At 63.3% G+C, this 909,024-nt stretch carries 808 protein-coding genes, 28 tRNA genes, 3 rRNA genes, 13 pseudogenes and 1 riboswitch (2 of these 853 cut by a window edge); of the genes and pseudogenes, 300 read left to right on the top strand and 552 right to left on the bottom strand.

Annotation, left to right across the window (positions count from 1 at the left end; genetic code table 11):
• Both ACJA3S_RS09510 and ACJA3S_RS09505 read right to left on the bottom strand, forming a co-directional pair.
• Nucleotides 1-560: the 5' portion of a hypothetical protein gene (locus tag ACJA3S_RS09510; RefSeq protein ID WP_406821611.1), read on the bottom strand. It extends 58 nt beyond the left edge of the window; 560 of the gene's 618 nt are visible here — the first part of the coding sequence; its start codon is at nt 558-560; its stop codon lies off the left edge, out of view.
• Nucleotides 561-633: 73 nt separating this feature from the next.
• The gene (locus ACJA3S_RS09505) at nt 634-1,101 is read right to left on the bottom strand and encodes a DUF1289 domain-containing protein (RefSeq protein WP_406822228.1); all 468 of its coding nucleotides are present in this window, start codon (nt 1,099-1,101) and stop codon (nt 634-636) included.
• 406 nt (nt 1,102-1,507) lie between these two features.
• On the opposite strand from ACJA3S_RS09505, the gene acnB reads away from it, so the two are divergent.
• The gene (gene acnB / locus ACJA3S_RS09500) at nt 1,508-4,117 is read left to right on the top strand and encodes a bifunctional aconitate hydratase 2/2-methylisocitrate dehydratase (RefSeq protein WP_406822227.1); all 2,610 of its coding nucleotides are present in this window, start codon (nt 1,508-1,510) and stop codon (nt 4,115-4,117) included.
• A 171-nt stretch (nt 4,118-4,288) separates the two neighbouring features.
• Here the strand turns inward: acnB and prpD are convergent, their stop codons facing one another.
• The 6 genes from prpD to ACJA3S_RS09470 all read right to left on the bottom strand — a co-directional run bounded on the left by prpD (nt 4,289) and on the right by ACJA3S_RS09470 (nt 12,935).
• Complete coding sequence (prpD, locus tag ACJA3S_RS09495) at nt 4,289-5,773, bottom strand: 2-methylcitrate dehydratase (RefSeq protein WP_406821610.1); 1,485 nt, start codon at nt 5,771-5,773, stop codon at nt 4,289-4,291.
• A gap of 165 nt (nt 5,774-5,938) precedes the next feature.
• The gene (gene prpF, locus ACJA3S_RS09490; protein WP_406821609.1) at nt 5,939-7,129 is read right to left on the bottom strand and encodes a 2-methylaconitate cis-trans isomerase PrpF; all 1,191 of its coding nucleotides are present in this window, start codon (nt 7,127-7,129) and stop codon (nt 5,939-5,941) included.
• 144 nt (nt 7,130-7,273) lie between these two features.
• A complete protein-coding gene (gene acnD / locus ACJA3S_RS09485) occupies nt 7,274-9,862 on the bottom strand; it encodes a Fe/S-dependent 2-methylisocitrate dehydratase AcnD (RefSeq protein ID WP_406822226.1) in 2,589 nt (862 codons plus the stop codon).
• A gap of 162 nt (nt 9,863-10,024) precedes the next feature.
• A complete protein-coding gene (gene prpC, locus ACJA3S_RS09480; RefSeq protein WP_186675845.1) occupies nt 10,025-11,152 on the bottom strand; it encodes a 2-methylcitrate synthase in 1,128 nt (375 codons plus the stop codon).
• Nucleotides 11,153-11,331: 179 nt separating this feature from the next.
• Nucleotides 11,332-12,222 carry a methylisocitrate lyase gene (prpB, locus tag ACJA3S_RS09475; RefSeq protein WP_406821608.1) on the bottom strand — a complete coding sequence of 297 codons (891 nt, stop codon included), beginning with the start codon at nt 12,220-12,222 and terminating at the stop codon, nt 11,332-11,334.
• The gene (locus tag ACJA3S_RS09470; RefSeq protein WP_406821607.1) at nt 12,219-12,935 is read right to left on the bottom strand and encodes a GntR family transcriptional regulator; all 717 of its coding nucleotides are present in this window, start codon (nt 12,933-12,935) and stop codon (nt 12,219-12,221) included. The genes prpB and ACJA3S_RS09470 overlap by 4 nt, the downstream gene beginning before the upstream one ends.
• 353 nt (nt 12,936-13,288) lie before the next feature.
• Between ACJA3S_RS09470 and ACJA3S_RS09465 the strand changes: the two genes are divergently transcribed.
• From ACJA3S_RS09465 to ACJA3S_RS09445, 5 genes are all read left to right on the top strand, one after another.
• Nucleotides 13,289-13,825, top strand: coding sequence for an ATP-dependent zinc protease (locus tag ACJA3S_RS09465; RefSeq protein WP_170029229.1), 537 nt, complete (start codon nt 13,289-13,291; stop codon nt 13,823-13,825).
• 5 nt (nt 13,826-13,830) lie between these two features.
• The gene (locus ACJA3S_RS09460) at nt 13,831-15,366 is read left to right on the top strand and encodes an inactive transglutaminase family protein (RefSeq protein WP_170029228.1); all 1,536 of its coding nucleotides are present in this window, start codon (nt 13,831-13,833) and stop codon (nt 15,364-15,366) included.
• On the top strand, nt 15,366-16,346 hold the full coding sequence (locus ACJA3S_RS09455; RefSeq protein WP_170029227.1) for an alpha-L-glutamate ligase-like protein: 981 nt from the start codon (nt 15,366-15,368) through the stop codon (nt 16,344-16,346). Before ACJA3S_RS09460 ends, ACJA3S_RS09455 begins: the two co-directional genes overlap by 1 nt.
• Before the next feature lie 226 nt (nt 16,347-16,572).
• Nucleotides 16,573-17,916 (top strand): aminodeoxychorismate synthase component I, encoded by a 1,344-nt coding sequence (pabB, locus tag ACJA3S_RS09450; protein WP_406821606.1) that lies wholly within the window; start codon nt 16,573-16,575, stop codon nt 17,914-17,916.
• Nucleotides 17,917-17,996: 80 nt separating this feature from the next.
• Nucleotides 17,997-18,731, top strand: a complete 735-nt coding sequence (locus tag ACJA3S_RS09445) for a phosphoadenylyl-sulfate reductase (RefSeq protein WP_189665487.1) — start codon at nt 17,997-17,999, stop codon at nt 18,729-18,731.
• Between the two features lie 114 nt (nt 18,732-18,845).
• Here the strand turns inward: ACJA3S_RS09445 and cysB are convergent, their stop codons facing one another.
• From cysB to ACJA3S_RS09430, 3 genes are all read right to left on the bottom strand, one after another.
• The gene (gene cysB, locus ACJA3S_RS09440; protein WP_170029225.1) at nt 18,846-19,820 is read right to left on the bottom strand and encodes an HTH-type transcriptional regulator CysB; all 975 of its coding nucleotides are present in this window, start codon (nt 19,818-19,820) and stop codon (nt 18,846-18,848) included.
• A gap of 128 nt (nt 19,821-19,948) precedes the next feature.
• Nucleotides 19,949-20,446 (bottom strand): universal stress protein, encoded by a 498-nt coding sequence (locus ACJA3S_RS09435; protein WP_170029224.1) that lies wholly within the window; start codon nt 20,444-20,446, stop codon nt 19,949-19,951.
• Between the two features lie 103 nt (nt 20,447-20,549).
• Nucleotides 20,550-21,497, bottom strand: coding sequence for a putative 2-dehydropantoate 2-reductase (locus ACJA3S_RS09430; RefSeq protein ID WP_406821605.1), 948 nt, complete (start codon nt 21,495-21,497; stop codon nt 20,550-20,552).
• Between the two features lie 230 nt (nt 21,498-21,727).
• On the opposite strand from ACJA3S_RS09430, the gene ACJA3S_RS09425 reads away from it, so the two are divergent.
• Complete coding sequence (locus ACJA3S_RS09425; protein ID WP_013971901.1) at nt 21,728-22,804, top strand: 3-deoxy-7-phosphoheptulonate synthase; 1,077 nt, start codon at nt 21,728-21,730, stop codon at nt 22,802-22,804.
• A 117-nt stretch (nt 22,805-22,921) separates the two neighbouring features.
• Here the strand turns inward: ACJA3S_RS09425 and ACJA3S_RS09420 are convergent, their stop codons facing one another.
• Nucleotides 22,922-23,203, bottom strand: a complete 282-nt coding sequence (locus tag ACJA3S_RS09420) for a GNAT family N-acetyltransferase (RefSeq protein WP_025338432.1) — start codon at nt 23,201-23,203, stop codon at nt 22,922-22,924.
• A gap of 508 nt (nt 23,204-23,711) precedes the next feature.
• Between ACJA3S_RS09420 and oprI the strand changes: the two genes are divergently transcribed.
• Nucleotides 23,712-23,963: an outer membrane lipoprotei OprI gene (oprI, locus tag ACJA3S_RS09415; protein WP_003259780.1), complete on the top strand. Its 252-nt coding sequence runs from the start codon at nt 23,712-23,714 to the stop codon at nt 23,961-23,963.
• A 133-nt stretch (nt 23,964-24,096) separates the two neighbouring features.
• On the opposite strand, the gene ACJA3S_RS09410 is transcribed toward oprI, so the two are convergent.
• The 3 genes from ACJA3S_RS09410 to ACJA3S_RS09400 all read right to left on the bottom strand — a co-directional run bounded on the left by ACJA3S_RS09410 (nt 24,097) and on the right by ACJA3S_RS09400 (nt 26,140).
• Nucleotides 24,097-25,074, bottom strand: a complete 978-nt coding sequence (locus tag ACJA3S_RS09410; RefSeq protein ID WP_170029221.1) for a L,D-transpeptidase family protein — start codon at nt 25,072-25,074, stop codon at nt 24,097-24,099.
• Nucleotides 25,075-25,185: 111 nt separating this feature from the next.
• Nucleotides 25,186-25,476, bottom strand: coding sequence for a hypothetical protein (locus ACJA3S_RS09405; RefSeq protein WP_170029220.1), 291 nt, complete (start codon nt 25,474-25,476; stop codon nt 25,186-25,188).
• A gap of 58 nt (nt 25,477-25,534) precedes the next feature.
• On the bottom strand, nt 25,535-26,140 hold the full coding sequence (locus ACJA3S_RS09400; RefSeq protein WP_170029219.1) for an arylesterase: 606 nt from the start codon (nt 26,138-26,140) through the stop codon (nt 25,535-25,537).
• 10 nt (nt 26,141-26,150) lie between these two features.
• On the opposite strand from ACJA3S_RS09400, the gene ACJA3S_RS09395 reads away from it, so the two are divergent.
• On the top strand, nt 26,151-26,834 hold the full coding sequence (locus ACJA3S_RS09395; protein WP_170029218.1) for an ABC transporter ATP-binding protein: 684 nt from the start codon (nt 26,151-26,153) through the stop codon (nt 26,832-26,834).
• Complete coding sequence (locus tag ACJA3S_RS09390; RefSeq protein WP_406821604.1) at nt 26,834-29,341, top strand: ABC transporter permease; 2,508 nt, start codon at nt 26,834-26,836, stop codon at nt 29,339-29,341. The genes ACJA3S_RS09395 and ACJA3S_RS09390 overlap by 1 nt, the downstream gene beginning before the upstream one ends.
• 113 nt (nt 29,342-29,454) lie before the next feature.
• Here ACJA3S_RS09390 and greB read toward each other — a convergent pair whose 3' ends face one another.
• From greB to ACJA3S_RS09370, 4 genes are all read right to left on the bottom strand, one after another.
• Complete coding sequence (greB, locus tag ACJA3S_RS09385; protein WP_289132577.1) at nt 29,455-29,928, bottom strand: transcription elongation factor GreB; 474 nt, start codon at nt 29,926-29,928, stop codon at nt 29,455-29,457.
• An 11-nt stretch (nt 29,929-29,939) separates the two neighbouring features.
• Nucleotides 29,940-30,248 carry a hypothetical protein gene (locus ACJA3S_RS09380; RefSeq protein ID WP_170029215.1) on the bottom strand — a complete coding sequence of 103 codons (309 nt, stop codon included), beginning with the start codon at nt 30,246-30,248 and terminating at the stop codon, nt 29,940-29,942.
• A 231-nt stretch (nt 30,249-30,479) separates the two neighbouring features.
• Nucleotides 30,480-30,917 (bottom strand): DoxX family protein, encoded by a 438-nt coding sequence (locus tag ACJA3S_RS09375; RefSeq protein WP_406821603.1) that lies wholly within the window; start codon nt 30,915-30,917, stop codon nt 30,480-30,482.
• A gap of 111 nt (nt 30,918-31,028) precedes the next feature.
• Nucleotides 31,029-32,435, bottom strand: coding sequence for a transglycosylase SLT domain-containing protein (locus ACJA3S_RS09370; protein ID WP_406821602.1), 1,407 nt, complete (start codon nt 32,433-32,435; stop codon nt 31,029-31,031).
• A gap of 156 nt (nt 32,436-32,591) precedes the next feature.
• Here ACJA3S_RS09370 and ACJA3S_RS09365 point away from each other — a divergent pair, with 156 nt between their 5' ends.
• From ACJA3S_RS09365 to ACJA3S_RS09355, 3 genes are all read left to right on the top strand, one after another.
• Entirely contained in the window at nt 32,592-33,392 is an 801-nt protein-coding gene (locus tag ACJA3S_RS09365) for a TatD family hydrolase (RefSeq protein ID WP_406821601.1), read from the top strand.
• 116 nt (nt 33,393-33,508) lie between these two features.
• Nucleotides 33,509-34,987, top strand: a complete 1,479-nt coding sequence (locus ACJA3S_RS09360) for a methyl-accepting chemotaxis protein (RefSeq protein WP_406821600.1) — start codon at nt 33,509-33,511, stop codon at nt 34,985-34,987.
• Nucleotides 34,988-35,061: 74 nt separating this feature from the next.
• Complete coding sequence (locus ACJA3S_RS09355) at nt 35,062-35,430, top strand: Mpo1-like protein (RefSeq protein ID WP_170029210.1); 369 nt, start codon at nt 35,062-35,064, stop codon at nt 35,428-35,430.
• A 42-nt stretch (nt 35,431-35,472) separates the two neighbouring features.
• Here ACJA3S_RS09355 and ACJA3S_RS09350 read toward each other — a convergent pair whose 3' ends face one another.
• The 3 genes from ACJA3S_RS09350 to ACJA3S_RS09340 all read right to left on the bottom strand — a co-directional run bounded on the left by ACJA3S_RS09350 (nt 35,473) and on the right by ACJA3S_RS09340 (nt 37,422).
• Nucleotides 35,473-36,270: an acyl-CoA thioesterase gene (locus tag ACJA3S_RS09350; RefSeq protein ID WP_406821599.1), complete on the bottom strand. Its 798-nt coding sequence runs from the start codon at nt 36,268-36,270 to the stop codon at nt 35,473-35,475.
• Between the two features lie 76 nt (nt 36,271-36,346).
• Nucleotides 36,347-37,126 carry a CHAD domain-containing protein gene (locus ACJA3S_RS09345; protein ID WP_406821598.1) on the bottom strand — a complete coding sequence of 260 codons (780 nt, stop codon included), beginning with the start codon at nt 37,124-37,126 and terminating at the stop codon, nt 36,347-36,349.
• A 17-nt stretch (nt 37,127-37,143) separates the two neighbouring features.
• Complete coding sequence (locus ACJA3S_RS09340; RefSeq protein WP_003259403.1) at nt 37,144-37,422, bottom strand: hypothetical protein; 279 nt, start codon at nt 37,420-37,422, stop codon at nt 37,144-37,146.
• Between the two features lie 180 nt (nt 37,423-37,602).
• On the opposite strand from ACJA3S_RS09340, the gene ACJA3S_RS09335 reads away from it, so the two are divergent.
• Complete coding sequence (locus tag ACJA3S_RS09335; protein ID WP_170029207.1) at nt 37,603-38,643, top strand: patatin-like phospholipase family protein; 1,041 nt, start codon at nt 37,603-37,605, stop codon at nt 38,641-38,643.
• Between the two features lie 236 nt (nt 38,644-38,879).
• Here the strand turns inward: ACJA3S_RS09335 and ACJA3S_RS09330 are convergent, their stop codons facing one another.
• The 11 genes from ACJA3S_RS09330 to ACJA3S_RS09280 all read right to left on the bottom strand — a co-directional run bounded on the left by ACJA3S_RS09330 (nt 38,880) and on the right by ACJA3S_RS09280 (nt 48,583).
• Nucleotides 38,880-40,751: a SurA N-terminal domain-containing protein gene (locus ACJA3S_RS09330; protein WP_406821597.1), complete on the bottom strand. Its 1,872-nt coding sequence runs from the start codon at nt 40,749-40,751 to the stop codon at nt 38,880-38,882.
• A gap of 184 nt (nt 40,752-40,935) precedes the next feature.
• Entirely contained in the window at nt 40,936-41,208 is a 273-nt protein-coding gene (gene hupB, locus ACJA3S_RS09325) for a nucleoid-associated protein HU-beta (RefSeq protein WP_003250246.1), read from the bottom strand.
• 152 nt (nt 41,209-41,360) lie between these two features.
• Entirely contained in the window at nt 41,361-43,757 is a 2,397-nt protein-coding gene (lon, locus tag ACJA3S_RS09320; RefSeq protein ID WP_170029205.1) for an endopeptidase La, read from the bottom strand.
• A 163-nt stretch (nt 43,758-43,920) separates the two neighbouring features.
• On the bottom strand, nt 43,921-45,204 hold the full coding sequence (clpX, locus tag ACJA3S_RS09315; protein ID WP_003250242.1) for an ATP-dependent Clp protease ATP-binding subunit ClpX: 1,284 nt from the start codon (nt 45,202-45,204) through the stop codon (nt 43,921-43,923).
• 108 nt (nt 45,205-45,312) lie between these two features.
• Nucleotides 45,313-45,954 (bottom strand): ATP-dependent Clp endopeptidase proteolytic subunit ClpP, encoded by a 642-nt coding sequence (gene clpP, locus ACJA3S_RS09310; protein ID WP_003259400.1) that lies wholly within the window; start codon nt 45,952-45,954, stop codon nt 45,313-45,315.
• A gap of 91 nt (nt 45,955-46,045) precedes the next feature.
• A complete protein-coding gene (tig, locus tag ACJA3S_RS09305) occupies nt 46,046-47,359 on the bottom strand; it encodes a trigger factor (protein ID WP_170029204.1) in 1,314 nt (437 codons plus the stop codon).
• Nucleotides 47,360-47,605: 246 nt separating this feature from the next.
• Nucleotides 47,606-47,905, bottom strand: coding sequence for a DUF6388 family protein (locus tag ACJA3S_RS09300; protein WP_025338418.1), 300 nt, complete (start codon nt 47,903-47,905; stop codon nt 47,606-47,608).
• Between the two features lie 227 nt (nt 47,906-48,132).
• Nucleotides 48,133-48,208: transfer RNA gene (locus ACJA3S_RS09295), tRNA-His, on the bottom strand.
• A 44-nt stretch (nt 48,209-48,252) separates the two neighbouring features.
• A tRNA-Leu gene (locus ACJA3S_RS09290) sits at nt 48,253-48,337 on the bottom strand.
• Between the two features lie 52 nt (nt 48,338-48,389).
• A tRNA-His gene (locus tag ACJA3S_RS09285) sits at nt 48,390-48,465 on the bottom strand.
• 41 nt (nt 48,466-48,506) lie between these two features.
• Nucleotides 48,507-48,583, bottom strand: a tRNA-Arg gene (locus tag ACJA3S_RS09280).
• Nucleotides 48,584-48,854: 271 nt separating this feature from the next.
• Here ACJA3S_RS09280 and folD point away from each other — a divergent pair.
• On the top strand, nt 48,855-49,709 hold the full coding sequence (gene folD, locus ACJA3S_RS09275; RefSeq protein WP_406821596.1) for a bifunctional methylenetetrahydrofolate dehydrogenase/methenyltetrahydrofolate cyclohydrolase FolD: 855 nt from the start codon (nt 48,855-48,857) through the stop codon (nt 49,707-49,709).
• A 132-nt stretch (nt 49,710-49,841) separates the two neighbouring features.
• Here the strand turns inward: folD and ACJA3S_RS09270 are convergent, their stop codons facing one another.
• The 6 genes from ACJA3S_RS09270 to ACJA3S_RS09245 are packed head-to-tail and all read right to left on the bottom strand — an operon-like array spanning nt 49,842 to nt 55,761.
• A complete protein-coding gene (locus ACJA3S_RS09270; RefSeq protein WP_406821595.1) occupies nt 49,842-51,581 on the bottom strand; it encodes a carbohydrate ABC transporter substrate-binding protein in 1,740 nt (579 codons plus the stop codon).
• 39 nt (nt 51,582-51,620) lie between these two features.
• Nucleotides 51,621-51,893: a DUF2160 domain-containing protein gene (locus ACJA3S_RS09265; protein ID WP_170029201.1), complete on the bottom strand. Its 273-nt coding sequence runs from the start codon at nt 51,891-51,893 to the stop codon at nt 51,621-51,623.
• 12 nt (nt 51,894-51,905) lie between these two features.
• Nucleotides 51,906-52,706 (bottom strand): carbohydrate ABC transporter permease, encoded by an 801-nt coding sequence (locus ACJA3S_RS09260; RefSeq protein ID WP_186690265.1) that lies wholly within the window; start codon nt 52,704-52,706, stop codon nt 51,906-51,908.
• 3 nt (nt 52,707-52,709) lie between these two features.
• On the bottom strand, nt 52,710-53,573 hold the full coding sequence (locus ACJA3S_RS09255; RefSeq protein ID WP_406821594.1) for a carbohydrate ABC transporter permease: 864 nt from the start codon (nt 53,571-53,573) through the stop codon (nt 52,710-52,712).
• Nucleotides 53,570-54,667, bottom strand: a complete 1,098-nt coding sequence (locus tag ACJA3S_RS09250; protein ID WP_406821593.1) for an ABC transporter ATP-binding protein — start codon at nt 54,665-54,667, stop codon at nt 53,570-53,572. The genes ACJA3S_RS09255 and ACJA3S_RS09250 overlap by 4 nt, the downstream gene beginning before the upstream one ends.
• A complete protein-coding gene (locus ACJA3S_RS09245) occupies nt 54,667-55,761 on the bottom strand; it encodes an ABC transporter ATP-binding protein (protein ID WP_186690271.1) in 1,095 nt (364 codons plus the stop codon). The genes ACJA3S_RS09250 and ACJA3S_RS09245 overlap by 1 nt, the downstream gene beginning before the upstream one ends.
• 224 nt (nt 55,762-55,985) lie before the next feature.
• Here ACJA3S_RS09245 and ACJA3S_RS09240 point away from each other — a divergent pair, with 224 nt between their 5' ends.
• The gene (locus ACJA3S_RS09240; protein ID WP_406821592.1) at nt 55,986-57,740 is read left to right on the top strand and encodes a sigma-54-dependent Fis family transcriptional regulator; all 1,755 of its coding nucleotides are present in this window, start codon (nt 55,986-55,988) and stop codon (nt 57,738-57,740) included.
• An 88-nt stretch (nt 57,741-57,828) separates the two neighbouring features.
• Here the strand turns inward: ACJA3S_RS09240 and ACJA3S_RS09235 are convergent, their stop codons facing one another.
• The 3 genes and pseudogenes from ACJA3S_RS09235 to ACJA3S_RS09225 form a co-directional block, all read right to left on the bottom strand.
• The gene (locus tag ACJA3S_RS09235) at nt 57,829-59,517 is read right to left on the bottom strand and encodes a putative bifunctional diguanylate cyclase/phosphodiesterase (protein ID WP_406821591.1); all 1,689 of its coding nucleotides are present in this window, start codon (nt 59,515-59,517) and stop codon (nt 57,829-57,831) included.
• A gap of 13 nt (nt 59,518-59,530) precedes the next feature.
• Nucleotides 59,531-60,655 (bottom strand): methyl-accepting chemotaxis protein, encoded by a 1,125-nt coding sequence (locus tag ACJA3S_RS09230; RefSeq protein WP_406822225.1) that lies wholly within the window; start codon nt 60,653-60,655, stop codon nt 59,531-59,533.
• Between the two features lie 159 nt (nt 60,656-60,814).
• A pseudogene (locus ACJA3S_RS09225) lies at nt 60,815-61,096 on the bottom strand (PAS domain-containing protein); the annotation flags it as partial.
• 455 nt (nt 61,097-61,551) lie between these two features.
• Here ACJA3S_RS09225 and ACJA3S_RS09220 point away from each other — a divergent pair.
• From ACJA3S_RS09220 to ACJA3S_RS09205, 4 genes are all read left to right on the top strand, one after another.
• Nucleotides 61,552-62,862 carry a C4-dicarboxylate transporter DctA gene (locus ACJA3S_RS09220; RefSeq protein ID WP_406821590.1) on the top strand — a complete coding sequence of 437 codons (1,311 nt, stop codon included), beginning with the start codon at nt 61,552-61,554 and terminating at the stop codon, nt 62,860-62,862.
• 44 nt (nt 62,863-62,906) lie between these two features.
• Nucleotides 62,907-63,611, top strand: coding sequence for a FadR/GntR family transcriptional regulator (locus tag ACJA3S_RS09215; protein ID WP_170029192.1), 705 nt, complete (start codon nt 62,907-62,909; stop codon nt 63,609-63,611).
• A gap of 15 nt (nt 63,612-63,626) precedes the next feature.
• A complete protein-coding gene (locus ACJA3S_RS09210; RefSeq protein WP_186690281.1) occupies nt 63,627-64,295 on the top strand; it encodes a GntR family transcriptional regulator in 669 nt (222 codons plus the stop codon).
• Between the two features lie 177 nt (nt 64,296-64,472).
• Nucleotides 64,473-65,534 carry a hypothetical protein gene (locus ACJA3S_RS09205; protein ID WP_406821589.1) on the top strand — a complete coding sequence of 354 codons (1,062 nt, stop codon included), beginning with the start codon at nt 64,473-64,475 and terminating at the stop codon, nt 65,532-65,534.
• Between the two features lie 27 nt (nt 65,535-65,561).
• Here ACJA3S_RS09205 and ACJA3S_RS09200 read toward each other — a convergent pair whose 3' ends face one another.
• Nucleotides 65,562-65,990: a PACE efflux transporter gene (locus ACJA3S_RS09200; RefSeq protein ID WP_406821588.1), complete on the bottom strand. Its 429-nt coding sequence runs from the start codon at nt 65,988-65,990 to the stop codon at nt 65,562-65,564.
• A 103-nt stretch (nt 65,991-66,093) separates the two neighbouring features.
• Between ACJA3S_RS09200 and ACJA3S_RS09195 the strand changes: the two genes are divergently transcribed.
• The 3 genes and pseudogenes from ACJA3S_RS09195 to ACJA3S_RS09185 all read left to right on the top strand — a co-directional run bounded on the left by ACJA3S_RS09195 (nt 66,094) and on the right by ACJA3S_RS09185 (nt 69,001).
• Entirely contained in the window at nt 66,094-66,972 is an 879-nt protein-coding gene (locus ACJA3S_RS09195; RefSeq protein ID WP_406821587.1) for a LysR family transcriptional regulator, read from the top strand.
• 97 nt (nt 66,973-67,069) lie between these two features.
• A pseudogene (mcpA, locus tag ACJA3S_RS09190) lies at nt 67,070-68,098 on the top strand (methyl-accepting chemotaxis protein McpA); the annotation flags it as partial.
• A gap of 162 nt (nt 68,099-68,260) precedes the next feature.
• On the top strand, nt 68,261-69,001 hold the full coding sequence (locus ACJA3S_RS09185; RefSeq protein WP_372241569.1) for a methyl-accepting chemotaxis protein: 741 nt from the start codon (nt 68,261-68,263) through the stop codon (nt 68,999-69,001).
• 142 nt (nt 69,002-69,143) lie between these two features.
• Here ACJA3S_RS09185 and ACJA3S_RS09180 read toward each other — a convergent pair whose 3' ends face one another.
• The 3 genes from ACJA3S_RS09180 to ACJA3S_RS09170 all read right to left on the bottom strand — a co-directional run bounded on the left by ACJA3S_RS09180 (nt 69,144) and on the right by ACJA3S_RS09170 (nt 71,906).
• Nucleotides 69,144-70,208, bottom strand: a complete 1,065-nt coding sequence (locus ACJA3S_RS09180) for a hypothetical protein (RefSeq protein ID WP_406821586.1) — start codon at nt 70,206-70,208, stop codon at nt 69,144-69,146.
• Between the two features lie 171 nt (nt 70,209-70,379).
• Nucleotides 70,380-70,757, bottom strand: coding sequence for a RidA family protein (locus tag ACJA3S_RS09175; protein WP_406821585.1), 378 nt, complete (start codon nt 70,755-70,757; stop codon nt 70,380-70,382).
• A 12-nt stretch (nt 70,758-70,769) separates the two neighbouring features.
• Entirely contained in the window at nt 70,770-71,906 is a 1,137-nt protein-coding gene (locus ACJA3S_RS09170; protein WP_406821584.1) for an NAD(P)/FAD-dependent oxidoreductase, read from the bottom strand.
• Nucleotides 71,907-72,018: 112 nt separating this feature from the next.
• Between ACJA3S_RS09170 and ACJA3S_RS09165 the strand changes: the two genes are divergently transcribed.
• Together ACJA3S_RS09165 and ACJA3S_RS09160 are read left to right on the top strand one after the other, a co-directional pair.
• The gene (locus tag ACJA3S_RS09165) at nt 72,019-72,612 is read left to right on the top strand and encodes a helix-turn-helix domain-containing protein (RefSeq protein WP_406821583.1); all 594 of its coding nucleotides are present in this window, start codon (nt 72,019-72,021) and stop codon (nt 72,610-72,612) included.
• Between the two features lie 162 nt (nt 72,613-72,774).
• Nucleotides 72,775-73,560 carry a sulfite exporter TauE/SafE family protein gene (locus ACJA3S_RS09160; protein ID WP_186690296.1) on the top strand — a complete coding sequence of 262 codons (786 nt, stop codon included), beginning with the start codon at nt 72,775-72,777 and terminating at the stop codon, nt 73,558-73,560.
• A gap of 3 nt (nt 73,561-73,563) precedes the next feature.
• On the opposite strand, the gene ACJA3S_RS09155 is transcribed toward ACJA3S_RS09160, so the two are convergent.
• On the bottom strand, nt 73,564-74,103 hold the full coding sequence (locus tag ACJA3S_RS09155; protein ID WP_406821582.1) for a histidine phosphatase family protein: 540 nt from the start codon (nt 74,101-74,103) through the stop codon (nt 73,564-73,566).
• A 180-nt stretch (nt 74,104-74,283) separates the two neighbouring features.
• Here ACJA3S_RS09155 and ACJA3S_RS09150 point away from each other — a divergent pair, with 180 nt between their 5' ends.
• Nucleotides 74,284-75,486 carry an MFS transporter gene (locus ACJA3S_RS09150; protein WP_406821581.1) on the top strand — a complete coding sequence of 401 codons (1,203 nt, stop codon included), beginning with the start codon at nt 74,284-74,286 and terminating at the stop codon, nt 75,484-75,486.
• A gap of 43 nt (nt 75,487-75,529) precedes the next feature.
• On the opposite strand, the gene ACJA3S_RS09145 is transcribed toward ACJA3S_RS09150, so the two are convergent.
• The 6 genes from ACJA3S_RS09145 to ACJA3S_RS09120 form a co-directional block, all read right to left on the bottom strand.
• Nucleotides 75,530-77,338, bottom strand: a complete 1,809-nt coding sequence (locus tag ACJA3S_RS09145) for an ABC transporter ATP-binding protein/permease (protein ID WP_406821580.1) — start codon at nt 77,336-77,338, stop codon at nt 75,530-75,532.
• A 347-nt stretch (nt 77,339-77,685) separates the two neighbouring features.
• A 5S ribosomal RNA gene (gene rrf, locus ACJA3S_RS09140) occupies nt 77,686-77,801 on the bottom strand.
• A 134-nt stretch (nt 77,802-77,935) separates the two neighbouring features.
• Nucleotides 77,936-80,827: ribosomal RNA gene (locus tag ACJA3S_RS09135) — 23S ribosomal RNA — on the bottom strand.
• Nucleotides 80,828-81,076: 249 nt separating this feature from the next.
• Nucleotides 81,077-81,152, bottom strand: a tRNA-Ala gene (locus ACJA3S_RS09130).
• 6 nt (nt 81,153-81,158) lie between these two features.
• Nucleotides 81,159-81,235, bottom strand: a tRNA-Ile gene (locus tag ACJA3S_RS09125).
• Between the two features lie 77 nt (nt 81,236-81,312).
• Nucleotides 81,313-82,849, bottom strand: a 16S ribosomal RNA gene (locus ACJA3S_RS09120).
• Together the 16S, 23S and 5S rRNA genes with 2 tRNA genes alongside form the textbook arrangement of a ribosomal RNA operon.
• 597 nt (nt 82,850-83,446) lie before the next feature.
• Between ACJA3S_RS09120 and rhtA the strand changes: the two genes are divergently transcribed.
• Both rhtA and ACJA3S_RS09110 read left to right on the top strand, forming a co-directional pair.
• Nucleotides 83,447-84,334: a threonine/homoserine exporter RhtA gene (rhtA, locus tag ACJA3S_RS09115; RefSeq protein ID WP_406821579.1), complete on the top strand. Its 888-nt coding sequence runs from the start codon at nt 83,447-83,449 to the stop codon at nt 84,332-84,334.
• Nucleotides 84,335-84,524: 190 nt separating this feature from the next.
• Nucleotides 84,525-84,806, top strand: a complete 282-nt coding sequence (locus ACJA3S_RS09110; protein ID WP_170029178.1) for a hypothetical protein — start codon at nt 84,525-84,527, stop codon at nt 84,804-84,806.
• Between the two features lie 40 nt (nt 84,807-84,846).
• On the opposite strand, the gene ACJA3S_RS09105 is transcribed toward ACJA3S_RS09110, so the two are convergent.
• Entirely contained in the window at nt 84,847-86,655 is a 1,809-nt protein-coding gene (locus ACJA3S_RS09105; protein WP_406821578.1) for an aminopeptidase P family protein, read from the bottom strand.
• Nucleotides 86,656-86,880: 225 nt separating this feature from the next.
• Between ACJA3S_RS09105 and ACJA3S_RS09100 the strand changes: the two genes are divergently transcribed.
• The gene (locus ACJA3S_RS09100) at nt 86,881-87,993 is read left to right on the top strand and encodes a DUF3182 family protein (protein ID WP_406821577.1); all 1,113 of its coding nucleotides are present in this window, start codon (nt 86,881-86,883) and stop codon (nt 87,991-87,993) included.
• Nucleotides 87,977-88,747 (top strand): S9 family peptidase, encoded by a 771-nt coding sequence (locus ACJA3S_RS09095; RefSeq protein ID WP_170029175.1) that lies wholly within the window; start codon nt 87,977-87,979, stop codon nt 88,745-88,747. Before ACJA3S_RS09100 ends, ACJA3S_RS09095 begins: the two co-directional genes overlap by 17 nt.
• On the opposite strand, the gene ACJA3S_RS09090 is transcribed toward ACJA3S_RS09095, so the two are convergent.
• Complete coding sequence (locus ACJA3S_RS09090; protein ID WP_406821576.1) at nt 88,726-89,106, bottom strand: antibiotic biosynthesis monooxygenase; 381 nt, start codon at nt 89,104-89,106, stop codon at nt 88,726-88,728. The genes ACJA3S_RS09095 and ACJA3S_RS09090 overlap by 22 nt on opposite strands.
• A 59-nt stretch (nt 89,107-89,165) precedes the next feature.
• Nucleotides 89,166-90,197, bottom strand: coding sequence for a GlxA family transcriptional regulator (locus tag ACJA3S_RS09085; RefSeq protein WP_406821575.1), 1,032 nt, complete (start codon nt 90,195-90,197; stop codon nt 89,166-89,168).
• Nucleotides 90,198-90,279: 82 nt separating this feature from the next.
• Between ACJA3S_RS09085 and ACJA3S_RS09080 the strand changes: the two genes are divergently transcribed.
• Nucleotides 90,280-90,828, top strand: coding sequence for a cysteine hydrolase family protein (locus ACJA3S_RS09080; protein WP_406821574.1), 549 nt, complete (start codon nt 90,280-90,282; stop codon nt 90,826-90,828).
• Between the two features lie 140 nt (nt 90,829-90,968).
• On the opposite strand, the gene ACJA3S_RS09075 is transcribed toward ACJA3S_RS09080, so the two are convergent.
• The gene (locus ACJA3S_RS09075; RefSeq protein ID WP_406821573.1) at nt 90,969-91,532 is read right to left on the bottom strand and encodes a helix-turn-helix domain-containing protein; all 564 of its coding nucleotides are present in this window, start codon (nt 91,530-91,532) and stop codon (nt 90,969-90,971) included.
• Nucleotides 91,533-91,615: 83 nt separating this feature from the next.
• Here ACJA3S_RS09075 and ACJA3S_RS09070 point away from each other — a divergent pair, with 83 nt between their 5' ends.
• The 7 genes from ACJA3S_RS09070 to ACJA3S_RS09040 all read left to right on the top strand — a co-directional run bounded on the left by ACJA3S_RS09070 (nt 91,616) and on the right by ACJA3S_RS09040 (nt 98,768).
• On the top strand, nt 91,616-92,548 hold the full coding sequence (locus ACJA3S_RS09070; protein ID WP_406821572.1) for a DMT family transporter: 933 nt from the start codon (nt 91,616-91,618) through the stop codon (nt 92,546-92,548).
• Between the two features lie 162 nt (nt 92,549-92,710).
• Nucleotides 92,711-95,626, top strand: a complete 2,916-nt coding sequence (locus tag ACJA3S_RS09065) for a monovalent cation/H+ antiporter subunit A (protein ID WP_406821571.1) — start codon at nt 92,711-92,713, stop codon at nt 95,624-95,626.
• The gene (locus ACJA3S_RS09060) at nt 95,626-95,970 is read left to right on the top strand and encodes a Na+/H+ antiporter subunit C (protein ID WP_170029168.1); all 345 of its coding nucleotides are present in this window, start codon (nt 95,626-95,628) and stop codon (nt 95,968-95,970) included. The genes ACJA3S_RS09065 and ACJA3S_RS09060 overlap by 1 nt, the downstream gene beginning before the upstream one ends.
• Nucleotides 95,967-97,646, top strand: a complete 1,680-nt coding sequence (locus ACJA3S_RS09055; RefSeq protein ID WP_406821570.1) for a monovalent cation/H+ antiporter subunit D — start codon at nt 95,967-95,969, stop codon at nt 97,644-97,646. The genes ACJA3S_RS09060 and ACJA3S_RS09055 overlap by 4 nt, the downstream gene beginning before the upstream one ends.
• Nucleotides 97,643-98,131 (top strand): Na+/H+ antiporter subunit E, encoded by a 489-nt coding sequence (locus ACJA3S_RS09050; RefSeq protein WP_170029166.1) that lies wholly within the window; start codon nt 97,643-97,645, stop codon nt 98,129-98,131. The genes ACJA3S_RS09055 and ACJA3S_RS09050 overlap by 4 nt, the downstream gene beginning before the upstream one ends.
• The gene (locus ACJA3S_RS09045) at nt 98,128-98,406 is read left to right on the top strand and encodes a K+/H+ antiporter subunit F (RefSeq protein ID WP_170029165.1); all 279 of its coding nucleotides are present in this window, start codon (nt 98,128-98,130) and stop codon (nt 98,404-98,406) included. Before ACJA3S_RS09050 ends, ACJA3S_RS09045 begins: the two co-directional genes overlap by 4 nt.
• Nucleotides 98,403-98,768, top strand: a complete 366-nt coding sequence (locus tag ACJA3S_RS09040; RefSeq protein WP_406821569.1) for a Na+/H+ antiporter subunit G — start codon at nt 98,403-98,405, stop codon at nt 98,766-98,768. Before ACJA3S_RS09045 ends, ACJA3S_RS09040 begins: the two co-directional genes overlap by 4 nt.
• 9 nt (nt 98,769-98,777) lie before the next feature.
• On the opposite strand, the gene ACJA3S_RS09035 is transcribed toward ACJA3S_RS09040, so the two are convergent.
• The 14 genes from ACJA3S_RS09035 to ACJA3S_RS08970 all read right to left on the bottom strand — a co-directional run bounded on the left by ACJA3S_RS09035 (nt 98,778) and on the right by ACJA3S_RS08970 (nt 114,850).
• Nucleotides 98,778-98,987 (bottom strand): hypothetical protein, encoded by a 210-nt coding sequence (locus ACJA3S_RS09035; protein ID WP_406821568.1) that lies wholly within the window; start codon nt 98,985-98,987, stop codon nt 98,778-98,780.
• Complete coding sequence (locus tag ACJA3S_RS09030; protein ID WP_170029162.1) at nt 98,984-99,454, bottom strand: hypothetical protein; 471 nt, start codon at nt 99,452-99,454, stop codon at nt 98,984-98,986. The genes ACJA3S_RS09035 and ACJA3S_RS09030 overlap by 4 nt, the downstream gene beginning before the upstream one ends.
• Nucleotides 99,455-99,858: 404 nt before the next feature.
• The gene (locus ACJA3S_RS09025) at nt 99,859-100,053 is read right to left on the bottom strand and encodes a hypothetical protein (protein ID WP_170029161.1); all 195 of its coding nucleotides are present in this window, start codon (nt 100,051-100,053) and stop codon (nt 99,859-99,861) included.
• 179 nt (nt 100,054-100,232) lie between these two features.
• The gene (locus tag ACJA3S_RS09020; RefSeq protein WP_003259022.1) at nt 100,233-100,637 is read right to left on the bottom strand and encodes a TraR/DksA C4-type zinc finger protein; all 405 of its coding nucleotides are present in this window, start codon (nt 100,635-100,637) and stop codon (nt 100,233-100,235) included.
• Nucleotides 100,638-101,190: 553 nt separating this feature from the next.
• Nucleotides 101,191-102,054, bottom strand: coding sequence for an IS3 family transposase (locus ACJA3S_RS09015; protein WP_406821567.1), 864 nt, complete (start codon nt 102,052-102,054; stop codon nt 101,191-101,193).
• Nucleotides 102,051-102,344, bottom strand: coding sequence for a transposase (locus ACJA3S_RS09010; protein WP_253094440.1), 294 nt, complete (start codon nt 102,342-102,344; stop codon nt 102,051-102,053). The genes ACJA3S_RS09015 and ACJA3S_RS09010 overlap by 4 nt, the downstream gene beginning before the upstream one ends.
• A gap of 338 nt (nt 102,345-102,682) precedes the next feature.
• Entirely contained in the window at nt 102,683-103,456 is a 774-nt protein-coding gene (locus tag ACJA3S_RS09005) for an enoyl-CoA hydratase (protein ID WP_170029160.1), read from the bottom strand.
• A 13-nt stretch (nt 103,457-103,469) separates the two neighbouring features.
• Nucleotides 103,470-104,597 carry an acyl-CoA dehydrogenase gene (locus ACJA3S_RS09000; RefSeq protein ID WP_406821566.1) on the bottom strand — a complete coding sequence of 376 codons (1,128 nt, stop codon included), beginning with the start codon at nt 104,595-104,597 and terminating at the stop codon, nt 103,470-103,472.
• Nucleotides 104,598-104,605: 8 nt separating this feature from the next.
• On the bottom strand, nt 104,606-105,799 hold the full coding sequence (locus tag ACJA3S_RS08995; RefSeq protein ID WP_406821565.1) for an acetyl-CoA C-acyltransferase: 1,194 nt from the start codon (nt 105,797-105,799) through the stop codon (nt 104,606-104,608).
• Between the two features lie 11 nt (nt 105,800-105,810).
• Complete coding sequence (locus tag ACJA3S_RS08990; RefSeq protein WP_406821564.1) at nt 105,811-106,578, bottom strand: SDR family NAD(P)-dependent oxidoreductase; 768 nt, start codon at nt 106,576-106,578, stop codon at nt 105,811-105,813.
• 13 nt (nt 106,579-106,591) lie between these two features.
• Nucleotides 106,592-108,238 (bottom strand): AMP-binding protein, encoded by a 1,647-nt coding sequence (locus ACJA3S_RS08985; RefSeq protein ID WP_406821563.1) that lies wholly within the window; start codon nt 108,236-108,238, stop codon nt 106,592-106,594.
• A gap of 122 nt (nt 108,239-108,360) precedes the next feature.
• On the bottom strand, nt 108,361-112,791 hold the full coding sequence (locus tag ACJA3S_RS08980) for an NEL-type E3 ubiquitin ligase domain-containing protein (protein ID WP_406821562.1): 4,431 nt from the start codon (nt 112,789-112,791) through the stop codon (nt 108,361-108,363).
• A gap of 115 nt (nt 112,792-112,906) precedes the next feature.
• Complete coding sequence (locus tag ACJA3S_RS08975) at nt 112,907-113,929, bottom strand: AraC family transcriptional regulator (protein WP_406821561.1); 1,023 nt, start codon at nt 113,927-113,929, stop codon at nt 112,907-112,909.
• A gap of 57 nt (nt 113,930-113,986) precedes the next feature.
• Complete coding sequence (locus tag ACJA3S_RS08970; RefSeq protein WP_170029153.1) at nt 113,987-114,850, bottom strand: LysR substrate-binding domain-containing protein; 864 nt, start codon at nt 114,848-114,850, stop codon at nt 113,987-113,989.
• A 112-nt stretch (nt 114,851-114,962) separates the two neighbouring features.
• Here ACJA3S_RS08970 and ACJA3S_RS08965 point away from each other — a divergent pair, with 112 nt between their 5' ends.
• Both ACJA3S_RS08965 and phnX read left to right on the top strand, forming a co-directional pair.
• Nucleotides 114,963-116,069, top strand: coding sequence for a 2-aminoethylphosphonate--pyruvate transaminase (locus ACJA3S_RS08965; protein ID WP_406821560.1), 1,107 nt, complete (start codon nt 114,963-114,965; stop codon nt 116,067-116,069).
• 32 nt (nt 116,070-116,101) lie between these two features.
• Nucleotides 116,102-116,929: a phosphonoacetaldehyde hydrolase gene (gene phnX, locus ACJA3S_RS08960; protein WP_406821559.1), complete on the top strand. Its 828-nt coding sequence runs from the start codon at nt 116,102-116,104 to the stop codon at nt 116,927-116,929.
• A gap of 155 nt (nt 116,930-117,084) precedes the next feature.
• Here the strand turns inward: phnX and ACJA3S_RS08955 are convergent, their stop codons facing one another.
• Nucleotides 117,085-118,149 carry an AI-2E family transporter gene (locus ACJA3S_RS08955; RefSeq protein ID WP_406821558.1) on the bottom strand — a complete coding sequence of 355 codons (1,065 nt, stop codon included), beginning with the start codon at nt 118,147-118,149 and terminating at the stop codon, nt 117,085-117,087.
• A gap of 133 nt (nt 118,150-118,282) precedes the next feature.
• Here ACJA3S_RS08955 and yegQ point away from each other — a divergent pair, with 133 nt between their 5' ends.
• The 3 genes from yegQ (at nt 118,283) to ACJA3S_RS08940 (ending at nt 121,294) form a co-directional block, all read left to right on the top strand.
• On the top strand, nt 118,283-119,617 hold the full coding sequence (yegQ, locus tag ACJA3S_RS08950) for a tRNA 5-hydroxyuridine modification protein YegQ (protein ID WP_170029149.1): 1,335 nt from the start codon (nt 118,283-118,285) through the stop codon (nt 119,615-119,617).
• A gap of 106 nt (nt 119,618-119,723) precedes the next feature.
• Nucleotides 119,724-120,152 (top strand): DUF411 domain-containing protein, encoded by a 429-nt coding sequence (locus ACJA3S_RS08945; RefSeq protein ID WP_406821557.1) that lies wholly within the window; start codon nt 119,724-119,726, stop codon nt 120,150-120,152.
• A gap of 143 nt (nt 120,153-120,295) precedes the next feature.
• Nucleotides 120,296-121,294, top strand: coding sequence for an alpha/beta fold hydrolase (locus ACJA3S_RS08940; RefSeq protein WP_406821556.1), 999 nt, complete (start codon nt 120,296-120,298; stop codon nt 121,292-121,294).
• 54 nt (nt 121,295-121,348) lie between these two features.
• Here the strand turns inward: ACJA3S_RS08940 and ACJA3S_RS08935 are convergent, their stop codons facing one another.
• The 6 genes from ACJA3S_RS08935 to ACJA3S_RS08910 all read right to left on the bottom strand — a co-directional run bounded on the left by ACJA3S_RS08935 (nt 121,349) and on the right by ACJA3S_RS08910 (nt 126,961).
• On the bottom strand, nt 121,349-121,930 hold the full coding sequence (locus ACJA3S_RS08935; protein ID WP_406821555.1) for a DinB family protein: 582 nt from the start codon (nt 121,928-121,930) through the stop codon (nt 121,349-121,351).
• A gap of 14 nt (nt 121,931-121,944) precedes the next feature.
• Nucleotides 121,945-123,051 carry a cell division protein ZapE gene (zapE, locus tag ACJA3S_RS08930; protein WP_406821554.1) on the bottom strand — a complete coding sequence of 369 codons (1,107 nt, stop codon included), beginning with the start codon at nt 123,049-123,051 and terminating at the stop codon, nt 121,945-121,947.
• A 171-nt stretch (nt 123,052-123,222) separates the two neighbouring features.
• Complete coding sequence (locus ACJA3S_RS08925; protein ID WP_406821553.1) at nt 123,223-124,371, bottom strand: PQQ-dependent sugar dehydrogenase; 1,149 nt, start codon at nt 124,369-124,371, stop codon at nt 123,223-123,225.
• A gap of 24 nt (nt 124,372-124,395) precedes the next feature.
• On the bottom strand, nt 124,396-124,710 hold the full coding sequence (locus ACJA3S_RS08920) for a hypothetical protein (RefSeq protein ID WP_406821552.1): 315 nt from the start codon (nt 124,708-124,710) through the stop codon (nt 124,396-124,398).
• A gap of 184 nt (nt 124,711-124,894) precedes the next feature.
• Nucleotides 124,895-125,857: an agmatinase gene (speB, locus tag ACJA3S_RS08915; RefSeq protein ID WP_406821551.1), complete on the bottom strand. Its 963-nt coding sequence runs from the start codon at nt 125,855-125,857 to the stop codon at nt 124,895-124,897.
• Nucleotides 125,858-125,881: 24 nt separating this feature from the next.
• A complete protein-coding gene (locus ACJA3S_RS08910) occupies nt 125,882-126,961 on the bottom strand; it encodes a polyamine ABC transporter substrate-binding protein (protein WP_406821550.1) in 1,080 nt (359 codons plus the stop codon).
• Between the two features lie 102 nt (nt 126,962-127,063).
• On the opposite strand from ACJA3S_RS08910, the gene ACJA3S_RS08905 reads away from it, so the two are divergent.
• On the top strand, nt 127,064-127,954 hold the full coding sequence (locus ACJA3S_RS08905; protein WP_406821549.1) for a LysR family transcriptional regulator: 891 nt from the start codon (nt 127,064-127,066) through the stop codon (nt 127,952-127,954).
• Nucleotides 127,955-128,380: 426 nt separating this feature from the next.
• On the opposite strand, the gene ACJA3S_RS08900 is transcribed toward ACJA3S_RS08905, so the two are convergent.
• Together ACJA3S_RS08900 and ACJA3S_RS08895 are read right to left on the bottom strand one after the other, a co-directional pair.
• Nucleotides 128,381-130,807, bottom strand: a complete 2,427-nt coding sequence (locus ACJA3S_RS08900) for a TonB-dependent siderophore receptor (RefSeq protein ID WP_406822224.1) — start codon at nt 130,805-130,807, stop codon at nt 128,381-128,383.
• Nucleotides 130,808-131,039: 232 nt separating this feature from the next.
• A complete protein-coding gene (locus ACJA3S_RS08895) occupies nt 131,040-132,161 on the bottom strand; it encodes a sigma-70 family RNA polymerase sigma factor (protein WP_406821548.1) in 1,122 nt (373 codons plus the stop codon).
• 136 nt (nt 132,162-132,297) lie between these two features.
• Here ACJA3S_RS08895 and ACJA3S_RS08890 point away from each other — a divergent pair, with 136 nt between their 5' ends.
• Complete coding sequence (locus ACJA3S_RS08890; RefSeq protein WP_406821547.1) at nt 132,298-132,780, top strand: LEA type 2 family protein; 483 nt, start codon at nt 132,298-132,300, stop codon at nt 132,778-132,780.
• Between the two features lie 18 nt (nt 132,781-132,798).
• On the opposite strand, the gene ACJA3S_RS08885 is transcribed toward ACJA3S_RS08890, so the two are convergent.
• Complete coding sequence (locus tag ACJA3S_RS08885) at nt 132,799-133,062, bottom strand: hypothetical protein (protein ID WP_025338356.1); 264 nt, start codon at nt 133,060-133,062, stop codon at nt 132,799-132,801.
• Between the two features lie 121 nt (nt 133,063-133,183).
• Here ACJA3S_RS08885 and ACJA3S_RS08880 point away from each other — a divergent pair, with 121 nt between their 5' ends.
• Nucleotides 133,184-133,504, top strand: coding sequence for a YqjD family protein (locus ACJA3S_RS08880; RefSeq protein WP_406821546.1), 321 nt, complete (start codon nt 133,184-133,186; stop codon nt 133,502-133,504).
• A gap of 21 nt (nt 133,505-133,525) precedes the next feature.
• Here the strand turns inward: ACJA3S_RS08880 and ACJA3S_RS08875 are convergent, their stop codons facing one another.
• Nucleotides 133,526-134,143 carry a tRNA-(ms[2]io[6]A)-hydroxylase gene (locus ACJA3S_RS08875; protein WP_406821545.1) on the bottom strand — a complete coding sequence of 206 codons (618 nt, stop codon included), beginning with the start codon at nt 134,141-134,143 and terminating at the stop codon, nt 133,526-133,528.
• Nucleotides 134,144-134,296: 153 nt separating this feature from the next.
• Between ACJA3S_RS08875 and ACJA3S_RS08870 the strand changes: the two genes are divergently transcribed.
• A complete protein-coding gene (locus tag ACJA3S_RS08870; protein ID WP_406821544.1) occupies nt 134,297-135,160 on the top strand; it encodes a universal stress protein in 864 nt (287 codons plus the stop codon).
• Between the two features lie 308 nt (nt 135,161-135,468).
• On the opposite strand, the gene ACJA3S_RS08865 is transcribed toward ACJA3S_RS08870, so the two are convergent.
• The 12 genes from ACJA3S_RS08865 to ACJA3S_RS08810 all read right to left on the bottom strand — a co-directional run bounded on the left by ACJA3S_RS08865 (nt 135,469) and on the right by ACJA3S_RS08810 (nt 148,084).
• The gene (locus ACJA3S_RS08865) at nt 135,469-135,672 is read right to left on the bottom strand and encodes a formate dehydrogenase subunit delta (RefSeq protein ID WP_406821543.1); all 204 of its coding nucleotides are present in this window, start codon (nt 135,670-135,672) and stop codon (nt 135,469-135,471) included.
• Nucleotides 135,669-138,551: a formate dehydrogenase subunit alpha gene (gene fdhF / locus ACJA3S_RS08860; RefSeq protein WP_406821542.1), complete on the bottom strand. Its 2,883-nt coding sequence runs from the start codon at nt 138,549-138,551 to the stop codon at nt 135,669-135,671. The genes ACJA3S_RS08865 and fdhF overlap by 4 nt, the downstream gene beginning before the upstream one ends.
• Entirely contained in the window at nt 138,548-140,107 is a 1,560-nt protein-coding gene (locus tag ACJA3S_RS08855; RefSeq protein WP_406821541.1) for a formate dehydrogenase beta subunit, read from the bottom strand. Before ACJA3S_RS08855 ends, fdhF begins: the two co-directional genes overlap by 4 nt.
• Nucleotides 140,101-140,583 carry a formate dehydrogenase subunit gamma gene (locus ACJA3S_RS08850; RefSeq protein ID WP_406821540.1) on the bottom strand — a complete coding sequence of 161 codons (483 nt, stop codon included), beginning with the start codon at nt 140,581-140,583 and terminating at the stop codon, nt 140,101-140,103. The genes ACJA3S_RS08855 and ACJA3S_RS08850 overlap by 7 nt, the downstream gene beginning before the upstream one ends.
• Before the next feature lie 393 nt (nt 140,584-140,976).
• Nucleotides 140,977-141,552: a hypothetical protein gene (locus ACJA3S_RS08845; RefSeq protein ID WP_406821539.1), complete on the bottom strand. Its 576-nt coding sequence runs from the start codon at nt 141,550-141,552 to the stop codon at nt 140,977-140,979.
• A 117-nt stretch (nt 141,553-141,669) separates the two neighbouring features.
• Nucleotides 141,670-142,326, bottom strand: coding sequence for a DUF998 domain-containing protein (locus ACJA3S_RS08840; RefSeq protein WP_406821538.1), 657 nt, complete (start codon nt 142,324-142,326; stop codon nt 141,670-141,672).
• Between the two features lie 109 nt (nt 142,327-142,435).
• The gene (locus ACJA3S_RS08835; protein WP_406821537.1) at nt 142,436-143,095 is read right to left on the bottom strand and encodes an HAD hydrolase-like protein; all 660 of its coding nucleotides are present in this window, start codon (nt 143,093-143,095) and stop codon (nt 142,436-142,438) included.
• 106 nt (nt 143,096-143,201) lie between these two features.
• Entirely contained in the window at nt 143,202-143,756 is a 555-nt protein-coding gene (locus ACJA3S_RS08830) for a helix-turn-helix domain-containing protein (RefSeq protein ID WP_406821536.1), read from the bottom strand.
• A 125-nt stretch (nt 143,757-143,881) separates the two neighbouring features.
• Nucleotides 143,882-145,240: an aspartate aminotransferase family protein gene (locus tag ACJA3S_RS08825; protein WP_406821535.1), complete on the bottom strand. Its 1,359-nt coding sequence runs from the start codon at nt 145,238-145,240 to the stop codon at nt 143,882-143,884.
• A 67-nt stretch (nt 145,241-145,307) separates the two neighbouring features.
• Nucleotides 145,308-146,081 (bottom strand): gamma-glutamyl-gamma-aminobutyrate hydrolase family protein, encoded by a 774-nt coding sequence (locus ACJA3S_RS08820; protein ID WP_406821534.1) that lies wholly within the window; start codon nt 146,079-146,081, stop codon nt 145,308-145,310.
• 74 nt (nt 146,082-146,155) lie between these two features.
• Nucleotides 146,156-147,502 carry a glutamine synthetase family protein gene (locus ACJA3S_RS08815; RefSeq protein ID WP_406821533.1) on the bottom strand — a complete coding sequence of 449 codons (1,347 nt, stop codon included), beginning with the start codon at nt 147,500-147,502 and terminating at the stop codon, nt 146,156-146,158.
• A gap of 27 nt (nt 147,503-147,529) precedes the next feature.
• Nucleotides 147,530-148,084 carry a helix-turn-helix domain-containing protein gene (locus tag ACJA3S_RS08810; RefSeq protein ID WP_406821532.1) on the bottom strand — a complete coding sequence of 185 codons (555 nt, stop codon included), beginning with the start codon at nt 148,082-148,084 and terminating at the stop codon, nt 147,530-147,532.
• Between the two features lie 195 nt (nt 148,085-148,279).
• Here ACJA3S_RS08810 and ACJA3S_RS08805 point away from each other — a divergent pair, with 195 nt between their 5' ends.
• From ACJA3S_RS08805 to ACJA3S_RS08775, 7 genes are all read left to right on the top strand, one after another.
• A complete protein-coding gene (locus tag ACJA3S_RS08805) occupies nt 148,280-148,627 on the top strand; it encodes a metalloregulator ArsR/SmtB family transcription factor (protein WP_170029123.1) in 348 nt (115 codons plus the stop codon).
• A gap of 21 nt (nt 148,628-148,648) precedes the next feature.
• Entirely contained in the window at nt 148,649-149,932 is a 1,284-nt protein-coding gene (locus tag ACJA3S_RS08800) for an arsenic transporter (RefSeq protein WP_406821531.1), read from the top strand.
• Nucleotides 149,933-149,959: 27 nt separating this feature from the next.
• Nucleotides 149,960-150,430: an arsenate reductase ArsC gene (locus ACJA3S_RS08795; protein WP_406821530.1), complete on the top strand. Its 471-nt coding sequence runs from the start codon at nt 149,960-149,962 to the stop codon at nt 150,428-150,430.
• A 98-nt stretch (nt 150,431-150,528) separates the two neighbouring features.
• A complete protein-coding gene (locus ACJA3S_RS08790) occupies nt 150,529-151,398 on the top strand; it encodes a GyrI-like domain-containing protein (RefSeq protein WP_406821529.1) in 870 nt (289 codons plus the stop codon).
• Nucleotides 151,399-151,800: 402 nt separating this feature from the next.
• The gene (locus tag ACJA3S_RS08785; protein WP_406821528.1) at nt 151,801-152,766 is read left to right on the top strand and encodes a hypothetical protein; all 966 of its coding nucleotides are present in this window, start codon (nt 151,801-151,803) and stop codon (nt 152,764-152,766) included.
• Between the two features lie 416 nt (nt 152,767-153,182).
• Nucleotides 153,183-153,638 (top strand): hypothetical protein, encoded by a 456-nt coding sequence (locus ACJA3S_RS08780; RefSeq protein WP_406821527.1) that lies wholly within the window; start codon nt 153,183-153,185, stop codon nt 153,636-153,638.
• Between the two features lie 9 nt (nt 153,639-153,647).
• Entirely contained in the window at nt 153,648-154,145 is a 498-nt protein-coding gene (locus tag ACJA3S_RS08775; RefSeq protein ID WP_406821526.1) for a hypothetical protein, read from the top strand.
• An 82-nt stretch (nt 154,146-154,227) separates the two neighbouring features.
• On the opposite strand, the pseudogene ACJA3S_RS08770 reads toward ACJA3S_RS08775, so the two are convergent.
• Nucleotides 154,228-154,538 (bottom strand): annotated as a pseudogene (locus tag ACJA3S_RS08770) (lysis protein); the annotation flags it as partial.
• A 13-nt stretch (nt 154,539-154,551) separates the two neighbouring features.
• On the opposite strand from ACJA3S_RS08770, the gene ACJA3S_RS08765 reads away from it, so the two are divergent.
• Entirely contained in the window at nt 154,552-154,797 is a 246-nt protein-coding gene (locus tag ACJA3S_RS08765; RefSeq protein WP_406821525.1) for a portal protein, read from the top strand.
• Between the two features lie 150 nt (nt 154,798-154,947).
• Here ACJA3S_RS08765 and ACJA3S_RS08760 read toward each other — a convergent pair whose 3' ends face one another.
• The 36 genes and pseudogenes from ACJA3S_RS08760 to ACJA3S_RS08585 all read right to left on the bottom strand — a co-directional run bounded on the left by ACJA3S_RS08760 (nt 154,948) and on the right by ACJA3S_RS08585 (nt 184,229).
• The gene (locus ACJA3S_RS08760; protein ID WP_406821524.1) at nt 154,948-155,196 is read right to left on the bottom strand and encodes a hypothetical protein; all 249 of its coding nucleotides are present in this window, start codon (nt 155,194-155,196) and stop codon (nt 154,948-154,950) included.
• A gap of 10 nt (nt 155,197-155,206) precedes the next feature.
• Complete coding sequence (locus ACJA3S_RS08755; RefSeq protein WP_406821523.1) at nt 155,207-155,410, bottom strand: hypothetical protein; 204 nt, start codon at nt 155,408-155,410, stop codon at nt 155,207-155,209.
• A 259-nt stretch (nt 155,411-155,669) separates the two neighbouring features.
• A complete protein-coding gene (locus ACJA3S_RS08750; protein ID WP_406821522.1) occupies nt 155,670-155,909 on the bottom strand; it encodes a hypothetical protein in 240 nt (79 codons plus the stop codon).
• A 447-nt stretch (nt 155,910-156,356) separates the two neighbouring features.
• A complete protein-coding gene (locus ACJA3S_RS08745; RefSeq protein WP_406821521.1) occupies nt 156,357-157,151 on the bottom strand; it encodes a DNA adenine methylase in 795 nt (264 codons plus the stop codon).
• A 151-nt stretch (nt 157,152-157,302) separates the two neighbouring features.
• Nucleotides 157,303-157,842, bottom strand: coding sequence for a lysis protein (locus ACJA3S_RS08740; protein WP_406821520.1), 540 nt, complete (start codon nt 157,840-157,842; stop codon nt 157,303-157,305).
• 17 nt (nt 157,843-157,859) lie between these two features.
• Nucleotides 157,860-158,411, bottom strand: a complete 552-nt coding sequence (locus ACJA3S_RS08735; RefSeq protein WP_406821519.1) for a glycoside hydrolase family 19 protein — start codon at nt 158,409-158,411, stop codon at nt 157,860-157,862.
• Between the two features lie 19 nt (nt 158,412-158,430).
• Entirely contained in the window at nt 158,431-159,483 is a 1,053-nt protein-coding gene (locus ACJA3S_RS08730) for a phage late control D family protein (RefSeq protein ID WP_406821518.1), read from the bottom strand.
• Between the two features lie 56 nt (nt 159,484-159,539).
• Nucleotides 159,540-159,746, bottom strand: coding sequence for a tail protein X (locus ACJA3S_RS08725; RefSeq protein WP_406821517.1), 207 nt, complete (start codon nt 159,744-159,746; stop codon nt 159,540-159,542).
• On the bottom strand, nt 159,721-160,566 hold the full coding sequence (locus ACJA3S_RS08720; RefSeq protein ID WP_406821516.1) for a phage tail protein: 846 nt from the start codon (nt 160,564-160,566) through the stop codon (nt 159,721-159,723). The genes ACJA3S_RS08725 and ACJA3S_RS08720 overlap by 26 nt, the downstream gene beginning before the upstream one ends.
• A 9-nt stretch (nt 160,567-160,575) precedes the next feature.
• On the bottom strand, nt 160,576-163,683 hold the full coding sequence (locus tag ACJA3S_RS08715) for a phage tail tape measure protein (protein WP_406821515.1): 3,108 nt from the start codon (nt 163,681-163,683) through the stop codon (nt 160,576-160,578).
• Between the two features lie 131 nt (nt 163,684-163,814).
• Nucleotides 163,815-164,111: a phage tail assembly protein gene (locus ACJA3S_RS08710; protein WP_406821514.1), complete on the bottom strand. Its 297-nt coding sequence runs from the start codon at nt 164,109-164,111 to the stop codon at nt 163,815-163,817.
• Between the two features lie 30 nt (nt 164,112-164,141).
• Nucleotides 164,142-164,651 (bottom strand): phage major tail tube protein, encoded by a 510-nt coding sequence (locus tag ACJA3S_RS08705; RefSeq protein ID WP_406821513.1) that lies wholly within the window; start codon nt 164,649-164,651, stop codon nt 164,142-164,144.
• A 12-nt stretch (nt 164,652-164,663) separates the two neighbouring features.
• Nucleotides 164,664-165,830 carry a phage tail sheath subtilisin-like domain-containing protein gene (locus ACJA3S_RS08700; RefSeq protein WP_406821512.1) on the bottom strand — a complete coding sequence of 389 codons (1,167 nt, stop codon included), beginning with the start codon at nt 165,828-165,830 and terminating at the stop codon, nt 164,664-164,666.
• Between the two features lie 82 nt (nt 165,831-165,912).
• Nucleotides 165,913-166,311, bottom strand: a complete 399-nt coding sequence (locus ACJA3S_RS08695; RefSeq protein WP_406821511.1) for a phage tail assembly chaperone — start codon at nt 166,309-166,311, stop codon at nt 165,913-165,915.
• 5 nt (nt 166,312-166,316) lie between these two features.
• A complete protein-coding gene (locus ACJA3S_RS08690; protein ID WP_406822223.1) occupies nt 166,317-166,946 on the bottom strand; it encodes a glycine-rich domain-containing protein in 630 nt (209 codons plus the stop codon).
• An 822-nt stretch (nt 166,947-167,768) separates the two neighbouring features.
• A pseudogene (locus tag ACJA3S_RS08685) lies at nt 167,769-168,860 on the bottom strand (phage tail protein); the annotation flags it as partial.
• Complete coding sequence (locus tag ACJA3S_RS08680) at nt 168,853-169,461, bottom strand: phage tail protein I (protein WP_406821510.1); 609 nt, start codon at nt 169,459-169,461, stop codon at nt 168,853-168,855. The pseudogene ACJA3S_RS08685 and the gene ACJA3S_RS08680, both read right to left, overlap by 8 nt.
• Complete coding sequence (locus ACJA3S_RS08675; RefSeq protein ID WP_406821509.1) at nt 169,461-170,342, bottom strand: baseplate J/gp47 family protein; 882 nt, start codon at nt 170,340-170,342, stop codon at nt 169,461-169,463. The genes ACJA3S_RS08680 and ACJA3S_RS08675 overlap by 1 nt, the downstream gene beginning before the upstream one ends.
• Nucleotides 170,339-170,665 (bottom strand): GPW/gp25 family protein, encoded by a 327-nt coding sequence (locus ACJA3S_RS08670; protein ID WP_406821508.1) that lies wholly within the window; start codon nt 170,663-170,665, stop codon nt 170,339-170,341. Before ACJA3S_RS08670 ends, ACJA3S_RS08675 begins: the two co-directional genes overlap by 4 nt.
• A 4-nt stretch (nt 170,666-170,669) precedes the next feature.
• Nucleotides 170,670-170,903, bottom strand: a complete 234-nt coding sequence (locus ACJA3S_RS08665; protein ID WP_406821507.1) for a hypothetical protein — start codon at nt 170,901-170,903, stop codon at nt 170,670-170,672.
• 42 nt (nt 170,904-170,945) lie between these two features.
• Nucleotides 170,946-171,506, bottom strand: a complete 561-nt coding sequence (locus ACJA3S_RS08660; protein ID WP_406821506.1) for a phage baseplate assembly protein V — start codon at nt 171,504-171,506, stop codon at nt 170,946-170,948.
• Nucleotides 171,503-172,036, bottom strand: a complete 534-nt coding sequence (locus ACJA3S_RS08655; RefSeq protein ID WP_406821505.1) for a hypothetical protein — start codon at nt 172,034-172,036, stop codon at nt 171,503-171,505. The genes ACJA3S_RS08660 and ACJA3S_RS08655 overlap by 4 nt, the downstream gene beginning before the upstream one ends.
• Entirely contained in the window at nt 172,029-172,691 is a 663-nt protein-coding gene (locus ACJA3S_RS08650) for a hypothetical protein (protein ID WP_406821504.1), read from the bottom strand. Before ACJA3S_RS08650 ends, ACJA3S_RS08655 begins: the two co-directional genes overlap by 8 nt.
• Nucleotides 172,688-173,002, bottom strand: coding sequence for a hypothetical protein (locus ACJA3S_RS08645; protein ID WP_406821503.1), 315 nt, complete (start codon nt 173,000-173,002; stop codon nt 172,688-172,690). Before ACJA3S_RS08645 ends, ACJA3S_RS08650 begins: the two co-directional genes overlap by 4 nt.
• Before the next feature lie 2 nt (nt 173,003-173,004).
• Entirely contained in the window at nt 173,005-174,000 is a 996-nt protein-coding gene (locus ACJA3S_RS08640; RefSeq protein WP_406821502.1) for a major capsid protein, read from the bottom strand.
• 63 nt (nt 174,001-174,063) lie between these two features.
• Complete coding sequence (locus ACJA3S_RS08635; protein WP_186678573.1) at nt 174,064-174,411, bottom strand: head decoration protein; 348 nt, start codon at nt 174,409-174,411, stop codon at nt 174,064-174,066.
• Between the two features lie 2 nt (nt 174,412-174,413).
• Nucleotides 174,414-175,571, bottom strand: a complete 1,158-nt coding sequence (locus ACJA3S_RS08630; RefSeq protein ID WP_406821501.1) for a head maturation protease, ClpP-related — start codon at nt 175,569-175,571, stop codon at nt 174,414-174,416.
• On the bottom strand, nt 175,568-177,061 hold the full coding sequence (locus tag ACJA3S_RS08625) for a phage portal protein (RefSeq protein WP_406821500.1): 1,494 nt from the start codon (nt 177,059-177,061) through the stop codon (nt 175,568-175,570). Before ACJA3S_RS08625 ends, ACJA3S_RS08630 begins: the two co-directional genes overlap by 4 nt.
• Nucleotides 177,058-177,264, bottom strand: a complete 207-nt coding sequence (locus ACJA3S_RS08620) for a phage head-tail joining protein (RefSeq protein ID WP_021785548.1) — start codon at nt 177,262-177,264, stop codon at nt 177,058-177,060. Before ACJA3S_RS08620 ends, ACJA3S_RS08625 begins: the two co-directional genes overlap by 4 nt.
• Nucleotide 177,265: 1 nt before the next feature.
• Nucleotides 177,266-179,299 (bottom strand): phage terminase large subunit family protein, encoded by a 2,034-nt coding sequence (locus ACJA3S_RS08615; RefSeq protein WP_406821499.1) that lies wholly within the window; start codon nt 179,297-179,299, stop codon nt 177,266-177,268.
• 4 nt (nt 179,300-179,303) lie between these two features.
• Entirely contained in the window at nt 179,304-179,915 is a 612-nt protein-coding gene (locus tag ACJA3S_RS08610; protein WP_406821498.1) for a terminase small subunit, read from the bottom strand.
• 163 nt (nt 179,916-180,078) lie between these two features.
• On the bottom strand, nt 180,079-180,426 hold the full coding sequence (locus tag ACJA3S_RS08605) for a phage holin family protein (protein ID WP_021782200.1): 348 nt from the start codon (nt 180,424-180,426) through the stop codon (nt 180,079-180,081).
• Nucleotides 180,427-180,934: 508 nt separating this feature from the next.
• Nucleotides 180,935-181,297, bottom strand: coding sequence for a hypothetical protein (locus ACJA3S_RS08600; protein ID WP_406821497.1), 363 nt, complete (start codon nt 181,295-181,297; stop codon nt 180,935-180,937).
• Complete coding sequence (locus tag ACJA3S_RS08595; protein WP_406821496.1) at nt 181,294-183,510, bottom strand: VapE domain-containing protein; 2,217 nt, start codon at nt 183,508-183,510, stop codon at nt 181,294-181,296. The genes ACJA3S_RS08600 and ACJA3S_RS08595 overlap by 4 nt, the downstream gene beginning before the upstream one ends.
• On the bottom strand, nt 183,500-183,700 hold the full coding sequence (locus tag ACJA3S_RS08590; protein WP_406821495.1) for a TraR/DksA C4-type zinc finger protein: 201 nt from the start codon (nt 183,698-183,700) through the stop codon (nt 183,500-183,502). The genes ACJA3S_RS08595 and ACJA3S_RS08590 overlap by 11 nt, the downstream gene beginning before the upstream one ends.
• A 10-nt stretch (nt 183,701-183,710) precedes the next feature.
• The gene (locus tag ACJA3S_RS08585; protein WP_406821494.1) at nt 183,711-184,229 is read right to left on the bottom strand and encodes a phage regulatory CII family protein; all 519 of its coding nucleotides are present in this window, start codon (nt 184,227-184,229) and stop codon (nt 183,711-183,713) included.
• Nucleotides 184,230-184,887: 658 nt separating this feature from the next.
• Here ACJA3S_RS08585 and ACJA3S_RS08580 point away from each other — a divergent pair.
• Entirely contained in the window at nt 184,888-185,595 is a 708-nt protein-coding gene (locus tag ACJA3S_RS08580) for a LexA family protein (protein WP_406821493.1), read from the top strand.
• A gap of 2 nt (nt 185,596-185,597) precedes the next feature.
• Here ACJA3S_RS08580 and ACJA3S_RS08575 read toward each other — a convergent pair whose 3' ends face one another.
• Nucleotides 185,598-186,806, bottom strand: a complete 1,209-nt coding sequence (locus ACJA3S_RS08575; protein WP_406821492.1) for a hypothetical protein — start codon at nt 186,804-186,806, stop codon at nt 185,598-185,600.
• Between the two features lie 315 nt (nt 186,807-187,121).
• Here ACJA3S_RS08575 and ACJA3S_RS08570 point away from each other — a divergent pair, with 315 nt between their 5' ends.
• The 7 genes from ACJA3S_RS08570 to ACJA3S_RS08540 all read left to right on the top strand — a co-directional run bounded on the left by ACJA3S_RS08570 (nt 187,122) and on the right by ACJA3S_RS08540 (nt 191,795).
• Nucleotides 187,122-187,433: a hypothetical protein gene (locus ACJA3S_RS08570; protein ID WP_406821491.1), complete on the top strand. Its 312-nt coding sequence runs from the start codon at nt 187,122-187,124 to the stop codon at nt 187,431-187,433.
• Between the two features lie 9 nt (nt 187,434-187,442).
• Entirely contained in the window at nt 187,443-187,727 is a 285-nt protein-coding gene (locus tag ACJA3S_RS08565; protein ID WP_406821490.1) for a phage antirepressor KilAC domain-containing protein, read from the top strand.
• 158 nt (nt 187,728-187,885) lie between these two features.
• Nucleotides 187,886-188,200 (top strand): pyocin activator PrtN family protein, encoded by a 315-nt coding sequence (locus ACJA3S_RS08560; protein ID WP_406821489.1) that lies wholly within the window; start codon nt 187,886-187,888, stop codon nt 188,198-188,200.
• A 57-nt stretch (nt 188,201-188,257) separates the two neighbouring features.
• On the top strand, nt 188,258-189,181 hold the full coding sequence (locus ACJA3S_RS08555) for a hypothetical protein (RefSeq protein WP_406821488.1): 924 nt from the start codon (nt 188,258-188,260) through the stop codon (nt 189,179-189,181).
• Nucleotides 189,178-191,049: a DNA cytosine methyltransferase gene (locus ACJA3S_RS08550; protein WP_406821487.1), complete on the top strand. Its 1,872-nt coding sequence runs from the start codon at nt 189,178-189,180 to the stop codon at nt 191,047-191,049. Before ACJA3S_RS08555 ends, ACJA3S_RS08550 begins: the two co-directional genes overlap by 4 nt.
• A complete protein-coding gene (locus ACJA3S_RS08545; RefSeq protein WP_232858842.1) occupies nt 191,046-191,336 on the top strand; it encodes a hypothetical protein in 291 nt (96 codons plus the stop codon). The genes ACJA3S_RS08550 and ACJA3S_RS08545 overlap by 4 nt, the downstream gene beginning before the upstream one ends.
• 183 nt (nt 191,337-191,519) lie before the next feature.
• Entirely contained in the window at nt 191,520-191,795 is a 276-nt protein-coding gene (locus tag ACJA3S_RS08540; RefSeq protein WP_084858161.1) for a pyocin activator PrtN family protein, read from the top strand.
• On the opposite strand, the gene ACJA3S_RS08535 is transcribed toward ACJA3S_RS08540, so the two are convergent.
• Nucleotides 191,796-192,917, bottom strand: a complete 1,122-nt coding sequence (locus ACJA3S_RS08535; protein WP_406821486.1) for a tyrosine-type recombinase/integrase — start codon at nt 192,915-192,917, stop codon at nt 191,796-191,798.
• Between the two features lie 104 nt (nt 192,918-193,021).
• On the opposite strand from ACJA3S_RS08535, the gene dusA reads away from it, so the two are divergent.
• The 3 genes from dusA (at nt 193,022) to ACJA3S_RS08520 (ending at nt 197,399) form a co-directional block, all read left to right on the top strand.
• Nucleotides 193,022-194,032 carry a tRNA dihydrouridine(20/20a) synthase DusA gene (gene dusA / locus ACJA3S_RS08530; protein WP_406821485.1) on the top strand — a complete coding sequence of 337 codons (1,011 nt, stop codon included), beginning with the start codon at nt 193,022-193,024 and terminating at the stop codon, nt 194,030-194,032.
• 383 nt (nt 194,033-194,415) lie between these two features.
• Nucleotides 194,416-195,342 carry a transaldolase gene (tal, locus tag ACJA3S_RS08525; protein WP_406821484.1) on the top strand — a complete coding sequence of 309 codons (927 nt, stop codon included), beginning with the start codon at nt 194,416-194,418 and terminating at the stop codon, nt 195,340-195,342.
• A gap of 206 nt (nt 195,343-195,548) precedes the next feature.
• Nucleotides 195,549-197,399, top strand: a complete 1,851-nt coding sequence (locus tag ACJA3S_RS08520) for an alkaline phosphatase D family protein (RefSeq protein ID WP_406821483.1) — start codon at nt 195,549-195,551, stop codon at nt 197,397-197,399.
• 139 nt (nt 197,400-197,538) lie between these two features.
• On the opposite strand, the gene rssC is transcribed toward ACJA3S_RS08520, so the two are convergent.
• Together rssC and rssB are read right to left on the bottom strand one after the other, a co-directional pair.
• Complete coding sequence (gene rssC / locus ACJA3S_RS08515) at nt 197,539-198,021, bottom strand: anti-sigma factor antagonist RssC (protein WP_019096598.1); 483 nt, start codon at nt 198,019-198,021, stop codon at nt 197,539-197,541.
• Nucleotides 198,018-199,202: a two-component system response regulator RssB gene (gene rssB, locus ACJA3S_RS08510; RefSeq protein WP_170029115.1), complete on the bottom strand. Its 1,185-nt coding sequence runs from the start codon at nt 199,200-199,202 to the stop codon at nt 198,018-198,020. The genes rssC and rssB overlap by 4 nt, the downstream gene beginning before the upstream one ends.
• Nucleotides 199,203-199,483: 281 nt before the next feature.
• Here rssB and ACJA3S_RS08505 point away from each other — a divergent pair, with 281 nt between their 5' ends.
• Nucleotides 199,484-199,783, top strand: a complete 300-nt coding sequence (locus ACJA3S_RS08505; RefSeq protein WP_406821482.1) for a PilZ domain-containing protein — start codon at nt 199,484-199,486, stop codon at nt 199,781-199,783.
• Nucleotides 199,784-199,967: 184 nt separating this feature from the next.
• On the opposite strand, the gene ACJA3S_RS08500 is transcribed toward ACJA3S_RS08505, so the two are convergent.
• Nucleotides 199,968-200,675 carry a VacJ family lipoprotein gene (locus ACJA3S_RS08500; RefSeq protein WP_406821481.1) on the bottom strand — a complete coding sequence of 236 codons (708 nt, stop codon included), beginning with the start codon at nt 200,673-200,675 and terminating at the stop codon, nt 199,968-199,970.
• A 198-nt stretch (nt 200,676-200,873) separates the two neighbouring features.
• On the opposite strand from ACJA3S_RS08500, the gene ACJA3S_RS08495 reads away from it, so the two are divergent.
• Together ACJA3S_RS08495 and ACJA3S_RS08490 are read left to right on the top strand one after the other, a co-directional pair.
• Entirely contained in the window at nt 200,874-201,437 is a 564-nt protein-coding gene (locus tag ACJA3S_RS08495; RefSeq protein ID WP_406821480.1) for a phosphonoacetaldehyde phosphonohydrolase-related protein, read from the top strand.
• A 122-nt stretch (nt 201,438-201,559) separates the two neighbouring features.
• A complete protein-coding gene (locus ACJA3S_RS08490; RefSeq protein ID WP_015269548.1) occupies nt 201,560-201,823 on the top strand; it encodes a DUF4404 family protein in 264 nt (87 codons plus the stop codon).
• 133 nt (nt 201,824-201,956) lie between these two features.
• On the opposite strand, the gene queF is transcribed toward ACJA3S_RS08490, so the two are convergent.
• On the bottom strand, nt 201,957-202,787 hold the full coding sequence (gene queF, locus ACJA3S_RS08485; RefSeq protein ID WP_406821479.1) for an NADPH-dependent 7-cyano-7-deazaguanine reductase QueF: 831 nt from the start codon (nt 202,785-202,787) through the stop codon (nt 201,957-201,959).
• A gap of 176 nt (nt 202,788-202,963) precedes the next feature.
• Here queF and cinR point away from each other — a divergent pair, with 176 nt between their 5' ends.
• A complete protein-coding gene (gene cinR / locus ACJA3S_RS08480; RefSeq protein ID WP_406821478.1) occupies nt 202,964-203,644 on the top strand; it encodes a two-component system response regulator CinR in 681 nt (226 codons plus the stop codon).
• Entirely contained in the window at nt 203,641-204,993 is a 1,353-nt protein-coding gene (locus ACJA3S_RS08475) for a heavy metal sensor histidine kinase (protein WP_406821477.1), read from the top strand. The genes cinR and ACJA3S_RS08475 overlap by 4 nt, the downstream gene beginning before the upstream one ends.
• A gap of 137 nt (nt 204,994-205,130) precedes the next feature.
• Here ACJA3S_RS08475 and ACJA3S_RS08470 read toward each other — a convergent pair whose 3' ends face one another.
• Genes ACJA3S_RS08470 through ACJA3S_RS08460 form a run of 3 tightly spaced genes read right to left on the bottom strand, consistent with a single transcriptional unit; the run spans nt 205,131 to nt 208,374 of the window.
• Complete coding sequence (locus tag ACJA3S_RS08470) at nt 205,131-206,372, bottom strand: lipoprotein-releasing ABC transporter permease subunit (protein ID WP_406821476.1); 1,242 nt, start codon at nt 206,370-206,372, stop codon at nt 205,131-205,133.
• A 60-nt stretch (nt 206,373-206,432) separates the two neighbouring features.
• Nucleotides 206,433-207,116, bottom strand: coding sequence for a lipoprotein-releasing ABC transporter ATP-binding protein LolD (gene lolD, locus ACJA3S_RS08465; RefSeq protein ID WP_170029107.1), 684 nt, complete (start codon nt 207,114-207,116; stop codon nt 206,433-206,435).
• 7 nt (nt 207,117-207,123) lie between these two features.
• The gene (locus ACJA3S_RS08460) at nt 207,124-208,374 is read right to left on the bottom strand and encodes a lipoprotein-releasing ABC transporter permease subunit (RefSeq protein ID WP_406821475.1); all 1,251 of its coding nucleotides are present in this window, start codon (nt 208,372-208,374) and stop codon (nt 207,124-207,126) included.
• 93 nt (nt 208,375-208,467) lie between these two features.
• Here ACJA3S_RS08460 and ACJA3S_RS08455 point away from each other — a divergent pair, with 93 nt between their 5' ends.
• Both ACJA3S_RS08455 and ACJA3S_RS08450 read left to right on the top strand, forming a co-directional pair.
• Nucleotides 208,468-209,052 carry a PilZ domain-containing protein gene (locus tag ACJA3S_RS08455; RefSeq protein ID WP_406821474.1) on the top strand — a complete coding sequence of 195 codons (585 nt, stop codon included), beginning with the start codon at nt 208,468-208,470 and terminating at the stop codon, nt 209,050-209,052.
• A gap of 31 nt (nt 209,053-209,083) precedes the next feature.
• Entirely contained in the window at nt 209,084-209,806 is a 723-nt protein-coding gene (locus tag ACJA3S_RS08450; protein WP_225777043.1) for a glycerophosphodiester phosphodiesterase, read from the top strand.
• 42 nt (nt 209,807-209,848) lie between these two features.
• Here the strand turns inward: ACJA3S_RS08450 and sthA are convergent, their stop codons facing one another.
• The 3 genes from sthA to ACJA3S_RS08435 form a co-directional block, all read right to left on the bottom strand.
• Nucleotides 209,849-211,243: a Si-specific NAD(P)(+) transhydrogenase gene (sthA, locus tag ACJA3S_RS08445; RefSeq protein ID WP_170029103.1), complete on the bottom strand. Its 1,395-nt coding sequence runs from the start codon at nt 211,241-211,243 to the stop codon at nt 209,849-209,851.
• 203 nt (nt 211,244-211,446) lie between these two features.
• Nucleotides 211,447-212,445 carry an FAD:protein FMN transferase gene (locus ACJA3S_RS08440; RefSeq protein ID WP_406821473.1) on the bottom strand — a complete coding sequence of 333 codons (999 nt, stop codon included), beginning with the start codon at nt 212,443-212,445 and terminating at the stop codon, nt 211,447-211,449.
• A 180-nt stretch (nt 212,446-212,625) separates the two neighbouring features.
• Complete coding sequence (locus tag ACJA3S_RS08435) at nt 212,626-214,089, bottom strand: glyceraldehyde-3-phosphate dehydrogenase (RefSeq protein ID WP_406821472.1); 1,464 nt, start codon at nt 214,087-214,089, stop codon at nt 212,626-212,628.
• Between the two features lie 166 nt (nt 214,090-214,255).
• Here ACJA3S_RS08435 and mfd point away from each other — a divergent pair, with 166 nt between their 5' ends.
• From mfd to ACJA3S_RS08420, 3 genes are read left to right on the top strand one after another with little or no spacing between them, the layout of a single operon-like run.
• The gene (gene mfd / locus ACJA3S_RS08430) at nt 214,256-217,705 is read left to right on the top strand and encodes a transcription-repair coupling factor (RefSeq protein WP_406821471.1); all 3,450 of its coding nucleotides are present in this window, start codon (nt 214,256-214,258) and stop codon (nt 217,703-217,705) included.
• 9 nt (nt 217,706-217,714) lie between these two features.
• Nucleotides 217,715-218,287, top strand: a complete 573-nt coding sequence (locus tag ACJA3S_RS08425; protein ID WP_406821470.1) for a CsiV family protein — start codon at nt 217,715-217,717, stop codon at nt 218,285-218,287.
• 4 nt (nt 218,288-218,291) lie between these two features.
• Nucleotides 218,292-221,600, top strand: coding sequence for an SNF2-related protein (locus ACJA3S_RS08420; RefSeq protein WP_406821469.1), 3,309 nt, complete (start codon nt 218,292-218,294; stop codon nt 221,598-221,600).
• 126 nt (nt 221,601-221,726) lie between these two features.
• Here ACJA3S_RS08420 and nagZ read toward each other — a convergent pair whose 3' ends face one another.
• The 3 genes from nagZ to ACJA3S_RS08405 are packed head-to-tail and all read right to left on the bottom strand — an operon-like array spanning nt 221,727 to nt 224,020.
• A complete protein-coding gene (gene nagZ, locus ACJA3S_RS08415) occupies nt 221,727-222,725 on the bottom strand; it encodes a beta-N-acetylhexosaminidase (RefSeq protein WP_406822222.1) in 999 nt (332 codons plus the stop codon).
• A 22-nt stretch (nt 222,726-222,747) separates the two neighbouring features.
• The gene (locus ACJA3S_RS08410) at nt 222,748-223,272 is read right to left on the bottom strand and encodes a L,D-transpeptidase family protein (RefSeq protein ID WP_406821468.1); all 525 of its coding nucleotides are present in this window, start codon (nt 223,270-223,272) and stop codon (nt 222,748-222,750) included.
• Between the two features lie 40 nt (nt 223,273-223,312).
• Nucleotides 223,313-224,020: a TetR/AcrR family transcriptional regulator gene (locus ACJA3S_RS08405; protein WP_406821467.1), complete on the bottom strand. Its 708-nt coding sequence runs from the start codon at nt 224,018-224,020 to the stop codon at nt 223,313-223,315.
• 250 nt (nt 224,021-224,270) lie between these two features.
• On the opposite strand from ACJA3S_RS08405, the gene lexA reads away from it, so the two are divergent.
• Nucleotides 224,271-224,879: a transcriptional repressor LexA gene (gene lexA, locus ACJA3S_RS08400; RefSeq protein ID WP_406821466.1), complete on the top strand. Its 609-nt coding sequence runs from the start codon at nt 224,271-224,273 to the stop codon at nt 224,877-224,879.
• Nucleotides 224,880-224,892: 13 nt separating this feature from the next.
• Nucleotides 224,893-225,369, top strand: coding sequence for an SOS-induced cell division inhibitor SulA (gene sulA / locus ACJA3S_RS08395; protein ID WP_406821465.1), 477 nt, complete (start codon nt 224,893-224,895; stop codon nt 225,367-225,369).
• Nucleotides 225,370-225,418: 49 nt separating this feature from the next.
• Here the strand turns inward: sulA and ACJA3S_RS08390 are convergent, their stop codons facing one another.
• The 7 genes from ACJA3S_RS08390 to ACJA3S_RS08360 all read right to left on the bottom strand — a co-directional run bounded on the left by ACJA3S_RS08390 (nt 225,419) and on the right by ACJA3S_RS08360 (nt 233,780).
• Complete coding sequence (locus ACJA3S_RS08390; RefSeq protein WP_133970879.1) at nt 225,419-225,652, bottom strand: hypothetical protein; 234 nt, start codon at nt 225,650-225,652, stop codon at nt 225,419-225,421.
• 50 nt (nt 225,653-225,702) lie between these two features.
• Entirely contained in the window at nt 225,703-226,218 is a 516-nt protein-coding gene (locus tag ACJA3S_RS08385; protein ID WP_031324481.1) for a DUF6586 family protein, read from the bottom strand.
• Nucleotides 226,219-226,307: 89 nt separating this feature from the next.
• A complete protein-coding gene (topA, locus tag ACJA3S_RS08380; protein ID WP_289130125.1) occupies nt 226,308-228,917 on the bottom strand; it encodes a type I DNA topoisomerase in 2,610 nt (869 codons plus the stop codon).
• A 100-nt stretch (nt 228,918-229,017) separates the two neighbouring features.
• Nucleotides 229,018-229,269: a DUF1653 domain-containing protein gene (locus ACJA3S_RS08375; protein ID WP_406821464.1), complete on the bottom strand. Its 252-nt coding sequence runs from the start codon at nt 229,267-229,269 to the stop codon at nt 229,018-229,020.
• Between the two features lie 77 nt (nt 229,270-229,346).
• Entirely contained in the window at nt 229,347-230,522 is a 1,176-nt protein-coding gene (fadA, locus tag ACJA3S_RS08370; RefSeq protein ID WP_200626909.1) for an acetyl-CoA C-acyltransferase FadA, read from the bottom strand.
• A 31-nt stretch (nt 230,523-230,553) separates the two neighbouring features.
• The gene (fadB, locus tag ACJA3S_RS08365) at nt 230,554-232,701 is read right to left on the bottom strand and encodes a fatty acid oxidation complex subunit alpha FadB (protein WP_406821463.1); all 2,148 of its coding nucleotides are present in this window, start codon (nt 232,699-232,701) and stop codon (nt 230,554-230,556) included.
• Nucleotides 232,702-233,342: 641 nt separating this feature from the next.
• Entirely contained in the window at nt 233,343-233,780 is a 438-nt protein-coding gene (locus ACJA3S_RS08360) for a hypothetical protein (protein WP_170029089.1), read from the bottom strand.
• A 110-nt stretch (nt 233,781-233,890) separates the two neighbouring features.
• Between ACJA3S_RS08360 and ACJA3S_RS08355 the strand changes: the two genes are divergently transcribed.
• Complete coding sequence (locus ACJA3S_RS08355) at nt 233,891-234,331, top strand: universal stress protein (protein WP_406821462.1); 441 nt, start codon at nt 233,891-233,893, stop codon at nt 234,329-234,331.
• Between the two features lie 125 nt (nt 234,332-234,456).
• Here the strand turns inward: ACJA3S_RS08355 and ACJA3S_RS08350 are convergent, their stop codons facing one another.
• Nucleotides 234,457-236,385 carry an ATP-binding cassette domain-containing protein gene (locus ACJA3S_RS08350; protein WP_406821461.1) on the bottom strand — a complete coding sequence of 643 codons (1,929 nt, stop codon included), beginning with the start codon at nt 236,383-236,385 and terminating at the stop codon, nt 234,457-234,459.
• Nucleotides 236,386-236,606: 221 nt separating this feature from the next.
• Here ACJA3S_RS08350 and ACJA3S_RS08345 point away from each other — a divergent pair, with 221 nt between their 5' ends.
• Entirely contained in the window at nt 236,607-238,532 is a 1,926-nt protein-coding gene (locus ACJA3S_RS08345) for a transglycosylase SLT domain-containing protein (protein ID WP_406821460.1), read from the top strand.
• A gap of 66 nt (nt 238,533-238,598) precedes the next feature.
• Here the strand turns inward: ACJA3S_RS08345 and ACJA3S_RS08340 are convergent, their stop codons facing one another.
• Both ACJA3S_RS08340 and ACJA3S_RS08335 read right to left on the bottom strand, forming a co-directional pair.
• A complete protein-coding gene (locus ACJA3S_RS08340) occupies nt 238,599-239,402 on the bottom strand; it encodes an MOSC domain-containing protein (RefSeq protein ID WP_406821459.1) in 804 nt (267 codons plus the stop codon).
• A gap of 55 nt (nt 239,403-239,457) precedes the next feature.
• Nucleotides 239,458-240,393: a chemotaxis protein CheV gene (locus ACJA3S_RS08335; RefSeq protein WP_170029084.1), complete on the bottom strand. Its 936-nt coding sequence runs from the start codon at nt 240,391-240,393 to the stop codon at nt 239,458-239,460.
• Between the two features lie 348 nt (nt 240,394-240,741).
• Here ACJA3S_RS08335 and ACJA3S_RS08330 point away from each other — a divergent pair, with 348 nt between their 5' ends.
• The 3 genes from ACJA3S_RS08330 to ACJA3S_RS08320 all read left to right on the top strand — a co-directional run bounded on the left by ACJA3S_RS08330 (nt 240,742) and on the right by ACJA3S_RS08320 (nt 243,154).
• Nucleotides 240,742-241,254: a histidine kinase gene (locus ACJA3S_RS08330; RefSeq protein ID WP_406821458.1), complete on the top strand. Its 513-nt coding sequence runs from the start codon at nt 240,742-240,744 to the stop codon at nt 241,252-241,254.
• Nucleotides 241,255-241,608: 354 nt separating this feature from the next.
• Nucleotides 241,609-242,505 carry a sensor histidine kinase gene (locus tag ACJA3S_RS08325; protein ID WP_406821457.1) on the top strand — a complete coding sequence of 299 codons (897 nt, stop codon included), beginning with the start codon at nt 241,609-241,611 and terminating at the stop codon, nt 242,503-242,505.
• Nucleotides 242,495-243,154, top strand: a complete 660-nt coding sequence (locus tag ACJA3S_RS08320; RefSeq protein WP_170029081.1) for a response regulator transcription factor — start codon at nt 242,495-242,497, stop codon at nt 243,152-243,154. Before ACJA3S_RS08325 ends, ACJA3S_RS08320 begins: the two co-directional genes overlap by 11 nt.
• Here the strand turns inward: ACJA3S_RS08320 and yegS are convergent.
• On the bottom strand, nt 243,138-244,025 hold the full coding sequence (yegS, locus tag ACJA3S_RS08315; RefSeq protein WP_406821456.1) for a lipid kinase YegS: 888 nt from the start codon (nt 244,023-244,025) through the stop codon (nt 243,138-243,140). The two genes, ACJA3S_RS08320 and yegS, sit on opposite strands and share 17 nt — an antisense overlap.
• Nucleotides 244,026-244,337: 312 nt before the next feature.
• Here yegS and ACJA3S_RS08310 point away from each other — a divergent pair, with 312 nt between their 5' ends.
• Nucleotides 244,338-245,585, top strand: coding sequence for a glycosyltransferase family 4 protein (locus ACJA3S_RS08310; RefSeq protein ID WP_406821455.1), 1,248 nt, complete (start codon nt 244,338-244,340; stop codon nt 245,583-245,585).
• Here ACJA3S_RS08310 and glp read toward each other — a convergent pair.
• Both glp and moaB read right to left on the bottom strand, forming a co-directional pair.
• On the bottom strand, nt 245,574-246,800 hold the full coding sequence (gene glp, locus ACJA3S_RS08305) for a gephyrin-like molybdotransferase Glp (protein ID WP_406821454.1): 1,227 nt from the start codon (nt 246,798-246,800) through the stop codon (nt 245,574-245,576). The genes ACJA3S_RS08310 and glp overlap by 12 nt on opposite strands.
• Nucleotides 246,784-247,323: a molybdenum cofactor biosynthesis protein B gene (gene moaB, locus ACJA3S_RS08300; protein WP_170029077.1), complete on the bottom strand. Its 540-nt coding sequence runs from the start codon at nt 247,321-247,323 to the stop codon at nt 246,784-246,786. The genes glp and moaB overlap by 17 nt, the downstream gene beginning before the upstream one ends.
• Before the next feature lie 188 nt (nt 247,324-247,511).
• On the opposite strand from moaB, the gene ACJA3S_RS08295 reads away from it, so the two are divergent.
• Together ACJA3S_RS08295 and ACJA3S_RS08290 are read left to right on the top strand one after the other, a co-directional pair.
• Nucleotides 247,512-247,733 (top strand): YgdI/YgdR family lipoprotein, encoded by a 222-nt coding sequence (locus tag ACJA3S_RS08295; protein ID WP_025338312.1) that lies wholly within the window; start codon nt 247,512-247,514, stop codon nt 247,731-247,733.
• 81 nt (nt 247,734-247,814) lie between these two features.
• Nucleotides 247,815-247,891, top strand: a tRNA-Pro gene (locus tag ACJA3S_RS08290).
• Between the two features lie 95 nt (nt 247,892-247,986).
• On the opposite strand, the gene ACJA3S_RS08285 is transcribed toward ACJA3S_RS08290, so the two are convergent.
• The 3 genes and pseudogenes from ACJA3S_RS08285 to ACJA3S_RS08275 form a co-directional block, all read right to left on the bottom strand.
• Entirely contained in the window at nt 247,987-248,700 is a 714-nt protein-coding gene (locus tag ACJA3S_RS08285) for a methyl-accepting chemotaxis protein (RefSeq protein WP_406822221.1), read from the bottom strand.
• 171 nt (nt 248,701-248,871) lie between these two features.
• Nucleotides 248,872-249,030, bottom strand: a pseudogene (locus ACJA3S_RS08280) (HAMP domain-containing protein); the annotation flags it as partial.
• Between the two features lie 741 nt (nt 249,031-249,771).
• A complete protein-coding gene (locus ACJA3S_RS08275; RefSeq protein ID WP_406821453.1) occupies nt 249,772-251,535 on the bottom strand; it encodes an ABC transporter transmembrane domain-containing protein in 1,764 nt (587 codons plus the stop codon).
• Nucleotides 251,536-251,747: 212 nt separating this feature from the next.
• Between ACJA3S_RS08275 and ACJA3S_RS08270 the strand changes: the two genes are divergently transcribed.
• Nucleotides 251,748-251,921 (top strand): PA1571 family protein, encoded by a 174-nt coding sequence (locus tag ACJA3S_RS08270; protein WP_406821452.1) that lies wholly within the window; start codon nt 251,748-251,750, stop codon nt 251,919-251,921.
• A gap of 104 nt (nt 251,922-252,025) precedes the next feature.
• On the opposite strand, the gene pdxB is transcribed toward ACJA3S_RS08270, so the two are convergent.
• From pdxB to rlmM, 4 genes are all read right to left on the bottom strand, one after another.
• Nucleotides 252,026-253,168: a 4-phosphoerythronate dehydrogenase PdxB gene (pdxB, locus tag ACJA3S_RS08265; RefSeq protein ID WP_406821451.1), complete on the bottom strand. Its 1,143-nt coding sequence runs from the start codon at nt 253,166-253,168 to the stop codon at nt 252,026-252,028.
• Between the two features lie 60 nt (nt 253,169-253,228).
• The gene (gene tusA / locus ACJA3S_RS08260) at nt 253,229-253,471 is read right to left on the bottom strand and encodes a sulfurtransferase TusA (protein ID WP_170029072.1); all 243 of its coding nucleotides are present in this window, start codon (nt 253,469-253,471) and stop codon (nt 253,229-253,231) included.
• Nucleotides 253,468-253,677 (bottom strand): hypothetical protein, encoded by a 210-nt coding sequence (locus tag ACJA3S_RS08255; protein ID WP_406821450.1) that lies wholly within the window; start codon nt 253,675-253,677, stop codon nt 253,468-253,470. Before ACJA3S_RS08255 ends, tusA begins: the two co-directional genes overlap by 4 nt.
• A gap of 164 nt (nt 253,678-253,841) precedes the next feature.
• The gene (rlmM, locus tag ACJA3S_RS08250) at nt 253,842-254,906 is read right to left on the bottom strand and encodes a 23S rRNA (cytidine(2498)-2'-O)-methyltransferase RlmM (RefSeq protein ID WP_406821449.1); all 1,065 of its coding nucleotides are present in this window, start codon (nt 254,904-254,906) and stop codon (nt 253,842-253,844) included.
• A 222-nt stretch (nt 254,907-255,128) separates the two neighbouring features.
• On the opposite strand from rlmM, the gene acnA reads away from it, so the two are divergent.
• From acnA to ACJA3S_RS08235, 3 genes are all read left to right on the top strand, one after another.
• Nucleotides 255,129-257,870, top strand: coding sequence for an aconitate hydratase AcnA (acnA, locus tag ACJA3S_RS08245; protein WP_406821448.1), 2,742 nt, complete (start codon nt 255,129-255,131; stop codon nt 257,868-257,870).
• Nucleotides 257,871-258,048: 178 nt separating this feature from the next.
• Nucleotides 258,049-258,825 (top strand): lysostaphin resistance A-like protein, encoded by a 777-nt coding sequence (locus ACJA3S_RS08240; protein ID WP_406821447.1) that lies wholly within the window; start codon nt 258,049-258,051, stop codon nt 258,823-258,825.
• A 198-nt stretch (nt 258,826-259,023) separates the two neighbouring features.
• A complete protein-coding gene (locus ACJA3S_RS08235; RefSeq protein WP_186690641.1) occupies nt 259,024-260,589 on the top strand; it encodes a PAS domain-containing methyl-accepting chemotaxis protein in 1,566 nt (521 codons plus the stop codon).
• A gap of 180 nt (nt 260,590-260,769) precedes the next feature.
• On the opposite strand, the gene ACJA3S_RS08230 is transcribed toward ACJA3S_RS08235, so the two are convergent.
• From ACJA3S_RS08230 to ACJA3S_RS08210, 5 genes are all read right to left on the bottom strand, one after another.
• On the bottom strand, nt 260,770-261,654 hold the full coding sequence (locus ACJA3S_RS08230; RefSeq protein WP_406821446.1) for a pseudouridine synthase: 885 nt from the start codon (nt 261,652-261,654) through the stop codon (nt 260,770-260,772).
• A gap of 51 nt (nt 261,655-261,705) precedes the next feature.
• On the bottom strand, nt 261,706-262,014 hold the full coding sequence (locus ACJA3S_RS08225; protein ID WP_170029066.1) for a transcriptional regulator: 309 nt from the start codon (nt 262,012-262,014) through the stop codon (nt 261,706-261,708).
• A 65-nt stretch (nt 262,015-262,079) separates the two neighbouring features.
• Entirely contained in the window at nt 262,080-262,511 is a 432-nt protein-coding gene (locus ACJA3S_RS08220) for a D-Ala-D-Ala carboxypeptidase family metallohydrolase (RefSeq protein WP_406821445.1), read from the bottom strand.
• A 107-nt stretch (nt 262,512-262,618) separates the two neighbouring features.
• Entirely contained in the window at nt 262,619-262,858 is a 240-nt protein-coding gene (locus ACJA3S_RS08215; protein WP_186679305.1) for a glutaredoxin family protein, read from the bottom strand.
• 72 nt (nt 262,859-262,930) lie between these two features.
• Nucleotides 262,931-264,139, bottom strand: a complete 1,209-nt coding sequence (locus ACJA3S_RS08210; protein ID WP_406821444.1) for an ammonium transporter — start codon at nt 264,137-264,139, stop codon at nt 262,931-262,933.
• 311 nt (nt 264,140-264,450) lie between these two features.
• On the opposite strand from ACJA3S_RS08210, the gene ACJA3S_RS08205 reads away from it, so the two are divergent.
• From ACJA3S_RS08205 to dacB, 8 genes are all read left to right on the top strand, one after another.
• Entirely contained in the window at nt 264,451-264,765 is a 315-nt protein-coding gene (locus ACJA3S_RS08205; protein ID WP_170029062.1) for a YqjD family protein, read from the top strand.
• Nucleotides 264,766-264,774: 9 nt separating this feature from the next.
• The gene (locus ACJA3S_RS08200) at nt 264,775-265,149 is read left to right on the top strand and encodes a phage holin family protein (protein WP_225777001.1); all 375 of its coding nucleotides are present in this window, start codon (nt 264,775-264,777) and stop codon (nt 265,147-265,149) included.
• Entirely contained in the window at nt 265,146-265,475 is a 330-nt protein-coding gene (locus ACJA3S_RS08195) for a hypothetical protein (protein ID WP_406821443.1), read from the top strand. Before ACJA3S_RS08200 ends, ACJA3S_RS08195 begins: the two co-directional genes overlap by 4 nt.
• A gap of 102 nt (nt 265,476-265,577) precedes the next feature.
• A complete protein-coding gene (locus ACJA3S_RS08190; protein ID WP_170029060.1) occupies nt 265,578-266,909 on the top strand; it encodes a deoxyguanosinetriphosphate triphosphohydrolase in 1,332 nt (443 codons plus the stop codon).
• Between the two features lie 282 nt (nt 266,910-267,191).
• Complete coding sequence (locus ACJA3S_RS08185; protein WP_406821442.1) at nt 267,192-267,809, top strand: response regulator; 618 nt, start codon at nt 267,192-267,194, stop codon at nt 267,807-267,809.
• Nucleotides 267,810-267,817: 8 nt separating this feature from the next.
• On the top strand, nt 267,818-271,444 hold the full coding sequence (locus ACJA3S_RS08180) for an ATP-binding protein (protein WP_406821441.1): 3,627 nt from the start codon (nt 267,818-267,820) through the stop codon (nt 271,442-271,444).
• 41 nt (nt 271,445-271,485) lie between these two features.
• Nucleotides 271,486-271,830 carry a YggL family protein gene (locus ACJA3S_RS08175; RefSeq protein WP_004376110.1) on the top strand — a complete coding sequence of 115 codons (345 nt, stop codon included), beginning with the start codon at nt 271,486-271,488 and terminating at the stop codon, nt 271,828-271,830.
• 198 nt (nt 271,831-272,028) lie between these two features.
• The gene (dacB, locus tag ACJA3S_RS08170) at nt 272,029-273,486 is read left to right on the top strand and encodes a D-alanyl-D-alanine carboxypeptidase/D-alanyl-D-alanine-endopeptidase (protein ID WP_406821440.1); all 1,458 of its coding nucleotides are present in this window, start codon (nt 272,029-272,031) and stop codon (nt 273,484-273,486) included.
• A 179-nt stretch (nt 273,487-273,665) separates the two neighbouring features.
• On the opposite strand, the gene ACJA3S_RS08165 is transcribed toward dacB, so the two are convergent.
• Both ACJA3S_RS08165 and rlmKL read right to left on the bottom strand, forming a co-directional pair.
• Nucleotides 273,666-276,056, bottom strand: a complete 2,391-nt coding sequence (locus tag ACJA3S_RS08165; protein ID WP_406821439.1) for a diguanylate cyclase — start codon at nt 276,054-276,056, stop codon at nt 273,666-273,668.
• 94 nt (nt 276,057-276,150) lie between these two features.
• Nucleotides 276,151-278,343: a bifunctional 23S rRNA (guanine(2069)-N(7))-methyltransferase RlmK/23S rRNA (guanine(2445)-N(2))-methyltransferase RlmL gene (rlmKL, locus tag ACJA3S_RS08160; RefSeq protein WP_406821438.1), complete on the bottom strand. Its 2,193-nt coding sequence runs from the start codon at nt 278,341-278,343 to the stop codon at nt 276,151-276,153.
• A gap of 560 nt (nt 278,344-278,903) precedes the next feature.
• Between rlmKL and rmf the strand changes: the two genes are divergently transcribed.
• Nucleotides 278,904-279,119: a ribosome modulation factor gene (gene rmf / locus ACJA3S_RS08155; protein WP_003248687.1), complete on the top strand. Its 216-nt coding sequence runs from the start codon at nt 278,904-278,906 to the stop codon at nt 279,117-279,119.
• Nucleotides 279,120-279,265: 146 nt separating this feature from the next.
• Here the strand turns inward: rmf and ACJA3S_RS08150 are convergent, their stop codons facing one another.
• Nucleotides 279,266-280,288, bottom strand: a complete 1,023-nt coding sequence (locus ACJA3S_RS08150) for a quinone-dependent dihydroorotate dehydrogenase (RefSeq protein WP_406821437.1) — start codon at nt 280,286-280,288, stop codon at nt 279,266-279,268.
• 157 nt (nt 280,289-280,445) lie between these two features.
• Here ACJA3S_RS08150 and ACJA3S_RS08145 point away from each other — a divergent pair, with 157 nt between their 5' ends.
• The 5 genes from ACJA3S_RS08145 (at nt 280,446) to cobA (ending at nt 286,212) form a co-directional block, all read left to right on the top strand.
• The gene (locus tag ACJA3S_RS08145) at nt 280,446-281,660 is read left to right on the top strand and encodes a CmpA/NrtA family ABC transporter substrate-binding protein (RefSeq protein WP_406821436.1); all 1,215 of its coding nucleotides are present in this window, start codon (nt 280,446-280,448) and stop codon (nt 281,658-281,660) included.
• 11 nt (nt 281,661-281,671) lie between these two features.
• Complete coding sequence (locus ACJA3S_RS08140) at nt 281,672-282,247, top strand: ANTAR domain-containing response regulator (protein ID WP_406821435.1); 576 nt, start codon at nt 281,672-281,674, stop codon at nt 282,245-282,247.
• Between the two features lie 305 nt (nt 282,248-282,552).
• Entirely contained in the window at nt 282,553-283,764 is a 1,212-nt protein-coding gene (locus tag ACJA3S_RS08135) for a nitrate/nitrite transporter (RefSeq protein ID WP_406821434.1), read from the top strand.
• Nucleotides 283,765-283,773: 9 nt separating this feature from the next.
• On the top strand, nt 283,774-285,444 hold the full coding sequence (locus tag ACJA3S_RS08130) for a protein kinase domain-containing protein (RefSeq protein WP_406821433.1): 1,671 nt from the start codon (nt 283,774-283,776) through the stop codon (nt 285,442-285,444).
• 27 nt (nt 285,445-285,471) lie between these two features.
• On the top strand, nt 285,472-286,212 hold the full coding sequence (gene cobA / locus ACJA3S_RS08125; protein ID WP_406821432.1) for a uroporphyrinogen-III C-methyltransferase: 741 nt from the start codon (nt 285,472-285,474) through the stop codon (nt 286,210-286,212).
• Nucleotides 286,213-286,394: 182 nt separating this feature from the next.
• On the opposite strand, the gene ACJA3S_RS08120 is transcribed toward cobA, so the two are convergent.
• The 8 genes from ACJA3S_RS08120 to ppsA all read right to left on the bottom strand — a co-directional run bounded on the left by ACJA3S_RS08120 (nt 286,395) and on the right by ppsA (nt 294,613).
• Entirely contained in the window at nt 286,395-287,429 is a 1,035-nt protein-coding gene (locus tag ACJA3S_RS08120) for an OmpA family protein (RefSeq protein WP_170029049.1), read from the bottom strand.
• Between the two features lie 111 nt (nt 287,430-287,540).
• On the bottom strand, nt 287,541-288,107 hold the full coding sequence (sigX, locus tag ACJA3S_RS08115; RefSeq protein WP_033696348.1) for an RNA polymerase sigma factor SigX: 567 nt from the start codon (nt 288,105-288,107) through the stop codon (nt 287,541-287,543).
• A 113-nt stretch (nt 288,108-288,220) separates the two neighbouring features.
• Nucleotides 288,221-289,045 carry a mechanosensitive ion channel family protein gene (locus ACJA3S_RS08110; protein ID WP_170029048.1) on the bottom strand — a complete coding sequence of 275 codons (825 nt, stop codon included), beginning with the start codon at nt 289,043-289,045 and terminating at the stop codon, nt 288,221-288,223.
• A 2-nt stretch (nt 289,046-289,047) separates the two neighbouring features.
• Entirely contained in the window at nt 289,048-289,320 is a 273-nt protein-coding gene (locus tag ACJA3S_RS08105) for a hypothetical protein (RefSeq protein WP_010953087.1), read from the bottom strand.
• A 214-nt stretch (nt 289,321-289,534) separates the two neighbouring features.
• Nucleotides 289,535-290,530, bottom strand: coding sequence for a zinc transporter ZntB (locus ACJA3S_RS08100; protein WP_170029047.1), 996 nt, complete (start codon nt 290,528-290,530; stop codon nt 289,535-289,537).
• Between the two features lie 27 nt (nt 290,531-290,557).
• Entirely contained in the window at nt 290,558-291,049 is a 492-nt protein-coding gene (rraA, locus tag ACJA3S_RS08095) for a ribonuclease E activity regulator RraA (RefSeq protein ID WP_186687468.1), read from the bottom strand.
• Nucleotides 291,050-291,143: 94 nt separating this feature from the next.
• The gene (locus tag ACJA3S_RS08090) at nt 291,144-292,136 is read right to left on the bottom strand and encodes an alpha/beta fold hydrolase (protein WP_406821431.1); all 993 of its coding nucleotides are present in this window, start codon (nt 292,134-292,136) and stop codon (nt 291,144-291,146) included.
• 101 nt (nt 292,137-292,237) lie between these two features.
• Complete coding sequence (gene ppsA / locus ACJA3S_RS08085) at nt 292,238-294,613, bottom strand: phosphoenolpyruvate synthase (RefSeq protein WP_406821430.1); 2,376 nt, start codon at nt 294,611-294,613, stop codon at nt 292,238-292,240.
• Nucleotides 294,614-294,790: 177 nt separating this feature from the next.
• Between ppsA and ACJA3S_RS08080 the strand changes: the two genes are divergently transcribed.
• Complete coding sequence (locus ACJA3S_RS08080; RefSeq protein WP_170029043.1) at nt 294,791-295,609, top strand: pyruvate, water dikinase regulatory protein; 819 nt, start codon at nt 294,791-294,793, stop codon at nt 295,607-295,609.
• Nucleotides 295,610-295,831: 222 nt separating this feature from the next.
• On the opposite strand, the gene ACJA3S_RS08075 is transcribed toward ACJA3S_RS08080, so the two are convergent.
• A complete protein-coding gene (locus tag ACJA3S_RS08075) occupies nt 295,832-300,697 on the bottom strand; it encodes an NAD-glutamate dehydrogenase (RefSeq protein WP_406821429.1) in 4,866 nt (1,621 codons plus the stop codon).
• A gap of 274 nt (nt 300,698-300,971) precedes the next feature.
• On the opposite strand from ACJA3S_RS08075, the gene ACJA3S_RS08070 reads away from it, so the two are divergent.
• On the top strand, nt 300,972-301,325 hold the full coding sequence (locus tag ACJA3S_RS08070) for a hypothetical protein (protein WP_406821428.1): 354 nt from the start codon (nt 300,972-300,974) through the stop codon (nt 301,323-301,325).
• Nucleotides 301,326-301,478: 153 nt separating this feature from the next.
• Here the strand turns inward: ACJA3S_RS08070 and ACJA3S_RS08065 are convergent, their stop codons facing one another.
• Nucleotides 301,479-302,384 carry a LysR family transcriptional regulator gene (locus tag ACJA3S_RS08065; protein WP_406821427.1) on the bottom strand — a complete coding sequence of 302 codons (906 nt, stop codon included), beginning with the start codon at nt 302,382-302,384 and terminating at the stop codon, nt 301,479-301,481.
• Nucleotides 302,385-302,506: 122 nt separating this feature from the next.
• Between ACJA3S_RS08065 and lysA the strand changes: the two genes are divergently transcribed.
• The 3 genes from lysA to soxR all read left to right on the top strand — a co-directional run bounded on the left by lysA (nt 302,507) and on the right by soxR (nt 305,064).
• A complete protein-coding gene (gene lysA, locus ACJA3S_RS08060; RefSeq protein WP_406821426.1) occupies nt 302,507-303,730 on the top strand; it encodes a diaminopimelate decarboxylase in 1,224 nt (407 codons plus the stop codon).
• A 73-nt stretch (nt 303,731-303,803) separates the two neighbouring features.
• On the top strand, nt 303,804-304,541 hold the full coding sequence (locus ACJA3S_RS08055; protein ID WP_406821425.1) for a GntR family transcriptional regulator: 738 nt from the start codon (nt 303,804-303,806) through the stop codon (nt 304,539-304,541).
• Between the two features lie 67 nt (nt 304,542-304,608).
• The gene (gene soxR / locus ACJA3S_RS08050; protein ID WP_186687444.1) at nt 304,609-305,064 is read left to right on the top strand and encodes a redox-sensitive transcriptional activator SoxR; all 456 of its coding nucleotides are present in this window, start codon (nt 304,609-304,611) and stop codon (nt 305,062-305,064) included.
• A 324-nt stretch (nt 305,065-305,388) separates the two neighbouring features.
• Here the strand turns inward: soxR and ACJA3S_RS08045 are convergent, their stop codons facing one another.
• The 4 genes from ACJA3S_RS08045 to ACJA3S_RS08030 all read right to left on the bottom strand — a co-directional run bounded on the left by ACJA3S_RS08045 (nt 305,389) and on the right by ACJA3S_RS08030 (nt 310,590).
• On the bottom strand, nt 305,389-306,642 hold the full coding sequence (locus ACJA3S_RS08045; RefSeq protein ID WP_406821424.1) for an OprD family porin: 1,254 nt from the start codon (nt 306,640-306,642) through the stop codon (nt 305,389-305,391).
• Nucleotides 306,643-306,707: 65 nt separating this feature from the next.
• Nucleotides 306,708-308,012: a CitMHS family transporter gene (locus tag ACJA3S_RS08040; protein ID WP_406821423.1), complete on the bottom strand. Its 1,305-nt coding sequence runs from the start codon at nt 308,010-308,012 to the stop codon at nt 306,708-306,710.
• Nucleotides 308,013-308,130: 118 nt separating this feature from the next.
• Nucleotides 308,131-309,438 (bottom strand): dicarboxylate/amino acid:cation symporter, encoded by a 1,308-nt coding sequence (locus tag ACJA3S_RS08035; protein ID WP_406821422.1) that lies wholly within the window; start codon nt 309,436-309,438, stop codon nt 308,131-308,133.
• 72 nt (nt 309,439-309,510) lie between these two features.
• Nucleotides 309,511-310,590 carry a 4-oxalomesaconate tautomerase gene (locus tag ACJA3S_RS08030; RefSeq protein ID WP_186687438.1) on the bottom strand — a complete coding sequence of 360 codons (1,080 nt, stop codon included), beginning with the start codon at nt 310,588-310,590 and terminating at the stop codon, nt 309,511-309,513.
• Nucleotides 310,591-310,736: 146 nt separating this feature from the next.
• Here ACJA3S_RS08030 and ACJA3S_RS08025 point away from each other — a divergent pair, with 146 nt between their 5' ends.
• Complete coding sequence (locus tag ACJA3S_RS08025; RefSeq protein ID WP_170029032.1) at nt 310,737-311,630, top strand: LysR family transcriptional regulator; 894 nt, start codon at nt 310,737-310,739, stop codon at nt 311,628-311,630.
• Between the two features lie 60 nt (nt 311,631-311,690).
• Here ACJA3S_RS08025 and tcuB read toward each other — a convergent pair whose 3' ends face one another.
• From tcuB to ACJA3S_RS08000, 5 genes are all read right to left on the bottom strand, one after another.
• Complete coding sequence (gene tcuB / locus ACJA3S_RS08020) at nt 311,691-312,872, bottom strand: tricarballylate utilization 4Fe-4S protein TcuB (protein WP_406821421.1); 1,182 nt, start codon at nt 312,870-312,872, stop codon at nt 311,691-311,693.
• Nucleotides 312,853-314,307 (bottom strand): FAD-dependent tricarballylate dehydrogenase TcuA, encoded by a 1,455-nt coding sequence (gene tcuA / locus ACJA3S_RS08015; protein ID WP_406821420.1) that lies wholly within the window; start codon nt 314,305-314,307, stop codon nt 312,853-312,855. The genes tcuB and tcuA overlap by 20 nt, the downstream gene beginning before the upstream one ends.
• A 145-nt stretch (nt 314,308-314,452) precedes the next feature.
• Nucleotides 314,453-315,373, bottom strand: coding sequence for a LysR family transcriptional regulator (locus ACJA3S_RS08010; protein WP_406821419.1), 921 nt, complete (start codon nt 315,371-315,373; stop codon nt 314,453-314,455).
• 62 nt (nt 315,374-315,435) lie between these two features.
• Entirely contained in the window at nt 315,436-315,849 is a 414-nt protein-coding gene (locus tag ACJA3S_RS08005) for a cupin domain-containing protein (RefSeq protein WP_170029028.1), read from the bottom strand.
• Nucleotides 315,850-315,888: 39 nt separating this feature from the next.
• Nucleotides 315,889-316,632 carry an SDR family oxidoreductase gene (locus tag ACJA3S_RS08000; protein ID WP_186687421.1) on the bottom strand — a complete coding sequence of 248 codons (744 nt, stop codon included), beginning with the start codon at nt 316,630-316,632 and terminating at the stop codon, nt 315,889-315,891.
• Nucleotides 316,633-316,873: 241 nt separating this feature from the next.
• Between ACJA3S_RS08000 and ACJA3S_RS07995 the strand changes: the two genes are divergently transcribed.
• Nucleotides 316,874-318,439: a winged helix-turn-helix domain-containing tetratricopeptide repeat protein gene (locus tag ACJA3S_RS07995; RefSeq protein WP_406821418.1), complete on the top strand. Its 1,566-nt coding sequence runs from the start codon at nt 316,874-316,876 to the stop codon at nt 318,437-318,439.
• 29 nt (nt 318,440-318,468) lie between these two features.
• On the opposite strand, the gene ACJA3S_RS07990 is transcribed toward ACJA3S_RS07995, so the two are convergent.
• Both ACJA3S_RS07990 and ACJA3S_RS07985 read right to left on the bottom strand, forming a co-directional pair.
• A complete protein-coding gene (locus tag ACJA3S_RS07990) occupies nt 318,469-319,026 on the bottom strand; it encodes a GNAT family N-acetyltransferase (RefSeq protein ID WP_186687417.1) in 558 nt (185 codons plus the stop codon).
• A gap of 31 nt (nt 319,027-319,057) precedes the next feature.
• On the bottom strand, nt 319,058-319,981 hold the full coding sequence (locus tag ACJA3S_RS07985) for a carbon-nitrogen hydrolase family protein (RefSeq protein WP_406821417.1): 924 nt from the start codon (nt 319,979-319,981) through the stop codon (nt 319,058-319,060).
• Nucleotides 319,982-320,134: 153 nt separating this feature from the next.
• On the opposite strand from ACJA3S_RS07985, the gene ACJA3S_RS07980 reads away from it, so the two are divergent.
• Entirely contained in the window at nt 320,135-321,073 is a 939-nt protein-coding gene (locus ACJA3S_RS07980; RefSeq protein WP_406821416.1) for a LysR substrate-binding domain-containing protein, read from the top strand.
• A 192-nt stretch (nt 321,074-321,265) separates the two neighbouring features.
• On the opposite strand, the gene ACJA3S_RS07975 is transcribed toward ACJA3S_RS07980, so the two are convergent.
• The gene (locus tag ACJA3S_RS07975) at nt 321,266-322,411 is read right to left on the bottom strand and encodes a sensor histidine kinase (protein WP_406821415.1); all 1,146 of its coding nucleotides are present in this window, start codon (nt 322,409-322,411) and stop codon (nt 321,266-321,268) included.
• Nucleotides 322,412-322,642: 231 nt separating this feature from the next.
• Here ACJA3S_RS07975 and ACJA3S_RS07970 point away from each other — a divergent pair, with 231 nt between their 5' ends.
• The 3 genes from ACJA3S_RS07970 to ACJA3S_RS07960 all read left to right on the top strand — a co-directional run bounded on the left by ACJA3S_RS07970 (nt 322,643) and on the right by ACJA3S_RS07960 (nt 325,399).
• Entirely contained in the window at nt 322,643-323,503 is an 861-nt protein-coding gene (locus ACJA3S_RS07970) for a CAP domain-containing protein (protein WP_406821414.1), read from the top strand.
• Between the two features lie 172 nt (nt 323,504-323,675).
• The gene (locus tag ACJA3S_RS07965; RefSeq protein WP_170029019.1) at nt 323,676-324,458 is read left to right on the top strand and encodes an aldolase; all 783 of its coding nucleotides are present in this window, start codon (nt 323,676-323,678) and stop codon (nt 324,456-324,458) included.
• A 47-nt stretch (nt 324,459-324,505) separates the two neighbouring features.
• A complete protein-coding gene (locus ACJA3S_RS07960; protein ID WP_406821413.1) occupies nt 324,506-325,399 on the top strand; it encodes a dihydrodipicolinate synthase family protein in 894 nt (297 codons plus the stop codon).
• A 118-nt stretch (nt 325,400-325,517) separates the two neighbouring features.
• On the opposite strand, the gene ACJA3S_RS07955 is transcribed toward ACJA3S_RS07960, so the two are convergent.
• A complete protein-coding gene (locus ACJA3S_RS07955; RefSeq protein ID WP_406821412.1) occupies nt 325,518-326,816 on the bottom strand; it encodes a T6SS phospholipase effector Tle1-like catalytic domain-containing protein in 1,299 nt (432 codons plus the stop codon).
• Nucleotides 326,817-327,047: 231 nt separating this feature from the next.
• On the opposite strand from ACJA3S_RS07955, the gene ACJA3S_RS07950 reads away from it, so the two are divergent.
• The 9 genes from ACJA3S_RS07950 to ACJA3S_RS07910 all read left to right on the top strand — a co-directional run bounded on the left by ACJA3S_RS07950 (nt 327,048) and on the right by ACJA3S_RS07910 (nt 339,652).
• Complete coding sequence (locus ACJA3S_RS07950) at nt 327,048-328,007, top strand: MoxR family ATPase (RefSeq protein WP_186679428.1); 960 nt, start codon at nt 327,048-327,050, stop codon at nt 328,005-328,007.
• Between the two features lie 4 nt (nt 328,008-328,011).
• Nucleotides 328,012-328,956 (top strand): DUF58 domain-containing protein, encoded by a 945-nt coding sequence (locus tag ACJA3S_RS07945; RefSeq protein ID WP_406821411.1) that lies wholly within the window; start codon nt 328,012-328,014, stop codon nt 328,954-328,956.
• A gap of 13 nt (nt 328,957-328,969) precedes the next feature.
• Nucleotides 328,970-329,464 (top strand): DUF4381 domain-containing protein, encoded by a 495-nt coding sequence (locus ACJA3S_RS07940; protein WP_406821410.1) that lies wholly within the window; start codon nt 328,970-328,972, stop codon nt 329,462-329,464.
• A complete protein-coding gene (locus tag ACJA3S_RS07935; protein ID WP_170029012.1) occupies nt 329,457-330,533 on the top strand; it encodes a VWA domain-containing protein in 1,077 nt (358 codons plus the stop codon). The genes ACJA3S_RS07940 and ACJA3S_RS07935 overlap by 8 nt, the downstream gene beginning before the upstream one ends.
• Nucleotides 330,530-332,248: a tetratricopeptide repeat protein gene (locus ACJA3S_RS07930; protein ID WP_406821409.1), complete on the top strand. Its 1,719-nt coding sequence runs from the start codon at nt 330,530-330,532 to the stop codon at nt 332,246-332,248. Before ACJA3S_RS07935 ends, ACJA3S_RS07930 begins: the two co-directional genes overlap by 4 nt.
• Entirely contained in the window at nt 332,245-333,879 is a 1,635-nt protein-coding gene (locus ACJA3S_RS07925; protein WP_406821408.1) for a BatD family protein, read from the top strand. Before ACJA3S_RS07930 ends, ACJA3S_RS07925 begins: the two co-directional genes overlap by 4 nt.
• A 303-nt stretch (nt 333,880-334,182) precedes the next feature.
• Entirely contained in the window at nt 334,183-335,421 is a 1,239-nt protein-coding gene (locus ACJA3S_RS07920) for an exonuclease SbcCD subunit D C-terminal domain-containing protein (RefSeq protein ID WP_406821407.1), read from the top strand.
• Nucleotides 335,418-339,062: an AAA family ATPase gene (locus ACJA3S_RS07915; RefSeq protein WP_406821406.1), complete on the top strand. Its 3,645-nt coding sequence runs from the start codon at nt 335,418-335,420 to the stop codon at nt 339,060-339,062. The genes ACJA3S_RS07920 and ACJA3S_RS07915 overlap by 4 nt, the downstream gene beginning before the upstream one ends.
• Nucleotides 339,059-339,652 (top strand): glutathione S-transferase, encoded by a 594-nt coding sequence (locus ACJA3S_RS07910; protein WP_406821405.1) that lies wholly within the window; start codon nt 339,059-339,061, stop codon nt 339,650-339,652. The genes ACJA3S_RS07915 and ACJA3S_RS07910 overlap by 4 nt, the downstream gene beginning before the upstream one ends.
• 33 nt (nt 339,653-339,685) lie before the next feature.
• Here the strand turns inward: ACJA3S_RS07910 and ACJA3S_RS07905 are convergent, their stop codons facing one another.
• From ACJA3S_RS07905 to ACJA3S_RS07855, 11 genes are all read right to left on the bottom strand, one after another.
• On the bottom strand, nt 339,686-339,865 hold the full coding sequence (locus ACJA3S_RS07905; RefSeq protein ID WP_406821404.1) for a hypothetical protein: 180 nt from the start codon (nt 339,863-339,865) through the stop codon (nt 339,686-339,688).
• Between the two features lie 122 nt (nt 339,866-339,987).
• Nucleotides 339,988-341,118 carry a lactonase family protein gene (locus tag ACJA3S_RS07900; RefSeq protein ID WP_406821403.1) on the bottom strand — a complete coding sequence of 377 codons (1,131 nt, stop codon included), beginning with the start codon at nt 341,116-341,118 and terminating at the stop codon, nt 339,988-339,990.
• Entirely contained in the window at nt 341,084-341,374 is a 291-nt protein-coding gene (locus ACJA3S_RS07895) for a DUF5629 family protein (protein ID WP_406821402.1), read from the bottom strand. The genes ACJA3S_RS07900 and ACJA3S_RS07895 overlap by 35 nt, the downstream gene beginning before the upstream one ends.
• A 131-nt stretch (nt 341,375-341,505) precedes the next feature.
• Entirely contained in the window at nt 341,506-343,881 is a 2,376-nt protein-coding gene (locus ACJA3S_RS07890) for an RND family transporter (protein ID WP_406822220.1), read from the bottom strand.
• A 20-nt stretch (nt 343,882-343,901) separates the two neighbouring features.
• Nucleotides 343,902-344,921, bottom strand: a complete 1,020-nt coding sequence (locus ACJA3S_RS07885; RefSeq protein WP_406821401.1) for a WD40/YVTN/BNR-like repeat-containing protein — start codon at nt 344,919-344,921, stop codon at nt 343,902-343,904.
• Nucleotides 344,922-345,283: 362 nt separating this feature from the next.
• Nucleotides 345,284-347,941, bottom strand: a complete 2,658-nt coding sequence (gene pepN / locus ACJA3S_RS07880) for an aminopeptidase N (protein WP_406821400.1) — start codon at nt 347,939-347,941, stop codon at nt 345,284-345,286.
• 13 nt (nt 347,942-347,954) lie between these two features.
• Complete coding sequence (locus ACJA3S_RS07875) at nt 347,955-348,785, bottom strand: DUF2797 domain-containing protein (protein ID WP_170029000.1); 831 nt, start codon at nt 348,783-348,785, stop codon at nt 347,955-347,957.
• A complete protein-coding gene (locus ACJA3S_RS07870) occupies nt 348,782-349,042 on the bottom strand; it encodes a YeaC family protein (RefSeq protein WP_161774617.1) in 261 nt (86 codons plus the stop codon). Before ACJA3S_RS07870 ends, ACJA3S_RS07875 begins: the two co-directional genes overlap by 4 nt.
• A 13-nt stretch (nt 349,043-349,055) precedes the next feature.
• A complete protein-coding gene (locus tag ACJA3S_RS07865; protein ID WP_406821399.1) occupies nt 349,056-349,943 on the bottom strand; it encodes a rhomboid family intramembrane serine protease in 888 nt (295 codons plus the stop codon).
• Nucleotides 349,940-350,911 carry a metallophosphoesterase gene (locus tag ACJA3S_RS07860; RefSeq protein ID WP_170028998.1) on the bottom strand — a complete coding sequence of 324 codons (972 nt, stop codon included), beginning with the start codon at nt 350,909-350,911 and terminating at the stop codon, nt 349,940-349,942. The genes ACJA3S_RS07865 and ACJA3S_RS07860 overlap by 4 nt, the downstream gene beginning before the upstream one ends.
• Nucleotides 350,911-351,801, bottom strand: coding sequence for an NAD(+) kinase (locus ACJA3S_RS07855; protein WP_011532967.1), 891 nt, complete (start codon nt 351,799-351,801; stop codon nt 350,911-350,913). The genes ACJA3S_RS07860 and ACJA3S_RS07855 overlap by 1 nt, the downstream gene beginning before the upstream one ends.
• 43 nt (nt 351,802-351,844) lie before the next feature.
• Between ACJA3S_RS07855 and ACJA3S_RS07850 the strand changes: the two genes are divergently transcribed.
• Entirely contained in the window at nt 351,845-352,822 is a 978-nt protein-coding gene (locus tag ACJA3S_RS07850) for a DUF1853 family protein (RefSeq protein WP_406821398.1), read from the top strand.
• A 226-nt stretch (nt 352,823-353,048) separates the two neighbouring features.
• Nucleotides 353,049-353,594: a cytochrome b gene (locus ACJA3S_RS07845; protein WP_406821397.1), complete on the top strand. Its 546-nt coding sequence runs from the start codon at nt 353,049-353,051 to the stop codon at nt 353,592-353,594.
• On the opposite strand, the gene ACJA3S_RS07840 is transcribed toward ACJA3S_RS07845, so the two are convergent.
• From ACJA3S_RS07840 to ACJA3S_RS07830, 3 genes are all read right to left on the bottom strand, one after another.
• On the bottom strand, nt 353,585-354,475 hold the full coding sequence (locus ACJA3S_RS07840) for a 1-aminocyclopropane-1-carboxylate deaminase/D-cysteine desulfhydrase (protein ID WP_406821396.1): 891 nt from the start codon (nt 354,473-354,475) through the stop codon (nt 353,585-353,587). The genes ACJA3S_RS07845 and ACJA3S_RS07840 overlap by 10 nt on opposite strands.
• Before the next feature lie 145 nt (nt 354,476-354,620).
• Nucleotides 354,621-356,657, bottom strand: coding sequence for an FAD-dependent oxidoreductase (locus tag ACJA3S_RS07835; protein ID WP_406821395.1), 2,037 nt, complete (start codon nt 356,655-356,657; stop codon nt 354,621-354,623).
• 175 nt (nt 356,658-356,832) lie between these two features.
• Entirely contained in the window at nt 356,833-357,294 is a 462-nt protein-coding gene (locus tag ACJA3S_RS07830) for a DUF6196 family protein (protein WP_406821394.1), read from the bottom strand.
• A 122-nt stretch (nt 357,295-357,416) separates the two neighbouring features.
• Here ACJA3S_RS07830 and ACJA3S_RS07825 point away from each other — a divergent pair, with 122 nt between their 5' ends.
• The 3 genes from ACJA3S_RS07825 (at nt 357,417) to ACJA3S_RS07815 (ending at nt 359,268) form a co-directional block, all read left to right on the top strand.
• Entirely contained in the window at nt 357,417-358,325 is a 909-nt protein-coding gene (locus ACJA3S_RS07825; RefSeq protein ID WP_406821393.1) for a LysR substrate-binding domain-containing protein, read from the top strand.
• A gap of 146 nt (nt 358,326-358,471) precedes the next feature.
• Nucleotides 358,472-358,759, top strand: a complete 288-nt coding sequence (locus ACJA3S_RS07820) for a hypothetical protein (RefSeq protein WP_406821392.1) — start codon at nt 358,472-358,474, stop codon at nt 358,757-358,759.
• 59 nt (nt 358,760-358,818) lie between these two features.
• The gene (locus tag ACJA3S_RS07815) at nt 358,819-359,268 is read left to right on the top strand and encodes a hypothetical protein (protein ID WP_406821391.1); all 450 of its coding nucleotides are present in this window, start codon (nt 358,819-358,821) and stop codon (nt 359,266-359,268) included.
• Nucleotides 359,269-359,362: 94 nt separating this feature from the next.
• On the opposite strand, the gene ACJA3S_RS07810 is transcribed toward ACJA3S_RS07815, so the two are convergent.
• The 3 genes from ACJA3S_RS07810 to ACJA3S_RS07800 form a co-directional block, all read right to left on the bottom strand.
• The gene (locus ACJA3S_RS07810) at nt 359,363-359,830 is read right to left on the bottom strand and encodes a hypothetical protein (protein WP_406821390.1); all 468 of its coding nucleotides are present in this window, start codon (nt 359,828-359,830) and stop codon (nt 359,363-359,365) included.
• A gap of 242 nt (nt 359,831-360,072) precedes the next feature.
• Nucleotides 360,073-360,696, bottom strand: coding sequence for a DsbA family protein (locus tag ACJA3S_RS07805; protein WP_406821389.1), 624 nt, complete (start codon nt 360,694-360,696; stop codon nt 360,073-360,075).
• 96 nt (nt 360,697-360,792) lie between these two features.
• A complete protein-coding gene (locus ACJA3S_RS07800) occupies nt 360,793-361,695 on the bottom strand; it encodes a LysR family transcriptional regulator (protein ID WP_406821388.1) in 903 nt (300 codons plus the stop codon).
• A 274-nt stretch (nt 361,696-361,969) separates the two neighbouring features.
• On the opposite strand from ACJA3S_RS07800, the gene ACJA3S_RS07795 reads away from it, so the two are divergent.
• The 5 genes from ACJA3S_RS07795 to ACJA3S_RS07775 all read left to right on the top strand — a co-directional run bounded on the left by ACJA3S_RS07795 (nt 361,970) and on the right by ACJA3S_RS07775 (nt 368,199).
• Entirely contained in the window at nt 361,970-363,238 is a 1,269-nt protein-coding gene (locus ACJA3S_RS07795) for a c-type cytochrome (RefSeq protein ID WP_406821387.1), read from the top strand.
• Nucleotides 363,235-363,717 (top strand): (2Fe-2S)-binding protein, encoded by a 483-nt coding sequence (locus ACJA3S_RS07790; RefSeq protein ID WP_406821386.1) that lies wholly within the window; start codon nt 363,235-363,237, stop codon nt 363,715-363,717. Before ACJA3S_RS07795 ends, ACJA3S_RS07790 begins: the two co-directional genes overlap by 4 nt.
• On the top strand, nt 363,701-365,923 hold the full coding sequence (locus tag ACJA3S_RS07785) for a molybdopterin cofactor-binding domain-containing protein (RefSeq protein ID WP_406821385.1): 2,223 nt from the start codon (nt 363,701-363,703) through the stop codon (nt 365,921-365,923). The genes ACJA3S_RS07790 and ACJA3S_RS07785 overlap by 17 nt, the downstream gene beginning before the upstream one ends.
• A 42-nt stretch (nt 365,924-365,965) precedes the next feature.
• A complete protein-coding gene (locus ACJA3S_RS07780) occupies nt 365,966-366,934 on the top strand; it encodes an XdhC family protein (protein ID WP_406821384.1) in 969 nt (322 codons plus the stop codon).
• 152 nt (nt 366,935-367,086) lie between these two features.
• Nucleotides 367,087-368,199 (top strand): alkene reductase, encoded by a 1,113-nt coding sequence (locus ACJA3S_RS07775; protein WP_406821383.1) that lies wholly within the window; start codon nt 367,087-367,089, stop codon nt 368,197-368,199.
• A gap of 80 nt (nt 368,200-368,279) precedes the next feature.
• On the opposite strand, the gene ACJA3S_RS07770 is transcribed toward ACJA3S_RS07775, so the two are convergent.
• The gene (locus ACJA3S_RS07770; RefSeq protein WP_406821382.1) at nt 368,280-368,738 is read right to left on the bottom strand and encodes a 4-oxalocrotonate tautomerase family protein; all 459 of its coding nucleotides are present in this window, start codon (nt 368,736-368,738) and stop codon (nt 368,280-368,282) included.
• Nucleotides 368,739-368,834: 96 nt separating this feature from the next.
• Here ACJA3S_RS07770 and ACJA3S_RS07765 point away from each other — a divergent pair, with 96 nt between their 5' ends.
• Nucleotides 368,835-369,800, top strand: coding sequence for a GlxA family transcriptional regulator (locus ACJA3S_RS07765; RefSeq protein ID WP_406821381.1), 966 nt, complete (start codon nt 368,835-368,837; stop codon nt 369,798-369,800).
• Between the two features lie 24 nt (nt 369,801-369,824).
• Here the strand turns inward: ACJA3S_RS07765 and ACJA3S_RS07760 are convergent, their stop codons facing one another.
• Nucleotides 369,825-370,169 (bottom strand): hypothetical protein, encoded by a 345-nt coding sequence (locus tag ACJA3S_RS07760; RefSeq protein ID WP_406821380.1) that lies wholly within the window; start codon nt 370,167-370,169, stop codon nt 369,825-369,827.
• A gap of 197 nt (nt 370,170-370,366) precedes the next feature.
• On the opposite strand from ACJA3S_RS07760, the gene ACJA3S_RS07755 reads away from it, so the two are divergent.
• From ACJA3S_RS07755 to ACJA3S_RS07705, 11 genes are all read left to right on the top strand, one after another.
• Nucleotides 370,367-371,071 (top strand): molecular chaperone, encoded by a 705-nt coding sequence (locus ACJA3S_RS07755; protein WP_406821379.1) that lies wholly within the window; start codon nt 370,367-370,369, stop codon nt 371,069-371,071.
• 26 nt (nt 371,072-371,097) lie between these two features.
• Entirely contained in the window at nt 371,098-372,087 is a 990-nt protein-coding gene (locus tag ACJA3S_RS07750) for a fimbrial protein (protein WP_406821378.1), read from the top strand.
• Nucleotides 372,088-372,156: 69 nt separating this feature from the next.
• A complete protein-coding gene (locus tag ACJA3S_RS07745) occupies nt 372,157-374,976 on the top strand; it encodes an ATP-binding protein (protein WP_406822219.1) in 2,820 nt (939 codons plus the stop codon).
• Nucleotides 374,963-376,156 carry an EAL domain-containing protein gene (locus tag ACJA3S_RS07740; RefSeq protein ID WP_406821377.1) on the top strand — a complete coding sequence of 398 codons (1,194 nt, stop codon included), beginning with the start codon at nt 374,963-374,965 and terminating at the stop codon, nt 376,154-376,156. The genes ACJA3S_RS07745 and ACJA3S_RS07740 overlap by 14 nt, the downstream gene beginning before the upstream one ends.
• 83 nt (nt 376,157-376,239) lie before the next feature.
• Complete coding sequence (locus ACJA3S_RS07735) at nt 376,240-379,458, top strand: response regulator (protein WP_406821376.1); 3,219 nt, start codon at nt 376,240-376,242, stop codon at nt 379,456-379,458.
• A 69-nt stretch (nt 379,459-379,527) separates the two neighbouring features.
• Nucleotides 379,528-380,175 carry a response regulator gene (locus ACJA3S_RS07730; RefSeq protein WP_063913809.1) on the top strand — a complete coding sequence of 216 codons (648 nt, stop codon included), beginning with the start codon at nt 379,528-379,530 and terminating at the stop codon, nt 380,173-380,175.
• Between the two features lie 114 nt (nt 380,176-380,289).
• Nucleotides 380,290-380,889 (top strand): fimbrial protein, encoded by a 600-nt coding sequence (locus ACJA3S_RS07725; RefSeq protein ID WP_170028959.1) that lies wholly within the window; start codon nt 380,290-380,292, stop codon nt 380,887-380,889.
• A gap of 73 nt (nt 380,890-380,962) precedes the next feature.
• Complete coding sequence (locus tag ACJA3S_RS07720) at nt 380,963-381,709, top strand: molecular chaperone (RefSeq protein ID WP_170028958.1); 747 nt, start codon at nt 380,963-380,965, stop codon at nt 381,707-381,709.
• An 84-nt stretch (nt 381,710-381,793) separates the two neighbouring features.
• On the top strand, nt 381,794-384,349 hold the full coding sequence (locus ACJA3S_RS07715) for a fimbria/pilus outer membrane usher protein (RefSeq protein ID WP_406821375.1): 2,556 nt from the start codon (nt 381,794-381,796) through the stop codon (nt 384,347-384,349).
• 174 nt (nt 384,350-384,523) lie between these two features.
• Nucleotides 384,524-385,642 (top strand): nitrilase-related carbon-nitrogen hydrolase, encoded by a 1,119-nt coding sequence (locus tag ACJA3S_RS07710; protein ID WP_406821374.1) that lies wholly within the window; start codon nt 384,524-384,526, stop codon nt 385,640-385,642.
• Nucleotides 385,643-385,646: 4 nt separating this feature from the next.
• Nucleotides 385,647-386,687: an AraC family transcriptional regulator gene (locus ACJA3S_RS07705; RefSeq protein WP_406821373.1), complete on the top strand. Its 1,041-nt coding sequence runs from the start codon at nt 385,647-385,649 to the stop codon at nt 386,685-386,687.
• A gap of 485 nt (nt 386,688-387,172) precedes the next feature.
• On the opposite strand, the gene ACJA3S_RS07700 is transcribed toward ACJA3S_RS07705, so the two are convergent.
• From ACJA3S_RS07700 to leuC, 21 genes are all read right to left on the bottom strand, one after another.
• A complete protein-coding gene (locus ACJA3S_RS07700; protein WP_406821372.1) occupies nt 387,173-388,003 on the bottom strand; it encodes a DUF2242 domain-containing protein in 831 nt (276 codons plus the stop codon).
• Nucleotides 388,004-388,202: 199 nt separating this feature from the next.
• Nucleotides 388,203-388,279: transfer RNA gene (locus ACJA3S_RS07695), tRNA-Asp, on the bottom strand.
• Nucleotides 388,280-388,420: 141 nt separating this feature from the next.
• Nucleotides 388,421-388,497 (bottom strand) — tRNA-Asp (locus ACJA3S_RS07690).
• A 99-nt stretch (nt 388,498-388,596) separates the two neighbouring features.
• A tRNA-Asp gene (locus ACJA3S_RS07685) sits at nt 388,597-388,673 on the bottom strand.
• Nucleotides 388,674-388,739: 66 nt separating this feature from the next.
• Nucleotides 388,740-388,815 (bottom strand) — tRNA-Val (locus ACJA3S_RS07680).
• 229 nt (nt 388,816-389,044) lie between these two features.
• The gene (locus ACJA3S_RS07675) at nt 389,045-389,818 is read right to left on the bottom strand and encodes an SDR family oxidoreductase (protein ID WP_170028953.1); all 774 of its coding nucleotides are present in this window, start codon (nt 389,816-389,818) and stop codon (nt 389,045-389,047) included.
• The gene (locus ACJA3S_RS07670; protein ID WP_406821371.1) at nt 389,815-391,026 is read right to left on the bottom strand and encodes an O-succinylhomoserine sulfhydrylase; all 1,212 of its coding nucleotides are present in this window, start codon (nt 391,024-391,026) and stop codon (nt 389,815-389,817) included. The genes ACJA3S_RS07675 and ACJA3S_RS07670 overlap by 4 nt, the downstream gene beginning before the upstream one ends.
• Before the next feature lie 15 nt (nt 391,027-391,041).
• Nucleotides 391,042-392,547 (bottom strand): amidophosphoribosyltransferase, encoded by a 1,506-nt coding sequence (gene purF / locus ACJA3S_RS07665; RefSeq protein WP_170028951.1) that lies wholly within the window; start codon nt 392,545-392,547, stop codon nt 391,042-391,044.
• Between the two features lie 42 nt (nt 392,548-392,589).
• Nucleotides 392,590-393,147, bottom strand: coding sequence for a CvpA family protein (locus ACJA3S_RS07660; protein ID WP_170028950.1), 558 nt, complete (start codon nt 393,145-393,147; stop codon nt 392,590-392,592).
• A gap of 280 nt (nt 393,148-393,427) precedes the next feature.
• Nucleotides 393,428-394,123, bottom strand: a complete 696-nt coding sequence (locus ACJA3S_RS07655; protein ID WP_406821370.1) for an SPOR domain-containing protein — start codon at nt 394,121-394,123, stop codon at nt 393,428-393,430.
• Nucleotides 394,107-395,414 carry a bifunctional tetrahydrofolate synthase/dihydrofolate synthase gene (gene folC, locus ACJA3S_RS07650; RefSeq protein WP_406821369.1) on the bottom strand — a complete coding sequence of 436 codons (1,308 nt, stop codon included), beginning with the start codon at nt 395,412-395,414 and terminating at the stop codon, nt 394,107-394,109. The genes ACJA3S_RS07655 and folC overlap by 17 nt, the downstream gene beginning before the upstream one ends.
• A complete protein-coding gene (gene accD / locus ACJA3S_RS07645; RefSeq protein WP_170028947.1) occupies nt 395,414-396,307 on the bottom strand; it encodes an acetyl-CoA carboxylase, carboxyltransferase subunit beta in 894 nt (297 codons plus the stop codon). The genes folC and accD overlap by 1 nt, the downstream gene beginning before the upstream one ends.
• A 217-nt stretch (nt 396,308-396,524) precedes the next feature.
• On the bottom strand, nt 396,525-397,145 hold the full coding sequence (locus tag ACJA3S_RS07640) for a phosphoribosylanthranilate isomerase (RefSeq protein ID WP_406821368.1): 621 nt from the start codon (nt 397,143-397,145) through the stop codon (nt 396,525-396,527).
• 61 nt (nt 397,146-397,206) lie between these two features.
• The gene (gene truA / locus ACJA3S_RS07635; protein ID WP_406821367.1) at nt 397,207-398,067 is read right to left on the bottom strand and encodes a tRNA pseudouridine(38-40) synthase TruA; all 861 of its coding nucleotides are present in this window, start codon (nt 398,065-398,067) and stop codon (nt 397,207-397,209) included.
• Nucleotides 398,068-398,259: 192 nt separating this feature from the next.
• The gene (locus tag ACJA3S_RS07630) at nt 398,260-400,959 is read right to left on the bottom strand and encodes a FimV/HubP family polar landmark protein (RefSeq protein WP_406821366.1); all 2,700 of its coding nucleotides are present in this window, start codon (nt 400,957-400,959) and stop codon (nt 398,260-398,262) included.
• Between the two features lie 71 nt (nt 400,960-401,030).
• Nucleotides 401,031-402,035 (bottom strand): aspartate-semialdehyde dehydrogenase, encoded by a 1,005-nt coding sequence (locus ACJA3S_RS07625; protein ID WP_406821365.1) that lies wholly within the window; start codon nt 402,033-402,035, stop codon nt 401,031-401,033.
• A gap of 386 nt (nt 402,036-402,421) precedes the next feature.
• The gene (asd, locus tag ACJA3S_RS07620) at nt 402,422-403,534 is read right to left on the bottom strand and encodes an aspartate-semialdehyde dehydrogenase (RefSeq protein ID WP_023660790.1); all 1,113 of its coding nucleotides are present in this window, start codon (nt 403,532-403,534) and stop codon (nt 402,422-402,424) included.
• 63 nt (nt 403,535-403,597) lie between these two features.
• Complete coding sequence (gene leuB, locus ACJA3S_RS07615) at nt 403,598-404,680, bottom strand: 3-isopropylmalate dehydrogenase (protein WP_406821364.1); 1,083 nt, start codon at nt 404,678-404,680, stop codon at nt 403,598-403,600.
• A 54-nt stretch (nt 404,681-404,734) separates the two neighbouring features.
• Nucleotides 404,735-405,499: a class I SAM-dependent methyltransferase gene (locus tag ACJA3S_RS07610; RefSeq protein ID WP_406821363.1), complete on the bottom strand. Its 765-nt coding sequence runs from the start codon at nt 405,497-405,499 to the stop codon at nt 404,735-404,737.
• A gap of 132 nt (nt 405,500-405,631) precedes the next feature.
• A complete protein-coding gene (gene leuD / locus ACJA3S_RS07605; protein ID WP_114170365.1) occupies nt 405,632-406,276 on the bottom strand; it encodes a 3-isopropylmalate dehydratase small subunit in 645 nt (214 codons plus the stop codon).
• On the bottom strand, nt 406,273-407,706 hold the full coding sequence (gene leuC, locus ACJA3S_RS07600; RefSeq protein ID WP_406821362.1) for a 3-isopropylmalate dehydratase large subunit: 1,434 nt from the start codon (nt 407,704-407,706) through the stop codon (nt 406,273-406,275). Before leuC ends, leuD begins: the two co-directional genes overlap by 4 nt.
• 130 nt (nt 407,707-407,836) lie before the next feature.
• Between leuC and ACJA3S_RS07595 the strand changes: the two genes are divergently transcribed.
• Both ACJA3S_RS07595 and ACJA3S_RS07590 read left to right on the top strand, forming a co-directional pair.
• On the top strand, nt 407,837-408,715 hold the full coding sequence (locus ACJA3S_RS07595; RefSeq protein ID WP_406821361.1) for a LysR family transcriptional regulator: 879 nt from the start codon (nt 407,837-407,839) through the stop codon (nt 408,713-408,715).
• A gap of 61 nt (nt 408,716-408,776) precedes the next feature.
• Complete coding sequence (locus ACJA3S_RS07590) at nt 408,777-412,079, top strand: PAS domain S-box protein (protein ID WP_406821360.1); 3,303 nt, start codon at nt 408,777-408,779, stop codon at nt 412,077-412,079.
• Nucleotides 412,080-412,284: 205 nt separating this feature from the next.
• Here ACJA3S_RS07590 and ACJA3S_RS07585 read toward each other — a convergent pair whose 3' ends face one another.
• From ACJA3S_RS07585 to gltX, 12 genes are all read right to left on the bottom strand, one after another.
• A complete protein-coding gene (locus tag ACJA3S_RS07585; protein ID WP_406821359.1) occupies nt 412,285-412,728 on the bottom strand; it encodes an Hsp20 family protein in 444 nt (147 codons plus the stop codon).
• A gap of 165 nt (nt 412,729-412,893) precedes the next feature.
• Nucleotides 412,894-413,865 carry a tRNA dihydrouridine synthase gene (locus ACJA3S_RS07580; protein ID WP_406821358.1) on the bottom strand — a complete coding sequence of 324 codons (972 nt, stop codon included), beginning with the start codon at nt 413,863-413,865 and terminating at the stop codon, nt 412,894-412,896.
• A 52-nt stretch (nt 413,866-413,917) separates the two neighbouring features.
• On the bottom strand, nt 413,918-414,352 hold the full coding sequence (locus ACJA3S_RS07575) for a thioesterase family protein (protein ID WP_170028935.1): 435 nt from the start codon (nt 414,350-414,352) through the stop codon (nt 413,918-413,920).
• Nucleotides 414,353-414,491: 139 nt separating this feature from the next.
• Entirely contained in the window at nt 414,492-415,373 is an 882-nt protein-coding gene (locus tag ACJA3S_RS07570; protein WP_406821357.1) for an alpha/beta fold hydrolase, read from the bottom strand.
• Nucleotides 415,374-415,386: 13 nt separating this feature from the next.
• Nucleotides 415,387-415,926, bottom strand: a complete 540-nt coding sequence (locus ACJA3S_RS07565; RefSeq protein ID WP_406821356.1) for a TetR/AcrR family transcriptional regulator — start codon at nt 415,924-415,926, stop codon at nt 415,387-415,389.
• 167 nt (nt 415,927-416,093) lie between these two features.
• Nucleotides 416,094-416,169: transfer RNA gene (locus ACJA3S_RS07560), tRNA-Glu, on the bottom strand.
• Nucleotides 416,170-416,212: 43 nt separating this feature from the next.
• A tRNA-Ala gene (locus tag ACJA3S_RS07555) sits at nt 416,213-416,288 on the bottom strand.
• Between the two features lie 61 nt (nt 416,289-416,349).
• Nucleotides 416,350-416,425, bottom strand: a tRNA-Glu gene (locus ACJA3S_RS07550).
• Nucleotides 416,426-416,468: 43 nt separating this feature from the next.
• Nucleotides 416,469-416,544, bottom strand: a tRNA-Ala gene (locus ACJA3S_RS07545).
• A 53-nt stretch (nt 416,545-416,597) separates the two neighbouring features.
• Nucleotides 416,598-416,673, bottom strand: a tRNA-Glu gene (locus tag ACJA3S_RS07540).
• Between the two features lie 72 nt (nt 416,674-416,745).
• A tRNA-Ala gene (locus tag ACJA3S_RS07535) sits at nt 416,746-416,821 on the bottom strand.
• Between the two features lie 334 nt (nt 416,822-417,155).
• Nucleotides 417,156-418,637, bottom strand: coding sequence for a glutamate--tRNA ligase (gene gltX / locus ACJA3S_RS07530; RefSeq protein ID WP_170028932.1), 1,482 nt, complete (start codon nt 418,635-418,637; stop codon nt 417,156-417,158).
• Nucleotides 418,638-418,779: 142 nt separating this feature from the next.
• On the opposite strand from gltX, the gene ACJA3S_RS07525 reads away from it, so the two are divergent.
• Nucleotides 418,780-419,835, top strand: a complete 1,056-nt coding sequence (locus ACJA3S_RS07525) for an HlyD family secretion protein (protein WP_406821355.1) — start codon at nt 418,780-418,782, stop codon at nt 419,833-419,835.
• Nucleotides 419,825-421,375, top strand: a complete 1,551-nt coding sequence (locus ACJA3S_RS07520; RefSeq protein WP_406821354.1) for an MDR family MFS transporter — start codon at nt 419,825-419,827, stop codon at nt 421,373-421,375. Before ACJA3S_RS07525 ends, ACJA3S_RS07520 begins: the two co-directional genes overlap by 11 nt.
• Nucleotides 421,376-421,524: 149 nt before the next feature.
• Here the strand turns inward: ACJA3S_RS07520 and uvrB are convergent, their stop codons facing one another.
• The gene (gene uvrB / locus ACJA3S_RS07515; protein WP_406821353.1) at nt 421,525-423,540 is read right to left on the bottom strand and encodes an excinuclease ABC subunit UvrB; all 2,016 of its coding nucleotides are present in this window, start codon (nt 423,538-423,540) and stop codon (nt 421,525-421,527) included.
• Nucleotides 423,541-423,827: 287 nt separating this feature from the next.
• Here uvrB and ACJA3S_RS07510 point away from each other — a divergent pair, with 287 nt between their 5' ends.
• Both ACJA3S_RS07510 and ACJA3S_RS07505 read left to right on the top strand, forming a co-directional pair.
• On the top strand, nt 423,828-425,024 hold the full coding sequence (locus ACJA3S_RS07510) for an amino acid aminotransferase (protein WP_225776885.1): 1,197 nt from the start codon (nt 423,828-423,830) through the stop codon (nt 425,022-425,024).
• A gap of 62 nt (nt 425,025-425,086) precedes the next feature.
• Nucleotides 425,087-425,162: transfer RNA gene (locus tag ACJA3S_RS07505), tRNA-Asn, on the top strand.
• 94 nt (nt 425,163-425,256) lie between these two features.
• Here ACJA3S_RS07505 and ACJA3S_RS07500 read toward each other — a convergent pair.
• The 6 genes from ACJA3S_RS07500 to ACJA3S_RS07475 all read right to left on the bottom strand — a co-directional run bounded on the left by ACJA3S_RS07500 (nt 425,257) and on the right by ACJA3S_RS07475 (nt 430,477).
• Nucleotides 425,257-425,817, bottom strand: a complete 561-nt coding sequence (locus ACJA3S_RS07500; protein ID WP_406821352.1) for a DUF1285 domain-containing protein — start codon at nt 425,815-425,817, stop codon at nt 425,257-425,259.
• Nucleotides 425,818-425,827: 10 nt separating this feature from the next.
• Nucleotides 425,828-426,433 (bottom strand): DUF4823 domain-containing protein, encoded by a 606-nt coding sequence (locus tag ACJA3S_RS07495; RefSeq protein WP_170028926.1) that lies wholly within the window; start codon nt 426,431-426,433, stop codon nt 425,828-425,830.
• A 66-nt stretch (nt 426,434-426,499) separates the two neighbouring features.
• Nucleotides 426,500-427,468 (bottom strand): GTP 3',8-cyclase MoaA, encoded by a 969-nt coding sequence (locus ACJA3S_RS07490; RefSeq protein WP_406821351.1) that lies wholly within the window; start codon nt 427,466-427,468, stop codon nt 426,500-426,502.
• Nucleotides 427,469-427,572: 104 nt separating this feature from the next.
• Complete coding sequence (locus ACJA3S_RS07485) at nt 427,573-428,208, bottom strand: TetR/AcrR family transcriptional regulator (RefSeq protein ID WP_406821350.1); 636 nt, start codon at nt 428,206-428,208, stop codon at nt 427,573-427,575.
• 469 nt (nt 428,209-428,677) lie between these two features.
• Nucleotides 428,678-429,460 carry a TatD family hydrolase gene (locus ACJA3S_RS07480; RefSeq protein ID WP_406821349.1) on the bottom strand — a complete coding sequence of 261 codons (783 nt, stop codon included), beginning with the start codon at nt 429,458-429,460 and terminating at the stop codon, nt 428,678-428,680.
• A 30-nt stretch (nt 429,461-429,490) separates the two neighbouring features.
• Nucleotides 429,491-430,477, bottom strand: coding sequence for a DNA polymerase III subunit delta' (locus ACJA3S_RS07475; RefSeq protein ID WP_406822218.1), 987 nt, complete (start codon nt 430,475-430,477; stop codon nt 429,491-429,493).
• 177 nt (nt 430,478-430,654) lie between these two features.
• On the opposite strand from ACJA3S_RS07475, the gene ACJA3S_RS07470 reads away from it, so the two are divergent.
• Complete coding sequence (locus ACJA3S_RS07470) at nt 430,655-431,491, top strand: deoxynucleotide monophosphate kinase (RefSeq protein WP_406821348.1); 837 nt, start codon at nt 430,655-430,657, stop codon at nt 431,489-431,491.
• A 114-nt stretch (nt 431,492-431,605) separates the two neighbouring features.
• Here ACJA3S_RS07470 and ACJA3S_RS07465 read toward each other — a convergent pair whose 3' ends face one another.
• Together ACJA3S_RS07465 and ACJA3S_RS07460 are read right to left on the bottom strand one after the other, a co-directional pair.
• On the bottom strand, nt 431,606-433,393 hold the full coding sequence (locus ACJA3S_RS07465; RefSeq protein WP_406821347.1) for an IlvD/Edd family dehydratase: 1,788 nt from the start codon (nt 433,391-433,393) through the stop codon (nt 431,606-431,608).
• 98 nt (nt 433,394-433,491) lie between these two features.
• The gene (locus ACJA3S_RS07460) at nt 433,492-434,694 is read right to left on the bottom strand and encodes a fumarylacetoacetate hydrolase family protein (protein WP_406821346.1); all 1,203 of its coding nucleotides are present in this window, start codon (nt 434,692-434,694) and stop codon (nt 433,492-433,494) included.
• Nucleotides 434,695-434,808: 114 nt separating this feature from the next.
• Between ACJA3S_RS07460 and ACJA3S_RS07455 the strand changes: the two genes are divergently transcribed.
• The 3 genes from ACJA3S_RS07455 to ACJA3S_RS07445 all read left to right on the top strand — a co-directional run bounded on the left by ACJA3S_RS07455 (nt 434,809) and on the right by ACJA3S_RS07445 (nt 438,902).
• On the top strand, nt 434,809-435,753 hold the full coding sequence (locus ACJA3S_RS07455; RefSeq protein WP_406821345.1) for a LysR family transcriptional regulator: 945 nt from the start codon (nt 434,809-434,811) through the stop codon (nt 435,751-435,753).
• 101 nt (nt 435,754-435,854) lie between these two features.
• Complete coding sequence (locus ACJA3S_RS07450; protein WP_406821344.1) at nt 435,855-437,438, top strand: aldehyde dehydrogenase (NADP(+)); 1,584 nt, start codon at nt 435,855-435,857, stop codon at nt 437,436-437,438.
• 99 nt (nt 437,439-437,537) lie between these two features.
• Nucleotides 437,538-438,902 (top strand): MFS transporter, encoded by a 1,365-nt coding sequence (locus ACJA3S_RS07445; protein ID WP_406821343.1) that lies wholly within the window; start codon nt 437,538-437,540, stop codon nt 438,900-438,902.
• Nucleotides 438,903-438,986: 84 nt separating this feature from the next.
• Here ACJA3S_RS07445 and mltG read toward each other — a convergent pair whose 3' ends face one another.
• The 9 genes from mltG to ACJA3S_RS07400 form a co-directional block, all read right to left on the bottom strand.
• Nucleotides 438,987-440,174: an endolytic transglycosylase MltG gene (gene mltG, locus ACJA3S_RS07440; protein WP_406821342.1), complete on the bottom strand. Its 1,188-nt coding sequence runs from the start codon at nt 440,172-440,174 to the stop codon at nt 438,987-438,989.
• Between the two features lie 4 nt (nt 440,175-440,178).
• The gene (gene pabC / locus ACJA3S_RS07435) at nt 440,179-440,994 is read right to left on the bottom strand and encodes an aminodeoxychorismate lyase (RefSeq protein ID WP_406821341.1); all 816 of its coding nucleotides are present in this window, start codon (nt 440,992-440,994) and stop codon (nt 440,179-440,181) included.
• The gene (gene fabF / locus ACJA3S_RS07430) at nt 440,994-442,238 is read right to left on the bottom strand and encodes a beta-ketoacyl-ACP synthase II (protein WP_170028915.1); all 1,245 of its coding nucleotides are present in this window, start codon (nt 442,236-442,238) and stop codon (nt 440,994-440,996) included. Before fabF ends, pabC begins: the two co-directional genes overlap by 1 nt.
• A 186-nt stretch (nt 442,239-442,424) precedes the next feature.
• Nucleotides 442,425-442,661, bottom strand: a complete 237-nt coding sequence (gene acpP / locus ACJA3S_RS07425) for an acyl carrier protein (RefSeq protein ID WP_016715141.1) — start codon at nt 442,659-442,661, stop codon at nt 442,425-442,427.
• Nucleotides 442,662-442,863: 202 nt separating this feature from the next.
• Nucleotides 442,864-443,604 carry a 3-oxoacyl-ACP reductase FabG gene (fabG, locus tag ACJA3S_RS07420; protein ID WP_003247160.1) on the bottom strand — a complete coding sequence of 247 codons (741 nt, stop codon included), beginning with the start codon at nt 443,602-443,604 and terminating at the stop codon, nt 442,864-442,866.
• Nucleotides 443,605-443,619: 15 nt separating this feature from the next.
• Nucleotides 443,620-444,558 (bottom strand): ACP S-malonyltransferase, encoded by a 939-nt coding sequence (fabD, locus tag ACJA3S_RS07415; RefSeq protein WP_406821340.1) that lies wholly within the window; start codon nt 444,556-444,558, stop codon nt 443,620-443,622.
• A gap of 251 nt (nt 444,559-444,809) precedes the next feature.
• The gene (gene plsX / locus ACJA3S_RS07410) at nt 444,810-445,820 is read right to left on the bottom strand and encodes a phosphate acyltransferase PlsX (protein ID WP_406821339.1); all 1,011 of its coding nucleotides are present in this window, start codon (nt 445,818-445,820) and stop codon (nt 444,810-444,812) included.
• A 3-nt stretch (nt 445,821-445,823) separates the two neighbouring features.
• A complete protein-coding gene (rpmF, locus tag ACJA3S_RS07405) occupies nt 445,824-446,006 on the bottom strand; it encodes a 50S ribosomal protein L32 (protein ID WP_010223221.1) in 183 nt (60 codons plus the stop codon).
• Between the two features lie 13 nt (nt 446,007-446,019).
• Nucleotides 446,020-446,547: a YceD family protein gene (locus tag ACJA3S_RS07400; RefSeq protein ID WP_170028912.1), complete on the bottom strand. Its 528-nt coding sequence runs from the start codon at nt 446,545-446,547 to the stop codon at nt 446,020-446,022.
• Between the two features lie 97 nt (nt 446,548-446,644).
• Between ACJA3S_RS07400 and ACJA3S_RS07395 the strand changes: the two genes are divergently transcribed.
• A complete protein-coding gene (locus ACJA3S_RS07395) occupies nt 446,645-447,223 on the top strand; it encodes a Maf family protein (RefSeq protein ID WP_406821338.1) in 579 nt (192 codons plus the stop codon).
• A gap of 37 nt (nt 447,224-447,260) precedes the next feature.
• On the opposite strand, the gene ACJA3S_RS07390 is transcribed toward ACJA3S_RS07395, so the two are convergent.
• The 3 genes from ACJA3S_RS07390 to rluC are packed head-to-tail and all read right to left on the bottom strand — an operon-like array spanning nt 447,261 to nt 449,891.
• On the bottom strand, nt 447,261-448,250 hold the full coding sequence (locus ACJA3S_RS07390) for a S49 family peptidase (RefSeq protein ID WP_406821337.1): 990 nt from the start codon (nt 448,248-448,250) through the stop codon (nt 447,261-447,263).
• 6 nt (nt 448,251-448,256) lie between these two features.
• Nucleotides 448,257-448,931: an HAD family hydrolase gene (locus tag ACJA3S_RS07385; protein WP_406821336.1), complete on the bottom strand. Its 675-nt coding sequence runs from the start codon at nt 448,929-448,931 to the stop codon at nt 448,257-448,259.
• Between the two features lie 3 nt (nt 448,932-448,934).
• Complete coding sequence (gene rluC, locus ACJA3S_RS07380; protein ID WP_406821335.1) at nt 448,935-449,891, bottom strand: 23S rRNA pseudouridine(955/2504/2580) synthase RluC; 957 nt, start codon at nt 449,889-449,891, stop codon at nt 448,935-448,937.
• Between the two features lie 795 nt (nt 449,892-450,686).
• Here rluC and rne point away from each other — a divergent pair.
• The gene (gene rne / locus ACJA3S_RS07375) at nt 450,687-453,971 is read left to right on the top strand and encodes a ribonuclease E (protein ID WP_406821334.1); all 3,285 of its coding nucleotides are present in this window, start codon (nt 450,687-450,689) and stop codon (nt 453,969-453,971) included.
• A gap of 59 nt (nt 453,972-454,030) precedes the next feature.
• Here rne and ACJA3S_RS07370 read toward each other — a convergent pair.
• From ACJA3S_RS07370 to ACJA3S_RS07330, 9 genes are all read right to left on the bottom strand, one after another.
• Nucleotides 454,031-455,250, bottom strand: a protein-coding gene (locus ACJA3S_RS07370; RefSeq protein ID WP_264311055.1) for an IS3 family transposase whose coding sequence is annotated in 2 segments (ribosomal slippage) — nt 454,031-454,902 and nt 454,902-455,250 — 1,221 coding nt in all. Because the reading frame shifts where the segments join, the coding sequence is not laid out codon by codon here.
• Nucleotides 455,251-455,470: 220 nt separating this feature from the next.
• On the bottom strand, nt 455,471-456,490 hold the full coding sequence (gene murB / locus ACJA3S_RS07365) for a UDP-N-acetylmuramate dehydrogenase (RefSeq protein ID WP_406821333.1): 1,020 nt from the start codon (nt 456,488-456,490) through the stop codon (nt 455,471-455,473).
• The gene (locus ACJA3S_RS07360; RefSeq protein WP_186680300.1) at nt 456,487-456,951 is read right to left on the bottom strand and encodes a low molecular weight protein-tyrosine-phosphatase; all 465 of its coding nucleotides are present in this window, start codon (nt 456,949-456,951) and stop codon (nt 456,487-456,489) included. The genes murB and ACJA3S_RS07360 overlap by 4 nt, the downstream gene beginning before the upstream one ends.
• On the bottom strand, nt 456,951-457,715 hold the full coding sequence (gene kdsB, locus ACJA3S_RS07355; RefSeq protein WP_406821332.1) for a 3-deoxy-manno-octulosonate cytidylyltransferase: 765 nt from the start codon (nt 457,713-457,715) through the stop codon (nt 456,951-456,953). Before kdsB ends, ACJA3S_RS07360 begins: the two co-directional genes overlap by 1 nt.
• Complete coding sequence (locus ACJA3S_RS07350; protein WP_003247142.1) at nt 457,712-457,897, bottom strand: Trm112 family protein; 186 nt, start codon at nt 457,895-457,897, stop codon at nt 457,712-457,714. Before ACJA3S_RS07350 ends, kdsB begins: the two co-directional genes overlap by 4 nt.
• 43 nt (nt 457,898-457,940) lie before the next feature.
• Nucleotides 457,941-458,942: a tetraacyldisaccharide 4'-kinase gene (lpxK, locus tag ACJA3S_RS07345; protein ID WP_406821331.1), complete on the bottom strand. Its 1,002-nt coding sequence runs from the start codon at nt 458,940-458,942 to the stop codon at nt 457,941-457,943.
• Nucleotides 458,942-459,376 carry a biopolymer transporter ExbD gene (locus tag ACJA3S_RS07340; RefSeq protein ID WP_170028902.1) on the bottom strand — a complete coding sequence of 145 codons (435 nt, stop codon included), beginning with the start codon at nt 459,374-459,376 and terminating at the stop codon, nt 458,942-458,944. Before ACJA3S_RS07340 ends, lpxK begins: the two co-directional genes overlap by 1 nt.
• Nucleotides 459,373-460,008 carry a MotA/TolQ/ExbB proton channel family protein gene (locus tag ACJA3S_RS07335; protein WP_170028901.1) on the bottom strand — a complete coding sequence of 212 codons (636 nt, stop codon included), beginning with the start codon at nt 460,006-460,008 and terminating at the stop codon, nt 459,373-459,375. Before ACJA3S_RS07335 ends, ACJA3S_RS07340 begins: the two co-directional genes overlap by 4 nt.
• A 186-nt stretch (nt 460,009-460,194) precedes the next feature.
• Complete coding sequence (locus ACJA3S_RS07330; protein ID WP_406821330.1) at nt 460,195-462,408, bottom strand: DNA internalization-related competence protein ComEC/Rec2; 2,214 nt, start codon at nt 462,406-462,408, stop codon at nt 460,195-460,197.
• A 142-nt stretch (nt 462,409-462,550) separates the two neighbouring features.
• Between ACJA3S_RS07330 and ACJA3S_RS07325 the strand changes: the two genes are divergently transcribed.
• The gene (locus tag ACJA3S_RS07325; protein ID WP_406821329.1) at nt 462,551-463,177 is read left to right on the top strand and encodes a DUF2062 domain-containing protein; all 627 of its coding nucleotides are present in this window, start codon (nt 462,551-462,553) and stop codon (nt 463,175-463,177) included.
• On the opposite strand, the gene ACJA3S_RS07320 is transcribed toward ACJA3S_RS07325, so the two are convergent.
• The 3 genes from ACJA3S_RS07320 to ACJA3S_RS07310 form a co-directional block, all read right to left on the bottom strand.
• Nucleotides 463,061-463,840, bottom strand: coding sequence for an ABC transporter permease (locus ACJA3S_RS07320; RefSeq protein ID WP_406821328.1), 780 nt, complete (start codon nt 463,838-463,840; stop codon nt 463,061-463,063). The genes ACJA3S_RS07325 and ACJA3S_RS07320 overlap by 117 nt on opposite strands.
• The gene (locus ACJA3S_RS07315) at nt 463,837-464,769 is read right to left on the bottom strand and encodes an ABC transporter ATP-binding protein (RefSeq protein WP_170028897.1); all 933 of its coding nucleotides are present in this window, start codon (nt 464,767-464,769) and stop codon (nt 463,837-463,839) included. Before ACJA3S_RS07315 ends, ACJA3S_RS07320 begins: the two co-directional genes overlap by 4 nt.
• Before the next feature lie 144 nt (nt 464,770-464,913).
• Nucleotides 464,914-465,537: a glutathione S-transferase gene (locus ACJA3S_RS07310; RefSeq protein WP_170028896.1), complete on the bottom strand. Its 624-nt coding sequence runs from the start codon at nt 465,535-465,537 to the stop codon at nt 464,914-464,916.
• Between the two features lie 222 nt (nt 465,538-465,759).
• Here ACJA3S_RS07310 and ACJA3S_RS07305 point away from each other — a divergent pair, with 222 nt between their 5' ends.
• A complete protein-coding gene (locus ACJA3S_RS07305) occupies nt 465,760-468,207 on the top strand; it encodes an acyl-CoA dehydrogenase (RefSeq protein ID WP_406821327.1) in 2,448 nt (815 codons plus the stop codon).
• Between the two features lie 90 nt (nt 468,208-468,297).
• Complete coding sequence (locus ACJA3S_RS07300; RefSeq protein WP_170028894.1) at nt 468,298-468,711, top strand: PA2817 family protein; 414 nt, start codon at nt 468,298-468,300, stop codon at nt 468,709-468,711.
• A gap of 102 nt (nt 468,712-468,813) precedes the next feature.
• On the opposite strand, the gene ACJA3S_RS07295 is transcribed toward ACJA3S_RS07300, so the two are convergent.
• From ACJA3S_RS07295 to ACJA3S_RS07275, 5 genes are all read right to left on the bottom strand, one after another.
• A tRNA-Gly gene (locus ACJA3S_RS07295) sits at nt 468,814-468,889 on the bottom strand.
• 87 nt (nt 468,890-468,976) lie between these two features.
• Nucleotides 468,977-469,052 (bottom strand) — tRNA-Gly (locus ACJA3S_RS07290).
• Between the two features lie 3 nt (nt 469,053-469,055).
• Nucleotides 469,056-469,131 (bottom strand) — tRNA-Glu (locus ACJA3S_RS07285).
• 91 nt (nt 469,132-469,222) lie between these two features.
• A tRNA-Gly gene (locus tag ACJA3S_RS07280) sits at nt 469,223-469,298 on the bottom strand.
• A 4-nt stretch (nt 469,299-469,302) separates the two neighbouring features.
• Nucleotides 469,303-469,378 (bottom strand) — tRNA-Glu (locus tag ACJA3S_RS07275).
• A 285-nt stretch (nt 469,379-469,663) separates the two neighbouring features.
• On the opposite strand from ACJA3S_RS07275, the gene ACJA3S_RS07270 reads away from it, so the two are divergent.
• Entirely contained in the window at nt 469,664-470,431 is a 768-nt protein-coding gene (locus ACJA3S_RS07270; RefSeq protein ID WP_406821326.1) for a hypothetical protein, read from the top strand.
• Nucleotides 470,432-470,533: 102 nt separating this feature from the next.
• On the opposite strand, the gene ACJA3S_RS07265 is transcribed toward ACJA3S_RS07270, so the two are convergent.
• The 4 genes from ACJA3S_RS07265 to ACJA3S_RS07250 form a co-directional block, all read right to left on the bottom strand.
• The gene (locus ACJA3S_RS07265) at nt 470,534-475,189 is read right to left on the bottom strand and encodes an RCC1 domain-containing protein (RefSeq protein ID WP_406821325.1); all 4,656 of its coding nucleotides are present in this window, start codon (nt 475,187-475,189) and stop codon (nt 470,534-470,536) included.
• Nucleotides 475,190-475,415: 226 nt separating this feature from the next.
• Nucleotides 475,416-479,756: a hypothetical protein gene (locus tag ACJA3S_RS07260; RefSeq protein WP_406821324.1), complete on the bottom strand. Its 4,341-nt coding sequence runs from the start codon at nt 479,754-479,756 to the stop codon at nt 475,416-475,418.
• Between the two features lie 554 nt (nt 479,757-480,310).
• Nucleotides 480,311-480,802: a GAF domain-containing protein gene (locus ACJA3S_RS07255; protein WP_406821323.1), complete on the bottom strand. Its 492-nt coding sequence runs from the start codon at nt 480,800-480,802 to the stop codon at nt 480,311-480,313.
• The gene (locus tag ACJA3S_RS07250; protein ID WP_170028885.1) at nt 480,803-481,690 is read right to left on the bottom strand and encodes an ATP-binding protein; all 888 of its coding nucleotides are present in this window, start codon (nt 481,688-481,690) and stop codon (nt 480,803-480,805) included.
• Nucleotides 481,691-482,033: 343 nt separating this feature from the next.
• On the opposite strand from ACJA3S_RS07250, the gene ACJA3S_RS07245 reads away from it, so the two are divergent.
• A complete protein-coding gene (locus tag ACJA3S_RS07245; protein WP_406821322.1) occupies nt 482,034-484,391 on the top strand; it encodes a response regulator in 2,358 nt (785 codons plus the stop codon).
• On the opposite strand, the gene ACJA3S_RS07240 is transcribed toward ACJA3S_RS07245, so the two are convergent.
• Both ACJA3S_RS07240 and msrB read right to left on the bottom strand, forming a co-directional pair.
• Entirely contained in the window at nt 484,381-484,869 is a 489-nt protein-coding gene (locus ACJA3S_RS07240; protein ID WP_406821321.1) for a glutathione peroxidase, read from the bottom strand. The genes ACJA3S_RS07245 and ACJA3S_RS07240 overlap by 11 nt on opposite strands.
• Nucleotides 484,870-484,883: 14 nt before the next feature.
• Entirely contained in the window at nt 484,884-485,279 is a 396-nt protein-coding gene (msrB, locus tag ACJA3S_RS07235) for a peptide-methionine (R)-S-oxide reductase MsrB (protein ID WP_112251862.1), read from the bottom strand.
• A 167-nt stretch (nt 485,280-485,446) separates the two neighbouring features.
• Here msrB and ACJA3S_RS07230 point away from each other — a divergent pair, with 167 nt between their 5' ends.
• Both ACJA3S_RS07230 and htpX read left to right on the top strand, forming a co-directional pair.
• Nucleotides 485,447-486,658 (top strand): pyridoxal phosphate-dependent aminotransferase, encoded by a 1,212-nt coding sequence (locus ACJA3S_RS07230; protein ID WP_170028882.1) that lies wholly within the window; start codon nt 485,447-485,449, stop codon nt 486,656-486,658.
• A gap of 334 nt (nt 486,659-486,992) precedes the next feature.
• Nucleotides 486,993-487,880 carry a protease HtpX gene (gene htpX / locus ACJA3S_RS07225; protein ID WP_186689067.1) on the top strand — a complete coding sequence of 296 codons (888 nt, stop codon included), beginning with the start codon at nt 486,993-486,995 and terminating at the stop codon, nt 487,878-487,880.
• A gap of 69 nt (nt 487,881-487,949) precedes the next feature.
• Here htpX and ACJA3S_RS07220 read toward each other — a convergent pair whose 3' ends face one another.
• Nucleotides 487,950-488,600, bottom strand: coding sequence for a thiopurine S-methyltransferase (locus ACJA3S_RS07220; protein WP_406821320.1), 651 nt, complete (start codon nt 488,598-488,600; stop codon nt 487,950-487,952).
• Nucleotides 488,601-488,701: 101 nt separating this feature from the next.
• Here ACJA3S_RS07220 and ACJA3S_RS07215 point away from each other — a divergent pair, with 101 nt between their 5' ends.
• On the top strand, nt 488,702-489,469 hold the full coding sequence (locus ACJA3S_RS07215; RefSeq protein ID WP_406821319.1) for a DODA-type extradiol aromatic ring-opening family dioxygenase: 768 nt from the start codon (nt 488,702-488,704) through the stop codon (nt 489,467-489,469).
• Between the two features lie 224 nt (nt 489,470-489,693).
• Here ACJA3S_RS07215 and ACJA3S_RS07210 read toward each other — a convergent pair.
• Both ACJA3S_RS07210 and ACJA3S_RS07205 read right to left on the bottom strand, forming a co-directional pair.
• Nucleotides 489,694-491,407, bottom strand: a pseudogene (locus tag ACJA3S_RS07210) (DEAD/DEAH box helicase).
• Nucleotides 491,408-491,715: 308 nt separating this feature from the next.
• Nucleotides 491,716-492,471: a spermidine synthase gene (locus tag ACJA3S_RS07205; protein WP_406821318.1), complete on the bottom strand. Its 756-nt coding sequence runs from the start codon at nt 492,469-492,471 to the stop codon at nt 491,716-491,718.
• Nucleotides 492,472-492,588: 117 nt separating this feature from the next.
• Here ACJA3S_RS07205 and ACJA3S_RS07200 point away from each other — a divergent pair, with 117 nt between their 5' ends.
• Entirely contained in the window at nt 492,589-493,935 is a 1,347-nt protein-coding gene (locus ACJA3S_RS07200; RefSeq protein ID WP_114169918.1) for a class II 3-deoxy-7-phosphoheptulonate synthase, read from the top strand.
• A 106-nt stretch (nt 493,936-494,041) separates the two neighbouring features.
• Here the strand turns inward: ACJA3S_RS07200 and ACJA3S_RS07195 are convergent, their stop codons facing one another.
• Complete coding sequence (locus ACJA3S_RS07195; RefSeq protein WP_186689046.1) at nt 494,042-494,260, bottom strand: DUF1127 domain-containing protein; 219 nt, start codon at nt 494,258-494,260, stop codon at nt 494,042-494,044.
• A gap of 96 nt (nt 494,261-494,356) precedes the next feature.
• Between ACJA3S_RS07195 and ACJA3S_RS07190 the strand changes: the two genes are divergently transcribed.
• On the top strand, nt 494,357-495,208 hold the full coding sequence (locus tag ACJA3S_RS07190; RefSeq protein WP_406821317.1) for a LysR substrate-binding domain-containing protein: 852 nt from the start codon (nt 494,357-494,359) through the stop codon (nt 495,206-495,208).
• Nucleotides 495,209-495,259: 51 nt separating this feature from the next.
• Here the strand turns inward: ACJA3S_RS07190 and ACJA3S_RS07185 are convergent, their stop codons facing one another.
• On the bottom strand, nt 495,260-496,009 hold the full coding sequence (locus tag ACJA3S_RS07185; protein ID WP_406821316.1) for a sulfite exporter TauE/SafE family protein: 750 nt from the start codon (nt 496,007-496,009) through the stop codon (nt 495,260-495,262).
• A gap of 112 nt (nt 496,010-496,121) precedes the next feature.
• Between ACJA3S_RS07185 and ACJA3S_RS07180 the strand changes: the two genes are divergently transcribed.
• The 3 genes from ACJA3S_RS07180 (at nt 496,122) to ACJA3S_RS07170 (ending at nt 498,158) form a co-directional block, all read left to right on the top strand.
• Nucleotides 496,122-497,075: a LysR family transcriptional regulator gene (locus ACJA3S_RS07180; RefSeq protein WP_406821315.1), complete on the top strand. Its 954-nt coding sequence runs from the start codon at nt 496,122-496,124 to the stop codon at nt 497,073-497,075.
• A gap of 59 nt (nt 497,076-497,134) precedes the next feature.
• A complete protein-coding gene (locus ACJA3S_RS07175; protein ID WP_406821314.1) occupies nt 497,135-497,590 on the top strand; it encodes a MarR family winged helix-turn-helix transcriptional regulator in 456 nt (151 codons plus the stop codon).
• Between the two features lie 139 nt (nt 497,591-497,729).
• Nucleotides 497,730-498,158, top strand: coding sequence for an organic hydroperoxide resistance protein (locus ACJA3S_RS07170; RefSeq protein WP_170028871.1), 429 nt, complete (start codon nt 497,730-497,732; stop codon nt 498,156-498,158).
• 126 nt (nt 498,159-498,284) lie between these two features.
• Here the strand turns inward: ACJA3S_RS07170 and efp are convergent, their stop codons facing one another.
• Both efp and earP read right to left on the bottom strand, forming a co-directional pair.
• Nucleotides 498,285-498,854 (bottom strand): elongation factor P, encoded by a 570-nt coding sequence (gene efp, locus ACJA3S_RS07165; protein ID WP_170028870.1) that lies wholly within the window; start codon nt 498,852-498,854, stop codon nt 498,285-498,287.
• Between the two features lie 48 nt (nt 498,855-498,902).
• Nucleotides 498,903-500,048 (bottom strand): elongation factor P maturation arginine rhamnosyltransferase EarP, encoded by a 1,146-nt coding sequence (earP, locus tag ACJA3S_RS07160; protein ID WP_406821313.1) that lies wholly within the window; start codon nt 500,046-500,048, stop codon nt 498,903-498,905.
• Nucleotides 500,049-500,179: 131 nt separating this feature from the next.
• On the opposite strand from earP, the gene ACJA3S_RS07155 reads away from it, so the two are divergent.
• Both ACJA3S_RS07155 and ACJA3S_RS07150 read left to right on the top strand, forming a co-directional pair.
• A complete protein-coding gene (locus ACJA3S_RS07155; protein WP_406821312.1) occupies nt 500,180-500,572 on the top strand; it encodes a hypothetical protein in 393 nt (130 codons plus the stop codon).
• A 2-nt stretch (nt 500,573-500,574) separates the two neighbouring features.
• A complete protein-coding gene (locus ACJA3S_RS07150; protein WP_406821311.1) occupies nt 500,575-501,045 on the top strand; it encodes a transcription elongation factor GreAB in 471 nt (156 codons plus the stop codon).
• 179 nt (nt 501,046-501,224) lie between these two features.
• On the opposite strand, the gene ACJA3S_RS07145 is transcribed toward ACJA3S_RS07150, so the two are convergent.
• Nucleotides 501,225-502,163, bottom strand: coding sequence for a LysR family transcriptional regulator (locus ACJA3S_RS07145; RefSeq protein ID WP_406821310.1), 939 nt, complete (start codon nt 502,161-502,163; stop codon nt 501,225-501,227).
• A 118-nt stretch (nt 502,164-502,281) separates the two neighbouring features.
• Between ACJA3S_RS07145 and ACJA3S_RS07140 the strand changes: the two genes are divergently transcribed.
• The 4 genes from ACJA3S_RS07140 to ACJA3S_RS07125 all read left to right on the top strand — a co-directional run bounded on the left by ACJA3S_RS07140 (nt 502,282) and on the right by ACJA3S_RS07125 (nt 507,271).
• Nucleotides 502,282-503,031 carry a 3-oxoacyl-ACP reductase family protein gene (locus ACJA3S_RS07140; RefSeq protein ID WP_170028865.1) on the top strand — a complete coding sequence of 250 codons (750 nt, stop codon included), beginning with the start codon at nt 502,282-502,284 and terminating at the stop codon, nt 503,029-503,031.
• Between the two features lie 127 nt (nt 503,032-503,158).
• The gene (locus ACJA3S_RS07135; RefSeq protein WP_406821309.1) at nt 503,159-504,346 is read left to right on the top strand and encodes an MFS transporter; all 1,188 of its coding nucleotides are present in this window, start codon (nt 503,159-503,161) and stop codon (nt 504,344-504,346) included.
• Between the two features lie 210 nt (nt 504,347-504,556).
• Nucleotides 504,557-504,937 (top strand): hypothetical protein, encoded by a 381-nt coding sequence (locus ACJA3S_RS07130; protein ID WP_170028863.1) that lies wholly within the window; start codon nt 504,557-504,559, stop codon nt 504,935-504,937.
• A gap of 201 nt (nt 504,938-505,138) precedes the next feature.
• Nucleotides 505,139-507,271, top strand: a complete 2,133-nt coding sequence (locus ACJA3S_RS07125; protein WP_406821308.1) for a TonB-dependent siderophore receptor — start codon at nt 505,139-505,141, stop codon at nt 507,269-507,271.
• Between the two features lie 170 nt (nt 507,272-507,441).
• Here the strand turns inward: ACJA3S_RS07125 and ACJA3S_RS07120 are convergent.
• A tRNA-Ser gene (locus ACJA3S_RS07120) sits at nt 507,442-507,531 on the bottom strand.
• A gap of 199 nt (nt 507,532-507,730) precedes the next feature.
• Between ACJA3S_RS07120 and ACJA3S_RS07115 the strand changes: the two genes are divergently transcribed.
• The 3 genes from ACJA3S_RS07115 (at nt 507,731) to ACJA3S_RS07105 (ending at nt 510,399) form a co-directional block, all read left to right on the top strand.
• The gene (locus ACJA3S_RS07115) at nt 507,731-508,420 is read left to right on the top strand and encodes a crotonase/enoyl-CoA hydratase family protein (protein WP_406821307.1); all 690 of its coding nucleotides are present in this window, start codon (nt 507,731-507,733) and stop codon (nt 508,418-508,420) included.
• Nucleotides 508,421-508,576: 156 nt separating this feature from the next.
• Nucleotides 508,577-509,296, top strand: coding sequence for a lysophospholipid acyltransferase family protein (locus ACJA3S_RS07110; protein ID WP_406821306.1), 720 nt, complete (start codon nt 508,577-508,579; stop codon nt 509,294-509,296).
• Between the two features lie 131 nt (nt 509,297-509,427).
• Nucleotides 509,428-510,399 (top strand): magnesium and cobalt transport protein CorA, encoded by a 972-nt coding sequence (locus ACJA3S_RS07105; RefSeq protein WP_186689003.1) that lies wholly within the window; start codon nt 509,428-509,430, stop codon nt 510,397-510,399.
• A 174-nt stretch (nt 510,400-510,573) separates the two neighbouring features.
• Here the strand turns inward: ACJA3S_RS07105 and ACJA3S_RS07100 are convergent, their stop codons facing one another.
• On the bottom strand, nt 510,574-511,305 hold the full coding sequence (locus ACJA3S_RS07100; RefSeq protein WP_170028858.1) for an amidotransferase: 732 nt from the start codon (nt 511,303-511,305) through the stop codon (nt 510,574-510,576).
• Nucleotides 511,306-511,832: 527 nt separating this feature from the next.
• Between ACJA3S_RS07100 and ACJA3S_RS07095 the strand changes: the two genes are divergently transcribed.
• Complete coding sequence (locus tag ACJA3S_RS07095; RefSeq protein WP_406821305.1) at nt 511,833-512,633, top strand: c-type cytochrome; 801 nt, start codon at nt 511,833-511,835, stop codon at nt 512,631-512,633.
• Nucleotides 512,634-512,687: 54 nt separating this feature from the next.
• Here ACJA3S_RS07095 and ACJA3S_RS07090 read toward each other — a convergent pair whose 3' ends face one another.
• The 4 genes from ACJA3S_RS07090 to ACJA3S_RS07075 form a co-directional block, all read right to left on the bottom strand.
• Nucleotides 512,688-513,020, bottom strand: a complete 333-nt coding sequence (locus ACJA3S_RS07090; protein ID WP_406821304.1) for a ribonuclease E inhibitor RraB — start codon at nt 513,018-513,020, stop codon at nt 512,688-512,690.
• 175 nt (nt 513,021-513,195) lie between these two features.
• Nucleotides 513,196-513,432, bottom strand: a complete 237-nt coding sequence (locus ACJA3S_RS07085; protein WP_406821303.1) for a hypothetical protein — start codon at nt 513,430-513,432, stop codon at nt 513,196-513,198.
• A gap of 203 nt (nt 513,433-513,635) precedes the next feature.
• Entirely contained in the window at nt 513,636-515,711 is a 2,076-nt protein-coding gene (locus ACJA3S_RS07080) for an LTA synthase family protein (protein ID WP_406821302.1), read from the bottom strand.
• A gap of 140 nt (nt 515,712-515,851) precedes the next feature.
• On the bottom strand, nt 515,852-516,043 hold the full coding sequence (locus ACJA3S_RS07075; RefSeq protein WP_170028853.1) for a PLDc N-terminal domain-containing protein: 192 nt from the start codon (nt 516,041-516,043) through the stop codon (nt 515,852-515,854).
• Between the two features lie 125 nt (nt 516,044-516,168).
• Between ACJA3S_RS07075 and ACJA3S_RS07070 the strand changes: the two genes are divergently transcribed.
• Nucleotides 516,169-517,107, top strand: coding sequence for a ZIP family metal transporter (locus ACJA3S_RS07070; protein WP_406821301.1), 939 nt, complete (start codon nt 516,169-516,171; stop codon nt 517,105-517,107).
• Between the two features lie 106 nt (nt 517,108-517,213).
• Here the strand turns inward: ACJA3S_RS07070 and ACJA3S_RS07065 are convergent, their stop codons facing one another.
• Together ACJA3S_RS07065 and ACJA3S_RS07060 are read right to left on the bottom strand one after the other, a co-directional pair.
• Complete coding sequence (locus ACJA3S_RS07065) at nt 517,214-517,744, bottom strand: hypothetical protein (RefSeq protein ID WP_186688992.1); 531 nt, start codon at nt 517,742-517,744, stop codon at nt 517,214-517,216.
• 59 nt (nt 517,745-517,803) lie between these two features.
• On the bottom strand, nt 517,804-518,328 hold the full coding sequence (locus ACJA3S_RS07060) for an ankyrin repeat domain-containing protein (protein WP_406821300.1): 525 nt from the start codon (nt 518,326-518,328) through the stop codon (nt 517,804-517,806).
• A gap of 268 nt (nt 518,329-518,596) precedes the next feature.
• On the opposite strand from ACJA3S_RS07060, the gene ACJA3S_RS07055 reads away from it, so the two are divergent.
• Nucleotides 518,597-518,869 carry a DUF3509 domain-containing protein gene (locus tag ACJA3S_RS07055; RefSeq protein WP_170028849.1) on the top strand — a complete coding sequence of 91 codons (273 nt, stop codon included), beginning with the start codon at nt 518,597-518,599 and terminating at the stop codon, nt 518,867-518,869.
• Between the two features lie 60 nt (nt 518,870-518,929).
• Here the strand turns inward: ACJA3S_RS07055 and ACJA3S_RS07050 are convergent, their stop codons facing one another.
• The 3 genes from ACJA3S_RS07050 to aroC form a co-directional block, all read right to left on the bottom strand.
• Nucleotides 518,930-519,466: an oxidase gene (locus tag ACJA3S_RS07050; RefSeq protein WP_406821299.1), complete on the bottom strand. Its 537-nt coding sequence runs from the start codon at nt 519,464-519,466 to the stop codon at nt 518,930-518,932.
• A complete protein-coding gene (locus ACJA3S_RS07045) occupies nt 519,466-520,623 on the bottom strand; it encodes an MFS transporter (protein WP_406821298.1) in 1,158 nt (385 codons plus the stop codon). Before ACJA3S_RS07045 ends, ACJA3S_RS07050 begins: the two co-directional genes overlap by 1 nt.
• 132 nt (nt 520,624-520,755) lie before the next feature.
• Complete coding sequence (gene aroC, locus ACJA3S_RS07040) at nt 520,756-521,847, bottom strand: chorismate synthase (RefSeq protein WP_406821297.1); 1,092 nt, start codon at nt 521,845-521,847, stop codon at nt 520,756-520,758.
• Nucleotides 521,848-522,035: 188 nt separating this feature from the next.
• On the opposite strand from aroC, the gene ACJA3S_RS07035 reads away from it, so the two are divergent.
• Together ACJA3S_RS07035 and ACJA3S_RS07030 are read left to right on the top strand one after the other, a co-directional pair.
• Entirely contained in the window at nt 522,036-522,995 is a 960-nt protein-coding gene (locus ACJA3S_RS07035) for an alpha/beta hydrolase (protein ID WP_406821296.1), read from the top strand.
• Between the two features lie 65 nt (nt 522,996-523,060).
• Entirely contained in the window at nt 523,061-523,843 is a 783-nt protein-coding gene (locus tag ACJA3S_RS07030) for a hypothetical protein (protein WP_406821295.1), read from the top strand.
• A gap of 159 nt (nt 523,844-524,002) precedes the next feature.
• Here ACJA3S_RS07030 and prmB read toward each other — a convergent pair whose 3' ends face one another.
• Nucleotides 524,003-524,911, bottom strand: a complete 909-nt coding sequence (gene prmB / locus ACJA3S_RS07025; RefSeq protein ID WP_170028843.1) for a 50S ribosomal protein L3 N(5)-glutamine methyltransferase — start codon at nt 524,909-524,911, stop codon at nt 524,003-524,005.
• 180 nt (nt 524,912-525,091) lie between these two features.
• Here prmB and ACJA3S_RS07020 point away from each other — a divergent pair, with 180 nt between their 5' ends.
• The 5 genes from ACJA3S_RS07020 to ACJA3S_RS07000 all read left to right on the top strand — a co-directional run bounded on the left by ACJA3S_RS07020 (nt 525,092) and on the right by ACJA3S_RS07000 (nt 527,879).
• Nucleotides 525,092-525,682 carry a cysteine hydrolase family protein gene (locus ACJA3S_RS07020; RefSeq protein ID WP_063911663.1) on the top strand — a complete coding sequence of 197 codons (591 nt, stop codon included), beginning with the start codon at nt 525,092-525,094 and terminating at the stop codon, nt 525,680-525,682.
• Between the two features lie 52 nt (nt 525,683-525,734).
• Nucleotides 525,735-526,055 (top strand): hypothetical protein, encoded by a 321-nt coding sequence (locus ACJA3S_RS07015; RefSeq protein ID WP_406821294.1) that lies wholly within the window; start codon nt 525,735-525,737, stop codon nt 526,053-526,055.
• 216 nt (nt 526,056-526,271) lie between these two features.
• The gene (locus ACJA3S_RS07010) at nt 526,272-526,832 is read left to right on the top strand and encodes a Smr/MutS family protein (RefSeq protein WP_406821293.1); all 561 of its coding nucleotides are present in this window, start codon (nt 526,272-526,274) and stop codon (nt 526,830-526,832) included.
• A 70-nt stretch (nt 526,833-526,902) separates the two neighbouring features.
• On the top strand, nt 526,903-527,448 hold the full coding sequence (folE, locus tag ACJA3S_RS07005) for a GTP cyclohydrolase I FolE (RefSeq protein WP_170028840.1): 546 nt from the start codon (nt 526,903-526,905) through the stop codon (nt 527,446-527,448).
• Nucleotides 527,449-527,507: 59 nt separating this feature from the next.
• Nucleotides 527,508-527,879, top strand: coding sequence for a glutaredoxin family protein (locus ACJA3S_RS07000; protein ID WP_406821292.1), 372 nt, complete (start codon nt 527,508-527,510; stop codon nt 527,877-527,879).
• 134 nt (nt 527,880-528,013) lie between these two features.
• On the opposite strand, the gene ACJA3S_RS06995 is transcribed toward ACJA3S_RS07000, so the two are convergent.
• Entirely contained in the window at nt 528,014-528,616 is a 603-nt protein-coding gene (locus ACJA3S_RS06995; protein WP_406821291.1) for a glutathione S-transferase family protein, read from the bottom strand.
• Between the two features lie 145 nt (nt 528,617-528,761).
• On the opposite strand from ACJA3S_RS06995, the gene ACJA3S_RS06990 reads away from it, so the two are divergent.
• Nucleotides 528,762-529,952, top strand: a complete 1,191-nt coding sequence (locus ACJA3S_RS06990; RefSeq protein WP_406821290.1) for a benzoate/H(+) symporter BenE family transporter — start codon at nt 528,762-528,764, stop codon at nt 529,950-529,952.
• A gap of 135 nt (nt 529,953-530,087) precedes the next feature.
• On the opposite strand, the gene ACJA3S_RS06985 is transcribed toward ACJA3S_RS06990, so the two are convergent.
• From ACJA3S_RS06985 to ACJA3S_RS06975, 3 genes and pseudogenes are all read right to left on the bottom strand, one after another.
• A complete protein-coding gene (locus ACJA3S_RS06985) occupies nt 530,088-530,792 on the bottom strand; it encodes a methyl-accepting chemotaxis protein (protein ID WP_372241565.1) in 705 nt (234 codons plus the stop codon).
• Nucleotides 530,793-530,993: 201 nt separating this feature from the next.
• Nucleotides 530,994-531,476 (bottom strand): annotated as a pseudogene (locus ACJA3S_RS06980) (methyl-accepting chemotaxis protein); the annotation flags it as partial.
• A gap of 668 nt (nt 531,477-532,144) precedes the next feature.
• Entirely contained in the window at nt 532,145-533,542 is a 1,398-nt protein-coding gene (locus tag ACJA3S_RS06975) for a PLP-dependent aminotransferase family protein (protein WP_406821289.1), read from the bottom strand.
• Nucleotides 533,543-533,754: 212 nt separating this feature from the next.
• Between ACJA3S_RS06975 and ACJA3S_RS06970 the strand changes: the two genes are divergently transcribed.
• Nucleotides 533,755-534,912 (top strand): MFS transporter, encoded by a 1,158-nt coding sequence (locus ACJA3S_RS06970; RefSeq protein WP_406821288.1) that lies wholly within the window; start codon nt 533,755-533,757, stop codon nt 534,910-534,912.
• Between the two features lie 154 nt (nt 534,913-535,066).
• Here ACJA3S_RS06970 and ACJA3S_RS06965 read toward each other — a convergent pair whose 3' ends face one another.
• On the bottom strand, nt 535,067-535,828 hold the full coding sequence (locus tag ACJA3S_RS06965; protein WP_186688943.1) for an SDR family oxidoreductase: 762 nt from the start codon (nt 535,826-535,828) through the stop codon (nt 535,067-535,069).
• 175 nt (nt 535,829-536,003) lie between these two features.
• On the opposite strand from ACJA3S_RS06965, the gene ACJA3S_RS06960 reads away from it, so the two are divergent.
• A complete protein-coding gene (locus tag ACJA3S_RS06960) occupies nt 536,004-537,005 on the top strand; it encodes an NADP-dependent oxidoreductase (protein ID WP_406821287.1) in 1,002 nt (333 codons plus the stop codon).
• A 126-nt stretch (nt 537,006-537,131) separates the two neighbouring features.
• Here ACJA3S_RS06960 and pyrF read toward each other — a convergent pair whose 3' ends face one another.
• Nucleotides 537,132-537,833 (bottom strand): orotidine-5'-phosphate decarboxylase, encoded by a 702-nt coding sequence (gene pyrF / locus ACJA3S_RS06955; protein WP_170028831.1) that lies wholly within the window; start codon nt 537,831-537,833, stop codon nt 537,132-537,134.
• Between the two features lie 181 nt (nt 537,834-538,014).
• Here pyrF and ACJA3S_RS06950 point away from each other — a divergent pair, with 181 nt between their 5' ends.
• A complete protein-coding gene (locus ACJA3S_RS06950; protein WP_010952850.1) occupies nt 538,015-538,182 on the top strand; it encodes a DUF2897 family protein in 168 nt (55 codons plus the stop codon).
• 102 nt (nt 538,183-538,284) lie between these two features.
• Here ACJA3S_RS06950 and ACJA3S_RS06945 read toward each other — a convergent pair whose 3' ends face one another.
• Nucleotides 538,285-538,620, bottom strand: coding sequence for a ComEA family DNA-binding protein (locus ACJA3S_RS06945; RefSeq protein WP_406821286.1), 336 nt, complete (start codon nt 538,618-538,620; stop codon nt 538,285-538,287).
• A 528-nt stretch (nt 538,621-539,148) separates the two neighbouring features.
• On the opposite strand from ACJA3S_RS06945, the gene wecB (ACJA3S_RS06940) reads away from it, so the two are divergent.
• Nucleotides 539,149-540,282 (top strand): non-hydrolyzing UDP-N-acetylglucosamine 2-epimerase, encoded by a 1,134-nt coding sequence (gene wecB, locus ACJA3S_RS06940; protein WP_406821285.1) that lies wholly within the window; start codon nt 539,149-539,151, stop codon nt 540,280-540,282.
• Between the two features lie 102 nt (nt 540,283-540,384).
• Here wecB (ACJA3S_RS06940) and rfbC read toward each other — a convergent pair whose 3' ends face one another.
• From rfbC to rfbB, 4 genes are read right to left on the bottom strand one after another with little or no spacing between them, the layout of a single operon-like run.
• Nucleotides 540,385-540,933, bottom strand: coding sequence for a dTDP-4-dehydrorhamnose 3,5-epimerase (gene rfbC / locus ACJA3S_RS06935; RefSeq protein ID WP_406821284.1), 549 nt, complete (start codon nt 540,931-540,933; stop codon nt 540,385-540,387).
• Nucleotides 540,933-541,814, bottom strand: a complete 882-nt coding sequence (gene rfbA / locus ACJA3S_RS06930; RefSeq protein ID WP_170028827.1) for a glucose-1-phosphate thymidylyltransferase RfbA — start codon at nt 541,812-541,814, stop codon at nt 540,933-540,935. Before rfbA ends, rfbC begins: the two co-directional genes overlap by 1 nt.
• 8 nt (nt 541,815-541,822) lie before the next feature.
• Nucleotides 541,823-542,728, bottom strand: coding sequence for a dTDP-4-dehydrorhamnose reductase (rfbD, locus tag ACJA3S_RS06925; protein WP_406821283.1), 906 nt, complete (start codon nt 542,726-542,728; stop codon nt 541,823-541,825).
• On the bottom strand, nt 542,725-543,795 hold the full coding sequence (gene rfbB / locus ACJA3S_RS06920; RefSeq protein ID WP_406821282.1) for a dTDP-glucose 4,6-dehydratase: 1,071 nt from the start codon (nt 543,793-543,795) through the stop codon (nt 542,725-542,727). The genes rfbD and rfbB overlap by 4 nt, the downstream gene beginning before the upstream one ends.
• A gap of 180 nt (nt 543,796-543,975) precedes the next feature.
• Between rfbB and ACJA3S_RS06915 the strand changes: the two genes are divergently transcribed.
• Together ACJA3S_RS06915 and ACJA3S_RS06910 are read left to right on the top strand one after the other, a co-directional pair.
• Nucleotides 543,976-544,557, top strand: a complete 582-nt coding sequence (locus tag ACJA3S_RS06915) for a hypothetical protein (RefSeq protein WP_406821281.1) — start codon at nt 543,976-543,978, stop codon at nt 544,555-544,557.
• 626 nt (nt 544,558-545,183) lie between these two features.
• On the top strand, nt 545,184-545,921 hold the full coding sequence (locus tag ACJA3S_RS06910) for a metallophosphoesterase (RefSeq protein WP_406821280.1): 738 nt from the start codon (nt 545,184-545,186) through the stop codon (nt 545,919-545,921).
• A gap of 743 nt (nt 545,922-546,664) precedes the next feature.
• On the opposite strand, the gene ACJA3S_RS06905 is transcribed toward ACJA3S_RS06910, so the two are convergent.
• From ACJA3S_RS06905 to mtnA, 34 genes are all read right to left on the bottom strand, one after another.
• The gene (locus tag ACJA3S_RS06905) at nt 546,665-548,665 is read right to left on the bottom strand and encodes a polysaccharide biosynthesis protein (protein ID WP_406822217.1); all 2,001 of its coding nucleotides are present in this window, start codon (nt 548,663-548,665) and stop codon (nt 546,665-546,667) included.
• 88 nt (nt 548,666-548,753) lie between these two features.
• On the bottom strand, nt 548,754-549,764 hold the full coding sequence (locus ACJA3S_RS06900) for an MraY family glycosyltransferase (RefSeq protein WP_406821279.1): 1,011 nt from the start codon (nt 549,762-549,764) through the stop codon (nt 548,754-548,756).
• A complete protein-coding gene (locus ACJA3S_RS06895; protein ID WP_406821278.1) occupies nt 549,761-550,726 on the bottom strand; it encodes a UDP-glucose 4-epimerase family protein in 966 nt (321 codons plus the stop codon). The genes ACJA3S_RS06900 and ACJA3S_RS06895 overlap by 4 nt, the downstream gene beginning before the upstream one ends.
• Nucleotides 550,726-551,979, bottom strand: coding sequence for a glycosyltransferase family 4 protein (locus ACJA3S_RS06890; RefSeq protein WP_406821277.1), 1,254 nt, complete (start codon nt 551,977-551,979; stop codon nt 550,726-550,728). Before ACJA3S_RS06890 ends, ACJA3S_RS06895 begins: the two co-directional genes overlap by 1 nt.
• A 13-nt stretch (nt 551,980-551,992) precedes the next feature.
• Nucleotides 551,993-553,123, bottom strand: coding sequence for a non-hydrolyzing UDP-N-acetylglucosamine 2-epimerase (wecB, locus tag ACJA3S_RS06885; RefSeq protein WP_406821276.1), 1,131 nt, complete (start codon nt 553,121-553,123; stop codon nt 551,993-551,995).
• Between the two features lie 28 nt (nt 553,124-553,151).
• Nucleotides 553,152-554,258: an NAD-dependent epimerase/dehydratase family protein gene (locus ACJA3S_RS06880; protein ID WP_406821275.1), complete on the bottom strand. Its 1,107-nt coding sequence runs from the start codon at nt 554,256-554,258 to the stop codon at nt 553,152-553,154.
• A 3-nt stretch (nt 554,259-554,261) separates the two neighbouring features.
• Nucleotides 554,262-555,296 carry a polysaccharide biosynthesis protein gene (locus ACJA3S_RS06875; protein ID WP_406821274.1) on the bottom strand — a complete coding sequence of 345 codons (1,035 nt, stop codon included), beginning with the start codon at nt 555,294-555,296 and terminating at the stop codon, nt 554,262-554,264.
• Between the two features lie 188 nt (nt 555,297-555,484).
• A complete protein-coding gene (locus ACJA3S_RS06870) occupies nt 555,485-556,639 on the bottom strand; it encodes a hypothetical protein (protein WP_406821273.1) in 1,155 nt (384 codons plus the stop codon).
• Nucleotides 556,629-557,861, bottom strand: coding sequence for a hypothetical protein (locus ACJA3S_RS06865; protein ID WP_406821272.1), 1,233 nt, complete (start codon nt 557,859-557,861; stop codon nt 556,629-556,631). The genes ACJA3S_RS06870 and ACJA3S_RS06865 overlap by 11 nt, the downstream gene beginning before the upstream one ends.
• 39 nt (nt 557,862-557,900) lie before the next feature.
• Entirely contained in the window at nt 557,901-558,596 is a 696-nt protein-coding gene (locus ACJA3S_RS06860; protein ID WP_406821271.1) for an SGNH/GDSL hydrolase family protein, read from the bottom strand.
• Nucleotides 558,556-559,770 carry a hypothetical protein gene (locus ACJA3S_RS06855; RefSeq protein WP_406821270.1) on the bottom strand — a complete coding sequence of 405 codons (1,215 nt, stop codon included), beginning with the start codon at nt 559,768-559,770 and terminating at the stop codon, nt 558,556-558,558. Before ACJA3S_RS06855 ends, ACJA3S_RS06860 begins: the two co-directional genes overlap by 41 nt.
• Nucleotides 559,771-559,839: 69 nt before the next feature.
• Nucleotides 559,840-560,781 carry a Gfo/Idh/MocA family oxidoreductase gene (locus ACJA3S_RS06850; RefSeq protein ID WP_406821269.1) on the bottom strand — a complete coding sequence of 314 codons (942 nt, stop codon included), beginning with the start codon at nt 560,779-560,781 and terminating at the stop codon, nt 559,840-559,842.
• Between the two features lie 11 nt (nt 560,782-560,792).
• Nucleotides 560,793-561,770 (bottom strand): Gfo/Idh/MocA family oxidoreductase, encoded by a 978-nt coding sequence (locus tag ACJA3S_RS06845; RefSeq protein ID WP_406821268.1) that lies wholly within the window; start codon nt 561,768-561,770, stop codon nt 560,793-560,795.
• A 26-nt stretch (nt 561,771-561,796) separates the two neighbouring features.
• Entirely contained in the window at nt 561,797-562,555 is a 759-nt protein-coding gene (locus ACJA3S_RS06840; RefSeq protein ID WP_406821267.1) for an oxidoreductase, read from the bottom strand.
• On the bottom strand, nt 562,542-563,243 hold the full coding sequence (locus tag ACJA3S_RS06835) for a cytidylyltransferase domain-containing protein (protein ID WP_406821266.1): 702 nt from the start codon (nt 563,241-563,243) through the stop codon (nt 562,542-562,544). Before ACJA3S_RS06835 ends, ACJA3S_RS06840 begins: the two co-directional genes overlap by 14 nt.
• Entirely contained in the window at nt 563,240-564,256 is a 1,017-nt protein-coding gene (locus ACJA3S_RS06830; RefSeq protein WP_406821265.1) for a Gfo/Idh/MocA family protein, read from the bottom strand. Before ACJA3S_RS06830 ends, ACJA3S_RS06835 begins: the two co-directional genes overlap by 4 nt.
• Nucleotides 564,253-565,299, bottom strand: coding sequence for a nucleotidyltransferase family protein (locus tag ACJA3S_RS06825; RefSeq protein WP_406821264.1), 1,047 nt, complete (start codon nt 565,297-565,299; stop codon nt 564,253-564,255). Before ACJA3S_RS06825 ends, ACJA3S_RS06830 begins: the two co-directional genes overlap by 4 nt.
• A gap of 18 nt (nt 565,300-565,317) precedes the next feature.
• Entirely contained in the window at nt 565,318-565,986 is a 669-nt protein-coding gene (locus ACJA3S_RS06820) for an acetyltransferase (RefSeq protein WP_406821263.1), read from the bottom strand.
• Entirely contained in the window at nt 565,983-567,068 is a 1,086-nt protein-coding gene (gene neuB / locus ACJA3S_RS06815; RefSeq protein ID WP_406821262.1) for an N-acetylneuraminate synthase, read from the bottom strand. Before neuB ends, ACJA3S_RS06820 begins: the two co-directional genes overlap by 4 nt.
• 3 nt (nt 567,069-567,071) lie before the next feature.
• Nucleotides 567,072-568,226, bottom strand: a complete 1,155-nt coding sequence (gene neuC, locus ACJA3S_RS06810; RefSeq protein ID WP_406821261.1) for a UDP-N-acetylglucosamine 2-epimerase — start codon at nt 568,224-568,226, stop codon at nt 567,072-567,074.
• Nucleotides 568,223-569,374 carry a LegC family aminotransferase gene (locus ACJA3S_RS06805; protein ID WP_406821260.1) on the bottom strand — a complete coding sequence of 384 codons (1,152 nt, stop codon included), beginning with the start codon at nt 569,372-569,374 and terminating at the stop codon, nt 568,223-568,225. The genes neuC and ACJA3S_RS06805 overlap by 4 nt, the downstream gene beginning before the upstream one ends.
• Nucleotides 569,375-569,383: 9 nt before the next feature.
• Nucleotides 569,384-570,364, bottom strand: coding sequence for an NAD-dependent 4,6-dehydratase LegB (locus ACJA3S_RS06800; RefSeq protein WP_406821259.1), 981 nt, complete (start codon nt 570,362-570,364; stop codon nt 569,384-569,386).
• 606 nt (nt 570,365-570,970) lie between these two features.
• Nucleotides 570,971-572,389 (bottom strand): Wzz/FepE/Etk N-terminal domain-containing protein, encoded by a 1,419-nt coding sequence (locus tag ACJA3S_RS06795; RefSeq protein WP_406821258.1) that lies wholly within the window; start codon nt 572,387-572,389, stop codon nt 570,971-570,973.
• Between the two features lie 97 nt (nt 572,390-572,486).
• Complete coding sequence (locus ACJA3S_RS06790; protein ID WP_406821257.1) at nt 572,487-573,545, bottom strand: LPS O-antigen chain length determinant protein WzzB; 1,059 nt, start codon at nt 573,543-573,545, stop codon at nt 572,487-572,489.
• 207 nt (nt 573,546-573,752) lie between these two features.
• Nucleotides 573,753-575,180 carry an MBL fold metallo-hydrolase RNA specificity domain-containing protein gene (locus ACJA3S_RS06785; protein WP_406821256.1) on the bottom strand — a complete coding sequence of 476 codons (1,428 nt, stop codon included), beginning with the start codon at nt 575,178-575,180 and terminating at the stop codon, nt 573,753-573,755.
• A 101-nt stretch (nt 575,181-575,281) separates the two neighbouring features.
• The gene (locus ACJA3S_RS06780) at nt 575,282-575,545 is read right to left on the bottom strand and encodes a lipopolysaccharide assembly protein LapA domain-containing protein (protein WP_170028807.1); all 264 of its coding nucleotides are present in this window, start codon (nt 575,543-575,545) and stop codon (nt 575,282-575,284) included.
• 19 nt (nt 575,546-575,564) lie between these two features.
• Complete coding sequence (ihfB, locus tag ACJA3S_RS06775; protein WP_013971456.1) at nt 575,565-575,864, bottom strand: integration host factor subunit beta; 300 nt, start codon at nt 575,862-575,864, stop codon at nt 575,565-575,567.
• Nucleotides 575,865-576,200: 336 nt separating this feature from the next.
• Complete coding sequence (rpsA, locus tag ACJA3S_RS06770) at nt 576,201-577,877, bottom strand: 30S ribosomal protein S1 (RefSeq protein WP_003252673.1); 1,677 nt, start codon at nt 577,875-577,877, stop codon at nt 576,201-576,203.
• Nucleotides 577,878-578,001: 124 nt separating this feature from the next.
• Entirely contained in the window at nt 578,002-578,688 is a 687-nt protein-coding gene (gene cmk, locus ACJA3S_RS06765) for a (d)CMP kinase (protein WP_406821255.1), read from the bottom strand.
• Nucleotides 578,685-580,904: a bifunctional prephenate dehydrogenase/3-phosphoshikimate 1-carboxyvinyltransferase gene (locus ACJA3S_RS06760; RefSeq protein ID WP_406822216.1), complete on the bottom strand. Its 2,220-nt coding sequence runs from the start codon at nt 580,902-580,904 to the stop codon at nt 578,685-578,687. The genes cmk and ACJA3S_RS06760 overlap by 4 nt, the downstream gene beginning before the upstream one ends.
• Before the next feature lie 209 nt (nt 580,905-581,113).
• Nucleotides 581,114-582,208: a prephenate dehydratase gene (gene pheA / locus ACJA3S_RS06755; RefSeq protein WP_013971453.1), complete on the bottom strand. Its 1,095-nt coding sequence runs from the start codon at nt 582,206-582,208 to the stop codon at nt 581,114-581,116.
• Nucleotides 582,208-583,293: a 3-phosphoserine/phosphohydroxythreonine transaminase gene (gene serC, locus ACJA3S_RS06750; RefSeq protein WP_406821254.1), complete on the bottom strand. Its 1,086-nt coding sequence runs from the start codon at nt 583,291-583,293 to the stop codon at nt 582,208-582,210. The genes pheA and serC overlap by 1 nt, the downstream gene beginning before the upstream one ends.
• Nucleotides 583,294-583,558: 265 nt before the next feature.
• Nucleotides 583,559-586,324, bottom strand: a complete 2,766-nt coding sequence (gene gyrA / locus ACJA3S_RS06745) for a DNA gyrase subunit A (protein ID WP_406821253.1) — start codon at nt 586,322-586,324, stop codon at nt 583,559-583,561.
• A 365-nt stretch (nt 586,325-586,689) separates the two neighbouring features.
• Complete coding sequence (gene mtnA / locus ACJA3S_RS06740; RefSeq protein ID WP_406821252.1) at nt 586,690-587,766, bottom strand: S-methyl-5-thioribose-1-phosphate isomerase; 1,077 nt, start codon at nt 587,764-587,766, stop codon at nt 586,690-586,692.
• Nucleotides 587,767-587,876: 110 nt separating this feature from the next.
• On the opposite strand from mtnA, the gene ubiG reads away from it, so the two are divergent.
• The 3 genes from ubiG to ACJA3S_RS06725 all read left to right on the top strand — a co-directional run bounded on the left by ubiG (nt 587,877) and on the right by ACJA3S_RS06725 (nt 590,131).
• A complete protein-coding gene (ubiG, locus tag ACJA3S_RS06735) occupies nt 587,877-588,575 on the top strand; it encodes a bifunctional 2-polyprenyl-6-hydroxyphenol methylase/3-demethylubiquinol 3-O-methyltransferase UbiG (RefSeq protein ID WP_025338098.1) in 699 nt (232 codons plus the stop codon).
• Between the two features lie 2 nt (nt 588,576-588,577).
• On the top strand, nt 588,578-589,249 hold the full coding sequence (gene mupP, locus ACJA3S_RS06730; protein WP_170028801.1) for an N-acetylmuramic acid 6-phosphate phosphatase MupP: 672 nt from the start codon (nt 588,578-588,580) through the stop codon (nt 589,247-589,249).
• 141 nt (nt 589,250-589,390) lie between these two features.
• Nucleotides 589,391-590,131 carry a YciK family oxidoreductase gene (locus ACJA3S_RS06725; protein ID WP_170028800.1) on the top strand — a complete coding sequence of 247 codons (741 nt, stop codon included), beginning with the start codon at nt 589,391-589,393 and terminating at the stop codon, nt 590,129-590,131.
• Nucleotides 590,132-590,244: 113 nt separating this feature from the next.
• On the opposite strand, the gene ACJA3S_RS06720 is transcribed toward ACJA3S_RS06725, so the two are convergent.
• From ACJA3S_RS06720 to ACJA3S_RS06690, 7 genes are all read right to left on the bottom strand, one after another.
• On the bottom strand, nt 590,245-591,030 hold the full coding sequence (locus ACJA3S_RS06720; RefSeq protein WP_406821251.1) for a TenA family transcriptional regulator: 786 nt from the start codon (nt 591,028-591,030) through the stop codon (nt 590,245-590,247).
• A 30-nt stretch (nt 591,031-591,060) separates the two neighbouring features.
• Nucleotides 591,061-593,517, bottom strand: coding sequence for an EAL domain-containing protein (locus tag ACJA3S_RS06715; protein ID WP_406821250.1), 2,457 nt, complete (start codon nt 593,515-593,517; stop codon nt 591,061-591,063).
• 118 nt (nt 593,518-593,635) lie between these two features.
• Nucleotides 593,636-595,468, bottom strand: coding sequence for an ABC transporter ATP-binding protein (locus tag ACJA3S_RS06710; protein ID WP_406821249.1), 1,833 nt, complete (start codon nt 595,466-595,468; stop codon nt 593,636-593,638).
• On the bottom strand, nt 595,461-596,093 hold the full coding sequence (locus tag ACJA3S_RS06705) for a DsbA family protein (RefSeq protein WP_406821248.1): 633 nt from the start codon (nt 596,091-596,093) through the stop codon (nt 595,461-595,463). The genes ACJA3S_RS06710 and ACJA3S_RS06705 overlap by 8 nt, the downstream gene beginning before the upstream one ends.
• A 3-nt stretch (nt 596,094-596,096) precedes the next feature.
• Nucleotides 596,097-597,029: a rhodanese-related sulfurtransferase gene (locus ACJA3S_RS06700; protein WP_406821247.1), complete on the bottom strand. Its 933-nt coding sequence runs from the start codon at nt 597,027-597,029 to the stop codon at nt 596,097-596,099.
• A 211-nt stretch (nt 597,030-597,240) separates the two neighbouring features.
• On the bottom strand, nt 597,241-597,537 hold the full coding sequence (locus tag ACJA3S_RS06695) for a BolA family transcriptional regulator (protein WP_170028794.1): 297 nt from the start codon (nt 597,535-597,537) through the stop codon (nt 597,241-597,243).
• 10 nt (nt 597,538-597,547) lie between these two features.
• A complete protein-coding gene (locus ACJA3S_RS06690) occupies nt 597,548-598,072 on the bottom strand; it encodes a DUF2059 domain-containing protein (RefSeq protein ID WP_406821246.1) in 525 nt (174 codons plus the stop codon).
• Nucleotides 598,073-598,227: 155 nt separating this feature from the next.
• On the opposite strand from ACJA3S_RS06690, the gene ACJA3S_RS06685 reads away from it, so the two are divergent.
• The gene (locus ACJA3S_RS06685) at nt 598,228-599,622 is read left to right on the top strand and encodes a class II fumarate hydratase (RefSeq protein WP_170028792.1); all 1,395 of its coding nucleotides are present in this window, start codon (nt 598,228-598,230) and stop codon (nt 599,620-599,622) included.
• A gap of 128 nt (nt 599,623-599,750) precedes the next feature.
• Here ACJA3S_RS06685 and ACJA3S_RS06680 read toward each other — a convergent pair whose 3' ends face one another.
• On the bottom strand, nt 599,751-600,716 hold the full coding sequence (locus tag ACJA3S_RS06680; protein WP_406821245.1) for a DMT family transporter: 966 nt from the start codon (nt 600,714-600,716) through the stop codon (nt 599,751-599,753).
• Between the two features lie 248 nt (nt 600,717-600,964).
• Nucleotides 600,965-602,458: a polyphosphate:AMP phosphotransferase gene (gene pap, locus ACJA3S_RS06675; protein WP_406821244.1), complete on the bottom strand. Its 1,494-nt coding sequence runs from the start codon at nt 602,456-602,458 to the stop codon at nt 600,965-600,967.
• A 246-nt stretch (nt 602,459-602,704) separates the two neighbouring features.
• On the opposite strand from pap, the gene mnmC reads away from it, so the two are divergent.
• The 5 genes from mnmC to ACJA3S_RS06650 all read left to right on the top strand — a co-directional run bounded on the left by mnmC (nt 602,705) and on the right by ACJA3S_RS06650 (nt 610,042).
• Complete coding sequence (mnmC, locus tag ACJA3S_RS06670) at nt 602,705-604,669, top strand: bifunctional tRNA (5-methylaminomethyl-2-thiouridine)(34)-methyltransferase MnmD/FAD-dependent 5-carboxymethylaminomethyl-2-thiouridine(34) oxidoreductase MnmC (RefSeq protein ID WP_406821243.1); 1,965 nt, start codon at nt 602,705-602,707, stop codon at nt 604,667-604,669.
• Between the two features lie 218 nt (nt 604,670-604,887).
• Nucleotides 604,888-606,675: an N-acetylglutaminylglutamine amidotransferase gene (locus ACJA3S_RS06665; protein WP_406821242.1), complete on the top strand. Its 1,788-nt coding sequence runs from the start codon at nt 604,888-604,890 to the stop codon at nt 606,673-606,675.
• A gap of 3 nt (nt 606,676-606,678) precedes the next feature.
• Nucleotides 606,679-608,424, top strand: a complete 1,746-nt coding sequence (gene ngg, locus ACJA3S_RS06660; protein WP_406821241.1) for an N-acetylglutaminylglutamine synthetase — start codon at nt 606,679-606,681, stop codon at nt 608,422-608,424.
• Nucleotides 608,425-608,548: 124 nt separating this feature from the next.
• Entirely contained in the window at nt 608,549-609,733 is a 1,185-nt protein-coding gene (locus ACJA3S_RS06655) for an osmoprotectant NAGGN system M42 family peptidase (protein ID WP_406821240.1), read from the top strand.
• Nucleotides 609,734-609,814: 81 nt separating this feature from the next.
• Nucleotides 609,815-610,042 carry a YheU family protein gene (locus tag ACJA3S_RS06650; RefSeq protein WP_051099660.1) on the top strand — a complete coding sequence of 76 codons (228 nt, stop codon included), beginning with the start codon at nt 609,815-609,817 and terminating at the stop codon, nt 610,040-610,042.
• A 19-nt stretch (nt 610,043-610,061) separates the two neighbouring features.
• Here ACJA3S_RS06650 and csrA read toward each other — a convergent pair whose 3' ends face one another.
• Nucleotides 610,062-610,241 (bottom strand): carbon storage regulator CsrA, encoded by a 180-nt coding sequence (gene csrA, locus ACJA3S_RS06645; protein ID WP_406821239.1) that lies wholly within the window; start codon nt 610,239-610,241, stop codon nt 610,062-610,064.
• A gap of 120 nt (nt 610,242-610,361) precedes the next feature.
• On the bottom strand, nt 610,362-611,171 hold the full coding sequence (locus ACJA3S_RS06640; protein WP_406821238.1) for an SDR family oxidoreductase: 810 nt from the start codon (nt 611,169-611,171) through the stop codon (nt 610,362-610,364).
• A gap of 212 nt (nt 611,172-611,383) precedes the next feature.
• On the opposite strand from ACJA3S_RS06640, the gene ACJA3S_RS06635 reads away from it, so the two are divergent.
• Entirely contained in the window at nt 611,384-611,536 is a 153-nt protein-coding gene (locus tag ACJA3S_RS06635; protein ID WP_003252624.1) for a DUF3309 family protein, read from the top strand.
• Nucleotides 611,537-611,591: 55 nt separating this feature from the next.
• On the opposite strand, the gene ACJA3S_RS06630 is transcribed toward ACJA3S_RS06635, so the two are convergent.
• The 3 genes from ACJA3S_RS06630 to ACJA3S_RS06620 form a co-directional block, all read right to left on the bottom strand.
• On the bottom strand, nt 611,592-613,256 hold the full coding sequence (locus ACJA3S_RS06630) for a cation acetate symporter (RefSeq protein ID WP_406821237.1): 1,665 nt from the start codon (nt 613,254-613,256) through the stop codon (nt 611,592-611,594).
• On the bottom strand, nt 613,253-613,564 hold the full coding sequence (locus ACJA3S_RS06625) for a DUF485 domain-containing protein (RefSeq protein WP_406821236.1): 312 nt from the start codon (nt 613,562-613,564) through the stop codon (nt 613,253-613,255). The genes ACJA3S_RS06630 and ACJA3S_RS06625 overlap by 4 nt, the downstream gene beginning before the upstream one ends.
• Before the next feature lie 242 nt (nt 613,565-613,806).
• Entirely contained in the window at nt 613,807-614,667 is an 861-nt protein-coding gene (locus tag ACJA3S_RS06620) for a glycine betaine ABC transporter substrate-binding protein (RefSeq protein WP_406821235.1), read from the bottom strand.
• 196 nt (nt 614,668-614,863) lie between these two features.
• Between ACJA3S_RS06620 and ACJA3S_RS06615 the strand changes: the two genes are divergently transcribed.
• The gene (locus ACJA3S_RS06615) at nt 614,864-616,432 is read left to right on the top strand and encodes a beta (1-6) glucans synthase (RefSeq protein WP_406821234.1); all 1,569 of its coding nucleotides are present in this window, start codon (nt 614,864-614,866) and stop codon (nt 616,430-616,432) included.
• A 123-nt stretch (nt 616,433-616,555) separates the two neighbouring features.
• Here ACJA3S_RS06615 and ACJA3S_RS06610 read toward each other — a convergent pair whose 3' ends face one another.
• Nucleotides 616,556-616,933 carry a hypothetical protein gene (locus tag ACJA3S_RS06610; RefSeq protein ID WP_406821233.1) on the bottom strand — a complete coding sequence of 126 codons (378 nt, stop codon included), beginning with the start codon at nt 616,931-616,933 and terminating at the stop codon, nt 616,556-616,558.
• A 190-nt stretch (nt 616,934-617,123) separates the two neighbouring features.
• Between ACJA3S_RS06610 and ACJA3S_RS06605 the strand changes: the two genes are divergently transcribed.
• Both ACJA3S_RS06605 and ACJA3S_RS06600 read left to right on the top strand, forming a co-directional pair.
• Complete coding sequence (locus tag ACJA3S_RS06605) at nt 617,124-618,422, top strand: serine/threonine protein kinase (RefSeq protein WP_406821232.1); 1,299 nt, start codon at nt 617,124-617,126, stop codon at nt 618,420-618,422.
• A gap of 73 nt (nt 618,423-618,495) precedes the next feature.
• Entirely contained in the window at nt 618,496-619,239 is a 744-nt protein-coding gene (locus ACJA3S_RS06600) for a VacJ family lipoprotein (protein ID WP_406822215.1), read from the top strand.
• A 55-nt stretch (nt 619,240-619,294) separates the two neighbouring features.
• Here the strand turns inward: ACJA3S_RS06600 and ACJA3S_RS06595 are convergent, their stop codons facing one another.
• Nucleotides 619,295-620,443, bottom strand: coding sequence for a patatin-like phospholipase family protein (locus ACJA3S_RS06595; protein WP_406821231.1), 1,149 nt, complete (start codon nt 620,441-620,443; stop codon nt 619,295-619,297).
• Nucleotides 620,444-620,591: 148 nt separating this feature from the next.
• A complete protein-coding gene (locus tag ACJA3S_RS06590) occupies nt 620,592-621,527 on the bottom strand; it encodes a lipid A biosynthesis lauroyl acyltransferase (protein WP_170028775.1) in 936 nt (311 codons plus the stop codon).
• A 111-nt stretch (nt 621,528-621,638) separates the two neighbouring features.
• Between ACJA3S_RS06590 and minC the strand changes: the two genes are divergently transcribed.
• The 5 genes from minC (at nt 621,639) to ACJA3S_RS06565 (ending at nt 625,949) form a co-directional block, all read left to right on the top strand.
• Complete coding sequence (minC, locus tag ACJA3S_RS06585; protein ID WP_406821230.1) at nt 621,639-622,397, top strand: septum site-determining protein MinC; 759 nt, start codon at nt 621,639-621,641, stop codon at nt 622,395-622,397.
• 101 nt (nt 622,398-622,498) lie between these two features.
• Complete coding sequence (gene minD, locus ACJA3S_RS06580) at nt 622,499-623,311, top strand: septum site-determining protein MinD (protein ID WP_019097102.1); 813 nt, start codon at nt 622,499-622,501, stop codon at nt 623,309-623,311.
• A 3-nt stretch (nt 623,312-623,314) separates the two neighbouring features.
• Entirely contained in the window at nt 623,315-623,569 is a 255-nt protein-coding gene (gene minE / locus ACJA3S_RS06575) for a cell division topological specificity factor MinE (protein WP_003252572.1), read from the top strand.
• Nucleotides 623,570-623,723: 154 nt separating this feature from the next.
• A complete protein-coding gene (locus ACJA3S_RS06570; RefSeq protein WP_406821229.1) occupies nt 623,724-624,359 on the top strand; it encodes an RluA family pseudouridine synthase in 636 nt (211 codons plus the stop codon).
• Between the two features lie 300 nt (nt 624,360-624,659).
• On the top strand, nt 624,660-625,949 hold the full coding sequence (locus ACJA3S_RS06565) for a M18 family aminopeptidase (protein ID WP_170028772.1): 1,290 nt from the start codon (nt 624,660-624,662) through the stop codon (nt 625,947-625,949).
• On the opposite strand, the gene ACJA3S_RS06560 is transcribed toward ACJA3S_RS06565, so the two are convergent.
• Both ACJA3S_RS06560 and ACJA3S_RS06555 read right to left on the bottom strand, forming a co-directional pair.
• Nucleotides 625,925-626,707 (bottom strand): hypothetical protein, encoded by a 783-nt coding sequence (locus tag ACJA3S_RS06560; RefSeq protein ID WP_406821228.1) that lies wholly within the window; start codon nt 626,705-626,707, stop codon nt 625,925-625,927. The two genes, ACJA3S_RS06565 and ACJA3S_RS06560, sit on opposite strands and share 25 nt — an antisense overlap.
• 114 nt (nt 626,708-626,821) lie before the next feature.
• A complete protein-coding gene (locus ACJA3S_RS06555; protein ID WP_406821227.1) occupies nt 626,822-627,181 on the bottom strand; it encodes a hypothetical protein in 360 nt (119 codons plus the stop codon).
• A 213-nt stretch (nt 627,182-627,394) separates the two neighbouring features.
• Between ACJA3S_RS06555 and ACJA3S_RS06550 the strand changes: the two genes are divergently transcribed.
• Nucleotides 627,395-627,562, top strand: coding sequence for a hypothetical protein (locus ACJA3S_RS06550; RefSeq protein ID WP_170028769.1), 168 nt, complete (start codon nt 627,395-627,397; stop codon nt 627,560-627,562).
• Nucleotides 627,563-627,606: 44 nt separating this feature from the next.
• A complete protein-coding gene (locus tag ACJA3S_RS06545) occupies nt 627,607-629,763 on the top strand; it encodes a mechanosensitive ion channel family protein (protein ID WP_406821226.1) in 2,157 nt (718 codons plus the stop codon).
• Nucleotides 629,764-629,966: 203 nt separating this feature from the next.
• Here ACJA3S_RS06545 and ACJA3S_RS06540 read toward each other — a convergent pair whose 3' ends face one another.
• A complete protein-coding gene (locus ACJA3S_RS06540; protein ID WP_406821225.1) occupies nt 629,967-630,680 on the bottom strand; it encodes a UTRA domain-containing protein in 714 nt (237 codons plus the stop codon).
• A gap of 327 nt (nt 630,681-631,007) precedes the next feature.
• Here ACJA3S_RS06540 and ACJA3S_RS06535 point away from each other — a divergent pair, with 327 nt between their 5' ends.
• From ACJA3S_RS06535 to ACJA3S_RS06510, 6 genes are all read left to right on the top strand, one after another.
• Nucleotides 631,008-632,072, top strand: a complete 1,065-nt coding sequence (locus tag ACJA3S_RS06535) for an ABC transporter substrate-binding protein (RefSeq protein ID WP_406821224.1) — start codon at nt 631,008-631,010, stop codon at nt 632,070-632,072.
• Nucleotides 632,073-632,216: 144 nt separating this feature from the next.
• Nucleotides 632,217-633,023: an alkaline phosphatase family protein gene (locus ACJA3S_RS06530; protein WP_406821223.1), complete on the top strand. Its 807-nt coding sequence runs from the start codon at nt 632,217-632,219 to the stop codon at nt 633,021-633,023.
• On the top strand, nt 633,020-633,871 hold the full coding sequence (locus ACJA3S_RS06525; protein ID WP_170028764.1) for an ABC transporter permease subunit: 852 nt from the start codon (nt 633,020-633,022) through the stop codon (nt 633,869-633,871). Before ACJA3S_RS06530 ends, ACJA3S_RS06525 begins: the two co-directional genes overlap by 4 nt.
• Nucleotides 633,861-634,655 (top strand): ABC transporter permease, encoded by a 795-nt coding sequence (locus ACJA3S_RS06520; protein ID WP_406821222.1) that lies wholly within the window; start codon nt 633,861-633,863, stop codon nt 634,653-634,655. Before ACJA3S_RS06525 ends, ACJA3S_RS06520 begins: the two co-directional genes overlap by 11 nt.
• Before the next feature lies 1 nt (nt 634,656).
• Nucleotides 634,657-635,646, top strand: coding sequence for an ABC transporter ATP-binding protein (locus tag ACJA3S_RS06515; protein ID WP_406821221.1), 990 nt, complete (start codon nt 634,657-634,659; stop codon nt 635,644-635,646).
• 13 nt (nt 635,647-635,659) lie between these two features.
• Nucleotides 635,660-636,313 carry an HAD family hydrolase gene (locus ACJA3S_RS06510; RefSeq protein ID WP_406821220.1) on the top strand — a complete coding sequence of 218 codons (654 nt, stop codon included), beginning with the start codon at nt 635,660-635,662 and terminating at the stop codon, nt 636,311-636,313.
• A gap of 65 nt (nt 636,314-636,378) precedes the next feature.
• On the opposite strand, the gene ACJA3S_RS06505 is transcribed toward ACJA3S_RS06510, so the two are convergent.
• The 5 genes from ACJA3S_RS06505 to ACJA3S_RS06485 form a co-directional block, all read right to left on the bottom strand.
• Nucleotides 636,379-638,604, bottom strand: coding sequence for an autotransporter outer membrane beta-barrel domain-containing protein (locus ACJA3S_RS06505; RefSeq protein WP_406821219.1), 2,226 nt, complete (start codon nt 638,602-638,604; stop codon nt 636,379-636,381).
• Nucleotides 638,605-638,843: 239 nt separating this feature from the next.
• On the bottom strand, nt 638,844-640,766 hold the full coding sequence (locus ACJA3S_RS06500; RefSeq protein ID WP_406821218.1) for a hypothetical protein: 1,923 nt from the start codon (nt 640,764-640,766) through the stop codon (nt 638,844-638,846).
• Nucleotides 640,767-640,796: 30 nt separating this feature from the next.
• Complete coding sequence (locus tag ACJA3S_RS06495) at nt 640,797-641,708, bottom strand: hypothetical protein (protein ID WP_406821217.1); 912 nt, start codon at nt 641,706-641,708, stop codon at nt 640,797-640,799.
• A gap of 33 nt (nt 641,709-641,741) precedes the next feature.
• Nucleotides 641,742-642,737, bottom strand: a complete 996-nt coding sequence (locus tag ACJA3S_RS06490; protein WP_406821216.1) for a hypothetical protein — start codon at nt 642,735-642,737, stop codon at nt 641,742-641,744.
• 99 nt (nt 642,738-642,836) lie between these two features.
• Nucleotides 642,837-643,811 (bottom strand): NAD(P)H-quinone oxidoreductase, encoded by a 975-nt coding sequence (locus ACJA3S_RS06485; RefSeq protein ID WP_406821215.1) that lies wholly within the window; start codon nt 643,809-643,811, stop codon nt 642,837-642,839.
• Between the two features lie 143 nt (nt 643,812-643,954).
• Between ACJA3S_RS06485 and ACJA3S_RS06480 the strand changes: the two genes are divergently transcribed.
• Nucleotides 643,955-646,036 (top strand): carboxy terminal-processing peptidase, encoded by a 2,082-nt coding sequence (locus ACJA3S_RS06480; protein WP_406821214.1) that lies wholly within the window; start codon nt 643,955-643,957, stop codon nt 646,034-646,036.
• A 118-nt stretch (nt 646,037-646,154) separates the two neighbouring features.
• On the top strand, nt 646,155-647,120 hold the full coding sequence (locus ACJA3S_RS06475; RefSeq protein ID WP_406821213.1) for an EAL domain-containing protein: 966 nt from the start codon (nt 646,155-646,157) through the stop codon (nt 647,118-647,120).
• On the opposite strand, the gene ACJA3S_RS06470 is transcribed toward ACJA3S_RS06475, so the two are convergent.
• On the bottom strand, nt 647,102-647,470 hold the full coding sequence (locus tag ACJA3S_RS06470) for a hypothetical protein (protein ID WP_013971408.1): 369 nt from the start codon (nt 647,468-647,470) through the stop codon (nt 647,102-647,104). The genes ACJA3S_RS06475 and ACJA3S_RS06470 overlap by 19 nt on opposite strands.
• Entirely contained in the window at nt 647,467-647,805 is a 339-nt protein-coding gene (locus ACJA3S_RS06465; RefSeq protein WP_406821212.1) for a multiprotein-bridging factor 1 family protein, read from the bottom strand. Before ACJA3S_RS06465 ends, ACJA3S_RS06470 begins: the two co-directional genes overlap by 4 nt.
• Before the next feature lie 290 nt (nt 647,806-648,095).
• On the opposite strand from ACJA3S_RS06465, the gene ACJA3S_RS06460 reads away from it, so the two are divergent.
• Entirely contained in the window at nt 648,096-648,266 is a 171-nt protein-coding gene (locus ACJA3S_RS06460) for a YhfG family protein (RefSeq protein WP_406821211.1), read from the top strand.
• Between the two features lie 312 nt (nt 648,267-648,578).
• Here ACJA3S_RS06460 and ACJA3S_RS06455 read toward each other — a convergent pair whose 3' ends face one another.
• Entirely contained in the window at nt 648,579-649,019 is a 441-nt protein-coding gene (locus ACJA3S_RS06455; RefSeq protein ID WP_406821210.1) for a YkvA family protein, read from the bottom strand.
• 296 nt (nt 649,020-649,315) lie between these two features.
• Entirely contained in the window at nt 649,316-650,068 is a 753-nt protein-coding gene (locus ACJA3S_RS06450; RefSeq protein ID WP_170028755.1) for an FKBP-type peptidyl-prolyl cis-trans isomerase, read from the bottom strand.
• A 271-nt stretch (nt 650,069-650,339) separates the two neighbouring features.
• Here ACJA3S_RS06450 and ACJA3S_RS06445 point away from each other — a divergent pair, with 271 nt between their 5' ends.
• Nucleotides 650,340-651,077 carry a helix-turn-helix domain-containing protein gene (locus tag ACJA3S_RS06445; RefSeq protein WP_406821209.1) on the top strand — a complete coding sequence of 246 codons (738 nt, stop codon included), beginning with the start codon at nt 650,340-650,342 and terminating at the stop codon, nt 651,075-651,077.
• Between the two features lie 142 nt (nt 651,078-651,219).
• On the opposite strand, the gene pcaQ is transcribed toward ACJA3S_RS06445, so the two are convergent.
• The 4 genes from pcaQ to ACJA3S_RS06425 form a co-directional block, all read right to left on the bottom strand.
• A complete protein-coding gene (pcaQ, locus tag ACJA3S_RS06440; protein WP_406821208.1) occupies nt 651,220-652,152 on the bottom strand; it encodes a pca operon transcription factor PcaQ in 933 nt (310 codons plus the stop codon).
• A 103-nt stretch (nt 652,153-652,255) separates the two neighbouring features.
• Nucleotides 652,256-652,618 carry a nitrite reductase small subunit NirD gene (nirD, locus tag ACJA3S_RS06435; RefSeq protein ID WP_406821207.1) on the bottom strand — a complete coding sequence of 121 codons (363 nt, stop codon included), beginning with the start codon at nt 652,616-652,618 and terminating at the stop codon, nt 652,256-652,258.
• Nucleotides 652,618-655,170, bottom strand: a complete 2,553-nt coding sequence (gene nirB, locus ACJA3S_RS06430) for a nitrite reductase large subunit NirB (protein WP_406821206.1) — start codon at nt 655,168-655,170, stop codon at nt 652,618-652,620. The genes nirD and nirB overlap by 1 nt, the downstream gene beginning before the upstream one ends.
• A 303-nt stretch (nt 655,171-655,473) precedes the next feature.
• Nucleotides 655,474-659,499 carry a molybdopterin-dependent oxidoreductase gene (locus tag ACJA3S_RS06425; RefSeq protein ID WP_406821205.1) on the bottom strand — a complete coding sequence of 1,342 codons (4,026 nt, stop codon included), beginning with the start codon at nt 659,497-659,499 and terminating at the stop codon, nt 655,474-655,476.
• A 309-nt stretch (nt 659,500-659,808) separates the two neighbouring features.
• Between ACJA3S_RS06425 and ACJA3S_RS06420 the strand changes: the two genes are divergently transcribed.
• A complete protein-coding gene (locus tag ACJA3S_RS06420) occupies nt 659,809-660,894 on the top strand; it encodes a GyrI-like domain-containing protein (protein ID WP_406821204.1) in 1,086 nt (361 codons plus the stop codon).
• An 82-nt stretch (nt 660,895-660,976) separates the two neighbouring features.
• On the opposite strand, the gene ACJA3S_RS06415 is transcribed toward ACJA3S_RS06420, so the two are convergent.
• The 4 genes from ACJA3S_RS06415 to ACJA3S_RS06400 all read right to left on the bottom strand — a co-directional run bounded on the left by ACJA3S_RS06415 (nt 660,977) and on the right by ACJA3S_RS06400 (nt 661,477).
• Nucleotides 660,977-661,053: transfer RNA gene (locus ACJA3S_RS06415), tRNA-Asp, on the bottom strand.
• 13 nt (nt 661,054-661,066) lie between these two features.
• Nucleotides 661,067-661,142 (bottom strand) — tRNA-Val (locus ACJA3S_RS06410).
• A gap of 169 nt (nt 661,143-661,311) precedes the next feature.
• A tRNA-Asp gene (locus ACJA3S_RS06405) sits at nt 661,312-661,388 on the bottom strand.
• 13 nt (nt 661,389-661,401) lie between these two features.
• A tRNA-Val gene (locus tag ACJA3S_RS06400) sits at nt 661,402-661,477 on the bottom strand.
• A gap of 216 nt (nt 661,478-661,693) precedes the next feature.
• Here ACJA3S_RS06400 and rdgC point away from each other — a divergent pair.
• The 4 genes from rdgC to sugE all read left to right on the top strand — a co-directional run bounded on the left by rdgC (nt 661,694) and on the right by sugE (nt 664,732).
• Entirely contained in the window at nt 661,694-662,614 is a 921-nt protein-coding gene (gene rdgC, locus ACJA3S_RS06395; RefSeq protein ID WP_170028750.1) for a recombination-associated protein RdgC, read from the top strand.
• A 99-nt stretch (nt 662,615-662,713) separates the two neighbouring features.
• Nucleotides 662,714-663,673, top strand: coding sequence for a bile acid:sodium symporter family protein (locus ACJA3S_RS06390; RefSeq protein WP_406821203.1), 960 nt, complete (start codon nt 662,714-662,716; stop codon nt 663,671-663,673).
• A 142-nt stretch (nt 663,674-663,815) separates the two neighbouring features.
• The gene (locus ACJA3S_RS06385; protein WP_406821202.1) at nt 663,816-664,277 is read left to right on the top strand and encodes a hypothetical protein; all 462 of its coding nucleotides are present in this window, start codon (nt 663,816-663,818) and stop codon (nt 664,275-664,277) included.
• A gap of 137 nt (nt 664,278-664,414) precedes the next feature.
• On the top strand, nt 664,415-664,732 hold the full coding sequence (gene sugE / locus ACJA3S_RS06380) for a quaternary ammonium compound efflux SMR transporter SugE (protein WP_170028748.1): 318 nt from the start codon (nt 664,415-664,417) through the stop codon (nt 664,730-664,732).
• A gap of 152 nt (nt 664,733-664,884) precedes the next feature.
• On the opposite strand, the gene ACJA3S_RS06375 is transcribed toward sugE, so the two are convergent.
• A complete protein-coding gene (locus tag ACJA3S_RS06375; RefSeq protein ID WP_406821201.1) occupies nt 664,885-666,762 on the bottom strand; it encodes an MFS transporter in 1,878 nt (625 codons plus the stop codon).
• A 137-nt stretch (nt 666,763-666,899) separates the two neighbouring features.
• On the opposite strand from ACJA3S_RS06375, the gene ACJA3S_RS06370 reads away from it, so the two are divergent.
• Together ACJA3S_RS06370 and ACJA3S_RS06365 are read left to right on the top strand one after the other, a co-directional pair.
• The gene (locus ACJA3S_RS06370) at nt 666,900-668,078 is read left to right on the top strand and encodes an MFS transporter (protein ID WP_406821200.1); all 1,179 of its coding nucleotides are present in this window, start codon (nt 666,900-666,902) and stop codon (nt 668,076-668,078) included.
• A gap of 171 nt (nt 668,079-668,249) precedes the next feature.
• The gene (locus tag ACJA3S_RS06365; protein ID WP_406821199.1) at nt 668,250-671,726 is read left to right on the top strand and encodes a NahK/ErcS family hybrid sensor histidine kinase/response regulator; all 3,477 of its coding nucleotides are present in this window, start codon (nt 668,250-668,252) and stop codon (nt 671,724-671,726) included.
• Here ACJA3S_RS06365 and rmuC read toward each other — a convergent pair.
• Complete coding sequence (gene rmuC / locus ACJA3S_RS06360) at nt 671,698-673,071, bottom strand: DNA recombination protein RmuC (RefSeq protein WP_406822214.1); 1,374 nt, start codon at nt 673,069-673,071, stop codon at nt 671,698-671,700. The two genes, ACJA3S_RS06365 and rmuC, sit on opposite strands and share 29 nt — an antisense overlap.
• A gap of 1,102 nt (nt 673,072-674,173) precedes the next feature.
• On the opposite strand from rmuC, the gene ACJA3S_RS06355 reads away from it, so the two are divergent.
• From ACJA3S_RS06355 to ACJA3S_RS06345, 3 genes are all read left to right on the top strand, one after another.
• On the top strand, nt 674,174-674,398 hold the full coding sequence (locus ACJA3S_RS06355; protein WP_003257337.1) for a hypothetical protein: 225 nt from the start codon (nt 674,174-674,176) through the stop codon (nt 674,396-674,398).
• A 249-nt stretch (nt 674,399-674,647) separates the two neighbouring features.
• Complete coding sequence (locus ACJA3S_RS06350; RefSeq protein WP_186689593.1) at nt 674,648-675,130, top strand: hypothetical protein; 483 nt, start codon at nt 674,648-674,650, stop codon at nt 675,128-675,130.
• 146 nt (nt 675,131-675,276) lie between these two features.
• A complete protein-coding gene (locus ACJA3S_RS06345) occupies nt 675,277-676,563 on the top strand; it encodes an OmpP1/FadL family transporter (protein WP_406821198.1) in 1,287 nt (428 codons plus the stop codon).
• Nucleotides 676,564-676,605: 42 nt separating this feature from the next.
• On the opposite strand, the gene ACJA3S_RS06340 is transcribed toward ACJA3S_RS06345, so the two are convergent.
• Nucleotides 676,606-677,535 carry a LysR family transcriptional regulator gene (locus ACJA3S_RS06340; RefSeq protein WP_406821197.1) on the bottom strand — a complete coding sequence of 310 codons (930 nt, stop codon included), beginning with the start codon at nt 677,533-677,535 and terminating at the stop codon, nt 676,606-676,608.
• A 115-nt stretch (nt 677,536-677,650) separates the two neighbouring features.
• Here ACJA3S_RS06340 and ACJA3S_RS06335 point away from each other — a divergent pair.
• Nucleotides 677,651-677,910 (top strand): annotated as a pseudogene (locus ACJA3S_RS06335) (DUF2798 domain-containing protein).
• Nucleotides 677,911-678,265: 355 nt separating this feature from the next.
• Here ACJA3S_RS06335 and ACJA3S_RS06330 read toward each other — a convergent pair.
• The 15 genes from ACJA3S_RS06330 to cobO all read right to left on the bottom strand — a co-directional run bounded on the left by ACJA3S_RS06330 (nt 678,266) and on the right by cobO (nt 690,785).
• The gene (locus ACJA3S_RS06330; RefSeq protein ID WP_406821196.1) at nt 678,266-678,817 is read right to left on the bottom strand and encodes a glutathione peroxidase; all 552 of its coding nucleotides are present in this window, start codon (nt 678,815-678,817) and stop codon (nt 678,266-678,268) included.
• A gap of 46 nt (nt 678,818-678,863) precedes the next feature.
• Nucleotides 678,864-678,986, bottom strand: coding sequence for a hypothetical protein (locus ACJA3S_RS06325; protein ID WP_406821195.1), 123 nt, complete (start codon nt 678,984-678,986; stop codon nt 678,864-678,866).
• On the bottom strand, nt 678,983-680,185 hold the full coding sequence (locus ACJA3S_RS06320; protein ID WP_406821194.1) for an MFS transporter: 1,203 nt from the start codon (nt 680,183-680,185) through the stop codon (nt 678,983-678,985). Before ACJA3S_RS06320 ends, ACJA3S_RS06325 begins: the two co-directional genes overlap by 4 nt.
• Nucleotides 680,186-680,249: 64 nt before the next feature.
• Complete coding sequence (locus ACJA3S_RS06315) at nt 680,250-680,654, bottom strand: MarR family winged helix-turn-helix transcriptional regulator (RefSeq protein WP_406821193.1); 405 nt, start codon at nt 680,652-680,654, stop codon at nt 680,250-680,252.
• 62 nt (nt 680,655-680,716) lie between these two features.
• Entirely contained in the window at nt 680,717-681,832 is a 1,116-nt protein-coding gene (locus ACJA3S_RS06310; protein WP_406822213.1) for a glycoside hydrolase family 5 protein, read from the bottom strand.
• A gap of 199 nt (nt 681,833-682,031) precedes the next feature.
• Nucleotides 682,032-682,754 carry an adenosylcobinamide-GDP ribazoletransferase gene (locus ACJA3S_RS06305; protein WP_406821192.1) on the bottom strand — a complete coding sequence of 241 codons (723 nt, stop codon included), beginning with the start codon at nt 682,752-682,754 and terminating at the stop codon, nt 682,032-682,034.
• Between the two features lies 1 nt (nt 682,755).
• A complete protein-coding gene (gene cobC, locus ACJA3S_RS06300; protein WP_406821191.1) occupies nt 682,756-683,322 on the bottom strand; it encodes an alpha-ribazole phosphatase family protein in 567 nt (188 codons plus the stop codon).
• Nucleotides 683,319-684,374, bottom strand: coding sequence for a nicotinate-nucleotide--dimethylbenzimidazole phosphoribosyltransferase (gene cobT, locus ACJA3S_RS06295; protein ID WP_406821190.1), 1,056 nt, complete (start codon nt 684,372-684,374; stop codon nt 683,319-683,321). The genes cobC and cobT overlap by 4 nt, the downstream gene beginning before the upstream one ends.
• Nucleotides 684,371-684,892 (bottom strand): bifunctional adenosylcobinamide kinase/adenosylcobinamide-phosphate guanylyltransferase, encoded by a 522-nt coding sequence (cobU, locus tag ACJA3S_RS06290; RefSeq protein WP_406821189.1) that lies wholly within the window; start codon nt 684,890-684,892, stop codon nt 684,371-684,373. Before cobU ends, cobT begins: the two co-directional genes overlap by 4 nt.
• Nucleotide 684,893: 1 nt before the next feature.
• Nucleotides 684,894-686,348, bottom strand: a complete 1,455-nt coding sequence (locus tag ACJA3S_RS06285; protein ID WP_406821188.1) for a cobyric acid synthase — start codon at nt 686,346-686,348, stop codon at nt 684,894-684,896.
• On the bottom strand, nt 686,345-687,337 hold the full coding sequence (gene cobD, locus ACJA3S_RS06280) for a threonine-phosphate decarboxylase CobD (protein ID WP_406821187.1): 993 nt from the start codon (nt 687,335-687,337) through the stop codon (nt 686,345-686,347). Before cobD ends, ACJA3S_RS06285 begins: the two co-directional genes overlap by 4 nt.
• Nucleotides 687,330-688,238, bottom strand: coding sequence for an adenosylcobinamide-phosphate synthase CbiB (cbiB, locus tag ACJA3S_RS06275; RefSeq protein ID WP_406821186.1), 909 nt, complete (start codon nt 688,236-688,238; stop codon nt 687,330-687,332). Before cbiB ends, cobD begins: the two co-directional genes overlap by 8 nt.
• Nucleotides 688,235-688,885 (bottom strand): 5,6-dimethylbenzimidazole synthase, encoded by a 651-nt coding sequence (gene bluB, locus ACJA3S_RS06270; protein ID WP_170028727.1) that lies wholly within the window; start codon nt 688,883-688,885, stop codon nt 688,235-688,237. Before bluB ends, cbiB begins: the two co-directional genes overlap by 4 nt.
• Nucleotides 688,882-690,177 (bottom strand): cobyrinate a,c-diamide synthase, encoded by a 1,296-nt coding sequence (locus tag ACJA3S_RS06265; RefSeq protein ID WP_406821185.1) that lies wholly within the window; start codon nt 690,175-690,177, stop codon nt 688,882-688,884. Before ACJA3S_RS06265 ends, bluB begins: the two co-directional genes overlap by 4 nt.
• On the bottom strand, nt 690,174-690,785 hold the full coding sequence (cobO, locus tag ACJA3S_RS06260; RefSeq protein WP_406821184.1) for a cob(I)yrinic acid a,c-diamide adenosyltransferase: 612 nt from the start codon (nt 690,783-690,785) through the stop codon (nt 690,174-690,176). The genes ACJA3S_RS06265 and cobO overlap by 4 nt, the downstream gene beginning before the upstream one ends.
• A gap of 119 nt (nt 690,786-690,904) precedes the next feature.
• A riboswitch (cobalamin riboswitch) is annotated at nt 690,905-691,125 on the bottom strand.
• 167 nt (nt 691,126-691,292) lie between these two features.
• On the opposite strand from cobO, the gene ACJA3S_RS06255 reads away from it, so the two are divergent.
• The 3 genes from ACJA3S_RS06255 to ACJA3S_RS06245 all read left to right on the top strand — a co-directional run bounded on the left by ACJA3S_RS06255 (nt 691,293) and on the right by ACJA3S_RS06245 (nt 693,738).
• Entirely contained in the window at nt 691,293-691,871 is a 579-nt protein-coding gene (locus ACJA3S_RS06255) for a hypothetical protein (RefSeq protein ID WP_406821183.1), read from the top strand.
• 47 nt (nt 691,872-691,918) lie between these two features.
• Nucleotides 691,919-692,230 (top strand): hypothetical protein, encoded by a 312-nt coding sequence (locus ACJA3S_RS06250; protein ID WP_406821182.1) that lies wholly within the window; start codon nt 691,919-691,921, stop codon nt 692,228-692,230.
• Nucleotides 692,231-692,430: 200 nt separating this feature from the next.
• On the top strand, nt 692,431-693,738 hold the full coding sequence (locus ACJA3S_RS06245; RefSeq protein ID WP_406821181.1) for a PQQ-dependent sugar dehydrogenase: 1,308 nt from the start codon (nt 692,431-692,433) through the stop codon (nt 693,736-693,738).
• Nucleotides 693,739-693,805: 67 nt separating this feature from the next.
• Here ACJA3S_RS06245 and ACJA3S_RS06240 read toward each other — a convergent pair whose 3' ends face one another.
• The 5 genes from ACJA3S_RS06240 to ACJA3S_RS06220 all read right to left on the bottom strand — a co-directional run bounded on the left by ACJA3S_RS06240 (nt 693,806) and on the right by ACJA3S_RS06220 (nt 698,381).
• Nucleotides 693,806-694,339 carry a C40 family peptidase gene (locus ACJA3S_RS06240; protein WP_289134491.1) on the bottom strand — a complete coding sequence of 178 codons (534 nt, stop codon included), beginning with the start codon at nt 694,337-694,339 and terminating at the stop codon, nt 693,806-693,808.
• Between the two features lie 139 nt (nt 694,340-694,478).
• On the bottom strand, nt 694,479-695,129 hold the full coding sequence (locus ACJA3S_RS06235) for a C40 family peptidase (RefSeq protein WP_406821180.1): 651 nt from the start codon (nt 695,127-695,129) through the stop codon (nt 694,479-694,481).
• A gap of 126 nt (nt 695,130-695,255) precedes the next feature.
• Complete coding sequence (gene hda, locus ACJA3S_RS06230) at nt 695,256-695,963, bottom strand: DnaA regulatory inactivator Hda (RefSeq protein ID WP_003252443.1); 708 nt, start codon at nt 695,961-695,963, stop codon at nt 695,256-695,258.
• A gap of 267 nt (nt 695,964-696,230) precedes the next feature.
• A complete protein-coding gene (locus ACJA3S_RS06225; protein WP_406821179.1) occupies nt 696,231-697,304 on the bottom strand; it encodes an AI-2E family transporter in 1,074 nt (357 codons plus the stop codon).
• Nucleotides 697,305-697,319: 15 nt separating this feature from the next.
• Nucleotides 697,320-698,381, bottom strand: a complete 1,062-nt coding sequence (locus tag ACJA3S_RS06220) for a DUF2066 domain-containing protein (RefSeq protein WP_406821178.1) — start codon at nt 698,379-698,381, stop codon at nt 697,320-697,322.
• Nucleotides 698,382-698,702: 321 nt separating this feature from the next.
• On the opposite strand from ACJA3S_RS06220, the gene purM reads away from it, so the two are divergent.
• The 4 genes from purM to ACJA3S_RS06200 all read left to right on the top strand — a co-directional run bounded on the left by purM (nt 698,703) and on the right by ACJA3S_RS06200 (nt 701,637).
• Nucleotides 698,703-699,761 carry a phosphoribosylformylglycinamidine cyclo-ligase gene (purM, locus tag ACJA3S_RS06215; protein WP_406821177.1) on the top strand — a complete coding sequence of 353 codons (1,059 nt, stop codon included), beginning with the start codon at nt 698,703-698,705 and terminating at the stop codon, nt 699,759-699,761.
• Nucleotides 699,761-700,414, top strand: coding sequence for a phosphoribosylglycinamide formyltransferase (gene purN, locus ACJA3S_RS06210; protein WP_170028716.1), 654 nt, complete (start codon nt 699,761-699,763; stop codon nt 700,412-700,414). The genes purM and purN overlap by 1 nt, the downstream gene beginning before the upstream one ends.
• 8 nt (nt 700,415-700,422) lie before the next feature.
• Nucleotides 700,423-701,133, top strand: coding sequence for a DUF3108 domain-containing protein (locus ACJA3S_RS06205; RefSeq protein WP_170028715.1), 711 nt, complete (start codon nt 700,423-700,425; stop codon nt 701,131-701,133).
• A 321-nt stretch (nt 701,134-701,454) separates the two neighbouring features.
• Nucleotides 701,455-701,637 (top strand): hypothetical protein, encoded by a 183-nt coding sequence (locus ACJA3S_RS06200; protein WP_060483692.1) that lies wholly within the window; start codon nt 701,455-701,457, stop codon nt 701,635-701,637.
• Nucleotides 701,638-701,682: 45 nt separating this feature from the next.
• Here the strand turns inward: ACJA3S_RS06200 and ACJA3S_RS06195 are convergent, their stop codons facing one another.
• From ACJA3S_RS06195 to ACJA3S_RS06165, 7 genes are all read right to left on the bottom strand, one after another.
• Complete coding sequence (locus ACJA3S_RS06195; RefSeq protein WP_406821176.1) at nt 701,683-702,222, bottom strand: DUF2058 domain-containing protein; 540 nt, start codon at nt 702,220-702,222, stop codon at nt 701,683-701,685.
• A gap of 26 nt (nt 702,223-702,248) precedes the next feature.
• On the bottom strand, nt 702,249-703,082 hold the full coding sequence (gene mazG / locus ACJA3S_RS06190) for a nucleoside triphosphate pyrophosphohydrolase (RefSeq protein ID WP_406821175.1): 834 nt from the start codon (nt 703,080-703,082) through the stop codon (nt 702,249-702,251).
• Nucleotides 703,083-703,149: 67 nt separating this feature from the next.
• Entirely contained in the window at nt 703,150-705,390 is a 2,241-nt protein-coding gene (relA, locus tag ACJA3S_RS06185; RefSeq protein ID WP_085626475.1) for a GTP diphosphokinase, read from the bottom strand.
• Nucleotides 705,391-705,486: 96 nt separating this feature from the next.
• Complete coding sequence (gene rlmD / locus ACJA3S_RS06180) at nt 705,487-706,845, bottom strand: 23S rRNA (uracil(1939)-C(5))-methyltransferase RlmD (protein WP_406821174.1); 1,359 nt, start codon at nt 706,843-706,845, stop codon at nt 705,487-705,489.
• Nucleotides 706,846-707,745, bottom strand: coding sequence for a cysteine synthase CysM (gene cysM, locus ACJA3S_RS06175; RefSeq protein ID WP_406821173.1), 900 nt, complete (start codon nt 707,743-707,745; stop codon nt 706,846-706,848). It abuts the gene before it with no gap.
• 226 nt (nt 707,746-707,971) lie between these two features.
• The gene (locus ACJA3S_RS06170; RefSeq protein ID WP_406821172.1) at nt 707,972-709,345 is read right to left on the bottom strand and encodes a histidine kinase sensor domain-containing protein; all 1,374 of its coding nucleotides are present in this window, start codon (nt 709,343-709,345) and stop codon (nt 707,972-707,974) included.
• A 3-nt stretch (nt 709,346-709,348) separates the two neighbouring features.
• Nucleotides 709,349-710,068, bottom strand: a complete 720-nt coding sequence (locus ACJA3S_RS06165) for a response regulator transcription factor (protein WP_406821171.1) — start codon at nt 710,066-710,068, stop codon at nt 709,349-709,351.
• Between the two features lie 193 nt (nt 710,069-710,261).
• On the opposite strand from ACJA3S_RS06165, the gene ACJA3S_RS06160 reads away from it, so the two are divergent.
• From ACJA3S_RS06160 to ACJA3S_RS06145, 4 genes are all read left to right on the top strand, one after another.
• Nucleotides 710,262-713,018 carry a response regulator gene (locus tag ACJA3S_RS06160; RefSeq protein WP_406821170.1) on the top strand — a complete coding sequence of 919 codons (2,757 nt, stop codon included), beginning with the start codon at nt 710,262-710,264 and terminating at the stop codon, nt 713,016-713,018.
• A 115-nt stretch (nt 713,019-713,133) separates the two neighbouring features.
• Nucleotides 713,134-714,123: a 2-hydroxyacid dehydrogenase gene (locus tag ACJA3S_RS06155; protein ID WP_406821169.1), complete on the top strand. Its 990-nt coding sequence runs from the start codon at nt 713,134-713,136 to the stop codon at nt 714,121-714,123.
• Nucleotides 714,124-714,154: 31 nt separating this feature from the next.
• Entirely contained in the window at nt 714,155-714,592 is a 438-nt protein-coding gene (locus ACJA3S_RS06150) for a hypothetical protein (protein ID WP_013971353.1), read from the top strand.
• The gene (locus tag ACJA3S_RS06145) at nt 714,589-714,993 is read left to right on the top strand and encodes an META domain-containing protein (RefSeq protein WP_406821168.1); all 405 of its coding nucleotides are present in this window, start codon (nt 714,589-714,591) and stop codon (nt 714,991-714,993) included. The genes ACJA3S_RS06150 and ACJA3S_RS06145 overlap by 4 nt, the downstream gene beginning before the upstream one ends.
• Nucleotides 714,994-715,162: 169 nt before the next feature.
• Here the strand turns inward: ACJA3S_RS06145 and ACJA3S_RS06140 are convergent, their stop codons facing one another.
• The gene (locus ACJA3S_RS06140; RefSeq protein ID WP_406821167.1) at nt 715,163-715,627 is read right to left on the bottom strand and encodes a TlpA disulfide reductase family protein; all 465 of its coding nucleotides are present in this window, start codon (nt 715,625-715,627) and stop codon (nt 715,163-715,165) included.
• Nucleotides 715,628-715,712: 85 nt separating this feature from the next.
• On the opposite strand from ACJA3S_RS06140, the gene arsC reads away from it, so the two are divergent.
• From arsC to ACJA3S_RS06125, 3 genes are read left to right on the top strand one after another with little or no spacing between them, the layout of a single operon-like run.
• Nucleotides 715,713-716,066 (top strand): arsenate reductase (glutaredoxin), encoded by a 354-nt coding sequence (arsC, locus tag ACJA3S_RS06135; RefSeq protein ID WP_406821166.1) that lies wholly within the window; start codon nt 715,713-715,715, stop codon nt 716,064-716,066.
• A complete protein-coding gene (wrbA, locus tag ACJA3S_RS06130; protein WP_170028701.1) occupies nt 716,063-716,668 on the top strand; it encodes an NAD(P)H:quinone oxidoreductase in 606 nt (201 codons plus the stop codon). The genes arsC and wrbA overlap by 4 nt, the downstream gene beginning before the upstream one ends.
• Nucleotides 716,661-717,074, top strand: a complete 414-nt coding sequence (locus ACJA3S_RS06125; RefSeq protein WP_406821165.1) for a DUF2069 domain-containing protein — start codon at nt 716,661-716,663, stop codon at nt 717,072-717,074. The genes wrbA and ACJA3S_RS06125 overlap by 8 nt, the downstream gene beginning before the upstream one ends.
• Nucleotides 717,075-717,187: 113 nt before the next feature.
• Here ACJA3S_RS06125 and ACJA3S_RS06120 read toward each other — a convergent pair whose 3' ends face one another.
• Nucleotides 717,188-717,859 carry a DNA-3-methyladenine glycosylase I gene (locus ACJA3S_RS06120; RefSeq protein WP_406821164.1) on the bottom strand — a complete coding sequence of 224 codons (672 nt, stop codon included), beginning with the start codon at nt 717,857-717,859 and terminating at the stop codon, nt 717,188-717,190.
• Nucleotides 717,860-717,863: 4 nt separating this feature from the next.
• Nucleotides 717,864-718,688 carry a tRNA 2-thiocytidine(32) synthetase TtcA gene (gene ttcA / locus ACJA3S_RS06115; RefSeq protein ID WP_170028698.1) on the bottom strand — a complete coding sequence of 275 codons (825 nt, stop codon included), beginning with the start codon at nt 718,686-718,688 and terminating at the stop codon, nt 717,864-717,866.
• Between the two features lie 262 nt (nt 718,689-718,950).
• Between ttcA and ACJA3S_RS06110 the strand changes: the two genes are divergently transcribed.
• Together ACJA3S_RS06110 and ACJA3S_RS06105 are read left to right on the top strand one after the other, a co-directional pair.
• The gene (locus ACJA3S_RS06110) at nt 718,951-719,550 is read left to right on the top strand and encodes a Yip1 family protein (protein WP_003252385.1); all 600 of its coding nucleotides are present in this window, start codon (nt 718,951-718,953) and stop codon (nt 719,548-719,550) included.
• A 125-nt stretch (nt 719,551-719,675) separates the two neighbouring features.
• Nucleotides 719,676-720,170, top strand: coding sequence for a SprT family zinc-dependent metalloprotease (locus ACJA3S_RS06105; RefSeq protein ID WP_406821163.1), 495 nt, complete (start codon nt 719,676-719,678; stop codon nt 720,168-720,170).
• Between the two features lie 87 nt (nt 720,171-720,257).
• Here ACJA3S_RS06105 and fpr read toward each other — a convergent pair whose 3' ends face one another.
• Nucleotides 720,258-721,037, bottom strand: a complete 780-nt coding sequence (gene fpr, locus ACJA3S_RS06100) for a ferredoxin-NADP reductase (protein WP_023381933.1) — start codon at nt 721,035-721,037, stop codon at nt 720,258-720,260.
• 120 nt (nt 721,038-721,157) lie between these two features.
• On the opposite strand from fpr, the gene finR reads away from it, so the two are divergent.
• Nucleotides 721,158-722,084 carry a LysR family transcriptional regulator FinR gene (gene finR / locus ACJA3S_RS06095; RefSeq protein ID WP_170028696.1) on the top strand — a complete coding sequence of 309 codons (927 nt, stop codon included), beginning with the start codon at nt 721,158-721,160 and terminating at the stop codon, nt 722,082-722,084.
• Here finR and ACJA3S_RS06090 read toward each other — a convergent pair.
• The 3 genes from ACJA3S_RS06090 to ACJA3S_RS06080 form a co-directional block, all read right to left on the bottom strand.
• Complete coding sequence (locus tag ACJA3S_RS06090; RefSeq protein ID WP_004375479.1) at nt 722,081-722,446, bottom strand: diacylglycerol kinase; 366 nt, start codon at nt 722,444-722,446, stop codon at nt 722,081-722,083. The two genes, finR and ACJA3S_RS06090, sit on opposite strands and share 4 nt — an antisense overlap.
• A gap of 73 nt (nt 722,447-722,519) precedes the next feature.
• Nucleotides 722,520-723,170, bottom strand: coding sequence for a response regulator transcription factor ErdR (erdR, locus tag ACJA3S_RS06085; RefSeq protein WP_016715442.1), 651 nt, complete (start codon nt 723,168-723,170; stop codon nt 722,520-722,522).
• 77 nt (nt 723,171-723,247) lie between these two features.
• Entirely contained in the window at nt 723,248-723,958 is a 711-nt protein-coding gene (locus ACJA3S_RS06080; RefSeq protein ID WP_406821162.1) for a tRNA-uridine aminocarboxypropyltransferase, read from the bottom strand.
• A gap of 219 nt (nt 723,959-724,177) precedes the next feature.
• On the opposite strand from ACJA3S_RS06080, the gene ACJA3S_RS06075 reads away from it, so the two are divergent.
• Nucleotides 724,178-724,597 (top strand): quorum-sensing-regulated virulence factor family protein, encoded by a 420-nt coding sequence (locus ACJA3S_RS06075; protein WP_170028694.1) that lies wholly within the window; start codon nt 724,178-724,180, stop codon nt 724,595-724,597.
• Between the two features lie 16 nt (nt 724,598-724,613).
• On the opposite strand, the gene ACJA3S_RS06070 is transcribed toward ACJA3S_RS06075, so the two are convergent.
• On the bottom strand, nt 724,614-724,823 hold the full coding sequence (locus tag ACJA3S_RS06070; protein WP_186689793.1) for a hypothetical protein: 210 nt from the start codon (nt 724,821-724,823) through the stop codon (nt 724,614-724,616).
• A gap of 160 nt (nt 724,824-724,983) precedes the next feature.
• Between ACJA3S_RS06070 and ACJA3S_RS06065 the strand changes: the two genes are divergently transcribed.
• Nucleotides 724,984-726,102: an LOG family protein gene (locus ACJA3S_RS06065; RefSeq protein WP_406821161.1), complete on the top strand. Its 1,119-nt coding sequence runs from the start codon at nt 724,984-724,986 to the stop codon at nt 726,100-726,102.
• 120 nt (nt 726,103-726,222) lie between these two features.
• On the opposite strand, the gene recX is transcribed toward ACJA3S_RS06065, so the two are convergent.
• The 21 genes from recX to ACJA3S_RS05960 form a co-directional block, all read right to left on the bottom strand.
• Nucleotides 726,223-726,693, bottom strand: a complete 471-nt coding sequence (gene recX / locus ACJA3S_RS06060) for a recombination regulator RecX (protein ID WP_406821160.1) — start codon at nt 726,691-726,693, stop codon at nt 726,223-726,225.
• A gap of 18 nt (nt 726,694-726,711) precedes the next feature.
• Entirely contained in the window at nt 726,712-727,779 is a 1,068-nt protein-coding gene (gene recA / locus ACJA3S_RS06055; RefSeq protein WP_170028690.1) for a recombinase RecA, read from the bottom strand.
• A gap of 103 nt (nt 727,780-727,882) precedes the next feature.
• Nucleotides 727,883-728,365: a CinA family protein gene (locus ACJA3S_RS06050; protein ID WP_406821159.1), complete on the bottom strand. Its 483-nt coding sequence runs from the start codon at nt 728,363-728,365 to the stop codon at nt 727,883-727,885.
• A gap of 91 nt (nt 728,366-728,456) precedes the next feature.
• Nucleotides 728,457-728,945 (bottom strand): lysis system i-spanin subunit Rz, encoded by a 489-nt coding sequence (locus ACJA3S_RS06045; RefSeq protein WP_406821158.1) that lies wholly within the window; start codon nt 728,943-728,945, stop codon nt 728,457-728,459.
• Nucleotides 728,939-729,487, bottom strand: a complete 549-nt coding sequence (locus tag ACJA3S_RS06040) for a glycoside hydrolase family 19 protein (RefSeq protein ID WP_170028688.1) — start codon at nt 729,485-729,487, stop codon at nt 728,939-728,941. Before ACJA3S_RS06040 ends, ACJA3S_RS06045 begins: the two co-directional genes overlap by 7 nt.
• A gap of 27 nt (nt 729,488-729,514) precedes the next feature.
• Complete coding sequence (locus ACJA3S_RS06035; protein WP_406821157.1) at nt 729,515-730,549, bottom strand: phage late control D family protein; 1,035 nt, start codon at nt 730,547-730,549, stop codon at nt 729,515-729,517.
• Between the two features lie 4 nt (nt 730,550-730,553).
• Nucleotides 730,554-730,760 carry a tail protein X gene (locus ACJA3S_RS06030; protein WP_406821156.1) on the bottom strand — a complete coding sequence of 69 codons (207 nt, stop codon included), beginning with the start codon at nt 730,758-730,760 and terminating at the stop codon, nt 730,554-730,556.
• Entirely contained in the window at nt 730,735-731,580 is an 846-nt protein-coding gene (locus ACJA3S_RS06025) for a phage tail protein (protein ID WP_406821155.1), read from the bottom strand. Before ACJA3S_RS06025 ends, ACJA3S_RS06030 begins: the two co-directional genes overlap by 26 nt.
• Before the next feature lie 9 nt (nt 731,581-731,589).
• A complete protein-coding gene (locus ACJA3S_RS06020) occupies nt 731,590-733,656 on the bottom strand; it encodes a hypothetical protein (RefSeq protein ID WP_406821154.1) in 2,067 nt (688 codons plus the stop codon).
• Between the two features lie 125 nt (nt 733,657-733,781).
• Complete coding sequence (locus ACJA3S_RS06015; RefSeq protein WP_406821153.1) at nt 733,782-734,084, bottom strand: phage tail assembly protein; 303 nt, start codon at nt 734,082-734,084, stop codon at nt 733,782-733,784.
• A gap of 10 nt (nt 734,085-734,094) precedes the next feature.
• On the bottom strand, nt 734,095-734,604 hold the full coding sequence (locus ACJA3S_RS06010; protein ID WP_406821152.1) for a phage major tail tube protein: 510 nt from the start codon (nt 734,602-734,604) through the stop codon (nt 734,095-734,097).
• Between the two features lie 13 nt (nt 734,605-734,617).
• A complete protein-coding gene (locus ACJA3S_RS06005; RefSeq protein WP_406821151.1) occupies nt 734,618-735,784 on the bottom strand; it encodes a phage tail sheath subtilisin-like domain-containing protein in 1,167 nt (388 codons plus the stop codon).
• A 95-nt stretch (nt 735,785-735,879) separates the two neighbouring features.
• Entirely contained in the window at nt 735,880-736,320 is a 441-nt protein-coding gene (locus ACJA3S_RS06000; protein ID WP_406821150.1) for a phage tail assembly chaperone, read from the bottom strand.
• A gap of 3 nt (nt 736,321-736,323) precedes the next feature.
• Nucleotides 736,324-738,465, bottom strand: coding sequence for a phage tail protein (locus ACJA3S_RS05995; protein WP_406821149.1), 2,142 nt, complete (start codon nt 738,463-738,465; stop codon nt 736,324-736,326).
• Nucleotides 738,458-739,066 carry a phage tail protein I gene (locus ACJA3S_RS05990; RefSeq protein WP_406821148.1) on the bottom strand — a complete coding sequence of 203 codons (609 nt, stop codon included), beginning with the start codon at nt 739,064-739,066 and terminating at the stop codon, nt 738,458-738,460. The genes ACJA3S_RS05995 and ACJA3S_RS05990 overlap by 8 nt, the downstream gene beginning before the upstream one ends.
• Before the next feature lies 1 nt (nt 739,067).
• A complete protein-coding gene (locus ACJA3S_RS05985; protein ID WP_406821147.1) occupies nt 739,068-739,949 on the bottom strand; it encodes a baseplate J/gp47 family protein in 882 nt (293 codons plus the stop codon).
• The gene (locus ACJA3S_RS05980; RefSeq protein WP_170028676.1) at nt 739,946-740,272 is read right to left on the bottom strand and encodes a GPW/gp25 family protein; all 327 of its coding nucleotides are present in this window, start codon (nt 740,270-740,272) and stop codon (nt 739,946-739,948) included. The genes ACJA3S_RS05985 and ACJA3S_RS05980 overlap by 4 nt, the downstream gene beginning before the upstream one ends.
• Nucleotides 740,273-740,344: 72 nt before the next feature.
• Complete coding sequence (locus ACJA3S_RS05975) at nt 740,345-740,905, bottom strand: phage baseplate assembly protein V (RefSeq protein ID WP_170028675.1); 561 nt, start codon at nt 740,903-740,905, stop codon at nt 740,345-740,347.
• A complete protein-coding gene (locus ACJA3S_RS05970; RefSeq protein ID WP_186679167.1) occupies nt 740,902-741,399 on the bottom strand; it encodes a hypothetical protein in 498 nt (165 codons plus the stop codon). The genes ACJA3S_RS05975 and ACJA3S_RS05970 overlap by 4 nt, the downstream gene beginning before the upstream one ends.
• 12 nt (nt 741,400-741,411) lie before the next feature.
• Nucleotides 741,412-741,750, bottom strand: coding sequence for a phage holin family protein (locus ACJA3S_RS05965; protein WP_170028673.1), 339 nt, complete (start codon nt 741,748-741,750; stop codon nt 741,412-741,414).
• Between the two features lie 475 nt (nt 741,751-742,225).
• Nucleotides 742,226-742,963 carry a S24 family peptidase gene (locus ACJA3S_RS05960; protein WP_406821146.1) on the bottom strand — a complete coding sequence of 246 codons (738 nt, stop codon included), beginning with the start codon at nt 742,961-742,963 and terminating at the stop codon, nt 742,226-742,228.
• Nucleotides 742,964-743,112: 149 nt separating this feature from the next.
• On the opposite strand from ACJA3S_RS05960, the gene mutS reads away from it, so the two are divergent.
• Nucleotides 743,113-745,686, top strand: a complete 2,574-nt coding sequence (gene mutS, locus ACJA3S_RS05955) for a DNA mismatch repair protein MutS (RefSeq protein ID WP_406821145.1) — start codon at nt 743,113-743,115, stop codon at nt 745,684-745,686.
• Nucleotides 745,687-745,826: 140 nt separating this feature from the next.
• On the top strand, nt 745,827-746,150 hold the full coding sequence (gene fdxA / locus ACJA3S_RS05950) for a ferredoxin FdxA (RefSeq protein ID WP_406821144.1): 324 nt from the start codon (nt 745,827-745,829) through the stop codon (nt 746,148-746,150).
• Nucleotides 746,151-746,648: 498 nt separating this feature from the next.
• On the opposite strand, the gene rpoS is transcribed toward fdxA, so the two are convergent.
• The 8 genes from rpoS to ACJA3S_RS05910 form a co-directional block, all read right to left on the bottom strand.
• Nucleotides 746,649-747,656, bottom strand: coding sequence for an RNA polymerase sigma factor RpoS (gene rpoS / locus ACJA3S_RS05945; protein ID WP_170028669.1), 1,008 nt, complete (start codon nt 747,654-747,656; stop codon nt 746,649-746,651).
• A 108-nt stretch (nt 747,657-747,764) separates the two neighbouring features.
• The gene (locus ACJA3S_RS05940) at nt 747,765-748,622 is read right to left on the bottom strand and encodes a peptidoglycan DD-metalloendopeptidase family protein (protein WP_406822212.1); all 858 of its coding nucleotides are present in this window, start codon (nt 748,620-748,622) and stop codon (nt 747,765-747,767) included.
• A gap of 219 nt (nt 748,623-748,841) precedes the next feature.
• Entirely contained in the window at nt 748,842-749,480 is a 639-nt protein-coding gene (locus tag ACJA3S_RS05935; protein ID WP_170034070.1) for a protein-L-isoaspartate(D-aspartate) O-methyltransferase, read from the bottom strand.
• 35 nt (nt 749,481-749,515) lie between these two features.
• Entirely contained in the window at nt 749,516-750,265 is a 750-nt protein-coding gene (gene surE, locus ACJA3S_RS05930; RefSeq protein WP_170028668.1) for a 5'/3'-nucleotidase SurE, read from the bottom strand.
• Nucleotides 750,253-751,311: a tRNA pseudouridine(13) synthase TruD gene (gene truD, locus ACJA3S_RS05925; RefSeq protein WP_406821143.1), complete on the bottom strand. Its 1,059-nt coding sequence runs from the start codon at nt 751,309-751,311 to the stop codon at nt 750,253-750,255. The genes surE and truD overlap by 13 nt, the downstream gene beginning before the upstream one ends.
• Nucleotides 751,308-751,781 (bottom strand): 2-C-methyl-D-erythritol 2,4-cyclodiphosphate synthase, encoded by a 474-nt coding sequence (gene ispF / locus ACJA3S_RS05920; RefSeq protein ID WP_170028666.1) that lies wholly within the window; start codon nt 751,779-751,781, stop codon nt 751,308-751,310. The genes truD and ispF overlap by 4 nt, the downstream gene beginning before the upstream one ends.
• 87 nt (nt 751,782-751,868) lie before the next feature.
• Entirely contained in the window at nt 751,869-752,723 is an 855-nt protein-coding gene (gene fghA / locus ACJA3S_RS05915; RefSeq protein WP_406821142.1) for an S-formylglutathione hydrolase, read from the bottom strand.
• Between the two features lie 8 nt (nt 752,724-752,731).
• Nucleotides 752,732-753,844: an S-(hydroxymethyl)glutathione dehydrogenase/class III alcohol dehydrogenase gene (locus ACJA3S_RS05910; RefSeq protein ID WP_016712915.1), complete on the bottom strand. Its 1,113-nt coding sequence runs from the start codon at nt 753,842-753,844 to the stop codon at nt 752,732-752,734.
• 107 nt (nt 753,845-753,951) lie between these two features.
• On the opposite strand from ACJA3S_RS05910, the gene ACJA3S_RS05905 reads away from it, so the two are divergent.
• Entirely contained in the window at nt 753,952-754,848 is an 897-nt protein-coding gene (locus ACJA3S_RS05905) for a LysR substrate-binding domain-containing protein (protein WP_170028664.1), read from the top strand.
• 130 nt (nt 754,849-754,978) lie between these two features.
• On the opposite strand, the gene ispD is transcribed toward ACJA3S_RS05905, so the two are convergent.
• The 23 genes from ispD to rpsB form a co-directional block, all read right to left on the bottom strand.
• Nucleotides 754,979-755,686 (bottom strand): 2-C-methyl-D-erythritol 4-phosphate cytidylyltransferase, encoded by a 708-nt coding sequence (ispD, locus tag ACJA3S_RS05900; RefSeq protein WP_406821141.1) that lies wholly within the window; start codon nt 755,684-755,686, stop codon nt 754,979-754,981.
• Nucleotides 755,683-755,964: a cell division protein FtsB gene (ftsB, locus tag ACJA3S_RS05895; RefSeq protein WP_004375443.1), complete on the bottom strand. Its 282-nt coding sequence runs from the start codon at nt 755,962-755,964 to the stop codon at nt 755,683-755,685. The genes ispD and ftsB overlap by 4 nt, the downstream gene beginning before the upstream one ends.
• A 168-nt stretch (nt 755,965-756,132) precedes the next feature.
• Nucleotides 756,133-757,422 (bottom strand): phosphopyruvate hydratase, encoded by a 1,290-nt coding sequence (eno, locus tag ACJA3S_RS05890; protein WP_170028662.1) that lies wholly within the window; start codon nt 757,420-757,422, stop codon nt 756,133-756,135.
• A gap of 152 nt (nt 757,423-757,574) precedes the next feature.
• Nucleotides 757,575-758,420, bottom strand: coding sequence for a 3-deoxy-8-phosphooctulonate synthase (gene kdsA, locus ACJA3S_RS05885; RefSeq protein ID WP_170028661.1), 846 nt, complete (start codon nt 758,418-758,420; stop codon nt 757,575-757,577).
• A gap of 3 nt (nt 758,421-758,423) precedes the next feature.
• The gene (locus ACJA3S_RS05880) at nt 758,424-760,052 is read right to left on the bottom strand and encodes a CTP synthase (protein WP_170028660.1); all 1,629 of its coding nucleotides are present in this window, start codon (nt 760,050-760,052) and stop codon (nt 758,424-758,426) included.
• 269 nt (nt 760,053-760,321) lie between these two features.
• Entirely contained in the window at nt 760,322-761,605 is a 1,284-nt protein-coding gene (gene tilS, locus ACJA3S_RS05875) for a tRNA lysidine(34) synthetase TilS (RefSeq protein ID WP_406821140.1), read from the bottom strand.
• A 148-nt stretch (nt 761,606-761,753) separates the two neighbouring features.
• A complete protein-coding gene (locus tag ACJA3S_RS05870; RefSeq protein WP_170028658.1) occupies nt 761,754-762,701 on the bottom strand; it encodes an acetyl-CoA carboxylase carboxyl transferase subunit alpha in 948 nt (315 codons plus the stop codon).
• Nucleotides 762,702-762,807: 106 nt separating this feature from the next.
• Nucleotides 762,808-766,332, bottom strand: coding sequence for a DNA polymerase III subunit alpha (gene dnaE / locus ACJA3S_RS05865; protein ID WP_406821139.1), 3,525 nt, complete (start codon nt 766,330-766,332; stop codon nt 762,808-762,810).
• A 255-nt stretch (nt 766,333-766,587) separates the two neighbouring features.
• On the bottom strand, nt 766,588-767,211 hold the full coding sequence (gene rnhB, locus ACJA3S_RS05860) for a ribonuclease HII (RefSeq protein WP_170028656.1): 624 nt from the start codon (nt 767,209-767,211) through the stop codon (nt 766,588-766,590).
• A 1-nt stretch (nt 767,212) separates the two neighbouring features.
• Nucleotides 767,213-768,340, bottom strand: a complete 1,128-nt coding sequence (lpxB, locus tag ACJA3S_RS05855) for a lipid-A-disaccharide synthase (RefSeq protein WP_406821138.1) — start codon at nt 768,338-768,340, stop codon at nt 767,213-767,215.
• Between the two features lies 1 nt (nt 768,341).
• Complete coding sequence (gene lpxA / locus ACJA3S_RS05850) at nt 768,342-769,118, bottom strand: acyl-ACP--UDP-N-acetylglucosamine O-acyltransferase (protein ID WP_406821137.1); 777 nt, start codon at nt 769,116-769,118, stop codon at nt 768,342-768,344.
• Nucleotides 769,115-769,555 carry a 3-hydroxyacyl-ACP dehydratase FabZ gene (fabZ, locus tag ACJA3S_RS05845; protein WP_028634990.1) on the bottom strand — a complete coding sequence of 147 codons (441 nt, stop codon included), beginning with the start codon at nt 769,553-769,555 and terminating at the stop codon, nt 769,115-769,117. Before fabZ ends, lpxA begins: the two co-directional genes overlap by 4 nt.
• A 114-nt stretch (nt 769,556-769,669) precedes the next feature.
• Complete coding sequence (gene lpxD, locus ACJA3S_RS05840; protein WP_170028653.1) at nt 769,670-770,725, bottom strand: UDP-3-O-(3-hydroxymyristoyl)glucosamine N-acyltransferase; 1,056 nt, start codon at nt 770,723-770,725, stop codon at nt 769,670-769,672.
• Between the two features lies 1 nt (nt 770,726).
• Nucleotides 770,727-771,230 carry an OmpH family outer membrane protein gene (locus ACJA3S_RS05835; RefSeq protein ID WP_015269197.1) on the bottom strand — a complete coding sequence of 168 codons (504 nt, stop codon included), beginning with the start codon at nt 771,228-771,230 and terminating at the stop codon, nt 770,727-770,729.
• Between the two features lie 44 nt (nt 771,231-771,274).
• Nucleotides 771,275-773,623, bottom strand: coding sequence for an outer membrane protein assembly factor BamA (gene bamA / locus ACJA3S_RS05830; protein ID WP_406821136.1), 2,349 nt, complete (start codon nt 773,621-773,623; stop codon nt 771,275-771,277).
• A gap of 73 nt (nt 773,624-773,696) precedes the next feature.
• A complete protein-coding gene (gene rseP / locus ACJA3S_RS05825) occupies nt 773,697-775,049 on the bottom strand; it encodes an RIP metalloprotease RseP (protein ID WP_406821135.1) in 1,353 nt (450 codons plus the stop codon).
• 71 nt (nt 775,050-775,120) lie between these two features.
• A complete protein-coding gene (gene ispC / locus ACJA3S_RS05820; RefSeq protein ID WP_406821134.1) occupies nt 775,121-776,311 on the bottom strand; it encodes a 1-deoxy-D-xylulose-5-phosphate reductoisomerase in 1,191 nt (396 codons plus the stop codon).
• Complete coding sequence (locus ACJA3S_RS05815) at nt 776,308-777,123, bottom strand: phosphatidate cytidylyltransferase (RefSeq protein ID WP_170028649.1); 816 nt, start codon at nt 777,121-777,123, stop codon at nt 776,308-776,310. The genes ispC and ACJA3S_RS05815 overlap by 4 nt, the downstream gene beginning before the upstream one ends.
• Nucleotides 777,123-777,878: a polyprenyl diphosphate synthase gene (uppS, locus tag ACJA3S_RS05810; RefSeq protein WP_170028648.1), complete on the bottom strand. Its 756-nt coding sequence runs from the start codon at nt 777,876-777,878 to the stop codon at nt 777,123-777,125. The genes ACJA3S_RS05815 and uppS overlap by 1 nt, the downstream gene beginning before the upstream one ends.
• A 15-nt stretch (nt 777,879-777,893) precedes the next feature.
• Complete coding sequence (frr, locus tag ACJA3S_RS05805) at nt 777,894-778,451, bottom strand: ribosome recycling factor (RefSeq protein WP_170028647.1); 558 nt, start codon at nt 778,449-778,451, stop codon at nt 777,894-777,896.
• Entirely contained in the window at nt 778,448-779,191 is a 744-nt protein-coding gene (gene pyrH / locus ACJA3S_RS05800) for a UMP kinase (RefSeq protein WP_003252294.1), read from the bottom strand. Before pyrH ends, frr begins: the two co-directional genes overlap by 4 nt.
• Nucleotides 779,192-779,372: 181 nt before the next feature.
• Entirely contained in the window at nt 779,373-780,236 is an 864-nt protein-coding gene (gene tsf / locus ACJA3S_RS05795) for a translation elongation factor Ts (RefSeq protein ID WP_406821133.1), read from the bottom strand.
• A 187-nt stretch (nt 780,237-780,423) separates the two neighbouring features.
• Entirely contained in the window at nt 780,424-781,161 is a 738-nt protein-coding gene (gene rpsB, locus ACJA3S_RS05790; RefSeq protein WP_046616139.1) for a 30S ribosomal protein S2, read from the bottom strand.
• Nucleotides 781,162-781,576: 415 nt separating this feature from the next.
• On the opposite strand from rpsB, the gene map reads away from it, so the two are divergent.
• Genes map through dapC form a run of 3 tightly spaced genes read left to right on the top strand, consistent with a single transcriptional unit; the run spans nt 781,577 to nt 786,332 of the window.
• Complete coding sequence (gene map / locus ACJA3S_RS05785; protein WP_170028645.1) at nt 781,577-782,359, top strand: type I methionyl aminopeptidase; 783 nt, start codon at nt 781,577-781,579, stop codon at nt 782,357-782,359.
• 43 nt (nt 782,360-782,402) lie between these two features.
• Entirely contained in the window at nt 782,403-785,105 is a 2,703-nt protein-coding gene (locus ACJA3S_RS05780) for a [protein-PII] uridylyltransferase (protein WP_406821132.1), read from the top strand.
• A 30-nt stretch (nt 785,106-785,135) separates the two neighbouring features.
• On the top strand, nt 785,136-786,332 hold the full coding sequence (gene dapC / locus ACJA3S_RS05775; protein WP_406821131.1) for a succinyldiaminopimelate transaminase: 1,197 nt from the start codon (nt 785,136-785,138) through the stop codon (nt 786,330-786,332).
• Nucleotides 786,333-786,442: 110 nt separating this feature from the next.
• On the opposite strand, the gene ACJA3S_RS05770 is transcribed toward dapC, so the two are convergent.
• Nucleotides 786,443-788,089 carry a Na+/H+ antiporter gene (locus ACJA3S_RS05770; protein ID WP_186689834.1) on the bottom strand — a complete coding sequence of 549 codons (1,647 nt, stop codon included), beginning with the start codon at nt 788,087-788,089 and terminating at the stop codon, nt 786,443-786,445.
• A gap of 287 nt (nt 788,090-788,376) precedes the next feature.
• On the opposite strand from ACJA3S_RS05770, the gene ACJA3S_RS05765 reads away from it, so the two are divergent.
• From ACJA3S_RS05765 to ACJA3S_RS05750, 4 genes are all read left to right on the top strand, one after another.
• Nucleotides 788,377-788,724, top strand: a complete 348-nt coding sequence (locus ACJA3S_RS05765) for an ArsC family reductase (protein ID WP_406822211.1) — start codon at nt 788,377-788,379, stop codon at nt 788,722-788,724.
• Between the two features lie 31 nt (nt 788,725-788,755).
• A complete protein-coding gene (dapD, locus tag ACJA3S_RS05760) occupies nt 788,756-789,790 on the top strand; it encodes a 2,3,4,5-tetrahydropyridine-2,6-dicarboxylate N-succinyltransferase (RefSeq protein WP_186689835.1) in 1,035 nt (344 codons plus the stop codon).
• A gap of 92 nt (nt 789,791-789,882) precedes the next feature.
• Nucleotides 789,883-791,088, top strand: coding sequence for a cysteine desulfurase (locus tag ACJA3S_RS05755; RefSeq protein ID WP_406821130.1), 1,206 nt, complete (start codon nt 789,883-789,885; stop codon nt 791,086-791,088).
• A complete protein-coding gene (locus ACJA3S_RS05750; protein ID WP_406821129.1) occupies nt 791,085-791,495 on the top strand; it encodes a SufE family protein in 411 nt (136 codons plus the stop codon). The genes ACJA3S_RS05755 and ACJA3S_RS05750 overlap by 4 nt, the downstream gene beginning before the upstream one ends.
• 111 nt (nt 791,496-791,606) lie before the next feature.
• Here the strand turns inward: ACJA3S_RS05750 and tcdA are convergent, their stop codons facing one another.
• Nucleotides 791,607-792,416, bottom strand: coding sequence for a tRNA cyclic N6-threonylcarbamoyladenosine(37) synthase TcdA (gene tcdA / locus ACJA3S_RS05745; RefSeq protein ID WP_406821128.1), 810 nt, complete (start codon nt 792,414-792,416; stop codon nt 791,607-791,609).
• Nucleotides 792,417-792,535: 119 nt separating this feature from the next.
• Here tcdA and ACJA3S_RS05740 point away from each other — a divergent pair, with 119 nt between their 5' ends.
• The 4 genes from ACJA3S_RS05740 to ACJA3S_RS05725 all read left to right on the top strand — a co-directional run bounded on the left by ACJA3S_RS05740 (nt 792,536) and on the right by ACJA3S_RS05725 (nt 797,683).
• On the top strand, nt 792,536-795,127 hold the full coding sequence (locus ACJA3S_RS05740) for a glycosyltransferase (RefSeq protein WP_406821127.1): 2,592 nt from the start codon (nt 792,536-792,538) through the stop codon (nt 795,125-795,127).
• A gap of 201 nt (nt 795,128-795,328) precedes the next feature.
• Nucleotides 795,329-796,480, top strand: coding sequence for a succinyl-diaminopimelate desuccinylase (gene dapE / locus ACJA3S_RS05735; RefSeq protein WP_406821126.1), 1,152 nt, complete (start codon nt 795,329-795,331; stop codon nt 796,478-796,480).
• Complete coding sequence (locus tag ACJA3S_RS05730) at nt 796,480-797,292, top strand: putative RNA methyltransferase (protein WP_406821125.1); 813 nt, start codon at nt 796,480-796,482, stop codon at nt 797,290-797,292. Before dapE ends, ACJA3S_RS05730 begins: the two co-directional genes overlap by 1 nt.
• Before the next feature lie 16 nt (nt 797,293-797,308).
• Nucleotides 797,309-797,683 carry a hypothetical protein gene (locus ACJA3S_RS05725; protein WP_170028623.1) on the top strand — a complete coding sequence of 125 codons (375 nt, stop codon included), beginning with the start codon at nt 797,309-797,311 and terminating at the stop codon, nt 797,681-797,683.
• A 167-nt stretch (nt 797,684-797,850) separates the two neighbouring features.
• On the opposite strand, the gene ACJA3S_RS05720 is transcribed toward ACJA3S_RS05725, so the two are convergent.
• Nucleotides 797,851-798,060, bottom strand: a complete 210-nt coding sequence (locus tag ACJA3S_RS05720) for a cold-shock protein (protein WP_003252255.1) — start codon at nt 798,058-798,060, stop codon at nt 797,851-797,853.
• Nucleotides 798,061-798,291: 231 nt separating this feature from the next.
• On the opposite strand from ACJA3S_RS05720, the gene plsB reads away from it, so the two are divergent.
• From plsB to ACJA3S_RS05705, 3 genes are all read left to right on the top strand, one after another.
• Complete coding sequence (gene plsB / locus ACJA3S_RS05715; protein ID WP_406821124.1) at nt 798,292-800,778, top strand: glycerol-3-phosphate 1-O-acyltransferase PlsB; 2,487 nt, start codon at nt 798,292-798,294, stop codon at nt 800,776-800,778.
• Nucleotides 800,779-800,855: 77 nt separating this feature from the next.
• Complete coding sequence (locus ACJA3S_RS05710; RefSeq protein ID WP_186689847.1) at nt 800,856-801,254, top strand: YbaY family lipoprotein; 399 nt, start codon at nt 800,856-800,858, stop codon at nt 801,252-801,254.
• 33 nt (nt 801,255-801,287) lie between these two features.
• Nucleotides 801,288-801,974: a DUF4197 domain-containing protein gene (locus tag ACJA3S_RS05705; RefSeq protein ID WP_170028617.1), complete on the top strand. Its 687-nt coding sequence runs from the start codon at nt 801,288-801,290 to the stop codon at nt 801,972-801,974.
• Between the two features lie 118 nt (nt 801,975-802,092).
• Here ACJA3S_RS05705 and ACJA3S_RS05700 read toward each other — a convergent pair whose 3' ends face one another.
• Nucleotides 802,093-805,158, bottom strand: a complete 3,066-nt coding sequence (locus tag ACJA3S_RS05700) for an efflux RND transporter permease subunit (RefSeq protein ID WP_406821123.1) — start codon at nt 805,156-805,158, stop codon at nt 802,093-802,095.
• A gap of 6 nt (nt 805,159-805,164) precedes the next feature.
• The gene (locus ACJA3S_RS05695; RefSeq protein ID WP_406821122.1) at nt 805,165-806,265 is read right to left on the bottom strand and encodes an efflux RND transporter periplasmic adaptor subunit; all 1,101 of its coding nucleotides are present in this window, start codon (nt 806,263-806,265) and stop codon (nt 805,165-805,167) included.
• Between the two features lie 393 nt (nt 806,266-806,658).
• On the opposite strand from ACJA3S_RS05695, the gene ACJA3S_RS05690 reads away from it, so the two are divergent.
• Nucleotides 806,659-813,075 carry a DUF5801 repeats-in-toxin domain-containing protein gene (locus tag ACJA3S_RS05690; protein ID WP_406821121.1) on the top strand — a complete coding sequence of 2,139 codons (6,417 nt, stop codon included), beginning with the start codon at nt 806,659-806,661 and terminating at the stop codon, nt 813,073-813,075.
• Nucleotides 813,076-813,234: 159 nt separating this feature from the next.
• Here ACJA3S_RS05690 and ACJA3S_RS05685 read toward each other — a convergent pair whose 3' ends face one another.
• The 4 genes and pseudogenes from ACJA3S_RS05685 to ACJA3S_RS05670 all read right to left on the bottom strand — a co-directional run bounded on the left by ACJA3S_RS05685 (nt 813,235) and on the right by ACJA3S_RS05670 (nt 816,509).
• On the bottom strand, nt 813,235-813,951 hold the full coding sequence (locus tag ACJA3S_RS05685) for a response regulator transcription factor (protein WP_406821120.1): 717 nt from the start codon (nt 813,949-813,951) through the stop codon (nt 813,235-813,237).
• Nucleotides 813,952-814,586: 635 nt separating this feature from the next.
• Nucleotides 814,587-815,353: pseudogene (locus tag ACJA3S_RS05680) on the bottom strand (IS5 family transposase); the annotation flags it as partial.
• Nucleotides 815,354-815,779, bottom strand: coding sequence for a hypothetical protein (locus ACJA3S_RS05675; protein ID WP_406821119.1), 426 nt, complete (start codon nt 815,777-815,779; stop codon nt 815,354-815,356).
• Nucleotides 815,780-816,209: 430 nt separating this feature from the next.
• Entirely contained in the window at nt 816,210-816,509 is a 300-nt protein-coding gene (locus ACJA3S_RS05670) for a hypothetical protein (protein WP_406822210.1), read from the bottom strand.
• A gap of 267 nt (nt 816,510-816,776) precedes the next feature.
• On the opposite strand from ACJA3S_RS05670, the pseudogene ACJA3S_RS05665 reads away from it, so the two are divergent.
• Nucleotides 816,777-817,490: pseudogene (locus tag ACJA3S_RS05665) on the top strand (transposase); the annotation flags it as partial.
• A 40-nt stretch (nt 817,491-817,530) separates the two neighbouring features.
• Here ACJA3S_RS05665 and cdiI read toward each other — a convergent pair.
• From cdiI to ACJA3S_RS05610, 11 genes and pseudogenes are all read right to left on the bottom strand, one after another.
• The gene (cdiI, locus tag ACJA3S_RS05660) at nt 817,531-817,893 is read right to left on the bottom strand and encodes a ribonuclease toxin immunity protein CdiI (RefSeq protein ID WP_406821118.1); all 363 of its coding nucleotides are present in this window, start codon (nt 817,891-817,893) and stop codon (nt 817,531-817,533) included.
• A 384-nt stretch (nt 817,894-818,277) separates the two neighbouring features.
• Entirely contained in the window at nt 818,278-818,625 is a 348-nt protein-coding gene (locus ACJA3S_RS05655; RefSeq protein ID WP_406821117.1) for an immunity 8 family protein, read from the bottom strand.
• 8 nt (nt 818,626-818,633) lie between these two features.
• Entirely contained in the window at nt 818,634-819,392 is a 759-nt protein-coding gene (locus ACJA3S_RS05650; RefSeq protein WP_406821116.1) for a hypothetical protein, read from the bottom strand.
• Between the two features lie 660 nt (nt 819,393-820,052).
• Nucleotides 820,053-820,295: a hypothetical protein gene (locus tag ACJA3S_RS05645; protein WP_406821115.1), complete on the bottom strand. Its 243-nt coding sequence runs from the start codon at nt 820,293-820,295 to the stop codon at nt 820,053-820,055.
• 23 nt (nt 820,296-820,318) lie between these two features.
• Nucleotides 820,319-820,792, bottom strand: coding sequence for a hypothetical protein (locus ACJA3S_RS05640; RefSeq protein WP_406821114.1), 474 nt, complete (start codon nt 820,790-820,792; stop codon nt 820,319-820,321).
• A gap of 156 nt (nt 820,793-820,948) precedes the next feature.
• Nucleotides 820,949-821,338, bottom strand: a pseudogene (locus ACJA3S_RS05635) (transposase); the annotation flags it as partial.
• Nucleotides 821,323-821,706, bottom strand: a complete 384-nt coding sequence (locus ACJA3S_RS05630; RefSeq protein ID WP_200626769.1) for a hypothetical protein — start codon at nt 821,704-821,706, stop codon at nt 821,323-821,325. The pseudogene ACJA3S_RS05635 and the gene ACJA3S_RS05630, both read right to left, overlap by 16 nt.
• Entirely contained in the window at nt 821,690-823,093 is a 1,404-nt protein-coding gene (locus ACJA3S_RS05625) for a VENN motif pre-toxin domain-containing protein (RefSeq protein ID WP_406821113.1), read from the bottom strand. The genes ACJA3S_RS05630 and ACJA3S_RS05625 overlap by 17 nt, the downstream gene beginning before the upstream one ends.
• Before the next feature lie 106 nt (nt 823,094-823,199).
• Nucleotides 823,200-823,679 (bottom strand): DUF2247 family protein, encoded by a 480-nt coding sequence (locus ACJA3S_RS05620; protein WP_406821112.1) that lies wholly within the window; start codon nt 823,677-823,679, stop codon nt 823,200-823,202.
• A gap of 11 nt (nt 823,680-823,690) precedes the next feature.
• Nucleotides 823,691-836,533, bottom strand: coding sequence for a hemagglutinin repeat-containing protein (locus tag ACJA3S_RS05615; protein WP_406821111.1), 12,843 nt, complete (start codon nt 836,531-836,533; stop codon nt 823,691-823,693).
• 23 nt (nt 836,534-836,556) lie between these two features.
• Nucleotides 836,557-838,287 (bottom strand): ShlB/FhaC/HecB family hemolysin secretion/activation protein, encoded by a 1,731-nt coding sequence (locus tag ACJA3S_RS05610; protein ID WP_406821110.1) that lies wholly within the window; start codon nt 838,285-838,287, stop codon nt 836,557-836,559.
• A 169-nt stretch (nt 838,288-838,456) separates the two neighbouring features.
• Between ACJA3S_RS05610 and ACJA3S_RS05605 the strand changes: the two genes are divergently transcribed.
• On the top strand, nt 838,457-839,098 hold the full coding sequence (locus tag ACJA3S_RS05605) for a TetR/AcrR family transcriptional regulator (protein WP_170028593.1): 642 nt from the start codon (nt 838,457-838,459) through the stop codon (nt 839,096-839,098).
• A 138-nt stretch (nt 839,099-839,236) separates the two neighbouring features.
• On the opposite strand, the gene ACJA3S_RS05600 is transcribed toward ACJA3S_RS05605, so the two are convergent.
• The gene (locus tag ACJA3S_RS05600; protein WP_200626752.1) at nt 839,237-840,013 is read right to left on the bottom strand and encodes a class I SAM-dependent methyltransferase; all 777 of its coding nucleotides are present in this window, start codon (nt 840,011-840,013) and stop codon (nt 839,237-839,239) included.
• Between the two features lie 103 nt (nt 840,014-840,116).
• On the opposite strand from ACJA3S_RS05600, the gene ACJA3S_RS05595 reads away from it, so the two are divergent.
• Nucleotides 840,117-840,737: an energy transducer TonB gene (locus ACJA3S_RS05595; protein WP_406821109.1), complete on the top strand. Its 621-nt coding sequence runs from the start codon at nt 840,117-840,119 to the stop codon at nt 840,735-840,737.
• 10 nt (nt 840,738-840,747) lie between these two features.
• Here the strand turns inward: ACJA3S_RS05595 and ACJA3S_RS05590 are convergent, their stop codons facing one another.
• The 7 genes from ACJA3S_RS05590 to ppc all read right to left on the bottom strand — a co-directional run bounded on the left by ACJA3S_RS05590 (nt 840,748) and on the right by ppc (nt 847,943).
• Nucleotides 840,748-841,437, bottom strand: a complete 690-nt coding sequence (locus tag ACJA3S_RS05590; RefSeq protein ID WP_406821108.1) for an extensin family protein — start codon at nt 841,435-841,437, stop codon at nt 840,748-840,750.
• The gene (locus tag ACJA3S_RS05585; RefSeq protein ID WP_406821107.1) at nt 841,437-842,267 is read right to left on the bottom strand and encodes an oxaloacetate decarboxylase; all 831 of its coding nucleotides are present in this window, start codon (nt 842,265-842,267) and stop codon (nt 841,437-841,439) included. The genes ACJA3S_RS05590 and ACJA3S_RS05585 overlap by 1 nt, the downstream gene beginning before the upstream one ends.
• Nucleotides 842,268-842,295: 28 nt before the next feature.
• A complete protein-coding gene (locus ACJA3S_RS05580; protein ID WP_406821106.1) occupies nt 842,296-843,165 on the bottom strand; it encodes a DUF72 domain-containing protein in 870 nt (289 codons plus the stop codon).
• Between the two features lie 3 nt (nt 843,166-843,168).
• The gene (locus ACJA3S_RS05575; protein ID WP_406821105.1) at nt 843,169-843,459 is read right to left on the bottom strand and encodes a hypothetical protein; all 291 of its coding nucleotides are present in this window, start codon (nt 843,457-843,459) and stop codon (nt 843,169-843,171) included.
• 130 nt (nt 843,460-843,589) lie between these two features.
• Nucleotides 843,590-844,264 (bottom strand): tRNA (adenosine(37)-N6)-threonylcarbamoyltransferase complex dimerization subunit type 1 TsaB, encoded by a 675-nt coding sequence (gene tsaB / locus ACJA3S_RS05570; RefSeq protein WP_406821104.1) that lies wholly within the window; start codon nt 844,262-844,264, stop codon nt 843,590-843,592.
• A gap of 143 nt (nt 844,265-844,407) precedes the next feature.
• Nucleotides 844,408-845,058 (bottom strand): adenylate kinase, encoded by a 651-nt coding sequence (adk, locus tag ACJA3S_RS05565; RefSeq protein WP_170028579.1) that lies wholly within the window; start codon nt 845,056-845,058, stop codon nt 844,408-844,410.
• 257 nt (nt 845,059-845,315) lie between these two features.
• Nucleotides 845,316-847,943, bottom strand: a complete 2,628-nt coding sequence (ppc, locus tag ACJA3S_RS05560; RefSeq protein ID WP_406821103.1) for a phosphoenolpyruvate carboxylase — start codon at nt 847,941-847,943, stop codon at nt 845,316-845,318.
• Nucleotides 847,944-848,093: 150 nt separating this feature from the next.
• Between ppc and ACJA3S_RS05555 the strand changes: the two genes are divergently transcribed.
• The 3 genes from ACJA3S_RS05555 to ACJA3S_RS05545 all read left to right on the top strand — a co-directional run bounded on the left by ACJA3S_RS05555 (nt 848,094) and on the right by ACJA3S_RS05545 (nt 849,965).
• On the top strand, nt 848,094-848,438 hold the full coding sequence (locus ACJA3S_RS05555) for a pilin assembly protein (protein ID WP_406821102.1): 345 nt from the start codon (nt 848,094-848,096) through the stop codon (nt 848,436-848,438).
• Nucleotides 848,439-848,709: 271 nt separating this feature from the next.
• Nucleotides 848,710-849,123 carry a DUF4398 domain-containing protein gene (locus ACJA3S_RS05550; RefSeq protein ID WP_406821101.1) on the top strand — a complete coding sequence of 138 codons (414 nt, stop codon included), beginning with the start codon at nt 848,710-848,712 and terminating at the stop codon, nt 849,121-849,123.
• A 50-nt stretch (nt 849,124-849,173) separates the two neighbouring features.
• Nucleotides 849,174-849,965 (top strand): OmpA family protein, encoded by a 792-nt coding sequence (locus ACJA3S_RS05545; RefSeq protein ID WP_170028571.1) that lies wholly within the window; start codon nt 849,174-849,176, stop codon nt 849,963-849,965.
• A 178-nt stretch (nt 849,966-850,143) separates the two neighbouring features.
• Here ACJA3S_RS05545 and ACJA3S_RS05540 read toward each other — a convergent pair whose 3' ends face one another.
• The 7 genes from ACJA3S_RS05540 to prfB (ACJA3S_RS05510) form a co-directional block, all read right to left on the bottom strand.
• A complete protein-coding gene (locus ACJA3S_RS05540; RefSeq protein ID WP_170028569.1) occupies nt 850,144-850,470 on the bottom strand; it encodes a hypothetical protein in 327 nt (108 codons plus the stop codon).
• Nucleotides 850,467-851,390, bottom strand: a complete 924-nt coding sequence (locus ACJA3S_RS05535; RefSeq protein WP_406821100.1) for an alpha/beta hydrolase — start codon at nt 851,388-851,390, stop codon at nt 850,467-850,469. Before ACJA3S_RS05535 ends, ACJA3S_RS05540 begins: the two co-directional genes overlap by 4 nt.
• The gene (locus tag ACJA3S_RS05530; protein ID WP_406821099.1) at nt 851,362-852,639 is read right to left on the bottom strand and encodes a flavohemoglobin expression-modulating QEGLA motif protein; all 1,278 of its coding nucleotides are present in this window, start codon (nt 852,637-852,639) and stop codon (nt 851,362-851,364) included. The genes ACJA3S_RS05535 and ACJA3S_RS05530 overlap by 29 nt, the downstream gene beginning before the upstream one ends.
• Before the next feature lie 139 nt (nt 852,640-852,778).
• The gene (locus ACJA3S_RS05525; protein WP_406821098.1) at nt 852,779-853,327 is read right to left on the bottom strand and encodes a hypothetical protein; all 549 of its coding nucleotides are present in this window, start codon (nt 853,325-853,327) and stop codon (nt 852,779-852,781) included.
• Nucleotides 853,328-853,356: 29 nt separating this feature from the next.
• Nucleotides 853,357-854,061 carry a TetR/AcrR family transcriptional regulator gene (locus tag ACJA3S_RS05520; RefSeq protein WP_170034060.1) on the bottom strand — a complete coding sequence of 235 codons (705 nt, stop codon included), beginning with the start codon at nt 854,059-854,061 and terminating at the stop codon, nt 853,357-853,359.
• A 194-nt stretch (nt 854,062-854,255) separates the two neighbouring features.
• On the bottom strand, nt 854,256-855,758 hold the full coding sequence (gene lysS / locus ACJA3S_RS05515) for a lysine--tRNA ligase (protein ID WP_406821097.1): 1,503 nt from the start codon (nt 855,756-855,758) through the stop codon (nt 854,256-854,258).
• 93 nt (nt 855,759-855,851) lie between these two features.
• Nucleotides 855,852-856,947, bottom strand: a protein-coding gene (gene prfB, locus ACJA3S_RS05510; protein ID WP_108480361.1) for a peptide chain release factor 2 whose coding sequence is annotated in 2 segments (ribosomal slippage) — nt 855,852-856,874 and nt 856,876-856,947 — 1,095 coding nt in all. Because the reading frame shifts where the segments join, the coding sequence is not laid out codon by codon here.
• A gap of 386 nt (nt 856,948-857,333) precedes the next feature.
• Here prfB (ACJA3S_RS05510) and ACJA3S_RS05505 point away from each other — a divergent pair.
• Nucleotides 857,334-857,831: a hypothetical protein gene (locus ACJA3S_RS05505; protein ID WP_406821096.1), complete on the top strand. Its 498-nt coding sequence runs from the start codon at nt 857,334-857,336 to the stop codon at nt 857,829-857,831.
• A 58-nt stretch (nt 857,832-857,889) separates the two neighbouring features.
• Here the strand turns inward: ACJA3S_RS05505 and ACJA3S_RS05500 are convergent.
• From ACJA3S_RS05500 to ACJA3S_RS05455, 10 genes and pseudogenes are all read right to left on the bottom strand, one after another.
• Nucleotides 857,890-858,030, bottom strand: a pseudogene (locus ACJA3S_RS05500) (diguanylate cyclase response regulator); the annotation flags it as partial.
• 13 nt (nt 858,031-858,043) lie between these two features.
• Nucleotides 858,044-858,709, bottom strand: a pseudogene (gene prfB / locus ACJA3S_RS05495) (peptide chain release factor 2); the annotation flags it as partial.
• A 664-nt stretch (nt 858,710-859,373) separates the two neighbouring features.
• Nucleotides 859,374-860,378 carry a Wsp signal transduction system regulator diguanylate cyclase WspR gene (wspR, locus tag ACJA3S_RS05490; RefSeq protein ID WP_406821095.1) on the bottom strand — a complete coding sequence of 335 codons (1,005 nt, stop codon included), beginning with the start codon at nt 860,376-860,378 and terminating at the stop codon, nt 859,374-859,376.
• Between the two features lie 51 nt (nt 860,379-860,429).
• Entirely contained in the window at nt 860,430-861,443 is a 1,014-nt protein-coding gene (locus ACJA3S_RS05485) for a chemotaxis response regulator protein-glutamate methylesterase (RefSeq protein WP_406821094.1), read from the bottom strand.
• Nucleotides 861,440-863,749, bottom strand: coding sequence for a hybrid sensor histidine kinase/response regulator (locus ACJA3S_RS05480; protein WP_406821093.1), 2,310 nt, complete (start codon nt 863,747-863,749; stop codon nt 861,440-861,442). Before ACJA3S_RS05480 ends, ACJA3S_RS05485 begins: the two co-directional genes overlap by 4 nt.
• Nucleotides 863,746-864,411, bottom strand: coding sequence for a chemotaxis protein CheW (locus tag ACJA3S_RS05475; RefSeq protein ID WP_406821092.1), 666 nt, complete (start codon nt 864,409-864,411; stop codon nt 863,746-863,748). The genes ACJA3S_RS05480 and ACJA3S_RS05475 overlap by 4 nt, the downstream gene beginning before the upstream one ends.
• The gene (locus tag ACJA3S_RS05470) at nt 864,408-865,682 is read right to left on the bottom strand and encodes a CheR family methyltransferase (protein WP_406821091.1); all 1,275 of its coding nucleotides are present in this window, start codon (nt 865,680-865,682) and stop codon (nt 864,408-864,410) included. Before ACJA3S_RS05470 ends, ACJA3S_RS05475 begins: the two co-directional genes overlap by 4 nt.
• A complete protein-coding gene (locus tag ACJA3S_RS05465) occupies nt 865,679-866,185 on the bottom strand; it encodes a chemotaxis protein CheW (protein ID WP_406821090.1) in 507 nt (168 codons plus the stop codon). The genes ACJA3S_RS05470 and ACJA3S_RS05465 overlap by 4 nt, the downstream gene beginning before the upstream one ends.
• Nucleotides 866,186-866,190: 5 nt before the next feature.
• Nucleotides 866,191-867,813 (bottom strand): methyl-accepting chemotaxis protein, encoded by a 1,623-nt coding sequence (locus tag ACJA3S_RS05460; RefSeq protein ID WP_406821089.1) that lies wholly within the window; start codon nt 867,811-867,813, stop codon nt 866,191-866,193.
• A 139-nt stretch (nt 867,814-867,952) separates the two neighbouring features.
• Nucleotides 867,953-868,633 carry a tellurite resistance TerB family protein gene (locus ACJA3S_RS05455; protein ID WP_170028547.1) on the bottom strand — a complete coding sequence of 227 codons (681 nt, stop codon included), beginning with the start codon at nt 868,631-868,633 and terminating at the stop codon, nt 867,953-867,955.
• Nucleotides 868,634-868,849: 216 nt separating this feature from the next.
• On the opposite strand from ACJA3S_RS05455, the gene ydcS reads away from it, so the two are divergent.
• The 5 genes from ydcS to ACJA3S_RS05430 all read left to right on the top strand — a co-directional run bounded on the left by ydcS (nt 868,850) and on the right by ACJA3S_RS05430 (nt 874,333).
• Nucleotides 868,850-870,001, top strand: a complete 1,152-nt coding sequence (gene ydcS, locus ACJA3S_RS05450; RefSeq protein ID WP_406821088.1) for a putative ABC transporter substrate-binding protein YdcS — start codon at nt 868,850-868,852, stop codon at nt 869,999-870,001.
• A 149-nt stretch (nt 870,002-870,150) separates the two neighbouring features.
• Nucleotides 870,151-871,182: an ABC transporter ATP-binding protein gene (locus ACJA3S_RS05445; RefSeq protein WP_406821087.1), complete on the top strand. Its 1,032-nt coding sequence runs from the start codon at nt 870,151-870,153 to the stop codon at nt 871,180-871,182.
• Nucleotide 871,183: 1 nt separating this feature from the next.
• Nucleotides 871,184-872,095: an ABC transporter permease gene (locus tag ACJA3S_RS05440; RefSeq protein WP_406821086.1), complete on the top strand. Its 912-nt coding sequence runs from the start codon at nt 871,184-871,186 to the stop codon at nt 872,093-872,095.
• Nucleotides 872,085-872,891 (top strand): ABC transporter permease, encoded by an 807-nt coding sequence (locus tag ACJA3S_RS05435; RefSeq protein ID WP_289134173.1) that lies wholly within the window; start codon nt 872,085-872,087, stop codon nt 872,889-872,891. The genes ACJA3S_RS05440 and ACJA3S_RS05435 overlap by 11 nt, the downstream gene beginning before the upstream one ends.
• Before the next feature lie 17 nt (nt 872,892-872,908).
• The gene (locus ACJA3S_RS05430) at nt 872,909-874,333 is read left to right on the top strand and encodes a gamma-aminobutyraldehyde dehydrogenase (protein ID WP_406821085.1); all 1,425 of its coding nucleotides are present in this window, start codon (nt 872,909-872,911) and stop codon (nt 874,331-874,333) included.
• A 113-nt stretch (nt 874,334-874,446) separates the two neighbouring features.
• Here the strand turns inward: ACJA3S_RS05430 and ACJA3S_RS05425 are convergent, their stop codons facing one another.
• The 3 genes from ACJA3S_RS05425 to ACJA3S_RS05415 all read right to left on the bottom strand — a co-directional run bounded on the left by ACJA3S_RS05425 (nt 874,447) and on the right by ACJA3S_RS05415 (nt 878,218).
• Nucleotides 874,447-875,553 (bottom strand): NADH:flavin oxidoreductase/NADH oxidase, encoded by a 1,107-nt coding sequence (locus ACJA3S_RS05425; protein WP_406821084.1) that lies wholly within the window; start codon nt 875,551-875,553, stop codon nt 874,447-874,449.
• A 404-nt stretch (nt 875,554-875,957) separates the two neighbouring features.
• The gene (gene recJ, locus ACJA3S_RS05420) at nt 875,958-877,667 is read right to left on the bottom strand and encodes a single-stranded-DNA-specific exonuclease RecJ (RefSeq protein ID WP_406821083.1); all 1,710 of its coding nucleotides are present in this window, start codon (nt 877,665-877,667) and stop codon (nt 875,958-875,960) included.
• An 8-nt stretch (nt 877,668-877,675) separates the two neighbouring features.
• Nucleotides 877,676-878,218, bottom strand: coding sequence for a YaeQ family protein (locus ACJA3S_RS05415; protein WP_170028531.1), 543 nt, complete (start codon nt 878,216-878,218; stop codon nt 877,676-877,678).
• A gap of 131 nt (nt 878,219-878,349) precedes the next feature.
• Here ACJA3S_RS05415 and ACJA3S_RS05410 point away from each other — a divergent pair, with 131 nt between their 5' ends.
• The 8 genes from ACJA3S_RS05410 to ACJA3S_RS05375 all read left to right on the top strand — a co-directional run bounded on the left by ACJA3S_RS05410 (nt 878,350) and on the right by ACJA3S_RS05375 (nt 889,665).
• Nucleotides 878,350-879,549, top strand: a complete 1,200-nt coding sequence (locus ACJA3S_RS05410) for a CaiB/BaiF CoA transferase family protein (RefSeq protein WP_406821082.1) — start codon at nt 878,350-878,352, stop codon at nt 879,547-879,549.
• Nucleotides 879,550-879,565: 16 nt separating this feature from the next.
• The gene (locus ACJA3S_RS05405) at nt 879,566-880,441 is read left to right on the top strand and encodes a TIGR02285 family protein (RefSeq protein ID WP_406821081.1); all 876 of its coding nucleotides are present in this window, start codon (nt 879,566-879,568) and stop codon (nt 880,439-880,441) included.
• 271 nt (nt 880,442-880,712) lie between these two features.
• Nucleotides 880,713-881,564 carry a type IVB secretion system protein IcmH/DotU gene (icmH, locus tag ACJA3S_RS05400; protein ID WP_406821080.1) on the top strand — a complete coding sequence of 284 codons (852 nt, stop codon included), beginning with the start codon at nt 880,713-880,715 and terminating at the stop codon, nt 881,562-881,564.
• Nucleotides 881,565-881,579: 15 nt separating this feature from the next.
• On the top strand, nt 881,580-883,760 hold the full coding sequence (locus tag ACJA3S_RS05395) for a type VI secretion system Vgr family protein (protein ID WP_406821079.1): 2,181 nt from the start codon (nt 881,580-881,582) through the stop codon (nt 883,758-883,760).
• Nucleotides 883,760-884,638 (top strand): DUF4123 domain-containing protein, encoded by an 879-nt coding sequence (locus tag ACJA3S_RS05390; RefSeq protein ID WP_406822209.1) that lies wholly within the window; start codon nt 883,760-883,762, stop codon nt 884,636-884,638. The genes ACJA3S_RS05395 and ACJA3S_RS05390 overlap by 1 nt, the downstream gene beginning before the upstream one ends.
• A 10-nt stretch (nt 884,639-884,648) precedes the next feature.
• Nucleotides 884,649-887,312, top strand: a complete 2,664-nt coding sequence (locus tag ACJA3S_RS05385; RefSeq protein ID WP_406821078.1) for a T6SS effector BTH_I2691 family protein — start codon at nt 884,649-884,651, stop codon at nt 887,310-887,312.
• Nucleotides 887,312-888,442 carry a DUF6708 domain-containing protein gene (locus tag ACJA3S_RS05380; protein WP_406821077.1) on the top strand — a complete coding sequence of 377 codons (1,131 nt, stop codon included), beginning with the start codon at nt 887,312-887,314 and terminating at the stop codon, nt 888,440-888,442. The genes ACJA3S_RS05385 and ACJA3S_RS05380 overlap by 1 nt, the downstream gene beginning before the upstream one ends.
• A gap of 98 nt (nt 888,443-888,540) precedes the next feature.
• Nucleotides 888,541-889,665, top strand: a complete 1,125-nt coding sequence (locus tag ACJA3S_RS05375) for a DUF6708 domain-containing protein (protein WP_406821076.1) — start codon at nt 888,541-888,543, stop codon at nt 889,663-889,665.
• Between the two features lie 145 nt (nt 889,666-889,810).
• Here the strand turns inward: ACJA3S_RS05375 and ACJA3S_RS05370 are convergent, their stop codons facing one another.
• From ACJA3S_RS05370 to ffh, 12 genes are all read right to left on the bottom strand, one after another.
• The gene (locus ACJA3S_RS05370) at nt 889,811-890,092 is read right to left on the bottom strand and encodes a DUF3509 domain-containing protein (protein WP_406821075.1); all 282 of its coding nucleotides are present in this window, start codon (nt 890,090-890,092) and stop codon (nt 889,811-889,813) included.
• 79 nt (nt 890,093-890,171) lie between these two features.
• Entirely contained in the window at nt 890,172-890,588 is a 417-nt protein-coding gene (locus tag ACJA3S_RS05365) for a histidine kinase (protein WP_406821074.1), read from the bottom strand.
• A gap of 130 nt (nt 890,589-890,718) precedes the next feature.
• A complete protein-coding gene (gene thrC, locus ACJA3S_RS05360) occupies nt 890,719-892,128 on the bottom strand; it encodes a threonine synthase (protein ID WP_186687233.1) in 1,410 nt (469 codons plus the stop codon).
• A gap of 54 nt (nt 892,129-892,182) precedes the next feature.
• Nucleotides 892,183-893,487, bottom strand: a complete 1,305-nt coding sequence (locus ACJA3S_RS05355; protein ID WP_170028519.1) for a homoserine dehydrogenase — start codon at nt 893,485-893,487, stop codon at nt 892,183-892,185.
• Between the two features lie 83 nt (nt 893,488-893,570).
• Entirely contained in the window at nt 893,571-894,314 is a 744-nt protein-coding gene (locus ACJA3S_RS05350) for a thioredoxin fold domain-containing protein (RefSeq protein ID WP_406821073.1), read from the bottom strand.
• A gap of 153 nt (nt 894,315-894,467) precedes the next feature.
• Complete coding sequence (gene xerD, locus ACJA3S_RS05345; protein ID WP_186687238.1) at nt 894,468-895,364, bottom strand: site-specific tyrosine recombinase XerD; 897 nt, start codon at nt 895,362-895,364, stop codon at nt 894,468-894,470.
• A 208-nt stretch (nt 895,365-895,572) separates the two neighbouring features.
• Nucleotides 895,573-895,980, bottom strand: coding sequence for an acyl-CoA thioesterase (locus tag ACJA3S_RS05340; RefSeq protein WP_170028512.1), 408 nt, complete (start codon nt 895,978-895,980; stop codon nt 895,573-895,575).
• A 93-nt stretch (nt 895,981-896,073) separates the two neighbouring features.
• Nucleotides 896,074-896,424, bottom strand: coding sequence for a 50S ribosomal protein L19 (rplS, locus tag ACJA3S_RS05335; RefSeq protein WP_003252148.1), 351 nt, complete (start codon nt 896,422-896,424; stop codon nt 896,074-896,076).
• 42 nt (nt 896,425-896,466) lie between these two features.
• The gene (gene trmD, locus ACJA3S_RS05330; RefSeq protein ID WP_003252146.1) at nt 896,467-897,219 is read right to left on the bottom strand and encodes a tRNA (guanosine(37)-N1)-methyltransferase TrmD; all 753 of its coding nucleotides are present in this window, start codon (nt 897,217-897,219) and stop codon (nt 896,467-896,469) included.
• Between the two features lie 3 nt (nt 897,220-897,222).
• A complete protein-coding gene (rimM, locus tag ACJA3S_RS05325) occupies nt 897,223-897,759 on the bottom strand; it encodes a ribosome maturation factor RimM (protein WP_170028510.1) in 537 nt (178 codons plus the stop codon).
• A 5-nt stretch (nt 897,760-897,764) separates the two neighbouring features.
• Nucleotides 897,765-898,016: a 30S ribosomal protein S16 gene (gene rpsP / locus ACJA3S_RS05320; protein WP_003259424.1), complete on the bottom strand. Its 252-nt coding sequence runs from the start codon at nt 898,014-898,016 to the stop codon at nt 897,765-897,767.
• 259 nt (nt 898,017-898,275) lie between these two features.
• The gene (gene ffh, locus ACJA3S_RS05315) at nt 898,276-899,652 is read right to left on the bottom strand and encodes a signal recognition particle protein (RefSeq protein ID WP_170028509.1); all 1,377 of its coding nucleotides are present in this window, start codon (nt 899,650-899,652) and stop codon (nt 898,276-898,278) included.
• A gap of 325 nt (nt 899,653-899,977) precedes the next feature.
• Between ffh and ACJA3S_RS05310 the strand changes: the two genes are divergently transcribed.
• The 3 genes from ACJA3S_RS05310 to ACJA3S_RS05300 all read left to right on the top strand — a co-directional run bounded on the left by ACJA3S_RS05310 (nt 899,978) and on the right by ACJA3S_RS05300 (nt 903,574).
• Nucleotides 899,978-900,787: an inner membrane protein YpjD gene (locus ACJA3S_RS05310; RefSeq protein WP_406821072.1), complete on the top strand. Its 810-nt coding sequence runs from the start codon at nt 899,978-899,980 to the stop codon at nt 900,785-900,787.
• 9 nt (nt 900,788-900,796) lie between these two features.
• A complete protein-coding gene (locus ACJA3S_RS05305; RefSeq protein WP_406821071.1) occupies nt 900,797-901,996 on the top strand; it encodes a transporter associated domain-containing protein in 1,200 nt (399 codons plus the stop codon).
• A 276-nt stretch (nt 901,997-902,272) separates the two neighbouring features.
• On the top strand, nt 902,273-903,574 hold the full coding sequence (locus ACJA3S_RS05300) for an MFS transporter (protein ID WP_406821070.1): 1,302 nt from the start codon (nt 902,273-902,275) through the stop codon (nt 903,572-903,574).
• 137 nt (nt 903,575-903,711) lie between these two features.
• On the opposite strand, the gene purT is transcribed toward ACJA3S_RS05300, so the two are convergent.
• The 5 genes from purT to ACJA3S_RS05275 all read right to left on the bottom strand — a co-directional run bounded on the left by purT (nt 903,712) and on the right by ACJA3S_RS05275 (nt 907,001).
• Complete coding sequence (gene purT / locus ACJA3S_RS05295) at nt 903,712-904,893, bottom strand: formate-dependent phosphoribosylglycinamide formyltransferase (protein WP_406821069.1); 1,182 nt, start codon at nt 904,891-904,893, stop codon at nt 903,712-903,714.
• Between the two features lie 76 nt (nt 904,894-904,969).
• Nucleotides 904,970-905,437 (bottom strand): VUT family protein, encoded by a 468-nt coding sequence (locus ACJA3S_RS05290; RefSeq protein ID WP_170028502.1) that lies wholly within the window; start codon nt 905,435-905,437, stop codon nt 904,970-904,972.
• Nucleotides 905,438-905,640: 203 nt separating this feature from the next.
• Nucleotides 905,641-905,841 carry a DUF1289 domain-containing protein gene (locus tag ACJA3S_RS05285; protein WP_186686049.1) on the bottom strand — a complete coding sequence of 67 codons (201 nt, stop codon included), beginning with the start codon at nt 905,839-905,841 and terminating at the stop codon, nt 905,641-905,643.
• Nucleotides 905,834-906,358 (bottom strand): gamma carbonic anhydrase family protein, encoded by a 525-nt coding sequence (locus ACJA3S_RS05280; RefSeq protein ID WP_406821068.1) that lies wholly within the window; start codon nt 906,356-906,358, stop codon nt 905,834-905,836. The genes ACJA3S_RS05285 and ACJA3S_RS05280 overlap by 8 nt, the downstream gene beginning before the upstream one ends.
• A gap of 43 nt (nt 906,359-906,401) precedes the next feature.
• Nucleotides 906,402-907,001, bottom strand: a complete 600-nt coding sequence (locus ACJA3S_RS05275) for a CoA pyrophosphatase (protein WP_406821067.1) — start codon at nt 906,999-907,001, stop codon at nt 906,402-906,404.
• 125 nt (nt 907,002-907,126) lie between these two features.
• Between ACJA3S_RS05275 and ACJA3S_RS05270 the strand changes: the two genes are divergently transcribed.
• Entirely contained in the window at nt 907,127-907,678 is a 552-nt protein-coding gene (locus ACJA3S_RS05270; protein WP_186686053.1) for an NUDIX hydrolase, read from the top strand.
• A 22-nt stretch (nt 907,679-907,700) separates the two neighbouring features.
• Nucleotides 907,701-908,255 (top strand): murein L,D-transpeptidase family protein, encoded by a 555-nt coding sequence (locus ACJA3S_RS05265; protein WP_406821066.1) that lies wholly within the window; start codon nt 907,701-907,703, stop codon nt 908,253-908,255.
• 64 nt (nt 908,256-908,319) lie between these two features.
• Here ACJA3S_RS05265 and ACJA3S_RS05260 read toward each other — a convergent pair whose 3' ends face one another.
• On the bottom strand, nt 908,320-908,979 hold the full coding sequence (locus ACJA3S_RS05260) for a hypothetical protein (protein WP_406821065.1): 660 nt from the start codon (nt 908,977-908,979) through the stop codon (nt 908,320-908,322).
• Nucleotides 908,976-909,024, bottom strand: partial view of a type II secretion system protein GspM gene (gspM, locus tag ACJA3S_RS05255; RefSeq protein WP_406821064.1) — the final stretch only. 338 nt of this gene lie beyond the right edge of the window; the window shows 49 of its 387 coding nt (coding positions 339-387); the start codon falls outside the window, past its right edge — the gene reads right to left on this strand; it ends in the stop codon at nt 908,976-908,978. Before gspM ends, ACJA3S_RS05260 begins: the two co-directional genes overlap by 4 nt.

Below are 909,024 nucleotides of genomic sequence, written 5' to 3'. Positions count from 1 at the left end.
CCGGTGTACAAGTAAGGCTGCCCGGCCTGTAGACGCCGGGTAACGGGATTGCCATCGACATCCGACATCTTCAAATTGACGCAGCTCTGCCCTTCGAACAGATCTTCCGGGTCCAGCCCCTCGAGCTGCCACATGTCTTCCCCCACGTAGACCACCCACTCCGGCACGTTGGATAAACCCTGGTACATGCCCATGTAGCCGACGGTGTCTGTATCCAGATACTGGTTGACGATCTGCGGCTTGCCATTGGCCTTGTAGCTCACGGGCCGGATCTGATAGTGATAACGCCCATTTCTTTCATACACACCGAACCAGAACCGATCGTGCAGTTCGCCCCCGCCATGGGATTTCAATGGCGACCAAGGTATCAGCGTGCCTTCCCGGCTCTCGGTGCGCAGGTAGCCATCTTCGCCATCTCCCCGCTCGATACCGACCCAGATGGGTTTAAGCAGGTGACTGGAAGCCCGCCATTCGAAGGGATTGATGTGCACACCGTCCAATTGCCACCACCACCTGGCAATGAAAGACAGCTTCGGTTGGAAACGAAAATAGAATGCCATGCGCCTGCTCCAGATCTGGATGAAGGCACCGAGGCTAATCCTGATCTGGGCGGCCAAGGTACAGGGAAATGGCTTACTGCATTGCCGAGTCGAGAAACGCCGGGGCGATATAACGCTGATAATGCGCCTCGGACAACAGGAAGAACTCGCGGTCGATCGCATCGCGCAATTGCAGCAGCTCCCAGCCGCGGAATTCTGGCAACAACACCATGCCGTAGGCCTCGAGATCCCGGATCATCCGGGCCCCACGGGCGATCAGCTGGTACGCCCAGCAGTACTCCGACTGTTGCTCGACGAAACGGATGGCGCGCTGCTGCAGCTGTTGGCGCAGCAGGTTCTTGTCGAACACTTCCAGCTTGGCCATCATCACCTGCACCAGCAGCTGTTCCAGACGCAACCACACGGCGCGCTTCTGCTCGTCGTCGTAACCGTTCCAGTGGATCACTTCGTGGTGAAAACGCTTGCAGCCTCGGCAAACGGTGTCTCCATAGACAGTGGAGCAGAGGCCGACACACGGGGTCTTGATGGACTGGTTGGACATTGGAAACAACGGCTTGGCGGTGGAACACAGGCCCATGTTAGCCCTTTGTCTAACCAGGGTCACTCGTTAAAGTGGTCTCCGCCGCCTTACCTTCGGGCTTTTTTTACCGTAGAATCATCCCGCCTTTTCAAAGGCAACAATGTCCGTTGGAAGCTGTTTTCAAAGCGTCACGAGCACAGTTCATCCGGTAGAACGGCGTTGGCCCGGGCCATGCATCCCTCGCATGCCCGTGCCAGCCCTCATCAGCTTTCCGTTCTGCAGGCGTAAAACTTTGAAAGCAGCTTCTGTAAGGATTCCTTGCGACTCTGGCTGGGCGGCCCACAAAGCCGTGGCAGCGCATGGGTGCATTGAATGCTGGATGAGCGTCCCGGACCCCCTTTAGGGACCACTGATGAGGGAAATAACTGTGCTTGAAGCCTACCGCAAACACATCGAAGAGCGTGCCGCCCTGGGTATCGTGCCCCAGCCGCTGAACGCCGAACAAACTGCAGGCCTGGTCGAGCTGCTGAAAAACCCGCCGGCCGGCGAAGAAGCCTTCCTCGTAGACCTGATCACCCACCGCGTACCACCAGGGGTCGACGAAGCCGCCTACGTCAAGGCCGCTTTCCTGTCCGCCATCGCCAAGGGCGAAGCCAAGTCGCCGCTGATCGACCGCAAGCACGCCACCGAACTGCTGGGCACCATGCAGGGCGGCTACAACATCGAAACGCTGGTTGCGCTGCTGGATGACGCCGAGCTGGGCGCCGTCGCGGGCGAGCAGCTCAAGCACACCCTGCTGATGTTCGACGCCTTCCACGACGTGGCCGAAAAGGCCAAGGCAGGCAACGTTCACGCCAAGGCCGTGCTGGAATCCTGGGCTGCCGGCGAGTGGTTCACCTCGCGTCCGGCGATCGCCGACAAGTACACCCTGACCGTGTTCAAGGTGCCTGGCGAAACCAACACCGACGACCTGTCGCCTGCCCCGGACGCCTGGTCGCGCCCTGATATCCCGCTGCACGCCCTGGCCATGCTGAAAATGGCCCGCGACGGCATCGAGCCGCAGCAGCCTGGTTCGGTCGGCCCGCTGGCGCAGATCGAAGCGGTCAAGGCCAAGGGCTTCCCGGTTGCCTACGTCGGTGACGTGGTCGGTACCGGCTCCTCGCGCAAATCGGCTACCAACTCGGTGCTGTGGTTCTTCGGCGACGACATCCCGTACGTACCGAACAAGCGTGCCGGTGGCTTCTGCTTCGGCACCAAGATCGCCCCGATCTTCTACAACACCATGGAAGACGCCGGTGCCCTGCCGATCGAATTCGACTGCACCAACCTGGCCATGGGCGACGTCATCGACGTTTACCCGTTCAAAGGCGAAGTGCGCCGTCACGGCAGCGACGAACTGGTCACCACCTTCCAGCTGAAGACCGAAGTGCTGCTGGATGAAGTCCGCGCTGGCGGCCGTATCCCGCTGATCGTCGGCCGTGGCCTGACCGAGAAGGCTCGCGCCGAACTGGGCCTGGGCGCTTCCGACCTGTTCAAGAAGCCGGAGCAGCCTGCCGATTCGGGCAAGGGCTACACCCTGGCGCAGAAGATGGTCGGCCGTGCCTGCGGCCTGCCGGAAGGCAAGGGCGTGCGCCCAGGTACCTACTGCGAGCCGAAGATGACCACCGTCGGTTCCCAGGACACCACTGGCCCGATGACCCGCGACGAGCTGAAGGACCTGGCGTGCCTGGGCTTCTCCGCTGACCTGGTGATGCAGTCGTTCTGCCACACCGCGGCCTATCCGAAGCCGATCGACGTCACCACCCACCACACCCTGCCAGACTTCATCCGCACCCGTGGCGGCGTGTCGCTGCGCCCGGGCGACGGCATCATCCACAGCTGGCTGAACCGCATGCTGATGCCAGACACCGTGGGTACCGGCGGCGACTCGCACACCCGCTTCCCGATCGGCATCTCGTTCCCGGCCGGTTCCGGCCTGGTGGCCTTCGCTGCCGCCACCGGCGTCATGCCGCTGGACATGCCGGAATCGGTACTGGTGCGCTTCAAGGGCAAACTGCAGCCAGGCATCACCCTGCGTGACCTGGTGCATGCCATCCCTTACTACGCCATCCAGAAGGGCCTGCTGACCGTCGAGAAGAAAGGCAAGAAGAACATCTTCTCCGGCCGCATCCTCGAGATCGAAGGCCTGAACGAGCTGACCGTCGAGCAAGCCTTCGAGCTGTCCGACGCCTCGGCCGAGCGTTCCGCTGCCGGTTGCACCATCAAGCTGCCGGAAAAGGCCATTGCCGAGTACCTGCAGTCCAACATCACCCTGCTGCGCTGGATGATCGGCGAAGGCTACGGCGATGCCCGCACCCTGGAGCGCCGTGCCCAGGCCATGGAAGCCTGGCTGGCCAAGCCTGAGCTGCTGTCGGCCGACGCCGATGCCGAATACGCTGAAATCATCGAAATCGACCTGGCCGACGTCAAGGAGCCTGTGCTCTGCGCGCCGAACGACCCGGACGATGCCCGCCTGCTGTCCTCGGTACAGGGCGAGAAGATCGACGAAGTGTTCATCGGTTCGTGCATGACCAACATCGGTCACTTCCGCGCCGCCGGCAAGCTGCTGGACAAGGTCAAGGGCGGTATCCCGACCCGTCTGTGGCTGGCTCCGCCAACCAAGATGGACGCCCACCAGCTGACCGAAGAAGGCTACTACGGCATCTACGGCAAGGCCGGTGCACGCATGGAAATGCCAGGCTGCTCGCTGTGCATGGGTAACCAGGCACGCGTACAGACCGGCTCGACCGTGGTGTCCACCTCGACCCGTAACTTCCCGAACCGCCTGGGCGACGCTACCAACGTGTACCTGGCATCGGCCGAACTGGCTGCTGTCGCTTCGATCCTCGGCAAGCTGCCGACCGTCGAAGAGTACATGCAGTACGCGAAAGACATCGACAGCATGGCTGCCGACGTCTACCGCTACCTGAGCTTCGACCAGATCGCCGAGTTCCGCGAAGCGGCAGCCAACGCCAAGATCCCGGTGGTTCAGGCGTAAGCTGAGTTACACGTTGTAAACAGAGCCCCGGCAGCGATGCCGGGGCTTTTTTGTTTCACCTGAGGCGGCCTGGTCGCGGCGCAACCCGCCCCACAGGCCCTTCAAAGGCGTGAACGCCAAAGGCTTCGTGCAGGACCGGCGTTAGCCGCGAAGAGGCCAGCACCGGCCAGCTCAAGCCACGAACAGATCCACGAACCGGTGCACCGTCATTTCTTCCAGCGCCTGCTGGTTCTTGCACACCGCCAGAATCTGCTCACAGCGCTGCCGCGCGAAGCGCGTCGCCAGGTTGGCCCTGAATTTGGCCTCCAGCAACGGTATGCCCTCCGCCCGCCGGCGCCGGTGACCGATCGGGTACTCCACCACCACCTGCTCGGTACTGCTGCCATCCTTGAAGAACACCTGTAGCGCGTTGGCAATCGAGCGCTTGTCCGGTTCCAGGTATTCGCGGCTGAAACGCGGGTCTTCCACCACCTCCATTTTCTCGCGCAGGCGGTCGATGCTCGGGTGGTTGGCGTGGAAGGCGTCTTCATAATGCTCGGCCACCAGGTGCCCGAAAATCAGAGGCACCGCCACCATGTACTGCAGGCAATGGTCACGATCGGCGGCATTGGCCAGCGGGCCGCTCTTGGAGATGATGCGGATCGCCGACTCCTGGGTGGTGATGACGATGCGATCGACCTCATGCAGGCGATTACGAACCAGCGGATGCAAGGTGACTGCTGCCTCGCAAGCAGTCTGGGCATGGAACTCGGCGGGGAAACTGACCTTGAACAGCACGTTTTCCATCACGTAGCTACCCAGGGCCTGCGGCAGGTGCAACGCCTGCTGTTCGGCAGGCTTGAGCGCCAGGTCCTTGTTGGTGTGGCTGAACAGTACGTCATAGAAACCCCACTGGGGCGCAGTGAGCACGCCCGGCACGCCCATCTCGCCACGCAGGGCGATATCGGCCAGGCGCACGCCACGGCTCGACGCATCACCGGCAGCCCAGGATTTGCGCGAACCGGCGTTGGGCGCATGGCGGTAGGTACGCAGCGCCTGGCCGTCGACGAAGGCGTGCGACAAGGCACTGAGCATCTGCTCACGGTTGGCTCCCATCAACCTTGCACACACTGCAGTGGAGGCCACCTTGACCAGGATCACGTGGTCGAGGCCAACGCGGTTGAAGGCGTTTTCCAGCGCCAGCACCCCCTGGATCTCGTGGGCCATGACCATGGCCTCCAGCACGTCACGCATCAACAGCGGTGCTTCACCGGCAGCCACGCGCTTTTGCGACAGGTGGTCGGCAACCGCCAGGATGCCACCGAGATTGTCCGAGGGATGGGCCCATTCGGCCGCCAGCCAGGTGTCGTTATAGTCCAGCCAGCGCACGCTACAGCCGATGTCCCAGGCGGCCTTGACCGGGTCGAGGCGGTAGGCGGTGCCGGGAACTCGGGCGCCATGGGGCACCACGGTGCCCTCCACCAGCGGGCCGAGCAGCTTGGTGCATTCCGGGAAGCGCAGGGCCAGCAGGCCGCAGCCGAGGGTATCCATCAGGCAGTTGCGCGCGGTGTCCAGGGCTTCGGCGGATGCCACCCGGTAGCCGAGGGCATAGTCGGCGAGGGTTTGCAGTACCTGGTCGTAATCCGGGCGGTCATTGAGGTCTACGTTGGCGCTCATATGCAGCTCCCTTCAAAAGTGCCGGAGCGGCTGTGCCGCCCATCGCCAGCAAGCCAGCTGCCACAGGTGCACCAGCCCCAACAGCGGTGCGATGCCTGTGGCAGCCGGCCTGCCGGCGATGAGCCGCGCAGCGGCCCCGCTTGAAGCCGAGCGCCAGTGGGTGCGTTAGAAGCTATCGCCAGGCACGCGAACCCAGCCCTCCATCAGCACCCGAGCACTGCGGCTCATGATTGCCTTGGTCACTGTCCACTCACCATTCACCTGGCGCGCCTCGGCCCCCACCCGCAGGGTGCCCGAGGGGTGGCCGAAACGCACGGCGCTGCGCTCGCCCCCGCCTGCGGCGAGGTTCACCAGCGTCCCCGGAATGGCCGCCGCAGTGCCGATGGCCACTGCGGCCGTACCCATCATGGCATGGTGCAGCTTGCCCATGGACAGGGCCCGTACCAGCAGATCGATATCACCTGCCTGCACCGCCTTGCCACTGGACGCAGTGTAGGTGCTCGGTGGCGCGACGAAAGCCACTTTCGGCGTGTGCTGACGCCCGGCAGCCTGGTCAACGTTGTCGATCAGGCCCATGCGAACGGCGCCATGGGCGCGGATCGTCTCGAAACGCAGCAGCGCCTGCGGGTCAGCGTTGATGGCATCCTGCAGTTCGGTGCCGGTGTAGCCGATGTCTGCCGCGTTGAGAAAGATGGTCGGGATACCGGCATTGATCAGGGTCGCCTTGAAGGTGCCCACGCCCGGTACCACCAGGTCATCGACCAGGTTACCGGTGGGGAACATCGCGCCACCGTCGCCGTCTTCGTCGGCCGCTGGGTCGAGGAACTCCAGCTGCACCTCGGCGGCCGGGAACGTTACCCCGTCCAGCTCGAAGTCGCCGGTTTCCTGCACCTGACCTTCGCTGATCGGCACGTGGGCGATGATGGTCTTGCCGATATTGGCCTGCCAGATGCGAACGGTGGCGATGCCGTTGCGGGGGATGCGTGCAGGGTCGACCAGGCCGCTGCTGATGGCGAACGAACCGACTGCGGCAGAGAGGTTGCCACAGTTACCGCTCCAGTCGACGAAGGCCTTGTCGATGCTGACCTGGCCGAACAGATAGTCGACGTCGTGATCGGGCTTGATGCTTTGCGACAGGATCACGGTCTTGCTGGTGCTCGAGGTGGCGCCGCCCATGCCGTCGATCTGCTTGCCATAGGGGTCAGGGCTGCCGATCACCCGCAGCAGCAGGGCATCGCGCGCCGGGCCAGGAATCTGCGCCTGCTCGGGCAGGTCTTGCAGGCGGAAGAACACGCCTTTGCTGGTACCGCCACGGATGTAGGTGGCGGGGATTTTTACTTGCGGTACATGAGCCATGGATGTGCTGTCCTGTCTGAGATGCATATGGCCTCTGGGGCTGCCTTGCAGCCCATCGCGACACAAGGCCGCTCCTACAGGGACCGCGTGACGCTTGTAGGAGCGGCCTTGTGTCGCGATGGGCCGCCAAGCGGCCCCCTGCTATTACACGGTCGCTTCGAGGAAGTCCTGGGCAAAGCGCTGCAGCACCCCACCGGCCTCGTAGATCGACACTTCCTCGGCGGTGTCCAGGCGGCAGGTCACCGGCACCTCCAGGCGCTCGCCGTTGGCCCGGGTCACCACCAGGGTCAGGGTCGCCCGTGGTGTACGCGCACCCAGTACGTCGTAGGTCTCGCTGCCGTCCAGGCCCAGGGTCTTGCGGTCGGTACCCGGCTTGAACTCCAGCGGCAGTACGCCCATGCCCACCAGGTTGGTGCGGTGGATGCGCTCGAAGCCTTCGGCGACGATCGCCTCGACCCCGGCCAGGCGCACCCCCTTGGCCGCCCAGTCACGCGACGAGCCCTGGCCGTAGTCGGCGCCGGCAACGATGATCAGCGGCTGCTTGCGCTGCATGTAGGTCTCGATCGCCTCCCACATGCGGGTCACCTTGCCTTCCGGCTCGATCCGCGCCAGCGAACCCTGCTTCACGCTGCCGTCTTCGTTACGCACCATTTCGTTGAACAGCTTGGGGTTGGCGAAGGTGGCACGCTGGGCTGTCAGGTGGTCGCCACGGTGGGTGGCGTAGGAGTTGAAGTCCTCTTCCGGCAGGCCCATCCTGGCCAGGTACTCACCGGCGGCGCTGTCGAGCATGATGGCGTTGGACGGCGACAGGTGGTCGGTGGTGATGTTGTCCGGCAGCAGCGCCAGCGGGCGCATGCCGCGCAGGGTACGTTCGCCGGCCAGCGCCCCTTCCCAATAGGGCGGGCGGCGGATGTAGGTGCTCATCGGACGCCAGTCGTACAGCGGCGCCACCTTCGGCCCACGGTCTTCCTCGATGGCGAACATCGGGATGTACACCTTGCGGAACTGCTCCGGCTTGACCGCCGCACGGACAACGGCGTCGATCTCCTCGTCGCTGGGCCAGATATCCTTGAGACGGATTTCCTTGCCATCGACCACGCCCAGCACATCCTTCTCGATGTCGAAGCGGATGGTACCGGCGATGGCGTAGGCCACCACCAGCGGTGGCGAGGCAAGGAACGCCTGCTTGGCATAGGGGTGGATCCGCCCGTCGAAGTTGCGGTTGCCCGACAGCACGGCGGTGGCGTACAGGTCACGGTCGATGATTTCCTGCTGGATCGCCGGGTCCAGCGCGCCGGACATACCGTTGCAGGTGGTGCAGGCGAAGGCGACGATACCAAAGCCGAGCTGCTCCAGTTCCTTTTCCAGCCCCGCCTCCTCCAGGTACAGCTGCACAGCCTTGGAGCCCGGTGCCAGCGACGACTTGACCCATGGCTTGCGGGCCAGGCCCAGCTTGTTGGCGTTGCGCGCCAGCAGGCCTGCGGCAATCACGTTGCGCGGGTTGCTGGTGTTGGTGCAGCTGGTAATGGCCGCGATGATGACTGCGCCGTCCGGCATCTGCCCGGGCACTTCTTCCCACTTGCCGGCGATACCCTTGGCCGCCAGGTCGCTGGTGGCGACCCGGGCATGCGGGTTGGACGGGCCAGCCATGTTACGCACCACGCTGGCCAGGTCGAAGCTCAGGGTGCGCTCGTACACCGCGCCGCCCAGGCTGTCGGCCCACAGCCCGGTGGCCTTGGCATAGGTTTCCACCAGCTTGACCTGTTGCTCTTCGCGGCCGGTCAGGCGCAGGTAGTCGATGGTCTGCTGGTCGATGGCGAACATCGCGGCAGTGGCGCCGTACTCCGGGGCCATGTTGGAAATGGTGGCACGGTCGCCCAGGGTCAGGGCGCGAGCGCCTTCGCCGTGGAACTCCAGGTAGGCGCCGACGACCTTCTGCTTGCGCAGGAATTCGGTGAGGGCCAGCACCAGGTCGGTGGCGGTGATGTTCGGCGCCAGCTTGCCGGTCAGCTCGACGCCGATGATTTCCGGCAGGCGCATCCACGAGGCGCGGCCAAGCATCACGTTTTCCGCTTCCAGGCCACCCACGCCGATGGCGATCACGCCCAGGGCGTCGACGTGCGGGGTATGGCTGTCGGTGCCGACGCAGGTGTCCGGGTAGGCCACGCCACGGTCGTTGTGGATGACCGGCGACATCTTCTCCAGGTTGATCTGGTGCATGATGCCGTTGCCCGGCTGGATCACGTCGACGTTCTTGAAGGCCTTCTTGGTCCAGTTGATGAAGTGGAAGCGGTCTTCGTTACGGCGGTCTTCGATGGCCCGGTTCTTTTCGAACGCCTGCGGGTCGAAGCCACCGCATTCGACGGCCAGCGAGTGGTCGACGATCAGCTGCACCGGCACCACCGGGTTGACCTGGGCCGGGTCGCCACCCTTGTCGGCAATGGCGTCACGCAGGCCGGCGAGGTCGACCAGCGCGGTCTGGCCGAGGATATCGTGGCACACCACCCGCGCCGGGAACCATGGGAAGTCGAGATCGCGCTTGCGCTCGACCAGCTGGCCCAGCGAGGCGTCGAGGGTGGCCGGGTCGCAGCGGCGCACCAGGTTTTCGGCGAGCACGCGAGAAGTGTAAGGCAGCCCATCGTAGGCGCCGGGCTTGATCGCCTCGACCGCCGCGCGGGCATCGAAATAGTCCAGGTCGGTGCCTGGCAGGTGCTTGCGGAATGCAGTATTCATCATGGAATCAGGCTCGGTCACAGGGTTCGGAAGGTTTCACCGCCCCCGTGGGAGCGGGCGTGCCCGCAAATGCGTCAGCAGGTGCAATACGGTTGCCAGTACGGACGCATTCGCGGGCAAGCCCGCTCCCACAAGGGGAACGGGTTGCCTCTCTCTATCTAATCAGCGCTGCTCGATCGGCACGAACTGGCGCTGCTCGACACCGACATACTCGGCGCTCGGGCGGATGATGCGGTTGTTGGCGCGCTGCTCGAAGACGTGCGCCGCCCAGCCGGTGAGGCGCGAGCAGACGAAGATCGGGGTGAACAGCTTGGTCGGAATACCCATGAAGTGATACGCCGAGGCATGGTAGAAGTCGGCATTGGGGAACAGGCGCTTCTGCTCCCACATGGTCTTGTCGATGGCTTCGGAAACCGGGTACAGGACCTTGTCGCCCACTTCGTCGGCCAGCTGTTTCGACCAGCCCTTGATCACCTCGTTGCGCGGGTCGGACTCTTTGTAGATGGCATGGCCAAAGCCCATGATCTTGTCCTTGCGCTCAAGCATGCGCAGCAGCTCGGCAGTGGCTTCCTGCGGGCTCTGGAAACGCTCGATCAGCTCCATCGCCGCCTCGTTGGCGCCACCGTGCAGCGGGCCGCGCAGCGAGCCGATGGCAGCGGTGATGCAGGAATACAGGTCGGACAAGGTCGAGGCACACACGCGGGCGGTGAAGGTGGAAGCGTTGAATTCGTGCTCGGCGTAAAGGATCAGCGAAACGTTCATCACCTTGACGTGCAGGTCGCTGGGTTTCTTGCCGTGCAGCAGGTGCAGGAAATGCCCGCCGAGGGTGTCTTCGTCGCTGGTGCAGTCGATGCGCACGCCGTGGTGGGTGAAGCGGTACCAGTAGCACATCACCGCCGGGAACAGCGCCAGCAGGCGGTCGGTCTTCTCGCGCTGGGCTTCGAAGGTCAGCTCCGGCTCCAGGGTACCGAGCACCGAGCAACCGGTGCGCATCACGTCCATCGGGTGGGCGTCGCGCGGGATGCGCTCGAGCACTTCCTTCAGCGCCTGCGGCAGGTCACGCAAACCCTTGAGCTTGCGCTTGTAGTCGGCCAGTTCGGCCTTGCTCGGCAGCTCGCCGTACAGCAGCAGGTAGGCGACTTCTTCGAATTCGGCACCGGCGGCCAGGTCACGCACGTCGTAACCTCGGTAGGTCAGCCCGGCCCCGGCCTGGCCCACGGTGGACAATGCGGTCTGGCCGGCCACCTGGCCGCGCAGGCCTGCGCCACTGAGTACTTTTGCTTCGGCCATGGTGTTTCTCCTTTCTTGAACTTGTTTTGGAAATCTGGCTAATCGTTGAAGGCTGTGCCGGCCCCTTCGCGGGTAAACCCGCTCCCACAGGGCTCCACAGGCATCGAGCATCACGCCGTACTTGTGGGAGCGGGTTCACCCGCGAAGAGGCCAGCCGCTCCAACGCAAATCCTTGACCTTCAGCCCTTCTTCTGGGCAAACAACGCATCCAGGCTCTGCTCGAAGGCGTGGTAGCCAATGGCATCGTAGAGCTCCATGCGGGTCTGCATGGTGTCGATCACGTTCTTCTGCGTGCCGTCACGGCGCAGCGCGGTATAGACATTCTCGGCGGCCTTGTTCATGGCGCGGAAGGCCGACAGCGGGTACAGCACCAGCGACACGTCGACCGAGGCCAGCTCTTCGGTGGTGTACAGCGGCGTGGCGCCGAACTCGGTGATGTTGGCCAGGATCGGTGCCTTCACCCGGTCGGCGAAGGTCTTGTACATCTGCAGCTCGGTGATGGCTTCCGGGAAGATCATGTCGGCGCCGGCCTCGACGCAGGCGGCGGCGCGGTCCAGCGCAGCGTTCAGGCCCTCGACGGCCAGGGCATCGGTACGCGCCATGATCACGAAGCTGTCATCACTACGGGCATCGACTGCGGCCTTGATGCGGTCGACCATTTCCTGCTGGCTGACAATTTCCTTGTTGGGGCGGTGGCCGCAACGCTTGGCGCCTACCTGGTCTTCGATATGGATGGCAGCCGCGCCGAACTTGCTCATCGAACGCACGGTACGGGCGACGTTGAAGGCCGAGGCACCGAAGCCGGTGTCGACATCCACCAGCAGCGGCAGGTCGCACACATCGGTGATGCGGCGCACGTCGGTGAGCACGTCGTCGAGGTTGCTGATACCCAGGTCCGGCAGGCCCAGCGAGCCGGCGGCCACGCCACCACCCGAGAGGTAGATGGCCTTGAAGCCGGCGCGCTTGGCCAGCAGCGCATGGTTGGCGTTGATGGTGCCTACCACCTGCAACGGATGTTCAGCGGCAACGGCGTCGCGGAAACGCTGACCGGGGGTGCTCTTCACAGTCATTTCTCACCTCGTGGGCTGTTGTTCTGGGCGTCCAGATAGTGACGCTCGATATTGCGCTTGGACGCACCGATGTGGCGGCGCATCAGGAGTTCGGCCAGCTCGCCGTCACGGTCGGCGATGGCGTCGAGAATACGGTGGTGTTCGGCAAAGGCCTGGCGTGGCCGGTTCGGCGTGGCCGAAAACTGGATGCGGTACATGCGCACCAGCTGGTACAGCTCGCCGCACAGCATCTTGACCAGCGTCTGGTTGCCACTGCCCTGGATGATCCGGTAGTGGAAATCGTAGTCGCCTTCCTGCTGGTAGTAGCCCAGCCCAGCCTGGAACGCGGCATCGCGCTCGTGGGTATCGAGGACCCGGCGCAGCTCGTCGATGTCGGCCTGGCTCATGCGCTCGGCGGCCAGGCGGCAGGCCATGCCTTCCAGCGACTCGCGAATTTCATACAGTTCGATCAGTTCGGCGTGGTTGAGCGACACCACCCGCGCCCCCACATGCGGCACCCGCACCAGCAGGCGCTGCCCTTCGAGGCGGTGGATGGCCTCGCGCAGCGGCCCGCGGCTGATGCCATAGGTGCGCGCCAGTTCCGGCTCGGAAATCTTGCTGCCGGGGGCGATCTCACCCTTGACGATGGCCGCCTGGATGCGCCGGAAGACGTTTTCGGACAAGGTTTCCGTTTCGTCTGTCAGCACCGGGCTGGGGGTGGAGAGGTCGTGCATATTGTCGACACCTTGTAAATCTCTTGACCAGAAACTAGCGAATCCCAGCGCGGCAGTCAAAGACAAAATGAATATTGTCGACAATCGTCTAAGAACGAACTAACAGCGCCGCACCGCTGTCAGATCGCGCACCGCTGGCGTCAAGACGTCGGCGTGATAGAATGCCGCGCCTCCGTTGGAGTATGGATAGCCCGCCTGTCATCCGTTTCATGTTGTTGACAGATGAACGAGGAAGCTTGCGCAGTCGTTGCCAGTCGCCTTGCTCTGAACACGGCTTGAAGATTGCTCTGAAGATCGCGCTCGACAGAGCTCCGAAGAAAGCCCCGAACCTTGCACTGCACCGCGCCAGGAATATGAGACCTACACCCGTTCTATTGCTGCTCTGCCTCACCCTGCTGCCGGCCCTTGGCCAGGCCGCAGGCAAGACCGTCTACGGTCTCAACGAATACGCACGCCTGGGCGACCTGGACCTGGAAGTGGCGGCCAAGCTCGACACTGGTGCCAAGACCGCCTCGCTCAGTGCCCGCGATATCAAGCGTTTCAAGCGCAACGGCGAAAGCTGGGTGCGTTTCTACCTGGCCATCGACGCCGCGCATTCGCATCCCATCGAACGCCCGCTGGCGCGCGTAAGCAAGATCAAGCGCCGGGCCGGTGACTATGATGCCGAATCGGGCAAGGCCTACACGGCCCGCCCGGTCATCGAACTAGAAATCTGCATGGGCCAGGCCGTGCGCACCATCGAAGTCAACCTCACCGACCGCAGCGCGTTCCAGTTCCCGCTGCTGATCGGCTCCGAGGCGCTCAAGCACTTCGACGCGCTGGTCGACCCAAGCCTTAAATACGCGGCCGGCAAACCTGCCTGTGCCACCGACGCTCCCAAAGCAGAGTAATCCCGATGCGCTCTCTTACCCTCCATCTGAAAGTCCTGATCACCGTGCTGGTGCTGTTGGGCGTGGCGGTCACCGCTTATCAGATCTTCGTACTCGGCATCCCGGTCACCGAGGATGAAACCGACGACCTGTGGAACATCGACGCCAAGGTCGAGTTCGTGGCCAGCACCAAGGACCCGGTCAAGGTGCAGATGTTCGTGCCACCGCTGAACCGCGACTACGTCAGCCTCAACGAGAGCTTCATCTCCAACAACTACGGGGTGAGCGTCAACCGTGCCGACGGCAACCGCAAGGTCACCTGGTCGGCACGCCGCGCCAGCGGCAACCAGACCCTCTACTACCGCCTGGTGCTGACCAAGCGCTACAGCAAGGAAAAGGCCACGGTCAAAGGCCCTACCTTCCGTGACAGCCTGGCCGTCGAGGGCCCCGAGAAGATCGCCGCCGAGGCCCTGATGGCGCCGATCCGCCAGCACTCGGCCGATGTCGAGACCTTCGTCAGCGAGACCATCAAGCGGGTCAACAACCTCAACGACGACAACGTCAAGCTGCTGCTGGCCGGCGACACCACGGCCATGAAGAAGGCCCAGGTGATCGACCTGTTGCTGTCGATCGCCCACGTCCCGATGGAGAAAGTGCATACCATCCGCCTGGTGGCCGACACGCCGCAAACCCCGGAACTGTGGCTGCGCAGCTTCAACGGTACCGACTGGCTGTACTTCAACCCGGACACCGGCGAACAGGGCCTGCCCAGCGACCGCCTGCTGTGGTGGACCGGTGACGACAACCTGATCACCGTCGATGGCGGCAAGAAGGCCAACGTCACCTTCAGCATGAACAACAGCGAGATGAACGCCATCCGCCTGGCCAAGCTGACCGACGAAAATACCGACGCCGACTTCCTCGAGTACTCGCTGTACGGCCTGCCGCTGCAAACCCAGCAAACCTTCATGATCATGGTGATGATCCCGATCGGCGTGCTGGTGATCCTGGTGCTGCGCAACCTGGTCGGCCTGCAGACCCTGGGTACCTTCACCCCGGTACTGATCGCCCTGGCCTTCCGCGAAACCCAGCTGGGCTTTGGCATCGTGCTGTTCACGGTGATCACTGCCCTGGGCCTGTCGCTACGCTCGTACCTTGAGCACCTCAAGCTGCAGATGCTGCCACGCCTGTCGGTGGTGCTGACCTTCGTCGTGGTGCTGATTGCCGCCATCAGCCTGTTCAGCCACAAGCTGGGCCTGGAGCGCGGGTTGTCGGTGGCGCTGTTCCCGATGGTGATCCTGACCATGACCATCGAACGCCTGTCCATCACCTGGGAAGAGCGTGGCGGTGGCCATGCCATGAAAGTGGCCATTGGCACCCTGTTCGCCGCGTCCCTGGCGCACCTGCTGATGATGGTGCCGGAGCTGGTGTACTTCGTGTTCACCTTCCCGGCCGTACTGCTGATCCTGGTGGGCTTCATGTTGGCAATGGGTCGCTACCGCGGCTACCGCCTGACCGAGCTCGTGCGCTTCAAGGCATTCCTGAAGAAGGCTGACGCCTGATGTTTGGCCTGATCAAGACGTGGAAAGCCCTGGAGGCCCGGGGCATCATGGGTATCAACCGGCGCAACGCGGACTACGTGTTGAAGTACAACAAGCGCCACCTGTACCCGATCGTCGACGACAAGATCATCACCAAGGAGCGTGCCCTGGCGGCCGGCATCCATGTGCCGGAGATGTACGGCATCATCGAAACCGAAAAGGAAATCGACAAGCTCGACCAGATCATTGGCGGGCGCAGCGATTTCGTCATCAAGCCGGCGCAGGGCGCCGGCGGTGACGGCATCCTGGTGATCGCCGACCGCTTCGAGGACCGCTACCGCACGGTGTCGGGCAAGATCATCAGCCATGAGGAAATCGAGCACCAGATTTCCAGCATCCTCACCGGCCTGTACTCGCTGGGTGGCCACCGTGACCGCGCGCTGATCGAATACCGGGTAACCCCCGACCAGATCTTCAAGAGCATCAGCTACGAAGGTGTACCGGACATCCGCATCATCGTGCTGATGGGCTACCCGGTAATGGCCATGCTGCGCCTGCCGACCCGCCAGTCCGGGGGCAAGGCCAACCTGCACCAGGGCGCCATCGGCGTGGGGGTCGACCTGGCTACCGGCGTGACCCTGCGCGGCACCTGGCTGAACAACATCATCAGCAAGCACCCGGACACCACCAACGCGGTCGACGGCGTGCAGCTGCCGAACTGGGACGGCTTCATGAAGCTGGCCGCCGGCTGCTACGAGCTGTGTGGCCTGGGCTACATCGGTGTCGACATGGTTCTGGACCAGGACAAGGGGCCGCTGATTCTGGAACTCAACGCCCGCCCGGGCCTGAACATCCAGATTGCCAACGACTGCGGGCTGACCCAGCGCACCCACGCCATCGAGGCCCACCTGGAAGCGCTGGCCAAGGATGGCATTACCGAGGATGCCGAACAGCGGGTGCGGGTGTCGCAAGGGCTGTTCGGCCACGTGCACCCGCGCTGAACTCGTCGGGGCTGCTGCGCAGCCCATCGCGACATAAGGCCGCTTTACAGGAGATATCGCCCCATGCAGCTGGCGCGCTCCCTTGTGGAGCGGCCTTGTGTCGCGATAGGGCCGCAAAGCGGCCCCAAGGGCGAAACCTGGTGTTTGAATGTCGCCACAAAGCTAGGCGCATTTCCTACACAGGACTACAATCGCCCTCCTCGCTTTTACATCGCCGTCCACACTGATGCCGACCTGTACGCTCCATCCCCTGCCCTACCAGCCTGATCCTGCCGCCTATTTCGCCCGCCTGCGCCAGGCCCCCGGTGCGATCCTGCTCGACAGTGCCCGCCCCGGCGCCGAGCGCGGCCGCTTCGACCTGCTCAGCGCCTGGCCGGTGCAACAGCTGCAGGCGCAACCTGGCGAGGATGGCCGCGCCTTCCTCCAGCGCTTGCGCGCGGGCCTGGCGCAACTGGGCCATGCCCAACTGCCCGACGGTAGCGAGCTGCCGTTCGCTGGCGGCCTGATCGGCTACCTCAGCTATGACTTTGGTCGGCGCCTGGAACAGCTGCCCAGCCTGGCCGTTGACGACCTCGGCCTGCCAGATGCGCAACTGGGCTTGTATGCCTGGGCGTTGGTCAGCGACCACCGGTGCGCGACCAGCCAGCTGGTCTTTCATCCGAGCCTGGCCAGCCAGGAACGCGAACGCCTGATCAGCCTGTTCGAAGGGGTCGAGAACAGTACAGCCGGCCGCTTCGAGCTGCTGGCACCGATGGCCGGCGACCTTCAGCCCGCACAGTACAAGGCGGCTTTCGACCAGGTGCAGCGCTACATCCAGGCGGGTGACTGCTACCAGATCAACCTCACCCAGCGCTTCCGCGCGCCCTGCCAGGGCGACCCGTGGTATGCCTACCAGGCCCTGCGCAAAGCCTGCCCGACGCCGTTCTCCGGCTACCAGCAGCTGGCCGACGGCAGCGCCTTGCTGAGTTTTTCGCCGGAGCGCTTCATCCGCGTCAGCCAGCGCCAGGTGGAAACCCGACCGATCAAGGGCACCCGCCCGCGCGCCAGCAACCCCGTCGAAGATGCGCACAATGCCGAGCAGCTGCGGCACAGCGCCAAGGACCGCTCGGAAAACCTGATGATCGTCGACCTGCTGCGCAATGACCTGGGGCGCACCTGCGAAATCGGCTCGGTGAAAGTGCCGGAACTGTTCAGCCTGGAGAGCTACCCCAACGTGCATCATCTGGTCAGCAGCGTCATCGGTCGGCTGGCCCGCAACAAGGACGCCCTGGACCTGATCGGCGACAGCTTCCCCGGTGGCTCGATCACCGGCGCCCCGAAGATCCGCGCCATGCAGATCATCGACGAGCTGGAGCCGACGCGCCGCACGCTGTACTGCGGGTCACTGCTTTACCTGGACGTGCGCGGCGAGATGGACAGCTCGATCGCCATTCGCAGCCTGCTGGTCAAGCGTGGCCAGGTCTGCTGCTGGGGCGGTGGCGCCGTGGTGGCCGATTCCGAGTGGCAGGCAGAATATGAAGAATCGATTGCCAAGGTGCGGGTGTTGATGGAGACGCTGCACGGCTTGTGACCGGCGTCTATCCCGCCATTTTTTGTTACCATCAGCCTACTACGAGCGCACAGCGCCACAGCCAAGATGGAAACCGCCTGATGAGCCAACCCTTCGACGTCGCCGCCCTGGCCGCGACCTACGCCAACAAGTCCCCGCAGGACATCCTCAAGCTCGCCTTCGAGCACTTCGGCGATGACCTGTGGATTTCCTTCAGCGGCGCCGAGGACGTGGTGCTGGTCGACATGGCCTGGAAGTTGAACAAGCAGGTCAAGGTATTCAGCCTCGACACCGGTCGCCTGCATCCGGAGACCTACCGGTTCATCGACCAGGTGCGCGAGCAGTACAACCTGCCGATCGAAATCCTCAGCCCCGACCGCGCCAAGCTCGACCCGTTCGTCAAGGAAAAGGGCCTGTTCAGCTTCTACAAGGACGGCCATGGCGAGTGCTGTGGCATCCGCAAGATCGAGCCGCTGCGGCGCAAGCTGGCGACCGTGAGCGCCTGGGCCACCGGCCAGCGGCGCGATCAGAGCCCGGGCACCCGCAGCCAGGTAGCGGCACTGGAAATCGACAGCGCCTTCTCCACCCCCGAGCGCACCTTGTACAAGTTCAACCCGCTGGCGCAGATGACCAGCGAAGAGGTGTGGGGTTATATCCGCATGCTTGAACTGCCTTACAACAGCCTGCATGAGCGCGGCTTCATCAGCATCGGCTGCGAACCCTGCACCCGGCCGGTATTGCCAAACCAGCATGAGCGCGAGGGGCGCTGGTGGTGGGAGGAGTCGACCCAGAAGGAATGCGGGTTGCACGCAGGCAACCTGATTACCAAGGCGTGAAATAACCGGGGCCGCTTCGCGCCCCATCACCACACAAGGCCGCCTACAGGTTATACCCCTGTAGGAGCGGCCTCGTGTCGCGATGTGGCGCGAAGCGGCCCCGACAGCCTCGAATCAGTGCACCGGCAGTTCGACACCTTCGAACAGCTCTTCCAGCTCCTGCTTGTTATGGCACTGGATAGCCTTGGCCATCACTTCCCGTGTCAGGTGCGGGGCGAACTTCTCGATGAAGTCGCACATGAAGCCACGCAGGAAGGTGCCTCGACGGAAGCCGATCTTGGTGACGCTGGCTTCGAACAGCTCGCTGGCATCGAGCGCCACCAGGTCACTGTCCAGCTTGGCGTCCACCGCCATGCCGGCGACGATACCCACGCCCAGCCCCAGGCGCACATAAGTTTTGATAACGTCGGCGTCCGCCGCAGTGAACACCACTTTCGGCGTCAGGCCACGGTGGTTGAAAGCCTCGTCCAGCTTCGAACGCCCGGTGAAACCGAACACATAGGTGACGATCGGGTATTCGGCGACGGCTTCCAGGGTGAGCTTGGGCAGCTTCGCCAGCGGGTGACCTTGCGGCACCACCACGCAACGGTTCCATTTGTAGCACGGCATCATGATCAGGTCGCCGAACAGCTCCAGCGCCTCGGTGGCGATGGCGAAGTCAACCGTGCCGTCGGCAGCCATCTCGGCAATCTGCATGGGCGAACCCTGGTGCATGTGCAGGGACACTTCCGGGTACTGCTTGATGAAGCTGCTGATCACCGGCGGCAAGGCATAACGCGCCTGGGTATGGGTGGTGGCGATGGACAGCGTGCCCTTCTTCTCGTTGGAGAATTCCTGGGCTATCTGCTTGATGCTTTCGACCTTGCGCAGGATCTCGCCGGCGGTATTGATGATGCGCTCACCGGCCGGGGTGACACGGGTCAGGTGCTTGCCGCTGCGGGCAAAGACTTCAACACCCAGCTCATCCTCGAGCAGGCGGATCTGCTTGCTGATACCTGGCTGGGAGGTATACAGGCTCTGCGCCGTCGCGGAGACGTTGAGGTCATGGTGCGCCACTTCCCAGATGTAGCGCAATTGTTGAAGCTTCATAGGTTCCCCTCGGTTCAGCAATGAGTCCGCGGCAGCAGGCAGCGTCGATATATAACTATATTAGTGGTTCTGGAAATAAATCTAGAACTATTTTGTTACATACCCCGGGAAATGGCCTACGGCCACCTTCATGCTTTCCTACGCCCCAAATGCTGCGCCAATGGCACCATGTACACCGGCACCGGCGACAGTTGCAGCAGCCGCACCGCCGTACGCCCCAAGGGCACGTCCACGCCCGCACCGGCACTGTGGCTACCAAAAATCAGCAGGTCGACACTCAGCCGCTGCGCCTGGTCGAGGATCACCTGCGCCGGGTCGCCCTGGCGTACCCGCACCGCCTTGATCAGCGCCAGGTCGGCCTCTTCGCCCAGCTCGTCGCGAAAATTCTCCAGCACACGCTGCTCGATGTTGGCCATTACCGTGTTCACCCCCTGGCTGTGCAGCTGGTCGAGCGTCTGCTCATCGAGGTAGCTTTGCAGCAGAGATTCGGCGAACTGCCCCATCGGTTCCACCGCATGGATCACATACAACTCGGCACCAAAGGTACGCGCCAGCGCCAGTGCGTGCTGCATGACAAAAGGGGCGTAGACACCGAGGTCAGTGGCGTACAGCATGGCGCGGATCATTCGACCTCCTCGACTGCCGCTACGGCAGAGCAAGCTTCAGCTTAGCAGCGCCCTGCAGGCATGCCTTGCCGTCCGGCGCACTGCCAGCCCGGCCCGCAGCGCCTTAGCCGGGCTGCCCGCTGCGGTCGATGAAGGCCAGCGCCTGGTACAGCATTTCCATGCGCGGCAAGCGGCAGCCTGCGGCACGGGCCTGGGCCAATGGCTCGGCATAGATGGCCTGCAACTCCAGCCGGCGCTTGTGCACGTGGTCGTGGTACATGCTGGGCCAGTAATCGGGCATACGCTCGGTCACCTGGAACAGGTGCTCGGCATAGCCTGCGGGCAACTCATGGCCACACGCCGCCGCCCCCTGCACCACCTCGCCCATCAACGCCTGGATCAGGGCACGGCTGTGGCTGTCGCTCATCAACGCCGCAGTGCTGGCAGCAAGCAACACCGACAGGCCGTTATACGGCACGTTCCAGACCAGCTTCTGCCAGCGCGCCTGGGCCAGGTCGGGCATGGCCTGCGAATCGATGCCCGCAGCGCGGAACAGCGCCGCGCCTTCCTCGACCAGCGCGGCACCGCCATCACTGACCGGGCCACTGTGATAGCCAAGGTTGACCGCGCCAAGCGCCTGGTGACGGATCACCCCGGGCGCCTGGCGGTTGACGCAGATGAAACACAGGCCACCCAGCAAGTGCATGTCAGCGCGCAAGGCCGGACGCAGCTGCGCCTCCACGCCGAGCCCGTTCTGCAGCAGCACCACCTTGGCGCCAGGGGCTGCCGCCTGCACGATCAGCGGCGCCAGCTGGTCATTGCTGGTGGCCTTGGCCGCTACCAGCAGCCAGTCGCAAGGTGGCATGTCGGCGGCACTGGCATAGGCCTGCACATTCACCTGCAGGGTGCCGTGCACGTCACTGTCCACGGTCAACCCGCGCTCACGCACAACCTCGTACTCGCTGCGCAACAGAAAATGCACATCGCAGCCGGCCCGGGCCAGCATCAACCCATAGAAGCCACCGATGGCGCCACTGCCGATAATGCCGATACGTGGGGTATACGAATGCATGCCGATCTCCCGATAAAAGTCAGGCTTCTTTTTACACAGGTTGCGCAGCGCTGGGCAGCCTGTTTGCGGCAAACACCCGCCATCTCGGAAAAACCCCACACGGACGGGGCCCAGCCCATTGTCGCGCCACCTGTAACGCGCTAAGGTTCGGCTCCCCGCTGCGATTATTCTTGCTGCTGGGCCGCACGGGGATAGTTGGCGGCCGGCACCGTGACCTGACGAGTAACACGATGGCTGATTTACCGATCGATGACTTGAACGTTGCCTCCAACGAGACGCTGATCACCCCCGATCAGCTGAAGAAGGAAATCCCCCTCAGCGCCAAGGCCCTGCAGACCGTGACTGCCGGCCGTGAAGTGGTGCGCAATATTCTCGACGGCAAGGACCATCGCCTGTTCGTCGTGGTCGGCCCTTGCTCCATCCACGACATCAAGGCGGCCCACGAGTACGCCGAACGCCTCAAGGTACTGGCCGAGGAAGTGTCCGACACCCTGTACCTGGTGATGCGCGTGTACTTCGAAAAACCGCGCACCACCGTCGGCTGGAAAGGCCTGATCAACGACCCCTACCTGGATGACTCGTTCAAGATCCAGGATGGCCTGCACATCGGCCGCAAGCTGCTGCTGGACCTGGCCGAAATGGGCCTGCCGACCGCCACCGAAGCGCTCGACCCGATCTCCCCGCAGTACCTGCAGGACCTGATCAGCTGGTCTGCGATCGGTGCCCGCACCACCGAATCGCAGACCCACCGCGAGATGGCCTCGGGCCTGTCTTCGGCGGTCGGCTTCAAGAACGGCACCGATGGCGGCCTGACCGTTGCCATCAATGCCTTGCAGTCGGTGTCCAAGCCACACCGCTTCCTTGGCATCAACCAGGAAGGCGGCGTGTCGATCGTCACCACCAAGGGCAACCCGTACGGTCACGTGGTGCTGCGCGGCGGCAACGGCAAGCCGAACTACGACTCGGTCAGCGTGGCCCTGTGTGAGCAGGACCTGGCCAAGGCCAAGATCAAGGCCAACATCATGGTCGACTGCAGCCACGCCAACTCCAACAAGGACCCGGCCCTGCAACCGCTGGTGATGGAAAACGTTGCCAACCAGATCCTCGAAGGCAACCAGTCGATCATCGGCCTGATGGTCGAGAGCCACCTGAACTGGGGTTGCCAGTCGATTCCGAAGAACCTGGACGAGCTGCAGTATGGTGTATCGATCACCGATGCCTGCATCGACTGGTCGGCGACCGAGAAGACCCTGCGCAGCATGCGCGCCAAGCTGAAGGATGTGCTGCCGCAGCGTAAGCGCGGCTGATACACAAAGGCGGGGCCGCTTCCGCCCCATTGCCGGCAAGCCGGCTCCCACAGCTTGAAATGTGGGAGCCGGCCTGCCGGCAATGGGGCGGAAGCGGCCCCGCCCTTTTCTACCGGTTCAGACCTTGCTGGAATGCCGCTGCTGGCGCTCCATGTAGCGTTCCACATACGAGCAGGACGGAATCACCGTGTAGCCCATCTGCTCGGCATATTCCAGGGCCCGTTCGGTGAGCGCGGCTGCAATGCCGCGACCGCGCAGGGCGTTGGGCACGAAGGTGCGATAGATGTCCAGCGTCTGCTTGCCCAGATCCATGTACGTCAGATAGGCACGATGACCGTCCACGTTGGTCTCGAACTGATGACCGGCCTGGTCATGGTGGATGGTCAGCGCTTCGCTCATCACTACTCCTCGCAGGTCTTCTCGGCAGACCCATACCTTAACCGATGGTGGTTTATCCGGCACAGAATGCTCTACGCCACCTGTTGCCCCTTCGACCACTGGACGATTGCAATCGTTCGGATCCTCTGGCGCTCACAAGATAGTAGGCGCCGCGAGCGGGATTGCTCAAGGTGGTGGCGGTTAAAAATGGCGAAATTTCAGCCGAAGCGACTCTTGGCCGCATGCCGGCAAGCCACCGGATGTACTAGGGCTTAAGACGCTGAAGGACAGTTAAAGTCACCGTTAGTTCAGCAAAAAAGTTACCGCAGTACAAACGCTTGCGCGGCCTGCGCGTTTTTTACTCAGTACCTGCCGCGATTCTTGTCAGGGCGGCGTCAAGCAACATTTTTTTTGCAGTTCTTGCGCTTAGTCAGTTTACTTACTACAAGTAATGGGTACTATGTACGCCGGCCAGTTTCTCTTTTCCGAGAGATGGCTATTTAATAGAAAGTCCTTGAAGGGGAACACGATGAACAACGTTCTGAAATTCTCTGCTCTGGCTCTGGCCGCAGTTCTGGCTACCGGTTGCAGCAGCGTATCCAAAGAAACCGAAGCTCGTCTGACTGCGACTGAAGACGCAGCAGCTCGCGCTCAAGCTCGTGCTGACGAAGCCTACCGTAAGGCTGACGACGCACTGGCAGCCGCTCAGAAGGCTCAGCAGACCGCTGACGAAGCCAACGAGCGCGCTCTGCGTATGCTGGACAAAGCCAGCCGCAAGTAATAATCCTCACGGATTGTTATGGAGCCGACCCACTTGTGGGTCGGCTTTTTTATTGCCTGCGCACCAGGCAAACGTACCAGGCGGAAACGAAAAGGCCTGCACTAAGGCAGGCCCGGGTGTGTCGCAATTTACCCTATTGCAGTTCGGCGGGAATGCTCGAGACCATCGGCGCGCCAGCCTGGCCCTGGGTGGGCACGGCAATTTCCACCGGCATGCCATCTTCGGCAGCCACCACGTCGCGCACCATATCCCAGTTCATGCGCAGGTTGTTGGCCAAGTCTTCACGCTTGAGCAAGGCATTGATCACCGCAGTGTGTTTGTCGACCACCGACGGATTACCCTGGTCGTCCAGCGGCGTGTGCGCCTCCAGATAGACCTTGCCGCCACTGATACCGAACTTGTAAGGCTCATTGATGATGCGTACCGGTGTACCCACCGGCACCATCTTCGACAGTTCCAGCACATTGTTGTTGAGCATGCGGAAGCAACCATGGCTGGTACGCATGCCGATGCCGAACTTCTTGTTCGAACCATGAATCAGGTAACCCGGCACGCCCAGGGTGAACTTGAACGGCCCCAGCGGGTTGTCCGGGCCAGCCGGTACCACGCTCGGCAGGATGTCGCCGTCAGCGGCGTGCTCGGCGCGGATCGACGCTGGTGGTGTCCAGGTCGGGTTCGGCGTCTTGGCGGTGATCTTGGTGTTGGCGATCGGCGAACCCCAGCCCTCGCGACCGATGCCCAGCGGGAAGGTATGCACCACGTTCTGCCCTTTCGGGAAGTAGTACATGCGGTACTCGGCGAGGTTGATGACGATGCCCTCGCGCGGGCCAGGCGGCAGGATGTAGCGGGTCGGCAGGATGATTTCGGTGCCGGCGCCCGGCAACCACGGGTCCACGCCCGGGTTGGCAGCGATCATTTCCAGGTAGCCGAGGTCGTTGGCGGTACCTATGTCGGCGAACGTGTCCTCGTACTTCGCCTTGATCACATGCACCTGGCCGACGATGTCTTCACCGGGCGGTGGCAGTGGCAGCTCCAGCGCAGCAGCAGGGCCCGCTACCAGCAGGGCGGCCAGGGACAGGCTACGGGTGACGGCAGGAAAGCGCGGCAACATCCGGTAAATCCTTCGAAAGATGGGTCAAGAGAATCGATTGTACACCTGTGCTGGTGCAAGCGGGAGGCGTAGGCAGCAAGCAAGCGTTTCAGATGATGAAAGGCGCCACGCTCAGCTGCTCTGCAGCTCCGGCCACACCGGGCGCATGCCGCGCCGCTGGGCATCCAGGATGGCGCGGCACAGGTCGCACAGGCGGCCGTCGCGGTAGATCGAGCGCGGCACCCCCGACCAACGCGGTTGCGCCGGCAGCAGGCCACCGCACAGGGTACGGTCGACCGGCACGCCCAGTTCCAGCTGGCGGGCTACCAGATGGACGCGGATTTCCTGGCAGGCGAACAGGTCGAGCTGCTCATCGGGCTCGATCAGTTGGTAGGCATACAAGGACCAAGCAGGGCGTGGCATCGGGGGCACTCGAAACGGGGGGCGCAACATTAGCCGAAAGCCGGCGCCGTTTAAAGCATCACAGCAAGGGTTTTATCGCCGGCCAGGCATTTTCCAGCAGGCGCTGCTGGGCGGCCTGGGCCGGGTGGATACCATCGGCCTGCATCAAGCCCGGCACGCCGCCCACCCCTTCGAGGAAAAACGGCACCAACGGGACCTGTTTTTCCGCCGCCAGCTGTTCATACACCTGGGCGAAGGCCGTGGTATAGCGCACGCCGTAATTGGGTGGCAGGCGCATGCCCAGCAACACCACCTTGGCCCCGGCCTGGCGTGCGCTTTCGATCATCGAGGCAAGATTTTGTTGCAATTGCGCGGTCGGCTGCCCGCGCAGGCCATCATTGCCGCCAAGCTCCAGCACCACCAGGCTCGGCTTGTGCGCTGCAAGCAGCGCCGGCAGCCGCGCCTGGCCACCTGCACTGGTGTCGCCACTGATCGAGGCGTTGACCACCTGGTCATCGAAACCTTCGTCCCTGAGGCGGGTCTGCAACAAGGAGACCCAGCCCTGGCGGGTATCCAGGCCGAAACCGGCGCTGATACTATCGCCGACAACCAGCAACGTTCCCGCCGCCGCGCTCTGGGCCAGGCAATACAGGGCCAGACCGGCACTCAACCACCACACTCGCATCGGATTCTCCATGGGCCCCAGCATTCTCGTTGCGCAGAACCTTAGCAAAGTGGTCCCCAGCGCGGAAGGTGACCTGACCATCCTGCAGGCGCTGTCCCTCGACCTGGCCCAGGGCGACAGCCTGGCCATCGTCGGCGCCTCGGGTTCGGGCAAGTCGACCCTGCTCGGCCTGCTCGCCGGGCTCGACCAGCCCAGCGCCGGCAAGGTCATCCTCGCCGGCCACGACCTGGGGCCGCTGGATGAAGACCAGCGCGCGCGAGTGCGCGCCGAACATGTGGGGTTCGTGTTCCAGTCGTTCCAGCTGCTCGACAGCCTCAACGCCCTGGAAAACGTCATGCTGCCGCTGGAGCTGGACGGCCGCCGTGATGCCCGCGAACAAGCCCGCACGCTGCTCGAACGGGTCGGCCTGGGCAAGCGCCTCAGCCACACCCCGCGCCAGCTTTCGGGCGGCGAACAACAACGGGTGGCCATTGCCCGTGCCTTTGCCGCCCACCCGGCGGTGCTGTTCGCCGACGAGCCAACCGGCAACCTCGACAGCCATACCGGCGAGCGTATCAGCGACCTGCTGTTCGAGCTGAACAAAGAGCGCGGTACCACCTTGGTGCTGGTCACCCATGACGAACGCCTGGCCCGGCGCTGCCGCCGCCAGATCCGCCTGGACGCGGGCCGCCTGGTGGCGCCGGTGGAGGCCTGATGACCCACATGCCGCTGTCCCGCCTGTGCGGCCTGGCCCTGCGCCAGTTGCTGCGCGACATTCGTGCCAGTGAAGTGCGCGTGCTGTTCTTCGCCCTGCTGGTGGCCGTCGCGGCCAGCACCGCCATCGGCTATTTTGGCGCGCGCCTCAACGGCGCCATGCAACTGCGCGCCAGTGAATTCCTTGGCGCCGACCTGGTGCTGCAGGGCAGTTCCCCGGCCCGCGAACAACAGCTTGCCGCCGGCCAGGCGCTTGGCTTGCAGCATGCCCAGGTGGTCGAGTTCACCAGCGTGGTGGGTGGCGACAACGGCATTCAGTTGTCCAGCGTCAAGGCCGCCGACGCTGCCTACCCGTTGCGCGGGCAAGTGCGCAGCGCCGCACAACCCTATGCGACGGAAACCCCTGGCGGCGGGCCGGCGCCGGGCGAGGCATGGGTCGAACCGCGCCTGCTGGCGGCGTTGGGGCTGCCGGTAGGCGCCAGCATCGATGTCGGCATGAAAACCCTGCGCATCAGCCGTGTGCTGACCTACGAGCCGGACCGCGCCAATAACTTCTACAGCCTGACCCCGCGGGTGATGATGAACCTCGCCGACCTGCAAGCCACCGGGGTGATTCAGCCGGGCAGCCGGGTGACCTACCGTGACCTGTGGCGCGGCGCACCTGACGCACTGGGGCGTTACCGCCAGGCCGTGGAAAAAGACCTGGCCGCCAACCAGCGCTTGCGCGATACCCGCGATGGCAACCAGCAGATCGGCGGTGCCCTGGGCAAAGCCGAGCGTTACCTGAACATGGCCAGCCTGGTGGCGGTGCTGCTGGCCGGCGTGGCCGTCGCCCTGTCGGCCAGCCGCTACGCAGCACGCCGCCTGGACGCCAGCGCCCTGCTACGCTGCCTGGGCCTCTCGCAACGCCAGGCACTGGGCCTGTATTGCCTGCAGCTGGCCATGCTCGGCCTGGTCGCCGCCGTGGTCGGCGCCCTGTTCGGCTGGCTGGCCCAACTCGGCCTGTTCCGTCTGCTGCATGGCTTGCTGCCAAGCGTGGTCCCCCCTGGCGGCATCGTCCCGGCGTTGGCCGGCATCGCTACCGGGCTGGTGGCCCTGGCAGGCTTCGCCCTGCCGCCCATCGCTGCACTGGGCAAGGTACCGCCGCTGCGCGTGCTGCGCAGCGACCTGCTGCCAATACCGACCAGCAGTTGGCTGGTGTATGGCACCGCCCTGCTCGCCCTCGGCCTGATCATGTGGCGCCTGAGCCTCGACCTGCTGCTCACCTTCGCGCTGCTCGGGGGTGGCCTGGTCGCCGCGCTGCTGCTTGGCAGCCTGCTGTTGCTCGGCCTGCGCAGCTTGCGTCAATTACTGGCCGGGGCACCGCTGACCTGGCGCCTGGGTTTGGGCCAATTATTGCGCCATCCCATGGCCGCCGCCGGCCAGGCCCTGGCTTTCGGCCTGATCCTGCTGGCCATGGCACTGGTCGCCCTGCTTCGTGCCGAGCTGCTCGACACCTGGCAAGCGCAGTTGCCCAAGGATGCGCCCAACCACTTCGCCCTGAACATCCTGCCAGATGACCGCGAACCTTTCGCCCGCCAGCTGCACCAGGTCAACGCGACCTCGGCGCCACTGTACCCGGTGACGCCGGGTCGCCTGGTACAGATCAATGCGCAGCCGGTGCAGCAGGTGGTGAGCAAGGATTCGGCCGGCGAGCGCGCCGTGCAACGTGACCTCAGCCTGACCTGGGCCGCCAACCTGCCGGAAGGTAATGAACTGACTGCAGGCAGCTGGTGGCAGGCCCTACCCGCTGCCGAGGAAGTCCCCGGTGTATCGGTGGAAGCGGAACTGGCCAGCAGCCTGAAGCTGCACGTGGGCGACCTGCTGACCTTCGACATCGGCGGCCAGCAGCACCAGGCCAGGGTCAGCAGCCTGCGCAGCGTGCATTGGGACAGCTTCCAGCCGAACTTCTACATGATCTTCCAGCCCGGCACGCTGCAAGGGCTGCCCACCACCTACCTGACCAGCTTCTACCTGGCACCGGGCCATGATCTTGACGTAGTGGCGTTGTCACGGGCGTTTCCGGCAGTGACCATCCTGCAGGTCGACGCCCTGCTCGATCAGTTGCGCAGCATCCTCGCCCAGGTCACCCTGGCGGTGGAGTACGTGTTGCTGTTCGTCCTGGCGGCGGGGCTGGCGGTGTTGTTCGCTGGCTTGCAGGCGACCCTGGACGAACGCATCCGCCAGGGCGCCTTGCTGCGCGCACTGGGCGCGGCACGGCCATTGCTGGTCAGGGCACGGCGGATCGAGTTCGGCTTGCTGGGGGCCGCCAGCGGGCTGTTGGCGGCGATAGGCTGCGAACTGATAACGCTGGTGCTGTACCGCTATGCGTTCGATCTGCACTGGAGCCCGCATCCGTGGCTGCTGGCGTTGCCCCTGGCGGGCGCGCTACTGGTCGGCGGTGCCGGGGTACTGGGGACGCGGCGGGCGTTGAATGCCAGCCCGCTCGCGGTCCTGCGGGAAAGTTGAGGGTTGCCTGGGGCGGCCCCTCTGCGGGTAAACCCGCTCCCGCAAAGCGCACACATTGCTCAATGACCAGGCTGTACCCGTGGGCGGGCTTTCCCTCCAGGAGGCCAGCCCAATCACTGGCCGTAGCTGATGCTGTTGACATACCAGGTGGCTTCACCAGCAGGGGTCTGCACCACCACCTCGTCGCCCTCTTGCTTCTTCAACAAGGCACGAGCCATGGGTGAGTCGATCGAGATGTAGTCGTTGCGCCCGTAGATTTCGTCGTAGCCGACAATGCGAAACTTCATGGCCTCGCCCTCGTCGTTCTCGATCTCCACCCAGGCACCAAAAAACACCTTGCCCTCCTGCTGCGGCGAGTAAGCCACCACCTTCACATCTTCAAGGCGCTTGCGCAGGTAACGCACCCGACGGTCAATCTCGCGCAGCAGCTTCTTGTTGTACTGGTAGTCGGCGTTCTCGCTGCGGTCGCCAAGCGACGCGGCCCAGGCAACCTTCTGGGTAATCTCCGGGCGATAAACCCGCCACAGGTGGTCCAGCTCTTTCTTCAGCGCCTCATGGCCTTCCGTGGTGATGATGTTGGTACTCAACAGCGCACTCCTCAGCGGCGGGTAATCAGGCCTTGGCGCGCGATGCGGGTGAGATGACCGATGACTTCGGCGGCTTCGTCCGGCACCGGGGCCTGGATGACGGCCAGGTCGAATCGGTCATCGCCATACTGCGCGAGGTGGCAACCGGTGTCGGCGAACTGGATCAGGAAGGCGCGCGCTTGCCCCTTGCGCCGGGACAGGCCTTCGAGGTGACGTAAAAGGGTGGGTTGATGCTGGCCGCCGAGCAGGATGCGCGGTGTGCGGGACGCCTGGCTGGCTGGCAAAGGGCTCAAACAGACACTGGTACGTGGGCAACTCATGGAGCTTCTCTCCGCCTCGCGAATCCCGCTGGGCAGCGGTGGGAGGCGTCACCGAACCAGCGCTTTAGCGGTATTTCGGATGACCCGGAGGGGCTGTCCCGCGCCCCGCAAGTAGCTGTTTAAATCGGCGCAGGCGGTATGCTAGAGCGACGAGCCGCAAGTTGCAAGCCGCAAGCAACAGCAGGCCGATCCCCGGCCTGTTGTTGCTTGCGGCTTGCGCTGCTGCTGCGGTTAGCGGGCGATCAGGCGGTCCAGCGAGAAGCGACCAGCGCCTTCGATCAGCACCGCGACGGTGCCGGCCAGCAATGTCAGGGCAAACTCATAGCCGTTGTTGGACATGAACAGGCCATTACCGATGTGCACCGAGAAGATCGCCACCACCAGGGTCACGCTCAGCGCCAGCGCTGCCGGGCGGGCCAGCAGGCCAATCACCAGGGCCAGGCCGCCGAAGAACTCGGCACTACCGGAGAGCAAGGCCATCAGGTAACCCGGGGCCAGACCAATGCTTTCCATCCACTGGCCGGTACCCTCCAGGCCATAGCCACCGAACAGGCCAAACAGTTTCTGCGCACCATGCGCCATGAAGATGATGCCGACCAGGATGCGGACGATGCTGAGGCCAGCACCGGCACGGGTGGAAAACAGAGCGTTGAGGGTGGTGTTGTTCATGTCGAAGCGTCCTTGAAAAGGGAAGTTGTGTTGGATGGGCGCCATCATAATCAGTTCTACTGATATGAAAACCGCAAAAAACCCAACATAACAATCGACAAAATCGATTTGTCAGCGCTTCGCCACAGGCTCCAGGCCGGCACGCTCCCGATTGAAGGCCACAAAGTACTTGTTGACGCTATTGACGAAATTGACTGGCCCCATGCCCACCTGCTCCATGGCAATGCGTTCAGTCTGGAAGAACCACTGGTTGCCGTTCAGCCCGCGCCGCCGCGCTTCGGCGCGCATGGCCTGGACCCGTTCCGGGCCGAGGTTGTAGGCCGCCAGCACGAACGCCATGCGCTCACGCTCGTTGATCCTGGTGCTGGCAAAGAACTTGCGCCGGATCAGCGCCAGGTAACGGGCGCTGGCCTGGACATTGCCATCCACCGTGGCGGTGTTGCTCACCCCCACACGCTGCGCTGCCGAAGGCGTGATCTGCATCAAGCCATGGGCGCCGCCAGTGCCACGCGCCGTCGGGTTGAGCGTCGACTCCTTGAAAGCCAGCGCGGCCAGGTTGAGCCAGTCGATCTGCTGCGCCTCAGCGTGTTTCTGCAGCACCGGCCGCAGCGCGTTCAGGCGCTGGCGGTCTTTGCTGGCCAGCGGGTTGTGCACCCGGTACTGGCGCCGGTAGATGCGCTCGAATGCGGCGTCCTGGTTGTCCGGCGCGCGGTAGCCTTGCAAGAAGCGGTCGACCGTGGCCAGCAACTGTGGCGCATCGCGCCCGACATACCAGCGCATGGCTTGCGGCGTGCCCAGCTGTACACGGCTGTCCAGGCGCAGGCGCGGCATCACCCGGGCCCAACGCCGGGCAATGGGCTGCTCGATCACGGTGAGGTGATAGATGCCAGCCTGGACCATCTCCAGCACGTCCTCCACCGCCAAGGTCGCATCGACCCATTCCACCTTGATCGGCGCACGTTTGCGCAGTGCCAGCTGTTGGTTCAACTGCTGGATCAGCGGGCCGGCGGCACTGGCGCTGGTCAACGCCACCGTACGCCCGGACAGTTGCTCGACATGGCTGAAGCTGCGTTCGCCCTTGCGCCCCACCAGCACCAATGGCACCTGGTCGAGCACCGGCGCGCTGCTGCTGACCCCGCGAACCGCGCTGGGGTCAAGCAGTTCGCCCGGCACCGCCAGGTCGCCCTCGCCACGCGCCAGGGCGCCCAGCAGTTGTTCCTTGGCCCGGGGGATCAACTTCAGCTGGATCTCCTGGCCGTCGGCGGCACGGGCATTGAGATAATGCTCCAGGGCCCGCAGGCGATAGTATTCGATGCCGACCGGTTCGCCCTTGACCTCACCGGAACTGTTGCGGCTCTGGTTGACCAGCACCCGCAGCACCTGGCTGCTGCGGATCTGTTGCAAGTCACGGACCTTGGCCGGCGGGGTGGTCTGCTGCGGCCCCGGCAGGCGCGCGTGGGCTGGCCCCGTCAGGGCCAGGCCGAACGTCACCAGTAGAATGAGCCAGCTTCGCGGCATGCAACACGTCCGTGGTCGGTGGGCGGCACCCATGGGCTGCACCGCCAAGAGAGAGAAATGACGGCAAAAGACCATGGCAACAGCATGAAGTTCTTGGTTTTTTCGCAAAAACACGGTTTTTGCTATGCTGGCCGCCCCGCGGCACGAGGTAGCACCATGCAACTGATCGATATCGGCGTCAACCTGACCAACAGCAGTTTTCATGACCAGCAGGCAGCCATCGTCGAGCGCGCCATTGAAGCCGGCGTTACGCAGATGGTGCTGACAGGTACCAGCCTGGCGGTCAGCGAGCAGGCGCTGGAGCTCTGCCAGCAGCTGGATTCGAGCGGTGCCCACCTGTTCGCCACGGCGGGTGTCCACCCGCATGATGCCAAGGGCTGGGATGTCGGCAGCGAGCAGCGCTTGCGGCGACTGCTGGCCGAACCGCGCGTACGCGCGGTGGGTGAATGTGGCCTGGATTTCAACCGCGACTTCTCCCCTCGCCCGCTGCAGGAAAAGGCCCTGGAAGCGCAACTGGCCCTGGCCGCCGAGCTGCGCCTGCCGGTGTTCCTGCATGAGCGCGATGCCAGCGAACGGCTGCTGGCGATTCTCAAGGACTACCGTGACCACCTGCCTGGCGCGGTAGTGCACTGTTTCACTGGCGAACGCGAGGCGCTGTTCGCCTACCTTGACATGGACCTGCACATCGGCATCACCGGCTGGATCTGCGACGAGCGCCGCGGAACCCACCTGCACCCGCTGGTGGGCAACATTGCCGCGGGGCGCTTGATGCTCGAGAGCGACGCGCCTTACCTGTTGCCGCGCAGCCTGCGGCCCAAGCCGAAGCATGGGCGCAACGAGCCGGCGTTCCTGCCAGAGGTGCTGCGCGAGGTCGCCTTGCATCGTGGGGAAGCAGCCGAACATACGGCAGCACATACCACGGCGACGGCGCGGGCGTTTCTCCAGATTCACAGCTGACGCAACCCGGGCGCCTGAAGTTTTTTGATACACATCAACAATGGGCCTGACGGATGCGGGCACAATGATGGCACCTTGCCAATATTGTTTCCGCTCAACTCAGAGAAGACCTGCCCATGGGTGCCTGGCTTAGCAATGTTTCCTTGAAATACAAGTTCTGGGCCGTCAATGCGGTGGCCTTTGTCACGACCCTGCTGCTGGTGCTCTATGCCGTGCACCTCGAGCAGCGTGCCCGCGCCGAAGCAGCGCAGGCCCAGGCCGCTGCCCAGGCGCAACTGCTGGCCAGCTGGCCAGCGGGGCAGCCGTTGCCGCGCCCGGCCAACGTCATCAGCTGGTCGGCGGGGCAAACGCCCAGCTTCGCCGGCGAGCCCCTCGATGGCCTGCGCAACGCCCAGGGCTGGGTCGAACTGCCAAGCGCCTGGCTTGTTGGCGACAACCCGTTGCGCGGCGCGCAGGTGTTGCGTCGTGGCGATCAACAAGTGGCGGTTCTGGCCCAGTCGCCAAGCCTGCGCCAGGTATTCTTCGACCGCTTCAGCAATTACGCGGTGTGCGTGCTGATCCTGATGCTGGCCATGCTGGGCGCTTCGCAACTGCTGATTCGCTTCCTGCTCAGCCAGCTCAACACCCTCAAGGACGTCATGCTGCACGTGGAGAAAACCGGCGACCTGGCGGCCCGCGTACCCTTGGCCTGTGGCGACGAGGTCGGCCAGATGGCCGGGGCGTTCAATGCCATGCAGGCAACCTACCACCGGGTGGTCAGCACCGTCGCCCATACCGCCGCCCAGCTGGACTCCGGCGCCGCGCGCCTGGCAGCGAGCATGAGCGATGTGCGCCACGGCATGCTCGGCCAGCAGAGCGAGACCGACCAGGCGGCTACCGCCATCAACGAAATGTCGGCGACGGTGCACCATATTGCCCAGCATGCCGGCGCCACCCGCGACCTGTCACAAACAGCCGACACCCTTGCCGGCAGCGGCCAGGAGGTGGTCAGCCGGGTGCAAGATTCGATTTCCGGGCTGTCCAGCGGCGTGCAGCAGACAGCCGAGATGATCCGTCAGCTCGCCGAGGACAGCCAGAAGATCAACGGTGTGGTCAATGTGATCCACAGCATCGCCGAGCAAACCAACCTGCTGGCACTCAACGCTGCGATCGAAGCGGCGCGCGCCGGCGACCTCGGGCGTGGTTTTGCCGTGGTGGCCGATGAAGTGCGCAACCTGGCCAAGCGCGTGCAAACCTCGACCGACGAGATCACCACCATGGTCTCGGCCCTGCAGTCAGGCACCCGCGATGCGGTGGAGTTCATGCAGGAAAGCTCGTACAAGGCCGATGACTGTGTCAAGCAGGCCCGTGAGGCTGGTGAAGCACTGGCCGAAATCACCGGTGCCGTGGCACAGATGCGGGAAAGCAACACCCAGATTGCCGTGGCCGCCGAGCAGCAAAGCCAGGTGGCAGAAGAAATGAACCGTGCGGTGGTGAGCATCCGCGATGTCACCGAGCAGACCGTGCAGCAGACCGTCGGCTCGGCGACCACCAGCAGCGAACTGGCGACACTGGCCGGCGAACTGAACAAGGCCATTGGCCAGCTCAAGCTATAGTCACCATAGCCAGCCTCGATTGGCCCCCGTCCGGGGGCCGCACTAAGCTTTGGGCATAGCGAGAGGAAATGCCCATGAGCAAACGTCTGCCCAACCTACCCGCCTGGCAATGGCGCGGCTACCACCACAACCACCGCCACCCGACCAACCTGGTGCTGCACCTGATCGCCGTGCCGTTGTTCATTCTTGGCGCGCTGCTGATCCTGTCCGGGCTGTTCAGCCTGGACTTGGGGCAGATCGCCGTTGGTATCATCGCCTTGATCGCCGGCCTCGGCCTGCAGCGCCAGGGCCATCGCCTGGAGGCAGAACAGCCGGAACCGTTCGCCAACCGCAAGGACGCCGTGCAACGCCTGCTCACCGAGCAGTTCATCACCTTTCCGCGCTTCGTGCTGAGCGGCGCCTGGTGGAAGGCCTGGCGGCAACGCCACAAGCACCGCCAGTGATCGGTTGCCCTCAGGCTGCGGGCATGAGCCGGCGGTAGCAGCCTAGGCGAATACCGTCACCGTCTGCCGGCTCAAGGCCAGCAACTCGCCCTGTGCCGTCCACAAGGCAGCGGCGGCGTGCCCGTAGCCATCACGCGCATATTCGGTTTCCACGCAATAGCGGCACCAGTCGAGGGTCGACAACTGCGGCGTGGGCTGGACGAATTCAATGGTCCAGGTCAGGGTACTGCCCGCAGCGGGCTGCTTGAGGAACGGCATCAGGCTTGGCGGCCAGGCATCGACCAAGGCCAGCAGGTGCGCCTCGCTGACCGGCTCTTCAGCCACCCCACGCAAACGCACCCAGCCCCCCATATGGCGCGACGGGTTGCCACTGAACGGAAGGCCACCGATCGCCCAGCGCAAGGCCACGTGCTGCATGAAGTCCGGGGTCACGCCCTTGATATGCGGCAACTCGGGGGCCGCCTGTTCGAGCGCCTTCATGTCCATGGCCGGCAACGCTGGCACATTCACCACAGACGGCCGCCCTGCACCGAAGTTGCCCTGCACCAAGGTCACCACCTGGCCGTCCTGAACGGCACGGCCCAGCAAGGTGCTGACCGCCTTGCCTTCGCGCAGCACCTCGACCTCGAAGCGAATGGGCACATCCGCCGCCGCCGGTGCAACGAAGCTGATAGCCAATGAACGCACCGGGCGGCCATCGGTGATCTGCTGGCGCATGCTTTCGTACACCAACGCTGCCATCAGCCCGCCAAAGACAGCGCGGCCCTGCGCCCAACTGGGCGGGACACTGAGCGCATCGGGGCTGGCCCGCACGGCGTCGAGCAATTGCTTGAAATTCATTGGTGGGCTCCTGCAGGCCGCGAAAGGTTGTGCTCATCCTAGCCAGCAACCCCTTGGCGTTCAGCCCGCAAATCGGTCATTTTTCGGGCTTTCGCCGCGCCAGCGCCTGTTGCAGGGCTTGCAGGGTGCTATCCGACTGGCGCTCGGCCTCGTGCAGCTCCTGTTCCCAGGCGGCCTTGCACGGTGCCAGATCGGCTTGGTCGCGTGCCTGCAACAGCCATTGCAGGCGATCGTGCCAGTCACCCAGGTCGCCCTGGGCCTGCTTCAACAGGCGCTGCAGTTTCTTGCCCGCATGGTCGAGCTGGGGATAGGCCTCGTCGCCGTAGCGCGCCCGCTTGATCAGCAAGCGCAGGCGGTGGCGGTCGTGTGCCGGGTCCTGCAGGGCCTGGCGCAACTTGCGCCACTGTTTGACCAGGCGCTTGTCGATACGCTTGTCCAAGGTCTTGACCAAGCCTTCGCGAGCGGCCGCTCGCAAGAACAGTGGAAACGCATCGACAATCGCCAGCACCCGCGTCAGCTGCGGGCTGTCAGCGACACTGGCGAAAGTCCGCTCACGGCCCTCGATGCGGCGCTGCCCTTCCTCGGCAAAGCCACGCCCGATCAGTTCGGCCGCCAGTACCTCGCGGTCACGCAGCGGTGTCGTCAGGGCACCCAGGGCCCTGGCGGCGTCCTCCAGCTGCTCCACCCCCGGCAAACCACGCAGTGGCCGCAGCAGGCTGCGCAGGCGCCGCAGGGTGGTGCGCAAGTCGTGCAAGGCCTCGCTGTCGGTGTTGGCAGCCAGGCGTTCGCGACAGGCCAGCAAACGCACCTGCAAGCTCAGTAACCGGGCTACTACATGATCGAGCATGGCAGACATTCAATGACGCTCCCTGATCAGCGCCCGGCGCGGGACTCACGGATGTAGAAGCGCGCCTTCTCGGCTTTGCGGGTACAGCTTTCATAGCCTTCGAATTGCTGCTGGGTCTTGGCCCCGGTCAACAGCGACAAGGCCTTGGAATAGCTCACGGCACCAGCAAAGCCTTCCGCCTTGGCCAGGTCCAGCTCTTTCCAGGCAGCGTCCAGCTGGGTTGCGCAACTCTCACGGTAGGCCGTCTTGCCCGCACAGCCGGCAAGGGCCAAGGCAATCAGTGGAAGGCAGATCCAGGCTTTCATCAGTAATGACCTCAATGGGAAAAAACAGTCGCCGTTCGACGCTCTTGCTGCTCAAAAGTGCCGCTCCCGGACAGCTTTGTCTTGCCAGTTTTATTACAGTAGCTCAGCGCGGTCTACATTGAAGCACAGGCAGCGATGGGTGCATTGTAGAAGCAGGGTTGCACTGGCCGGGGAACATTCATGAGCAAACGCGTGGCGCTGGTACTGGGATCGGGTGGAGCCCGGGGGTATGCACACATCGGTGTGATCGAGGAAATCGAGCGTCGCGGCTACGACATTGCCTGTATCGCCGGCTGCTCCATGGGCGCCGTGATCGGGGGGATCTACGCTGCCGGCAAGCTGGAGGAGTACCGCAACTGGATCGAGAGCCTCGACTACCTGGATGTGCTGCGCCTGGTCGACGTCAGCTTTCGCCTCGGCGCGATTCGCGGCGACAAGGTGTTCGGGCAGATTCGCAAGATTGTCGGCGAGATCAACATCGAGCAATTGCGCATCCCTTACACGGCGGTTGCAGCCGACCTCACCAACCAGCAGGAGATCTGGTTCCAGGAAGGCTGCCTGCACCAGGCCATGCGCGCCTCGGCGGCCATCCCCAGCCTGTTCACGCCGGTAATGCAAGGCAACCGCATGTTGGTCGACGGCGGCATCCTCAACCCGTTGCCGATCGTTCCGGTGGTGTCCAGCCACTGCGACCTGATCATTGCCGTCAACCTCAACGCCACCAACCAGAAGCAGTACCAGTTGCCGGTGATCGAACGCCCCGCCGCATTCAAGATGCGTTTCGATGCGCTGCTCAGCTCGCTGGGGTCGCGCCTGCCGTTCCGGCGCAAGCCGGCCGAAGAGTTGATCCGCATCGAACAGGAAATCGTCGCCGAAGGGCTTGCACCGCCAAACCCGTGGCTGGCCGATGCCGCCGACCCGGAAGCCCAGCAACCGGCAGCGGCACCGGAGCGCGAGGGTGCGCCGAAGTCGGCGACCGGCTCGTTCATCATCGACAACGTGGGGCCCGCTTCGCTGCTGGACTTGATCAACCAGAGCTTCGAGGTGATGCAGACGTCGTTGGCACAGTACAAGATCGCCGGCTATCCACCGGATGTGCTGATCAACGTGCCCAAGCGGGTGTGCCGGTTTTTCGAGTTCTACAAGGCGCCCGAGCTGATTGCCCTGGGGCGGGAGATTGCGCGGGATACGCTGGACAATCATGAAGGCGTGAAGCGCTAGGCTCTGTATGAAAAGTCTTGAGACGCAGGTCAGGCAAGGCGAAAACAGCCGAGGAAGCGGAGTGTACTGGAGTACATGAGCATTCCGAGGCTGTTTTCAACGCAGCATGAACAAGTATCAAGGCTTTTCGTACAGAGCCTAGGCCTCCCAGTGCCCGTCCTGACTGATCAGCGGGACACGTGGCAGAAATAGAACAGGCCGCACCAGGCGGCCTGTTCGTTCATGCTTCCATCACCTTAGTAGCGGGTGATGTCTGCCTTGGCTTCCAGCTGCTTGCGGTAGGCCGCGAAGTCCTGCTGGCCAGCACGCGAGGCGAGGTAGCGGCGGATCTGCTGCTTCTCTTCGTCGGTAGCGGTAGCACCTTCGTTGACACCCTTGAGCTGCAGTACCACCAGGCTGCCGTCACGCAGCACCACGCTGCCGTACACCGGCTTGTCCTTGGACGCCGGCTTGGCCAGGCGGAACAGCGCCTGCAGCTCGGCTGGGTCGATACCGTCCTCGCCGCGGGTGACCGCCTCGTAAGCCTTCCAGCCCTGCCCTTCGTGCACGCTGCCGGCAGTGACCGAACCGTCACGCAGGCCGGCAATCAGCTTGTCGGCCTTGGCCTTGAGCTCGGCAGTGGCCTTCTCCTTGGCCAGGTGCTCGCGGATGTTGTTGGCCACCGCCTCCAGTGGCAGTTGCTCCGGCTTGTGGTGCTCCTTGACGCGCAGCACCACGGTGGTTTCCGGGTCGAGTTCGATGGCCGTGCTGTTGGCACCTTCTTCCAGCACTTCCTCGGAGAACGCTGCCTGCACCACCGCACGGTTGGCGGTGATACCTTCGCCACCCTCACGACCGAAGGCTGCCGAAGTGTGCACCTTCAGGTTCAGGTCCTGGGCCGGCTGGGTCAGGTCGGAAGCCTCGTAGGCAGCATCCTGCAACTGCTTGCTGGCGTCAACGTAACGCTGCTCGACCAGCGGAACCTTCAAGTCGCGGGTCAGCTTGTCCTTCAGGCTGGCGAAGCTCGGCACTTCCGGTGCCTGCACGCCCAGCAGCTTGATCAGGTGGTAGCCGAACTCGCTACGCACCGGTGCCGAGACCTGGCCGACCTGCAGCTTGTACAGGGCATCCTCGAACGCCGGGTCGTAGACGCCCGGGCCAGCGAAGCCAAGGTCACCACCGCTGTTGGCCGAACCCGGGTCCTGCGAGAACTCCTTGGCCAGTGCGGCAAAATCCTCACCCTTGGCCAGGCGCTGCGCGACTTCTTCGGCGCGGGCCTTGGCCTGGGCGTCGGTAACCTTGTCGTTGACCTCGATCAGGATGTGCGCTGCGTGACGCTGCTCGGCGAGGTTGGCGATTTCCTTCTCGTACTGGGCCTTGAGCTCTTCGTCGGTCACCTTGACCTGGTCGAAGAACGCCGACTTCTTCAGCTCGACGTAGTCGATCACCACCTGGTCAGGCGACATGAACTCCTTGGCGTGCTGGTCGTAGTGCGCCTTGACTTCTTCGTCGCTGACCTTGACCGCGGCCGGGTCGGCCTTGAAGGTCAGCGAGGCGAAATCGCGGGTCTGCTTCTCGAGGCGGGCAAAGGCGTCGACCTGCTGGTCGGTGACGAAGCTGCTGCCAGCCAGGCCGGTACGCAGCTGACCGATGAGCATTTCCTCAGCGAGCATGTCGCGGAACTGCATGCGACCATAGCCCATCTGGCGGATGACCTGGTCGAAGCGGTCGGCGCTGAACTTGCCGTCCACCTGGAATTCCGGCGTCTGCAGGATGACCTGGTCGAGCGCGGCCTCGGAGAAGGCGAACTTGGCGTCTTCGGCGCCTTGCAGCAGCAGCTTGCGGCTGATCAGGCCCTTGAGCGCCTCTTCACGCAGCAACTTGTCATCCAGCAACGCCGGGTCGAAATCCTTGCCCAACTGTTGCATCAGCTGGCGGCGTTGCATGTCGGCCGCCTGGCTCAACTCGTTCTGGCTGATGGTCTGGCCATTCACCTTGGCGGCGTCCTGGCTATGAGTGGCGGCCTGGAAAATGGCTTCGAAGCCGGTCAACGCCATCAACACGACGATAAGGCCGATGATGGTCTTGGCAATCCAACCTTGTGAATTGTCCCTGATATTTTGCAGCATGCGTCCCCCAGAAACGGCTGTACCACTGCGTCGACAACCGCGGAGCGTGGGTAGAAACCTGATAAAAGAAAGGCGCATCCGAGGATGCGCCTTTTCTTAGCAAACGTGTCAGGCGGGAACGTTTGCGCCCCCGCCATCAGCGTGCTCGGACCTGGCCAGGCCGGGTCCGGCTGAAAGAGACGACTTAGTTGACGGCGTCTTTCAGGCCTTTGCCAGCCTTGAAACCTGGAACCTTGGCGGCTTCGATCTTGATTGCCTTACCGGTTTGCGGGTTGCGGCCAGTGCGCTCTGCACGCTCCTTGACCGAGAAGGTACCGAAGCCAACCAGTACCACATCGTCACCTTGCTTCAGGGCGCCGGTGACGGATTCGATGACTGCGTCCAGCGCACGGCCGGCTACAGCTTTCGGGATGTCAGCAGATGCGGCGATAGCGTCAATCAGTTCCGACTTGTTCACTCTAAGTCCCCTTATTTCTCTATTGAGTTTGTTTCTAAGTATGTAATGAAAAGCTTATGAAACGTTCGCTGGGTGGCCTGATGACACTAGCGTGCCGCTTTATAGCAAGGCCCCGAAAAAACTGTCAAGGAACGCCCCCCAGCCAGAAACTACTAGTGCGTGCTGATTCTTTCCTTAGCATCGCCGTCGCGCTTTTCATCTTTCGCGACAATCTCCGGAGCCACATCTGGCAAGGGCTCCGGGGCGTATTGCAGCGCAATTTGCAGGACTTCGTCAATCCATTTGACCGGTTTGATCTGCAGATCCTGTTTGATATTTTCCGGAATCTCCTTCAGATCGCGAACATTCTCCTCGGGAATGATCACCGTCTTGATACCACCACGGTGTGCCGCCAGCAGTTTTTCCTTCAGCCCGCCAATCGCCAGCACCTGGCCACGCAGGGTAATTTCACCGGTCATGGCGACATCGGCACGCACCGGAATCTGCGTCAGTGCCGAGACCAGTGCGGTGCACATGCCGATACCGGCGCTCGGGCCGTCCTTCGGCGTGGCGCCTTCAGGCATGTGGATGTGCACGTCGTGCTTCTCGTGGAAGTCGGCTGCAATCCCCAGGCTGCGGGCGCGGCTGCGTACCACGGTCTGGGCGGCGGTGATCGATTCGACCATGACATCGCCGAGCGAACCGGTCTTGATCAACTGGCCCTTGCCGGGGATGACCACGGCTTCGATGGTCAGCAGTTCGCCACCCACCTGGGTCCAGGCCAGGCCAGTGACCTGGCCGATCTGGTCCTGCTGCTCGGCCAGGCCATAGCGGAACTTGCGCACGCCCAGCAGGTGCTCCAGCTGTTCGCTGGACACCTTGACCTTGACCTGCTTCTGCCCGGTATGTTCCTTGACCACCTTGCGGCAGACCTTGGCAATTTGCCGCTCCAGCCCACGCACACCCGCTTCGCGAGTGTAGTAGCGGATGATGTCGCGGATCGCCGAAACGTCGACCTCCAGCTCTTCCTTCTTCAGGCCGTTGGCCTTGACCTGCTTGGGCACCAGGTACTTGACCGCGATGTTGATCTTCTCGTCCTCGGTGTAGCCCGGCAGGCGGATGACTTCCATGCGGTCGAGCAGCGCCGGCGGGATGTTCATCGAGTTCGAGGTGCACAGGAACATCACGTCCGAAAGGTCGTAGTCGACTTCCAGGTAATGGTCGTTGAAATTGTGGTTCTGCTCGGGATCGAGCACTTCGAGCAGCGCCGAGGCCGGATCGCCACGCATGTCACTGCCCATCTTGTCGATTTCGTCCAGCAGGAACAGCGGGTTGCGTACCCCCACCTTGGTCATCTTCTGGATCAGGCGCCCAGGCATGGAACCGATGTAGGTACGGCGGTGGCCACGGATCTCGGCCTCGTCACGCACCCCACCGAGGGCCATGCGCACGAACTTGCGATTGGTGGCAGCGGCAATCGACTCGGCCAGCGAGGTCTTGCCGACGCCAGGCGGGCCGACCAGGCACAGTACCGGGCCACGGATCTTCTTGACGCGCTTCTGCACGGCAAGGTACTCGAGAATGCGTTCCTTGACCTCTTCCAGGCCATAGTGGTCGGCGTCGAGGATTTCCTCGGCCTTGGCCAGGTCCAGGCGCACCTTGCTCTGGGCCTTCCACGGCACCTGGACGAGCCAGTCGAGGTAGGAGCGGACCACGGTGGCCTCGGCCGACATCGGCGACATCTGCTTGAGCTTGTTCAGCTCGGCCTGGGCCTTGGCCAGGGCGTCCTTGGGCAGGCCAGCGGCTTCGATGCGCTTTTTCAGCTCTTCGACTTCATTGTGGCCTTCGTCGCCATCGCCGAGCTCTTTCTGAATGGCCTTCATCTGCTCATTCAGGTAGTACTCGCGCTGGCTGCGCTCCATCTGCTTCTTGACCCGACCGCGAATGCGCTTCTCGACCTGCAGCAGGTCGATTTCCGCATCCAGCAGCGCCAGCACGTGCTCGACGCGGGTCGGCAGGTCGACGATTTCGAGAATTTCCTGCTTCTGCTCGATCTTCAGCGCCATGTGCGCGGCCATGGTGTCGACCAGGCGCCCCGGCTCTTCGATGCTGTTCAGCGACGACAGCACCTCGGCGGGTACTTTCTTGCCCAGCTGCACGTACTGTTCGAACTGCGACAGCAGCGTGCGCACGAAGACTTCCGACTCGCGCTCGGCGGCGTCGACTTCGTCGATCAGGGAAACCTCGGCACGAATGTGCCCTTCCACTTCGCTGAAGCGCTCGACGGCGCCACGCTGCTCGCCCTCGACCAGCACCTTGACGGTGCCATCGGGCAGTTTCAGCAGCTGCAGCACGGTGGCAACCGTACCGACGCGATACAGCGCGTCTTCGCCCGGGTCATCGTCGGCCGGGTTTTTCTGGGCCAGCAGGAGGATCTGCTTTTCGCCCGTCATCGCCGCCTCAAGGGCCTCGATGGACTTTTCGCGCCCCACGAACAGCGGGATGACCATGTGCGGGTAAACAACGACATCGCGCAATGGCAAAAGAGGCAAGTCGAGGGTGGTCTTCATGATTTCGCCTCTACAGCGGCCTTATGGCCGGAAAACAGTGGAAATGATGCTTGGACCTAATGTGGGGGCATGCCTGGGAAATTACAAGCGCTAGCGCAGGAAAAGCAGAAAGGGGCCCGTAGGCCCCCTTCTTGCTTGCAACCATCAGTGGCCAGCGCCTGGATCAGGCATCCGGCGCAGCCTTGGCTTGCGGCTCGCTGTTTTCGTAGATCATCAGCGGCTGCGAAGTACCCTCGATGACGCTCTCGTCGATCACCACCTTGCTGACATCCTTCTTCGAAGGAATCTCGTACATGGTGTCGAGCAGCACGCCTTCGAGGATCGAACGCAGGCCACGGGCGCCAGTCTTGCGCTCCAGGGCCTTGCGCGCAACGGCCTTGAGCGCATCGCTGCGGAACTCGAGGTCGACGCTTTCCATCTCGAACAGCTTGGCATACTGCTTGGTCAGGGCGTTCTTCGGCTCGGTGAGGATCTGCATCAGTGCAGCCTCGTCCAGCTCGTCGAGGGTTGCCAGCACCGGCAGACGGCCGACGAATTCCGGAATCAGGCCAAACTTGACCAGATCGTCCGGCTCGACCTCACGCAGCGACTCGCCAACCTTCTTGCCTTCTTCCTTGCTGCGCACTTCGGCGCCAAAACCGATGCCACCCTTGGTGGAACGGTTCTGGATGACCTTTTCCAGGCCCGAGAAGGCGCCACCGCAGATGAACAGGATGTTGCGGGTATCAACCTGCAGGAATTCCTGTTGCGGGTGCTTGCGGCCGCCCTGCGGCGGTACCGAGGCCACGGTGCCTTCGATCAGCTTCAGCAGTGCCTGCTGCACGCCCTCGCCCGAAACGTCACGGGTGATGGACGGGTTGTCCGACTTGCGCGAGATCTTGTCGATCTCGTCGATGTAGACGATGCCCATCTGGGCCTTTTCCACGTCGTAGTCGCACTTCTGCAACAGCTTCTGGATGATGTTCTCGACGTCCTCACCCACGTAACCGGCTTCGGTCAGGGTGGTGGCGTCAGCAATGGTGAACGGTACGTTCAACAGGCGTGCAAGGGTTTCGGCGAGCAGGGTCTTGCCCGAGCCGGTCGGCCCGATCAGCAGGATGTTGCTCTTGCCGAGTTCGACTTCGTCACCCTTCTTGTCACGCTGGTTCAGGCGCTTGTAGTGGTTGTACACCGCTACGGCCAGCACCTTTTTCGCGCGCTCCTGACCAATCACATACTGGTCCAGGATGCCGCTGATTTCTTTCGGCGAAGGTAATTTGTGCGCGCTGCTCTCGGCCTGGGCTTCCTGCACCTCCTCACGGATGATGTCATTGCACAGGTCGACGCACTCGTCGCAGATAAATACCGAGGGCCCGGCAATCAATTTGCGCACTTCGTGCTGGCTTTTGCCGCAGAAGGAGCAATAGAGCAATTTGCCGCTGTCCTCGCCGTTACGGGTGTCAGTCATTCGATCGATCCAATCCGGTAGGCTTGCAACACAAGATGAAGGCAATTGCGGGCTTTTTCAAGTCCGCAGGTAGGCGCTTTCCGCGCCTACCTGCTCTGGCACCCCGGTTCAGGAGGCCAGTTGCCGCTTGTCGTAGACCGAGTCGATCAGGCCGTACTCGGCCGCGCGCGAGGCGCTCATGAAGTTGTCACGCTCGGTGTCACGCTTGATGGTCTCGAGGTCCTGGCCGGTGTGATAGGCCAGCAGCTCGTTCAGACGGGCCTTGATATTGAGGATTTCCTGGGCGTGGATCTCGATATCGGTGGCCTGACCCTGGAAGCCGCCCAGCGGCTGGTGGATCATCACGCGCGAGTTCGGCAGGCAGTGACGCTTGCCCTTGGCACCGGCAGCCAGCAGGAAGGCGCCCATGCTGCAGGCCTGGCCGATGCAGATGGTCGAGACGTCCGGCTTGATGAACTGCATGGTGTCGTAGATCGACATGCCGGCGGTGACGGAACCGCCCGGCGAGTTGATGTACAGATGGATATCCTTGTCCGGGTTTTCTGCTTCCAGGAACAGCAGTTGCGCCACGACGAGGTTGGCCATGTAGTCCTCTACCGGGCCAACCAGGAAGATCACACGCTCCTTCAACAGGCGCGAGTAGATGTCGTAAGCGCGTTCGCCACGGGCGGACTGCTCGATAACCATCGGGACCAGGCCGCCTGCGGCCTGGATGTCAGAGCTCTGCTGAATATAAGAATTGCGGGACATGTCCTGCGCTCACTCCCAAATAGTCATGGCTTGAATACGCACAAGCCAGCTCGAAGGCTGGCTTGTGGGGGTTTCCTACGAGAGAAGCCGGTTATTCAGCGGCGGCAGGAGCCTGTGCTGGTTTAACGGCGTCTTCGTACGAGACCGACTTGTCGGTCACAGTCGCTTTCTGCAGAACAGTATCTACAACTTGTTCTTCCAGCACAACCGAACGGACTTCGTTCAGTTGCTGGTCGTTCTTGTAGTACCAGGCGATGACCTGCTCAGGCTCCTGGTAGGCCGAAGCCATTTCCTCGATCATTTCGCGAACCTTGCCTTCGTCCGGCTTCAGTTCGAACTGCTTGACCACTTCGGCGACGATCAGGCCCAGCACCACGCGGCGCTTGGCTTGCTCTTCGAACAGCTCGGCCGGCAGTTGCTCAGGCTTGATGTTGCCACCGAACTGCTGAACAGCCTGCACGCGCAGACGGTTGACTTCGTTTTCCAGCAGCGCTTTCGGCACTTCGATCGGGTTGGCGGCCAGCAGACCGTCCATGACCTGGTTCTTCACCTTGGCCTTGATGGCCTGGCGCAGTTCACGCTCCATGTTCTTGCGAACCTCGGCGCGGAAGCCTTCCAGGGTGGTTTCCTTGATGCCGAACTGGGCGAAGAACTCTTCGTTCAGCTCTGGCAGCACCGGGGCAGCAACGCTGTTGACGGTGATGGTGAACTCGGCGGCCTTGCCAGCCAGGTCCAGGTTCTGGTAGTCCTCGGGGAAGGTCACGTTGACGACGCGCTCTTCACCTGCCTTGGCGCCAACCAGGCCGTCTTCGAAGCCCGGGATCATGCGGCCGGAGCCCAGTACCAGCTGGGTGCCCTTGGCCGAACCGCCAGCGAACACTTCACCGTCGACCTTGCCGACGAAGTCGATGTTGACCTGGTCGTCTTTCTGCGCAGCGCGCTCGACGGCCTCGAAGCGGGTGTTCTGCTTGCGCAGCACTTCCAGCATGTTGTCCAGGTCGGCGTCAGCCACTTCGGCGCTCAGGCGCTCGACGCTGATCGACTCGAGGCCGGCAACGGTGAACTCGGGGAACACTTCGAAGATGGCGACGAATTCCAGGTCCTTGCCCTTCTCGAAGGACTTCGGCTCTACCGCAGGGGCGCCAGCCGGGTTCAGCTTCTGCTCGACGATGGCTTCGTAGAAGGAAGCCTGAACCAGGTCACCGAACGCCTCTTGACGGGCATCGGCCTCGAAGCGCTGACGGATCACGCTCATCGGCACCTTGCCTGGGCGGAAGCCTGCAACCTTGGCGCGCTTGGCAGTCTGTTGCAGACGCTTGTTGACTTCGTTCTCGACGCGCTCGGCCGGAACGGCGATGGTCATGCGGCGCTCGAGAGCGGAAGTGTTTTCAACAGAAACTTGCATGGATATTCCTCGTTGCACAGACGTTAGCCGGCGTTAGCCCGACTCCAGAATCAAGGGCAAGCATTCTAGTGAGTCGCGCAGCAGAAGTCACCCCACCCGGGACGACGGGAAGCCACGCCGGTCGATTAACTTTCAAGGCCCGTACGGCGTGCCGCAGGGCCTGATTCAAAAAGGGCTGCGCGGCGCCATGGGCGCCCAACAGCCGAAATACCTTGTCAAACAACTGCCGCGACGAATTCGCTTCCTTTATTCAGGGTCGATCTCGTTGAACTGGCAGTACTCTTCCCATTCCATTCCCAGCGCTTCAGCCACCTCGCGGTGCGTCTCCAGGCGCATGGCCTGCAGTTGCTCCGGGGTTTCGGCGATCAGTTGCAGGGCCAGCTCCCAGGGCTGGATGCCCTGCTCCTCGGCTGCATCTTCGAAGGCCCATTCGATCTGCTGGGCCTGCTCACGTGCATCCAGTTCGCGGATCTCTTCGAGCAGTTGCGGGTTGGCCTCGGCAAAACGCTGCAGCGCCAGTGCCTGACGGGCTTCTTTTGCGATCATCGGGTTGTTCCTCTGCCGGCCAGCTGGGCCGATGTTTCAACCGGCTGAAATCTAACAGCTTTTATTGGGGTGCCACCAGAGGATTGCAAGGGGGATCGAGTTATGGCTGCGAAGTTCATGGCTTGAGCCTTGTGGCGCTCGATCTCACAGGCGCCACAACCCCAAGGCCAACGCCCCAAAAACAACAAAGGCGCCCAGTCTCACGACCAAGGCGCCTTCGAAAAATATGGGGTGGACGATGGGAATCGAACCCACGACAACTGGAATCACAATCCAGCGCTCTACCAACTGAGCTACGCCCACCATATTGCGGTCTTGCGATGTTGCGATACAACCTTACAGAAACATGGTGCGGACGAAGAGACTCGAACTCTTACAGCTTGCGCCGCTGGAACCTAAATCCAGTGTGTCTACCAATTTCACCACGTCCGCGTAACGCTTAAAACAAAGGCGCCAGATGCTATCGCGGCGCCTTTGAAGAATATGGGGTGGACGATGGGAATCGAACCCACGACAACTGGAATCACAATCCAGCGCTCTACCAACTGAGCTACGCCCACCATATCGCATTACAACTTACTTGCTTGCCAAAGCTGCCTAATGGCGCACCCGGCAGGACTCGAACCTGCGACCATCCGCTTAGAAGGCGGATGCTCTATCCAGCTGAGCTACGGGCGCTTAAGCTTGAAGCCTAACCGAACGAGACCTTAACAGATAGCTGCTAAACCACTCATTCTGCCCGACTTCGCCAACCAGTGCTAGGCTGTGCCCGACAAGTGCGGCGAATCTTATAGGCGAGCCTGAATGTCGTCAACACCTTTCTCAAAAAAATTTAAATTATTTAAGGGCTTAGGGGATTTGCCCGACCACCCGCCTTTGCCCTTGGCCCGTGTCGTGCGAGAATGCGCCCTCTTTAATTGTTTCCTTCTCGATGGTTAATCACGCGTCTATGACTGCACACCTAATCGATGGCAAGGCGATCGCCGCCAGCCTGCGCCAGCAGATCGCTCAACGTGTCGTGGAGCGTCGCCAGCAAGGCCTGCGTACACCCGGCCTGGCAGTGATCCTGGTCGGCACCGACCCCGCCTCCCAAGTCTATGTCTCGCACAAGCGCAAGGACTGCGAAGAGGTCGGCTTCATTTCCCAGGCGTTCGACCTGCCCAGCGACACCACGCAGCAGGCCCTGACCGAGCTGATCGATCGCCTCAATGACGATCCGGCCGTCGACGGCATCCTGCTGCAACTGCCGCTGCCGGCGCACCTGGATGCCTCGCTGCTGCTCGAGCGCATTCGCCCGGACAAGGACGTGGACGGTTTCCACCCGTACAACATCGGCCGCCTGGCCCAGCGCATCCCGCTGCTGCGCCCGTGCACGCCGAAGGGCATCATGACCCTGCTGGAAAGCACCGGCCAGGACCTGTACGGCATGAACGCGGTCATCGTCGGCGCCTCCAACATCGTCGGCCGCCCGATGGCCATGGAACTGCTGCTGGCCGGCTGCACCGTGACCGTCTGCCACCGCTTCACCAAGGACCTGGCCGGCCATGTCGGGCGTGCCGACCTGGTGGTCGTGGCTGCCGGCAAGCCGGGCCTGGTCAAGGGCGAATGGATCAAGCAAGGTGCCATCGTCATCGACGTCGGCATCAACCGCCAGGAAGACGGCAAGCTGGTCGGCGACGTGGTCTACGAGACCGCCCTGCCGCGCGCGGGCTGGATCACCCCGGTGCCGGGTGGCGTCGGGCCGATGACCCGGGCATGCCTGCTGGAGAACACGCTGTATGCGGCGGAAGAGCTGCACAAGTAACATTGCGTGACAGGAAAACGGCACCTCTGGCAGGTGCCGTTTTTTTTGCCTGGCGTGGGAGTTTAGCGCCTAGGAGATCGAGCGCCGCCCGCGCGGCGCTCGATTCATGCATCAACCCAAATCCTCAGCCGATCACTTCCTGGCCGCCTCCCACGACTTCAGCAGCTCGCTGTAGCTGACGGTCTCGCCCTTGGGCTTCTCGTTGGCCAGTTTCGGTTTCGGTGCGCCAGGCTGATCGAACCAGTACTGGGCATCCCGCTCCGGGTTCAGCTTCGGCGCGCAGGTGGCCTGGGCATTGGACCGCTGCAAGCGCTCCATCATCCGGTCCTGGTCGCGAGCCAGCCCATCCAGGGCTTCCTGCGGGGTTTTCTCGCCGCTGGCCACCTCGGCAATGTGGCTCCACCACAACTGCGCCAGGCGTGGATAGTCCGGTACGTTGGTCCCGGTGGGTGTCCATTGCACCCGCGCCGGGCTGCGGTAGAACTCCACCAAACCTCCAAGCTTGGGCGCCAAGTCGGTCATGGCCTGGGAGTTGATGTCCGATTCACGAATCGGCGTGAGGCCGACGATGGTCTTTTTCAGCGATACGGTCTTGGAGGTGACGAACTGGGCGTACAGCCAGGCCGCCAGCCGTTGCTTCTCCGGGGTGGACTTGAAGAAGGTCCATGAACCGGTGTCCTGGTAGCCCAGCTTCATCCCCTCCTCCCAGTACGGCCCCTTTGGCGATGGCGCCATGCGCCACTTCGGCGTGCCATCGGCATTCACCACCGGCAGGCCGGGCTTGGTCATGTCGGCGGTGAACGCGGTGTACCAGAAGATCTGCTGGGCGATGTTGCCCTGGGCCGGCACCGGGCCGGCCTCGGAGAAGGTCATGCCCTGGGCTTCCTTGGGCGCATAGGCGCGCATCCAGTCCACGTACTTCTGCGTGGCGTAGACCGCCGCCGGGCCGTTGGTGTCGCCGCCGCGGGTCACGCTGGAGCCCACCGGGTGGCAGTCCTCCACGCGAATGCCCCATTCGTCCACCGGCAGGCCGTTGGGCAGGCCCTTGTCGCCGCCACCGGCCATGGAGAACCAGGCGTCGGTGAAGCGCCAGCCCAGCGATGGGTCTTTCTTGCCATAGTCCATGTGGCCATAGACGCGCTTGCCGTCGATTTCCTTGACGTCTTCGGTGAAGAACCGGGCAATGTCCTCGTAGGCCGACCAGTTCACCGGTACGCCCAGCTCGTAACCGTACTTTTCCTTGAACCTGGCCTTCAGCTCGGGCCGCTCGAACCAGTCGGCACGGAACCAGTACAGGTTGGCGAACTGCTGGTCGGGCAACTGGTAGACCTTGCCATCAGGCGCGGTGGTGAAGGAAATGCCGATGAAGTCCTTCAGGTCGAGGGTCGGCGAGGTGTAGTCCTTGCCCTCGTTGGCCATCAGGTCGGTGATCGACTCCACCTTGCCATAGCGAAAGTGCGTACCGATCAGGTCGGAATCGTTGACCCAGCCATCATAGATGTTCTTGTCCGACTGCATCTGGGTCTGCAGCTTTTCCACCACGTCGCCTTCCTGCAGCAGGTCGTGGGTCAGCTGGATACCGGTGATTTCACTGAAGGCCTTGGCCAGCACCTTGGATTCGTACTCATGGGTAGTAATGGTTTCGGACACCACATTGATCTTCATCCCACGGAACGGCTCGGCTGCCTTGATGAACCACTTGAGTTCAGCCAGCTGCTGTTCCGGGGTAAGGGTCGACGGCTTGAACTCGCTGCCGATCCATTTCTTCGCCGCGTCCTCGTACTGGTCGGCCCAGGCTGTGCCTTGCGCGCTGGCCAGCACCAGCAACGCGGCCAGGGTCAAATGTCGCCTGTTGTACTTGTTGTCGAACATTGTGATCTCCCGTTTCAGTTATCCCACAGGGCCGCTCGCTCAGCCCCAGCGCAGCACCACCAACAGCCACGCCAGAGACAGCAGCGAGGCTACCCACAATGGCCACTCGCTGACGCCAACCACCAACAGATGCAGGTAGGCGCTGGCCAGCAGGCCGATGAACAAGCGATCGCCACGGCTGGTGACCAGCGGTAGAAAGCCGCGTCGCTCCACGCAAGGTCGGCGCAGCTCGAGCAAGGTCATGCCCAGCAGCAGTACACCCACGGCGGCGAAGAACAGCGCCGTGGGCAAGGTCCAGGCCATCCACTCCATGCCCTACCCTCCTCAGACCCGGCCCAGGGCAAAGCCCTTGGCCACATGGTTGCGCACGAACCAGATCACCAGCATGCCGGGCAGGATGGTCAGAACACCCGCTGCTGCCAGTACCCCCCAATCGATGCCCGATGCCGACACGGTACGGGTCATCACCGCGGCGATCGGCTTGGCATTCACCGAGGTCAGCGTGCGCGCCAGCAGCAGTTCGACCCAGGAAAACATGAAGCAGAAAAACGCTGTGACGCCGATGCCGGAGCCGATCAACGGAATGAAAATCTTCACAAAGAAGCGCGGGAAGCTGTACCCGTCGATGTAGGCCGTTTCGTCGATTTCCTTCGGCACACCCGACATGAAGCCTTCCAGGATCCACACTGCCAGCGGCACGTTGAACAGGCAGTGGGCCAGGGCCACGGCGATGTGGGTGTCGAACAGGCCGATCGACGAATACAGCTGGAAGAACGGCAGGAGGAACACCGCCGGCGGCGCCATGCGGTTGGTCAGCAGCCAGAAGAACAGGTGCCGGTCGCCGAGGAAACGGTAACGCGAGAAAGCATAGGCCGCCGGTAGCGCCACCAGCAGCGAAATCAGCGTGTTCAGGCATACGTAGTACAGCGAGTTGATATAACCGCTGTACCAGCTGGCATCGGTGAAGATCACCCGGTAGTTGTCGAGGGTGAATGCCTGCGGCCACAGGGTCAGGCTACCGAGGATCTCGGTGTTGCTCTTGAACGACATGTTCAGCAGCCAGTAGATCGGCACCAGCAGGAAGAAGAAGTACAGCAGCAGTGCCAGCGATTTGCGTGTGCTCATGGCCTAGTCCTTGTCGGCATGGGTCATGGCTGTGTAGAACAGCCACGACACCAGCAGGATGATCAGGAAGTACACCAGTGAAAACGCCGCCGCCGGCCCCAGGTCGAACTGGCCCACGGCCATGCGCGTGAGGGTCTGGCTGAGGAAGGTGGTCGCATTGCCGGGCCCGCCGCCGGTCAGCACGAAGGGCTCGGTGTAGATCATGAAGCTGTCCATGAAGCGCAGCATCACCGCAATCAGCAACACGTTCTTCAGCTTCGGCAACTGGATATGGCGGAACACCGCCCAGCCCGAGGCGCGGTCGATGCGCGCAGCCTGGTAATACACGTCGGGGATGGCGCGCAGCCCGGAATAGCACAGCAGCGCCACCAGCGAGGTCCAGTGCCAGACGTCCATCACCAGCACGGTAAGCCAGGCGTCGAACGGGTCGCCGGCGTAGTTGTAGCTGACCCCCAGCCTGGCCAGGGTGGCGCCGAGCAGGCCGATGTCGGCACGGCCGAAGATCTGCCAGATGGTGCCGACCACGTTCCACGGGATCAGCAACGGGATGGCCATGATGATCAGGCACACCGACGCCATGCGGCCCTTGGTCGGCATGGTCAGGGCGATGGCGATGCCCAGCGGGATCTCGATCAGCAGCACGCAGGCGGAATAGATGAACTGGCGCAGCAGCGCGTCATGCAGCGCCGGGTCGCGCAGCACCTGGCGGTACCAGTCGGCACCGACGAAGTAGCGGTTGGACTGGTCGAAAATGTCCTGCACCGAGTAGTTGACCACGGTCATCATCGGCACCACGGCGCTGAATGCCACCAGCAGGAACACCGGCAGCACCAGCCACCAGGCCTTGTTGTTGGGCACCTTGTTCATGGCGCCACCTCCAGCAGCACATCGTCGAGGTACAGCATCAGCCACTGCGCCGGCAGGCTGACCCAGGCCTGGGTTACAGGCACTGGGCGGTCCTCGCCCTGGCGTGCCTTGAGCGCGACGCCACCCAGCTCGAGGGTGACGATGCGGTAGGTGCCCAGGTCCTCGACGTCCAGTACCCGTGCCGGGTAGGCATCCTCGAACGGGCTGTCCCACAGCTGCACGAACTCGGGGCGGATGCCGACCTGCAAGCGCCCGCCTGCCGTCGCCGCCAGGCGCTCGCGCAAGCCATCTGGCAGGGGCAGGTGGATATCACCGAAGCTCACCCCGTCCGCCTCGGCGCGCACCTCGATCAGGTTCATTCCCGGGCTGCCGATGAAATAGCCGACGAAGGTGTGCCGTGGCCGCTCGAACAGCTCGCGCGGGGTGCCGAACTGGACGATGCGCCCGCCGTGCATCACTGCGATCTTGTCGGCAAAGGTCGAGGCTTCCAGCTGGTCGTGGGTGACGTAGATCATGGTGATGTTGAACTGCTCGTGGATCTGCTTGAGCTTGCGCCGCAGCTTCCACTTCAGGTGCGGGTCGATCACCGTCAGTGGCTCGTCGAACAGGATCGCCGACACGTCGTCACGCACCAGGCCGCGGCCCATGGAGACTTTCTGCTTTTCGTCGGCACTGAGGTTGCGTGCCTTCTTGCGCAACACCGCGCTCAGGTCGAGCACCTCGGCAATCTCCTCCACCCGGGCGCGCACGCGGGCTTCGTCGAGCCCCTGGTTGCGCAGGGGAAACGCCAGGTTGTCGTACACCGAGAGGGTGTCGTACACCACCGGAAACTGGAACACCTGGGCGATGTTGCGCGCCTGCGGCGGCAACTGGTTGACCGGCTTGCCATCGAACAGCACCTCGCCATGGGACGGCGTCAGCAGCCCGGAAATGATATTCAGCAAAGTCGATTTGCCACAGCCCGACGGCCCCAGCAAGGCATAGGCACCGCCCTGCTCCCACACATGTTCCAGTGCGTGCAGGGCATAGTCCGCCTCGCTGGCGGGCTGGCGGCTGTAGCTGTGCGCCAGTTGGCGCAGACGGATTTCGGCCATCACCCTCTCCTTGCCTGGCGTAGCCCGGGGGCCTGCACCAGCGCCCCGGCACTGTCGAACACGAACAGCTTGTGGGTGGGAATGAACACGCGGATCGGCGTGTCCACCTGGTATTCGTGCACCCCGGGCAAATGCAGGGTCATGCGCCAGTGGTCATTGCGCACATGCAGGAAAGTCTCCGAGCCACTGATTTCGGCAAGCTCGACCAGCACGGCCAGCTCCAGGTCATCGTCGTGGGCTGGCACCAGGCTGATGTGGCTGGGCCGCACGCCAAAGCGGTAGTCGCCTTCGGCCAGCGGCTGCAGGTCGGCATTGCGGGCAAAGTGCACGGCCTGGGCCAGGCTCACCTCGTTACCGCTGATACGGCCAGGCACCAGGTTGATCGGCGGCTCGGAAAACAGCTCGGCGGCCAGCACGCTGCCGGGGCGCTGGTAGACCTCGGCGGTAGGGCCACTCTGGACGATCCGGCCTTCGTGCACCAGCGTCGTGGTGCCGCCCAGCGCCAACGCCTCGTTGGGTTCGGTGGTGGCATACACAGCGATGCAGTGGCGCGCCGCGAACAGCTCGCGCAGTTCCTGGCGCAGGCCCTCGCGCAGCTTGTAATCGAGGTTGACCAGCGGCTCGTCGAACAGGATCAGCGAGGCATCCTTGACCAGCGCCCGGGCCATCGCCGTGCGCTGTTGCTGGCCACCGGACAGCTCCAGCGGCAGGCGCTGCAGGTAGGCTTCGATGCGCAGCATCTCGGCGGTTTCCTGTACCCGTCGGCGAATCTCCGGCTCGGCCATGCGTGCCTGGCGCAGCGGCGAGGCGATGTTCTCGTACACGCTGAGGGTGGGGTAGTTGATGAACTGCTGATACACCATCGACACGTTGCGCAGGCGCACCGGCACGCCGGTCACGTCCTGGCCATCCATCAGCACGCGCCCACGGTCCGGGCGGTCGAGCCCGGCCATCAGGCGCATCAGGCTGGTCTTGCCGGCCAGGGTACGGCCCAGCAATACATTGAACGAGCCGGGTTCGAAGCGCAGCGAGGCATCGACGATCCAGGCCTGGTTGTCGACGCTGCGACTGACCTGTTCCAGCACCAGGGACATGGCGTGGCCTTCTTGTGATTGTTGTCTGCCGGGTACAGCCAGTTTCGTGCCAGTTTGCACCGACCCCGTCTGGCCCGCGCCCTGCCCGGCAGCCCGGTCAAGGCGCGGGTTCACAAATGAACACAAGCGCTGAACAACTGAACACTCGCAGGTTTGACATTGAACAACTGTGAACAACACTGAACAGCGGTCGGTTCCATACAACAATCACACAGGACAGGCCCATGGCCGCTTCCGCTTCGACCCATGCCCAACTGATCCAGGCCTCCTGGACCCGCTGCCGCGACCACGGCCTGCAACCCCAGCACGCCCCGGACTTCGACTGCCTGACCCGCGCCGAACTGAGCGCCCTGCTGGAGCGGCGCCAGGCCCTGCTGCGCCTGACCCGCGAGGCGGTACTGCCGCATTATGCGCACCTGCTGGGCAATGCCAGCTACCTGGTGATGCTGGCCGATGCCAGCGGCTGCGTGCTTGACAGCTGGGGCTCGCGGCGCTTCATCGAACCGCGCCAGCAGCACGGCTTCAGCGCCGGCGCCCACTGGCACGAGCGCGGCGTCGGCACCAATGCCCTGGGCACCGCGCTGGTCTGCGCCGAGGCGATTCACGTCGGCCAGGACGAGCACTTCCTGCGGCAGAACCGCTACATGTCCAGCGCCGCCGCGCCACTGTTCGACGCGGCGCGGCAACTGGTCGGGGTGCTCGACGTGGCCAGCGATGGCTACCTGCCGGCCAGCCAGACGCTGGGGCTGGTGCGCATGATGAGCCAGAGCCTGGAAAACCGCCTGATCCTTGCCGAACATGGCGAGCGGCATGCCCAGCTGATGTTCAACAGCGCTTCCGACAACCTGGACAGCCCCTGGGCCGGCCTGCTGGTGTTCGATGAACAGGGCCAGGTGCTGGCGGCCAATCACCGGGCCGACAGCCTGCTCGGCGGCAACCCGCTGCGGCAGAATATCGAGCAGCTGTTCCAGTTGCCGCTGCAGCAGCTGTTCAGCCACCCCCGGCAACAGCCCTTCGCCTTGCAGGCCACCGGGCGCAATCGCTTCCATTGCCAATGGCAGCCGGCGCGCGAGGCCACTTGCCGCACAGCCAGCAACAGCAGCAGCACCGACCCGCGCCTGGACAAGGCCCTGGCGCAGGCCAGCCTGCTGCTGGAGAAGGACATCCCGGTGCTGGTGCAGGGGGAAACCGGCGTCGGCAAGGAAGTGTTCGTCGACACCTTGCACCGCGCCAGCAGCCGCGCCGGCCAGCCGCTGGTCGCGGTCAACTGCGCGGCAATCCCCGCCGAGCTGGTGGAGTCGGAGCTGTTCGGCTACGACAAAGGCGCGTTCACCGGTGCCCACCACAAGGGCAACCCGGGGCTGATCCGCAAGGCCGACCACGGCATCCTGTTCCTCGATGAAATCGGCGACATGCCGCTGCCGACCCAGGCCCGCCTGCTGCGCGTCCTGCAGTCACGCAGCATCCAGCCGCTGGGCAGCGGCGAGCCGGTAGCGGTGGACATTCGCGTGGTGTCGGCGAGCAATCGTGACCTGGCCGAAGAGGTGCGTGCCGGGCGCTTTCGCCAGGACCTGTACTACCGCATCGCCGGGCTGGCAGTGCTGTTGCCGCCGTTGCGCGAACGCAGCGACCGGCGCCAGCTGATCGAGCAGGTGCACGCTCGCTACCGCGAACCCGGGCAGCCTGCGCGGCTGCCGGCAGCGATTGTCGAGCTGTTCGATCAGCACCCTTGGCCAGGCAACATGCGTGAACTGGTGAGTGTGCTGCAGGTGGCGCTGGCCTTGGCCGGCAACGGCCCGGTCGGCCTGGAACACCTGCCTGCGGGCTTTCTCGCCGAGGCGCAGGAGCCTGTGCCCCAGGCGCCCGAAGCGGCAGACCTGGCAACGCTGATGCAGCAAGCCAACGGCAACCTGTCCGCGGTGGCCCGCGCACTGGGGATCAGCCGTACCACCCTGTACAAGCGGTTGCGCCAGCGCTAGCGGCCGCGAACGCTGGCTTCGCCGCAGCCATCCAGCGCCCCGCCCGATTCCGAGCGGGCCCAGGCCTGGCTCATGGCCGGCTGGCCTGTCAAGGGTCGCGCCACTGCTTCGGCTGCCGGTAGGCCTGGGCCCAGCGTTGTACCTCACTGGCCGGCATCGGCCGGGCAATGCAATACCCCTGGGCCAGTTCACAGCCCAGGCCCATCAGCACCCGGCCGTGCTCGACGCTCTCCAGCCCTTCGGCAATCACCTCGCGGCCAAATGCTCGCGCCAGGCCGATCACCGCCCGGGTCAGTGCGAGGTCGTCCTGGTCATGCAGGATGTCGCGCACGAACGACTGGTCGATCTTGATCGTCTGGGTCGGCAAACGCTTCAGGTAACTCAGCGACGAGTAGCCCGTGCCGAAGTCATCCAGGGAAAAGCGCACGCCCAGCGCGCGGCAAGCGTCGAGGCAGCGGCTGACGTGTTGCAGGTTGTCGATGGCCACCGATTCGACGATTTCCAGGTCCAAGCGTGCCGGGTCCACCTCCGGGTATTCGCTCAGCAACTGGCGCAGGCGCTCGGCGAAGTCACTGCGCTGCAAATGCCGCGCCGCGATATTCACGCTCAACGACCAGGGCCGCCCTTCGCGCTGCCAGGCCTGCAATTGGCTCAGTGCCTTGTCGAGCACCCATTCGCCAATCTCGACGATCAGGTCGGTCTGTTCGACCCAGGGCAGGAAGTCGCCAGGCGGCACCAACCCTCGGCCCGGCCGCTGCCAGCGCAGCAACCCTTCGAAGCCCAGCACCTGGCCGCTGCGCAGGTTGACCTTGGGTTGGTAATACAGGCACAGCTCGTCGTTGTGCAGGGCCCGGCGCACCCGCGCCACGGTCTGGTGGGTGGCCTTGAGTTCCTGCTCCTGGGTCACGTCGAACAGGTGGTAGCGGTTGCGCCCACGCTGCTTGGCCACGTACATGGCCTGGTCGGCATGGCGCACCAGGGTGTCGGCGTCCTCGTCGTCCTGCGGGTACAGGGTGACGCCGATACTGGCGCTGAGCGACAGGCGCTGATCGCGTACCACATACGGCGCCGCCAATGCCTGCAGCACACGGCGCAGCGCGGCATGCAACTGGCGACCTTCGTCGACATCCCGCAGGATCAGCACGAATTCGTCGCCCGACAGCCGGGCCACGGCATCACCCTCGCGCAGGATGTGCTTCAGGCGCTGCGCCACTTCAACCAGCAACAGGTCACCCATGGCATGGCCGTAGCCGTCGTTGACCGCCTTGAAGCCATCCAGGTCGAGCATGCACACCGCCAGCGCAATGCCTTCACGGCGCGAACAGGCCAAGGCCTGGTTCAGCAGGTCGGACAGGTAGGCGCGGTTGGGCAAGCCGGTGAGCACATCGTGGCCGACCCGCCATTGCAGGGTATGCAGCAACTGGCGCTTCTCGGTGACATCGAAGCGGATCGACACGTACTTGCGTACCTGCCCGTTGAGCGGATCGACCAGCGGCACCATGGTGCTGTCGACCCAGTACAACGTGCCATCCTTGGCGCGGTTGCAGATCTCGCCTTTCCATACCCGGCCGGCGGCCAGGGCCCGCCACATGCCGACGAAGAACGCCGGCTCGTGCAGGCCGGAATTGAGGATGCGGTGGTTGGCACCGAGCAGTTCCTCGCGGCTGTAACCCGAGATGGTGCAGAACTGCTGGTTGACGTAGGTGATGTTCCCTTGCAGGTCGGTTTCGGAAAAGATCGCGGCCGCGTCCACGGCCGCGCGATAGTTGTCATCCATAAAGCATCCTGCCTTAACGGTTGAAACGCTCCACAAGGGCACGCAATCCGGCGCACACCTCTTCCAGTTCGGCGCCGCGCGAGGCGGCGGCGTTGGCGCTGTGGGCGCTGTGCTGGGCGATGCCGGCCACGCCATTGATCTGCCTCGAGACCTCTGCGGCCACCGCCGACTGCTGCTGCGAGGCCGTGGCCATCTGCTGGCTCATGGCACTGATGCGCTGCACTGCTTCACGGATGCCATGCAGCGCCTGGCGGGCTTCCTGCACCTGGGCGACGCCCTGCTCGGCACCGTCGATGCCCTGGCTGGCGATCGCCACGGCCTGCTCGGCACCACTGCGCAAAGCATCGATAATAGCCTGGATGTGCAGGGTCGACTGCCGGGTCTTGTCGGCCAGCGCCCGCACTTCATCGGCGACCACGGCAAAGCCGCGGCCCTGCTCGCCGGCACGGGCCGCCTCGATGGCGGCATTGAGCGCCAGCAGGTTGGTCTGCTCGGCGATGCCGCGGATCATGCCGGTGGCCTCGGCGATGGCACCGGTCTGGCCAGCCAGCTGGGTGACCGCCTGGTTGATCTGCGTCACGGTACCCGCCAGGGTGCGAATCGCCGCACCGCTGGCATCGGCCACCTGGCTGCCCTGCTCGGCCAGCAGGTGTGCGGTATGGGCTTCGGCAGCCGTCAGTTGCACATGGTTGGCCACCTCACCGATGGAAGCGGCCATCTGGTTCATGGCAGTGGCGCTCTGGTCGGTTTCCGCACGCTGCTCCAGCAACGCCGCTTCGGTGCTGCGTGACAACGCCCCGGCGTCATGGGCAGCCACGGCCATCTGTGCCGCCAGGTCACTCAGCCGGGTCAGTGCGGTCTTCAGCCGCGCCTCTTCGCTGATCAGCATCAGTTGCAGTTGGCCGCTAGCACCGGGCAGGTCGCTGTAGGTCAAGGCGGCGATCGGGTCGGCGAAGGTGCCGTCGGCGCCCTGTACCACGCGCTGCATCTGCCGCCCCACGGCATTGCGTGCCAACAGGCCATAGGCCAGGAACAGCCCCAGGGTCAGCCCCTGCGCCAGCAGGCCTGGCCATAGCTGGTTGGCCCCCAGTGCCAGCCCCCCGCCAGCCAGCGGTACGCCCAGGTCGCGCGCCAGCATGCTCGCGCGGCGTGACCAGGGCAGCACCGCCTGGCCGTTGCGCATGCGTGCATACAGGGCCTCGGCACGGGCCACCTGCTCACGCGTGGGGCACACCCGTACCGACTCATAGCCCACCACCCGCCCGGCTTCGAGGATCGGCGTGACGTAGGCGTTGACCCAGTAGTAATCGCCGTTGCGGCAGCGGTTCTTGACGATGCCCATCCAGCTCTTGCCAGCCTTCAGGTAGCGCCACATCAGCTCGTACACCGCCGGCGGCATGTCCGGGTGGCGCACCAGGTTGTGCGGGCTGCCGATCAGTTCGGCCTCGCTGTAGCCGCTGATTGCAGCGAATTCAGGGTTGCAGTAGGTGATCAGGCTGGCCGTGTCGGTTGCGGAAATCAGCCGCTGATCAGAAGGAAAACGTTGCTCGACCGGGGTAACCGGGAGATTGAGACGCACTATGAGACTCCATTCATTTAAACGCCAGACGCCTGCTCGCGGACGATTATCGGGATAACACCCACACAATCGGCCTCTTAGTGACTGCCCGGTCGCGCGCGGATTCTACGAGGTCAGCCGCATAAAGCAAATAAACCTTATGAATCATGGCGTTATCGAAAAAATGGAAGTCGGGCTGATGCCTGGCAAGCCGATTGCTAGCGGTACCAGGTACCCGGCGAAACTGGGCCTGACTCGCATAAGTGCCCTGTACGGCATGCACCGAACTAGAGCCTGGCGAGCTGAAATGCCCCAAACTGGTCAGACCGGTAAGGCCAAAAATCCTTGCAATGTGGGTTTTTTCGCGCTTTTATGGCTTCGCGCTGAACAAACCGGTAAGACCACAATAATTAAGTCCTGCGCTCTTTCGCCCCGTGCGGCTACCGAAGCAAGGACACCGATCAGAGATCCCTCCCATGCTCAAATGGTGCTCGCGTTCGATCTTCCTTCAAGTCGTGCTTGGCCTTGCCCTCGGCATCGCCTGCGGCCTCAGCTTCCCCGAGCTGTCGTTGCAACTGAAACCGCTTGGCGACGGTTTCATCAAACTGATCAAGATGCTCATCGGCCTGATCGTGTTCTGTGTGGTAGTCAGCGGCATCTCGGGCGCCGGCGACCTGAAGAAGGTCGGGCGCATCGGCCTGAAGTCGGTGATCTACTTCGAGGTGCTGACCACCCTGGCACTGGTGATCGGCCTGGTGTTCGCCTTCAGCAGCGGTATCGGCAGCGGCGCCAATATCCACCTGGACCAGCTGTCCAGTGCCGACGCCAGCAGCCTGGCCGAGCGCGGCCAGCACATTCACGGGGCCACGGCGTTCTTCCTGGAGCTGATCCCAACCTCGGTGATCGGGGCCTTTGCTGACAACAACATCCTCCAGGTGCTGCTGTTCTCGGTTCTGTTCGGCAGCGCGCTGAACCTGGTCGGCGATTCGGCCGCCGGCATCTCGCGGCTGATCAACGAACTGAGCCACGTGATCTTCCGCATCATGGGCATGATCGTGCGCCTGGCGCCGCTTGGCGTGTTCGGCGCCATCGCCTTCACTACCAGCAAGTACGGCCTGGAATCGCTGCAACACCTGGGCGGGCTGGTGGCACTGTTCTACCTGACCTGTGCCGGCTTCGTGCTGATCGTGCTGGGCACGGTCATGCGCCTGTCGGGCCTGAGGCTGCTGCCGCTGATCAAGTACCTGCGCGAAGAACTGACCATCGTCCTCGGCACGGCCTCTTCCGACGCCGTGCTGCCACAGGTGATGCGCAAGCTCGAGCACCTGGGCATCGGCACCTCTACCGTTGGCCTGGTGATCCCCACCGGCTATTCGTTCAACCTCGATGGCTTTTCCATCTACCTGACCCTGGCCATCGTGTTCATCGCCAATGCCACTGGCACGCCACTGGCCATGACCGACCTGCTGACCATCCTGCTGGTGTCGCTGGTGACTTCCAAGGGCGCTCACGGCATCCCAGGCTCGGCGCTGGTGATCCTCGCTGCCACGCTTACCGCCGTGCCGGCGATCCCGGTGGTCGGCCTGGTGCTGGTGTTGGCGGTGGATTGGTTCATGGGCATCGGCCGGGCGCTGACCAACCTGATCGGCAACTGCGTGGCTACCGTGGCCATCGCCCGCTGGGAGAGGGACATCGACCTGGAGCGGGCGCACAACGTGCTGGACGGCAAACCTGGCTTCGCAGCCACGCCACGCAAGCAGCCCAACAATCATCAACAGGAATTCTGAGCGAACGTGGCCGGCACTGATGCCGGCCCTTCCAGGAGCAAACCGTGATCAGCTCATCGACCGTCGTCAACTCAGTGGTGGAAAAACTGCGCCAGGCCCTCGCCCGTGGCCAATGGCGCAGCGGCGACATGCTGCCGGGCCAGCGCGAGCTGGCCGAACAACTGGGCATCAGCCGCCCCAGCCTGCGCGAAGCGGTGACCGTGCTGGAAACCCTGGGCCTGGTGCGCTCGCTGCCGGGCAAGGGCGTGCTGGTGCTGGACGCCGAGGCCGCCGCCCAGGAGCCCGCCCTGGACACCAGCGCCGCAGCCAGCCTGGCCGACGTGCTGGAGCTGCGCTACACCCTGGAACCATTCATCGTCGGCCTGGTGGCGCAATCGGCCAACAGCCAGGACATCGGCCAGCTGCGCCTGACCCTGATGGACATGCGCGAAGCATTGGAAGCCGCAGACAGCGAAGCCGGGGTCAGCGCCTACATTGCCTTCCACGAAGCGCTGTTCGCCCTGACCACCAACCCGATCTTCCAGAGCGTGGTGCAGCAGACCGGCAATGCCCTCAAGCAGAGCGCCGACATGCTGCGCAAATCGCCCGAGCACCTGGCTGCACGGCTACAGGAAAACGAAGCAGTGGTGCGTGCCATCCGCGAACGCAACAGCGCCCAGGCCAGTGCCCAGATGCGCCAGCACATCCTCGCCGAAGGCCTGCGCATGGGCATCGCCCTGAACATTCCGGACGAACACCCGCATCCATGACCCAGGAGAGCGACCATGAACGCCGCCCCTCACTTGCCGGCCCTGCTCGCGGCTGGCGAAACCCGCCTGTCGGCCGAGCAGATCTACCCGCGCCTGTTCGACGCCATTCTCGAACAGCGCCTGCCACCTGGCAGCCTTTTGCCCGAGCAGGCGCTGGGGCATGCGTTTGGTGTCAGCCGTACCGTGATCCGCCGCGTGCTCGGACGCCTGTCCGACCAGCAGGTGGTCGTGCAACGCCCCAGCCACACTGCGCACCTGGCCACGCCCGACCCGGAGCAGGCACGCCAGGTACTGAGTGCCCGGCGCCTGGCCGAAACCACGTTGATCACCCTGGCCGCCCAACGCGCCCGACCGCTGCAGATTCGCCAGCTGCGGCAACTGGTGGAGCGCGAGCGCCAGCATCATGAGAGCGGCGAGCGCTGCGCGGCGATCCGCCTGGGCGGGGAGTTTCACCTGAAACTGGCGCAGGTGGCCGCCAATGCGCCCCTGGCCCGGTTTCTCAATGGCCTGGTGCCGATGACCTCGCTGATCATCGCCCGCTATGAGTCGCCGTGCTGTGACCACTGCGCGTGGCAAGAGCACGCGGCGATCATCGACGCCGTGGCCCAGGGCGATGCCGAGGCGGCCTTGACCCTGATGCACCAGCACCTCGACCGCCTGGAAGAAAAACTCGACCTGGAATGACCGGGCCGCTGTGCGGCTCATCGCTGGCAAGCCAGCGCCTACCGCTGTTGCGCTGCGCTTGCAGTGACCGCCAAGCGTGTGGGCACTGGCGTGCCGGCGATGGGCTGCACGGCAGCCCCTGGCCCCCCACCCTATACTCCAGGAATCACCCCCAGCCTCTACCAGGGAAGCGTTTGCGTGAGCGCTCGAGTTTTCCTGATGCTGTGCCTGTTGCTGGCCCTCGCCGGTTGCGCGGGCAAGCGCCCGCCTGTCCCGCCGCCACCGGTGGTACTCACCACCGCCACCTGGCAACGTATCGACCAGGAACTGATCGACGCCTCGGTCGGTGCCGCCGGCTCGGCCAACGACTATGCGCGGCGCTCCATGCGGGTGTGGAAGGAGCAGGTCCAGCAACGCACCGAAAGCGACTTCATCCCGTGGTTCACCGGCTACTGGACCCAGCAATGGCTGACGCTCAAGGTGGCCTGGTACAAGCTTGACAGCGGCGAAGGACGGGAGCCGGCAGAAAAGCGCCTGGCGCTGTACCTGCAGGAGCAATACCACGAACGGGTGATCGAACCCGTGGCAGAGCAGATCAACCCCGAAGGCATCCGCGACCGTGCCTGCGAGCTGTACCTGCAACTGCTCGGCCAGCAATTGCCGGCCATCATCGCCCGCTACAACGCCCCACCCGAGCAGTTCAGCCAGCGCCTCAACCGTATTCCCGCGATCGCCCTGGGGCCGCCGGATGCGCGCAATGCCAGCTTGTACCAACTGCTGCGGGCCAAGTCACTGGCCGAGCAACCGGCCTGGCAAGCCATGCGCCAGCACTTGCACCAGCAAGCCAGCAAAGGCCCTGGCAAGACCGATGTCGGGCTGAACTCGGTGGCAACCCAGGCCAGCGAAAAACTCGGCGCCACCTTGGCCCCACGCGGCATCGCCAGTGCCGTGGCGTCGGCGGTAGGCAAGGTAGCTGGGGCGATGATCTCGATTGCCGCGGCCGGCTACGGGATCATGACCCATGACCGGGAACACCCGCAGATGGTCGAGCAGCTACGGGTCATCCTCAACGTGGCGTTGAACCAGGAATGGCAAGAGCTGATGGAGAACCGCCAGAGTGGTGCCATGGCGGGCGTGTACTACCTGTCGGGGCAAATCGAGGACAGCCTGCTGGCCAGTGCGCCGCAGCCGATCGACCAGCCGGTCGAACAGCAAGTGAAGCAGCAGCAGGAGCCGGTGATCATACCCCTGTCGCCCTAGCGGCTGCCGGTACCGGCGCAAGCCACATCAGGCTGGCGCCATCGCCGACCTGGGCAAACCGAAGATCCGGTCGAACGCCCAGTTGTAGGCAAAGGTGTAGCACGGCACCAGCACAATGAACGCCATGTCCACCAGCAATGCCTGCAGCAATGTCATGTCCAGCCACCAGGCAATCAGCGGAATCAGGTAGACCACCAGCGTCAGCTGGAAGCCGACGGCATGTGCCAGCCGTCGCGCCACACTGCGCCCGCGCGTGACCTGGCGGCTTTCCCACCATTCGAACAAGGTGTTGTAGATCAGGTTCCAGAGCATGGCGATGGTGGTGATCATCAGAGCCAGAGGCCCGGTATGCGTAGCCTCGGTGTCCGACAGGTAGGCCAGCCCGAGGGTCGACATGCACAGCCCGATCAGTTCATAGAAGGTCACGTAGACCAGTTTGCGCCTGAGTCCTTGCACCCGAATTACCTCATGTTGTTGGAAAGCGATGGGGGCGATGATGCTTCATCGTGCTTGACAGCAAAAGTCAGCAGCTGTCAGATCTGCTGACAGGAGTGCTGCCATGAACTTTTCCAGCGACAACATCCAGCTGTTTCTTGCCGTGCTCGACCGCGGTTCGTTTTCTGCCGCCGCGCGGGCGCTGCAGCGCGTGCCGTCGGCGGTCAGCATGGCCATCGCCAACCTCGAGGCCGAACTGGGCTACACCTTGTTCGAACGCGGCCCGCGCGAGGTCCGCCCGACACCAAGGGCCCTGGCCCTGGAGCCGCACGCCCGGCTGATCGCCGAGCAACTGGGGCTGCTCCAGGTGCACGCGCTGGAGCTGTCCCAAGGGCTGGAAAGCAGCCTGACCCTGGCCGTGGTACCGGATATCGACCACCGCCCGGTGCTGGCCGCCATCGCTTGCCTGGGTGAACGCTACCCACTGCTGGACATTGCCCTGCTCAGTGCCCCCCAGGAAGAAGCCGTGCAGTTGCTGGACAGCGGCCGTGCCGACCTCTGCGTGGCCTTTGCCGGGCTGCAGGTCGATGCCCGCCGCGGCTTCCAACACATTGGCATGGAGTCGCTGGTGGCCACCCTGTCCCCTGCCCACCCGGCCTTGCGTGACGGGCGCATCCACTACCTCGAAGACCTGACCCGGGTGCGCCAGATCCTGGTGCGCAGCCGCGACTTGCCGCTGACCGACCCACGACCACTGATCGGCGCCACACACTGGTCCACCGACAGCTTCGACCTCGCCCTGCAGATGGTCGAGGCCGGCCTGGGCTGGGGCGACCTGCCGCTGTCGCGGGTAGCGCCATTGCTGGCCAGCGGGCGCCTGGTACGGCTGGATTTCCACAACACGCGCAACGAGTTGCAGTTGCCGGTGCACATCCTGTGGCGCAAGCAACACCCCCTGCAGCAGGCCGCACGCCTGTTGATCGAGCAGTTGTGTAGCCAGTGACTACCGTCTGTCGAAACCACCGTCAGAAATTTCTGTAGGCGCTTCAACCTTTTACCCCGTGAGCCGATATCCCTATCGATAGGTTCCGCAGTGTGTCATGAGCGCGCTGCGCCCTCCCCTCAATGGCCCAAGGTCTCGAAACATGAACCTGAAATTTCGCCACAAGATCCTGCTCAGTGCCTGCGGTGTCGTGGTCCTGGCATTCGCCCTGTTCACGCTCTACAACGACTACCTGCAGCGCAACACCATCCGCCAGAACATCGAGGCCTCGGTACAGCAGTCCGGTGCACTGACCGCCAGCAGCGTGCAGAACTGGATGAGCGGGCGCATCCTGGTGCTGGAAAACCTGGCCCAGGACATTGCCGAGCAAGGTGCCGGTGACAACCTGGCCGGGCTGATCGAGCAGCCGTCCTATACGCGAAATTTCCTGTTCACCTACCTGGGCCAGGCCAACGGTGCATTCACCCAGCGCCCCAACGCACAGATGCCGGCCGGTTACGACCCACGCCAACGTCCGTGGTATGGCGCCGCAGCCAGCGCCGGGCAGACCGTCCTGACCGCCCCGTACCAAGGCGCCGTCGGCGGCCTGATGGTCACCATCGCCACGCCGGTGAAAAGCAAGGCCAATGGCGAGCTGACGGGTGTGGTCGGCGGTGACGTCACCCTCGACACCCTGGTCGAGATCATCAACTCGGTCGATTTCGGTGGCATCGGCCACGCTTTCCTAGCCGACAGCAATGGCCAGGTGATCGTCAGCCCGGACAAAGACCAGGTGATGAAGAATCTCAAGGACATCTACCCTGGCAGCAACCTGCGGGTGGCCGCCGGCATGCAGGATGTCACCCTCAATGGCCAGGACCGCATCATCTCCTTTGCCCCGGTGACCGGCCTGCCTTCGGCGCAGTGGTACATCGGCCTGTCGATCGACAAGGACAAGGCCTATGCCGCGCTCGGCCAGTTCCGCACTTCGGCGATCATCGCCATGCTGATCGCGGTGGCCGCCATCGGTGGCCTGCTCGGCTTGCTGATCCCGGTGCTGATGCGCCCGCTGACCACCATGGGCCGCGCCATGCGCGACATCGCCGAGGGCGAAGGTGACCTCACCCGCCGCCTGGCTGTACAGAACAAGGACGAATTCGGCGAACTGGCCAGCTCGTTCAACCGCTTCGTCGAACGTATTCACGCCTCGATCAGCGAAGTGTCCTCGGCCACCCGCCTGGTCCACGACTTGTCGGAGAAAGTGATCAACGCCTCGAACGCTTCGATCATCGGCTCTGAAGAGCAGAGCATGCGCACCAACAGCGTGGCAGCGGCAATCAACCAGCTGGGGGCCGCCACCCAGGAAATCGCCCGCAATGCCGCCGATGCTTCGCAGCATGCCAGCGGTGCCAGCGAGCAGGCCCATGGCGGCCGGGAAGTGGTCGAAGAAGCGATCAACGCCATGACCGCCCTGTCGCAGCGCATCAGCGAATCCTGCGCGCAGATCGAAACACTCAATGCCAGCACCGACGAAATCGGCAAGATCCTCGACGTGATCAAGGGCATCTCGCAACAGACCAACCTGCTGGCGTTGAACGCTGCCATCGAGGCGGCCCGCGCCGGTGAAGCCGGGCGTGGCTTTGCCGTGGTGGCCGACGAGGTGCGCAACCTGGCGCACCGCACCCAGGAGTCGGCGGAAGAGATCCACCGCATGATCACCAGCCTGCAGGTCGGCTCGCGCGAAGCGGTGCACACCATGAACACCAGCCAGGTCTCCAGCGAGCAGACCGTGCAAGTGGCCAACCAGGCCGGCGAGCGCCTGGCCAGCGTGACCCAGCGCATTGGCGAGATCGATGGCATGAACCAGTCGGTGGCGACCGCTACCGAGGAGCAGACCGCCGTGGTCGAGAGCCTCAACCTGGACATCACCCAGATCAACGCGCTGAACCAGCAAGGGGTGGAAAACCTCAACGAAACCCTGCGCCATTGCGACCAACTGGCCCAGCAGGCAGGGCGCCTGAAGCAGTTGGTGGGCAGTTTCAGGATCTGACCCGGCGGATCAGGCGGCACGGGCTGCTGCCGCCCGTACCGCCCCTATCGCCGGCAAGCCAGCGCCCACAGTGACTGCAAATGACCTGCAGCCACTGCAACCGAGGTGGCTGGCTGGCCGGCGACAGGGCTGCCCAGCAGCCCTACACCACCGCTGCTTTCACAGCCCTGCCCCGCCGCACCCAGGCCAGCAACACCGCCGCCATCAGCACGAAGCCCAAATAGCCGAACAGCGGATACACTTCGCCGACCAGGCTGATGAACCCCACCAGGCTGCAGCCGAACGCCACCAACCCGGTCGCCAGCGAAGCCCAGCGGAACTTCGTCGTGCCCGCCGGCAACAGCCGCGAAAGGAACGAAAACAGCGTACCCACAGCGGTGTTGACGATCATGCCGAAGATGATCAGACACATCACCAGCCCCAGCAGCGGCGACACTTCACTGGCAATCGACAGCATCGGCATCGGCAGGTTGGCCACGCTGTCCAGGCGCGACAACAGCCCCGCACTCATCACCAGCATCAGGCCACCCAATGCCGCACCACCGAGCAAGCCGCCCCACATGGCGATTTTCTCGCCCTTGGCCGAGCCACCCAGAATGGCCAGGATCGGCGCACCGGCAACCACGTTGTAAGACACATAGAGGCATGCGCCCAGCAGCCAGTGGCGAGCACCGGCCTGTTGCTGGCTGGCCAGCTGGTCGAGCTGGGCAAAGCTTTGCTCCCGGGTGAACACGGCATACAGCGCAATCGCCGACGCCACCAGGATCAGCAGCGGCGTGATGGCACCGATTGCCAGTATCACCCTGCGCACGTCCAGGCACACGATGCCCACCACTACCAGCGTCACCAGCATGCTGCCGCTCAGTGCCGGGATGCCGAACTGCTGCTCCAGCAAGGCGCCGCCACCCGCCAGCATGACCACGGTGACGGCGAACATGAAGAAGGTGATCAGCCAGTCGACGAACAGGCCCAGGTGACGGCCACAGATGGCCTGGATCACATCCTTGTGCGAAGTGGCCTGCTGGCGGTGGCCCAGCCCTGCCAAGGCCATGCCGAGCAACGTGAACAGGGCCGCACTGACCAGTGCTCCAAGCAAACCCCAGACACCGAAATCGACGAAGAACAACAACAGTTCCCGCCCCGAGGCGAACCCCGCCCCCACGATCACGCCAACGAACGCGCCGGCAATCTTCAGCTGTTCTTGCATGTGCACCTCTGAATTTTATTGTTGTTGTGTCACTGGCAGCGCATTGCCTTGTAGCAGCGGGCTTGCGTCGCGATCAGCTGCAGAGCAGCCCCGGCACTTTGCGCTGCAAAGCTGGAATTCTGGGGCCGCTTCGCGCGCCATCGCGCCGCAAGGCCGCGCCTACACCCCAGGTCAGCCCTCGCCGACGAATGCCTGCACTTCAATCTCCACATCCACCCCCAGCGCCAATGCCGAAGCCACGGTCGAACGCACTGGCAGCGCCGCGCCGAAAAATTCCTTGTAGACCTCGTTGAATCCGGCGAAGTGGCTCATGTCCGACAGCCACACCGTGGCCTTGACCACCTGGTCGAAACGCGCGCCGCAGGCCGCCAGGCTTTCGCCGATACGCTCACAGGCCGCACGGGTCTGCGTCTGGATGTCACCACGCACCACTTCGCCGGCAGCGCTCATCGGCACCTGACCGGAGAGGAACAGAAAGCCGCCAGCCTTCACCGCACGGGAAAACGGGAATGGCAGGCTGCTGGGAAAACGCTGGATGTCATTACTCATGTGATGCTCCTTTCAGGGTTGCTGGAAACGGGCCGGGGACAGGCGCTCGGGCGCCACGCCCTGGCTGACAAGTTCGGCGCACAGCGGTTGGCCAAGCAGCAGGTCGGCGGCCAGGCGCGAGGCGCCCGCAGCGGACTGGATGCCATAGCCACCTTGTGCCGCCAGCCAGAAAAACGCTGGCGCGTGCACATCGAAGCCGATCACCAGGTCACCGTCGGCGACGAACGAGCGCAGCCCGGCCCAGGTGTGGCTTGGCCGACGGATCGCCAGGGTGGTCATGCTTTCGATGTTGAAGATACCCAACGCCACGTCGAGTTCTTCGGGCGCGGCGTCCTGGGGTTCGACCGGGTCGGCATTGGCTGGCGAGCCCAGCAGTTGGCCGGCGTCGGGCTTGAAGTAGAAGCTTTCATCGACGCCGATCACCGCCGGCCAACGGGCGAAGTCCTGGTCTGCCGGGCCGGGGAAGGTGAACGCGCTGCGCCGGCACGGTTGCAGGCCGATCCGCGCCACGCCGCACTGCTCGGCGACGCGGTCGGCCCAGGCACCTGCGGCATTGACCAGCTGGCGCGCCTGCACCGAGCTGCCATCGCCCAGCTCAACCTGCCACAACTCATCCTGGTAGCAGGCCCGGATCAGCTCGGCGTTGCAGCGCAACGCCCCGCCGGCTCCGCGATAGCCGCGCAGGAACCCCTGGTGCAGGGCGTGCACGTCCAGATCCATCGCCCCCGGCTCCAGCACCGCACCGGCCAGCGTCTCGCCACGCAGGCATGGCACCAGGGCCAAGGCGGCATCGCGGTCGAGCAGGCTGACTTCGGTGCCGTTGGCCAGGTTCTGCGCATGGGCCTGCTCGAGCAGCCCGCGCTGTTCCAGGCTGGCCACATACAGGCAGCCACGCGGCTCCAGCAATGGGTGCTCGCAGAAGCCAGGCGGTGGCGCTGCGTAGAAGGCCCGGCTGGCGCGGGTCAGTGCCTGGATCTGCGGGGTGCCGTAAGCCTCCATGAACATCGCTGCCGAACGCCCGGTGGAATGGTAGCCAGGCTGCGCCTCACGCTCGAGCAGCAGCACCTTCTGCTGACCCGCCAGGCGATAGCCCAGCGATGCTCCGGCGATACCGGCGCCAATGATCAGGGTGTCGTAGATAGGGTTCATGCACGCTCCGGTCGGCAATTATCATTTATGAGAATTCTAATATATGAGAATTTAGCCGCGTGCAAGTGCGCAAGGTAAGATAGCCGACCAACGACGCATGCCGAGAACCCGAATGCCCGCTGCCCTACCCCTGCTGGACCGTGCCGTTGTCGGCCAGCGCCTGCGCCAGGTGCGCAAGACACGCCAGCTGACCCTCAAGCAATTGTCCGAGGCCAGTGGCGTACCTGTGTCCACCTTGTCGAAAATGGAACTGGCCCAGGTTTCGGTGAGCTACGAAAAACTCGCCGCCGCCGCCCGCGCGCTGAATGTCGACATTGCCCTGCTGCTGCGTGCCGGTGGCACGGTCGCCGCTCCGGCACCGGTGACCGTAGTGGTCGACTCGCTGCCGACGGCGGCGGGCTATTCGACCGGCACCTATGACTATCACCCGATCGCTGGCGACTTTCCCGAGCGCCGCATGACGCCGGCCTATGCCCGCATCATTGCGCGCGAACGTGGGCAGTTCGACGATTTCATCCGTCACCCCGGGCAAGAGTTCGCCGTGGTACTGAGCGGGCGCGTGCGCATCGAGTTCGAAACCGGCGAAGCGGTGAGCATCGGGCCACAGGAAACTGCGTATTTCGACAGCCAGGTCGGGCACATCTACCTGTCGGAGAGTGACGACGGCGGCGATGCGCATGTGATGGTGGTGATGACCGATCGCTGAGTTGCCCTGGTCCGCATGACTGGCCTGTTGAAACTGCCCTGGCCGCCTGGGCGAGGCCAACCGCGGTTATAACCTAATAACGAACAAGTCTATTTGGCTATAAAAAAATCTATATGCTGGCTGCATCCGATAACGGGCAAAAGTTGGGCGGTCGAGTAGCGTATGGATGTAGGTTCTTTCGGTTTCACCATTGCGGGCCTGATCGTGGGTTTCATCGTCGGCATGACCGGCGTCGGCGGCGGCTCGCTGATGACCCCGATCCTGTTGTGGTTTGGCATCAGCCCGGCAACGGCGGTCGGTACCGACCTGCTGTATGCCGCCGTCACCAAGGCCAGTGGCGTCTGGGTGCATGCGCGTAACCACAACGTCGACTGGAAGATCACCGGCCTGCTGAGCCTCGGCAGCGTGCCCGCAGCGGCGCTGACGTTGTGGTTCCTCAGTACCTTGCATACCGACACTTCGGCGCTCAACGCGATCATCAAGCAAGGCCTGGCGGTGGTGCTGATCCTCACCGCGTTGGCCATCCTGTTCAAATCGCGCCTGCAAGCCTTCGCCAGCCGTCATGCCGGCGACCACTATCACCTCAGCGACCGCAGCCTGAACATCCTCACCGTACTCACCGGCGTGGTGCTGGGGGTGATGGTTACCCTCACCTCCATCGGTGCCGGTGCACTGGGTACCGTGGCGCTGTTCCTGCTGTACCCGTTCCTGGTCACCCGCCGCCTGGTCGGTACCGAAATCGCCCACGCCGTGCCACTGACCCTGGTGGCGGGCCTGGGCCATGCGGGCATGGGCAACATGGACTGGTCGCTGCTGGGTTACCTGCTGCTGGGCTCGCTGCCGGGCATCTACCTGGGCAGTCATCTCACCGGGCGGATTTCCGACCGCGTGCTGCGCCCGTGCCTGGCGGCGATGCTGCTGCTGATCGGCTACAAGCTGGCGTTCTGAGCCTCATCCCAGGCGCAGGCGCCACTGCCCGGTAAAGCTCAGGTCCAGGCGCGACAGCGGTAACACATCGATCCGCTGGCCAGCACCCGGCGGGCAGCCGAGCACCTGCACCAGCACTGCGCGCATGTTCATCGGGTGGGTGATTGCCATCCATTCACCTGGCCTGTCGAAGGCCGCCAGCCAGGCGGCCATGCGCTGGCAAAGCGCGACAAACGACTCGCCACCGTGCACATCACTGGCCGGATCCTGCAGCCATTCGGCCAGAGCCTGCGGTTGCTCGGCCTGCAACTGCTTCAACGGCAACCCGCGCCAACGCCCCAGGTTGCAATCGGCCAGCGCTGGCTCGACCTCTACCGCCCCTGGCAACAATGCCGCGGTTTGGTACGCTCGCCGCTCTGGCGCGGTCAGCACCGACACCCCGCTAAGGTCAGCGAAAGGCGGTGCAACCAACGGCAGGATAGCGTCGTCGGTGTGGTGGAGACGCCCGCTCTTCTGGGCCTGGGTCAGGGCATGGCAGATCAGGGTCAGGCGGACGGCTTTCACCGGGCATCTCTCGTTGGTGGCAGGGGCGCATGGTTTAGCATGCCGAGACAATTCTTGCCGCAACAATCGTGGCCGGCAACCACCGGTGTGGCGTGCAGCACGTCGTGTGCGCCAATCGCAATTTGCATCCTGCCCGCCGCCTCCTACAGTTGGGAGCGTAGCGACCCTGCAGAGCCCACCATGCATAGCCACCAACCAAGCCGCCCCCGGGGCGCCGGCAAACACCTGCTGAAAATCCCCCGTAGCGTCTGGGCGCTGGGCTTCGTTTCGATGTTCATGGATATTTCTTCGGAGATGATCCACGCCCTGCTGCCGTTGTACATGGTCACGGTGCTCGGCACTTCGGTGGTCGCCGTGGGCGTTATCGAGGGCATCGCCGAGGCGACCGCCGCGATCACCAAAGTGTTTTCTGGAGCCCTGAGCGACCGCCTGGGCAAACGCAAGCTGCTGACAGTGCTGGGCTATGGACTGGGGGCGCTGACCAAGCCGGTGTTTCCCTTGGCTGCGGGTTTGGGGTGGCTGGTCGCGGCGCGCTTTGTCGACCGCGTGGGCAAAGGGATTCGCGGGGCGCCGCGGGATGCGCTGGTGGCTGATGTCACCCCGGCGGAACTGCGCGGTGCGGCCTTCGGCCTGCGCCAGGCGCTCGACACGGTGGGTGCCTTCCTGGGGCCATTGCTCGCCATCGCATTGATGTGGATGACGGCGAGCCATTTCCAGACCGTGTTCTGGGTGGCGGTGCTCCCGGCGTTCGCGGCGGTGTACATCCTCATCGCCTACGTCCACGAGCCTGAAACGCCGGCCACCCCCAGGCCGCTGCGTTCACCGCTGACACTGCATGCACTGGTTCGCCTGGGGCCGGCCTATTGGCGGCTGATCGGCCTGGCCACGCTGTTCACCCTCGCCCGCTTCAGCGAGGCGTTCCTGCTGTTGCGCGCACAGGACATGGGCCTGGCGCCGCTGTGGGCACCGGCGGTGCTGGTACTGATGGCGCTGGCCTACTCGCTTTCGGCCTATCCCGCCGGGGCCCTGTCGGACCACATGGGCCGGCGTGCCGTATTGATGATGGGGCTGGGCCTGCTGATCGCCGCCGACCTGCTGCTGGCCCTGCTGCCCGGCTGGAGCGGGCTGGCCCTGGGAGTTGCCGCCTGGGGCCTGCACCTGGGTTTCAGCCAAGGCATCTTTGCCGCGATGATTGCCGACAGCGCCCCGGCCGACCTGCGCGGTACAGCCTTCGGGCTGTTCAACCTGCTGACCGGGGTGGCGCTGCTGGCGGCCAGCGTGGTGGCCGGGCTGCTATGGGACGGTGCCGGGTTCCAGGCAACCTTCCTGGCCGGCGCGGGCTTTGCCAGCGCCACCCTGCTGGGCGTGGCGTTGTTACGCTGAGCCCAGCAGGCGGCCAGATCATGGCTATGCGCGCTGAAAGGCCCTACACCAGCGCCGGGTGCTGCTCCAGTAACGACCAACCACCCTGCCCGTCCACTTCCAGGCGATGGGTATGGAACCCCGCCAACGTGCTTCGATGCCCGACACTGACCAGCAAGGTGCTGGGCATTTCCGTACGCAACAGCGCGTACAAGGCATGCTCGAGCCCTTCGTCCATTGCCGAAGTGGACTCGTCGAGGAACACCACTTGGGGCCGGTTGAACAGGACCCGCGCAAACGCCAGGCGCTGCTGTTCCCCGACCGACAGAATGTGTGACCAGTCACAATTGATCTCCAACCGCTCGGCCAGGTGGGCAAGGTTGACCTGGCGCAACACCTGCTGCATCCGTGGTGCGTCTTCCGGGTTGCCAGCCTCCGGGTAGGCGATGACGGTGCGCAGATCGCCCAGCGGCAGGTACGGGCGCTGCGACAGGAACAGGGCCTGATGGCCCAGCGGCCGCCTGACCGCGCCTTCGGCATACGGCCACAGGCCGGCCAGGGCACGCAGCAGCGTGGTCTTGCCGCTACCCGACGGGCCCTTGATCAGCAGCGCCTGGCCGGCACGCAGGTCAAGCTCCAGGTCGGCGATAAGGGTATGCCCGTCCGGGCGCAGCACCTGCAGGCCGGCAATCTCCAGGGCCTGTGCCTGGTCCTGGGTGGTGACACGCGGCAAGGCGCTTGCCTGCGCGTTGGCATCGAGGAAGCCGGTAAGACGGTCAAGGGTCGCCCGGTACTGGGCGAACGCATCATACGATTCGCGGAAGAACGACAGTGAATCCTGCACCTGGCCAAAGGCCTGGGAGGTCTGCATGACATCGCCCAGCTTGATCGCACCGCTGAAGAAGCGCGGGGCCTGGAGAATGAACGGGAAGACCACCGCCACCTGGCTGACCCCCAGGTTGAAACCACTGAACTTGAGGTTTCGGTAAACCAGCGCCCAGGCATTCAGGATCAAGGCGCCAAAGCGGCCCAGCAATGTGCGTCGCTCGACCTGCGCGCCCTGATAGAAGGCGATGTTCTCGGCATTTTCGCGCAAGCGCATCAATGCATAACGGAAGTTCGCGGTGAGCTTCTCGTTGAGGAAGTTCAGGCGAATCAGTGGGCGGCCGAGGCGGAAGGCAATCCAGGTGGCGACGATGACATACAGGTACACGGCAAACACCATTGCCCGGGGGATCTCCATGCCGGCGACCGCCAGCGGGGCGGACAGCCCCCAGAGAATCCCGGTGAAAGCCACCAGCGACACCAGCGCGCTGACCGCGCCCAGTGCCAGGGTCACCGAGTTGCTGACGAAGGCGTTGACGTCCAGCTCGATACGCTGGTCGGGGTTGTCTACTGGCTCAGCGAGGAACTGGCCGCGGTAGTAGGCATCGCCCTGCATCCAGTCGTGGGTCAGACGCTCGGTCAGCCACACCCGCCATTTGATGCTGAACGCCTGGCTTACATAAAAGTTGAACAGCGAGCGCAGCACATGGATGGTGGCCAACACAGCGAAGACGCCGAGCAGGTACCAGAAGGCCGCTTGGTCAAGGCCCTGCAAGGCGCTGTAGAAGCCGTTGTACCAGAACGAGAACAGCACGTTCAGGCGCACCGAGAATAGCGTCAGCACGAGGAGCAGTGCGAACACCAGCAGCGGCCGCCAGCTGCGCCTGAAATTGAAATAGGGCCCGGCAAGCTGCCAGAACTGGCTGCCCCAGCGCGTGAAGCGCACGGCCAGTGTGGCGGCTGCAGCAAAGCAGACAAGGGTGGTGAACGAGGCGATTGCCAGCCAGCTCAGGCTCTCTTGCAGGGCCTGGTGCCAGTTCATTTCCATGGTGGGTTTCCGTGCTGAGTGTTTCCGCGAGCGTAACATTGTGCGCGGATTCATCAGACCAAAATGACGCACTTTTCATGATTGCGGTTGAGCGCTGTGCGTGCTTGGTGTGGGTACGCGAGTGTTGTCCAGCGCTGTAGGAGTAGTCTTGCGTCGCGATCGGTGCAGGAGCGGCTTCAGCCGCGAAACAGGCGACGCGGTTTGCCAGGTCGATTGGGGGTGCAGGGTGGCGGCCGCTGTGCGGCCGATCGCGACGCAAGGCCGCGCCTACAGGGAGCGCGCTTTTTTTGCCGGCGCAAAGACAAAACCCCTACCTGCATGTGCAGATAGGGGTTTTGCGAAATGAATCTTGACGATGACCTACTCTCACATGGGGAAGCCCCACACTACCATCGGCGATGCATCGTTTCACTGCTGAGTTCGGGATGGGATCAGGTGGTTCCAATGCTCTATGGTCGTCAAGAAATTCTGTTGCCAGAAGGTCTTGGTAGACACTCCAGCGAATTCGGATATGTGATGTTCGTGGTTCGTTGCGAACTTTCGGTTCGTATCATCTTCACCACCGCAATCTGCGTCAGCAAATTGCTTGGGTGTTATATGGTCAAGCCTCACGGGCAATTAGTATTGGTTAGCTCAACGCCTCACAGCGCTTACACACCCAACCTATCAACGTCGTAGTCTTCGACGGCCCTTCAGGGAACTCAAGGTTCCAGTGAGATCTCATCTTGAGGCAAGTTTCCCGCTTAGATGCTTTCAGCGGTTATCTCTTCCGAACATAGCTACCCGGCAATGCCACTGGCGTGACAACCGGAACACCAGAGGTTCGTCCACTCCGGTCCTCTCGTACTAGGAGCAGCCCCTCTCAAATCTCAAACGTCCACGGCAGATAGGGACCGAACTGTCTCACGACGTTCTAAACCCAGCTCGCGTACCACTTTAAATGGCGAACAGCCATACCCTTGGGACCGGCTTCAGCCCCAGGATGTGATGAGCCGACATCGAGGTGCCAAACACCGCCGTCGATATGAACTCTTGGGCGGTATCAGCCTGTTATCCCCGGAGTACCTTTTATCCGTTGAGCGATGGCCCTTCCATACAGAACCACCGGATCACTAAGACCTACTTTCGTACCTGCTCGACGTGTTTGTCTCGCAGTCAAGCGCGCTTTTGCCTTTATACTCTACGACCGATTTCCGACCGGTCTGAGCGCACCTTCGTACTCCTCCGTTACTCTTTGGGAGGAGACCGCCCCAGTCAAACTACCCACCATACACTGTCCTCGATCCGGATAACGGACCTGAGTTAGAACCTCAAAGTTGCCAGGGTGGTATTTCAAGGATGGCTCCATGAGAACTGGCGTCCCCACTTCAAAGCCTCCCACCTATCCTACACAAGCAAATTCAAAGTCCAGTGCAAAGCTATAGTAAAGGTTCACGGGGTCTTTCCGTCTAGCCGCGGATACACTGCATCTTCACAGCGATTTCAATTTCACTGAGTCTCGGGTGGAGACAGCGCCGCCATCGTTACGCCATTCGTGCAGGTCGGAACTTACCCGACAAGGAATTTCGCTACCTTAGGACCGTTATAGTTACGGCCGCCGTTTACCGGGGCTTCGATCAAGAGCTTCGCTTGCGCTAACCCCATCAATTAACCTTCCGGCACCGGGCAGGCGTCACACCCTATACGTCCACTTTCGTGTTTGCAGAGTGCTGTGTTTTTAATAAACAGTCGCAGCGGCCTGGTATCTTCGACCGGCATGGGCTTACGGAGCAAGTCCTTCACCCTCGCCGGCGCACCTTCTCCCGAAGTTACGGTGCCATTTTGCCTAGTTCCTTCACCCGAGTTCTCTCAAGCGCCTTGGTATTCTCTACCTAACCACCTGTGTCGGTTTGGGGTACGGTTCCCAGTTATCTGAAGCTTAGGAGCTTTTCTTGGAAGCATGGTATCAACCACTTCGTCGCCTAAAGGCAACTCGTCATCAGCTCTCGGCCTTGAAATCCCGGATTTGCCTAAGATTCCAGCCTACCACCTTAAACCTGGACAACCAACGCCAGGCTGGCCTAACCTTCTCCGTCCCTCCATCGCAATAACTGGAAGTACAGGAATATTAACCTGTTTTCCATCGACTACGCTTTTCAGCCTCGCCTTAGGGACCGACTAACCCTGCGTCGATTAACGTTGCGCAGGAAACCTTGGTCTTTCGGCGTGCGAGTTTTTCACTCGCATTGTCGTTACTCATGTCAGCATTCGCACTTCTGATACCTCCAGCAAGCTTCTCAACTCACCTTCACAGGCTTACAGAACGCTCCTCTACCGCGTCATCAAAGATGACACCCGTAGCTTCGGTGCATGGTTTGAGCCCCGTTACATCTTCCGCGCAGGCCGACTCGACTAGTGAGCTATTACGCTTTCTTTAAAGGGTGGCTGCTTCTAAGCCAACCTCCTAGCTGTCTAAGCCTTCCCACATCGTTTCCCACTTAACCATGACTTTGGGACCTTAGCTGACGGTCTGGGTTGTTTCCCTTTTCACGACGGACGTTAGCACCCGCCGTGTGTCTCCCATGCTCGGCACTTCCAGGTATTCGGAGTTTGCATCGGTTTGGTAAGTCGGGATGACCCCCTAGCCGAAACAGTGCTCTACCCCCTGGAGTGATACATGAGGCGCTACCTAAATAGCTTTCGAGGAGAACCAGCTATCTCCGAGCTTGATTAGCCTTTCACTCCGATCCACAGGTCATCCGCTAACTTTTCAACGGTAGTCGGTTCGGTCCTCCAGTCAGTGTTACCTAACCTTCAACCTGCCCATGGATAGATCGCCCGGTTTCGGGTCTATACCCAGCGACTAAACGCCCTATTAAGACTCGCTTTCGCTACGCCTCCCCTATTCGGTTAAGCTCGCCACTGAATATAAGTCGCTGACCCATTATACAAAAGGTACGCAGTCACCTAACAAAGTAGGCTCCCACTGCTTGTACGCATACGGTTTCAGGTTCTATTTCACTCCCCTCTCCGGGGTTCTTTTCGCCTTTCCCTCACGGTACTGGTTCACTATCGGTCAGTCAGTAGTATTTAGCCTTGGAGGATGGTCCCCCCATGTTCAGACAAAGTTTCTCGTGCTCCGTCCTACTCGATTTCATTGACAAGAGATTTTCGTGTACGGGGCTATCACCCACTATGGCCGCACTTTCCAGAGCGTTCCACTAATCTCAAATCAACTTAAGGGCTGGTCCCCGTTCGCTCGCCACTACTAAGGGAATCTCGGTTGATTTCTTTTCCTCAGGGTACTTAGATGTTTCAGTTCCCCTGGTTCGCCTCTTGCACCTATGTATTCAGTACAAGATACTCAGCTTGTGCTGAGTGGGTTCCCCCATTCAGAGATCTCTGGATCACAGTCTGTTTGCCGACTCCCCAAAGCTTATCGCAGGCTACCACGTCTTTCATCGCCTCTGACTGCCAAGGCATCCACCGTATGCGCTTCTTCACTTGACCATATAACCCCAAGCAATCTGGTTATACTGTGAAGACGACATTCGCCGAAAATTCGCATGTTGCTCTTTCGAGCAGAACTCACAAATTTTACCTTAGCCTGATTAACCAGCAGTGAAACTGGTCATCAGTCTATATCTATCACATATCCGAATTTTTAAAGAACGATCTGACAAAAGCCAGAAATCAACATTCGAAACGAATGCTCATTTCTGAGTTTGATCAAGTGCAACACCTCACAACAGCAGAAAGTGGTGGAGCCAAGCGGGATCGAACCGCTGACCTCCTGCGTGCAAGGCAGGCGCTCTCCCAGCTGAGCTATGGCCCCGCATATTGGTAGGTCTGGGCAGATTTGAACTGCCGACCTCACCCTTATCAGGGGTGCGCTCTAACCAACTGAGCTACAGACCTATATAGGGTCTTGATCGTCTTCAACCATGAATCAAGCAATTCGTGTGGGAGCTCATCAGCAGGCTGATGTCGTCGATTAAGGAGGTGATCCAGCCGCAGGTTCCCCTACGGCTACCTTGTTACGACTTCACCCCAGTCATGAATCACACCGTGGTAACCGTCCCCCCGAAGGTTAGACTAGCTACTTCTGGTGCAACCCACTCCCATGGTGTGACGGGCGGTGTGTACAAGGCCCGGGAACGTATTCACCGCGACATTCTGATTCGCGATTACTAGCGATTCCGACTTCACGCAGTCGAGTTGCAGACTGCGATCCGGACTACGATCGGTTTTGTGAGATTAGCTCCACCTCGCGGCTTGGCAACCCTCTGTACCGACCATTGTAGCACGTGTGTAGCCCAGGCCGTAAGGGCCATGATGACTTGACGTCATCCCCACCTTCCTCCGGTTTGTCACCGGCAGTCTCCTTAGAGTGCCCACCATAACGTGCTGGTAACTAAGGACAAGGGTTGCGCTCGTTACGGGACTTAACCCAACATCTCACGACACGAGCTGACGACAGCCATGCAGCACCTGTGTCAGAGTTCCCGAAGGCACCAATCCATCTCTGGAAAGTTCTCTGCATGTCAAGGCCTGGTAAGGTTCTTCGCGTTGCTTCGAATTAAACCACATGCTCCACCGCTTGTGCGGGCCCCCGTCAATTCATTTGAGTTTTAACCTTGCGGCCGTACTCCCCAGGCGGTCAACTTAATGCGTTAGCTGCGCCACTAAAATCTCAAGGATTCCAACGGCTAGTTGACATCGTTTACGGCGTGGACTACCAGGGTATCTAATCCTGTTTGCTCCCCACGCTTTCGCACCTCAGTGTCAGTATCAGTCCAGGTGGTCGCCTTCGCCACTGGTGTTCCTTCCTATATCTACGCATTTCACCGCTACACAGGAAATTCCACCACCCTCTACCGTACTCTAGCTCGCCAGTTTTGGATGCAGTTCCCAGGTTGAGCCCGGGGCTTTCACATCCAACTTAACGAACCACCTACGCGCGCTTTACGCCCAGTAATTCCGATTAACGCTTGCACCCTCTGTATTACCGCGGCTGCTGGCACAGAGTTAGCCGGTGCTTATTCTGTCGGTAACGTCAAAACAGCAAGGTATTAACTTACTGCCCTTCCTCCCAACTTAAAGTGCTTTACAATCCGAAGACCTTCTTCACACACGCGGCATGGCTGGATCAGGCTTTCGCCCATTGTCCAATATTCCCCACTGCTGCCTCCCGTAGGAGTCTGGACCGTGTCTCAGTTCCAGTGTGACTGATCATCCTCTCAGACCAGTTACGGATCGTCGCCTTGGTGAGCCATTACCTCACCAACTAGCTAATCCGACCTAGGCTCATCTGATAGCGTGAGGTCCGAAGATCCCCCACTTTCTCCCGTAGGACGTATGCGGTATTAGCGTTCCTTTCGAAACGTTGTCCCCCACTACCAGGCAGATTCCTAGGCATTACTCACCCGTCCGCCGCTGAATCAAGGAGCAAGCTCCCGTCATCCGCTCGACTTGCATGTGTTAGGCCTGCCGCCAGCGTTCAATCTGAGCCATGATCAAACTCTTCAGTTCAATACTGCTTGGGTTTTTAAGAAACCCTAAACTTGGCTCAGCAATCTCAAATGACTATGTGATTTCTCGCATGGCCACTTGTGATGCTGATAATCTTTGTGACTATCAGTCCGTACTCACAAGCACCCACACGAATTGCTTGATTCGATTTGTTAAAGAGCGTTTGGCTAAGAGCGTTTCGTCCCAACCGAGGCGCGCATTCTACGCTTTCCTCATTTGCTGTCAAGCGTTTATTTTGAAGTTTTTTGCGAGAAACTCGTTTAGCTTCAAACACTTGACTCAACGCGGTGGCTTGCCTTGCTTCGCTACCGCGCTGGAGTGGGGCGCATTATAGGGTGATATTCGAGGCGGTCAACCTTTAATTTCAATAATCTGCAATCTTTCCAAAATGACTCTGCAGGGCCACCCGGTGCTCGCCACAGCCCTTGCAGTGCCGGTGATATCGAGCGCTCCGCACAGCGCATGGCTGGCAGCGCCTGCATCTGTCTCGGCCAATCCATCCTCTGCGTTCGCCGCTATCTGCCTTGGCTGTTCCCTTTCAGCCCGGTTGCGCACTATAGTGCGCATTCTCAACCTGCCAAGGATCGCCGTACAGAAATGAACACCCAGCCTCGCAGCCTGGCCGCCACCCTCTTTCCGATCGGCCTGCTGCTCATTGCCATGGCATCGATACAGTCCGGCGCTTCCCTGGCGAAAAGCATGTTTCCCATCGTCGGCGCCCAAGGCACCACCACCCTGCGCCTGATCTTCGCCAGCATCATCATGCTGCTGATATTGCGCCCTTGGCGTGTGCGCCTGACTGCCCACACCCTGCGTAACGTGATCATCTATGGCATGGCCCTGGGCGGCATGAACTTCCTCTTCTATATGGCGCTGCGCACGGTACCGATCGGCATCGCCGTGGCCCTGGAATTCACCGGGCCACTGGCCGTGGCGATCTTGTCCTCGCGTCGGCCAATCGATTTCCTGTGGATTGCCCTGGCCATCGCCGGCCTGCTGCTGTTGCTACCGGCTGGTGATGGCGGGCAGGCTCTGGACCCGGTCGGTGCCGCCTATGCCCTCGGTGCCGGAGTGTGCTGGGCGCTGTACATCCTGTTCGGGCAACGTGCCGGGGCCGAGCATGGCATTCAGAGTGCCGCGCTGGGGGTTGTGGTGGCTGCCCTGTTCGTCGCGCCCATCGGTATCGCCCACGCTGGCAGCACATTGCTCACACCCGCCGTGATCCCCCTGGCCCTGGGCGTTGCGATTCTGTCCACCGCCCTGCCCTACAGCCTGGAAATGGTCGCGCTCACACGTATCCCGGCGCGCACCTTCGGTACCCTGATGAGCATCGAACCGGCATTCGGCGCACTGTCCGGGCTGCTGTTTCTCGGCGAAGTGCTGACGCTCACCCAATGGCTGGCGACTCTGGCGATCATCATTGCCTCGGTCGGCACCACCTTGTCCATGCGCAAGGAGCCCAGCCCGACGGTCGCCGCAGACTGACATGAGAAATATTTTCATTTGAGACAGGAATAGTGATTGTGGCGGCCCGCCGCGCTGATTAAGCTGTCACAAAATCATCATCTCTACGCTATCTACTGGACAGAACACGGACGCTGGGGAATTTTCAGGAAGAATCAAAGCGATAACGACGGGGCCAGACGGCTGATCCGCCCTGCATTTAAGGACAGGAATGAAACGTATTTTTCTCATCCTGGCCATCTTGGCCATTGCTGGTTGTGCCGCCACTGCCAAGACCGAGGTCAAAAGGGGCAAGAAGGGCCTGCATATCAATTGCTCCGGCCTTTCCTCCTCGTGGGACAACTGCTACAGCAAAGCTGCGAGCGCCTGCAGCACGCGAGGCTATCGCGTCATCGCGCGCTCGGGCGATAGCGATGAAGAACCGGGTGACTACCTGTTCGGCATCAACCCGGCGGGTTACACCAGCCGCAGCATGATCGTCATCTGCAAATAAAAAAAGGGCAGCTCGCAAGCTGCCCTTTTTATTTGCAGCCTCATAACGGCGCGGTGCGCGCCTCAAGCCAGGCCAGCGCCTCGCCCTTGAGCAAGGGTGCCAGGCGCTCGCGCACCTGGGCGTGATAGTGGTTCAACCAGTCCAGTTCGTCCTTGGCCAGCAGCTCGGGCAACAGGCAACGGGTGTCGATCGGGCACAGCGTCAGGGTTTCGAAGTTGAGGAACTCGCCGAAGGCGCTCGTGCCGGCCTCACGGGTGACGACCAGGTTCTCGATGCGCACGCCCCACTGCCCCGGGCGGTAGGTGCCTGGCTCGATCGAGCTGATCATGCCCGGCTGCATCGCGGTCTGCGGTGTCGGCGCGGCCTGATAGGCAATCACCTGCGGCCCTTCGTGCACGTTCATGAAATAACCCACCCCATGCCCGGTGCCATGGCCGTAATCCACCTGGTCAGCCCAGATCGGTGCCCGCGCAATGGCATCGAGCAACGGCGACAGCACGCCACGTGGGAAGCTTGCGCGCGACAAGGCAATCATGCCCTTGAGCACGCGTGTGCAATCTTGCTTCTGCAGCGGGCTGGGGTTGCCCACCGGCACCATGCGGGTGATGTCGGTGGTACCGCCCAGGTATTGCCCACCCGAATCGATCAGCAGCAGGCCGTCGCCCTCGATGACCGCGTGCGACTGTTCGGTGGCGCGGTAATGCGGCATGGCGCCGTTGCCGTTGAAGGCGGCAATGGTCGCGAAACTCAACGAAACGAAGCCCGGGCGACGAGCTCGCGCAGCGCTCAGGCGCTCGTCGATGGTGAGTTCGGTGATGGTTTCCTGACCGAGGTTGGCCTCGAACCAGGCGAAGAATTCGCACAGGGCCGCGCCGTCCTGCTCCATCGCCTGGCGAATGTGCATCAGGTCGTCTTCGCCTTTGCACGCCTTGCTCAGGGTGGTGGGGTTGATTCCCTCGACCAGCTCAACCCCGCCGGGCAGGTTATCCAGCAGGCCACAGGTTACCCGGGCGGGATCGATCTGCAACCGGCTGCCGGCTGGCAGGGTGCCGAGGGCGCTACCGGCTTCGGTGTAGTCACGCACCTCGATGCCATCCACTGCCAGCACCTGGCGCAGATGGTCATCGAGCTTGTCCTGGCCGACGAACAGGATGGCTTGCTCCTGGCTGATCAGGGCGAACGCCATGAACACCGGGTTGTAGGACACGTCGCTGCCGCGCAGGTTGAAGAGCCAGGCGATGTCGTCCAAGGTGGCGATGAAGTGCCAGTCGGCGCCCTTGGCCTGCAGGCTCTGGCGCAACTGCTTGAGTTTTTCCGCCCGGCTGACCGTAGCCTGGGGCGGCAAATGCTGGTAAACCGGGTTGCCCGGCAACGCCGGACGCCCATCCCAGACCTGCTCCAGCAGGTCCTTGTCTGTCACCAGTCGTGCCCCGCGCAGCTTCAGCCGCTCGCCCAGCTGGCGTGCCGATGCCAGGGCCATGACCGCACCATCCACGGCCACGCTACCATTGGGCTCGACGTTGTCGCCCAGCCATTCCAGCGCGCCAGGCTTGCCCGACAGCAGCTTCATCAACTTGATGCCAGTGCCTGCCAGCTCGTGCTCCGCCTGTTCCCAATAGCGGCTATCGACCCATAACCCGGCAAAGTCGGCCGTGACCACCAGGGTGCCAACCGAGCCATGGAAGCCAGACAGCCACCGGCGCCCCTGCCAGTAGGCCGGCAGGTATTCGGAAAGATGGGGGTCGGCCGAGGGTACCAGCAAGGCATCGATGCCCTCTTCGGCCATGACCTGGCGCACGCGCGCCAGGCGCTGCGACACGCTTTGCCCAAGGGTGGTCTGAACGTTCATGCGCTCTCCTGCGGCTACATCACGGTTGATCCAGTGTGCCGATAATGGAACAGCCGTCGAAGCCCTGCAATCGTGGCGACCGACACACGGCATGCATTGCCCGCCACGCCCTGCGCAAACAGGACACTTCCTACAGCGCGGCCGGGACCATCGATCAAGTTCCGCTGAACTTCGCCAAAGTAACGGCTTCACACAGATATATTCACTGCATACAGGCAAACGACCATGCCCAATGCCAGCGCCCCTAAAAGCGGCGTGGTGCTGCTCGATACGCGGGTGCGCACTCCTGACCACGAGCATGCCGTGCATCTCAAGCTCGCCGAAGGCCTGGCGCGCCTGCTGGGTTGCCCGCACGTGCAGCCCAGCCAACCGCCGAGCGCCGCCGATGGCTACTACTATCTACCCACCGAAACCTTGGTCGACCCCAAGCGCCAGGCCAGCCTGGGCATCCGCAGCGAGCACGACCTGTTCGGTGGCTTGGTCGCCTATCCATACATGGCGACCAAGGCAATCTCCCACCCGTTACCGGCGGGGGCCAGTTTCCCTCCAGGCTGGACCGATGCCTTCGCCCGGCAAGCCAGCGACGCCCTGTTGCGCGGCTACACGGTGTTCAGCAAGGCCGACGCCCGCACCGCCGCACAGCTGCTGCTGCTGGACGGCCCATTGCGGATCAAGCCCGTGCTGGCTTGTGCAGGCCGCGGGCAGCAGGTCATCACCACGCTGGATGCGCTGGAGCCACTGCTGGCCGGCATGGATGACCAGGAACTGGCAGTGTGGGGGCTGGTGCTGGAAGAAGACCTGAGCGAGGTGCAGACCTTCAGCGTCGGCCAGGTGCGCGTCGCCGGCCAGACCTGCAGCTACCACGGCATCCAGTACCTGACCCGCGATCACCAGGGCGTCGAAGTCTATGGCGGCTCCGATCTGGTGGTGGTGCGCGGCGGCTACGACGCGCTGCTGCAGCTACCACTGGAAGATCACCTGCGCCTGGCCATCAACCAGGCAATCGTCTACGAGCAGGCAGCCGAGCGCCACCTGCCGGGCTTCATCGCCTCGCGGCGCAACTATGACATCGCCCGCGGCTTCACCGCCGAGGGCCACTTGCGCAGCGGCGTACTCGAACAATCCTGGCGGCTGGGCGGCGCCAGCAGTGCCGAACTGCTGGCCTTGCAAGCCTTTGCCGGCGACCCGGCATTGCAACGGGTGCGGGCTTCCACCCATGAAGTATTCGGCACCCCCGAATTGCCCACTGACGCCACCCTCTTCTATCAAGGAAACGACAGTGAACTCGGACAACTCAGCAAATTTGCGGGGATTCGCGACTATGACCATTCAGAGTGAAACCGTTGAACTGCAGGTCGAGGATGACAGCATCGTCGGCACCCTGGTCAGCCCTGGCAGCAAGATGCCGGGCATTCTCTTCGTGCATGGCTGGGGCGGCAGTCAGCAACGCGACCTCGCACGTGCCCGGCATATCACCGGGCTGGGCTGCGTCTGCATGACCTTCGACCTGCGCGGCCACGAAAAGACCGAAAGCCAACGTCTGACCGTTACCCGCGAACAGAACCTGATGGACCTGGTGGTGGCCTACGACCGCCTGGTCAGCCACCCCGCTGTCGACAGCAGTGCCATCGCCATCATCGGCAGCAGCTATGGCGGCTACCTGGCCACGCTGTTGACCCGCGAGCGGCCAGTCAAATGGCTGGCCCTGCGCGTCCCTGCCATGTATTGGGACGAGGAATGGGACATTCCCAAGCAGACCCTGGACCGGCAGCGCCTCAACGCTTACCGCCAGCGCCCGCTCGGGCCGGCGGACAACCGTGCACTGGCAGCCTGCGCCGAGTTCGCTGGCGATGTGCTGCTGGTGGAGTCCGAACAGGACGACTATGTGCCGCACAGTACGCTGATGAGCTACCGCTCGGCATTCGTCAGCGCCCATTCGCTCACGCACCGCATCGTCGACGGTGCCGACCACGCGTTGTCCAGTGAAGCTTGTCAGAAGGCCTACAGCTCGATCCTGGCGTCGTGGATCAGCGAAATGGTCATCGGCGCCCGGCTGGACCGTTACCCGCACTATGCGCCCTGGTATGCCTGAGCTTCACTCAGCTGGCAGTGCAGGCCGCCATCGGCGCCACGGACCAGGCTGCGCAGGGTCTGGTAGGCGGCAAACCTGACGCCACGTGCCTGATGCTCGGCGAGCAGTTCGAGAAACGGCTCCTCGACGAAACAGGCAGCGGCCGCCGCCCACGCCTGGCGCGACTGCCATTGCAGGTACTGCAACACTCGGCTGCCATCGTCACTGGCCTGGATGCTGACCCCCTGCAACCCCTCACAGCGTGTGGCCAGCTCTTCGCTGCGCGCCACCAGCGCCTGGGCCAATGCCTGCTGGCGGACGCCGGGCACTTCATATTCGATCATCTGGGTAAACCACAGGGCCTGGGGTGTTGCCATCATGAGCAGTCTCCTTGCTACGGACGCATGCAGCGCGATGCCGGGCAGGGTAAAACCTCAAGTTAAGTCAAGGTCAAGCGTTTTTCCGCTGCGGATGCGCCGCACTCGCCCTGGCCGGAGACTGCAAAGCGCCGACGATAATCACTCGGGGTCAGGCCGGTTATGCGCTGAAACACCTTGCGAAACGCGCCCGGGTCCTGGTAACCGACACCCCAGGCGATCTGATCGACAGTGCGCCGGGTAAACTCCAGCAAGCGGCACGCCCGCCCTACCCTCACTTGCTGGCAGTATTCGGTCGGCCGCAGCCCCGTGGCAGCACGAAAACGGCGCAGGAAAGTGCGGGCCTCCAGCCCCGCGCAAGCAGCCATGCTGGCCAGGTCGGCATCCTGCCCGCCATTGCCCTGCAACCAGTGCTGGACTTTCAGCACCGCCTCGTCGCCATGCTCCAGACGCGGGCGGAACACGGCACCAGGCAGCGGCGTCGCCACCGGCTGCACTGCCAGGTAGCGGGCGGTTTCGCCTGCCAGGGTCGCGCCCATGAAGCGCTCCAGCAAACGCAGGCCCAGGTCGGTCCAGGCCATCAAGCCGGCCGAGGTGATCAGGTCGCCATCATCGAGCAAGGGCTGCTGGGCCTCGACCCGTATCCTGGGAAAACGCTGGGCCAGCGCTTGCACGTAGTTCCAGTGGGTACAGGCCGGGCGCCCGTCGAGCAGGCCGCTGGCAGCGATGAAGAACACACCGATGCACACCGAGGCCAGCACCGTGCCGCGCCCATGCAGCTCGCGCAGCGGCGCACCGTGGCGCTCCAGCAACTGAGCTTGCGGTGCCGACTCCAGGCTCGGCGGTATGATCAGCACGCGCAGATCAGGCAAGGCGGCACCTGGGCTCTCGGGCGCAGGTTGCAGTTGCCCCAGGTCGTCGACCTGCCAGAAGCTGACGCGTAGCCGCGGCAACTCGACGGCTCCCAGCTCGGCGGCTACCCGGTTGGCTACCAGAAACAGGTCGGCCAGGCCATGCACAGCAGCACGCTGCGCGCCCGGGTACAGCAGCAGGCCGATATCCAGGCTGGTGGCATTGTCAGTTTTTGCCCGCATAGTGTCGTTTGCGCCAATCCTCAGGTCAGTGGCCACAGCCTATAACTAACGTCATCCAACGACTACTGCCACAGGAGGCAGCATGAGCAAGCAGGCGCTGATCATCATCGACATCCAGAACGATTACTTCCCCGGCGGCAGATGGACACTCGATGGCGCCGAGCAGGCAGCCGACAATGCCGCACGCCTGCTGGCGGCGGCACGCCAACGGGGCGACCTGGTGGTGCATGTGCGGCATGAGTTCGAGAGTGCCGATGCGCCGTTCTTCGCGCCGGGCTCGCAAGGGGCGGCCATCCACGCCAAGGTCCGGCCCGCAGCGGGCGAGCCGGTGGTGCTCAAGCACAAGGTCAATGCCTTCCTCGGCACCGACCTGAAGCATACGCTGGACCAGCACGGTGTCGAAGCCTTGACCATCGTCGGCAGCATGAGCCACATGTGCATCGACGCTGCCACCCGCGCTGCGGCCGACCTGGGCTACGCCGTGACCGTGGCGCACGATGCCTGTGCAACCTTGCCCCTGGAGTTCGATGGCAAGCAGGTGCCGGCGGCGGACGTGCATGGCGCGGCAATGGCGGCGCTGGCGTTTGCCTATGCCAAGGTAGTCAGGACCGATGAACTGATAGGAAACTGACCGCGAGCCTCGGGATGTACCTCCGGGCCTCATCGCTGGCAAGCCGGCTACCACAGGTGCTCCACTGGCGCTGAGCTGAAGGTGGACCGGTGGGCACTGGCCTGCCGGCGATGAGGCCGGGAACCCGCAAGACTTCTCGATCAGATCACCACATTGCGCACAAAGCGCACCGCCACGGCCCCGTCATTGCGGTAGGCATAGCGACAATTGCTGGCGAACACATGGAACTGGCCTTGCTGCAGGCAGTGCTCGCGCCCTTCGATGATCAGTGTCAGTTGCCCTTCGGCGACATAGATCTGCTCGCTCCAGCCTTCGGCATCGGCTTCGCTGCGATAGCACTCGCCGGGTGCCAGGGTCCACTCCCACAGCTCCACCTCGCGCCTTGCCGGGCTGCTGCCCAGCAGCACCGCCCTGCTCTGTGGATGCTCACCCGCCCAGGCCAGCTCTTCGATACGGCCCGGGTCCCGCTGGTCCGGAGCCTGGATCAGGGTGCTGAAGGCCACGCCGAGGGCTTCGGCAATCAGGTCGAGGGTCGTCAGGCTGACATTCTTTTCGCCCGCCTCGATCGCCACCAGCATGCGCCGGCTGACCCCGGAACGCTCGGCAAGTGCCGTCTGGCTGATGCCTGCGGCGTTGCGCAGGCTGCGTACATTGAGGCTTACATGTTGCAGCACCGATGCCCGGTGCGAAGATTCTTTGTGCACTATAGTGCTCACTGGTCGGAATTGCGCAGTATACTGCCCACTTTGCGGCGATTGTGCGCCGCCCCTTCCGAGTGTGCAAGACCATGAACCAGCCCAGCAGCAAGCCGACCTCCGCCGTTACCTTTCGCCTGAGCAAGGCCGAACTGGTGCTGGTATTCATCACCATGTTGTGGGGCGGCACCTTTTTGCTGGTGCATAACGTGATGGCCGTCAGCGGGCCGATGTTCTTCGTCGGCCTGCGCTTCGCAGCCGCCGCACTGTTCGTGGGCGTGGTATCGGCGCGGGCACTGCCTGGGCTGACCTTCACCGAACTCAAGGCCGGCATGCTGATCGGCGTGTCGATCATGCTTGGCTACGGCCTGCAGACCATGGGCCTGCAAACCATCAGCAGCAGCCAATCGGCATTCATCACCGCGCTGTATGTGCCGTTCGTGCCGCTGCTGCAATGGCTGGTGCTGGGCCGCCGGCCAGGCCTGATGCCGAGCATCGGTATCGGCCTGGCGTTCATCGGCCTGATGCTGTTGGCCGGCCCGGAAGGCGGCCGCCTGCATTTCAGCGAGGGCGAGCTGGTGACCCTGGTCAGCGCGGTGGCCATCGCCGGCGAAATCATCCTGATCAGCCGCTATGCCGGCCAGGTCGACGTGCGCCGGGTCACCGTGGTGCAACTGGCGACCGCCTCGCTGCTGGCATTTCTGATGATCGTGCCGACCCAGGAGCGCATTGCCGATTTCTCCTGGCTGCTGCTGGCCAGTGCGCTGGGCCTGGGCGCGATGAGCGCGGTGATCCAGGTGGCGATGAACTGGGCCCAGAAATCGGTCTCGCCCACCCGCGCCACGTTGATCTATGCCGGCGAACCCGTGTGGGCCGGGATCGTCGGGCGCATCGCCGGCGAACGCTTGCCAGGCGTGGCACTGCTCGGCGGCCTGCTGATCGTGATCGCGGTGGTGGTCAGCGAACTCAAGGTGCGTCGCGCGGGCGAAACCGAGCCAGCGCTGAAAGCACAGAGTGAACGCTAGCGGCACCCCTCTTCTCTAAAGCTGCGGCTATGCTTTGTAAGAAACTGTTATAAAAAATCAGCTGGTCACAGCCTGTTTGTAGGATTCTGCGACAGCTTGCGTGTTGGTGATCACCCCCCTGACACGTATGATTCCTGGCAAACTTCTCCAGAATAGGCCGCTATGTCATTGATAGTGCTATTGCTCCTGCCGTTCGTGGGCAGTTGCCTGGCAGCCGTGCTGCCGCACAACGCACGTAACGCGGAGTCCATTCTCGCCGGGCTGGTCGCCCTGGTCGGCACTGTCCAGGTAGCACTGCTGTACCCTCAGGTTGCCCACGGCGGTGTGATCCGCGAAGAGTTCCTCTGGCTGCCCAGCCTGGGCTTGAACCTGGTGCTGCGCATGGACGGCTTCGCCTGGCTGTTCGCCTTGCTGGTGCTGGGTATCGGCGCGCTGGTGTCGCTGTATGCCCGCTACTACATGTCGCCACAAGACCCGGTACCGCGCTTCTTCGCCTTTTTCCTCGCCTTCATGGGCGCCATGCTCGGCCTGGTGATCTCCGGCAACCTGATCCAGCTGGTGTTCTTCTGGGAACTCACCAGCCTGTTCTCCTTCCTGCTGATCGGCTACTGGCACCACCGTGCCGACGCTCGTCGCGGTGCCTACATGGCGCTGATGGTCACGGGTGCGGGCGGCCTATGCCTGCTGGCAGGGGCACTGCTGCTCGGCCATGTGGTGGGCAGCTATGACCTGGACAAGGTCCTGGCTGCCGGCGACATCATCCGCCAGCATGCACTGTATCCGGTGCTGCTGCCGCTGATCCTTATCGGCGCCCTGAGCAAGAGCGCCCAGTTTCCCTTCCAGTTCTGGCTGCCCCATGCCATGGCCGCACCAACCCCGGTGTCGGCCTATCTGCATTCGGCGACCATGGTCAAGGCCGGGGTGTTCCTGCTGGCCCGCCTGTGGCCGGTGCTGTCGGGCAGCGAAGAGTGGTTCTGGATCGTCGGCGGTGCAGGCGCCCTCACCCTGCTGCTCGGCGCCTTTGCGGCGATGTTCCAGAACGACCTCAAGGGCCTGCTGGCCTATTCGACCATCAGCCACCTGGGCCTGATCACCCTGCTGCTGGGGCTCAACAGCCCCTTGGCCGCCGTTGCCGCCGTGTTCCACATTCTCAACCATGCCACCTTCAAGGCCTCGCTGTTCATGGCCGCCGGCATCATCGACCATGAAAGCGGCACCCGTGACATTCGCCGCCTGAGCGGCCTGGTGCGGCTGGTGCCGTACACCGCCACCCTGGCCATGGTGGCCAGCGCCTCGATGGCCGGCGTGCCGTTGATGAACGGCTTCCTGTCCAAGGAAATGTTCTTTGCCGAAACGGTGTTCATCAGCGCCACCGCCTGGGTCGAAGCCACGCTGCCGGTGATCGCCACCCTGGCTGGCACCTTCAGCGTGGCCTATGCCCTGCGCTTTACCGTCGACGTGTTCTTCGGCCCCAGCGCCGAAGACCTGCCGCACACCCCGCATGAACCGCCACGCTGGATGCGTGCGCCAGTCGAGTTGCTGGTGCTGACCTGCCTGGTGGTGGGCATCTTCCCCGCCCAGTCGGTCGGCCCGCTGCTGGCAGCCGCCGCCCTGCCGGTGGTGGGCGGTACCCTGCCGGAATACAGCCTGGCCATCTGGCACGGCTGGAACGCACCGCTGATCATGAGCCTGATAGCCATGAGCGGCGGCATCGTGCTGTACCTGGTGCTGCGCAAACAGCTGCGCCTGGGCCGCTTCCCCTACCCGCCGCTGATCGAGCGCTTCAACGGCAAGCGCCTGTTCGAGCAAGGCCAGGTGCAACTGATGCTGCTGGCGCGACGCATCGAGCGCCTGCTTACCAGCCGCCGCCTGCAATCGCAGCTGTTCATGCTGGTTCTCGCCGCCTTCTTCGCCGGCCTCATCCCCATGCTGTACAGCGGCCTGAGCTGGGGCGACCGGCCGAAGATTCCCGGCTCGGGCGTGTTTGTCGCGCTGTGGCTGATTGCGATTGCCTGCGCTATCGGCGCCGCCTACCAGGCCAAGTACCACCGCCTGGCGGCCTTGATCATGGTCAGCGTCTGCGGCCTGATGACCTGCATCACCTTCGTCTGGTTCTCGGCACCCGACCTGGCCCTGACCCAGCTGGTGGTGGAAGTGGTCACCACCGTGCTGATCCTGCTCGGCCTGCGCTGGCTGCCACGGCGGATCGAGGGTGTGTCGCCACTGCCGGGCAGCCTGGACCGTGCACGCATGCGCCGCTTGCGCGACCTGTTGCTGGCGCTGCTGGTAGGTGGCGGCATGGCGGTGCTGTCCTACGCCATGCTGACCCGCCCGACACCCAACGACATCTCCTCGTTCTACCTGAGCCGCGCGCTGCCCCAGGGTGGTGGCACCAACGTGGTCAATGTCATGCTGGTCGACTTCCGTGGCTTCGACACCCTTGGTGAAATCACCGTGCTGGTGGCCGTTGCGCTGACCGTGTTCGCGTTGCTGCGGCGCTTCCGCCCACCGAAGGAAAGCATGCAATTGCCGTCGCAGCAGCGCCAGCTGGCCCCCGATGTGGTCACCGACCTGATCAACCCGCGGCATGCCACCGACACTGCCCTGGGCTTCATGATGGTGCCTGCGGTGCTGGTGCGCCTGCTGCTGCCGATCGCCCTGCTGGTATCGATGTACCTGTTCATGCGGGGCCATAACCAGCCAGGGGGTGGCTTCGTCGCCGGCCTGGTGATGTCGGTGGCGTTCATCCTGCAGTACATGGTGGCCGGCACCCAGTGGGTCGAAGCGCAGATGAGCCTGCGCCCGCTGCGCTGGATGGGCACCGGGCTGCTGTGCGCAACCCTGACCGGGGCGGGCGCCATGCTGCTGGGCTACCCGTTCCTCACCACCCATACCGCCCACCTGCACCTGCCGGTGCTCGGCGATGTGCACGTGGCCAGTGCGCTGTTCTTCGATGTCGGCGTGTTCACCGTGGTGGTCGGCTCGACCCTGCTGATCCTCACGGCCCTGGCGCACCAGTCGGTGCGCGCCTACCGCCCGGGCAACCCGGCGAAAACCAGCCAAGCGGGAGCCGCCTGATGGAAGAAGTGATTGCAATCGCCATCGGCGTCCTGGCCGCCTCGGGGGTATGGCTGATCCTGCGCCCGCGGACCTACCAGGTGATCATGGGGCTGTGCCTGCTGTCGTACGGGGTCAACCTGTTCATCTTCAGCATGGGCAGCCTGTTCATCGGCAAGGAACCGATCATCAAGGACGGCCTGCCGCAGGACCTGCTGCATTACACCGACCCGCTGCCGCAGGCGCTGGTGCTCACCGCCATCGTCATCAGCTTCGCCATGACCGCCCTGTTCCTGGTGGTGTTGCTGGCCTCGCGTGGCCTGACCGGTACCGACCACGTCGATGGCCGGGAGCGTGACGAATGAGCGGCATGAGTCAACTGATCATCGCGCCCATCCTGCTGCCACTGGTAACGGCGGCGGTGATGTTGCTGCTGGGCGAGAAACACCGGCAGCTGAAGGCCCGGTTGAACCTGCTGTCGACCTTCACTGGCCTGGCCATCGCGGTCAGCCTGCTGTTGTGGGTGCGCATCCAGGGCCAGGCGGAATCGATCGGCGTCTACCTGCCAGGCAACTGGCCGGCGCCGTTCGGCATCGTGCTGGTGGTCGACCACTTGTCGGCGCTGCTGCTGGCCCTCACCGGCACCATCGGTTTCAGTGCCCTGCTGTTTGCCCGAGCCCGCTGGGATGGCGCCGGGGCCAGTTTCCATGCGCTGTTCCAGATCCAGTTGATGGGCCTGTACGGCGCCTTCCTGACCGCCGACCTGTTCAACCTGTTCGTATTCTTCGAGGTGCTGCTGGCTGCCTCCTATGGCCTTCTGCTGCACGGCTCGGGGCGTGCCCGGGTGCGTGCCGGCCTGCACTACATCGCCATCAACCTGTTCGCCTCGTCACTGTTCCTGGTTGGCGCGGCGATGCTGTATGGCGTGACTGGCACCCTGAACATGGCAGACCTGGCCGTGAAGATCCCGCTGGTGCCGGAGGCCGACCGTGGCCTGCTGCATGCCGGTGCAGCCATCCTGGCCATCGCCTTCCTGGCCAAGGCCGGCATCTGGCCATTGAACTTCTGGCTGGTGCCGGCCTATGCCTCGGCCAGCGCGCCGGTGGCGGCGCTGTTCGCGATCATGACCAAGGTTGGTCTGTATGCCGTGCTGCGCCTGTGGACACTGCTGTTCTCGGGGCAGGCCGGGGCTTCGGCGCAGTTCGGTGGCGAATGGCTGGTATCAGGTGGCCTGGTCACCCTGGCAGTGGCGGCGGTGTCGATCCTGGCCGCGCAACGCCTGGAGCGGATGGCCGCCCTCAGCATCCTGGTCTCGGCCGGTACCCTGCTCGCCGCCATCGGCTTCGCCCAGCCGGCGCTGACCGGTGCAGCGTTGTTCTATCTGGTCAACTCGACCCTGGCGCTGTGCGCGCTGTTCCTGCTCGCCGAGCTGGTCGAACGCTCGCGTTCGGCCAATGAAGCGCCACTGGACGAAGAAGAAGACGCCATGCCGCCGCCGCTGGAGTCACTGCACCCGCCCAAGGGCATCAACCTAGATGATGAGCAACAGGTGGTGATCGGCCAGATCATCCCCTGGACCATGGCGTTTCTCGGCCTCAGCTTCATCGCCTGTGCCCTGCTGATCATCGGCATGCCGCCGTTGTCGGGGTTTATCGGCAAGCTCAACCTGATCAGCGCGCTGTTCAACCCGCAGGGGCTGGGCGTGCCGCCTGAACAACCACTGGGTATGTCCGGCTGGGGCCTGTTGATCTTGCTGATCCTGTCAGGCATGGCCTCGCTGATTGCCTTTGGCCGCGTCGGCATCCAGCGTTTCTGGAAGCCCGAAGAGCGCCCGTCGCCGCTGCTGCGCCGCTATGAATGCCTGCCCATCGTCATCCTGCTGGGCCTGTGCATGGTCCTCAGCCTCAGGGCCGAGCCGTTGTTGCGCTATACCCAGGATACCGCCGCCAGCCTGCAGGCTCCCGAGCTTTACATACAAGCCGTAATGGCCGCCCGACCCGTCCCCGGCCCGACCTCGCTCGACGTACAGGTGCAGCCATGAAGCGACTGTTTCCCGCCCCGCTGTTATCGGTGTCGCTGTTCGCGTTGTGGCTGCTGCTGAACCTTTCGCTCAGCCCCGGCAACCTGCTGCTGGGTGCCGCACTCGGCGTGCTGGCGCCGTTGCTGATGGCACCGCTGCGCCCCCAGCATGCCCATGTACGGCGGCCACTGGTCATCGCCCGGTTGATCGGCCGGGTCGGCATCGATGTGATCATTTCCAACCTGCTGGTGGCCCGCGGCGTGCTGCGTGCCGGCAAGCAGCCACCACGCTCGGCGTTCGTGCACATCCCGCTGAGCCTGCGCGATGCGCACGGCCTGGCGGCGCTGTCGATGATTACCACGGTAGTACCAGGCACGGTCTGGTCCGAGCTGGCGCTGGACCGCAGCGTCTTGCTGCTGCATGTGTTCGACCTGGACGATGAGGCGGCCTTCATCCAGCACTTCAAGGACACCTACGAACGCCCGCTGATGGAGATTTTCCAATGACAGGTCTGCTTGCCAATGCTGTCCTCGCCAGCCTGTTCATCTTCGCCCTGGCCATGGCCCTGGCACTGATCCGGCTATTCCGCGGCCCGTCCGCCCAGGACCGGGTGCTGGCGCTGGACTACCTGTACATCCTGGCCATGCTGAGCATGCTGGTGCTGGGCATCCGTTATGCCAGTGACACCTACTTCGAAGGTGCACTGCTGATTGCGCTGTTCGGCTTCGTCGGCTCGTTTGCCCTGGCCAAGTTCCTGCTGCGTGGCGAGGTGATCGAATGACTGAACCCCTGCAACTGCCGTTCTGGGTAGAACTGGTGACCGCCGTGCTGCTGCTGGCCGGCAGCCTGTTTGCGCTGGTCGGTGCCGTGGGCCTGGTACGCTTGAAGGACTATTTCCAGCGCATGCACCCGCCGGCACTGGCCTCGACCATCGGTGCCTGGTGCGTGGCGCTGGCCTCGATCATCTACTTTTCCTGGCTCAAGCAAGCGCCGGTGCTGCACGCCTGGCTGATTCCGGTCCTGCTGTCCATTACCGTGCCGGTCACCACCCTGCTGCTGGCCCGGGCAGCGCTGTTCCGCAAGCGCATGGCCAACGAGCCGGTACCGGAAGAAGTCAGCAGCGGTCGCGATCGCGGCAACTGACCCATCGCCTCACGCCTGGCTGAGGCGCTGCAATTCGCGGCGGACCATGGCCACATAGGGCGGCGGGCCAAGGCGGTACAATTCGCTTGCTACCCAGGTCAACCAGGCGCCTTGCAGTTCCGCGCGCCTGGCCAGCAAACGCTGGGCCTCGGCCACGGCATCCGCCTGGTGTTGGCGATGAAACTCGGCACGCGTGGCGGGTGTGTCGTCACGGGTCATTCACTGGCCTTGAAGGTGGTCAGTTCACCTTTGCGCCATTTGGCGACCTTGCCGGTCACCGCCTTGAGCAACTTGCCCAGGCCTTCCTGAATCTGCTGCTGTGCGGCGAATACCAGCATCACGCCGTGGCCCTCGCGGAACACGATGCCCTCGCCTTCAGGTACCGAGACGAAGGCGTAATCGCCCACGCCATAGACGTTCAGCTTGATTTCACGAAAGCGCATTTCCAGCTTGCCACCTTCCCGGCTGGGCAGCACGGCGGCGCGGAAGTGGTCGCCGACCTTCAGTTCGAGGCGCTGCTTGTCGTCGACCACCAATGCGCTTTCGGTGTCGATTTCGGCCATGTACAGGCCTTCGGGATTCTGTTCGGTGACATAGACAAAGCGGCCCTGGAACAGCTGGGCCAATTTACCGCGCAAGTCGCCCAGGGCGAACAACGCATGGGTATCAAGAGTGCTGACTGCCAATGAAGTAATCCTCAACCGGTTACAACCCGCGCTCACCCAAGCTCGGTGAAGCACGGCCATTTCTTGTCGATAGACGAAAAGAGTAATGAAGCGATATGCGAAATGTCTGCGCCCGCTGGCGATGCAGCGTGCGGGATTCTTTACTCTGGCTTGCCAGATCTGGCCTCAATACAGGCTTTCGGCATATTCCCGATCCGGGAAGTGTAATGTCTGACAGCAAACCCGCCAGAAAGATGCGACAGGCAATGCCGGAGCGCACGTGAAAACGGGCCCTGCAATCCATCAGTGCATTACTGAGGGCAGAATATGCACGAAAACACCGAAATCCGTCGAGAGGCAAAGCGCATTTCTTGCCGTTGATACAGCCTGCCCTCGTTTTACCAGGCCCGGCGCAATCTGAGTGTTCAGGCGGCCAAGCCTTTCTTCAACTGCTGCAACCAGGCGGCCTGGCACTCCAGCGCCTCTTCGCGCGTGGCGAAGGCGGTACCACGCCGCTCGCCATTGACCAGCACCACCCAGCAGATGCGTTTACCCAGCGCTCGCAGCGTGGCCGGCACACCCGAGCCAATCATCACGGCTACATCGACCCGGCTATTCATCATTCCCTCCGGAATTTAATTAGCACCCTAACGATAAAGCCATGATACGCCCGCTCGCCACGCGGAAACAGCGCATCCCGGTACAGCAGTTTTACGCGCGGGGCAACAAAACTGCCGACGGCGAAGAAATGCAAAAAGCCCCAGGGATCGCTCCGTGGGGCTTGGCACACCGCGCGGGGTTATACCTGGCGCTGGTGGCGATCGAGCTGCTCGTGGCGCTCCTGGGCTTCGATGCAGTACTTGGTGGTCGGGCTGATCAGCAGGCGCTTCAGGCCGATCGGCTCACCGCTGTCATCGCACCAGCCGAAGCTTTCGTCGGCAATACGGTCCAGGGCCATTTCCAGCTGGGGCAACAGGCGCTGGTCGCGGTCGATGGCATTTACCAGCCAGCTACGCTCCTCTTCGACCGAAGCCACGTCGGCAGGGTCCGACGGGGTGTCCAGGCCTTCGATGGTGGCACGGCTCAGCTCGATGCGTTCATGGGTTTCGACTTTCATCGCCTGCAGCAGGCCAGCGAAGAAAGCCAGCTGGTCAGCGTTCATGTAGTCATCGGCCGACATGGCCAGCAACTGTTCCTTGGTCATCGATTTCTCTATGAAAAAATGTGCATTTGGGCGATTCATATGCTGCCGACGCCTTGGCATCGGTGGCGGAATTCTTCAAGCGCCAACCGGCACTCTTTTACAGGGGGCGGAAGTCTAAGGCGCCGCGTCGCGTGGAGCAACTGCAATCGGGTGGGAATTTGCTTCCATTGTCTACATTCCGCTGGTCGGTGCCTTCAGCTCAATGCTGTCGCCACCCTCATACTAGGAGTCTGGCCCTGCCCTGCGCGGCGCTGGCGCTTGCTCTTGCTTTTGCTCTTGCTCTTGCTCTTGCTCTTGCTTTTGCTCTTGCTCTGCTTTTGATCTTGATCTTGATCTTCGCGACTTCAGGAGGCCGAACGCAGGCCTTGCGGAGGGAGGTGACGGGCATGGATGCCCGTCAAGCGCTGAGGCCCCATGGATGGGGCCTGCAGCGCGTCCTCCCGGGAGCAAGGCCGGAGTGAGGGAACCCCGGAGCGAAGCGTAGGGGCCGGATGATGGGAGCGCAGCGTTTTTTGGTGGGCCTGTCCCGTGGCAGCGGACGCCAAGAAGCTGGCTAATGAGCCAACTGCCTCAAGCCTTTTGCATATTCGTTCGGTGAACGATAGCCCAGTGCCGAATGCAGCCGACTGCTGTTGTAAAACCCATGGATATAGCTAGCAATTGCCAGGTGAGCGTGTTTTTTGGTGGGGTAGACCGTGCAGGCTTCCTCTCTCTTCAATGTAGCGAAGAAGCTTTCAGCTACGGCGTTATCCCAACAGTTTCCTCTCCGGCTCATGCTCTGCACGAAGCCCTTCTTGGCTAAAGCGAAACGAAATTTACTGCTCGCGTACTGGCGCCCTTGGTCGGAATGGAAAATCACTCCGCAGACGCCCAAACAGGCGTTCCAGGCGTTCATGAAAGCGCGCTCGACCAAGTCGTCAGGCATCCTGTCCGCCAGGCTATAACCCAGCACCTGGCGCGTTTGGATGCTCAGTACGACTGCCAGATAAAGCCAGCCCTCTTTCGTAGCGATGTAAGTGATATCGCTGACCCAGGCTAGGGCGGGGTTTTGAACGGAGAACTGACGATCCAATATATTGCTCGCCACTGGCAGCGCATGGTGACTGTCGGTGGTGCACGGTCTGAAACCGCCCTTGGATCGGCCCTGTATGTGTTCTTCATGCATCAGCCGGTCAATGCGCTTATGGCCTACAGCGTGGGCCTGTTGCCGTAGCGCCTCGACCAGCCGCGGTCGACCGTAGGTCTTGCGGCTAGCCGCATAAGCCTTGTGCAGATCGATGCGGATCTGCGCATCCGGATCCGGGCGCCCCTGGCGGTGCTGATAGTCGTAAAATCCTGAAACCGAAACACCCATTACCCGGCACAACAGACGCACCGGGAACTGAGCCCGTTCTTCAGCGACGAAGGCGTATCTCACCTGGACTCTTTGGCAAAGAATACCGCCGCCTTTTTTAGGATTTCACGCTCCAGTTTCAGCTCAGCGTTCTCGGCTCGCAATCGCGCTAACTCGCTGTCTTCTCTGGTAATGGCTCGACGGTCAGGAGAGCTCAGCGGTAGACCACTGCGAGAAGCGTTGACCCAGTTATCCAACGTTTTCACAGACATTTCCAGCTGGCGAGCAGCTTCCGTCCTGCCGAGCGTTTCGGCGAGCGCAACGGCCTGAATCTTGAACTCATCGGTGTAGTTGCGGCGAGTGGTTGGGTACATGGCAACCTCCAAGATAGCGATGTAAGTATCGCTTCTTGGCGTCCGTTGTCACGGGACAGGCCCACCAAAAAACGCTGGCTCCCATCATCCGGCCCCTACGCTGCGCTCCGGGGTCCCCTCGCTACGGGCTTGCTCCCGGGAGGACGCGCTGCAGGCCCCATCCATGGGGCCTCAGCGCTTGACGGGCATCCATGCCCGTCACCTCCCTCCGCAAGCCCTTCGCTCGGCCTCCTGAAGTCGCATTCGGCGGCGCCTGAACTATCGCGCGCTTAAAAGCAAAAGCAAAAGCAACGGCAACGGCAACGGCAACGGCAACGGCAACGGTAACGATGCTGCTATCAACGATCCTTGAACTGCGCCTCACGCTTGCCAATGAACGCAGCCATGCCCTCTTTCTGGTCCTCGGTAGCAAATGCCGCATGGAACACCCGCCGTTCAAAGCGCACGCCTTCGCTGAGGGTCACTTCAAACGCCCGATTGACGCTCTCCTTCACCATCATGCTCACCGGTATCGACTTGCTGGCAATGGTCGCCGCCACCTTCAGCGCCTCTTCCACCAGCTCTGCCTGCGGCACGATACGCGCCACCAAGCCAGCGCGCTCGGCTTCTTCAGCGCCCATCAGGCGGCCAGTCAGGCACAGTTCCATGGCCTTGGCCTTGCCGACCGCACGGGTCAGGCGCTGGGTGCCGCCCATGCCCGGCAGCACGCCGAGGTTGATTTCCGGCTGGCCGAACTTGGCGTTGTCCGCCGCCAGGATGAAATCACACATCATCGCCAACTCGCAGCCACCGCCCAGGGCAAAGCCGGACACCGCGGCGATGATCGGCTTGCGCCGGTTGGCAATACGGTCGGCATCGCTGAACAGGTCGTCGACGTAGATTTGCGGGTATTGCAGCTCGGCCATTTCCTTGATGTCGGCGCCGGCGGCGAAAGCCTTGGCGGAACCGGTCAGCACCACGCAGCCAATGTTCGGGTCACGCTCGAGCTGGTCCAGGGCCTGGTTGATCTCGCCGACGATCTGCGCGTTCAGCGCGTTCAGCGCCTGCGGGCGGTTGAGGGTGATCAGGCCGACCTTGCCGTGGATGTCCAACAGGATGGTTTCGAATGCCATGCAGTCTGCTCCTTCAAAGATTGCGCGCAATGACCATGCGCTGAATGTCGCTGGTGCCTTCGTAGATCTGGCAAACCCGAACGTCGCGGTAGATACGCTCCAGCGGGAAGTCGCTCAGATAGCCATAACCGCCCAGGGTCTGCAAGGCATCCGAACAGACCTTTTCGGCCATTTCCGAGGCAAAAAGCTTGGCCATCGATGCTTCCACCAGCGCCGGGCGCCCGGCATCGCGCAAGGCCGCGGCGTGCAGCACCATCTGCCGGGCCACGGCAATTTTCGTTGCCATGTCGGCCAGGCGGAACGCTACCGCCTGGTGTTCGATCAGCGCCTTGCCGAAACTCTGCCGCTCGTTGGCATAGTCGCGCGCCACTTCGAACGCCGCGCGGGCCATGCCCACCGCTTGCGCGGCAATACCGATACGGCCGCCTTCAAGGTTGGCCAGGGCAATCTTGTAGCCCTCACCCTCCGCGCCCAGGCGGTTAACCAGCGGCACGCGCACATTGTCGAAAACGATCTGACAGGTGTCGGAAGCGTGCTGACCAAGCTTGTCCTCGACCCGCGCCACCTGGTAGCCCGGCGAATCGGTGGGCACGATGAAGGCGCTGATGCCGCGCTTGCCGGCGTCCGGGTCAGTGACAGCGAATACGATCACCACCCCGGCGTTCTGCCCGGAGGTGATGAATTGCTTGCTGCCGTTGAGCACATAGTGGTCGCCATCCAGGCGCGCACGGGTCTTCAGGCTGCTGGCATCGGAGCCAGCCTGCGGTTCGGTCAGGGCGAAGGCGCCGAGCATCGCGCCGCTGGCCAGCGGGGCAAGGAACTGGGCTTTCTGCTGCTCGCTGCCAAAGCGCAGGATCGGCACGCAGCCCACCGAGTTGTGCACGCTCATGATCGTCGAGCAGGCACCATCACCGGCGGCGATTTCCTCCAGGGCCATGGCATAGGCCACATAGCCGGTGTCGCTACCGCCCCACTGCTCCGGCACCAGCATGCCGAACAGGCCCAGCTCGGCCATCTCGGCGATGGCCTCCTTGGGGAAGCGATGTTCCTTGTCCCATTGCTCGGCAAACGGCTTCAGGCGCTCCTGGGCGAAGGCGCGCACCGCGTCGGCGATCTGTTGTTGCTCGTCAGTTACCAGCATGGTTCACCTCAGTACAGGCATTCGACAGCCATGGCCGTGGCTTCGCCACCGCCGATGCAAATGGCCGCCACCCCGCGGCGCAGGTTGTTCTGGCGCAGGGCCGAGAGCAGGGTCACCAGGATGCGTGCGCCAGAGGCGCCGATCGGGTGGCCAAGGGCGCAGGCACCGCCATGGATGTTGACCTTGTCGTGTGGCAGGTCGAGGTGCTTCATGGCCGCCAGGGTGACCACGGCGAAGGCCTCGTTGATCTCGAACAGGTCGACCTCGGCCAGGTTCCAGCCGGTGCGCTTCATCAGCTTGTCGATGGCACCGATCGGGGCGGTCGGGAACAGCGCCGGGGTGTCGGCGAAGGCGGCATGGCCATGGATCAGCGCCAGCGGCTTGAGGCCGCGCTTGTCGGCTTCGGAACGGCGCATCAGCAGCAGCGCCGCGGCACCGTCGGAAATCGAACTGGAGTTGGCCGCAGTCACCGTACCGCCTTCGCGGAACGCCGGCTTGAGCTGCGGGATCTTGTCCAGGCGGGCCTTGGGCGGTTGCTCGTCATCCTTGACCAGGCGCTTTTCCTTGCCCTCGGTGACTTCCACCGGGACGATCTCGGCGGCAAAACGGCCATTGCTGATCGCCGCTTGGGCACGGGTCAGCGAGGCAATCGCGAACTGGTCCTGGGCCTCGCGGCTGAAGGCGTTGGCCTGGGCGCAGTCTTCGGCGAAGGTGCCCATCAGCCGGCCCTTGTCGTAGGCATCTTCCAGGCCGTCCATGAACATATGGTCGATGATCCGGCCGTGGCCCATGCGATAGCCACCACGGGCCTTGTCCAGCAGATAGGGGGCATTGGTCATGCTTTCCATGCCACCGGCCACTACCACGTCAGCGGTGCCGGCCAGCAGCAGGTCATGGGCCATGATCGCCGCCTGCATGCCCGAGCCACACATCTTGTTCAGGGTGGTGCAGGTGGTGTGCTTGTCCAGCCCGGCCCCCAGCGCAGCCTGGCGGGCCGGCGCCTGGCCCTGGCCAGCCGGCAGCACACAGCCGAACAGGACCTGCTCGACACTGGCGGCATCGATGCCGGCACGCTCGACGGCAGCACGAATGGCCGCGCTGCCCAGTTGTGGCGCCGTCAGGCTCCTGAGGTCGCCCTGCAGGCCGCCCATGGGCGTACGCACAGCGCTGACGATTACGATCGGGTCGTTGGCGAGGGTCATGTTGGTTCTCCTTACTTGGCAGCCATGCGCAGTGCACCGTCGAGGCGGATCACCTCGCCGTTGAGCATGCTGTTCTCGATGATGTGGCGGGCCAGCGCGGCATATTCCTGCGGGCGCCCCAGGCGTGGCGGGAACGGCACGCCGGCCGCCAGCGATGCCCGTACTTCCTCGCTCATGCCGGCCATCATCGGCGTTTCGAAGATGCCTGGGGCGATGGTCATCACCCGGATGCCGAAGCGCGCCAGTTCGCGGGCAGCCGGCAGGGTCAGGCTGGCGATGGCGCCCTTGGAGGCCGCATAGGCGGCCTGGCCGATCTGCCCGTCGTAGGCGGCGATGGAAGCGGTGTTGATGATCACACCGCGCTCGCCGCCCTCATCGGCAGGCCCTTCGGCCATGGCCGCCGCGGCCAGGCGCAGCAGGTTGAAGCTGCCGATGAGGTTGACGTTGACCACCTTGGCGAAGCTGGCCAGGCCGTGCGGGCCCTGCTTGCCGAGCACTTTTTCGGCCCCGACGATACCCGCACAGTTGACCAGCCCGTGCAGGCTGCCGAAGGCACTGACAGCCGCGTCGACCGCCGCCTGGGCAGCCTGCTCGTCGCTGATGTCGGCCACTGCGAAGCGGGCGTTGTCGCCCAGTTCGCGGGCCTTGGCTTCGACAGCCTGGGCATTGAGGTCGACCAGCATGACCTTGGCGCCGGCCGCGACCAGCATCTGCGCGGTGGCCGCCCCCAGCCCGGAGGCGGCACCGCTGACGATGAAGTGTTTGTTGGCTATTTGCATGATCGGTTTCCTTTCAGGCGCTGGCAGGGGTGGCCTGTTGCTCTTGTTGTTTGGCGACTTCCTGGTTACGCAGGATGAAGCGTTGCAGCTTGCCGCTCGGGGTCTTGGGCAGCTCGCTGACGAATTCGATTTCCCTGGGGTAGGCATGTGCATACAGGCGCTGGCGCACGTGCTGGCGCAGGGTTTCTTCCAGCTCGGCGCTGGCGACGTGGCCGCTGGCCAGGACCACGAAGGCCTTGATCAGCTCGGTACGCTCGGGGTCCGGTTTACCGATTACGGCGGCCTCGACCACCGCCGGGTGTTCGATCAGCGCGCTTTCCACATCGAACGGGCCAACCCGGTAGCCCGAGGTGGTGATCACGTCGTCGCTGCGGCCGACGAAGCTGATGCTGCCATCCGGGTTCAGCTCGACGGTATCGCCGCTGAGGTAGTACTTGCCGACGAAGGCCTTGGTTGGCAGGCCGTGGTAGCCGGCGAACCAGCACAGCGGCGACTGTTCGCGGTCGACGGCGAGGATGCCCGGCTGGCCGGCGGGCAGTTCGTTGCCCTGCTCGTCCAGCACCACGATGCGGTGGCCAGGTATGGCGAAGCCGGCCGAGCCCAGGTGCACTGGGTGCTGCAGGCCATGGTGGTTGCACAGCACCATGCCCAGTTCGGTCTGGCCATAGTGGTCGTGGATGGTCACACCGAGCTCGTCGGCAAACCAGCGGATCACTTCCGGGTTGAGCGGTTCGCCGGCGCTGCTGACCACCCGCAGCCGGCCCTTGACCGGCTTGGCGAATGTGTCGCCGGCGGCTATCAGCAGGCGGTAAGCGGTGGGCGAGCCGGCCAGGTTGGTGATGCCCAGCGTATCGATTATCCGGGCGCAGCTGTCGACGCTGAACGGGCCATCGTAGAAGGTGGTGGCGTGGCCCAGCGACAGCGGCCCGGTAACGGCGTAGTACAGGCCATAGGCCCAGCCCGGGTCGGCCAGGTTCCAGAAGTTGTCTTGCGGGCGCAGGTCGATGGCATCGCGCATGTAACCCTGGAACGCGACGATCGCGCGCAGCGGCACCTCCAGCGGCTTGGCCGGGCCGGTGGTTCCGGAGGTGAACATCAGCAGGAACGGGTCATTGCCCGAACGCATCAGCGGTTCGCAGCGCTCCGTCGTGCTGGCCAGGCTCTGCTGGAAATCCAGCTCGCCGCTGCGGGCGTTGACCGTGATGATGGTCGGGCAGCCGTGCACATCGTCCAGCTTGGCGCGGTTGTTGCCGTCGGTAACCACGACACGGGCGTGGGATTGTTCCAGGCGGTGCTCGATGGCCTTGGGGCCGAAGGCGGTGAACAGCGGCTGGTACACAGCCCCCAGGCGCCAGGTGGCAAGAATCGTGATCAACAGTTCGGGCGTACGTGGCATCAAGCCGGCGACGCGGTCTCCCGCTTGCACCCCTTGGGCCTTGAGCACTGTAGCGAAACGGGCGGCCTGGTCGCTGAGCTGGTCGAAACTGTACCGCGCAATGTTGCCGTCGCGGTCCATCCAGGTCAGTGCCAGCTTGCCGGCCCCGACATGGCGGTCGCAGCATTCGACACAGGCATTGAGGGCCGTGAGGTCACCCTGCAGCGCCGCCGCAGCAGCCTGGGCATGGTCGAACGCACGAACGGCCTCGGCGTAATCACGCATCGTCGGACTCCTGGTTTGTTGTTTTTGGAGTTAACCATCGGTCCGACGATGTTCGCGCCGCTCAGGCACGGCGACAATGGCCAAAGCTGTCAATCTGGATGACCGGTTTGGCCGCCTCGGGTTCAACCCTCGCCACGCTCGGCAGCGCGCAGATAGGACTGGGTCAGCCCGCTGATCAGGCGCTCGATGTCCGCGGTCTCCTGTTCGCGCAGCTGACCTAGCTGTGCCTGGTATTCGGCCTGGGACAAGGCGGGCCTCTGGGCTTGAAGCTGGATCGAGCGCAGGTTGTAGTCAGCCGTGATGGCCTCGAACATCCGTACATGTTGCTGGCGCAGGTATCGGCGCCAGAATTCGCGTGGGCTCAGGCTATCGGCCAGGGCGCTGGTCGTTTGCGCGTGGCTCACCCGCTGGAATGCATCCTCGACCTGAAAATCTGCCAGCTCCGCCGCTTCAGGGTAATTCATGGCGTGCGGCTGGCAGGGCAACTCCAGGCGAGCGCGCAGGCGTACACGGTAGGCCAGTTGCAGGGCCAACTCGTCGACATGCTGGCCGGCAGCGAGGCGTTGTCGACAATCCTGATAAGCAATGCCCTCCAACTGTTCCAGGCGGAACAGCTGTCGGCCCAGCGCCAGCAAACTACTTCTGTTCTGCGGGTCGAACGCCTGGGTGGCCGCCTGCTCCTGGGTGACGTCCAGTCGCAGTGCACTGAACAGGCTGGCGACCGCATCGGAGCAGGACAGTGGCAAGTCGGCAGCCTCGAAAACCCGTGTGCAGAGCACCGGATCAGCGTCCAGCGCACCTAGCAGGTTCCACACGCCCTCGACCAGCTCTGCGCGTGGCGCCCCCGCCTGACGGTAATCTGCGGTGCCTTCCAGGCGGGCCAACAGCCTGAACAAGCGGTTACTGGCTGGCTGCTGCAGCATACGCTGCCACAGCGCCTGCCGGCGCAGCTGCTCGGCTGCGTCTGCATCGGCAAGCAGCAGCGTAAGCGCCCGCGGCAGATCGACGGGCCATGACGTCTCGGGCAAGTGCCCGTGCTCGTTGATGACGTCAAGGGCATGAAACCGCTGCAAGGCCATGCCCGACAGCGGATTGCGATCTAGCAGGATGACGCGGCGGAATGCGTAGGGCATTTGCTGGATCTCGTCCGGGATTGTGTGCAGCTGGTTGTCACGCAGGTCGGCACGCTCGAGCAAATCACACAGCTCCAGGGACTGTGGCCAAGTGCCAAGCCGACAATGGCGCAGGTTCAGGTGGCTCAACCGGGAAAGGTGCTGAAGCCTCAGGCCCAGCGTTTCCAAGCGGTTGTAGCTAAGGTCGAGATGGACCAGATTGGGCAGGCCATGGAGGATCTCGACTGCCTGGGCATCGAGGCGGATCTGGTTGTGTGCCAGGCGCAACACCTGGACGTCCGGTAGATACGCGATGCCCGAAGGCAGGCGCAGCAACTGGTTACTGCTCAGGTTCAGCTCCGTCACGGCAGTGAACGGGCGCAGAAAATCGGCAGGGATATCGTTGACCAGCGTATCGTGCAGGCGCAGCACCGTAACGCGATGAAACTCGATCTGCGGCGGCAACGATGGCAACGTGCGCAATTGCGAGCCCGCCAATGACAGGCACTGCCCCGCCGCCCGGCCGTCGTCAGCCGCGACCACCGCACCTTGTAATCGCCATGCCCGAATGATGCTGTCGGCGGTCAACCTGCGCGCGGCCTGGCGAGTTTCCTGCAACTCGCTGGCAACCCAACGATTGAGGTGCTGGACCAGCTGGTCGTGGTCGTCCTGCAGGTCCACCAGCCGTTCGAATATCGGCCGCTCGCCCTGCTGCAGGCGCGCCAGTTCTTCATCCAGCGCGGGTTCGTCCAGGCCTGGATAAAGCGCGCGCAGGCGGTCGCGGATGATCGCCTGTTCGTCCCTGGGGTTGGCGGCAGGGTGATCGCTGAGAGGGTACCCCACACGTCCATCTTGCAGCCGACGGCCCGGGTTGAACCAGCTGCGCTGCTCGGGCCAGCCAAGCATGCGGGTCACGCCCCAATGCGAAGCGGGCAACTGTGCCAGCAGCCGCTCGCGCAACTGCTCCGCCGAGTCGATGCCTGGCCGCTGCGCGGGCGTCAGCGCAGCGAAGATGGCCTCGAAGATGCAGCCGGGGTCGGCCAAGCTAACGGCTTGTTCCTCACCCAGGCCATTGTAAAGCTGGAACCGGCCATGGCTGCGCACCAGTATCCGGTCGGCCTGACCTTGCCCACCGCTACCAAGGAGCTTGATCGAACGTCCATCCACCTGGTCCTCACGCAGATCGATAGCGAGGTCGTCGAGTTCAAGGCTATCGAGCAACGCCAGCGCAAGCTCCCCCGTTTCGTCGCTGTAGCCGCTACTCAGGTACAAGCCCGCCAACGCCCGGTTCAGCCGCGCCATACGCAACAGTGCACGCGCCTGCTCTGCACAGGGCAACGGCAAGCGTTGTTCGAGCCGCGCCATGTCACGTTCGAGTTTGCTGGCCTGGGCAACCACTTCCTGCACATAGGCCGAAGGCAGGCCTGGAAAGTCACGCCTGATCAACAGCGTCAGTGGGTCTTCGGCAAACGGTTGCTCGGTGAGGTGGGCAAACAGCTGCGGGCGTAGCTCAGCCTCATGCGCCAGTACCTGCGCCAGCCCTTTGCCGACTTGCGGACGGCCCTCACTCCAGGCCAGCAACTCACTGTCGGGCGGCATCAGGGTGTTCAGGCGCATGCGGGTAAAGAACGTTTCGATGCGCGCCTGCGCCTGGAACGCCCGCAGGGTTTGCCCAAGGCTCACCGGAGCGGGGCGGTTCTCCACCAGCACACCGCGCAGCTCATCCACGTCGATACCTGCCACCTGCAACACCTGCTCTGCCTGCTCGGGCTCAATGAGTAGATGCTGCGGCCACAGCACATCGAGCATGCACCCGGGCGCCTGCCAGGTCAGCGGCTGCTCTTGCAGCAAACGCCAGCTGCGCTCGCCGTTGTGCACCACCACCGGGCCGTAACCACCATCCACCGATGCATGGCGCAACCGGTAGGGCCCATCGGCAACAGGCTTGTGCACTTCGAGATAATGCCCATCGATACGCACCCAGCGGCGTTCGGCCGCAGCAAAGCGCCCGTCCTCATGCAAATCGATGGTGTCTGGCATGGACTGGTACTGGGCAGGGTCATAGCGCCACAAACGGCCCTCCCCGCTCCCCAGGCTGACCGGTTCCAGTTCGTCGACGAAAGTGCTGCGCAGGAAGCCGGCGCCCGCCACGGTAGCCGCTGTGGCCGCCAGCGTCTCGGCGACCCAGAGTAGATGATTCAGCGCTTCGTGCTGATGCCCCCTGGCCCAATCCCTCACCCCTTCGAACACTCCCGAGCAGACCTGGACAACCAATTGCCCCATCAGCAAGGCGCCTACCACCGGAATGAAAAAGCCGGCCAGGTTGGCAAGCTCCAGCCCTACGGTTTTCCACTCGGCGTGCCTGGCCGCTACAGCGAGGCTGTCGGCATCGGCGCTCGATACCAGCAACAGCCGCGCATCGTCCTTGACCCGCTGCACCTGCAGGGCCGCCAGTTGGGTGAAGATGCTGCCCTCCTGTGGCACGCTGGCAAGCTGCAGGTCAGGCTGCTCGTCACTGAGGCGCTGGCCGAGCAGGGTGACGAAACTTGCACGCTGCTCAAGGCTTATCAGCTGAATGAAGTACTGTCGGTAGGCCGTGTTCTGCAGCTGCTGCGCGATGGCGTTGTCCATGGCCGCCGCCGTTTCGAAGTGGCGCAAGGCCTGCTGGGGGTCGCTGGGCAGGTAGAGCACGGTCCCCCGGTCCACGCCGGTATTGTCGCGTAACTCGATCCGCAGGCCGTCAGCCACGGGTTGCCCCAGTATCGTCAGCAGCCTGGAGGTACCCTTGAGCCCTTGCGGGCGATGCACCTGGCTGTCGTCGACTACCTCACGCAGGGCAATCTGGACCTCGGCGCTGATGTCGCCCTGTAACGCGGCCACTTCGATCGCAAGCTTCAGCCCCGAGCGTTTGTCCTCGGCCAGGATCGCCTGGGTAGCCGGGCTGAACACCCGGCGCAGCTCATCCTGATAACAGCGTCCCAGATCCAGTTTGCGGCACGCAGCGATGAACGCGTCCAGCGATGCGTTCAATGGCTGGTCCCGTCCTGGCATCACCAACCCCGTGCCCTGGAAGTAGCTGGTACCCGTGGCGAAGTTGCGCATCAGCCGTTGCAAGCCGTTTTCACGGCTTTCGCTGTATTCGTAGACCTGTTGCAGCGTGCCCGGGAGGGTGCCGAAGCGCGGTGCCACCTGCAGCCATTCGAGCTGGTCGAAGGCCACCCCATCCGGCAAAGGCGCATCCAGCAGCGCCTCCAGGTGCTTTTTCGCAAACTGCGGCGGCGGCAGCAGATCGTGCATCAGCCCGCGCAGGCGGGCCTGGCTCGCATGATGGGCGTTCAGGCTGTTACGCAGGGTATTGATCTGCCCACGTGAGGCGCGCTTGAGCCAGGCCGGTAACCTGGCTGCGATGAATTGATCGTGACTAGCGGTAACAGCGGGCATGAGTGGCTCCTGAGTGTTGAGCAGAGCCGCTCATGCTGACCAAGTACCGCGGCACAACGCAGAGGGAAGTGTGCCGAGCCTCCCTGGGCTACCGCCTGGCAGCGCTGCACGCGCCTCAGCGCCCCGGGGCGCGGGCCTGGATCAGTGCGCGATAGTGCCCGGGGTTGCAGCCGAACCACTTGCGAAATGCCTTGTAGAACGAACTGTTGTCTGCAAAACCCAGACGCTCGGCAATCTCGCCCAGCCCAGCCTCCTCCCCGCTCAGCCAGGCAATCGCCAGTTCCCGCCGCACGCTGTCCTTGAGGCCCTGGTAGGTCTGCCCCTCTTCGGCAAGCCGCCGGCGCAGCGTCGACGGCGACAGACACAGTTGCCGGGCCAGGCTGTCGCTATCCGGCCACTGCCCGGGCGCCTGGTGCAGCAAGTCATGGCGCAGGCGCCGAGCGAAGCTGGCCGGGTCGCGGTACTTGACCAGAATGTTGCCCGGGGCCTCGGCGAGAAAGCGTTGCAGCTCTTCGGGCGTGCGCCTGATCGGCAGTTCCAGGCTGTCAGCGGCAATGATCATGCGCGTGCGCGGGCGCTGGAACTGCAGGTTTTCCGAGAACATCACCCGGTAATCATCACAAAAGGGCGGCTCGCTGCAACGCAGGTCGATGGCCAGGATCGGAATGCGCCGCCCGGCCAGCCAGCAGGCCAGGCCATGCACGATCATCCAGAAGGTGAAATAGGTGAAGGCCCGGCGCGGCGCGTCACGCGGTTCGTTGATGACGATCTCGGCCAGGCTCTGCTGGCGCACCAGGCTGGGTTGCAGGTCTTCGAGCATCAGCGAGAGGAACGCCAGCGCCGTTTCCAGGCCGGCCCCCAGCGTCGGCTGGGCCATGCTGGCCCGGCACATGAAGGCCAGGCTGCCGCTGCGCAGGCCACGTGGGTCCATGGCGAAGAATTCGTCGTTGCAACGCCGCGTCAGCAAGCGCCAGAGCCGGGCATAGGCTTCGGCGCTGACCCGCGCTTCGGGCAGGTGCAATTGCTCCACGGCGATGCCGGCCCTGGCCAGCAGGCCGCTGTCGGGCTCGCCAGCGGGGCAGGTCTGCAGCAGCGCTTCGCGCACCAGCTGCATGGAAATGGTGTCTTTTTCGCTCATCGACGATGGTGTCCGCTCAATTCCGGCCATCTTAGGCCGCCCCTTTCAAAACAGCCATCACAGCCCCGCAGCCAGGCCCAGGAAGGCCTGGATCAGGCGCAGCTCACGGCGGCGCTCCAGGCAACCGACCAGGTGCTGGTTGACCAGCCCGCGACCAGCCAGGGGCCGGGCCACTACCCGTGGGTCATTGGCCACTTCGGTCGACGACACCACGCCGATACCCAATTCGCAGGCCACGGCCTCGGTCACTGCCTCGCGGCTGTCCAGCTCCAGCAATACCCGCGGCTGCACAGCGGCCTGGCTGCACGCCTTGTCGAAGGTGCGACGGGTGGTGGAGTTCGGCTCGCGCAGCACCATGATCTGCTGGTGCAGCGCCGCCAGCGGCAGGTCGTCCTCGCCGCTGGCCCAGGCATGCCCGGCCGGCAGCAAGGCACACAGCCGCGACTCGCACAGGTTCTGCAAATGCAGGCCCTTGCGCGGCTCGATCTCGGTCAGCACCGCCACATCGGCGTGTTCGCCAAGCAGTGCCGCGAGGGTTTCCTGGGCGTTGCCCAGACGCAGGTTGACCGTGATGCCCGGATAGCGCTCGCGCAACAGTGCCAACATCGGCATGACCCGGTGCGGGCCGTCGGCCGCCACTTCCAGGCGCCCGGTCAGCAGCTGGCGGTTGGCCTCGAGCATGACCTGCGCCTCTTCGGCCAGGCCGAACATGGCGCGGGTGATAGCCGCCAGGCGGGTGCCCTCTTCGGTCAATTCCACCCGCCGCGCAGTACGCCGCAGCAAGGTGATCTGGTAGTGCTCCTCCAGCGCTTTCACGTGCCCGGTCACCGCCGGCTGGCTGATGAACAGGCGCGCCGCAGCACGGGTGAAACTGCCCTCGCGGGCGACCGCATCGAAAGCGCGCAACTGGAACAGGTTCATGTATATCGGCCTGACTTATAGCTCGGATAACAACAAACAATTTGATTGATAGAAGCCTGAATTGCAACCTAGGTACACCAGTTTCAGCCCACCGCTTGCGAGGAATAACGGCATGAGCAACGCCCCGATTCTGCTGACTCCCGGCCCCCTGACCACATCGATGCGCACCCGCCAAGCCATGCTGGTGGACTGGGGTTCATGGGACCGCGACTTCAACCAGCTGACCGCCAGCGTGTGCGAGCAGCTGCTGGCGATCATCGATGGCAGCGCCAGCCATCACTGTGTGCCCCTGCAGGGCAGCGGCACCTTCGCCGTGGAAGCCGCCATCGGTACCCTGGTGCCACGTGACGGCAAGGTCCTGGTATTGATCAACGGCGCTTATGGCCAACGCCTGGCGAAGATCTGCAAGGTCCTCGGCCGCGCCTTCAGCACCTTCGAAACCGCAGAAGACCAACCGACCACCGCTGCCGATGTCGAGCGCCGGCTGGCCGCCGACCCCGCGATCAGCCATGTCGCGCTGATTCACTGCGAAACCAGCACCGGTATCCTCAACCCGCTGCGCGAGATCGCCGAGGTGGTCAAAGGCCACGGCAAACGCCTGATCATCGACGCCATGAGCTCGTTCGGCGCACTGCCGATCGATGCCCGCGAAATCCCCTTCGAGGCGCTGATCGCCGCCTCCGGCAAATGCCTGGAAGGCGTACCCGGCATGGGCTTCGTGTTTGCCGAAAAAGCCGCCCTGGCCGCCGCCGAAGGCAATGCCCACTCGCTGGCCATGGACCTGCACGACCAACATGCGTACATGGCCAGGACCGGCCAATGGCGCTTCACCCCGCCAACCCATGTGGTGGCCGCGCTGCATGAAGCGCTGCAGCAGTACCAGGAGGAAGGTGGCCTGCCAGCGCGTCATCGGCGCTACGCCGACAACTGCAAGACCCTGCTCGCCGGCATGGCCGCGATCGGCCTGCGCAGCTTCCTGCCGGCCGAGATTCAGGCACCGATCATCGTCACCTTCCATGCGCCGAACGATGCCCGCTATCAGTTCAAGGACTTCTACGAGCGGGTCAAGGCCAAGGGCTTCATCCTTTACCCAGGCAAGCTGACCCAGGTCGAAACCTTCCGCGTCGGCTGCATTGGCGTGGTCGGCGCGGACGGCATGCAAGCCGCCGTGAATGCCGTGGCCGAAGTGCTGCGGGAAATGGAAGTACTGCACGTTTGACCCTTGCCCACCCAATCCAGGAATCAGCGCACATGAACTACAGCAACCCTACCCGGCTGCAGGCCGCCATTCTCGACTGGGCCGGTACCGTGGTCGATTTCGGCTCCTTCGCCCCGACCCAGATCTTTGTCGAAGCCTTCGCCGAATTCGATGTGCAGGTTTCCATCGAAGAAGCCCGCGGCCCGATGGGCATGGGCAAGTGGGATCACATTCGCACCCTGTGCGATGTGCCGGAAATCGCCGAGCGCTACCGCCAGGTGTTCGGCCGCACCCCGACCGACGATGATGTCACCGCCATCTACAACCGCTTCATGCCGCTGCAGATCGAGAAGATCGCCGTGCACTCGGCGCTGATCCCCGGCGCGCTGGATACGCTCACCGGGCTGCGTCGCGACGGGCTGAAGATCGGCTCGTGCTCGGGCTACCCGAAGGTGGTGATGGACAAGGTGGTGGCGCTGGCGGCGCAGAACGGTTACGTCGCCGACCACGTGGTGGCCACCGACGAAACCCCGAACGGCCGCCCCTGGCCGGCCCAGGCCCTGGCCAACGTGATCGCGCTGGGTATCGACGATGTGGCGGCCTGCGTGAAGGTCGACGACACCGTGCCGGGTATTCTCGAAGGCCGCCGGGCCGGCATGTGGACCGTGGCCCTGGTGTGTTCGGGCAATGCCCTGGGGCTGACCTGGGAGGGCTACCGCGCACTCAGCGCCGAGAAGCTGGAAAGCGAACGCCAGCGCATCCACGCGCTGTTCGCCGGTTCTCGTCCGCATTACCTGATCGACACGATCAATGAACTGCCTGAAGTGGTCGCCGACATCAACCGGCGCCTGGCCAAGGGCGAGATGCCGCAGGCCTTCTGAAGGCTGCCCGTGCAGCAGCGGCCGCGTGTCGCGATCAGGCTGCGCAGCCGCCACGGCGCCTTGTGCATCGGTGCATGAGCCGTGGGCCTGCTGCGCAGCCGATCGTGACACGCGGCCGCTGCTGCCGGTACAGCGCAAACGCCTGGGATAAACCCCTACTCCGGCAACTGCACCTGCGGCTTGGTCGCGGCAAAGATCGCCCAGCTCGACACGAACAACGCCGCGATCAGCGGCCCGATGACGAAGCCGTTGAGGCCGAACACCGCCAGCCCGCCCAGGGTCGACACCAGGATCAGGTAATCCGGCATGCGCGTATCCTTGCCCACCAGGATTGGCCGCAGCAGGTTGTCCACCAGGCCGATCACCAGCACCCCGAACGCGGTCAGGATCACCCCCGGCAGGATCGCCCCGCTCAGCAGGAAATAGGCCGCCACCGGCGCCCAGACGATGCCCGCGCCCACCGCCGGCAGCAGCGACAGAAACGCCATCAGCACCGCCCACACCAGCGCACTGGGGATATCCAGCACCCAGAAGATGAAACCACCCAGTGCCCCCTGGGTGATGGCTACCAGTACGTTGCCTTTAACCGTCGCCCGCACCACGCGGTTGAACTTCAACTGCAGGCGGCGCTTCTGCTGCTCGGGCAGCGGTACCGCCAGCCGTACCCGGCGAGCGACCTCCGCGCCTTCGCGCAGGAAGAAGAACAACAGGTACATCATGACGCCGAAACTGACCACGAACTCGAACGTGCCCTGGCCAAAGTTGAACGCCTGGCTGGCGAGCACCTGGCTGCCCTGGGTCGCCCACTTGCTGATCTTGTCGCGCAGCCCGTCCAGGTTACCCATGCCCATGCTGTCCAGGCCGCGCTGGGCGAAGGTCGGCAGCATGTCCTTGCCGCGCTCGACATAGCCGGCGATGTCCAATTGCCCACTCTCGATGCGCTGGTACAACAGGGCGCCCTCCTGCACCAACAATGCACTGGTGATGATCACCGGCAACACCGCCACCAGCAGGCATACCAGCAAGGTGGTGGCCGCGGCCAGGTTGCGCCGGCGCCCGAAGCGGATCAGCAGGTGGCGCTGCAAGGGCGCAAACAGGATGCCGAGTATCACCGCCCAGAAGATCGCGCCGTAGTAAGGCAGCAGGATCCACACGAAGGCAATGGTCACCAGCGCCAGGAGCACTGCCAGGGCGCGGTTCTGTAAAGCGGTTTCGTTCATCGCATGTCCTCAGCTGGCCTCTGGGATATTAGTGCGCGCCGCCTGGGTAAAAGTGCCACGCTTTCATTGATGCAGATCAATGCACGCAGGGTCTGCCAGCACTAGCATCCGCGCCTTTTGCCCCGGTGCGCACATGAACCCTACCGCCAAGCCCGAACTGCTGGCCCCCGCCGGCACCCTCAAGACCATGCGCTACGCCTTTGCCTATGGCGCCGACGCGGTCTACGCCGGCCAGCCGCGCTACAGCTTGCGGGTGCGCAACAACGAGTTCGACCATGCCAACCTGGCGCTGGGTATCCAGGAGGCGCATGCCCTGGGCAAGCGCTTCTACGTGGTGGTCAACATCGCCCCGCACAATGCCAAGCTCAAGACCTTCCTCAAGGACCTGGCGCCGGTGATCGAGATGGCGCCGGATGCGCTGATCATGTCCGACCCGGGCCTGATCATGCTGGTACGCCAGCATTTCCCGCAGATGCCGGTGCACCTGTCGGTGCAGGCCAACACGGTCAACTGGGCCAGCGTGCAGTTCTGGCAGCAACTGGGCCTGAGCCGGGTAATCCTGTCGCGCGAGCTGTCGCTCGAAGAAATCGAGGAAATCCGCCAGCAAGTGCCGGACATGGAGCTGGAGGTGTTCGTCCATGGGGCCCTGTGCATGGCCTATTCCGGGCGTTGCCTGCTGTCCGGCTACCTCAACAAGCGCGATGCCAACCAGGGCACCTGCACCAACGCCTGCCGCTGGAAGTACGATGCCACGCCCGCCACCGAGAATGCGACCGGCGACATCGTGCGCGAAGTACAACCGACCCTGGGCCTGGGTGCACCGACCGACCAGCTGTTCCTGCTCCGGGAGAGCAACCGCCCCGGCAGCGAAATGCCTGCGTTCGAGGACGAACACGGCACCTACATCATGAATGCCAAGGACCTGCGTGCCATCCAGCATGTCGCCCGCCTGACCGGTATCGGCGTGCATTCGCTGAAAATCGAGGGGCGTACCAAGTCGCATTTCTACTGCGCGCGTGCCGTGCAGGCATACCGCCAGGCCATCGACGACGCGGTGGCCGGGCGGCCATTCGACCGCGCGCTGATGGACAACCTCGAATCACTGGCACAACGTGGCTACACCGAGGGTTTCCTGCGCCGCCATGTGCACGACGAATACCAGAACTACCAGCGCGGCAACTCGGTATCCGAGCGCCAGCAGTTCGTCGGTGAGCTGACCGGGGCGCGTGTCGATGGCCTGGCCGAAGTGCGGGTGAAAAACCGCTTCGCGGTGGGCGACCACCTGGAGCTGATGACGCCGCGCGGCAACTACCACTTCGACCTGCACCGCTTGTGCAACCGCCAGCAGCAGCCGATCGAGGTGGCGCCAGGTGATGGCCATGTAGTGTACCTGCCGATCCCCGAGCAGGTGGCCCTCGACTACGCCCTGCTGATGCGCGACCTCGGCAGTGACGAAGTGGCCAGCTGACAATTCTGTAATGTGCGGCTCAGCTGCCTGACAGCTGCCAGGGGCGAACATCCCGCAAGCCGCTTACACTTGGCGTCTGACCTACCGCTGGAAGGAGTGTTTCCCCATGCTGCGCAAACACCTGCTGACCCTGGGCCTGCTGGCCGTCACCGGCCTGGCCCAGGCCGCCGAGACCATCGACGTGTACCGCGACCCCAATTGCGGCTGCTGCAAAGCCTGGATCAGCCACCTGCGCGACAACGGCTTCACCGTCAACGACCACGTCGAGCCGAACATGAGCGCGGTCAAGCAACGCCTGGGCGTGGCGCCACGCCTGGCGTCCTGCCACACCGGGGTGATCGACGGCAAGTTCGTCGAAGGCCACGTGCCAGCCGAACAGGTACGCCTGCTGGCCAAGCGCAACGACCTCAAGGGCCTGGCCGTGCCAGGCATGCCGATGGGCTCGCCGGGCATGGAAATGGGTGACCACAAGGATGCCTACCAGGTCATCGGCGTGACCCAGGATGGCCAGGACAGCGTGGTCGCCAACTACTGATGCCGGCCACCCGCGCCGGCACTGATACAGCCGGCGAAAACCAGCCTGACAGGTTTCATGCCTGGTAACACCTTTCGCGCTCCGTGTGGTCCATCGACTGTTACAGTCGCCTCTTCCTACCTGGCCCTACACGGAGTGCCCCCATGCTGCGCGCAACCGCCCTGGCCCTGGCCTGCCTTGCCGGCAGCCCGGCCATCGCCGCCGAGTCGCCCACCTACGGCCCCCAGCTCGAAGGCTTCAGCTACCCCTACCCACTCAGGCATTTCGATTTCCAGTCCCAGGGCCAGGCCCTGCAGATGGGATACATGGACGTGCCTGCCCAAGGCCAAGCCAACGGCCGTAGCGTGGTGCTGATGCACGGCAAGAACTTCTGCGCCGCCACCTGGGAGACCACCATCGACGCCCTGAGCAAGGCCGGCTACCGGGTTATCGCCCCCGACCAGGTCGGCTTCTGCAGCGCCAGCAAGCCGGCGCATTACCAGTACAGCTTCCAGCAACTGGCGAGCAACACCCATGCCCTGCTCGAACAGTTGGGCGTGAAGCAGGCCATAGTGCTTGGCCATTCCACCGGCGGCATGCTCGCCACCCGCTATGCGCTGATGTACCCGCAACAGGTGCAACGCCTGGCGCTGGTCAACCCTATCGGCCTGGAAGACTGGAAAGCGTTGGGCGTGCCCTACCGCACGGTTGACCAGTGGTATGCCCGTGAGCTCAAGCTGGACGCCGACGGTGTACGCGAGTATGAGCGCAAAACCTACTACGCCGGGCGCTGGAAGCCGGAGTACGAGCGCTGGGTACAGATGCTGGTCGGCCTGAACAAAGGGCCGGGGCATGAAGCGGTGGCATGGAATTCGGCGCTGATCTACGACATGATCTTCACCCAGCCGGTGTATTACGAGTTCAAGGACCTGCAGATGCCGACCCTGCTGCTGATCGGCGACCAGGACAGCACGGCCATCGGCAGCGATATCGCGCCGCCGGAGGTGAAAGCCAAGCTGGGCAAGTACGCCGTGCTGGGGCCGCAGGTGGCCAAGCTGATGCCCAGGGGCGAGCTGATCACCTTCGAAGGCATGGGCCATGCGCCGCAGATCGAAGAGCCGGTGCGGTTCAACCGGACGCTGGTCGAGTGGCTGGACCAATGAGCCGGTAGTCGAGGGGCCGCTCTGCCAGCCCGCGAAGGGCCGCAAAGCGGCCCCCTAACCTTTCCAGATTTGCGCCTCGGTCCAGCCCAGTTCGGCAAAATCACTTGCCCGCAAGCCAGCCTCTTCCTCGCAGAAAAACTCGTCCAGCTGCGGCGGCCGGATTGCCGTGTCGCTGAGCATCGCATGCACCTGCCCGCGGTGATGCACCTGGTGCTCGAACAGGTGTGCCAGCAGGCGCAAGCGTTGCTCGCGCTGCACCCGGTCGGGCCGCACGATGTTCACATAGCGCCCCAATTCGTCATCTCGCAAGCCACGACAATAGGTGATCAGCCGGTGATCGGCCTGGGCCTGCTCGGCCTGCAGGTCGGTACAGGTGGCGAACGGCTGTTCCGGCTCGAAGAAGCGCTCGCCATCGGCGTCGGGCACCTCCCCACGTTGCTCGCACTCGAGCATGTGCAGGTAGAACCAGTCCACCGTCAGCAAGTGGTTGAGGGTGGCCTTGATCGACGGGAAAAAGCTGCAGCGCGGGGCGACGAATTCGTCCTGGGTCAGTTGCAGGCAAGCCTTGTACAGGCGGTGGTTGGCCCAGCCATTGTTGTAGGCCTGGGTCAACAGATAATGCGACAACGGCTCCATGGCTACCCTCCTTTTCAGGCGAAGCGTTGCAGTTGCATCTCCCGTAGCCGGCTCAGGGTCCGTTGGTACGGGAACGCCAGATACCCTTGAGTGTAGAGGGCATCGAGCGGCACCTGCGCTTCCAGGTACAACGCCACCCGGCGGTCGTAGCATTCGTCGACCAGGGCAATGAAGCGGCGCACCGCATCATCCTTGGGTGACAGCGCTGGCAATTCACGCTCACCCGCCACCACCCGCTGCGCGCCGTCCTCGGTGCCACGGGCGATGCGCCCGGCCCGCTGCTCGCCGCCCAGCGCCGGAATGGCCGATACCAGGATGGCCGGGAAACGGTCGCACAGGGCCATGAACTCCGTGGCCGCCAGCGGTTGTTCGCACAAGTCGCTGAAGCGGCACCAGATAGCCTGCTCGCTGCGCCGCACCACCTGCACCTGCCTGGTACCGAGGGCCAACGGCTGGTCGTGACCGCTGTCGCTCGGGCTGAGTTGGCGGAACACTTCAGCCAACGGGCTGGCCTGCCCCGCCTGCGCCACCCAGTAACGCTGGCGGGCGGCACCGGGGTGCAGGCGATGGTCCTGCTCGCCGGCTACCGGCAGTACCTGCATGTGCCGCTGGATGGCGGCGATGGCGGGCAGGAAACGCTCACGGTTGAAGCCGTCGCGATACAGCTGTTCGGGTGGCTGGTTGGAAGTGGCGACGATGACCACGCCGTGTTCGAACAGCACCTGGAACAGGCGACCGAGGATGATTGCGTCACCGATGTCGTTGACGAACAGCTCGTCGAAGCACAGCACGCGGATCTGCCCGGCCAGCTCCCGGGCCAGCGCCAGCAGCGGGTCGGCGGTGCCGTTTAGCTGGAACAGGCGCTGGTGGACCCAGGCCATGAAATGGTGGAAGTGCTGGCGCCGACTGGGCACCTGCAGGCACCGGTGGAACTGGTCCATCAGCCAGGTCTTGCCACGGCCGACCGGGCCCCAGAGGTAGATGCCCTGGGTGGGGTGGCCTTGTTCGACGGCCTGGAAGCAGGCTTGCAAGGCCTCGACGGCGCAAGCCTGGGCGGGGTCGGCAACATAGCCCTGGGTGGCCAGGGCTTGCTGGTAGAGGGAGTGGGGATCGATAGCCATGCGGCATTCTACACGGCTGACATACCGCGGACCTTGTGGAAACAACGGTCTTATCTGAATTCAAAAGGCTGCCGCGATCGCTGTGGGAGCGGGCGTGCCCGCGAACACGGGCGAAGCCCGTGCCATCCACCGCGGCGCCTGCTCCCACAGGGCCGCGTACAGCAGTGGTGATCAAGCGTCGCCCAAGCCTACCTTGAGCAGCGCACCATCCTTGTCATCGGTCAGTACATACAGGTAGCCGTCCGGCCCCAGCCGTACATCGCGGATACGCGCCTTCAGCTCACCCAGCAGCCGCTCTTCATGCACTACCTTGTCGCCATCCAGCTGCAGACGGATCAGCTCCTGGGTGGCCAGCGCGCCAATGAACAGGTTGTGGTCCCACGCCTTGAACGTCGGGCTGTCATAGAACGCCATGCCGCTGACCCCCGGCGACTGCTCCCAGACATGCTGTGGGTCGACCATCCCGCTCACGTGCTTGCCCTCGGCCTCGGGAATAGGCAGCAACGAGTAGTTGATGCCATGGGTCGCCAGTGGCCAACCGTAGTTCTTGCCAGGCTTGGGGATGTTGATCTCGTCGCCGCCACGCGGGCCGTGCTCGTGGGTCCAGAGCTCGCCAGTCCAGGGGTTGAGCGCAGCGCCCTGCGGGTTGCGATGGCCGTATGACCAGATCTCCGGCCGCACATTGTCCCGGCCAACGAAGGGGTTGTCCCTAGGTACCTCACCGTCTGCCAGGATGCGCACGATCTTGCCTTGCAGCTTGTCCAGGTCCTGGGCGGTCGGGCGCTGGTTGTTCTCGCCGAGGGTGATGAACAGGTAGCCGTCGCGGTCGAACACCAGCCGCGAGCCAAAGTGGTTGCCGACCGACAGCTTGGGCTGCTGGCGGAAGATCACGGTGAAATTTTCCAGCCGGGCACGGTCGCTGGACAACTGGCCACGGCCCACTGCGGTACCGGCCTTGCCATCACTGCCCTCCTCGGCATAGGACAGGTAGATGGTGCGGTCCTTGGCGAAATCCGGGGACAGCACCACATCCAGCAGGCCGCCCTGGCCCTCGGCCCAGACCTTGGGCACGCCGCTGATCGGTGCGCCGACCTTGCCTTCGGCGTTGACCAGCCGCAGGTTGCCGGCACGCTCGGTGACCAGCATGTCCTTGCCGCCCGGCAGGAACGCCAGGGCCCATGGGTGGCGCAGGCCATCGGCTACGGTATTGACGGTCAGGCTGCCTTCTTCACTGGGGAATTGCTGTTCGGCCGCCGCCTGCGCCAACAAGGGCAGCAGGGCGGCGGCAGTCACGGTGACAAGCCAGGTTGCGTGACGCATGCAGGATTCCTTTGCGTACTTGGCTCACGGCGCGCGCGGGTTGTCGCGGGGCGGCCGGGTGGGTTCCAGGTTCGGGGTCTGTTGCTGGCGACGCAGATTGTCGCCGTTGCCAATGCCACGATTATCCAGCGTGGGTGGGCGCTGGTAAGGCTCGGTGGACGGGCCACGCAGCGGCGGCGTGGCCGGCATGCTGCCCTGGCGGCTGTTGGGGTTGGCGCGCTGGATCGGGCTGTTGTAGGGGTTGTTGTTGGCGGCGATTTGCACGGGTGGCTGAGCTGCGGCGTGCGCGGGCAGGCACAGCGCCAGGCCGAGTGCCAGGATGGGCAAGGTTGGGGTCATGCTTCACCTCCTGTACGAAAAAGCCGCGCCTGGTGGCTTTGATAGCCTACGGCGCGAAGGGTTCGCGGCAAAAGTGTGAATGCGGGTGGAGATGATTCCTGATGTTTCAGTATGGGCTTCGGGGGCTGCTGCGCAGCCCTTCGCGACACAAGGCCGCTCCTACAGAAGTGAGCCTCGGCGCTGATTACGGGGCCTGCACCTTGTGCCGTGCGGCATACAGGCACAGCATCTCCATCGCCAAGGTGGCCCCCGCCAGCGCGGTGATGTCGGCGTGGTCATAGGCCGGTGCCACCTCCACCAGGTCCATGCCGACCAGGTTGATACCGCGCAAGCCACCGAGGATCTCCAGCGCCTGCAGCGTGCTCAGCCCGCCACACACCGGCGTGCCGGTACCGGGCGCGTAGGCCGGGTCGAGGCAGTCGATGTCGAAGGTCAGGTACACCGGTCGCTCACCCACCCGCTGGCGGATCGCCGCAATCACCGCCTCGCTGCCCTGGCGGTGCACCTGGCGGGCATCGAGGATGGCAAAGCCCTGGTTGTCGTCATTGGTGGTGCGCAGGCCGATCTGCACCGAACAGGCCGGGTCCACCAGGCCTTCGCGGGCGGCGTGCCAGAACATGGTGCCATGGTCGATGCGCTGGCCCTCCTCGTCCGGCCAGGTGTCGCTGTGCGCATCGAAGTGGATCAGCGCCAGCGGGCCGTGGCGCCGCGCGTGGGCCTTGAGCAACGGGTAGCTGATGAAATGGTCGCCGCCCAGGGTGAGCATGGCGCAGCCCGCCTCCAGAATATGCGCCGCATGCGCCTCGATGCTGTCCGGTACCGATTGCGGCGTGCCGCTGTCGAAGGCGCAATCGCCGTAATCGATCACCGCCAGGTGGTCGAACGGGTCGAACGCCCACGGCCAATGCCGGGCCCAGGCCTGCTGCACCGAGGCGGCGCGGATCGCCCGCGGGCCAAAGCGCGCGCCGGGGCGGTTGCTGGTAGCCGTATCGAATGGCACCCCGCTGACGACCACATCGACGCCTCGCAGGTCGCGGCTGTAACGGCGGCGGGAAAAACTGGTGATACCGGCGTAGGTACTTTCCGCGGCGGTGCCATACAGGCTGTCGCGGGTCATGGCTTGGTCATTGTTTGCAGCGTGCTCCACGGTCGGGCTCCTGTTCATCTTCGGTTACTGGCGGCTGCGGAAGGCGGTCCACAGGCGGTTGCGCTGGCGCAGGTCGGCCAGGGCCATGCTGCGGTCGGCATATAGCCGCTGGCGTACCGCCTGTGGCGGATAGATGTCCGGGTCATTGCGCACCGCTTCGTCCACCAGCGGCGTGGCTGCCTGGTTGGCGTTGGCGAAGAACAGCGTATTGGTCAGCGCAGCGACCGACTCGGGCTTGAGCATGAATGCGATGAACGCCCGCGCCGCTTCGGGGTGCGGGGCGTCCCTGGGGATGACCAGGTTGTCCTGCCATACCAGCGTGCCCTCGCGGGGGATGCGGTAGACCAGCTCGAACGGCTTGCCGGCGCGGCGCGCCTGGTCGGCGGCCATCGCTGCATCGCCGTTGTAGGTCAATGCCAGGCACACGCTGCCGTTGGCCAGGTCGCTGATCTGCCGGCCATTGGCGACGTAGCTGATCGAAGGCTGTAACTGGCTCAACAGCTGATGCGCCGCAGCCAGGTCGGCCTGGTTCTGGCTGTACGGGTCCTTGCCCAGGTAGTTCAGCGCGACGCCGATCACTTCCTGCGGCGAGTCGGGCATGGCGATGCCACAGTCCTTGAGGCGCCTGGCGTACTCGGGCTTGAACAACAGGTCGAGGCTGTCCAGCGGCACATCGCCCAGGCGCTGGCGTACCGCTTCGACATTCACCCCCAGGCCCAGGGTGCCCCAGGTGTAGGGCACGGCATGGCGGTTGCCGGGGTCGGCTTCGGCGAGCTTGGCCAGCAGGTCCGGGTCGAGGTTGGCATAGCCGGGCATGCCCTGGGCATCGAGCGGCTGCAGGGCATTGGCCTTCAGCGCCCGGGCCAGTACGCTGGAAGACGGCACCACCACGTCGTAGCCACTGCCACCGGTCAGCAGCTTGGTTTCCAGCACCTCGGTGGTGTCGAAGGTGTCGTAGCGCACCTTGTAGCCGGTTTCCTGCTCGAAGCGCTGCAGGGTTTGCGGGGCGACGTAGTCGGCCCAGCTGTACAGATTGACAACCTTTTCCTCGGCCTGCAGTGGCAAGGCCAGGAGCAGAGACAGCAGGCATAACGAGCGATGCATGGCGGACACCTCGGCAAGTGGGTGGATGCCGCGAGCATGCCAGCCGGGTTACATTGCAGGAATGGCAAGTTTGCAAAGCTGACATTCATCAGGAGCAATGTAATGCTCGGACAACTGCACGACCTCGACCTGCACCTGCTGCGGCTGTTCGTCACTGTAGCCGAGGCCGGTGGCTTCAGTGCCGCCCAGGGCGTGCTGGGCCTGAGCCAGCCCACCATCAGCCAGCGCATGGCGCAGCTGGAAACGCGCTTGGGCTACCGCCTGTGCAGCCGGGGTAAGGGCGGTTTTGCCCTGACCGAAAAAGGCGCGTTACTGCTGGACGCCACGCGTGACCTGCTGCTGGACATCGAGCGCTTCCGCCAGCAGGCCAACGGCGTTGCCGGACGGCTGTTGGGGACGGTTCGGGTCGGCATGGCAGAGAACCAGGACAAGGCGGTGAACCTGCGCCTGGCAGCGGCCATCGCGGCGTTTCGCCGGCGTGCCGAGGCGGTGCAGCTGGAGCTGATCAGTGCGCCACCGGCGGAGCTGGAGCGGCTGTTGCTGGAGCAGCGGCTGGACTACGCCATCAGCTATTTCTCCGGCAACCAGGCAGCGTTCGATTACCAGCCGCTGTTCGAGGAGCGGCAGCGGCTGTATTGCGGCGCCGGGCATGTGCTGTTCGGCGTAACGGGGGTGACGCACGAGCGCTTGCTGGAAATGGACCAGGTGCGCCATCCGTACCGGTTTCTCAAGGGCGGCGAGCCGTTCCAGAGCCGGCGCAGCATGGCGGTTGCGGAACAGATCGAGAGCGTGCTGACGTTGGTCCTGTCGGGGCGGCACATCGGTTACCTGCCTCGTCATTACGCGCAGACCTGGGAGGCCGAGGGGCTGTTATGGGCGTTGGATCCAGGGCTGGATTTCGTCGTGCCGTTTACCCTGGCCCGGCATCGGGCGCAGGGGGTTGGCGAGGCACAGCAGGCATTTGCGCAGGATTTGCTGTCGGCGTTTGCCTGAACCGGCCGCATCGCGGGCTTGCCCACAGGTACGGCCCTGGCGCGGAATCTGTTGGAGCGGCTTCGGCCGCGATCACCGGCGCAGCCGATGCCATCTACCGCATGGCCTGCATCGCGGATAAATCCGCTCCTACGGGTGTGAACCGCGCCGGCTTCAGGTTGACGCGGTTCCTGTAGGCGCGGCTTCGGCCGCGATCACCGGCGCAGCCGGTGCCATCTACCGCATCGCCTGCATCGCGGATGAATCCGCTCCTACAAGGGTGACCCGCGCCGGCTTCGGGTTGACGTTGTACTTGTAGGAGCGGCCTTGTGTCGCGAAAGGGGTGCGAAGCACCCCCACGATTTCAGCCACCACAGCTGTTGCCGGGGCCGCTTTGCGGCCCATCGCGACACAAGGCCGCTGAGGCAATCAACCCTCGGGCCAGGGTTAGTAAGCCATGCTCCAGGTCAGGGTGTAGGTGCGCCCACGCCCCTGGTAGTCATACAGGTACGCCGGCCCGTAGGTCGGCGAGTAGAACAGCGTCGCGCGCTGCCCCCAGACCGTGCTGTACTGCTTGTCCAGCAGGTTCTGGATGCCGACGCTGAAGGTGCCGAAGCCGGTGTCCTGGCTACCCAGCAGGTCGAAGGTGGTGTAGCCGTCGATCTCGTGGTCGGCATCGTCCTTCAAGCTGAACGCGTGATTGGCCTGCAAGCGCGCCGTACGGCCGTCACCCTTCCAGCCGACGAACGCAGTGGCCTTGGACAGCGAGGCATAGCGGGCATCCCGCTTGATCCAGTCGCCATCGGCATCCTCTTCTTCGGAACGGGTCAGGTGCAACGTGCCGCCGGTTTCCCAGCCGCTCTGGAAGTGACGGGTCAGTGCGCCTTCGAAACCGAAGTCACGGCTCTTCTGCTCTTCCACATCGATGGTCAGGGTCTGCGAATCGACGTTGATGATCTTGTCCGACCAGATGTAGTACAGCGCCGCCTGGGCATCCCAGTCCAAGTCGGCATAGCGCCAGCCCAGTTCCACCTGGCGGCTCTTGATACCGGCCAGCGGGTTGTCGGCGACACTCAGGCCGGGCTTGCCGTAGTACTTGGCCGGGTCGGGCAGGTCGAAGCCTTCGCCGTAGTTGGTCCACACCTGGTGGCCGTTCTTGAAGTCATAGATGGCTCCAACGTTGAACAGGTTGACCTGGTAATCGTTGCTGCCGCCTGGCACGCCCTTGAAGTCGCTGACGTCCACGTCCATCTGCTGGCGCCGGGCGCCGCCGGACAGGGTCAGGTTGTCGCTGGCATGCCAGTCCAGCTGGGCATACACCGAAACACCGTCGACCTGATAGCTGGGGTAGCGCGCGGCCTTGCTGGCCTTGTCCAGCTCCAGGCCGCCCGACTCGGAAGAAGTCTGGGCGTTGAAGGTGGTCTGCTGGGCATTGAAACGCTCATGGTCCAGATCGACACCATAGGTCAGCTTCAGCGTGTCCCACTGCTTGGCGAACAGGCCCTTGAGGCTGGTGACCTCGAAGTTCTGCTGCGAGGCGGCAAAGTACACCCCGCGCGAGCCCGTGGGGGTGGCGCGGTTGTAGTACGGGAACGGGTAGAAGTTGTCGTTTTCCTTGCGGTACGAGGCCTGCAGGTAGAAATCCTGGCCCAGCACGTCGCTGTGGTGGTAGTTGGCGTTGAGCAGCAGGCGCCGGGTACGCGGCTCCAGGCCCGACGAGTAGCCACTGCGCAACTCGGCGTCTTCGAGGTCGGACGGGGCGTTGTAGTTGAGGTTGGGGAAGTAGATACCGGTACTGCCATGGTTACCCGAGTCATAGTACTGGGCCAGCAGGTCGAGGCTCTGCTGGTCATTCAGTTGCAGCCCGAGGGTACCGAGCACGTCGACAGTGCGGTTGTACTGCAGGTCGGTCTGGGTGTTGTCGATGAAGATCTGCTCGCCCGCGCCGTCGTAGAAGGCTTCGTTCTGCTCGCCGGAGATCCCCAGGCGGGCGTTGACCCGCTCGTTGCCGCCACTGATCGACTGGGCGATACGGGTGGACAGGTCGTCGCTGTTGTTGAAGCCGCTGCTGGCGCCAAGCTGGGTCTCGAAACGTGCCGGGCCCGGTTCACCCTTCTTGGTCACGATGTTGATGATGCCGCCAGTGGCGCCGCCGCCGTAGATGGCGCTGGCCCCGGACAACACCTCGACCCGCTCGACGTTGAACGGCGAAATGCTGTCGAACTGGCGCGACAGGCCGCGCGAGCTGTTCTGGCTGACCCCGTCGATCATTACCAGTACGTTGCGCCCGCGCATGTTCTGGCCATAGTTGGTGCGCCCTTCTGGCGCCAGGTCGAGGCCTGGCACCAGTTTGCCGATGGCTTCCTTCAAGCTGACGCCGCTGTCGATCTGCTCGCGCAGTTGCTGCTGGTCGACGACCCAGACGGTGCCGGGGATTTCACTGATCGCGGTGCTGGTGCGCGAGGCCACGCTGACTTCGATCGGCTTGAGGTTGACGGCCTGCGGAGCGCTTTCGGTCTTGTGCAAGGTGACCGTGCGGGCATCGCTGAAGTGCCAGCGCATGCCGCTGCCGGCCAGCAGTTGCTGCAGGGCCTGCTCGACGCTGTAACTCCCCTGCAAGTCTGGGCTGGCCTGCCCGGCGACGTCGCTGGTGGTGTACAGCAGGTGCAAATCGGCCTGGTCGGCGAAGCTGGTCAGGGCCTGATCCAGAGGTTGCGCGGGCAGGTCCAGCTGGACCTGGCGCGCCTGGACCTGAGCCTGTTCGGCAGCGCTCGCGGCGCCAGCCTGCAGTGGGCCGAGCAGCATGGCCAAGGCACTGCAGGAGACCAGGGCATGGTGAAGAGGAACGCGGCGGCGGAACATGGGCTTGAGCATCAGAGGCACGGGTGAGCTTCCAGACAAGTCGTAAATGAGAATGAGTTGCTGATCAGTCCCTCTACGACGATCTGGCCTCCCGGAACTTGCAGTGGCAAATGCAAAAAATTTTCATTCTGCCCGTGCCGAGCGCTTCGCGGCTGAACCCGCTCCCACCAGTACCGCACAGGTCCGCAAGCCATGCAGCCCCTGCAGGAGCGGCTGCAGCCGCGAAAAGGCCGGTATCGACGGATCAATAAACCACGGCCAGCCAGGGCAAGTAGGTGACGCGCAAGCCATAGCGCTGCTCCAGGGTCTGCAACAGCGCTTGCGGCTCATCCAGGTCGAACACCCCACTGACCTCCAGCGCCGCCAGCTTGCTGTCCGACAACACGATCCGCCCATGCCGGTAACGTTCGAGCTCCGCCAGCACCTGCCCCAGCGGCTTGCCGTTGAAGATCAGCTTGCCGCGCTGCCAGGCCATCTGCGCGCCGGCATCGGCGGCGACGGGCAGTGCATGCTCGCCCACCCTGGCTTCGCCGCGCGCCAGCACCACATGGCCATCACGGCGCACGCTGAAGGTGGCCGTGCTGCCCTGCACGCGCTCGCCTGCGCTATCGACCACAAACGGCCGGGCATCGTCCGCAGTCTCGAACAAGGCCTCCCCGGCCTCCAGTACCACCCGCCGCTCATGCTCATTGAACACCACGCGCAGGGCACTGGCGCTGTTCAGCGTCACCCGCGAGCCGTCGGCCAGGCTGATGACCTGCCGCTGCCCTACCCCGGTGTGGTAATCCGCCAGCAGCATCGGTGCCTGTTGCCAACCCGCCACGGCAACGACCAGCACCAGCGACGCAGCCAGCCCCGCCTGCTTGAGGCGGTCGCGGCAATGGCGCAGGGCCTGGCCGATATACTTGGCCACCATGCTTTCGGAAACCCCCAGCCGTTGGGCCACCTGCGCCTGGGTCAGGCCCTCGATGCGGTTGAGCAACAGCGCCTGACGAGCGTTGTCGGACAGCTGCAGCAGCGCCTGGTCGAGGACCTGCAACCGTTCCCGGGCCAGCAACGCCGCCTCCGGCGCTGGCCCCGGGCAGGCCACCTCGTCGGCGCCCTCGCTGTGCTCGTGGCTGACGGCGATGCGCTGTTCGCGCCGCAAGGCATCGATTGCCAGGTTGCCGGCCACACGGAAGATGAAGCGGCGCGCGTGCAGCACCGGTACCGCCTGCTGGTCGATGTTCACCAGCTTGAGGTAGGTTTCCTGCGCCACGTCGGCCGCGCGCTGGCGGTCGCTCATGCGCCGGGTCAAGAACTGCAGCAGGTCGTCGTAGTGTTCTTGGAAACTCGTCAACAGGCCCGACACGGGTGAGGTCAGCATGGGATCAGTTACGGCCAGTAGGAGGGATTAGCGGACGTTAATGAGAAACAGTATCTTTCATCTGCACCGCCACTTTCAACGCCGTCGCGCATTTGCCACACTGACCCACCGCTCACTCCGGCAAGGTCGTCCGCCCATGACTGCCCGTCTTTATCGCTACACCCGCTTGTTGCTGATCCTGCTGCTGGCCTGCGGCCCCGGGGCTTGTGCCCTGTTCCAGCCACGCGACCCGGTCAATATCAGCGTGATCGGCATCGAGCCGCTGCCAGGGCAGGAGCTGGAGCTGCGCATGGCCGTGAAAATGCGCGTGCAAAACCCTAATGAAACGCCGATTGACTACAACGGCATTGCCTTGAACCTGGAGGTGAACGGCCAACCGCTGGCCGCTGGTGTCAGTGACCAGCAAGGGCACATTGGCCGCTATGCCGAAGCGGTGATCGTGGTGCCGGTGAGCATCACGGCATTCGCCTTCCTGCGCCAGGCCTATGGGTTGGGCCAGGTGGGCGCGCTGCAGGGCCTGCCTTACAGATTACGCGGCAAGCTGGCCGGTGGGCCGCTGGGGACCGTGCGCTTTACCGACGAGGGCAAGCTGGACCTGCCCAACAGCGGCTACTGGTAGCCACCAGGCAAGGGGCGCTCAACGGTTGGCGCTGGCGGCAGCCATCAGTTTGTTGACTTCGCTGCGCACCATGTTGGCGTATTCCGGCGGCGACATGCCATCCAGCTCGGCACGTACCCACTCGGCCCACTTACCCTTGCGCCGCGGCTTTTCGGCGATCAGCCGCGCCGCTTCGCCCTTGGCCTTGCCCAGGTTGTTCTGCCACAGCTCGAACAGCCGTGCCTTTTCTGCCTCGATCTGTGCCCGTTCCTCGAAGCTCATGTTGGCCAGATTGAAACTCATGAATCACCCGCTTGCTGGTAAATGGCGGCTATCTTACACCAACACCCGGACCGCACGCCGAAGCAACTTTTCTGGTGCAGCGGTATCCATTGCTCCAACAACCATCGACGAGGACGAGTTCATGGCCCGCAAACCTGCCACACTGGCCGACAGCGATCAGATCAAGGACCAGGTATTCAGCGAACTGCAGGCGCTGATCGAAGAATCGGAACGGCTGCTGAACGACAGCGCTGCCCTGGTAGGTGACGAGGCGGAAACCTTGCGTGCACAGGTGCGATTGAAATTGCGCCAGGCGCGCCAGGCGGCCAACAGGATGCGCGACAAGGCGCAACCGGTGGTGGAGGCCACCGAGGACTACATCGGTGGCCACCCGTGGCAGACCGTGGCGGTTTCCGCAGGCCTCGGCCTGCTGGTCGGCCTGCTGCTGGGCCGGCGTCACTGACGCCAGGGCCGCCTGGTGCGATCAGGCGGCCTGCGCCAGCGGGATACCACTGTGGAAGCGCAGTTCCTGGTCCGGTGACTGGATCAGCTCGACTTCCGCTGCACGGACCAGTTCTACCCGGCGGGCGATGTCCGCCGCATCGCCGTAGTGATGCGCCAGTTTCAAGTAGCCCTGGTAGTGGCGCGCTTCGCTTTTCAGCAGGCCGTGGTAGAAGCGGCCCAGTTCCTCGTCCAGGTACGGCACCAGCGCGGCAAAACGCTCGCAGCTGCGCGCCTCGATGAACGCCCCGACCACCAGCGTATCGACCAGCTTGACTGGCTCGTGGGCGCGCACCAGGCGCCGCAGCCCCGACGCATAGCGCCCCGCCGACACCGGGCGCAGCGGCACACCACGGCGTTTCATCAGGCGCAGCACCTGCTCGTGGTGCACCAGTTCCTCGCGGGCCAGGCGCGACATCATGTTGATCAGGTCGAGGTGCGTGTTGTACTTGGCGATCAGGCTCAACGCGGTGCTGGCGGCCTTGAACTCGCAGTTCTTGTGGTCGATCAGCAGGGTTTCCTGGTCGGCCAGCGCCGCTTCGATCCAGGCATCTGGCGTCGGGCAACCAAGAAAGGCGTCGATTTCGGGGGTCAGGGACATGAGCGTGCAACCACAAGGCCAGGCAGGGTTGGCGATTATACCGGCGGCGGCGGGCGACGCCAGTGACTATGCTTGATGTGTATCAAGCGCCTGTGGGGGAAGCGCCGACTATAGTCAGGCATTGGTCGCCACCTTTGAACGGAGCTAACGCCCATGCAAGCCGTCCGCAGCATCCTCGTCGTCCTCGACCCCGCGCATGCCCACAGCCGGGCCCTGACCCGGGCCAAGCTGATTGCCAGCCTCACTGGCGCGCGCCTGCACCTGCTGATGTGCGACAAGAAGCATGACCACAGCGCACTGCTGAGCCTGCTGAGCAGCCAGCTGCATGATGACGGCTACGACAAGGTTACCCATGAGCAGGCCTGGCATGACACCTTGCACGAATCGATCATCGATGTGCAGCAGGCCGAAGGCTGCGAGCTGGTGATCAAGGAACACCGCCCGGACAACCCGCTGAAAAAGGCCCTGCTCACCCCCAGCGACTGGAAGCTGCTGCGCCAGTGCCCGAGCGCGGTGCTGATGGTCAAGAGCGAACGGCCGTGGACCGGCGGCAAGATTCTCGCCGCCGTCGACGTGGGCAACCAGGATGAAGACCACCGGCGCCTGCATGCCAGCATCATCGACCATGGTTTCGGGATTGCCGAGCTGGCCAAGGGCGAGCTGCACGTGATCAGCGCCCATCCCTCGCCGATGCTGTCGGCGTCGGACCCGGTCTACCAGTTGAGCGAGACCATCGAAAAGCGTTATCGCGAGGCGTGCAAGGCGTTCCAGGCCGAGTACGGCATCAGCGAGGAGCGCTTGCACGTGGCCGAAGGGCCGGCGGATGTGCTGATCCCGCATACCGAGCAGAAGCTCGATGCGGTGCTGACGGTGATCGGTACGGTGTGCCGCACGGGGATTTCCGGGGCGTTGATCGGCAATACCTCGGAGGTGGTGCTGGATGCGCTGGTGGGGGATGTGCTGGTGCTCAAGAGCGAACACGCCATTGACCACCTGGCGGAACTGGCCCGCGGCTGAATCCAGCCTGTCGGGGCCCTGTCGCCGACAAGCCAGCTTCCGCACTGACCTCACGTCATTCGCAGCTCACCGCCTCATCGCGGATAAATCCGCTCCTACAGCTGGCGCCGTACCTGTAGGAGCGGCTTCAGCCGCGAACACCGGCATAGCCGGTGCCAGCCACCGCGTTGCCTGTATCGCGGATAAATCCGCTCCTACAGCGAACACCGGCACAGCCGGTGCCAGCCACCGCGTCGCATGCTTCGCGGATAAATTGACGCGGTACCTGTGGGCGCTGGCCGGCGATGGGCTGCAAAGCAGCCCAGTGGCTAGCCCAACGCCTCCCGCACCTTCGGGTCAAGCCCCTCCCCCGGGTGGGCCGCACTCCATTCCGCCAATTGCCGGCGCATCGCCGGCGTCCAGAAGCTCTGCAGATGGTTGCGTACCCCTTGCACCGCCAGCGTGTGGTCCGGCTCGCTGTCGAAGTAGTGGGCAATCTGGTTGGCCATCTTGACCAGGCTGTCGGTACTCATCGGCGCACCTCGGCCTTCTCCGCGCTACGGCGCTCCTGCAGCAAGCGCTGCTGTTCCTCACTGAAATCCTGGTAACGCTTCTGCCACTGCGAAGGCTGGAACACTTTCACCACTTCCACCGCCGTCACCTTGTACTCAGGGCAGTTGGTGGCCCAGTCGGAGTTGTCGGTGGTGATCACGTTGGCCCCCGATTCGGGGAAGTGGAACGTGGTGTACACCACCCCCGGCGCCACCCGCGTACTGACCTTGGCACGCAGCACGGTCTGCCCGGCACGGCTGCCGATGCCGACCCAGTCACCGTCATGGATACCCCGGCTTTCGGCGTCGGTCGGGTGGATTTCCAGGCGGTCGGCGTCATGCCAGGCGACGTTGGCGGTGCGTCGGGTCTGGGCGCCGACGTTGTACTGGCTGAGGATGCGCCCGGTGGTCAGCAACAGCGGGTAGCGGTTGTTGACCTTCTCGTCGGTGGCGACGTAGCCGGTGAGCATGAAGCGGCCCTTGCCGCGCACGAACTGGTCGATGTGCATGGTCGGCGTGCCGTCAGGCGCGGCGTCGTTGCACGGCCACTGCAGGCTGCCGTGGCGGTCGATCTCGGCATAGCTGACGCGGTGGAAGGTCGGCGTCAGGCGGGCGATCTCGTCCATGATCTCGGACGGGTGACGGTAGTGCATCGGGTAGCCCAGGGCATTGGCCAGGGCCACGGTCGCCTCCCAGTCGGCCTTGCCGGCCAGCGGCTCCATGACCTTGCGCACGCGCGATATGCGCCGCTCGGCGTTGGTGAAGGTGCCGTCCTTTTCCAGGAACGAGCTGCCCGGCAGGAACACATGGGCAAACTTGGCGGTTTCGTTGAGGAAGATGTCCTGCACTACCACGCACTCCATGGCCAGCAAGGCCGCAGTGACGTGCTGGGTGTTGGGGTCGCTCTGGGCAATGTCCTCGCCCTGGCAGTACAGCGCCTTGAAACTGCCGTCCAGCGCCGCTTCGAACATGTTGGGAATACGTAGGCCCGGGTCAGGCTGCAGGGTCACACCCCAGGCACGCTCGAACTCGGCGCGTACGCCCTCGTTGGAAATGTGCCGGTAGCCGGGCAGTTCGTGCGGGAACGAGCCCATGTCGCAGGAGCCCTGCACGTTGTTCTGCCCGCGCAGCGGGTTCACCCCTACCCCTTCTCGGCCGATGTTGCCGGTGGCCATGGCCAGGTTGGCGATGCCCATCACTGCGGTACTGCCCTGGCTGTGCTCGGTCACGCCCAGGCCGTAGTAGATGGCTGCGTTGCCGCCAGTGGCGTAGAGCCGGGCGGCAGCGCGGATCTGTTCGGCCGGCACGCCACAGACCGGGCCGAGCACTTCGGGGGCGTTGTCCGCCAGGCTGACAAAGTCGCGCCAGCGGGTGAATTCCTCGGTCTCGCAGCGCGCGTCGATGAAGTCCTGCGCCAGCAGGCCTTCCGTGACGATCACGTGGGCCAGGGCATTGAGCATGGCCACGTTGGTGCCCGGGCGCAGCTGCAGGTGCAGCTCGGCGCGGGCATGCGGCGAATCGACCAGGTCGATGCGGCGTGGGTCGATCACGATCAGCCGCGCGCCCTGGCGCAGGCGGCGCTTGAGCTGCGAACCGAACACCGGGTGCGCGTCGGTGGGGTTGGCACCGATCACCAGCACCACATCGGCCTGCATCACCGAATCGAAGCTTTGCGTACCGGCAGACTCACCCAGGGTTTGCTTGAGGCCATAGCCGGTGGGCGAATGGCACACCCGCGCACAGGTGTCGACGTTGTTGTTGCCGAACGCGGTGCGCACCAGTTTCTGTACCAGGTAGGCTTCTTCGTTGGTGCAACGGCTGGAGGTGATGCCGCCAATCGAGTCGCGCCCGTACTTGAGCTGGATGCGGCGGAACTCGCTGGCTGCATAGTTGACCGCCTCGTCCCAGCTGACTTCCTGCCAAGGGTCTTGCAGGCGCTTGCGGATCATCGGCTTGGTGATGCGGTCCGGGTGGGTGGCGTAGCCCCAGGCGAAACGGCCCTTGACGCAGGCATGGCCGTGGTTGGCGCCGCCGTTCTTGTCCGGCACCATGCGCACCAGTTGGTCGCCTTTCATTTCGGCGCGGAACGAGCAGCCGACGCCGCAGTAGGCGCAGGTGGTGATCACCGCGCGCTCGGGCTGGCCCAGCTGCACCAGGCTCTTTTCAGTCAGGGTCGCGGTCGGGCAGGCCTGCACACAGGCACCGCACGACACGCATTCGGAGGCGAGGAAGTTGTCCCCGCCGGCCGCCGCTACCCGCGATTCGAAGCCGCGGCCGGTGATGGTCAGGGCGAATGTACCCTGGATGTCCTCGCAGGCGCGCACGCAGCGGCTGCAGACAATGCACTTGCTTGGCTCGTAATCGAAATACGGGTTGGACACATCTTTCTTTTCGGCCAGGTGGTTGGCCCCGTCGTAGCCATAGCGCACCTCGCGCAGGCCAACCTGGCCGGCCACGGTCTGCAGCTCGCAGTTGCCGTTGGCGGAACAGGTCAGGCAGTCCAGCGGGTGGTCGGAGATGTACAGCTCCATGACGTTGCGGCGCAGCCCGGCCAGGCGTGGGGTTTCGGTGCGCACCACCATGCCTTCGCTGACCGGCGTGGTACAGGATGCCGGGTAGCCGCGCATGCCTTCGATTTCCACCATGCACATGCGGCACGAGCCAAAGGCTTCGAGGCTGTCGGTGGCGCACAGTTTGGGGATGCTGGTGCCAAGCATGGCGGCGGCACGCATTACCGAGGTACCGGCGGGCACGGTGACGGACCGGCCATCGATGCTCAGGCTGACCTGCACCTCGCTGTCACGCGCCGGGGTGCCGAGGTCGCTGCTTTTATCAGAAGCGGGGTCGAAAAAATTGATCACTGCGCGGCCTCCGTGTGGGTCAGCCCGAAATCGGCGGGGAAGTACTTCAGGGCGCTGGCCACCGGGTAGGCGGTCATGCCGCCCATGGCGCACAGCGAGCCGTACTGCATGGTGTCGCACAGGTCGCGCAGCAACAGGGCCTGGTCATGGCGCTCGGTCAGGTCGCTGGTGGCGATCAGCCGGTCGACCACTTCCATGCCACGGGTCGAGCCGATGCGGCACGGGGTGCACTTGCCGCAGGATTCCTCGGCGCAGAATTGCAGGGCGAAGCGCGCCATGCTGGCCATGTTCAGGGTGTCGTCGGCCACCACCACACCGCCATGGCCAAGCATCGCGCCCATGGCCGCGAAGGCTTCATAGTCCAGCGGCGTATCGAAATGGCTGGGCGGCACCCAGGCGCCGAGCGGCCCACCCACTTGGGCCGCCTTCAGCGGCCGGCCACTGGCCGTGCCGCCGCCGTAGCCTTCCACCAGCTCGCGCAGAGTCAGGCCGAAGGCTCGCTCGACCAGGCCACCGTGGCGAATGTTGCCGGCCAGCTGGAACGGCATGGTGCCCAGCGAGCGGCCCATGCCGAAGTCACGATAGAACGCCGCGCCCTTGGCCAGGATCACCGGCACCGAAGCCAGGGTCAGTACGTTGTGCACCAGCGTCGGCAAGCCGAACAGGCCTTGCAGCGCAGGCAGCGGTGGCTTGGCACGGACAATGCCGCGCTTGCCTTCGATGGATTCGAGCAGTGCGGTTTCTTCACCGCAGATGTAGGCACCGGCGCCAACCCGCACTTCCAGGTCGAAGGCCTGGCCGCTGCCGGCCACGTCGCTGCCGAGGTAGCCGGCATCCCGGGCGATGGCGAAGGCCTGGTCGAGCACGCGGATGGCGTCGGGGTATTCCGAGCGCACGTAGATGTAGCCCTTGTCGGCACCTACGGCGAGGCCGGCGATGATCATCCCTTCGATCAGCAGGAACGGGTCGCCTTCCATCAGCATGCGGTCGGCGAAGGTCCCCGAGTCGCCTTCGTCGGCGTTGCACACCACGTACTTCTGCCCGGCCCCGGCGTCACGCACGGTGCGCCACTTGATGCCGGCCGGGAAGGCCGCGCCACCACGGCCACGCAAGCCGGAATCGAGCACGGCGGCGACCACATCGGCACCGCCCAGCGCCACAGCGGCTTCAAGGCCGGCGAAACCGCCATGGGCACGGTAATCGTCCAGCGACAGTGGCCGGGTGATGCCGGCGCGGGCGAACAACAGGCGCTGCTGGGTCTGGAGATACGGAATTTGTTCGACCGACCCCAGCGCCAGCGCGTGGCCAGCGGGTTCACCGGCCAAGGCATCGAGCAAGGCCGGTACGTCTTCTGCGGTGAGCGGGCCAAAACCCAGGCGCCCTTGCGCGCTGTCGCACTCCAGCAGCGGCTCCAGCCAATAGAGCCCACGTGAGCTGGTGCGCTGGATATCCACCGCCAGCTGGCGGCGTTCGGCCTCGCGCTGCAAGGCATCGGCGACCTGGTCGGCACCCACCGCACGGGCTACCGAATCGCAGGGGATGTACAGCTTCAGCATGCGGCGTCCTCCCGGCAGGCACCGACCAACGCCCGCAGGCGTTCGGGGGTGAGGCGCGCATGTACTTGGCCATCCAGCTCCAGGGCTGGCGAGCAGGCGCAGGCCCCCAGGCAATAGACCGGGCGCAGGCTGATGGCGCCGTCGGCACTGGTGCCATGGTCGTCCAGCGCCAGCTGCTCGCGCAGCTGCGCGGCCAGCGCCTCGGCGCCTCGGCTCTGGCACGACTCGGCGCGGCACAGGCGCAGGGTATGGCGTGCCGGCGGCGTAGTACGGAAATCGTGGTAGAAGCTGATCACCCCGCGGACCTCGGCCAGGCTGAGGTTCAGGGCATGAGCAATTTCGTCGACAGCGGCATCGGGGACGTAGCCGATGGCGTGCTGGATGGCATGCAGGATCGGCAACAGGGCGCCGGGGGTATCCTTGTCGCGCGCCAGGATGTCGTGGATCACGGGCAGGTGGAGCAAATCATCAGGCATACAGCGGACCTCGGCATCACGGACCCGCCTGAATGGTTGTATGGGCAGGTGTCCGGCGTGTTCTGCTGCGGCGCGCCGGCCACGTCACGGTTGCGTGGTGCCAGCGGCCTCCTTGCCTGCGGCCGTACGTCTGCGCGTACTGGTCCGAGGCATCCTGCAAGCATGGCACTTGTGGCGCCGGAGGGTTGCGTGCGAACGACCAGGCGCATCCTGAAACCGACGCGGGGTTGGTACTGCTGTTTCGGGCTGTGCTGGCGGTTTTGTTGGCGCGGCCTGGTGTCGCGATGGGGCTGCGGAGCTGCTCCGGGGCAACTGCAACACGACAGATAGTGCTGGGGCCGCTTCGCGCCCCGTTCGCGACACAAGGCCGCTCCTACACGACCTGCCTGCTGATCAGTGCTTCCCTTGTGCCGCCTCGGCCGCCTCGATCAGCTTGTCGAACTTGCGGTTCGGCTGGGCGAAGCGTTCATCGCTCTTGGCCCGCGCCTTGATGTTCTGTTCCGAGCTGGCCTGGTCGGCGATGGTTACCACCGTCCAGCCCCGGTCTCTGGCCACCCAGTACACCAGTTCACCGTCGGCAGAAAACGCCTCGAGCCGGCCGCCGCTGTTGGGCACCGGCTTGGCCTGCCGGGTCATCGGCAACAATTGCTGCAGCCGCGCCTCGTCGGTGCTGGCCAGGCGCAGCTCCACCTGACGAAGCTGGTCGGTCTCGTTGAAGGAGGCCTTTACCTGCGTGATGGGAATACCGCCAAGGTTGAAATCGCCCTTCGGGTTACGCCCCTGAACGAACTCGGTGGGTACCTGATAGTGATAGCCCGTCAACTGCTCGACCTCGCCGAACTGCTGTTGCAGGATGGCCATGGCCTGGGGCTTGGGCATGCCCAGGGTGAACTGGCCGACTTCCAGTGCCGACCAGGCTTGCAGAGGGAACAGCGCGCAGGCGAATAACAGCGGCAGGGTCCGTTTCATTGGCAAATCTTCCTTGAAATGAGCCCTGCAAGCTAAACCCTGTGCGCTGATCAAACAATACTGGCAGGGTGCCAAACCGCCCTGCCCCGGCGTCAGGCCACTGCCTTCGGCAGGCGTTCACAGATACCGCTGGAGCAGCGCTGCGGACTGTGTCTGGTTGCCACGCAGCGCAGCCCATGCCAGCGCAGCGCCCCAGACCACGGACACGCCGTAATTGAGTCGCTGATACAAGCCAAACCCGTGCCCGTCTGCCATGGCTTTGCCCATCATCGCCACGGTGGCGATTGCCAGGGCCAGACAAAGCGCAGAGAAGCCTGCGAACACCGACGAGCAGAGCAATCGCTTGCCCAGCCAACACCACAGTGCGCTCGCCAGCGTCAACGACAGGAACATGACCAGGCCTGCCGCATTGTGGATGTGCTGGGAAATGGAAGGCTGTGCCGGTACGCAGCCCTCGTCACAGGCGAACAGGCCCGTGGCGAAACTGGCCAGGCCGTGAAGCAATATCAACGCAGCGCTGAACAGGGCCAGGCGCGAACCGGCGAAACGGCGCGCCACACCCAACGCGAAAAGCGCGAACAGCAGCCCCAGAGGGAAATTGTTCACCCACGCGGAATACGCATGAGTCGGGGCGCCCATCGCCCCTAACTGGCTCATCGCCTGATCGAGGTGGCTGTAGCCCGGATAGCCAAGCGAGGTCAGTGATACGCCAAGCAGGAGCCAGATTGGAATCAATAACCCTGAGCCCAGCAAGGCCCGGTCGGTGTTGTTCATGGTAATGCATTCCTTTGCCAGTGATCGATTTCGTCTCGTACGAAACCGCTTCATATCAGGGGACACGTCGGCCATTACGTTGCCATTCTTGCAGCGTGCCGAGGGTGATTCACGGCATGTGGTTTGCCGTACTCGCCGCCTTGGGGCTTGTTGCCAGGCGCCGCAATTCGCCCACCTCGGCAAACCACTCATGGCCGTGGAGCGTGCCGAATGCTTCAGGGGTACCGTAGCCCCAGGCAACCGCGCCAAATGCGATACCCGCTGTCGCTGCGGCTTCACCATCGGTAGGTTGGTCGCCTATATAGATGACCTGTTCTGGCGCCACGGCGAACTTGCGCATGACCCGACGCAAGCGCGATGCCTTGCCGAAAATGGAAGCCCCGCACTCGAAGGCGCGGATATGGCGACAGCTGGGGCCCAGCACTTGCGTGACATTGTCCCTGGAGTTGGAAGATACCACTGCCAGGATCAGCCCCTGCTCATCAAGATGGCTCAACGTATCGGCGATGTCCTGGAACAGCGCGATCGAGCCGCGATGTTTCTTCATCAGGCCAATGAAGGTACGCGCCACCAGCGGTAGCTTCCAGCGCGGCATGCCGATATGCGACATGATCTCCCGGGCCCCGAGTTTGCGTAATGCATCCAGTTCTTCCGGATGAATGCGGTTGAAGGCATGCTTGTCGGCAACCTGGTTGAACACCGCAACGAAGAATGGAAAGGAATCCGCGAGCGTGCCGTCAAAGTCGAAGATGGCAAGTCGGTATGTCATGAGAGGTTCCTTCCTGGCGTGCTGGCAGCCTTCCTGACAGCCGCATGATCCTGCGCTTGATGCCCAAGCGCGTTGGTAAGCGTGACCAGCCTTGAGTGCTCTCGACTCAGCTGAACACCCAGAGCACCCGGGTGGGCTTGTCGGTCAGGTTGGCGTAACGAAAACTGGCATGCGGTTGCAGCTGAAAGCTGTCACTGGCGCGCAGCGTTACCGGCTCGCCGCCATCCAGCCAGACGGTCAGTTCGCCTTCGAGCACGAAGCAGCCCTGTTCCGAGCTGTCGTTCAGGTACGCCTCGCCGCTGCTGGCGCCCGGCTCCAGGTGGCTGTCGAGCATGGAGAACGCCCCCGATATGGTGGGCGATGCCAGCACATCGGTGATGCCGCCGGCCAGGTGTAGCGTACGGCGCTCGTGTGGCCGGGTGACCCAGTCGAGTTCGCGCGGTTTGTCCAGCTTGTAGAAATAGGCGGTGGAGACACCGAGTTCTTCGCTGATGGCCGTGAGGTCGGCCACGGTTGGCCGCGAGACGCCGCGCTCGACCTGGGAAAGAAAACCCACCGAACGGCCGATGCGCTGGGCCAGTTCACCCAGGGTCAGGCCCTTGAACTTGCGCAGGTCGCGAATCAGGACGGCCAGGCTTTCGATCTCTTCGTGCACTTTCATGTTGAATCGCGACTATCGGGCAGGGAAATTGATGCCCTGAAAAGTACAGGATTCATTGCACAAAGCAAGGTGTCACGTGGGCAGATCGGGGCCGCCTTGCGGCCCCGGATGACGCTGGCAGGCGCTTAACGAACAGCCTCGTACGTCAGGTCCAGGCACTTGCGGGCCTTTTCCACCAGTTCGTCGATTTCCGCGATGCTGATCACCAGCGGAGGCGCGATGATCATGGTATCGCCGACGGCACGCATGATCAGGCCATTGTCGAAGCAGTGCTGGCGGCAGATCATGCCGACCCCTTTGCCCTGGTAACGGGCGCGGGTGGCCTTGTCCTGCACCAGCTCGATCGCACCGAGCATGCCCAGGCCGCGCACCTCGCCCACCAGCGGGTGGTCGGCCAGCTCGCGCAAGCGCTGCTGCAGGTACGGCGCGGTCTGCTTGCGCACCTGCTCGATGATCTGTTCATCGCGCAGGATGCGCAGGTTCTCCAGGGCCACCGCGGCTGCCACCGGGTGGCCGGAATAGGTGAAGCCGTGGTTGAAGTCGCCGCCTTCGCTGATCACCTTGGCCACTTCATCACGCACGATCACCCCGCCCATGGGGATGTAGCCGGAGGTGAGGCCCTTGGCGATGGTCATCAGGTCGGGCTTAAGGCCGTAATAGTCGCTGCCGAACCACTCACCGGTACGGCCGAAGCCGCAGATCACCTCGTCGGCGACGAACAGGATGTCATAGCGGGCCAGGATCTCCTTGACCTTCGGCCAGTAGGTCTGCGGCGGAATGATCACGCCACCGGCGCCCTGGATCGGTTCGGCGATGAAGGCTGCGACGTGGTCCACGCCCACCTCGAGGATCTTCTTCTCCAACTGCTCGGCCGCCCACACGCCAAACTCGGCCTCGGTCATGTCGCCGCCTTCGCCATACCAGTACGGCTGCGGGATGTGCACGATATCCGGGATCAGCCCACCCTGCTGGTGCATGCCGCTCATGCCCCCCAGGCCTGCGCCGGCCACGGTGGAGCCGTGGTAGCCGTTGATGCGGCCGATGATCACCTTCTTCTGCTTCTGGCCCTTGATCGCCCAGTAATGACGGACCATGCGCAGCACGGTGTCGTTGCCTTCAGAGCCAGAGCCGGTGAAGAAAACGTGGTTCATGCCTGGCGGGGCGACATCGGCGATGGCCTTGGCCAGTTCCAGCGCCGGCGGGTGCGCGGTCTGGAAGAACAGGTTGTAATACGGCAACTGCTTCATCTGCCGGCTGGCGACTTCGGCCAGCTCATCACGGCCATAGCCGACCGCCACGCACCACAGGCCGGCCATGCCATCGAGTATCTGGTTGCCTTCGCTGTCCCAGAGGTACACGCCCTTGGCCGAAGTGATGATGCGCGGGCCTTTCTCGGCCAGTTGCTTCACATCGCTGAAAGGCGCCAGGTGATGGTCGCGGCTCATCGCCTGCCAGGCCAGGGTTTGGGGATTCTGTTCACTCATTGCTTTCACTCCATCTGCTTGCGCAGCCGGGCCGCGCCGTATTTTTGTAAGTTGCGAACGGTGGTGTTCAGGCGGACAGCATCAGCTTCTGACGCAGTACCGAACGTTGCCGGCAGGCCTTGCCGAAGGTCTGGAAGATGGTCAGGTAGTGCGGGTTGTCCATGACCTGGAACTCCGGGTGCCATTGCACGGCCAGGGCAAACCCCTTGCTGTGCTCCACCGATATCGCTTCGACCAGGCCATCGGGTGCCAGCGCTTCCACCCGCAGCCCGGGAGCCAGCACATCGATGCCCTGGCCGTGGATGGAATTGACCTCGATGAGCGCCGGCAACCCCATGCGCTCGAGCATGCCGCCGGGTTCGACATGCAGCGCGTGGCGCGGGCCATATTGCTGCTCGATGGGCTCGCCCTTGCCTTCGCGGTGGTCCATGAACAGCCCGGTCTCGTGGACGTTCTGGTGCAGGCTGCCGCCCAGCGCCACGTTCATTTCCTGGAAGCCACGGCAGATGCCGAGCACCGGCACCCCGGCGGCAATGGCCGCACGCATCAGCGGCAAGGTGGTGGCATCCCGCAGCGGATCATGGTGAGTGCCGGCAGCACTGGCCGGGCCGTGATAGTGGAACGGTTCGATGTTGGACGGCGAACCAGTGAAAATCAGCCCATCCACCACGTCGAGGATATCGGCGCTGTCCATCAGCTCGGCGAGGCTGGGAATCACGATCGGCAACCCGCACGCCGCCTGGGCCGCCGCGCGTGCGTACTTCTCGCTGATGGTCTGGGTGGCATGCTGCTCGATCACGCGGGTGCATGCAGTAATGCCGATCACGGGCACACGTGGCATATCTTCCTCCGGCAAATCCATGTTGCGCGTTGTATTGCAACGCTAGAAAGAGAAGGCTCGGGGAGCCCAGGTCGCTACAGGAACCAGCGGTATTCGCGGGCATCGATGTGGCGCATGAAGTCCTGTTGCTCCTGGTACTTGTTTTCGCAATAGACCATCACGAACTCACTGCCCAGGCCTTGGTTGACCACCGGGTGGTGGCGCATGGCGGCCAGCGCACTGAACGCCTCCTTGGGGAAATCGATGCCGCTCTGGCGGTTGTCGTTCAGCGGAGCGATGGGCTCAAGGCCCCGGTCCAGGCCATGCTCCATGCCGGTCAGAATGGCCGCCAGCACCAGGTACGGGTTGGCGTCGGCGCCGGCCAGGCGGTGTTCGATGCGCAGGTTGCGCGGGTCGGACTCGGGGATGCGAATGCACGCATCGCGATCTTCGAAACCCCAGCTGGCCTTGCTCGCCGCATTGACCATCGCGCCGTAGCGGCGGTAGGCATTGTGGTTGGGGGCGAAGATCGGCATGCAGTGCGGCAGCAGCTCCAGGCAGCCTGCCACGGCGTGGCGCAGCTTGCGCTGCTCGGCGCCCGCCAGGATGTTGTTGCCGGCGCCGTCGTACAGGCTGACGTGCACATGCATGCCGCTGCCCGGCGCGTCCAGGTACGGCTTGCTCATGAAGCTGGCCCGATAGCCATGTTTCATCGCCACACCACGGGTGCTGCGGCAGAACAGTGCCGACCAGTCGGCGGCGCTCAGGGCATCGTCGCTGTGGGAGAAGTTGATCTCGAACTGGCCCGGGCCCAGCTCGGCAGTGATCACGTTGGCTGGCACGCCTTGCTCGTTGGCAACGTCGACCATCTCGTGCAGCACCGAGGCAAAGCGCGACAGCCGCTCGATGTGCATGTTCGGCTGGTCGTCCGGGTCGCCGCTTGCCGTGTCGCGCGGGTACTGCGGCAGGCCGTTGGCCAGCTGGCGGTCGAACAGGTAGAACTCCAGCTCGAAGGCCACCACCGGATGGATGCCACGCCTGGCCAGGCGCTGTAGCACACGGGCCAGCACCTCACGGGGCTCGAATTCGATCGGCTTGGCGGTGCCATCGGAGGTGATCAGCATCTGGCCGATCACTTGCTGCTCCCAACGCACCGGCTTCAGGGTACCCGGCACCAGGCGCCGGACGGCATCCGGGTCGCCATCGGCGAAGCAGTAGTCACCGATCGGGTACAGGCCACCCTGGGTGCCCAGCAACACGCAGTTCTGCGGCAGTTTCAACGGCGTGCCGGCGGCCACCTTCTCCAGCATGTCCATGGGGTAGCGCTTGCCGTAGAAGTGCCCGGGGATATCCAGCGCAATCAGGTCGACATAACGTATTTCTGGGTACTTGGCGCGGAACGCGCGCACTTCTGTCAGCAGATCCGGAAAGATGACACTCATCTTCTTGTCCTTGTGAGGTGAACGAATTCAGTTGAAGACCCAGAGCACACGGGTGGTGGTTTCCGTCAGGTTGGCGTAACGGAAATGCGCGTGGGGTTGCAGCTGGAAGCAGTCGTTGGCCTGCAGGGTCACGGCGTCGCCGTCGTCCAGCCACACCGTGAGTTCGCCTTCGAGCACGAAACAGCCCTGCTCGGAACGGTCGGTCAGGTACGGCTCGCCACTGCAGGCACCTGGCTCGAGATGGCTGTCGAGCATGGCAAAGGCACCGGTGATGCTCGGCGAAGCCAATACATCGGTGATGCCCGATTCCAGGTACAACGTGCGCCGTTCGTGAGGGCGCGTGACCCAGCTGATGCCACGGGGCTTGCTCAGGTTGTAGAAGTACGCGGTGGAGACGCCGAGCGCTTCGCTGATAGCGGTGAGGTCGGCCACGCTCGGGCGCGAAACCCCACGCTCGACCTGGGACAGGAAGCCCACCGAGCGGTTGATGCGCGCGGCCAGTTCGCCCAGGGTCAGGTTCTTGAATTTGCGCAGGTCGTGAATAAGGATCGCGAGGGCTTCAACCTCTTCGTGCATCTTCATCGATTCGGACTGCCGTGAAATTTTTAGTGTTATTTTTCATGAAAAAATACAGCAAAAATTTCACGAGTCAAGCCCGCTCGCTTTCATGACGCTGGTGTCGTGCTGGCAAGCCGTCTGGCTCGCTGGCTATGCGGTACTTGCTCATAACATATGGAAATCCGTATATTCGCCTATCCATATGTAACGAGCCCCAGCATGATCAGTCCCCCAGAACTCTTCAAAAGCCTGGCCGACGAAACCCGCGCACGTGCCACCCTGCTGATCGCCAGCCTCGGCGAGCTCTGCGTGTGCGAGCTGATGTGCGCCCTCGGCGACAGCCAGCCGAAAATCAGCCGGCACCTGGCGCAGTTGCGCAGCAGTGGCTTGCTGCTGGACCGCCGCCAAGGCCAATGGGTGTATTACCGCCTCAACCCGGCCCTGCCCGACTGGGCCATCGAGCTGCTGCAGCTGACCCTGAAAGCCAATGCCCAATGGCTGCAAGCCAACACCGAGCGCTTGCAGAACATGGACGGTCGCCCTGTCCGCACCAGCGCCTGCTGCTGAACCACTTCTTTCGAGCCTGCCATGCTAGTCGCACTCAGTGTTTTTCTGTTCACCCTCATCCTGGTCATCTGGCAACCCAAGGGCCTTGGCGTCGGCTGGAGCGCCGCGCTCGGCGCGCTGATCGCGCTGGCGGCCGGCGCGGTGTCGCTGGGCGACATCCCGACCGTGTGGGCGATCGTCTGGAATGCCACCGCCACCTTCATCGCCGTGATCATCATCAGCCTGCTGCTGGATGAGGCCGGTTTCTTCGAGTGGGCGGCGCTGCATGTGGCGCGCTGGGCCAGGGGCAGCGGCTACCGCTTGTTCGCCTTCTGCGTATTGCTGGGCGCTGCGGTATCGGCGCTGTTCGCCAACGATGGCGCGGCACTGATCCTTACTCCTATCGTCATGTCGATGCTGGTGGCCTTGCGTTTCTCGCCGGCAGCCACGCTGGCATTCGTCATGGCGGCAGGGTTCATCGCCGACACCGCCAGCCTGCCGCTGGTGGTGTCCAACCTGGTGAACATCGTGTCCGCCGACTATTTCGGGCTGGGGTTCGCCGAGTACGCCTCGGTGATGGTGCCAGTGAACCTGGCAAGCGTGGCCGCCACCTTGCTGGTGCTGTTCCTGTACTTCCGTCGCGACCTGCCGAAGCACTACGCCGTCGAGGCCTTGCAGGTGCCGCGCGCGGCGATTCGTGACCAGGCGACGTTCGTGGTGGGCTGGTGGACGCTGCTGGTCTTGCTGGTCGGCCTGTTCGCCCTGGAGCCGCTCGGTATCCCGATCAGCGCGGTCGCGGCCGTGTGCGCGGCGTTGCTGTTCGCGGTCGCCGCCCGCGGCCACCGGATCTCCACCCGCCGCGTGCTGCGCGAAGCGCCGTGGCAGGTGGTGATCTTTTCCCTTGGCATGTACCTGGTGGTCTACGGCCTGAAGAACGCTGGCCTGACCGACTTCCTCAGCCATCTGCTCGAACGCTTTGCCGAGCACGGCGTGTGGGGCGCGGCCATCGGCACCGGCCTGCTGTCGGCGCTGCTGTCATCGGTGATGAACAACATGCCCAGCGTGCTGGTCGGCGCCCTGTCTATCCAGGCCAGTGGCGCCGAGGGGCTGGTGCGCGAAGCGATGGTCTACGCCAACGTGATCGGCTGTGACCTGGGGCCGAAGATCACCCCGATCGGCAGCCTCGCCACGCTGTTGTGGTTGCATGTGCTGGAGCGCAAGGGCGTGCGTATCACCTGGGGGTATTACTTCAAGGTCGGCATTTTGCTGACCCTGCCCGTGCTGCTGATCACCCTGTCGGCGCTGGCATTGCGCCTGAGCCTCTGATATCCGCCCCCGCGCGAGGAATTTCCCATGCGAGTTCTGTTCATGTGCACCGCCAACAGTTGCCGCAGCATCCTTTCCGAAGCCCTGTTCAACCATATGGCGCCTGCAGGGTTCGAGGCGATCAGCGCCGGCAGCTTCCCCAAGGGGCAGGTGCTGCCGCGCAGCCTCACTACCCTGCAGCAGCTAGGCATCCCCACCGAGGGCCTCAGCAGCAAGGGCAACGATGCCTTCGCAGGCAACCCGCCGGACATTGTCATCACCGTCTGCGACAAGGCTGCCGGCGAAGCCTGCCCGGTGTACTTCGGCACCGCACTGAAAGCCCATTGGGGGCTGGAGGACCCGTCCGAGGTCCAGGGTGACGAAACGCTGATCGACGCGGCCTTCCGCGCGACCCTGGGGCATATCCGCAAGCGCTGCGAAGCATTCTTCAGCTTGCCGTTTGCCTCGCTGGATCGCGACGGCTTGCAAAAAGAGCTGGATCGCATCGGCGCATTGTGAACTCCGAGGGTGTTAAAAAAAGAGCAACCACGGCTAGGCACGATGCTGGCGAAACGGTGGATGCTAGCGCCCACCGCACTTCCCGGAGACATCCTGCGTTGACTGACCAACCGTACGGCCATGCTTATGCCAAACGGTTCGAGGCCGTGCTTGCCTATATCGACCGCCATCTTGAGGGCGACCTGTCGGTAGCCGCCTTGAGCCGGATCGCCCACTTTTCGGCGTTCCACTTTCATCGGCAGTTTTCGGCGTACATGGGCGTGCCGGTCTCGCGCTATGTGCAACTGATGCGGCTGCGGCGCGCGGCCCATCAGCTGGCCGCCTCGCCTGCCGCTTCGGTACTGGAGGCCGCGTCGGCGGCCGGGTTCGAAAGCCCCGAGGCCTTTGCCAGGGCGTTCCGGCGGGCCTTCGGCATGACGCCGAGCGCGTTCGCCAAGGCCCCGAACTGGTACACCTGGAATGCGGTATTCGATGTTCCCCAGCTATCCAGGAGTATTACCGTGCAGATACGTATCGTGGACTTTGCCGAAACCCGTGTGGCCGCGCTGGAACACCGCGGCGCGCCGACCAGCCTCGGCGACAGCGTCGCGCGGTTTCGCCAGTGGCGCCTGCAGAGTGGCCAGTCACCGGTGGCCAGCAGCCGCACCTTCGGCATTCCGTACGACAACCCGGACACCACCCCGGCGCAGGATTTTCGCTTCGCGATTTGTGGCGAGATAGACGGGGACTTGTTGCCCAATGATTTTGGTGTGCATGAGCTGATCCTACCGGCGGGGCGCTGTGCGGTGGTTCGCCATCGTGGCTCGCCGGACTACATCGGTGAGACGATCTATCCGCTGTATCGGGACTGGTTGCCGTCGAGTAATGAAGAGCTGCGTGACCATCCGTTGTTCTTTCATTACTTGAGCGTGTATCCGGATACCCCGGTGGAGCAGTGGGAGACGGATGTTTACGTTCCGCTGAAATAGGTTGGGGGTCGGGAGTTTAGGGGCCGACCATCACTCGTCCAGACGCATGGCTGGGCAAATTGGTAGACTATGCCTTTCCCCCTAATCCACCCTGCCCCGGGCTACCGGGTGGGGTAGCAGATGTGTGCCTTAGATGCTCCTAGAATCAGCAGTGACTCAACGACCGGAACCGTCACGTCGGTTTTCCGTTGCACCCATGATGGATTGGGGTAATTTTCCTCTAAGGTCATGATTTATATGGCTTTGAGAGTAATACATTTCACTCTGTACCAATTTTGTACCATCACCCACGCCCCGCCCCTTGAACCTCCCATAACAGATGCTACTTGTCAGTATCAGTCGACACCTTCTAAGCTGATTACCTTCCTACCGACATGATGTCAATAAGAAGGAGCGCTTCGAGTGCCCATAATTTTCGATCCCGTGATTATGAAACATCCGCCATTCGACATCACGAATATTGGCGATGAACATCCATTGATTGCCCAATTGCTTGCAACAGCAGCCAATCAATTGACAGAGCTCCCCGATTTTAAGTTTGACGACAAAATCGCCATTATATCCGACTTCGGTGGAGAGCACAAAGGTGCGAAATTCTTAACCTACTCTTTCTTGATAATATCATATACCAAAATCGTGCCTTTTATTGAGGCCGTTAGCGAATTACGCAAAAAGCACAAAATTCTAGAGCCTTATAGTGAATTTGCATATAAAGACCTAAACTACGGACCTCGAAAAAGAGCTCTACCTGAATTTTTAAAAATCGCAGACAACTCACTACACGGTGCGCTCGTAACACTAGTGATTGACAAAAAAATAGATACCCTCTTCGGTGAAAATAAAAAAGCAGCTTATTCGCGCATACAAGCTGCTTTTATTGACGCAGGCTTAAGAGAATGGAAATTCGAGCCCGCCGAAAAGGCGCTTCGCATTACCCACGCAATATCTTTTTTTGCATCGCTTGTCACGCACAACAATCAAAAAATTCTTTGGTACTGCGATAGCGATGCAGTGAACGAGAACAGAAACTTCTTCAACGACACAAAAAATATACTAAATAGGACTCTGGGGCTTTACTTAACACACACCTTTGAAATATTTGGATTCGGAAAATCATTTACAGAGAAGTCACATCTTGATGACTTATTAAGCATCGCTGACCTCTCAGCGGGAGTTATTCAAGACGTTATGACCGGACATCATTCTGAAAATGATGAAATACAAGAAAAGAAAATCCCCTTGATAGAATGGTTAACCAATCGCAGCAAGTTCCTGACAAAAATCACTATTCAGATACTAAGACTGCCAAATGGAAAGCTAAGCAGCCAGGTCATCTCGTTCGGTAAACCTGCGCCGGCATCCGAATAGCCGACGGACAACAAATTAAACGCATTCAAACCTCTCGAAGCTACCGACATTCTCACTCCGCAGATCACAAACAGGCACACACCTTCGTAACCCTATACGGCAAGAGCTCCGGCGACGACAAGGACTGACAACTGCAGATCAGCAACAAGCCATTCTGACAATAGTCAAATCGAAGAAATCGCTTAGCCCTTGGGCCACGTGCGAATCAGCGGCAGAGCGTTAATTTTGCAGCTCCGAGCGACCTGCTGGCCTGGTTGTCACTGACAGAGCTCAGCATCCGGGGTCATCCCTCAGATCATCCAGCGGCTTGAAGTGGCATCGCCCTCACATCAGTGCTCGCATTACTTGCTTTTGAAATGTACCATTCATCAGCCTACTCCTCGGCAGTAGGCTCCCTTACCGTAAAGAGAAGTTTTATGAGCACCGAAAGCAATATTTATAAGCTACTCCAAAATACTAGCGACATTAGCAACCTACATGAAATTGAAACAAAAAATATCGAAGACTCCACATACTTTGATTATAGCTTTAACTTTTCCGGAATGAAATTCTTAGGAAGCCAAATTAGCAACCCCCTTTTCACCCTAAACAAAATGACCGTATTATTTAGATACGACCTCAAGAAAGAAACTACACGCGCAGCGATTTTGGAGACTCTAAACACGTACAACGCAGAACGCCCACTAATGAATGCAACCCTAGCAAATTATCAAGGGAAAAAAGTTACGATAGCATTCTCCTCAGATTTTATTTGTGACGACAAAGCAATCAACGAACGTCAAATAGTACCTCTCATCAACATTATGGCACCAAGCCCAATTGACTTTGTAAATTACTTAGAAAAAAAGAAGATAGCGATTGTCCGCAAGTGAGGATGCGAAATGAGCATACGTAGCATTTTATTCATTTTCGCATCATCTGTAGTCTATTCCTTTTTCTTCTGGGTATTTAAAGAGCTTTCACCCAAGCATGACTGGATTTATGCAGTCGGAGTGCCATTTCTGATTGCGCTGACTGCAATCTCTGGAAACCTTAAAGACAAAATCTCGGAAAAAGACCCAAGCAGCAAACTCTTCAAAGCCAAGGCAGAAATAGAAGAAAGCAAGACCAAAATTACCGACCTAGAAAACAGACACAAAACCGAGATATCAAAGCTTAAAGACAACCTGGCTTTAAAAGACAGTTTAATTCACAACATAAAGAGCGGCATAAACAATAACTTGATCGAGCACGGCGAAACCGCCGAGTTCTTTGCTTATGCAAAAAAACTGGCATCCGAAATAAACTCCGACATTGAGGCCAACACACTAGCACCAGAGCTAACACCGAAAACGAAAAAGTACTTCGACATGGCGGCCACCCAGCCAACTCGAAAGTAACATAGCAGACCAAACTAAATTCATATGACCGAGGACGACTTAGCCATCATCCTCGGTCAATACCCTCAAAATTAGAACCTCTTCAATTAGTGATTTCACGTAAGAAAGCTTGACAGGCCAGCAGCGCGATCAGCCCCCGGTCACCTTCATCGGTGATGGCGACAATTCGTTGAGCATGCGCTGGGTCAAGTTGGGCTCGAACGACTCCATGTACCAGGCCTCTGGTGCCGGGGTTTCTCGCACCCCACTATCACAACCCTGGGCGACAAGGGTTCCCGCGTCGACAAGGACTGACAGCCGCAGATCAGCGGTAGCAAGCCTGTCACGCAGGCGAGCCTGAGCTTGTTTAGCATCGTTCATTTCCTTCCAATGCGTTTTAGCTTGGTCCTGCAGCCAGCTCGACACCGTGCGCACCGCCACCGACATCGCGGCTAACAAGGAAGAGAAGATGCTGATGCTCGGCCCAGTGCTCGAGCGGATCAACGATGAGCTGCTTGACCCGCTGATCGACCAAACCTTCATTATCATGCTGCGCCAGTCCATGCCTAGCCAACCGGCGATGACTTGCATCGGCCGGATTGAGCATACGCAGCTCGTTGTTCAGCACCTGCATGACCGGCATGCCGTTCAATTGTGCTGCTGTAGGGACTAGAAAAAGCGTTCAAGGCTCTCGCCAGAGACTGTCCGGAGCGCGGCTACAGCTCGATGCGCAGACCGTCCAGGCCGCAGTCTTCGGCGAACTTCACCAGGATATCGAGGCTGGCCCAGGTCTTCACCGGCTCGCGCTTGGAGCGCACCGGGATCAGCCGCGCTGCAGCGCCGCCAGGCGCGCCGTGGCGGTGTCGAGCACCAGTTGATACAGGCGCTCGAGGCGCGCGCGGTCCAGGGCCTGGACCAGCTCCAGGCCTTCGACCATGCCTTCGGCGCGGGCCTGGGCAATCAGGCAATTGACCGCCGTGTCGGCCACGTCCACCTCGGCCAGGCGTTGGCGCAGCACGCCGTGATAGGCGGCCGGCAGCACCAGGCCCGGCAGAAACTCATCGTTATGCATAACGGTTTTCCTATTTCCCCTGGCTCGCCGGCGAGCCGGCGGCGATTTCGAAATAGTCGCCCGTCTCCGACACGGCCAGCACCAGGCCGGCCAGCACGGTGCCATCGGGCAGCGCAACAGTGGCGCGGCTCAGCAGGGGCTTGAGCAGGTCGACGCCCAGGTGTCGATTGACCAACACCGAGACAGGCGCCGTGGCCGCGTGTCGGCTGACCACCACCTCGATCCGGGGCGCTCGACGGTGCCGCCCAGCTCGCCGGGTTCGCCGTAGGTCAAGGTCAGGTCAGCCGGGCCGCGATAGGCCAGGGTTTCGTTCATGGCGGGTTGCTTCCTATTGTGAGGGGTGGAGTGCGCCGAAATCACTTTAGCGGTTTTGGGTGCCCATTTCTGCGATTTTGGGTGACGCGCGCACAAGAAAGGCCCCCGCCTCTTGCGAAACGGGGGCCTCCATTGAACATATCACTACTTACGCGCAGTCAGCTGCGCGCCCACTCCACCACCGGCACCTCGTACACCAGCAAGGCGCGCTCCGCCAGAATTTCCTCACCGGCGCGCCGGCAGTGCGCCTTCAGCTCATCAATGGTGATCCCATGCAGCTCGGCCACAGCTGGGGCCACGTTCGCCGCCCCGCCGCCATCACGCAGCTTGAGAAACAGCAGCTGATGCAGCGGCAAATCGGCGAAGGGGTTACGTGGGTCGTGTTGCGAGTCAGACATGGGAAAGCTCCTTGCGTGAGTGATGGCCTAGTGTAATCACAACGGGGTACCGAGGTCCTCGCTCTTGCGCGGGTCAGCCAGCTTGACCCCTGGTCAAAAACTTTTTGGCCAAGAAGCATCCGACCGCAGCCAGAAAGGCCCCTGCAGCTACCCTTCCGGCGAGGACTGCAGCAGCCTTGGGCAAGGTAGATAGAGCAGCTAGAAGACCTACAAAAATCAGCGCACCCACTACACAGGCCAGGATATACCGACGGATGAGAGCACCTGCCAAAAGGCAGAGGAGAATCGCTATAGGGTCCAGTAGAGAAGCTACGAATGTGGCGATGAATACAATCATGATGCAGTTGCTCCAGGCGTGCCGCTGGCAATGGTGAGGTTTTTTTACGCCGTTCCGGATAACGGTTCAATCGCTGACTCCAAGTCCTTACGTTGAACGGGAGATAGTATTTAGAACAAACCGCCCAACGATGCCGGCTCCCAGCTCATGATCACCAGCTCACCCGTCACTTCCGCCTTTGCCTGACGCTGGTTCGTATTGCTGTAGCGGATATCCAGACACTCGAAGTGGAAGCCCTCGAATGCGCGCCGAATGTCCGGGTGGTCGTTGATGCTAACCATCACTTTGCCCTTGCACCGACGCATGAAATCGGCCATGCGCTCATACTCCGCTAAGGGGAAGTCCACGCCGTAGCCGGCGGTCTGCCAATACGGTGGGTCCATGTAGAAGAACGTGTGCGCTCGATCGTAGCGCTCGGCGCAGGCAAGCCAGGACAGGTTCTCGACGTATGTGCCAGCGAGTCGCTGCCAGGCGGCGGATAGATTCTCTTCGATGCGCAACAAATTGATGGCCGGACCTGTCGTCGCGGTACCGAACGTCTGTCCAGTCACCTTGCCACCGAATGCGTGTTGCTGCAGGTAAAAAAACCGGGCCGCACGTTGGATGTCTGTCAGCGTTTCGGGACGGGTCATTTTCTGCCACTCGAAGATCTGGCGGGAACTGAGGGCCCACTTAAATTGGCGCACGAACTCCTCCAAGTGGTTCTGCACAACGCGGTAAAGGGTGACCAGCTCACCGTTGAGGTCGTTCAGCACCTCCACCGGGGCTGGCTGGGGACGCATGAAGTACAACGCCGCTCCGCCGGCGAACACTTCGACATAGCATTCATGAGGGGGAAAGAGAGGGATCAAGCGGTCGGCCAGGCGGCGTTTGCCACCCATCCAGGGGATGATTGGAGAAGTCATAGGTATGCAAGTCTTTACTGTATGGATAAACAGGTGTTAGGCTCGCCGCGCTTTGTGCACAAGGCAGAGGCCACGGCTGGACTTGCAGGAAGGGTCTGCGGGTTCGGCGGGCCGGGCTGGATGTTGGCGCATCCACCCGGCTCGCCTCTTTTCACTTGGTGACTTCGCGGACGTAGGCCTGGCAGGCCTGCAGCGCGATCAGTCCCCGGTCGCCTTCGTCGGTGATGGCGACAATTCGTTGAGCATGCGCTCGGTCAAGTTGGGCGCGTACGGCGCCATGTACCACGCCTGCGGCGCTGGTGGTTTCTCGCACCCCACCGTCACAACCCTGGGCGGCAAGGGTTCCCGCGTCGACAAGGACTGACAGCCGCAGATCAGCGGTAGCAAGCCGGTCACGCAGGCGAGCCTGAGCTTGTTGAGCATAGTTCATTTCCTTCCAGTGCATTTTGGTCTGATCCTGCAGGCGAGCCTCCAGGGCTCGGCGTGTCTCCTGCTGCTCTGCCAGTTGGTTGAGTGCAACTGCAGCGGCCTCTTCACGTTCACGGCCGTGCAGGCGGTCCTTTTCAGCCAGCTGTCTGCCGTAGTCGTCGGCCTGTTCGGCGAGCTGCTTCCCATAGTGGTTGGCCTGCCACACCCAGGCTGCCCGGGCACCGAGGGCACACGCGAGTACCAGGGCTGCCACGGCGATCATGCGACCGCCCCAAGTGGTCACTGCAGCACCTCAAGGGCTCGCTTGTAGATGGCCATGCGATCGTCCAGGCCGTTGGTACCGCCATTGATCCGTTTCGTGATGGCCAGCATGTCGCCTTTGTCCGCCAGGTCATTCAAGCCCTCTCGCTGCCAGAACCAGCCTGCCGACAGGGAGGCATAGACCGGCTGCTCGAGCAGGTCAGGCGTGTTGAGCAATCGGCTGTCGCCGAAAAGTGCTTCGCTGCAGGCTTCATAGTTCGCTCGTCCCGTTACCTGAATGAGGCCCCGCCCGCGATACAGCTGACCGTCGCCATCCGCTTCAGGGGTATTGCCCAGGCGTTGCGCTAAGCGGCCGGTGTCGTACTTCGCCAGGTAGGCGTTGCTGCCCAGCTCGCGCACATATTGGAATTGCCCGGACTCATGCCCGATCTGAGCGATGAACGCCGCCAAACGCAGCCGTGTGACGATTGCGTATTTGCCGATGGTCGCATTCAGGCCAGGAACAAAAACGCCGGCTTTGCGGCCGGCGTTCGGGAGGATCTGTTGCAGCTGTTTCTCTGTAATCGGCATCGCCTATCTCCTGTAGTGGTCACGACGGGGACACGTCCACCGTGCGCAGTGATTTGGTCTGTTTGGTCTTCTTACCTTTGGCTTTTGCCTTCCCCTTCTTTCCGCCATTGCACTCAACTGTGGTCGACCAGCCGGACGCCGTGAACACCTGTTCGACGCTGTCGATCAGGTATTCGCCATCGAGTCCGACCTTGAAGCCTTGGGCGCTGATCATTCGCTCGGCGAACAGATCGGTACGCCCTGGCATCTCCAGCCGCACACCCGCAGTGCTGCGGTTGAAGGCTGCCAACCGGGCCTTGGCGGCTTGTTCGGCCGCAGACTTGTTCGGGTAGATATGGCGGTCGGTATGAATCGGCGGCATGCCGGTGGGGGACTCATCGTTGGCCAGCTGCACCACTTGCAGGTCGCCGGTCTTCTTGTCCTGATGGGTGGTCTGTACAGCCTTTTGAGTGTTGCGATCACCCAGGCGGAAGGAGTACCGGCTGACATCCGACCTGGAGATGGTGACCATGCCCAGAGCCTTGCCGCGTACGCTCTTGCCGCCCTGGCGCTGCATCACGACCAGCCGACCCTCCGCCACTTTCGCCGTACAGTCGTATTGCTTGGCCAGCCGGGTGACGAAGTTGAAGTCCGACTCGTTACGCTGGTCAACGCGGGGCAGCTTGGTCGCCACCTGGCACACCGCCTGCCAACCGTTGCGCGCTGCCACATCGCGGACGATCTGCTGCAGCGACACGTTTTCCCAGCTGGCATTGCGGGTGGTCTTGCCGCTCCCACGCATGTCGCTGGCCTTGCCACGGATCGAGATGGTGTCCGGCGGGCCTGTGACCTCCACTTCGTCGACCGTGTAGCGACCGAGCCGGGCAAGCGCCTGCCCTTGGTAACCCAGATACACCTCAATGTTGGCACCACGCGCGGGCAGGCTGACAGCCTGAGCGCGGTCATCGATGCGCAGCTCGAACTCATCCGACTCCATGGCGGGCTTGTCGCTGGTACGCAGCAGCAGCAAGCGGTCATTGATCAACGCCGTGATGTCCCTACCATCGGCGACTATGCGAAACATAGGCCTCATGCCTTGCTCCTAAACAAAGAGCCCCGCACAGGGCGAGGCTTGTTGGTGTGACGGGATCAGTCCCAAAGCTTGACGTGCTCGATCTCTGGGGCGGGCAGATCCGGAAATCGGATGAGCACTCCAATCCGGTAGGGTTGAGGCTCGTCTGCCAGCCCTTGGTTGGCCTCGAGCACCGCTTCGACTGTACCGTCGAGGTGGCCGTAATAGCGGTGGCACAAGGTGTCGAGCAGATCTCCCTCAGACGTTCTGCATGTCGTTTCCATATTTCACAAACTCCAGTGTGAAGCCCTGTTTGCGCGGAATACCGCCCGCGAGCAGCGCCGATTGCTCCTCCTCGATCTTGGTCAGGCACCAGGTGCCTAACACATCGCCGTAGCCAGTCGTCAGGCTCAGCGGCTCCAGCCGGCGCGCCATGGTCCGCAGGGTCTCCAACTGCCGGATTCCGCCTTTGAATAGGGGGAAGATGGCACCCTTCAAGGTGAGCTGATCCTCGCCATGGCCGACCGCCTGCTGCGCAATGTCACGCGTCAGGCGTTCCTGGCCAGCCCAACGAGAAGACGTCTGCCGTCGGACTTCATCAAACGCCGCCGTATCCAAATTGAAGTAGTACGGCTTCGCGCTCGGCTCCAACGTCTGGATGATCAGCAGATGGGGGAACGGCTTCACCGCTTCCGCCAAAGGCGTCAACTCGCCACCCAGCAGCCCGGTTGGCAAGATGTTCTGCAACGATGGGCTCACCTTCCCTACCAGGCGATTTATCGCCGCCCCTGCCTTGGCTGTCTGTTCTTTGAGCGCGCCCATGCGCTGGTCGATCTGGCTGGCCGCCGTGACAGCCTGGCTGTACTTGGCCGCCACCTGGCCTGCCGTCGACTGTGCGGCATTGATCGCCCGCATCGTCCGCTGCAACTTGTCACCCAGGGCAGGCCCAATGAAGGGCACCCCATCAAGTTCTCCCGCCGCGCCTGTCATATCACTGATCGCACCGTTGAGCGGGCCAAGCATGCCGTCGAGGCTGGTCCGACCAGCCTCCCCCGCAGCGACCAATGACTTCAACGTTGAATTCATTTGCTGCTCATAGGCCATGTCACCTCCTTACGCGACGTCTGGGGCGTCGAACAATTGTTTTGCAGCCATGCGCGCCGTGCGCTCCCGCTCCCAGCCCTCCCAGCTCCCACGGATCCGGGATTCGAGTAATCGGAACAACCGATCAGGATCGCGGGCATCGCCCTCGACGTTGATCGAAATGCTCGGTGAGTACTGGAACGACTGATCGACTTTTGGCGGCTCCGCTTTCACAGGCTCGGCGGGCTTTGTAGGCACAGGGGCAGTAGGCGGCATCACCGCCTTGATGAGTTCTCGAACGACATTGCCCAGGACGGCTGCTGGATCGGGAGCGACTGTCGGAACCGCCACACTAGCCGGCTCACGTACAGCATCACCCGGTAGAGGCAGCTTCGGCGTAACCACCACTGCTGGCATCGGCACCTGGGCACGCGGCGGGGTCATGACCGGCGTAGGCGCTGCAGCCAGAGCGGCTCGCCCGGCTGCTGGCTGGGGCGGCCGGGCCGGGGGCAGCACACTACCCACTGCATCTCCCGCTGCCTGCATCCTTGCTGGCGGCTCGCTCGCCGGCTCCTTAGACGTGGCAGACGGCGCGACAGCCGCGAACATAGATGGGGTAGCGGGCGGCAACGCAGACGTCGCAGCACCGCTCCCCATGGCCGGCGCTGTAGTCAAAACGACGGGGGCTGGCACTCGCACGGTTTCTCCCAACACCGGCACCTGTGGGGCTGCCGGCTCGGCCGCCCCGGCCGAAGCCATTGCCGCAGCAGCAGTTGGCTCGGGCTTCGCGTCCCCGTTGTCCTCCGGCTCATCACCGAACAACTTTCTCCCCAGCCAGCTGCCCACGGATTCGCCGCCCAAGCCGCCCACCACCATGCCCACCGCACCACCGACGGCACTGCCAACTGCAGTACCGATCACAGGTACAACGGAACCGATCAAGGCCCCTGCCATAGCGCCAGTGGTGCCCCCGGCCCAGGCTCCCGCCAAGCCGCCGGCAACACCGCCGTAGCCCTCGGCTTTTTCAGTCTTAGTTTCCGCGTTTAGTGCGGTATCCAGAACCCCTGGTACCGCGTCCACCAACTTCCCTCCCGGCAGTTTCGAAAGCCCTCGGGTGACGACGCGTAAGCTGCGCACCGAGCGACCAACGGATTTCGCATCAAGCGAACCGAGCGCCTCGGTCGCTACCGCTTTCGCGCCCGAGGCCGGCACAGTGGGCTTGGCCACGGATACCGGCGGACGAGCGTTGCCAAAGGCACCACCCGTTTGCCGCCGCGCCCGGCGCCCACGCCGACGCTTGGTCGAAGCTGCAGGGCCAGAACCAGCGGCAGTGGACCCGAGCCCGCCGAACGCGCTGGCGTTCACGACAAAAACACGCTGCGGCTCGCCGTTACGGCCTACGTCGGGATCGTTACTTGCGGGCACCCCGAGCACCTTGCCCAAAGCGCCCAGCCCAGCGTCCACCACGCGGTTGCCGGTTTTGGGCAGCTCGACACCTGCAAAGGCGCCTTTCCCTTGGCCAAGGCCGCGTTCCAATCGACGACCGCGAGCGATGTTGGCCACCCCACGGGCGATCTTCAGGCCGCTGGACGCTGTTTTCAGTGCCATGAAGCCAGCGGCTACCGCCCCCAAGACGAGCACAACAGGCTGCGCACTGTCGGACAAACGGGTCAGTCCTTGGAAGATCGCGGTCAGCCCCTGTGCGACGGCATCGGTTACCGGGCGGATCGCGTCACCGACACTGCGCATGCTGTCGTTGGCCGCCTGGAACATCTCATCCCAGCGCTGCTGTGAGGTCTCACGTCGTTCGGCCAGGTTCTTGTCCAAAATCCCGGCCGCTTTCTGCGAGTCGTTCTTCAGGTCGTTATACAAGCCCCGGTTCTGCGCATAGGCTGTGAGCGCTGCCTTGACCTGCATGTCCGCGAACAGATCACCCGTACGCAGGGTTTTCTCCAGGGCATCCAATGCAGCCCGGGCTTTCTCCGGGTCGACTTCCTTGTCGATGCCCGCCTGTGCGTCCTTGATCTTTTTCGCCTTGGCCGGGTCCGTGGCTTCGACATAGCGCATCGCCAAGGCCATGCTGGCCTCAAGCGTGTTCATGCCCTTTTGAAGACCGGTGTTCAGCGATGCCTGGTAGTCGATGCCGGCTTCTGCATACGCTTTCACCACATCACCGGAGCCGATCTTCTCGATCCAGTTCTTCAGGTTGTTCGCCGCATCGTCGGAGCTGCCTGCGGTTTTCATCTGCACCTGCAGCATCGAGCCGAGCGACGTGACCGCGTCCATGCCAGTGCTGCCGTTCTTCTCCATGCTGGCCAGCAGCTGCGGGAACCACTTGGCCATGTCGCTGGCCTCGAAGCTGCCCGCCTGCCCCTGGAACGCAATAGCCTCCAGGGCTTGCTGCATCACCTTGGGGTCGTTGATCTTGGCGTTTTGCTGCAGTGCCATGATCATCCGCGCCGTGTCGACCCCGGAGGAACCCTGGCCCACGGCAAACTTCGCCGCCGTCGGTGCATAGGCCATGGCCTTGTCCAGCTCCATGCCGGCGCCGACGAGCTGGTTCACCAGGTCCGCAACATCGTTGCGCGACATCCCCGTATCCTTCGAAGTGTCGATCACCGTGCGCGTCAACTGGGTTTCTTCGGCCTTGTTGACGATGTCCGCCTTGATTGCGATGTCACGGATAATTGCCTGGTAATTCGCACTGATCGTGGTGGGCACTGCAGCCAGCCCAACACCCACAGCCGTCTGGCCGATGCTCGACTTAAGCCCTGCTCTGCCCTGCTGGATCTGCTGGTGGCCTTTAAGCTGCAGGTCTGCCGCCTTTGCCTCACGGCCAAGCCGCTGGTACTCACGCGACAGGCGCCCGACCTCCACCCCCTGCTTGCGCAGCGAATCCAGGTTCTTGTCCAGTTTGGCCAGCAGCTTGTCCGCGCCTGAGGCACCGGCATCGTGAGCTTTCTTCCACTCGGCCTGCAGCTTCTGCGTGTCGCCAATCATGCCTTTCAGCACTTTGGCCTTGTTGCCCTTGTCCTCGAGCTTCTTGATGTGACCGTCGACGGTCTTGAACGCAGCCCCCACAGACGGAGCAACGGCGCCTCCAAGCTCCAGCGCTATCGACAGTTTGTTCTTTGCCATGCGCTAACCCTCAGTAGGCTCAGTCCGTGAGCCACCAGACCATGTCCTCCCAGGACATGGTCATGATTTCCGCAGACGAAAAGCCAAAATCCCGCACTAGCCGCTTGGCCAGTTGCTTTTGCAGTTGGGGATCAAAGCTCGTCGTCCTGCACCAGGCGAAAATAGCCGGCCTGCAGGCGGCTGTAGTCTTTCAGGGTCAGGCCTTCCAGATCCTTGACGCCGACCTCGGCCAGGCTGGAGAACAGGTTCAGCTCGCGCTGTTCGTCATCGGTGGTACCGCCAGCTTGGGCGGCACGCACGTCGCGAACCGTCGGGGCGCGCAAGGTGATTTTGTCCACCTGGATGCCATTGGCTTCGCTGGGTTTGGACAGGGTAACGGTGACGCAATCAGCCTGCAGGCTCATCCAGGCAGGGATTTTCTTGCTCATGTGTACGTTCCTTGATGTGGAGGGAAAGGGTTAGAGACCCAAGGCGCGGCGCTGCTCGGTGAGCTGGTCGACGCCGTCGATCACGCGCTTCATGCCCAGGGCGTCGATCTCGTAGATCAGGCGACCGTCGACCTCGAGCTTGTAATAGGTGAGCGACACCGCATGCTTGATCTCGGCCTTATCGCCCGCCTTCCAGTCGCCCATGTCGACTTCCTTGAGCGAGCCACGCAGCGTGACGATCACCGGGTTGATCTTGCCCTTGAGGCCACGGAAGGCACCGCGGAATACGCCGTTGAAGGCGGTGCCATCGGCCAGGCCGAAGAACTTCAGCGACTCACGGCGCACGCCCGTGGTGGTGAAGTTGGCCTCTTGTTTCTCCATGCCCTGGTCCATCTCGACCGGCAGGTCCATGCCACCAGGGCGGTGCTCTTCCATCTTCAGTGTGAGCTTCGGCAGGGTCAGGCTCGGGACATCGCCCTGGAAGCTGACGCCGTCAACGAACAGGTTCAGGTTCGCCAGGGTTTCAGGAATCATTGCCATGTGGTGTGCTCCTTAGGCGACAGCGTTGATGACTTCGGTCAGCCACTGGTTGGTGACTTCAACACGGAAGTTCGGGTTTTCGGCCGGCGGAACGTCAGTGAACCGGATGTTCCAGTACACCTTGCCCTGCTCCAGCTGGCTGGCTGTGTTCAGTTCGGGGTCAGCGAAGACCTCGAAGTTGATGATCGCGCCCTGGTTCTTCAGGTCGCGCATGAAGGCCTGTAGGCCCTCGGTGACGTCCTGCACATAGGTCGCGGTGATCGAGCGGTCCACCGCCCACTTGTGGCCATACAGGATGGCGTCCATCACCATGTCCATGGTCCGCACGCGGGTCACGAAGGCCCACTTCGGATCGCTCGACAAAGTGCGGTTGCCCCACAGGCGGAAACCGTCGTCGCGGATGATCGTGGTGATGTTGGCGTTGTTCAGCAGGTTGGCGCGGCAGGTGTCGTCACCATCGAGAAACTCGACTGGGCGGGTTGTGCCGGTGACACCGACGAATTCCTTGTTCGACGGCGAGGCCCAGAAGCCATACTCGCTGTCGGTCCAGGCGAACAGGCCGGCGGTGTAGGCCGAGGCCGGCGCATCAACGGTCGCGCTCGCGTCGGTGTCCCAGTACTGCACGCCAGGGTCGACCATGAAGGCACGCTTGGAGCCGAAGTTGCCGGCATACGCCATGGCCGCTTCGTCAGTGGTACCAGGGCCGTCGATGATCGCAACGGCCCGCAGCTTGTCGGCCAGTCCCACCAGCGCGGTACCCACCGCAGCGGTCGCGCTGTGCTTGGGCGCGATCAGCAGTCGAGGCTGTGCGTTGAAACGGCTCTTGCCGTCGAGCAGCGCCTGCAGGCCGGTACGCTTGCCGTCGGCCAAGGTGCCGCCGATGATCGCGGAGATCTGCTCAGCGGGATCTTCCTTCTGCGCAACGCCGCAGGCGACGATGACCGCCTTGGCACGGGCGTAGATAGCTTTGCACGCCTTGGTGATGGCCGAGGCCGGGCCGAAGGCAGCGACGGCTTCCCGCTCGCTGGTGATCAGCACCAAATCGTTGGCCTTGGCAGTCGCGTCCGGCCCCTCGGTGAAAATGTCGACCAGACCGATGATCGAGGACGATGGCAAGGCAATGGTGCGCGCCCCGTTATCAACGTTCGTTACGGTAACGCCGTGAAAGAATCCAGCCATGTTTACTCCAGATGTGAAAAGGCCCCGCAAAGCAGGGCCAGGTGGTACAGCAGAAAAGAAAACGCCCCGTCAGTGCGGGGCGTCATTGGGTGTACAGGTCGATCCAGTTGGGCGGCGTCGGCCGCTGCTGGGAGGCTGGGAAGGCTTCTGCCTGGGGCCAGTCGCGCAGCGCCTGCAGGTAGGCCAGCAGTTCGGCGAACTGCTCATTACTGAGCGTGGTAGGCCGCCCCAGGTCTTGCTCGTCGCGGTGACGCTCGCGCAGCCATTGCCGCGCGGCCAGCTCGATGTCGCGCCATAGCCTTTCAGCGGCGCGGCGCTCTTCCTCGGTTTCGACCTTTTCGGAAAACACGCCATTGGCGTACAGCCAACCAGGCTGCACCTGAGCGGCACAAGCGCGCCATTTCAAGTCAGGGTGGTAGCGGCCCTCCGGGTCAATGTCTGTCGTTTCAACCACGACGCCATCTTCTAAACGTGCCCACATAGTCATCACCACTGAATAATCACGCACCCAGCAGCACCATTGCCGCCAGGTTGGCCAGGTTGGGCGCCCGAACCACCGCCGCCCGCATCAAGTGCATCACTGCCTGGCACAGAGGCTTGTGTCGCACGCGGGCCAGGACCACCGCCCGTCCCGCCATGAATGACGTAGTTTGGTGAGCCTGCACCTAGTGAGGTGTTGTGGTCGCCGCCACTGCCTCGTCCACCGGTACCCGGGGCGTTACCGACGGGGCTATTACCACCCCCTCCCGCGCCGCCCGTTGCGGAGAGATAAGCGCCAAAGGACGACGTACCGCCTGCGCCACCAGCGCTACCAGCCACCGAGGCACCCGCGCCGCCTGTCCCTACGGTCACCGATACACTCGCTACGCCGGTCAAGTCGACAAGGCGCTGCGCCAACCCCCCGCCACCACCGCCACCCGAGCCAATGTTGTTGGCAACTATCGAGCAGCCACCGCCGCCACCGCCGCCAATCACGGTCACCCAGGCCTTTTTCACGAAAGGCGGCACCACCCAAGCAGTGACCCCGGCCGTTTTGATAACCGCCGTCCCGCGAAACGGCAATGTGTTGCTGGCAGGGATCACATACCACTCAGTCCACTGGTTCACGGTCTGCATCACGCGCATGGCAACCACCGGGATGTAACCCTGTGGAAGACCGTCGGTAATGCGCTGGACCAAGTAGTTACTGGCGGAATAGCCCTCGACAACCAAGCTATAGCGACGGCTCGGGGACCACCCATCAGGAAGGTTCGTCACCCCCGAAAAAGGTGTCAGGTAGTTACCAGGCACCTTGTAATTGTTCAAATCGGTCTCGGTGCTAATGATGCCCAAACCAACGCCAAATGCCCCTACCGTCAGCATGGCGCCAGCAGTTTGATCTAATGGGTGAGCCTGTTTAGGGGTGTTGAGGCTATCCCAGACCTGCCCCCAGGCAGACCACTCACCACCACTTACCCGCGAGCGCTTGAACGTCAACCCGGATTTGCCGCCTGCAGGGGCGTCGACCCCCCCGGTCAGCGATTCCCAAAACTGAACCGCGCAGTTGGTGGCGTCTCGCTCAAAGTGAAGAATTTCGCCAGCCACAATATCGACAGTCGTGCCCGGGGTCTTTGGTCGCGTACCTGTGGCCCCGTTCGATACCGCGTAAACTCCAGTCTCGGTGATCTGGTCTATGTTGCCGGTCCAGACATAAGCTGTGTTGGTCGCCAGGCCATAACGCGCCAACACGCTACGCACAAACGCTGTAGTAGCCAAGGACGTGTCGTTATCCGTAACGGCCGGCGTCGGCGCCTTGGGGTCGCCGGTAAAGGTCGGACTGGCCAAGGGCGCCTTAAGCGCCAAGGCGTTGGTCATGGTACTGGCGAAGTTCGGGTCATTCCCCAGCGCCGCCGCCAGTTCATTCAGCGTATCCAGGGCAGCAGGCGAAGATGCCACCAACGAAGCGATGGCGGCTTGCACAAACGCCGCCGTGGCCAGCTGCGTGGTGTTGGTACCAGCCGCCGGTGTCGGCGCCGTCGGGATACCGGTCAAGGCCGGACTCGCCAAGTTCGCCTTGAGTGCCAGCGACTGGTCGATCTGCGTCTTGGTGTAGACATCGGTCAGCCCGTAGCCCGCCACCGTGGTCGGGTTGATCGCCGCGACGACTCGGCCGTACTTGTCCACGGTCACGCTGCGATAGGTGCCCTCGGCCACGCCTGTGCGCCCGAACGCCATGTCGAACGCCAACTCGGTTACGCCCAAGGTAATCGGCGCATTGGTCAGCAACTGCCACGCGCTGTCGCCGTTGACCGTCCCGCGCTCCACCAGTACCAGCAGACCCGGCGTTACCTTGGCGCTGGTGTCCGCATCAGGGCAGCGGGTCCAAGCGCCGCCGGCGACGACCAGGTACAGGCCGTTGTCTTTGGCGGCGGCCTGGTTCTTCACCAACACCCGCGAGCCGGCAGTCAGCGCCACGCCGTCGACCGTCTGCAGGCCGCTCAGGTTGATGGCGGCCGTGGTAGCGGCGACCACCGAGTGCTTGAAGTCCTGCTTTGCCAGTTCCTCGGTTACCCATTCGCGGGTGGCCAGCACAACGGACGGGTCGATCTTGAGCTGCACATTGCTGGAGCTGTTGACGATTAGGTTGACCCGTACCACCTGGGTACGCCCCGAGCCCTGGCTAAGCAGCGGCTTGAAGGTTGGTGGGCAGTTGGCCACCGCCACCATATCGCCGTCCGCATCGTACAGGGCGATTTCGCGAATCCACTTACCGCCCACATCAGCCGGAATGATTTGCTCCGCGATGATCACGGCCGCGTTATTGGGGTCGACCTTGAGCTGATTCAGCGGCGCCCGGCGCCACTCGTTCAGCAGCGCAGTTTGCGAAGAGGTCGGCATGGGCAGCGGCGGATTTTCAAGCCCGGTCGGGTTGCCATCGCCTACGCCCATCTGTGAGAAGGTCCAGGGAACGCCCAGGGCATCCGCGTTGGCCTGCTTCGCGGCCCCGACGTTGGTCAAGATCGCGTAAAACTGTGAAGTCTGGTCAACCATAGTTAACGTCCAGGTAGTCAATAATGTGATCACGGCCACCACGGCCAATCTCGCCGGAGACCGCAAGGTCAACCGACTGCGGCGGGAAGACGTCCACCTCGTCGCCGTCATAAACGGAAGGGGCCAAGTACATGGCGCCAGTGGTTTCCAGGCTGATGGCCAGCCCGGTCATGTGTCGGGAAACTGGCCGGGCGTCATCAATCAGCCATGTCAGTTCTTGGTAGGTTTCTTCGCTGATCCCCTCGTCGGCTACGCCGACTTTGAGCGCAAAGGTGCCCGGTACACCCTCGGGCACGGTCTGCCACCACTCGACAACCTCGATCAAATAGCCGAACGGTTCCACCACGCGGCGCAACGCGCCGATGGTGCCCTTGCGCGAATGGATGAAGAACGACGAGCGAATCACCGAGCGCTTCACCGCTTCAGGCCACTCTTCGTCCCAGCGGTCTACCGACCATGCCCAGCCCAACTGGTACAGCAGATGGGCTGGGCAAGAGTCGGGGTTATACAAGGTGCGCAGCGGTACCTCGGTCAGCTCGACCGAGGCGACCTCTACTGCCCGTTCCAGCTCGGTGCTGTTGAGCGGAAGCAAACTGTTCATCAGTCACCCCGCTCTACAGTGAACCCTTCACACCAGGCAGCCTGAGCCTTAGTTGGCCGAATGTCCGCCCAACCCGGCAGTTCCACGCGGGTCACTCCGCTGATGTGCAGCTGGGCATCGATCGCTGAGCGGGCAACCTCAACCCCCAGCCGACGCCGGGGGTTGATCCAGGCCGCCAACCGGCGCCGGCACTCGGCCAGCACCGCCTCGTTTTCTGGACCGGTGCCACCCATGAACACTTTCGCGTCGACCCGGTAGGTCAGGATCTGTGCGCTTTGCACAGTGACACGATCAGCCACGGGCCGAATGTCGTCGTCATTGAGGTAGGCATCGACCGCCTGCAGTAGCTCCGGAGTGGCAGTCCCATTGCCTTCCAGGGCCAGCACCGTGACGACCACCACGGCCGGAGCCGGGCTTTCCGCCGTCGCGTCTGCCACCAGGCCTGATGCATTGCGAGCATGCAGGATGTAACTGTTTCGCGGCCCGGCCGTGGTCAGGCCTTCGTATACCAACTGCACCCGCTCACGAAGTGCGTCGTCTTCCTCAAATACCGCCGGCACGGGCGGTACCGCGTCGAGGTCTTCTGCCTGGATCACCAGGCGCTGCAGGCCAACATTTCCGGCCAGCTGGTCGAGGTCCGAGCGCTTGGCGTAGGCCAGCAACAGCGCCTTGCCGGCGTCGTTGACTCGCGCCCGGTTGCCTACCCGCCGAAACGCCACAAGCTCGAGGAGCTTGGTGATCGGGTCACTCTCGAGAGCCGCCGACCAGTTCTCCCCCATCGCCTCGCGGAACAGGGCCAGGTCGGCCTGGTAGGCTTCCTCGAAATCGAGTGCCTCTAGCACCTCCGGCGCAGGCAAGGCCAACAAATCAATCGTGCTCATGCGCTCACCTCCAGCACCACGCCATCACCCAGGTAGGTCCCCACCAGAGACATCGTGATCTGGCCGTCGAGTACCGCCGTTACCCGGACTCGCTCCAGCTGTAAACGCGGCTCCCAGCGGCCCAACGCCCGGGCGATCTCGGCCTGAACCGCACTCTTCCACCCTTCATTGACGGGTAGGTCGACGTAACGCCGTAGCTGACTGCCGTAATCCGGACGCATGCGACGGCTACCGACGGGGGTCGTCAAGATGTCTTCGATGGACTGCCGCAAATGATCCAGACCGGACAGCGGCTGCCCCGTGCGGCGATCCATTCCGATCATGGGCCTACTCCCGTACTTGCTCGAAGTCCGGGCGCTTGCGGAAGAAGGCCAGCGCCACAGCGTCGTCACCGTCGACCGCCACCTGCCCCCGCTCCACCGTGAGTGAGCGCTTGTCCGGCAGAATCAGCATGCGCCAGGTGTACTCCTTGTCGCGGAAGGTGATCGACTTCGGCGGCTCGCTCTTATGAGCTGTGTCTGGCACCGGAGCTTGAGGCGTGTCTTTTTCTGGCTTAGCCATGGTTCCTCCAGATACAAAAAAGCCCGCGTCTGCGGGCTGGGATTAGTGTTTGTGGTTAGCCGTGTTGCCGGCCGTGTCGATGATCCGGCCACCTCCATTGATATCGCCGGTCACCGCCAGCGGCCCAACGATCCGCACGTTACCTGTGAGGGTGATGTTGGTGGACTGTGCCGTAATGGCGTTGTCGGTGGCCACCACCTTCGTGCCACCGACCTCGACCGTGACCGTGCCGGAGGGCACCTTGATCGTGTAGCTGCCGGCCTGCCAGTCGTAAACCAGCTGACCGCCGTCGGGGAAGCGCCAGGCTTCGACGTGATCGCGGTTGTCCGGCTGCGCACCGGCGTTGCCGTACAGGCCCGGCACGAATGTGCCCTGGGCAGGCTCGCCGCTGGGGCTGAACAACACGCCCTGCTCGCCCAGACTGGGCGAACGCCAGTGACGCGCCCTACCCGCTGCCTGGCTGTGCCACCGCACCCAGGCGCTGGTCCAATCTCCGCCATCGGTCACCCGCACCATCGCAGCGGCAAGGTCGACTGCCACCACCCGGCACGGGATGACCATGCTGGAAAGCATCCGGTCATGCTGCGCACTGGCGTAACTCATTCCATGGCCTCCGGCGACTGGTACTGCCCTTCGCTACCTGGGCCGGTGTCAGGGCTGAACCCAAAGACCAAGCTGCCCGGGGGCTGGATCGGCCAGGGCCATTCCTCAGTGCCCAAGAAGATGACCTGATTCCACTCAACGACCCAAACTGCATAGCTATCCAGATCAGGACGGCTCCAGTCGCGCTCGGCCCGTACGAACTCAGCCAACTCAACCGGAAGGCCCCAGGACTGCATCCGCAACAGCACCGCCAGCTGCGCCGCAACGAATGCTGCGACGTGCAAGCAGTTGGGTTCCTCCTGCCCGACGATGACACGCGCCTCGAAACGAGCCTCGACTGCGACCTCGCCCGTGCCAGGATCCTTGTCGGCGTCCCCAAACCCAACCAACTCGAGCACCACAGCTGGTGGGGTCACCACTTCGATGCCTTCCGGCATGGTCCCGACATAGGCCAGGCCGGGGATCGCGTCCTTGATGTGCTCCTCGATAGCGGCGTACACCGCACCGAGAGGAATCGGGCCGTCATCCATTGCCTGTTCTCCGTAGGTATTTCTGCAGTTCGAAGTTCAGCTCCTGCTCCATCACCACCAGCAGCCGTTCATGCGCTCGATTGGTCCAGGCCTCGAAATGCGGCCGGACTTCCTCCAGCGAGATCTTGGCCTTGGCCAGGGGGAAGCGACTGTCGTTCTCGGCAACCCATCCCGTCCGGCGCCCTCCCCGACCTGACAGCTCACTGTCGGGGTAGTCCTTCGCATCGAAGTGCTTGCTGGCCGTGCGGATCCAGATATCGGGGCCACCCCCATAAACCCGCTTGAAGAACGCTCCCTTGTAGCGGCGTCCAGCAACCGACACGCCCGAACGGGACTGTCGAGGCCGGCCAGCTCGGCTGGCTTCGATGGGGTTGATGCCGAACCACAGCCGCCCCTGGCCATTGCTGGACACTGGGAAAGCCTTGAGGCGCTGTCTCACGGCAGCGATGGTTATCCGCTCCTGCCGGCCAACATCGCGAGCGATATGCGTGCGGAGCCAGCGAAGCACCTTGTTCACGGCCCTTCGCTGAGCCGCCGCCACCGCTTTGGGCACCAGCTTCGCGAAGTCCTTGAAGCCTTTCACGTCCTGCGGGTCGGCCTGCAACGAGATCAACCCGCTGCTGGCTGACTGCTTGTGGTAGCTGCCCACACTCATAACGACTTCCTCAGAATGAGCGTCACTAGGCCGTCGCCACCTGGCTCAATGCTAGTGATTAGGTAATTGCCGCCGCCATCCTCCGCCGGCACGTTGAAGGACACCTTGTGCTTCACTTCGATGCCGAAGTTGTCCTGTACCCGGATGACCAGATGGGGCTCACGCAACGCGGTCCTTATCTGGCCGACTTTGGGCTGCAGCCAAGGGGCTGAGAACATCCCCAGCACCTCACGCCCCTCGATCAGCACGGTGTCGCCCAGGATCTCGAACACTGTGGCGTCGACGTCGGTTATCAGGTCCCGGAAAGCCATGGTCAGAGCTTCAAGCGGAGAATGGCGCGAGGACGGGTCACCAGGTGCAGCGGGTTCGACTGGGCCTCACCGGCCACACCCTTCTTGAACGGCATCATTTCCAACTGGCTGTAGTACGGCAGGCCCTCGGTGTTGACGGTGTCCATGTAGTCAGCCGGTGCGAAGCGAGTGATGCACAGGCCGGGCACACCTTCTGGAACCAGACGCGCCTCGTCGTCCGCGACAAAGGCGATTCCGCCAACCTTGCCTCGGTAGCGCTCCCAGGTGATGCCGCCGAATTCGAAGGTTTCGCGACCGTCAGCCCGCAACGCTGCAGCGTACTGGGTGCCCTCGTAGGTTTTCGAAACGCTCTTGTGTCCGATCAGCGCTCGCCAGAAGTTCTTCCCGCAAAAGGCACGAGCGCCACTGGTGGTGGCAGCACCCAAGGCTTCCTCCTGAGCATCGAGTGCATCCACGCACTTCACTCGGACATTGGTGTCTGGGTTGGCCAGCTCCATCGGGATCTCGATTGGAGCAAGGGCAAAGCGGGCATAGATATCAAGCAGCACGGTCTTGCCGTCCGCATCCAGCACGTAGCCGTTCAGCGCCCCCATGCGATGGAATTCATGGGTAGCATCCAGTTGCCGACGGGCCTTCGCCAGGCGCTTGTTGACCACGTCCTGTACCGCCTGAAGCTCAGTTTGCTCACCGAAGGCGCGGATGCCCTGGATCTCGTCCGCCTTGATGGCGAAGCGCTCGGGCAGGTGAACGGTGTTGAATGGCAGCAGGATCCGCTTGCTACCGTTGACCACCAGCCCCGAAGTACCCCGCTCGCCCGCTGGCACCAACGCCAGCGTGTCGCCATCCTTCTCGACCTGCACGGTCACGGTGGTCACACCCTCCTCCTCGAACAGCCCCAGCTCGGCAAGGCGCCCAGGCACGAAAGGCTGCTCGTTGATCGCCACAGTGAGCGCAGGAACCGAGAAAGCGTTGTCTTCAAAGATATCGATGTCAGCCATGAAGGCCCTCCAGAAATGCAAAACCCCGCACTAGGCGGGGCTGTAAAAAGGGTTGGCTCGCTATCAGCGAACGATGATGAACTGCGCGGCCAGGGCTTTCTCGGCATCAAGATCAAGGCCGGTCAGCAGCCCCTCGCTCACCTCGGCCAAGCGCACTACCGCACGCCCGCGCCGGGCTACGTCGGACTCGCCAACGGAGGCAAACAAGATGCACTTGGCCGTCTCGCTGCCGTCTGCAGCCTCGGGATTGTATGGAGCGAATTGACCGGAGGCCGTGAGCTGACCGAGAAGCTGGCCAGCCACCAAGGCAGCACCAGGTGCCAGCTCGATGACTTCGCGGGAGATCTTCCCTGCGCCCTCGGACAGCAGGAATTCACCGGCATGCACCGGTTCCACATAGTTTTTGCTCATGCTTAGGCTCCTTTGCCGGTGCGTTGTTGAGCGGCCTGCTGTCGCGCAGACCAGATGTTGCGGGGATTAGGTAACTTCGCCTGGACCTTCTCAGGCTCATCTGCAGCCGGCGGAAGTGTGTTGTCGATCTCGAAGCCCTTGCCCGAGCCGACCAGCTTGTCGAACAGCCGCGCCCTCACCACGGTCGCGTCCAGGCCAGCACCGACATACTCGACCGCCATCTCTGGCAAGCGCGCCGCTACGCAGAGATCTCGCACGGCTTTAGCGCGGGTCAACGCTGCCTGGACCGTGGCTTCGTCAGCCAGCTTGGTCGATGCGATCAGCGGCTCGACCAGGTTGCTGATGCCCGCTTTCGCACAAGCCTGGGTGATCATCAACGCCAACGCCGTCGAGTTAGCCGCGGTGGGAGCTGGGGGTTCATTGTCCGGAGCGGGCTCGCTCGGGGTTTCTGGCTCGGCCTGGCTGGCCTGGAGCTGATCCAACAACGCCTGCGGGGTGTTTCGGTACCGCGCCAGGGTGGCACCCTGCCCCAAACAAGCCTGGACCTTGACACCGTTGCCGATCTCGTCGGCCAAGCCCAGGTCCAGGGCCTCTTGGGCGGTGAGCCAGGTTTCCGCATCGACCAGCCGCCGCAGCTCAGCGTCATCGATGTCCGGCGCCTTAGCCTTGTAAGCAGCGATCATGGCCTCAAGCGCCTGGTCGAGCACATCCGCCACCCGCCGCAAGTCTTCGGCATCGCCGCCGACCCAGGTGTAGGGGTTGTGGATCATCAGCATGGCATTCGATGCCATCACCACGCGGTGCGCACCACATACCGCCACGCTGCCGGCACTGGCAGCCAGAGCATCGACCCGACCGGTGCAGCGCTCACCCAGCCGGTTCAGTGCGTTGTGGATCGCCAGGCCTTCAAACAGATCGCCGCCGTTGGTATTGAAGGCCACCACCACTTCCGAAACGCCATCGTCCACCGCCTTCAGGTCTTGGATGAACTGGTTCGCGGTAATGCCCCAGGCGCCAATCTCGCCGTAGACATAAACCTCAATGACCTTGGACCCGGCCTCGCTTTCGGTGGCTGCAGCGATCTTGTACCAGTGCCCATCCTCGACCTGCGGCATGGACTTGGCCTTGTTGAAGATGCGGAACGGCATCAACGGTTTCATGTTTTCCCCTTCTCGTCGGGCTCATCCGGCTCATCCTTGATGGCCGACAAGCTGCTGTAGTTGAGGCCCAGGTCCTTGGCCCGGGCGATATCTGCGGCGTTCTCTTCGTCCACGACTTCCGCGTCCGTACCGGAGCGAAGGCACATCTCCGTGCGCGAGGCGAAACCCGCCCCCACCTCGAGCATCCGCGACTGAACGTCTTGAACGGGATGGATGTAGGCCCAGCCCTGTGGCACCCACCGCGTGCGCAGGTAATCGCGCCGTCGCATCACGTAGTCGTCCAGTTCCAACGCCCCGGCCAGCACAGCCATGTCCATCCATGCGGCTCGCACAGGGCGACACAACTGGTGGACGTACACTTGGAACTGCAACTGCTCCAAGCGGCGGCGGAACTCGGTGAGCACCACGCGAATCGCCCGGTCGTTCACATCGCGCATGTCACCGGTCATCAGCTCGTAAGGCAGGCCTGCCCCTGCAGCTGCAGCCATGAGCTGCTGCCGCATGAAGTCGGGGTAGTTGTTGCCGCCGTCGGGCGGATCGGAGAACTCTACCTGTTCCCCCGGCCCGAGTTCCTGCATGGTGCCGGGCTCCAACGCCACCATGGGCGTGAACGCGTCACGGTCATGGACAACCGGTGCGCCGGTCAGCATGTCCATCGGCGGGTGCCCTGGCCCTTCCGGCGCGGGCTTGCGAACGAAGCCCGCGAACAGGTTCGCCACTTCTTGGCGAAACAGCACCGCGTCGTCGTAGTTGTCCAAGCTGCGCAGACGTTTGAGGATCGGCGCGAGTCGAGGCACACCGCGCAATTGTCCGGGCTCCAAGGGCTCGAAGATGTGCAACATTTGCTCGGCCGGGACGCGTACCAAAGGGTTGTAGCCGGCGTTGAGCGAGGCCTTGTCGCTCGGGTGGTTGCGGTAGCACCAGTAGGCAACGCGCCGTCCGATGCTGTTGAACTCGATCCCGGCGCGGATGACGTTGCCAGACCGCGTCACTTCGAACTTGTCGTGCGGGACGAATTCAGGTGCAAGGCACTGCACCTGCAGCGGGACCGCCAGCCCATCCTCCAGTCGGCGTGGCCGCAAGCGGACGAAACACTCGCCCGACTGCTCAACCGTACGCGCCACCAGGGCCTGCTGACCGTAGAAGTCGGTGCGCTCGTCCGCGTCCGACTCGTCCACCCAATCCTCCCACAGCACCTGCATCGCCTTGCGCAGCGCCTTGTCCAGCAAGCGCGGTTGAGGCGTGATGCCGGTACCGATCAGGTTGCTGACCCGTTTGTCGATAATGTTGCCCGCATACGGGTCGTTGCGCACCGCAGCCCGCGAACGCGAACGCAGGTTGCGCAGAGCGGGCATGATGAGGCTGTTTGGCCCCATATCAGGGGCATCCCAGTTAGAGGAACGCCGCCCTTCGGCGGCGCCCTCGTAGCTGGCCTTGATGCGCTCCGGTACCAGCAGGCCAGAGCGCGTGGAGATATAGCGGCCGCTCACAAGCCTTTACCTCCGTGGTAGAGCCGAACCACGCGAGAGCGTCGGCCTGCTGCCTGGGCCAGCTCAGTGCGGATCAGGTCGCGGGCCTTGATGAGTTCGTCCACCGTCCGATACTCGACGGTGCGGTCGCTGTAGCGAACGATGCGTTCGCCACGGGCAATCGCACCTTCGACAGCCGCGAGGTGTGCCTGGGTGTATGCCATGTCAGCGTCTCTTCAGATAGCCGCTGCTGGAGCTGCGGCGTTGCATTGGTTGAGGTGCCGGGCGAGGCGGCGTTGGCGTGGGCCGTGGGACTGGCCGGGCTGGAGGCTGAGCCGGGGCTTGCGACTCGACTTCGGTATCAGCGTCGTGGTCTTCTTGCTCAATGACCGGCGGCTTCGCAGGTGTCGGCTCATCGAACAGGTTCGCCTGGGCCAGGGCCTGGCGTAGCTTGTCCCACTCCTGCTCGCCGTAGCGATGCAGACCCAGGTAGTACGCCATGGCCAGGTTGTACACCATTAGGTCGAGCGCTTCGTTGCGCTCGGCCTTGCTTTTCACCCAGTCGAACCGCTCATGCCCCTTCACATAGCGGACGACCTTCCGTTCTGCTACGCACTGCTGGAAGAATTCATCAGGCAGGTCCTTGGCGAAGTGAAGCGCGCCAGGGCCTGACTCGAAGTTGTAGCGGTTGTAAATCCAGTCCTTTGCCGTGTCAGTACCGACGATCCATAGCTCGGCGCCGTTGCGCTCAGTCTGACCCCGCCAGGTGACATCCACCAAAGAGGGTCGCTGCGCGATCACAGGCTTGTTCGGCTTACTAGCGCCTTTGAGCGCAAACACGTTGCGCCAACGACGCACGCGAGCAAACTGGTAGACCTCATGGGTGTGATGACCGCCGGAGTCGATGCCCGTAGCCAAGATGCCCAGGGCGACACCGCAGGGATGCCGGTACCGAACTTTCAAGCGCTCATCCAATAGCGCCCAGGTGCGTTCATCAGCTGGATCGCCGGGAATAACCTGATGATCCACCACCCAGCGCTCCATGCCGGCCCCCCACCCCATGACCATCATTTCCAAACGGTTGGCCTGGACGTCGACAGAGGCCGTTAGGGCTAGTGCCCCTACAGGCAAGGTTCCCAGGACATAGTCCTCTTGAAGAGCTCGGGCCTGCAGCACCTCTGCCTTGGTTTGCTCAAGTGCGCTATCCCAGACCTCTGCCAGGCGGGTGTTGTAAAACACCTGCATGGGATACAGGTTACCCCTGCCCTGGGCCCGCTTAGCCTCTTCAAATTCTCGGGCAAGCGTGGCCCAGGACTGCCAGCCCAACGGGGCATAAAGCGCATTGAGGTGAAAACTCACCGTCTCGCCATCTCCCTGCGCATGTGCACGCCATTCCCCTTTGGCAAGCATTTCTGCCTTGTGGTGCTCTTCGATCAGCACATCACACTCCGGCCCAGCACATTGGTAGTGCGCGGTACTGAAATCAGGCGAATACAACAACCGATCCCAGACAAGCACCTGCATGTGCCCACAATGCGGGCAAGGCACGTAGTAATGCCGCTGATCCCCCATCATGTAGAGATCGTCAATTCGCGACATACCCTTGATGAGCGGAGAGCTGGAAAAGTAGAACTTCGCCTTACGCCCGAAGGTACTTCCCCTCGCTTCGGCCAGCTTGATTGGGTCACCTTCTTGGTTAACGTCAACCTCCCAGCGATCAACCTCATCACCGTACACGTACCGCGCCGATAGCTCGGAAAGGTTGGCCGCCGAACCAGCCGTGGTGGCAAACAAAGCGCCACCATCAAATTCCTTTGTGTCGAGTGTGTTACGGGAATCTCTGGAACGAACCGCCGCGACACGCTCCTTCAGTTCCGGTACTGCCTCAATGGTCTTGCCAATCCGGGAAGAAACCCGCTTCGCCAGGCTTCCAGTGGGAAGGAGCGTAAGGATGTTGGCCGGCGCCATATGGATTAGGGCTCCGATCCAATTCAGGGCGATCTGGGTTTTCATGAGCTGCGAAGCGATTTTGGTCACCACCCGCTTACATGGATGCGCGGGTGAAAGGCAGCGCATGGGTTCGCGTGCATACGGGGTACGCTCAGTTCGGTATTTGCCAGGCTCTGCGGCACCGGTACCTCGCGGGATGCGCATGTACTCATCGGCCCACTCGTCGACCCAGAGATCGGGGTCAGGCATCAGCCCTCGGCAAAACGCTTCGCGGTACACCTTTGCACCGTCTGCGTATCCGGTGTTCATAGGCTCAGCTCTGTTTTTCGGCTCGATTTTGGGTTATGGCTTTATCCAGGTCGGCGCTGTTCATCTTGGCTGCCTCGGTAAACACACGCCGGAAGGTGTCGGTGAGGTGTCTCTCGACTTCCCATAGGTCACTCATCCCCACCACTTCGCCAGCGAGCTGGGGAGCAAGCCCGAAGAACTGCTCGCGAAGCATCCGCCCTGCAGCGAACGCAGCGTCTTCGACTGCGACCCGTTCAACCAGGCTGCCCCGCACTTTGTAAAACTCGGTCTCGGCCAGTCCTGCGAGATAGAACTCTCGATGCGCCTTGGCCCGCTGGAAGTTGGGCCCTCCACCTAGCGCGTGATCCGGTTGCTGCACCGGAGGTGTGTCGGCGCCGGGTTGAAGGTGGGCCCGGACGTCCCGCTCGATGCGGTTTTCTTCATGCCGGGCCGCGACGGCTGATTTGCTTGGATCCGCTGTCTCCTGAATCTTGGCTTCGGTAGCCTGCACGTCCACCAATTTGCCATCGGGGGAAAGCACCAACCGGTCGTTGTTTTTCAGCCAGGTGATGTAACTGGGTGATCTCCCTATGCGAGCCGCGAAGGCGCTCTTTGACATGAAATTCGAATCCGTCATGAGCCCTCCCTTTCAGAGATATTTCAACGAACAACCTTTCAATTTCAACAGGTTGAATTTCAGTAAGCTGGCAAGCCTCCCGCTAGCAAAGAGCCGCGGGTTTCCCGTCCCGTACCCCGGCCAAGTCGCCAGGGTCCCTGACCCTCCCATGGTTTCTACCGGTTCACTGACCCGGCTCGCCACTGCGCGGCGGCATCTCGCACACCCCCAGGCGCTTAGCGGCCCAGCGCTCGTACAAGCCGATGGCGACATCGGCACCAGCCATTGCAGTCAGGCAACCGAATGCCGCCGAAGCCCAAATCGATGCGCCGGCGGAATACAGCAACATGATCGTTGCCATCCCGCAAACCACGCAGGCTCCGGACCGCAAGGCGATACGCCGAACCAACGCCCAGCCACGAACACCCGCCTTGTCCGCTCGCCACATCTCGCCAGATACCCCGCCGACCAGGGCGAGAGTGATCACGAGCCAGACAGGCATCTCGGCAAGCGCTTGTTGTTCGTTCGTCATCCCGTTCCCCAAATGCAAAAAACCCGGCGCGATGGCCGGGTTTGCTGTGTTTGGCGGGCTGCTTTGTGCGCCCGCACGTCTCGAAGATGGGTACTTTTTACAGGTCGATTCCGGTGGCAGCAAGCAAGTTTTAATGCCACCCGGCAATAAGGGGTGAACGCCTAGGGAATGTCTGGTAAATGTAGGGGGAATACAGCACCCCGGCTTAGCTTCACTTCGGCGCTGCCCCATAGGTCCCCAAAGGGGTAGTGATGGTGGGACTTGTCGAGCCCTTGAAAATCAAGGGCTGTCCCACTGTCTAACTGTTTTAACCCTTTCCCGTGTAAAGAGAGAGATCAAAAGCACGCTGCGCGCAATGCGCGCGTAACGCGCTGCATACGCCCTATGCGCGCCTTCGTGTGAGTGGTGGGACGGTGGGACAGCCCGCGAATAGCGCGGGCTTGAGCTTGGACCACCTGCCAAAAACGTGGTTGTCCAGTGGCTGGACGGTGGGACCATGCGAGGCGAATCATGCAGCTCGCCCCATGAGCAAGCCTACGATGCAGACGTGCGCCTCATGCAAGCGCTTGTAGTACGTGTCGCGGCTACACCCACAGTGGCGGTACTTCTGGTACAGCTCACTGTCGGCGTTGCAGTAATGCTCATAGACCACCAGGTAGAGCTCCGGTGCCAGATGTTTGTTCACGATGATCTCGATGTCCGCAGACTCGTCCAGCAGCACCTTGCTGCCTCGGGTACCACGGACAAGATCACCCTTACACTCAATCAACAGGCCGAGCATGCTACCAACACCGCCTGCCGAATGACAGGGCTCGGGAGCATGAAGCTCTTGAGCCCATAACTTCAGCATCTCATCGATATGCTTGATCAAAAGCAGTCCTCCTTCTGCGCTGGCGGTTGTTGCTCCAGAGCGCTGGTGCGGCCCCAGCCCTCGGGCTTCTGGTACGCCCAGGGCCGCTTGCCACTCTTCGGAAGCGCGGCGAGCCGTCGACGCCGCCAACCCAGGCGGTGCATGATCGACCCCACACGCATCTGCTCGGGCTTGCCCCAATGGCCGGGATCAAGGTTGAGCGCCTGACCCAACACCTCGCTCCCGGTGACCGTCTCCCCGGCCTGCGATTCCTCCAGCCATTTGAGGATCGGTCCTTCCCATTCATCCACCACGAAGCGCTCTTCCTGCTCGGTAGTGAATAGTTCTTCCTCTTCGCGGGTTACCCACCAGATGTCACCGGCCTGGTAGCAGAACATGGCCTCGGCCCACAGCTGGTCACGGACCCGGCGCAACGCCTCCAGGTCGACCTTGACGCAGGCGACCGGCCAATAACGCCGGTTACCGGTGGCGTCCTTGAGGTATTCATCTTGGTTGGTGGTGCCCGCGAAAACACACTGGCGTGGCACATCGCTCGTTCTTCGCCCATAGCTTTCGCGGTAGGTATCGATGGAGGCCGAGAAGAACTGCTTGGCCTTGGTGCTCTCAGCCTTGTTGAAGCTGTCCAGTTCGCCCAGCTCGACGATCCATTTGCCCCGGATCGCCTGAAACGCGTCCTTGTCGCCCAAGGTAAACGGCGTGTCCATGAACCACTCCCCACCAAGGATCCCCAGCGCGGTGGATTTACCCGCGCCCTGCGCGCCCTCGAGGATCATCACTGCATCCGCCTTGCAGCCGGGCTTCATCACACGGGCCACCGCCGAGATCATCCAGCGCTTACCAACCTTGGCGCTATATTCGTTCCGAGGGACGCCGAAGATCTCATGCAGCCAACGCTCCAGGCGCGGCACACGATCCCACTCGAGCTTGGCCAGGTAGGTGCAGACCGGATGGAAGGCGTTGTCGTGCGCAACGACGCTGACCGCTTCGACGACGTGGGAGGCTTTCACCCGCAGGCCCTGCTGGGCCAGCCACTTCATCACGCGCATGTCGTCGATATCGCTCCACTCTCCCGGCACGCCGCCATAGGGCGCCGCACGGAGGCGCATAATCTTCGAGTTGAAAGCGTTATAGCCGATCACCCCGCTCCACCGCTCATCGTTCGCCAGAATCAGCTCGACGTTCTGCATGTGGGCGATCAGTGCACCGCTTTCGGTCCTGGCCAGCATGTCTTTCCAACCCCCAGTAGCCGGGGGCTTGATCACCGCCGTGACCTGCCGACGAACCGCCTCCAGGCCTTCGGCACAGTGGAGGTCGTTGAAGTCGGTCCACTTGACCTCGCGGTCGCCCGAGAAAATCGGACCAACCACCTGCCCGCCGACCACTACCGCCGCATTGTTGGCCTTTTCCTCGCCGGGATTCCAGGGCTCGCCCGTGGGCCGCTTGGTCTTCCAGTCGTCATCGCGGCAGATGATGATGGACCGACCCGGGAAACGCTCGCGCATGTGCTTGGCGACCGCCATCAGGTTGCCCGCGTCGAAGGCGATGGCCACCGCCTGGGAAGTCGCCATGTGCAGGCTAGCGCCGGTGGCGTAGCCCTCACACACCAGCACCGGCTCGCCAGGCTCAGGGTGGCCACCGATCATGTGGAACGCACCCTCCTTCGCCATGCCATGCGGCCAGTAGGACTTGTCGCGCCCGGTATCCGCCTGGGCCTCCGGGTAAATTACCTGCAGGCCAACGATGGCATTCTGGGCATTCTGCATCGGGACGAGCACCGCGCCCGACTTCGGTGCATAGCGAACGCCGAAGCCAACCACCTGCTTGCGATCAAGGTAAGCGCTACGTCCCTTTTCCGGCATGCGTCTGAACAACGCCTCCGCACGTTTGGCAGCACGTCGCGCCGCGTTGGCGGCGATCTCCGCCGCCCTCCGCTTGGCTTCGGCCTGCCGGGCGCGCATCACTTCTCGCTCGTCCGGGGTCAGCCCGCGACCATCGGTCTTCACCTTTTGCGTTTCGCCGATGCGCCAGTCACCGAAGCTGCCGAAGATCAAGGTTTGCCCCTTCTCAGTCAAATGCTCATGCAGGACATACCAACCGTTCTTTTCCTTGCCCTTGTCATCCTGGGTGCGGCAGCGGATCAGCTTGCCGAGGATCAGGGGCTGATCAGGCTGCAGGCCGTAGTCGCGCAGCTGGTCGAGAACCTTATCGAGCATACTGCGCCCTCCGGTCTTCATGGAGTGTCTGGCAAGCACTGCAACGCACACAGCCGCGGGCCGCTACCCGGCGCGACTCCGAGATCGGGTCGTCACAGTCGATGCAGTCCAAGCGGGATTCGCGTACTGGCGCTCCTACTCGAGCGGCCAGCGCCACCTCCAGGTGCTGCTCTACAACGTCATATGCCATATCAGCAATATCAGCCACGATGCGCCCCCCGAGTGGTCTGGTTGACGTATTCGGCGCGACGATACATGCCGAGCAAACCCTGGATACCGCGAAACACCTGCTGCTGGATCTCCGCGAGCTCCTGATCATCGACCTTACCGTCGCCGATGCTGCGCGCCCAGGTTTCGGATAGGTTAGCGACCTGCCGGAAAAACTCCGCGAGACCCATGGTCAATGTTTCGGGCACGTCATGGCTGTAGGCACCCGACAGCTCTTGCCAGATGGTGTCGCCAACAAGAGCGTGCACTGAGTCGAGGATACGGGGATCCTTGGTGAGCTCGAGGATCTCGCCGAACTCTTGGACGTTGACGATGTGGGTAGGATGGGTAGGAGACAGCTTGTGCTGCAGAGTGGTGGCATTGCGGCCAGTGGTAGCCGCGATGGCGGCAGCACCGCCTGGGTAGTCACGTACAGCGTGGTATAGCGCGAGTTCGAGGGGCAGCACCTCGCGCTTGGCGCGCTCGATGCTGCTCATTACGGTTCGGCTCATGGCATTAATCCTTTTAGGTTGCCAGTGCCAGCGGCGTGTCGTGGTGATACATTTGCCGCGTGGCTTGAGTAGGCCATACGCCGGTTAAACCTCGGATGGGAAACCGGCACCAAGCCCGGGGCGTTGATCCGTCGACTACCCCAGGCGAAACTGCCGCCAGATCTGTGGTGGAGATGGCGGCCTCCAGGCTTCCTGCCCGGAGTCCGCACCAAAAGAAGCGCTTGCATGTGGTGTGCTCGCTTCTCATGGTACGGCCCTGCAGCATTGTGGTGATGCTATGGGGGGAGAGATGGGCGGTCGAAGACCGCCTGTATCTTCTTAATTCACATGGGTTTCCGAGCGCCAGCCTCTAGAAGCCATCGCTCATCCAATTGGTTTCCCATTTTTCTTGCTGCTTCTGCGAGATGGCGCGCGTAACGTGTTTCACCTGTGTATTCCGTACGGGGTAGAGCTCCAATCAAGCGCCATTTGTTGAGCGCTTGAGTGCTTCGACCACAAGCTTTTGCAGCAACCCCGATGCCACCTGCCGCCTCGAATGCGTAGGCGATTGCATTTGGGAACTGATCAATCCTAAGCACCTTCTTCGCCCCTTTATCAACCATCAGTTGATATTACTAATCAACTGACTATTGCGCAAGCCTTGTGTGAAGCTCAACCTATGGTTGACAAAAATGATCTACGTAGAGCGTTCTCCGCTCGCTTACATGAAGCTCTGAACGACGCGAATGTCCGGATTCGGGGTAGAGGTGTGGATGTCGCTGCCCGGATGAAAAGGATGGGAGTCGCAAAGACACCTCAAGCGGTCAGCAAATGGCTGAACGCTGAAGCGATCCCTGAAGCTATTAGCTTGGACGCTCTATCAAATTGGCTAGGTGTCAGACGTGAGTGGCTTGAATATGGAGTGCAGCCTAAAAGCATACACTTCAGTCAAGGTGACAATAATGTTTCTGATGTCCAGCACCGCTATAATAGGGTGCCGTTAATTTCGTGGGTCAAGGCTGGCGCCTGGTGCGAAGTCATCAATAATTTTGAACCTCACCATGCGGAAACCTGGCTGTCGTGTCCGGTTCCTATTAGTCGAAGCGGGTATGCACTAAAGGTGCATGGAGACTCCATGACTAACCCAGGACCGGGTCGCAGCTACCCTGCAGGCTGTATTATTTTTGTAGACCCTGAGATTGAAGCCAAAACAGGTGATCGAGTTATCGCTCGACTAACAAGTACAAACGAAGCCACATTCAAGATTCTTGTAGCCGATGCCGGACGCAAATTTCTTCGCCCTATCAATCCGCAATACCCGATTATAGAAATCACTGAAGAAACTCAAATTTGCGGAACCGTAGTTGGGGCCTTCATCCCCGAATAATATTACACCATATCGATAAATTTACCCAATAACACCTCCCGCAGTTGCTGAGCGCTATTAATGTAAGTCTCAATGTATTCCTGAGAATCAAAAACGGAGCCATGCACCAATGCATTCCTGAAAGTATTCACATCAAGGAACCATTCAAAAACATCTTGCTGAATAATGTCGTGATCCTTAAGCAGGCGGATACATATTTTGGGATTCGGCACCACATTTTTGCCATCGATCGTAAAACTGACCTTAGACAGCTTGAAAATATCAACTATCAGTTCAAGGACAGAATTCCACAGCGCAAGGAAGTCAGCATTCTGTTGACTAACCGTCCCGACGACACTCTCGGCGACTTCTTCTTTCTGTACGTCAGAGACATGTAGCTGATCAATACCGGCGATAGCCTCATCAAGCTTTTCCTTAACCTCAGCTGACACTTTAATTATTTCGTCGAACTCATCTTGGCTCAGAAAATTGTTGTGCGCGACGATGCAGCGCAAGTCGTATAGCTTCCGCCACCGAGCATCCAAGTAATCGCTATTACAATTCACCAGCGGGACAAAATAGCGCTCCCAGTTTGATTGGGGAATCATCTCCTTCAGCTCACTGAAATCAACATCATCGATACTATTAGCTTTTGAAAGCTTTGCTAGTAGCTTATCTGAGTTTGCTGTAGAGTACTTTTTGAACAAGAAATTAGCAAGCTGGATAAAATCAGCATCGTAAATTATAGACTGCTGACTTTTTTTCACCTTCACAGAATCCGAAACCTCTTTAGGCACAGCACTGCTAACCCATGAAGCACCAATACTAATAATCATGAACTTGGTAATAAGTTTACGCATCAAGTTTTCAAGTTCATGAATAACCGGGTAGGCCTTTGCACAAAGCTCGCTACTAACATCATCCCAAATTACTTCAGGAATTTTTACACTAACTTTTTGCAAAATCGTGCGCACAAGACGAAGAAACTTCTTATAGTCGGACAGACTTTCTTTCTTACTTGTAAATTTGACATGAAAATAAACCTGACCACTATCTGACACCCCTCCTTTTTGAACGGAATATTCAAAAGTTGAGTCTGAATATTTAACTTTATCTGGAAGTATTTGAATGCTGCCATAAGCCTGAAGAAGGGAGTTGAAGGCTTCAACAGTGCTACAGAAATCCTCTTTGGTCTCAATGATGGCGAGGTACTCGGTTCTGTAGGCCTTCATCAGGGCTCCTTGGGTTGAGGCGCGGGGGCAAGCATGAATGATGACAAAATGCCAGCCCAAGCGCTACACCCCATCAACAGCTTGACTAATATCAACCATCAGTTGATATTAGTCTCACTCTTCCACCACAGAGTGAGGTAACACCATGCACACCACAGCATCACTTCACGTCCATCCGGCCGCAGCCACCACCGATCTCATCTTCAAAATCCGCCGTCTAGCTCAACAATATGGCTGCGCGTTTGTAGCCACCAAACGCGCACCATCTGTGCCTGCATTCCGACAAGCTTTTCCGACTGCCGGAGGCCACGCAGCATGAGGTATTCACTTAGCCAAAACTCCTTTGCGTGCCTCAAGGCGCAGACCAACCTTTCCGGACATTTCACCCACATCCTCCGCGACGAGGCGCACGGCGCCTGCGCCAAGGCTACCCTGCAGACCGAGGTCTATCTCGACCAGCTCCACGTGACGATTCGCATGGGCTCCACGGTGAATAGCCTAATCCTGCCCGCGAACAACCTTGGAAGCGCGAGAAAGATCGCGGCGCACCTCGAGGCCATCGCCAACGGCAAGCTGGATACCGCCGACATGCCACCTACCGAGCCCGTGCTCGCCGACGCGGCGTAGGAGGAGATTATGGAACGCACCCTTGTGCAGACTGCCAAGCACTTTGGGATCAGTCGCAACGAGCTGATCAGCCGGATGCGCGAGTACGACCTGCTAACCGAGCGCAACCTGCCCCGCTACCCCACTCGAGACCGGGAATACCTGCGGACCAAAGAGGGCAGTTGGTTTCACCCGACAGCCGGGATGCAGTACAGCGAGTCGACTCGCGTGAAGCAGGCCGGAATTCCTTGGTTGGCAGAGCGCTTGGGTCTGCCACTTCCGTCACCACCGGAAGACAAACGCCATGCGGCCTAGGCAGTACGCGGGGCAGATCCTCCAGCTCAAGACCCGTGCGGAGCGCAACGCCGCGCTCCTACAGGTCCCAGATGAATGGCGGGATCTAGTCCGAATGCATTGTGAAATCACCTGGAACCATCCGTCACGCCACAAGCTCAGGGAGAGCCCGAAGCCTGATGAGCCATACAGACCAACTCGCGCTGCGCCTTCCGCACGCACCTGATGCAACAACCGTGGAGCTGCTGTACCGCACCTTTGGCGACGTGCTTATCCCACTCGACAAGGTGCGCGTGCAGTACTTCCGCAACCTCAACGAAGACACCTTTGCCGAGCAACTGAAGGTCGGCCGGATCTGCTTGCCCGTCACCACGCTTGACAACAGCCAGAAGGCCTTGAAGTTCGCCCACATCCGTCATGTTGCCGCCCTGATCGACAGCAGGGCCTACCTGGCGGACGAAAAGCAATCCCGCCCCAGCGAGCAAGACAAGTAGCAACAACACCAGCAAGGGCCGCCACCACCGGCCCGCACACCACAAGGAGTAAGACCCATGACCACCCAACAGGTCGTCGCCCTCTTCGTCATCTGTGTATTCATGATCGGACTGTTTGCCTACGCCTATTTCCTTGGCCGAAAAGCAGGCCGGGCCCACCACCCATCCGGCTTGCTTTTCAACTCTGTGCCGTGCACAGGACACAGCCGCCCAGCCGCTCTGGCATCACCGCAAATCTGGACCTCGGAGGGAAGCGAGCACGAGCTGGTACGGGGCCTCACCGATGCCACGCTCGCTTCGCTCCGCGAGACTCCCAGCATCGACGCGCAGAAAATAAAGAGTCTCTGCTGCGAAGCAGCAGGCATTATTCATCCCCTCAGCGGCCCCGCCGAGGCACTGATACCCCACGACAAGCTGCGCGAGGCAGCGCCCACTAGTGCAACGCTAATCGCTAAAGATTGCCCGCACGCGCAGCCTGCCGAGGGGTATACGCACCCTTCAGCAGTCAGCTGCATCGTCGCCGCGATGAACGCAACACTGGCCGAGCAGGCCGGGACCTACGCCACCTCGGAGCAGATGGCACAGGCAATTGAAGCCGCCCTGCAGCAAGCCGGGTTCCTGAGCCCAACCGACGAGACCTGGCAGGTCGTATGTGCCCGCCTGGACGAATTGCTGATCAACCGCGAGGCAGAACAGCGCAAGCACCACCATTGCGTCGCCAACCTCAAGCGCACAATCGCCGAGCTCGAGGAACGGATCATGTCCTACACCGGCCTGGCGGTGACCAAGTCTGACTATTCCCTTCTGATGGAGACCTCCAGAACGCTGCGGGTGGCCGAGCAGACCATGAAAGCGCTGAAGTCACAGGTAGCAAACCAGGCTGCAGAGCAAGCCGCTGGCCTCCAGGCGATCGCCAAGCGTGTCCATGCCCAACTGCGCAGCACACCTGCTACCGCCGCAGACACGGAGGAGGCAGCATGACGTCCCTTTCCGCAGCAAAGCTGCCCAATCCGCAAGACTTTAAAACTCAGTTTGGCTTGGCGCTCCACCCACAAGACGACGAGCTTGTGGTCGATTTCTTCTGCGGTGGCGGCGGCGCCGGGACAGGACTGGAAATGGGTTTGGGCCGCAAGGTCGACGTGGCCAAGAACCACAGCGCCGCAGCAATCAGCATGCACACCGCTAACCATCCGCATGCTCGCCATTTCCAAACCGACGTCTTCGAAGGCGACCCCGACGAAGAGTGCCAGGGCCGCCGCGTGGGCTGGTTCCACATGAGCCCCGACTGCACGCATCACAGCCAGGCTGCAGGTGGACAGCCCCGCAAGCGCGAGATCCGCAACCTGTCTTGGATCGGCCTAAAGTGGGGCGGCAAGAAGAAGCCACGTGTGATCAGCCTGGAGAACGTGAAGCAGATCCTGCAGTGGGGGCCGCTGATTGCCAAGCGCGACAAGGCCACTGGCCGGGTTATGAAGCTGGACGGCACCGTAGCGGCCATCGGCGAGCGCGTGCCAGTGCAGCAGCAGTTTCTGGTGCCCGACCCGAAACGCCGCGGCATTACCTGGCGCCGTTTCGTGCAGCTGCTAGAAGGCATGGGCTACCAGGTGGAATGGCGGATCATCAAGGCCTGCGACTTCGGTGCACCAACCAGCCGGGAGCGCCTGTTCATGATCGCACGCTGCGACGGCCAGCCAATCGTGTGGCCAAAGCCGACCCATGCAAAGAACCCAGCCAAGGGGCAACAGATGTGGCGCACCGCCGCCGACTGCATCGACTGGAGCGTGCCGAGCAAGAGCATCTTCGGCCGCAAGAAGGAGCTGGCTGCAGCCACGCTGCGCCGGGTAGCCAAGGGCATGAAGAAGTTCGTGCTGGACAACCCCCAGCCCTTCATCGTGCCGATCGCGAACTGGTCGGGCGAGCTGGCCCAGTCTGCCGACGAGCCGCTGCGTACCGTTACCTCCTGGCCACGGGGCGGTTCGTTCGCGATGGCCAGCCCAACCCTGGTGCAGACCGGATATGGAGAGCACCAGGGCCAGCAGCCCCGAGTGCCCGGCCTCAATCAGCCGCTGGGCACTGTCGTTGCCGGAGGAGTGAAGCATGCCTTGGCAGCTGCACACATGGTCAAGTTCCGGTTCAACAGCGAAGGCTCACCCATGACCGAACCTGTGCCGACCATCACCAGCGGCGGCGCCTACAAGCGCCCTGCAGGTGCGGCCCATGCCATGGGCGTGTGCACTGCCTTCATCGAGCAGGCCAATGGCGGATTCAACACCACGCCGGCAAAAGGCGCCGACGAGCCAGTGACCACTGTCACCAACACCGGCAGCCAACAGCGCCTGGTGACGGCCAGCCTGGCCACATTGCGCCGCAACTGCGTGGGTCGAGCCGTTGATGAGCCGGTACCGACCATGACCGCGGGCGCAGAGCATCACGCCTTGGTCAAATACAAGCTGTCGCCAGAGCATGAAGAAGGCGCCCTGCGCGTCGCGGCATTCCTGATCAGCTACTACGGCACCGAGAACATCAGCACCTGCGACTCGCCAGCGCCAACGGTGACCACCAAAGATCGCCTGGGCCTAGTCACCGTGTTCGTGAAGGGGACCCCATATGTGATCGTTGACATCTGCCTGCGCATGTTGCAACCGCACGAGCTGTACCGTGCTCAGGGCTTTCCAGCCAGTTACATCATCAACAAAGGGGCCGACGGCAAGCCGTTCACCAAGACCGAACAGGTCCACATGTGCGGCAACAGCGTCAGCCCACCGGCGATGTGCGCCTTGGCCAAAGCCAATGATCCTTGGAAACGCCACATACAGCACAACGACCAGCAAGCGAGGCAAGCAGCATGAGCCTTACCCGACACATCATCCTCACTCAGACCTCGCTCGAGCACGTGCTTTCGTCCGTTCGCGGGCTTCACGACATGAGCACCGAGCTCATCGCCGAAGAAGTGTTCCGACAAATGTCGGAGCTAGCCGCCAATCGCCTAACGCCGATAACCATCTGGTGCGGCCGAGGCGGTCTGTACCGGTCAAAGCTGGACGCCATCCGCAACGGGGAACAACTAGTCGAATCGGCCCTCCTAGTCGACACCCCGGATCTGGCAGAACTGGCTATCGAGGCACGCCATGGCTGAGCGAATTCGACCACCAATGGCGTCGCACAGCCTTGACCTGCCCGCCATCTGCGATATCTGCGGCAAACGCAGGTCGACCAGGCGACACTCGAAATGCAGTCGGATCCGCCAGCAGCGGGAGGGCGATAAGTGGGCAGCTTACATGGCCAATGTGGCCGCAAAACAAGCACTGGGGAGGCGCGCATGAACACTGCTTTCGTTCTGATGGCGCAATACAACGGCAAAGCGATCATCTCGATTGAGCAGGTGTGCACCGATTACTTCACACACCTGACTCCGGACATGTTTCAACGCAAGGTGCTGGCCGGGCAGATCAAGCTACCGATCACCAGGCTGGAATCGAGCCAGAAAAGCGCCAGAGGCGTGCACATCGCCGATCTAGCCCTTTATCTTGACCAACAGCGGGAAGCCGCACGCCTCGAGTGCGCGCAGCTGAACAAACCTCTACGCGCAGGCTAACTAACCTACCCGGGCGCCGAGCTTCACCGGCGCCTGGATAATTTGATCCAACCACTTCCAGCCCTTGTACCCGTCTCCTCTACCGCGCAGATGCGTATAACGCCGCATAGAGTTCCAATCGCGATGACCGGAGACGCTCGCAACCCTAGGTATATCCCAATCCATCTCGAACAATCGGCTCACACCTTCGTGTCGCAGGTCGTGAAAGTGGAGATCCTTGATACCTTTCATCTTGCACGCTTTAGCCCAAGCAGTGCCGACCGAGTCAGTGTTGTACGGGAATATCTCAGGGCACTCATGCGGCATGCTCTGCACAATCTGCCACGCCTCATCTGGTAAATGACACCAGACATCATTACCCAACTTCTGCCCGGGGTTTTTCATATCCCGCACTTTCACTGCTTTCCGGTGCTCATCCAGATCATCCCAGAGAATGCGCGTGATTTCGTCCATTCGTCTTGTCGAAAAGATCGCGAACGCCACCACCTTGGGCATGTGAATGACAGACGGCCTGCGCTGCAGCATCTCGAAGAAATGCTCCATCACCTTATCAAGCTCATCCAATGTGGGTCTGCGATCTCGCTCGCGACTCCTCATGTTGTAACCGAACTTCTTCAGGACCAGACGAGCGTCGGGCATTGCCAACGGATTGATCTCGTACCCCCAAGCCGCCCTGGCCAAGGACAGTACCGAACCCAGGTGAGCCAAATCATTGCCTGCAGTCTGAGGCTTTACTGAGCCGCCCTCTGGCCCCATGCGCCAAAGCGCATAATCCACCAGTACTTGCTGGCTGATGTCCGAATCGATTTTCTCCCCCAAATAGCTCTTCTTGATGGCATTGAGGGTTAGGCGCTTGGTCTCACCCAGAGGCCGGGCTTTCTCCGCCTCAATCAAATAGCGCTCGATCATCTCCTTGACCGTGTGCCCCTGGCGATTGGCGCGCTCGATCGCACCAGGTACTGCCAATTCGGTCTCTCGTCGCTTCGCCCAGGCTTGAGCAGCCTGCTTGCGGGCGAATGTCTGGGCTTCTTGGTAAACTATGACACCCTTTTTCTTGAGGCGGATCTGGACGGTGTAGCTGACCGTCCCATCGGCCTTTTTCCTTGCTCTGATCGTTGCCATGATTTTCGGTGGTACAAGCGTGATTGGCGGTGGTACATGGTACCACTGTCACACCAAAAACGCCCAAAAACCCCCAAAAACGGCACAAAAATGCGTAGACCAGAATGCCCCTAGAATCAGCCCCAAAGCCACAAACCACGCGCTCTGAGCCGTCCCGCCGGTTTTCCGTTGCACCCATGATGGACTGGACCGACCGCCACTGCCGGTTCTTCCTGCGCCTGCTCTCCAGGCAAACCCTGCTCTACACCGAAATGGTCACCACCGGCGCCCTGCTGCACAACGACGCCCACCGATTCCTCCGCCACGATGCCTCCGAGCACCCGCTGGCCTTGCAACTGGGCGGCAGCGTACCGGCCGACCTGGCCGCGTGTGCCCGCCTGGCCGAAGAAGCCGGCTACGACGAGGTCAACCTCAACGTCGGCTGCCCCAGTGACCGGGTGCAGAACAACATGATCGGCGCCTGCCTGATGGCCCACCCGGCGCTGGTGGCCGATTGCGTGAAGGCCATGCGCGATGCCGTGTCGACCCCGGTGACGGTCAAGCACCGCATCGGTATCAATGGCCGTGACAGCTACGCCGAGCTGTGCGACTTCGTCGGCCAGGTGCGCGAGGCCGGCTGCCGCAGTTTTACCGTGCATGCGCGGATCGCGATCCTGGAAGGGTTGTCGCCGAAGGAAAACCGTGAGATCCCGCCGCTGCGCTATGACGTGGCGGCGCAGTTGAAGGCGGACTTCCCGGACCTGGAGATCGTGCTCAATGGCGGCATCAAGACCTTGGCCGAGTGCCAGGCGCACCTGCAGACCTTCGACGGCGTGATGCTCGGCCGCGAGGCGTACCATAACCCCTACTTGCTGGCCGAGGTGGACCAGCAGCTGTTTGGCAGCGAAGCGCCGGTGGTCAGCCGTAGTGAGGCGCTGGCGCAGTTGCGGCCTTATATCGTCGCGCACATGCAGGCGGGCGGGGCCATGCATCACGTTACCCGGCATATCCTGGGGTTGGCCCAAGGGTTCAAAGGCGCGCGGCGGTTCCGTCAGTTGCTGTCGGCAGACATCCACAAGGCAGCGGAGCCGCTGGCGGTGTTTGACCAGGCCGTGGAGCTGCTGCAGGGGCGCTGAGCAATTTACCGCTGAAGCAGGTGGCGTGTGGCTGGCACCGGCTTCGCCGGTGATTGCGGATAAATCCGCTCCTACAAGTACGGCTATAACTGTAGGAGCGGATTTATCCGGGCTGCAGGCGGCGCGGTGGCTGGCATCGGCCTAGCCGGTGTCCGCGGGCATACCCACTGCTACAAAGAGTGGGCAACCTGTGGATCCCGAGCAAGACACTTACGCCAGCCAGTAGATCTGCTGTCAGGCAACCCGCTGCGGAACCTCAGGCCAGCTTGCGACTCGAATCTTCACCTTTCGCACAGCCCTTCCGGGCAAGCCCGCGCCCAGGCCCTTGAGCGGCCGTCGGGGCTCGGGTAATGTCGAGTCATTGCACAGGACAGAGCACGCCCATGACCTCCAAGCTGGAACAACTCAAGCAGTTCACCACCGTGGTCGCCGACACCGGGGACCTGGACGCCATCACCCGGCTGAAACCGGTCGATGCCACCACCAACCCGTCGCTGTTGCTCAAAGCCGCTGCCATCCCTGGTTATGCCGACCTGCTCAAGCAGGTGAAAGCCGACGCCAAGGGCGATGTCGACCTGGCCTGCGACCGCTTCGCGGTGGCCGTGGGTTCGGGCATCCTCAAGGTCATCCCCGGGCGAATTTCCACCGAGGTGGATGCCCGCCTGTCGTTCGATGAGCCAGCCCTGCTGGCAAAAGCCCGCAAGCTGATCGAACTGTACGAGGCCGCCGGCGTGGGCCGTGATCGCGTGCTGATCAAGCTGGCTTCCACCTGGGAAGGTATCCGCGCCGCCGAGAAGCTGGAGAAGGAAGGCATCCAGACCAACCTCACCCTGCTGTTCTCTTTCGCCCAGGCCCAGGCCTGCGCCGATGCCGGGGTGTTCCTGATTTCACCCTTCGTGGGGCGCATCTACGACTGGTACAAGAAAAGCACCGGCCAGGAATACGTGGGCGCCGAAGACCCGGGCGTGCAGTCGGTCACTCGTATCTACAACTACTACAAGGCCAACGGCTACAAAACCGTGGTCATGGGCGCCAGTTTCCGCAATATCGGCCAGATCGAGCAGCTGGCCGGCTGCGATCGCCTGACCATCAGCCCAGAGCTGCTGCAGCAGCTCAGCGACGACCAGGGTAACCTGCCGCAGGTGCTGAAGCCGGGCAATGCCGGCGAGCCCAAGCAGCACCTGAACGAAAGCCAGTTCCGCTGGGCCATGAACGAAGATGCCATGGGTACCGAGAAACTGGCCGAGGGTATTCGCCAGTTCGCGCGGGACCAGGAGAAGCTGGAGAAGTTGATGGCTGAAAAGGCCTGATACATTTCGGGTTTGCCTGACGGGCGGGAAGTGTTCAGCATTTTTCGCCCGTTTTGTTTTACCGAGGCATAGTTGTGTATTTGTTTCTCGGACCTCTTCGCGGGCACGCCCGCTCCCACAGGGATCTCCACAGTGCTTGAAAGCGCCGCCATACCTGTGGGAGCGGGCGTGCCCGCGAAAGGGCCCGCATAGCCCCCGAGCTGTCGATGACCTCCCCTACCCCATTGCCCCTCGTACTCGCCGGCCCGGTACTGCGCCGCCTGGAACCCCAGCGCCTGGCCATCTGGCTGGTCGCCACGCAACCACTGCAACCCGAATTCATCTTTCCGGCAAGCGAGGCCCGGGTCGATTGCCAGGTGGTCGCGGTGGGCCAGCACGCCTTCATCCACCTGCTGGATATCCACTTCGTCCAGCCACTGCCCTGCAACCAACTGCTCGACTATGACCTGCTCATCAATGGTCAGGGCATCGCCGACTGGGCGCCACACTTGCTCTACACCGGCACCCAGCGCCCAAGCCTGGTACTGCGCGATCGGCTCGACCACCTGTTGCATGGTTCCTGTCGCAAGCCGCATTTCCCGGCCGCCGATGGCCTGCTGTGCGCCGACCGCCTGCTGCAGGCCTGCGAAAAACCCGCAGAACGCCCCGCCGTGCTGCTGATGACCGGCGACCAGGTGTACGCCGACGACGTCGCTGGCCCGATGTTGCGCGCCATCCATGCCCTGATCGCATGCCTGGGCCTGTTCGACGAACCCTTGGAGGGCGCCGTGGTCGCCGACAGCCAGGCGTTGTACCAGCACCCGGCCTGCTACTACCACCGTGCCGACCTGCTGCCGGCCCAGGAGCGCAACGAGACCCTGCGCGAACGTTTCTTCGGCGGCAAGCGCAAGCCGATCTTCTCGTCGAGTAATGCCGATAACCACCTGGTGACCTTCGCCGAGGTCATGGCCATGTACCTGCTGGTGTGGTCCCCCGTACCCTGGCAGCTGGTGAACCTGGACATGCCCAGCGGGCTCAGCGCGCCGCGCCAGGCCCGCTACCAGCAGGAGCTGCCGCTGATCCAGGCGTTTGCCGACAAGCTTGGCCAGGTTGCACGGGTGATGGCCCACCTGCCCTGCCTGATGATCTTCGACGACCACGACATCACCGACGACTGGAACCTGTCGGCACAGTGGGAAGCAACCGCCTATGGCCACCCCTTCTCGCGGCGGATCATCGGCAACGCCCTGCTCGGCTACCTGCTGTGCCAGGCCTGGGGTAACGACCCGGACGCTTGCCAGGCACTGATCAGCCAATGCCAGGCGCTTGGCAGCCAGCCCCAGGACGAGCTGATCGGCGAACTGCTGCGCTTCCAGGGCTGGCAGTTCAGCCTGCCCAGCAACCCGCCCTTGCTGGTGCTGGACACCCGCACCCGCCGCTGGCGCAGCGAGAGCAGCCTGGCCAAGCCGTCTGGCCTGCTGGACTGGGAGGCGCTGAGCGAACTGCAGCTCGCGCTGCTGGACCACCCGTCGGCAATCATCGTGTCGCCTGCGCCGATCTTTGGCGTCAAGCTGATCGAGACGGTGCAGAAGGTATTCAGCTGGCTGGGCTACCCGCTGCTGGTGGATGCCGAGAATTGGATGGCCCATCGCGGTGCGGCCCAGGTCATCCTCAACATCTTCCGCCATTCGCGCACGCCTGGGCACTACGTGATTCTCTCAGGCGATGTGCACTATTCGTTCGTCTACGAGGTGCTGATCCGCCATCGCCAGCGCAGCCCGCATCTCTGGCAGGTGACTAGCAGCGGGATCAAGAACGAGTTCCCGCGGCGCTTGCTGGACGTGCTGGACAGGCTCAACCGCTGGTTGTACTCGCCACATTCACCACTGAACTGGTTTACCAAACGCCGGCAGATGGAGGTCGTGCCACGCACGCCCAGCCGCAGCAAGGCCGGGGAGCGGTTGTGGAATGGGGCGGGGTTGGGGCAGGTGTTCTTCGATGAACAGGGGCGACCGGCGCGGGTTCTTCAGCTGAGTGCAGATGGCAGTGAAGCGACCGAGTTTGCGCGGCGAGAGTGACTGGCCTGATGGTGTTGTGGGGGCGTTGCTGGCCTCTTCGCGGCTGAAGCCGCTCCCACAGGGATCTCACCTGTCTTGAAGCCTGTGCGGTACCTGTGGGAGCGGCTTTAGCCGCGAAGAGGCCGGCACAGGCTGCAGATCAGCTCCGCTCCAGCGCACTGACCAGGTCATGGAAGGCTTCGCGGTTGGAATCGTTCAGGCCCATGAGGATCTTGTGCGCCTCCAGTACCTTGGAGCGCACCACGTCCTCATTCTGGTCCTGCGATGGCAGGTCGGTCAGGCACTCCGGGCATGGAATCGGACGATCGACGATGTTGAACACCTGATCGAAGCCCATCGACTGCAACAACCGGGAAATGTCCGGATTGGTAGTGACCACGGTCGGCAGCAGGCCTACCTTCTGCCGCGACAGGATCGACAGCTTGGCCAGCAGGCCCAGGGTGGTGCTGTCGATGCTCTCGGTTTCGGTCAGGTCGATGACAATCGCCGAGAAGTTCAACGCGGTGAAGATCTTCTCGATCGTCGCATCCAGCGCCGAACACAGGGTCAGACGCACTTCACCGACGAATTTCAGTACAAAGGTACCGCTCTGCTCGGCGAACTGAATTCTACCGGTACTCATTGAAGGTTCCTGCTCAACACCAATAGGGCGATATCATCCGGCATCTCCCCAAGCGTAGCCAATCCAAAACGTTGACGCAGCCCATCCAGGCTGCCACCTGCTGCCCTGACGATTTCCGGCAGGGCGGTTTCTTTATCTTTGAGCGTGTCACCCGGCAAAAGGTCCAGAATGCCATCGGACATCAGCGTGAGGCTGAACCGCGGCGGCAGTTCCACCACCAGGTCCTGGTAGTTGGCCTCGTCGAACAACCCCACCGGCAGGCCGCGGCCTTCCAGGTAACGGGTATGCTCAGGGGTATGCAGCACCGGCAACGGCAGATGGCCGCCTACGGCGTAGGTCAGCAGGCCGGTGTCCTCGTCGATCACCCCGCCGACCATGGTCACGTGCTTGCCCAGCTTGCAGTTGATCAGCCCGCGGTTGATGTGGCTGAGTACCTGCGAAGGTTTGAATTCGCGCATCTTGCCGCTGCGCTTGAATTCGAACAACAAGCGCGTGGTCATGAACTTCAGCAGCACGGTGACGAACGCCGACGAGGCGCCATGCCCGGACACATCGGCCAGGTAGAAGGCGATGCGCCGTTCGTCCACGCGGAAATAATCGGCAAAGTCACCCGACAGGTACAGCGACGGGATGATCTGGTGCTCGAAGGCGAACTCGCCGGCCACCCAGGGGCTTTCCGGCAGCATGTTCATCTGCACCTGGCGACCGGCTGTCTGGTCCTCCTGCAACAAGTGCAGGCTGGCCTCCAGCTCGCGGTTGGCGGCTTCGAGCTTGTCGCGGTAGCGCTGGTTTTCCAGCACCAGGCGCGAACGGTCGAGCGCCCGGCGCACCGAGTGCTCGAGCACGGCCAGGTCTTCCAGCGGCTTGATCAGGTAGTCGGCCGCGCCCAGGCGCAACGCTTCCACCGCATCGCTCATGACGCCGGCACCGGACACCACGATCACCGGTAATTGCGGCGCGCGCTCGCTGACCTGGCGAATCAGCTCGAGGCCGCCCATCTGCGGCATGCGCAGATCGCAGATCACGAGGTCGGGCTGGTGTTCTTCGAAGACCTGAAGCCCCTGCTGGCCATTGCCGGCCTGGAGGACGCTGAAACCACTGTCTTCAAGATAGGCGGCGAGGCTTGCACGGACCACGTCGTCGTCATCGATGATCAGCAGCGTTGCACTGGTTTTCTGCATGTGGGCGAACGGCGCCGATTGGGGTTGGTGCAGCGGGGTCGGCAAGGCAGACGGCCAGCTACGGGAATTCTCTATGGTCACACTCTACTTGAGTTGTAGGACAAGAACACCTGCCAGGCAACTGTCCGGCAACTGTGAGAGCTAACCTTGTAAGGCGCAGACGGTACTCCCATCCGGCAGGCGTTTCAAGCATGCAAGGGTCGACCTCGCCGCACTTTACAGCGCAAATCACCGGGAGTTATAAGAAAGTCGTCCAGCGTAACCGACAGGAAGCATGCCGCATGTCCCACACGCCCTCCAGCCATGCCGAAAAACGCGACTTCATCCGCATGCGCATCGACGCCGAGGTCAGCCTGTTGCATGAAGGCCAGGTGATCGCCGCTGTGTGCCTGGACCTGTCCAGCAGTGGCATGCAGGTACAGGCGGCGCGGCGCTTCCAGGTGGGGGACCGGATCGAGGTGCGGATCGAATCCGAGCATCCGGCGTTGAAGGGGCTGCATGCCAGCACCGAAGTGGTGTGGATTGCCGACCAGCCGGGTGGCCAGCAGAAGTTCGGCCTGCGGATTCTGGCCATGCAGTGATCGCCCTGCCTGGCGCCCCTTGTAGGAGCGGCCTTGTGTCGCGATGGGCTGCGCAGCAGCCCCCGGTTTCAGCTTTGCTGCATGAATCGCCGGGGCTGCTGCGCAGCCCATCGCGACACAAGGCCGCTCCTACACGGGGAATCGCGCAGGAAGGGGAATCGCGCAGGACCAGCCAGGCAGCAGATCAGAAGTCGTCTTCGACCTCGCCATCCTTGACCTTGAACTCGCGGTTCTGCAGGTAGGCATTGCGAATGAAGATGTACTTGTCACCCTGGATCAGCTTTTCGGCCGAGAGCAGGTCGGCGCGGGTGTCGATCACGTCCAGGGCGAAGATCGAATTGCGCGTCGGCACATGGTCGATGTAGCGGTAGGGTTCGGTATAGGTGTCCGGGTACTTGGCCACGCCGTCACGCACGGTGCTCGGCCCCAGCAGCGGGATGACCACGTACGGGCCACTCGGCACGCCCCAGTAGCCGAGGGTCTGGCCGAAGTCTTCGTCGTTGCGCTGCAACCCCATCCGGGTGCCGACGTCGAAGAAGCCGCCCAGGCCGAAGGTGGTGTTGACGATCAGTCGCGCCGTGTCCACGCCCGCCGCATGCGGCTTGAACTGCAACAGGTCGTTGGCCAGGTTGGTCACATCACCGAGGTTGCGGAAGATGTTATGGATGCCATCTTCGAGGAACTGCGGGGTAACCGCCTGGTAGCCCTTGGCCAGAGGCTTGAGGGCATAGGTGTCAAGCGCATCGTTGAAGCGGAAGATCGGGCGGTTGACCGCTTCCCAGGGATCTTCCTCGGTGGCGGCCTGGGTAGCTGCCACGGGCGCCAGCAGCATGCTGGCGCAGACACAGGCCTGGGTGACACGTTCGATCACACTGGCACCGATCCTACGCATAGGTGTTTCTCCATCGGATTTCTCGGCCGCAAGCGCAACGGGGCGCTGCTGTACCGCGGCAGTATAGAGGCTTGCGGGCTGATAAGCAGCTTTACACAACGTTGCTCAATAATTTGTGAACAACTGTTGCGCGATACCCGCTGTCACCGGGCGGTAACAATCGCCGAATAGCCTGCGGACTATTTGGGGGACGTTGCCATGGACGCTGCACCCGCCTTCACCGCTGTGCTGTTCGGCTTGCGTGGCTGCCTGGTGCAAACCGCCGACGGCGCACCCTCGCCCGCTCCTGGCGCGCTGGCCAGCCTGGCCAGCCTGCGCCAGCGCCAGGTGCCGTGCATCTGGCTGGATGAGCTCGACGCCAACCAGAACCAGCGCCTGGCCCAGGTACTGCCCGACTGGCTGCCAGGGCACACCGTGCAGGGCGCACGCTGGCCGGCGCCGAACGCCTGCTGGCAGGCGCTGATGACGCTGGGCAGCGCACGCCTGGATGGCTGCGTGCTGGTCAGTGGCGAGCCGCAGTTGCTGCAGTCTGGCCTCAATGCGGGGCTGTGGACGGTGGGGCTGGCCGCTTGCAGCCCGTACTGCAACCCCAGCTCGCGGCACTGGCAGGCCATGACCGCGCAGCAACAGGACCTGGCCCGGGGCAAGGCGACGCTGGAACTGTTCAGCCTGGGTGTGCATTCGGTGATCGACCACCTCGAAGCGCTGGACACCTGCCTGCTGGACATCGCCCAGCGCCGGCGCAAGGGCGAAAAACCCTGATACAGCAGCGTTGACACGGATCATGCAAAGCTGCGGCAGGTGGATTACGCTGAACACAAGCCAGAACCTTTGCCGCTTCGCTGAGGTCCATGGCTTGCCAAGCCATTGATGGAGAACTACCAATGCCTGCCCGCGAATTGCAAGAGCGCCTGAACAGCTTGCGCGAGCAACTGGACCGCAACGTGCCGCTTTCTGACGAAGAACTGGCCGCGCTGCATGAAGAAGCGCGCCAGATCGAGGCGCAACTGAAACTTGAAGAAGCCACCCCAGACCATAACCTGGTAGACGGCGTGAACCTGGCGATCGAACGCTTCGAGGCCGACCACCCCGACCTCACCGCCACCCTGCGCAGCATTGCCAACTCGCTGCACAGCATGGGCATCTGAAAAAGCGGGGGGTGCTTTGCCCCCCCTTTCACCGGCACGCCAGCTCCGACCTCGACCGCATCGGCCTCGGGCCATCTGCAAACCCTGCAGGAGCTGGCGTGCCGGCGGTGGGCCGCAAAGCGGCCCCGATACCTTACTGGCGAACCAGGCGCTGGTTCTGCGGGCTGATCGCACGGGTGCTGCGGTACGGGTTGATGTCCAGCCCACCGCGGCGCACATAGCGCGCATACACCGTCAGAAACTCCGGCTGCAGCAGGTTCTTCAGGTCGAGGTAGATCCGTTCCACGCACTGCTCATGGAAGTCGGCATGCTGGCGGAAGCTGACCAGGTAGGTCAGCAGGCTGGCAGGGTCCAGCGCCGGGCCCTTGTACTCGACCACCACGCTGCCCCAGTCCGGCTGGCCGGTGACCGGGCAATTGGACTTCAGCAGGTGGCTGTGCAGGGTTTCTTCCACCACCTGATCCGGGTTGCAGCGCAGCAGTTCGGGCTGCGGCTGCTGGTAGTTGCTGATGGCAACGTCCAGCGCATCGATGCACTGCCCCGGCAAGGCCACCACGCCCTGCGCCTCGACTTCGGCCAGGCTGCGCAGCTGCACGCCAACCGGCTTGCCGGCAGCGGTGGACAAGTCTTTCTCCAGGCAGGCCTGCAGCTCGCCAGGCGAGGCGAACACGGTCTGGTTCAGCGAATTGAGGTACAGCTTGAACGACTTCGACTCGATGATGTTCGGCGAATCGGCCGGGATGGCGAACTCGCCGATCGCCACCACCGGCTTGCCCGAGGGCAGCAGCCAGCTCAGCTCGAAGCAGTTCCAGTAATCCACACCCTGCCAGGGCAAGGTCTGGGCAGTGACCCCCAGTTCGGCCCATTTCGCGGTACGCGGGATCGGGAACAGCAGCTGCGGGGAATAGGTGGCGATGTATTCGCTGGACTTGCCCAGCGGGGAATGTTCGGCAGCGGGATGCATGGAAACTGACCTGAAGGTTCGAAATTGTGCCTAGTCTACCGGTTTTGCGCCCTGCCTTGGAGCGCAAGTCACCAGGCGGTTACCGGGGAATTACAACTTTGTCAGTTTGGCCGCGCGGCTGCATCGTCACGTATCATCTCGGCCAAAGCCCTGCGCTACCTGGAGCCATGCACCCCATGAAACTGCTGATCGTCGAAGACCAGGCCCGCACCGGGCAATACCTGAGCCAGGGCCTGAACGAAGCCGGCTTCGCCACCGAGCTGGCCAACGACGGCGAGACCGGCCAGTTCCTGGCGCTGACCGGCGACCACGACCTGCTGATCCTCGACGTGATGCTGCCCGGGCGGGACGGCTGGCAGATTCTCCAGGCCGTGCGCCAGGCCGGCCTGGATACACCGGTGCTGTTCCTCACCGCCCGCGACGCGGTCGAGGACCGGGTCCACGGGCTGGAGCTGGGCGCCGACGATTACCTGGTCAAGCCGTTCGCCTTCTCCGAACTGCTGGCACGGGTGCGCAGCCTGTTGCGCCGAGGCACCAGCCCCAGCCAGGACACCACCCTCGGCCTGGCCGACCTGCGCCTGGACCTGATCCGCCGGCGCGCCGAGCGTGCCGGCCAGCGCATCGACCTGACCGCCAAGGAGTTCGCCCTGCTCGAACTGCTGCTGCGCCGCCAGGGCGAGGTGCTGCCCAAATCGCTGATCGCTTCGCAGGTGTGGGACATGAATTTCGACAGCGACACCAATGTGATCGAGGTCGCGATCCGCCGCCTGCGGCTGAAGATCGACGACCCGCACCGCAACAAGCTGATCCACACCGTGCGCGGCATGGGCTACGTCCTCGAAGAGCGCGAGGAATGATGCGCCGGGTTTCCCTTGGCAGCCGCCTGGCCCTGCTGTTCGCCGCCTGCACTGCCGCCGTCTCGCTCGGCGCCGGCCTGATATTCAGCCGGGCCAGTGCGCAGCACTTCGTCGAACTGGACCAGCAACTGCTCGACTCGCGCCTGTCGCTGTTCCGTTCCCAGCTGGCCGGCCTCAGTAGCGCGGCCGAACTGCAGGCGCGCCTGCCAGCGCTGCGCGATGAACTCGGCCACCAGGCCGACCTGGCCCTGCGCATCAGTGGCAGCGACGGTGCCACCTGGTTCGAAAGCCGCACGGGCCTGCCCCAGGCTCCGCTGCCCGACGGGCTGGCAACCTTGCATGAGCAAGGCACGGACTACCGCAGCCTGGCCGTACATCTGGTACAAGACGCCGCGCAGTCGCCGCAACTGACCCTGTACCTCGATATCACCCACCACCAGCACTTCCTGCAGGGCATGCAGCGCCTGATCTGGTTGACGGTCGGCCTGTCGGCGCTGGCCACCGCGCTGCTCGGTGCCTGGGCCGCACGCCGCGGGCTGCGCCCGTTGCGGCAGATGGGCCAGGTAGCCGCCAGCGTGTCGGCACGTTCGTTGACCACCCGCCTGCCGGTGGCACAAATGCCCGAAGAGCTGGCCGAGCTGGCCACTGCCATGAACGCCATGCTGCAGCGTCTGGACGATGCCTTCCAGCGCCTGTCGGCATTCTCTGCCGACATCGCCCACGAGCTGCGCACACCGCTGTCCAACCTGCTGACCCATACCCAGGTCACCCTCACTCGCCCGCGCAGCCTTGAAGAGTACCGCGAGGCCCTGCATGGCAACCTGGAAGAACTGCAGCGGATGGCGCAGATGATCAACGACATGCTGTTCCTGGCCAAGGCCGACCATGGCCTGCTGGTACCGGGGCGAGCGCCGCTGGCGCTGCATGAGGAAGTGGATGCGCTGCTGGAGTACTACGCCCCGCTGGCCGAGGACAGCAACGTACAGCTGTCGCGCGAGGGTGAGGCCTGGCTGCAGGGCGACCGGCACATGCTGCGCCGAGCGCTGTCCAACCTGCTCGACAATGCCTTGCGCTTTACCCCCGAGGGTGGGCAGATACAGGTGACGCTGGCGCCTGGGCCGACGCTGTGCGTGGCCAATACCGGAGGGGCCATCGAGCCGGCCGCATTACCGCGGCTGTTCGACCGCTTCTACCGGGTGGACCCGGCGCGGCGCGAAGGCAGTAGCGAGCATGCGGGGTTGGGGCTGGCGATTACCCGGTCGATCGTGCAGGCCCATGGCGGGCGAATCCGGGCAGAGTGTGTGGAGGGCTGGACGCGGTTCGTCATCGAGTTCACTCAAGATCGGTGAACTGGGGGCTGCTTTGCAGCCCATCGCGACACAAGGCCGCTCCTACAGGGGACAGCGATCAGGTTGAGCTCAAACCCTTGTAGCAGCAGCCTTGTGTCGCGATGGGGCGCAAAGCGCCCCAAGATCGCAAGCAGATATCAGACAGCCAAGCCAATCGCCGGCTGCACCTGCGATGCCCGATAAGCCGGGTAGATGGTCGCCAGGAAGCTCATCACCAACCCGGCCGTGCAGATGATCGCTACATCGCCCCATTGCAACTGCGATGGCAGGCTGCTGATGAAGTACACATCCGAAGTAAAGATGTGCTGCCCGCTCACCCGCTCCAGCCAGCCGACGATCTGGCTGACATTGAACGCTGCAATCACCCCCAGCACGCCGCCAATCAGCGTACCGACGATGCCGATCAGGCTGCCCTGGACCATGAACGTGCCCATGATCTGCGCCGGCGTGGCACCCAGGGTGCGCAGGATGGCGATGTCGGGGCCCTTGTCGTTCACCACCATCACCAGGGTGGCGATGATGTTGAACGCGGCCACCGCGATGATCATCATCAACAGCAGGCCGATCATGGTTTTTTCCATCTTCATGGCGCTGAACAGGCTGCCCTGGGTATGCGACCAGTCATCGGCACGGTAGGCATCGCCCAGCCTGGCAGCGATGGCCTTGGACACCTGCGGCGCGGCATACAGGTCGTGCAGCTTCAGGCGCACGCCCTGCACCTGGCCCGGCGCCCAGCGCTGCATGGCGCCGGCATCGGCCACATGGATGTAGGCCTGCGAGCCGTCCAGCTCGGCACCCACCTTGAAGATGCCGACCACGCTCAGGCGCTGCATGCGCGGGGTGATACCGCCGGGTTCCTTGCTGATTTCCGGCACGATCAGGGTCAGCTTGTCACCGGTGTTGAGGCGGAAGCGGCGTGCGGTCAGCTCGCCGATGACCACCCCGAACTCGCCCGGCTGCAGGTCCTGCAGGCGGCCCTGGACGATGTGCTGACCGACGATCGAGACCTTGCCCTCCTCGGCCGGGTCGATGCCGCCGACCTGGATCGGCTGCATCGCCCCCTTGTACGACAGCATGCCTTCCATTTCGGTAATCGGCGCTGCTGCCATCACTGCCGGGTCCTGCAGGGCCGCATCGGCCACCTTGTGCCAGTCATCCAGTGGCTGCGCGCCGAGGATGGCGGCGTGCGGTACCAGGCCGAGAATGCGCGAGCTCATTTCGCGCTGGAAACCGTTCATCACCGACAGCACCACGATCATCGCCAGTACGCCCAGCGACAGGCCGATCATCGAGGTCATCGAAATGAACGAGATGAAGTGGTTGCGGCGCTTGGCTCGGGTGTAGCGCGCGCCGATGAAGATGGGCAAGGGTCTGAACATGTACGGAAACACCCAATGAAAACAGGAAAACGGGGCAGCGCGGCCACCCCGTGCAGTCGATCAGATCGCCACCAGGTGACCGTCGTCGAGCTTCAGCACGCGATCCATCTGGCGTGCCAGGTTGAGGTCGTGGGTCACCACCAGGAACGCGGTGCGCGAGGCACTGGACAGTTCCTGCATCAACTCCTGGATGCCCTGCGCGGTGTGGTGATCGAGGTTGCCGGTCGGCTCGTCGAGCATCACCAGGCCGGGGCGGTTGACCAGCGCCCGGGCAATCGCCACCCGCTGGCGCTCGCCGCCGGACAGCTCGGCCGGCTTGTGGTTGTAACGGTGGGCCAGGCCGACCCGCTTGAGCAGCGCCTCGGCACGCTCACGGGCTTCGGGGATCGGTGTGCGGCCGATCAGCAACGGCATGCACACGTTTTCGATGGCCGTGAACTCCGGCAGCAGGTGGTGGAACTGGTAGACAAAGCCCAGCTCCCGGTTGCGCAGCAGGCCGCGCGCCCGCTCGCCCAGCGCCGACAGCTCCTCGCCGGCCAGCCAGACGCTGCCCTGGGTCGGCCGGTCGAGGCCGCCCAGCAGGTTGAGCAAGGTACTCTTGCCGGAGCCCGAACTGCCGACGATGGCCACGCGCTCACCGGCGTGCAGCTCGAGGTTGAGCCCGGACAGTACCTGCACCGACTCCGGGCCCTCGTCGTAGGACTTGCCCAGGTTGCGGCAACTCAGAACGGCTTTATCACTCATGCGCGACTCACTCATAACGTAGCGCCTCTGCAGGCTGGGTGCGCGCCGCACGCCAGGCCGGGTACAGGGTGGCGAAGAAACTCAGGACTAGCGCCGCAGCACAGACCATGTACACGTCCTGGGCCTGGATCTGCGACGGCAGGTAATCGATGAAGTACACGTCGGCATTGAGGAACTTGTGCCCGATCAGTTTCTCGATGCCGGCGATCACCGCGCTGACGTTCAGCGCGGCGACGACCCCGACCACGGCGCCGATCAGGGTACCGATCACCCCGATCACCGTGCCCTGGACCATGAAGATGAGCATGATCTGCCCGGGCGTGGCGCCCAGGGTGCGCAGGATGGCGATGTCGCCGCGCTTGTCGTTGACCACCATGACCAAGGTGGAAATGATGTTGAATGCCGCCACGGCCACGATCAGCAGCAACAGCAGGCCGATCATGGCCTTTTCCATGCGGATCGCCTGGTACAGGTTGCCGTGGGTGCGGGTCCAGTCACGGCTGTAGAACTCCTGCTCACCCAGGCGCTGGGCGATGTCCCAGGCCACTCGCGGGGCCTGGAACAGGTCGTCGAACTTCAGGCGCAGGCCCTGCACCTGGTCGGGTTTCCAGCGGTGCAGGCGGGACAGGTCGCTGATGTTGGTCAGGCCCAGGTAGCCATCGATCTCGCCCGCCCCGACGTGGAAGGTACCGACCACGGTGAAGCGCTTCATGCGTGGGAACATGCCGGCCGGGGTCACGCTGACCTCGGGGGCGACGAAGGTCAGCTTGTCGCCAATCGACACCCCCAGCTTGGCCGCGGCCTTGTCGCCGATCATGATGCCCCACTCGCCCGGCGCCAGCTGGTCGAGGCGGCCCTGCAGGACGAACCTGTCGATGATCGACACCTCGCGCTCGCGGGCTGGGTCGATACCGTTGAGCAGCACCTTCTGCACCTTGCCGTCATGGGTCAGCAGGCCCTGCATCTGGGTGAACGGCGCAACCGCCAGCACCTGCGGATTCTGCTTTACTTGTTGGGCAAGGGCCGGCCAGTCGGCTATGGGCTGGCCGCTCTCCAGCGTGGCATGCGGGATCATGCCCAGCACGCGGGTGCGCATCTCGTGGTCGAAACCGTTCATCACCGAGAGCACCACGATCATCACCACCACGCCCAGGGCGAGGCCGATCATCGAGGTCAGGGAAATGAACGAGACGAAGTGATTGCGACGTTTGGCACGGGTATAACGCGTGCCGATGAATGCGAAAAGAGGTCTGAACATGTCGGGGCTTGTTCGGATGAAAGGGAACGTCCTTGTGGCGAGGCGCCTACGGCGGCTTTACACTCGGACCACCGCCGCTACCTTGGGTTCGCCATGACGACATTAGACGAAGAAGATCGCCGCGAATACTACCGCATCGAAGATCAGATCGCACTTCAAATCAGCCCCCTCAGCGCGGCCGAAGCCCTTGAACCAGATGTGTTGCAAGATGATTCGCCGCTGTTCAACCTGCTCAGCGAGCTGCACCTGTCCGACTTCGAGTCGCAGCACCTGCTACGCCAGTTGAGCGAAAAGGACCGTACCCTCGCCGCGTTCCTGCGCGCGCAGAACAAACGCCTCGACCTGCTCAGCGCGGTGGTTGCCCAGACCCTGATCGGCGAAGTGGGCCAGCCCCAGCCGGTGGTCATTTCCGAGGGTGGCATCGAATTCACCCAAACCACGCGGCTGGCCCCCGGTACCCGGGTGAAGGTGAAGATGGTGCTGATGCCGCGCGCCCATGGCCTGCTGCTGCGCGGCAAGGTCAGCCATTGCGAGCCGCGCCCGGAGGGCGGCTTCGAGGTCGGCACCGAATTCACCGACATGACCGACGCCCAGCGCCAACTGCTGGCGCGCTACATCCTGCAGCGTCAGCAACAACAACGGCGCCAGCAGCTGGAACAGAACGACCCCGCCTCCTGAGCCCATTTCCCCCTGATTTGAAGGAACGAACGTGACCCTGATCTACGGCCATCGCGGCGCCAAGGGCGAAGCACCCGAGAATACCCTGAAGAGCTTCCAGCAGTGCCTGGCCCACGGCGTGACCCGCTGCGAGCTGGACCTGCACCTGTCGGCCGACAACGAGCTGATGGTGATTCACGACCCCACCCTCAAGCGCACCACCGGCAAGCGCGGCAAGGTGGTCGAACACAGCGCCGCCGACCTGGTCCGGATCGACGCCCGCAAGGGCGGCCCGGGCCACGTCCAGCCCTGCCCCATCCCGCGGCTGGAAGAACTGTTCCAGAAATGCCCGTTCGAGCACTGGCAGCTGGAAGTGAAAAGCGCTTCACGCACCCGCGCGGCTACTACCGTGCTGGCGATCCGTGAACTGGCCCAGCAGTACGGCCTGCTGGACAAGGTGACCATCACCTCCAGCTCGCGCGAAGTGCTGGGTGCCGCACAGGAACTGGTGCCGGATGTGAAACGCGGGCTGGTGGCCGAATACGCCTGGCTCGACCCGTTGAAGGTGGCGCAGAACTACGGCTGTGACCTGCTGGCATTGAACTGGACACTGTGCACGCCGGAGCGCCTGTTGAAAGCGCAGAGCCAGGGGTTGCACGTGTCGGTGTGGACGGTCAACGAACCGGCACTGATGCGCCGGCTCGCTGACTTTGGCGTGGACAGCCTGATTACAGACTTTCCCGGTTTGGCCAAGACCACCCTCGGGCAGGGTTGAAATCGGTCTCTCCGACCGGCTCAGGCCACCGGTCGGAGCCGCTCAAAAAAGCCGGTTCAGGCCGTCGTAGGCAGCTACCCGATAGGCTTCGGCCATGGTCGGGTAGTTGAACGTGGTGTTGACGAAGTACTTCAGGTTGTTCAGCTCGCCCGGCTGGTTCATCACCGCCTGGCCGATGTGGACGATTTCCGAAGCCTGGTAGCCGAAGCAGTGCACGCCCAGCACTTCCAGTGTTTCGCGATGGAACAGGATCTTCAGCATGCCTTGCGGCTCGCCGGCGATCTGCGCACGGGCCATGCTCTTGAAGAACGCCTTGCCCACTTCGTACGGCACCTTGGCCTGGGTCAGCTCCTGCTCGTTCTTGCCGATCGAGCTGATCTCGGGAATGGTGTAGATGCCGGTCGGCACGTCGTTGACGAAACGCCAGCTGCCATTGTCGACGATGCTGCCCGCGGCCGAGCGGCCCTGGTCGTGGGCGGCACTGGCCAGGCTTGGCCAGCCGATCACGTCACCGGCGCCGTAGATGTTCGGCACGCTGGTGCGGTAGCTCTCGTCGACCTCGATCTGGCCGCGGCTGTTGACCTTGATGCCGATGTTTTCCAGGCCCAGCTTGTCGGTGTTGCCGGTACGGCCGTTGCACCACAGCAAGGCGTCGGCCTTGATCTTCTTGCCCGACTTCAGGTGCAGGATCACACCGTTGTCCAGGCCTTCGACACGCTCGTAGTCTTCGTTGTGGCGCACGGTGATGTTGTTGTTGCTGAAGTGGTAGCTCAGCGCCTGGGAAATTTCCGAATCGAGGAAGCTCAACAACTGGCCACGGTTGTCCACCAGTTCCACCAGCACGCCCAGGCCGCTGAAGATCGAGGCGTATTCGCAACCGATCACGCCGGCGCCGTACACGATCAGCTTGCGCGGGGTGTGGCTGAGGCTGAGGATGGTGTCGCTGTCGTAGACCCGCGGGTGGTTGAAGTCGATGTCGGCCGGGCGGTAGGGGCGCGAGCCGGTGGCGATGATGATGTGCTTGGCGTTGAGCTTTTCCACCACGCCGTTCGGGCACACCACTTCGATGGTCTGCTCGTCGGCGAAGCTGCCGGTACCGACGAACACATCGACACGGTTACGGGCGTAGTAGCCGGTGCGCGAGGCCACCTGCTTGGCAATGACCTTCTCGGCGCTCTTCAGCACGTCGGGGAACGAGAACCAGCGCGGCTCGCCGATGGCCCGGAACATCGGGTTGGTGTTGAACTGCATGATCTGCCGCACCGAGTGACGCAGTGCCTTGGACGGGATGGTACCCAGGTGGGTGCAGTTGCCCCCGACCTGGCGACGGCTGTCGACCATCGCCACCTTGCGCCCTGCTTTGGCGGCGTTCATTGCCGCGCCTTCCCCGGCCGGGCCGGAACCCAGCACCACTACGTCGTAGTTGTAGACAGCCATGCGTACTCCTTCAGAACTGGCCCGCAAGCCACGGTCGCTCGCGGGGCGCGATCATGCCGCCGGGGCGCCATGAGAAAATTCGGGTGCAGTCTAATCAAGCGTGAACGCCGCGCACATTAACCCTTGGTCGCGTCGTAGGCCAATTTTGCCCGCACTACATGTGGTCACCCATTCCCTGGCGGCGATCATCCCTGCTTGTGCTTTCACTCGCCTTTCACTGCCCGTTCGAACGCGGGCGTCGCTCGGGAGACGAAGCCACCCTCGGCCCGAGTCACCAGCACCGCAGGCAGGCCATGCGCCACGGCAAAATCCCAACCGCGTTGCGGGCCCAGGATCAACAGCAGCGTCGAATAGCCGTCTGCCCGCAGTGCCGAGGCATCGAGCACGCTGACCGCGGCCAGGTCGTGCTGCACCGGGCGCCCGAGGCGGGCATCGAAGGTGTGCGAATAGCGCCGGCCATTGTCCTCGAAATAGTGCCGATAGTCACCCGAGGTTGATACTGAAAGGCCATTGAGCGGAATGATCTGCCGGGCGATCTGGCGATCTTCGCGGGGCAGCTCCAGGGCGATGCGCCAGGGGCTGCCGTCAGGCTTGCGGCCGACCGCCTTGAGCTCACCGGTCGCTTCGGCGACGAAGCTGGCGATACCCATGGCCTGCAGGCGCGCAGCGATCAGGTCGACGGCATGGCCGGCGGCCATGCTGTTGAAGTCGAGCTGCACCGGGGCATCCTTGCACAAGGCCTGGCCCTGGATGTGCAGGTGCCGGTAGCCGACCCGCTGGCGCACCCGCGCCAGGGCCTGCGGGTCGGGTACCTGCGTGTGGCGCGCCTGGGGGCCGAAGCCCCACAGGTCGAGCAACGGCTCGACGGTGAGGTCGAAGGCGCCATCGCTCTGCTCGGCCAGTTGCTGGCCCAGGCTGACCAGTTCGAGCATGTCGGGCGGCAAGGCCATGCACTGGTTGGCGGGCAGCAAGTTGAACTGGCTGACGGTGGAGTCGCCGCGGTAGGTCGAGTAGTGCTGATCGATGCCGTTGAGGATGGCCTCTACCGCCGCCTGAACTTGGGCCGGCGCCGGGCCGCCAGGCTCGCGGACGTACTGGATGCTGTAGCTGCTGCCCATGGTCGGGCCACCCAGGCGTTCGACGGTCGGGCCCTGGTTACAGGCGGTCAGGAGCATCAGGATGAACAGGAGGGCTGTGCGCAAAGGGTGGGTTCTCGGTGGCTGTGCTGGCCTTGTCGCGGATAAATCCGCTCCTACAGGATATGCACCCCACTGTGTGTAGGAGCGGATTTATCCGCGACAAGGCCAGTACAGACAACACAAAATCTGGATAAAAAAACGGGAACCCGAAGGTTCCCGTTTTTTCATTGCCTTACAAGCGAATCAGCGCGGAAACGCTGGCGGGTTCACACCGGCCATCTCTTCCATCACGCGAACCACCTGGCAGCTGTAACCGAATTCGTTGTCGTACCAGACGTACAGGACAACGCGGTTATCGTTGGCGATGGTCGCTTCAGCGTCGACCACACCGGCGTGGCGCGAGCCGACGAAGTCGGTCGAAACCACTTCCTGCGAGCTGACGTAGTCGATCTGCTTGTGCAGCTCCGAGTGCATGGCCGTCTGGCGCAGGTACTCGTTGATCTCGTCGCGCGTGGTGGGCTTTTCCAGGTTCAGATTGAGGATAGCCATCGAAACGTTCGGCGTCGGTACGCGAATGGCGTTGCCGGTCAGCTTGCCCTTGAGCACTGGCAGCGCCTTGGCGGCAGCCGTGGCGGCGCCGGTTTCGGTGATGACCATGTTCAGCGGCGCGGCACGGCCACGGCGGCTGCCCTTGTGGAAGTTGTCGATCAGGTTCTGGTCGTTGGTGAACGAGTGAACGGTTTCGACGTGGCCGTTGACGATGCCGTACTGGTCGTTGATGGCCTTGAGCACCGGCACGATGGCGTTGGTGGTGCAGGAAGCGGCCGAGATGATCTTGTCATCGGCAGCGATGTCACCGTGGTTGATGCCGTGCACGATGTTCTTCAGCGCGCCCTTGCCAGGTGCGGTGAGGATCACGCGGGCAGCGCCCGGGCAGGCCAGGTGCTGGCCCAGGCCGTCGGCATCACGCCATACGCCGGTGTTGTCGACGATCAGCGCGTTTTCGATGCCGTACTGGGTGTAGTCGACTTCGCTCGGGCTCTTGGCGTAGATCACCTGGATCAGGTTGCCGTTGGCGGTGATGGTGTTGTTGGCTTCGTCGATGGTGATGGTGCCATCGAACGGGCCGTGCACCGAGTCACGGCGCAGCAGGCTGGCACGCTTGACCAGGTCGTTCTCGGCGCCCTTGCGCACGACGATGGCACGCAGGCGCAGGCCGTCGCCGCCACCGGTCTTCTCGATCAGGATGCGCGCCAGCAGGCGGCCGATGCGGCCGAAGCCGTACAGGACAACGTCGGTGCCCTTGCGCGCCGAAGCGTTCTGCTGGCCAACCACTTCGGCCAGTTCCTCACGGACGAACTGCTCGGCAGTACGGCCATTGCCTTCCTGCTTGAACTTGTTGGCCAGCTTGCCGAGGTCGACCGAGGCGGCGCCCAGCTTCAGCTCGCTCATGGCCTTGAGCAGGGGGAATGTCTCGTGGACGGACAGTTCGGTTTCGTCGGTTTGACGATGGCGCGCAAAGCGGTGCGCCTTGAGGATCGAGATAACCGAACGGTTGATCAGGCTACGGCCATAAATCGAGCTCACCACATTGTTGTTGCGGTAGAGCTGACCGATAAGCGGGATCATCGCTTCAGCCAGGGCTTCACGATCGATCCACTCACCAAGACACTGGTCGGGCTTCTGAGTCACGGGAACCTTCCACATGTAGGGACAGAAAAAAGGGGCTACATTATGACGCCCCAACGCGTAACCGGCAATGAGCGCCTGTCGCGGCACGCGCGCCAGCGTTCATGCCCTTTCGAGCCTGACAGCCGGCACCGTCACCGGTACAATCGATCTCTTTGCCGCAACGCTTGGAGTGCAATCTCCCGTGTCAGTTCTGCGCCTACCGCAAATGTCGGCCACGGCCGGCAAACAAACCTGGGGTAATCTGCCCGGAGCCGCCCTCAGCCTGGCCATCGCCGAGGCCGCCAGCAGCGCGGGCCGCTTCACCCTGCTGCTGACTGCCGACAGCCAGGCAGCCGATCGTCTGGAACAGGAACTGCGCTTCTTTGCCCCGGACCTGCCGGTGCTGCCGTTCCCCGATTGGGAAACCCTGCCCTACGACCTGTTCTCACCGCACCAGGACATCATCTCGCAGCGCATCGCCAGCCTGTACCGCTTGCCGGAGCTGAGCCATGGCATCCTCGTGGTGCCGGTCACCACCGCCCTGCACCGCCTGGCACCAACCCGCTTCCTGCTGGGCAGCAGCCTGGTGCTGGACGTCGGCCAGACCATCGACGTCGAACAGATGCGCACGCGCCTGGAAGCCAGCGGCTATCGCTGTGTCGATACCGTCTACGAGCATGGCGAGTTCGCTGTGCGCGGGGCGCTGATCGACCTGTTCCCGATGGGCAGCAAGCTGCCCTACCGCATCGACCTGTTCGATGACGAGATCGAGACCCTGCGCACCTTCGACCCCGAGACCCAGCGCTCGATCGACAAGGTCGACTCGGTACGCCTGCTGCCGGCGCGCGAGTTCCCGATGCAGAAAGAGGAAGTGACCCGCTTCAAGGCACGCTTTCGCGAACGCTTCGATGTCGACTTCCGCCGCAGCGCGATTTTCCAGGACCTGGCCAGCGGCATCATCCCCGCCGGTATCGAGTACTACCTGCCGCTGTTCTTCGAAGAAACCTCGACCCTGTTCGATTACCTGCCGGCCGACACCCAGGTGTTCTCGCTGCCGGGCGTTGAACAGGCTGCCGAGCATTTCTGGAACGACGTGCGCGGGCGTTACGAAGACCGCCGTGGCGACCTGAGCCGGCCCTTGCTGCCACCCGCCGAGCTGTTCCTGCCGGTGGAAGACTGCTTTGCCCGGCTCAAGCAATGGCCACGGGTGGTGGTCAGCAGCGAGGACCTCGAGCCCGGGGTCGGCCGCGAACGCTTCCCGGCGCGCGCACTGCCCAACCTGGCGATCGAGGCCAAGGCCAACCAGCCACTGGCCGAACTGGCCAATTTCCTCGACCAGTTCCCTGGCCGGGTGCTGTTCACCGCCGAATCGGCGGGCCGCCGCGAAGTGCTGCTGGAGCTGCTCGAGCGGCTGAAACTGCGCCCCCAGGGCGTCGAGGGCTGGGCCGACTTCATCACCGGCGCCGAGCGCCTGGCGATCACCATCGCCCCGCTGGACGATGGCCTGCTGCTGGACGACCCGGCCGTCGCCCTCATCGCCGAAAGCCCGCTGTTCGGCCAGCGGGTCATGCAGCGCCGCCGCCGCGACAAGCGTGGCGAAACCGCCAACGACGCGGTAATCAAGAACCTCACCGAGCTGCGTGAAGGCGCACCGGTGGTGCACATCGACCATGGCGTAGGCCGCTACCTGGGCCTGGCCACCCTGGAAATCGAAGGCCAGGCCGCCGAATTCCTCACCCTCGAATACGCCGAGGGCGCCAAGCTGTACGTGCCCGTGGCCAACCTGCACCTGATCGCCCGCTACACCGGCAGCGACGATGCCCTGGCGCCGCTGCACCGGCTGGGCTCGGAGGCCTGGCAGAAGGCCAAGCGCAAGGCTGCCGAACAGGTGCGCGATGTCGCCGCCGAACTGCTCGACATCTACGCCCGCCGCGCCGCACGCAAGGGCTATGCGTTCGCCGACCCGGCCGCCGACTACGCCACCTTCAGCGCCGGCTTCCCGTTCGAGGAAACCCCGGACCAGCAGGCGGCCATCGAAGCCGTGCGCGCCGACATGCTCGCGCCCAAGCCGATGGACCGCCTGGTGTGCGGCGACGTCGGCTTCGGCAAGACCGAAGTGGCCATGCGCGCGGCATTCATTGCCGTGCACAGTGGCCGCCAGGTGGCCGTGCTGGTGCCCACCACCCTGCTCGCCCAGCAGCATTACAACAGCTTCCGCGACCGCTTCGCCGATTGGCCGGTGACCGTGGAGGTGATGAGCCGCTTCAAGTCGGCCAAGGAAGTGGCCGCTGCTGCCGCCGACCTCGCCGAAGGCAAGATCGACATCCTCATCGGCACCCACAAGCTGCTGCAGGACGACGTGCGCTTCAAGGACCTGGGCCTGGCCATCATCGACGAAGAGCACCGCTTCGGTGTGCGCCAGAAGGAACAGCTCAAGGCCCTGCGCAGCGAGGTGGACATCCTCACCCTCACCGCCACGCCGATTCCGCGCACGCTGAACATGGCCGTGGCGGGCATGCGCGACCTGTCCATCATCGCCACGCCACCGGCGCGCCGCCTGTCGGTGCGCACCTTCGTCATGGAGCAGAACAACAGCACGGTGAAGGAGGCGCTGCTGCGTGAATTGTTGCGCGGCGGCCAGGTGTACTACCTGCACAACGATGTGAAAACCATCGAGAAATGCGCCGCCGACCTGGCCGAACTGGTCCCCGAGGCGCGCATCGGCATCGGCCATGGGCAGATGCGCGAGCGCGAGCTGGAACAGGTGATGAGCGACTTCTACCACAAGCGCTTCAACGTGCTGGTGGCCTCGACCATCATCGAAACCGGCATCGACGTGCCCAGCGCCAACACCATCGTCATCGAGCGTGCCGACAAGTTCGGCCTGGCCCAGTTGCACCAGCTGCGCGGCCGGGTTGGCCGTAGCCACCACCAGGCCTACGCCTACCTGCTGACGCCAACCCGGCAGAAGGTCAGCGCCGATGCCGAGAAACGCCTGGAGGCGATCGCCAACACCCAGGACCTTGGTGCCGGCTTCGTGCTGGCCACCAACGACCTGGAAATCCGCGGTGCCGGCGAGTTGCTGGGCGAAGGCCAGAGCGGGCAGATCCAGGCGGTGGGCTTCACCCTGTACATGGAAATGCTCGAACGCGCAGTCAAGGCGATTCGCAAGGGCACCCAGCCCAACCTGGAGCAACCGCTGGGCGGCGGCCCGGAGATCAACCTGCGCCTGCCGGCGCTGATCCCCGAGGACTACCTGCCTGACGTGCACGCACGGCTGATCCTGTACAAGCGCATCGCCTCGGCCGCCGACGAAGAAGGCCTCAAGGACCTGCAGGTGGAGATGATCGACCGCTTCGGCCTGCTGCCCGAGCCGACCAAGAACCTGATGCGCCTGACCTCGCTCAAGCTGCAGGCGGAAAAGCTCGGCATCAAGAAAGTCGATGCCGGCCCCAATGGCGGCAAGATCGAGTTCGAAGCCGAGACCCCGGTCGACCCGCTGACCCTGATCAAGCTGATCCAGGGCCAGCCCAAACGCTACAAGTTCGAAGGCGCTACCCAGTTCCGCTTCCTGGTCCCGATGGAACGCCCCGACGAACGCTTCAATACCCTGGAGGCGCTGTTCGAGCGCCTGACCCCACAGCCTGCTTAAGGAAGATCCATGCGTGCCATCCGTTGCCTGACCCTGCTGCTGGCGCTGTTCGCCCCGGCCGCCTTCGCCGAAGGCCTATATCAGGTGGAAATGATCCTGGTGCGGCAGAACAGCGTGCCCGCCTTTACCAGCCCGTTTGCCCCGGAAAACTGGAGCGCCGGCGCCCCGCGCCTGGAAAAGGACGCCGAGCGCCGCCCGGCGCTGGAAGACGAAGCCACCCGCCTGGAAGCCACCGCCGACTACACCGTGCTGATGCACAAGGCCTGGCAGCAGCGGGTTGGCAGCGAACCCAGCCGCATCGCCCTGGGCGAAGGCGCCGAGCAGTTCGGCCACTACCCCATCGAAGGCAACCTGAGCATCACCGAGGGCCGCTTCATCGCAGTCGAGGCCAACTTCTGGGTCAACCAGCTGGACGGCAACGGCAGCGTGCTGCAAAGCGAGCAATTCAAGCAGAGCAACAGCAACGTCAAGGGTGGGCAGCTGACTTTCCTTGACGGCGGGCACCTGGCGCTGCTGCTGAAGGTGACGCCACCGGGCACGCCGAAGATGCCGGTGATGGACCCGGAGATGATGGAGCAGTGATGCAATGAGCCGTGACGCTCTGCAGTTGCTGCGTGAGTACCCGAACTGGACCCAGTCGTTCACCGGCCCGGTCCTGCAGCGCGGCGAGCGTTATGCCCGGGAAGAGCGGGTAAAGATCGAATACTGCAGCGGCGCGCTCATCGAAGCCAGCTGTCGTGGCAGCGAGGGCAGCACTTATCGGCAGAAGATCACCCTCACCGCCTTGGCTGGCCGCTGCCATGTACGCGGCCAGTGCAGTTGCCCCGTCGGGCACAACTGCAAGCATTGCGCCGCCGCGCTGTTGGTCCTGGGCGAACAACAGGCCACGGCGAGAAGTGACGGTGACGCACTACCGGCCAACCTGCAGCGCTGGCTGAAAGGTCTCGAACAGCCTGCGCAGGAGCCTGCCGAAACCCAAGACAAACGCGGGCGCATGGTTTGCTACCAACTCCTGCTCACCGACGAGCCCGGCTGCGCGTTGCGGGTACGCAAAGGCACACGCGAAGACCAGGGGCTGCGCTATAGCCGCGTGCAGTCACTCTACGATTTCCTTTACGAACCCCCGCGCTTCGTCAAGGAAGACGATATCCGCATCTTGCGCCTGCTTTCGGCACTCAATCAGGCCGGCAGCCAGGACCGCGGCTACCAGCTCAAAGGCCGGGAAGGCGGCGAGCTGTTCCAGCGCGCGCTGCATACCGGCCGCATGCTCTGTGACGAAAACAAGCCCCTGCTGCGCGAGGGCCCTACGCTTGCGGCCGAGTTCCGCTGGGTACGGCTGGACAATGGTCACTATCGGGGCATCTGGTACCACGGTGAAACGCCGCTGAACTGCGTGATTGCGTTGCTGCCACTTTACTATTTCGACTTCACCGGCAGCGTGGTGGGCAAGCTCGAGCACAGCCTCGATCCGCATATTGCCCTGCAACTGACCATCGCTCCTGACGTTCCGGAACATCTTGTCGTGCCCCTCAGCCACAAGCTCAACGCCTTGAACCACCAACTGCCTACGCCGACCACGCTGGACGAACAACTCATTGACGACCTGCAGCCCAGCCCGTGCCTGACCCTGGGCAGTCTCGAATTCAGCGCCTACATGCCCAAGACCGGCCGCATGCAACGGCAGATGCAACACCGTGCCGCGCTGGCCTTCGACTACGACGGCCTGCGCGCCAGCGGCAGCGACGACAAACCGCTGACCCGCCTGGTCGGCGACACCAGCCAGCGCATCCGCCGCCAACCCCAGGCCGAGCAGGCACTGCGCAAGATGCTGCGCGACCTCGGTTTCAAGGCCGCCACCCGGCAGAGCAAGGCACTGCCTGACAGCGCCGGCGAAATGCTCCAGCTGCCCGATGACGAAGCCTGGCTGCAGTTTGCCCGCGAGGGCCTGCCGCGCCTGCGCGAAGCCGGTTGGCACATCGATATCCACCGCGACTTCGCCTTCAACCTGCAGGAGGTGGACGACTGGTACGCCAGCATTGATGAAGCACCTGGCCATGAATGGTTCGACCTGGAGCTTGGCATCGTGGTCGATGGCCAGCGCCACAGCCTGTTGCCGATCGTGCTGCAACTGCTGCGCAGCAACCCGGAACTGCTGCGCCCCAGTGAACTGGCCCGGCGCAGCGATGACGAGCACCTGCTGCTCGACCTCAACCGCGGGCGCCTGGACGCCCCAGCCTTGCGCGTCGCCCTGCCCTACGGGCGGATCAAGGCGGTCATGGGCACCCTTGGCGAGCTGTACCTGCACGAAGATGCCACCGGCCCATCGCTGCGCCTGGACCGCGCCGACGCCGCGCGCCTGAACGAAATCGAAGGGCTGCCACTGCATTGGGAAGGCGGCGAGCATGTGCGCGATCTCGGCCGCCGCCTGCGCGATGCCCGCGACCTGCAGGTGCAACCACCGGCCGGCCTGCAAGCCAGCCTGCGCCCTTACCAGCAACAGGGCTTGAACTGGCTGCAGGCGCTGCGGGAAATGGGCACCGGCGGCATCCTGGGCGACGACATGGGGCTGGGCAAGACCTTGCAGGCGCTGGCACACCTGCTGCTGGAAAAGGCCTCCGGCCGCCTGCAAACACCGGCCTTGGCCGTCATGCCCACCAGCCTGATACCGAACTGGCTCGACGAAGCGCAACGCTTCGCCCCCGGCCTGCGGGTATTGGCCCTGCACGGGCCAGGGCGCAGCAAGCATTTCGCCAACCTGCACGCCTATGACCTGGTGCTGACCACCTATGCCCTGGCTCCCCGCGACCTCGAACACCTGCGCGCCCAGCGCTGGCACGTCCTGGTGCTGGACGAGGCGCAGAACATCAAGAGCAGCACCAGCAAGGCCGCCCTGGCCGTGTGCGAACTGCAGGCCGGGCAGCGCCTGTGCCTGACCGGCACGCCGATGGAGAACAACCTCGGCGAGCTGTGGTCGCTCTTCCACTTCCTCATGCCGGGCTGGCTGGGCGACCTGAAGCGCTTCAACCAGGACTACCGCACGCCGATCGAGCGCCACGGCGACAGCGAGCGCATGGCCCACCTGGCCAAGCGCATCCGCCCGTTCCTGCTGCGCCGTACCAAGGAGCAGGTGGCCACCGAGCTGCCGGCCAAGACCGAGATGGTGCACTGGGTCGAGCTCAGCGATGCCCAGCGTGACACCTACGAGGCGGTGCGAGTGGCCATGGACAAGAAGGTCCGCGACGAAATCGCCCGCAATGGTGCCGCACGCAGCCAGATCGTCATCCTCGACGCCCTGCTCAAGCTGCGCCAGGTATGTTGCGACCTGCGCCTGGTCAAGGGGGTGGAGAGCAAAGGCAACCAGGCTGACAAGGGCAAGCTGGGCGCGCTCCTGGAAATGCTCGACGAGCTGCTCAGCGAAGGGCGCCGGGTACTGCTGTTTTCACAGTTCACCTCGATGCTGGCGCTGATCGAGGAGGAGCTGCACAAGCGCAAGATCCGCTACAGCCTGCTGACTGGCGATACCCGCGACCGGCGCACGCCGGTGCAGCAATTCCAGCAGGGTGACAGCGAAGTGTTCCTGATCAGCCTCAAGGCGGGTGGCGTGGGATTGAACCTGACGGCGGCCGACACGGTGATCCACTTCGACCCCTGGTGGAACCCGGCCAGCGAAAACCAGGCCACCGACCGCGCCTACCGCATTGGCCAGGACAAGCCGGTGTTCGTGTTCAAGCTGATCACCCGGGGCACGGTGGAAGAGAAGATCCAGCTGTTGCAGCAGGAGAAAGCGGCACTGGCAGCGAGCCTGCTGGACGGCGGCCAGGCCGGGCAGTGGCGGCTGGGGGATGAGGAGATCGAGGCGCTGTTTGCGCCGCTGCCCGGGAAGCGCGGGCGATAGCCCAGATTCCTTCAGTGCCTGTACCTGCCTCTTCGCGGGCACGCCCGCTCCCACAGGTACGGCACCGCCCTTGAGGGCACGGATATTCCTGTGGGAGCGGGCGCGCCCGCGAAAAGGCCGGCGCGGTCAGTCGACCAGCTGCGCCTCCCGCAACGCCCCCAACGCCTCCAGCCACCGCGGCTGCTGGCGATAGTCGGTGCGCGCAAAGCCACGCCCGCGCATCCGCGCAATCCGCGGCGAGGGCTTGACCTTCATCCGTTGGGCCGCGCTCAGCGCCAGCTCTGCCGCCGCCCGGTCGTTGCACACCAGCCCCATGTCGCAGCCCGCAGTCAAGGCCGCCTCGATCCGGCTGGCCGCGTCGCCGACCACATGCGCACCGGCCATCGACAGGTCATCGCTGAAGATCACCCCGTCAAAGCCCAGCTCGCCACGCAGGATGTCCTGCAGCCAGCGCCGCGAGAAGCCGGCCGGCTGGTTGTCGACCTGCGGGTAAATGACATGCGCCGGCATCACTGCCGCCAGCTGCCCGCTCAAGCGGGTGAACGGTACCAGGTCGGCCTGCCGCAATTGCTCGAGGCTGCGCTCGTCGGTGGGGATCGCCACATGCGAATCCGCCTCGGCCCAGCCGTGGCCTGGGAAATGTTTGCCACAGGCCGCCATGCCCGCCGCATTCATGCCACGGATGAAGGCCCCGGCCAGTTGCGTCGCGCGCAGCGGGTCACCCTCGAAGGCGCGGCTGCCGACCACCGCGCTACGCTGGTGATCCAGGTCGAGCACCGGGGCAAAGCTGAGGTCCAGGCCAACCGCCAACACCTCGGTCGCCATCAGCCAGCCGCACTGTTCGGCCAGGTACTCGGCGTTATCGTTGTCGGCCAGCGCCCGCATGGCTGGCAGGCGCACGAAACCCTGGCGCAAGCGCTGCACACGGCCGCCTTCCTGGTCCACCGCCAGGATCAGGTCGGGGCGGATGGCACGAATCGAGGCGCACAGCTCACGCACCTGGCGCGGGCTGTCGATGTTACGGGCAAAGATGATCAGGCCGGCCACTTCAGGCTGGCGCAGCAGGTGACGGTCTTCGGCGGTCAGCCATTTACCGGCGATATCCACCATCAAGGAGCCTTGCAGGCTGACAGTCATGGGAAATCCTTCATTGGAGACTGAGAGAAGCCCACTGGGGGCAAGCGGCCTGCTCGATGCGCACCAGGCAATGGGCCGGCACGCGCTCGAACAGGCTGAGCAAATCGGTGTTGCGCAGGCGTATGCAGCCATGGGACAGCGCTACGCCCATGGGTTCCGTATCCGGGGTGCCGTGCAGGTAGATATGGCGGCGGAAGGTATCGACCGCACCAAGGCGATTGACCCCGCGCTCGCAACCGCTGAGCCAGAGGATGCGGGTGAGGATCCAGTCCCGGCCAGGGTACTGCGCCTGCAACGCCGGCGACCACAGCTCGCCGGTCCAGCGCCGCCCGGCCAGTACCGCATTCAACGGCAGGCCTGCGCCGATCTTCGCCCGCACCTGATGCAAGCCGCAAGGCGTGCAGCCCGAGCCGTTGCGCTCGCCGGCACCATTGCGCGCGGTGGAAACCGGCAGGCGCAGGCATAGCTGGCCACGGCTGAAACCGTACAGGCACTGGTCGGCAAGGGAAATGTGCAGCAGATCGAGGTCGGACATGGGCGCTAGCTTAGCCGAAGCGCCCTGCCCCGCCCAGCCTTCAGGCCTTGGCGGTGACGGTGGCGGTCTTGCTCCGCGGGCGTAGCTGGGCGGCAGCCATGGCCTCGTCGGTAACGCCACTATCGGCACGCATGCCGGCGGCCAGGAAGGGCACCATCAGGCGCATTACCTGCTCGATCGAGGTGTTGATGCCGAAGTCGGTTTCGGCGATCGCGCGCAGGGCCTTGATACCGGACATGCTGAAGGCTGCGGCACCCAGCATGAAGTGCACCCGCCAGAACAGCTCGAGCGGCGGGATACGCGGCGCGGCCTCGTTGACCAGCAGCATGTAGCGGCGGAACACCTTGCCGTACATGTCTTCCAGGTAGCGCCGCAGGTGGCCCTGGCTCTGGCTGAAGGCCAGGCCCAGCAGGCGCATGAAGATCGACAGGTCGTTGTTGCTGCGAGGCTGCACGGCCAGGGCCTGCTCCACCAGCATCTCCAGCAGCTCTTCGAGGCTGGGCTTGTGCTCCGGTTTTGCCTGGCGCCGCTCCAGCTCGCGCTCGAGGCTGGCGCAGAAGGGCCCGAGGAAGCGCGAGAATACCGCCTGGATCAGGGCCTTCTTGGAGCCGAAGTGATAGTTGACCGCCGCCAGGTTGACCCCGGCCTTGCTGGTAATCAGCCGCAACGAGGTTTCGGCGAACCCCCTTTCCGCGAACAGCTGCTCGGCAGCATCGAGAATGCGTTCAACGGTTTCCGATTGGGCCATGACTACTCCGACTACTCCGCCAGACAAACAGGTGTTTGAAACATACGTTTCAGCCCTGCTTCTGTCAAGGCTCGGTGACCGGTCGGTCGCCATTAAAAGGCGACGCGCTTCACGCTGCAAGCCTCAAAACAGCAGCGGCGCACGCCGGGGCCTGCAGCAGCGTTTCGCAGTTTCTTGCAACCGGCAGCTTGCAGCGCATCCAGTACTGTATATAATCCCAGGCACTGTACAAAAAGACAGAGCGCCCAACATGTTGAAACTGACGCCACGCCAAGCCGAAATTCTCGCGTTCATCAAGCGTTGCCTGGAAGACAACGGCTTCCCGCCAACCCGCGCCGAGATCGCTCAGGAGCTGGGCTTCAAGTCGCCCAACGCCGCCGAGGAACACCTCAAGGCCCTCGCCCGCAAGGGCGCGATCGAAATGACCCCGGGCGCCTCTCGCGGCATTCGCATCCCTGGCCTGGAAGCCAAGGCCGAAGAAAGCGGCCTGCCGATCATCGGCCGGGTCGCCGCCGGTGCGCCGATCCTTGCCGAACAGCACATCGAGCAATCCTGCAATATCAGCCCCGACTTTTTCCACCCCCAGGCCGACTACCTGTTACGCGTGCACGGCATGAGCATGAAGGACGTCGGTATCCTCGATGGCGACCTGCTGGCGGTGCATACCTGCCGCGAAGCACGCAACGGCCAGATCGTCGTGGCGCGTATCGGCGACGAAGTCACCGTCAAGCGTTTCAAGCGTGAAGGCAGCAAGGTCTGGTTGCTTGCCGAAAACCCCGAATTCGCCCCTATCGAAGTCGACCTGAAAGAACAGGAACTGGTGATCGAGGGTTTGAGCGTCGGCGTCATTCGCCGCTGATCCAGGAGGCGTCATGCAGCAGTTCATTCACGCACCCGAGCAAGCCCAGTTGCCATTGTTCGAAGCATTCCTCGCCCAGCCAGTCTTGCCAGGCCTGAAAACCACTGAACTGGCACGCAAGAGCAGCCAGCCCGAGCTGTTCAGCGAACTGTCGCTGCGCGGTGCTCCGGGGCACTGCCACAGCCTGCTGGCACCGGTACTGCGCGAGCTGAGCGAAGAGGACGAGGCCCGCTGGCTGACCTTGATCGCTCCGCCATCGAGCCTGACCCAGGCCTGGCTGCGCGACGCCGGGCTCAACCGTGAACGCATCCTGCTGCTGCACCCTCGCGGCAATCAAAGCCCGCTGCAACTGGCCTGCGAAGCGCTGCGCCTGGGCCGCAGCCACACCGTGGTCAGCTGGCTCGGCAATGTAAATGCCACGGTACGCCAGCAATTGCTGCGTGCCGCCAGCGTTGGAAACGCACAAAGCCTGAACATCCGCCTCGGCTGATGTTCAGGCTCTGCCTGTTACCGCGTGACACCGGGTGCTGCGCTGCCTGTCAGTGCAGCACGCGCGGCCCCTCGTCACGCTCGAGTTCGCCGTCTATCAGACGACCGGCCATTTGCACGCCCACACTGAGCATGGCCTTGGCCACTTCCACATGCTGACCCTGCAGGAACGCCTTGGCGTCTTCCGAAAAATCCAGGGTTACCAGAGAGCCCTCATCCTCGGCGCGACGCAGTTCGATGCGGCCATCAGGCAACTCGACAATTTCCAGAAACGACGTAGACATAAATGGCAGTTCTCCGCGAAAGGCCAGTATTGTACCAGCCGTAGCGGCTATCAGCACTCACTCAACGCATCACGGAAACGTCTTACAAGGCCCTTGAGGTTGCTGCGCCAGCTTTCCAGTTCTGCACGTGACAGCGCCGGATGCTCGGGCTCATCGAGATTGACGGCCTGAATCAGCGGCTGGGTAACGTCGGTTTTTGGCGTTTTCTTCGCGACCGGTGGTCGGAACAAATCGGCATAAGCACCTAGCATCTGTGCCAGCCAGGTTTCACGCTGGCGGGCCAGCTCCAGCAGCTCGGCCACCTCCGGGATGGCGATGCCGTTCAGGGCGTCGTCGGCCAGCGCTTGTTCGACCGTAGCAACGACAGGCAAGCGGTAGAAGCCACCAATCTCATGGCACAGCCCCAGCAGCGCGCCGTACAGGTGAAACAGCGCCGATTCACGCTCAGCCTGGACCAGGCCCTGGGCGTTCATCGCCTGGCTTTGTTCGGCCTTGGCCATGGACTCCAGGGCGAGGCCGGCGAAGAACAGTTTCTGGTTGGTGCGGGTGTAGAGTTCCTGGGCCATCTCGGTGCCCTCCCATAAGGCTGCAAGGCGGATAGCTGCATCATAAATGATTGGGGCCGCAAAGCGGCCCCAATCACGGCACTGACGAATCAGCGCTTGTCTTCAACCTTCCACGCATTGCCGTCGTAGAACGCCTTCCAGCCGGTCGGCTTGCCGTCGACTTCGGACTGCACGTACTGCTCCTTGGTCTTGCGGCTGTAGCGGATCACCGCAGGCCGACCGTCCGGGTCCTTCTGTGGCGCATCGCACAGGAAATGGTACTTCGGATCGATCTCGTGCTTGTGCGGCACGATCTCCAGTACCAGCGGCGCACGCGTCTCACGGTTCTTGGGGAACTGGCTGGCAGCCAGGAACAGCCCTGAAGCGCCATCACGCAGCACGTAGGTGTCGTCGACCTTCTCGCACTTGAGCTCTGGCATATCCACCTTGTCCATCTTCGGTGGCGCTGCCTCGCCGCTCTTGAGCAGCTTGCGGGTGTTCTTGCAGGCCGGGTTGGTGCAACCGAAGAACTTGCCGAAGCGGCCCGTCTTCAACTGCATCTCGCTGCCGCACTTGTCACACTCCAGGCTCGGCCCTTCGTAGCCCTTGATGCGATAGTTGCCTTCTTCGATCTCATAGCCAGCGCAATCCGGATTGTTACCGCAGATGTGCAGCTTGTGCTTCTCGTCCAGCAGGTAGGCATCCATCGCCGTGGCGCAGATCGGGCAGCGGTGCTTGCCCAGCAGCACACGGGATTCCGATTCGCCCTCGTCGTCAGCAGCAATCTCATCGCCCGGCACCAGGTTCACGGTAGCCTTGCAGCGCTCTTTCGGCGGCAGGCTGTAGCCCGAGCAGCCGAGGAACACGCCGGTCGAGGCAGTACGAATCATCATCGGGCGGCCACATTCCTTGCACGGAATGTTGGTCATGGTCGGCTGGTTGGCGCGCATGCCGTCTTCGCTGGACTCGGCAGTCTGCAGCTTCTTGCTGAAGTCGCCATAGAACTCGTCGAGCACGTTCTTCCAGTCACGCTCACCCTGGGCCACGTCGTCGAGGTTCTCTTCCATGTCGGCGGTAAAACCGTAGTCCATCAGGTTGGAGAAGCTCTCGGACAGGCGCTCGGTGACGATGTCGCCCATCTTTTCCGAGTAGAAGCGGCGGTTGTGCAGGGTCACATAGCCACGGTCCTGGATGGTCGAGATGATCGCCGCGTAGGTCGACGGACGGCCGATGCCGCGTTTCTCCATTTCCTTGACCAGGCTGGCTTCGGTGAAGCGCGCCGGTGGCTTGGTGAAATGCTGGCTCGGGTCGATCTGGATCAGCTTCAGCGCTTCACCCTGGACCATCTCCGGCAACACATCGTCTTCGCCCGGCTTGCTCTGCTGCGGCAGCACACGGGTGTAACCGTCGAACTTGAGGATACGGCCCTTGGCCCGCAGCTCGAAGTCGCCAGCAGCCACGGTGACGCTGGTGGACAGGTATTGCGCCGGCGGCATCTGGCAGGCCAGGAACTGACGCCAGATCAGCTCGTACAGGCGCTCGGCGTCACGCTCCATGCCACTGAGCTTGGTCGGGTGGGTGTTGACGTCGGAAGGACGAATCGCTTCGTGCGCCTCCTGGGCGCCCTCCTTGCTGCCATACACCAGCGGCGCATCCGGCAGGTACTGCTTGCCGAATTCACGCTCGATGTAGCTGCGTGCCATGTCCAGGGCGTCGGCCGACAGGTTGGTCGAGTCGGTACGCATGTAGGTGATGTAGCCGGCTTCGTACAAGCGCTGGGCCATCATCATGGTTTTCTTCACCCCGAAGCCCAGGCGGTTGCTGGCGGCTTGCTGCAAGGTGGAGGTGATGAACGGCGCCGACGGCTTGCTGCTGGTCGGGCGGTCTTCGCGCTTGACCACGCTGTAGCTGGAAGCCTTGAGCTTTTCCAGCGCAGCCATGGCCTGCGCTTCGTTCAGCGGCTTGAAGGCCTCGCCCTTTTCGCGCGCCACTTCGAAGCGCACCTTGGCGTTCTTGGCGGTGCCGAGGTCGGCGTGGATTTCCCAGTACTCTTCAGGGATGAACGCGCGGATTTCGCGCTCGCGCTCCACCACCAGCTTCACCGCCACCGACTGTACACGGCCGGCGGACAGGCCGCGGGCAATCTTGGCCCACAGCAGTGGCGAAACCATGTAGCCGACCACACGGTCGAGGAAGCGCCGCGCCTGCTGGGCATTGACCCGGTCGATATCCAGCTCGCCCGGCTGCGAGAAGGCATCCTGGATGGCCTTCTTGGTAATTTCGTTGAACACCACGCGCTTGTAGCGGCTGTCGTCGCCGCCGATGGCCTCGCGCAGGTGCCAGGCAATGGCTTCCCCTTCGCGGTCCAAGTCGGTTGCGAGATAGATGGTGTCGGCATCCTTGGCCAGGCGGCGCAGCTCTTCGATCACCTTTTCCTTGCCGGGCAGGATCTCGTACTTGGCCTTCCAGCCGTGGTCGGGGTCGACGCCCATGCGTGCGACCAGCTGGCGACGGGCCTTTTCCTTCGGCGACAGCGCCGGAGCCTCACCCGCGGCCTTGCCACGCTTGGCGGCCGGCTCTTTGCTGGCGCTGGCCGAACCGCTGGTGGGGAGGTCTCGGATATGGCCGATACTCGACTTCACCACGTACTGGTTGCCCAGGTACTTGTTGATGGTCTTGGCCTTGGCCGGGGATTCCACAATGACCAGCGATTTGCCCATGGATCGGAGTATTCCTGAATCTGAAGATAAAAAACGCGTCAGGTGCCAGACGCGGCACCGCTATATATAGTGGCAAAAGTGCGAGGTCAAGTTCGGACTATCACGCTTGCGACTTGCCCAGCAGCCCGGACACCCCCTCTTCGGCCTTGACCAAAGCAAAGCGTGGCACCTGCTCGCCGTCAACCTCGACGGACTCCTGGAACATCGAAAGTGGCCGTACCCAGAAGCTGTAATCACCATACAGGCATTGGTAGAAGACCATCCACTCTTCGCTTTCGGAGTGCCGTGCAACACTGAAGACACGGTACTCAGGCCCTTTGTAATGCCGGTATACGCCTGGTTGTATCTGCATGTTGCCCACCCTCTTGAAAAAACCTTGAAAAAAACAAAACCGGGGCACAAGGCCCCGGTCGCTGTCCACCAACGCGATCAGACGCGTTCGAAGACAGTGGTGATGCCTTGGCCGAGGCCGACACACATGGTCGCCACCCCCAGGGTACCGCCATTCTGCTTCATGACGTTGAGCAGGGTGCCGGAAATCCGTGCCCCGGAGCAACCGAACGGGTGGCCCAAGGCAATGGCGCCGCCGTGCAGGTTAACCTTCTCATCCATCTTGTCGAGCACTTTCAGATCTTTCAGCACTGGCAGGGCCTGCGCAGCGAAGGCTTCGTTGAGCTCGATGAAGTCGATGTCGGCCATGCTCAGGCCAGCACGCTTGAGGGCTTTCTGGGTCGATGGCACCGGGCCGTAGCCCATGATCGCCGGGTCGACACCGGCCACTGCCATGGCACGGATGACGGCCAACGGCTGGATGCCCAGGTCCATGGCGCGCTGGCCGGACATGACGATCATGCACGAGGCACCGTCGGTGATCTGCGACGAGGTACCGGCAGTGACGGTACCGCCCTTGGGGTTGAACGCCGGCTTGAGCGAGGCCAGGCCTTCGAGGGTGGTTTCCGGGCGAATGGTTTCGTCGAAGTCGAATACCTTCAGGAAGCCGTTCTCGTCATAGCCCTGCATCGGGATGATTTCGTCCTTGAACTTGCCTTCGACCGTGGCCTTGTGGGCCAGCTGGTGCGAACGCAGGCCGAACAGGTCCTGCTGCTCGCGGGTAATGCCATGCATCTTGCCGAGCATTTCCGCGGTCAGGCCCATCATCCCGGAGGCCTTGGCGGCGTGCAGGGACAGGTGCGGATTGGGATCCACGCCATGCATCATGCTGACGTGGCCCATGTGCTCCACGCCACCGACCACGAACACATCACCATTACCGGTCATGATGGCCTGGGCGGCAGTGTGCAGCGCACTCATCGACGAGCCGCACAGGCGGCTGACGGTCTGCGCTGCGGAGGTGTGCGGGATCTGGGTCATCAGCGAGGCCATGCGGGCGATGTTCCAGCCCTGCTCCAGGGTCTGGTTGACGCAGCCCCAGATCACGTCCTCGACCTCTTTCGGGTCGACCTTGTCGTTGCGTTCCAGCAGCTTGCTGATCAGGTGCGCCGACATGTCTTCGGCGCGGGTATTGCGGTGCATGCCACCCTTGGAGCGGCCCATTGGCGTGCGACCGAAGTCGACAATCACCACGTCTCTTGGATTCAGGCTCATATCAAATCTCTCGCTCTAGCTGGTTGACCGCTCAGTTGAAGAAGCGCTGGCCGTTCTTGGCCATTTCACGCAGCTTGGCGGTCGGGTGGTACAGCGGCCCCAGGTCGGCGTACTGATCGGCCAGGGCAACGAATTCGGCCACACCGATCGAGTCGATGTAGCGCAGCGCGCCACCGCGGAAGGGAGGGAAGCCAATGCCATAGACCAGGCCCATGTCGGCTTCGGCAGCGGTTTCGACGATGCCGTCCTCCAGGCAGCGCACAGTCTCCAGGCACAGCGGGATCATCATCCAGTTGATGATGTCTTCGTCGGTGACTTCACGCTGTTCGAAGACGATCGGCTTGAGCACGTCGAGCACGCTGGCGTCGGCGACCTTCTTCGGCTTGCCGCGCTTGTCGGTTTCGTAGGCGTAGAAGCCTTTGCCATTCTTCTGGCCCAGGCGGTTGGCCTCGTACAGGGCATCGACGGCCGAGCGACGCTCATCCTTCATGCGGTCCGGGAAGCCTTCGGCCATCACGTCGCGGCCGTGGTGGCCGGTGTCGATGCCGACCACGTCCATCAGGTACGCCGGGCCCATCGGCCAGCCGAACTTTTCCATGACCTTGTCGATACGCACGAAGTCGACGCCGGCACTGACCAGCTTGGCAAAACCGCCGAAGTACGGGAACAGCACGCGGTTGACCAGGAAGCCCGGGCAGTCGTTGACCACGATCGGGTTCTTGCCCATTTTCTTGGCGTAGGCCACGGTGGTGGCGACCGCCACGTCACTGGACTTCTCGCCACGGATGACTTCCACCAGCGGCATCATGTGCACCGGGTTGAAGAAGTGCATGCCGACGAAGTTTTCCGGGCGCTTGAGCGCCTTGGCCAGCAGGTTGATGGAAATGGTCGAGGTGTTCGAGGCGAGGATCGCATCGTCCTTCACCTGGCCTTCGACCTCGGCCAGCACGGCCTGCTTGACCTTCGGGTTCTCGACCACCGCCTCGACGACGATGTCGACATTGGCGAAATCGCCATAGGACAGGGTCGGGCGAATGGCGTTGAGCGCCTCGGCCATCTTGGCCGCGGTCAGGCGGCCCTTCTCGACGCGGTTGCCAAGCAGCTTGGCTGCCTCGTTCAGGCCCAGCTGGATGGCTTCTTCGCGGATGTCCTTCATCAGGATCGGGGTGCCCTTGACCGCCGACTGGTAGGCGATACCGCCGCCCATGATACCGGCGCCGAGCACGGCCGCCTGCTTCACGTCGCGGGCGATTTCGTCGTGGGCCTTGGCCTTGCGCTTGAGTTCCTGGTCGTTCAGGAACAGGCCGACCAGGCTTTCGGCAACCGAGGTCCTGGCCAGCTTGGCAAAGCCTGCCGCTTCCACTTCCAGGGCTTTGTCACGGCCGAAGTTGGCGGCCTTCTGGATGGTCTTGATGGCTTCGACCGGTGCCGGGTAGTTCGGGCCGGCCTGGCCAGCGACGAAGCCCTTGGCGGTCTCGAAGGCCATCATCTGCTCGATGGCGTTGAGCTTGAGCTTTTCCAGCTTGGGCTGGCGCTTGGCCTTGTAGTCCAGCTCACCGCTGATGGCGCGCTTGATCAGGTCGAGGGCACCGGCCATCAGCAGTTCAGGCGCAACCACGGCATCCACAGCCCCGACTTTCAGGGCGTCTTCGGCACGGTTTTCCTTGCCGGCGGCGATCCACTCGATGGCATTGTCCGGACCGATCAGGCGCGGCAGGCGCACGGTGCCGCCGAAGCCCGGGTAGATACCCAGCTTGACTTCCGGCAGGCCGATCTTGGCGCTGCTGGACATGACCCGGTAGTCGGCGGCCAGGCACATTTCCAGGCCACCGCCCAGGGCGATGCCGTTGATGGCGGCCACGGTCGGCACTTCGAGGTCTTCGAAGGCGTTGAAAATGCGGTTGGCTTCCAGGTTGCCGGCGACCAGTTCGGCCTCGGGCAGCTTGAAGTTGTCGACGAACTCGGTGATGTCGGCGCCGACGATGAACACGTCCTTGCCACTGCTGACGATCACGCCCTTGACCGAGGCGTCGGCCTGGATGGCATCGACGGCCTGGCGCAGCTCGTTCAGGGTAAGGCGGTTGAACTTGTTGACGGACTCACCCTTGAGGTCGAACTTGAGCTCGACGATGCCACTTTCAAGAGCCTTAACCGTGATGGCTTTACCTTCGTAAATCATCAACTGATCTCCACGATATGGAAGCTGAACGTACACGCCGATCGCTGCAGCAAAAGCAGGCCTAGCTGCCCTGCCCCAGGCACACCCGTCAGCGCGCTATTCGGAAGTATGGCTTGGCGCGCTGACATACAAACGCTCAATTCATACGCCCGTTTGATTTGGGTGTGCACACATTCTCCGAAAAGATCGGCGTTGTCAAATGCTCACGAGCCGGGTGAAAACGCGACTTTCCAGTCATTTTGTATCGCTCAGGTACAAAACATGATGACAGTGATCGCTGACCATTCATGTCAGCGATTGACCATAGGCGACGCTGAAGTGCGGTGTTTTTCCGCTTGCGCGACAATGCCTGGCGGCTACACTGCCACTTGCTTGATGAATACCCGGCCTGCCTGGCCTTTTCTGCGCGGCAGAACGCAAAGCGGCGACTTGGCACCCTATCCCTTCAGGGGTATGCCAAGCCGCCGCTTTGTCGTTACAGAGGTTGAAAAAGCGCCGCCTAGCCTTGTAGGAGCGGCCTTGTGTCGCGATGGGGCGCGCAGCGGCCCCGGTTTTTTTGCGTTACAGCTGAAATTGCCGGGGCCGCTCTGCGCCCCATCGCGACACAAGGCCGCTCCTGCAGGGCCCGTGCAAGACAGGCCTCAGGCCAGCGTTTCGAGGACGTAGGCAACATCCTGCAACACAGCCGTATCGCCTCGCTCGGTCCAGTACAGGGCAATCATCCGCGCATCGGCTTCGACCTTGTAGACGCTCGCGGGCAAGCGTGCCAAGGGCTCCATGAACCGTGGGTCTTCACAGGGCTCGCGCCACTGGTTCCACCACACCCCCGGGCTGATTTGCCAGAAGCTGAAGCTGTCCTCATGCCCGCGACGGCGCGCCCGATGGTATTGCGGGCACGGGCTTGGCGCTGGCCTTTCCAGCCAGTGCGGCCACTGCTGCGGCGCCAACTGCATGGCCAGGCCCATGCGCCGCGCCTCCAGGCGCAGCTTCATCTGCTCGCTCTGCTTGCGCGAGGTGCGCAACCAGGAAAGCGGGCTGAGAATCAGCGCAAGGATTGACACCACCAGCAATACCGTCATATCAGTAGTTCCCATAAAACGTTGCAAATGAGCCGGTTAGCCATTTTTCACGGAAGACCCGCCCGAAAGCGACCATACTTCTTCTATCGCGATTGTCAGGAGTTCCGCTCATGCAATACGAACATCTTCTGGTCGCCGTCGACCTGACCGAAGAATGCGACCCGGTGATCAAGCGCGCCATGGCGCTGGCGGCACCGTCAAATGCCAAGGTTTCACTGGTACATATCGTCGAGCCGATGGCCATGGCGTTCGGCGGCGACGTCCCCATGGACCTGTCGCAACTGCAACAGCAGCAGTTCGACCAGGCCAAGGAGCGCATGGAGCGGCTGTTCAACAAGTACCCAAACATCCACCGCGGCGACTCGCACCTGACCTATGGCCAGCCGCGCCAGGAAATCCACCAGCTGGCCAAGGACCAAAAGTGCGACCTGATCGTGGTCGGCAGCCACGGCCGCCATGGCCTGGCGTTGCTGCTGGGTTCCACGGCCAATGATGTGCTGCATGGCGCGCCGTGCGATGTGCTGGCGGTAAGGCTGCAGAAAAAAGAATGATTTGACCTGTACCGGCCCTTTTGCGGGCTTGCCCGCTCCCACAGGTCCTCCACAGATTTTCAGCTCTGTGCAGTCCCTGTGGGAGCGGGCAAGCCCGCGAAGGGGCCGGCCCAGGCTGACGCCGATCAGCCTTCCAGCTCGGCCCAGCGCTCGACCAGCACATCCAGCTCGGCCTGCAGCTTCTCGATCTTCGCCAGCACTGCCGAGGTTTCTGCAATCGGCCGCTGATAGAAGCCCGCCGCATTCACCTCTTCCTGAGCTTCGGCCATGCGCTGCTCCAGTTCGTCGATCTGCCCAGGCAGCATCTCCAGCTCGCGCTGCAGCTTGTAGCTGAGCTTCTTCTTCGAGGCATCGGCCGCCGCGGCAACCGGCGCCGGTGCAGGCTTGGCCTCGACCTTCTCGACCACCGCGCTGTTGAGCTCGGACTTGCCGCCCTTGCTCTCGGTCACGCCCAGCAGCTTCGGCGAACCACCCTGGCGGATCCAGTCCTCATAGCCCCCGACGTACTCGCGCACCTTGCCCTCACCCTCGAACACCAGGGTGCTGGTGACCACGTTGTCAAGGAAGGCCCGGTCGTGGCTGACCATCAGCACGGTACCCTTGTAGTTGGACAGCACCTCTTCGAGCAGCTCGAGGGTTTCCACGTCCAGGTCGTTGGTCGGTTCGTCCAGCACCAGCAGGTTGGCCGGCTTGCTGAACAACTTGGCCAGCAACAGCCGGGCACGTTCACCCCCGGACAGTGCCTTGACCGGCGTACGGGCACGCTGCGGGCTGAACAGGAAGTCGCCCAGGTAGCTCAGCACGTGGCGGTTCTGGCCATCGATCTCGATGAAGTCGCGGCCTTCGGCCAGGTTGTCGATCACCGTCTTTTCCAGGTCCAGCTGGTGGCGCATCTGGTCGAAGTAGGCCACTTCCAGCTTGGTCCCGCGCTCGACCTTGCCCGAGGTCGGCTGCAAGTCGCCGAGCATCAGCTTGAGCAAGGTGGTCTTGCCGGTACCGTTGGCCCCCAGCAGGCCGATGCGGTCCTCGCGCTGCAGGACCATGGAAAAATCCTTCACCAGCATCGGCCCGTCCGGGTGATGGAAGCTGACGTTCTCCAGCACCATCACCTGCTTGCCGGACTTTTCCGCCGCCTCGATCTGGATGTTGGCCTTGCCCTGGCGCTCGCGGCGTTCGCTGCGCTCCACACGCAGCGCCTTCAGCGCACGTACACGGCCTTCGTTGCGCGTACGGCGGGCCTTGATGCCCTGGCGGATCCATACCTCTTCCTGGGCCAGGCGCTTGTCGAACAGCGCGTTGGCGGTTTCCTCGGCGGCCAGCGCGGCCTCCTTGTGCACCAGGAAGCTGGCATAGTCGCCGTTCCAGTCGATCAGGCCGCCACGGTCCAGTTCGAGGATGCGGGTGGCCAGGTTCTGCAGGAAGGACCGGTCGTGGGTAATGAACAGCACCGCGCCGTTGAAGCCGCGCAGGGCCTCTTCGAGCCAGGCGATGGCACCGATGTCCAGGTGGTTGGTCGGCTCGTCGAGCAGCAGCAGGTCGGGTTCCGATACCAGCGCCTGGGCCAGCAGCACACGGCGGCGCCAGCCACCGGACAGCTCGGCCAGGGTCTTGTCGGCCGGCAGCTGCAGGCGGCTGAGGGTGCTTTCTACCACCTGCTGCAGGCGCCAGCCGTCACGGGCTTCCAGCTCGTGCTGCACGTGCATGAGTTTTTCCAGGTCTTCATCGCCCTGGATATTCAGGCTCAGGTGATGGAACTGCGCCAGCAACTCGCCGACGCCATCCAGGCCGGCGGCCACCACGTCGAATACCGTGCGCGCGTCGGCCACCGGCAGCTCCTGCGGCAGTTCGCCGATCTTCAGCCCCGGGGCACGCCAGATCTCGCCATCGTCGCCCTTCTGCTCGCCCTTGACCAGGCGCAGCATGCTCGACTTGCCGGTGCCGTTGCGGCCGATGATGCACACCCGCTCGCCACGAGCGATCTGCCAGGACACGTGGTCCAGCAGCGGCATGGCGCCGAATGCGAGGGACACATCGCTGAATTTGAGCAGGGTCATGTTGGTCTCCATAAATCGGGCGCGCATTCTACCTGACTTGGCCCCGGACGGCATCTGCCTGGCCGGCGGACCAGGGTTGGGCGACATCTGGTCGAACTTAATATCCCGATACAAGCACAGTGCTTTCACCCGCCGCCGGCAAACGGCTAAGCTAAGGCCATAGCTTCCAACAGTGCTGGCTCCGCCGTCACTTCCCCATGGTTCAACTGCCCGGACGTATCATGCGCAGCCGCCTGTTACACATTGCATCCTGCCTGCTGCTCACCGCCGCCACCGGCGCGGCGCAGGCCGCCGACCTTACCCTGCAACGCCAATACTATGACGAGGCCAAGCGCGCGCTGGCCAAGGGCGACAAGGGCCCGTACCTGCGCTATGCCCAGGCCCTCAGCGACTACCCGCTGACGCCCTACCTGGCCTACGACGAACTCACTGCGCGCCTGAAAAGCGCCAGCAACCAGGAAATCGAAGCCTTCCTCGCCAAGCATGGCGACCTGCCCCAGGCCAACTGGATGAAGCTGCGCTGGCTGCGCTGGCTGGCCGAACGCGGCGACTGGGATACCTTCGTCAAGTACTACGACCCCAAGCTCAACTTCACCGAGCTGGACTGCCTCAACGGCCAGTACCAGCTCAGCCATGGCCTGCGTGCCGAGGGCTACGCCACCGCCGACAAGCTATGGAACGTCGGCAAGTCGCAGCCGGCCACCTGCGACACGCTGTTCGCCATGTGGGCAGCCGAAGGCCAGCTGACCGAGGCCAAGCGCTGGCAACGCACCAAGCTGGCGGCCCAGGCGCGCAACTACAGCCTGGCCAACAACCTGGTCCAGACCCTGACCACCCTTGGCCCGCAAGGGCGCCTGCTGGTCGACGTGGCGCAAAAGCCCGAACTGCTCAATCAGCCGGCGCGCTTCACCCCGGCCAACGAAGCCATGTCCGACGTGGTCAGCCTCGGCCTGCGTCGCCTGGCCCGGCAAGACCCGGAACGGGCCATGGCGCTGCTCGACGACTACGCCCAGCGCATGCATTTTTCCCGCGACGAGAAGGTGGCGATCGCCCGTGAGATCGGCCTGACCCTGGCCCGTCGCTACGACCCGCGCGCACTCGACCTGATGACCCGCTACGACCCGGAGCTGCGCGATAACACCGTCAGCGAATGGCGCCTGCGCCTACTGCTGCGCCTGGGCCGCTGGGAGGACGCCTACGAGCTGACCAAGCGCTTGCCGCAGGACCTGGCCAGCAGCAGCCGCTGGAAGTACTGGCAAGCCCGCAGCCTGGAGCTGGCGCAGCCGAACAACCCGCAAGTGCCGTTGCTGTACAAGAACGTGGCGCGCGAGCGTGACTTCTACGGCTTCCTCGCCGCCGACCGGGCACAGACCCCTTACCAGCTGAACAACAAGCCGCTGGTGCTGAGCCCGCAACTGGTCAACAAGGTGCGCAACACCCCGGGCATCCGCCGCGCACTGGAGTTCCATGCCCGCGGCCAGATCGTCGAAGGGCGCCGCGAGTGGTACCACGTCAGCCGCCACTTCAACCGTGACGAAATGGTCGCCCAGGCGCGCCTGGGCTACGACCTGCGCTGGTACTTCCCGGCCATTCGTACCATTAGCCAGGCACAGTACTGGGACGACCTGGACATCCGCTTCCCGATGGCCCACCGCGACACCCTGGTGCGTGAAGCCAAGGTTCGCGGCCTGCACTCGAGCTGGGTATTCGCCATTACCCGCCAGGAGAGTGCCTTCATGGAGGATGCCCGCTCCCCGGTGGGCGCCAGCGGCCTGATGCAGCTGATGCCCTCCACCGCCAAGGAAACCGCGCGCAAGTTCAGTATTCCCCTGGCGTCGCCGGCACAGGTGCTCAACCCGGACAAGAATATCCAGCTCGGCGCCGCCTATCTGAGCCAGGTGCACAGCCAGTTCAACGGCAACCGGGTACTCGCTTCGGCGGCCTACAACGCCGGGCCAGGGCGCGTGCGGCAGTGGCTCAAAGGTGCCAAGCACCTGAGCTTCGATGTGTGGGTAGAGTCCATTCCGTTCGACGAAACCCGCCAGTATGTGCAGAACGTGCTGTCGTATTCGGTGATCTACGGGCAGAAGCTCAACTCGCCGCAGCCGTTGGTGGATTGGCATGAGCGCTACTTTGACGACATGTAAGGGGCGCTGAAACTGCACTGGCCTCTTGGTGGGCCACCCCGCCAAGAAGCCAGTGCAGGCAACCGGTCATTCCAGGATTTCGACTTCCATCCCGACTTCAAGCTGCCCACCGCCATCCACCGCCAGGTTCTGCCCGAACAACACATCCCCCTCCTTTTCGCGGAAGGTCCTGAGCGTGGCCATCGGCTCGCGGTCGGCACTGCGTTCGCCAGTCGCCGGGTCAATGGTGGTGAAGATGCAGCGCACACTGGGCTTGAGCACGCGGAACTCCAGGCTGCCGATGCGAATCCGCTTCCAGCCATCCTCGGCAAACGGCGCCGCGCCTTGCACCACCAGGTTGGGGCGAAAGCGCAGCATCTCCATCGGCCGGCCGATCCGCCGGTTGAGTTCGTCCAGCGAGCCCTGGCCGATCAGCAACAACGGAAAACCGTCCGGAAACGCCGCCCGGTCACTGTTCAAGCCATAGCCATTGGGCAGGTAGCGCGCGCGCTGTTCGGGGCAATGCACCAGGCGTACGGGCTTGCCCAACAGCTCGCTCAGCCAGGCCGCCGCCGCATCACCGGCATCCGGCACGCGCAAGGTATCGCGCCAGATGGTCACGCCCCGCAGTGCGTCATCGGCCGCTGGCACCGACACCCGCAACGCAGCCTGCCCCGGCGCCTGCAGCAGCAACTGGCCGCTGTCGTCTTCGCTGGCGCGGAGCTGGCCAAGCTGCGGCCAGGCACGTTGAGTGAGGAAGCGTCCGTTCTCCTCCTCCACCACCATCCAGCGCCGATCACCCTGCAACCCCAACAATCCCACCGCTGAAGCCTGCAGGCGTTGCGCCTGCCCCGACTTCACCGGGTACCGATACAGCTCACTGAGAAACATCCCTGCCGCCTCGCGTCATGCAAAACGCCAAGCTTATACCCGACAGGGGCCTGGATCACGCAGTAGCGGCATCCAGCAACAGGCGTTGCTTGACCACATCGACAAGGCGATCAGGCTGGAACTTGGACAGGAAGTTGTCGCAGCCGACTTTTTTCACCATCGACTCGTTGAAGCTGCCCGACAGCGAGGTATGCAGCACCACGTAAAGCTGGCGCAAACGGGCATCACCACGAATCTCGGTGGTCAGCCGGTAGCCGTCCATTTCCGGCATCTCGGCGTCGGTAAACACCATCAGCAGCTTTTTGCAGACATCCTCGCCGGCATCGGCCCAGCCCTTGAGCAGGCGCAACGCCTTCAGCCCGTCACTGGCCACGTGCAGTTTCACCCCCAGCTGCGACAGGGTGTCGCGCAACTGTGCCAGGGCCACGCTGGAGTCATCCACCAGCAGCACCTCGCGGCCACGCGCCCGCGCCAGCACCGGGTCAGCGAGCTTGTCGCCGGAAACCCGGGCGTTGTACGGCACGATCTCGGCCAGCACCTTCTCCACGTCGATCACTTCGACCAGCTTGTCATCCACCTTGGTGATGGCGGTCAGGTAATGCTGGCGCCCGGCGCTGGTCGGCGGCGGCATGATCGCTTCCCAGTTCATGTTGACGATGCGGTCTACGCCGCCCACCAGGAAGGCCTGCACCGAACGGTTGTACTCAGTCACGATGATGGTGCTGTCAGGCCCCGGCTGCAGCGGGCGCATGCCGATCGCCTGGGACAGGTCGATCACTGGCAGGGTCTGGCCACGCAAGTTGACCACCCCGCAGACGAAGGCGTGGCGCTGGGGCATCAGGGTCAGCTTGGGCAACTGGAGCACTTCCTGGACCTTGAACACGTTGATCGCGAACAGCTGGCGACCAGCCAGGCGAAACATCAGGATTTCCAGGCGGTTCTCACCCACCAGTTGCGTGCGTTGGTCTACCGTGTCGAGAATGCCAGCCATTGGAAAACCCCCAGGCTTGAGTCGAAAAAATTGAGATCATCCACCTTGTATCGGCGGCTTCGCGCCCAGCTTGACCCTTGCCGGAAAAAGCGCCGAAACAATTGATATCACTTTAACATCATGCTTTACTGCGGGTACCGCCGAGCAAATCGACAGCACGGCAAAAAGTTCCCTACCTGAGGCACGGATCAGGGAAACCCTTAGCGGCAATCGGGTGCAACCTGATGTTCGCGCTATCCTTTAGCCATTAATGTGACGCCATTCTCATTGCATGAATGGAGTCAGGCTTTTGCTAGCTATCGTATCGGCGTGCCCGTCCTCTGCGCCTGCCTTACGCGCGGGGGCATCATGAAGGACAGTGCCTTATCGTTCGACGATGCGCTGCAGCGGTTTCTACTGGACGCTCAGGTACAGCTGACCCAGGCGCAGGAGTGCCTGCAGCATCTGGAACTGATCGAAAACGACCCGGATGCCTGCCGCTGCCTGGACAACGCGCTCGATAACCTCGCCCGCCAGGCTACGCACCTGGGCCTGCGCGAAGTCGCCCATTACACCACTGCCCTGCAACAGTTGCTCGCCCCGGCCTGCCACGACGGCTGCCTGCAGCGCGAAGCACTGCCGGCCGTGGAGGCATGCCTGACCCTGCTCGCCTGGCAGCTGGAGCTGGTCGACCCCCTGACAGGCCGGCTTAACCTGGACATCGGCGAGCAACTGGTGCTGCTGGGCGAACTGGCCAAGGTCGTGCAGCAACCCTTGGCCCGAACCTGCACTTCTTGTGACGAACAAGGCAGCGTGTGCATCCACCCGCATGGTGAAGCGGCAGACGGCACACAACCCGGCCAATCGCCTACCACCTATTGACCCGGCACGACGTGCGACTGGCCTCGTTGATTGAAGCCCACCATGGTCGAGCCTGGAAGGTGCCCGAAGTTGCCGGAGCAAGGTCGGGTCATTGCCGCACAAGTTACCTATCACGCGCCTCGACAGGTGGCACTTTGCTGGCCGGCAGGGCGCAACCGGCCGGCGTTTCAAAGCGCTACCCAGCCGCGACCGCGGCAGTACGAAGTGGTAATATGCGCCCCCACAAACGCTTGCAACCTAGTGAAAGGTTGGAAGCTCATGTGTTCGAAAACACATCGAAAGAACTGCGCCCAAGCTTCTGACCAGCATTGTGCAAGGCCCTTCATCAGCAATACTTCAGTGGCTTCCCTACCTATGCTTCCACGCTTGAAGACTTCTTTGCGCTGCCACTCCCGCGCTGCCCTGCTGCGCTGGGCAACGGTCGGGCTGTGCGTGGCGTCGCTGGTCGCCAACCTGGTGCTGTACCTGGGCAACCAGGCGATCCCGACCAGCCTGCTGCTGCTACAGCTGGCCGCCACCCTGGGCACTGCCGTGCAACTGGGCCTGAGCGCAAGGTCGATCAGCCTGCGCCCGGCGGAACTGGCCGAGCGCATGCTCAAGGTCCAGGAAGACGAACGCCAGCACCTGGGTCGCGAACTGCACGACGACATCGGCCAGTTGCTCACCGCCGCCAAGCTGCAGTTGCAATGGCTGCAAAAACGCATGCCTGACGAGCTGCAGGGCCACTGCGAGGCCCTGCGCAGCACGCTGGATGACACCTTGGGCAACGTGCGTAACGTGTCGGCCCTGCTCAACCCGCGGCAGCTCGCCAGCCTTGGCCTGGAAGCCAGCCTGCGTGCGCACCTGGTGCGCACCCTGGCCAACAGCGACGTGCACTGGAGCCTGGCCTGCAACCAGCGCCTGGGTGGCATTGACGAGGCGGTGACCATGGCAGTGTTCCGTATTACCCAGGAAGCCGTGACCAACATGCTGCGCCATGCCCAGGCACGCAACCTGGTCATCGGCCTGCAACGCACCCCCGCAGGGCTGGCGCTGTCGATCCGCGATGACGGCCGTGGCTTCGTGCCGGCGAGAAACCCGGCCGAGGCAGGCCAACGCGGCCTGGCCGGCATGCTGGAGCGGGTCACCGCGCTGCAGGGCAGCCTCGACATCACCAGCCAGCCCGGCCAGGGCACGCACATCGAGGCGGTGTTCCCGTGGCCGCCGCGCACTCAGCAACGCGCCAGGAATAGCGACACCCATGACCTGTAGACTGCTGTTGGTAGACGACCATTCGCTGATCCGCGCCGGAGTGCGCGCCCTGGTCTGCGACATCCCCGGTTATGACGTTATCGGCGAAGCCGACGATGGCAGCCAGTTGCTGGAACGGGTGCGCATGCTGGCGCCGGATATCGTCTTGCTGGACATCTCCATGCGCTCGACCAGCGGCCTGGATGCGCTTACCCAGCTACGCGCCAGTGGCAACAACTGCAAGGTGCTGATCCTGTCGATGCACACCGACCCGGACCTGATCATGCGCGCCCTGGAAAGCGGCGCCCACGGCTACCTGCTCAAGGACACCAGCGCCACCGAGCTGGAGCAGGCCCTGGCCGCAGTGCGCAACGGCGAACGCTACCTCAGCCCGGCCATCGCCCACACGGTCATCAACCAGGCGCTGCAGCACACCAGGCAGGGCAAGCAAGCCACGGGCGAGCGCCACAGCCTCACCGCGCGGCAGCTGGAGATCCTGCGCCTGATCGTGCGTGGCAAATCGACCCGGGAAATCGCCAGCGGCCTGGGCCTGTCGATCAAGACGGTGGAAACCCACCGTTCGCAAATCATGAAACGCCTGCAGATCCATGACGTGGCTGGCCTGGTGCTGTTCGCTGTGCGCGAGAAAATCATCAGCCTGGACGACTGAGCAACGGCGACCCGGTTGGCAGGTGCAGGCGCAGTGCCGCAGCCCTGGCCTGGAAGCGCAGTTTGTCGGCCTGCAACGGCTCGCCATCGAGGTTGATGTCCAGCCCCTGTGAGCACTTGATCTCGACCCAGGGCAACCTGGCCCGGACAAACAGGCCGTCTCCGGCCAACAGGTCACGCAAGGTCCCGACCACTTCCTGGGGCGCCGGCAGGATGGCAATGTCGAGCAAGCCGTCGTTGACCACCGCCTCGGGGCACAGCACCTGCCCGCCCCCGGCCTGGCGGCCATTGCCGATACCCAGCGCCAGCAAGTCCCCTTGCCAGTGAAAACCTGGCCCCTGCAAGGCCACCGAAGCGGCCTGCAGTTCGCTGAAGCGCGATAACCCGGTGAACAGGTAGGCGGCAGCGCCCAGTACTTTCTTCAGGTCTTCGGAGGTGTTGGCCGTAACCTGGCTGCCAAAACCGCCTGTGGCCATGTTGAGGAACAACTGCTCGCCGGCCTGCCCCAGGTCTATCGGCTGTGCAGGAACGTTGAGCAAGGCCAACGCCGTGGCGGCCTCCAGGGGGATGCCGGCGGCCTTGGCAAAGTCGTTGGCCGTGCCCAGCGGCAGCAATGCCAGGCTGGCCTCGGTACCCGCCAGCCCCATGGCCTCGGCGACATCGCGCAGCGTGCCGTCCCCACCCCCTGCAACGATATGGCTGTAGCCGGCGGCCAGCGCTTCGGTAACCAGGCGCTGGGCGTCACCGGCCTCCCAGGTAACCCGCACATCCAGCACCCAGCCGCTGTCGCGCAGGCCGTGCACGGCGCTGCGCACCTCTTCGTTCATCGCCTGCTTGCCGTGCAGGATCAGCATTGCCTTGCGCCCTTGCATGTGCGCGCCTCCTAGAATGGATCAACCCAGATCTCGACCCTCGCCAGCCCCGGATCGTTGCATGCCGCTGGGCAATTGATCGGCTCAACCGGTGTTTTTTCACAGCATCGCACAGGCCCGGCTATGCTTGGCTGATGCATCGACAAGTTTTTGACCCGAGCAGGGAGTCTTTCCAGGCCAGCCAGCCTATTGACGCCTGTTTGCCCGGGCCTGCCTCAACCCTGGCCAAGGACGCGCCCCACCGGCAATGGTGTGCACGCCTGCCGACGCGCATGCCTTGTCATCCGTGACCTTCAGCGAGGACTCCGGGTCATGCGCATTCTCTGGACGCTGCCTTACCTGCCCTGGCCGACCACCAGCGGCAGCAAGACCCGGCAATACCATCTACTGCGCGCACTGGCCCAGCGCGGCCACCGGATCACCCTGCTGGTGCAATCGAAAATCGCCCTCGACGAGGCGACCCGCGAGGCCCTGGAGCCGTTGCTCGAACGCCTGATCGTACTGCCCCGCCGGCCCCTGCACAGCCCGCTCAACCTGCTGGCTTCGCCCATCCTCGACTACCCCATGCGGGCGATCATCAATGGCCTGGCGCCGCGCCTGCGGCAGCGCTTCGAGCAATTGCTGGACGAGCCCTGGGACGTGATCCAGATCGAGCACAGCTACAGTTTCCAGCCCTTCGAAACGGCCCTGCAGAGCCGCAGGCTGCCGTATATGCTCAGCGAACACACCCTGGAGTCGCTGACAGGCGGTGCCAACCACGACCGCCTGCCGCTGTGGCTGCGCCCGTTCAATGCCTTCGACCGGTGGCGCTGCCGGCGCTGGGAACAGCGGGTATTGCGCCAGCCCACCGAACTGGTGACGGTCAGCAGCCACGACGCCGAGTTGATCGCGCAGCTCAGCGGGCGCCCGGTAAACGTGGTGGTCAATGGCGTGGATTGCGATTTCTACCAGTTCGTGGAACCGGCGCTGCACAGCCAGCGCCTGCTGTTCGTGGGCAACTTCGAGTGCGGCGCCAACCTGGAGGCGATCGAATGGGCGCTGGAAGACATCCTGCCGCAAGTGTGGATGAGCAATCCGGCGGTGCGCCTGGCCATCGCCGGGCATGCCATGCCGGCCAGCTGGAAGCTGCACTGGAACGACCCGCGCATCGAATGGCTGGGCTATTGCCCGGACCTGCGTGAGCTGCAGCGGCGCTCGGCACTGTTCTTTGCGCCGCTGCGTCATGCCGGTGGCTCCAAGGTGAAGATCCTCGAAGCGATGGCCGCCGGCTTGCCGGTCATCACCACTGGCAAAGGCGTTTCTGGCCTGGCGGTGAACAACGGCGAGCATTACCTGGGCAGCGACGACGGCGACCAGCTGGCCTTGTTGATCACACAGCTGCTCAACCAGCCCTGGCGCATGAGCCAGCTGGGCGCTGCCGGGCGCGAGTTCGCCCGCCAGCGCCATGATTGGCGGGTGGCCGCCCAGCAATTGGAGAATGTACACATGCGCCTGGCCCAGGTGGCAGCGGCCGAGGCCGCGCCGCTGCCCAGCGCCTGGCTGGGCCGGTCAGCCAAGTAGCTCGCTGAACGGGATGAACGGCACGTAGTCACCCTGCTTCGGCGTGCTGCCTTCGCGCACCTCCACCAAACCTTCGGCCCAGGCTGCACTGCGCAGCACGCCAGAGCTCTGGTTCTTGTAGATGCGCACCTGGCCCTGCTCGATGCGGGCACGCAAGTATTCGCGACGGGTGCCGGGCTTGGGCCAATCGAAGCCTGCCGGCAGGTCGAAACGTAGCGGCGTGACGTCGGCCACGCCCTGGCGCCGCAACAGATAGGGCCGGGCCAGCAGGCCAAACGTGACCAAGGTCGACGCCGGGTTGCCGGGCAGGCCGATCACCGGCACACCTTGGTAGTGGCCGAAGGTCAACGGTTTGCCCGGCTTGATTGCCAGCTTCCACAAGGCCAGCTCGCCCGCTTCGCGCAGGGCGGCACCGAGGTAGTCGGCTTCGCCCACCGAAACGCCGCCCGTGGACAGGATCAGGTCGACACCGACCAGCTCGGCCAGGCAGGCGCGGGTGCGCGCCAGGTCATCCGGCAGGATGCCCGCATCGACTACCTCGCAGCCCAGCCGCTGCAGCCAGCTGACCAGTAGCTGGCGGTTGCTGTTGTAGATCTGCCCCGGCCCCAGCGGCAGGCCGGGCTCGACCAGTTCGTCACCCGTGGACAGCACTGCCACCCGCACCTTGCGCACCACCTGCAGGCGGTCGTAACCCAGGCTGGCGGCCAGGCCCAGCTCGATCGGCCCCAGCCGGGTGCCGGCGTTCATCACCTGCTCGCCCTTGCGGGTTTCCTGGCCCTGGGGACGAATGTTCTGCCCAGCTTTCAACGGTTCGAGGAAGCGGACCCGGCCCTCTTCCACATCGGCGGTGTTTTCCTGCATCTCGACGCAGTCGGCGCCGTCAGGGAGCGGCGCGCCGGTGAAGATCCGTGCACAGGTGCCCGGTTGCAGCGGTTGCGGCGCATGGCCAGCGAAGATCCGCTGGCTGACCGGCAGCGGCTCGCCGTGCCAGTCGGCCAGGCGCAGGGCATAACCGTCCATGGCGCTGTTCGGCCAAGGCGGCAGGTCGAGCGGGGCCAGCAGAGCGCTGGCCAGCACACGGCCCTCGGCCTCCGCCAGCGGCAGGCTCTCGGCGTCGCTGATCGGGGCGGCCTCGGCCAAGGCCAGCAGTTGCGCCAGGGCCTGTTCCACCGGCATCAGCGGCCGGGCCTGGTGGACCTCAGCCACGGCTGTCACAGGCCGCAGCCTGCTTCAGGTGCGCGACGAAGTTGCACGGGCGATGGCGAGCATCCAGCTGCTCCGCGAGGATACCGTCCCAGCCGGTGCGCACCGCATTGGTCGACCCCGGCAGGCAGCACACCAGAGTGCCGTTGGCCAGCCCGGCGAGGGCGCGCGACTGCACGGTGGAGGTGCCGATATCGGCCACGGAAATCTGCCGGAACAGCTCGCCGAAGCCTTCCACCTGCTTGTCCAGCAGGCACGCTACCGCCTCTGGCGTGCTGTCACGCCCGGTGAAGCCGGTGCCGCCGGTAATCAGCACCACTTGCACGTTGTCATCGGCAATCCAGGTGGCAACCTGCGCGCGGATCTTGTACAGGTCGTCTTTCAGCAGCACACGCTCGGCCAGGCGGTGGCCGGCTGCATTCAGCCGGTCAACGAACAGCTGGCCGGACGTGTCGGTGTCGAAGGTTCGGGTGTCGCTGACCGTGAGCACGGCGATGTTCAGCGGCACGAAGGGGGTATCTGCCTTGGCTTTCATGGAGGTCCGTCACAACAAGATGGGATGGCCGCAGTTATAACACAGCGCGCCGCCATCACAGCGTCACGCCCGTGGCTGTTGCTCTTGGTCAATGCCTTGGCTGAGCGGCTATGCTGCACTGTAGAAGGAACTTGCGTGGACGCCCTGCGTCTTAATGTCATCTAGCACCATCGCACTGGAGAAACACGATGATTCAACGGACCCTACCCGCCTTCCTGCTCGCCTTGGGCCTGGGCGCCCTGGCAGGCTGCGCATCGCCAACCGTCATTACCCTGAACGACGGTCGCGAAATCCAGGCCACCGACACGCCAAAATTCGATGAAGACTCCGGCTTCTACGAATTCGAGCAACTGGATGGCAAGCGCACGCGCCTGAACAAGGACCAGATTCGCACCGTGAAAGAGCTCTGATTGCAGCATGCTTTTTTGCAAACGCCCTTTTAACAACAAGGGGTTGCGTGCAAAAACAGGATGCAGTAGGATTTCCTTCATCGGAGTGTAGCGCAGCCAGGTAGCGCGTCTCGTTCGGGACGAGAAGGCCGCAGGTTCGAATCCTGTCTCTCCGACCAAATCCTGATCAAAAAGCCCGCCATTGTGCGGGCTTTTTGTTGCATCCGAGAAAGGGTCCCCGCTTCTGCAGGGACCGCATGAACGCCGGAACGCCTCAAGCAGTGAGGCGTGAGGTGACCTCGCCCAGTTGCCCCGACAACCCATGCAGACGCTGCCCGGCCTGTTCGGTGTGCTGCACCGCCTCTTGGTTGGCCGTGGCGATGCGGGTAATCTCGATCAGGTTGCGCGAGATGTCCTCGGCCACGCTGGTCTGCTCCTCGGCCGCCGTGGCGATCTGCCGGTTCATGTCGCGGATGGCCTCTACTGCCAGGGTGATGCGCTGCAGCATCTGCCCGGCCTGCTGCACCTGCGCGGCGCCCTCCTCGCTACGCTGCTGGCCGCTTTCGATGGCCTTGACCGCTTCCACTGCCCCCAACTGCACCGCTTCGATGATCTGCTGAATCTCGGCAATCGACGCCGCCGTGCGCTGGGCGAGGCTGCGCACCTCATCGGCGACCACGGCAAAGCCACGACCGGCCTCGCCGGCGCGGGCCGCCTCGATGGCCGCGTTGAGCGCCAGCAGGTTGGTCTGTTCGGCTATGCCACGGATCACTTCGAGGACTTTGCCAATGCGCGTGCTGTCATGCTCCAGGTCGCGAATCACCGTCGCCGTGCCGGCAATCTCGCGGTTGACCACGCCGATGATGTCGATGGTCTGCTGCATCACCTGCTCGCCCGCCTGGGCACTGTGGTCGGCATCGTCCGCGGCGCGGGCCGCCTCAGCGGCATGGCGTGCGACTTCCTGGGCGGTGGCAGACATCTCGTGCATGGCCGTGGCCACCTGGTCAGTGCGCTGGAACTGGTCATGGGTGCCACGGGCCATGTCGCCAGCGATGTTGCGCAGCTGGCCGCTGGCACCCTCCAGCTCCTGGGCGTTGTCCTGCAGGCGGCCGACGGTATCGGCGAGGAAATCGCGCAAGGTATTGGCCGCCCGCGCCAGGCGCCCCAGTTCATCCTCGCGGCGGCTGTCTACCCGCGCCGCAAAGCGGCCCTGGCTGAGCTGTGCGACATAGTCGATCAACTGGCGGATCGGCTCGATCAGGCTGCGGTTGACCAGCCACAGGCTGAACAGCCCCACCAGTACCGCCGAGGCGAGCATTACCAACAGGCCCAGCCATACCGTGCGTTCGGCGCCGGTACTGAGGCTGGCGGCGCGCTGGCGGGCATCGGCCCGCAGTTGCTCGACCAGCTCGCTCATCTGCTCGCTGGCGGCACGGTCCACCCCCTTGACCGCCTGGTCGCCAGCAACCGGGTCGCCCCCCGCCGCCAGGAACGCCTGGCGGCCCTGCGCATAGGCCTGGCCAAGCTGCCGGTGGCTGTCGCGCAGTTGCTGCAGCGGTGCCTTGAGACGCGCGTCGCTGCTCTCGATCAATTGCCCGAGCAGTTGCTGCACCTGCTGCTCGCGGGCCTGGAACTGCTGCCAGTACTTGTCCATGTCAGCGGGTTGGCGGCCGCGCAACAGCACGTTCTTCCATTCCTGCACCTGGATCTTGAACTGCAGGTTGGCTTCGTCAATCAATTGCGAGGCCCGCAGCGGCCCGTCCACCAGCTCGGCATAGCCGCGCACGCTGGACGAGAGGACCTGGAAGCACACCAGGGCGATCAGCAGCATGGCCAGCAGGCTGCCACCGAGCAGCGAGAGAATTTGCACTCTGAGGGATTTACGCAACATCTTGGATCTCGGAAACCAGGGGGAAGGCTGGGGCCGACGACGCAGCCCCGGTTACTGGCAGGCCAAAAAAAGGCTGCCATCAAGCAATGGCAGCCAGGTCAAGCGCGCAACAGTTGAGACAGATACTCTCAGGCAAATACTACAGAAATGTTACAGAGCCACGACAAGCTAGCCGGTGGTGAACTGCAAGGCTGCCAAGCGCGCATAAAGCGGGCTGGTTTCGATCAATTGGCGATGCGTGCCTATCGCCACCAGCCGGCCCTTGTCGATGACGGCGATACGGTCAGCATGCTGTACCGTGGCCAGGCGATGGGCGATCACCACGGTGGTGCGCCCGGCCATCAGGCTGGGCAGTGCCTGCTGGATCAAGTGTTCACTCTGCGCGTCGAGGGCGCTGGTGGCTTCGTCCAGCAACAGGATCGGCGCATCGACCAGCAACGCCCGGGCGATGGCCAGGCGTTGCCGCTGGCCGCCAGACAGGCCGATGCCCCCTTCGCCCAGCGGGGTCTGGTAACCCTGGGGCAGTTGCCGGATGAACGTGTCGGCATGAGCACCACGGGCCGCCGCCTCGACCTCGGCCAAGGTGGCCTCGGGCCGCCCATAGCGGATATTGGCCTCGACCGTGCCGCGGAACAGCGCGGGGACTTGCGCCACCAGGGCGAACTGCCGGCGCAATTGCTCGGGGTCCAGTTCGGTAATCGCCTCGCCGTCGAGCAGGATGCGCCCTTGCTGTGGGTCGTAGAAGCGCAGCAACAGATCGAACAAGGTCGACTTGCCCGCCCCCGAAGGGCCCACCAGCGCCACGGTCTGCCCCGGCTCGATGGTCAGGCTGAGGCCATCGACAGCTGCGACCGCGGGCCGTGACGGATAGGCGAACAGCAGTTCCTGCAGCTCGATATGCCCACTGGCCCGTTGCTGCGGCAGCACCCGCGCCACCCTGGGCGCGAGGATCGCCGTGCGTGCCGCCAGCAGTTCGGCAATGCGCTCGGCTGCGCCCGCCGCACGCTGCAGCTCGCCGATCACTTCGCTGAGGGTGCCGAAGGCACTGCCGACCAGCAGGCTGTAGAACACGAAGGCGGCCAGCTCACCCGCCGAGATCCGCCCGGCGATCACATCCATGCCGCCCACCCACAACATCACCCCCACCGCGCCGAGCACCAGCACGATCACCAGGGTAATCAGCCAGGCACGCTGGGCGATGCGTTGCCGCGCCACGGCGAACGCCGCCTCCACCGCGCCAGCGAACACCTTGCGGTCATGTGCCTCGTGGTTGTAGGCCTGCACGGTCTTGATCTGGCCGAGGGTCTCGGCTACGTAACTGCCCACGTCGGCTACACGGTCCTGGCTCTGCCGCGACAGGCGGCGGACCCGGCGGCCGAACAGCAGGATCGGCGCCAGCACCAGCGGCAGCGCCACGACCACGATGCTGGTGAGCTTGGGGTTGGTGATGAACAGCAATACCACGCCGCCGATGACCATCAGCGCGTTGCGCAGGAACATCGACAATGACGAACCGATTACCGACTGCAGCAAGGTGGTGTCGGCGGTCAGCCGCGATTGGATCTCGGAGCTGCGGTTGTCCTCGAAAAAGCCGGGGTGCAGGCCGATCAGGTGGTCGAACACAGCCCGTCGGATGTCGGCCACGCAGCGCTCGCCGATCCATGACACCAGGTAGAAGCGGCTGAAGGTACCCACCGCCAGGGCCAGCACCAGCAGCAGGAACAGGCTGATGGTCTGGTTGAGCTGGTGCGCGGAGCGGGTCATGAAGCCTTGGTCGACCAGCAGGCGGATGCCCTGCCCCATGGACAAGGTAATGGCAGCCGTGACCACCAGGGCCAGCAACGCCAGCAGCATCTGTCGACGGTATGGACGGAGGAACTGCCAACCCAGGCGCAAGGCTCGGCGTTGACGTGGGGAAACCGATTCAGGCATGGCGGTGACCACAAGAACGGGGAAACCGCAGCCTACCACTCATCGGCGGCCAGGGAACCCTTGCAGGTCGCTATAGCCTATCGGTCTAACCAAGCGCTGGAGCTTTGCCGCCGTTTCTGCTGGAGTATTTCTGCCGGGACGCGGCGGTAGGTTTTACAGGCCAGTCACGGCGCAGGGTTACCCTGAGCTTGAACCTGATAAGGAGGCATTACATGAGCTTGCAGCATGGCAGCGACAACCAGAAGCCCCGCCCCATCCCACCCACGCAGGTGTGCGGCTCGATCATCGACGCCCAGGGGCGCGAGGTACCGATTACCGAGCAGATGATCCAGCAGGCCTGCAAGGCCCTGGAAGAAAGCCGGGTCGAGCGCGTACGCAAAGGTTGATCGGCGAATCCCTTGTAACCCGGCGCTTGCGCCGGGTTTTTATTTGCCTTGCAGTCGGCGTACGCCGCCCCTTGCAGGGGATCACGCACCTCTGGCGAACGCTGTCAGACCAGCACCCCACCCAAGGCGCTCACCAATTGCGCCAACTGCGGCGACTCACCGCGCAAGCGCACCGCCAGGCCTTCGATCTCGCGCCGTGGCGGGTACTGTTTGCGCAACTGGTCGAATGCCGCGCGCTGCTGCTGCGGGTCGTCGCTGAGGCTGCGGCGGAAATCGGCGTCGTCACGGCGCGGGTCGTACACGGCGCGGCACAGGGTGGCCAGGGCCCAGGCGGGGTCGGCATGGGCATCCAGCTCGATCTGTGCCAGTGGCGGGCGTGGTAGCAGGTCGGTCAGTTGCACCTGTGCTTCCACGCCGAGGAAGCGGCACAGCGCCTGGTAGATCTGCGCCGTGCCACGCTGGCGACCGTCGAGGCTATAGCCGGCAATATGCGGTGAGGCCAGGGTGCACAGGTCGGCCAGTTGCAGGTCGACTTGCGGCTCGCCCTCCCACACGTCCAGCACCGCATGTACATCTTCACGGTCGAGCAGCAGTTCGCGCAGGGCGCTGTTGTCCACCACCGGGCCGCGGCTGGCATTGATCAACCAGGCGCCGGGGCGCAGTTGTGACAGCTGTGCCTGGCCCAGCAGGTGCCAGGTCGGGTGCTGGCCGCCGCGCTGCAAGGGCGTATGCAGGCTGATCACATCGCATTGTTGCAGGAGGGTATCGAGGCTGACGTAGTCGCCGCCTTCGGCGGCCTGGCGCAACGGGTCACACACCAGCACCTTCCAGCCCAGGCCGTGCAGTACCCGCACCAGGCGCCCGCCTACCTCACCTGCACCCACCACGCCATACACCCGCTCGGGCAATGCGACGCCATCCAGTTCGGCCAGGGTCAGCAGGCTCCCCAGCACGTAATCCACCACGCCACGGGCATTGCAGCCCGGCGCGCTGCTCCAGCGGATGCCAGCTTCGGCAAAGTAGTCGAGGTCGAGGTGGTCGGTGCCGATGGTGCAGGTGCCGACAAAGCGCACGCGGCTGCCTTCGAGCAACTGGCGATCGACCTTGGTCACCGAGCGCACCAGCAGGATGTCGGCGTCCTTGACGCTGGCGGCATCGAGGCTTCGGCCCGGATAACGGCGGATTTCGCCGAAGCCCTGGAAGAAGGCATCGAGCAGCGGGATGTTCTCGTCGGCAACTATCAGCATGGCGCTCTCCTGTCTGGGGAACGCAGTGTAGGCGCAACGCGGGGCGTGTTCCAGAGCGCTTCAGTCGGCTTTCTTGCGAATCCAGTACAGGAAGGTGCCGGCGTCTTCCTGCTGCTGCAGCAGTTCGTGGCCGAGGAAGTTGCAGAACTTGGGGATATCGCGACGGGTCGAGGGGTCGGTGGCGATGACCTTGAGCAGGCCGCCAGCGGCGAGGTCGCGTACGTGCTGGTGCAGCATCATCACCGGTTCCGGGCAGTTCAGGCCGGTGGCGTCGAGGATGGCGTCGGGGGTGAATTCGGTCATGGGGGGCTCCGCAAATGATTCGCCATTGTCGCGCATAGCGCGACGCGCTCCAAGCACCACACGCCCCACTCGTTCTTCTTGCGCTTGCTCTTGCGCTTGCTCTTGCTTTGCTTTGCTTTGCTTTTGATCTTGATCTTGATCTTGATCTTGATCTTCGCGACTTCAGGAGGCCGAACGAAGGGCTTGCGGAGGGGGGTGACGGGCATCCATGCCCGTCACCCCCCTCCGCAAGCCCTTCGCTCGGCCTCCTGAAGTCGCATTCGGCGGCGCCTGAACTATCGCGCGCTTAAAAGCAAAAGCAACGGCAACGGCAACGGCAACGGCAACGGCAACGGCAACGGCAACGGCAACGGCGATTTCCGGGCATTGCTCAACGCGGTTTCAAGTCCATTCGACGCAGGTGGCAAGTCACTTCCTCACGGTCGTGGTACAGCTGCTTGCAGGCAATCGACACCTTGATCTTGCGTGCCTTGAATGTCGCCTCCATGCGCTCGAGCAGCCGCCGCACTTCGGCATAGCGCTGCTTCATCGGCAATTTCAGGTTGACCACCGCTTCGCGGCACAAGCCCTCGCCCAGCCAGGTTTCGATCAGCGCGGTAGTGCGCGCCGGCTTCTCGACGATGTCGCATACCATCCAGTCTACCGGCTGCTTCGGCTGCCAGGTAAAACCATCGGCCATCAGGTGCTGAACCAACCCGGTATCCATCAGGCTTTCAGCCATCGGCCCGTTGTCGATGGCCGTCACCAGCATGCCCCGACGCACCAGCTGGTAGGTCCAGCCGCCCGGCGAGGCCCCCAGGTCGACACCGGTCATGTCGTCACCCAGGCGCTGCGCCCATTGCTCGCGCGGGATGAATTGATGCCAGGCCTCTTCCAGCTTGAGCGTCGAGCGGCTAGGTGCCTCACGGGGAAACTTCAGCCGCGGGATACCCATGGGCCACAGCGCGCTGTTGTTGGCCGGGGCAACGCCGGCGAACACGCGCCGGCCACTGATGAACGTAAGCAGCAGGCGTGGACGGCTGGCATCGTCGACCAGGCGACCGGCCTTTTCCAGCGCCTTGCGCAGCGGCACCTCGAACTTGCGGCAGAACGTCGACAGCTCCTTGCCTTCGTTGCTGTCCAGCACCTCCAGCCACAGGCTGCCGAACACCGGTAACCCCGCCAGGTGCGCCAGCAGCACACTGATGCGGTCGTTCTCCGGCAACTCGACATAACCGCCACGGGCCCATTGCCGCGGGAAAATCAGCTGATTGAAGCGCATTTCCCCCATCAAGCGCTCGGCACCGCCCTCCTCGCTGCAGACAAACTCGGCGCTGGCACTGTGCGGCTTGCCTTTGGCATAGCCGGCAATGCCCAGGCGTGCGGCATGTTCGCTGATTTCGGCGCAAACCTCGCCCTCGAAACCGGGCCGGCAATGCATGAACAGGGTATTCATCTCTCACTCCACTACGGCGGGCGCGCCACAGGCGCCGGCAGGGCGGCGATGATAAAGGAAGATTGGAACCCGCGACACGCCCCGCCGGTCCAGAAAAGGGTCAGGTGGCGCAAAGCGGTCTAACCTGACCTTTCAGCCAGGTCCGCAGCGTGCGGGCCGATACAGAGCGGTGCCCCGGCAGGCCTGAGCCATTGCCGGCCACCGGCGCAGAAGGAGTTGGCAATGCCCTCGCTCGATAGCCTGAACACCCTCAAGTCCCTCACGGTGGGTGACCAGACCTACCACTACTTCAGCCTCCCCGAAGCTGCCCGACGGCTGGGCGACCTGCAGCGCCTGCCGATGTCGCTGAAGGTGCTGCTGGAAAACCTGCTGCGCTGGGAGGACGGCAAGACTGTCACTGGCGACGACCTGCGTGCCCTTGCCCAATGGCTGGACGAGCGGCGCTCCGACCGCGAGATCCAGTACCGCCCGGCACGGGTACTGATGCAGGACTTCACCGGCGTGCCGGCCGTGGTCGACCTGGCCGCCATGCGCGCGGCCATGGCCAAGGCCGGTGGCGACCCGCAGCGGATCAACCCGCTGTCGCCGGTGGACCTGGTGATCGACCACTCGGTGATGGTCGACCGCTACGGCACGCCACAGGCCTTCAGCGAGAACGTCGACATCGAAATGCAGCGCAACGGTGAACGCTACGCGTTCCTGCGCTGGGGCCAGAGCGCCTTCGACAACTTCCGCGTGGTACCGCCAGGTACCGGGATCTGCCACCAGGTCAACCTGGAATACCTGGGCCGCACCGTCTGGACCCGTGAGGCCGATGGCCGCACCTACGCCTTCCCGGACACCCTGGTCGGTACCGATTCGCACACCACCATGATCAATGGCCTGGGCGTGCTCGGCTGGGGCGTGGGCGGCATCGAAGCGGAGGCGGCCATGCTCGGCCAGCCAGTGTCGATGCTGATTCCGGAAGTGATCGGCTTTAAGCTGACCGGCAAGCTGCGCGAAGGCATCACCGCCACCGACCTGGTGCTGACGGTGACGCAGATGCTGCGCAAGAAAGGCGTAGTGGGCAAGTTCGTCGAGTTCTATGGCGATGGCCTGGCCGAGCTGCCCCTGGCCGACCGCGCAACCATCGCCAACATGGCCCCGGAATACGGCGCCACCTGCGGTTTCTTCCCGGTCGACCAGGTGACCCTGGACTACCTGCGCCTGTCAGGCCGCCCCGAGGCGACCGTGCAATTGGTCGAGCAGTACTGCAAAACCCAGGGTTTGTGGCGAGTGCCAGGGCAGGAACCGCTGTTCAGTGACAGCCTGGCGCTGGACATGCACGAGGTCGAGGCCAGCCTGGCCGGGCCCAAGCGGCCGCAGGACCGCGTGGCCCTGGGCCAGGTGCGCCAGGCGTTCGATCACTTCATCGAACTGCAACCCAAACCCCTGGCCAAGGAAGTCGGCCGCCTGGAAAGCGAAGGCGGCGGCGGCGTGGCGGTGGGCAACGCCGACCAGGCCGGGGGAATCGACTACAGCCATCAAGGCCAGACCCATACGCTGCGCGATGGCGCGGTGGTGATCGCTGCGATCACCTCCTGCACCAACACCTCCAACCCCAGCGTGATGATGGCCGCCGGGCTGGTGGCGAAAAAGGCTCTGGAAAAAGGCCTGCAACGCAAACCTTGGGTCAAGAGCTCGCTGGCACCGGGCTCCAAGGTCGTCACCGACTACTTCAAGGCCGCCGGGCTCAGCACTTACCTCGACCAGTTGGGCTTCGACCTGGTCGGCTATGGCTGCACCACCTGCATCGGCAACTCCGGCCCGCTGGATGATGCGATCGAAAAGGCCATCGGCAGCGCCGACCTCACCGTAGCCTCGGTATTGTCGGGCAACCGCAACTTCGAAGGCCGCGTGCACCCGCTGGTGAAGACCAACTGGCTGGCCTCGCCACCGCTGGTAGTGGCCTATGCCCTGGCCGGCACGGTGCGCCTGGACTTGACCTGCGACCCGCTGGGTATCGGCAACGATGGCCAGCCGGTGTACCTGCGCGACATCTGGCCCAGCCAGCAGGAAATTGCCGCTGCCGTGGCCAAGGTCGACACGGCGATGTTCCACAAGGAATACGCCGAAGTGTTCGCCGGCGATGCGCAATGGCAGGCGATCGAGGTACCGCAGGCGGCCACCTACGTGTGGCAGGCCGACTCCACCTACATCCAGCACCCGCCATTCTTCGATGATATCGGCGGGCCACCCCCACAGGTCACCGACATCCGCGGCGCACGGATATTGGCGTTGCTCGGTGACTCGGTGACCACCGACCACATTTCCCCGGCAGGCAACATCAAGGCCGACAGCCCGGCCGGGCGCTACCTGCGCGCCCAGGGCGTGGAGCCACGCGACTTCAACTCCTACGGCTCGCGGCGCGGCAACCATGAAGTGATGATGCGCGGTACCTTCGCCAACATCCGTATCCGCAACGAAATGCTCGCGGGCGAGGAAGGCGGCAATACCTTGCATGTGCCCAGCGGCGAGAAACTGTCGATCTACGACGCCGCCATGCGCTACCAGCAGGCTGGCACCCCGCTAGTGGTGATTGCCGGGCAGGAATACGGCACCGGTTCGAGCCGCGACTGGGCAGCCAAGGGCACCAACCTGCTGGGGGTCAAGGCCGTACTGGCAGAAAGCTTCGAACGCATTCACCGCTCTAACCTGGTTGGCATGGGCGTGCTGCCGCTGCAATTCATGGCCGGGCACAACCGCAAGCAGCTGGGGCTGACCGGCAAGGAACAGATCGATGTCCTGGGCCTGACCGGCGAACAGTTGCATCCGGGCATGAGCCTGCCCCTGCGCATCACCCGCGAAGACGGGCAACAGGAACAGATCGAGGTGCTGTGCCGGATCGATACCTTGAACGAGGTGGAGTATTTCAAGGCCGGGGGAATCCTGCATTACGTGTTGCGTCAATTGATCGCGGGCTGAACCGGGTATGCTTGGGCCGCTGTAGGAGCGGCCTTGTGTCGCGATGGGGCGCGTAGCGCCCCCACTCGCAAGTAGCGGCGAAGCTGAAATCTTGGGCCGCTATACGGCCCGTCGCGACACAAGGCCGCTCCAGTCGATGGGCAGCGGCCCATTTCCATTTACCCGAGAAGGACCACTCGTGCCTCGCCTCCACCTGCTCGCTCTCCTGCTCCTGGCCCTCGGTTACACGCTCGCCCTGAGCCACGGCAACCTCGCCATCGCCAGCCTGCCCACCTTCCTCGCCCTGCTCACCAGCGCCCTGCTTGCTGGTCGCCCGCAGCGCTGGCTGCAAGCCTTGGGCCATGGGATGTTCATCCTGCTGGCTATCGCCCTGGCACTGCACTGGCTGCCTGGTTTCCACGCAGCCAAGGTCATCGACAGCGCCACCCTCAGCCCCGGCGCCCAGCCTTTCACGATGTACCTGAACCTGGACAAACCGCTGATCGGCGCCTGGCTGCTGCTGGCCTGCCCTTGGCTGATCCTGTGGCGCAGCCAGGGCCTGCCGGTCAGTTTGCTGTGCGCCCTGCCCCTGACCCTGCTGGCCTGCCTGGGCGGAGCCTGGGCCCTGGGCATGGTTGCATGGGCGCCGAAATGGCCCGAGCAGGCCTGGTTGTGGCTGTTGAACAACCTGCTGTTGGTCAGCTTGACGGAAGAGCTGCTGTTTCGCGGTTATCTGCAAGGCGGCCTGCAGCGCTTGCTGCGCCATCAGGGGCTGGCGTTGTTCGCCGCCGCCATGCTGTTCGGCCTGGCCCATCTGGGGGCTGGCTGGCAGTGGGTATACCTGGCCACGCTTGCCGGGGTGGGCTACGGCCTGGCGTACCGCTGGGGCGGCTTGGCGGCAGCCGTGCTTTGCCATTTCGGCCTGAACCTGGCGCATTTCGCGCTGTTCAGCTACCCAATGCTGGCTCTTCGCTAGCTAATCGGTCATCATCTGACTTCTACGTCATTAATCCGCAGTAAAAACGCAATAATGCCGCAAACAAGCTTGAACGTGTCCAGCGTCTAACCCAGATTACATAATGGCTCATTGCCATAGATCAAGCCTTGCAAATATTCACTCAATAAAACCAGGGCCTTGCCGATAGCTTTGGAAAGCCCTGCGGACTATCAACCCATGCGTAACAACCAGCCGATTACTCAGAGAGAAAGGACTTTCCCTGCCCAGCAGCGGTTGATCTCCACCACCAATGCCAAAGGTGTGATCACTTACTGCAACGATGCGTTCATCGAGATCAGTGGTTTCACCCGCGAAGAACTGACTGGCGCGCCGCACAACCTGGTGCGCCACCCGGACGTGCCACCTGCCGTGTTCGCGCACATGTGGCAGACCCTCAAGCAGGGCCAGCCATGGATGGGCATCGTCAAGAACCGCTGCAAGTCCGGCGACCACTACTGGGTCAACGCCTACGTCACGCCGATCTTCGACAATAACCAGGTGGTTGGTTTCGAATCGGTGCGGGTCAAACCCACTGCCGAACAGATTCGTCGCGCCGAGGCACTCTACCAGCGCATCAACCAGGGCAAGCCGCCCGTACCACGCCGCGACAAGTGGCTGCCGGTGCTGCAGGACTGGCTGCCGTTCATCCTGATCAGCCAGGTGGGCTTCCTGATCGGCAACTGGCTCGGCCATTCCTGGGGCTTCGCCCTGGCCGCCGGGCTTTCGGTACCCCTGGGCCTGCTCGGCCTGGGCTGGCAGCAACGCGGCCTCAAGCGCCTGCTGCGCCTGGCCGAACAGACCACCTCCGACCCGCTGATCGCCCAGATGTACACCGACAGCCGCGGGGTACAGGCACGCCTGGAAATGGCCATGCTGAGCCAGGATGCACGCATGAAAACCTGCCTGACCCGCCTGCAGGACAGCGCCGAACACCTCAGCGAACAGGCGCGCCAGTCCGACGCCCTGGCCCACAAGAGCTCTTCGGGGCTGGAACGCCAGCGCGTGGAAACCGAGCAAGTCGCCGCCGCAGTCAACCAGATGGCCGCCACCACCCAGGAAGTGGCCAACCACGTGCAGCGCACCGCCGATGCCACCCAGGAAGCCAACCGCCTGACCAGCCAGGGCCGGCAGATTGCCGGGGAAACCCGCGAAGCCATCGAGCGTTTGTCGGCGGCGGTGGGCGAGACGGGCCAGACGGTCACTCAGCTGGCCAAGGACAGTGACGAGATTGGTGGTGTGGTCGACGTGATCAAGGGCATCGCCGATCAAACCAACCTGCTGGCATTGAACGCTGCCATCGAAGCGGCGCGTGCGGGTGAAATGGGCCGTGGCTTTGCCGTGGTGGCCGACGAAGTGCGCCAGCTGGCGCAGCGCACCGCCGAATCCACCGGGCAGATCCATGGGCTGATCGCCAAGCTGCAACAGACTGCCAGCAACGCCGTGCTGACCATGGAAACCGGCCACCGCCAGGCGCAGGAAGGCGTGGACCGCGTGATGCAGGCCGACGAGGCGTTGGTCGGAATCAGCGAAGCAGTGGCCAACATCACCGACATGGCGACTCAGATTGCGGCAGCGACAGAAGAGCAGACGGCGGTAGCGGACGAGATCAGCCGCAACATCAGCACCATCGCCCAACTGGCCGACCAGACTGCCGAACAGGCCCAGCACTCGGCGCTGCTGAGCGAGGAACTGACCAGCACAGCGGGTACCCAGTACTCACTGGTGGAGCGTTTCAACCGCTAAGGCGGTTGCCAGCGGTACTGCGCCGGCTTGTAGGCGCGGCTGCAGCCGAGATCTCCGGCGAAGCCGCTGCCAACCACCGCGTCGCCTGCTTCGCGGATAAATCCGCTTCTACAATTGGCGCTATCCCTGTAGGAGCGGCTTCAGCCGCGAACACCGGCACAGCCGGTGCCAGCCACCCGATTACCAATCCAGGCGCAAGCGGCTCTCGAAATAGCGCTCTTCGCCACTCAGTGGGTCCTCGAAACGCAAGCTCTGCGCCAGCAGTTTCAACGGCCGCTGGTAGTCATCCTCTTCCTTGAGCAACTGCGGATAGAACGGATCATTGCTGATCCCTGCGCCCAATGCGGCCATGTGCACGCGCAGCTGGTGGGTCTTGCCGGTCACTGGCGACAACCCGTAACGCCACAGGTCGCCATGCTTTTCCAACACCTCAGCCCACGTTTCGCTGTTCGCCTCCCCCTCGACCTCATGCATGCGGAAAAACGGCTCGCCATGCACCAGGCGGCTTTTATGCACCAGCGGGAAATCGTGTTGCGGCATGGCTGCAGCAATGGCCTGGTAGCGTTTATCGATGCGCCGCTCGGGAAACAGCCGCTGATAGGCACTGCGGCTCTGCGGGTTGGCGGAAAACAGCACCAGCCCGGCGGTATGCCGATCGATTCGGTGCAACGGCACCAGGTGCGGATTGCCCAGGTGGCGAATCAACCGGCGCAGCAAGGTTTGCTCGACGTATTCCCCGCTCGGCGTCACTGGCAGGAAATGCGGCTTGTCCGCCACCACCAGGTGTTCATCCACATGCAACACCGCCTCCTGCACCGGAATCGGCCGCTCGTTCGGCACCTCGCGGAAGTAGTGCAGGCGCATGCCGCGTTTGTACGGCAGCTCGGCCGCGACTGCTCGCCCCTCGGCATCCAGCACCCGGCCACGGACAAAGCGATCGAGCCATTGGGCTCGGTCGATGGCCTTGAAATGGTCGCACAGGCAGTCGAGCACAGTCGCCCAGTTACCGGGTGGCAGGCACACCGTGCTGGCTTGCTGGCGGGCGGGGTCGAACGGCGTGGTCATGGCAGGGCTCGAAACAGTCACGGCCGCGCATTATCCTCCAAGCCCGCGCCCTCAACCAGCCTTGGCCATCGCTTCGCTGCGCTCCTTCAACCATCGCAGTACCTGCACCGGCTCCCAGCGGCCAGGGTCGTACAGGGCATACAGCAACCCCTGGTAACCCACCACATCCAGTCCGCGGTGGTAGCCGGCACGCTGGAACAAGGCCTCTATCTCGGCGAAGCAGGTATTGAAGTGGACCTTGCCGAACGGTGTGCGGTCGTCGGTTACCAGGCCTTCGAGGCGCAGTTCCAGAACGGCGTCGGCCACCCGTTCGACGGGCATGCGGTTGACGCTGTACTTGAGTTGCTCGACGTTGAGCATGGCTTTACCTCGACACTGTATTTATATACAGCATACGAATATCCCCTTGCCGCCGTCAATGCGCTTCATTGCAGCCCCTCCTCGTAGCCGCTGCCTCTGCGAATCGTCAGTACCTGTCGTCGCGGCGTGCCTGGGGTCACCGCCAGGTGTACCCATTGGTCGAATTCGAGGATCAGCTGGTCGAAGGGAATGGCGCTTTCACTGATGCGCCGCACGACTTCGCGCGGGCTGACTTCAATCACCGTGAAGTCGGCGGCCAGCCCTTGCAGATGCTTGCTCGTCACCGACCCGCCAATGCGGCTGTTGACTGCCGGACTGCGATAGCCGCTGCTGACGATGACCGGCGCGCCGAACAGTGCGCGTACCTGCTCCAGGACATTGCACAGCAGTTGCAGGTTGGCCCGCGCCTCGGCTGGCGGGTCGTTGTCGAGCCCTTCCCTGGCGGCGAGCTGCGAAACGGTCATTTCATCGAGGGAGAAATGGGGGGAAATAAGCATGGTTGGAGTCCTGATGATCGATGGCGAAGCCGGCCTCAGTGTGCCGGCAAGTGATCATCACGACGCAGCGCGCCACATGGAGCAGGGAGGCACCTCCCCGGGTGCCGTCATTGCGCGAGAAACGCCACGACCTGCTCGGCATCGAATGGCCAATGCAGCTCGGCGCCATTGTCGCAGCGCCGCAGCACCGGAATGATCAAGCCGTAACGCTCGACCATCGCCTCGCTTTCACTGATATCGACCAGTTCCACCAACAGGCCGTGATCGACGAAGGGCATCAGCACGGCCTCGGCCACTTCACAGAGGTGGCAGCCGAGGGTGCCGAACAGTTGGCATTCAGGCAGCATGGGCAGGTTCCGGTTTGGCATGCACAGAAGCCTATTCTAGGCCGCCCCTGCCCAGCGCGCACCTGACCTGGCTCAATCCTGGCTGGTTGCGCCGATACGGTGCAGCGACAAGTCGGCGCCCTGGAACTCCTGCTCATGGCTCAAGCGCAGGCCATGCAGCGCGCGGATCGCACCGTACACGGCAAAGCCACCGGCCAGCGCCACCAGCACGCCCAGCAGGCTGCCCAGCAACTGGCTGACCAGGCTGACCCCGCCCATACCGCCCAGGGCCGCCTGGCCGAACACACCACAGGCCAGGCCACCCCACACGCCGCACAGGCCATGCAACGGCCACACCCCCAGCACATCATCGATCTTCCAGCGGTTCTGCGCCGCCGTGAAGGTCCAGACGAACAGCGCCCCGGCGACCAGGCCAGTGGCCAGTGCGCCAACCGGGTGCATCAGGTCGGAGCCCGCACACACCGCCACCAGCCCGGCCAGCGGGCCGTTATGCAGGAAGCCCGGGTCGTTACGGCCGGCCAGCAACGCCGACAGGGTGCCACCGACCATGGCCATCAACGAGTTGATCGCCACCAGGCCGCTGATTCCCTGCAGGGTCTGTGCACTCATGACGTTGAAGCCGAACCAGCCAATGATCAGGATCCACGACCCCAGCGCCAGGAACGGGATGCTCGACGGCGCAAACGCCACCAGGCGGCCATCGCGATAGCGCCCTCGACGCGCGCCCAGCAGCAGCACCGCTGCCAAGGCCAGCCAGCCGCCCATCGCATGCACCACCACCGAGCCGGCAAAGTCATGGAATGGCGCGCCAAAGCGTGCCTGCAACCAGGCTTGCAGGCCCAGGTTGCCGTTCCACACCACCCCTTCGAAGAACGGGTAGACGAACGCCACGATCAATGCCGTGGCGCACAGCTGCGGCACGAAGCGCGCCCGCTCGGCAATACCCCCGGAGATGATCGCCGGGATCGCTGCGGCGAAGGTCAGCAGAAAGAAGCACTTGACCAGCGCGTAACCCTGGTCGGCCGCCAGTGCGGCTGCCGGCTGCAGGAAGTTGACCCCGTAGGCGATCCAGTAGCCGACGAAGAAGTACACCAACGCCGAGATGGCAAAATCGCTGAGAATCTTCGACAAGGCATTGACCTGGTTCTTGTGGCGCACCGTACCCACTTCGAGAAACGCGAAGCCGGCATGCATGGCCAGCACCAGGATGGCGCCCATGAGGATGAACAGGGTATTGGAACCGTGGACCAGAGAATCCATCGCGCTGTGCATGTTTTCCATGAAGTAGGCAGACCTGCTGAAAAGGCACCAGGACAGTTCAAAAACCTGCATCCCTGCACCGAATCGGTGCAAACCCCCTGCCCTGTTTCGGTGAGCCTGGCGGGCCTGCGTGGTTTTTTCTTGGGTTTGTCGTGGATTGGGTTAAGGTTTATCGGTAGCCGCTGCGTCGGCGCCCCGAATCGGCGCAACACCTGCCAGGAACGCCCCGCAACGTGGCAAAGCCTTAGCAAGGCCCATACCAGCGCCGGCACTTGAACCTTCCGCGTGTGCTATCACTCGAACTACCAACATTCATCGACAGGGAGACACCCATGGCCAGCAAATCGGCAAAGACTGCACAAGAGATATTGATGGCTGACTTCCAGGCGCTGGTGCGCGACACCGAGAAGCTGCTGGCCGACACCGCCAACCTGGCCGGCGACCAGGCGGACGAATTGCGTGGGCAGATCCACGAGCGCCTGGCCCAGGCCCGCGAAACCCTGCAGCTGACCCAGGACTCGGTGCGCGAGCGCGGCCAGGCCGCGTTGGGCAGCGCCGAGCAGTACGTGCAGGAAAACCCGTGGCAGGCGATCGGCATCGCGGCGGGCGTCGGGCTGTTGATCGGCCTGCTGGCCAACCGCCACTGAGGGGATACCATGGATAACGACGCCAACGGCGCCAGCGCTGCAGGCAAGCGCCTGGGTGCAGCCGCGCTGGGGCTGCTGCACAGCCATATCGAACTGTTCGGCATCGAGTTGCAGGAACAGAAGGGCCGCACCTTGAGCCTGCTGTTGTTCGCCGGCCTGGCCCTGGTGTTCGCCTTGCTGCTGCTGACCGCCTTGTCCGGGCTGTTGCTGGTGCTGCTGTGGGACAGTTATCGCCTGGCCGGGATCATCGGCCTCTGTGTGTTCTACGGCATCGCCGCACTGTACTGCGGGCTGCGCCTCAAGGCCGCCGTGTTCGACGAGTCGTCACCGTTCGGTGCCACCCTCGAGGAACTTGCCAAGGACCGGGAGCGCCTGTTGCCATGACCCTGCCAGAACTGCCAGACACGCGTAACCCGCGTGAATTACGCAAGGCGCTGTTGCGCCTGCGCATGGAAATGCACCGCCAGGAAATCCGCCACGAATCGGCGCAGTTGCTGGAACCGCTGCGCCGCGTACGTGGCATGGGCAACTCGCTCCAGGACGGGCTGGGCATCAAGCATGCACCGCTGTGGGGGATCGGCGCGGTGGTGGCACTGGGTTTCCTCACCGGCAAGGGCGTGCGCAGCGGCAACCTCGCGCGGCTGCTGCGCCTGGGCACCAGCCTGCTACCGCTGGTGCGCCTGTATCTGCAAGGCAACCGTCGCCCTTGAGTGATTCATTGCCGCCGGCAACGGCCCCGTTGCCGGCTTCCCCCTTGCGCTGACCTTTCGGACACCCGAAGCTATAGCCCTCGATGCACAGGAGACCGCGCCTTGGACTGGCACACCCTGCTCACCCGCGAACGCCTGGGCAAAGCGCTGTACAGCGCCGATGAGCTCGGGCGCAGCCCCTTTCACAAAGACCACGACCGCATCATCTTCTCCGGGGCCTTCCGCCGTCTCGGGCGCAAGACCCAGGTGCACCCGGTTTCCAGCAACGACCATATCCACACACGCCTGACCCACTCGCTGGAAGTCAGCTGCGTCGGTCGCTCGCTGGGCATGCGCGTCGGCGAGACCCTGCGCGACAGCCTGCCGGACTGGTGCGCCCCGAGCGACCTTGGCATGATCGTGCAATCGGCCTGCCTGGCCCATGACATCGGCAATCCACCGTTCGGCCACTCCGGCGAAGATGCCATCCGCCACTGGTTCCAGCAGGCCGCCGGGCGTGGCTGGCTGGATGACATGAACGACGACGAGCGCGCCGACTTCCTCAACTTCGAAGGCAACGCCCAGGGCTTTCGCGTCCTTACCCAGCTGGAATATCACCAGTTCGACGGCGGTACCCGGTTGACCTATGCCACCCTCGGTACCTACCTGAAATACCCGTGGAGTGCGCGCCACGCCGACGCCCTGGGCTACAAGAAGCACAAGTTCGGCAGCTACCAGAGCGAACTGCCCCTGCTCGAACAGATCGCCCGCAAGCTTGGCCTGCCGCAACTGGAGCACCAACGCTGGGCGCGCCACCCGCTGGTCTACCTGATGGAGGCCGCCGATGACATCTGCTATGCGCTGATCGACCTGGAAGACGGCCTGGAAATGGAGCTGCTGCAATACGCCGAGGTCGAAGCGCTGCTGCTCGACCTGGTCGGCGAAGACCTGCCGGAAACCTACCGCCAGCTCGGTCCGGGCGATTCCCGGCGGCGCAAGTTGGCGATCCTGCGTGGCAAGGCCATCGAACACCTGACCAACGCCGCCGCCCGTGCCTTCGTCGAGCAACAGCAGGCCCTGCTGGCCGGCCAGCTGGCGGGCGACCTGGTCGAACACATGCATGGCCCGGCCAAACGCTGCGTGCTGCAGGCCAAGGCCATGGCGCGCAACAAGATCTTCCAGGACAAGCGCAAGACCTTGCACGAGATCGGCGCCTATACCACCCTGGAAATCCTGCTGAATACCTTCTGTGGCGCGGCCCTCGAACAGCACGGCGGGCGCACGCCGTCGTTCAAGAGCCGCCGGGTGCTGGACCTGATCGGCAACAATGCCCCCGACCCGCATGGTTCCTTGCACAGTGCCTTCCTGCGCATGATCGACTTCATCGCCGGGATGACCGACAGCTATGCCAGCGAAATGGCGCGCGAGATGACCGGGCGCTCCAGCCCGGTCTGAAGCGCACCGGGTGCAGCCCGGGCACACCCCGAGGCTGCCAGCCTGCCTGAAGGAAACTTCCTACATATACACAGGACCAATTAAACAATACGATTAAAGATAAATGATTGGTTACCAAACTTGTTTTGACATCGCATTGAACTCCCCAATTTCGTAGCCAGATTTGCTTTATCTTGTAAGCCATTTCCCATATAGGGCTAATAGCCCTTCCTCGCATGCCCGATGACTTCCAACTGCGATAAGGTGCCGCCTGTCACCTCAATCGCCCGCAGGAAGTTGAACATGCAATCCATATTTATTGTCGACGACCATCCTGTCATCCGTCTGGCTGTGCGAATGTTGCTGGAAAACCAGAATTACAAGGTTGTCGGCGAGTCGGACAACGGCGTTGATGCCATGCAGATGATTCGCGAAACCAACCCTGACCTGGTCATTCTCGACATCAGCATTCCCAAGCTGGACGGGCTGGAGGTGCTGTCCCGCTTCCAGGCCATGGCGTTGCCGTTGAAGGTTCTGGTATTGACCGCACAATCACCGGCACTGTTCGCCGTACGCTGCATGCACTCGGGGGCCGCCGGCTATGTGTGCAAGGAAGAAGACCTGAGCGAATTGCTCAGTGCAATCAAGGCGGTATTGGCCGGTTATAACTACTTCCCCAGCCAGGCGATAAAGCACAACCAGGCGGTGAATGCCGACCTGCAACTTTTCCGCCAGGTGAACGACCGCGAACTGATGGTGCTGCAGCTGTTTGCCCAAGGCCGCAGCAACAAGGAAATTGCCAAGGGCATGTTCCTCAGCAGCAAGACCGTGAGCACCTACAAGAAGCGCCTGATGCACAAACTTCAGGTCGACACGCTGGTCGACCTGATCGAAATAGCCAAGCGCAACGCACTGGTCTGAGGATGGTCATGGCGCGCCCTATCGCTCGCCTGCTGCTCGCCCTGCTCCTGCTCAGCAGCGTGGCACAGGCTACCCATCAAGAAGCCTCTTCCTACACGTTGCTGGCCCGCTCATCGGCCCGGCCCGCCCAGCCAGCGCTTACCGCCGAACAACGGCAATGGCTCGACAGCCGCCAGGAACTGGTGCTGGGGACCTCGGCACCGGACTACCCACCCTTCGACATCACCAGTGGCGGCCGCGACTACCAGGGCCTGACCGCCGAGTACGCCAGCCTGATCGGCAAGGCCCTGCAATTACCGGTCAGGGTACTGCGCTTTTCCAGCCGGCAGGCGGCGGTGGAGGCGCTGCGCCACGGCGATATCGACCTGCTTGGCAGTGCCAATGGCTACGAGGCAGCCAGCGACGGCCTGGCGCTTTCGCACCCCTACGCCATCGACCAACCGGTGCTGGTAACGCGTGAGGATGAAAGCCGGGTACTGGACATGGGCTTGCCCGGCATGCGCCTGGGCATGCTCTACCACTACCTGCCCAGGCAGGAGGTCCTCGGCACCTACCCCAAGGCCGAGCTGCTGGCCTTCGGCTCTTCCAGCCAGGCCTTGAATGCCGTGGCGTTCGGCCAGGCGGACGTGTTCATCGGGGATACCATTTCCACCCATTACCAGCTCAACCGCGGCCACTTGCCGCGCCTGCGCATGGCCAACTTCGGCAAGCACGAAGCCATCGGCTTCGGCTTTGCCCTGCGCCAGCAGGACAGGCTGTTGATGGAGCTGGTGAATGCCGTGCTGGACAGCCAGCCCCCCGCCATACGCGCCAGCATCTTCAAACGCTGGAGTGCCGGCAGCGATTTGCTGCTGACCGACCGCAAGCTGCAACTGAGCGAGGCCGAAGAGCAATGGTTGCGCGACCACCCGGTGATGCGTGTGGCGATCGATGACACAGCCGCACCGGTGTCCTACTTCGATGGCGCGGGGCATTTTCGCGGCATTACCGCCGACCTGCTGGAACTCATCCGCCTGCGTACCGGCTTGCGCTTCGAGGTGCAGCGCGCCAGTGGCATTGCCGACATGATTGCCCGCCTCAAGGACGGCCGCGCGGATGTCATCGCCGCGCTGGCCACCGGCGGCGAGGCCGAGGACAACCTGCAGATCAGCCGCCCTTACCTGGAAAGCGCCTACGTACTGGTCAGCCGCAAGGATGACGAGGCACCGACTTCGCTGGAACAGTTGCACGGGCGTCGCATCGCCATTACCCGCTACAGCGCGATGGACGCCATGCTGTCGCAACACTATCCACAAATCGGCTGGATCGAGACGGAAAGCACGTTCTACTCCATGGCATTGCTCAACAGCGGCGCCGTCGATGCAGTGATTACCACCCTGGTCGATGCCAACCATGCCCTGGCCAGCAATCCCGAGCTGGTCATCCGTACCACTGTCGGCAGCGAACCCGCCAATTTCGCCATGGCGACCAGCGCCTCGTCGCAGGTGCTGGTCTCGATCCTCGACAAGGCCCTGCTGAGCATCTCGCCGGAGGAACTGGGGGTAATCAACAACCGCTGGCGCGGCTTCGACCTGCACGATGACGGCAACGGCCGGGATTACCGCCGCCTCGCGGTACAGCTGGTACTGGGCGCAGCCGTGCTGTTGCTGCTGGCGCTGCTCTGGAACGCCCGCCTGCGCCTGCAGATTCGCCAGCGGCAACGCGCCGAGCGCGCGCTGAACGACCAACTGGCGTTCATGCGCGCCCTGCTCAACGGCACGCCTCACCCCATGTACGTGCGTGACCGCGAGGGCTGCCTGCAAAGTTGCAACTTCAGCTACCTGGAAGCCGTGCAGGCGCGCTCCGAGGAGGTCATTGGCAAACGTCTGAAAGACAGCCTGTTCGCCGAGTACGAGCATATTCGCCAGATCGAGGCGGACTACCTGAAGGTGATGGCAGCCGGCACCCCGCTGATCATGGACCGGCCGCTACGGATCAAGGGCCGCGAAATGACCATCTATCACTGGATCCTGCCGTATCGCGACTCGCTGGGCGAGGTCCAGGGCATCATCGGTGGCTGGATCGACATCAGCGACCGCCGCCAGCTGGTCATGGAACTGCGCCAGGCCAAGCAGCAGGCCGACGATGCCAACCGCGCCAAGAGCACGTTCCTGGCCACCATCAGCCACGAGATCCGCACCCCGATGAACGCGGTCATCGGCATGCTGGAACTGGCGGTCAAGCGTGCCGACCAGGGCCGGGTGGACCGCAGCGCACTGGAACTGGCGCACCACTCGGCAAAGGACCTGCTGGGCCTGATTGGCGACATCCTCGATATCGTGCGCATCGAGTCCGGGCACTTGACCCTCGCCCCGGAAACCGTCGACCTGGCGGCCCTGGTCGAATCGGTAGGGCGCATCTTCGAGGGCCAGGCACGGCAGAAAGGCCTCGCCCTGGAAGTGATGATCGCCCCCGCGGCACGCTGCCATGCACTGCTCGACCCACTGCGCTTCAAGCAGGTGGTGTCCAACCTGGTAAGCAACGCCATCAAGTTCACCGAACATGGCCAGGTGCGCATCAACGTCAGCCTGGATGAGGCCTGCACCCCCGCAGCGCTGGAGCTGGAGGTGCGCGACAGTGGCATTGGCATACCCGCTGACGACCTGCAACGCCTGTTCAACCCATTCATCCAGGCCAACCCGCACAGCCAGGGCGCTCGCGCGGGCACCGGCCTGGGCCTGGCCATCTGTCGCAACCTGTGCGAAATGATGGGCGGCGACCTGAGCATCAGGAGCCTGGAAGATGTCGGTACCCAGGTGCGCCTGAAGATGCCGCTGCAGCGGGTAGACGCCCCCGCGATGCCGGCCCCGTTGCCAGAAGAACTCGACGTGCCCGACCCACGGCTGAGCGTGCTGGTGATCGACGACCATCCGGCCAACCTGCAGCTGATGGCGCAGCAGCTTGGTTACCTGGGCCTGGACCATGCCAGTGCCCGCGATGGCCGTGAAGGCCTGGCTACCTGGCGGGCGGGCGACTTCGATGTGCTGGTGCTCGACTGCAACATGCCACACATGAACGGCTATCAGCTGGCCTCCGCGGTTCGTACCGAAGAACGCCATGGCAAGCGCTCGCGCTGCACCATTCTCGGCTACACCGCCAACGCGCAACCGGAGGTGCTGCGCAAATGCCTGAGCGCCGGCATGGACGACTGCCTGCTCAAGCCCATCAGCCTCAGCACGCTCAGCCAGCGCCTGGCCGGCATCCGCCCGCGGCGCCAGCAAAAACGCCGGCGCAAGCTGTATCACCTGGACGGGCTGGCCGCAGTGGTCGGGCATGACCCCAACGACCGCCAGCGCTTCCTGGAAGCGCTGCAGCAGAGCCTGCAGGCCGACCTGGCCACGCTCATGGCACTGCATCCGGAGTACGACAGCGGCGCCATCGGCGAACAGGCGCACAAGGTGCTCAGCGCCGCACGCATGCTCGAAGCCCCCGAACTGATGGCGGCCTGCGAAGCCTTGGAGACCAGCGGCTTGTCCACCACCCAGCTGCTCCTGCGGCGCCAGGCACTGGCACGGCACATGTGCCGGGTGGAACGGGCCCTGGCCAGGGAGCTGGCTACCGATAGCTGCATACAGACAGGCAGCCAGGCGTGTTAACTGGTAGACTGCGCGGCGTTATTACCTAAGAGGATTGTTTCATGGCCACAAACCGCTCCCGTCGTCTGCGCAAGAAGCTGTGTGTCGACGAGTTTCAGGAATTGGGCTTCGAGCTGAACCTGGAATTCAAGGAAGATCTGGATGACCAGGCAATCGATGCTTTCCTCGACGCGTTCCTGGCAGAAGCCATGGACGCCAACGGCCTGGACTATGTAGGCGGTGACGATTTCGGCCTGGTGTGCTCGGTCAAACGCGGCTCGGTCAGCGAAGAGCAGCGTGCAGCCGTTGAAGCCTGGCTCAAGGGCCGCAGCGAACTGACCAAGATCGAAGTCAGCCCGCTGCTGGACGCCTGGTACCCGGAAAAGCCGATCAACAAGGCCGAGTAATACCGGCCCGATCGCTGAAAAGGCCACCTTCACGGTGGCCTTTTTCATGGCCAGGGGTTTTGCCATGGGTGGTGCTTTTCTGTCGAACGTGGCGCATCGTCGCTGCGCTTGGGGCATAATGCGCATTCTTTCATCCTGGGGCCATCATCCTTTACAGCCCCAATGCCCTTTCCCCTCGCCGTAGGGTATTTACTCACTATGATCAAAAAGCTTCGTCCCCTCATGCTTGCCGGCCTGCTGCTGCCATTCGCCCTGCCCAGCCAGGCCGCCGCCGTCAATACCACCCTGCCCCCCAAAGTGCAGCAGGCCCTCAAGGCCAGCAAGCTGCAGGACTCGGCGCTGTCGTTGGTGATGCTGCCGCTGGACGGCCCTGGTACACCGACCGTGTTCAACGCAGATGTGTCAGTAAACCCAGCCTCGACCATGAAACTGGTCACCACCTACGCCGCCCTCGAACTGCTTGGCCCGACCTTCCAGTGGAAGACCGAGTTCTACACCGATGGCACGCTCAGCAACGGGGTGCTCAACGGCAACCTGTACCTCAAAGGCGGCGGCGACCCGAAACTGAACATGGAAAAGCTGTGGCTGCTGATGCGTGACCTGCGTGCCAATGGCGTGCGCACCATCACCGGCGACCTGGTGCTGGACCGCAGCCACTTCGTGCAGCCCAACCTGCCGCAGTTCAACGATGATGGCGGCGATGAGAACAAGCCGTTCCTGGTCAAGCCGGACTCGCTGATGATCAACCTCAAGGCCCTGCGCTTCGTGGCCCGCAATGATGGCGGCAAGGTCACCATTGCGGTCGAGCCGCCGATTGCCAGTATCCGCATCGACAACCAGGTCAAGGCGGTAGCCTCCCGGCAGTGCGCGGGTGATGTGCGCTACAACCCGGTGCCGCAGGCCGATGGCATCAGCGTGACGGTCAGCGGCCAGCTGGGTGAAGGCTGCAACTCGCAGACCTACCTGTCGCTGCTTGACCACCCGACCTACGCCGCCGGTGCCGTGCGCGCGATCTGGAACGAGCTGGGTGGCAGCATCCAGGGGGGCGACCGCTTCGAGAACGTGCCAAAAGGTGCGCGTCTGCTGGCCCGGGCCTTCTCGCCAGACCTGGTGGAAGTGATCCGCGACATCAACAAATACAGCAACAACACCATGGCCCAGCAGCTGTTCCTGAGCCTTGGCGCGCAGTTCCGCACCGATGCCGATGGCGACGATGCCCGCGCCGCCCAGCGCGTGGTGCGTCAATGGCTGGCGAAGAAGGGCATTACCGCACCGCACCTGGTCATGGAAAACGGCTCTGGCCTGTCGCGCGCCGAGCGGGTCAGCACGCGGGAAATGGCGGCAATGCTGCAGGCCGCCTGGAAAAGCCCCTACGCCGCCGAGTTCATCAGCTCGATGCCGCTGGTGGGCATGGACGGCACCATGCGCAAGCGCCTGAAACGTACGGCAATGGCCGGTGAAGGGCACATCAAGACCGGCACCCTGAACACCGTGCGGGCGATTGCCGGTTTCAGCCGTGACAGCAATGGCCATACCTGGGCGGTGGCGGCAATTCTCAACGACCCGAAACCGTGGGGCGCATCGCAGGTGCTCGACCAGGTGCTGCTGGACCTGTACCGCCAGCCGAAGCTGGCCGGCAGCACCGCAGCCAACTGACTGCAGCGGCCCGACAACAAAGGGCCGGCTGACCCGGTCGATGTAGGGGCGGCCTTGTGTCGCGATGGGCTGCGCAGCAGCCCCCAGCCATTTGGTATTGCGAAGCTGGAATCCTGGGGCTGCGTTGCAGCCCATCGCGACACAAGGCCTCCTACATCGATCGCGCCCGCCATGGCCGATCAGGCCGACTCCCCCGCCACCCGGTCGCGCCCGGCCTGCTTGGCCGCGTACACCCCGGCATCGGCGCGCAGCAGCAAGGCATCGGCACCCTCTCCTCGCCGCCAACCCGCCACCCCAAAGCTGGCAGTCACCCTGCCCACCCCCTCCACCGGCACATTGCGCACCCCTTGCCAAAGCTCCAGCGCCAGTTGCCGCGCCTGCTCGGCATCGCTGCCTGGGCAGAGCACCATGAATTCCTCGCCACCCAGCCGGCAGAACACATCGGTACGCCGCAAACGCTGGGCAATGCGCAGGCACAAACTGCGCAGCACACGGTCACCGACGGCGTGGCCGAAGCGGTCATTGATGCGTTTGAAATGATCGATGTCGAGCATGATCACCGCCAGCGCCTGGCCATCGCGCTGGGCCCGTTCCAGCTCGGACTTCAAGCGCTCCTGGAAATAGCGGCGGTTGTGAATGCCGGTCAGCGAATCGGTCACCGACAGCGTCCGTAACTCCTCTTCCACGCTCTTGAGGTCGGAGATATCGGTCAGGTAGCCATGCCACAGGGTGCAGCCCTGCTCGCCCACCTCCGGCGTCGCCTCGCCACGCACCCAGCGCAACCCGGCACGCGGCAGGCAGACCCGGTACTCCTCGCGCCAGGGCGACAAGTGCTCGGCCGAGTAACGTACCGAACGGCGCACTCGCTCGAGGTCATCGGGGTGGATGCGCTCGAACACCGCCGTCGCATCCTCGCGCAACTGCTGCAGGTCGATTTCGTAGATGTCGTACAGGCCCATGCTGGCATAGGGAAAGCACGAATGACCATTACCATCCAGGCGGTACTGGTAGATGCCGCCCGGCACTTCGGCAGAGAGCTTTTCCAGGAGCCGATCACGCGCCGCCAGCGCCTCATGTACCCGACGCCGTTCGGTGACATCGATGCAGATCGCCAGGTAGCCCGTCCACAAGCCTTGTTCATCGAGCATGGCGGTGACCAGCATGTTGGCCACCAGCTGGCTGCCATCGGCGCGCAACAGGGTCCACTCCCCCGGCTCGGCGCCATGCGCCTGCACCGTCTCGGCGAACATGGCCTGGCCGCCGGCGATCGGTCGGCCGTAACGCAGGCTCAAGGCGTGGGCGCGCTGGCTCAATTCCTCGGCCAGTACCAGGTCTTCCAGCTGCAGTCGGCCAATCGCCTCGCTGGCCGGGTAACCGAGCATGCGCTCGGCACCGGCGTTGAAGGTGCTGATGACGCCCTTGAGGTTGGTGGCGATGATCGCCACCTGGGTCGCGGCATCCAGCACGCTGCGCAGCTGATTATGGGTACCGCGCAGGGCTTGCTCGCTGACCCGCAGCTCGGCGCTGCGCTGCTCGACCAGGGCCAGGGCACGCTGGCGCTGGCTGAACAGGCTGTGGAACAGCACGCTGAGCAGCAGGCTCAACAAGCCGCCCAGCAAGCTCACCGCCAGCACTGCGGAGGAACGGTTGGCCTGCATGAACGCCAGGCTTGGCCTGATGCCCAGCTGATAGTGGTGGTCGGCCAGGTGCAGCAATTGGTTGCTGGCCAGCGCCAAGGGGGCTACCGGGTTCTGCGAATCGAACAGCACTTCGGGGCCACGCGAGCCGGCGGGATCGACGATACGTATCACCAGGTTGTCGTCTGCTGTCGCCGGTTGCCCGTCACTGACCAGCTCAAGCATGCTCAGCAAGGCCACCACGTAGCCGATTGCCGAGCCATTGGGCGCGGAATCGGCAAACACCGGCGCCACCATCAGCAGGCCGCGAGCGTCCGAGCGCCCATCGAACAGGGCCAATGATCCGGAAACCGCCATGCTGCCTGGCCCGAGCGCCCGCGCCAGTGCCGCCCGGGAGGTGGCCTGGCCGGCGAGGTCGAGCCCATAGGGCAACCCAGGCAATTCGCCCGACTGGGTATAGAACACCGGGAAGTAATGGTCACGCAGCGGGGCGGGGTGCCACTGGCCGTGTTCGTCCTGGTCACGCACTACGTAACCCGGGCCAAGGGACACGCTGGCCTGGCGCTCGAACTCGGCGCGTTGTGCAGCTTCCACACGCGGCGCCCAGGCATAGGCCAGGGTCCGCTGCAACAATGGCCGGGCGTAGGCGTTGAATGCCTGCGGGGTGACTGCCTCGGCCAAGCTGAAAAACCGCCGCAGCCCGTCCAGGCGCTGCTGCTGTTGGTCAAGGCGTTCGGTGATACGGCTGAAACGTTCGCTGGCCAGCAGCTCGAAGCGCTGGCGCAGCTGCTGCTTGTAGAAGGTTTGCGCGGCAAGCGCCAGCACGGCGGTCAGCAGGCCGCCCACCAGCAGGGCGACCAGCGCCACAGCCCAGGCGGGCACCCCCTCTGTGCACAGGCCAAGCAACCGCGCACGCACGCCACCCTTCGACATACACCCGTCTCGTCAAGCCAGCGTCCTGCGGATTATCTTGCCCTGCTGTCATTTATAGCTATTGGCCATCAGCCGCGCAATGTACCTCGTCGCCTCACCGCAGTTGCAAACGCCAGGCGCGATGAATGCGGTTGTTGCGGGCGAAATCCGGGTCCAGCGTCTGGGCGGTGATTTCCTCCACGGCGTAACGCGTCATCAGGTGCTCGTCGAGCTGGAACTTGCGGAAGTTGTTGGAGAAGTACAACACACCGCCCAGAGCCAGGCGGGCCATGGCCAGGTCGAGCAGTTGCACATGGTCCCGCTGCACATCGAACACGCCCTCCATGCGCTTGGAGTTGGAGAAGGTTGGCGGGTCGATGAAAATCAGGTCGTAGCTGTCGCGGTTGCCTTCCAGCCAGGCCATCACATCACCCTGCTCCAGGCGGTTGCGTTCGGAAAAACCGTTGAGCGCCAGGTTGCGCCGCGCCCAGTCCAGGTAGGTTTTCGACAGGTCGACGCTGGTGGTACTGCGCGCTCCGCCCTTGGCGGCGTGCACGGTGGCCGTGGCGGTGTAGCAGAATAGGTTGAGGAAGCGCTTGCCGGCGGCCTCGCGCTGGATGCGCATGCGCATCGGGCGGTGGTCGAGGAACAGCCCGGTGTCGAGGTAATCGGTGAGGTTGACCAGCAGCTTGACGCCGCCTTCGCGCACTTCCTGGAAGCGCCCTTCGGTGGCCTGACGCTCGTACTGGCGCGTACCGCTCTGCCGTTCACGGCGCTTGAGCACCACCCGCTGCGGGGCAATGCCCAGCGCCTGGGGGATGGCTGCCAGCGCATCGAGCAGGCGTGCCTGGGCCTTGTCCGGGTCGACCGAACGTGGTGCGGCGTACTCCTGCACGTGCACCCAGTCCTGGTACAGGTCGACTGCCAGGGCATATTCGGGCATGTCGGCATCGTACAGGCGGTAGCAATCGACCTGCTCGCGACGCGCCCACTTGCCCAATTGCCGAAGGTTTTTCTGCAGGCGGTTGGCGAACATCTGCGCCCCTTCCGACAGGCGCGCCGGCTCGCTGGCCAGCGGCGCCTGCGCGTCAAGGTCTGCGCCTTGCGCGGGCAGCTCACGGCGCTCGCCGGTCACGAACTGGTCAGGCTGCACCTTGAACAGCAACAGCTTGCACGGCAAGGCGCCGTTCCAGAACGCGTACTGCTTGTGGCTGCGAATGCCCATGCGCTTGCCCAGTTGCGGCGCGCCGGTGAATACCGCAGCCTCCCAGCCCATGCAGGCCTGGCGCAGGCGCTCGCCGAGGTTCTGGTAGAGATACAGCAGGCTGGCTTCGTCGCCCAGGCGCTCGCCATAGGGCGGGTTGCTGATGACCAGGCCTTTCTGGTTCTGGTCCGGGCGCGGCTCGAAGGTGCTGACCTCGCCCTGGTAGATCTTCACCCAGTCGCCCAGGCCGGCACGCTCGACGTTATTGCGGCCGGGCTGGATCAAGCGTGGGTCGGCCTCGTAGCCACGGATCCACAGCGGTGGCCTGGCCAGGCCGGCTTCGGCCCGTGCCTGCGCTTGTTCATGCACCTTGCGCCACAGCGCCGGCACGTGGCCGAGCCAGGCACTGAAGCCCCAACGTTCACGCTTGAGGTTGGGCGCGATGTCGGCGGCGATCATCGCGGCTTCGACCAGGAAGGTACCGACACCGCACATCGGGTCGGCCAGCGCGCCCCCTTCGGCGGCAATGCGCGGCCAGCCGGCACGGATCAGCACCGCCGCCGCCAGGTTTTCCTTCAGCGGCGCGGCGCCTTGCTGCAAGCGGTAGCCACGCTGGTGCAGGCTGTGCCCGGAAAGGTCGAGGGAGAGGATGGCTTCACCACGGTCCAGGCGCAGGTGCACGCGTACGTCAGGGTCGATCTTTTCCACCGACGGGCGCAGGCCTTCGCGGTTGCGCAGCTTGTCGACGATCGCATCCTTGACCTTCAGCGCACCGAAGTGGGTGTTGTCGATGCCCGAGCCGTGGCCGCTGAATTCCACCGCCAGGGTGCCATCGGCAGCCAGGTGGTCGGCCCAGTCGACCGCGTGCACGCCGTCGTAGAGATCGTCGGCGTTCTTCATGGAGAAGCGCTTGAGCACCAGCAGCACGCGGTTGGCCAGGCGTGACCACAGGCACAGGCGGTAGGCGGTTTCCATGTCGGCGGCGCCGCGAATGGCCGAGGTGTGCTCACGCACCTCATCCAGGCCGAGGCTGCGCGCCTCTTCGGCAAGCAGGCCTTCCAGGCCTTTGGGGCAAGTGAGATAAAGTTCGAAACGGTCCGACATGAGTAATCCAGCGCCTTGGGCTATTTGACTGACGGGGCAACGCATCGCCCCGCGATGTTTGCCGCACCCCTTTCCAGCAGGTGTGCGGGTGGCCTTCTCCGCCACGCGAGCGTGCGGTGAATGGCCGGGCCGCCTGACCAATCTGCGCCTGGCCCAGTGGCAAGGACAGCTTAGATCATCAGGCAGTACGTAAAATTCTGCTGACGGCGGGGCAGATGTGACCCTTCGTCGCATTTCAAATTATTTCCGTCATCAGCCAGCAGCGCTGGCGAAATGACGTCAAGGTTCGGCAAACCCTGATCATAGCGGGCTCAACGCTAAACAAGGTTGAGTCGCATTTATTTACTTATCCCCTCACCCTCGGAAAGGTTACGTCCTTATGACAAATCGATCATTCACACCGTGACCTGCATTCGATAGAACTGGTCTCAGGCCGCATCGCAACGAGGCGGCACTTTCAGCTCGCCACGCCGGCAGCGAGCGCACACCGGCAGAAAGACTCTGCCCGGCCTCGGAGAGGCCGACGGGACATTACAGTCAACAAGTGAGGGCAACACCCTATGAGAAGACTTAAGCGTGATCCGTTGGAAAGAGCATATTCACGTGGCTACCAATACGGGGTCACCGGCAAATCCCGCGAACTTTGCCCCTTCAATCTTCCTTCTGTTCGCCAAGCCTGGATCAACGGCTGGCGTGAAGGTCGCGGTGATAACTGGGACGGAATGACTGGCACCGCTGGCATCCATAGACTCAACGAAAATCACGCCGTTGGCTGAACGAGGACACTGAATTCGATTTACCATGCACGCCCTATCCGGGCGGCGGGCGAAGGCCCAGGGGCCCCTTGATGGGGCCCTTTTTTATGGCTTCGATTCGGCATCCACGCTGGCTTTGCGGTTCCCCGGCAAATGGGCCCGTCAGGTCAACGCGGCATCGCGGCGATCGCGTCCACCGCCTCGCGAATCAGCGCCGGCCCCTTGTAGATGAAGCCCGAGTAGATCTGCACAAGGCTTGCACCGGCAGCGATCTTTTCCGCAGCATGGCGGCCTTCGGTAATGCCCCCGGCAGCGATGATCGGCAACTTGCCGCCCAGCTCGCCGGCCAGCACCTTGACGATATGGGTGCTCTTCTCCAGTACCGGCGCGCCCGACAGGCCGCCGGCCTCGCCGCCGTATGGCAGCCCTTCGACACCTTCACGGCCCAGCGTGGTGTTGGTGGCGATCACCGCATCCATGCCCGACTCCATCAGCGCGGCGGCCACCAGCGCGGTTTCTTCATCGCTCATGTCCGGGGCAATCTTGATCGCCAGCGGCACGCGCTTGCCATGCGCGCCAGCCAGTTGCTCGCGGCGCTCGGCCAGGGCATCGAGCAGTTGCTTGAGCGAATCGCCGAACTGCAGGCTGCGCAGGCCAGGGGTGTTTGGCGAGCTGACATTGACGGTGATGTAGCTGGCGTCGGTGTAGACCTTGTCCAGGCAGATCAGGTAATCATCCACGGCGCGCTCGACCGGGGTGTCGAAGTTCTTGCCGATGTTGATGCCCAGCACGCCTTGGTAACGTGCCGCGCGCACCCGGCCGAGCAGGTGGTCGACGCCCAGGTTGTTGAAGCCCATGCGGTTGATGATCGCCGTGGCCTGCGGCAGGCGGAACAGGCGCGGCTTGGGGTTACCCGGCTGCGGGCGTGGGGTGACCGTGCCGATCTCGACAAAGCCGAAACCCAGCTGGGCGAAACCGTCGATGGCCGCGCCGTTCTTGTCCAGGCCGGCCGCCAGGCCTACCGGGTTGGCGAAGTTCAAGCCCATCACCGTGACCGGCAATGCCGCCGGCTGCTTGCACAGCACGCCGTTGAGGCCGAGCCGGCCACCGGCACCGATCAGGTCCAGGGAAAGGTCGTGGGAGGTTTCCGGAGAAAGCTTGAACAGCAGCTGGCGGGCCAGGGTATACATGGGCGGCGAGGCTCGGGGTGAATGAGGGAGCGATTATAGCCAGCGCGCAGCCGGCATGACAGCAAATCGTGGGGCAACTGCGCCAGTGCTGCCGCCAGGTGGCACATCGGTTGCACCAGACACGCCCACAGCCTTATCAGTACGGGCGAGGAACCTTGTGAACACAGTACCCCGAGCAATGCCCCTGGCCTGGGTCAACGGCAGCGACGCGCCGGAAAAGCCCAGCCTGAATATCGGCTACATGGCCCTGACCGACTGCGCCTCGGTGGTGGTTGCCGCCACCCAGGGCTTTGCCCAGCAGCATGGCCTTACCCTGAACCTCAAGCGCCAGGGTTCCTGGGCTGGGCTGCGTGACAAACTGGTCAGCGGCGAGCTGGATGCCGCACATTGCCTGTATGGCCTGGCCTATGCCGTGCACCTGGGCATCGGCGGTGTACCGGCCAGCGCCATGGCCGTACTGATGGGGCTGAACCAGAACGCCCAGGCAATCAACCTGTCGCCGGCCCTGCAACGCAAGGGCGTGACCAACCCCGAGGCACTGGCGCGCCTGGTGCACCAGCATGGCGCACGGCTGACCTTCGCCCAGACCTTCCCCACCGGCACCCATGCCATGTGGTTGTATTACTGGCTGGCCAGCCAGGGCATCCACCCGCTGCGCGACGTCGATAGCGTAGTGGTGCCGCCAGCGCAGATGGCTGCGCACATCCAGGCCGGGCGCATCGACGGTTTCTGCGTGGGCGAACCCTGGGCCGCCGATGCGGTGGCCAGGGGCCAGGGCTTCACCCTGGCCACCAGCCAGTCGATCTGGCCGGACCACCCGGAAAAGGTCCTGGCCTGTGCCCGTGCCTTCGCCGAACAGTATCCCAACAGCGCCCGCGCGTTGATCAAGGCGATCCTCGCCGCCAGTCGCTTCATCGAGCAAAGCCCGGAGAACCGCCGCAGCACCGCACAGCTGCTCAGTGGCAGCGCCTACCTGGATACTCCCCTGGAGCGCATCGAACCGCGCCTGCTCGGCCACTACCAGGACGGCCTCGGCAACCACTGGCAAGACCCGCACGCCTTGCGCCTGCACGACCATGGCCAGGCCAACCTGCCCTACCTGTCCGACGGCATGTGGTTCATGACTCAGTTCCGCCGCTGGGGCCTGCTGCGCGAAGACCCCGACTACCTCGGCGTGGCCAGCCAGGTGCAGCAACTGGCGCTGTACCGTGACGCAGCGCAAAGCCTGGGCGTGGCCTGCCCCGAGCAGCCCATGCGCAGCAGCCTGCTGATCGACGGTACCCGCTGGGATGGCAGCGACCCCTACGCCTATGCCCGCAGTTTCCGCCTGCATGCCCTGGGCGAGCTGCCCGACGCTCGCGTCGGCGCGTAAGGAGGATGAGCATGTTGCGTATCCTGCTGATCGACGATACCCAGAACAAACTCGGCCGTCTCAAGGCGGCACTGAGCGAGGCCGGTTTCGAGGTCATCGAAGCCCCAGGCCTGACCATCGACCTGCCTGCCTGCGTCGAAACAGTGCGCCCGGACGTGGTGCTGATCGATACCGATTCACCAGACCGTGACGTGATGGAGCAGGTGGTGCTGGTCAGCCGGGACCAGCCACGCCCGATTGTGCTGTTTACCGACGAACACGACCCCGCGGTGATGCGCCAGGCGATCCAGGCCGGCGTCAGCGCCTACATCGTCGAAGGCATCCATGCCGCACGGCTGCAGCCGATCCTGGATGTGGCCATGGCCCGCTTCGAAAGTGACCAGGCGCTGAGGGCGCAGTTGCAGGCGCGCGACCAGCAACTGGCCGAGCGCAAGCGTGTCGAGCAGGCCAAGGGCTTGCTGATGAAGATGAAAGACTGCAACGAGGAACAGGCCTACACCCTGATGCGCCGGCAGGCCATGAGCCGCCAGCAGAAGCTGATACAGGTAGCCGAGCAGATCATCGCCATGCACGAGATGCTCGGTTAGCAGCCTGCTTCACGCGGCCCCCTGTAGGCGCGGCCTTGCGTCGCGATGGGCTGCGCAGCAACCCCGGCAATCTGTGCTGCGGGCTGAAATTCGGGGCTGCTGCGCAGCCCATCGCGACGCAAGGCCGCGCCTACAGATACCCGGTCGCTTGGCAAAGTTGGCCCATCTCTTGCTGAACGAATTGCACCGGTAACCAACGGCGGTTGCCCACTTGATCCCGACAAAGACGTCGCTCTCCCCTCCACAGCCGTGGAGCGGGAAGCGGCGTCTTTTTCGTTCCGCTGCATTGCCAAGTGAGGTGTTCGATGAGTACCAGCTTCTGGAAATCCGGGCATGTGCCCACCTTGTTCGCCGCGTTCCTGTACTTCGACCTCAGCTTCATGGTCTGGTACCTGCTCGGCCCGCTGGCGGTGCAAATTGCCGCCGACCTGCAACTGAGCGCACAACAACGGGGCCTGATGGTGGCCACACCGATCCTGGCCGGGGCGATCCTGCGCTTCGCCATGGGCGTGCTGGTCGACCGCCTGTCGCCGAAAACCGCCGGGTTGATCGGCCAGGTGGTGGTCATCGTCGCGCTTGCGGCAGCCTGGTACCTGGGCGTGCGCAGCTATGAACAGGCGCTGCTGCTGGGCGTGTTCCTCGGCTTTGCCGGGGCCTCTTTCGCCGTGTCGCTGCCGCTGGCCTCGCAGTGGTACCCACCGCAGCATCAGGGCAAGGCCATGGGTATCGCCGGGGCCGGCAACTCCGGCACGGTGTTCGCCGCCCTGTTGGCACCGGCGCTGGCCGCAGGCTTTGGCTGGAACAACGTGTTCGGCTTCGCGCTGATACCGCTGGCACTGACGCTGCTGGTGTTCGCCCTGCTGGCACGCAATGCCCCGCAGCGGCCCAAGCCGAAAGCCATGGCCGACTACCTCAAGGCCTTGGGCGACCGCGACAGCTGGTGGTTCATGTTCTTCTACAGTGTCACCTTCGGTGGCTTCATCGGCCTGGCCAGCGCCCTGCCCGGCTACTTCAGCGACCAGTACCGCCTGAGCCCGGTCAGCGCCGGCTACTACACCGCCGCCTGCGTATTCGCCGGCAGCCTGATGCGCCCGCTCGGCGGCGCGCTTGCCGACCGCTTCGGCGGCATCCGCACCCTGCTGGGCATGTACAGCGTGGCGGCCATCTGCATCGCGGCGGTCGGCTTCAACCTGCCCAGCGCGGCCGCTGCCCTGGCGCTGTTCGTCAGTGCCATGCTGGGCCTTGGTGCCGGCAATGGCGCAGTGTTCCAGCTGGTGCCGCAACGCTTCCGCCAGGAGATCGGCGTGATGACCGGGCTGATCGGCATGGCCGGCGGCATCGGAGGCTTCCTGCTGGCGGCCGGCCTCGGCACCATCAAGCAGCACACCGGTGACTACCAACTGGGCTTGTGGCTGTTCGCCAGCCTGGGCCTGCTGGCCTGGTTCGGCCTGCATGGCGTCAAACAGCGCTGGCGCACCACCTGGGGCTCGGCAGCCGTTACTGCGGCGCGGGTCTGAGGCACGCCGATGAGCCTGCAACTGAGTTTTGCCCAGGCCAGCGCCACCGGGCCGCGCGAGGAAAACCAGGACGCCCTGCGCCTGGTCACCCCGGCGCCGGAGCTGGCCGCCAGCAAGGGCTACCTGTTCGCCCTCGCCGACGGTGTCAGCCAATGCGCTGATGGTGGCCTGGCGGCACGCGCCAGCCTGCAGGCGCTGGCCCTGGACTACTACGCCACCCCCGCGACCTGGAGCGTGGCCCAGGCCCTCGACCGCCTGCTGCTGGCGCAGAATCGCTGGCTGCGTGCCCAAGGCAGCGGCCAGCCGTTGCTGACCACCCTCAGCGCGCTGGTACTGCGTGGCCGGCGCTTTACCCTGGCCCACGTCGGCGATTGCCGGGTGTACCGCTGGCACGCCGGGCGCCTGCAGTGCCTGAGCGAAGACCACGTGTGGGACCAGCCCGGCATGCAACATGTGCTCAAGCGTGCGCTGGGCCTGGACCAGCACCTGCTGGTGGATTACCTGGAAGGCGAGCTGCAGGTCGGTGAATGCTTCCTGCTGCTCAGCGACGGGGTCTGGGCCAGCCTGGGCGACCAGCACATCCAGGCGGTGTTGCGCGAACAACCCGACCTGCAACTGGCCGTCGATACCCTGGTTGCCAGCGCGCACCTCAACGGCAGCCAGGACAACGCCAGTGCCTTGCTGGTGCAGGTCGAGCAGCTGGGCACGGCCAACCTCGGCGACACCCTGGCCCAACTGCAGCAATGGCCGCTACCTGGCCCGCTGCGCGAGGGCCAGGCAATCGATGGCTGGCAGGCCGAGAAGCTGCTCGCCCACAGCCGCCAGTCGCTGCTGTACCGGGTACGCGATGGCCACGGCCAGCCCTGGCTGCTCAAGACCCTGCCCGCCGCGCGCGAGCAGGCGCCCGGCGCGGCGCAAGGCCTGCTGCTGGAGGAGTGGTTCCTGCGCCGGGTCGCCGGCCGCCACTTCCCCGAGCTGCACCCGGCCAGCCAACGTCAGTACCTGTACTACGTGATGCGCGAATACCCCGGCCAGAGCCTGGCGGCGCTGCTCGCCGAGCACGGCCCACTGCCCCTGTCGCAGTGGCTGGAACTGGCCCGGCAACTGCTGCAGGCGGTCGGCGTACTGCACCGGCGCAACCTGCTGCACCGCGACATCAAGCCGGAGAACCTGCACCTGGGCAGCGACGGCCAACTGCGCCTGCTGGACTTCGGCCTGGCCTACTGCCCGGGGCTGTCCGAAGACGCGCCGCACGAGCTGCCGGGTACGCCCTCGTACATTGCCCCGGAAGCGTTCGATGGCCAACCGCCGAGCCCGCGTCAGGACCTGTATGCCGTAGGCGTTACGCTGTACCACCTGCTGACCGGGCATTACCCGTACGGCGAAATCGAGGTGTTCCAGCGCCCGCGCTTCGGCCAGCCGGTCAGCGCCGCGCGTTATCGCCCCGACCTGCCGGAATGGCTGCAGCACAACCTGCAGCAGGCGGTGGCGGCCGACCCGGCGCAACGTTTCGAAACCGCCGAACACTGGTTGCTGCTGCTCGAGCGCGGCGACCGCCAGGAACTGCCCGACCGGCCACGCCCACTGCTGGAGCGCGAGCCACTGAAGGTGTGGCGCACCCTGGCCCTGTTGTCCTTGCTGTTCAACCTGATCTTGCTGCTCACCCTGCTCAAGGGCTGAATGCTCGATGCCAATGAGGAAATGCTGATGAATGCGAAAGTCTGGCTGGTCGGTGCCGGCCCTGGCGACCCTGAGTTGCTCACCCTCAAGGCCGTGCGCGCACTGCAGCAGGCCGCCGTGGTGATGATCGACGATCTGGTCAACCCGGCAGTGCTGGAGCATTGCCCCCAGGCCCGGGTGATTGCCGTGGGCAAGCGCGGTGGCTGCCGCTCCACGCCGCAGGCGTTCATCCAGCGCCTGATGTTGCGCCATGCCCGGCAAGGGCGTTGCGTGGTACGCCTGAAAGGGGGCGACCCGTGCATTTTTGGCCGTGGTGGCGAAGAGGCGCTGTGGCTGCAGGGGCATGGCATCGAAGTGGAAGTGGTCAACGGCATCACCGCCGGCCTGGCAGGCGCCACGCAGTGTGGCATTTCCCTGACCTCACGGGGTGTGAGCCGGGGCGTGACGTTGGTCACGGCGCATACCCAGGACGACAGCGAACTGAACTGGGCGGCCTTGGCCCAGGGCGGAACCACGCTGGTGGTGTACATGGGCGTGGCCAGGCTGGAGCAGGTGCGCCAAGGGTTGCTTGAAGGGGGCATGGCAGCGGCGACGCCGGTGGCGATGATCGAAAATGCCTCGTTGCCGCAGCAGCGGGAGTGCAGGAGCGATGTGCGGGGTATGGTCGAGGATGCGCGCGGGTTTGGCTTGCGTAGCCCGGCGATAGTGGTGATTGGGGAGGTGGTTGGAGAGCAGGTGGCTCGGGACCTTGTGGCAATTGCTGGATGATAGGGTGCCTCATCTGGCCCCTTCGCGGGTAAACCCGCTCCCACAGGTACTGCACCTGTAATGAAATCGGTGCAGTACCTGTGGGAGCGGGTTTACCCGCGAAGAGGCCGTCACAAGTGACACAAATTCCTGGCAAAGAAAAACCCGGCCGAGGCCGGGTTTTTCGTGAAGCTTCAAACCAATTACTTGGCCTGGGCTTCTACCTGAGCTTCAACGCGACGGTTGATAGCGCGGCCTTCTTCGGTGGCGTTGTCGGCAACCGGACGGGTTTCGCCGTAGCCTACCGAGTCAACACGGCTAGCTTCTACGCCGTACTGCTGGGTCAGGACCTGCTTGACAGCGTTGGCACGACGCTCGGACAGCTTCTGGTTGTAAGCGTCTGGGCCGACGGAGTCAGTGTGACCTTCCACGGTGGTGGTGGTCTGTGGGTACTGCTTCATGAAGTCAGCCAGGTTCTTGATGTCGCCGTAGCTGTTTGGCTTGACGACCGACTTGTCGAAGTCGAACTTGACGTCCAGCTCAACGCGAACGACTTCGGCAACAGCCGGGCAGCCATCAGCGTCAACGGTAACGTTGGCCGGGGTGTCCGGGCACTTGTCAACGTTGTCGCAAACGCCGTCGTTGTCGGAGTCGGAGCAGACTTCAGCAACAGGAGCCGGAGCAGCTTCAGCTTGCTTCGGGCTACCGCCGAAGTTCAGGCCAACGCCAACGCTCGGGGCCCACTCGGTGTCGCCCTGGTCGATGTTGTACTGAGCTTCAACGCCAGCACGGGCGTAGAACATGTCGGTGATGTACCACTTGGCGCCAGCGCCAACGTTGGCGAAGGTGGAGTGGTCACGACCGCCACGGCCGGTCTGGCCCAGCGACTGGTGCGAGAAACCAGCGGAAACGTACGGACGGATAGCGTCGTACGGGTTGTTGAAGTGGTAAACGGCGTCCAGGGCGGTGTTCGAGCCCTTGATGTTCTTGCCGTCTTCGCCACGAGCGTTGTGAACTTCGTCGTAGCCCAGACGCAGCTCAACGTCGTCGGTCAGGAAGTAACCGATCGAACCGCCGAACAGGTTGCCGTCGTTCTTGAAGTCGCGCTGGCTGTCGAAGAACTCTTTCTTGTAGAAGACTTCAGTTTCGACGGCGCCTTGGCCTTGCGCCATAGCGCCAATCGAAGTGGCGGCTACAAGCGAACCAATGGCCAAGCCCAAGGTGTTTTTCAATTTCATCCGTTAAATCCCCATCTGGTGATAGTTAAGCAGTCCCACCACAAACAAGGGGGACAACTCGACGGCAAGTCTAGCAGAACTCGCCGGTTCGTTAGAGATATTTGCACGCCCCTAAGTTTCATCAAGGCCGGCAAATTTCTCCCGAAGCTTGTCTAGCGCGCGCTTGTAGCGCATTTTCGTCGCGCTCAGGCCCATGTGCATGATGTCGGCAATTTCCTGAAATTCCAGCTCTGCGACAAATCGTAGCACCAGAATTTCCCGGTCAATCGGGTTCACATGCACCAGCCACTTGTCCAGCCCGCCTTTTTCTTCCGGCTTCGGCGCCTTTTCTTCGGACGCCTCTTCCACCGGGTCCAGGCTCAAGGCGTCCATCAAGCGCCGCTTGCGGCGCTCCTTGCGGTACTGGGTAATGCATTCGTTGTAGGTGATGCTGTAGAGCCAGGTCTTGAACTTGGACTTGCCCTCGAAGTTCTTCAACCCGTAGAGCACTTTCAGCATGACCTCCTGACAGACATCGTCCGCGTCACGGTCGTTCCCCAGATAACGTGCACAGACGTTGAACAGGGTCCGTTGATAGCGCCGCATGAGCTCCTCATAGGCGCGGGTAACGTGGTACAGCTCCTCATGCGAACGCGCCACCAACTCTTCGTCGGTGAGCTCGCGGGGGTCATAGCGCATGGGCGGCGAATGAACTTTATTCAAAACGGATCTGGCCGACAGTCAGGTCAATGTCGCCGCGTGACCCCGTGGGTCGATTTTCGCGGCGGCATACATTAACAGCTTTTGTGCGGTTAGCGGCTATTGACTCGCTGTTCCAGCAGCTCGCGGTTGGACAGCGACACCAGTTCGCCATCATCGGTCAGCAGCGTGGTCTTCACCGTACCGATCTCCTCGATCTGCCCTTCGACCTCGCCAATCCGCACCTGCTGGCCGACCTGGTACAGCTCGCGCACGTAGATGCCGGCCAGGATCTGCCCGGCAATTTCGCGGCTGCCAAGGCCCATCGCCAGCGCAACGGCCAGACCAACGGTAATCAGCCCGATCACGATCACATGGTTCAGCAGGTCGGTTTTCACCTCCAGCTGGCTGATCGCCACCGAGATGCTGATGATGATCACCAGGCCCTGGGTGATACGCCCGAGGCCTGCCGAGTATTCCAGGCCAATGCCTTCGGCAGCGCCACGCACCAGGCCGTTGGCGACCTGGGCCAGGAGCACGCCGGCGAGCAGCACCAGGGCCGCGCCGAATACCTTCGGCAGGTACAGGGCGAGCATGTCGAGGGTCGCCGAGACCCGCTCCAGGCCCAGCGACTCCGCCGCCGAGACCAGGAAAATGAGCAGCACGAACCAGTACACCACCTTGCCGATCAGGGTCGAGATCGGCACCTGGATGCCGACCCGGCCGAGCATCTTGGTCAGCCCGGTGCCAGCCATCAGGCGGTCCAGGCCGAACTTGGCCAGCAGTTTGGACAACAACGTGTCGAGCAGCTTGGCCACCACGAAACCGAGCAGCACCACGACCAGCGCGCCGAACAGGTTGGGGATGAAGTTCGCTACCTTGGTCCAAAGGGCGGTCATGGCAGTGACCAGGCTCTGGGTCCAGAGATCGAGTTCCATATTCAATCGGCCTTATCTGCTTTGCTGCCATTGGCAGCGTTGCGGGATGAATGTCGGCGCACCGGCGCAACATGCGCCGAGCCATTGTTCACGGCGATCAGCAACGCCTGGCTCCAGCGGCCAAGCAGGCTGAACAGATCACCGGCGCCAACCTGGCGGTTGGCGGTTTTCAGCACGCGACCCAGGCAGGCGGCGTCATCCCGGTCGTCCCGGTCATTGCCGGAGGGTGACGCCTTGAGCAGGTCACGCAGGGATTCTTCAAACGGATCGTGCATGGGCACCTCGCGCAGTGTCAGTCAGAGACGAGACGGCCGGGCGATGGGTCACACATCGCAGTGGGACGGATGTTTCAAAATGAGTGCTGCCTGCCTGCGCCGGCCCTGGCGCCGGCAGGCCCGCCCGCACAGCGATGGCACCAGGCTGGAAACCTGTGGCATAGCTATGCGAACTGGCTTGCTGGCGATCGGGCCCGGGCAGGTCAATCAACATCTATACCCACCGCAAGCGGCGGAACAGCCACCACTGCCCCACCGCCAGGCCCAGCACCACAATGCAGGCGAACAGGAAGCCGTAGGGGTTTTCTGCCCCTGGAATGCCGCCGACATTGATGCCCAGCAGCCCGGTGATGAAGCTCATCGGCAGGAAGATGCAGGTGATGATGCCGAAACGGTACATGGTCCGGTTCATCCGCTCGCTGCGCCGGCGGTCCTGGCTTTCCAGTACCAGCGCGGCACGTTCGCGGGCCAGCTCCAGCTCTTCGAGGTAGCGGATCAGGCTGTTGTTCAGTTCGTTCCAGTAATCAGCGTCGGCATTGGCGAACCAGCTCCATTTGCTGCGCGACAGCTGGGCGTAGATTTCCCGCTGCGGGGCGAGAAAACGGCGCAGGCTGGCAGCGCGCCGGCGGATCTGCTGCAGGCAACCGTTTTCCGGTGTATACCGTTCGTCGGATTCGACCTTTTCTTCCTCCAGGTCGACTTGCTCGGACAGGTCGCTGACCAGGCCCTGGACCTTTTCCGTCAGCAGTTCACCCATCAGCAGCAACAGTTCGGAGGCCGATTTCGGCCCCCGGCCCTCTTCGAGCTGCTGGAGAATCTCGTCACTGGCACGCAATGGCCGCAGGCGCAGCGAGATGACCCGCTGCGCCTCGGCGAAGATGCGCACCGAGACCATGTCTTCAGGCTCGGCACCAGGGTTGAGATTGACCCCACGCAGGAACAGCAACAGCTGCTCCTGCGCCAGGGGCAGCAGGCGCGGGCGGGTGTTTTCTTCCAGCAGCAGCTCGCAGGCGAACTCGCTCAGCCCACTGTCGTGCAGCAGCCAGGTGCGGGTTTGCGGATGGCTGCGGTCCCAGTGCAGCCACAGGCTCTGCTCGGGTTGCAGCTGCAGGTCGTCCAGTTCGGTACGGGCAATCGAGCGCGCGCCGCCTTTGCCATCGAGCACCAGGGCATGGACCAGCCCCCACTGCGCGTTGTCTTCCTCGAACATCAAAGCTCCATCAGCGCGGCTGGCGCATTACGCCGGCATTTCCAGCGGGCTTGGCGAGACCAGCACGCCGTTGTTGTCGGCATACACATACTCGCCCGGGCGGAAGGTCACCCCGGCGAAGGTCACCGGCACATTGAGGTCGCCGATGCCGCGCTTGTCGGTCTTCATCGGGTGGCTGGCCAGGGCCTGCACGCCAACGTCAGTCTGGATCAGCACATCGACGTCACGCACGCAGCCATAGATCACCAGGCCTTCCCAGCCGTTCTTCGCGGCCTTTTCCGCAAGCATGTCGCCAAGCAAGGCACGGCGTAGCGAGCCACCGCCATCGACCACCAGGACCTTGCCCTTGCCATCGAGCTCGACCTGCTCCTTGACCAGCGAGTTGTCCTCGAAGCACTTGATGGTGACGATCTGGCCACCGAAGGAATCGCGGCCACCGAAATTGCTGAACATCGGTTCCAGCACCTGCACCAGGTCCGGGTAGGCGTCACACAGGTCGGGCGTTACGTAATGCTGCATGGGAAACTCCTGTCAGTCACAACGAAAGCGGTTATCGGCCAAGGCTACACCCTGGAGGCCGTCGCAGTCATCCAGGACCGAGCAGTCAGCCGAATCAACCAGCGGGCACAGGCTGCACCGCCACCGTGGAGGCATGCACCGGCAGCAACGGCTCACGCAACCAGCGCTCCACCAACGGCCACACCTGCACCTGTGCCGCCTTGCTCACCAGCATGTCGACATGCCCGAAGGCCTCGAAGCCTTCCTCGCGGCCCAGCCGCAGAAACTGCTTGCGTTCCCCGCCCAACTGCTCGAACAGCTTGCGGCAGGCCCATACCGGGTCCTGGAAGTCGCCCGCACCGGCTACTGCCAGCAGCGGCACATCCACTTCGGCAAGCCCGGTCCACCAGTCGTTGTGCTTGTCGCCAAAGCGCCCGAACAGGCCATGCCAGCGCATGCTCTCCAGGGCCAGGCCAATCGGCTCGTCCTCCGGCCCACGCTTGAAACGCGGCCCGGAGATCTGCCCCCAGCGCTTGAGCAACAGCTTCGCGCCCCAGGTCAGCGGCGGGACCTTCAACGGCCAGTACACACGGCTGACCTGGGTGCCGAACAGGGCCACGCTGGCCACCTGCCCGGCCTCCAGGAAGCCACCGCCAAGGGCGGCCACCAGGGTCGTGCCACCCAGCGAATGCCCGACCCAGTGGGGTACCTGGCCCGACTGCTCGCGCACGAACGCCGCAATCAGCGGCAGGTCATCACGGGCATAGGCAGCGACGTTGTTGTGCTTCCACTCGCGGTTGCGCGGCGACAGGCCGTGGCCGCGCATTTCCGGGATCCACACATCGAAGCCGGCGCGGGCGAGAAAGGCCCCCAGGCCGACACCCTTGGGCGAGTACCAGAAGCGACGGTTGGAAAAACTGCCGTGCAGGAGGATGACCGGCGCGCCCTCGACCTGCCCCTGGTCGGCCAACCCCAGGCGGGTCACCGCCAACTCGACACTGGGGTCAGGGCCGTTGCCGGCCTTGATCCGGTACACGTCTTCGCTGAGGTCACCGCGGCGTTCGGCACTGAGCAGGGCCACGGGGAATAGAGTGCTGCTGCTTTGCATAATTTTGCTTGGTGCATAAAAAAGGGCGGGATCCATTGCTGGAACTCGCCCTGGAAAAACCAGGCGGGGGTACGCCAGACGTCCCCCCGCGTTCTACTGCGTCAGGCCTCGCCCTGACCCTCGGCCAGGTAGAACCAGGTTTCGAGTACCGAATCCGGGTTCAGCGACACGCTGTCGATGCCCTGCTCCATCAGCCACTTGGCCAGGTCCGGGTGGTCCGATGGGCCCTGGCCGCAGATGCCGATGTACTTGCCAGCCTTGTTGCACGCGGCAATGGCGTTGGCCAGCAGCTTCTTCACCGCAGGGTTACGCTCGTCGAACAGGTGGGCGATGATGCCCGAGTCGCGATCCAGGCCCAGGGTCAGCTGGGTCAGGTCGTTGGAACCGATCGAGAAGCCATCGAAGTACTCGAGGAATTCTTCGGCGAGGATGGCGTTGGACGGCAGTTCGCACATCATGATCACGCGCAGGCCGTTGTCGCCGCGGGCCAGGCCGTTTTCGGCGAGCAGGTCGACGACCTGGCTGGCTTCGCCCAGGGTGCGCACGAACGGCACCATGATCTCGACGTTGGTCAGGCCCATCTCGTTGCGCACGCGCTTCAGCGCACGGCACTCGAGCTCGAAGCAATCACGGAACGACTCGCTGATGTAGCGCGAGGCACCACGGAAGCCCAGCATCGGGTTTTCTTCTTCCGGCTCGTACAGCTTGCCGCCGATCAGGTTGGCGTACTCGTTGGACTTGAAGTCCGACAGGCGCACGATGACCTTTTTCGGGTAGAAGGCTGCCGCCAGGGTGCTGATGCCCTCGACCAGCTTCTCGACATAGAAGCCGACCGGGTCGTTGTAGCCGGCGATGCGCTTGTCGACGCTGTCTTTCAGGTCGGCAGGCAGGCCGGCGTAGTTCAGCAGCGCCTTGGGGTGCACGCCGATCATGCGGTTGATGATGAATTCCAGGCGCGCCAGGCCGACACCGGCGTTGGGCAGCTGGGCGAAGTCGAAGGCACGGTCCGGGTTGCCGACGTTCATCATGATCTTGAACGGCAGGTCGGGCATGGCATCGACCGAGTTCTGCTTGACGTCGAAGCCCAGCTCGCCCTCGAAGATGTAGCCGGTGTCGCCTTCGGCGCAGGATACGGTCACGCCCTGGCCGTCTTTCAGCACCTGGGTGGCGTTGCCGCAACCGACCACGGCCGGGATGCCCAGTTCACGGGCGATGATCGCCGCGTGGCAGGTGCGCCCGCCACGGTTGGTGACGATGGCGCTGGCGCGCTTCATCACCGGCTCCCAGTCCGGGTCGGTCATGTCGGACACCAGCACGTCGCCCGGCTGGACCTTGTCCATTTCCGAGACGTCGTGGATCACCCGGACCTTGCCGGCGCCGATGCGCTGGCCGATGGCGCGGCCTTCGACCAGGACGGTGCCCTTTTCCTTCAGCAGGTAGCGTTCCATGACATTGGCGCTGGAGCGGCTTTTCACCGTTTCAGGGCGGGCCTGGACGATATACAGCTTGCCGTCGTCACCGTCCTTGGCCCACTCGATGTCCATCGGGCGCTGGTAGTGCTGCTCGATGATCATCGCCTGCTTGGCCAGCTCGCTGACTTCGGCATCGGTCAGGCAGAAGCGCGCGCGTTCGGCACGGTCCACTTCCACGGTCTTGACCGAACGGCCGGCCTTGGCTTCGTCGCCATAGACCATCTTGATCGCCTTGCTGCCCAGGTTGCGGCGCAGGATCGCCGGGCGGCCGGCCTGCAAGGTGCTCTTGTGCACATAGAATTCGTCAGGGTTGACCGCACCCTGCACCACGGTTTCGCCGAGGCCGTAGGCGCCGGTGATGAACACCACGTCGCGGAAGCCCGACTCGGTGTCGAGGGTGAACATGACCCCGGCGGTGCCGGTTTCCGAGCGGACCATGCGCTGCACGCCGGCCGACAGGGCGACCAGCTTGTGGTCGAAGCCCTGGTGCACGCGGTAGGCGATGGCGCGGTCGTTGAACAGCGAGGCGAACACTTCCTTGGCTGCGCGGATCACGTTGTCGACGCCGCGGATGTTGAGGAAGGTTTCCTGCTGGCCGGCGAACGAGGCGTCCGGCAGGTCCTCGGCGGTGGCCGAGGAACGCACGGCCACGGCCATGTTGTCGTTGCCGGCGGCCATGGCGGCGAATGCGCTGCGGATTTCCGCATCCAGGCGCGGCGGGAAGTCGGCTTCCATGACCCACTGGCGAATCTGCGCGCCGGTCTTGGTCAGGGCGTTGATGTCATCCACGTCCAGTGCGTCGAGCGCCGCATGGATACGGTCGTTGAGACCACTCTGTTCGAGAAAATCGCGGTACGCCTGCGCCGTAGTGGCAAAGCCGCCCGGCACCGATACACCAGCACCTGCGAGGTTGCTGATCATCTCGCCCAGGGATGCGTTCTTGCCCCCCACATGCTCCACATCATGGACGCCGAGCTTATCGAGGGAAACTACGTACTCTACCAAGGTGATCTCTCCACTAACTGTGTTGGAAAAGCTCAAGGGCGCCCGCCTGCCTTCATTGACTTGGCCGGACGCTTGTGGCCTGTACATGGAAAATAAGTGAGAATGCCGACAGCCGCATTCGGCAAACCGAACTTATCATATCCAAGAAACGTCATCAGCTTAAGGCCCAGATCGCAAATGAAACGAACCGCGTTCTTCATCTCCGACGGCACCGGCATCACTGCGGAAACCCTGGGCCAGAGTCTGCTCGCTCAATTCGAGAGCATTCCTTTCAATAAATTCACTCGTCCCTACATCGATTCGCCGGACAAGGCACGCAGCATGGTCCAGCAGATCAATGCCGCGGCCGAGCGTGACGGTGTCCGCCCGATCATCTTCGACACCATTGTCAATCAGGACATCCGTGAAATCCTGGCGACCTCGAACGGCTTCATGATCGACATCTTTTCTTCGTTTTTGTCCCCGCTCGAACAGGAATTGACGGCCCATTCGTCGTATTCCGTCGGTAAATCGCACTCGATTGGCGGCAATTCCAACTACATGGAGCGCATCGAGGCGGTCAACTTCGCCCTCGACAACGACGATGGCGCGCGCACCCATTACTACGACAAGGCCGACCTGATCCTGGTCGGCGTGTCGCGCTGCGGCAAGACCCCGACCTGCCTGTACATGGCCATGCAGTTCGGCATCCGGGCGGCCAACTACCCACTGACCGAAGACGACATGGAGCGCCTGCAACTGCCGGCGGTGCTGAAAAAGCACCATAACAAGCTATTCGGCCTGACCATCGACCCCGACCGCCTCACCGCCATCCGCCACGAGCGCAAACCCAACAGCCGCTATTCAAGCTTTGCCCAGTGCGAGTTCGAAGTGCGCGAAGTGGAAAGCCTGTTCCGCCGGGAGAACATTCCACATATCAATTCCACGCATTTTTCGGTGGAAGAAATTTCGGCCAAGATCCTGGTCGAGAAGGGTGTGGAGCGCAGGTTCAAGTAAGCCTGCCCCCGGCATGACGCGGTCCCTGTAGGAGCGGCCTTGCGTCGCGAAAGGGCTGCGACGCAGCCCCGGCTTCAGGTGTGCTGTAGCTGAAATCCCGGGGCCGCTTTGCGGCCCTTTCGCGACGCAAGGCCGCTACAGGGGCCGTGTCAACCAACCGTACAAACAAAAAGAAAGCCCCGGCATCGCAGCCGGGGCTTTCTTCTTACCGCGTCATCAGACTCAGGACGGCACCACCGTCGCCTGCCCGCTCATGGCCAGGTCGACCAGCTCGCGGTTGGCCACCGCGTACATCGCATAGTCGTTACCGGTGGCGTTGCGCAGGTCGTCGAGCATGGCGCGCCAGCGCTCCACCATCACCCGGTGCTGCTCGGCCCACAGCGCCACACGGGCGTCCATGTCTTCCGGCCCGTCGGCCATCTGCAGTACCGAGATGGTGATCGCCCGCTGCTGCAGGTCGATGTCGTCGCGGAAGGCTTCGCGGGCCAGCGCCTGCCAGTTGTTCTCCACCGGCAGGTTGCTGATTTCCTGCAGGTACCAGGTCAGGTCCAGCGCGCTGCCCACGGCGAAGAACGCCTTGGCCACCTGCGCCGGGTCATGCCCGGTAACGTCAGCCGCCTCGATGATCGGCAGCAGGGTGTACAGGTGGCTGGTACCGGCCACCATGCGCGCCAGCAGCTCCGGCACCCCAGCCTCGACGAAGCCCTGGTAACGCACCATCCAGCGCTCACGGGTCGGCCCTTCGAGCAGCTCGTCGAGCTTGAGCCCCAGCTGCGCGATCTTCGGCCCGAAGTGCGCGGCGTCGCGCCCGGCATCCTGCTCGTTGCGGCGGCTGCGCAGGAACCAGCGGGTAGCCCGGCGGCCCAGGCGCATCAGCTCGTCCATCAGGGTCAGCTGGACTTCCGCCGGCACCTGGTAGTCGAGCGCCTCGATCTGGCGGAACCAGTGCGGCAAGTGGAAGATGTCGCGCACGATCACATAGGCACCGGCCACGTTGGCCGGGCTCATGCCGGTCGACTCCTTCAGGCGCTGGACGAAGGTGATGCCCATGTTGTTGACCAGGTCGTTGGCGATCTGGGTGCTGACGATCTCGCGCTTCAGGCGGTGGCGGCGCATGGACTCGGCGAACTTGCTGACCAGCGACGGCGGGAAGGCGGTTTCCATGTCGCGGGTCAGGTAGTCGTCGTCCGGCACCAGCGACTTGAGCAGTTGCTCCTTGAGGTCGATCTTGCTGTACGAGATCAATACCGACAGCTCGGCGCGGGTCAGGCCCTGGCCAGCGGCCAGGCGTTCGGCCAACTGCTCTTCGGACGGCAGGAACTCGATGGCGCGGTCCAGCTTGCCACGGGCTTCCAGGTCGGCCATCAGGCGCTTGTATTCGGCAATCCGCTCGCGGGCGCGGCGGGCTGCCAGCGACAGCGCCTGGGTCTGCTTGTAGTTGTTGCCCAGCACCAGGCCGGCCACCTCGTCGGTCATGCTGCCCAGCAGCTGGTTGCGCTGCTTCTCGGTCATGTCGCCACCCTGCACCACTTCATTGAGCAGGATCTTGATGTTGACCTCGTGGTCGGAGCAGTCCACGCCGCCGGCGTTGTCGATGAAGTCGGTATTGGTGGCACCGCCATTGAGGCCGAACTCGACCCGGCCAAGCTGGGTCATGCCCAGGTTGCCGCCCTCGCCCACCACCTTGCAGCGCAGTTCGTTGCCGTTGACCCGCAGCGCATCGTTGGCCTTGTCGCCGACATCGGCGTGGCTTTCCGTGCTGGCCTTGACGTAGGTACCGATGCCACCGTTCCACAGCAGGTCCACCGGCGCCTTGAGCAGCGCGTTGAGCAGCTCGGTCGGGGTCAGGCGGTCGGCTTCGATGGCGAAGCGCTCTTTCATCTGCGGGCTGATGGCGATGCTCTTGGCACTGCGCGGGAAGATCCCGCCGCCTTCGGACATGATGCTGGTGTCGTAGTCGCTCCAGGCCGACCGCGGCAGGTCGAACAGGCGCTTGCGCTCGGCAAAGCTGGAAGCCGGCTCCGGGTTCGGGTCGATGAAGATGTGCAGGTGGTTGAAGGCAGCCACCAGCTGCAGCTTGTCGGACATCAGCAGGCCGTTGCCGAACACGTCGCCAGCCATGTCGCCGATGCCGATCACGGTGATCGGGTCTTCCTGCACATTGATGCCGCGCTCGCGGAAGTGGCGCTGCACGCCGACCCAGGCGCCGCGTGCGGTAATGCCCATCTTCTTGTGGTCGTAACCGGCTGAACCGCCCGAGGCGAAGGCGTCACCCAGCCAGAAGCCGTAGTCGATGGCAATGCCGTTGGCGATGTCGGAGAAGGTCGCGGTGCCCTTGTCGGCCGCCACCACCAGGTACGGGTCGTCATCATCGTGGCGCACCACGTTGGCTGGAGGCACCACGCCACCGTCCTTGAGGTTGTCGGTGATGTCGAGCAGGCCGGAAATGAAGATGCGGTAGCACGCCACGCCTTCGGCCGCGATCTCGTCGCGGCTGCCGCCCAGCGGCAGGCGGCGCGGCAGGAAGCCGCCCTTGGCGCCGACCGGCACGATCACCGAGTTCTTCACCTGCTGGGCTTTCACCAGGCCCAGCACCTCGGTGCGGAAGTCTTCCTCGCGGTCGGACCAGCGCAGGCCGCCGCGGGCCACGTTGCCAAAGCGCAGGTGCACGCCCTCGACCCGTGGCGAGTAGACGAAGATCTCGAACTTGGGCACCGGCTTGGGCAGCTCGGGGATCAGCTTGGGGTTGAACTTGAAGCTGAAATACGACTTGTTCTGGCCGTTGGCATCCGGCTGGTAGAAGTTGGTGCGCAGGGTGGCCTTGATCAGGTCCAGGTAGCGGCGCAGGATGCGGTCTTCGTTGAGCACCTGCACGTCGTCCAGCGCGGTCAGGATGGCCTGCTCCAGGCGCTGCTGCTTGTCGTCCAGGTCTTCCTGGGTGAGCTTGCGCGCCAGGTAGAAGCGGGTCTTGAACAACCGGGTCAGCTCGCGGGCGATGTCGGTGTGGTTGTTCAGGGTGCTGGCGATATAGCCCAGGTCGAAGCCCAGGCGGATCTGCTTCAGGTAGCGGGCGTAGGCGCGCAGCAGCGCCACGTCACGCCATGGCAGGCCGGCGGTCAGCACCAGGCGGTTGAAGGCGTCGTTCTCGGCATCGCCGCGGACGATATGGATGAAGGCGTCCTGGAGGATGTCGTTGAGCTGCTGGATATCCAGGCTCAGGCCTTCGCTGTAGGTGAAGGCGAAGTCGTGGATCCAGTACTCACGACCGCTGGCATGGCGCAGCCGGTAGGGGAACTCGCCGAGCACGCGCAGGCCGAGGTTCTCCAGGATCGGCAGCACATCGGACAACGCCAGCGGTGTATCGGCGTGGTACAGCTTGCAATGCAGGATGCGCTCGCCGACCTGGGTCAGCGGCTGATAGAAGCTCATCGCCAGGGGCTTGCTTTCCGACAGGTTCAGCACGTGCTGCAGGTCGACCACCGCCGAGTGCGCGGCAAAGCGCTCGCGGTAGCCGGCCGGGAAGCCTTTGGGGAAATCGGCGAGAATGTTGGTGCCCTGGGCTTCGCCGAAGTTCTCGATCACCAGCGCGGAATAATCGTCGTGCCAGGAGCGGCAGGCCTGGATCACTTCGCGCTCCAGCTGCTGCGGGTCGATGTCGATGCGATTCTTCGGGTCTACCCGCAGGATCAGCTGCACGCGCGCCAGCACCGACTCGGAGAAGAAGGTCCAGAACTCGCAGTCGCTGGCCTTCAGGCGCTCCATCAGGACCTGCTGGATCTTCTGTCGCACTTCGGTGGAGTAGATTTCCCGCGGCACATAGGCCAGGCAGTAGCAGAAGCGACCGTACGGGTCCTTGCGCAGGAACACGCGGATCTTGTTGCGCTCCTGGATCTGCACGATCGACATGACGGTGCTGAACAGCTCGTCGACCGGTGTCTGGAACAGGTCGTCACGCGGCAGCACTTCCAGCACCTGGGCCAGTTCCTTGCCCAGGTGCGCCTTGGGATCGAAGCCCGAGCGGCGCTCGACTTCGTTGACCTTGACCCGGATATAGGGGATGGCATGCACGCTTTCGCCATACACCGACGAGGTGTACAGGCCCATGAAGCGGTGTTCCTTGATGACCTTGCCGTCGGCGTCCAGCTGGCGGATCGACACATAGTCCGGGTAGGCCGGGCGGTGTACGCGGCTGGGCAGCGCGGCCTTGGCGAACGACAGCAGCAGTGGCTCGTTGAGGTAGGCCACGGCGTAGTCTTCGATGCGCAGCTCGTCGCTGGTCAGGCCCACGCGCAGGCGGCGTGGCAGGCCGAGGAACGATTGCTCGTCGTAGACCATCTGGCCGCCATCGGCGCCGCCCTGGACGGTAAATTCTTCATAGCCGAGGAAGGTGAAGTGGTTGTCCAGCAGCCACTCGAGGAACGCCTTGACCTCGCCCTTTTCGTGCTGCGCCGGGGCAAAGGCGGTCTGTTCCACCTCCGCCACCACCTGGCGCAGCTTGGCCTTCATCGGTTCGAAGTCGGCCACCACCACGCGCACCTCGGCCAGCACCTGCTCGATCTCGCGGGCCAGCACGGTCAGCTCGGCGGCATTGGCGCAACGGTCGATTTCCAGGTACATCAGCGATTCATGGCGCACGCCCTCGCCCTGGGTACCCTTGGGCAGCAGTTCGAGCAATTCGCCCTTGGCGCCACGGCGCACGCTGAGCACGGTGGTCTGCAGGGTGTGGATGCTGTAGCCACGGCGATTGAGTTCGGTACGCACCGAGTCGACCAGGAACGGCAGGTCGTGGTGCAGCACCTCGACCACCGAGTGGGTCGACTGCCAGCCATTGCGTTCGTAATCGGGGTTGTACACCCGCACCTGCGGGTACTCGGGGTCGAAACGTTCGATGATACGCCAGGCTGAAAGGGTGCAGCCGGCCAGGTCGGAAAGCCTGCGCTGGGTGAGTTCGTCCAGAGAGATGATGCCGAAGAACTGCTCGGCGAACAGCGCCACTTGTGGCAGGGACTGTTCGCTGATGTGCTGCGCCAGGGCCGCTTGCAGTTGATGCTGGAAGTCGGCTTTGCTGGCTGCGGTGAAGAACGCCATCTGTGGTACTCCGCTTGGGCTTTGTAATAGTTGAAGCGTCGCTGCGTGCGCCATGTACGGATCAACGATAGCCAACCCGTGGCAAGGCGGACGGTAAAACCAGACGTTGAACGTGCGCAGGCACGCCCAGGGCTCGCCGAAGCTTACCGACTGATCGGTCATTCAGGCTTGCAGCGCTGCGACAATTTCGGTCAAGGGGCGGTAACTTTACGTTTATGCCTGCTGACAAGACTGTCAGAATTCCCTTCCGTTTCCTTTGATCCGAGCCTTGTCCATGCAAATCAATACTGCCCTGCTGTTCGCCACCCCTTGCGATGACGAGGAAGACAACATGGCGACCCTGTGCTGTCACAGCGACAAGGGCCAGATGTTCCTGCTGACCCGCTACCCGGACGAAGACACCGTCGACCTGACCCTGGACGACGAACCGTCGACGCTGGATGGGTTGAAAGTGACCTTGAGCGCCAAGCGCCTGCTGATCGAAGTGGCGGCCGGCGACCGCGATGCGCTGAAGGGGGATGAAACGCTGGAGATCAACCTGACCAGCGCGCTGAGCGACATGGATGAGGTGAAGCAGACCCTGGAGAACATCCTGGCCGGGACCGGCACCTTGGTCTGCGAGCTTTGAGCCACCAGGCAGGCACCGTGGTGGATGGCACCGGCTTTGCCGGTGTTCGCGGCTAAAGCCGCTCCCACAGCGACCGCGTGAGGCCCGAACCTGCGCGATCCCTGTGGGAGCGGCTTTAGCCGCGAAGCAGGCGCCGCACAGGCTCGGCGGGCGCTACATCAAGGCCGCCTGCATTTCCTGCGCCTGCACCCGCAACGCCTCACAGAACGGTTCTACCGCCGCCGACGCTGGCCGGTGGTCCGGGCGTATCAACATCACCTGGTACGGCACCGATACCCGCAACCGGCGGATCGGCAAGCCACCCTGCGCCGCCTCCAGCCCGCTCAGGGGGTTGATGATCGCCACCCCGAGGCCTTGCCTGACCATGGCGCACACCGAGGCGGCACTGGTGGTCTCGATGACCGTGCGGCGGTTCACCCCCGCCGCCCGGAAGTGCTGGTCCAGGCGCTGCCGGTAGGTGTCCAGGCTGGCCAGGTTGATGAAGTCGACCTCATGGAAATCGCTCAGCTCCAGTTCGGCCTTGGCCTGCAGCGGGTGCCCTTCGGGCAGCACGCAGACCATGTTGGCGCTGAACAACAATTCGCCGTAGGCGCCGCGTGGTATCTGCTCGACCTCGGTCAGGCCCAGGTCATGCTGCTGGGCGACCAGCGACTCCTCCAGCAACGGTGACTCCTGCGCCACAATGCTCACGCTCACGCCCCGGTGCTGCTGATGAAAGCGCTGGCAGGCCTTGGGCAACAAGGTCTGGGAAAACAGCGGCAAGCACGTGATGGCCAGCCGGCCTTGCTCGAAATTGCGAATGGCCTGGGCAAAGCGCTCGATCCGCTCCAGGCCGAGGTAGGCGCGCTCCACCTCCTCGATCAACAGCAACGCCTGGGCCGTGGCCACCAGGCGCCCCGCCTCGCGCTCGAACAGGTTCAGCCCAGTCACCTGCTCCAACCGCGCCAGTTCACGGCTGACGGTGGGCTGCGAGGTGAACAGCAGGCGCGCTGCACCGGTGACACTGCCAGCGGCCATGATGGCGCGGAACACTTCGATATGGCGAACAGAGAGTTTCACGGCAGTCCCTGGAAAGTGGCGGAGGGTATATCAGATATGAATGACCAACAGAAAAATAGCTATTTTTCTGAATTTCCACTTTGGCTCATCCTCGAACCCTTCCTTATATGAGTAGCGCCACCATGACCGCACCCTTCCCCCTCCTGGCCGAGGCGGCCCGCCAGCACGGCACGCCGCTGTGGGCCTACGACGCCAGCACCATCGCCGCACGGGTCGAACAACTGAAAGTGTTCGACACCGTACGCTTCGCCCAGAAGGCCAACCCCAACCTGCACGTGCTGCGGCTGATGCGCGCCCACGGCCTGGTGCTGGACGCGGTATCGCTGGGCGAGATGGAGCGGGCCTTCGCTGCCGGTGCGAGCGTGGATGGCGACCCCGCCGGCGTGGTCCTGACCTGCGATGCGCTGGACCGGCCGACCCTGGAGCGGGTGGTGGCGTCGAAGATCGAGGTTAACGCCGGCTCCATCGACATGCTGCGCCAGTTGGGGGAACGCTCCCCCGGCCACCGCGTGTGGCTGCGCATCAACCCCGGTTTCGGCCATGGCCACAGCCGCAAGACCAACACGGGTGGCGAGAACAGCAAGCACGGCATCTGGCACGAGCAGCTGGACGAGGCGCTGGCCTGCGTCAAGGCTCACGGCCTGCACCTGGTGGGTGTGCACATGCACATTGGCTCCGGCGTGGACTACCAGCACCTGGAGCAGGTGGCCCGGGCAATGATCGAGCTGGTTGGCCGGCTGGGCGTGGACATCGAAGCGTTCTCCATCGGCGGCGGGCTTTCCACCCCGTATCGCAGCAGCGACACGCCGGTCGACCTGCAGCGCTACGCCCGCACCTGGGCCGTGGCGCGCCAGGAAATCGAAGCCATGCTGGGCCATCCGGTGCGCATGGAGATCGAGCCCGGGCGCTTCCTGGTGGCGGAATCGGGCTACCTGGTGGCCGAAGTGCGTGCCGTGAAGCAGGCCGGCCGCAACACCTTCGTCATGATCGACGCCGGCTTCAACGACTTGATGCGCCCGGCCATGTATGGCGCCTACCATCGCATGACCCTGCTCGACGCCAATGGCCAGCCGGTGGAGCGCCCACGCCAGCCAACCGTGGTCGCCGGGCCGCTGTGCGAGTCGGGTGACGTGTTTACCCAGGATGATCAGGAACTGACCCCGCACGACCTGCCCCAGGCACAGGTGGGCGACCTGCTGGTGATCCACGACGCCGGCGCTTACGGGGCATCGATGTCGTCGAACTACAACAGCCGGCCACTGTTGCCGGAATTGCTCATCGAGGATGGCGCGTTGCGCATGATCCGCCGCCGGCAGACCGTGCAGGACTTGCTGAACCTGGAGTGACAGGCAGCGTAACCTGCAGCGTCGGGGGGCTCTGTTAAACTGCCCCTCTTTCATTTTGCCGACAGGGCAAGGCATGAACCCGACGCGCTATGCCCGTGTGGCAAAGGACCTGATGCAAGGCATCACCAGCGGCCGTTACCCGGTGGGCAGCCTGCTGCCCACCGAGCTCGAACTGTGCGACCTGTACGGTGTCAGCCGGCACACGGTGCGCGCGGCCATCGACCAATTGCTCGACCAGGGGCTGGTGTCGCGCCGCAAGCGCGTGGGCACCCGGGTCGAGGCCAGCAGCCCGCGTGGCGGCTTTTGCCAGGCACTGGCCAGCGTGGCGGAGTTGGCGCAACTCGGGCAAAACCAGCAGCGGCAAATACAGGATGTGCGCCAATTCGTCGCCGACCTGGGCGAGGCCGAGCGGTTGGGCCTGGTACCGGGCGAGCACTATTTCTGCGTGTCGAGCATCCGTGTCGACCGCGTGCACGATAGCTTGCCGCAGTGCTGGAGCGAGGTTTACCTACCGCGGGATTATGCCGAGGTGATCGAACTGGCCCGCGAGCACCCTGACCAAGTGATCGCAGGGCTGATCGAGCAACGCTACGGCCGGGCCATCGCGCTGGTCGAGCAGCAGGTGCGGGGAGTCTTGCTGGCTGCGCCGATCGCCCAGGCGCTGAAGGCCGAGGCGGGTTCACCTGGGTTGCAGATCATCCGCCACTACCGTGAGGAAAACGGCGACCTGATGGCGGTATCCGAGACCGTGCATCCGGGCGACCGCTTTACCCTGGTTACCCACCTGCGTCGGGATCGTCCAGCGGGTTGAACCATCATCGCGGTGCTCTCGAAGCAATACGCACCAGTTTCTGCAGGTTAAGTCGAGGCCAACAGGCATGGCAGTAGAAAGCACACGAATGCTAACGGTAGGGGAAGTGGCCAGGCGCAGCGGCGTGGCCGTGTCTGCGCTGCATTTCTACGAAACCAAGGGGTTGATTGCCAGCACCCGAACGGCAGGCAACCAGCGCCGCTATCCCGCGCTGGTGCTGCGAACATTGGCGATCATCAAGGTGGCGCAGCGCACCGGCATTCCCTTGGAAGAAATCAGGCAGGCGTTCAGCCGCTATCCGCCGAACAGCAAGCTGACGGCGGCGCAATGGGGGGAAATGTCCACCGCCTGGCGCGAAGACCTGAATGCGCGCATCCGTACGCTGGAGGCGTTGCGCGACAGCCTGGACAATTGCATTGGTTGCGGCTGCCTGTCGCTGGAGGAGTGCCCGCTGCGCAACCCTGAGGATGTGTTGGGCAAGCAAGGCACCGGTGGGCGGATCCTGGAGAGCAAGGCCCGATAAGGCATACGCCCCGACAAGGCGTGCCCTGAAACAGGCAGCGCGGTGGATGGCACCGGCTGTGCCGGTGATCGCGGATAAATCCGCTCCTACCAGGTGCAGCCTCAACCTGAAGCCGTTCACCCTTGTAGGCTCTGTACGAAAAGCCTTGATACTTGTTCATGCTGCGTTGAAAACAGCCTCGGAATGCTCATGTACTCCAGTACACTCCGCTTCCTCGGCTGTTTTCGCCTTGCCTGACCTGCGTCTCAAGACTTTTCATACAGAGCCTAGGAGCGGATTCATCCGCGATGCAGGCGACGCGGTTCACGGCTGAAGCCCGGCCCCTTACCAGATGGCGATATCGTAGGTCAGATAAAGGCGATTACTGTCCCGCCCCCGAGCAAAATCCGAACGGTAGACATAATTGCGCAACTTCACCCCCAGGCCTTTCAACGGCCCGGCCTGCACTACATAGGCAAGCTCGGCGTCACGCTCCCACTCCTTGATCCCCTCGCTACCGGAGCGGCCATTGTCGCCACTCAGGTAGCGCGCCATGAAGGTCAGCCCAGGCACACCCGCGGCGGCAAAGTTGTAGGCGTAGCTGGCCATCCAGGTCTTCTCCTCTTCCTCGATGAACTTGCCGATACCAACGTTGCTGAACGAATACACCGTCGCACCACTGATATACGGCAACCCCGCGTCGCCATCGAGCACCTGGTAGCCCGCACCAACGGTATGGCCGGAATGGGTATAGGCCAGTTGCCCGCTGAACATGTCGTTGTCGATGGCGCCGCCATAGGCCGCCCCGCTGTCGCGGCTCTTGAAATAGCGCAGGTCGGTAGTCAGCACCCCACCAGCCAACGGCAGGTCGTGGACCAGCCCGGCGAAATCCTGGCGATAGAAATGTTCGAGCTGGCCGTGGTAGTAGCTCAGGCGCAGCTGCTTGTTAACCGCATAATCGGCACCGGCGAAGTTGAAGTCACCCGACCTGTCGCCGCCATAGCCATCCAGGTAAAGGCCGGTGCTGTCGGAAGAGTCACGCTGCTTGAAGCGGTCCAGGTGGCCAGCCGTCACCGCCAACCCGTCAATATCGGTGCTGGTCAGCTGCGTGCCCTGGTAGGTCTGCGGCAACAACCGCGCATCGTTGTATACCAGCAGCGGCATCTTCGGCAGCAAGGTGCCGTGCTTGACCACGGTCTGGCCCAGGCGCGCCTTGGCCGTCACCCTGGCGCTGGCGAACTCGTCCGCAGCGCGGCCGTCGTCATGCACCGGCAGCAGCCCGGTGCCACTGCGCCCCCGACCGGAATCGAGACGCACCCCCCACAGGCCAAGGGCATCCAGCCCCACGCCCAGGGTGCCGTTGGTAAAGCCCGACTGGTAGTCGAGCAGGAAGCCCTGCGCCCACTCCACCCGCTCGCTCTTGGCGTTGGCTGCGGCACGGGCGCTCATGCCCTGCTCGTCACGGAAATTCTCGTTGAAATAGACATTGCGCAATTGCAGCTTGAGCTTGCTGTCATCGACGAAACCAGCGGCGCCGGCAACAGGCAGCCAGCCGCACAGCAGGCCACAGGTGGCTCCACGGAACACAGCTCGGGACATGATCGGTACTCTGTTGTTGTTTTCAGAATGAGTAGTGGCGGGCGCCTGGCAGCGCCCGGTAACGCTTAGACGAAGAAGGACAAGGCCCCGGTGAGCAATGCCAGTGCGGTGATCACCAGCGAGGTGAGCACCGCCCACTTCACCGTGGCTTTCTGGAAGTCGCCGATATCGCGGTCGACCATGCCCACCAGCAGCAGGGTCGACGCCACCAGTGGGCTCATCAGGTGCACCGGCTGGCCCAGCACCGAGGCGCGAGCAATTTCCACCGGATCGATGCCATAGGCCGCCGCGGCATTGGCCAGGATCGGCACCACGCCGAAGTAGTAGGCATCGTTGGACAGCACGAAGGTCAGCGGCATGCTGGTCAGCGCCACCACCAGCGGGAACCAGTGGCTCCAGGCTTCAGGGATCCAGTCCACCAGGGTTTGTGCCAGCGCATCGACCATCTTGGTGCCGGAGAAAATACCGGCGAAGATGCCCGCGGCGAACACCAGCAGCACCACGGTCATCGCATTGCCCGAGTGAGCGAGGATACGTTCCTTCTGCAGCTCCAGCTGCGGGTAGTTGATCATCAGCGCGGCGACGAAACCGATCATGAACAGGATGGCGGCGTGCATCAGCCCCAGCACCAGCGCAGTCATCACGGCAATCACCAGCACCAGGTTCACATAGGCAAGGCGCGGGCGCTTGTGCGGGCTATCGCCAAGGATTTCCTTGATGTAGCAGTTGCCACCACCGGACTCCAGCGCGATGTTGCCGATACGCCGGCGTTCGGCGCGGCCCAGCAGGAAGGCGGTGAACACCACCCACGCGGCGCCACCAATCACGGTGGGCAACATCGGGATGAAGTATTCGGTGGCATCCAGCCCCAGCGCGGCAATGGCACGCGTGGCCGGGCCGCCCCAGGGGCTCATGCCGCTCATGATGCTCAGCGACAACATCGACACGGTGGCGAGGATCATCGGGTTCATGCCAATGCGCTTGTACAGCGGCAGCATGGCGGCACAGGTGATCATGTAAGTAGTGGTGCCATCGCCGTCCAGGGCCACCAGCAGCGACAGCAGCGCGGTGCCGATGGCAATCTTCACTGGGTCGCCGTTCACCCGCTTGAGGATCTTGCGGATCAGCGGGTCGAACAGGCCGGCGTCGATCATCAGGCCGAAAAACAGAATGGCGAACAGCAGCAACGCAGCAGACGGTGCAACCATTTTCAGCCCGTCGAGCATCATCTTGCCCAGCTCGGGGGCAAAGCCGCCGACCAGGGCGAAGACGATCGGCACGACGGTCAGTGCAACGATCGGGGACAGGCGTTTACTCATGATCAGGTAGGTGAAGGTCACCACCATGATCAGGCCCAGAAGTGCGAGCATGGTTTGTTCTCTTGTTGTTATTTTTCCAGTGTGGCCGAGTGCAGCGCAGACGGCCCCCTACCCCGCCCGGCAAAAGCGGGTGGGGGGATTGGTCGACGAGGGTTCAGGGCACCGCAGTTCAGCCGTGACGACGCGGCTCGGCGCTCCATTCAGGCGTTTGCACAACCGGGCCGGGCAGCGGTTCGCCGTTCAGGCGGCTGAGCAGGGTCTGGCGGTCGCAGGCGTTTTCCGACAGTGACACCACCACCGTTGCCACTGCGTTGCTGGCAAGGCTGGTCAGGGCACGGGCTTCCGACATGAAGCGGTCGATGCCGATCAGCAGGGCCAGGCCGGCCAGGGGGATATCGTGGATCACGGTCAGGGTCGAGGCCAGCGCCACGAAGCCGCTGCCGGTCACGCCTGCGGCGCCCTTGGACGACAGCAGCATGATCGCCAGCATGGTGACCACCTGGCCCAGGCTCAGGTCGATGTTGCAGGCCTGGGCGATGAACACTGCGGCCAGCGACAGGTAGATGGCGGTACCGTCCAGGTTGAACGAGTAGCCAGTGGGCAATACCAGGCCGACCACGCCCTTGTTGCAGCCCAGCTTCTCGAGTTTCTCGAGCATGCGTGGCAGCACCGGCTCGGTCGAGGACGTGCCCAGCACCACCAGGAATTCTTCGCGGAAGTAGCGCAGCAGCTTCCACAGGCTGAAGCCATGGGCACGGCAGATGCCACCCAGCACGACCAGCACGAAGAACGCGCAGGCGATGTACAGCGTGCCCACCAGCTTGGCCAGCGAACCGAGCGAGGTGATGCCGTACTGGCCGACGGTGAACGCCAGCGCACCGAAGGCACCGACCGGGGCGAAGCGCATCAGGTAGCCGAAGATGCGGAACACCATGGTCGAGGCCGACTCCAGCACATCCAGTACCGGCTTGCCCTTCTCGCCCATCGACGACAGGGCGAAACCGCTGAGCACGGCAATGAACAGCACCGGCAGCACTTCACCCTTGTTGAAGGCACCGATGAAGGTGTCCGGGATGATGTGCATGAAGAAGTCCACCACGCTCAGCTTGGCCGCCGACGCGGTGTACTGCCTCAGGCCGGCGGTGCTCAGGGTGGCCGGGTCGATGTTCATGCCGACGCCGGGCTTGAACAGGTACACCGCCGCCAGGCCGATCACCAGGCTGACCACGGTCAGGCCCAGGAACAGCAGCAGGGTCTTGCTCATCAGGCGCCCCAGGGAGCGCTTGTCGGTCATGCCGGCGATGCCGGTGACGATGGTGCAGAACACCACCGGGGCGATCATCATCTTGATCAGCTTGATGAAGGCATCACCCAGCGGCTTCAGGGCCACTGCCTGTTGCGCCCAGAAATGGCCGACCACCACGCCCAGCAGGACGGCGCAGAGGATCTGGAAATACAGCGATTTGGCGAGTTTCATGTGGCATCACCCATTGTTGAAATTGTGCGGATGCGCTGGTTGCGATTGTGCAGGTCTGGATAACGCCTGGGCTTACCCCGCCAACCTGCGGAATGTAGGGGCGTAGACGAACCCTGAGAAGAGCCGCCGGGCGGTTCGCACCACCGAGGCCTGGATCGTCTTGCCATCGGCACCGCTGCGCGACAGCGCGACATCGATGCCGCCGCTCGGGTGTTCCAGGCGCACCTCGGTGAGTTGCCCGGCACCCTCGCCCAGCAGGTCACCAATCACCGTACCGGGGCTGACGCAGGCAGTCGCCAGCCCTACCGCGCCGGTGATGGCCAGGGCGCGATGGCAGTTGTGCGGCATGAAGTAGCGAACCTGCACGGTGCCGTCGTAGCGCGGTTTGGACACCAGCACCGGCTTGGGAATGACCATGCCACTGACATCACCCAGGCCCATGGCCTTGCCGGCCTTCAGGCGCAACGCCTCGAGGCGTGCGAGCAGCGCGCCGTTGGCGTCGAGTTCAGCCGGGGTTTCCGCGCCGCTGACCCCCAGTTCGCTGGCCTGCACCACCATCATTGGCATGGCCATGTCGATGCAGGTGACCGGCACACCATCGATCACATCCTTGGCCTGGCCGGTGGGGAACAGCTTGCCGGTCTTGCTGCCGACCGCATCGAGGAAGGTCAGGTGCACCGGGGCGGCAGTGCCCGGTACGCCGTCGATCGCCGTACGGCCTTCGTAGCGCACGATACCGCCGGGGGTTTCCACCAGCGAATTGACGAAGGTGCCAGTGTTGAGGTTGCGAATACGCACCAGCGTCTTGCCGTCCTGGCCCTTGACCAGGCCTTGCTCGATGGCGAACGGGCCCACGGCGCACAGCATGTTGCCGCAGTTCGGGGCTGTGTCGACCCGGCGTTGGGCGACCATGACCTGGACGAACAGGTAGTCGACGTCGGCGTCGGCATGCAACGACGGGCTGATGATGGCGACCTTGCTGGTCTGCGGGCTGCCGCCACCGATGCCGTCGATTTCCAGTTCGTGGCCGGAGCCCATCAGGTTGATCAGCAATTCGTCGCGCTCGACCACATTGGCAGGCAGGTCCCAGGCGTGGAAGAACGGCCCCTTGGAGGTGCCACCGCGCATGAGTACGCAAGGAATTCGTTGCATGATTTCGCACTCTTGTTGATCAATGGACATCATTGATGCTGTGAGCAAAAGAGTGACAGGGACGGATAAATCAATCCAATGCAAATATCGTAGCCATTATTGCTTTTCACAAAACAATCCTCCGTCGAACGGGCTGTGGTTTATTTATGGAATATGAGCTGCAAGACATCCGATCTTTCGTGAAAATCGCCGAACTCGGCAGCTTTCATGAAGCCGCCGAAGCACTGCACCTGTCGCAGCCGGCACTGAGCCGGCGGATTAAGAAGCTCGAAGAAGGGCTAGGCACCTCGTTGCTCGAACGCACCACCCGTCGGGTCAGCCTGACCAGCGTCGGGCGCGACTTCCTGCCCAAGGCCAGGCGGCTGCTGGATGATTTCGAGGACTCGATCCTCAGCATCCGCGAGCTGGCCGAGCGGCAGACCGGCCAGGTCACCCTCGCCTGCATTCCCACCGCCGCGTTCTACTTCCTGCCGTCGGTGATCCGCGACTACAACGAGCAGTACCCGAAAATCCGTATCCGCCTGCTCGACCTCAGTGCCAATGACGGGCTGGAAGCCGTGCTGCGCGGCGAAGCCGACTTCGGCATCAACATGATGAGCGGGCAACACCCGGACATCGAATTCGTCTCGCTGGTGCAGGAACACTTTGTCCTGGCCTGCCGGCGCGACCACAAACTGGCGGGGCGTGAAGCCGTGACCTGGACCGAGCTTGCCGACTACCGGCTGATCGGCGTTGGCCGCCTGAGCGGCAACCGCATGCTGCTCGACCATGCCCTCTCCGGCCTCAACCTGCGCCCCAAGTGGTTCTACGAGGTGCAGCACCTGTCCACCTCGCTGGGCATGGTCGAGGCCGGGCTGGGGGTATCCGCCATGCCCAGCCTGGCCATGCCCAGCGCCGACCACCCGACCCTGGTCAGCGTGCCGCTGATCGAACCCCAGGTGACGCGCACCCTGGGCCTGGTGTACCGGCGCGGTGCGTCGCTGTCGCCTGCCGCGGAAAAGTTCGTTTCGATCCTGCTGGAGAAGTGGCCCAACCGCTGAGCGGGCGCGGCCATCAGGCCGATGCCCGGCCCGGGCAAATACGTGCGCCGCGCGCATGCCTCAGTCCCCGCCCAGGCCGTGCGGGTCGGGCCGGCGTTTCTCGATGGCGAACTTCAGCAACGCGGCGCTGCGGAACAGGCCATGGGCAAACTTGCCATAGGGCAGCGTGAGGAACAGCGCCATCACCGTGCCCAGGTGGATGGCCAGCAACATGGCCATGGCCCCGCTGTCACGCAGCGCCAGCAGTGCCAGCCCGCTGACGCTGACCAGCAACAGCAGCAGGATGAACGCCCGGTCCATCGGCCTTTGCCGGGCATCGCCATGTTCCGGCGCCCGCCGCAGGTTCAGCGCCAGCAACCCGAGCGGGCCGATGACCAGGCCAACCCCACCGGCCGTGCCCAGCAGCACCGGCAGGCTCAGCAGCGGGTAAGGCGCCGTCAGGCCGAGCAGGTAGTGATAACCGGTGGCGACCAGCGTGGCCGCGAAGCACAGCAGGAAGCCATAGAAGGTCAGGTGATGGAAGCGGCGCCGCCACAGCGTATAGCGGTCGTCGGCATTGTTGCAGCCCTGGCCATGCCCGCCGTCGAGGTACTTCAGCGTCAGTACCGCCGCCGATGCCTCGAGCACAGCGCCATCGGCCGGCGCTGCCTGCTGCCCGGCGGGCGAAACCTGGCGCCAGAAGCGCCGCACGGCCAGTGCCAGCGCCACACCGGCAAGGCTGAAGACGCTGCCGAACAACAGCGCCAGGGTGTTGTGCGGGAACACCGCATAGAAATCGCCCGCCAGCCGCCCGGGCAGCAAGGTGCCGTTGACCGCCAGGGCCAGCAACAGGAACAGCGACAGCGCCACGGCCAGCGCGCTGGCGACATAGGTGCCATTGTGCCGGTACAGCCGGCCGAACGCCGCCGGCCAGGCATAGTCGGCGTAGGTCTGGCCGCGCACCTTGGCCATCGCCTGCGGCACGTTGACGGCGAACTCGTGGGGCGCGGCGTACTGGCAGGCGTGCAGGCAGGCGCCGCAGTTGTGACAGAGGTTGGCCAGGTAATGGATGTCGGCCTTGCCGAAGGTCAGCCGGCGGGTCATCGCCGGGAACACGGCGCAGAACCCTTCACAGTAGCGACAGGCGTTGCAGATGCTCATCTGCCGCTGCACCTCTTGTTCGTCCAGGTTCAACAACGGGATCAGTTCAGGGCCGCTGGCGGCAGGCTGGTACTGGCGGGGTTCAGGCAGTTGCGCGGTCATGGCGGGCCTCGTCTGGGGATGGAATACGCGCAGCGGCGGCAGCGGCGCGGGTGCCGGCAATACGCCCGAAGGCGGTGCCGATGGACATGCCGACCCCGGCGGTATAGCCCTTGCCCAACACGTTGCCGGCCATCATTTCACCGGCCACGAACAGGTTCGGGCTGCGCCGGCCAGCGAAGTGCACGGCGGCAGTCTCGTCGGTGCGCAGGCCCAGGTAGGTGAAGGTGACGCCAGGGCGTAGCGGGTAGCCGTAGAAAGGCGGCGTATCGATAGGCAGGGCCCAGTGGCTCTTGGCCGGGGTGATACCGACAGTGTGGCAGTCGTCCAGCCGGGTATGGTCGAAGGTGCCGGGCTGGCAGGCGCGGTTGTAGGCCTGCACGCTGTCGACGAAGGCCGCCGGCGGCAACCCAAGCAGGCCCGCCAGTTCTTCGAGGGTGTTGGCCGTGGTGCCTGGAAACACCGGCGGCATGAAGCGGCCCAGGGCCTTCTGGTCGATGATGGAAAAGCCCACCTGGCCCGGCTGCTGGGCCACCAGACGGCCCCAGATCGCGTAGCGCTTGGGCCAGAAGTCTTCGCCCTCATCGTAGAAGCGCTGCCCTTCGCGATTGACCACCACCCCCAGCGACACGCAGTCGATGCGGGTGCAGATGCCGCCGTCGTAGAGCGGCGCGCGGGCATCGATGGCCACCATGTGCGCCTGGGTCGGGTCACCGATGGTATCGGCGCCCAGGTCGATCATGCGCCGCAGCAGCACGCCGTCATTGAAGCGGGTACCGCGCACCAGGAAGTTGTCCGCCGGCCATTCGCCGCGTTGGTTCTGCCCCCAGGCCTCACGCAGCCAGCTGCGGTTGGATTCGAAGCCACCGGCGGCAAGCACGCAGCTGCGCGCCTGGATACGTTCGGCCGGCAACTGCCGCCCGCCTACCTCGCGCGCCGGTACATGGGCGGCGACGAAACGCTCGCCGTGCAGCTCGATGTCGCACACCGGGGTGTCGTAGCGAACCTGCACGCCCAGGTGTTCGGCGCTGCGGAAATAGGCATTGACCAACGCCTTGCCGCCGCCCATGAAAAACGCATTGGTCCGTGCCGTGTGCAAGGCCCCGGACAACGACGGCTGGAAGTGCACACCGTGGCGCCGCATCCAGTCGCGGCAATCGGACGACGCCCTGATCACCAGCCGCGCCAGTTTTTCGTTGGTCTGGCCGTCGGTGACCTTGAGCAGGTCTTGCCAGAACTCTTCTTCCGGGTATGCCTCGACCAGCACATCCTGCGGTGCATCGTGCATGCACCGCAGGTTGCGGGTGTGTTGCGAGTTGCCACCTCGCCAGGCACGCGGCGCGGCCTCCAGCAGCAGCACGCTGGCGCCGGCCTCACGCGCCATCAACGCAGCGCACAGGGCGGCGTTGCCACCGCCAATGACAAGCACATCGATCATTTTGCCTCCAGGTCTCGAGGAGCCAGAACGGTCGGTGTGCTCCTCGCGGACCACGGAATCTAATGACCCCGTGCGGGTGACGAAACGCGATCAGCGGGGGTAGGTGTTCAGTTTTTCTAAAGGGTGGCGCCGCAGCAGGCCCTGGTCAGAGCAGTCGCGCGCCCGGCCATTGGCCTTGGGCGACCAAGTCGCGGGCAACCTCATGCAGCACGATCCGGGTCGCCAACGCTGCTGGCGAGAGCTCGTCTTCACCCAGGCTCACCACCAGGTTGCGGCGCTGCGCCTGGGCATCGTCGATGGCCAATACCCGCACGCCGGCCTGGGCTGCCCGGGCTACCGCGGCACCGGGTTGCAGGGTGGCGGCGTGGCCGGCGGCCACGCAATCCATGAGCAGCGACAAGCCGTCGACCTCCATGACGATGTCGGCTTCCAGCCCGGCCCGGGCCAGGATCGCCTGCAAGGTCGAACGCAGGCCATGCTGGGTACTGGGCATCACCAGCGGCAGCGTGGCGATCTGCTGCAAGCTCAGCGCTTCGCCCCAGCCCTTCTGCACCAGGCGCTGCGGCACCAGGGCGAACAAGCGCTCCTGCAGCAGCGGGCGCACCTCCAGCCGCGCCCCCGCTTCCGCCTGGAACAATACCGCCAGGTCCAGGTGTCGGGCGTTGAGTTGGCTCAGCAGATAGCCCGAGAGCATTTCCACCAAGTGCAGGTGGATGTCCGGATAGCGCTGGCGCATGCGCTCAATCAGGGCCAGGCCCAGAACCGATGCGGTGGTCGGTGCCAGGCCGACGCTGACGTAGCCGCTCATGCGCCCGCTCTGCGCCGCCAGCATGGCGTGTTCGGCCTGGCGCAGCGCCAGCCGCGCGTGGTATTCGAAGGCCAGGCCCGCCGCTGTCGGCGTAACACCGGTACTCGAGCGGGTCAGCAGGCGGGTACTCAGCTCGCTTTCCAGCTTCGACAGCTGCTGGCTCAGGGCGGACGCGCCCACCCCGAGCTCGAGCGCGGCCCTACCCAGGCTGCCGTGCTCCAGCACACTCAAAAAGTAGCGAAACTGACGTAACTCCACATTGACCTCGCGATGCCCCTGCCCTGCCCGCATTGTACGCAGGATCGGCGACTGTTCGCGGCCTACTTGTCGCTCGGGGTGACCAGTACCGTCTCGTTGCTGTCGAGCACGAACACCGCCATCAGCTTGGCCGGCTTGCTGTCGCTGGCGTTGGCGCTGACGCCGTGGAACGCGCCCGGGGCCTCGTACCAGTTCTCGCCGGGCTTGTAGACCTTGGCCGGCTCGCCGTTGACGCTGCTGCGTACTTCACCTTCGAGCACGGTGGCGTAGATGAAAGCGGAATTCGGGTGGCGATGCGCGGGTGACGCAGCGCCCGGCGCGTAGTCGACGATGACCCCGCGCATGCTCTTGCCTGGCACGTTCGGCAATGGTTTGTCGAACACCACGGTGACCTTGCTCAGCGGGCGTTCGGCGGCGATTGCCGGGGTAATGGCCAGCACGCTGAACGCGGCGGCCAGGAGGGTGCGATTGAACATGCTGATGCTCCTTGGGTTAACGGGTGGGGGCTGGGCGACTCACTGGCGCGCCAGCCAGTCTTCGAAACGGATGGTGCCAAGCCGCGCGCCGCTGCCGGGGGTGAGTGCCTTGTCGTCGAGCTCGGCGCCGAAATAGCGGGCGTGCACGTCGGCCACCACCTTGCGGTTGTCGCCACGCAGGCGCAGCAAGCGGCGCACCAGTTCGTCCATCGGCAGTGCCTCTGGCCCGGCCACCTCCAGCGTAGCGTTGGCCGCGGGTGCCAGGGCCACGTCGATCAGCGCCGCCACCACGTCATCGGAAGCCAGCGGCTGGAACAGCGCCGGCGACAGGTGGACTTCGTCACCGACAGTACCCGCCTGGGCGATGCCTTCGACGAACTCGAAGAACTGCGTGGCCCGCAACACGGTGTACGGCAGCGCCGAGTCCTTGATCAGCGCCTCCTGGGCAACCTTGGCGCGGAAGTAGCCGTTATCCGGCAGGCGCTCGGTACCGACGATCGACAACGCCACATGGTGCTTCACCCCAGCGGCTTTCTCGGCCGCCAGCAGGTTGCGCGTGGACGTCTCGAAGAACTCCAGCACCGCCTGGTCCTCCCAGGACGGGGCGTTGGCCACGTCTACCACCACATCCGCACCATCCATCGCCTCGGCCAGGCCCTCGCGGGTGATGCTGTTGACCCCGGTGCTCGGCGCTGCCGCAACGGCCTGGTGGCCGCGCTCACGCAGGCCGTTGACCAGCTTCGAACCAATGAGGCCGGTGCCTCCGATGACCACGATTTTCATTGGGCTGTCTCCGCATGCACGACCGCAACCATTGCCGTCGTCTGGCTGCAGCATGCGCCGCCTGGCACAGCGAGTCCTTGTTCGCGGGCTGGATTTGCCTCCACGCAGGCTTTAATTTGCGTCCAAACTATTCAATCCGGGCGCAGGCCAGTACTGCCGCCTGGGCTGCTGCCGTATCATCGACCGATACCTGAAACCAGGCGCCTCGGCCACCAGGCCCAGGGCGTGCGAGGGATGCCACGTGCCATTCGTGTTTGACGACTATCAGCTCGACGAGCAGCGCCGGGAACTGACCCGCCAGGGCCAGGCCGTGGCCATCGGCCCGCAGGTGTTCGACCTGCTGGTACAACTGGTCAGCCATCGCGACCGGGTACTGGGCCGCGACGAATTGCTGGCACGGGTGTGGAACGGCAAGGTGGTCTCCGAATCGACCATCACCAGCCACATCAACGCCGTGCGCAAAGCCATCGGCGACTCCGGCGAGGAGCAACGGCTGCTGCGCACCGTGGCGCGCAAGGGCTATCGCTTCGTCGGCGAAGTCCGCGAAGCCGCCAGCGGCCCGGCGCCAGCCGCAGCCGCAACGGCGCCGGCACCCAGCGGGCCGGCGCTACCGGACAAGCCGTCGATCACCGTGCTGCCGTTCCAGAACCTCAGCGGTGACCCCGAGCAGGACTATTTCGCCGATGGCATGGTCGAGGACATCATCGCCGCCCTGTCACGCATCCGCTGGCTGTTCGTCATCGCCCGCAACTCCAGCTTCACCTTCAAGGGCCAGCCCATCGACGTGCAGCAGGTGGGCCAGGCACTGGGCGTGCGCTACGTACTCGAAGGCAGCGTGCGCCGGGCCGGCCAGCGGCTGCGCATCACCGGCCAGCTGATCGACGCCAGCAGCGGCGAGCACCTGTGGGCCGAGCGGTTCGAAGGGTCGCTGGATGATGTGTTCGAGTTGCAGGACCAGGTCACTGAAAGCGTGGTAGGGGCGATTGCACCGCAACTGGAGCGGGCCGAGATCGAGCGGGCCAAGCGCAAGCCTACCGCCGACCTTGGCGCCTACGATTTCTACCTGCGCGGCACGGCCAAGCTGCACCACGGCAGCCGCGAGGCGATCGCCGAGGCGTTGACGCTGTATTACCACGCCATCGAGCGCGATCCTGAGTTCGCTTCGGCCTATGGCATGGCGGCATGGTGCTACTTCTGGCGCAAGCTCAATGGCTGGATGGACAACCGCGCCGAGGAAATCGCCGAGGGCGCCCGGCTCGCGCGCCTTGCCGTGGCGCTGGGGCGTGACGATGCCGTGGCCCTGACCCGCGGTGGCCATGCCCTTGGCCATCTGACCGGCGACCTGGACGGTGCCATCGCCCTGCTCGACCGGGCACGCCTGCTCAACCCCAACCTGGCGCCGGCCTGGTACCTGGGCGGGGTATTGCGGGCGCTGCGTGGCGAGACCCAGGCCGCCATCGACAACCTCAGCCATGCCACCCGGCTGAGCCCGCTGGACCCGGAGATGTTCCGCATGCAGGTGGGCATGGCGTTGGCGCACTTCTTCGCCGGGCGCCTGGAGCAAGCGCTCGAGTGGGCGGAAAAATCGTTGGGCAACCTGCCCAACTTGCTGGTGGCGGTCGCCCTGGTCGCCGCCAGCCATGCCCTGAGCGGGCGGATGGACAGCGCCTACCGGGCCATGGCGCGCTTGCGCGAGCAAGACCCGGGGCTGCGTGTATCGACCTTGCGTGAGTGGTTGCCGATCCATCGCGACGAGGACTTGGCCCGGCTGGCCGAGGGCCTGCAACTGGCTGGGCTGCCAGCCTGACCGGCAAACCGCCGGCCAGGCACGAGCCACTAGCGGCCTGGGTTCACCCTGCCCAGCCAGTCGCTACGGGTCATCTCCCAGATCTCGACGCGCATTGGCCCGGCAACGAAATCGCCATCGCGCACATCGACCAGGCGCATGCCTTCGTGTTCCGAAACCTTGCGTGACGCTTTGTTGGCGACCGCCTTGGGAACCCGCATGACGGGGCGCGACAAGGTTTCGAACCAATAAGCATTGATGGCCCGGCATGCTTCGCGCATATAGCCTTGGCCCCACCACTGCGGCGCCAGCCAGAATCCGCGGTTGTTTCCAGCCTGGTCATACAGGCTGATGCTGCCGATGATGCGCTCGTCTTCGTCGCGCAGGCGGATCATCCAGTGCCACTCTCGGCCGGCGGCCATCGCAGGCAGGGCGATATCACGCAAATAGGTCAGCGCCCCGTCTGGCGGATACGGCCATGGCACGCGACGGTCGAGGTAGCGCACCACCTCCCATTGGGGAAACAGCGCCTGTATCGCCTGGGCATCCTCCAAGCGCAGCGGCGTCAGCAGCAGACGCTTTGTGAACAAGGTAGCAAGGCCTTCCATGCTTGCGCTCCCGAATATCCTCAGCAATGAGTCATTTTTGAAAGTCGACACCGCGCCTGGCGCGCTCATCGACACTCAACGAAAACACGTCGGGCCGCGAATAATGGCCCACCACATCGAAATCGTAGCGAGCGCGCACCAGATCCTCCAGGTCGATATCCGCGGTCAACAGCCCCGCTTCACCACGCAGCGGCCCGGCAAGCACGTCGCCCAGCGGCCCGACGATAACACTGTTGCCCTGAATCAGCGGACGCTGCGGATCCCAGCCTGGCACTTCGATGCCCAGTTCACGCGGCGACGGCTGCACCTGACAGGCACTGACCAGGAACATCCGCCCCTCATGCGCGATGTGGCGCATGCTGGCTTGCCAGACATCCCGCTCATCGACGGTCGGCGCGCACCATACCTGCACCCCTTTCGCGTACATGGCCGTGCGCAACAGCGGCATGTGGTTCTCCCAGCAGATCGCCGTGCCCAGTTTACCCGCGGGCGAATCGACCACCGGCAGGGTCGAGCCGTCACCCTGGCCCCAGATCAGGCGCTCGGTGCCCGTCGGCATCAGCTTGCGGTGCTTGGCGACCAGCCCGCCCTCTGGCGAGAAGAACAGCGCGGAACAGAACAGGGTGTTGCCGGAGCGTTCGATCACCCCGACCACCAGGTGCGCCCCGGTGCGCTCGGAGAGCGCGGCGAGTTCATCGGTTTCCGCGCCGGGTACGTCCACCGCATTGGCGAAATAGGCCTGGAATGCCTCGCGCCCCTCGGGCAGGCGATAGCCCAGGTAGGTGCCGAAGATCGCGCCTTTCGGGTAGCCGCCAAGCAGCGCTTCGGGCATCACGACCAGTTTTGCCCCGCTCGCCCTGATCGCTTCCTCGTAGCCGAGGATCGACTTCAGGGTCTCGGTCTTGCCGTCCGGGTGGGAACCTATCTGCAGTGCTGCAACGGTGGTACGGGCCATGATCGACTGTCTCGTGTGGAGGGTGTGGCTGCCATGTTCCGTCGCGAGGCGTTATTGAACAACGCCGCCAGGGCAACATCTGATATGACTGGCATTCATATCGGGTTTCGCCTAGCGTGGCCGCAGTCATTCTTGCAAAGGGCAGTCCCGGTCATGAGCAAACCCGACCTCGCCTCGGTGGACCTGAACCTGTTCAAGGTCTTCGAAGCCTTGTATGAAGAAGGCGGTGCTGGCCGCGCCGCCATCCGCCTGGGCATTACCCAGTCAGCGGTGAGCGCTGCGCTGGCCAGGCTTCGTCTGGTCTTCGCTGACCACTTGTTCGAGCGCACCGGGCGCGGCCTCAAGCCCACGGCAAAAAGCGAGGAACTGCGCCCTGTGGTTGCTGCCGCGCTGGACAAGTGTCGCCAAGGCTTGATGTTGGCATTCAACGATGATGCAGCCATCCAGGGGCGCACGATCGCGTTGGGCATGTCGGATGACTTCGAACTGGCGATCGGCAGGCAGCTGATCGATCGGGCGAAAGCCCATGCGCCTGGCATCCGCCTGGTGTTCAAGCAGACACACAGCTTGCTGGCCAACGATGCCTTGATGAATCGGCAGTTCGACCTGGCGCTGACTTCCGGCGCCGTCGCCTCGAAAGCGCTCGGGCGCCTGGCGCTCGGAACCGGTGGCTACAGCTGCCTTACGGCAACCAGCGCTGCGCCGGTTGCGCTGACCCTTGAGGCTTACCTGGAAAAACACCATGTGCTGGTTTCTTCAGGCGGTTATGTTGGCGTGGTGGACGAAGTGCTGGCAGCGCAGGCGCAGAGCCGCACGGTGGAGGCTTCCACCACGCATTTCGCTGCGCTCCCTGCGCTGTTGCAAGGCAGTGACTGCGTAGCCACCCTGCCGACGCATGCGGCCAAGGCGCTGGCCATGGTGAGCCATGTCGTGTGCCAGCCTTGCCCGATCCACTTGCCGCGGTATTCGATAGAACTGGGCTGGCGCATCGACAATGCCCGGGACCCCGCGATTCGCCTGATAACGGCCTTGCTGCGCGAGGTCATTGCACAACTGCCAGGCAGCGATACAAGGCCGCTCCTGCCTGGGTGAAACCATTGCAGGCAGTTACCGTGCAGGAACGGACACACCCGCTCCCAGCGCCGGCGAAATTGTCCCCATTCAGCGCCCTGGCACGCCCCCTGTGGGAGCGGCTTCAGCCGCGATCACCGGCATAGCCGGTGCCATCCACCGCGTCGCCTGCTTCGCGGATGAATCCGCTCCTACAGTTGACGTACTGCACCTTCAACCGGCAGACGTAGCAGCTTCAAGAGGAAAAACAACCCTGAAGGTCGTACCCCGTTCTGCACTGGAAACGACCTCTATCGTGCCACCATGGCTGGTGACAATCTCGTTGGCAATGAACAAGCCAAGCCCCAACCCATGCGGTTTTCCACTCTCGGCATGGCCCGCCCGGGCCAAGCGTGCCTCGGGATTGAACAGGTACATCATGTGGTCTGGCGAAATGGGATTGCCCCAGTTGTGAATCTCGATCACCGCGCAATCGTTCTCGGTCGCAAGCCGCACCTGGATCGGCAAGCGGGTGTCGCCGTGGCGTATGGCATTGTTGACCAGGTTCGACACTGCCTGGGACATGCGTGACGGGTCGAAGCTGGCCGGCAATGGCGCTACCTGCTGCAAACGCAGGTCGATCTGCGGATGGGCCAGGCTGACTTCCTTGACGATAGCGTTACACAGTGCGCTGAGCTCACTCGGCTCACGCTGTATGGGTATGCCCAGGCTCAGATTGCATCGGGCCAGGTCGAGCAAATCGTTCACCAGGTCGTTGGCTCGCCCGACGCTCGCGTAGATCTGGGTGACCACGGTCTGTTCCCGGGGCCCCAGCTGTTGGCTCTTGGCAAGCATGCCGGCCCCCATGGTGATCGCTGTCAGTGGGGAGCGAAGGTCATGGCCGAGTACACCCAGCACCATCTTGCGGGTGGTCTCGACGGCCTTGCCATACGAGGCGATGGATTCGACCAGGGCCTGGTCGATGGCTTCGTTGAAGCGGATGATCTCCGCCACCCGCTCGGGCTGGTCGATCGACGTTTCCTGAGCAAGCCACAGGCGCAACACGCTTGAGCGAAGGGCGCGGTACTCCGACACCATCTGATCCATGCTGAAGCCGTCCATCAGGCGCATGACTGCGTGGGTTTCTGCCGCACTTTCGCGCGCCGACGCCGGAGCGAGGCCCTGGGATTTGTCTATTTCCTGCTGTACGGTCTGGTGTGTTTGCATGTCCCGCGCCACGGCCAGAAGAATGTGCGCGGCGTGGTTCCTCAGGCCCGATACGCTCAGTGCTTCCCTGGGCAGGTCAACCGTTCGGGCGAAGTCCTCCCAAGCCTGGAGGATGCTTTCCATCTGCTCAATGATGAACGTAGACAACCGCATGCAGTCATTCCTCCGCTGCTTGACCAGGGCAGTTTTCGATTGGGTGGATTAAGCGTAGCGCTGCAAAGCCCGGTTTTCGAGCCGGGCGCCACCTTTGTGGCAGGCTACCGCCTGGCGGTTCGCCGGCAGATGAAAATCCATTGCCCGTGCGTGAACCAGTGTCGCGCCACGCAGTCTTAGCCCGGCCCTTTCATCGGCCTTACTGCCAACCCTCTGTCGAGCTGTTCGCCCATGCGCCAAGCTGCCCGCTGCTCCCGCCTTGCCTCGCTTTGCCTGTTCCCGCTCCTGCCGCTGTTGACCAACCCCGCCCATGCCAGCGGGGAGCGGCAACTGGTGGAGGCGATCAACGACTATCGCGCCCAGCCACAGCGTTGCGAGCGGCGCCTGGTTCGGGCCTCGACGCCGCTGGCGCTGAAGGCGAACCTGGCGCTGCCGATCGGCTATGGCGGTGGCTTGCGCGACGGCTTGAAGGCGGTCGGCTACCAGGCAGTGAAGGTGCGGGCTATCCGCCTGGTCGGCGCGCACGATGCCGAGGAGGCCTTCGACATGCTGCGCAGCGACTACTGCGCTGCGTTGCTCGATAGCCAGTATGCCGATATTGGCGTGCGCCGCGCCCGCAATGAGTGGCAGGTGGTGCTGGCGCGCCCATTGCTGGAGGCGCAACTCGGCGACGGCCGCGCCACGGGCCAGGCGTTGCTGGCACAAGTCAACGCTGCGCGGGCCAAACCGCGCCTGTGCGGGCGCCAGCGCTTCGCCGCCGCGCGCCCGCTGACCTGGAACACCGCCTTGGGCGCGGCCGCACAGCGCCACAGCCGGGCGATGGCCAACGAAAACTTTTTCGCCCACCGCGACCTCGACGGTGACCTGCCGGCGGACCGAGCGCGGGATGCCGGCTATCGCGGCCGCCAGATCGGCGAGAACATCGCCGCCGGGCAGGGCTCAGCGAGCAAGGCGATGGCAGGCTGGCTGGCCAGCCCGGGGCATTGCGCCAACCTGATGAACCCGATGTTTACCCAGGTGGGGGCGGCATATGCCGAGAATTCGCGTAGCGATGATGGGGTTTACTGGACGATGGTGTTCGGCGCGCCCTGAACCACGGCAGCGGTACTCGACAAGGCTTGCAGCATAGGTTGCCGTGGGTGAATGCGCCCACAGGATGACACAACGCTTGCTTATGACACATCGTGTCATTAAGATCGCATTGTGTCCTGACGTCGCCCCGCGCCGCTCAGCCCCTGATCGCCATCCCATGCAGGTACCGCCCATGACGACCACCATGCAAACCCCCAAGGACCAGCTCGTCAAACTCGCCCAGCAGCAAATGCTGACGGCGCTGGCCGACAACACCTACACCCCACGGCAAAAACTCGCCCTCACCTGCCGCATCCTGTTCGACGCTGGCCACGACTCCGGCCTGGCCGGGCAGATCACCGCGCGCGCCGAGCAACCCGGCACCTACTACACCCAGCAACTCGGCCTGGGCTTCGATGAAATCGCCGCCTCCAACCTGCTGCTGGTGGACGAAGACCTCAACGTGCTGCAAGGCCGCGGCATGGCCAACCCGGCCAACCGCTTCCACAGCTGGCTGTACCGCGCACGCGCCGACGTCAACTGCATCATCCACACGCACCCGCTGCACAGTGCCGCCCTTTCGATGCTGGAGGTGCCGCTGGCCATCTCGCACATGGACCTGTGCCCGCTGTTCGATGACTGCGCGTTTCTCAAGGAATGGCCCGGCGTACCGGTGGGCAATGAAGAAGGCGAGATCATTGCCAGGGCGATCGGCGACAAGCGCGCGATCCTGCTTTCCCACCACGGCCTGCTGATCGCCGGCCGCTCGATCGAGGAAGCCTGTGTGCTCGCCATGCTGTTCGAGCGCGCGGCAAGGATGCAGCTGCTGGCCATGGGCGCCGGCGACATCCGCCCCATCCCCGAGGCACTGGGCAAGGAAGCCCACGACTGGATCTCCACCCCGAAACGTCATGGCGCCGCGTTCAGCTACTACGCGCGCCGTGCCTTGCGTGCCCATGGCGACTGCCTGGGCTGATCGACGATGTTGCTCCCTATCCCCTACAACGGCAGAGGTGCCTGCTCATGTCTACACCTGTAATTCGCGGCGTTATCGGCTACACCATCACTCCTTTCACGGCAGACGGCACGCTTGACCTGGATGCCCTGGGCCTGTCCATCGACCGCCTGATCGCCGACGGCGTGCACGCCATCGCCCCGCTGGGCAGCACCGGCGAAGGCGCCTACCTGTCCGACAGCGAATGGGAAACGGTGGTGCGCTTCAGCCAGGCGCGCATCGCCGGCCGTGTGCCAACCGTGGTCAGCGTCTCCGACCTGACCACCGCACGCACCGTGCAGCGTGCCCGCCTGTCCCAGGCTTGCGGCGCCACGGCGGTGATGGTGCTGCCCATTTCCTACTGGAAGCTCACCGAAGCCGAAGTGGTTGCCCACTACCGCGCAGTGGGCGCGGCGATCGACATTCCGATCATGCTCTACAACAACCCCGGGACCAGTGGCACCGACCTGTCGGTAGAGCTGATCCTGCGCATCCTCGACGAAGTGCCCAACGTGACCATGGTCAAGGAAAGCACCGGTGACATCCAGCGCATGCACCGCCTGTTCAAGGCCACCGAGGGTCAGGTGGCGTTCTACAACGGTTGCAACCCGCTCGCCCTGGAAGCCCTGGTGGCCGGTGCCGCCGGCTGGTGCACCGCCGCGCCCAACCTGATCCCGGCACTGAACCTGGCGCTGTGGGACGCGGTGCAGCAAGGCGACCTCGGCGAGGCCCGTGCGCTGTTCTATCGCCAGTACCAACTGCTGGAGTACATCACCCGCCGCGGCCTGCCCACCACCATCAAGGCCGGTTTGCAGATGCTCGGCCAGCAGGTCGGCGCCCCTCGCCTTCCGCTGCAGCCACTGGATGCGCAGGGCAGCGCCTACCTGAAAGGCTTGCTGGAGGAACTCGGCGCGGGCAACTGACCCGTTCTGCCCCTCCCACAGTTATCGCGCTACCCAGCTGGCGCAGGACCTGTGGGAGTGGGTTTACCGGCGCACACCGGCGCAGCCGCTACCATGCAAGCCGATTGCCGCAGTTGGCTCAGGCGAGCGGATTGGCAAGCAGCACGCGACCATCCGCCGCCGGCCGGTTGACGAACAACACATCCAGTACACTGTTACGCAGCCCCTTCACGGCATTCCAGTTCGCCGACGCATGTATGTACCGGTGGCGCAACAGCTGCTCCTCCTCCGCCGTCAGCCCTGGCTGTTGCCGCTCACCCAAGGCGAACGCATGCAACTTGCGGCTGATTTCCAGCAATGGCTCCGGCAAGCGATGCTCGGCCTGCCCGCCCAACGGGGCAAACGGCACCCCCGCCCGCACCGCCAGTTCGCGCATGATGCTCAGGTACACCCGAGATAGCTGCCCCGCCACCTCCCGTTCACGGTATATCGCCGCATACACCTGCTTTTGCCCCTCACCCAAGCGGTCACCGGCAAGTGGCACCTCCCAGGCCAGCACCTGCCCACCACGTGCCTCCGGTATCGACGCCAGCAAGGCCTGCATAGTGGCGTATACGCGTGTCTGCTCGGCACGCATACCTTGCGGCACACGCTGTGATTGCGGTTTGCACAGCAACACCTGCTCCTGGGTGGTCTCCGGATAACCACCGCCGATGTTCGCGTGCACGCCCGGCAACACGATGTCATGGCCGCTGCGCAGCAGCGGGTAGTTGTGCCGCTGCTCGTCCCGCGCCACCAGTTGCACCGTTTGCCGGGCAATGCCTGGCCAAAGCCCCAGGCGCAAGCCGGCGTGGCGCTCGTCTGCCGGGTCGAAGTCACCCTGCAACGGCGCGACGATCGCCGCCACGGTGTCGAACAGGCCGATGAAATTGATCACCAGCCTGCAGGGCACCGGCATCAGCCGGCCTGCATTGTCGTGCAGCAGGTTGGCCAGATGCCGCGCTGCCGCCGCCCCCCGGCTGAAGCCGAACAGATCGAACTCGACGCGCTCGGGCCTGGCCTGCGGATGCGCCTGGCACCAGCCGCGCAATTGCTCGGCTATAGCGGCCAGCGCCTCGGTAGCCCGCGCCGCCACCCCTGTCGACCCAGACCCGGTGGCAGACGCGTACACCTGGTCCGGCTCGCCCGCCAAGGTCCCCACGCCTTCGACATATTGTTTCAGAAACCCCATGCGGCCCTCGGCATCGGCACCCTGCCCCGGATACAGGGCATGCAACAGGGCCACATTGCTCAATGCGTTGGCATAACTGGCCCCCATGCCCAGCGGCACCTCCGGCTGTGCCACATTGTTCTGGTTGTTGCCGGTGCCATCGAAGAACACCCCGAAACGCAGGGCGACCGGGGCCATACATTTGTTGTTACAGCTGTTCGCTACCATCAGCGTGCTTCCTGCTTGTTCAAAAAGCACAAGCAAGCGCCAGCGCGCCGCGACGGAACATCAGCCAATGGCCAGCCATGATCGGGAAAATTCAGCGCGTGCATGGCCCCCGGCAAGGATAAATTTCCCTGCCGCCATTGGTCGCCGCCCCCCCGGATGGATTAAAGTATCAGCCCTTGCCAGGGCAGCTGCTTCCAGTTGCCTGCGGCCCCACACCAGGAACCGTCGCCGATGGAACACCGTGAAGCGCTGATCGCGCTGCGCACTTTTCTTTCTTCCCAGATCCTGGGCCAGGAAAAACTGGTCGAGCGACTGTTGATCGTGCTCCTGGCCGATGGCCACATGCTGGTCGAGGGCGCGCCGGGCCTGGCCAAGACCAAGGCCATCAAAGAGCTCGCCGAAGGCATCGAGGCGCAGTTCCATCGCATCCAGTTCACCCCCGACCTGCTCCCGGCCGATATTACCGGCACCGAGATCTATCGCCCGGAAACCGGCAGCTTCGTGTTCCAGCAAGGCCCGATCTTCCACAACCTGGTGCTGGCCGACGAAATCAACCGTGCCCCGGCCAAGGTGCAGTCGGCGCTGCTCGAAGCCATGGCCGAGCGCCAGGTCAGCGTGGGCCGCAGCACCTACGACCTGTCGCCGTTGTTCCTGGTCATGGCCACGCAGAACCCGATCGAGCAGGAAGGCACCTATCCGCTGCCCGAAGCCCAGCTCGACCGTTTCCTGATGCACGTGAAAATCGGCTTCCCCGACGCGGCGGTAGAACGGCGCATCCTGTTGCAGGCCCGTGGTGAAGCCCTGGGCGGCGAGACCAAGCCCGAACGCCGGGTCAGCCAGCAGGCGATCTTTGCCGCCCGCAAGGAAATCCTCGGCCTGTACATGGCCGACGCGGTGGAGGAATACCTGGTGCAGCTGGTGATGGCCACCCGCACCCCGGCCAAGTTCGACACCGAGCTGGCCGACTGGATCGCCTACGGTGCCAGCCCACGCGGCTCCATTTCACTGGACCGCTGTGCACGCGCGCACGCCTGGCTGGCCGGGCGCGACTTCGTCAGCCCCGAGGATATCCAGGCGGTGCTGTTCGACGTCCTGCGCCACCGCATCATCCTCTCGTTCGAGGCCGAGGCCGCCGGGATCGACCAGGACCGCGTGGTCCAGCGTATCCTCGACGTCGTCGCCGTAGCCTGAGCCCATGCCCACCGCGTCGCTGGCCGAACCCGGCATCCGTATCGGCCTTGCCGAACTGATCGACATGCGCCACCGCGTGCGCGAAATCCAGCTGTTTTCCCGGCCTGGCCAGCGCAGCCCGCTGGTGGGCCTGCACCATTCCAAGCTGCGCGGGCGCGGCGTGGACTTCGACCAGGTGCGCGTGTACCAGGCCGGCGACGATGTGCGCAACATCGACTGGCGGGTCACCGCCCGCACCCAGGAGCCGCACACCAAGCTGTTCCATGAAGAGCGCGAACGGCCGATCTTCATCCTCGTCGAGCAGAGCCAGCGGCTGTTCTTCGGTTCGGGGCTGATGTTCAAGTCGGTGCTGGCGGCCCAGGCTGCAGCACTGTTCGGCTGGGCCGCGCTGGGCCACAACGACCGCATCGGCGGGCTGGTGTTCGGCGACAACGAACACCACGAAATCAAGCCGCGACGCAGCAAGCAGAGCCTGCTGCAGTTGCTCAACCGCCTGGCCAAGGTCAACCAGGCACTGCACACCGAGGCCAGCCCCGGCACGGACAGCCTGGGCCTGGCCCTGCGCCGCGCCCGCGAGGTACTGCGCCCCGGCAGCCTGGCCATCATCATCTGCGACGAACGCTCGCTCACCGCTCAGGTGGAACAGCACCTGGCGATGCTCTCGCGCCATTGCGACCTGCTGTTGATGCCGGTATCCGACCCGCTCGACCACGCCCTGCCCGCCGCCGGCCTGTTGCGTTTTGCCCAGCGCAGTGCGCAACTGGAGCTCGACACCCTCGACGCCAACCTGCGCCAGGCGTACCGCCAGCAGGCCGAAGCGCGCATCGAACGCTGGGAACTGATGGCGCAGAAGCTGCGCGTGCTGCTGATGCCACTGAGTACCCAGAGCGAAATGATCGAGCAACTGCGCGAATACCTGAATGCCCAGCGGCCACGGAGCGCGTCATGAAGAGCTGCGGCCAATGAACCCGCTTGACCAATTGCAACCGCTGATCGCCCCGGCGCCGATCAGCCTGTGGCCACCGGCCCCCGGCTGGTGGGTGTTGCTGGCCGTGCTGCCGCTGCTGGCCTGGGGCTTGTGGCGCCTGCGCCGCTGGCGCCCGGGCAAACGCCGCGTGGTACGCGCCGAGCAACCGCTGGACCCGGTGCGGGTAGAGGCGCTGGCCGAGCTGGCCCGCCTGCCGCGCCCCTATGACGGCGCCCCCGCTGGTGCCTGGCTGCAACAGATCAACGCGCTGCTCAAGCGCCTGTGCCGCATCCACTACCCGGGGGCCAACAGCCATACCCTCAACGGCCGCCAGTGGCTGGCGTTTCTCGACAACCGCTGCCCGGCCGCCGGCCTGACCCGCTGGATGGTGCTGGTCGAAGGCGCCTACAAACCCGAGTGCAAGCTCGACGACAAAGCCATCGCCGGGCTCAGCCAAGCCGTCGAAACCTGGATCCGCAAGCATGTTTGAACTGGCCTGGCCGTGGGTCTTCGCCCTGTTGCCGTTACCGTGGCTGGCGCGCCTGGTACTGCCGGCTGCCGACAGCGGCGAACCGGTGCTCAAGGTCGGCTTCCTCAACGAACTGGAGAGCCTGGCCGGGCGCCGCGCGCGGCTGAACCTGCCAACCTGGCGCCAGCAGGCGCCGTTCGTCGTCATCTGGCTGCTGTTGCTGTGCGCCGCCGCCCGCCCGCAATGGCTGGGCGACCCGGTCCCGGTGGCCGCCAGCGGCCGCGACCTGCTGGTGGCAGTGGACGTGTCCGGGTCGATGGACTTCCCCGACATGCAGTGGCACAACGAGGAGATCAGCCGTCTCGACCTGGTCAAGGCGCTGCTCGGCGATTTTCTGCAGGACCGCGAAGGCGACCGCGTCGGCCTGATCCTGTTCGGCAGCCAGGCCTACCTGCAGGCCCCGCTCACCTTCGACCGGCGCACCGTGCGCACCTTCCTCGACGAAGCCCAGATCGGCATCGCCGGCAAGAACACGGCAATCGGCGACGCCATTGGCCTGGCGGTCAAGCGCCTGCGCCAACGCCCGGCACAAAGCCGGGTGCTGGTACTGATCACCGACGGCGCCAACAACGGCGGGCAGATCCACCCACTGACCGCCGCCCGCCTGGCCGCCCAGGAAGGCGTGCGTATCTACACCATCGGCATCGGCGCCAACCCCGAGGCCAGCGGCACCCCGGGCCTGCTCGGCCTCAACCCGAGCCTGGACCTGGACGAAGCCTCGCTCAAGGAAATTGCCGAAATCACCCATGGCAGCTACTTCCGCGCGCATGACGGCGCCGAACTGGACGCCATTGGCGACACCCTTGACCAGCTTGAACCGGTGGCCCAGCAACCGACCCAGTCGCGCACCGCGAAGGCCCTTTACGCCTGGCCGCTGGCCCTGGCGCTGTTGTTGAGCGTGCTGCTGGTGGTCGCCGTGCAATGGCCCGACAACCTGCTGCAGCGGGTGTTGCGCAAGCCGCGCTTCCTGCAGCCGCACCCGGAGTGGCGGCAACGGCTGAAGCGTCTGCGCCTGAGGAGACGGCGATGAGCGAACTGTGGCCTGAATGGTTGCGCCCGCTATGGCTGCTGGCCGTGCCCCTGCTCGGCTGGCTGCTGTACAAGCTGTGGCACCGGCGCAAGCGCGCCGGGCGCTGGCAGATGATCCTGCCGCCGGCGTTCCATGGCGTGCTGCTCGGCGGTGGCAGTGGCAGCAGCAGCAAGCTGCCCTGGGTGGCGCTGGGCCTGGCCTGGGCGCTGGTGGTCCTGGCCTTGCTCGGGCCCAGCTGGCAGCGCGTGGAAGAAAGCCGCCAGCGCCCGGCCGACCCGCTGGTGATCCTGCTGGAACTGACCCCGCAGATGCTCGCCGAGGACAGCCCCCCCAACCGCCTGGAGCAGGCGCGGCGCAAGATCCTCGACCTGCTGGAGCACCGCCGCGACAGCCAGACCGCACTGGTGGTCTATGCCGGCTCGGCGCACACCCTGGTACCGCTGTCCGACGACCTGGCGACCACCCGCAACCTGCTCGAGGCGCTCGACCCGTCGATCATGCCCAAACCCGGCCAGCGCGCCGATCTCGCCGTGCAGAAAGGCCTGGCCCTGCTGGCCCAGAGCGGCCTGGGCCAGGGTCGCCTGTTGCTGGTCGGTTCTGCGCTGAGTGCGCCAGAGCGCCAAGGTATCGCCCAGGCCCTCGGCCGCCAGGGCCCGAGCCTGCTGATGCTGGGCATCGGCAGCCGCGAGGGTGCACCGGTGCGCCAGGCCAACGGCGAATACCTCAAGGACGACCAGGGCGGCATCCTCCTGCCACGGCTGGACAGCGCCAGCCTCAAGGGCTTCATCAGCGGCACCGGCGGGCGCTACCGGCATGCCCGGATCGACGACCTCGACCTGCGCGGCCTGGGCCTGTTCGACAGCCCACGCAGCGGGCGCAGTGACGGCCAGACCTTGCAACTGGACAGCTGGGCCGACCAAGGCTACTGGCTGTTGCTGCCGCTGTTGCTGCTGGCCGCCTGTGCCGGCCGACGCGGTTGGCTGCTCTGCCTGCCCTTGCTCCTGGCCGTGCCACAACCCAGCCACGCCTTCGAATTCAATGACCTGTGGCTGCGCCCCGACCAGCAAGGCCAGCGCCTGCTCGAGCAGAACCGCCCGGCCAGCGCCGCGCGGCACTTCCACGACCCACAATGGCGCGGCATGGCCTTGTACCAGGCCGGCGACTATGCCGCTGCCGCCGAAGCGTTTTCCCAGGGCGACACGGCCGCAGCCCACTACAATCGAGGCAATGCCTTGGCCCGCAGCGGCGAACTGGAAGCTGCGCTGGACGCCTATGAACAAGCCCTGGAGCGCCAGCCCGACCTGCAAGCCGCGCTGGACAACCAGGCGCTGCTGCAGCAACTGCTACAACAGCGGACGGCCAAGGCCGACGAGCAACCGGCCAACAGCGATGCCCAAGGCACGCCCGGCAGCGAAACCGAAGGCAACAGCAGCTCGGCCAGCAGCCCGGCCCAAGGCACACCGGGCGATGATGAACAGCCTGGCAGCGAACAGCCCGGTGAAGGCAGCGGCAACAGCCAGGCCGCGTCTGGCAACCAGGCGGGCGCAGATGACGGCGTGATTCAGCCGCCGCAGCGCCCGGTGTCGACCAGCCTCGATGCCGAACAGCGCCAGGCCCTGGAACAGTGGCTGCGCGAGATCCCCGACAACCCGGCCGAGCTGCTGCGGCGCAAATTCTGGTATGAACAGCAATTGCAACAGGAAAATCCACAATGAGTCGCTTCGGCGTCTTTCTACTCGGCCTGCTGTGGGCCGTGCTGGCCCAGGCCGAACCGCTGCTGCGGGCCAGCGTTGACCGTACCCGCGTGGAGGCCGGCGAAAGCCTCGAGCTGACCCTGGAAAGCCAGGACATCACCGAGTTTGGCAAGCCCGACCTGCGCGCGCTGGAAAACGACTTCGAGGTGCGCGGCACGCGCCAGCTGAACAGCCTGCACAGCCTGGATGGCGAAACCCGCGCCAGCACCCGCTGGATCATCACCCTGTTGCCACGGCGCAGTGGCAGCCTGCGCATCCCCGAACTGCAACTGGGCCAGTCGCACAGCCAGGCCATCGACCTGCAAGTCCTGCAAGCCGACGCCAGCCGCCAGGACAGCGCTTCCCAGGTGTTCATCGAAGCGAGCCTGGACACTGCCGACGTCTATGTCCAGGCCCAGGCCGTGCTGACCCTGCGCATCTACCATTCGGTGGCACTGTACGACGACAGCAGCCTGAGCCCGCTGCAACTGGACAACGCCAAGGTCGAACCGCTGGGCGAATCGCGTACCTATGAAAAGGAAATCAACGGCGTACGCCACGGCGTGATCGAAACCCGCTATGCCATTTATGCCCAGCAGAGCGGTACCCTCGAGATACCGTCGTTGACCTTCAGCGCCACCGCTGCCGCCAGCCCGGACGCGGCCTCGGCCGCCAACGGCACGGCCCGGGCCGGGCGCCAGGTGCAGGTCAGCTCGCTGCCATTGCGCCTGGCCGTGCGGCCGATTCCGGCGGCCTGGCCGGCTGGCGTGCCGTGGCTACCGGCCCGTAGCCTGAGCCTGGAAGAGCACTGGAACCCCGACCCGGGCGACCAGCAGGTGCAGATTGGCGATTCGCTGACCCGGAACATCACCTTGCGTGCCGAAGGCTTGTCCAGCACCCAGCTGCCACCGCTGCCAGCCACCGAAATCACCGGGCTGCGCCGTTATCCCGACCAGCCGCTGCTGCGCAACGAGATTGGCGAACGGGGCATGACCGCGAACCGTGAAGAACGCGAGGCGCTGGTGCCGACCCACAGTGGCGCACTGGCCCTGCCGGTACTGGAAGTAGCCTGGTGGAACACCCGCGAGGACCACCTGGAGCACAGCAGCCTGCCGGCGCGTACGCTCAACGTGCAGGACAACCCGGCACTGAGTGCCGATACCCCGGCGGGCGACAGCAGCAGTGCCGGCAGCCTGCTGTGGCCGTGGCAGCTGGCCACCTTGCTGTTTGCCCTGACCAGCGTGCTGGGCTTCGCCCTGTGGTGGCGCGCCCGTTCGCAACCGGCCGTGCTGCGCGCCGCGCAGACCGGGCCGAGCCCGCGTACCTTGCTGGATGACCTCAAGCGCGCCTGCCAGGCCAACGACCCGCAGGCCACCCGCCAGGCACTGGACGCCTGGGCCCGGCAGCAGCCGGAAACCCTGGCCGAAATGGCGGCGCGCTTCGTGCCGCTGTCGGATGCGCTGGACGGCTTGAACGGGGCGCTGTACAGCGAGAGCGGGCAGTATTGGCAGGGTGAGGATCTGTGGCGGGCGATCGGTACCATTCCGCCGGCTGAGCAGGTGTTGTTGCCAACGGGCGAGAACGGCAGCCTGCCGCCGCTCTATCCCAAGTAATCGGCTACCTGCCCGGGGCTCGTCATGGGCTGCCCGCTCCCTTTTTGCAGGAGCGGCCTTGCGTCGCGAAAGGGGTGCGAAGCGCCCCCGGGACTTTCGCATCACTGTCAGATTGCCGGGGCCGCTTTGCAGCCCTTTCGCGACGCAAGGCCGCTCCTACAGAATGCGCTGCGCCGGCCTTGAGGCTTGCCGGCGATCGGGGCGCACAGCGGCCCCACGCTTGGGTTACCATACCGCCCTTGCGCAACGCCCATCACCCAAGCCAAGCCCTCGCTTGCTCGACTCGACACCAACAGGTCATCCATGCGTCTGTTTCATACCTCCGACTGGCACCTGGGCCAAAGCCTGCACGGCCAGGAACGCGATTTCGAACACGCCTGCTTCCTCGAATGGCTGCTCGGCCAGCTGCGCCTGCGTCAGCCGGATGCGCTGCTGATCGCCGGGGACATCTTCGATACGGTCAACCCGCCGGTCAAAGCCCAGGAGCGCCTCTACGATTTCATCGTCCAGGCCCACGAACAGTTGCCCAAGCTGGACATCGTGATGATCGCCGGCAACCACGACTCCGGCTCGCGCATCGAGCTGCCCGCTGCACTCATGCGCCGCCTGCGTACCCATGCCCTGGGCCGCGTGCACTGGCTGGACGAAGGCCAGCTGGACGCCGAGCGCCTGCTGATCCCGCTGACCAATGGCCGTGGCAAGGTCGCCGCCTGGTGCCTGGCCCTGCCCTTCCTGCGCCCGGCCGAGGTGACTGGCCCGCAACTGGGCGACGATTACTTGCAAGGCATCACCCAGGTACACCAGCAACTGATTGCCGCTGCGCAGAAGAAGCGCAAGAAGGACCAGGCGCTGATCGCCATCAGCCACGCGCACATGGCCGGTGGCGCGGTGTCGGAGGACTCCGAACGCAGCCTGATCATCGGTAACGCCGAGGCGCTGCCGGCCAGGCTGTTCGACAAGGCCATCAGCTACGTCGCCCTGGGCCACCTGCACAAGCCGCAGAAGGTCAACCGCGAAGAACGCATTCGCTACAGCGGTTCGCCGATCCCGCTGTCGTTCGCCGAGATCAACTACCCGCACCAGGTGCTGGAAGTGGAGCTGGATGGCAGCGGCCTGGTCAGCGTCGAGCCGCGCCCGGTACCGCGCGCGGTGGCCCTGCAACGGGTTGGCCCGGCACCGCTGGGCGACCTGTTGGTGCAACTGGGCGAGCTGCCAGTGATCGACCTGCTTGAAGACCCCAACCGCCAGCCCTGGCTGGAAGTGCGGGTGATCCTCGACGAGCCGCAACCCGACCTGCGCCAGCAGATCGAAGGCGCCCTGCAAGGCAAGGCCGTGCGCCTGGTGCGCATCAGTGCCGAATACGCCGGCCGCAACAACGCCGAAGACGACGACCTGGCCTTCGTCGAACTGGCCCAGATGACCCCGCAGGACTTGTTCAGCCGCGCCTGGGAGCAGGCCTATGGCAACCCTGTCGACGAACAGGCGCTGGCCGACTTTGCCCTGCTGTTGCAGGACGTGCAGCAGGAAGAGGAACAGCCATGAAGATTCTCGCCATCCGCCTGAAGAACCTGGCATCGCTGGCCGGCCCGATCGACATCGACTTCACCGCCGAGCCGCTGGCCAGCGCCGGCCTGTTCGCCATCACCGGCCCTACCGGCGCCGGCAAGAGTACCCTGCTCGACGCCCTGTGCCTGGCCCTGTTCGGCAGCGTCCCGCGGCTGAACGACATCGGCCGCGAGGCCAAGGTGCCGGACGCCGACGGCGACATCCCCACCTCCGACCCGCGCAACCTGCTGCGCCGGGGTACCGGCAGCGGCTTTGCCGAAGTCGACTTCGTCGGCATCGATGGCCGCCGCTACCGGGCCCGCTGGGAAGCCAACCGCGCCCGCGACAAGGCCAACGGCAAGCTGCAGCTCAGCCGCCAGAGCTTCTACGACCTGGACAGCGAGCAGGTGCTGGCCAGCGGCAAGAACGAATACAAGCAACTGGTCGAAGCCCGCCTGGGCCTGAATTTCGAGCAGTTCACCCGCGCGGTGATGCTGGCCCAGAGCGAGTTCGGCGCCTTCCTCAAGGCCGACGACAAAGAGCGCAGCGAACTGCTGGAAAAGCTCACCAACACGGCCATCTATACCCGCCTGGGCCAACGCGCCTTCAGCAAGGCGCGCGAGGCCGGCGAAGCCCACAACGCCCTCAAGGAGCGTGCCAGCCACCTGCTGCCGATGGCCGCCGAAGCTCGCGCCGAACTCGACCAGCGCCTGGAGCTGGCACAGCAGCAGTTCAAGGCCGACCAGGCCGCCGAGCGCCAGCTGGAACAGCAACGCAACTGGCTGAATGAACAACACCAGTTGCAGGCCCAGCACGCCGCAGCCAGCAGCGCCCTGCAGGCCGCCGAACAGGATTGGCAGCAACTGGCCGAGCAGCGCCTGGACCTGGTCCGCCTGGAGCGCCTGGCGCCGCTGCGTCATCAGTTCCATCGCCAGCAGACGCTGGATGCACAACTGGCGCCGGTGGCGGAAAAAATTGCCGGGCAACAGCATCAGCAAGCTGAGCTGCAGGGCCGGACCGGCGAGCTCGAACAGGCGCTGCAAGCGGCACGCCAGGCACTGGCCGACAGCCAGGCGCAACACGGCGAAAATGCGCCGCGGCTGCGCCAGGCCTTCGCCGCCCAGGACAACCTGGCCCGCCTGGATCAGGAGCTGGCCGCCCAGCGCAGCGCCAGCCAGCAGGCCGACCAGCAGGTTGCCGAAGGCCAGCAACAGGTGCAGCAGCTGCACGAGCACCAGCAGCGCAGCCTGCAACAGTTGGCGCAGATCGACAGCGCCCTCGCCGACAGCCAGCACCTGGCGGGCCTGGCCGATGCCTGGCACGCCTACCTGCCGCAACTGAAGCAGGTGATGCTGATCGGTGGCCGCCTGGCCAAGGGCCGCGAGGAACTGCCCGGCCTGCAGGCCCAGGCCAGCCAGGCCACTGCGCAACTGCAGGCCGAGCGCGAAGCCTTCGACCTGCTGTTCCGCGAAGCCAAGGCCGAGCCACAGGCGCTGGCGGAGCAGATCGACCTGCTGGGCGGCATGCTGCAGGACAACCGCAAGCAGCAGCGCGCCGTGGAAGAGCTGTCACGCCTGCATGGCCGTGAACTGGAACTGCACGAACAACTGGCGGTGCTGCGCGAGCGGCAACAGCAGGCCATGCAGCAGCGCCAGCAACTGATCAGCGAGGGCACCGCCGCCAAGGCCGAGCTGCAAGCTGCCGAGCAGGCGCTCAACCTCACCCGGCAGTTGCTGGAGCGCCAGCGCCTGGCGCGCAACACCAGCGTCGAAGCGCTGCGCGAGCAGCTGCGCGACGGCGAACCCTGCCCGGTGTGCGGCAGCGTCGAGCATCCGTTCCATCAACCGGAAGCGTTGCTGCAGAGCCTGGGCCGGCATGACCAGGCCGAAGAAGACGCCGCGCAGCAGCAGGTCGATACCTTCAACAGCAAGCTGGTGGAATTGCGCACCCAGCTGGGCGTGGTCAACGCCCAGCTCAAGGACTACCAGCAGCAACAGCAGCACCTGGGCGAGCAGCTGCAAGCCCAGGTGGCCCAGGTGCAGGCGCACAGCCTCTGGCCGGCCCTGGCGCCGCAGGACGACAAGGCCCGCAGCACCTGGCTGGACGGGCAGCTGCGGCGTCTGGAGCAGGAAATCAGCCACGACGAGCAACGCCAGAGCGCGCTGCTCGCGCTGCAGAAGGATGCCGCCCGCCTCAACCAGCAGCTGCAGGCCGCCCACCAGGCGCAACAGCAAGCCCAGCGCCACCTCGAGCACCAGCACCAGGCCCTGGCCAGCGACGAGCAGCAGTTGCAGCAAAGCCTGAACGACCTGGCCGGCGTGTTGCCGGAAACAGTGCTCAAGGCGCTCAGCGACGACCCGGCCAACGCCTTCCTGGCCCTGGACCAGCAGATCGCCCTGCGCCTGCAGCTACTCGAGCAACGCAAGGACGAGCAGCAGGAACAGCAAGCCCGCCAGGCCCAGCTGGACAAGCTGCACGACCAGCACCAGGCGCGCGTGCAAACCCAGCAGCAGCTGCAGCAACAGCTTGCCGCCCTCGACGCACAGCGCCAGCACGCCCAGGCCTCGCTCGGCGAACTGCTGGGCGAACACGCCAGCGCCGAAGCCTGGCAACAGCACATGGACACCGCCCTGGAACAGGCCCGTGCGCTTGAGGCGGACACTGCCCAACGCCTGCAGGAGCTGCGCAACCAGGGCGTGCAACTGGCCAGTGAACTGAATGCCAACTGCCGCCAGCAACAGGCACTGGAGGCCGAGCGCCAGCAGTTGCAAGCGCAGATCGCTGAGTGGCGCAGCGCACATCCGGAACTGGACGATGCCGGCCTGGATCGCCTGCTGGCCATGGATGACAGCCAGGTGAACGAGCTGCGCCAGCGCCTGCAAGGCGCCGAAAAAGCCATCGAACAAGGCCGCGTGCTGCTGCAGGAACGTGAGCAGCGCCTGCAGCAGCATGCCGCGCAGATGGCCGTCGATACCTCGGCCGAAGCCTTGGAACAGGCCTTGGCCGACTTGCGTGAACGCCTGGCCGGGCATGAGCAGCAGTGTGCCGAACTGCGCGCCCAGCAGGCCGACGACCAGCGCCGGCAACAGGCGCACCAGGCGCTGGCGGCAGAGATCGAGCAGGCCCACCAGCAATGGCAGCGCTGGGCCCGCCTGAACGCCCTGATCGGCTCGGCCTCGGGCGACGTGTTCCGCAAGATCGCCCAGGGCTACAACCTAGACCTGTTGCTGCACCACGCCAACACCCAGCTGCGCCAGCTGGCCCGCCGCTACCGCCTCAAGCGCGGCGGCAGTGCCCTTGGCCTGCTGGTGCTGGATACCGAAATGGGCGACGAGCTGCGTTCGGTGCACTCGCTGTCGGGCGGGGAAACCTTCCTGGTGTCGCTGGCCCTGGCCCTGGGCCTGGCCTCGATGGCCTCCAGCACCTTGCGCATCGAATCGCTGTTCATCGATGAGGGCTTCGGCAGCCTCGACCCGGAATCCTTGCAACTGGCCATGGATGCCCTCGACGGCCTGCAGGCCCAGGGCCGCAAGGTGGCGGTGATTTCCCACGTGCAGGAAATGCACGAACGCATCCCGGTGCAGATCCAGGTGCGCCGGCAGGGCAACGGCCTTAGCGATGTGGAGGTGTGCGGGTGATTCTCTACTCGTTCCGCCGTTGCCCCTGGGCCATGCGTGCGCGCCTGGCCCTGCGCTATGCCGGCTGCGAGGTGGAGATCCGCGAAGTGGCGATGAAGAACAAGCCGGCAGAACTGCTCGCGTTGTCGCCCAAGGGCACGGTGCCGGTGCTGGATACCGGTACCGAGGTGCTGGAAGAGAGCCTGGACATCATGCGCTGGGCGCTGGCACGCAACGACCCGCAGGATTGGCGGCTGCAAGCCGACGCTACTGCGGCGCAGCAGGCTGAAGCACTGATTGCGCGCAACGACAGCACGTTCAAGGCGCAGGTGAACCTGTACAAGTACGCCGAGCGCTACCCGGCGCACTCCCGCGCACATTACCGGCAACAGGCCGAAACCTGGCTGGCCGAGCTTGAAAGCTTGCTCGCCGGCCGGCCTTACCTGCTGGCCGACCATCCGAGCATTGCCGATGCCGCACTGCTGCCCCTGATGCGCCAGTTTGCCGGGGTCGAACCGCAGTGGTTCGCCGAGGCGGCTTATCCGCGGGTGCGGAGCTGGCTGCAGGGCTGGTTGGCTTCGGCACTGTTCAAGGCAGTCATGGCCAAATAGGTTCATACGGTCCGTTGTAGGAGCGAGGCGGATTCACGCGTGTTGCTTGCCGCTCAGGGCCGCATGGAAGTGGGCACTCTGGCGCAGGTACTGCTCGGTGTAGCTGTGGGTCGCGGACGCTTTGCCGCTGCTGTCGGCGTGGGCATGCGTCGGCAGGACGACCGAAGCGGAAATGGCGGATGCAGCAATGACCGGGAAGAGATTGAAGTTCATCTGGGTTGACCTCGACGGCGGTGGTTTGACGGTGGCCCATCCGGGCCTTGGGTCAAACTTACGCCGCCGAGGGCGCCGGCAGAAATTCATTGCGGCAGTATCGGTTATCACGGCAATCGATATCACTCGATGAATTTCAAGTCCGACGGGGCGTCCTGCTTCAGCGTCTGCACCGTTTCCCCCAGCTTGCCGCTGCGTGGGTCGCGGCGTATCACCACGATCTGGTTGCTCTTCTGGTTGGCCACCAACAGGAAGTTGTCACTCGGGTCGAGGGCGAATTCCCGGGGATGATCACCCTCCACCGAGCGGCGTTGCAACAGCGTCAGCTGGCCGTCCTGCTTGCCCACGCTGAAGGCGACGATCTCGTTGCTCGTGCCACGGTTGCTCACATACAGGAAGCGCCCGTCCGCCGACAAGTGCAAGCCACCGGCCGCTTTCGCCGCCGCCTCCTGGCGCTCGGCCAGGGGCAGGCGCTGGCGTTCGACCAGGTTGCCGTCCTGCACGTCGAACATGACCACCTCGGCACTTATTTCCAAGGTCAGGTAGGCATGCCGGCCCTTGGCATCGAACAACAGGTGGCGCGGCCCGCTACCCGGTGGCAGATCCACCGACGCCGGGATCGCCGGTGTCAACGGGTGGTCGGCGCTGGCGCCGTCGTAGCGGTAGATGAACACCTTGTCGGCGCCCAGGTCGCTGGCGTACAGGTGCCGACCGTCGGGTGACAGCACCAGCGAATGCACGTGGGCACTGGCCTGGCGCTCGGGGTTGACCCCGCTGGCCTGGTGTCGGGCATGTTGCACCACCGGCTTGAGCTTGCCGTCCCTGGCCACCGGGATCACCACCAGGCTGCTGCCGGGGTCGGGCTTGACCGCATAGTTGGCCACGAACAGGTAACGCTGGTCGCGGCTGAGGCTGGCATGGGTCGGTTCGTCACCCTGGCTGGCCACCTGGTTGAGCGGCTTGATCTCGCCCTTGGCGCTGACGCTGAAACTGCTGACCTGGCCGCCAGGGGTTTCATTGACCGCAAACAGCTGGCGCTGGTCGGCCGAAAGTACCAGCCACGAGGGGCTGACGCTTTTCACCACCTGCAGCGGCGTGGGGTCTATGTGGCCGGCCTTGCTGTCAAAGCGATAACGGTAGATGCCCTGGCTGGCACCGTCGGTGTAACTGCCCACCAGCAAGGTGGCGGCAGGGGCATTGAGGCTCAGGCTCATCAGGCTAGTGGCCAGCAGGCTCGTCCAGATCCGCTTCATTGTCATTATCATCCGGGGCGCGAAAGGCACTCATACAGACTAGTCGATGCGCGCCGTCGGCATCGTCGAGTTGCCATTCGTCAGCGATGGCGACGGCAGCGGCGACTTGTTCGGCAGAGAAGGACCAGCGGCGCAACTGGCGGCCGTCCATGCATTCGACGGTGAGGCCGGACTCGTCGATGGTGAAATCGAAGGCGTGCAGGCCGTCGATCAGGAGCATGTCGCAGGACTGCAGGGCGGTGGCGAGGGGGGACATGGGGTTACCTGTGAGGGATGTGCCGGCATTATACCCCCCGGGCTGCGTTGCAGCCCATCGCGACACCAGGCCGCTCCTACACGGGTCGCGCCGATTGGCACGTCGTTCCCAGGGAGGAGCGGCCCCGCTGTTCAATGGGCGAAGATCGAGCCGCCCTCCTTGCCCACCATCTTCTCCGGCTTGATCAGGAACCTGGCCAGGGCCGGCAGCAGCCACAGCGCACCAAACATGTTCCACAGCAACATGAAGGTCAGCATCAGGCCCATGTCGGCCTGGAACTTGATCGCCGAGAAGATCCAGGTGCACACGCCAATCGCCAGGCACAAGCCGGTGAACAGCACCGCCTTGCCGGTCGAACGCAGGGTCTGGTAGTAGGCTTCCTGCAACGGCAGCCCCGCGCGCAGGAAACTCTCCAGGCGGCTGTAGATGTAGATGCCGTAGTCCACGCCGATGCCCACGCCCAGCGCCACCACCGGCAGGGTCGCCACCTTGACGCCGATGCCCAGGTAGGCCATCAGCGCGTTGCCCAGCACCGAGGTCAGCACCAGTGGCAGGACGATGCACAGGGTGGCGGCGAACGAGCGGAAGGTGATCAGGCACATCACCGCCACGCAGATGTACACCATGATCAGGATGGTCAGCTCGGCCGACTTGATCACTTCATTGGTTGCCGCCTCGATGCCGGCGTTGCCCGCCGCCAGCAGGAACTGCAGGCCTTCCTTGTTGTGGCTGTCGGCAAACGCCTTGGCCACGGCAGTGACCCGTTCCAAGGTCTCGGCCTTGTGGTCGTTGAGAAACACCAGCACCGGTGCCAGCGAGCAGTCACCGTTGTACAGGCCATCGGCGCGGGCAATGGAATTGTTGAGGATGTCGGGGTTGCGCGACAAGGTCTCCCACTTCAGGCTGCCCTCGTTCATGCCCTTGATCACCTGCTTGGACACGGTCACCAGGGAAATCGCCGATTGCACCCCCGGGGTGTTCTGCATGGTCCACATCAGCTCGTCGATCGGCGCCATGGTCGAGTGGATCGAACAGTGTTCCGGTGGGGTCTTGACCATGATCACCAGCACATCGGAACTGGTCGAGTAGTTGCTGATGATGAAGTTGTTGTCCTGGTTGTAGCGCGAGTCGGGGCGCAGCTCCGGCGCGCCCTGGTCGAGGTCGCCGATCTTCAGGTTCTGGCTGTACCACAGGCCACCGGCAAAGGCGACCAGCGCCAGCACCACGGACACCGGTGCTACCCGGGCGCTGGCGAAGTTCGACAGCAGGCGCCAGAACGGATGCTCGCGGGTGGCGTCCTGCTTGCTGCGCGCGACGGCCTTGTTGCTGATGCCGACGTAGGAGATGGCCACCGGCAGCAGGATCAGGTTGGTGAACACGATCACCGCCACGCCGATGGAGGCGCCGATGGCCAGTTCACGAATCACCCCGATGTCGATGATCAGCAGGGTGATGAAGCCCACGGCATCGGCGAGGATGGCGATCATCCCCGGCAGGAACAGCTGGCGGAAGGTGCGCCGGGCTGCAGTGAGCGCGTTGTCGGCGTCGCTGGACTGCAGGGCGATGCCGTTGATCTTCTGCACCCCGTGGGAAATACCGATGGCGAAGATCAGGAACGGCACCAGCATCGAGTAGGGGTCCAGGCCGAAACCCACCGCATGCATCAGCCCCAGCTGCCAGACCACCGCCACCAGGGTGGTGATGAGCACGGCGATGGTGCTGCGGATGCACCAGGTGAACCAGTACAGCAACACCCAGGTGATGGCCAGGGCGATGCCGAAGAACATCGCCACCATCACCAGGCCATCGATCAGGTCGCCGACCTTCTTGGCGAAACCGATGATGTGCACCTTGACGTTGGGGTTCTGCGCCTGGAACTTGTCGCGGATCTTCTCTTCCAGCTGGTGCGAGAACTGCTGGTAGTCCAGCTTCACCTGCCTGCCCGGGTCCTGCGGGTCGGGGTAGCTCTCCAGCAGCGGCACGTCGACGATGCTGGACTTGAAGTTGTTCGCCACCAGGCGCCCCACCTGGCCCGACTTGAGCACGTTGTCGCGCAGGGTGTCGAGGCTGTCCTGGGAGCCGTTGTAGGTGTTGGGTATGACTTCGCCGCCGGAGAAGCCTTCTTCGGTCACCTCGCTCCAGCGCACGCTGGGGCTCCACAGCGACTTCAGCCCGGCCCGGTCGACACCGGGGATGTAGAACACTTCGTCATGGACCTGGCGCAGGGTCTCCATGTAGTCCTTGTCGAAGATGTCGCCGTTGACCGCCTCCACCGAGATGCGCACGGTGTTGCCGAGGTTGGCCAGGTCGTTGCGGTGCGCCATCATCTGCTCGATGAACGGGTGCTGCAGCGGGATCATCTTCTCGAAACTGGTAGACGGGCGAATCTGCGTGGCCTGCCAGAACAGGAAAATGCTCACCAGCAGGCACAAGGCGATGACCACCGGGCGGTTGTTGAAGATCAGGCGCTCCAGCAACGTGGCCTTGTCCTGGTGATGCGGGTGCATGGTGATGCTCTCCCTGCTGGTCATGGCTGCACCTCCTGGTCGGCACCCTGGGCAGTGGCCAGGTGCACGCCACCCTGCCCGACCAGCAACAGGCCGCCGTTGGCCAGGCCACTGACGCCGGCCAGGGCAATGCGGTCGGCGCGGTTGTAGACACTGAAGGTGTGGCCATCGTCGTTGCTGCGCAGCACGCTGCCGCCGTTGCCGACCAGTACCAGGCTGCCATCGTCGACAAGCGTGGCGCCTGCCAGGCCGAACTCGAGGTTGCCGCGTGCGGCCTTGAGCTCGATCGGCTGCCAGCTGTCGCCGAAATCGCTGGAGCGGAACAGGTTGCCGCGCAGGCCGTAGGCCAGCAGCGTATGGGGCTGGGCGGTGCCGATCACGCCGAACAGCGAGCCTGCATAGGGGCCCTGGGCCTTGCTCCAGGTCTGGCCGTGGTCGGCCGAGCGGAACATGCTGCCCTGCTCGCCGACGATGAACAGCCCGGCATCACGGACCTCGGCGATACCGTTCAGGTGCAACTGGTCGGGGTTGTCCAGGCGCTCGGCCACGTCCTGCCAATGCTGGCCGCCGTCGGTGGTTTCCAGCAAGGCGCCGTAGGCGCCTACGGCAAAGCCATGCTGGGCGTCGAGGAAGGCCACATCGAGCAACGGTGCTTCACGGGAAAGGTCTTCGAACTGCTTGCTCCAGGTGGCCCCGCCATCGTTGCTGGTGAGCACCTGTGCATCATGGCCGACCGCCCAGCCGCGCTTGTCGTCGAGGAAGAACACCGCCGTCAGCAGTTGCCGGGTGGGTACCCGGGCCTGGGTCCAGGTACGGCCCTGGTCGTCGGAAAACAGGATGTGGCCGCGATCGCCCACCACCACCAGGCGTTTACCGGCCTGGGCGGCATCGATCAGCAGGCTCTGGCTGGCCTTGGCCGACTCGGTGGAATATTCCTCGGCCGCTGCGGCCTGGGCAGCCTCGGCCCAAACCCCCAGTGCCAGTGCCAGCATCGCGCTGGTTGCCAATGGCCAGGCACCACGCCTGTTCTGCTGCCCCATGACTGCCCCCTGTTGTGTTCTTGTTGGTGGGTCAATGCATTGCAGGTACTGCGAAAAGCCTGAGCTAGAGGCCTGCAATAACTTGACCGGATCGTAGCGGGGATGTTTGCGGGAAGACAACGGGCGGGGTGTTATGTTTTGTTATCGGCGTGTAGCCAGGGGCCGCTGTGCGGCCCATCGCGACACAAGGCCGCTCCTACAGCGACCGCGAACGCCGGAAGAACGCGGCCCCTGTAAGGGTGTAGCCGGGGGCCATCGCGACACAAGGCCGCCCCGACAGGGACCGCGAATGCCGGATTGACGCGGGTCCCTGTAGGAGCGGCCTTGTGTCGCGATGGGCTGCATAGCAGCCCCTTTGGCCCTCAAGCCAGGCTCTTGCTCACCACTTCATACACATCACTGGACAGCTCACCAGAAGCCAGAATCCGCTCCAGCTCGCCTTTCATCAGCGCCTGGCGCGCAGCGTCATACTTGCGCCAGCGCGTCAGCGGCGCCAGTTGCCGCGAGGCGATCTGCGGGTTCAGCGCATTCAGCTCGATCACCAGGTCGGCCAGGAAGCGATACCCCGAGCCATCCGCGGCATGGAAGTTGACCAGGTTCTGCCCGGCAAAGGCGCCGATCAGCGCACGCACCTTGTTCGGGTTCTTCAGGGTGAACGCCGGGTGCTGCATCAGCGCCTTGACCCGCGCCAGCCCGCCCGGCAGGGTGCTGGCCGCCTGCACGCTGAACCACTGGTCCATGACCAGCGGGTTGTCCTTGAAGTGCTCGGCGAAGGCCTCCAGGGCCTTGGCCCGTTCTGCCTCGAACGGCGAGTTGACCAGTACCGCGAGCGCAGTCAGGCGCTCGGTCATGTTGTCGCACTGCTCGAACTGCTCCAGGGTCGCCGCCAGCACCTGCGGCTGGCCGCTGAGCATCAGGTACGACAGGGCGATGTTCTGCAGGCTGCGGCGGGCAAAATGCTCGGCCGAGGCCACGTAGGCGGTGTTGCGCGATACCTCGCGGTTGGCCTGGTAGCGCGCCCACAGGGCGTCGAACAGCTGCTCGGCGATCTGCCGACGGGCGAACTCGCGGGCAGCGTGAATGGCATCCACATCGGCGACCTGGCTGATCTCGGTGAGGTAGGCCTCACCCGGCAGCGAGAGCATCTCGGCGACCATCGCCGGGTCCAGGGCCTGGTTGCCGAGCACGGTACCCAGTGCAGTGATCAGGCGCTGGTCGAGTTGCAGCGCTTCGCCACGCTGATGCTGACCGATCAGCTCCTGCAGCACCTGCACCGACAGCTGCTGCCCGGCTTCCCAGCGGTTGAAGCCATCGCTGTCGTGCTGCATCAGGAACATCAGCTGGTCGCGGTCGTAGGGGAAGCTGAGCTTGACCGGTGCGCTGAAGCCGCGCAGCAGCGACGGCAGCGGCTTGGCCTGGATGCCCTGGAAGGTGAAGGTCTGCTCGGCTTCGGTCACCGCCAGCACGCGGCTGCTGCCTTGCGCGGCCGCTTCACCCGCCAGTTGCAACGGCAAGTCGTTGCCGGCGGCGTCCAGCAGGCCCAGTTCCACCGGGATCACGAACGGCAGCTTCTCGGCCTTGTCCGGGGTCGGCGGGCAGCTTTGGCGGAAGCTCAGGCTGTAGGTCTGCGCGGCAGCATCATAAGCCTCGCTGACGTCCAGGCGCGGGGTGCCGGCCTGGTTGTACCAGCGCTTGAACTGGGTCAGATCGAAGCCATTGGCGTCTTCCATGGCCTTGATGAAGTCGTCGGTGGTCACCGCCTGGCCATCGTGGCGCGCGAAATACAGGTCGCTGCCCTTGCGGAAGCCCTCGGCGCCCAGCAGGGTACGCACCATGCGCACCACTTCGGCGCCCTTCTCGTACACGGTCAGGGTGTAGAAGTTGGAAATTTCGATGAAGCTGTCCGGGCGCACCGGGTGCGCCATCGGCCCGGCGTCTTCGGCGAACTGGTGGGTACGCAGGTAGGCGACATCCTCGATGCGCTTGACCGTGCGCGAGTTCATGTCGGCACTGAACTCGGCATCGCGGAACACCGTGAAGCCTTCCTTGAGCGACAGCTGGAACCAGTCACGGCAGGTGACGCGGTTGCCTGACCAGTTGTGGAAGTACTCGTGGGCCACCACGCCTTCGACGCGCTGGTGGGCGGCATCGGTAGCGGTTTCGGCACGCGCCAGCACGCAGCTGGAGTTGAAGATGTTGAGGCCCTTGTTTTCCATGGCGCCCATGTTGAAGTCGTTGACCGCGACGATCATGAAGATGTCCAGGTCGTACTCGCGGCCGTAGACTTCCTCGTCCCAGCGCATCGACTTCTTCAGGCTGACCATGGCGTGCTCGCACTTGTCGATGTTCTCGGGCTCGACATAGATGCGCAGGGTCACGTCGCGGCCGGACTGGCGGGTGAAGCTGTCCTCGACGCACCACAGGTCACCGGCCACCAGGGCGAACAGGTAGGCCGGCTTCATGAACGGGTCTTCCCAGGTTGCCCAGTGGCGGCCGTCCTCCGCCGGACCGCTGCCGGTCGGGTTGCCGTTGGACAGCAATACCGGGTAGCGGTGCTGCTCGGCGATCACCGTGGTGGTGAAGGTGCTCATCACATCCGGGCGGTCGAGGTAGTAGGTGATCTTGCGGAAGCCCTCGGCCTCGCACTGGGTGCAGAACATCTTGCCCGACTTGTACAGGCCTTCCAGTGCGGTATTGCTTTCGGGGTGGATCTTCACGCTGGTGTCGAGGGTGAAGCGCTCGGCCCCGGGCTGTACGGTCAGGCTGTCGGCATCGAGCCGGTAGGCCTCGGGCCCGAGTTCCTGGTCGTCCAGCGAAACGCGCAGCAGTTCCAGCTGCTGGCCGTCGAGTACCAGTGGCGGCAGGCCGGTACCGCGTGCCGGGTTGCGGCGCATGACCAGTTGCGCGTGGACCAGGGTGTGGTCCTCGAACAGCTCGAAGGTCAGGTGCGTCTCGTCGATCAGGTACTCGGGCGCCTGGTAATCCTTGAGGTAGATCACTTGCGGTTGTTCGGTACGCATGTGCAGGTCCTTTTTACTGGAGCACGGCCAACTGGTAGGCCGTGTACTTGCGAATGTTGATCACACCCGTGTCGAAGATCAGGTACTGGCCCTTGATACCCAGCAGCGTGCCTTCGGCCACCGGGTCCTTGTCGAGGTTGAAGCTGACGATTTTCTTCGGGTAGGCCTCGACCGGGTATGTCATATGTACCACTTCGGCGTCAGTCAGCGGCTGGATCGCCTGCAGGCCGAAGCGGCCCTGCAGTGCTCGCAGGCCATCGGCGCAGGCAGCGAACACCTGCTCGCGAATGGCGACCAAGTCAAGTACCTCGGCGTCCCCCTTGAGCAGGGTGCGCCAGTTGGTACGGTCGGGTACCTGGCTGCGCAGCAGGTCTTCGACCAGGCCGGACTGCTGGCGGGTGGCCACGCGCAGGATCGGCAGGGCCTGGCTCGCGCCCTGGTCGAGCCAGCGGGTCGGCAACTGGGTGGCGCGGGTGATGCCGACCTTGATCCCCGACGAGTTGGCCAGGTACACCACATGGTCGGTCATGCAGAACTGTTCGCCCCACGACGGTTCGCGGCAGGTGCCGGCGTCGTAGTGGCACTTTTCCGGGGCCATGATGCACACGTCGCACTGGGCCAGCCGGGTCATGCACGGGTAGCAGTAGCCCTGGCTGAAGCTGGTCTTGGTGCGCTTGCCGCAATGGCTGCAGTGAATGGCGCCGAGGTATTCCAGGCGCAGGCGCTGGCCGATCAGCGGGTTGACCGGCACCTGGGTGTCACCCAGGCGGAAGCTGTATTGCACCACCGGCGCCTGCAGGCTGACCGCCATCTTGCTCAACGAGCCACGTGCGAGTTCGATCAATGTAGCGAGTCCGACTTGAACAGGATGTTGGCAATCGGTGCCGACTTGGATGCGCATTCCTGCGGGCCCATGTAACCGGTGCGCTGGTCTTCGGGCAGGTTCTTCATCTCCCAGGCGATTACCGCCTGCAGCGACAGCTCCTTCTGCTCGGCGGTGAGCTTGCGGCCATCGGACCATTTGCCGATCTCCACCGCCAGTTTCAGGCTCTGGTAGATCTCGGGTGTGATGTTTTCGATCATTTGCGCGAAAGTGGACATAGTGTCTCCTGATTCAAGCCGACAGTTTACGCCTGGCCAGCGCCCCACCCAAGAGTCCGGTCAGGCATCCGATGAGCAGCCCGCCGACATGCGCGGCGTTGGCGATCTGGCCCAGGCCCAGGGTACCGACCACGCCGGTCAGGCACACCACCAGCCAGATCAGCATCATGGCCAGCACACCCTTGGGCAGGGCGAAGTAACGATTGGGCGCCAGCCACTGGTACAGCCAGATGTGCCCGAGCAGGCCGTACAGCACACCGGACAACCCGCCGAACAGGCTCGGCCCGCTGGTGTAGTGCTGGGCCAGGTTGGACACCAGGCTGAACAGCACGGTCAGGCCCAGCAGCGCCCAGGAGCCCTGGCGCAGTTCGATGCGTTTGCCCAGTTCCCAGTACCACAGGCTGTTCATCGCCAGGTGCAGCACGCCGAAGTGCAGCAGCATCGGCGAGACCAGGCGCCACCACTGGCCTTGTTCCAGGCCTTGCGCCAGCGGGCTGAAGTACAGGTAGTCGCCCTGCACGCGGAAGTCGAGGAAGGTGAACCAGCTGATGGTGGTGAAGTTGTCGCCCAGCCCGGTGAGGCCAGCGACGATGAAGCACAGCAGCAGGGTAACGGTGGTGACCTTGCAGGCGCGGGCCTGTTCTGCCAGGGACGGCTGGCCAGCGCCAGGCGCGGGCATGCCCGCCGCCACCGGTTCATCGCTCACCTGGATATCGGCGTTGCCGTCGGGGTAGCGCTGGTAGAGTTCGCGCACGTCTGCGGCCAGGTTGTCAGGTGCCCACAGCACCTGCACCTCGCCCTCCTCGCTGACCCGGTGCGGCACCTGCAGGCGCTGCAGTAGCTGGACGAAGCCGCTGAGGTCGACCGACAGCGGCAGGCGCATCACTTCGATAATGTTCATTGGCTGGCCTGTGGGCGGTCGACGTCGACCCAGACGAACTTGTGCGGGTCGATGCGGGTTTCATCATCCAGCCGGTAGGCGGCCAGCTTGCCATAGAGCACCGCGCTGTAGTCCAGGCAGGCCAGGTTGGCACGGATCGGCGCCGGGCGGCCGCTGCGCCAGTAATGGCCGACGAACAGCATGGGCTCGTCTTCGGCATAGCGCAGCAAGGCGTTCTTCTGGCTGTGGCTGAGTGGGGTGTTGGCCACTTCTGCCGGCAGGGCGTCGGGCTGGAACACGATGTCGCCGTAGGTTTGCGGGTCTTCTTCCCAGAACTTGGTGCGGAAGAACGCCCGGGTCAGGCCGTCGCCGCCGGTCAGGGTCAGCCCGTCCGGCAGGCGCATGTCGGTACCGCGCAATAGCCGGTTGCACACGTTGGCCGCAAAGCTGCCATTCACCGCCGAAGCCTGGATGAAGTGCTGGTCGATGCAGCCGTCGGGGTATTGCTGGCGCAGCGGCTCGATCAGGCGTGGGTCCCAGCAGGCGTGCACCAGGCGGAAACGCCCGGCGTCGACGAACAGCGGCAGCTCGTAGAACCAGTTGACGAAGTCGTGCCAGTCCGCCGGGTGCTGGGCGAACTGGGTCAGGGTTTCGTCGATCAGCCGGGCATGCCGTGGCGTATGCTCGCGCACGTAGGCCTTGCCGCTGCCAGGCAGCGCCGGGGTCACCCAGCCCAGGGCATTGTATTCATGGTTGCCCATGATGCAGAACGCCTGGCCGGCCTCGACCATGTCATGGACGATATGCAGCGCCTCGCGAATGCGTGGCCCGCGGTCGACGATGTCGCCCAGGAACAACGCCTGGCGCCATGGATGGCGCCAGACGCCGGCCTGGCGTTTGTAACCGAGGGCGTCGAGCAGGCGTTCGAGGGTCAGCGCACAGCCATGCACATCGCCGATGATGTCGAAACTTCGCGCCGGATCGAGCATCAGTCGTCCCTGCCCCCCAGACGGCTGCCCCAGCCGAGCTTGGTGCGGCAGACCTCGTAGTAGTTGTGGTCCAGCGGGTGGATCAGGCGCAGTTTCTGCGGCTTCTTGCTCACCGTGATGGTGTCGCCGGGGGCGCAGGTGAAATGGTTCTGGCCGTCACAGGACACCTGCGGGTAGATCTGCAGGTCCTTGGATACCACGATCTTCAGCTCGCTGTTGCCATCGACCACGATCGGCCGGCCAGACAGGGTGTGCGGGTACATCGGCACGATGACGATGGCATCGAGCTTGGGGTGCATGATCGGCCCGCCAGCCGACAGCGCGTAGGCGGTGGAGCCGGTGGGCGTGGCGACGATCAGGCCGTCGGCCTTCTGGCTGCAGACGAACTGGCCATCGATGTAGATCTCGAACTCGATCATGCGCGTGGACTTGCCCGGGTGCAGCACCACGTCGTTCAGCGCATCGCCCTGGCCGATGGCTTCGTTGTGCCGGCGTACCTCGGCCTGCAGCAGGAAGCGGTTTTCCACCAGGTAGTGGCCGTCGAGCACTTCGGCGACTTTCTCTTCCAGTTCATCCGGGCGGATGTCGGTGAGGAAGCCGAGGTTGCCACGGTTGATGCCGAGTACCGGAATGTTGTGCCGGGCCAGGGCGCGGGCGGCACCGAGCAGGCTGCCATCGCCGCCGACCACGATGACCAGGTCGCAGACCTCGCCCAGCAGTTTGCGGGTGGAGGTCTGCAGGCCGTGGCCGGGCAACACTTCGGCGATGGTATCTTCGAGGATCACGTGCAGGTGGCGCTCGAGGAGGAATTTTTTCAGTCGGCGAATGGTGTCGAGCACCTGCGAGCTACCAAGGCGGCCGATGATACCGATATTGCGAAATTGCTCCATGGGGCTCCTGCGAGGCTCTGCGGCGGGTGACAATGCGCCGATTATGGGCGAAACCACCGGGCAGCGGCAAACCGGCTATGCTCGCAGGATGACGCCATTCGCCCTGCTCCACGACCTGCCCCGCCAGCTACGCCGCCCCGCCGTGCGTGACCTGGCCTGGGCGCTGTTGTCGCCGCCGTTGCTCAGCGCCCCGCCGTGCCCCCAGCGCCACCCGCTGGCCGGCAGCCTGTGGGCAGACCGGCCGCAAGGCCTGGAACGCTGGTTGCGGGCCCTGGATGATGATGACCGGCCACTGCGCGAGTGGCTCGCGCAACTGGGCAGCCGGCGCCTGGGCCATTATTACGAACGCCTGTGGCAATTCGCCCTGGGCCAGGCGCCGGGCATCGAAGTGCTGGCGGCGAACCTGGCGATTCGCGACGGCGGGCGCACCTTGGGCGAGCTGGATGTGCTGTTGCGCGACCGCGACGGCGTGCACCACCTGGAACTGGCGATCAAGCTGTACCTGGGGCCAGAGCACGCCGGGCAGGACCCTGCCACCTGGCTGGGGCCGGGGTGCCATGACCGGCTGGGCAGCAAGCTGGCGCACCTGGCGAGGCACCAGCTGCCCATGTCGCACAGTGCGCACAGTCGCGAAGTGCTGGCGCAGCTGGGGGTTGGCCAGGTGCAGGCGCATGTGTGGCTGGGGGGTTATCTGTTCTACCCGTGGCCAGGCCAGGCCGAGCCCCCGCAGGGCGCCAACCCGCAGCACCTGCGCGGGCGCTGGCTGCGGCGGCGCGACTGGGTACTGGCCGAGGGTGAGCGCTGGCAGCCGCTGCAGCGGCATGCCTGGCTGGCACCGGCGCGGGTCGAAGCGGCGGAGTGCTGGGAGGTGGAGCAGTTTGCAGCATGGTTGCACCTGCTGCAGCGGCAGGCACCGGCGCAATTGCTGGTGCGCCTGGAACGCGAGGCTGACAGCGCCTGGCAGGAAGCGGAGCGGGTGTTTCTGGTGGCTGACAGCTGGCCGCTTGCGCCCGAGGCATGAGGACCGCTGGACCTGCCTCTTCGCGGGTAAACTCGGGCGCCCAGGTGTCGCGACACCTTCAGCAGCAGCAAAGTTCCCACGGGGGGCGGGTTTACCCGCAAAAAGACCGACGCAGGTGACACAATTTTCACAGACCCAGCGCAAAGATTCGCTGCCCGATAACCTTTACAGTTTTACCTGAGCGCCAACAAGAGCGCCTTCCCGACCCTGATGACGAGGACCGATCATGGTTTCAACCACCCCCGCGCCCCATTACGCGCGCCTGTCCATCGCCCTGCACTGGCTGATGCTGGTGCTGCTGGCCGCTGTCTATGCCCTTATCGAGTTCCGCGGCCTGTTCCCCAAGGACAGCGTCGAACGCAACCTGATGAAAGAGCTGCACTTCATGCTCGGGCTCAGCGTGTTCGTGCTGGTCTGGCTGCGCCTGGCCATCCGCCTGAGCAACCCGACGCCACCGATCACGCCAAAGCCGCCGGCCTGGCAGACCGGGCTGGCGCACCTGGTGCACCTGGCGCTGTACCTGCTGATGATCGGCCTGCCGCTGGCCGGCTGGCTGATCCTCAGCGCGGCCGACAAACCGGTGCCGTTCTTCGGCCTGGAGCTGCCACACCTGATCGGCCCCGACCCGGACCAGGCCAAGTTCATCAAGGGCTGGCATGAACGCGTCGGCAGCTGGGGCTACTGGTTGATCGGCATCCATGCCGTGGCCGGCCTGTACCATCACTACGTCAAGCGCGACAACACGCTGTTGCGCATGCTGCCCTACAAGTAACCGCGCCGGCCTTGCAGGCCGCCGGTATGCACCACGAGCAGGCGAGTGCCGGGCGCGAACAGCCCGGCCTCGACCTGTTGCCGCAGGGCCAGCAGCGCCTTGCCGGTATACAGGGCTTCCAGTGGCACGCCGGTGTGCCGCTCGCAGTCGGCGATGAATGCCAGCAGTTCATCATCGAACTTGCCGAAGCCGCCACGGCAGGCGTCGTGCAATTGATAGCCCTGCGTCCCCGCCAGTTCCTTCACCGCCTGCTCCACGCCATGATCGCGGGGTATGGCCAATGCGCCATGCACCATATGCCTGCCCTCCTCGGCCAGCACCAGGCCGGCCAGGGTCGTCCCGGTTCCAGCGGCCAGCCACCAGGCGTCATAGTCGGCCCAGCCGAGTGCGGCGAGTTGGGCGCGGGCCTGCTGCAGGATCAGGGCACAGCCTTGCGCCCCCGCCAGCCCGCCACCACCCTCGGCAATACACTGCCAACCCGGATAGCGCGCCTGCCAGGGTTGCCAGAAACCGGGTTGGTTGCGCGCGCGGTAGCCGCCGTAGCCCAGCCAGTGCAGCTGCATGCCCAACGCCTGCAGGTCACGCACGGTCGGCGTGTCCTGGGCGTGCCCGCGCAGCAGCCCGGCGGTGGCGAAACCGAAGCGTTTGCCGGCGGCGGCCAGGGCGTGCAGGTGGTTGGAATGGTTGCCACCCAGGCTGATCAGCCCGGGAGCGTTGCTGGCCATGGCCTGCTGCAGGTGATGGCGCAGCTTGAACCATTTGTTGCCGCTGATCAGCGGGTCGATCAGGTCCAGGCGCAGGATGGCGGCTTCGACCCTGGCGTTTTCCAGCCAGGGCAGGTTCAGTGGGTGCAGGGGGGCTTGGGCTAGGTCGAGGGGCATGCAGCGAGTTTACCAGTGAACGCGGGGGGGCGCGTTGCGCCCCTTTCACGACACAAGGCCGCTCCTGCAGGAGCCCGCGGCTTTGCAAATCCCTGTAGGAGCGGCCTTGTGTCGCGAAAGGGCCGCAACGCGGCCCCCAGCAAGTTCAGAGCTCGGCCGCCAGTCTCGAACCTTGATTGATCGCCCGCTTGGCATCCAGCTCCGCCGCCACATCCGCACCGCCAATCAGGTGCACTGACTGCCCCGCCGCCACCAGCCCGCCCTGCAGCTCGCGCAACGGCTCCTGGCCGGCACAGATCACCACATTGTCCACCGCCAGCACCTGCGGCTCGCCGTCGGCCACGCGAATGTGCAGGCCGGCATCGTCGATGCCCAGGTACTCGACACTGTTGAGCATCTGCACCTGCTTGTTCTTCAGCCCGGTGCGGTGAATCCAGCCGGTGGTCTTGCCCAGGCCGTCGCCCACCTTGGATTTCTTGCGCTGCAGCAGGTAAACCTGCCGCGCCGGCGCATGCGGCTCGGCCTTGACCCCGGCGACGCCACCGCGTGCTTCCAGCTGGGTATCGATGCCCCACTCCTTCCAGAACGCTTCACGGTCCTGGCTGCTGGCCACACCTTGATGCACCAGGTACTCGGAAACGTCGAAGCCGATACCTCCGGCGCCGATCACCGCGACAGCCTTGCCGACCGGCTTGCGCTCAAGCAGCACATCCAGGTAGCTGAGCACCTTGGCATGCTCGACACCCGGGATGGCCGGCGTGCGCGGGGCAATGCCGGTGGCCAGGATGATCTCGTCGTAGCCGCCGGCGAGCAGGCCCGGCACATCGACCCGGGTGTTCAGGCGCAGGTCCACGCCTGTGCTTTTTACCTTGTTGCGGAAATAGCGCAGGGTTTCATGGAATTCTTCCTTGCCCGGCACCCGCTTGGCCACATTGAATTGCCCGCCGATCTCGCTGGCGGCATCGAACAGGGTCACTGCGTGGCCGCGCTCGGCTGCTACCGTGGCCGCGGCCAGGCCGGCCGGGCCAGCGCCCACCACGGCAATGCGCTTCACCGCGCGCACCGGCAGGTAGTTGAGCTCGGTCTCGTGGCAGGCACGCGGGTTGACCAGGCAGCTGGTCAGCTTGCCGCCGAAGGTATGGTCCAGGCAGGCCTGGTTGCAGCCGATGCAGGTATTGATTTCGTCGCTGCGGCCGGCGGCGGCCTTGTTGACGAAGTCCGGGTCGGCCAGGAACGGCCGGGCCATCGAGACCATGTCGGCATCGCCCGCGGCCAGCACCGCCTCGGCCACTTCCGGGGTGTTGATGCGGTTGGTGGTGATCAGCGGAATGCCGACCACGCCCCGCAGCTTGGCGGTGACCTTGCTGAACGCCGCGCGCGGCACTTTGGTGGCGATGGTCGGGATGCGCGCCTCGTGCCAGCCGATGCCGGTGTTGATCAGGGTTGCGCCGGCCTGCTCGATGGCCTTGGCCAACAGCTCGATCTCGTCCCAGCTGCTGCCGCCCTCGACCAGGTCGAGCATCGACAGGCGGAAGATGATGATGAAGTTCGGCCCCACCGCAGCACGCACCCGGCTGACGATTTCCACGGCCAGGCGCATGCGGTTTTCATAGCTGCCGCCCCAGCGGTCGGTGCGCTGGTTGGTGTGGGCGGCGAGGAACTGGTTGATGAAATAGCCTTCCGAACCCATGATCTCGACGCCATCGTAGCCGGCCCGCTGGGCCAGTTCGGCGCAATTGACGAAATCGGCGATCTGCTTTTCGATCCCTGCTTCGTCCAGCTCCCTGGGCTTGAACGGGTTGATCGGCGCCTGGATCGCGCTGGGTGCCACCTGCCGTGGGCTGTAGGCATAACGCCCGGCATGCAGGATCTGCAGGCAGATCTTGCCGCCGGCGGCGTGTACCGCCTCGGTGACGATGCGGTGCTTGTCGGCCTCCTCCGCGGTGCTGAGCTTGGCCGCGCCGGAATACACCCCGCCTTCATCGTTGGGCGCGATGCCACCCGTGACCATCAGCCCAACGCCGCCCCGGGCGCGTTCGGCAAAGTACGCGGCCATGCGCTCGAAGCCGCCAGGGCGCTCTTCCAGGCCGGTGTGCATCGAGCCCATCAGGGTGCGGTTGCGCAAGGTGGTGAAGCCCAGGTCCAGCGGGGCAAGCAGGTGCGGGTAGCGGTCGGCGGCCATGGAAAGGTCCCCAATTGGCGTGATCACGGGATGCGGGCGCCTCATCAGCCGGTGGGCCCCCGTCGTTTGTCTGCCTGCGACAGTAAACAGCCGTTTGAACCGGCTCAATGATCGAAACTGACAAGTTGATGATCCTGGTGCACAGCTAAGATCTCGGCACAGGCGAACGCATCCGCTACAAGAAAACTCCCACCTCCCCGTCCGCTTCGCCGTCCACCAAAGTCTGGATCTCTGCGAAGACATCTGAAGCCAGGCTGACCGGGACGCCCCAATAATCAAAGATCCCTCCCTCATCTCGATTCTGGCCACAGGTCACAAAAACGCCGGTCCCAAACTTCTGCTTCAGGCGCATTGCCAACCAGCCAACGAAACCGCTGTTGTCGGCGCCTTGTGGAAAATGGAATCGGAAGACACCGAACAGCTCTTGCTCGACATCACAACAGGGGACCAGTTGACTCCATACCTGGTCATCCCGTACGAGCGCCAGCGCATCGCGGCGGGCGGCATCAGGAAACGATGACAACGGAAACTCCAGGAAGGTGTAAGAGCCAGGGAAGAATCGCACATGGGCTTGGGTAATGACGCGCAACAAGCGGCGCTCCGTATCTTCGACCGTTTCATGGGAAATGTTCACCATTTCAGACTCTCCGTGCAAAAGCGCGCAGCGCTTCTATTGATTGACTGCGGAGATGCTAAGCAGGAAGATCTTCAAGATAAATGCTCGAATTAAAATAACATTAACAACTAAAGATTGGGGATATGGACAAGCTAAAAAGCATGGCAGCGTTCGTAGCAGCAGCTGAGTCAGACTCCTTCTCGGCAGCAGCCGCCGTGTTAGGCGTGACGCCGCAGCTGATTGCCAAACAGGTCAGCAATCTTGAATCTCAGCTAGGCCTTAAACTGATCACCCGCACCACTCGCCGACAAAGTCTGACTGCCGTGGGCAGGGACTATTACTTGCGCTGCAAGGCTATCCTGAGCGACGTTGAAGACGCCGATGAACTGGCGCAGTCAGCAAGTTCGACACCGCGCGGAAAAATCCGCATCAGCGCGCCCTATAATTACGGCTCTCATCGACTCATCCCGTTCCTGACCCAGTACCTGACGCGATACCCAGAAACGGAAATCGAGTTGGAGTTGACCGATAGGTTCGTGAATATCGTAGAAGAGGGATTCGAAGTCGTGTTTCGGCTGGGTAACCCCCAACTGGGCCACAGCGCGGCATTGGTTCAACGCGGCTTGAGACCTTTCAGGATGTTTGCTTGCGCTTCTCCCGCTTATCTGGCACGCAAAGGCACCCCGCTTCATCCCGAACAACTGGTGGACCATGATTGCCTGGGCTATCTGTTCTCCGATCGCATGACGGACAAAGTCTGGCGATTTACCAAAAACAGGCAGACGTTCACGATCCCCATCAGGAGTCGACTGAACGTCAATAACACCCTGGCCAAGGTGAACGCCGCATTAGCGGATTTCGGCATCACGCTGTGCGTCGAGGATGTTCTGATGCCTTACGTGCAAAGGGGTGAACTGGTCGTACTCTTCGAGGAATTCGAAGGGCCCACGTATCCCGTCAATCTGATCTACCCCTTGGACCGTCGCCCCTCCGCAAAGCTCAGGCACTTCATAGACGAAGTTGTTGCTGCATTGGGTTCGCTGAAGGCTTGACGGGACAGGGCTGGTTGCGCGCCCAAGAATAACTGCTTGGGGTCGATAGCGGTCAACTCTGCGAGCGGCAGCTTCCGACCCGTAGCGGTCATTCATAGTCTGAAAGACAATGCCTACCTACGTATACCTTAGCGAGGGAGAAACTCGTGGACCTTCATGAACAATTGGCCGAGGTCATGGACGCGACGACCTTCCTGGCTTTCGTCCACGCCCTAGCGGCTGATAAGCGCGCAAACAATGATTGGGAGAATACCAGCGTTGAAGCCTTCCTAGATGCCGCAATAGCTTGGGCCGAAGTCAGTGAATTTGGTATTCGCCAAGGGCTTTCACCTTCCAACCCGTGGGCGCAGTTCGCTACATTTCTTTACTGCGGAAAAATTTACGAGAAACTGAAGAGCAATTCGGCTTCTGTTGTGTGTTTGCAAGTGGCCTAACGCCAGAACGCCTTGAAAGCTCTCAGGTAGGCTTCAAATCTTTGATTAAAGGAGCCAGTATGCGTATCACACAAGATTTACGTGCAAACGAAATCCTCAGGCTTGAGCATCTCTTGGAGGGTTTTAACTATTCGGTCTGGGTCAACACCTATGGGCCCTTTGACCTGGATAGAGCGCTTGAAGAGCAACTCGCTTTTTCCACCGGTAACGAAGTGATCATCGGCGGGCAGTCCTGCGTGACCGCAAGCGAGGCTCGCAGTGAGGTTACCGAGCAACTGCTACACGCCGGGGATGGCGGTTACGGCCCACTGAATCTGGATGCAAAACGCTCCGAAATCCTGAGTCTTCTTGAGGACCTATTCACGCATGTGCGCCTAGACCAGGCCAGCACCCTAACTTCATTTTGGCTAACCAAGGGCCATCCGGCATACCCAGTGTTCTGGGACTTCGCTTTCGATATTCAGCAGGGTGGGAAAAGATGGATTTTGATGGGCAGTAGCAGCGATTAGGCTGGGATAGCTAAGCTTTCTGAAGACTTGGCCAAGCCTGCTGCTATGACCGATATGGGGCGAGTGTGGTCGCTCGCACAGACAGCAACCCGCGTTAGTCCCAGTCCATTTTGATGCTCTCTAGTTTCCTGAACGCATCCAGCACACTCTCGAAACGGGAGCGCTCGAAAGTCAGGCTCGGTATTGAGTCATACCAATCAACGGCAGGGCATTGCAAAGTGATTAAATCCCTCAGCAAACCAAATCGGCGCCACTGGACATGGTGCTCATCGGCGTGCTGCTCAGCAACAATGACGGTACATGTCAGGTCCAAGTCATCAGAGCAAACAAGCAGGGGGACCAAGGTCTCCCAGCCCGGCGCTGTGGAATAGGTCCGATCCCATACCAAATAGGTGTCGTCATCGTCGCTCAAGCCTGAATGCGCTGATACGAGGTGTAACTCAGCTTCCCGATTGTGCTGAGGTAGCCAAACCTCCAAAGGTACTCCGTCAACGGCAAACGTCGGGTAGAAGCCGAGACTGTACTTGGATTTGTGGCTTGTGATGGATAGCAAATTACTCATTCCAGCTCTCGAATCCCTGAAGTCTGTAGAGCTTACTTTTGCCAGGTGCGCATGTCTGCTTTTGGCTGATAGTGGCCTTCCGCGTGAAGGGCTGCTTAGGGTCGATAGCGCCCCCTGGCGACCAATCGCTTTCGACCTGAAGCAGACGCAAAGCCCGATCACAATCCCCTGCCCTAAACGTGCAACAAGAATTGCAACACTGATGAATAGGCCACACCCTGTGCTTGATGGCCAGTTCATTCTTACTGTGCAGTGAAGAAGCCAAGCATCGGCGCCAGCACACTCGGTGTCTGCGCACCGAATACCACCGTACCGTTGATGCGCAAAGACGGAACCACACGTCCCGCCCACGCCGCAGCCATGGCTTCGCTGGCCTGCAGTTCCTCACCGAACGTGTCGCCGTGCATGAATTGCACGACTTCGCCCAGAGATACGTGTTCTCGCTCCAGCAGCTGTTCCAGAACCGCCGGCTCACCAATGTCCTGGCCATGGCAATACAAGGCCTCGAAGGCACTTTGCACAAAGTGATGAGCGGGTTTCCCGCTACGCTGCAGCCACAGTACAGCGGCAAGCGCGGGACGCGTGTCGGGCAGGCGGACGATCTGGCTGAACACCGGTTCAATGCCGAGCTGGCGCATCTGCGCAGCCACCAGGGATTGCTGGATCAGCGCCTGGGTGCCGAAGCGACGCTCGAGAAAGTCGTGGTAGGCCATGCCAGCAGCCGCACGGCTCAATGGCGAGCGGCACGGCTGGAAGGTGACGTTCAGTGGTTGCCCGGCCTGGCTCATCGCGAGCGCAAGGCGGCGCAGCGCTACCCAGCTCCAAGGGTCGAGAAAGTCGAATGCCAGGAGCGGGGGAATGTGCATGGTCCAGGCCCTGAGTAAGGTAGTTCAGCCCAGAGTACGGCGTCAGTTGCACAGGCAGAAGCCACACAGCACGCAATAGAGCGTTGCGCAATGTCGCTAGGCAACACTGACCAACTCTTTCATGAAATGGGCAAAGGCCCTGATACGCGTCGAGGCGCGATTGATCGGCAGGTAGACGATATTGATCGAGGCATTGACTGACATCGGGTTCACTTCGTATTCAGGCAGCAAGCGGGTGAGCCGGCCCTGTTGCACATCCTCGGCAACCAGCCAGTCGGCCAGCAGCGCAATGCCCTGCCCGGCGACCGCTGCCTGCCTGAGAATGTCGGCATTGTTGCTCTGCATCCGGCCCTGCACCGCGACGGGCACCGTCTCGTCAGCCACCTCGAACAGCCAGTCGCGCATTGGCCCGCCGTAATCGAAGCGCATGCAGGAGTGCTGGGTGAGTTCGCTCGGCTGCGTCGGCGCACCGTGCCGCTCCAGGTAGGCCGGGCTGGCCACCAGCCAGCGCTGGAAATGCCCGATGGTGGTGCAGATCACGTCTTCGCTGGAGACGGTCGACCCCAGGCGCACGGTCAGGTCGATACGGTCCTTGTAAAGGTCCACGCGCTCGTCGCTGAGGTTGAGGCTGACCTCCAGCTCCGGATGGCTCGCCAGAAACCGCCCCAGGTGCGGGGAAATCAAGCGTCGGCCGAACTCCACCGGCACGCTGACCCGCAGCTTGCCTTTCGCTTCGCTGCCCCTGTCGGTAACCATGCCATCGGCTGCAGCGAGCGCATCGAGAATGCCCACCGCGTTGTCGAAATAGGCTTGGCCGAGGTCGGTCAGGCGGTTCTGGCGTGTGCTGCGGGTAATGAGCGTGGTGCCCAGCTCCGCCTCCAGTGCCGCCACCTGCCGCGCCACGGACGATGTCGCCACGCCAAGCTTGCGGGCTGCGGCGGAGTAGCCACCGCAACGTACCGTCTCTACGAACATGCTCAAGGCGAGAAACTTGTCCATTGACCGACCCTGTCGAAGATATCCATGAGGGAAGCTGGTGGCATCACCAGTCGAGGTTGCATCAGCCTGCAGCATAGCCACCTGCCCGGCCTCGAGATTGAACAGGCGTGCTATCCAACACGCGCTGCCAGCCTTGCGTAATGAGCAAAGCTGCCTTGCGCGAGCGACCCATACCCGCACCAGCCGTGCTCCTTTAGGCTCGCCCTGAACTGATCGGCATCCGGCAATACCGGGAATTGCTGGTTGCCAATGGCGGAGAACGAGGTGGGTATCGATGTCACGTAGGAAGCGTTGGGCATTGGCAGCTATTGCGCTGGGCGTGGGCGGGCTAGCCGCAGCGTTCGGGTTGATGTGGCGACCGGCAATCGACCCGATCGAGCGGCCCATGGCATTCGAACCCGCACAGATCGCACGCGGTGCCCAGGTCGTCACCGCCGGCGACTGCGCGGTCTGCCATACGCGCCCTGGCGGCAAGTACCTGGCGGGCGGCCTGCCACTGGTGACGCCGTTTGGCACGCTGTACAGCACCAACATCACCCCTGACGCGCAGACCGGTATCGGCCAATGGCCACTCGAAGCGTTCCAGCGCGCCATGCGCGACGGGATTTCCCGCGATGGGCATTTCCTCTACCCGGCCTTCCCGTACACGCATTACCGGCTGCTCGACGATCAGGACCTGGCGGACGCCTACGCCTACCTGATGAGCGGGCCTCCGGTGCACCAGCCGGCAACCCCCAACCGCATGAAGTTCCCGATGAACCTTCGCCCGCTGGTCGCGGGCTGGAACCTGCTGTTCCTGCATTCAGCGCCGTTCGTGCCGACCGCGCAGGCGTCGCCGCAGTGGAACCGTGGCCGCTACCTGGTCGAAGGCGCGGGCCACTGCGGCGGATGCCATACCCCGTTGAACCTGCTCGGTGCCGAGAAAACGGGCCAGGCGCTTGCCGGTGGCGTGGTTGACGGCTGGGCGGCCCCTTCCCTGCTCGGCCTGGCCAGCCGCGAAACGCCCTGGACCCAAGCCCAGCTGGTGGATTACCTGCAAGCCAAGGTCGTCGACAGCCATGGCACCGCCGCCGGCCCCATGCGCCCGGTCAGCCAGGAACTCGCGCGGCTGCCTCGGAGCGACGTCGAAGCCATGGCGGAATACCTGCTGGGTTTGCCGGCCTCCGCTCATCAACCCGCCACGCTGGAAACAAAAGCTGTGGCCTCGGCCGAATCGTCCAGCCTGGGTGGTGATCTGTTCCAGGCCGCATGCGCAGGCTGCCACGGCGCAGGCGCACCGATGCGCAGTATCGACGGCCGGCCAGCGCTGACGGCGACGTCCTCGGTGCAGGCCCCTGCGCCACGCAACTTCATCAAGACGGTACTGGAAGGCATTGCCCCCACACCCGGTGCGCCAGGCCCGGCGATGCCGCCGTTCGCGGCCAGCCTGAGCGACCAGCAGCTCGCCGCCCTGGCGGCCTTCGTCCGTGGCCAAGCCGCCCCTGATCGGCCGTGGCCGGATTTGCATTCGACTATTCAGGCTCTGCGCGAGGAGACCCCATGAGCAACGTGAACCTTACAGTCAACGGCAAGCTGCACAGCCTGGATATCGACCCGGACATGCCGCTGCTCTATGCCTTGCGCAACCACCTGGAACTCAACGGCGCCAAGTATGGCTGCGGGCTGGGCCAGTGCGGTGCCTGCACCGTCATCGTCGACGACCAGCCGGTATTCGCCTGCGTGACCCCGTGTGCCGGCATGCAAGGCCGCCACGTGCGCACCGTCGAGAGCCTGGGCACGCCTGAACGGCCAGGCCCACTGCAGCAAGCCTTCATCGATACCCAGGCCGCACAATGTGGCTACTGCATCGCCGGGATGATCATGCGCGCCCAAGCCCTGCTGGAGCACAATCCGCAGCCCGACGCAGCCACCATCCGCGCGCACATGGCCAGCAACCTGTGTCGCTGCGGCACGCATCTGCGCATCATCGAAGCAATCACCCGCGTCGTCGAAAACGGTGGCCTGCATGCCGTCCACAACTGAATTCGGTCGCCGCGCCTTCCTGCAAGGCGGCAGCCTGCTGATGGCATTCGCGCTGATGCCGGCCGCGCGCAAGGCACTGGCCGATACTGAGGTGGATACCCTCGGTACTGTCGTGCTCGCCCCGGACCTGCCTGGCAGCTTGCGTACCAACCCGTACCTCGACGCGTGGATCAGGGTCGGCGTCGAAGGCATCACCGTGTATACCGGCAAGGTGGAACTGGGCACCGGGGTAAAGACCGCGCTGTTGCAAATTGCGGCCGAGCGGCTGGACGTCTCGCCGGCAGCGGTGACGTTCCTCACGGCGGACACGGCGCTGACGCCGAACGAAGGCTACACGGCCGGCAGCCATACCATCTTCGACAGCGGCACGGCGCTGTTCAACGCCGCCGCGCAGGTTCGCCAGATGCTGATGGAATCGGCCGCCAGGCGCTGGGGTGTGGAAGTGTCGTCGCTGCGCACCGGCGATGCGATGATCACGGCCCCGTCCGGCGCCCGCATGAGCTATGCCGAGGCGGTGGCAGGCGTGGACCTGCATCAATATGCCAAGGCCAGCTCGCCGGACCTTCCACCTGCGCAGTTCAAGCTCATCGGCCACGCCATCCCACGCCTGGATATTCCGGCCAAGGTCAGCGGTGGCGCGGCGTTCGTGCAGGACATGCGCCTGCCGGGCATGCTCCATGCCCGGGTGATCCGGCCACCCAGGCCGGGCTGCACGCTCACCGGCTTCGATCGCCAGGCGATTGAACGCCTGCCGGGCGTCGTCAAGGTGGTCGAGGATGGCAACTATCTCGCCGTGGTGGCCAAGGATGAATGGCAAGCGATCAAGGCGATGCGGGCGGGCTACGCGGCGGCGACGTGGACCACTGGCGAGGTGATTCCGGACCAGGCCGTCATCCACCAGCTGCTGCCCAAGCTGCAATCCAGGCGCTACCCCATCCAGCACGAAGGCCAGCCGACGCCTTCAAGTGGCAAGGGCTATCGGGCGCGCGTCAGCAAACAGTACCTGATGCATGGATCCATCGGCCCCTCCTGTGCGCTGGCCTGGTTCAAGGACGCTAGGTTGACCGTGTGGACCCACACCCAGGGTGTGTTCCCGCTGCGTGCGGGCATCGCCGAAATGCTCGGCCTGCCGCTGAGCGCGGTACGCTGCATCCACGCCGAAGGCTCTGGATGCTATGGCCACAACGGCGCCGATGATGCCGCCGCCGACGCGGCGCTCATCGCCATGCGCGTGCCCGGTGTGCCGGTGCGCGTGCAGTGGATGCGTGAACAGGAGAACCTGTGGGAACCGTACAGCTCGGCCATGCTCAGCGAACTGCAGGCCGACCTGGACAGCAGCGGGCGCATCAACCACTGGCAGTACCAGCTGTGGACCACGCCGCATAACGAGCGCATCACCAACGCCGGCCGCCTGGTGCCCGCGCGCCTGCTCGCCCGCCCATTCACCTCGGCGCCATCGGTGCCGATTGCCCAGCCGGAAGGCGATGGCGACCGCAACGCGATCCCGCTGTACCAAACCGGCGCAAGCGACATCGACATGCACTTCATCAGCGAAATGCCGTTCCGCACTTCGGCAATGCGCTCGCTGGGTGCCCATATCAATGTGTTTGCCATCGAGGCCTGCCTGGACGAACTGGCGGCGCAGGCAGGCGTGGATGCCGTCGAGTTCCGCCTCAGCCACCTCAGCGACCCAAGGGCCCGCGCCGTGGTCGAACGGGCCCGCGATGAGTTCGCCTGGCCACGGCGTTCGTCTGCACCGGGCACGGGCATCGGCCTGGGCTTCGCCCGCTACAAGAACATCATGGGCTACTGCGCGGTGGCAGTGGAAATCCAGGTGCATCCGCAAACCGGCGAGATCGAGATTCAGCGGGTGGTCACGGCGGTGGACGTCGGGCAGATCGTCAATCCCGATGGGCTGCGCAACCAGGTCGAGGGCGGCATCGTCCAGTCGAGCAGCTGGACGCTCTACGAGGCGGTCAGTTATGACCCCGGTGGGGTACGCAGCTATGACTGGAGTGGCTATCCGATCCTGCGCTTCCCGCAACTGCCGAAACACGTGGAAGTGCACCTGATCGACCAGCCTGGGCAACCCTTCCTCGGTGCCGCCGAAATCGTCCAGGGCCCGATGGCGGCAGCCCTCGGTAACGCAGTGGCGGATGCCACCGGCCAACGCCGGCTGGCGCTGCCGCTGACCCGCAAGGCGTGAACCGGCGGCGCTTGAACCTGTGTCTTGCAAAGGTAACGGCAGATGCAACATCTTGATGTGACGGTCCTGGAGCAGGCGCTGGCCTGGGCTGACCAAGGACACAGCGTGTGGCTATGCACGGTCCTTTCCACCTTCGGTTCGGCACCGCGCGCGCCTGGCGCAATGCTGGTGGCCATCCAGTCCGGTGCGCACCGCGGCTCGTTGTCCGGCGGCTGCGTCGAGGAGGCATTTCTCGAAGCGCTCGGCCGTGGCGAGCATGCCGCACCGGCACAGGTCATCTGCTACGGCGCCAGTGCCGAGGAACGCAGTCGCCTGCAGCTGCCGTGTGGCGGTAGCCTGGACGTACTGGTCGAGCACCGGCGCCCGAGCGCCGAATGGCGCGCCCACCTGGGCCAGTTGCTCGACGCTCTGCGCGGTCAACGTCGCCTGACCCGGGTGATCGACCTGGAAAGCGGCCTGTTCAGCACCCGCAGCCGCACCGACGGCAGCGACACCGTAGTGCGCAGCGGAAGCCGCCTGGAGATCGCCCTGGGCCCGGCACTGCGCTTGCTGCTGGCAGGCCTGTCACCGGTTGCCGAGGCCTGCGCACAGTTCGCCCTGGCCTTGGGCTTTGAAGTGATCGCTTGCGACCCGCGAAAAGAAATGGCCGCGCTGTCGCTCGAAGGCGTGACGGTGATTCCGCTACTGCCCTCGATCTACATCGCCAACGGCGGTTGCCACGCAGCGACGGCGGTGGTGGCGCTGACCCATGATCCGAAAATCGACGACCTCGCATTGATGGAGGCCGTGCACACGCCGGCCTTCTACATCGGCGCCATGGGTTCGAAACGGACCTCGGAAAAACGTGCGGAGCGATTGCGCCGGATCGGCGGCTTGACGCCTGCGGATGTCGATCGCCTGCACATGCCCATCGGCCTGGATATCGGCTCCAGGACCCCCGCCGAAATTGCATTGTCGGTGATGGCTGATGTGCTGCGGGTGTATCGAGGTAAAGCGCGAACGGCGCTTTGAAGGTTGCCGGGTTTTGCGAGTTGCGCAATGCACTTGCCCCGGTTGTGCTGATTATCAGTTGGGGCGCCGGACATTAACCTGACTCCAGCAAACAGCCGCGCTATCGCTGCACTTGCCAACCGCATTCAAACCACTCGCAAAGGAACTGAGTAATGGCCCGTCATCTGTTCAATCCCATTCGCGTGGGCGCCTTGCAACTGCCGCACCGTATCGCCATGGCGCCACTGACCCGCTCCCGTGCAGGCCAACCCGGCGACATCCCGACGGCAATGGCGGCGGAATATTATGCCCAGCGCGCCAGCGCAGCGTTGATCATCACCGAAGCCACGCAAATCTCCCGGCAGGGGCAAGGTTATGCCTGGACACCCGGCATCTACACGGCTGAACAGATTGCAGCCTGGCAGCAGGTGAGCGCCAAGGTGCACGCACAGGGCGGGCGCATCTTCATGCAGCTGTGGCACGTCGGGCGCGTTTCGCACCCCAGTTTCCAGCCAGGTAATGGCCTGCCCGTTGCACCGAGTGCGATCGCCGCGCCCGGCAAGACGTTCATCGTCGACCACGACGGCAATGGCGTCTGGGGTGATGTACCGGTCCCGCGCGCCCTGGAAGTCGAAGAGATCGCGGCGATCATCGATGATTACCGTAATGCTGCGCTCAATGCCATGGCGGCGGGCATGGATGGCGTCGAGATCCACGCCGGCAACGGCTACCTGCTCGACCAGTTCATCAACAGCAACAGCAACCGGCGCAGCGACCCTTACGGCGGCTCGTACCAGAATCGGGCGCGCCTGCTGCTGGCGGTGGTGCAGGCCGTGGCACAAGAGATCGGCGCAGATCGCGTCGGTGTGCGCCTCACCCCGATGGGGCGGTTCATGGGCATGGGCGACGACACCCCCTTCGAAACGTTCAGCTACATCGTCAAGGCACTCAACCGCTACGGCCTGGCCTATCTGCACCTGGTCGAGCCCGCGGTCGTCGGCACCGTCAAGGACGAAAACTTCGACCCGCGCTGGGACGAGATCATCTTGCAGCTGCGCGATGCCTGGGAAGGTGTCCTGGTGCTCGCAGGCGGGTATGACGCCGCCTCTGCCGAACGAGCGATTGCCGAAGGCCGTGCCGACGTGGTGGCTTTCGGCCGGCCGTTCCTGGCTAACCCGGACTTGCCACGCCGCATCCGCGACGGCCTGCAACTCAACACCCCCGACCCAGCAACCTTCTTTGGTGGCGACGAGCGAGGCTACATCGACTATCCAGCCCACCCCTGACAGCGCCGTGCCGGCTGGCTGGATCGCCCAGCCAGTCGGGCCCGGCGGCACACAGTTTCAGCCGCGCCTTGACGCGGTGCTCATGGCTGCCCGGCGCGAGCGAGAAGATGGCCGTAACCGGCAGCGCGGGTGAAATCGGCAAGATGCCAGAGGTTGCCGTTGGCGCCCCAGGTGCCATCGGCGACGTCGACCAGCTGTATCGACGTCATCAGCATGCGCCCGTCAGCCTGCCCCACGCAGTGTTCGATGGCCTGGTGCAGGCCCTGCACATAATCCTTGCGCATCTGTGCATCGAGGACCCCGGCCGGCACCTTTACCGTGACGATGCAGGGAATGGCCTGGGCGTGCATGTTCACCCCACCACACAGCCAGTCAGCGCCACGCACCTGCTCGATGAGCACCCAGCACAGGCTGCGCTGCGGTAGCGCGCTACCAATGTGTTCGTGGGCGATGGCGGCCTCGCTGACGCGCTTGAGCAACAGTTCGCGTTGCGCTTCGTTGAAAGCCCCGGCAGGGACCTTGATCAGGATGTTGGGCATGGCGGAAACCTTGATGATGAATGGAAGCTCCATTAGGCCCGTCAGCCGTTGCGTGCAGAAGTGTCGGATCCGTCCCGTTTCGAGCATAATCCGCCAATGTACGATTTCACCATCCTGGCCACCCCGGGGGCATTCGCGACGAGCGTGGCCGCTACCCTGGACATCCTCGCCAGCGCAGCCACCGTCAGCGGGCGGCTCGGCCTGGCCGCACCACGCTGGCGGGTTTGCGGCCCGCAACCGGGCCCGGTAGCGCTGGGCCATGGCCTGCAACTGCCGGTGCAACCGCTCGAAGCAAGCGCCGCGGACCATTCCTGCTGGGTCATACCGGGCATCGGCGTCAGCGACATCGAGCTGCTCGAGCAGCGCCTCGCCGAGCCATGGACAGCGCCCTGTCTCGCTGCGCTGCGCAGTCATATCGCCAACGGCCAGGAAATGGCCGCATCCTGCTCGGCGGTGTTTCTGCTGCAGGCAGCCGGGCTGCTGGACGGCCGGCGGGTGACCACCGCCTGGTGGCTGGCAGCGCATCTGCAGCAACTGGCACCCGGTTGCCGCGTGGAGCCGGACTTCATGGTGCTGGCCGATCACCCGGTGACCACGGCAGGTGCCGCCTTCGCACAGACCGACTTGATGCTGCACCTGCTCCGGCGGCGCCTGTCCCCTGCAATTGCCGACGCGGTGGGCAAGGCGCTGCTGCTCGACCGCCGGCAACTGCAAGCGCCTTTCGTCATCCCTGCCGTGCTGGCGCAAGGTAATGCGCTGATCTCGCGCCTGACTGCCGAAATCGACAGGTCACTGCCGGAGCCGACCAGCGTCGCGGCCCTGGCGGCAAGCGTCGGCATGTCCGAGCGGACCCTGTCGCGGCATGTGCGCAAGGCAACGGGGCACTCCACCCGGCAGCTGATCCAGCGGGTGCAGTTGCACAAGGCCCGGGCGCTGCTCGAGTCTGGCGAGTATTCCGTCGAGGCGGTGTCGGCGCAGGTCGGCTACCAGGACGCAACGGCGCTCCGACGCTTGATGCGGCGCCTGCTCAATGCCACCCCGCGACAGTTGCGCCAGCGCTGACTCAAGGCTGGCTGCGCCATTGCCTCAAGGTGAGGTCACGACCACCAGGTAATGGCCTTGGGTCAACGGCTTGCCGTGCTCATCGACCAGCCTGTAGGCCTGGTCCACGCTGTGCCCACGATCAATGCGTACCGCCTGCGCCGGCAGCGCCTGCTCGTCCACCGCTTGGATGCCGATGACGCTGTCACGCGCCAGCGCCGGACAGTTATCCATGCGCCAACCGGCATTGCCCACGGTAGTGGTGCAGGATGGTTCGACGATGCTGCCACTGAATTGCAGCACTCCTGAGGCGACAACGCCGCCTGCCTGGGCCTGGCCCACCAGGGCCAGGCACATTGCCACAGTCACTGCGAATCGCTTGCCACTCATGATTTCCACTCCCCGATGCCCACGCTTGAGCCTATCGGATGAGCGCTGGCTGGCCTGGCTGCGTGCGTGAGGCCGTTCACAAACCGGCAAAATAAACCACGCGACGGTTTAAGAAACGTCTCAAAGCCGGCGGCGGTGCAGCGGTCTAGGATAGCCAGGCCCCTCCCAGCCAACCTCACCGGAGCCCCTTCCCGACCATGTCGCGCCTGCTTCATACCCTCTCGCGCCCGGCCATGGCGGCACTCCTGCTGATGAGCCTGGCCTCCACGGCCTGGTGCCAGCTCAAGATCGAAGGCACGCGCCTGATCTACCAGGGCTCGGCCAAGGAAGCGAACATCAACGTGGTCAATCGCAGCGGCCTCGACACGGTCGTGCAAAGCTGGGTCAGCAGCCCCGACGAGGGCCGCGATACCCCCTTCGCGGTTATCCCGCCGTTAGCCTTGATACCCGCCAACGGCCAGCAGCTGCTGCGGGTGCTGTACGCCGGCCAGGGCCTGCCCGAGGACAGGGAGTCACTGTTCTGGCTGAACATTCTCGAGATCCCGCGCAAGCCCGAACAGGCCGACACCCTGCAGTTCGCCATCCGCCAGCGCCTGAAGCTGTTCTACCGCCCTGCCGGCCTGCCAGGCTCGGCCAGTGCGGCAGCCGCTGGCCTGCAATGGCGCACGCCCCAGCCCGGCCGGATCGAAGTGCATAACCCGAGTGCCTTCCATGTTTCGCTGGTGGACTTGCGGCTCGACAACCCTGGGCAGTCGCAACAGCTCACGGACTATATCCTGCTGCGCCCGGGGCAATCGCTCACCCTCGAAGCACCTTCACCCTTGCCCGTGCAAAGCCACCTGACGTTCAGCGAACTCACCGATATCGGCCTGCAGAGGCCCCACCGCATCGCGCTGCCGTGAACCCACTGCCACAGGATAGCTACCCCATGACCCCGATCCGCAAACACCTGCTGGGCCTGTTGCTCGTCGCCGCCAGCTGCCCCGCCACCAGTTACGCCCTGTCCTGCAAGCTGGACCCGTCCAAGGCGGCGGTATTCAAGGAGGCACTGGGCACCGCACTGGCGGTACCGGCCGACGCGCCCGACGGCACGGTCATCTGGGAGTCGGCACCCCACTCGCTTCCGGTCATCTGCGCCGACGACTATGAAACCGGCATCAGAGAAGACGTCTATTTCTATGTCAACCCGGCCAAAGCCAATATTGGCAAGGGCATACGGGTCGGGATTCGCTACGGCTCGCAGACCATCACCCAGAGCTCGGGCGCCGTCACCACGGGCTACAACTCGCTTCATGGTTGCAGCTGGGCGAACTGTGCCGGCTGGGACAAGGCCCGCTTTACCCTGAACTTCACCGTATTCATCGAAAAGTACGGCGCAACGCCAACCGATGGGCAAGCCAGCACGCTCAGTGAATACCGGGTGTTCCAGCTGGACGGCCGGGGCGGTCTCAACCCAAAGCCCGACAGTAACCTCAACTATGTGGTCACCGGCATGAACAACATCCGCTTCGTGCCTTGCTCGCCTGAATTGACCATCCTGCCTTCGGTGGTCAATTTCCGCCGGGCCCTGGCCAGCTCGGCACAGGTCGGCCAGGTCGCCAGCTCGGCCGATTTCAGCCTCGACCTGGTGCGGTCCTGCGACACGCCCTATACCGTCAATGCTCGCTTCACCCCGGTCGCTGGCAGCGCCAGCGTCATCGACAAGCTGCTGGTGCCCAGCAACAACAGCTCAGTCGGCATCGCTCTGACCCAGCAGGACAGCAACCAACCGGTGCCCTTCGACAGTTGGTTCAAGCTGGCCGAGCTGACCGGGCCGGGCGTGATCCGCAACGCGTTCCGCGCCGACCTGATCTGGCGCTCGGCGGCCATCCCCGGTCCGTTCGAAGCCATGGCGCTGGTCGACCTGTATTACAAGTAAGCCCACGGCCAGACGGCCTTTAAGGATCGTCTGATGTCCAGTTGCCAGCGGTCGGCCTACATTCGCGGCATGCGACTCAAAGCCTACCTGCAACAGATCAACCCCCTCCTCTCCGACCCCGAGGCAGCGCGCCGGCTGCTTCGGCTGCTGGCGATCGTGCTGTCGGCCGGCATTCTCGGCGCGGCCTACAATTTCCTGTCGTTCACCTTCAACACCGACATTGCCCGGCGCCACGGCGCCATGAGCAGCGCGATCGCCGAGGCGCACACTTTCTTCACCAACCGCGAGGCACTGCTGGAGAGCCTGAGCCTCGCGGCCGTGCGTCAGGCGGAACCGGGCGCGGACTGGCTGCCCCTGGCCCCGGGCGAAGAAGTGCACCTGGAACTGGGCAGTCAGCCGGGCAAGCGCTGGAGCCTGTGGCTGACCCAGCGCATGTGCGCCTACCTCCAGGCCAGGCAGGTCAACCTGCTGTACGTCGACACGGCAGCCCAGGCCCCGATGCGCTGGTTGTACCACGCAGACGCCAAGGCCGCGCCGCCTTCGCCTGCGCTGCTGGAGCAGCTGCGTGCTGCGGCGGAACGAGCCACCGCACCCCAGGAATTGTGGCTGGCCGACCGGGACGCGCACCGCTCGCGCCTGTTCATCTTCCTGCGCCTGGACGAGCGCGACGCGGATTCGGGCTGGCTGGGCCTGGAAATCGACAGCCAGGCCGTGGCGCCGGCGCTCCGGGATGCCAGCGCAGGCGAATTCATGATGTTCAACGCCGACGGCATGCTGGTATTCACCAACAGCCCGGGGCCGACGCTGGAGCGCTCGCTGCGCCAGCCCGTGGGCAACGACTTTTTCGGCTTCGCCGGCCAGGGATTGCTGCCTGAGCACCTGGTCATCAGCAAGCCATTGATGTCCTCGGACTGGCAGCTGGTCTACGCGATCGACCTGTCCGCCATCCTTGCCGGCCTGTGGCAACAACTGTTCGGCGCCCTGCTGTTCTGCGTGCTCAGCATCAGCTTGATACGGGTACTGATCCAGCGTTTCGACCAGCGCTTCTTCACCCCCACCGTCGAACGCATCCGTGCACTGGTGGAAAGCGAGATGTTCAGCCGGGACGTCATCGAAACCGCCCCCGTCGCCCTGTGTGTGCTGCGCCGCAGCGATGGCCAGGTGGTGCTGGAGAACCACCTGGCCCAGCAGTGGCTGGGCCAGGACCAGGCACGCAGCCTGCGCAGCGCGCAATGGATCGAACAGGCCTTCGAGCGGCCCGACGGCCAGTGCAGCGACTACTTCGAGAGCGCCGAAGGGCGCCACCTGTACCTGAGCTGCGCGCCCACCCGCTACAAGGGCGAGCAGGTGCTGTTGTGCGCGTTCAGCGACATCAGCGCCCGCAAGCAGATCGAGGCCGCGCTGGAAGACGCCCGGCGCGCGGCCGACACGGCCAACGAAGCGAAGACGCAGTTCCTGGCGACCATGAGCCATGAAATCCGCACGCCGCTGTATGGCGTGCTGGGCACCCTCGAGCTGCTCTCGCGTACCACGCTCGACGCCCAGCAACGCGATTACCTGAGGGCTATCGAAGGTTCGTCGTCGACCTTGCTGCAACTGATCTGCGACGTGCTGGACGTGTCGAAGATCGAGGCCGGCCAACTGGCCCTCGAACTCAGCGAGTTCAGTGCCCCGGACCTGGTCCGCGAAGTGATCCAGGGCTACAGCGCGGCGGCCACGAGCAAGGGCCTGCAGCTCTACAGCTGCCTGGACCCGCGTCTGCCGCAATACCTGATCGGCGATGTCAACCGGATCCGCCAGATTCTCAACAATCTGCTGAGCAATGCGGTCAAGTTCACCGATTGCGGCCGTGTGGTGCTGCGGGCCAGATTGCTCAACCGCGACGGCGAACGCTCGTGCCTGTTGTGGCAGGTCTCGGACACTGGCAAAGGCATCGCCGAACAGGACCAGCCGTTTATCTTCGACCCCTTCTACCAGACCGAAGGTCATAGCCAGACCGTCCCCGGCACCGGGCTCGGGCTGCCGATTTGTCAGCGCCTGACACAATTGATGAATGGCCAGCTGCGCCTGGTCAGCGAGCTGGGCCTGGGCAGCAGCTTCAGCCTGAGCCTGCCCCTGGAAGAGGCGTCCGGCCGTGCCAGCGCCCCGTTCAACCTGCTGGCCGAACGCATTCACGTGGTATCGCCGGTACTCGAACTGGCCGAAGCCATCAGTGGCTGGTTGTGCCGTTGGGGCGCACGCGCCCAGGTCGGCGCGCCAGCGCCGGGAAGCGCCGTGCCCGGCGAACTGCTGGTCGAACTGCATCCCGGCAACATCGAGCGCTGGCTGGTCGCCGAATGGCCTGGCCCACGCATCCTGGCCAGTGCCCAGGACTGCTGGGAGGCGCGGCACGAAGCCGGACACTGGCAGGTCAACCTCAACGACCTGGCGGCCCTGCACCAGGCCGTCGGCCAGGCCCAGGGCCTGCGCCGCGCCAGGGACCAGGCCGTGCCGGCCCCCTCGACCGAGCCACTCGGGCTGCACGTGCTGGTGGCCGAGGACAACGTCATCAACCAGTTGATCCTGCGTGACCAGCTCGAACAGCTCGGCTGCAGCGTGGCCTTGGCCAGCGACGGCGAACAGGCCCTGCAAGCCTGGCAGCGCGAGGATTTCGACCTGCTGCTGACCGACGTCAACATGCCCGCCATGAACGGCTACGAACTGGCCCGGACCCTGCGCCGGCTGGGCTGCACCCGGCCCATCGTCGGCGCCACCGCCAATGCCCTGCGCGGCGAGGAAGAACTGTGCCTGGCCGCTGGCATGGATCGCTGCCTGATCAAGCCTTTCAACCTGCAAGCCCTGTTCAACTGCCTGGCCCCGTATCGAGGTAGCCGTCTTGAAGCCCTTTAACATCCTGATCGTCGAAGACCACCCGTTCCAGCATATGTACCTGCAACACCTGTTCAGCGAACTCGGCAGCTTCAACCTGGAAGCGGCCCGGGATGGTCAGGAAGCGCTGGAGCGCTTGCGCCAGCGTGACTTCGACCTGGTCCTGACCGACCTGCTGATGCCCGGCATGGACGGTGTGCAGTTCATCCAGCACCTCGCCGGGCTGCGCCACAAGCCAGGGCTGGCGATCATGAGCGCGGCCTCGCGGCGCATGCTGATGGCGGCCAGCCTGGTGGCCAAGAACCTCGGCGTGGACGTGCTCGGGCTGATCTCCAAGCCCGTCGAGCCCAGCGCGCTGCGCAGCCTGATCGACCAATTGCAGCTGCACCATCAGGCGCCGGCCCAGGCCACGGCGGCCACTCCCGAATTCGACCGCCAGACCCTGGTCGATGCCTTGAACAACCGGGCCTTCCAGGCCTGGTTCCAACCCAAGAAGTCCTTGCACAACGGCCGCATCGTCGCGGCCGAGGCGCTGGTGCGCTGGATGCATCCGGAGCAAGGCGTGCTGCTGCCAGGCATCTTCCTGCCAGCGCTCAATGCCTTCGGCCTGGAGGAACGGCTGCTGTGGGTGATGCTCAAACAAGCCATGGATGCCCAGGCGCGCTGGCGTGAACGGGGCTATGACATCCCGGTGTCGATCAACCTGCCGACCCACCTGCTGAACAGCCATGACCTGGCCGATCGCCTGCTGGAATTCGTCCTGCACCACCAGGGCGTGCCCGGCAAGCTCTGCTTCGAGCTGATGGAATGCTCCATTCCCGAACAGCTGAGCAACTTCTATGCAGGCGCCTGCCGCCTGCGCATGAAAGGTTTCGGCCTGTCCCAGGACGACTTCGGCAAAGGCTACAGCTCCTACATGAGCCTGGTCTCGACGCCTTTCACCGAACTCAAGATCGACCGCGCGCTGGTGCAGCGTTGCGATGAAAGCGAAAGCCTGGCCTCGGCCCTGGCCAGCATCGTCGCCCTGGGCCGCAAGCTCGGCCTCACCGTGGTCGCCGAAGGGGTGGAAACGCCGCAGGAGCTCGAACTGCTGCGCAAGGTCGATTGCAACCAGGTGCAGGGCTTTCTGATTTCGCATGCCGTGTCGGCGGAACAGTTCCAGCGCCTGCTGCACAGCGACGGCCCGCCGTCGGCCTACTGACCCGTTGTAACTCACGGCGCCGGGCGGGCATCCAAGGTAATCTACATGGGTATCGATGCCCCCACGGCCTTGCGGATCCTTGCATGAAACAGTACAACGCCCTGCTGGAAAACCTGGCCCGCAGCTCCCTGCGCCTGAACAAAGGCATGACCGTGCTGCTGGGCCTGGCACTGCTGCTGGTGGGCTTCAGCCTGTGGTCGATCGAGCGCCTGGTCGAAGAACACAGCGATACGGTCAGCATCCATTTCGCCCGCCTGATGGAGAATGTCCAGGAGCAGGAAACCTTCCTCCAGGCCCTCGTGCAGCGCAGCGCCAAGGGGCAACTGCTGGACTACCCTCGCGCGCTCGAACCCGTGCTGACGCCGCTGCCCGAAGAAGGGCCGGACATTTACAAGGGCGAGGTCTTTCCATTCTCCATGCCGTTCAGCCTCAAGCTCGACCGGCGCCATTTCGCTGACCGCGACGTGTCGGAGGTGTACACCCAAGGGGCGAACCTGGCCAGTTTCTACAGCATGTTCTGGTCAGCCTCGCCCTACCGCTCGCCGCAGGTGTTCCTGTTCTCGCCGGATGCCCGTTACGACATCACCGTGCCCGCTGCGGGGCGCGGGCGCGGGCGCGGCAAGCTCGAGGAAGAACCGTTCATCGACGTCATCCGCCAGGTCATGGCGCGCCAGCCGCACGCCGAGGATTGGCGCCCGGGAGGCGCAATCATCTGGCGCAGCTATGTCGAACAACCGGACCAGGCCTCTCCGCCGCGTGTGCTGGCCTACGCCAATGTCATCCTGCACCCGGCCAAGGCCGACAGCCAGCGCATGCAAGTGGCGTCGCTGGTGGACCTGGCGCAGATCGACGATTTCGAACGCATCATGGACTGGACCGTGTATGACCACTTCAACCTCATCGCCCCGTCCGGCGAGGTGCTGATCGGTACGCCTGCCTCGCTGGAGGGCTTGCACGAGGGCCTCAACATCAAAGCCGAAGGCCTGGTGTTCCGCCTGCACGAACAGGCCAACGGCGGCTGGAGCGCGGTCTACACCGTGACCTACCGGCACTTCTTCCGTTACGCGTTCTGGTCGCTGGCCAGCATCGCCGCCACCTTCCTGGTGCTGATCGGGCTGGGTCGGGTGGCCATCCGCTGGTATCAGCGCCAGGTCGTCCTGCCGGCACGCGCCGCCCACGAGACCATCGCCGAGAGCGAGGCCTTCAGCCGGGTAGTCATCGATACCGCCCCGACCGGCCTGTGCGTGGTGCGTAGCAGCGACCATGAAGTGCTGCTGGAGAACCAGCGGGCGCAGCAATGGCAAGGCACGCGCGAACTGGCCAGTATCCTCGCCTCGGCTGTGGACGACGCCAGCAGCGGCGAACATTCCCTGCAGGTCGCAGGCCGCCACCTGCAGGTGGGTTTCGTGTCGACCCGCTACCACGGCGAAGACGTGCGCCTTTATGCATTCAACGACGTAACCCGCCACGTCGAGGACGCCCAGGCGCTGGACGAGGCGCGCCGCGCCGCCGATGCCGCCAACACTGCCAAGACCCTGTTCCTGGCGACCATGAGCCACGAGATCCGCACCCCGCTGTATGGCGTGCTGGGCACCCTCGAACTGCTCGGCCTGACGCAGCTGGATGCTCGCCAACAAGCCTACCTGCACACCATCCAGCGCTCCTCGGCAACTCTGTTCCAGCTGATCAGCGACGTGCTCGACGTGACCAAGATCGAGTCCGGGCAGATGGCGCTCGAGCCGGTAACGTTCTGCCCGCTGGAACTGCTCGAGGACACCGTGCGCACCTATCGCGCCTTCGCCGAGCGCAAGGGCTTGCTGCTGTATGCCTGCCACGACGCCCGCCTGCCGGCCCAGGTGGTCGGCGACCCGATACGCATCCGCCAGATCCTCAACAACCTGCTGAGCAACGCCATCAAGTTCACTGACACCGGCCGGGTGGTGCTGCGCACCCGCGTGCTGGCGCTCGACGCCAACCAGGTCAGCCTGCAGTTCCAGGTTGCCGACACCGGCATCGGCATTTCCCAGGCGCAGCAGGCCAGGCTGTTCGAGTTGTTCTACCAGGTCGCCGACGCCTCCAGCGAGAGCGGCGCAGGCCTGGGCTTGCCGATCTGCGGCTGGCTGGCCGAGATGATGGGCGGCCGGATCAAAGTGGTCAGCGAGCCGGGCCTGGGCAGCAGCTTCTCGCTCAGCGTCAGCCTGCCGCTGGCCGAGGGGGCGCTGAGCGACTGCCCGAGCCTAGTGCCCGACCCGACCCCAGTGTACGTGCGTGCGCCGATACCGGAACTTGCCCAGCATGGCGTCGACTGGCTGCAGCGCCTGGGCATCGCCGCCACCCTGACGATTCCCCCCCTCGAGCAGGACAACCCCCAGGCCCTGCTGGTCGACCTGCTCGACTGCCCGGACGCTGCCAGCTGGCATGGCCAGCGGATCTGCGCCTGCAGCGACGGCCCGGCCCCCGGTGCATTCATCGACGGCTGCTGGCGGGTAGACCTGCATGACGTGCGCGCCATCGCCCAGGCCATCGCCCTGGTACGCCAGGGCGGGGCGGCCGATGGCCACGACCCCACCCAGCAGCAACGTGCCGCCCTGCGCCTGCATGTGCTGGTGGCCGAGGACAACCCGATCAACCAGGCGATCCTGCAGGAGCAGCTCGAGGCGCTGGGCTGCACCACGGTCGTCGCGGCCAACGGCGAACAGGCCATGCAACGCTGGCAGCCAGGCCTGTTCGACCTGGTCCTGACCGATGTGAACATGCCGTTGATGAATGGCTACGAACTGGCCAGGACCCTGCGCCAGCACGACGCCCGCCTGCCGATCATCGGCGTTACCGCCAATGCCCTGCGCGAAGAGGGCCAGCGCTGCCTCGAGGTGGGCATGAATGCCTGGATGGTCAAACCATTGAGCCTGCAGGCCTTGCGCAGCCATCTGCTCCGTCTGTGCCGGCCGGTCCTGGCCGATGGGCCCAGCCAGGCGCAAGCGGACACCCACGGCAGCTCGCCCCTGCCCGCCACCGGCGACACCGTGCAAGTACCCGCCAGCATGCGCGCGCTGTTCATCAGCACCATGAATGAAGACCTGCAGCAGTTGCGCCTCTCCCTTGAACAGCGCGACCATCGGCGCCTTGGCGAGCGCCTGCACAGCGTCGCCGGGGCCCTCGGTGCGGTGCAGGCCAGAGCCCTGTCCGAGCAGTGCTGCGCACTTGAGGACGCGCTGGCCAACTCGCCGCTCGACGCTACCTTGGCGGCTAGGATGCGGGAGGTGCTGGACAGGTTGTCGGCCATGCTCGACAGCCTTGCATAGAATCAACTACAGCGCTGATAACGCATGGAAACCACCCTCTCATCCGCACCGGCTAACGGGTCGTCATTTATGGAAAAACTCAAGGTCATCATCGCCGACGATCACCCCATCGTACTGCTCGGCGTCCGTGAACTGGTCGAACGCGACCCGCGCTTTTGCGTGGTCGGCGAAGCCGTTTGCTCGCAAGGGCTGATCGAACTGCTCGAACGCCAACCTGTGGACATGGTCATTTCCGACTACAACATGCCGGCAGACTCACCCTACGGTGACGGGTTGAAACTGATCGACTACCTCAAGCGCCATTATCCCGCTGTGCGCATTCTCGTGCTGACCATGATTTCCAACCCGCTGATCCTCACGCGGCTGCAGGAGCTGGGCGTGGACGGTGTCATCCAGAAGAGCCAGCTGCACGGCGAAATCGAGAAGGCGCTGAACGCCGTGGCACGCAACAGCACCTACCGGGCGCCGGAACCGGCAAGGCATTCGGTGGTGGCCTGCAACACCGCCATCGACCAACGGGTAGAAAACCTGTCACCGAAGGAATTCGAAATACTGCGCCTGTTCGTGGCCGGCCAAAGTGTCAGCGAAATTGCCCGCAGCCAACACCGAAGTACCAAGACCATTAGTGCACAGAAAGTTTCCGCCATGCGCAAACTTGAAGTAAACAGCGACCAGGAATTATTGGCCTATTGCCTGGCAAGTCATATCTTCAATTAACCTAGTGTGATTGGCCGACCATTAAGATTCGTCTGATGGGCCAGGGAAACCACCTGACTTATTGTGAGCGTGCATTTAGTTGCAGCACTTACTCACTTTCATGTGGACATCAATATGAATAAATTCTCCCTGGCCGCACTGACCCTCTCGCTGATTACTGCATCAGCCGGCGCCCTGGCTGCCGACCCTACCGGGCCAGTCAAAGGTGGCAGCGGCAAGATTTCCTTCACCGGCGTGATCAACAATGACGCCTGTTCGGTCGACGGCGCCAACGCCGACCGCGTAATCGCCGTGGACATGGGCACCGTCTCGATCAAGGACATGGGCACCGCCGAGAACCCGAGCGCAGGCCGCGTGACCGGCAAGGACTTCAACCTCAACGTCAACTGCAACGTCGGCACCAAGGTGGCGATGGTCTTCGACGCCAACAGCGGCGGCTCGGGCCTGGTCACCGGCAAGAAGGTCCTGGCCCTGACCAAAGGCACCGGCACCGCGGCCAACGTCGGCATCGCCCTGCTCGACCCGAACGGCAACCTGATCGACCTGAGCTCGGCCGCCACCGCCAAGATCCAGAGCGACGTGCACGGCACTGGCGCTGCGGGCGGCGATGCCACCCTGAGCTTCTCCGCAGCCTACGTGACCACCGGCGCCGCCGGCACTGCCACCGCCGGTCGTGGTGACGCCACCCTGCCGTTCATCCTGCAGTACGAGTAATCGATTCGCCGCTGCTCCCCTGCGCGAGGCTCAACAGCCTCGCCACTTCTTCGTCCCGCAAGGTACCCCAACCATGTTGCGTCGTTCTCTGTATCCCGTTTTCGGGTTGCTGGGCATGCTCGTCGCTGCCCAGGCAACCGCCAGCATCTCCCTGAGCGCTACGCGCGTCGTGTTCGACGGTGCTCACAAGGAGGCCAATGTCACCGTGCGCAATGGCAACCAGGAAGTCCTGGTGCAGTCCTGGGTGGATGCCGGCGACAGTGCGCAGGCGCCGTTTGCCATTACCCCTCCCTTGGCCAGGGTGATGCCCAAGCAGGAACAACTGCTGCGCATTCTCTATGAGGGCCAGGGCCTGCCGACCGACCGCGAATCGGTGGTCTGGCTGAATGTGCAGGAAATCCCGCAAGCCAGTACCCAGGCCAATACCTTGCAGTTGGCGGTGCGCCAACGCATCAAGATTTTCTTCCGCCCGGCCAACTTGCCCGGCAATGCCCTGCTGGCACCGGAACAATTGGTCTGGCAAGTAACCCGGCACGCCGGCAAGGCACAGCTGAGCGTGAACAACCCCAGCCTGTATCACGTGTCGATGGCTGACATCGAAGTCAAACGCGGTAACCAGAGCGTGTTCAGCGTCGACTCGAGCATGATCGCCCCCGGTGAACAAAAGACCTTCAGCTCGGCACTTTCGCAAGTGGACGGCCCGCTGACGCTCACCTTCAAGAGCATCAACGACTATGGCGCCCAGCATGGCTATTCCGTGCTGCTGAACCCTGCCCAGCCAGGTAGCGCCAAGCCTGCCGAACCCGCCATCAGCTTGTGACCGCATAACGCCCACCTCGCGCGCCCCGGTCGTGTGCGGCCTCCCGTGCCCAGCCCGTGCCGGGACATGAAATAGGTTCCTCGTATGTCTTTGTCCATCGCCCCCCGCTCCGTAGACGGTGCCGATGCAGGCGCGCGCGCGCTCAATGGCGGCACGCCTCGCCCGGCCTGGAAGCTCAATGCCCTGTCATTGCTGCTGTGCAGCGCGCTGCCCGGCCTCGCGACGGCGCAGGACGATCCCCAGCTGCTGGGCTTCAACACCACCTTTTTGCAAGGTGCGCAATCGGCGGTCGACCTGCAGTTGCTGCTATCGGCCAGCAACGTGTTGCCGGGCAACTATCGGGTAGACCTGTACAGCAACGAGGTACTGGTGGGCCGGCGCGACATCGACTTCAACCGCAACCCTCATACCGGGCGCGTGGAACCGTGCCTGACCCTGGAGTTGCTCGGGCAGTTGGGCATCGACATGGACAAGCTCAGGGCCCAGGGGCGCCTGGATACCGCGCAGGCCTGCCACGACCTGCCCACGCTGATCGAGCAGGCCAGCCTGAACTATGACTCGGCTCACCTGCGCCTGTCCGCCAGCATTCCGCAAGTCGCCATGAAGCGCGGCCTGCGCGGCTACGTCGACCCGCAACTGTGGGATGCCGGGGTGTCTGCGGCATTCGTCAACTATCAGTTCAACACCAGCCGCAGCGGCGGTGATGCCGACACCCGCATCAACAACAACCTGAGCCTGCGCAACGGCATCAACCTGGGCAGCTGGCGCTTGCGCAACGAGTCGAACTTCAGCAGCGGCACCGGGCGCCCGGACAGCTTCAAGAGCAACCGCAGCTACCTGCAGCACGATGTGACCGCGCTCAAGGGCCAGTTCAGCGCCGGCGACATCTTCAGCGACAGCGACCTGTTCGACAGCGTGCGCTACCGGGGCCTGAAGCTGGCTTCGGACGAAGGCATGCGCGCCGACAGCGAGCGCGGCTACGCACCCGTGGTGCGGGGCGTGGCGCAGACCAGCGCCAGGGTCGAGATCCGCCAGAACAGCTACCTGCTGTACACCGCCAACGTACCGCCCGGCCCGTTCGAGATCAGCGACATCTACCCCAGCGGCTCCAACGGCGACCTGGAAATCACCATCATCGAGGCCGACGGTCGCCGCCGGGTCAGCGTGCAGGCGTTCTCCAGCCTGCCGCTGATGGTCCGTGGCGGCCAGGTCAAGTACAGCCTGTCCGCCGGGCGCTACAACAGCAACAGCGAGGGCCTGGCGACGCCGCAGATGCTCAGCACGACGCTGGCCTACGGCCTGACCAACACCGTGACCGGCGTGGTTGGCCTGCAAGCCACCGACGACTACAAGGCACTGGCCTTGGGCAGCGGCCTGAACACGCTGGTGGGCGCCTTTTCGCTCGATGTCACCCATTCCTCGAGCAAGGCCCAGGGCCAGACCACCCAGGGCAACAGCCTGCGGGCGCTGTACGCCAAGACCTTCACCGGCACCGATACCAACTTCACCCTGGCCGCCTACCGCTACTCCACCGAGGGCTTCCGTACCCTCACCCAGCATATCGAGGACCAGAGCAGCGACGCGATCAAGCGCAGCGGCAACTCCAAGACCCGCACCGACCTGACCATCAACCAGAGCCTGGGCCGCGACCGCGCGCTCGGCAGCCTGTACCTGACGGCCAGCGACCAGCGCTACTGGAACCGCGGCGGTTCGCAGAGCCTGTCGGCCGGCTACAGCAACAACTGGGGCGATATCTCCTACAACCTCGACATCAGCCGTACCAAGGAGCTGGGAACCTCAGGCCCTGCGGGGCAGGATACCCAGTTCAACCTGTCGCTGTCGTTCCCGCTTGGCAGCCGCGCCCGCGCGCCGCGGGCGTTCGTCACCAGCAGCACGCAGAAAGGCAACGACACCACCCAGGCCGGCATCAACGGCTACCTGTCGGAAACCAGCGACACCTTCTATTCGATCCAGGGCGGTCACAGCCGCACCAGCGGCAGCTCGGCCTCGGCCAACCTGAACACCCGCACCTCGGTCGCCGACATCAGCCTGGGCTACAGCCAGGGGCGCGGCTACGATGCGCAGAACCTCAACATCGCCGGCGCCGTGGTTGCCCACCAGGGCGGTATCAACCTCGGCCAGACGCTCGGCGAAACCTTCGCCCTGGCCGAAGTACCGGGAGTGCCGGGGGCGAAGATCAGCAACTACAGCGGCGTGGAAACCGGGCGCAACGGCTATGCGGTGATCCCCAGTGCCCAGCCCTATCGGGTCAACTGGATCAGCTTGGACACGCGCGACCTGGGCGGCGACATCGAGATCGACAACGCCACCCAGCAGCTGGTGCCGCGCCGCGGCGCCGTAGTGCTTGCCCGCTACACCGGCAAGAGCGGGCGTCGGGTGCAATTCGAGCTGTTCGACGAGCGCGGCCAGTTGCTGCCGTTCGGGGCATCGGTGGAGGACGCCGAAGGCCGCCAGCTGGCGATTTCCGACCCGAGCGGCAAGGCCTTGGTGCTGCTGGAGCAGGACCAGGGCAGCCTGACCATCAAGTGGGGCGAGCGCCAGTGCGCGGCCCACTACGACCTGCCGGAACGGGACACGGCGGTCAACTACGAGCGCCAGCGCCTGATGTGCCAACCGTGACACCCGGTCTGTCGCGCAGCAGAGAATGCGCCTAACTGCCCGGCAGCTTTGGTATGATCCAGTCGCGATACTGCAAACGCAGTGCAACAGGGACTCCAGAGCTGATGAATCAGGCTGCGTCATGTCCTTGATTTCTGCACGGCCGGCTCATTTTTAGGTGAAAGCTGAAGTTTGATGCGAAAACTCCTGGCAAGCACCCTGGCGCTGGTGATGGCCGCCGCACTCTGTGGCTACGGTTTCTGGACCCAGCAGCGCCCGGAAGGCCATTACCTGTCCGACCTGCGCATCGAACTGGCGCTGAACCATGGCGTACCCGGCGAGCGCGGCAACCTGCTCGGCGTCGAGCCGCTGCTGTACCCGGGCGACTACCAGAACCTGCAACGCCTGCACCGCAAGCTCGCGGCCTACCTGGAGCAGGCCCGGGCCCAAGGCCTGGTCGGCCCGCGCACGGTGGTGGTGCTGCCCGAGCACATCGGTACCTGGCTGTGGGCGCGCGGCGAAAAGAACGAGCTGTACCAAGTCACGCAAAGCCGGGAAGCCCTGCAATGGCTGGAGCTGAGCAACCCGCTGCGCTATGGCCTGGCCATGCTCGGTGCTGACGGCGACGACCGCCGCGCCGACGCGCACCTGCGCATGAAGGCCGAGCAGATGGCCACGGACTACCAGCAACTGTTCGGTGGCCTGGCCAAGGAATTCAACGTGACCCTGGTGGCCGGCTCGATCGTGCTACCCGCCCCCTATGTGAAGCAGGGCGTACTGCATGCCGGCAGCGGCCCGCTGTTCAACAGCAGCATGGTGTTCGCCGGCGATGGCTCGCTGCTGGGCCAGCCACAGCGTCAACAGTTCCCCGACAGCGAAATGCGCCGTTATGTCCACGATGGCCGCCAGCAGCCTTTGCAGGTCGTGCAAACCCCCGCCGGGCGCCTGGGGGTACTGGTGGGCAGCGACAGCTGGTACCCGGAAAACCACCAGCAACTGGCCCGCCAGGCAGTGGAACTGATCGCCAACCCGGTGTTCCTCAGCGGCAAGGGCAGCTGGCAGGCACCCTGGCGTGGCAATCGCCACCAGGACGCCAGCGCCAGGTTGCCCTTGCAGCGCGGCGAAGTCAGCGAACAGGCTGCCTGGCAGCACCTGACCAAGGCCGCCGGTGCCGATGTCAGCAGCATGAGCGTGTTCATGCGTGGGCAATTCTGGGAACAGGGCAGCGACGGCCAGGGCTTTGCCCACCAGGCTGGCGAACTGCTGGCGGGAACGCCCAGCCCTGGCGCCCGCCTGCTGAACCTGTGGCTGTAGGCCGATGGCCCGCCCCCGTGTGCGCCTGGGCGACCTTTCGGTCGGTTTTGTCCAGCCGCTGAGCGAGGCCCTGCGCGAGCTTGGCCACGACCCGCAGCCGCTGTTGCAGCGCTATGGCCTGGGCGCGGCACGCCTGGGCGAGGCCAATGCACGCTTGTCGATACCGCGCTACATGCACCTGGGGCATGCCGCCATCGAGCTCTGCGGTGAGGCTGCGCTGGGCCTGCACATGGGGCGCCTGAGCCGTCTGGCGCAGGCCGGGCTGGCCGGGGTCACCGCGGCCCAGGCACCCAGCGTGGGCGAGGCAGCACGCACCCTGCTGCGCTTCGAGCCGTTGTATGCAGCCAACTACCGTGGCCATTCCACTTTCCATGAAGATGCCCACGGCGCCTGGCTGCGCTTCTACTCGATCAGCCCCTACAACGCCTACAACCGCTTTGTCGTCGATTCCCTGCTCGCGGGCTGGTTGGCCCAGCTGAGCGACCTTGCCGGCACACCGGTGCAGGCCGAACGCCTGGAAATCGAATTTGCCGCCCCCGCCTATGCCGAGCGTTACCAGCCGTTGTGCGCTACACCCGTGCAATTTGCCGCCGAAAGCAATCAGCTGCGCCTGAGCCGCGCCACGCTGCAGCTGGCCAACCCGCGGCATTGCCCAAGCACCTGGCAGCACCTGCTGCAGTTGTGCGAGGCAGAGATGCTGCAACGCACCCGCGTACGCAGCCTGGGAGAGCGCATCACCCACCTGCTGGGCCCGTTGCTCAATGGCGGTCGCGAACCGGACCTGGAAGAAGTGGCGCGGCACCTGCAGCTGCCGACCTGGACCTTGCGCCGCAAGCTGGCCGAGGAAGGCACGCGTTTTCGCGACCTGCTCAACGAAACACGGCGCGACCTGGCCGAGACCTACATCCGCGATACGGAACTGGCCTTTGGCGAGATCGCCTATCTGTTGGGGTTTGCCTCGGCCGAGGCCTTCCAGCGCGCGTTCAAGCGCTGGACGGGCCTTACGCCGGGTGAGTTCCGCCGCAGCCAGCGGCGGGTGGGCTAGGCTCTGTGTGAAAAGCCTTGATACTCGGTGATGCTGCGTTGAAAACAGCCTCGGAATGCTCATTTACAACCCGTAAACTCCGCTTCCTCGGCTGTTTTCGCCTTGCCTGACCTTCGTCTCAAGACTTTTCACACAGACCCTAGAGCTCGGTGGCGTCGTCAGCCGGTTCCGGAGTGTCCAGTTCATAAGCCTGGTATTCGAGAAGTTCTTCCTGGTATTCGTCCATCGACCTGCGTCCTCTCATCTCATGATCTTTATCGGTGTCGCCTTCAACCTAAGCAGGTGGAGTGAAGGAATGATGACAATCTTATGAGTGGTAAACGTAGCAGGTGTTCAGGACATGATCACCGGGCGTCTGTAACAGGGGATGTGTTCGCCCTGTGCCGGCCTCTTCGCGGGCTTGCCCGCTCCCACAGGATCTCCATAGGCTGTGGAGCTTGCGCATTATCTGTGGAAGCGGGCAAGCCCCGCGAGAGTGCTAGAAATCAGAGGGCGGGCGACGCCGCCTCGGCAGGCTGCGCTTGCTGCTGTACTTCAATAGGAGCCGCCTCCGCCGGCGGCGCCACCGGCTGCGAGCCCTGGCTGTCATCCACCACCGGTGCCGCTTCTGCCTCATTGGCTGGGGTAACGGCAGCCGGGGCTGGCGCCGCTTCCACCAAGGGTGCCGCCGCCGGGGCTGGTGCCACCGGTGCCCCCGCAGCTTGCTCCGGCAGCCCCAGGGCAGGCGCGGGCGCTTCGGCCTTCGGCGCGGGCTCCTCGACCTTGGCCTTGCTTTCCTGCTGCGGCTTGGGCTTGGGCAGATAGCTCTCCACCAGGGCGAAATAGCGATCATAGAACTGCGCCGCCGTCACCGTCTCGCTGGCCACCTTGACCATGGAGTCGTCGCTGGAGCCGATCGGCATCGACACCGAGCCCAACACACCCACGCCCAGGCTGGCCGAGGTGTTGGACTTTTTCAGGGCATAGCGGTCCTGCAGGGCGTTGGCGAACATGGTCGAGCGCTGCTCGTCGCTCACATCCGGCGCACAGGTAACGTTGAAGCTGATCTGCAGGTGATTCTCGCTGTTCTGCTGGAAACTCTTGTTGCCCATCACCTGGTTGGCACCGCTGCTGGTGATGATGTACCCCTGGCTGAGCAAGGCGCGCCGGGCGGCCTCGCAAGAGCCGGCATCGCTCACCGGGAAGCTGCGCGAAAAGGTGCCCGAGTCATCGAAATTCTCGTGCTCGTAGACGGCGGCTTTTTTTGAGGAACAACCGGTCACGCCCGCCAGCACCAGGGCCAGCCCGAGCGCACCAAAGACGGAAGATCTGGTCATTGCGTATTCCGGGTAAGTCAGAAAGGTGCCTATTGTGCAACACACGAGGCTGGCACAGGAACCGCTGATCGGTGAAGAGTCTGTCAGATTCGTGTAAATCTGGGCCAAGGCCGGCGATGGCCAGGCGTAGAAACGAAAAAAGCGACCCTGAGGTCGCTTTTTCGTGCTTCGAGGCGTTCAAGGGGCCTCGAGGCGAAGATGGCGCAGCGGACGGGACTCGAACCCGCGACCCCCGGCGTGACAGGCCGGTATTCTAACCGACTGAACTACCGCTGCGTATCATTCAGGCTTGCGCCCGATTGAAACCTGGGTCTACCCTTGCGGCTCGATGGCCTCAGGACAGGCACAAAAAAAGCGATGACTGGATCGCTTCTCTTGTGTTTGCTTCAAGGTGTTCAAGGGACCTTGAAACGAAGATGGCGCAGCGGACGGGACTCGAACCCGCGACCCCCGGCGTGACAGGCCGGTATTCTAACCGACTGAACTACCGCTGCGTATCGTTCAGGCTTGCGCCCGATTGAAACTGGGATCAGCCCAAGGCAGCTTGCCTTGCGACTTCAGACCGGTGCCAGGCACCCATCTGTTACTGAAAATGGCGCAGCGGACGGGACTCGAACCCGCGACCCCCGGCGTGACAGGCCGGTATTCTAACCGACTGAACTACCGCTGCGCAGTGCGCTCCTCTCTGGCTATCGGCTTCTTGCGAAACCTCGAGCACCAGGAAGTTCTCAGGAAGTGGTGGGTGATGACGGGATCGAACCGCCGACCCTCTGCTTGTAAGGCAGATGCTCTCCCGGCTGAGCTAATCACCCTCGCGATGTTGCTTGTTGCGTTTGCTTCGCTGAGGCCGCGAAATTTACGCAGGTGGTGAAGCTAAGTCAATAGCCCCGTTGGATTTTTTTCAAAAAAGGTCGGTTGGCTGCACCGACCTCTTCGCGGGCTCGCCCGCTCCCACAGGATCTCCACCGATCCTGACCTGTGTGAAATACCTGTGGGAGCGGGCGTGCCCGCGAAGAGGCCAGTACAGGATGTGCAGAATGCTCAGGTGTAGATCATCTTGCGGGTCATGCCGCCATCGACCACGAACTCCTGGCCGGTAACGAATGCCGCCTGGCGTGACAACAGCCAGGCCACCATGGCCGCCACGTCTTCCACCGTCCCTACCCTGCCCGTCGGATGCTGGGCATGGTCGGCCTCGGTCAACGGTTCGGCACGGCGCTGCGACGGGTCGCGGGCGTCGATCCAGCCCGGGCTCACCGCATTGACGCGGATCTCCGGGCCGAGGCTCATGGCCAGCGCATGGGTCAACGCCACCAGGCCGCCCTTGCTGGCTGCGTAGGCCTCGGTGTCGGGCTCGGACTGCCGCGCCCGGGTAGAGGTCAGGTTGACGATCGCCCCGTTGTGCGCACGCAGGTACGGCGCACAGTGCTTGGCCAGCAGCATCGGGCCACTGAGGTTGACCGCCAGCACGCGGTTCCACTGCGCCAGGCTCAGGCTTTCCAGGGTGTGGTTGTGCGGGTTGGCAATGGCCGCGTTGCACACCAACGCGTCCAGGCGGCCAAACTGCCCCAGCACCTCGGACACCCCGGCACTGACCTGGGCCTCGTCGGCAACGTCCATGGTAATGAACCAGGCGTTGTCGCCCAGGGCCTTGGCCACCTTGGCACCACGCTGGCGGTCGAGGTCACTGAGCACCACCTGCCAGCCTTCGCAGATCAGCCAGGCGGCAATGCCCAGGCCAATGCCGCGCGCGGCACCGGTGACCAGGGCCACCCGGCCGTTGTGGCCGGGCGCAGCGCCGCCGATCTCGATCACAGTGCCGCCAGCCCGCGCGCCAGGTCGGCCTGCAGGTCAGCCACGTCTTCCAGGCCCACGGCAACACGGATCAGGCTGTCGCGGATACCCGCGGCCTCACGCTCCTGCGGCGTCAGGCGGCCGTGTGAGGTGGTGGCCGGGTGGGCGATGGTGGTCTTGCTGTCACCGAGGTTGGTGGTGATGGAAATCACCCGGGTGGCGTCGATGAAGCGCCAGGCGCCCGCTTTGCCGCCCTTGACCTCGAAGCTGACCACCGCACCGAAGCCGCTCATCTGGCGCTTGGCCAGCTCGTGCTGCGGGTGGCTCGGCAGGCCGGCGTAATGCACCTTCTCCACGCCCTCCTGCTGCTCCAGCCATTCGGCCAGTGCCTGGGCGCTTTCGCAGTGCGCACGCATGCGCAGGCGCAGGGTTTCCAGGCCCTTGGTGAAGATCCAGGCGTTGAACGGGCTGAGGGTCGGGCCTGCGGTACGCAGGAAACCAACCACTTCCTTCATCTGCTCGGCACGCCCGGCAACCACGCCGCCCATGCAGCGGCCCTGGCCGTCGATGAACTTGGTGGCCGAGTGGAACACGATGTCGGCACCCAGCTTCAGCGGTTGCTGTAGCGCCGGGGTGCTGAAGCAATTGTCCACCACCAGCATGGCACCGTGGGCGTGGGCGATCTCGCTGAGGGCAGTGATATCGACCAGCTCGGCCAGCGGGTTGGACGGCGACTCGACGATCAGCAGCTTGGTGTTGGCCTTGATGGCCTTTTCCCAGCCAGCCAGGTCGACCAGCGGCACGTAGTCCACCTGCACGCCAAAGCGCTTGAAGTACTTCTCGAACAGGCTGATGGTCGAACCGAACACGCTTTGCGACACCAGCACGTGGTCACCGGCACTGCACAGCGACATCACCACGGCGAGGATCGCGGCCATGCCGGTGGAGGTGCCCACGGCCTGTTCGGCGCCTTCCATGGCCGCCAGGCGCTCCTCGAAGGCGCGCACCGACGGGTTGGTATAACGCGAGTAGACGTTGCCCGGCGTTTCGCCGGCAAAGCGCGCGGCGGCGTCGGCAGCCGTGCGGAACACATAGCTGGAGGTCAGGAACAGCGCTTCGCTGTGCTCGGCCTCCGGTGAACGGTGCTGGCCGGCGCGCACCGCCAGGGTGTCGAAACCGACACCCTCGAGGTCACTGTCCAGCCGCCCGGCATCCCATTGATCCGTCATGCCGTCGCTCCCGAATCAGTTGTTGTACAGGTCGATGATCGCGCTGACTGCCTGGTTCTTGACCTTGGCCAGGTCATTGCGGGCTTGTTCGATGCGGTCGAGGTAGGCCTCGTCGATGTCGCCAGTGACATATTCACCGTTGAACACCGCGCAGTCGAAGTGCTCGATCTTGATCTTGCCGCCACCGACCGATTCGATCAGGTCCGGCAGGTCCTGGTAGACCAGCCAGTCGGCGCCGATCAACTCGGCCACCTGTTCGGTGGTGCGGTTGTGGGCGATCAGTTCGTGAGCGCTCGGCATGTCGATGCCGTAGACGTTGGGGTAGCGCACCGCAGGGGCTGCGGAGCAGAAGTAGACGTTCTTGGCGCCGGCTTCGCGGGCCATCTGGATGATCTGCTTGCAGGTGGTGCCGCGCACGATCGAGTCGTCCACCAGCATCACGTTCTTGCCGCGGAACTCCAGCTCGATGGCGTTGAGCTTCTGGCGTACCGACTTCTTGCGCGCGGCCTGGCCGGGCATGATGAAGGTACGGCCGATGTAGCGGTTCTTGACGAAGCCTTCGCGGAATTTCACGCCCAGGTGGTTGGCCAGCTCCAGGGCCGCGGTGCGGCTGGTATCCGGGATCGGGATGACCACGTCGATGTCGTGGTCCGGGCGCTCGCGCTGGATCTTCTCGGCCAGCTTCTCACCCATGCGCAGGCGCGCCTTGTACACCGACACACCGTCCATGATCGAGTCCGGGCGGGCCAGGTAGACGTGCTCGAAGATGCACGGCTGCAGTTTCGGCGCGTCGGCGCACTGCTTGGTGTACAACTGGCCTTCTTCGGTGATGTACACCGCTTCGCCGGGTGCCAGGTCGCGGATCAGGGTGAAGCCGAGCACGTCCAGGGCCACGCTTTCCGAGGCGATCATGTATTCCACGCCTTCGTCGGTATGACGCTGGCCGAACACCACCGGACGGATGCCGTTGGGGTCGCGGAAACCGACGATACCGTAGCCGGTGATCATCGCCACCACGGCATAACCGCCGACGCAGCGGCTGTGCACGTGGGACACGGCGGCGAACACGTCTTCTTCGGTCGGCTGCAGCTTGCCGCGTACGGCCAGCTCATGGGCGAACACGTTCAGCAGCACTTCCGAGTCGGAGTTGGTGTTGACGTGGCGCAGGTCGGACTCGTAGATCTCCTTGGCCAGCTGCTCGACGTTGGTCAGGTTGCCGTTGTGTGCCAGGGTGATGCCGTACGGCGAGTTGACGTAGAACGGCTGGGCCTCGGCCGAGGTCGAGCTGCCCGCTGTCGGGTAGCGCACGTGGCCGATGCCGATGTTGCCGACCAGGCGCTGCATGTGGCGCTGCTGGAAGACATCGCGCACCAGGCCATTATCCTTGCGCAGGAACAACCGGCCGTCATGGCTGGTCACGATACCGGCAGCGTCCTGGCCGCGGTGCTGGAGGACCGTAAGCGCGTCATACAGCGCCTGATTGACGTTCGACTTACCGACGATACCGACGATGCCACACATGCGACGCAACCCCTACTTTGACGAAACTTGAGTGAATAGCGCTCAGGGCTTTGCCGGCCCGAGCAACTGTTCCTTGAACGGAAGATCAGCCGGAGTGCCGATCAGCCCACTGGGTGTCCACTGGCCGGTAAAACCCAGGATCAGGTTTTTCGACCAGTCGGCAACCAAGAGAAATTGTGGTATCAGGCGTGATTCCTGCCACCAGGTGTCCTGTTGAACCGGCCCCAGGCTGATCAGCCCGATGGCCACCACCACCAGCAAGGCCCCGCGCGCGGCGCCGAAGGCCATGCCCAGGAAACGATCGGTGCCGGACAACCCGGTCACGCGGATCAGCTCGCCGATGAGGAAGTTGATCATGGCGCCTACCAGCAAGGTGGCGACGAACAGAATGGCGCAGCCGGCGATGACCCGCATCGACGGCGTCTGGATGTAGCTTTCAAGATATACCGAGAGCGAACCGCCGAACATCCAGGCAACCGCGCCGGCAATGATCCAGATGAGCAAGGACATGGCTTCCTTGACGAAGCCGCGCTTGAGACTGATCAGTGTGGAGACGGCGATGATCGCGATGATCGCCCAATCAACCAGGGTAAATGCCACGGTGCTGCCTGCAGACGTTTGAGGCGGCGCATTTTACCAGAGCGGCGAGGGGTTGGGTAAGCGGAATGTCAGGACGATTGCTGTTGGTTTCATCGTCGGCAAGCCAGCTCCCGCAAGGATTGCGCGCCAAAGCGAAACGCGACTTCTGCAGGAGCGGCCCTTGTGTCGCGATCGGGCCGTGCCGCGGCCCCTCGGTTAGTGCTATAGCCGAAATTGCTGGGGCCGCGGCGCGGCCCGATCGCGACACGAGGCCGCTCCTACACGGACCGAGTCAGCAGTATCAGCTGCGCTCGGGCTGGAAACGCACCACAAAGCCCTTGAGGCTGTTCTGGCGGTTGATCGCATCGCGCATGCGCTCGGCCTCGGCGCGCTCGATCAACGGCCCCACGTACACCCGGTTCATGCCACCCGCCGAGCGGACATAGGCGTTGTAACCCTGGCTACGCAAGGTTTGTTGCAGCTTCTCGGCACCGGCGCGGTTGGACAGGCTGGCCAGCTGGATGGACCAACTGACCGGCAGGCCATTGACGTCGATCTTCGAGGGCGCTTCCGCTTTGGCCACGGCAGCGGCCGGGGCCGAAGCGACTGCCGGCTTGGGCTCCGGCTTGGGCTCGACCTTCGGCGCAGGAGCCTGGGCCTTGGGCGGCTGAGCCTGCACCTGAGTTTGAGCCTGGGCCTGGGCCTGCGGCGACGGCGTGATCGGCTGGCTGGGCGGGCTCGCCGGTGCAGTGGATTCTTCTACCACCACCGGGGGCTGTTGTGGCTCTTGCGCAATGGCCTGTGGCTCCGGCACGGCGACCGGCTCCACCTTCACTTCCGGCAGGTTTGGCATGGCCGGTGCCTGCGGGGCCTCGACGTGCACCTGGCGCATCTCGTCCTCGCGGGTGAACAGCATCGGCAGGAAAATCACCGCCAGCGCCACCAGCACCAACGCACCCACCATGCGCTGTTTCATCCCTTTATCCAGCACTGCCATCTACTCCACCCTCCTGGGCGTGCCGCTCCAGCCATTCCAGCGCCTGGGCAACACAGAAAAACGAACCGAACAGCAGGATCTGGTCATCTGCCGTCGCCTGCGCGCATTGCCCCTCGAGGGCGGCGTCGACGCTGGCATAAGACTTCACTGCGGCGCCGAGGTTCGTCAAGGCCGCGGCCAGCTCGGCAGCCGGGCGGCTGCGCGGGGTGTCCAGCGGCGCCACCGCCCAGTCGTCGACCAGGCCCTGCAGCGGCGCGACAACACCGTCCAGGTCCTTGTCGGCGAGCAGCCCGAACACCGCCAGGCGGCGCCCCTTCAGCGGGCGGGCGGCCAGGCGTCGCGCCAGGTATTCTGCGGCGTGCGGGTTGTGCCCTACATCCAGCAACAGCTCCACCGGCCGCCCCTGCCAGCTCAGCAGCCGACGATCGAGGCGCCCGGTGATACGGGTATCCAGCAGCGCCTGGCGAATCTGCCCGGCGTCCCACGGCAGCCCCATCAGCAGGTAGGCTTGCAGGGCGAGCGCGGCGTTCTCCATCGGCAGGTCGAGCAATGGCAGGTCGGGCAACGCTACCGGCTCCCCTGTCGCGGTTGTACCACGCCAGCTCCAGTGGCCATCGGCGCTGGCCAGGTCGAAATCGCGCCCGCGCAGGAACAATGGCGCAGCCAGCTCGGCGGCCTTGTCCAGCAGCGGCTGGGGCGGATCCAGGTCACCACACAGGGCAGGCTTGCCCTGACGGAAGATCCCGGCCTTTTCAAAGGCCACCTGCTCGCGGGTATCGCCCAGGTAGTCGACATGGTCGACGCCGATGCTGGTCACCAGGGCCAGGTCGGCATCCACCACGTTGACGGTGTCCAGGCGCCCACCCAGGCCGACTTCCAGCACCACCGCGTCCAGTTGCGACTGGTAGAACAACCAGAACGCGGCCAGGGTGCCCATTTCGAAATAGGTCAGCGAAATATCGCCCCGCGCCGCTTCGACAGCGGCGAAGGCGTCACACAGGTGCTGATCGCTGGCTTCCTGGCCATCGATCAGCACCCGTTCGTTGTAACGCAACAGGTGCGGCGAACTGTAGACGCCGACCTTCAACCCCTGGGCACGCAGCAGCGAAGCCACGAAGGCGCAGGTAGAGCCCTTGCCGTTGGTACCGGTCACCGTTACCACGCGTGGCGCCAGCTTGCCCAGCGCCAGCCGGGCAAGCACCTTCTGCGACCGCTCCAGGCCCATGTCGATGGCCGTGGGGTGCAACTGCTCGAGGTAGGCGAGCCATTCGCCCAGGGATCGTTGTTTCATCACGCGACGGCAGCCGCCTCACGCGCCTGCTCCGGGGTTTTCTGGCCAGTCATCTGCGCCAGCAGGCGGGCCAGGCGCGGACGCAGCTCACCACGCGGGATGATCAGGTCGATGGCGCCGTGCTCCAGCAGGAACTCGCTGCGCTGGAAGCCTTCCGGCAGTTTCTCGCGCACGGTCTGCTCGATCACGCGTGGGCCGGCGAACCCGATCAGCGCCTTCGGCTCGCCAACGATCACGTCGCCGAGCATCGCCAGGCTGGCGGATACGCCACCGTACACCGGGTCGGTCAGTACCGAGATGAACGGGATGCCTTCTTCACGCAGGCGCGCCAGCACGGCCGAAGTCTTGGCCATCTGCATCAGCGAGATCAGCGCTTCCTGCATGCGCGCACCACCCGAGGCGGAGAAGCAGACCATCGGGCAGCGGTGTTCCAGGGCGTAGTTGGCGGCGCGCACGAAACGCTCGCCGACGATAGCGCCCATCGAGCCACCCATGAAGGAGAACTCGAAGGCACTGACCACGATCGGCATGCCCATCAGGGTGCCGCTCATGGAGATCAGCGCGTCTTTCTCGCCGGTCTGCTTCTGGGCACCGGCCAGGCGGTCCTTGTACTTCTTGCCATCACGAAACTTCAGGCGGTCGACCGGCTCCAGGTCGGCGCCCAGTTCGGCACGGCCATCGGCGTCGAGGAAGATGTCGATGCGCGCACGTGCGCCGATGCGCATGTGGTGGTTGCACTTGGGGCAGACATCCAGGGTCTTTTCCAGCTCCGGACGATACAGCACGGCCTCGCAGGCCGGGCACTTGTGCCACAGGCCTTCAGGCACCGAGCTCTTCTTCACCTCGGAACGCATGATCGAAGGGATCAGTTTGTCGACTAACCAGTTGCTCATGCTTTCTTTCTCCAGTATCGGCAGGCAGCGGCCGCTATCGCCGGCCCTGCCCTTGAGCTCACAATCTTGTATGAAACGATGATGGACCGACCGCCGGGGCTTCCGGCGCGCCACTCCACCGCTAATGTGTCGTTCTGCCGCCTCAGGCGCAGGCGGCTGCCCAACAGGGCTGCGAAAGCTATGGACGATGGCGCGCAGCCAGCCGTCACATCTGCCATCACGCCTGTTTCACCGCCTGCACGAAGGCTTCGATCTTCGCTGCATCCTTGATGCCCTTGGCCTGCTCCACGCCGCCACTGACATCCACCGCGTATGGCCGCACCTGGGCGATGGCCTGGCCGACATTGTCGGCCGACAGCCCACCGGCCAGGATGACCGGCTTGCTCAGGCGCGCCGGTACCAGCGACCAGTCGAATGCCTCACCGGTACCCCCGGGTACGCCAGGTACGTAGGTGTCCAGCAGAATGCCGCGGGCGCTGGCGTAAAGCCGGCAGGCCGCCTCCAGGTCGTCGCCCGGGCGCACCCGCAGGGCCTTGATCCAGGGGCGCTGGTAACCCTCGCAGTCCTGCGGGGTTTCATCGCCGTGGAACTGTAGCAGGTCCAGCGGCACCGCTTCGAGAATCTCGTTCAGCTCGCAGCGTGTGGCGTTGACGAACAGCCCCACCGTGGTCACGAACGGCGGCAGTGCGGCGATGATCGCCCGCGCCTGACGCACGTCCACCGCGCGGGGGCTCCTGGCGTAGAACACCAGGCCGATGGCATCAGCCCCGGCCTCGGCAGCGGCGAGTGCGTCTTCGATGCGGGTAATACCGCAGATCTTGCTGCGAACGTTGCTCATGGACAGCGAACCCTGCTGGTGGCAGTGAAAGGCCGGATGTTAACAAATGACGTTTGGCCCGTCAGTCAGCCAGTGCCTCGTAGCCGGTCAAAAAGTGTGGGCCGATGTAACGCCTGGGCAGGGCATACTCCTCGGGGTACTCCACCTGCACCAGGTAGAGCCCGTACGGGTGCGCCGTGACCCCGCCTTCGCGGCGGTTGCGCCCCTCCAGCACCTCACGCGCCCAGGCCACCGGGCGTTCGCCGGCACCGATGGTCATCAGGACGCCGGCAATGTTGCGCACCATGTGGTGCAGGAAGGCGGTGGCGCGTACATCCAGCACGATCATCTGGCCATGGCGGGTCACGCGCAGGTGGTAGATGTGCTTGATCGGCGACTTGGCCTGGCACTGGCTGGCACGGAAGGCGCTGAAATCATGGGTGCCAAGCAGGTACTGCGCGGCTTGCGCCATGCGCTCGACATCCAGCGGGCGATGGTTCCAGGTGACCTCCTCGGCCAGGTGCGCCGGGCGGATCGGGTCGTTGTAGATGACGTAGCGGTAACGCCGGGCACAGGCCTTGAAACGGGCGTGGAAGTCGGCCGGCATCGGCCGCGACCAGACCACACTGATGTCATGCGGCAGGTTGAAGTTGGTACCCATGGTCCAGGCGCGCTCGTCGCGCACGGCGCGGGTGTCGAAATGCACGACTTGCCCGCAGCCGTGTACGCCGGCATCGGTGCGCCCGGCGCAGATGACCGAGATCGGCTCGTTGGCCACCTTGGACAAGGCTTGTTCGAGCGCCTGCTGGACACTCGGCACACCACTGGCCTGGCGCTGCCAGCCGCGGTAGCGCGCACCTTTGTATTCCACGCCCAGGGCGATGCGAGAGTAGCCTTCGGCCGCAGACTCGGCGGCGGCGGTGTCGATGATGTCCAAGAGCATGAAACCTGTGGGGTGTACGAAATGGCGGGGATTATAACGACAACGGCAGCCGTGTTGGGCTGCCGCCGGACCTGCACGGTCTTTGATGGTTTCTTCGCGGCTGAACCCGCCCCCACAGGGCACCACGGGTTACAGGCCCCGGGGTAACTTGTGGCAGCGGGTTTACCCGCGAAAAGGCCAGGCTTGCCTGCCTCAAATCAGGCGGGAAAGCATGTCCTCGGCTTCCTGGCGCTGACTTTCATCGCCATCCTTGACCACTTCATCGAGGATGTCACGTGCCCCCTGGTGGTCGCCCATGTCGATATAGGCACGGGCCAGGTCAAGCTTGGTGGCCACTTCGTCGCTGCCGGAGAAGAAGTCGAAGTCCAGGTCGTCCAGTGGCTCGGGCTCGGGCTGGGCAGCCGCGTCTTCGCTGGTGAAGTGCGGTTCCAGCGAGGGGGACTCGAGGCTCTGCGACAGCTTGTCCAGCTCGGCGTTGACGTCGTCCAGCTCGGAGGCAAAGCTCTTGGCTGCCGGCGAATCGTCTTCCAGCGACAACGACAGGTCGAAGTCGGACGGCAGGTCGAATTCGGACAACGGGTCGAACGCCGGCACGTTGTCGAAGGCGGCCAGTTCCGCAGCGACATCCACCGCGGGCTCGTCGGCCGCCGCCGGGGCAGCCGGGGCAACCGGCTCGCTGACATCGAGGTCGAAATCGGCCAGGTCGACCGTGGGTTGCGCTTCGGCCTGGGCCAGCATGGCCTCGAAATCGGCGTCGGCATCGGCCTGCAGCTCGGCATCGACGGCAACCGGCTCTTCTGCTGCCGGAACCTCTGCCGGCAGAGGCTCATCCAGTACCGGCTCATCCAGCACTGGTGCGGCCAGTGGGCCATCCTCGGGCAGGTCATCACCCAGGCTCAGGTCGAAGGCACTGTCCAGGTCCTGCTCATCCAGGCCCGGTACATCCAGGGTCGGCACTTCATCGAAGGCATCCAGCCCCGCTTCCGGCTCTAGCGCTGCTTCAGGCTGCGCTGGCGCGACGGCCTCCGGCTCGACCGCCAACTGTGGCTCGAGGGGCGGCAGGTCGTCCAGCCCGACATCGGCAGCCGCTGGGGTTTCAGGCTGATCCTGCAGCAAGCCCTGCACATACTGTTCGTCCATCTCGGCAGCCAGGGCCGCAGCACCGAGGCCGGCAGCAGCCAGGCCGAGCATGGCCGGGTAGCGTTCCTTCAAGCCGGCAACTGCGGCGCTGTTCTGCTCGCTGGCCGGCAGCTTGCGCTCCTGCTCGGCGAAGGCGCTCTGGTCACCCTGACGGGCGTACACATCCATCAGTTGCAGGCGCAGGTCATCACGCTGCGGCGCGGCGGCCACAGCGGGCTCCAGCAGGTCGGCAGCACGGTTCAGACGGCCGGCGGCCAGGCATTGCCCAACTTCCTCCAGCAGCGCGGCGTACGGGTCGGCTTGCGCCTCGGGCTGCGCTTCGACGGCAGCTGTCGGCGGTTTTTCCGCTGCTGCGGCGGCGGCGGCCGAAGCGGCGACCACGGCTGGCGACAGGGTCACGCTCGGGGCCGAGACGTCGACGCCCTCGAGGCTTGCGCTGTCGTTGTCGAAGCCTGCGCCCTGCTCTTCTTCCAGCGCGCGCGCCATGCGCAGGTGTTTCTCGGCTTCCTGCTGGGCCTTGCGCTTGCGCGCCAGCAGCAACAGCAGAAGCAGCAGCACGAGGAATGCACTGCCGGCAATCAGCCCCAGCAGCAGCGGGTTGCCGGTGATTTCCTCCAGCACGCCGCCAGGCTGTTCATTGGCTGCGGCCTCGGTGGCTGGCGCCGGCTTGGGCGCGGTATCCACGGCGGCAGGTGCAGGCTTGACCACGGGTTGCGCATCGGCTGCAGGCTGGGCCGGGGCAGCTGCGCCCTGGGCCTCCAGGCGGGCCAACTGGTTGTTCTTCAGCTCGATCAGACGCTGCAGCTTGTCCAGCTGGCTCTGCAGGTCGGCCATGCGGCTCTTGAGCTCTTCGTTGTCACGACGGCTGGTGTCCAGGCTTTCCTCGGCCACGGCCAGCTTGTCGCTGAGTGCCTTGGCCTGGTCGGCGCCGGCCTGGGTGCCCGGGCTGACCAGGCGCAGGTTGTCGCCCTGGGCAATGCGCGCCGGGGCCGCATCGGCGGCACCGCGACGGGTGGCATCCAGCTGGCGGGCACGTGGGCCCAGACGGCGGCCTTCACGCCAGGCCGCATACTGCTCGGCCACCTCACGGGTCGCCTCGCCCTGGGCAATACTCTGGATCTGCTGCTGGTCAGGCAGGCGCAGCACCTGGCCCACCTTCAGCTGGTTGATGTTGTTGCCGATGAAGGCGTCCGGGTTCAGCGCCTGGATCGCGATCATGGTCTGCTGGATCGAGCCACCCTGGGTGTTGCGCGCGGCAATCTGCCACAAGGTGTCACGACGTTGGGTGGTGTAGCTGCCGGCACTGGTCACCGCCGGTGCAACATTGCTTGCCGCCGGCTTGTCGCCCTGGGCCTTGGCCTGGTCGAGCAGCACACTGTAGTCACGCAGCAGACGCCCCTGCGGCCACATCACCTGGACCAGGAACTTGACCACCGGCCCGGGCAGCGGCTGGCTGGAGGTTACCCGCAGCACGCTCCTGCCGTTGGGGTTGATCACCGGCGTGAAGGTCAGGTCTTCGAGATAAGGCGGCAGCGCCACCCCGGCCTTGCTGAACTCTTCCGGCGGCGCCAGGCTCGGCGCCACTTCGGCGGCGGTGAGGTCGCGCACGTCCAGCAGCTCGATCTCGGCGTCCAGCGGCTGGTTCTGTGCCGACTTGAGGGTCAACTCCCCCAGGCCCAGGGCATTCGCCATGCCTGATGACAGCGCCGATGCTGCAGCCATGGCCAGAACCAGTTTGCGAATTCGAAGCATGACCTCTTCCCTTGTATGAAGCGTCCTGAAACCTGCATGCGGAGCAGGACAAAATTGCTCGCCAGTATCTTTTACGGCATGTGTTTAATCAACAATTGCGCCACTTGCACGGCGTTCAGCGCGGCGCCTTTGCGCACGTTGTCGGTGGTCAGCCAGAGGTTGAGCTGCTGGTCTTCATCAACGCCGTGCCGTACACGACCAACATAGACCACGTCTTGGCCCACTGCGTCACCAACCGGGGTCGGATAATCGTCGCGTTCCACCAGTTCGACACTGTCGGCGGCCTCGAGTGCCTGTTGAATCGCCTCCAGGTCGACCGGGCGACGGCTCTGCACCGCCACACTGAAGCTATCGCCAAAAAACACCGGGACTTGAACACAGCTCACGGAAATCTTCAGTTCAGGCATGCCCAGCAGCACACGCAGCTCGCTGACCAGGCGCCGTTCCAGCGCGGTATGGCCCTGTTCATCGGCAGCACCCACCTGGGCCAGCAGGTTGAAGGCCACCTGACGGTCGAAGAAGCGTGGCTCCAGCGGCCGGGCATTGAGCAGCTCGGCGGTTTGCCGGGCCAGCTCAGTGACCGCTTCGCGGCCCTGTGCGGACACGGCCAGCGCCGCCATCACTTGCACTCGCTCGATATCCAGCAGGCCTTTGAGCGGTGCCAGCGCCACAGCCAGGGCAACGGCGGCCGAGCACGGGCTGACAATGCGCGCGGGTAGCGCCAGGCCGGCCAGGCGTTCGGCGTTGGCTTCGGGCACCAGGGCCAGGGCGTCGTCCAGGCCGCCGGACAGGTCGATAACCGTACAACCCGCCTGCAGCGCCTTACCGGCAAAACTGCGGCTGACGGCGGCGCCGGTGGCGAAGAAGGCGAGCTTGACCTGGGCGAAGTCGAAGCTGTCCACTTCGCGTACTTTCAGCTTCTTGCCGGCGAACATCACGCTGCTACCGGCGGATTCCATGCTGGCCAGCAGGTGCAGCGTGCCGACCGGGAAGGCCAGCTCTTCGAGGATCTGTACCAGAGCTTCACCGACGCTGCCGGTGGCGCCGACGACGGCGATGTCCAAAGGGTTTGTCATGGAAGGAATCCTTTTGCTGAAAACGGCGGGGGCGGCACTTTACTTGGATTGTAGAGTTTTGTCTGTGCCAGCCCAAACCCCGCCCCACAGCCAAACCCTATTCACTCCGCCCTTGCTCTTGCTCTTGCTCTTGCTCTTGCTCTTGCTCTTGCTCTTGATCTTGATCTTGATCTTGATCTTGATCTTGATCTTGATCTTGATCTTGATCTTCGCGACTTCAGGAGGCCTACGTTCGGCCTCCTGAAGTCGCATTCGGCGGCGCCTGAACTATCGCGCGCTTAGAAGCAAAAGCAAGAGCAAAAGCAAAAGCCAAGCTGGGACTGGCAGGACAGGAAATAAAAAACCCGCACTGTCGCCAGCACGGGTTTTCGGTCACACCAGAACGATCAACGCTCCAGCAGGATCCGCAGCATGCGACGCAGCGGTTCGGCCGCGCCCCACAGCAGCTGGTCACCGACGGTGAACGCGCCGAGGTACTGCGACCCCATGTTCAGCTTGCGCAAACGGCCAACCGGAATATTCAGGGTCCCGGTCACCTTGGTCGGGGTCAGCTCCTGCATGCTGATCTCCCGCTGGTTCGGCACCAGTTTCACCCAAGGGTTGTGCTGACTGATCATGCCTTCGATGTCGGCGAGCGGCACATCCTTGTTCAGCTTGATGGTCAGCGCCTGGCTATGGCAACGCATGGCGCCGATGCGCACGCAGATGCCGTCCACCGGGATCGGGCTCTTGAAGCGCCCGAGGATCTTGTTGGTCTCGGCCTGGGCCTTCCACTCTTCGCGGCTCTGGCCGTTCGGCAGCTCCTTGTCGATCCACGGGATCAGGCTACCAGCCAGCGGCACACCGAAGTTCTCGGTCGGGAACGCTTCGCTACGCATGGTTTCGGCAACCTTGCGGTCGATGTCGAGGATGGCACTGGCCGGGTTGGCCAGGTCATCGGCCACTGCGGCGTGGGTAGCGCCCATCTGCTTGATCAGCTCACGCATGTTCTGCGCGCCCGCACCCGAGGCCGCCTGGTAGGTCATGGCGCTCATCCACTCGACCAGGCCGGCTTCGAACAGGCCGCCCAGGCCCATCAGCATCAGGCTGACGGTGCAGTTGCCGCCGATGTAGTTCTTGGTACCCGCGTCCAGTTGCTGGTCGATGACCTTGCGGTTGACCGGGTCGAGGATGATCACCGCGTCATCCTGCATGCGCAGGGACGAAGCGGCATCGATCCAGTAGCCCTGCCAGCCGGCTTCACGCAGCTTGGGGAAGACCTCGTTGGTGTAGTCGCCGCCCTGGCAGGTCAGGATCACGTCGAGGGTCTTGAGTTCTTCGATCGAATAAGCGTCCTTGAGTGGAGCAGTATCCTTGCCCACGTTCGGGCCTTGGCCACCGACGTTGGAGGTGGTGAAGAACACCGGCTCGATAAGGTCGAAATCCTGCTCCTCCAGCATCCGCTGCATGAGCACGGAACCGACCATACCGCGCCAACCGATCAGACCTACACGTTTCATCGCAACTACACCTTTGCTAAAAGTGGGCCGCCACCGGGAATTTGGGGTGGCGGGCCAGAGAGATTACAGATTCCGCAGCGCTGCGACTACTGCGTCGCCCATTTCCTGCGTACCCACCTTGCGGCAGCCTTCCGAGAAAATGTCGCCGGTGCGCAGGCCCTGGTCCAGAACCACGCTCACGGCCTTCTCGATCGCTTCGGCGGCAGCCGCCTGGTTGAAGCTGTAGCGCAGCATCATCGACACCGAAAGGATGGTCGCCAACGGGTTGGCGATACCCAGGCCGGCGATGTCTGGCGCCGAGCCGTGGCACGGTTCGTACATGCCCTTGTTGTCGGCATCCAGCGACGCCGAAGGCAGCATGCCGATGGAACCGGTCAGCATGGAAGCTTCATCCGACAGAATGTCACCGAACATGTTGTCGGTCACCATCACGTCGAACTGTTTGGGTGCTCGCACCAGCTGCATGGCAGCATTGTCGACGTACATGTGGCTCAGTTCCACGTCCGGGTAGTCCTTGGCCACGTCCTCGACCACTTCGCGCCACAGCTGGCTGGACGCCAGGACGTTGGCCTTGTCCACCGAGCACAGCTTCTTGCCGCGCACACGGGCCATGTCGAAGCCGACCCGGGCAATGCGGCGCACTTCGCTTTCGCTGTACGGCAGGGTGTCGTAGGCCTGGCGTTCGCCGCCCGCCAGCTCGCGCTGGCCACGCGGCGCACCGAAGTAGATACCGCCAGTCAGCTCACGAACGATGAGGATGTCCAGGCCGGAGACGATTTCCGGCTTGAGCGACGAGGCATCGGCCAGTTGCGGATAGAGGATGGCCGGGCGCAGGTTGGCGAACAGCCCCAGTTGCGAACGGATCTTCAGCAGGCCGCGCTCCGGGCGGATGTCACGCTCGATCTTGTCCCACTTCGGCCCGCCCACGGCGCCCAGCAGCACGGCATCGGCCTTGCGCGCACGTTCCAGGGTCTCGTCGGCCAGCGGCACGCCGTGCTTGTCGATGGCAGCGCCACCGATGACGTCGTGGGCCAGGCTGAAACCGAGCTGGAACTTGTCGTTGGCCAGCTCCAGCACCTTGACCGCCTCGGCCATGATTTCCGGGCCGATACCGTCACCTGGGAGAATCAGAATCTGCTTGCTCATGCTTTCCTCTATCCATTCACGCGGTGCGGCCAAGCGGGCCACACCGAAAAGTTCTTAACGCTCGGCCCACAACACCAGCACATCCGTGCTGAACGAACCATCGGCCTCGATCTGGTAATACTGCCGTACTTCTGCGCCCATGGCTTGCTGCAACTGGCGGATGGCCACGCGCATCGGCTCGGGGGTGCGCATGCGCTCGACCCAGCTGCCGAACTCCAGGCGCAGCGGCTGGCGGGTGTGGCTGCGCACGTACAGGCCGGCCTCGCTGACCTGGCGCTGCCATTCGGCGGCGGAGTAGTCGCGTACATGGCTGGTGTCGCGCAGCACTTCGACCGTTTGCAGGTAGGTATCGAGCAACGGGCTGCCGGGCGACATGACGTCGATGAAGGCTGCCACGCCGCCCGGCTTGAGCACCCGGCGCACTTCGCGCAGGGCCAGGCCCAGGTCGCTCCAGTGGTGGGCCGAGTAGCGGCTGAAGACGAAGTCGAACGAGGCGTCGGCGAACGGCAGGTGTTCGGCGGCGCCGCGTTCGGTAGTGATATTGGCCAGGCCGCGCTCGGCAGCGGCACTGGCGACCACGTCGAGCATGGCTTGCGAAAGGTCGTAGGCAACCACTTCGGCAACCAGCGGGGCGACGTGGAAGCTGACATGGCCGGCACCGCAGCCCAGGTCCAGCACGCGGGCATGGCCCTGCCCCGCCAGCGCGGCCTGCAGCAGGGCGAATTCGCTGCCCTGGGCGTGTACGGCGCTGCTGAGGTAGGCGCTGGCCTGTTCGCCGAACTGGCGTTGGACCACATCGGTGTGGGTGGTGCTGGTCATGTCTCGATCCTTTTGGTTTCTTGCCGCCTGTACCGGCCCTTTCGCGGGCATGCCCGCTCCCACAGGTACAGCGCTGCTCTCTGTGGGAGCGGGCGTGCCCGCGAAGAGGCCGGTACTGTCACCTACAAACAATCAGGCATCACGGAACAGCCAAGGCTGCGCTGCGCGGTGCTTGCCTTCGAAAGCCTTGATCGCGTCGCTGTCCTGCAAGGTCAGGCCGATATCGTCCAGGCCATTGAGCAGGCAGTGCTTGCGGAACGCGTCGATCTCGAAGTGCAGCACCTTGCCATCCGGGCGGGTCACGGCCTGCGCCTGCAGGTCGATGACCAGCTGGTAGCCCGGGTTGGCTTCGACCTGCTTGAACAGCTCGTCGACTTCCTCATCACTGAGGATGATCGGCAGCAAGCCGTTCTTGAAGCTGTTATTGAAGAAGATGTCGGCAAAGCTCGGCGCGATCACGCTGCGGAAGCCGTACTCGTCCAGCGCCCATGGCGCGTGCTCACGGCTCGAGCCGCAACCGAAGTTCTCCCGCGCCAGCAGCACGCTGGCGCCCTGGTAACGTTCGTGGTTGAGCACGAATTCCTTGTTCAACGGGCGCTTGCTGTTGTCCTGGTAGGGCTGGCCCACATCCAGGTAACGCCACTCGTCGAACAGGTTGGGGCCGAAGCCGGTGCGCTTGATCGACTTCAGGAACTGCTTGGGGATGATCTGGTCGGTGTCGACGTTGGCACGGTCCAACGGGGCGACGAGGCCAGTGTGCTGGGTAAAGGCTTTCATGCTGCGCTCCCTTGGATCAACTCGCGGACATCGATGAAGTGGCCGGTCACCGCGGCGGCGGCGGCCATGGCCGGGCTGACCAGGTGGGTACGACCACCGGCGCCCTGCCGGCCTTCGAAGTTGCGGTTGGAGGTGGACGCGCAGTGCTCGCCGCTCTCCAGGCGGTCCGGGTTCATCGCCAGGCACATCGAGCAGCCTGGTTCACGCCATTCGAAACCGGCTTCGATGAAGATCTTGTCCAGGCCTTCGCGTTCGGCCTGGGCCTTGACCAGGCCCGAGCCCGGCACCACCAGCGCCTGCTTGACGTTGGCAGCGACCTTGCGGCCCTTGGCGATTGCAGCCGCGGCGCGCAGGTCTTCGATGCGCGAGTTGGTGCACGAGCCGATGAACACGCGGTCGAGCTTGATGTCGGTGATCGCCTGGTTGGCGGCCAGGCCCATGTACTTGAGGGCACGCTCGATCGAACCACGCTTGATCAGGTCCGGCTCGGCAGCTGGGTCCGGCACGCGCTGGTCGACGGCCAGGACCATCTCCGGCGAAGTGCCCCAGCTGACCTGCGGCTTGATTTGCCCAGCGTCGAGCTCGACCACGGTGTCGAACACCGCGTCAGCGTCGGAAACCAGGCCTTTCCAGGCTGCGACCGCCTGTTTCCACTGCTCGCCCTTGGGCGCGTACGGGCGGCCTTCGACATAGGCGACGGTGGTGTCGTCCACCGCTACCAGGCCTACGCGGGCACCGGCTTCGATGGACATGTTGCAGATGGTCATGCGGCCTTCCATCGACAATTCGCGGATGGCGCTGCCGGCAAATTCCATGGCGTGGCCGTTACCACCGGCGGTGCCGATCTTGCCGATCACCGCCAGGACGATGTCCTTGGCGGTAACGCCGGCAGGCAACTGGCCTTCCACGCGCACCAGCATGTTCTTCATCTTCTTGGCGACCAGGCACTGGGTCGCCAGCACGTGCTCGACTTCGGAAGTACCGATACCGTGGGCCAGGGCGCCGAAAGCGCCGTGGGTGGAGGTGTGCGAATCGCCGCAGACCACGGTCATGCCCGGCAAGGTGGCACCCTGCTCCGGGCTGATGACGTGGACGATGCCCTGGCGCTCGTCGTTCATCTTGAATTCGACGATGCCGTACTCGTCACAGTTTTCGTCGAGGGTCTGTACCTGCAGGCGCGACACCTGGTCGACGATGGCTTCGATACCGCCCTTGCGCTCCGGCGTGGTCGGCACGTTGTGGTCCGGCGTTGCAATGTTGGCGTCGATGCGCCAAGGCTTGCGGTTGGCCAGGCGCAGGCCTTCGAAGGCCTGGGGCGACGTCACTTCGTGGATGATGTGGCGGTCGATGTAGATCAAGGACGAGCCGTCATCGCGGCGCTTGACCTCATGGGCTTCCCAGAGTTTGTCGTAGAGCGTTTTGCCAGCCATCAGACTGTTCCTCATCAGCGTCTTTCTATGCCAAAGACCCCTTGGCTTGTGCGGTCGATGCTAGGGCGTTAGATTGAATAACTCAAATTCATAATTTTTATGCTTTGGATAACCAACAGGAATTCAGACCATGGACCTGGCCAACCTTAGCGCCTTCATCGCCATTGCCGAAACCGGAAGCTTTTCCGGCGCGGCCGAGCGCCTGTTCCTGACCCAACCAGCGGTCAGCAAGCGCATCGCCGGGCTGGAACAGCAACTGGATGTCCGCCTGTTCGACCGGCTGGGCCGCGAGGTCACCCTGACCGAGGCTGGCCGCGCCTTGCTGCCGCGCGCCTACCAGATCCTCAATGTGCTCGATGATACCCGCCGGGCGCTGACCAACCTGACCGGCGAAGTCAGCGGCCGCCTGACCCTGGCCACCAGCCACCACATCGGCCTGCACCGGCTGCCGCCGCTGTTGCGGGCCTTCACGCGCCAATACCCAGCCGTGGCGCTGGATATCCAGTTCATGGATTCGGAACAGGCCTACGACGAAATCCTGCATGGCCGCGCCGAGATTGCCGTGATCACCCTGGCCCCCGAACCGCACCACCTGGTCAAGGCCGTGCCGGTGTGGGACGACGCCCTGGACTTCGTTGCCGCGCCTGAACACCCACTGGCCGCCAACCAGGCGGTGAGCCTGGCCGACGTCGCGCGCCACCCGGCAGTATTCCCGGGCGGCAATACCTTTACCCACCATATCGTCCAGCGCCTGTTCGAAAGCCAGGGCCTGGCCCCGAACATCGCCATGAGCACCAATTATCTGGAAACCATCAAGATGATGGTGTCGATCGGCCTGGCCTGGAGCGTGCTACCGCGCACCATGCTCGATGAACAGGTTGCATCCATCACTTTGCCGGGCATACAGCTGTCGCGCCAGCTAGGCTACATTTTGCACACTGAGCGTACGTTATCGAACGCGGCCAGGGCATTCATGGCCCTGCTCGACAGCCACGCGGGGCCCGCCTGACCGGTCGTCAGCCCGGTTTTTCACTTCAAAGGACGCGACATACGCCAAAGGTCTGGTACCGATGCCCAAATCAGCGAACCGCTTTCCGCGCCTGCCGCGCATCCCTGCGGCCGATCCTCAGGAGTCGGAACAGGCCTGGCAGAACGCCCCGCAACTGCTGGCCGCGCTCAATGGGGCGCGGCTGGGCGCCTGGCTGTGGGATATACAGACCGGCCGGGTGAGCTGGTCGCGCGGCACCCAGGCGCTGTTCGGCTTCGACCCGTACAAGCCACTACCCAGCGATATCGACTATCTCGACCTGCTGCCAGAAGAAGACCGCGCCCGCACCCGCCAGCTGTTCCAGGCGGTGGTCAACGGCGAGCCGGCGGAAAAGGCCATGCGCCATCGCATCCGCTGGCCGGACGGCAGCCTGCACTGGCTGGAGATCAACGGCAGCCTGACCCATGACCAGCAAGGCCGGCCGCAGATGATCGGGGTGATCCGCGAGATCACCCGCCAGCGCGAACGGGAAACCGCGCTGATCAACTCGGAAAAGCGCTTCGCCACCCTGTTCCACCTCAGCCCCAACGCCATTCTGCTGACCCGCCGCCACGACGGCATGATTTTCGAGGTCAACCAGCACTTCGAAAACATGTTCGGCTGGCCCGGCAGCCAGGTGATCGGCAAGACCAGCCTGGAACTGGGCCTGTGGGTCAACCCCGAACAGCGTCACCAGTTACTGGAGTCGACCCGCACCAGCAACGGCCCGTTGAACCTGGAAGTACAGTTCCGCGCCATCAGCGGCAAGGTGCATGACGGCATACTCAGCACCCAAGGCATAGAGCTGGAGGGCGTGACCTTCCTGCTCAGCACCTTCATGGACACCACCGAACGCAAACGCGCCGAACAGGCGCTGAAGGAAAGCCAGGAGCGCCTGGACCTGGCCCTGGACTCGGCCCAGCTGGGCACCTGGGACTGGCATATCCCCAGCGGCATGCTCTACGGCTCGGCCCGCGCCGCGCAGTTGCATGGCCTGCCGCCGATCCCCTTTCACGAATCGTTCGACGCATTCTTCGAAGGGGTACCGGAGCAAGAGCGCAACGCCATGCGCCAGACCTACCGCAGCTTGCGCGAAGGCCCTGCCGGCAACTACCAGGTCACTTACCAGGTACAACTGGAAAACGGCGTCTCGCGCTATATCGAAAGCCGCGCCCGGCTGTACCGCGACGAGCAGGGCAACCCGCTGCGCATGGCCGGCACCTTGCTCGACATCACCGACCAGGTGGAACGCGAACAACGCCTGAGCGCTTCGGAAGAAAAGTTCGCCAGCCTGTTCCAGGTCAGCCCCGACCCGATCTGCGTCAACCGCCAGGACACCGGCCAGTTCATCGAGATCAACCCGGCGTTCACCCAGACCTTTGGCTGGAGCACCGACCAGGTCATCGGCCGCACGGCCGAGGAAATCGGCCTGTGGGCCGAGACCTTCGAGCGCGCGCAACGCATCGAGCGGGTGATCCGCGAACAGGCCCTGAGCAACGTCGCCGTGGTGGTCAACCACCGCAATGGCGCACCGCTGACCTGCGTGATTTCCAGCCGCCTGATCACCGTCGACGGCCAGCCCTGCAGCGTCACCACCCTGCGCGACATCACCCAGCAGCAGCGCGCCGAGGCGGCGCTCAAGTCCAGCGAGGAGAAGTTCGCCAAAGCCTTCCACTCCAGCCCCGACGCCATCACCATCACCGAGCGCTACAGTGGCCGCTACCTGGAAATCAACGACGGTTTCTGCCGCCTGACCGGCTACAGCGCCGCCGAAGTGGTCGGCCGCACGGTGTACGAGGTGGGCATCTGGGCCGACGACAAGCAGCGAAGCGCCCTGCTGGCCGAATTACGCGAGCGTGGCCGGGTGCACCACCGCGAGATGCTCGGGCGCAACAAGCGTGGCGATATCCTCACCGTGGAGGTATCGGTCGAACCCATTACCCTGAACGAAGTCGACTGCCTGTTGCTGAATGCTCGCGATGTCAGCCAGCTGAAGAATGCCCAAGCGCAGATCCGCCACCTGGCCTATCACGATCCATTGACCAACCTGCCCAACCGCGCCCTGCTGATGGACCGCCTGAGCCAGCAGATCGCCCTGCTCAAGCGCCATAACCTGCGCGGCGCCCTGCTGTTCCTCGACCTCGACCATTTCAAGCACATCAACGACTCGCTGGGCCACCCGGTGGGCGACACGGTGCTGAAGATCGTCACTGCGCGCCTGGAAGCCAGCGTGCGCCTGGAAGACACCGTGGCGCGCCTGGGCGGCGACGAGTTCGTGGTATTGCTGAGCGGCCTGGAAGGCAGCCGCGACATGGTCGAAGCAAAGGTCCGCGAACTGGCCGACACCCTGCGCGAACTGCTCGCCGAGCCGATGTCGCTGGATGGCCAGCGCCTGCAGGTGACGCCGAGCATTGGTGTCGCACTGATCCCCGACCATGGCGCCACGCCAGCCGACCTGCTCAAGCGCGCCGATATCGCCTTGTACCGGGCCAAGGATTCCGGGCGCAACACCACCCAGTTGTTCCACACCACCATGCAGAAAGCCGCCAGCGAGCGCCTGCGCATGGAAAACGACCTGCGCCTGGCCCTGGCCCGTGGCGAACTGGCGTTGCACTTTCAACCGCAGGTGGACGCGCGTGACAACCGCATCGTCGGTGCCGAGGTGTTGCTGCGCTGGCACCACCCGCAACTGGGCCAGCAACCGCCGGCACAATTCATCCAGGTGCTGGAAGAAAGCGGCCTGATCCTGGAAGTTGGCAGCTGGATTCTCGACGAAGCCTGCGACGCCTGCGCCAGCATGCTGGCCGACGGGCTGGTCGAGGCCGACAGCTTCAGCCTGTGCGTGAACATCAGCCCGCGGCAATTCCGCCAGAACGACTTCGTCGGGCGGGTGCTGCGCAGCCTGGACGACTACCGTTTGCCACGGCAGATGCTGAAGCTGGAAATCACCGAAGGTATCGTCATCCAGAACCTCGAAGACACCATCAGCAAGATGCGTGAGCTGAAGCGCCAGGGGGTAAGTTTTGCCATGGACGACTTCGGCACCGGCTACTCCTCGCTGACCTACCTGAAGCGGCTGCCGGTGGACGCACTGAAAATCGACCAGACCTTCGTGCGCGATGCGCCGATGGACCCGAACGACGCCGAAATCGTCCGCGCCATCGTCGCCATGGCCCGCAGCCTGGACCTGGCGGTGATTGCCGAAGGGGTGGAACTGACCGAACAGCTGGAGTTCCTGGAGCGGCTGGGCTGCCATTTGTACCAGGGGTACCTGCACAGCCGTCCGCTGCCCTTGTCGGAGTTTCGGCAGATGTTGCTGGAGGCGCCGGCGAATTCCGGGAGCTGACACTGACACGCGCCCTGCTGGAGCGGCCTGGTGCCGCGATGGGCGCGCCGCAGCCCTGGTTATAGTTGCGACGGCTGGGTCTGGGGGCCGCTTCGCGCCCCATCGCGACACAAGGCCGCTCCTACAAAAGGTAGCGCGCAAAGGCCAGTACAGCGGGCACAAAAAAGGGCACCCCGGGGGGGTGCCCTTTTTCACATCGCCGCGATCAGTTCAGCGCTGGCTTGTCACCATTGATCGGGATGCGCTTGGCCTTGGCTTCTTCAGGCACGATGCGCAGCAGGTCGATGCTGAGCAGGCCATTGGCCAGGCCGGCAGCCTTGACTTCGATATGGTCGGCCAGGCGGAAGGACAGCTTGAAGGCGCGCTGCGCGATACCCTGGTGCAGGTAGGTCACTTCTTCAGTGCTGTTGTCGCGCTTGCCACCGGACACGGTCAGGACACCTTTTTCGACCTGCAGGTCGAGGTCCTGCTCCTGGAAGCCGGCTGCGGCTACCACGATGCGGTATTGGTCATCGCCATGCTTTTCCACGTTGTAGGGCGGGTAGCTGCTACCGGCCTCGTTACGTGCCGCAGATTCGAACAGGTCGTTGAAACGGTCGAAACCTACGGAATGGCGGAACAGTGGAGCAAGAGAGAAAGCAGTGTTCATGGTCATAAACTCCTGAGATTCAGCAAGTAAAGTCACTACGCGACCCGACTTCGGCATCGCGTACTCAAGAGATAGGGTCGAGGGAAATGCTTTCAAGAGGGGGCAGCAAAAAAATCTTCAAACAGTGTGTTCCCTTTTCGCCGGCACGCCGGTGAAAGCGCCTGATCAGGCAACACATGCCGTCAAGGGTTGCGCTTCAACCCCCAGCAAGCGACTGATCCGCGCGCAGTCATCTTCCCGGCGCAATTCGGCGAACAGCACCACCGCCTCCGGGTAACTGCGGGTCAGCATCGCCAACCACTGCTTCATCCGCCCCGGCGCATAACGCGGCGACAGCTTGGCCTGGGCCTGGCGCCAGAATTCACGCAACAATGGCAGCAGGTCGGCCCAGGCCATCGGCAGATACTCCCGCCCATCACGCGCTGCGGCAATCTGCAGGCCCAGGTCCGGGCGCGAGACCAGCCCGCGGCCCAGCATGATGTCTTCGGCACCACTGACTTCGCGACAACGCTGCCAGTCGTCCACGGTCCAGATCTCGCCGTTGGCGAACACCGGCACCTTGACCACATCCTGCACCCGCGCCACCCACTCCCAGTGGGCCGGCGGCTTGTAGCCCTCGACCTTGGTCCGCGCATGCACCACCAGGTGCGCCGAACCGCCCTCGGCCAGGGCGGTGGCACAGTCCAGCGCGCCATCGGGGCTGTCGAAGCCCAGGCGCATCTTCGCCGTCACCGGAATATCCGCCGGCACGGCGCGGCGCACCTCACGCACGATGGCGTGCAGCAGTTCCGGCTCCTTGAGCAGTACTGCCCCACCACGCGACTTGTTAACGGTCTTGGCCGGGCAACCGAAGTTCAGGTCGATCACCGGCGCCCCCAGCGCGCAAGCCAGCGCGGCGTTTTCGGCCAGGCACACCGGGTCGGAACCCAGCAATTGCACACGCATCGGCACCCCGGCGGCAGTCCGCGCGCCGTTGCGCAACTCGGGCGCCAGCTTGTCGAACGAGGCAGGCGGCAGCAGGCGGTCACATACGCGAATGAACTCGGTGACGCACCAGTCGATACCGCCAACGCGGGTCAGCACGTCGCGCAGGATGTTGTCGACCAGCCCCTCCATGGGGGCCAGGGCAATTTGCATGTCGGGGTCTCGGCGGGAAAAAGCCGGCAGTCTAGCAAAATTTGCCGCTGTTTCAGGCGCCGATCAGCGCCGGGCCGTAACCATCGAGGAATTCCGCCGGCATGCGCCTGGGCTTGCCGCTGGACAGCTCGATGCAGGCGAAGGTGGTCTGGGCGCGCAGCAGGGTAACGCCGTCACGCGGGCGCTTGAGCTGGAAGCGCCGGGTCATGCGCAGGCGCTGGTCCCAGTCGATGATCCAGGTGGCCAGTTGCAGCTCGTCGTCCTCGTAGGCGGCAGCCAGGTAGTCGATTTCGTGGCGCACCACGGCCATGGCCCGGTCCAGCCGACGGTATTCGGCCAGGTCCAGGCCCAGGCGCTGCGAGTGGCGCCAGGCGCAGCGCTCCAGCCAGGTGACGTAGACGGCGTTGTTGGCGTGGCCGAGGCCATCGATATCCTCGTTGGCCACGCGCAGGTCGATGACGAAAGGTGTTGCCAGGTCCCAGCTCATGTTCGCTTCCTTGGCGCAAAAGTGGATTTAGCAGTGACCTGCGGGGCAAAGTCCAGCCCTTCGACGCTTGCCTGCGGGGCTACGCGCCCTTGCAGGAGCGGCCTTGCGTCGCGATGGGGCGCGTAGCGGCCCGAAAATCTCAGTCCCAGCACAGATTGCCGGGGCTGCTGCGCAGCCCATCGCGACGCAAGGCCGCTCCTACAGGGGCCGCACCAGCCCGGGCCAGCAGCTCCAGCACCGCGTCACCCAGGCGCGGGTCGGCCAGCACACGCTGGTGGCCGCCCTCCTCCAGCCGCAACAGCCGGCTGTCGAACCAGGCCTTGTGAATGACCTGGGCTTCAGTAACAGGCACCAGCTCATCATCGGCGGCATGCACCACCAACCCCGGCAACTCCAGTTGGTAACCACTGACATCGAGCCGCGCAATCTGCATGCCCACATCCCGCTCCACCTGGCGGATGAACGCGGCCCGCGCCCGTGCCGGCAGGCCCAGGCGATGAGCGAAGCCACGCAGTACGCCCAGCAGTCGCGCCGGCGCAGCGATGCTCACTGCCGCTTCCGTACGCAGGCCCATCTGCAGCGCCAACAACACACTGGCACCGCCCATGGAATGGCCAATCACCGCGCGCAGCGGCGGCAACTCGGCGGCAGCCTCCAGCAAGGCCCGGGCAAACAGCACCACGTGCGCCTGCTCGCCGGGTGACCGACCATGCCCCGGCCCATCCAGCGCCACCACAGTGTGCCCGGCCTGGACCAGGGCCTCGATCAAGGCGGCAAACTGGGTCGGCCGCCCCTCCCAACCGTGCATCAACAGCACAGTCGGCCCTTTGCCCCATCGCAACGCAGACAAACCGAAGCGCAGGGTGATGCGCTCGGCGCTGGCCAGTACCGGCAGTTCCCATTGCCGCGGCGGCAGGTTGCGCGGGGTCATGAAGGCACGGCGCATCTTGCCCGCAACATGCTCCGGGGCCAGGCGGCCCAGGGTGCCGTTGACACCACGAATCCAGCTAAGGGTCGTCATCGCCATGCTCCTGTCAGAGCACCGCCGATTTGGCGGCGCGTAGAATGCGATCAGACAGCTCGCTGGTGCCCAAGGCACGGGCCAGGGCCAGGCCGCCGATCATCAGGGCCAGGTCGGCCAGGGCCTTGTCGGCTTCCTCGGGGCGGTCGACCATGGCAGCCGTCATCAACTCGATGTGCTCGGCCAGCACCTCGCGAAAAGCCTGCGGCAGGCGCTGCATTTCACCCAGCGAATTGGGCAGTGGGCAAGCATGCACCTCGGCATCGCGGTGCTTGCGCGACAGGTAGAAGGCACTGACCAATGCCCGCCGCTCAGCGCCATCGAGGCTGGGATCGACCTGGGCCAGCAAGGCTCGGCGCTCGCCCAACAGTTGGCGGAACGCCTCGAGCATCATTTCGTCCTTGCTGTCGAAATGGGCATAGAAACCGCCCACGGTCAGGCCTGCCGCCCCCATCACCTGGCTGACGCTAGGCTCGGCCGGGCCCTGCTGGATCAACGCCGTGCATGCCGCTTCGAGAATGCGCTCGCGGGTTTTGCTCTTCTTGTCGCTCATCAGGCACTCGCCGATAAAATATGATGAGCGAAATATTATCCCCATCATATTTTTCCGCAAGCGAATTCTGCGGCCTTCTGTCGGCCAGTTTTTTTGGGGGAGAAAAAACAAAAGGCCCATTCAATAAGCGAATGAGCCTTTAAGGTCCCGCAATACGCGGGTAAATGTGGCGTCCCCTAGGGGACTCGAACCCCTGTTACCGCCGTGAAAGGGCGGTGTCCTAGGCCACTAGACGAAGGGGACGTAACCTTCGTGCCGATCCGCTTGCGCGAACCGCGGCAAAAATTGGTGGAGCTAAGCGGGATCGAACCGCTGACCTCCTGCATGCCATGCAGGCGCTCTCCCAGCTGAGCTATAGCCCCGAAACAAAAGGCTCATCAATATTCGACGAGCCTTTTTAAGCCCTGCAAAACGCAGGAAAAGTGGCGTCCCCTAGGGGACTCGAACCCCTGTTACCGCCGTGAAAGGGCGGTGTCCTAGGCCACTAGACGAAGGGGACGTAACCTTCGTGCCGATCCGCTTGCGCGAACCGCGGCAAAAATTGGTGGAGCTAAGCGGGATCGAACCGCTGACCTCCTGCATGCCATGCAGGCGCTCTCCCAGCTGAGCTATAGCCCCGGATTTCTAGCCTCTCGGCCCAGCGACATCCTAAAACATCGCTTGTGCAAAACTGGCGTCCCCTAGGGGACTCGAACCCCTGTTACCGCCGTGAAAGGGCGGTGTCCTAGGCCACTAGACGAAGGGGACGAACCTTCTTACCTTCAAGACCCGGTTGCTGGACCCGGTCTTGCTTGACAGCCTTGGCTGCCAAACGGAATTTGGTGGAGCTAAGCGGGATCGAACCGCTGACCTCCTGCATGCCATGCAGGCGCTCTCCCAGCTGAGCTATAGCCCCACAATGTCGCTCTGAACCGAAGCGCTGGCTGGGTGCCTGGCGTTTCGTTTTCGTTCATCGCTGTGGACGGGGCGCATATTAAGATCGGATTGCAGGGCTGTCAAACTAATTTTTCAAAATATTCAAAAAAATTTTCACAGATAACAATCACTTACCGCCCTGCCCTGGTAAATCGAAGCGCCGCGCGCTTGTAGGAGCGGCCTTGTGTCGCGAAAGGAGCGCAACGCGGTCCCGCGATTTCAGCTTTAACGCAAAAATTGCTGGGGCCGCTTTGCGGCCCCTCCGCGACACAAGGCCGCTCCTACCGGGCTCAGCCGAGGCCTTTGGAGCGCTATCAGGCGATGGACGCCAGCAGCTTTTCCCACTCCTTGTTTTCTTTCTTCGACACGCCGCCCAGCAAGTCCAGGGCCTGGCGCAGGCGGTAGCGGGTCAGGTCGGGGCCCAGGATTTCCATGGCATCGAGCACCGACACCGAGCTGGCCTGGCCAGTGATGGCGGCGAACATCAGCGGCATGGCGTCACGCAGCTTGAGCTCCAGCGCCTCGACCACCGCCTGGATGCAACCGGTGATGCGCTCCTTTTCCCACTGGCGCAGGCTTTCGAGCTTCCACAGGATCAGCTGGATCACCTGGCGCACCTGGTCGGCAGACAGCTTCTTGCTTTCGAACAGCTTGGCATCGAGCTTCAGCGCACCTTCGAAGAAGAACCCGCCCAGCGGAGCAACCTGGCTGAAGGTTTCCACCCGGCCCTGCACGTGCGGGGCAATCTTCATCATGTAGTCGCTGTTGAACGCCCATTTCTGCAGGCGCGCGGCGAACTCTTCGACCGGCAGCTCGCGCAGCCACTGACCGTTCAGCCAGGACAGCTTCTCGATGTCGAAGATCGGGCCACCCAGCGAAATACGCGACAGGTCGAAATGCTCGACCATCTCGGCCAGCGAGAACTTCTCCCGCTCGTCCGGCATCGACCAGCCCATGCGGCCCAGGTAGTTGAGCATCGCCTCGGGCATGAAGCCCATGCGCTCGTAGAAGGTCACCGAGGTCGGGTTCTTGCGCTTGGACAGCTTGGACTTGTCCGGGTTACGCAGCAGCGGCATGTAGCACAGCTTGGGCTGCTCCCAACCGAAGTATTCGTACAGCTTGATCAGCTTGGGCGCCGATGGCAGCCACTCTTCGCCGCGCAACACGTGGGTGATGCCCATCAGATGGTCGTCGACCACGTTGGCCAGGAAGTACGTCGGCAGGCCGTCGTTCTTCATCAGCACCTGCATGTCCATGCGGTCCCACGGGATCTCGACATCACCACGCAGCATGTCCGGGACCACGCACACGCCTTCGCTCGGCACCTTCATGCGGATCACGTGCGGCTCGCCAGCGTCCAGGCGGCGCTGCACTTCCTCGGCGCTGAGCAACAGCGCGCGGCCATCGTAGCGCGGGGTTTCGCCACGGGCTTGCTGCTCGGCACGCATCTGCTCCAGCTCTTCGGCGGTGCAGAAGCAATAGAAGGCATGGCCGGCGTCCACCAGCTGCTTGGCATACTTGGCGTAGATCTCGCCACGCTCGCTCTGCCGGTACGGGCCGTGCGGGCCGCCGACGTCCGGGCCTTCGTTCCATTCAATACCGAGCCAACGCAGGGCATCGAAGATCTGCTGTTCCGACTCGCGCGTGGAACGCAGCTGGTCGGTGTCTTCGATGCGCAGGATGAACTCACCGCCGTGCTGCTTGGCAAAGCAGTAGTTGAACAGGGCGATGTAGGCAGTGCCGACATGGGGGTCGCCGGTAGGCGATGGCGCGATACGCGTGCGTACGGTGGTCATGGAGGTCTCGAACGAAAGATGAAACAAAGGCGGGATGTTAGCAGGAGGCAGGCACCGGGCTCCAGCAATGGCGCGAACGACACTTGTCGATGCGCCCCATGCCGCTGTTAAATTTATTTACATTTCTGGAACGATAGTGCTCATGCCTGCCCAACTCAAACGCCGCCTGCTGGTCTTCTTCCTCCTGGTGGCAGCCGTTGCCCTCGCCCTCCTCGGCCACTGGTATTTCAAGGGGCGCTTCTATGAAAGCACCGACAACGCCTACGTGCAGGGCGAAATCACGCGTATTTCCAGCCAGTTGGGCGCGCGTATCGAGGCCGTGGCAGTCACTGACAACCAGCATGTGCACCCGGGCGACCTGCTGGTGCGGCTGGAGGCCGCCGACTTCGAACTGGCCGTGCAACGCGCCCGCGCCGCCCTGGCTACGCGCGAAGCCGAGCATGCACAGGCAGAAAGCCGCCTCACCCAGCAGGCCAGCCTGATTGCCGCCGGCCAGGCCCAGGTGGCAGCCAACCAGGCCACCTTCGACCGCTCGCGCCTGGACCTGAGCCGCGCCGAGAAGCTGCGCAAGCCGGGCTTTGTCTCGGAAGAACGGGTCACCACGTTGGCGGCCGACAGCCATGTCGCCGGCTCGCAGGTCGACAAGGCCCGCGCCGACCTGCAAAGCCAGCGCCAGCAGGTCAACGCGCTGAGCGCCGAACTCAAGCGCCTCGACGCGCAAATCGCCAACGCCCGCGCCGACCTGGCCCAGGCTGAACTGAACCTGACCCGCTGCGAAATCCGTGCGCCGATCAGCGGCACCATTGGTCAGCGCAGCGCACGTGATGGCCAGGTGGTACAGGCCGGTGCCTACCTGCTGTCGATCGTGCCGGACGAAGATATCTGGGTGCAGGCCAACTTCAAGGAAACCCAGATCGGCCGCATGCAGCCAGGGCAGCGCGCCGAACTGGTCTTCGACAGCTACCCCGATACACCGATCGAAGGCCGGGTCGACAGTCTGTTCGCCGCCTCTGGTGCGCAGTTCAGCCTGCTGCCACCCGACAATGCCACCGGCAACTTCACCAAGGTGGTGCAGCGCATCCCGGTCAAGCTGACCTTCCGTGCCGACAACCCGCTGCACGGGCGCATCCGCCCAGGCATGTCGGTGACCGCCACCGTCGACCTGCGCAGCGAAGACGAAGGCAAAAATGACCGCTGACGTGTTGCTCAGGCCCTCTGCGGAGCCGACCCGGCGCGACTGGATCGCGGTAATGAGCGTGATGCTCGGTGCGTTCATGGCGGTGCTGGACATCCAGATCACCAACTCGTCGCTGAAGGACATCCAGGGCGCCTTGTCGGCAACGCTGGAGGAAGGCTCGTGGATTTCCACCTCGTACCTGGTGGCGGAAATCATCATGATTCCGCTCACCGCCTGGCTGGTGCAACTGCTGTCGGCGCGGCGCCTGGCGGTGTGGGTATCCGGCGGCTTCCTGCTGTCGTCGCTGCTGTGCTCGATGGCCTGGAACCTGGAGAGCATGATCCTGTTCCGCGCCCTGCAGGGCTTTACCGGCGGCGCACTGATCCCGCTGGCCTTCACCCTGACCCTGATCAAGCTGCCCGAGCACCACCGCGCCAAGGGCATGGCCATGTTCGCCATGACCGCCACCTTCGCCCCCTCCATTGGCCCCACCCTGGGTGGCTGGCTGACGGAAAACTGGGGCTGGGAATGCATCTTCTACATCAACATCCCGCCAGGCCTGGTGATGATCGCCGGCCTGCTGTACGGGCTGGAGAAGAAGGACGCACACTGGGAGCTGCTGAAAAGCACCGACTACGCCGGCATCGTCACCCTGGGCCTGGGCCTGGGTTGCCTGCAGGTGTTTCTGGAGGAAGGCCACCGCAAGGACTGGCTGGAGTCGCAGCTGATCGTCGGCCTCGGCAGCATCGCCCTGGTCAGCCTGATCACCTTTGTCATCCTGCAGTTTTCCAGACCCCAGCCACTGATCAACCTGCGCATCCTGGGCAACCGCAACTTCGGCCTGTCGAGCATCGCCAGCCTGGGCATGGGCGTGGGCCTGTATGGCTCGATCTATCTATTGCCGCTGTACCTGGCGCAAGTGCAGGGCTACAACGCCCTGCAAATCGGCGAGGTGATCATGTGGATGGGCATCCCGCAGCTGTTTCTCATTCCGCTGGTGCCGCAATTGATGAAAGTGGTGCCGCCCAAGGCGCTGTGCGCCTTGGGCTTCTGCCTGTTCGGCGCCGCCAGTTTCGGCTCGGGGGTGCTCAACCCGGATTTCGCCGGGCCGCAGTTCAACCATATCCAGATCATCCGTGCCATTGGCCAGCCGATGATCATGGTGACCATCTCGCTGATCGCCACGGCGTATATCCAGCCGCAGGATGCCGGCTCGGCATCGAGCCTGTTCAATATCCTGCGCAACCTGGGCGGGGCGATCGGCATTGCGCTGCTGGCCACGCTGCTGGATGCGCGGACCAAGGTGTATTTCGATTATTTGAGGGAGGCGCTGGTGCCGGGCAACCCACAGGTGGCGGAGCGCCTGGCGCAACTGGCAGAGCGGCTGGGAAATGACAACGCCGCGCTGGGGAAACTGAGCGAGATTACCCATCAGCAGGCATTGATCATGGCCTACAACGATGCCTTTCATTTTGTCGGGATCGGCTTGGCGGTGAGCATGGTGGCGGTGTTGATGACCCGCAAGCTGCCTGAGGGGTTGAAGGCTGGGGAGGCCCATTAAGGCCACTGCAGATCGACGCCCCCTGAGCGGCCTTGTGTCGCGATGGGCTGCGCAGCAGCCCCAGGGTCTGTGCCGCATGGAATATTCCTGGGGCCGCTGCGCAGCCCATCGCGACACAAGGCCGCTCCTACAAAAGGCCGCGCCTGGCTTCAGCTGGTAATCAACCGCTCCCGCAACTGGGCAATCTCGTCGCGCAACTGCGCCGCGGCCTCGAATTCCAGGTCGCGGGCGAACTGCATCATCTTCTCTTCCAACTGCTTGATGCGCTTGGTGATCTCGCCTGGGGTACGCAGCTCGGCCTCGTAACGGGCGCTCTCCTCCGCCGCCTTGGCCATGCCCTTGCGCTTCTTGCTGCGCGCGCCTGGCACGGTGGCCCCTTCCATGATGTCGGTGATGTCCTTGACCACGCCCTTGGGCACGATGCCATGGGCCTGGTTGAAGGCGATCTGCTTCTCGCGGCGCCGCTCGGTTTCGTCGATGGCCCGCTGCATCGAACCGGTAATCTGGTCGGCGTACAGGATGGCCCGGCCATTGAGGTTGCGCGCCGCGCGACCGATGGTCTGGATCAGCGAACGCTCGGAACGCAGGAAGCCTTCCTTGTCGGCATCAAGGATCGCTACCAACGACACTTCAGGCATGTCCAGGCCTTCGCGCAACAGGTTGATGCCTACCAGCACATCGAAAGTCCCCAGGCGCAGGTCGCGGATGATCTCCACCCGCTCGACGGTGTCGATGTCCGAGTGCAGGTAACGCACCCGCACGTCGTGGTCGGCCAGGTAGTCGGTGAGGTCTTCGGCCATGCGCTTGGTCAGCGTGGTCGCCAGCACTCGCTCACCATGTGCCACGCGCTTGCGGATTTCCGACAGCAGGTCGTCGACCTGGGTCAGCGCCGGGCGCACTTCCACCTGCGGGTCGACCAGGCCGGTCGGGCGCACCACCTGCTCGACCACGCGCCCAGCGTGCTCGGCCTCGTAGGGGCCAGGTGTGGCGGACACGAAAATGGTTTGCGGGCTGACCGCCTCCCACTCGTCAAAACGCATGGGTCGGTTGTCCAGGGCCGAGGGCAGGCGGAAACCATACTCGACCAGGGTTTCCTTGCGCGAACGGTCACCCTTGTACATGGCGCCTACCTGCGGAACGCTGACGTGGGACTCGTCGATCACCAGCAAAGCATCAGGCGGCAGGTAGTCGTACAAGGTCGGCGGCGGCGCCCCGGCCGGGCGCCCGGACAGGTAGCGCGAGTAGTTCTCGATGCCATTGCAATAGCCCAGCTCCAGGATCATCTCCAGGTCGAAGCGGGTGCGTTGCTCCAGGCGCTGCGCCTCCACCAGCTTGTTGGCTTTCTGCAGGTATTCCAGGCGATCCTTGAGCTCTTCCTTGATGCCCTCGACCGCTTCCAGCAGGGTTTCCCGCGGGGTGACGTAGTGGCTCTTGGGGTAGAAGGTGAAGCGCGGCAGCTTGCGGAAGACCTCGCCGGTCAGCGGGTCGAACGCGGCGATGTTCTCCACCTCGTCATCGAACAGTTCGATGCGGATGGCCTCGAGGTCCGATTCGGCCGGGAAGATATCGACCACATCGCCACGCACACGGAAGGTGGCGCGGGCGAAGTCCATCTCGTTGCGGGTGTATTGCAGGTCGGCCAGGCGTCGCAGCAACGCCCGCTGGTCGAGCTTGTCGCCGCGATCGACGTGCAGGACCATCTTCAGGTAGGTCTCGGGGCTGCCCAGGCCGTAGATGCACGATACCGTGGTGACAATGATCGCATCGCGCCGCTCCAGCAGCGCCTTGGTTGCCGACAGGCGCATCTGCTCGATATGGTCGTTGATCGATGCGTCCTTCTCGATGAAGGTGTCCGAGGACGGCACGTAGGCTTCGGGTTGGTAGTAGTCGTAGTAGGAAACGAAGTACTCCACCGCGTTGTTGGGGAAGAACGCCTTGAATTCACCGTACAACTGCGCGGCCAACGTCTTGTTCGGCGCCAGTACCAGGGTCGGGCGCTGCACCTGCTGGATGACGTTGGCAATGCTGAAGGTCTTGCCCGAGCCGGTCACCCCGAGCAGCGTCTGGTGCGACAGCCCCGCCTCGATGCCTTCGACCATCTGGCGGATGGCCTCGGGCTGGTCGCCGGCCGGCTGGAAACGGGTGACGAGCTGGAACTCGGACATGACGGACCTCGCGGTGTTTCAGCAACTGTAAATTTAGCCAGTAGTCTATACCCAAATGCGTTCGCCGGGGGGCGCTTTCAAGGCATAGCTGTGAGCGCTTGTTACGGTGGACCGGGTAATTGGACCAATGGTCGAAAAATATTTGCGCAAATCACTGGAAAAGCTGCGCCATAGTGTCGCGGTGACCGGTCGGTATCACTATACTGACACCCCGTTTGTGCACCGCTTCAGTGCATTCGGCTGGAGCGTGTACGTCCTATCACACTCCAATCAGAGCCAAGGTAACAATGAGCCTGTTTTCCGCTGTCGAGCTGGCACCCCGCGACCCTATTCTGGGCCTCAACGAAGCATTCAACGCCGACCCACGTACCGACAAGGTCAACCTGGGCGTAGGCGTTTACTGCAATGAGGAAGGCCGCATTCCGCTGCTGCGCGCCGTGATCGAAGCCGAGACCCAGCGTGCCGCCCAGCACGCCTCGCGCGGCTACCTGCCGATCGACGGCATTGCCTCCTACGACCAGGCTGTACAAAAGCTGCTGTTCGGCGCCGAATCGCCACTGCTGGCCGCAGGCCGCGTGGTCACCGTACAGGCCGTCGGCGGTACCGGCGCACTGAAGATTGGTGCCGACTTCCTCAAGCGCATCTCGCCGAACGCCGTGGTCGCCATCAGCGACCCGAGCTGGGAAAACCACCGTGCCCTGTTCGAATCGGCCGGTTTCCCGGTGCAGAACTACCGCTACTACGACGCACCGACCAACGATGTCAACCGCGCCGGCATGCTGGAAGACCTGAACAAGCTGCCGTCCGGCTCGATCGTGGTACTGCACGCCTGCTGCCACAACCCGACCGGTGTCGACCTCAACCTGGACGACTGGAAGAACGTGCTGGAAGTGGTCAAGGCCAAGGGCCACGTGCCGTTCCTCGACATGGCCTACCAGGGCTTCGGTGACGGTATCGCCGAAGACGCCTTCGCCGTGCGCCTGTTCGCCGAATCGGGCCTGGAGTTCTTCGTCTCCAGCTCGTTCTCCAAGTCGTTCTCGCTGTATGGCGAGCGCGTCGGCGCGCTGTCGATCGTCACTGCTTCCAAGGACGAGAGCACCCGCGTGCTGTCGCAGGTCAAGCGCGTGATCCGCACCACCTACTCCAACCCGCCGACCCACGGCGCGACCATCGTTGCCACCGTGCTGAACAGTGCCGAACTGCGCCAGATGTGGGAAACCGAACTGGCCGAAATGCGCGAGCGCATCCACGGCATGCGCAAGCAGATGGTCGAGCTGCTGGCCCAGTACGGCGCCAAGCGCGACTTCAGCTTCGTTGGCCGTCAGGTCGGCATGTTCTCCTACTCGGGCCTGACCGTTGAACAGGTCGCCCGCCTGAAGAACGACTTCGGCATCTACGCCCTGGACACTGGCCGCATCGCGGTGGCCGCCCTGAACCAGAGCAACATCCACGTGGTCACCAAGGCCATCGTCGAAGTGCTGTAACTGCTTGATTTGCCTGGGGGTGGCTTGACTTCCCCCGGGCAATCAGTAAGATGTGCGCAGATTCCGCGATAGCTCAGTCGGTAGAGCAAATGACTGTTAATCATTGGGTCCCTGGTTCGAGTCCAGGTCGCGGAGCCAAACACTGAAAAAGCCCCCGGTTGCGCAAGCACCGGGGGCTTTTTTGTTACGCCTGTCATGCTCAGGAAGAGAAGGCCGACACCCGCCAAAACCTTCAGCAGCTGCGCCCGATCGGGTAGAACTCACCGTGGCTCCACACCCCCAGCCACTCCTCGCCGTCGATCTCCCGCGGCACCGCCAGCTCCACCAACTGGTAGAACACATTGCGATGGATCAGCGCCTCGAGGTTGCTGCGCATCAGCACATACGGCGACGGCTCCTGGGTCTGCGGGTCGATCACCACGCGCAGCGGGTTGGCAGGCCCGGCCTCCACCTGGTCTTCGACATTGCTGGTGAAGCGCAGCACCTGCTGCTCACCCTGCCCCCGCACATCCAGCGCCACGGCCACGAACGGCGCATCATCAACGCGGATACCCACCTTTTCCACCGGGGTAACCAGGAAGTAGTCATCGCCGTCACGGCGGATGATGGTGGAAAACAGCCGCACCATCGGCTTGCGTCCGATGGGGCTGCCCAGGTAGTACCAGGTGCCATCGCGGGCGATGCGCATGTCGATGTCACCGCAGAAGTCCGGGTTCCACAGATGCACCGGCGGCAGGCCCTTGGCCTTGGGAAGCTGCGCCAGCAGATCATTGGCCTTGCCGGAATCGCTCATCGCGCTTGCCTCATTCACTCATGCCCAGAAGGCTACGAGCGTACTCGCGCATCGGCGCCGCAAGCAAATCTTCCGGAGTATTGTCGTGGAACGTCAACAAACCGCCACGGCTCTTGATCCGCGCGGTGTCGATCAGGTAGCGGGTGTTGGTCTCGATCAGCATCATCTGCACCACGCCGGTGTCCCAGCCCAGGCGGTCGACGGCCTGTTCGTCGTACCATTCGTCGCCATTGCCGATGCGGTCATCGGTACGCGCAAAGCGGGTGTACAGCACATAATCGGCCCCCACCGAGCGCGCCTGGGCGATGGCCTCTTCGAGGCCCAGCGGGCCCTGGGCACGGCGTACCAGCGGGAAATATTCGACGAAACTCTTGAATGCCTGCTCGGCGACCACATTCTGCCGTGGCACCGGCCCCTTGCCCGGCGGCACGAACGCACCCTGGCCAATGAAGATGAACGAATCGGGCTGCAGGCGAATCGACAGGGTGCGACGGGTATCGCTGTGGTCCAGCAGACCGGCATCGCTCATGTGATAACGGACGCCCTCGCCCATATCGCTGACATTCATACAACCGCCAAGCGCCATCAGCGCCAGCAGCAAGACCAGGCTACGCATCTTTCCTCCAGTGGCCGGCGACGAAAAACCGGCGAATAGCCGGCGGATGCAGCTTTTGCGCCAGCTTCAACCACCGATGACCTTCATCACCATCACATCGCCGGAAAACGCCAGCTCCTGCTTGTCTGCAAGGGCCTTTACCAGTAGCCGCTGGAAGGCTGGGAGCGCCTGATGGCGCGGCTTCTCCAGCAAGTCAGCGATGTAGTGGCGGTTACCCGACGACAGGCAACCATGCAGCCAACCGGTAGAGGACAGGCGCAGCCGCGAGCAGCTGCGGCAGAACGGTTCGCTTTCATTGGCGATCACGCCGAAGTGGCCCTTGCCGGGGACCTGATAACGCAAGGCGGTGGCACCTGGCGGCGCATCGACCTTGGCAATGGCATGCCGATCAGCGATCAGTGCCAGCAACTGGTCGAGGCCAACGAACTGCTGCAGGAACGCATTATGGTCACGGGCCAGGTGCCCCATGCGCATGAGTTCGATGAAACGCAGTTCGAAACCGCGCGCAAGGCAGTAGTCCAACAGCGGCAACACTTGGTCGAGGTTTTGCCCGCGCATCGGCACCATGTTCACCTTGATCTGCATGCCCAGCGCGCTGGCCTGCTCCATGCCCGCCAGCACGCTCGCCAGGTCACCTCCGCGGGCAATGCGGCGGAAGGCCTGCGGGTCCAGCGTATCGAGGGAAATGTTCAGGCGGCGAATACCCGCTGCCTGCAGCTGGGGCAACTTGCGCGCCAGCAGCTGGCCATTGGTGGTCAGCGAGACATCGTCGAGGTCGAGCCTGGCCACGGCGGCCAAAAAGCCCTCCAGCCGTGGGCTGACCAGTGGCTCGCCGCCAGTGATGCGCAAGCGTTCGATACCGGCCGCCTCGATCAGGTAGGCCACACCGCGAGCCAGTGAGGCTGCCGACAACTCGTCCTGCGCTGCCACCAGGCGCTTGCCATCGGCAACGCAATAGGTGCAGGCGTAGTTGCAGGCAGCCGTCAGGCTGACGCGCAGGTTGCGAAAACGCCTGCCTTGACGATCGACGATCATGAATGACTCCGGCATGGGTGATGGGGCTGACAAAACCTGACTCATAAATCAGGTTTTTGCAAGCCCCGCGCCATGACGGTTTCAGCAGGAGGCGTCGCAACGCTTCAGTTAGAAGGTTCCGGGTCGCGCTTGCGCTTGTTACCCATGCGCACGCCAATGTCCATGAGGAATTGGAAGAAGCCTTCCTGATCCTCCAGCACATTGCTCCAGAACGGCGAGTGGTACAGCGCCACAGCGCCGTGCACCAGCGCCCAGGCAGCGCAGTAGTGGAAATACGGCGGCACGTCTTCGAGCTTGCCTTCGCTGATACGGCCTTCGATCAGCTGGGTCAGGCGGTCGAAGTTGGAGGCACGGATCTTGTGCAATTGCTCGACCATTTCCGGCACCTGGTTGCCCTTGACCACCTTTTCTTCCAGGCGGTCGAACAGCCGGTAACGCTGCGGGTCGCGCATGCGGAACTCGAAGTAGGCGCGCGACAGGGCTTCCTTGTCGCGGTCGACATCGGCCGAGTGCAACAGCGTGTTCAGGTCGCGCTCGTAGTCGAGCATAAGGCGCAGGTAGATCTCCGCCTTGGACTTGAAGTGCTTGTAGATCGTGCCTTTGCCGATGCCCACGGCGTCGGCGATCATCTCGACCGTGACGCTGTCTTCACCCTGTTCGAGGAACAGTTTCAGCGCGGTATCGAGGATTTCCTGTTCGCGACGGCGAAACTCACGGACCTTACGAGGTTCTTTCTGCATAGGAAGGAGCTGGATGACAATCGAAGCGGTTTATTATGCCTAACTTGCAGGAAATTGCACGGATCATCCACACATGTCTGTGTTTCACGATGCATACGGCCATGCGCTGCGGGAGGAATGAAACGTCGACGTATTCCAAATCTGTTTAAAAAACGACCAGCAGGCACTGGCACTGCGCCAAACCTGGCCAATACTACAAGTGTTGGCGCGGCGCATCCCCCCCAAGTGGCGCGCCGATAAAGGTGCTCAGGGACCGCGTACCTTTGTTTTACTCCTAATGGTCTTAACCCGGATTCCCCCCCAGAACCCGGGTTTTTTTTTCGTTTCGGGGGCTCGGGGCGATGGGATTCGGGGGATTGCATGAGGGCGGCCAGGGTCTGCCTCGGGTTTTGTTGCGCCGGTGAGATCGAGCGCTGAATTTGGCGCGGCAGGCACCTGGCGCCCCACACGCCCCCAACGCCCTGCCGAATCAGGCCACCCGTGCCAATGGGAACAACCGCTTGAAGTTGGCCGTGGTCTGCTCGGCCAGTTGCTCATAGCTGGCCCCCCGCAACGAAGCCACATATTCCGCCACCTCGCGCACATACTGCGGCAGGTTCGGCTTGCCGCGATGCGGAATCGGCGCCAGATACGGCGAATCGGTTTCCACCAGCAGCCGATCGACCGGCACCTGCCGCGCCACCTCCCGCAAGGCATCGGCATTGCGGAACGTGACAATGCCAGACAAGGAAATGTAGTACCCCAGGTCCAGCGCGGCCTTGGCCATCGCCCAGTCTTCGGTGAAGCAGTGCAACACGCCGGCCTGCGGCAGGTCAGCCTCGCGCAACAGCGCAAGGGTGTCGGCGCGCGCCGCGCGGGTGTGCACGATCACCGGTTTGCCGGTCTGCCGCGAGGCCTCCAGGTGCAAGCGGAACGAAGCCTGCTGCAGCTCGGCGGCCTCCGGCTCGTAGTGATAATCCAGCCCGGTTTCGCCAATTGCCACCACATGCGGGTGGGCCAGCTCGCGCAACAGCCACTCCAGCGCCGGGGTTTCGCCAGGTGCAAGGTCCAGCGGGTGCACGCCCACCGAGCAGTCGACATCGGCGTACTGTTCGCTCAGCGCCTTCACCGCAGCGGCATTCTCGGCACTGACGCCGATACACAGAAAGTGCCCGACCCCGCGCTCACGCGCCGCCTGCAAGGCAGCATCGAGCGAGCCCTGGTGAGCGCTGAGGTCAAGACGGTCGAGGTGGCAATGGGAATCTACGAGCATGGGATAACGGCACACATGGAAAAATGAAAATCAGCGGGCGCCCGGCAACTGCAGCCAGTGCGCCAGCAGCGATTCAAGCAACAGGACGCGATTGAGGTTGGCCTTGCCCAGCACCTTCTGGCGTTGCTCCAGGAGCCACGCCTGTACCTCCAGTACCTTGGCCTGGCGGCTCTTCTGCGCCAGGTACTGCACCACCTTGCGCATATCGGCCAAGCCTAGCCCCTCCTCGTCCTGGGTCAATTGGTAGCGCAGGATCAAGTGCGCCCAATCGCAGAACCAGTCGAACAGCAGCAACAGCGGCACGTTGTTCCAGGCCTCGGCCAGCTGGCTGGGTGATTGCTGCTGTTTGAGCAGCTTCTTCACCCCGTCGGTCACCAGCGCCCGCTGCTCGCGCACGCCCTGTGCCTGCAGGCTGACGGCCATCAACGGCGAACCGGCGGCCAATGTCAGCAACTCGTCACGCTCGGCCTCGTTACTGTCGGCCAGCGCGCCTGCCAGCCAGGCCCGACTCTGGGCCAGGCTGGGCTGCGGGCAGGCCACCTGCTGGCAGCGGCTCTTGATGGTCGGCAGCAGGCGACTGGGCTGATGGCTGACCAGCAGCAGCACGGTATCACCGGAAGGCTCTTCGAGGCTCTTGAGCAAGGCGTTGGAAGCGTTGACGTTCATCGCCTCCACCGGCTCGATCAGCACCACCTTGCGCCCACCCAGCTGCGCCGTCTGCACCACGAAAGCCACCAGCTCGCGCACCTGGTCGACCTTGATCGGCTTGTCGGCTTCCTCGGGTTCGAGAACGAAGTTGTCCGGGTGGCTGCCGGCCTTGAGCAGCAGGCATGACTTGCACCCGCCGCAGGCCTCCAGGCCCTGGGGCTGCTGGCACAGCAGGCGCGCCATCAGGCGCTCGGCCAGGGCCCGCTTGCCGATACCCTGCGGCCCGTGCAGCAGGTAGGCATGCGCGTGCTGGCTGCGGCCGGCCAGTTGTTGCCAGAGGGCCTGCTGCCAGGGGAAGACCTCAGCCACGGGTGCCAATACCGTCGCCAGGCAAACCGCGCCCGCCGCCTTGGCAGGCATGGGTGGCATCATGTTTTCGGGTTTCACCAAACGTAAACACTGTGGGTTACAATCCTTTCTCGAAAACGTAAACGCCCTTGAAGCCCAGTAAATACAGGAGTTCGGGCAGCAAACGGGGAGTACGACATGCGAACAATCATCGGCCTTGCAGCCCTGGCTCGGTCAGGTAAGGACACCGTAGCTTCGATGCTGCTGAGCTACCCGGGGGTTGCTGCCTACGCACTTGCCGATCCTCTCAAGCTTGGCTGCCAGGCGCTGTTTGGTCTCACCGAAGACGAGACATGGTGCGATGACATCAAGGAGCAGCCCATTGATCTGTGGGCTCGCTCTCCAAGAGAATTCTTCCAGACGGTTGGTACCGAATGGATGCGCAATCATAACCCAGACCACTGGCTGATCCGAGCGGAACGCGAAATCAATCCACCTGCGGCCGCACAGGACGGTACGCGCAAGGCCGCACCTGCCAAGCCAGAGCACACTCCATTTACCCTGGCCGCCCAAGCCATCTTTGATTTCACGGACGAGCAGCTGTCAGACCCGCAGCTGCTGGCCAGCCAGGACCCCACCTGGGGCCTTTCTCCCGCTGAAGCCATCGATCTGCTCAAACGCCACGCATACGCCTTGTACCCGGACTATGACACGCGTCGTGCCAAGCGCCCTCTCGAACAGCTGAAGCCGCGCAGCAAGATCCCTGCTGACGCCACGACCGTGATCTTCAAGGACATCCGCTTTGAAAACGAAGCCGCTTTTCTTCGCCACCACAACGGCCTGATCTGGCACATCGTTCGCCCAAACCTTCCGAAGGTGAACGCGCATTCATCTGAACGCGGCATCGCCCAGGCCCCCGGCGACCTGCTGATCAACAACGCGGGTTCCCTGGGGGACCTGCAGGCAGCTGTGCAGCACGCATGGCAGCAAAGCAAGCCGGCAAGGGCTTGTCAGAAGTCGCCTGCGACGCAATGAACGAGATACCGAACCATCGCGACCCGGCCATGCCGGCAGCTGCACTGCAAATGGCTGCAGGGTGGACTGCCACCGTTGCTCGGCATGGAGGCAGCCCAAGCCCCGCAAGGCCACTCAATGGGAATGCCGCGGCATCCCCCCTTCACGGGCGATCACACGCATGTGCAGCGTCGCCGGCTCCAGGCAGCCGCCGGTGGACAACTGCCCGACGAGTTGCCGATAGAGCTCCTGCCAGGGCGTCTGCGAGGCCGGGATGCTCGGCTTCCAGGCCGCGCGTCGGCGTGCCACCTCTTCGTCGTCCACCAGCAGGTCGACCCGCCGCTGGTTGAGGTCCACGCGCAGCCAATCGTTGGTCTGCAGCAATGCCAGGCCGCCGCCCACCGCCGCCTCCGGCGACATGTTGAGGATCGACGGGCTGGCCGAGGTGCCGCTCTGGCGGCCATCGCCCAGGCACGGCAGCGAGTCGATGCCTTTCTTGATCAGTGCCGCCGGCGGCGCCATGTTCACCACTTCGGCACTGCCTGGGTAACCCACGGTGCCGGCGCCACGAATCACCAGGATGCAACGCTCATCGATGTCCAGGGCGGGGTCGTCGATGCGCGCGTGGTAGTCCTCCGGCCCCTCGAACACGATGGCCCTGGCCTCGAAGCTGTTTTCCTTGCCCGGTTCGGCCAGGTAGGTCTTGCGGAAGGCTTCGCCCACCACCGACATCTTCATGATCGCGCTGTCGAAGAAATTGCCGCTGAGCACGATGAAACCGGCGTTGTGCTTGAGCGGCGCATCGAACGGCAGGATGACCTCGCGATCGCTGGTGGCTGCGTCGCGAACCACCTCGCCGATGGTCCTGCCGCTGACCGTCGCGCATTCCTCGTGCAGGCGGCCGGCCTTGCGCAGCTCATGCATCACCGCCGGAACGCCGCCCGCGCGGTGGAAGCCTTCACCCAGGTACTTGCCCGCCGGCATGCAATTGACCAGCAGCGGCACGTTCTCACCGATGCGCTGCCAGTCGTCCAGCGACAGCTCGATGCCCATGTGCCGGGCGATAGCGATCAGGTGCGGTGGACAGTTGCTCGAAGCGCCCAGGGCCGAAGCCACGGCGATGGCATTCTCGAACGCCTCGCGGGTCATGATCGACGACGGGCGCACGTCCTGCATCACCAGCTCGCAGATGCGCCGCCCGGTGGCGTAGGCCATCTGCCCGCGTTCGCGGTACGGCGCGGGGATGCTCGCGCAGCCTGGCAGCGACATGCCCAGGGCCTCGGCCAGGGCGTTCATCGACAGTGCCGTGCCCATGGTGTTGCAATGGCCGACCGACGGCGACGCGGCAGTGGTCATCTCCATGAAGCCTTCGTAGTCGATTGCGCCCGCGGCCATCAGGTTGCGCGCATGCCACAACACCGTGCCCGAGCCGATCAGCTGGCCCTTGTGGTGGCCATCGAGCATCGGGCCGCCGGACAGCACGATCGCCGGCAGGTCCGTGGTGGCAGCGGCCATCAGGCAAGCCGGCGTGGTCTTGTCGCAGCCGGTGGTCAGTACCACGCCATCCAGCGGGTAGCCGTGGAGGATTTCCACCAGGCCCAGGTAGGCGAGGTTGCGGTCCAGCGCTGCGGTTGGCCGGCGGCTCTGCTCGGCGATCGGGTGCACCGGGAACTCCATGGGGATGCCGCCGGCATCGCGAATCCCCGCCTTGACCCGCTGGGCCAGTTCCAGGTGGTGGCGGTTGCAGGGCGTCAGGTCACTGCCGGTCTGGGCGATGCCGATGATCGGCCGCCCCGATTGCAGTTCGTCGCGGGTCAGGCCGTAGTTCATGTAGCGCTCGACGTACAACGCGGTCATGTCGGCGTGGCTCGGGTCGTCGAACCATTGCTGGCTGCGCAGCGGGCGTTTCGCGGTATCGGTCATGTCGTTCTCTCTTGTATTTATGGGTACCCGTCAGCGTTGCAACACGCTGGCAGGTGCAGCGGCTATGTACCACTGAGGCGCCGCTGCCAACCGCGTCATCAAAGGCGGTATTCCCCGACAGAGTGGTGCAGCAGCCCTCGGGCAGCCAGGTTGCGCATCAACGCGCCGAGGCCGAAGGTCCAGGGGCGGGCCTTGTCACTCGTGGTGACCTGGTTGTGCAACTGGCCCAGCAAGGGGCTGGCGATGCGCACCTGGTCGCCAGGCTTGTGGGTGAAACCCGCACCCGGCAGGTCACGGTCCTCGGTCGGGGCGAACAGCGTGCCGAGGAACAGCAGGAAACCGTCGGGGTACTGGTGGTTTTCATTGAGCGTTTGCCGGACCAGATCCTCTGGGTCGCGGCTGATCTGGTCCATCGAGCTGCTGCCGACCAGGCGGTAGCCGTCGCTGCCCACGACTTCCAGGTCGACCACGCAGCGGCGCACCGCGTCCAGGTCGAAGGTTTCGTCGAACAAACGAATGAACGGGCCCACCGCGCACGAAGCGTTGTTGTCCTTGGCCTTGCTCAGCAGCAGCGCGCTGCGCCCCTCGAAGTCGCGCAGGTTGACATCGTTGCCCAGGGTCGCGCCGTGGATGCGGCCGCGGCTGTCCACCGCCAGCACCACCTCGGGCTCGGGGTTGTTCCAGGCCGAATGCGGGTGCACGCCAATGGCGCTGCCACTGCCTACCGCGGCCAGCACCGGGGCCTTGGTGAACACCTCGGCATCCGGGCCGATGCCGACTTCCAGATACTGCGACCACATGCCCTGTTCGATCAACAGCGCCTTGAGCGCCATGGCCTGCGGTGAACCTGGGCGCACCGCCCGCAGGTTGTCGCCGATCGCCGAGCGCACCGTGGCACGCACGGCCTCGGCCTTGCTGGCATCGCCACCGGCCTGCTCTTCGATCACCCGCTCGATCATGCTGGCAGCGAAGGTCACGCCTGCCGCCTTGATCACCTGCAGGTCGACCGGTGCAAGCAGGTAGGGCTGGTTGCCGTCGAACGCTGCGCCGCTATTGCCCAACAAGGCCTCGACGCTGCCCAGGAAGCGGCCCGAGGTGCTGCGCACGGCCTGCACGGGGTCTTCGCATTCGAGCAGTTGGCTAAGGGTGGCGAAACGCTCGGAGAGATCGAACACGCCGTCGGTGCGCAAGGTGATCAGCGAAGGGCCCCCAGGTTCGCCGGGGGTCCAGGCGCGACCGATCAGGGTGCCGGTCAGGCCATCCTCGGGCAGGGTATTGGCGGGGGTGAGCGTCATTGGCATGGCATCAAATCTCTCGGCACAGGAAAACTGCACGCTAGGCATGCCAGGCGATAAACTCCAATGGCATATTTTCACTATTCGATAACACTGGGTTATTGCAACAAGGTGGATCACATGTCGGACCTGTCTTTCTCCCACGTCTGCAACTGGCTCAAGTTCCGCCACCTGTTGCTGATCGACACGCTTGGGCGCACCCACAACATGCACCTGGCGGCGCAGCAGATGAACCTCACCCAGCCGGCGATCAGCAAGATGCTCAAGGAAATCGAGAATTTGCTCGGTTTCGCCCTGTTCGACCGCCTGCCGCGCAGCATGCCACCCACCGCGTTGGGCGAGCAGGTATTGCGCTATGCCCAGGTCGCCCTGAACGATGCGCGCAACTTCGTCGATCAGATCGACAGCCTGCGCCAAGGGGGGCACGGCCATTTGAAGGTGGGCGGCATCTTTGCTGCCACCGCCGTGGCGCTGCCGGATGCCATCGTCGAGATCAAGCAGCGCAAGCCATTGCTGTCGATCGAGGTGGTGGAGCAGACCAGCGATCACCTGATGGCCATGCTCGAGGACAAGATCCTCCACCTGGCCGTGGCCCGCTTCACCGACGTGTCGCAGCAGCAGCGCTTCGACTTCCAGCCACTGGCGCCGGAACCCTTCTGCTTCGTGGTCAACGACCAGCACCCATTGAGCAATGCCGGGCCTGTGACCTTGCCACAGCTGCTGGAGTGGCCATGGATTCTCTACCCCAAGGGCACGCCCATCCGCGGGCGCATGGAGCGGGCCTTCGCCCAGGCGGGCGTGGCCGTGCCGCGCAACACCATCGATACCATTTCCATGCAGACCTTCCTCAAGGTGCTACTGGGCGGGCCAATGATCGGCATGCTGCCGCAGGCGATGGTCGAGCCGCACCTGGCCAGTGGCGTACTGGTCAACCTTGACACGCCACTGCACCTGACACCCCAGGACTACGGCATTCTCACCCGCAAAGGCGAGCCCTTGAGCGGCGCGGCCCTGGAGTTTGCCGAGATTCTCCTGAACCATGCGCGTCGCGTTTCGGAGGATTGATAACCTACCGTTATCGGATGATCCCTAAAAGCCATTGGGCAAGAATCGCTGAGCCACCTAGATTAGCGCCCCATGTCTTCCGTAACGCCGAGGAATCATCCATGACGTCACACGCAGGCCAACAATTCATCGGCGGGAGCCGCCGCGCTACTGGCCAGGCGACCCTCTACAGCATCGATGCGCGCACCGGGCAGGCGCTGCCCGGCGCGTTTTATCAAGCCACGGAACAGGAAGTGGATGCCGCAGCCCGTGCGGCGGCTGCAGCCTATCCAGTCTACCGCGCGCTGCCCGCCGCGCGCCGCGCCGAGTTCCTCGATGCGATCGCCGAGGTGCTGGATGGCTTGGGTGATGACTTCATCGAAACCGTATGCCGTGAAACGGCCTTGCCGCCCGCGCGGATCCAGGGCGAGCGCGCGCGCACCAGCGGCCAGCTGAGGCTGTTCGCCACGGTACTGCGCCGAGGTGATTTCACTGGCGCGCGCATCGATCGTGCACAACCCGAGCGTCTGCCCCTGCCGCGCCTGGACATCCGCCAATGCCGCATGGGCCTGGGGCCGGTCGCCGTCTTTGGCGCCAGCAACTTCCCCCTGGCATTCTCGACGGCCGGTGGCGACACCGCCGCAGCGTTGGCCGCCGGCTGCCCAGTGGTGTTCAAGGCACACAGCGGCCACATGGCCACGGCGCAATGGGTGGCCGAGGCCATCGTCGGCGCCGCTGAGCGCTGCGCGATGCCGGCGGGTGTGTTCAACATGGTGTTTGGCGGCAGGGTCGGCGAGGCGCTGGTCAGGCACCCGGACATCCAGGCCGTTGGCTTCACCGGCTCGCTCAAGGGCGGACGGGCCTTGTGCGATATGGCCGCGGCGCGACCTCGGCCTATTCCGGTATTTGCCGAAATGAGCAGTATCAACCCGGTACTGGTCCTGCCCCAGGCGCTGGCGCTTCGCGGTGAGGCCGTGGCGCGTGAACTGGTGGCTTCGGTGGTATTGGGATGCGGACAGTTCTGCACCAACCCTGGCTTGGTGCTGGGGGTACGCTCAGCGCAGTTCAGCGCCTTCGTCGCGCACTTGAGCGCACAGATGGCCGAACAGGCGCCGCAAACCATGCTCAACGCCGGCACCCTGGCCAGCTACGCCCAGGCTGTGAACACCCTCAAGGCGCGGGCCGGCATCCGCCTGCTTGCCGGGGCCGAGCAGCAGGGTAACCAGGCCTGGCCGCAGCTATTCCAGGCCGATGCGAAATTGCTGCTGGACGCTGAACCGCTGCTGCAGGAAGAAATCTTCGGCCCGGCCACGGTGGTGGTTGAACTGGCTAATCAAGACCAGCTGCTTGCAGCGTTGCACGCGCTTGGCGGCCAACTGACCGCCACGCTGATTGGCGAGCCCGGCGACCTGGCGCAAGCCGCGTCTTTGGTAACGGTGCTTGAACAGAAGGTTGGCCGGGTGCTGGTCAACGGGTACCCGACTGGCGTCGAGGTATGCGAGGCGATGGTTCATGGTGGCCCGTATCCGGCCACCTCGGATAGCCGTGGCACCTCGGTCGGCACGCTGGCGATCGAGCGCTTCCTGCGTCCGGTGTGCTACCAGAATTTTCCCGACGCACTGCTTCCCGAGGCACTGCGCGACGCCAACCCACTGGGGCTGCTGAGACTGGTCGATGGCCAGCCCAGCCGCGAGCCGATTCACTGAACACTGTTACTCACAGGCGCAACACCACCGGGTGCGGTCGTGCCCGGTGCTCTTTCAATAACAACAATCAGGCATGCACGACATGCCAAGAGGCTGGTTATGGATCATCAAGTTGTCGACCCCGTGCGCGATCAGGCTTTCGAGGATCGCACCTATCGCAAAGTAATCGTCCGCATCCTGCCGGTCCTGTTGCTGTGTTACATGGCTGCCTATCTCGACCGGGTGAATATCGGCTTCGCGAAACTGAGCATGCTGGAGGATCTGCAATTCAGTAATACCGTCTATGCCCTCGGCGCCAGCGTTTTCTTCTGGGGCTATTTTCTGTTTGAGGTCCCCAGCAACCTGCTGCTGCATCGATACGGCGCCCGGTTCTGGATTGCCCGCATCATGCTGAGCTGGGCCATCGTCTCCATGGCGGTCGCATTTACCCAACCCCTCGCCTCGTTCTTCCACGTCGAGTCCAGCACAATGTTCTACGTGCTGCGCTTCCTGCTCGGCATCTGTGAGGCCGGCTTCTTCCCAGGCGTGATTCTTTACCTCAACTACTGGTTCCCCACCCATCGCCAAAGCCGGGTGATGTCTGGGTTCCTGATGGCACTGCCTGTCAGCCTGACGCTAGGCGGTATCTTGTCGGGGTGGCTGATGACCAGCATGGACGGTTGGCACGGTATGGCCGGCTGGCAGTGGATGCTGCTGATCGAGGGCGTACCATCGCTGGTCATGGCGGCAATCGTTTTTGGCTGCTTGTGCGACAACATCGACAAGGCTGCCTGGTTGTCCCAGCAAGAAAAGGAACTGCTCAAGGCCAACCTGAAGCAAGATGCGCACGGCAAGGTTTCGCGCCTGAAGGATGCCTTCTTCAGCCCACGAGTCTGGCTGCTGGTATTCATCCTGCTGACTTTCAACACAGGCTTCTACGGCCTGGCCTTCTGGATGCCATCGATCATCAAGAGCGCGGGAGTGACCAGCAGCCTGGAAATCGGCTTGCTGACCGCCATCCCCTATGGCGTGGCGGTAATGGCCATGTTCCTCAACGCACGCCACTCCAACCGCACTGGCGAACGCCGGCTGCATGCTGCGATCCCGGCGTTCATCGGTGGTTGCGGATTGATCCTCAGTGCAGCTTTTGCACATGACGTCGTGCTTTCAATCGTGTTCCTGACCGTCGCTGCATCAGGGGTGCTCAGCCTGATGCCTATCTTCTGGACGCTGCCGGGCACAGTACTCTCAGGTGTCGCTGCTGCGGCTGGCATTGGCATGATCAACGCTTTCGGCAACCTGTCCGGTTTCACCGGTTCGATGATTACAGCCGTGGCAGAGAACCTCACCGGCGACATCAACAACGGCACCTATGTGCTGGGCCTGTGCCTGTTCTTCAGCGGCGCACTGGTCATGGCGATTCCGGCGGGGATGTTGAAGCGGCCCGACGCGCAGCCCCGCACGCAGTTGCTGGAGGCTGCATGAGCGAAGCGCAAGCCTGCGCCAGGCGCTGCCGATGTCGGCGCTCGACGAGCGCGAACATCAGCTCGCCGGGCACACCGGCAGCCCTCAAGGTTGTTCGTCAGGCTTCGGCCGTTCGGCTGCTTGCGCGCCGCCGGCTGGGGCGTCCTGCGCAGGCGGTTGCTCGGGCGCGGGCTGCTCGGCCGGCTCATCCGCCGCTGGCGCTTCAGGCGACGCGCCCGCGTCGGCCCCCGGCTGGGGCTGTGGCGCGGGGCTGGAGCGGTAGTCCGCACGGCGCTTGAGCTGGAACTCGCGCACCGCCGAGTTGTGGTCGTCGAGGTCGTCGGAAAACACATGGCTGCCATCGCCACGGGCAACGAAGTACAGGCTGGTGCCATCCGACGGGTTGAGCGCCGCATGAATCGCCTCGCGGCCGACCATGGCAATCGGCGTCGGCGGCAACCCGGTCATGGTGTAGGTGTTGTACGGCGTCGGCTCGCGCAGGTCGGCACGCGTGATCTTGCCGTTGTAGCGCTCACCCATGCCGTAGATCACCGTCGGGTCGGTCTGCAGCATCATGCCCAGGCGCAGGCGCCGCACGAAGACCCCGGCGATCTGCCCGCGCTCCTGGGGAATACCGGTTTCCTTCTCTACCAGCGAGGCCATGATCAGCGCCTGGTACGGGTCGCGGTACGGCAGGTCGGTGGCGCGCTCCGCCCACTCCTTGGCCAGCACTTCATCCAGGCGCATGTACGCCTGCTGCAGCAGCTCGACGTCGCTCATGCCCCGCACGAAGCGGTAGGTGTCGGGGAAGAAGCGCCCTTCGGGGAACACACCGGTATGGCCGAGCTTGTCCATGACCTCTGCATCCGACAGGCCGTCCAGGGTGTGCTTGAGCTTTTCATGCCTGGCCACGGCAGCCCGCACCTGGCGGAAGGTCCAGCCCTCGACCAGGGTGAGGTTGTACTGCACCACGTCGGCCCGCCGCCAGGCATCGAACAGCTGCTCGACGGTCATGCCGGGGGTCAGGCGGTACTCGCCGGTGTGCAGGGGCGTACCGGCCATGTTGAACCGCCAGTACAGGCGCAACCAGACAGCGTCGTCCAGCAACCCTTCGTTCTGCATGCGATAGAACATGCGGTTGGGGTTGGTGCCATTGGGCACGTCGAGCAGGCGTTCCTGCGTCACGTGCAAGGGCTGCTGCAGGACCGAGTTGACCTTCCAGGCCGACCAGCCAACGGCCAGGCCGGCAAGGATCAAGCTCATTTCCAGCAGCAGCAGGAATTTGCGTCTCACGAATTCAGGTTTCCAGTAACGTACGGGCAACGGCCTGCAGTTTACGGGTGAGCGGGCCCGGCGACCAGTTTAGCGCGGCGATGCCACGCACAGGCCAGACACCGTAGACACTATTGCAAACAAATACTTCATCGGCCTGTTCCAGCGCCTCGAACGGCAGGTCGCATACCTGCAGCGGGATGCCCTGCAGCGCCGCCTGTTGCAGCAACGCAGCGCGCATCACGCCAGCGACGCCGCAACGGCTGAGGTCAGCCGTGAACAGCTTGCTGTCGCGCACCAGGAACAGATTGCTGAACACCCCTTCGATCAGCCTGCCCTGCCCATCGCGCATCAGCCCTTCGGCATGTTCGCTGTCCTGCCATTCGGCACGGGCCAGCACCTGCTCCAGGCGGTTGAGGTGCTTCAGCCCGGCCAGCAGGGGTTGCTCGCCAAGCCGGGTCTGGCACAGGAACAGCCGCACGCCGCGCTCGGCATGTTCGACAGGATAGCTGGGTAACGGGCTGCCCTGCAGGATACGCCGCGGCATGGCACCGGCAACCGGCGCATAGCCGCGCTGGCTGTCACCACGGGTAATGATGAGTTTGGCAATGCCATCACCGAGCTGGCTGGCATAGCGCAGGAGTTCGTCGCGCACCAGTGCCAGGTCGGCATCGATCGCCAGGCGCTGGCAACCCAGCGCCAGGCGGGCGAGGTGGCCGTCCAGCAAGCTGGGCCGGCCGCCACGCACGGCGATGGTCTCGAACAGGCCATCGCCGTAGGCCAGGCCGCGGTTCTGCAGGTTGACTGCAGCCGCTGGCTGGCCGTCGATCCAGCTGTGCATCAACCGGCGAACCGGCGGAATACCAGCGAACCGTTGGTGCCGCCGAAACCGAACGAGTTGGACAGCACCACGTCGATCGGCATGCTCCGGGCCTGATGTGGCACGAAGTCGAGGTCGCAACCTTCGTCCGGCTCGTCCAGGTTGATGGTGGGCGGCGCCATCTGGCTGTTGATGGCCAGGACGCTGAAGATCGCTTCCACCGCACCGGCAGCGCCCAGCAGGTGGCCGGTCATCGACTTGGTCGAACTGACCGCCAGCTTGTAGGCATGCTCGCCGAACACGCGCTTGATCGCGGCGACTTCAGCGATGTCGCCCGCCGGGGTCGAGGTGCCATGGGCGTTGATGTAGCTGACCTCTTCCGGCTGGATGCCGGCGTCGCGCAGGGCGTTGGCCATGCAGCGGGCAGCGCCTTCGCCAGTGTCGGGCGGCGATGTCATGTGGTAGGCATCACCGCTCATGCCGAAGCCGACCAGCTCGGCATAGATGGTGGCACCACGCGCCTTGGCGTGCTCCAGCTCTTCAAGCACCAGGGCACCAGCACCGTCGGACAGCACGAAGCCGTCACGGCCCTTGTCCCACGGACGGCTGGCCCGGCTTGGCTCGTCGTTGCGGGTGGACAGTGCACGCGAGGCACCGAAACCGCCCATGCCCAGGCCGCAGGCAGCCATTTCGGCGCCACCGGCGATCATCACGTCAGCTTCACCGTAGGCGATGTTGCGCGCGGCCATACCGATGCAGTGGGTGCCGGTGGTGCACGCCGTGGCGATGGCATAGTTCGGCCCCTGCAGGCCCAGGTGAATCGACAGGAAGCCGGAGATCATGTTGATGATCGAGCCCGGCACGAAGAACGGCGAAATGCGACGCGGCCCCGAATCGTGCAGGGTGCGGCTGGTTTCTTCGATGTTGGTCAGGCCGCCGATACCCGAGCCCATGGCTACGCCAATCCGCTCGCGGTTGGCGTCGGTGACTTCCAGGCCGGCATTACGCACCGCCTGGAAACCGGCCGCCAGGCCGTACTGGATGAACAGGTCGAGCTTGCGGGCCTCCTTGGCCGACAGGTATTGCTCGACCTCGAAGCCTTTCACCGAGCCGCCAAAACGGGTGGAGTAGGCAGACAGGTCCGTGTGTTCGATCGGACCGATGCCACTGCGGCCAGCCAGAATGCCCTGCCAGGTGCTCGGTACATCGGTACCCAGTGGCGACAGCATACCCATACCGGTGACCACGACGCGTCTACGCGACACAGTACTCTCCTTTTCTAATAACAGAGTCTCTTGCCATTGCATTCAAGCGCTGGAATGAAATGGCAACAGGCTCTTGGTGCGCGGTGAACGAGGCAGCCTGGAAAATGCGGGCGCTCGCAAAGAAAAAACCGCACGCCGGCGAAGGCAGTGCGGTTTTCCCCGACAAGTAGCGTCGACTAGAGCGTCTTAGGCCTGGTGGGCTTTGACGTAGTCTACGGCAGCTTGAACGGTAGTGATCTTCTCGGCTTCTTCGTCAGGGATTTCGGTCTCGAATTCCTCTTCCAGAGCCATCACCAGCTCAACGGTGTCAAGCGAATCGGCACCCAGGTCATCGACGAAGGACTTCTCGAGAGTCACTTCCTCTTCCTTGACGCCCAGTTGCTCGGCGACGATTTTCTTGACGCGTTCTTCGATGTTGCTCATACCTAGGTTTACTCCTAATGGATATATGTCAGGCAGCTGGCCGGTGGCTAATTTTATAGAAAGACGTTCGCTTTTCAAGCTAAACGCACTTTCAGGGCAGTCACCGTACCCGCTGCCTGGAATCTGGTTGCAGCTTTATAACGGATTTTAGGCTCGCAGTATGACTCTTTTTTTACGAAATCCGTCACATTGAGTTGCAGTGTTACATGTACATCCCGCCGTTGACCGGCACGGTAGCGCCGGTTACGTAGGCTGCGCCGTCGGATGCCAGGAACGAAACCACCTTGGCGATTTCGTCGGCCTGGCCCAGGCGGCCCAACGGGATCTGGGTCTGCAGCGCTTCACGCTGCGCTTCCGGCAGTTCGCGGGTCATGTCGGTGTCGATGAAGCCCGGGGTCACCGAGTTGACTGTGATACCGCGCGAGCCCACTTCACGCGCCAGGGCGCGGCTGAAACCTTCGAGGCCCGCCTTGGCGGCCGCGTAGTTGGCCTGGCCGGCGTTACCCATGGCACCGACGACCGAGCCGATGCTGATGATACGACCCCAGCGCGCCTTGGTCATGCCACGCAGCACGCCCTTGGACAGACGGTAGAGGCTGTTCAGGTTGGTGTCGATCACGTCGAACCACTCGTCGTCCTTCATGCGCAGCATGAGGTTGTCACGGGTGATACCGGCGTTGTTGACCAGGATGGCGGGCGCGCCGAACTGCTCGCCGATGGCGGCCAGCACAGCCTCGACCGATTCGGCGCTGGTCACGTTCAGCTCCATGCCGGTGCCGGTGATGCCGTGCTCCTTCAGGGTGGCGGCGATGCGCTCGGCGCCGGAAGCCGACGTGGCGGTACCAATCACGGTCGCGCCCTGGCGGCCCAGCTCGAGGGCGATGGCCTGGCCAATGCCACGGCTGGCGCCGGTGACCAGTGCAACTTTACCTTGCAGGCTCATGCAAGCTTCTCCAAATCAGGCCAGCGCCGCACGGGTGGCGGCGACGGCGTCAGGGGTATTGAGGTTGTAGGTGGTGACACCATCGGCGCAACGCTTGTTCAGGCCTGCCAGCACCTTGCCTGGGCCACACTCGACCAGGTTGACGGCACCGTTCGCCGCCAGGGTCTGCACGCATTCGACCCAGCGCACCGGCTGGTACAGCTGCGCCAGCAGGTCCTGCTTGAGGGCGTTCAGGTCAGCGGCGACGGCAGCGGTGACGTTCTGCACCACCGGAATCTGCGGGGCCTTCCACTCGATGGCGTTGACCGACTCGGCAAAGCGCTCGGCAGCCGGCTGCATCAGCGCGCAGTGCGACGGCACGCTGACCGCCAGCGGCAGGGCGCGCTTGGCACCCTCGGCCTTGCACAGCTCCATGGCACGGTCTACCGCAGCCTTGTTGCCGGCGATGACCACCTGGCCTGGCGAGTTGAAGTTGACCGCGCTGACCACCTGGTCCTCAGCGGCTTTGTCGCAGATTGCAACCACCACGGCGTCGTCCAGACCGAGAATGGCAGCCATGGCACCGTGGCCGGCCGGCACGGCTTCCTGCATCAGTTGGCCACGGCGCTCGACCAGGCGCACGGCGTCTTTCAGGCTGATGCTGCCGGCGGCGACCAGGGCGCTGTATTCACCCAGGCTGTGACCGGAAACGAAGGCCGGCCGTGCACCGCCCTCATCCAGCCACAGGCGCCACAGCGCAATGGAAGCGGTGAGAATGGCCGGCTGGGTCTTGTCGGTCTGGTTGAGTTGTTCTTCCGGGCCTTCCTGGACCAGCTTCCACAGGTCGTAACCAAGTGCCTCGGACGCTTCCTTGAAGGTTTCGATGATCACTGGCTTCTCGGCGCCGAGCTCGGCGAGCATGCCCAGCGACTGGGAACCTTGACCGGGAAAGACGAATGCGAGAGATGCAGACATTGAACAAGCCCTTATGATCTTGTCGTCGGATAGGGTGCGCCAGGCCCTGGGCCAGGCGCGGAATCTGAAAGCTTGGATGGAGACTCCATCTGCGCGGTCACATTTAAGCACTTCATCGGCGATATGCCTAAAGTCTTTGTTTACCTGTGTCGGCCCCTTCGCGGGCTTGCCCGCCCCCACAGACACCCCACAATCTTCAGCCCTGTGGCAATCCTGTGGGAGCGGGCAAGCCCGCGAAGGCGCCGACACAGCTACAGGAGCAAATCCTCCAACCGCCCATGCAAACGCTGCGGCAGGTTCTCCTGGATTTCGATCAATGCCCGCTGGATGGCACTCTGGAAGCCCTGCACGCCCGCCGAGCCATGGCTCTTGATGACGATGCCCTGCAACCCGAGGAAGCTCGCCCCATTGTGCCGCGCCGGCGCGAGGTCGGCCTGCAGACGCTTGAGCAGCGGCATCGCCATGGCCCCGGCCATCCGCGACAACACGCCACCCTTGAACAACTGCTCGATGCGCGCACCGATCATCGTTGCCAGGCCCTCACTGGACTTGAGCAGGATGTTACCGACGAAGCCGTCGCAAACCACCACGTCCGCCTCGCCACGATACAAGCCGTCGCCCTCGACGAAGCCCACATAGTTGAGCCCGCGAGCGTTCTGCAACAGGCTGGCCGCCAGCTTGACCTGCTGGTTGCCCTTGATGTCCTCGGTGCCGATGTTCAGCAGCGCCACGCGCGGCCTGTGCACGCCCAGGGCTTGCGCAGCCACCGAGCCCATCACGGCGAACTGGTAGAGGTTTTCCGCACTGCAGTCGACGTTGGCCCCCAGGTCGAGCAGCTGGCAATAGCCGGACTGGGTCGGGATCGCCGCCACCATGGCCGGCCGATCGATACCCGGCAGGGTCTTGAGCACGAAGCGCGACAGCGCCATCAACGCGCCAGTGTTGCCGGCACTGACACAGGCCTGCGCCTTGCCGTCGCGCACCAGTTCGAGGGCGATGCGCATCGACGAGTCGGGCTTGCCACGCAGCGCCTGGGAGGGCCGCTCATCCATGCCGACCACCTCGCTGGCGGCCACGATCTGCAGGCGCGCGCGATCCGCAGCCGCAAGGCCGCTGACAAGATCTTCAAGGAGGGAGGGTTGACCGACGAGGGTCAGGTGCAGCGAGGGAGTAGCCGAAAGGCAGGCAATGCTAGCCTGGACAATGCTGCGGGGACCGAAGTCCCCGCCCATTGCGTCGATCGCGATGATCTGAGCGGACAAGGATTACTCGTCAGCGCCCTTGTCGATCACTTTGCGACCACGGTATACGCCTTCTGGCGAAACGTGGTGACGCAGGTGTACTTCACCGGTGGTTTTCTCTACCGACAGCGCGTTTTCCGACAGGGCGTCGTGCGAACGGCGCATGTCACGGGCAGAGCGGGATTTTTTGTTCTGCTGAACAGCCATAATTGATTAACTCCTAAACGTTTGGGTCACGCTTTAACTGCGCCAAAACACTGAACGGGTTGGACCGCGATACCTCGTCCTTGCTCGATTCGGGCTCGTCTGCGCCCGCCGGCTGCTGGCATTCTTCCGGATGGTGAGCAGGCACGATTGGCAAGGCGAGCAGAAGCTCTTCCTCGATCAATGCCTGCAGATCCAATGGATCTTCGCCCAGTTCCAGCACGTCATAGCCTTTCGGCAACGACTGGGTATTCGCACCCTCCTTCACCACGGCGTATGTACATTCGCTGTGGATCGGCAGGGTGACCAGCTCAAGACAACGCTGGCAAACCATCTTGACCTCGACGTCCAGCTCGCTGTGGATAACCACTACGTGCTGTTCATCTCGTTCAAAATCGAACTTCGCCTGCACCGTACCGACATTGTCGGAAAGCGGGTCGCAGAGTCTTTCCAAATCAGCGAGTTGCAGCGAACCGTTGATGGTTACGCCGCGATCAGCCAATTTGCGCGGGTCAACGTGAGGTGGAATCGGGTCATTCAACATAGGCGCAGCATTCTAGGGATGCCCCCCGCCCCTGTCAAAGGAAATTCGGCGGCATCGTGCGTGATAGAATTTGGTTCAACCGATCCAGGAGTCTACCATGCTTCCTCTGTTACTGGCTTCCAGCTCTGCCTACCGCCGCGAACTGCTCGCACGCCTGCGCCTGCCCTTCAGCTGGGCAAGCCCTGACATAGACGAGCAGCGCCTGCCTGGCGAACCGGCTGCAGACCTGGTGCAGCGCCTGGCCAGGCAGAAGGCACAAGCGTTGGCCAGCAGCCATCCGGCACACCTGATCATCGGTTCGGACCAGGTTGCGGTGCTGGGCGAGCAGGTCCTGGGCAAGCCGCACACCTTCGAGCGCGCCTGCGAGCAGTTGCTGGAATGCAGCGGGCAACAGGTGAGCTTTCTGACCGGGCTGGCACTGCTGAACAGCGCCACCGGGCAATGCCAGGTGGATTGCGTGCCGTTTACCGTGACATTGCGTGAACTGAGCCGCGAGCAGGTGGAGCGCTATGTGGCGGCAGAACAGCCGCTGGATTGCGCTGGCAGCTTCAAGGCGGAGGGGCTGGGGGTGAGCCTGTTCCAGAGCACGCACGGGTGCGATGCGACCAGCCTGATCGGGCTGCCTTTGATTCGACTGGTGGATATGCTGACCAAGGAAGGCATGGCCATCCCTTGAGACCCTGGGGCCGCGTTGCGGCCCCGGCAATCTCGGTTCAGCGCAACTGCGGCCCCTGGAACCCCATCCACATCGCCAGGTGCTCGGCCACGCTGGCCCCAACGCGCTTGGAGAAGCGATCGAGCGGCGATTCCTGCACGGTGAAATCCACCAGCTCTTTTTCGCCAACGATTTCCCGCGCCACGTAGCTGGCACTGCCCAGCCCATCGACCAAGCCCAGCTCCTTGGCCTGCTCACCCGACCAGACCAGGCCGCTGAACAGTTCCGGGTGTTCCTTGTCCTTCAGGCGTTCGCCACGCCCCTGCTTGACCATGGCAATGAATTGCTTGTGGGTGACATCCAGCACACCTTGCCAGAAGCGGGTCTCGTCAGGTTTTTCCGGCGAGAACGGGTCGAGGAAGGCCTTGTGCTCGCCCGAGGTATAGGCCCGCCGCTCGACACCCAGCTTCTCCATGGTACCGACAAAACCATAACCCGCCGCCGTCACGCCGATGGAACCCACCAGGCTGGCCTTGTCGGCGTAGATCTCATCCGCCGCACTGGCAATGTAATAGGCACCGGAAGCGCCCAGGTCAGTGATCACCGCATACAGCTTGATGGCTGGATACTCGGCGCGCAGGCGGCGGATTTCGTCATACACGTAGCCCGCCTGCACCGGGCTGCCACCCGGGCTGTTGATACGCAGCACCACCGCCTTGGTCTTGCTGTCCTTGAACGCCTCGCGCAAGCCCTTGACGATGTTGTCGGCGCTGGCCGACTCCTGATCGGCAATCATGCCGCGCACTTCGACCAACGCGGTATGGCTGACATTGCGCGACGCGGCCTTGTCCATGTCCATCAGCGGCGTGAACAACGCCAGGATGCCGAACAGGTAGACGAAGGTCAGCAGCTTGAAGAAGATCCCCCAGCGACGCGTCCGGCGATGCTCCTGGACGTTTGCCAACAGGGTCTTTTCCAGCAGCCGCCAGCTGTTGCGCGCTTCGCGCTCGTCGGGTTCGGCCTCAGGGGCTTTCCATTCGTCTGCCATGCTTACCTACCTTGGAAAAGGAATTGCGGAACCTCCCAGCCACTCGCGCAACTGGGAAAAGTGATCGAGGCATACCTGCGGCCCGAACTCGGCCAGCGCCTGCAGCGACATGGCACCATAGCCCACGGCTGCCGAATGCATGCCGGCATTGCTGGCCATCTGCAGGTCGAACGCCGAATCGCCGACCATCAGCGCACGCCCCGCTTCGACACCGCAATGGCCGAGAATTTCCTCGAGCATGCGCGGGTGCGGCTTGCCGCGGGTCTCGTCGGCGGCGCGGGTGATGTCGAAGAACTGCTCCAGCCCATTGGCCTTGAGCACCCGGTCCAACCCACGGCGTGCCTTGCCGGTGGCCACCGCCAGGCGGTAACCCTCGGCACGGAAGGCATCCAGCGACTCCACCACGCCATCGAACAGCGGCGAGGGCTGCTGGTCCAGGGCCATGTAGATATCGGCATAGTGCTGACGGAAGCTTTCGACTTGCGCAGGCGCCAGGTGCGGGTACAGGGTGTGGATCGCCTCGCCCAGGGCCAGGCCGATGATGCCCTTGATCGCATCATCGCTGCTTTGCCCCTCGCCGGCACGCTCGGCGGCGGCGTTCATGGCCTCGACGATGCGCCCGATGGAGTCGGCCAACGTGCCATCCCAGTCGAAGATCAGTAGCTCATAGCCCTTTTTCATAGGTCAGGATGCACTCAGCCGCTCAACGGTTTTCGCCCACACCTCATCCACCGGCGCCTCGAGCTTGAGCTCGCCGCCGTCCGGCAGCGGCACGGTCAGCGCATAGGCATGCAGGAACAGGCGCTTGCCACCCAGCTCGCGAATTTCGCGGCTGAAGTCTTCATCGCCGTACTTGCTGTCGCCGGCGATCATATGCCCGGCATGCAGGGTGTGCACGCGGATCTGGTGGGTGCGGCCGGTGACCGGGCGCGCCTCGACAATGGTGGCGAACTCGCCAAAGCGGCGCAGCACGCGGAACAGGGTCAAGGCCTCCTTGCCTTCATCGTTGACCTCGACCATGCGCTCGCCGGAACGCAGGTTGCTCTTGAGCAACGGCGCGCTGACCTGCTTCTTCGACGTCGGCCAGTGGCCACGCACCAGCGCCATGTAGCGTTTGTCGACCCCATCACCACGCAGCGCGGCATGCAGGTGGCGCAGCATGCTGCGCTTCTTCGCAATCATCAGCAGACCGGAGGTGTCGCGGTCCAGGCGATGCACCAGCTCCAGTTCCTTGGCATCCGGGCGCAGCTGGCGCAGCGCCTCGATCACGCCAAAGCTCAGGCCGCTGCCGCCATGCACGGCGATGCCGGCCGGCTTGTTCATCACGATCAGCGCCTTGTCTTCGTAGACGATGGCGGCTTCCAGGCGCTGCAGCAGGCCCTGGGCCACCGGTGCCGGCTCGTCGCGCTCGGGCAGGCGGACAGGCGGTACCCGCACGATGTCGCCAGCCTGGAGCTTGTATTCCGGCTTGACGCGGCCCTTGTTGACCCGCACTTCACCCTTGCGCAGGATGCGGTAGACCAGCGTCTTGGGCACGCCCTTGAGGGCCGTGATAAGGAAATTGTCGATGCGTTGGCCGGCAAGTTCCGGCGCGACTTCGATCAGCTGAACGCCGGAAGTCGGGGGGGTATTGGTCGTCATTACGGGATCATAACAATTTTTTATGGAATTGAAGCACTTAATCATTGCTGCTATAGTCGCGAACGCCGCCAAAAGCGGCAGGCCAGTGGCACCAGGCTCCTAGCCGGCCCTGACCAACGCAATTCTCCAGGACGCGAGGCCGTCCTACGGGGTTTTCGCCAGTTTACCGAATTGCCTGGAATCGCCACCAGCGCCGTGTAGAGAAGACCGAAAAAAAACGACAAGTGCGGTGTTTCACCTGCTTACCCGATTCTTTTCGCTGCACCTCTGCCCGCCCGTCGCTTCCACGCAACGCCCGGCGAATGCTTCGGAAATACCTGCCTTGGACATGAATGGCGCCAGCGCAGAACCTGCGCTGGCGAAAAATGCAACCCGTTGCGGATTCAGCGCGCGGCAGCACCCGAATTATCAGGGATACGTGCAGGGTGGAGATGCACAGCCCTCGGACCGTGTAGCACCGCGTCCGGCCACCAGCCCACTGACGGCTGGCGAGCGGATAAGGTCCTGAACAGATGCCCCCGGGCGTCCACGGCTGACGGTTGATTCCTCCTCCTGACTGAGTGCACAAGGCCCGCTTGGTTGATTCGGATTCCAATTCGAAGCCACCGGGGCCTTGTTGGCACCGCAGCAAACAGGACGCGTCGTCGCGACAACGGCAGGCTGGGCAACCGGCTGGTGCCGAACGTTGCTCGACACGGGGGTGGCCCGGCCACCCTTTGCGCACCTTGGCACCGACCATGAGACGTCGTGTGTGCCGAACGCCGTTTCCGGCAGCCCGGAAACCGACGGTACAACATGAAAAGAATGCTGATTAACGCAACTCAACCCGAAGAGTTGCGTGTAGCCCTGGTGGACGGCCAACGTCTCTACGACCTGGACATCGAGTCCGGCGCGCGTGAGCAGAAAAAGGCCAACATCTACAAAGGCAAGATCACCCGCATCGAACCCAGCCTCGAAGCCGCCTTCGTCGACTTCGGTTCCGAACGTCACGGCTTCCTGCCGCTGAAAGAAATCTCCCGCGAATACTTCAAGAAAGCCCCCGAAGGGCGGGTCAACATCAAGGAAGTGCTGAGCGAAGGCCAGGAAGTCATCGTCCAGGTCGAGAAGGAAGAGCGCGGCAACAAAGGCGCCGCCCTCACCACCTTCATCAGCCTGGCCGGCCGCTACCTGGTCCTGATGCCGAACAACCCGCGTGCCGGTGGCATCTCCCGCCGCATCGAAGGCGAGGAACGCAACGAACTGCGCGAAGCCCTGAACGGCCTGACCGTGCCGGGCGACATGGGCCTGATCGTGCGCACTGCCGGCCTTGGCCGCAGCAGCGAAGAAATGCAGTGGGACCTCGATTACCTGCTGCAACTGTGGACCGCCATCAAGGAAGCGTCCCAGGACCGCGCCGCACCGTTCCTGATCTACCAGGAAAGCAACGTCATCATCCGCGCCATCCGCGACTACCTGCGCCAGGACATCGGCGAAGTGCTGATCGACAGCATCGATGCCCAGGAAGAAGCCCTGACCTTCATCCGCCAGGTGATGCCGCAGTACGCCAGCAAGGTCAAGCTGTACGAAGACAGCGTGCCGCTGTTCAACCGTTTCCAGATCGAAAGCCAGATCGAGACCGCCTTCCAGCGCGTGGTCGATCTGCCGTCCGGTGGCTCGATCGTGATCGACCCCACCGAGGCCCTGGTGTCCATCGACATCAACTCGGCGCGGGCGACCAAAGGCAGCGACATCGAAGAAACCGCCCTGCAGACCAACCTGGAAGCGGCCGAGGAAATCGCCCGCCAGCTGCGCCTGCGTGACATCGGCGGCCTGATCGTCATCGACTTCATCGACATGACCCCGGCGAAGAACCAGCGTGCCGTGGAAGAACGCGTCCGCGAATGCCTGGAAGCCGACCGCGCCCGCGTCCAGGTCGGCCGCATCTCGCGCTTCGGCCTGCTGGAAATGTCCCGCCAGCGCCTGCGTCCATCGCTGGGCGAAAGCAGCGGCATCGTCTGCCCGCGCTGCTCCGGCACCGGCATCATCCGCGACGTCGAGTCGCTGTCGCTGGCCATCCTGCGCCTGATCGAAGAAGAAGCCCTGAAAGACCGCACTGCCGAAGTGCGCGCCCAGGTGCCGATCCCGGTAGCCGCGTTCCTGCTCAACGAGAAGCGCAACTCGATCACCAAGATCGAACTGCGCACCCGTGCACGGATCATCATCCTGCCGAACGACCACCTGGAAACCCCGCACTTCGAAGTCCAGCGCCTGCGCGACGACAACCCGGAAGTGCTGAGCAACCAGTCCAGCTACGAAATCGCCGCCGCCGAAGCCGAAGAAGCACCGCAGCCAACGGCCACCCGCACCCTGGTTCGCCAGGAAGCCGCGGTGAAGACCGCCCCGGCCCGTGCCAATGCGCCGGTTCCGGCCGCCGTTGAAGAGCAGCAGCCAGCCGCGCCGGCAGCCGCCGCCCCGAGCGCCCCGGAGCCGAGCCTGTTCAAGGGCCTGGTGAAATCGCTGGTCAGCCTGTTCGCCGGCAAGGAAGAACCTGCCGCCGCGCCGGTCGTCACTGCCACCGAAAAACCGGCTGCCGAACGCAGCCCGCGCAACGAAGAACGCCGCAACGGCCGCCAGCAGAGCCGCAACCGCAACGGCCGCCGCGACGAGGAACGCAAGCCACGCGAAGAGCGTGCCGAGCGTGCCCCACGTGAAGAGCGCCAGCCACGCGAGGAGCGTGCACCGCGCGAAGAGCGTGCGCCACGTGAAGAACGCGCCCCACGCGAAGAGCGTGCACCGCGTGAAGAACGTGCCCCACGCCAGCCACGCGAAGACCGCCGCGGCAACCGTGGCGAAGAGCGCGTGCGTGAACTGCGTGAGCCGCTGGACGCCACCCCTGCCGAGCGCGAGGAGCGTCAGCCGCGTGAAGAGCGTGTAGCCCGTGAAGAGCGTGCACCGCGAGAGGAGCGTGCGCCACGTGAAGAACGTGCCCCGCGCGAAGAACGTGCCCCTCGTGAAGAACGCGCCCCGCGTGAAGAGCGTGCTCCACGTGAAGAACGCGCCCCGCGCGAAGAGCGTGCTCCTCGTGAAGAACGTGCCCCTCGCGAAGAGCGTGCTCCGCGTGAAGAACGTGCCCCGCGCCCACCGCGTGAAGAGCGCCAGCCACGCGCAGCCGAAGAAGCGGCCGTGCAGGCTGCCGAACTGGCCGAAGAGCAACTGCCGAACGAAGAGTTGCTGCAGGACGAACAGGAAGGCACCGATGGCGAGCGTCCACGTCGCCGCTCCCGTGGCCAGCGTCGTCGCAGCAACCGTCGTGAGCGTCAGCGCAACGCCAATGGCGAGCTGATCGAAGGCAGCGACGAAGAAGGCAACGAAGAGCAGCCGCAACAGCACCAGGCCACCGAGCTGGGTGCCGACCTGGCTGCGGGCCTGGCCGTGACTGCGGCTGTCGCCAGCAGCAGCATCAGCGCCGAAGCCGAAGCCCAGGCCAACCAGCAGGCCGAGCAGGCTACCGCTGAAGTCACCGCTGCAGAAACCGGCGACCGCGAAGCCGCCCAGCCTGTAGAGCAGGCCGAAGCAGCCGCCAAGGCAGAAGAAGTTGCCGTGGCACCAGTGGTCGAGCAACCGTTCAGCGAGCCTGTGGCCGCAGTCGAGGCAAGCGCCGAACCTGTGGTCGAAGTCGCACCGCAGCCAGTGGTTGAAGCGGCACCAGCCGCCGAGCCAGCCGTGGCTAGCGAAGCTGCGACCGAAGCGCCTGCTGTCGAGGCCGGTGAAATCGAACAGGCCCCGGCCGTAATCGAAACCGCCGCGGTTGCCGAGCAGCCTGCGCCGGTTGTCGAGGCCCAGCCAGAAGTGGTTGCAGCAGAGCCTGCCCCGGTGGTCGTCGAGCCGGTAGTTGTCGAGCCTGCCCCGGTTGCAGCCCCTGTAGCTGCCGAACCTGCCACTGTCATGCTGGCCAACGGCCGTGCGCCGAACGATCCGCGTGAAGTGCGCCGCCGCAAGCGTGAGGCCGAGGCTGCTGCCAAAGCCGCACAGGAAGCTGCAGCAGCAGCCGAGGAACCCGCCCTGGAATCCACCGATGAGCAAAAACCTCATCACGGTTGATAGCCAAGGCTGTCTAGTCCTGAAATAGGTTTACACCTGCTCAGGTAGGCCGACAGGCCTCAAAACGCTCGATGCACCGCATCGGGCGTTTTGTTTTTCAGGGCCATATGGGGCCGTTCTGTGTTGTAGATCTGCACTGCCTCGTCAACCATCTGCCTCGCTTGCTCAAGATCTTCAGGGCTGCTCAACAGCAGTTCCATCTTGAGAATTCCGTTGATTCGCTCGGCCAGCGCGTTCTGGTAGCAGTCATACCCATCAGTCATGGAGCACTGAACATCGTGCCGTTGGTGCAGTGACTGGTATAGCGCCGAGCAATATTGGATGCCTCGATCCGAATGGTGGACTAATGGCTGGCGACGACGTCGCTTTCGTAGTGCCTGCTTGAAAGCTTGCGCCACTGACTCGGCATGCAGGCTTTCATGAACGTGGTGGCCAACAATTTTCCTGGAGTACGCATCCGTTACCAGGCTCAGGTACAGCGGGCCGTTACGTGCGGGCAGGTAAGTAATGTCGGCAACCCAGACGTGCTCCGGCCTTGTCGGAACGACTTGGCTTGGGCCGGGCTTGAGTAAGTTGGGGTGGCGGTAGAAGCGATGAAAGCTCTGTGTTGTCTTGTGGTATGCCCGCTTGGGCAGCACCAGCAAACGGCGCTCTCCCAAGACCTGGAACAGCCTATCTCGGCCGACCTGGAATCGTTTGTCAGGCTGGCAATGCAGCAGATAGTGCAGCTTGCGTGTACCCAGACGAGGCTGGCGCATCCGGACTTGCTGAACAAACTCAACCACCCGATCTGCCTGGCGCTCTTTGCCATCAGCAGCTCGGTTGCGCTTGTAGTAAGCCTGTCGACTGATGCCTAGAAACTGACAAGCCCTGGCAATGCTCAGTCCTGCGACTTGACCTTGCGAGAGGACTTGCCGGATCGCTTTTTTACGACCGAGACACCATAGTCATTTTTCAGAACATCAACGACCGTTTCAAAGAACTGGGCCTTCTGGCTCATCAGCTCAAGCTGCTGCTCAAGCTCTTTGATCCGCTGCTCTGGAGTAAGCGTTTTGGGGTCAGACATCGCGCAGCTCCTCTCGTCGCGGATCGAGGCCCCCTGGCTCCAATCCTGCCGACCGTGCTTACGCAACCATACCAGAACCGTCGACCGACCCTGGATGCCATACCGCACCTGGGCCTGCTTATAGGTCAATTCGCCTTTTTCAATCTGATCAACCACCGCCAATTTAAAAGACAGTGAGTAATCACGCTGTGTGCGCTTTACACCTTGCTCCATCTGACTCTCCGGAAATTCGGGATGGGAGGTGTAAACCTTATTCAGGACGGGACAGGCTGAATGAAAAAGCCCCGCCAGTGCGAACTGGCGGGGCTTTTTCTTGGGCTACTGTTGCATCTCAGCTTCGCAGCATGAATTGCCGGGGCCGCCTTGCGGCCCTTCGCGACGCAAGGCCGCTCCTACACAGGGGTAATCAGTGGGCCTGACAGGGCCAGGCCTATCAGTAGAGGTTGGGCTCCATCTCCAGCTCGACGCCAAAGCGCTCCAGGATATCGGCCTGGATCCGCCGCGCCAGCGCATGCATCTGCGCCCCGCTCGCCTGGCCATGGTTGACCAGCACCAGCGACTGCAGGCGATGCACCCCGGCATCGCCCTCGCGATAGCCCTTCCAGCCGGCCTGCTCGATCAACCAGCCGGCGGCCAGCTTGACCTGCCCGTCGGCCTGGGGATAAGCCACCACGCCAGGGTACTGGGCCCGAATACGCTCGACCTGCGCCGCCGCTACCACCGGGTTCTTGAAGAAGCTCCCGGCATTGCCCAGCTGTGCCGGGTCTGGCAGTTTCTCGCGGCGAATGCTGCAGATCGCCTCGCTGATCGCCTGCGCGGTCGGCTCGCTCACGCCCTGCTCGGCCAGGCGCTGACGCACCGGGCCGTAGTCCAGATGGGCGTGCAAGGTGCGGCTCAAGGCAAAGCGCACCCGCAGGATCAACCAGCGCCCAGGGTTGCGCTTGAACAGGCTGTCGCGATAACCAAAGGCACACTCCGCCAGGCCGAAGTCACGCAATGCACCGGTCTCGCGGTCGAGGGCGGTCAGGCCGACGAAGACATCCTTGATTTCCACGCCATAGGCGCCGACGTTCTGCATCGGCGCGGCGCCAACCGTGCCAGGGATCAGGCTGAGGTTTTCCAGCCCGCAATAGCCCTGCGCCAGCGTCCATTGCACGAACGGGTGCCAGGGCTCACCGGCTTCGGCCTCGACCACGATGCGTTCGCCGTCGTCACTGAGTACACGCCGGCCACGGCTGGCCATGTGCAATACCCAGGCGTCGATATCCCTGGTCAGCAACAAATTGCTGCCACCGCCAATCACCAGCAGCGGCAAGCCGTGCTGCTGCGCCTGGCTCAAGGCCTGGCGCACTTCCTGGTCGTCATGGGCCGGGCTGAAATAACGCGCCTTCACGTCGATGCCAAAGGTGTTGTAAGGCTTGAGCGATACCTGCTCCTGCCACTGCATTGTCATAGCCGCCCCTTGATTTCCAGCACCAGCGCCTGGCACGCCGCCTCGACCAGGTCGAGCACCTGCTCGAAGCCGTCGGCACCGCCGTAGTACGGGTCTGGCACTTCATCCAGCGCTGCGCCATAGCGGCGCAGGAACAGGTCGAGCTCCCCCACTGCCGTATGCGGGCGCAAGGCGCGCAGATGGCTGAGGTTGCTCTCGTCCATGGCCAGGATCAGGTCGTATTCGGCAAAATGCGCCGCCTTGACCTGCTGGGCGCGCTGCTGCGACAGGTCATACCCACGCGCGAGCGCCGCCTTGCAGGTGCGGCTGTCGGGCGCCTTGCCGACATGCCAGTCACCGGTGCCGGCGGAAGCCACATGGACCTTGTCGGCTAGCCCGGCAGCCTGCAGTTGATGGCGCAGCACGCCTTCGGCCGTGGGCGAGCGGCAGATATTGCCCAGGCAGACGAACAGAATGCGCATCAGGCCTCCAGCAAGCGCCGTACGCGCTCAAGGTCTTGCGCGGTATCCACGCCCACGGCAGGCGCCTCGATGGCATCTTCGACGTGAATGCGCACGCCGTGCCACAACGCCCGCAGCTGTTCCAGCGATTCGGTCTGCTCGAGCCAGCACGGCCCCCAGCTGACGAAGTCCTGCAGGAAGCCGACACGGTAGGCGTACATGCCGATGTGGCGACGGTAAGGCACGCCCGCCGGCAGCTGGCTACGGTCGCTGGCGAACGCGTCGCGCGCCCAGGGCAGCGGCGCGCGGCTGAAGGTCAGGGCCAGGCCATGCTTGTCACTGACCACCTTGACCGCATTGGGGTTGAACACGGTTTCCGGCTCATCGATCGGCTCGGCCAGGGTGGCAATGCCAGCCTGCGGGTGCGCGGCCAGGTTGGCTGCCACCTGATCGATGATTACCGGTGGGATCAGCGGCTCGTCGCCCTGCACGTTGACCACGATGGCATCGGCCGGCAGGCCCAGGCGCGCGGCCACTTCGGCCAGGCGGTCGGTGCCCGATTCGTGGTCGGCACGGGTCAGCAGCACTTCGGCGCCAAAGGCCTGGCAGGCCTCGACAATGCTGGCATCGTCAGTGGCGATGACCACACGGCCGGCGCTGCTCTTGCGCGCCTGTTCCCACACATGCTGGACCATCGGCTTGCCGGCGATCGGCAGCAACGGCTTGCCCGGCAGGCGCGTGGAGCGCAGGCGGGCGGGAATCACCACGGTGAAGTTCAGGCTCATTTGTCCAGACGCTCGTCGTCGGTCAGAGTGCGTGCCTCGCTTTCCAGCATCACCGGGATGCCATCGCGGATCGGGTAGGCCAGGCCGGCACCCTTGCTGATCAGCTCGGTCTTGTCGGCACTGAGCTTGAGCGGGCCCTTGGTGATCGGGCAGGCCAGGATATCGAGCAGTTTGGTGTCCATTGGAGCTTCCTTTAGGCCAGGTGGCCGGAAATTGATAACGGGCTCAGGGCTTGCGCAGCAAGCGTTGCAACTGGTCGTCGAACCAGGCGCTGAAGGCCGCCGTAGGCTGGGCGTCGACAGCCAGGTACCACCAGTCGTCAGCGGCGAAGGCCCGGCATTTCACCGCGTCCTTCTCGGTCATGACCAGTGGCAGCGGTGGGCTGAAGGCCAGGCTTGCGGCGCTGAACTGCGCATGGTCGGCAAAGGGATGCGGCACCGGCTGCCAGTTTAGCCCCAGCAGGGTATTGAAGAAACGTTGCGGATTGCCGATACCGGCCACCGCATGCAGGCGTTGGCCAGCGGGGAAATGATCGAGCGCACGGCGCTCGCCACTGCGCAAGTTGACCAGGGCGGATGGTTGCAGGCAGAAGCCGAAGCCATCGGCGTGGTCGTCGCGGCTACCGTTGAACAGCACCGCATCCGCGTCGTGCAGGCGCTCGGCCGGTTCACGCAACGGCCCCGCCGGCAGGCAGCGGCCATTGCCCAGGCCGCGGGCGGCATCGATCAGCACCAGTTCCAGGTCACGCGCCAGGCGGTAGTGCTGCATGCCGTCGTCGCACAGGATCAGGTCGAGGGGTTCGCTGGCCAGCAAGGCCTGTACCGCGCGGGAGCGGTCGGGGTCGATCATCAGCGGCACGCCGCTGCGCTGCACGATCAGCAGCGGTTCGTCGCCGGCCTGCTCGGCAGGCTGGTCGGCCTGCACGCGCCATGGCAGCTGCGGCGGTTTGGCGCCATAGCCACGGCTGACCACCCCGACCTTCAGCCCCTGCCGGCGGCAGTGCTCGATCAGCCAGAGGATCATCGGCGTCTTGCCGGTACCGCCCACGGTGATGTTGCCGACCACGATGACCGGCACCGGGGCCCGGTAGCTGGTGCTTTCGCCACGCACGAAACGCGCCCGCTTGCGGGTGACCACGCAGCGGTACAGCGCCTCCAGCGGGCGCAATAGCGCCAGGGCCGGGTGCCCGGCGTACCAGGCCGCGAGCAATCGGTCGGCGAAGGCCATCAAGGCGTCCCCTGGGCCGCCTCGACCGTGGTCATGCGCAGCTGGCTGAAACCGAGCTTGCCGGCGGCATCCATCGCGGTGACTACAGCCTGGTGCGGGGTCCTGCCATCGGCGCTGATGGCCAGTGGCAGCTTGTTGTCGCCGCCCGATTCACGCTCGATCGCCTCGCTCAGGGTGGCCAGGTCGCTCTTGGGCAGCAGGTGGTTGTTCACCGAGTACACGCCTTCGGCGCTGATGGTGATTTCCACCAGCTTGCCCTGGTCGGCCGGCGTCGGCTCGGCGCTGGTGGCTTCGGGCAGCTCGACGCGCAGCTGGGTCTCGCGGGTGAAGGTGGTGGTGACCACGAAGAACAGCAGCAGCACGAACACCACGTCGATCAACGACGCCAGGTTGATGTCGACGTTCTCCCGCTGGCGATTGCGCCGGAACTTCACGCCTTGCCTCCGGCTACTTCCACTTCACGGTCGCCCTGGAGTACTTCCACCAGCTTGATCGCTTCCTGTTCCATGCCGACCACCAGCTCATCGATACGGCGCAGCAGGAAGCGGTGGAAGAACACCGCCGGGATACCGACCATCAGGCCGGCCGCGGTGGTGACCAGGGCCTTGGAGATGCCGCCCGCCAGTACGGCCGCGTTGGCGGTCATCTGCGAGCCGATGAAGGCGCTGAAGATGTCGATCATGCCCAACACAGTGCCCAGCAGGCCCAACAGAGGGGCCATGGCGGCAATGGTACCGAGGGTGCTGATGTAGCGTTCCAGCTCGTGGATGACGCGCGAGGCGGCTTCCTCGATGCATTCCTTCATGATTTCGCGGCCATGGCGCGAGTTGGCCAGCCCGGCAGCAAGGATTTCGCCCAACGGAGAATCGGCGCGCAGGGCCTTGAGCTTGTCACTGGTCAGTTGCTTGTCCTTGATCCACATCCAGACCTGGCCCAGCAGGTGCGGCGGGGTGACGCGGCTGGCACGCAGGGTCCACAGGCGCTCGACGACGATAGCCATGGCGGCGATGGAGCTCAGAATGATCGGCAGCATCATCCAACCACCGGACTTGACCAATTCCCACACAGTAAACGCCCCCTCGGAAAAAGGCCGCCACTCTACCATAGGCGCGCCGAGGGCTCATCTGCCGGAGGTCAGGGAATTGGCGCTGGGGCCTGAGGGGGATGCCTTGGGTTCGGCATCAGGGCGGACAGGTGCTCGCCATGACAGGCGCTGAAAATCCAAAGGCAAGCACCTGCAAGCCACTGCACCCTACTGTGCCGAATCCCGCCAAAACCGTCGCTGCCCGCGCACACTTTCAACCGCCCCCTGACGCCCCAACACCAACCGCAACGCCCCCTCCACCGCCGTGTCATGCATCATCACCCCATGCCGCCGATAACGTTCGACCACCTGCGCATGCGGGTGCCCGAAGCTGTTGTTACGCCCTCGCGACACCAGCACCCCACGCGGCGCCGTGGCCCGGATGAAAGCCTCGGTGGAAGAGCTCCGGCTACCATGGTGCGGCGCCTGCAACCAATCGATACGGGGCGTGTCGGTGGCCGCCAACCAAGCCTGCTCGGCAGCCGCCTCCATATCGCCTGCCAACAGCAAACGCTCGCCCTGCGCCTCGACCAGCAACACGCAGGACCGGTCATTGCTGCTCTGCCCGTCAGCCCAACGCCACAGCGAAAAATGCACCCCATCCCATGCCCATTGCTCGCCACTGGCACACGGCTGCAACTGGAGATCTTGAAGCGCTTCACCACCGATGGCGCGCCGTACCGGCAAACCACGCGCTATGGCCGCAGCACCGCCGGCATGGTCGGCGTGGGCGTGGCTGACCAGCAGCAGGTCCAGGCTACGCACCCCCAGCTTGCGCAGGGTCGGCAGCACCACCCGTTCGCCCAGGTCGGTTTCGCCCCTGGCCGGCCCGGCGTCGTACAGCAGGTCGTGATGCCGCGTACGCAACAGCACTGCCAGGCCCTGGCCGACATCCAGTTGCCAGACCTCGACGTGCCCGAACGGCAGCGTCGCCCGCGGCACCCACAGCGCCAGCAGCAGGACCCCACCCAGGCCACGCAGCGGCACCCCACGGGGCAGCAGCAATAGCCACGTACCCAGGCAGACCAGCAGCCAGGCCCACCACGGCAGCGCCGGCGGCTGCCACGCCGGGCGTTGCTGTGCCACCAGCGCCAGCAGCTGGAACAACCCGTCGAGCAAGCCACCCGCCAGCCACAACAGTGCCTCGCCTACCCCACCCAGCGGCAACAGCAGCGTGCCCAGCAACGCCAGCGGCAGTACCGCCAGGCTGACCCACGGTACCGCCACCAGGTTGGCCAGCGGCGCACTCAGGCTCACCGGCAAGCCGGTGGCCAGCAGCACCGGCAGCAAGCCGATGGCGATCACCCATTGCGCCCGCGTCCAGGCCTGCCAGGGCCGCCAGCCGCCCAGCCGCGCGCTGAAGCAGTAGACAAGCGTGGCCACCGCCGCAAACGACAGCCAGAACCCGGGCAACAGCGCCGCCAGCGGCTCAACCAGCAGCACGGCAACCAACGCCAGCAGCAAGGGCAAGGTCGCGCCAAGATGGCGAAAACGCAGGCGCCAAAGCAGCACCACGGCCAGCATCAGGCAGGCACGCTGCACCGGCACGCCAGCGCCGGCCAGCCAGCCGTAGGCCAGCGCCGCCGCCATGGCCAGGCCACACGCCGAGGGCAACCAGGGCAGCCGTGCCGGCCACAGCCCCCAACGCGCCAGCCCGGCGACCAGGCCATACAGCAAGCCAGCGACCAGGCCGATGTGCTGCCCGGAAATCACCAGCAAGTGCACCGTGCCGGTAGCCTGCAGCGCCTGCCAGTCGTGCCGCGCCAGGCCCGTGCCGTCGCCAAGCACCAGGGCGACCAACGCCGCCTCGCGGCCATGGGCGTCGATCGCCAGCAGACGCTGACGCAGGCGGTCACGCCAGCCGCCGGCAAGCGGCGCCAGCAATTGCCCGGCCTTGACCGTACCGGTGGCACCGATGCGCCGCGCCAGCAACTGGGCCTCCAGGTCCGGCCCATGCGGGTTGAGCAACCCGACCGGGCGCTGCAGGGTCACCGCCAGCCGCCACTGCTCACCTGCGCGCAGCGGTGGCCCGTCGAACCAGCTCAGCTGCAGGCGCTGCGGCAGGTCGGCGCGCCGCGAACGGGCCCCTTGCAGCTCGAAGCGTACCCCGTGCGCGGTGCGGGTCGGCAGCCCGACCACCCGGCCCTCCAGCCACAGGGTACGGCCTTCCAGCCCGGGCGCCAGGCGGTCATCCAGGGCCAGCTGCGCCGAACCAAGCGCCCAACACAGGCCCAGCAGGAAACAACCCAGCGGCCACAGCCGGGTGCACAGGCAGACACCAGCGCCAACAGCCAGTAGCACCCGCCATCCGACCGACGGCAAGGCGGGAAAAAAGCCCAGGCACAACAGCCCGAGCGCGAGCGCAAACATCCCTGTGCGCATGAGGTAGAGCTCCAGAAGCAAAATCACCTTCTGAGGCATAGCCCAATTGCCGGCAGCGCTTGCTCAACAATTGTCACAAACTCTAAACGAGGCTGATCGGGAATCAGGGCATACTGCCCGGATCAACGCTCCGGGAGCCTACATGCCGCGCCGACTTTTCAAACGCTACATGCCGGATCCGACCAGCATTCGCGAACACAAGTCCTTACGCTTTTTTGGCAAGCTGCTGCACGACCCGAACCTCTGGCACCTGAACCGGCACTCGGTAGCTCGGGCCATGGGGGTCGGCCTGTTCGCGGCTCTCATTCCCATTCCCATGCAGATGCTGCTGGCGGCTGCACTGGCGATTCCGGTGCGCGGCAACCTGCCGATCGCTGTCAGCCTGGTATGGCTGACCAACCCGCTGACCATGCCACCGGTGTTCTTCGTCACCTACATGACCGGCGCCTGGCTGATGCAGGTTCCGCCGCGCAGCCTGCCCGACGAGCTGACCTTCGCCTGGATCAGCGACCAGCTGGCCACGCTATGGCAGCCGTTCCTGCTGGGTTCGCTGGTGTGCGGGGTGGTGCTGGGTGTCGTCGCCTACTTCACTACCCTGCTGTACTGGCGCTGGTGGATTGGCCGGCAGTGGCGCCGGCGCAAGCTCAGGTGTTCAGGCACGCATGCCGCGGCCGCTGACCAGCAGGCGAACGCACAGCACGTAGAGCACTGCGGTGGCGACCAGCATGAAGGTAATCGCCGTGCCAATGCTGATATCCGACACCCCTAGGATGCCGTAGCGGAACGAGTTGACCATGTGCAGCACCGGGTTGGCCAGCGACACGGTCTGCCAGAACGGCGGCAGCAGGTTGATCGAATAGAACACCCCGCCCAGGTAGGTCAGCGGCGTCAGGACAAAGGTCGGGATGATCGAGATGTCGTCGAAATTGCGCGCGAACACGGCGTTGACGAAGCCCAGCAAGGAGAAGATGGTGGCGGTCAGCAGCACCACGCCCACGGTCACGCCCAGGTGGTGCACCTGCAGGTGGGTGAAGAACAGCGACAGGAAGGTGACGATCACCCCCACCGCCAGGCCACGCAGCACCCCACCCAGCACATAGCCGATGAGGATGGTGTGCGGCGATACCGGCGATACCATCAGCTCTTCGATCGAGCGCTGGAACTTGCTGCCGAAGAAGCTCGACACCACGTTGCCGTAGGAGTTGGTGATCACCGACATCATGATCAGCCCCGGCACGATGTACTCCATGTAGCTGAAGCCACCCATGTCGCCGATCTGCCGACCGATCAGGTTACCGAAGATGACGAAGTACAGGACCATGGTGATCGCTGGCGGCAGCAGGGTCTGCGGCCAGATGCGCAGGAAGCGCCGCACTTCGCGGTAGACGATGGTATTCAGGGCGACCCAGTTGGTGCGCAGCTCGACACTCATACCGCCACCTTCGACAGGTTTTTTTCCACCAGGGACACGAACAGCTCCTCGAGTCGGTTGGTCTTGTTACGCAGGCTCTGGACCTCGATGTTCTGCAGCGCCAGCTGGCCGAACAACGCGGTGATGCCAATGTCCTTGTCCACTTGCACTTCCAGGGTGTGCGGGGTCAGCAGGCGGCAGGGGTAGCCCTGCAGCGCTGGCGCCGTGGCCAGGTCGTGCTTGAGGTCGAGGACGAAGGTTTCGACATGCAGCTTGCCCAACAGCTGGCGCATGCTGGTGTTCTCGACGATGGTGCCGTGGTCGATGATGCCGATGTTGCGGCACAACTGCTCGGCCTCTTCCAGGTAGTGGGTGGTGAGGATGATGGTGATGCCTTTCTGGTTCAGCTCGGTGAGGAAGCTCCACATCGAGCGGCGCAGTTCGATGTCCACGCCGGCAGTGGGCTCGTCGAGAATCAGCAGGCGCGGTTCGTGGATCAATGCACGGGCGATCATCAGCCGGCGCTTCATGCCGCCGGACAGCGAACGCGACTGCACGTCGCGCTTGTCCCACAGGCCGAGCTGGGTCAGGTACTGTTCGGCGCGCTCCTTGGCCAGCTTGGGCGGGATGCCGTAGTAGCCGGCCTGGGTCACGACGATGTCGAAGGTCTTCTCGAACTGGTTGAAGTTGAACTCTTGCGGCACCACGCCCAGGCAGCGCTTGAGCGCAGCCGGTTCGCGGTCGAGGTCATGGCCGAATACGTTGACCGTCCCGCTGGTCTTGTTGACCAGGGTCGAGAGGATGCCGATGGTGGTGGATTTGCCGGCGCCGTTGGGGCCGAGCAAGGCGAAGAAGTCGCCTTCGGCAACATCCAGGTCGATGCCCTTGAGGGCCTGGAAGCCGTTGCCGTAGGTCTTGGTCAACTGTCGGATCGACAGGGCAGAACTCATAGCGGGTCACTTACCAGAAAAAAGGTGCAGGACACGCCAGGCAAAGTCACTGGCGCAGTGAGTGCGGCCAATGGTGCTTGGCCTGGCCGCACAAGTACAGTCACATGTATTGATAATGACTATCGAAGCATGCGTGGTGTTCGATCAGGTCAGCGCTGTCATCACCGCCGCCTGGTAGGCCGGGCGTGCCTTGAGGCGCTCGTACCAGGCTTGCAGGTGATGCATGGCCGGGCGCTCGATGGGCATTTCGAACCAGGCATAGATGAAGCTGCCCAGTGGGATGTCGCCCATGCCGATGCGCTCGCCGGACAGGTACGGCTGCCTGGCCAGGGTTTCGTCGGCGATGGCCAGCAACGCGGCGCATTGCTTGTGCGCGGCATTGATCGCCACCCAGTCACGCTGGTCTTCGGGGGTGCGTAGCAGGCCCCAGAACAACGGGCGGAACGGGCCGGCGAAAGACGAGGTGGTCCAGTCCATCCACTTGTCGGCCAGGGCACGCTGGCGTGGGTCCTGGAGATACCAGCCCTGCTCCGCACCATACTCGGCGCACAGGTAGCGGACGATGGTATTGGATTCCCACAGGGTCAGGTCACCGTCTTCGAGCATCGGCACCAGGCCGTTGGGGTTGCGGGCCCGGTAATGGGGCTCATTGACCACGCCGAAAGCGCCGCCGGCGTCGATGGACTCGAACTCCAGGCCCAACTCGTGGGCGATCCACAGCGCCTTGCGCACATTGCTCGAATTCTTGCGGCCCCAGATCTTCAGCATGGCAACGTCCTTATGAAATGCGGAGGTGGCACAGTCTACTCCAGAGTTTCGTCGCCTGTACCGGCCCGATCGCCGGCTTGCCAGTGATTGAGCCGGCACAGGCAACGCCATGCGGAAACTCCTGGCGCTCCCCCCTTGTCACTGTTCTGACCCTGTCGTCCACAGCGTTGCGTCTAAGCTATCCGGGACGGCTCAAGCCCCTGGTTCCAAGGAGGACCGATTATGTTGCTGTTGTGGTTGGTGGTATTGGTGGTCGGCGCGGCGTACCTCACGCACCGGCGCCTGGCGCCCTTGCAGATTCTCGGCATCATGGCCGGCTACGTGCTGCTGATGAGCATTTTCAGCCGTGCCCCCGGCTGGCTGCTGGCCCTGATCTGGCTCGTGCTGGGCGTGAAAATTGCCCTGGTGGCGCTGCCAGAATGGCGCCGCAAGGTGTTCACCGGCCCGGTGTTCAACTGGTTCCAGCGCACCCTGCCGCCCATGTCGCAGACCGAGCGCGAAGCGATCGACGCCGGCACCGTGTGGTGGGACGGCGAGCTGTTCAGCGGCCGCCCCGACTGGCGCACCCTGCTTGCCTACCCGGCACCACAGCTGAGCGAAGAGGAACAGGCCTTCCTCGACGGCCCGACGGAACAATTGTGTGCCATGGTCAGCGACTGGCAGATCGGCCAGGACATGGACCTGCCCCCCGAAGCCTGGGCGCATATCAAGCAGCATGGCTTCTTCGCCCTGATCATTCCCAAGGAATATGGCGGCAAAGGCTTCTCGGCCTACGCCCACTCGCAAGTGGCGATGAAACTGGCGACCCGCAGCGGCGACCTGGCGTCCACGGTGATGGTGCCCAACTCGCTCGGCCCGGCCGAACTGCTGCTGCATTACGGCACCGATGAACAGCGCAACCACTACCTGCCGCGCCTGGCCCGTGGCGAGGAAATTCCCTGCTTTGCCCTGACCGGCCCGCTGGCCGGCTCCGACGCTGGCGCCATGCCCGACAGCGGCGTGGTGTGCAAGGGCCAATGGCAAGGTGAAGAAGTCCTCGGCCTGCGCCTGAACTGGGAAAAGCGCTACATCACCCTGGGCCCGGTCGCTACCCTGCTGGGCCTGGCGTTCAAGGCCTACGACCCCGACCACCTGCTGGGTGAACAGGAAGAACTCGGCATCAGCCTGGCGCTGATCCCGACCGACACCCCCGGCGTGGACATTGGCAAGCGGCACCTGCCACTGGGCGCCGCGTTCATGAACGGCCCCAACAGCGGCAAGGACGTGTTCGTGCCGCTGAGCTTCCTGATCGGTGGCCAGGCCATGCTCGGCAAGGGCTGGATGATGCTGATGAATTGCCTGTCGGTCGGCCGCTCCATCTCCCTGCCCGCCGTGGGCACTGGCGCGGCCAAGTACACCAGCCTGGTCACCGGCCAGTACGCCAACATCCGTGAACAGTTCAATGTGCCGCTGGCGGCCTTCGAGGGCATTCAGGAATCGCTGGCGCGCATCGCTGGCAACGCCTGGCTGATGGACAGCGCCCGCCTGCTGACCGCCAAGGCCGTCGACCTGGGCGAGAAGCCCTCGGTGCTGTCGGCGATCCTCAAGTATCACCTGACCGAGCGTGGTCGCGAATGCATCCAGCACGCCATGGACGTGCACGGCGGCAAGGGCATCATTATGGGCCCCAACAATTACCTCGGCCGCAATTGGCAAGGCGCGCCGATTTTCATCACGGTAGAAGGGGCCAATATCCTCTCGCGCAACCTGATGATCTTTGGCCAGGGTGCCATCCGCTGCCATCCGTTCGTGCTCAGGGAAATGGCCCTGGCCGGGCGTGAGGACCGCGACCAGGCATTGCAGGAATTCGACGACCTGCTGATGCAGCACATCATGTTCGCTGCCGGCAACGCGGCCAGCACACTGGTATTCAACCTGGGGCTGGGGCGCCTGGAAAACGTGCCCGGTGACACCTTGAGCCAAGGCTACTTCCGCGCCTTGAACCGCCAGGCCGCGGCGTTTGCGCTGCTGGCAGACTTGTCGATGATGCTGCTGGGCGGCGCACTCAAGCGCCGCGAGCGCCTGAGCGCACGGCTGGGCGATGTACTGAGCTACCTGTACCTGGCCAGTGCCGCACTCAAGCGTTACCACGACCTGGGCGCGCCGGAGCACATGCAACCGCTGCTGCGCTGGGCCATGGAAGAGAGCCTGGGCCAGGCGGAAAAGGCCCTGGACCGCCTGCTCGACAACTTCCCCAACCGCTTTGTCGGCTGTGCACTACGGGTACTGGTGTTCCCCTTCGGCCGCCGCCATACCGGGCCGAGCGACGAACTGGATGCCGAGGTTGCAGCGCTGATTGGCCGCCACAAAGGCGATCCGGCACTTGAGGAGTTGCTTGCCGGCTGCTTCAGGCCACAGGCCGACGGCGACCCGGTGGCGGCGTTGCAACGCGCCAGTGACCTGCTGGACGAGACCGCCCCGCTGTACAAGGCGCTGCATCAGGCAATCAAGGAAGGCCGTGTGCAACCCGCACCCGGCCAGTCGGCCATCGACGCAGCGGTCGACAGCGCTGTGCTGCAGCCAGGCGAAGGGCAACGCCTGCACGCGGCGGAACAGGCACGCCGCGCAGTGATCGATGTCGATGCCTTCGACAAGGCCCAGTTGCAGGCGCAACCGGGCAAGGTCCGCTGATCGGCTCTGCCGGGGAGGGGCTGCTTTGCGGCCCCTTCCCCATCCCGCGTATACTCCGCGCCCGTTTCGACCACACCGAGGACCGCCACCATGGCCAACCCCCACCTGGAATACCACCTGCAACTGCTGAACCACCTGCGCACCATCCTGGTCGCCCTGGGTGAAGCGGATCAGGTACCGGAGGAAAGCCACGCCCTGTTCCTCGAACGCTTCGATGAACTGCTGACCCTGCTGCCGCAAGACCCGCTGCAAAGCCAGTACCTGGGCCAGGACCTGATCTGCCAGGTGATCCAGCGCTACCCGCAGATCGCCCACCTGGTCCCCCGCGACCTGTTGTGGTTCTTTGCCGGGGACTGCCTGCACTTCATGCCCGACGAGGAGCTGGCGCTGTACCAGCAGTTGGAAGAACGCCGCTACGAAGCCGAGCAGGCCGGCGAGCCGTTCGACTGGAACCTGGAAAAGCAACTGCTGGGCGCCCAGCAAGGCCCCGCCAGCACGCACTGACGGCCACGCACAGGCTGTGATGCAACATGCGCAGCCTGTTCACCCGGCCTTTTCAGGGAGCAAAAAAAAACGCCACCTCATAAGAGATGGCGTTTTCTGAATTGGAGCGGGAAACGAGACTCGAACTCGCGACCCCGACCTTGGCAAGGTCGTGCTCTACCAACTGAGCTATTCCCGCAATTTGAAGCTTTTACCGCTAATCGGCGTGAAGCGCCTTTACGACCTTCACCACCACTGCACCGTGCGAACGCCACAGTATTTAAACTGGAGCGGGAAACGAGACTCGAACTCGCGACCCCGACCTTGGCAAGGTCGTGCTCTACCAACTGAGCTATTCCCGCATTTGGCGTCCCCTAGGGGACTCGAACCCCTGTTACCGCCGTGAAAGGGCGGTGTCCTAGGCCACTAGACGAAGGGGACACACAACACTTTTCAGTGCACCAGACATGAACCTCACGATTCACTCTGGATTTTCTTTTCCTGCCTCGCCGCAAGGCGCTGCCGGATAAACTGGAGCGGGAAACGAGACTCGAACTCGCGACCCCGACCTTGGCAAGGTCGTGCTCTACCAACTGAGCTATTCCCGCAATTTGGCGTCCCCTAGGGGACTCGAACCCCTGTTACCGCCGTGAAAGGGCGGTGTCCTAGGCCACTAGACGAAGGGGACACGCTGCTGGCATCGCTGCCTGCTTTCACTCCCTGCCGCGTTTCGCTGTGTGCTTTACGCTGCAAGTGGCGCGCATTCTATGGATGCTTGGTAGAGGCGTCAACCCCTTTGTAGAAATTTATTTAAATCAACGACTTCCGGGCGCGGGGTGCAGATCTTCAGGTGGCTGCCGATACAAGGAAGGCCTGCCAATAAAGGGGCCGGCACAGGTACAGGGTGGCTGTTCGTCCCCAGGCGAACTTACTACACTCAAAGGTGTGATTCATCTTCAACGAGGCATTAACGGTGACACCACTTCTGATCACCCTGCTCATCGTGGCGGGTATCGCGTTGCTGATCGTGATCGGCTACCTCAACAACGTGGTCGAGAACAGCAAGCTCGAGCGCGCCCGGCTGAAGATCGAGCTGGCCGACCGCCTGCGCCGCTGTGGCGAAATCACCGAGACCTTCCCCGGCCAGTTCATGACCCCGGCGCTGAAGCTGCTGCTGACCCGTCTGGAGCTCAACCTCAATCAGCGCCAGCTGGCGCTGGACAAGCACAACGCCGAACTCAAGGCGCGCATTGCCGAACTGGAGGGCCTGATTGCCCTGGGCGGGAAGATCCCGGTAAACAACCCGCCCAGCCCGATCCAGACCGAGGCCAAGGCCAAGGACGTGCGCTTTTTGCTGGAGGCGCTGCACAACCAGGTGACCCGCGCCGCCCAGGAAGGCTTCCTGCCCACCCCCGAGGCCAAGCAGTGGGTCAAGGAAATCCGCCATATGCTGGTGCTGCTGCATATCGAGTTCTTCAACAACCTGGGCCAGCAAGCCCTGCAGAAAGGCCAGCCGGGCCAGGCGCGCCTGGCCTTCGAGCGCGGCGTGCAGTACCTGCGCAAGCAGCCGGAGCCGAAGGCCTATGAAGAGCAGCTGACCTACCTGGAGAAGCTGCTGGCCCGGGCCAATGCCCAGGTGCTGGAAAACATGGAGCCGGCAGAGAACGAGCAGAACGAACTGACCCAGGGGCTCAAGACCGATGACGAAGAGACCTGGAAGAAGCGGGTGATCTACGACTGACCCGCAGGCGTTGCCGCTCGAAGCGAGAAGCAACGCCAGTAACGGAACAAACCATAACAGCACGCCTCGCGTTCAGGTATCGCGGCGTGCTGTTGCGTTGGCTCAATTGACAGCGATGACGCTCTGCCGCTGCTGAACCATCAATGCACGGCCACGGCTTGAGCTTGTAGCGCGATAAGTTACATACCCATCCAGCTGATCGCGCACTGCAGAGTTATCCCCCCCGCCCGCTGTAAGCCCCCAACTGATCACCCGGCCATCCCGGCGCAGCGCGACAAAACCAAAGAAATTGGCGTAAAGCGCCTGGATGTCCACCAGTTCACTGGCCACCGGGGCAGTATCACCACCGACCGTGGCGTTGCCCCAAGCCTTTACCGTACCGTCGCTGCTGAGTACGGCGAAAGCATAGGTGGCGCCGGCTACTTGCACCACGTTGGTCAGTTGCGCAATTTCAGCAGGTAATTCATCTACACCTCCCCAGGCCACCACGCTGCCGTTGCGGCGCAACGCCGCAAAAGCTGCCCCTGAGCCAACCACGTCGATGATGTCGTCAAGCTCGCCGTACCCGGGAGGCAGGGTGCCTCCTATACCAGGAGAACCCCAGGCCACCAACTGGCCCGTTGCCCTTTGCGCCACAAAGGCATGATCGTTCGAGCAACACAGCCGGACAATATCGGTGTAGTCGGCCACCGCTCCATAATCACCGCCGCTGGTTCCAGCGCCCCAGGCCACCACCGTGCCATTGGCGCGCCTGGCAGCAAACGCATGAGCACTGCCGATGACATCTTCAATGTCAGTTAATGCCCCGATGTCGCTTGGCACAGTACCACCGGACCTTTCCAATCCCCATCCCACCACCTGGTTTGTCTTGCGCAATGCGGCGAAGGCTTGAAGCGTAGAGACGATCCGTACAATGTCGGTATGGCCGGCAATCGGCCCAGGCACGGTCCCGCCATCCGTGCTCTTCCCCCACGCAACGACCGACCCCGTTGTCTTGATACCGGCAAAGGCCCACGCACTGCCACATACTTCACGGAACCCATATGGCGAAACCCCACCCATGTCCCCCCCATTAGTGGCATCCCCCCACACCATAACGGTACCATTCACCCGACGCACTGCGTAGGCAGTGGCTGCACAGCTCACCTCGACAACATCATCGAGCGTTCTGATCAACGGCGGTAGATCCCCGCCATTGTTCGCGTGGCCCCAGCCCCGAACGCGCCCATCGTTACGCAGAGCAACAAAAGCTCCAGTTCCGGACGGTGACGTAGTAAAAACACCATTGCCGATGATATTGACCGGATTCAATGTGACCTGATCATCCGAGGTTCGTACTTGCAGAGGCAGATCCGGCCGAGTGTCCCACCACGCTTGTGCACTGCTCCATTCATTGCTCCCGCTGTATCGCCATTCAGCCATCACCGGTTTACCCGTATCGGCCTGATAGGCCTTTAGATAGCGAGAGCTGTAGGTACCCCATCGGGCGCCCCGAGTATGCCGGGCCCCAAAAATATGCAGCAGCCCTTTACCAACATTTGTCCGCACATCGTATTCGACAGTACCCGAGCGTTTCTCAGGCGGGTTGCCGCCTGGCAGCACTATATAGGTAACCCCTATGCTGCCGTTTTCGTTCGCTTTGATGACGGCGTAGTCAATCAGGAAGCGCTGTTCGCCTGCCTGGGCCACGGTGTGCGTCTGAGTGTCCGGGTGCGCCCCGGTCACTTCGACACGCACCTTGTCCAGCGGTTGCAAACCAGCACTGGCGGCGATGAACAGCGTCGCACCGTCTCGGACACGCTCGGGGTCGATGATCCCCTCTTCATTGGCTTCTACAATGAGCGGGTCCGGAAGCGCTGGCTCGCTAAACTCAAGCACTGTGAATTCAACCGGAGCAGAAGGCTGTTCTGGCTGAACACCTCCCCGAAGGACGAAATAGGTCACGGTGATCTTGCTGCTCTCGTTACCCCTGATCACTTCAGCGGCAATCTTGAACCGCTGGCTACCTGTCGTCTCCACGGTGTGCGTCTGATCGTCCGGGTGCGCCCCCTGCACTTCGATACGCACCTTGTCCGTCGGCTCCAACCCGGCATCGGCGCCGATGAACACCGTTGCGCCGTCCGTGAGACGTGCGGGATCAATGACTCCTGCAATGGCCTCTTCGATGACCAGTTCCGGAAGCGCTGGCTCGCTGATTTCAAGCACTGTGAATTCAACCGGAGCAGAAGGCTGTTCTGGCTGAACACCTCCCCGGAGGACGAAATAGGTCACCGTGATCTGGCTGTTCTCGTTACCGCGGATCACCTCAGCGGCAATCTTGAACTCCTGTTCACCTGCCGTCTCCACGGTGTGCGTCTGATTGTCCGGGTACGCCCCCTGCACGTCGATACGTACCTTGTCTTGCGGTTGCAACCCGGCACCAGCGCCGATTAACACCGTTGCACCGTCCGCGACAAGCGCGGGATCAATGACCCGCTCTGCAGTGGCCTCTTTAATGACCAGCTCCGGAAGCGCTGGATCGCTGACTTCAAGCACTGTGAATTCAACTGGCGCAGAAGGCTGTTCTGGCTGAACACCTCCCCGGAGGACGAAATAGGTCACCGTGATCTGGCTGTTCTCGTTACCCCGGATCACTTCAGCGGCAATCTTGAACTCCTGTTCACCTGCCCTCTCCACGGTGTGCGTCTGATTGTCCGGGTACGCCCCCTGCACGTCGATACGTACCTTGTCTTGCGGTTGCAACCCGGCACCAGCGCCGATTAACACCGTTGCACCGTCCGCGACAAGCGCGGGATCAATGACCCGCTCTGCAGTGGCCTCTTTAATGACCAGCTCCGGAAGCGCCGGGACAGCCGCCCCGACTTGCAGCGTCAACGGTTCGGAGTAACTGGGCTTTGCTCCCTCCGCCCGCGCGACCCAGTAAGACGCCACCACCGCGTGACCGTCGTTATCGGTTACCAGTTTTTTACTGATGGTCAAATCATAATGTTCGCGGTTGAAGTTGGTAGTGGTGATATCGATATAGTCTTCCAGCGACGCCTCATCCGTGCCTTTCCAGTTGAACCACAGTACATCGCCTATCTTGATACGCGCATAGCGCTGCACCACCAGCTTGGTACCACCGAACGGTACCTTTTCGGGATCGAGCACCCAGCTGCCATCTGCCTGTTGCTCTGCGTAGCCGACACTCGGTGCTGGCAACTCAGCGCGCGGTTCACCGACGTTGAAGGTGATCGTGCGCTCCGACCTGCGTGGCGACATTTTGGTGCGCTCCAGCGTGTAGAGCAGCACCAGTTTGCCGCCCTCGATCGCCTTCAGGTGTTTGCCATCGACCGGGAACGGAATCGGCTCCTTGCGCAGTGCCTCACCGTTGCTGATGTCATGGGGATCGATTGCCGGGAAGTATGGCTCCAGATCCGGCCTTTCCCCCTCCCAGATCAGAGTAATCACATCGTTCGCCTGCATACTGTCATCCCAGGGCACCTGGATGCTGGCTACCGGCAATGCCGGGTCCAGGGTTCCCTGCTGGGCATCCAATGCCTCCGGCGCGGCCAGGCGTACAGCTTCGCCCTGAATGGCGACGAACTGGCCTCTGGACTGATATCTGCCTTCAGCCCGCTGCTGCTCATAGGCCTGGACACCCAGGGCCCGGCGCGATGCCTCCGACTTGACCAGCTCATAGCTGAATTTCGCCTGGGTCTTGGCCAGTTGGCGCACATCTGCATTGGCAATGCCGATTTCGAGCACCGCCGGCAAGCTCTCGATTGGCTTGGGCGGATAAGTGATATCCACCGGGCGCCCGTCCTCGGTCTCGCCGAACAGGCTGGCCACGATGTTGTCGCCCAACGCGAACGGCTCTTCATTAAACGCCACCACCTGCAAGGTAGCATCGGCATCCCCCAGAAGCTCAAGGTCGAGAACGTTGTTCCTGGCTTCCTTCACGATGCCAGCGGCAAGGCGCGCATTGCCGGTGTCGACCTCCACCCGCTGCTCGGCACTCCAGTCCTCGGAACGGTTGTCAACCAGGTCATAAACTTCAAAAGCTATCGCCAAGCCTTTTGCATCCGAATCGCCCGCCTTGAGAATCACTGCTTCCTCGACCAGGATCACAACGGGATTTTCCTCGGGGTTGTTCGCCTGTTCCCGGGTCACAGTATGGCTAACGAACTGACCACCCCAGCTGAGGCGGATCTTGTCATTCTCGGCCATGAACGGATAAGGCAGGATGGTCACCTCCACCCCTTGCTTGGCGCGCTCCTGGTCCACCCCGTCCCTGACCACATCCTCCGGCAGGGTGAATTTGAGCTCGGAATGCCCGGGGTTGGAGCCGTCCTGGTCCTGGCCACCGGGGCGATCGAGCTTGACGTAGATACTGGTCGGCGCCGAAGGCTCCTCTACCTGCCCCATTCGCTTGACGCGATAACTGAGTTCAGCATCGCCATTCTGCAGGTGCGTAGGCGGAACGAAGAGCGTCTGGCGCTCGTCTACCAATTCCTTGGGAATGCTCAGGCTGCTGACCTCGTCACTACCGAGCAGAATCCGCACCCGATCACCTTCACCCATTTGCGGCCACGCCGGGACATATAATTGCAGGCCGTTTCTGGGAAAGTTGTCACGGGCCGCCGCAAGGTTGATACCCCATTTGTCGGTGAACACCGGGCCGGTAGCACCAGGTATCGAGAGTTCTTCAAGCTCCAAGCGCTTGTCATCTGATGCCTGGGCAATGATATTGCCTGCCGATTGGTCGTTGTCCAACATTGCGCAGCTCCTTTACCGAATGAGGGGAAGTACGAAACATTGAACGCCGCGCCATAAACCGGCGCTACTGGCAAAAATGCTAGGGAAAAGCATGAAAATATCGGTTACTACCTGGTTCAAAAACAGAAACGGCATTGCTGGCCAGGCCAGCAATGCCGTTATCGTCAACACTACTTCAGCTACACAGCTATTCGAAACACTGCCTGGTCGTGCAGTTCAGCAACCTTTACCCTAACCGAATGCCTGGGAACAAAGGGCCGATCTGTGCCGACCATCCCTCTCCGCCGCCGTTCATGTCCTTATGCTGGGCCTGCTGACGTGGAAGCGGATTCCAGATCAACCGTTGATCACGAGCCCAATAAGTCCCCCCAGGCCAACCGATCTGGACAAGCCCACCGCCTGCCCGGTACTGACTGAACACCTCCCGCAGATCGCTCATGAAGATGCGCCGATCCCACTCTACGATGTACTGGGCAGACGACATAAGATACATGCGAATGACATTCTGCACCGTCACGTTGTAGCTCACCATTTGCTGGGCCTGGTCGCGCACGGTGATGACAGCACTGCCATTGCCACGCGACCTGACGGTACCGTTGCTATCGACGCTCGCGACTGCCGTATTGCTGGAGCTGTATTCATATGGCGGTACCCCGCCACTGGCCACGCGTTGCCGCGACGTGTTGGCCGGCGCCACGCTGGGCCCCTGGCCATTATCACCACGCACGAAGAGCCTGCCATTGAGTACCATGGGGCTGGTGTCGATCAGCAACGGTGGCCGGTTCTCGACCGTGACGATCCACTCGCCGGAAACCGGCTGGTTGCCGTAGAGGCCTTTCGCGGTGAACGCATGACGCCCCACGGCAAGCCCCGACATCGGTGCCTGCCAGTCGCCCCCCGGTGCGGCTACGGTGGGCCCAGACGTGCCGTTGTCCAGCATCTCCACTTTCAGCCCGGCTTGAGCGGTGCCATAAAGTGTCAGCCCGGTTTCATAGGTGCGGCCACCATTACCAATCGGCTGGCCCTTGCTATCGACCGCACGGGTGATCACTGGCGTGGCACCTTGGCGCATTTCGAAGCTATGGCCGCTCGACTCCAGCTTGCTGCCGTACAACGCCACAGCCTTGACCAGGTGCTGGCCGACGGTCAGGGCAGAAACCACAGCGCTCCAGTTGCCGCTGCCATCGACCGGTGCCTGGCCCTTGGGCGTGGCACCGTCGAACAGTTCGACCCGCCGCCCGATACTCGCCGTGCCAGTGACCGTTACACTGGAGTCGTAAGTGAAACCATTGTTGGCAACGTCCCCCAGGCTGTCCTGCACCCTGACGATGCTCGGTGCCACTTCCTCCACCACCGTGAATGTGCGAGCGTCCGAAACCAGGCCAGCGCCATACAACGCCTTGGCCGTCAAACTGTAGGCGCGGCGCTCGAGCCCGGCCATGGGATGGCTCCAGTTGCCGCTTGCATCAACCGGCACCGCGCCCAACGAGTTGGTACCTTCGAAAAGCTCGATCTTCTGGTTGATACTGGCCTTGCCGGCCAGGCTCACCTGCGCATGTACCGTGGTACCGCCCTGCGCCACCTCGCCGTCGCTGTCCCTGACACTGGTAATGCTCGGCCTGATTTCCTCATAGACGGTGAACGTCCTTACCGCCGATTCTTCACCTGCGCCATACAGTGCCTTGGCCCTGACGCCATAGACCTTGATCGGCAGCTGATCGAGCCGTAACGTCCAGATGCCTCCAGGGCTGACGGTCGGCACGCCCAGGCTGGCATTGCCGTCGAAAATTTCAACCTGTTCATTGGCACTCGCTTCGCCGCCCAGGGTAAGCGCGGTATCGACCGTCGCACCGCCATCGGGGACTTCGCCCCGGGAGTCCAGGACGCTGGTGATGGTCGGGAAGATGTAGTCGACCACTGTAAACCGGCGCACAGCCGACTCCTGGTCACGCCCGTAGAGCGCCCTGACCTTGATTGCGTAGCCTTTCACCTGCAGGTTTCGCAAGGTCAGGGTCCAGTTACCGGCAATATCGGCCTGGGCGGTATCGACCGGCACGGTGCCATCCAGGATCTGCACCGGCTGCCCGACACTGGCCTTGCCCGCCAGGACGATCTGGGTATCGACCGTGGTCTTGCCGTCGGCCAATTCGCCGCGCGAGTCCTGCACACTGTCGAGGGTCGGTGCCAGCTCGGCGACCACCTCGAAGGCACGTGGCGCAGAGAGGTCCTTGTTGCCATACACGGCCCTGGCCTTCAGTTCATGACTACGGATCGTCAGGCCATCGAGATCCTCGCTCCAGGCGCCGCCAGGGTCAACAGCTACGGTACGCAGACTCACTTCGCCCTCGAGCAGTTCAATTTGCAGGCCGGGGCTCGCGAGCCCGGAGACGGTTACAGTCGTATCGACCGTGGTCGCCCCTTCGGCCAGCTCGCGGCGCGAATCCTCAATGCGGGTGATGCTGGGCACGACATACGCCACTACCGTGAACTCCCAGGGCTCGGAGACCAGGCGCCTGCCGTACTGGGCCCTCGCTTTGACGCTATACGAACGCGGTACCAGCTCGGTCATCGGGAAGTACCACACACCATCGGCATCGGCCCCTGCCGAGCCCACCTCGGCATCGCCATCGAGCATGTCGACACCGAACCTTGCCCGCGCAGTACCGCTCAAGGTGATTGCAGTGTCGACGCTGATCCCGCCATTGGCGACAGCACCGTAGCTGTCGACGGCTGCGTCGATGGCCAAGGGGATGGGTGTGCCGATATACAGTTCGAGAAGATTAGAAATTTCGAGTTGCCCAGTGCCCGCGCGCCTGACCGTGTAAAACGCGAAAATCACGGTGCCATGCGAAAACTCCACCACTGCTGGGCTGATACGGAAATACACCGGTCGCCCCAGTTGGCCCTGGGTAATTTCGAGCCAGTCACTGGTCGTACCGTCTGGGTACACGCTGCGCCAGTAGTACGTCAGGATATCGTCCTCAAGCCAATCGGCGTAACCAACATGCAGGGTAGCGCCATTGGGAAAGATCCATTCCGGGTCCAGCACTTCGCCATCCGACTCGAGCACCTCTGGTGCAGGCAACGTATGGCGCAGCGTGGTCACCCGGTAATAGCTGCGATCGGATTCACGCACCCCGTAGAGTGCCGCACGGTCATTGGCGACCCGGTAGTAGAGCTCCAGCGTACCGCCGGCGAGTGCCTCGATGTGCTCGCGTTCAATGTAGAACTGCAATGGCTCTTCCGTGCCTGTGGCCAACTTTTCCTCTTCGTAAAGGTAGGGAGTGCCGTTCGCGTGCGTGCCGCGCCAGACCAGGTCGACCACATCGCCACTCTCCATGCCTGGGTAAGGCCCGGCAAGCACCCAAACCGATTCGGTACGCTCGTCAATCAGGTCTTCGATGGCTTCCAGCACGATCGGCGCCGGCAGTTGATAGATGTCGCCTTCGATGCGGGCAAATGCCCGCTTCGACGACTGCGCTGGAGAACCATCCGCCGGCCGCAGTACATAGGATGCGTCTCCCGTACCCTGGGCCGTGCTTCGTACCAGGCGATTGGGAACCGTGGCTTCGAGAAGCGCGGGTACGCTTTCGACAGTCAGCGTCTGGTGATGGACAAGTGGCTCTCCGCTTGCCGGCGCACCGACCCAGGTGAATTCGATGCTGTCACCTACTGTGATCGGGGACTGGTCTGTACGGATAAACACTGTGACATCACTGGCTTTGAGCTCGACCAGGTCGATTACACCATTGACCGCCTCCTTGATGATCGGCGCCTCCAGCCGCCAGGCCCCCGCCTCCACTGTGATAACGGTGGGGCGCGAACGGTCGCTGGCATAGTTCCACACTTCATCATGGGGCCAATGGCTCAGTTGCAATGCGTCGGAGTCACCAGCAGCAAGGATGACGTCCTGTTCGACCAGGATCTCCACCGGGTCGTTACCTGCTGCTTCGGCTTCACTGATTACCCGCGGTACTTTCACGCTGCCCCAGTTCAGTACCACTACATCCTGCGAGGCACGGTCAGGGTAGGCATCTATGGTTACCGGCACGCCCTTGGCAGCCCACTCTGCAGTGACTCCATTGTCGATGACATCTTGCGGCACACCGGGCCGTGGCAACTCCGAGTGCCCGGGCAGATGTGGTTCCTTGTCGACGCCGCCCGGGGGATACCGCTTCACCCGCAGACGCAGCGGTGCCGACGGTTCGGGCACCGTCGCGTCCTTGCGCAGCACTTCAAAGTGAATGTTCTCCACCCACTCGACATTGAACCTGTTGGCCGGCAGGTAGAAAAAGATCCGCTTCCCCTCATCAGTCTCTTTAACGTCGATAGGAGGCAGCGGCTCGCCTTCGATATACACCGTCAGCACGTCTCCCTCGTACATGTCCAGATAAGGGTCGATGGCAGACAACAAGCCCTTGGGATCTTCTTCGATCGTGGCGATATTGATACCGCCATCGGCTGACGCGACGGGCGTGGTCATCCCGGCAATCAGCAATGGCCGTAAAACCAACGGAACAGAGCCATCGGCAGGAGGAGGAAAGAGCCTTGCAGAGAACCGGTTCATGAATAAGCCTCTTGGGGAAAGTGCATTGCGCCATTGAACGGCTGTTACCTGCCGCCACCCAGTGACGGGGACAAACAACAGTGAACGTTGCAATCAACACTTTTCCAACTGGCAAAATTACTAGTGCGGTAAACGTCCTGCCAGCTTTCGCCTGGGCTGTCTACTGATAAAACTGTCAGGTGGCTGGATACAATTGCTGATTTATCATGGGAGCAGATTTCCGCAGTCTGAAGTTGGCTTAGTTAGTGTGTTTGCTGGTTTTTCCTACAGACCACAAACTACGGTTTAAGGCCGCCCAGGCCCGGCCCTGCTGGTAGAGAATGGCGCGCAGGCAAGCATCGCAATACGCAACGGTGCGCAACTGATCGGTGCGGATGGTAGCCGGCAGCGAAGAGGCTGCCGTCAGTTGCCCACCATTGGACGCCCAGGTTTGAACTTGAAAACTGACAGAAATGCTAGGCGCGTAATACACCCGCGGCAGGTTAAATGGCTGTGGATAGCGAAAAGAAAAGGCCCGAAACTGGGCCTTTATGGGTATTGGCTATGCCAATCGATTAGGGCAGTGAACAGTCCGTCAATTGCAGGAAGATCGCTGCCAACCGTTCCAGCCCTGCCTGGTCCGCCTCGCTGAAGCGGCCGATCTTCGGGCTGTCCAGGTCCAGCACACCAATCAACCTGCCCTCCTTCACCAGCGGGATCACCAGCTCGCTGTTCGACGCGCTGTCACAGGCGATATGCCCCGGGAACGCATGCACGTCTTCCACACGTTGGGTCTGGCGGGTAGCCGCCGCTGCCCCGCACACGCCCTTGCTGAACGGAATGCGCACGCAGGCGACCTGGCCCTGGAACGGGCCGAGCACCAGCTCTTCGTTGCGGTTGAGGTAGAACCCCGCCCAGTTCAGGTCGTCCACCTGGTGATACAGAAACGCCGAGAACTGCGCGGCATTGGCGATGAAGTCGCGCTCGTCGGCAAACAGCGCCTGCACTTGCGCCGCCAGCAGGTTGTAGCCGTCGAGTCCGGCGCCACTGGCATTGAGGTCGATCATTCAGTTTTGCTCCAGCAATTGCAGCCCGACCCAGTAGCGGGCGAACTGATAGGCACAGCGGCCATTACGGTTACCGCGGCCGGTAGCCCAGCGCACGGCGAGGATGTCCAGGGCTTCGTCACGCTGCCAGCGCAGGCCGGCCGGGCGCGCCAGCTGGCCGATCCAGTGCTCGACCACGTTGAGGAAGTGTTCCTGGCTGAAGGGGTAGAACGACAGCCACAGGCCAAAACGGTCGGACAAGGCGATCTTGTCCTCCACTGCTTCGTTGGGGTGCAGCTCGCCGTCGACCATTTTCCAGTTTTCGTTGTCGCTCTGTTTTTCCGGCACCAGGTGCCGGCGGTTGGAGGTGGCGTACAGCAGCACGTTGTCCGGGGCCTGTTCCAGCGAACCATCGAGCACGCTCTTGAGCACCCGGTAGTCGCCCTCCCCGGCTTCGAACGACAGGTCGTCGCAGAACAGGATGAAGCGCTGCGGCAGTTTCTGCAGTTGCTCGACCACGCGTGGCAGGTCGGCCAGGTGATCGCGTTCGATTTCGATCAGGCGCAAGCCGGCACTGGCGTGTTCGGCCAGCAACGCGCGTACCAGCGACGACTTGCCGGTGCCACGCGAGCCCCACAGCAGCGCATGGTTGGCGGGCATGCCGTTGATGAACTGGAGGGTGTTGCGGCCCAGCTGGTCACGCTGCTGGTCGACACCGATCAGGTCACTCAGGCGGATGTCCAGGCTGACCTCCAGCGGCAGCAGGTAGCCGCTGCGGCCATCGCGCTGCCAGCGCGCGGCCAGGGTGGTGCCCCAGTCGATGTCCGGGCGTTGTGCCGGCAACAGGGGGTCGAGGCGCGCCAGTACCGATTCGGCGCGGTCCAGGAAAGCTATCAAGCGGGCGTCCATGACGACTCCTACGGATTCAGATTCAAGGCTGCCGTGCCGGCCTGTTCGCGGCTGCAGCCGCGAACAGGCTCTGTACGAAAAGCCTTGATACTTGTTCATGCTGCGTTGAAAACAGCCTCGGAATGCTCATGTACTCCAGTACACTCCGCTTCCTCGGCTGTTTTCGCCTTGCCTGACCTGCGTCTCAGGACTTTTCGTACAGAGCCTAGAGGTACACCACGGGCTACAAGGGCGGTGATAACCCCGCGGGAGCAGCTTCAGCGGCAAACCGGCCGGCACTGACAATTGAGCAAATCAAGCCTGAATGTGCGACAGACCCACCAGCAGCCGGGGTTGATCGGCTATGCTTGCGCTGCGCAAGGAACGTGGAACCGGCTCGGCACTCATGGATATCAAGTTCACCAATCGCCTGTCATACAAGCAAGCCCGGTTGACAGTCCTGGTCGGCTTCATCCTGGGAACATTGCTCAGTCTCATCCAGATCGGCATCGATTATGCCAGCGAAGACGCATCCATCAACCGCGAAGTGCGCGCCTTGCTGAAAATCAGCCACAACCCGGCCTCGCGCATTGCCTACAACATCGACTCGGAGCTGGCCCTGGAGCTGACCAGCGGCCTGTTGCAATCGCCGGCGGTCATCCGCGCGCGGCTGAGCGACAACAACGGCATGGTGCTGGCCGATGTCCAGCGCCCACGCATGGAGGACCGCTACCGCTCGCTGAGCGACTTCCTGTTCGGCGAGCAGCGCCAGTTCGAGGATCGCCTGTACCTGACCCACATGCCCGACGACTACCTCGGCAACCTGTACCTGGAGGTGGACACCTACGCCTTCGGCGCCCGTTTCCTCGACCGCGCCGGTGTCACCCTGGTCAACGGCTTCGCGCGCAGCCTGGTGCTGACCGGCATCCTCCTGGGGCTGTTCTACATGATGCTGACCAAGCCGCTGGTGACTGTGATCGGTGCGCTCAGTGGCCGCGACCCGCGCAAGCCGCGGCAAACCCGCCTGGACTGCCCGCATGGCCACGAAAACGATGAGATCGGGGTGCTGGTGAAGGTCGCCAACCAGCAGTTCGTCAGCATGGCCACCGAGATCGACCAGCGCCGCAATGCGGAAAACCGCCTGACCCAGTACCTCAACGAGCTGGAAGACATCGTCTCGGCGCGCACCAATGAGCTGAAAGCCAGCAACAACAGCCTGAGCCGCTCCAACCAGGAACTGGAGGAGGCCCGCCGCCGGGCATTGGACATGGCCCAGGCGCGTTCTGCCTTCCTCGCCAACATGAGCCACGAGATCCGCACACCGCTCAACGGCATGCTCGGCATGATCGCCCTGGCCCTGGACAGCCCCTTGCCCAGCGAGCAGCGCCAGCAGCTGGCCATCGCCCATGACTCAGGCAAGGTATTGGTCGAGCTGCTCAACGATATCCTCGATCTGTCCAAGTTCGATGCCGGCCAGCTGGAGCTGGAGCACATCCCGTTCGACATGGGCTCGATGGTCGAGGACACCGCCAACCTGCTGTCGCAGAACACCGCGCAGAGTGTCGAGCTGACCTGCCTGATTGCCCGCGACTTCCCCAGCAGTGTGCTGGGCGACCCCACGCGGGTGCGCCAGGTGGTCAGCAACCTGCTGTCCAACGCCCTCAAGTTCACCCGTTTCGGCCGCGTCGATGTGCGCCTGACCACCATTGTCGGCGGCGTGCGCCTGGAAGTGCGCGATACCGGCATCGGCATCCCCGAAGAAGCCCAGGCACGGATCTTCCAGCCATTCACCCAGGCCGGGGCCGGCATTACCCGCCAGTTCGGCGGCACCGGCCTGGGCCTGGCGCTGACATATAACCTGTGCAAGGCCATGCAGGGCCGCCTGCACATCGATTCGCGGCCGGGCTTTGGCAGCCGCTTCAGTGCCGAGCTGCCGTTGGCCGTGCACACCGAGGCCATCGCCCCGGCCCCGCTGCAAGGGCGGGTGGCGGCACTGAGCATGGCCGGCAGCGGGCTTGATGAACTGCTCCAGGACCTGCTGCCGGCCTGGGGGCTGACCTACCAGCGCCATGACAGCAGCGCCACGCTGGATGCCGCCGCCATCGACCTGCTGATCACCGATGACCTCGACCGCCTGTTCGAACTGCGCCCAGCGCTGAAGACCCCGATCCTGCTGGTGACTGCCTACGGCAACTTCCTGCCCAGCGAACAATCGGTCGCCCTCGCCCCGCTGCATCAACTGGCCCGGCCACTGGCGCGCAACGCCCTGTACCAGACCCTGCGCCGCACCTTGCAAGGCTTCGAGCCCGAACACCCGCTCGCCAGCCCAGCCATCACCGTGGAACAAGGCCGCGCGCGGATACTGCTGGTGGAGGACAACCCGGTCAACCAGCTGGTGGCCAAGGGCATGCTGGCCAAGCTGGGCTGCCAGGTACAACTGGCAACCCAGGGCGCCGAGGCCCTGGAAATGCTCGAGCAGGACACCTTCGACCTGGTGCTGATGGACTGCAACATGCCGGTGATGGACGGCTACGAGGCCAGCCGACGTATCCGCCAGAGCGGCCGTTGGCCCGACCTGCCGATCGTCGCCCTCACTGCCAATGCCATGCCCGAGGAGCGTGAGCGCTGCCGGGCGGCAGGCATGAACGACTACCTGGCCAAGCCATTCCGCCGCGAAGAACTGCTGGCGCTGATCGACCACTGGGTACCGGTCAACGGCTGAGCAGGCGCTCGATGTCTGCCTGCAGCGCCTGCGGCTTGGTGGTGGGGGCATAGCGCCTGACCTGGCCGCTGGCCGGGTCGACGAGGAACTTGGTGAAGTTCCACTTGATCTTCTGCGAACCGAGCAGGCCCGGGGCACGCTGCTTGAGTTCGACGAACAGCGGGTGGGCCCCCGGGCCGTTGACCTCGACCTTGCGGAACAAGGGGAAACTCACGCCGAAATTGCGCTCGCAGAACTGGGCGATTTCCCGCGCATCGCCCGGCTCCTGCTGGCCGAACTGGTTGCAGGGGAAGCCCAGCACCACCAGGCCACGTGCCCGATAGGCTTGCCACAGTTGCTCCAGGCCCTGGTATTGCGGGGTAAAGCCGCACTGGCTGGCGGTATTCACTACCAACAGTGCCTTGCCCGGGAAGTCGCCGAGCGTCTTGTGCTCGCCACCCAGGGTCACGCATTTGATATCCAGCATCGATTCAGCCATGTGGCGGGCTCCGGTCAGTCGCGCGGGCGCAGGTCGATGCACACCGAGTTGATGCAGTAGCGCAGGCCGGTCGGTGGCGGGCCGTCCGGGAACACATGGCCCAGGTGCGCATCGCAGCGGGCGCAGGTGACCTCGGTGCGGATCATACCGTGGGAGGTGTCGCGGATTTCGATCATCGCGCTGTCCTCGATGGGGGCATAGAAGCTCGGCCAGCCGCAGCCGGAATCGAACTTGGTCTGCGCATCGAACAGTGGCAGGCCGCAGCAGATGCAGTGGTAGATGCCGTCACGGCGTTCGCTGTTGTACTTGCCGCTGAATGGCCGTTCGGTGCCTTTGAGGCGGCATACCTGATACTGCTCGGGGTCGAGCATCGAGCGCCATTGTTCCAGGGTTTTCTCGATCTTTTGCATGTAGGGACCTCGGCAGGCTGAATTTCACTGCGCACCGTCTTTTCCGGGGCGCGGGTGGCACGTATATTAGTTGGCTTCGTGTGCCAGGCGTTCAGTCTGGCACCCGCTTCCTGCCCTTTCAAACCTTTCGGCGGGGCGTAGCGCGTTTTCTCAATCGGGATCCCATCATGCAGTTCAGCAAATCGAACAAGCTCGCCAATGTCTGCTATGACATTCGCGGCCCAGTGCTCAAGCACGCCAAGCGCCTGGAAGAGGAAGGCCACCGCATCCTCAAGCTGAACATCGGCAACCCGGCGCCGTTTGGCTTCGAGGCGCCTGACGAAATCCTCCAGGATGTGATCCGCAATCTGCCCACCGCGCAGGGCTACAGCGATTCCAAGGGCCTGTTCAGTGCACGCAAGGCGGTGATGCAGTACTGCCAGCAGAAGGGCATCGAAGGTGTCACTATCGAGGACATCTACCTCGGCAACGGGGTGTCCGAGCTGATCGTGATGTCGATGCAGGCGTTGCTCAACAACGGCGACGAAGTGCTGATCCCGGCCCCCGACTACCCGCTGTGGACCGCTGCCGTGAGCCTGGCCGGCGGCAAGCCGGTGCACTACCTGTGCGATGAACAGGCCGACTGGTTCCCCGACCTTGACGACATCAAGGCCAAGATCACCCCTAATACCAAGGCGCTGGTGATCATCAACCCGAACAACCCGACCGGCGCGGTGTACTCCCGCGAGCTGCTGCTGGGCATGCTCGAACTGGCCCGCCAGCACAACCTGGTGGTGTTCTCGGACGAGATCTACGACAAGATCCTGTACGACGAAGCCGTGCACATCAGCACCGCCTCGCTGGCTCCCGACCTGCTGTGCCTGACCTTCAACGGCCTGTCCAAGTCGTACCGGGTGGCGGGCTTCCGTTCCGGCTGGCTGATCATCTCGGGGCCCAAGCACCACGCCCAGAGCTACATCGAAGGCATCGACATGCTGGCCAACATGCGCCTGTGTGCCAACGTACCGGCCCAACATGCCATCCAGACCGCGCTGGGCGGCTACCAGAGCATCAATGACCTGGTACTGCCACCGGGCCGCCTGCTGGAGCAGCGCAACCGCACCTACGAGCTGCTCAACGATATCCCGGGGGTGAGCTGTGTGAAGCCGATGGGCGCGCTGTATGCGTTCCCGAAGATCGACCCGAAGGTGTGCCCGATCCATAACGACGAGAAATTCGTGCTCGACCTGCTGCTGTCGGAAAAGCTGCTGATCGTGCAGGGGACGGCGTTCAACTGGCCATGGCCAGACCACTTCCGCGTGGTGACCTTGCCGCGGGTGGATGACCTGGAAGCGGCGATCGGGCGGATTGGCAATTTCCTGAAGGGGTATTCGCAGTAAGGTTAACCGGGTGATGGGGGCGGCGAGATCGCGCGCTGCCCGCGTGCCGAACCTGTTGCGCCATGGTTGGCAGCCTGGGTGCATGGCTTGGGCCTTGCGGTGCCTGGGGGACCGAGCGCCGCCCGCGCGGCGCTCGATCTCAACGCAACCGGAGATCTCAAGGCATGAGCCGTTTCTTACATCCTGCAACGCTCTATCCCACAGCCCCCCTGCCATCCTCTGCCATACTCGGCCGTACACAGTTTGAAATAGTCACCCGATTGAATCAGCACGGCCGGCACCTTATATACCCCGCAGTAAGCGACAACTCATCCGTCAGGAGAACGTAACAACCATGATGCGCATTCTGTTGTTTGTAGCCACCAACCTTGCGGTGGTGCTGGTTGCAAGCATTACCCTGAGCCTGTTCGGTTTCAACGGGTTCATGGCCGCCAACGGGGTCGACCTGAACCTCAGCAGCCTGCTGGTGTTCTGCGCCGTGTTCGGCTTCGCCGGTTCCCTCGTCTCGCTGTTCATCTCCAAGTGGATGGCGAAGATGACCACCGGCACCCAGATCATCAGCCAGCCGCGCACTCGCCACGAACAGTGGTTGCTGCAAACCGTCGAGGAACTGTCCCGCGAGGCCGGTATCAAGATGCCCGAGGTGGGTATCTTCCCGGCGTACGAGGCCAACGCCTTCGCCACCGGCTGGAACCGCAACGACGCGCTGGTGGCGGTATCGCAGGGTTTGCTGGAGCGCTTCTCGCCCGATGAGGTACGTGCGGTACTGGCCCACGAGATCGGCCACGTGGCCAACGGCGACATGGTCACCCTGGCGCTGGTGCAAGGCGTGGTCAACACCTTCGTGATGTTCTTCGCACGCATCATCGGCAACTTCGTCGACAAGGTCATCTTCAAGAACGAGGAAGGCCAGGGCATTGCCTATTACGTGGCGACCATCGTTGCCGAACTGGTCCTTGGTATCCTGGCCAGCATGATCGTGATGTGGTTCTCGCGCCGCCGCGAATACCGCGCCGACGAGGCCGGTGCGCAGCTGGCCGGCACTGCAGCGATGATCGGCGCCCTGCAACGTCTGCGCGTGGAGCAAGGCCTGCCGGTGCACATGCCTGACACCTTGAAGGCGTTCGGCATCAATGGCGGCCTCAAGCACGGCCTGGCCGGCTTGCTGATGAGCCACCCGCCGCTGGAAGACCGTATCGAGGCCCTGCGCCGTCGCGGTTGATTCACCCAGCAAAAAAAGGGCGACTTCGGTCGCCCTTTTTTGTACACGCCTGCCCTGGCAACACAGTAATCAGCGGCTTACCTGGTACACCCTCTCCAACAGGCTGGTAATTCCCGCCTGCACAAACCTCGGGCTCTGCTCGATAACCTCGGCAACCTCCAGCTCGTCTACCTGCCACTCGGCCAAGCCTTGACGCAGCTCTTCATCCCCGACCGAGAACGGCGGTCCGTCCAGCAGCGCCTGGTCATAATCCAGGGTTACCACCAGCCCGCGACACCCTGCCGGCAGCAATGCCGACAATCGTTGCAGATAACGTGCGCGCATCTGCGGCGGCAGCGCGATTACCGCCGCCCGGTCATACAGCCCTGTACAGTCGCCGACATCCTCCGGCTGCAGAGCAAAGAAATCGCCGCACCACAGCTCCAGATCGCCACTGCGCCAGACCTCGAACGCCCCGCGCTGCTGCACCTCGGCATCAAGCCCATGCTCGCGGAAGAAATCCTCCACCGGCCGCCGCGACAGCTCGATGCCCACCACACGATGCCCCTGCCCGGCCAGCCAGGCCAGGTCCAGGCTCTTGCCGCACAGCGGCACCAGCACGCGGCTACCCGGCTGCCGCTGCAACTGCGCCCAATACTTTTGCAGGTAGGGGTTCACCTGCGCCTGATGAAAACCGATCTGGTTGTCGGCCCACCGCTGCTGCCAGAACGCTGGCTCCATGATCACTCCCGATTTTTAGATGGTTTACCGGTAAAACTTGGTTTGGATTTCGATGTGTAGTTGTTCGAAGATGAATACATCTTAACCGCCAGGACCCTGCCATGCTGCCCAGCCTGTTCATTTCCCATGGTTCCCCCATGCTTGCCCTGCAACCCGGGGCCAGCGGGCCAGCGCTGGCCGGGCTGGCCAACAGCCTGGCGCGGCCGAAAGCGATCGTGGTGGTATCGGCGCACTGGGAAAGCCGCGAACTGCTGGTGACCGGCAGTGAACGGCCCGAGACCTGGCATGACTTCCATGGTTTCCCGCAGGCGCTGTATGCAGTGCAGTACCCGGCGCCGGGCGAGCCCACCCTTGCCGGGCAGGTCAGCACCCTGCTGAGCGCTGCCGGGCTGCCGGCACGGCTGGACCCGCAACGCCCGTTCGACCATGGCGCCTGGGTACCGTTGTCGCTGATGTACCCGGATGCGAACATTCCTGTAGTGCAGGTTTCGCTGCCCAGCCATTTGGGGCCGGCATTGCAGCTCAAGGTGGGCCAGGCGCTGGCCGGGCTACGTGGCCAGGGTGTGCTGCTGATTGGTTCAGGAAGCATCACCCACAATCTGGGTGAACTGGATTGGCACGCCGGGCCGGAGGTGATCGAACCTTGGGCGCTAGCGTTCAGGGATTGGGTGGTGGAAAAGCTGCAAGCCGACGACCAGGCAGCGTTGCTGGACTACCGGCAACTGGCACCGAATGCGGTGCGTAACCATCCCAGCGATGAGCACCTGCTGCCGCTGTTCTTTGCCCTTGGGGCGGGGGGCAAATTTGGCGTGGTGCACCAAGGGTTTACCTTGGGGGCGTTGGGGATGGACATCTATCGGTTCGACTGAAGATAGCCGGGGGCGCTTTGCGCCCCTTCGCGACACAAGGCCGCTCCTACCAGGGTTACGCATTACCATGGAGTACGCGATCCGACCAGGGTTACGCATCACCATGGAGTACGCGATCCTTTGTAGGAGCGGCCTTGCGTCGCGATGGGCTGCAAAGCAGCCCCAAAATGGCACAGGCCAAAAAATCCCCGACCTGGGCCGGGGATTTTTTCATTGCGCCAGGATCAATCCTCGCGGTAGCGACGCAGCTTCAGCTGCTTGCCAGCTACGCGGGTGTCCTTGAGCTTGGACAGCAGCTTCTCCAGGCCGTCTTCCGGCAGCTCGACCAGGCTGAAGCTGTCGCGCACCTGGATACGGCCGATAGCGTCACGGGCCAGGCCACCCTCGTTGAGGATCGCACCGAGCAGGTTCTTGGCAGCGATGCCGTCGCGGGCACCCAGGGCAGTACGGCAACGCACACGGCCTTCGGCCAGCGGCATCGGCGCACGGCGCTCGCGGTCACCACGCTCCGGGCGTTCGCCACGCTCAGCACGCTCACCACTGCGCTCACGCGGGGTGAAGCTTGGCACCAGCGGCTGCTCACGCTCGACTGCAGCCAGGTCCAGCGCCTGGCCATTGGTGGCCTTGCGCAGCAGCGCGGCAGCCAGGGCACGCGCGCTGCAACCCAGGTCGTTGGTCAGGCGGTCGAACAGCTCGCCATGGGTGGCTTCGGCTTCGGCTACCAGCGGCGCCAGGCTCGAAGTCAGCTTCTTGATGCGGGCATCCAGCACAGCCTGGGCATTCGGCAGGCGCGCTTCGGCCACCTTCTGCCCGGTAACACGCTCGATAACCTGCAGCATGCGGCGCTCACGCGGGGTGACCAGCAGCAGTGCGCGACCATCGCGACCGGCACGACCGGTACGGCCGATGCGGTGTACGTAGGACTCCGGGTCGTACGGCATGTCGACGTTGAACACGTGGGTGATGCGCGGTACATCCAGGCCACGGGCGGCGACGTCGGTGGCGACGACGATGTCCAGGCGGCCATCCTTGAGCGAGTCGATGACGCGCTCACGCTGGTTCTGGGCGATATCGCCGTTCAGCGCGGCAGCCTTGTAGCCCTTGGCTTCCAGCGCGGCGGCCAGGTCCAGGGTGGCTTGCTTGGTACGCACGAAGGCGATCAGCGCGTCGAACTCTTCCACTTCCAGCAGACGCAGCACAGCCGGGATCTTCTGGTCGGCGTGGACCATCAGGTGGGCCTGCTCGATCGCGGTAACGGTCTGGGTCTTGCTCTGGATCTTGACGTGCTTGGGCTCGCGCAGGTGACGCTCGGCGATCGAGCGGATCGACGACGGCAGGGTGGCGGAGAACAGCACGGTCTGGCGGCTGGCCGGGATGGCATCGAAGATCACTTCGAGGTCGTCCATGAAGCCCAGCTTGAGCATCTCGTCGGCTTCGTCGAGGACCAGGTACTGCACGGTGGACAGCACCTTTTCGTCACGACGCAGGTGGTCGCACAGGCGGCCCGGGGTGGCCACGACGATTTGCGCGCCATTGCGGATCGCCCGCAGCTGTGGGCCCATCGGGGCACCACCGTACACGGCGACCACGTTCACGCCCGGCATCTGCTTGGCGTAGGTTTCGAAAGCGGTAGCAACTTGCAGCGCCAACTCACGGGTTGGCGCCAGGATCAGGGCTTGCGGTTCGCGCTTGCTCACATCGATCTTGTTGAGGATCGGCAGGGCGAAGGCAGCGGTCTTGCCGGTGCCCGTCTGCGCCTGGCCGATCATGTCGTGACCGGCGAGGATGATCGGGATCGATTGTTGCTGAATGGCGGACGGCTCTTCGTAGCCGGTCGCCAGAACGGCAGCAACAATGTTCGGATTGAGATCGAGAGCGGCGAAGCCGCCGGTTTCCTGGGTCATGGGTCTGCCTCTAGGTGCATCCGCAAAGACCCATGCTCCAAAGCTGCACAAGCCATGAAAGACCGACAGGTCACCCAGGCAGCTTTGGCGGCGGGGATTTGCGAAAACGATTGAAAAAGAAAACTTGGGAAAGTCCGCCTAGCGGACGCGCAGCCGAAGCTGGACTCGGAGGGTTTGCACCACCTGATTTTGAGGTCCGCTAAAAGACCGGCGCGTACTATACCCGAAATAGTGCAGGGACGTGAGGAAAATTTTCGCGAACTGCGGCCAGTATCGAGCCATCAATCAGCGCAAGCTGAATCGATAATCCGCTGGACACAGACAGGGTCGACGCGGCAGCCATCAGGTGGCCGGGCGAATCTCGCGGATCAGCCCTTCCAGGCTGTAGCCCAACCGTGGCGCCAGCGCCTCGGCGCGCGCCCGCAGCCCGTCGAGGTCCAGGGTCTGCTCCAGGTCCGCCGGTACCAGCAGGATGACATTGCCCTCCTTGACCGGCAGTTCCCAGTAGTGCCGGTGGTACAAGCCACGCAGCAGTGCCGCGCCCAGCGGCTTGCCGTCGTCGGTGGCCCACTGGTTGATCACCAGCCAGCCGCCGGGGTTGAGCTGCTGCTGGCAATTCTCGAGGAAATTCCATGCCAGGTGCCCTACCCCCGGCCCATGGTCGGTGTACAGGTCGACGAACACCAGGTCGGCCTTTTCCGCCGTGGGTAGCAGCTCCAGGGCATCACCGATGCGTACATACAAGCGCGGATCGTCATCCAGGCCGAGGTATTCCATGGCCAGGCGCGGCACGTCCGGGCGCAGCTCGATGGCCTCGATGTCGTCCAATGGCAGGAACTTCATGCACGCCTGGGTCAGCGTGCCGGCACCGAGGCCGAGGAACAGCGCGCTTTCCGGCTGTTCGTGGCACAACGCCCCGACCAGCATGGCGCGGGTATAGTCGTACTCCAGCCAGCTGGGGTCGGCGGTGAACACGCAGCTCTGCTCGATCGCATCGCCAAATTCCAGAAAGCGGTAGTCGTCGACTTCATACACGCTGATGACGCCAAAGGCATCTTCCACCCGTGCCAGTAGCCGCTCTTGCCGTTCCGTCGTCATGTTCACCACCCAACCGCGCAAAAACGCGCATTGTCCGCCAACACCCTTGCTGCAACAAGCACGGCGCCAACTGTTACCATGGCCCAATAGCCTACAACCGACCAGACCGAGCCCGAGATGAACCAACCGTGGAGCCCTGACAGCTGGCGCGCCCTGCCGATCCAGCAGCAACCGACCTACCCTGACGCCGCGCACCTGCTGAAGGTCGAACAGACCTTGGCCAGCTATCCGCCGCTGGTGTTCGCGGGCGAAGCACGCGAGCTGCGCCGGCAGTTTGCCGAAGTCACCGAAGGCCGCGCCTTCCTGCTGCAGGGCGGCGATTGCGCCGAGAGCTTCGCCGAGTTCTCGGCGGCGAAGATCCGCGACACCTTCAAGGTGCTGCTGCAGATGGCCATCGTCATGACCTTCGCTGCCGGCTGCCCGGTGGTGAAGGTCGGGCGCATGGCCGGGCAATTCGCCAAGCCACGCTCCGCGGGCGATGAAACCATCGGTGACATCACCCTGCCGGCCTACCGTGGTGACATCGTCAACGGCATCGGCTTCGACGCCAAGAGCCGCATCCCCGACCCGGAACGCCTGCTGCAGGCCTACCACCAGGCCACCGCCAGCCTCAACCTGTTGCGTGCCTTTGCCCAGGGCGGGTTTGCCGACCTGCACCAGGTGCACAAATGGAACCTGGACTTCATCGCCAACTCGGCGCTGGCGGACAAGTACCACCAGCTGGCCAACCGCATCGATGAAACCCTGGCGTTCATGCGCGCGTGCGGCCTGGACAGCGCGCCGCAACTGCGCGAAACCAGCTTCTTCACCGCCCACGAAGCACTGCTGCTGAATTACGAAGAAGCGTTCGTGCGCCAGGACAGCCTGACCGGCGACTACTACGATTGCTCGGCCCACATGCTGTGGATTGGCGACCGCACCCGGCAGTTGGACGGTGCCCATGTGGAATTCCTGCGCGGCGTGCACAACCCGATCGGGGTCAAGGTGGGCCCAAGCATGAACCCCGAAGAGCTGATTCGCCTGATCGACACGCTGAACCCGGCCAACGACCCCGGGCGCCTGAACCTGATCGTGCGCATGGGGGCTGGCAAGGTGGGCGACCACCTGCCGGGGCTGATCCGCACGGTCGAACGCGAGGGGCGCAAGGTGCTGTGGAGTTCCGACCCGATGCACGGCAATACCATCAAGGCCAGCAGTGGCTACAAGACCCGCGACTTCGCGCAGATCCTCGACGAGGTGAAGCAGTTCTTCCAGGTGCACCAGGCCGAGGGCAGCCATGCCGGCGGCATCCACATCGAGATGACCGGGCAGAACGTGACCGAATGCATCGGTGGTGCCCGGCCGATTACCGAAGATGCCTTGTCGGACCGCTACCACACCCACTGCGACCCACGGATGAATGCCGATCAGTCACTGGAGTTGGCGTTTCTGATTGCCGAAACGCTGAAGCAGGTACGGCGTTGAGGGTGGTGGGTGTATGCCTTGGGGTTCAGGTTGGCGGTGAGATCGCGCGCCGCCCGCGCGGCGCGCGATCTCACCGGCGCTGAAAACCCCAAGCCAAGCCCCTCGCTCACTTACGCAGCGGATCATCCCAGAAATGCCGCTCGGCCTCTTGCTGGATGTCGGCCCGGCTCAACCCCAGGTCGTGCAGGGTGGCATCGCTGAGGCTGGCCAGCTGCTGACGCTGGCGGTACAACTGCAACCACCGCGCCATCTGGTGTACGGCTGCATGCCACAGGTGGTTCAGGGAAAAGGCAGGTTGCTGGATGCTGCTGACATGACCTTTCATCGTGAAGCCCTCCGTGTTGATGGCTCCAGTCTGCGGCCGGGCATAAGATCAATCCAACGAATGTTTCTGATGCCATGCATCTCGGAGATTGATGCAATGTCCCAGTACCAGAGTCTCGACGCCGACGTCCTGCGCACCTTTGTCGCCATCGCCGAGCAAGGTGGCTTCACCCGGGCCGGCGAGGTGGTCAACCGCACCCAGTCGGCGGTGAGCATGCAGATGAAGCGCCTGGAAGAAGACATCCTGCAACGCCAGCTGTTCGAGCGCGACGGCCGCCAGGTGCGGCTGACCGCCGAAGGCCAGGTGCTGCTGGGTTATGCCCGGCGTATCCTCAAGCTGCACGGCGAAGTGTTCAATACCCTGCGCATGCCGCACATGGTCGGGGTGGTCCGGATCGGCACGCCGGACGACTACGCCATGCGCTTTCTGCCGACCATCCTGTCGAGCTTTGCCCAGGCCTACCCGCTGGTGCAGGTAGAGGTGCATTGCGAGTCGTCCAAACAACTGATGCTGCGCCAGGACCTGGACCTGACCATCGTCACCCGCGAACCGGGTAATGAAATTGGCCAACTGTTGCGCCAGGAGCGCCTGGTATGGGCCGCCGCCGACGGTTTCTGCCCGCAGGAGCAACGGCCGATACCGCTGGCGTTGTTCAACAGTGACTGCTTCTGCCGGGCCTGGACCTGCAATGCCCTGGAGGCCCAGGGCATCGATTACCGCATCGCCTATACCAGCCCGAGCCTGGCGGCGATTTTTGCCATCGTCACGGCCGGGCTGGCAGTAACCGCGCAGCTGCACAGCCTGATTGGCGGCAACCTGCGCATCCTCGGCGAGAACGAAGGGTTGCCGCAGTTGCCGGTGGCCAATGTGATGCTGGTGCGCAGTACGCAGAGTGCGTCACCGATTACCGATTGCATGGCCGATTACATCATCGAAGGGTTCAAGTGAGCCCGGGGCTGCTGTAGCACTGGCCTTGCTCGCGACAAGGCCGCAAAGCCCTCACAGCTCAAACCCGAGCATCACCGCGCACACCACCAGGAACACGCAGAACATCGTCCGCAGCACCTTCTCCGGCAACGCATGGGCCAGCTTCACGCCCCAGCTGATGCTGAGCAAGCCGCCCACCGCCAACGGGATGCCTACCCCCCAGTCAACGCTGTGGTGTACCCCATAGGTGAGCAAGGTCACCAAGGTGCTGGGCGCCGCCAGGGCCAGCGACAACCCCTGCGCGACCACCTGGGTCGTGCCGAACACACTGGTCAGGATCGGCGTGGCTACCACCGCCCCGCCGACGCCGAACAAGCCACCCATGGTGCCGGCGAAGCTGCCCAGCACACCCAGCCATGGCCAGGGATGACGCAGCTCGGCGCTCGGCGGCGCAACCTTCATGAACATCCGCGCCACGTTCCACACCGCCAGGGCGACCAGGAAGCCGACAAAGCCCAGGCGCATCGAGTGCGCATCCAACCCCACCGCCCAGATCGACCCCAGCCAGGCGAACACGAAGCTGCACAGCGACAATGGCACGGCGTGGCGCAGTTCGATGCGGTTACGCTGGTGGTAGCGCCACAGCGCCAGCAGCACGTTCGGCACCACCATCACCAGTGCCGTCCCCTGGGCCAGCTGCTGGTCCAGGCCAAACAGCACGCCCAGCGCCGGAATCGCGATCAACCCGCCACCAATGCCGAACAGGCCACCCATGGTCCCCAGGGCAGCGCCCAGCACGATATACAACACCCACTCGATCATCAGGGCCTCTCTGCCTGTACACACGATGCGAGCATGCTAACCATTGCGGGCTGGCGGGGAAACGCATAGCAGCGCACAATGGCTTTGCGTTATCCGCACAAGCAAGGCAGCCATGAGCCCCGATACCCTCACCGACCAACTGAGCCTGTTTCTCGATGTGCTGGAAACCGGCAGCTTTTCTGCTGCCGCACGCCGCCACCCGCTGACCCCGTCCGCCGTAGCCCGGCGCATCGACAACCTGGAAAGCGCGGTAGGCAGCCGCCTGTTCACCCGCAGCACCCACGCCGTGCGCGCCACACCCGCGGGCAACGCCTTCGCCGAACGGGCCAGGCGCATCATCGAAGAACTGCGCCTGGCCCGCGCCGAAGCGGTGTCGCTGAGCAATGCCCCCGAAGGCCTGATCCGCATCGACGCCCCGGCCGCATTCGGCCGCCGCCACCTGGCGCCGGCCATTGCCGACTTCCTGGTGGCCTACCCGGGCCTGGACGTGCAACTGCGCCTGATCGACAGCTTCGTCGACCTGCATGGCAGCCACCTCGGCGAAGTCGACCTGGTGCTGCGCGCCGGCCCGCTGGCCGATACCCGGCTGGTCGCCACGCCATTGGCCTACATGGTGCGTATCGCCTGCGCCAGCCCCGCCTACCTGGCCAGCCGCGGCATCCCCACCTGCCCCAGCGAATTGCCAGGGCACGACGGCCTGGACTGGGACGGCCTGGCGCCGCCCTTTGCCTGGCGCTTCAACGTGGCCGGGCAAACCCGCCTGTACCGCCCCGCACGCATGCGCATGGCCGCGAACAACGCCGAGACCCTGCTGTTCGGGGCGCTCGCCGGGTTGGGCATCGCCCACCTGCCCACCTGGTTGATCAGCGAGTACCTGCTGCGCGGTGAGCTGGTACCACTGTTTTGCGACGGCGGCTTGCCGCAAGCCGAAACCAGCGGTATCTACGCGCTACGCCTGGAACACGAAACGAACTCTCGCAGCCGTTTGCTGCTCGAATTTCTCAAGAGCCGCTTCAGCCCGATTCCACCCTGGGACCTGGCTTTGCGCAGCGAATTGCACAAGTAACGCGCGCACTAATGATCAGCGTGCCAGACTTACCCATTGGTTAACTTTCAAGGACCTGCATGAACGCCGACACCCAAGCCTCCTGTGACGAGCTGCTGCTGGAAAACCAGGTCTGCTTTGCCCTGCACTCCACCTCGTTGCTGATGACCAAGGTCTACAAACCACTGCTGCAGGCCCTGGGCCTGACCTACCCGCAGTACCTGGCCATGCTCGTGCTGTGGGAGCGTGATGGCCTGACCGTGGGTGAGATCAGCCAGCACCTGCTCACCGACCCCGGTTCGCTGACCCCGCTGCTCAAGCGCCTGGAAAGCGAAGGGCTGCTGCAGCGCAACCGCAGCCGCGAAGACGAACGGGTGGTGCTGGTGCAACTGACCGACAAAGGCCGCGCCCTGCAACAGCGGGCCAAGGAAGTGCCGCAGTGCATTCTCCAGGCCAGTGGGCGCAGCCTGGAACAGCTGCAGCAGTTGCAGGCCGACCTGCTGACCTTGCGCGAGAACCTGCAGAAGAACCTCTGATTACGGGCTGTGGGAGGGTCGTTCGGACGAATGGCAAAAATTTATCTTGCGCACTAAACAATTGCGCGCTAATTTAAATCCCACACCAACCCGCGCCCTTCCGCAGACGGAAGCGCACAACACGTTAGCGAGGCTCAAGATGCAAAAGGTCAATCCGCTGTACATCGCAGAAGCTACCTCCACCGGTGGGCGCGACGGCAAGTCCCGCTCCAGCGACGGCAAGCTGGAAGTCAAGCTCAGCACCCCCAAGGAGCTGGGTGGCGCTGGTGGTGACGGTACCAACCCTGAGCAGCTGTTTGCCGCCGGTTACTCGGCATGCTTCATCGGCGCCTTGAAGTTCGTGGCCGGGCAAGAGAAGAAAGCCCTGCCGGCAGAGGCCTCGATCACTGCGAAGGTCGGCATCGGCCAGATTCCGGGCGGGTTCGGCCTGGACATCGACCTGCACATCAACCTGCCGGGCCTGGCCCAGGCCGAGGCCGAAGGGCTGGTGGAAAAGGCGCACAAGGTGTGCCCATACTCGAACGCCACCCGCAATAACGTGGACGTACGCCTGCATGTGACCGTCTAAGGCTCGAAGCGGCCTTGCGGCCCATCGCGACGCAAGGCCGCTCCTACACAGGCGAGTGATGCAGGTAGCGATCCAGATACGAAAAAACCCGGCCAAGGCCGGGTTTTTTGCGTTTCACAAGAAGAATTACTTCTTGGAACGGCCCTTGAAGGAGCCATCGCGGGTGTCGATATCGATCCACTCGTCGATTTCGATGAAGTCGGCAACCTGGACTTCAGTACCGTTGGCCAGCTTGGCAGGCTTCATGACCTTGCCCGAGGTGTCGCCGCGAGCAGCGTTCTCGGTGTAGGTGACTTGGCGGCTGATGGTGGTCGGCAGTTCGACCGAAACCACTTTCTCTTCGTACATGGTCAGGGCGCAGACGTCCTGCATGCCTTCTTCGATGTACGGCAGAACGGCGTCGATGTCTTCGGCGTTCAGCTCGTACATGGTGTAGTCGGTGGTGTCCATGAAGGTATACGCGTCACCGCTGATGAAGGACAGGGTCACTTCCTTGCGGTCGAGGATCACGTCGTCCAGCTTGTCGTCGGCGAAATAGACGGTTTCAGTCTTGTAGCCGGTCAGCAGGTTCTTCAGCTTGGTCTTCATGATCGCGCTGTTGCGACCCGACTTGGTGAATTCGGCTTTCTGTACCAGCCACGGGTCGTTGTCGATCCGCAGTACGGTGCCGGGTTTCAGTTCTTTACCAGTTTTCATTACGCAGTATCCGAATCTGGATGGATTTATAAAAATCGAGGCCGCGTATCATAGCCAATTTCGGTAAAACTGTACCAGCGTCATGGCAAGGTCCGGCTGAGCGGCCTGTTGGGCACACCAGTGGCGGGCATGCGCCTGCAGCTCGTCCCAATGCACCAGCACCTCGCCCCAGGCGGCGTGCATGTCGCGTTGTGTGCGGCTGTCGAGGTTCCAGGCGCGCCACAGGTCGACCAGGGCGACAGCGGCAGCGTCCGACAGGCCCTGGCGATAAAGCGCCAGGAACGCTTCGAGTTTTTCCCAGTGGGCGTTCTCTTCCTGCACGTAGATGTGCCACAGCAGTGGCCGCCCCGCCCACTGCGCACGCACGAACGAATCCTCGCCACGCACGGCGTTGAAGTCGCAGCACCAGAGCAGACGGTCGTAATCGTCCTGGCTGACGAAAGGCAGCACCTGCACGGTCAGCGCACCCCGCTGGCGTACCGCCCCCACCGGCAGCGCAGGCTCGCCCAGCCAGGCACACAGGTCGCCGAGGATGCGCCCTTCCGGCACCAGCAGGTGGCTGGGCCGGGCATCTTCGGCCAGGGCCTGCAGCCAGCCACCCAGGTGCGGGTTCTCGTAGGCGAACAGCGAGATCAGCCGCGCGCCGTCCTGCACCTGTACGCCAAGCCCTGCAAGAAACGCGCTGCGCTGCGCCGGGTCGGCCGCGAAGGCCGCGCGGCGCGCCAGCAAGGCGGCCTCGCGTAGCAGGCCGCCGGTGCCGGCGGTAAAGCCGGGGAAGAAGAACACCGTGCGCAACCCGTTGCCTTGCGGCGATGGCAAGCCGTGGCACCCCTCCACCCAGTCTTCGGCACTGAGGTATTCCAGGTTCAGCCATAGCGCCGGTCGCGGCCGCGCGGCCAGTGCTTCGATATAGCCCGCCGGCAAGCGGCAGCCGAAGGCGCCGATAACCACGTCGGCACTGGCCACCGGTTGCCAGTCGGCCGGCCACTGGCGTATCTCGACGCCCTGCTGCCACTGCTGCTCGAGCATGGCATCGGCACCCGGGCACAGGCGCACGAACGCGCGCAGGTCGTCCACCCACAGGCGCACCGCCAGGCCATGTTCGGCCACCAACTGGCGAGCCAGGCGCCAGGTCACGCCGATATCGCCGTAGTTGTCGACAACGGTGCAAAAGATGTCCCAGCTGGCTTGCATGTGCCCTGCCCTCGCCCAACGGAAAAACCGCGAATTCTGCGGATAAATTGTCGCCGACAAAAGCACCCGCGCGGAAAAATGCCCAGGCGCATGCGACAATGCACCCCGAACCACCCTGCCAGGACAGTGCCATGCCCCGCCACCGTGAACTGAAGATCACCCTCAAGCCGTTACCGTTGACCCTGTGCGTTGCCCTGGGCCTGTGGCTCGGCGCCTTGGCCATCGCCGCCAGCCTGTGGCTGGCCCTGCAGCTGTGGCCAGAGCAGGTGCAGCCACTGGCCCAGGCGGTGGCGCCTGGCATTGCCCGGCCAGTTGCAGCGCCAGCCCCGGCGACGGACGCCCAGGCCGAGATGTTCGAGCGTTACAAGGACATCCTGCACAAGCAGGAGCAGCAACAGGCCGCCGAAGCCGCCCAGGGCAACCCGCGCAACCTGAACAGCCCCAAATGCCAGTTCTGGTTGCAGCAGAACCGCACCGCGCCCACTGACAAAAGCCAGGCCAACGTGCTGGAGTTCTGTTACTGACCATGGACAAGCCCCGCCTGCTGGCGCAGATCGTCGCCACCCTCGAGCGTGACCTGGACGTGCTGACACGCGCGGCACAGACCGCGTATGAAGCGGCCACCGCCGAGGAGAACATCGCCGAGAACAAGTACGACACCCTGGGCCTGGAAGCCTCGTACCTGGCCACTGGCCAGGCCCGCCGCAGCGCCGAGATCCGCACGGCGCTGCAGACCTACCAGCAACTGCTGCTGCGCGAGCATGACCCGGCACGCGGGGTGCAGATGAGCAACCTGGTGACGCTGGAAGATGAACACGGCGGGCAGCGGCGCCTGTTCCTCGGGCCCGAGGCGGCAGGGTTGAAGATTGGCGAGGGGGATGGGCTGGTCACGGTGATCACCCCGCGATCGCCGCTGGGGCAGCAGTTGATGGGCAAGCACGTGGATGATGAGGTGCGGCTGGGGTCGCAGATGTTGTTGATTGTCGATGTAGCCTGAGCTGCCCCGTCACCCGGCGCGGCCACACGCGGTCGTTTTGTAGGAGCGGCCTTGCGTCGCGATGGGGCGCACAGCGCCCCAGGGATCTGCGCGCCAGCATGAATAGTCGGGGCTGCTACGCAGCCCATCGCGACGCAAGGCCGCTCCTACAACGATCGCATGGGAGCCGCGCAGGACCGTCAAAGCGGCTGCAAGGCATCGAACCGCCTCGCCAGGCCCTGGTCGGCAAACTGCTCCACCACAAAATCGACAAACGCCCGGGTCTTGCCCGGCAACAGCTTGTGCTCGGCGAAATACAGGCTGATATGCCCATCGTCCACATACCAGTCCGGCAGCACCCGGCGCAGCCGCCCACTCTCCAGGTACGGGACCGCAAACGGCAGGCTCACCAGGGCAATCCCCAGCGCTTGCTCGGCCACGGCACACGCCGCGTCCGAGTCGCTCATGGTCATCGCCTGACGCAACGCCAGGGGCTGCTGTTCCTGCCAGCGGCTGGTCAACGGCCACGACCGCACCCGGCCGGTCTGCGGCGAGCGGATCAGGATACCGTCATGCCGTTGCAGGGCCTGTGGCTCGGTGACCGGTGCATGGCCGGCCAGATAAGCCGGCGCCGCCACCAGCACCCGGTGCGCCGGGGTCAACTTGCGCGCCACCACCCCTGGCGGCAGTTCGAAGCCGCCGCCAATCGCGGCATCGAAGCCCTGGCCGATCAGGTCGACCTGGCGGTTGTCGAAATGCCAGTCCGGGGTAATCGCCGGGTAGCGACGCAGGAACTCGCCCAGCAGCGGCAGCACGTACAAACGCCCGAACACCGTGCCCATGCTGACCCGCAACAACCCGGCCGGCTGGCCCTCGGCGCTGGCCAGGTTGGCCACGGCGTACTGGATGGTGCGAAAGCTGTCACCGACCTCCCCGAGAAATCGCTGCCCCGCTTCGGTCAGGGTCAGCTTGCGGGTACTACGCTGGAACAACCGCACCCCCAAGCGCGCTTCCAGCTGGGCGACATGCTTGCCTACCGCAGCCGGGGTGAGGCTCAGGCGCCTGGCAGCCTCGGCAAAACTGCCGACCTCGGCGCTGCGGATGAAACACTCCAAAGCGTTGAACGACTCCATGGCCATGATTCGCAACCAAAGGTTTACTCTGCTGATAGTGATTGCCATCTTATCAGCAGGTAATCAAGCGCCGATACTGCGCCCATCCAAGGCATTCCGGCCTGGCTTCCAGCAGGAGATCAGCATGACCAAGCAACACACCCTCGAAGGCAAAGTGGCCCTGGTACAGGGCGGTTCCCGTGGTATCGGCGCAGCCATCGTGCGGCGCCTGGCCCGCGAAGGCGCGCAGGTGGCCTTCACCTATGTGAGTTCCGCCGGGCCGGCAGAACAACTGGCGCGGGAAATTACCGAAAACGGCGGCCGAGCCCTGGCCCTGCGCGCCGACAGCGCCGATGCAGCAGCGGTACAACTGGCCGTCGATGACACCGTGAAGGCCTTCGGCCGGCTCGACATCCTGGTCAATAACGCCGGGGTACTGGCGGTGGCGCCAGTGACCGAGTTCGACCTGGCCGACTTCGACCACATGCTGGCGGTGAACGTGCGCAGCGTGTTCGTCGCCAGCCAGGCGGCGGCGGGCTACATGGGCCAGGGCGGGCGCATCATCAATATCGGCAGCACCAACGCCGAGCGCATGCCGTTTGCCGGCGGAGCGCCGTATGCCATGAGCAAATCGGCACTGGTCGGCCTGACGCGCGGCATGGCCCGTGACCTGGGGCCGAAAGGCATCACCGTGAACAACGTGCAGCCCGGGCCGGTAGATACCGACATGAACCCGGCCAGCGGTGAATTTGCCGAAAGCCTGATCCCGCTGATGGCGATCGGGCGGTATGGCGAGGCGGACGAGATCGCCAGCTTCGTCGCCTACCTGGCGGGGCCCGAGGCCGGCTATATCACCGGGGCCAGCCTGACTGTCGATGGTGGCTTTGCCGCCTGATTGAAGGCCCGCCTGTGCTGGCCTGTACGCAGGTAACCCCGCGAACAGGCCAGCACAGCTGTCGCCATTCGCTCACTCAGCTCGCGCCGTGGATAATTCGCCTTTACCTGCCCGTAACGAGAACCGCATGCATACCCCAACCTTGAGCCGCGCACTCATCCTGCTGATGGCCACCGCCACCGGCCTGGCCGTGGCCAGCAACTACTATGCGCAACCGCTGCTGCACAGCATCGCCCAACAGTTTGGCCTGAGCACCGCCAGCGCGGGCAGCATCGTGATTGCCGCACAGCTCAGCTATGGCGCCGGCCTGTTGCTGCTGGCGCCACTCGGTGACCTGTTCGAGCAGCGCCGGCTGATTACCGTGATGACCGCGATTGCCACCCTGGGCCTGGTGATCAGTGCCTGCGCACCGAGCCTGCCCTGGCTGATCCTCGGCACCGCGCTGACCGGGCTGTTCTCGGTGGTGGCGCAAATTCTGGTACCCATGGCTGCGGCCCTCAGCGAGCCTCATGCACGTGGGCGCGCAGTCGGCACGCTGATGAGCGGCCTGCTGCTGGGCATCCTGCTGGCACGCACCGCCGCCGGCTTCATGGCCGAGCTGGGCGGCTGGCGCAGCATCTACGTGCTGGCCGCCGTGCTGATGGCCATCACTGCCGTGGCGCTGTACCGCAGCCTGCCGCAACACCACAGCCATGCCGGGCTGAAATACCCGGCGCTGATCGGCTCGGTGTTCCGCCTGTTCGTCGAAGAGCCAGTGCTGCGCCTGCGCTCGCTGCTCGGCCTGCTGGCATTCAGCCTGTTCGCCCTGTTCTGGACACCGCTGGCGTTCTTGCTGGCAAAGGACCCGTACCACTATTCCGATGCCGTGATCGGCCTGTTCGGCCTGGCCGGTGCGGCGGGTGCGCTGTCGGCCAACTGGGCCGGGCGCCTGGCCGACCGCGGCAAGGGCGCGCTGGGCACCACCGTGGGCCTGGTGGTATTGCTGCTGTCCTGGGTTCCGCTGGGCTTTGCCGAGCAATCGTTATTGGCCCTGCTACTGGGCGTGCTGATGCTCGACCTGGCGGTGCAACTGGTGCACGTGAGCAACCAGAATGCGGTGATCGCCCTGCGCCCTGAAGCGCGTACGCGGCTGAATGCCGGTTACATCACCTGTTACTTCATCGGCGGGGCGCTGGGCTCGTTGCTGGGCACGCAATTGTTCCAGTACCAGGGCTGGATGGGCATCGTCGTCGCTGGGCTGGTGATTGGCGCGCTGGCATTGCTGGCGTGGGGGATGGCCGAGCGCAAGCGCAGGCAGCTGTTGCAGGTAGCCTGAGAATTCCGCGTTGGGTTTGTTCGCGGGCGCGCCTGCAGCCACAGCTATTCAGGCTTGTGGCCATCCCTAGACAGCAGGCATGCCGGCGAAGAGGCTCCAGCCATGGCGACAAAGTACCGCACTACCCTCCGTCGTCTGGCCGTTGACTTGCCCGCCATGGCAGCGCTCAGTAAGCGTTGGTCAATGCCCTTTCCCTGACAGGACGACGTTATGACAAGACTCACGGTGCAATCCGGCGATTTCTTGCAAGGTGAAGGCGAGTATCGCAACGGATCGCTCACGCTCAAGACCCCACGCAGCCCCTCCCCGGGCGAGCGCATTTCCCTGGCCCGCATCAGCGACCTGCGGCTGGCCAGCCTCGAATCCAGCCGTAGCCTGGGCAGCGCCCTGGGCTGGGGCGTGGCCGGCGCCCTGGTGGCCGGGCCGGTGGGGCTGCTGGCCGGGCTGTGGCTGGGCGGCAAGGAAGAACAAGCCACCTTCCTGGCCACCTTCAAGGACGGCCGCAAGCTCATGGCCAGTACCGATGGCAAGACCTGGTCGAAGATCGATGACAACTGGCGCCAGCACCGGCGGCCAGCCAGCAAAGGCTGACTGAGTATCGCAACGCCCGGATCGTTTTATGGGCAAGGCGGCGGTAAGATGCCGCCTTTTTCATGGCTTGTGCCGGCCTCTTCGCGGGCGTGCCCGCTCCCACAGTGATATCACTGCACCTGAGAACAGTGAGTTTCTGTGGCAGCGGGCACGCCCGCGAAGAGGCCGGCACAGGCGCAGCGCATCCAGGAGCCCCACCGCATGCCCCCGCGTCAACCCCGCCTGCCCCTGAGCCTGCTCAGCCTGGGCCTGGCCCTGCATTGCCCGCAGGTGCTGGCCGAAGACAGCGTGCTGCTGGCCCCGCTGCAGGTGGCCGACACCTATGCCAGCGACGGTTACCAGGCTCGCGAAGCCGCGGTGGGCGGCTTCCAGCCTGCGCCATTGCTCGATACCCCCGCCGCCATCAGTGTGTTCAGCCAGCAGTTGCTCGAAGACCGCCAGGTACGCCTGCTCAGCGAAGTGCTGCAAAGCGATGCCTCGGTAGGCGAAAGCTATGCCCCCATCGGTTACTACGAAAACTTCAACGTCCGTGGCTTCGAGCTCAATGCGGCCAGCAGCTACCGCATCAACGGCCAGACCATCGCCGGCGAGCAGAACGTGGCCCTGGAAAACAAGCAGCAGGTGGAGTTGCTCAAGGGCCTGTCGGGGCTGCAGAGCGGTGTGTCGGAGCCGGGCGGGCTGGTCAACTACGTGACCAAGCGCGCCGAGGACGTGCGCAGCGTCACCGTATCGACCAATGAACAGGGCGAACGCTACCTGGCCACCGACCTGGGCGGCTGGTTCGGCAGCGAGCGGCAATTTGGCCTGCGCGCCAACCTGGCCCATGAAGACATCCGCTCGTATGTCGACCACGCCGATGGCCAGCGCGACTTCGCCTCGCTGGCCTTCGACTGGCAGCTCAACCCGGATGCCACCTTGCAGCTGGATGCTGAATACCAGCACCGCGAACAACGTTCGGTGCCGGGCTATCAACTGCTCGGCGGCAGCACTGTGCCCCATGGCATCGATCCCGACGACCGCCTCGCCTACCAGCACTGGGCCAAGCCGGTGCAGAACGACTCGCTGAACCTGGGTGGGCGCTTCGAGTACCACTTCAACGAGGCCTGGAGCGGAACCTTGAGCGCCTCGCGCAGCAAGGTGGTGATCGACGACTACAGTTCGTTTGCCTGGGGCTCGAGCGCAGGCGCGTTCTTCGGCAGCAACGGCGACTACGATATCTACGACTTCCGCAGCCCCGACGATACCCGCCGCACCGATGAGGCACAGGCGATGCTCAATGGGCGTTTCGACGCGCTAGGCGTGGCGCATGAGCTGACCGTAGGTACCAGCGCGCAGCGGCGCACCCTGGATCAGCGCCCGTACTACAACGAGTGGCTCGGCACCGGCAACATTCATGCGGGTAGCCCGGTGCTCGCCCCGTCCGGCAAACCTGTCGGCGCCAGCGAACGCCGCCTGGACAGCCGCCAGTACGGCCTGTTCATCAGCGACCGCATCAGCTTCAGCGAGCAATGGCAGACCGTGCTGGGCGCGCGTGAAGTGCGCCTGGATGAACAGACCTGGGACGAAAACGGCGCCGCAGGCCGCCATACCCGACAGTACCAGCTGCTACCCAATGCCGCGTTGATCTACAAGCCGCAGCCGGATACCACGCTATATGCCAGCTATGCCAAAGGCCTGTCAGCAGGCGGCACAGCCCCTTGGTTTGCCAGCAACGCCGCGGAAATACTTGCGCCGACCACGTCGCACCAGCTGGAACTGGGCCTCAAGCATGACTGGCAAGGCCTGAGCTTCAGCGCCGCGCTGTTCCAGATCCGCCAGGCGTATCAATATGCGCGCCCGGACGGCGCAGGCCACTACACCTACGTCCAGCAAGGCCAGCAGAAGAACACCGGCCTGGAACTGGGCGCCAGCGGCTGGCTGACCTCGAACCTGCAGGTGCAGGCCAGCGCCGCCGCCATACGCGCACGGGTGCAGGACAGCGGTACCGATGCCTATGAAGGCCACCAGGCGATCAATGTGCCCAGGCTGCGGGCGGCGCTGCAGGCGGAATACACCCTGCCGGTGCCGGGCCTGGCGTTGCTCGGCGGCGCACGCTACAGCGCCAGCAAGTATGCGAGCCAGGCGGGGAACGTGGAGGTTGGCGGGTACACCGTGTTCGATCTCGGCAGCCGATACCGCCTGCGGGTCGGGGAATATGACACGGTGCTGCGGCTGACAGTGGATAACCTGTTCGACAAGCGCTACTGGCGCGACGTGGGCGACTACCTGGGCGACAACTACCTGTTCCAGGGGGCACCGCGGACCGCCCGGCTTTCGGCCTCGGTGAGTTTCTGAGACCGTGGGGCCGCGTTGCGGCCCATCGCGCCACAGGCAGATCGCGTCAGGTCAAGCTGCGCGCGCCCCGGTAAGCGGCAGCCTTGTGTCGCGGGGGCTGCGCAGCAACCCTCCTTCCCCGGAAAACAAAAAGCCCCCGGCTTTTCAGCGCGGGGGCTCTTCGTAGAATGTGGCGGTGAAGAAGGGATTTGAACCCTTGATACGATTTCTCGTATACACACTTTCCAGGCGTGCTCCTTCGACCACTCGGACACTTCACCGTTTTCTCTTCAAGCCTTTCAGCCTGTCGAGGCGCGCTAATTTAGTGGAAGGTCTTTCCTTTGGCAAGCATTTTTTTCAATTTTTTCATGCATTTGCATTTGAGCCGCGGCGAACGCTGACCGACCGGTCAGCCTTGCTGCTTTACCTCGCCCCTGGCGCTGGGTAACGTCGTCGCCACGCCAACAAAAGGACTCTGCCATGAGCGAGCTGATTACCTACCACGCCGAAGACGGCATCGCCACCCTGACCCTGAACAACGGCAAGGTCAATGCCATTTCGCCAGACGTCATCGCCGCGTTCAACGCCGCGCTCGACCGCGCCACTGAAGAACGCGCGGTGGTGATCATCACCGGCCAGCCGGGGATTCTGTCCGGCGGCTACGACCTCAAGGTAATGACCAGCGGCCCGCAACAAGCCATCAGCCTGGTCACCGCCGGTTCCACCCTCGCCCGCCGCCTGCTCGCGCACCCGTTCCCGGTGGTGGTCGCCTGCCCGGGCAATGCCGTGGCCAAGGGCGCCTTCCTGCTGCTGTCCGGCGACTATCGCATCGGCGTCGAAGGGCCGTACAAGGTGTGCCTGAACGAAGTGCAGATCGGCATGACCATGCACCATGCCGGTATCGAGCTGGCCCGCGACCGCTTGCGCCGTTCGGCCTTCCACCGCGCGGTGATCAACGCCGAAGTGTTTGACCCGCAAGGCGCGGTAGAGGCCGGCTTCCTCGACAAGGTGGTGCCTGCCGAACAGTTGCATGAGGCCGCACTGGCGGCGGCGCGCGAGCTGAAGAAGCTGAACATGCTGGCGCACAAGAACACCAAGCTGAAGGTACGCAAAGGGTTGCTGGACGCGCTGGACAAGGCGATCGAGCTGGACCAGCAGCATATGGGTTGAGCACTGGCGTTATCGCGGAAGCCCCTCCCCAGAGGCCTCGCCGCAGCTGTGGCAGCGGGGTTGTCCGCGAACCGGCCAGTACTGCTCGCAGCAGAGTTTGCCCAGACCAGTGCACACCCGTACACTGCCCGGCGACTGTCTGGTGTGAGTCGTACCATGCTCTACTCCCTTCGCATGTTTCTGCTGGCGCTGCATTTTCTTGCGGTTGGCGCCGTGGGCCTGGTCATTGGCCTGTGCCGCCCGTTCAACCCCGACAACAGCCGCGTATTCGCCCGCCTCTACAGCCTGCCCGCCACCTGGCTGATGCGGCTCAAGGTCAAGGCCGAAGTCGGCCCGCTGTGGGACCAGCCGCCCGGCTGCGTGATCGTCGCCAACCACCAGTCCAACTTCGACCTGTTCGTGCTGGGCCAGGTGGTGCCCCGGCGCACCGTGGCCATCGGCAAGAAGAGCCTGGGCTGGATCCCGCTGTTCGGCCAGCTGTTCTGGCTGGGCGGCAACGTGCTGGTCGACCGCAAGAACGCCTATCAGGCACGCAAGGCCCTGCAGAAGACCACCCGGGTGCTGCAGGATGACACCTCGATCTGGATTTTCCCGGAAGGTACGCGCAATGCCGGCGAGCAGCTGCTGGCGTTCAAGAAGGGGGCGTTCCACATGGCCATCGAGGCCGGTGTACCGATCGTGCCGGTGTGCGTCAGCCGTTACGCCGGGCGCCTGAGCCTGAACAGCTGGCGCCGGCGCACGGTGATCGTGCGCTCGCTGCCGCCGATCGCCACCGCGGGCATGACCCTGCAGGACCTGCCGGCGCTGATCGAGCAGTGCCGGGTGCAAATGCAACATTGCATCGATCGCATGGAAGCTGAACTGGCCGAGCGCTAGGCCGCCTGCGTGGGCCGCTTCGCGGCTGAAGCCGCGAAGCAGCCAGCTCCGATTCCAGCCCCGGCAGGTTGCTCTTGCGCCAGCTACAGCCCAAGCTGTACGTCGTGTCCAACCGGAATAAGCGAACAACCATGGGTCGAGTCGTGGCATCGGCGGTGTACAGCGCCGGCAGAAAGGTCACCAACATCAGCATCGACGAAGGCAGCGAGTGGGCACGCAAGCCCGGGCACTTCGTGTGGATCGGCCTGGAAGAGCCCAACGCCGAGGAGCTGGCCAACCTGCAGCGGCAGTTCAACCTGCACGAACTGGCCATCGAGGACGCCCTGGAAAAGCACAGCCGGCCCAAGCTGGAAACCTTCGGCGACGCCCTGTTCATCGTCACCTACTCGCCGGTGCGCCACGAAGGCAAGCTGGAGTTCATCGAAACCCACATCTTCGCCGGCAACGGCTACATCATCACCTGCCGCAACGGCCACTCGAAATCCTACGCCCTGGTGCGTCAGCGCTGCGAGGCGCGGCCATTGCTGCTGGAGCACGGCGAGGACTTCGTGCTGTACGCCCTGCTCGACTTCGTCACCGAGAACTACCAGCCGGTCAGCGAGGCCATTCATGGCGAGATCGAGGAGCTGGAGCAGAGCGTGCTCGGTGGCTCGCTGCAGGAGGACGATATCCGCCGCCTGCACAGCCTGCGCCGCGACATCCTGCGCCTGCGCCGCTACGTGGCGCCGATGGTGGAGGTGAGCGAGGAACTGCAGCGCCTGAGCTTCCCGTTCATCGACAAGAACATGCGCCCGTATTTCCGCGATGTGCAGATCCACGTGACACGGCAGATGGAGGACCTGGCCGGCATCCGCGACATCGCCAGCCAGACCATCGAGATCGGCATGCTGCTGGAGTCGTCGCGGCAGAGCATCGTGCAGCGCAAGTTCGCCGCCTGGGCGGCGATCCTGGCGTTCCCTACGGCGATTGCCGGGATTTACGGGATGAACTTCCAGAACATGCCGGAGCTGGGCTGGCACTACGGCTATTTTGCGGTGCTGGGCGTGATCGGCTTGGGCTGCAGCGGGTTGTATGCCAGCTTCAAGAAGTCGGGCTGGCTCTAGGCTCTGTGTGAAAAGCCTTGATACTCGGTGATGCTGCGTTGAAAACAGCCTCGGAATGCTCATTTACAACCCGTAAACTCCGCTTCTTCGGCTGTTTTCGCCTTGCCTGACCTTCGTCTCAAGACTTTTCACACAGACCCTAGAAAGCCGGGGCCGGGTTGCGGCCCCCGGCCGTTACGCCGCGTCGTGCTTGCTGATCGGGTGCTGGATGAAGCGCAGCATCCACTCCCCGACCAGGTCCCCCTGGTGCTCGGTGGCCAGGCTGGCCACCGCCTTGTGGTACACCTCATCCCCCAGGTATTCCTGGCGCGCATCCAGTAGCGCACGGGAATAGTCATGGACGAACTCCGGGTGGCCCTGGAAGCACAGCACCTGGTCACCAATGTGGTAGGCCGCGTTCGGGCAGAAGTCGCTGGAGGCAATCACCGTGGCCCCCTCGGGCAACGCGGTCACCTGGTCCTGATGGCTGATCAGCAAGGTCAGCTCCGACACTTCCGGGTCCATCCACGGCGCATGGGCCGCCAGCGAATAGCGATGAATACCCACGCCCCAGCCCTGCTCGGCGCGTTCGGCCTTGCCGCCCAGGGTCAACGCCAGCAACTGGTGGCCGAAACACACCCCCAACAACTTCTCGCCACGCTCGTACAGCTTCAGCAGGTAGGCCTTGAGGGTCTGGATCCAGGGGTCGGTACCGAAGGAATCGGCCTTGCTGCCGGTCACCAGGTACGCATCGAACACTTCCTCGTCGGCGGGGTAATCGCCATTCATCACGTTGTACACACGAAACTCGGCGGCGATCGGCTGACGCGAGAAGAGCTGCTCGAACATCCTGCCGTAGCCCTGGTACTGCGCGATCAACTCCGGTCGCAGGACATCGGTTTCAAGGATGCAGATGCGTAACGACATAGGGATAGTCCTGAACGACATAGGTGGGAATCTGCTGTAGAGACTGACGCGAAAGGCACGTACAAGCAAGTAGGGCGCACTGACGAACGGTCACATTTCGTCGGCGCGCTGCTGGCACTTGCGCCACTGTCTAGCGAGAGGATGCCAGCCGGATGGCACATGGCCTCATAGCCAGATAAACCGATATCGTCAATTGTTAGAACAAAGGGTTCTCAAACATGGATGACGCACACCCTACTGTTGGTTGTATATCCACTTTCAAGAGGCAGGCAGTACCGGCGTCCACCCACGCCACTGCGATCAGCCCGAAGCTCGACAGGGAAGCCAAGGGGTATTCAGGAATAACAACAAGAAGGCGGTCCGCCATGTTCAGACAATCGAAAATTCGCCAAGCTGGGCTCATTCTCTTCGCCACGACTCTGCTGCTGATCCTGCCGAACCTGACACGCTTGTTCGGCTGATTGCCGCTGTGGCGTCAACAGGCAACGCACAGGTAACCTGCTGGCCTTGATGGTTGGAGATTACCCATGCGCCACTGCCTTGCACTGTTAGCGTTACTCCTGAGCCTGCCGCTGTCGGCGGCGCAACTGCACCTCGAACTGGGCGCCACGTCGCGCCAATGGAGCAGTGCCGAGCTGCTGGCGCACCCGCAGGCTCGGCAGATCAGCATCGACCAGGACGTGTCCTATCAGCGGCCCATGCATTATCGGGCGGTGCCGCTGGCCGTGCTGCTCGAGGGGGTGAACGCCAGCGACCATCTGCAGGCGGTGGCCCTGGACGGTTTTGCTGCCGAAATGCCCGCCGCGCCGCTGCTGCAGCGCGGGCCGGCTCAGGCCTGGCTGGCCGTGGAAGACCCTGGCAAGCCGTGGCCGGCACTGGGCCAGGGCAAACCGAGTGCGGGGCCGTTCTACCTGGTGTGGACTGCACCGCAGGCAAGCGGCATCCGCCCGGAACAGTGGCCGTTCCAGATTGCCACGATTCGCAAGCTCGCCTCTGTCGAAGCGCGCTTTCCGGCGCTGCTGCCCGACCCCAAGCTGCCGGCCGACAGCCTGGTCCGCCAAGGCTTTGCCTTGTTCCAGCAAAACTGCCTGGCCTGCCACCGGCTCAACGGTGCCGGGGATGCGCAGCTGGGCCCGGACCTGAATGTGCCGCACAACCCGACCGAATATTTCCAGCCGGGGTATCTACGGCAACTGATTCGTGACCCGCAGAGCGTGCGGCAGTGGCCGCAGGCGAAGATGCCGGCGTTTACGCAAAGCGTGTTGAGCGAAGCAGAGCTGGACAGCGTGCTGGCTTATCTGGCGCACATGGCCAAGCGCAAGCCTTGAAAGCGGCGTACGCGGCTTCGCGGGCCTGCCCGTGAAGCCGGCAGCACGAGACACTCAGGCGATCACCCGCTCCTGCTTGACCCCCCACCCTTCCACCTCGCCACCATAGGGCGATACCAGCTGCTCGAAAGTCTCTTCGAAGTCGCCTATCCCACCGTAGGTGGCGTACATGACCTTGCTCAGTTCCAAATGCCAGGCGCCGTCGTCCAGTTCCTTGACCTGGGCATTGAGGGACTCGCCGCGAAACTGGCCGGCGGCGCGACGGGCGCCAGCCTCGTCGGGGAACACCGCGTAGAACTCGATGGGGTGGATCTGGGTGAAGTCGAAACCGCCTGCTTTCATCTGGCGCAGGACGTTGCTGCTGATATCGTCGTTCTGGCTGCTCATGAATCGTCCTCCTGAATAATGCGATGGATAGACTTTCCGTGCACTACGCACCTGCCGGCAGCGGCCGGGCAGTTCGAGCTGATGCAAGACGCGAAGAGATGCGGTGCCAACCTGCGGAACAACAGGCACCTTCCACCAGCGTAGTGCCTGCCTCGGCACCACGCAAACGTACAGGTCAGGGCGCTTCGTGGATACTGGTGATGGTCACGCCGCTCTGCTCCTTGAGCCAGCGGGCGGTGGGAGAAATGCTGCGGTCCTGGAAGTCGTTGAGGTCCAGCTCATCCATCACCGGGAACAGCTGCGAGCGTATCGCCCGGGCGGCGTCCTCCTCACTGGGACGATGCTCGGCATGCAGCACCAGCGAGGACGGTTCGCCTTTCTGGTCGGCAAAGATGACTTCCCACTCTTTCATTGAACGAGCCCTCTCAATTCAAGGAACACAGGTGTGTGATGCCTGAATAAATGACCTTGGGCCAAGAAGAATGTTCAGTCGGGGAAGGTTTGAGGCGGGGCGATTGCCAGCCGGCCGGCCCCCACCGGGTAGTGCGCAGGTTGCGCACCGGTGGGCGCCGGCTTGCCGGCGAACAGGGCCGCAAGGCGGCCCTGATTGCAGCCTTACTTCGGGGTACCGTGCACTACACCGGCGGTGTTATCCAGCAGGCTCTTGGTCGCCGTCTGGATATACGCCTCGAGCTTCTTCAGCATTTCCGGCTGATCCGGGCTTTCGATCAGCTCGGCCTTGAACTCGCGCCCCAACTGGTAGCGGTACATGCGCGGGGTCATGTCCTTGGACTCGATCAGGATGCGGTCGCCCTGCACCAGGCCGACGATCTGTTCGCTGCCCGATGGCTTGATCATGCCCATGCCCGGGTCGCCCTCAGGCAGGTTGAGCAGGTCGCGGCCCCAGCACTGGTGGCGGGCCTGGCCACCCAGGCGGCCCATGATGGTCGGCACGATATCGACCTGGGTGCCCACGGTGTGGTTGACCGCGCCAAACTTCTCCTGGATGCCCGGGCCAATCAGCAGCAACGGCACGTTGAAGCGGCCCAGGTCCAGCTCGGTGACCTGCTGCTGGTTGCCAAAGCCATGGTCGCCGACGATGACGAACAGGGTTTCCTTGAAGTACGGCTGCTTGCGCGCCTTCTCGAAGAACTGGCCCAGCGCCCAGTCCGAATAGCGCATGGCGGTGAGGTGCTCGTCCAGGCGGCCTTGGCCGGTGACCTTCTCCACCGGCAGGTCCTTGGGCAGCGCATACGGTGTGTGGTTGGACAGGGTCTGCAACAGTGCGTAGACCGGCTTCTTGCCGTCGTGCTTGGCCAGCTCTTCGGCGCCACGGTCGAACATGTCCTGGTCGGACACGCCCCAGGTCGGGTCGGAGAACACCGGGTTGACGAAGTCGTTACGGCCAATGAAGGTGGTCATGCCCTGGTTGCCGAAGAACCCGGACTGGTTATCCCAGGCGAAGTCGCCGTTGTAGACGTACATGTCGTCGTAGTCGCGGGCGCTGAGCAAGGCCGGCAGGCCAGACAGCTTGTGGCCGCCTTCCGGGGTCTGCATCAGGTATTCGAAGCCTGGCAGGTTGGGGAAGCAGGCCATGGTGGCGAACATGCCCTGGTGGGTATGGGTGCCGTTGGAGAAGAAGCGGTCGAACAGCAGGCCCTCTTTGGCCAGCTTGTCGAAGTACGGGGTGATGTTGTTGGGGCTGCCCAGCGCGCCCACCGAGTGGCCGGCAAAGCTTTCCATCAGGATCACCACCACGTTCTTGATCGGCAGGGTGCGCTCGGCCGGCGGCGTGAAGTCACGGCGGATGGCAGCCTCGTCGGCGTCGACCAGCGTGTCGTTGGCGGTCAGCAGTTGCTCACGCACGCTTTGCGTGGCCACGTCCTGCGGCAGTACCGGCTTCCAGATGTTGGCGCGGTCCTCGCCGAAGCGGCTCTTGGCGGCATCGATCAGGGTCAGGGTGCCGTTCAGGCCCAGCTGGTTGACGAAGTTGGAATCGGTGGTGAAGGCATCACCCCAGCGCATCGGCGGGCCCTGGCGCAGGGTGCCACGCGCGGCGACCACGGCCAGCAGCAGGATCACCATGAACACGGCCAGGCGGTTGTACCACGGCGCCACGCGGCGCTGCAGGGTGACTTCGCCGTTGCCCGCGCCGTGGGTGATGCGGTCGATGCCCTTGAACAGCAGGCTCAGCAGCCAGGTACCGAACAGCCAGGCCAGCAGGTAGCGCACCACCGGGAAGCCGTACCAGAGCATGCTCAGCACGGTCTTCGGGTCTTCCTTGATGTACTGGAAGACCAGGCCGTTGAGGCGCTGGTGGAACTCGCGGTAGAAGTCCATTTCCATCAGGCCGAGGAACATCACCACGCTGGCGCTGATGGTCAGCCACAAGCGGAACACCCCGCGCCGGGCCATGGCCCAGGGGCTGAGGATGGCCAGCAGCAGCGGAATGCTCAGGTACACCACCACCCGCAAGTCGAAGCGCAGGCCGTTGAGGAAGCCTTCGGCGACAGTCGCATATGGGGTTTCGCCGATCATGTCGCTGTTGTAGACCAGCAGCGCCAGGCGCACGAGGCTGAGCATCAGCATGATCACCAGGCCGCTGAGCAGTGTGTAGGCCAGGTGGGATTTCAGGGTCGGCGGGAACGGCGCTCGCGCGCCCCGTTGCTTCAAGGCGTCAGGGTTGGCCATGAATGGGAAGGTCCTAGGATTGCGGTTTGCGGAGATGGCGCAGGTGTGAACCAACGCAGCATGGTGCGGGTGCGAATTCTGTTTAACCCAATGTGAAAATTTTGTCACGGGGGTGTTGCCGGTTTTGTCCGTTGCGGCGCTCAGATACGCACATTTCCCCGCGGCCCGGCTATCGCCCAGATCACCAGCCCCACTACCGGCAACAAGGCGATCAGCAGGATCCACAGCACCTTGATACCCACCTCGCTGGCACTTCTGACTACATTGAGAATGGCCCAGATATCCAGCGCCAGGATGATCAGCCCGACCAGGCTGTTGAACATCGACCCCATGGCAAAACTCCTGTCAAAGGCTTTGCTGCACAGCATAGCCAGCTATCACGTCGATAGAAGGGAATCCTTGGCCGTTTGCGCAGGTCACTGCATAAACTGGCCCATCCACTGATTTCGAGGTTGCCATGCCACCCGCACACACCCACAGCATCGCCCCGCCGTCAGGCATCAGTGCCTGGCGCCAGCAGATCAACAACAGCCCGTGGATCGGCGCCGGCCTGGCGCTGAGCCTGCTGGCAGTGCTGGTACTGCTGGGGGCAAGCCTGTGGAACGCGATCCACGGCGACCATGCTCAGCACCTGCACCTGGCGGCGCTGGGCGGGCTGTCCGGCTTCGGCGCGACCGCCCTGGGTGCGGTGCTGGCGGTGGTCCTGCGTGACGTCAGCACGCGCAGCCAGGACGTGATGCTGGGCTTTGCCGCTGGCATGATGCTGGCAGCCAGCTCGTTCTCACTGATTCTGCCGGGCCTGGACGCTGCCCGGGAAATCACCGGCAATGGCCCTGCTGCGGCCCTTACCGTAGTGCTGGGCATGGGCCTTGGCGTGCTGCTGATGCTCGGCCTGGACCGCTTTACCCCGCACGAGCACGAAAGGGTCGGCGTGGCCGGGCCGGAAACCGAGCGGTTCAGCCGGGTGTGGCTGTTCGTGCTGGCGATCACCCTGCATAACCTGCCCGAAGGGATGGCGATTGGCGTGAGCTTCACCAACGGTGACATGAACATCGGCCTGCCGCTGACCACCGCCATCGCCATCCAGGACATCCCCGAAGGCCTGGCCGTGGCGCTGGCCTTGCGGGCCACCGGGTTGTCGAACCTGAAAGCGGCCCTGGTGGCGATCGGGTCGGGGCTGATGGAGCCACTGGGCGCAGTGATCGGCCTGGGCATCTCGACCGGCTTTGCCCTGGCCTACCCGGTCAGCATGGGCCTGGCGGCGGGAGCGATGATCTTCGTGGTGAGCCATGAGGTGATTCCCGAAACCCACCGCAACGGGCACCAGACCACGGCGACCCTGGGGCTGATGGGTGGGTTTGCGGTGATGATGTTTCTGGATACGGCGCTGGGCTGAAGTCATCAGCTGCCTGGGCCGGCCTCTTCGCGGATAAATCCGCTCCTACAAGGATATCAACGGGCCTGTAGGAGCGGATTCATCCGCGAAGGGGCAAAAGGTGCCGTCAGACATGTACCGCTACCTTCAACGCTTCCAGGGCAGGCTCGACCTTGATGCCCACTTCCGCCCCCAGCTCCAGCACCCGTGCCAGGTCGTTCTGCCCCACCATCACCATCTGCAACTCGTCATCCAGCAACTGGCTGAAATTGAGCAGTACATAACCCCCTGCTTCTTTGTTCAGCGCGCCCATTTGCACCTGGATACGGTTGAGCGCGGTCAGCGGCTCGGTGCGGGCCAGCTGCTTGGGCTTGAGGGTGAACGGTACGCTCTGGTCGAACGAAGCACTGATCTGCTCGAACAGCTCCTGGTAACTGTCGGCCTGGAACACCACGGTGTCCGGCAGGCTGCCCAGCACCACCCATTCGCCCAGCGGGATAGGGAAGCTGTCGTCGTAGTTGATGTCGGGGTTGGCGGCGAGGAAGGCGGCCGGGTCGGCGTAGGCCTGTGCGGCTTCGTCGGCGATGCGCTCGATGTCCTCCTCGCGCATGCAGCCAGCGCCAATGAGGCTGATGAATTCGAGCAACTGAGTTTTCATGAAAGGGGCCTGCGACGGGTGAAAAGTCGCCAAGGATAGCCGCAAACGCCCCCTTGCGGTTAGCCGGCCAGCGCTTGCAGCCGTGCTGCGGTATCCACTGCGCCCATGGTTTGCGCCGCCATCAGCGCGGTGGCGCCGCGGGCATCCTGGCGCGCCGGGTCGGCGCCCTGGGCCAGCAGGTAATCGAGGATTTCGCCGCGGTTGAACATGGCTGCCAGCATCAAGGCGGTGCGGCCATCCTGCGCGGCGGCATCCACCGGCACGCCATGCTCGAGCAGCAGGCGGATCATGGCCAGGTCGCCCTTGAACGCGGCGCCGGCGATGGGCAACTGGCCGTTGTCATTGGCAATCAGCGGGTCGGCGCCGTGTGCCAACAGCACCCGCACGGCGTCGTGATGACCGTGGTAGCTGGCCAGCATCAGCAAGGTGTCGCCCTTGTGATTGCGCAGGTTGGCCGGCAGGCCGCTGGCCAGCAGGCGCCCGAGCATCTCGGCATCGCCCTGGCGGGCACGGTCGAAGACCTGCTCGGCGAATGCGGCCGCCTCGTCTTCGCTCATGGTGGTGGGTGCGGCTTGGGTGGACATCGGGAACCTCCTGGCATCAAACATTGCCCAAGTGTTTGTCAGGCCCCGGTTGCCGGTCAAAGGTTCAGTTTCTATCGAGCCGATAGGCAACAGGCTGACCGTGCAAAATGCACTGTGCAAAATGCACGACCTTGCAGATTGCACGGCCCACCATTTCAAAAACTACACTAACCCTCTGATTTTAAACGGTTTTTGCAAAACAAAACTCTTGGCACGTTCACTGCAATCTACCTGTTCACGATTGCTACCAAACCTGCCAGGAGTTGATATGGACCTCATCCAGGAAAAGTTCGTCTCGGTATTTCCAGCCTACCAGGTCACTACCCAGCCCCGCCCGGACGGCGGCATCCTGCTGACCCTGCGCGCGGCCGACGGCAAGGTGACCCGTCGGGTGCTGACCTACGGCCAACTGCATAGCGCCGAACAGCTGTCGTGGGCGATCAGTGCCATTCGCCGTGACCTGGCCGAGCAGGCCAGCGAGTTGCCGGTGATTTCCATGCTGCAGAGCCAGCAGCGCTTTGCCTTGCCAACTTACCGCTGAGTCTTGGATGGGCGTTACCGGCCGCTTCGCGGGAAAGCCGCGAGCGGGCCGGTAATACCCTCACAACTCGTCGATACCAAGAAATGCCCTGGCGCTTTCATCCCCGGTAAACCGCGGCTGCGCGCCTTGCTCGCTAGCATACAGGCGCAACGCCAGGCAAAACGGCGTATCACCCAGTTCCACCCAGCGCCGAGTACCGGCCGGCACCACCAGCTGGTCGCCCTTCTCGCACAGCAGCGAATACACCCAGTCGCCCGCACGCAGGCCGACCTGGGCACGCCCGCTGATCATGGCAAAAACCTCGTCGGCGTCATGCACGTGTTCATCACGTATGTCTACCTGCGCCGGGTCGGCGCCGTCACGGTTGAGCACCACGAAGGCTTTGCTGCCGTGCGCTGTCATCAACCGGTCCAGGTGCTCCCGGCAGGCGCCCAGCACCTCTTCGTGGGCCGTGCCCGGGCGCACCCGCAGGCCAGTTTCGGCATGGGCAAATCGCACGCCCTGTTCGGCCAGGGTGGCGGCGATGTCATCGTGATGGGTCAGCACCTTGTTCGGCAGTTCCGGGCTGGAAGTGTGGAAAACGCTGAGAATGCTCATCAGGGGCGGGTCCTGGTCGGTGGCGAACAAAGGGCAATGATAACGGCTGCGGCCAAGGCTGCGGCACTGGCCATACCAAAGGTGAAGGTGGGCCCCAGCAGGTTCCAGCTATAGCCCGAATACAACGCCCCCAGCGCCCCGCCAGTGCCGGACAGCGCCGCATACAGTGCCTGGCCCTGGCCCTGCTGGCGGGCGCCGAAGCTGGCCTGGACGAAGGCGATGCTGGCGGCGTGGAAGCAACCGAAGGTGGCCGCATGCAGCAACTGGGCGAATACCAGCACTGCCGGCTCGCTGGCCAGATTACCCAGCAACAGCCAGCGCAGCGCCGCCAGCACGAAGCTGGCCAACAGCACCCGCTGCACGGAAAAGCGCGCGAATACCCGGCTCATGAACATGAACACCAGCACTTCGGCCACCACGCCAAGGGCCCACAACAAGCCGATGGCACCGCGGCTGTAGCCCAGGTGTTCGAGGTGCAGGGTGAGGAAGGTGTAGTAGGGCCCGTGGCTGAGTTGCATCAACGCCACGCAGGCATAGAACGCGATTACCCCGGGGGCACGCAACTGCTGCAGGAAGCCGCCGGCGCTGCGGCGCTCGCCCTGCTCCAGCGGCTGGGCATTGGGCACCCACAGGCTGGCGGCGACGATCCCGGCCATGATCGTGACCAGGGCCACCGGGTAGATATCCAGGCTCAGCCACTCGAACAGCCGGCCCAGGCCGACCACGGTGAGGATGAAGCCGATCGAGCCCCACAGGCGTACCTGGCTGTAGCGGGCGGTTTGCCCGTGCAGGTGGGCCAGGGTGATGACTTCGAACTGTGGTAGCACCGCATGCCAGAAGAACGCATGCAGGGCCATGACCAGCGCCAGCCAGGCATAGCTCTTGCCGAAGAAGATCAGGGCGAACGTGGCCAGGGTCGACAGCGCGCCCAGGCGCACGATCAGCAGGCGCTGGCCGGTGCGATCGCCCAGCCAGCCCCACAGGTTGGGGGCGACGCAACGCATCAGCATGGGGATGGCCACCAGCTCGCCGATGCGCGCCGCAGAGAAGCCCAGGTGGTCGAAGTACAGCGCCAGGAACGGCGCGGTGGAACCGAGCAGGGCGAAGTAGAACAGGTAGAAGCTGGACAGGCGCCAGTAGGGGATTGGTTGCTGCATGGGATGCCCTTGTGGGGGCCTGTGCCGGCCTCTTCGCGGGCGCGCCCGCTCCCACAGGGAACCCACAGACTCTGAAAGCGGTGATGAACCTGTGGGAGCGGGCATGCCCGCGAAGAGGCCGGTACTGGCGAATCAGAGCTGGCCGAGCACCGGGGTATTCACCTTCACATCGACATTCTGCGCGCGGTGGCGCAGCAGGTGGTCCATCAGCGCAATGGCCATCATCGCCTCGGCGATCGGCGTGGCACGGATGCCCACGCACGGGTCGTGGCGGCCTTTGGTGATGACGTCCACCGGGTTGCCGTCGATGTCGATGGAGCGGCCCGGGGTGGTAATGCTGGAGGTTGGTTTCAGCGCCAGATGGGCAACGATCGGCTGCCCCGAAGAGATGCCGCCGAGGATGCCGCCCGCGTTGTTGCTGAGGAAGCCTTGCGGGGTCAGCTCATCACGGTGCTCGGTACCGCGCTGGGCCACGCTGGCGAAGCCGGCGCCGATTTCCACGCCCTTGACCGCGTTGATGCTCATCAGCGCGTGGGCCAGCTCGGCATCCAGGCGGTCGAAGATCGGCTCGCCCAGGCCCGGCATCACCCCTTCGGCGACCACGGTGATCTTGGCGCCTACCGAGTCCTGGTCACGACGCAGTTGGTCCATGTAGGCCTCCAGCTCCGGCACCTTGCTCGGGTCGGGGCTGAAGAAGGCGTTCTGTTCCACCGACTCCCAGCTCTTGAACGGAATCTCGATCGGCCCCAGCTGGCTCATGTAGCCACGCACGGTGATGCCCTGGGTGGCCAGGTACTTCTTGGCGATGGCGCCGGCGGCCACGCGCATGGCGGTTTCGCGGGCCGAGCTGCGGCCACCGCCGCGATAGTCGCGGATGCCGTACTTGTGGTGATAGGTGTAGTCGGCGTGGGCCGGGCGGAACAGGTCCTTGATCGCCGAGTAGTCCTTGGACTTCTGGTCGGTGTTGCGGATCAGCAGGCCGATCGAGCAGCCGGTGGTGCGGCCTTCGAACACGCCGGAGAGGATCTCCACCTCGTCGGCTTCCTGGCGCTGGGTCGTGTGCCGGCTGGTGCCGGGCTTGCGCCGGTCGAGGTCGTGCTGCAGGTCGGCCAGGGAAATTTCCAGGCCCGGTGGGCATCCATCGACAATGGCGACCAACGCCGGGCCATGGCTCTCGCCAGCGGTGGTGACAGTGAACAGCTTGCCGTAGGTATTGCCGGACATGGACGCTCCGCGAGATCTGCCTGAAGTGAACGAAAGCGGCAGTATACAGATGGAATGCCCGCCTGTGCTGGGCATCGTGAACCCGTGGCAGCGGGTTTACCGGCGAAGAGGCCGAGCCTGCCCTGCCCAGGCCGAGAACCTTCCCGTGGACATAGGGTCAAACTGACATCTCCCCACTGTAGTACCGCATGATGTCGCGCCTCGTCGCTTTGTTGTTCCTGCTGTGCACCAGCCTGGCCCAGGCCGCCCCCACCGTGCTGCAACGCCCGATCGACCTCGATACCGGCCAGGGTGTGCTGCACGGCAGCCTGCTGCTGCCACTGCAGGCCACCCCGCCGCCAGTGGTGCTGATCATCGCCGGCTCCGGCCCCACCGACCGCGACGGCAACAACCCGGCCTCGGGCCGGGTCGACAACCTCAAGCGCCTGGCCCTGCTGCTGGCCAACGAACACATCGCCAGCGTGCGCTACGACAAGCGCGGGGTGGCCGCCAGCCAGCCGGCCACCCCCGACGAGCGTGACCTCAGCGTGGAGCGCTACGTGGCCGACGTGGTCGCCTGGAGCCACAAGCTGAAGGCCGACCCACGCTTTGGCCCGCTGATCCTGGTCGGCCACAGCGAAGGAGCGCTGATCGCCAGCCTGGCCGCCGAACAGGCCGGTGCCAGCGCGGTGATTACCTTGGCCGGCAGTGGCCGGCCGCTGGCCGAAGTGCTGCGCGAACAGCTGGCCCAGCGCCTGCCGCCAGCGCAACTGGCCGGTAGCAGTGCCCTGCTCGACCGCCTGCAGGCCGGGCAAACCAGCCTGGAAGTGCCGGCACCGCTGCGCCAGGTGTTCCGCCCCAGCGTGCAGCCCTACCTGATTTCACTGTTCCGGCAGAACCCGGCTGCGGCGTTTGCCCGCCTGCCCATGCCGGCACTGATCGTGCAGGGGCGCAACGACGTGCAGGTGGACGTGGACGACGCCGAGCGCCTGAAGGCGGCCAAGCCGGATGCCCAGCTGGTGCTGATCGACGGCATGAACCATATGTTGCGCATCAGCCCCAAGGGCATGAGCCAGCAGCGCGACAGCTACCTCAACCCCGAGCTGCCGCTGGCGCGCGAGCTGGGTGAGCGGATCGTGACGTTCATCCAGCATTTGCCTTCGGCGTGAGGTAACCGGGCTCAGGTCTCGGGCCTGCCTGCCGATACAGCAGGCATAGCCGAGGACTAGCCCTGATGACCACCACCCCCGCCGCCGCCGAACCGGCCGAAGAATCCCAGGAAAGCCCGGCCCTGCCCTGGGCCGAGCTGACCGTCGAACACTTCCAGCTGCTGCGCCTGGCTGCCCTGCCCACCGACCGCAGCACCGGTGCACGGCCGCTGCGCTTCGTGCAGTTCGGCTATGCCGAGCGCCACGACAAGGCCCACAGCCTGCTGCGCATGGAAATAAAACTGCCAGGCCAGAAGGTGCACAAGGAACAGAACCGCCTGGACATCCGCGTCGACCATGGCGAACGCCTGGTACGTATTGGTGCCGAAACCGGCCTGCAACTGGAACCCTTGAACCGTGGCCTGGGCCGCTTCCTGCTGGCCCAGGCCGTGCAGTGGCTGCAGCGCAAGTGGTCGCATTACCGGGTCGAGGGCATGGCGCTGCCGAGCAAGGATGCGCTGAACGAAGACTCGCGCCTGCGCCGCGACCACTGCCTGCGCGGGGTCGGCATCGAGGTGGAGTACGAGGACGGCCAGCACCTGAAAGGCCGTACCGTGGAAACCACGGTGAGCCAGCTCAAGGGGGCCTGGAACAGCGAGCACGTGCAGCGGGTGGAGATCCTCGATGCGGCCAGCCTGCTGCAGCAGGCGGACCAGCAGTTGCAGGAAAAGGAAGCGCAACTGCGTGAGCGCGACGAACGCGTTGCCAAGTACCAGCGCGAAGACAGCGGCTTGCGCTTTACCATCACCTGCCTGGTGGCCTTTGCGGTGTTCCAGGCGGGGTTGCTGATCTGGATTGCCACGCGCTGACAGCGCCCCGCCTGGCCTTTGGTGCTCGGTGGGAATTGGGCCGCTTTGCGGCCCATCGCGACACAAGGCCGCCTACAGGAGACCGCGTAGCACCGGGATGACGGTATCCCTGTAGGAGCGGCCTTGTGTCGCGATGGGCTGCAACGCAGCCCCAATGAATCAGACCCGGGCCTTGAACAGTTGCTGATGCTGGCGGCACTGCTCGGCAGTCAGCATGAACACCCCATGCCCGCCGCGCTCGAATTCCAGCCAGGCGAAGTCCACCTCAGGGTACAACGCCTCGACATGCACCTGGCTGTTGCCCACTTCGACAATCAGCAAACCCTTGTCGGTCAGGTGGTCGGCCGCTTCGGCCAGCATGCGCCGCACCAGGTCCAGGCCGTCGTTGCCACAGGCCAGGCCCAGCTCAGGCTCATGGTGGTACTCGGCCGGCATGTCGTCGAAATCCTCGGCATCGACATACGGCGGGTTGGACAGGATCAGGTCGAAACGCTGCCCTGGCAAACCGGCAAAACCGTCGCCCTGCACCGTATAAACGCGCCCGTCCAGGCCGTGCCGCTCGATGTTCTGGTTGGCCACTTCAAGCGCATCGAACGACAGGTCGGCCAGCACCACCTCGGCGTCGGGGAACACATCGGCGGCAACGATACCGATGCAGCCCGACCCGGTGCACAGGTCGAGAATGCGCGCCGGCTCGCTGGCCAGCCACGGTTCGAAGCGTTTCTCGATCAGCTCGCCAATCGGCGAACGCGGCACCAGTACACGCGGGTCGACGATGAACGACATGCCGCAGAACCAGGCCTCGCCCAGCAGGTAGGCAGCCGGCACGCGCTCTTCGATACGGCGCTTCAGCAGGTGCTGCAGGCGCACCCGCTCATCGTCCTCGAGGCGGCAGTCCAGGTAGCTGTCGGCCACCTCCCACGGCAGATGCACTGCGCCCAGCACCAGCAGGCGGGCCTCGTCCCAGGCGTTGTCGGCACCGTGGCCGAAGAACAGGTCGTGCTCGTGGAAGCGGCTGACCGCCCAGCGGATGTAGTCGCGCAGCGTGCGCAGACGGGATGTGATCACGGGGTACTCCTAATTCAGACCGGACAAAAGTCTAACAGCCCCGACCGCACATTTGTTCCCTCGGATCGCCTGCCGGCCGGCCACAGGCCAGTAATCATGCCGCTTGCATTGTCAACCATTCCCATTGGCGCCAAGGCAGGGGAGAATAGGTATACAAAAGCCCTACCCAAGGAGCCCTTGATGTCCGTTCCAACCACGATGTTCCGCCTCACTGGCCGCGATTACCCGCCGGCCAAGCTGAGCCACGCCAGCCTGATCATCATCGATGCGCAAAAGGAGTACCTCAGCGGGCCCCTGGCGCTGTCGGGCATGGACGAGGCCGTGGCCAACATCGCCAGGTTGCTCGACGCCGCGCGCAAGAGCGGCCGTCCGATCATCCATGTTCGCCACCTGGGCACCGTCGGTGGCCGCTTCGACCCACAGGGGCCGGCCGGCCAGTTCATTCCGGGGCTGGAGCCGCTGGAAGGCGAAATCGTCATCGAAAAGCGCATGCCCAACGCGTTCAAGAACACCAAGCTGCACGAGACCCTCCAGGAACTGGGCCACCTGGACCTGATCGTGTGCGGTTTCATGAGCCATTCCAGTGTCAGCACCACCGTGCGCCGGGCCAAGGACTATGGTTACCGCTGCACCCTGGTGGAAGACGCTTCGGCGACCCGCGACCTGGCATTCAAGGATGGGGTGATCCCGGCCGCGCAAATTCACCAGTGCGAAATGGCCGTGATGGCCGACAACTTCGCTTGCGTGGCCCCTACCGCCAGCCTGATCTGAACGCGATAAAGGGCCCCAGGTCGAATTCCGGATATCCACAGAGGAGAGCGGAATGAAGCTCAAAGGCAGTTTCGACGCCAAGCGCCTGCGCCCGCGCGAACCGCGCAACTGGGGGGCGCGGCTGGCGGCCGGCCTGGCGGCCCTGTTGGCGACGCTGGGCGTGCTGCTGGCAATGGCCGGTGTCGCCGGCCTGCTGGGCAACTACCCTGCCCTGGCGGAACTCAATGCCAACAAGCCGTTGTCCGGCATGTTGAGCGTGGCGGGCTTGCTGTTGCTGTGGCTGGGCGTGCGCTTCTGGCGCCGCAGCCGCATTCGCCTGCGGCGTGGGCGCGAGCTGAACCTGGCGCCGCACCTGATGAAGAAGCACGATTGACCGCCACGCTACGTAGGCGGTCTTTGTCGGAGCGGCCTTACGTCGCGAAAGGGCCGCAACGCGGCCCCGCAGATGCAAGCGGCGAAGCTGGATTCCCGAGGGGCGCTTCGCCCCCTTTCGCGGCACAAGGCCGCTCCGACAAAAGGCCAGGCAGGCCCGACATGGCTGCATACCGCTCTGCAGTCGCGTAAACTACGCCGCCCATGTGGAGGCATCATGCAAGACGACGATTTTTCCCTGTTCAAGGCCGAAGTGCGCGGCGTGAAGCCGATCCGGCACGACCGCGCCGACGTCGGCAAACCCAAGGCCGACCGCCAGCAGCTGGCCGGCCTGCGCCAGGCGGCGACGGTGCGCAGTGACAAGGCCCTGGTGATCGACGGCATGTCCGACCAGTTCGTCATCGACGTTGGCGCCGAAGACGAATTGCTGTGGCGTCGCGACGGCGTGCAGGAAGGCCAGTTGCGCAAGCTCAAGCTGGGGCAGATCCCGTTCGAAGGCAGCCTGGACCTGCACGGCATGACCGTGGAAAAGGCCCGCGAAACCCTCTGGGACTTCATCGCCGAAGCCACCAGGCTGGAAGTGCGCTGCGTACGCGTTACCCACGGCAAGGCCGCACGCCTGGACGGCAAGCGCCCGATGATCAAGAGCCACGTCAACACCTGGTTGCGCCAGCACCCGCAGGTACTCGGTTTTGCCTCGTGCAGCGCCCGCCACGGCGGCACCGGCGCGGTGTATGTGATGCTCAAGCGAACCATGCTCGAAGGCCGCGACGAATAACGCCGCGCTTGCAGCGCCGCCCTCGCCGCCGTACCCTTCGTTTTTGCGATTTTTTCCCACAGGTAGATCCATGTCCCTGGAACAGAACTACACCGAGATCCTCAGCCAGCTGGGCGAGGACGTCTCCCGTGAGGGCCTGCTCGACACGCCCAAGCGGGCTGCAAAGGCGATGAAATACCTTTGCCGCGGTTATGAGCAAACACTGGAAGAAGTCACCAACAACGCGCTGTTCAGCTCCGACAACAGCGAAATGGTGCTGGTCCGGGACATCGAGCTGTATTCGATGTGCGAACACCACATGCTGCCGTTCATCGGCAAGGCCCACGTGGCTTACCTGCCCAAGGGCAAGGTCCTCGGCCTGTCGAAGGTGGCACGCATCGTCGACATGTACGCCCGCCGCTTGCAGATCCAGGAAAACCTCAGCCGCCAGATCGCCGAGGCCGTGCAGCAGGTCACCGGTGCGGCAGGTGTCGCCGTGGTCATCGAGGCCAAGCACATGTGCATGATGATGCGCGGTGTCGAGAAACAGAACTCGACCATGATCACCTCGGTGATGCTGGGTGAATTCCGCGAAAACGCCGCCACCCGCAGCGAGTTCCTCAGCCTGATCAAGTGATTGGCTGTCGCCCCCAAGCCGACCCTGCGGGTCGGCTTTTTCATGTTCAGGAGTTGCCCATGATCGTCAAAGCCCTGCGGGTTGGCCTCGGCCAGCTCATCGTGTTCGTCGACTGGCTCAGCCGCCCGGCCAAGCGCAAGCGCGACGCCGCCGCCCAGGCCCGCGTCGAACAAGCGGCCAAGGGCCTGGCGCTGTACCAGTTCCATGCCTGCCCGTTCTGCGTCAAGACCCGCCGCACCCTGCACCGCTTGAACGTGCCGGTGGCGCTGCGCGATGCCAAGAACGACCCGGTACACCGCCAGGCCCTGGCAGAAGGCGGCGGCCGAGTGAAAGTGCCGTGCCTGCGCATTGAAGAAGCCGGCAAGGTGACCTGGATGTATGAGTCCAAGGCCATCATTGCCTACCTGGACGAGCGGTTCGCTGCCCTGTAGGAGCGGCCTTGTGTCGCGAAAGGGCCGCAAAGCGGCCCCGATAATCTACGCGGCGAAGCTGCAAGCACGCGGCGCTTCGCCCTCCTTTCGCGACACAAACCGCAGTTCTCCGGCAGGCACAACCTTGGCGCGGTTCAACCCACCATCGGCACATGCCGCGGGTGGCTGCTGACCCGCTCCAGCCAGGCCCTCACTGCCGGGTAATCGGCCAGGTCGAAGCCACCCTGATGCGCCACGTGGGTATAGGCATATAACGCCACATCGGCAATCGAGTACTGGTCACCGACCAGGTAGGGCGTCATCTGCAACTGCCGCTCCATCACCCTCAGCGCCTTGTAGCCGCCCTTGTGCAGCTTGCGGTATTCCTCCACGCGCTCATCCGGCAAACCGAGGTAGAACTGGATGAAACGCGCCACGGCAATGTACGGCTCATGGCTGTACTGCTCGAAGAACTGCCACTGCAGCACCTGGGTACGCAGGCGCGGCTCGACCGGCAGGAACTCGCTGCCGTCGGCGAGGAAGTTGAGAATGGCATTGGACTCCCACAGGTAGCTGCCGTCTTCCAGCTGCAGTACCGGCACCTTGCCGTTGGGGTTCATGGCCAGAAACTCAGGTGTTTCCGTCTCGCCCTTGAGAATGTCCACCGGGCGCCACTCATACGGCCGGCCCAGCAGGCTCAACATCAGCTTGATCTTGTAGCAATTGCCCGACTGGTAGTCGCCATAGACCTTGTACATCGCCCCTTCACTCCCAAGCAGTTGTGCGTTTGCGCCCAATAGTTGGCGACTGTACGGCTAAAAGCAATGGCCGCTGTATGGCAAGGATCATTCTTGCGCGCTGTAGTCTGAAAAAACTGCTTACACCTTTACAAGGATTTTGTTCATGACCGATGCCACTTCCGCTCGCCTGCGGCCACTGGCGGACAGCTCCCCGTCGGCGGTTGTCGCCGGCTTCATCGCCATGCTCACCGGCTATACCAGTTCGCTGGTGCTGATGTTCCAGGCCGGCCAGGCGGCCGGGCTGACCAGCGCGCAGATTTCCTCGTGGATCTGGGCGTTGTCGATCGGCATGGCGGTATGCAGCATCGGCCTGTCGCTGCGCTACCGCACGCCAATCACCGTGGCCTGGTCCACCCCGGGTGCCGCCCTGTTGATCACCAGCCTGGGCGGGGTGAGTTATGGCGAAGCGATCGGCGCCTACATCACCTGCGCTGTCCTGGTGCTGATCTGTGGCCTGACCGGCAGCTTCGAGCGCCTGGTCAAACGCATCCCGGCTTCGCTGGCGTCGGCGCTGCTGGCGGGCATCCTGTTCAAGATCGGCAGCGAAATCTTCGTCGCCGCCCAACACCGCACCTTGCTGGTGCTGGGCATGTTCTTCAGCTACCTGCTGGTCAAGCGCCTGTCGCCGCGCTACTGCGTGCTGGCCGCGCTGCTGGTGGGCACGACATTGTCCGGCGCCCTGGGCCTGCTGGACTTCAGCGGCTTCCGCCTGGAGGCTGCCACGCCGGTGTGGACCACGCCGAGCTTCTCCCTGGCAGCGACCATCAGCATCGGCATTCCGCTGTTCGTGGTGGCCATGACTTCGCAGAACATGCCCGGCGTGGCCGTACTGCGCGCCGATGGCTACCAGGTGCCGGCCTCGCCGCTGATCTCGGCCACCGGCTTTGCCTCGCTGTTGCTGGCGCCATTCGGCTCGCACGGGGTCAACCTGGCGGCGATCAGCGCGGCGATCTGCACCGGGCCACATGCCCATGAAGACCCGGCCAAACGCTACACCGCGGCGGTGTGGTGCGGGATTTTCTATGGCATTGCCGGGGTGTTTGGCGCGACCTTGGCGGCACTGTTTGCGGCGCTGCCAAAAGAGCTGGTGCTGTCGATTGCGGCGCTGGCACTGTTCGGCTCGATCATGAACGGGTTGACCGTGGCCATGAGCGAGGCGCGTGAGCGGGAGGCGGCGTTGATCACCTTCATGGTCACGGCTTCGGGGTTGACCTTGTTCTCCATCGGCTCGGCGTTCTGGGGGATTGTGGCGGGGGTACTGACCTTGATGATCCTCAACCCGCGCAGGGCCTGAAGGTATTTGTTGCCTGTACCGGCCTCTTCGCGGGCATGCCCGCTCCCACAGGGATACCACTGAATCTGAGGGCAGTGTGGGAGCGGGCGTGCCCGCGAAGAGGCCGGTACAGGCAGCACAAGCCCCAGGCCCAGATCACAACCTGAAATGCCCCACCATCCCCTTCAGGTCGGTGCCCAACTGTGCCAGCTCGACACTCGACCGGGCATTGTCCTGCATTGCCAGGGCCGCCTGGTCGGCACTGCTGCGGATCTGCGTGACGCTGCGGCTGATCTCCTCGGCCACCGAGCTCTGCTGCTCGGCCGCCGCGGCAATCTGCTGGTTCATCTGCTGGATCAATGACACCGCCGCCGCAATGCTGCCCAACGCGCTTTCGGTCTGCAGCGCATCGGCCACCGCCAAACGCACCAACTCGGTACTACCCCGGATCTGCGCCACCGACTGCTGGGCATTGCCGCGCAGGCTGGCGACCAGGGTCTCGATCTGCTCGGTAGACTGCCGGGTACGCCGCGCCAGCGCACGCACCTCATCAGCCACCACGGCAAAACCACGCCCCTGCTCACCTGCACGGGCCGCTTCGATAGCCGCATTGAGCGCCAGCAGGTTGGTCTGCTCGGCCACGCTCTTGATCACTTCCAGCACGTCGCCAATGGTGTGAATCTCGGCACTGAGGCTGTCGATACCGGCGCTGGCCGTTTCCGCCGCCGCCGCCAGCTGCTCGATGCGCTGCATGCTCTGGCGCACCACCTGCTGCCCGGAATCGACCTTTTCGTCCGCCGCCTGAGCCGCCTGGGCCGCCTCCTCGGCGTTGCGCGCGACATCGTGGACGGTGGCGGTCATCTGCTGCATGGCGGTCGCCACCTGTTCGGTTTCGTCCTTCTGGCTACCCACCTCGCGGTTGGTCTGCTCGGTTACCGCCGACAGCGCCTGGGCATTACCGGCCAGTTGCTCGATACCCTGCTGCAAACCGCTGACGATGCCGGACAGGCCCTCGGCCATCTGCTGCATGGCCTGCATCAGCTGCCCTACTTCATCACGGCGTGGCGCCTGGGCGTCGAAGCCCAGCTCACCGGCGGCAATGCGCTGGGCGCGGGCAATCACATGCCTGAGCGGGCCGACCACGGCGCGGGTGATCAGCCAGGCAGCCAGCACACCGACCAGCAGCGCCAGCGCCGTCGCCACGCCAATCGCCACGGCGTTGCGCTGCAGTTCACCCTGCAGCGCCTGCTCCTGCCCCAGGTAGGCCTGGTCGACGCGCCCGGTCACCTGCTCGGCACTGGCCTGCAACTGCGCCTTCAGGCCCTGCTCGCGGGCCAGCTGGTCAGTGTATTCGTTGAGTTTCTCCGAGAAGCTACCGATGTGCCCTGCCACTTCGCCCAGCACGCTCTGGTAGCCAGCATCGCTGACCGCGCCCTGTAGCTGGCCGACCAGGCTGGCGGCCTCGACGGTCTGGGCAATGCGCTCCTGGCTGACGCCTTCTTCGCCCTTGCGGCTTTTTTCCAGGCGTACCCGCGCTTCGTCCATGGCCTGCAGCATCAGCCGCGAGACCTGCGCCACTTGCGCGGCCTGCTCCAGGAACTCGCCGCCCTGCTGCCCCTGCGACTGCTTGAGGGTGTACACGCCATCATCGGCCAGGCCGGCCTGCAGCACATCGAGGTTGTTGGCCACGCTGGACACCGACCAGCTGGCCATGTCCAGTGCCAGCTCCTTGGCCTGCACCGCCTCGACAAAGGCTTCGAACGCTTGCCCATAGGCGGTCAGCTCGGCTTCCGTCGCGGCCAGCGCCGGCAGGCCGCGGGCGCGTTCGACCAGGCTCTGCAGGCCGCTGCGCAGGGCCTCGGCCTGCTGGATGTCGGAACGCAGGGCAAACGCCTGCTCATGCTGGCGCAGGCGCAGCAGGTCGGTATTGAACTGGCCCAGCTGGCGCAAGCTGTCGAAGCGCTGGCTGACGCTGTACAGCGCAGCGATGCCAATGGCCGCCACCGCCAGGGTCAGCACCAGCACCAGGGCAAAGCCCAGGCTGAGTTTGCGGGCCATGCCCAGGTTGGCCAGCACACCGTGCTTGCTCGTGCCCATGCCGATTCCCCTTCTGCTGGCGAGGTTATCTGGAAGGCCAAGGGTGGCAACGTTGCCAGCCACTGAACAAGGGCCTGACGTCAGAATAGTGTCAAATAGCTACGACAGTGTCGCTATCAGCTTTGCCGAGGTCGCCCTGCGTGCTGAAGGAAGGCCTGGGCGCGGGCGTCCTGCCCATAGGCGACATTGATGCGCAGCCAAGTGCTGGCAGCGCCCTGGTAATCGAAGGCACTACCTGGCGTGAGCAGCACCGCATGCTGCAGCGCCAAGTGCTCCAGGCAGGCGAAATCGCGGCCCGGCACGCGGGCCCAGACGAACATGCCGCCGTAGGGTTCGCAGAACACTTGCCAACCCGCCAGCTCCAGCTGGCCAAGCAATTTCGCCATGTGCTGCGCCAGGCGTACGCGCAGACGCTGCATGCTCTTGCGGTAACTGCCATTGGCCAGCATCTGCCCCACTACCTGCTCGGCAAAACGCGAGGTGCCGATACCGCTGACCATCTTCAACTCGGCCAGACGCGCGACCAATGCCGGGTCGGCGACCAGATAGCCGACCCGCAGCGAACTACTGAGGGTTTTCGAGAAGCTGGCCATATAGATGACCCGCTGCTCACTGTCGAGGGTGGCCAGGCGGGTGGCCGGCCCTTCCTGGAAATCGGCGTAGATATCGTCCTCGATGATGCGCAGGTCATGCTCGCGGGCCAACTCCAGCAGACGGTAGGCGACCTTGGGCGTCAGGCTGGTGCCGGTGGGGTTGTGGTACAGGCTGTTGATGAACAGGCAACGCGGCTTGTGCCTGGCCAGTAGCGCTTCGAGGGTCGCCAGGTCCGGGCCCTCGGCGCCACGCGGCACCGGCAGCATGTGCACCTGGTGCTGACGCAGCAAGTTGTACAGGTTGTAGTAACCGGGGTTCTCCACCAGCACCGTGTCGCCCGGGCGCAGCAAGGTGCGCACCAGCAGGTCGAGGCCATGGCTGGCACCCTGGGTAGTGAGGATGCGCTCGGGGCCGGCGACAATGCCCTGCTGCGCCAGGCGCTTGTGCAGCTGCTGGCGCAGGCTGGCCAGGCCCAGCGGCGGGCAGTAATCGAACAGGTCCTGCGGGTTGCCGCGGCTGACCTGGCGCACCGCCTGGGCCAGCTCGGTGGTGGCGCGCCAGCTGCTGGGCAGCCAACCGCAGCCCAGCTTGAGCAGTTCGTCATGACCCTCGCGGAATTGCCGCCAGCTACCGTCTGCAGCCTCGCCCCAGGGCTGGGTGTCGTCCGCGGCCAGGCCGGGTTTGCGCTCGGCCACGAAAAAGCCGGTGCCATGCCGCGCCTCCAGCCAGCCGCTGGCAACCAGCCGGTCGTAGGCCTCGATCACGCAGGACGCGCTGACCGCCTGGCTGCGGGCCAGGGCACGGATCGACGGCAGGCGCGCGCCTGGGCGCAAGCGTTGCCGGTCGATCCAGGTTTGCAGCTGGTCGGTGAGTTGCTGCACCAACGGCGTAGCACTGGTGCGGTCGAGGGTCAGGTGCATGAGGTTGACTGTTTGCTGATTTTGAGCGAACAGTTAAGCATAAATGCGCTGAGGGTGTGTCTGGTGAGTGGAATGGACGCGCATCAGAGTAGGCAGGGCTGGCCCTTTCGCGGCTAAACCCGCCACCACAGGCGCTGCACGGCTGATGGCTTGGATGCGAGGTTCACCGGCGAAGAGGACGGCACACACACTACCAAACCAGGACCCTCCCCATGCCCTTCGCTCCGGCCCGCCTGGCCTTCGCCCTCTGCCTGATCACCCTGGCTGTCAACCTGCCGGCCCCGTTGTATATCGCTTACGCCGACCTTTCCGGCCAGGGCGCCGGTGCCACGGCGGTCGCATTCGCCAGCTATGTGCTCGGCGTTTTGCCCGTGCTGCTGGCCCTGGGGGGCCTGGCCGACCGGGTCGGGCGCCGGCCGCTGATCCTGGCCGCCCTGGCCCTGTCGATGCTCGCCACCGGGCTGCTACTGCTGGCCCCCAGCCTGCACACGCTGGGCCTGGCGCGGGCGTGCCTGGGCCTCGGCACCGCCCTGGCCACCGCCACGGCGACCGCCTACATGGGCGAGCTGATGGGCAGCGAGCACGGCCCTCGCGCCGCCAACTGGGTGACCGCCAGTACCTCGCTGGGTTTTGGCCTGGGCGCAGCGCTGACCAGCCTGTTCCTGCTGCGTGGCCCCAGCCTGACCCCGGGCAGCTTCTACTGGCAACTGCTGCTGGCGGCAGTGGCCATGGCGCTGGTATGGCGCCTGCCGGACCCACGCCCGGCACAACGCACCCGTATGCTGCGCCTGCCTTGCTACCCGCGTGGCAGCGTCGGCTATGGCCTGGCGATCCTGCTGGCATGGGCATGTTCGGGGCTGGTCATCGCCTTGCTGCCAGGCATCCTGCGCCAGCATGGGCTAAGCGTCTGGTCGGGGTTCTCGACCTTTTGCGTGATCAGTTGCGGGCTGGTGTTCCAACCGATGGCGCGGCGCCTGGACAGCCGTACGGCCACGCTGCTGGGGCTGTTGATATTGCCGTGCAGCTATGCCGTGCTGGCCTGGGGAGCAGACAGCGGCAGGCTCGGGGCGGTGTTGCTGGGGGCGGTAGCAGCCAGCAGTGCGTGCTACGGGTTTATCTACCTGGGCGGGTTGGCGGCGGTGAACCAGCTGGCCGGCAGCGAGAAAACCCGGGCCAGTGCCGGGTTCTTTCTGCTGGCCTACCTGGGGTTCAGCCTGCCGGTGATCTTCACCGGGCTGCTGAGTGACTGGCTGGGGTCGGGGTTGGCCTTGCTGGTGTTTGGTGGGGTACTGACAGTGGCCTGTATGGCGCTTGGGCTGGCCTTGCTGTCCGGTTCGGTGAAGACCGCGCAGGCGGCGCGCTCGGTGTAGGGGCGCCTTGTGTCGCGAAAGGCGGCGCAGCGCCACCCCTGCCTCGCCGCATGAAATTGCCGGGGCTGCTGCGCAGCCCATCGCGACACAAGGCCGCTCCTACACCCAGGTTCAGGGATATGGCTGCGCTCTGTGATTGCCCTGCGAGAGCGGTTCAGATCGCCGTCGCCCCACCATCCACCGTCAGGCAGTGCCCGGTGGTAAACGCTGCGCCGTCGCTGCACAAGTACAGTACCGCGCTGGCAATTTCCTCGACCTTGCCAATACGCCCTACCGGGTGCATGGCAGCGGCGAACTCGGCCTTGCGCGGGTCGGCCTGGTAGGCGCGGCGGAACATCTCCGTGTCGATCACCGCCGGGCACACCGCGTTCACGCGGATGCCCTTCTTGGCGTACTCGATGGCCGCCGACTTGGTCAGGCCGATCACGGCGTGCTTGGAGGCACTGTAGATACTCATTTTCGGCGCCGCGCCCAACCCTGCGACCGAAGCGGTATTGACGATCACCCCAGCGCCCTGGGCCAGCAGCAACGGCAACTGGTACTTCATGCACAACCACACGCCTTTGACATTGACGCCCATGATGGCATCGAATTCTGCTTCGCTGCCCTCGGCCAGGCGGCCCTGCTCGATCTCGATACCGGCGTTGTTGAAGGCATAGTCCAGCCGGCCATAGGCGCCAAGCAGGCGCTCGTGCAACTGGCGCACCTCGGCGTCACGGGTAACGTCGCAGGCGATGAACAGCGCCTCGCCACCTGCCGCGCGGATCAACGCCACGGTGGCCTCGCCGCCAACCGCGTCGAGGTCGGCCACCACCACCTTCAGGCCCTGCTGGGCGAACGCCAGGGCGGTTGCCCGGCCGATGCCGGCGGCAGCGCCGGTAACCAGGGCGACCTGGCCGGAAAAGGTCATGCTCATCGCGTGCTCCTGAGAGTAATGGGTGGGGTGCAAAGCATAGTCAGCCACCGTCTGGCCGGGCAGCATCATCACCCCTCCGGTTGGGCTACCATGCTTGTCAGTGATGTTACGGACCTGCCTCCATCAACAAGGTAGATTTAACGCCCGATTCCTCCACTGCCCACAAGGACCTGCCATGACCCAGACCAACCGCCGCTTCCTGCTCGCCAAACGCCCGGTCGGCGCCGTGCGCCGTGACGATTTCAGCTTCGACAGCGTTGCCGTCGAACAACCCGGCGAAGGCCAGGTACTGGTGCGCAACCTGTACCTGTCGCTGGACCCCGCCATGCGCGGCTGGATGAACGAAGGCAAGTCCTACATCCCACCCGTGGGCCTTGGCCAGGTGATGCGCGCGCTGGGCGTTGGCGAGGTGGTCGCATCCAACCACCCCGGCTTCAAGCCGGGCGACCATGTCAGCGGCGCCCTGGGCGTGCAGGACTACTTCACCGGCGATGCCCAGGGCCTGCACAAGATCGACCCCAGCCTGGCGCCCCTGCCCCGCTACCTGTCGGCACTGGGCATGACTGGCATGACCGCCTACTTCGCCCTGCTGGAAGTCGGCCAGCCCAAGGCCGGCGACACGGTGGTGATTTCCGGTGCGGCGGGTGCGGTGGGCAGCATCGTCGGGCAGATTGCCAACATCAAAGGCTGCCGCGTGGTCGGCATTGCCGGTGGTGCCGAGAAGTGCCAGTACCTGAAGGACGAACTGGGCTTTGACGGGGTAATCGACTACAAGGCCGAGGACGTGCTGGCTGGGCTGAAGCGCGAATGCCCGAAAGGCGTCGATGTGTATTTCGACAACGTGGGTGGCGACATCCTCGATGCCGTGCTGACCCGCATCAACTTCAAGGCCCGCATCGTGATTTGCGGCGCAATCAGCCAGTACAACAACAAGGAAGCGGTGAAAGGCCCGGCCAACTACTTGTCGCTGCTGGTGAACCGTGCGCGCATGGAAGGCTTTGTGGTGATGGACCATGCCAAGGACTATGGCAAGGCCGCGCAGGAAATCGCCGGGTGGCTGGCCAGTGGGCAGGTGAAGAGCAAGGAGGATGTGGTGGACGGGCTGGAGACCTTCCCCGAGACGCTGCTGAAGCTGTTCAGTGGGGAGAACTTTGGCAAGTTGGTGCTGAAGGTTTGATTGCGGGGTTGGGCTTGCAGCTGTAGGCCTTGGGAGGATCAGCGCTGGATAGATCGAGCGCCGCGTGGGCGGCGCTCGATTTCGCCGGCACTAGGGCGCTCAAGGCGAGCACCTCAGGCAGGCATCTTACCCACGAATCTCTGCCACCACCGCGGCCAGCGCCTGCGCCGGGTCGGCGGCCTGGCTGATCGGGCGGCCGATCACCAGGTAATCCGAACCGGCATCCAGGGCCTGGCGCGGGGTGAGGATACGGCGCTGGTCATCCTGTGCGCTGCCCGCCGGGCGGATGCCCGGGGTGACCAGTTGCAGCGCCGGGTGCGCCGCCTTCAACGCCGGGGCCTCCAGCGCCGAGCACACCAAGCCGTCCATGCCGGCCTTCTCGGCCAGCGCGGCCAGGCGCAGCACCTGCTCTTGCGGGTCGATATCCAGGCCAATACCGGCCAGGTCTTCACGCTCCATACTGGTCAGCACGGTCACGCCAATCAGCAACGGTTGCGGGCCGCTGCGCTTGGCCAGTTCCTCACGGCAGGCCGCCATCATGCGCAGGCCACCGGAGCAGTGCACGTTGACCATCCACACGCCCATCTCGGCCGCCGCCTTCACCGCCATGGCAGTGGTATTGGGGATATCGTGGAACTTGAGGTCCAGGAACACTTCGAAGCCCTTGTCACACAGGGTTTCGACAATGCCCGAAGCACTGCTGGTGAACAGTTCCTTGCCAACCTTCACCCGGCACAGCGCAGGGTCAAGCTGGTCAGCCAGCTTCAGGGCGGCCTCACGGGTAGGGAAATCCAGGGCGACGATCAGGGGCGTCTGGCAGGCGGACATGGCAGGGTCTCTTGGCAAGTCGAAAACGGCGCGCATTGTAAACGATGTGACGCAGGCTTTGGGGCCCGCAAGTCACGGAATTGGCCCGGCACGGCCTGGCTCCTATAATTGAACCAACGGAACGGGTAATTGCTCAAATTTCGTACAAGCGCTGCCCATCATCGGTAAAAGGAGAACGACCATGCCCTGGTATGCCTGGCTGATACTCATCATAGCCCTCGGCTCGATCGTTGGCGGGCTGATGCTGCTGCGCGACACGGCGAAGAAACTGCCGCTGACCGAAGAACAGCTGCGCAAGGTGCATGAGCGCAACGCCGAAGCGGATGCCAAGGATGCGCAAGACCGCTGAAGGGCCAACGCCCAAGAGCGGTCTTGTATCGCGACGGGCTGCACCGGCAGCCCAGGTTCCAGCAGGCCTGCTCAAGCCGAGAGGCTCATGCTGCTGCCAAGCCTACTCCACCATCAGCTTGTCCCGGTTACGCTCCAGCAAGGCGTTGCCAATGCCTTTGATCTCCAGCAGTTCATCCACCGAAGCAAACGGCCCATTGGCCTCCCGGTAGGCCACGATGGCCTCGGCCTTGGCCTTGCCAATGCCGTTCAGCTCCTTCTGCAACGTCAGCGCATCAGCGGTATTCAGGTTCAGCCGCTGCGCTTGCTGGGCCGGTTGCTGGCTCACCACCGGCACCGGCTCGGGCATTGCCGTGGCGCTGCCCGGGGCGGCGCTGACGGAAAAGGACAGGCTGGCGAACAGGGGAAGCAAGAGGTACGACAGAACGTTGTTACGCATGGGGAAGATTCCTTGGGTTGGTCATTTTCCAGCAGCCGGTTTCCTTCGGCTGTGCAATCAACCCTAGCGGCGAAACCCACACCAAAACAGCCACCACCCACAGCGAGTGATTTCCAAATCAGTCAGCCACCGGCTCAACTTCGCCAACCCAAAAATCGATCACCATCGCCAACTTTACCTGCAGCCCAATAGCATTGGCGGCGTACCCCATCGCCTGTAGGCAAAACCCTGCTGGTCCGTGACTGCCTTCACAGCGGAGGCCGCCCTTATTCCCACAGCCCCCAGCGAACAGGGGCACCCAACCGCACAGTCCATCGGCCAAACTACCGACACCCACTGGCATCATGCGGCCCGACTGCTAGATTTTTAAGCGTATGGACGCCGTTTGCTTGAAGGACCGAAGCAGCATACCCTGACCCCCGCCGCTCGCCCTCGCACCAAGCCCGTCCAGCTGCCCCGCGTTTGCGCACCTGCCCTGCCCGGCCCACTGGCCGACAGCGCCCCCTGTCCAGCAAGAGGATCTTCGCCGTGCCCCTCAAGACCCTCACCGTATTCGGTACCCGCCCAGAAGCCATCAAGATGGCCCCACTGGCCCTGCAGCTTGCCCGCGACGCCCGCTTCGAATCCCGCGTGTGCGTGACCGGCCAGCATCGGCAAATGCTCGACCAGGTACTGGGCCTGTTCGAGATCACCCCCGATTACGACTTGAACATCATGAAGCCCGGCCAGGACCTGACCGGCGTGACCACGGAAATTTTGCAGGGCATCAAGCCGGTGCTGGCCGAGTTCAAGCCCGACCTGGTACTGGTACATGGCGATACCGCGACCACCTTTGCCACCAGCCTGGCGGCCTATTACCAGCAAATCCCGATCGCCCATGTAGAAGCGGGCCTGCGTACCAACAACCTGTATTCGCCCTGGCCAGAAGAGGGCAACCGGCGCCTGACCGGCACCTTGGCCGCGCTGCACTTCGCCCCTACCGCTACCTCACGTGACAACCTGTTAAGGGAAGGCATCGACCCGGCGAGCATTTTCGTTACTGGCAATACCGTGATCGACGCCCTGCTGGAAGTGGTGCGCAAGCTGGAGAGCCCAACGCTGAAAGTGCAGTTCCAACAGCAGTTCGATTACCTGGCTGGCCACCGCCGTATGGTGCTGGTAACCGGCCACCGCCGGGAGAATTTCGGCGGCGGTTTCGAACGCATCTGCGAAGCCCTGGTGCAGACTGCACGACAGTTTCCGGATGTGGATGTGGTGTACCCGGTGCATCTCAACCCGAATGTGCGCGAGCCGGTGAACCGGCTGCTGGCGGACGTGGGCAACATTCACCTGATCGAGCCTCTGGATTACCTGCCTTTTGTTTACCTGATGAGCCGTGCCTATGTGATCTTGACCGACTCGGGCGGCATCCAGGAGGAAGCCCCGGCGCTGGGCAAGCCGGTGCTGGTGATGCGTGATACCACGGAGCGGCCGGAGGCAGTGGCGGCGGGGACGGTGAAACTGGTGGGCACGGAGGTTGGTTCGATTGTCGGGGAACTGGCCAGGTTGCTGACCGATGAGGGGGCGTATCGGGAGATGAGCTTTGCGCATAACCCGTATGGTGATGGGAAGGCGTGTGGGCGAATTGTCGAGGCGCTGGAGGCGAGATTGGGGTTGGGCTGACAGGCGCAGGTCTTGAGATGTTTGTCGTTCGTGAGATCGTGCGCCGCGCGGGCGGCGCTCGATCTCACAGGCGGCAAATTTCTCAAGCCCCTGCAGACACCATCAGTCAAACAGCTCAGCTTGGCCCAGCGCCTTGCCCAGCTTGTCCTTGGCGGACAGCGTAGGCTCGAAGTCTATCGGCCACTCGATGGCTATTTGCGGGTCATCCCAGGCAATGCAACGTTCGCTCTCGGCCGCGTAGAAGTCGGTAGTCTTGTAGACAAACTCCGCAGTCGCACTCAGCGTCACGAAACCGTGAGCGAAACCCGGTGGGATCCACAGTTGGTTGTGATTTTCCGCCGACAACAGCGCCCCCACCCATTGACCGAAGGTGGGCGAACTGCGGCGGATATCCACGGCTACGTCAAACACTTCGCCCTGCACCACGCGCACCAACTTGCCCTGCGCGTGGGGCGGCAGCTGGTAATGCAGGCCGCGCAGCACACCCTTCACCGAACGGGAATGGTTGTCTTGAACAAAGTCTGGCTGTAGGCCAGTCATTTCACTGAAAGCACGCTTATTGAAACTTTCGTAGAAAAAGCCACGCTCATCACCGAAAACCTTGGGGCTGAACAGGAACACTTCAGGGATGGCCAATGAAACAGCGTGCATCAAAATACCTTCACTTCAAGCAGGTTCTTCAAATATTGCCCGTAACCATTCTTGAGTAACGGCTGGGCAAGGCGTTCAAGCTGTTCAGCGTTGATCCAGCCCGCGCGATAGCAAATCTCTTCAGGGCATGCCACCTTGAGCCCCTGGCGTCGCTCCAGGGTGGCGATGTACTGGCTGGCATCCAACAGGCTGTCGTGGGTACCGGTATCCAGCCACGCATAACCACGCCCCATGATTTCCACCTGGAGCTGCTGCTGTTGCAGGTACAGGTTGTTGAGGTCGGTAATCTCCAGCTCGCCGCGTGCCGACGGCTTCAACTGCCTGGCCAGGTCCACGACCTGGTTGTCGTAGAAATAAAGCCCGGTGACCGCATAGTTGGACTTGGGCGCTTTCGGCTTTTCTTCAATCGACAATACCCGCCCCTTGTCATCGAACTCGGCGACACCGTAGCGCTCCGGGTCCTGGACGTGGTAAGCGAAAACAGATGCCCCGCTCTGCTGCTGGTCCGCGTCAAGGAGCAGCGACTGAAAGTCGTGGCCATAGAATATATTGTCACCCAGCACCAGGGCGGACGCGGCGTTGCCGATAAAGTCCGCCCCGATCATGAACGCCTGTGCCAACCCGTCCGGGCTCGCCTGCACGGCATACGAGAGGTTGATGCCCCAACGGCTACCATCCCCCAATAATTGCTCGAAGCGCGGCGTGTCCTGGGGTGTCGAGATGATCAGGATGTCCCGAATGCCTGCCAGTAGCAGCGTACTGAGCGGGTAGTAGATCATCGGCTTGTCGTATACCGGCAACAGCTGCTTGGACACGGACAGCGTGGCGGGGTGCAGACGGGTGCCAGAGCCGCCCGCCAGAATGAGTCCTTTACGTGCCATAACAATTCCTAGCGCTGGATTTCGTCCAGCATGCGTTGCACACCCTGTTGCCAAGGCGGCATCTTGAGATTGAAGGTCTCTTCCAGTTTAGCCAACGCCAGCCGAGAATTGCGCGGGCGTAGCGCCGGCAGCGGGTAGTCCTCGGTACTGATAGCGACCAGTTGCTCGGCTGACACCTTCAAGGCAACCCCGCTACGGCGGGCATGCGCCAATACGAACTGGGCATAGCCGTGCCAGCTGGTTTCACCGGCTGCTGCGAGATGGTAGGTGCCTGCCAGGCGACTCGCATCGTGAGCACGGAAGAGACGATGCAAAATATGCGCGGTGACATCGGCAATCAGCTCTGCACCGGTAGGGGCGCCAAACTGGTCCGCCACCACCCGAAGTACATCGCGCTCGGCTGCCAGGCGCAGCATGGTCTTGGCAAAATTCTGCCCGCGCGCAGCATATACCCAGCTGGTACGCAGCACCACGGCAGCGGCACCGCTGGCCTGGATGGCCAGCTCACCCTCGCGCTTGGTACGGCCATAGACAGACAACGGGGCGCTGGGGGCATCTTCTTGCCACTGCCCCTGGCCACTGCCATCGAACACGTAGTCTGTGGAGTAATGAATCAGCCAGGCACCCAGCTGCGCGGCCTCACGCGCCAGAACACCTGGCGCTTCGGCATTGATCCGGGCCGCTAGTGCTGGCTCGCTCTCGGCCTTGTCCACTGCCGTGTAGGCGGCCGCGTTGACAATTACATTCGGGGCCAGCGAGCGCACTGTAGCGGCCAGCCCTTCAAGATTGGCCAGATCGCCACACAGGCCGCTTTCACCCTGGCGATCGAGCGCGATCAGATCGCCCAATGGCGCGAGGGCGCGCTGCAGCTCCCAACCGACTTGGCCATTTTTCCCCAGCAGCAAGATCTTCAAACGCTGCCTACCCCATACTGCTGGGCAACCCAGTCGCGGTAACTACCGTTCATGACGCCGTCGACCCACTGCTGGTTGGCCAGGTACCAGGCCACTGTCTTGCGGATACCCGATTCAAAGGTTTCGGCAGGCTTCCAACCCAGCTCGCGCTCGATCTTGCGTGCGTCGATGGCATAGCGGCGGTCGTGGCCCGGGCGGTCGGTGACGAAACTGATCTGGTTGGCATAGGGCTGACCGTCAGCCCGCGGGCGCAGCTCGTCGAGCAGCTCGCAAACGCGCTGGACAATGCCCAGGTTGGGCATCTCGTTCCAGCCGCCAACGTTGTACACCTCACCCACCTGCCCCGCTTCCAGCACCCGGCGGATGGCGCTGCAGTGGTCCTTGACGTACAGCCAGTCACGAATCTGCTGGCCATCACCGTAGACCGGCAGAGGTTTGCCGGCCAGCGCATTGACGATCATCAGCGGGATGAGTTTTTCGGGGAAATGCAGCGGCCCATAGTTGTTGGAACAATTGGTGGTCAGTACCGGCAGGCCATAGGTGTGGTGATAGGCCCGCACCATGTGGTCGCTGGCGGCCTTGCTGGCCGAATAAGGGCTGTTTGGCTGGTATTGATGGGCCTCGGTAAACGCAGGCTCACCGGCCTTGAGCGAACCGTAGACCTCATCGGTGGACACATGCAGAAAGCGGAACGCCGCCCTCTCCTGCGTATCCAGTGCTTGCCAGTAGCCGCGCACGGCTTCGAGCAACTGGAAGGTACCCACCACGTTGGTTTCCACGAAGGCCTGCGGCCCGTGGATGGAACGGTCGACGTGAGACTCGGCGGCGAAATTGAGCACCGCGCGCGGGCGGTGTTCTGCCAACAGCTTTTGTACCAACGCCCCATCAGCGATATCCCCCTGCACGAAAACGTGCTGCGGGTTGCCTTGCAGGCTTGCCAGGCTCTGCAGATTGCCGGCGTAGGTCAGCTTGTCCAGGTTGACGAGGGTTTCGCCTGACTGGCTTACCCAATCCAGCACGAAATTCGCACCGATGAAGCCAGCGCCGCCGGTTACCAGGATTGTCATAGGGTTGAACGCTTCTCGCAGAGTGTCGATGGGTGTTGTTGGCGCAATTCTAGACGGGAACGCTGGCAGTGTGTTGCGGTAAGACACCGTTCACGCTTTTGACAGTTGTTCGGGCGTTGACGGCGGGGCAAAATACGAGCCCTTCTCAGGAAAAGCCATCTAGGCTCACAGGGAGTGTCTATGCCTTCTGTTTTTCCCTCGGTCGCTGTTGCGGCCTTGTTTGCTTCCGCGCCTGTCTGGGCACAGTCCACGCAGCTTGCTGACCGGGTGGTGACGCCGAGTGCGTTTCTCGGGGTGGACCTGCAGGGGGACTTTTTGACTGAGGTGCCGGAGTGTGCGGAGGGGGATGTACGTCCTACCGAGCCTTGCCGCGTAGCGACAGAGAAAGCGGGACGCTTTGAAGTGCGGGGGTTGCCGTATCTGCCGATTTCGCCGGGGTATAAATTGTTTGCGACGGTGGATGGTGGGGCTGTTAGTCAGTTGGTTTTGACGGGTAATGCGAATAATTTGTATCTGGTTAAAGAACTGCTGACGGATAAGCTTGGGCAGCCGGCGACTAGCGGGACTCATTGGGTGAAGTTGAAATCCGGGGCTAATTATGAAGCTGAAGTTTACAAATGGAACTCTGAAGGGATAGCTGTGAATTTTGGCCGAGATGTTAGTGATCTTGGGCGGTATTCGGTTATTTTCTCAACGTCAGTTGTCGGTAGGACCACGAACCAGTTTGATGCCGAACCTGCATCAGAAAGCCCCAGCTTATAAGCTAGGAATGCCGGTATGTAGAAAAGACCTTACAGCAGCATACAATGGGGCTGCGAGCGATTTGAGGACGATGGACAGTAGCAGAACATCAAAATACTTGGCGGTCTGCAATATCAAATACGTTGGACCGGTCATGCTATCTCGTAACTGATTCATAAACCCCACCTCTCGCAAGGTGAAGTCTCAGTTACCGCGGCATAACCGACGTCAGCCATGATGTCCCCGACAGTAAAGTCGAAAAAGTCTACCTCTGCTCCGAGCCTTTGATTTTTCAAAGGCCCATTGACCAATTCACTTTCTTGGTCGAGCCGGGTATCAAAGTTTTACCGCACGCCGCCGTTTTTTTTCGATATTTCGGGGATTAAAGTCAATTGACAGGATAGGCCTGCGCCCGACTGACGGACTACGAACTCGCTCCGCCGCTTGCCATCACAGACCCCATTTGCGTTGATGGTAGGTGACTCTACAAAGCTTCTGAACTCGAAGGTCAATGATTGAGCCTCTCAGGATTTCGCACGCGATCTAGGCATACCGAGATGTAAATTTTCGGTCCGCCGACTTCATTATTTACAGACCTAATGTTAACCTTGCTACCAACTTACTACAAAACCGATTTCTTGAAAATCATGATTGACCATCACTCGCCCCTTCGTTTTTTTCCTGCCAATAACCGCGGCCGCGATTTCATTATTGGCGACATTCATGGTCAATTCGATATTTTTGAAACGATACTTGAAAAAATCAACTTCAACGATGCTACAGATCGTTTTTTTGCCACGGGGGACATTGTCGATCGCGGTCCCTATTCGGATCAGGCTGTAGATTGGTTAACCCAGCCTTGGTTCAACAGCGTGCGAGGTAACCATGAGCAAATGATCATCGATGCAATGTCTGGCAAAGGGGATCCCGCTCGCCATGCGAGAAACGGTGGCTCTTGGTTTTATCAACTGCCCCTCGAGCGACAGCATGAAATAGCAATACATTTAAAAGCACTTCCATTTGCTATCGAGCTTGAGTTGCTGAGCGGAGAAAAAATAGGAATTATTCACGCCGAACCTCCTGGACTAGAAGCTAGCTTGAGCTGGCAAAAACGCATAAAGCGATTATCAGCCTTCAATCCAACCGTACGAGAAAAAGCCCAAAATCAAGCATTGTACTCTAGAGCGCGAATAGAAAATAGCCAAAAACAGATTATAGAGGGTGTTACTCAAGTTTATGTCGGCCACACCACCGTTCGAGAAGTCATGAGCATAGGAAACATAACCTATCTGGATACAGGCTGCTCTTTCCCTGACGGGAAATTGAGCGTCATAGATCTTCATACAAAGCTTGTTGTATCTTGTGGCGCCGAGAGTTCTTCGTAAACTCCATATTCAAGACGCTTATTTGATGCCCGCTGCTACGCTACCGAGCTTGCCGGTTTCAACCTTCAACAAAAATGCTTAATCCCTGAGAATTGCGAATCTCGCTTGCCGTCCGTGATGTTGAACTTGGCTCTCCAACTGCCGCGCCGGAGTCGGTAGCTGATAGGATGCATGCCCCTAAAACCTTTCCCCGAAGTGCGACGGCGGCCTCTGCTCACGCCTCCGGCAGGCGAGATCACCCCATAACTATTTTCAGTAACTTTTTCTTCGCCCATCCAGCCGATACATTCGAAAACTCGACCCCGCCATACTCGAACATATGGCTACATATATCTTGCAATAGCAGCCCCATCTCAGTTCATGAAACATTCGCCGGCAGTGCCAAATAACTGCTTTTGGTCAAGGACAAGAACAACAGAATCACTCATAGAAAAACAGCCCAACAACAGCTTTATACCATCTAATATTTAACTTATCCCGACCATACTTAACCCACAACTACTTGCCACACAACTGAATAACCATGGAAAGCAGCCCTCAACATCGCGACAAACAGCGCACAGAGGAAAGAAAAGACTTAATATTACTTTTCTCGATAAAGTCAATTAGCTTTCCAGGCAAGTGGCATAGCCGAGCCAGAGCTTTATAACACCCATTCAAAATTACTTGACTCCATTACAGCGGCGCGCGTAGCGATTACACATTCAAACCAAAAAAATACCCGACAACCGCCGGGTATTTTATCATCTAGGGTCCTGCCGTCGCTGCAAGTATATCCAATCGACAATTTCTCCGTCCGGCGCATACCCAGTCACCGTCTCCCGAAGCAGCTGGCGAACAAGCGCATAGTCATCGTTCTTGACCGCCACCAACAACGTGCTCAGTTTATTTTTCAGGATGTCCCAAGGCAGATAGTCTTCGTTGGCACTCATGATCATAGGATGTTGAGTTGCAACTACGTTGTCGCCAATCAGCAACTCCTCATAGAGTTTCTCCCCGGGGCGCAGCCCGGTGAACTCGATGGTGATATCGCCGTGGGGGTTACGATCTGAACGGATGCTCAAGCCAGACAGGTGGATCATTTTTTCAGCCAGCTCGACGATATGCACTGGTTCGCCCATGTCCAATACGAAGACATCGCCACCCTGCCCCATTGAGCCCGCCTGGATGACCAGTTGAGCGGCTTCCGGAATCGTCATGAAGTAACGGGTAATCTTAGGGTGCGTCACCGTCAACGGGCCGCCGGATTTGATCTGCTTCTGGAACAACGGAATAACGGAGCCAGAAGACCCTAAAACATTACCAAAGCGCACCATGGTGAAGCGGGTCTTGTTGACCTGCGAAACGTTGCCGGTATCGCCAAACAGCACAGGCGCCACCTCACGACTAAGGGCTTGAAGCGTCATTTCCGCAAGTCGCTTGGTGCTCCCCATCACGTTCGTTGGGCGCACAGCCTTGTCTGTGGAGATCAATACAAAGCTAGAAACTCCAGCCTGCAGGGCCGCCTGGGCTGTGTTCAGGGTACCGATAACATTGTTAAGTACGCCTTCAGCAATGTTGTGCTCGACCATTGGCACATGCTTGTATGCGGCTGCGTGGTAAACCGTATCCACATGCCACGTGTTCATCACATCGAGCATCTGTTCCTGGTTGCGCACCGAACCGAGAATTGGCAAGAGCTTCGTAGACAAGGATTCCCTGGCAATTCGCTGCTCCAGCTCAGAAAGAATGCTGTACAGATTGAATTCGCTGTGCTCAAACAACAACAACATGCGTGGTGCCAGTCCAAGAATCTGACGGCAGAGCTCGGAACCGATCGAGCCACCGGCCCCGGTGACCATCACCGATTGATCAGCGATACAGCGCTCCAGCAACTCATCCTGCGCCGGGACTGGATCACGTCCCAGTAGGTCTGCGATATCCACCTCTTGAAGATCATCGACCTTCACCCTGCCGCTAGCCAGATCCATGAAGCCAGGAATAGTACGAACATGCAGGGGGAATCCCTCGAGGAATCCTAGAATCTCCCTACGACGCACCCGTGTCACTGAGGGAATGGCCAGCAGGATTTCTTGGGCGCCAGTATTATCGATCATCCGTTGTAGATGACGCGGCTTGTATACCTGCAGGCCGGCGATCACGTGGTCGGCAATACCTGAATCGTCATCGATGAATGCCACCGGGCGCATTACCTTGCCCATGCGTAATGCAGCTACCAGCTGGTTTCCCGCGGCCCCCGCACCATAGATCGCTACCTTGGGCAAGCCGTCATCACGGTTTGTGAATGGCACGTGCTGGGCAGCGGTGAACCAGTCACCCAAGAAATACTGTCGCATGGCCAAGCGCAGACCGCCAACCATCACGAGGCTCAACCAGCAGTAATTGAAAATGACCGAGCGAGGTACGACATGTTGATGATTGCCATACCAATAGACGATGAAACCCAGGATAAGCGACGACAAGGTGACGGCTTTGATGATTGCGATCAAAGCATCATTACCAAAGTAACGCATCACCGCCCGGTACATGCCAAAGCGGATAAATAAGGGAATGGCAACGATGGGGGCACTAACGAAGAGCCAGAGATGGTCCTTAATGGGGTTGGCCAAATCTTCAACGCCCAGGCGAACCAAAAACGCCAGCCAAAGCGCAACCCACACCAATACGATGTCGGTCGATACCTGTAACAGGCGTTTTTGCCTACGCGGCAGACCCAGTAGAAATGCCCGTAATCTATCCATAATCCCTTCGAACACCTTTACCGCTCCCCCTGTAGACTGCAACTGAAATCATGTGTTGCGAATGTATGCACGCGAATGCTCGAATCTGGCCCTACTCCAGGGCACCTGCACGGTAGCGCACAGCTAGAACAACCAGCGGCGCATATGCGATCACTACGCCGAGTGCTCCGTCCATCCCCAGCAGCATGACGCACAAGGCAATGGGCAACAACCAAAACAAATTAAGCACGCCAACTGCTACGGTCACCGGCAAATGCTTGCCATACAGGCGCGAAGCGAACTGATAGGCATGGCTACGGTGTGCTTCGTAAACCTTGTCACCCCGGGATAGGCGACGAATCAGCGTGTAGGTGGCATCAACGATGAATACTCCCAGCAGAATCAACCAGCACCAGAACAGTTGCGAAGACTCCCAGGCCGCCTGAAGCGAAAGCACACCTAGGGCGATACCCAGAAAACCGCTGCCGGCATCCCCCATGAAGATTCGTGCCGGGGGGAAGTTCCAATATAGGAAACCGGAAACCGCCATCGCCAGTAACAGAGGCAACAAGAGCAGTTGCTGGAATCCACCGACCCAATAAAGAAGACAGGCCCCCAAACAGGCGCAGATGGCTTCAACACTTGCGATGCCGTCGATGCCGTCCATGAAGTTATAGAGATTCAGCAACCACACCAGGTAGAACAGTGCGAGAAACGCCCCGAACCAGCCTATGTCCAACCGCCAGCCAAACATCTGTATCGCTGGAAAGCCCCCTAACCATGCCAGTGCCCAGGCAGCGGCCAGAAAGTGCCCCAGCAGACGCCAGCGGGCGGCGATATGGCCATGGTCGTCCATGAAACCGATGATCGCGATCAATGCGCCCGAACCACCCAGCGCGACAAGCTCGTGCAGCCCGGCTCCCCCTTGGACAGCGATGGCCACCAATGCCATGAGAAAGGCTATCACAATGGCAACGCCACCACCGCGAGGTGTCGGAACAGCATGGGAACTTCGCGCGTTGGGAACGTCCATGATGCTTCTCGCCAGTGCATAGCGTCGTAATACGGCAGTCAGCGCAAGCGACAGCACCGCCACCAGAGGAATCAGCCACACTTGGGTCATTTTGTTGTTTTTTCCTTATAATCCCGAGCTGTCAGACCGAGTGCCTCATCGACACTGACCGGAGGCTTCCAGTTCAGCAAAGAACAAGTTTTTTTTATATCGACCTGCAGCGAGCCGCACAGACGCTGTGACAAGGACTGCTTGCCCAGCAGCTTAGCTCCCCATTGCAGCAAGACACTGGGAACCGGCAGCAAATAGGCGGGACGCCCCAGTGCCCCAGCCATGCGCCGCAACAGATCAGAAGTCGAGATGTCCTCACCGTCACTGACGAGGAATGTCTGGTTAGCCGCGGCCGGATGATCAACACATGTCAGCACGAGATCGGCCAAGTTGGCTAGGGCTACCAAGCTGCGACGGTTTTCGATGGCACCGAATGGCAGAGGCACCCCTTTGTCCAGCCAGTGCATCATGGCCCGGAAATTGGCCTTGACGCCCGGCCCGTACACTAATACGGGTCGAATGATCACCACCTCCAAGCCAGTCTCCTTAGCAAGGGCCCGCAACCCCGCCTCGGCTTCCATCTTGGAGATACCATAGGGATCCCCCGGCGCTGGCACATCATCAGCAAGGTAGGGCTGCCCCTTGGGCGTGCCCTCACCGTTAACCTTGATGGAACTGATGAATACGAAGCGCTTCACTCCGGCCTCTACCGCTTGCCGTGCGAGGTTCAACGTACCGTTAACGTTGACCTTACGAAAAGCGGTCAATGGATCCGTATCCGTCTCGTTCATCACATGTACGCGGGCTGCGGAATGAATGACGATATCCACACCGCCAAGAATGTTACGCCAGTCAGTGGAACCGTCGAGCTCGTCGAATCGAGCCACCTTCACGAGCGGGTTCAAGTCGGTGGGCTCCTGGCGCAACGCTGCAACCACCGCATGACCTCGAACCAGTAGAAGCTCAAGGATAGCCTTACCCACAAAACCGGAAGCGCCGGTCAGCAACACGTTATGCGACATCACTTATCTACCTCACGTAGCGTGGCTTCCCGAAAAAGGGTTTCCAGCCGCGCCATGAGCTTGAGTTTGGAATAGTGCTCAAGGTAGTACACACGGCCGGCGTCGCCCATTGCCTGACGCTGCGCGACCGAAGTAGCTGCTAGGCTACGGGTTATTTCTGCAAGTCCCTGTGCATCGCCCGAGTCGCAGGCATACCCGGCACCGGATTCACGGATAACCCGGGCGGCCTCGCCATTGATCATGCCTAGCAGCGGGCGTCCAGAGGCAAGATAGGCTTGCACCTTGCCAGGAATGGTCTTCTGAAACACATCGTTGGTTTTTAACGTCACAAGCAAGGCATCGGCCTGTGAGAATAGCCCCGGCATGGACTCCAGCGGGTGGCGACCTAGCAAATGCACATTGCGCAGGCCACGTGCCTGCACCTGCTCCCCCAACCAAGTGCTCATGCGCCCGTCACCAACGATGATCCACCGCACCGCGACGACATTCCGGAGGGCTTCAGCGGCCTCCAGAACGGCCGGGAAGTCCTGTGCCTCGCCCAGATTGCCCGCAAATACCACGGTGAACACCGAAGGATCCGTGTCGATCAATGCTCCTGTCGTTGCAGCAGGCGACGAAAAGTCGTCTTCCGCCCAGCTGGGGAAGTATACAAGACGCTCCTGCGCGATATCGCGCGTGCAGTATTGCTTCACGTTTTCCAGAAACCCGTGAGATTGCAACAGTAGGTAGTCGGTCCGATTGTAGATCCACGAAACCAATCGTCCAACCAGCGATAGCAGGCGCGGGTTGCGCACCACGCCTACCGCCCTGAGCGTCTCTGGCCACAAATCGAGAACCCAGACAAATACCGGTGTGCGCTTCAACCGACCAATCAAGACGGCGGGTATCGCCGCCATGATTGGCGACACTGCATAGACAAAGACCGCATCGAACTTTCGATTGCGAAGTTTGAAGGCGCCGACCGTCGAAGCACTAAGGAAGAACGACGCATAGTTCAGGATCAGTCGGATACTGCGCTTGCCACGCGGCAGCATCGGCACCCTCACAATCTTGGCACCATAATAGAAATCGAAATCGCTAGGCGAAGTGCGATAGCTATCGAATATTACACCTTCCGGATAGTTCGGAACTCCAGTCAACACCGTCACATCGTGGCCTTTTTTCCTGAAGTCGCGGACCATGTCGTTGATCCGCATGTTTTCTGGCCAAAAATACTGCGTGACGACTAGCACTCTCAGATTTTTTTCTGGCATGCCTACCACTCGCTCAATAACGCTTCCATACAGTACGGTTCACATAATCGGTATAACTATGAAGAATGCGAACAACTTTTTCGGAGACATTCGGCATGCTGTAGTCGGTCACCAATCGCATGTCTCGCTCGTGGCCACGCTTCTGGCTGTCGAGTATGCTCAATCCCTGTAGGACGCGATCAACTTCCAGGCCCACCATCATGGCCGCAGCCTCCTCCATTCCTTCGGGGCGCTCATGCGCTTCACGAAGGTTTAGCGCCGGAAAGTTGAGAATCGAGGCCTCTTCGCTGATAGTGCCACTGTCTGAGAGCACAGCCTTGGCTTCCAGCTGCAACTTGTTGTAGTCCTTGAAACCCAATGGCTTTAACAGTCGCACGCTCGGATGGAAAGTCACGCCCATGGCGTCAACACGCTTCTGGGTACGAGGGTGTGTCGAAACGATGACCGGCAGGTTGAAGTGCTCGGCAACGGTATTGAGCACCTCCACAAGCTTTAGGAAACTCTTGTCCGAGTCGATATTTTCTTCGCGGTGGGCGCTAACAACGAAGAAGCGCCCCCGCTCAACACCCAAGCGCACAAGCACATCGGACGCGTCGATACCCTCACGGTAATGGGTGAGCACCTCGAACATCGGGCTACCGGTCTTGATAACTCGATCGGGCGGCAAGCCTTCGCGCAGCAGATAGTCACGGGCGATGGTGCTGTAGCTAAGGTTGATGTCCGCCGTGTGGTCGACAATGCGCCGATTGATCTCTTCAGGTACGCGCATATCGAAACAGCGATTACCCGCTTCCATGTGGAAAGTCGGAATCTTGCGACGTTTAGCCGGAATAACGGCCATGCAGCTGTTGGTATCGCCCAAGACCAGCAGAGCTTCCGGATTGACCTCCGCCAACAATCGATCCACCGCGATGATCACATTACCGATGGTCTCGGCACCGCTGCTACCGGCGGCGTTGAGGAAATGGTCCGGTTTGCGGATGCCCAAATCCTGGAAAAATATTTCGTTCAATTCATAGTCATAGTTCTGCCCGGTATGTACCAGTACATGATCACAATGCTGATCAAGGGCACTCATCACACGCGACAGACGGATGATCTCCGGACGTGTTCCAACGACGGTTACAACTTTCAACTTTTTCATACAATCGCCTCCTCGTGACCAGCCGAACTTACGAGCACACTGGCAGCGTATAGGTGTCCGGTTGTTCACGATCAAAAATTTCATTGGCCCACAGCATCACGATCATTTCTTCATCGCCAATGTTGGTGATGTCATGCGTCCAGCCCGGAACAGTCTCGACGATCACGGGCTTCTCGCCGGAAGTCTGCACTTCATAAAAGTCGCCCGAAACAATGTGACGAAAACGGAAATTGGCGTGCCCCTTGATCACCAGGAACTTTTCAGTCTTCGAGTGGTGATAGTGTCCGCCGCGAGTGATGCCCGGATGGGCCGTGAAATAAGAAAACTGACCAGCATCCGGCGTCTTAAGCATCTCGACGAAGACACCTCGAGGATCGCTGTAGCCTGGCACTTCATAGGTGAACGCCTGCTCGGGCAGGTAGCTCAGATAGGTGGAATACAGTGCACGTGTAAAGCCGGTGCCAACTCGCTCGGTGATCAGGGTCTTACGGCTTGCACGGAAAGCTAGCAACTGATCGGCAACCTCCCCGACCGTGGTCGAATAGACCGGCTCTACCTGAGCGTTGCAATCGGCGGCCCTGCCGTCGAGAATGGCGATGCAATGATTAACCACATCGTCGATATATACCAGTTGCAGCGGTGCCTGACTATCGTTGATCTGAATCGGTAGACCGCGCGCAATGTTATGGCAGAAAGTCGCCACTGCTGAGTTGTAGTTGGGCCGCGCCCACTTACCGAAAACGTTCGGCAGGCGCAACACATGCAATTGAATAGCTTGGTGTTCGGCCAGCGCTTGCAGGGCTTCTTCGGCAGCGCGCTTACTATTGCCGTAGGCATTGTCACGATCAGCTTGGATAGACGAGCTATAGACCACCGGTATGCACTTACCGCTCGCGCGCAGTCCATCGCATAAGGCCAAAGTGAAGTCGCTGTTACCCGTCACAAATTCGGCAGGATCCTGCGGGCGGTTCACACCCGCCAAATGGAAGATGCAGTCCGCTTCGGCAACTCGTGCCCTCAGGCCTTCCAAGTCATCGCGTGCGCAACTCAGCACCTCGATATCTTGGCGCTCGCGCAGGTGTCTTTCGAGATTCTTACCGATAAAACCATTGATACCGGTGATCAGGACCTTCATCAATTACTCCTCCGGCGTGGGGTGTTCACCACGCTGAATGGCACGGATGAAATCAAGTTTCAGAAGTAGTTGTTGCATGCCAGCAACATCGAGGCGCTCGGTGTTGTGCGAGTTGTAGTCTTCGGAATGAGAAATCCTCTCCTCGCCTTGTTCAACGTATTTGCTGTAGTTGAGATCGCGCAGGTCAGGCGGAATTCGGAAGTAGTCACCCATGTCTTCGGAACACGCCATTTCTTCACGGCTCAATAGTGCTTCATAAAGTTTTTCGCCATGACGGGTGCCGATGACCTGAATGGGATGTTCCGGCTTGTTCATCAACCCAGTCAATGCATTGGCCAGCACCTGCACGGTCGCTGCCGGAGCCTTCTGCACAAACAAATCGCCATTGTTGCCGTGTTCGAACGCATACAGCACAAGATCTACCGCGTCAGCCAGGGTCATCATAAAGCGTGTCATGTTGGGGTCGGTGATCGACAGTGCTTGACCCTGACGGATCTGGTCAACGAAAAGCGGAATGACAGAGCCGCGCGACGCCATGACATTACCATAGCGGGTGCCACAGATGACGGTCTTCGTCTCGTCGACATTGCGCGACTTGGCAACCATGACTTTTTCCATCATGGCCTTTGAGATACCCATAGCATTAATAGGATAAACCGCTTTGTCGGTGCTCAGACAAACGACACGACGCACTTCGTTCTGGATAGCCGCTTCAAGCAAATTTTCGGTGCCGATAACGTTGGTCTTGACCGCTTCCATTGGGTGGAACTCGCAAGACGGCACTTGTTTGAGTGCCGCAGCGTGGAAAATATAGTCCACGCCACGGGTGGCATTGAGTAGGCTATGGTAGTCACGCACATCGCCGATGTAGAACTTCAGCTTGCTACTGGCATAGCGCTTGCGCATGTCGTCCTGCTTCTTCTCATCACGGCTGAAAATGCGGATTTCCGCGATATCCGTATTGAGGAAGCGCTTGAGCACGGCATTGCCGAAGGAGCCTGTACCGCCTGAAATGAGAAGTTTCTTTCCGCTAAACATAAATAATCCTAAATATGATGCAGACGACCGGGTTCACGGGGCTGCCAGGCTATAGACCGGTCCGTCATTCCGCTTGGGGCTGCGACCGCCGATTAACACCGCGCGCATGCTACCAGGCAAACCGTCGCCGGCAGGAAATTGTAACAGGGATGCTTGCAACCTCATGCAACCGGCTGGCAAGTGAAGCCTTAGGGTTCCTTAAACTGCTCCATGAATGCGCGCATAGAGCCCTGGTCCTTCAGAAACAGAGCGTCCTTCCCGAGCGCCTTGTACTCGTAGCCCAGGAACGAATCGTAAGAGACCATGACATCGCATTCCGGAAAGCACGTTGCCTCGACCACCCGGTCGGCTAACGCCGTGAGCTGCGCCACCGTATCCTCATAGACATGCCGGGGGTGCAGCTTTACCACAATGAAAAAATCAAAATTATTCTTTACCTGCCGAAGAAAATCAATCTCGGTTTGAATGTACGGCGCTGAGGAGGCGAGAAATAATACTTTCCTGTCGCTATTCATTTGCTGCAGCTCAAATTTCGGGCGAATCGGCGCTGTGCGACGAAAGTTGAAATAACGTGAAAAAAGGCCCTCAAACTCCACCCCGAAGAGATACATACAGTCAACGCCGCCAAATGGGTGAGTAAACGCTAGGTCATCATAGATATATGCGTGCTGAATAACCGAAAAACGCTCTGAAAGATGGGTTCCAATGTACGTCCAACGCTGCATATTGCAATCTGTGATAACGGACTTCCTTGCCTGCGACAGCTTGTTAACAAACAAGGTGTACCATGTGAGCGGCAGAATATCCATAGCGTGGAAGATTAGGTCGCTACGGCGCACGCCGTGCTGCGGTGCATAGCGGGAAATGGCAAACAGTACGCGCCATATGACCAATAGGGCCCGAAGGTAATCCGTCGCTGACAGATAACGCAACATAGCCCATGGGCGCTTGCAGCGAAAGCATTCGTACTGGTCAAAATTGTCGAAGAGGTAATGGAAGAGTTTCAAATTGTCTGTATTCGGCAGACATACAGGCTCCGCCAAATCAGCTAACGACTTGCGCAGCGGTAAACAGGCGAACACGAGCGCCAGGAGGATATTGAGCAGCGCGGCTACCGCTAGCAGCGGCAACAACACGAGGCGAATGCACCACAGCAGTAGCAGCAGTTTGTTTCCGTGACGTTTCCACAAGGAAAACAGCGGCATAATTTTGTATTGGGGCAAGGCATCAACTTCGGGGCTGGCCTTAAGAAATTTCTCTTTGAGCCTACGATCAAGACGCACTTCATTCACATACGACTCAAGCAACAGTCGGGACATCAATGAAATTTGACTAGTGGGCATGGACATTCTCTTTCACAAATAGTAGACGAGTGCAGCACAACAACACCAGATAGAAGATAACATTAAACAATACAATCCATTGCAACATGCTCCCACGAAACACACTGAGAAAGAACAGCATCTGATACATGAATATGAACAAAAACACCGGCCCCAAGCGATAGCGCAGCGAATACAAAACGCACATTAGGAGGGAATAGATAAAAATCGGAACCACCCAGAACACATAGTTCCCGTAATTCAGATACAGCTCAGTCTCCACAGGCCACTGCTGGGTTGCCGAGCCTTCGAACCATTGCTGAGGAAAATAGATTGAAGTCAGCCAACGGCTGATATCATGCATGTAGTCTTCGGAGGGCACACCGAAGAATGTTAGCCACTTATTTAGGGGATAATCCATGGTCAACAGGAAGCCTGGCGGCATGTCCCGAAGGATCATGTCGTGGAGGAAGATAGTATTGAAATAGCTCAGGAAATATTCCAATAACATCCCCGGCGTACTGTAAAAGCCGTTGGAACGTAAATACATCGCAAAGCTGAAAGCCAGCGTGAAGGCGGTAAATATCACTGCCCCTTTGAGCAAGGTAAGCCGGGCCGTGGTCAGCCAGGGAATGCTAAAGAAGATTGCAAAATAGAAAATTCGGCTTTTGACGCCCTGGATGAATGCACAGAACACCAAGACAAAAACCACACACATCATCAGTATAAAATTGACACGCCGCTGAGTCTTCCAGTAGAAGCCTAGAGCGAAGGCCAGGAAGTTAGAACTCATGAGCAACACGAAGTTGAGTAAGCCATAACCCTTCTTGTTTTCTAAATAGGTGCTGCTGTAGTTGCCGAACCAGGCTTCAGCGCCACCGGTCACTTGGAAAAAGTAAAGCCCGCCTACCAGAACTACACTGGAGAATACAAACAGCATCAGCGGTCTGACCCGGTACTGCTCGAACAGGCTATCTGCCGACGAGCGCACCAGTATTACCTCGAAAAACCGGGTAAAACCATAAAACAACGTAAACACATACAGGTACGACAACACCGCCTCATCCGAGAGCTTCGACCAATCATTAGCCTTGCCCCATGGCAACACATAAGTCCAGCCGCTCCACTCAAGCACGTAAAACAATACACTTGGAAAGATGAAATAAAGAAAATAGCTACCGAACACTACATTCGAAGGGCATAGTATCTCCTTATTGCGGAACAGGAAAAACGCAGTCAGCATGAAGATCACAACCAGTAAGATCATACGCCCAGTGATTCCCTATTCATTCGCCGAAAGACTGTCCAGCTCTCTTTTAACAGCATCAAAGACAAGTTTATTACCCATCTCGTTTAAATGGTGATTGTCACTTAAAAATATTTCTTCCGGAGCATTCGCTGGATAACACGCCCCTAGGTAACCGGCCGAAAAATGGCGCTTGAGCAACTGATTATACTCGTCCACAGAAGGTGCGATACGAGGGTTTCTTGCCTGATAGGCCGCCGATGGCGGAGCAATCGGAACTACCAGTATCCTGGCCCCTTCGAAGACAGTAGAAAGCGCCTGCAGATTCGCTTGAAATGATGTCGGCGACACATAGCGGATATCACGGGAAACTATCAACTGTGCATAAAAACGCTTGACCAGTCGATGCACGAACCGACTCACTACCCCCGGCATTCTCACTAACACGGAGAGCTCCGTTTTTTTGATTGCCCTTGGATAACAGTCAACGATGCCCACCTGCAGCACAACAATGTCGGGCTTGATCGCCGAATAGTAATTATGTACCAGCGACAGCAATTGGTTGCTGTCCATTCCGGGCATGCTGAAAATACGGAATTTGAAGCGTCCGGACGCGTAATCGGCAAGGCGATAGGGCCAGCACTGATCGTCATCGATCAGTGACGGGCTAACCCTAGGCAGCCCCAGCGAATCAGTTAAAACAAGTACCTTTCTCATGATCGCCTTGAACACGGATTTTTTTGAACAGGACCGCTACCACCGCGCCAACGAGTAACGCATTGAGCAGCGGTAGGAAAACGATAAGCGGCGCTCCCATGAACAGATGGCCGAACGCGAATGATAGTCCGAGCCCGATAACCATCAATCCTAAATACGCGACTGCTAAGACCTTTTCCAGCCGCTGCGCTAGGTAGAAGTTGCAGACGAAGCCAAGACAAATCAGCATCGTTTTCAAGAGCAGCATCGAGATCAGGATCCCGAACATTGACCAGTCGAATCGGCCGATCAAATGAAGGAATACGGTAATCACTAATACGAACATCAGCACCACACCCGAAAGGTACAGAGCACACTTGACCATCATTTCTTGGAAGGCGTCTTCGGCGGCATCCTCTCCACTGAAGCGCTTTAGCAACCCCGGAGTGAAGTAGTACAGAACCGAGGTTACACCTAAAAAATAGATATTGGTCAGAACGTCGATGTACTGGAAATCCGCCCGTACTTTTTCTGCCGCACCCAGTAGGTTCAACACCAGCCGGTCCGAGGTCAGCACTACCACTAAACCGCTGGCCATTAAAAACATATACTTCGAGGCGCTCAATATCTTCCAAAATAGGTGGATGTTCTCGGTACGGTCGTTGGTCGATGTCCGCAGCTTTCGCCAGCAATAGACAAAAAACGAGAAAACAACCGTGAATGCAGCCAGGCTCCAAGCGCCGAAGAATTGGAGTTCCAAGGCACCTCCCTTGAGCAGCAGCAGGATCAATCCGAAGCTGACAAAGAACATACCGGCCCAAGTAACGTTGAGCATATTCAGGTGCATGTCCATCCCTAGGAGGCGGAATACCGTTTGGCAGGCCGTCTTCATATGATTGACTCCACCGATGAATAATCCTGCCATCAGGTACAAGTTGTCTCGACACGCTAGTGCTGCAGCCGCTAGCAGCAGGGCAATCAGCGCTGAAAACCAGATCTCCAAGCGAAGAATGCGCTCCTTCTCTTCTACGGTCGTGCTGATCGCACCGTCACGAATCGCGCCATTGTGGAACCCTAGGGCAAGAAACGTACTGTAGGAAATCACGATGAACGCGATACTAGAGTCCGCTAGCGCCTGCTGACTCGCCATGTTGGTGAAATACAACGTGAGCAATGCAACCAGCCCAAACTCGCTGTAGGTCGCAACCACGTACCTGATCGCTCCGGCCACACCCCCCTTCGTCATTGGATGAACACTCCTCTGCGCACCAATTCGACATCAAACATAGTTGGCAATACGCATATAAGTCCGGCTGTTCTCAAGATGTTCGGCCAGCGAGCAAAGGCCTTCCTCGTTGTGCGTTAGGAAGTGTTCGACTTGCAGATAGAGCCCCGGCTTGTACTGGGTATCCAAGGTTGTATCGATATCGACAGGCGTTACGGCAACACTGTTGAGTAGTTGCACCTGGAGCGTTTCCAGCGGCTTGAAAATAAACCGTCGTTTTTTCGTCAGTATCTCCACCACCCAGCGTCCAGGTGCCTCCCAGTCGCCCGAATAGGAGAACAGCGCCCCTTCATGGGTCTCGCCAGCACCACAGAAACGCGCAGCACGGCTGTGCCAGGACAGTGAGCCGGAACCGGCTGTGAATGTGCAGAGTTGTCGCGGACGTCCACCGAGATAAAACGCAAGGTCAGTCACATGGGTGGTGTTGCTGAAGAACCAGTTTTCCTTGACTCCATCGGCCTTAGGGATCCCCTGAATCGTCGACCATTCGGTAATCTCGAAATTGAAGCTGGTGACTCCACCATCTTCCTTAATCAATTCACGCGCCTTAATCACGGAGGAAAGGAAGCGACGATTATAGGCAATGTAGACCATGGCGCCTGAAGCATCAGCCTTGTGTTTCAGACGTTCGATTGCCTCCAACGTGAGCCCGCCGGGCTTCTCCACCAGCAGCCGCTTGACCCCCTGATCCAGCAGATAGGTGCTGGCGTGCTCCAACTGCTCGACGCTTACGGCAACAATCGCGCATTGAATCGCCGGGTGCTCGCTGTTGAAGTACGCCTCAATCCCCCCCGTGCAAGGCTCTACGCCAACGGCCGCATGGAAAGCTTCGGCAGATTGCGCATTACGACCAACAACTTGGAAAGGTTGGTCCAAGCCTTTGAGCACATTGGCATATTGCACGGCCATCGGGCCGGCACCGACGATAAGAATCATAGTCAATCCGTTCAGGTAATGGGGCAGAGCGTGTAAGCGCCGCCATCGTGTTCATTGAAGAAAGCAAGCAGTGCGCGCAGGAAAGGGGCGTGCAACGCCGCGGACTCTTCGAAGGAGGTCAGCTCGCAGTCGCCTTGTAGGTAGACCGCTTCGGCTGTCCGGTGGGACAGTTGGCTCTGATACAGAACCGGGAACGACAGGGACTCAGTTGCTCCTGTGCCCTTATGGCGCAGCACGCAATGGCCAACCGCCTCGTTGATCGAAACGAGGAAGTGTTCAGTTTCTATCTCCAGCTTCAGCTGCGTCTGCGACGTGTCTGCATGGCAGGTCAGTTCGAACTGGCCCTTCGGCGAGCGCCCGGCCAGCGTACCGTTGACCTCCTTGTAACCGGGGCGCTTGCTGGCTACGATCACAGGATCCAGACGGGAGACATCTACCTCATAGGAGGCGCTGCCGCCAAGAAATGTCCATAAATCAATGAAATGAACCGCATTGCAGGCTAGGCCCCACTGATCACCCTCAACGCGCAGATCAAGCGCTTGCTCGGCTTGCAGACGCTCGCGCAGCAACTGATAGCCCGTGAACATCCTGCGAGGGCAATTGACCCAGACCTTGCAACCGGTACGCATGAACAGCTGGCGCGCCGCTTCCAACTGTTCCTCGGACTGGAACACCACTTTTTCTAGTATTAGGTTTTTCACCGTCAGCCGATCGAGCATATCGACCACCAACTGCAAGCGGCAATCGGCATTGGTAGCCACGATGCAAAAATCGATGGCTCCCTTTACTTGGCCGATATCGGTATAAAAATCGATGGTTCGAATGGAGGAAGATTTTTCAACCTGTTCAAAGCGCTCTTTTGCCTGCACAAGAGCGCCTTCGAACGAATCGACGACCTGGATGGTAATATCAGTGAAATCGGCAAGCGCAAGCGCCTGCAGGTGACGGCTACCTAGCTGCCCAGCACCCACAAGAAGAATATTGAACATACAGAATCATTGTTCCCAAGAGTAAACTACAGGCTGAAACCGTCATCGACGACTATATTCTGACCATTCACGTAACGGGCCTGGTCGGACAACAGGAACGTGATGGAGCCGATGACATCATTGATGTCGAGCATTCCTTTGCCAAAGGTATGCCCCTTGTAGCGCTGCAGGAACGGTTCAGGTTGATGATCGAAAATTCCACCTGGGCTGACGCAATTGGAGCGGAAATGGCTGTTGCCAACATAGCTCGCCAAGTACTTGCTAAGGTGAATCAGCGCCGACTTTATCGCTGCGTATTCCACCGGCATGGTCATTTTTGTGTCGTCGTAGACTTCGAATTTCGGCGCGACTACACCATAGATCGAGGAAATATTGACGAGGGAGAATGGGCGTCCGGTCCGCTCGAAATATTTCGCACACTGTTGCATGAACAGAAACGACGAACCCAGGTGCAGGGAAACGTTCTCATTAAAGTCGGCCAGGGTGACATCGAAGAACTTCGCCCCATAACGCTTGTTTCGCGGATAGGTGCAGTTAACCGCACCATCGAGCTCCAGTGAGGCAAACAGCTTATCGACCGAGACCACATCATTCAGGTCCAGCGAAACTCGCGTTACCTGCGAGTTTTCCTGGCCTAGACCCTGCTGCTGCAGTCGTTCGTTCATCAAGTCCAGGTTGATATCAGCCACGATGACATGGGCACCTTCGGCGACCAATGCCGCGCTCAGGGTGCTGCCCAGCAGCCCGCCCGCGCCCGCAACTAGAAAGCTTTTACCCTTCAACATGCGCGCTCTCTCTATCGGCATACAACATTTCAGCCATTTTGAAATCGTATATATCGTCAATATCCACCGCCCTCTCGCGCGGCACCACCACCGACTTCACCCGTCCGGAGAAAATTCGTTCGTTGTTCAGCACGAACATAGGGCGCGTCACATAGGCCACCGTGGTCATGTCGTATACCGCTGGGGCATCCTGTCGGCGATGCACCCTTTTCCCCGCGCATACCAACTGGCTGTTGCCTTCAGCGTCACGAACGACCATGTTGAAGTAGGGGCTACGCGCTGCAGGCGTGACAGTCACAACGACATCGGTGTCCTTGTCAAGACTTGCCAGGCAATTGCGGACATCGTCAGTGTTTCGCAACGGGCTGGTGGCAGGCAGGCTTATGAATATGTCGAACGATTCGCCTCGCGCTTGGAGGTAGGCGATAGCGTGCCGCCAGGCCAGCCATTCGGCGGCAGTGTCGGTCGCCAGCTCGTCCGGCCGCACGATGACCTCGGCCGAATAGGCTCGGGCCACTTCTGCGATGGCCTGTGAATCGGTAGATACGAAGACCTTATCGATCCCTTGGACCTGCTGTGCGACTCGTATGGAATGCGCAATCAACGGGATATCACCGAGTGGCTTGATATTCTTGCCCGGCAAACCTTTCGAGTTGCCACGGGCAAAGATGAAGGCGAAAACGCTCACGCTTGAAGGTCTCCAATGGTGACGACTTGACCGATTGAAGCCGAGCGCTTCATGGCTTGGATGAGCTGCAATGTTCGCAAGGCGTCGACGATACCGACCGCCGGCCGCTCCGAACCTTGCGCCACCTGACCGAAGTGGCGCAGCTGATCTAGGTACATGTTGTTGCGGTCATAGGAAGGGTCGTCGAACAACACGCTCTGCTCCTCCCTTCCCGAGTGCAAAAGGATGCGGTTGTTGAGAATGTCCCAGATCAGGCTTCCCTCCTGACCCACCACCTTGCAAGTACGCACTGGCGCGCGCTGAAGAAAATCCATATGCACATTGGCGACCAGGCCGTCTTTTCGCACCAGCAAGGCATCCACTGTATCTTCCACGTCGACTTCCAGCGCACCTGAAGTGCGCGCCACACAGTAAGCCGTTTCGAAGTCTCCGAACAACCAGCCGAGGTAATCCAGCTCATGACTGAGTTCGAGCAATACTCCGCCGCCCAACGCCCGGCGTGCTGACACGTTGTTGCGGTAATCACTATCCGGTCGCCAGTCAGGAAGATATTGGCCGACATCGACACTGATGCTGCGCACCTCTCCGACACGCCCCTCTTCGAGCAGTGCCTTGAATGCTGAAGCCGAAGTCATGTAGCGAAGGTTATAGGCAACGTCGATCATAGAACTCTGCCGATCAAACAAGTCGCGAACACCATTCAGCCTCTCGAGGCAGTCAGCCAAAGGTTTTTCTATTAGTACTGGAATGTGCTGCTGCAGCAGTTGCACGGCATGCTCGATATGCCAAGGTGCAGGTGAGGCAACAATAGCAAAACGCGGCTTAGACTGCAGAGCCTCTTGCAGCGACACGAAACACACGGTGCCTTCGCCGACCTCCTCTGCCTGCAACGCCCTACCCGACGCGGAGACACATCCCACGCGCGCGGGACCGAACAATTGCTTCAGGTTTGCAATATGGCGCTTTGCGATACTGCCACTGCCGATTACAAGGTAGGTAATAAGTTCGCTCATAAGCTGCCGAACTCTTGCTGGGCACGCTGGAAATCTTCCATCCGGCCAATATCCAACCAATACTCATGTATCGGAAACATATTGACGTCGCGACCGGCAGAGATTTCATGTTCGAGCAATGTCGGCATATCAACCCGGGTATCTGCCGACACGCTCTTTACCAGCTCGGGGGAAAGCAGGTAAATACCAGCGTTGATAAAGAAGCGCTGCACTGGCTTTTCAACCATGGATCGAATGCGGTGACCATCACTCTGGATCACACCATAGGGCACGCAGTACTCGTACTCTCGAACGCACATGGTGGCGGCGCCAGCATGGGTCTGGTGGAACTCGAGCAGGTTTTCGAAATCCAGGGTAGTCAACAAATCGCCATTCATTACGAACAGTGGTAGGTCGATTTCATCATGCGGTAGCAGACCCAGTGCCCCGCCAGTACCCAGCGGCGCGTCTTCATGGATGTACCGAATGCTCACACCCCAGCGACTGCCATCACCGAAATGCGCGCGAATCATCTCGGGCATATAGTGGGTGGAGATGAAGAAGCGGTGGAAGCCGGAACTGATGAAACGCTCGAGGATCAGTTCAAGGATCGGCTTGTCGCCAACCTTCAATAAGGGTTTTGGGCAATTATGGGTCAAAGGACGTAAGCGCGTACCAAAACCGCCTGCCATGAGGAACACCGGATTGTTGCGCTGCGGCTTGTTCAATAGGTCATGCAGCGTTTCCAGGCCGATCACCTTGTACTCGTCATCAATCACCGGTAGTTGCAGCAGCTGGAACTTTTCCATCACCGTGAGGATTCGCTCCTTGCTCCAGTTCGGCTCGGCAGTCCTAGGAGTCGAACACATCACTTCCCGGACAGGCGTGCTCAAGGGCCGCTGCTTCAACAAGGCCCGTCGGATATCGCCATCCGTCAAAGTCCCCAACAGCCGACGCTGCCGGTCCACAATCATGACGATCCGCACCGCGACGCGATCCAACGTCGCGACGGCTTCCTCCATAGAGCATTCAGGGTCGACGAGCGTTTGCTCCCACTGCTTCATTGCCTACCTTCCTTAAGTTTACACGCCCGACACGGGTCTTAGACGCGCCGACGAACCTACCAAAACACCATGGGCCGGCACATCACGTACGACGACCGTCCCAGCACCGACCACTGCGCCTTCTCCGATGACTACTCCCTGTATGACGGTGGATCCGCTTCCGATAAAAGCACCGACCGAGACGTCGACGCCGCCGCACAGGGTTACGCCAGGGGCGACATGGACATGGGCGCCCAGTCGGCAATCATGGTCCACGCTTGCCGAGGTATTGACTACAGTATTGCAGCCAACGATCACGTCAGGCTGCAGTATCACCCCAGCCATTACCTGAGCCCCTTCCTCTAGCACGACCGAACCGTCGAGCCAGACCGTCGGATGCACGAGTGGGGGAAAGTAAAAGCCCCTGTCACGGGCCCGCTCGAAGATAAGGCGTCGTAGGGTACTGCCCACTACTTGCCCCACGCCATTGACCAGTTCCACGCTGCCGGGGGCGAACTGCTCCAGCGCGTCATCACCACCCAACACTTCTATACCTCTCCACTGCTTTACACCATGCTTAGCAAGCCCGGGATCACACACTCCACGAATGTCGTAGCCGCATGCCTGAGTCAGTGAAAGTAACACCTTCGCATGCCCTCCCGCCCCTAGGAAGACTAATGGCAAAGGCCGTGTCGGAGGCAATGTCATTTTTCGATGATCTCGCCGACCATGAAGGCACGACGGCTGGTGCTGCCGACGAGCTCCCAAAGGGTCGTGGGCGATAAGCCGGAACCGCTGCGCGCCGTGGTGAGGTCATCGCGGCTGATGATCGCGCCTGCGGGGATTTCACGGGCCGCCACAACTTGCTGGCGAGCAGCCTTACGGGTGTCCCATTCACTGGGCTGCGGTGCCTTACACGGATCGCCCAGCGCCAGTTCTAGAGCGCGGATTTGCGCGACCATCAGTTTGAGCTCTTCAGGCTCCAGAGAGGCCTTGTGATCAGGGCCATCCATTGAGCGATCCAGGGTAAAGTGCTTCTCAATGACCATTGCGCCCCGGGCCACAGCCGCCGCAGGGATCAGGCAGCCTTCGGTATGGTCAGAATAACCCACTGCCAGGCCGAAGGCCTTTAGGGTGTCCATTGCCCGAAGATTGACTTCATGAGCGGGCGTCGGGTACTGCGAAGTACAGTGCAGTAAGGTAACGTGCCCCTGCAAACGCTGGCGGTTTTGCGGATTGCCCCAACACCTCCAGACTTCGTCCATGTCAGTGGGCTCTGTTGCCGACCCTAGGGCATGGGCCACAATGGCAAGCCCCTGCTCAACTTCGCTCATTGTCGCCATGCCCGTGGAAAGAACCAGCGGCTTTCCGGTATGGGCAAATTGCCAGAGCAGCGGCCCGTTCGTCAGCTCGCCTGAAGGTACCTTGAAAAATGGCAAGTCCATCTCGCATAGGAACGCCAGACTTCCGGTATCGAATGCAGTGGAGAGAAACTCGATGCCTTTGCTGCGAGCATAGGCCTGCAACTCGAAGTGCCAATCCCTAGGCAGTTCAAGTTTCTTGAGCATGGCCACCTGACTCTCCGATGCATCAGTACTATGCTTCTGGTAATTGGCCTTGGGGGCCGCTTTAGAGGCAAGCCGGTCAGCATCGAACGTCTGGAACTTGACAGCATCGGCGCCTGCGTCGGCTGCTACGTCCACTAAGGCGAAAGCCAGGTCCCGTTCGCCATTGTGGTTAACACCCGCCTCGGCAATGACATATACCGCATTTCTATTGGACGATTGCATGGTTCAACTCAAATCGTGAAAGGGCTTGTTGTGTCGAGCTTCAAAACGCTTGAGAACATCCACGATACTGCTGGCGGCATTTCCCGCCCCGTAGGGGTTAACCGCTCGTTTACAAACGGCGGCAAAATCAGTGCTCAGCGCATGGCGCAATGCAGCCTCAATCGACAACGCATCGGCTTTGCTATTCAATACCGATTCCGCTGCAAGCCGCCCCTCTTGACGGGCGCCAATGTTGATCGTTGGAACACCGAAGGCGGGTACTTCGATGATGCCGCTTGAGGAATTCCCCACAACGGCATCGGCCAGCGCCACTGCGCTCAAGTAACGTTTGAACCCTAGCGATGGAATCGCCTTGATCCGTGCCGGCGCCTGGCGGGCATAGTCTTCGAGTAAAGGGATGATAGCGCGCCCGCCATTATCAGCGTTCGGATAGGTCAGGATCACCTTGTGCTCGGGAAAACGGTCAAGCGCAGCCAGTAGTGCCTTAAAGCTCTGCACCGGGTCTTCTTCGGCCAGGGTTACCGGATGATAAGTGACTAGGAGATAGGGTGCGCTGAGATCGAAAGCCAGACTCTGCGATAGCTCATGCCGCGTCATACGTGGGCTGCGCATAAGGTGATCGAGTCCAATGGCGCCTACGTTGAATACCCGGTCGGCAGATTCCCCCATCTGGATAACACGATGGCGGTAGGGTTCGGCGGCCACGAAATGGAGGTATGACATCTTGGTAATAGCATGACGGATAGCATCGTCATAGGCACCTTCGGTGATCTCACCACCATGCAGATGTGCCACCGGGATTTTCATTACTAACGCACACTGCACGATGGCCAGAGCCTCGAAGCGATCCCCCAGAACAACTAGGGCATCAGGACGAAGACGATCCAATGCATCTGCAAAGCCGAGCACGCCCAAGCCCATGGACTTGACCACTCCGACGTCACTGTCGGACGACAGCAGCATCTCGACCTTAGCATCAATGGTAAAACCGTCGTTTTCAATGGTTTTCCAGGTTTCGCCAAACTCGGGCGACAGATGCATGCCACTCACAATCACCTGCAGCTCGAGTTCGGCGCTGGCCTGAATGTCCTTCATCAGCCAGTAAAGCAGCCCATACTCAGCCCGAGTGCCAGTAAAGACGCAAATTCTTCGCTTCAAGCCAACTGCTCCGGCGGCACGCTGCTGGGCAGGTTGACAACCCGCTCTTCCAGCCACAGCGCATTATGTAAGCCACCGCGCAGCGCATTGGCGAAAGCCGGCAGATGCGTCATCAATTTCCAGATCGGCCTAGTCATCACACCCGCTTGGTTACTGCTCTGGAGAAGCGCGTCGCGCTGCGCCAGATTTTCACAAATGATTGCATTCAGCCAGTAGTTAGAACGGCACCCCTCAGGCTCGCGAACGAACTGGGCCGAATATCCTTTGAAAAACGCCTCGTAGCTCTCCGCCAGCGCACGCTTAGAGGCGATGAACGTCTCGAGGCTTTCCAACTGCGCGCAGCCGAGCGCCGCATTGAGATTGGGCAAACGGTAGTTGTAGCCCACCTCGTCGTGCACATACTCGTAGGCATGGGGTTGCTTGGCAGTGGTGGTGATGTGCTTGGCACGTATGCCGAGTGCCTCTCCGGCCAGGATCATGCCCCCGCCACCAGTGGTAATAATCTTGTTGCCATTAAAGCTCAGCGTGCCGACACAACCGAAGGTGCCAGTGTGTCGCCCTTTGTACAGACTGCCCAGGGATTCCGCCGCATCCTCGACCAGTGCCAAGTTCCAGCGCCCGCATACATCCATGAGCTCATCGAGTGCCACCGGATGGCCGAACGTATGCATCGGCAAGCAAGCACGAAGCACTCGCCCGCCTGACTTGGTGCGGCACGTGCCTTCTGGGTCGAGGTAGGCATTTTCTTCCAGCCATTCCTCAAGAGCCGTGGGCGAGAGCCCTAAAGTATGTCGATCAACGTCAACGAACACCGGCTCCGCATTGCAGTAGGCGATCGCGTTGCAGGTTGCAACAAATGTCAGGGGTTGCGTCACGACTAAGTCGCCCGGTCTCACACCCGCTAATAGCAGCGAAATGTGTAAGGCGGCTGTGCCGTTGACCGTGGCCACAGCGCGCGGGGAGCCAGTGTAAGCCGCCATGTCACGCTCGAAACGGTCGACGAAAGCGCCAACGCTGGAAACGAAGGTTGAATCAACCGTTTCAAGTACATACTGCTTTTCATTTCCCTGGAACACAGGGGCATGGAGCGGAATGAACTCATTTGTACGGTACTGCCCGCGTATGAAATCGATCAGCGCATCGAACATGACAAGGACTCAGACGTTGTAGAGGTCGGCTTTGTATTTGACCAGGTTTTCCGCGCGGGAGAACCAATCGATGGTTTCCTGCAGGCCTTCCCGGATGGAGTACTGCGGCTTGAAGCCGGTCAGGCCATGAATTTTGCTGTTATCGCACCACAAACGGAATACTTCCGACTTTTCTGGACGCAGGCGCTGGTCATCCATCAGGAATTCGACATCACTCCCCATCAGCTCGCGAATCAACTCCAGCGTGGCGCCAACGGAAATCTCGAAGTTTGAACCGATGTTTACAGTCTCGCCAATCGCCTTTTCGCAACGGGCGAGTTCTAGGAAGCCACGGCAGGTGTCGGCGACGTAGTTGAAGTCACGGGTCGGCGACACATCACCCAGCTTGATCTGCTTCTTGCCGTCGGCGATCTGGGTGATGATAGTCGGAATCACCGCGCGTGCGGACTGGCGCGGACCATAGGTATTGAAGGGGCGCGCGATAGTCAGAGGCAGGTCGAAAGCATTAAAGAAGCTCATCGCCATGGCGTCGGCGCCGATTTTCGATGCACTGTATGGCGATTGAGGCTGCAGCGGATGCTGTTCATCGATCGGCACGTACTGTGCTGTGCCATACACTTCACTAGTAGAAGTGTGGATAACCCGTTGCACGCCATTGTCCATCGCTGCCTGACAGATATTTAACGTGCCTTTGACATTTGTATCTACATAGCTATCCGGCGCCACATAGGAATAAGGAATAGCGATCAATGCTGCAAGATGGAAGACGGTGTCTACGTCTTTAGTGATATGTTTGCAGTAATGAGGATCACGAACATCACCATTTAACACTTCAATATCTTTCAGGCAGGCCACATCTTCCAGCCAACCCCAGTAATTGAACGAGTTATATTGGGAAAGCGCCTTGACCTCATACCCTTCGCGAACCAGCAGTTCGGTCAGATGCGAACCGATAAAGCCATCTGCACCTGTTACCAGTACCTTCTTCATAACCGCACCTTAATCCAGTCAAGCGAGCATAGAATAAATATACTCACGAATATAAATATGTTTCGATATAAAGCAGGCTATTATTGCCGGGAGCCGACAGCTGTCGATCACCTAAATTTACATTTTTTGGTATGGCAGCACCAGCCCCCTGGCAATGCCCACCGGAAACATGCCAGACGAACGGCACCAGTAGCGAGGCAGCAGCCGCGAAACCTCTGGATTTGCCTGGTTCAAAGGGCCGATTCAGAGCGGCGGCGCAGCTACGACTTGGCCATGAAGACAAAGCCAAGTGCGCCTCCAGCAAGCATGAACGAGTGCAGAAACCCTCCGAATACGACAAGACCTAACACTCCCGTGATGTACCAGGGAGCCAAGTAGCCCCCCCCCAACGCCCGGTACAGCAGAACTTGCACCAGATTTTCCGGGACGCTTAGCACCAACCCAAACAAACTACCCATCAAAATAAAAAGCCGCTGAACTGTACAGAACCAACGTTCAAAAAACGAATTAACCATACAGGACGCAAATGCCCAACCAGCCAACTGATACTGTCACTTTGCCAACACCTAAAAATACACAGCTGAAATCATGGGCAGCCATTAAAGATCACTGAGGTCTGATTGGCAACGGTGTAATCACCTCAGCTCCGATGACATTTTTCATCATTATGGCCTGACGAAGTTCAGCACGTCGATGAGCCTTCAACGCATGGCGCAATAGCACGTAAACCATTCCAATCACCCCCCCCAGTAACGCACCAAGAGAAACAAAGAGCGACTTCCGTGGAAAAATAGGACTAAGCGGTTCCGTAGCCAACTGATCGACGCTAACCAGACGCAAGCTACTCAAATCCGAATTGACCGCATTCAGCCGTGAACGCTCCGCACGCAGGGCCTCACCCCCCTTCACAAAAAGCTCGTCCTTCTGGCGCTGCTCAAGGGCTTGCATAGTACGATTCTGTTCCAGCAACATCAGCTCTTTGCGGATCTGAGCGATTCGCGGCTCGACAAAATCATCGGTTTTTCTTTCCCTTAGAGCTTGCCGCTCTGCCTCCAGCGCATCGGTGCCGAGGAAGTACATTGGTACTTGCTGATTGTTTATCTCCGTACGTATCACGTTACCAGTCCCTTCTGCCTCGCTGTGACCGATTGAAGAGGGCGTGGAGGGACGCTTCAGTCCCAACCTGCGAGCAATCGCGATGGCTTCATCCAACTGAGCAATTCTGTCTGCGCGTCGCAACTTGAGTTGAGCGCGCAGAGCACGCAACTCGTCATTGAGCCTCGCACGCTTGATATCATCGCCCTCTTGCAAGGCTGCAATTTCACTCATCTTACCGATTTCATATTCCGCGCGAGCCGATGCTAACTCGTTGTCAATTTCCTTGATCCGGTTACTTATAATAACCCTAAGATCTTCAGCAACCAACAGGCGCTCTTTCTGAATCGCGTATTGAACAAGGCCATTGAGCACTTGTTGCCCATCAATGCCTCTAGGATAACGAAGATCAATTCGAACAAATGTCGCTACCTGACTACTTTTATTAGTATCAGGCTGAAGCACTTTCAATGCATTACGATTAAAATACTCAAATCCCTGCTCTTCTGAACGACCAGGCGCCACAAAAGCCTTCTGAAGCTCAGGATTGGTACGAAAGTACCCTAGACGTGTTTCGTAAGAGTCTAAAGACGCGCCAATCCTATCAAGCGCTTGACCTGGCGTGAGCTTATAGACCTTTGAACGATTCAAACTATCAAGGTCATTTAACGCTGCCGGGCGTAACACAGTACTGACCTGGAACTCCGGCGTCAGTAGGAACGCATATCCGCCGGCCAGCACTCCAGCCAGGCACGCACACGCACCAATTTGTTTTTTTTTCTTCCAAAGTGCCTGCAATACGCCTACTACGTCGATCTCATCACGAATCGGAGCGGGGGAAATTGTGGGAATGCCTGTCACGCTGATGCCTGTCGGGTTGAGTGAAACAGCTTCCGAAGACAAGGCTAGCACTAGCGCCGTGGACGTCATGTCCCATTCCGCTTGAGTAAAACTTCCCTGTCCCCTAGGACGAAGCTGGCATTGTGACACTGAATGCATCCCACTACCACCCTGCTCGCGGCTTCTGTCACCCGAGCTGGCCGTTTCGCAAACGAGAAACCCCAAAATGACGAACAAACCCAACAACCGTGCCAAGCACTAGCCCTAAAATGGCACCCAGCACTACGATGATGAGTTTCTTAGGTTTAACAGGGCGATCAGGCGATTCAATAGCGCCATCCTGGCCGTAGACCTGAACCACAGCAGGATCCACCTGCAGCGCTCGATAGAATGCCATTGCCTCCTGCCGTTGTCGCAATTTAGCTATGAAGGGATCATCAGAAGCCCTATTGCGCAGGTTTTCTATCTCTGCCTCAAGTGCTTTTGAGCCACGCATGTAGGTAAGCGAGCCGTCCATACCCGCAGAGAGCTCACCGGACAGGTTATTGGAAATGATTGGCGGCCTTTCCAAGCCGATCGAACGAGCAACCCGCAGCGCTTCGGTCAACTGGGCAATCTGATCCTCCCGCTGCTTTCGAGCACTTTCACGCTCAGCCCTTACCTGCTGCTCAAGGTTGTCAGCCTTCACCAGCGCATCAGCTCGCGCATTTTGGATGATTTCTTTCTTAGCTCGCTCACCCGCCATTTCGACGTAATGCACCACCCATTGAGCAGCCTGCCCTGGATCGGGCTGGCTAGAGGTCACAAAAAAGCGATCTGACGAATCCTTGTTCACCGCCCCGAGACTAAGAACGTCCCGAAACTGGTTGTATAGCGCGTCCTGTGAACCTTTGCGCTTTTCCTCTGGAAGACTTGGAAGATAAACCTTACGGAAAAACTCACGACGGAGGGATTCTGACTGAAGATTTCGCAGGTATACACCATAAACATCCTTGACGGAAAACACATTCAGCCCGCTACTACCCCCGCGTCCATAGTTCAGCTGAGCAATATCATTATGGGTCGGAGGCTGCACAATAACCCTGGCTTCGTAAATCGGCGTAGCCAACAAGGCATAAGCCACGGCAAACGCAGCCACGATCAAGCCAATTGAAATGATCACTACCTTTTGCTTCCACAGCACTCCGAATAGCTCAAACAGATCAATCTCGTCGCTACCACTCAGGCGCTCGCGTTCATTGCGCATTTAGTCTTCTTTTCCTTGGGTCTGTCTGATTGCGTCATCTCAGGATTTGCGTCTGGCCAGCCGGGCACGGCAACCCTCGAATCAAGCGTAGCGGCTATTTGCCACCTCTGCCGCCACGCTTCTAACCTCACTTTAAGCTTCAGTAGAAAGAACCGGTTCGCAAAAGTTCCGCACGATCTGACAGGCATCACCCCTCCCGCCCAAAGGTCATCTCGCAATTGTGACGCACACCTCATCTCCCCCCTGCGCAAACGCAGCCCGCAGCGCATCCGCCAACGCCCGCTTGGCCCTCCCCTCCCCATGCACCAAAGCTACCCGCCGAGCATTACAACCCAGCGCAAACCGCACCAACCCCGCCTGATCAGCATGCGCCGAATAGCCAGCCAACGTCATCACCTTGGCCCGTATTTCATACATATCGCCATCCAGATCAATCTGCACAAACCCTTCCGCCCCTTCACTGGCCTGTATCACCGCCCCCGGCGTGCCCTTGGCCTGGTAGCCGACAAACATCACCTCATGCCGCGGATCCCCCAGCATCGCCTTCAGGTAGTTGACGATGCGCCCACCCGAACACATGCCATTGCCGGCAATGACAATCGCCGGCCGCCCGGTGCTCTTGAGGTAATTGACCACCTGGTGGTGGCGTGCATGGCTATCGATGCTGATCAACTGGCTGAAATCCAGCGGATCGCGCCCATCGGCCAGGCGCGCCCTGGCCTCGGCATTCCAGTAGTCGTGCAGCTCCCGGTACACCCCGGTGATGCGCTGGGCCAAGGGTGAGTCGAGAATGATCGGCAGTTGCGACCAATCGACTGGCTCGCCAGCCGGTGACTGGCCGGATTTGCCGAGCAAGGCCTTGCGATGAAGAATGCCTTCGAGGTCGTACAGCAACTCTTGGGTGCGACCCAGGCTGAAAGCGGGAATCAACAGCGTGCCCTGGTCGGCCAAGGCGCGGTCGATGGCGGCTTCCAGGCGCTGCTCGCGGTCTGCCACCGGTGGGTGCAGGCGGTCGCCGTAGGTACTTTCCAAAACCAGCAGGTCGGCCCGCTCCGGCGGCCGCACGGGGCGCAGCAAGGGGTTGCCACAGGCGCCGAGGTCACCGGAGAACACATAGCGGGTGTTGACCTGTTCGTACTGCATGTCGCATTCGACATACGCCGAACCCAATAGGTGACCGGCGCGCTGCAGGCGGATGCGGCAGCTGAGACCGGGGCGCTCGACCAGCGGATGCCACTGCTCGAAAGGCAGCGGCACGATGAGCTTGCGGACGAATTCCAGGTACCTTGCGACCTGGGCGGGTTCGCTGCTGATGCTGAGCTTGTAGGCATCCTCCAGCACCAGCGGCAGCAGCCGGGCAGAGGGTTCGCTGCACAGGATGGGGCCACGGTAGCCGGCGGCCAGCAGGGCCGGGATGCGCCCTACGTGATCAAGGTGAACATGGGTGATGACCAAGGCCTGGATGCCCTGCACGTCGAAACCGAGCGGCGCGGATGCAGCGCCTGGCGCGGCGTCGTCGCCCTGCGCCAGGCCACAGTCGATGAGCAGGCTGATCGACGGATCGAGATGCAGCTGATGGCAAGATCCGGTGACGCCCTGGGTGCCACCGTGATGGGAAACGACGGGATATTCCATGCTGCACACACTCGCCTGGGCCGAAAATGAAGTGCGCTATTACTCCATGACAGCCGGTACAGGCAAAGGTGAGGATTCCTAAGAAGCCGTAGGAAATGTCGTTAATTGCTGCTTAGTGCCGCCTGGCGTGCGGAAGCCCGGATCTTGCGTTTGCTGCGCTGTACGCTGTATGCCCCCAGCAAAGGCCCGATTGCCAGGCCAATCACCAGCGCGGCAAGTACCAGCACCGCAACCGGCATGGCTGGAGCAGCCCAGCCGAACAGGACCAACGAGACGGTTTGCTGGTTTTCCAGAACGAAGAACAGCACCACAGCCGCCAACAGCAGCACGAACACCGCCGCCAGGGCGCGCTTGAGGTTACGCATCAGATTGCTCCTTGTGGAATCAGGTGTGGGCCTCGTGCTCTTCTTCATTGACCCGGTCGCGCAATTCTTTGCCGGGCTTGAAGTGCGGCACGAACTTGCCTTCGAGGCTGACCGACTGGCCGGTCTTCGGGTTACGACCGACACGCGGTGCGCGATAGTGCAGCGAGAAGCTGCCAAAACCGCGGATCTCGATGCGATCGCCGGTGGCAAGGCATTGTGACATCTGTTCAAGCATGGTCTTGATGGCCAACTCCACGTCCTTGGACGAGAGCAGCCCCTGATGGGTGACAATACGTTCGATCAGCTCCGACTTCGTCATATTTTTCCCTTCGTTATCAAGCAGCTAGATCATTGCTTAACCAGTTTGTAGCACGCTGGGAAGGATTTGAACAGGGTGGTTCTTGACTTAATAAAAAAATTCAAGATTGAAGTTTTGTCGGAATGGTCTAGCTGGCGGGGCTTGGCGGGGTGGGGTTTTGGCTGGTTAGCGCTCGGCGCACGGGAGGTGGCGCCTGGGAGATCGCCTGCTGCGTGGGCAGCGTTCGGCCTCACAGCCGATACCCCTCCTACGAGGAACACCTCCCCCTTCACCCGACAGAAGCGCAAAAAAAAAGGGTGGCCCGAAGGCCACCCTTTTTTACCGATCAAACAGAACTCAGTTCTGCTTGGCCATTGCTTCGCGCAGCAGCGCAGCCATGGTGGTGTCGGCAGCCGCTTCCGGAGCGTTTTTCAGGCTCTGGATGGCTTCGCGCTCTTCAGCATCGTCCTTCGACTTGATGGACAGGCTGATAACGCGGGACTTGCGGTCAACGCTGATGATCTTGGCTTCGATCTCTTCGCCTTCCTTCAGGACGTTACGCGCGTCTTCAACGCGGTCACGGCTGATTTCGGAAGCTTTCAGAGTAGCTTCGATGTCGTCGGCCAGAGTGACGATGGCGCCCTTGGCGTCAACTTCCTTCACGATGCCCTTGACGATAGCGCCCTTGTCATTGACAGCAACGAAGTTGGAGAACGGATCGTCTTCCAGCTGCTTGATGCCCAGGGAGATGCGCTCGCGCTCTGGGTCAACCGACAGGATGACGGTTTCCAGCTCGTCGCCCTTCTTGAAACGACGTACGGCTTCTTCGCCGGTTTCGTTCCAGGAGATGTCGGACAGGTGAACCAGGCCGTCGATGCCGCCGTCCAGGCCGATGAAGATACCGAAGTCGGTGATCGACTTGATGGTACCGGTGATCTTGTCACCCTTGTTGAACTGGCCGGAGAAGTCTTCCCATGGGTTGGACTTGCACTGCTTGATGCCCAGGGAGATACGACGACGCTCTTCGTCGATGTCCAGAACCATGACTTCCACTTCGTCGCCAACCTGAACGACTTTCGACGGGTGGATGTTCTTGTTGGTCCAGTCCATTTCGGAAACGTGTACCAGACCTTCAACGCCTTCTTCCAGCTCAGCGAAGCAGCCGTAGTCGGTCAGGTTGGTAACGCGAGCCTGTACGCGAGTACCTTCTGGGTAACGGGCAGTGATAGCTACCCACGGATCTTCGCCCATCTGCTTCAGACCCAGCGAAACGCGGTTGCGCTCACGGTCGAACTTCAGAACGCGTACGTCGACTTCGTCGCCAACGTTAACGATTTCCGACGGGTGCTTGATGCGCTTCCAGGCCATGTCGGTGATGTGCAGCAGGCCGTCGATACCGCCCAGGTCCACGAATGCGCCGTAGTCGGTGAGGTTCTTGACGATACCCTTGACTTGCTGGCCTTCCTGCAGGGTTTCCAGCAGGGCTTCGCGCTCGGCGCTGTTCTCGGCTTCCAGCACGCTGCGACGGGAAACGACAACGTTGTTGCGCTTCTGGTCCAGCTTGATGACCTTGAATTCCAGCTCTTTGCCTTCCAGGTGGGTGGTGTCGCGCACAGGGCGGACATCAACCAGGGAGCCCGGCAGGAACGCACGGATGCCGTTAACGTCGACAGTGAAGCCGCCCTTAACCTTACCGTTGATAACGCCCTTGACCACTTCTTCGGCGGCGAAAGCTGCTTCCAGAACAATCCAGCACTCGGCGCGCTTGGCTTTTTCACGGGACAGCTTGGTTTCGCCAAAGCCGTCTTCGACCGCGTCCAGCGCAACGTGAACTTCGTCACCGACCTTGATGGTCAGCTCGCCAGCTTCGTTGTAGAACTGCTCGAGCGGGATGACGCCCTCGGACTTCAGGCCAGCGTGTACGGTAACCCAGTCGCCGTCGATGTCGACAACGATACCGGTGATGATGGCACCCGGCTGAAGATTGAGGGTTTTCAGGCTTTCTTCAAAGAGTTCTGCAAAGCTTTCGCTCATTTTAATTCCTGTAGATTCGGGCGAAACATACGCCCCTCGCCACATTCCAGACAATGTGGGTCTGTTTTAAGTAAAGGAAAGCGGGCAGGACGTTGACTGGTGCCCCTGCCTGCTTTCCTGGCTATCAGAGCAGGTCGCGCAGGGCGAGCTCACTCTTGATACGTTGCAACACCTGCTCGATGGACAACTCGGTAGAGTCCAACTGAATGGCATCGGCCGCTGGTTTCAGCGGGGCCACTGCACGTTGGGTGTCACGTTCATCACGCGCACGAATCTCATCCAGCAGACTCGACAGACTAACATCTTCACCCTTGCCCTTCAACTGCAGATAGCGGCGGCGCGCGCGCTCCTCCGCACTGGCGGTGAGGAACACCTTCAACGGCGCGTCCGGGAACACCACGGTGCCCATGTCCCGGCCGTCGGCGATCAGCCCGGGCAGTTCGCGGAACGCACGCTGGCGCTCCAGCAGCGCTTCACGCACCGCAGGCAGCGAGGCAACCATCGAGGCACCGGCACCGACGGTTTCGGTACGGATGACCTGGCTGACATCCTCGCCTTCGAGGATGGTTTGCTGAAGCTTACCGGGCTGGGCGGCAATGAACTGCACATCCAGATGGGCGGCAAGCTTGGTCAGCAGCTCTTCGTTGGTCAGGTCGACGCCATGGTTGGTGGCATTGAACGCCAGCAAGCGGTACAGCGCGCCGGAGTCCAGCAGCTTCCAGCCCAGCTCGCGGGCCAGCAGGCCGGCAACGGTGCCCTTGCCGGAGCCGCTGGGCCCGTCGATGGTGATGACCGGCGCCAGGCTACTCACGACTTGCCCTCTTCCGCCACGCGGATGCCGACCTCGGCGCACAGCGCCAGGAAGTTGGGGAAGGAAGTGGCGACGTTGGCGCAGTCGTGGATGCGGATCGGCGCGCTCGCGCGCAGCGAAGCCACGCTGAAGGCCATGGCGATGCGGTGGTCACCGTGGCCATGCACCTCGCCACCGCCCAGCTGGCCGCCGTCGATGATGATGCCGTCCGGGGTCGGCTCGCACTTGATGCCCAGGGTGATCAGGCCATCGGCCATCACCTGGATACGGTCGGATTCCTTCACCCGCAGCTCTTCGGCCCCACGCAGCACGGTGCGCCCTTCGGCGCAGGCAGCGGCGACGAACAGCACCGGGAACTCGTCGATGGCCAGCGGCACCAGCTCCTCCGGGATGTCGATGCCCTTCAGGCGGGCGCCACGCACGCGCAGGTCGGCCACTGGCTCGCCGCCGACTTCACGCTGGTTTTCCAGGGTGATGTCGCCGCCCATCAAGCGCAGGATATCGATCACGCCGGTACGGGTCGGGTTGATACCGACGTGCTCCAGCACCAGCTCGGAGCCTTCGGCGATGGACGCGGCCACCAGGAAGAAGGCTGCCGAGGAAATATCGGCCGGCACTTCGATACGGGTAGCGGTGAGCTTGCCGCCGGACTGCAGCGAGGCCACCGGGCCGTTGCTTTCGACGCTGTAACCGAAGCCGCGCAGCATGCGCTCGGTGTGGTCACGAGTCGGCGCGGGCTCGGTGACGGTGGTCTTGCCTTCGGCATACAGGCCGGCCAGCAGCAGGCAGGATTTGACCTGGGCACTGGCCATCGGCAGCGTGTAGGTCAGCGCCTTGAGCTTGTGGCCACCGCGGATGGTCAGTGGCGGACGGCCGTCCGGGCCGGTCTCGACCACTGCGCCCATTTCGCGCAGCGGGTTGGCCACACGGTTCATCGGGCGCTTGGACAGCGAGGCGTCGCCGGTCATGGTCACATCGAACGGCTGGCCGGCCAGCAGGCCCGACAGCAGGCGCATCGAAGTACCCGAGTTGCCCACATACAGCGGCCCAGGTGGCGGCTTCAGGCCGTGCAGGCCAACGCCATGAATGGTCACGCGACCGTGGTTGGGGCCTTCGATGACCACGCCCATGTCGCGGAATGCCTGCAGGGTCGCCAGCGCGTCCTCACCTTCGAGGAAGCCTTCGACCTCGGTGATGCCTTCGGCCAGCGAGCCGAGCATGATCGAGCGGTGGGAAATCGACTTGTCGCCCGGTACGCGAATTCGCCCGGACAGGCGGCCACCCGGTTGGGCCAGGAAAATCAGATCGTTGGCGTTCATAGCGTCCACATAGGCCCGGCGGGCCAGGATTTTACTGAAATGCTCGCGGGCTACCCGAGCGCGGGTGAATACACCCAGCAGCTGGTGCCCGTCCCCTTCAGCGATCGCGTCGCGCAAGGCGTCGAGGTCGCTGCGATATGTATCAAGCGTGCGCAGGACAGCATCGCGGTTGGCGAGGAAGATGTCGTGCCACATGGTCGGGTCGCTGCCGGCGATTCTCGTGAAATCGCGGAAGCCTCCCGCAGCGTACCGGAAGATCTCGAGGTTTTCATTGCGTCTGGCCAGCGAATCGACCAGGCCGAAGGCCAGCAGGTGCGGCAGGTGACTGGTGGCGGCCAGCACTTCGTCGTGGCGCTCGACCGGCATGTGCTCCACATCGGCTTCCAGCGCGCGCCACAGGCGGTCGACCAGGGCCAGGGCGGCCGGGTCGGTTTCGGCCAGCGGCGTGAGGATGACCTTGTGGCGGCGGAACAGGCTGGCGTTGGACGCCTCTACCCCGCTCTGCTCGGAACCGGCGATCGGGTGGCCGGGGACGAAGCGCGACAGGCGTGCACTGCCGTCGTTCACAAACACGGCGCGCGCCTCACGCACCACATTGCCCTTGGCGCTGCCGACATCGGTGATGACGGCGTTGCCGAGGTCGAGCGTGGCCAGGCAGGCGAGCAGTTTTTCCATGGCCAGGATCGGCACCGCCAGCTGGATGACATCGGCACCCACGCATGCCGCAGCGATGTCTTCTTCGCAGCGGTCGACCACGCCCATGGCCACGGCCAGCTTGCGCGAGGGGGCGTCCAGGTCGACACCGACCACTTCGCGGCACAGGCCGCTTTCACGCAGGCCCTTGGCGAACGAGCCACCGATCAGGCCGAGGCCGACCACGACCAGGCGGTCAATGATTGGCGCGGGTTTGGTTTTTGCTGCATTTACCACTGGTGCGAACCCTGTTCAGAAATCTAGGCAGTCTTGAGGCCCATGGGGCTGCGTTGCAGCCCATCGCGACGCAAGCCCGCTCCTACAGGGGCCCGTAGCGTTTCGAGGCCCGCACAATACCTGTAGGAGCGGCCTTGTGTCGCGATGGGGCGCGAGGCGGCCCCAACCCTCTCAAATCAAAGCACCGCCTTCGGATACGACCCCAGCACCTTCAGCGCCACAGCTTCCTGGCTGATCTGCTCGAGCACTGCCTTGATCAGCGGGTCACGGTGGTGGCCGACGAAGTCGATGAAGAACACGTAGGTCCACTTGCCACTGCGCGACGGACGGGTCTCGATACGGGTCAGGTCGATACCGTTCTGATGGAACGGTACCAGCAACTCGTGCAAGGCACCTGGCTTGTTGCTCATCGACACAATGATCGAGGTCTTGTCGTCGCCGGTCGGCGGCACTTCCTGGTTACCGATCATCAGGAAGCGCGTGGAGTTGTCCGGGCGGTCTTCGATCTTTTCGGCCAGACGGGTCAGGCCGTACAGGTTGGCCGCCATGTCGCCGGCGATCGCCGCCGAGTTCCACTCGCCCTTGACCCGCTTGGCCGCCTCGGCATTGCTCGACACCGCCACGCGCTCCACGTTCGGGTAGTGCGCGTCGAGCCATTTGCGGCACTGCGCCAGCGACTGGGCGTGGGAGTAGATGCGGGTGATGCTGTCGGTCTTGGTGTTCTCGCCCACCAACAGGTGGTGGTGGATACGCAGCTCGACTTCACCGCAGATCACCATGTCGTGCTCGAGGAAGCTGTCCAGGGTATGGCTGACCGCGCCCTCGGTGGAGTTTTCCACCGGCACCACGCCAAAGTTGACGGCACCGGCCGCCACTTCGCGGAACACTTCGTCGATGGCCGCCATCGGCCGGCTGATCACCGCGTGGCCGAAGTGCTTCATGGCCGCGGCCTGGGTGAAGGTGCCTTCCGGGCCCAGGTAGGCGATTTTCAGCGGCTCTTCCAGGGCCAGGCACGACGACATGATTTCGCGGAACAAGCGCGCCATCTCTTCGTTGTCCAGCGGCCCCTTGTTGCGCTCCATCACGCGCTTGAGCACGGCAGCTTCACGCTCGGGGCGATAGAACACCGGCTTTTCACCCTCGGCCAGCGAGGCGGTCTTGACCTTGGCCACTTCCTGGGCGCAACGGGCACGCTCGCTGATCAGCTCGAGGATCTTCTCGTCGAGGCTGTCGATGCGCACGCGCAGCGCCTTCAGTTCGTGCTCGGACATCAGCCGTGCTCCTTCTCGAATTCGGCCATGTAGGCCACCAGGGCTTCCACCGCCTCGAGGCCCAGGGCGTTGTAGATGGAGGCGCGCATGCCGCCGACCGAACGGTGGCCCTTGAGGTTGAGCAGGCCACGGGCATCGGCGCCGGCGAGGAAGGCCTTGTCCAGGCGCTCGTCAGCCAGGCGGAACGGCACGTTCATCCACGACCGGGCGTTGTGGCTGATCGGGTTGGTGTAGAACTCGCTGCTGTCGATGAAGCCGTACAGGCGGTCTTTCTTGGCGCGGTTGCGCTGCTCCATGGCCTCGACGCCACCCTGCTCCTTCAGCCACTCGAAGACCAGGCCGGAGAGGTACCAGGAGTAGGTAGCCGGGGTGTTGTACATCGAGCCGTTGTCGGCCGCGACCTTGTAGTCGAGCATCGTCGGGCAGCTGCTGCGGGCGTGACCCAGCAGGTCTTCGCGCACGATCACCACGACCAGGCCGCTTGGGCCGATGTTTTTCTGCGCGCCAGCGTAGATCAGGCCGTACTGCGAGACATCGATCGGGCGCGAGAGGATGTCGGAGGACATGTCGACCACCAGCGGTACGTCACCGGTCTCGGGCACCCAGTCGAACTGCAGGCCACCAATAGTCTCGTTGGACGCATAGTGCACGTACGCCGCGTTCTTGGTCAGGTTCCACTCGTTCTGGCCGGGGATGGCCAGGTAGTCGTAGGGCTTGGCGCTGGCGGCGACGTTGACATTGCCGAAGCGGCGCGCTTCCTCGATGGCCTTTTTCGACCAGATGCCGGTCTCGATGTAGTCGGCGGTGCCGTTTTCCGGCAGCAGGTTCAGCGGGATTTCGGCGAACTGCTGGCTGGCGCCGCCCTGCAGGAACAGCACCTTGTAGTTGGAGGGGACGGACAGCAGGTCACGCAGGTCCTGCTCGGCCTTTTCGGCGATGGCCACGTAGTCGTCGCTGCGATGGCTCATTTCCATCACCGACAAGCCCTTGCCATGCCAATCCAGCATCTCGGCCTGCGCACGCTGCAGAACAGCGTCAGGAAGCGCAGCAGGGCCTGCGCAGAAGTTAAAGGCTCGTTTGCTCACATCCACTCTCGCTCTGCCAAATAGAACAAAATCTTAACTTTCAGGCCACGCGCTGCTCTTGTAGGAGCGGCCTTGCGTCGCGAAAGGGCTGCAAGGCAGCCCTGGGGCTCAGCGGCGCTACTAGAAGCCGGGGCCGCTTTGCGCCCCTTTCGCGACGCAGGGCCGCTCCTACAAAAAAGCTCGCCCCGCCATAGGGCGGGTTCAGCATTGCCTGCTTTCATCAGGCAAACGGGGCGACCTTGGTCGCCCCGTTCGGGTTTTACGCTTACTCCTGCGGGGCCTCTTCGGCGCCAGCAGCTTCGTCATTGTCTGGCGCTTCGGCCGCGACACCCTCTTCGTCCGCCTCGAGCACATCATCGAGCTCTTCCTCGGACGGCTCCTGGATACGCTCCAGGCCTACGAGTGTCTCGTCATTGGCCAGCTTGATCAAGGTCACGCCCTGGGTATTGCGGCCCAGGCTGGACACTTCGCCAACACGGGTCCGCACCAGGGTGCCCTGGTCAGAGATCAGCATGATCTCTTCGCCTTCCTGCACCTGGATGGCACCGATAAGCAGGCCATTGCGCCCTTTGGTACCCATGGCGATCACGCCCTGGCCACCACGGCCGCGACGCGGGAACTTGGACAGCGGGGTACGCTTGCCGAAGCCGCGCTCGGAGGCGGTGAGGATCTGCGCGCCGGATTCCGGGATCAGCATGGAGATGATCCGCTGGCCCTTGCCCAGCTTCATGCCACGCACACCACGGGCGTTACGGCCCATCTCGCGCACCACGCTCTCGGCGAAGCGGATCACCTTGCCGGCGTCGGAGAACATCATGACTTCCTTGGCGCCGTCGGTGATGGCCGCCGCGATCAGGGTGTCACCTTCCTTCAGCTTCAGGGCGATCAGGCCGTTGGAGCGTGGACGGGCGAACTGCACCAGCGGGGTCTTCTTCACGGTACCCGAAGCGGTGGCCATGAAGATGTAGGCGCCGGTCGGCTCGGCCACCCACTCAGGGGTATCGCCGTCTTCCTCGTCGACTTCCTCGGCCTCGACCACTTCGCCTTCGAGCACGGTGTCTTCCGCGTCCTCCAGCTCTTCGTCGGCGCCAGCGCTCTGCTGCAGGGCCTCGAGGTCGATCTGCAGCATGGCGGTGATGCGCTCACCCTCCTCCAGCGGCAGCAGGTTGACCATCGGCCGGCCGCGGGCGGCGCGAGACGCCTCAGGAATGTCGTAGGTCTTCAGCCAGTACACCTTGCCGCGGCTGGAGAACAGCAGCAGGGTGGCGTGGCTGTTGGCCACCAGCAGGTGCTCGACGTAGTCCTCGTCCTTCACCCCGGTGGCCGACTTGCCTTTGCCGCCACGGCGCTGGGCCTGGTAGGCGGACAGCGGCTGGGTCTTGGCGTAGCCGCCGTGGGAGATGGTCACCACGCGCTCTTCTTCGGGGATCATGTCGCCGTAGTTGAGGTCGTGGCGCGCATCGAGGATCTCGGTGCGGCGGGCATCGCCGTATTCGGCGCGGATGGCTTCCAGCTCTTCGCGGATCACTTCCATCAGGCGCTCGGCGCTGCTGAGGATGCGGATCAGTTCGCCGATCTGCTCGAGGATTTCCTGGTACTCGGCCAGCAGCTTCTCGTGCTCCAGGCCGGTCAGGCGGTGCAGGCGCAGGTCGAGGATCGCCTGGGCCTGTTCCGGCGACAGGTAATACTTGCCTTCACGCAGGCCGTACTGCTCCGGCAGGTCCTCGGGGCGGCAGGAATCGGCGCCGGCGCGCTCGACCATGACCTGCACGGCGCTGGATTCCCAGGCGGTGGACACCAGGGCTTCCTTGGCTTCGGACGGGGTCGGCGAGGCCTTGATCAGGGCGATGACCGGGTCGATGTTGGACAGCGCGACGGCCTGGCCTTCAAGGATATGGCCGCGTTCGCGGGCCTTGCGCAGCTCGAACACGGTACGGCGGGTCACCACTTCGCGGCGGTGACGGACGAACGCTTCGAGCAGGTCCTTGAGGTTGAGCAGGCGCGGACGGCCATCGACCAGGGCGACGACGTTGATGCCGAATACGCTCTGCAGCTGGGTCTGCGAATACAGGTTGTTGAGCACCACCTCCGGCACCTCGCCGCGACGCAGCTCGATGACGATGCGCATGCCGTCCTTGTCGGACTCGTCGCGCAGCTCGGTGATGCCTTCGATCTTCTTCTCTTTGACCAGCTCGGCGATCTTCTCGATCAGGCGCGCCTTGTTCAGCTGGTACGGCAGCTCGGTAACCACGATCTGCTGGCGGCCGCCGGCCTTGTCGATGTCTTCGATTTCGGAGCGGGCGCGCATGTAGATTCGGCCACGGCCGGTACGATAGGCCTCGATGATGCCCTGGCGGCCGTTGATCAGGCCGGCAGTCGGGAAGTCCGGGCCCGGGATGTGCTGCATCAGCTCATCGATGGTGACATCCGGGTTGTCGATCAGCGCCAGGCAGCCGTCGATGACCTCGCCGAGGTTGTGCGGCGGGATGTTGGTCGCCATGCCCACGGCGATACCGCTGGAGCCGTTGACCAGCAGGTTGGGGATACGGGTCGGCATGACCGCCGGGATCTGTTCGGTGCCGTCGTAGTTGGGTACCCAGTCGACGGTTTCCTTGTGCAGGTCGGCCAGCAGCTCGTGGGCCAGCTTGGACATGCGCACTTCGGTGTATCGCATGGCCGCGGCGTTGTCGCCGTCCACCGAGCCGAAGTTGCCCTGGCCGTCGACCAGCAGGTAGCGCAGCGAGAATGGCTGGGCCATACGCACGATGGTGTCGTAGACCGCAGTGTCGCCGTGGGGGTGGTACTTACCGATCACGTCACCGACCACACGGGCGGATTTCTTGTACGGCTTGTTCCAGTCGTTGCCCAGTTCGCTCATCGCATAGAGGACGCGACGATGCACGGGCTTCAAGCCGTCACGTGCATCGGGCAGCGCTCGCCCGACAATCACGCTCATCGCGTAGTCGAGGTAGGACTGTCTCAGTTCGTCTTCGATATTGACCGGGAGGATTTCTTTGGCCAGTTCGCCCATGAGAAGCCTGATTCCTTTTTCTGGTGAAACTTCGCAGCTCCATCAAGGGCCGAACGAAGCTCGCCGCCGCAGCGCATGTGGTGCGACGACTTACGACAAATCAATGAGTTGTGCCATGGATCTGCGCAATGAAGGCCGCCGTGGTAGGCGGTCCTGGAAACTGCCGGATGTTATCACAAAGGCGGGGGCGGTGGGGAGATGTGGCAGGTGGCCTCGAAGCGCTTTGAATCCGGAAATTCTACCGCCTGTGCCGGCCTCTTCGCGGGTAAACCCGCTCCCACAGGGATAGCACAAGGCCTGAGGGCGGTGGTGTACCTGTGGGAGCGGGTTTACCCGCGAAGAGGCCGACACAGGCAGTGCAAAAATCAGTGCAGGCGCTTGCGGCAAATCAACTGTGCCAGCTTGGCGGTATCAGGCCGCTCGACGATGCCGCGCTCGGTCACAATCACGTCGATCAGGTCGGCCGGGGTCACGTCGAACACCGGGTTGAACACCTCGACATCCGGCGCCACGCGAGTGCCGCCAATGTCCAGCAACTCGTCGGCAGCACGCTCTTCCAGCGGGATGTCCTCGCCCGTGGCCAGGTTCAGGTCGATGCTGGTGCTCGGCGCCACCACCATGAAACGCACGCCGTGGTGCATGGCACTGACCGCCAGCTGGTACGTGCCGATCTTGCTGGCCATGTCCCCGTTGGCGGCAATGCAGTCAGCGCCCACCACGACCCAGGTGATGCCCTTGGTCTTCATCAGGTGGGCCAGCGCCGAGTCGGCGCACAGGGTCACCGGGATGCCTTCGTTGGCCAGCTCCCAGGCGGTCAGGCGCGAGCCTTGCAGCCAAGGGCGGGTCTCGCCGGCGTACACCCGTTCGACCATGCCTTCCAGGTAGCTGGCACGGATCACCCCCAGCGCGGTGCCGAAGCCGCCGCTGGCCAGGGCGCCGGCATTGCCGTAGGTGAGCAGGGTCTGGGCGTTGCCCTGGTGGCGGCGAATCAGCTCGATGCCGTGCTGGGCCATGGTCAGGTTGGCTTCCCGGTCGCTTTCATGGATGGCCACCGCCTCGGCCTCCAGCGCGGCCAGCACGTCCTCGTCGGCGCGCAGGCGCTGCAGGCGCTCACGCATGCGGTTCAACGCCCAGAACAGGTTGGCGGCCGTGGGGCGTGCCTCGGCCAGCAACAGGAAGTCTTCTTCCAGGTCCATCTCCCAGTCGCCGCCCTGGGCCAGGCGCTCTTCCAGCGCCAGTACCAGGCCGTAGGCCACCACGATGCCGATCGCCGAGGCGCCGCGCACGGCCATGTCGCGGACCGCTGCGGCCACCTGCGCGACATTGTCGCAGGCCAGCCAACGCTCCTCCGACGGCAGCAGGCGCTGGTCGAGCAGGTGCAGGACGCCGCCCTGCCAGCGGATCGCGGTCACCTTCTCCGCCGCCAAAAGTCGCTCGCGCATCGCCTCTCCCCGTCGTTCGGATATCAAAAGCCGGCGATTATAGCGACCCTGGGGGCCGAGCGCTCGGGTATACTCCGGCGCAATTTTGCGAAGTTTCAGAGGACTGTTCAATGAGCAACGTCGACCGCGCCGAAATCGCCAAGTTCGAAGCGCTGGCCCACCGCTGGTGGGACCGCGAAAGCGAGTTCAAGCCGCTGCACGAAATCAACCCGCTGCGCGTCAACTGGATCGACGAGCGCGCCAGCCTGGCCGGCAAGAAAGTGCTGGACGTGGGTTGTGGTGGCGGCATCCTCAGCGAGGCCATGGCTCTGCGTGGCGCCACGGTCACTGGCATCGACATGGGCGAGGCACCGCTGGCGGTGGCCCAGCTGCACCAGCTGGAGTCGGGCGTGCAGGTGGAATACCGGCAGATCACCGCCGAAGCCCTGGCCGAGGAAATGCCCGAACAGTTCGACGTGGTCACCTGCCTGGAAATGCTCGAGCACGTGCCCGACCCGTCCTCGGTCATCCGCGCCTGCTACCGCATGGTCAAGCCTGGCGGCCAGGTGTTCTTCTCGACCATCAACCGCAACCCCAAGGCCTACCTGCTGGCAATCGTCGGCGCCGAGTACATCCTGAAGATGCTGCCGCGCGGCACCCATGACTTCAAGAAGTTCATCCGCCCGTCCGAGCTGGGCGCCTGGAGCCGCGTCGCCGGGCTGCAGGTCAAGGACATCATCGGCCTGACCTACAACCCGCTGACCAAGCACTACAAGCTCAGCAGCGACGTGGACGTCAATTACATGATCCAGACCTTGCGCGAGGAATGAGCATGCGTTTGCAAGCAGTTCTGTTCGACATGGACGGCACCCTGCTCGACACGGCGCCAGACTTCATCGCCATCTGCCAGGCCATGCTCGCCGAGCGTGGCCTGCCGGCCATCGACGACCAGCGCATCCGCGACGTGATTTCCGGTGGCGCCCGCGCCATGGTTGCCGCCACGTTCGCCATCAGCCCCGAAGCGGAAGGCTTCGAGGCCCTGCGCCTGGAGTTCCTCGAGCGCTACCAGCGCGACTGCGCGGTGCACAGCAAGCTGTTCGACGGCATGGCCGAGCTGCTGGCCGACATCGAGAAAGGCAACCTGCTGTGGGGGGTGGTCACCAACAAGCCGGTGCGCTTCGCCGAGCCGATCATGCAGCAGCTGGGCCTGGCCGAGCGTTCGGCGCTGCTGATCTGCCCCGACCACGTGAAGAACAGCAAGCCCGACCCCGAGCCGCTGATCCTCGCCTGCAAGACCCTGAACCTGGACCCGGCCAGCGTATTGTTCGTCGGCGACGACCTGCGCGACATCGAGTCTGGCCGCGATGCCGGCACCCGTACCGCGGCGGTGCGCTACGGCTATATTCATCCAGAGGACAACCCCAACAACTGGGGCGCCGACGTGGTGGTGGACCACCCGCTGGAGCTGCGCAAAGTGATCGACAGCGCGCTGTGCGGCTGCTGAGTAGCAACGGCTGACGCCAGATTCTGTGGGAGCGGGCAAGCCCGCGAAGCAGGCACTGCGGTGGATGGCACCGGCTTTGCCGGTGTTCGCGGGCGCGCCCGCTCACACACGGTCTGTCGCGCCATAACAAGGGAATACGCAATGTTCGACTACACCGCCCGCCCCGACCTGCTGCAAGGCCGGGTCATCCTGGTTACCGGTGCCGGCCGCGGCATCGGCGCCGCTGCCGCCAAGGCCTATGCCGCGCTGGGCGCCACCGTGCTGCTGCTGGGCAAGACCGAGGCCAACCTCAACGAGGTCTACGACCAGATCGAAGCCGCCGGGCACCCGCAACCGGTGGTGATCCCGTTCAACCTGGAAACCGCCCTGCCCCACCAGTACGACGAACTGGCGGTAATGATCGAGGAGCAGTTCGGCCGCCTCGATGGCCTGCTCAACAACGCATCGATCATCGGCCCGCGCACGCCGCTGGAGCAGCTGTCGGGTGACAACTTCATGCGCGTGATGCACATCAACGTCAACGCCACGTTCATGCTCACCAGCACCCTTTTGCCATTGCTGAAGCTGTCGGAAGACGCTTCGGTGGTGTTCACCAGCAGCAGCGTCGGGCGCAAGGGCCGCGCCTACTGGGGCGCTTATGGCGTGTCGAAATTCGCCACCGAGGGCCTGATGCAGACCCTCGCCGACGAACTGGAAGGCGTGGCGCCGGTGCGCGCCAACAGCATCAACCCGGGCGCCACGCGCACGGCGATGCGCGCCCAGGCGTACCCCAGCGAAAACCCGCAGAACAACCCGCTGCCGGAACAGATCATGCCGCTGTACCTGTACCTGATGGGGCCGGACAGCAAAGGGGTGAATGGGCAGGCGTTCGACGCCCAGTGAGCCTGAGCTGGCCTCTTCGCGGGCTCGCCCGCTCCCACAGGATCAGCAAGGCCCTTGAAGGCTGCGCCATACCTGTGGGAGCGGGCAAGCCCGCGAAGAGGCCGGTGCAACACTCAGCCCGCCACCAACGCCGGGCGCATGCTCCGCTGCTGGCGACCTTCCAGTTGCATGCAGCGCTCCAGGAACATGTACATGCAGTCATAGCTCCGGCATATCGCCCTGCGCAGCTCGGTACGCAACCCCAGCGTCGGGTTCTCGCCGGCCAGCGTGCAGATGATCTCCAGCGCCTCCCACGGGTGCGCGTCGTCATACTGGGCGTGCATCTTCAGCCACTTCATCGCCCGCTTGCGCTCATCCTCCGGGAAGCCCAGCGCGTAGGTGTCGCTGGAACACACCACTGCCGACCATTCGCCGGTCGCGCCTTCGATGGCGTAATTGGTCGCCGCCATGGAGATGGCCAGGTTTTCGGTGAAACACACGCGCCAGCACCAGTCGTTCAGGCCGTTCAGCTCGGCCGGAACGTTCTGCGCCTGCAATTCATGCAGGTGCACGCCGTGCGCCTGGGCCCAGCTGACCCAATAGTCGGCATGGTTGAGCTCGACGCGGATATTGCGCATCAACCAGCGCCGCGCCATATCCTCGCCCTGGTGCCGACCATAGCGGGTCTTGGTCAGGTTGTGCGCCATGTACAGCGAGAACTGCTCGACCACCGGCCAGCCACCGATCAGGTACTGGCGGATGGTGGATTGCTTCAACTGGCCATCGCGCAGCCGTGCGTAGAACTCGTGCTCCACGACCCGGCGCTTGCTTTCACGGCAATCCTCAATCAGTTGCTGGGCCCAGTGGGGGTAGCTTGCAGGGTCCATCAGAGGGCCGATACGAACGAATGCATCAATCACTTTGAGCTCCTTGATCCTTGCGATCACTAGCTAACGAAACGTGCCAGGTGCCCGCTGCAACAGAGGCCGGGTGGCGATCCGTTGGCGCTGCAGACTGTCACAGGTGAACACCTGGGGGCGTTCAATCAGGTAGCCCTGGGCGTAATCAACGCCAATCTCCTGCAAGGCCTGCTCGATCAAGGGTGTTTCGACGAATTCGGCAATGGTGCGTTTGCCCATGACGTGACCGATGTGGTTGATGACCTCGACCATGGCCCGGTTGACCGGATCGTCGAGCATGTCCTTGACGAAACTCCCGTCGATCTTCAGGTAATCCACGGGCAAATGCTTGAGATAGGCGAACGATGACATGCCAGCGCAGAAGTCATCGAGCGAGAAGCGGCAACCCAGCCCCTTCAACTCGTTGATAAAGCGGATGGCGCTGCCAAGGTTGGCAATCGCGCTGGTTTCAGTGATTTCAAAACAGATCATCCGCGGCGGGATGGCGTATTCGACGAACAGGCGCTGCAAGTATTCGAGGAACTTGTCATCGCCAATGCTCGACCCCGACAGGTTGATCGCACAGGTCGACAGCGGCCCTTCCCGGCTCTGGTCCAGGCACTGGCGAATGACCACGAATACATTGCGCACCACCCAGCGATCCAGCGCGGTCATCAGGCCATAGCGCTCGGCCGCCGGGATGAAGCTGTTGGGCAGGATGGTGCGGCCGCTTTCGTCGTGCAGGCGCAACAGGATCTCGATGTGGCCCGGGCCTTCGAAACTTTTCAGCGGGGCGATTTCCTGGGCATACAGGCAGAAGCGGTTTTCTTCCAGGGCCACGTGCAAGCGCTGGATCCAGGCCATTTCGCCAAAGCGCATGGACAGTTCGCTGTCGTCGGCATGGTACACCTGGACACGGTTGCGGCCCTTTTCCTTGGCCATGTAGCAGGCCATGTCGGCAGCACGCAGCGAGGCTTCCAGAGTGGTGGGGGCCTGGGCCAAGTGCACCAGGCCGATACTGACAGTGGTGACGAACGGCCGCCCCTTCCACACGAAGTGCAGGCTCTGCACCAGCTGGCGCAACTGCTCGCCAATACGCTCGGCCTGGTCGGGCGGGCAGTTTTCCAGCAGTACGCCGAATTCGTCACCGCCCAGGCGGGCCAGGGTGTCGCCTTCCCGCAGGCCGGATTGCAGCACGGCGCAGATGTGCCGCAGCAGTTCGTCGCCTGCGGCATGCCCGCAGGTGTCGTTGACCAGCTTGAACTGGTCGAGGTCGAGGAACATCAGTGAATGCCGCCCGGCCTGGCGCGCCAGGCCATTGAGTGCCTGCTCCAGGCGGTATTCGAATTCGCGGCGGTTGGCCAGCCCGGTGAGGGCGTCGTGGGTCGCCTGCCAGGACAGGTTGGCGATGTACTGGCGCTCCTGGGTCATGTCGTGCAGCACCAGCACGATGCCGCTGACCTCGCCGTCATTGACGATCGGCGAACCGACCAGGTTGATCGACACGGTACTGCCATCCAGGCGCTGGATCAGCCGGGGATGCTCGGCGCCGCCTTTGAGGCTGCCGCTGAGCACCTGCTCGACCAGGCTGCGGCCATCTTCCTCGGCCTGCTCGTCCACCAGGCTGAACAACGCTGACAATGGCAGGCCCTGGGCCTGGCCGGCCTGCCAGTGGGTCAGTTGTTCGGCGGCCGGGTTCATGTAGCCGATCATGCCGTCTACATCTGCGGTGATTACCGCATCGCCAATGGCCTGCAGGGTGATCTGCGCCCGCTCCTTTTCCACCTGCAGAGCGCTGGCAAAGGCTTCGCGCTGGGCCAGCAGCTTGCTGGAGCGGCGCCAGGCAATGGCGATCAGGAACAGTGCCGTCATCAGGTTGGTGGTCAGCAGCACCCGCATCAGCATGCGCGAGCCCTCGCCGAGGGCATCGCTGAACGCCTTGGAGGCCGGGGTGACCCCTTCGTTGATGGCGACGATGCGCGCCTTCCACTCACTGATGGTACGGGCGTCTACCGGGCCGGCGGCGAAACTGCTGCGCATTTCGCTGGCCAACGTGTCCAGCTTGGCCAGGTAATCGTCGCCGATATTCCAGTAATCGATCGCCGTCTGCATGTAGCTGAGGTTGCGAAAGTTGCGGTAGAACCAGATGATCCGTTCGACATCGTCGGGGTGGTTGCCGCCATCCAGGACGGCCTGGCGCGCAGCGTCAAGGTCGGGGACGGGCTGGTCGAGCACCTCGCGCAAGCGTTGGTCGCCGCGGGGTACGATGATCGCCTGGCGATAGTGCTGGTAGGTACTGTCGTCGCGGGTTTCGGCGTACAGGTCAAGGTAATAGATCGCGTCTTTCTGGGCCTTGGACCAAAGGCTTTCACCGGCAACATAGGCGCGCACCGCCGAGAGCGCATAGAAACTGAGGCTGCCCAGCGCCACCTGGAAGACCACAACGGCGATGAAGGGCCAGGTGATGCCAAGCAGCTTTGGCGCTTCGAGTGTGCGATGTCCCTTCATGGAGTCCCTGTCACAGAGCAGATGAGGCGCAGATCAACCCAGACAAGCACAGCGTAGGCCAAATGCCATCGCCGCGGCTGGGTTTTTCATGACAGAAAATCGGTGACTTTACATAAGTTCAACTTTGTTGCAGGTGCCCATAGAGCTTGGCATACAACCCACCTTCTGCAATCAGCTGCTGGTGGTCGCCATCCTCTGCGACATGCCCACCATCGAACACCAGCACCCGGTCGGCCTGTTTCACTGCGGACAGGCGGTGGGCAATGATCAGCGTGGTACGGCCGCTGAGAAAGCGCGCCAGGGCCTGGTGCAGGTTGTACTCGGTGGCGGCATCCAGGGCCGAGGTGGCTTCGTCGAGGATCACCACCTTGGGCTCGGCCAGCACCATGCGGGCAATCGCCAGGCGCTGGCGCTGGCCACCGGACAGGCGCACGCCGGAGCGCCCCACCACACTGTCCAGGCCCTGCGGCAAGGCAGCGATGGTGGCATCCAGCTGGGCGATACGCAGCGCCTGCCAGCAGGCCTCGTCGCTGCAGTCGCGGCCCATGGTCAGGTTGGCGCGCACGCTGTCGTTGAACAGCGACGGGTGCTGCAGCACCACCGCGACGTTCTCGCGCAGGGTTTCCAGGCCGATTTCCTGCAGGCTGGCACCGCCAAAGCGGATAGTGCCGGCCTGGGCGCTATAAAGGCCCAGCAGCAGCTGCACCAGCGTGCTCTTGCCGCCGCCGCTGGCACCCACGATGGCCACCTTCTCACCCGGGGCAATGCTCAGGTCGAGGTGCTCGAGCACCGGCTCGTCGGCATAGGCAAAACGCAGGTCGCGCACTTCGATGCCGACGGTCTGGCGACCGCCGAACGGGTCGCTGGCGGCCGCGTACTGCGGCTCGTCGGCACGCGCCAGCAGCTCGTTGAGGCGGCTCAGCGCGCCGCCGGCGGCGTAATAGGCGTATTGCAGGTTGAGCAGTTGTTCCACCGGGCCGATCATGAACCACAGGTAGCTGAACACCGCCAGCATCTGGCCGATCGACAGGTCGGAAAACAGCACGGTGAGCATCGCCGCGGCGCGGAAGATGTCGATACCGAACTGGAACAGCAGGCCACTGGCGCGGCCACTGGCATCGCTTTTCCATTGCGAGTCGACGGCGTAGTCGCGCACTTCGCGGGCGCGCAGGCCAAGGCGCCCGAGGAAGTAGCCCTGGCGGTTGCCGGCGCGGATTTCCTGGATGGCGTCGAGGGTTTCCGCCAGCGCCTGGGTAAACCGTGCGGTACTGTCGTTCTCGAGCTTTTTCAGGTGTTTGACGCGCTTGCCCAACTGCACGGTGAAGTAGATGACCAGCGGGTTGAACAGCAGGATCAGCAAGGCCAGCTGCCAGTGCATCCAGATCAGGATGGCCGCGGTGCCGGTCAGGGTCAGCATGGCCACCAGGAAGCGGCTGAGGGTTTCGCCGACGAACTTGTCGAGGGTATCCAGGTCGGTGACCAGGTGGGTGGTGACCGTACCGCTGCCCAGGCTTTCGTATTCCTTCAGCGAAATCCGCTTGAGCCGCTCGATAAGGCGGATGCGCAGGCGGTAGACGATGTCCTTGGCCAAGCCGGCGAACAACCTGGCCTGGATGACGTTGAACGCCAGGGCGGCCAGGCGCAGGCACAGGGTCAGCAACAGCATCAGGCCGATGTAGCCGGCGGCCACCTGCCAACTGGCCGGCAGCAGGTGGTTCATCCACTGCAGCGCGGCATCGCCCTGGCCCAGCAGCACCTCGTCCACCAGCAGCGGCAGCAGCAACGGGATGGGCACGCTGCAGCAGGCTGCCAACACGGCAATGAGGTTGGCGGACCAGAGGTTTTTCTTGTGATGCAGAGCCAGGCGGCGGATTTCCGCCCAGCTCAGGCGGTCGGCCGCCGTGCAAGGCTTGCCCGGCACCGGGTCGGGTGACCCAGGCAGATCAAGCACAGGCGGCCTGCTGCAGCCAGCGGCCGAGCAAGGGTTGCAGGCGCTCCAGCGGCTGGTAGCCGTTGGTCAGCAGAGCCAGCTGGCCCTTACGCTCGGCCAGCAAGGTCGGGAAACCGGCGATGCCCAGGTCCTGCGCCCAGGCGAAATCGGCCGCAGTAGCGGCGCGCGTGTCGGCCCGGGCAAAGGCCTCGGCGAACACGGCACGGTCGAAGCCCGCCTGCTCGGCCAGTTCGACCAGATGCGGAGCAACGGTCACATCCACCCCCTGCTCGTAGAACGCGCGCTGGATCAGCGCCAGCAGCGGCCAGACGCGCTCGGCGTCCAGCTCGCGGGCGGTGACCAGGGCCCGGCAGGCCGGCTCGGTGTCGTAGACGAAGCCGTCGGGCATGGCCCCCTCGAAGCGAAACGGCTGGCCAGTGGCTTCGGCCACCGCTTGCCAGTGTTCGAGGATGTACTTGCGGGTGGCGCTATCCAGCGCGCTGCCGCCGCTGCGCAAGCCGCCGGTGACCAGGCGGGTCGGCACGCCTGCTGCACGCGCCTGGGCGATCAGGGCCGCGGCCACGGGTGCGAAGCCCCAGCACCAGGAGCACATCGGGTCCATCACGTAGATCAGGCGTGCAGACATGCATCAAGCCTCGGCTTTGTAGTTGTAACCGATCGGATGCGGCAGGTTGCGGGCCTTGGCCAGCTCGATCTGCTTCTGCCGGTCGATGGCGCTGCGCCGGGTCTTCTCGCTCAGGGTGTCCCAGCAATGCGGGCAGCTCACCCCAGGCGAATAGTGCTCGGACGCACGCTCCTGTGCATTGATCGGGTGGCGGCAGGCGTGGCACTGGTCGTACTCGCCCTCGCTCAGGTCATGGCGCACCGTGACGCGGTTGTCGAAGACGAAGCAGTCGCCGTCCCACAGGCTTTCTTCCTGAGGCACTTCCTCGAAGTATTTCAGGATGCCGCCCTTAAGATGATAGACCGCTTCGAAGCCTTCACCGAGCATGTAGCTGGAGGCTTTTTCGCAACGGATACCGCCGGTGCAGAACATCGCAACCTTCTTGTGCTTGCTGGGGTCGAAGTTGGCCTTGATGTAGTCGGGGAACTCGCGGAAGGTTTCGGTCTTCGGGTCGATGGCGCCCTTGAAGGTGCCGATGGCCACTTCGTAATCGTTGCGGGTGTCGATCAGCAGTACTTCCGGGTCGCTGATCAGCGCGTTCCAGTCCTTGGGCTCGACATAGGTGCCGACCGCCTTGTTGGGGTCCACGCCGGGTACGCCGAGGGTGACGATCTCTTTCTTGAGCTTGACCTTGGTGCGGTAGAACGGCTGTTCGTCGCAGTACGATTCCTTGTGGTCGACATCGGCCAGGCGCGGGTCGTTGCGCAGCCAGGCCAGCAGGCCATCGATGCCTTCGCGGGTGGCCGAGACGGTGCCGTTGATGCCTTCGTGGGCCAGCAGCAGGGTGCCTTTGACGTTGTTGTCGAGCATGGTCTTGAGCAGCGGCTCACGCAGCTCGACGTAGTCTTCCAGGGTGACGAACTTGTACAGCGCCGCGACGACGATGGGTTGGGACATGAAGCGGAATCTCCAGGTGGTTGCCCTCGTAAGGGGCGGACCGGGTTTGACAGGTGTAAAAAAAAGCATGGGGGCGCCTTGCGCCCCCTTCGCGACATGAGGCCGCTGCTACAGGGGAATCGCATAACCTGTAGCAGCGGCCTCATGTCGCGAAAGGGCCGCAAAGCGGCCCCCGGATCTTGCAGGATTCTACCAGAACAACCGAATGGTTTCAGTGCCCGCCGCCCGCGCAAACCGGCGAAGCCGGTGCCACGCCGACCTTGGCCCACTCCTCGGCGGTGTAGGTATGGATGGCCAGGGCGTGGATCTCGCCCATCAGTTCACCCATGGTGGCATACACCTTCTGGTGGCGCTTGACGCTGTTCAACCCGGCAAACTGCTCGCTGACGATCACTGCCTTGTAGTGGGTCTCCTGGCCACGACTGTGCATGTGGCTTTCGTCAAGCACTTGCAGGTGTTGCGGCGCCAGGGCAGCCAACTGCTGTTCGATGCGCTGTTGCATGCTCATCGCGGCGTACTCACTTCTTCGCCGGGGCGGCGGCCTTGCCGGCGTTCGGGTCCAGCTCCTTGGTCATGTCGTCGAGCAGCTTGTTCACCACCGGCACCGCAGGCTCCAGGCTCTGCTGGGTCAGCTGGGCCGACTGCTGGGTGACCTTGGGCATTTCACGCAGCACTTTCTTGCCCAGCGGCGATTCGTAGAACTTGACCAGGTCGTTCAGTTCCTGCTCGGTGAAGGTCTGGGTGTACAGGTCGACCATCTTCGGCTTCAGCTTTTTCCAGCCGATGGCGTTGTCCAGCGCGGCGTTGGCCTTGGCCTGGTAGCTTTCCAGCACCGACTGCTTGGTGGCCGGCGCCTTGGTCTGGGCAAAACGCTGGGCGAACATCTGCTGGACCTGCATGTATACCGGCGTCCCCAGCTTGTCGGCGTTGGCCAGGGTCAGGAATTTCTCGGCAGCAGCATTATGGCTGGCGGTGGCAGCGAGTACCTGGCCGCTGGCGCAAGCCAGGGCAACGGCGGCACAAAGGACACGGAGACGGGTCATTGCATTTCCTTCAGAAGAGACGGAGGCGGGTACCTCAGAGTAGAGCATTCTGCGCCGTGGTGGCGATGTGCTCAAGTGGCACGACGAGCGACGGAACCGCTCGGTCGAATCAGGGCCTAAACTGCGATTTCGAACTACACAGGAGTGAGTACAGAATGAGCCGCATCGAGACAGACAGCCTGGGCCCGGTCGAAGTTCCTGAGGACGCCTACTGGGGTGCGCAGACCCAGCGTTCGCTGATCAACTTCGCCATCGGCAAGGAGCGCATGCCCATTGCGGTGTTGCACGCCCTGGCGCTGATCAAGAAGGCCGCAGCACGCGTCAACGACCGCAACGGCGACTTGCCAGCCGACATCGCCCGGCTGATCGAACAGGCTGCCGACGAAGTGCTGGACGGCCAGCACGACGACCAGTTCCCGCTGGTGGTCTGGCAGACCGGCAGCGGCACCCAGAGCAACATGAACGTCAACGAGGTGATCGCCGGGCGGGCCAACGAACTGGCCGGCAAGGGCCGTGGCGGCAAGGCGCCGGTGCACCCCAACGACCACGTCAACCGTTCGCAGAGCTCCAACGACTGCTTCCCCACCGCGATGCACATCGCTGCCGCCCAGGCGGTACACGACAAGCTGCTGCCGGCCATCGCCGAACTGTCCTCGGGGCTGGCCGAGCTGTCGGCACGCCACCACCAGCTGGTGAAGACCGGCCGCACGCACATGATGGATGCCACGCCGATCACCTTCGGCCAGGAGGTGTCCGCGTTCGTCGCCCAGCTCGACTACGCCCAACGCGCCATCCGCGCCAGCTTGCCGGCGGTTTGTGAACTGGCCCAGGGCGGCACCGCCGTGGGCACCGGGCTGAACGCCCCGCATGGTTTCGCCGAAGCCATCGCGGCCGAGTTGGCGGCGCTGTCCGGCCTGCCGTTCGTCACCGCACCGAACAAATTCGCCGCCCTTGCCGGGCATGAGCCGCTGACCAGCCTGGCCGGCGCCCTGAAGACCCTGGCTGTGGCGCTGATGAAAATTGCCAACGACCTGCGCCTGCTGGGCTCCGGCCCGCGTGCCGGGCTGGCTGAAGTACGCCTGCCGGCCAACGAGCCTGGTAGTTCGATCATGCCGGGCAAGGTCAACCCGACCCAGTGCGAAGCCTTGTCGATGCTGGCCTGCCAGGTGCTCGGCAACGACGCGGCGATCGGCTTTGCCGCCAGCCAGGGCCATTTGCAGCTGAACGTGTTCAAGCCAGTGATCATCCACAACCTGCTGCAGTCGATCGAGCTGCTGGCCGATGGCTGCCGCAACTTCCAGCAGCATTGCGTGGCGGGTATCGAGCCGGATGCCGAGCAGATGGCGGCGCACCTGGAGCGCGGGTTGATGCTGGTAACGGCGCTGAACCCGCACATCGGCTATGACAAGGCTGCGGAAATTGCCAAGAAGGCCTACGGCGAGGGCAAGACCTTGCGCGAGGCGGCACTGGAATTGAAGTACCTGACCAATGAGCAGTTCGACCAGTGGGTGCGGCCGGAGAACATGCTGGCCCCAGGCGGAAAAGGCTGAGATCCGGACACCGCGCCCTGTGTGGGCGCGGCCTTGCGTCGCGATGGGCTGCGCAGCAGCCCCAGAACGCTCGGCAGGGACATAAATTTTGGGGCTGCTGCGCAGCCCATCGCGACGCAAGGCCGCTCCTACACGGAGCGGGCGACTTTGCGGAATTTGCGGGCCCGCCAGCTAGCCACCAGTGAAGGCCCCAGCGCCACCAGCGCCGAACCCAGCACCACCGTCACCGCCCCGACATAACCCAGGGCATTGATGTCCTCGGCATGCACGTAGTCAGGCCACAGCAAGGCCGCCAATGCCACCGCGACGAAGGTCACCAGCGGCGTCAACGCCAGCGTGGCACTCACTCGCGACGCCTCCCAGTGCGCCAGCGCCTCGGCAAACGCGCCATAGGCCACCAGCGTGTTCAGGCAGCAGGCCAGCAGCAACCAGCCCTGCACCGGGCTCAGCTGCAATGCCTGCAACGGGTGTACCCATGGCGTGAGCAACGCGGCGCAACCAAGGTAGATCACCATCATCACTTGCTGCGAATTCCACACGGTCAGCAGCTGCTTCTGGCTCAGTGCGTAGAACACCCAGATCGTGGTGGCCAGCAGGATGGTCAGCACGCCGGTGGTATAGGTGCCGAGCGAGGTCAGCAGCTCTTCCAGGCGCTGGTTGAAGAACAGGCCAAACCCCGCCAGCAGGATCAGCAGGCCCATGCCCTGCCCCAGGCTGAAGCGTTCGCGGAACACGAACACGCTGGCCACCAGCAGCAACACCGGGCCAAGCTGCACCACTAATTGCGCGGTACCCGGGCTCAGCAGGTTCAGGCCGATCAGGTACAGCACATAGTTGCCCATCAGGCCAAGCACGGCCACCAGCACCAGCCCCTTGCCCCTGGGCGTCAGTTGGCGGATGGACGGCAAGCGGCGCTGGGCCGTCAGCCAGGCGAACAGCAGCCCACCGGAAACCAGCAGGCGGTACCAGGTGACGGTGACCGGGTCGACCACCTGCAGCACCTGCTTAAGTTTGATCGGCAGGATACCCCAGAGCAACGCCGTCAGAAGTGCCAGGAACAGGCCATAGCCCCAGCGGCCGGAAGTGGTGTGCATAAAGTCCTCGATCAAGCCCGTGGTGGGGGTGGTTGAATTCTAAAGGCTTGGAGGGCTGGGCCGGCGGCGAGTGCCGAGAAAAGAATTCATCAGGTCATTCTTCTATGGCATGCCTGGGTGATGAATTGTCTGTGCCGGCTTGTTCGCCGGCAAACCCGCTCGCACAAGGCCCCAGGTTTCAGCCATGGGGTACTGCTGTGGGAGCTGGCGTGCCCGCGAAAGGGCAAGCACAGGCAGCATCAACTCGGCTATTTCTTGTCCTTGGCAAACGCCGCCTCGAGCGCCTGGTTGATGGTGCGCAACACTTTCACCCGCGCCCAGCGCTTGTCGTTGGCCTCCACCAGCGTCCACGGTGCGATCTCGCTGCTGGTGCGGTCGACCATGTCGCCTACGGCCTGGACATAGTCGTCCCACTTCTCGCGGTTGCGCCAGTCATCCTCGGTGATCTTGTAGCGCTTGAACGGGATCTGCTCGCGCTCTTCGAAACGCTCCAGTTGGGTCTGCTGGTCGATCGCCAGCCAGAACTTGACCACCACCACGCCGGCATTCACCAGCTGTTCCTCGAAATCGTTGATCTCGCTGTAGGCGCGCATCCAGTCGGCCGGGCTGCAGAAGCCTTCCACCCGCTCCACCAGCACCCGGCCATACCAGGAACGGTCGAAGATGGTGAATTTGCCGCGCGCCGGAATATGCCGCCAGAACCGCCATAGGTAGGGCTGCGCGCGCTCTTCTTCGGTGGGCGCGGCAATCGGCACGATGCGGTACTGGCGCGGGTCCAGCGCTGCCGCCACGCGGCGGATGGCGCCGCCCTTGCCGGCTGCGTCGTTGCCTTCGAACACCGCCACCAGGGCATGCCGGCGCATGCGCTTGTCGCGCAGCAGGCCGGCCAGGCGGGCCTGCTCGGTGACCAGCTGTTCCTGATAATCGGCCTTGTCCAGGCGCAGGGTCATGTCCAGCGCGCCGAGCAGGCTGCGCTGGTCGATGCTGCGGCCCAGCGGCGCGACGTTGCCCCGGTGCTTGGCTTTGGGGTCGCTGGCCAGTGCTGCTTGCAGGCTTTCCAGCAGAACCCGCCCGACCGCCAGGCTGCGGTAGTTGGGGTCGACGCCTTCGATGATGTGCCATGGCGCATAGTCGCGGCTGGTGCGGCGCAGCACGCGCTCACCGAAGCGCACGAAACGGTCGTAGGTTTGCGACTGCTGCCAGTCCAGCGGGCTGATGCGCCAGCTGTGCAGCGGGTCGTCCTTCAGCGCCTTGAGGCGCGCCTTCATCTGCTTCTTGGACAGGTGGAACCAGAACTTGATGATCAGCGCACCTTCGTCGCAGAGCATTTCCTCGAGCCGCTCGGCGCCGGTGATGGCCTGGTCGAGCACGGCATCCTTGAACAGGCCATGTACCCGCCCCTGGAGCATCTGGCTGTACCAGTTGCCGAAGAACACGCCCATCCGCCCCTTCGGTGGCAAGGCCCGCCAATAGCGCCAGGCCGGGGGCCGGGCCAGCTCTTCGTCGGTTTGCTGGTCGAAGGTGAGCACGTCGATCAACCGCGGGTCCATCCACTCGTTGAGCAACTTGACCGTCTCGCCCTTGCCGGCGCCTTCGATGCCGTTGATCAGCACGATCACCGGGAAACGCGCCTGCTGCTTGAGTTCGTACTGGGCTTCGAGCAGGGCCTCGCGCAAAGCGGGTACCTCGGCGTCGTAAGCCTCCTTGTCGATGCTGTGGCCGATTTCTGCGGATTCGAACATGCACTGGCTCCTTCAATGGATAAGCAAGACTAGCGGATTTGTGTGTGGGCTGTACCGGCCCTGTCGCTGGCAAGCCAGCTGCCACAGCCGGTGCCAGTCACCGCGTCGGCTGCTTCGCGGATAAATCCGCTCCTACAATCGACGTTGTACCTGTGGGGGCTGGCTTGCCGGCGACAGGGCCGGTACGGCAAGCGCAAAATCATCAGATGGCATAAAATCCGTCGATCCGCTGCAACCGAGCCAACCATGTCCACCCTCCTCCAGCACGCCCAGATCGACTGGGACGACCAGGGCCGCCCGCACTCGCGCCAATACGACGACGTCTACTTCGCAGTCAACGAAGGCATCGAAGAAACCCGTCATGTGTTTCTCGGACAAACCCGCCTGGCAGAACGTTTCGCCGCCCTCGCCCCGCATGCCTGCCTGGTGATCGGTGAAACCGGCTTTGGCACCGGCATGAACTTCTACTGCGCCTGGCAACTGTTCGAGCAGCATGCCGGCGCCGAAGCCCGCCTGCATTTCGTCAGCGTCGAGAAGTACCCGATCGGCCGCGACGACATGGCCCGTGCCGTGCGCCTGTGGCCGGAGCTGGCGGCCTACAGCGAACCCCTGCTGGCGCAGTACGTGGCGCTGCACCCTGGCTTCCAGCAGTTCACCTTCGCCAATGGGCGGGTCACCCTCACCCTGCTGGTCGGTGACGTGCTGGAGCAACTGCCGCAACTCGATGCGCAGGTCGATGTGTGGTTCCTCGACGGCTTCGCCCCGGCCAAGAACCCCGACATGTGGACCCCGGCGCTGTTCGCGCAGCTGGCGCGGCTGTCGCACCCCGGCACCGTGCTGGGCACGTTCACCACCACCGGCTGGGTACGCCGCAGCCTGGTCGATGCCGGCTTCGCCATGAAGAAGGTGCCGGGCATCGGCAAGAAGTGGGAAGTGATGAACGGCGCCTACGTCGGCGCCCCGCCTACCCCCAGCCCGCCCTGGTATGCACGCCCGGCGGCCGCAGCAGGGCCACGCGAGGCCCTGGTCATCGGTGCCGGGCTGGCCGGCAGTTGCAGCGCCGCCAGCCTGGCCCGGCGCGGCTGGCAGGTGACCGTGCTGGAACGCCACGACGCGCCAGCCCGGGAAGCATCAGGCAACCCGCAAGGGGTGCTGTACCTCAAGCTGTCGGCCCATGGCACAGCGCTGTCGCAGATGATCCTGTCCGGCTTCGGCTACACCCGGCGCCAGCTGGAGCGCCTGCAGCGCGGCCGCGACTGGGATGCCTGTGGCGTGCTGCAGCTGGCCTTCGACAGCAAGGAAGCCGAGCGCCAGGGCAAGTTGGCTGCGGCCTTCGCCGCCGACCTTCTGCATCCGCTGCAGCGTGATGAAGCCGAAGCCATGGCCGGTGTGGCGTTGCCGGCCGGTGGGCTGTTCTATCCCGAGGGTGGCTGGGTGCACCCGCCAGCACTGTGCCAGCAGCAGTTGCAGCACCCTCGCATTCGCCTGCTGACACATCAGCCAGTGCTCGACCTGCGCAAGGTCGGCGAGCAATGGCAAGCCTGGGCCGGCGAACGGCTGCTGGCCAGCGCGCCTGTGGTGGTCCTGGCCGGGGCCGCCGAAGTGCGGCGCTTCGAGGCGTGCGCGCAGCTGCCGCTCAAGCGCATCCGCGGGCAGATCACCCGCTTGCCAGCCACTGCCGGCAGCCGCGCGTTGCGCACCGTGGTGTGTGCGGAAGGTTATGTGGCGCCACCGCGCGACGATGAACATACCCTGGGCGCAAGCTTCGACTTCCACAGCGAAGACCTGGCACCGACGCTGGCCGAGCACCAAGGCAACCTGGCATTGCTGGATGAAATCTCCCCCGACCTGGCCGAGCGCCTGGGCACCGCCGAGCTGGACCCGGCACAGTTGCAGGGGCGCGCGGCATTCCGCTGCACCAGCCCCGACTACTTGCCGATCGTCGGGCCGCTGGCCGATGCCGAGGCGTTCAGCGAAGCCTATGCGGTGCTCAGCCGGGATGCGCGGCAAGTGCCGCAGGTGGCCTGCCCATGGCTCGGTGGCCTGTACGTGAACAGCGGGCATGGTTCGCGCGGGCTGATTACCGCGCCGCTGAGTGGCGAGCTGGTGGCCGCCTGGGTGTGCGGGGAACCACTGCCGGTGCCGCGGGCGGTGGCGGAGGCCTGTCATCCGAACCGGTTTGCCTTGCGCAGGTTGATTCGTGGGCGGTGACAGGGCCGGGGTATGTCGTTGGGCGTGTAGCGCCTGGGAGATCGAGCGCCGCGCGGGCGGCGCTCGATTTACGCCCCAACCCAAAAACCAAGACCCCCCCCACCGCCCCATCCCATATAACAGATCGATCTAAAACTCTCACAAACCGCACAGGTCAGTTCCTTAAGGTGCCCTAATCCGGGGCACGCCCTCCCCAACGGAAAAACCGGTAAGGACTTATGTGCGGATTAGCAGGAGAGTTGCGTTTCACCCCGATCGACCAAGCCCCTCGCCCAGCCGACCTGGCTGCGGTAGAGCGCATCACCCATCACCTGGCGCCGCGCGGCCCGGATGCCTGGGGCTTCCATAGCCAGGGCCCGATCGCCCTGGGCCACCGGCGCCTGAAAATCATGGACTTGTCCGACGGCTCGGCGCAGCCGATGGTCGACAACAACCTGGGCCTGTCACTGGCGTTCAACGGCGCCATCTACAACTTCCCCGAACTGCGCCAGGAGCTGCAGGCGCTGGGCTACACCTTCTGGTCCGACGGCGACACCGAGGTGCTGCTCAAGGGCTACCACGCCTGGGGCGCCGCCTTGCTGCCCAAGCTCAACGGCATGTTCGCCCTGGCCATCTGGGAGCGCGACAACCAGCGCTTGTTCCTCGCCCGCGACCGCCTGGGCGTCAAGCCCTTGTACCTGTCGCGCAACGGCGAGCGCCTGCGGTTCGCCTCGACCCTGCCGGCGCTGCTCAAGGGCGGTGACATCGACCCGGTGCTCGACCCGGTAGCACTCAACCACTACCTGAACTTCCACGCGGTGGTACCCGCGCCACGTACCCTGCTGGCCAATGTGCAAAAGCTCGAACCCGGCACCTGGATGCGCATCGACCGCCATGGCGAAGTGGAACGCCAGACCTGGTGGCAGCTGCATTACGGCGCCACGCCCGACGAGCGCGAGCTGGACCTCGAAGGCTGGACCACCCGGGTACTCGACGCCACCCGCGAGGCCGTGGCCATCCGCCAGCGTGCCGCGGTGGACGTGGGCGTGCTGCTGTCCGGCGGGGTCGACTCCAGCCTGCTGGTCGGCCTGCTGCGCGAAGCGGGCGTGGATGACCTGTCGACCTTCTCCATCGGTTTCGAGGATGCCGGCGGCGAACGCGGCGACGAGTTCCAGTACTCCGACCTGATCGCCCGGCATTACGGCACCCGTCACCACCAGTTGCGTATTGCCGAACACGAGGTCATCGAGCAACTGCCGGCGGCGTTCCGCGCCATGAGCGAACCGATGGTCAGCCACGACTGCATCGCCTTCTACCTGCTGTCGCGGGAAGTGGCGAAGCACTGCAAGGGCGTGCAGAGCGGCCAGGGTGCCGACGAACTGTTCGCCGGCTACCACTGGTACCCGCAGGTGGACGGCGCCGAGGACGCCTTCAGCGCCTACCGCGAGGCCTTCTTCGACCGCAGCCACGCCGAATACCGCGACACCGTGCAAACGCCCTGGCTGCTGGAAACCGATGCTGCGGGCGAGTTCGTGCGCGAACATTTCGCCCGCCCCGGTGCCCCCGATGCAGTAGACAAGGCGCTGCGCCTGGACAGCACGGTGATGCTGGTCGACGACCCGGTCAAACGGGTAGACAACATGACCATGGCCTGGGGCCTGGAGGCACGCACCCCGTTCCTCGATTACCGCCTGGTGGAACTGTCGGCGCGCATTCCCGCACGCTTCAAGCTGCCCGACGGCGGCAAGCAGGTACTCAAGCAAGCTGCACGTCGGGTGATCCCGCACGAGGTGATCGACCGCAAGAAAGGCTACTTCCCGGTACCGGGCCTGAAGCACCTGGATGGCGCCACCCTTGGCTGGGTGCGGGAACTGCTGACCGACCCCAGCCAGGACCGCGGGCTGTTCAACCCGGCCATGCTCGACCGCTTGCTGAACAACCCGCACGGCCAGTTGACCCCGCTGCGCGGCTCCAAGCTGTGGCAACTGGCGGCACTGAACCTGTGGCTGACCGAACAAGGACTCTGAGCGATGAAAGCCCACGAAACTGCCTACGGCCAGCGCCTGCTGCGCGGCCAGGCGCCCTCCTACGAACGCCTGCAGGCGCGCCTGGCCGGTGATGGCAGCCAGCCCCACGACCAGCCACGCGCCGTGCATTGCGGCTGGGGCCGGCTGCTGATCGGCCATACCTACGCCGACCCGGCCAAGCTGGCCGAGGACCTGCTGGGCGAGTGCCCGGGCGAACGTGACATCGCGTTGTACGTGGCCGCGCCCCAGCAGGTGCTGGCCCATGCGCCACAACAACTGTTCCTCGACCCGTCCGACACCCTGCGCCTGTGGTTCACCGACTATCGCCCGGCACAGCGGGTGTTCCGTGGTTTCCGCGTGCGCCGGGCACAGAACCCCGGTGACTGGCAGGCGATCAACACCCTGTACCAGGCGCGCGGCATGTTGCCGGTCGTCCCCGAGCTGCTCACCCCGCTCGACCAGGGCGGGCCCGTGTACTGGCTGGCCGAAGACGAAGACAGCGGTGCGGTCATCGGCAGCGTCATGGGCCTGAACCATGCCAAGGCGTTCGACGACCCCGAGCACGGCAGCAGCCTCTGGTGCCTGGCGGTGGACCCGCAATGTACCCGCCCCGGCGTCGGCGAAGTGCTGGTGCGCCACCTGATCGAACACTTCATGAGCCGCGGCCTGGCCTACCTGGACCTGTCGGTGCTGCACGACAACCGCCAGGCCAAGCGCCTGTACCAGAAGCTGGGGTTTCGCAACCTGCCGACCTTCGCGGTCAAGCGCAAGAACGGCATCAACGAGCAGCTGTTCCTCGGCCCCGGGCCGCAGGCCGACCTCAACCCGTATGCGCGCATCATCGTCGACGAGGCCCTGCGCCGGGGTATCGAGGTGCAGGTGGATGATGCCGCTGCCGGGCTGTTCACCCTCAGCCTGGGCGGGCGCCGCATCCGCTGCCGGGAATCGCTCAGCGACCTGACCAGCGCCGTGACCATGACCCTGTGCCAGGACAAGCGCCTGACCCGGCAAGCCCTGCACAACGCCGGGCTCAAGGTGCCGGCCCAGCAGCTGGCCGGCAATGCCGACGACAACCTGGCGTTTCTCGAAGAGCACGCGGCGGTGGTGGTCAAACCGGTCGATGGCGAGCAGGGCCAAGGGGTTGCCGTCAACCTCACCAGCATCGAGGACATCACCCGCGCCGTCGAACAGGCACGCCAGTTCGACAGCCGCGTGTTGCTGGAAAGCTTCCATGCCGGGCATGACCTGCGCATCGTGGTCATCGGTTATGAAGTGGTGGCGGCCGCCATTCGCCACCCAGCGCAGGTGGTGGGCGATGGCAAGCACAGCATTCGCCAGCTGATCGAGGCCCAGAGCCGACGGCGCCAGGCGGCCACCGGGGGCGAGAGCAGGATCCCCGTGGACGAAGAGACCGAACGCACCCTGAGCACCGCAGGCCATAGCTACGACGATGTCCTGCCTGCGGGCCAGCACCTGGCTGTGCGGCGCACCGCCAACCTGCACACCGGCGGCACCCTGGAAGACGTGACCGAACGCTTGCACCCGGCACTGGCCGAGGCCGCCGTGCGGGCAGCGCGGGCACTGGAGATCCCGGTGGTGGGGCTGGACTTCATGGTGCGCGATGCCGAGCAGCCGGATTACGTGATCATCGAGGCCAACGAGCGGGCCGGGTTGGCCAACCACGAACCGCAACCGACCGCCGAGCGTTTCATCGACCTGCTGTTTCCGCATAGCCGGCCGTTGGCGTAACGACTGATGGCCTCTTCGCGGGCACGCCCGCTCCCACAGGGGCAGCGCAATTCCTGAGACTTGTGGGGGCTCGGTGGGAGCGGGCGTGCCCGCGAAGAATCAATGCAATTTCCAAGGAGTACTCATGTCCGAACGACTCCCCGAACCCGATCTCGACTACCTCAAACGCGTGCTGCTGGAGATGCTCGCCATCCCCAGCCCCACCGGTTTCACCGACACCATCGTGCGCTACGTGGCCGAACGCCTGGAGGAGCTGGGCATTCCCTTCGAGCTAACCCGTCGCGGCACCATCCGCGCCACGCTCAAGGGCCGGCAAAGCTCGCCGGACCGCGCCGTGTCCGCCCACCTCGACACCATCGGCGCCAGCGTCCGCCAGTTGCTCGACAACGGTCGCCTGGCCCTGGCGCCGGTCGGCTGCTGGTCGAGCCGCTTCGCCGAGGGCAGCCGGGTCAGCGTGTTCACCGACACCGGCGTGTTTCGTGGCAGCGTGCTGCCACTGATGGCCAGCGGGCACGCCTTCAACACCGCCATCGACCAGATGCCGATCAGCTGGGAGCATGTGGAAGTGCGCCTGGACGCCTACTGCGCCACGCGCGCCGATTGCGAGGCGCTGGGCCTGAGCATCGGTGACTTCGTCGCCTTCGACCCGCTGCCCGAATTCACCGAAAGCGGCCACATCAGCGCCCGCCACCTGGACGACAAGGCCGGTGTCGCCGCGCTGCTGGCGGCGCTCAAAGCAGTGCTGGAAAGCGGCCGCCAGCCACTGATCGACTGCCACCCGCTGTTCACCATTACCGAGGAGACCGGCTCGGGTGCGGCCGGGGCGCTGCCCTGGGACGTCAGCGAATTCGTCGGTATCGACATCGCCCCGGTAGCGCCCGGCCAGGCTTCCAGCGAGCATGCCGTGAGCGTGGCCATGCAGGACTCGTCGGGGCCTTACGACTACCACCTGTCGCGGCACTTGCTGAAACTGGCCGGCGACCACGACCTGCCGGTGCGCCGCGACCTGTTCCGCTATTACTTCAGCGATGCCCATTCGGCGGTGACCGCCGGGCACGATATTCGTACCGCGCTGGTGGCATTTGGCTGCGATGCCACCCATGGCTACGAACGCACGCACATCGACAGCCTGGCGGCGCTGAGCCGGTTGCTGTCGGCGTACCTGCTCAGCCCGCCAGTGTTTGCCAGCGACTCGCAGCCGGCCAATACCTCGTTGGAGCGCTTCAGTCACCAGTTGGAGCATGATGCGCAGATGGAAAGCGATACACGGGTGCCGGCGGTGGATAGCCTGGTCGGTCACAAGGCTTGAGGCCAAGGGCTGCGTTGCAGCCCCAAAAGGCCAGGTGTTTCGCGTAGCATGCGCCCATCAATTCCCTAGGCTCCGCCCACCATGCTGATCCCTTACGACCAACTGCAAGCCGAAACCCTGACCCGCCTGATCGAAGACTTCGTCACCCGCGACGGCACTGACAACGGCGACGATACCCCGCTGGAAACCCGTGTGCTGCGGGTGCGCCAGGCCTTGGCCAAGGGCCAGGCGTTCATCCTGTTCGACCCGGAAAGCCAGCAGTGCCAGCTGCTGGCCAGGCATGATGTGCCGCGCGAGTTGCTCGACTAGCAGGCCAGGGCAGGCACCATCAGGCTTTGCCTGGCTTGGCCTCCTTGATGCGCTTGTACACCTCGGCCCTATGCACCGGCACCTCGCGCGGTGCATCCACGCCAAAGCGCACCATTCCGTCCCGCGTTTCCACCACCATGAGCCGAATGTCATCGCCAATCATGATGACCTGCCCCACTTCGCGTCCAATTACCAACATGCTCCAGTCCTCCAGCGAAAGGGAAAACCGGAGCCTGCCTTGCTGGCATTTGGCTACTCAATAGTTCCGCTGATAATCAGAAGCGCCCTACATTTCTAGGTAATTTTCCTTACAGATCAATCAGCGGGAATGGGCTTTGGCGCGCATTTTCACCGCCATGTCGGCCATCTCGTCATACAGCCGCTCGGGCGCCTGGCGCTTCAGTTGCCAAGCCTGGCGCCCGGCCTCGTGGGGCAGGATCAGGAACTCGCCGGCGCTGACCTGCTGATGGATGTAGTCGGCAATGTCCGCCGCATTGATCGGCGAGCCTTCCAGCAGTTTGCCCACCTGCGCCTTCATCGCCGGGTTCGGCCCGCGGAACGAATCCAGCAGGTTGGTCTGGAAGAACGACGGGCACACCACATGCACCGCAACCTCGAGCTGGCGCAGCTCCACCAGCAGGCTCTCCGACAAGGCCAGCACGCCGGCCTTGGCCACGTTGTAGTTGCTCATGCCCGGCCCTTGCATCAGCGCGGCCATCGAGGCGATGTTGATGATGCGCCCCTTGCTGCGCTCCAGCAGCGGCAGGAAAGCCTTGCAGCCCTTGACCACGCCCATCAGGTTGACCGCGATCTGCCAGTCCCAGTCTTCCAGCGACAGTTCGGCGAAGAACCCGCCCGCAGCGACACCGGCATTGTTGACGATCACATCGATGCCGCCGAACTGCTCGCTGCAGGCCTGGGCCAGGGCGGTGAGCTGGCTGTAGTCACGCACGTCGCAGCGCTGGACGAAGCCGTCGCCGCCGGCCTTGCGCACGCCTGCCAGGGTGTCGCGCAGGCCGCCTTCGTTGACGTCGGCCAACGCCAGGCGCCAGCCCTCGCGCGCCCAGCGCAGGGCGATCTCGCGACCGAGGCCGGACCCGGCGCCGGTGATCATGATGCGGTTTTGCATGGTGGCTGGCCTTGTTTGCAAGAAGAGTGACTGGAGTCTAAACAAGGGCCTGGGCAACGGCAGGGTTCATCAGGGTAGTGAATGGGGCAGCATGCGCCCGTGGCCAGCACTGTCCGTACACCAATGGAATCTTTCCCAAGCGGCGTCGGTCCCAATTTACAAGAGGCCAGCAGTCCGAGGCCCTTGACCCCCAACCACGCAAGGACTCCGTCATGACCACGATTCTGATCATCATCCTGATTCTGCTGTTGATTGGTGGCTTACCGGTCTTCCCACATTCACGCAGCTGGGGCTACGGCCCGTCCGGCATCATCGGCGTGGTGCTGGTGATCCTGCTGGTGTTGTTGCTGCTAGGCATGATCTAGCGCCGCAGACATGAAAAAACCGCGCCGAAGCGCGGTTTTTTCATTGCCGTGAGGATCAGTGCGAAACAGCGCCCGATGCCCCCAGGCCAGTCTGCGAACGCACGAACTGCGGGAAGAACAGCGCACGTTCGTCTTCAGCAGCCTTGCTCTTGTCGGTGATCGAGAAGAACCAGATACCGATGAAGGCGATCAGCATCGAGAACAGTGCCGGATACTCGTACGGGTAGATCGGCTTCTCGTGGCCGAGGATCTGTACCCAGATGGTCGGGCCGAGGATCATCAGCGTCACTGCACTCACCAGGCCCAGCCAGCCGCCGATCATGGCACCGCGGGTGGTCAGCTTCTTCCAGTACATCGAGAGCAGCAGTACCGGGAAGTTGCAGCTGGCGGCGATGGAGAACGCCAGGCCGACCATGAAGGCGATGTTCTGCTTCTCGAACAGGATGCCCAGGCCGATCGCCAGTACGCCGAGGGCGACGGTGGTGATCTTCGACACGCGGATCTCGTCCTTGTCGTTGGCCTTGCCCTTGCGCCATACGCTGGCGTACAGGTCGTGGGACACCGCCGAGGCACCCGCCAGGGTCAGGCCGGCAACCACCGCCAGGATGGTGGCGAAGGCCACCGCCGAGATGAAGCCGAGGAACACGCTGCCGCCTACGGCATTGGCCAGGTGCACCGCAGCCATGTTGTTGCCACCCAGCAGGGCGCCGGCGGCGTCCTTGAAGGCCGGGTTGGTGCTGACCAGCAGGATGGCGCCAAAGCCGATGATGAAGGTCAGGATGTAGAAGTAGCCAATGAAGCCGGTGGCATACAGCACGCTCTTGCGCGCTTCCTTGGCGTCACCGACGGTGAAGAAGCGCATCAGGATATGCGGCAGGCCGGCGGTACCGAACATCAGCGCCAGGCCCAGCGAGAAGGCCGAGATCGGGTCCTTGACCAGGCCGCCCGGGCTCATGATCGCTTCGCCCTTGGCATGCACCTTGATCGCTTCGGAGAACAGCGTGTTGAAGTCGAAGCCCACGTGCTTCATCACCATCAGCGCCATGAAACTGGCCCCGGACAGCAGCAGCACCGCCTTGATGATCTGTACCCAGGTGGTGGCCAGCATGCCGCCGAACAGCACGTACAGGCACATTAGGATACCCACCAGGACCACCGCCACATGATAGTCCAGGCCGAACAGCAGCTCGATCAGCTTGCCGGCACCGACCATCTGGGCGATCAGGTAGAAGGCTACCACCACCAGCGAACCGGAAGCCGACAGGGTGCGGATTTCCTTCTGCCCGAGGCGGTACGAGGCCACATCGGCAAAGGTGTACTTGCCCAGGTTGCGCAGGCGTTCGGCGATCAGGAAGAGGATGATCGGCCAACCGACCAGGAAGCCGATCGAGTAAATCAGGCCATCGTAGCCCGAGGTGAATACCAGCGCGGAAATGCCCAGGAACGAGGCTGCCGACATGTAGTCACCGGCAATCGCCAGGCCGTTCTGGAAGCCCGTGATCTTGCCACCGGCGGCGTAGTAGTCAGAGGCCGACTTGTTGCGCTTGGAGGCCCAGTAGGTAATGCCCAGGGTGAAGGCGACGAACGCCACGAACATGGCGATGGCGGAAACGTTCAGCGGTTGTTTCTGCACCTCGCCGGTCAGGGCATCGGCGGCCCACACGGCGGGTGCGAAGGCGCCGCAGGCCAGTACGGCCAGGGTTTTGGCATGACGAATCATTGTTGCGCCTCCTTCAGGATGGCCTTGTTCAGCTCATCGAACTCGCCGTTGGCGCGGCGCACGTAGATGGCGGTCAGCACGAATGCCGAGACGATCAGGCCAACGCCCAGGGGAATGCCCCAGGTAATCGATGACTCAGGGCTGAGCTTGGCGCCCAGCAGCTGGGGACCATAGGCAATCAGGAGGATGAAGGCGCAATACAGGCCGAGCATGATCGCCGAGAGTATCCAGGCGAATCGTTCGCGCTTGGTGACCAGCTCCTTGAAACGGGGGCTGTTTTGTATCGAGAGGTAAATGCTGTCGTTCATTGTTTTTGTCCTAGCAGCACAGATAGGGGTGGAACCCACGACCCCTACTTTATGCGGCTGTCGGACGCCAACCAGACGACCTTAGTCTTAGATGCAATGGTGTTTTACCAGTTGCGTAACAAAGTGAAGGCCCATTCGCGGGCACGCCCGCTCCCACAGGATTTTCGCTGCCCTTGAAGTCGGTGCAGTTCCTGTGGGAGCGGGCGTGCCCGCGAAGCAGCAAAACTGGCCCTGACGGGTTGTTACTTGCCGGTCCACTCCTTCACCCGCTCAGGGTGCTTGGCCACCCAGTCCTTGGCCGCCGCTTCAGGCTTGGCCCCTTCCTGGATCGCCAGCATCACCTCGCCAATCTCGTCCTTCGACTGCCAGCTGAACTTCTTCAGGAACTCCGCCACTTCCGGCGCCTTGCTCGCCAGTTCCTTGCTGCCGATGCTGTTCACGGTTTCCGCAGCGCCGTACACGCCTTTCGGGTCTTCGAGGAACTTCAGCTTCCACTTGGCGAACATCCAGTGCGGTACCCAGCCGGTCACCGCGATCGACTGCTGCTTGTTGTAGGCACGGCCCAGTTCTGCCGTCATCGCCGCGCCGGAGCTGGCCTGCAGCTTGTAACCGGTCAGGTCGTAGTCCTTGATGGCCTGCTCGGTCTTGAGCATGACGCCGGAGCCGGCGTCGATGCCGACGATCTTCTGCTTGAAGCTGTCGTCGGTCTTGAGGTCGGCGATGCTCACCGCCTTGACATACTCGGGGACGATCAGGCCGATCTTGGCGTCCTTGAAGTTCGGGCCGTAGTCGACCACGTTGTCCTTGTTCTTGGCCCAGTATTCGCCATGGGTCACCGGCAACCAGGCCGACAACATGGCATCGAGCTTGCCGGTGGCCACGCCCTGCCACATGATCCCGGTGGCCACAGCCTGCAGCTTGACGTCGTAGCCGAGCTTCTGCTTGATCACTTCGGCGGCCACGTTGGTGGTTGCCACGCTGTCGGCCCAACCATCCACGTAACCAATGCTTACTTCTTTAGCCATTGCCTGTGCAGCGCTCATGGCCATCACCAGGGCGGTGCCCACACCCAGGAAACGTCGCATTTTTCTCAAAGCAGCCATCAAAGCATCCCCTCGTCAGGTCTAGGAGATTGCATCATCTTCCTGCCACACCGGGCGACCTGCTCCACGTGCGACCTGTACCCGCCCATATGCGACAGCACTATGCCATTAGCGCCATCCGCCAGTGCCGACCTGCGCGATCTTTGCATGCCAAAGGTTTGGCGTCAGGCTACTATCTAGCCTTTTGCACCTGACGATGGACCGCCCGATGCCCCGCTCTACCCGCCTGCTGTTGCCGTTGTACCTGTTTGCCTGCCTGCTTGCCCTGCTGGGCCTGGGAGGGCTCTGGTACGGGCTCGGCAAGCCGGTGCAGCTGCCCGATGCCGCCAGCCCGACGCACAAGCTGCAATGCGCCTCGTACACACCGTTCGACAAGGACCAGTCGCCCTACGACCGGCCGTTCCGCCTGCGCCCGGCACGCATGGACGCCGACCTGGCATTGCTCGCCGAGCGTTTTCAGTGCATCCGCACCTATTCGATGACCGGCCTTGAGGCAATCCCGGCGCTGGCCCGCAAACATGGGCTGAAGGTGATGCTCGGCGCCTGGGTCAACGCTCACGCGGCCGACACCGAGAAGGAAATCGAGCTGCTGATCGCCGCCGCCAACGCCAACCCCGACGTGGTCAGCGCGGTGATCGTCGGCAACGAGACGCTGCTGCGCAAGGAAGTCACCGGTACACAACTGGCGACGCTGATCGCCCGGGTGAAAAGCCAGGTAAAGGTGCCGGTGACCTATGCCGATGTGTGGGAGTTCTGGCTGCAGCACCCGCAAGTGGCGCCAGCGGTGGACTTCCTCACCATACACCTGCTGCCGTACTGGGAGGATGACCCGCGTGGTATCGATCAAGCCTTGGCCCACGTCGCCGATGTGCGCCGGGTATTCGGCACGCGCTTCGCGCCCAAGGACATATTGATCGGCGAAACCGGCTGGCCCAGCGAAGGCCGCCAGCGCGAGACCGCGGTACCGAGCCGGGTCAACGAGGCGCGCTTCATCCGCGGTTTCGTCGCCCTGGCGGAAAGCAACGGCTGGCACTACAACCTGATCGAGGCATTCGACCAGCCCTGGAAGCGCGCCAACGAAGGGGCGGTCGGCGGTTACTGGGGGCTTTACGATGCCGACCGGCAGGACAAGGGCGTGCTCGAAGGGCCAGTGAGCAACTTGCCGCACTGGCCGCGGTGGTTGCTGGCCAGTGCGCTGCTGGCGGCGGCCATGCTGGTGTTTGCCGGGCGCCCCACTACACCGGCAAGCGCCCTGCTGCTACCGCTGCTGGCGGCGTTTGGCGCAGGTTGCCTGGGGCTGTGGGGCGAGTTGATGCGCACCCATGCGCGGTTTGCCGGGGAATGGCTGTGGGCGCTGTTGCTGGCGGGGCTGAACCTGCTGGTGCTGGCCCATGCCGTGCTGGCCCTGGCACGGCGCGCCGGTTGGCGCGAGCGCCTGTTCGCCTGGCTGCAGGCACGCGCGGGCTGGCTGCTGCTGGTGGCGGGCTTTGCCGCGGCGGTGAGCATGCTGGCAATGGTGTTCGACCCACGCTATCGCAGCTTCCCCAGCGCAGCGCTGGCCTTGCCGGCGCTGGTGTTTGCGCTGTGGCCGGTAGCGGCGCGGCGGGCGGAAGTGGCGTTGCTGGCGCTCATCGTGGGTGCCGGGGTGGCGCCGCAGTTGTTCGTGGAGGGGCTGCAGAACCAGCAGGCCTGGCTGTGGGCGCTGGTCAGCGTGCTGATGACGGCGGCGTTGTGGCGGAGCTTGCGGATTACGCGCAAGGCCTGAAAACAACTATCGCTGTAGGAGCGGCCTTGTGTCGCGAAAGGGCCGCAAAGCGGCCCCGGGATCTCGACTACGACTCAAGATTGCCGGGGCTGCTGCGCAGCCCATCGCGACACAAGGCCGCTCCTACAGGGACGGCGTGGCCCCAGCGTTTCGCACCAAGCGCAACCCCGCCAGTACCAGCGCAAACGTTGCAATGCTGGCGGTGTACAGCACCAGCGCCGGCACCGCGAAGACCAGCCCGAGCAGCGCCAGCCACCAGCCACGACGGCCGCCGATGACCTGCGCCAGCAGCGCCAGCCCAAGCCCGCCCCAGGCCAGCACCTGATGATGGATGCCCAGCCCCAGCAACGACCGCACCTCACATTGCCAGTAAGCCGCCGGCACCGTGCACAGCCCTACCCACCGCGCGTCCTCCATCAGCCCATAGCGCACGCCATAGCTGGCAGCAAGCCAAAGCCCCAGAACCAGCACAAGCAACGCAGCCGGCAGCGAACGAGACATCCAGTTCTCCAATAGCGGTAATCGAAAGCATCCATGATCGCTTATGGCTTGTTGTAAGGCAAAATCACAACCCTGCAGCTATGTTGCAGATAACCAGTACACAAAAGGCCACCACGCTTGGCAACTTTGCCCGGCCCGCCGTGGTCCTAGCCTGCACACTGCTCGACCTTGCGTTCTTTTGGGGGATTACATGCTTCGATCTTTGCGCCTCGCTGCCTTGCTTGGCGGCCTGCTCCTGGCTGTGGCCGCTTCGGCGCGGGATATCGACGCCGCGAGCTATGGCTACCCCTTGACCAACCCGTTCGAGGCAACCATCGCCACCACGCCGCCGGACCAGCGCCCCAGCCTGCCCGGCGACGACGAAATCAGCCAGTCCGACTACAGCCTCAACCTGCGCCCGGACCGCGAGTTCAGCCTGCCCGACAACTTCTGGGCGGTGAAGAAGCTCAAGTACCGCCTGGCCCGCCAGGACCGTGAAGCACCGCTGATCTTCATCATTGCCGGCACTGGCGCGCCCTACACCAGCAGCATCAACGAATACCTGAAGAAGCTGTTCTACCAGGCCGGCTTCCACGTGGTGCAACTGTCCTCACCCACCAGCTACGACTTCATGAGCGCCGCTTCACGCTTCGCCACCCCCGGCGTCAGCCAGGAAGACGCCGAAGACATGTACCGGGTGATGCAGGCCGTGCGTGCCCAGCACCCGCGCCTGCCGGTCAGCGAGTTCTATCTCACCGGCTACAGCCTGGGGGCACTGGATGCCGCCTTTGTCAGCCACCTGGATGAAACCCGCCGCAGCTTCAATTTCAAGCGCGTGCTGTTGCTGAACCCACCGGTCAACCTGTACACCTCGATCAACAACCTCGACAAACTGGTGCAAACCCAGGTCAAGGGCATCGACCGCAGCACCACCTTCTACGAGTTGATGCTGGCCAAGCTGACCCGCTACTTCCAGGACAAGGGCTACATCGACCTCAATGAAGCCCTGCTGTACGACTTCCAGCAGTCGCGCCAGCACCTGTCCAACGAACAGATGGCCATGCTGATCGGCACGTCGTTCCGCTTCTCCGCAGCCGACATCGCCTTCACCTCCGACCTGATCAACCGCCGCGGCCTGATCATTCCGCCGAAGTTCCCGATTACCGAGGGCAGCAGCCTCACGCCGTTCCTCAAGCGCGCGTTGCAGTGCGACTTCGACTGCTACATGACCGAGCAGGTCATCCCCATGTGGCGCGCCCGCACCGACGGCAACAGCATCCTGCAGCTGGTCAACCAGGTCAGCCTGTATGCCCTGGAAGACTACCTGCGCGGCAGCGACAAGATCGCCGTGATGCACAACGCCGACGATGTCATCCTCGGCCCGGGCGACATCGGTTTCCTGCGCAAGGTGTTCGGCGACCGCCTGACCCTTTACCCGCACGGCGGCCATTGCGGCAACCTCAATTACCGCGTCAACAGTGACGCCATGCTGGAGTTCTTCCGTGGTTAACAAACTCCTCCTCGCCACTGCCCTGTTCGCCGCCGGCCATGCCCTGGCTGCCGAGACCGCCCCGCGGGCCAGCGTGATCGAGGCCGACCCGCAGGTGAGCGCCGCGCCGCTGGCGCCGGAAGCCGATGGTTTTACCGACCCGCTGCGCGAACTGAAATTCAACCCGGGGCTGGACCAGCGCGAGTTCGAGCGCTCCACCCTGGAAGCGCTGAACGTGTACGACCCGCTGGAGTCGATCAACCGGCGCATCTATCACTTCAACTACCGCCTCGACCAATGGGTCCTGCTGCCGCTGGTCAGCGGTTACCAGTACGTCACGCCGCGCTTCGTGCGGACTGGCGTGAGCAACTTCTTCAATAACCTGGGCGATGTGCCGAACCTGTTCAACAGCGTGTTGCAGCTCAAGGCCAAGCGTTCGGCGGAGATCACTGCACGGCTGATGTTCAACACCATCATCGGCGTCGGTGGGCTGTGGGACCCGGCGACCAAGATGGGCTTGCCGCGCCAGAGCGAGGACTTTGGCCAGACCCTGGGCTTCTATGGCGTGCCGGACGGCCCTTACCTGATGCTGCCGGTGCTGGGGCCGTCGAACCTGCGCGACACCAGCGGGCTGGTGGTGGACTATGCCGGCGAGCAGGCGATCAACTACCTGAACGTGGCCGAAGCCAGCAGCGACCACCCGGAAATCTTCGCCCTGCGCGTGGTCGACAAGCGCTATACCACCAACTTCCGCTACGGCCAGCTCAACTCGCCGTTCGAGTATGAAAAGGTGCGCTATGTGTACACCCAGGCGCGCAAGCTGCAGATAGCCGAATAACCGTGGTCTCGCCGCTGTCTCCGGCTTGCCGGCGACAGGGCTTGAACAGGCAGCATCAGATACCGAGGAACTGGCACAACTCGCGCTTCTTGGCCAAGGCATCCCTGCGCCCCAGTTCGATCAGCTCGCTGCAATAGCTGGCCTCGAACAGCAGGTAACTCAACACCCCCGCGCCGCTGGTCCGGGTCGCCCCCGGCCCGCGCAGGAACACGCGCAACGCCGCCGGCAACTCGCGCCGGTGGCGTGCGGCGATCTCGTCCAGCGGCTGGCTGGGCGCCACCACCAGCACGTCGATGGGTGCCAGCCCCAGGCGCCGGGCATCGAGGTGCGCCGGCAACAGGCGGCTCAGGTGGTTGAGGCGCTGCAACAGTTCGATGTCATCTTCCAGGCTATCGATGAACGTGCTGTTGAGCATGTGCCCACCGATCTGCGCCAGGCTCGGCTGCTGCCCGCTGAATATGCGCTGGGCCGGCAAGGGCGGCGCTGGCCGCTGCGGGTTGCCGCTGACCCCGACCACCAGAACGCGGCTGGCGCCCAGGTGCAGGGCCGGGCTGATCGGCGCCGACTGGCGTACTGCGCCATCACCGTAATACTCATCACCGAGCTGTACCGGAGCGAACAGCAACGGGATGGCCGCGCTGGCCAACAGGTGATCGATGGTCAAAGGCGCCGGCATGCCGATGCGACGGTGACGCAGCCAGGCCTCGATGGTGCCGCGGCCCTGGTAGAAGGTCACCGCCTGGCCGGACTCATAGCCGAACGCGGTCACCGCGACGGCGCGCAATTGTTCGGCAGCGAGGGAATGGGCGATCCCGTCCAGGTTCAGGTGCGCCTGCAGCAGCTTGCGCAATGGGCTGCTGTCGAGCAACGCCACCGGTGCCGGGCCACCCAGGCCCAGCAGGTTGTGGGCAACGAAGCGACTGGCCTGGCGGACCACGCCAGGCCAGTCGCTACGGATGACCAGGTGGCTGCGGAAGTTCTGCCAGAACGCCGTCAGCTTCTGCACGGTGTCATGGAAGTGCGTCGCGCCACTGGCCAGGGTCACGGCGTTGATGGCGCCGGCAGAGGTGCCGACGATGACCGGGAACGGGTTGGGCGCGGCCGTGGGCAACAGCTCGGCGATGCCGGCCAGCACGCCGACCTGGTAGGCGGCACGGGCGCCGCCGCCAGAAAGGATAAGACCGGTTACCGGGGGTGGGGCCATACGAGTCCTTCCTGGAGTTGATGTGCTGTCAGTGCCGGCCCTTTCGCGGGTAAACCCGCTCCCACAGGTATTGCATAGCTTTCAAGGCCTGTGGAGAACCTGTGGGAGCGGGTTTACCCGCGAATAGGCCGGCACAGGCATAGCAGGCTCAGCGCTTCTTCTTGTCATACAGCCGCGGCGCCCCTTCGGGTCGCGACTTGAAACGCCGATGCGCCCACAGGTACTGCTCGGGGCATTCACGCAACACGCGCTCGACCCACTGGTTGATACGCAGGCAGTCGGCTTCTTCGCTTTCACCGGGGAAGTCGGCCAGCGGCGGATGTATCACCAGACGATAGCCGCTGCCATCCTCCAGGCGCTTCTGGGTGAACGGAATCACTTGCGCCTTGCCCAGGCGGGCGAACTTGGTGGTGGCGGTCACCGTCGCTGCCGGGATGCCGAACAGCGGTACGAAGATGCTCTGCTTGGCACCGTAGTCCTGGTCCGGTGCGTACCAGATCGCCCGGCCCGAGCGCAGCAGCTTGAGCATGCCGCGTACATCCTCGCGCTCCACGGCCAGCGAATCGAGGTTATGCCGCTCGCGGCCGCTGCGCTGGATGAAATCGAACAACGGGTTGCCGTGCTCGCGGTACATGCCGTCGATGGTGTGCTGCTGGCCCAGCAGCGCGGCGCCGATTTCCAGGGTGGTAAAGTGCACCGCCATCAGGATCGCTCCCTGCCCCGCCTGCTGGGCGGCCTGCAGGTGCTCCAGCCCCTCGACATGCGCCAGGCGCGCCAGCCGTGCCTTGGGCCACCACCAGCTCATGGCCATTTCGAAGAAGGCGATGCCGGTGGAGGCGAAGTTGGCCTTGAGCAAACGCTGCCGCTCGTCGACCGACAGCTCCGGGAAACACAGCTCCAGGTTGCGCGCAGCAATGCGCCGCCGCTCACCGGCAAAGCGGTACATCACCGCCCCCAATGCGGCACCGACCTTCAACAGCACCCGGTACGGCAGCTGGACCACCAGCCACAACAGGCCCAGGCCCAGCCACAGGCCCCAGAAACGAGGGTGAAGGAAATAGGGACGAAAACGCGGACGTTCCATTGAAGCTTCCGGAAAGACAAAGGCCGCGCATTCTACAACGGATCAGCGCATGTTGCGGGCAACCGGTCTTATCGTTATAAGTCAGGGCACTTTTTTCGCAACAAGCCGTCTATGCAGACCATGAGCCCAAACCACACACCCGACTCCGCCACCGTGTTCCAGCTCAAGGGCAGCATGCTTGCCATTACCGTACTGGAACTGGCGCGCAATGACCTTGAGGCCCTTGACCGCCAGCTGGCGGCCAAAGTCGCCCAGGCACCGAACTTCTTCAGCAACACGCCGCTGGTGCTGGCGCTGGACAAGCTGCCGGCCGACGTGGGCGCAATCGACCTGCCTGGCTTGATGCGGATCTGCCGCCACCACGGCCTGCGCACCCTGGCCATCCGCGCCAGCCGTATCGAGGACATTGCCGCCGCCATTGCCATCGACCTGCCGGTGCTGCCGCCGTCGGGTGCCCGCGAACGGCCGCTGGAGCCCGAGCCCGAGGTGAAGAAGCCCGAGCCGGCCCCGGTGCCGCCGCCGATCCTCGAGCCCGAGGTGCGCCCGACCCGCATCATCACCGCGCCGGTACGTGGCGGCCAGCAGATCTACGCCCAGGGCGGCGACCTGGTGGTGACCGCCTCGGTCAGCCCGGGGGCGGAACTTCTGGCCGATGGCAATATCCATGTGTACGGCGCCATGCGCGGCCGCGCCCTGGCCGGCATCAAGGGCAATACCAAGGCGCGTATCTTCTGCCAGCAGATGACCGCCGAAATGGTCTCCATCGCCGGCCAGTACAAGGTTTGCGAAGACCTGCGCCGCGACCCGCTGTGGGGCACCGGGGTGCAAGTCAGCCTGTCTGGCGACGTGTTGAACATCACCCGTCTTTAACGGATACTTGCCAGCATTTTTAGTGCAACTTTTTTTGTCGTTGCCAATTATTTGTATTTTTGCAGGGACTTGCGTCCCGATTATTTTAGGGGTGAAACACCTTGGCCAAGATTCTCGTGGTTACTTCCGGCAAGGGGGGTGTGGGCAAGACCACCACCAGCGCCGCCATTGGTACCGGCCTCGCACTGCGTGGCCACAAGACTGTCATTGTCGACTTCGACGTAGGCCTGCGTAACCTCGACCTGATCATGGGCTGCGAACGCCGCGTGGTGTACGACTTCGTCAACGTGGTCAACGGCGAAGCCAACCTGCAGCAGGCCCTGATCAAGGACAAGCGCCTGGAAAACCTGTACGTGCTGGCGGCCAGCCAGACCCGTGACAAGGACGCGCTGACCCAGGAAGGCGTGGAAAAGGTGCTGATGGAGCTGAAGAAAGACTTCGAGTTCGTCATCTGCGATTCGCCAGCCGGCATCGAGAAAGGTGCGCACCTGGCCATGTATTTCGCCGACGAAGCCATCGTGGTGACCAACCCCGAGGTTTCCTCGGTACGTGACTCCGACCGCATGCTGGGCATCCTGTCGAGCAAGTCGCGCCGCTCCGAGAACGGCGAAGAGCCGATCAAGGAACACCTGCTAATCACCCGCTACCACCCGGAGCGCGTGGAAAAGGGCGAAATGTTGAGCATCGCCGACGTCGAAGAGATCCTGGCGATCAAGCTCAAGGGCGTGATCCCCGAATCCCAGGCCGTGCTGAAGGCTTCCAACCAGGGTATCCCGGTCATCCTCGACGACCAGAGCGATGCCGGCCAGGCCTATAGCGATACCGTCGACCGTCTGCTGGGCAAAGAGAAGCCCCTGCGGTTCATCGAAGTGCCGAAGCAAGGATTCTTCGCGCGCCTGTTTGGAGGCAAGTAAACCATGAACCTTTTTGACTTCTTTCGTGGCAGACAGAAACAGACCAGCGCGTCGGTAGCGAAAGAGCGTCTACAGATCATCGTGGCGCACGAGCGCGGCCAACGCAGCGAGCCGGACTACCTGCCAGCGCTGCAAAAGGAACTGCTGGAAGTAATCCGCAAGTATGTGAACATCGGCAACGATGACGTGCATATCGAACTGGAAAACCAGGGCAGCTGCTCGATTCTGGAACTGAACATCACGTTGCCGGATCGCTGATCCGCGCAATCAGCCATTGGGGCTGCTGTGCAGCCCATCGCGACGCAAGGCCGCCCTGCCGGGAATGCCTCCCCCCGTGCAGGAGCGGCCTTGCGTCGCGATGGGCCGCAAAGCGGCCCCAATGGCTTTCCCCCGTTTCAACAGAGACCCCGCAATGCCGCTGTCCAACATCCAGATCCTGCACGAAGACGCCGCCATCCTGGTGATCAACAAACCGACCCTGCTGCTGTCGGTACCGGGCCGTGCCGAGGACAACAAGGACTGCCTGATCACCCGCCTGCAGCAAAACGGCTACCCCGATGCGCTGATCGTGCACCGCCTGGACTGGGAAACTTCCGGCATCATCCTGCTGGCCCGCGATGCCGATAGCCACCGCGAGCTGTCGCGCCAGTTCCACGACCGCGAAACCGAAAAGGCCTACACCGCACTGTGCTGGGGCCAGCCGGCGCTGGACAGCGGCAGCATCGACCTGCCCCTGCGCTATGACCCGCCGACCAAGCCACGGCATGTGGTGGACCACCAGCTGGGCAAGCATGCGTTGACCTTCTGGCGCATCATCGAGCGCTGTGGCGACTACTGCCGGGTCGAGTTGACGCCGATCACCGGGCGCTCGCACCAGTTGCGCGTGCACATGCTGTCCATCGGGCACCCGCTACTGGGCGACCGCCTGTATGCCAACCCCGAGGCACTGGCGGCCCATGAGCGGCTGTGCCTGCATGCGTCGATGCTGAGCTTTACCCACCCGGTTTCCGGGGCGCGGATGAAGTTCGAGTGCCCGGCGCCGTTCTGATTTTGTGCTGCCTGCACCGGCCCCTTCGCGGCTGAAGCCGTTCCTAGGCTCTGTACGAAAAGCCTTGATACTTGTTCATGCTGCGTTGAAAACAGCCTCGGAATGCTCATGTACCCCAGTACACTCCGCTTCCTCGGCTGTTTTCGCCTTGCCTGACCTGCGTCTCAAGACTTTTCGTACAGAGCCTACAGCCCTCGAGAGCGGTACGATGCCTGTGGAAGCGGCTTCGGCCGCGAAGCGGCAAGCACAATTCGTCGACCTAATACGCTAAACTCGCGCCACTGCTGTCTGGAGTGAGCTATGCGCGACGCACTGAATTCTGGCCTGATCGACTTCCTCAAGGCCTCCCCTACGCCTTTCCACGCCACCGCCAGCCTGGCCCAGCGCCTGGAAGCTGCCGGCTACCAGCGCCTGGACGAACGCGACAGCTGGGCCACCGTGCCTGGCGGCCGCTACTACCTCACCCGTAACGACTCGTCGATCATCGCCATCAAGCTGGGCAAGCAAGCGCCGCTGCTGAACGGCATCCGCATGGTCGGCGCGCACACCGACAGCCCGTGCCTGCGGGTCAAACCGCAGCCCGAGCTGCAGCGCCAGGGCTTCCTGCAGCTGGGCGTCGAAGTGTATGGCGGCGCGCTGCTGGCGCCATGGTTCGACCGCGACCTGTCGCTGGCTGGCCGGGTTACCTATCGCCGTGACGGCAAGGTCGAAAGCCAGTTGATCGACTTCAAGCTGCCGATCGCGATCATCCCCAACCTGGCCATTCACCTCAACCGCACCGCCAACGAAGGCTGGGCGATCAACCCGCAGAACGAACTGCCGCCGATCCTGGCCCAGGTGGCCGGTGACGAGCGCATCGACTTCCGCGCCCTGCTCACCGAGCAGCTGGCCCGCGAGCATGAACTGATCGCCGATGTGGTACTGGATTACGAGCTGAGCTTCTATGACACCCAGGATGCCGCGCTGGTCGGCCTGAACGGTGACTTCATCGCTGGCGCCCGCCTGGACAACCTGTTGTCGTGCTACGCCGGCCTGCAGGCGCTGCTGACCGCAGACAGCGATGAAACCTGCGTGCTGGTGTGCAACGACCACGAAGAAGTCGGCAGTTGCTCGGCCTGCGGCGCCGACGGCCCGATGCTCGAGCAAACCCTGCAGCGCCTGCTGCCGGATGGCGATGCCTACGTGCGCACGATCCAGCGCTCACTGATGGTGTCGGCCGACAACGCCCACGGCGTGCACCCCAACTACGCCGACAAGCATGACGGCAACCACGGGCCCAAGCTCAATGCCGGGCCGGTGATCAAGGTCAACAACAACCAGCGCTACGCCACCAACAGCGAAACCGCCGGGTTCTTCCGGCACCTGTGCATGGCCGAAGAGGTGCCGGTGCAGAGCTTCGTGGTGCGCAGCGACATGGGCTGCGGCTCGACCATCGGCCCGATCACCGCCAGCCACTTGGGCGTACGTACGGTCGACATCGGCCTGCCAACCTTTGCCATGCACTCGATTCGCGAACTGTGCGGCAGCCATGACCTGGCGCACCTGGTGAAGGTACTGACGGCGTTCTACCGCAGCCGCGAACTGCCGTGATCCTCGGCAGGGCCCGCCTCGAGTGCCGGGGCGGGCTCTGTTTTCGACGGATCAAGCAGGGCTTCCAGGTTGAGGCGGCCTTTGGGGTCCCAGTTGATGTATTTCCACAGCGAGAAGTCTTCCGGGAGGCTGCCAGATTCCTTCTGGGCATGTACCAACCGTTCCGCCACGAGTGCTTGCTCGTTATCCGGATAAGCAAGACGTTCTACAGGCGTAAGGTTATCGAGGTAGTCGAGGTACCCCTTGAATAAAACCCGTAGGTCCCTTGTACTATCGGTGTAAGCAAAGATTCGGCCGAAGTAAGCCTGATCAAGTTCGTACTTGGCACGCCCGGCTGCCGCACGCTCCATCTCGGTAAAGTTTCCTTCGTCTTCCTGTATGGCGACCAGGGCATTTCTGCCCAGACCGGCAAACGGGTTGTTTTTCGGATATTTCCCATCCGCAACGTCAACCATGTACTGCACGGATTTGTAGAATAACTCGGTGCGTTCGGCAGAATAGCTCTCTGGCAAATGCCGTTTGACATAAACTTCATGCCCGACCCTGTCGTATTCTATTTTCACGCGGTCATCCAGCGTTGGAATGCCATAGATACGCTGATAGCTGGCTCTCGTCTCATCCACACGCGCAGCCAGATCACGCCCCTCTTCAGACAGTCTCACACTGGTCGAGGCTGGTCGTGGTAATGGCTCTGTCTTCTCGGGGGCCACGGAAGTTCGCAGGGGCAAGATATTGGCAGGGATACCAGTAATTTTCATTCTGTGCTCCAGAAGGAATGTGCGCGAGCGTTTGAAGCAATATCCGTCAGGATTACTGGATGGTGAACTTGACGGTGTAATCGTAAGGTGGCTGCGCCGACACGCGCTGCAGAACTACCGAACACGTCGCTCTGGATGAGCCAATGGAGCGAGCGTCTTTGTTCCAGACAGGCGTATTACCTGTGCCAGAGGTGTGTGAAGCCGAAAACCGACAAGCCTTCGCCCCGGACGTGTAGGTGAAGCGCATGCCTGATACCAGGGCGAATAACTGGTCACTTTTGAAGTGCTGGCTTGTTTTCTCTGCACAGCCGAAAACATGGGATTGGCAGTCCCCACCAGATGTTCAAACGTAAACTGGGCAGTCGAATCCGTCTGATTATCGACGGTCACGGTTGCAACGTTGTTCTGTGCTTGTGCAAATCCGCTGAGGGTCAGCGTTACCATCGAAAAAACAACGAGTACTGATAGCTTCATGAAGCGTTCCTCCAAATGACGTGAAAGACATACGACGTGTCCTTCAAGCCATCGGCGGAACCGCTAAATTCTTTGTAGGAAGTCGGTCTGATAAACATGTAGGAAAAATCCACAAACCCTACTTGAAAATTTCTGTGATTCAGATCAACCGCGCTTTAGCCCGGCGCGAACTATACTCAACGCAACCGCTCTCATAGCCGAAGGACCACTGCCATGTCCCCGTTCCTCTCCTTGTTCGTGCCGGTGTTCCTGTTCCTGTTGCTGCTGACCGTCGGCTTCAGCCTGCGCGAGCGCAACCTCGGCGTGGTAATGATGTGGGTCGGCACACTGGGCATCTTTGGCCTCACCTGCTGGAAGATCCTGGAGCAGCTGCCGTCATAAACCTCTACACTCGGTCAATCGTTTGACCTGAGGTAGTTTTGCCCGTGCCCGCCTTCCTGCGTTGCCTGTTCCTGCTGCTGTTGCTGTTCCTCCCGCCGGTACAAGCCGCCGGCCTGCCTGGCCTGCTTGGCGGTAGCGCGCCCGCGCAAGCGCAAGCCAGCGAACCGCTGGGCAAGTCGCTGGACGAGGTGATCAAGAACCTGGAAAACGACCAGCAGCGGGCCAAGCTGCTGGCCGACCTGAAAAAGCTGCGCGATGCCACCCAACAATCGCAACCCAACGTCGAACAAGGCGTGCTCGGCCTGATCGGCGGCGCCCTGCATGACCTCGAAAAGCAGTTCAGCGGCGATGCCAGCCCGTTCCACCGTTGGGCTGCGGAAATCGAACAGGCCCAGGCCGAACTGGCCGAGCTGGTGGTGCCGGTGCACCAGTGGCCGGCCATCCTGTTCGGCTTCGCGGCAGTCATCGCCGTATGGAGTGTGCTGGCCTATGCCTTCAACTGGGTTGGCCACCGGGTACGCCTGCGCTTTGGCTTGAGCGAGGAGCTGCCGCAGCATCCCCGCACCTGGGACCTGGTGCGCTTTGCCCTGCGCAAACTCGGCCCGTGGCTGGTGGCGCTGGTGTTTACCGTTTACCTGAGCTTCGTGCTGCCGCCGTCGCTGGGCAAATCGCTGGCCATGGTGCTGGCCTATGCGTTGGTGGTGGGCACCTGCTTCTCGGCGATCTGCGTGATCGCCTTTTCACTGCTCGACGGCCCGCACCGCCACCGCGCCCTGTACATCCTGCGCCACCAGGCATTCCGCCCGCTGTGGCTGATCGGCAGTTTCGCCGCATTCGGCGAGGCGATGAGCGACCCCCGCCTGACGGTCGCCCTCGGCACCCACCTGGCGCATGCCCTGGCGACCCTGGCCAACGTGATTGCGGCGCTGTGCACCGGGCTGTTCATCCTGCGTTTTCGCCGGCCCATTGCCCACCTGATCCGCAACCAGCCGCTGTCACGGCGCCTGACCCGGCGCACCCTCAGCGACACCATCGAAATTCTCGGCAGCTTCTGGTTCGTGCCGGCGCTGATCCTGGTGGCCATCTCGCTGTTCGCCACCTTCGTTTCCGCCGGCGACACCAGCACCGCCCTGCGCCAGTCGCTGATGTGCACCGTGCTGATGGTGGTGTGCATGGTGCTCAACGGCCTGGTACGCCGCCATGCCGCCAACCCCAAGCGGGCTACCAAGCGCCAGGCGGTGTACGCCGAACGCCTGCGCAATTTTGCCTACCTGCTGGTGCACCTGTTCATCTGGCTGGTGTTCATCGAGCTGGGCCTGCGCGTGTGGGGCCTGTCGATGATCAGCTTCGCCGAAGGCGAAGGCCACGACATAAGCCTGCGCCTGCTCGGCCTGGCCGGCACGCTGATTGTCGCCTGGCTGGTGTGGATTCTCGCCGACACTGCCGTGCACCACGCCCTGGTGCGTTCACGCCGGGGCCTGGCCAACGCCCGTGCGCAAACCATGATGCCGTTGATCCGCAACGTGATGTTCGTGGTCATTTTCATCATCGCGGTCATCGTCGCCCTGGCCAACATGGGCATGAACGTCACCCCGCTGCTGGCCGGTGCCGGGGTGATCGGCCTGGCCATCGGTTTTGGCGCACAATCGCTGGTGGCCGACCTGATCACCGGGCTGTTCATCATCATCGAAGACTCGCTGGCCATCGATGACTACGTGGATGTCGGCGGCCACCTGGGCACGGTCGAAGGGCTGACCATCCGCACCGTGCGCCTGCGCGATATCGACGGCATCGTGCATACCATCCCGTTCAGCGAGATCAAGAGCATCAAGAACTACTCGCGCGAGTTCGGCTACGCGATCTTCCGCGTGGCGATCCCGCACAGCATGAACATCGACCAGGCGATCAGCCTGGTTCGCGAGGTGGGGCAGAAGCTGCGCAACGACCCGCTGATGCGCCGCAATATCTGGTCGCCGCTGGAGCTGCAGGGCGTGGAAAGCTTCGAGTCGGGCTCGGCGATCCTGCGGGCGCGGTTCAAGACCGCGCCGATCAAGCAGTGGGAGGTGTCGCGGGCGTTCAACCTGGCGTTGAAGCGGCAGCTGGATGAAGCGGGGCTGGACCTGGCGACGCCGCGGTTGTCGGTGCAGGTGGTGACGGCGGCAGGTGGCACGATGGCGGATGGCAACACCGTATCGAACTAGGGTCTGTGTGAAAAGTCTTGAGACGAAGGTCAGGCAAGGCGAAAACAGCCGAGGAAGCGGAGTTTACGGGTTGTAAATGAGCATTCCGAGGCTGTTTTCAACGCAGCATCACCGAGTATCAAGGCTTTTCACACAGAGCCTAGGGTCGCTTCGCGCCCCATCGCGACACAAGGCCGCTCCTGCAGCAGCCCCAAAAACCATGGTCAACCCACCTGGGCACGAATGCGGATGGCATCATGCCGCCAATACTCCAGGTCGCAGTCGATCAGGTGTCCATGCTGGTCGCTGTTGACCCGGGTGATATGCAAGCCGGGGCTGCCCGCCGACACTTTCAACGCACTGGCCGCCTCCACCGGCAACGCCGTCGGCCAGATCTCGAAGCACACCTGCCCATACTGGATGCCATACACCCGCCCATAGATCTCGGTCAGCGACTGGGCCAGGTCCTGTTCGAGGATCGCCGGGAAATACCGCGGGTTGAGGTAATGCTCGGCATACAGCACCGCCCGCCCGTCGATCCGCCGCAACCGACAGATGCGCACCACACTGGATAACGCTGGCAACTGCAAGCGCGCGCAAATCGCGGCCGAGGCTGGCTGCAGCCGCGCGGAGAGCAATTCGGTACTGGCCACCCGCCCTTGGTCACGCACCATGGCGTGGAAGTGGCTGCGCTGGATCAGGTCGTAGGTCAGCCGCTCGGGCGCGACGAACCAGCCGCGCCGTTCTTCACGGTAGATCAGCCCCTGGGCTTCCAGCTGCACCAACGCTTCACGCAAGGTGATGCGGGTGGTGTCGAACACCTCGCTGAGCCTGCGCTCCGCCGGCAGCTTGCCGCCCGGCGCCAACAGGCCGTGCTCGATCTGCTCCTGCAAGGCATGGCAGATGGCTGTTACCGCACGCGGAGGCATCGACTGCATCAAAGGTTACCTATCTGGACTAGTCCAGCCCCATGACGGGGCATCTGGAGAATAGTGCAAGCCTAGGCAGGGCTGATGAACATCCTGTGACAAAGCTGCACCAGACGCACTGCCAGAATCGGGCCAGCCCCGCAAAACCGGGGGCTGGCCATGGTCTACGCTGTATTGCCAGGAACCCGCTTACACCTGCGCGGGCTTCGCCCTACATCAAATTGTCACGCAAGCAGCCTACCTTGGCTCAAGGTTTGCTGACCTAGACCAAGGGTCTCAGGCAACGGCTTTACTCATAACAACGATTCGCAAGGCACTCACCCAAAGGAGCTTCGGATGAAAAAGTTCTTCATGGCGTCACTGCTCGGTTCGGCCATCGCCCTGTGCACCACGGCCATGGCCGCCGGTACCGACCTCAAGGCCCTGGAAGACGCGGCCCGCAAGGAAGGTAACGTCAACAGCGTGGGCATGCCCGATGCCTGGGCCAACTGGAAAGGCACCTGGGAAGACCTGGCCAGCAAGTACGGGCTCAAGCACAGCGACACCGACATGAGCTCGGCCCAGGAAATTGCCAAGTTCGAAGCCGAGAAGGACAACGCCAGCGCCGACATCGGCGACGTCGGTGCCGCGTTCGGCCCGATCGCCGTGACCAAGGGCGTGAGCCAACCCTACAAGCCCAGCACCTGGGAGCAGGTACCGGCCTGGGCCAAGGACCAGGACGGCCATTGGGCGCTGGCCTATACCGGTACCATCGCCTTCATCATCAACAAGGACCTGGTCAAGGAAAGCGAGCGCCCGAAAACCTGGCATGACCTGGAAAAAGGCAAGTACAAGGTCGCCATCGGCGATGTCGGTACCGCCGCCCAGGCCGCCAACGGCGTGCTGGCAGCGGCCATCGCCTACAAGGGCGACGAGAACAACGTGGCGCCGGGCCTGCAGCTGTTCACCAAACTGGCCCAGCAGAAGCGCCTGTCGCTGGCCAACCCGACCATCCAGACGCTGGAGAAGGGCGAGGTGGAAGTTGGCGTGGTATGGGACTTCAACGGCCTCAGCTACCGCGAACAGATCGACCCCAAGCGTTTCGAAGTGCTGATCCCGTCGGACGGCTCGGTAATCTCCGGCTACACCACCATCATCAACAAGTACGCCAAGCACCCGAACGCGGCCAAGCTGACGCGCGAGTACATCTTCAGCGATGCCGGGCAGATCAACCTGGCCAAAGGGCATGCGCGGCCGATCCGTGCCGAGCACCTGAAGCTGCCGGACGATGTCCAGGCCAAGCTGCTGCCCAACGAGCAGTACCAGGCGGCGCAGCCGATCAAGAATGCCGAAGCCTGGGAAGCGACTTCGAAGAAGCTGCCACAGATGTGGCAGGAGCAAGTGATCATCGAGATGGAGTAAATGGCTAGCTTTTGCAGTGCCTGATCCGGCCTTTTCGCGGGCACGCCCGCTCCCACAGGACCTCTACAGGGTTGAGGCTTGTGCAGTACCTGTGGGAGCGGGCGAGCCCGCGACGAAGCCAACGCGTATATGACTGGAGCCACCATGCAACACAACGTCATCCTGGTCCTGCTCGACGGCCTCAACTACCAGGTCGCCCACCATGCCATGGGCCACCTGCACGCCTATGTCGAGGCTGACCGCGCCGCGCTGTACCGCGTGGAATGCGAGCTGCCATCGCTGTCGCGGCCGCTGTACGAGTGCATTCTCACCGGTGTGCCGCCGATCGACAGCGGCATCGTGCACAACAAGGTCAGCCGCCTGTCCAGCCAGCGCAGCGTGTTCCACTACGCCCGCGAAGCCAACCTGAGCACTGCCGCGGCGGCCTACCACTGGATCAGCGAGCTGTACAACCGCTCGCCCTTCGACCCGCAGCGCGACCGCCACACCCACGCCCCCAAGCTGCCGATCCAGCATGGGCTGTTCTACTGGGACGACCGTTACCCCGATTCGCACCTGCTGGCCGATGGCGAATACCTGCGCCGCCGCCACACCCCCAACTTCCTGCTGGTGCATCCGATGAGCATCGACGATGTCGGCCACCATCACGGCCTGGACAGCAGCCAGTACCGCAACGCCGCGCGCAGCGCCGATATCCTGCTGGCCGACTACCTGCCGGCCTGGCTCGCCGAGGGCTACCAGGTGCTGGTCACCGCCGACCACGGCATGAACAATGACCGCTCGCACAACGGCCTGCTCGCCGAGGAGCGCGAAGTACCGCTGTTCGTCTTCGGCGATGCGTTCAGCCTGGACCCGGCCGCCAAGCCGCTGCAGACCGAACTGTGCGGGACCATCTGCGAGCTGCTGGGTGCGCCGCATGACAAGAGCGTCTGCCGGGAGTTGCTGAAGTGATTGCCCCCAAGCGCAGCAGCAACCGTGGCCGCTACCTGGCCCTGCTCTGCTTGCTACCGTTCGCCGTGTTCTTCGTCATCTTCCAGATCGCCCCGCTGGCCTGGGTGGCGATCAACAGCCTGCAATCGGAAGCGGGCTGGGGCGTGGCCAACTTCAGCAAGGTGTTCGCCTCGAAGTTCTACCTGCAGGCCCTGCAGCGCAGCCTGGAGATCAGCTTCTGGTCGAGCCTGTTCGGCATCGTCATTGCCACCCTCGGCGCCTACTCGCTACGCCAGGTGGACTCGAAGCTGCGCGACTTCGTCAGCGCCTTCGCCAACATGACCAGCAACTTCGCCGGGGTGCCGCTGGCCTTCGCCTTCATCATCCTGCTCGGTTTCAACGGCGCGTTGACCTTGCTGCTGAAGCAGGCCGGCCTGCTGGAAGACTTCAGCATCTACTCGAAAAGCGGGCTGATCCTGGTGTACACCTACTTCCAGATCCCGCTTGGCGTACTGCTGCTGTACCCGGCATTCGACGCCCTGCGTGAAGACTGGCGCGAGTCGGCCGCGCTGCTGGGTGCCAGCCACTGGCAGTTCTGGCGGCACATCGGCCTGCCAGTGCTGACCCCGGCACTGCTGGGCACCTTCGTCATCCTGCTGGCCAATGCCCTCGGTGCCTACGCCACCGTCTACGCGCTGACCACCGGCAATTTCAACGTGCTACCGATCCGCATCGCTGGCCTGGTGGCCGGTGACATCAGCCTCGACCCCAACCTGGCCAGCGCCTTGGCCATGGTTTTGGTGGGGCTGATGACGCTGGTCACGGTGGTGCACCAATGGCTGCTGAAAAGGAGCTACCATGCACGCTGACACGCGCTCCGGCGGCTGGTACCACCGCGCCGTGGTCTACCTGCTGTTCCTCATCCTGCTGTTGCCTCTGGCCGGCACCCTGCTCTACTCGCTGGCCACCAGCTGGTCGGCCAGCCTGCTGCCCAGCGGGCTGACCTTCAAGTGGTACCTGGCGCTGTGGAGCGAGCCGCGCTTTCTGGCCGCCTTTGCCCAGTCGTTGCTGGTGTGCGTGGGTGCACTGCTGCTGTCGGTGGTGCTGATCCTGCCGCTGCTGTTCGTGGTGCACTACCACTTCCCCAGGCTCGACGCGCTGATGAACATCCTCATCCTGCTGCCGTTCGCGGTACCGCCGGTGGTGTCCTCGGTGGGGCTGCTGCAGTTGTACGGCAGCGGGCCCATGGCGATGGTCGGCACGCCGTGGATCCTGATCGGCTGCTATTTCACCATCGCCCTGCCGTTCATGTACCGGGCCATCACCAACAACCTGCAGGCGATCAACCTGCGCGACCTGATGGACGCCGCCCAACTGCTCGGTGCCAGTACCTGGCAGGCGGCGCTGCTGGTGGTGCTGCCCAATTTGCGCAAGGGCCTGCTGGTAGCCCTGCTGCTGTCGTTTTCGTTCCTGTTCGGCGAATTCGTGTTTGCCAACCTGCTGGTCGGCACGCGCTACGAGACCTTGCAGGTGTACCTGAACAACATGCGCAACAGCAGCGGCCATTTCAACAGCGCGCTGGTGATCTCGTACTTCGCCTTCGTGCTGGTACTGACCTGGGTCGCCAACCGCTTGAACAAGGACAAGACCTGACATGAGCTTCGTCAGCGTACAGAAACTGCACAAGAGCTACGCCAGCAGCCCGGTGTTCGAGAACATCGACTGCCATATCGAACGCGGCGAGTTCGTCACCCTGCTCGGCCCGTCCGGCTGCGGCAAGTCCACCCTGCTGCGCTGCATCGCCGGGCTGACCCCGGTGGACAGCGGGCAGATCCTGCTCGACGGCCACGATATCGTACCGCTGAGCCCGCAAAAGCGCGGCATCGGCATGGTGTTCCAGAGCTACGCGCTGTTCCCCAACATGACCGTGGAGCAGAACGTGGCCTTCGGCCTGCGCATGCAGAAGGTCAAGGCCGATGAAAGCCAGCAGCGTGTGCGTGAAGCACTGGAGCTGGTAGAGCTGGGCAACTTCGCCGGGCGTTACCCGCACCAGCTGTCCGGCGGCCAGTGCCAGCGCGTGGCCCTGGCCCGTTCGCTGGTCACCCGCCCGCGCCTGCTGCTGCTCGACGAGCCGCTGTCGGCGCTGGATGCGCGCATTCGCAAGCACCTGCGCGAGCAGATTCGCGCGATCCAGCGTGAACTGGGCCTGACCACCATCTTCGTCACCCACGACCAGGAAGAAGCGCTGACCATGTCCGACCGCATCTTCCTGATGAACCAGGGGCGCATCGTCCAGAGTGGCGACGCCGAAACCCTCTACACCGCGCCGGTGGACCTGTTTGCCGCCGGCTTCATCGGCAACTACAACCTGCTCGACGCCGACAGCGCCAGCCGCCTGCTGCAGCGCCCGGTGGCCAGCCGCCTGGCGATCCGCCCGGAATCGATCACCCTGGGCCGCGACGGCGCACTGGACGCCGAAGTACGCAGCCACAGCCTGCTGGGCAACGTGATTCGCTACCGGGTCCGGGTGCGCGAGGTGGAACTGGTGGTCGACGTGCTCAACCGCTCGGCGGCCGACCTGCACGCGGACGGGCAGCGGGTAAGCCTGTCGATCGACCCCACGGCGCTACGGGAAGTGGCCTAAGGAGATTTCACCCATGGCACTGGCAATTTTCGATCTGGACGAAACCTTGATCCACGGCGACTGCGCGTCGCTGTGGAGCGAGCAGATGGCCCGGCTGGGCTGGGTCGACGGCAAGGCGTTCCTGCGCCGCGACCGTGAGCTGATGGAGGCCTACGGCAAAGGCCACCTGAGGATGGAGGAGTACATGGCCTTCAGCCTGGAGCCGATTGCCGGGCGCACCCTGGAAGAGGTCCAGCACCTGGTCGAGCCGTGGGTCGAGGACGTGATCGAGCCGATCATCTATGGCGATGCCTGCCGCTGCATTGCCGAGCACCGCAAGCGCGGGGACCGCATCCTGATCATTTCCGCTTCGGGTACCCACCTGGTCGGGCCGATTGCGGCGCGGCTGGGGGTGGACGAGTACCTGGCGATCGAGCTGGAGGCGGTGAACGGGGTGTATACCGGCCAGACCCATGGGGTGCTGACCTACCGCGAGGGCAAGATCACTCGGCTGCTAGAATGGCTGGATCAGGAACAGGAGAACCTGGAAGGGGCGAGTTTCTATTCCGACTCGCGCAATGACCTGCCGCTGTTGTTGAAAGTCGACCACCCCTACGTGGTCAACCCAGACCCTGTATTGCGCGAACATGCGCAGATCAATGCCTGGCCGATTCTCGATTGGAAGTAGCCTTTTCCCGTAACAACAGGGCCAACACGTGGACTTCTGCCAGCTGTTGGCCCTGGATGTACCGATCACCAGCTGTAGCGCATCCCGATGTTCACGCCATAGGGCTGCTCGATATGCTCGCCCTTGGCATAGTCGAAATCGGCATGCAGCGAAAACTGCTCGGTGAACGCCACCGCCACACCCGCACCGAACTCGGCACGCGAACCGGAAAGGTCGTTGTTGAACAGGTTGTCGTTGACCTGCACACGGTTGGCCTTGGCAAATTCGTGGGCCACCGCGGCCTTGACGTACGGCTGGATCACGGTGCCGCCCTGCAGGCGCACATTGCGGCCCGCCACGCTGCCGAGCTTACCTAGCAGCGAGCGGGTCTGGTCACCCTCGGCCTGCATACCATTGTCCAGGCCGTAGTCCTTGCCTTCGATCACCACTGCCGACAGTTGCCCATAAGGCTCGACGAACCAGCCATCGTGCAAGGTTATGTGGCGGCCGAACTCCACCGAGCCGCCCAGGCCGGTATTCCTGTAGTCGCCCTTGGCCCGGGTGGCATCGCTCATGTTGACCTTGGCCTTGTTATCGAAGCGGTTGGCCTTGAGCACGGCATCGAAGTAATAGCCGCTGCTTTGGTCAAGCCAAGTGGTGTAGGCCCCCACGTAGTAACTGTCGACACTGCCGGACGTCCCACGGGTCAAGTCCAGTTCGGAGCGGCTATGGCCAGCCAGCGCACCCACCAGCCACTGGCCATCACCCCACGGCAGCGGTGCATCGGCGCCCAGCGAGAAGCCGCTTTGTACCTGGCTGTAGCCAACGCCCGATTGCTCCGCGACGTCGTATTTGTTGCTGTAGGCACGGGTCCATAGGCCGGCCTTGGCGCCGTTGAAACGCAGCTCGCCCATACGGCTGCGCAGAGAGGTGAGTTCGCCGTACCACACGGTAGGCGCGGTGTTGAACAAGGCCAGTACCGAACGGGTACCGGGGCTGACGGTCTTTGACTCAGGGTCGAGGAACCATTCGGTACCACCACTGCCATCTCCACGGGACTCCAGTTTGTATGAGTAGGTACCTACGTCGACAGGCTGATCGCCACTGAGGCTAAAGCGTGCATCCCCAGCGGCAGTATTCACCAAGGTCAGCGCTCTTGGGTCGGTCGGGTCTTGACCACTACCGGCAACCTGCAGGGTATGCTCACCCGTCGCGTTGCCTGTCACGGTCAAGGTATCGTGTGCATTGGTGGTGTAATCGGCATTCATCACAAACGTGCCGCTGCCTGAAAGGTTTTCTACCTGCAGCTGGTGGAAATTCCCATTGCCACTGTTGAAATCAACCGTACCCTGATTGAGTGACAGGTTGGCCAGTTGCTGGTTGCCAGTGAGTGCCCATACTGCACCAGACTCGACGGCCATCTGGTTGACGTTCTGCAGTTTGCCGGTGAAGAAAGCGCCATTGCGCAAAGCCACGTCAGCCTCGCTGCCCGATTCGACAACCACATCTCCAGCTACGGTACTGGCATCGAAAACCAGGCTGCCCGCGCTGTTATCACGGATGTTGAAATTGCCTTGCAGGGTGCTTCGGGTCACGGTGAGATCGACGCTTGAGCCTTCGGAGACGTCGAGCAGCAGGTCGTTGGCACCTTGCAGTTGCGCGCCATTGCTCAACGCTATGGTTGCCTGCGCCCCCTGCACAACCGCCAATGCCGCACCGTTGCGGCCAATGACTGTCGATCCGTCCACCTCTGCCCGATAGTCACCGACGTTGTCGGAATCTGCGCCGATACTTATGCCACTGTTGGCACCGGTGATCACGGAGTTGTTGCGAATGATCGCGTTGCCACCTCGCACATTCACGCCATCGGCACCTGCCTGGGTACCTTCGACGCGACTGTTGTCCAACACCAGTGTGCTCAGCCCAGTGACCTCTGCGCCACTTTCGACACCGGAAACATCACTGTTGCTGACCGTGAGGGTCGACCCGCCAGTCACCGTACCCAATAGACGGCTGACATTGAGGCCAACGAATTCGCTGCGGATCGTACTGTTAACCACCGTCCCGCTAGCGTTCAGGATCTGCACGCCATAATCCTGCGCATTCACCTGGCTCCCTTGCATGTTCAGCACAGAGCCGTCTGAAATGTAAACGTCGAGTAATGAGCTGCCAGCCAGCGTATTCAAGGTCGACTGGCCACGCACAATGTAGCGGTCGGCGGGCTGGGAAGAGTCGACGGTATAGGTCTCACCGTTTTCGACCACGATGGCAGCCGCCGCAGACGAATAGAGCGCCACGCTGATCAGGCTCAAGGCGAACAATCCAGAGGATTGCTTCTGGATGGGAAATATTGATCGCATAATTTGGACTCTCATGTAGGGTTCAACGCGTTTGCGGCGCCGGAAAATTTACATGCAGAACAATTATCAATATGTAGGAAAAGTCTGATATGCAGTCAGCGACAGTAAACCTGTCGCGTCGCCATCGTCTTTTTTGAACGAGCAGACGCAGCAAAGCGCACCTGAAAGGTGCACTTTGCCGGGTCATTCAACTATCGCCGAAACTTAACAGGACACGTCGCACCGCCGCCGCCTGGCAACTCAACGTACACCAACTTGATCTCTTCTGCCGAAGAGACCGGCAGCTCGTTGATCAAGGCGGTGTATTTGATACCTCCGTAACCGAGCCGGATGTTCAGCACATAAGGATCGTAGGGCACCCGCACAGTGAACCCCGACGCGGCCTCTTGCGCGCTTGGGGTATAAGTGAATTCGTGGTCCGTATCAGCAATGGGCGTCGTCCCTGTCGCATCGCTGTAACCTTGGAAGTTGAACGTCAGTTCCTGATCGGCCAGACGGTCTTCGCCACCGGCGACCCGCACTTCGATGACTTTACCTGCGCCCAGAGGGTTATCGCGTAGTGTCGAGCAATTGATAATCGGCCCTTCGTCCGGATCATCAAACAGGTTCAAATAAGTTACAGCGGGTAATGTTACCTCCACCGCAGTGACCTCTACATCCGTGATGGGCGATCGATTCAGGTTTTCATTGTCGGCGTTGGACACTACATAACGAACCGGCAATGCGGACGCGTTACCACCGTCTTCGATGTCTGTCCAGAGAATGTCAAAACCAACGTTGAAGCCAGGCGCCTCAGTGCCATCAACCGGATACGAGTCAACTTCCACACCGTTCCACAACAGGTGCAATACCTCACCGACCACAGCGCCCGCGTACAGCTCGACGCTCGCAGTCGCCGGCTGCCCCGCATCCACTGGCGCGATGACATTCGGGACCGTACTAACCGCTCCCTGAACAGTGACAACGTTGAGCGCCGGGTTGCCCTCTTCCGGATCGGGTTCAGGGTCAGGGTTGTCGGGGCCGCCCACACGTAGATCAATTACCAGTTCGATCCCGGTCGGCTCAGGGAAATTGCGGACACCGCGCACGATGCTATAGGTCACCCTTCTCTGTTTTGGTCCGGTGTCGGCCGGTGTTTCACGCACAGTGACGTAGGGAATCGTGGCAAACGCCGGGAACCCACTGATTGGAACCGGGACTCCCACCGCCACGCCCGCCCAATACACCTGTACGGTATCACCCGCGGCATAGTTATCGTACTTTTCGATCTGTACGCCCACATCTTCTTGGGCATCGTCCAGATCGATCAGCCCATCATCGAACTGCGGAACCTTCGGCGGCACAAGATTAGCCGGTGCCGGGGTCAGGTACACATCGACATTCTTGAAGGTTGACCGAGGTCCAATATTCTCACTGCGGTCGGCCAAGGTGTACACCAGTGGGTAGCTGCCTTCGTGAGGCATCTTATCCTCTGTCCACTTGATCACCATTGGCTCGCTAAGGTCATCGCGTGTGAAGCTGCCGATTTCCACAGAGTCGGCATAAGCCGTGATCACATCGCCAAGTTTGGCATCGGTATAGCCCTGGATGGTCAGTTCAACACTACCGTTGGCATCCAGATATTCCCGAGTGACGCCGCCTGCCTCAACTTCAGGAGGAAGCACCAATTGGGGACCCGGCTGGCCCTGGTTTGGCGGAACGGTATCAACATAGAAGTCCAACGCGTCAGAAGTATTGGGGTTGCCCAAGTGCGTGGCGCGGTAACGCAACTTAACTGGGCCATTGTTCTCCGTATACTCCGCCGGCAACGTAAATTTCTTGGGAAAATCGGCAGGATCAAGCGGGAGCGGAAAGGATTGAGCAGTACCTACAAGGTCTTCCCCCACCATTAACTGAACCCTGACAGTACCAATCCCATTGACATCAAAATATGGCACTTCGACGTCACGGTCCACGCCGTGTGGCTTCTTCAACATATTTTTATGATCCCCGGGTAGATCCGGCAATAATGAATCGCCCGCGAATGAAGGCGGCGTCATCGACAAAGTACCCTGTCCATACCGCAACTTACGATAATTCAGGCGTGCCTGTGCAGCAGCGTTCAAAGAGCCCATGGTGTTTTTCCTTTATAAAAGTGCCTGCGATTATTCGGCGACCGATTCGCCCGTTTCATCACAGAGGTCGTTGGTGGGAGAACAAACTTCACTACTTGGCATTTTCCGCGTGATCTTCACGACGTCGCGCACGGAAATACCTAGACGCCCGTCCTGCTTGAGCAGGCGATACTCGACAGTGGCCGAGGCGTTATCGACCATTGGTTCAATGAGCGTTTCGTAGGGCAAGACCACGAAGACGGTGCCCTGGGACGCTTCATCGCTCGACACCTTGCGGCTGAAGGTGTTTGCCACGCCAGGGATAGGTGAAGACCCGTTGAGGTTATCGTGGCCTTGCCAACTCAGCTCCAGGGTATCTTCAGCCTCGATCAATGCGTGGGGCTCCACGCGAACAGTCACCCCTTCCCACAGCCGCGGTCTCGAGCAGCAGTTCAGGTAGCCGTATCGGTCCGCATGGGGGAACGTGGCCGCTGGCAGGTCACGGATCACTTCCACCGCGACGTCGACTGGCGTTGTGTCCGCCAATTGCTGGTTGACACCATTGTCGGTGCGGTACCAAACCGGCAGCGCCCGGTCATTGGGTTGCTGCTCAACGATCTCCCAAGGCACCTCGATCTCGATAGGCTTTCCGGATGGATCCCCGACCTGGACACGATATTGCGCCACTGGCTGAGGTTGATTGCCCCAGTACACCAGCACTTGCTCATCAGGTTGAGGGTCATCGAACAGGCGCAGCAAAACCCGCGCGGCCTCACCATGGTCGATGGGTTCGAGCACGTTGGGCTTGTCCGACTTGCGGCCCCGGACCTCGACGAGCGCCAGCAAAGGGTTGAGCAAAGCCGGTGCAGCGCTGTGGTCCTGGCCCGCAACGCGCAGGTCGAACGGCACCGGTAGAACGGGTGACGGCGTGAATTGCACATTGCGGCGGATTTCATACTGCACCTGGGCATCACCCGGCCCCAAGCCCGCTGCGACCTACGCCTGCCAAGGCACGAAAACCCCCAGCGGAAAGCCCTCGGGGTCGACAGGACGCTCCGCAAGCTTCTGCCCCTGCCAGCTGACGATGGCATAGTCCCGGTCGCTGGCGTTGTCGTACGGGTCGATTTCCACCAAGACCCCGCCCTCGCCGTTGGCCCCCTCCCTGGCATGCTCACGATCGATCAGCCCACGCACCGACAACGTGACGCGTGGCGGCTGCAGGTTCGAAGGCCCAGGGGTCAGCTCGACAGGCGTTTGCGCAACCGCGGCATCCGGACCGACATTGCCCGCCAGATCGGCGAGCTGGTACCAAGGATAACGCAGGCCTGACCCCGAATCGCGTATCACCGCTGCGTCATAGCTGACCAGGATACTGTCGTTGTCGATTTCGTCCTGGGTCACTGTTTTGCGACTCACCTCGAGCTCATCACTGGGCGGTGGGTTGCTGTCGGACCAGTAAAGGATGACTTCGTCCCGGGCCCGCGCCACGAAATACAGGGGCACCTTGAAAACTACCTCGCCGTACTGGGCCAGGTATTCCTCCGTGATTTCGCCGCCTGGCACCCCCTGAATCTGCAGCGCCTGGCCCGGCTGACCGTAATTGGGCGGCTGTGTATCGACCGTGACGGTCAATTTGGGCGATCGGTTAGGATTACCCAACTGGGTGATGATGTATTGAAGGTCGTATACGCCGTGATTGAGCAGATGGGGCGGAATGAACAGCTCAAGCTCGTCGTCATAGGGTGGTCGCAGTGTTTCGTTATGCACTGAGTTGAAGGGCGCGCCCTGGAACTGCCAACCCAAATCCAGGGTGACACTCGGAAGCCCAGGGTCGGCGTAATTCCCCGGTACTACAACGCGCAACGGCTGTTGCAATGCCGCAATGGGCAGTAGCCCATCTGCGCGCGGCTGGCCATTCTCGTCCTTTATGATGGCGTCGACTTCTGGTTCGACCAAGTCCGCCCTGCGGACGAATACCTTTTCGGAACACATGGGACAGCTCCTTCGATCATCCCGCCTGCTTAGCGGCAGGCCTGTATTAAGCGATGATCGAAAGTTATGCCTCTGCCCCAGTGTCCGCTACTGGCAGAATTAACAGGTGGCAGGTTGATCCAGGGGTTCTATGATGACCACCAGTTTGCCTGCAATCTGGTTGCTCGCCAGCTCATCGAGTGCCTCTTGCGCCTGTTCGACCGGGTAGGTTCTGACCAGTTGTGGATCCAGGCGGCCCTCGCTGAACAATGGCCAGACATCCTTGCGCAAGGTGCTGATCAGTTCGGCCTTGAAGCTGTCATCGCGATTGCGCAATGTGGACCCCTGCAACTGAATGCGCTTGGTCAGTATCTGGGCCAGGTCCAGTTCGAACGAACGCCCACCCATCAGGCCGATGATCAACCAGCGACCATCACGCGCCAGCAGTTTGAGGTTGAGCTCACCGTAACTGGCCCCCACCGGGTCGAGAATCACATCGAACGGGCCGATCGCTTCCAGCGCCTCCAGGTTCTCGTTGCGTACCACACCACCGGCAGCCCCCAGCGCCTCGCAATAGGCCAGGCGGTCCTGCGAACCGACGCTGACCCACACCGGGCTACCGAACGCCTTGCACAGCTGGATGGCGGCCGAACCAACGCCGCTGGCACCAGCGTGCACCAACACCTTCTCGCCAGCCTTCACCCGCCCAAGCTGGAAGATGTTCAACCAGGCGGTGGCATAGACCTCCGGCAACGCTGCGGCTTCATGCAGGCTCAGGCCCTCGGGCACCGGCAGCACGTGGCGAGCGTCCACCACCACTTCTTCGGCCATGGCGCCGCTGGCCAGCAGCGCGCACACCCGGTCGCCCACCCGCCAGTCGGCGCCCGCTCCCACCTCGCTGACCACCCCGGCGCACTCCAGGCCCATGTAGGGGCTGGCGCCTGGCGGCGGCGGGTAAAGGCCCTTCATCTGCAGCAGATCGGCGCGGTTCAGCCCCGCTGCGGCCACGCGAATGCGCACTTGGCCCGCGTCACAGGCCGGGCGTTCGGCCTCGACCCAGGCCACATGTCCGTCAACGCCTTGCAATGCCTTCACAGTGCCTCCATAGTTGAATCATATGACCGAGCCTGGGATTGCTATGTCCCAGGCTTTTTGCAGTATGCGTCCGGTTTTTTGCAACCGGCGAACGGAAAAGACGGCCTACTATGCGTGATCAATTGCCTCCACGTCGAATCAGCATGAAGCATTTCCTCCCAAGCACCGCCCTGGCGCTGATGATCGGCCTGGGCAGCCTCACGCTCGGCGGCAATGCGGCGGCCGCCAACAAGTGGGACAGCCTGCAGCCGGACCGTGACGAGATCGTCGCCAGCCTCAACGTGGTGGAATTGCTCAAGCGCCATCACTACAGCAAGCCGCCGCTGGACGATGCCCGTTCGGCCATCATCTATGACAGCTACATCAAGTTGCTGGACCCGGCGCGCAGCTACTTCACCGCTGCCGACATCGCCGAATTCGACAAATGGAAAACGCAATTCGACGATTTCCTCAAGAGCGGCAACCTGGACCCGGGCTTCACCATCTACAAACGCTACCTGGACCGCGTCAAGCAGCGCCTGGACTTCGCCCTGGCCGAGCTGGACAAGGGCGTGGACAAGATCGACTTCAACACCAAGGAAACCTTGCTGATCGACCGCAAGGACGCGCCGTGGCTGAAGGACCAGGCCGCGCTCGACGAGCTGTGGCGCAAGCGGGTGAAAGACGAGGTGCTGCGCCAGAAGATCGCCGGCAAAGAGCCCAGGCAGATCCAGGAAACCCTGACCAAGCGCTACAAGAACCAGCTGGCGCGCCTGGACCAGACCCGTGCCGAGGATATCTTCCAGGCCTATATCAACACCTTCGCCCAGTCCTACGACCCGCACACCAACTACCTGTCGCCGGACAACGCGGAAAACTTCGACATCAACATGAGCCTGTCGCTCGAAGGCATCGGCGCGGTGCTGCAAAGCGACAACGACCAGGTCAAGATCGTGCGCCTGGTGCCGGCAGGCCCGGCGGCCAAGACCAAGCAGGTGGCCCCGGCCGACAAGATCATCGGCGTGGCCCAGGGCAACAAGGAAATGGTCGACGTGGTCGGCTGGCGCCTGGACGAAGTGGTCAAGCTGATCCGTGGCCCGAAAGGTTCGGTGGTGCGCCTGGAAATCATCCCGGCCAGCAACGCCCCTAGCGACCAGACCAGCAAGATCGTCTCGATCACCCGCGAAGCGGTGAAGCTCGAAGAGCAGGCGGCGAAGAAGTCGGTGCTCAAGCTCAAGCAGGACGGGCGTGACTACAAGCTGGGCATCATCGAGATCCCGGCCTTCTACCTGGACTTCAAGGCCTACCGCGCCGGTGACCCGGAGTACAAGAGCACCACGCGTGACGTGAAGAAGCTGCTCACCGAACTGCAGAAGGAAAAAGTCGACGGCGTGGTCATCGACCTGCGCAACAACGGCGGCGGCTCGTTGCAGGAAGCCACCGAACTGACCAGCCTGTTCATCGAGAAAGGCCCTACCGTGCTGGTGCGCAACAGCGACGGCCGTGTCGACGTGCTGGAGGATGAAAACCCCGGCGCCTTCTACAAGGGCCCGCTGGCCCTGCTGGTCAACCGCCTGTCGGCCTCGGCGTCGGAGATCTTCGCTGGCGCCATGCAGGACTATCACCGGGCCCTGATCATCGGTGGCCAGACCTTCGGCAAAGGCACCGTGCAGACCATCCAGCCGCTCAACCATGGCGAGCTGAAGCTGACCCTGGCCAAGTTCTACCGGGTTTCCGGGCAGAGCACCCAGCATCAGGGTGTGCTGCCGGATATCGACTACCCGTCGATCATCGACACCAAGGAAATCGGCGAGAGTGCCCTGCCCGAAGCCATGCCGTGGGACACCATCCGCCCGGTGGTCAAGCCGGCGGCCGACCCGTTCAAGCCGTTCCTGGCCCAGCTCAAGGCGCAGCACGAAGCACGCAGCGTCAAGGACGCGGAGTTCACCTATATCCGCGACCGCCTGGCCCTGACCCAGAAGCTGCTGAACGAGAAGACTGTCAGCCTCAACGAGCAGGACCGCCGCGCGCGCCATGATGAAATCGAGGCCAAGCAACTGGCGCTGGAAAACATCCGCCGCAAGGCCAAGGGTGAAGAGCCGCTGAAAGAGCTGAAAAAAGAGGACGAGGACGCCTTGCCGACCGAGGATGAAAACACCAAGCCGGAAGACGACGCCTACCTGGCGGAAACCGGCCGCATCCTGATCGACTACCTCAGTGCAAGCACCAAGGTGGCCAAGAAGTAAGCAACGGCAACAATGATGGCAAATTAATGTGACCTGTCATCAAACAGTCATCGCGCTGTCGTGAAATAGCGGGGCCGGATGTGCAAGCGTCCGGCCCTTTCATTTTCAGGAATCCGTCATGACCGTCGCCGAACAGCTCAGTGCCTTGAGTGCCATCCTGGCTCAACGCAGCATTCACAGCCTGTTCCAGCCGATCATGCGCCTGAGCGAGCAACGGGTGTTCGGCCACGAAGCGCTGAGCCGCGGCCCGTCCAACAGCCCGCTGCACGCCCCGCTGAACCTGTTTACCATCGCCCGCCAAGCCGGGCGCCTGACCGAGCTGGAGGCCGCCTGCCGGGAGTCGGCCTGCCGCCGGTTCAGCGAACAGCAGTTGCAAGGCCAGCTGTTTCTCAATGTCTCGCCGGAGTCGCTGCTGGAGCCGGACTACCCGTCCGGCCAGACCCTGAAACTGCTCGAGCAGGTCGGCCTGGCGCCCACCCGGGTGGTGATCGAGCTGACCGAACATACCCCGACCGACGACTTCCAGCTGCTCTCCAATGCCCTGCACCACTACCGTGACATGGGCTTTTCGATCGCCCTCGACGACCTCGGGGCAGGCTATTCCAGCTTGCGCCTGTGGTCGGAACTGCGCCCGGAATACGTGAAGATCGACCGCCACTTCATCGACGGCATTCACCGCGACCCGCTCAAGCGCGAGTTCGTCGGTTCGATCCTGCAGATTGCCAGGGCGTCGAAGGCGCAGGTAATTGCCGAAGGGATCGAGCTGGCAGAGGAGCTGGCGGTGCTGGTCGAGATGGGTGTGGACCTGGTGCAGGGCTATTTGCTGGGGCGGCCGCAGGAGGTGGGAGTGCGCGAAAGCCGGGCGCTACCGGTGGCGATGAGTGTACGGCTGGCCGAACAGCCTAGCGTGCAGCTGAATGCGACGATCGGGCAGTTGCTGGAGTTGTTTGGTCGCCACCAGCACCTGGATGCCTTGCAAGTGGTGGATAGCGAAGGCAGGGCTTGTGGCCTGATTCACAGGTATGCACTGCCTGTGCAGGCGATAGGGCCGGCACAGGTAACCCATCAGGCCGTTTCGGGGTAGCTGTATTCGAATACCCGAACGACTTCGGAGGCATGCCAGGAGGCTGCCTCCATGCCATCGACCGGCCCGGAAAAGCGCCCCAGGCGCTCCACGCATTCGAAAAAGCCGGTACGCGGCAAGCGGCTGGCGCCCTGGCTGATGACCAGCGAACTGCGCAAGGGCTGCTCGGCGCGGGCATCCAGCACTGCCAGGTACTCCAGCGCCGCAGTCAGCGTCTGCATGGCCGGGCTGGGCAGTTGCAAACGCTCGATCAGTGCACGGTAGGTCAACAAGTGACGTTGACGGCGGGCCAGGTCAAGCTCACCCAGCAGGTTATCCCAGTGCTGACGGCTGATCCTGACCTGGCTCATGATGGCTCGCTCCAGCCAGCCACGCCCAGGTGCCAGGCCAGGGCGCGGCGGATGGCCGCATCCGGTTGGCGTTCGCCCGCTTCGATCATGGCCAGGTACGCCGGGCTTACACCGACATTGCGCGCCAGTTGCTCAGGGGCAATGCCCTTGGCCTGGCGAATCTGCGCCACCTCACTGAATGCCGGCAACGGCGCACTGGCAGCGGCGCTGCCCGCGTCACTCGCAGCCGCCTCGGCAGGCGCCTGCCCCGCTGCCTTGAGCAGCGCCTGGTATTGCTCCCAGGGAACCACGGCGTACTCGGGTTGACCGTCCCGGCTGATTACCTGAATACCCATTACAAACCCCTCTAGAAAGGATTACAGCGTGTAATCCGTGCAGCCTGCCTAGCAAGGGGGCTTCGGCAACTATCAATTTGGCCTGTGCTCCGATCCTGCCCCTCGCTACGCCGATGATGGCCAATAGCGAACGGCAATCGGGCTGCTCCCCTTCTGTTATATCTCATTGTAAGAGATTTCTGGCGTCAGCGCTTCGATAGCGGGAGATGGGCAAGGCAACAGGGGGCAGTTGTGGGAGGTGTCATCACGGTCGGCTACAATACTACTCAATCACATCAGGGTGCCCACCTATGGAAAAGCTAAGCCTGCGCACCAAAAAAGCTTGGTTCGCCAAGAACCGCAAAGCGAACTTCGAGCATAGCCTGCGCCTTGAAGGGTTCTCGGTCCCAGCGAATGATGGCGACGCTAAACTGCCTAACCGTGCTGCCGCGCGCGAAGCTGTACGGCAAGTCAAGGCTTGAGTGTCGACAAATACGGCGTCGATCAGGACCCGGCCTGCTACCCGGGTACCGATGTCCTGGTCTTTCCAAGGTGATGAAAGCCGCCTCGAACACGTATTTAGCCGTTGTATCGGGGCGCCGATCCAGGAAGGCGATGACAACTGCCAATGAAGCCAAGGGATCACCAATTCTGATTACAGCCGGGAAAACGAAGGGCGCCGATCATGGCGCCCTATTCACTTGCGCAACAACAGCCCGCCAGCACCGTTGACGTAGCTCACCGCAGCAGTATCACCCGCTCTGGAGATCTGTGAGGTTCAGCTCAGGCTGGTTTCACTGCGTCTTGCGCTCCAGCTGCAGGGCTTCCGGCGTGGTCGGCAGGCGCTCGACCACGCGTAGCCGCTCCGGTGTCTGGCTGTCGCGCCAGGCCTTGAAGCGCGCCAGCTCGTCAGCCACGGTCTTCAGTACCCAGCCCAGCACGGCGATGTCGTCGAGCAAGCCCACTCCCAGCAGCCAGTCCGGTATGGCATCGATAGGGCTGACGAAATACAGCAGGCCGGCGACGATGGTGACCAGGGCCTTGGCGCTGATGGCGCGGTACTCGCCACGCCACCAGGCCAGGCACAGCGACTGCAACAGCTTTACATCTTCCCGCAACTGACCGAGGCGCGGGCCTTTGCGGGCCACCGCGAACAGCAGGGCCGGTAACCGGCCACGGCTGAGCAGGCGCTCGGCCAAGGGCAGGAAACGGGCGAAATTCCAAGGTGCGCTCATGGAGCCTCCAGGCGGATAAGGTTATCCACATTTATTGTGGATAACCTTGTGAACAGGGCGACGTTTCCGACCGCAGGTGCCTGCCAGGCAAGGGCCCCGGTCAGATCGGGCGTTTTTTACACAGTGGTTTCAAACCCTGTGTACGGTGCACCGCAAACGATTTGCACCACCAGCGTGCAGCTTCTTCACGCTGCAATTGCTCGGACAGTATCAGCAGGTGCAGGTTCGTCCAACCATCCTGGCACAAACGAAAACGCCCCGTCGGAACGGGGCGTTTTGTGCAGGGCCAGCCGGTATTACTTGGCAGGCGCTTCGGCAGGGGCTTCGGCGCCCGGCTCGGCGCCTTGCAGCTGGGCCGGGTCCTTGATGGCGATCAGTTCCAGGTCGAACACCAGCACCGAGTTGGCCGGAATCAGCGGGCTTGGGCTTTGTGCGCCGTAGGCCAGTTCCGCCGGGATGAACAGCTTGTATTTCTCGCCAACGTGCATCAGTTGCAGGGCTTCGACCCAACCCGGGATCACGCCGCTGACTGGCAGGTCGATCGGGCTGCCGCGCTCGACGGAGCTGTCGAACACCTTGCCATCGATCAGTTTGCCTTCATAGTGCACGGTGACTACGTCGGTCGGCTTGGGCTGCGGGCCGTCAGCCTTCTTGACCACTTCATACTGCAAGCCCGAAGCAGTGGTGACGACACCTGGCTTCTTGGCGTTTTCCTCGAGGAATTTCTTGCCGGCAGAGGCGGCTTCTTCGCTGGCCTTGGCCAGGCGTTCCTCTGCGCGCTTCTGCAACGCGGTGAAAGCCTCTACCAGCTCTTCATCCTTGATGCGCTGTTCTTTCTTGCCGACGGCGTCTTCAATGCCGAGGGCAACAGCTTTCGAATCAAGGTCTTCCATGCCTTCCTGAGCAAGGCTCTTGCCCATGTTCAGGCCGATACCGTAGGAGGCTTTCTGCGCCGGAGTCTTCAGCTCGGGGCTGCTGGTCTGTTGATCACAGCCAGCCAGTACCAGGCCTACCAGGGCAACCGCAGCCGCCAAACGATGCTGTTTCATGTGATTTCCTTGTTCATGCGCCATAAGGGCAATCAGGGTAGAAGCCGCGAGCTTATCAGGCGTCCCCAACCGATGGCTACCGGCATAAGAGCGGGCAGACATGGATTAGTTCCACAGCCTTGCGCACGGCACAAAGGCCTTGAATTGGATGCGAACGATGCATCGTTACGTTTCGGTCGACCAAGATATACCATAACGCTATCATCCGCCGCAGCAAGGATACTGGCCCGCACGCGGCCAGGCTATCGGCAACAGGCTTCAGGGACGCTTAATGAAATGGGATGGAGCAGTAACCTTCGCTGACTACTGGCTGGGCTACATCGGCCAGGCCGACCAGACTGCTGCCCATGCCCACGTCGCCATTCAGCTGTGCATTGGCCTGCACCAGGATATCTCCGTGGCGTTCGGCAGCCGCATCCTCACGGCGCCGGGGGTGCTGATCGGGCCCGCTGTCGACCATCGCGCGCTGCCCAACCCAGGCCGCGTGGCCTTTCTCTATTGCTACCCAGACGCACCACTTGGCCGTGCCCTGAAGGGCCTGCTCGACGACAGTGGTACGGCAGCCGTCAGTTCTGACCTTGTCGATTGCGTCCGCCACGCGAGCAGCTTCAATGACGCGGTCGCGGCCCTGCAACTGAAGCTGGTGGCTCGCGACAGTTTCGACCCGCGCCTGGCCGATGCCCTGCACCTGCTGCGCCAGGACTGCGCCGGTATCGGCGCGGTGTCGCGCGCAGCCCACGCAGTAGGCCTGTCCAGCCCACGCTTGCGCTTCTTCGCCACGCGGCAGCTGGGCGTGCCGCTGTCGCAATGGATTATCTGGCGAAAGCTCGAACGGGCTTGCCACGCCCTGGCCCACGGCGCCAGCCTCAGCGATGCCGCGCTCACCGGTGGTTTCGCTGACCAGGCCCACCTGACCCGTATGACCCGGCGCATGGTCGGCCTGTCACCTGGCCGTGTCGCCACGGTGCTGCGCAACACAAGCGATTCGTTCAAGAATCAGCCGTGTTGAGCGGCCACTATGCTCCAGGCCAGCGCCATCCGGGATCTCCAAGCACCAGGCGCTGGGGCGTTTGCCGACTGTGTGAGCACAGTCGGCTTTTTTTCCTCCCCGACCTGGGGCAGGCTTCGGGTGCCCTGCTGAGCGAACCGCTTCAAGGGTAGGCGCCCTCGCGGTACTGCCCGGCCACCTCGCGCAGCACCTCGCAAACCCACTGCCCCGGGAGGCTCTGTGGCAAGGCCGCGTTGCGGCAGATGCCAACCGAACCGCCTGGCTCGCGCACGCCGAGGTCGAGTTCGGCGAGCTCGCCGCGCCGCAGGTCGAGCAGCACCGCGTCGCGCGGTGCCACCCACAGCGCATCGCTGCCCAGCAGGTAACGCCGGCTGAGGGCCAGCGACAGGGTTTCCAGGCGCTGTGCCGACATCTGGATGCCGCATTGCACGAACAGGCTGTCGGCATGCTGGCGGATGGTTGTGCCGGCTGGCGGCAACACCAGTGGGTAACGCCCTACCTGGGCCCGCTCGACCGGCATGCTGGCCAGCAGCGGGTGGCCCGGGCGCACCACCAGGCTCATCGACTCGCTGTACAGGTGCTCGAACGACAGGCCCTGGATCTGTGGGCTGTCGGTCATGCGCCCGACTACCAGCTCCAGCTCGCCCAGGCGCAGTTGACCAAGCAGCTGCGCACTGGCTCCGGTAACCACATTGATCACCAGCGCGTCATGGCGCTGGTGCAGGCGGCACAACACCTCGGGCATGAGCAGGCCTTCGACCGTGGACAGCACGCCAATGCGGACCTGCGAAGGTGCCCGCGCTTCGCCGCGCAGGCTGCTGACGCCATCGCGCAGGGCTTGCACGCTGGGCCCGGCATAGCGCATGAAGCGAGTCCCGTCTGCAGTCAGCTCGACGCCCTGGCGGTTGCGCGCGAACAGCCGTGTTTCCAGCAGCGCTTCGAGTTCCTTGAGGGTCTTGGAGATGGCCGGCTGGCTGATCGCGAGCACGTCGGCAGCCCTGGCCAGGCTGCCCTGCCGGGCAATCTCCAGGAAGCACAGGAGGTGGCGGTACTTGATGCGGGTGTCGAGGTTCATGGGGCGCAAGCTTACCCCATTGCGCTGGTCGCGGTATTTTCGCCGTATTGGCGACCGAGCGCCGCCCGCGCGGCGCTCGATCTCACAGGCGACAACACCCCCATCAATTCACCGCCAACTCCACCGCACGCCCCCTCAAGCGCACCGGCCACACCCGCAAACGCTGCGCCGAATCTTCCAGGCACTCGCCGCTGTGCAGGCTGAAATGCTGCTTGTACAACGGCGCCGCTACCACCAACTCGCCCTGCAGCGTGCCCACCAGCCCACGGCCGATGACATTGGCCCCGGAACGCGGATCGCGGTTGTCCACCGCGTACAGCGGTTGGGCCTGCTCCGGCAGGTAGAACAACGCCACCTGGGCGCCATTGAGCCATACCACCACCCCGGAATCGGCCACCAGGTCATCGGCCTGGCATACCGTTTGCCAGTTCACCCGGGGTTTCACTGCAGCATTGGACAGGTTCATCACACAGCCTCCTCGACGGTTGGAATCAGATGCAGCGCTGCCACAGGCCGACGCTGTTCGCGTTCGCGCACGAAGTGCACGTCCGGGTCAGCCCGGCGGTCGTTGACGAAGGTGCGGAAGCGCTTGAGTTTCTCGGGGTCGTTCAGGGTGTTGGCCCACTCGCATTGGTACTGGTCGACCACATGCTGCATCTGCGCTTCCAGCTCGCCAGCCAGGCCCAGGCTGTCGTCGATGACCACCTGTTTCAGGTAATCCAGGCCACCCTCCAGGTTCTCGCGCCACACCGAGGTGCGCTGCAGCTTGTCGGCGGTGCGGATGTAGAACATCAGCACCCGGTCGATCAGGCGCACCAGGGTTTCGTCGTCGAGGTCGGTGGCGAACAGTTCGGCATGCCGCGGGCGCATGCCGCCGTTGCCGCACACGTACAAGTTCCAGCCTTTCTCGGTAGCGATCACACCGATGTCCTTGCTTTGCGCCTCGGCGCATTCACGGGTGCAGCCGGACACTGCGAACTTGAGCTTGTGCGGGCTGCGCAGGCCCTTGTAGCGGTCTTCCAGGCGCAGGGCCATGCCGACACTGTCCTGCACCCCGTAGCGGCACCAGGTGCTGCCCACGCATGACTTCACCGTGCGGGTCGACTTGCCATAGGCGTGGCCGGTTTCGAAACCGGCCTCGATCAGCTCGCCCCAGATCAGCGGCAGTTCGTGCAGCTGCGCGCCAAACAGGTCGATGCGCTGGCCACCGGTGATCTTGGTGTACAGGTCGTACTTCTTCGCCACCTGGCCGATCACGATGAGTTTGTCGGGGGTGATTTCCCCGCCGGGGATGCGTGGCACCACCGAGTAGGTACCGTTCTTCTGCATGTTGGCCATGAAGGTGTCGTTGGTGTCCTGCAGCGGCACCAGCGCCGGGTCCATGATCGGCTGGTTCCAGCACGAGGCAAGAATATTGCCCACCGCCGGCTTGCAGATGTCACAGCCAACCTGCCCCTTGCCATGGCGTGCGAGCAGCTCGTTGAAGGTGCGGATGCACTCTACCCGCACCAGCCCGTACAGTTCCTGGCGGGTGTAGGCAAAGTGCTCGCACAGGCTCTTGTCCACCACCACGCCGCGGGCGCCCAGCTCGTGCTCGACCACCTGCTTGAGCAGGGCCGCGCAGCCACCACAGCCAGTCGCGGCCTTGGTGCAGCCCTTGACCGCGGCAAGGTCGCCACAGCCGCTGTCGATGGCGGCACACACCGCGCCCTTGCTGACGTTGTGGCAGGAGCAGAGGGTTGCGCTGTCGGGCAGCGCATCGGCACCCAGGGCCGGCGCCGCGCCACCTTGCGGCAGGATCAGCGCTGCCGGGTCGGCCGGCAGGGTGATGCCATTCTGTGCATACTGCAGCAAGGTGTCGTAGTAACTGTTGTCGCCAACCAGCACCGCACCGAGCACGCGCTTGCCGCTGGCGTCCACCACCAGCCGGCGATAGGCGCTGTTGGCTTCATCGATGAAGCGGTAGCTGCGCGCGCCTGGGGTGGCGCCGTGGGCATCGCCGATCGAACCGACATCCACACCCAGCAGCTTGAGCTTGGTCGACATGTCGGCACCGGTGAATTCGCCAGCGGCTTGCCCCATCAGCAATGCCGCCAGGTTGCGGGCCATGCTGTAGCCCGGGGCGACCAGGCCGAATACGCTGCCGTTCCACGACGCGCACTCGCCGATGGCAAAGATGCGTGGGTCACTGCTGCGGCAGTGGTTATCGATCACCACCCCGCCACGCGCCGCGATGTCCAGGCCACAGGCTCGGCCCAGGGCATCCTGCGGGCGGATACCGGCAGAAAACACGACCAGGTCGGTTTCCAGGTACTCGCCGCCATCAAAGTTCATGCGGTAGCGGTAGTGTTCACCGGCACTGATCGACTGGGTGGCGCGCGACAGGTGCACCCCTACACCCAGGGCTTCGATCTGGGCCTTGAGCGCGGCACCGCCCTCGCCGTCCAGTTGCACCGGCATCAGCCGTGGGGCGAATTCCACCACGTGGGCTTCCAGGCCCAGCGACTTGAGGGCGTTGGCCGCTTCCAGGCCGAGCAGGCCACCGCCAACCACCACGCCACGGCGGGCATTGGCGGCGGCGGCGCGAATGGCGTCGAGGTCATCGAGGGTGCGATAGACCAGGCGTGCATTGCCGCTGGAACCTTCGATCGGCGGTACGAAGGGGTACGAGCCGGTGGCCAGCACTAGCTGGTCATAGCCGTAGCGCCCTTCGGCGGTGACCACTTCGCCGCGCGCGCGGTCGATTTCCAGCACTGCTTCACCGAGGTGCAGATGCACGCCGCTGGCGCTGTAGAAATCCTGCCCGCACAGGGCCAGGGTTTCGGCGCAGCTGCCCCCGAAGTACTCGGACAGGTGCACGCGGTCATAGGCGCGTTGTCGCTCTTCGCCGAACACGTGCAGCTCGAAGCGCTGCAGGGCGCCACGGCTGACCAGTTGTTCGACGCAGTGATGGCCGACCATGCCGTTGCCGACGATGATCAGTCGCTGTCGTTGCCCGCTGCTCGCTGTTGCCTTCATAAGCCGATCCTCGATCAAAAAAAAAGCGCCTGGAGCCGAAGCTCCAGGCGCCTTTGCCTGTATTCATCACGGTAGGGGGCCCGGGTTGATCGCCGTTGATCAGTGGGCTTTGTTGTAATCGGTTTAAAGCAGGGACTATGCCAAAGCTGTTGCCAGGACTTGCCCTATCGCCGCCAAGCCAGCGCCCACAAGGCTTGCCACAGCTTCACAGGACGGTGGGATAGCTGTGGGAACTGGCTGCCACTGATAGCGCCAGCGCAGTAAACGCACATTCCAAGTGCATCACTCCCCATCTTGGCGCATTCAATACACATCCCGCCGATACCGCTTGGCCTTGCCCAGCGCCTCGACATAAGCCGCAGCTGCCGCCGCATCCATGCCCCCATGCTCGGCCACGATCACCCGCAACGCCGCCTCCACATCCCTGGCCATGCGCTGCGCATCACCACATACATAGAAGTAAGCCCCCGCCTGCAGCCACTGCCAGAGCTCCGCGCCGCGCTCCAGCATGCGCTGTTGCACATAGATCTTCTGCGCCTGGTCCCGCGAGAAGGCCGTGTCCAGGCGCAAGTGCCCTGTGGCCTGCCAGGCCAGCAACTGCTCCCGGTAATAGAAATCGGTGGCCGCGTACTGTTCACCGAAGAACAGCCAGTTGGCGCCCTTGGCTCCGCGCGCCTCACGTTCCTCGAGGAAGGCCCGGAACGGCGCAATGCCGGTGCCGGGGCCGACCATGATGAGCGGCACAGCGTCGTCCTCGGGCAGCCGGAAGTGCTTCGACACCTGCGGGAAGATCGCCACCTTCAGTGACTGCGCGCGGTCGGCAAGGAAGCTTGAGCACACGCCTTTGCGTGAGCCATAGCGCACCGTGGACACGGTCAGGTGCACTTGCCCTGGGTGCGCCAGCAGGCTGGAGCTGATCGAATACAACCGCGGCTGCAGCGGTTTGAGCAGCTCGAGCCAGCTGGCCAGCGGCAGTTGCTGCGGGAAGGCATGCAACACATCGACCAGTTGCCGGCCCCACAGCCAGTCCTGCAGCTCGGCCTTGCACTCGGGCTGCAGCAGGCGCTGCAGGTCCGGGGCATTGGCGGCAAACACCTGCAACTGTTGCGGGGTGACCTTGGCGATTTCCAGGTGCGCTTGCAGGGCTTCTATCAACGGCATGGGAGGCTGGTTTTGCAGCTCGATCATGGCCTGGCCATCGAGCTGCATCAGCGCCAGCAGTTCGTCGACCAGTGCCGGGCAGTTGCGCGGCCACACCCCCAAGGCATCCCCCGGGGCATAGCTCAAGCCGCTACCGCTCAGGTCGAACACCAGCTGACGGGTTTCCTTGCTGGCGCCCGCGCCGTTGAGCAGGCGGTTCTCCAGCACGCGAGCGGCCCAGGGTTGCTGCTTGCTGCAAACCGTCGCCGGTGCGGCTTCGCTGCGCGGCTGTGGTGCAGCGACCCTGCCCAGGGTTGGCAGCAGCGCATCGAGCCAGGCAGCGAAGGCATCGTCGAAATCCGGCTCGCAATCGACCCGTGGCAGCAGGCGTCGCCCACCCAGCTCGGCCAGGCGCTGGTCGAGCTTGCGGCCAAAACCGCAAAACTGTTGGTAACTGGAATCGCCCAGGGCCAGCACGGCATAGGCCAGTTCGGCACAATGGGCGCCCTCCTCGCCTTGCAAGGCACGCCAGAATGCCGCTGCGCTATCCGGCGCATCGCCATCGCCGAAGGTACTGGCAATCAGCACCACGCTGGCAGCGCCTTGCAGTTGATGCGGGCTGACCGCATCCATGCAATCGAGCTGCACAGCGAGGCCAGCATCGCGCAGGCGCTCGGCACAGCGCTCGGCCAGCCGCGCGCCATTGCCGGTCTGCGAGGCCCAGAGTACCTGGTGGCGAGGGGCTGCCGACGCGGCTTGATGCCTTGGTGCAGGCTGGGCGAACAATCCGGCCAGCAAGCCATCGACGAACAGCCGACTGTTGCCGGCCAGCGGTGCACTGGCTGGCAGGCACGGCACGGCCTCGCTAGTGGCCTGCTCCAGGCCCAGCAGGAAGCCTTGCAGATAGTGGCGTTGTTCCTCGGCCAGCACCGGCACTGGCAGCGTGTCCAGGCCAAGCACACGGGCCAGGACAGCGGTCGGCCTGCAAGCTGGCTGCGCCATGGCAGGGTCCAGTTCAAGCGCCTCGATGCGTTCACCGGCGACCCGCTCCAGAACCACGGCACAATGCTTGAACGCCGGCTGCAACGACAGTGGATCGACCGCATCGCAGGTAACGGCATTGATCGCCAACTGATCGCCAACCAGGTCGTTCCAGTGAAACGGAGCAAAGCAGTTGCCCGGCATCACCCGGTCGCTGATACGCGCAGGCAGCACGGCTTGGCCCCGGCGCGAGCGGATGGCGACCTGGTCGTTTTCGGTGATGCCCAGCCGTGCGGCATCTTCGCGGTGGAGCTCGACGAAAGGGCCAGGCTCGAGCTTGTTCAGCGCCGGCACCTTGCCGGTCTTGGTCAGGGTGTGCCACTGATGCTGCACACGGCCGGTACTCAGCACCATGGGGTAATCAGCATCGGGCAACTCCGCCGCTGGCAGCCAGGGCCGGGCGAAGAAGCGCGCCTTGCCGCTGCTGGTGGCAAAGGCCAGTGCCGGGCGTTCGCCGTGGGCATCGTGCACCAGCGCCTGGCTGTTGCCATCGTTGCAGTAGCGTAACGGGCTGCGCGGGTTGTCGCGGCCTGGCGCGCAGGGCCACTGGCGCGGTTGCTCGCGCAGGTCGGCATAACCGATGCCACGCAGGTCGTAGCCGGTCGCGGGGTTGTGGAAGCGGCGGATTTCTTCGTACACCGCTTCGGCATCGGGGTAGTCGAAGGCCTCGGCATAGCCCATGGCACAGGCGACCCGGGCAATGATCTGCCAATCCGCCAGGCTTTGCCCGGGTGGCGCGACAGCGCGCGGCATCAGGGTCAGGTTGCGCTCGCTGTTGATCATCACGCCCTCGCCTTCGGCCCACAGCGCGGCTGGCAGGAGAATGTCGGCATAGCGGTTGGTTTCAGTGTCGAGAAAGGCGTCCTGGGCGATCACCAGCTCGGCCTGGCGCAAGCCCTCGATCACTTGCTGGCGATTGGCGACGCTGGCCACCGGGTTGCTGCAGATGATCCAGCAGGCTTTGACTGCACCGGCCTTCATCTGCTGGTACAGGGCGATGGTGCCCTCGCCTGCTTCTTCCCGCAGGCTGCCAGGCGCCAGGCCCCATTGCCGCTCGACGAAGGCCCGGTCTGCGGCCACCAGCGCCGAGCGCTGGCCCGGTAGCCCGGCGCCCATGTAGCCCATCTCGCGGCCACCCATGGCATTCGGCTGGCCGGTGAGCGAGAACGGCCCGCTGCCGAGGCGGCAGATGGCACCGGTGGCCAGGTGCAGGTTGCACAGCGCGTTGCTGTGCCAGGTGCCGTGAATGCTCTGGTTCAGGCCCATGGTCCAGCAACTCATCCAGTTGTTGGCGGTACCGATCCATTCGGCGGCCTTGATGAGGTCGGCCTCGGCCAGGCCGGTGATGGCGGCCACGCGTTGCGGGGTGTAGTCGTCGACAAAGCCGGCCAGTTCGTCCCAGCCTTCGGTATGGCGGGCGATGAAATCGGGGTCGGTATGGCCGTTGCGCTGCAGCAGGTGCAGCAGCCCGTTGAGCAAGGCCAGGTCAGTGCCGGGGCGCACCTGCAGGAACAGGTCGGCCTTGTCGGCGGTGGCACTGCGCCGCGGGTCGACCACGATCAGCCTGGCGCCCGCCTTGACCCGGTCGAGCAGGCGCAGGAACAGAATCGGGTGGCAGTCAGCCATGTTGGCGCCGATCACCAGGAACACATCAGCGTGCTCGAAGTCCTGGTAGCTGCCGGGCGGGCCATCGGCGCCGAGCGAGAGCTTGTAGCCACTGCTGGCGCTGGCCATGCACAGGCGTGAGTTGGACTCGATGTGACGGGTGCGGATGAAGCCCTTGGCCAGCTTGTTGGCCAGGTACTGGGCCTCCAGCGACATTTGCCCGGACACGTACAGCGCCACGGCGTCAGGGCCGTGCTGGTCGAGGATGCCGCGCAGGCGTGCGGCGGCCTCGGCAATGGCCTGGTCGATGCCGGTACGTGCCGGCTGCTGGTTGCGCTGCTGGCGTACATAGGCGTCGGCCATGCGCCCGGCGGCGCTCAGCGGCAGGTGTGCGGTAAGGCCTTTGGTGCACAGGCGGCCGAAATTGCTGGGGTGCTGCTTGTCGCCGCTGATCTTGGCGACCTTGCCATCGACAACGCTCATGACGATGCCGCAACCAACGCCGCAATAGGGACAGACGCTGCGTACTTCGCTGTTGGCCATGGGGCGGGCTCCTGTGGGAACGCAAAAAGGCGCCGGCTGCCCGGCTTGCTTGGCAAGCGGGGCAACACGGCGCCTTTGTCGTGAAATGTTGCGGGCTGTCGACGTTGATAGCCCTGGATGGAGGGGAAACAGCAATTTGTGGGCCAGCTGTGCCGTCCTTTCGCGGGCACGCGGCGCGCACCAGGATTTCGCAAGGCCTGGGGGCGCAGCTGCACGGCGAGGGTGGGCTGGCCGGCGAAGAAGCCGGCACCAGTGACGCACCATGCAATGGCACGCGCGAGCGTCCTGGCGCCATGCTGGAGCACATTCATGCTGACGGCAGCAGGTAGACTAGCTTTTGCACTGCTGGAAGCGTTCTACTGCGCTGCAACCGGTGAGCCGCTACTTTTCCTATCCGAGGCTAGTGTTTGCGCCATGACGACCGCCCCCGCCGCTCAGGCATCACGCGCTGAGTACACACGACGCATGAATCGCGTCCTCAACTATATCGATGCTCACCTGGAGCAACCTCTGGATGGCACAGCACTCGCCGACGTCGCCAACTTTTCACGCTTTCATTTTCATCGGCTCTTCGCTGCCTGGATGGGCGAGACCCTGGGCAACTACATCCGGCGCAGACGGCTGGAGAAGGCAGCACTGCGCCTTTGCGCCAGCAGCCATGAAACAGTACTGGAAACCGCCCTGGCTTCTGGCTTCAATTCGGCTGAGGCATTCGCACGGGCCTTCAAGCTCAGGTTTGGCTGTACGCCATCGGACTGGCGGGCCAATGCTCCACAGCGAGCGGCAGCCCTGGTTGCAGCCATTGGCCAGCATCGCGCTGATGGAGAGAGCAATCCTGATCAGGTTGCGAGCAATGTGGATCAGGCATGCCAGGGCGCATTCGCTGATGCTGTCGTCTCCTGTCCATTGGCAAAGGATCCCGCCATGAATGTACGCATCATCGATTTACCGGCAACCCGCGTGGCCTACCAGCGTCTGATCGGCCCCTACGGCCCCGCCATCGGCGAGTTCTGGCGCAACAAGATGACGCCCTGGATGTACTCGCACGGTTTCAGCGAAGGCGTTTGCTACGGTATCGGTCATGACGACCCGTCCATCACGCCCGCTGACAAGTGCCGTTATGACGCATGCGTCGAGGTGCCAGCGGATTTCGTCAGCAGCGGTCAGGCAGACATCCAGACCCTGCCGGGAGGGCGCTATGCGCTGTCGAGCTTCAAAGGGAGGGTGGAAAACATCGCTGACGCCTGGACGCGGCTGCTTCGCGAGTGGATGCCGTCCAACGGCCTGCAATGTGACGACCGCCCGTGTTTTGAAAGGTTTTACGCCGCTACGGCATTCAACCCACAAACCGGTGAGTTCAGCTGCGACATTTGCATTCCGGTAAAGGCGCTGTAGCACGTGCAGGAACAAAAAAAGCGACCTTAAGGTCGCTTTCTTTGTGACTTCCGGGTGTTCAGTAGGCCCTGGAAGTGGAATATGGCGCAGCGGACGGGACTCGAACCCGCGACCCCCGGCGTGACAGGCCGGTATTCTAACCGACTGAACTACCGCTGCGCTAAACATCGAGTGGTGGGTGATGACGGGATCGAACCGCCGACCCTCTGCTTGTAAGGCAGATGCTCTCCCGGCTGAGCTAATCACCCATGTGTCTCGGTGTGGCGCGCATTCTACGGGCGACTTCGCGCTGTGGCAAGCACTTATCGTTTTTTTTGCAAATTTCGATAAACACCAAAAAACAGACACAAAAAAAGCGACCCTAAGGTCGCTTTCTCTGTTGCTTCCGGGTGTTCAGTAGGCCCTGGAAGCGGAATATGGCGCAGCGGACGGGACTCGAACCCGCGACCCCCGGCGTGACAGGCCGGTATTCTAACCGACTGAACTACCGCTGCGCTAAACATCGAGTGGTGGGTGATGACGGGATCGAACCGCCGACCCTCTGCTTGTAAGGCAGATGCTCTCCCGGCTGAGCTAATCACCCTTCGTCTCGGTGTGGCGCGCATTCTACGGACGGCCTGCTACCCTGGCAAGCGTTTTTTGAACTTTTTTCAAAAAAAATTCCAGATCTTTCAAAGACCTAGCGCCGCCGGGCATTTTCCTGGCATGCAGATAGCTGCTGGCCCTCTGACAGGGTTGGCCTCGGAGCACCGCTCGGAGAATAATGCCCGCCTTATGCATTAAGGAGAGATTGCCCCTCATGTGGTTCAAGAACCTGCTGACCTACCGCCTGACCCAGGAAGTCCCGTTCGAGCCTGAAGCGCTGGAAGCGGCCCTGGCCAGCAAGCCGGCCCGCCCCTGCGCCAGCCAGGAGCTGACCACCTATGGTTTCGTCGCGCCATTCGGCAAGGGCGAAGACGCTCCCCTGGTGCATGTCAGCGGCGAGTACCTGCTGATTGCCGCGCGCAAGGAAGAACGCATCCTGCCCAGCAGCGTGGTCAATGACGCGGTCAAGGAAAAGGTCGAAGAGATCGAGACCGAGCAGATGCGCAAGGTCTACAAGAAGGAACGCGACCAGATCAAGGACGAGATCATCCAGGCCTTCCTGCCGCGCGCGTTCATCCGCCGCTCGATGATCTTCGCCGCCATCGCCCCGCGCCTGGGGCTGATCCTGGTCAACTCGGCCAGCGCCAAGCGTGCCGAAGACCTGCTGTCGACCCTGCGCGAAGTGATGGGCTCGCTGCCCGTGCGCCCGGCCACGGTGAAGATCGCGCCAACTGCCACCATGACCGACTGGGTCAAGTCGCAGCAGGCCGCCGAAGGCTTCTACGTGCTGGACGAATGCGAACTGCGCGACACCGCCGAAGACGGTGGCATCGTGCGCTGCAAGCGCCAGGACCTGACCGGCGAGGAAATCCAACTGCACCTGAGCACCGGCAAGGTGGTCACCCAGCTGGCCCTGGCCTGGCAGGACAAGCTGTCGTTCGTGCTGGACGACAAGATGGTGATCAAGCGCGTGAAGTTCGAGGAACTGCTGCAGGAGCAGGCCGAACAGGATGGCGGCGACGAAGCTGCACAGCAGTTCGACGCCAGCTTCCAGCTGATGATGATGACTTTTGCCGAGTTCCTGCCGGCGCTGTTCGAGGCGCTGGGTGGCGAGGAGATTCCGCAAGGGGTCTGACTGCCATGGAATGCCGGTGCTGGCTGGGAATAATGTCGGACAGCACCGGCGATTAGGCCGTTGAAAATTACACCGCCATAATAAAAAAAGGACTTGCCCATGCGTGCCCTCGCCGCCCTCAGCCGCTTCGTCGGCAACACCTTTGCCCTGTGGGTGCTGGTTTTCGCCGTGCTGGCCTTCCTGCAACCGCAATGGTTCGTCGCCTTGAAGGTGGCCATCGTGCCGCTGCTGGGCCTGGTGATGTTCGGCATGGGCCTTACCCTCAAGCTCGACGATTTCGCCGCCCTCGCCCGTCAGCCCTGGCGGGTGATGCTGGGCGTGGTCGCGCACTTCGTGATCATGCCGGGCATGGCCTGGCTTCTGTGCCAGCTGTTCCAGCTGCCGCCGGAAATCGCCGTAGGCGTGATCCTGGTTGGCTGCTGCCCGAGCGGCACGGCGTCGAACGTGATGGTCTGGCTGTCACGGGGTGACCTGGCGTTGGCCGTGGCGATTGCCGGGGTGACGACCCTGCTCGCGCCGCTGCTGACCCCGGCACTGATCTGGTTCCTCGCCTCGGCCTGGCTGCCGGTGTCCTTCATGGACATGTTCTGGTCGATCCTGCAGCTGGTGATGCTGCCGATCGTGCTTGGCGTACTGGCCCAGCGCCTGCTCGGCAGCAAGGTGCAGGCGGCGGTGCAGGTGCTGCCGCTGGTGTCGGTGGTCAGCATCGTGATGATCGTCTGCGCAGTGGTGGCGGCCAGCCAGGCGAAAATCGCCGAGTCCGGGTTGCTGATCATGGCCGTGGTAATACTGCACAACAGCTTCGGTTATTTGCTCGGTTACCTGACCGGCAAGCTGTGCAAGCTGCCGCTGGCCCAGCGCAAGGCGCTGGCGCTGGAGGTAGGCATGCAGAACTCCGGCTTGGGCGCGGCTCTGGCTGCGGCGCATTTCTCGCCATTGGCGGCGGTGCCGAGCGCGTTGTTCAGTGTTTGGCACAATATTTCCGGGGCGCTGCTGTCGACCTGGTTCCGGCGCAAGGGTGAGCCGCAGACAGCGGCGCGCGGAACAGAGCCTGCATGACCCGGGTACCAGCCTGAGTAGCGCGGAACCCCTTCTGCCTGCGCATCTCCTGGTCATGCGCATAGATTCGTTGCGTGGCGACGGCGCCCCTTGCCTGTCGCCCATCAAACGCACAATCACATGACCCATAACGGAGACGACAATGGATGACTCCAGGCTGGACACCTCTAAATCCTTCACCGGCGATATCTACCTGGAAGAGGGAGGGAACAGGCGTTCCGTACGTATCGACGACAGTGACTGGCTCTGCATCATGGATGCCCAGGTACTGCCGAGCACATTCTGGTTCGGCTGCTATCAGGAGGATGATGGCGATGTCTACATCATCAAGGAATATACCAACGGCGGAAGCAAGGACGATCGCGTCCTGAGCCTGAACGACGATGGCCGTCTGGGCTTCTACTCGGGCTCGACCAGGCCTTGGCGCATCTGCAAGCGCGACGGAGAGCCGTTGGTGCCACGCTCCACGCCGGAAGCGGCCATTACAGTGTCGACCAAGGGTGGGCGGGTATGGACTGCCGACAACCGCCAGTGCAAGGCTGCCAAGGGGGCCGGCAGCAACTTTGTGGTTCATATCCATAAAGTAGGCGTCTACCGGTTCTGACCGGCCAGCGTACGAGCGCCACTTGCTTCGCAGGCAGCAGTTGGGCACTCTGGTGCCCGACTGTGAGGACGACCTCACGACGCAGCGCGTGATCATCCCGGGGACGGCCCCATCCTTTGCAACGATGGAGACGCACCATGTCCTGGATCATCCTGTTCTTCGCCGGCCTGTTCGAGGTCGGTTGGGCGGTCGGCCTGAAATACACCGATGGCTTCAGCAAGCCGCTTCCCACCGTACTCACCGTCGCCGCCATGGCCATCAGCCTGGGCTTGCTGGGCCTGGCCATGAAGGAACTGCCGCTGGGCACCGCCTACGCCATCTGGACCGGCGTCGGCGCAGTTGGCACGGTGATCGCCGGCATCCTCCTGTTCGGCGAGTCGATGGCCCTGGTACGCCTGGTCAGCGTGGCGCTGATCATTGCCGGCCTGGTTGGCCTGAAAGTCAGCGCCAGCTGACACCCGCCACTAGGCTCTGTACGAAAAAGCCTTGATACTTGTTCATGCTGCGTTGAAAACAGCCTCGGAATGCTCATGTACTCCAGTACACTCCGCTTCCTCGGCTGTTTTCGCCTTGCCTGACCTGCGTCTCAAGACTTTTCATACAGAGCCTAGCGCAGGTCGCCGCGCAGGCGGCTGACCTGCTCACGCAACGCTTCTGGCTGCGCGGCCTCCACCGGGATGGCGGGGCCTGCCACGATGGTTACCCGTGACCACAGGCGCTTGAAAAAGCCCTTGCCCGGGTCACGGCTGAAGAAGCTGCCCCACAGCCCCTGCAAGGCCAGCGGAATCACCGGTACCGGTGTTTCTGCGAGGATGCGGTTGACGCCGCCCTTGAACACATCGATTTCACCATCGCCGGTCAGCTTGCCCTCCGGGAAGATGCACACCAGCTCGCCATCCGCCAGGTACTCGGCAATCCGGCTGAAGGCGCGCTCGTAGGTGGCCAGGTCTTCGTTGCGCCCGGCAATCGGGATGGCGCCTGCGGTGCGGAACACGAAGTTGAGCACCGGCAGGTTGTAGATCTTGTAGTACATGACAAAGCGGATCGGCCGACGGATCGCCCCACCGAGCAGCAGCGCGTCGACGAACGACACGTGGTTGCACACCAGCAATGCCGCGCCTTGCTCGGGGATGCGCTCGAGGCCACGGTGCTGCACGCGGTACATCGAATGGCTGAGCAGCCAGATCAGGAAGCGCATGGTGAACTCGGGCACGATCCTGAAGATATACACGTTCACCGCGATATTGAGCAGCGACACCACCAGGAACAACTGCGGGATGCTCAGCTTGGCCAGGCCCAGCAGGGCAATGGTGAGCAGCGCCGACACCACCATGAACAAGGCATTGAGGATGTTGTTGGCGGCGATCACCCGGGCACGCTGGTCCTCGGCAGTGCGCGCCTGGATCAGCGCATACAGCGGCACGATGTAGAAGCCACCGAACACGCCAAGGCCGACGATCGACAGCAGGATCCACCAGGCCTGGCCCATGCCCAGCAACGCCAGCCAGTCGTGCGCTGCCGCGGCGGCCGGCACATCGCCGGAGTGCCACCACCACAGCAGGCCGAACAGGCTCAAACCGAACGAGCCGAACGGCACCAGGCCGATTTCCACCTTGCGCCCGCTCAGCCGCTCGCACAGCAGCGAGCCCAGGGCGATACCGACCGAGAACAGGGTCAATACCAGGGTCACCACCGTACCGTCACCGTGCAGCCAGTCCTTGGCATAGGCCGGAATCTGCGTGAGGTAGATGGCCCCGACGAACCAGAACCACGAGTTGCCGACGATCGACCGCGACACCGCCGGCGGCTGGCCCAGGCCCATGCGCAGGATCGCCCAGGACTGCCTGAAGATATTCCAGTCCAGTGGCATTTGCGGCGAAGCGGCGGCAGCACGCGGGATCCAGCGGCTGGCCAGGTAGCCCAGCAGCGCCGTGCCGACCACGCCGCCAGCGACCACCGTGGCATAGCTGTCGGCCGACATCATCACCCCGGCGCCGATGGTGCCGGCGAGGATGGCCAGGAAAGTACCGGTTTCCACCAGCCCGTTGCCGCCGACCAGTTCTTCTTCGCGTAGCGCCTGCGGCAGAATCGAGTACTTCACCGGGCCGAACAGTGCCGAATGCGTGCCCATGCCGAACAGCGCCACCAGCATCAGCGCCAGATGGTTGGTGATGAAGCCGAGCGCGCCGACGGTCATGATGGCGATCTCGGCCAGCTTGATCGCCCGGATCAACGCGTCCTTGGCGAACTTCTCGCCAAACTGCCCGCCCAGCGCCGAGAACAGGAAGAACGGCAGGATGAACAGCAATGCGCACAGGTTGACCCAGATCGAACGGTCGCCGTCGCCCAGGCTGAGCTTGAACAGGATCGCCAGGATCAGCGACTGCTTGAACAGGTTGTCGTTGAACGCACCCAGCGACTGGGTGATGAAGAACGGCAGGAAACGCCGCTTGCCGAGCAAGGTGAATTGCGAGGAATGACTCATCGTCCTTGGTCCTGGGGGCTTTTAGCATTGGAGGCGCGCCGGGCGCGACAAGCCACAAATCTGCACGGTAAATGCGCGACCTGGCAAGCGCTGGCTTATGCTGGTGCCTGGCAACCCAAGACAACAAGGACGTGGCAATGCTCGCCGCCATCAAAGGCTACCCTCACACCGTTCGCCTGCTGCTGCTCACTACCTTCACGCTCACCGTCGCCCGCGCCCTCACCTTGCCCTACCTGGTGGTGTATCTGGCCGACAGCTTCCAGCTGCCGATCAGCCAGATCGGCCTGCTGGTCGGCGGAGCACTGATCATCGCCTCGCTGCTGAGCCTGTATGGCGGGCACCTGGTGGACACCTTGCACAACCACACGCTGGTCAGCAGCAGTACCCTGTTGTTCGCCCTGGCTTTCGTCGGTGCGGTCGCCAGCCGCTCGGCGCTGTCGTTCTTCGTTTGCCTGGTCCTGGTCAACCTGGCCCTGGCAGTGGTCGACATCGCCGCCAAGGCGGGCTTCTGCGCGTTGCTGCCAGTGGAAGAGCGGGCCGAGGTGTTCGCCATCAAGTACACCCTCAGCAACATCGGCTACGCCGCCGGGCCACTGCTGGGCGTGGCCCTGCTGGAGCTGGACGGCCACCTGCCATTCATCGCCTCGGCCCTGCTTGGCCTGGGCATGAGCCTGGCCTACTGGCGCCTGGGCGACCGCGGTCTGCAGGCCAGCGCAGCGGACCAACCCGGCGCCGGCTTCGGCCAGGTGGCACTGGGCCTGGCCGGTGACCGTCGGCTGGTGTGCTTTACCCTGGGCGGGGTGCTGAGCGCGGTGGTGTTCGGCCAGTTCACTGCCTACCTGTCGCAGTACCTGGTGGTGACCAGCAGCCCGGGCGAGGCAGCACGCCTGGTCGGTTACCTGGTGACCACCAACGCTGTGACGGTGATTGCCTTGCAGTACCTGATCGGCCGACGCATCAGCCGCCAGCGCCTGATGCCCTGGCTGCTGGCCGGGATGGGCCTGTTCATCGCCGGGCTGCTGGGCTTTGCCCTGGCCGGGTCGACGCTGATGTGGTGCCTGGCGATGCTGGTGTTCACCCTGGGCGAAATCATTGTCATCCCCGCCGAATACATGTTCATCGACCTGATCGCACCGGAGCACTTGCGCGGGGTGTATTACGGCGCGCAGAACCTGTCCAACCTGGGCGCGGCGCTAGGGCCGGTGATGGTGGGATTTGCCCTGGTGCAGCTGTGGCCGGGGGCGATCTTCTACCTGCTGGTGTTGTCGGTGATACTGGCGGGGGTGTTCTATTGGCTGGGTACCCGCCGAGGGTGACGATGCCTGTGCCGACTGCCGCGCGGGTAGCCTCGAGCAGGCGCTGGAACAGGTTGCAGCTGCACCCTGCGACCACCTGCCACTGCGACCATGGTCTGCGCTGACGAAGCGGCACCTGCGTGCCAGACTGGTTGATCGGGACCGCGTTATCTTTTTTGCTTCGGAGTCTTCATGTCGTTGTCCAGCGGGCTGATCGCCGTGGTCGCCCTGGCCTATATGGCCATCATGTTCGCCATCGCCTTCTATGGCGACCGCCGCAGCACGCCGTTGCCGCCGAAACTGCGTGCCTGGGTCTACAGCCTGTCGCTGGCGGTGTACTGCACCAGCTGGACCTTCTTCGGCGCGGTCGGCCAGGCCGCCGAACAGCTCTGGGCGTTCCTGCCGATCTACCTGGGCCCGGTGCTGCTGCTGATCTTCGCGCCATGGGTGCTGCAGAAGATGGTGCTGATCAGCAAGCAGCAGAACATCACCTCGATCGCCGACTTCATCGCCGCACGCTACGGCAAGTCGCAGACCCTGGCGGTGGTGGTGGCACTGATCTGCCTGGTCGGCGTGTTGCCCTACATCGCCTTGCAACTGAAAGGCATCGTGCTGGGCGTGAATCTGCTGATCGGCGCCAGCGCCGACGCCACCGGTACCCGCGTGCAGGACACCGCGCTGGTGGTATCGCTGGTGCTGGCACTGTTCGCCATCGTTTTCGGTACCCGCAGCCTGGACGTGACCGAGCACCACCGTGGCATGGTCCTGGCGATTGCCTTCGAATCGCTGATCAAGCTGCTGGCCTTCCTTGCCGTGGGCGTGTTCGTGGTGTTCAACCTGTATGACGGCTTCGATGACTTGTTCAGCCAGGCCCGCCAGTCAGTCCACCTGCAGGACTACTGGCAGGAGACCATCAACTGGCCGTCGATGGTGGTGCAGACCGCCGTGGCGATGATGGCGATCATCTGCCTGCCACGGCAATTCCACGTCACCGTGGTGGAGAACATCGAACCCCAGGACATGCGCCTGGCGCGCTGGGTGTTCCCGATGTACCTGGCGCTGGCCGCGCTGTTCGTCGTGCCCATCGCCCTGGCCGGGCAGATGCTGCTGCCGGGCACGGTGATTTCCGACTCGTTCGTCATCAGCCTGCCACTGGCCGAGGCCCACCCGAGCCTGGCCCTGCTGGCGTTCATCGGCGGCGCCTCGGCCGCCACCGGCATGGTCATCGTCGAGGCCGTGGCGCTGTCGACCATGGTTTCCAACGACATGCTGCTGCCCTGGCTGCTGCGCCGGACCAACGCCGAGCGGCCGTTCGAGGCGTTCCGCCACTGGATGCTGTCGGTACGCCGGGTGACCATCGTGGTGATCCTGCTGCTGGCCTACGTCAGCTACCGCCTGCTCGGCTCCACGGCCAGCCTGGCGACCATCGGCCAGATCGCCTTCGCTGCCGTGACCCAGCTGACCCCGGCCATGCTCGGCGCGCTGTACTGGAAGCAGGCCAACCGCCGCGGCGTGTTCGCCGGCCTGGCAGCCGGCATCTTCCTGTGGTTCTACACCTTGGTGCTGCCGATTGCCGCGCACAGCGTGGGCTGGTCGCTGCAGTTGTTTCCGGGGCTGGCGTGGCTGCACGGCAACCCGTTGAATCTGCCGATCAGCCCGCTGACCCAAGGCGTGGTGCTGTCGCTGGCGGGCAACTTCACGCTGTTCGCCTGGGTCTCGGTGTTGTCGCGCACGCGGGTGTCCGAGCACTGGCAAGCCGGCCGCTTCATCGGCCAGCAGACCAGTGCCCGCCCCAGCAGCAAGCCGCTGCTGGCGGTGCAGATCGACGACCTGCTGACCCTGGCCTCGCGCTTTGTCGGCGAAGAGCGCGCGCGACAAAGCTTCATCCGCTTCGCCTACCGCCAGGGCAAGGGCTTCAACCCCAACCAGAACGCCGACGGTGACTGGATCGAACACACCGAACGCCTGCTGGCCGGGGTGCTCGGCACCTCATCGACCCGCGCCGTGGTCAAGGCCGCCATCGAAGGCCGCGACATGCAGCTGGAAGACGTGGTGCGCATCGCCGACGAAGCCAGCGAGGTGCTGCAGTTCAACCGCGCCCTGCTGCAAGGCGCCATCGAGAACATCAACCAGGGCATCAGCGTGGTTGACCAGAACCTGCACCTGGTGGCCTGGAACCGTCGCTACCTGGAGCTGTTCAACTACCCCGACGGGCTGATCAGTGTTGGCCGGCCGATCGCCGATATCATCCGCTACAACGCCGAACGCGGCCTGTGCGGCCCCGGCGAAGCCCAGGTACACGTGGCTCGCCGCCTGCACTGGATGCGCCAGGGCCGCGCGCATTCTTCGGAACGCCTGTTCCCCAATGGCCGGGTGATCGAACTGATCGGCAACCCGATGCCGGGCGGCGGCTTCGTCATGAGCTTCACCGACATCACCCCATTCCGCGAGGCCGAGCAGGCCCTGCGTGAAGCCAATGAAAGCCTGGAGCAGCGGGTTGCCGAACGTACCTACGAGTTGTCGCAACTGAACCAGGCATTGTCCGAAGCCAAGAGCCATGCCGAAGCCGTGAGCCAGTCGAAGACCCGCTTCCTGGCGGCGGTCAGCCATGACCTGATGCAACCGCTGAACGCTGCGCGGCTGTTCTCCGCAGCCCTGTCGCAGCAGGCCGAAGGCATGAACGATGAGGCCCGGCAACTGGTGCAGCACATGGACAGCTCGCTACGCTCGGCCGAAGAACTGATCAGCGACCTGCTGGACATCTCGCGCCTGGAAAACGGCAAGATCACCCCGGACCCCAAGCCCTTCGCCCTCAACGAACTGTTCGACACCCTCGGCGCCGAGTTCAAGGTGCTGGCCGCCGAAAAAGGCCTGGAATTCCACCTGCGCGGCAGTCGCCTGCGGGTGGAGAGCGACATGAAGCTGCTGCGGCGGGTGCTGCAGAACTTCCTGACCAATGCCCTGCGCTACGGCAAGAGCCCGATCCTGCTGGGGGTACGGCGCCAGGGTGAACGCTTGTGGCTGGAAGTGTGGGACCGTGGCCCGGGCATCGCCGACGACAAGCTGCAGGTGATTTTCCAGGAGTTCAAGCGCCTGGACAGTCACCAGACCCGCGCCGAGAAAGGCCTCGGCCTTGGCCTGGCGATCGCCGACGGCCTGTGCCGGGTACTCGGCCACCCGCTGGAAGTGCGCTCATGGCCGGGCAAAGGCACGGTGTTCCGCGTCAGCGTGCCGATTGCCCGCCAGGCTGCACCGGTTGCCAGTGCCCCGGCGGAACAGGCCGGTCAGCCGCTGGCCGGGCTGCACGTGCTGTGCGTGGACAACGAAGACAGCATCCTGATCGGCATGAACAGCCTGCTCAGCCGCTGGGGTTGCCAGGTATGGACCGCACGCAACCAGGCCGAATGCGAAGCCTTGCTGGCCAAGGGCATGCGCCCGCACCTGGCGCTGGTGGACTACCACCTGGACGATGGCGAGACCGGCATCGGGCTGATGGGCTGGCTACGCGCGCGCCTGGGCGAACCGGTGCCGGGTGTGGTGATCAGCGCCGACGGCAGCAAGGAAACCCTCGCCATGGTCCACGCTTCGGGGCTGGATTACCTGGCCAAGCCGGTCAAGCCAGCGGCCCTGCGTGCCCTGCTCAATCGCCATCTGAGCCTGGTTCAGTAAGCACTTCCTCGGGCAACGCTTCGTCGGACAGCGCCCGCTCCAGCAAATCGGCCGGCAGGCTCTTGCTGGCGCGGGCCCCGAGCATTTTCAGCTGTTCGCTGCGGCTGACCAGGTTGCCGCGCCCTTCGCACAGTTTGTTGCGCGCGGCGGCATAAGCCTTGTCGACCTGCTGCAGGCGGCTGCCCAGCTCGTCCAGGTCCTGGATGAACAGCACGAACTTGTCATACAGCCAACCGGCGCGCTCGGCGATCTCGCGGGCGTTCTGGCCCTGGCGCTCCTGCTTCCACAGGCTGTCGATCACCCGCAGGGTAGCGAGCAGGGTGGTCGGGCTGACGATCACGATCTGCCGGTCGAAGGCTTCCTGGAACAGGTTCGGCTCGGCCTGCAGGGCGGCCGAGAAAGCCGCCTCGATCGGCACGAACAGCAGCACGAAATCCAGGCTGTGCAAGCCTTCGAGGCGGTTGTAGTCCTTGCTCGACAGGCCTTTGACGTGGCTGCGCAGCGACTGCACATGCTGCTTCAGCGCAGCATCGTCGTTGCTGGCGACGAACTGCTGATAGGCAGTGAGGCTGACCTTTGCATCCACCACCACTTGCTTGTCGCCGGGCAGCATGATCAGCACATCGGGCTGGAAACGCTCGCCGTCGCTGCTCTTCAGGCTGACCTGGGTCTGGTATTCGCGGCCCTTTTCCAGGCCGGCATGCTCCAGCACCCGCTCGAGGATCAGCTCTCCCCAGTTGCCTTGGGTCTTCTGCCCCTTCAGGGCCTGGGTCAGGTTGGTGGCTTCGTCGGACAAGCGCAGGTTGAGCTGCTGCAGGCGCTCCAGTTCCTTGCCCAGCGAAAAGCGTTCGCGGGCTTCCTGCTGGTAGCTTTCCTCCACACGCTTTTCGAACGCCTGGATGCGCTCCTTGAGCGGGTCGAGCAACTGGCCGAGGTGCTGCTGGCTGGTCTGGGCGAAACGCTGCTCGCGCTCGTCGAAGATTTTCGTGGCCATGTCGGCAAACTGTGCGCGCAAGGTATCACGGGCTTCCTGCAGGTCTTCCAGACGCTGCTGGTGGCTTTCCTGCTGTTCACGCAGTTCGGCGTCCAGGCGTGCGGTCTGGGCCTCCAGGCGGCGCAGTTCGGCTTCGCGGTTGGCGCGCTCAAGGCTCCAGGCGTGGGCGGCATCACGGGCGTTGTCACGGTCGATCTGGAGCAATTCCAGCTCACGGCCCTGGGCGGCCAGCTGGGCCTGCTTGACCGTGTTGGCTTCGCTGAGGTCACTGATTTCATCGCGGCTGGCCTCCAGCTGCGCCTGCAGGCCAGCCTGGGCCAACAGAGCGGCATTGAGGCGTTCTTCGAGCAACGCCTGCTCGGCCTGCCGCGCGCCTTGGCGGCGCTGCAGCTGCATGATCCACCCCAGACAGGGCAAAGCCCCTGCCACCAAGCCCAGCAGAATGCTGGCCAGATCCACTGTCATGCCTACCCCGAATGATGCTGATGATTGCTGCGCAGCTTATCAGCAATCGTTAACGGCGCGGGTTTGGCGCAGCCACTCGAATTCTTGCATTGCGGCAAGGCGTTTGCGGCAAAACCCAGAAAATTTTCAGCGATCTTTTCTTGACGTTCTCAAGTGAATGACTTGAGGGCGCATTGGAACCTGTCGATTGTCGGACAGTTCATTATATTGCTGGCACGCCCGTCCTAGAGCAAGCGCTTGGGACAATCCACAGTTCCTGTGGATAACTCGGTGGACAACCCCCTACTATCCCCCGCAAACCCGCGTAGATCGGGGCTTTGGCTCAAACTGACGATTTTTTCACCAGCTGAAAATAGTGTTTTTTTTCATTGACTTAACCGCCCAGTCAAGGCATTGGCGAGTCCGTCATAGCGTGTTGCCAAGTGGTTACAAGCGCCGCACCGACTGTGAACAAGTGCACCCTGAACCCTCATTCGAGTGCACGAAAACGGTACATCCAGCCGATTGCAGGCCGTTTGGCCCCTCTTCCCAGCAGGCGCATTACGCGCGATACTGTTCGGCTCGCCTGGGCAAAGCGGTAAAGCTTGCCAAGCGTTCGCATTTCCGGTAAGGTGCGCCTCGTTAGTACCAAGCTGAAAGTCAATTCTGGCCTCAAGCGTCCTTGCAGACCCGCTCCTCCCAAGGGTGGCACTGCTGAAACCAGGACCGGCCCATTCGATGATTCACTCGCCAGCCTTGCGCTGTTCAAGCACGAATCACGTGACAGATTGATCAGGATCCCACCCCGACGGCCTAGAACCTTGGCCCCGGCGTGCTGCCTGCCTTCTGAAGTACCTACCAGTCAGCCCAAGCGCCCACTTTTGATTGCGCCCCCTCTGGCTGCCCTGTTCCAGTCAGGTTCGTTCGTCCCTTAATAAAGACGTCACTGGAACGTTTCTATCATGCACGGATCCTAACTCCGTGTTTAAAGCAGGAACCTCCAAACAATATGCAAACTCATCATCAAATTCAGGCTGCCATTGGCACCCTTTCCCAGGCCTTCTCGCCGTTGAAGTGCCTGATCGTCGCCCCACGCAAGGGCAGCTTCAGCTTCACCCTGGTGGACGAACATGGCGTCGCCTGCCACACCGAGCGCCTGTATCCGGAGCAATACAGCCGCAGCGAACCGCTGCAAGCGGTTATCGCCCGTACCCGTCAGTCGCTCACCGCGTGAACCCTGAATGGTGCGGTATTCAAGCACTGAATGGCTCCATCGCAAGCCTGCCTGAACCGGCCTGGCGTAATTGCCTTAAGGCATATAGCCCGGCACGTCAGGCAGCAATCGATTTAAAAACAGCCTTTTACATCATTATTATCACACTACACTTCAACACGAGCGGCACCTGCCGCTTCCGGCGGGCCTGATCCTTCACCAGCTGCCAAGCTCCAGCGCCCGTCCGGCCCTTAACTGCTCGAGGGCATCATGGGTATCGCGGCGAATGAATTGTGTCAGTATGTGATCCGACCCACCCTGGTCTACCTGAACCGTCACAGTGCCAGCGCCGAAGCCTTGTTGCTGGGTATCGCCGCCAGCCAGTCAGCCCTGGGTGCAGCCTTGCATGACCGGCGCGGGCATGGCTTGTACCGCATCGGCGAACATCGTCACCAGGCACTGTGGGACGATTACCTGGCCCGCGACCCCGACCTGGCCAGCCTGGTCCGCGGCCTGGCCAGCCAGCACGCCTTCCTCGGCGGCCCGCACCTGGAACTCACGGTCAACCTGCGCTATTCCACCGCCATTGCCTGGATGCTCGTCGAAGAGCAGGCCACGCCCTTGCCCGCCGCCGACGACCTGCTGGCATTGGCGCGCATCTGGCGACAGATTTTCAACCCGCAAGGCCGTCTGCGCGACTTCACCCACGCCTGGCACACCTGCATAGACCGGAAATTGCCGCAAGCATCTTAAGAGGGGTCCTACAAAATACCCGGAAAAAAAGGAATTTTGGTCGGATTGTCCTACAAAACCGCGCTATCTCCGGCGATCGGGGCTATAGCGCGGAGCGTGATTTGTTGGTAGCGTTTCGCCCCGGAGATCCCAAGGAGTTTCTAATAATGAAAAAAGTAATGCTCAAAACCTCCCTCGGCATTGCCGTTGCTCTTGCATCCAGCCAACTGCTCGCCGCCGGGTTCGCGCTGAACGAACAAAGCATCAGCGGCATGGGAACCGGTTTTGCGGGGCGTTCGTCTTCTGCCGAAGATGCCAGCACGGTGTATGGCAACCCTGCCGGCATGTCACGCCTGAAGCGTGAACAGGTCACCGTGGGTGGCGCAGCCGTCATTGCCAAGACTGATATCTCGGGCCGTGGTAGCAATTTCGGGGGGGAAACCGATGGCGACATGGTCCCGGTCGTGGGCGTACCCATGGGTTACTACGTCAAGCCGATCGATGATCACTGGAGCGTGGGCTTCGGCGTCTACGTGCCGTTTGGCCTGATCACCGACTACGGTAGCGATGACGCGGCACGCTACTGGGGCAAGAAGAGCAAGGTCGAGGTCGTCACCTTCCAGCCAACCATCAGCTATGCCTTCAACGACAAAGTGTCGATCGGCTTTGGCCCGACCATCAACCGTATCAAGGGTGAGCTGGGCTCGAACTTGAACAGCCAGAGGTTCCCTGCATTTTTGGGCGGTGGCCCTGATGGCGAAATCAAGATCAAAGGCGACGACACCGCTGTCGGTTACAACATTGGTGTTCTGGTGCAGGCTACAGACCGTACCCGCCTGGGCCTAACCTATCACTCGATGGTTGACTACAAGCTTGAAGGCGATACCCGTGTGTCCTACCCGGTTGGTCTTGCTGGCCTCAGCGGCAAGTTCGACGCCAGCCTGAAGATCAAGACGCCAGAATCGGTGGACTTCTCGGTCACCCATGAACTGGATGACAACTGGACACTGTATGCAGGTAGCACTTGGACGCGCTGGAGCCGCCTGGAAAGCATCGTCGTCAAGAACGAAGCACCGGCGGGTTACCCGCTGCAGACCATCACCGAAGAGCAGAACTGGCATGACACCTGGGCCCACGCCATTGGCGCAGCCTACAAGGTCAACAAGGAGTGGACCCTGCGTGCAGGCTTCTCGGTCGACCAGTCGCCCACCAACAACCACGATCGCTCACCACGCATTCCGACTGGCGATCGTAAAGCGGTCAGCTTTGGTGCCGGCTGGAGCCCGAACGATGACATGACCATCGATGTGGCCTACTCGTACCTGTGGGAAGAGGATACCAAGGTCAACAACGTGTCGGGCTCGCCGGCCCAACAGGCGCTGAAAGGCACCTACCAGGCCAAGTACGAGAACAGCGCTCACGGTATCGGTGCTTCCCTCACCTACCGTTTCTGATTCGTACGCGCTACATGAAAAACCGCCCGCGTGGCGGTTTTTTCATGCCTGCAATTGCCAGCTGTCACCCAGGCATTCGCGCAGGTAGTCCATGAATACACGCACTTTCGCGGTCATGGCAAAACGGTCGGCCAGGCACAGGTAGATATCCATTGGTTCAGTCTGGGCATAGGCCTGGCCCTTGTCGCTGTATTCGAACAACGGTACCAGCGCGCCGGAGGCCAGGTGCGGCTGCACGATGAATTCGGCCAAGCGGGTGATGCCGCCATCGTGCAGTGCCATCTGGGTCAGGGCATCGATGTCATCGCTGATCAATACGCTACCGAACTCGGCCTCGAAACGCAGCCCGTCACGCATGAATCCCCAGCGCAGGAAGCGCCCATCCACGGGGTAGCGGAACACCAGGCAACGGTGATCACGCAAGGCTTCGGGCGTGGCTGGCACGCCGGCGCTGCGCAGGTAACCGGGTGAGGCACAGCAAATGAACGGTATACGGGCAATGTGGCGGGCCAGCAGTTGGTCTTCCAGCTGTGGAGCAATGCGCAGGCTTACATCCACGTCTTCCCGCGCATGATTGACCCGGCGATCAGTCGTTAGCAGTTCTATCGACAGCAAGGGGTAGCGGGCACTGAACGCGGGTATCAGCGGTGCCAGCACGTGGCGGCCGAAGGCGGAGGTCGAGGCAATGCACAAACGCCCCTGGGGCTCGCTGTCGGGGGTAGTAATGGCTTGTTCGGCCAGGGCCAGGTCGCGTTCGATGAGCCTGACACGTTCGTAGTACTGGGCGCCGGCGGGGGTCAGGGCCATGCTGCGGGTGGTGCGACTGAGCAGGCGTACCTGAAGGTGGCCTTCCAGGCGTGCCAGGTTCTGGCTGACTGCAGCCGGGCTCAGGCCCAGGTTGCGGGCGCCGGCGGCGATGCTGCCAGCTTCGACCACCTTGATGAAGCTGCGGATGGCATTGAGCAGGTCCATGCTTGGCCCTTGGATTCGTAAGAATCTCTTTATAAAGAACTCAATACGGCTGGTCTACAGCGGCTGCCAGGTACGTTGCTAACCTGCGCCTCCCACCCAACCTTGAGGAGTTCGCATGAGCAACCTGTCGCAGGCGCGCGGCCGACGCAAACTACATCCGGGAGCCACGCCCTATGTTTTGCCTTCTACATGTCGTCGATCATGGCGCTGTTGATGTGCTTCGTGATTACTGCGGCGAATTCGGGGGTCAACCCGGAGTACCTGAGCAATGTGTTGAAAGCCTATCGATTGGCGATGCCGGTGGCGTTCGTTTGCGTGTTGATGGTCAGGCCGTTGGTCGTGCGGTTGGTGGCGATGACGGTACAGGCGAAGTAACACGCCACCCGGGCACATAACCCGCTTTTGCTTTTGCTTTTGCTTTTGCTTTTGCTTTTGCTTTTGCTCTTGCTCTTGCTCTTGCTCTTGCTCTTGCTCTTGCTCTTGCTCTTGCTCTTGCTCTTGCTCTGCTTTTGATCTTGATCTTGATCTTGATCTTCGCGACTTCAGGAGGCCGAACGCAGGCCTTGCGGAGGGAGGTGACGGGCATGGATGCCCGTCAAGCGCTGAGGCCCCATGGATGGGGCCTGCAGCGCGTCCTCCCGGGAGCAAGGCCTTCGCTCGGCCTCCTGAAGTCGCATTCGGCGGCGCTTGGACTACCGCGCGCTTAGAAGCAAGAGCAAGAGTGGTTACATCACTGCTGCGAAGCAATGGCCTTTTCAATGGCGGCGCGGAATTCTGGGTCATCCGGTTTGGTCAGGCTGGAAAAGTTGCCGATCACCTTGCCCTTGCGATCGATAACGTACTTGTAGAAATTCCACTTCGGCGCACTGCTCTGGCTGGCCAGTTCGGCGAACAGCGGAATCGCATCCTTGCCCCGCACAGGCTGCGCCTTGGTCATGGTGAAGGTGACACCATAGTTGGCATAGCAGACCTTGGCCGTCTTCTCGCTATCGGCATCTTCCTGCTTGAAGTCGTTGGAGGGCACGCCAAGCATTTCCAGGCCCTGTTGGTGATACGCCTTGTAGGTCGCCTCCAGCCCCTCGAACTGCGGTGCAAAGCCACAATAGCTGGCCGTATTGACCACCACCAGCGGCTTGCCGGCAAAGCGCCGGCACAGGTCGACCTGCCCCTTGCCGCGCAACTCCGGCAGGCTGCCTTGCAACAAGGCCGGGCAATCGGCAGCCCAGCTAGAAGCGCTGCCAAGCAGGGCCAGCACCAACACCGTCAACCAATGTGCACGCATGGTTCGTTTCTCCTGCAAAACAATCCTTGAGCTTGCAGGGTAGCGCCTAACAAACACTCATGCCCAGTTGCATCAACGCCATCCCGCCCTGGTGCCAGCCCCACCAGACCAACACCAGCAGCAACAACGCGGCAACGGCCAGCAGCCCGCGGGCCAGGTAGCGGTTCATGCGGCCTGGGCCTGCAGGCGGGCGACCGGGCGCTCACGCACAGGCCAGCTCAGGGCGGCGGCCAGCAGGCTGAGCAGAATGGAAATCTGCCAGACCAGGTCGTAGCTACCGGTACGGTCATACACCACCCCACCCAACCAGCCCCCCAGAAACGCACCCAGCTGGTGGAACAGGAAGACGATACCGCCAAGCATGGACAGGTTGCGCACGCCGAACAGCGTGGCCACGGTACCGTTGGTAAGCGGCACCGTGGACAGCCACAACAGGCCCATGGCAATGCCGAACAGGTAGGCGCTGAACGCACTCACCGGTGCCCAGAGGAACAGCACGATGACCACCGCACGCAGCAGGTACAACCCGGTCAGCAAGCGCGGCTTGGACATGCGCCCGCCCAGCCAGCCCGCGGTGAACGTACCGACGATGTTGAACAGGCCGACCAGCGCCAGCACCGTGGTCCCGGTGGTCGCGGGCAGATGCTGGTCAACCAGGTAGGCCGGCAGGTGCACGCCAATGAACACCACCTGGAAACCGCAGACGAAGAAGCCCAGGGCCAGCAACCAGAAGCCGGAATGCGAACACGCTTCGTGCAAGGCCTGGCCCAGGGTCTGTTCCGTGCCATGGCTGGGCAACGGGCGGTCGCGCAGCAAGCCGACGAAAGGCACGATCAGTGCAACCAGCAGGCCCAGCACCAGCAGTGCAGCGGACCAGCCCAGCCACTGGATCAGGCCAAGGGTCCCCGGCAGCATGGCGAACTGGCCGAAAGAGCCGGCGGCGCTGGCAATCCCCATGGCCATGCTGCGTTTGTCTGCCGGCACGGCACGCCCGACGACACCAAGAATGACCGAGAACGAGGTGCCGGAGAGGCCGATGCCGATCAGCAAGCCGGCACTCAGCGACAGCGACCAGGCCGAGTCGGCCATGCCCATGAGGACCAAGCCGGTGGCGTAGAGAATACCGCCGATGATCACCACCCGCGCCGCACCAAGGCGGTCGGCCAGCGCACCGGCAAAGGGTTGTGCCAAGCCCCAGATGAGGTTCTGCAAGGCGATGGCAAAGGCGAACACCTCACGCCCCCAACCGAAGTCGGCGCTCATCGGCGCCAAGAACAGGCCGAAGCCATGCCGCACACCCAAGGACAGTGCCAGGATCAACGCTGCCCCCAACAGTACCCACCCGCTGGTTCGCCACACCGAAGTCATTGTCGTTATCTCCAGCACATCGCAAGGGTTGTACGGGTATATACCCGCTTATGGTCGTATCAATTCAAGCCAGTAGGCCCAGCAGGCGCACCAGTTCATCCCGCTGCCCTGCTCCCAGGCGTTCCACCAGTTCGGCCTGGGCTCGCTCCCAGGCCGGATAGGCGGCGCGCAGCAACTGCGTAGCGGCGTCGGTCAACAACACGACGCGGTTGCGCTGGTCATCACCATCGGCCAAGGCTACCAACCCTTCAGCCTCCAGCACCCGCAAGTTACGGCCCAGGGTACTGCGTTCCAGGCCCATGGCTTCGGCCAGGGTGGTAATGCTGGGCCGGTCGAGCCGCTGCAGATGGCGTAGCAGGGAAAACTGCGCGACATTGACCCCGAAGCCGGCAAGGGCCTCGTCGTAATGCCGGCTCACCCCACGGGCGGCACGACGCAGATGGGTACAGATGCATTCACTGGTCAGCATGGATAGGTGTATATACCCGCATAATGAGCGTTGCAAGATATTTCGTAGATTACCGATGCCCCTCACTCCGGGTTCAAGCGTTTGCGGATCGGCTCGAATTCCGCGCTGGCCTTGCGCGGCAACGGGTCCGGAGCCCCCTGCTCGATTGCCTGCCAGTAGCGCCATGGCACCTTGGCCGAGCCCAGTTCGTAGTCCATGCCATCCCAGTTGTCTTCGCGAAAACTGTAGAACGCCCAGTGCAAGCGGCTGTGCTCCAGCATGCCGAGCACGTCTTCAAGGTATTGCCGGCACCCCGGCAGCCTGCGCATGCAGCCAAACTCAGCCACCACCAGGCGCTCGCGTGGCACCTTCATGGTTTCGGCCCAATCGAGCGGTTGACGCAGGTAGCGTGCCACCCGCTGGCCATCCCACTGCTGGGTTTGCCCTGCGAACGGAGCCGGGCCGGGGTAAGCCAGGCGGTGCTTGCGCGTCATGTTCGGCGCACTGGTGACTGCGTAGGGCTCGTACATGTGCACGCTGTACAGCACCCGCTGGTCGCCCAAGGGGGCTGGCCAGTAGGCAAAGGCGTCGGCGGCAGCAAACCAACCGGCATCGAGCATGACTGGTGTCTCGGCGTCCTCCTCACGAATGGCCGCTATCAGTTGTTGATACAGCGCCGGCAAATCACGTGCGGTACCCTGCGCCCGCGCGTACCACTGCTGCATTTGCCCAGCATCGGCATGCTCGGCCAGGCCACCGTGCTTCTCCGGCGCGGGTTCATTGATCAGGTTGTACGCCGCGATGGCGGGATGGCCCTTCAGCTCGCGGGCCAGGTCCCGCCAGAAGGCGGCAGCCTGCAACCAGTAGCGCTTGTCCTGCCACAGGCGATCGTCGAACCGGCCCTGGTTGTTTTGCGACCAGCGCATGCCGGGTAGCGAGAGCGGTGTGATGACCACCTTGAGCCCGGCCTGGTGGGCACGGTCGAGTGTGGCGCGCAGCGTGGCCAGGTCAGCCGCCGGCAGGCCTTGATAGGCATCGGCATCGCCAAGCAGGAAGTCACGTCTGGCCGGTTGCCACTTGTCGTAGGACAGCCGCACCCAGGTCGCGCCATAGCCGCGCAAGGCATCGAAATAAGCTTGGTCAGGGGGCAGCCGGTTGAAGCTGTTGCCACCGTGGCGCGGGGTGTCCCAGAACGCAATGAGATCCGCTGCGGGGGCAACAGGCCCGACGAGCAACAAGACAATCCCAAGAATGACGTGACGCATGCGACCACTCCTCGCACGTTTGCGAAGGGTCGAGCATACGCCAGCGAACGATAGCGGCGCATGCCAAGACTTTTCTGGAAGTTACCGCCACATTCGCCGTAGAAACGGCCTACGGACAGGTCTTACACGCTAGCTACAGGCCCAACGCCAATCCCAGCACTACGGCCAGTTCGAGCAGCTCCAGCAGCGCCCCCGCCGTGTCGCCGGTGGTTCCACCGAGGCGCCGACACATCAGTTGCCGCAACCAGCCGAACACGGCCAGCGCCAGCACCACGACCCACCCACCCAGGGCCAGGCAGAACAGCACACAAGCCAGCAGCACCCAACCCGCCGCAGCCCGGGGCAGATGCTCGGCCAGCGCCTGCCCCAGACCGCCCGGGCGCACGTAGGGCGTGCTCAGGAACAACCCGAGCATCGCCGCCCGCCCGATCAGCGGTGCCAGCAGCAACTGCGCCCCGCTACCCTGTTCGACCAGCACCCACAAGGCACAGAACTTCAGCAACAGCACCAGGACCAGGGTGACCACGGCAATCGGCCCGCTGCGCGGGTCTTTCATGATCTGCAGGGTGCGTTCGCGATCGCCGAAACCACCCAGCCAGGCATCGGCGCTGTCAGCCAGCCCATCCAGGTGCAAGGCACCGCTGAGCAGCACCCACAATGTCAGCAGCAAAGCTGCCTGCAGCGGTGCCGGGGTCGCCTGCAGCAGGTGGCTGGCCAGCCACAGCAACAGGCCGAACAGCAACCCTACCAGCGGGTAGCACAACAGCGAACGCCCCACTTCACGCGGTGCCGGCATGCCCGGCAGGCGCACCGGCAAGCTGCTGAGAAACTGCAAGGCAATCCAGAACGGCAACATCTCAGCGCCCTTCGATCCAGTGGCCGTCATCCCCCGGCAGCAGCCGCATCAATGCAGCGTGGCCGACCTCTACCTGCAGCAGCTGGGCCCTTGGCAAGCCACGGGCACGGGCCAGCAACAGCCGCATCACGCCGCCATGGGTGATCAGCAGCACACGCTTGCCGGCATGCTGGTGGCGCAGCCGCTCGACAGCCGCCAATACACGCTCGGCAAACGCCGCGACCGGCTCGCCATTGGGCGGGGTAAACCCGTACGGGTCTGCCCAGAAGCGCCCCAATGCCTCCGCCTGGTGTTCCATGATCTGCGCCGCGCTGCGGCCTTCCCAGTCACCGAAATGCAGCTCCTGCAAGGCCGGTTCAAGCTGCACCGGCAAGTTCAAGCGGGCCCCCAGCTCATCGGCAAAACGCGCACAACGCTGCAGTGGTGAACTGACCAGCACCTGCCACGGGCCGGCTTCGGCCACGGCACTGCGCATCTGCGCCCAGCCCTTGTCGGTCAGGGCATCATCGAGGCTGCCACGCAGGCCGCCGTGCGTTGTTTCACCATGGCGCAGCAGGTCGAGGATCATGCCGGGCGGTCCGCCACTGCGGCTTCGGCAAAGGTCGCCATCTGCCCGTGCAGGGCACAGGCCAGGCGCAACAACGGCACCGCCAGGGCTGCCCCACTGCCCTCGCCCAGGCGCAGGCCCAAAGCCAGCAACGGTTCGGCCTGCAATGCAGCCAGCACCGTCTTGTGCCCAGGCTCCGCGCCCTGGTGAGCGAACAGCAGCCAGGCCCGGCACTGCGGGTTCAGGCGCACCGCCAGCAGCGCGGCAACGCTGCAGATGAAGCCATCCACCAGCACCGCGATACCGGTCTGTGCACAGCCCAGGTAGGCACCCGCCAAAGCCGCGATTTCGAAGCCCCCCACGCAGCCCAGTGCCTGCAATGGCGCTTCAGCGTGCAGGCCGTGCAGGCGCAGCGCCTGTTCGATGACCTCGGCCTTGTGCCGCACACCGGCGTCATCCAGGCCGGTGCCCGGGCCGCTCAGCTCGATGGCCGGGCAGCCCAGCAGCACGCTGGCCAGGGCTGCAGCGGCGGTGGTGTTGCCAATACCCATCTCGCCGCCGATGAACAGCTGCGCACCCTGTTCGGCAGCGCGCAGCGCGCTGTCACGGCCGGCCTGCAGAGCCGCCTGCAACTGGCCATCGGTCATCGCTGGCTGGCGGGCGAAGTTGGCCGTGCCGGCACCCAGGCGCAGATGGCGCACGCCAGGCAGCTGCAGATGCGGGTCGATGGTACCCAGGTCGATCACTTCCAGGCTGGCCTGCAGCTGGCGCGCCAGCACGCTGATTGCCGCGCCGCCGCCGACGAAGTTGTGCAGCATCTGCCCGGTCACCGCTTGCGGATAGGCCGAGATACCCTCTTCGACCACACCGTGATCACCGGCAAAAAGGCTGATGGCAAGTTGCTCCAGGCTTGGCCGTTCACGCCCTTGCAGGCCCGCCAGCTGAATGGCCAGGCCTTCCAGCTGGCCGAGTGAACCGGCAGGCTTGGTCAGCTGCTGCTGACGGGCGCGAGCCTGGTCCATGGCGGCGGTGTCGAGGGGTTGGCAGGCGTCACGCCACCAGGCTTGGGTCATAGTGCAGGTCCTTTGAGCATCAGGGGCAGGCCAGCCACGGTCAGTAGCACGCGCTGGCAGCGTTCGGCCACGGCCTGGTGCAACCAGCCGGCCAGGTCGACATAGCGCCGGGTCAGCTCGCCCATGGGCACGACGCCCAGGCCGGTTTCGTTACTGACCAGGATGACAGTGCCCGGCAGTTGCTCCAGGCAGGCCAGCAGCGCATCACGTTCCTCGGCCAGGCGCTGGTCGTCTTCGAGCATCAGCAGGTTGGTCAGCCACAGGGTCAGGCAATCCACCAGCAGGCAGCGCCCTTCGGCCGCTTCGGCGCGCAGCACGGCGGCCAGGGCCAGGGGTTCTTCGATCAGGCCCCAGTCTGCCGGGCGCCGCTGGCGGTGCAACTGCACACGGGTATTCATTTCACCATCCAGTGGCTGGCTGGTGGCGATGTAGGTCACCGGCAGGCCGCTGCTGCTGGCCAGTTGTTCGGCCAGGCGGCTCTTGCCGGAGCGGGCACCGCCGAGGATCAGGTTACGCATGTCAGGCCACTCCACACAGCTGGCGCAGGCGCGCGGTGTCGAGGTGGTTTTCCACCAGGTCGGCCAGGCGCTCGATGTCGCGTTCGCGCAGGGCCTGGTAATCGATGCTCTGCACGTCCTCCAGGCCAGCCCAGCGCAGCAGCGCCGCGCACGGCTGGCTGCCTTCGAACAGGCCGTGCAGGTAAGTGGCCAGCACCTGGCCGTCGGCACTGACCGCGCCATCGCAACGGCCATCGGCAAGCTGCACGGCAGGCTGCTCCAGGGCAGGCCCGCGGGTGACGCCAGCGTGAATTTCATAACCGGCAACCGGGGCTGCTTCAAGGCTCAGCGTACCGGCAACGTTGCGCAGTTGCTTGTCGGCTTCGAGCACCGTGGCGTAATCGAACAGGCCAAGCCCGGGGCTCGAGCCGGCAGCGCCTTCGAGTCCGAGCGGGTCATGCACTTCGCGGCCAAGCATCTGCAGGCCACCGCAGATTCCGATCAGCTTGCCGCCATAGCGCAGGTGCCGCTCGATGGCCTTGTCCCAACCGCGTTCGCGCAGTTGCGCCAGGTCGCCGCGCACGCTTTTCGAGCCCGGCAGGATGATCAGGTCGGCAGCCGGGATCGGCTGGCCCGGGCCAATGAACTGCAAATCCACCTGCGGGTGCAGGCGCAGCGGGTCGAAGTCGGTGTGGTTGCTGATGCGTGGCAGCACCGGGACGATTACCTTGAGCACGCGCCCGGCCTTGGCCGCCTGGCGTGCATCGATGCCATCCTCGGCTTCCAGGTGCAGGTCGCTGACATACGGCAGCACACCCAGCACCGGCTTGCCGGTGCGCTGCTGCAGCCAGTCCAGCCCCGGCTGCAGCAAGGCGATGTCACCGCGGAAGCGGTTGATGACGAAGCCCTTGACCCGCGCCTGTTCGCTGGGCGACAGCAACTCCAGCGTACCCACCAGGTGGGCGAACACGCCGCCGCGGTTGATGTCGGCGACCAGGATCACCGGGCAGTCCACCGCTTCGGCAAAGCCCATGTTGGCAATGTCGCCGGCACGCAGGTTGATCTCCGCTGGCGAACCCGCGCCTTCGACCATGACCACCGGCCAGCCAGCGCTCAGGCGTTGGTGCGAGGCCAGCACCGCCTGCATGGCGATGGCCTTGTAGTCGTGATAGGCCACTGCGTTCATGCTGGCGACGGCACGACCATGGATGATGACCTGGGCGCCGCTGTCGCTGTTGGGTTTGAGCAGTACCGGGTTCATGTCGGTGTGCGGCTCCAGCCGGCAGGCCTGGGCCTGCACTGCCTGGGCCCGGCCGATTTCACCGCCGTCCGCAGTCACCGCGCTGTTCAGCGCCATGTTCTGCGGCTTGAACGGCACCACGCCGACACCCTGGCGCAACAGCCAGCGGCACAGCGCAGTCACCAGCGTGCTCTTGCCCGCGTCGGAGGTGGTGCCTTGCACCATGAGAGTGGTCATGCCGTTTCCTTCTGATAGGCCGCCAGGGCCTGGGCCAGGCGCAGTTCATCTGCTTCACAGGCAGGTAGCCCCAGGCGTATCGCCGGTGGCTGCTCGAACAGGCGTACCAGGATGCCACGGCGGGCAAGAAAATCATGCAGTTGCGCAGCGCGCTCGCAGCGCACGTACTGGAACAGGTCGCAAGCGCCGCTGGGCGCCAGCCCGGCGTGCTCCAGCATCGCTGCCAGGCGCTGGCTCGCGGCGGCACAGCGTTCAACCTGCAGGCGCTGGCTGGCGTGATCAGCCAGGCTGGCCTGGGCCAGCACCCGGGTCGGGCCATTGACAGTCCATGGGCCAAGCAACTCGGCCAGGCGCAGCAGCAGGCTGCGTTCGGCGGCGACAAAGCCCAGGCGCACGCCTGCCAGGCCGAAGAACTTGCCGAACGAGCGCAGCACGATAAGGCCCGGGCGCTCGGCATGGCCAATCACGCTGTCGGCCGGGGTGTTGTCGATGAACGCTTCGTCGACCAGCAGCCAGCCATTGCGGGCCGCCAGGCGCGCGTGCCAGGCCAGCAGGCGTTCTGCTGGCACGCGGTGGCCGGTTGGGTTGTTCGGGTTGACCAGCACCAGCACGTCGAGGCTGTCGAGCGCCGCCTCGACCTTGGCTTCGTCCAGCTCCAGCAACTGGTGGCCCGCCCGCTGCCAGGCGTACGGGTGCTCGGCATAGCACGGGGCAAGCACCCCTACCCGGCAAGCGCTGCGTAGCAACGGCAAGGCCTGGATCGCGGCCTGGGAGCCGGCGACCGGTAGCAACTGGCCGGCGCCGTAATAGGCGCGCGCCGCCTGTTCCAGGCCATCCTCGGTTTCTGGCAGGCGAGCCCAGGCCTGCAGCGGAATCGGCGGGATCGGGAAAGACCACGGCGCAATGCCGCTGGAGAGGTCCAGCCAGTGTTCCCGGGCGATGCCATATTGCCGCACCGCACGGAGCAGGCGGCCACCATGTTCAAGCATTGATGTAAGCCCCCAGGCAGATCACCAGCAGCCACAGCCACACCCCGCGCTGCACCAGGCCCCAGCCACGCTCGATGGCCTCGGCATCGGCCACTGGCCCGTCACCCAGGCGCGGTCGCTCGTGCAGCTCACCGTGGTACACCGCCGGCCCACCCAGTTCCACGCCCAGCGCGCCCGCACCGGCGGCCATCACCGGCCCGGCGTTGGGGCTGTCCCACAGCGGGCCCTGCTGGCGCCAGCAGGCCAGGGCCAGGCGGGTCTTGCCCAGCAGTGCATAGGTCAGCGCCACCAACCTGGCGGGAATATAGTTGAGCACGTCGTCGACACGCGCCGCGCACCAGCCGAAGCGTTCGAAACGTTCGTTGCGATAGCCCCACATGGCGTCGAGCGTGTTGCTCAGGCGATACAGCACCACACCCGGCGCGCCGGCCACGACGAACCAGAACAGTGCGGCGAACACCGCATCGCTGCCGTTTTCCAGCACCGACTCGGTAGCCGCGCGGGCCACGGCGGGCTCGTCCAGCTCACGGGTTTCGCGGCTGACCAGAAAACCCACGCGGCGCCGCGCTTCTTCCAGATCACCCTGGCGCAAGGCATTGGCTACCGGCAGTACGTGCTCGCCCAGGCTGCGCAGGCCGACGGCGCAGTACAGTGCCAGCACGTCGACCAGCCAGCCGATATACGGCAACCAGGACAGGATCAGGGCCACCAGGGTCAACGGGACCACCGCCAGGAACCATGCGCTCACCCCGTGGCTGCGCCAGCCGCGCCCACCGGCATTCAGGCGACGCTCGAGGCTGCCGGCCATGTTGCCAAAAGCCACCAGCGGGTGGCGCCGCTGCGGCTCGCCCAGCAAGGCATCCAGGGCCACTCCGGCCACGGTCAGCAAGGCCACGCTCATGGACGCTCTCCCCATTGGTTCTCGAACAGCATTTCGCTCAAGGGCCGTTCTTCTGCCCAGTTTTCCAGCACCAGCATCGGTGCCGGGTAGAACTCGGTCACCGGGCCCAGGCACAGCACCGCGACCGGCTTGGCCCCGGCCGGCATGCCCAACAGCGCGGCCAACGCCTGGGGGTCGAACAGCGACACCCAGCCCATGCCCAACCCTTCGCCACGAGCCGCCAGCCACAGGTTCTGGATGGCGCAGGCCAGCGAGGCCAGGTCCATTTCCGGCAGGGTGCGGCGGCCGAAGATATGCGGTTCACGGTTGTCCATCAGCGCCGCCACCAGCAATTCGGCGCAGTCGTTGATGCCTTCCACCTTCAGCTGCATGAAGGCATCGGAACGTTCGCCCAGGGCCTCGGCGGTCCGCACCCGTTCGGCCTCCACCAGCGCCTGGATATCCGCGCGCAGGTCACGCCGGCTGATGCGGATGAATCGCCAGGGTTGCATCAGGCCTACGCTGGGTGCCTGGTGCGCAGCCGCCAACAACCGCCCGAGCAGCTCCGGGGCTACCTCGCCACCGGCGAAATGGCGCATGTCGCGGCGCTCGCCAATGGCGCGGTAGATCGCGGCGCGCTCGGCGTCGCTGTAAGCGTGTTCATTCATGGTTGCAACAGCGCCGCCACCGCGCCTGGGTTGGAGGGGAAGTAGAAATGCACGTAGGAAGCCGTCAACCGCCCCAGGCGGTAAACCGCCTCATTGCCGCGCCCACCGTTGGGGCTCAGGCCACGGGCGATCGGCTCCAGCGCGGTACGGGTCAGCGAATGGTGATAGGTGTGCCCGCGCAAGGTGCCTTCGGGAAGTTCCACCGCCTGCAGCGCGAGCGCCGCCAGGCGCTTCTGCATGGTCGCTTCGCCGGGCAGCAGGCCGAGCAACTCGGCACGCTCGCCAGCCACGTCGGTCAGGGCATCGAGCAGGTACAGCATGCCGCCGCACTCGGCCAGCAACGGTTTGCCCTGGGCGTGATGAGCCCGGATCGCCGCGCTCATCGGCACATTGGCGGCGAGGGCGTGGTGGTGCAGCTCCGGATAACCACCCGGCAGGTACAGGCTGTCCACCGTCGGCAGTTCGCGGTCATGCAACGGCGAGAAGAACTCGAGTTGTGCGCCAAGGTTGCGCAGCAGATCGAGATTGGCGCCATAGATGAAGGCAAACGCTTCGTCCCGCGCCACGCCGATACGTACGCCAGCCAGCGAGGCGGTGCCGGCGCACGGCGTGGGCTCGGCAAACGCCACCGGCGGTGGCAAGGCAGCGTCGCAGCTTGCGCCGAGTGCTTCGGCAGCGGCGTCGAGACGGGCATCCAGGTCGTTCAGTTCACTGGCCTGGACCAGCCCCAGGTGGCGGCTGGGCAGTTCGATGCCGCGCTCGCGGGACAAACCGCCATACCAGCGCAAGCCTTCGGTCAGGCTACCTTCGAGCAATTGGGCGTGGCGCGTGCTGCCCACCCGGTTGGCCAGCACGCCCGCGAATGGCAGATCGGCCTGGTAGCGTGCCAGGCCCAGGGCCAGGGCACCGAAGGTCTGGGCCATGGCCGTGCCGTCGATCACCGCCAGCACCGGGACACCGAAGTGACGGGCCAGGTCGGCGCTGGACGGGGTACCGTCGAACAGCCCCATCACCCCTTCGATGAGGATCAGGTCGGCCTCGGCGGCTGCCTCCCACAACAAACGGCGACTTTCCTCGGCACCGATCATCCACAGATCCAGCTGGTAGACCGGCGCACCGCTGGCCCGTTCGAGGATCATCGGGTCGAGGAAATCGGGCCCGCACTTGAACACCCGCACCTTGCGCCCGAGGTTGCGGTGCAGGCGGGCCAGGGCGGCGGTGACGGTGGTCTTGCCCTGGCCGGAGGCCGGTGCCGCGATCAATACGGCAGGGCAATGACGCGGCTGGCTCACAGTTCGACGCCCTTCTGTGCGCGGATACCGGCCTGGAACGCGTGCTTGAGCATGCCCATCTCGGTCACGGTGTCGGCCAGTTCGATCATTTCCGGCTTGGCGGCGCGGCCAGTGACGATCACATGCTGCATCGGCGGGCGCGCCTGGATGTCGGCCAGCACCTGGTCAAGGTCGAGGTAGCCATGCTTGAGGGCGATGTTCAGCTCATCCAGCACCACGAACTGTACGCCCGGGTCCTGCAGGAACTGACGCGACACGGCCCAGGCTGCTTCGGCGGCGGCAATGTCGCGTTGGCGGTCCTGGGTTTCCCAGGTAAAGCCCTCGCCCATCACGTGGTAACGCACCTGCTCCGGAAAGCGGCGGAAGAACAGCTCTTCGCCGGTGCTGTTGCGGCCCTTGATGAACTGCACCACACCGCACTGCATGCCATGGCCCAGGGCGCGCGCGAGCATACCGAAGGCCGAGCTGCTCTTGCCCTTGCCGTTGCCGGTCAGCACCAGCAGCAGGCCGCATTCGTTGGGGGAATTGGCGATACGTTCGTCGATGATCGCTTTCTTGCGCTGCATGCGCGCCAGGTGGCGTTCGTCGCGTTCGGTAGTCTCGCTCATCAGGGTTCTCCGCTGGCTGGCGCCCCGGCAACGCGCGGCGACAGGTAATAGGCGGGCAAACGGAGAACGCGCAGGGGCCATGGCCCTCAGCCACGGTGCACCGCGCATCACCCTCCGTGATGCCGTTGGCAGTATCAGGCCGGTCTCCGGGCTTGTGAGCGGGCCTCGGCCCGGGCCTGCGCGCCTTCCCGGGTGCTGGCACCCAGTGGCCCTGCGCGGCCGCGTCTCACCTACCGTTGCGGGGGCAGCGCCGGACTCGCACCTGGCTGGCGCTCACCGGCTTCCCAGTTTCACCCTGCCCAGACAGCGCTGGCAGGACACCTGAAACACGCGCGAAGGTTAGTGGGTTGCATCAGGAGCGTCAATCGAAGCGGGCTGCTTTGCAGGCGAACAGGCACTGCCCGGGTAATGGCCAATTCATCGGGTTGTGCTGTACTGCGCGGAGTGATATCACATGGCCATCATTTTTAACCAAATGCGATTACAACAACAACAGGAGAGTGCCGCATGCGAGGCCAGATCATCAGAAACCCGCGCCTTGAGTTTCTAAGCCCTGTGCTGGAGCGCTGGGTTGACTGCATTGACCGTTTCAACCAGTTTGCCGGTGATGCCGAAGCGCCGCACTGGCATGGCGCAGCGGCCAATGCCGGGTTGTTGGCCGCGGCGGCTTGGCAGGCCGAGCTGGCGGCGCTGCAGCAGTTTGCGGGGAAGAAGCAGCGTGATGAAGGGGAATTCGAAGGGCGCTGCGACCTGTTGATCCGCGGTGCCGACGAAGCGTTGTACCTCAATGTCAGCCAGCGCTGGCCAAAGATTGCCCGGCTGGACATGGCGGGGCCCCTGCAGCAGACCGCCGCTGTTGCCCAGCAGGTAGCCGGGCCCAGTCAGTTGAGGGCTGGGGCGCTCTTCGTCAGCCCATGGAAGGCTGGCCAGCATGCCAGCCCGGAGGAACTGCAGGACTTGGTCGACGACTTGCAGAAACACACCGCTTGCGCGATTGCCTGGTACTTCCCGTATGCCTTGCGCAAGCTGCATAACGATCTGGGGCAGTATTTTCCGGGTGTAGCGCTGCTGATCAAGCAGGTTTGATCTGTACTGATCTCAGCCGGAGAGCAGCATTCGGCCCAACGCAGGGAGTGGAGCTGCGTCCGGTAACCGAGTTCTGTGGGTACGCCCTGCGCCACGAGGTACCTGTCAGCCGTTCAGTTCAAAGACATGCTCTTGCTCTTGCTCTTGCTCTTGCTCTTGCTCTTGCTCTTGCTCTTGCTCTTGCTCTTGCTCTTGCTCTTGCTCTTGCTCTTGCTCTTGATCTTGATCTTGATCTTGATCTTGATCTTGATCTTGATCTTGATCTTGATCTTGATCTTGATCTTGATCTTGATCTTGATCTTGATCTTGATCTTCGCGACTTCAGGAGGCCGAACGAAGTCGCATTCGGCGGCGCCTGAACTATCGCGCGCTTAAAAGCAAAGGCAAAGGCAAAGGCAAAGGCAAAGGCAAAGGCAAAGGCAAAGGCAGCATCAGCATCAGCATCAGCATCAGCATCAGCATCAGCATCAGCAGCAACATTAGTTGAATGGTTGCCGGAACCCGAGGCACTTCGCCGATTTCTCAGTTCCATAGGCCTTCTCCGGAGGATTTGCCGTCCATGAAACACCTGATGCCTTGGCTGTTCGTCGCCAGCCTGACCGCCTGCGGCGAAACCGCCCTGTTGGATGTACATGATGGCAGTGGCCCTACCCCTCAGCTGCCTGCTCCAACCAAGACGATCCTGCCCACCGTAAACATCGCCCCAGCAGTGGGATGGCCCAACGATATCAAGCCTGAAGCAGCACCAGGCACTCAGGTAAAAGCGTTCGCCAGCGGTTTGGACCACCCCCGCTGGCTTTATCTACTGCCCGACGGCGATGTCCTGGTAGCCGAAACCAACGCTCCTCCCAAGCCCGAAGACGCCAAGGGCCTGCGTGGCTGGGTGATGCAGAAGGTGATGAAACGCGCAGGCGCAGGCGTGCCCAGCGCCAACCGCATTACCCTGCTGCGTGATGCCAATCATGACGGTATCGCAGAGATCCGCAGTACTTTCATCGAAGGCCTGAATTCACCGTTCGGCATGGCATTGGTGGGCAAGGACTTCTACGTGGCCGATACCGACAAGTTGCTACGTTTCCATTATGAGCCAGGGGCAATGCAGATCACCGGCGAGGGCCATGTGGTGACGGAGTTGCCCGGCGGCCCACTGAACCATCACTGGACCAAGAATGTGATCGCCAGCCCCGACGGCAAGAAGCTCTATGTCACGGTGGGCTCCAACAGCAACGTAGGTGAAAACGGCCTGGACAAGGAGCAAGACCGTGCCGCGATCTGGGAAGTAGACCCTGCCAGTGGCCAGCACCGCCTGTTCGCCACCGGCCTGCGCAACCCCAACGGGTTGGCCTGGGAACCACACAGCGGCGTGCTGTGGACGGCGGTCAATGAGCGCGACGAGATCGGCAGCGACCTGGTACCGGACTACATCACTTCGGTGAAGAAAGGTGGCTTCTACGGCTGGCCCTACAGCTACTACGGCCAGCACATTGACGAGCGTGTGCAACCACCTGATCCCGATAAAGTGGCCCGGGCGCTGGTACCAGACTATGCCGTGGGTCCACACACGGCATCGCTGGGGCTGGCGTTCGCCGAGCCAGGTGGGCTACCAGCGCCCTTCGAACAAGGCGCATTCGTTGGTCAGCACGGCTCGTGGAACCGCAAGCCGCACAGCGGCTACAAGGTGATTTTCGTGCCGTTCGACGCATCGGGAACACCCTCGGGGCAACCGGTAGACCTGCTCACCGGGTTTCTCAACGCCCGTGGCGAGGCCATGGGGCGCCCGGTGGGGGTGATCAATGACGGGCGCGGCGGAGTGCTGGTAGCCGATGATGTCGGCAACGTGATCTGGCGGGTGAGCAAGGCCCGATGAGCCCTGCCAGGTGTGAACCAGCGCCGGCACCTGGGGCGCCCCTACAAGGAGCGCGCCAGGCTGGCATTCACGGATTCTGCGCCAGGTGGCCCGAAGGGATCACCCGCTTGGCCTGCAGGTAGGCCTTGGCCCAGTAGCTGTTGGACAGGTAGTCCAGGCGCACCGTGCCGCCTGTGGAAGGTGCATGCACGAAGCGCCCCTCCCCGACATAGATGCCGGCATGGCTGACCTGCGAACCACCGCCGGTGGCAAAGAATACCAGGTCACCGGACTGCAGCGACCCGGCATCGACTGTCGGCGCCCGCATGACAATCATCTCTCGCGTCGAACGCGGCAAGCTGATACCAGCCGCATCCCGGTAGACATACTTGATCAAGCCACTGCAGTCGAAGCCGGAATCCGGGGTATTGCCGCCCCAGCGATAGGGCGTGCCCACCAGGCCGATGGCCCGCATCAACACGTCGTCGGCGATTGGCGATGGGCTGGGCTGACTGTAGGTGACCTGTGGTTGTACCACAGGGGCCGGCGCAGGCGCGCGGCTGGAGCAGGCAGCCAGCAAGGCTGCCAGGGAGATCAATGCGAAGCGCGCCATTTTTACCATGGCCAGAACATCCTGTCTGAGGTCGCGGGGCCGCAGCCGAAAAGAGTTGAGAATTTAGATTAGACGCTTTCTATAAATGCGCACGGCGGCGAGCTTTTTTCAAAGCATCGCCGCCGCGGCAGGGTACATCATTTTGCTATCAGTTGCGCGCGATATTGGTCGGCGCCATGGCCAAGGCACGCTTGGCTTCGATGAAGGTCTTGCTCCAGTAGCTGTCACCGAGGCTGTCGATGCGCACGCCACCGCTGCGGCGGCTGCTGGAGTGGATGAACTGGTTGTCACCCAGGTAGATGCCGGCATGGCTGACGCGACCGCGGCCGTTGGTGCTGAAGAACAGCAGGTCACCTGGCTTGAGCTTGTTGCGCGCCACTTTCGGGGCATCGACGTTGATCATTTCCCGAGTCGAACGCGGCAGGGTCACGCCCGCCTCTTCGCGGAACAAGTAGCCGATGAAACCACTGCAGTCGAAGCCAGATTTCTCCGAGGTGCCGCCGAAGCGGTAGCGGGTGCCGATCAGCGACATGCCACGCTCGAGAATGCTGTCAGCCAAGACTGGCAACTGGTAAGGCTTGCTGCTGGAGAACGCCTCCAGATCATCTTCGGTGGCCAGCTCTTCCGGCTCGCCGAATACCGACGAGGACGAGGCTTTGGCCTTGAACGCCGATTCTGCGGCGATCGGTGTGTGATCCTGGGGCTGCTGCTCGGAATGAGAAGCCGGGCCATGGGCCGCACAGCCAAAAAGCAGGGTCACGAGTGCGAGTGGCACGAGGGGTGCGAAGCGCTTCAGCATGGGCACGACCGTGTCTGTAATCCTTTAGAAGGGTGAAACTATGCCCTCTATCATGGCCATTTGCAAATTTTATCGAAAAAGATGTGACTTTTTTGTTTTGCCGCTCTGGCCCAGCGTTTTCGGCACTTACCAGCCGAGGGTTTCCTTGAGGAACGGGATGGTCAGCTTGCGTTGCGCCTGCAACGAGGCCTGGTCGAGGCGTTCGAGCAGGTCGAACAGGGCACTCATGCTGCGTGCGCCACGGGTAAGGATGAAGTGGCCGACTTCGTCGGTAAGGTGCAGACCACGGCGCGAAGCACGCAATTGCAGGGCGCGCAGCTTGTCTTCGTCGGACAGGCCACGCATCTGGAACACCAGGGCCAGGGTCAGCCGCGACTTCAGGTCGGGCAGCTTGATCGGCAGCTCGCGCGGCGACGCCGAGGCCGCCAGCAGCAGCCGCCGACCGCTGTCACGCAGGCGGTTGAACAGGTGGAACATGGCCTCTTCCCAGTCGGCCTTGCCGGCGATTACATGCAAGTCGTCGATGCACACCAGTTCGTACTGGGCCAGGTAGTCAAGCAACTCGACGCCGCGGTCGAGCAATTGTGCCAGGGGCAGGTACACGGCAGGCTCGCCGCGTTGCTGGAAGCGGTGGGTGGCGGCCTGCAGCAGGTGGCTACGGCCAACACCCTGCTTGCCCCACAGGTAGATAAGGCTCTCGGTCCAGCCGGCGTCGGCTTCGCATAGCCGCTCGACGTAACCCAATGCCGCAGCATTGGCGCCCGGATAGTAGTTGATGAAGGTGGCGTCATCGCGCAGGCGCACACCCAGGGGCAACTGGATCGGTGGTTTCATGCTCGCGGGCGGTCGCAGGACCGCAGGGGGCCTTTGGTGAACAATCTGCAAAGTCTATACCCGCAACGCGGGGTGCACAATCGCGGCAACCGATAGCACAAGCAAAATCAAGGAGTTGCGTACCAAATAGGGCCTGCGCGCCGTGTAGGAGCGGCCTTGTGTCGCGATGGGCTGCGCCGCAGCCCCGGCTATGTGTGCTTGAGCGAAGATCCTGGGGCTGCTGCGCAGCCCATCGCGACGCGAGGCCGCTCCTACAAAGGCCTGGCATCAAAGCTCCGGGTCGACGCCCCCGGCGTACATCTCCGATTCCTTGTACAGGTCATGCACATGCCGCAGCAACACCATGATCACCGCCGCCACCGGCAGCGCCAGCAGCACGCCGGTGAAGCCGAACAGTTCACCGCCGGCCAGGATGGCGAAGATCACCGCCACCGGGTGCAGGCCGATGCGGTCACCCACCAGCAACGGCGTCAGCACCATGCCTTCCAGTGCCTGGCCGACCATGAACACCGCAACGATGCCCAGCAGCGGGTACCAGTCGCCACCGAACTGGAACAGGCCCGCCACCAGGGCCGCGCCGATGCCGATGACGAAGCCCATGTACGGTACGATGGCCGCCAGCCCGGCGAGCATGCCGATCAGCAGCCCCAGCTCCAGCCCCACCAGCATCAGCCCGGCCGAATAGATGACCCCCAGGGCCACCATCACCATCAATTGCCCGCGCACGAACGCCCCCAGCACTTCATGGCATTCGCCCGCCAGGCCCATCACTTGCGGCTCGCGCTGGCGCGGCAGCAGGCCACGCAGCTTGGCCATCATCAGGTCCCAGTCGCGCAGCAGATAGAAGCCCACTACCGGAACCAGCACCATGTTGGCCAGCCAGGCCATCAGCGCCAGGCCTGAAGCAGTGGCATGCGACAGCAGCATGCCGACCATATCGGTGGTCTGGCCCATATGGCTGCCGATGGCGGCCTTGATCCGGTCGAATTTCCAGAAACCGTCAGCCAGGCCCAGGCGGCTCTGCACCCAGGGCAGGGCCACGTGTTCGAGCCAGTCGAGCATCTGTGGCGCCAGCTCGTAGAGGCGCACCAGCTGCTTGGCCAGCAGCGGCACCAGCACCAGCAGCAAGGCCAGCAACAGCAAGGTGAACAAGCCGAACACCACGATCACGCCCCAGGTGCGTGACAGCCCCAGGCGTTCGAGGCGATCGACCAGCGGGTCGGCCAGGTAAGCCAGGAGGATACCGATCAGGAATGGGGTGAGGATGTTGTGCAGGCTATAAAGCAGCACGGCGACCAGCAAGGCAACGCCCAGCCAGATCCAACGACGTACGTCGGTCATGGTATGTGCATCCCCTTACCAGCGAAAACGCAGGCCGTCGAACGGCGCCAGCGCAGGCTGGGCCGGCGCGGCGGCTGGCACGCCCGCCGCCGCAGCTGGCGGGGTTGGCAACGCCGGCGCCTGTTCGGCCGGTAGCTCCTGCAACCTGGCCAGGCCAAGCTGGGCCCGCAGCTGTTCGCGGTTGGCCGTCACCGCATAGGTCAGGGTACTGCCCTCGGCCATCTGCAGGCGGGGGCCGTAGGGCTCGAGCACACGTGCCAGCTCGGCGTAGCGCTGCAGGTTCATCCCCTGCACCTGCACCTGCAGCTGGCTGCTGGCACCGGGGCGGGTGACGTAGCGCGGCGCCAGGCGGACGCTGACCGCCTGCATCACGGCGTCGGCCAAGGCGGCCGGGTCGGCGCCCTCGGCGGTGCCTTGCTCGCGTTGGTCGCCCAGCCACAACTGCCATTTGCCTTGCCACTTGCCGTCGGCTTCGCGGGCATGCACCGCCAGCAAGGCATCGGCGCCGTAGCGCTCGGATGCTTCGCGCAGCGGCGCCGGGTCGCCGCCTTCGATATGCTCGGCGTTGGCCACCAGTTGCTCCTGCAGGTCGGCCAGCGGCAGGCGCAGCGGCAAGCCACGGTGCTGGGCGGCGCGGCGCAGCGGTTCGGCGCTGGCCTGGCCGTCGCCAACCAGGCTGCTGCCTTCGGCACTGTCGCTCAGCCACCAGCCAAGGATCGATGGCCGGTTGCTGCCCCACAAGGCCAGGCCGGCCTTGCGCAGGGCCCGCTCGGTACTGCCGGGGTCGAACTCGACCAGCACCGCCTCGGGTGGCCCGGCTTCGCTGGCGACCTGGTTGATGATTTGCTGCGGGTCCTTGCGCAGCTCGGCCAGTGCCGGGTTCTGTGCCGCCTTGGGGTCGCCGGTCAGGCGCAGCACCAGGGTGTCGAGCGCCTTGGCGGTAGCCGCTGCGCGGGCTTCGGCGCCCGGCCCGGTGACCGGTTCGCGTACCTGGTAAAGGCCAGCGACATTTTCAGCCTGGACGGTGGCCGCGAACAGGGCCAGGCAACCGGCTGCCAGAATATTGAACAAACGCATGGAGGATTCCTGTCCAGTCGAGCATCAGGCCGCAAGCCTGACGCTGCAAGAAAAAGCAGGCCGAGCGCCAGGCTGGCGTGTCGCGCAGCGTGAAGCCCGTTGCTTGCAGCTTATACATATGCAACCGCATCAACCACCCTCAGGCTTTTTTCAACAATTACCGCCCTGCCCGTCGGCCTGAGGATGGCCGCTGCCCGGCAACCCTGATAAAATCGCGCGCCTTCACAGACCACTGACGTTTCAGGCAGCCGCCGCCTACCAGCCGGCCTTGGCCGTCACGGTCGTTTTTTTAGAATCCCTCCCTCCTAAAGGCCTGGATCAATGAGCAAGCAACCCTCCCTGAGCTACAAGGACGCCGGTGTAGACATCGACGCCGGCGAAGCACTGGTCGAACGCATCAAGGGCGTGGCAAAACGCACCGCACGCCCTGAAGTCATGGGTGGCCTGGGCGGCTTCGGCGCCCTCTGCGAGATCCCGGCCGGCTACAAGCAACCGGTGCTGGTCTCCGGCACCGATGGCGTCGGCACCAAGCTGCGCCTGGCGCTGAACCTGAACAAGCACGACAGCATCGGCCAGGACCTGGTCGCCATGTGCGTCAACGACCTGGTGGTGTGCGGTGCCGAGCCGCTGTTCTTCCTCGACTACTATGCCACCGGCAAGCTCAACGTCGATGTCGCTGCCACCGTGGTCACCGGCATTGGCGCCGGTTGCGAACTGGCTGGCTGCTCGCTGGTCGGCGGTGAAACCGCCGAGATGCCGGGCATGTACGAAGGCGAAGACTACGACCTGGCCGGCTTCTGCGTCGGCGTGGTGGAGAGGGCCGAGATTATCGACGGTTCCAAGGTCACCACCGGCGACGCGCTGATCGCCCTGCCCTCCTCGGGCCCGCACTCCAACGGCTATTCGCTGATCCGCAAGATCCTCGAAGTGTCCGCCACCGACATCGAGAACACCCAGCTGGACGGCAAGCCGCTGGCCGACCTGCTGATGGCGCCGACCCGCATCTACGTCAAGCCGCTGCTGCAGCTGATCAAGAACACCGGCGCGGTCAAGGCCATGGCCCACATCACCGGTGGTGGCCTGCTGGACAACATCCCGCGCGTACTGCCGGCCAACGCCCAGGCGGTGATCGACGTGGCCAGCTGGCAGCGCCCGGCGGTGTTCGACTTCCTGCAGGAAAAAGGCAACGTCGACGAGCACGAAATGCACCGCGTGCTGAACTGCGGCGTCGGCATGGTCATCTGTGTCGCCCAGGACCAGGTAGAAGCTGCACTGAACGAACTGCGCGCCGCCGGTGAGCAGCCATGGGTGATCGGCCACATCGCCGAAGCCGCCGAGGGCGCTGCCCAGGTCGAGCTGCAGAACCTCAAGGCACACTGATGCCAAGCAAGACCTGCAATGTAGTGGTACTGCTGTCGGGTTCCGGCAGCAACCTGCAAGCGCTGATCGACAGCTGCCAAGGCCAGGACAGCCCGGTGTGCATCCGCGCGGTGGTTTCCAACCGCGCCGACGCCTACGGCCTGCAACGCGCCGCGGCAGCCGGCATCGACAGCGTCGTGCTCGAGCACACCCAGTTCGACAGCCGTGAAGCCTTCGATGCCGCGCTGATGGCGCGCATCGACGGCTTTGCCCCGGACCTGGTGGTGCTGGCCGGTTTCATGCGCATCCTCAGTGGTGACTTCGTGCGTCACTACCAAGGCCGCCTGCTCAATATCCACCCGTCGCTGCTGCCCAAGTACAAGGGCCTGCATACCCATCGGCGGGCGCTGGAGGCAGGCGACGCCGAGCACGGCTGCAGCGTACACTTCGTGACTGAGGAACTCGATGGCGGCCCATTGGTCGTACAGGCTGTAGTGCCGGTGGCGTCTGACGACACCGTCGAAAGCCTGGCCCAGCGGGTACACCGCCAGGAACATCTGATCTACCCGCTGGCGGTGCGCTGGTACGCTGAAGGGCGCTTGCGTCTTGGCGAACACGGCGCATTACTGGATGGCCAACCCCTGGCGGCCAGCGGTCACCTGATTCGATCCTAGGAGAATTTATGCGTCGCGCCCTGCTCTTGGCTCTCGCCGTGCTCGCCCTGCCCCTCCAGGCAGCTGATCTGAAGCCTTTCTCGGCCAGCTACACCGCCGACTGGAAGCAGCTGCCCATGAGCGGCACCGCCGAACGCAGCCTGGTCAAGAATGCCAACGGTACCTGGGACCTTAACTTCAAGGCTTCCATGATGATCGCCAGCCTGACCGAGCAAAGCACCCTGCGCATGGACAACGATACCCTGCTGCCGCAGCAGTATCACTTCGAGCGCGGCGGCCTGGGCAAGGCCAAGAAGGTCGACCTGAACTTCGACTGGAACGCCAAGAAGGTCACCGGCAGCGATCGTGGCGATGCCATCAACCTGCCGCTGAACCGTGGTGTGCTGGACAAGTCGTCCTACCAGTTGGCCCTGCAGCATGACGTGGCCGCTGGCAAGAAGAGCATGACCTACCAGGTGGTCGACGGTGACGAGATCGACACCTACGATTTCCGCGTCCTGGGCACCGAAAAGGTCACCACCAAGACCGGCCAGGTCGATGCAGTGAAGGTCGAGCGTGTCCGTGACCCTAGCCAGAGCAAGCGCATCACCGAGCTGTGGTTCGCCAAGAACTGGGATTACCTGCTGGTGCAACTGCGCCAGGTCGAAACCGATGGCAAGGAGTACGTGATCGTGCTGCAGGATGGCACGGTCGATGGCAAGCCGGTCAAGGGCAACTGAGCCGCACTGCCTGAAGCACCCGAAGCCTCGCCTTGAGCGGGGCTTTTTTCTGCCTGGCTTGCACCAACTTCTGTAGGAGCGGCCTTGTGTCGCGATGGGCCGCAGGGCGGCCCCGGCAATCTTGCGTCAAGGCAAAGATCCTGGGGCCGCTGCGCGCCCCATCGCGACACAAGGCCGCTCCTACAAAAGCGCACCAGCAGGCCCAGGGACTGTTGATGAAACTTGTTTCATGGCGGTTTTATTTACTTAGCCTGCTAACAAACTCTATAAAGAGGGTGTGCGACAGAGTGTCGCAGCCAACTCAAGCAGTGGAGTTTACCGATGACAGTCCAAGTAACCGAACGCGACGAATCGAAAATGTCCCACGAAGGCCTGGCCGCTGGCGTGCGGATCTGGGATGTGCACCAACAAGGCCAGCTGGTGGGCATGTTCCACAACGAGCACGAAGCGCACCAGTACCGGGTCGAGCTGGAAAACCTGGAAAACCAGCGCACCACGCAGTGAACCCGCTACCCATGAAAAACCCCGCCAAGGCGGGGTTTTTGCTGTTTACCACATCAGGTCGTCCGGGATCTTGTAGGCCGCATACGGGTCGTCCTCGTCCGCTTCTTCGACATGGGTGTTGAGCAGCAGGACACGGCTGGGGTCACGCTCCTGGATCTTCACCGCCGCTTCCCGCGGGATGACCTCGTAACCACCGCCAAACGACACCACGGCCAGCGCACCGTTGCTCAGCTTGGTGCGCATCAGGGCGTTGACGGCAATACGCTTGACCTTCTTGTCGTCGACGAAGTTGTAGTAATCCTCGGTGTTCAGTTTGGGCAGGCGGGTGGCTTCGATCAGTTGCTTGATCTGCGCCGCCCGGGCCTTCTGCTCGGCTTTTTCCTGCTGCTGGCGGTTCAGCTCCTGGTCCCGCTTGGCCTTCTCGGCCATGGCTTCCTTGGCCATGCGCTGCTGGCTGTCGTCCACCTCGACCTGGCCTTTATGCTCCAGGCGTTTCTGTTTCTTCTCGGCCTTGTTGGCCTGGGAAACCTGTTTCTGGTTGACCAGACCGGCTTTGAGCAATTGGTCGCGAAGGGAAAGGCTCATGAATGTTCACTCACTTATGCAACAGCTCAGCCGCAGCTGGGCAGGTTCTTTTCCTGACGTTTGGCTTCACCCCAGAGGGCGTCCAGCTCGTCAAGGCTACAATCTTCGATGGGGCGCCCGCTGTCGCGCAATACCTGTTCGATGAAGCGAAAACGCCGCTCGAACTTGCGGTTGGCGCGGCGCAGGGCATGTTCCGGGTCATGCTTGAGGTGGCGGGCCAGGTTGACGGTGGCGAACAGCAGGTCGCCGATTTCATCTTCGAGCGCATCGCTATCGCCGTCAGCCATGGCCTGCAGCACTTCGTCCAGTTCCTCGCGGACCTTGTCCAGCACCGGTAATGCCTCAGGCCAGTCGAAACCGACGGTGGCCGCGCGCTTTTGCAGTTTGGCGGCACGCGACAACGCCGGCAATGCCGCCGGTACGTCGTCGAGCAGCGACAACTGTTCGGGCTGGCTCTTTTCCGCACGCTCTTCGGCCTTGATTTCTTCCCAGCGTGACTTGACCTGGGCCTCGCTCAAGCTGGGGGTGTCTACCGGCGCATACAGCTCACCGGTGGGGAACACATGCGGGTGGCGGCGAATGAGCTTGCGGGTGATGCTGTCGACCACGCCAGCGAACTCGAAGCGCCCCTCTTCGCGGGCCAGCTGGCTGTAGTAGACCACTTGGAACAGCAGGTCGCCCAGCTCGCCTTGCAGGTGCTCGAAATCGCCGCGCTCGATGGTATCGGCGACTTCGTAGGCCTCTTCGATGGTGTGCGCGACGATGCTCGCGTAGTTCTGCTGCAGGTCCCATGGGCAGCCGTACTGCGGGTCGCGCAGGCGGGCCATGAGGTGCAGCAGGTCGTCAAGGGTATAGGTCATCCAAGCAGGTCCTTCGGTGGTGGCTGCTTCGCGGATCAACCCGCACCGCGAAGCAGGCGCCGCAGTCTCAAGGCGTACGATTGCGCCGCGTCTCGATGATGTTCGGCAACTGCGAGATCCGCCCCAACAGGCGCCCCAGCGCGTCCAGGCCGGGAATCTCGATGGTCAGCGACATCAACGCGGTGTTGTCTTCCTTGTTCGAGCGGGTGTTCACCGCCAGCACGTTGATTTTCTCGTTCAGCAGCACTTGCGACACGTCGCGCAGCAGGCCCGGGCGGTCGTAGGCTCGTATGACGATATCCACCGGGTAGGTCTGCACCGGGATCGGCCCCCAGCTGACCTGGATCATGCGCTCGGGCTCCTTGCCCGCCAACTGCAGCACCGAGGCGCAGTCCTGGCGGTGAATGCTCACGCCACGGCCCTGGGTGATGTAGCCGACGATGGCGTCGCCCGGCAGCGGCTGGCAGCAGCCGGCCATCTGCGTCAACAGGTTGCCGACCCCCTGGATCTGGATGTCGCCACGCTTGCCGGTGCGCGGCCCGGTAGGCTTGCGCGGCACCAGTTCGATCTGCTCGATGCGCTCAGGCTCAAGCAACTGCTGGGCCGCGTTGACCAGGTGGGCCAGGCGCAGGTCGCCGGCGCCGAGCGAGGCGAACATATCTTCGGCGGTCTTGACGTTGGTCTTCTCGGCCAGGCGCTCGAAGTCCACTTGCGGCAGGCCCAGGCGGCTGAGTTCACGCTCGAGCAAGGTCTTGCCGGCAGCGACGTTCTGGTCGCGAGCCTGCAGCTTGAACCAGTGCACGATCTTGGCCCGTGCACGCGAGGTGGTGACGTAGCCCAGGTTGGAGTTCAACCAGTCACGGCTGGGGTTGCCGTGCTTGCTGGTGATGATCTCGACCTGTTCGCCGGTCTGCAGGCTGTAGTTGAGCGGCACGATGCGCCCGTTGATCTTGGCGCCGCGGCAGTTGTGACCGATTTCGGTGTGCACGCGGTAGGCGAAGTCCAGCGGGGTGGCGCCCTTGGGCAGGTCGATGGCGTGGCCGTCAGGGGTGAACACGTAGACCCGGTCCGGCTCGATATCGACCCGCAACTGCTCGGCCAGGCCACCGATGTCGCCCAGTTCTTCGTGCCATTCCAGCACCTGGCGCAGCCAGGAGATCTTCTCTTCGTAATGGTTGGAGCTGGACTTGACGTCGGTACCCTTGTAGCGCCAGTGGGCGCAAACCCCGAGCTCGGCTTCCTCGTGCATGCCGTGGGTACGGATCTGCACTTCCAGCACCTTGCCCTCGGGGCCGATCACCGCGGTGTGCAGCGAGCGGTAGCCGTTTTCCTTGGGGTTGGCGATGTAGTCGTCGAACTCCTTGGGAATGTGTCGCCACAGCGTGTGCACGATACCCAGTGCGGTGTAGCAGTCGCGAATTTCCGGCACCAGCACGCGCACTGCGCGCACGTCGTAGATCTGGCTGAACTCCAGGCCCTTGCGCTGCATCTTGCGCCAGATCGAATAGATGTGTTTTGCCCGGCCGCTGATGTCGGCCTTCACGCCGGTGGCCAACAGCTCGTTCTGCAGCTGGTTCATCACGTCGCTGATGAAACGCTCGCGGTCCAGCCGCCGCTCGTGCAGCAGCTTGGCGATCTGTTTGTACTGGTCGGGCTCGAGGTAGCGGAAGGACAGGTCTTCCAGCTCCCACTTGATGTGGCCGATGCCCAGGCGGTGCGCCAGCGGCGCATAAATGTCGAACACCTCGCGAGCAACCCGCAGGCGTTTCTCGTCGTCGGCGGCCTTGACGGCACGGATCGCGCAGGTGCGCTCGGCCAGCTTGATCAGCGCCACGCGCACATCATCGACCATGGCCACGAGCATCTTGCGCAGGTTCTCGACCTGCGCCTGCGAACCCAGCACCAGCGACTGCCGCGGGCTGAGGCTGGCGCTGATGGCCGCCATGCGCAGCACGCCGTCGATCAGCTTGGACACTACCGGGCCGAAACGCTGGCTGACCTCGGCCAGGGTCACCTTGCCCTCGCGCACCGAGCGGTAGATGACCGCCGCTACCAGGGAATCCTGGTCGAGCTTGAGGTCGGCGAGGATTTCGGCGATTTCCAGGCCTGCCTGGAAGCTGGACGTCCCGTCCGCCCAGGAATGCTTGGCCGGATTGCCTTTTTTCTCGACTTCATGGGCGAACTCGCAGGCCTCTTTCAGCGCTGCGCGATCCAGTGCCGAATCGACGCTCACCACATGGTCCAACCATGCTTCGAGATTGATACTGCCGTCAGTGTTGACCGGCTGGTGCACTCTCACCTGTACCATCTTTGTTTTACCTTTCCATACAGCGCACCACGCGGGCGCGCTGGCGATCACCGTGCGGCTGCCATTCCCTGAAAGCCGCACCAAGGGGCCAGTCAGCTAGCCCGCTTCGAATAACGCCATGGCCTCGACATGCGCCGTTTGAGGAAACATGTCGAGAATCCCGGCCCTTTTTAACCGGTACCCCTGGCCGACCAGCACCTGGGCGTCTCGCGCCAGCGTGGCCGGATTGCACGATACGTAGACCAGCCTTCTGGCCTTGAGGCGGGCGATGCCTTGCACCACCTCGAAAGCACCGTCGCGCGGTGGATCCAAGAGTACCGCAGAAAAGCCCTCGGCGGCCCATCCGGTGCCTGCCAAAGGCTGCGATAAATCGGCCTGAAAAAACCGTGCGTTATGCACATTGTTGTTCCGGGCATTGGCTGCGGCCCGATCGACCATGGCCTGCACGCCTTCCACTGCCACCACCTCGCGCGCCTGGCGCGCCAGCGGCAAGGCGAAGTTGCCCAGGCCGCAGAACAGGTCCAGCACACGCTCGTCGGCCTGCGGTGCCAGCCAGGCCAGGGCCTGCTCGATCATCGCCGTGTTGACCTGGGCATTCACCTGCACGAAGTCACCCGGGCGCCAGGCCAGTTCCAGCTGCCATGGCGCCAGGGCGAAGCCCAGTTGCGCAGCCGGCTGCAGCGCTGCCGGCTCACCTTCGCCTTGCAGCCACAGTTGCGCCTTGGCCTGCTCGCAGAACGCTTGCAGCCTGGCCAGGTCTTCTGCTGGCAACGGCGCGACATGGCGCACCAGCAACGCCTCGGCAGTGCCGCTGAACAATTCGACATGGCCCAGCGCCTGCGGCTTGCTCAAGGAACGCAGCACAGTCGGCAGATGACGCAGAATCGATTGCAAGGGCTGTACCAGCACTGCGCAATCGTCGATGGCAATGATGTCCTGGCTGGCTTCGGCGCGGAAGCCCACCTGCAGTTGGCGTGCCTTGGCATCCCAGCGCACCGCCACGCGGGCGCGGCGACGGTAGCCGAATTGCGGCCCGCTCAGCGGCGGCGCCCACTCTTCGGGTTGCACGCCGGCGACCCGCTGCAGTTGCTCGGCCAGGGTGCGCTGCTTGAGCGCCAGTTGCGCCTCGTGCGGCAGGTGCTGCAGGTTGCAGCCACCACAACGATCGTAATGCCGGCAAGGCGCCTCACGGCGCTCCGGGCTGGCCTGCAGCAGCCGCTCCAGGCGGGCCTCGACCACTTTGCCACGGGCATTGAGCACCCGCGCCTCCACGGCTTCGCCGGCCAGGGCGCCACTGACGAACCAGGTGCGCCCCTCGAAAAAGGCGATACCCCGGCCGTCACCCGCCAGCCGCTCGATGTCCAGCCGCTGCTTCTTGCCCACGGGTACCTGGGCGGTACGGTTACCACCGGCCGGCTGGAAACGCAGGCCGCTGTTGCTTTTTTTCTTGGACATTTAGCTCAGGTCGAACAGGCCGGTGGACAGGTAACGGTCGCCACGGTCGCAGATGATCGCGACCATCGTGGCGTTTTCCACCTCGCGGGACAGGCGCAGCATGGCCGCGACCGCACCACCGGAAGACACGCCGCAGAAAATGCCCTCTTCACGGGCAAGGCGGCGGGTGGTGTCTTCGGCTTCCTGCTGCGACATGTCGACCACACGGTCGACGCGGGTGGCGTCGAAGATCTTCGGCAGGTACTCCTCGGGCCAGCGGCGGATACCCGGGATGGCCGAACCTTCCATCGGCTGCAGGCCGATGATCTGCACCGCCGGGTTCTGTTCCTTGAGGTACTGCGAGCAGCCCATGATGGTACCGGTGGTGCCCATGGAGCTGATGAAATGGGTGATGCTGCCCTGGGTCTGCCGCCAGATCTCCGGGCCGGTGCTGGTGTAGTGGGCGATCGGGTTGTCGCCGTTGGCGAACTGGTCCAGCACCAGGCCACGGCCTTCGGCCTGCAGCTTCTCGGCCAGGTCACGGGCACCTTCCATGCCCTCTTCCTTGGTCACCAGGATCAGCTCGGCGCCGTAGGCGGTCATGGCGGCCTTGCGTTCGGCGGTGGAGTTGTCAGGCATGATCAGGATCATCTTGTAGCCCTTGATCGCCGCCGCCATCGCCAGGGCGATGCCGGTGTTGCCGGAGGTGGCTTCGATCAGGGTGTCGCCGGGCTTGATCTGGCCGCGCAGTTCGGCGCGGGTGATCATCGACAGTGCCGGGCGGTCCTTCACCGAGCCGGCAGGATTGTTACCTTCGAGCTTGAGCAGGAGGGTATTGCTGGTTTCGCCAGCGATGCGCTGCAGGCGAACCAGAGGCGTATTGCCGACGCAATCGGCGATGGTTGGGTACTGCAAGGTCATGGCGTATTTCACAATCCGGACGGCAGGGGCGCCTATCATACCGGCAAACCCTTCGCGGCCATATCACGCAATCTGTGATGAATATAGCTACAGGCTATATGCGCCTGTTGTGCCGCCTGCAGGGGCGGCCTTGTGTCGCGATTGGGGCGCGCAGCGGCCCTAGGTGCCGCTTCGCCGCTAGAATTGCCGGGGCCGCTGCGCGCCCCATCGCGACACAAGGCCGCTCCTACAGGGAACGCGCGGGCTGTGGGGCCAGCGCTGCATGTAAGGGCAAGCGCATCCACAACCGCAGCCCGCGTTTGCCATTCTCCGCCCACAAGGTCCCGCCCTGGCGCTGAATGGCACTGCGGGCGATGCTCAACCCCAGGCCGAAGCCCCCATCCCCAGGCCGTGAGCCGTCCAGCCGGGAGAACGGCGCAAAGATTCGCTCCAGGTCGTCTTCACCTACGCCGCCACCTTCATCCTCCAGCCACAGCCGCCAATAACTGCCGTCACGCTGCCCGCCCAAGCGCACCACGCCCTCGGCCGGTGAATGCCGAATGGCATTGCGCAACAGGTTCTCCAGCGCCTGGGCCAGATGATTGAGGTTACCCAGCACCCAGCAGTCGGCCGGCACCTCGCAGCGCAACCGCGCCAGCGACCAGCCGCTCTCGTAACTGGCGTTCTCGGCGAGCAATTCCCACAGGGCATGGACCTCGATCGGCTCCAGGTTCATCGGCGCGCGCTCGGCATCCTGCCAGGCCAGTTGCAGGGTATCTTCGACCAGTTGCTGCATGCAGCCCAGCTCCCGTGACAAGCGTTCACGCAGGCGTGGCAGGTCGGTTTCGCTCTCGCAGGCCACGCGCAGCCGGCTGAGCGGCGTACGCATTTCGTGGGACAGGTCGCGTAGCAACTGCTGTTGCATCGCCACCGTCCCTTGCAAGCGCTCGGCCATCTGGTCGAAGGCGCGGGCCAGTTCGCCCAGTTCGTCGTGGCGGGCGATGGTACGTGAGTCGAGGCGCGCCGACAGCTGGTCGGCGCGCCAGGCGTTGGCCTGCTCGCGCAACTGGTTCAACGGCACGATCAGCATGCGGTAAAGCCCCACGCACAGCAGCAGGGTGAACAGGCCAGGGATGATGCCGTTGGTGACGACCCGCCATAACAGCCGGTGCTGGCCGGGGTTGAAGCGCTGCGGCAGTTCGATCACCAGCAGGCCCTGGTCCGCTGCCCCCGGAAACGGTATGCGCAGCCATGGCTGCCCCACGGTGCGCTGGCTCATCGGCCAGTCGACACCGCGCAGGCGGGTCAAGCGTTGCATGGTCTGCGGGTCGAGGCTGGCGCTGTCGAGTGGCCGCAGGTTGAGGTCGAATACGCCAACCCAACCGCGTTCGCGCTGGCGCATCGCCGCCACCCAGCGGTCCAGCCCTGCCCGCCCGCCACTGCGCCAGGCCTGCTCGGCCTCGCTGGCATAGCCCTGCAACACCTGCCGCGCCGGCTCCGAAAGAAAGGCGTCCTGGGTTTCCATGTGCCGGCCCCAGGTGTAGCTGAGGCCGATCATCAGCAGGCAGAAGCCCACCAGCAGGATGGCCAGCTTCCAGAACAACGAGTGGCGGTCGAGCATGGGTCACTCCAGCTCGCTGGCGCTGAGCACGTAGCCCTTGCCCCACACGGTACGCACCTGCCGGGCGTGATAACCGATGGCCTTGAGCTTGCGGCGGATCTGGCTGACATGCATGTCCAGGCTGCGGTCATGCCGTGAATAGCCCCGTTGCAATACCTGCTGGTACAGGAACGGCTTGCTCAGCACCTCGTCGCGGTTGCGGTTGAGGATATCGAGCAGGCGATATTCGCTGGGGGTGAGGCCGGCCAGGCGGCCGTGCAGGCGTACATCGCACAGGCCCTCGTCAAAGTGCAATCCACCGCTGGCGAGCTGCGCCTGCGGAGCGCTGTGGCGACGCTCGAGGGCGACCCGGCGCAGGATCGCCTCGATGCGCACGCGCAGTTCGGCGATGCTGAACGGCTTGGGCAGGTAATCATCGGCGCCACGCTGGAAACCGTTGATGCGGTCGGCCTCGGCACCCAGTGCCGACATCAGGATCACCGGCGTGGCGCTGCGTTGGCGCAACTGCGCCAGGGCATCCAGGCCGTTGAGCCCGGGCAGCAGGATGTCCATCAGCACCACATCGAAGGCGCGGCGCCCTGCTGTTTCCAGGCCCTCCAGGCCATTGCGGCACCAGGTGACCTGGTAGCCGCCGCGCTGCAGCTGTTCGTGCAGATAGGCACCCAGGACCGGGTCATCCTCGATGGCGAGGATATTGGAGTTGTGAACAACTTCAGGATTCATTGGCAACTGTCATGCATTCTCAATTGCGCAATTATTGGGCATCCTGCGCCTGCCGGGCAACCGCCCCGCCCGCAATACGCCGCCACGGGTGCAAAACACGTACTAAACAGGTGCAATAGCACGGCGGGCGGAGTAACTTCCCGCCTTGGCCGTCCTCGCTTGACGGCGTCCAGGCACATGACAGGAGGCGAGTGTGCTCGATCGCTTGGGAATTCGCAGCCGGGTCCTGCTGCTGGCGTTGTTGCCGGCCGGCCTGATGGCCCTGGTGCTGGGCAGTTATTTCACCTGGCTGCAGCAAAATGACCTGCGCACCCAGTTGCTGCAACGCGGCAAGATGATTGCCGAGCAGCTGGCGCCACTGGCCGCGCCCGCCATGGCCAAGCTGGCACCGGCGCAACTGGAGCGCATTGCCGCGCAAACCCTGGAGCAGGCCGATGTGCGCGCCGTCACCTTCCTCGCCCCGGACCGCACACGGCTGGCCCACGCTGGCCCGAGCATGCTCAACCAGCCGCCGAGCGGCGGTACCGGCATGCAGCTGCTGCAGCGCAGCGGCAATGACGCCACGCGCTACCTGATGCCGGTGTTTGGCCACCACCGTGACCTGGCCACCGAAGCCGTGCCGGCCGAAGCCGAACGCCTGCTGGGCTGGGTCGAGATCGAGCTATCCCACGACGGCACGCTGCTGCGCGGCTACCGCAACCTGTTCACCAGCCTGTTGCTGATCCTCGCCTGCCTGGTGCTCAGCGGCTTGCTGGCCTTGCGCATGAGCCGCACCATCAACGACCCCATCGAGCGGATCAAGCACGCGGTCAACCAGCTCAAGGACGGCCACCTGGAAGAGCGCCTGCCGGCCCTCGGCAGCCATGAGCTGGACGAACTGGCGCGCGGTATCAACCGCATGGCCGAAACCCTGCACAACGCCCACGAAGAACTGCAGCACAGCATCGACCAGGCGACCGAGGACGTGCGCCAGAACCTGGAAACCATCGAGATCCAGAACATCGAGCTGGACATGGCGCGCAAGGAGGCCCTGGAGGCCAGCCGCATCAAGTCGGAATTCCTGGCCAACATGAGCCATGAAATCCGCACCCCGCTCAACGGCATCCTCGGTTTTACCCACCTGCTGCAGAAAAGCGAAATGACGCCGCGCCAGCTGGACTACCTCAGCACCATCGAGAAGTCCGCCGACAACCTGCTGGGGATCATCAACGAGATCCTCGACTTCTCGAAGATCGAGGCGGGCAAGCTGGTGCTCGACAGCATCCCGTTCAACCTGCGGGACCTGATCCAGGATACCCTGACCATCCTCGCCCCGGCCGCCCACGCCAAGCAGCTGGAGCTGCTCAGCCTGATCTACCGCGACACGCCGTCGTCGCTGATCGGCGACCCGCTACGGCTCAAGCAGATCCTCACCAACCTGGTCAGCAACGCCATCAAGTTCACCCGCGAAGGCACCATCGTCGTGCGCGCCATGCTCGACGACGAACATGAAGACAGCGCGCAGTTGCGCATCAGCGTGCAGGACACCGGTATCGGCCTGTCGCCGCAGGATGTACGCACGCTATTCCAGGCGTTCAGCCAGGCCGACAACTCGCTGGCGCGCCAGCCCGGCGGCACCGGCCTGGGCCTGGTGATTTCCAAGCGCCTGATCGAGCAGATGGGCGGCGAAATCGGCGTTGACAGTACCCCGGGCGAGGGTTCGCAGTTCTGGATCAGCCTCAACCTGCCCAAGGCCCACGACGACCTCCAGGAGCAGCCACTGCAACCGCTGCTGGGCCGCCGCGCGGCCATTGTCGATGGCCACGAACTGGCTCGCCAGGCGCTGGAACATCAGCTGGAAGACTGCGGCCTCAGCGTCAGCCCGTTCACCTCCTACGACCAGTTGCTGCAGGCTGTGCAGGCCGCCAGCCAGGCCGGCCAGCCGTTCGAGTTCGCCGTGCTCGGGGCCAACCTGGGCAACCTGTCGCCCGAACAACTGGGCCATTACCACCAGCAGCTGGAACGTTACCATTGCCAGTGCGTGGTGCTGTGCCCGACTACCGAGCAGGCGCTGTACCATCCCTACCTGCCCAATGGCCATGGCCAGCTGCTGTCCAAGCCGACCTGTACCCGCAAGCTGCGGCGCCTGTTGCTGGAGCTGGTGCAACCGCGCCGCACGCACGGCGAGGCAACCAGCGTCAACGGCCAGCGCCAGCCGAAGATCCTGTGTGTCGACGACAATCCGGCCAACCTGCTTCTGGTGCAGACCCTGCTCGAAGACCTGGGGGCCGAGGTGCTGGCCGTCGACAACGGCTATGCCGCGCTGCAGGCGGTGCAGAGCGAGCCCTTCGACCTGGTGCTGATGGACGTGCAGATGCCCGGCATGGACGGCCGCGCCTGCACCGAACAGATCCGCCTGTGGGAAAACACCCAGAGCGGCAACCCGCTACCGATCGTCGCCCTCACCGCCCACGCCATGGCCAACGAGAAACGCGCGCTGCTGCACGGTGGGATGGACGACTACCTGACCAAACCGATCAGCGAACGACAGCTGGCCCAGGTGGTGATGAAATGGACCGGGCTGAGCCTGGGCGTGCCTCAGCAGGAGCGCCTGGTCGAACAACTGGCCGGCGGCGACGAACTGCAAGTGCTCGACCCCGAGGAAGGCTTGCGCCTGGCGGCCGGCAAGGCAGACCTGGCGGCGGACATGCTGAGCATGCTGCTGGCCTCGCTGGACACCGACCGCGAAGCCATACGTGCCGCCCGCGAGGCCGACGACCGCACCACGCTGATCGAGCAGGTGCACCGCCTGAACGGCGCCTCGCGCTATTGCGGTGTACCGCAGCTGCGTGCCGCCTGCCAACGCAGCGAGACCCTGCTCAAGCAGGAGCACCCGCAGGCGCAGCAGGCACTGGACGAGCTGGATGCAGCAATCAACCGTCTTGCCGCTCAAGCCCGATTGAGCGCCTGAGCGCCTCCGGGCTGGGTTGAGATAGGCGATGTGGGTGAGATCGAGCGCCGCCCGCGCAGCGCTCGATCTCACAGGCAACCGCTAACCCAAGACATTCACCACAAAGGAAGCCCCCATGCGCGCCCTGTTGTTCAGCAGCCAGCACTACGACCAGGAAAGCTTCACCCGGGCCGCCAGCGGCACCACCCTGGACCTGCATTTCCAGCCCGCCCGCCTGACCCTCGACACTGCTGCGCTGGCCGATGGCTACGAGGTGGTCTGCGCCTTCATCAACGACGAACTCGACGCCCCGGTGCTGCAGCGCCTGGCCACCGGCGGCACGCGCCTGATCGCCTTGCGCTCGGCCGGCTACAACCATGTCGACCTGGCCAGCGCCCAGCGCCTGGGCCTGACCGTGGTGCGGGTGCCGGCCTATTCGCCGCATGCCGTGGCGGAACACGCCGTCGCGCTGATCCTGGCGCTCAACCGGCGCCTGCACCGGGCCTACAACCGCACCCGCGAAGGTGATTTCACCTTGCACGGGCTGACCGGCTTCGACCTGCACGGCAAGACCGTCGGCGTGGTCGGTACCGGCCAGATCGGCGCTGCGTTCGCTCGCATCATGGCCGGTTTCGGCTGCCAGCTGCTGGCCTACGACCCCCACCCCAACCCGGAGCTGCTGGCCCTGGGCGCCCGCTACCTGCCGTTGCCCGAGCTGCTGCGCGAAGCCCGTATCATCAGCTTGCACTGTCCGCTGAACGAGCACACCCGGCACCTGATCAATGCGCATAGCCTGGCCCAGCTGCAACCCGGTGCCATGCTGATCAACACCGGCCGCGGCGCGCTGGTCGACACCCCGGCGCTGATCGACGCACTCAAGAGCGGCCAGCTCGGCTACCTGGGCCTGGATGTTTATGAAGAAGAGGCCCAGCTGTTCTTCGAGGACCGTTCCGACCTGCCGCTGCAGGACGACGTGCTGGCCCGCCTGCTGACCTTCCCCAACGTGATCGTCACCGCCCACCAGGCCTTCCTCACCCGTGAGGCACTGGACGCCATCGCTGTGACCACGCTGGACAACATCAACCGCTGGGCGGCAGGCAAACCACAGAATCTGGTCATGGGTTAGTGCTAGGATACGCGGCATTTCTGGAGGACCCATGGTCGAGCACGATTTCCGCTACACCCTTTTCAACCCGCAACACACCTTGATCGAGTGCCGCGCGCTGGTGCCGGGCCGTTACCAGGTCACCGGCAACGGCGGCTCGATGCATAAAGGCGATACCCTGCTGGTCACCCTCAAGGGCAGCAAGGACCTGTCGATGCGACTGACCGTGGAGAGTGTGCGCCACCTGATCAACCCTCGCGGTCAGTGGGTTGCCGTCGCCAGTGGCCCGGTATTCAACGAGCTGGAAATCCTCACCTGGCAGGTCGCCTGCGACAGCTGCGACGCCGTGCTCGACTTCGAGTTTGCAGTGGATGCCAAGCTGGGCAAGAAAGCCCGCCAACCTGCCGCCAGTGCACGTATTGCCGAGCTGGGCTGGGCCAGCCGTGGCGAGAAACACCTGTGCCCGCGTTGCCAGGAGAGCGCCGAGTGAAGAATCTGCTGACCGGCGTGCTGATTGCCTCCGGCCTGCTGGGCTGCGCCGCTGAACCTGCCAGGCTGCAGCAGGAGCGCAGCTACGTACTGGAGTGGATTGGCGAACGGCCGCTGATCGATTACAGCCACCTGACCCTGACCCTGGCCAGCGATGGCCGTGCCTATGGCAACGGCGGTTGCAACCATTGGTTTGCACCGTACACGCTGGAAGGCCAGCAGCTGAGCTTCGGCAAGGTCGGCAAGACCCGCAAGCTGTGCGCGCCGGCCGTGATGGAGCAGGAAAAACGCTACTTGCAGGCGCTGGAAACCGTGCAACGCTGGGACGTGTCGCCGATCGAGCAGATACGCTTCTGGCCGGCCGAGGGCAAGCCGCTGCGCTTCTGGCCTGAGGAAGGCTGAAAATGCCGGGGCCGCTTTGCGGCCCATCGCGACACAAGGCCGCTCCTACAGGGGATGCGATCTGAGCTGCGCCCCAATGGTGGCAGATGTCCGACATCTGGGGCGCAGCTCAATCTCCTGTAGGAGCGGCCTTGTGTCGCGATGGGCTGCAACGTAGCCGCAAAATGCATCAGGCGCCCTTCAGGGCCTTGATCCTGGCCTGCAGCCCTTCAAGGGTCTGCTCGCCCAGCAACTGCTCACGCACCTTGCCCTTGTCATCGATGATGTAGGTCACCGGCAGTGCCTCGCTGCGCGGCAGGTCATAGCGCTCGGCCGGGTCCTGGGCCAACACGGTGAAATCGATGCCCAGGGTTTCGCTCGCCTGCTTCAGGTCCTGCCCCTGCAAGCCATCGAAATTCACCCCCACCACCCTGATGCCGTCGCCTGCCCATTGCTTGGCTGCCGCGTTCAGTTGAGGGATTTCGGTACGGCACGGCCCGCACCACTCGGCCCAGTAGTTGAGCACCAGCCAGTGCCCGTCGAGCTGTTCGGCCTTAACCGTATTACCGTGTTGGTCCACGCCATAATCGGCACCGCAACCACCGAGCAACAGGCTCGCGGTGATGGCCAGTACTGCTGCCAGACGCCTTGCCATGGGTCAATCCTTCTCGAGTTTTCAAGCAAATGTGTCAGTCGCTGCGGTTAGAATAGCCGTCACACCCTGCTGGATGCGACCCGACATGACCGACCTGACGCTCTATCATAACCCGCGCTGCTCGAAATCCCGCGGCGCGCTGGAACTGCTCGAAGCACGCGGCCTGGCACCGACCATCGTGCGCTACCTCGAGACCCCGCCTGACGCGGCCACCCTCGCGGCCTTGCTCGGCAAGCTGGGCATCGGCCCGCGCCAGTTGCTGCGTACCGGCGAAGACGAATACAAGGAGCTGAACCTGGCCGACCCGGGGCTGACCGATGCGCAACTGATCGAGGCCATGGTCCGCCATCCCAAGCTGATCGAGCGGCCGATCCTGGTCGCCGGTGACAAGGCCGTGGTCGGCCGCCCGCCGGAAAAAGTGCTGGAGATCCTGCCGTGACCACGCCCTATATCCTGGTGCTGTATTACAGCCGCCACGGCTCGACCAGCGAGATGGCCAGGCACATCGCCCGCGGCATCGAGCTGGCCGGCCTGGAGGCTCGCCTGCGCACGGTGCCGGCGATTTCCACCGAATGCGAAGCGGTCGCCCCGGACATTCCGCCCAGTGGCGCGCTGTACGCCACCCTGGACGACCTGCGCCACTGCGCCGGGCTGGTACTGGGTAGCCCGACCCGCTTCGGCAACATGGCGGCGCCGCTCAAGTATTTCCTGGATGGTACCAGCAGCCTGTGGCTGGGCGGTGAGCTGGTCGGCAAGCCGGCGGGCGTGTTCACCTCCACCGCCAGCCTGCATGGTGGCCAGGAAACCACCCTGCTGTCGATGATGCTGCCGCTGATGCACCACGGCATGCTGGTCATGGGCCTGCCATACAGCGAATCGGCATTGCTCGAGACTCGCGGTGGCGGCACGCCGTATGGCGCCAGCCACCACGCCGGGGCCGATGGCAAGCGCGAACTGGACGCCCACGAGATCGCCCTGTGCCGCGCCCTTGGCCAACGCCTGGCGAGCACCGCCAAGGCCCTGGAGGCCGCACGTGGCTAGAAAGCCCAAGGTATTGCCAGCGCTGGACTGGCTGGCCCCGCGCCTGCGCCTGACGCGGGCATTGAGCCTGGCGTTCTTCTTCGGCCTGATCGTCCTGCTGCTGGTGAACAACCTGGGCTTCGCCAACCTGCATGGGGCACGGGTCGAGGTCATTCTGGCGATCGAACTGGTGCCGCTGCTGCTGTTGCTGCCGGGCATGCTGACAGGCAGCGCCCGGGCGCATGCCTGGACCTGCTTCGTGGTGAACATCTACTTCATCAAGGGCGTGCTGGCGGCGTTCGACCCGGCGCGGGCGGTGTTTGGCTGGCTCGAGGTTCTGGTGAGCCTGGGGTTGTTCATCGCCGCGTTGCTGTATGTGCGCTGGAAGTTCCAGCACGAGCGGCGCCTGGCGGGCGAAGGCGGCTGATTTCAGGGCTGCTTTGCAGCCCTTTCACGACACAAGGCCAACCCTACAGCGGATCGCATGTTCCTGTAGGAGCGGCCTTGTGTCGCGAAGGGCTGCAAAGCAGCACCGGGATCTCAATGATTGACAGTATGCGCCAGCATCACCGACAACTGACACAGCGGCCGGCCACTCTCGGCCTGCCACTGGTTGAACGCCTGCTGCACCAGGGCCAGGTCACGCTGGCTGGTCGGCGGCTTGTCGATCACCTTCTGCGCAATCAATGCCGCCGCCATGTCATCGGTAGGGATGAAGGTATCCTTGCCGACCATGCGCAGGAAGCGCGGCGCCGATAACCCGCCCAGCTGGTTGCCGTGCTTGGCCAGGTACTTCCACAGCCCGACGATATCGGTCACCGGCCAGTCGGCGATGAACGCGCCAAAGCTGCCGTGCGCCTTGCTGATATCAAGGACCATCTGCGCATTGCGCGGCACGCTCTTGAGCTTGCCCAGGTGGCGAATGATGCGCTCGTCCTGCATCAGCCGCTCCAGGTGTTCGGCGCCCATCAGCACCACCTTCTCCGGGTCGAAGCCGAAGAACACCTGCTCGAATGCCGGCCACTTGGCATCCACCAGGCTGTGCTTGAGCCCGGCGCGGAACACGCGCAGGGCCAGGGTCGACAGGTAGCGGTCGTCGCTTATGTCGCGCAGTTGCGCCGGCGTGCGCGGCTGCGGCAGGAAGGCCTCCAGGGCCTGGGCCGAGCCGAAGCGGTTCAGGCAGTATGCGTGCAGCCACTGGTAATCGCGCATGGGCTCAGATGTTCAGCACGTCAAGGAAACGCGGCGTGGCGTTTTCGTCGATCTTCAGGCTGGTGAAGTCGAACAGGTTGCGGTCGGCCAACTGCGACGGTGCCACGTTCTGCAGGGCGCGGAAGATGCTCTCGGTACGGCCCGGGTGCTTGCGTTCCCACTCCACCAGCATGTCCTTGACCACCTGGCGTTGCAGGTTTTCCTGCGAGCCGCACAGGTTGCACGGGATGATCGGGAATTCCTTCATGTCCGAATAGGCCTGGATGTCCTTCTCGCTGCAGTAGGCCAGCGGGCGGATCACCACGTTGCGGCCATCGTCGGCGCGCAGCTTCGGCGGCATGCCCTTGAGCGCGCCGTTGAAGAACATGTTGAGGAAGAAGGTTTCGACGATGTCGTCGCGATGGTGCCCCAGCGCCATCTTGGTCGCGCCGATTTCGTCGGCGAAGGTGTACAGGGTGCCACGGCGCAGGCGCGAGCACAGCGAGCAGGTGGTCTTGCCCTCGGGTACCAGCTCCTTGACCACCGAGTAGGTGTCCTTCTCGACGATGTGGTACTCGACGCCCAGCGCCTTGAGGTAGGCCGGCAGCACATGCTCGGGGAAGCCCGGCTGCTTCTGGTCCATGTTCACCGCGACGATCTCGAACTTGATCGGTGCCACCTTCTGCAGGTGCAACAGAACGTCGAGCATGGTGTAGCTGTCCTTGCCGCCGGACAGGCAGACCATGACCTTGTCGCCATCCTCGATCATGTTGTAGTCGGTGATGGCTTCGCCGGCGAGACGACGCAGGCGTTTTTGCAGTTTGTTCTGGTTGACCGAGAGGGTGCCCATAGCGCTTGGATCCGCGAGGTGTGACAAAAGCCGGCTATTTTACGCACAAACGCGACGGGGCTGTAGGCATTCCCGATAAAGACTTCAAGGTAATCAGCAGTCTCCCCTACAGCGCGATTTGCTCTAAAAAGCACGATTTATGTGGGTAACGGCTTCCTATACTGCGAAATAGGGCCACATTACCGCTTGCTTCGGTGTTCGGGCCTGGGGCCGCAGCGCTCCATCTGGGGGGCGTCTGGCAACATTGAGAGGAGTGATCGGCATGATTCATCACGTTGTGGGGCTGTTTACCCATCCCGACCAGGAATGGCGGGAGATTCGTGGCGAAGAAGAAACCATCAGCCACATGTACCTGACGCACACCCTGATCCTGGCTGCGATCCCCGCCGTTTCGGCATTCATCGGTACCACCCAGGTCGGCTGGGTGATCGGTGATCGACCAGCGGTGATGCTGACCATGGAAAGCGCCATCTGGATGAGCATCATGTCGTACCTGGCAATGCTCGCCGGGGTGGCGGTAATGGGTGCATTCATCCACTGGATGGCCCGCACCTACGATGCCAACCCATCCATGGCACAGTGCATCGCCTTTGCCACCTACACCGCCACGCCGTTGTTCATCGGTGGCCTGGCGGCGCTGTATCCGCACCTGTGGCTGGGCATGCTGATCGGCACCGCAGCCATCTGCTACACGGTATATCTGTTGTATGTGGGTTTGCCCACGTTCATGAACATACCGTCCGACGAGGGCTTCCTGTTCTCCAGCTCGGTGCTGGCGGTAGGCCTTGTGGTGCTGGTGGCCATCATGGCGGCCACGGTCATCATCTGGGGCCTGGGCGTGGGGCCCGTATACACCAACTAGAACTTGACCAACACTGGGCATCGCCAGGGGCCGCCGCAAGGCGGCCTCTGGCTGTGCGCTGACCGGTGGCTCGGCAGGCGGCCCGGGGTTGCGGCATAATGCTCGGCCAGGAGAACCATCCCGCCATGCCCGAGCTGCTCAGACAACGCGTCGAAACCTGTTACCAGCAAGCCGAAACCTTCTTCAAACGTACCTTCCCGCGCCCGGAAGTCAGCTTCAAGCTGCGCGGGCAAAAAGCCGGGGTCGCCCACCTGCACGAAAACCTGCTGCGCTTCAACCTGCAACTGTATCGGGAGAACCAGGAAGACTTCCTGCGCCAGACCGTGGCCCATGAAGTGGCACACCTGGTGGCCCACCAGCTGTTCGGTGACCGCATCCAGGCCCATGGCGAGGAGTGGCAGCTGATCATGCGTGGCGTGTATGAATTGCCGCCCAACCGTTGCCACAACTATGAAGTGCAGCGCCGCGTGGCTACCCGCTATATCTACCGCTGCCCGTGCCCGCAAAGCGATTTCCCGTTCACCGCGCAGCGGCACAAGCTGGTGCGCCAGGGGCGACGCTACCTGTGCAAGCAGTGTCGGGGAATACTGGTCTACAGCGGCGAGACGCGCGTCGAATAGGGTGGATAGCGCCGGAGCAGAACGCACAGGAATTCCAGGCATAAGAAAGGCGACCCATCGGTCGCCTTCTTTGTACCTGGCTACGCCTTACTTCTCGACGAAGGCGCGCTCGATCAGGTAATCACCCGGCTCGCGCATGCGCGGGGAGATCTTCAGGCCGAAGCTGTCCAGCACTTCGCTGGTCTCGTCGAGCATGCTCGGGCTGCCGCAGATCATCGCGCGGTCGTCCTGCGGATTGATCGGTGGCAGGCCGATGTCGCTGAACAGCTTGCCGCTGCGCATCAGGTCGGTCAGGCGCCCCTGGTTCTCGAACGGCTCACGGGTCACGGTCGGGTAGTAGATCAGCTTGTCGCGGACCGCCTCACCGAAGAACTCGTTCTGCGGCAGGTGCTCGGTGATGAATTCGCGGTAGGCCACTTCGTTCACGTAGCGCACGCCGTGCACCAGGATCACTTTCTCGAAGCGCTCGTAGGTTTCCGGGTCCTGGATGACGCTCATGAACGGCGCCAGGCCAGTGCCGGTGCTCAGCAGGTACAGGTGCTTGCCGGGGTTCAGGTCGTCGAGGACCAGGGTGCCGGTGGGCTTCTTGCTGATGATGATCTCGTCGCCTTCCTTCAGGTGCTGCAGCTGCGAGGTCAGCGGGCCATCCGGCACCTTGATGCTGAAGAACTCCAGGTGCTCTTCCCAGTTCGGCGAAGCGATGGAATAGGCGCGCATGAGCGGACGACCGTTGTCCTGCTGCAGGCCAATCATCACGAACTGACCGTTCTCGAAGCGCAGGCCCGGGTCGCGGGTGCACTTGAAGCTGAACAGGGTGTCGTTCCAGTGGTGCACACTGAGGACACGTTCGTGGTTCATGTTGCTCATCGAATGGGGCTCCTGAAGAAAGACGCGGCGCGCGCATACGCGCAGTTGCGCGATAGTTTAGGGGCAGCGACAATATCTGTTAACTGGATTATCAAGATATGTGTTATCGGTTATATCGATATGCGATTCACACTTCGTCAACTGCAGGTCTTCGTTGCCGTGGCCCAGCACCAGAGCGTCTCGCGGGCCGCCAGTGTGCTGGCGTTGTCGCAATCGGCCGCGAGCACCTCGATCACCGAACTTGAGCGCCAGTCCAGCTGCCAGCTGTTCGACCGCGCCGGCAAGCGCCTGAGCCTCAATGCCCTGGGCCAGCAACTGTTGCCGCAGGCCGTCGCCCTGCTCGACCAGGCCAAGGAAATCGAAGACCTGCTCAATGGCAAGTCCGGTTTCGGCTCGCTGGCGGTCGGCGCCACGCTGACCATCGGCAACTACCTGGCCACCTTGCTGATCGGCAGCTTCATGCAGGTGCACCCGGAAAGCCAGGTAAAGCTGCATGTGCAGAACACCGCACATATCGTGCAACAGGTTGCGCACTACGAAATTGATCTAGGTCTGATCGAAGGCGACTGCAACCACCCCGACCTGGAGGTTCAACCTTGGGTCGAGGACGAACTGGTGGTGTTCTGCGCACCGCAACATCCGCTGGCCAAACTGGGCCGCGCCGATGTGCAGACCTTGTCCCAGGAGGCCTGGATCCTGCGCGAACAGGGCTCCGGCACGCGCCTGACCTTCGACCAGGCCATGCGCCACCAGCGCACCAGCCTCAACATCCGCCTGGAACTGGAACACACCGAAGCCATCAAGCGCGCGGTGGAGTCAGGCCTGGGTATCGGCTGCATTTCGCGCCTGGCCCTGCGTGACGCCTTCCGCCGCGGCAGCCTGGTTGCGGTGGAGACCCCAGAGCTGGACCTGAGCCGCCAGTTCTACTTCATCTGGCACAAACAGAAGTACCAGACTTCAGCCATGCGCGAATTTCTCCAACTGTGCCGCAACTTCACCGCGGGCTTTACCCGCAGTGACGAGATCGTCCTGCCGCCGATCGCTTAAAGCAGGATCACACCCCACACCAGCGCCACCATGGTCAATGCCACCAGTTGTGCGGCGCTGCCCATGTCCTTGGCGTTTTTCGACAGTGGGTGGCGCTCCAGCGAAATGCGGTCGATGGCCGCCTCGACTGCCGAGTTGAACAACTCGACGATCAAGCCCAACAGGCATACGGCAATCATGATCGCCCGCTCCGCACGGCTGACCGGCAGCCAGAAGGCAATCGGCACCAGCAGCACGTTGAGCAGCACCAGCTGGCGGAACGCGGCCTCGCCCTTGAAGGCGGCGCGCAGGCCGTCCAGCGAGTAGCCAGCGGCGTTGAAGATGCGTTTGAGGCCGGTCTGGCCCTTGAATGGCGATGTCATGTGAGTCACTTCACAACCGAAAGGCCAGCAGCCTAGAGCGGCAAGGGTCAAAAAAGCGTGAATCGATGCGCAGTCAGTTGCTGGCAACCGATTCAAGTTGTTGCAGCAGCAACGCGGCCTGGGTGCGGGTGCGCACGCCAAGCTTGCGGAAGATTGCGGTCACATGGGCCTTGATGGTTGCTTCCGAGACATTCAGCTCATAGGCGATCTGCTTGTTCAGCAAGCCTTCGCAGACCATGGTCAGCACGCGGAACTGCTGCGGCGTGAGGCTGGCCAGGCCTTCGCTGGCGGCCTTGGCCTCGGCCGAGACGTCGACCTTTTCGAACGCCTGCGGCGGCCACCAGACTTCGCCGTCGAGCACCTTGCGTACCGCATCCTGGATCACTTCCAGGGTGCTCGACTTGGGAATGAAGCCGCTGGCACCAAACTCGCGGGACTTGACCACCACGGCGGCCTCTTCCTGCGCCGAAACCATCACCACCGGGATCTGCGGGTATTGCCCACGCAGCAGCACCAGCCCGGAAAAACCGTAGGCACCCGGCATGTTCAGGTCCAGCAGCACCAGGTCCCAGTCGGCTTTTTCGCTCAGGCGGGTTTCCAGTTCGGCGATGCTGGCAACCTCCACCAGGCGCACATCCGGGCCCAGGCCGAGGGTAACGGCCTGGCGCAGGGCACCACGGAACAGCGGGTGGTCATCGGCAATCAGGATTTCATAAGTGGCCATCGATCTAGGGATCCTGTTCTGTGTCGGGCACTCGGGTAGGCTCATTATGAACCAAAGCAGGGCTTGTGCCCCTTGGACTATAGGAAGGTATGCAAACGCTGATGGGTGTCGTCCTGCTCGTCCAGCGGCAGGCGCCGCTTGCCACTCAGGTAATGCAGGCTGAACACGTCCAGGTAGGCGTCCAGCGCCTGCGAGGCCTGGCTATCGCCGGCCAGGTCGAGGCACATGGCAGCCACTTCCGCCGTGCAGAAGTGATCATCGCGCCGCGAGCGGCGCAGGCGGTAGCGGGACATCTGCTCGGCGGCCAGGCTCAACACCGGGAAGCGATCAAGATACGGGCTTTTGCGGAACATCTTGCGGGCTTCGGTCCAGGTGGCATCCAGCAGGATGAACAACGGGCGCTTGCCCGGCTCACGCACTACCTCGCTGACCACGCGCTCCTGGGCAACGAATTCGCCAGGAAAGACGATGTAGGGTTGCCAGCGCGGGTCGTCCAACAGGGCCAGCAAGCGTTCGTCGACCGAAGTGCGCAGCCAGCCGAAGGCCGAGGTGTCTTCGATCAGGTCGGCGATCAGCCATCCGGTATTGGTGGGTTTCAGCGGTTCGGTGTCATGCATCAGCAGGCACACGCCGGATTCGGCCTGCACCCGTGGCTTCCAGGCGCACAGGCAATGGCTGGCGATGACTCGGCAACCCGGGCAACGTTCGGCACGCGAGCCACGGGCGATGAAGGGCTTGTTGCTGCGCGCCAGGCGTTCGGCGCGCAGACGCGCTACCGCATGGCTCATGCCGGCAGGCCTCTGGACAGGTTGGGAATGGACACAAGGGTTGCTCGGTGAAAACAAGGCCGCCAGTCTACCAGAACAGGGGGCAATTGCTGTGCAGTTGGCAAGGCGGTCCTTATAATCGGCGTTTTACCGTGCCCTGACCTCGCACCTTCGCGATATTCACGGAACGCCGTCGACCCGCGCATGTCAAAGCGCCAGTCATCGAACCAGGAGAGATTCATGCTGCGCCGTATCGCCCCCGTCCTGAGCCTGATGCTCGCCCTGCCCCTGGCCGCCCAGGCTGCCTCCAAGCAGGATTACGACTTGAACAACATGCTGCAGAAGGTGGCCAAGGAGAGCAGTGTCGGTACCCCGCGGGCCATCAACGAGGACATCCTCGACCAGGGTTACACCGTGGAAGGCAAGGCGCTGATCAACCACCTGAGCGTGCGCCAGAGCCACGCCGAGCGCATGCAGGCCAACCCGGAACAGGTTCGTAGCCAGCTGGGTGACAGCGTGTGCCGCAACACCGGTTTCCGCAACCTGATGTCCAAAGGCGCGGTCATGGTCTACCGCTTCACGGTCTACAAGACCAACCAGCCAATCATGGACCAGGCCTTCGACAATGCCAGCTGTGTGGCTGGCAACAAGAAGAAGTAACGACAAGCTGCAATCGCTACGCCTTTTCGTCTTCACGGGCGCGCCAATGGCCTTCAGCGGCATCGGCGCGCATTTCTGCCAGCAGCGCCTGCAAATACTGCGACTGGCACTCCAGCCCCGACAGCCTGCGTCGGCACTCGGCCTCCAGGCTCAGGTGGTGTACCTGGGCCGCCTTTTCCAGCCGCTGATACAGCTGCCGGTCCACCTCGATGATCAAGCGATGCATACCGCCACCTCCTGCATCGACACGTTTCGCTTTACCAGTTAACCAAACCCGCATCGCCAGTGGCTGCGTGCCGACGGGCGGGCGCATCGAAGACCCCGGCACAATCGATCGCAAGGGTCTAGATTGAGGTCAGAGGTATTGGTGCAGAAGGAGACGTTGCATGCCTTACCAATCGAATGAACTGCTGTTCAGCCATTTCCGCGACAACAACATCGACCTGAGCAACATCGACGCACAATTGCAACTGGTGGCACCGGACAGCCCCAACCTACCGCTGTACCGCGACATGATGCTGACCATCCTGCGCATGGCCCATGACGACACCGACCGCTGGAGTGCCAAGATCACCCTGCAGGCCCTGCGGGAACTGGACCACTCGTTTCGCGCCCTGGAACGCTACAAGGGCCGGCGCAAGGTAACCGTGTTCGGCTCGGCACGCACCCCACTGGAACACCCGATGTACGCCTTGGCCCGCGAACTGGGCGCGACGTTGGCGCGCTCCGACCTGATGGTCATCACTGGCGCCGGCGGCGGCATCATGGCGGCAGCCCACGAAGGCGCTGGCAGCGATCACAGCCTTGGCTTCAATATCACCCTGCCCTTCGAGCAACACGCCAACCCCACGGTGGACGGCACCGACAAGTTGCTGCCGTTCCACTTTTTCTTCATCCGCAAACTGTTCTTCGTCAAGGAAGCCGATGCCCTGGTGCTATGCCCTGGCGGGTTCGGCACCCTGGATGAAGCGCTGGAGGTGCTGACCCTGATCCAGACCGGCAAAAGCCCACTGGTGCCAGTGGTGCTGCTGGACTCACCGGGTGGCAGCTTCTGGCGCGACTGCCTGGACTTCGTCAGCCGCCAGCTGGAAGAAAACCGCTACATCCTGCCCAGCGACCTGAAGCTGTTACGCCTGGTGCACAGCGCCGACGAAGCGGTCGAGGAAATCAACCAGTTCTACAGCAACTACCATTCCAGCCGCTGGTTGAAGAGCCAGTTCGTGATCCGCATGCACCACCCGCTCAGCGAAGCCGCGCTGTATGACATCCAGGAAGGTTTCGCCGACTTGCGCCTGAGCGGCAAATACCACCAGCAGCCTGACAGCAGTGCCGAGCATGAAGTGGGCAATTTCAGCCACCTGACCCGTTTGTCATTTGCCTTCAATGGCCGCGATCAGGGCCGCTTGCGCGAGCTGGTGGACTTTATCAACCTGCCGGAAAACTGGGCCAAGCCGCAGCCCATGCATACCACGCAGCGGGCCCGGGAGGCGTTGAAAGCCAGTTGATACCGTGTTGCTTGCCTTGGCGGCGCTCTGCCCCCCTGGCGCGACACAAGGCCGCTCCTGCAGGAACTGCGCAAGCCCTACGGCCAGCGCCATTCCTGCAGGAGCGGCCTTGTGTTGTATTTAGTAGTCGTCGAGATCACGCCCACTGAGCAGGCGGCTGATCATGTCCATCGGGAAACCCCGGTAAGCAAGAAACCGGGTTTGCTGGGCACGGCTACGCGGATCGTGGGGGCGCCGGCCAGCAAACTTGCGCTGCCAAACCTCACGCATGCGCTCGCTCCACTCTACCCCGCTGTCGCGCAGCGCCTGCTCGATGTCCGCCCGCGCCAAACCGCGCTGGCTCAGCTCCTCGCGAATTCGCGCAGGGCCATAGCCGGAGCCGGAACGATAACGGATGAAGCTTTCGAGGTAGCGGGCTTCACTGAGCAGCCCTTCTTCGGCAAGCCGATCGAGCTCGGGCTCGATCAGCTCATCCGAAGCGCCGCGCTGACGCAATTTGCGCGTCAGCTCGACGCGACCGTGCTCACGTCGCGCGAGCAAGTCCATGGCTGTCCGCCGGATAGCGACGGGGGTGTCGAGTTCGGCGGACATGTTCGGCTATCCGTGCAATCAATAACCGGCGTCAGCGTCGGCCATGTCATCAGCATCAGCTTCGGCCGCAGCAGCCTTCCCGGCAGCCGCAACAGCACCAGCGGTCAGCAGCTTCTCGCGGATCTGCTTCTCGATCTCGGCGCCGATGGCCGGGTTCTCAGCCAGGTACTTGGCAGCGTTTGCCTTGCCTTGACCGATTTTGTTGCCCTGGTAGGCATACCAGGCACCGGACTTCTCGACCAGCCCCTGGGCCACACCCAGGTCGATGATCTCGCCATTCCGGTAGATGCCCTTGCCGTAGAGGATCTGGAACTCGGCCTGACGGAACGGTGGCGACACCTTGTTCTTGACGATCTTGACGCGGGTTTCGCTGCCGACCACCTCGTCGCCTTCCTTGACTGCACCGGTACGACGGATGTCCAGACGCACCGAGGCGTAGAACTTCAGGGCGTTACCACCAGTGGTGGTTTCCGGGCTGCCGAACATCACGCCGATCTTCATACGGATCTGGTTGATGAAGATGACCAGGCAGTTGGCGTTCTTGATGTTACCGGTGATCTTGCGCAGCGCCTGGGACATCAGGCGAGCCTGCAGGCCCACGTGCATGTCACCCATCTCGCCTTCGATCTCGGCCTTGGGTACCAGGGCGGCCACGGAGTCGACGATGATCACGTCAACGGCATTGGAGCGCACCAGCATGTCGGTGATTTCCAGCGCCTGTTCGCCGGTGTCCGGCTGGGAAACCAGCAGGTCATCGACATTGACACCCAGCTTGCCGGCATATTCCGGGTCGAGCGCGTGTTCGGCGTCGACGAAGGCACAGGTGGCGCCGTTCTTCTGGGCTTCGGCGATGACCGACAGGGTCAGCGTGGTCTTACCCGACGACTCCGGGCCGTAGATTTCGACGATACGGCCTTTCGGCAGGCCGCCGATGCCGAGGGCGATGTCCAGGCCCAGGGAGCCGGTGGAGATGGCAGGGATCGCCTGGCGCTCATGGTCGCCCATGCGCATGACCGCACCCTTGCCGAATTGGCGTTCGATTTGACCCAGGGCCGCAGCCAAGGCGCGCTTCTTATTGTCGTCCATTGAAATCCTCACGTGTTCGACTTGGCCCTGACGGCCGGAATACCTGTATAAGTAGCCAGTATTATTCCACAGGCAAGCGCGCGAGCAAACCCCTGTTGTCGATTTACTCGGCACCAAGCTGTAACAAGCCGTCTAACGCGGCGATCACCGTCTGTCGGCGCACGGCTTCGCGGTCGCCCTCGAAGTGCCGGCGTTCGCTGGTGACATGGCTGCCATCGGCCCAGGCCAGCCACACGGTGCCCACCGGTTTGGCCGGCGACCCGCCGTCGGGCCCGGCCACGCCACTGACTGCCACGGCGAAGCGCGCACCACTGGCGGCCTGGGCACCACGGGCCATGGCCTCGACCACCTCCTGGCTGACTGCGCCAACCTCGGCGAACAACGCCGCCGGCACGTTCAACTGGCGGGTTTTCTGCGCATTGGAGTAGGTCACGTAGCCGGCCTCGAACCACGCAGAGCTGCCGGGTACCCGGGTGATGGCTTCGGCGATACCGCCGCCGGTGCACGATTCAGCAGTGGTGACCTGGGCGTTGAAGCGGCGCAGATGTTCGCCGAGACGGCTGGCGAGGACGGTGATCGGGTCCATGTCGGGTTCCTTGAAGGGCATGCACACAACGTAACATTTTTGCGCCTGTCGCGTGCATGGCTCGCAGGCGCCAGATGCGTCCGGGCCTGCCTCAAGGCCCGCCACGCACCTCCCGCACGTAAGCCTGGCAAGCCCGTAACGCAATCAACCCCCGGTCGCCTTCATCGGTGATGGCGACAATTCGTCGAGCATGCGCCGGCTCAAGTCCGGCACGTACGGTTGCATGATCCAGGCGGGTGGCGCTGGTGGTGGTGGCGGGCACTGCGCCAGGGAGGGTGTCGCGTTCGACCAGGACCGACAGGCGCAGATCGGCAGTAGCAAGACGATCACGCAGGCGAGCCTGAGACTGCTGGACATCGGCAAGTTCCTTGAAATGACGGGTTTCACTTTCTTCCAGGCGTCGTTCGAGCCGCTGACGCCGTTCACGTTCGGCCAGCAGCCGGGCAGCCTCGGCTTGCGCCTGGGCTTGCGCCAGTTGCGCCAGCTGCCGGCCATAGCGCCAGCCCTGAACCTGCCAGGCCAGGGCCATGGACAGCATCAGCAGGCAGCCAGCGAGCGCCAGCTGCCACCGGCTCAACACAACACCTCGCGCGCCCGCGCCCAGAGCTTGAGCCGGTCCTCCAGGCCATTGAGCCCACCATTGATATGACGCGTGATGCGGTTGAACTCGCCGCGGTCAGCCAGGGCATTGAGCCCACGCGAATGCCAGAACCACGCCGCCGACTCACAGGCCCAGCGTGGCTGTTCGAGCAGTTGCGGCTGCGCCAGCAAACGCTCGTCGCCGAACAACGCGCGGCTGCAGGCCTGGTAATTGTTGCGCCCGGTTACCTGGATCAGGCCGCGCCCGCAGTACCGCTGGCCATCGCCATCGGCCTGTGGCGTATTGCCCAGGCGCAAGGCCAGGCTGCCAGTGTCGTAGCGCGCCAGGTATTGGTCGTTGCCGAGTTCCTTCACATACCGGAACTGCCCGGACTCATGGCCAACCTGGGCGATGAACGCCGCCACGCGCTTGGGGTTGTCGATTTCCCAGCGCGGCAGGCTGAGGTTCAGTGCCGAAAGAAAAACGCCCGCTACCGGGCGGGCGTTCGGCAAGATCTGTAGCAATTGTGTTTCAGTGAGCATAGATGACTTTTCTCCCTGTATCGCTGCTCAAGCCTTGATCGCGGCCTGGCGACGCGGTGCCGCGCCCTTGGCCTGTACCTTGCCCGCCTTGCCAGCGTTGCCCTGCACGGTGGTGCGCCAGCCCGAGCTGGTGAACACCTGCTCCACCGAGTCGATCTGGTATTGCCCGTCGAGGCCATCGACAAAACCGTGCAGGTCGATGCTGCGTTCGGCGAACAGGTCGGTACGCCCCGGCATGTCCAGGCGCACCTGGGCGGTAGCGCGGTTGAAGCTGGCCAGGCGGGCCCTGGCCGCCTGCTCGGCGGCAGCGCGGTTGGGGTAGAGGTGGCGGTCGGTATGCACCGGCCGCTGCCCCTCGGCGGCGCCATCGTTGCCCAGCTCGATGGTCCTGGCCACGCCACTGGCTGCATCGAAATGACGGGTGCGCACGGCCTTGCGCGCGGCCTTGTCGTCAAGGCGAAAGTGCCACTGGCTGACCTCGCCACGGGAAATGCCGACCACGCCCAGGGGCTTGCCGCTGGCGCTCTGCCCGGCCTGGCGCGGCAATACCAGCAGTTGGCCATTGGCAAGCTTGGCAGTGCTGTCGTACTGGCGCGCCAGGCGGGTGATGAAGTTGAAGTCCGATTCGTTGACCTGGTCGACCCGAGGTACCTGTATGAACACCGGGCAGATCGCCTGCCAGCCATTGCGCGCGCCGATTTCGGCGACGATGCGCTGCAAGGGCACGGCCTCCCAGCTGCCGCTGCGGACGCTCCGGCCACTGCCGCGCAGGTCGCTGGCCTTGCCGCGAATCACCAAGGTATCGGGCGGGCCGGACACCTCGACTTCATCGACGGTGTAGCGCCCCAGCCGGGTCAGCGGCTGGCCGGCGTAACCCAGATGCAGCTCGATCAGTGCACCGCGAGGCGGTACGGCCACGGTCCCGTCCCGGGCATCGATGCGCAGCTCGAAGTCATCCGCTTCCATGCCTGGTTTGTCGGTGGTCCGCAGCAGCAACAGGCGATCGTTGATCAGTGCAGTAATGTCCTTGCCATCGGCCTGGATGCGAAATTGTGGCTGCATGGCGTCAGCTCCACAGCAGCACGACGTCAGCCGCTGCCAGCGCCAGTGCCGGCAAGCGGAAGGTCACGCCGCTGCGAAATGGCTGCGGCTCATCGGCCAAGCCCTGGTTGGCTTGCAACACCGCTTCGACGCTGCCATCGAGATGCCCGTAATACTGCTGGCAGAGGGTGTCGAGCAGGTCGCCCTCAGACGTTTTGCAGGTCTTGTCCATAACTGACGAACTCCAGTGAGAAACCTTGTTTGCGTGGAATGCCGCCAGCCAGCAAGGTGCCCTGCTCTTCCTCGATGCGGGTCAGGCACCAGGTGCCGAGCACTTCGCCATAGCCGGTGGTCAACGACAGCGGCAGCAGTTGGCGGCCGATGCCACGCAGGGCCTGCAGCTGGCCCAGCCCGCCCTTGAAGCCCGGGTAGATCGCGCCACGGATGGTGATGCTCTCTTCACCCTGGCTCACCGCCTGCTGGGCATTCTCGCGGCCCAGGCGCTCTTGCCCGGCCCAGCGAAAGCGCGTTTGCCGGCGCAGTTGGTCGAAGGCGGCGGTGTCGAGGTTGAAGTAATACGGCGCGCTGTTGGCCTGCAGCGGCTGCAGTACCAGCAGGTGCGGGAACGGCTTGATCGCTTGCGCCGTCGGTGTCGCGTCCGGGGCGAAGCCGAAGGTCGACAACACACCGTTGGCGACCGCGCGCACATCCCCGATCACCCGCCGCACAGCCGCGCCGGCCTTGCCCAGGTGCTCGGTGAAGGCCTCGACGCGGGCGCGCACCTTGCGCACCACATCGAGGGCCTGGTCGTACTTGGCAATCACCTTGTCGACGCGCTGCCTGGCCGAGTCGATGGCGCGCAGGGTGCGCTGCAGGCGTTTGCCGATTTGCGGGCCGATCCATGGCAGGGCTTCGAGCTCGGCGGCCGCCTCCCTGGCATGGCCGACCGCCTGGTTCATCGGGTCGAGCATGGCGTCGGCACGCCGACGCCCCGCCTCGCCCGCCTTGACCAGTGCATGCAAGCCGCCTTGCAACTGTTCCAGGTAGGTCATGGGTGCTCCTCATGGCTGTGGTTGATCGACCATCTGCACCGCACGCGCCTGACGCATCAGGTCGTCGAGCACGCGGCGAGCGATGGTTTCCAGTTGTTGCAGGGTGGTCGGGTCATCGAAGCTGTTGTGCAAGGTCACCGGCATATTGGCGGTGAAGGTGAATTGCTGGTTGATGGCGGGTGGAGCCATAGCCGGGGACGGCGGTATCGAAACCGCTGCAGACGGCGTGGGCGGGCCGACGCTTTTCGGCAATCGGGTCGCCTGCTCGGAAAAACCGGCAACTTCCTGGTTCGCCCGCGGCATAGCCGAGCTGGCGATGGATTGCCCGGCCTTGCCCGACGCGTCGCCAATGAGCTTGGCGCCCATGCCGCCCAGGTAACTGCCACCCAGGCTGCCCAGCAGGCCACCGACCGCGGCGCCGATCACGGTTCCGATACCCGGTACCACCGAGCCGATCATCGCACCGGCGGCCGCACCACCGAGCCCACCGGCCGATGAACCGGCCAGGCTGCCAACCAACTGCGCTGTCGCAGTGGCAGGCAACGGTGCAGGTGTGCTGACGCCTTTCTGCAAGCGGCTTGGTTGTTCCGGGGAAGCGGCAATATCCTGGCTCGCCGCTGGCGCATCGGAGCCGACGACGGCTGCCACGGCCTTGCCCAACGCGCCCCCGACCCATTCACCGCCGATGCCGCCCAGATAACCGCCACCCAGGCTGCCCAGCAGGCCACCGACCGCGCCACCGATCACGGTTCCGACACCCGGTACCACCGAGCCAAGCATGGCACCTGCTGCCGCGCCACCGAGCCACCCGGCCGAGGTGCCGGCCAGGTTGCCACCCAAGCCGCCGAAAACCTCGCCATAGCCTTGCAGCTTTTCCGCGGCAGTGGCGTCACTCTGGTAGATCTCGGCCACCTGCAGCGAGGTATCCAGCACGGCCGTCAGTGGCACGCGCTTGAACAGTGCTCCTGCCAATGGCAGCTGTTTGCCTGTGCCGAGCGAAGGTAGGGAAGAGACGCCCTGGGCAATGGCTTGCGCCTCCGCCAGCAAAGGCGCCTCGCTGCTTTGCGGCGCTGGCTTTTCCTCCTGGGTGATCCAGTTGAACAGCGCACCGCCGGCCTCCCCTCCCGCAGCCTCGCCCACCTGGCCGCCGAATTTGGCCCATTGCTCCTGCGCGGCCTCCTCCTGCGTTTTCTCGGCTGCCTTGCCAGCCGCCTGCTTACGGGCCGGGTCTTTTTGCGCCTTGAATTCAGCTTTGCGCTTGCTCTGACGCCTGCGCTGGCGACTCCCCCTGCTCATGCCGCTGCTCGAGGCTTTGCCCAGCGCTTTGCCTTTACCTTTGAACAGCAGCGGTGCCATGGCACCCAGCATGCGCCCGCCGATTTCACCGACGGCAGCGCCGACGCCACGTGCCCTTTCTTCGCCATCCTCGGCGGTGATGACCGCCTTGGCGACCTTGCCGAAGGTTTCGACACGGTTGTCCTGCCACTCCTTGGCCACACGCTGGCGTATCGCGCGCTGTCTTTCCGGGGGCAGTTTGCGCACGACGCCAGCGATAGCAGCCCCGCTACCGCCAGCGACCATCGCAAGGCCCCGGACAAGGTTGCCCGTGTCGTCGCCGGCATCCGCGCCGGGAGCCTGCCTGGCGGCCGGCGCAGGCACTGGCGCCTTGCCTGGTGCGGCTGCGCCTTGCCCCTGCACCACCGAGTGCCATTGTTGAAAGACATTGACCGTCATCTGCCCCGGCAGCGGCTTGAGCTGCGCCAGCCCGGCAATCACCCGGTCCAGCATCAGGTAATGCCGGCGCAAACGCTCAACGGCATCGGCTTCATCCAGCAGCCCGGCGATCGCCTGTTGCTCTTGCTGTGCCTGGTCCAGCGCCAGCTGGCGCTCGACCTGGCGTAGCTTGCCGAGCTCCAACCCCAGCCGGATCACTTCGCCGACGAGCCGGCCAAGCCGGGTGCCGTCAGCCTGCCTGCGCAGGCGTTCGACATCCCGGCGCAGCAGCTCGATGGCCTGGCCCAAGGGGTTGATGGCGGTGACGCCGAGCCCGAGCGAGAACAGCTGTGTGTTCGCCATAGGTTCCTCCTTGTCACGGGGCGAGCCACCAGACCATGTCGCTGTACGACATGGTCATGATTTCGCTCGCGGAAAAATTCAGCTCCTTGGCCAGCCGCAGGGCGGCGGCCTTTTGCCGGGCCGGGTCAAAGCTCGTCGTCCTGCACCAGGCGAAAATAACCGCTCTGCAAGCGGCTATAGTCCTTCAGGGTGAGGCCCTCGAGGTCCTTGATGCCGACTTCGGCCAGCGACGCGAACAGGTTCAGTTCGCGCTGCTCGTCATCGTCCACGCCGCCAGCCTGGGCATTGCGGATATCACGCACGGTCGGCGCCCGCAGCGACAGGCTGTCGACCTGGACGCCATTGGCTTCGCTGGGGCGTGACAGGCGCACGGTGACGCGGTCGGCGCTCAGGGTCAGCCATTGGGGCTGCTTGTTCGCGTGAGCCATGGTCACCTCCTTACAAGCCAAGCGCGGCGCGCTGGGCGGCCAGTTGGTCGACACCATCGATCACACGCTTCATGCCCAGCGCGTCGATCTCGTAGACCAGGCGGCCATCGACTTCGAGTTTGTAGTAGGTCAGGCCGACGCTGTGCTTGATCTCGGCCTTGTCACCGGACTTCCAGTCGCCCATGTCGATTTCCTTGAGCGTGCCACGCAGGGTGACCACTACCGGGTTGATCTTGCCCTTGAGGCCCTTGAAGGCACCGCGGAACGTGCCGTTGAAGCCGTTGCCGTCGGCCAGGCCGAAGAATTTCAGCGCTTCGCGGCGCACGCCGGTGGTGGTGAAGGCCGCCTCCTGCTTCTCCATGCCCAGGTCCATCTCGACCGGCATGTCCATGCCGCCAGGGCGGTGCTCTTCCATCTTCAGGGTGAGTTTGGGCAGGGTCAGGCTGGGTACATCGCCCTGGAAGCTGACGCCATCGACGAACAGGTTCAGGTTGGCCAGGGTTTCGGGAATCATTGCCATGTGGATGCGCTCCTTAAGCGGCGGAATCGAGGACTTCGGTCAGCCACTGGTTGGTGACTTCGACGCGGAAATTGGGGTTTTCGGCAGGTGGCACATCGGTGAAGCGGATGTTCCAGTACACCTTGCCCTGCTCGAGCTGGCTGGCGGTGTTCAGCTCCGGGTCGGCGAAGACCTCGAAGTTGATGATTGCGCCCTGGTTCTTCAGGTCGCGCATGAAGGCCTGCAGGCCTTCGGTGACGTCCTTGACGTAGGTGGCGGTGATGGCGCGGTCGACGGCCCACTTGTGGCCGTAGAGGATCGCGTCCATGACGATGTCCATGGTCCGTACGCGGGTGACGAACGCCCATTTCGGGTCGCTCGACAGGGTACGGTTGCCCCACAGGCGGAAGCCGTCGTCGCGGATGATGGTGGCGATGTTGGCGTTGTTCAGCAGGTTGGCGCGGCAGCTGTCATCGCCATCGAGGAACTCCACCGGGCGGGTGGTACCGGTGATGCCGACGAACTCCTTGTTCGAGGGCGAGGCCCAGAACCCGTATTCGCGGTCGGTCCAGGCGAACAGGCCGGCGACCCAGGCCGAACCGGGTGCATCGACGGTGGCTTGCTCGCCGTTATCCCAGTACTGCACGCCCGGGTCGACCAGGAAGGCGCGTTTGGCGCCGAAGTTCTTCGCGTAGTCGATGGCCGCCTGGTCGGTGCTGTTGGGGCCGTCGATGATGGCGATGCCACGCAGCTTGTCGGCCAGCGCCACCAGTGCCGTGCCCACCGCCTGGGTGGCGCTGTGGCGCGGCGCTGCCAGCAGGCGTGGCTGGGCGTTGAAACGGCTCTTGCCGTCCAGCAGCGCCTGCAGGCCGGTGCGTTTGCCGTCGGCCTGCACCGCGCCGATGATCGCGGCGGTCTGCTCCGCTGCATCGTCCAGCTTGGCCACGCCGCAGGCGACGATGACCGCCTTGGCGCGGGTGTAGATGGCGCGGCAGGCCTTGGTGATGGCAGCGTTTTCGCCGAAGGCGGCGGCGGCTTCACGCTCGCTGGTGATCAGCACCAGGTCGTTGGCCTTGGCCGTGGCGCCGGCGCCCTCGGTGAAGGTGTCGACCAGGCCGATGATCGAGGAAGAAGGCAGCGCGATGCTGCGGGCGCCGGTGTCGACGTTTGTTACGGTGACGCCGTGGAAGAATCCACTCATGTAGTTTTACTCCGGATTGGGGTACGAAAAGGCCCTGCGGGTGCAGGGCCTGAAGGGTGTTGCCAGAAAAGAAAACGCCCCGGCGGTGCGGGGCGTTATTGGGTAAACTGGACGAGCCAGTCGGGTGCCGACGGGCGACTCTGCGTAAAGGTGGGAAACGCATCAGCCTGGGGCCAATTGCGCAGGCTTTGCCGGTATTCCAGAAGCTCGGAAAATTGCTTTTCGCTCAGCGTTGTAACAACACCGATATCACGCTCGTCGCGGTGACGAGTCACAAGCCCGTCAGAAGCCAGCAGTCGCTCGTCGCGCCAACGGCGCTCGATCACCGCAAGCTCCTCAGAAGTCGGCAATGGTGGCTCAACTAGAAAAGGAATACCGTCCTCCCCCCAGGCGATAACCTTTCCTGATCGCTCCCCTTCTAGCAACTCGGTGCGCAATTCTGCCGATACCTCTACAGCATCGCTGGGAATATTCGAACTCTCATCTACCTCGTAAAAGCCACGCGTGGATTTCGACGCAAAGATCTGGATTTCCATATATCAATACCCGACAAATATAGAGGTGTAGCCCACCAAACCAGTTGGAACGATGATATTTCCTGCACTTACGGTGCGAGGGATAATATCAATACCCGTTTCGCTTGCGTTCTGACCTGTTACCCAATGGCCAGCGCTTGCCGTGTTCAATGAGTAACCGACCAGCGCTGTAGGGAAGGCTTTTGCCAATGTAATACGAGCTGAACTCTGGTTAGCTGCAATCTGCCCGTTACACCATTGAATAATAAACCCGCTTGGCAGCATCTGATATCCGTTACTTCCCCTAAGAAAGCCAAACAATGTCGTATCATGGGCTAAGGATGCGTTACCTAGTGCGAACCATTGCGTACCTACCGCGATAAATTCAGCGCTACTGTTTTGACCAATAAAGAACGAAGTTTCAGCCGTCTCCGAAATGCTTTTATAAATGACTTCAGTGCCTTGGCGATTGATTGTTGACCCTATGCTGCTCCTGATTTTCAGCATTGTACCAACCGGCATACTGGCTGCTAGAGGAAGCGTGATACTCGAAGCGGTACCACTAAGGCTAATAAACGAATTAGCCTTGCTAGATGGGATGACTTGGCCTGCGGTGAGATACGAACTCCACCCATTCAAGCCCCCCATAGCCCGTTGCACGAATTCTGTTGTAGCCAACTTCGTGGTCGCATCGAACTGATCAGGCGTGGGCGCTGCTGGGGACCCGATAAATTGCGGACTAGCCAAGGGTGCAGCGCCAATAGCTGAAAGCGCTGCAGCCGAAGTTGTCGCCGTCAGTAAACTTTTGATAACCGCCGAAACACTGTTGTTGGTGTAGGGTGTTGTCCACTCGTTCCAAGTGCCCTGATAACGGCTCCGTGTTTTGGTGGAACCATAAGTGGTTCCGGTGGCGTACGGAAATGCCACTTGGGTAATGCTGCCACCGTTGTAGCTCAAGACCAGGCAGTACCAATAGGGAACTTCCGTACCAGGGCTATGGGGGTTGGTAGCCGCCAGGATCTTGGAGTACCAACCAGGTGTGACCAGCGAGTCCCAGTCTGCGACCGCGTCGGTGCCAGTGAACAGTGGTCCTGCAGCCGACAGCGCAGCCATTACAAAGGCCGTATTCGCCAACTGGGTATCGGTGGTGCCAAGTGCTGCAGTCGGGGCCGTCGGTGTGCCAGTCAGGGCCGGACTAGCCAGGTTCGCCTTAAGCGCCAGTGCCGTGTCGACTTGGGCCTTGGTGTAGACGTCAGTCAGCCCATACCCCGCCACTGTAGTCGGGTTGGTCGCAGCGATGACGCGGCCGTAAGTATCCACGGTGACGCTGCGGTAGGTACCGCTAGCCACACCAGTGCGTCCAAACGCCATTTCATACGCCAGGGCAGTAACCCCCAGGGTAATCGGCGCATCGGTCACCAGCTGCCAGGCGCTTTCTGCGTTGACCGTGCCACGCTCGACCAGCACCAGCATGCCAGGGGTCACCTTGGCGCTGCTGTCCGCATCGGAACAACGGGTCCAGGCGCCGCCGGCCACCAGATACAGGCCATTATCCTTGGCTGCGGTCTGGTTCTTCACCAACACCCGCGCCCCGGCAGTCAGCGCCACGCCATCAACCGTCTGCAACCCCGTCAAGGCAATGTTCGCCGTAGTCGCCGCCAGCACCGAATGCTTGAAATCCTGCCTGGCCAGTTCCTCGGTAACCCACTCCCGAGTCGCCAGTACCACCGCCGGATCGATCTTCAGCTGCACATTGCTGGCACTGCTGACCACCAGGTTCATCCGCACCACCTGGGTCCGTCCCGAGCCCTGGCTCAACAGCGGCTTGTAGGTGGGCGCGCAGTTGGCCACGGCAACCATGTCGCCATCGGCATCGTAAAGCGCGATCTCGCGAATCCACTTGCCGCCGACGTCAGCCGGGATGACCTGTTCGGCAATGATGATCGCGCTGTTCTTGTCATCCACCTTCAGCTGGTTCAACGGCGCGCGGCGCCATTCGTTGATCAGGCTGGTCTGGGTGGCATTCGGGGTGGGGTCGCTGCCGTTGGCATCGCCGACACCCATCTGGGTGATTTTCCAGGCAATGCCCAAGGCATCAGCATTGGCCTGTTTCGCCGCGCCCACGTTGGTGAGGATGGCGTAGAACTGAGAAGTCTGGTCAACCATGTGCAATGTCCAAGGTATCGATTGTGTGTTCACGGCCGCCACGCCCCACCACGCCGCTGACTTCGATGTCACGGGGCGCCAGCGGGTAGATGTCCAGTTCGTCGCCGTCCTGGATCGCGCAGCCGAAATGAAGGGCGCCACGGCTTTCGAGGCTGATCACCAGCCCGGTCAGGTGGCGGCTGACCGGGCGGGCGTCGTCGATCAGCGCAGACAGCTCCTGGTAGGTGCCTTCGCTGATGCCGGAATCGGAAACGCCGATCTTCAGCGCAAAGGTGCCCGCCGGGGCCGGCGGTGTGGTCTGCCACCATTCCTCTACCTCGATCAGGTAGCCGAACGGCTCCACTACCCGCCGCAGTGCACCCAAGGTGCCTTTGTGGGCATGGACGAAGAACGCCGAGCGGATCACCGAGCGTTTGATTTCATCGCTCCAGCTGTCCTCCCAACGGTCCACCGACCAGGCCCAGGCCAGTTGGTACAGAAGGTGCGCCGGGCAGCTATCGGGGTTGTAGAGTTGGCGCAGGCTGACCTTGAGGTCCTCGTCGGCAGCCACTTCGATGGCCCGCTCCAGCGCAGTGCGGTTGAGCGGCAACAGGCTGTGCATGTCAGTTCCCCCGCTTCAGGGTGAAGCCGCTGCACCAGGCCGCCTGCGCCTTGCTCGGGCGGATGTCGGCCCAGCCATTCAACTCGACCCGGCTGACCCCATCGATGTGCAGTTGCGCATCGATGCCAGAGCGTGCCACTTCCACCCCCAGGCGTCGGCGCGGGTTGATCCAGGCCTGCAGGCGGCGTTGGCACTCGGCGAGAATCGCTTCGTACTCGGGGCCGCTGTCGGCCAGGTACAGCACGGCATCGATGCGGTATGGCAGTACTTCGGCGCTGCGTACGTTGACCCGGTCGGCAACCGGGCGGATATCGTCGTCGTTGAGGTAAGCCGCTACCTGCGCCAGCAGCTCGGCACTGGCTTCGCCGTTACCCTCCAGGCTCAGCACGGTGACATCCACCACGGCCGGCGACGGGCTTTCGGCGGTGGCGTCAGCCACCTGGCCCGAAGCGTTGCGGGCATGCAGGATGTAGCTGTTGCGCGGGCCGGCCGTGGTCAGGCCTTCATAAACCAGTTGCACCCGCTCACGCAGGGCATCGTCCGCCTCCAGCAGCGCCTCGACCGGCGGGACGCTGGCCAGGTCCTCGGCCTGGATCACCAGGCGCTGCAGGCCGACATTGGCCGCCAGCTGGTCAAGGTCGCTGCCCTGGGCATAGGCCAGCAGCAGTGCCTTGGCGGCATCGTTGATGCGCGCCCGGTTGAGCAGCTTGCGGTAGGCGCCGACCTCGAGCAGCTTGGTGACCGGGTCGCTTTCCAGGCTGGCGGTCCAGGCGTCGCCCAGGTAATCCCGGAAGGTGTCCAGATCGGCCTGGTAGAGCGCTTCGTAGTCCAGGTCCTCCAGCAGCTGCGGGGTGGGCAGTTTCGACAGGTCGACCTGGCTCATACGTTCACCTCCAGCAGCGCTTCGTCGCCCAGGTAGCGGCCGCTGAGCGCCAGGCTGACCTGGCCGTCGAGCACGGCGACCACCCGGACCCGCTGCAGCTGCAGGCGCGGCTCCCAGCGGCCCAGCGCGCGCGCCACTTCGGCCTGCACGGCGCTCTTCCAGCCCTCGTTGACCGGCAGGTCGACGAAACGCCGCAGCTGGCTGCCGTATTCCGGGCGCATGCGCCGGCTGCCCAGCGGTGTGCCGAGGATGTCTTCGATGGACTGGCGCAGATGATCGATGCCGGCCAGTGGCTGGCCGGTGCGGCGGTCCATGCCGATCATGGTGCACCGCCCTGTTCATGGGTATGCATGGCATTCTCCTGGTATGAAAAAGCCCGCATGGGCGGGCTTGGTTCAGTGTTTGTGGTTGGCCGTGTTGCCGGCGGTGTCGATGATCCGCCCGCCGCCGTTGATATCGCCGCTGACCTGCAGCGGGCCATCGACCGTGACGTTGCCGGAAAGGTTGATCGCGGCGGCCTGCAGGCTGATCGCACCGTCACTGACCTGCAGCGTGGCGGCGCCGACCTTGATGGTCGCGCTGCCAGCCGGTAGCTGGATGTCGTAGTGGCTGGCCTGCCAGTCGTAGCTGAGCGAACCGCCGTCGGCGAAACGCCAGACCTCGGTGTGCCCGCGGTTGTCCGCTGCGCCACCGGCATTGCCATACAGGCCGGGCAGGAAGGTGCCCTGGGCCGGCTCGCCACTGGGGCTGAGCAGCACGCCCTGCTCGCCCAGGCTGGGTGCCCGCCAGTGCCTGGCCTGGCCGGCCGCCTGGGCGTGCCAGCGCAGCCAGGCGCTGGTCCAGCCGCTGCCGTCGGACACCCGGACCCGCGCCGCGGCAAGGTCCAGGGCGACCACCCGGCAGGGAATCACCATGCACGCCAGCATGCGGTCATGCATGGCGCTGACGTAGCTCATGAGAGATCCTCCGGGGCCACATAGTGCGCTTCGTTACCCAGGCCGATATCGGGTGCGAAGCCCAATGCCAGGCTCCCGGGCGGCTGGTCCGGCCAGTTCCAGCGCGGCTCGCCGAGCAGCACCGGCTGGTCCCAGCGCACGGTCCAGGCGTTGCCCTGGAACTGCGCCTGCAGGTTGCGGCTGGCTTCGACGAAATCCAGTGCCCAATGCTGCTGGCGCAGCAGGTCCATCAGTTGCGCGGCCAGCAGGCTGCCCTGCAGCCGCGCTTCTGGGTTGGCGCTGTCGGCGGTGATATCCGCCTCGAACGTGGCAATCAACACCGAGCGGCCGTCCCGCGGGGCCGCATCCGCCGTCATGCGGACGATGCCGTGGCGCAGCGAAGGCCGTTCGGGGACATTTCCTACTGCGGTATAGGCATCTACCGATGCCAACTCCGGCATTGCCTCACGGATGGTTGCCGTCACTGCGCCATGTAAAGTGGCCAGTTCGCTCATGCGTATTCCTCCTTAACGCTCGTCACGCTGTGTGCTGTCGCGCAGGCCCAGACGCCGGGTTGCCCAGCGTTCATAAAGACGCATGGCAACATCGGCGCCGCCTACCGCTGTCATGCAACCCAATGCACTGGCCGCCCAGATCGACAGGCCGCCGGCATACAACAGCATCACCGTCGACACCCCGCAGGCCATGCAGGCCCCGGAGCGCAACAACAGCCGTCGCAGCAGCGACCAACCCGTGGCGCCGGCCTTGTCGGCCCGCCACATTTCGCCGCTCAGACCGCCCAGCAATGCCAGGACGATTACCAGCCAGAGCGGCATCTCGAGTAACGCCTGTTGCTCGTTCGTCACTGTCCTGTCTCCTGTGTAATGCCTGTTGGCGCAGGCCAACAGGTCGGTTATGGATGCTTTGCCTTGAACACCTCGGCATTCCAAAAAGCCCGGCTCGCCAGGCTTTTCAGTAATGCGTTGGCGAACCGCCGGCCACGACTGGTGACGCCGCGCGGTTCCGCTGCTGATTGATGACTCCGACCGCGGCCACCTGCCCGCCGGATAACTGATCGTGGTGCTTTACGCTGCACACCCGGGCCAGTTGCCAACCCTCTGGACAGTTGAGGCCTGTCCATCGCTGCCTGTGTAACAACCGGTTTACATCCGGCTTGAGACACAGGCTATGCATTTGTGCATATGCAGTCAATGCATTTCTGAAAATTTCTATGCGGAGGTTTTTGCTGAAATGCATGCAAGCCATGCACGTCCTGGCTTGTAGGACTTTTCCAAAGGCGAAAAAAAACCCGCCGAAGCGGGTTTTGGTAAAGCGGGGTTGTCAGCGAGCGTACATGCCCCACCAGAATACATGCCCGAGCAAGCTGATCTGCTCGTCCTGCATCTGCTGGAAGCTGTAGTCCTCGTCCGGGTGTTCGTCGCGGTTGAAACTGCGCAGGCGGATACCGGTAGGCAGGCGATAGACCTGCTTCACCCGCAACTGGCCGTTGTGATTGATGGCATAGAGGTCGCCATCGATGATGTCGCCGATCGAGCACTTGCCGGTATTCACCCCGACCGTCGCACCGTCACGCAGCACCGGCAACATGCTGTTGCCGCGCACGGTCACGCACTTGGCCTGGTCGAACTGCACGCCATTGTGGCGCAGGCTGCGCTTGCCGAAGCGCAGGCGCGCGTGCTCGCTTTCTTCAATGACGAATCTTCCTGATCCTGCTGCCAATTCGACCTCGCGAAGGAAAGGTACCGACACCTCGTCATCCTCGACGGGGGTTTCATCGTCCCACAGGCTGATGTCGCTGAGGTCGGCATGGCCGTGAGCCGGCAGCGCGGCCTCGCGAGACTCGCCAAGCGCGGCGCGGCCACGCAATTGCTCGGTGCTCACGCCGAAATACTCGGCGATCTTCGACACATGCTTGTCGGAGGGGTCGACGATCTTGCCGCCGAGAATCCGCGACAAGGTGGATTGAGGAACACCCGTGCGCCGGTACAGCTCCGTCGGGGACAGGCCGTGGCGGTCGAGCAGTTCTCTGAGTACGGAGGCTACGTTGCGTTTTTGCATAGCATGCATAATGCAGGCATGCGCGAGGAAATGCAATGCACACCGCAGCGTGATCAGACCTGCAGCGCCGCGCCTGCATCTGCGCGAAAAAGCCTGTACCATTGCCGGTTTCACCAACGCCAACCAGATCACCCGCTGTAAGGCCCTGAATGTCCGATCTTTCCGCACACACCCCGATGATGCAGCAGTACTGGAAGCTGAAGAACCAGCACCCGGACCAGCTGATGTTCTACCGTATGGGCGACTTCTACGAAATCTTCTACGAAGACGCGAAAAAGGCCGCGAAACTGCTGGACATCACCCTGACCGCGCGCGGTCAGTCGGCCGGCCAGTCGATTCCCATGTGCGGGATTCCGTTCCATTCGCTGGAGGGCTACCTGGCCAAGCTGGTCAAGCTCGGCGAATCGGTGGTGATCTGCGAGCAGATTGGCGACCCGGCCACCAGCAAGGGCCCGGTGGAGCGCCAGGTGGTGCGTATCATCACCCCCGGTACGGTCAGCGACGAGGCCCTGCTCGACGAGCGCCGCGACAACCTGATCGCCGCGCTGCTGGGCGACGAACGCCTGTTCGGCCTGGCAGTGCTGGACATCACCAGCGGCAACTTCAGCGTGCAGGAGATCAAGGGCTGGGAAAACCTGCTGGCCGAACTCGAGCGCCTCAACCCGGTCGAGCTGCTGATCCCTGACGACTGGCCGCGCGACCTGCCGGCGGAAAAGCGCCCAGGTGCCCGTCGCCGTGCACCGTGGGACTTCGACCGCGACTCGGCGCGCAAGGCCCTGTGCCAGCAGTTCGCGACCAAGGACCTCAAGGGCTTTGGCTGCGACAAGCTGACCCTGGCCATCGGCGCCGCCGGCTGTCTGTTGATCTACGCCAAGGAAACCCAGCGCACTGCCCTGCCACACCTGCGCAGCCTGCGCCACGAACGGCTGGACGACACGGTCATCCTCGACGGCGCCAGCCGCCGCAACCTGGAGCTGGACATCAACCTCGCCGGCGGGCGTGACAACACCCTGCAGTCGGTCATCGACCGCTGCCAGACCGCCATGGCCAGCCGCCTGCTGAGCCGCTGGCTGAACCGCCCGTTGCGCGACCTCAAGGTGCTGCAGGCGCGCCAGGACTCGATCCGCTGCCTGCTCGACGGCTACCGCTTCGAGAAGCTGCAGCCGCAACTCAAGGAAATTGGCGATATCGAGCGGATCCTCGCCCGTATCGGCCTGCGCAACGCCCGCCCACGCGACCTGGCACGCCTGCGCGATGCGCTGGGTGCACTGCCCGAGCTGCAAAACGCCATGGCCGAGCTGGAGGCGCCGCACCTGGCGCGCCTGGCCGCCATTACCGGTACCTACCCGGAGCTGGCCAGCCTGCTGGAGCGGGCGATCATCGACAACCCGCCGGCGGTGATCCGCGACGGCGGCGTGCTCAAGCCCGGCTATGACAACGAGCTGGACGAGTTGCTGGCGATCAGCGAGAACGCCGGCCAGTTCCTGATCGACCTGGAAGCCCGGGAAAAGGCCCGCACCGGCCTGGCCAACCTCAAGGTCGGCTACAACCGCGTGCATGGCTATTTCATCGAGCTGCCGACCAAACAGGCGGAGCAGGCGCCAGGCGACTATATCCGCCGGCAGACCCTCAAGGGTGCCGAGCGCTTCATCACCCCGGAGCTGAAGGCGTTCGAGGACAAGGCGCTGTCGGCCAAAAGCCGCGCGCTGGCCCGCGAGAAGATGCTCTACGACAGCTTGCTGGAAACCCTGATCAGCCACCTGGCGCCGCTGCAGGACAGCGCCGCCGCACTGGCTGAACTGGACGTGCTCAGCAACCTGGCCGAACGTGCGCTGAACCTCGACCTGAATTGCCCGCGCTTCGTCGACGAGCCGTGCCTGCGCATCGAGCAAGGCCGCCACCCGGTGGTGGAACAGGTACTGACCACGCCGTTCGTGGCCAACGACCTGGGCCTGGACGACAACACGCGCATGCTGATCATCACCGGCCCGAACATGGGCGGTAAGTCCACCTACATGCGCCAGACCGCCCTGATCGTGCTGCTGGCGCATATTGGCAGCTTCGTGCCGGCAGCCAGTTGCGAACTGTCGCTGGTCGACCGCATCTTCACCCGTATCGGCTCCAGCGACGACTTGGCCGGCGGGCGCTCGACCTTCATGGTCGAAATGAGCGAAACCGCCAACATCCTGCACAACGCTACCGACCGCAGCCTGGTGCTGATGGACGAAGTGGGCCGCGGCACCAGTACCTTCGACGGCCTGTCGCTGGCCTGGGCTGCCGCCGAGCGGCTGGCCCAGCTGCGCGCCTACACGCTGTTCGCCACGCACTACTTCGAGCTCACCGTGCTGCCCGAAAGCGAGCCGCTGGTGGCCAACGTGCACCTGAACGCCACCGAGCACAATGAACGCATCGTGTTCCTGCACCATGTGCTGCCCGGCCCGGCCAGCCAAAGCTACGGCCTGGCCGTGGCCCAGCTGGCAGGCGTACCGACGGCCGTCATCCAGCGGGCCCGCGAACACCTGGCACGCCTGGAAACCACCAGCCTGCCGCATGAACAACCGCCGGCCCACAAGGCCAAGGATGTGCCACAGGTACCGCACCAGAGCGACCTGTTCGCCAGCCTGCCACACCCGGCCATCGAGAAGCTGGGCAAGCTGCAACTGGACGACATGACCCCGCGTCAAGCTATCGAAACGCTATATCAACTAAAGAACCTGTTATAACGGCGCCCACTACAAGCTGGTAGAATCCGCCGCGGTTTGCTGGTGCTGCAGGTTATTAGCCTGGCCTGCAGCCACATGCCTGTAAACCGCGCGGCCCTGAGAGGAAGGGCCGCCGCCGTCGCCTGAGGAGAGAACTAGAAATGACCTTCGTCGTCACCGACAACTGCATCAAATGCAAATACACCGACTGCGTGGAAGTCTGTCCGGTGGACTGCTTCTACGAAGGCCCGAACTTCCTGGTCATTCACCCGGACGAGTGCATCGACTGCGCCCTGTGCGAACCGGAATGCCCGGCACAAGCCATTTTCTCGGAAGACGAAGTGCCAGCGGGCATGGAAAACTTCATCGAGCTGAACGCCGAACTGGCGGAAATCTGGCCGAACATCACCGAGCGTAAGGACGCTCTGCCAGACGCTGAAGAGTGGGATGGCAAGCCCGGCAAGATCGAACACCTCGAGCGCTGATGGCGCCGATACGAAAAAGGCCCCTCGGGGCCTTTTTTGCTTTTCCGCAGGCAAAAAAAAGGGGCGGTTTGACCCGCCCACATTTTTTTCCGTAGTCCCTGCTTGTCCCTGACATCATCCTGATGAAATCGCTTCTTGCGATGTCCTTGGCCTTCATCCTGAAAGCCTGTGCATGTCCCTGTGCACAGTTCGAATACTAGCGGCTTGAGCCGGGCCGGCAACTGCGAAATCTCACAGAGTGTTGCCAAGGACACAATTCCTAACGCCCAAATAAATCAGCAGTTTCAATGAGTTGGGAATTTACGTTTTTTGGGAGCGGCAATGATTTACCGGCGGCTGCGTAGAAGGCTTACAAAAGAAGTAAGCAAAGGCTTACACGCACTGTTATCAGGGTAGCGCTGTACATAATGTTACTGGTCCCCGCACCTGGCGCCCCAGCGCAAACAAACAAAAACGCCCCGAGGTCATCGGGGCGTTTCATGCTGCAGGCCTTCGCTACTATTGGAATAGCGACTCGCTGGACAGCCCGTTCTTCTCAAGGATCTCGCGCAGGCGCTTGAGCCCTTCTACCTGGATCTGCCGCACCCGTTCACGGGTCAGGCCGATTTCCAGGCCGACATCCTCGAGCGTGCTGCTTTCATGCCCGCGCAGGCCAAAGCGCCGCACGACCACCTCACGCTGCTTGTCAGTCAGCTCGCCCAGCCACTGGTCGATGCTCTGCGACAGGTCGTCATCCTGCAACAGCTCGCAGGGGTCGGTCGGGCGGTCGTCGGTCAGGGTATCGAGCAGGGTCTTGTCCGAGTCCGGGCCAAGCGACACATCCACCGAAGACACCCGCTCGTTCAGGCCCAGCATGCGCTTGACCTCGCCGACCGGCTTTTCCAGCAGCGTGGCGATTTCTTCCGGCGACGGCTCGTGGTCGAGTTTCTGCGTCAGTTCGCGGGCAGCGCGCAGGTAAACGTTCAGTTCCTTGACCACGTGGATCGGCAGGCGAATGGTGCGGGTCTGGTTCATGATCGCCCGTTCGATGGTCTGGCGAATCCACCAGGTCGCATAGGTCGAGAAACGGAAACCGCGTTCCGGGTCGAACTTCTCGACCGCACGAATCAGCCCAAGGTTGCCCTCCTCGATCAGGTCGAGCAGCGACAGGCCGCGGTTCACGTAACGACGAGCGATTTTCACAACCAGGCGCAGGTTGCTTTCGATCATGCGCTTGCGGCCGGCAGGGTCGCCCTTTTGCGACAGGCGCGCAAAGTGCACTTCCTCTTCCGGCGAAAGCAGAGGCGAGAATCCGATCTCGTTGAGATACAGCTGGGTAGCATCGAGCGCCCGGCTGTAATCGATGTACTTGTGTTGCTTGAGCGAAGAGCCCGATTTGGCCCTCGTCCGAACCGAAGATACAGCAGGTTCGTCTGACACCACATCCGTTTCCAAAACGATGCCCGTCTCCATCAGGAGGACGTCATCGTCGATGTCAAACTCCGGCACTTCTTTACTGAGAGCCATTGTTATAGTCCTTTGCTGAGTTCGAACTCAGACTCGAGCGGCACCTTTCTCCCTGGCAGCGCTGGAGCCTGTCCCCTCTACATCAGCGGAACAGGCTAGGTACAACAGTCAACGACGTGGCAGGAACTGGAGCGGATCGACGGGTTTGCCCTGGCGGCGAATCTCGAAATGCAGCTTCACCCGATCTGTGCCCGTGGACCCCATTTCAGCAATCGACTGCCCTGCCTTGACCTGCTGCCCCTCCCGAACCAACAGCCTGCGGTTATGACCGTAGGCACTGACGTAGGTGTCGCTGTGCTTGATGATGATCAGCTCGCCGTAGCCCCGCAGCCCACTCCCGGCGTAGACCACTGCACCATCAGACGCAGCAAAAACAGGCTGTCCCAAATCACCGGCGATATCAATGCCTTTATTCAAACTACCGTTTGAAGCGAATTTTCCAATCAGCACACCATTGGCTGGCCAGGTCCAACCGCCCACCGCACGCTCCGCAGCGGGCACGCTGGCGACCACCGGGGCGCTGCTGGAGGCTGCCGGCGCGGCCGGTTTGCCAGGGCTGGCAGGTGCCGTGGCGGTGCTGCCGGCAGGCCGCCGGATGACCGTGGTCTTGCTTGACGACGAGGGGCTGGATACCACCGTGGTACTGCCGGACGCACCGCTGCTGAAACGAATCGCTTGCCCCGGGCGAATGGTGTAAGGCGCCGCGATGCCGTTACGTGCGGCCAGCTCCTTGTAGTCCCAACCATAGCGGAAGGCGATGGAGAACAGCGTATCGCCCGGCTTGACGATGTACTGCCCGGAGGTAACCGCAGGGCGCTTGGCTACGGTGTTGTTGCGGTCGACCACCCGCGCGCTGTTGCTGCTGGTGCTCGAACAACCCACCAGTAGCGTACTCATGGCCAGTGCAATCACCAGAAGCGTGAAACCCGACCCGTCCTTGCGCTGCCGAATGACTGTGTGACCCACCCGCGCTCCCCTCATGGTGCCGAAAACGATATGAAGACAAGAAATGCAATAATGTTGCAATTATAACCAAGCCGGCCGCTCTTGGCAGGCAGGCCGTATGGCTGCTGCAACGCTACGGCGCAAACTGTGCGCCAGCGCTTCACCCCGCCAGATAGACAGGGTGAAGCAACAGGAATTCGCCAGCAGCGCAAAAATACCGCTGGCGCGTGCCCGCAGCGCTCAGGCCAGCGGGCCGTTGAGCAGCGGCACGAAGCGCACGGCCCCCAGCACGCGGCGGGAGAAGCCATGCTCCTCGCGCACGATCAGCATCAGTTGCTGCGTTTCGCCGGCTGGCCCCACCGGGATGACCATGCGCCCGCCCGGTGCCAGCTGGTCGAGCAGTGCCTGCGGGACTTCCGGCGCCACGGCAGTGACGATGATGCCGTTGTACGGTGCCAGCGCCGGCCAGCCCTCGCAACCGTCGCCCCAGCGGAAAACCACGTTGCGCAGGTTCAGTTCCACCAGGCGCTCCTTGGCCCGGTCCTGCAAGACCTTGATGCGCTCCACCGAGAACACCCGCTCGACCAGCTGGGCCAGGATCGCGGTCTGGTAGCCCGAGCCAGTGCCGATCTCCAGCACCTTGTCCAGTGGCCCGGCCTCGAGCAGCAGTTCGCTCATGTGGGCGACCATGAACGGCTGGGAAATGGTCTGGTTATGGCCGATCGGCAGTGCGGTGTCTTCGTAGGCCCGATGCGCCAGTGCCTCGTCGACGAACAGGTGGCGCGGGGTGCGACGAATCACGTCGAGCACCTTGCTGTTGGAGACGCCCTCTTCGCACAGGCGCTGGATCAAGCGCTCCCGGGTCCGCTGGGAAGTCATGCCGATGCCACGCCGCAGCATATCGTCCTCGCGCATCAGAGCAGGCCCTCCAGCCAACCATCGAGCTGCTCGAAGGCATCACTGAAGGTGCGATCGAGCTGCAGCGGGGTGATCGACACGTAGCCTTGCATCACGGCGTGGAAATCGGTGCCCGGGCCACCGTCCTCGGCATCCCCGGCCACAGCGATCCAGTAGCCTTCCTTGCCGCGCGGGTTGACCACCTTGGTCGGCGCCGCCGCCCGCGCCCGGTGACCGAGGCGGGTGAGCTGGATGCCACGAATGTGTTCCAGCGGCAGGTTGGGGATGTTGACGTTGAGCACGGTGCGCGGCGGCAAGGCCAGGCGCGACTGCGCCTCGACCAGGCGGCGGGCGATATGGGCGGCGGTCGGCAGGTTGTCCGGCTGGCGCGACAGCAGCGAGAATGCCAGCGAGGTCCCGCCGAGGAAGCGGCCTTCCAGGGCAGCGGCAACCGTGCCCGAATAGAGCACGTCGTCACCCAGGTTGGCACCCAGGTTGATCCCCGACACGACCATGTCCGGCGCCTGCGGCAACAGCCCGTTGAGCCCCAGGTGCACGCAGTCGGTCGGCGTGCCGTTGAGGCTGATGAAGCCATTGGCCAAGGTCTGCGGGTGCAGTGGCCGGTCCAGCGTCAGCGAACTGCTGGCGCCGCTCTTGTCTTGATCCGGGGCGATCACCGTGCACTCGGCGTAATCCGCCAGCGCAGCGTGCAGCGCGGCGATGCCGGGTGCGGTAACACCGTCGTCGTTCGAAATCAGAATACGCATGGGCTGTCCGTCTGCCCTGCCGACACCAGATCCACGACTTCGCGCACCACCACGGTGGCGAAGCATCCGGCCGGAAGGACGAATTCCAGTTGCAGGATATCAGGCTCGGGATAATGCCACGTCAGGCCGCCAATAGGGAGCCGCAGAATGCGCCGTTCGTGATCCATGCCCGCCTGGGCCAACCACTGGCACAGTGCCGGCTGGCGTGCGCCGATGGCGTTTTCCAGCTGCCCGGTGGCTGCGCCGGCTGGCGAATCGCCCGCGCCCCACAGCGGGCCGGTCGGGTGCAGGTCCAGGATCGCCAGGCGCGGGTCGGCACATTCGGCCTCCCCCGCCGGGAAGAAACTGCGGCTGTCGGTGAAAGCCAGCAGGTCGCCCACCTGCGCCCGTGCCCAGCTGCCATCGGCGACACGGGCGGCCAACAGCTGGTTGAACAGGTAGCTGCGCCCGGCCGACAGTAGCCGCGAACGTACGTTGCGCTGTTCGGGCAGGGCCTTGCGCGCGGCCCAGTCGAGGGCGTCGTAGACATTGCCGCCGGCGTGGCCAAAGCGCTGGCTGCCGAAATAATTGGGCACCCCGTGCTGCTTGAGCTGTTCCAGGCGCGCGTCCACCGCCTGGTGGTCGGCAGCAAGGGCGGTCAGGCGCAGGGTGAAGCCGTTGGCCGAATGCGCGCCACGCTGCAGCTTGCGCTGGTGGCGCACCTGCTTGAGCACACGCAGGCTGGCATCCTCGGCACGCGACAGGTCCGGGTCGGCCTTGCCCGGCAGGTGCAGGCTGAACCACTGGCGGGTCAGCGCCTGGCGGTCCTTGAGCCCGGCATAGCTGATGCTGCGCACCGGCACGCCGGCAGCGCGCGCCAGGCGGCGGGCGGCTTCTTCGGTGTTGAGGTCACGCTTTTCGACCCACAACCACAAGTGCTCGCCCTGCCCCGACAACGGAATATCCAGCACTTCGTCGACCTGGAAATCTTCGGCCACCGCCTTGAGTACAGCGCTGCCCAAGGGTTCGCCCGATGCACGCGGGCCCAGCAGTTGCAGTTCGGTCATGCTGGCAGCAGCAGGGCAACCGCATGCACGGCGATACCCTCCTCGCGGCCGGTGAAGCCCAGTTTTTCCGTGGTGGTGGCCTTGACGTTGACCTGGTCGAGTTCGACCTGCAGGTCTTCGGCGATGCGCTGGCGCATGGTCTCGATGTGTGGGGCCATCTTTGGCGCCTGGGCGACGATGGTCGCGTCGATATTGCCGACCTTCCAGCCTTTGGCCAGGACGATGCCGACCACATGGCGCAGCAGCGCGCGGCTATCGGCGCCCTTGTACTGCGGGTCGGTGTCGGGGAAGTGTTTGCCGATGTCACCCAGCGCTGCCGCGCCCAGCAAGGCATCGCTCAGGGCATGCAGCAGCACGTCGCCATCGGAGTGGGCCAGGAGGCCGTATTTGTGGGGGATACGCACCCCGCCCAGGGTAATGAAATCACCGTCGCAGAAACGGTGCACATCGAAGCCGTGGCCAATACGCATAGAAAAACGCCCTGAATGAGTCAGGGCGTGATTCTACCTGCTTTAGCCGTTATTGGGGCCGCCATGTAGGCGCGGCCCCAGCGACGGCTATACCCGCCCCAGCGCCACCGCATGATGGCGCAGGTGCTCCTCGATAAAGCTGGCAATGAAGTAGTAGCTATGGTCATAACCCGGCTGCAGGCGCAGGGTCAGTTCATGCCCGCCTTTGCGTGCCGCCTGCTCCAGCGCCTCAGGCTTGAGCTGCTTGTCGAGGAAGTCGTCCCGGTCACCCTGGTCGACCAACAGCGGTGGGCACTCGCCCGCCGGGGTTTCGGCCAGCAGCACGCTGGCGTCCCATTCGCGCCAGCGCGCGCGGTCTTCACCCAGGTAACGGCTGAAAGCCTTCTCGCCCCATGGGCAATCCATCGGGTTGCTGATCGGCGAGAACGCCGACACCGAGCGGTACCGCCCCGGGTTGCGCAAGGCGCACACCAGCGCGCCATGCCCGCCCATTGAATGGCCACTGATGCTGCGCTCGGCCGATGCCGGGAAGTGTGCCTCGATCAGTGCCGGCAGCTCCTCTACCACGTAGTCGTGCATGCGGTAGTGCTGCGCCCAGGGTTGCTGGGTGGCGTTGAGGTAGAAGCCGGCCCCCAGGCCGAAATCCCAGGCGCCGTCAGGATCGCCCGGCACCTGCTCGCCACGCGGGCTGGTATCCGGCGCGACGATGATCAACCCCAGCTCGGCGGCCAGGCGCTGGGCGCCGGCCTTCTGCATGAAGTTCTCGTCGGTGCAGGTGAGGCCACTGAGCCAATACAGCACCGGCAGCTTCTCGCCCTGCTCGGCCTGCGGTGGCAGGTACACGGCGAACACCATGTCACAGCCCAGCACCTTGGAGTGATGCCGGTAACGCTTGTGCCAGCCGCCGAAGCTCTTCTGGCAGGAGATGTTATCCAGGCTCATGGCGTACCTCAGAAGTGGATCACGCTGCGGATGCTCTTGCCTTCGTGCATCAGGTCGAAGGCCTTGTTGATGTCTTCCAGGCCCATGGTGTGGGTGATGAAGGTGTCCAGCGGGATCTCGCCCTTCTCGGACATCTCCACGTAGCTTGGCAGTTCGCTGCGGCCACGTACGCCACCGAACGCCGAACCGCGCCAGACGCGACCGGTGACCAGCTGGAACGGACGGGTGGCGATTTCCTGGCCGGCACCGGCCACACCGATGATCACCGACTCGCCCCAGCCCTTGTGGCAGCACTCCAGTGCCGCACGCATGAGCTGCACGTTGCCGATGCACTCGAAGGAGAAGTCCACGCCGCCGTCGGTGAGGTCGACAATCACTTCCTGGATCGGGCGGTCGTAGTCTTTCGGGTTGATGCAGTCGGTGGCCCCCAGCTGGCGGGCGATCTCGAACTTGGCCGGGTTGATGTCGATGGCGATGATCCGCGAGGCCTTGGCCTTCACCGCGCCGATCACGGCCGACAGGCCGATACCGCCCAGGCCGAAGATGGCCACGGTGTCACCTGGCTTGACCTTGGCGGTATTGAGCACCGCGCCGATACCGGTGGTGACGCCGCAACCGAGCAGGCAGACCTTTTCCAGTGGCGCTTCTTTCTGGATCTTGGCCACGGAAATTTCTGGCAGCACGGTGTACTCGGAGAAGGTCGAGGTACCCATGTAGTGGAACAGCTGCTGGCCTTTGTAGGAGAAGCGCGTGGTGCCATCCGGCATCAGGCCCTTGCCCTGAGTGGCGCGAATGGCCTGGCACAAGTTGGTCTTGCCCGAGAGGCAGAACTTGCACTTGCCGCATTCCGGGGTGTACAGCGGGATGACGTGGTCACCGACGGCGACCGAAGTCACGCCTTCGCCTACCGCCTCGACGATCGCGCCACCTTCGTGGCCCAGGATCGACGGGAAGATACCTTCTGGATCAGCACCGGACAGGGTGTAGGCATCGGTGTGGCAGACACCGCTGGCGACTACCCGCAGCAGCACTTCGCCGGCCTTGGGCATGGCCACGTCGACTTCGACGATTTCCAGGGGTTTCTTGGCTTCGAAGGCTACGGCAGCACGGGACTTGATCATCAAAGGTCTCCAGACAGAGGGTCGATTCAGTCTGGCAGTGTAATTCACAGCCATTTGAGGAATAATCCGGGCAAAGACAAAACATTATTGCCGTACAGGGATAATCCATGAGCAGCCGCTGGGAAGGCATCGACGAATTCGTCGCCGTGGCAGAAACCGGCCAGTTCACGGCGGCCGCCGAACGCCTGGGGGTTTCTTCGTCGCATGTCAGCCGGCAGATTGCCCGGCTGGAAGAACGCCTGCAGACCCGCTTGCTGTACCGCAGTACCCGGCGGGTGACCCTGAGCGAAGCCGGGCAGACCTTTCTGCAGCACTGCCAGCGCCTGCAGGATGGCCGCGAGGAAGCCCTGCGCGCCATGGGTGACCTGGCCAGCGAGCCCAAGGGCTTGTTGCGCATGACCTGCGCGGTGGCCTATGGCGAGCGCTTCATCGTGCCGCTGGTGACCCGGTTCATGGCGCAGTACCCGCAATTGCGGGTGGACGTGGAACTGAGCAACCACACCCTCGACCTGGTCCACGAAGGCATGGACCTGGCCATCCGCCTGGGCCGGCTGGCCGACTCACGGCTGGTGGCCACCCGCCTGGCGCCACGGCGCATGTACCTGTGCGCCTCGCCGGCCTACCTGGAACGTTATGGGCGGCCTCACAGCCTGTCGGAGCTGGCACGGCACAACTGCCTGGTGGGCAGTTCGGACCTGTGGGCGCTGCAGCAGGATGGCCGCGAAATCAGCCAGAGGGTGCAGGGCAACTGGCGCTGCAACAGCGGGCAGGCCGTGCTGGATGCGGCGTTGCAGGGCATGGGCTTGTGCCAGCTGCCGGATTACTACGTGCTGGAGCACCTGAACAGTGGTGCCCTGGTGTCATTGCTGGAAGCGCACCAGCCGCCGAACACGGCAGTATGGGCGCTGTATCCGCAGCAGCGGCACCTGTCGCCGAAGGTGCGGCGGTTGGTGGACTACCTGAAGGAAGGCTTGGCGGGGTTGCCGGAGTATCGTCTCGGCTGAAGGAATGCGCTGCCTGTACTGGCCTCTTCGCGGGCTTGCCCGCTCCCACAGGTACAGCGCCAGCCTGAAGGTATGCGCAGTACCTGTGGGAGCGGGCAAGCCCGCGAAGAGACCGTGCTGGATTAAAGCTTCAACGCCGCCCGGCCCAACGCTGGCGCAACCACTCGAGGTCTTCCGGGCGGGTCACCTTGATGTTGTCACTGCGCCCTTCCACCAGCCTTGGCGCCTGGCCGGACCATTCGATGGCCGAGGCCTCGTCGGTCACCAGCACATCCGACACCAGGCACTCGGCCAGCGCCCGGTGCAGCGCGCCCAGGCGGAACATCTGTGGCGTGTAGGCCTGCCAGATGGTACTGCGGTCAACCGTGGCACTGACCCGCCCGTTGGCATCGGCCCGCTTGAGGGTATCGCGCGCCGGCACCGCCAGCAGGCCGCCCACCGGGTCGTCCGCCAGTTCCGCCAGCAGTTTGTCGAGGTCGCTGCGCGCCAGGTTCGGCCGAGCAGCATCGTGCACCAGCACCCAGTCGCTGTCCGCAGCCCCCTCGGCATGCAGCATCAGCAAGGCATTGAGTACCGAGTCGGCACGCTCACGGCCACCCGCCGCGCGACGGATACGCGGGTCGCTGGCGCAGCGCAGGGTCGGCCAGTAGGGGTCGTGTTCGGCAATACTGACCACCACGCCGGTGAGCGTTGGGTGGCCAAGAAAACAGTCGAGGCTGTGCTCGAGGAGGGTCTGCCCGGCCAGCTCCAGGTATTGCTTGGGGCGGTCGGCAGCCATGCGGGCACCGACGCCCGCAGCAGGAATAACGGCCCAGAAGGCCGGTAACGTATCGATCATTTCTGTGGCAACTGGAAGAGGGTTTCGCCCTCTTTGACCATTCCCAATTCGTGGCGAGCCCGTTCTTCAACGGTCTCCATGCCTTTTTTCAGCTCCAGCACTTCGGCGTCGAGCACGCGGTTTCGCTCAAGCAGGCGCTCGTTCTCGGCATGCTGCTCGGCGATCTGCTGCTTCAGCTCGGTCACTTGCGCCAGGCTGCCATTACCCACCCACAGGCGGTACTGCAGGCCACCCAGCAGCAGGAGCAGGACAAGAAACAACCAATAAGGACTGCGCATCTAGGTATCCAGGTTAAAAAAGACCGTCGCAGAATGTTCAACTCGGGGTCTCGAATAGCACGAAGCCTGGCCGAGGCCAGGCTTCGTCGACAGAAACCCGTTGGAACGTAGGAATTTCAGTATGAAAGCCCCTACAACTCCGGCTGCTGTCTTTTTACCATCTCTTGCTTAGCCGCGAAACTCGGCACGACCACGGTAAACCGCCTTGGCACCCAGTTGCTCTTCGATACGCAGCAGCTGGTTGTACTTGGAAACGCGGTCGGAACGGCACAGCGAGCCGGTCTTGATCTGGCCAGCAGCAGTACCAACCGCCAGGTCGGCGATGGTCGAGTCTTCGGTTTCACCGGAACGGTGCGAAATCACCGCGGTGTAGCCAGCAGCCTTGGCCATCTGGATGGCTTCCAGGGTTTCGGTCAGCGAGCCGATCTGGTTGAACTTGATCAGGATCGAGTTACCGATGCCCTTCTCGATGCCTTCCTTGAGGATCTTGGTGTTGGTCACGAACAGGTCGTCGCCCACCAGTTGCACCTTGGCGCCGATCTTGTCGGTGAGGATCTTCCAGCCAGCCCAGTCGGACTCGTCCAGGCCGTCTTCGATCGAGATGATCGGGAAGCGCTCGGTCAGGCCTTTCAGGTACTCGGCGAAGCCTTCGGCGTCGAACGACTTGCCTTCGCCGGACAGGTTGTACTTGCCGTCTTCGTAGAATTCCGAAGCCGCGCAGTCCAGGGCCAGGGTCACGTCGGTACCGAGCTTGTAGCCGGCTTTCTCGACTGCTTCGGCGATGGCGCCCAGGGCGTCTTCGTTGGAAGCCAGGTTAGGCGCGAAACCACCTTCGTCACCCACGGCGGTGTTCAGGCCACGGGCCTTCAGCACGGCTTTGAGGTGGTGGAAGATCTCGGTACCCATGCGCAGGCCGTCGGAGAAGGTCTTGGCGCCAACCGGCTGAACCATGAACTCCTGGATGTCGACGTTGTTGTCGGCGTGCTCGCCGCCGTTGATGATGTTCATCATCGGTACCGGCATCGAGTACTGGCCTGGGGTGCCGTTCAGGTTGGCGATGTGCGCGTACAGCGGCAGGTCCAGGTCCTGGGCAGCAGCCTTGGCGGCAGCCAGGGAAACGGCCAGGATGGCGTTGGCGCCCAGCTTGGCCTTGTTCTCGGTACCGTCCAGTTCGATCATGGCGCGGTCCAGGGCCTTCTGGTCGGCAGGGTCCTTGCCCAGCAGCAGGTCACGGATCGGGCCGTTGATGTTGGCGACGGCCTTCAGCACGCCCTTGCCCAGGTAACGGCTCTTGTCGCCATCACGCAGCTCCAGCGCTTCGCGCGAGCCAGTGGAAGCACCGGACGGCGCGCAAGCGCTACCGATGATGCCGTTGTCGAGCAGTACATCGGCTTCTACGGTGGGGTTGCCACGCGAATCGAGAACTTCACGACCTTTGATGTCGACGATTTTTGCCATTGTTGTAAGCACTCCAGAATTGACGAAAACAACTTAGCTTGGGAAATCTTGCCGTTCACCGGGCGGTCTTGCAGTGGGCAGGCCCCGTGAAGGGAACCCCTGACCGAGTGGTCAGGGGTGGATCGGACGGTACTTTACCCGAGAATCGAGCTTTACGCGGTTTCTACCGTCGGAAAACTTTTCACCAGGTCATCCAGTTGCTTGAGCTGGGCCAGGAACGGCTCCAGTTTGTCCAGGCGCAGGGCGCAAGGACCATCGCACTTGGCGTTGTCCGGATCGGGGTGGGCTTCGAGGAACAGCCCGGCCAGGCCCTGGCTCATGCCGGCCTTGGCCAGGTCGGTGACCTGGGCGCGACGGCCACCGGCGGAGTCGGCACGACCGCCGGGCATCTGCAGGGCGTGGGTCACATCGAAGAACACCGGGTACTCGAACTGCTTCATGATGCCGAAGCCGAGCATGTCCACCACCAGGTTGTTGTAGCCGAAGCTCGAACCACGCTCGCAGAGGATCAGCTGGTCGTTACCGGCTTCTTCGCACTTGGTCAGGATGTGTTTCATTTCCTGGGGGGCGAGGAACTGCGCCTTCTTGATGTTGATGACCGCGCCGGTGCGGGCCATGGCCACAACCAGGTCGGTCTGCCGCGACAGGAAGGCCGGCAGCTGGATGATGTCGCACACCTTGGCCACCGGCTCGGCCTGGTAGGGCTCGTGCACGTCGGTGATGACCGGCACGTTGAAGGTGCGCTTGATCTCTTCGAAGATCTTCAAGCCTTCTTCCATGCCCGGGCCGCGGTAGGAGGTTACCGACGAACGGTTGGCCTTGTCGAAGCTGGCCTTGAACACGTAGGGGATACCGAGCTTCTCGGTAACCCGCACGTACTCTTCGCAGACCTTCATTGCCAGGTCACGGGACTCCAGGACGTTCATGCCGCCGAACAGGACGAACGGCTTGTCGTTGGCGATCTCGATGTTACCGACGCGAATGATCTTCTGGGTCATTGATCAGGCCTTGTTCTTCTGAGCCAGGGCTGCCTTGACGAAACCGCTGAACAGCGGGTGGCCGTCACGCGGGGTCGAGGTGAATTCCGGGTGGAACTGGCAGGCGACGAACCATGGGTGATCCTTGGACTCGACCACTTCCACCAGCGCACCGTCTTCGGAACGGCCGGACACCACCAGGCCGGCGTCGACCAGTTGCGGCAGCAGGTTGTTGTTCACTTCGTAGCGGTGACGGTGACGCTCGGTGATCACGTCCTTGCCGTAGCAGTCGTGCACCTTGGAACCGGCAACCAGCTGGCAGTCCTGTGCGCCCAGGCGCATGGTGCCGCCCAGGTCGGAGGCTTCGCTGCGGGTCTCGACGGCACCGGTGGCATCGGCCCACTCGGTGATCAGGCCGACCACCGGGTGGCCGCTGTTGCGGTCGAACTCGGTGGAGTTGGCGTCTTTCCAGCCCATCACGTTGCGGGCGAATTCGATCACGGCGACCTGCATGCCCAGGCAGATACCCAGGTACGGCACCTTGTTCTCACGGGCGTACTGCACCGCGGTGATCTTGCCTTCCACGCCGCGCAGGCCGAAACCGCCCGGCACCAGGATGGCATCGGCACCTTCGAGCAAGCTGGTGCCCTGGTTCTCGATGTCTTCCGAGTCGATGTAGCGCAGGTTGACCTTGGTGCGGTTGGTGATGCCGGCGTGGCTCATCGCTTCGATCAGCGACTTGTAGGCATCCAGCAGCTCCATGTACTTGCCGACCATGGCGATGGTCACTTCGTGCTCGGGGTTGAGCTTGGCATCGACCACCTTGTCCCACTCGGACAGGTCGGCGCCGTTGCACTGCAGGCCGAAGCGCTCGACGACGAAGTCGTCCAGGCCCTGTGCATGCAGTACGCCCGGGATCTTGTAGATGGTGTCGACGTCTTCCAGCGAAATCACCGCACGCTCTTCAACGTTGGTGAACAGCGCGATCTTGCGACGCGACGAGGCATCGACCGGGTGGTCGGAACGGCAGATCAGCACGTCAGGCTGCAGGCCGATGGAGCGCAGCTCCTTGACCGAGTGCTGGGTCGGCTTGGTCTTGGTCTCGCCAGCGGTGGCGATGTACGGGACCAGGGTCAGGTGCATCAGCATGGCGCGCTTGGAGCCCACTTCGACGCGCAGCTGGCGGATGGCCTCGAGGAACGGTTGCGATTCGATGTCGCCCACGGTACCGCCGATCTCCACCAGGGCCACGTCGGCATCGCCGGCGCCCTTGATGATGCGACGCTTGATTTCGTCGGTGATGTGCGGAATGACCTGGATGGTCGCGCCCAGGTAGTCACCACGACGCTCCTTGCGCAGCACGTGCTCGTAGATGCGGCCGGTGGTGAAGTTGTTGTTCTGGGTCATGGTGGTGCGGATGAACCGCTCGTAGTGGCCCAGGTCGAGGTCGGTTTCGGCGCCATCGTGGGTGACGAACACTTCACCATGCTGGAACGGGCTCATGGTGCCCGGATCGACGTTGATGTACGGATCCAGCTTGAGCATGGTGACCTTCAGGCCCCGCGCTTCCAGGATGGCCGCCAGGGAAGCCGAGGCAATGCCTTTCCCCAATGAAGAAACAACACCGCCCGTGACGAATATGTAGCGCGTCATGAAAAACCCTAGAAGTCTGCGTTAAGGCGGCCAGCGCCGCCGGAGAAAGCGAAGGAAGGCCGAAGCCCCCGATCACCTGCGTCAATCACAGTGCATCTCGAAAAACTGCCGCGTCTGTACAGACCAGGGGTATCCCCGGCATGGAGCTCGCTCGTCATTTTCAGAATCAGCCCAGCAAAAAACTGCTTGGTAATCGGCAACTCCTGTGTTTTCGCGGAACCCACAGAAGCTGTATCAAGAAGGGAGGGTAGTCTACCCGAATGTACCCTTCAGCTCAAACCTTGCGCGTTCGTCGGCAACTGCCAGTCCAGCTGGCAATCCGCCTGTACCAGCCCGGGCAGGTTGGCCAGCGCCAACAGGCGCTCGCCGTGGTACAGCAATGGCAGGCGCGGGCGCAGGAAGTGCGGCACCTGCAGCTCGTTGAGCAGGCGCTTGAGCTCGCGTCGGCCGCGGCCGGGAATGTCCAGCACTTCGCCGCCCTGGCGGTAGGCAATGCGCAAGCCCGTCGCCGGTGCTGCGCCGAGCAGCCGCACACTGCCGTTACCCGCTAGCCGCAGGGGCTCGCTGGGGTCGGGCCACGCCGCCCCTGCGCCAGGCAGTCGCAGCCAGTCGCCGCTCAACCACCAGATGCGCCCATGGCTGCGCAGCAGTTGTCCATCGCCCAGCCGCCACACCGGCTGGGCATCGGCGGCGGCATCGCGCAGGTCGGCCCAACCGGCCCAGTGTCGGCTGTCGGGCAAACGGGTACGCCGGCTCAGCCAGTACTGCAAGGCATTGCGTTGGCGGGCTGGCGACAGCGCAACCAGGGCGGCCAGGTCGAGGGAGTCGAGCCCGGGCCAGGCCAGCGGAGTGCCCTCCTGTGCAAGCACCAGGTCGCCCTGAGCCAGCTCGTCCAGCAGGCCCAGCGCTTCGCCGAGGTGCTCGGCGGCGCGGGCGAGGTTCTGGCTGGCCTGCGGCCAGCGTTGCTGCAAGTGCGGGAACACCTCGCCGCGCAGGTAGTTACGGGCGAATCGCGTATCGGCGTTGGAGGGGTCTTCGATCCAGGCCAACTGATGGGCCTGGGCGTAATCGTGCAACTGTTGCCGGGAGCGCCCGAGCAAAGGCCTGGCCAGGCTGCCCTGCCCTAGTCCGCGCTGCCCCGGCATCGCCGCCAGGCCACGCAGGCCGGCACCGCGCAACAGGCGGAACAGCAAGGTTTCCGCCTGGTCGTCGCGGTGCTGGCCGGTGAACAGGACATCGCCCGGGCCCAGCAGCTGGCGGAAGGCGGCATAGCGGGCGGCGCGGGCGGCCTGCTCGAGGCTGGCGCCAGGGCTGACCTGGACGTGAATGACCTGAAGCGGGATAGCGAGCGTGTCGCAGACCGATTGGCAGTGTGCAGGCCAGGCGTCAGCGGCAGGCTGCAGGCCGTGGTGAATGTGGATGGCGCGCAGCGCGGGCGCGGCGTGGTTGCGGGCGTGGTCGGCCAGCAGGTGCAGGAGGACGGTGGAGTCGAGGCCGCCGGAGAAGGCGACGTACCAGGTGCGGGCGTTGAGCCAGGGGGTGAGGTTGATCATTGGGGCCTCACATGGCTTGGGAAAACCGAGAACCCTGTGGGAGCGGGTTTACCCGCGAACACCGGCGCAGCCGGTGCCAAGCACCGCGTCGCCTTCTTCGCGGGTGAACCCGCTCCCACAAGGGCCGCAGAGCGGCCCCGGGGATCTATCAGACGCCGTAGCTCATCAGGCGCTCGTAACGACGGGCCAGCAGCGCGTCGTGGTCGAGCTTGCCGAGCATGTCCAGCTGCTGCACCAGGTCGGCACGGATGCTTTCCGACATCTTGGCCGGGTCACGGTGGGCGCCGCCCAGCGGCTCCTGGATGACCTTGTCGACGATGTTCAGGCTCTTCAGGCGCTCGGCGGTGATGCCCATGGCCTCGGCCGCGTCAGCTGCCTTATCGGCGGTCTTCCACAGGATCGAGGCACAGCCTTCCGGCGAAATCACCGAGTAGGTGGAGTACTGCAGCATGTTCAGCTGGTCGCACACGCCGATGGCCAGCGCGCCGCCGGAACCACCCTCACCGATCACGGTGGCGATGATTGGCGTCTTCAGGCGCGCCATCACGCGCAGGTTCCAGGCGATGGCCTCGCTCTGGTTGCGCTCCTCGGCATCGATGCCCGGGTAGGCGCCCGGGGTGTCGATGAAGGTCAGGATCGGCATCTTGAAGCGCTCGGCCATTTCCATCAGGCGGCAGGCCTTGCGATAGCCTTCAGGGCGTGGCATGCCGAAGTTGCGGCGCACCTTCTCGCGGACTTCACGGCCTTTCTGGTGACCGATGACCATGACCGGCTTGCCGTCCAGGCGGGCGGTACCACCAACGATGGCGGCGTCGTCGGAGAAGTGGCGGTCGCCGTGCAGTTCTTCGAACTCGGTGAAGATGTGCTCCAGGTAGTCCAGGGTGTAAGGACGACGTGGATGACGGGCCAGGCGGGCGATCTGCCAGCTGGTCAGGTTGCCGAAGATGCTTTCGGTCAGGGTGTTGCTCTTGTCTTGCAGACGGGCAATTTCATCGCTGATGTTCAGCGAGTTGTCGTTGCCTACCAGGCGCAGGCCTTCGATCTTGGCTTGCAGGTCGGCAATCGGCTGTTCGAAATCGAGAAAATTCGGGTTCATAGTCATCCGTCTTGGGTCTACGGCCAGGCGGCCGGCCGGTTGATCCGTTTGGCGCCCTACCTTAAGGGATCAGGCGCATTCAGGTCGAGATTAAATTTTTGTCGGTTCAACGATATTGCAGGAAGACGTTCTCACGTCCGAACTGGTCACGCAGCGCCTGAATCAGCCCATCGGCCGGGTCGATCGCCCACTGCTCGCCGAACTGCAGCATGGCCTTGGCGTCGCTGCCGGTGTATTCCAGGGTGATCGGGCACGCGCCGCGATGACGGGTAATCAGCTCGCCCAGCCATTTCAGCCGGTCGCCCTTGAGCGCTTCGTGCGCCACCTTCAGGCGCAGGCTCTCGGCCAGCTTGGTGCGCGCATCTTCCATGGTCATCACCTGCTTCACCCGCAGGCGCAGGCCACCGGAAAAGTCGTCGTTGCTGACCTCGCCTTCGACCACCACCATGGCGTCGGTCTGCAGCAAGGACTGTGCCGCCATGAAGGCATCGGCAAACAGCGATGCCTCGATGCGCCCGGAGCGGTCATCCAGGGTGACGAAGCCCATCTTGTCGCCTTTCTTGTTCTTCATCACCCGCAGGGCGATGATCATGCCGGCGATGGTCTGGGTATCGCGCGACGGCTTGAGGTCGATGATGCGCTGGCGGGCGAAGCGGCGGATCTCGGCCTCGTACTCGTCGATCGGGTGGCCGGTGAGGTACAGGCCAAGGGTGTCCTTCTCGCCTTTCAGGCGTTCCTTGAGGGTCAGCTCGCGCACCTTGCGGTGGTTGGCGTAGACGTCGGCATCCGCAGCGTCGAACATGCCGCCGAACAGGTCGACGTGGCCACTGTCCGCGGTATGGGCAGCCTGCTCGGCGGCCTTGATGGCCTCGCCCAGCGCCGAGAGCAAGGTGGCACGGTTGATGTCGATGTGGGCGTGGTAGGCCTTGATCTCGTCATGGAAGTGCGGCCCGAGGCGGTCCAGCGCGCCACTGCGGATCAGCGCATCGAGGGTGCGCTTGTTGACCCGCTTGAGGTCGATACGCTGGCAGAAATCGAACAGGTCCTTGAACGGGCCGCCCTGCGCACGCGCCTCGACGATCGCCTCCACCGGGCCCTCGCCCACGCCCTTGATGGCACCCAGGCCATAGACGATGCGCCCGTCATCGTTGACGGTGAACTTGAAGTCGGAGAAGTTCACGTCCGGGGCGTCGAGGCGCAGCTTCATGCTGCGCACTTCTTCTACCAGCACCACCACCTTGTCGGTGTTGTGCATATCCGCCGACAGCACCGCCGCCATGAACGGCGCCGGGTAGTGGGTCTTCAGCCAGGCGGTCTGGTAGGACACCAGGCCATAGGCGGCGGAGTGGGATTTGTTGAAGCCGTAACCGGCAAATTTCTCTACCAGGTCGAAGATGTTACCGGCAAGGTCCGCATCGATATTGTTGTTGGCGCAACCTTCGATGAAGCCGCCGCGCTGCTTGGCCATTTCCTCGGGCTTTTTCTTACCCATGGCCCGGCGCAGCATGTCGGCGCCGCCAAGGGTGTAGCCGGCCATTACCTGGGCGATCTGCATCACCTGTTCCTGGTACAGGATGATGCCGTAGGTTGGCGCCAGTACCGGCTGCAGGCCTTCGTACTGGTAGTCCGGGTGCGGGTAGGCCAGCTCGGCGCGGCCGTGCTTGCGGTTGATGAAGTCGTCCACCATGCCCGACTGCAGCGGGCCGGGACGGAACAGCGCCACCAGTGCGATCAGGTCTTCCAGGCAGTCGGGCTTGAGCTTCTTGATCAGCTCCTTCATGCCGCGCGATTCAAGCTGGAACACCGCCGTGGTTTCGGCCTTCTGCAACAGCTCGTAGGTCTTGCGGTCGTCCAGCGGGATGAAGTCGATGTTGACCTCGGGCAGGTTCTTCTTGGCCTGCTCGCGGTTGATGATCTCCATGGCCCACTTGATGATGGTCAAGGTACGCAGGCCGAGGAAGTCGAACTTCACCAGGCCCGCGGCCTCGACGTCGTCCTTGTCGAACTGGGTTACCAGGCCGCCGCCCTCCTCGTCACAGGCGATCGGCGAGAAGTCGGTGAGCTTGGTCGGGGCGATCACCACGCCACCGGCGTGCTTGCCGGTGCCCCGCGTCACACCCTCGAGCTTCAGGGCCATGTCCCAGATCTCGCGGGCGTCTTCGTCGCCCTTGAGGAAGTCGCGCAGGATTTCTTCCTGCTCGTAGGCCTTTTCCAGGGTCATGCCGACTTCGAACGGGATCATCTTCGACAGCCGGTCGGCCAGCCCGTACGACTTGCCTTGCACCCGCGCCACGTCGCGCACCACCGCCTTGGCAGCCATGGTGCCGAAGGTGATGATCTGGCTGACCGCGTTGCGGCCATAGGTTTCGGCCACGTAGTCGATCACCCGGTCGCGGCCATCCATGCAGAAGTCGACGTCGAAGTCGGGCATGGAAATACGTTCAGGGTTGAGGAAGCGCTCGAACAGCAGGTCGTAGGCCAGCGGGTCGAGGTCGGTGATCTTCAGCACGTAGGCCACCAGCGAGCCGGCACCCGAACCACGGCCCGGGCCGACCGGCACGCCGTTGTTCTTGGCCCACTTGATGAAGTCCATCACGATCAGGAAGTAACCGGGGAAACCCATCTGGATGATGATGTCCAGCTCGAACTTCAGGCGGTCCAGATAGACCTGGCGCTTTTCTTCGTAGTTGGGCGTGGTTTCCTTCGGCCACAGTACCGCCAGGCGCTCTTCCAGGCCTTCGTGGGAAACGTGACGCAGGTAGTCATCGATACCCATGCCATTGGGCGTGGGGAAGTCGGGCAGGAAATACTTGCCCAGCTGTACCTGGATATTGCAGCGCTTGGCGATCTCGACGGTGTTGGCGATGGCGTCGGGCAGGTCGCTGAACAGCTCGGCCATTTCCTCGGCCGATTTCAGGTACTGCTGGTCGCTGTACATCCTTGGGCGGCGTGGGTCGTCGAGGGTCCAGCCCTCGCCGATGCATACCCGCGTTTCATGGGCGTCGAAGTCCGACTGCTTGATGAAGCGCACGTCGTTGGTTGCCACCAGCGGGGCCGCGAACTTGTCGGCCAGGGCCACGGCGGCATGCACGTACTCTTCGTCGCGGGCGCGGTTGGTGCGCTGCACTTCAACGTAGAAGCGCTCGGGGAACATGCCCATCCAGTCTTGCAGCAGGGCCTCGGCTTCTTCCTCCCTGCCAGCCAGCAGGGCCATGCCGATGTCGCCTTCCTTACCTGCGGACAGGGCGATCAGGCCCTCGCTGGCCGGGGCGATCCAGTCACGCTGGAGGACTACCAGGCCATTGCGCTGGCCGTCGGTCCAGCCGCGCGAAATGAGTTCGGTGAGGTTGCGATAGCCCTTGGGGTTCATGGCCAGGAAGCAGATACGCGACAGCGGTGCTTCCGGGTCGTTGCCGGCCAGCCACAGGTCGGCACCGCAGATCGGCTTGATGCCGGCGCCCATGGCGGTCTTGTAGAACTTCACCAGCGAGCACATGTTGCTCTGGTCGGTGATTGCCACTGCCGGCATGTTCATCCCGGCCAGTGCCTTGGCCAGCGGTTTGATCCGCACCAGGCCGTCGACCAGCGAGAATTCGGAATGGACGCGCAGGTGAACGAAGGGAACCGACATGGAAGATCCTGTAGCAGTGCTGAACGACAAGGGCGGGATTGTAGCGTAAATGAGGCGAGATTTTCGGTTGCTTTGCAGCCTATCGCGACACAAGGCGCTGCAGCGCCGGTGTTGTATCTGTGGGAGCGGATATACCTGCGAAGCAGGCTACGCGGTGGCTGGCACCGGCTGTGCCGGTGATCGCGGCTGAAGCCGCTCGTACGAGCCGGCGCACTACCTCTGGGGGCAACCTTGGCCGCGAAGCGGGCCCTGGGGTCAGATCAGCGAAGCCGTGACGCCTTCGCGCGCATCCCAGGCCGCCCGCACCGGGGCAAAGGAACGCCGGTGAATCGGCGTCGGCCCCAGCCGCGCCAGGGCCTCGAGGTGCACCGGTGTCGGATAGCCCTTGTGCCCGCCAATGCCGTAACCCGGATAGATCAGCTCGAATGCGCTCATTTCGCGGTCGCGGGTGACCTTGGCCAGGATCGAGGCTGCAGCGATGGCCGGCACCTTGGCATCACCCTGTACGACCGGCGCCGAAGGCACCGCCAGTTTCGGGCAGCGATTGCCATCGATAAGCGCCAGTTTCGGCGTCACGTGCAACCCTTCGACCGCGCGCTGCATGGCCAGCATGGTGGCGTGGAGGATGTTCAGCCGGTCGATTTCCTCGACCTCGGCGCGGGCGATGCAGAAACTCAAGGCCTTTTCGCAGATCTCATCGAACAGCGCCTCGCGCCTGGCTTCGGTGAGTTTCTTCGAATCGTTCAGGCCGAGGATCGGGCGCGCCGGGTCGAGGATTACCGCCGCGGTCACCACCGCGCCGCACAGCGGGCCACGGCCCACCTCGTCGACGCCGGCGACAAGGTCTTCGACCAGGTTGAAGTCCAATCCAATCTGCATGTCAACGGTCCTTGAGCAGGGCCAGTACCGCCTCGGCCGCCTGGTTGGAGGCGTCGCGGCGCAAGGTGCGGTGAATTTCGTCGAAGCGCTCGGTCTGCTGGCTGCCATCGGCTACCAGTGGCGCCAGGGTATTGGCCAGCGCTTCGCTGGTGGCGTCGTCCTGCAACAGCTCGGGCACCAGCGCACGCTGGGCGAGCAGGTTTGGCAGCGACACATAAGGGCTTTTTACCAGACGCTTGAGAATCCAGTAGGTCAACGGCGCCAGGCGGTAGGCCACCACCATCGGGCGCTTGTACAGCAACGCTTCGAGTGTAGCGGTACCCGAGGCGATCAGCACGGCGTCGCAGGCGGCCAGGGCCTGGTGCGACTGGCCATCGAGCAGGGTCAACGGTAGCTGGCGCCCCTCAAGCATCTGCTCGATCTGGGCGCGTCGTGCGGCATTGGCACAGGGCAACACGAAACGCACGCCCGGAACCTGCTGGCGCAGCCGTTCGGCCGCATCGAGGAACAATGCCCCCAGGCGCCCGACTTCGCCGCCGCGGCTGCCAGGCATCAGCGCCACTACCGGCCCCTCGCCCAGGCCCAGCTCGGCGCGCGCCGCCGGGCGGTCGGCCGCGAGCGGGATGGTGTCGGCCAAGGGGTGGCCAACGAAGCGCACCGGCACACCCTTTTCCTCATAGAAGCGCGCCTCGAACGGCAACAGCGTAAGCATCAGGTCGCAGCCTTGGCGAATCTTCAGCACACGCTTCTGCCGCCAGGCCCACACCGAGGGGCTGACGTAGTGCACGGTCTTGATACCGGCCTGGCGCAGCTTCAGCTCGATATTCAGGGTGAAGTCCGGCGCATCGATGCCGATGAACACATCGGGCCTTTCACCTATCAGGGTCTCGATCAGCAGCTTGCGGCGCTTGAGCAGCTCACGCAAGCGCCCCAGCACTTCGACCAGGCCCATGACCGCCAGGCGCTCCATGGGGAAATAGGATTGCAGCCCTTCGGCCTCCATCAGCGGGCCGCCAACGCCGATGAACCGCACGTCAGGGTGGCGTGCCTTGAGGGCACGCATCAAGCCTGAACCAAGGATGTCGCCGCTGGCCTCACCTGCGACCAAGGCTACGCAAAGCTGGGCCATGTCAGCGGGTGATGCCGCGGGCAGAGGTCACGATCGACTGACGGAACAGCTCGACCTCAGGGTGCTGGGCAGCCAGATCGTGCAGTTCCTTGAGCGCGTCTTCGACGGTCAGGCCCTGGCGATAAACGATCTTGTAGCAACGGCGCAGCACATGGATCACCTCGTCGCTGAAACCGCGCCGGCGCATGCCTTCGAAGTTCATGCTGCGCGCTTCCGCCGGGCTGCCGAACACGGTGACGAAGGCCGGTACATCCTTGCCGATCGCCGTGCCCATGCCGGAAAACGCGTGGGCGCCGATATGGCAGTACTGGTGCACCAGGGTGTAGCCGGACAGAATCGCCCAGTCGCCCACGTGCACATGGCCGGCCAGCGCCGTGTTGTTGACCAGGATGCAATGGTTGCCGATGACGCTGTCGTGGCCGATGTGGGCATAGGCCATGATCAGGTTGTGGTCACCCACGGTGGTTTCCGCGCGGTCCTGGATGGTGCCGCGGTGGATGGTCACCCCTTCGCGGATGACGTTGTGGTCACCGATCACCAGGCGCGTCGGCTCACCCTTGTACTTGAGGTCGGGTGTGTCTTCGCCGATCGAGGAAAACTGAAAGATACGGTTGTGCTTGCCGATGCGGGTCGGCCCTTTGAGCACAACATGCGGGCCGATAACAGTGCCCTCCCCGATTTCCACATCGGGGCCAACGATCGACCAGGGGCCGACCTCGACGCCATCGGCCAGCTTGGCCGAGGGATCGATAATGGCCCGAGGATCAATCGAATTCATAGGGAGCGTTCCGCGCAGGTGATCTCGGCCGAGCAAACCGGCTTGCCGTCGACCAGCGCACGGCACTCGAACTTCCAGATCATGCTCTTGCGGCTGAGGAACTTCGCCTCCAGCACAAGCTGGTCACCCGGCAGTACCGGCTGACGGAAACGCAGTTTGTCGGAACCGACGAAGTAGTACAGGGTGCCGTCGGCAGGCTTGGCATCCAGCATCTTGAAGCCGAGGATGCCGGCTGCCTGGGCCATGGCTTCGATGATCAGGACGCCCGGCATGATCGGGTGCGCCGGGAAATGGCCATTGAAGAACGGCTCGTTGATGCTGACATTCTTGTAGGCACGAATGCTCTGGGCCTCGTAGTCCAGATCCGTCACGCGGTCCACCAGCAGGAACGGGTAACGGTGAGGCAGGTATTCGCGAATCTCGTTGATGTCCATCATTTCGGGGGGGAAGCCTGTAATAAGAATAGGGAGCGCAGGTGCTGACCACACGCTCCTTTTGCAATCCAAAGAGGAGCCAGCTAGCGACTGTTCACTCTTGCTCAGGGAATGGTATCAGCCTTCTGATGTCGGCTGGCCACCTGAGGTCACGGTATCGACGCGTTTTTCCAGCTGCTGGAGACGCTTGGCCATGTCGTCCAGGTGGCGGATACGCGCGGCGCTCTTGCGCCATTCAGCCAATGGCTGCATGGCAGTGCCGGAAGAATAGGCACCCGGTTCGGTGATTGAACGGGTCACCATGGTCATTCCAGACACGAAAACGTTATCACAGACATCGATATGCCCCACCATGCCGACACCGCCGGCAATGGTGCAATGCTTGCCGATGCGGGTACTGCCGGAAATGCCGACGCAGGCGGCCATGGCCGTATGCTCACCGATCTGCACGTTGTGGGCGATCTGGATCTGGTTGTCGAGCTTGACCCCGTCAGCGATGCGCGTGTCCGACAACGCACCACGATCGACCGCAGTGTTGACGCCGATTTCCACATCATCACCGATGGTCACGCCGCCAATCTGGGCGATCTTGCGCCACACGCCCTTCTCGTTGGCAAAGCCGAAGCCTTCGCCGCCGATCACCGCGCCCGACTGGATGACCACGCGCTTGCCGATGGTCACGTCATGGTACAAGGTGACCCGTGGCGCCAGCCATCCACCTTCGCCGATCACGCAACGGGCACCGACCACGCAGTGTGCACCCACGCTGACATTGGCGCCGATGCGCGCGCCGCTCTCGATGACCGCGAACGGCCCGATGCTGGCGCTGGCATCCACCTGCGCGTCCTCAGCCACCACGGCGCTGGGATGAATACCCGCCACAGCCTTGGGTTTGGGGTCGAACAGGTGGGAAATGCGCGCGTAGGCGAGGTACGGATCGGCGACGATCAGTGCATTGCCGGCAAAGCCTTCGGCGTCCGCCGCCTTGAGCAGCACCGCGGCCGCCTGGCTGTCGTCCAGGTATTTGCGGTACTGCGGGTTGGCGAGGAAGCTCAACTGACCGGGGCCAGCCTCCTGCAAGGTGGCCAGCCCGGTAATCTGCAGCGCCTCGGGCCCCTTGAGGGTAGCGCCGAGGGCCTCGGCCAGCTGGCCTAGCGTCATGGTCACGGTCATATCAACGGGCTTGGTTCATGCGCTCGATGACTTGGCGGGTGATGTCGTACTGAGGTTTGACATCGATGACCGCACCACGCTCGAGGACCAGGTCGTAACCACCTTTCTTGATCACTTCCTCGACAGCGCCATCCAGCTTCGGCTTCAGCTGCTTGAGCATGTCGCGGTCGGCAACGGCCTTGGCTTCGTTCAGTTCCTTGGACTGGAACTGGAAGTCACGGGCCTTCTGCTTGAATTCGAGCTCCAGGCGCTCACGCTCCTGCTGCTGCATCTTGTCGCCACCTTTGATCAGGCGGTCCTGGATGCCCTTGGCACTGCTTTCCAGGCTTTTCAGCTTGGTCAGTTGCGGGCCGAACTTCTTCTCGGCATCCACCGCGTATTTCTTGGCGGCGTCCGATTCCAGCAGGGCCATCTGATAGTTCAGGACGGCAACCTTCATTTCGGCGAAAGCCGGGGTGGCGACCAGCGCCGCGGCCACTACGGCCAGTTGAGTCAACTTACGCACGATGCACTCCTGGATAAACCGTTGTCATTAAGCGAGGGCCGACCTCAGAAGGTCTGGCCCAGAGAGAATTGGAACACCTGCGTGTCGGCATCGTCCGGCTTCTTGACCGGCATCGCCAGGCTGAAGCTCAACGGGCCCAGTGCAGTAATCCAGGTCACGCCCAGGCCGACCGAACTGGCCATGCCCGAGAACCCGACCTTCTCGCAATCAGGCTGGTTGCCGCAATTGGTGTCGAACACGTTACCCACGTCCCAGAACACGGAGGTGCGCAGCGAACGCTGGTCCTTGACGAACGGCAGCGGGAACAGCAGCTCGACACCGCCTTGCACCAGCACGTTACCACCGAACGGCAACGGATCCTGGTCCGGGTCCTTGATGGTGCCAGGCCGCGTACCGTCGCTCGGGGTACTGCGCGGGCCCAGGCTGCTGTCCTTGAAGCCACGCACGGAGTTGAAGCCACCGGCGAAGTAGTTCTCGTAGAACGGCAGGCCCGAGGTGCTGCCATAACCGTCACCATAACCCAGCTCGGTGTGCAGGCGCAGGGTGTAGTCGTTGGTGATCGGCTTGAACAGCTGGCCACGGTAGTCGAGCTTGAAGAACGACAGGTCGCTGCCCGGAATGGTGGATTCCAGGGTCAGGCTTTGCGAGTGACCACGGGTCGCCAGCACGCCTTTGTTCAGGGTCGATTCCGACCAGCCGATCGAGGCCTTGAAGTTGAGGAAGTTGTCGCCCTCCTCTTCGAGGAAGTCGAAGATCTCGTCAACGGTGTACTTGCCGGTCTTGATCTTGTCCTGCTGCACGCTCAGGCCATAGGTCAGACGCGAGGTTTCGCTGATCGGGTAGCCCAGGCTGACGCCGGCACCGTAGCTGTCCACCGCATAGCTGGCCACGTCGACGTCGAGGTCATCGTAGTCGGTGCTGCGGTAGAAGGCGTTGTAGCCCAGGCTCACGCCATCGGCAGTGAAGTAGGGGTCGACGAAGCCGAAGTTGTAGCGGGTCTGGTATTCCGAACGGGTCAGGCCGATCGACACCTTGTTACCGGTACCGAGGAAGTTGCTCTGGCTGATCGAACCACCGAGGATCAGGCCGGCGCTCTGGGCGAAACCGACGCTGGCGGTGATCGAGCCGGAAGCCTGCTCTTCCACGCTGTAGTTGACGTCGACCTGGTCATCGGTGCCCGGCACCGGTGGGGTCTCGACGTTGACTTCCTTGAAGAAGCCCAGGCGCTCCAGGCGGGTCTTGGACTGGTCGATCAGGTAGGTCGAGGCCCAGCCACCTTCCATCTGGCGCATTTCGCGGCGCAGTACTTCGTCTTCGGTCTTGGTGTTGCCGCGATAGTTGATGCGGTTGACGTAGGCACGCTTGCCCGGGTCGACCACGAACATGATGTCGACGGTGTGATCTTCATCGTTCGGCTTCGGCACGCCGTTGACGTTGGCGAAGGTATAGCCTTCGTTACCCAGGCGACGGGTAATCAGGTCGGAAGTGGTGGTCATCACCTTGCGCGAGAATACCTGGCCTGGCTGCACCAGCAGCAGCGACTTGACCTGGTCTTCCGGCACCTTCAGGTCACCCGACAACTTCACGTCGCGAACGGTGTACTTCTCGCCCTCGTTGATGTTGACGGTGATGTAGACGTGCTTCTTGTCCGGGGTGATGGACACCTGGGTGGAGGCGATGTCCATGTTGATGTAGCCGCGGTCCAGGTAGTAGGAACGCAGGCGCTCCAGGTCACCGGAGAGTTTTTCGCGGGCATACTTGTCGTCGTTCTTGAAGAACGACAGCCAGTTGGTGGTCTTCAGCTCGAACAGCTGCGCCAGGGTCTCGTCGTCGAACACGTTGTTGCCAACGATGTTGATGTGCTGGATGGCGGCGACGGTACCTTCGTTGATCTTGATCTTCAGCGCCACACGGTTGCGCGGCTGCGGCACCACCTCGGCGTCGACTTCGGCCGAGTAGCGGCCCTGCGCCACATACTGGCGCTGCAGCTCGTTACGCACGCCTTCGAGGGTGGCGCGCTGGAAGATTTCGCCTTCGGCCAGGCCGGACTGCTTCAGGCCCTTCATCAGGTCGTCGGTGCTGATCGCCTTGTTGCCTTCGATCTCGATGCTCGATACCGACGGGCGCTCAACCACGTTGATGATCAGGACATTGCCATCGCGGTTCAGCTGGATGTCCTGGAAGAAGCCGGTCTTGAACAGGGAACGGGTCGATTCCACCAGGCGGCGGTCATCGGCCTGGTCACCGACGTTCAGCGGCAGCGCACCGAACACACTGCCGGCGGAAACCCGCTGCAGGCCGTTGACGCGGATATCGGAGATGGTGAAGGACTCGGCGTGAACTTCAGCGATCATCAGTGCGGACATGACCGCAGTTAGCAGCAGACGTTTCATGAAGTCCTTTTATTCCAACTGGCAATAAACAACCCGCCGCGACAAAACGACGGGTTCGCAATTGAGCGAAGCTTTATAGTCGACCCAGATCGTTGATCAGGGCGAGCAACATCACCCCTATGACCAAACTGATACCGATCTGGACCCCCCAACCTTGCACCCGATCCGACAGCGGACGACCGCGCGCCCACTCGACCAGGTAAAACAGCAAATGCCCCCCATCCAGAACCGGGATGGGCAGCAGGTTAAGAACCCCCAGGCTTATGCTCAGGTAGGCCAGGAAATTCAGGAAATCCCCCACGCCGGACTGGGCTGAAGCGCCCGCCACTTTAGCAATGGTTATCGGTCCGCTCAAGTTTTTTACCGAGAGCTCCCCGAACAGCATTTTCTTCAGCGATTCAAGGGTCAGGACGCTCATGTTCCAGGTTCGCGACAAGCCCTCACCCACCGCGTCCAGCGGGCCATAGCTGACTTCGCGGAGCATGCTGGCAGGCCACTCGCCACCTTTTACCCCGGCACCAAGATAGCCACCAGCAGCCTTGCCCTCGCCCTTGCGTGCCAGGGTCACCGGCAGCTCCAGGGCAGCGCCGTCACGCTCGACACGCACCACAACCTGGGCTTGCGGGCGGGCGCGCACGGCATCGACCACCTGCTGCCACTCGTTCACGGCAATACCGTCGAGGGCCAGCAGCTTGTCACCGGTTTTCAGCCCGGCAGCGGCAGCCGGCCCCTTCGCGTCGATTTCAGCCAGCACCGGCACGATCGCCGGGCGCCAGGGCTGCAGGCCGAGGGACTGGATCGGGTCCGGTTCGTCGGCCCCCTTGAGCCAGCTGTCCAGTTTCACCTGCAGCTGGCGCTCGGCAGTGGCGCCCTCGTCACGCACCCCCACCTGCAACGTGCCGCTCTCGCCCAGGCGCCGGACCAGCTGCAGGTTGACCGCCGACCAGCCATTGGTCGGCTTGCCGTCGATGGAGACGATTTCCTGACCTGCGGTCAGGCCTGCCGATGCTGCCAGGCTGCCCGCTTCGACGGCGCCGATCACCGGACGGACCTGCTGGGTACCCAGCATCGCCAGCACCCAGAAGAACAGGATGGCCAGCAGGAAGTTGGCCACCGGGCCGGCCGCGACGATGGCGATGCGCTGGCGCACGGACTTGCGGTTGAACGCCTGGTCGAGCAGCGCCGGCGGCACCTCGCCCTCGCGTTCGTCGAGCATCTTGACGTAGCCACCCAGCGGAATCGCCGCGACCACGAACTCGGTGCCATGGCGATCATGCCAGCGCAGCAACGGCGTGCCGAAGCCCACCGAGAAGCGCAGCACCTTGACCCCGCAGCGACGTGCCACCCAGAAGTGGCCAAATTCATGGAAGGTGACCAGCACCCCCAAGGCCACGAGGGTGCCGATAATCATGTAGAGCGCTGTCATATCCATCTCCGAATGATGTTCAGCGGGCCGGCGTCATGCCCAGCCCCCTCATGAACCGTGGTGGGCCTGCATCAGCGAGCGTGGCGCCTCAGCCATTCACGGGAAAGCTCCCGGGCGCGCTGGTCGGCGGCGAACACCGCGTCCAGCGACGGCAGCGGCACGACGGGCTCCTGATCGAGCACCTGTTCGATCATACGCGCGATCTCCGGGAAGCGGATACGCCGCTGGAGAAATGCCTCGACCGCAACTTCGTTGGCGGCATTGAGCACGGCTGGCGCGCTGTTGCCGGCCTCGGCAGCCTGCCGCGCCAGGCGCAGGCAAGGGAAGCGCTGTTCGTCGGGCGCCTGGAAATCCAGACGGGCGATGGCGAACAGGTCCAGCGGGGCCACCCCGGAGTCGATCCGCTCCGGCCAGGCCAGGGCGTTGGCAATCGGCGTGCGCATGTCCGGGTTACCCAGCTGCGCCAGTACCGAGCCGTCCACGTAGTCCACCAGGGAGTGGATCACGCTTTGCGGATGCACCACCACCTCGACCTTGGCCGGCGCCGCATCGAACAGCCAGCAGGCCTCGATCAGCTCCAGGCCCTTGTTCATCATGCTGGCGGAGTCCACCGAAATCTTGCGCCCCATGGACCAGTTGGGGTGCGCGCAGGCCTGCTCCGGGGTGACATCCAGCAGCGCCTCGACGGGCGTTTCGCGGAACGGGCCACCCGAGGCGGTCAGCAGGATCCGGCGCACGCCGACGGCATTCAGGCCACGCGCGTAGTCACCAGGCATGCACTGGAAGATCGCGTTGTGCTCGCTGTCGATCGGCAGCAGCACAGCGCCACTGCGGCGCACCGCGTCCATGAACAGCGCGCCGGACATCACCAGCGCCTCCTTGTTGGCCAGCAACACCTTCTTGCCCGCCTCGACCGCGGCCAGGGTGGGACGCAAGCCGGCAGCACCGACGATGGCCGCCATTACGGCGTCGACTTCCGCCGCGCAAGCCACCTGGCACAGCCCGGCCTCGCCTTCCAGCACTTCGGTGGCGCAACCTGCCGCAGCCAGGCCTTCGCGCAGACGCACGGCAGCCTCCGCCACCGGCACCACGGCAAACGCCGGGCGATGGTGCAAACACAGGGCCAGCAACTCGTCGATACGCGAATAGCCGCTCAGGGCGAACACCTGATAGCGGTCAGGATGGCGCGCGATGACATCCAGCGTGCTCAGGCCGATGGAGCCAGTGGCGCCGAGCACGGTAATGCGCTGCGGACGGCTCACATCACACCCCATTCCGCAGCCCACAACAGCACGGCGAAAATCGGGATGGCCGCCGTCAGGCTGTCGATGCGGTCCAGCACCCCGCCATGGCCGGGCAGCAGGTTGCTGCTGTCCTTGATGCCGGAGCGGCGCTTGAACATGCTTTCGGTCAGGTCACCGACCACCGACGACATGACCACCAGCGCGGCACCCAGCAGGCCCAGCAGGATCTGCCCAACGCTCCAGTCGCGGCTGATGCCGACCACCGCCGTGATCGCCAGGCTGACCGCCAGGCCGCCATACACGCCTTCCCAGCTCTTGCCCGGGCTGACCTGCGGGGCCAGCTTGCGCTTGCCAAAGGCACGACCAGAGAAATACGCACCAATATCGGCGGCCCATACCAGCACCATGACCGACAGGATCAGCCAGTTACCCAGCGACCAGTGCTTGAGCAGCACCAGGCCCTGCCAGGCCGGCAGCAGCACCAGCAGGCCGATCAGCAGCCGGCAGGCGGCACTGGCCCACAACTCGCTGCTGCGCGGGTAGGTCAGCACCAGCCAGGTGGCCAGCCCCCACCAGATCACCGCCGCGCCGAGCACCCAGGGCGCCAGCTCGGGGAGGATATACAGCAGCATCAGCGCCCCGGCGACTACCACCGCATAGGCGATGCGCAGCGGCTGGGCCATCAGCCCGGCCAGGCGTGCCCACTCCCAGGCGCCGAGGGTTACCACAAAGCCGATGAACAGGGCGAAATCCCCGCCATTGAGCAGGAAGAAGCCACCCAGCGCGATCGGAAGCAGGATCAGCGCGGTAATGATGCGTTGTTTAAGCATTAAGCACGAGCTCCAGCCTCGACCTGCTCGCTGGTCTTACCGAAGCGGCGCTGGCGCGAAGCGAAATCGGCCAGGGCGTTGCGCATGGCCTCGTGTTTGAAGTCCGGCCAGTACAGGTCGGAGAAATACAACTCGGCGTAGGCCAGCTGCCACAGCAGGAAGTTGCTGATGCGGTGCTCACCACCGGTGCGGATGCACAGGTCCGGCAGCGGCAGCTCGCCGGTTGCCAGGCAGGCCTGCAGCAGGCCTGGGGTGATGTCCTCCGGGCGCAGGTGCCCGGCTTGCACTTCCCGCGCCAGCCGCTGGGCGGCCTGGGCGATGTCCCACTGGCCACCATAATTGGCCGCGATCTGCAGGATGAAACGGTTGTTGCCGGCGGTCAGTGCCTCGGCCTCGCGCATGGCAGCCTGCAGCTCCGGGTGGAAACGTGAACGGTCACCGATGATACGCAGGCTGATGTTGTTCTCGTTCAGCCGCCTGGCCTCGCGACGCAGGGCCGAGAAGAACAGCTCCATCAGCGCACCGACCTCTTCGGCGGGGCGCTGCCAGTTCTCGCTGGAGAACGCGAACAGGGTCAGCACCTCGACCCCGGATTCGGCACACACTTCGATGACCGCGCGAACGGCGTCGACACCCGCCTTGTGCCCGGCAACGCCGGGCAGCAGGCGTTTTTTCGCCCAGCGGTTGTTGCCATCCATGATGATCGCGACATGACGCGGCACCGTGGACGGCACCGCTGGCTTGGTCTTTTCCATTAAAAAACCCCGGCCTTAGACGGCCATCAGGTCCTTTTCCTTGGCTTTGAAGGCGGCATCGACTTCGGCAACGAACTTGTCGGTCAGCTTCTGGATCTCGTCAGCGGCGCGACGCTCTTCGTCTTCGCTGATTTCCTTGTCCTTGGTCAGCTTTTTCAGGTCGGCCAGGGCATCGCGGCGCACGTTGCGCACAGCAACCTTGGCATCCTCGGCAACGCCGCTGGCCTGCTTGGTGTAGCCCTTGCGGGTTTCCTCGGTCAGGGCCGGCATCGGCACACGAATGGTGGTACCGGCGCTGGACGGGTTCAGGCCCAGGTCGGAGGTGAGGATGGCCTTCTCGATGGCAGCGCTGAGGTTCTTGTCGTGGGCGACGATCTTCAGGGTGCGGGCATCTTCGACGGTGATCGCGGCCACCTGGTTCAGCGGCATCTCGCTGCCCCAGGCCGGGACCTTGACGCTATCCAGGATGCTTGGGTGAGCGCGACCGGTGCGGATTGCCGCCAGGTTGCGACCCAGGGCCTCGAGGGACTTGGTCATGCGCTCCTGCGCGTCTTTCTTGATGTCGTTGATCATGCTTGGCCTTCCTCGATCAGAGTACCTTCAGCGCCACCCACCACGATGTTCAGCAGGGCGCCAGGCTTGTTCATGTTGAATACCCGCAATGGCATCTTGTGGTCACGGCACAGGCAGATTGCGGTCAGGTCCATTACACCCAGCTTGCGATCCAGCACCTCGTCGTAGGTCAGGTGATCGAATTTCTCGGCGTGCGGGTCCTTGAATGGATCGGCAGTGTACACACCATCGACCTTGGTCGCCTTCAGCACCACGTCGGCATCGATTTCGATGGCGCGCAGGCAGGCCGCGGAGTCGGTGGTGAAGAACGGGTTGCCGGTACCGGCGGAGAAAATTACCACATCCCCGGAGTTGAGGTGGCGAATAGCTTTGCGACGATCGTAATGATCGGTGACGCCGACCATGGAAATGGCCGACATGACCAGGGCCGGGATGTTCGAGCGCTCCAGCGCGTCGCGCATGGCCAGGCCGTTCATCACGGTGGCCAGCATGCCCATGTGGTCACCGGTGACACGGTCCATGCCGGCTGCGCTGAGCGCGGCACCGCGGAACAGGTTGCCACCGCCGATCACCAGGCCAACCTGGACACCGATGCCTACCAGCTGGCCAACTTCGAGGGCCATGCGATCCAGCACCTTCGGGTCGATCCCGAAGTCTTCCGAGCCCATCAGGGCCTCGCCGCTAAGTTTGAGCAAAATGCGTTTATAGCGAGGTTGGCGACCACTCACCTGCTGAGCCATTGCGAGTCTCTCCTGCGGCGTACTTTTAGAAAATTCGTGCGGGCTGTTTTCAGCCTGCTAACTGTAGCGTGGCACCGCTTCGGTGCCAGCGAAGAGGAAGTCGGATAAACCCCTCTCCGTTTTGACAAAGAGGCTGCGCGCGTGAGCGGGCAGCCTCTTTGGGGCGACAGACGGGGCTGTCTTACTGCTTGGCAGCAGCAACCTGAGCGGCAACTTCTTCAGCGAAGTTGTCGACTGGCTTCTCGATGCCTTCGCCGACCTTGAAGTAGGTGAAGGAAACGATTTCAGCACCGGCTTTCTTGGCCAGCTCGCCAACCTTGACTTCCGGGTTCATGACGAAGGCCTGTTCGACCAGCGAGGCTTCGGCCAGGAACTTCGAGATACGACCCTTGATCATGTTCTCGACGATGTTTTCCGGCTTGCCGGCGATCTTGTCAGCATTCAGCTGCAGGAATACGCCCTTCTCGCGCTCGATGGCTTCGGCCGAAACTTCCGACGGCAGCAGGAACTCAGGGTTCGAAGCTGCAACGTGCATGGCGATGTTCTTGGCCAGCTCGACGTCGCCGCCTTTCAGGACAACGGCAGCGCCGATCTTGTTGCCGTGCAGGTAGGCACCGACCACGTCACCTTCAACGCGCACCAGGCGACGGATGTTGACGTTTTCGCCGCACTTGGCGACCAGCGCTTCACGCGCAGCTTCACGCGAAGCGATCAGCGGAGCGGCGTCGGTCAGCTTCTGGGCGAAGGCTTCTTCGAGGCTGTCGGCTACGAAAGCCTTGAAGTCGTCTTGCAGGGCCAGGAAGTCGGTCTGCGAGTTCACTTCCAGCAGGACGGCGGATTTACCGTCGGTCTTGACGGCGATAGCGCCTTCAGCAGCGACGTTGCCAGCCTTCTTGGCGGCCTTGATGGCGCCCGAGGCACGCATGTCGTCAATGGCTTTCTCGATGTCGCCGCCGGCCTTTTCCAGGGCCTTCTTGCAATCCATCATGCCTTCGCCGGTACGCTCGCGCAGTTCTTTGACCAGCGCTGCAGTAATTGCTGCCATTTCAAAATCCTCTTGGAAAGTTTTTCAACCATTCCACCCGTTGCTCACGGGCGTTCAATTCTGCAAATCCACTGTGTCTATCTCAGCAGGGCCCATGATGCGGGGCCGATGCTGACAGCAGGATTTCAAGGTGGCAAAAAGGGGGCAGAGCCCCCTTTTTGCGTGCCAAGTCGACGCTAGCGTCTAATTACTCGGCAGCAGGTGCAGCCGCTTCTTCAGCGTAAACTTCGGTGCCGCCGGCAACGTTGTTGCGGCCACGGATGACTGCGTCAGCCATCGAAGTCATGTACAGCTCGATAGCGCGGATGGCGTCATCGTTACCTGGGATGATGTAGTCAACACCTTCCGGGCTGCTGTTGGTATCGACAACGCCGATAACCGGGATGCCCAGTTTGTTGGCTTCGGTGATCGCGATGCGCTCGTGATCAACGTCGATAACGAACAGAGCGTCAGGCAGACCGCCCATGTCCTTGATACCGCCCAGGCTGCGATCCAGTTTTTCCAGGTCGCGGGAGCGCATCAGGGCTTCTTTCTTGGTCAGCTTGGCGAAAGTGCCGTCTTCGGCCTGGGTTTCCAGGTCGCGCAGACGCTTGATCGAAGCGCGGATGGTCTTGTAGTTGGTCAGCATGCCGCCCAACCAACGGTGGTCAACGTATGGCGAACCGCAACGAGCAGCTTGCTCGGCGACGATCTTGCCAGCGGAACGCTTGGTGCCGACGAACAGGATCTTGTTCTTGCCCTGGGCCAGGCGCTCTACGAACGCCAGGGCGTCGTTGAACATCGGCAGGGTTTTTTCCAGGTTGACGATGTGGATCTTGTTGCGCGCGCCGAAAATGTACTTGCCCATTTTCGGGTTCCAGTAACGGGTCTGGTGGCCGAAGTGCACACCGGCCTTCAGCATATCGCGCATGTTGACTTGGGACATGATAGTTCCTTGATAAGTCGGGTTGGGCCTCCACGTATCCCAATGACCAACCCGCGAATTCTGCAACTCGGGGCACCCAGGTCATCGTGTCGACACGTGTGTGGGTTAAGTACTGACGGGGTCGTCCCCGAAAGCGGCGCATTTTATACCACAGACAGCGGCCGAACGGAACCCGGATACTGTTGCGTCCGTCAGCGGCTTTTGCAGCCCCCCGCCAAACAGGCCAGAATGGCCCCATGGAGAGATGGCAGCGTCCGCCAGGGTAACGCAGTTCCCCTGGGCGCTGGGTTGCCGGCGATGGGCTGCACGGCAGCCCAATTCTGCGATGTTATCCCGACCGATCGGCGCCCTGCTCTGCTAGAATCCGGCCTTTCCCGTTTGTTCGCGCCGCATGCGGCGCTGTAGAGAGCCTGTAATGACCGTCACCATCAAGACCGCAGAAGACATCGAGAAGATGCGCATCGCCGGCCGCCTGGCCGCCGAAGTGCTGGAAATGATCGAAGAACACGTCAAGCCCGGTGTCACCACCGAAGAGCTGGATCGCCTGTGCCACGACTACATCGTCAACGTCCAGCAGGCCATCCCGGCACCGCTCAACTACAAGGGCTACCCGAAGTCGATCTGCACCTCGATCAACCATGTGGTCTGCCACGGCATCCCCAACGACAAGCCGCTCAAGGACGGTGACACGCTGAACATCGACGTCACCGTGATCAAGGACGGCTACCACGGCGACACCAGCCGCATGTTCCATGTCGGCACCGTGCCGGTATGGGCCGAGCGCCTGTCCAAGGTCACCCAGGAGTGCATGTACAAGGCCATCGAGCTGGTCAAGCCGGGCTGCCGCCTGGGCGACATCGGTGAAGTGATCCAGAAGCACGCGGAAAAGAACGGTTTCTCGGTGGTCCGCGAGTTCTGCGGCCACGGTATCGGTAAGGTGTTCCACGAAGAGCCACAGATCCTCCACTACGGCCGCGCCGGCACCGGCATGGAACTGAAGGAAGGCATGACCTTCACCATCGAGCCGATGATCAACCAGGGCAAGGCCGACACCAAGGTGCTGGGCGACGGCTGGACCGCCATCACCAAGGACCGCAAGCTCTCGGCCCAGTGGGAACATACCCTGCTGGTGACCGCCACCGGCTACGAGATCTTCACCCTGCGCAAGGACGACACCATCCCGCGCACATCGGCCTGAGCGTACTCAGCCAACGGCCACCCCTCGACAGGAACCTGACGCGATGCCCCAGGTGGATCCCGAGCTGTTCGACCGCGGCCAGTTCCAGGCGGAACTGGCCCTCAAGGCGAGCCCCATCGCCGCCTTCAAGAAGGCCATCCGCCAGGCCGGCGAGGTGCTCGACAGGCGTTTTCGCAGCGGCGGCGAAATCCGCCCGCTGATCGAGGCCCGCGCCTGGCTCGTCGACAATATCCTGCAGCAGGCATGGAACCAGTTCGACTGGGGCGACCACAGCGGCATCGCCCTGGTCGCGGTGGGCGGCTACGGGCGCGGCGAGCTGCACCCGCATTCGGACATCGACCTGCTGATCCTGCTGGGCGCCGCCGAACACGAGCAATACCGCGACGCCATCGAACGCTTTCTTACCCTGCTGTGGGACATCGGCCTGGAAGTGGGCCAGAGCGTGCGCACCGTCGACGAGTGTGCCGAGCAGGCCCGCGCCGACCTGACGGTCATCACCAACCTGATGGAAAGCCGCACCATCGCCGGCCCCGAGGCCTTGCGCCAGCGCATGCTGGAGGTGACCGACACCACGCACATGTGGCCGAGCAAGGACTTCTTCCTGGCCAAGCGCGCCGAGCTCAAGGCCCGCCACCACAAGTACAACGACACCGAGTACAACCTCGAACCCAACGTGAAAGGCTCGCCCGGTGGCCTGCGCGACATCCAGACCGTGCTCTGGGTGGCCCGCCGCCAGTACGGCACCCTAAACCTGCATGCGCTGGCCGGCGAAGGCTTTTTGCTGGAAAGCGAGAACGAGCTGCTGGCCTCTTCCCAGGACTTCCTGTGGAAGGTGCGCTACGCCTTGCACATGCTGGCCGGGCGCGCCGAGGACCGCCTGCTGTTCGACCATCAGCGCAGCATCGCCGCGCTGCTGGGCTACAGCGACGACAACCCCAAGCGGGCAATCGAGCAGTTCATGCAGCAGTACTACCGGGTGGTGATGAGCATCAGCCAGTTGTGCGACCTGATCATCCAGCACTTTGAAGAAGTGATCCTCGCCGATGACGGCAGCGGCACTACCCAGCCGCTGAATGCACGCTTCCGCCTGCATGATGGCTATATAGAGGCCACCCGGCCGAACGTGTTCAAGCGCACCCCGTTCGCCATGCTGGAAATCTTCGTGCTGATGGCCCAGCACCCCGAGATCAAGGGCGTGCGCGCCGATACCGTGCGCCTGCTGCGCGAACACCGGCACCTGATCGACGACACCTTCCGCACCGATATCCGCAATACCAGCCTGTTCATCGAGCTGTTCAAGTGCGAAATCGGCATCCACCGCAACCTGCGGCGGATGAACCGCTATGGCATCCTCGGCCGCTACCTGCCGGAATTCGGCCTGATCGTCGGGCAGATGCAACACGACCTGTTCCACATCTACACGGTCGATGCGCACACCCTCAACCTCATCAAGCACCTGCGCAAGCTGCAGTACACGCCGGTGTCCGAGAAATTCCCGCTGGCCAGCAAGCTCATGGGGCGCCTGCCCAAGCCCGAGCTGATCTACCTGGCCGGGCTGTACCACGACATCGGCAAGGGCCGCCAGGGCGACCACTCCGAGCTGGGCGCGGTGGATGCGCAGAAGTTCTGCGAACGTCACCAGTTGCCGGCCTGGGACAGCCGCCTGATCGTCTGGCTGGTACAGAACCACCTGGTAATGTCGACCACCGCCCAGCGCAAGGACCTGTCCGACCCGCAGGTGATCAACGACTTTGCCCTGCACGTGGGCGATGAAACACGCCTGGACTACCTGTACGTGCTGACCGTGGCCGACATCAACGCCACCAACCCCAGCCTGTGGAACTCGTGGCGTGCCAGCCTGCTGCGCCAGCTGTACACCGAGACCAAGCGCGCGCTGCGCCGCGGCCTGGAAAACCCGCTGGACCGCGAAGAGCAGATCCGCCAGACCCAGTCCGCAGCGCTGGACATCCTGGTGCGCGAGGGCACCGACCCGGACGACGTCGAGCAATTGTGGGCACAACTGGGCGATGACTACTTCCTCAAGCACACCGCCGCCGACGTGGCCTGGCACAGCGACGCGATCCTGCAGCAGCCGGCCGACGGCGGGCCACTGGTGCTGATCAAGGAAACCACCCAGCGCGAATTCGAAGGCGGCACGCAGATCTTCATCTACGCCCCCGACCAGCACGACTTCTTCGCCGTGACGGTGGCCGCCATGTCGCAGCTGAACCTGAACATCCACGACGCGCGGATCATCACCTCGAGCAGCCAGTTCACCCTCGACACCTACATTGTGCTGGACAACGATGGCGGCTCGATCGGCGACAACCCGCAGCGGGTCAAGCAGATTCGCGACGGCCTGACCGAAGCGCTGCGCAACCCCGAGGACTACCCGACCATCATCCAGCGCCGGGTGCCACGCCAGCTCAAGCACTTCGACTTCCCACCGCAGGTGACCATCCTCAACGATGCCCAGCGGCCGGTAACCATACTCGAGATCACCGCGCCCGACCGCCCAGGCCTGCTGGCGCGGCTCGGGCGGATCTTCCTGGAGTTCGACCTGTCGCTGCAGAATGCCAAGATCGCCACCCTTGGCGAGCGGGTGGAGGACGTGTTCTTCATCACCGACGCCGACAACCAGCCGCTGTCCGACCCACAGCTGTGCAGCCGCCTGCAGGAGGCCATCGTCCAGCAGCTGCAGGCCGGCCAGGCCAGCGATACCAGCCCTACCCGCGTGACTTTTTAACGACTAGACGATTGACGAGACCTTGCGCCGATGAACCAAGCCCTGACCCAGCTTCAGCCCTACCCGTTCGAGAAACTCCGCGCCCTGCTGGGCAGCGTGAAGCCGGCGGCGGACAAACGCGCCATCGCCCTGTCGATCGGTGAGCCGAAGCACGAATCGCCGGCGTTCGTCGCCCAGGCCATGGCCGACAACCTCGACAAGCTGGCGGTCTACCCCAGCACCATCGGCCTGCCCGCCTTGCGCCAGGCGATCGGCCAGTGGTGCGAGCGCCGCTTCGGCGTACCGGCCGGCTGGCTGGACGCCGAGCGGCACATCCTGCCGGTCAACGGCACCCGCGAGGCGCTGTTTGCCTTCACCCAGGCCGTGGTCAACCGCGCCGATGACGGCCTGGTGGTCAGCCCCAACCCGTTCTACCAGATCTACGAAGGCGCAGCACTGCTGGCCGGTGCCACCCCGCACTACCTGCCGTGCCTGGAGAGCAACGGTTTCAACCCCGATTTCGACGCCGTGCCGGCCGAGGTGTGGCAGCGTTGCCAGATCCTGTTCCTGTGCTCGCCGGGCAACCCCACCGGCGCGCTGGTGCCGATGGCCACCCTGAAGAAGCTGATTGCCCTGGCCGACCAGCACGACTTCGTGATCGCCGCCGACGAGTGCTACAGCGAGCTGTATTTCGACGAAGACGCCCCGCCACCGGGCCTGCTGACTGCCTGTGCGGAACTCGGCCGCAGCGATTTCAAGCGCTGCGTGGTGTTCCACAGCCTGTCCAAGCGCTCCAACCTGCCGGGCCTGCGTTCGGGCTTCGTCGCCGGGGATGCCGAGATCATCAAGCCATTTTTGCTGTACCGCACCTACCATGGCTGCGCCATGCCGGTACAAACCCAGCTGGCCAGCATTGCCGCCTGGCAGGACGAGGCACATGTGCGCGAGAACCGCGACCAGTACCGCGCCAAGTACGATGCCGTGTTGGATATCCTGCAGCCGGTGCTGGACGTGCAGCGCCCGGATGGCAGCTTCTACCTGTGGGCCAAGGTACCGGGTGGCGATGCCGAATTCACCCGTGACCTGTTCGAGGCGCAGCATGTAACGGTGGTGCCGGGCTCTTACCTGTCGCGCGAAGTGGATGGGGTGAACCCGGGCGCCGGGCGCGTGCGCATGGCGCTGGTCGCGCCGCTGGCCGAGTGCATCGAGGCAGCGGAGCGGATTCGCGAGTTCCTGCAGAACCGTTGACCGGCCTGGGGCGCTTTGCGCCCCTCTGGCGAGACCAGGCCGCTGCTACAGGGGGACGCAAGATACCTCTGGCAGCGGCCTTGTATCGCGGAAGGAACGCCTGCTGCGGTCTACTTGACTGATCCCAGGTTCGCCTCGCTCAAGTCCAGCTCGCCCAGCACCTGCCGCACCACCTCGTCACCCACCAGGTGCTGACGATGCAGGTTGTACAGCTCCAGCCGCTGCGCCCGCAGCGCGCGCAGGCGCAGCCGTCGCTCCAGCAGGTCCATCTGTTGCGCCAGGGCCTTGGCTTCGGCGCTGTCGTTGTAGCTGTCCAGTTCATCGCGGTATTCCGCCATCAGGCGCGCCTTGAGTTCGGTCGCCAAGGTCGCCTGGGCGGCATCCTGCGGCGCAGTGCTGTCGATCACCTCCTCCGCCTCCAGGGCGTGGATCGCCGCCTCGGCAGTACGCCGCCAGGCCTCCTGCACTTCCTGGTGCAAGCGCTCGTCCGGGCTCTTGGTCACCCCGCGCAGCAGCAGCGGCAGGCTGATACAGGCGGTGATCAGCGACAGCAGGATCACCCCGGCCGCGATGAAGATCAGCAGGTCACGCTCGGGAAACGCCTTGCCCGCTTCGATCAACAGCGGGATCGACATCACACCGGCCAGGGTGACCGCACCGCGTACGCCGCCCAGGGTCAGCAGCCAACAGGAGCGCGCCGTGGGCATCAGTACCAGCGCCGGCTTGCCGCGCCAGCGCCGCACCACGCCGATCGAGCGCCAGATGCTCTGCACCCAGATGAAGCGCAGCAGGATCAACGCGGCAAAGATTGCCACCACATCCAGGCAACGCCAGGCCAGGGTCGGCCATACGGTGGCTTCGTGGCTGACCACGGCCTTGATGATGTCGGGCAATTGCAGGCCCAGCAGGAGAAAGATCAGGCCATTGAAAGCGAACTCCAGCAACGACCAGACACTGCGGTTGAGCAGGCGCGTACTGGTCTGCCGGGGCAGCAGGTCGAGCCAGCTCTGCATCATGCCGGCCGCCACCGCCGAGAGGATGCCCGACACGCCGAGGCGCTCGGCCAGCACGTAGGCGGCGAACGGCAGCAGCAACATGAACACCACGTGGGTGGCCGGGTCGTCCCAGCCGCGGGCGATCATCCACGCCCGCAGGCGGCCGATCAGCCAGCTCAGGGCGACACCCACGGCAAGCCCGCCGAGGGCGACCAGGACGAAGCTGAAGCTGGCATCGGTCAACGAGAACACCCCGGTGATCGCTGCCGCCAGGGCGAACTTGAAGGTCACCAGGCCGGACGCATCGTTCATCAGGGCCTCGCCTTGCAGCATGTGCATCAGCGGGGTGGGCAGGCGGTCCTGGGCAATGGCCGACACTGCCACGGCGTCGGTCGGCGACAAGACTGCCGCCAGGGCGAAAGCCACCGGCAGCGGAATGCCAGGCAGCAACCAGTGGATGAAGTAACCGGCCCCGACCACGGTGAACAACACCAGCCCCACGGCCAGCGCCACGACTGGCCCACGGATGCGCCACAGCTCGCGCTTGGGAATGCGCCAACCGTCGGCGAACAGCAAGGGGGGCAGGAACAGGAACAGGAACAGTTCGGGATCCAGGGCCACATGCAGGCCCAGCGTCGGCCAGGCCAGCAAGGCACCAGCGGCAATCTGCACCAGCGGCAAGGGCAGCGGGATCATGCGGCCGACCAGCTTCGACACGCTGACCAGCGTCAGCAGGATGAGGACGGTATAGGCGGACTGCATCCGGTAGGGCTTCCTTTATGACCAGAATCGACAGCGGGGCGAGAGAGCGCCATTGAAACAATATGTTAGCGGGGTAACGTGAGGCGAGGCCGCTGCACGATAGTCGCAGGTGAGGGATGAATATGTAACATGATGAGACGTGAGGCTGGGGCACATGCCTTGGGTCTTGTAGCGCCTGTGAGATCGAGCGCCGCCCCCGTGGCGCTCAAAGGATGGTTCCCGCATAATCCCGCGACTGACATTCGAATACGGAGAAATTGAGGCAGCCTGTGGCCTCAATGCACACAATGACCTACACGCTCTACGGCATCAAAGCCTGCGACACGATGAAAAAAGCGCGTACCTGGCTCGACGAAAAAGCCATCGCCTACGAATTTCACGATTACAAGACCCAAGGCATCGACCGTGACAGCCTGAACCGCTGGTGCAACGAACACGGCTGGGAAACCATCCTCAACCGTGCCGGCACCACGTTCCGCAAGCTGGACGACGCCAGCAAGGCCGACCTCGACCAGGCCAAGGCCGTCGAATTGATGCTGGCCCAGCCGTCAATGATCAAGCGCCCGGTGCTCGACCTTGGCACGCGCACCCTGGTCGGCTTCAAGCCCGACCTTTACGCCACTGCCCTGGCCTGAGCCCCTACCCTATTTCGCACGAGGTAATCACATGTCCAATACCCTGTTCAGCCTGGCCTTCGGTGTCGGCTCCCAGAACCGCCAGGGCGCCTGGCTGGAAGTATTCTACGCACAACCACTGCTCAACCCGAGCGCAGAGCTGGTTGCAGCGGTAGCGCCGATCCTCGGCTACCAAGGCGGCAACCAGGCCATCGCCTTCAGCACTGCCCAGGCTGCACAACTGGCCGAAGCCGTGAAAGGCGTCGACGCCGCCCAGGCAGCCCTGCTGACCCGCCTGGCCGAGAGCCACAAGCCACTGGTCGCCACCCTGCTGGCCGAAGACGCCGCACTGAGCTCGACCCCAGAGGCCTACCTCAAGCTGCACCTGCTGTCGCACCGCCTGGTCAAGCCGCACGGTGTGAGCCTGGCCGGCATCTTCCCGCTGCTGCCGAACGTGGCCTGGACCAACCAGGGCGCAGTCGACCTGGCCGAACTGGCAGAGTTGCAACTGGAAGCGCGCCTGAAGGGCGAGCTGCTGGAAGTGTTCTCGGTGGACAAGTTCCCGAAAATGACCGACTACGTGGTCCCGGCCGGCGTACGCATCGCCGACACCGCCCGTGTGCGCCTGGGCGCCTACATCGGCGAAGGCACCACCATCATGCACGAAGGCTTCGTCAACTTTAACGCCGGCACCGAAGGCCCAGGCATGATCGAAGGCCGCGTTTCCGCTGGCGTGTTCGTCGGCAAGGGTTCCGACCTGGGCGGCGGCTGCTCGACCATGGGCACCCTGTCCGGCGGCGGCAACATCGTCATCAAGGTTGGCGAAGGCTGCCTGATCGGCGCCAACGCCGGTATCGGTATTCCGCTGGGCGACCGCAACACCGTCGAGGCCGGCCTGTACATCACCGCCGGTACCAAGGTGAACCTGCTGGACGAGAACAACCAACTGGTGAAAGTGGTCAAGGCCCGCGACCTGGCCGGCCAGACCGACCTGCTGTTCCGCCGCAACTCGCTGAACGGTGCAGTGGAGTGCAAGACCCACAAGTCGGCCATCGAGCTGAACGAGGCGCTGCACGCGCACAACTGAGAACCCTGCAGCAGCGGATTCTCAGCGCTTGAAATGTTAAGATCGGGTCTGGCCCCTCGCCAGACCCGATTTTCCTTCCAGGCCCCGCGACCATGTTCCAGCCCTCCCCCTGGCGTGCCGATTTCCCCGCGATCGCCGCCCTGCAACGGCAGCACCAGACCTACCTGGACAGCGCCGCCACCACCCAGAAGCCGCAAGCCCTGCTCGATGCCCTGAGCCATTACTACGGCCATGGCGCAGCCAACGTGCACCGGGCCCAGCATTTGCCCGGCGCACTCGCGACCCAGGCTTTCGAAACCAGTCGCGACAAGGTTGCCGCCTGGCTCAATGCGGCGGATTCGCGGCAGATCGTGTTCACCCACGGTGCCACGTCGGCGCTGAACCTGCTGGCGTACGGCCTGGAACAGCGCTTCGAGGCCGGTGATGAAATTGCCGTCAGCGCCCTGGAGCACCACGCCAACCTGCTGCCCTGGCAACAACTGGCGCAGCGGCGCAACCTGCGCCTGGTGGTGCTGCCGCTGGATGGCCAGGGCTGCATCGACCTCGACCAGGCACTGCAACTGATCGGGCCACGTACCCGAGTACTGGCGGTAAGCCAGCTGTCCAACGTGCTGGGTACCTGGCAGCCGCTGCCGGCACTGTTGGCCCATGCTCGCGCGCAGGGTGCGCTGACCGTGGTCGACGGTGCCCAAGGGGTGGTGCATGGGCGGCATGATGTGCAGCAACTGGGTTGCGACTTCTATGTGTTCTCCAGCCACAAGCTGTACGGCCCGGAAGGCGTCGGCGTGCTGTACGGCCGCAGCCAGGCGCTGGAATTGCTGCGCCACTGGCAGTTCGGCGGCGAGATGGTGCAACTGGCCGAGTACCATAGCGCCAGCTTCCGCCCGGCGCCGCTGGGCTTCGAGGCCGGTACCCCGCCGATTGCCGGCGTGATCGGCCTGGGCGCGACCCTGGATTACCTGGCCAGCCTCGATGCCCAGGCGGTCGAACGCCATGAAGCCAGTCTGCACCAGCACTTGCTGCGTGGCCTGGCAGACCGCGATGGTGTGCGCATCCTTGGCGCACCACAGGCAGCCCTGGCCAGTTTCGTCATTGAAGGCGTGCACAACGCTGATATCGCCCACCTGCTGACCGAGCAAGGTATTGCCGTGCGTGCCGGGCACCACTGCGCCATGCCGCTTCTCAAGGGGTTGGGGCTGGAGGGCGCCATTCGCGTGTCGCTGGGGCTGTACAACGACAGCGATGACTTGCAGCGTTTCTTCGACGCGCTGGACCAGGGCCTGGAGCTGTTGCGATGAACCTGCCAGCACAGGCCTGCCAGGCGCTGGAAGCGTTTGAGCAAAGCAAGGGCTGGGAACAGCGTGCGCGCTTGCTGATGCAGTGGGGCGACCGCCTGGAACCCTTGGCTGAGGCTGAAAAGACCGAGGCCAACCGGGTGCATGGCTGTGAAAGCCTGGTGTGGCTGGTGGCCGAGCAGAACGACGGGGTGTGGCGGTTCAAGGCCAGCAGCGATGCACGTTTGCTGCGCGGGCTGCTGGCATTGCTGCTGGTACGGGTGCAGGGGTTGCCCAGTGGAGAGCTGGCCGCGCTTGATCTGCGTGAGTGGTTTACCCAACTGGGCCTGGAGCGCCAGCTTTCGCCGTCGCGCAGCAATGGGTTGCATGCGGTATTGCAGCGGATGACGGAGCTGGCGTCCAACCGTTGAATCGGTGCTGGCTTCTTCGCGGGCTTGCCCGCTCCCACAGGGTCCTCATCGTTCTTGAGAGAGATGCAGTACCTGTGGGAGCGGGCAAGCCCGCGAAGAAGCCCACTCGGTCTATTCAGGCTTGACCCGCTCCGAAGGCCGTCGCGCCCCCGCCACCAGCTTTTCCACCGCCTTGCTCGCTGCCACCATGGCGAAGGTCGCGGTCACCATCATCACCGCGCCGAAGCCACCCGAGCAGTCCAGGCGCACACCTTCACCGACAAAACTCTTCTGCAGGCAGACACTGCCATCTCCCTTGGGATAGCGCAGCTGCTCGCTGGAGAACACGCACGGCACGCCATAATTGCGGCTGACGTTGCGCGAGAAGTTGTAGTCGCGGCGCAGGGTGGAACGCACCCGCGAAGCCAGCGGGTCGTTGAAGGTCTTGTTCAGGTCGGCGATCTGGATCTGCGTCGGGTCGATCTGCCCACCGGCGCCACCAGTGGTGACAATGGCGATCTTGCGCCGGCGGCACCAGGCGATCAGCGCGGCCTTGGCCATGACGCTGTCGATGCAGTCGATCACACAGTCGAGGTTTTCGCTGATGTACTCGGCCATGCTGTCACGGGTGACGAAGTCGGCTACCGCATGCACCCTGCAAGCCGGGTTGATCGCCCGCAGGCGCTCGGCCATGACCTCGACCTTGGGCCGCCCCACCTGCCCTTCCAGGGCATGGGCCTGGCGGTTGGTGTTGCTGACGCAGACGTCGTCGAGGTCGAACAGGGTGATCTCGCCCACGCCACTGCGGGCCAGTGCTTCGGCCGCCCACGAGCCTACCCCGCCAATACCGACCACGGCCACATGGGCCTGGCCCAGGCGCTGCAACCCCTGGTCGCCATACAACCGGGCAACGCCGGCGAAGCGTGGATCTTCTGTGCTCATGCTCATACCCCAAAAAACCGGCGCGCATTATATGCCAGCGGCCCCATTGCCTGCATCGTTAGGAAAGAGCCTACCAACCCTGCTTTAATGTCGTATCACTTCGACACAAATGGTCCACAATGTCTTCACGTAAATTCGGCCTGAACCTGGTTGTGGTGCTGGCCATCGCCGCGTTGTTCACCGGGTTCTGGGCGCTGATCAATCGCCCGGTTTCCGCCCCTGCCTGGCCCGAGCAGATCTCCGGCTTCTCGTATTCGCCATTCCGCCTGGGGGAAAGCCCGCAAAAGGGCCAGTACCCGACTGACGACGAGATGCGCCAGGACCTGGAGCAGTTGAGCAAACTGACCGACAGCATCCGTACCTACACCGTGGAAGGCACCCAGGCCGATATCCCGCGGCTGGCCGAGGAGTTCGGCCTGCGGGTCACGCTGGGTATCTGGATCAGCCCGGACCTGGAGCGCAACGAGCGTGAGATCGCCACCGCCATCCAGTTGGCCAACACCTCGCGCAGCGTCGTCCGGGTAGTGGTCGGCAACGAGGCGCTGTTCCGCGAGGAGGTCACCCCGGAAAACCTGATCAAGTACCTCGACCGGGTACGGGCAGCGGTCAAGGTACCGGTGACCACCAGTGAGCAGTGGCACATCTGGAAAGAAAACCCGCAACTGGCCAAGCACGTCGACCTGATCGCCGCGCACATCCTGCCGTACTGGGAGTTCGTGCCGATGAAGGATTCGGTCGCATTTGTCCTCGACCGCGCCCGCGAACTGAAACACCAGTTCCCGCGCAAGCCGCTGCTGCTGTCGGAAGTCGGCTGGCCGAGCAACGGCCGCATGCGCGGGGGTGCCGATGCCACCCAGGCCGACCAGGCCATCTACCTGCGCACCCTGGTCAACACCCTCAACCGCCGTGGGTACAACTACTTCGTCATCGAAGCCTATGACCAGCCCTGGAAAGCCAGTGACGAAGGTTCGGTGGGCGCCTACTGGGGCGTGTACAACGCCGAGCGCCAGCAGAAATTCAATTTCGACGGCCCGGTGGTGGCGATCCCGCAATGGCGTGCCCTGGCAGTGGCCTCGGTGGTCCTGGCCCTGATTGCGCTGACCGTGCTGTTCATCGACGGCTCTGCCCTGCGCCAGCGTGGCCGCACCTTCCTGACCTTCATCACGTTCCTGTGCGGCTCGGTCCTGGTGTGGATCGCCTACGACTACAGCCAGCAATACAGCACCTGGTTCAGCCTGACCGTGGGCGTGCTGCTGGCCCTTGGCGCGCTGGGGGTGTTCATCGTCCTGCTCACCGAGGCCCACGAACTGGCCGAGGCGGTATGGATCCACAAGCGCCGCCGCGAATTCCTGCCGGTGCAGGCCGACAGCGCCTATCGGCCCAAGGTGTCGGTGCATGTGCCGTGCTACAACGAGCCGCCAGAGATGGTGAAGCAGACCCTCGACGCCCTGGCCGCACTGGACTACCCCGACTACGAAGTGCTGGTGATCGACAACAACACCAAGGACCCGGCCGTATGGGAGCCGCTCAAGGCCCACTGCGAGAAGCTCGGCGAGCGCTTCAGGTTCTTCCACGTCGCGCCATTGGCCGGCTTCAAGGGCGGCGCACTGAACTACCTGATCCCGCACACCGCCAAGGATGCCGAAGTGATCGCGGTGATCGACTCGGACTACTGCGTCGACCGCAACTGGCTCAAGCACATGGTGCCGCACTTCGCCGACCCGAAAATCGCCGTGGTGCAGTCGCCGCAGGATTATCGCGACCAGCATGAAAGCGCCTTCAAGAAGCTCTGCTACAGCGAGTACAAGGGCTTCTTCCACATCGGCATGGTCACCCGCAACGACCGTGACGCGATCATCCAGCACGGCACCATGACCATGACCCGGCGCAGCGTGCTGGAAGAGTTGGGCTGGGCCGAGTGGTGCATCTGCGAGGACGCCGAGCTGGGCCTGCGCGTATTCGAGAAGGGCCTGTCGGCGGCCTACGCCCACAACAGCTACGGCAAGGGCCTGATGCCCGACACCTTCATCGACTTCAAGAAGCAGCGTTTCCGCTGGGCCTATGGCGCCATCCAGATCATCAAGCACCACGCCAGCGCGCTGTTGCGCGGCAAGGGCAGCGAGCTGACCCGTGGCCAGCGCTACCACTTCCTGGCCGGCTGGCTGCCCTGGATCGCCGATGGCATGAACATCTTCTTCACCGTCGGCGCGCTGCTGTGGTCGGCGGCGATGATCATCGTGCCACACCGGGTCGACCCGCCGCTGATGATCTTCGCCATCCCGCCGCTGGCGCTGTTCTTCTTCAAGGTCGGCAAGATCATCTTCCTCTACCGGCGCGCAGTGGGGGTGAACCTGAAGGACGCCTTTGCCGCGGCACTGGCCGGGCTGGCGTTGTCGCATACCATTGCCAAGGCCGTGCTGTACGGTTTCTTCACCAGCAGCATGCCGTTCTTCCGCACGCCGAAGAACGCCGACAGCCATGGCTTGCTGGTGGCGATTTCCGAGGCCCGGGAAGAGTTGTTCATCATGTTGCTGCTGTGGGGTGCGGCACTGGGCATCTATCTGGTGCAGGGGCTGCCGAGTTCGGACATGCGCTTCTGGGTGGCGATGTTGCTGGTGCAATCGTTGCCTTATGTGGCTGCGCTGGTGATGGCGTTTCTGTCGTCGTTGCCCAAACCTGGGGAAAAGGCCGCCGAAGTGCAACAGGCTTGAGTTCTTTGGGGGCGCTTTGCGCCCCTTTCGCGACACAAGGCCGCTCCTACAGGGGATTGCAACCGTCAGATATGGCTAGATCGCCTGTAGGAACGGCCTTGTGTCGCGAAAGGGCCGCAAAGCGGCCCCATTGGCCTGACGGTTTGATATAAGATAACGCCCCTCAGATTTCTCCCGCCTTGCCTTGCCCCGGAGTCCCCCATGACGGCCCCAGCCGAGCTTTCGCCCACCCTCCAACTGGCCTGCGACCTGATCCGTCGCCCCTCGGTCACCCCCGTCGATGCCGACTGCCAGGCGCAGATGATGAACCGCCTGGGCGCCGTGGGCTTCCAGCTGGAACCGATGCGCATCGAGGACGTCGACAACTTCTGGGCCACCCACGGTAGCCAGGACGGCCCAGTGCTGTGCTTCGCCGGCCACACCGACGTGGTGCCCACCGGCCCGGTGCAGCAATGGCAGCATGAACCCTTCGAAGCGCTGATCGACGCCGACGGCATGCTCTGCGGCCGTGGCGCCGCCGACATGAAAGGCAGCCTGGCGTCCATGGTGGTGGCCAGCGAGCGCTTCGTGCGGGACTACCCGGACCACCGTGGCAAGGTCGCCTTCCTCATCACCAGCGACGAGGAAGGCCCGGCCCATCACGGCACCAAGGCCGTGGTCGAGCGCCTGAAAGCGCGCAACGAGCGCCTGGACTGGTGCATCGTCGGCGAGCCGTCCAGCACCACCCTGCTGGGTGACGTGGTCAAGAATGGCCGCCGTGGCTCGCTGGGCGCCAAGCTGACCGTGCGCGGCAAGCAGGGCCACGTGGCCTACCCACACCTGGCACGCAACCCGATCCACCTGGCCGCCCCGGCCCTGGCCGAACTGGCCGCCGAGCACTGGGACGAAGGCAATGCGTTCTTCCCACCGACCAGCTTCCAGATCTCCAACCTCAATGCTGGCACCGGCGCTACCAATGTGGTCCCGGGCGAGCTGAGCGCGTTGTTCAACTTCCGCTTCTCCACCGAGTCCACCGTCGAAGGCCTGCAGGCGCGGGTGTCGGCCATTCTCGACAAGCATGAACTGGACTGGTCGATCGACTGGGCACTGTCGGGCCTGCCGTTCCTCACCGAGCCGGGCGAGCTGCTGGACGCGGTATCGGCCAGCATCAAGGGCGTCACCGGTCGCGACACCCAGCCGTCCACCAGCGGTGGTACCTCCGATGGCCGCTTCATCGCCACCATGGGTACCCAGGTGGTCGAGCTTGGCCCGGTCAACGCCACCATCCACCAGGTCGACGAGCGGATCCTGGCCAGCGACCTCGACCTGCTGACCGAAATCTACTACCAGACCCTGGTCCGGTTGCTCGCCTGATGCTCGCCTGCCCCCTTTGCCAAGCGCCGCTGAGCCGGCTCGACAACGGTGTGGTGTGCCCGGCCGGCCACCGCTTCGACCGCGCCCGCCAGGGTTACCTGAACCTGTTGCCGGTGCAGCACAAGAACAGCCGCGACCCGGGTGACAACCAGGCCATGGTCGAGGCCCGCCGCGATTTCCTCGAGGCCGGCCACTACGCCCCGGTGGCGCGTCGCCTGGCCGAACTGGCCGCCGAGCGCCAGCCCTCTGCCTGGCTGGACATCGGTTGCGGCGAGGGCTACTACACCGCGCAGCTCGCCCAGGCGCTGCCAGCCGCCGAGGGCTATGCCCTGGACATCTCCCGCGAGGCGGTCAAGCGCGCCTGCCGCCGCGCGCCCGAGGTCACCTGGATGGTCGCCAGCATGGCCCGGGTGCCGCTGGCCGACGCCAGCTGCCAATTCATCGCCAGCGTGTTCAGCCCGCTCGACTGGGCCGAGGCCAAGCGCCTGCTCAGCCCCGGCGGCGGCCTGATGCGGGTCGGCCCCACCAGCGGCCACCTGATGGAACTGCGCGAAGTGCTCTACGATGAAGTACGCCCTTACGCCGACGACAAGCACCTCGCACTGGTCCCCGAAGGCATGGCCCATGCCCACAGCGAAACCCTCGAGTTCCGCCTGAGCCTGGTTGCGCCCAAGGCCCGCGCCGACCTGCTGGCCATGACCCCGCATGGCTGGCGCGCCAGTGCCGCAAGGCGTACCCGGGTGATCGACCAGGCCGAGCCGTTCGAAGTCACGGTTTCCATGCGTTATGACTATTTCCTGCGCCAAGACTGAGCACACCGGAGCCCTTATGCGCCAACCTGATATCGAGATCTACCTGAAGGACGCCGACGTCGACCACAAGCAGATTGCCGAGTGGCTTGCCCAGGCGATCGGCCCGTGCAGCGAATGGCAGCAGAAAGGCCAGACCTTCAAATGCCAGGCCGGTAACATTCCGGTCACCTGGTTACCCAAAGCTGTAGGGAAATGGAACAGCCTTTACCTGGAAAGCGACCAGACGCCCTGGGCCGATGACGTTGCCTGCGCCCGCGCCGCTTTCGCCGCACTGGGTGTGGAAGTGCGCTGCGCGCCGGGTGGCTGGGTGGAAGAAGACGGGGAAGAGGATGCCGACCGCTGGGTCCGCATCAGTGCCGACGGTGAAGAGGAGATCACCTGGCGTACCTGAGACAGCCCTGCGCTTCTACTGCAGGAGCGGCCTTGGGTCGCGAAAGGGCCACATGGCGCCCCCGGTTGTCAGCGTTGCTCGCCACACCGCAGGGGCTGCCTTGCAGCCCTTTCGCGACACGAGGCCGCTCCTACACTGACCGCGTCAATCGGCCTCTACAGCGGAGCTCAGAGCCCTACTACGTCTTCGGCTTGCAGGCCTTTCTGGCCCTGCACGCAGGCATATTCCACCCGCTGCCCTTCGACCAGGGTACGATGCCCCTCACCGCGAATCGCCCGATAGTGGACGAACACATCCGCACCACCTTCGCGCTGAATGAAGCCATAACCCTTGGCATCGTTGAACCACTTTACATTCCCAGTCTCACGAGACGACATCTGAACTACTCCGGATTTTTATTGTGAAGATCGCCTTGTAGACACGAAGCCTCCGCCACGTGTCGACGCCGCTTGCGCAAATATCCTGCAAGTGGCAGGCCGAGTATATGACACAGAACAAAAAAATTTGATGACCGTCGCGCCGTTCGGCGATTTTTGCTGAACTTGCGCGGATACGGCAGACTAATTGGCCAGATACCCACTGAACTTCACACCCAGGGCACACACCCCATGACCCGTTCCCCCCTGCGCCGCCTGATCTTCGGCGCCCTGCGTCGCCTGTTGTACCTGTGGGTGCGCTCCGAGACCATCAACCAGTCCTCCCTCACCCTCAAGCTCGACCGCAGCCGCCCGGTGTTCTATGCCCTGCCCTCGCCGGCGCTCAGCGACCTGGTCGTGCTTGACCATGAATGCACCAAGGCGGGGCTGCCGCGCCCGGTGCTGCCGGTGGCGGTGGGCCCACTGCAGGAGCCGGCCGCGTTCTTCTACCTGACCCCGGACCCGGACTGGCTCGGCCGCCACGACAAACGTGGCGCGCCACCGACCCTGGAGCGCCTGGTCGCGACCGTGGGCCAGCATGCCGAAGAGGACGCCCAGATCATCCCGGTCAGCGTGTTCTGGGGCCAGACCCCGGCCAGTGAATCCAGCCCGTGGAAACTGCTGTTCGCCGACAGCTGGGCGGTTACCGGGCGCCTGCGCCGGCTGCTGACCGTACTGGTGCTGGGGCGCAAGACCCGCGTGCAGTTCTCGGCGCCGATCCACCTGCGCGAACTGGTGCAGCACAACAAGGGCCAGGAGCGCACCGTGCGCATGGCCCAGCGCCTGATGCGCGTGCACTTTCGCAACCTCAAGACCGCCGTCATCGGCCCGGACATCTCGCACCGGCGCACCCTGGTCAAGGGCCTGATCCATGCGCCGCAGGTGCGTCAGGCCATCCTCGACGAGGCACAACGCGAAAACCTGCCGCTGGCCAAGGCCGAAGCCCAGGCGCTACGTTATGGCAACGAGATCGCCTCGGACTACACCTACACCGCCATCCGCTTCCTCGAAGTGGTGCTCAGCTGGTTCTGGAACAAGATCTACGACGGCATCAAGGTCAACCACATCGAGCAGGTGCAAGGCATCGCCCCCGGCAACGAAGTGATCTACGTGCCCTGCCACCGCAGCCACATCGATTACCTGCTGCTCTCGTATTTGCTGTTCCGCAACGGCCTCACCCCGCCGCACGTGGCCGCAGGCATCAACCTCAACATGCCGCTGGTGGGTAACCTGCTGCGCCGTGGCGGTGCCTTCTTCATGCGCCGCACGTTCAAGGGCAACCCGCTGTACACCGCAGTGTTCAACGAATACCTGCACACCCTGTACACCAAAGGTTTCCCGGTGGAGTACTTCGTCGAAGGCGGCCGCTCGCGCACCGGGCGCATGCTGCAGCCACGCACCGGGATGCTGGCCATCACCTTGCGCAGCTTCCTGCGCTCGTCGCGTACACCGATCGTCTTCGTGCCGGTGTACATCGGCTACGAGCGCGTGCTCGAAGGCCGTACCTACCTGGGCGAGCTGCGCGGGGCCAGCAAGAAGAAGGAGTCGATCCTCGACATCTTCAAGGTATTCGGCGCGCTCAAGCAGCGCTTTGGCCAGGTGTACGTCAACTTCGGCGAACCGATCCGCCTGGCCGGCTTCCTCGACCAGCAACAGCCTGGCTGGCGCGACCAGGACCACGGCCCGCAGTATCGCCCGGCCTGGCTCAACGCCACCACCACCCGCCTGGGCGAAACCGTGGCACGCCACCTCAACGAGGCGGCGGCGATCAACCCGGTCAACCTGGTGGCCCTGGCGCTGCTCTCCACCAGCCGCCTGGCCCTGGACGAACGGGCCCTGACCCGCGTGCTCGAGCTGTACCTGGCCTTGCTGCGTCAGGTGCCCTACTCGCCGCATACCACCCTGCCCGAGGGCGACGGCCAGGCGTTGATCGAACATGTGCGCAGCATGAACCTGGTGGCCGAGCAGAAGGACGCCCTGGGCCGCATCTTGTACCTGGATGAAGCCAACGCGGTGCTGATGACCTATTACCGCAACAACGTGCTGCACATCTTCGCCCTGCCAGCCCTGCTGGCCAGCTTCTTCCTCAGCAGCTCACGCCTGAGCCGGGAATTGCTGGGCCGCTACGTGCACGCGCTGTACCCGTATCTGCAGGCCGAACTGTTCCTGCGCTGGACACCTCAGCAGCTGGACGAGGTGATCGACCAGTGGCTGGCCGCGCTGGTCGAACAGGGCCTGCTGCGCCAGGACAACGACGTGTACATCCGCCCCGCGCCGAGTTCACGGCAGTTCGTCTTGCTGACCCTGCTCGCCCGCACCATCACCCAGACCCTGCAGCGCTTCTATATGGCCACCTCGCTGTTGCTCAACAGCGGGCAACACAGCCTCAGCGCCGAAGCGCTGGAAGACCTGTGCGTGATGATGGCCCAGCGCCTGTCGATCCTGCATGGCCTGAACGCCCCGGAATTCTTCGACAAGACGCTGTTCCGCCACTTCATCCAGACCTTGCTCGAGCAGGGCGTGCTGCAGGCCGACAGCCAAGGCAAGCTGGGCTATCACGACAAGCTTGGCGAGGTGGCCGAAGGCGTGGCCAAGCGCGTACTGTCGGCCGAGCTGCGCCTGTCGATCCGCCAGGTCGCGTTGCACCGCGACGACGGGCTGGAGAGTTCGACCCTGTAAAGGGTTCGGCAGCCGGGAAAATCCGCTAAAGTCCCTGGGGTTGGCCACAAGCCAGCTCCAAGGAAAACGGAGACGCCATGAAAAAGCTCTTTATGCTGTGTTGCGCATCCCTGCTCGCAGCCTGTTCCAGCCACACCCCGTCCAGCCAGGCCAGCCTGGATGGCGAGGTGTTCTACCTGCAGCGCAGCGCCCTGCCACCAACCGCCACGCTCAGCGTCGAGCTGCAGGACGTGTCGCTGATGGATGCCCCGGCCGTGGTCCTGGCGCGCCAGGCCGGCCCGGTCAAAGGCAACGTACCGCTGCCCTTCCACCTCGCCTACGACCCGGCCCAGGTCAAGCCCGGCCACCGCTATGCGCTCAGCGCGCGCATCGAACTGGATGGCAAGTTGCTGTTCATCAACACCGAACAGCATGCTGTCCGGCTGGATGGCCACGACCCGCAACCGCTGCGGATCAAGGTCGATCCGGTCCGCTGAAACCCGTATTCATCTGTTTACAAGGAAAGCTTCATGATCCGCACCTCCCTGCGTTTCACCACCCTGTGCGCCGGCCTGCTGCTGTCGGCCAGCGCATTGGCCCTGTCGCTGGGCGACCTGAGCCAGAAAGACGCCACCGGCGGCCTGAAAGATGCCCTGACCCAGGGCGCGCAACTGGCCGTCAAGCAACTGAGCGCCCCGGGCGGCTTCAGCAACAACCCGGACGTGCGCATCGAGCTGCCGGGCAACCTGGGCAAGGCCGCCAAGGCGATGAAGATGTTCGGCAAGGGTGACCAGGTCGAAGCCCTGGAAACCAGCATGAACAAGGCCGCCGAGGCTGCCGTGCCGCAGGCCCAGGCGATTCTGGTGGATGCCGTGAAGAACATGAGCGTGACCGATGCCAAGGGCATCCTCAGCGGTGGCGACGATTCGGCGACCCAGTACCTGAACAAGAGCAGCCGCGAGCAGATCCGTGCCAAGTTCCTGCCGATCGTCAAGCAAGCCACCGACAAGGTAGGCGTGGCCCAGCAGTACAATGCCTTCGCCGCCCAGGCCAAAGGCCTGGGGCTGGTCAAGGACGACGCCAATATCGAGAACTACGTGACCGAGAAGGCGCTGGATGGCCTGTTCGAGATGATCGCCAAGCAAGAGCAGAGCATTCGCCAGAACCCGGCTCAAGCGGCTACCAGCCTGGCCAAGAAGGTCTTTGGCGCGCTGTGATGGCGGTGGGGCTGCCTGGCAGCCCATCGCGACACCAGGCCGCTCCTACACAGCTTGCAAGGGCCTGTAGGGGCGGCCATGTATCGCGAAAGGAGGGCGAAGCCCTGCGCTATGAACTTCAGCCCTTCTTCACCCTGAACCACGCCGCATACAACGCCGGCAGGAACAGCAGGGTCAGCACCGTGGCCACGATCAATCCGCCCATGATCGCCACGGCCATCGGCCCGTAGAACACGCTGCGCGACAACGGGATCATCGCCAGCACCGCCGCCAGCGCGGTCAGCACGATCGGCCGGAAGCGCCGCACCGTGGCTTCGATGATCGCCTGCCAACGTTCCTGGCCGGCGGCGATGTCCTGCTCGATCTGGTCCACTAGGATCACCGAGTTGCGCATGATCATCCCCGCCAGGGCAATGGTGCCGAGCATGGCGACGAAGCCGAACGGTTGGCGGAACACCAGCAGGAACAAGGTCACGCCGATCAGCCCCAGCGGTGCGGTGAGGAACACCATCACCGTGCGCGAGAAGCTGCGCAGCTGGATCATCAGCAAGCTCAGCACCACCACCACGAACAGCGGCATGCCGGCGTTCACCGACTTCTGCCCGCGCTCGGAATCCTCCACCGTGCCACCTACCTCCAGCAGGTAGCCATCGGGCAGCCTGGCGCGAATCTCCTTCAGGGTCGGCTCGATCTGCTTGACCAGCGTCACCGGCTGCTGCTGGTCGTAGATGTCGGCGCGCACCGTCACCGTCGGCAAGCGGTTGCGGTGCCAGATGATGCCCTCCTCGAAGCCGTAGGCCAAGGTTGCCACCTGCGACAAGGCCACGCTCTGGCCATTGTCGGTCGGCAACGCCAGGCTGCCGAGGTTGCCCAGCTCGTGGCGTTCCTGGTGGGTACCGCGCAGCAGGATCTCGATCAGCTCGTTGTCCTCGCGGTACTGGCTGACCGTGGTCCCGGTCAGCGAGCTTTGCAGGAAGCTCGACAGGTGCGCGGTACTGACGCCCAGGGCACGTGCGCGGTCCTGGTCGATTTCAAGGAATACCGCCTTGCTCGGTTCTTCCCAGTCCAGGTGCACGTTCACCACATGCGGGTTCTCGCGGATCTTGTCGGCCACTTCGCGGGCCAGTGCTCGGACTTTCTCGATGTGCTCGCCGGTGACGCGGAACTGCACCGGATAACCCACGGGCGGGCCGTTCTCCAGGCGGGTGACGCGGGCGCGCAGGTCGGGGAACTGCTGGTCCATGGTGCTGATCAGCCAGCCGCGCAGGCGCTCGCGGTCTTCCATCGACTTGGCCAGCACCACGAACTGGGCGAAGCTGGCCGCCGGCAGTTGCTGGTCCAGCGGCAGGTAGAAACGCGGCGAGCCGGTACCCACGTAGGCCACATAGTTGTCGATGCCGTCCTGCTGCCTGAGCAGCGCCTCCAACTGCTTGACCCGCTCGGCAGTGTTGGCCAGCGAGCTGCCTTCGGCCAGCTTCAGGTCGACCAGCAGCTCCGGGCGCCCGGAGGCCGGGAAGAACTGCTGGGGCACGAAGCGGAACAGCAGGATGCTGCCGACAAAGGCGGCAATGGTCAGCAGGATGACGGTCTTGCGCCGCCGCACGCACCACTCCACCAGCCGCCGCACGCGCTGGTAGAACGGGGTGGCGTACGGGTCTGGCGCGTGGCCATCCTTGCCATGGCGCGCGGCATGCAGGCTGGCCAGGTCGGGCAGCAGGCGCTCGCCCAGGTAAGGCACGAAGACCACGGCGGCCACCCAGGAGGTGAGCAAGGCGATGGTCACTACCTGGAAGATCGAACGGGTGTACTCGCCGGTGCCGGAGGCCGCCGTGGCAATCGGCAGGAAGCCGGCCGCGGTGATCAGGGTGCCGGTGAGCATCGGGAAGGCGGTGCTGCTCCAGGCATGGCTGGCTGCCTTGAGCCGGTCGTAGCCCTGCTCCATCTTGATCGCCATCATTTCCACCGCAATGATCGCGTCATCCACCAGCAGGCCCAGCGCCAGCACCAGTGCGCCAAGGGAGATCTTGTGCAGGCCGATGCCAAAGTAGTGCATGGCGGCGAAGGTCATGGCCAGCACCAGCGGAATCGCCAGCGCCACCACCAGGCCGGTGCGCAAGCCCAGCGAGAAGAAGCTCACCAGCAGCACGATGACCAGTGCCTCGACCAGCACCTGGATGAATTCGCCCACGCCAGCCTTGACCGCCGCTGGCTGGTCGGACACCTTGCGCAGCTCCATGCCGGCCGGCAGGCTGCGCGCCAGGCGCTCGAACTCGCCTTCCAGGGCCTTGCCCAGCACCAGGATGTCACCGCCGTCCTTCATCGACACGGCCAGGCCGATGGCATCTTCGCCCATGAAGCGCATGCGCGGTGCCGGTGGGTCGTTGAAGCCCCGGTGCACCTCGGCGACATCGCCGATCCGGAAGGTACGGTCGCCCACGCGAATGGGGAACTGGCGAATCTGCTCGACGCTGCCGAAACGCCCGCTGACCCGCAACTGCAGGCGCTCACTGGGGGTTTCGAAAAAGCCGGCGGTGCTGACCGCGTTCTGCTCCTGCAGAGCCTGCTGCACGGCCGCCAAGGGCACACCGAGGGTGGCCAGCTTGAGGTTGGACAGCTCGATCCAGATTTTTTCGTCCTGCAGGCCGACCAGCTCGACCTTGCCCACGTCCTTGACCCGCTGCAGCTGGATCTGGATACGGTCGGCATAGTCCTTGAGCACGGCATAGTCGAAGCCCTTGCCGGTCAGCGCATAGATATTGCCGAAGGTGGTGCCGAACTCGTCGTTGAAGAACGGGCCCTGGATTTCCGGCGGCAGGGTGTGGCGGATGTCCGCGACCTTCTTGCGGATCTGGTACCACAGCTCGGGGATATCCCGGGAATGCAGCGAGTCACGGGCCATGAAGGTGACCTGCGATTCACCGGGCCGGGAAAACGAGACAATCCGCTCGTATTCGCCGGTTTCCATCAGTTTCTTCTCGATGCGTTCGGTGATCTGGCGCGACATTTCCTCGGCGCTGGCACCCGGCCACAGGGTGCGGATGACCATGGCCTTGAAGGTGAACGGCGGGTCTTCGCTCTGGCCGAGCTTGGTGTAGGACATCGCGCCAATGACCGCCAGCAGGATCATCAGAAACAGGACGATCTGGCGGTTGCGCAGCGCCCAGGCAGAAAGGTTGAAACCCATCGGGACTTACTCCTTGGCCGTCAGGTTCACTACACGGTTGGTGCGGTCTACCGGGCGTATCTCCTGGCCCTCGCGCAACACGTGGCCACCGGCGGCGACTATCCAGTCACCCACGGCAAGGCCCTCCAGCACCGGCACACTGTCGGCACCATAGGCCCCCAGGCGCACCTGCGCCCGCTCCAGGCGGCTGTCCTTGTTGACCCGCCAGACGTAGGCCTGGCCGTTCTCTGCAGTAACCGCCGACAACGGCACGGCCAACGGGATCAAGCCTTCGTGGGCGATGTAGACCCGGGCGCTCTGGCCCAGCTCCGCCGGCGTGGCAGCGGAGGTGAAGGCAATGCGTGCGGCAAAGGTACGCGAGCGCGGGTCGGCGGCCGGTGACAGCTCGCGGATGCGCCCCTGGAAGCGCTCCTGCGGGTGCGACCACAGTTCCACGCTCACCGCCTGGCCTACGGCGAAGCGGGCGAACTGCTGCTCCGGCAGGCCGATGAGCACTTCCCGCTCGCCATCGGCAGCGAGGGTGAACACGGTCTGCCCGGCCGCGACCACCTGGCCCACTTCTACCTGGCGCTTGGCGATCACCCCGGCCTGCGGTGCACGCAGCACGGCATATTCGGCCTGGTTGCCGGCGACGTCGAACTCGGCCTTGGCCTGCTTGAGGCGGGCCAGCCCGGCGCGGTAGAGGTTTTCGGCGTTGTCGTACTGCGAACGGCTGACCATCTGCCGGTCCAGCAGCTTCTGGTAGCGATCGCGCTCGGCACGCACCAACGACAGGTTGGCCTCGGCGGCCGCCAGCTGGGCACGATTGGCTTCCAGCTGCAGGCGCACATCCTGCGGGTCGAGTTGGGCCAGCGGCTGGTCGGCCTTGACCCGCTGCCCTTCCTCGACCAGGCGCTTGCTGACCTTGCCGGCAATGCGGAAGGCCAGCTCCGGCTCGAAGCGCGCCCGCACTTCGCCGGGGTAACTGTCGGCAGCGGCCTCGGCCGGCTGCGGTTGCACCACCAGCGCCGGGCGTGGCGCGGCGGGTGGGACGGCTTCCTGGCCGCACGCTGCCAGCAACAGCACGGCGGCGGTGGACAGGGCGATGGACAAGGCATGGCGCAACATGATGAATCCTTTCGCGAGGTGCACGTCTGAATATTTATACTGGCAAGTATATTAAATCAGCGAACCGGAGCCGGGAAGCCAGCGCCGGCAGAAAAAATCACGCCACGTTTTCACCGTCTTCAGGTTTTTTTCACCGGGATGCGCAGCGCTGCTCCCACCTCCGGCATCACCTTCAGCGCAACGACCTGGGCGCTGGGCCGCACACCAGAGCGGGTCCGACAGCATAGGCGCGTACGCCTTCGCTCACCCACCGGCAGCGCCAGGTAGTCCAATACTCCCAGGCCGCCTGGGAGTATCCGCCGATGCGCCGCCGGTGGCGCTTATCCATAGTTGAGGCCTGTAGCGGAGGTCTGCAGCCAGGCCTCGACAACTGGCAGCGCTTGCGAGAGAGCCATGACCATGAACAAGAAGAACGCATCGCCAACGGACAAACACAATAGCCCCACCGATGACCTACCCGCCGTCTCCCCACCTACCGTCACCACCGACCTCAGCGACTATAGCCCTGGCAGCACCGCCACCGTCACGGCCAGCGGCTTTGCGGCTGGCAGCACGGTCGCTTTCGAGGTGGACCATGCCACCGGCGCTGGTGCGGATAACCTGTGGGGCTCCCCCGACGATGTGCTCGCCACCGACGCCGGCGAAGGCCACGACCCGTGGTACGTGACCGACGGCGGCGCTGGCGACCTGGACGGCAAGGTCAACGGCAGCATTACCACCTCGTGGTACGTCAACCCCGACGACTCGGCGGGCGCCACTTTCCTGCTCAGCGCGACCGGCGCGGGTGCCGACCAGGTGTTCGGCACGGCTGACGACGTGGTGGCGACGACGTCGTTCACCGACAGCGCAGTAGTCACCGCGACCGGTGTGAACGTGACGCTGGACGAAACGGCCGGGTTGCAAAATGGCACAGCCACACCAAGCCCGGCCTCGGATGCCGACGACAACGACATCCTGGTGGCCTCCCTGCCCTCCGCGTTCTCGACCCGCCTCACCGCACTGGGCGCCGGTACCCCGGCAGGTGCTGCCTTGAGTGGCTATACCGGGGCCGTGGGCAACACCGGCAGCAATGCATTCACCATCACCCCGGCACCGGGCGGCACCATCACCGACGTCAGCTTCACCAACAGCGCTGGCGCGCCGCTCAATGGCCTGGACAGTGGGCTGGATACGCTCGATGGCGTCAGCATCCTGCTCTACACCGATACCAGCAACAACAACATCGTGCTGGGCCGTGCGGGCGGGCCAGCAGGCGCGATCGTGTTTGCCGGTTACATCGAAGAAACCGGATCGCCCGTCAGCGGCGGCAAGATCTGGACGGTGGAATACCAACCGCTGCTGCACCCGAACACCAGCAACCCGGACGATGCCGTCAACCTGCTGAACAAGGTGTTCATCGGCACCAACCAGGACCTGCAGTTCAGCCTGGCCAATGCGCCTTCCGGGCAGAACCTGTTCCTCATGTTCACCACCGCGAACCCGACCGTGGTCAATGACGGCGGCATCCTGCGTATCAGCGACCCGACCATCATCGCCACCGGCAAAGACCCGGCCGACCAGTCGAGCGGCGCCAGCATCACCACGGGCGATACGATCAATACCAGCCAGGCAGGCGGCCCGACCACCTTCGGCACCAACAACCAGATGATCGTGGAGCAGGAAGGTATCCGTTTCTCCTTCGTCACCGGCGCCCGGCAGAATGTGACCATTCCCAACCTGGACCAGAACGAAGCGGATATTGAAGCCAACATCGACTACACCGCGGTGTTCAATGTGAAGTCGGCCAGTTTCGATGTGGTGCAACTGCAAAGCGGCAAGAGCGCCGTGGTCACGGTCAGCACCTACAGCACGGCCGCTGAGCCTGGGGTGAACTTCATCAATGGGTACAACAACGATGCCGCAGTGGCGATCACCAACGTTCGCGTCATCAATATCGCCACAGGGCAGGTAGTCGAGAACTCCAATGGGTCAGTGAATGACCCGAACATCGTCATCACCTTTGCCTCGGGGGTCGCTACCCTCACTGGCATTACCGCCGGCCAGCGAATCGAGTACACCACCACACAGGATCACAATCGTGTGCTCATCCAGAATGGCGCTGCCGTGGACGCCAAGGGCGATACCCATGCCGATTTCGATATCGGCGGCCTGAAGCTACTTCAGGTCACTACCGCTACCGCTGAAATCGGCTCCAAGATGGTCTTCGAAGACGACGGCCCGAGCATCAGTACCACTGGCACCGAGCCGACCCTGACCGTCGATGAAACCAACCTGGCGATCAACGCCAGCCAGAGCTTCGCTGCCAACTTCACCTCGGCCTTCGGCGCCGATGGTGCCGGCACGCTCACCTACGCCCTGGGCGTGGTGGCAGGCGCTTCGGGCCTGACGGACACGGCCACCGGTGAGGCGGTCAACCTGTCGCTTAATGGCACCGTGGTGGAAGGCCGCACGGCCACTACCAACCTGCTGGTATTCACGGTCAGCGTTGCCAGTAACGGCACCGTCACCCTCGACCAGATCCGCGCCATCGTCCACCCCGACACCACCAACCCGGATGACTCGAAGACCCTGAGCGCCGACAACCTGGTGACCTTGACCGCGACCAAGACCGACAAGGACGGCGACAGCGCCCAGGCTACGCTGAACATCGGGCAGAACCTGGTATTCAAGGATGACGGCCCAAGCATCAGCACTACCGGCACGGAACCGACCCTGACCGTCGATGAAACCAACCTGGCGATCAACGCCAGCCAGAGCTTCGCCGCAAACTTCACCTCGGCCTTCGGCGCCGATGGCGCTGGCACGCTCACCTACGCCCTGGGCGTGGTGGCAGGCGCTTCGGGCCTGACGGACACGGCCACCGGTGAGGCGGTCAACCTGTCGCTCAATGGCACTGTAGTGGAAGGCCGCACGGCCACCACCAACCTGCTGGTGTTCACGGTCAGCGTTGCCAGTAACGGCACCGTCACCCTCGACCAGATCCGCGCCATCGTCCACCCCGACACCACTAACCCAGATGACTCGAAGACCCTGAGCGCCGACAACCTGGTGACCTTGACCGCGACCAAGACCGACAAGGACGGCGACAGCGCCCAGGCCACGCTGAATATTGGGCAGAACCTGGTATTCAAGGATGACGGCCCGAGCATCAGCACCACCGGCACCGAGCCGACCCTGACCGTCGATGAAACCAACCTGGCGATCAACGCCAGCCAGAGCTTCGCCGCCAACTTCACCTCGGCCTTCGGTGCCGATGGTGCCGGCACGCTCACCTACGCCCTAGGCGTGGTGGCAGGCGCTTCGGGCCTGACGGACACGGCCACCGGTGAGGCGGTCAACTTGTCGCTCAATGGCACTGTAGTGGAAGGCCGCACGGCCACCACCAACCTGCTGGTGTTCACCGTCAGCGTTGCCAGTAACGGCACCGTCACCCTCGACCAGATCCGCGCCATCGTCCACCCCGACACCACTAACCCGGATGACTCGAAAACACTGAGCGCCGACAACCTGGTGACCCTGACCGCGACCAAGACCGACAAGGACGGCGACAGCGCCCAGGCCACGCTGAATATCGGGCAGAACCTGGTATTCAAGGATGACGGCCCGAGCATCAGCACCACCGGTACGGAACCGACCCTGACCGTCGATGAAACCAACCTGGCGATCAACGCCAGCCAGAGCTTCGCTGCCAACTTCACCTCGGCCTTCGGCGCCGATGGCGCTGGCACGCTCACCTACGCCCTGGGCGTGGTGGCAGGCGCTTCGGGCCTGACGGACACGGCCACCGGTGAGGCGGTCAACCTGTCGCTCAATGGCACTGTAGTGGAAGGCCGCACGGCCACCACCAACCTGCTGGTGTTCACGGTCAGCGTTGCCAGTAACGGCACCGTCACCCTCGACCAGATCCGCGCCATCGTCCACCCCGACACCACTAACCCAGATGACTCGAAGACCCTGAGCGCCGACAACCTGGTGACCCTGACCGCAACCAAGACCGACAAGGACGGCGACAGCGCCCAGGCTACGCTCAACATCGGGCAAAACCTGGTATTCAAGGATGACGGCCCAAGCATCAGCACTACCGGCACCGAGCCGACCCTGACCGTCGATGAAACCAACCTGGCGATCAACGCCACCCAGAGCTTCGCCGCCAACTTCACCTCGGCCTTCGGTGCCGATGGTGCAGGCACGCTCACCTACGCCCTGGGAGTGGTGGCAGGCGCCTCCGGCCTGACGGACACGGCCACTGGGGAAGCAGTCAACCTGTCGCTCAATGGCACCGTGGTGGAAGGCCGCACGGCCACTACCAACCTGCTGGTGTTCACGGTCAGTGTGGCCAGCAACGGTGAGGTCACCCTCGATCAGCTCCGCGCCATCGTCCACCCCGACACCACCAACCCGGATGACTCGAAGACCCTGAGCGCCGACAACCTGGTGACCTTGACCGCGACCAAGACCGACAAGGACGGTGACAGCGCCCAGGCCACGCTGAACATCGGGCAGAACCTGGTGTTCAAGGATGACGGCCCGAGCATCAGCACCACTGGCACCGAGCCGACCCTGACCGTCGATGAAACCAACCTGGCGATCAACGCCAGCCAGAGCTTCGCCGCCAACTTCACCTCGGCCTTCGGTGCCGATGGCGCTGGCACGCTCACCTACGCCCTCGGCGTGGTGGCAGGCGCTTCGGGCTTGACGGACACGGCCACCGGCGAGGCGGTCAACCTGTCGCTCAATGGCACTGTAGTGGAAGGCCGCACGGCCACTACCAACCTGCTGGTGTTCACGGTCAGCGTTGCTAGCAACGGTACCGTCACCCTCGACCAGCTCCGCGCCATCGTCCATCCCGACGCCACTAACCCGGATGACTCGAAGACCCTGAGCGCCGACAACCTGGTGACCCTGACCGCAACCAAGACCGACAAGGACGGCGACAGCGCCCAGGCCACGCTGAACATCGGGCAGAACCTGGTATTCAAGGATGACGGCCCAAGCATCAGCACCACTGGCACCGAGCCGACCCTGACCGTTGATGAAACCAACCTGGCAATCAACGCCAGCCAGAGCTTCGCCGCCAACTTCACCTCGGCCTTCGGCGCCGATGGTGCCGGCACGCTCACCTACGCCCTCGGCGTGGTGGCAGGCGCGTCGGGCCTGACGGACACGGCCACCGGCGAGGCGGTCAACCTGTCGCTCAATGGCACCGTGGTGGAGGGCCGCACGGCCACTACCAACGCGCTGGTGTTCACGGTCAGCGTCGCCAGTAATGGCACCGTCACCCTCGACCAGCTCCGCGCCATCGTCCACCCCGACCCGACCAACCCCGATGACGTGAAGACCCTGACCGCCGACAATCTGGTGACCTTGACCGCGATCAAGACCGACAAGGACGGCGACAGCGCCCAGGCCACCCTCAACATCGGGCAGAACCTGGTGTTCCACGATGATGGGCCATCCCTGGCCTTCGGCAACCTGATCGGAACCGGCAGCATCCTGCCGCAATACGGTTTCTGGAACAATACGATCGGTGCCGACGGCCTGGGTGCGACCGGCCTGGACATTTCGCTGGTGGGTGGCCAGTTCACCCTGGTCCGGCCCGACAACACCACCACGACCGGTACTGGCACCCTCACCGAGACGTCACCGTCGCCCGATGCCAATGGCGCGTTCCACTTCACTGGCACCTTGACCGGGGACTTCGACAACAACGCCGCAACGGCCAACACCACGATCGACTACACGCTGACGGCCTATGCCAATGGCAGTTACACCCTGGACCTGGTGCAAGGCTTCCATTCGGTCACCACGCTCAGCAGTGCCAACGGCTCGCTGGATGCCGGCGGCCCGGACCCAGTGCGTACCTTGCTGATCCCTAAAACCAGTGACCCAAGCATTCCATCGGCATCCGAGGAGATCGTGTTCTTCTCCGCCAAGGCGCTCGCCTCGACGGCAGACATCTTCACCGGCATAGGCATCGGGGCTACCGACCCGACCGAAGCCCAGCTGCAGACCAGTCCCCTGCCGTCGTACATCGACCCCGCGTCGATGAACGTCAGCACGTCCGGTATCGGCGTCGCCAACAACCTGTTCCAGGGTGACAACCTGGCGGCGATCAGCTCCGCCGACGAAAGCTTCGTGGTCAACCCGGAAACCTTGCTGACGGGCATGAAGGTCTACATCGACAACTCCGTAGGGGGCTACGACACCGCCACCGAGGACCTGTACTACCGCATCTACTACGCCGATGGAACGACGTCGAACCTGACCGAGGTGAACACCCTCACCCCAGAGGCTGGCGGCCAGGTGTCGTTCCTGATCCAGAAGGCAGGTTCGTCGCTGATCGATGCCGTGCAACTGACGATGGGGCGGGGCGAAATCAAGATCCCGGTGATCGAGTTCATCAAGGAAACCGAGAACCTGGCCAGCGACATCAAACTGCAGTTCAGTGCAACGCTGACGGACAAGGATGGCGACTCCGCGAGCAGTACGTTCGACGCCAACCTGTTCGCCAACGAAGCGGACAACGCAGCGTTCGACTTCTCGCTGGTTGGCACCACCGGCCAGCGCGATGCGTTCAACGTCGACCTGTCGGCTGATGAGCAGCTGTACCAGGTCAGCGGGTTCGATGCCGGTGCGGGGCAACGCGACAAGCTGGTGCTCAACGGCGATCCGAATGCCGTCGTGCAGTCGATCGACAACAGCGGTGCAGACAGCATCGTGACCATTGCCGAATCCGGCGGGCAGACGACGACCATCACCCTGGTCGGGGTCGACATCCTCAACACCGACATCTTCAACGGGAGCGTCTGAACCATGAGTTGAAACCTGCGAGGGTGGCCTGAAAAACCACCCTCGCAGCGCTTCTGCAGGCCACCAACGAACTTCGCCGTTCAACGCCAACAGACCACCACACAACGACAGGCCGGGCGCCCGCCAGCCGCCATCAGCCTGCTGCGTTGTGCCTGGGCCTCAGTCGTACTCCCCGCCTGTGGATGCAGGCGGCTCTTCGCCACTGGTGAGCCCGTGCTTGACCGCATACATCAGCAAGTCGATGCGGTTGGTGAGGTTGAGCTTCTGATAGATGCTGCTGAGGTGATTGTGCACGGTGTGTTCGCTGATGCCCAAGCGCCCGGCGATGCACATGTACTTGGCGGACGGGTCGCCAACGATGGCACGGACCAGCTCCTGCTCGCGCAACGTCAGCCGGGCATGTTTCGCGTGTGCCAGGTTGCATTGCAGCGGCACATGCCTGGCCGAGGCATAACCGGAAAGGCCACTGACCCAGGCCCGCTCCAGCCCGGTGTCGCAATGATGGGCTTTGACGATGGCGCGGATGATCGACTCGGTCGAGTCTTCCGCCAGCACGATGCCACGTGCGCCCGCCTCGATGGCATGTGCAACGGGGACCGTCTCGTACAACCCCTTGAGCACCAGCACTTTCATGTCGCCCGTGCGCGCAAGGCCGGCAACCACCTCGACCGGGTCCAGTGCATCAGGAAAAAAACTGAAGAAAATGACATCGGGCCGCGACTGATCGGCAAGGTCCAGCGCATGGGCATAGGTAGTGGCCTGGCCACTCACTTCCATGCGGGGCTTTCTGGCATTGATCAGATCGTGAAGGCCCAGGAGCACCAGCGGGCGACAATCGATCAGCATCACGCGTATCGTTTTTTTATGGTCTGGCATTTCTTCGTGCCTCCCATGAAAAACGGTCCCTGTCCTCCACTTGTTAGCTTTCTTAGCCATCCTTATCGGCCACTGACTGAACTGGCCGAGGATCAATGAACGATGGCACCCGACAATGCGTCAGACGGTGCCGCACGAGGTTGCATGGCGCTGGGCCACGGGCGGTGGCGCAAGCGGCGGGGGTTGCGGACGGGTTCCGCAATGGGGCGGAGTCGTTGAAATGAAAACAACGGTTGGTTGCTGGCGCATGCTGCAGTGCTCCTACAGGCCCTTCAGCGGAGTCTAGGCCAGCGCGGCGTACTGCCTGGGGCTTGCGCCGTATTGTGGTACATACGCAGCGCTGTCCCGATCATGACTGGTTGTCTTTTAAGATCAAGGGATTAGATGGTTTCGACGGCAGCGTTAGCGCGTTATTGGACCTGACGAAATGTCAAATAATCGACGAGTGGTGCATATCTGCATGCGTCAAAAAAGTTTCGTCAATTTATTGCCATAGCCAACGAGGTCCTCGCACTTTAGGGATTCTCCGAACAAGTTACCCACCAGCCGCAAATGGACGGCTTGGAGATGCCGAAAACCCCGATTTTCAGCCGCTGATTATTGGAAAACCAAGGCATAGCCTTGGTTTTCTGCCCTCACGGGCGCACCTCTCCCGCAGCAGGCAATAATTGCCGGCGCACCATCCATAGATTCGACAGCGCGAACAGTGTGGTTAATTGCGCCGTATTCTTGGCCAGGCCACGGAAGCGGGTCTTCACATAACCGAACTGACGCTTGATCATCCGAAACGGATGTCCGACCTTCGCACGTACCTGAGCTTTGGCCTTCTCGATCTTGCGCCTGGCCTTGTACAGCGCACTGCGTTTGCTCAAATGCTTGTAGGTGCTGCGTCGCGCAGCGATCTGCCAGATCACTTGCCGACCGTCGTGCTCGGGCCGTTTCTCTACGCCGGTGTAACCGGCGTCAGCACAGACAACGTTCTCGCCACCGTGCAACAGATGGGCAACTTCCGTCACGTCAGCCACGTTCGCGGCGGTGCCATGGACATGATGTACCAGGCCCGATTCTGCGTCGGCTCCGATATGCGCTTTCATGCCGAAGAAGTACTGGTTGCCTTTCTTCGTCTGGTGCATTTCAGGATCGCGTTTGCCTTCCTTGTTCTTGGTCGAACTGGGTGCGTGGATGATAGTGGCGTCGACAATGGTGCCCTGGCGCAACGACAGGCCCTGTCTTGCAGGTAATTGTTGATGGTTTCCAAAATGCCCGCCGCCAACTGATGCTTCTCCAGCAGGTGCCGGAAGTTCATGATCGTCGTGTCTTCGGGGATCGGAGCGCTGAGCGTCAGACGAGCAAACTGGCGCATCGAAGTAATCTCGTACAGCGCCTCTTCCATGGCGGGATCTCAAGAATAGCCTTCGTCTTCGACCCGACCAGCTTTATAGCGAGCAGATTCTTCTTGGGCAGCACTAAACCACTCAGAGAAGCTAGAGTAATGAAAGTTATCAAAAGGGCTTGACTTTGGCCTTGAGTAATCATAAATCCGAACAGCTAAACCTCCCCCCTTGCCTCCATCAAAACAAGCAAGAACCACCCAGCCATCATTATACAACCCAGACTCATCTTGAATAATTGCAAATGGAACCAGAGCACTCTCTGGAAACTTTAAAAGCATAGAGCCATAGTAAAACAGAGAGAGCGCCACATCTTTAGTTAAAAATCGCCAAGGCGATATATCTACATCACCCGCCAAAACTATATTTAGATAATCAATAGGAAATTGAAAACCTTCTGGCAAAATTGGAAGTTCGTACAAGAAAGGCTTTATCACCTCCTGCCTCCAGAAATACGTGGTGGCTCTGTTGAACCGTAAGGATTGGAAGTAGAAACCCTCCTGACTGCTTGTTTATACGACCAGTTATCGCCTCTCCCCAAGTATTAAAATTTTGCCACCCTCTCGCCTCTTGGACAGCTGGCGTCAGTGGTTCATCAAATCCACGAACGCTAGCATTAACGTCGATCCCCGCTTCTTTGGCAGCAGCATTCGAGTGTTATCCATACTAGTCAGCTTGCCATCAGGCATTTTCACCACATCAACCGGATCACCTTTCCAGCCATTGGTTTTCACGCTCTGGACTAAATCGTCGTAGGTGTAATTCGTGCCAGAGACCCGATCTGTCTTGTTGAACGAAACAGAATTCTGCGAGAAGCGAATGTCATCAGCAGCATAAGTTGCTGCATTGCCTGCGCCTTTTGCACCGTCAGTCTTTTATGCGCCCTAAGAACTCGGCCATTGCAAGTGGATCACGCTCAACAAGTTCTTCAATCAAATCCTCTGCGGCCCAGTGCAAAATCATGTCACCCCCATCCCCATCCTTGCAGAGGATAAAATCATTTGACAAAGAAGAGTCAACCATATCGACCTCTCTTTCACTGAGCGCCATTAAGCCACCGTAACCATCATAAGGAATGACCCAGTAAAAGCGCTCGTTATCTACCCAGTAAATCCCAAGCACCTGCACAGGGTCTTCTCGCCCAATTTCTCGAACAATCATATCCACATCACTCAATCGTCCTTCCGGGCTGCAGCACAGGCGGCACCTGTTGCGGCGTGGTGATTTTCATATCATATGCCTTACCGGTAACGGAGTTGTACTGGTAGTGAACTGTTATACTTTCTCCGCTAGGTAGACGGTGGCTTACCTCCATCTTCCTCCATCCCTCACTCCTCGGAAAGTCTTTATCGCCCGCTAGTTTTGTATCACGGCCAGCAGAGGGATTTTCTATCACTCGGTTCCACAACGTCTGCTCATTCAGATCTCGGGGCGCCGTTGACTGATAGCTCTTCGCTGTTGAATGTGTTGCATAGTTTGGAAGACCAGCAGAAAACTCATCAGCAGCATTTTCTGCCCGAAACCTTCTTGGGCCAGATTCAGGGCAATTCGATCACGTTGTTCGACAAAGGCTTCGGGGGGGTGATTTGCTACTGAGCGTTGCCGATGAGCGAAACAATCGGCACTGACTCACGCCAGCTTGCAAGAACCTGGTGCTGGAGGAAGGCGAGCATGATCGCCGGGGGCGGATGAAGGTTTCGCCCCGGGCACGCAAGCGAAATCCGAATTTGCCCTCCCACTGGGAAGTACGCGAATTCAGCTATGAAAGCCATGGGCACATAAGGTCGCTGCTCACTTCACTGCCTGCAGAGCGCTATAGCGCAGAGGCCGTCGCCGAGCCGTACCTGGAGCGCTGGGGCTTTTTACTAGCTTACAACATCATGCTTCGAGAGGCCAGTCAGGCCGCAGTAGCCTTTGGCCGAACGCCTTCACATACGCTTTAAACCCGCCTGACAGTACATTGGGGTGCAACTGATCGTCATGGCAGCTGCCGATCCGTTATCGGCAACAGGCAGAAGGTTGGCTGAGCTAAGGGGAGCTATCGGAGGGATGTTTCTGGATCACCGTCCAAGGCCGGGAAGACCAAGGACGGTGAACATTTCCAAAACCCGGTATCCAGTGGATCGTAAGGCTGCTCCGCTTAAGTGAACAGCATTACAGCAGTGCCCGGGGCTACTTTTATGCGGGATTAAAAAGAGAGCTTATCCAAAAGTTCTTTTACTTTCGCAGTATCTTCAGGATGGCGTTGAAGATATCTTTCACAAGCCAACCGAATGTATTCAGAACAAACCGTTTCGCTCACAACAACTGCGTCTTCATCCTTAGGGGGATAGCCATAAGCAAATTCAACCCCCTCAAAGTGCTCTTCATCAAACGGACTATTTTCATCAGGGAAGTTACAGTACGCCCCGTCTGTACTGAATCCCCAGCGCTTCACGATACAACCAACCGCGTCAATAAAGTAGCCATCGTCATACATCCTATCAAAATACCCTTTAACGATCCAATAAGGGTCTGACTCGCTATATGGCTGACCAAACAGCTCTTTCATAAGTGCCTCACCATTACTTTGGGTGAAAGTTTGTCACCGTTCCTGTGGCCTTATCCAAATACACCCTAAAGGTGACACCCCCGGCAACAATACCAGAGAGAACTGTATTAGGATTAGTGTGATAGTTGCGTTGTTGAACTAGTGAACGATCTGGGGTCATTTCTCCAATAGGTCCTGACAGTGTTTGGGTGATGTGGAAATGGCAACAGCAGCTGGAAACCATCGACCAACTGCCCAAGAGCCAGCAGAAATTTGTTGGGCAGATCTGGGAGGCCCTGATCGCTCAGGCCACGACTAAAGCGAGCAGTGAAGGAAGGGAAGTTTTGCAGTAAGCGGAAAAGACAACACCGGCGCGAGGCCGGTGTTAAATAATACTCCTATTGACTAGGTTTGGTAATCATCAAACTCCCAACAAAATACCTTTCCTAGCTGTATCGCGATAGATTCCCAGCTGTCTCCCTCACAGCGACTCACATAATCATGAATCAACTCCTTAATAGTCGAAAAGTCATATTCTCTAACTATTAATAGACCTCTCCCCCAACGAGCCTCCCATACTGACTCTTCTAGCCACTTTGGTGTGCAGATAAAAAGCTCAAAATCATCTGCCCCTTGCGTGCAATCAAGCCCAATCCGAATGCGAAGACTCAAAGAAAAATTGTCTAGGCTCTTAGGGCAGTAAGTCTCAACATCAAAAACATCATTAGAAATACCTTTTATAACAGCACGCATCATTCCTCCTAATCAGCCACATCCAGATGACCATTACTTACTTTTACGCGCTGACCTGTTACAGGATTGATGCTGTACATTTCAAAATTTGCCTGTACGCCTGTCGTTGCGAACGATGAATTTTTAGGAGTTGGCGGCCTATATACACGAGTACCGTCTGCGCTAATCAAACCAAGCCCATCACTTGTTTTTGTCGCGCCATCTCCAACCCAGGTTTTACCTAACTGATTAGCTTCGGAAGATGTACCTTGACCTATAGAAAAGTTCAGATCCTTCGTTCCATTGCCGTTCACAGCAACAGCTAATCTTGAGTCCTGAGCGGCGATATTGCTCAGGCTTTCTTGTATTAGTTGATCCTTCAGCTTTGGATACAAGGCCCCATTTTCGGCGCCGGAGCGAACAGCTCCACCTTTTACACCAGCGTCCTTCTCCGGGTGGGGCATGCCAGCTTCAGCATCCGTCGACACAGTCGAAGTATACGGTGCCTTCCCTGTCCCCGCCCCTTTTGCACCAGACGCTACGTACTGACTGGTCTCATTAATCAGCCGAGACGCTTCAGCAAGGTTCCCTTTCTTCAGCGCTGTTTCAGCCGCTTTAATCGCCTTGCCCGCAGCATCCCCTACACCCGGGACGACGCCTATGGTTGCGGCGAGATAATCCAGCGCGCTCTCCGCTTCCGCATAGCTCTTTATATCACCAATTACGGGTATAAAGTCGGCCCCCGTCGAAAGTGTATCCTTTAGCTGTTCCCGCCGCTCCTTGTACATCTTGACCGAGCAGGCATCCGAGCTTAACCCAGCGCAGTTCTGCTGCTTGTAGCGTTCGTTTTCTGCCTTGACATGCTCTCGGCCACCACCTCCGGTGTCTTGCCTGCCGCCAATGCCTCAGCAATATCGCTAAGCGCGTTGTTTTCCGCGGCGTTCCTTCCCGCCTGCCCAATAAATACGCGGTCTGCAGGGCAGTCTTTAGTCGCCTCTAACTACACGCTGCACCCCAGTGGATTCGGGACTTTGGCCGCACCGGCAAGGTGCGTATGGTATATCGCCAACAGACTGGGGTTTAAGGGCAGCCAAACACCGCGAAAACCGCACCGATTTAAGAGCAAGCATCGGCCAGAGGATCAAACCCTTTGCCAGCGGCCCGACCGCTGGCAGCGGTAGCCGAGAAGTAGAACAAAGATAGCCGCCCAATAGCTGAGAGACAGTAACAGATGGCTGATAACTCGGCAGCCCGATAGCACAAAAGAAGCAGTTCACCGGCGTGAGGCAGACATGATGCGTCGATGATGCAAATCGGCTGCTGCCGGCCGAGTGGGACCAGTTAGGACGGCATTTCCCCAATCATGGGGCAATGCATAGCTGGTCACTGCAAGAACATATCAATGTCATCCAGAGCATCCTCAACCTGCCCTGAGATAGCAGGCTCATCTAGATGACCAGAAGGGCATTGAGCACCTTCTCTTTCACAAGCTGGCGATGAATTCTTGCTATATGCCCAAGGCAAGTTGCCGCAAGCCCTCTAATTTCGGGATTTTCGTTGCTGAGAAACTCTAAGCATTTGCTCTGCACCCACTTCCAATCTGACTCATAAAACGCAATGGACACCAATGCCTCACAAATACGCTTAACCTCAGTCGAGGCAAAGGCTTTCTCAGCAGCTTGCTTACTCATTCGTTGGGAGTCCTGATAGTTCATCATTGCTTTCCGCCAACAAAAATGTTGCCTTTGCGATCAGCCATTCCAGTCTGTTGCAAGGCTTTTTGCATATCTGGATGCAAGTCTTTCCAAGAGCGGACATGGCCGTGATAAGTCGTATCCAAAGTCTTATCAAAAACCACAAACTCTTTCGACTCGTAATCAATTACGACTCGGCGAGGGGACGTAGTCTTAACTTGGATTGAACTATCCAGTGCATCCTGCCCATTAATCGGGGCACGACTCTTAACGGCATTATCAACTTTCCCTTTATAGGGCGCTGCTTCGTAGTCCAGCCGGCGCATAGCACCAGCACTGTCTCCAGCCACACCTGTTGCCTTTGCGCCAGCATCCTTCTCCGGGTGGGTATACGGCATGCCAGTTTCAGCATCCGTCGAGACAGTCGAGGTGTATGGCGCCTTTCCTGTCCCTGCCCCTTGTGCAGCCGCTCGCGCCGCGCTTTCTCGCTTCATCAGCGACTCGGCAACCTGCCCTAGCTTAGCAGAACGGTAGCCACAAAATTTTGACTTCCAGAGCCAATAAGCCCTTTGCCGACATCAAAAACTTCGCTGTGCCCAGCCATCGTAAGCGATCCATGAACCCCACCTACCGCCAGATGGGCCTCAGGTTTACCGTGGCATCTCTGGTGAGCAGTTCCACGGCAGCAACGCCTCGAAGTCTTCTACCAATGAGGCCTGCGGCAACCGCTCCAGTACGTGGCGCAGCCACGTATAGGGCTCTTGGCCGTTGACCTTCGCAGTCTCGACAAGGCTGTAGATCTGCGCACTGGCCGTCGCGCCCATGGCCGTATCACTGAAAAGCTACGCCTTGCGCCCGATGAAAAATGGCTTTATCGCCCGCTCCGCCAGGTTGTTGTCGATCGGCAGATGGCCCGCCTCGACATACCGTTCCAGGCGGTTCCAGTTGTTTGCCAGGTAATGCACCGCCTTACCCAGTACGCTTTGCGGCGTGATTTGCGAGTGCGTCTTGTCGAGCCAACTTTTCAACTGATCGAGGACCTCGGCAAAAACCGTCTACGCAAGAATGTTTTGTAGTTGTCAGGCGCCGCACTTATTAACGTCTCGAGATCATCACCACGAACCAGAGAATGGTCGACTATAGACTCAACAAAATAGTACAGATACTCAGGATTTTCACTTAACTCCAACTCAAAACCCCGAAGAAACTCCAGTATGCATTCAAATGAATTTTTCTGCACCAGAGTGCAACCTAAAAACTCGTACGCAGATATATAGTATGAGTTCTCAACGATGCCACCCACCCCGCCCAACTCTTCTAATGAAGCCTCCAGAGCTTCAGCGGAACAGAAGGGTAAAGAAGCCAACCACAGAACAAATTTTCTGAAGTACTCATCGGCCAAGAGCATTGTCGATATCCTTTATTAGCTGTTTAGCAAAATCAATATCCCGCTGACTGTAAGGGTATTTGCCGGGTGGTTGATTGTCAGCATTACGAACTAGATCGCTTAGTCTATTCCTGACCTCGATGGCTTTTTGCTCATACCCAGCAGGAGACAACATGTCACCTGTAGCTTTCTCATAACGCACAGCGTCAGCCAATCCACCGTTTCCGACCCTGCTGCCAGTTTTATCCGCACCGTAATACGAAGTCAGAATCTTTTCGAATTGGTCGCTATCTGCCGGCCGATAAGTAGGCCCACCCCCCCCCTTAGGCGCATCCACGCTAGCTTTTGCACCGCTGGTAGCTTTGCCTAGTATCAGCACCGCCGCAAATTTTACTACATCATCCCGCGAAGCACCTTTATCGACAAGGCTGATGATCCCTGGCACATCCACCGGCGACAAAGTCGAGCCGAGCAAGTCATCCTGACGTGCCCGCTCAATGATTGCCTCCTCACTTAACCCTTGCCCTATCCACTCCGCAAACAGCTCACTCTTTCTGATCGCCTTCACATACCGATTGGCAACAACGCCCATAGGCGACCAGTCGCTGCCCGACAGCGCATAGACATCAAGGAAGCTCGCGTCGGCGTCGCTCTTCTGCGCGTCCACTACCCCCCTCATCATCGCAATGGCGTAATCCGTTACCAGAAGGTCGTATTCCGCTTTGCTCAGCCTGCCGCTCTGGTACAGCTCAACAAGCTTTTCCCCAGCCTGTTTCTCCTGCTGCCGGTATTCATCACGAATACCAACCTCGCAGTTGCCATTTCCTCCACAGGCTTTATACCGCTCGTGCAACTCATCAATGCTGCCAATACCAGCAGCCTTGAGCTTCTCGTACAACGCCCGGCTGGCTGCATCCAGCCGTTCAACGCCGTACTTGTTCGCCAGCAGGTTGTTTTCAACCGCGTTACGCCCCGCACCAGCACCTGCGACCGCCCCAGCGCTATTACCTTCCACCAGGCCACCCGAAAGCCCGGCTGCCAGCGTCGACAGCGCAGAAACGGTCTGTTTCTGTTCTTCGCTGAGCGAGTTGCTGTCGCTGGTGCCATACAACTGCTGAGTGATCAGGCGGGCAACCAGCTCGCCGCCGGCCGCACCCGCTGCACCGGCCGCCGCCGAGTTGCCCTGCGCCTGGGCGACAACGGCACCCAAAACCGCATGGGCCATGACGTTGAGTGCTTTATTGTCGCCAGTGGATTTCTTGATCACTTGCGCGAGGTATGGTGTTGATGCGCCTGCCAGCGCAGAACCGATATCACTGCCCGCCAACCCTTGCAGTGCCGCTGTCACGACAAGGGTCACGCGCTGGTAGTCACCGCTGGTGCCGTGCTTGCCCATGATTCGCTGCAAGCGTCGCTAACAACCAGTTTGTCCTGATAGGACATGATCGTCGCCTTGCTTGCCCATACAACACCTGTCCGGGACTTACCGGAAGAAACAACAGGCGCGACTGGCACTACTTCGCCAGTTGCTTTTGCACCATCAAATTACTGGAGCAAAACCTCTCGCTTAGTGCTGCCAAAACTTGATTCATTGCCACAAGCGGGTCAATACCATCTTGAGAGTAAATACTACAAGAAGCCATATCTTCCGGATAATCAAAGTCTGCATAGACCTCTTGAAGCCTATTTATTTTATTTTCGTCACTATCATTCGACACATCAATACAAAGTAGAAAAGCTAAGCGCCACTTATCCATTTCGGCAGCACAATTCGTCATCTCCATTTGTCTTGAGACAATCTCAAGAATTTCTTCATCGCTTAAATATTCACCACCAGCAATGATAGCAACCTGCTCGCTTTCACAACCATTTAAAAGCTGATTCATGGCAAATTCAAAAATATCTTCTCGACCTACCCAGCGCTTCCTAAATCCCCAATAAATGGTTGACCAACAAACCAAACCCAAACTAATCAATACACCAAGTGGAGTCATCACCCCTCCCCTTATTTTTTAGGAACTTGGTTAGGCAGACCAGTTACTTTGCCACCAGGAATAAAGCGTCGATGAGTCACATTACCTTGATCAACAATCCATTCAAAAACCCCACCAATTCCGTTATTGCTGCCTTCAATTTGTCGTAACTCTGACACCCTAACCACCTCGCCACCTGGTCCTTTGGTTGGTATCTCAAATCTAGCTGCATCACCAGCATAGTTATCAATTATGTCATTAAACCCGTGCTGTCCATCAGGAAGTTTATTTGCGCTCCCAACTCTTGGCCTTCCGATGACTGAGTTATCAACTACTCTCGCACCAGACGCAATGTGCCGACTGCTTTCATTAATCAGCCGAGACGCTTCAGCAAGGTTCCCTTTCTTCAGCGCTGTTTCAGCCGCTTTAATCGCCTTGCCCGCAGCATCCCCTACACCCGGGACGACACCTATGGTTGCGGCGAGATAATCCAGCGCGCTCTCCGCTTCCGCATAGCTCTTTATATCACCAATTACGGGTACAAAATCAGCCCCCGTCGACAGAGTACCTTTTAGGTGTTCCCGCCGCTCCTTGTACATCTTGACCGAGCAGGCATCCGAGCTTAACCCGGCGCAGTTCTGCTGCTTGTAGCGTTCGTTTTCTGCCTTGACATGCTCTTCGGCCACCATCTCCGGTGTCTTGCCTGCCGCCAATGCCTCAGCAATATCGCTCAGCGCGTTGTTTTCCGCGGCGTTCCTTCCCGCCTGGCCCGCTGCGACAGCATCTGCCAAGCCTCCGCCCGTTGCAGCACCTGCCAACCCTGATGCAAGCGTTGCCAACGCAGAGATGGTCTGTTTCTCTTCCTCACTCAGTTGATCCCGACTCTTGTCAGGGTAGATCCGAGCGGCGATCAACTCACCCGTAGCTGCACCGGCCGCACCCGCAGCCGCCGAGTTACCCTGGGCCTGCGCCACCACAGCGCCCAACACGGCATGGGCCATGACTCGGACGTTTTCGTTATTACCCGCTACTTTCTTGATAACCCCGGCCAGGTAAGGTGCCGACGCACCGGCAAGCGCACCACCGAGGTCGCCGCCCGCCAGCCCCTGCAAGGCAGCCGTAACGGCTTGGGTGACCTTTTGATAATCACCACTGGTGCCGTACTTACCCATGATGCGCTGGTAAGCCTCGGTGGCGACCAGTTGTTCCTGGTACGCCTTGACCGCCTCATCGCTTGCCCCTTTACCCGGCGCCGGGATGCCGCGTGCATCAAGTTCCGCACGCGCCTCCTTGTCGGCCTTCAGCTGCCCCTCGGTACGGACGATGTCCGATACCTGTGTGCCGATTTCACCAATCAGCTGCACCTGCTGCAGCCGCCGCTGTTCCTTCTCCTTGTCGAAGATCGGGCTGATGCTGTCGTTGGCATGCTCGACGTCGTGACTAAGGCTGGCCACATCCTGCTGCTGCCGGCCCGGGTCTCGGATTTCCAGCGTGCCCTCGGAAATGGCCGAAGCCGTGGTGCCGCTGGCACTGCCGCTGTGGTTGTAGGCGATCAACGTGCCGCTGGGCATGTTGCTGGTGAACCTGTCAGTACCACCATTGCCACCGCTGATGCTGGCACTGACCATCTGGCTCTTGAACTCCGCCTTGTTGGCGATAGCGCTCCAGCCCAAGGTGCCGGTGCTCAGGCGGTTCTTGTCGGCATCGGCGGTACTGGCAATGACGCTGCCGTCGAGCTGGGTGTGCTTGCCGACATCGACCTGATAACCGCCCTTGCCGGCGAACAGACCGGTCTGCTCCTGCACGCTCTGGTACTTGGAGTCGAGCTTGGTCTTGCTGACGCTGAGACTGCCGCTCGCCCCGCCAGTACCGATGATGGTGACGCTCAGCCCGCCGCTGACATTGGTCTGCTTGGACTTGTAGTTGTCGGTGTCCTGCAGGCTCTGCAGCGTCAGGTCACGCCCCACGTCGGCGGTGATCTTCGCGGCGTTGACCTGCGCGCCTTTGAGCGCGGTATCCCGCCCGCTGCGCAGGGTCGCCTCATTACCGGCGTCCAGGGTGGTTTCGGTCCAGGTCGTGCCGTTGCCTTTCTCGTTGCCGGCGCCCTTGTTGGCGTTGGCAAAGATGCTGAGGCCACCACCTTTGGGACCAACACCGATGCTGGCGCCAACAGCGCCGCCGCTGCTGCTGTTCTTGCCATCGAGCTTTTGCGTATTGGCCGCAGCCTCAAGATGGATGTCGCGTTCAGCGGACAACAGCAGGTCGTTGCCGGCCTTCAGTTGACTGCCTTGGACCCGGATGTCGCCGCCGCTGCCGGCCCCGTTGCCGGTGGCCACAATGCTCAGGTTGTTGCCACTGGTCAGGCTGCTGCCCTGGCTGACGGTCTGTTCCTGGGTCTGCCGTGAGCTCGACTTTTGCCCGCCCAGCGATACGGCGATGCCCACGAACTGGCCAGCATTGGCCGCCGTCATGCCGCCGTTCTGCTGGGCAGCCTGCCAGGCCTGGACACCGGTCAGGCCGGCCTTGATACCCTGAAGGGCAGAAAGCCGGCTGTCCTCTTCCTGGGTCGCTTGCCTGGTAATCTGGTAAGCGGTGTCGATGGCACTGCCAACCGTACCGGACAACGCCAGGGTCAAGCCGCTGCTCTTGCTCTTGGAGGTCTGCTCGCTGGTGTTGTGGTTTTCGGCAGCAACGATCTCGACGTTCTGCCCGACCAGGGTGATGTCCTTGCCGGCGATAACCTCCGACCCCTTGATACCGAGGTCCTTGCCCGCCTCGATGGTGACATTGCCCAGTACACTGCCAATGGTGCTGGCCTTGGCATTCTCACTGGTGCTGGTCGAGGTCTTTTCCAGGCTGGTCGAGCCCAACGTGAAGCCGATGCCACCGCTGCTGAGCAGGCCCGACTTCTTCTTCGAACTCGCGTGGCTCTGCTCGAACGTTTCGGTCGCGCTATCGATCTGCACGTTGCGGCCCGCCAGCAGGCTGGTGTCGTTGGTCGACACGATGCTGCTGCCCGACACGCCGATATCCTGCCCGGCGCGAACGACCACCGTGTCACCACTGACCGATGAGCCTTGCTGAGTGATGGCCGTCGAACTGTCGATGCGGGTCTTCTGGCTGCTGGATAGCCCGGAGTGGCTGGTCTTGGTCTTGCGGTAGTAGCTGTAGTCGCTGTTCTCCTGCGCGACCAGCTGCACATCGCCGCCAGCGTAAAGGTATGCCTCATCGCCTGCAGTCACGCGGCTGGCGCTCAGGGCAAGGTCGTCTCCGGCCTTCAATGCCACATTGCCGCCAGCCACCACGGTGCTGCCCACCTGCTGGACATGGTCCTCCTGGCTGGTGACTTTCCGGGTCTTGCTCGCCGAGTGCTGCTCGTTGGTGGCCGCTGCCAGTTGCAGATCGCCCGTCGCCGCCATCGCCACATCCCGCTTGGCCTCGATTGCACTGGCCACTGCGCTGATATCGCGCCCGGCGCTGACAATCAGGTCACGCCCGGCCTGCACGCTCGAGCCGTTCTGGGTCACGCTGCTGTCGGTGTGGCGTACGCCGCGGTCGTTGACCACGACCTGCTCGACCGAGGTCAGCTTCACATCGCGACCAGCCTTCAGGCTGGTGTCGGCAGCGCTGCTGAGCACGCCGCCGTGGTTGCTCAGGTCGCGCCCGGCGTTGATCGCCAGGTTGTTCGCGGCCTCCACGCGGGCGGCGTTATCGACGAAGTCGCGCTGCTGGGCGTAGCTGCCGTTGCTGCTCTGGTGCGAGGTCAGGGTGCGTTCGTTGATCACGTCCTGTACGGCGGACAGGCTGACGTCCCGCCCGGCGATGATGCCACCGGCCTTGTTCACCAGGTTGTTGCCAGCCAGCAGGTCGAGGCGGTTGCCAGCCTCGACCAGGCCGCTGTTGACCAGGTTGTTGCCGGCCTTGGCCGAGAGGTTGTTGCTGGCGCGCAGGGTGCCGACGTTGTCGAGGTTCTGGCCGGCGATCAGGTTGACATCGTTGCCGGCGATCAGCGCGCCGTTGGGGGCCAGGCGATTGTTGCCGTGCGCCAGGTAGAGCACCGGCACCAGCACCTGCTCGCCGTTCACCTCGGCGCTTTCCAGCCAGACGATGTCATGGGTCAGCGCCGCCACCTGTTCGGAGGTGAGGCTCACGCCCACTGCCAGGTTGAGCTGTTGCTTGCTCTGGATGGCATTGTCCATCAGGTACTTGAACAGCTGTTCGTCAGTGTTCTGGCCATCGATGTAGCGTTGCCCGGTACGGGCGAGCACGGCCTGCTGGATCAGTTTCTGCTCGTAGAAGCCATCGCCCAGGCGCTTGGCGCTTTCGTCCGGGTTGTAGCCAAGGTTCGCCAGCAGGTAGTCGGAACTCATGAACTGCTTGAGGTCGGTGAGCACCGGGTTGGTTTCGATCAGGTACTTGTGCGGGTTGCTGCGCACGCTGCTGTCGGGCAGGCCTTGTACGCGCTCGAGGGTGAGCGGGCCCTGGCCATTGAGCGTGGAGGCCTGGCTGATGCCGTCGTCCACGGCCGAGCGACCTGGCAGCGCGGGGCCGCCCACGTTGCCAGGCAGGCTGGTGTCGACGACGCTGGCATTGCCGGCGACGTTCGCCTGCGTGCGGTCGGCAGTGTTCAGGGTGGTGCCGCTAGCGGTTGCCTGTTCGGCAGCACCGATGCTGAGCGTACGCCCCTGGGCCAGCGGCAACGGCTGCTGGCGCTGCGCCACACTCAGGCTCGCGCCGCCCATGCTCCAGCTTTGCGGGCCGCTGGCGGGTGTGCTGCCCGCCTCGCTGCTCAGGCGGAACAGGCCGTTCTGCCCGCTGGGCAGGCTGAAACCGGGCAGCGCCAGCGGGTTGACCTGCTGCTGGGCCAGGTCTGGCGGCAACTGCTGGTTGAGGGTGATGCGGGTGGAGAATGCCGTGCCAGGTGCCGTGGTATCGGTACGCGCACCGCTGCCGATGTAGGCGTAGCCTGGGCGCACGACGCTGTTGTCGATGCCATTGCCGGCGCTGATGCTCACTGCGCCATTGGCCTGCATCACGGCGGCGTAGCTCTGGTCGCCAGCCGCCAGTTTGCGGGTGCTGCCCAGGCTCACCAGCTCCGCTTCGGTCATGCCGATGAACCTGGCCAGGTCGGCTTGCAGGCCGCCCAGGTTGTCAGGGTTGTAACCGGGGCTTTCATACCAGTATTTGCTGGTGATCGAGCTGGCGAGCTGGTACCAGGCACCGGCGTTGCGGGTGCGCTCGGAACGGAAAATGCGCGTGGTTTCGGTCTCGCCGGTTTCCACACCGCTGTTGGTCAGGTTGCCGACCGTGGCTACCAGGTTGCCAGCAGCGCCGATGGTGCTGCTGCTGTTGAGCAAGTCGCCGCCGTGGATGGTCAGGTTGCCGCCGGTGGTGATGCTGGAGGCGGCGCTGGCGTCGAGCACCTCGAACTTGTCACGCTGGACGATTTCCCACACGTGGTTGCGCTTGCCACCGCAGTCGCCGGCGTTATAGCCCTCGATGCAGGCCACCTCGCCGACGCGGGCCGTGTAGATGCCCTTGTCCTCGGTCTGCAGCACCGCCCGTACGTTGTGAATGGTGCTCGCCGCCAGGCTCATCGACAGGTCGCTCTGCAGCGAGCCGGAACGGTTGACGATGCTGCTGGCCAGGCCACCCTGGCCGTCGCGGTCGATGGTCAGGCTGCCCAGGCTGTAGACGTCGGCATAGCTGTTGCTCAGGCTGGCGACCCGCAGGCCCATGTCCTTGCCGCTGAAGATCAGGCCGTGGTCGCTGTTGACCAGGGCGCCAGTGGTCACGCTCAGCGCTTCGCCAGCCCCCAGGGTACCCTGGTTGTTGACGCCGCCCGCGCCGAGGTTGAGCCCGCCAGCAGAGGTCAGGCGCCCGGCATTGTTCAGCTGCCCGGCTACCGAGACGCTGGTGGCGCCACCGCCGGCAATGCTGCCGGCGCTGCCCAGGTTCACCTGTGCGGCGCTGAGGCCGAGGGTGCCACGGCTGCTCAGGCGGCCATTGCCGGCATAGGTGCCGCCAAGGTTGAGGCTGAGGCTGCCGTCACTGGCGATCAGGCCGTCGTTGCTCCAGTCGCTGCCGCTGCCGACCAGCGCTTCGCTGGCCAGCAACTGGCCGTTGGCGGTCTGGCTGAAGTTGCCGACATTGAGCGTCAGGCGCCCGGCCTGGATGACGTTGCTATTGCTCCAGCTGCCAGCGTTGAGGGTCAGGCCGCCGCGGGTGACGATACTGCCGCCGGCGCCGGTGACGTTAGCGGTGCTGATGTCGAAGTTGCCACTGCCGACGTGCAGCAGGCTGCCGCCGGCATTGAGGAAACTGCCAATGTCGAGGCCGAGGTCACTGTTTGCGGTTTCCAAGCTGCCGTTGCGGTTGTCGAATTGCCCACCAAGCTGCAGGCGGGTAGCACCGCCGCTGCCCAGGGCGCGCAGCTGGCCGGTCTGGTTGTCGAGGCTGGCCGCCTTGATCGCCAGGGTGCTGTCACTTTCGATGATGCCCAGGCGGTTGTTCAGTGCCCCGCTGAGGTCGAGGTCGATGCGTCGGCCGGCGATCTGCCCATCGTTGTCGCCGCTGTTGTCGAAATTGCCACCGCTGACCTTGACCAGCCCCTGGGCGTAGAGGCCACCGTTGCGATTGTCGAAATCGCCGGTGGTGACCAGGGCGTCGCCGGCCTGTGCCGCAATCCGCCCGCCATAGTTGTCGATGCCCCCCTGCACCTTGAGGTCGAGGGCCTGGGCCTGGGTGATGCCACCCTGGCGGTTGTTGGCCTGGTCGTAACCGTTGCTCAGCACACCGCGCAGGTCGGCGGCCAACGTGCCGTGCAGGCTGGACAGCACGCCGCCACGGTTGTTCAGGTTGCCGGCGCTGACATCGAGGTCGCCAGCGTCGGCGAGGATGCGGCCACTCTGGTTGTCGATATCACCGCTGGCCAGGCGCAAGGCGCCCTGGCTCTGCAGGGTGCCCTTGGCATTGTCCAGGCTGGCGGCGCGCACATCGGCACCGCCGTTCTGGCTGTAGATCAGGCCATCGGCGCTGTTCAGCAGTTGGCCGTCAACGGCCAGGGTCAACTGCTGGTTGGCGGCCAGGGTGCCACGGTTGCGGTTGTCCAGGCTGGCGGCGAACAGGCTCAGCAGGCCCTGGCTGGCGATCTGCCCAGCCTGGTTGTCGATCTGCGTGGCGTTGTCGATGCGCAGGGGGCCGGCGCTGGCGAGCTTGCCGTGGTTGTTGCCAAGGGCACCGAGCAGCTTGAGGGTAACGGCGGCGTTGCCGATCAGGCTGCCGGCGCTGTTGTCCAGGCTGCCGGCATTCACTTCGAGCGCCTGCCCGGCACTGATGCTGCCGCTGCCATTGCCCAGGGCCATGGCATTCAGGGTCAGGGCCGCGGCGCTGTCGATCAAGCCACCCTGGGCGTTGTTCAGCAGGCCGCTGACGGTCAGGCGCTGCCCACCCGCACTGGAAAGGATGCCGGCGCCACTGTTGTCCAGGCTCGCCGCTGTCACGTTCAAGGCTTGCTGGCTGACCAAGGCGCCACCGGCGCTGTTCAGCAAGTCGCCGCTGACTTGGGCGTCCAGCGCGCCGTTGCGGCTGGACAAGGTGCCCTGCTGGCGATTGTCCAGGCTACCCAGGTTGACACCCAGGCCCTGCCAGCCCGAAACCAGCCCGCCCTGGTTGTTCAGGTGCCGGGCGGTAACATTCAGTTGGCCACTGCTGATCAGTTTGCCGGCGCTGTTGTCCAGGTTGCGGCCGGCCAGGCCGAGGTCTTGCCGGGTGGAAATCTCACCACTGCGGTTGCTCAGGTCGCGCAGGTGATCGAGGGTCAGCGCACCGGCGGTGGTGATCAGGCCACTGTCGTTGTTCAGGTCGCCCGTGGCACTGCCGAAGTCGACACGAATGGCGTTGCCCAGCAGCGAGCCCGCCTGGTTATTTACGGAACGGGCGGCGATAGCCAGCAGGCCGGCGGCGCTGATCAGGCCTTGCTGTCCATTGCTCAGGCCATCGGCCAGTTGCAGGCCGAGGTCGCCACGGCTGGTCAGCGTGCCGCCGCTGTTGTCCAGGCTGGCAGCGCGGGCATCGAGCGACGCGGCGGCGATCAGGCCCTTGATGTTGCCCAGGGCCTGGTCGATGCGCAGCATCAGCGACTGGTTGCTCAGTACCTTGCCGTTGCTGTTGTCCAGGCTGCGGGCCGCCAGGGTGAAGGCCTGCGCCGAGGAGATTTCGCCGCCCTGGTTGTTCACCCCGTCAAGGTTCTTGAGCACCAGCAACGGTGCGTTGAGCAGGCCCTGGCGGTTGTCCAGCAGGCCATGGTTGAGGTCGAGGGTCAGCGCGCTGTTGCTGAACAACTGGCCGCCTTGCTGATCAAGGCCGCTGGCGTTGATGTCGAGCGCGCCGTCACTGGCGATGCGCCCGGCGTCGCGGTTGTCCAACTGCCCGGTGACCAGGCCCAGGCTGGCGGCGCTGTCGATACGGCCTTGGCGGCTGTTATCGAGGCTGTTGGCGCGAAGGGTGGCTGGCCCTTTGGCACTGATGGTGCCCTGGTCGCTGTTGCCAACCTGGGCCGCGCTGAGGTGCAGCGCGGCATCGGTGACCAGTTCGCCAGCCTGGTTGAGCACGTTGCCGGTGTGCTTGAGGGTCAAGTCACCGGCACTGGTAACACTCCCGGCGCGGTTGTCGAGCTGGTGGCTCGCCAGGCCAAGGGTGCCCTCGGCGCTGATCAGGCCCTGGCGGTTGTCCAGCGTGCCTTGCAGCGTTGCATCGAGGGCCTTGTGGCTGAGCAGCAGGCCGCCGGCGTTGTCCAGGCTGTTGCCGGTCAAGCCCAGGCCGGCCTTGCCCGAGAGCACACCCTTGCTGCGGTTGATCACTTGCGCGACGGCCATCTGCAGCTTGCCGTCGGCCAGCACCTTGCCGCCCTCACTGTTGTCCAGGCGTTCGCCGCCCAGGGTCACGTTTGCCTTGCTGGACAGCTCGCCGCCGCGGTTGTCCACGGCCTTGACCTGCACTTCGAGGCCTTGGCTCGCGCCCACCAGGCCAGCCTGGCGGTTGTCCAGTACCTCACCGCCGAGCTTGAGGGTGGTGGCGGCAACCAGCACGCCCGCCTGGTTGTCGAGCTTGCCGACCCGGGCCTGCAACGCGCCACCTGCCGACACCTGCCCCTGCTGGTTGACCAGGCTGGCGGCCTGCAGCTCCAGCTGCTGGTCGGCGATCAACGTACCGCCCTCGTTGAGCAGCTCACCGTCCACCGCCACGACCTGGCCGGCACGGCTGCTGATCAGGCCTTGGCTGTTGTCCAGGCTGCCGCTGTGCAGGCCCAGGCCATCGGCCGATACCAGGCCCTTGAGGTTGTTCAGCAACTGCTCGATGCGCAGGGTCAGGCCCTGCTCGGCGATCAACCGGCCATGGCTGTTGTCCAGGCTGCGCGCGGCCACGGTGAAGGCCTGGGCGCTGGAGATCTCGCCCTGTTGATTATCCACCTCGGCAAGGTTGTTCAGCACCAGCAGAGGGGCGTTGATCAGGCCCTGGCGGTTGCGCAGCTGGCCGTGGTTCAGGTCGAGGGTCAAGGCGCTTTTGCTGAACAGCTGGCCACCGTCCTGGGCCAGCCCGGTAACGCTGGCGACCAGGGCCTTTTCACTGGCGATGCGGCTGCCCTGGCCGTTGTTGAGCTGGCCGGTTTTCAGGTCGAGGCGATCACCGCTGAGCAGCTGTGCGCCTTGGCCGTTGTCGAAGGCCCCGGTGTCGAGCCTGGCCGCGCCCTTGCTGCTGAGCAGGCCGGCCGCGCCGTTATCGAGACTGCCGCTGGTGAGGGCCAACCCGGCATCGGTGGTGATCGAGCCGCTGCGGTTGCGCAGTGCGCCTGCGCTGGCCAGGGTCAGGTCGGCTGCGCTGGAGAGCTTGCCACTGCTGTTGTCCAGGCTACCGACCGTGGCGCCCAGGCGCCCTTCGGCAGTGATCAGCCCCTGCTGGTTGGCCAGCCCGCCCGCCAAGCCAATGTCCAGGTCGCCGCCACTGACCAGGCGCCCGAGGCTGTTGTCCAGTTGCTGGCCAACGAGGGTCAGCGGGCCCGCAGCAGACAGCAGGCCCAGGTTACGGTTGATCAGCTCGGCCATCTGCAGTTGCAGATTGCTACCGGCAAGGACCTTGCCACTGTCGCTGTTGTCCAGACGGCTGCCTTGCAGCGTCACGCCTTTGCTGGTGGAGATCTCCCCGCCACGGTTGTCGATGTCGGCAACATTCAGCTGCAACGTGCTGGTACCACCGACCAGGCCGTTGCTGCGGTTGTCGAGGCTGGTGCCGGTGAGCAGCAGGTCGCCCTGCGCGACCAGTTCGCCACCCTGGTTGATGATGCGACCAAGCTGGGCCACCAGCGCGCGCTGGCTGGAAACCCTGCCGCCGCTGTTGTCCAGGCTGGCGCCCTCCAGGCGAAGCGGCCCGGCGGCGCTGAGCAGGCCGCCACGGTTGTCCAGCTGCGTGCCCTTGTAGCTGAACGCCGCCAGGCTGTTCAGCAGCCCTTGCTGGCGATTGTCCAGCTGGTCGACCTCCAGCCGCGCCTCCTGGCCGGCGCGCAGCTTGCCGGTGCGGTTGTCGAGTTTACCGGCGTGCAGGTCGAGGCCACCCTTGACGTTGATCTCGCCTTGCTGGTTGTCCAGCAGCCCGGCGACCCGCGCAGCCAGGCCAGCATCGCCAACCAGGCTGCCACCCTGGCGGTTGTCGAGGCTGCCGGCCTGCAGGTCGATCGCCCCGCCAGAGCCGAGCAAGCCCTGGCGATTGTCCAAGGCGTTGTCCAGGGCCACCTGCAGCGCGCCATCAGCACTCACCTGCCCAGCCTGGTTGTCCAGGCTGCCGCCCTTGAGGCTGGTGGTGCCGACGCTGGAAATCTCGCCGGCCTGGTTGTTGCTGGCACCTGCCACCTGCAGTACCAGGTTGGCACGACTGGTCAGGGTACCTTGATGGTTGTCCAGGCTGGCCGCACGTACCTCGACGCCGCTTGCAGAAACCAGGCCGCCTGTATTGTTCAGCGCCTGTTCCAGCTGCACGGTCAGGTTCTGGTTGCCGAGCAGTTTGCCGAGGCTGTTGTCGAGGCTGCGGGCCACCAGTGCAAAGGCCTGGGCGCTGGAAATCTCGCCCTGGCGGTTATCCACGCTGCCGAGATTCGCCAGGGTCAGGCGCGGCGCATTGATCAGGCCGCCCTGGTTGTTCAGCTGGCCCTTGTTCAGGTCCAGGCTCAGTTCGCTGGCACTGGTCAGGCGGCCGCCATTGCGCTGGTCGAGCCCGGTGACACTGGCGCGCAGCGCCTGGTTGCTGGCGATGCGTCCGCCATCACTGTTGTTCACCTGGCCAGCCTCGAGGCTGAGGGTCTGCAGGCTGGTGAGCTGGCCGCCACGGTTATCCACCGCAGCATTGGCCGTCAGGCCAAGGTGCTGGCCAGCGCGCAACGTGCCGGCGGTATTGTCCAGCTGGCCGACCTTGGCGTTCACGGTCACGCCGTCGATCAGCCCGCCCTGACCATTGAGCAGGCCGGTAGCGGTGAGGTCGGCCTGGCCGCCGGCCACCAGCCTGCCGGCATTGCGATTGTCGAGGGTGGCGGCGCTGGCGCTCAGCTGCCGCTGGGCAGCGAGGGTGCCACCCTGGTTGTTCAGGCTTTGCCGCGCCGTGACATTCAGGTCGCGGCTGGCCACCACGGTGTGACCATGGTTGTCCACCTGCGCGGCGTTCAGGCGCACGTCGCCGGTGGTATTGCGGCTATTGTCGGCGTTGACGCCCGCTTCGATGATGCCCTGGTTGCTCAGGCGGCCACCGCTGTCGAGGCTGATGCGCTGCCCGGCAGCAAGGGCCTGGCGGTTGTTCAGGTCGCCCTGGGTGCGCACCTGCAGTGCATTGCCGGCATACACCGTGCCCTGAGCATCGAGCTGGCCGGCCTTGATCGCCACCGAGCCGTTGGCTGCAGTGGCCTCGGCCAGGCGCAGCTGGCCGTTGGCATCGAGCTGGATGTCGCCGCCGCTGGCAATCAGCTTGCCGTCCAGCTTCACCCCCACGCCGGCCTCGGTGCCCACCAGCTTGATGGTGTTGGCGTACATGCCGCCCAATGCCGAGGAGTCAATGGCCAACTGCGGGGCCTGAGCCGGGTCGGCGCTACGGGCAGTGGCGGCCAGGCTGTGTGCATCCACGTCGTTGCTGCCGGCCACCAGCGCCAGCTGGCGGGCCTGGATCTCGGCATTGATCCTGGCGCTGCGGGTAATGATTTCGAATTGGTCGACGTTGCTGGCGTTGAGCCCGGCACCTTCGATGGCGACACTGCCCTGTTCCACCTGGTAGCGCTGCAGTTGCCCGTTCTCGATCACCGGCTTGCCGGTGGTCAGCGTGGCCTTCGGCGTGTTGATGAAACCGCAGCCGTTGCAGGTGACGCCATAAGGGTTGGCGACGATGACATGGGCCGAGCGCCCGGCCACCTCGGTGTAGCCCTTGAGCTGGCTCGGGTTGCCACCATTGACCTCGTTGAGGATGGTGCTCGCCGCACGGCCGCCGAGGTTGCTGTTGCCGAGAATGATCCCGCCCAGCTGGGTGGCTTGGGTGCGGCCGGTGGCGTTGTTGAGGATGACGCCTTGCTGGCCGACGTTGTAGTCACTGAACTTGTTGTGCGACAGGCCGGCAGCGCTGGGCGCAGCGATATTGACGATGGGCACGCCATTGCCGGCCTGGCCGAGTTGGGTGCCGCTGCCGTTGACCACGATGCCGTCGGCCATGGCCACCAGCGGCTGCCAGAACATCATGTTGGCCAGCATGAAAGCCAGCCCACGCTTGGACAAGCCCCAGAAGGTCTGGCGTGGTTGCAGGGCAGCCGAAGGCTGGCGGGCCAGGAAGGCGAATTGACGAACGTCCATGTCGGTACTCGGGAAAAACGGTGTTAAAGGAAGAAGTCCAGGCGGAAGTAGACCGGCGTTTCCCGCGCCTCGATGGCGGCGGGGCGCTCGAGCGAGTGGGCGAAGGTCACGCTGGCGGACAGGTGCTTGCCGCGGGCGAACAGCTCGACTGCATCGCTGGACAGCCGGCCGCTTTGCCCGCTGTTGTAGCGATCATGGCGAATGGCACCGACGTCGTAGGCCAGGCCCAGGCCATACTCGGTCAGCACCGGCCGCAACCAGTCCCAGGCCACCGGCCGGCTCCAGCGCACATCGTTGCGCCAGTAGTAGCCACTGTCGCCATTGAGGCTCTGGTCCTTGTAACCACGGATCGACGACTGGCTGCCCAGGCTCATGCGTTGCGGGCTGAACAGCAGGTCTTCGCTGCGTTGGCCGGTGACCAGGCTGCTGAACACCAGCTGCTCACCCCATAGCGTGAACGGCTGCAGGTAGCTGACCGTGGCGGTGTACTTGCGGTAGCGGGCGTTGGGCTGGCGCTTGCCGGTGGTGCTGCGCTGGTCTTCGCGCTGGGCATCGAAGGCGCCGATGCCGTCCTGCATGCCCAGGTCGAAGTTGACGAAGGCGTTGCCGAGACGCCGCCCGTGGTTGATGCCGAACTGCGCTTCACTCAGGCGGTTGCTGCTGGTGTCCAGCTTGCTGTCTTCGATGAAGTTGTTGGTGCGCAGGTAACTCAGGCCGGTGTTGAGCGAGGTCTTGCTTTGGGCATCGCGGTGGATCACCCGTTCCAGGCGCAGCTGGTGGTTCTGGCTGTCACCGGTCTGCTTGAAATTGAACCCCGAAGCCTCGCCCAGCGAGCGGTACTCGCTCTGGCTATAGCTGTAGCTGAGGTTCCACCAGCCGAACGGCAGGTTGTAGTAGAGCATGGCGCTGTGCGAGGTTTTCTGGTGGTCGCTGATGGCATCGTGACTGCCACGCAGCATCAGCTGGTCGGCCAGGCCCAACGGGCTGTCCCATTCCAGGCTGCTGCCCCACTGCTGCTCACCGGTACTGCGCTGGCCGTCGTTGCTGCGCGACAGGCCCACGCGCCAAGGCTTTTGTGGGCTATTGCGCACGACCACCTCGCTGCCACCCACCGCTTTGCCCGGGGTCAACTCCATTTGCGCCTGGTTGGAAGGCAGGCGGTTGAGCTGATCGACCATTTGCTCGATCTGGCGCAGGTCCAGCAGGTCGCCAGCCCGGCCAGGAAAGCTCATGCCCAGTTCGCGCGCCGACAGCTTGCTGCCTGCTGCCGGTTTCAGGCCTTCCAGGCGGCCCTCCACCACGATGACTCTCAGGTGGCCGCTGGACAGGTCCTGCTGGGGCAGGTAGGCGCGGCTGGTGACCAGGCCTTTGCCAAGGTAGAGGTCGGTGATGTCCTTGAGCAGCGCGTTCAGCTGCGCGACACCCAGGCACTGGCCGAGATAGGGTTTGAGCAGGCGCTCGCGCTCCGAGGAAGACAGCGCATCGGCGCCGTCCAGCACGATATCGCTGATCGGAAAACATCGGCTGTCGACGGGCTTGGCCGGCGCGGCCGTTTCGGCGCCTTTGCCAGGCAGCTCCTTCAACTGTTCCAGACGCCGTTGCTGCTCTTCCAGCAGGCGGTTCTGGCGCTCACGAATCAGGTCCTGGTCGCCGGGTGTGCCCATCGGCGCTGCACTGGCGGCACCCACGAAAATGGCCAACAGGGCGCATGCGAGCCGGCCAACGGCACACGGGCGCAGGGAGGGGGAAAGCATGTTCGATCCTTCGAAAGCAAAGCGGTAGGGCAAAAACGGCCGATGATGCTATTAGGCTTGCAATCTGATATCAACCAGACATCGACGCATGGCATGACTTTCCTGTTCCAGGGTTTTACCTGCAGCCGCAAGCCGTTCGAGCCGGTAAGATGAGCAACCTTTTGAAAAAATGCGGGTTCCCATGTCCCACGACGCACCCATAGGCCCGGGCCGGCCCAAGGACCTGGCCAAGCGCGAGGCGATTCTCGAGGCAGCCAAGGCGCTGTTCCTCAGCCTTGGTTATGCCAACACCAGCATGGATGCGGTCGCTGCGGCGGCAGGTGTTTCAAAACTCACCGTGTACAGCCACTTCACCGACAAGCAGACCTTGTTCTGCTCGGCGGTCATGGCCACTTGTCAGTTGCAGCTGCCCGACCTGCTGTTCGAATACCCCGAGGGGGCAGCGGTGGAAGAGGTGTTGTTGACTATCGCCCGCGGTTTCCAGGCGCTGGTCAGCAGCGATGAAGCCGTGAAGCTGTGCCGCCTGATCATGGCCCAGGGCAGCCTGGACCCCAGCTTCGGCGAGTATTTCTATGAGGCCGGGCCCAAGCGCGTACTGGCCGGGATGGAAGCGCTGCTGCGCGGGGCGCATGAGCGCGGGCTGCTACGTGTCGACAACCCGCGGCGCGCGGCGGAGCATTTCTTCTGCCTGGTCAAGGGCGCGCCGGACTACCGCTTGCTGCTGGGCTGTGCGGGGCCGCTGGAGGGCGACGAGGCCGAGGCTCATGTGCGCGAGGTGGTCGGGGTGTTCTTGCGGGCGTTTCGCCCCTGATACCCAGCGCAGCGGCCTGGTCGCGAAGGGCTGCTAAGCAGCCCCGGCTGTGTTTGTGGCGAAGCTGTAGACCGGGGGCCGCTGCGCGCCCCATCGCGACGCAAGGCCGCTCTTACAGGGGTATTGCAGCCCTTGGGTTCAGGCCTTCAGCGCCTTCTTCGGGTAAATGTCGTACCGGCTCGACTTACCCTCCAGGCTGTGGCTCGGCTTCGGCCCGTCGATGATCGGCGCCTTGCGCGGGCGCTTCACCACCACCCGGTGGCTGGCCAGCGCCAGTGCCGCTTCGAGCAGGGCCGGGGCGTCCAGGTCGTCGCCCACCAGTGGCCGGAACACGCGCATTTCCTTCTTCACCAAGGCGCTCTTGTCGCGGTGCGGGAACATCGGGTCGAGGTAGATCACCTGCGGCGCCTCCCCTTCCCAGGCACGCATGCGCTCGATGGCATTACCGGTCAGCAGGCGCATACGGCCGACGATCGGCGCCACCTCTTCATCGGCCCGGGCCCGCGCCAGGCCGTCCTCCAGCAGCGCGGCAATCAGTGGCTGGCGTTCGATCAGGGTCATCTGGCAACCCAGGCTGGCCAGCACGAAGGCGTCCTTGCCCAGACCGGCGGTGGCATCGAGTACCTGCGGCCGTACCCCCTGGGCAATACCCACGGCCTTGGCGATCATCTGCCCGGTGCCACCGCCAAACTGGCGCCGGTGCGCAGCCTGGCCCTCGACGAAGTCCACCCGTACCGGGCCCGGGGCCTGCGGGCCCAACTGCTGGATCTGCAGGCCATCGACGCCGACCTGCACGGCAAAGCCGGCGGCCTCGTCGTGCAGCGGCAAGCCGAGGCGTTCGGCCCACACCGCAGCTTGCGCCTCGAATTCCGCCGACAGTGCCTCGACCCGGATACCTGTGCCCTGCTCTTCCATCATTCACACCTGAAAATTGAACCCAGCCATTAAGGTATCGGCCATCACGGCCGATACAGGCAATATTCCGCTATTCTGCCAGAGCACAACGCGCGCGACTGCCATGACAGATACTCTTCCCATCGGCCTGACCTACCTGTCGCCTGTCGGCAACTACAGTCAGCACAATACCCAGGCACTCGGGGGCGTCAGCCACCTGTGGCAGGATTTTTTTGCCCGGGCCATGGCCGAGCAGCAGGATGAGCCAGCGGATAGCGTCAGCCAGTCGTTCGTCCGCTACGACCAGGACAGCGGCGAACCCATCGGTGGCGCCCGCGCCCTGGCGCTGATCGACGCCCAGCGGGCCTGCCCGGTGCATGACACCGTGGTGGCACCGCCCGAGCCGTTGTTCCTGCCCAAGGCCGAACTCGAAGCCAACCTGCTGCCGCCCGCTCCCGAGCCATTCAGCGCGGTCGAACTGATCGAGCAGCAGCGTCAGCTGGATATCAGCAACAGCTGGCTACGCCCGGTGGTGATGAGCCAGGGCCAGCCGCTTGCCGAACCAGGCCCGGGCCCTGCCCCGCGGCCGTTGTTCCTGCCCATCGCCGAATTCGAGACCGACCTGCTGGACCCGGCGCCTGAACCGTTCGACGACAGCACCCTGGCCAAACAGCAGACCGATCTGGCGTTCGACCTGCACTGGGCGCGCCCGGTGGTGCTGAACAACGTGCGCGTACACGCCTGAGCGCCCGAGGCTAACGGCACACCTGCCAGCGCCCCATGTCCAGGTGAAAGTGGTCACGATGCGCCGCGTTGTAGTCTGGCCCCAATACCGTGCTGAAACTGTCGCAGGCCGCCTGCTGTAGCTCGCGCAGGAAGTCCGCCTTGCGCCCGCCCGCCTGCCAGTTACGCGCCAGCACGATACGCTGACCATCCTGCAGGCGAAAACCGCTGATATCCAGGGCGTTGGCCGTGGCGTGCTGGCTCAGGCTGCCCTGCTTGCGATGATACAGGTTGCGGCAGGCGAAACTGCCCAGGTGATCGACCTGCGTCACCGGCTGGCCCAACACCCGCTGCGCCACCGGCTGCAAGCCGTGCTGCTCGAACAGCGCGTAGGCCACTGCCAGCGGGCAACTGGCGAGGAAGCTGCTACTCAGCCGCGCCTGGCCGCCTTCGATGCGCCATACGTTGTGCAGCGGGCAGTCGGCCGACGCTGGGCTGTCGGCTTGCGCGCGGTAGCGCAGGCGGCTGGTTGCCAGCGCCTGGCGACACAGCAGCGGGTCATCCCGCAGGCGTGACAGCTTGTACGGCGTCAGCAGGTTGGGCGGCTGGCGCACGTCCAGCGGAGCCCAGGGGTTCCACACCGACGGTAGCCGCCAGCCCAACTGCCAGGCCAGGCCGGCCAGCGCCAGCAGGCCGACCAGCAGCGCCAGCGCTGCCCTCATCAGCGGCGGAACAGCTCGTTGAGCTGGGCGAACGGCAAGGCCTGCTCAGCGTAGGCGAACGTGCCCTCTTCGCGAATTTCCAGCGCGGCCCGGTGGAAAGCCCCCAGCGCGGCGCGGGCCAGCGACGAGCCGACACTGATACGGCGCACACCGAGGTCCTGCAGCTGGTTGACGCTCAGCGGCACGCCTGCCATGCCCATCAGCACGTTCACCGGCCGTGGCGCAACGGCTTGTACCACCGCACGGATTTCCTCGACAGTGCGCAGCCCGGGCGCATAGAGCACATCGGCGCCGGCTTCGGCATAAGCCTGCAGGCGTTGGATGGTGTCGTCCAGGTCCAGGCGGCCGTGCAACAGGTTCTCGGCGCGGGCGCACAGGGTGAACGGGAACGGCAGGCTACGCGCGGCTTGCACGGCTGCGCGCACACGTTCTACTGCCAGCCCGAGGTCATAGATCGGCATATCGCTACGGCCACTGGCATCTTCGATGGAACCGCCCACCAGGCCCACTTCGGCAGCGCGCAGAATGGCCTGGGCGCAATCTTCCGGCAGGTCGCCGAAGCCGTTTTCAAGGTCCGCCGCCACTGGCAATGCCGTGGCGTCGACGATTTCGCCGGCATTGCTCAGCGTATCGTCCAGGCTCAAGGCGCCTTCGGCATCGGGCCGGCCCAGGCTGAAAGCCAGGCCGGCACTGGTGGTCGCCAGCGCTTCGAAGCCCAGGCTGGCCAGCAGCTTGGCAGCGCCGGCATCCCAGGGGTTGGGGATGACGAAAGCGCTGTCACGCTCATGCAAAGCCTTGAAGGCTTCGGCTCGCAGGGTTTGCACATCCATGGTTCAACCTCCGGCAGTCAGGGAGTGCTCATAGTAGCCCCAGTTGTTCGACCTCGGGCGCACGCGGCAATTCCGGTAGCGCGGCAAGGCCTGGCAGGCGGCGCATCAGGCGCTGGTGAAAATGCTGGGCCAGGGCAGCAGCCAGGCGGTTGTCCGAAGTGTGCAGGAACACGTAGGGGCTGCGGCCCTCCTCGATCCAGCTGGCCACCTTGGCCACCCAGGGGGTGAGAAACGCCTCGTTGGCCTCCAGCTGCGGATGGCCGATGAAGCGCACCTGGGGGTGCTGGCTGAACGCTGCGGGGCGTGGCGGTACCTTGGGCTTTTTCGCCTGCGCGTGCAGTACCGCCGGGTCGCGCGAGGTGCAACTGAACAGCGCACGCGGGTCCAGGCAAATGCGCTCCACGCCACGCTCGTGCAGCAGGCGGTTGAGTAGCCGCTCTTCTTCACCTTTGGCAAAGAAAGCCTGATGGCGCACTTCCACCGCCACCGGCACCCCAGCTTGATCGAGAAACTGGCAAAGCTCACCCAGCCGTGCGGGGCCAAACTGCGCTGGCAACTGCAGCCAGTACGGCGATACACGCTGGCCCAACGGGGCCATCAGGCGGGTGAAGTCGCAGGCAGGCTCCAGCTGCTCACGCAGGTCGCTGGCGTGGCTGATATCCCGGGGAAACTTGGCGGTGAAGCGAAAATGTGCGGGCATGACCTGCGCCCAGCGGGCGATGGTGCCGGGGGCCGGGCGTGCATAGAAGGTGGTATTGCCCTCGACCGCGTTGAACACCTGGCTGTACAAGCCAAGCATTTCATTGCTGTTGGCATCGGCGGGGTACAGGTAGTCACGCCAGGCGTTTTCGCTCCAGGACGGACAACCGAGAAAATAAGGCAGGGGGGATGGCGTCATCCCTCAAATGTACAGGTCCAGCCCCAGTACATCCATGTCCCAGTCGGTAAAACCGGCAGTACTCAGGTAGCTGGCCAGCGCCGTGGCGGTGCGACGGTCGCGGGCACGGGGGAAGATCATGTCCTGCTGGCGGGCCGGCAGGCCACCGCTACGGCGGCGTGCAGTGGCTTCCTGCGGGGTGGCTTCTGCCTCCTCGACCAGCTCGGCATCTTCGATGGCCTCGTCACGCACTGCAGCCTTGCGTGGCGTGCGCTTGAGCGGGTAGGACTGCGGGGTAAAACCGTCGATACGCATGGCATCAGCACTCAGGATCGATGATGGCAATTTAGCAGCATCAGGAATCCATCGCTAATGCTCGAGTGATAACTGGACCACAGATCGCGCAAAAGGTTTTCGGCTGTCGGCGCTAACCGACGAACAGCACTCAGAATTTTTTCGGCGTCGCCACGTTGTCGCGCAGGTACACCGGTTGCGCCTGGTCGGCGGCAATCGCCTCCCCGCGCGCCCAGGCGAAGCTGGCCAGGCTGAGAATATCCACGGCATTGGGCAAGGCAACGGCATTGCTCGCCGCCACTTGCGCTGCCAGGCGCTCGGCATAGCCCCAGCCGGTACCGGCACCGAACCACTCGCCAGTGCTGCCCACCGGCAGCGCCACCTGCTCGGGTGGCAACACCGCTTCGTGGCCGACCAGGCGCATTTCGCCCGCCGTAGCCTGGTAGCAACCCCAGTACACCTCGTCCATGCGCGCATCGATGGCGGCAGCCACCTGCTGCACGCCTTGCTCGCGCAAGGCGCCCTGGGCCAGCGCGGCCAGGTTGGACACCGGCAACACCGGGCGCTGCAGGGCGAAGGCCAGGCCCTGGACCACGCCAATGGCGATACGCACACCGGTAAACGCACCCGGGCCGCGGCCAAAGGCAATGGCATCCAGCGCATTCAGGGCCACGCCAGCGTCAGCCAGCAACTGCTTGATCATCGGCAGCAGCTTCTGCGCATGCATGCGCGGGATCACCTCGTAATGGCTGGTTACCTTGCCGTCATGCAGCAGCGCGACGGAACAGGCTTCGGTGGCGGTATCCAGGGCCAGCAGGGTGGTCATCGAACAGGTATCCAGGTGCGAAGAAAAAAGAGCGGCAGTATAGAACAGTGGCGGCGTCGTGTCCCTAAAGGGCCGCCGTGCGGCCTCAGCCGAAAACGACCACGGCCCGCAAGCGGGCCGTGGTCGGGTGCGACAGGCGCTGATCAGCTCAGGGCTGCCAGGACCTTGGCGGTGATGGCTTCGACCGAACCGACGCCTTCGATGTGGCTGTACTTCGGCTTGCCGCCATTGGCAGCCGACAGCTTCTGGTAGAAGTCCACCAGCGGCTTGGTCTGGCTGTGGTAGACCGACAGGCGATGGCGAACGGTTTCTTCCTTGTCGTCGTCGCGCTGGATCAGCTCTTCGCCAGTCTCGTCGTCCTTGCCTTCCACCTTCGGCGGGTTGTACTGGATGTGGTAGGTGCGGCCCGAGGCCAGGTGCACGCGACGGCCAGCCATGCGGCCGACGATTTCCTCGTCGTCCACGGCGATTTCGACCACGGCGTCGATGTCGACACCGGCAGCGACCATGGCTTCGGCCTGCGGGATGGTACGTGGGAAGCCGTCGAACAGGCAGCCCTTGGCGCAATCAGGCTGGGCGATGCGCTCCTTGACCAGGCTGATGATCAACTCGTCGGAGACCAGCTGGCCGGCATCCATGACTTTCTTCAGTTCCAGGCCCAGCGGGGTACCGGCCTTGACGGCGGCACGCAGCATGTCACCGGTGGAAATCTGGGGGATACCGAACTTTTCGGTGATGAACTTTGCCTGAGTACCTTTACCGGCCCCGGGAGCTCCCAGCAGAATTACGCGCATCTCGTGCTCCTCAAATTTTTTTATGAAATTCAATGGATTCGGCGACCAGGGCCAAGTCCGGAAAATCGGGTATGACCATAAATCGGTCAGAAGGCTGCTCAAGATACACAGCGCCCGGCAGCCAGACAAGCGTCCCAAAGTTGCAGGAATGCGCCACCTACGGCTTGCCTGGCTGGCGGTTGCGCCCGGCGCAACCGCCCTCCTCGTACAGCTGCAGGGCATGCCTGGCCTGCATCCGGGTTACCCTGCGCCGGCCCTCAGCCGGTATTGCGCAGGCCCGCCGCGATACCCGCCACCGTGACCAGCAAGGCCTGCTCCAACGGGCTGTCCAGAGCGGCTTCGCGGCTGCGCGAGCGGGCCAGCAACTCGGCCTGCAGGCGGTGCAGCGGGTCCAGGTAGGTGTTGCGCAGGCGGATGAATTCCAGCGTCTCGGGGCTGTGCGCCAGTAGCACCGGCTGCCCCGTCAGGCCGAGCACCACCTGGCACGACTGCGACAATAGGTCGCGCAGGTGCGCGCCCAACGGCAGCAAGTGCGGTTGCACTAGACGTTCGTCGTAGGCTTCGGCGATCTGCGCATCGGCCTTGGCCAGGACCATCTCGAGCATGTCGATGCGGGTGCGGAAGAACGGCCATTGCTCGCGCATCTGCGCCAGCAGTTCGCCCTGCCCGCGGGCCAGGGCGTTGCTCAGCGCCGTTTCCCAGCCCAGCCAGGCCGGCAGCATCAGGCGGGTCTGGGTCCAGCCGAAGATCCACGGGATCGCCCGCAGGCTTTCGATGCCTCCGGCGCGACGCTTGGCCGGGCGGCTACCCAGCGGCAGGCGCCCGAGTTCCTGCTCCGGCGTCGCCTGGCGGAAGTATTCGACGAAGTCGGGGTTGTCACGCACCACGCTGCGGTAGGCCTTGACGCCATCGGCGGCCAGCTGGTCCATCACCTCGCGCCAGGCCGGCTGCGGCGGCGGCGGTGGCAACAAGGTGGCTTCGAGCACGGCGGCCAGGTACAGGTTGAGGTTCTGCTCGGCAATGCCCGGCAAACCGAACTTGAAGCGGATCATCTCGCCCTGCTCGGTGGTGCGGAAACGCCCCGCCACCGACCCCGGCGGCTGCGACAGGATGGCCGCATGGGCCGGGCCACCGCCGCGGCCAACCGTGCCGCCGCGGCCATGGAACAGCAACAGCTCGACCTGGTGCTCGGTACAGATGCGCACCAGCTCTTCCTGGGCCCGGTACTGCGCCCAGGCCGCGGCGGTGGTACCGGCGTCCTTGGCCGAGTCGGAATAGCCGATCATCACTTCCTGGGGCCCGCGCAACCCGGCGCGATAGCCCGGCAGGCCTAGCAGGCGTTGCATCACCGGGCCGGCGTTGTCGAGGTCGGCCAGGGTCTCGAACAACGGCACCACGCGCATGGGCCGGGTCAGCCCGGCTTCCTTGAGCAGCAGTTGCACCGCCAGCACATCCGAAGCGGCACCCGCCATCGAGATGACGTAGGAGCCCAGCGAGGCCGCTGGCGCAGCGGCGATCTCCCGGCAAGTGGCCAACACCTCGGCAGTGTCCGCCTGTGGCCGGAAATGTGCGGGCAACAGTGGCCGGCGGTTGTTCAGCTCGGCCTGGAGAAACGCGATGCGCTGCTCTTCATCCCAGTCGGCATAGCGGCCCAGGCCCAGGTAGTCGGTTATTTCGCTCAGCGCATCACGGTGGCGGGCGGCGTCCTGGCGCACGTCCAGGCGGCCGAGGAACAGGCCGAAGGTGACCGCGCGGCGCAGGCAGTCGAGCAGCGGGCCTTCGGCAATCACGCCCATGCCGCATTCGTGCAGGGACTGGTAGCACAGCTCCAGCGGTGCGATCAGCTCGCGGTTGTCCACCAGCACATCGGCACCGGCCGGTTGACCGCCGGCCAACGCCGCATGCGCCCAGGCCCGGGTTGCCCGCAGGCGCTCGCGCAGTTGCTTGAGCACCGCCCGGTAGGGTTCGGCGCTGTCGCCGACCCGCTCGCGCAGCGCCGCATTGGCCTGCTGCATGGACAACTCCGAGGCCAATGCATCGATGTCGCGCAGGAACAGGTCGGCAGCCATCCAGCGCGCCAGCAACAGCACCTCGCGGGTGACCGCTGCGGTCACGTTGGGGTTGCCATCGCGGTCGCCGCCCATCCACGAGGCGAAGCGGATCGGTGCGGCTTCCAGCGGCAGACGCAGGCCGGTGGCCTCCAGCAGGGCCTTGTCGACCTTGCGCAGGTGGCTGGGGATGGCGTGCCAGAGTGAATGCTCGATGACCGCAAAGCCCCACTTGGCCTCGTCCACCGGGGTCGGCCGGGTGCGGCGGATCTCCTCGGTGTGCCAGGCTTCGGCGATCAGCCGGCGCAGGCGCTCGCGCACCTGCTGGCGTTCGCCTGCGGTCAGGTCGCGGTGGTCCTGGGCGGCCAACTGGCCGGCAATGGCGTCGTACTTCTGGATCAGGGTACGGCGCGCCACTTCGGTGGGGTGCGCGGTGAGCACCAGCTGGATATCGAGCTTGGCCAACTGCCGGGCCAGGGCATCGTCACTGTGGCCCGCCTGTTTCAGGCGCGCCAGCAACTCCGGCAGCACCCGGGCTTCGAACGGCTCGGGTTGATCGGCATCACGGCGGCGGATCAGCTGGTACTGTTCGGCCATGTTGGCCAGGTTGAGGAACTGGTTGAAGGCCCTGGCCACCGGCAACAGGTCTTCTTCGGCCAGGTCGGCCAGGGTCGAACTCAGTTGTTCGGCAGCGCCGCGGCGGTCGGCCTTGGCACTGTGGCGGATGTCCTCGATCTTCTGCAGGAACGCCTCGCCATGCTGCTGGCGAATGGTTTCGCCAAGCAGCTCACCCAGCACATGGACATCTTCTCGCAAACGCACATCGATATCGGTCATTGGCCTTTCTCCGCCGCAGCTGTGGGCACCTCTGCCGAAGAGTGCCCACAGCCGGGCGGCAATGGCAAGCCATGGTCGGGCAAAGCAAACTAAAGTGAAAGCACAGCACTCCCATGCCATGCACACCAGCAGGCGCAAACAGAGGCCATCATGAAAATCCGTGAACTTGCCCAGCACTGGGAACAGAACGCCGCCGGCCCTCTCAGCCGCACCGGCCATGTCCTGCACCTGGACCTGGAATCCGAAGCGCGCCTGGCCGCGCTGATCGACATGTACCCCAAGCGCACCGCAGAGGAACTGCTCGGTGAACTGGTCGCTGCCGCGCTCGAAGAGCTGGAAGCCAGCTTCCCCTACGTGCAAGGCCGCCAGGTCATCGCCACCGACGAAGAAGGCGACCCGTTGTACGAAGACATCGGCCCTACCCCGCGTTTCCTTTCCCTGTCACGGCAGCACCTGCACGACCTGAGCAACCCTGCGGATGACAGTGGCAAATAACTTCTGCGGCCTGTTCCGGGCCTGCTCAGGCCCGGAATACTGCAGCCGCAAGAGAAAGTTCCGGTCACCCCAGCGCTGACCGATCAGTCAGAAATAGTTGCCTGAAAACGGCACTTTTTTCTGAACTATCCGAAAAACGACCCAGTCACAGCCAATAGCGATCACGCTAAAACCCTGCACCCCGGCGTTGTGCACCGTTGAGCTGAAGCGCGCGGATGTCAGGGAATAGCGATGGACTGCTACGGACAACGTCGTAAACAGGAGTGATCCAATGGAACTGACCATCAAGAAAACCCGCATCAGCAAACCGTCATCCACGCAGGTGCGCGGGTTCAGGCTGGCCGCGCTGGCCCTGGGCAGTAGCCTGGTCCTGGCCGGCTGTGCAGGCAACCCGCCGACCGAGCAGTATGCGGTGACCCAGTCTGCCGTGAACTCTGCCGTCAGCGCTGGCGGCACCGAGTTCGCCGCCGTGGAAATGAAGGCGGCCCAGGACAAGTTCAAGCAGGCCGAAATCGCCATGCACGACAAGAAGTACGACGAAGCCAGGCGCCTGGCCGAGCAGGCCGAGTGGGACGCCCGCCTCGCCGAACGCAAGGCACAGGCGGCCAAGGCCCAGAAGGCCGTGCAGGATGCCCGCCAGGGCGTTCAGGACGTACGTGAGGAAGGCCTGCGCAGCGCTCAGTGAGCCCTGCCCCGCCAACCTCTGCCTTCGCACACGATCAAAGGATGAACACTATGCGCAACCACGTCATGATTCCCGCCCTGCTGGCCCTGAGCGTCGGCCTCGCTGCCTGCTCGCACGACCCGAATGCCAACCTGGAAGCGGCCCGCAGCAACTTCTCCGCGCTGCAGAGCGACCCACAGTCGAGCAAGGTCGCGGCGCTGGAAACCAAGGACGCCCAGGATTGGCTGAACAAGGCCGACAAGGCCTACATGGAGCGTGAAGACGAGCAGAAGGTCGACCAGCTGGCCTACCTGACCAACCAGCGCGTCGAGGTGGCCAAGCAGACCATCGCCCTGCGTACTGCCGAAGGGGAGCTGAAGAACGCCTCGGCGCAGCGTGCCCAGGCCAAGCTGGATGCCCGCGATGCGCAGATCGCCAAGCTGCAGGAAAGCCTCAACGCCAAGCAGACCGATCGCGGCACCCTGGTCACCTTCGGCGACGTGCTGTTCGACTTCAACAAGGCCGAACTCAAGAGCAACGCCTATCCGAACATCACCAAGCTGGCGCAGTTCCTCCAGGAAAACCCGGAGCGCAAGGTGATTGTCGAGGGCTATACCGACAGCGTTGGCTCGGCCAGCTATAACCAGAGCCTGTCCGAACGCCGCGCCAACAGCGTGCGCATGGCGCTGGTGCGTGCCGGCGTCGACCCGGCGCGCATCGTTTCCCAGGGTTATGGCAAGGAGTACCCGGTAGCGGACAACTCGAGCAACTCGGGACGTGCGCAGAACCGTCGGGTGGAGGTGACCATCTCCAACGATAACCAGCCGGTGGCCCCGCGTTCGGTAAGCCAGGTGCAGCAGTAAGGCTGGCTAGCTGAACTGACAAGCCCCGCGAGCGAAGCGGGGCTTTCTTTTGCCTGAACTGGCCTGTTCGCGGGCACGCCCGCTCCCACAAGTACGGCGCCAGTTTCGAGCTTTGCGCGATCCCTGTGGGAGCGGGCGTGCCCGCGAACAGGCCAGCACAGGCAATGAAGACCGAGGATCACTGCACCTGCTGCGGGGTTTCCTCGCCCATGCAACGCACCGCGCGCTTGCGGTTGTCCACCAGCACCCCTGTCAGGCCTTTCTGCTGGGTATCGAACAGCACCAGCACGCCGTCCACGCACTGTGCCACCTGCGCTGCCGGGTCCAGCGAAACCTTGTAGTCCTCGCCGGGGACGGTCTTGAGCATGGTGAAGTCCTGCAACAACAAGGCATCTTCGGGCTTGGCGAAATGCAGGTAACCGTAATACCACAGGGCCCCCACCGTCACGATGATGCTGCCGATGCCGGTCAGGATCAGCGGGATGGCGTTGCGTTCTTCACTCATTGCTTGTTTTTCTCGTCAGGGTAGTTGGGCACTTCGGCCAGCCGCCGCAGGCCGTTGAAATGGGCAGGGTCGTCGAGGAAACGCAGCATCACCTGGCGCCAGGTCGGGTCGGCGAAGGTCTGCACGTGGCCCCCGCGGGTCAGTTGCAGCACCCGCGGCGGTGGCGCGTGCTGGTACAGGCGAATGCCGTTGTCCATCGGTACCAGGGTGTCGTCGATACTGTGGAAGAACAGCTTGGGCGGGCTGCTCAGTTGCTCGACCGAGTGGATCGCGCTGTCGCCATCCGGCACCAGCCATGACAGCGGCACCTGCAACGGCCAGGTCATCCAGGAAGTGCTGAGGGCAAAGCGCCCCACCGCTCGATAGCTGGCCGGCACCCCGTCGAACACCAGGGCGCTGAAGCGCTGGCGCTGCTCGGGGTGCGCCGCCAGGTAGTGGATGGCCATGGCCCCGCCCAGGCTCTGCCCCAGCAGCACCAGCGGCTTGCCCTTGACCTCGGGCGCCTGGTCCAGCCAGGCCATGGCCGCCGCAATGTCCTGGTACACCTCAGGCAGGCTCGGCTCGCCCTGGGACAGGCCATAGCCGCGATAGTCGATCATCAATACCTGGTAGCCCTGCTCCGGCAGCCAGTAGCTGCCGCCCAGGTGCCCCGGCAGGTTGCCACCGTTGCCATGCAGGTGCAGCACCGTGCCCTTGACCGCGACCCCGGCCTTGGCCGGCAACCACCAGCCATGCAAGCGGATACCGTCGGCCGTGGTCAGGGTGACATCGCGGTACTCGAGCCTGGCCCGCTCCGGCGTGAACGGCTGGCCACGCTCGGGATAGAACAGCAAGCTGCTGCAACCGGCCACGGCCAGTGCGGCCAAGCCCAGGGCCAGCAGGCGGCAGCGCTCAGAGAATGTTCGCGTAGTCGGCTTCAATACGGTCCAGGCTCAGGTGGTTGAGGAAGTTGGAGAAACACATCCAGGCTGACAGCGCGTTGAGGTCACGGAACTGCTCAGGCAGATACTTGGGCGGCTCGACCAGGCCCTCCTCGACCAGCTGGCGCAGGGTGCGCATGTCTTCCAGGGTGGTCTTGCCGCAGAACAGCAGCGGGATCTGTTCGAGCTTGCCCTTCTTCACGGCCAACTGAATGTAGTTGTAAACCATGATGAAGCCCTTGAGGTAGGACAAGTCCTTGGTGAATGGCAGGCCATTGGGCACCGAGCCACGGAACACCCGGCTGGCGTTGCTGTAGCTTTGCGCCATTTCGAAGCCCTGCTCGCGGAAGAAGCCGTACACCTGCATGAAGTCGGCGCCCTCCTCGACCATGTGGATGGCGCGGGTGCGGTTGGTGAGCTTGCGCAGGCGGCTGGGGTACGAAGCGAAGGCGATTACTTCCATGAGGATGGCCAGGCCTTCCTGGGTCACCGTCGACGAGGGTGGGCCCTTGGCCAGGAAGGTGCAGATCGGCTGGTTCAGGCCATTGAGCGTGGTGCCCACGTGCACCAGCCCTTCGTGCACCTCCAGGGCGCGTACGTCACGGGCGTTGAACATGGCGTCGGCGCGCACCTTGATGTAGTCCGCCCCGGCCGCGGCGTCCGCGACGATACCGTCGGACTCGAACACGCGGATGGTTTCCTCCGCTTCGCCGAACACTTTGTTCAGCCGGCGCTGGAGGATGGCCACGGCCTCCTTGGCAGTGAGGTTCTTCGGTTCGTCCTTGAGGTCGCCACGGCCATCGATGTTGTTCAGGTAGTCCGACAGCATCAGGCCCAGGTCGGCCAGGGTCGGGTCACCGGCGTGGAAGGCATCCGAGGCCGCGCCGTACAGCTCCTGGGAAATCAGGCCGAAGTCCTCGGTGCCGCGCGCCTCGAGCATGCGGATCACCATGCGGTACTCGCGGCACATGCGCTTCATGATCTGCCCGACCGGGTTGAACTGGCCAAGCTGGCGGATGATGTCGCGCTCGATGCCCTGGAACTCGGCCTTGACCGCACTGGAATCGAACGACAGCGGGCGCGACTGGTAGTAGGCATGGTCGACCGCCGGCGGCTCCTTGCCCTTGGCCTTGAGGAAGCCCTGGCGAATGTTGTCGTCCCACTTCACCGCGTCCAGGACCCGGATCGGGGTCTGCGCCGCGACGATGCGGTCGGACAGGGCACGGATGGTTTGCTGGTATTCGTCCACCGGGGACTCCTTTCTAGTACAAGAAACCTGTGCCGGCCTCTTCGCGGGCTTGCCCGCTCCCACGGGAACGGCGCCACAGTCGAGAGCAGCGCTGTACCTGTGGGAGCGGGCAAGCCCGCGAAGAGGCCGGCACAGGTAATTACTTGCCCGAACGCTGGAACCGCGCCACTTCGACGAACAGGTCGGAGTTGGCCGGGTCGTCCAGGTACGCCAGCACCCGCGCCGCCGGGCTGTCGATCAGCACGCCGTCACCGTTGTCTTCCGGCACTTCGGTACTGCGCCCGAGCAGCTCCTTGTTGTCCACCGCCTGCTGCACCTGCTCGACATCCAGGTTGTAGATGACCAGTTCCTTGCCATCGACGATATCGAAACCGCCGATCAGGAAGTTGCCACCCAGGCGCTTGGGCACGCCAGCCGACAGGTACCAGCGGTTGCCGTGGCGCGACACGGTGAACACGTATTCCTCGGGGGCCTTGCCCTTGGCCGTGGCCACCGCCTTGTAGGCATCGCCGCTACTGCGGCTGATCACCAGCTTCAGCGGCTCGCCCCAGGCATCCTTGCTGCTCCACTTGCCGAGCAGCGCCTTGGGCGCCGCCTGGTTGCTGGGCAACGGCTCGTGGAAGGTCACCAGACAACCGCCCAGCAGCAGGAATGACAGAGTCAACAGCACCACACGCCAGGCTTTCATCCGGTTCTCCTTGAAAAGTCAGTCTCGGCTCAGGCCGATGCCAGCACCAGCTGCAGGTATCGGGTAAGCATAGCGAGCATCTGCCCATCGGCTTGCGCGTTGGCGTCCTTGAGCAGGCCCTGATATTCCATCTGCTCGATAATCGCCGTCAACATTTGGGCGTCCTGTTCCGGTTGCCGAGAGCCGACCACTTGCAGCAATTGCCGGGTGCCATGCAACAGGATCTGGTCGTGGGCGCACACCAGTTCGGCCAGGCGCGGGCACAGCAGCGCCTCCTGGCGGAAGGCCTGCTCGGCGATCAGGTAGTCGCGGCGATTCAACAGCTGGCGTTGCACGTAGTCGGCGGTCATGCGCGCCACTTCGTCGGCCAGCCGTGCCCGCGCCTGCGGGCTGCCGTCGCCCTGGGCGAGCAACTGGCGCAACACCACCTCGGTGTTGGCCCACAGCTTGGCCATGTAGGCGGCGCTGCGCTCGACGTATTGGGCGAAGGTATCGGTGAGCAGGTCCTCGATATCCTTGAAGTAATAGGTGGTGGCCGACAATGGCACGCCAGCCTCGGCGGCCACCGCGCGGTGGCGCACCCCGCGCACGCCGTCGCGCACGACGATGCGCATGGCGGCGTCGAGGATCAGCTGGCGGCGCTGTTCGCTGCCTTGGCGGGCAGTCTTGCGGCCCTGGTATTGCACGCTTTCGGCGACGGCGGTGGCGATGCCGGCGGCGCCCTGGTGAGGCATTGCGGGTGTCACGGGGGTACCTCATGGACAGTGTTTCGTCTGTGCCGGCCTCTTCGCGGGCGCGCCCGCTCCCACAGGGGCCCCACAACAGTCAGGAGCTGTGGGAGCGGGCGCGCCCGCGAAGAGGCCGGTACAGACAACATAAAGCTTCAGGCAAGAAAAAGCCGCCTCGAAAGGCGGCTGATTCAAACGGCTCAGGCTTGCGGACGCATGTGCGGGAACAGGATCACGTCGCGGATCGAGGGCGAGTTGGTCAGCAGCATCACCAGACGGTCGATACCAATGCCTTCACCTGCGGTCGGCGGCATGCCGTATTCCAGGGCACGTACGAAATCGGCGTCGTAGTGCATGGCTTCGTCGTCACCGGCGTCCTTCTCGGCCACCTGGGCCAGGAAGCGCTCGGCCTGGTCTTCGGCATCGTTCAGCTCGGAGTAGGCGTTGGCGATCTCGCGGCCACCGATGAACAGCTCGAAACGGTCAGTGACCGCCGGGTTGTCGTCGTTGCGACGGGCCAGCGGCGACACTTCGAACGGGTACTCGGTGATGAAGTGCGGCTGCTCCAGCTTGTGCTCGACCAGCTCTTCGAAAATCATCACCTGCAGCTTGCCCAGGCCTTCGTGGCCCAGCACCTTGGCGCCGGCCTTCTTGGCAATCTCGCGGGCACGGTCGACGTCCTGCAGGTCGGCAGCGGTCAGTTCCGGGTTGTACTTGAGGATGGAGTCGAACACCGACAGGCGGGCGAACGGCTCGCCGAAGTGGAACACCTTGTCGCCGTACGGCACGTCGGTGCTGCCCAGTACCAGCTGGGCCAGTTCGCGGAACAGTTCCTCGGTGAGGTCCATGTTGTCGCGGTAGTCGGCGTAGGCCTGGTAGAACTCGAGCATGGTGAACTCAGGGTTGTGCCGGGTGGAAACGCCTTCGTTACGGAAGTTGCGGTTGATTTCGAAGACTTTTTCGAAGCCACCAACCACCAGCCGCTTGAGGTACAGCTCCGGCGCGATACGCAGGAACATGGCCATGTCCAGGGCGTTGTGGTGGGTTTCGAACGGCTTGGCCGCGGCACCGCCAGGGATGGTCTGCAGCATCGGCGTCTCGACTTCGAGGAAGTCGCGCTCGCTGAGGAACTTGCGGATGTGCGAGATCACCTGCGAACGCACACGGAAGGTGTGGCGGGTTTCTTCGTTGACCATCAGGTCGACGTAACGCTGGCGGTAGCGCTGCTCGGTGTCGGTCAGGCCGTGGTGCTTGTCGGGCAGCGGGCGCAGCGACTTGGTCAGCAGGCGCACGTTGGTCATTTCGACGTACAGGTCGCCCTTGCCGGAACGGGCCAGGGTGCCTTCGGCGCTGATGATATCGCCCAGGTCCCAGGTCTTGACCGCGGCCAGGGTTTCTTCGGGCAGGGTCTTGCGGTTGACATAGACCTGGATGCGCCCGGTCATGTCCTGGATGACCATGAACGAGCCACGGTTGAGCATGATGCGACCAGCGACCTTGACCGGAATCGCTGCAGCTTCCAGTTCTTCCTTGGTCTTGTCCGCGTACTGTTTCTGCAGGTCGTTGCAGTAGCTGTCGCGACGGAAGTCATTGGGGAAGGCATTGCCCTTGGCGCGCTCGGCGGCAAGCTTTTCCTTGCGCAGGGCGATCAGGGCGTTTTCTTCCTGTTGCAGGTCTTGCACGTCGGTCTTGAGGTCGCTCATTTCGTCATTCTTTCCATCAGGTGTTCGGTGCCCCTGTCGGGCAGGGCACGCGGTACTGGCCCCAGGCCGGGTACCGCGGCAGTTGTGTGCGGTTTACAGCCCCTGCTTGAGGCTCGCTTCCAGGTACTGGTCGAGGTCGCCGTCCAGGACCTTCTGGCAGTCGCTGCGCTCGACACCGGTGCGCAGGTCCTTGATACGCGAGTCGTCCAGCACGTAGGAGCGGATCTGGTGGCCCCAGCCGATGTCCGACTTGCTGTCTTCCAGCGCCTGCGAGGCGGCGTTGCGCTTTTGCATTTCCAGCTCGTACAACTTGGCCCGCAGCATCTTCATGGCGGTGTCCTTGTTGGCGTGCTGGCTGCGTTCGTTCTGGCACGCCACCACGGTGTTGGTCGGCACGTGGGTGATACGTACCGCCGAGTCGGTGGTGTTCACGTGCTGGCCACCGGCACCGGAGGAGCGGTAGGTATCGATGCGCAGGTCGGCCGGGTTGATCTCGATCTCGACCTTGTCGTCGATCTCGGGCGACACGAATACCGCCGAGAACGAGGTGTGGCGACGGGCACCGGAGTCGAACGGGCTCTTGCGCACCAGGCGGTGCACACCGATTTCGGTACGCAGCCAGCCGAAGGCGTACTCGCCCTTGATGTGCACGGTGGCGCCCTTGATCCCGGCGACTTCACCTTCGGAAAGCTCGATGATGGTGGCGTCGAAACCACGCTTGTCGGCCCAGCGCAGGTACATGCGCAGCAGGATGTTGGCCCAGTCCTGCGCCTCGGTACCACCGGAGCCGGCCTGGATGTCCAGGTAGGCGTTGTTCATGTCCATCTCGCCGCTGAACATGCGACGGAACTCAAGCTGGGCCAGTTTTTCTTCCAGGCCTTCCAGCTCGGTCACGACGTCGCCGACGGCGCCTTCGTCATTTTCCTCGACGGCCATGTCGAGCAGGTCCTGGCAGTCGGCCAGGCCGCCGGACAGCTTGTCCAGGGTCTCGACGACCTGGGCCAGCATGGCCCGTTCGCGGCCCAGGGCCTGGGCGTACTCGGGCTTGTTCCAGACGTTGGGGTCTTCCAGCTCGCGGTTGACTTCGATCAGGCGGTCATGCTTGTGATCGTAGTCAAAGATACCCCCGAATGGACTGGGAACGCTCGGTGAGGTCCTTGATGGTGTTCAGGATCGGTTGGATTTCCATGGATGGGCGGCCCTCGTGCGAATTCGGTGAAAAGCCCGCGAGTATAACCCAGTCAGGGCCGTCACGGCAGACCCGCTGAGCAGCTTGTATTGCATTCCAGGCATCCCCTGACCACACAAAACCGCGCCATTGAACACGGCTTTAAACGTTCACACGCCAGACACGCAGCGTCTATCACACCCCCACTTGCACTGCAACTAACAGACTTACCAGTAGACGCCTACCCTTGTTCAAATAATCATGAACACGACGGATGAATACTGCGTTCAAGCGCCGTCATAGAATACTTGTCACAGAATATTGAAGGCATATCAAGATCCGTCACCCTGGTAGCCACGCCACCCCTAATGCACGGTATTCTGCTTCTTCGACCGATAGAGGTATCTATGAACACTCAAGAGCACTTTGAATTCATAAACTTTCCTGACGAAGCATCTAAACAAAAGGTCAAAGAAACGTTCGAGCGCCTTAATAAAGGTCACCTCTCCGGACATCCCAGCAATGAAGAATGCAAGCCCTTGAAACCCCTGACCGAGCTTATACTGCGAGATGGATACTCTATTGATGGCAAGCATTATATTGACATAGAAACAATAAAAGAAAACTCCAACTGGTTAGATTTTACCTATGATTACCCCGGATTGGAGTGCCTCGACCAAGAGGGCTTGGTACGGATATCAATCAGCGCCTCCATAGACGGATCAACGACAATTAGACTTGTCAGCGTAGACCCAGAAACATGGGATGGAAGTATTAAATGGAATGTGCAAAATCCCTCACCAGGCTTCAAATTTTATACTTTTTTCAAAATCGTTATTTGGTACAGTGACCGTGAGGAGCCCATCATTATAGTCGGGCCGCGTCGCGACTATGAATTGAGATAGCAAGCGTCCTCGGGCAACTTCTGCGCTGTCGACGAACTACCAGCGACAGTGCAAAGCTTCAGGCGATACCGACCTGGTTGCGGCCATTGCTCTTGGCGATGTACAAGCCCTTGTCCGCCGCCAAAATCAGCGGCCGGCTATGGCTGCAGATGGCCGGGGGCAGGGTTGCCAGGCCGATGCTCACGGTCAGGTACGAGCCGGCCGTCGGCGCGGGCACCGGAGGAGCGGTAGGTGTCGATGTGCAGGTCGGCCGGATTGATCTCGATCTCGACCTTGTCGTCGATCTCGGGCGACACGAATACCGAAACCACGCTTGTCGGCCCCGCGCAGGTACATGCGCAGCAGGATGTTGGCCCAGTCCTGCGCCTAGGCTCTGTACGAAAAGCCTTGATACTTGTTCACGCTGCGTTGAAAACAGCCTCGGAATGCTCATGTACTCCAGTACACTCCGCTTCCTCGGCTGTTTTCGCCTTGCCTGACCTGCGTCTCAAGACTTTTCATGAGCCTAGGTACCACCGGAGCCGGCCTGGATGTCCAGGTGGCGTTGTTCATGTCCATCTCGCCGCTGAACATGCGACGGAACTCAAACTGGGCCAGTTTTTCTTCCAAGCCTTCCAGCTCGGTCACGACGTCGCCGGGCGCCTTCATCATTTTTACGCGACGGCCATGTCGAGCAGGTCCTGGCAGTCGGCCAGGCCGTCGGACAGCTTGTACAGGGCCTGGGCGTACTCGGGCTTGTTCCAGACGTTGGGTCTTCCAGCTCGCGGCTGACTTCGATCAGGCGGTCATGCTTGTGATCGTAGTCAAAGATAACCCCGAATGGACAGGGAACGCTCGGTGAGGTCCTTGATGCTGTTCAGGATCGGTTGGATTTCCATGGATGGGTGGCCCTCGTGCGAGTTCGGTGAAAAGCCCGCGGGTATAAGCTAGCCTGGGGCGTCACGGCAGACCCGCTGAGCAGCTTGTATTGGATCCCCGGCAGCCCTCGCGTGGCAGTAATCATGCCATCGAAACTAGTATTTTTGCCAGTTGTTGGAACGCGTCATCGCGCAGAACATTGATCCGGCAGGCCCTTCCCAATCAGCAAAGGCAAAACCACATGACAACTTTTACCGACAAGCATTTAGATGCATTCGAAAACTTCGAAATTCTTCCCCCCCGTTCATACCGGCTCAACGGATGACACTATCAAGGTGCCTGAGGGCAGAGAAAAGACAGTTCCATTTGAATTGGAGTACCCCGGAATCTCCAAAGATATCCCTGACGTAAACCGTGTAAACGTGTGGTTCTTTGTTGAACAGATAGGCGTGGTATTTGAGTTGACAGCCGAGGAAGCACTGACGCCACAGACACTGAAAACTGATGTCCAAACAATCGCGTTCGGCGGCCGCGTGCCCAAGACTCTAAGGGTTTTCGCTAGCGTGCACGTTTGGGTCAGCGGGAGCGAAACCCTTAGCGCACGATCAGCTGACAGACTCTATAAAGTAACGTTCGAGTGAGACCTACCGCAGCCCTGTGTACGGGCCGCGGCACTTAAGTGTTTCAAGCAATCCCGACCTGGTTGCGCCCATTGTTCTTCGCCTGGTACAGGCCCTTGTCGGCGGCAGAGATCAGCTGCCGGCTATGGCTGCCGATGGCCGGGGTCTGGGTTGCCAGGCCGATGCTCACGGTCAGGTACGAGTCCGCCGTCGGCGCGGTGTGCGGGATACCCAGGCCCAATATGGTCTGGCGCAGCTTTTCGGCCACCAGGCGCGCTCCACCCTGCGAGGTGCTGGGCAACACCAGGACGAACTCCTCGCCGCCATAGCGCGCTGGCAGGTCGGTCGGCCGCGAGCACACGCCGCGGATCGCCTCGGCCACCTGGCGCAAGGCCTCGTCCCCGGCCAGGTGGCCGAAGCTGTCGTTGTAGGCCTTGAAGAAGTCCACGTCGATCATCAGCAGCGACAACTGCTGCTGCTCACGCATGGCGCGGCGCCATTCCAGCTCGAGGTATTCGTCGAAGTGGCGGCGGTTGGACAACCCGGTCAGGCCATCGGAGTTCATCAGCCGCTGCAGCATCAGGTTGGAGTCGAGCAATTGCTGCTGGCTGACGCGCAAGGCACGGTAGGCCTCGTCGCGCTGCAGCAGGGTCAGGTAGGAACGTGAGTGGTAGCGAATGCGCGCCACCAGCTCGATGGTGTCCGGCAGCTTGACCAGGTAGTCGTTGGCCCCGGCCGCAAAGGCCGCGCTCTTGACCAGCGGGTCTTCCTTGGTCGACAGGACGATGATCGGGATGTCCTGGGTCGCCGGGTTGTTGCGGTACTCGCGTACCAGGGTCAGCCCGTCCAGGCCAGGCATGATCAGGTCCTGGAGAATCACCGTAGGCTTGATGCGCACCGCCTGGGCCACCGCCTGGTGCGGGTCGGCGCAGAAATGGAAGTCGATGTTGTCCTCGTTGGCCAGGCCACGCCGCACCGCCTCGCCGATCATGGCCTGGTCGTCGACCAGCAGTACCATCGCCGCGTTTTCGTTGGTGGTGGTGAAACCTTCGATCGGTAAGTCATTCATGGCTGTTCACCCGATCACTACCGACCTGGCGGCGTGATTCAATACACTTCGTCATTTTGCAAAAATTTCCATCAAGCGCCCGGCAATGCGTTCCAGCGGGCGGACCTCCACCGCGGCATCGATGGCCACGGCAGCTTTGGGCATTCCATACACCGCGCTGCTGGCCTGGTCCTGGGCAATGGTCAGGAAGCCCTGCTGGCGCATCAGTTTCAGGCCCTGGGCACCATCGCGGCCCATGCCGGTGAGCAGCACACCGACTGCATCGCCGCTCCAGTAGCGCGCCACGCTTTCGAAGAACACATCGATCGAGGGCCGGTAAATCTCATTGACCGGTTCGGCAGTGTAGGCCAGTTGGCCGTTCTGTAGCAGGCGGATGTGGTGGTTGGTGCCGGCCAGCAACACTTGGCCGGGCTGCGGTGGTTCACCTTCGCGGGCCAGGCGCACCGGCAGGCCGGCTGCGCTGCTGAGCCATTCGGCCATGCCTGCGGCAAACACCTGGTCCACATGTTGGACCAGCACGATGGCCGCCGGAAACGCCGCCGGCAGGCCCTTCAGCAACACCTCGAGGGCCGCCGGGCCGCCTGCGGACGAGCCGATCGCCACCAGCCCGCGATGCTGCGACAGCGCTCGGACAGGTGCGGCGACCGGACGTGCGGCCGGGGCATTCTGCTGGCCGATCAGCCAGCTTATGTTGAGGATCTTGCGCAACAGTGGCGCTGCCGCTTCGCGCGGGTCGCCCGCCCCCAGCGCCGGCGTGTCGACCACGTCGAGCGCGCCATGGCCCATGGCCTCGAACACCCGGTGCATGTTCTGCTTGCGGTCGACCGTGACGATGACGATGGCGCAAGGGGTTTCGGCCATGATCCTGCGGGTGGCCTCGACGCCGTCCATCACCGGCATGATCAGGTCCATGAGGATCAGGTCTGGCAATGCTTCAGCGCACAGCCGCACCGCCTCGGCACCATTGCCGGCCACCCATATCACCTGGTGCGCCGGTTCGAAGGCGACCGCCCGGCGCAGTGCCTCGACCGCCATGGGCATGTCGTTGACGATGGCGATCTTCATCCCTGCGCCCCCCCGATCAGCTCCACCACAGCATCCAGCAACGCATCGTCGTGGAAACTGGCCTTTGCCAAATAGTAGTCGGCGCCGGCGTCCAGGCCACGCCGCCGGTCTTCCTCGCGGTCCTTGTAGGACACCACCATCACCGGCAACGACTGCAGGCGCTGGTCGCGGCGCACCAGGGTGACCAGCTCGATGCCGTCCATGCGCGGCATGTCGATGTCGGTGATCAGCAGGTCGAAGTCCTCCGCACGCAGGGCGTTCCAGCCGTCCATGCCGTCCACCGCAACGGCCACGTCGTAGCCACGGTTGCCGAGCAATTTGCGCTGCAGTTCACGCACGGTCAGCGAGTCGTCGACCACCAGGATGCGCTTGCGCACCACGCCGCGGGCGCTGCCGCTGCCGCGCGCGATGCGTTCCAGGCTGCCGGTGCTGAGCAGTTTGTCCAGTGAGCGCAACAAGTCCTCGACATCGATGATCAGCACCACCGAACCATCGTCGAGCAGCGCGCCGGAAGAAATGTCCTGCACCTTGCCCAGCCGCGGATCGAGTGGCATCACCACCAGCACGCGTTCGCCCACCAGCCGCTCCACGGCCACACCGTACAGTTGCTCGCGCTCACGAATCACCACCACCCGCAGCCGGCTTTCCTCGGCCTGCCCGGCCGGGCGGTTGAGCAACTGGCTGGCTGCGACCAGGCCGATGTGCCGGCCTTCGTGCCAAAAGTGCTGGCGCCCTTCGATCTGCACGATCTCGTTGGCGGCCACGTCCAGCGTGCGTTCGATGTGGGCGAGCGGGAAGGCGTAGGCCTCGCCGCCCACCTCGACCACCAGGCTGCGCACCACCGACAGGGTCAACGGTACCTGCAGGTGGAAACGGCAGCCCTGCCCGGCTGTCTGGGTCAGTTCGATCGAGCCGCGCAGCTCACGGATCATGTGCTGCACCGCATCCAGGCCGACCCCGCGCCCGGACACCTCGGTGACCGTGTCGCGCAGGCTGAACCCGGGCAGGAACAGGAACGTCAGCAACTCCGCCTCGCTCATCCGCGCCACGGTGTCGGCGGGTGACAGGGCGCGCTCGACGATGCTGCTGCGCAGGCGTTCGAGGTCGATGCCGGCGCCATCGTCGATCAGCTCCAGGCTGAGCATGCCGGCCTGGTGCGAGGCGCGCAGGCGGATCACGCCCTCCTCCGGCTTGCCCGCCAGCTGGCGCCGCTCGGGCAGTTCGATGCCATGGTCGACGGCGTTGCGCAACAGGTGGGTCAGCGGTGCTTCGAGCTTTTCCAGCACATCACGGTCGACCTGGGTCTTTTCCCCTTCCACCAGCAACCGCACCGGCTTGCCCAACGACCGTCCAAGGTCGCGGACCATGCGGCTCTGGCCGGCCAATACATCGGCAAACGGCCGCATCCGGCACGCCAGCGCCGTGTCGTACAACAGTTGTGCGCGCTGGCTGGCCTGCCAGCCGAACTCATCCAGGTCGGCCGCCTGCTGCTGCAGGATCTGCTGGGTTTCCGCCAGCAGGCGCTGGGTCTGCGCCAAGGCTTCGAGCACCTCGCTGCTCTGGCCACTGTCCTCCAGTTGCATGCGCAGGCCGTCGAGCGCCTGCATGCCTTGGCCGTGCATGCGTTTGAGGCGCTGCAGGGTAGCCAGGTACGGCTTGAGCCGCTGGGTTTCGACCAGCGACTTGCTGGACAGGTCGAGCAGGCTGTTGAGGCGGTCGGCAGTTACCCGCAACACCCGCTCCGCACCTTCGCCGGCACGCTTGCCCGCCTTGCGCCGCGCCAACGGTTCGGGCTCGGCCTCGTGGTCCGGCTCGAGGGGCGCGGCGGGCCGCGGCAGCGGCTCGCTCTGCTGGGCAGGCACAGGCGCCTGCGGCAGTGCCGGGGCGGCGGGCGCTACGGCAGGCATGGCCGCGCCCCCCGGGTCGAGCAGGCAAGCCATTTGCGCCAGGAACACCGGCAGGATCGCCTGCGCCCCGGTATCCCCAGGCGTGGCGATGCGCATCAGCAGGTCGGTGCCTTGCAGCAAGGCATCGATATGCTCGGCGCTCAGCTGCAGGCGGCCCTCCTGCGCGGCCACCAGGCAGTCTTCCATGACATGGGCGACGCTGACGCCCGCATCCACCCCAACGATCCGCGCCGCCCCCTTCAGCGAATGGGCCGCACGCATGCATGCCTCGAGCTGGTCGGCCTGCGTAGGGTTGCGCTCCAGCGCCATCAGGCCGGCACTGAGTATCTGGGTCTGCGCCTCGGCTTCCAGGCTGAACAGTTCGAGCAACGATGCGTCGCGCATTTGCTCTGGGGTCATGACAGGCTCCGCTGCACGGCAGACAGTAAATGTTGATCGTCCAGCACCCGCACGCTGCGCCCCCGCCATTGCAGGACCGCAGCGGTGAAGCGGGTGGCATCCTGGCCGCTGCCGAGCAGCTGCGGGTCGAGCCGGTGAATACCGTCGATTTCCTCGACCGCCATCACCACCGGCCCGCCATCGGCGGCCAGGATCAGCATGCGTGGCATCGCCCGGCCGCTGCGTTGCTCGGTGCTGCCGGGCTGCACGCCCAGCAGGTCGGCCAGCGACAGGCAGGGCACCAGCGCACCGCGCACGTTGGCTACGCCCTGCAGCACTCGCGAGCGCTGGTGCGGCAGCGAATGCACTGCCTGCAACGGGGCGATCTCGGCCAGGCAGGCAGTGGCCAGCGCCAGCCACTCCTCCCCCAGGCGGAACAGCAGCATCGAACAACCCGAGGTTTCCTCGGCTGGCGCTGCCTGCACGGCATGCTGCTCATCCATCAACGCGTAGCGGTCGAGCAGGCGCGTGGCGGCGGCGGCATACACCTCACAATTTCGGCAGTGCACGTGCCGCGCCAGCAGCGGGCATTGCTTGTCGCCATGCACCCCTATGCGGTTCCAGCAGTCGTCGATGTGCGCATCCTGTTCGGCGAGCAGTTGCATCGCGGACTCACCTTTCATCGTTCAGACTCCCGTCCCGCTCGCGCGGCCCGCTCCTGCAGGCGTCGGGCACCGGCCAGGTCGCCCTGGGCCGCCAGCAAGGCCGCCAGATGCACCAGCGCCTCGGGGTGCTGCGGCTCCAGGTACAGCGCTTTGCGATAGTGGCTCAGAGCCTGCTGCGCATCGCCCTCGGTATCGCTGAGCAGCCCCAGCCAGTAGTAAACCTGCGCCGACGGCGCGAACTGGGCAAGGTAACGCTGGCATTCGGCGCGGGCCTGCTCGCTGGCGCCGGCATTGGCCAGGCGGGCAATGTTGGCCAGCACTTCACTGGCCTGCTCGCCCTGGTGCTCGCGCACCGGCGCGGGCCTGGCTGCTGCGGGCAGCACGCGCACGGGCCGTGGCAGCGCGGCACTCGGCAGCGAATAGCCTGGCGTCGGCTGCGCTGGCAACCGGCGGCGCGGTGGCGGCGGCGGAGCGGCAACCGGTGCGCTGTCAGCGCCGTCCTGGCGCACATAGGCGAATGACTGGGCAATGCCCAGGGGGCGCATACCCAGGCGCGCCAGCAGGCTGCCTTCGGCCGGGCCGATGAACAACACGCCCTGCGGGTGCAGCAGGCGCTTGAGCACCTCGAACACCCGCTGCTGGGTGGCCAGGTCGAAATAGATCAGCAGGTTGCGGCAAAACACGAAGTCATAGAGGCCATCGCGGCTGCTCAGCGCCGGGTCGAGCACGTTGCCCACCTGCAGGCTGACCTGCTCACGCACCCGTTGATGCAGCTGGTGGCCTTCATCGACGGCATCGAAGTAACGCTCGCGAAAGCCCAGGTCGCTGCCACGGAAGGCATTGCGCCCATACACCGCCTGCCCGGCCTTGGCCACCGAACTGGGGCTGATGTCCATGCCGTCGATCAGGAACGCAGCGGGTGCGATACCGGCGTCGAGCAAGGCCATGGCCAGCGAATAGGGTTCCTCGCCGGTCGAGCATGGCAGGCTGAGCAAGCGCAGTGGGCGCGCCCCGGCAAGCTCGGCCAGGCGCTTGTGCGCCAGGCTGGCCAAGGCGCTGAAGGACTCGGGATAACGGAAGAACCAGGTTTCCGGGACGATGACGGCCTCGATCAGTGCCTGCTGCTCGTCCATCGATTGCTGCAGGCGCAGCCAGTAGTCGTCCAGGTCGGTGGCGTTCACGGCCACGCAACGCTGGCGCAGCGCACGCTCGACCATGGACGCCCCTACCGACTCCACATCCAGGCCGATACGTTCGCGCAGGAAACGGAAGAAATGCTGTTCGTTCATGTCGGCATCCCTGTCGGCTCGCCCGGGTACAACAACTGGTGTACGACGTCGGGCAGCAGCTCGTTGACCTCGATGCGCTGCAGCAAGCCCTGCTCATCCTGGCGTACCGGCCCCAGGTACGGCGCTTCGCCGCGGTCCACGCCATAGGGCTGGAACTCGTCGGGGTGGCAACGCAGGGTTTCGGTCGCCTGCTCCAGGACCAGGCCAAGCTGCAGGTCGCCGCGATAGTGCACCAGCACCAGCCGGGTACTGGTGCGTTGCGCCGCCGGCTGGCCAAAGCTCAACGCCGCCAGGTCGACCACCGGCACCAGCTGGCCACGGTGGGCAAGCACGCCCGCGACCCAGCCAGGCGCCTGGGCTATCGGCTTCAGCGGCTGGCGCGGCAGCACTTCGATCACCTCGTGCACGCTCAGGGCAAAGCGCTGTTCCTGAATGCGAAACTGCAGGTACAACACCCCCTTGGCGTTGTCCTCCCGCGCCGCGCGCGGTTGCATGTCGATCATCGCCGTCAGACTTTGAAGCGCGACACGCCGCCACGCAGGCCAGCGGCCACCTGGCTCAGCTCATCGATGGCGAAACTGGCCTGGCGCAGCGACTCGACCGTCTGGGTGCTGGCATCGCTGAGCTGGGCCAACGCCTGGTTGATCTGCTCGGCACCGGTGGCCTGGGCCTGCATGCCTTCGTTGACCATCAGCACGCGCGGCGCCAGGGCCTGCACCTGGTGGATGATCTGGCTCAGCTGCTCGCCCACCTGCTGCACCTCGAACATGCCGCGGCGCACTTCTTCGGAGAACTTGTCCATGCCCATGACCCCGGCCGACACGGCCGACTGGATCTCGCGCACCATCTGCTCGATGTCGTAGGTGGCCACGGCGGTCTGGTCGGCCAGGCGGCGCACCTCGGTGGCAACCACGGCGAAGCCACGGCCGTATTCACCGGCCTTTTCCGCCTCGATGGCCGCGTTCAGCGACAGCAGGTTGGTCTGGTCGGCGACCTTGACGATGGTCACCACCATCTGGGTGATGTTGCTGGCCTTTTCGTTGAGGATGGCCAGCTTGGCGTTGACCAGGTCGGCGGCGCCCATTACCTGGTGCATGGTTTCTTCCATCCGCGCCAGGCCCTGCTGACCGGAACCGGCCAGGCTGGAGGCCTGGTCGGCCGCCGAAGTCACCTCGGTCATGGTGCGCACCAGGTCACGCGAGGTGGCGGCGATTTCCCGCGAAGTGGCACCGATTTCGGTGGTGGTGGCGGCCGTTTCGGTGGCAGTGGCCTGTTGTTGCTTGGAGGTGGCGGCAATTTCGGTCACCGAAGTGGTCACCTGTACCGACGAGCGCTGCGCCTGTGCCACCAGGTTGGCCAGGGCCTCGGCCATTTCGTTGAAGCCGCTTTCGATGGCGCCGAATTCGTCCTTGCGCTCCAGGCTCAGGCGCATGCTCAGGTCGCCTGAGCGCAGCTTGTCCAGGGCATGCACAATACGCTGCATGGGCGCCGAGATGGCACGCATCAGCAGCAAGCCGCACACGCCCGCGGCGATGATGGCCAGCAACAGCGAAACCACCATGCTGCCCTTGGCCGTGCTCACGGCGTTGACGATGTCGTTGGTGGCAGCATCGGCGGAAGCCCGATTATCCTCGATGACCTCGGTCAGATGCTCGCGCCCATCCACCCAGGTCGGGGTGAGCACCTCGTTGATCAGCCGCTGGGCACCGTCATAGTCATGCTGGCGGTAGGCGTCCAGCACCTGGCCGACGATCTTCATGTAGTTTTCTTCGAGCTGCACGAAGGAATCGAAGCGAGTCTGGTCGTCCTTGGCCCGGATCGTGGCCTGGTAACTCGCCATGTGCTGCTTCAGACGTTGCTCGAAACCTTTGAACAGCTCCATGTCGGCCGAGGTGATCTCGCGGTGGTTGGAGAGGCCCACCAGTTGCTGGCTGGTGACATAGCTGTCGACCCAGGCGCTGCGGATCATCGAGCTGTAGTAAACCCCTGGAATGCTGTCGCTGCCCACCGCCTCTTCGGCGGTTTCGATGGCCACCAACCGCGAGTAGGCGGCCACGATCATCAGCAGCATGATGGCGATGATCACGGCGAAACTTGCCAGGATCCGTTGGCGCAAGGTCCAGTTCTTCACATTCAGCCCTCAGGAATTCGCAACGAGCGGGAAAAATCGCCGAAGTATAGCTCAGGCGTCCGACGCTTTTGCGGCTGAATGGAAGGCTGCGGTAGACAGGCCGTTGGCGGGGCGTGCATGCAGCCCCATCCGCTCGATATCAGCCTGCTGCAAGCCTTGCCTGGCTTTCCAGTTCCTGACGCAGGCCCGGGTCCAGGCGCAGCTGGCGGGCCAGCTCGTCCAGGTAGGCGCGCTCCATGAAGTTTTCCTGGTCGACCATCATCACGCTGGCCAGGTACATCTCGGCCGCCATTTCCGGCGTTTGCGCGGCTCGGGCCACTTCGGCCGGGTCCAGCGGCTTGTTCAATTCATCGTGCAGCCAGTGCTGCAGTTCGCGGTCGCTGTCCAGGCGGCTGAACTCGCCCTCGATCAGGGCCCGCTCACGCTCGTCGATATGGCCATCGGACTTGGCCGCCGCCACCAGCGCCCGCAGCACGGCCTGGCTGTGCTGTTCGGCCTGGGCCGGCGGCAGGCGGTCGACGGTACGGGGCTCGCTGGCGGCCAGCCGCTGGTTGGCCTGCCAGTTGCCATAGGCTTTGTAGGCCAGCACGCCCAGCGCGGCCAGGCCACCATAGGTCAGCGCCTTGCCGCCGTACTTGCGGGCCTTCTTGCTGCCCAGCAACAGCCCCAGGGCGCCGCCGCCCAACAAGCCACCACCGGCACCGGACAACAGCCCGCCAAGCCCACCGGCAGCGCTGCCGGGCTTAGCGGTAGCGCCCTGCTTGTCGAGCAGTTGCTGGCCGGACTTGAGGAGCTGATCGAGCAGGTTGCGGGTGTTCATTCGCGGCTCTCCACGCAAGAAAATTCATACGCCAGAGTAAGGCTTGGGCAAACGTACGCCACCGTGGATTTGCTTCCGGATGTTGCATTGGCTGGCAAAAAGCCAACTAGACTCGATATCGCCAATACCCCGCGCACGCGCACTACGCTTATAACAAATGCTTCACGGCTTGCTTGATGACTGCCCCGAACAAGATCTCCAAGAAGAGGGAACACCATGTCAGTGCACAAGACCGCATTGCTCGGCGCCATCACCGGTGCCGTGCTCGCCAGCGCCAGCCTGCAGGCTGCCGAACCGCCCAAGGCCCTGGGCCCTGGCGAAGGGCGCCTGGACATCGTCGCCTGGCCGGGCTACATCGAGCGCGGTGAAAGCGACAAGGCCTACGACTGGGTCAGCGGTTTCGAGAAGGAAACCGGCTGCAAGGTCAGCGTCAAGACCGCCGCTACGTCGGACGAGATGGTCAGCCTGATGACCAAGGGCGGCTATGACCTGGTCACCGCTTCCGGTGATGCCTCGCTCCGGCTGATCGCAGGCAAGCGGGTACAGCCGATCAATACCGCGTTGATCCCCAATTGGAAGCAGATCGACCCGCGCTTGCAGAACGGTGGCTGGTACGTGGTCGACAAGCAGGTCTACGGCACCCCGTACCAGTGGGGGCCGAACGTGCTGCTGTACAACACCGAGGTGTTCAAGCAGGCGCCCACCAGCTGGGGGGTGCTGTTCGAGCCGCAGAACCTGCCCGACGGCAAGCCGAACAAGGGGCGCGTGCAGGCCTACGACGGGCCGATCTACATCGCCGATGCGGCGCTGTACCTGAAAACCGCCAAGCCGGAGCTGGGCATCCACGACCCGTACGAACTGAACGAAGCCCAGTACAAGGCCGTGCTCGAGCTGCTGCGCCAGCAGCAACCGTTAGTACACCGCTACTGGCATGACGCAACGGTGCAGATGAGCGATGTGAAGAACGAAGGCGTGGTCGCGACCAGCTCCTGGGGCTACATGGTCAATGGCCTGAAGGCCGAGAAACAGCCAGTGGCTTCGACCATTCCCAAGGAAGGGGCGACCGGCTGGGCGGATACCACCATGCTGCACAGCGAGGCCAAGCACCCCAATTGTGCCTACAAGTGGATGGACTGGTCGCTGCAACCGAAGGTGCAGGGTGACGTGGCGGCCTGGTTCGGCTCGTTGCCGGCGGTACCAGCCGCCTGCAGTGGCAACGAACTGCTGGGGGCGGATGGCTGCAAGACCAACGGCTTCGACAACTTCGACAAGATCGCCTTCTGGAAAACCCCGCAGGCCCAGGGCGGCAAGTTCGTGCCTTACAGCCGCTGGACCCAGGATTACATTGCGATCATGGGTGGGCGCTGAGGTTGCCTAATGCCAGGGCCGACCTCTTCGCGGGCATGCCCGCTCCCCCAGGTAGGGCACCGGCCTTGAAGGCTGTGTAATACCTGTGGGAGCGGGCGTGCCCGCGAAGAGGCCGGCACAGGAGAAACTTTGATGCCTGGAGCCCACGCATGCCCCTAGCCGTCCAGTTCACCCAGGTTTCCCGTACTTTCGGCGAGGTCACCGCCGTCGACCAGGTCAGCATCGACATCCTCGATGGCGAGTTCTTCTCCATGCTTGGCCCATCTGGCTCGGGCAAGACCACCTGCCTGCGCCTGATCGCCGGCTTCGAGCAACCCAGCAGCGGCTCGATCCGCATCCATGGCGTCGAGGCCGCTGGCGTGCCGCCGTACCTGCGTGATGTCAACACGGTGTTCCAGGACTACGCACTGTTCCCGCACATGGACGTACTGGACAACGTCGCCTACGGCCTGAAGGTGAAAGGCATGGCCAAGGCCGAACGCCACGCTCGCGCCGAAGAAGCGCTGGCGATGGTAGCCCTGGCCGGCTACGGCGCACGCAAGCCGGCACAACTGTCCGGCGGGCAACGCCAGCGCGTGGCCCTGGCCCGCGCGCTGGTCAACCGGCCACGGGTGTTGCTGCTGGACGAACCACTGGGTGCGCTGGACCTGAAACTGCGCGAGCAGATGCAGGGCGAACTGAAAAAGCTGCAGCGCCAGCTGGGTATCACCTTCATCTTCGTCACCCACGACCAGACCGAGGCACTGTCGATGTCCGACCGGGTGGCGGTATTCAACCGCGGCCGTATCGAGCAGGTCGACACACCGCGCAACCTTTACATGCAACCGGCCACGCCCTTCGTTGCCGAATTCGTCGGTTCCTCCAATGTGCTGCGCGGCGAACTGGCGATGGCGCTCAACGGCAGCCCGGCGCCGTTCTCCATCCGCCCCGAGCACATCCGCCTGGGTGACCCGGTTGCAGGCGAGCAGGCGGTGCAGGTCAGTGGCGTGCTGCGCGATATCCAGTACCAGGGCAGCGCCACCCGTTACGAACTGCAGCTCGACAGTGGCCAGCTGTTGGCGGTCAGCCAGGCCAATGACCGCTGGCAGGTGCAGGCACAGGCCTGGCAACCCGGGCAACGGCTACAGGCGCACTGGCCACGGCAAGCCATGACCGTGCTGCAGGAAAGCGGGAGCCGCTGACATGGGTACGCTACGCGAGCTGTCCAACCTGCTGTACCGGCGCCCCAACCTGTACCTGGCGTTGCTGCTGGTGCCGCCACTGACCTGGTTCGGCGCGATCTACCTGGGCTCGCTGCTCAACCTGCTGTGGCAGGGTTTCTATACCTTCGACGACTTCACCATGGCGGTGAGCCCGGAGCTGACCCTGGGCAATTTCGCCGCGCTGTTCAACCCGTCGAACTTCGACATCATCCTGCGCACCCTGGGCATGGCGCTGGCGGTGTCGCTGGCCAGCGCGGTGCTGGCCTTCCCCATCGCCTATTACATGGCGCGCTACACCAGCGGCAAGACCAAGGCATTTTTCTACATCGCGGTAATGATGCCGATGTGGGCCAGCTACATCGTCAAGACCTACGCCTGGACCCTGCTGCTGGCCAAGGGTGGCGTGGCCCAGTGGTTCGTCCAGCAGCTGCACCTGGATGCCCTGTTGCAAACCGTGCTGGCGATGCCGGGGGTGGGTGGCAGTACCCTGTCGACATCACACCTGGGGCGCTTCATGGTGTTCGTCTATATCTGGCTGCCATTCATGATCCTGCCCATCCAGGCCTCGCTGGAACGCTTGCCACCTTCCCTGCTGCAGGCCTCGGCAGACCTCGGCGCGCGGCCTCGGCAAACCTTCGTGCAGGTGATCCTGCCGCTGTCGATCCCGGGCATTGCTGCCGGCTCGATCTTCACCTTTTCGCTGACCCTGGGCGACTTCATCGTGCCGCAGCTGGTCGGCCCGCCTGGCTATTTCATCGGCAGCATGGTCTATGCCCAGCAAGGGGCGATCGGCAACATGCCAATGGCCGCCGCCTTCACCCTGGTGCCGATCGTGCTGATCGCGGTATACCTGTCCTTGGTCAAGCGCCTGGGAGCCTTCGATGCACTCTGAAAAAGCTTCGATCGGGCTGCGCCTGGCCGCCTGGGGCGGCCTGCTGTTCCTGCACTTTCCGATCCTGATCATCTTCCTCTATGCCTTCAACACCGAGGATGCGGCGTTCAGCTTTCCGCCCAAGGGCTTTACCCTGAAGTGGTTCGCCGTGGCGTTCGCCCGCCCCGATGTGCTGGAGGCGATCCAGCTGTCGCTGCAGGTGGCCTGCCTGGCCACGCTGATCGCCCTGGTGCTGGGCACGTTGGCCTCGGCGGCGCTGTATCGGCGCAGCTTTTTCGGCAAGGAGAGCATTTCGCTGCTGCTGATCCTGCCCATCGCCCTGCCCGGCATCATCACCGGTATCGCCCTGCTCTCGGCGTTCAAGAGCCTGGGCATGGAACCCGGGGTATTCACCATCGTGGTCGGCCACGCCACCTTTTGCGTGGTGATCGTCTACAACAACGTCATCGCCCGCCTGCGGCGCACTTCGCAGAGCCTGATCGAAGCCTCGATGGACCTGGGCGCCGATGGTTGGCAGACCTTCCGCTACATCATCCTGCCCAACCTCGGCTCGGCGCTGTTGGCCGGCGGCATGCTGGCCTTTGCCCTGTCGTTCGACGAGATCATCGTCACCACCTTTACCGCCGGCCACGAACGCACCCTGCCGATCTGGCTGCTCAACCAGCTCAGCCGCCCGCGTGACGTGCCGGTGACCAACGTGGTCGCCATGCTGGTGATGCTGGTGACCATGCTGCCAATCCTTGGCGCCTATTACCTGACCCGTGGCGGCGAAAGCGTCGCGGGCAGCGGCAAATGACCCTGGAGGAGTCCCCGATGCAAACGCAGATGCTGATCAATGGCCAGCTGGTGGCTGGCGAAGGCCCGGCCTGGACCGTACTCAACCCGGCGCTGGGCAGCGCCCTGGCGCAGATCAACGAAGCCACCGAGGCGCAGGTGGACAGCGCCGTACGCGCCGCCGACCAGGCCTTTGACAGCTGGTCGCAAACCAGCCCCAAGGAGCGTTCGCAGGCGTTGCTGGCGCTGGCCGACGCGATCGAAGCGCATGGCGATGAACTGGCCCGGCTGGAATCGCAGAACTGCGGCAAGCCGTTGAGCGCGGCGCTGAACGACGAGATCCCGGCAATCGCCGATGTGTTCCGCTATTTCGCCGGTGCCGCGCGTTGCCTGGGCGGTTCGGCAGCTGGCGAATACCTGCCGGGGCACACCTCGATGATCCGCCGTGACCCACTGGGCGTGGTCGCCTCGATCGCGCCGTGGAACTACCCGTTGATGATGCTGGCATGGAAGATCGCCCCGGCCCTGGCCGCGGGCAACACGGTAGTGATCAAGCCCTCCGAGATGACCCCGCTGACCGCGCTGCGCCTGGGCGAACTGGCCCGGGACCTGTTGCCGCCGGGGGTGTTGAACATCCTCTTCGGCCGCGGCCAGACCGTCGGCACCCCGTTGGTCACCCACCCCAAGGTGCGCATGGTATCGCTGACCGGCTCGATTCCCACCGGCGCGCGCATCATCAGCGCCACCGCCGACAGCGTGAAACGCATGCACATGGAACTGGGCGGCAAGGCGCCGGTGCTGGTGTTCGACGATGCCGACCTCGACGCGGCCATCGACGGCATCCGCACCTTCGGCTTCTACAACGCCGGCCAGGACTGCACCGCCGCGTGCCGGTTGTATGTGCAGGACGGCATCTACGAGCGCTTCGTCGAACGCCTGGGTGAAGCGGTGGCCAGCCTCAAGCCCGGCCTGCAGGAAGCCGAAGACACCGAGCTGGGGCCACTGATCAGCGCCCAGCACCGCGACAAGGTCGCTGGCCTGGTACAGCGCGCCATCGCCCAGCCGCATATTCGCCTGGTGACCGGCGGCAAGGCGATCGAGGGTGACGGTTTCTTCTTCGCGCCGACGGTGTTGGCCGATGCCCTGCAGGACGACGAGATCGTGCGTAACGAAGTGTTCGGCCCGGTGGTCTCGGTCACCCGCTTCAGCGACGAAGCGCAGGCGCTGGAATGGGCCAACGACTCCGACTACGGCCTGGCCTCATCGGTATGGACCCGCGACACCGGCCGCGCCCACCGCCTGGCGGCGCGCCTGCAGTATGGCTGCACCTGGGTGAACACCCACTTCATGCTCGTCAGCGAAATGCCCCATGGCGGGCAGAAGCATTCGGGGTATGGCAAGGACATGTCGATGTATGGGCTGGAAGACTACACCTGCGTGCGGCATGTGATGATCAAGCATTGAGGGAAGTTTGGGGTAGGTCGCTGGATTCTTGGCGCCTGCGAGATCGAGCGCCGCGCGGGCGGCGCTCGATATCAGCCCTACCGATTATTTCCGCCCACCACACTCCGACGATGCTAATCCCGTAAATCCGACTCGTGAATCGGGTTGGCCCGGCTGGTCGCGCGCTGATATTGCGCGGGCCAGGTGGCCTTGTTGCCGCCCAGGTCATCATCGGCATGCAACGGCCAGTACGGGTCGCGCAGCAGTTCGCGGGCAAGGAAGATGATATCGGCCTGGCCAGTGCGCAGAATGTGCTCGGCCTGGGCCGGTTCGGTGATCATGCCCACGGTGCCGGTGGCGATTTCCGACTCCTTGCGCACACGCTCGGCGAAACGGGTCTGGTAGCCGGGGCCGGTAGGGATCTCGGCATTGACCGAGGTGCCGCCGGAGGACACGTCGATCAGGTCGACACCCAGGCCACGCAGACGGCGCGCCAGTTCGACGGTTTCATCCGGGTTCCAGCCATCCTCGACCCAATCGGTCGCCGACACCCGCACGAACAGCGGCAGCTCGGCCGGCCACACCTTGCGCACGGCCTCGACCACCTGCAAGGTCAGGCGGATGCGGTTTTCGAAGCAGCTGCCGTACTCGTCACGGCGCTGGTTGCTCAGTGGTGACAGGAACTGATGCAGCAGGTAGCCATGCGCGGCGTGGATTTCCACGACCTTGAATCCGGCTTTCAGGGCACGTTCGGTCGAGGCGACGAAAGCTTCGATCAGCCCCTGGATTTCGTCCTGGTTCAACTCGCGAGGCGTGGTGTGCTGCGGGTCGAAGGCGATCCTCGAAGGCCCCACCGGCTGCCAGCCACCCTCTTCCGGCTTGACGCTGCCTTGCTTGCCCAGCCATGGCCGATAGGTACTGGCCTTGCGCCCGGCATGGGCCAGCTGGATGCCGGGCACCACGCCCTGGGCCGTGATGAAGCGGGTGATGCGCTGCAACGGGGCGATCTGTGCATCGTCCCACAGGCCGAGGTCTTCGGCGGTGATACGGCCATCGGCGGTTACCGCCACCGCTTCGGTGATGACCAGGCCCGCGCCACCCACGGCGCGGCTGCCAAGATGAACAAGGTGCCAATCGTTGGCCAGGCCATCGACAGCGGAATACTGGCACATCGGCGAAACGGCGATGCGGTTGGGCAGGGTCAGCTGACGCAGGGTGTAAGGCTCGAGCAGCAGGCTCATGAGGGCACCTCCCAAGGACTCCAATGGTGATCCGGCCCGGACACTCAAGTGCACGTCCCTGGCCCGGTGCCGGTCATTAATCAGACTAGACCAGATTGGTGGGGGGGAAGGTTCAGTGGGATGGCGAGGTGTTTGCCGAAAGGTTTGCAGCGCCTGTGAGATCGAGCGCCGCCCGCGCGGCGCATCGCGGATAAATCCGCTCCTACAGTTTGTCCAGGGCCAATCTCTCCTGTGCCGCCAATAACCTCGATATCAAAGGGAACAAACAAGGCGAACCGCGGTGACCTCACAGCAGTGACTGGCCCGAAACAAACTGTAGGAGCGGATTTATCCGCGATGCGCCGCGCGGGCGGCGCTCGATTTGTGCCCCACCACAAAAACCGAGGCGGGCACCTGCGACAGACTCAGCGCGGCTCCATGTGGGCAATCATCAACTGCACACTCTCATTCCCACGAAACTCGTTCACGTCCAGCTTGTAAGCCAGCTCCACCCAACGCACCGTCGGGTTCGGCCACACTTCGCGGTCGATACCAAAGGCGATGCCATCCAGCCGCACCGAGCCGCACTCGCTCTTGAGCACCACCTTCAGGTGCCGTTCGCCCACCACGCGCTGCTCCACCAGCTGGAACACGCCATGGAACAGCGGCTCGGGGAAATGCTGGCCCCAGGGGCCGGCATGGCGCAGGGCCTTGGCCAGGTCGAGGTGAAATTCCTCCACCGCCAGGCTGCCGTCCGACAACAGGCGGCCGGTCAGGTCGTCTTCAGCCAGGTGACGCCGCACTTCTTCGTCGAACGCCTGGGCAAATGCCGGGAAATTAGCCTCGGGCAGCGACAACCCGGCGGCCATGGCGTGGCCGCCGAACTTGCTGATCAATTGCGGATGGCGCGCGGCCACGGCATCCAGCGCATCACGAATATGGAAGCCCGGCACCGAACGCGCCGAGCCCTTGAGCATGCCTTCACCGGCATCGGCGAAGGCAATGGTCGGGCGGTGATAACGTTCCTTCAGGCGCGAGGCCAGGATACCGATCACCCCCTGGTGCCAGTCCGCATCGAACAGGCACAAACCGTAGGGCATCGACTCGACCGGCAGGTCCTTGAGCTGGGCCAGGGCCTCGCGCTGCATACCCTGCTCGATGGACTTGCGGTCCTGGTTCAGGTCGTCCAGCTGCTGGGCCATGTCCTTGGCCAAGGCGGCGTCCTCGCACAGCAGGCATTCGATGCCCAGGCTCATGTCGTCGAGGCGCCCGGCAGCGTTGAGCCGTGGGCCGAGGATGAAGCCGAGGTCGGTCGAGGTGATACGCCGGTGGTCGCGGCGGGCCACTTCGAGAATGGCCTTGAGCCCCGGGCGGGCACGGCCGGCGCGGATACGCTCGAGGCCCTGGTGCACCAGGATGCGGTTGTTGGCGTCCAGCGGTACCACGTCGGCGACGCTGCCCAGGGCGACCAGGTCGAGCAGTTCGCCGATGTTCGGCTGTGGCTGCGTCTCGTAGCGCCCAAGGCTGCGCAGGCGTGCACGCAGGGCCATCAGCACATAGAAGATCACCCCGACCCCGGCCAGCGCCTTGCTCGGGAAGCTGCAGCCCGGCTGGTTGGGATTGATGATGGCGTCGGCCGCCGGCAATTGCTCGCCCGGCAGGTGGTGGTCGGTGACCAGCACCTTGAGCCCCGCCGCCTTGGCCGCCGCTACTCCGTCGACACTGGAAATGCCGTTGTCCACGGTAATCAGCAGTTGCGGCTGGCGTTGCAGCGCCACCGCGACGATTTCCGGGGTCAGCCCGTAGCCATACTCGAAGCGGTTGGGTACCAGGTAATCGACATGCGCCGCGCCCAGCAGGCGCAGGCCCAGCACGCCGACCGTACTGGCGGTGGCGCCATCGGCATCGAAGTCGCCAACGATCAGGATGCGCTGGCGCTGGTCGATGGCCTCGACCAGCAGGTCGACACCGGCTTCGATACCCTTGAGCTGCTGGAACGGCAGCAGGCGCGCCAGGCTTTTGTCCAGTTCGGCCTCGCTCTGCACACCACGGGCGGCGTACAGGCGGGTCAGCAAGGGTGGCAGGTTACCGAGAAATGGCAGGCTCGGCGGCAGCGGGCGAGGTTCGATACGCATGGAGTGCTTCAGCCACGCTCACCCAGCAGCCACTCCAGCTGCACTTCGTGCTGGCCGCGGTCATCGGTGACGAACACCGTGCCCTCGCTGATCATCACGTCCCACTTGATGGTGCGCGGCATGTCGGTAGCGAGGGTGGCCAACACCTCCTGCGGAACGGCGGCGATGCTCAGGTTCTTCAAGCCCTTGACCGCGTCCACCACCTTGTTCTGCCACACCCGCAGGCTGCCGTAGGCCAGCAGGCTGGTACGCTCGGTGCGGCGCGAGCACCAGGTCAGGCGCTCGGCATCCGGCTGGCCCACTTCGATCCAGTGCAGGATGCGATCGTCCAGGCTCTTTTCCCACAGGGCTGCTTCGTCGACGTCGGACAGGCCGCGGCCGAAGGCCAGATTCTCGTTGTACCACAACGCATAGGCCAGCAGGCGCACGGCCATGCGCTCTTCGGTTTCCGAAGGGTGGCGGGCGATGGTCTGGCGGACGTTCTCGTATACGCCACGATCGAGGTCGGTCAGGTTCAGTTCGAATTTGTAGGTGGTAGACGGCTGGGCCATGGTCGACGGGCTTCTTGCGCAAGAAAAGTCGCACAGTCTAACCGATCCTGCCCTTGGTTGCGCCGCGGCAGTATCTGCCGCTTGCGACCTATGATAAAACCACGGCTCTGCCCAGTTGCCACGGATGCCCCATGCTTACGCCCAGCAAACCCCTCGCCGGCCTCAAAGTCATCGAACTTGGCACCCTGATCGCCGGGCCATTCGCCTCGCGCATCTGCGCCGAATTCGGCGCCGAGGTGATCAAGGTCGAATCGCCCGATGGCGGCGACCCGCTGCGCAAATGGCGCAAGTTGTACGAGGGCACCTCGCTGTGGTGGTTCGTACAGGCCCGCAACAAGCAGTCGCTCACCCTCAACCTCAAGCACCCCGAGGGCCGCGAGATTCTCAAGCGGCTGCTGGCCGAGGCTGACATCCTGATCGAGAACTTCCGCCCGGGCGTGCTGGAAAAACTCGGCCTGGGCTGGGACGTGCTGCATGCCCTCAACCCACGCCTGGTGATGGTGCGCCTGTCGGGTTTTGGCCAGACCGGGCCGATGAAGGACCAGCCAGGCTTCGGCGCCGTCGGCGAGTCGATGGGCGGCCTGCGCTATATAACCGGTTTCGACGACCGCCCACCGGTGCGCACCGGTATTTCCATCGGGGACTCGATTGCTGCCTTGTGGGGCGTGATCGGCGCGCTGATGGCCCTGCGCCACCGAGAGGTCAACGGCGGTGACGGCCAGGTGGTGGATGTGGCGCTGTACGAGGCGATCTTCGCCATGATGGAAAGCATGGTCCCGGAATTCGATGTGTTCGGCTTCATCCGCGAACGTACCGGCAACATCATGCCGGGCATCACGCCCTCCTCCATCCATACCAGCGCCGACGGCAAGCATGTGCAGATCGGCGCCAATGGCGATGCCATCTTCAAGCGTTTCATGCAGGCCATTGGCCGCACCGACCTGGCCGATGACCCGAGCCTGGCCACCAATGATGGCCGCGACCTGCGCCGCGACGAGCTGTACGGGGTGATCGACCGCTGGGCCAACAGCCTGCCGCTGGAGCAACTGATGCAGGTGCTGACCACCGCCCAAGTGCCGGCCAGCCGCATCTATTCGGCCGAAGACATGTTCAACGACCCGCAGTACCTGGCGCGGGAAATGTTCCTGCACGCCAGGCTGCCGGACGGCAAGCCGTTCCGCATGCCCGGTATTGTCCCCAAACTGTCGGATACCCCCGGCTCGGCCGAGTGGGTTGGCCCGGCGCTGGGCGAACACACCGAGGCACTGCTTGGCGCCCTGGGCTACGACGCAGCCGCCATCGCCAGCCTGCGCGCAGCCGGCACGGTCTGACCTGGCCCTGCCCCCCATGCGTGCTGCCCGCCGCCTACGTCACCTGGTCCTGCTGTGCGGGCTGCTGCCGGCCATGCTGTGGCAACCTGCCAGCGCCAAGGAGCGCCTGTTCTGGCTGGTGCGCGACCTGCCCCCGTTCACCATTTTCGAAGGGCCGGAAAAAGGCCAGGGGGTGATCGACCAGCTGTTGCCACTGCTCATCGGCCAGATGCCCGAATACGACCACAGCATCGTGCGGGTCAACCGCGCCCGCGGTATCCAGATGCTGCAAGACCCCAACAGCTTCACCTGCGATCCGACCTTGCTGTGGACACCGGAGCGCGCCGGGTATGTACGCTTTTCCATGCCTGCTCTGGGCGTGCTCAGCGGCGGCCTGGTGCTGCGCAAGGACAGCCAGGCGCTGGTGGCGCCCTACCTCGATGGCCAGCAGGTGGACCTGCATGGCCTGTTGAGCAAGACCACGCTGCAGCTGGGCGTGGTTGCCGAACGCAGCTACGGCACGCAGATCGACGCTATCCTGCGCCAACTGCCCGACAGCGCCCTCAGCCGCCACTACGGCAACGACGCCACTGCCAACCTGCTGCAGATGCAGCAACTGGGGCGCTTGCAGCTGGTGCTTGGCTATTGGCACGAAGTGCGCTACCTGGTCCAGCAGCAAGGCGGGTCACTGGCTGACTATCGGTTCTATCCGGTGCAGGGAGTGCCCCGCTACCAGTTTCTGCATGTAGGGTGCTCGGACACCGAGCTGGGGCGTGCAGCCATTGCGCATATCGACCAGTTGCTACCGCCTCTGCGTCAGGCACTGTTGCCCGCGCAATACGCGCGCTGGCTGGACCCGGCGTTGCAAGGCGGCTACCTGGAAGAGAGCAAAGGTTTTTTCCAACACCAGTGAGCGCCGAGCAAGTCTCCTGCATGTTTCTTTGGCAACTTACTGCCAACTTTGATTAAGCTAAAACCACACGTGACTCGTATTCTTTTAGTTGGCGTTAAAGAATAAAAACATAGCCAAAAAGAAAATTCCTACAAAGCGTTAGAAAGTTTCAATCTCCCATGTGAATTGATTCCTCGTTACTCTTCGCGTTCCGCAGATTGCTTGCGTCCGACTGCTTGGAAAGTCCGCAGCCGTTGCGTGAAGTCGCCCCGGTAAGAGACGAGGATTAAGGATGTCCAACGAGTCCAAGGGTACTGAACAACCAGTGCCCACCAAGAAAAAGACGATACTGCTTGAGGATCTGAAAGATGGCCAGCTACCTCGCACTGGCGCCGGTCCTCAACACCCAGCAGATCTACCCGGTTACTCGGCCGACCCCGAGTTCCAGCTACGTGGCGGCTTCGACAACCTGATGCTCGACGCGGCAAACCCGTTGTTCGGCCTGGTCATTCGCCTGCGCACCCTGGATGACCTGCCAAACATCGAATACGTGCACAAGACCCTGCAAACGCAGGTCAGCGCCATCCGCGAGGAAATCCAGCAGCACGGCTATCCCGCCGCGCATCTCGAAGCGTACTCCTACGCGCTGTGCCTGTACCTGGACGAGGCGGTAATGAGCCGCCCCTGGGGCTGCAATTCGTGCTGGAGCCATGAACCGTTATTGAGTGTGTTCCACCACGAAACCCACGGCGGCGAGAAAATCTTCGTGCTGCTGGAGCGGATGATGCAGTCGCCTGCGGAATTCCAGGATGTGCTGGAGTTCCTGTACTTCTGTTTCTGCCTGGGCCTGAAGGGCAAGTACGCGCTCGACCCCAAGGGCGATGACATCATCAATGCGCTGATTTCACGCATGCACAAGGTACTTCGCGAACTGCGTGGTCCCACTCCCGAAAGCATTTGCGACCCCTACACCAACATTGTCGATCGTCCCTATCGCCGGCAGCGCTGGACCTGGCCCTGGTGGAGCCCGCTGGTGGTGTCTGCCATCGCCATGGCGTGCGCCTACTGCTACTACAGCTATCGCCTGAGCCTGATCACCAGCGAAGTCCTGGAGTCACTCGATAGCCTCATCCTGCAGCCGTAGCCGGGGGTAACCTGCATGCCTAGCCAATCCGAGTTGCGCTTTACCTTTCAGCCGCTGGCGAGCCGGCTTGAGTTCGAAGTGGTTTCGTTCGAACTCGACGAAGCGCTCAGCTCACCGTTCCAGCTGAGCCTGGAGCTGATCAGTTTCGACAGCGACGTCGACTTCGGCGCGGTGCTCGACAAACCGGCACTGTTCACCCTTTGGCGTGGGCAACGTCCGCTACGTTACGTGCACGGCCTGGTCAGCCGCTTCAGCCAGGGCGAGACGGGCCACTTCCGCACCCGTTACCGCGCGCTGGTCGAACCCGTGCTGGCGCGGGCCGGGCTGCGTTCGAACTGGCGCATCTTCCAGCAGAAGAGCGTGCCGCAGATTCTCGAACTGATGCTGCAGCGCCAGGGCATCAGCCGTTTTGAAATCAGCAGTATCGATGCGCACCAGGTGCGCGAATTCTGCGTACAGGCCGGTGAAACCGACCTCGACTTCATGGCCCGCCTGGCCGCCGAGGAGGGTTTCGTCTACCGCTTCGAACACACGCCGAAATATCACCAGCTGGTCATCAGCGATCGGCTGCTGGCGCTGGGTCAGCTCAGTCGTGGTGCCATCCAGCGCGACGATGATGATGAAGGCTTCCATGAAGAGGGAAACATCGGCACCGACCAGGTGCTTTACCGTGCCAATAACGGTGGCGATCAGGCTCGACCCTGCTTGTGGAGCCTGCGCTACAGCGAGCAGGTGCGTACCGCAAAGCAGGTGCAGCGGGACTACACCTTCACCAACCCACAGTACCGCCAGGAACATCGCGCGAGTGACAGCGGCATCGCCCATCAGTCGCTGGACTACGAGCGTTTCGACTACCCAGGCCGCTACAAGCGCGATGCGGTCGGTGTCCCCTTCACCGCCACCCGCCTCACGGCCCTGCGCCATGACGCCCGCCTTGCCGAGGTGGAGGGTGACGATGTGCGCCTGCAACCGGGGTTGAGCTTCACCCTGGTCGAACATCCTCGCGAGGACCTCAATGGGCATTGGCGCACCATCAGCGTGCATCACGAGGGCATTCAGTTCACCAGCCTGCAGGAGGAGGCTGCTGGCAACGAGCAAGGCACGCGTTACCAGCAGGCGGCGGTGCTGGTGCCGGGAAGAAGTGAATGGCGCCCGGCACCGTTGGCCAAACCGCGTATCGACGGCCCGCACATGGCCACCGTTGTCGGCCCGCCCGGCGAGGAGATCTATTGCGATGAATGGGGGCGGGTCAAGGTCAGCTTCCCTTGGGACCGCGAGAGCCGGGACAACGAGTTCAGTTCCTGCTGGGTGCGCGTGTCGCAAGGCTGGGCCGGTGGCAGCTGGGGCTCGATGGCCATCCCGCGCATCGGCCAGGACGTGATCATCCAGTACGTCAACGCCGACCCCGACCAGCCGCTGATCATCGGGCGGACCTACTGTGGCGATCAGTTGCCGCCCTATGACTTGCCCAAGCACAAGACGCGCATGACCATCAAGAGCCAGACCCACAAGGGCAAAGGCTTCAACGAGCTGCGTTTCGAGGACGAACTGGGTCGACAGGAAGTTTTCATCCACGCAGAAAGGGACCAGAACAACGTCGTCAAACATGACGAAACCACACAAATCGGTAACGATCGCCTCGAACGTGTCGCACGGGACGAGACGATTTCGATCGGGCAGGACCGTCGGGAAGAAGTTGCGCGGGATGAGGCCGTCAGTATTGGCCAGAACCGGGTACAGGCAATCGGCAGCGACGACAGCCTGACCATCGGCCGGACCCATACCATCATCACTGGCCAGGACCGCATCGAACAGGTCGGCAACCATCGCCAGGACATCACCAAAGCCAACCACACCGTGGAAATCGGTGGCCACCACGAGCAGGTCGTGGCCGGTCACAGCACTCTGCAAACCGGCGAGGCAATCCGGCAAACCACCAAGGTCTATGACATCGAGGTCAGCGAGAGCCTGACAATCAGGAGCCCGGCTGGTCTGCTGCGCATCGATGGGGCAGGTATTACGCTGGATGGCCTGGCACTGGCCTTCAAAGGGCCCGTCAGCCAACAGGCAGAAGGCAGCCAGCGCACCACTGCAACCTCTGGCATACCCGAACCCGGCGACCCCATTTGCCTCAGTTGCTTGCTCAAAGCGATCGCGGACGACCAGAACCTGGTTCGCATGGAAGGAGCAAGCTGATGCCCAGTCCATTTGTCAGAGCAATGGTAGAAGCACTGCGCACATCCGACCGCTATCGTCTGAGCGCCGTGGTAGAGATGGCCAAACTGTCACCTGAAATACGGCAAACACTGACCCAGCATTACTCAGGCCGCTGTTGGCCCCTGTTGCAACAAGCCCAGTTCAGCAACCTGCGAACAGCCGGCCCTTGGCTGTTCGGTTCAAGGCCCGGCTCCGATGTGTCGGCCCAGTACGACTTCCAATGGCAGCTCGAACAAGGCGCACCGGGTGCGGTGTGTGGCTGGATCGTCAGCGCGCTGCCCCCAGTCCGACTCGCCCAGCACTTGAGCCAGGCCAACATTGTCACGGGCGCAGACGGGCATTCCTACCTGCTGCGTTACCACACTGCAGCAGCCTTGCAAATGTTCGACAACCACCGCGACTTACCTGGCGTCAGCGAGTGGCTGGCCCCTGTCTGTCACTGGTGGGTGCCCGTAGCACACCCCGACAAGCGGTTGTGGCTGCAAATCAGCGGTGGCGACCAACCGCAAAGCATACAAGCCACGCCCATCACTTTGACTGAAGACTGCTGGGCGGCACTGGCGGGTGACCCGCTGAGCCATCAGCTGGCCGAGTTGCTCAAGGATGAACAATCGTGCCCGACCTTGTCTGCCGATTGCCACGGTACACGGCTTGGCCTGATCCAGTTTTACCTGAACCAGGCACGCGAACAGGGCTTGGCTCGTGAGGAAGACCTCCTCAGCTATGTACTCATGATGGCGCGTGAGGGCGAACAACTCAGGCAATCAGCGGCTTGGCAGGACGCTATCACTGCTACGCGGGAGCAGTCGACTCCCCTTCTGGAAAACGTGCAGCAACGCTTGCACAAAAAGGATTGAGGCACACCACATGGACTCGCTCACCGAAACCCTGGAACTGTGCAGGCGCGTTACCAGCGGCTATCGCCCTGCTCTGCGCAACAGCCCCGTCGCCGACTGCACCCGCCGCTTCGAGCTGCTGCCGCTGCGCTACGCCGCCGTCGGTGGCAACCCGGCGCAACGCGCCCGCTTGCCCAAGTTGCCAGGCTATCTCAACCCGTTCCAGGAGGTCGGCGAACTTACCCACTCCAGTTATGCCATCCGCCCGTTGCGCGAGGGTTTTCTCTACCTGCTGATCAAGCGTCACAGCGCAGCAGCCCATGAATGGCACAGCCAGTACCGCGTGGCGCCCAACGGCTCGCTGCTGTACATCAGTGCCGATGCCCCGTGGGAACCGGCGCCCAGCGCAGGCAACCTGGACGAAGTCGTGCGGGGTTTTGGCTGGACCATCACCCTTTATGACCTGGATGACCTCGAGGAATTGCGACCGTTGTTCAGCCCTTCCCCGCTCACGTCGCGCATGCTCGACAACTATCGCCTGCTTGAAGATGAGTACCGCAGCAGCTTGCCAGCCATCGATATCGCTCGCTTCATCCAGCCTTCCGACGCGCCACAACAGCCTCACGTACTCAAGCATGACCAGCTTGGCTGGGTCGCTGATTTCAAAGCCCAGGACGATCCACAGCTGCAAGCGCTGCTGAACCTGCAGCCGTTCAATAGCAACCAGATCGTCTCGCCACACGCGTCCCGTCAAGCCTTGGCGCCGCTCATCGATCAAACCAAGCCCCGCGGCGCCGCCATCGTCATCGAAGACGCCATCGGTATCACCCAGGAGCTCAACGCCTGGCGCAACGCGGCGGTCGAGGATGTAAAGGTGAAATGGCTGCAACGCACCGTTGAGCCCGGCGTGGACAACGAACGCAGGTTGTTGGTCGCGCAGTCGTTCCTGGAGATCGAAAAACTCTACCCGCAGATGGTGGCAGACCGAATCGTCCAACGCGAGGTCATGGCCGAAACCATTCGCAACCAGCCGTTCATTCACCCAGAAATCTACGCTTTTTCCGAACGGGCCAATCAGCAGGCTGACGCGCATGACGAGCAGATGAAACCGCATCTCGCGCAATTCGAGCGCGACGTCCGTGCCAGGGTTCAAGCCCGTCAGGATGCCGGCGAGTTCAGCAAGAAATTCGACGAGAAATACGGGCACCTGGTCGACCGCCAGGCCATGCACGATCAGCTCGAAAGCTTCGAACAGGCCATGCAACAGGCCCAGCAGGCTGCGGAAGATCGGGCCAAGGATCATGCCCGCTGGGTAATCAGCGAGCGACTGCTACAGGCGTTGGACCGTTACGACAATGCCGACCTGATCAATGGCCTGGCCTTTGCCGAACAGACTGGCCAGTGTGTGATTGGCATGGAACTCAGTGAATGGGGCTCGACCGTCCTGGACCACTGGTGGCGCAGTGACGTGGCGGACCGGGCCAACCTGGCGATACGCGGCATTACATACAATCAGGAAGACCTGCGAGAAGAGCTTGCAGCGCTTTTGGAGGCGGCGAAGGCAGCACCTGTGTCGTCAGAAACCAGCTTCACGCTGGCTGAAGGCCTTGCCAAACGGGCGCACGCTGCTGCCAATGCCTTCAATCGCATCAACGCACTGTACGAAGAACTGCAAAAGGGAAACAGCACCGCCAGCATCGGCTTGTACGCCTGGTACGTCGCGCTCGGGCGTCAGGTGCTGCGTACCGCTGCACCGAACAGCGTGGATCGCGCCCTGCACCAAGGTTTGCGCCTGACCCTGTTTGCTTCGGTCCACGAAGCAGCGCTTGACATCCGGCTGGGCGAAGCCGCTCGCAACGGAGAGGTCATAAGCCCACAGCGAAGCGCTGGCCAGGTATCGAGATATCTGGATCAGGCTTGGGCTGAAGGATTGATACAGGCTGACAGCAAAAAAAGCGACTTCTATAAGGTTCGCGCTGCTGGCGTGGTCTGCCTGATTGAAGGGATGTTGATGGCCTTCAAGGCACGGGAACTGCCTGATAGCGATGCAAGGGTTAAGACTGAATTGATGGCGGCTGCCATGACCACGGCTGCGGCGGGCTTTGAAATTGGAGCCAGTTATGTAGATCAAGTGGTGACTCGTTATGGTGCGAATAGCGTAACGGGGAAAGGTGCGGCGACAACCTTAGGAAGGCTTAAGCTGTGGGCTGCAGGTCTGGCAGGTACAGGAGGGCTAGTCTTGGCATGGTGGGACTTTGTGGATGCTGAACGGTATTTTCATGAAGCACACGGGAATGCTCGAGTCAAAAGTCTGGCTAATGCCTATCGTGCTCGAGGGGTGGCAACGATAGTACTTGGACTAGCAGAAACAGGAACAGCTGTAGCAAGTGCAAAACCTTTATTTGACTACCTATCTCATAACGCCAGGACCAAGTATGGAAGAAACCTAGCCACTTCGCTAGGATCACTCGCCCGAAAATTAGGTACTAGCTCGGCTCGACTCTTACTCTTACGCTTGGTAATCGGAGCTTTTTGGATTGGTCTAATCCTGACGGCCGTCATTTATCTCCTTGAAGACGATGCATTAGAAAAATGGTGCAAACGCAGCTGCTTCCGCATCCAAAAAACTTCACGACTTTTTGAAGAACATGAAGAGTTACATAATCTTCATTTAGCTTTCGGCGAGGTCATATAATGTATTTAATTGAATGGGGCTTCTGGCAAATGGCAATCGAGTCGGAAGCCGCACGAAATGCGCATGAAGAAGAGATGACGCCAGCAGAGAGACGCGCAACGCAGGATTTTTATCAAGGCGACTTGACAGAAGAGTTACATTTTCAACAAGTCAGTGAAAAACCTCGCGTACACGGGCCTGTCTTCGCTTTCAATGAAACCTTCCTAGAAGTACGCTGCGGAGGCTCAGAGGAAAAACGCGGGCTAATTACAATTATGACATTGGGTGGATTAGGCCCAATTTTATATACTGGATTCACAATAACTCTCTGCTCCCTATACCTTGACCTTTTCTCCCCCCACTCAACTTCTTTGGTTAATATTATAATAACAATACTGATGCTCACAATGGACGCCGCAATCATCTATTTTTATCTAAAATACGGACTGCAATTTACACGACTAGAGATGCTTACCACCCGTCATCTGCTCATTCGTTTCAATCGAAAAACCCAGCAAGTCTATCTGCATCGGCCTAGAAGTTGCGGCGGCATCGTGACATTTCCATGGAAAACAACCGGAAGCACCGCGATATATCCAGAAGATGATTCACTCAGCGTGGGGATGAGACTTGGGCTAGTTTGGCATCCCAGCCATACCGGCCTCCCGCATATGGAAATGGCCCTCCTCGGCAAGCAAGGCCAAGGCGGCAGCGAATTGCGTGACGAGTGGGAGTTCATCCGCCGCTACATGGAAGAAGGTCCGGACGCCGTCCCCCGCCCCCGCCTGAGCACGCAGTTACCTTCGCCCATTCAGGCATTCAGTGCCCAGTTCGAGGGCCTAGGCCGTTTCTTCCGCAAGAGCAGCTGGCTGTTCAAAGTCGTGCTTCTCATGGTCTGGCCCGCCTTCGTCATCATTGGTACCGGCCACTGGCTCAGCCTGCTGCTGTGCTGGCGACCACGTTGGCCAAAGGTGATCCGCGAGGCCGGCAGGCCCGGTAAACCCGTCCCGCCTGTGACAACCCTTGCCGATTACCCGCCAGCGATTCAGGAGCGCCTGCTCGCCAATGCCGATCGTTGGCAGCTCAAACCCGGCAAACGGCCTGAAAAGAAGCCGCGCAAACCACGTACCAGGCCCAAGGAGATCGATTGAGTCACATCCCCCCTTGCATCAGGAGTTTACCCAAACTGAACGAAACTTCACTCCCAAGAACAGCGGGAAGAATTAGCTTCCCCAGCGAGTCCTTTTAAATGTATTTGATTGAATGGGGTCTATGGCAAATGGCGACCGAGTCGGAAGCCAAGCGAAAAGCACATGAAGCTGAGATGTCGCCCGAAGAGAAAAAAGCTGCTGAAGATTTTTATGAAAGTGATCTAGAAGACATTCACTTTCAGCCTGTCAGCGAAAAGCCCCATGCGCGCGGACCAGTATTCGCATTTAACGATACTTTCATGGACATGCGATGCGGTGGATCAGAAGAAAAGCGTGGCCTTCTTACGCTTGCAACACTTGGTGGTGTCTTACCCACAATAAGCGTCTTGACGATCACCGCCTTAAATTTTCTTTGGACAGACATAACAGATCACGAGACGCGCTCGCTTTTAATGGTGTTGCTCACAGTGATTATGACTTCAGCCGCTGGGGCGGTGCTATATATATACACGAAATATGGCGTAACCTATACTCGACTGGAAATGCTAACCAGCCGCCATCTTTTAATTCGCTTCAATCGAAAAACCCAGAAAGTCCACCTCCATAGACCAAGCTACTGCGGTGGTATCGTAACATTTCCATGGAAAACCACCGGGAGCACGGCTCTTTACCCCGAAGATGACTCTCTCAGCCTCGGCATGAGACTTGGCCTGGTCTGGCACCCCAGCCTTACCGGTCTCCCGCATATGGAAATGGCCCTGCTCGGCAAGCAAGGCCAAGGCGGGAGCGAACTACGTGACGAGTGGGAGTTCATCCGCCGCTATATGGAAGAAGGTCCGGACGCCGTCCCCCGCCCCCGCCTGAGCACGCAGTTGCCCTCGCCCGTCCAAGCATTCAGCGCCCAGTTCGAAGGGCTCGGCCGCTTCTTCCGAAAGAGCAGCTGGCTGTTCAAAGTCGTGCTGCTCATGGTCTGGCCCGCCTTCGTCATCATTGGTACCGGCCACTGGCTCAGCCTGCTGCTGTGCTGGCGACCACGTTGGCCAAAGGTGATCCGCGAGGCCGGCAGGCCCGGTAAACCCGTCCCGCCTGTGACAACCCTTGCCGATTACCCGCCAGCGATCCAGGAGCGCCTGCTCGCCAATGCCGATCGTTGGCAGCTCAAACCCGGCAGGCGTCCAGACAAACAAACACGGAAGGCGAAAAAAAACACACCGACTGTATAGAAACGACCAGCCCACACAAAAGAAACCCCGGACGCTGGGGAGCACGTCCGGGGCCAAGCGAAAGTCCTTGGGGACTTCCTGCGGCAACCCTGCCAACGCCGGAGCAAAGCATTGGCTGGCTGCCCTACCATATCTGAGCAGCCAGTCAGGCAAAGGTTCCTGGGGGTTGCTGGCGCTGCTGCAGTGCTGCGATGACACAAGGCTGCAAACGCCCCTCGGCGATCTGCAAGTCACGGTGCAAGCCATCCACCAGGTCTATCAACAGGCGATGTTCCTGCAATTGGCGTTCGCTGACCGTACGCCGCAAGATCGTGTCGGCCAACGGGTCGCGCACGGTCAACTGGCGATTACCCTGGGCATCGGCGGCGCCAAGGTCGGCCTGGTAGGGGGTCAGGGCTTCGTTGAGCAGTCTGCAGATTCTTTCCATCCGGATCACTCGCTGCGTGGTGGGATATAAAGGAACTGACCAACAGACGCAGCGGAAAGTTCGTCACATCGCGCCTGCATCAATGAGCATGCGGGGTGCACGTGACAGTTTGAATACGTCGCCAGGGGCGTACCTGCAGTGCCTTCAAGGCATGCTGCAAGCGTGGCATCGAGAGCGGCCAAGGTAATTCGGCGAGCACCCACAGGCCGCGGCTTCTCGCTTCCTGGGCAAGGTTTTGCTGCTCGTCGCTAGCGTGGCCGACAAACAACAAGGCGCGTGCACGCTGCTGTTCGAGCAAGGCCAGGCCGGCCTGAGGGGGCATGGCGTGGTCGAGGATCAGCAGGTCGGGGCGACGCTCCACAGCCAGGCAAGCAGCGAGTTCAGTGCTGGTTGCGCTGACCCGCACGTCGAACACACCCTGGGCGTTGAGAGCCTGGTGCAGAAGAATCTGGTGCGATGGGCGAGCCTGGTGGATCAACACGTAGGGCTGGTGCATGAGCCGCTCCTGGGGGGAGAGCCGGCTAATCTAGGCGTTGTGAAGGTCGACCTGAATAGGATTTTTCTGAGAGGGGCGAAGGAAAAGGCTGAGATGCTGGGGCCGCTTGCGGCCCCAGCAAGTAACGCGATTACAGCGGCTTGCCACGGTTCCCGTGCTGGCTGACAAAGCCCTGCACAGCTTTCAGGTCGTTGGCCAGCACCGTGCAGCGTTCTTCACGGCTGAACAGGTCGCTGAGGTGCGCCGGCAGTTCCAGCGCCTTGCCCACACCGGCCTTCTCCACCGCTTCCGGGAACTTCACCGGGTGCGCGGTACCCAGGACCACCATCGGCGTGTCGAGGCTGCGCCGGCATTCGCGCGCGGCCTTGACGCCAATCGCGGTGTGCGGGTCGAGCACCTCGCCGGTGGCAGCGAATACCTCGGCGATGGTTTCGCAGGTCTGCTCGTCAGTCACGGCCAGCGAGTCGAACAATTTGCGAGCTTCGGTCCAGCGGTCCTGTTCGACGCTGAAACCACCGCCCTGCTTGAAGTTCGCCATCAGCTCGGCAATCGCGCCACCATTGCGGCCGTGCAGGTCGAACAGCAGGCGCTCGAAGTTGGACGACACCATGATGTCCATCGACGGCGACAAGGTCGCGTGCAGGGTTTCCTTGACGTACTGGTTGCCGCTCATGAAGCGGTGCAGGATGTCGTTGCGGTTGGTGGCGACGATCAGCTGGCTGACCGGCAGGCCCATGTTGCGCGCCAGGTAGCCGGCAAAAATGTCGCCGAAGTTGCCGGTCGGTACCGAGAACGCGACCGAACGGGCCGGGCCACCCAGCTGCAGGGCGGCGTGGAAGTAGTAGACGATCTGGGCCATGATCCGCGCCCAGTTGATCGAGTTCACCGCAACCAGGCGGGTGCCCTTGAGGAACGACTGGTCGGCGAAGCTGGCCTTGACCATTTCCTGGCAGTCATCGAAGTTGCCTTCGATGGCGATGTTGTGGATGTTGTCGCCGAAGATGGTGGTCATCTGCCGACGCTGCACTTCCGACACGCGCTGGTGCGGGTGCAGGATGAAGATGTCGACGTTGTCGCAACGGCGGCACCCTTCGATGGCGGCGGAGCCAGTGTCACCGCTGGTGGCACCGATGATCACCACGCGCTCGTTGCGCTTGGCCAGTACGTGGTCGAGCAGGCGCCCCAGCAGTTGCAGGGCGAAGTCCTTGAACGCCAGGGTCGGGCCGTGGAACAGCTCGAGCACCCACTCGTTGCTGTTCAGCTGGCGCAGCGGCGCCACGGCGGCATGGGCGAACTCACCATAGGTTTCTTCGAGGATCTTCTTGAAGTCGGCATCGGCGATGCTGCCTTCGACGAACGGGCGCATGACCCGGAAGGCCAGCTCGTGGTACGGCAGGCCGGCCCACGAGGCAATTTCTTCCTGGGTGAAGCGTGGCAGGTTCTCTGGCACGTACAGGCCGCCGTCACTGGCCAGGCCGGCCAGCAGGACGTCTTCGAAATTCAGGGCCGGTGCCTGGCCGCGGGTGCTGATATAGCGCATGGGTGCAAACCTTCGATACTGGGGCCGGGCCGCGCAGGCGGCCCGACGGCAAAATTAATTGAGCTGTTCGACGCGAATGCGCACGACCTTGCCGACCACGTCCTGCAGGGCTTCCAGGGCGACGATGGCATCGTTGATGTGCTGCTCGACCACGCCATGGGTGAGCAGGATCATCGGCACCAGGCCGTCCTGTTCCTCGGCTTCCTTCTGCATGATCGACTCGATGTTGATGCCGCGCGCCGAGAGGATGCTGGCCACCTGGGCCAGTACGCCCGGGTGGTCCTTGGCCTGGATGCGCAGGTAGTAGGCGCTTTTGCAGGCTTCGATCGGCAGGATCGGGTGGGCCGACAGCGAGTCCGGCTGGAAGGCCAGGTGCGGTACGCGGTTTTCCGGGTCGGAAGTCATCGCCCGCACCACGTCGACCAGGTCAGCGACCACCGACGAAGCGGTAGGCTCCATGCCGGCACCGGCGCCGTAGTACAGGGTGGAGCCGGCAGCGTCACCATTGACCATGACCGCGTTCATCACGCCATTGACGTTGGCGATCAGGCGGTCGGCCGGGATCAGCGTCGGGTGTACCCGCAGCTCGATGCCGTCGGCGGTGCGGCGCGCCACACCAAGGTGCTTGATGCGGTAGCCCAGGGCCTCGGCGTAGTTCACGTCAGCAGTGGTCAGCTGGGTGATGCCCTCGGTGTAGGCCTTGTCGAACTGCAGCGGGATGCCGAACGCGATCGAGGCGAGAATGGTCAGCTTGTGTGCGGCATCGATGCCTTCGACGTCGAAGGTCGGGTCGGCTTCGGCGTAACCCAGCGCCTGGGCTTCGGCCAGAACGTCAGGGAAGGCCCGGCCCTTCTCACGCATTTCGGTAAGGATGAAGTTGCCGGTACCGTTGATGATGCCGGCCAGCCAGTTGATACGGTTGGCCGACAGCCCTTCGCGGATCGCCTTGATCACCGGAATGCCACCGGCCACGGCGGCTTCGAAGGCGACGATGACGCCCTTCTCGCGCGCCTTGGCAAAGATTTCGTTGCCGTGCACGGCAATCAGCGCCTTGTTGGCGGTGACCACGTGCTTGCCGTTTTCGATGGCCTTGAGCACCAGGTCGCGGGCCACGGTGTAGCCACCGATCAGCTCGATGACAATGTCGATCTCCGGGTTGCTGGCAACTTCGAACACGTCAGCGGTAATGGGGGTACCGGTAATCTGGCAGTTCGGGTTCTGCGAGCGCATGGCGATCTGTGCCACTTCAATACCGCGCCCGGCACGGCGGGCAATCTCCTCGGCGTTGCGCTGAAGTACATTGAAGGTACCGCCACCGACGGTCCCCAACCCACAGATGCCTACTTTGACCGGTTTCACTGTGAACTCCCCATTGAACGGCCGACACCTTTGCCGGCCGTGAAACATGCCGTCACCCCATGACGACGGCGCACTGAATTGGATTACCTGGCCAGTGCCAGCTTGGCCACCTGCGGTGCCGGCTGGTAGCCCGGAATGACCTGGCCACTTTCAAGCACGATCGCCGGCGTGCCGTTGACACCGATCGACTGGCCCAGCTGGAACTGCTTGCTGACCGGGTTGGCGCACTTGGCAGCCTTGATTTCCTCACCCTCGACCATCTTGTCCATCGCTGCACGGCGGTCGCTGGAGCACCACACGGCCTGCAACTGCTGGTCACCCGGCGAGCCGAGGCCCTGGCGCGGGAAGGCGACATAACGCACTTCGATACCACGGCGGTTGAGCTCGGGCACTTCGGCGTGCAGCTTGTGGCAGTACGGGCAGGTGGTGTCGGTAAACACGGTGATGTGCGATTTGGTCTCGCCCTTGGCAGGATAAACCACCATCTCGGCGGCTGGAATGCCGTTGATGAGCTTGGCGATACCCAGGCGCTCGGCCTTCTCGGTCAGGTTGACCGGCTTGCCGTCCTGGATCTGGAACAGGTAGCCCTGCATCACGAACTGCCCGTCAGCGCTGGCATACAGCACGCGGCCACCCTGCAGCTTGACTTCATACAGGCCGCTGACCGGGCTGCTGGCCACGCTTTCTACCGGCACTTCCAGCTCGAGGTTCTGCAACGATTTACGGATGGCCTGCTCGGCGCCGGCAGGGCTATCGGTTGCCGCGGCAACGGCAAAGGTACTGGCCAGCGCCAACGCGGCGGCGGCGAAAAACTGGGTCACGCGCATGGGAACTCCTGAAGGCGGACAGGGGCCGGAGGGCGTCAGCTGCGCAAAATGCGCGCTGACAATGCGGCCCTTGGTGCAAACCGCTCAAGCCTACCACATCACACTGCCAATGAAGGGCCCTGCTAGGACCGGTCGGCGGAACATGAAAAACATTCATCCACGCGGGTGATGCTGGGCGTGCAACTGCTGCAGGCGGGCCTTGGCGACATGGGTGTAGATCTGCGTGGTCGACAGATCGCTGTGGCCCAACAGCATCTGCACCACCCGCAGGTCGGCGCCGTGGTTGAGCAAGTGAGTGGCGAAGGCATGGCGCAGGGTGTGCGGCGACAACGGCTTGTCGATGCCAGCTACCCTGGCGTGGTGCTTGATGCGGTGCCAGAACGTCTGGCGGGTCATCTGCTCGCCACGCTGGCTGGGGAACAGCACGTCGCTGGGGCGGCCATTGAGCAGTTCGGCGCGGCCATCGCGCAGGTAGCGCTGCAGCCACACCACCGCTTCTTCGCCCATGGGCACCAGGCGCTCCTTGCTGCCCTTGCCCATTACCCGCAATACGCCCTGGCGCAGGTTGACCTGGTCGAGGGTCAGGCTGACCAGTTCGGTAACGCGCAGGCCGCAGGCGTAGAGCACTTCGAGCATGGCGCGGTCACGCTGGCCGATGGCTTCGCCCAGCTCCGGGGCCTGCAGCAAGGCTTCGACGTCGGCTTCGGACAGCGACTTGGGCAGGGGCTTGCCCAGTTGCGGCATGTCCACTTGCAGGGTCGGGTCGATGGCCACCAGCTTTTCCCGTAGCAGGTAGCGGAAAAAGCCACGCAGGCCGGACAGGAAGCGTGCCGTGGAACGTGGCTTGTAGCCCTGGTCGAGGCGCCAGGCCAGGTGGTCGAGAATCAGCTCGCGGCCGGCGTCGGGCAGGCTGACCGAACGTTCCTGCAGCCAGCCGTTGAACAGGGCCAGGTCGCTGCGGTAGGACACGCGGGTGTTGTCGGACAGGCCTTTTTCAAGCCACAAGGCATCAAGGAACTGGTCGATCAGAGGATGGTCTAGGGCGGGCATTCGAAGCTGCTGGATGCTTGAGATAGGGCTAGTGTTTCACAGCATCCGGCCCGTTGTCGCGGGCTTGTCGGAGCGGCCTTGTGTCGCGATGGGCTGCGCAGCGGCCCCCAGATGGTACAACGCTGCGGAAAATCCTGGGGGATGCTGCGCAGCCCATCGCGACACAAGGCCGCCGCTCTACAAGGTTCAGGTCAGGCCCAGGACGGGCTCAAACCTGAGGCAAGACCGGCACCGGGCGCTTGTCCTCGTCGATGGCGACGAAGCTGAATACCCCATGAATCGCCCGCTCGCGTCCGTCCAGGTACATGTTCTCGACGAACACATCCACCTGCACCTGCAAGCTGGTATTGCCGACCTTGATCACCGAACCCACCAGTTCGACGATCGAACCTGCCGGGATCGGGTGCTTGAAGTCGATACGGTCGGTGGACACGGTCACCAGTGGCAAACGGCAGAAGCGCGTGGCGGCGATGAACGACACTTCGTCCATCCACGCCAGGGCAGTGCCGCCGAACAAGGTGTTGTGGTGGTTGGTGGTGTTGGGGAACACCGCCTTGGTTACGCGGGTCACCGACAGTTCGGTGCGGCGCTGGATTTCCTGGTCTCGGGGGGTCATGACAATCACATCTACGGGTTTCAAAACGCAAAAAAGCAGCCCGAAGGCTGCTTTTTTCTCGCTAGGCGGCCGCGGCCACCGGGCAAACTGCACTCAGGACAGTTTTTCCTTGATGCGAGCGGCTTTGCCGGACAGGTCGCGCAGGTAGTACAGCTTGGCTTTACGCACGTCACCACGACGTTTCACGGCCAGGCTGTCGATCTGCGGGCTGTAGGTCTGGAAGGTACGCTCTACGCCAACGCCGCTGGAGATCTTGCGCACGGTGAAGGCGCTGTTCAGACCGCGGTTACGCTTGGCGATAACGACGCCTTCGAACGCCTGCAGACGGGAACGCTCACCTTCCTTCACTTTAACCTGGACGACAACGGTGTCGCCTGGTGCGAAGGTCGGGATTTCCTTGCTCATCTGCTCGGCTTCGAGCTGCTGGATGATCTTGTTGGTCATGCTGTGCTCCTAAGATGGATACGCGATCCACCATCGATACGTTTAACTATCGTCCCGCTCGCGGAGATATTCCTCGAGCAGCTTCTTCTCTTCTCCAGAAAGCGAGCGACTTTCCAGAAGATCGGCGCGTCGTTCGAAGGTCCTACCAAGGGACTGCTTCATTCTCCAACGCCGGATGTGTGCATGGTTGCCACTTAGCAACACGTCGGGAACACGCTGATCCGCATACACCTCAGGTCGGGTGTAGTGCGGGCAATCGAGCAGACCGTCGGTGAAGGAATCTTCTTCCGCCGAGTCCACATGCCCTAAAGCTCCGGGCAGCAGCCGTGTAACCGCATCGATCAGTACCATGGCCGGCAGCTCGCCACCGGAAAGCACATAGTCGCCAATCGACCACTCCTCATCGACATGAGCCTCGATAAAGCGCTCGTCGATGCCTTCATAACGACCGGCGATCAGGATCAACGACTCCTGTTCGGCCAGGCCTTTGACCGCCTGCTGGGTCAGCTTGCGGCCTTGTGGCGAAAGGTAGATCACCTTCGCCGCTGCTCCGGTCGCCTGCCTGGCGCTAACCAGGGCGTCTTCCAGAGGCTTGATTTTCATCACCATGCCCGGACCACCGCCAAACGGCCGATCATCCACCGTGTGGTGACGATCTGTGGTGTAGTCCCGCGGGTTCCAGCAAGTCACCTGAAGCAACCCCTGTTTCACCGCGCGGCTGGTAATGCCGTACTCCGTGATGGCCGAGAACATCTCGGGGAACAACGTGATGACGTCTACGCGAAGGTTACCCATCGTCTAGAAGTCCGCGTCCCACTCAACCCGCATCACGCCTGCTTCCAGGTCGATATCGAGCACGCATTGCGCCGTATAGGGCAACAGACGCTCGCGATCATCCAGGCTGCCTGCGCAGGGCTTGACCACCATGACATCGTTCGCACCGGTCTCCAGCAGGTGATCGACCTTGCCGAACAGCTGTTCGTCCTGGTTGATGACCTTCAGGCCTACCAACTGGTACCAGTAGTACTCGTCGGCCGCCAGGCTGGGCAAAAGGCTCCGCGGAATGCAGATTTCGTAACCACTCAGAAGACGGGCTTCATCACGGTCATCGAGGCCTTTCAGTTTCACGACCAGGCCCTTTTGGGAGCCACGACCGTTAACCAGCTCGACCTGCTTTACCTTGCCTTCGTGCCGAAGCGTCCAGCGCGGATAATCCAACAGGTTTTCAATCGGATCGGTAAAGGAATACACCTTCACCTCGCCGCGAACGCCGTGAACCGAAAAAATCTTGCCAACGACGATGAGGTCGTCAGCCTTTTCTGGCGTCGCGTTCATACTGCTCAGGCAGCAGCCTTGGCAGCGTCCTTCAGCAGCTGAGCAACGCGCTCAGACGGCTGTGCACCCTGGCTCAGCCAGTAGTTGACGCGCTCTTGGTTGACCGACAGCTTGACTTCGGCGCCAGCAGCGATCGGGTTGAAGAAACCTACGCGCTCAACGAAACGGCCGTCACGGGCGTTACGCGAGTTGGTCACGGTCAGGTGGTAGAATGGGCGCTTTTTCGAGCCGCCACGGGCCAGACGAATGGTTACCATGTGAACATCGTTCCTATAGTCGGTGCTGCAGTTGATACAGCAGCTGGTACTGCAAATCTGAATGCCAAATAGGCACACGGGTGCCCAAAAGGCCGCATATTCTCGGGGAATACACGGACATTTGCAAATGACTTTTTCGGCAAGGCCCCGCCCTGCCGTCCAGATTCGCCGGTTGCGCCGCAAAATTCGCGGCCGTTGCCCCACCAAGGCGGGGGTTCAGGGCGCCGGCCGGACAAACGGCAGGCACCCGGAATAGGGGTTACAGCTTGGGCATGCCGCCACCTGGCAGCATCCCGCCCAGGCCACGCATCATCTTGGCCATGCCGCCCTTGGCGGAAAACTTCTTCATCATCTTCTGCATCTGCTTGTGCTGCTTGATCAGGCGGCCGACGTCCTGTACCTGGGTGCCGGAACCGATGGCGATACGGCGCTTGCGCGAGCCGCTGATCAGCTCCGGATCACGGCGCTCGGCCGGGGTCATGGAGTTGATGATCGCTTCCATCTGCTTGAACTGCTTTTCGGCCGCGCCCTGGGCATTGCCCATCTGCGACAGGTTGACCCCGCCGATGCTCGGCAGCTTGTCCATCAGCCCGCCCAGGCCACCCATGTTCTTCATCTGCTGCAACTGGTCGCGGAAGTCTTCGAGGTCGAAGCCCTTGCCCTTCTTCAGCTTCTTGGCCAGCTTGTCGGCCTTGGCCTTGTCGATGTTCTGCTCGGCCTGCTCGATCAGGCTGAGCACGTCACCCATGCCGAGAATGCGCGAGGCGACGCGGTCGGGGTGGAACGGCTCGAGCGCTTCGGTCTTCTCGCCCATACCGATGAACTTGATCGGCTTGCCGGTGATGGCCCGCACAGACAGGGCGGCACCGCCACGCGCGTCACCGTCGACCTTGGTCAGCACCACGCCGGTCAACGGCAGCGCCTCGCCAAACGCCTTGGCGGTGTTGGCGGCGTCCTGGCCGGTCATGGCGTCGACCACGAACAGGGTCTCGATCGGCTTGACCGCAGCGTGCAACGCCTTGATCTCGTCCATCATGTCGGCATCGATGTGCAGACGGCCGGCGGTATCGACGATGACCACGTCGATGAACTTCAGCTTGGCTTCACGAATGGCCGCTTCGGCGATGGCCACGGGCTTCTGGCTGATGTCGGAGGGGAAGAAGGTGACACCGATGTCGTTGGCCAGGGTTTCCAGCTGCTTGATCGCCGCCGGGCGGTAGACGTCGGCAGACACCACCATCACGCTCTTCTTCTTGCGCTCCTTGAGGAAGCGCGCCAGCTTGCCGGCGGTGGTGGTCTTGCCCGCGCCCTGCAGGCCGGCCATCAGCACCACGGCAGGTGGCGCAGCGTTCAGCGCGAGGTCTTCGTTGGCCGCGCCCATCAGGCTTTCCAGCTCGGCCTGGACAATCTTCACGAAGGCCTGGCCCGGGGTCAGGCTGCGCGACACTTCGGTGCCGACTGCACGCTCCTTGACGCTGTTGACGAAATCCTTGACCACCGGCAGGGCAACGTCGGCCTCGAGCAGGGCCATGCGCACTTCGCGCAGCGTGTCCTTGATGTTGTCTTCGGTCAGCTTGGCCTTGCCGGTGACATGGCGCAGCGTCTGTGACAGGCGGTCGGTCAGGTTTTCGAACATGGTGATCCTTTCAGGCCCAGTAAAAGCCGAGGTTTGTCAGGCGCCCAGGGGGGGAATGCACACCCGCCGGGCACAGCAAGGCGGCGATTATAGCGAAGTGCGGCGGCGGCGCACACCTTGCTGGCGGCCTGGTAGATATTCGGTGGCTGTGCCGGCCTCTTCGCGGGCATGCCCGCTCCCACAGGTTCCTCACTGCTTGCAGGCCTGCGCCATACCTGTGGGAGCGGGCGTGCCCGCGAATGGCCTGCCCCCCCCCTTCAGTCTTCCTTGATCAACGGAATCTATGCCAAACTCCGTCTCTTTCAAGGCTCGCCAACCAGGACTTATGGTCTCCTCACCCAGCCTCATCCCCAACCTGATCGCCGCCGTCCTCTATATAGCTGCGGCCATCTACCAGGGCTCGTTCCTGGCCCGCAACCGCAAGGCCGACAAGCGCCTGCTCGCCCTGCTGGGCGCCTTCGCGGTGCTCGCCCAGGGCGGCGCGCTGTTCTTCCAGCTGATCACTCCGCTGGGCCTGAGCCTGGACTTCTTCAGCGCCGCCAGCCTGATCGCCGTGGCAGTCATCGCCCTGACCCTGCTGGCCTGCCTGCGCATACCGGTGGAAAACCTGCTGGTGCTGCTGTTCCCGCTGGGCGCGGTGACCGCGCTGCTGGCGCAGTTCGCGCCACCCGGCACGGTGCCGCTGATCAACGAGGAACCGGGCATCCTCGCGCATATCCTGCTGTCGATCCTGGCCTACGGCCTGTTCACCATCGCAGTGTTCCAGGCGCTGCTGCTGTTGCTGCAGGACCGCCAGCTGAAAAACAAGCACCCATCCGGGCTGATCCGCAACTTCCCGCCGCTGCAAACCATGGAAAGCCTGCTGTTCGGCTTCCTCTGGGCCGGCTGGTGCCTGCTGTCGCTGTCGCTGATCTCCGGCTGGCTGTTCCTCGACAACCTGTTCGCCCAGCACCTGGTGCACAAGACCTTGCTGGCCTGTGTCGCCTGGGTGGTGTTCAGCGTGCTGCTGTGGGGCCGCACCCGCCTGGGCTGGCGCGGCCACAAGGCCATCCGCTGGACGCTGGCCGGTTTCTGCCTGCTGATGCTGGCCTATTTCGGCAGCAAGCTGGTTCGCGAATTCATCCTGCATATCTGACGGCCGCCCATGGATACCCTGCCGTACGCACCGCTATTCGGCACCCTGGCACTGGCGCTGTTGTGGTCGGCACTGTTCACCGCCGTGGATGCCGCCCGCCAGCTGCTCAATGGTGCACGCACCGGCGAGGACAGCCCCACGCTGCCCGCCCAGGCCCTGGTGCTGTGTGCCAGCCTGGGCAAGTTGCTGGTGCTGGGCCTGGCCTGCCTGATCGGCCAACGCCACAGTGGCGAGCACGGTTTCTGGCTGGCCGGCCTGGCCGCCACCCTCACCCTGCTGGTGTTCGCCGAGTACCTGCCACGACGCCTGGCGCGGCGCAACCCGCAGGCGTTCTTCAGCCTCGGTGTCAGCCTGCTGAAAGTGCCGCTGACCCTGCTGCAACCACTGGCCTGCCTGCTGGATGGCATTGCCAGGTTGATCTTGCGCCCATTCCGCGTGCAACCCACGGCTGTGGCCGTGCACCCGCCGGAAGCGGATGACTTCGATGAGGACGACGAGCACGAAGCGCCGCGCCATGGCCTGCTCGACGGCCTGCAATCACTGGACAAGATCACCGTCAACGACATCCTGGTGCCACGCAACGAAGTGGACGGCATCAACCTCGACGATCCGATCGAGCGCATCATCGAGCAACTGATCGTCAGCCGCCACACCCGCCTGCCGGTGTACCACAGCGACATCAACCAGGTTGAAGCGATCCTCAACACCAAGCTGATCAGCCACCTGCTGCCCAAGGCCGAGCTGACCCTGGAGAAACTCCACAGCGCCTGCTACGAGCCCTATTTCGTGCCGGAAAGCACGCCCCTGCAGATGCAGCTGCTGAACTTCCACAAACAGCAACGCCGCCTCGGCGTGGTGGTGGACGAGTACGGAGAAGTACTGGGCATCGTCACCCTGGAAGACATCCTCGAAGAAATCGTTGGCGAATTCGAGGACGAGCACACCCTGGACAACCCCCACGTCCACCCGCAGCCCGATGGTACCTTCGTCATCGACGGCACCGCTTCGCTGCGCGAAATCAATCGCACCCTGGGCTGGCACCTGCCCTGCGACGGCGGGCCGAAAACCCTCAACGGGCTGGTCACCGAAGCGCTGGAAAGCATCCCGGAAAGCGCCGTTTGCCTGAAGATCGGCCGCTATCGCCTGGAAATCCTCGAAACAGAGGACAATTGTGCCAGCAAGGTACTGGTATGGACGGTGACCCGATAGCTATACTCGGGCCACGCTTACCCAGCCTCGCCGTCCCGCCTGCTATCCGCATTCGGCGCTCCACGGCCAGTCCGCCTCACTGACACGCCCTGCGGTCCTGCTTCACACCCCGAACAGTGCCCGCCCCCGCCCCTATCCCCCTTGGGCTATCGTCAGTCTGGCGCGCACAACAACAAAACGCTCCGGCGCCCGCATGGCCGTGCCTGGCTTTTTCGCTTCGCACGCCGTCGTTGGCCGCGCCCATGGAGCCGGATCAGACTGTCAGGGACCTTCCAAATGACAACCAGCAGCACCTATGCCGAAGCGCCTGCCGCGCCGGTCAATTCGCCCGCGCGGGTCGCCACTGCCAGCTTCATCGGCACCGCCATCGAGTTCTATGATTTCTACGTCTACGCCACTGCCGCCGCCCTGGTGATCGGCCCGGTGTTCTTCCCTTCCGGGTCGGGCACCGCGCAGATGCTGGCGGCCTTCCTCACCTTCGGCATCGCTTTCCTGGCGCGCCCGCTGGGTTCGGCACTGTTCGGCCATTTTGGCGACCGCATCGGCCGCAAATCGACCCTGGTCGCCTCACTGTTGCTGATGGGCGTGTCCACCACCGCCATCGGTGTGTTGCCGGGCTATGACAGCATTGGCGTGTGGGCGCCAATCATCCTGTGCCTGTTGCGCTTCGGCCAAGGCCTGGGCCTGGGTGGCGAATGGGGTGGCGCGGCATTGCTGGCCACCGAGAACGCGCCGCAAGGCAAACGCGCCTGGTTCGGCATGTTCCCGCAGTTGGGGCCGTCGATCGGCTTCCTCGCCGCCAACGGCCTGTTCCTGACCCTGGCGCTGGTGCTCAGCGACGAGCAGTTCCGTGCCTGGGGCTGGCGCATTCCGTTCCTGCTCAGCGCGGCGCTGGTGCTGGTCGGCCTGTATGTGCGGCTGAAACTCGAGGAAAGCCCGGTGTTCGCCAAGGCAGTGGCGCGCCAGGAACGGGTGAAAATGCCAGTAGTCGACCTGTTTGCCAAACACTGGCGGCCTACCCTGCTGGGCGCGGCGGCCATGGTGGTGTGCTACGCACTGTTCTACATCTCGACGGTGTTCTCGCTGAGCTACGGCGTGACGACGCTGGGCTACAGCCGCGAAACGTTCCTCGGCCTGCTGTGCTTCGCAGTGGTGTTCATGGCCCTGGCCACACCCCTGTCGGCCTGGCTCAGCGACCGTTACGGACGCAAGCCGGTGCTGGTCGTCGGCGGCCTGCTGGCGGTGCTCTCGGGCTTTACCATGGAACCGCTGCTGACCTCGGGGTCGACCGCAGGCGTGGCGCTGTTCCTGGCCATCGAATTGTTCCTGATGGGCGTGACCTTTGCGCCGATGGGGGCATTGCTGCCGGAACTGTTCCCGACCCATGTGCGTTACACCGGGGCGTCGGCCGGGTATAACCTGGGTGGGATCGTCGGGGCTTCGGCGGCACCGTTCTTTGCCCAGAAACTGGTGAGCATGGGTGGCTTGAGCTGGGTCGGTGGCTATGTGTCGGCGGCCGCGGTGATCAGCCTGCTTGCGGTGCTGTGCCTGAAAGAGACCCGCAATACTGCGCTTTGAATGATTGGGGCTGCTTTGCAGCCCTATCGCGCCACAAGGCCGCGCCTGCAGGAGATCGCACCCGATTCAGCTTGCGCGATTGCCTGGAGCGGCCTTGTGTCGCGAAAGGGCCGCAAAGCGGCCCCATGCGGTCTGGATCAGAACTCGACCTTGACCGCCTGCGCAGCACGGGTCGCCTTGGCCCGCGCCAACTCGACCGACTCGTCCCGCGCCAGGCACACGCCCATGCGCCGAGTCCCGTTGATTTCCGGCTTGCCGAACAGGCGAATGGCGGTATCCGGCTCGCTCAGCGCTGCGCCCAGGTTGGCGAAGCTGGTCTGCTGCGACTGGCCTTGCGGCAGGATCACCGCCGAGGCCGACGGGCCGAACTGGCGCACGGCCGGAATCGGCAGGCCAAGAATCGCCCGGGCATGCAGGGCAAACTGCGAGAGGTCCTGGGAAATCAGGGTGACCAGGCCAGTGTCATGCGGGCGTGGTGACACTTCGCTGAACCACACCTGGTCGCCCTTCACGAACAGCTCCACGCCGAACAGGCCGCGGCCGCCCAGGGCATCGGTGACCGCCTTGGCCACCCGCTGCGACTCGGCCAGCGCTTTCGGGCTCATGGCCTGCGGCTGCCACGACTCCTGGTAGTCGCCTTTTTCCTGACGATGGCCGACCGGCTCGAGGAAGGTGGTGCCGCCCACGTGGCGCACGGTCAGCAGGGTAATCTCGTATTCGAAGTCGATGAAGCCTTCGACGATCACCCGGCCCTTGCCGGCGCGGCCGCCCTCCTGGGCGTAGGCCCACGACGGCTGCAGGTCGGCATCGCTGCGCAACAGGCTCTGGCCCTTGCCCGACGAACTCATCACCGGCTTGACCACGCACGGGTAACCGACGTCGGCCACGGCCTTGGCATAGTCTTCATAGGTGTCGGCGAAGTGGTACGGCGAGGTCGGCAGGTCCAGCTCCTCGGCGGCCAGGCGGCGGATGCCTTCGCGGTTCATGGTCAGCTGGGTGGCGCGGGCCGTCGGCACCACGTTGAAACCTTCGTTTTCCAGCTCGACCAGGGTGGCGGTGGCGATGGCTTCGATTTCGGGAACGATGTAGTGCGGCTTCTCGGCCTCGATCACGGCGCGCAGGGCAACGCCATCGAGCATGTTGACCACGTGGCTGCGGTGCGCCACCTGCATCGCCGGGGCATTGGCGTAGCGGTCGACGGCGATCACTTCGACGCCCAGGCGCTGCAGCTCGATCACCACTTCCTTGCCCAGTTCGCCACAGCCGCACAGCAGTACACGGGTCGCGGTGGGCGACAAGGGGGTTCCGATACGGGTCATTTCAGGTCCTCGAAGGCGTCCGGGGCCGCACCAGGCTTGGCGCCGCCCGCTGAAAAAGGACCGCTATTCTACACCATCAACCGACGGCGGCAGCGCGCCGCGCGCGAAATGCCATGGCCAGCCACACGGCGGTGACCCCGGCGAACTTCGAGGCCATGGCCGTGCCGATCACGGCCGGGGCCAGGGCACCGATCATGCCGAAGAAGATGAACGTGTCCACCGGGATGCTCAACGCCGAGCTCAGCCACAGGCGATCGCGCAATGGCCGGCGGGTGATGCTGAATACCAGCCAGTCGATCAGCTCGGAGATGAAGAATGCGGTGGCGCTGGCCAGCGCAATGGCCGGCTCCGAGGTGACATAGGACAACACCAGCGCCACCAGCATGGCGACCAGCGCGCCGTGGCCGAAGCGGGTCTGCACCATGTCGCGCAGGATGAACACCAGGCCGCCCCAGGCAGACCAGATGATGTCCAGGTGCGGCGCGCTGGAGAAGGCGTAGTTGATCAGCACTACGCTGCTGATGTAGGCAAGCAGATAGAACATGGCGAGTGGTCTGTGGGCAAGCCGCACAGATTACCGCTGGCTGCCCGAGCAGGCAACGGTACTCCGTGTAGGAGCGGCCTTGCGTCGCGATGGGCTGCGAAAGCAGCCCCAGCAACGTTAGCGTCTGCACCGAAATTGGGGCTGCTTCGCAGCCCATCGCGACGCAAGGCCGCTCCTACAAGCGACGCCAGCCTGCAGGGCATTCAGTTGTGGAACACCAGGCCGGCCTCTTTCGCCCGTTCATGACACAGCTTCAGCACCGCACGACGCTCGTCATTGTCCATCCGCCCCCAGCGGCTGATTTCCGCCACGCTGCGCTGGCAACCGGTGCAGATATCCTGCTCGTCCAGCGCACAAATGCTCACGCACGGCGAGGCCACCGGCCGTTCCACGGCATCACTCATCGTCTACCACCAACTCCCGCGCATAACGCTGGGCATTGGCCACGTAATGAGCGGCACTGGCTTCGAGCATGCGCTTCTGCTGCTCGGTCAGCTCGCGCACGACCTTGCCCGGCGAGCCCATCACCAGGGAGCCGTCGGGAATCTCCTTGCCCTCGGCAATCAGCGCATTGGCGCCAATGATGCAGTGCTTGCCGATCCGCGCGCCGTTGAGGATGACCGCGTTGATGCCCACCAGGCTGTAGTCGCCCACCGTGCAGCCATGCAGCATGGCGTTGTGGCCGATGGTCACGCCCTTGCCCAGGGTCAGCGGCGAGCCCATGTCGGTGTGCATCACCGTGCCATCCTGCACGTTGCTGCCCTCGCCAATGTCGATCAGCTCGTTGTCGCCGCGCAACACCGCGCCAAACCACACGCTGGCATTGGCCTGCAGGCGTACCTTGCCGATCAGGGTGGCAGTGGGTGCGGCCCAACTGGTGGGGTGGCTCTCGACCCGCAGGTCGCCCAGGCGGTATTTCATGCTTGCTCCTCAGGCTGGACGCAGACGGCGGGGTAGGCCCCGCTCAGTTTTCGATGTAACGCTCAGGTGGCTGGTGCAGGCTGATGCCGGCATCGAACAGCAGGTTGACCAGTTCGACGATCATGATCGCCGACAAACCCCAGATCTTGTATTCGCCGTAGCGATAGCTGGGCACGTACCAGCTGCGCCCCTGGTAATCGATACGGTGGGTATGGTCGCGCGGGTCCTGGCGGAAGAATTCCAGCGGCACGGTGAATACTGCTGCGATCTCGGCATCATTGGCGCGGTATTCGACAAAATCCGGAATAAGCCCGACGAATGGCGTTACTTTCAGGCCATGCAGCGAAATCAGCGGGCTGAGCGGGCCGATCACTTCCACCAGGCCAGGCGGCAGGCCGATTTCCTCTTCGGCCTCGCGCAATGCGGTGAACACCAGGTCCGGGTCTTCCGGGTCGCGGCGGCCGCCGGGAAAGGCCACTTCACCGCCATGTGTGGACAAGCCCTGGGCACGCAGGGTGAGGACCAGCTCGGGCGCTTCGCTACGGGTAATGGGCAAGAGGACCGCCGCTTCAGGGAACCGCCGGTCGGTTTCCATCGAGGCGGGTTGGTGGTTGCTCATTCGGCGAAGTAGCTCGTCCAGCATCGCGCACACTCATGTTCAAGGCCTGCCTTGCATGATGCACCAAAGCCGCGCAGCACCCAAGCCCCGTGCGCTTGCGGCGGCCCGGCCGTCGCGCCAAGATAAGCCAGAGCAAAAAGGGAACCGACATGAAATTCTGCAGCACGTGCGGCCAGCTGGTCACCCAGCGGATTCCTGCAGGCGACAGCCGCTTGCGGTATGTCTGCGAATCCTGCCAGACCATCCACTACCAGAACCCCAATATCGTCGCCGGCGTACTGCCGACCTGGGGCAGCCAGGTATTGCTGTGCCGGCGCGCCATCGAGCCGCGCCGGGGCTTCTGGACCCTGCCTGCCGGGTTCATGGAAAATGGCGAAACCCTCGACCAGGCCGCCCGTCGTGAAACCGTCGAGGAAGCCTGCGCCCGCCTCGGCAGCATGACCCTGTACCAGCTGTTCGACCTGCCGCACATCAACCAGGTGCATGTGTTCTTCCGCGCCGAGCTGGCGGACCTTGATTTCGCTATCGGTGTGGAAAGCCTGGAGGTGCGGCTGTTCGAGGAACACGAGATACCGTGGGGCGAGCTGGCTTTCCGCACTGTCACACGCACACTAGAATGCTACTATCGCGACCGCATTGGGCAGCAGTACCCCATAGGCCATGAATACCTGCCGCCGATGCATGTCTCGACCACTACCTAGAAGCCTTCAGGGAAACCGTTACATGCGCTGGTTGCTTGCCCTTTTCTGCCTTTGCGTTACCTCGGTGTCCCAGGCGGCGTTCACCGAGACGATCATCCGCAAACCCCAGCCGGCAGCGCAAACTCAGTCGCCTTCGCAACAGGCCATGCAGCCGCTGATCGACAAGGTGCTGGTGATCAAGTCCGAGCGGCGCCTGCAATTGATCAGCCGTGGCGAACCCCTGAAAACCTACCGCATCTCCCTGGGCAAGCAGCCCAAGGGCCCCAAGGAACGCGAGGGTGACAAGAAAACCCCCGAGGGCCTTTACTGGCTGGACTGGCGCAAGCAAAGCGACCGCTTCAACCTGGCCATCCACATCAACTACCCGAACGTCAGCGATGCCGCCCGCGCGAGCCGTGAAGGGGTGAGTGCCGGCAGCATGATCATGATTCATGGCACGCCGATCAACGACGAATACCCGGAGTGGTACTTCCACACCCTGGACTGGACCGATGGCTGCATTGCCATGCGTAACCGCGACATGCAGGAAGTCTGGGACCTGGTGCGCGATGGCACGCTGATCGAGATCCGCCCTTGATATGAGCGGCGATATCAGCGGCTTGCAGCAGCCTGTAGAGGGGCTCGGCGCTCTCCAGGTGCCCCTACCAGCGAAACTCCCGCTGCCCTGCCAGCGCCTGCGGCCCGAGCCACTGCGCCCCACGCAATAAAGGTGTCAACGCCGCTTCGGGCTGCAATTCGTACACCAACCGGGCCCGGCGCCCAGGCAGGTCTGCGTCCATTGTCAGGTGATGCTGCCCCTGTTGTGCCAGTTGCCCGCGCAGGTGCCAGCCGTTGCCGCAGTCGATTTCCAGCCAGCCCTGCCCCAGGCCCAGCGACCACGGCTCGCTCAAGGCGAGGTCGGTCACCTGCAGGCGGCCGTCGCTGCCCTGGCATCGGCGCCCAGCGCCCTCGACCCGCAATCCACCCTGCCATTGCCCAGCCAGGCGGTAATCCGTCGTTGGCGTCAACTGCGGCCCCAGGGCCGTCGCCGTCAGCTGCCACTGCCAGGGCCAGCCTTCAGCACGCAGTTGCCAGGCCTGGCCCTGCCAGCCAACCTGCGCGCTCGCCTGCAAGCGCCACGGCTGTAGCGCCCAGCGCAGCGGCCCGAGCGGCCCCAGCTGCTGTGCCTGGCCTTGCCAGAGGCTGCCACTGGCCTCGCGCAGGGGCAGCTTGAATACATGCGCCACCCAGCTGGCCGGCAGCTCCAGCAATAGCGTGAGGACAAAAACCAGCAGCACCCACGCCGCACTTGTTCGGCTCATGGCTGCACCACCAGCTCGAAGCGCAGCCCCTTGCCGTCGCGTTCC

Source organism: Pseudomonas sp. KnCO4, from assembly GCF_045344305.1.
Classification (GTDB): Bacteria; Pseudomonadota; Gammaproteobacteria; order Pseudomonadales; family Pseudomonadaceae; genus Aquipseudomonas; species Aquipseudomonas anuradhapurensis.
The sequence above is the reverse complement of the archived record's forward strand: the minus strand, read 5'-3'. Positions and strand labels throughout refer to the sequence as shown.

Bases quoted from the DNA above. Each gene is read 5' to 3' on its own strand.
- ACJA3S_RS09505 (WP_406822228.1), bottom strand. From the start codon at position 1,101: ATGTCCAACCAGTCCATCAAGACCCCGTGTGTCGGCCTCTGCTCCACT.
- prpD (WP_406821610.1), bottom strand. From the start codon at position 5,773: ATGAGCGCCAACGTAGACCTCAATGACCGCCCGGATTACGACCAGGTA.
- prpF (WP_406821609.1), bottom strand. From the start codon at position 7,129: ATGGCTCATGTACCGCAAGTAAAAATCCCCGCCACCTACATCCGTGGC.
- acnD (WP_406822226.1), bottom strand. From the start codon at position 9,862: ATGAATACTGCATTCCGCAAGCACCTGCCAGGCACCGACCTGGACTAT.
- prpC (WP_186675845.1), bottom strand. From the start codon at position 11,152: ATGGCCGAAGCAAAAGTACTCAGTGGCGCAGGCCTGCGCGGCCAGGTG.
- prpB (WP_406821608.1), bottom strand. From the start codon at position 12,222: ATGACTGTGAAGAGCACCCCCGGTCAGCGTTTCCGCGACGCCGTTGCC.
- ACJA3S_RS09470 (WP_406821607.1), bottom strand. From the start codon at position 12,935: ATGCACGACCTCTCCACCCCCAGCCCGGTGCTGACAGACGAAACGGAA.
- ACJA3S_RS09465 (WP_170029229.1), top strand. From the start codon at position 13,289: ATGAGACCTACACCCGTTCTATTGCTGCTCTGCCTCACCCTGCTGCCG.
- ACJA3S_RS09460 (WP_170029228.1), top strand. From the start codon at position 13,831: ATGCGCTCTCTTACCCTCCATCTGAAAGTCCTGATCACCGTGCTGGTG.
- ACJA3S_RS09455 (WP_170029227.1), top strand. From the start codon at position 15,366: ATGTTTGGCCTGATCAAGACGTGGAAAGCCCTGGAGGCCCGGGGCATC.
- pabB (WP_406821606.1), top strand. From the start codon at position 16,573: ATGCCGACCTGTACGCTCCATCCCCTGCCCTACCAGCCTGATCCTGCC.
- ACJA3S_RS09445 (WP_189665487.1), top strand. From the start codon at position 17,997: ATGAGCCAACCCTTCGACGTCGCCGCCCTGGCCGCGACCTACGCCAAC.
- cysB (WP_170029225.1), bottom strand. From the start codon at position 19,820: ATGAAGCTTCAACAATTGCGCTACATCTGGGAAGTGGCGCACCATGAC.
- ACJA3S_RS09435 (WP_170029224.1), bottom strand. From the start codon at position 20,446: ATGATCCGCGCCATGCTGTACGCCACTGACCTCGGTGTCTACGCCCCT.
- ACJA3S_RS09430 (WP_406821605.1), bottom strand. From the start codon at position 21,497: ATGCATTCGTATACCCCACGTATCGGCATTATCGGCAGTGGCGCCATC.
- ACJA3S_RS09425 (WP_013971901.1), top strand. From the start codon at position 21,728: ATGGCTGATTTACCGATCGATGACTTGAACGTTGCCTCCAACGAGACG.
- ACJA3S_RS09420 (WP_025338432.1), bottom strand. From the start codon at position 23,203: ATGAGCGAAGCGCTGACCATCCACCATGACCAGGCCGGTCATCAGTTC.
- oprI (WP_003259780.1), top strand. From the start codon at position 23,712: ATGAACAACGTTCTGAAATTCTCTGCTCTGGCTCTGGCCGCAGTTCTG.
- ACJA3S_RS09410 (WP_170029221.1), bottom strand. From the start codon at position 25,074: ATGTTGCCGCGCTTTCCTGCCGTCACCCGTAGCCTGTCCCTGGCCGCC.
- ACJA3S_RS09405 (WP_170029220.1), bottom strand. From the start codon at position 25,476: ATGCCACGCCCTGCTTGGTCCTTGTATGCCTACCAACTGATCGAGCCC.
- ACJA3S_RS09400 (WP_170029219.1), bottom strand. From the start codon at position 26,140: ATGCGAGTGTGGTGGTTGAGTGCCGGTCTGGCCCTGTATTGCCTGGCC.
- ACJA3S_RS09395 (WP_170029218.1), top strand. From the start codon at position 26,151: ATGGGCCCCAGCATTCTCGTTGCGCAGAACCTTAGCAAAGTGGTCCCC.
- ACJA3S_RS09390 (WP_406821604.1), top strand. From the start codon at position 26,834: ATGACCCACATGCCGCTGTCCCGCCTGTGCGGCCTGGCCCTGCGCCAG.
- ACJA3S_RS09380 (WP_170029215.1), bottom strand. From the start codon at position 30,248: ATGAGTTGCCCACGTACCAGTGTCTGTTTGAGCCCTTTGCCAGCCAGC.
- ACJA3S_RS09375 (WP_406821603.1), bottom strand. From the start codon at position 30,917: ATGAACAACACCACCCTCAACGCTCTGTTTTCCACCCGTGCCGGTGCT.
- ACJA3S_RS09370 (WP_406821602.1), bottom strand. From the start codon at position 32,435: ATGCCGCGAAGCTGGCTCATTCTACTGGTGACGTTCGGCCTGGCCCTG.
- ACJA3S_RS09365 (WP_406821601.1), top strand. From the start codon at position 32,592: ATGCAACTGATCGATATCGGCGTCAACCTGACCAACAGCAGTTTTCAT.
- ACJA3S_RS09360 (WP_406821600.1), top strand. From the start codon at position 33,509: ATGGGTGCCTGGCTTAGCAATGTTTCCTTGAAATACAAGTTCTGGGCC.
- ACJA3S_RS09355 (WP_170029210.1), top strand. From the start codon at position 35,062: ATGAGCAAACGTCTGCCCAACCTACCCGCCTGGCAATGGCGCGGCTAC.
- ACJA3S_RS09350 (WP_406821599.1), bottom strand. From the start codon at position 36,270: ATGAATTTCAAGCAATTGCTCGACGCCGTGCGGGCCAGCCCCGATGCG.
- ACJA3S_RS09345 (WP_406821598.1), bottom strand. From the start codon at position 37,126: ATGTCTGCCATGCTCGATCATGTAGTAGCCCGGTTACTGAGCTTGCAG.
- ACJA3S_RS09340 (WP_003259403.1), bottom strand. From the start codon at position 37,422: ATGAAAGCCTGGATCTGCCTTCCACTGATTGCCTTGGCCCTTGCCGGC.
- ACJA3S_RS09335 (WP_170029207.1), top strand. From the start codon at position 37,603: ATGAGCAAACGCGTGGCGCTGGTACTGGGATCGGGTGGAGCCCGGGGG.
- ACJA3S_RS09330 (WP_406821597.1), bottom strand. From the start codon at position 40,751: ATGCTGCAAAATATCAGGGACAATTCACAAGGTTGGATTGCCAAGACC.
- lon (WP_170029205.1), bottom strand. From the start codon at position 43,757: ATGAAGACCACCCTCGACTTGCCTCTTTTGCCATTGCGCGATGTCGTT.
- clpX (WP_003250242.1), bottom strand. From the start codon at position 45,204: ATGACTGACACCCGTAACGGCGAGGACAGCGGCAAATTGCTCTATTGC.
- clpP (WP_003259400.1), bottom strand. From the start codon at position 45,954: ATGTCCCGCAATTCTTATATTCAGCAGAGCTCTGACATCCAGGCCGCA.
- tig (WP_170029204.1), bottom strand. From the start codon at position 47,359: ATGCAAGTTTCTGTTGAAAACACTTCCGCTCTCGAGCGCCGCATGACC.
- ACJA3S_RS09300 (WP_025338418.1), bottom strand. From the start codon at position 47,905: ATGATCGCAAAAGAAGCCCGTCAGGCACTGGCGCTGCAGCGTTTTGCC.
- folD (WP_406821596.1), top strand. From the start codon at position 48,855: ATGACTGCACACCTAATCGATGGCAAGGCGATCGCCGCCAGCCTGCGC.
- ACJA3S_RS09270 (WP_406821595.1), bottom strand. From the start codon at position 51,581: ATGTTCGACAACAAGTACAACAGGCGACATTTGACCCTGGCCGCGTTG.
- ACJA3S_RS09265 (WP_170029201.1), bottom strand. From the start codon at position 51,893: ATGGAGTGGATGGCCTGGACCTTGCCCACGGCGCTGTTCTTCGCCGCC.
- ACJA3S_RS09260 (WP_186690265.1), bottom strand. From the start codon at position 52,706: ATGAGCACACGCAAATCGCTGGCACTGCTGCTGTACTTCTTCTTCCTG.
- ACJA3S_RS09255 (WP_406821594.1), bottom strand. From the start codon at position 53,573: ATGAACAAGGTGCCCAACAACAAGGCCTGGTGGCTGGTGCTGCCGGTG.
- ACJA3S_RS09250 (WP_406821593.1), bottom strand. From the start codon at position 54,667: ATGGCCGAAATCCGTCTGCGCCAACTGGCGCACAGCTACAGCCGCCAG.
- ACJA3S_RS09245 (WP_186690271.1), bottom strand. From the start codon at position 55,761: ATGTCCCTGGTGCTGGAACAGGTCAGTCGCAGCGTCGACAACCAGGCC.
- ACJA3S_RS09240 (WP_406821592.1), top strand. From the start codon at position 55,986: ATGGCCGCTTCCGCTTCGACCCATGCCCAACTGATCCAGGCCTCCTGG.
- ACJA3S_RS09235 (WP_406821591.1), bottom strand. From the start codon at position 59,517: ATGGATGACAACTATCGCGCGGCCGTGGACGCGGCCGCGATCTTTTCC.
- ACJA3S_RS09230 (WP_406822225.1), bottom strand. From the start codon at position 60,655: ATGCTGGCGCGCGACCTGGGCGTACCGCTGGCTGGCGGGGGGCTGGCA.
- ACJA3S_RS09220 (WP_406821590.1), top strand. From the start codon at position 61,552: ATGCTCAAATGGTGCTCGCGTTCGATCTTCCTTCAAGTCGTGCTTGGC.
- ACJA3S_RS09210 (WP_186690281.1), top strand. From the start codon at position 63,627: ATGAACGCCGCCCCTCACTTGCCGGCCCTGCTCGCGGCTGGCGAAACC.
- ACJA3S_RS09195 (WP_406821587.1), top strand. From the start codon at position 66,094: ATGAACTTTTCCAGCGACAACATCCAGCTGTTTCTTGCCGTGCTCGAC.
- ACJA3S_RS09185 (WP_372241569.1), top strand. From the start codon at position 68,261: ATGCGCACCAACAGCGTGGCAGCGGCAATCAACCAGCTGGGGGCCGCC.
- ACJA3S_RS09180 (WP_406821586.1), bottom strand. From the start codon at position 70,208: ATGCAAGAACAGCTGAAGATTGCCGGCGCGTTCGTTGGCGTGATCGTG.
- ACJA3S_RS09175 (WP_406821585.1), bottom strand. From the start codon at position 70,757: ATGAGTAATGACATCCAGCGTTTTCCCAGCAGCCTGCCATTCCCGTTT.
- ACJA3S_RS09170 (WP_406821584.1), bottom strand. From the start codon at position 71,906: ATGAACCCTATCTACGACACCCTGATCATTGGCGCCGGTATCGCCGGA.
- ACJA3S_RS09165 (WP_406821583.1), top strand. From the start codon at position 72,019: ATGCCCGCTGCCCTACCCCTGCTGGACCGTGCCGTTGTCGGCCAGCGC.
- ACJA3S_RS09160 (WP_186690296.1), top strand. From the start codon at position 72,775: ATGGATGTAGGTTCTTTCGGTTTCACCATTGCGGGCCTGATCGTGGGT.
- ACJA3S_RS09150 (WP_406821581.1), top strand. From the start codon at position 74,284: ATGCATAGCCACCAACCAAGCCGCCCCCGGGGCGCCGGCAAACACCTG.
- ACJA3S_RS09145 (WP_406821580.1), bottom strand. From the start codon at position 77,338: ATGGAAATGAACTGGCACCAGGCCCTGCAAGAGAGCCTGAGCTGGCTG.
- rhtA (WP_406821579.1), top strand. From the start codon at position 83,447: ATGAACACCCAGCCTCGCAGCCTGGCCGCCACCCTCTTTCCGATCGGC.
- ACJA3S_RS09110 (WP_170029178.1), top strand. From the start codon at position 84,525: ATGAAACGTATTTTTCTCATCCTGGCCATCTTGGCCATTGCTGGTTGT.
- ACJA3S_RS09105 (WP_406821578.1), bottom strand. From the start codon at position 86,655: ATGAACGTTCAGACCACCCTTGGGCAAAGCGTGTCGCAGCGCCTGGCG.
- ACJA3S_RS09100 (WP_406821577.1), top strand. From the start codon at position 86,881: ATGCCCAATGCCAGCGCCCCTAAAAGCGGCGTGGTGCTGCTCGATACG.
- ACJA3S_RS09095 (WP_170029175.1), top strand. From the start codon at position 87,977: ATGACCATTCAGAGTGAAACCGTTGAACTGCAGGTCGAGGATGACAGC.
- ACJA3S_RS09090 (WP_406821576.1), bottom strand. From the start codon at position 89,106: ATGATGGCAACACCCCAGGCCCTGTGGTTTACCCAGATGATCGAATAT.
- ACJA3S_RS09085 (WP_406821575.1), bottom strand. From the start codon at position 90,197: ATGCGGGCAAAAACTGACAATGCCACCAGCCTGGATATCGGCCTGCTG.
- ACJA3S_RS09080 (WP_406821574.1), top strand. From the start codon at position 90,280: ATGAGCAAGCAGGCGCTGATCATCATCGACATCCAGAACGATTACTTC.
- ACJA3S_RS09070 (WP_406821572.1), top strand. From the start codon at position 91,616: ATGAACCAGCCCAGCAGCAAGCCGACCTCCGCCGTTACCTTTCGCCTG.
- ACJA3S_RS09065 (WP_406821571.1), top strand. From the start codon at position 92,711: ATGTCATTGATAGTGCTATTGCTCCTGCCGTTCGTGGGCAGTTGCCTG.
- ACJA3S_RS09060 (WP_170029168.1), top strand. From the start codon at position 95,626: ATGGAAGAAGTGATTGCAATCGCCATCGGCGTCCTGGCCGCCTCGGGG.
- ACJA3S_RS09055 (WP_406821570.1), top strand. From the start codon at position 95,967: ATGAGCGGCATGAGTCAACTGATCATCGCGCCCATCCTGCTGCCACTG.
- ACJA3S_RS09050 (WP_170029166.1), top strand. From the start codon at position 97,643: ATGAAGCGACTGTTTCCCGCCCCGCTGTTATCGGTGTCGCTGTTCGCG.
- ACJA3S_RS09045 (WP_170029165.1), top strand. From the start codon at position 98,128: ATGACAGGTCTGCTTGCCAATGCTGTCCTCGCCAGCCTGTTCATCTTC.
- ACJA3S_RS09040 (WP_406821569.1), top strand. From the start codon at position 98,403: ATGACTGAACCCCTGCAACTGCCGTTCTGGGTAGAACTGGTGACCGCC.
- ACJA3S_RS09035 (WP_406821568.1), bottom strand. From the start codon at position 98,987: ATGACCCGTGACGACACACCCGCCACGCGTGCCGAGTTTCATCGCCAA.
- ACJA3S_RS09025 (WP_170029161.1), bottom strand. From the start codon at position 100,053: ATGAATAGCCGGGTCGATGTAGCCGTGATGATTGGCTCGGGTGTGCCG.
- ACJA3S_RS09020 (WP_003259022.1), bottom strand. From the start codon at position 100,637: ATGACCAAGGAACAGTTGCTGGCCATGTCGGCCGATGACTACATGAAC.
- ACJA3S_RS09010 (WP_253094440.1), bottom strand. From the start codon at position 102,344: ATGTACCCAACCACTCGCCGCAACTACACCGATGAGTTCAAGATTCAG.
- ACJA3S_RS09005 (WP_170029160.1), bottom strand. From the start codon at position 103,456: ATGGCATTCGAAACCATCCTGTTGGACATCCACGGCAAGGTCGGCCTG.
- ACJA3S_RS09000 (WP_406821566.1), bottom strand. From the start codon at position 104,597: ATGCTGGTAACTGACGAGCAACAACAGATCGCCGACGCGGTGCGCGCC.
- ACJA3S_RS08995 (WP_406821565.1), bottom strand. From the start codon at position 105,799: ATGACCCTCGCCAACGACCCGATCGTAATCGTCAGCGCTGTGCGTACG.
- ACJA3S_RS08990 (WP_406821564.1), bottom strand. From the start codon at position 106,578: ATGCAAATAGCCAACAAACACTTCATCGTCAGCGGTGCCGCCTCCGGG.
- ACJA3S_RS08985 (WP_406821563.1), bottom strand. From the start codon at position 108,238: ATGCGTGATTACGCCGAGGCCGTTCGTGCGTTCGACCATGCCCAGGCT.
- ACJA3S_RS08980 (WP_406821562.1), bottom strand. From the start codon at position 112,791: ATGCCCGCTGTTACCGCTAGTCACGATCAATTCATCGCAGCCAGGTTA.
- ACJA3S_RS08975 (WP_406821561.1), bottom strand. From the start codon at position 113,929: ATGAGCGAAAAAGACACCATTTCCATGCAGCTGGTGCGCGAAGCGCTG.
- ACJA3S_RS08970 (WP_170029153.1), bottom strand. From the start codon at position 114,850: ATGAACCTGTTCCAGTTGCGCGCTTTCGATGCGGTCGCCCGCGAGGGC.
- ACJA3S_RS08965 (WP_406821560.1), top strand. From the start codon at position 114,963: ATGAGCAACGCCCCGATTCTGCTGACTCCCGGCCCCCTGACCACATCG.
- phnX (WP_406821559.1), top strand. From the start codon at position 116,102: ATGAACTACAGCAACCCTACCCGGCTGCAGGCCGCCATTCTCGACTGG.
- ACJA3S_RS08955 (WP_406821558.1), bottom strand. From the start codon at position 118,149: ATGAACGAAACCGCTTTACAGAACCGCGCCCTGGCAGTGCTCCTGGCG.
- yegQ (WP_170029149.1), top strand. From the start codon at position 118,283: ATGAACCCTACCGCCAAGCCCGAACTGCTGGCCCCCGCCGGCACCCTC.
- ACJA3S_RS08945 (WP_406821557.1), top strand. From the start codon at position 119,724: ATGCTGCGCAAACACCTGCTGACCCTGGGCCTGCTGGCCGTCACCGGC.
- ACJA3S_RS08940 (WP_406821556.1), top strand. From the start codon at position 120,296: ATGCTGCGCGCAACCGCCCTGGCCCTGGCCTGCCTTGCCGGCAGCCCG.
- ACJA3S_RS08935 (WP_406821555.1), bottom strand. From the start codon at position 121,930: ATGGAGCCGTTGTCGCATTATCTGTTGACCCAGGCCTACAACAATGGC.
- zapE (WP_406821554.1), bottom strand. From the start codon at position 123,051: ATGGCTATCGATCCCCACTCCCTCTACCAGCAAGCCCTGGCCACCCAG.
- ACJA3S_RS08925 (WP_406821553.1), bottom strand. From the start codon at position 124,371: ATGCGTCACGCAACCTGGCTTGTCACCGTGACTGCCGCCGCCCTGCTG.
- ACJA3S_RS08920 (WP_406821552.1), bottom strand. From the start codon at position 124,710: ATGACCCCAACCTTGCCCATCCTGGCACTCGGCCTGGCGCTGTGCCTG.
- ACJA3S_RS08910 (WP_406821550.1), bottom strand. From the start codon at position 126,961: ATGCATCGCTCGTTATGCCTGCTGTCTCTGCTCCTGGCCTTGCCACTG.
- ACJA3S_RS08905 (WP_406821549.1), top strand. From the start codon at position 127,064: ATGCTCGGACAACTGCACGACCTCGACCTGCACCTGCTGCGGCTGTTC.
- ACJA3S_RS08900 (WP_406822224.1), bottom strand. From the start codon at position 130,807: ATGCTCAAGCCCATGTTCCGCCGCCGCGTTCCTCTTCACCATGCCCTG.
- ACJA3S_RS08895 (WP_406821548.1), bottom strand. From the start codon at position 132,161: ATGCTGACCTCACCCGTGTCGGGCCTGTTGACGAGTTTCCAAGAACAC.
- ACJA3S_RS08890 (WP_406821547.1), top strand. From the start codon at position 132,298: ATGACTGCCCGTCTTTATCGCTACACCCGCTTGTTGCTGATCCTGCTG.
- ACJA3S_RS08885 (WP_025338356.1), bottom strand. From the start codon at position 133,062: ATGAGTTTCAATCTGGCCAACATGAGCTTCGAGGAACGGGCACAGATC.
- ACJA3S_RS08880 (WP_406821546.1), top strand. From the start codon at position 133,184: ATGGCCCGCAAACCTGCCACACTGGCCGACAGCGATCAGATCAAGGAC.
- ACJA3S_RS08875 (WP_406821545.1), bottom strand. From the start codon at position 134,143: ATGTCCCTGACCCCCGAAATCGACGCCTTTCTTGGTTGCCCGACGCCA.
- ACJA3S_RS08870 (WP_406821544.1), top strand. From the start codon at position 134,297: ATGCAAGCCGTCCGCAGCATCCTCGTCGTCCTCGACCCCGCGCATGCC.
- ACJA3S_RS08865 (WP_406821543.1), bottom strand. From the start codon at position 135,672: ATGAGTACCGACAGCCTGGTCAAGATGGCCAACCAGATTGCCCACTAC.
- ACJA3S_RS08855 (WP_406821541.1), bottom strand. From the start codon at position 140,107: ATGCTGAAGCTGTACATCCCCTGCGATTCGGTAGCCCGTGCGGTGGGT.
- ACJA3S_RS08850 (WP_406821540.1), bottom strand. From the start codon at position 140,583: ATGCCTGATGATTTGCTCCACCTGCCCGTGATCCACGACATCCTGGCG.
- ACJA3S_RS08845 (WP_406821539.1), bottom strand. From the start codon at position 141,552: ATGAAACGGACCCTGCCGCTGTTATTCGCCTGCGCGCTGTTCCCTCTG.
- ACJA3S_RS08840 (WP_406821538.1), bottom strand. From the start codon at position 142,326: ATGAACAACACCGACCGGGCCTTGCTGGGCTCAGGGTTATTGATTCCA.
- ACJA3S_RS08835 (WP_406821537.1), bottom strand. From the start codon at position 143,095: ATGACATACCGACTTGCCATCTTCGACTTTGACGGCACGCTCGCGGAT.
- ACJA3S_RS08830 (WP_406821536.1), bottom strand. From the start codon at position 143,756: ATGAAAGTGCACGAAGAGATCGAAAGCCTGGCCGTCCTGATTCGCGAC.
- ACJA3S_RS08825 (WP_406821535.1), bottom strand. From the start codon at position 145,240: ATGAGTGAACAGAATCCCCAAACCCTGGCCTGGCAGGCGATGAGCCGC.
- ACJA3S_RS08820 (WP_406821534.1), bottom strand. From the start codon at position 146,081: ATGCCACGTGTGCCCGTGATCGGCATTACTGCATGCACCCGCGTGATC.
- ACJA3S_RS08815 (WP_406821533.1), bottom strand. From the start codon at position 147,502: ATGAGTGTCATCTTTCCGGATCTGCTGACAGAAGTGCGCGCGTTCCGC.
- ACJA3S_RS08810 (WP_406821532.1), bottom strand. From the start codon at position 148,084: ATGAAGATGCACGAAGAGGTTGAAGCCCTCGCGATCCTTATTCACGAC.
- ACJA3S_RS08805 (WP_170029123.1), top strand. From the start codon at position 148,280: ATGATCAGTCCCCCAGAACTCTTCAAAAGCCTGGCCGACGAAACCCGC.
- ACJA3S_RS08800 (WP_406821531.1), top strand. From the start codon at position 148,649: ATGCTAGTCGCACTCAGTGTTTTTCTGTTCACCCTCATCCTGGTCATC.
- ACJA3S_RS08795 (WP_406821530.1), top strand. From the start codon at position 149,960: ATGCGAGTTCTGTTCATGTGCACCGCCAACAGTTGCCGCAGCATCCTT.
- ACJA3S_RS08780 (WP_406821527.1), top strand. From the start codon at position 153,183: ATGAGCACCGAAAGCAATATTTATAAGCTACTCCAAAATACTAGCGAC.
- ACJA3S_RS08775 (WP_406821526.1), top strand. From the start codon at position 153,648: ATGAGCATACGTAGCATTTTATTCATTTTCGCATCATCTGTAGTCTAT.
- ACJA3S_RS08760 (WP_406821524.1), bottom strand. From the start codon at position 155,196: ATGCATAACGATGAGTTTCTGCCGGGCCTGGTGCTGCCGGCCGCCTAT.
- ACJA3S_RS08750 (WP_406821522.1), bottom strand. From the start codon at position 155,909: ATGTCTGACTCGCAACACGACCCACGTAACCCCTTCGCCGATTTGCCG.
- ACJA3S_RS08745 (WP_406821521.1), bottom strand. From the start codon at position 157,151: ATGACTTCTCCAATCATCCCCTGGATGGGTGGCAAACGCCGCCTGGCC.
- ACJA3S_RS08740 (WP_406821520.1), bottom strand. From the start codon at position 157,842: ATGATCGCCGTGGCAGCCCTGGTACTCGCGTGTGCCCTCGGTGCCCGG.
- ACJA3S_RS08735 (WP_406821519.1), bottom strand. From the start codon at position 158,411: ATGCCGATTACAGAGAAACAGCTGCAACAGATCCTCCCGAACGCCGGC.
- ACJA3S_RS08730 (WP_406821518.1), bottom strand. From the start codon at position 159,483: ATGAGGCCTATGTTTCGCATAGTCGCCGATGGTAGGGACATCACGGCG.
- ACJA3S_RS08725 (WP_406821517.1), bottom strand. From the start codon at position 159,746: ATGGAAACGACATGCAGAACGTCTGAGGGAGATCTGCTCGACACCTTG.
- ACJA3S_RS08720 (WP_406821516.1), bottom strand. From the start codon at position 160,566: ATGGCCTATGAGCAGCAAATGAATTCAACGTTGAAGTCATTGGTCGCT.
- ACJA3S_RS08715 (WP_406821515.1), bottom strand. From the start codon at position 163,683: ATGGCAAAGAACAAACTGTCGATAGCGCTGGAGCTTGGAGGCGCCGTT.
- ACJA3S_RS08710 (WP_406821514.1), bottom strand. From the start codon at position 164,111: ATGAGCAAGAAAATCCCTGCCTGGATGAGCCTGCAGGCTGATTGCGTC.
- ACJA3S_RS08705 (WP_406821513.1), bottom strand. From the start codon at position 164,651: ATGGCAATGATTCCTGAAACCCTGGCGAACCTGAACCTGTTCGTTGAC.
- ACJA3S_RS08700 (WP_406821512.1), bottom strand. From the start codon at position 165,830: ATGGCTGGATTCTTTCACGGCGTTACCGTAACGAACGTTGATAACGGG.
- ACJA3S_RS08695 (WP_406821511.1), bottom strand. From the start codon at position 166,311: ATGTGGGCACGTTTAGAAGATGGCGTCGTGGTTGAAACGACAGACATT.
- ACJA3S_RS08690 (WP_406822223.1), bottom strand. From the start codon at position 166,946: ATGCAGACCGTGAACCAGTGGACTGAGTGGTATGTGATCCCTGCCAGC.
- ACJA3S_RS08680 (WP_406821510.1), bottom strand. From the start codon at position 169,461: ATGAACAGTTTGCTTCCGCTCAACAGCACCGAGCTGGAACGGGCAGTA.
- ACJA3S_RS08675 (WP_406821509.1), bottom strand. From the start codon at position 170,342: ATGAGCACGATTGATTTGTTGGCCTTGCCTGCGCCGGAGGTGCTAGAG.
- ACJA3S_RS08670 (WP_406821508.1), bottom strand. From the start codon at position 170,665: ATGATCGGAATGGATCGCCGCACGGGGCAGCCGCTGTCCGGTCTGGAT.
- ACJA3S_RS08665 (WP_406821507.1), bottom strand. From the start codon at position 170,903: ATGGCTAAGCCAGAAAAAGACACGCCTCAAGCTCCGGTGCCAGACACA.
- ACJA3S_RS08660 (WP_406821506.1), bottom strand. From the start codon at position 171,506: ATGAGTTACGCCAGTGCGCAGCATGACCGGATGCTTTCCAGCATGGTC.
- ACJA3S_RS08655 (WP_406821505.1), bottom strand. From the start codon at position 172,036: ATGGATGACGGCCCGATTCCTCTCGGTGCGGTGTACGCCGCTATCGAG.
- ACJA3S_RS08650 (WP_406821504.1), bottom strand. From the start codon at position 172,691: ATGAGTGTGGGCAGCTACCACAAGCAGTCAGCCAGCAGCGGGTTGATC.
- ACJA3S_RS08645 (WP_406821503.1), bottom strand. From the start codon at position 173,002: ATGGCTTTCCGGGACCTGATAACCGACGTCGACGCCACAGTGTTCGAG.
- ACJA3S_RS08640 (WP_406821502.1), bottom strand. From the start codon at position 174,000: ATGGCTGACATCGATATCTTTGAAGACAACGCTTTCTCGGTTCCTGCG.
- ACJA3S_RS08635 (WP_186678573.1), bottom strand. From the start codon at position 174,411: ATGAGCAAAAACTATGTGGAACCGGTGCATGCCGGTGAATTCCTGCTG.
- ACJA3S_RS08630 (WP_406821501.1), bottom strand. From the start codon at position 175,571: ATGAAACCGTTGATGCCGTTCCGCATCTTCAACAAGGCCAAGTCCATG.
- ACJA3S_RS08620 (WP_021785548.1), bottom strand. From the start codon at position 177,264: ATGGCATACACCCAGGCACACCTCGCGGCTGTCGAAGGTGCGATTGCC.
- ACJA3S_RS08615 (WP_406821499.1), bottom strand. From the start codon at position 179,299: ATGAACACCGGATACGCAGACGGTGCAAAGGTGTACCGCGAAGCGTTT.
- ACJA3S_RS08610 (WP_406821498.1), bottom strand. From the start codon at position 179,915: ATGACGGATTCGAATTTCATGTCAAAGAGCGCCTTCGCGGCTCGCATA.
- ACJA3S_RS08605 (WP_021782200.1), bottom strand. From the start codon at position 180,426: ATGACGAACGAACAACAAGCGCTTGCCGAGATGCCTGTCTGGCTCGTG.
- ACJA3S_RS08595 (WP_406821496.1), bottom strand. From the start codon at position 183,510: ATGCTCGATAAGGTTCTCGACCAGCTGCGCGACTACGGCCTGCAGCCT.
- ACJA3S_RS08590 (WP_406821495.1), bottom strand. From the start codon at position 183,700: ATGGCATATGACGTTGTAGAGCAGCACCTGGAGGTGGCGCTGGCCGCT.
- ACJA3S_RS08585 (WP_406821494.1), bottom strand. From the start codon at position 184,229: ATGAGCCGAACCGTAATGAGCAGCATCGAGCGCGCCAAGCGCGAGGTG.
- ACJA3S_RS08580 (WP_406821493.1), top strand. From the start codon at position 184,888: ATGGTTGACAAAAATGATCTACGTAGAGCGTTCTCCGCTCGCTTACAT.
- ACJA3S_RS08575 (WP_406821492.1), bottom strand. From the start codon at position 186,806: ATGAAGGCCTACAGAACCGAGTACCTCGCCATCATTGAGACCAAAGAG.
- ACJA3S_RS08570 (WP_406821491.1), top strand. From the start codon at position 187,122: ATGAGGTATTCACTTAGCCAAAACTCCTTTGCGTGCCTCAAGGCGCAG.
- ACJA3S_RS08565 (WP_406821490.1), top strand. From the start codon at position 187,443: ATGGAACGCACCCTTGTGCAGACTGCCAAGCACTTTGGGATCAGTCGC.
- ACJA3S_RS08560 (WP_406821489.1), top strand. From the start codon at position 187,886: ATGAGCCATACAGACCAACTCGCGCTGCGCCTTCCGCACGCACCTGAT.
- ACJA3S_RS08555 (WP_406821488.1), top strand. From the start codon at position 188,258: ATGACCACCCAACAGGTCGTCGCCCTCTTCGTCATCTGTGTATTCATG.
- ACJA3S_RS08550 (WP_406821487.1), top strand. From the start codon at position 189,178: ATGACGTCCCTTTCCGCAGCAAAGCTGCCCAATCCGCAAGACTTTAAA.
- ACJA3S_RS08545 (WP_232858842.1), top strand. From the start codon at position 191,046: ATGAGCCTTACCCGACACATCATCCTCACTCAGACCTCGCTCGAGCAC.
- ACJA3S_RS08540 (WP_084858161.1), top strand. From the start codon at position 191,520: ATGAACACTGCTTTCGTTCTGATGGCGCAATACAACGGCAAAGCGATC.
- ACJA3S_RS08535 (WP_406821486.1), bottom strand. From the start codon at position 192,917: ATGGCAACGATCAGAGCAAGGAAAAAGGCCGATGGGACGGTCAGCTAC.
- dusA (WP_406821485.1), top strand. From the start codon at position 193,022: ATGCCCCTAGAATCAGCCCCAAAGCCACAAACCACGCGCTCTGAGCCG.
- tal (WP_406821484.1), top strand. From the start codon at position 194,416: ATGACCTCCAAGCTGGAACAACTCAAGCAGTTCACCACCGTGGTCGCC.
- ACJA3S_RS08520 (WP_406821483.1), top strand. From the start codon at position 195,549: ATGACCTCCCCTACCCCATTGCCCCTCGTACTCGCCGGCCCGGTACTG.
- rssC (WP_019096598.1), bottom strand. From the start codon at position 198,021: ATGAGTACCGGTAGAATTCAGTTCGCCGAGCAGAGCGGTACCTTTGTA.
- rssB (WP_170029115.1), bottom strand. From the start codon at position 199,202: ATGCAGAAAACCAGTGCAACGCTGCTGATCATCGATGACGACGACGTG.
- ACJA3S_RS08505 (WP_406821482.1), top strand. From the start codon at position 199,484: ATGTCCCACACGCCCTCCAGCCATGCCGAAAAACGCGACTTCATCCGC.
- ACJA3S_RS08500 (WP_406821481.1), bottom strand. From the start codon at position 200,675: ATGCGTAGGATCGGTGCCAGTGTGATCGAACGTGTCACCCAGGCCTGT.
- ACJA3S_RS08495 (WP_406821480.1), top strand. From the start codon at position 200,874: ATGGACGCTGCACCCGCCTTCACCGCTGTGCTGTTCGGCTTGCGTGGC.
- ACJA3S_RS08490 (WP_015269548.1), top strand. From the start codon at position 201,560: ATGCCTGCCCGCGAATTGCAAGAGCGCCTGAACAGCTTGCGCGAGCAA.
- queF (WP_406821479.1), bottom strand. From the start codon at position 202,787: ATGCATCCCGCTGCCGAACATTCCCCGCTGGGCAAGTCCAGCGAATAC.
- cinR (WP_406821478.1), top strand. From the start codon at position 202,964: ATGAAACTGCTGATCGTCGAAGACCAGGCCCGCACCGGGCAATACCTG.
- ACJA3S_RS08475 (WP_406821477.1), top strand. From the start codon at position 203,641: ATGATGCGCCGGGTTTCCCTTGGCAGCCGCCTGGCCCTGCTGTTCGCC.
- ACJA3S_RS08470 (WP_406821476.1), bottom strand. From the start codon at position 206,372: ATGTTCAGACCCTTGCCCATCTTCATCGGCGCGCGCTACACCCGAGCC.
- lolD (WP_170029107.1), bottom strand. From the start codon at position 207,116: ATGAGTGATAAAGCCGTTCTGAGTTGCCGCAACCTGGGCAAGTCCTAC.
- ACJA3S_RS08460 (WP_406821475.1), bottom strand. From the start codon at position 208,374: ATGTTCAGACCTCTTTTCGCATTCATCGGCACGCGTTATACCCGTGCC.
- ACJA3S_RS08455 (WP_406821474.1), top strand. From the start codon at position 208,468: ATGACGACATTAGACGAAGAAGATCGCCGCGAATACTACCGCATCGAA.
- sthA (WP_170029103.1), bottom strand. From the start codon at position 211,243: ATGGCTGTCTACAACTACGACGTAGTGGTGCTGGGTTCCGGCCCGGCC.
- ACJA3S_RS08435 (WP_406821472.1), bottom strand. From the start codon at position 214,089: ATGTGGAAGGTTCCCGTGACTCAGAAGCCCGACCAGTGTCTTGGTGAG.
- ACJA3S_RS08425 (WP_406821470.1), top strand. From the start codon at position 217,715: ATGCGTGCCATCCGTTGCCTGACCCTGCTGCTGGCGCTGTTCGCCCCG.
- ACJA3S_RS08420 (WP_406821469.1), top strand. From the start codon at position 218,292: ATGAGCCGTGACGCTCTGCAGTTGCTGCGTGAGTACCCGAACTGGACC.
- ACJA3S_RS08410 (WP_406821468.1), bottom strand. From the start codon at position 223,272: ATGTCCGACCTCGATCTGCTGCACATTTCCCTTGCCGACCAGTGCCTG.
- ACJA3S_RS08405 (WP_406821467.1), bottom strand. From the start codon at position 224,020: ATGGCCCAATCGGAAACCGTTGAACGCATTCTCGATGCTGCCGAGCAG.
- lexA (WP_406821466.1), top strand. From the start codon at position 224,271: ATGTTGAAACTGACGCCACGCCAAGCCGAAATTCTCGCGTTCATCAAG.
- sulA (WP_406821465.1), top strand. From the start codon at position 224,893: ATGCAGCAGTTCATTCACGCACCCGAGCAAGCCCAGTTGCCATTGTTC.
- ACJA3S_RS08390 (WP_133970879.1), bottom strand. From the start codon at position 225,652: ATGTCTACGTCGTTTCTGGAAATTGTCGAGTTGCCTGATGGCCGCATC.
- ACJA3S_RS08385 (WP_031324481.1), bottom strand. From the start codon at position 226,218: ATGGCCCAGGAACTCTACACCCGCACCAACCAGAAACTGTTCTTCGCC.
- topA (WP_289130125.1), bottom strand. From the start codon at position 228,917: ATGGGCAAATCGCTGGTCATTGTGGAATCCCCGGCCAAGGCCAAGACC.
- ACJA3S_RS08375 (WP_406821464.1), bottom strand. From the start codon at position 229,269: ATGCAGATACAACCAGGCGTATACCGGCATTACAAAGGGCCTGAGTAC.
- fadA (WP_200626909.1), bottom strand. From the start codon at position 230,522: ATGAGCCTGAATCCAAGAGACGTGGTGATTGTCGACTTCGGTCGCACG.
- fadB (WP_406821463.1), bottom strand. From the start codon at position 232,701: ATGATTTACGAAGGTAAAGCCATCACGGTTAAGGCTCTTGAAAGTGGC.
- ACJA3S_RS08360 (WP_170029089.1), bottom strand. From the start codon at position 233,780: ATGACGGTATTGCTGGTGGTGTCAATCCTTGCGCTGATTCTCAGCCCG.
- ACJA3S_RS08355 (WP_406821462.1), top strand. From the start codon at position 233,891: ATGCAATACGAACATCTTCTGGTCGCCGTCGACCTGACCGAAGAATGC.
- ACJA3S_RS08350 (WP_406821461.1), bottom strand. From the start codon at position 236,385: ATGACCCTGCTCAAATTCAGCGATGTGTCCCTCGCATTCGGCGCCATG.
- ACJA3S_RS08345 (WP_406821460.1), top strand. From the start codon at position 236,607: ATGCGCAGCCGCCTGTTACACATTGCATCCTGCCTGCTGCTCACCGCC.
- ACJA3S_RS08340 (WP_406821459.1), bottom strand. From the start codon at position 239,402: ATGTTTCTCAGTGAGCTGTATCGGTACCCGGTGAAGTCGGGGCAGGCG.
- ACJA3S_RS08335 (WP_170029084.1), bottom strand. From the start codon at position 240,393: ATGGCTGGCATTCTCGACACGGTAGACCAACGCACGCAACTGGTGGGT.
- ACJA3S_RS08330 (WP_406821458.1), top strand. From the start codon at position 240,742: ATGAAGGACAGTGCCTTATCGTTCGACGATGCGCTGCAGCGGTTTCTA.
- ACJA3S_RS08325 (WP_406821457.1), top strand. From the start codon at position 241,609: ATGCTTCCACGCTTGAAGACTTCTTTGCGCTGCCACTCCCGCGCTGCC.
- ACJA3S_RS08320 (WP_170029081.1), top strand. From the start codon at position 242,495: ATGACCTGTAGACTGCTGTTGGTAGACGACCATTCGCTGATCCGCGCC.
- yegS (WP_406821456.1), bottom strand. From the start codon at position 244,025: ATGCAAGGGCGCAAGGCAATGCTGATCCTGCACGGCAAGCAGGCGATG.
- ACJA3S_RS08310 (WP_406821455.1), top strand. From the start codon at position 244,338: ATGCGCATTCTCTGGACGCTGCCTTACCTGCCCTGGCCGACCACCAGC.
- moaB (WP_170029077.1), bottom strand. From the start codon at position 247,323: ATGAAAGCCAAGGCAGATACCCCCTTCGTGCCGCTGAACATCGCCGTG.
- ACJA3S_RS08295 (WP_025338312.1), top strand. From the start codon at position 247,512: ATGATTCAACGGACCCTACCCGCCTTCCTGCTCGCCTTGGGCCTGGGC.
- ACJA3S_RS08285 (WP_406822221.1), bottom strand. From the start codon at position 248,700: ATGCACGAGATGTCTGCCACCGCCCAGGAAGTCGCACGCCATGCCGCT.
- ACJA3S_RS08275 (WP_406821453.1), bottom strand. From the start codon at position 251,535: ATGCCTGAATCGGTTTCCCCACGTCAACGCCGAGCCTTGCGCCTGGGT.
- ACJA3S_RS08270 (WP_406821452.1), top strand. From the start codon at position 251,748: ATGAGCTTGCAGCATGGCAGCGACAACCAGAAGCCCCGCCCCATCCCA.
- pdxB (WP_406821451.1), bottom strand. From the start codon at position 253,168: ATGCTGATAGTTGCCGACGAGAACATCCCGCTGCTCGATGCCTTCTTC.
- tusA (WP_170029072.1), bottom strand. From the start codon at position 253,471: ATGACCGAATTCACCCCCGACGCCATCCTCGACGCCACCGGCCTGAAC.
- ACJA3S_RS08255 (WP_406821450.1), bottom strand. From the start codon at position 253,677: ATGCCCGTCACCCCCCTCCGCAAGCCCTTCGTTCGGCCTCCTGAAGTC.
- rlmM (WP_406821449.1), bottom strand. From the start codon at position 254,906: ATGAATACCCTGTTCATGCATTGCCGGCCCGGTTTCGAGGGCGAGGTT.
- acnA (WP_406821448.1), top strand. From the start codon at position 255,129: ATGCCCTCGCTCGATAGCCTGAACACCCTCAAGTCCCTCACGGTGGGT.
- ACJA3S_RS08235 (WP_186690641.1), top strand. From the start codon at position 259,024: ATGCGTAACAACCAGCCGATTACTCAGAGAGAAAGGACTTTCCCTGCC.
- ACJA3S_RS08230 (WP_406821446.1), bottom strand. From the start codon at position 261,654: ATGACCACGCCGTTCGACCCCGCCCGCCAGCAAGCCAGCACGGTGTGC.
- ACJA3S_RS08225 (WP_170029066.1), bottom strand. From the start codon at position 262,014: ATGCTCAACGTCGAGCAACTCAAGTACAGCGTCAACCGCATGCCCGTC.
- ACJA3S_RS08220 (WP_406821445.1), bottom strand. From the start codon at position 262,511: ATGCTTATTTCCCCCCATTTCTCCCTCGATGAAATGACCGTTTCGCAG.
- ACJA3S_RS08215 (WP_186679305.1), bottom strand. From the start codon at position 262,858: ATGCTGCCTGAATGCCAACTGTTCGGCACCCTCGGCTGCCACCTCTGT.
- ACJA3S_RS08210 (WP_406821444.1), bottom strand. From the start codon at position 264,139: ATGGAAAACATGCACAGCGCGATGGATTCTCTGGTCCACGGTTCCAAT.
- ACJA3S_RS08205 (WP_170029062.1), top strand. From the start codon at position 264,451: ATGGCCAGCAAATCGGCAAAGACTGCACAAGAGATATTGATGGCTGAC.
- ACJA3S_RS08200 (WP_225777001.1), top strand. From the start codon at position 264,775: ATGGATAACGACGCCAACGGCGCCAGCGCTGCAGGCAAGCGCCTGGGT.
- ACJA3S_RS08195 (WP_406821443.1), top strand. From the start codon at position 265,146: ATGACCCTGCCAGAACTGCCAGACACGCGTAACCCGCGTGAATTACGC.
- ACJA3S_RS08185 (WP_406821442.1), top strand. From the start codon at position 267,192: ATGCAATCCATATTTATTGTCGACGACCATCCTGTCATCCGTCTGGCT.
- ACJA3S_RS08180 (WP_406821441.1), top strand. From the start codon at position 267,818: ATGGCGCGCCCTATCGCTCGCCTGCTGCTCGCCCTGCTCCTGCTCAGC.
- ACJA3S_RS08175 (WP_004376110.1), top strand. From the start codon at position 271,486: ATGGCCACAAACCGCTCCCGTCGTCTGCGCAAGAAGCTGTGTGTCGAC.
- dacB (WP_406821440.1), top strand. From the start codon at position 272,029: ATGATCAAAAAGCTTCGTCCCCTCATGCTTGCCGGCCTGCTGCTGCCA.
- ACJA3S_RS08165 (WP_406821439.1), bottom strand. From the start codon at position 276,056: ATGTCGAAGGGTGGCGTGCGTGCGCGGTTGCTTGGCCTGTGCACAGAG.
- rlmKL (WP_406821438.1), bottom strand. From the start codon at position 278,343: ATGTCGGACCGTTTCGAACTTTATCTCACTTGCCCCAAAGGCCTGGAA.
- rmf (WP_003248687.1), top strand. From the start codon at position 278,904: ATGAGAAGACTTAAGCGTGATCCGTTGGAAAGAGCATATTCACGTGGC.
- ACJA3S_RS08150 (WP_406821437.1), bottom strand. From the start codon at position 280,288: ATGTATACCCTGGCCCGCCAGCTGCTGTTCAAGCTTTCTCCGGAAACC.
- ACJA3S_RS08140 (WP_406821435.1), top strand. From the start codon at position 281,672: ATGTTGCGTATCCTGCTGATCGACGATACCCAGAACAAACTCGGCCGT.
- ACJA3S_RS08135 (WP_406821434.1), top strand. From the start codon at position 282,553: ATGAGTACCAGCTTCTGGAAATCCGGGCATGTGCCCACCTTGTTCGCC.
- ACJA3S_RS08130 (WP_406821433.1), top strand. From the start codon at position 283,774: ATGAGCCTGCAACTGAGTTTTGCCCAGGCCAGCGCCACCGGGCCGCGC.
- cobA (WP_406821432.1), top strand. From the start codon at position 285,472: ATGAATGCGAAAGTCTGGCTGGTCGGTGCCGGCCCTGGCGACCCTGAG.
- ACJA3S_RS08120 (WP_170029049.1), bottom strand. From the start codon at position 287,429: ATGAAATTGAAAAACACCTTGGGCTTGGCCATTGGTTCGCTTGTAGCC.
- sigX (WP_033696348.1), bottom strand. From the start codon at position 288,107: ATGCGCTATGACCCCCGCGAGCTCACCGACGAAGAGTTGGTGGCGCGT.
- ACJA3S_RS08110 (WP_170029048.1), bottom strand. From the start codon at position 289,045: ATGGAACTCGATCTCTGGACCCAGAGCCTGGTCACTGCCATGACCGCC.
- ACJA3S_RS08105 (WP_010953087.1), bottom strand. From the start codon at position 289,320: ATGCACGATCCGTTTGAAGAATCCCTGCGTGACCTGCTCAAGGCGTCA.
- ACJA3S_RS08100 (WP_170029047.1), bottom strand. From the start codon at position 290,530: ATGTTCGAGGAAGACAACGCGCAGTGGGGGCTGGTCCATGCCCTGGTG.
- rraA (WP_186687468.1), bottom strand. From the start codon at position 291,049: ATGCAGCATTACGTAACGCCCGACCTGTGTGACGCCTACCCGGACCTG.
- ACJA3S_RS08090 (WP_406821431.1), bottom strand. From the start codon at position 292,136: ATGCAAAGCAGCAGCACTCTATTCCCCGTGGCCCTGCTCAGTGCCGAA.
- ACJA3S_RS08080 (WP_170029043.1), top strand. From the start codon at position 294,791: ATGAAACGAACCGCGTTCTTCATCTCCGACGGCACCGGCATCACTGCG.
- ACJA3S_RS08075 (WP_406821429.1), bottom strand. From the start codon at position 300,697: ATGGCGTTCTTCACCGCAGCCAGCAAAGCCGACTTCCAGCATCAACTG.
- ACJA3S_RS08070 (WP_406821428.1), top strand. From the start codon at position 300,972: ATGCAAATCAATACTGCCCTGCTGTTCGCCACCCCTTGCGATGACGAG.
- lysA (WP_406821426.1), top strand. From the start codon at position 302,507: ATGACCGCACCCTTCCCCCTCCTGGCCGAGGCGGCCCGCCAGCACGGC.
- ACJA3S_RS08055 (WP_406821425.1), top strand. From the start codon at position 303,804: ATGAACCCGACGCGCTATGCCCGTGTGGCAAAGGACCTGATGCAAGGC.
- soxR (WP_186687444.1), top strand. From the start codon at position 304,609: ATGGCAGTAGAAAGCACACGAATGCTAACGGTAGGGGAAGTGGCCAGG.
- ACJA3S_RS08045 (WP_406821424.1), bottom strand. From the start codon at position 306,642: ATGTCCCGAGCTGTGTTCCGTGGAGCCACCTGTGGCCTGCTGTGCGGC.
- ACJA3S_RS08040 (WP_406821423.1), bottom strand. From the start codon at position 308,012: ATGCTCGCACTTCTGGGCCTGATCATGGTGGTGACCTTCACCTACCTG.
- ACJA3S_RS08035 (WP_406821422.1), bottom strand. From the start codon at position 309,438: ATGAAACTCGCCAAATCGCTGTATTTCCAGATCCTCTGCGCCGTCCTG.
- ACJA3S_RS08030 (WP_186687438.1), bottom strand. From the start codon at position 310,590: ATGCAACGAATTCCTTGCGTACTCATGCGCGGTGGCACCTCCAAGGGG.
- ACJA3S_RS08025 (WP_170029032.1), top strand. From the start codon at position 310,737: ATGGAATATGAGCTGCAAGACATCCGATCTTTCGTGAAAATCGCCGAA.
- tcuB (WP_406821421.1), bottom strand. From the start codon at position 312,872: ATGACCGCGCAACTGCCTGAACCCCGCCAGTACCAGCCTGCCGCCAGC.
- tcuA (WP_406821420.1), bottom strand. From the start codon at position 314,307: ATGATCGATGTGCTTGTCATTGGCGGTGGCAACGCCGCCCTGTGCGCT.
- ACJA3S_RS08005 (WP_170029028.1), bottom strand. From the start codon at position 315,849: ATGTTCAATCGCACCCTCCTGGCCGCCGCGTTCAGCGTGCTGGCCATT.
- ACJA3S_RS08000 (WP_186687421.1), bottom strand. From the start codon at position 316,632: ATGAAAATCGTGGTCATCGGAGGCACCGGCCTCATTGGTTCGAAGCTG.
- ACJA3S_RS07990 (WP_186687417.1), bottom strand. From the start codon at position 319,026: ATGGAAGGCCTTGCTACCTTGTTCACAAAGCGTCTGCTGCTGACGCCG.
- ACJA3S_RS07985 (WP_406821417.1), bottom strand. From the start codon at position 319,981: ATGGCCCGTACCACCGTTGCAGCACTGCAGATAGGTTCCCACCCGGAC.
- ACJA3S_RS07980 (WP_406821416.1), top strand. From the start codon at position 320,135: ATGAGCAAACCCGACCTCGCCTCGGTGGACCTGAACCTGTTCAAGGTC.
- ACJA3S_RS07975 (WP_406821415.1), bottom strand. From the start codon at position 322,411: ATGCGGTTGTCTACGTTCATCATTGAGCAGATGGAAAGCATCCTCCAG.
- ACJA3S_RS07970 (WP_406821414.1), top strand. From the start codon at position 322,643: ATGCGCCAAGCTGCCCGCTGCTCCCGCCTTGCCTCGCTTTGCCTGTTC.
- ACJA3S_RS07965 (WP_170029019.1), top strand. From the start codon at position 323,676: ATGACGACCACCATGCAAACCCCCAAGGACCAGCTCGTCAAACTCGCC.
- ACJA3S_RS07960 (WP_406821413.1), top strand. From the start codon at position 324,506: ATGTCTACACCTGTAATTCGCGGCGTTATCGGCTACACCATCACTCCT.
- ACJA3S_RS07955 (WP_406821412.1), bottom strand. From the start codon at position 326,816: ATGGTAGCGAACAGCTGTAACAACAAATGTATGGCCCCGGTCGCCCTG.
- ACJA3S_RS07950 (WP_186679428.1), top strand. From the start codon at position 327,048: ATGGAACACCGTGAAGCGCTGATCGCGCTGCGCACTTTTCTTTCTTCC.
- ACJA3S_RS07945 (WP_406821411.1), top strand. From the start codon at position 328,012: ATGCCCACCGCGTCGCTGGCCGAACCCGGCATCCGTATCGGCCTTGCC.
- ACJA3S_RS07940 (WP_406821410.1), top strand. From the start codon at position 328,970: ATGAACCCGCTTGACCAATTGCAACCGCTGATCGCCCCGGCGCCGATC.
- ACJA3S_RS07935 (WP_170029012.1), top strand. From the start codon at position 329,457: ATGTTTGAACTGGCCTGGCCGTGGGTCTTCGCCCTGTTGCCGTTACCG.
- ACJA3S_RS07930 (WP_406821409.1), top strand. From the start codon at position 330,530: ATGAGCGAACTGTGGCCTGAATGGTTGCGCCCGCTATGGCTGCTGGCC.
- ACJA3S_RS07925 (WP_406821408.1), top strand. From the start codon at position 332,245: ATGAGTCGCTTCGGCGTCTTTCTACTCGGCCTGCTGTGGGCCGTGCTG.
- ACJA3S_RS07920 (WP_406821407.1), top strand. From the start codon at position 334,183: ATGCGTCTGTTTCATACCTCCGACTGGCACCTGGGCCAAAGCCTGCAC.
- ACJA3S_RS07915 (WP_406821406.1), top strand. From the start codon at position 335,418: ATGAAGATTCTCGCCATCCGCCTGAAGAACCTGGCATCGCTGGCCGGC.
- ACJA3S_RS07905 (WP_406821404.1), bottom strand. From the start codon at position 339,865: ATGAACTTCAATCTCTTCCCGGTCATTGCTGCATCCGCCATTTCCGCT.
- ACJA3S_RS07900 (WP_406821403.1), bottom strand. From the start codon at position 341,118: ATGAAGCGGATCTGGACGAGCCTGCTGGCCACTAGCCTGATGAGCCTG.
- ACJA3S_RS07895 (WP_406821402.1), bottom strand. From the start codon at position 341,374: ATGTCCCCCCTCGCCACCGCCCTGCAGTCCTGCGACATGCTCCTGATC.
- ACJA3S_RS07890 (WP_406822220.1), bottom strand. From the start codon at position 343,881: ATGCACCCGCATCACCAGGACAAGGCCACGTTGCTGGAGCGCCTGATC.
- ACJA3S_RS07885 (WP_406821401.1), bottom strand. From the start codon at position 344,921: ATGGGGCAGCAGAACAGGCGTGGTGCCTGGCCATTGGCAACCAGCGCG.
- pepN (WP_406821400.1), bottom strand. From the start codon at position 347,941: ATGCGTACCGAACAACCGCAAGTGATCTACCTCAAGGATTACCAGGCG.
- ACJA3S_RS07870 (WP_161774617.1), bottom strand. From the start codon at position 349,042: ATGTCCACTTTCGCGCAAATGATCGAAAACATCACACCCGAGATCTAC.
- ACJA3S_RS07865 (WP_406821399.1), bottom strand. From the start codon at position 349,943: ATGAACATTATCGAAGTGATGCGCCTGCCGCTGTCGGTCGACCTCAGC.
- ACJA3S_RS07860 (WP_170028998.1), bottom strand. From the start codon at position 350,911: ATGCTCGATCCGGCGCGAAGTTTCGACATCATCGGCGATGTGCATGGC.
- ACJA3S_RS07855 (WP_011532967.1), bottom strand. From the start codon at position 351,801: ATGGAGCAATTTCGCAATATCGGTATCATCGGCCGCCTTGGTAGCTCG.
- ACJA3S_RS07850 (WP_406821398.1), top strand. From the start codon at position 351,845: ATGGGCGAAACCACCGGGCAGCGGCAAACCGGCTATGCTCGCAGGATG.
- ACJA3S_RS07845 (WP_406821397.1), top strand. From the start codon at position 353,049: ATGGTTTCAACCACCCCCGCGCCCCATTACGCGCGCCTGTCCATCGCC.
- ACJA3S_RS07840 (WP_406821396.1), bottom strand. From the start codon at position 354,475: ATGCCCCTCGACCTAGCCCAAGCCCCCCTGCACCCACTGAACCTGCCC.
- ACJA3S_RS07835 (WP_406821395.1), bottom strand. From the start codon at position 356,657: ATGGCCGCCGACCGCTACCCGCACCTGCTTGCCCCGCTGGACCTGGGC.
- ACJA3S_RS07830 (WP_406821394.1), bottom strand. From the start codon at position 357,294: ATGGTGAACATTTCCCATGAAACGGTCGAAGATACGGAGCGCCGCTTG.
- ACJA3S_RS07825 (WP_406821393.1), top strand. From the start codon at position 357,417: ATGGACAAGCTAAAAAGCATGGCAGCGTTCGTAGCAGCAGCTGAGTCA.
- ACJA3S_RS07815 (WP_406821391.1), top strand. From the start codon at position 358,819: ATGCGTATCACACAAGATTTACGTGCAAACGAAATCCTCAGGCTTGAG.
- ACJA3S_RS07810 (WP_406821390.1), bottom strand. From the start codon at position 359,830: ATGAGTAATTTGCTATCCATCACAAGCCACAAATCCAAGTACAGTCTC.
- ACJA3S_RS07805 (WP_406821389.1), bottom strand. From the start codon at position 360,696: ATGCACATTCCCCCGCTCCTGGCATTCGACTTTCTCGACCCTTGGAGC.
- ACJA3S_RS07800 (WP_406821388.1), bottom strand. From the start codon at position 361,695: ATGGACAAGTTTCTCGCCTTGAGCATGTTCGTAGAGACGGTACGTTGC.
- ACJA3S_RS07795 (WP_406821387.1), top strand. From the start codon at position 361,970: ATGTCACGTAGGAAGCGTTGGGCATTGGCAGCTATTGCGCTGGGCGTG.
- ACJA3S_RS07790 (WP_406821386.1), top strand. From the start codon at position 363,235: ATGAGCAACGTGAACCTTACAGTCAACGGCAAGCTGCACAGCCTGGAT.
- ACJA3S_RS07785 (WP_406821385.1), top strand. From the start codon at position 363,701: ATGCCGTCCACAACTGAATTCGGTCGCCGCGCCTTCCTGCAAGGCGGC.
- ACJA3S_RS07780 (WP_406821384.1), top strand. From the start codon at position 365,966: ATGCAACATCTTGATGTGACGGTCCTGGAGCAGGCGCTGGCCTGGGCT.
- ACJA3S_RS07775 (WP_406821383.1), top strand. From the start codon at position 367,087: ATGGCCCGTCATCTGTTCAATCCCATTCGCGTGGGCGCCTTGCAACTG.
- ACJA3S_RS07770 (WP_406821382.1), bottom strand. From the start codon at position 368,738: ATGCCCAACATCCTGATCAAGGTCCCTGCCGGGGCTTTCAACGAAGCG.
- ACJA3S_RS07765 (WP_406821381.1), top strand. From the start codon at position 368,835: ATGTACGATTTCACCATCCTGGCCACCCCGGGGGCATTCGCGACGAGC.
- ACJA3S_RS07760 (WP_406821380.1), bottom strand. From the start codon at position 370,169: ATGAGTGGCAAGCGATTCGCAGTGACTGTGGCAATGTGCCTGGCCCTG.
- ACJA3S_RS07755 (WP_406821379.1), top strand. From the start codon at position 370,367: ATGTCGCGCCTGCTTCATACCCTCTCGCGCCCGGCCATGGCGGCACTC.
- ACJA3S_RS07750 (WP_406821378.1), top strand. From the start codon at position 371,098: ATGACCCCGATCCGCAAACACCTGCTGGGCCTGTTGCTCGTCGCCGCC.
- ACJA3S_RS07745 (WP_406822219.1), top strand. From the start codon at position 372,157: ATGCGACTCAAAGCCTACCTGCAACAGATCAACCCCCTCCTCTCCGAC.
- ACJA3S_RS07735 (WP_406821376.1), top strand. From the start codon at position 376,240: ATGAAACAGTACAACGCCCTGCTGGAAAACCTGGCCCGCAGCTCCCTG.
- ACJA3S_RS07730 (WP_063913809.1), top strand. From the start codon at position 379,528: ATGGAAAAACTCAAGGTCATCATCGCCGACGATCACCCCATCGTACTG.
- ACJA3S_RS07725 (WP_170028959.1), top strand. From the start codon at position 380,290: ATGAATAAATTCTCCCTGGCCGCACTGACCCTCTCGCTGATTACTGCA.
- ACJA3S_RS07720 (WP_170028958.1), top strand. From the start codon at position 380,963: ATGTTGCGTCGTTCTCTGTATCCCGTTTTCGGGTTGCTGGGCATGCTC.
- ACJA3S_RS07715 (WP_406821375.1), top strand. From the start codon at position 381,794: ATGTCTTTGTCCATCGCCCCCCGCTCCGTAGACGGTGCCGATGCAGGC.
- ACJA3S_RS07710 (WP_406821374.1), top strand. From the start codon at position 384,524: ATGCGAAAACTCCTGGCAAGCACCCTGGCGCTGGTGATGGCCGCCGCA.
- ACJA3S_RS07705 (WP_406821373.1), top strand. From the start codon at position 385,647: ATGGCCCGCCCCCGTGTGCGCCTGGGCGACCTTTCGGTCGGTTTTGTC.
- ACJA3S_RS07700 (WP_406821372.1), bottom strand. From the start codon at position 388,003: ATGACCAGATCTTCCGTCTTTGGTGCGCTCGGGCTGGCCCTGGTGCTG.
- ACJA3S_RS07670 (WP_406821371.1), bottom strand. From the start codon at position 391,026: ATGACGGATCAATGGGATGCCGGGCGGCTGGACAGTGACCTCGAGGGT.
- purF (WP_170028951.1), bottom strand. From the start codon at position 392,547: ATGTGTGGCATCGTCGGTATCGTCGGTAAGTCGAACGTCAATCAGGCG.
- ACJA3S_RS07655 (WP_406821370.1), bottom strand. From the start codon at position 394,123: ATGGCAGTGCTGGATAAAGGGATGAAACAGCGCATGGTGGGTGCGTTG.
- folC (WP_406821369.1), bottom strand. From the start codon at position 395,414: ATGAAACAACGATCCCTGGGCGAATGGCTCGCCTACCTCGAGCAGTTG.
- accD (WP_170028947.1), bottom strand. From the start codon at position 396,307: ATGAGCAACTGGTTAGTCGACAAACTGATCCCTTCGATCATGCGTTCC.
- ACJA3S_RS07640 (WP_406821368.1), bottom strand. From the start codon at position 397,145: ATGAGCAACGTTCGCAGCAAGATCTGCGGTATTACCCGCATCGAAGAC.
- truA (WP_406821367.1), bottom strand. From the start codon at position 398,067: ATGCTCTTGGACATCATCGACACCGCCGCCGCCGAGTCTGCGGCCGAA.
- ACJA3S_RS07630 (WP_406821366.1), bottom strand. From the start codon at position 400,959: ATGCTTCGAATTCGCAAACTGGTTCTGGCCATGGCTGCAGCATCGGCG.
- ACJA3S_RS07625 (WP_406821365.1), bottom strand. From the start codon at position 402,035: ATGACAAACCCTTTGGACATCGCCGTCGTCGGCGCCACCGGCAGCGTC.
- asd (WP_023660790.1), bottom strand. From the start codon at position 403,534: ATGAAACGTGTAGGTCTGATCGGTTGGCGCGGTATGGTCGGTTCCGTG.
- leuB (WP_406821364.1), bottom strand. From the start codon at position 404,680: ATGAGCAAGCAGATTCTGATTCTCCCAGGTGACGGTATCGGCCCGGAA.
- ACJA3S_RS07610 (WP_406821363.1), bottom strand. From the start codon at position 405,499: ATGACCAGCACCACCCACACCGATGTGGTCCAACGCCAGTTCGGCGAA.
- leuD (WP_114170365.1), bottom strand. From the start codon at position 406,276: ATGAAAGCCTTTACCCAGCACACTGGCCTCGTCGCCCCGTTGGACCGT.
- leuC (WP_406821362.1), bottom strand. From the start codon at position 407,706: ATGGCTGGCAAAACGCTCTACGACAAACTCTGGGAAGCCCATGAGGTC.
- ACJA3S_RS07595 (WP_406821361.1), top strand. From the start codon at position 407,837: ATGGACCTGGCCAACCTTAGCGCCTTCATCGCCATTGCCGAAACCGGA.
- ACJA3S_RS07590 (WP_406821360.1), top strand. From the start codon at position 408,777: ATGCCCAAATCAGCGAACCGCTTTCCGCGCCTGCCGCGCATCCCTGCG.
- ACJA3S_RS07585 (WP_406821359.1), bottom strand. From the start codon at position 412,728: ATGAACACTGCTTTCTCTCTTGCTCCACTGTTCCGCCATTCCGTAGGT.
- ACJA3S_RS07580 (WP_406821358.1), bottom strand. From the start codon at position 413,865: ATGCAAATTGCCCTGGCCCCCATGGAGGGGCTGGTCGACAACATCCTG.
- ACJA3S_RS07575 (WP_170028935.1), bottom strand. From the start codon at position 414,352: ATGAGCTGGGACCTGGCAACACCTTTCGTCATCGACCTGCGCGTGGCC.
- ACJA3S_RS07570 (WP_406821357.1), bottom strand. From the start codon at position 415,373: ATGACGACCCTTAGCTGGATTCGTGGTGTCAACGGCACCCTGGGCCGC.
- ACJA3S_RS07565 (WP_406821356.1), bottom strand. From the start codon at position 415,926: ATGAGCGACAAGAAGAGCAAAACCCGCGAGCGCATTCTCGAAGCGGCA.
- gltX (WP_170028932.1), bottom strand. From the start codon at position 418,637: ATGACCACCGTACGCACGCGTATCGCGCCATCGCCTACCGGCGACCCC.
- ACJA3S_RS07525 (WP_406821355.1), top strand. From the start codon at position 418,780: ATGCCTGCCCAACTCAAACGCCGCCTGCTGGTCTTCTTCCTCCTGGTG.
- ACJA3S_RS07520 (WP_406821354.1), top strand. From the start codon at position 419,825: ATGACCGCTGACGTGTTGCTCAGGCCCTCTGCGGAGCCGACCCGGCGC.
- uvrB (WP_406821353.1), bottom strand. From the start codon at position 423,540: ATGTCCGAGTTCCAGCTCGTCACCCGTTTCCAGCCGGCCGGCGACCAG.
- ACJA3S_RS07510 (WP_225776885.1), top strand. From the start codon at position 423,828: ATGAGCCTGTTTTCCGCTGTCGAGCTGGCACCCCGCGACCCTATTCTG.
- ACJA3S_RS07500 (WP_406821352.1), bottom strand. From the start codon at position 425,817: ATGAGCGATTCCGGCAAGGCCAATGATCTGCTGGCGCAGCTTCCCAAG.
- ACJA3S_RS07495 (WP_170028926.1), bottom strand. From the start codon at position 426,433: ATGCGTAGCCTGGTCTTGCTGCTGGCGCTGATGGCGCTTGGCGGTTGT.
- ACJA3S_RS07490 (WP_406821351.1), bottom strand. From the start codon at position 427,468: ATGATCGTCGATCGTCAAGGCAGGCGTTTTCGCAACCTGCGCGTCAGC.
- ACJA3S_RS07485 (WP_406821350.1), bottom strand. From the start codon at position 428,208: ATGCAGAAAGAACCTCGTAAGGTCCGTGAGTTTCGCCGTCGCGAACAG.
- ACJA3S_RS07480 (WP_406821349.1), bottom strand. From the start codon at position 429,460: ATGCTCGTAGATTCCCATTGCCACCTCGACCGTCTTGACCTCAGCGCT.
- ACJA3S_RS07470 (WP_406821348.1), top strand. From the start codon at position 430,655: ATGCGAACAATCATCGGCCTTGCAGCCCTGGCTCGGTCAGGTAAGGAC.
- ACJA3S_RS07465 (WP_406821347.1), bottom strand. From the start codon at position 433,393: ATGACCGATACCGCGAAACGCCCGCTGCGCAGCCAGCAATGGTTCGAC.
- ACJA3S_RS07460 (WP_406821346.1), bottom strand. From the start codon at position 434,694: ATGCCAATGACGCTCACCCCCGCCAATACCCTGCCCGAGGATGGCCTG.
- ACJA3S_RS07455 (WP_406821345.1), top strand. From the start codon at position 434,809: ATGTCGGACCTGTCTTTCTCCCACGTCTGCAACTGGCTCAAGTTCCGC.
- ACJA3S_RS07450 (WP_406821344.1), top strand. From the start codon at position 435,855: ATGACGTCACACGCAGGCCAACAATTCATCGGCGGGAGCCGCCGCGCT.
- ACJA3S_RS07445 (WP_406821343.1), top strand. From the start codon at position 437,538: ATGGATCATCAAGTTGTCGACCCCGTGCGCGATCAGGCTTTCGAGGAT.
- pabC (WP_406821341.1), bottom strand. From the start codon at position 440,994: ATGCACAGCTGGATCGACGGCCAGCCAGCGGCTGCAGTCAACCTGCAG.
- acpP (WP_016715141.1), bottom strand. From the start codon at position 442,661: ATGAGCAACATCGAAGAACGCGTCAAGAAAATCGTCGCCGAGCAACTG.
- fabG (WP_003247160.1), bottom strand. From the start codon at position 443,604: ATGAGCCTGCAAGGTAAAGTTGCACTGGTCACCGGCGCCAGCCGTGGC.
- fabD (WP_406821340.1), bottom strand. From the start codon at position 444,558: ATGTCTGCATCTCTCGCATTCGTCTTTCCCGGTCAAGGTTCCCAGTCG.
- rpmF (WP_010223221.1), bottom strand. From the start codon at position 446,006: ATGGCTGTTCAGCAGAACAAAAAATCCCGCTCTGCCCGTGACATGCGC.
- ACJA3S_RS07400 (WP_170028912.1), bottom strand. From the start codon at position 446,547: ATGTTGAATGACCCGATTCCACCTCACGTTGACCCGCGCAAATTGGCT.
- ACJA3S_RS07395 (WP_406821338.1), top strand. From the start codon at position 446,645: ATGCTTCCTCTGTTACTGGCTTCCAGCTCTGCCTACCGCCGCGAACTG.
- ACJA3S_RS07390 (WP_406821337.1), bottom strand. From the start codon at position 448,250: ATGGCAGACGAATGGAAAGCCCCTGAGGCCGAACCCGACGAGCGCGAA.
- ACJA3S_RS07385 (WP_406821336.1), bottom strand. From the start codon at position 448,931: ATGAAAAAGGGCTATGAGCTACTGATCTTCGACTGGGATGGCACGTTG.
- rluC (WP_406821335.1), bottom strand. From the start codon at position 449,891: ATGACGACCAATACCCCCCCGACTTCCGGCGTTCAGCTGATCGAAGTC.
- rne (WP_406821334.1), top strand. From the start codon at position 450,687: ATGAAAAGAATGCTGATTAACGCAACTCAACCCGAAGAGTTGCGTGTA.
- murB (WP_406821333.1), bottom strand. From the start codon at position 456,490: ATGACAATGCAGTGGCAGGAGCAGGTATCGCTCAAGCCTTACAACACC.
- ACJA3S_RS07360 (WP_186680300.1), bottom strand. From the start codon at position 456,951: ATGCGCATTCTGTTCGTCTGCCTGGGCAATATCTGCCGCTCGCCCACG.
- kdsB (WP_406821332.1), bottom strand. From the start codon at position 457,715: ATGAGCCTGAACTTCACCGTGGTGATTCCCGCCCGCCTGCGCTCCACG.
- ACJA3S_RS07350 (WP_003247142.1), bottom strand. From the start codon at position 457,897: ATGGACACCAAACTGCTCGATATCCTGGCCTGCCCGATCACCAAGGGC.
- lpxK (WP_406821331.1), bottom strand. From the start codon at position 458,942: ATGGCCTTCGCCGACCGATTGCTCGCGGCCTGGTACGCCGGGCACCCG.
- ACJA3S_RS07330 (WP_406821330.1), bottom strand. From the start codon at position 462,408: ATGCGCACAGGGATGTTTGCGCTCGCGCTCGGGCTGTTGTGCCTGGGC.
- ACJA3S_RS07325 (WP_406821329.1), top strand. From the start codon at position 462,551: ATGCCGCGCCGACTTTTCAAACGCTACATGCCGGATCCGACCAGCATT.
- ACJA3S_RS07320 (WP_406821328.1), bottom strand. From the start codon at position 463,840: ATGAGTGTCGAGCTGCGCACCAACTGGGTCGCCCTGAATACCATCGTC.
- ACJA3S_RS07315 (WP_170028897.1), bottom strand. From the start codon at position 464,769: ATGAGTTCTGCCCTGTCGATCCGACAGTTGACCAAGACCTACGGCAAC.
- ACJA3S_RS07310 (WP_170028896.1), bottom strand. From the start codon at position 465,537: ATGCTGAAGATCTGGGGCCGCAAGAATTCGAGCAATGTGCGCAAGGCG.
- ACJA3S_RS07305 (WP_406821327.1), top strand. From the start codon at position 465,760: ATGTTGCTGTTGTGGTTGGTGGTATTGGTGGTCGGCGCGGCGTACCTC.
- ACJA3S_RS07300 (WP_170028894.1), top strand. From the start codon at position 468,298: ATGGCCAACCCCCACCTGGAATACCACCTGCAACTGCTGAACCACCTG.
- ACJA3S_RS07265 (WP_406821325.1), bottom strand. From the start codon at position 475,189: ATGTTGGACAACGACCAATCGGCAGGCAATATCATTGCCCAGGCATCA.
- ACJA3S_RS07260 (WP_406821324.1), bottom strand. From the start codon at position 479,756: ATGAACCGGTTCTCTGCAAGGCTCTTTCCTCCTCCTGCCGATGGCTCT.
- ACJA3S_RS07255 (WP_406821323.1), bottom strand. From the start codon at position 480,802: ATGATCGACCTCAATGCCAGTGGCGCCGGACTCGACGGCTACAACCTG.
- ACJA3S_RS07250 (WP_170028885.1), bottom strand. From the start codon at position 481,690: ATGGACGCCCGCTTGATAGCTTTCCTGGACCGCGCCGAATCGGTACTG.
- ACJA3S_RS07245 (WP_406821322.1), top strand. From the start codon at position 482,034: ATGCTTGCGCTGCGCAAGGAACGTGGAACCGGCTCGGCACTCATGGAT.
- ACJA3S_RS07240 (WP_406821321.1), bottom strand. From the start codon at position 484,869: ATGGCTGAATCGATGCTGGATATCAAATGCGTGACCCTGGGTGGCGAG.
- msrB (WP_112251862.1), bottom strand. From the start codon at position 485,279: ATGCAAAAGATCGAGAAAACCCTGGAACAATGGCGCTCGATGCTCGAC.
- ACJA3S_RS07230 (WP_170028882.1), top strand. From the start codon at position 485,447: ATGCAGTTCAGCAAATCGAACAAGCTCGCCAATGTCTGCTATGACATT.
- htpX (WP_186689067.1), top strand. From the start codon at position 486,993: ATGATGCGCATTCTGTTGTTTGTAGCCACCAACCTTGCGGTGGTGCTG.
- ACJA3S_RS07220 (WP_406821320.1), bottom strand. From the start codon at position 488,600: ATGGAGCCAGCGTTCTGGCAGCAGCGGTGGGCCGACAACCAGATCGGT.
- ACJA3S_RS07215 (WP_406821319.1), top strand. From the start codon at position 488,702: ATGCTGCCCAGCCTGTTCATTTCCCATGGTTCCCCCATGCTTGCCCTG.
- ACJA3S_RS07205 (WP_406821318.1), bottom strand. From the start codon at position 492,471: ATGACGACGGAACGGCAAGAGCGGCTACTGGCACGGGTGGAAGATGCC.
- ACJA3S_RS07200 (WP_114169918.1), top strand. From the start codon at position 492,589: ATGAACCAACCGTGGAGCCCTGACAGCTGGCGCGCCCTGCCGATCCAG.
- ACJA3S_RS07195 (WP_186689046.1), bottom strand. From the start codon at position 494,260: ATGAAAGGTCATGTCAGCAGCATCCAGCAACCTGCCTTTTCCCTGAAC.
- ACJA3S_RS07190 (WP_406821317.1), top strand. From the start codon at position 494,357: ATGTCCCAGTACCAGAGTCTCGACGCCGACGTCCTGCGCACCTTTGTC.
- ACJA3S_RS07185 (WP_406821316.1), bottom strand. From the start codon at position 496,009: ATGATCGAGTGGGTGTTGTATATCGTGCTGGGCGCTGCCCTGGGGACC.
- ACJA3S_RS07180 (WP_406821315.1), top strand. From the start codon at position 496,122: ATGAGCCCCGATACCCTCACCGACCAACTGAGCCTGTTTCTCGATGTG.
- ACJA3S_RS07175 (WP_406821314.1), top strand. From the start codon at position 497,135: ATGAACGCCGACACCCAAGCCTCCTGTGACGAGCTGCTGCTGGAAAAC.
- ACJA3S_RS07170 (WP_170028871.1), top strand. From the start codon at position 497,730: ATGCAAAAGGTCAATCCGCTGTACATCGCAGAAGCTACCTCCACCGGT.
- efp (WP_170028870.1), bottom strand. From the start codon at position 498,854: ATGAAAACTGGTAAAGAACTGAAACCCGGCACCGTACTGCGGATCGAC.
- earP (WP_406821313.1), bottom strand. From the start codon at position 500,048: ATGCAAGCCAGCTGGGACATCTTTTGCACCGTTGTCGACAACTACGGC.
- ACJA3S_RS07155 (WP_406821312.1), top strand. From the start codon at position 500,180: ATGCCCCGCCACCGTGAACTGAAGATCACCCTCAAGCCGTTACCGTTG.
- ACJA3S_RS07150 (WP_406821311.1), top strand. From the start codon at position 500,575: ATGGACAAGCCCCGCCTGCTGGCGCAGATCGTCGCCACCCTCGAGCGT.
- ACJA3S_RS07145 (WP_406821310.1), bottom strand. From the start codon at position 502,163: ATGGCCATGGAGTCGTTCAACGCTTTGGAGTGTTTCATCCGCAGCGCC.
- ACJA3S_RS07140 (WP_170028865.1), top strand. From the start codon at position 502,282: ATGACCAAGCAACACACCCTCGAAGGCAAAGTGGCCCTGGTACAGGGC.
- ACJA3S_RS07135 (WP_406821309.1), top strand. From the start codon at position 503,159: ATGCATACCCCAACCTTGAGCCGCGCACTCATCCTGCTGATGGCCACC.
- ACJA3S_RS07130 (WP_170028863.1), top strand. From the start codon at position 504,557: ATGACAAGACTCACGGTGCAATCCGGCGATTTCTTGCAAGGTGAAGGC.
- ACJA3S_RS07125 (WP_406821308.1), top strand. From the start codon at position 505,139: ATGCCCCCGCGTCAACCCCGCCTGCCCCTGAGCCTGCTCAGCCTGGGC.
- ACJA3S_RS07115 (WP_406821307.1), top strand. From the start codon at position 507,731: ATGAGCGAGCTGATTACCTACCACGCCGAAGACGGCATCGCCACCCTG.
- ACJA3S_RS07110 (WP_406821306.1), top strand. From the start codon at position 508,577: ATGCTCTACTCCCTTCGCATGTTTCTGCTGGCGCTGCATTTTCTTGCG.
- ACJA3S_RS07105 (WP_186689003.1), top strand. From the start codon at position 509,428: ATGGGTCGAGTCGTGGCATCGGCGGTGTACAGCGCCGGCAGAAAGGTC.
- ACJA3S_RS07100 (WP_170028858.1), bottom strand. From the start codon at position 511,305: ATGTCGTTACGCATCTGCATCCTTGAAACCGATGTCCTGCGACCGGAG.
- ACJA3S_RS07095 (WP_406821305.1), top strand. From the start codon at position 511,833: ATGCGCCACTGCCTTGCACTGTTAGCGTTACTCCTGAGCCTGCCGCTG.
- ACJA3S_RS07090 (WP_406821304.1), bottom strand. From the start codon at position 513,020: ATGAGCAGCCAGAACGACGATATCAGCAGCAACGTCCTGCGCCAGATG.
- ACJA3S_RS07085 (WP_406821303.1), bottom strand. From the start codon at position 513,432: ATGAAAGAGTGGGAAGTCATCTTTGCCGACCAGAAAGGCGAACCGTCC.
- ACJA3S_RS07080 (WP_406821302.1), bottom strand. From the start codon at position 515,711: ATGGCCAACCCTGACGCCTTGAAGCAACGGGGCGCGCGAGCGCCGTTC.
- ACJA3S_RS07075 (WP_170028853.1), bottom strand. From the start codon at position 516,043: ATGGGGTCGATGTTCAACAGCCTGGTCGGGCTGATCATCCTGGCGCTG.
- ACJA3S_RS07070 (WP_406821301.1), top strand. From the start codon at position 516,169: ATGCCACCCGCACACACCCACAGCATCGCCCCGCCGTCAGGCATCAGT.
- ACJA3S_RS07065 (WP_186688992.1), bottom strand. From the start codon at position 517,744: ATGAAAACTCAGTTGCTCGAATTCATCAGCCTCATTGGCGCTGGCTGC.
- ACJA3S_RS07060 (WP_406821300.1), bottom strand. From the start codon at position 518,328: ATGTCCACCCAAGCCGCACCCACCACCATGAGCGAAGACGAGGCGGCC.
- ACJA3S_RS07055 (WP_170028849.1), top strand. From the start codon at position 518,597: ATGGACCTCATCCAGGAAAAGTTCGTCTCGGTATTTCCAGCCTACCAG.
- ACJA3S_RS07050 (WP_406821299.1), bottom strand. From the start codon at position 519,466: ATGAGCATTCTCAGCGTTTTCCACACTTCCAGCCCGGAACTGCCGAAC.
- ACJA3S_RS07045 (WP_406821298.1), bottom strand. From the start codon at position 520,623: ATGCAGCAACCAATCCCCTACTGGCGCCTGTCCAGCTTCTACCTGTTC.
- aroC (WP_406821297.1), bottom strand. From the start codon at position 521,847: ATGTCCGGCAATACCTACGGCAAGCTGTTCACTGTCACCACCGCTGGC.
- ACJA3S_RS07035 (WP_406821296.1), top strand. From the start codon at position 522,036: ATGATGTCGCGCCTCGTCGCTTTGTTGTTCCTGCTGTGCACCAGCCTG.
- ACJA3S_RS07030 (WP_406821295.1), top strand. From the start codon at position 523,061: ATGACCACCACCCCCGCCGCCGCCGAACCGGCCGAAGAATCCCAGGAA.
- ACJA3S_RS07020 (WP_063911663.1), top strand. From the start codon at position 525,092: ATGTCCGTTCCAACCACGATGTTCCGCCTCACTGGCCGCGATTACCCG.
- ACJA3S_RS07015 (WP_406821294.1), top strand. From the start codon at position 525,735: ATGAAGCTCAAAGGCAGTTTCGACGCCAAGCGCCTGCGCCCGCGCGAA.
- ACJA3S_RS07010 (WP_406821293.1), top strand. From the start codon at position 526,272: ATGCAAGACGACGATTTTTCCCTGTTCAAGGCCGAAGTGCGCGGCGTG.
- folE (WP_170028840.1), top strand. From the start codon at position 526,903: ATGTCCCTGGAACAGAACTACACCGAGATCCTCAGCCAGCTGGGCGAG.
- ACJA3S_RS07000 (WP_406821292.1), top strand. From the start codon at position 527,508: ATGATCGTCAAAGCCCTGCGGGTTGGCCTCGGCCAGCTCATCGTGTTC.
- ACJA3S_RS06995 (WP_406821291.1), bottom strand. From the start codon at position 528,616: ATGTACAAGGTCTATGGCGACTACCAGTCGGGCAATTGCTACAAGATC.
- ACJA3S_RS06990 (WP_406821290.1), top strand. From the start codon at position 528,762: ATGACCGATGCCACTTCCGCTCGCCTGCGGCCACTGGCGGACAGCTCC.
- ACJA3S_RS06985 (WP_372241565.1), bottom strand. From the start codon at position 530,792: ATGACCGCCACCGTCCACGATGTCGCGCGCAACGCCGAGGAGGCGGCC.
- ACJA3S_RS06975 (WP_406821289.1), bottom strand. From the start codon at position 533,542: ATGCACCTGACCCTCGACCGCACCAGTGCTACGCCGTTGGTGCAGCAA.
- ACJA3S_RS06970 (WP_406821288.1), top strand. From the start codon at position 533,755: ATGCCCTTCGCTCCGGCCCGCCTGGCCTTCGCCCTCTGCCTGATCACC.
- ACJA3S_RS06965 (WP_186688943.1), bottom strand. From the start codon at position 535,828: ATGAGCATGACCTTTTCCGGCCAGGTCGCCCTGGTTACCGGCGCTGCC.
- ACJA3S_RS06960 (WP_406821287.1), top strand. From the start codon at position 536,004: ATGACCCAGACCAACCGCCGCTTCCTGCTCGCCAAACGCCCGGTCGGC.
- pyrF (WP_170028831.1), bottom strand. From the start codon at position 537,833: ATGTCCGCCTGCCAGACGCCCCTGATCGTCGCCCTGGATTTCCCTACC.
- ACJA3S_RS06950 (WP_010952850.1), top strand. From the start codon at position 538,015: ATGCCCTGGTATGCCTGGCTGATACTCATCATAGCCCTCGGCTCGATC.
- ACJA3S_RS06945 (WP_406821286.1), bottom strand. From the start codon at position 538,620: ATGCGTAACAACGTTCTGTCGTACCTCTTGCTTCCCCTGTTCGCCAGC.
- rfbC (WP_406821284.1), bottom strand. From the start codon at position 540,933: ATGCACGCTGTTTCATTGGCCATCCCTGAAGTGTTCCTGTTCAGCCCC.
- rfbA (WP_170028827.1), bottom strand. From the start codon at position 541,814: ATGGCACGTAAAGGACTCATTCTGGCGGGCGGCTCTGGCACCCGTCTG.
- rfbB (WP_406821282.1), bottom strand. From the start codon at position 543,795: ATGACAATCCTGGTAACCGGCGGCGCTGGCTTCATCGGTGCGAATTTC.
- ACJA3S_RS06915 (WP_406821281.1), top strand. From the start codon at position 543,976: ATGCCTTCTGTTTTTCCCTCGGTCGCTGTTGCGGCCTTGTTTGCTTCC.
- ACJA3S_RS06910 (WP_406821280.1), top strand. From the start codon at position 545,184: ATGATTGACCATCACTCGCCCCTTCGTTTTTTTCCTGCCAATAACCGC.
- ACJA3S_RS06900 (WP_406821279.1), bottom strand. From the start codon at position 549,764: ATGACCCAAGTGTGGCTGATTCCTCTGGTGGCGGTGCTGTCGCTTGCG.
- ACJA3S_RS06895 (WP_406821278.1), bottom strand. From the start codon at position 550,726: ATGTCGCATAACGTGTTGCTGACCGGCGCTTCCGGTTTTGTGGGTAAG.
- ACJA3S_RS06890 (WP_406821277.1), bottom strand. From the start codon at position 551,979: ATGCCAGAAAAAAATCTGAGAGTGCTAGTCGTCACGCAGTATTTTTGG.
- wecB (WP_406821276.1), bottom strand. From the start codon at position 553,123: ATGAAAAAGTTGAAAGTTGTAACCGTCGTTGGAACACGTCCGGAGATC.
- ACJA3S_RS06880 (WP_406821275.1), bottom strand. From the start codon at position 554,258: ATGAAGGTCCTGATCACCGGTATCAATGGTTTTATCGGTAAGAATCTC.
- ACJA3S_RS06875 (WP_406821274.1), bottom strand. From the start codon at position 555,296: ATGTTTAGCGGAAAGAAACTTCTCATTTCAGGCGGTACAGGCTCCTTC.
- ACJA3S_RS06870 (WP_406821273.1), bottom strand. From the start codon at position 556,639: ATGCCCACTAGTCAAATTTCATTGATGTCCCGACTGTTGCTTGAGTCG.
- ACJA3S_RS06865 (WP_406821272.1), bottom strand. From the start codon at position 557,861: ATGCTGACTGCGTTTTTCCTGTTCCGCAATAAGGAGATACTATGCCCT.
- ACJA3S_RS06850 (WP_406821269.1), bottom strand. From the start codon at position 560,781: ATGATTCTTATCGTCGGTGCCGGCCCGATGGCCGTGCAATATGCCAAT.
- ACJA3S_RS06845 (WP_406821268.1), bottom strand. From the start codon at position 561,770: ATGTTCAATATTCTTCTTGTGGGTGCTGGGCAGCTAGGTAGCCGTCAC.
- ACJA3S_RS06840 (WP_406821267.1), bottom strand. From the start codon at position 562,555: ATGTTGAAGGGTAAAAGCTTTCTAGTTGCGGGCGCGGGCGGGCTGCTG.
- ACJA3S_RS06830 (WP_406821265.1), bottom strand. From the start codon at position 564,256: ATGAGCGAACTTATTACCTACCTTGTAATCGGCAGTGGCAGTATCGCA.
- ACJA3S_RS06825 (WP_406821264.1), bottom strand. From the start codon at position 565,299: ATGAAGCAGTGGGAGCAAACGCTCGTCGACCCTGAATGCTCTATGGAG.
- ACJA3S_RS06820 (WP_406821263.1), bottom strand. From the start codon at position 565,986: ATGACATTGCCTCCGACACGGCCTTTGCCATTAGTCTTCCTAGGGGCG.
- neuB (WP_406821262.1), bottom strand. From the start codon at position 567,068: ATGCAATCGTCCAATAGAAATGCGGTATATGTCATTGCCGAGGCGGGT.
- ACJA3S_RS06805 (WP_406821260.1), bottom strand. From the start codon at position 569,374: ATGTTCGATGCGCTGATCGATTTCATACGCGGGCAGTACCGTACAAAT.
- ACJA3S_RS06800 (WP_406821259.1), bottom strand. From the start codon at position 570,364: ATGAAGAAGGTACTGGTAACAGGTGCAGATGGCTTTATCGGTTCGCAT.
- ACJA3S_RS06795 (WP_406821258.1), bottom strand. From the start codon at position 572,389: ATGACGTCCACGGCGCTAGTGCTAGCCTTGTCTTCGGAAGCTGTTTCA.
- ACJA3S_RS06790 (WP_406821257.1), bottom strand. From the start codon at position 573,545: ATGCGCAATGAACGCGAGCGCCTGAGTGGTAGCGACGAGATTGATCTG.
- ACJA3S_RS06785 (WP_406821256.1), bottom strand. From the start codon at position 575,180: ATGGAATATCCCGTCGTTTCCCATCACGGTGGCACCCAGGGCGTCACC.
- ACJA3S_RS06780 (WP_170028807.1), bottom strand. From the start codon at position 575,545: ATGCGTAACCTCAAGCGCGCCCTGGCGGCGGTGTTCGTGCTGCTGTTG.
- ihfB (WP_013971456.1), bottom strand. From the start codon at position 575,864: ATGACGAAGTCGGAGCTGATCGAACGTATTGTCACCCATCAGGGGCTG.
- rpsA (WP_003252673.1), bottom strand. From the start codon at position 577,877: ATGAGCGAAAGCTTTGCAGAACTCTTTGAAGAAAGCCTGAAAACCCTC.
- pheA (WP_013971453.1), bottom strand. From the start codon at position 582,208: ATGTCCGAGCACGAACTGAAGGCGCTGCGCGTGCGCATCGACAGCCTC.
- gyrA (WP_406821253.1), bottom strand. From the start codon at position 586,324: ATGGGCGAACTGGCCAAAGAAATCCTCCCGGTCAATATCGAAGACGAA.
- mtnA (WP_406821252.1), bottom strand. From the start codon at position 587,766: ATGCGCGAGCGACTTTTGGCGGCGGAGAAGGTGACCGCGATCCGCTGG.
- ubiG (WP_025338098.1), top strand. From the start codon at position 587,877: ATGAGCAACGTCGACCGCGCCGAAATCGCCAAGTTCGAAGCGCTGGCC.
- mupP (WP_170028801.1), top strand. From the start codon at position 588,578: ATGCGTTTGCAAGCAGTTCTGTTCGACATGGACGGCACCCTGCTCGAC.
- ACJA3S_RS06725 (WP_170028800.1), top strand. From the start codon at position 589,391: ATGTTCGACTACACCGCCCGCCCCGACCTGCTGCAAGGCCGGGTCATC.
- ACJA3S_RS06715 (WP_406821250.1), bottom strand. From the start codon at position 593,517: ATGAAGGGACATCGCACACTCGAAGCGCCAAAGCTGCTTGGCATCACC.
- ACJA3S_RS06705 (WP_406821248.1), bottom strand. From the start codon at position 596,093: ATGTCTGCACGCCTGATCTACGTGATGGACCCGATGTGCTCCTGGTGC.
- ACJA3S_RS06700 (WP_406821247.1), bottom strand. From the start codon at position 597,029: ATGTCCCAACCCATCGTCGTCGCGGCGCTGTACAAGTTCGTCACCCTG.
- ACJA3S_RS06695 (WP_170028794.1), bottom strand. From the start codon at position 597,537: ATGAGCATGCAACAGCGCATCGAACAGCAGTTGGCTGCCCTGGCGCCG.
- ACJA3S_RS06690 (WP_406821246.1), bottom strand. From the start codon at position 598,072: ATGACCCGTCTCCGTGTCCTTTGTGCCGCCGTTGCCCTGGCTTGCGCC.
- ACJA3S_RS06685 (WP_170028792.1), top strand. From the start codon at position 598,228: ATGAGCCGCATCGAGACAGACAGCCTGGGCCCGGTCGAAGTTCCTGAG.
- ACJA3S_RS06680 (WP_406821245.1), bottom strand. From the start codon at position 600,716: ATGCACACCACTTCCGGCCGCTGGGGCTATGGCCTGTTCCTGGCACTT.
- pap (WP_406821244.1), bottom strand. From the start codon at position 602,458: ATGTTCGAATCCGCAGAAATCGGCCACAGCATCGACAAGGAGGCTTAC.
- mnmC (WP_406821243.1), top strand. From the start codon at position 602,705: ATGTCCACCCTCCTCCAGCACGCCCAGATCGACTGGGACGACCAGGGC.
- ACJA3S_RS06665 (WP_406821242.1), top strand. From the start codon at position 604,888: ATGTGCGGATTAGCAGGAGAGTTGCGTTTCACCCCGATCGACCAAGCC.
- ngg (WP_406821241.1), top strand. From the start codon at position 606,679: ATGAAAGCCCACGAAACTGCCTACGGCCAGCGCCTGCTGCGCGGCCAG.
- ACJA3S_RS06655 (WP_406821240.1), top strand. From the start codon at position 608,549: ATGTCCGAACGACTCCCCGAACCCGATCTCGACTACCTCAAACGCGTG.
- ACJA3S_RS06650 (WP_051099660.1), top strand. From the start codon at position 609,815: ATGCTGATCCCTTACGACCAACTGCAAGCCGAAACCCTGACCCGCCTG.
- csrA (WP_406821239.1), bottom strand. From the start codon at position 610,241: ATGTTGGTAATTGGACGCGAAGTGGGGCAGGTCATCATGATTGGCGAT.
- ACJA3S_RS06640 (WP_406821238.1), bottom strand. From the start codon at position 611,171: ATGCAAAACCGCATCATGATCACCGGCGCCGGGTCCGGCCTCGGTCGC.
- ACJA3S_RS06635 (WP_003252624.1), top strand. From the start codon at position 611,384: ATGACCACGATTCTGATCATCATCCTGATTCTGCTGTTGATTGGTGGC.
- ACJA3S_RS06630 (WP_406821237.1), bottom strand. From the start codon at position 613,256: ATGATTCGTCATGCCAAAACCCTGGCCGTACTGGCCTGCGGCGCCTTC.
- ACJA3S_RS06625 (WP_406821236.1), bottom strand. From the start codon at position 613,564: ATGAACGACAGCATTTACCTCTCGATACAAAACAGCCCCCGTTTCAAG.
- ACJA3S_RS06620 (WP_406821235.1), bottom strand. From the start codon at position 614,667: ATGGCTGCTTTGAGAAAAATGCGACGTTTCCTGGGTGTGGGCACCGCC.
- ACJA3S_RS06615 (WP_406821234.1), top strand. From the start codon at position 614,864: ATGGACCGCCCGATGCCCCGCTCTACCCGCCTGCTGTTGCCGTTGTAC.
- ACJA3S_RS06610 (WP_406821233.1), bottom strand. From the start codon at position 616,933: ATGTCTCGTTCGCTGCCGGCTGCGTTGCTTGTGCTGGTTCTGGGGCTT.
- ACJA3S_RS06605 (WP_406821232.1), top strand. From the start codon at position 617,124: ATGCTTCGATCTTTGCGCCTCGCTGCCTTGCTTGGCGGCCTGCTCCTG.
- ACJA3S_RS06595 (WP_406821231.1), bottom strand. From the start codon at position 620,443: ATGGCCCCACCCCCGGTAACCGGTCTTATCCTTTCTGGCGGCGGCGCC.
- ACJA3S_RS06590 (WP_170028775.1), bottom strand. From the start codon at position 621,527: ATGGAACGTCCGCGTTTTCGTCCCTATTTCCTTCACCCTCGTTTCTGG.
- minC (WP_406821230.1), top strand. From the start codon at position 621,639: ATGCAGACCATGAGCCCAAACCACACACCCGACTCCGCCACCGTGTTC.
- minE (WP_003252572.1), top strand. From the start codon at position 623,315: ATGAACCTTTTTGACTTCTTTCGTGGCAGACAGAAACAGACCAGCGCG.
- ACJA3S_RS06570 (WP_406821229.1), top strand. From the start codon at position 623,724: ATGCCGCTGTCCAACATCCAGATCCTGCACGAAGACGCCGCCATCCTG.
- ACJA3S_RS06565 (WP_170028772.1), top strand. From the start codon at position 624,660: ATGCGCGACGCACTGAATTCTGGCCTGATCGACTTCCTCAAGGCCTCC.
- ACJA3S_RS06560 (WP_406821228.1), bottom strand. From the start codon at position 626,707: ATGAAAATTACTGGTATCCCTGCCAATATCTTGCCCCTGCGAACTTCC.
- ACJA3S_RS06555 (WP_406821227.1), bottom strand. From the start codon at position 627,181: ATGAAGCTATCAGTACTCGTTGTTTTTTCGATGGTAACGCTGACCCTC.
- ACJA3S_RS06550 (WP_170028769.1), top strand. From the start codon at position 627,395: ATGTCCCCGTTCCTCTCCTTGTTCGTGCCGGTGTTCCTGTTCCTGTTG.
- ACJA3S_RS06540 (WP_406821225.1), bottom strand. From the start codon at position 630,680: ATGCAGTCGATGCCTCCGCGTGCGGTAACAGCCATCTGCCATGCCTTG.
- ACJA3S_RS06535 (WP_406821224.1), top strand. From the start codon at position 631,008: ATGAAAAAGTTCTTCATGGCGTCACTGCTCGGTTCGGCCATCGCCCTG.
- ACJA3S_RS06530 (WP_406821223.1), top strand. From the start codon at position 632,217: ATGCAACACAACGTCATCCTGGTCCTGCTCGACGGCCTCAACTACCAG.
- ACJA3S_RS06520 (WP_406821222.1), top strand. From the start codon at position 633,861: ATGCACGCTGACACGCGCTCCGGCGGCTGGTACCACCGCGCCGTGGTC.
- ACJA3S_RS06515 (WP_406821221.1), top strand. From the start codon at position 634,657: ATGAGCTTCGTCAGCGTACAGAAACTGCACAAGAGCTACGCCAGCAGC.
- ACJA3S_RS06510 (WP_406821220.1), top strand. From the start codon at position 635,660: ATGGCACTGGCAATTTTCGATCTGGACGAAACCTTGATCCACGGCGAC.
- ACJA3S_RS06500 (WP_406821218.1), bottom strand. From the start codon at position 640,766: ATGGGCTCTTTGAACGCTGCTGCACAGGCACGCCTGAATTATCGTAAG.
- ACJA3S_RS06490 (WP_406821216.1), bottom strand. From the start codon at position 642,737: ATGTGTTCCGAAAAGGTATTCGTCCGCAGGGCGGACTTGGTCGAACCA.
- ACJA3S_RS06480 (WP_406821214.1), top strand. From the start codon at position 643,955: ATGAAGCATTTCCTCCCAAGCACCGCCCTGGCGCTGATGATCGGCCTG.
- ACJA3S_RS06475 (WP_406821213.1), top strand. From the start codon at position 646,155: ATGACCGTCGCCGAACAGCTCAGTGCCTTGAGTGCCATCCTGGCTCAA.
- ACJA3S_RS06470 (WP_013971408.1), bottom strand. From the start codon at position 647,470: ATGAGCCAGGTCAGGATCAGCCGTCAGCACTGGGATAACCTGCTGGGT.
- ACJA3S_RS06465 (WP_406821212.1), bottom strand. From the start codon at position 647,805: ATGGGTATTCAGGTAATCAGCCGGGACGGTCAACCCGAGTACGCCGTG.
- ACJA3S_RS06460 (WP_406821211.1), top strand. From the start codon at position 648,096: ATGGAAAAGCTAAGCCTGCGCACCAAAAAAGCTTGGTTCGCCAAGAAC.
- ACJA3S_RS06455 (WP_406821210.1), bottom strand. From the start codon at position 649,019: ATGAGCGCACCTTGGAATTTCGCCCGTTTCCTGCCCTTGGCCGAGCGC.
- ACJA3S_RS06450 (WP_170028755.1), bottom strand. From the start codon at position 650,068: ATGAAACAGCATCGTTTGGCGGCTGCGGTTGCCCTGGTAGGCCTGGTA.
- ACJA3S_RS06445 (WP_406821209.1), top strand. From the start codon at position 650,340: ATGAAATGGGATGGAGCAGTAACCTTCGCTGACTACTGGCTGGGCTAC.
- pcaQ (WP_406821208.1), bottom strand. From the start codon at position 652,152: ATGAACCTCGACACCCGCATCAAGTACCGCCACCTCCTGTGCTTCCTG.
- nirD (WP_406821207.1), bottom strand. From the start codon at position 652,618: ATGAACCTGTCCAATGCTGCAGTGAAACCCCGGGTGAACTGGCAAACG.
- nirB (WP_406821206.1), bottom strand. From the start codon at position 655,170: ATGAAGGCAACAGCGAGCAGCGGGCAACGACAGCGACTGATCATCGTC.
- ACJA3S_RS06425 (WP_406821205.1), bottom strand. From the start codon at position 659,499: ATGGCCAACAGCGAAGTACGCAGCGTCTGTCCCTATTGCGGCGTTGGT.
- ACJA3S_RS06420 (WP_406821204.1), top strand. From the start codon at position 659,809: ATGCTGACGGCAGCAGGTAGACTAGCTTTTGCACTGCTGGAAGCGTTC.
- rdgC (WP_170028750.1), top strand. From the start codon at position 661,694: ATGTGGTTCAAGAACCTGCTGACCTACCGCCTGACCCAGGAAGTCCCG.
- ACJA3S_RS06390 (WP_406821203.1), top strand. From the start codon at position 662,714: ATGCGTGCCCTCGCCGCCCTCAGCCGCTTCGTCGGCAACACCTTTGCC.
- ACJA3S_RS06385 (WP_406821202.1), top strand. From the start codon at position 663,816: ATGGATGACTCCAGGCTGGACACCTCTAAATCCTTCACCGGCGATATC.
- sugE (WP_170028748.1), top strand. From the start codon at position 664,415: ATGTCCTGGATCATCCTGTTCTTCGCCGGCCTGTTCGAGGTCGGTTGG.
- ACJA3S_RS06375 (WP_406821201.1), bottom strand. From the start codon at position 666,762: ATGAGTCATTCCTCGCAATTCACCTTGCTCGGCAAGCGGCGTTTCCTG.
- ACJA3S_RS06370 (WP_406821200.1), top strand. From the start codon at position 666,900: ATGCTCGCCGCCATCAAAGGCTACCCTCACACCGTTCGCCTGCTGCTG.
- ACJA3S_RS06365 (WP_406821199.1), top strand. From the start codon at position 668,250: ATGTCGTTGTCCAGCGGGCTGATCGCCGTGGTCGCCCTGGCCTATATG.
- ACJA3S_RS06355 (WP_003257337.1), top strand. From the start codon at position 674,174: ATGCAAACTCATCATCAAATTCAGGCTGCCATTGGCACCCTTTCCCAG.
- ACJA3S_RS06350 (WP_186689593.1), top strand. From the start codon at position 674,648: ATGGGTATCGCGGCGAATGAATTGTGTCAGTATGTGATCCGACCCACC.
- ACJA3S_RS06345 (WP_406821198.1), top strand. From the start codon at position 675,277: ATGAAAAAAGTAATGCTCAAAACCTCCCTCGGCATTGCCGTTGCTCTT.
- ACJA3S_RS06340 (WP_406821197.1), bottom strand. From the start codon at position 677,535: ATGGACCTGCTCAATGCCATCCGCAGCTTCATCAAGGTGGTCGAAGCT.
- ACJA3S_RS06330 (WP_406821196.1), bottom strand. From the start codon at position 678,817: ATGCGTGCACATTGGTTGACGGTGTTGGTGCTGGCCCTGCTTGGCAGC.
- ACJA3S_RS06325 (WP_406821195.1), bottom strand. From the start codon at position 678,986: ATGAACCGCTACCTGGCCCGCGGGCTGCTGGCCGTTGCCGCGTTGTTG.
- ACJA3S_RS06320 (WP_406821194.1), bottom strand. From the start codon at position 680,185: ATGACTTCGGTGTGGCGAACCAGCGGGTGGGTACTGTTGGGGGCAGCG.
- ACJA3S_RS06315 (WP_406821193.1), bottom strand. From the start codon at position 680,654: ATGCTGACCAGTGAATGCATCTGTACCCATCTGCGTCGTGCCGCCCGT.
- ACJA3S_RS06305 (WP_406821192.1), bottom strand. From the start codon at position 682,754: ATGTTGCCGTTCTGGATTGCCTTGCAGTTTCTCAGCAGCTTGCCGGTG.
- cobC (WP_406821191.1), bottom strand. From the start codon at position 683,322: ATGATCCTCGACCTGCTGCGCCATGGTGAAACAACGCACGGCGGCCTG.
- cobT (WP_406821190.1), bottom strand. From the start codon at position 684,374: ATGACCCAAGCCTGGTGGCGTGACGCCTGCCAACCCCTCGACACCGCC.
- cobU (WP_406821189.1), bottom strand. From the start codon at position 684,892: ATGCGTAACCTGATCCTCGGCGGTGCCCGCTCCGGCAAGAGCCGCCTG.
- ACJA3S_RS06285 (WP_406821188.1), bottom strand. From the start codon at position 686,348: ATGACCACTCTCATGGTGCAAGGCACCACCTCCGACGCGGGCAAGAGC.
- cobD (WP_406821187.1), bottom strand. From the start codon at position 687,337: ATGCTTGAACATGGTGGCCGCCTGCTCCGTGCGGTGCGGCAATATGGC.
- cbiB (WP_406821186.1), bottom strand. From the start codon at position 688,238: ATGAGCGTGGCCTTGCTGACCGTGGCCGGAGTGGCCCTGGATGCCTTG.
- bluB (WP_170028727.1), bottom strand. From the start codon at position 688,885: ATGAATGAACACGCTTACAGCGACGCCGAGCGCGCCGCGATCTACCGC.
- cobO (WP_406821184.1), bottom strand. From the start codon at position 690,785: ATGAGCGAGACTACCGAACGCGACGAACGCCACCTGGCGCGCATGCAG.
- ACJA3S_RS06255 (WP_406821183.1), top strand. From the start codon at position 691,293: ATGCGAGGCCAGATCATCAGAAACCCGCGCCTTGAGTTTCTAAGCCCT.
- ACJA3S_RS06245 (WP_406821181.1), top strand. From the start codon at position 692,431: ATGAAACACCTGATGCCTTGGCTGTTCGTCGCCAGCCTGACCGCCTGC.
- ACJA3S_RS06240 (WP_289134491.1), bottom strand. From the start codon at position 694,339: ATGGTAAAAATGGCGCGCTTCGCATTGATCTCCCTGGCAGCCTTGCTG.
- ACJA3S_RS06235 (WP_406821180.1), bottom strand. From the start codon at position 695,129: ATGCTGAAGCGCTTCGCACCCCTCGTGCCACTCGCACTCGTGACCCTG.
- hda (WP_003252443.1), bottom strand. From the start codon at position 695,963: ATGAAACCACCGATCCAGTTGCCCCTGGGTGTGCGCCTGCGCGATGAC.
- ACJA3S_RS06225 (WP_406821179.1), bottom strand. From the start codon at position 697,304: ATGACCGACGTACGTCGTTGGATCTGGCTGGGCGTTGCCTTGCTGGTC.
- ACJA3S_RS06220 (WP_406821178.1), bottom strand. From the start codon at position 698,381: ATGCGTTTGTTCAATATTCTGGCAGCCGGTTGCCTGGCCCTGTTCGCG.
- purM (WP_406821177.1), top strand. From the start codon at position 698,703: ATGAGCAAGCAACCCTCCCTGAGCTACAAGGACGCCGGTGTAGACATC.
- purN (WP_170028716.1), top strand. From the start codon at position 699,761: ATGCCAAGCAAGACCTGCAATGTAGTGGTACTGCTGTCGGGTTCCGGC.
- ACJA3S_RS06205 (WP_170028715.1), top strand. From the start codon at position 700,423: ATGCGTCGCGCCCTGCTCTTGGCTCTCGCCGTGCTCGCCCTGCCCCTC.
- ACJA3S_RS06200 (WP_060483692.1), top strand. From the start codon at position 701,455: ATGACAGTCCAAGTAACCGAACGCGACGAATCGAAAATGTCCCACGAA.
- ACJA3S_RS06195 (WP_406821176.1), bottom strand. From the start codon at position 702,222: ATGAGCCTTTCCCTTCGCGACCAATTGCTCAAAGCCGGTCTGGTCAAC.
- mazG (WP_406821175.1), bottom strand. From the start codon at position 703,082: ATGACCTATACCCTTGACGACCTGCTGCACCTCATGGCCCGCCTGCGC.
- relA (WP_085626475.1), bottom strand. From the start codon at position 705,390: ATGGTACAGGTGAGAGTGCACCAGCCGGTCAACACTGACGGCAGTATC.
- rlmD (WP_406821174.1), bottom strand. From the start codon at position 706,845: ATGTCCAAGAAAAAAAGCAACAGCGGCCTGCGTTTCCAGCCGGCCGGT.
- cysM (WP_406821173.1), bottom strand. From the start codon at position 707,745: ATGACCTTGCAGTACCCAACCATCGCCGATTGCGTCGGCAATACGCCT.
- ACJA3S_RS06170 (WP_406821172.1), bottom strand. From the start codon at position 709,345: ATGCTCGACCGCCACTCGTTGTTCTGGAAGCTGGCCATCCTGCTGGTG.
- ACJA3S_RS06165 (WP_406821171.1), bottom strand. From the start codon at position 710,068: ATGAATCCTGAAGTTGTTCACAACTCCAATATCCTCGCCATCGAGGAT.
- ACJA3S_RS06155 (WP_406821169.1), top strand. From the start codon at position 713,134: ATGCGCGCCCTGTTGTTCAGCAGCCAGCACTACGACCAGGAAAGCTTC.
- ACJA3S_RS06150 (WP_013971353.1), top strand. From the start codon at position 714,155: ATGGTCGAGCACGATTTCCGCTACACCCTTTTCAACCCGCAACACACC.
- ACJA3S_RS06140 (WP_406821167.1), bottom strand. From the start codon at position 715,627: ATGGCAAGGCGTCTGGCAGCAGTACTGGCCATCACCGCGAGCCTGTTG.
- arsC (WP_406821166.1), top strand. From the start codon at position 715,713: ATGACCGACCTGACGCTCTATCATAACCCGCGCTGCTCGAAATCCCGC.
- ACJA3S_RS06120 (WP_406821164.1), bottom strand. From the start codon at position 717,859: ATGCGCGATTACCAGTGGCTGCACGCATACTGCCTGAACCGCTTCGGC.
- ttcA (WP_170028698.1), bottom strand. From the start codon at position 718,688: ATGGGCACCCTCTCGGTCAACCAGAACAAACTGCAAAAACGCCTGCGT.
- ACJA3S_RS06110 (WP_003252385.1), top strand. From the start codon at position 718,951: ATGATTCATCACGTTGTGGGGCTGTTTACCCATCCCGACCAGGAATGG.
- ACJA3S_RS06105 (WP_406821163.1), top strand. From the start codon at position 719,676: ATGCCCGAGCTGCTCAGACAACGCGTCGAAACCTGTTACCAGCAAGCC.
- fpr (WP_023381933.1), bottom strand. From the start codon at position 721,037: ATGAGCAACATGAACCACGAACGTGTCCTCAGTGTGCACCACTGGAAC.
- finR (WP_170028696.1), top strand. From the start codon at position 721,158: ATGCGATTCACACTTCGTCAACTGCAGGTCTTCGTTGCCGTGGCCCAG.
- ACJA3S_RS06090 (WP_004375479.1), bottom strand. From the start codon at position 722,446: ATGACATCGCCATTCAAGGGCCAGACCGGCCTCAAACGCATCTTCAAC.
- erdR (WP_016715442.1), bottom strand. From the start codon at position 723,170: ATGGCCACTTATGAAATCCTGATTGCCGATGACCACCCGCTGTTCCGT.
- ACJA3S_RS06080 (WP_406821162.1), bottom strand. From the start codon at position 723,958: ATGAGCCATGCGGTAGCGCGTCTGCGCGCCGAACGCCTGGCGCGCAGC.
- ACJA3S_RS06075 (WP_170028694.1), top strand. From the start codon at position 724,178: ATGCTGCGCCGTATCGCCCCCGTCCTGAGCCTGATGCTCGCCCTGCCC.
- ACJA3S_RS06070 (WP_186689793.1), bottom strand. From the start codon at position 724,823: ATGCATCGCTTGATCATCGAGGTGGACCGGCAGCTGTATCAGCGGCTG.
- ACJA3S_RS06065 (WP_406821161.1), top strand. From the start codon at position 724,984: ATGCCTTACCAATCGAATGAACTGCTGTTCAGCCATTTCCGCGACAAC.
- recX (WP_406821160.1), bottom strand. From the start codon at position 726,693: ATGTCCGCCGAACTCGACACCCCCGTCGCTATCCGGCGGACAGCCATG.
- recA (WP_170028690.1), bottom strand. From the start codon at position 727,779: ATGGACGACAATAAGAAGCGCGCCTTGGCTGCGGCCCTGGGTCAAATC.
- ACJA3S_RS06050 (WP_406821159.1), bottom strand. From the start codon at position 728,365: ATGGACCCGATCACCGTCCTCGCCAGCCGTCTCGGCGAACATCTGCGC.
- ACJA3S_RS06040 (WP_170028688.1), bottom strand. From the start codon at position 729,487: ATGCTCACTGAAACACAATTGCTACAGATCTTGCCGAACGCCCGCCCG.
- ACJA3S_RS06035 (WP_406821157.1), bottom strand. From the start codon at position 730,549: ATGCAGCCACAATTTCGCATCCAGGCCGATGGCAAGGACATTACTGCA.
- ACJA3S_RS06030 (WP_406821156.1), bottom strand. From the start codon at position 730,760: ATGGACAAGACCTGCAAAACGTCTGAGGGCGACCTGCTCGACACCCTC.
- ACJA3S_RS06025 (WP_406821155.1), bottom strand. From the start codon at position 731,580: ATGACCTACCTGGAACAGTTGCAAGGCGGCTTGCATGCACTGGTCAAG.
- ACJA3S_RS06020 (WP_406821154.1), bottom strand. From the start codon at position 733,656: ATGGCGAACACACAGCTGTTCTCGCTCGGGCTCGGCGTCACCGCCATC.
- ACJA3S_RS06015 (WP_406821153.1), bottom strand. From the start codon at position 734,084: ATGGCTCACGCGAACAAGCAGCCCCAATGGCTGACCCTGAGCGCCGAC.
- ACJA3S_RS06010 (WP_406821152.1), bottom strand. From the start codon at position 734,604: ATGGCAATGATTCCCGAAACCCTGGCCAACCTGAACCTGTTCGTCGAT.
- ACJA3S_RS06005 (WP_406821151.1), bottom strand. From the start codon at position 735,784: ATGAGTGGATTCTTCCACGGCGTCACCGTAACAAACGTCGACACCGGC.
- ACJA3S_RS06000 (WP_406821150.1), bottom strand. From the start codon at position 736,320: ATGGAAATCCAGATCTTTGCGTCGAAATCCACGCGTGGCTTTTACGAG.
- ACJA3S_RS05995 (WP_406821149.1), bottom strand. From the start codon at position 738,465: ATGGTTGACCAGACTTCTCAGTTCTACGCCATCCTCACCAACGTGGGC.
- ACJA3S_RS05990 (WP_406821148.1), bottom strand. From the start codon at position 739,066: ATGCACAGCCTGTTGCCGCTCAACCGCACTGCGCTGGAGCGGGCCATC.
- ACJA3S_RS05985 (WP_406821147.1), bottom strand. From the start codon at position 739,949: ATGAGCCAGGTCGACCTGTCGAAACTGCCCACCCCGCAGCTGCTGGAG.
- ACJA3S_RS05980 (WP_170028676.1), bottom strand. From the start codon at position 740,272: ATGATCGGCATGGACCGCCGCACCGGCCAGCCACTGGCCGGCATCGAT.
- ACJA3S_RS05975 (WP_170028675.1), bottom strand. From the start codon at position 740,905: ATGAGCTACGTCAGCGCCATGCATGACCGCATGCTGGCGTGCATGGTG.
- ACJA3S_RS05970 (WP_186679167.1), bottom strand. From the start codon at position 741,399: ATGAGCGAACTGGCCACTTTACATGGCGCAGTGACGGCAACCATCCGT.
- ACJA3S_RS05960 (WP_406821146.1), bottom strand. From the start codon at position 742,963: ATGCAAAAACGCAACGTAGCCTCCGTACTCAGAGAACTGCTCGACCGC.
- mutS (WP_406821145.1), top strand. From the start codon at position 743,113: ATGTCCGATCTTTCCGCACACACCCCGATGATGCAGCAGTACTGGAAG.
- fdxA (WP_406821144.1), top strand. From the start codon at position 745,827: ATGACCTTCGTCGTCACCGACAACTGCATCAAATGCAAATACACCGAC.
- rpoS (WP_170028669.1), bottom strand. From the start codon at position 747,656: ATGGCTCTCAGTAAAGAAGTGCCGGAGTTTGACATCGACGATGACGTC.
- ACJA3S_RS05935 (WP_170034070.1), bottom strand. From the start codon at position 749,480: ATGACTTCCCAGCGGACCCGGGAGCGCTTGATCCAGCGCCTGTGCGAA.
- surE (WP_170028668.1), bottom strand. From the start codon at position 750,265: ATGCGTATTCTGATTTCGAACGACGACGGTGTTACCGCACCCGGCATC.
- truD (WP_406821143.1), bottom strand. From the start codon at position 751,311: ATGACCGAACTGCAACTGCTGGGCCCGCGTGCATCGGGCGAACCCTTG.
- ispF (WP_170028666.1), bottom strand. From the start codon at position 751,781: ATGCGTATTGGCCACGGCTTCGATGTGCACCGTTTCTGCGACGGTGAT.
- fghA (WP_406821142.1), bottom strand. From the start codon at position 752,723: ATGAGCCTGGATAACATCTCCTGCCAGAAGAGCTTCGGCGGCTGGCAC.
- ACJA3S_RS05910 (WP_016712915.1), bottom strand. From the start codon at position 753,844: ATGATCAAGTCCCGTGCTGCCGTAGCCTTCGAAGCCAAGAAACCCCTG.
- ACJA3S_RS05905 (WP_170028664.1), top strand. From the start codon at position 753,952: ATGAGCAGCCGCTGGGAAGGCATCGACGAATTCGTCGCCGTGGCAGAA.
- ispD (WP_406821141.1), bottom strand. From the start codon at position 755,686: ATGATCGATACGTTACCGGCCTTCTGGGCCGTTATTCCTGCTGCGGGC.
- ftsB (WP_004375443.1), bottom strand. From the start codon at position 755,964: ATGCGCAGTCCTTATTGGTTGTTTCTTGTCCTGCTCCTGCTGCTGGGT.
- eno (WP_170028662.1), bottom strand. From the start codon at position 757,422: ATGGCAAAAATCGTCGACATCAAAGGTCGTGAAGTTCTCGATTCGCGT.
- kdsA (WP_170028661.1), bottom strand. From the start codon at position 758,420: ATGACCCAGAAGATCATTCGCGTCGGTAACATCGAGATCGCCAACGAC.
- ACJA3S_RS05880 (WP_170028660.1), bottom strand. From the start codon at position 760,052: ATGACGCGCTACATATTCGTCACGGGCGGTGTTGTTTCTTCATTGGGG.
- tilS (WP_406821140.1), bottom strand. From the start codon at position 761,605: ATGATCAACCTCACCCCCTGGCTCAACGCCCGCACCTGGTACGTCGCC.
- ACJA3S_RS05870 (WP_170028658.1), bottom strand. From the start codon at position 762,701: ATGAACCCGAATTTTCTCGATTTCGAACAGCCGATTGCCGACCTGCAA.
- dnaE (WP_406821139.1), bottom strand. From the start codon at position 766,332: ATGTCGGTTCCCTTCGTTCACCTGCGCGTCCATTCCGAATTCTCGCTG.
- rnhB (WP_170028656.1), bottom strand. From the start codon at position 767,211: ATGCAGATTGGATTGGACTTCAACCTGGTCGAAGACCTTGTCGCCGGC.
- lpxB (WP_406821138.1), bottom strand. From the start codon at position 768,340: ATGGCCCAGCTTTGCGTAGCCTTGGTCGCAGGTGAGGCCAGCGGCGAC.
- lpxA (WP_406821137.1), bottom strand. From the start codon at position 769,118: ATGAATTCGATTGATCCTCGGGCCATTATCGATCCCTCGGCCAAGCTG.
- fabZ (WP_028634990.1), bottom strand. From the start codon at position 769,555: ATGATGGACATCAACGAGATTCGCGAATACCTGCCTCACCGTTACCCG.
- lpxD (WP_170028653.1), bottom strand. From the start codon at position 770,725: ATGACCGTGACCATGACGCTAGGCCAGCTGGCCGAGGCCCTCGGCGCT.
- bamA (WP_406821136.1), bottom strand. From the start codon at position 773,623: ATGAAACGTCTGCTGCTAACTGCGGTCATGTCCGCACTGATGATCGCT.
- rseP (WP_406821135.1), bottom strand. From the start codon at position 775,049: ATGACAGCGCTCTACATGATTATCGGCACCCTCGTGGCCTTGGGGGTG.
- ACJA3S_RS05815 (WP_170028649.1), bottom strand. From the start codon at position 777,123: ATGCTTAAACAACGCATCATTACCGCGCTGATCCTGCTTCCGATCGCG.
- uppS (WP_170028648.1), bottom strand. From the start codon at position 777,878: ATGGAAAAGACCAAGCCAGCGGTGCCGTCCACGGTGCCGCGTCATGTC.
- frr (WP_170028647.1), bottom strand. From the start codon at position 778,451: ATGATCAACGACATCAAGAAAGACGCGCAGGAGCGCATGACCAAGTCC.
- pyrH (WP_003252294.1), bottom strand. From the start codon at position 779,191: ATGGCTCAGCAGGTGAGTGGTCGCCAACCTCGCTATAAACGCATTTTG.
- tsf (WP_406821133.1), bottom strand. From the start codon at position 780,236: ATGGCAGCAATTACTGCAGCGCTGGTCAAAGAACTGCGCGAGCGTACC.
- rpsB (WP_046616139.1), bottom strand. From the start codon at position 781,161: ATGTCCCAAGTCAACATGCGCGATATGCTGAAGGCCGGTGTGCACTTC.
- map (WP_170028645.1), top strand. From the start codon at position 781,577: ATGACCGTCACCATCAAGACCGCAGAAGACATCGAGAAGATGCGCATC.
- ACJA3S_RS05780 (WP_406821132.1), top strand. From the start codon at position 782,403: ATGCCCCAGGTGGATCCCGAGCTGTTCGACCGCGGCCAGTTCCAGGCG.
- dapC (WP_406821131.1), top strand. From the start codon at position 785,136: ATGAACCAAGCCCTGACCCAGCTTCAGCCCTACCCGTTCGAGAAACTC.
- ACJA3S_RS05770 (WP_186689834.1), bottom strand. From the start codon at position 788,089: ATGCAGTCCGCCTATACCGTCCTCATCCTGCTGACGCTGGTCAGCGTG.
- ACJA3S_RS05765 (WP_406822211.1), top strand. From the start codon at position 788,377: ATGACCTACACGCTCTACGGCATCAAAGCCTGCGACACGATGAAAAAA.
- dapD (WP_186689835.1), top strand. From the start codon at position 788,756: ATGTCCAATACCCTGTTCAGCCTGGCCTTCGGTGTCGGCTCCCAGAAC.
- ACJA3S_RS05755 (WP_406821130.1), top strand. From the start codon at position 789,883: ATGTTCCAGCCCTCCCCCTGGCGTGCCGATTTCCCCGCGATCGCCGCC.
- ACJA3S_RS05750 (WP_406821129.1), top strand. From the start codon at position 791,085: ATGAACCTGCCAGCACAGGCCTGCCAGGCGCTGGAAGCGTTTGAGCAA.
- tcdA (WP_406821128.1), bottom strand. From the start codon at position 792,416: ATGAGCACAGAAGATCCACGCTTCGCCGGCGTTGCCCGGTTGTATGGC.
- ACJA3S_RS05740 (WP_406821127.1), top strand. From the start codon at position 792,536: ATGTCTTCACGTAAATTCGGCCTGAACCTGGTTGTGGTGCTGGCCATC.
- dapE (WP_406821126.1), top strand. From the start codon at position 795,329: ATGACGGCCCCAGCCGAGCTTTCGCCCACCCTCCAACTGGCCTGCGAC.
- ACJA3S_RS05730 (WP_406821125.1), top strand. From the start codon at position 796,480: ATGCTCGCCTGCCCCCTTTGCCAAGCGCCGCTGAGCCGGCTCGACAAC.
- ACJA3S_RS05725 (WP_170028623.1), top strand. From the start codon at position 797,309: ATGCGCCAACCTGATATCGAGATCTACCTGAAGGACGCCGACGTCGAC.
- ACJA3S_RS05720 (WP_003252255.1), bottom strand. From the start codon at position 798,060: ATGTCGTCTCGTGAGACTGGGAATGTAAAGTGGTTCAACGATGCCAAG.
- plsB (WP_406821124.1), top strand. From the start codon at position 798,292: ATGACCCGTTCCCCCCTGCGCCGCCTGATCTTCGGCGCCCTGCGTCGC.
- ACJA3S_RS05710 (WP_186689847.1), top strand. From the start codon at position 800,856: ATGAAAAAGCTCTTTATGCTGTGTTGCGCATCCCTGCTCGCAGCCTGT.
- ACJA3S_RS05705 (WP_170028617.1), top strand. From the start codon at position 801,288: ATGATCCGCACCTCCCTGCGTTTCACCACCCTGTGCGCCGGCCTGCTG.
- ACJA3S_RS05700 (WP_406821123.1), bottom strand. From the start codon at position 805,158: ATGGGTTTCAACCTTTCTGCCTGGGCGCTGCGCAACCGCCAGATCGTC.
- ACJA3S_RS05695 (WP_406821122.1), bottom strand. From the start codon at position 806,265: ATGTTGCGCCATGCCTTGTCCATCGCCCTGTCCACCGCCGCCGTGCTG.
- ACJA3S_RS05690 (WP_406821121.1), top strand. From the start codon at position 806,659: ATGACCATGAACAAGAAGAACGCATCGCCAACGGACAAACACAATAGC.
- ACJA3S_RS05685 (WP_406821120.1), bottom strand. From the start codon at position 813,951: ATGCCAGACCATAAAAAAACGATACGCGTGATGCTGATCGATTGTCGC.
- cdiI (WP_406821118.1), bottom strand. From the start codon at position 817,893: ATGAAAGAGCTGTTTGGTCAGCCATATAGCGAGTCAGACCCTTATTGG.
- ACJA3S_RS05655 (WP_406821117.1), bottom strand. From the start codon at position 818,625: ATGCGTGCTGTTATAAAAGGTATTTCTAATGATGTTTTTGATGTTGAG.
- ACJA3S_RS05650 (WP_406821116.1), bottom strand. From the start codon at position 819,392: ATGTACAAGGAGCGGCGGGAACAGCTAAAGGATACACTTTCGACGGGG.
- ACJA3S_RS05645 (WP_406821115.1), bottom strand. From the start codon at position 820,295: ATGAGTAAGCAAGCTGCTGAGAAAGCCTTTGCCTCGACTGAGGTTAAG.
- ACJA3S_RS05640 (WP_406821114.1), bottom strand. From the start codon at position 820,792: ATGAAGCGAGAAAGCGCGGCGCGAGCGGCTGCACAAGGGGCAGGGACA.
- ACJA3S_RS05630 (WP_200626769.1), bottom strand. From the start codon at position 821,706: ATGCTCTTGGCCGATGAGTACTTCAGAAAATTTGTTCTGTGGTTGGCT.
- ACJA3S_RS05620 (WP_406821112.1), bottom strand. From the start codon at position 823,679: ATGACTCCACTTGGTGTATTGATTAGTTTGGGTTTGGTTTGTTGGTCA.
- ACJA3S_RS05615 (WP_406821111.1), bottom strand. From the start codon at position 836,533: ATGGACGTTCGTCAATTCGCCTTCCTGGCCCGCCAGCCTTCGGCTGCC.
- ACJA3S_RS05610 (WP_406821110.1), bottom strand. From the start codon at position 838,287: ATGCTTTCCCCCTCCCTGCGCCCGTGTGCCGTTGGCCGGCTCGCATGC.
- ACJA3S_RS05605 (WP_170028593.1), top strand. From the start codon at position 838,457: ATGCGGGTTCCCATGTCCCACGACGCACCCATAGGCCCGGGCCGGCCC.
- ACJA3S_RS05600 (WP_200626752.1), bottom strand. From the start codon at position 840,013: ATGGAAGAGCAGGGCACAGGTATCCGGGTCGAGGCACTGTCGGCGGAA.
- ACJA3S_RS05595 (WP_406821109.1), top strand. From the start codon at position 840,117: ATGACAGATACTCTTCCCATCGGCCTGACCTACCTGTCGCCTGTCGGC.
- ACJA3S_RS05590 (WP_406821108.1), bottom strand. From the start codon at position 841,437: ATGAGGGCAGCGCTGGCGCTGCTGGTCGGCCTGCTGGCGCTGGCCGGC.
- ACJA3S_RS05585 (WP_406821107.1), bottom strand. From the start codon at position 842,267: ATGGATGTGCAAACCCTGCGAGCCGAAGCCTTCAAGGCTTTGCATGAG.
- ACJA3S_RS05580 (WP_406821106.1), bottom strand. From the start codon at position 843,165: ATGACGCCATCCCCCCTGCCTTATTTTCTCGGTTGTCCGTCCTGGAGC.
- ACJA3S_RS05575 (WP_406821105.1), bottom strand. From the start codon at position 843,459: ATGCGTATCGACGGTTTTACCCCGCAGTCCTACCCGCTCAAGCGCACG.
- tsaB (WP_406821104.1), bottom strand. From the start codon at position 844,264: ATGACCACCCTGCTGGCCCTGGATACCGCCACCGAAGCCTGTTCCGTC.
- adk (WP_170028579.1), bottom strand. From the start codon at position 845,058: ATGCGCGTAATTCTGCTGGGAGCTCCCGGGGCCGGTAAAGGTACTCAG.
- ppc (WP_406821103.1), bottom strand. From the start codon at position 847,943: ATGACCGATATCGATGTGCGTTTGCGAGAAGATGTCCATGTGCTGGGT.
- ACJA3S_RS05555 (WP_406821102.1), top strand. From the start codon at position 848,094: ATGAAAATCCGTGAACTTGCCCAGCACTGGGAACAGAACGCCGCCGGC.
- ACJA3S_RS05550 (WP_406821101.1), top strand. From the start codon at position 848,710: ATGGAACTGACCATCAAGAAAACCCGCATCAGCAAACCGTCATCCACG.
- ACJA3S_RS05545 (WP_170028571.1), top strand. From the start codon at position 849,174: ATGCGCAACCACGTCATGATTCCCGCCCTGCTGGCCCTGAGCGTCGGC.
- ACJA3S_RS05540 (WP_170028569.1), bottom strand. From the start codon at position 850,470: ATGAGTGAAGAACGCAACGCCATCCCGCTGATCCTGACCGGCATCGGC.
- ACJA3S_RS05525 (WP_406821098.1), bottom strand. From the start codon at position 853,327: ATGAAAGCCTGGCGTGTGGTGCTGTTGACTCTGTCATTCCTGCTGCTG.
- ACJA3S_RS05520 (WP_170034060.1), bottom strand. From the start codon at position 854,061: ATGCCTCACCAGGGCGCCGCCGGCATCGCCACCGCCGTCGCCGAAAGC.
- lysS (WP_406821097.1), bottom strand. From the start codon at position 855,758: ATGAGCGACCTCAAGACCGACGTGCAAGACCTGCAACAGGAAGAAAAC.
- ACJA3S_RS05505 (WP_406821096.1), top strand. From the start codon at position 857,334: ATGAACACTCAAGAGCACTTTGAATTCATAAACTTTCCTGACGAAGCA.
- wspR (WP_406821095.1), bottom strand. From the start codon at position 860,378: ATGAATGACTTACCGATCGAAGGTTTCACCACCACCAACGAAAACGCG.
- ACJA3S_RS05485 (WP_406821094.1), bottom strand. From the start codon at position 861,443: ATGAAGATCGCCATCGTCAACGACATGCCCATGGCGGTCGAGGCACTG.
- ACJA3S_RS05480 (WP_406821093.1), bottom strand. From the start codon at position 863,749: ATGACCCCAGAGCAAATGCGCGACGCATCGTTGCTCGAACTGTTCAGC.
- ACJA3S_RS05475 (WP_406821092.1), bottom strand. From the start codon at position 864,411: ATGAAAGGTGAGTCCGCGATGCAACTGCTCGCCGAACAGGATGCGCAC.
- ACJA3S_RS05470 (WP_406821091.1), bottom strand. From the start codon at position 865,682: ATGAACGAACAGCATTTCTTCCGTTTCCTGCGCGAACGTATCGGCCTG.
- ACJA3S_RS05465 (WP_406821090.1), bottom strand. From the start codon at position 866,185: ATGATCGACATGCAACCGCGCGCGGCGCGGGAGGACAACGCCAAGGGG.
- ACJA3S_RS05455 (WP_170028547.1), bottom strand. From the start codon at position 868,633: ATGAACACCCGCAACCTGCTCGATCAGCTCCTCAAGTCCGGCCAGCAA.
- ydcS (WP_406821088.1), top strand. From the start codon at position 868,850: ATGTCAGTGCACAAGACCGCATTGCTCGGCGCCATCACCGGTGCCGTG.
- ACJA3S_RS05445 (WP_406821087.1), top strand. From the start codon at position 870,151: ATGCCCCTAGCCGTCCAGTTCACCCAGGTTTCCCGTACTTTCGGCGAG.
- ACJA3S_RS05440 (WP_406821086.1), top strand. From the start codon at position 871,184: ATGGGTACGCTACGCGAGCTGTCCAACCTGCTGTACCGGCGCCCCAAC.
- ACJA3S_RS05435 (WP_289134173.1), top strand. From the start codon at position 872,085: ATGCACTCTGAAAAAGCTTCGATCGGGCTGCGCCTGGCCGCCTGGGGC.
- ACJA3S_RS05430 (WP_406821085.1), top strand. From the start codon at position 872,909: ATGCAAACGCAGATGCTGATCAATGGCCAGCTGGTGGCTGGCGAAGGC.
- ACJA3S_RS05425 (WP_406821084.1), bottom strand. From the start codon at position 875,553: ATGAGCCTGCTGCTCGAGCCTTACACCCTGCGTCAGCTGACCCTGCCC.
- recJ (WP_406821083.1), bottom strand. From the start codon at position 877,667: ATGCGTATCGAACCTCGCCCGCTGCCGCCGAGCCTGCCATTTCTCGGT.
- ACJA3S_RS05415 (WP_170028531.1), bottom strand. From the start codon at position 878,218: ATGGCCCAGCCGTCTACCACCTACAAATTCGAACTGAACCTGACCGAC.
- ACJA3S_RS05410 (WP_406821082.1), top strand. From the start codon at position 878,350: ATGCTTACGCCCAGCAAACCCCTCGCCGGCCTCAAAGTCATCGAACTT.
- ACJA3S_RS05405 (WP_406821081.1), top strand. From the start codon at position 879,566: ATGCGTGCTGCCCGCCGCCTACGTCACCTGGTCCTGCTGTGCGGGCTG.
- icmH (WP_406821080.1), top strand. From the start codon at position 880,713: ATGTCCAACGAGTCCAAGGGTACTGAACAACCAGTGCCCACCAAGAAA.
- ACJA3S_RS05395 (WP_406821079.1), top strand. From the start codon at position 881,580: ATGCCTAGCCAATCCGAGTTGCGCTTTACCTTTCAGCCGCTGGCGAGC.
- ACJA3S_RS05390 (WP_406822209.1), top strand. From the start codon at position 883,760: ATGCCCAGTCCATTTGTCAGAGCAATGGTAGAAGCACTGCGCACATCC.
- ACJA3S_RS05385 (WP_406821078.1), top strand. From the start codon at position 884,649: ATGGACTCGCTCACCGAAACCCTGGAACTGTGCAGGCGCGTTACCAGC.
- ACJA3S_RS05380 (WP_406821077.1), top strand. From the start codon at position 887,312: ATGTATTTAATTGAATGGGGCTTCTGGCAAATGGCAATCGAGTCGGAA.
- ACJA3S_RS05375 (WP_406821076.1), top strand. From the start codon at position 888,541: ATGTATTTGATTGAATGGGGTCTATGGCAAATGGCGACCGAGTCGGAA.
- ACJA3S_RS05370 (WP_406821075.1), bottom strand. From the start codon at position 890,092: ATGGAAAGAATCTGCAGACTGCTCAACGAAGCCCTGACCCCCTACCAG.
- ACJA3S_RS05365 (WP_406821074.1), bottom strand. From the start codon at position 890,588: ATGCACCAGCCCTACGTGTTGATCCACCAGGCTCGCCCATCGCACCAG.
- thrC (WP_186687233.1), bottom strand. From the start codon at position 892,128: ATGCGCTATATCAGCACCCGCGGCCAGGCACCGGCCCTGAATTTCGAA.
- ACJA3S_RS05350 (WP_406821073.1), bottom strand. From the start codon at position 894,314: ATGCGCGTGACCCAGTTTTTCGCCGCCGCCGCGTTGGCGCTGGCCAGT.
- xerD (WP_186687238.1), bottom strand. From the start codon at position 895,364: ATGCCCGCCCTAGACCATCCTCTGATCGACCAGTTCCTTGATGCCTTG.
- ACJA3S_RS05340 (WP_170028512.1), bottom strand. From the start codon at position 895,980: ATGACCCCCCGAGACCAGGAAATCCAGCGCCGCACCGAACTGTCGGTG.
- rplS (WP_003252148.1), bottom strand. From the start codon at position 896,424: ATGACCAACAAGATCATCCAGCAGCTCGAAGCCGAGCAGATGAGCAAG.
- trmD (WP_003252146.1), bottom strand. From the start codon at position 897,219: ATGGGTAACCTTCGCGTAGACGTCATCACGTTGTTCCCCGAGATGTTC.
- rimM (WP_170028510.1), bottom strand. From the start codon at position 897,759: ATGAACGCGACGCCAGAAAAGGCTGACGACCTCATCGTCGTTGGCAAG.
- rpsP (WP_003259424.1), bottom strand. From the start codon at position 898,016: ATGGTAACCATTCGTCTGGCCCGTGGCGGCTCGAAAAAGCGCCCATTC.
- ffh (WP_170028509.1), bottom strand. From the start codon at position 899,652: ATGTTCGAAAACCTGACCGACCGCCTGTCACAGACGCTGCGCCATGTC.
- ACJA3S_RS05310 (WP_406821072.1), top strand. From the start codon at position 899,978: ATGGTCTCCTCACCCAGCCTCATCCCCAACCTGATCGCCGCCGTCCTC.
- ACJA3S_RS05305 (WP_406821071.1), top strand. From the start codon at position 900,797: ATGGATACCCTGCCGTACGCACCGCTATTCGGCACCCTGGCACTGGCG.
- ACJA3S_RS05300 (WP_406821070.1), top strand. From the start codon at position 902,273: ATGACAACCAGCAGCACCTATGCCGAAGCGCCTGCCGCGCCGGTCAAT.
- purT (WP_406821069.1), bottom strand. From the start codon at position 904,893: ATGACCCGTATCGGAACCCCCTTGTCGCCCACCGCGACCCGTGTACTG.
- ACJA3S_RS05290 (WP_170028502.1), bottom strand. From the start codon at position 905,437: ATGTTCTATCTGCTTGCCTACATCAGCAGCGTAGTGCTGATCAACTAC.
- ACJA3S_RS05285 (WP_186686049.1), bottom strand. From the start codon at position 905,841: ATGAGTGATGCCGTGGAACGGCCGGTGGCCTCGCCGTGCGTGAGCATT.
- ACJA3S_RS05280 (WP_406821068.1), bottom strand. From the start codon at position 906,358: ATGAAATACCGCCTGGGCGACCTGCGGGTCGAGAGCCACCCCACCAGT.
- ACJA3S_RS05275 (WP_406821067.1), bottom strand. From the start codon at position 907,001: ATGCTGGACGAGCTACTTCGCCGAATGAGCAACCACCAACCCGCCTCG.
- ACJA3S_RS05270 (WP_186686053.1), top strand. From the start codon at position 907,127: ATGAAATTCTGCAGCACGTGCGGCCAGCTGGTCACCCAGCGGATTCCT.
- ACJA3S_RS05265 (WP_406821066.1), top strand. From the start codon at position 907,701: ATGCGCTGGTTGCTTGCCCTTTTCTGCCTTTGCGTTACCTCGGTGTCC.
- ACJA3S_RS05260 (WP_406821065.1), bottom strand. From the start codon at position 908,979: ATGAGCCGAACAAGTGCGGCGTGGGTGCTGCTGGTTTTTGTCCTCACG.